At 53.5% G+C, this 878834-nt stretch carries 978 protein-coding genes, 14 tRNA genes, 3 pseudogenes, 1 CRISPR repeat array and 1 riboswitch (2 of these 997 cut by a window edge); of the genes and pseudogenes, 476 read left to right on the top strand and 519 right to left on the bottom strand.

All coding sequences use genetic code 11. The features are described from left to right. From NUS69_RS05360 to NUS69_RS05345, 4 genes are all read left to right on the top strand, one after another. Positions 1 to 771, top strand: partial view of a KamA family radical SAM protein gene (locus tag NUS69_RS05360; protein WP_258084745.1) — the final stretch only. 1143 nt of this gene lie to the left of the window's left edge; the window shows 771 of its 1914 coding nt (coding positions 1144-1914); its start codon lies beyond the left edge, outside the window; it ends in the stop codon at positions 769 to 771. Between the two features lie 160 nt (positions 772 to 931). Then, positions 932 to 1966, top strand: a complete 1035-nt coding sequence (locus tag NUS69_RS05355) for a TAXI family TRAP transporter solute-binding subunit (RefSeq protein ID WP_258084744.1) — start codon at positions 932 to 934, stop codon at positions 1964 to 1966. Between the two features lie 15 nt (positions 1967 to 1981). After that, on the top strand, positions 1982 to 2437 hold the full coding sequence (locus NUS69_RS05350) for a DUF1850 domain-containing protein (RefSeq protein WP_258084743.1): 456 nt from the start codon (positions 1982 to 1984) through the stop codon (positions 2435 to 2437). Between the two features lie 2 nt (positions 2438 to 2439). Then, positions 2440 to 4755: a TRAP transporter permease gene (locus NUS69_RS05345; protein WP_258084976.1), complete on the top strand. Its 2316-nt coding sequence runs from the start codon at positions 2440 to 2442 to the stop codon at positions 4753 to 4755. A 3-nt stretch (positions 4756 to 4758) separates the two neighbouring features. Here NUS69_RS05345 and NUS69_RS05340 read toward each other — a convergent pair whose 3' ends face one another. Both NUS69_RS05340 and NUS69_RS05335 read right to left on the bottom strand, forming a co-directional pair. Then, positions 4759 to 4929, bottom strand: coding sequence for a class III signal peptide-containing protein (locus NUS69_RS05340; protein WP_258084742.1), 171 nt, complete (start codon positions 4927 to 4929; stop codon positions 4759 to 4761). Positions 4930 to 5026: 97 nt separating this feature from the next. Beyond that, positions 5027 to 6235, bottom strand: coding sequence for a hypothetical protein (locus NUS69_RS05335; protein ID WP_258084741.1), 1209 nt, complete (start codon positions 6233 to 6235; stop codon positions 5027 to 5029). Positions 6236 to 6295: 60 nt separating this feature from the next. On the opposite strand from NUS69_RS05335, the gene NUS69_RS05330 reads away from it, so the two are divergent. Next, a complete protein-coding gene (locus NUS69_RS05330) occupies positions 6296 to 6892 on the top strand; it encodes an RNA ligase partner protein (protein WP_258084975.1) in 597 nt (198 codons plus the stop codon). Positions 6893 to 6918: 26 nt separating this feature from the next. Then, a tRNA-Thr gene (locus tag NUS69_RS05325) sits at positions 6919 to 6995 on the top strand. A 770-nt stretch (positions 6996 to 7765) separates the two neighbouring features. Here the strand turns inward: NUS69_RS05325 and NUS69_RS05320 are convergent. Together NUS69_RS05320 and NUS69_RS05315 are read right to left on the bottom strand one after the other, a co-directional pair. Beyond that, positions 7766 to 7843, bottom strand: a tRNA-Pro gene (locus NUS69_RS05320). Between the two features lie 101 nt (positions 7844 to 7944). After that, complete coding sequence (locus tag NUS69_RS05315; RefSeq protein ID WP_258084740.1) at positions 7945 to 8265, bottom strand: cupin domain-containing protein; 321 nt, start codon at positions 8263 to 8265, stop codon at positions 7945 to 7947. Positions 8266 to 8345: 80 nt separating this feature from the next. Between NUS69_RS05315 and topA the strand changes: the two genes are divergently transcribed. Next, on the top strand, positions 8346 to 10502 hold the full coding sequence (gene topA, locus NUS69_RS05310) for a DNA topoisomerase I (protein WP_258084739.1): 2157 nt from the start codon (positions 8346 to 8348) through the stop codon (positions 10500 to 10502). On the opposite strand, the gene NUS69_RS05305 is transcribed toward topA, so the two are convergent. From NUS69_RS05305 to surR, 3 genes are read right to left on the bottom strand one after another with little or no spacing between them, the layout of a single operon-like run. After that, entirely contained in the window at positions 10503 to 11684 is a 1182-nt protein-coding gene (locus NUS69_RS05305; protein WP_258084974.1) for a geranylgeranyl reductase family protein, read from the bottom strand. Between the two features lie 5 nt (positions 11685 to 11689). Continuing rightward, positions 11690 to 11893, bottom strand: coding sequence for a DUF362 domain-containing protein (locus tag NUS69_RS05300; RefSeq protein ID WP_258084738.1), 204 nt, complete (start codon positions 11891 to 11893; stop codon positions 11690 to 11692). Beyond that, on the bottom strand, positions 11865 to 12587 hold the full coding sequence (surR, locus tag NUS69_RS05295; RefSeq protein WP_258084737.1) for a sulfur metabolism transcriptional regulator SurR: 723 nt from the start codon (positions 12585 to 12587) through the stop codon (positions 11865 to 11867). The genes NUS69_RS05300 and surR overlap by 29 nt, the downstream gene beginning before the upstream one ends. Positions 12588 to 12719: 132 nt before the next feature. On the opposite strand from surR, the gene pdo reads away from it, so the two are divergent. From pdo to cas2, 4 genes are all read left to right on the top strand, one after another. Next, the gene (pdo, locus tag NUS69_RS05290; RefSeq protein ID WP_258084736.1) at positions 12720 to 13400 is read left to right on the top strand and encodes a protein disulfide oxidoreductase; all 681 of its coding nucleotides are present in this window, start codon (positions 12720 to 12722) and stop codon (positions 13398 to 13400) included. A gap of 31 nt (positions 13401 to 13431) precedes the next feature. Further along, entirely contained in the window at positions 13432 to 13632 is a 201-nt protein-coding gene (locus NUS69_RS05285; protein ID WP_258084735.1) for a hypothetical protein, read from the top strand. 91 nt (positions 13633 to 13723) lie between these two features. After that, entirely contained in the window at positions 13724 to 14647 is a 924-nt protein-coding gene (locus tag NUS69_RS05280; protein ID WP_258084973.1) for a hypothetical protein, read from the top strand. A 19-nt stretch (positions 14648 to 14666) separates the two neighbouring features. Beyond that, positions 14667 to 16632: a CRISPR direct-repeat array (repeat unit 30 nt; unit sequence CTTTCAATTCTCCTAGAGTCTTATTACAAC). Positions 16633 to 17154: 522 nt separating this feature from the next. Beyond that, positions 17155 to 17412, top strand: a complete 258-nt coding sequence (cas2, locus tag NUS69_RS05275) for a CRISPR-associated endonuclease Cas2 (protein WP_258084734.1) — start codon at positions 17155 to 17157, stop codon at positions 17410 to 17412. Here the strand turns inward: cas2 and NUS69_RS05270 are convergent. From NUS69_RS05270 to NUS69_RS05220, 11 genes are all read right to left on the bottom strand, one after another. Then, positions 17405 to 17599: a PD-(D/E)XK nuclease family protein gene (locus tag NUS69_RS05270; protein ID WP_258084733.1), complete on the bottom strand. Its 195-nt coding sequence runs from the start codon at positions 17597 to 17599 to the stop codon at positions 17405 to 17407. The two genes, cas2 and NUS69_RS05270, sit on opposite strands and share 8 nt — an antisense overlap. A 44-nt stretch (positions 17600 to 17643) precedes the next feature. Continuing rightward, on the bottom strand, positions 17644 to 18069 hold the full coding sequence (locus NUS69_RS05265) for a PD-(D/E)XK nuclease family protein (protein WP_258084732.1): 426 nt from the start codon (positions 18067 to 18069) through the stop codon (positions 17644 to 17646). A 10-nt stretch (positions 18070 to 18079) separates the two neighbouring features. After that, positions 18080 to 19066, bottom strand: a complete 987-nt coding sequence (gene cas1b / locus NUS69_RS05260) for a type I-B CRISPR-associated endonuclease Cas1b (RefSeq protein WP_258084731.1) — start codon at positions 19064 to 19066, stop codon at positions 18080 to 18082. Positions 19067 to 19075: 9 nt separating this feature from the next. Continuing rightward, positions 19076 to 19585, bottom strand: coding sequence for a CRISPR-associated protein Cas4 (gene cas4 / locus NUS69_RS05255; RefSeq protein ID WP_258084730.1), 510 nt, complete (start codon positions 19583 to 19585; stop codon positions 19076 to 19078). 3 nt (positions 19586 to 19588) lie between these two features. Further along, positions 19589 to 20695 (bottom strand): AAA family ATPase, encoded by a 1107-nt coding sequence (locus NUS69_RS05250; protein WP_258084729.1) that lies wholly within the window; start codon positions 20693 to 20695, stop codon positions 19589 to 19591. Positions 20696 to 20752: 57 nt separating this feature from the next. Next, on the bottom strand, positions 20753 to 22930 hold the full coding sequence (cas3, locus tag NUS69_RS05245) for a CRISPR-associated helicase Cas3' (protein ID WP_258084728.1): 2178 nt from the start codon (positions 22928 to 22930) through the stop codon (positions 20753 to 20755). Next, complete coding sequence (gene cas5b / locus NUS69_RS05240; protein WP_258084727.1) at positions 22927 to 23544, bottom strand: type I-B CRISPR-associated protein Cas5b; 618 nt, start codon at positions 23542 to 23544, stop codon at positions 22927 to 22929. Before cas5b ends, cas3 begins: the two co-directional genes overlap by 4 nt. 4 nt (positions 23545 to 23548) lie before the next feature. After that, a complete protein-coding gene (gene cas7i / locus NUS69_RS05235; RefSeq protein WP_258084726.1) occupies positions 23549 to 24637 on the bottom strand; it encodes a type I-B CRISPR-associated protein Cas7/Cst2/DevR in 1089 nt (362 codons plus the stop codon). Continuing rightward, positions 24634 to 26007: a type I-B CRISPR-associated protein Cas8b1/Cst1 gene (cas8a1, locus tag NUS69_RS05230; RefSeq protein ID WP_407704653.1), complete on the bottom strand. Its 1374-nt coding sequence runs from the start codon at positions 26005 to 26007 to the stop codon at positions 24634 to 24636. The genes cas7i and cas8a1 overlap by 4 nt, the downstream gene beginning before the upstream one ends. A gap of 79 nt (positions 26008 to 26086) precedes the next feature. Next, positions 26087 to 26878 carry a CRISPR-associated endoribonuclease Cas6 gene (gene cas6 / locus NUS69_RS05225; RefSeq protein WP_258084724.1) on the bottom strand — a complete coding sequence of 264 codons (792 nt, stop codon included), beginning with the start codon at positions 26876 to 26878 and terminating at the stop codon, positions 26087 to 26089. 273 nt (positions 26879 to 27151) lie between these two features. After that, the gene (locus tag NUS69_RS05220; RefSeq protein WP_258084723.1) at positions 27152 to 27850 is read right to left on the bottom strand and encodes an acetate--CoA ligase family protein; all 699 of its coding nucleotides are present in this window, start codon (positions 27848 to 27850) and stop codon (positions 27152 to 27154) included. A 154-nt stretch (positions 27851 to 28004) separates the two neighbouring features. Here NUS69_RS05220 and NUS69_RS05215 point away from each other — a divergent pair, with 154 nt between their 5' ends. Then, entirely contained in the window at positions 28005 to 29306 is a 1302-nt protein-coding gene (locus tag NUS69_RS05215) for a DUF4139 domain-containing protein (protein WP_258084972.1), read from the top strand. Here NUS69_RS05215 and NUS69_RS05210 read toward each other — a convergent pair. After that, complete coding sequence (locus NUS69_RS05210) at positions 29303 to 29536, bottom strand: hypothetical protein (protein WP_258084971.1); 234 nt, start codon at positions 29534 to 29536, stop codon at positions 29303 to 29305. The two genes, NUS69_RS05215 and NUS69_RS05210, sit on opposite strands and share 4 nt — an antisense overlap. 93 nt (positions 29537 to 29629) lie before the next feature. On the opposite strand from NUS69_RS05210, the gene NUS69_RS05205 reads away from it, so the two are divergent. From NUS69_RS05205 to trmBL2, 3 genes are all read left to right on the top strand, one after another. After that, the gene (locus tag NUS69_RS05205; protein WP_258084970.1) at positions 29630 to 30172 is read left to right on the top strand and encodes an SWIM zinc finger family protein; all 543 of its coding nucleotides are present in this window, start codon (positions 29630 to 29632) and stop codon (positions 30170 to 30172) included. A gap of 39 nt (positions 30173 to 30211) precedes the next feature. Then, on the top strand, positions 30212 to 33877 hold the full coding sequence (gene rgy, locus NUS69_RS05200) for a reverse gyrase (RefSeq protein WP_258084722.1): 3666 nt from the start codon (positions 30212 to 30214) through the stop codon (positions 33875 to 33877). Positions 33878 to 34242: 365 nt separating this feature from the next. Next, positions 34243 to 35037 (top strand): HTH-type transcriptional regulator TrmBL2, encoded by a 795-nt coding sequence (trmBL2, locus tag NUS69_RS05195; RefSeq protein ID WP_258084721.1) that lies wholly within the window; start codon positions 34243 to 34245, stop codon positions 35035 to 35037. Between the two features lie 65 nt (positions 35038 to 35102). Here the strand turns inward: trmBL2 and NUS69_RS05190 are convergent, their stop codons facing one another. The 3 genes from NUS69_RS05190 to NUS69_RS05180 are packed head-to-tail and all read right to left on the bottom strand — an operon-like array spanning position 35103 to position 36371. Further along, complete coding sequence (locus NUS69_RS05190) at positions 35103 to 35315, bottom strand: helix-turn-helix domain-containing protein (RefSeq protein ID WP_258084720.1); 213 nt, start codon at positions 35313 to 35315, stop codon at positions 35103 to 35105. Continuing rightward, entirely contained in the window at positions 35312 to 35641 is a 330-nt protein-coding gene (locus NUS69_RS05185; RefSeq protein WP_258084719.1) for an Sjogren's syndrome/scleroderma autoantigen 1 family protein, read from the bottom strand. Before NUS69_RS05185 ends, NUS69_RS05190 begins: the two co-directional genes overlap by 4 nt. 4 nt (positions 35642 to 35645) lie before the next feature. Beyond that, the gene (locus tag NUS69_RS05180; protein WP_258084969.1) at positions 35646 to 36371 is read right to left on the bottom strand and encodes an arginase family protein; all 726 of its coding nucleotides are present in this window, start codon (positions 36369 to 36371) and stop codon (positions 35646 to 35648) included. A gap of 139 nt (positions 36372 to 36510) precedes the next feature. On the opposite strand from NUS69_RS05180, the gene hxlAB reads away from it, so the two are divergent. The 13 genes from hxlAB to NUS69_RS05115 all read left to right on the top strand — a co-directional run bounded on the left by hxlAB (position 36511) and on the right by NUS69_RS05115 (position 48117). Beyond that, a complete protein-coding gene (gene hxlAB / locus NUS69_RS05175; protein WP_258084718.1) occupies positions 36511 to 37731 on the top strand; it encodes a bifunctional 3-hexulose-6-phosphate synthase/6-phospho-3-hexuloisomerase in 1221 nt (406 codons plus the stop codon). 9 nt (positions 37732 to 37740) lie between these two features. Then, positions 37741 to 38496, top strand: coding sequence for a hypothetical protein (locus tag NUS69_RS05170; RefSeq protein ID WP_258084717.1), 756 nt, complete (start codon positions 37741 to 37743; stop codon positions 38494 to 38496). 1 nt (position 38497) lies between these two features. After that, positions 38498 to 39142, top strand: a complete 645-nt coding sequence (locus NUS69_RS05165; RefSeq protein ID WP_258084716.1) for an HAD family hydrolase — start codon at positions 38498 to 38500, stop codon at positions 39140 to 39142. Continuing rightward, positions 39139 to 39315 (top strand): hypothetical protein, encoded by a 177-nt coding sequence (locus tag NUS69_RS05160; RefSeq protein WP_258084715.1) that lies wholly within the window; start codon positions 39139 to 39141, stop codon positions 39313 to 39315. Before NUS69_RS05165 ends, NUS69_RS05160 begins: the two co-directional genes overlap by 4 nt. A gap of 2 nt (positions 39316 to 39317) precedes the next feature. After that, positions 39318 to 40127 carry a DUF4392 domain-containing protein gene (locus tag NUS69_RS05155; RefSeq protein WP_258084968.1) on the top strand — a complete coding sequence of 270 codons (810 nt, stop codon included), beginning with the start codon at positions 39318 to 39320 and terminating at the stop codon, positions 40125 to 40127. A 4-nt stretch (positions 40128 to 40131) separates the two neighbouring features. After that, the gene (locus tag NUS69_RS05150; RefSeq protein ID WP_258084714.1) at positions 40132 to 40752 is read left to right on the top strand and encodes an HD domain-containing protein; all 621 of its coding nucleotides are present in this window, start codon (positions 40132 to 40134) and stop codon (positions 40750 to 40752) included. A 100-nt stretch (positions 40753 to 40852) separates the two neighbouring features. Continuing rightward, positions 40853 to 41365 carry a KH domain-containing protein gene (locus NUS69_RS05145; protein WP_258084713.1) on the top strand — a complete coding sequence of 171 codons (513 nt, stop codon included), beginning with the start codon at positions 40853 to 40855 and terminating at the stop codon, positions 41363 to 41365. Positions 41366 to 41408: 43 nt separating this feature from the next. Continuing rightward, positions 41409 to 42725 carry an aspartate--tRNA(Asn) ligase gene (aspS, locus tag NUS69_RS05140; protein WP_258084712.1) on the top strand — a complete coding sequence of 439 codons (1317 nt, stop codon included), beginning with the start codon at positions 41409 to 41411 and terminating at the stop codon, positions 42723 to 42725. A gap of 60 nt (positions 42726 to 42785) precedes the next feature. Beyond that, positions 42786 to 44828 (top strand): COG1361 family protein, encoded by a 2043-nt coding sequence (locus NUS69_RS05135; protein ID WP_258084711.1) that lies wholly within the window; start codon positions 42786 to 42788, stop codon positions 44826 to 44828. 55 nt (positions 44829 to 44883) lie between these two features. Beyond that, a complete protein-coding gene (gene pth2, locus NUS69_RS05130; RefSeq protein WP_258084710.1) occupies positions 44884 to 45240 on the top strand; it encodes a peptidyl-tRNA hydrolase Pth2 in 357 nt (118 codons plus the stop codon). A gap of 3 nt (positions 45241 to 45243) precedes the next feature. Then, entirely contained in the window at positions 45244 to 46494 is a 1251-nt protein-coding gene (gene truD / locus NUS69_RS05125; RefSeq protein WP_258084709.1) for a tRNA pseudouridine(13) synthase TruD, read from the top strand. Between the two features lie 77 nt (positions 46495 to 46571). Then, the gene (locus NUS69_RS05120; protein ID WP_258084708.1) at positions 46572 to 47309 is read left to right on the top strand and encodes a phosphoglycolate phosphatase; all 738 of its coding nucleotides are present in this window, start codon (positions 46572 to 46574) and stop codon (positions 47307 to 47309) included. After that, positions 47284 to 48117, top strand: a complete 834-nt coding sequence (locus tag NUS69_RS05115; protein ID WP_258084707.1) for a GNAT family N-acetyltransferase — start codon at positions 47284 to 47286, stop codon at positions 48115 to 48117. Before NUS69_RS05120 ends, NUS69_RS05115 begins: the two co-directional genes overlap by 26 nt. Here NUS69_RS05115 and NUS69_RS05110 read toward each other — a convergent pair. From NUS69_RS05110 to NUS69_RS05100, 3 genes are all read right to left on the bottom strand, one after another. Beyond that, positions 48110 to 49255 carry a M20 metallopeptidase family protein gene (locus tag NUS69_RS05110; RefSeq protein ID WP_258084706.1) on the bottom strand — a complete coding sequence of 382 codons (1146 nt, stop codon included), beginning with the start codon at positions 49253 to 49255 and terminating at the stop codon, positions 48110 to 48112. The genes NUS69_RS05115 and NUS69_RS05110 overlap by 8 nt on opposite strands. A 774-nt stretch (positions 49256 to 50029) precedes the next feature. Next, positions 50030 to 50107: transfer RNA gene (locus NUS69_RS05105), tRNA-Val, on the bottom strand. Positions 50108 to 50117: 10 nt separating this feature from the next. Then, positions 50118 to 50195, bottom strand: a tRNA-Ala gene (locus NUS69_RS05100). Between the two features lie 260 nt (positions 50196 to 50455). Here NUS69_RS05100 and NUS69_RS05095 point away from each other — a divergent pair. Together NUS69_RS05095 and NUS69_RS05090 are read left to right on the top strand one after the other, a co-directional pair. Then, complete coding sequence (locus NUS69_RS05095; RefSeq protein WP_258084705.1) at positions 50456 to 50743, top strand: DUF357 domain-containing protein; 288 nt, start codon at positions 50456 to 50458, stop codon at positions 50741 to 50743. Between the two features lie 10 nt (positions 50744 to 50753). Continuing rightward, a complete protein-coding gene (locus NUS69_RS05090; RefSeq protein WP_055428975.1) occupies positions 50754 to 51131 on the top strand; it encodes a DUF555 domain-containing protein in 378 nt (125 codons plus the stop codon). Here NUS69_RS05090 and NUS69_RS05085 read toward each other — a convergent pair. Continuing rightward, positions 51123 to 52013 (bottom strand): hypothetical protein, encoded by an 891-nt coding sequence (locus NUS69_RS05085; protein ID WP_258084704.1) that lies wholly within the window; start codon positions 52011 to 52013, stop codon positions 51123 to 51125. The genes NUS69_RS05090 and NUS69_RS05085 overlap by 9 nt on opposite strands. 137 nt (positions 52014 to 52150) lie before the next feature. On the opposite strand from NUS69_RS05085, the gene NUS69_RS05080 reads away from it, so the two are divergent. After that, positions 52151 to 53749 carry a CTP synthase gene (locus tag NUS69_RS05080; RefSeq protein ID WP_258084703.1) on the top strand — a complete coding sequence of 533 codons (1599 nt, stop codon included), beginning with the start codon at positions 52151 to 52153 and terminating at the stop codon, positions 53747 to 53749. Here NUS69_RS05080 and NUS69_RS05075 read toward each other — a convergent pair. Continuing rightward, positions 53746 to 54636 (bottom strand): hypothetical protein, encoded by an 891-nt coding sequence (locus NUS69_RS05075; protein ID WP_258084702.1) that lies wholly within the window; start codon positions 54634 to 54636, stop codon positions 53746 to 53748. The two genes, NUS69_RS05080 and NUS69_RS05075, sit on opposite strands and share 4 nt — an antisense overlap. Before the next feature lie 115 nt (positions 54637 to 54751). Here NUS69_RS05075 and NUS69_RS05070 point away from each other — a divergent pair, with 115 nt between their 5' ends. After that, the gene (locus NUS69_RS05070) at positions 54752 to 55144 is read left to right on the top strand and encodes a 30S ribosomal protein S8e (RefSeq protein ID WP_258084701.1); all 393 of its coding nucleotides are present in this window, start codon (positions 54752 to 54754) and stop codon (positions 55142 to 55144) included. Between the two features lie 101 nt (positions 55145 to 55245). On the opposite strand, the gene NUS69_RS05065 is transcribed toward NUS69_RS05070, so the two are convergent. Then, the gene (locus NUS69_RS05065) at positions 55246 to 56325 is read right to left on the bottom strand and encodes an NOG1 family protein (RefSeq protein WP_258084700.1); all 1080 of its coding nucleotides are present in this window, start codon (positions 56323 to 56325) and stop codon (positions 55246 to 55248) included. Positions 56326 to 56387: 62 nt separating this feature from the next. Beyond that, positions 56388 to 57194 carry an MBL fold metallo-hydrolase gene (locus NUS69_RS05060; protein ID WP_258084699.1) on the bottom strand — a complete coding sequence of 269 codons (807 nt, stop codon included), beginning with the start codon at positions 57192 to 57194 and terminating at the stop codon, positions 56388 to 56390. Positions 57195 to 57250: 56 nt separating this feature from the next. Here NUS69_RS05060 and NUS69_RS05055 point away from each other — a divergent pair, with 56 nt between their 5' ends. From NUS69_RS05055 to NUS69_RS05045, 3 genes are read left to right on the top strand one after another with little or no spacing between them, the layout of a single operon-like run. Continuing rightward, on the top strand, positions 57251 to 58063 hold the full coding sequence (locus tag NUS69_RS05055; protein WP_258084967.1) for an undecaprenyl-diphosphate phosphatase: 813 nt from the start codon (positions 57251 to 57253) through the stop codon (positions 58061 to 58063). Then, positions 58060 to 59319, top strand: coding sequence for a bifunctional sugar-1-phosphate nucleotidylyltransferase/acetyltransferase (gene glmU / locus NUS69_RS05050; RefSeq protein ID WP_258084698.1), 1260 nt, complete (start codon positions 58060 to 58062; stop codon positions 59317 to 59319). The genes NUS69_RS05055 and glmU overlap by 4 nt, the downstream gene beginning before the upstream one ends. After that, complete coding sequence (locus tag NUS69_RS05045) at positions 59316 to 60431, top strand: DUF835 domain-containing protein (RefSeq protein WP_258084697.1); 1116 nt, start codon at positions 59316 to 59318, stop codon at positions 60429 to 60431. Before glmU ends, NUS69_RS05045 begins: the two co-directional genes overlap by 4 nt. 5 nt (positions 60432 to 60436) lie before the next feature. On the opposite strand, the gene NUS69_RS05040 is transcribed toward NUS69_RS05045, so the two are convergent. Beyond that, positions 60437 to 61612 (bottom strand): CBS domain-containing protein, encoded by a 1176-nt coding sequence (locus NUS69_RS05040; protein ID WP_258084696.1) that lies wholly within the window; start codon positions 61610 to 61612, stop codon positions 60437 to 60439. Positions 61613 to 61748: 136 nt separating this feature from the next. Between NUS69_RS05040 and NUS69_RS05035 the strand changes: the two genes are divergently transcribed. Beyond that, positions 61749 to 61835: transfer RNA gene (locus NUS69_RS05035), tRNA-Ser, on the top strand. A 114-nt stretch (positions 61836 to 61949) separates the two neighbouring features. Here the strand turns inward: NUS69_RS05035 and map are convergent. Beyond that, positions 61950 to 62837, bottom strand: coding sequence for a type II methionyl aminopeptidase (gene map / locus NUS69_RS05030; RefSeq protein WP_258084695.1), 888 nt, complete (start codon positions 62835 to 62837; stop codon positions 61950 to 61952). A 99-nt stretch (positions 62838 to 62936) separates the two neighbouring features. Here map and NUS69_RS05025 point away from each other — a divergent pair, with 99 nt between their 5' ends. Beyond that, positions 62937 to 64418, top strand: coding sequence for a TrkH family potassium uptake protein (locus tag NUS69_RS05025; RefSeq protein WP_258084694.1), 1482 nt, complete (start codon positions 62937 to 62939; stop codon positions 64416 to 64418). After that, positions 64415 to 65269 (top strand): ATP-binding cassette domain-containing protein, encoded by an 855-nt coding sequence (locus NUS69_RS05020; RefSeq protein ID WP_258084693.1) that lies wholly within the window; start codon positions 64415 to 64417, stop codon positions 65267 to 65269. The genes NUS69_RS05025 and NUS69_RS05020 overlap by 4 nt, the downstream gene beginning before the upstream one ends. On the opposite strand, the gene NUS69_RS05015 is transcribed toward NUS69_RS05020, so the two are convergent. From NUS69_RS05015 to hjc, 6 genes are all read right to left on the bottom strand, one after another. After that, positions 65229 to 66050, bottom strand: coding sequence for a hypothetical protein (locus tag NUS69_RS05015; RefSeq protein ID WP_258084692.1), 822 nt, complete (start codon positions 66048 to 66050; stop codon positions 65229 to 65231). The two genes, NUS69_RS05020 and NUS69_RS05015, sit on opposite strands and share 41 nt — an antisense overlap. Continuing rightward, positions 66034 to 66588, bottom strand: a complete 555-nt coding sequence (gene cyaB / locus NUS69_RS05010) for a class IV adenylate cyclase (protein ID WP_258084691.1) — start codon at positions 66586 to 66588, stop codon at positions 66034 to 66036. Before cyaB (NUS69_RS05010) ends, NUS69_RS05015 begins: the two co-directional genes overlap by 17 nt. Then, complete coding sequence (locus NUS69_RS05005) at positions 66585 to 67190, bottom strand: archaemetzincin family Zn-dependent metalloprotease (protein ID WP_258084690.1); 606 nt, start codon at positions 67188 to 67190, stop codon at positions 66585 to 66587. Before NUS69_RS05005 ends, cyaB (NUS69_RS05010) begins: the two co-directional genes overlap by 4 nt. Positions 67191 to 67268: 78 nt before the next feature. Beyond that, on the bottom strand, positions 67269 to 68306 hold the full coding sequence (locus tag NUS69_RS05000) for a lysyl aminopeptidase (protein WP_258084689.1): 1038 nt from the start codon (positions 68304 to 68306) through the stop codon (positions 67269 to 67271). An 80-nt stretch (positions 68307 to 68386) separates the two neighbouring features. Beyond that, a complete protein-coding gene (locus NUS69_RS04995; RefSeq protein ID WP_258084688.1) occupies positions 68387 to 69913 on the bottom strand; it encodes a hypothetical protein in 1527 nt (508 codons plus the stop codon). Further along, a complete protein-coding gene (gene hjc, locus NUS69_RS04990; RefSeq protein ID WP_258084687.1) occupies positions 69903 to 70304 on the bottom strand; it encodes a Holliday junction resolvase Hjc in 402 nt (133 codons plus the stop codon). Before hjc ends, NUS69_RS04995 begins: the two co-directional genes overlap by 11 nt. A gap of 71 nt (positions 70305 to 70375) precedes the next feature. On the opposite strand from hjc, the gene NUS69_RS04985 reads away from it, so the two are divergent. The 4 genes from NUS69_RS04985 to NUS69_RS04970 all read left to right on the top strand — a co-directional run bounded on the left by NUS69_RS04985 (position 70376) and on the right by NUS69_RS04970 (position 73256). Further along, positions 70376 to 70900 (top strand): gamma carbonic anhydrase family protein, encoded by a 525-nt coding sequence (locus NUS69_RS04985; RefSeq protein WP_258084966.1) that lies wholly within the window; start codon positions 70376 to 70378, stop codon positions 70898 to 70900. A 5-nt stretch (positions 70901 to 70905) separates the two neighbouring features. Then, entirely contained in the window at positions 70906 to 71700 is a 795-nt protein-coding gene (uppS, locus tag NUS69_RS04980) for a polyprenyl diphosphate synthase (protein ID WP_258084965.1), read from the top strand. Between the two features lie 100 nt (positions 71701 to 71800). After that, positions 71801 to 72475: a TBP-interacting protein gene (locus NUS69_RS04975; RefSeq protein WP_258084686.1), complete on the top strand. Its 675-nt coding sequence runs from the start codon at positions 71801 to 71803 to the stop codon at positions 72473 to 72475. A gap of 46 nt (positions 72476 to 72521) precedes the next feature. Further along, positions 72522 to 73256 carry a hypothetical protein gene (locus tag NUS69_RS04970; protein ID WP_258084685.1) on the top strand — a complete coding sequence of 245 codons (735 nt, stop codon included), beginning with the start codon at positions 72522 to 72524 and terminating at the stop codon, positions 73254 to 73256. Here the strand turns inward: NUS69_RS04970 and NUS69_RS04965 are convergent. After that, positions 73246 to 75123 carry a threonine--tRNA ligase gene (locus NUS69_RS04965; RefSeq protein ID WP_258084684.1) on the bottom strand — a complete coding sequence of 626 codons (1878 nt, stop codon included), beginning with the start codon at positions 75121 to 75123 and terminating at the stop codon, positions 73246 to 73248. The genes NUS69_RS04970 and NUS69_RS04965 overlap by 11 nt on opposite strands. A gap of 121 nt (positions 75124 to 75244) precedes the next feature. Between NUS69_RS04965 and NUS69_RS04960 the strand changes: the two genes are divergently transcribed. The 5 genes from NUS69_RS04960 to NUS69_RS04940 all read left to right on the top strand — a co-directional run bounded on the left by NUS69_RS04960 (position 75245) and on the right by NUS69_RS04940 (position 78545). Next, the gene (locus NUS69_RS04960; protein WP_258084683.1) at positions 75245 to 75832 is read left to right on the top strand and encodes an exosome complex RNA-binding protein Csl4; all 588 of its coding nucleotides are present in this window, start codon (positions 75245 to 75247) and stop codon (positions 75830 to 75832) included. A 2-nt stretch (positions 75833 to 75834) separates the two neighbouring features. Continuing rightward, positions 75835 to 76467 carry a DUF2067 family protein gene (locus tag NUS69_RS04955; RefSeq protein WP_258084682.1) on the top strand — a complete coding sequence of 211 codons (633 nt, stop codon included), beginning with the start codon at positions 75835 to 75837 and terminating at the stop codon, positions 76465 to 76467. After that, positions 76457 to 76744 carry a DNA-directed RNA polymerase subunit L gene (locus NUS69_RS04950; RefSeq protein WP_258084681.1) on the top strand — a complete coding sequence of 96 codons (288 nt, stop codon included), beginning with the start codon at positions 76457 to 76459 and terminating at the stop codon, positions 76742 to 76744. The genes NUS69_RS04955 and NUS69_RS04950 overlap by 11 nt, the downstream gene beginning before the upstream one ends. Before the next feature lie 122 nt (positions 76745 to 76866). After that, positions 76867 to 78162, top strand: a complete 1296-nt coding sequence (locus NUS69_RS04945; protein WP_258084680.1) for a hypothetical protein — start codon at positions 76867 to 76869, stop codon at positions 78160 to 78162. Then, positions 78159 to 78545 carry a ribonuclease III family protein gene (locus NUS69_RS04940; RefSeq protein WP_258084679.1) on the top strand — a complete coding sequence of 129 codons (387 nt, stop codon included), beginning with the start codon at positions 78159 to 78161 and terminating at the stop codon, positions 78543 to 78545. Before NUS69_RS04945 ends, NUS69_RS04940 begins: the two co-directional genes overlap by 4 nt. Positions 78546 to 78595: 50 nt before the next feature. On the opposite strand, the gene NUS69_RS04935 is transcribed toward NUS69_RS04940, so the two are convergent. The 3 genes from NUS69_RS04935 to NUS69_RS04925 form a co-directional block, all read right to left on the bottom strand. Next, entirely contained in the window at positions 78596 to 78937 is a 342-nt protein-coding gene (locus NUS69_RS04935; RefSeq protein ID WP_258084678.1) for a hypothetical protein, read from the bottom strand. Positions 78938 to 79103: 166 nt separating this feature from the next. Then, complete coding sequence (locus NUS69_RS04930) at positions 79104 to 79394, bottom strand: hypothetical protein (protein WP_258084677.1); 291 nt, start codon at positions 79392 to 79394, stop codon at positions 79104 to 79106. A 164-nt stretch (positions 79395 to 79558) separates the two neighbouring features. Beyond that, positions 79559 to 80365, bottom strand: coding sequence for a sugar phosphate isomerase/epimerase family protein (locus tag NUS69_RS04925; RefSeq protein WP_258084676.1), 807 nt, complete (start codon positions 80363 to 80365; stop codon positions 79559 to 79561). A 94-nt stretch (positions 80366 to 80459) separates the two neighbouring features. On the opposite strand from NUS69_RS04925, the gene sppA reads away from it, so the two are divergent. From sppA to NUS69_RS04910, 3 genes are read left to right on the top strand one after another with little or no spacing between them, the layout of a single operon-like run. Further along, positions 80460 to 81467, top strand: coding sequence for a signal peptide peptidase SppA (sppA, locus tag NUS69_RS04920; protein WP_258084675.1), 1008 nt, complete (start codon positions 80460 to 80462; stop codon positions 81465 to 81467). A gap of 5 nt (positions 81468 to 81472) precedes the next feature. After that, positions 81473 to 81955, top strand: coding sequence for a PH1570 family protein (locus tag NUS69_RS04915; protein WP_258084964.1), 483 nt, complete (start codon positions 81473 to 81475; stop codon positions 81953 to 81955). Continuing rightward, positions 81945 to 82940, top strand: coding sequence for an AI-2E family transporter (locus tag NUS69_RS04910; protein ID WP_258084674.1), 996 nt, complete (start codon positions 81945 to 81947; stop codon positions 82938 to 82940). Before NUS69_RS04915 ends, NUS69_RS04910 begins: the two co-directional genes overlap by 11 nt. Here NUS69_RS04910 and folP read toward each other — a convergent pair. Further along, positions 82918 to 83736 carry a dihydropteroate synthase gene (folP, locus tag NUS69_RS04905; protein WP_258084963.1) on the bottom strand — a complete coding sequence of 273 codons (819 nt, stop codon included), beginning with the start codon at positions 83734 to 83736 and terminating at the stop codon, positions 82918 to 82920. The genes NUS69_RS04910 and folP overlap by 23 nt on opposite strands. A gap of 69 nt (positions 83737 to 83805) precedes the next feature. On the opposite strand from folP, the gene NUS69_RS04900 reads away from it, so the two are divergent. The 7 genes from NUS69_RS04900 (at position 83806) to NUS69_RS04870 (ending at position 89044) form a co-directional block, all read left to right on the top strand. After that, a complete protein-coding gene (locus NUS69_RS04900; RefSeq protein ID WP_258084962.1) occupies positions 83806 to 84777 on the top strand; it encodes a beta-ribofuranosylaminobenzene 5'-phosphate synthase family protein in 972 nt (323 codons plus the stop codon). 3 nt (positions 84778 to 84780) lie between these two features. Beyond that, positions 84781 to 85197 carry a nucleotidyltransferase domain-containing protein gene (locus tag NUS69_RS04895; RefSeq protein WP_258084673.1) on the top strand — a complete coding sequence of 139 codons (417 nt, stop codon included), beginning with the start codon at positions 84781 to 84783 and terminating at the stop codon, positions 85195 to 85197. Beyond that, the gene (locus NUS69_RS04890) at positions 85173 to 85550 is read left to right on the top strand and encodes a HEPN domain-containing protein (RefSeq protein WP_258084672.1); all 378 of its coding nucleotides are present in this window, start codon (positions 85173 to 85175) and stop codon (positions 85548 to 85550) included. Before NUS69_RS04895 ends, NUS69_RS04890 begins: the two co-directional genes overlap by 25 nt. Further along, positions 85547 to 86338 carry an N-glycosylase/DNA lyase gene (locus tag NUS69_RS04885; protein ID WP_258084671.1) on the top strand — a complete coding sequence of 264 codons (792 nt, stop codon included), beginning with the start codon at positions 85547 to 85549 and terminating at the stop codon, positions 86336 to 86338. The genes NUS69_RS04890 and NUS69_RS04885 overlap by 4 nt, the downstream gene beginning before the upstream one ends. A gap of 230 nt (positions 86339 to 86568) precedes the next feature. Beyond that, positions 86569 to 87438 (top strand): ABC transporter permease, encoded by an 870-nt coding sequence (locus NUS69_RS04880; RefSeq protein WP_258084670.1) that lies wholly within the window; start codon positions 86569 to 86571, stop codon positions 87436 to 87438. A 5-nt stretch (positions 87439 to 87443) separates the two neighbouring features. Further along, a complete protein-coding gene (locus tag NUS69_RS04875; protein ID WP_258084961.1) occupies positions 87444 to 88361 on the top strand; it encodes an ABC transporter ATP-binding protein in 918 nt (305 codons plus the stop codon). Between the two features lie 95 nt (positions 88362 to 88456). Then, positions 88457 to 89044 carry a hypothetical protein gene (locus NUS69_RS04870; protein WP_258084669.1) on the top strand — a complete coding sequence of 196 codons (588 nt, stop codon included), beginning with the start codon at positions 88457 to 88459 and terminating at the stop codon, positions 89042 to 89044. Between the two features lie 3 nt (positions 89045 to 89047). On the opposite strand, the gene NUS69_RS04865 is transcribed toward NUS69_RS04870, so the two are convergent. Beyond that, on the bottom strand, positions 89048 to 90313 hold the full coding sequence (locus NUS69_RS04865) for a UbiD family decarboxylase (protein WP_258084668.1): 1266 nt from the start codon (positions 90311 to 90313) through the stop codon (positions 89048 to 89050). A gap of 73 nt (positions 90314 to 90386) precedes the next feature. Here NUS69_RS04865 and NUS69_RS04860 point away from each other — a divergent pair, with 73 nt between their 5' ends. Beyond that, positions 90387 to 91781, top strand: a complete 1395-nt coding sequence (locus tag NUS69_RS04860; RefSeq protein ID WP_258084960.1) for a DEAD/DEAH box helicase — start codon at positions 90387 to 90389, stop codon at positions 91779 to 91781. On the opposite strand, the gene truA is transcribed toward NUS69_RS04860, so the two are convergent. The 4 genes from truA to tdh form a co-directional block, all read right to left on the bottom strand. Then, positions 91728 to 92531, bottom strand: a complete 804-nt coding sequence (gene truA, locus NUS69_RS04855; protein WP_258084667.1) for a tRNA pseudouridine(38-40) synthase TruA — start codon at positions 92529 to 92531, stop codon at positions 91728 to 91730. The two genes, NUS69_RS04860 and truA, sit on opposite strands and share 54 nt — an antisense overlap. A 256-nt stretch (positions 92532 to 92787) precedes the next feature. Continuing rightward, positions 92788 to 94494 (bottom strand): phenylalanine--tRNA ligase subunit beta, encoded by a 1707-nt coding sequence (gene pheT / locus NUS69_RS04850; RefSeq protein ID WP_258084666.1) that lies wholly within the window; start codon positions 94492 to 94494, stop codon positions 92788 to 92790. Positions 94495 to 94503: 9 nt separating this feature from the next. Then, positions 94504 to 96003: a phenylalanine--tRNA ligase subunit alpha gene (pheS, locus tag NUS69_RS04845; protein ID WP_258084665.1), complete on the bottom strand. Its 1500-nt coding sequence runs from the start codon at positions 96001 to 96003 to the stop codon at positions 94504 to 94506. 71 nt (positions 96004 to 96074) lie between these two features. Beyond that, positions 96075 to 97127, bottom strand: coding sequence for an L-threonine 3-dehydrogenase (gene tdh / locus NUS69_RS04840; protein ID WP_258084959.1), 1053 nt, complete (start codon positions 97125 to 97127; stop codon positions 96075 to 96077). 151 nt (positions 97128 to 97278) lie between these two features. On the opposite strand from tdh, the gene NUS69_RS04835 reads away from it, so the two are divergent. Beyond that, on the top strand, positions 97279 to 98022 hold the full coding sequence (locus NUS69_RS04835) for a MinD/ParA family ATP-binding protein (protein ID WP_258084664.1): 744 nt from the start codon (positions 97279 to 97281) through the stop codon (positions 98020 to 98022). 17 nt (positions 98023 to 98039) lie between these two features. Next, positions 98040 to 99266, top strand: a complete 1227-nt coding sequence (hmgA, locus tag NUS69_RS04830; protein WP_258084663.1) for a hydroxymethylglutaryl-CoA reductase (NADPH) — start codon at positions 98040 to 98042, stop codon at positions 99264 to 99266. On the opposite strand, the gene NUS69_RS04825 is transcribed toward hmgA, so the two are convergent. Next, positions 99263 to 99916 (bottom strand): hypothetical protein, encoded by a 654-nt coding sequence (locus NUS69_RS04825; RefSeq protein WP_258084662.1) that lies wholly within the window; start codon positions 99914 to 99916, stop codon positions 99263 to 99265. The two genes, hmgA and NUS69_RS04825, sit on opposite strands and share 4 nt — an antisense overlap. A 274-nt stretch (positions 99917 to 100190) precedes the next feature. On the opposite strand from NUS69_RS04825, the gene NUS69_RS04820 reads away from it, so the two are divergent. Further along, the gene (locus NUS69_RS04820; protein ID WP_258084661.1) at positions 100191 to 100874 is read left to right on the top strand and encodes a hypothetical protein; all 684 of its coding nucleotides are present in this window, start codon (positions 100191 to 100193) and stop codon (positions 100872 to 100874) included. 16 nt (positions 100875 to 100890) lie between these two features. On the opposite strand, the gene gatE is transcribed toward NUS69_RS04820, so the two are convergent. From gatE to NUS69_RS04805, 3 genes are all read right to left on the bottom strand, one after another. Continuing rightward, positions 100891 to 102780 carry a Glu-tRNA(Gln) amidotransferase subunit GatE gene (gatE, locus tag NUS69_RS04815; RefSeq protein WP_258084660.1) on the bottom strand — a complete coding sequence of 630 codons (1890 nt, stop codon included), beginning with the start codon at positions 102778 to 102780 and terminating at the stop codon, positions 100891 to 100893. Further along, positions 102780 to 104099: a Glu-tRNA(Gln) amidotransferase subunit GatD gene (gene gatD, locus NUS69_RS04810; protein ID WP_258084659.1), complete on the bottom strand. Its 1320-nt coding sequence runs from the start codon at positions 104097 to 104099 to the stop codon at positions 102780 to 102782. Before gatD ends, gatE begins: the two co-directional genes overlap by 1 nt. A gap of 105 nt (positions 104100 to 104204) precedes the next feature. Further along, a complete protein-coding gene (locus NUS69_RS04805) occupies positions 104205 to 104498 on the bottom strand; it encodes a transcriptional regulator (protein WP_258084658.1) in 294 nt (97 codons plus the stop codon). A gap of 45 nt (positions 104499 to 104543) precedes the next feature. On the opposite strand from NUS69_RS04805, the gene NUS69_RS04800 reads away from it, so the two are divergent. From NUS69_RS04800 to rsmA, 5 genes are all read left to right on the top strand, one after another. Then, the gene (locus tag NUS69_RS04800) at positions 104544 to 105704 is read left to right on the top strand and encodes a tRNA pseudouridine(54/55) synthase Pus10 (protein WP_258084657.1); all 1161 of its coding nucleotides are present in this window, start codon (positions 104544 to 104546) and stop codon (positions 105702 to 105704) included. Positions 105705 to 105839: 135 nt separating this feature from the next. Then, complete coding sequence (locus tag NUS69_RS04795; protein ID WP_258084656.1) at positions 105840 to 106136, top strand: 50S ribosomal protein L21e; 297 nt, start codon at positions 105840 to 105842, stop codon at positions 106134 to 106136. Between the two features lie 2 nt (positions 106137 to 106138). Next, entirely contained in the window at positions 106139 to 106501 is a 363-nt protein-coding gene (locus NUS69_RS04790) for an RNA polymerase Rpb4 family protein (protein WP_258084958.1), read from the top strand. Between the two features lie 69 nt (positions 106502 to 106570). Beyond that, positions 106571 to 107191, top strand: a complete 621-nt coding sequence (locus NUS69_RS04785) for a DUF655 domain-containing protein (protein WP_258084655.1) — start codon at positions 106571 to 106573, stop codon at positions 107189 to 107191. Next, positions 107188 to 108009 (top strand): 16S rRNA (adenine(1518)-N(6)/adenine(1519)-N(6))-dimethyltransferase RsmA, encoded by an 822-nt coding sequence (gene rsmA / locus NUS69_RS04780; protein WP_258084654.1) that lies wholly within the window; start codon positions 107188 to 107190, stop codon positions 108007 to 108009. The genes NUS69_RS04785 and rsmA overlap by 4 nt, the downstream gene beginning before the upstream one ends. On the opposite strand, the gene NUS69_RS04775 is transcribed toward rsmA, so the two are convergent. Beyond that, on the bottom strand, positions 108010 to 108564 hold the full coding sequence (locus NUS69_RS04775; protein WP_258084653.1) for a ferritin-like domain-containing protein: 555 nt from the start codon (positions 108562 to 108564) through the stop codon (positions 108010 to 108012). Positions 108565 to 108639: 75 nt separating this feature from the next. Here NUS69_RS04775 and NUS69_RS04770 point away from each other — a divergent pair, with 75 nt between their 5' ends. Continuing rightward, positions 108640 to 110385, top strand: a complete 1746-nt coding sequence (locus tag NUS69_RS04770; RefSeq protein WP_258084652.1) for a radical SAM protein — start codon at positions 108640 to 108642, stop codon at positions 110383 to 110385. On the opposite strand, the gene NUS69_RS04765 is transcribed toward NUS69_RS04770, so the two are convergent. The 8 genes from NUS69_RS04765 to NUS69_RS04730 form a co-directional block, all read right to left on the bottom strand. Next, positions 110375 to 111157, bottom strand: a complete 783-nt coding sequence (locus tag NUS69_RS04765) for a hypothetical protein (protein WP_258084651.1) — start codon at positions 111155 to 111157, stop codon at positions 110375 to 110377. The genes NUS69_RS04770 and NUS69_RS04765 overlap by 11 nt on opposite strands. Positions 111158 to 111202: 45 nt before the next feature. Next, positions 111203 to 113026, bottom strand: coding sequence for an S-layer protein (locus NUS69_RS04760; protein WP_258084650.1), 1824 nt, complete (start codon positions 113024 to 113026; stop codon positions 111203 to 111205). 199 nt (positions 113027 to 113225) lie between these two features. After that, the gene (locus tag NUS69_RS04755; RefSeq protein WP_258084649.1) at positions 113226 to 114050 is read right to left on the bottom strand and encodes a hypothetical protein; all 825 of its coding nucleotides are present in this window, start codon (positions 114048 to 114050) and stop codon (positions 113226 to 113228) included. Between the two features lie 2 nt (positions 114051 to 114052). Continuing rightward, entirely contained in the window at positions 114053 to 115099 is a 1047-nt protein-coding gene (amrS, locus tag NUS69_RS04750) for an AmmeMemoRadiSam system radical SAM enzyme (RefSeq protein WP_258084957.1), read from the bottom strand. Positions 115100 to 115123: 24 nt separating this feature from the next. Continuing rightward, positions 115124 to 115846 carry a polysaccharide deacetylase family protein gene (locus tag NUS69_RS04745; RefSeq protein WP_258084648.1) on the bottom strand — a complete coding sequence of 241 codons (723 nt, stop codon included), beginning with the start codon at positions 115844 to 115846 and terminating at the stop codon, positions 115124 to 115126. Beyond that, positions 115843 to 117069, bottom strand: a complete 1227-nt coding sequence (locus NUS69_RS04740) for a glycosyltransferase family 4 protein (protein WP_258084647.1) — start codon at positions 117067 to 117069, stop codon at positions 115843 to 115845. The genes NUS69_RS04745 and NUS69_RS04740 overlap by 4 nt, the downstream gene beginning before the upstream one ends. Continuing rightward, a complete protein-coding gene (locus tag NUS69_RS04735; protein ID WP_258084956.1) occupies positions 117045 to 117926 on the bottom strand; it encodes a lysylphosphatidylglycerol synthase transmembrane domain-containing protein in 882 nt (293 codons plus the stop codon). The genes NUS69_RS04740 and NUS69_RS04735 overlap by 25 nt, the downstream gene beginning before the upstream one ends. A gap of 41 nt (positions 117927 to 117967) precedes the next feature. Continuing rightward, positions 117968 to 118933, bottom strand: coding sequence for a thiamine-phosphate kinase (locus NUS69_RS04730; protein WP_258084955.1), 966 nt, complete (start codon positions 118931 to 118933; stop codon positions 117968 to 117970). 88 nt (positions 118934 to 119021) lie between these two features. Between NUS69_RS04730 and galT the strand changes: the two genes are divergently transcribed. Then, positions 119022 to 120005 carry a galactose-1-phosphate uridylyltransferase gene (galT, locus tag NUS69_RS04725; RefSeq protein WP_258084954.1) on the top strand — a complete coding sequence of 328 codons (984 nt, stop codon included), beginning with the start codon at positions 119022 to 119024 and terminating at the stop codon, positions 120003 to 120005. Here the strand turns inward: galT and NUS69_RS04720 are convergent. Both NUS69_RS04720 and NUS69_RS04715 read right to left on the bottom strand, forming a co-directional pair. After that, a complete protein-coding gene (locus tag NUS69_RS04720; RefSeq protein ID WP_258084646.1) occupies positions 119998 to 121272 on the bottom strand; it encodes a TIGR00375 family protein in 1275 nt (424 codons plus the stop codon). The two genes, galT and NUS69_RS04720, sit on opposite strands and share 8 nt — an antisense overlap. Before the next feature lie 9 nt (positions 121273 to 121281). Continuing rightward, positions 121282 to 123000: a chloride channel protein gene (locus tag NUS69_RS04715; RefSeq protein WP_258084645.1), complete on the bottom strand. Its 1719-nt coding sequence runs from the start codon at positions 122998 to 123000 to the stop codon at positions 121282 to 121284. A 75-nt stretch (positions 123001 to 123075) separates the two neighbouring features. Here NUS69_RS04715 and NUS69_RS04710 point away from each other — a divergent pair, with 75 nt between their 5' ends. Then, complete coding sequence (locus NUS69_RS04710) at positions 123076 to 123546, top strand: hypothetical protein (protein WP_258084644.1); 471 nt, start codon at positions 123076 to 123078, stop codon at positions 123544 to 123546. Positions 123547 to 123555: 9 nt separating this feature from the next. Here NUS69_RS04710 and NUS69_RS04705 read toward each other — a convergent pair whose 3' ends face one another. The 3 genes from NUS69_RS04705 to NUS69_RS04695 all read right to left on the bottom strand — a co-directional run bounded on the left by NUS69_RS04705 (position 123556) and on the right by NUS69_RS04695 (position 127067). Then, positions 123556 to 125163: a NosD domain-containing protein gene (locus NUS69_RS04705; protein WP_258084643.1), complete on the bottom strand. Its 1608-nt coding sequence runs from the start codon at positions 125161 to 125163 to the stop codon at positions 123556 to 123558. Positions 125164 to 125265: 102 nt separating this feature from the next. Next, on the bottom strand, positions 125266 to 126585 hold the full coding sequence (locus NUS69_RS04700; RefSeq protein WP_258084642.1) for a cation:proton antiporter: 1320 nt from the start codon (positions 126583 to 126585) through the stop codon (positions 125266 to 125268). Further along, a complete protein-coding gene (locus tag NUS69_RS04695; RefSeq protein ID WP_258084953.1) occupies positions 126573 to 127067 on the bottom strand; it encodes a CBS domain-containing protein in 495 nt (164 codons plus the stop codon). The genes NUS69_RS04700 and NUS69_RS04695 overlap by 13 nt, the downstream gene beginning before the upstream one ends. A 204-nt stretch (positions 127068 to 127271) precedes the next feature. Between NUS69_RS04695 and NUS69_RS04690 the strand changes: the two genes are divergently transcribed. After that, the gene (locus NUS69_RS04690) at positions 127272 to 128603 is read left to right on the top strand and encodes a cation:proton antiporter (protein WP_258084641.1); all 1332 of its coding nucleotides are present in this window, start codon (positions 127272 to 127274) and stop codon (positions 128601 to 128603) included. A gap of 50 nt (positions 128604 to 128653) precedes the next feature. On the opposite strand, the gene speB is transcribed toward NUS69_RS04690, so the two are convergent. From speB to NUS69_RS04670, 4 genes are read right to left on the bottom strand one after another with little or no spacing between them, the layout of a single operon-like run. Next, complete coding sequence (gene speB / locus NUS69_RS04685; RefSeq protein ID WP_258084952.1) at positions 128654 to 129514, bottom strand: agmatinase; 861 nt, start codon at positions 129512 to 129514, stop codon at positions 128654 to 128656. Between the two features lie 51 nt (positions 129515 to 129565). Beyond that, positions 129566 to 131809 (bottom strand): glycoside hydrolase family 65 protein, encoded by a 2244-nt coding sequence (locus NUS69_RS04680; RefSeq protein ID WP_258084640.1) that lies wholly within the window; start codon positions 131807 to 131809, stop codon positions 129566 to 129568. After that, the gene (locus NUS69_RS04675; RefSeq protein WP_258084639.1) at positions 131806 to 132510 is read right to left on the bottom strand and encodes an HAD family hydrolase; all 705 of its coding nucleotides are present in this window, start codon (positions 132508 to 132510) and stop codon (positions 131806 to 131808) included. The genes NUS69_RS04680 and NUS69_RS04675 overlap by 4 nt, the downstream gene beginning before the upstream one ends. Before the next feature lie 10 nt (positions 132511 to 132520). Continuing rightward, positions 132521 to 133579, bottom strand: coding sequence for a TrmB family transcriptional regulator (locus NUS69_RS04670; protein ID WP_258084638.1), 1059 nt, complete (start codon positions 133577 to 133579; stop codon positions 132521 to 132523). A 159-nt stretch (positions 133580 to 133738) separates the two neighbouring features. On the opposite strand from NUS69_RS04670, the gene NUS69_RS04665 reads away from it, so the two are divergent. The 4 genes from NUS69_RS04665 to NUS69_RS04650 are packed head-to-tail and all read left to right on the top strand — an operon-like array spanning position 133739 to position 137969. Next, the gene (locus tag NUS69_RS04665) at positions 133739 to 135100 is read left to right on the top strand and encodes an ABC transporter substrate-binding protein (protein WP_258084637.1); all 1362 of its coding nucleotides are present in this window, start codon (positions 133739 to 133741) and stop codon (positions 135098 to 135100) included. A gap of 9 nt (positions 135101 to 135109) precedes the next feature. Beyond that, on the top strand, positions 135110 to 136051 hold the full coding sequence (locus tag NUS69_RS04660; protein WP_258084636.1) for a carbohydrate ABC transporter permease: 942 nt from the start codon (positions 135110 to 135112) through the stop codon (positions 136049 to 136051). Further along, on the top strand, positions 136048 to 136896 hold the full coding sequence (locus NUS69_RS04655) for a carbohydrate ABC transporter permease (protein ID WP_258084635.1): 849 nt from the start codon (positions 136048 to 136050) through the stop codon (positions 136894 to 136896). Before NUS69_RS04660 ends, NUS69_RS04655 begins: the two co-directional genes overlap by 4 nt. After that, a complete protein-coding gene (locus NUS69_RS04650; RefSeq protein ID WP_258084634.1) occupies positions 136896 to 137969 on the top strand; it encodes an ABC transporter ATP-binding protein in 1074 nt (357 codons plus the stop codon). Before NUS69_RS04655 ends, NUS69_RS04650 begins: the two co-directional genes overlap by 1 nt. Positions 137970 to 138067: 98 nt before the next feature. Here the strand turns inward: NUS69_RS04650 and NUS69_RS04645 are convergent, their stop codons facing one another. The 4 genes from NUS69_RS04645 to NUS69_RS04630 form a co-directional block, all read right to left on the bottom strand. Then, positions 138068 to 138478 (bottom strand): translation initiation factor IF-5A, encoded by a 411-nt coding sequence (locus tag NUS69_RS04645; protein WP_258084633.1) that lies wholly within the window; start codon positions 138476 to 138478, stop codon positions 138068 to 138070. A gap of 74 nt (positions 138479 to 138552) precedes the next feature. Continuing rightward, positions 138553 to 139932, bottom strand: coding sequence for a sodium-dependent transporter (locus NUS69_RS04640; protein WP_258084632.1), 1380 nt, complete (start codon positions 139930 to 139932; stop codon positions 138553 to 138555). A gap of 104 nt (positions 139933 to 140036) precedes the next feature. Continuing rightward, positions 140037 to 140696, bottom strand: a complete 660-nt coding sequence (locus tag NUS69_RS04635) for a 16S rRNA methyltransferase (protein WP_258084631.1) — start codon at positions 140694 to 140696, stop codon at positions 140037 to 140039. Further along, positions 140662 to 141762: a saccharopine dehydrogenase family protein gene (locus NUS69_RS04630; protein WP_258084630.1), complete on the bottom strand. Its 1101-nt coding sequence runs from the start codon at positions 141760 to 141762 to the stop codon at positions 140662 to 140664. The genes NUS69_RS04635 and NUS69_RS04630 overlap by 35 nt, the downstream gene beginning before the upstream one ends. Before the next feature lie 59 nt (positions 141763 to 141821). Between NUS69_RS04630 and NUS69_RS04625 the strand changes: the two genes are divergently transcribed. Beyond that, on the top strand, positions 141822 to 142400 hold the full coding sequence (locus NUS69_RS04625) for a metallophosphoesterase family protein (protein ID WP_258084629.1): 579 nt from the start codon (positions 141822 to 141824) through the stop codon (positions 142398 to 142400). Beyond that, positions 142400 to 143374, top strand: coding sequence for a hypothetical protein (locus NUS69_RS04620; RefSeq protein WP_258084628.1), 975 nt, complete (start codon positions 142400 to 142402; stop codon positions 143372 to 143374). Before NUS69_RS04625 ends, NUS69_RS04620 begins: the two co-directional genes overlap by 1 nt. On the opposite strand, the gene NUS69_RS04615 is transcribed toward NUS69_RS04620, so the two are convergent. From NUS69_RS04615 to argF, 5 genes are all read right to left on the bottom strand, one after another. Beyond that, positions 143371 to 144300 (bottom strand): NOL1/NOP2/sun family putative RNA methylase, encoded by a 930-nt coding sequence (locus NUS69_RS04615; protein WP_258084627.1) that lies wholly within the window; start codon positions 144298 to 144300, stop codon positions 143371 to 143373. The two genes, NUS69_RS04620 and NUS69_RS04615, sit on opposite strands and share 4 nt — an antisense overlap. Before the next feature lie 28 nt (positions 144301 to 144328). Further along, entirely contained in the window at positions 144329 to 145648 is a 1320-nt protein-coding gene (locus NUS69_RS04610) for an ATP-binding protein (protein WP_258084626.1), read from the bottom strand. 140 nt (positions 145649 to 145788) lie between these two features. Further along, complete coding sequence (locus tag NUS69_RS04605; RefSeq protein ID WP_258084625.1) at positions 145789 to 146787, bottom strand: hypothetical protein; 999 nt, start codon at positions 146785 to 146787, stop codon at positions 145789 to 145791. 164 nt (positions 146788 to 146951) lie between these two features. Beyond that, entirely contained in the window at positions 146952 to 148322 is a 1371-nt protein-coding gene (locus NUS69_RS04600; protein ID WP_258084624.1) for an ATP-binding protein, read from the bottom strand. 71 nt (positions 148323 to 148393) lie between these two features. Then, positions 148394 to 149341: an ornithine carbamoyltransferase gene (argF, locus tag NUS69_RS04595; RefSeq protein WP_258084951.1), complete on the bottom strand. Its 948-nt coding sequence runs from the start codon at positions 149339 to 149341 to the stop codon at positions 148394 to 148396. A gap of 235 nt (positions 149342 to 149576) precedes the next feature. Between argF and NUS69_RS04590 the strand changes: the two genes are divergently transcribed. The 3 genes from NUS69_RS04590 (at position 149577) to NUS69_RS04580 (ending at position 151704) form a co-directional block, all read left to right on the top strand. Then, positions 149577 to 150101 (top strand): DUF996 domain-containing protein, encoded by a 525-nt coding sequence (locus NUS69_RS04590; protein WP_258084950.1) that lies wholly within the window; start codon positions 149577 to 149579, stop codon positions 150099 to 150101. 110 nt (positions 150102 to 150211) lie between these two features. Further along, positions 150212 to 150961 (top strand): FAD-dependent thymidylate synthase, encoded by a 750-nt coding sequence (gene thyX, locus NUS69_RS04585; RefSeq protein WP_258084949.1) that lies wholly within the window; start codon positions 150212 to 150214, stop codon positions 150959 to 150961. 47 nt (positions 150962 to 151008) lie between these two features. Beyond that, entirely contained in the window at positions 151009 to 151704 is a 696-nt protein-coding gene (locus tag NUS69_RS04580; protein ID WP_258084623.1) for a hypothetical protein, read from the top strand. Here the strand turns inward: NUS69_RS04580 and NUS69_RS04575 are convergent. Beyond that, the gene (locus tag NUS69_RS04575) at positions 151691 to 152197 is read right to left on the bottom strand and encodes an HIT family protein (RefSeq protein ID WP_258084622.1); all 507 of its coding nucleotides are present in this window, start codon (positions 152195 to 152197) and stop codon (positions 151691 to 151693) included. The two genes, NUS69_RS04580 and NUS69_RS04575, sit on opposite strands and share 14 nt — an antisense overlap. Before the next feature lie 128 nt (positions 152198 to 152325). On the opposite strand from NUS69_RS04575, the gene NUS69_RS04570 reads away from it, so the two are divergent. From NUS69_RS04570 to NUS69_RS04560, 3 genes are all read left to right on the top strand, one after another. Continuing rightward, complete coding sequence (locus NUS69_RS04570) at positions 152326 to 153561, top strand: 2,3-bisphosphoglycerate-independent phosphoglycerate mutase (RefSeq protein WP_258084948.1); 1236 nt, start codon at positions 152326 to 152328, stop codon at positions 153559 to 153561. 124 nt (positions 153562 to 153685) lie between these two features. Beyond that, positions 153686 to 154507: an aldo/keto reductase gene (locus NUS69_RS04565; protein WP_258084621.1), complete on the top strand. Its 822-nt coding sequence runs from the start codon at positions 153686 to 153688 to the stop codon at positions 154505 to 154507. Continuing rightward, positions 154507 to 156363, top strand: coding sequence for an aldehyde ferredoxin oxidoreductase family protein (locus NUS69_RS04560; protein WP_258084620.1), 1857 nt, complete (start codon positions 154507 to 154509; stop codon positions 156361 to 156363). Before NUS69_RS04565 ends, NUS69_RS04560 begins: the two co-directional genes overlap by 1 nt. A 130-nt stretch (positions 156364 to 156493) precedes the next feature. Here the strand turns inward: NUS69_RS04560 and NUS69_RS04555 are convergent, their stop codons facing one another. From NUS69_RS04555 to NUS69_RS04505, 11 genes are all read right to left on the bottom strand, one after another. Next, the gene (locus tag NUS69_RS04555; RefSeq protein ID WP_258084619.1) at positions 156494 to 156997 is read right to left on the bottom strand and encodes a hypothetical protein; all 504 of its coding nucleotides are present in this window, start codon (positions 156995 to 156997) and stop codon (positions 156494 to 156496) included. Between the two features lie 21 nt (positions 156998 to 157018). Continuing rightward, entirely contained in the window at positions 157019 to 158029 is a 1011-nt protein-coding gene (locus tag NUS69_RS04550) for a hypothetical protein (RefSeq protein ID WP_258084618.1), read from the bottom strand. A gap of 171 nt (positions 158030 to 158200) precedes the next feature. Next, entirely contained in the window at positions 158201 to 158926 is a 726-nt protein-coding gene (locus NUS69_RS04545; RefSeq protein ID WP_258084617.1) for a tRNA-binding protein, read from the bottom strand. 1092 nt (positions 158927 to 160018) lie between these two features. Beyond that, a complete protein-coding gene (locus NUS69_RS04540) occupies positions 160019 to 160345 on the bottom strand; it encodes a hypothetical protein (protein WP_258084616.1) in 327 nt (108 codons plus the stop codon). Between the two features lies 1 nt (position 160346). After that, positions 160347 to 161330, bottom strand: a complete 984-nt coding sequence (locus NUS69_RS04535) for a DHH family phosphoesterase (RefSeq protein WP_258084615.1) — start codon at positions 161328 to 161330, stop codon at positions 160347 to 160349. Next, on the bottom strand, positions 161308 to 161640 hold the full coding sequence (locus tag NUS69_RS04530) for a DUF3194 domain-containing protein (protein WP_258084614.1): 333 nt from the start codon (positions 161638 to 161640) through the stop codon (positions 161308 to 161310). Before NUS69_RS04530 ends, NUS69_RS04535 begins: the two co-directional genes overlap by 23 nt. 28 nt (positions 161641 to 161668) lie before the next feature. Continuing rightward, a complete protein-coding gene (locus NUS69_RS04525) occupies positions 161669 to 162019 on the bottom strand; it encodes a prefoldin subunit beta (RefSeq protein ID WP_258084613.1) in 351 nt (116 codons plus the stop codon). A 63-nt stretch (positions 162020 to 162082) separates the two neighbouring features. Further along, entirely contained in the window at positions 162083 to 162361 is a 279-nt protein-coding gene (gene pcc1 / locus NUS69_RS04520; RefSeq protein WP_258084612.1) for a KEOPS complex subunit Pcc1, read from the bottom strand. Beyond that, complete coding sequence (locus tag NUS69_RS04515) at positions 162304 to 162945, bottom strand: ribosomal biogenesis protein (RefSeq protein ID WP_258084947.1); 642 nt, start codon at positions 162943 to 162945, stop codon at positions 162304 to 162306. Before NUS69_RS04515 ends, pcc1 begins: the two co-directional genes overlap by 58 nt. A 52-nt stretch (positions 162946 to 162997) precedes the next feature. Beyond that, positions 162998 to 163147 carry a DNA-directed RNA polymerase subunit P gene (locus NUS69_RS04510; protein ID WP_012571411.1) on the bottom strand — a complete coding sequence of 50 codons (150 nt, stop codon included), beginning with the start codon at positions 163145 to 163147 and terminating at the stop codon, positions 162998 to 163000. A gap of 33 nt (positions 163148 to 163180) precedes the next feature. Further along, the gene (locus tag NUS69_RS04505) at positions 163181 to 163441 is read right to left on the bottom strand and encodes a 50S ribosomal protein L37ae (RefSeq protein ID WP_014012168.1); all 261 of its coding nucleotides are present in this window, start codon (positions 163439 to 163441) and stop codon (positions 163181 to 163183) included. Between the two features lie 747 nt (positions 163442 to 164188). Between NUS69_RS04505 and NUS69_RS04500 the strand changes: the two genes are divergently transcribed. From NUS69_RS04500 to NUS69_RS04445, 11 genes are all read left to right on the top strand, one after another. Beyond that, complete coding sequence (locus tag NUS69_RS04500) at positions 164189 to 165367, top strand: hypothetical protein (RefSeq protein ID WP_258084611.1); 1179 nt, start codon at positions 164189 to 164191, stop codon at positions 165365 to 165367. Between the two features lie 179 nt (positions 165368 to 165546). Continuing rightward, positions 165547 to 166047: a hypothetical protein gene (locus NUS69_RS04495; RefSeq protein WP_258084946.1), complete on the top strand. Its 501-nt coding sequence runs from the start codon at positions 165547 to 165549 to the stop codon at positions 166045 to 166047. A gap of 52 nt (positions 166048 to 166099) precedes the next feature. Next, positions 166100 to 166360 carry a hypothetical protein gene (locus NUS69_RS04490; protein WP_258084610.1) on the top strand — a complete coding sequence of 87 codons (261 nt, stop codon included), beginning with the start codon at positions 166100 to 166102 and terminating at the stop codon, positions 166358 to 166360. A 9-nt stretch (positions 166361 to 166369) separates the two neighbouring features. Further along, positions 166370 to 167131 (top strand): 7-carboxy-7-deazaguanine synthase QueE, encoded by a 762-nt coding sequence (locus tag NUS69_RS04485; RefSeq protein WP_258084609.1) that lies wholly within the window; start codon positions 166370 to 166372, stop codon positions 167129 to 167131. 9 nt (positions 167132 to 167140) lie between these two features. After that, the gene (locus tag NUS69_RS04480; RefSeq protein ID WP_258084608.1) at positions 167141 to 167581 is read left to right on the top strand and encodes a hypothetical protein; all 441 of its coding nucleotides are present in this window, start codon (positions 167141 to 167143) and stop codon (positions 167579 to 167581) included. Between the two features lie 122 nt (positions 167582 to 167703). Beyond that, positions 167704 to 168735 (top strand): zinc ribbon domain-containing protein, encoded by a 1032-nt coding sequence (locus NUS69_RS04475; RefSeq protein WP_258084607.1) that lies wholly within the window; start codon positions 167704 to 167706, stop codon positions 168733 to 168735. Further along, positions 168732 to 169679, top strand: coding sequence for a zinc-ribbon domain-containing protein (locus NUS69_RS04470; protein ID WP_258084606.1), 948 nt, complete (start codon positions 168732 to 168734; stop codon positions 169677 to 169679). Before NUS69_RS04475 ends, NUS69_RS04470 begins: the two co-directional genes overlap by 4 nt. 62 nt (positions 169680 to 169741) lie before the next feature. Beyond that, the gene (locus tag NUS69_RS04465) at positions 169742 to 171064 is read left to right on the top strand and encodes a RuvB-like helicase (protein WP_308686520.1); all 1323 of its coding nucleotides are present in this window, start codon (positions 169742 to 169744) and stop codon (positions 171062 to 171064) included. Positions 171065 to 171123: 59 nt separating this feature from the next. After that, complete coding sequence (locus NUS69_RS04455; protein WP_258084605.1) at positions 171124 to 171411, top strand: hypothetical protein; 288 nt, start codon at positions 171124 to 171126, stop codon at positions 171409 to 171411. A gap of 42 nt (positions 171412 to 171453) precedes the next feature. Next, the gene (locus NUS69_RS04450; RefSeq protein ID WP_258084944.1) at positions 171454 to 171732 is read left to right on the top strand and encodes a hypothetical protein; all 279 of its coding nucleotides are present in this window, start codon (positions 171454 to 171456) and stop codon (positions 171730 to 171732) included. Beyond that, positions 171707 to 172060 carry a toxin-antitoxin system TumE family protein gene (locus NUS69_RS04445; RefSeq protein WP_258084604.1) on the top strand — a complete coding sequence of 118 codons (354 nt, stop codon included), beginning with the start codon at positions 171707 to 171709 and terminating at the stop codon, positions 172058 to 172060. The genes NUS69_RS04450 and NUS69_RS04445 overlap by 26 nt, the downstream gene beginning before the upstream one ends. A 5-nt stretch (positions 172061 to 172065) precedes the next feature. On the opposite strand, the gene NUS69_RS04440 is transcribed toward NUS69_RS04445, so the two are convergent. The 5 genes from NUS69_RS04440 to NUS69_RS04420 form a co-directional block, all read right to left on the bottom strand. Further along, complete coding sequence (locus NUS69_RS04440; protein WP_258084943.1) at positions 172066 to 173076, bottom strand: PIN domain-containing protein; 1011 nt, start codon at positions 173074 to 173076, stop codon at positions 172066 to 172068. Next, positions 173060 to 173545, bottom strand: coding sequence for a hypothetical protein (locus tag NUS69_RS04435; RefSeq protein ID WP_258084603.1), 486 nt, complete (start codon positions 173543 to 173545; stop codon positions 173060 to 173062). Before NUS69_RS04435 ends, NUS69_RS04440 begins: the two co-directional genes overlap by 17 nt. A gap of 167 nt (positions 173546 to 173712) precedes the next feature. Further along, complete coding sequence (locus NUS69_RS04430) at positions 173713 to 174174, bottom strand: DUF2284 domain-containing protein (protein ID WP_258084602.1); 462 nt, start codon at positions 174172 to 174174, stop codon at positions 173713 to 173715. 28 nt (positions 174175 to 174202) lie between these two features. Beyond that, positions 174203 to 174877, bottom strand: a complete 675-nt coding sequence (locus tag NUS69_RS04425) for a DUF257 domain-containing protein (RefSeq protein ID WP_258084942.1) — start codon at positions 174875 to 174877, stop codon at positions 174203 to 174205. A gap of 80 nt (positions 174878 to 174957) precedes the next feature. Then, positions 174958 to 175686 carry an SDR family NAD(P)-dependent oxidoreductase gene (locus tag NUS69_RS04420; protein ID WP_258084941.1) on the bottom strand — a complete coding sequence of 243 codons (729 nt, stop codon included), beginning with the start codon at positions 175684 to 175686 and terminating at the stop codon, positions 174958 to 174960. Between the two features lie 168 nt (positions 175687 to 175854). Between NUS69_RS04420 and NUS69_RS04415 the strand changes: the two genes are divergently transcribed. Then, positions 175855 to 176322 (top strand): YbhB/YbcL family Raf kinase inhibitor-like protein, encoded by a 468-nt coding sequence (locus NUS69_RS04415; RefSeq protein ID WP_258084940.1) that lies wholly within the window; start codon positions 175855 to 175857, stop codon positions 176320 to 176322. A gap of 2 nt (positions 176323 to 176324) precedes the next feature. On the opposite strand, the gene NUS69_RS04410 is transcribed toward NUS69_RS04415, so the two are convergent. Together NUS69_RS04410 and NUS69_RS04405 are read right to left on the bottom strand one after the other, a co-directional pair. Beyond that, positions 176325 to 176582: a hypothetical protein gene (locus NUS69_RS04410; protein ID WP_258084601.1), complete on the bottom strand. Its 258-nt coding sequence runs from the start codon at positions 176580 to 176582 to the stop codon at positions 176325 to 176327. A gap of 102 nt (positions 176583 to 176684) precedes the next feature. Next, positions 176685 to 177149, bottom strand: a complete 465-nt coding sequence (locus tag NUS69_RS04405) for a hypothetical protein (RefSeq protein WP_258084600.1) — start codon at positions 177147 to 177149, stop codon at positions 176685 to 176687. A 92-nt stretch (positions 177150 to 177241) separates the two neighbouring features. Here NUS69_RS04405 and NUS69_RS04400 point away from each other — a divergent pair, with 92 nt between their 5' ends. Together NUS69_RS04400 and NUS69_RS04395 are read left to right on the top strand one after the other, a co-directional pair. After that, positions 177242 to 177880 (top strand): thioredoxin family protein, encoded by a 639-nt coding sequence (locus NUS69_RS04400; RefSeq protein ID WP_258084599.1) that lies wholly within the window; start codon positions 177242 to 177244, stop codon positions 177878 to 177880. Positions 177881 to 177941: 61 nt separating this feature from the next. After that, positions 177942 to 178670 (top strand): cytochrome c biogenesis protein CcdA, encoded by a 729-nt coding sequence (locus NUS69_RS04395; RefSeq protein WP_258084598.1) that lies wholly within the window; start codon positions 177942 to 177944, stop codon positions 178668 to 178670. Here NUS69_RS04395 and NUS69_RS04390 read toward each other — a convergent pair. From NUS69_RS04390 to NUS69_RS04375, 4 genes are all read right to left on the bottom strand, one after another. Beyond that, the gene (locus tag NUS69_RS04390; protein WP_258084597.1) at positions 178662 to 179009 is read right to left on the bottom strand and encodes a thioredoxin family protein; all 348 of its coding nucleotides are present in this window, start codon (positions 179007 to 179009) and stop codon (positions 178662 to 178664) included. The genes NUS69_RS04395 and NUS69_RS04390 overlap by 9 nt on opposite strands. Before the next feature lie 72 nt (positions 179010 to 179081). After that, positions 179082 to 179657 carry a hypothetical protein gene (locus NUS69_RS04385; protein ID WP_258084596.1) on the bottom strand — a complete coding sequence of 192 codons (576 nt, stop codon included), beginning with the start codon at positions 179655 to 179657 and terminating at the stop codon, positions 179082 to 179084. A 4-nt stretch (positions 179658 to 179661) separates the two neighbouring features. Next, positions 179662 to 180474 carry a hypothetical protein gene (locus tag NUS69_RS04380; RefSeq protein ID WP_258084595.1) on the bottom strand — a complete coding sequence of 271 codons (813 nt, stop codon included), beginning with the start codon at positions 180472 to 180474 and terminating at the stop codon, positions 179662 to 179664. 72 nt (positions 180475 to 180546) lie between these two features. After that, a complete protein-coding gene (locus tag NUS69_RS04375) occupies positions 180547 to 180933 on the bottom strand; it encodes a transcriptional regulator (RefSeq protein WP_258084594.1) in 387 nt (128 codons plus the stop codon). A gap of 175 nt (positions 180934 to 181108) precedes the next feature. On the opposite strand from NUS69_RS04375, the gene hcp reads away from it, so the two are divergent. Beyond that, positions 181109 to 182479 carry a hydroxylamine reductase gene (hcp, locus tag NUS69_RS04370; protein ID WP_258084593.1) on the top strand — a complete coding sequence of 457 codons (1371 nt, stop codon included), beginning with the start codon at positions 181109 to 181111 and terminating at the stop codon, positions 182477 to 182479. 90 nt (positions 182480 to 182569) lie between these two features. Here hcp and NUS69_RS04365 read toward each other — a convergent pair whose 3' ends face one another. After that, a complete protein-coding gene (locus tag NUS69_RS04365) occupies positions 182570 to 183046 on the bottom strand; it encodes a DUF1858 domain-containing protein (protein ID WP_258084592.1) in 477 nt (158 codons plus the stop codon). Between the two features lie 111 nt (positions 183047 to 183157). On the opposite strand from NUS69_RS04365, the gene NUS69_RS04360 reads away from it, so the two are divergent. Genes NUS69_RS04360 through NUS69_RS04350 form a run of 3 tightly spaced genes read left to right on the top strand, consistent with a single transcriptional unit; the run spans position 183158 to position 185891 of the window. Further along, a complete protein-coding gene (locus NUS69_RS04360; RefSeq protein ID WP_258084939.1) occupies positions 183158 to 184498 on the top strand; it encodes a DUF438 domain-containing protein in 1341 nt (446 codons plus the stop codon). Between the two features lies 1 nt (position 184499). Next, positions 184500 to 184811, top strand: coding sequence for a cupin domain-containing protein (locus NUS69_RS04355; RefSeq protein ID WP_258084591.1), 312 nt, complete (start codon positions 184500 to 184502; stop codon positions 184809 to 184811). 3 nt (positions 184812 to 184814) lie between these two features. Continuing rightward, positions 184815 to 185891 (top strand): M24 family metallopeptidase, encoded by a 1077-nt coding sequence (locus NUS69_RS04350; RefSeq protein ID WP_258084590.1) that lies wholly within the window; start codon positions 184815 to 184817, stop codon positions 185889 to 185891. Here the strand turns inward: NUS69_RS04350 and NUS69_RS04345 are convergent. Then, on the bottom strand, positions 185888 to 186349 hold the full coding sequence (locus NUS69_RS04345) for an Lrp/AsnC family transcriptional regulator (RefSeq protein ID WP_258084589.1): 462 nt from the start codon (positions 186347 to 186349) through the stop codon (positions 185888 to 185890). The two genes, NUS69_RS04350 and NUS69_RS04345, sit on opposite strands and share 4 nt — an antisense overlap. Positions 186350 to 186466: 117 nt before the next feature. On the opposite strand from NUS69_RS04345, the gene NUS69_RS04340 reads away from it, so the two are divergent. Then, complete coding sequence (locus tag NUS69_RS04340; RefSeq protein WP_258084588.1) at positions 186467 to 187810, top strand: leucine/methionine racemase; 1344 nt, start codon at positions 186467 to 186469, stop codon at positions 187808 to 187810. A 76-nt stretch (positions 187811 to 187886) separates the two neighbouring features. Next, a complete protein-coding gene (locus tag NUS69_RS04335; protein ID WP_258084587.1) occupies positions 187887 to 189188 on the top strand; it encodes a uracil-xanthine permease family protein in 1302 nt (433 codons plus the stop codon). Between the two features lie 32 nt (positions 189189 to 189220). Here the strand turns inward: NUS69_RS04335 and NUS69_RS04330 are convergent, their stop codons facing one another. The 16 genes from NUS69_RS04330 to NUS69_RS04255 form a co-directional block, all read right to left on the bottom strand. Next, positions 189221 to 189793, bottom strand: a complete 573-nt coding sequence (locus tag NUS69_RS04330; RefSeq protein ID WP_258084586.1) for a DUF996 domain-containing protein — start codon at positions 189791 to 189793, stop codon at positions 189221 to 189223. 67 nt (positions 189794 to 189860) lie between these two features. Further along, on the bottom strand, positions 189861 to 190469 hold the full coding sequence (locus NUS69_RS04325) for a DUF996 domain-containing protein (RefSeq protein ID WP_258084585.1): 609 nt from the start codon (positions 190467 to 190469) through the stop codon (positions 189861 to 189863). 60 nt (positions 190470 to 190529) lie between these two features. Beyond that, positions 190530 to 191246: an NADH-quinone oxidoreductase subunit NuoI gene (gene nuoI, locus NUS69_RS04320; RefSeq protein WP_258084938.1), complete on the bottom strand. Its 717-nt coding sequence runs from the start codon at positions 191244 to 191246 to the stop codon at positions 190530 to 190532. A gap of 5 nt (positions 191247 to 191251) precedes the next feature. Then, on the bottom strand, positions 191252 to 192427 hold the full coding sequence (locus tag NUS69_RS04315) for an NADH-quinone oxidoreductase subunit D (protein ID WP_258084584.1): 1176 nt from the start codon (positions 192425 to 192427) through the stop codon (positions 191252 to 191254). 10 nt (positions 192428 to 192437) lie between these two features. Beyond that, positions 192438 to 192953 carry an NADH-quinone oxidoreductase subunit C gene (locus NUS69_RS04310; RefSeq protein WP_258084583.1) on the bottom strand — a complete coding sequence of 172 codons (516 nt, stop codon included), beginning with the start codon at positions 192951 to 192953 and terminating at the stop codon, positions 192438 to 192440. Continuing rightward, entirely contained in the window at positions 192946 to 193539 is a 594-nt protein-coding gene (locus tag NUS69_RS04305; RefSeq protein WP_258084582.1) for a NuoB/complex I 20 kDa subunit family protein, read from the bottom strand. Before NUS69_RS04305 ends, NUS69_RS04310 begins: the two co-directional genes overlap by 8 nt. 11 nt (positions 193540 to 193550) lie before the next feature. Beyond that, positions 193551 to 194480: a respiratory chain complex I subunit 1 family protein gene (locus tag NUS69_RS04300; RefSeq protein WP_258084581.1), complete on the bottom strand. Its 930-nt coding sequence runs from the start codon at positions 194478 to 194480 to the stop codon at positions 193551 to 193553. Positions 194481 to 194483: 3 nt separating this feature from the next. After that, the gene (locus tag NUS69_RS04295) at positions 194484 to 196346 is read right to left on the bottom strand and encodes a proton-conducting transporter transmembrane domain-containing protein (RefSeq protein ID WP_258084580.1); all 1863 of its coding nucleotides are present in this window, start codon (positions 196344 to 196346) and stop codon (positions 194484 to 194486) included. Further along, a complete protein-coding gene (locus tag NUS69_RS04290) occupies positions 196343 to 197830 on the bottom strand; it encodes a proton-conducting transporter transmembrane domain-containing protein (RefSeq protein ID WP_258084579.1) in 1488 nt (495 codons plus the stop codon). Before NUS69_RS04290 ends, NUS69_RS04295 begins: the two co-directional genes overlap by 4 nt. Next, entirely contained in the window at positions 197827 to 198171 is a 345-nt protein-coding gene (locus NUS69_RS04285) for an NADH-quinone oxidoreductase subunit K (protein WP_258084578.1), read from the bottom strand. The genes NUS69_RS04290 and NUS69_RS04285 overlap by 4 nt, the downstream gene beginning before the upstream one ends. Then, positions 198168 to 198875 (bottom strand): Na(+)/H(+) antiporter subunit B, encoded by a 708-nt coding sequence (locus NUS69_RS04280; RefSeq protein WP_258084577.1) that lies wholly within the window; start codon positions 198873 to 198875, stop codon positions 198168 to 198170. Before NUS69_RS04280 ends, NUS69_RS04285 begins: the two co-directional genes overlap by 4 nt. 2 nt (positions 198876 to 198877) lie before the next feature. Continuing rightward, positions 198878 to 199162: a DUF4040 domain-containing protein gene (locus tag NUS69_RS04275; RefSeq protein ID WP_258084576.1), complete on the bottom strand. Its 285-nt coding sequence runs from the start codon at positions 199160 to 199162 to the stop codon at positions 198878 to 198880. Next, entirely contained in the window at positions 199159 to 199575 is a 417-nt protein-coding gene (gene mnhG / locus NUS69_RS04270) for a monovalent cation/H(+) antiporter subunit G (RefSeq protein WP_258084575.1), read from the bottom strand. The genes NUS69_RS04275 and mnhG overlap by 4 nt, the downstream gene beginning before the upstream one ends. Beyond that, positions 199572 to 199826: a monovalent cation/H+ antiporter complex subunit F gene (locus NUS69_RS04265; protein ID WP_055428655.1), complete on the bottom strand. Its 255-nt coding sequence runs from the start codon at positions 199824 to 199826 to the stop codon at positions 199572 to 199574. Before NUS69_RS04265 ends, mnhG begins: the two co-directional genes overlap by 4 nt. Continuing rightward, positions 199823 to 200329 (bottom strand): Na+/H+ antiporter subunit E, encoded by a 507-nt coding sequence (locus NUS69_RS04260; protein ID WP_258084574.1) that lies wholly within the window; start codon positions 200327 to 200329, stop codon positions 199823 to 199825. The genes NUS69_RS04265 and NUS69_RS04260 overlap by 4 nt, the downstream gene beginning before the upstream one ends. Before the next feature lie 264 nt (positions 200330 to 200593). Beyond that, positions 200594 to 201094, bottom strand: coding sequence for a regulator (locus NUS69_RS04255; RefSeq protein ID WP_258084573.1), 501 nt, complete (start codon positions 201092 to 201094; stop codon positions 200594 to 200596). Positions 201095 to 201283: 189 nt separating this feature from the next. Here NUS69_RS04255 and NUS69_RS04250 point away from each other — a divergent pair, with 189 nt between their 5' ends. Next, positions 201284 to 202543 carry a radical SAM protein gene (locus NUS69_RS04250; RefSeq protein WP_258084572.1) on the top strand — a complete coding sequence of 420 codons (1260 nt, stop codon included), beginning with the start codon at positions 201284 to 201286 and terminating at the stop codon, positions 202541 to 202543. Here the strand turns inward: NUS69_RS04250 and NUS69_RS04245 are convergent. After that, positions 202540 to 202716 carry a hypothetical protein gene (locus NUS69_RS04245; RefSeq protein WP_258084571.1) on the bottom strand — a complete coding sequence of 59 codons (177 nt, stop codon included), beginning with the start codon at positions 202714 to 202716 and terminating at the stop codon, positions 202540 to 202542. The two genes, NUS69_RS04250 and NUS69_RS04245, sit on opposite strands and share 4 nt — an antisense overlap. A 113-nt stretch (positions 202717 to 202829) precedes the next feature. Here NUS69_RS04245 and NUS69_RS04240 point away from each other — a divergent pair, with 113 nt between their 5' ends. Further along, entirely contained in the window at positions 202830 to 203408 is a 579-nt protein-coding gene (locus NUS69_RS04240; RefSeq protein WP_258084570.1) for a hypothetical protein, read from the top strand. Then, positions 203405 to 204118 (top strand): hypothetical protein, encoded by a 714-nt coding sequence (locus NUS69_RS04235; RefSeq protein WP_258084569.1) that lies wholly within the window; start codon positions 203405 to 203407, stop codon positions 204116 to 204118. Before NUS69_RS04240 ends, NUS69_RS04235 begins: the two co-directional genes overlap by 4 nt. On the opposite strand, the gene wecB is transcribed toward NUS69_RS04235, so the two are convergent. Both wecB and NUS69_RS04225 read right to left on the bottom strand, forming a co-directional pair. Continuing rightward, entirely contained in the window at positions 204104 to 205237 is a 1134-nt protein-coding gene (gene wecB / locus NUS69_RS04230) for a non-hydrolyzing UDP-N-acetylglucosamine 2-epimerase (RefSeq protein ID WP_258084568.1), read from the bottom strand. The genes NUS69_RS04235 and wecB overlap by 15 nt on opposite strands. After that, positions 205234 to 206520: a UDP-N-acetyl-D-mannosamine dehydrogenase gene (locus tag NUS69_RS04225; RefSeq protein ID WP_258084937.1), complete on the bottom strand. Its 1287-nt coding sequence runs from the start codon at positions 206518 to 206520 to the stop codon at positions 205234 to 205236. The genes wecB and NUS69_RS04225 overlap by 4 nt, the downstream gene beginning before the upstream one ends. A 285-nt stretch (positions 206521 to 206805) precedes the next feature. Between NUS69_RS04225 and NUS69_RS04220 the strand changes: the two genes are divergently transcribed. Further along, complete coding sequence (locus tag NUS69_RS04220; protein WP_258084936.1) at positions 206806 to 207939, top strand: DUF354 domain-containing protein; 1134 nt, start codon at positions 206806 to 206808, stop codon at positions 207937 to 207939. On the opposite strand, the gene NUS69_RS04215 is transcribed toward NUS69_RS04220, so the two are convergent. Both NUS69_RS04215 and NUS69_RS04210 read right to left on the bottom strand, forming a co-directional pair. Further along, positions 207871 to 208440, bottom strand: coding sequence for a stage II sporulation protein M (locus tag NUS69_RS04215; RefSeq protein ID WP_258084567.1), 570 nt, complete (start codon positions 208438 to 208440; stop codon positions 207871 to 207873). The genes NUS69_RS04220 and NUS69_RS04215 overlap by 69 nt on opposite strands. A gap of 9 nt (positions 208441 to 208449) precedes the next feature. Then, positions 208450 to 208728, bottom strand: a complete 279-nt coding sequence (locus NUS69_RS04210; protein ID WP_258084935.1) for a lipoate protein ligase C-terminal domain-containing protein — start codon at positions 208726 to 208728, stop codon at positions 208450 to 208452. Between the two features lie 69 nt (positions 208729 to 208797). Between NUS69_RS04210 and NUS69_RS04205 the strand changes: the two genes are divergently transcribed. Beyond that, positions 208798 to 210726, top strand: coding sequence for an arginine--tRNA ligase (locus tag NUS69_RS04205; protein WP_258084934.1), 1929 nt, complete (start codon positions 208798 to 208800; stop codon positions 210724 to 210726). Here the strand turns inward: NUS69_RS04205 and NUS69_RS04200 are convergent, their stop codons facing one another. Then, the gene (locus NUS69_RS04200) at positions 210727 to 211797 is read right to left on the bottom strand and encodes an AAA family ATPase (protein ID WP_258084566.1); all 1071 of its coding nucleotides are present in this window, start codon (positions 211795 to 211797) and stop codon (positions 210727 to 210729) included. It abuts the gene before it with no gap. Positions 211798 to 211892: 95 nt separating this feature from the next. On the opposite strand from NUS69_RS04200, the gene NUS69_RS04195 reads away from it, so the two are divergent. Continuing rightward, complete coding sequence (locus NUS69_RS04195; protein WP_258084565.1) at positions 211893 to 212774, top strand: dihydrodipicolinate synthase family protein; 882 nt, start codon at positions 211893 to 211895, stop codon at positions 212772 to 212774. A gap of 2 nt (positions 212775 to 212776) precedes the next feature. On the opposite strand, the gene prf1 is transcribed toward NUS69_RS04195, so the two are convergent. The 5 genes from prf1 to NUS69_RS04170 form a co-directional block, all read right to left on the bottom strand. After that, positions 212777 to 214024, bottom strand: coding sequence for a peptide chain release factor aRF-1 (gene prf1 / locus NUS69_RS04190; protein ID WP_258084933.1), 1248 nt, complete (start codon positions 214022 to 214024; stop codon positions 212777 to 212779). 66 nt (positions 214025 to 214090) lie between these two features. Then, positions 214091 to 214327 carry a pro-sigmaK processing inhibitor BofA family protein gene (locus tag NUS69_RS04185; RefSeq protein ID WP_258084564.1) on the bottom strand — a complete coding sequence of 79 codons (237 nt, stop codon included), beginning with the start codon at positions 214325 to 214327 and terminating at the stop codon, positions 214091 to 214093. Between the two features lie 10 nt (positions 214328 to 214337). Beyond that, positions 214338 to 214895: a HEAT repeat domain-containing protein gene (locus NUS69_RS04180; RefSeq protein ID WP_258084563.1), complete on the bottom strand. Its 558-nt coding sequence runs from the start codon at positions 214893 to 214895 to the stop codon at positions 214338 to 214340. Positions 214896 to 214950: 55 nt separating this feature from the next. Beyond that, complete coding sequence (locus tag NUS69_RS04175) at positions 214951 to 215142, bottom strand: hypothetical protein (protein WP_258084562.1); 192 nt, start codon at positions 215140 to 215142, stop codon at positions 214951 to 214953. Between the two features lie 77 nt (positions 215143 to 215219). After that, positions 215220 to 215396 carry a class III signal peptide-containing protein gene (locus NUS69_RS04170; RefSeq protein WP_258084561.1) on the bottom strand — a complete coding sequence of 59 codons (177 nt, stop codon included), beginning with the start codon at positions 215394 to 215396 and terminating at the stop codon, positions 215220 to 215222. Positions 215397 to 215513: 117 nt separating this feature from the next. Between NUS69_RS04170 and NUS69_RS04165 the strand changes: the two genes are divergently transcribed. Beyond that, positions 215514 to 216080, top strand: a complete 567-nt coding sequence (locus tag NUS69_RS04165; protein WP_258084560.1) for a hypothetical protein — start codon at positions 215514 to 215516, stop codon at positions 216078 to 216080. Here NUS69_RS04165 and NUS69_RS04160 read toward each other — a convergent pair. The 3 genes from NUS69_RS04160 to NUS69_RS04150 are packed head-to-tail and all read right to left on the bottom strand — an operon-like array spanning position 216070 to position 218931. Next, on the bottom strand, positions 216070 to 217326 hold the full coding sequence (locus NUS69_RS04160; protein WP_258084559.1) for a site-2 protease family protein: 1257 nt from the start codon (positions 217324 to 217326) through the stop codon (positions 216070 to 216072). The genes NUS69_RS04165 and NUS69_RS04160 overlap by 11 nt on opposite strands. Before the next feature lie 42 nt (positions 217327 to 217368). After that, positions 217369 to 217761 (bottom strand): DUF126 domain-containing protein, encoded by a 393-nt coding sequence (locus NUS69_RS04155; protein ID WP_258084932.1) that lies wholly within the window; start codon positions 217759 to 217761, stop codon positions 217369 to 217371. A gap of 9 nt (positions 217762 to 217770) precedes the next feature. Continuing rightward, the gene (locus NUS69_RS04150; RefSeq protein WP_258084558.1) at positions 217771 to 218931 is read right to left on the bottom strand and encodes an aconitase X catalytic domain-containing protein; all 1161 of its coding nucleotides are present in this window, start codon (positions 218929 to 218931) and stop codon (positions 217771 to 217773) included. Between the two features lie 138 nt (positions 218932 to 219069). Between NUS69_RS04150 and NUS69_RS04145 the strand changes: the two genes are divergently transcribed. The 9 genes from NUS69_RS04145 to NUS69_RS04105 all read left to right on the top strand — a co-directional run bounded on the left by NUS69_RS04145 (position 219070) and on the right by NUS69_RS04105 (position 224991). Further along, a complete protein-coding gene (locus NUS69_RS04145) occupies positions 219070 to 219519 on the top strand; it encodes a hypothetical protein (protein WP_258084557.1) in 450 nt (149 codons plus the stop codon). A gap of 13 nt (positions 219520 to 219532) precedes the next feature. Next, on the top strand, positions 219533 to 220243 hold the full coding sequence (locus NUS69_RS04140) for a hypothetical protein (protein WP_258084556.1): 711 nt from the start codon (positions 219533 to 219535) through the stop codon (positions 220241 to 220243). A 100-nt stretch (positions 220244 to 220343) separates the two neighbouring features. Beyond that, a tRNA-Met gene (locus NUS69_RS04135) sits at positions 220344 to 220421 on the top strand. 118 nt (positions 220422 to 220539) lie between these two features. Further along, on the top strand, positions 220540 to 220971 hold the full coding sequence (locus NUS69_RS04130) for a lamin tail domain-containing protein (protein WP_258084555.1): 432 nt from the start codon (positions 220540 to 220542) through the stop codon (positions 220969 to 220971). Positions 220972 to 221054: 83 nt separating this feature from the next. Continuing rightward, positions 221055 to 221510, top strand: a complete 456-nt coding sequence (locus NUS69_RS04125) for a 30S ribosomal protein S15 (protein ID WP_055428677.1) — start codon at positions 221055 to 221057, stop codon at positions 221508 to 221510. A 28-nt stretch (positions 221511 to 221538) separates the two neighbouring features. Then, positions 221539 to 222966, top strand: coding sequence for a DHH family phosphoesterase (locus tag NUS69_RS04120; RefSeq protein ID WP_258084554.1), 1428 nt, complete (start codon positions 221539 to 221541; stop codon positions 222964 to 222966). Beyond that, entirely contained in the window at positions 222956 to 223216 is a 261-nt protein-coding gene (locus tag NUS69_RS04115) for a KEOPS complex subunit Pcc1 (RefSeq protein ID WP_258084553.1), read from the top strand. The genes NUS69_RS04120 and NUS69_RS04115 overlap by 11 nt, the downstream gene beginning before the upstream one ends. A gap of 15 nt (positions 223217 to 223231) precedes the next feature. Then, positions 223232 to 223834, top strand: coding sequence for a 30S ribosomal protein S3ae (locus NUS69_RS04110; RefSeq protein ID WP_258084552.1), 603 nt, complete (start codon positions 223232 to 223234; stop codon positions 223832 to 223834). A 101-nt stretch (positions 223835 to 223935) separates the two neighbouring features. Beyond that, positions 223936 to 224991: an SPOUT family RNA methylase gene (locus NUS69_RS04105; RefSeq protein WP_258084551.1), complete on the top strand. Its 1056-nt coding sequence runs from the start codon at positions 223936 to 223938 to the stop codon at positions 224989 to 224991. A gap of 135 nt (positions 224992 to 225126) precedes the next feature. Here the strand turns inward: NUS69_RS04105 and NUS69_RS04100 are convergent, their stop codons facing one another. From NUS69_RS04100 to NUS69_RS04070, 7 genes are all read right to left on the bottom strand, one after another. Beyond that, positions 225127 to 225840 carry a DUF92 domain-containing protein gene (locus NUS69_RS04100; protein WP_258084931.1) on the bottom strand — a complete coding sequence of 238 codons (714 nt, stop codon included), beginning with the start codon at positions 225838 to 225840 and terminating at the stop codon, positions 225127 to 225129. Between the two features lie 76 nt (positions 225841 to 225916). Further along, positions 225917 to 226366 (bottom strand): Lrp/AsnC family transcriptional regulator, encoded by a 450-nt coding sequence (locus NUS69_RS04095; RefSeq protein WP_258084550.1) that lies wholly within the window; start codon positions 226364 to 226366, stop codon positions 225917 to 225919. A gap of 173 nt (positions 226367 to 226539) precedes the next feature. After that, the gene (locus NUS69_RS04090; RefSeq protein ID WP_258084549.1) at positions 226540 to 226839 is read right to left on the bottom strand and encodes a MazG nucleotide pyrophosphohydrolase domain-containing protein; all 300 of its coding nucleotides are present in this window, start codon (positions 226837 to 226839) and stop codon (positions 226540 to 226542) included. A gap of 4 nt (positions 226840 to 226843) precedes the next feature. Beyond that, positions 226844 to 227221, bottom strand: a complete 378-nt coding sequence (locus NUS69_RS04085; RefSeq protein ID WP_258084548.1) for an ArsR/SmtB family transcription factor — start codon at positions 227219 to 227221, stop codon at positions 226844 to 226846. A 57-nt stretch (positions 227222 to 227278) separates the two neighbouring features. Continuing rightward, positions 227279 to 227650, bottom strand: coding sequence for a Mov34/MPN/PAD-1 family protein (locus NUS69_RS04080; RefSeq protein WP_258084547.1), 372 nt, complete (start codon positions 227648 to 227650; stop codon positions 227279 to 227281). A gap of 25 nt (positions 227651 to 227675) precedes the next feature. After that, positions 227676 to 228059, bottom strand: a complete 384-nt coding sequence (locus tag NUS69_RS04075) for a RidA family protein (protein WP_258084546.1) — start codon at positions 228057 to 228059, stop codon at positions 227676 to 227678. A 102-nt stretch (positions 228060 to 228161) separates the two neighbouring features. Next, positions 228162 to 228962: a DUF2666 domain-containing protein gene (locus NUS69_RS04070; RefSeq protein WP_258084930.1), complete on the bottom strand. Its 801-nt coding sequence runs from the start codon at positions 228960 to 228962 to the stop codon at positions 228162 to 228164. A 117-nt stretch (positions 228963 to 229079) separates the two neighbouring features. Between NUS69_RS04070 and lonB the strand changes: the two genes are divergently transcribed. Next, on the top strand, positions 229080 to 230993 hold the full coding sequence (gene lonB, locus NUS69_RS04065) for an ATP-dependent protease LonB (RefSeq protein WP_258084929.1): 1914 nt from the start codon (positions 229080 to 229082) through the stop codon (positions 230991 to 230993). A gap of 150 nt (positions 230994 to 231143) precedes the next feature. Then, positions 231144 to 231440: a hypothetical protein gene (locus NUS69_RS04060; protein ID WP_258084928.1), complete on the top strand. Its 297-nt coding sequence runs from the start codon at positions 231144 to 231146 to the stop codon at positions 231438 to 231440. 14 nt (positions 231441 to 231454) lie between these two features. On the opposite strand, the gene NUS69_RS04055 is transcribed toward NUS69_RS04060, so the two are convergent. From NUS69_RS04055 to NUS69_RS03995, 13 genes are all read right to left on the bottom strand, one after another. After that, the gene (locus tag NUS69_RS04055; protein WP_258084545.1) at positions 231455 to 231904 is read right to left on the bottom strand and encodes a hydrogenase maturation protease; all 450 of its coding nucleotides are present in this window, start codon (positions 231902 to 231904) and stop codon (positions 231455 to 231457) included. Positions 231905 to 231908: 4 nt separating this feature from the next. Beyond that, the gene (locus tag NUS69_RS04050) at positions 231909 to 232340 is read right to left on the bottom strand and encodes a type II toxin-antitoxin system VapC family toxin (protein ID WP_258084544.1); all 432 of its coding nucleotides are present in this window, start codon (positions 232338 to 232340) and stop codon (positions 231909 to 231911) included. After that, positions 232321 to 232530: a hypothetical protein gene (locus tag NUS69_RS04045; protein WP_258084543.1), complete on the bottom strand. Its 210-nt coding sequence runs from the start codon at positions 232528 to 232530 to the stop codon at positions 232321 to 232323. Before NUS69_RS04045 ends, NUS69_RS04050 begins: the two co-directional genes overlap by 20 nt. Before the next feature lie 50 nt (positions 232531 to 232580). Then, the gene (gene hydA / locus NUS69_RS04040) at positions 232581 to 233870 is read right to left on the bottom strand and encodes an NADPH-dependent hydrogenase/sulfhydrogenase 1 subunit alpha (RefSeq protein WP_258084542.1); all 1290 of its coding nucleotides are present in this window, start codon (positions 233868 to 233870) and stop codon (positions 232581 to 232583) included. After that, a complete protein-coding gene (hydD, locus tag NUS69_RS04035; RefSeq protein WP_074631241.1) occupies positions 233867 to 234661 on the bottom strand; it encodes an NADPH-dependent hydrogenase/sulfhydrogenase 1 subunit delta in 795 nt (264 codons plus the stop codon). The genes hydA and hydD overlap by 4 nt, the downstream gene beginning before the upstream one ends. A gap of 10 nt (positions 234662 to 234671) precedes the next feature. After that, positions 234672 to 235556, bottom strand: coding sequence for an NADPH-dependent hydrogenase/sulfhydrogenase 1 subunit gamma (gene hydG / locus NUS69_RS04030; protein ID WP_258084541.1), 885 nt, complete (start codon positions 235554 to 235556; stop codon positions 234672 to 234674). Beyond that, positions 235553 to 236656: an NADPH-dependent hydrogenase/sulfhydrogenase 1 subunit beta gene (gene hydB / locus NUS69_RS04025; RefSeq protein WP_258084540.1), complete on the bottom strand. Its 1104-nt coding sequence runs from the start codon at positions 236654 to 236656 to the stop codon at positions 235553 to 235555. The genes hydG and hydB overlap by 4 nt, the downstream gene beginning before the upstream one ends. A 257-nt stretch (positions 236657 to 236913) precedes the next feature. After that, a complete protein-coding gene (locus tag NUS69_RS04020; RefSeq protein WP_258084539.1) occupies positions 236914 to 237090 on the bottom strand; it encodes a hypothetical protein in 177 nt (58 codons plus the stop codon). Positions 237091 to 237156: 66 nt separating this feature from the next. Next, a complete protein-coding gene (locus tag NUS69_RS04015; RefSeq protein ID WP_258084538.1) occupies positions 237157 to 239019 on the bottom strand; it encodes an ABC transporter substrate-binding protein in 1863 nt (620 codons plus the stop codon). 100 nt (positions 239020 to 239119) lie between these two features. Continuing rightward, complete coding sequence (locus NUS69_RS04010; RefSeq protein ID WP_258084537.1) at positions 239120 to 240337, bottom strand: hypothetical protein; 1218 nt, start codon at positions 240335 to 240337, stop codon at positions 239120 to 239122. A gap of 88 nt (positions 240338 to 240425) precedes the next feature. Further along, a complete protein-coding gene (locus NUS69_RS04005) occupies positions 240426 to 240998 on the bottom strand; it encodes a CBS domain-containing protein (RefSeq protein WP_055428699.1) in 573 nt (190 codons plus the stop codon). A gap of 259 nt (positions 240999 to 241257) precedes the next feature. Continuing rightward, on the bottom strand, positions 241258 to 242127 hold the full coding sequence (locus NUS69_RS04000) for a DMT family transporter (protein ID WP_258084536.1): 870 nt from the start codon (positions 242125 to 242127) through the stop codon (positions 241258 to 241260). A gap of 194 nt (positions 242128 to 242321) precedes the next feature. Beyond that, positions 242322 to 244061 carry a hypothetical protein gene (locus NUS69_RS03995; protein WP_258084927.1) on the bottom strand — a complete coding sequence of 580 codons (1740 nt, stop codon included), beginning with the start codon at positions 244059 to 244061 and terminating at the stop codon, positions 242322 to 242324. A 114-nt stretch (positions 244062 to 244175) separates the two neighbouring features. Here NUS69_RS03995 and NUS69_RS03990 point away from each other — a divergent pair, with 114 nt between their 5' ends. Next, the gene (locus tag NUS69_RS03990) at positions 244176 to 245639 is read left to right on the top strand and encodes a DHH family phosphoesterase (protein WP_258084535.1); all 1464 of its coding nucleotides are present in this window, start codon (positions 244176 to 244178) and stop codon (positions 245637 to 245639) included. Between the two features lies 1 nt (position 245640). Here NUS69_RS03990 and NUS69_RS03985 read toward each other — a convergent pair whose 3' ends face one another. The 5 genes from NUS69_RS03985 to NUS69_RS03965 are packed head-to-tail and all read right to left on the bottom strand — an operon-like array spanning position 245641 to position 248266. Next, positions 245641 to 245850: a PRC-barrel domain-containing protein gene (locus tag NUS69_RS03985; RefSeq protein ID WP_055428702.1), complete on the bottom strand. Its 210-nt coding sequence runs from the start codon at positions 245848 to 245850 to the stop codon at positions 245641 to 245643. A gap of 41 nt (positions 245851 to 245891) precedes the next feature. After that, entirely contained in the window at positions 245892 to 246410 is a 519-nt protein-coding gene (locus NUS69_RS03980; protein WP_258084534.1) for a hypothetical protein, read from the bottom strand. Further along, positions 246407 to 247045: a CTP-dependent riboflavin kinase gene (locus NUS69_RS03975; protein ID WP_258084533.1), complete on the bottom strand. Its 639-nt coding sequence runs from the start codon at positions 247043 to 247045 to the stop codon at positions 246407 to 246409. Before NUS69_RS03975 ends, NUS69_RS03980 begins: the two co-directional genes overlap by 4 nt. After that, complete coding sequence (locus NUS69_RS03970) at positions 247042 to 247602, bottom strand: endonuclease V (RefSeq protein WP_258084926.1); 561 nt, start codon at positions 247600 to 247602, stop codon at positions 247042 to 247044. Before NUS69_RS03970 ends, NUS69_RS03975 begins: the two co-directional genes overlap by 4 nt. 40 nt (positions 247603 to 247642) lie before the next feature. After that, on the bottom strand, positions 247643 to 248266 hold the full coding sequence (locus tag NUS69_RS03965) for a translin family protein (RefSeq protein ID WP_258084532.1): 624 nt from the start codon (positions 248264 to 248266) through the stop codon (positions 247643 to 247645). A 335-nt stretch (positions 248267 to 248601) separates the two neighbouring features. Between NUS69_RS03965 and NUS69_RS03960 the strand changes: the two genes are divergently transcribed. Further along, a complete protein-coding gene (locus tag NUS69_RS03960; RefSeq protein ID WP_258084531.1) occupies positions 248602 to 249819 on the top strand; it encodes a methionine adenosyltransferase in 1218 nt (405 codons plus the stop codon). Positions 249820 to 249864: 45 nt separating this feature from the next. Here NUS69_RS03960 and NUS69_RS03955 read toward each other — a convergent pair whose 3' ends face one another. Then, complete coding sequence (locus NUS69_RS03955) at positions 249865 to 250080, bottom strand: hypothetical protein (protein ID WP_055428707.1); 216 nt, start codon at positions 250078 to 250080, stop codon at positions 249865 to 249867. A gap of 139 nt (positions 250081 to 250219) precedes the next feature. Here NUS69_RS03955 and NUS69_RS03950 point away from each other — a divergent pair, with 139 nt between their 5' ends. From NUS69_RS03950 to NUS69_RS03940, 3 genes are read left to right on the top strand one after another with little or no spacing between them, the layout of a single operon-like run. Beyond that, positions 250220 to 250762, top strand: a complete 543-nt coding sequence (locus NUS69_RS03950) for an adenylate kinase family protein (RefSeq protein ID WP_258084530.1) — start codon at positions 250220 to 250222, stop codon at positions 250760 to 250762. A gap of 2 nt (positions 250763 to 250764) precedes the next feature. Then, positions 250765 to 251625 carry a M48 family metalloprotease gene (locus NUS69_RS03945; protein ID WP_258084529.1) on the top strand — a complete coding sequence of 287 codons (861 nt, stop codon included), beginning with the start codon at positions 250765 to 250767 and terminating at the stop codon, positions 251623 to 251625. A gap of 14 nt (positions 251626 to 251639) precedes the next feature. Next, positions 251640 to 252284 carry a metallophosphoesterase gene (locus NUS69_RS03940; RefSeq protein ID WP_258084528.1) on the top strand — a complete coding sequence of 215 codons (645 nt, stop codon included), beginning with the start codon at positions 251640 to 251642 and terminating at the stop codon, positions 252282 to 252284. On the opposite strand, the gene NUS69_RS03935 is transcribed toward NUS69_RS03940, so the two are convergent. The 4 genes from NUS69_RS03935 to NUS69_RS03920 form a co-directional block, all read right to left on the bottom strand. Then, positions 252281 to 253450, bottom strand: coding sequence for a pyridoxal phosphate-dependent aminotransferase (locus tag NUS69_RS03935; protein ID WP_258084925.1), 1170 nt, complete (start codon positions 253448 to 253450; stop codon positions 252281 to 252283). The two genes, NUS69_RS03940 and NUS69_RS03935, sit on opposite strands and share 4 nt — an antisense overlap. A 146-nt stretch (positions 253451 to 253596) precedes the next feature. After that, entirely contained in the window at positions 253597 to 253998 is a 402-nt protein-coding gene (locus NUS69_RS03930; RefSeq protein WP_258084527.1) for a PIN domain-containing protein, read from the bottom strand. Further along, positions 253986 to 254213 carry an AbrB/MazE/SpoVT family DNA-binding domain-containing protein gene (locus tag NUS69_RS03925; RefSeq protein ID WP_258084526.1) on the bottom strand — a complete coding sequence of 76 codons (228 nt, stop codon included), beginning with the start codon at positions 254211 to 254213 and terminating at the stop codon, positions 253986 to 253988. The genes NUS69_RS03930 and NUS69_RS03925 overlap by 13 nt, the downstream gene beginning before the upstream one ends. Positions 254214 to 254253: 40 nt before the next feature. Continuing rightward, positions 254254 to 255864, bottom strand: coding sequence for a carbamoyltransferase family protein (locus tag NUS69_RS03920; protein ID WP_258084525.1), 1611 nt, complete (start codon positions 255862 to 255864; stop codon positions 254254 to 254256). A gap of 89 nt (positions 255865 to 255953) precedes the next feature. Between NUS69_RS03920 and NUS69_RS03915 the strand changes: the two genes are divergently transcribed. Then, complete coding sequence (locus NUS69_RS03915; protein WP_258084524.1) at positions 255954 to 256340, top strand: pyrolysin; 387 nt, start codon at positions 255954 to 255956, stop codon at positions 256338 to 256340. Positions 256341 to 256386: 46 nt separating this feature from the next. Here NUS69_RS03915 and proS read toward each other — a convergent pair whose 3' ends face one another. Beyond that, positions 256387 to 257835: a proline--tRNA ligase gene (gene proS, locus NUS69_RS03910; protein WP_258084924.1), complete on the bottom strand. Its 1449-nt coding sequence runs from the start codon at positions 257833 to 257835 to the stop codon at positions 256387 to 256389. Positions 257836 to 257960: 125 nt separating this feature from the next. Between proS and NUS69_RS03905 the strand changes: the two genes are divergently transcribed. The 5 genes from NUS69_RS03905 to NUS69_RS03885 are packed head-to-tail and all read left to right on the top strand — an operon-like array spanning position 257961 to position 261437. Then, complete coding sequence (locus NUS69_RS03905) at positions 257961 to 258962, top strand: 2-hydroxyacid dehydrogenase (protein WP_258084523.1); 1002 nt, start codon at positions 257961 to 257963, stop codon at positions 258960 to 258962. 10 nt (positions 258963 to 258972) lie between these two features. Next, positions 258973 to 259968, top strand: coding sequence for a M42 family metallopeptidase (locus NUS69_RS03900; RefSeq protein WP_258084522.1), 996 nt, complete (start codon positions 258973 to 258975; stop codon positions 259966 to 259968). A 33-nt stretch (positions 259969 to 260001) separates the two neighbouring features. After that, complete coding sequence (locus NUS69_RS03895; protein ID WP_258084521.1) at positions 260002 to 260265, top strand: AbrB/MazE/SpoVT family DNA-binding domain-containing protein; 264 nt, start codon at positions 260002 to 260004, stop codon at positions 260263 to 260265. Next, positions 260255 to 260668 carry a type II toxin-antitoxin system VapC family toxin gene (locus tag NUS69_RS03890; RefSeq protein WP_258084520.1) on the top strand — a complete coding sequence of 138 codons (414 nt, stop codon included), beginning with the start codon at positions 260255 to 260257 and terminating at the stop codon, positions 260666 to 260668. The genes NUS69_RS03895 and NUS69_RS03890 overlap by 11 nt, the downstream gene beginning before the upstream one ends. Positions 260669 to 260672: 4 nt before the next feature. After that, positions 260673 to 261437 (top strand): sulfite exporter TauE/SafE family protein, encoded by a 765-nt coding sequence (locus tag NUS69_RS03885; protein ID WP_258084519.1) that lies wholly within the window; start codon positions 260673 to 260675, stop codon positions 261435 to 261437. Here NUS69_RS03885 and NUS69_RS03880 read toward each other — a convergent pair. Then, a complete protein-coding gene (locus NUS69_RS03880; RefSeq protein ID WP_258084518.1) occupies positions 261379 to 261939 on the bottom strand; it encodes a hypothetical protein in 561 nt (186 codons plus the stop codon). The two genes, NUS69_RS03885 and NUS69_RS03880, sit on opposite strands and share 59 nt — an antisense overlap. A 45-nt stretch (positions 261940 to 261984) precedes the next feature. On the opposite strand from NUS69_RS03880, the gene NUS69_RS03875 reads away from it, so the two are divergent. The 5 genes from NUS69_RS03875 (at position 261985) to NUS69_RS03855 (ending at position 267477) form a co-directional block, all read left to right on the top strand. After that, the gene (locus NUS69_RS03875; protein ID WP_258084517.1) at positions 261985 to 262716 is read left to right on the top strand and encodes a sulfite exporter TauE/SafE family protein; all 732 of its coding nucleotides are present in this window, start codon (positions 261985 to 261987) and stop codon (positions 262714 to 262716) included. Positions 262717 to 262977: 261 nt separating this feature from the next. Then, positions 262978 to 264183 (top strand): coiled-coil domain-containing protein, encoded by a 1206-nt coding sequence (locus NUS69_RS03870; protein ID WP_258084516.1) that lies wholly within the window; start codon positions 262978 to 262980, stop codon positions 264181 to 264183. Positions 264184 to 264216: 33 nt separating this feature from the next. Next, positions 264217 to 265056 carry a helix-turn-helix transcriptional regulator gene (locus NUS69_RS03865; RefSeq protein WP_258084515.1) on the top strand — a complete coding sequence of 280 codons (840 nt, stop codon included), beginning with the start codon at positions 264217 to 264219 and terminating at the stop codon, positions 265054 to 265056. A 154-nt stretch (positions 265057 to 265210) separates the two neighbouring features. After that, complete coding sequence (locus NUS69_RS03860) at positions 265211 to 266482, top strand: hypothetical protein (protein WP_258084514.1); 1272 nt, start codon at positions 265211 to 265213, stop codon at positions 266480 to 266482. 56 nt (positions 266483 to 266538) lie between these two features. After that, positions 266539 to 267477 (top strand): helix-turn-helix transcriptional regulator, encoded by a 939-nt coding sequence (locus tag NUS69_RS03855; RefSeq protein WP_258084513.1) that lies wholly within the window; start codon positions 266539 to 266541, stop codon positions 267475 to 267477. A 4-nt stretch (positions 267478 to 267481) separates the two neighbouring features. Here NUS69_RS03855 and metG read toward each other — a convergent pair whose 3' ends face one another. Then, on the bottom strand, positions 267482 to 269710 hold the full coding sequence (gene metG, locus NUS69_RS03850) for a methionine--tRNA ligase (RefSeq protein ID WP_258084923.1): 2229 nt from the start codon (positions 269708 to 269710) through the stop codon (positions 267482 to 267484). A gap of 177 nt (positions 269711 to 269887) precedes the next feature. On the opposite strand from metG, the gene NUS69_RS03845 reads away from it, so the two are divergent. The 3 genes from NUS69_RS03845 to NUS69_RS03835 are packed head-to-tail and all read left to right on the top strand — an operon-like array spanning position 269888 to position 270913. Then, positions 269888 to 270235, top strand: a complete 348-nt coding sequence (locus tag NUS69_RS03845) for a 6-pyruvoyl trahydropterin synthase family protein (RefSeq protein ID WP_258084512.1) — start codon at positions 269888 to 269890, stop codon at positions 270233 to 270235. Positions 270236 to 270272: 37 nt separating this feature from the next. Next, positions 270273 to 270464: a hypothetical protein gene (locus tag NUS69_RS03840; protein ID WP_258084511.1), complete on the top strand. Its 192-nt coding sequence runs from the start codon at positions 270273 to 270275 to the stop codon at positions 270462 to 270464. Further along, positions 270461 to 270913 (top strand): PIN domain-containing protein, encoded by a 453-nt coding sequence (locus NUS69_RS03835; protein ID WP_258084510.1) that lies wholly within the window; start codon positions 270461 to 270463, stop codon positions 270911 to 270913. The genes NUS69_RS03840 and NUS69_RS03835 overlap by 4 nt, the downstream gene beginning before the upstream one ends. A 132-nt stretch (positions 270914 to 271045) precedes the next feature. On the opposite strand, the gene NUS69_RS03830 is transcribed toward NUS69_RS03835, so the two are convergent. From NUS69_RS03830 to NUS69_RS03790, 9 genes are all read right to left on the bottom strand, one after another. After that, the gene (locus tag NUS69_RS03830; protein ID WP_258084509.1) at positions 271046 to 271516 is read right to left on the bottom strand and encodes a DUF192 domain-containing protein; all 471 of its coding nucleotides are present in this window, start codon (positions 271514 to 271516) and stop codon (positions 271046 to 271048) included. A gap of 52 nt (positions 271517 to 271568) precedes the next feature. Beyond that, complete coding sequence (locus NUS69_RS03825; RefSeq protein WP_258084508.1) at positions 271569 to 272129, bottom strand: 2-oxoacid:ferredoxin oxidoreductase subunit gamma; 561 nt, start codon at positions 272127 to 272129, stop codon at positions 271569 to 271571. After that, on the bottom strand, positions 272126 to 272971 hold the full coding sequence (locus tag NUS69_RS03820; RefSeq protein WP_258084507.1) for a 2-oxoacid:ferredoxin oxidoreductase subunit beta: 846 nt from the start codon (positions 272969 to 272971) through the stop codon (positions 272126 to 272128). The genes NUS69_RS03825 and NUS69_RS03820 overlap by 4 nt, the downstream gene beginning before the upstream one ends. Next, entirely contained in the window at positions 272972 to 274120 is a 1149-nt protein-coding gene (locus tag NUS69_RS03815; RefSeq protein ID WP_258084506.1) for a 2-oxoacid:acceptor oxidoreductase subunit alpha, read from the bottom strand. Next, positions 274117 to 274629, bottom strand: coding sequence for a 2-oxoacid:ferredoxin oxidoreductase subunit gamma (locus NUS69_RS03810; protein ID WP_258084922.1), 513 nt, complete (start codon positions 274627 to 274629; stop codon positions 274117 to 274119). The genes NUS69_RS03815 and NUS69_RS03810 overlap by 4 nt, the downstream gene beginning before the upstream one ends. A 5-nt stretch (positions 274630 to 274634) precedes the next feature. Further along, entirely contained in the window at positions 274635 to 275489 is an 855-nt protein-coding gene (locus NUS69_RS03805; RefSeq protein WP_258084505.1) for a 2-oxoacid:ferredoxin oxidoreductase subunit beta, read from the bottom strand. Next, entirely contained in the window at positions 275489 to 276679 is a 1191-nt protein-coding gene (locus NUS69_RS03800; RefSeq protein WP_258084504.1) for a 2-oxoacid:acceptor oxidoreductase subunit alpha, read from the bottom strand. The genes NUS69_RS03805 and NUS69_RS03800 overlap by 1 nt, the downstream gene beginning before the upstream one ends. Before the next feature lie 3 nt (positions 276680 to 276682). Continuing rightward, positions 276683 to 276952 (bottom strand): 2-oxoglutarate ferredoxin oxidoreductase subunit delta, encoded by a 270-nt coding sequence (locus NUS69_RS03795; RefSeq protein WP_258084921.1) that lies wholly within the window; start codon positions 276950 to 276952, stop codon positions 276683 to 276685. 150 nt (positions 276953 to 277102) lie between these two features. Next, complete coding sequence (locus tag NUS69_RS03790) at positions 277103 to 278077, bottom strand: archaeosine biosynthesis radical SAM protein RaSEA (RefSeq protein ID WP_258084503.1); 975 nt, start codon at positions 278075 to 278077, stop codon at positions 277103 to 277105. A 62-nt stretch (positions 278078 to 278139) separates the two neighbouring features. Here NUS69_RS03790 and NUS69_RS03785 point away from each other — a divergent pair, with 62 nt between their 5' ends. The 4 genes from NUS69_RS03785 to NUS69_RS03770 all read left to right on the top strand — a co-directional run bounded on the left by NUS69_RS03785 (position 278140) and on the right by NUS69_RS03770 (position 280118). Continuing rightward, the gene (locus NUS69_RS03785; RefSeq protein WP_258084502.1) at positions 278140 to 278361 is read left to right on the top strand and encodes a hypothetical protein; all 222 of its coding nucleotides are present in this window, start codon (positions 278140 to 278142) and stop codon (positions 278359 to 278361) included. After that, positions 278342 to 278812 carry a type II toxin-antitoxin system VapC family toxin gene (locus NUS69_RS03780; protein WP_258084501.1) on the top strand — a complete coding sequence of 157 codons (471 nt, stop codon included), beginning with the start codon at positions 278342 to 278344 and terminating at the stop codon, positions 278810 to 278812. Before NUS69_RS03785 ends, NUS69_RS03780 begins: the two co-directional genes overlap by 20 nt. Next, positions 278809 to 279582 (top strand): 5'/3'-nucleotidase SurE, encoded by a 774-nt coding sequence (gene surE, locus NUS69_RS03775; protein WP_258084500.1) that lies wholly within the window; start codon positions 278809 to 278811, stop codon positions 279580 to 279582. The genes NUS69_RS03780 and surE overlap by 4 nt, the downstream gene beginning before the upstream one ends. 68 nt (positions 279583 to 279650) lie before the next feature. Then, entirely contained in the window at positions 279651 to 280118 is a 468-nt protein-coding gene (locus NUS69_RS03770; RefSeq protein WP_258084499.1) for a hypothetical protein, read from the top strand. Positions 280119 to 280224: 106 nt separating this feature from the next. Here the strand turns inward: NUS69_RS03770 and ftsY are convergent, their stop codons facing one another. Then, positions 280225 to 281130, bottom strand: coding sequence for a signal recognition particle-docking protein FtsY (gene ftsY, locus NUS69_RS03765; RefSeq protein WP_258084498.1), 906 nt, complete (start codon positions 281128 to 281130; stop codon positions 280225 to 280227). Between the two features lie 138 nt (positions 281131 to 281268). Then, the gene (locus NUS69_RS03760) at positions 281269 to 281718 is read right to left on the bottom strand and encodes a hypothetical protein (protein ID WP_258084920.1); all 450 of its coding nucleotides are present in this window, start codon (positions 281716 to 281718) and stop codon (positions 281269 to 281271) included. A 124-nt stretch (positions 281719 to 281842) separates the two neighbouring features. On the opposite strand from NUS69_RS03760, the gene NUS69_RS03755 reads away from it, so the two are divergent. From NUS69_RS03755 to NUS69_RS03740, 4 genes are all read left to right on the top strand, one after another. Beyond that, complete coding sequence (locus NUS69_RS03755; RefSeq protein ID WP_258084497.1) at positions 281843 to 283081, top strand: BMP family lipoprotein; 1239 nt, start codon at positions 281843 to 281845, stop codon at positions 283079 to 283081. A gap of 69 nt (positions 283082 to 283150) precedes the next feature. Further along, complete coding sequence (locus NUS69_RS03750; RefSeq protein ID WP_258084496.1) at positions 283151 to 284689, top strand: ABC transporter ATP-binding protein; 1539 nt, start codon at positions 283151 to 283153, stop codon at positions 284687 to 284689. Further along, the gene (locus tag NUS69_RS03745) at positions 284670 to 285722 is read left to right on the top strand and encodes an ABC transporter permease (RefSeq protein ID WP_258084495.1); all 1053 of its coding nucleotides are present in this window, start codon (positions 284670 to 284672) and stop codon (positions 285720 to 285722) included. Before NUS69_RS03750 ends, NUS69_RS03745 begins: the two co-directional genes overlap by 20 nt. Continuing rightward, positions 285722 to 286609: an ABC transporter permease gene (locus tag NUS69_RS03740; RefSeq protein ID WP_258084494.1), complete on the top strand. Its 888-nt coding sequence runs from the start codon at positions 285722 to 285724 to the stop codon at positions 286607 to 286609. Before NUS69_RS03745 ends, NUS69_RS03740 begins: the two co-directional genes overlap by 1 nt. Positions 286610 to 286658: 49 nt before the next feature. Here the strand turns inward: NUS69_RS03740 and NUS69_RS03735 are convergent, their stop codons facing one another. Continuing rightward, positions 286659 to 287642, bottom strand: coding sequence for a metal ABC transporter solute-binding protein, Zn/Mn family (locus NUS69_RS03735; protein ID WP_258084493.1), 984 nt, complete (start codon positions 287640 to 287642; stop codon positions 286659 to 286661). Positions 287643 to 287740: 98 nt separating this feature from the next. Here NUS69_RS03735 and NUS69_RS03730 point away from each other — a divergent pair, with 98 nt between their 5' ends. Continuing rightward, positions 287741 to 289531, top strand: a complete 1791-nt coding sequence (locus NUS69_RS03730) for a hypothetical protein (protein ID WP_258084492.1) — start codon at positions 287741 to 287743, stop codon at positions 289529 to 289531. Here the strand turns inward: NUS69_RS03730 and NUS69_RS03725 are convergent. The 4 genes from NUS69_RS03725 to NUS69_RS03710 all read right to left on the bottom strand — a co-directional run bounded on the left by NUS69_RS03725 (position 289510) and on the right by NUS69_RS03710 (position 293274). Then, complete coding sequence (locus NUS69_RS03725) at positions 289510 to 289830, bottom strand: hypothetical protein (RefSeq protein ID WP_258084491.1); 321 nt, start codon at positions 289828 to 289830, stop codon at positions 289510 to 289512. The two genes, NUS69_RS03730 and NUS69_RS03725, sit on opposite strands and share 22 nt — an antisense overlap. Before the next feature lie 18 nt (positions 289831 to 289848). Continuing rightward, on the bottom strand, positions 289849 to 290499 hold the full coding sequence (locus NUS69_RS03720) for a phosphoribosyltransferase (RefSeq protein WP_258084490.1): 651 nt from the start codon (positions 290497 to 290499) through the stop codon (positions 289849 to 289851). 90 nt (positions 290500 to 290589) lie between these two features. Continuing rightward, positions 290590 to 292020 carry a cysteine--tRNA ligase gene (cysS, locus tag NUS69_RS03715; RefSeq protein ID WP_258084489.1) on the bottom strand — a complete coding sequence of 477 codons (1431 nt, stop codon included), beginning with the start codon at positions 292018 to 292020 and terminating at the stop codon, positions 290590 to 290592. Positions 292021 to 292062: 42 nt separating this feature from the next. Then, positions 292063 to 293274: an L-lactate MFS transporter gene (locus tag NUS69_RS03710; protein WP_258084919.1), complete on the bottom strand. Its 1212-nt coding sequence runs from the start codon at positions 293272 to 293274 to the stop codon at positions 292063 to 292065. 114 nt (positions 293275 to 293388) lie between these two features. On the opposite strand from NUS69_RS03710, the gene NUS69_RS03705 reads away from it, so the two are divergent. The 5 genes from NUS69_RS03705 to NUS69_RS03685 are packed head-to-tail and all read left to right on the top strand — an operon-like array spanning position 293389 to position 297633. Further along, positions 293389 to 294429 carry an FKBP-type peptidyl-prolyl cis-trans isomerase gene (locus NUS69_RS03705; RefSeq protein WP_258084488.1) on the top strand — a complete coding sequence of 347 codons (1041 nt, stop codon included), beginning with the start codon at positions 293389 to 293391 and terminating at the stop codon, positions 294427 to 294429. A 33-nt stretch (positions 294430 to 294462) separates the two neighbouring features. Beyond that, positions 294463 to 295065, top strand: coding sequence for a CPBP family archaeomyxosortase MrtA (gene mrtA, locus NUS69_RS03700; RefSeq protein WP_258084487.1), 603 nt, complete (start codon positions 294463 to 294465; stop codon positions 295063 to 295065). Positions 295066 to 295103: 38 nt separating this feature from the next. Then, entirely contained in the window at positions 295104 to 295850 is a 747-nt protein-coding gene (locus tag NUS69_RS03695; protein WP_258084486.1) for a heparan-alpha-glucosaminide N-acetyltransferase, read from the top strand. 39 nt (positions 295851 to 295889) lie between these two features. Further along, positions 295890 to 296516 carry a hypothetical protein gene (locus NUS69_RS03690; RefSeq protein ID WP_258084485.1) on the top strand — a complete coding sequence of 209 codons (627 nt, stop codon included), beginning with the start codon at positions 295890 to 295892 and terminating at the stop codon, positions 296514 to 296516. Next, the gene (locus NUS69_RS03685) at positions 296488 to 297633 is read left to right on the top strand and encodes a hypothetical protein (protein WP_258084484.1); all 1146 of its coding nucleotides are present in this window, start codon (positions 296488 to 296490) and stop codon (positions 297631 to 297633) included. Before NUS69_RS03690 ends, NUS69_RS03685 begins: the two co-directional genes overlap by 29 nt. Here NUS69_RS03685 and NUS69_RS03680 read toward each other — a convergent pair. The 5 genes from NUS69_RS03680 to NUS69_RS03660 all read right to left on the bottom strand — a co-directional run bounded on the left by NUS69_RS03680 (position 297623) and on the right by NUS69_RS03660 (position 303310). Continuing rightward, on the bottom strand, positions 297623 to 299518 hold the full coding sequence (locus NUS69_RS03680) for a GNAT family N-acetyltransferase (RefSeq protein ID WP_258084483.1): 1896 nt from the start codon (positions 299516 to 299518) through the stop codon (positions 297623 to 297625). The two genes, NUS69_RS03685 and NUS69_RS03680, sit on opposite strands and share 11 nt — an antisense overlap. Before the next feature lie 38 nt (positions 299519 to 299556). Next, positions 299557 to 300840, bottom strand: coding sequence for a bifunctional hydroxymethylpyrimidine kinase/phosphomethylpyrimidine kinase (gene thiD / locus NUS69_RS03675; RefSeq protein WP_258084482.1), 1284 nt, complete (start codon positions 300838 to 300840; stop codon positions 299557 to 299559). Between the two features lie 4 nt (positions 300841 to 300844). Further along, positions 300845 to 301597, bottom strand: a complete 753-nt coding sequence (locus NUS69_RS03670; RefSeq protein WP_258084481.1) for a sulfide-dependent adenosine diphosphate thiazole synthase — start codon at positions 301595 to 301597, stop codon at positions 300845 to 300847. Between the two features lie 129 nt (positions 301598 to 301726). Continuing rightward, positions 301727 to 302323, bottom strand: coding sequence for a hypothetical protein (locus tag NUS69_RS03665; RefSeq protein ID WP_258084480.1), 597 nt, complete (start codon positions 302321 to 302323; stop codon positions 301727 to 301729). A gap of 81 nt (positions 302324 to 302404) precedes the next feature. Continuing rightward, the gene (locus NUS69_RS03660; RefSeq protein WP_258084479.1) at positions 302405 to 303310 is read right to left on the bottom strand and encodes a hypothetical protein; all 906 of its coding nucleotides are present in this window, start codon (positions 303308 to 303310) and stop codon (positions 302405 to 302407) included. Between the two features lie 144 nt (positions 303311 to 303454). Here NUS69_RS03660 and thiC point away from each other — a divergent pair, with 144 nt between their 5' ends. From thiC to NUS69_RS03640, 4 genes are read left to right on the top strand one after another with little or no spacing between them, the layout of a single operon-like run. Next, a complete protein-coding gene (gene thiC / locus NUS69_RS03655) occupies positions 303455 to 304735 on the top strand; it encodes a phosphomethylpyrimidine synthase ThiC (RefSeq protein ID WP_258084918.1) in 1281 nt (426 codons plus the stop codon). Positions 304736 to 304739: 4 nt separating this feature from the next. Continuing rightward, entirely contained in the window at positions 304740 to 305399 is a 660-nt protein-coding gene (locus NUS69_RS03650) for a phosphoribosylaminoimidazolesuccinocarboxamide synthase (RefSeq protein ID WP_258084478.1), read from the top strand. Continuing rightward, the gene (locus NUS69_RS03645) at positions 305396 to 306328 is read left to right on the top strand and encodes a formate--phosphoribosylaminoimidazolecarboxamide ligase (protein WP_258084477.1); all 933 of its coding nucleotides are present in this window, start codon (positions 305396 to 305398) and stop codon (positions 306326 to 306328) included. The genes NUS69_RS03650 and NUS69_RS03645 overlap by 4 nt, the downstream gene beginning before the upstream one ends. After that, positions 306325 to 306918 carry an IMP cyclohydrolase gene (locus tag NUS69_RS03640; RefSeq protein ID WP_258084476.1) on the top strand — a complete coding sequence of 198 codons (594 nt, stop codon included), beginning with the start codon at positions 306325 to 306327 and terminating at the stop codon, positions 306916 to 306918. The genes NUS69_RS03645 and NUS69_RS03640 overlap by 4 nt, the downstream gene beginning before the upstream one ends. Here NUS69_RS03640 and ribH read toward each other — a convergent pair. The 4 genes from ribH to ribD are packed head-to-tail and all read right to left on the bottom strand — an operon-like array spanning position 306902 to position 310161. After that, positions 306902 to 307372 carry a 6,7-dimethyl-8-ribityllumazine synthase gene (ribH, locus tag NUS69_RS03635; protein WP_258084475.1) on the bottom strand — a complete coding sequence of 157 codons (471 nt, stop codon included), beginning with the start codon at positions 307370 to 307372 and terminating at the stop codon, positions 306902 to 306904. The genes NUS69_RS03640 and ribH overlap by 17 nt on opposite strands. Positions 307373 to 307383: 11 nt before the next feature. Further along, a complete protein-coding gene (locus tag NUS69_RS03630; protein ID WP_258084474.1) occupies positions 307384 to 308544 on the bottom strand; it encodes a bifunctional 3,4-dihydroxy-2-butanone-4-phosphate synthase/GTP cyclohydrolase II in 1161 nt (386 codons plus the stop codon). Then, positions 308541 to 309098: a riboflavin synthase gene (locus NUS69_RS03625; RefSeq protein ID WP_258084917.1), complete on the bottom strand. Its 558-nt coding sequence runs from the start codon at positions 309096 to 309098 to the stop codon at positions 308541 to 308543. The genes NUS69_RS03630 and NUS69_RS03625 overlap by 4 nt, the downstream gene beginning before the upstream one ends. Beyond that, the gene (gene ribD / locus NUS69_RS03620) at positions 309079 to 310161 is read right to left on the bottom strand and encodes a bifunctional diaminohydroxyphosphoribosylaminopyrimidine deaminase/5-amino-6-(5-phosphoribosylamino)uracil reductase RibD (protein WP_258084473.1); all 1083 of its coding nucleotides are present in this window, start codon (positions 310159 to 310161) and stop codon (positions 309079 to 309081) included. Before ribD ends, NUS69_RS03625 begins: the two co-directional genes overlap by 20 nt. Before the next feature lie 98 nt (positions 310162 to 310259). Here ribD and NUS69_RS03615 point away from each other — a divergent pair, with 98 nt between their 5' ends. Continuing rightward, positions 310260 to 312104 (top strand): prolyl oligopeptidase family serine peptidase, encoded by a 1845-nt coding sequence (locus tag NUS69_RS03615; RefSeq protein WP_258084916.1) that lies wholly within the window; start codon positions 310260 to 310262, stop codon positions 312102 to 312104. 85 nt (positions 312105 to 312189) lie between these two features. After that, entirely contained in the window at positions 312190 to 312894 is a 705-nt protein-coding gene (locus NUS69_RS03610; RefSeq protein ID WP_258084472.1) for an RAD55 family ATPase, read from the top strand. Here the strand turns inward: NUS69_RS03610 and NUS69_RS03605 are convergent. Next, positions 312883 to 315486 carry an ATP-dependent helicase gene (locus NUS69_RS03605; protein ID WP_258084471.1) on the bottom strand — a complete coding sequence of 868 codons (2604 nt, stop codon included), beginning with the start codon at positions 315484 to 315486 and terminating at the stop codon, positions 312883 to 312885. The two genes, NUS69_RS03610 and NUS69_RS03605, sit on opposite strands and share 12 nt — an antisense overlap. A 90-nt stretch (positions 315487 to 315576) precedes the next feature. Here NUS69_RS03605 and NUS69_RS03600 point away from each other — a divergent pair, with 90 nt between their 5' ends. Beyond that, positions 315577 to 315900 (top strand): hypothetical protein, encoded by a 324-nt coding sequence (locus tag NUS69_RS03600; protein ID WP_258084470.1) that lies wholly within the window; start codon positions 315577 to 315579, stop codon positions 315898 to 315900. A 26-nt stretch (positions 315901 to 315926) separates the two neighbouring features. Here NUS69_RS03600 and NUS69_RS03595 read toward each other — a convergent pair whose 3' ends face one another. Further along, positions 315927 to 316127: a hypothetical protein gene (locus NUS69_RS03595; RefSeq protein ID WP_258084469.1), complete on the bottom strand. Its 201-nt coding sequence runs from the start codon at positions 316125 to 316127 to the stop codon at positions 315927 to 315929. Further along, positions 316111 to 316692 (bottom strand): hypothetical protein, encoded by a 582-nt coding sequence (locus NUS69_RS03590; protein WP_258084468.1) that lies wholly within the window; start codon positions 316690 to 316692, stop codon positions 316111 to 316113. The genes NUS69_RS03595 and NUS69_RS03590 overlap by 17 nt, the downstream gene beginning before the upstream one ends. Positions 316693 to 316790: 98 nt before the next feature. Between NUS69_RS03590 and NUS69_RS03585 the strand changes: the two genes are divergently transcribed. The 4 genes from NUS69_RS03585 (at position 316791) to NUS69_RS03570 (ending at position 320739) form a co-directional block, all read left to right on the top strand. After that, positions 316791 to 317840: a glycosyltransferase gene (locus NUS69_RS03585; protein ID WP_258084467.1), complete on the top strand. Its 1050-nt coding sequence runs from the start codon at positions 316791 to 316793 to the stop codon at positions 317838 to 317840. A gap of 92 nt (positions 317841 to 317932) precedes the next feature. After that, positions 317933 to 318841 carry an inorganic phosphate transporter gene (locus NUS69_RS03580; RefSeq protein WP_258084915.1) on the top strand — a complete coding sequence of 303 codons (909 nt, stop codon included), beginning with the start codon at positions 317933 to 317935 and terminating at the stop codon, positions 318839 to 318841. Positions 318842 to 318881: 40 nt separating this feature from the next. Next, positions 318882 to 320624, top strand: coding sequence for a tRNA guanosine(15) transglycosylase TgtA (gene tgtA, locus NUS69_RS03575; RefSeq protein WP_258084466.1), 1743 nt, complete (start codon positions 318882 to 318884; stop codon positions 320622 to 320624). A 38-nt stretch (positions 320625 to 320662) separates the two neighbouring features. Next, positions 320663 to 320739 (top strand) — tRNA-Val (locus NUS69_RS03570). Between the two features lie 386 nt (positions 320740 to 321125). Here NUS69_RS03570 and NUS69_RS03565 read toward each other — a convergent pair. Then, positions 321126 to 322271, bottom strand: a complete 1146-nt coding sequence (locus NUS69_RS03565; RefSeq protein WP_258084465.1) for a DUF763 domain-containing protein — start codon at positions 322269 to 322271, stop codon at positions 321126 to 321128. Between the two features lie 95 nt (positions 322272 to 322366). On the opposite strand from NUS69_RS03565, the gene serK reads away from it, so the two are divergent. Beyond that, positions 322367 to 323095 (top strand): L-serine kinase SerK, encoded by a 729-nt coding sequence (serK, locus tag NUS69_RS03560; protein ID WP_258084464.1) that lies wholly within the window; start codon positions 322367 to 322369, stop codon positions 323093 to 323095. A gap of 88 nt (positions 323096 to 323183) precedes the next feature. Next, the gene (locus NUS69_RS03555) at positions 323184 to 323852 is read left to right on the top strand and encodes an HAD family hydrolase (protein WP_258084463.1); all 669 of its coding nucleotides are present in this window, start codon (positions 323184 to 323186) and stop codon (positions 323850 to 323852) included. Here the strand turns inward: NUS69_RS03555 and NUS69_RS03550 are convergent. Genes NUS69_RS03550 through NUS69_RS03540 form a run of 3 tightly spaced genes read right to left on the bottom strand, consistent with a single transcriptional unit; the run spans position 323840 to position 325717 of the window. Further along, positions 323840 to 324613, bottom strand: a complete 774-nt coding sequence (locus NUS69_RS03550; protein WP_258084462.1) for an FprA family A-type flavoprotein — start codon at positions 324611 to 324613, stop codon at positions 323840 to 323842. The two genes, NUS69_RS03555 and NUS69_RS03550, sit on opposite strands and share 13 nt — an antisense overlap. 1 nt (position 324614) lies before the next feature. Beyond that, positions 324615 to 325409 (bottom strand): hypothetical protein, encoded by a 795-nt coding sequence (locus tag NUS69_RS03545; protein ID WP_258084461.1) that lies wholly within the window; start codon positions 325407 to 325409, stop codon positions 324615 to 324617. Beyond that, positions 325406 to 325717 carry a hypothetical protein gene (locus NUS69_RS03540; RefSeq protein ID WP_258084460.1) on the bottom strand — a complete coding sequence of 104 codons (312 nt, stop codon included), beginning with the start codon at positions 325715 to 325717 and terminating at the stop codon, positions 325406 to 325408. The genes NUS69_RS03545 and NUS69_RS03540 overlap by 4 nt, the downstream gene beginning before the upstream one ends. Positions 325718 to 325932: 215 nt before the next feature. Between NUS69_RS03540 and NUS69_RS03535 the strand changes: the two genes are divergently transcribed. The 5 genes from NUS69_RS03535 to NUS69_RS03515 all read left to right on the top strand — a co-directional run bounded on the left by NUS69_RS03535 (position 325933) and on the right by NUS69_RS03515 (position 331858). After that, positions 325933 to 326949, top strand: a complete 1017-nt coding sequence (locus NUS69_RS03535) for a hypothetical protein (RefSeq protein ID WP_258084914.1) — start codon at positions 325933 to 325935, stop codon at positions 326947 to 326949. Between the two features lie 5 nt (positions 326950 to 326954). Then, positions 326955 to 327851: a zinc-ribbon domain-containing protein gene (locus NUS69_RS03530; protein WP_258084459.1), complete on the top strand. Its 897-nt coding sequence runs from the start codon at positions 326955 to 326957 to the stop codon at positions 327849 to 327851. 10 nt (positions 327852 to 327861) lie between these two features. Beyond that, positions 327862 to 328356, top strand: coding sequence for a hypothetical protein (locus NUS69_RS03525; RefSeq protein ID WP_258084458.1), 495 nt, complete (start codon positions 327862 to 327864; stop codon positions 328354 to 328356). A gap of 1 nt (position 328357) precedes the next feature. Next, the gene (locus NUS69_RS03520) at positions 328358 to 329365 is read left to right on the top strand and encodes an SPFH domain-containing protein (RefSeq protein ID WP_258084457.1); all 1008 of its coding nucleotides are present in this window, start codon (positions 328358 to 328360) and stop codon (positions 329363 to 329365) included. A 102-nt stretch (positions 329366 to 329467) separates the two neighbouring features. Next, positions 329468 to 331858: an ABC transporter substrate-binding protein gene (locus NUS69_RS03515; RefSeq protein WP_258084456.1), complete on the top strand. Its 2391-nt coding sequence runs from the start codon at positions 329468 to 329470 to the stop codon at positions 331856 to 331858. Positions 331859 to 331931: 73 nt separating this feature from the next. On the opposite strand, the gene NUS69_RS03510 is transcribed toward NUS69_RS03515, so the two are convergent. The 3 genes from NUS69_RS03510 to NUS69_RS03500 form a co-directional block, all read right to left on the bottom strand. Then, positions 331932 to 332951 (bottom strand): M42 family metallopeptidase, encoded by a 1020-nt coding sequence (locus NUS69_RS03510; RefSeq protein ID WP_258084455.1) that lies wholly within the window; start codon positions 332949 to 332951, stop codon positions 331932 to 331934. A gap of 49 nt (positions 332952 to 333000) precedes the next feature. Next, positions 333001 to 333879 carry an AEC family transporter gene (locus tag NUS69_RS03505; protein WP_258084454.1) on the bottom strand — a complete coding sequence of 293 codons (879 nt, stop codon included), beginning with the start codon at positions 333877 to 333879 and terminating at the stop codon, positions 333001 to 333003. A gap of 95 nt (positions 333880 to 333974) precedes the next feature. Next, positions 333975 to 338027 (bottom strand): MMPL family transporter, encoded by a 4053-nt coding sequence (locus NUS69_RS03500; RefSeq protein ID WP_258084913.1) that lies wholly within the window; start codon positions 338025 to 338027, stop codon positions 333975 to 333977. A 117-nt stretch (positions 338028 to 338144) separates the two neighbouring features. On the opposite strand from NUS69_RS03500, the gene NUS69_RS03495 reads away from it, so the two are divergent. Beyond that, positions 338145 to 338624 carry a PadR family transcriptional regulator gene (locus NUS69_RS03495; RefSeq protein ID WP_258084453.1) on the top strand — a complete coding sequence of 160 codons (480 nt, stop codon included), beginning with the start codon at positions 338145 to 338147 and terminating at the stop codon, positions 338622 to 338624. 1 nt (position 338625) lies between these two features. Here the strand turns inward: NUS69_RS03495 and NUS69_RS03490 are convergent, their stop codons facing one another. After that, entirely contained in the window at positions 338626 to 339537 is a 912-nt protein-coding gene (locus NUS69_RS03490) for a DNA-methyltransferase (protein ID WP_258084452.1), read from the bottom strand. Continuing rightward, a complete protein-coding gene (locus NUS69_RS03485) occupies positions 339524 to 339685 on the bottom strand; it encodes an AbrB/MazE/SpoVT family DNA-binding domain-containing protein (protein ID WP_258084451.1) in 162 nt (53 codons plus the stop codon). The genes NUS69_RS03490 and NUS69_RS03485 overlap by 14 nt, the downstream gene beginning before the upstream one ends. Before the next feature lie 792 nt (positions 339686 to 340477). Between NUS69_RS03485 and NUS69_RS03480 the strand changes: the two genes are divergently transcribed. From NUS69_RS03480 to NUS69_RS03450, 7 genes are all read left to right on the top strand, one after another. Beyond that, a complete protein-coding gene (locus NUS69_RS03480; protein ID WP_258084450.1) occupies positions 340478 to 340990 on the top strand; it encodes a hypothetical protein in 513 nt (170 codons plus the stop codon). A gap of 354 nt (positions 340991 to 341344) precedes the next feature. Beyond that, positions 341345 to 341755: an ArsR/SmtB family transcription factor gene (locus NUS69_RS03475; RefSeq protein WP_258084449.1), complete on the top strand. Its 411-nt coding sequence runs from the start codon at positions 341345 to 341347 to the stop codon at positions 341753 to 341755. After that, complete coding sequence (locus NUS69_RS03470; protein WP_258084448.1) at positions 341752 to 343050, top strand: hypothetical protein; 1299 nt, start codon at positions 341752 to 341754, stop codon at positions 343048 to 343050. The genes NUS69_RS03475 and NUS69_RS03470 overlap by 4 nt, the downstream gene beginning before the upstream one ends. A gap of 5 nt (positions 343051 to 343055) precedes the next feature. Then, complete coding sequence (locus NUS69_RS03465) at positions 343056 to 343184, top strand: hypothetical protein (protein ID WP_258084447.1); 129 nt, start codon at positions 343056 to 343058, stop codon at positions 343182 to 343184. Then, positions 343181 to 343786 (top strand): hypothetical protein, encoded by a 606-nt coding sequence (locus tag NUS69_RS03460; RefSeq protein WP_258084446.1) that lies wholly within the window; start codon positions 343181 to 343183, stop codon positions 343784 to 343786. Before NUS69_RS03465 ends, NUS69_RS03460 begins: the two co-directional genes overlap by 4 nt. Before the next feature lie 57 nt (positions 343787 to 343843). Continuing rightward, on the top strand, positions 343844 to 344497 hold the full coding sequence (locus NUS69_RS03455) for a DUF4097 domain-containing protein (protein ID WP_258084912.1): 654 nt from the start codon (positions 343844 to 343846) through the stop codon (positions 344495 to 344497). 78 nt (positions 344498 to 344575) lie between these two features. Further along, a complete protein-coding gene (locus NUS69_RS03450; RefSeq protein ID WP_258084445.1) occupies positions 344576 to 345814 on the top strand; it encodes an MFS transporter in 1239 nt (412 codons plus the stop codon). A 48-nt stretch (positions 345815 to 345862) separates the two neighbouring features. On the opposite strand, the gene NUS69_RS03445 is transcribed toward NUS69_RS03450, so the two are convergent. Beyond that, the gene (locus NUS69_RS03445; RefSeq protein WP_258084444.1) at positions 345863 to 346378 is read right to left on the bottom strand and encodes a cob(I)yrinic acid a,c-diamide adenosyltransferase; all 516 of its coding nucleotides are present in this window, start codon (positions 346376 to 346378) and stop codon (positions 345863 to 345865) included. A gap of 139 nt (positions 346379 to 346517) precedes the next feature. On the opposite strand from NUS69_RS03445, the gene NUS69_RS03440 reads away from it, so the two are divergent. Beyond that, positions 346518 to 347516 (top strand): CARDB domain-containing protein, encoded by a 999-nt coding sequence (locus NUS69_RS03440; protein WP_258084443.1) that lies wholly within the window; start codon positions 346518 to 346520, stop codon positions 347514 to 347516. Continuing rightward, complete coding sequence (locus tag NUS69_RS03435) at positions 347504 to 348622, top strand: GldG family protein (RefSeq protein ID WP_258084442.1); 1119 nt, start codon at positions 347504 to 347506, stop codon at positions 348620 to 348622. The genes NUS69_RS03440 and NUS69_RS03435 overlap by 13 nt, the downstream gene beginning before the upstream one ends. A 40-nt stretch (positions 348623 to 348662) precedes the next feature. Here the strand turns inward: NUS69_RS03435 and NUS69_RS03430 are convergent, their stop codons facing one another. Genes NUS69_RS03430 through NUS69_RS03415 form a run of 4 tightly spaced genes read right to left on the bottom strand, consistent with a single transcriptional unit; the run spans position 348663 to position 350923 of the window. Further along, entirely contained in the window at positions 348663 to 349490 is an 828-nt protein-coding gene (locus tag NUS69_RS03430) for a translation initiation factor eIF-2B alpha/beta/delta subunit family protein (RefSeq protein ID WP_258084441.1), read from the bottom strand. Between the two features lie 6 nt (positions 349491 to 349496). Next, positions 349497 to 349934, bottom strand: a complete 438-nt coding sequence (locus tag NUS69_RS03425; RefSeq protein WP_258084440.1) for a type II toxin-antitoxin system VapC family toxin — start codon at positions 349932 to 349934, stop codon at positions 349497 to 349499. After that, positions 349931 to 350119, bottom strand: coding sequence for a hypothetical protein (locus NUS69_RS03420; protein WP_258084439.1), 189 nt, complete (start codon positions 350117 to 350119; stop codon positions 349931 to 349933). The genes NUS69_RS03425 and NUS69_RS03420 overlap by 4 nt, the downstream gene beginning before the upstream one ends. Positions 350120 to 350164: 45 nt before the next feature. Beyond that, on the bottom strand, positions 350165 to 350923 hold the full coding sequence (locus NUS69_RS03415; RefSeq protein WP_258084438.1) for a molybdopterin-binding protein: 759 nt from the start codon (positions 350921 to 350923) through the stop codon (positions 350165 to 350167). 168 nt (positions 350924 to 351091) lie between these two features. Here NUS69_RS03415 and NUS69_RS03410 point away from each other — a divergent pair, with 168 nt between their 5' ends. Further along, the gene (locus tag NUS69_RS03410; protein ID WP_258084437.1) at positions 351092 to 352096 is read left to right on the top strand and encodes a phosphorylating glyceraldehyde-3-phosphate dehydrogenase; all 1005 of its coding nucleotides are present in this window, start codon (positions 351092 to 351094) and stop codon (positions 352094 to 352096) included. A gap of 59 nt (positions 352097 to 352155) precedes the next feature. Here the strand turns inward: NUS69_RS03410 and NUS69_RS03405 are convergent, their stop codons facing one another. Further along, a complete protein-coding gene (locus NUS69_RS03405) occupies positions 352156 to 353271 on the bottom strand; it encodes an aromatic amino acid transport family protein (protein ID WP_258084436.1) in 1116 nt (371 codons plus the stop codon). 94 nt (positions 353272 to 353365) lie between these two features. Further along, positions 353366 to 353650, bottom strand: coding sequence for a DUF167 domain-containing protein (locus NUS69_RS03400; RefSeq protein ID WP_258084435.1), 285 nt, complete (start codon positions 353648 to 353650; stop codon positions 353366 to 353368). 59 nt (positions 353651 to 353709) lie between these two features. On the opposite strand from NUS69_RS03400, the gene trmY reads away from it, so the two are divergent. Then, a complete protein-coding gene (gene trmY / locus NUS69_RS03395) occupies positions 353710 to 354315 on the top strand; it encodes a tRNA (pseudouridine(54)-N(1))-methyltransferase TrmY (RefSeq protein ID WP_258084434.1) in 606 nt (201 codons plus the stop codon). Here trmY and NUS69_RS03390 read toward each other — a convergent pair. Continuing rightward, positions 354252 to 354812, bottom strand: a complete 561-nt coding sequence (locus NUS69_RS03390) for a DUF402 domain-containing protein (RefSeq protein WP_258084433.1) — start codon at positions 354810 to 354812, stop codon at positions 354252 to 354254. The genes trmY and NUS69_RS03390 overlap by 64 nt on opposite strands. 60 nt (positions 354813 to 354872) lie before the next feature. Here NUS69_RS03390 and NUS69_RS03385 point away from each other — a divergent pair, with 60 nt between their 5' ends. Together NUS69_RS03385 and NUS69_RS03380 are read left to right on the top strand one after the other, a co-directional pair. Beyond that, positions 354873 to 355175, top strand: coding sequence for a nucleotidyltransferase family protein (locus tag NUS69_RS03385; protein WP_258084432.1), 303 nt, complete (start codon positions 354873 to 354875; stop codon positions 355173 to 355175). Then, positions 355168 to 355512, top strand: a complete 345-nt coding sequence (locus NUS69_RS03380; protein ID WP_258084431.1) for a HepT-like ribonuclease domain-containing protein — start codon at positions 355168 to 355170, stop codon at positions 355510 to 355512. The genes NUS69_RS03385 and NUS69_RS03380 overlap by 8 nt, the downstream gene beginning before the upstream one ends. A 2-nt stretch (positions 355513 to 355514) precedes the next feature. Here the strand turns inward: NUS69_RS03380 and glyS are convergent, their stop codons facing one another. Next, complete coding sequence (gene glyS, locus NUS69_RS03375) at positions 355515 to 357227, bottom strand: glycine--tRNA ligase (RefSeq protein ID WP_258084430.1); 1713 nt, start codon at positions 357225 to 357227, stop codon at positions 355515 to 355517. Positions 357228 to 357319: 92 nt separating this feature from the next. Next, positions 357320 to 359605: an alpha-amylase family glycosyl hydrolase gene (locus tag NUS69_RS03370; protein ID WP_258084429.1), complete on the bottom strand. Its 2286-nt coding sequence runs from the start codon at positions 359603 to 359605 to the stop codon at positions 357320 to 357322. 151 nt (positions 359606 to 359756) lie between these two features. Here NUS69_RS03370 and NUS69_RS03365 point away from each other — a divergent pair, with 151 nt between their 5' ends. The 5 genes from NUS69_RS03365 to NUS69_RS03345 all read left to right on the top strand — a co-directional run bounded on the left by NUS69_RS03365 (position 359757) and on the right by NUS69_RS03345 (position 362367). Continuing rightward, complete coding sequence (locus NUS69_RS03365) at positions 359757 to 359987, top strand: LSm family protein (RefSeq protein ID WP_055428824.1); 231 nt, start codon at positions 359757 to 359759, stop codon at positions 359985 to 359987. 25 nt (positions 359988 to 360012) lie between these two features. Then, positions 360013 to 360204 (top strand): 50S ribosomal protein L37e, encoded by a 192-nt coding sequence (locus NUS69_RS03360; protein ID WP_055428825.1) that lies wholly within the window; start codon positions 360013 to 360015, stop codon positions 360202 to 360204. 108 nt (positions 360205 to 360312) lie between these two features. Beyond that, a complete protein-coding gene (locus NUS69_RS03355) occupies positions 360313 to 361713 on the top strand; it encodes an MATE family efflux transporter (RefSeq protein ID WP_258084428.1) in 1401 nt (466 codons plus the stop codon). 47 nt (positions 361714 to 361760) lie between these two features. Then, positions 361761 to 361982 carry a type II toxin-antitoxin system VapB family antitoxin gene (gene vapB, locus NUS69_RS03350; protein ID WP_258084427.1) on the top strand — a complete coding sequence of 74 codons (222 nt, stop codon included), beginning with the start codon at positions 361761 to 361763 and terminating at the stop codon, positions 361980 to 361982. After that, a complete protein-coding gene (locus tag NUS69_RS03345) occupies positions 361969 to 362367 on the top strand; it encodes a type II toxin-antitoxin system VapC family toxin (protein WP_258084426.1) in 399 nt (132 codons plus the stop codon). The genes vapB and NUS69_RS03345 overlap by 14 nt, the downstream gene beginning before the upstream one ends. Here the strand turns inward: NUS69_RS03345 and NUS69_RS03340 are convergent. The 4 genes from NUS69_RS03340 to NUS69_RS03325 form a co-directional block, all read right to left on the bottom strand. Continuing rightward, positions 362364 to 363458 carry a VIT1/CCC1 transporter family protein gene (locus tag NUS69_RS03340; RefSeq protein ID WP_258084425.1) on the bottom strand — a complete coding sequence of 365 codons (1095 nt, stop codon included), beginning with the start codon at positions 363456 to 363458 and terminating at the stop codon, positions 362364 to 362366. The genes NUS69_RS03345 and NUS69_RS03340 overlap by 4 nt on opposite strands. A 66-nt stretch (positions 363459 to 363524) precedes the next feature. Continuing rightward, positions 363525 to 364661, bottom strand: coding sequence for a tRNA (guanine(10)-N(2))-dimethyltransferase (locus NUS69_RS03335; protein ID WP_258084424.1), 1137 nt, complete (start codon positions 364659 to 364661; stop codon positions 363525 to 363527). A gap of 45 nt (positions 364662 to 364706) precedes the next feature. Beyond that, positions 364707 to 364973 (bottom strand): 50S ribosomal protein L35ae, encoded by a 267-nt coding sequence (locus NUS69_RS03330; RefSeq protein ID WP_258084423.1) that lies wholly within the window; start codon positions 364971 to 364973, stop codon positions 364707 to 364709. Between the two features lie 50 nt (positions 364974 to 365023). Further along, on the bottom strand, positions 365024 to 365686 hold the full coding sequence (locus NUS69_RS03325; protein WP_258084422.1) for an HAD family hydrolase: 663 nt from the start codon (positions 365684 to 365686) through the stop codon (positions 365024 to 365026). 124 nt (positions 365687 to 365810) lie between these two features. Between NUS69_RS03325 and pepQ the strand changes: the two genes are divergently transcribed. Both pepQ and NUS69_RS03315 read left to right on the top strand, forming a co-directional pair. Then, a complete protein-coding gene (pepQ, locus tag NUS69_RS03320; protein WP_258084421.1) occupies positions 365811 to 366857 on the top strand; it encodes a Xaa-Pro dipeptidase PepQ in 1047 nt (348 codons plus the stop codon). 60 nt (positions 366858 to 366917) lie between these two features. Further along, on the top strand, positions 366918 to 367991 hold the full coding sequence (locus NUS69_RS03315; protein ID WP_258084420.1) for an mRNA surveillance protein pelota: 1074 nt from the start codon (positions 366918 to 366920) through the stop codon (positions 367989 to 367991). Here the strand turns inward: NUS69_RS03315 and NUS69_RS03310 are convergent. From NUS69_RS03310 to NUS69_RS03285, 6 genes are read right to left on the bottom strand one after another with little or no spacing between them, the layout of a single operon-like run. Continuing rightward, positions 367984 to 368220: a HEPN domain-containing protein gene (locus NUS69_RS03310; RefSeq protein ID WP_258084911.1), complete on the bottom strand. Its 237-nt coding sequence runs from the start codon at positions 368218 to 368220 to the stop codon at positions 367984 to 367986. The two genes, NUS69_RS03315 and NUS69_RS03310, sit on opposite strands and share 8 nt — an antisense overlap. Positions 368221 to 368228: 8 nt before the next feature. Beyond that, on the bottom strand, positions 368229 to 368351 hold the full coding sequence (locus NUS69_RS03305; protein WP_258084419.1) for a HEPN domain-containing protein: 123 nt from the start codon (positions 368349 to 368351) through the stop codon (positions 368229 to 368231). After that, entirely contained in the window at positions 368348 to 368665 is a 318-nt protein-coding gene (locus tag NUS69_RS03300) for a nucleotidyltransferase domain-containing protein (RefSeq protein WP_258084418.1), read from the bottom strand. The genes NUS69_RS03305 and NUS69_RS03300 overlap by 4 nt, the downstream gene beginning before the upstream one ends. Before the next feature lie 25 nt (positions 368666 to 368690). Then, complete coding sequence (locus tag NUS69_RS03295) at positions 368691 to 369689, bottom strand: AIR synthase family protein (RefSeq protein ID WP_258084417.1); 999 nt, start codon at positions 369687 to 369689, stop codon at positions 368691 to 368693. Beyond that, positions 369686 to 370480 carry a 7-cyano-7-deazaguanine synthase gene (locus NUS69_RS03290; RefSeq protein WP_258084416.1) on the bottom strand — a complete coding sequence of 265 codons (795 nt, stop codon included), beginning with the start codon at positions 370478 to 370480 and terminating at the stop codon, positions 369686 to 369688. The genes NUS69_RS03295 and NUS69_RS03290 overlap by 4 nt, the downstream gene beginning before the upstream one ends. A 37-nt stretch (positions 370481 to 370517) precedes the next feature. After that, a complete protein-coding gene (locus tag NUS69_RS03285) occupies positions 370518 to 370880 on the bottom strand; it encodes a DUF4870 domain-containing protein (protein ID WP_258084415.1) in 363 nt (120 codons plus the stop codon). 216 nt (positions 370881 to 371096) lie between these two features. On the opposite strand from NUS69_RS03285, the gene NUS69_RS03280 reads away from it, so the two are divergent. From NUS69_RS03280 to NUS69_RS03265, 4 genes are all read left to right on the top strand, one after another. Beyond that, positions 371097 to 371324: a FeoA family protein gene (locus tag NUS69_RS03280; RefSeq protein ID WP_258084910.1), complete on the top strand. Its 228-nt coding sequence runs from the start codon at positions 371097 to 371099 to the stop codon at positions 371322 to 371324. Between the two features lie 10 nt (positions 371325 to 371334). Next, positions 371335 to 373311, top strand: a complete 1977-nt coding sequence (gene feoB, locus NUS69_RS03275) for a ferrous iron transport protein B (protein ID WP_258084414.1) — start codon at positions 371335 to 371337, stop codon at positions 373309 to 373311. Positions 373312 to 373320: 9 nt separating this feature from the next. Further along, a complete protein-coding gene (locus NUS69_RS03270; RefSeq protein WP_258084413.1) occupies positions 373321 to 373575 on the top strand; it encodes a DUF2250 domain-containing protein in 255 nt (84 codons plus the stop codon). An 87-nt stretch (positions 373576 to 373662) separates the two neighbouring features. Beyond that, positions 373663 to 374904 (top strand): NDP-sugar synthase, encoded by a 1242-nt coding sequence (locus NUS69_RS03265; RefSeq protein ID WP_258084412.1) that lies wholly within the window; start codon positions 373663 to 373665, stop codon positions 374902 to 374904. 4 nt (positions 374905 to 374908) lie between these two features. Here the strand turns inward: NUS69_RS03265 and NUS69_RS03260 are convergent, their stop codons facing one another. Further along, complete coding sequence (locus NUS69_RS03260) at positions 374909 to 375712, bottom strand: DNA integrity scanning protein DisA nucleotide-binding domain protein (protein ID WP_258084909.1); 804 nt, start codon at positions 375710 to 375712, stop codon at positions 374909 to 374911. 100 nt (positions 375713 to 375812) lie between these two features. Between NUS69_RS03260 and NUS69_RS03255 the strand changes: the two genes are divergently transcribed. Genes NUS69_RS03255 through cyaB (NUS69_RS03245) form a run of 3 tightly spaced genes read left to right on the top strand, consistent with a single transcriptional unit; the run spans position 375813 to position 377346 of the window. Next, entirely contained in the window at positions 375813 to 376346 is a 534-nt protein-coding gene (locus NUS69_RS03255; RefSeq protein WP_258084411.1) for a UbiX family flavin prenyltransferase, read from the top strand. 1 nt (position 376347) lies between these two features. After that, complete coding sequence (locus NUS69_RS03250; RefSeq protein ID WP_258084410.1) at positions 376348 to 376830, top strand: Lrp/AsnC family transcriptional regulator; 483 nt, start codon at positions 376348 to 376350, stop codon at positions 376828 to 376830. Next, complete coding sequence (cyaB, locus tag NUS69_RS03245) at positions 376831 to 377346, top strand: class IV adenylate cyclase (protein ID WP_258084409.1); 516 nt, start codon at positions 376831 to 376833, stop codon at positions 377344 to 377346. A gap of 3 nt (positions 377347 to 377349) precedes the next feature. Here cyaB (NUS69_RS03245) and NUS69_RS03240 read toward each other — a convergent pair whose 3' ends face one another. Continuing rightward, the gene (locus tag NUS69_RS03240) at positions 377350 to 378543 is read right to left on the bottom strand and encodes a redox-regulated ATPase YchF (protein WP_258084908.1); all 1194 of its coding nucleotides are present in this window, start codon (positions 378541 to 378543) and stop codon (positions 377350 to 377352) included. A 152-nt stretch (positions 378544 to 378695) separates the two neighbouring features. On the opposite strand from NUS69_RS03240, the gene corA reads away from it, so the two are divergent. After that, positions 378696 to 379676, top strand: coding sequence for a magnesium/cobalt transporter CorA (corA, locus tag NUS69_RS03235; protein ID WP_258084408.1), 981 nt, complete (start codon positions 378696 to 378698; stop codon positions 379674 to 379676). Here the strand turns inward: corA and cuyB are convergent. Beyond that, entirely contained in the window at positions 379673 to 380371 is a 699-nt protein-coding gene (gene cuyB / locus NUS69_RS03230; protein ID WP_258084407.1) for a cysteate racemase, read from the bottom strand. The two genes, corA and cuyB, sit on opposite strands and share 4 nt — an antisense overlap. A gap of 87 nt (positions 380372 to 380458) precedes the next feature. On the opposite strand from cuyB, the gene NUS69_RS03225 reads away from it, so the two are divergent. Further along, a complete protein-coding gene (locus tag NUS69_RS03225) occupies positions 380459 to 380683 on the top strand; it encodes a hypothetical protein (protein WP_258084406.1) in 225 nt (74 codons plus the stop codon). Between the two features lie 4 nt (positions 380684 to 380687). Then, positions 380688 to 380978, top strand: coding sequence for a type II toxin-antitoxin system RelE family toxin (locus NUS69_RS03220; protein WP_258084405.1), 291 nt, complete (start codon positions 380688 to 380690; stop codon positions 380976 to 380978). Here NUS69_RS03220 and NUS69_RS03215 read toward each other — a convergent pair. The 3 genes from NUS69_RS03215 to NUS69_RS03205 are packed head-to-tail and all read right to left on the bottom strand — an operon-like array spanning position 380975 to position 381803. Continuing rightward, positions 380975 to 381316, bottom strand: coding sequence for a cupin domain-containing protein (locus NUS69_RS03215; protein ID WP_258084404.1), 342 nt, complete (start codon positions 381314 to 381316; stop codon positions 380975 to 380977). The two genes, NUS69_RS03220 and NUS69_RS03215, sit on opposite strands and share 4 nt — an antisense overlap. Before the next feature lie 34 nt (positions 381317 to 381350). Further along, positions 381351 to 381560, bottom strand: a complete 210-nt coding sequence (locus tag NUS69_RS03210) for a hypothetical protein (protein ID WP_258084403.1) — start codon at positions 381558 to 381560, stop codon at positions 381351 to 381353. A gap of 30 nt (positions 381561 to 381590) precedes the next feature. After that, positions 381591 to 381803, bottom strand: a complete 213-nt coding sequence (locus tag NUS69_RS03205; protein ID WP_258084402.1) for a hypothetical protein — start codon at positions 381801 to 381803, stop codon at positions 381591 to 381593. A gap of 214 nt (positions 381804 to 382017) precedes the next feature. On the opposite strand from NUS69_RS03205, the gene NUS69_RS03200 reads away from it, so the two are divergent. Next, a complete protein-coding gene (locus NUS69_RS03200) occupies positions 382018 to 383385 on the top strand; it encodes a TldD/PmbA family protein (protein WP_258084401.1) in 1368 nt (455 codons plus the stop codon). A gap of 10 nt (positions 383386 to 383395) precedes the next feature. Beyond that, positions 383396 to 384721: a TldD/PmbA family protein gene (locus NUS69_RS03195; protein WP_258084400.1), complete on the top strand. Its 1326-nt coding sequence runs from the start codon at positions 383396 to 383398 to the stop codon at positions 384719 to 384721. Positions 384722 to 384797: 76 nt separating this feature from the next. Here NUS69_RS03195 and trm5b read toward each other — a convergent pair whose 3' ends face one another. Then, positions 384798 to 385793, bottom strand: a complete 996-nt coding sequence (gene trm5b, locus NUS69_RS03190; protein WP_258084399.1) for a tRNA (guanine(37)-N1)-methyltransferase Trm5b — start codon at positions 385791 to 385793, stop codon at positions 384798 to 384800. A gap of 78 nt (positions 385794 to 385871) precedes the next feature. Between trm5b and NUS69_RS03185 the strand changes: the two genes are divergently transcribed. From NUS69_RS03185 to NUS69_RS03175, 3 genes are all read left to right on the top strand, one after another. Beyond that, positions 385872 to 385949, top strand: a tRNA-Glu gene (locus NUS69_RS03185). Between the two features lie 318 nt (positions 385950 to 386267). After that, positions 386268 to 387380 (top strand): tRNA (guanine(9)-/adenine(9)-N1)-methyltransferase, encoded by a 1113-nt coding sequence (gene trm10, locus NUS69_RS03180; RefSeq protein ID WP_258084907.1) that lies wholly within the window; start codon positions 386268 to 386270, stop codon positions 387378 to 387380. 57 nt (positions 387381 to 387437) lie between these two features. Continuing rightward, entirely contained in the window at positions 387438 to 387839 is a 402-nt protein-coding gene (locus NUS69_RS03175) for a hypothetical protein (RefSeq protein ID WP_258084398.1), read from the top strand. Positions 387840 to 387858: 19 nt separating this feature from the next. On the opposite strand, the gene NUS69_RS03170 is transcribed toward NUS69_RS03175, so the two are convergent. From NUS69_RS03170 to NUS69_RS03135, 8 genes are all read right to left on the bottom strand, one after another. Next, on the bottom strand, positions 387859 to 390531 hold the full coding sequence (locus NUS69_RS03170; RefSeq protein WP_258084906.1) for a valine--tRNA ligase: 2673 nt from the start codon (positions 390529 to 390531) through the stop codon (positions 387859 to 387861). A 341-nt stretch (positions 390532 to 390872) separates the two neighbouring features. Further along, on the bottom strand, positions 390873 to 391151 hold the full coding sequence (locus NUS69_RS03165; protein ID WP_258084397.1) for a hypothetical protein: 279 nt from the start codon (positions 391149 to 391151) through the stop codon (positions 390873 to 390875). Positions 391152 to 391232: 81 nt separating this feature from the next. Continuing rightward, on the bottom strand, positions 391233 to 391682 hold the full coding sequence (locus NUS69_RS03160) for a hypothetical protein (RefSeq protein ID WP_258084396.1): 450 nt from the start codon (positions 391680 to 391682) through the stop codon (positions 391233 to 391235). Then, complete coding sequence (locus NUS69_RS03155; RefSeq protein WP_258084395.1) at positions 391663 to 392217, bottom strand: hypothetical protein; 555 nt, start codon at positions 392215 to 392217, stop codon at positions 391663 to 391665. The genes NUS69_RS03160 and NUS69_RS03155 overlap by 20 nt, the downstream gene beginning before the upstream one ends. Before the next feature lie 5 nt (positions 392218 to 392222). Next, positions 392223 to 392960, bottom strand: a complete 738-nt coding sequence (locus NUS69_RS03150; protein WP_258084394.1) for a class I SAM-dependent methyltransferase — start codon at positions 392958 to 392960, stop codon at positions 392223 to 392225. A 31-nt stretch (positions 392961 to 392991) separates the two neighbouring features. Then, the gene (locus tag NUS69_RS03145; protein WP_258084393.1) at positions 392992 to 393960 is read right to left on the bottom strand and encodes an aminotransferase class I/II-fold pyridoxal phosphate-dependent enzyme; all 969 of its coding nucleotides are present in this window, start codon (positions 393958 to 393960) and stop codon (positions 392992 to 392994) included. Then, positions 393945 to 394829: an adenosylcobinamide-phosphate synthase CbiB gene (gene cbiB, locus NUS69_RS03140; protein ID WP_258084392.1), complete on the bottom strand. Its 885-nt coding sequence runs from the start codon at positions 394827 to 394829 to the stop codon at positions 393945 to 393947. Before cbiB ends, NUS69_RS03145 begins: the two co-directional genes overlap by 16 nt. Next, entirely contained in the window at positions 394817 to 395563 is a 747-nt protein-coding gene (locus NUS69_RS03135; protein ID WP_258084391.1) for a uracil-DNA glycosylase family protein, read from the bottom strand. The genes cbiB and NUS69_RS03135 overlap by 13 nt, the downstream gene beginning before the upstream one ends. Before the next feature lie 42 nt (positions 395564 to 395605). On the opposite strand from NUS69_RS03135, the gene NUS69_RS03130 reads away from it, so the two are divergent. From NUS69_RS03130 to cobS, 3 genes are read left to right on the top strand one after another with little or no spacing between them, the layout of a single operon-like run. Next, a complete protein-coding gene (locus NUS69_RS03130; protein ID WP_258084390.1) occupies positions 395606 to 396256 on the top strand; it encodes a PAB0415 family putative ATP pyrophosphatase in 651 nt (216 codons plus the stop codon). Further along, positions 396253 to 396675 (top strand): alpha-ribazole phosphatase CobZ, encoded by a 423-nt coding sequence (gene cobZ, locus NUS69_RS03125; protein WP_258084389.1) that lies wholly within the window; start codon positions 396253 to 396255, stop codon positions 396673 to 396675. Before NUS69_RS03130 ends, cobZ begins: the two co-directional genes overlap by 4 nt. Then, complete coding sequence (gene cobS / locus NUS69_RS03120; RefSeq protein ID WP_258084388.1) at positions 396672 to 397373, top strand: adenosylcobinamide-GDP ribazoletransferase; 702 nt, start codon at positions 396672 to 396674, stop codon at positions 397371 to 397373. Before cobZ ends, cobS begins: the two co-directional genes overlap by 4 nt. On the opposite strand, the gene NUS69_RS03115 is transcribed toward cobS, so the two are convergent. Next, entirely contained in the window at positions 397358 to 398476 is a 1119-nt protein-coding gene (locus NUS69_RS03115; protein WP_258084387.1) for an MJ1477/TM1410 family putative glycoside hydrolase, read from the bottom strand. The genes cobS and NUS69_RS03115 overlap by 16 nt on opposite strands. A gap of 50 nt (positions 398477 to 398526) precedes the next feature. Between NUS69_RS03115 and NUS69_RS03110 the strand changes: the two genes are divergently transcribed. Together NUS69_RS03110 and NUS69_RS03105 are read left to right on the top strand one after the other, a co-directional pair. Continuing rightward, positions 398527 to 399066, top strand: a complete 540-nt coding sequence (locus tag NUS69_RS03110; protein ID WP_258084386.1) for an NTP transferase domain-containing protein — start codon at positions 398527 to 398529, stop codon at positions 399064 to 399066. Then, entirely contained in the window at positions 399063 to 399275 is a 213-nt protein-coding gene (locus NUS69_RS03105; protein WP_258084385.1) for a hypothetical protein, read from the top strand. Before NUS69_RS03110 ends, NUS69_RS03105 begins: the two co-directional genes overlap by 4 nt. Here NUS69_RS03105 and NUS69_RS03100 read toward each other — a convergent pair. Beyond that, a complete protein-coding gene (locus NUS69_RS03100) occupies positions 399272 to 400723 on the bottom strand; it encodes a cobyric acid synthase (protein ID WP_258084384.1) in 1452 nt (483 codons plus the stop codon). The genes NUS69_RS03105 and NUS69_RS03100 overlap by 4 nt on opposite strands. 68 nt (positions 400724 to 400791) lie before the next feature. Here NUS69_RS03100 and cobT point away from each other — a divergent pair, with 68 nt between their 5' ends. After that, positions 400792 to 401802 carry a nicotinate mononucleotide-dependent phosphoribosyltransferase CobT gene (gene cobT / locus NUS69_RS03095; RefSeq protein ID WP_258084905.1) on the top strand — a complete coding sequence of 337 codons (1011 nt, stop codon included), beginning with the start codon at positions 400792 to 400794 and terminating at the stop codon, positions 401800 to 401802. On the opposite strand, the gene NUS69_RS03090 is transcribed toward cobT, so the two are convergent. Genes NUS69_RS03090 through NUS69_RS03080 form a run of 3 tightly spaced genes read right to left on the bottom strand, consistent with a single transcriptional unit; the run spans position 401777 to position 403060 of the window. Continuing rightward, a complete protein-coding gene (locus NUS69_RS03090; RefSeq protein ID WP_258084383.1) occupies positions 401777 to 402241 on the bottom strand; it encodes a type II toxin-antitoxin system VapC family toxin in 465 nt (154 codons plus the stop codon). The two genes, cobT and NUS69_RS03090, sit on opposite strands and share 26 nt — an antisense overlap. Then, entirely contained in the window at positions 402231 to 402437 is a 207-nt protein-coding gene (locus NUS69_RS03085) for a hypothetical protein (RefSeq protein ID WP_139680868.1), read from the bottom strand. Before NUS69_RS03085 ends, NUS69_RS03090 begins: the two co-directional genes overlap by 11 nt. A gap of 29 nt (positions 402438 to 402466) precedes the next feature. Next, positions 402467 to 403060, bottom strand: a complete 594-nt coding sequence (locus NUS69_RS03080) for an adenosylcobinamide amidohydrolase (protein ID WP_258084382.1) — start codon at positions 403058 to 403060, stop codon at positions 402467 to 402469. Between the two features lie 101 nt (positions 403061 to 403161). Here NUS69_RS03080 and NUS69_RS03075 point away from each other — a divergent pair, with 101 nt between their 5' ends. Together NUS69_RS03075 and NUS69_RS03070 are read left to right on the top strand one after the other, a co-directional pair. After that, positions 403162 to 403677 carry a MogA/MoaB family molybdenum cofactor biosynthesis protein gene (locus NUS69_RS03075; RefSeq protein WP_258084381.1) on the top strand — a complete coding sequence of 172 codons (516 nt, stop codon included), beginning with the start codon at positions 403162 to 403164 and terminating at the stop codon, positions 403675 to 403677. A gap of 1 nt (position 403678) precedes the next feature. Next, entirely contained in the window at positions 403679 to 404869 is a 1191-nt protein-coding gene (locus NUS69_RS03070) for a molybdopterin molybdotransferase MoeA (RefSeq protein WP_258084380.1), read from the top strand. Between the two features lie 39 nt (positions 404870 to 404908). Here NUS69_RS03070 and NUS69_RS03065 read toward each other — a convergent pair whose 3' ends face one another. From NUS69_RS03065 to NUS69_RS03055, 3 genes are all read right to left on the bottom strand, one after another. Further along, on the bottom strand, positions 404909 to 405112 hold the full coding sequence (locus tag NUS69_RS03065; protein WP_258084379.1) for a hypothetical protein: 204 nt from the start codon (positions 405110 to 405112) through the stop codon (positions 404909 to 404911). 314 nt (positions 405113 to 405426) lie between these two features. Next, positions 405427 to 406524, bottom strand: a complete 1098-nt coding sequence (locus tag NUS69_RS03060; RefSeq protein ID WP_258084378.1) for a DUF835 domain-containing protein — start codon at positions 406522 to 406524, stop codon at positions 405427 to 405429. Between the two features lie 3 nt (positions 406525 to 406527). Then, entirely contained in the window at positions 406528 to 407586 is a 1059-nt protein-coding gene (locus NUS69_RS03055; RefSeq protein ID WP_258084377.1) for a hypothetical protein, read from the bottom strand. A 119-nt stretch (positions 407587 to 407705) separates the two neighbouring features. On the opposite strand from NUS69_RS03055, the gene NUS69_RS03050 reads away from it, so the two are divergent. Both NUS69_RS03050 and NUS69_RS03045 read left to right on the top strand, forming a co-directional pair. Then, the gene (locus NUS69_RS03050) at positions 407706 to 408989 is read left to right on the top strand and encodes a phenylacetate--CoA ligase family protein (protein ID WP_258084376.1); all 1284 of its coding nucleotides are present in this window, start codon (positions 407706 to 407708) and stop codon (positions 408987 to 408989) included. 83 nt (positions 408990 to 409072) lie between these two features. Beyond that, complete coding sequence (locus NUS69_RS03045; protein WP_258084904.1) at positions 409073 to 410323, top strand: HD domain-containing protein; 1251 nt, start codon at positions 409073 to 409075, stop codon at positions 410321 to 410323. Here NUS69_RS03045 and NUS69_RS03040 read toward each other — a convergent pair. Next, positions 410316 to 411272 (bottom strand): transcriptional regulator, encoded by a 957-nt coding sequence (locus tag NUS69_RS03040; protein WP_258084903.1) that lies wholly within the window; start codon positions 411270 to 411272, stop codon positions 410316 to 410318. The genes NUS69_RS03045 and NUS69_RS03040 overlap by 8 nt on opposite strands. A gap of 44 nt (positions 411273 to 411316) precedes the next feature. Between NUS69_RS03040 and NUS69_RS03035 the strand changes: the two genes are divergently transcribed. From NUS69_RS03035 to NUS69_RS03025, 3 genes are read left to right on the top strand one after another with little or no spacing between them, the layout of a single operon-like run. Then, positions 411317 to 411847 carry a GNAT family N-acetyltransferase gene (locus tag NUS69_RS03035; RefSeq protein WP_258084375.1) on the top strand — a complete coding sequence of 177 codons (531 nt, stop codon included), beginning with the start codon at positions 411317 to 411319 and terminating at the stop codon, positions 411845 to 411847. A gap of 58 nt (positions 411848 to 411905) precedes the next feature. After that, the gene (gene tiaS / locus NUS69_RS03030; protein ID WP_258084374.1) at positions 411906 to 413192 is read left to right on the top strand and encodes a tRNA(Ile2) 2-agmatinylcytidine synthetase TiaS; all 1287 of its coding nucleotides are present in this window, start codon (positions 411906 to 411908) and stop codon (positions 413190 to 413192) included. A 37-nt stretch (positions 413193 to 413229) separates the two neighbouring features. After that, on the top strand, positions 413230 to 414582 hold the full coding sequence (locus tag NUS69_RS03025) for an ATP-binding protein (RefSeq protein ID WP_258084373.1): 1353 nt from the start codon (positions 413230 to 413232) through the stop codon (positions 414580 to 414582). Between the two features lie 55 nt (positions 414583 to 414637). On the opposite strand, the gene NUS69_RS03020 is transcribed toward NUS69_RS03025, so the two are convergent. Together NUS69_RS03020 and NUS69_RS03015 are read right to left on the bottom strand one after the other, a co-directional pair. Next, positions 414638 to 415648: a deoxyhypusine synthase gene (locus tag NUS69_RS03020; RefSeq protein WP_258084372.1), complete on the bottom strand. Its 1011-nt coding sequence runs from the start codon at positions 415646 to 415648 to the stop codon at positions 414638 to 414640. A gap of 35 nt (positions 415649 to 415683) precedes the next feature. Beyond that, positions 415684 to 416730, bottom strand: a complete 1047-nt coding sequence (locus tag NUS69_RS03015) for an FAD-dependent oxidoreductase (protein ID WP_258084371.1) — start codon at positions 416728 to 416730, stop codon at positions 415684 to 415686. Positions 416731 to 416900: 170 nt separating this feature from the next. On the opposite strand from NUS69_RS03015, the gene NUS69_RS03010 reads away from it, so the two are divergent. The 6 genes from NUS69_RS03010 to hepT are packed head-to-tail and all read left to right on the top strand — an operon-like array spanning position 416901 to position 420928. After that, complete coding sequence (locus NUS69_RS03010; RefSeq protein WP_258084370.1) at positions 416901 to 417707, top strand: SDR family oxidoreductase; 807 nt, start codon at positions 416901 to 416903, stop codon at positions 417705 to 417707. A gap of 23 nt (positions 417708 to 417730) precedes the next feature. Next, positions 417731 to 418363 (top strand): isochorismatase family protein, encoded by a 633-nt coding sequence (locus tag NUS69_RS03005; protein ID WP_258084369.1) that lies wholly within the window; start codon positions 417731 to 417733, stop codon positions 418361 to 418363. Next, on the top strand, positions 418345 to 419169 hold the full coding sequence (locus tag NUS69_RS03000) for an NAD(P)/FAD-dependent oxidoreductase (RefSeq protein WP_258084368.1): 825 nt from the start codon (positions 418345 to 418347) through the stop codon (positions 419167 to 419169). The genes NUS69_RS03005 and NUS69_RS03000 overlap by 19 nt, the downstream gene beginning before the upstream one ends. After that, positions 419153 to 420100 (top strand): radical SAM protein, encoded by a 948-nt coding sequence (locus NUS69_RS02995; protein WP_258084367.1) that lies wholly within the window; start codon positions 419153 to 419155, stop codon positions 420098 to 420100. The genes NUS69_RS03000 and NUS69_RS02995 overlap by 17 nt, the downstream gene beginning before the upstream one ends. Positions 420101 to 420144: 44 nt before the next feature. Continuing rightward, entirely contained in the window at positions 420145 to 420558 is a 414-nt protein-coding gene (locus tag NUS69_RS02990) for a nucleotidyltransferase domain-containing protein (protein WP_258084366.1), read from the top strand. Continuing rightward, positions 420527 to 420928, top strand: coding sequence for a type VII toxin-antitoxin system HepT family RNase toxin (hepT, locus tag NUS69_RS02985; protein ID WP_258084365.1), 402 nt, complete (start codon positions 420527 to 420529; stop codon positions 420926 to 420928). Before NUS69_RS02990 ends, hepT begins: the two co-directional genes overlap by 32 nt. Here hepT and NUS69_RS02980 read toward each other — a convergent pair. The 3 genes from NUS69_RS02980 to thsB form a co-directional block, all read right to left on the bottom strand. Continuing rightward, positions 420922 to 422064 (bottom strand): amidohydrolase, encoded by a 1143-nt coding sequence (locus NUS69_RS02980; protein ID WP_258084364.1) that lies wholly within the window; start codon positions 422062 to 422064, stop codon positions 420922 to 420924. The two genes, hepT and NUS69_RS02980, sit on opposite strands and share 7 nt — an antisense overlap. A gap of 141 nt (positions 422065 to 422205) precedes the next feature. After that, entirely contained in the window at positions 422206 to 423078 is an 873-nt protein-coding gene (locus tag NUS69_RS02975) for a zinc metalloprotease HtpX (RefSeq protein WP_258084363.1), read from the bottom strand. A gap of 80 nt (positions 423079 to 423158) precedes the next feature. Next, entirely contained in the window at positions 423159 to 424814 is a 1656-nt protein-coding gene (thsB, locus tag NUS69_RS02970) for a thermosome subunit beta (protein WP_258084362.1), read from the bottom strand. 167 nt (positions 424815 to 424981) lie between these two features. Between thsB and NUS69_RS02965 the strand changes: the two genes are divergently transcribed. Next, complete coding sequence (locus NUS69_RS02965; protein ID WP_407704649.1) at positions 424982 to 425302, top strand: hypothetical protein; 321 nt, start codon at positions 424982 to 424984, stop codon at positions 425300 to 425302. Positions 425303 to 425306: 4 nt separating this feature from the next. Continuing rightward, positions 425307 to 425975, top strand: coding sequence for a Kae1-associated kinase Bud32 (locus NUS69_RS02960; protein ID WP_258084361.1), 669 nt, complete (start codon positions 425307 to 425309; stop codon positions 425973 to 425975). A 76-nt stretch (positions 425976 to 426051) separates the two neighbouring features. Here the strand turns inward: NUS69_RS02960 and NUS69_RS02955 are convergent, their stop codons facing one another. After that, positions 426052 to 427782: a P-loop NTPase family protein gene (locus NUS69_RS02955; RefSeq protein WP_258084360.1), complete on the bottom strand. Its 1731-nt coding sequence runs from the start codon at positions 427780 to 427782 to the stop codon at positions 426052 to 426054. 106 nt (positions 427783 to 427888) lie between these two features. Between NUS69_RS02955 and NUS69_RS02950 the strand changes: the two genes are divergently transcribed. Beyond that, positions 427889 to 428398, top strand: coding sequence for a hypothetical protein (locus NUS69_RS02950; protein ID WP_258084359.1), 510 nt, complete (start codon positions 427889 to 427891; stop codon positions 428396 to 428398). On the opposite strand, the gene moaC is transcribed toward NUS69_RS02950, so the two are convergent. Beyond that, entirely contained in the window at positions 428383 to 428865 is a 483-nt protein-coding gene (gene moaC / locus NUS69_RS02945; protein ID WP_258084358.1) for a cyclic pyranopterin monophosphate synthase MoaC, read from the bottom strand. The genes NUS69_RS02950 and moaC overlap by 16 nt on opposite strands. Positions 428866 to 428961: 96 nt before the next feature. On the opposite strand from moaC, the gene NUS69_RS02940 reads away from it, so the two are divergent. Genes NUS69_RS02940 through NUS69_RS02930 form a run of 3 tightly spaced genes read left to right on the top strand, consistent with a single transcriptional unit; the run spans position 428962 to position 432937 of the window. Next, entirely contained in the window at positions 428962 to 429891 is a 930-nt protein-coding gene (locus NUS69_RS02940) for an ABC transporter ATP-binding protein (protein ID WP_258084357.1), read from the top strand. Next, positions 429888 to 432014: a COG1470 family protein gene (locus tag NUS69_RS02935; protein ID WP_258084356.1), complete on the top strand. Its 2127-nt coding sequence runs from the start codon at positions 429888 to 429890 to the stop codon at positions 432012 to 432014. Before NUS69_RS02940 ends, NUS69_RS02935 begins: the two co-directional genes overlap by 4 nt. Further along, on the top strand, positions 432011 to 432937 hold the full coding sequence (locus tag NUS69_RS02930; protein WP_258084355.1) for an ABC transporter permease: 927 nt from the start codon (positions 432011 to 432013) through the stop codon (positions 432935 to 432937). The genes NUS69_RS02935 and NUS69_RS02930 overlap by 4 nt, the downstream gene beginning before the upstream one ends. Before the next feature lie 42 nt (positions 432938 to 432979). On the opposite strand, the gene NUS69_RS02925 is transcribed toward NUS69_RS02930, so the two are convergent. Genes NUS69_RS02925 through NUS69_RS02900 form a run of 6 tightly spaced genes read right to left on the bottom strand, consistent with a single transcriptional unit; the run spans position 432980 to position 436983 of the window. Next, complete coding sequence (locus NUS69_RS02925; RefSeq protein WP_258084354.1) at positions 432980 to 434419, bottom strand: RtcB family protein; 1440 nt, start codon at positions 434417 to 434419, stop codon at positions 432980 to 432982. 36 nt (positions 434420 to 434455) lie between these two features. Next, a complete protein-coding gene (locus NUS69_RS02920) occupies positions 434456 to 434920 on the bottom strand; it encodes a methyltransferase RsmF C-terminal domain-like protein (protein WP_258084353.1) in 465 nt (154 codons plus the stop codon). Beyond that, positions 434917 to 435852 carry a tRNA (cytosine(49)-C(5))-methyltransferase gene (locus NUS69_RS02915; RefSeq protein ID WP_258084352.1) on the bottom strand — a complete coding sequence of 312 codons (936 nt, stop codon included), beginning with the start codon at positions 435850 to 435852 and terminating at the stop codon, positions 434917 to 434919. Before NUS69_RS02915 ends, NUS69_RS02920 begins: the two co-directional genes overlap by 4 nt. Positions 435853 to 435861: 9 nt before the next feature. Then, positions 435862 to 436290, bottom strand: a complete 429-nt coding sequence (locus tag NUS69_RS02910; RefSeq protein WP_258084351.1) for an archease — start codon at positions 436288 to 436290, stop codon at positions 435862 to 435864. After that, positions 436287 to 436754 carry a type II toxin-antitoxin system VapC family toxin gene (locus NUS69_RS02905; protein ID WP_258084350.1) on the bottom strand — a complete coding sequence of 156 codons (468 nt, stop codon included), beginning with the start codon at positions 436752 to 436754 and terminating at the stop codon, positions 436287 to 436289. The genes NUS69_RS02910 and NUS69_RS02905 overlap by 4 nt, the downstream gene beginning before the upstream one ends. After that, entirely contained in the window at positions 436723 to 436983 is a 261-nt protein-coding gene (locus tag NUS69_RS02900; RefSeq protein ID WP_258084349.1) for a ribbon-helix-helix protein, CopG family, read from the bottom strand. The genes NUS69_RS02905 and NUS69_RS02900 overlap by 32 nt, the downstream gene beginning before the upstream one ends. A gap of 92 nt (positions 436984 to 437075) precedes the next feature. On the opposite strand from NUS69_RS02900, the gene panB reads away from it, so the two are divergent. Beyond that, positions 437076 to 437933, top strand: coding sequence for a 3-methyl-2-oxobutanoate hydroxymethyltransferase (panB, locus tag NUS69_RS02895; protein WP_258084348.1), 858 nt, complete (start codon positions 437076 to 437078; stop codon positions 437931 to 437933). Beyond that, the gene (locus NUS69_RS02890) at positions 437934 to 438599 is read left to right on the top strand and encodes a glycosyltransferase family 2 protein (RefSeq protein WP_258084347.1); all 666 of its coding nucleotides are present in this window, start codon (positions 437934 to 437936) and stop codon (positions 438597 to 438599) included. On the opposite strand, the gene NUS69_RS02885 is transcribed toward NUS69_RS02890, so the two are convergent. Further along, positions 438574 to 439431, bottom strand: coding sequence for a DMT family transporter (locus NUS69_RS02885; protein ID WP_258084346.1), 858 nt, complete (start codon positions 439429 to 439431; stop codon positions 438574 to 438576). The two genes, NUS69_RS02890 and NUS69_RS02885, sit on opposite strands and share 26 nt — an antisense overlap. 222 nt (positions 439432 to 439653) lie before the next feature. Here NUS69_RS02885 and NUS69_RS02880 point away from each other — a divergent pair, with 222 nt between their 5' ends. Further along, the gene (locus tag NUS69_RS02880) at positions 439654 to 440091 is read left to right on the top strand and encodes a hypothetical protein (RefSeq protein WP_258084345.1); all 438 of its coding nucleotides are present in this window, start codon (positions 439654 to 439656) and stop codon (positions 440089 to 440091) included. Between the two features lie 94 nt (positions 440092 to 440185). Here NUS69_RS02880 and NUS69_RS02875 read toward each other — a convergent pair. Together NUS69_RS02875 and NUS69_RS02870 are read right to left on the bottom strand one after the other, a co-directional pair. Beyond that, a tRNA-Thr gene (locus tag NUS69_RS02875) sits at positions 440186 to 440262 on the bottom strand. Positions 440263 to 440301: 39 nt separating this feature from the next. Beyond that, on the bottom strand, positions 440302 to 441117 hold the full coding sequence (locus NUS69_RS02870; RefSeq protein ID WP_258084344.1) for a phosphatase PAP2 family protein: 816 nt from the start codon (positions 441115 to 441117) through the stop codon (positions 440302 to 440304). 108 nt (positions 441118 to 441225) lie between these two features. Here NUS69_RS02870 and NUS69_RS02865 point away from each other — a divergent pair, with 108 nt between their 5' ends. Together NUS69_RS02865 and NUS69_RS02860 are read left to right on the top strand one after the other, a co-directional pair. After that, on the top strand, positions 441226 to 441672 hold the full coding sequence (locus NUS69_RS02865; RefSeq protein ID WP_258084901.1) for an HAD family hydrolase: 447 nt from the start codon (positions 441226 to 441228) through the stop codon (positions 441670 to 441672). A 3-nt stretch (positions 441673 to 441675) separates the two neighbouring features. Beyond that, positions 441676 to 442305, top strand: a complete 630-nt coding sequence (locus NUS69_RS02860; RefSeq protein ID WP_258084343.1) for a YigZ family protein — start codon at positions 441676 to 441678, stop codon at positions 442303 to 442305. 44 nt (positions 442306 to 442349) lie between these two features. Here the strand turns inward: NUS69_RS02860 and NUS69_RS02855 are convergent, their stop codons facing one another. Beyond that, positions 442350 to 445049 (bottom strand): DEAD/DEAH box helicase, encoded by a 2700-nt coding sequence (locus tag NUS69_RS02855; protein WP_258084342.1) that lies wholly within the window; start codon positions 445047 to 445049, stop codon positions 442350 to 442352. 171 nt (positions 445050 to 445220) lie between these two features. Here NUS69_RS02855 and NUS69_RS02850 point away from each other — a divergent pair, with 171 nt between their 5' ends. The 10 genes from NUS69_RS02850 to NUS69_RS02805 all read left to right on the top strand — a co-directional run bounded on the left by NUS69_RS02850 (position 445221) and on the right by NUS69_RS02805 (position 452576). Further along, the gene (locus NUS69_RS02850; RefSeq protein ID WP_258084341.1) at positions 445221 to 446996 is read left to right on the top strand and encodes a ribosome biogenesis/translation initiation ATPase RLI; all 1776 of its coding nucleotides are present in this window, start codon (positions 445221 to 445223) and stop codon (positions 446994 to 446996) included. Between the two features lie 202 nt (positions 446997 to 447198). Beyond that, entirely contained in the window at positions 447199 to 447906 is a 708-nt protein-coding gene (locus tag NUS69_RS02845) for a DUF4405 domain-containing protein (protein WP_258084340.1), read from the top strand. Then, positions 447906 to 448130, top strand: a complete 225-nt coding sequence (locus tag NUS69_RS02840; protein ID WP_258084339.1) for a hypothetical protein — start codon at positions 447906 to 447908, stop codon at positions 448128 to 448130. Before NUS69_RS02845 ends, NUS69_RS02840 begins: the two co-directional genes overlap by 1 nt. 235 nt (positions 448131 to 448365) lie before the next feature. Then, complete coding sequence (locus NUS69_RS02835; protein WP_258084338.1) at positions 448366 to 449553, top strand: hypothetical protein; 1188 nt, start codon at positions 448366 to 448368, stop codon at positions 449551 to 449553. Between the two features lie 132 nt (positions 449554 to 449685). Further along, the gene (locus tag NUS69_RS02830; RefSeq protein WP_258084337.1) at positions 449686 to 450486 is read left to right on the top strand and encodes a DUF2202 domain-containing protein; all 801 of its coding nucleotides are present in this window, start codon (positions 449686 to 449688) and stop codon (positions 450484 to 450486) included. 41 nt (positions 450487 to 450527) lie between these two features. Continuing rightward, positions 450528 to 450830, top strand: a complete 303-nt coding sequence (locus NUS69_RS02825; RefSeq protein WP_258084900.1) for a hypothetical protein — start codon at positions 450528 to 450530, stop codon at positions 450828 to 450830. Then, complete coding sequence (locus NUS69_RS02820; RefSeq protein ID WP_258084336.1) at positions 450827 to 451009, top strand: hypothetical protein; 183 nt, start codon at positions 450827 to 450829, stop codon at positions 451007 to 451009. Before NUS69_RS02825 ends, NUS69_RS02820 begins: the two co-directional genes overlap by 4 nt. A 76-nt stretch (positions 451010 to 451085) precedes the next feature. Further along, positions 451086 to 451382, top strand: coding sequence for an ArsR/SmtB family transcription factor (locus tag NUS69_RS02815; protein WP_258084335.1), 297 nt, complete (start codon positions 451086 to 451088; stop codon positions 451380 to 451382). Between the two features lie 2 nt (positions 451383 to 451384). Continuing rightward, complete coding sequence (locus NUS69_RS02810; protein WP_258084334.1) at positions 451385 to 451582, top strand: hypothetical protein; 198 nt, start codon at positions 451385 to 451387, stop codon at positions 451580 to 451582. A gap of 1 nt (position 451583) precedes the next feature. After that, positions 451584 to 452576, top strand: coding sequence for an AIR synthase family protein (locus NUS69_RS02805; RefSeq protein WP_258084333.1), 993 nt, complete (start codon positions 451584 to 451586; stop codon positions 452574 to 452576). Here NUS69_RS02805 and NUS69_RS02800 read toward each other — a convergent pair. Continuing rightward, positions 452573 to 453445 carry a type I restriction endonuclease gene (locus tag NUS69_RS02800; RefSeq protein ID WP_258084332.1) on the bottom strand — a complete coding sequence of 291 codons (873 nt, stop codon included), beginning with the start codon at positions 453443 to 453445 and terminating at the stop codon, positions 452573 to 452575. The genes NUS69_RS02805 and NUS69_RS02800 overlap by 4 nt on opposite strands. 2 nt (positions 453446 to 453447) lie before the next feature. Next, positions 453448 to 454188, bottom strand: a complete 741-nt coding sequence (locus NUS69_RS02795) for a Rossmann-like domain-containing protein (protein ID WP_258084331.1) — start codon at positions 454186 to 454188, stop codon at positions 453448 to 453450. 68 nt (positions 454189 to 454256) lie between these two features. Between NUS69_RS02795 and NUS69_RS02790 the strand changes: the two genes are divergently transcribed. The 3 genes from NUS69_RS02790 to NUS69_RS02780 are packed head-to-tail and all read left to right on the top strand — an operon-like array spanning position 454257 to position 457041. Then, on the top strand, positions 454257 to 455048 hold the full coding sequence (locus NUS69_RS02790) for a class II glutamine amidotransferase (RefSeq protein WP_258084330.1): 792 nt from the start codon (positions 454257 to 454259) through the stop codon (positions 455046 to 455048). A gap of 44 nt (positions 455049 to 455092) precedes the next feature. Continuing rightward, positions 455093 to 455500 carry a CBS domain-containing protein gene (locus NUS69_RS02785; RefSeq protein ID WP_258084329.1) on the top strand — a complete coding sequence of 136 codons (408 nt, stop codon included), beginning with the start codon at positions 455093 to 455095 and terminating at the stop codon, positions 455498 to 455500. Positions 455501 to 455505: 5 nt separating this feature from the next. Continuing rightward, a complete protein-coding gene (locus tag NUS69_RS02780) occupies positions 455506 to 457041 on the top strand; it encodes a metallophosphoesterase family protein (protein WP_258084328.1) in 1536 nt (511 codons plus the stop codon). On the opposite strand, the gene NUS69_RS02775 is transcribed toward NUS69_RS02780, so the two are convergent. Together NUS69_RS02775 and NUS69_RS02770 are read right to left on the bottom strand one after the other, a co-directional pair. Beyond that, positions 457007 to 457897, bottom strand: a complete 891-nt coding sequence (locus NUS69_RS02775; RefSeq protein WP_258084327.1) for a 2-phosphoglycerate kinase — start codon at positions 457895 to 457897, stop codon at positions 457007 to 457009. The genes NUS69_RS02780 and NUS69_RS02775 overlap by 35 nt on opposite strands. Further along, complete coding sequence (locus NUS69_RS02770) at positions 457894 to 459201, bottom strand: 2,3-diphosphoglycerate synthetase (protein WP_258084326.1); 1308 nt, start codon at positions 459199 to 459201, stop codon at positions 457894 to 457896. The genes NUS69_RS02775 and NUS69_RS02770 overlap by 4 nt, the downstream gene beginning before the upstream one ends. A 187-nt stretch (positions 459202 to 459388) precedes the next feature. Here NUS69_RS02770 and NUS69_RS02765 point away from each other — a divergent pair, with 187 nt between their 5' ends. Next, positions 459389 to 459568 carry a hypothetical protein gene (locus NUS69_RS02765; protein WP_055429436.1) on the top strand — a complete coding sequence of 60 codons (180 nt, stop codon included), beginning with the start codon at positions 459389 to 459391 and terminating at the stop codon, positions 459566 to 459568. A gap of 74 nt (positions 459569 to 459642) precedes the next feature. Next, positions 459643 to 460521, top strand: coding sequence for an MBL fold metallo-hydrolase (locus tag NUS69_RS02760; protein WP_258084325.1), 879 nt, complete (start codon positions 459643 to 459645; stop codon positions 460519 to 460521). On the opposite strand, the gene NUS69_RS02755 is transcribed toward NUS69_RS02760, so the two are convergent. From NUS69_RS02755 to NUS69_RS02745, 3 genes are all read right to left on the bottom strand, one after another. Next, on the bottom strand, positions 460508 to 461785 hold the full coding sequence (locus NUS69_RS02755) for an ATP-binding protein (RefSeq protein WP_258084324.1): 1278 nt from the start codon (positions 461783 to 461785) through the stop codon (positions 460508 to 460510). The two genes, NUS69_RS02760 and NUS69_RS02755, sit on opposite strands and share 14 nt — an antisense overlap. 90 nt (positions 461786 to 461875) lie before the next feature. Further along, positions 461876 to 462517 (bottom strand): CRISPR-associated protein Cas4, encoded by a 642-nt coding sequence (gene cas4 / locus NUS69_RS02750; protein ID WP_258084323.1) that lies wholly within the window; start codon positions 462515 to 462517, stop codon positions 461876 to 461878. Between the two features lie 178 nt (positions 462518 to 462695). Continuing rightward, positions 462696 to 463031, bottom strand: a complete 336-nt coding sequence (locus NUS69_RS02745) for a PIN domain-containing protein (RefSeq protein WP_258084899.1) — start codon at positions 463029 to 463031, stop codon at positions 462696 to 462698. Between the two features lie 127 nt (positions 463032 to 463158). Here NUS69_RS02745 and taw2 point away from each other — a divergent pair, with 127 nt between their 5' ends. The 7 genes from taw2 (at position 463159) to NUS69_RS02710 (ending at position 475861) form a co-directional block, all read left to right on the top strand. Next, entirely contained in the window at positions 463159 to 463998 is an 840-nt protein-coding gene (gene taw2 / locus NUS69_RS02740; RefSeq protein ID WP_258084322.1) for a tRNA(Phe) (4-demethylwyosine(37)-C(7)) aminocarboxypropyltransferase Taw2, read from the top strand. 338 nt (positions 463999 to 464336) lie between these two features. Then, on the top strand, positions 464337 to 466196 hold the full coding sequence (gene for, locus NUS69_RS02735; RefSeq protein ID WP_258084898.1) for a tungsten-containing formaldehyde ferredoxin oxidoreductase: 1860 nt from the start codon (positions 464337 to 464339) through the stop codon (positions 466194 to 466196). Positions 466197 to 466268: 72 nt separating this feature from the next. Then, positions 466269 to 466499, top strand: coding sequence for a MoaD/ThiS family protein (locus tag NUS69_RS02730; protein ID WP_258084897.1), 231 nt, complete (start codon positions 466269 to 466271; stop codon positions 466497 to 466499). Between the two features lie 1188 nt (positions 466500 to 467687). Further along, on the top strand, positions 467688 to 473090 hold the full coding sequence (locus NUS69_RS02725) for a DEAD/DEAH box helicase (RefSeq protein ID WP_258084321.1): 5403 nt from the start codon (positions 467688 to 467690) through the stop codon (positions 473088 to 473090). Positions 473091 to 473100: 10 nt separating this feature from the next. After that, entirely contained in the window at positions 473101 to 474477 is a 1377-nt protein-coding gene (locus tag NUS69_RS02720; protein WP_258084320.1) for a hypothetical protein, read from the top strand. Beyond that, positions 474474 to 474902 (top strand): DUF6884 domain-containing protein, encoded by a 429-nt coding sequence (locus NUS69_RS02715; RefSeq protein ID WP_258084319.1) that lies wholly within the window; start codon positions 474474 to 474476, stop codon positions 474900 to 474902. Before NUS69_RS02720 ends, NUS69_RS02715 begins: the two co-directional genes overlap by 4 nt. Continuing rightward, positions 474899 to 475861 (top strand): hypothetical protein, encoded by a 963-nt coding sequence (locus tag NUS69_RS02710; protein ID WP_258084318.1) that lies wholly within the window; start codon positions 474899 to 474901, stop codon positions 475859 to 475861. The genes NUS69_RS02715 and NUS69_RS02710 overlap by 4 nt, the downstream gene beginning before the upstream one ends. A gap of 68 nt (positions 475862 to 475929) precedes the next feature. Here the strand turns inward: NUS69_RS02710 and NUS69_RS02705 are convergent. The 21 genes from NUS69_RS02705 to eif1A all read right to left on the bottom strand — a co-directional run bounded on the left by NUS69_RS02705 (position 475930) and on the right by eif1A (position 495415). Beyond that, positions 475930 to 476016 (bottom strand) — tRNA-Ser (locus NUS69_RS02705). 16 nt (positions 476017 to 476032) lie between these two features. Next, a complete protein-coding gene (gene rpsJ / locus NUS69_RS02700) occupies positions 476033 to 476341 on the bottom strand; it encodes a 30S ribosomal protein S10 (protein WP_055429342.1) in 309 nt (102 codons plus the stop codon). Positions 476342 to 476392: 51 nt separating this feature from the next. Beyond that, positions 476393 to 477679, bottom strand: coding sequence for a translation elongation factor EF-1 subunit alpha (gene tuf, locus NUS69_RS02695; RefSeq protein WP_055429434.1), 1287 nt, complete (start codon positions 477677 to 477679; stop codon positions 476393 to 476395). A gap of 341 nt (positions 477680 to 478020) precedes the next feature. After that, on the bottom strand, positions 478021 to 480219 hold the full coding sequence (locus tag NUS69_RS02690; RefSeq protein WP_258084317.1) for an elongation factor EF-2: 2199 nt from the start codon (positions 480217 to 480219) through the stop codon (positions 478021 to 478023). Positions 480220 to 480327: 108 nt separating this feature from the next. Beyond that, positions 480328 to 481437, bottom strand: coding sequence for an HD domain-containing protein (locus NUS69_RS02685; protein ID WP_258084896.1), 1110 nt, complete (start codon positions 481435 to 481437; stop codon positions 480328 to 480330). A 53-nt stretch (positions 481438 to 481490) separates the two neighbouring features. Then, the gene (locus tag NUS69_RS02680; RefSeq protein ID WP_258084316.1) at positions 481491 to 482246 is read right to left on the bottom strand and encodes an ABC transporter ATP-binding protein; all 756 of its coding nucleotides are present in this window, start codon (positions 482244 to 482246) and stop codon (positions 481491 to 481493) included. Then, positions 482243 to 482704 (bottom strand): hypothetical protein, encoded by a 462-nt coding sequence (locus NUS69_RS02675; RefSeq protein ID WP_258084315.1) that lies wholly within the window; start codon positions 482702 to 482704, stop codon positions 482243 to 482245. The genes NUS69_RS02680 and NUS69_RS02675 overlap by 4 nt, the downstream gene beginning before the upstream one ends. After that, the gene (locus NUS69_RS02670) at positions 482701 to 483468 is read right to left on the bottom strand and encodes a hypothetical protein (protein ID WP_258084314.1); all 768 of its coding nucleotides are present in this window, start codon (positions 483466 to 483468) and stop codon (positions 482701 to 482703) included. The genes NUS69_RS02675 and NUS69_RS02670 overlap by 4 nt, the downstream gene beginning before the upstream one ends. A 4-nt stretch (positions 483469 to 483472) precedes the next feature. Continuing rightward, positions 483473 to 484558 carry a hypothetical protein gene (locus NUS69_RS02665; RefSeq protein WP_258084313.1) on the bottom strand — a complete coding sequence of 362 codons (1086 nt, stop codon included), beginning with the start codon at positions 484556 to 484558 and terminating at the stop codon, positions 483473 to 483475. Next, complete coding sequence (locus NUS69_RS02660; RefSeq protein ID WP_258084312.1) at positions 484555 to 485628, bottom strand: hypothetical protein; 1074 nt, start codon at positions 485626 to 485628, stop codon at positions 484555 to 484557. The genes NUS69_RS02665 and NUS69_RS02660 overlap by 4 nt, the downstream gene beginning before the upstream one ends. After that, a complete protein-coding gene (locus tag NUS69_RS02655; RefSeq protein ID WP_258084311.1) occupies positions 485622 to 486719 on the bottom strand; it encodes a hypothetical protein in 1098 nt (365 codons plus the stop codon). Before NUS69_RS02655 ends, NUS69_RS02660 begins: the two co-directional genes overlap by 7 nt. A 55-nt stretch (positions 486720 to 486774) precedes the next feature. Next, the gene (locus tag NUS69_RS02650; RefSeq protein WP_258084310.1) at positions 486775 to 487134 is read right to left on the bottom strand and encodes a hypothetical protein; all 360 of its coding nucleotides are present in this window, start codon (positions 487132 to 487134) and stop codon (positions 486775 to 486777) included. Positions 487135 to 487418: 284 nt separating this feature from the next. Beyond that, entirely contained in the window at positions 487419 to 488222 is an 804-nt protein-coding gene (locus NUS69_RS02645) for a GTP cyclohydrolase IV (RefSeq protein WP_258084895.1), read from the bottom strand. Positions 488223 to 488271: 49 nt separating this feature from the next. Next, positions 488272 to 489045: a DUF4129 domain-containing protein gene (locus tag NUS69_RS02640; RefSeq protein WP_258084309.1), complete on the bottom strand. Its 774-nt coding sequence runs from the start codon at positions 489043 to 489045 to the stop codon at positions 488272 to 488274. Then, complete coding sequence (locus tag NUS69_RS02635) at positions 489033 to 489443, bottom strand: DUF1699 family protein (RefSeq protein ID WP_258084308.1); 411 nt, start codon at positions 489441 to 489443, stop codon at positions 489033 to 489035. The genes NUS69_RS02640 and NUS69_RS02635 overlap by 13 nt, the downstream gene beginning before the upstream one ends. Positions 489444 to 489447: 4 nt before the next feature. Then, the gene (locus tag NUS69_RS02630; RefSeq protein ID WP_258084307.1) at positions 489448 to 490695 is read right to left on the bottom strand and encodes a DUF530 family protein; all 1248 of its coding nucleotides are present in this window, start codon (positions 490693 to 490695) and stop codon (positions 489448 to 489450) included. Beyond that, positions 490692 to 491852, bottom strand: coding sequence for a DNA topoisomerase IV subunit A (locus NUS69_RS02625; protein ID WP_258084306.1), 1161 nt, complete (start codon positions 491850 to 491852; stop codon positions 490692 to 490694). The genes NUS69_RS02630 and NUS69_RS02625 overlap by 4 nt, the downstream gene beginning before the upstream one ends. Then, entirely contained in the window at positions 491845 to 493539 is a 1695-nt protein-coding gene (top6B, locus tag NUS69_RS02620; protein WP_258084894.1) for a DNA topoisomerase VI subunit B, read from the bottom strand. Before top6B ends, NUS69_RS02625 begins: the two co-directional genes overlap by 8 nt. A 2-nt stretch (positions 493540 to 493541) precedes the next feature. After that, the gene (locus NUS69_RS02615) at positions 493542 to 494240 is read right to left on the bottom strand and encodes a KH domain-containing protein (protein ID WP_258084305.1); all 699 of its coding nucleotides are present in this window, start codon (positions 494238 to 494240) and stop codon (positions 493542 to 493544) included. An 11-nt stretch (positions 494241 to 494251) separates the two neighbouring features. Continuing rightward, complete coding sequence (locus NUS69_RS02610) at positions 494252 to 495028, bottom strand: serine protein kinase RIO (protein ID WP_258084304.1); 777 nt, start codon at positions 495026 to 495028, stop codon at positions 494252 to 494254. A gap of 21 nt (positions 495029 to 495049) precedes the next feature. After that, complete coding sequence (gene eif1A / locus NUS69_RS02605) at positions 495050 to 495415, bottom strand: translation initiation factor eIF-1A (protein WP_258084893.1); 366 nt, start codon at positions 495413 to 495415, stop codon at positions 495050 to 495052. A 303-nt stretch (positions 495416 to 495718) separates the two neighbouring features. Between eif1A and NUS69_RS02600 the strand changes: the two genes are divergently transcribed. The 3 genes from NUS69_RS02600 (at position 495719) to rnhB (ending at position 498031) form a co-directional block, all read left to right on the top strand. Continuing rightward, complete coding sequence (locus NUS69_RS02600) at positions 495719 to 496513, top strand: metal ABC transporter ATP-binding protein (protein WP_258084892.1); 795 nt, start codon at positions 495719 to 495721, stop codon at positions 496511 to 496513. After that, complete coding sequence (locus tag NUS69_RS02595) at positions 496510 to 497331, top strand: metal ABC transporter permease (protein ID WP_258084303.1); 822 nt, start codon at positions 496510 to 496512, stop codon at positions 497329 to 497331. Before NUS69_RS02600 ends, NUS69_RS02595 begins: the two co-directional genes overlap by 4 nt. 61 nt (positions 497332 to 497392) lie before the next feature. Then, positions 497393 to 498031 (top strand): ribonuclease HII, encoded by a 639-nt coding sequence (rnhB, locus tag NUS69_RS02590; protein WP_407704652.1) that lies wholly within the window; start codon positions 497393 to 497395, stop codon positions 498029 to 498031. On the opposite strand, the gene NUS69_RS02585 is transcribed toward rnhB, so the two are convergent. Together NUS69_RS02585 and NUS69_RS02580 are read right to left on the bottom strand one after the other, a co-directional pair. Further along, positions 498006 to 499385 carry an ATP-binding protein gene (locus tag NUS69_RS02585; protein ID WP_258084301.1) on the bottom strand — a complete coding sequence of 460 codons (1380 nt, stop codon included), beginning with the start codon at positions 499383 to 499385 and terminating at the stop codon, positions 498006 to 498008. The genes rnhB and NUS69_RS02585 overlap by 26 nt on opposite strands. 139 nt (positions 499386 to 499524) lie before the next feature. Beyond that, positions 499525 to 500910, bottom strand: coding sequence for a dolichyl-phosphate-mannose--protein mannosyltransferase (locus NUS69_RS02580; RefSeq protein WP_258084300.1), 1386 nt, complete (start codon positions 500908 to 500910; stop codon positions 499525 to 499527). Positions 500911 to 500969: 59 nt separating this feature from the next. On the opposite strand from NUS69_RS02580, the gene NUS69_RS02575 reads away from it, so the two are divergent. Next, positions 500970 to 502121, top strand: coding sequence for a methyltransferase domain-containing protein (locus tag NUS69_RS02575; RefSeq protein WP_258084299.1), 1152 nt, complete (start codon positions 500970 to 500972; stop codon positions 502119 to 502121). Here the strand turns inward: NUS69_RS02575 and NUS69_RS02570 are convergent. After that, positions 502116 to 502319, bottom strand: a complete 204-nt coding sequence (locus NUS69_RS02570; RefSeq protein WP_258084298.1) for a PCNA-inhibitor — start codon at positions 502317 to 502319, stop codon at positions 502116 to 502118. The genes NUS69_RS02575 and NUS69_RS02570 overlap by 6 nt on opposite strands. A 163-nt stretch (positions 502320 to 502482) precedes the next feature. Here NUS69_RS02570 and glmS point away from each other — a divergent pair, with 163 nt between their 5' ends. Together glmS and NUS69_RS02560 are read left to right on the top strand one after the other, a co-directional pair. After that, positions 502483 to 504291, top strand: a complete 1809-nt coding sequence (gene glmS, locus NUS69_RS02565; protein WP_258084297.1) for a glutamine--fructose-6-phosphate transaminase (isomerizing) — start codon at positions 502483 to 502485, stop codon at positions 504289 to 504291. A gap of 10 nt (positions 504292 to 504301) precedes the next feature. Beyond that, positions 504302 to 507166 (top strand): peptide transporter, encoded by a 2865-nt coding sequence (locus NUS69_RS02560; RefSeq protein ID WP_258084296.1) that lies wholly within the window; start codon positions 504302 to 504304, stop codon positions 507164 to 507166. Here the strand turns inward: NUS69_RS02560 and NUS69_RS02555 are convergent. Genes NUS69_RS02555 through NUS69_RS02540 form a run of 4 tightly spaced genes read right to left on the bottom strand, consistent with a single transcriptional unit; the run spans position 507163 to position 508799 of the window. Continuing rightward, a complete protein-coding gene (locus tag NUS69_RS02555) occupies positions 507163 to 507567 on the bottom strand; it encodes a ParB/RepB/Spo0J family partition protein (protein ID WP_258084295.1) in 405 nt (134 codons plus the stop codon). The two genes, NUS69_RS02560 and NUS69_RS02555, sit on opposite strands and share 4 nt — an antisense overlap. After that, complete coding sequence (locus tag NUS69_RS02550) at positions 507564 to 508235, bottom strand: class I SAM-dependent methyltransferase (protein WP_258084294.1); 672 nt, start codon at positions 508233 to 508235, stop codon at positions 507564 to 507566. Before NUS69_RS02550 ends, NUS69_RS02555 begins: the two co-directional genes overlap by 4 nt. 1 nt (position 508236) lies before the next feature. Continuing rightward, complete coding sequence (locus NUS69_RS02545) at positions 508237 to 508518, bottom strand: MTH1187 family thiamine-binding protein (RefSeq protein ID WP_258084293.1); 282 nt, start codon at positions 508516 to 508518, stop codon at positions 508237 to 508239. Continuing rightward, positions 508518 to 508799 (bottom strand): ubiquitin-like small modifier protein 1, encoded by a 282-nt coding sequence (locus NUS69_RS02540; protein ID WP_258084292.1) that lies wholly within the window; start codon positions 508797 to 508799, stop codon positions 508518 to 508520. The genes NUS69_RS02545 and NUS69_RS02540 overlap by 1 nt, the downstream gene beginning before the upstream one ends. A gap of 65 nt (positions 508800 to 508864) precedes the next feature. Here NUS69_RS02540 and NUS69_RS02535 point away from each other — a divergent pair, with 65 nt between their 5' ends. Further along, positions 508865 to 509623, top strand: coding sequence for a hypothetical protein (locus NUS69_RS02535; protein ID WP_258084291.1), 759 nt, complete (start codon positions 508865 to 508867; stop codon positions 509621 to 509623). Here NUS69_RS02535 and NUS69_RS02530 read toward each other — a convergent pair. Continuing rightward, entirely contained in the window at positions 509586 to 510260 is a 675-nt protein-coding gene (locus NUS69_RS02530; protein ID WP_258084891.1) for an adenylate kinase, read from the bottom strand. The two genes, NUS69_RS02535 and NUS69_RS02530, sit on opposite strands and share 38 nt — an antisense overlap. Before the next feature lie 56 nt (positions 510261 to 510316). Between NUS69_RS02530 and NUS69_RS02525 the strand changes: the two genes are divergently transcribed. Then, positions 510317 to 510763, top strand: a complete 447-nt coding sequence (locus NUS69_RS02525) for a single- stranded DNA-binding family protein (protein ID WP_258084890.1) — start codon at positions 510317 to 510319, stop codon at positions 510761 to 510763. 142 nt (positions 510764 to 510905) lie between these two features. Here the strand turns inward: NUS69_RS02525 and pyk are convergent, their stop codons facing one another. Then, positions 510906 to 512339, bottom strand: coding sequence for a pyruvate kinase (gene pyk, locus NUS69_RS02520; protein WP_258084290.1), 1434 nt, complete (start codon positions 512337 to 512339; stop codon positions 510906 to 510908). Positions 512340 to 512431: 92 nt separating this feature from the next. Here pyk and NUS69_RS02515 point away from each other — a divergent pair, with 92 nt between their 5' ends. After that, entirely contained in the window at positions 512432 to 512893 is a 462-nt protein-coding gene (locus tag NUS69_RS02515; protein ID WP_258084289.1) for a peroxiredoxin, read from the top strand. Between the two features lie 39 nt (positions 512894 to 512932). Here NUS69_RS02515 and NUS69_RS02510 read toward each other — a convergent pair whose 3' ends face one another. Continuing rightward, entirely contained in the window at positions 512933 to 513394 is a 462-nt protein-coding gene (locus NUS69_RS02510; protein ID WP_258084288.1) for a hypothetical protein, read from the bottom strand. Positions 513395 to 513503: 109 nt separating this feature from the next. Here NUS69_RS02510 and NUS69_RS02505 point away from each other — a divergent pair, with 109 nt between their 5' ends. Further along, a complete protein-coding gene (locus tag NUS69_RS02505; protein WP_258084287.1) occupies positions 513504 to 513704 on the top strand; it encodes a TIGR04140 family protein in 201 nt (66 codons plus the stop codon). Between the two features lie 14 nt (positions 513705 to 513718). Here NUS69_RS02505 and NUS69_RS02500 read toward each other — a convergent pair whose 3' ends face one another. Genes NUS69_RS02500 through NUS69_RS02490 form a run of 3 tightly spaced genes read right to left on the bottom strand, consistent with a single transcriptional unit; the run spans position 513719 to position 517808 of the window. Then, on the bottom strand, positions 513719 to 515977 hold the full coding sequence (locus NUS69_RS02500) for a Piwi domain-containing protein (RefSeq protein ID WP_258084286.1): 2259 nt from the start codon (positions 515975 to 515977) through the stop codon (positions 513719 to 513721). Positions 515978 to 516018: 41 nt separating this feature from the next. After that, on the bottom strand, positions 516019 to 517065 hold the full coding sequence (locus tag NUS69_RS02495; RefSeq protein ID WP_407704651.1) for a radical SAM protein: 1047 nt from the start codon (positions 517063 to 517065) through the stop codon (positions 516019 to 516021). Between the two features lie 38 nt (positions 517066 to 517103). Next, positions 517104 to 517808 carry a zinc metalloprotease gene (locus NUS69_RS02490; protein WP_258084284.1) on the bottom strand — a complete coding sequence of 235 codons (705 nt, stop codon included), beginning with the start codon at positions 517806 to 517808 and terminating at the stop codon, positions 517104 to 517106. A 93-nt stretch (positions 517809 to 517901) separates the two neighbouring features. Then, positions 517902 to 517976, top strand: a riboswitch (Fluoride riboswitch). A gap of 24 nt (positions 517977 to 518000) precedes the next feature. Between NUS69_RS02490 and NUS69_RS02485 the strand changes: the two genes are divergently transcribed. The 10 genes from NUS69_RS02485 (at position 518001) to NUS69_RS02440 (ending at position 524138) form a co-directional block, all read left to right on the top strand. Beyond that, positions 518001 to 518867, top strand: coding sequence for a prenyltransferase/squalene oxidase repeat-containing protein (locus NUS69_RS02485; RefSeq protein ID WP_258084283.1), 867 nt, complete (start codon positions 518001 to 518003; stop codon positions 518865 to 518867). A gap of 9 nt (positions 518868 to 518876) precedes the next feature. Further along, positions 518877 to 519563, top strand: a complete 687-nt coding sequence (locus NUS69_RS02480; protein WP_258084889.1) for a DUF6062 family protein — start codon at positions 518877 to 518879, stop codon at positions 519561 to 519563. Continuing rightward, complete coding sequence (locus NUS69_RS02475; protein WP_258084282.1) at positions 519554 to 519853, top strand: hypothetical protein; 300 nt, start codon at positions 519554 to 519556, stop codon at positions 519851 to 519853. Before NUS69_RS02480 ends, NUS69_RS02475 begins: the two co-directional genes overlap by 10 nt. Then, complete coding sequence (locus NUS69_RS02470) at positions 519850 to 520275, top strand: hypothetical protein (protein WP_258084281.1); 426 nt, start codon at positions 519850 to 519852, stop codon at positions 520273 to 520275. Before NUS69_RS02475 ends, NUS69_RS02470 begins: the two co-directional genes overlap by 4 nt. A 124-nt stretch (positions 520276 to 520399) precedes the next feature. Continuing rightward, positions 520400 to 520771 carry a fluoride efflux transporter CrcB gene (gene crcB / locus NUS69_RS02465; RefSeq protein WP_258084280.1) on the top strand — a complete coding sequence of 124 codons (372 nt, stop codon included), beginning with the start codon at positions 520400 to 520402 and terminating at the stop codon, positions 520769 to 520771. A 4-nt stretch (positions 520772 to 520775) separates the two neighbouring features. Further along, complete coding sequence (locus NUS69_RS02460) at positions 520776 to 521156, top strand: DUF190 domain-containing protein (protein ID WP_258084279.1); 381 nt, start codon at positions 520776 to 520778, stop codon at positions 521154 to 521156. 52 nt (positions 521157 to 521208) lie between these two features. Further along, positions 521209 to 522423, top strand: a complete 1215-nt coding sequence (gene coaBC / locus NUS69_RS02455) for a bifunctional phosphopantothenoylcysteine decarboxylase/phosphopantothenate--cysteine ligase CoaBC (protein WP_258084278.1) — start codon at positions 521209 to 521211, stop codon at positions 522421 to 522423. Between the two features lie 85 nt (positions 522424 to 522508). Next, positions 522509 to 523192: an aspartate/glutamate racemase family protein gene (locus tag NUS69_RS02450; RefSeq protein WP_258084888.1), complete on the top strand. Its 684-nt coding sequence runs from the start codon at positions 522509 to 522511 to the stop codon at positions 523190 to 523192. Positions 523193 to 523225: 33 nt separating this feature from the next. After that, entirely contained in the window at positions 523226 to 523519 is a 294-nt protein-coding gene (locus NUS69_RS02445) for a MazG nucleotide pyrophosphohydrolase domain-containing protein (protein ID WP_258084277.1), read from the top strand. A gap of 22 nt (positions 523520 to 523541) precedes the next feature. Continuing rightward, positions 523542 to 524138: a hypothetical protein gene (locus NUS69_RS02440; RefSeq protein ID WP_258084276.1), complete on the top strand. Its 597-nt coding sequence runs from the start codon at positions 523542 to 523544 to the stop codon at positions 524136 to 524138. A 20-nt stretch (positions 524139 to 524158) separates the two neighbouring features. On the opposite strand, the gene NUS69_RS02435 is transcribed toward NUS69_RS02440, so the two are convergent. Together NUS69_RS02435 and NUS69_RS02430 are read right to left on the bottom strand one after the other, a co-directional pair. Further along, entirely contained in the window at positions 524159 to 524425 is a 267-nt protein-coding gene (locus NUS69_RS02435) for a type II toxin-antitoxin system RelE family toxin (protein WP_258084275.1), read from the bottom strand. A 10-nt stretch (positions 524426 to 524435) separates the two neighbouring features. Then, positions 524436 to 524654, bottom strand: coding sequence for a hypothetical protein (locus NUS69_RS02430; protein WP_258084274.1), 219 nt, complete (start codon positions 524652 to 524654; stop codon positions 524436 to 524438). A 128-nt stretch (positions 524655 to 524782) separates the two neighbouring features. Between NUS69_RS02430 and NUS69_RS02425 the strand changes: the two genes are divergently transcribed. The 4 genes from NUS69_RS02425 (at position 524783) to NUS69_RS02410 (ending at position 528713) form a co-directional block, all read left to right on the top strand. Continuing rightward, the gene (locus NUS69_RS02425) at positions 524783 to 526204 is read left to right on the top strand and encodes a TldD/PmbA family protein (RefSeq protein WP_258084273.1); all 1422 of its coding nucleotides are present in this window, start codon (positions 524783 to 524785) and stop codon (positions 526202 to 526204) included. Between the two features lie 10 nt (positions 526205 to 526214). Then, a complete protein-coding gene (locus NUS69_RS02420; protein ID WP_258084887.1) occupies positions 526215 to 527537 on the top strand; it encodes a TldD/PmbA family protein in 1323 nt (440 codons plus the stop codon). A 91-nt stretch (positions 527538 to 527628) separates the two neighbouring features. Next, positions 527629 to 528000, top strand: coding sequence for a hypothetical protein (locus NUS69_RS02415; protein WP_258084272.1), 372 nt, complete (start codon positions 527629 to 527631; stop codon positions 527998 to 528000). Beyond that, positions 527991 to 528713 carry a DUF835 domain-containing protein gene (locus NUS69_RS02410; RefSeq protein WP_258084271.1) on the top strand — a complete coding sequence of 241 codons (723 nt, stop codon included), beginning with the start codon at positions 527991 to 527993 and terminating at the stop codon, positions 528711 to 528713. Before NUS69_RS02415 ends, NUS69_RS02410 begins: the two co-directional genes overlap by 10 nt. Before the next feature lie 188 nt (positions 528714 to 528901). Here the strand turns inward: NUS69_RS02410 and NUS69_RS02405 are convergent, their stop codons facing one another. Then, positions 528902 to 530101 carry an MFS transporter gene (locus tag NUS69_RS02405; RefSeq protein ID WP_258084270.1) on the bottom strand — a complete coding sequence of 400 codons (1200 nt, stop codon included), beginning with the start codon at positions 530099 to 530101 and terminating at the stop codon, positions 528902 to 528904. 193 nt (positions 530102 to 530294) lie between these two features. On the opposite strand from NUS69_RS02405, the gene NUS69_RS02400 reads away from it, so the two are divergent. From NUS69_RS02400 to NUS69_RS02370, 7 genes are all read left to right on the top strand, one after another. Continuing rightward, a complete protein-coding gene (locus tag NUS69_RS02400; protein WP_258084269.1) occupies positions 530295 to 531587 on the top strand; it encodes an MFS transporter in 1293 nt (430 codons plus the stop codon). A gap of 71 nt (positions 531588 to 531658) precedes the next feature. After that, the gene (locus NUS69_RS02395) at positions 531659 to 532081 is read left to right on the top strand and encodes a hypothetical protein (protein ID WP_258084268.1); all 423 of its coding nucleotides are present in this window, start codon (positions 531659 to 531661) and stop codon (positions 532079 to 532081) included. A 149-nt stretch (positions 532082 to 532230) separates the two neighbouring features. Continuing rightward, positions 532231 to 533082, top strand: coding sequence for a hypothetical protein (locus NUS69_RS02390; protein WP_258084267.1), 852 nt, complete (start codon positions 532231 to 532233; stop codon positions 533080 to 533082). Further along, entirely contained in the window at positions 533069 to 533848 is a 780-nt protein-coding gene (locus tag NUS69_RS02385) for an ABC transporter permease (RefSeq protein ID WP_258084266.1), read from the top strand. Before NUS69_RS02390 ends, NUS69_RS02385 begins: the two co-directional genes overlap by 14 nt. After that, positions 533845 to 534294, top strand: a complete 450-nt coding sequence (locus NUS69_RS02380; protein WP_258084265.1) for a hypothetical protein — start codon at positions 533845 to 533847, stop codon at positions 534292 to 534294. The genes NUS69_RS02385 and NUS69_RS02380 overlap by 4 nt, the downstream gene beginning before the upstream one ends. Next, complete coding sequence (locus NUS69_RS02375; RefSeq protein WP_258084264.1) at positions 534291 to 534965, top strand: ABC transporter ATP-binding protein; 675 nt, start codon at positions 534291 to 534293, stop codon at positions 534963 to 534965. Before NUS69_RS02380 ends, NUS69_RS02375 begins: the two co-directional genes overlap by 4 nt. A 142-nt stretch (positions 534966 to 535107) precedes the next feature. After that, positions 535108 to 536607 (top strand): PEGA domain-containing protein, encoded by a 1500-nt coding sequence (locus NUS69_RS02370; protein ID WP_258084263.1) that lies wholly within the window; start codon positions 535108 to 535110, stop codon positions 536605 to 536607. Positions 536608 to 536620: 13 nt separating this feature from the next. Here the strand turns inward: NUS69_RS02370 and NUS69_RS02365 are convergent, their stop codons facing one another. The 6 genes from NUS69_RS02365 to cobB are packed head-to-tail and all read right to left on the bottom strand — an operon-like array spanning position 536621 to position 540150. Continuing rightward, positions 536621 to 537082 (bottom strand): COG2426 family protein, encoded by a 462-nt coding sequence (locus tag NUS69_RS02365; protein WP_258084262.1) that lies wholly within the window; start codon positions 537080 to 537082, stop codon positions 536621 to 536623. Further along, positions 537079 to 537645, bottom strand: a complete 567-nt coding sequence (locus NUS69_RS02360; RefSeq protein ID WP_258084261.1) for a phosphatase PAP2 family protein — start codon at positions 537643 to 537645, stop codon at positions 537079 to 537081. The genes NUS69_RS02365 and NUS69_RS02360 overlap by 4 nt, the downstream gene beginning before the upstream one ends. 40 nt (positions 537646 to 537685) lie before the next feature. Beyond that, positions 537686 to 538267, bottom strand: a complete 582-nt coding sequence (locus NUS69_RS02355) for an ASCH domain-containing protein (RefSeq protein WP_258084260.1) — start codon at positions 538265 to 538267, stop codon at positions 537686 to 537688. Continuing rightward, on the bottom strand, positions 538224 to 538952 hold the full coding sequence (locus NUS69_RS02350) for a TIGR02253 family HAD-type hydrolase (RefSeq protein ID WP_258084259.1): 729 nt from the start codon (positions 538950 to 538952) through the stop codon (positions 538224 to 538226). Before NUS69_RS02350 ends, NUS69_RS02355 begins: the two co-directional genes overlap by 44 nt. Before the next feature lie 35 nt (positions 538953 to 538987). Then, positions 538988 to 539398 (bottom strand): DUF3783 domain-containing protein, encoded by a 411-nt coding sequence (locus tag NUS69_RS02345; RefSeq protein WP_258084258.1) that lies wholly within the window; start codon positions 539396 to 539398, stop codon positions 538988 to 538990. Continuing rightward, on the bottom strand, positions 539395 to 540150 hold the full coding sequence (gene cobB, locus NUS69_RS02340; protein ID WP_258084257.1) for an NAD-dependent protein deacetylase: 756 nt from the start codon (positions 540148 to 540150) through the stop codon (positions 539395 to 539397). The genes NUS69_RS02345 and cobB overlap by 4 nt, the downstream gene beginning before the upstream one ends. 147 nt (positions 540151 to 540297) lie before the next feature. Here cobB and NUS69_RS02335 point away from each other — a divergent pair, with 147 nt between their 5' ends. The 11 genes from NUS69_RS02335 (at position 540298) to NUS69_RS02290 (ending at position 546448) form a co-directional block, all read left to right on the top strand. Beyond that, the gene (locus NUS69_RS02335; RefSeq protein ID WP_308686518.1) at positions 540298 to 541254 is read left to right on the top strand and encodes an aromatic amino acid transport family protein; all 957 of its coding nucleotides are present in this window, start codon (positions 540298 to 540300) and stop codon (positions 541252 to 541254) included. After that, positions 541224 to 541484, top strand: coding sequence for an aromatic amino acid transport family protein (locus NUS69_RS11700; RefSeq protein WP_308686517.1), 261 nt, complete (start codon positions 541224 to 541226; stop codon positions 541482 to 541484). The genes NUS69_RS02335 and NUS69_RS11700 overlap by 31 nt, the downstream gene beginning before the upstream one ends. Before the next feature lie 106 nt (positions 541485 to 541590). Beyond that, complete coding sequence (glyA, locus tag NUS69_RS02330; RefSeq protein WP_258084256.1) at positions 541591 to 542880, top strand: serine hydroxymethyltransferase; 1290 nt, start codon at positions 541591 to 541593, stop codon at positions 542878 to 542880. Positions 542881 to 543190: 310 nt separating this feature from the next. Continuing rightward, positions 543191 to 543622, top strand: coding sequence for an immunoglobulin-like domain-containing protein (locus tag NUS69_RS02325; RefSeq protein ID WP_258084255.1), 432 nt, complete (start codon positions 543191 to 543193; stop codon positions 543620 to 543622). Positions 543623 to 543647: 25 nt separating this feature from the next. Beyond that, entirely contained in the window at positions 543648 to 544112 is a 465-nt protein-coding gene (locus NUS69_RS02320; protein WP_258084254.1) for an immunoglobulin-like domain-containing protein, read from the top strand. Next, positions 544109 to 544273: a hypothetical protein gene (locus NUS69_RS02315; protein ID WP_258084253.1), complete on the top strand. Its 165-nt coding sequence runs from the start codon at positions 544109 to 544111 to the stop codon at positions 544271 to 544273. Before NUS69_RS02320 ends, NUS69_RS02315 begins: the two co-directional genes overlap by 4 nt. Positions 544274 to 544315: 42 nt before the next feature. Next, a complete protein-coding gene (locus NUS69_RS02310; RefSeq protein WP_258084252.1) occupies positions 544316 to 544537 on the top strand; it encodes a hypothetical protein in 222 nt (73 codons plus the stop codon). A gap of 62 nt (positions 544538 to 544599) precedes the next feature. Further along, positions 544600 to 544932 carry a transcription factor S gene (locus tag NUS69_RS02305; protein ID WP_258084251.1) on the top strand — a complete coding sequence of 111 codons (333 nt, stop codon included), beginning with the start codon at positions 544600 to 544602 and terminating at the stop codon, positions 544930 to 544932. Further along, complete coding sequence (locus tag NUS69_RS02300; protein WP_162840163.1) at positions 544929 to 545093, top strand: hypothetical protein; 165 nt, start codon at positions 544929 to 544931, stop codon at positions 545091 to 545093. Before NUS69_RS02305 ends, NUS69_RS02300 begins: the two co-directional genes overlap by 4 nt. A gap of 2 nt (positions 545094 to 545095) precedes the next feature. Continuing rightward, positions 545096 to 545845, top strand: coding sequence for a DNA polymerase sliding clamp (locus NUS69_RS02295; RefSeq protein ID WP_055429273.1), 750 nt, complete (start codon positions 545096 to 545098; stop codon positions 545843 to 545845). A 36-nt stretch (positions 545846 to 545881) separates the two neighbouring features. Then, a complete protein-coding gene (locus NUS69_RS02290; RefSeq protein WP_258084250.1) occupies positions 545882 to 546448 on the top strand; it encodes a DNA replication complex subunit Gins51 in 567 nt (188 codons plus the stop codon). Between the two features lie 342 nt (positions 546449 to 546790). Here the strand turns inward: NUS69_RS02290 and NUS69_RS02285 are convergent, their stop codons facing one another. Genes NUS69_RS02285 through NUS69_RS02275 form a run of 3 tightly spaced genes read right to left on the bottom strand, consistent with a single transcriptional unit; the run spans position 546791 to position 549447 of the window. Then, positions 546791 to 547420 (bottom strand): hypothetical protein, encoded by a 630-nt coding sequence (locus NUS69_RS02285; RefSeq protein ID WP_258084249.1) that lies wholly within the window; start codon positions 547418 to 547420, stop codon positions 546791 to 546793. Between the two features lie 4 nt (positions 547421 to 547424). Beyond that, positions 547425 to 548093: a hypothetical protein gene (locus tag NUS69_RS02280; protein ID WP_258084248.1), complete on the bottom strand. Its 669-nt coding sequence runs from the start codon at positions 548091 to 548093 to the stop codon at positions 547425 to 547427. A gap of 10 nt (positions 548094 to 548103) precedes the next feature. Continuing rightward, a complete protein-coding gene (locus tag NUS69_RS02275; RefSeq protein ID WP_258084247.1) occupies positions 548104 to 549447 on the bottom strand; it encodes a hypothetical protein in 1344 nt (447 codons plus the stop codon). Between the two features lie 172 nt (positions 549448 to 549619). On the opposite strand from NUS69_RS02275, the gene NUS69_RS02270 reads away from it, so the two are divergent. Both NUS69_RS02270 and NUS69_RS02265 read left to right on the top strand, forming a co-directional pair. Beyond that, entirely contained in the window at positions 549620 to 551530 is a 1911-nt protein-coding gene (locus NUS69_RS02270; protein WP_258084246.1) for a molybdopterin-dependent oxidoreductase, read from the top strand. Positions 551531 to 551753: 223 nt separating this feature from the next. Next, positions 551754 to 552404 (top strand): peroxiredoxin, encoded by a 651-nt coding sequence (locus NUS69_RS02265; RefSeq protein ID WP_258084245.1) that lies wholly within the window; start codon positions 551754 to 551756, stop codon positions 552402 to 552404. 53 nt (positions 552405 to 552457) lie between these two features. Here the strand turns inward: NUS69_RS02265 and NUS69_RS02260 are convergent, their stop codons facing one another. The 5 genes from NUS69_RS02260 to NUS69_RS02240 form a co-directional block, all read right to left on the bottom strand. Beyond that, a complete protein-coding gene (locus NUS69_RS02260) occupies positions 552458 to 553162 on the bottom strand; it encodes an ABC transporter permease (protein WP_258084244.1) in 705 nt (234 codons plus the stop codon). Further along, positions 553159 to 553857 carry an ABC transporter permease gene (locus NUS69_RS02255; RefSeq protein ID WP_258084243.1) on the bottom strand — a complete coding sequence of 233 codons (699 nt, stop codon included), beginning with the start codon at positions 553855 to 553857 and terminating at the stop codon, positions 553159 to 553161. The genes NUS69_RS02260 and NUS69_RS02255 overlap by 4 nt, the downstream gene beginning before the upstream one ends. Beyond that, positions 553854 to 554705 carry an ABC transporter ATP-binding protein gene (locus NUS69_RS02250; RefSeq protein ID WP_258084242.1) on the bottom strand — a complete coding sequence of 284 codons (852 nt, stop codon included), beginning with the start codon at positions 554703 to 554705 and terminating at the stop codon, positions 553854 to 553856. The genes NUS69_RS02255 and NUS69_RS02250 overlap by 4 nt, the downstream gene beginning before the upstream one ends. A 60-nt stretch (positions 554706 to 554765) precedes the next feature. Continuing rightward, positions 554766 to 554972, bottom strand: coding sequence for a helix-turn-helix domain-containing protein (locus NUS69_RS02245; protein ID WP_258084886.1), 207 nt, complete (start codon positions 554970 to 554972; stop codon positions 554766 to 554768). Between the two features lie 499 nt (positions 554973 to 555471). Next, complete coding sequence (locus NUS69_RS02240; RefSeq protein WP_258084241.1) at positions 555472 to 557916, bottom strand: NHL repeat-containing protein; 2445 nt, start codon at positions 557914 to 557916, stop codon at positions 555472 to 555474. A gap of 159 nt (positions 557917 to 558075) precedes the next feature. Between NUS69_RS02240 and NUS69_RS02235 the strand changes: the two genes are divergently transcribed. Then, entirely contained in the window at positions 558076 to 558666 is a 591-nt protein-coding gene (locus NUS69_RS02235) for a SagB/ThcOx family dehydrogenase (RefSeq protein ID WP_258084885.1), read from the top strand. Here NUS69_RS02235 and NUS69_RS02230 read toward each other — a convergent pair whose 3' ends face one another. After that, entirely contained in the window at positions 558667 to 558972 is a 306-nt protein-coding gene (locus NUS69_RS02230; protein ID WP_258084240.1) for a thioredoxin family protein, read from the bottom strand. It lies immediately after the preceding gene. A 34-nt stretch (positions 558973 to 559006) separates the two neighbouring features. Beyond that, positions 559007 to 561412 (bottom strand): heavy metal translocating P-type ATPase, encoded by a 2406-nt coding sequence (locus NUS69_RS02225; RefSeq protein WP_258084239.1) that lies wholly within the window; start codon positions 561410 to 561412, stop codon positions 559007 to 559009. A 121-nt stretch (positions 561413 to 561533) separates the two neighbouring features. Here NUS69_RS02225 and NUS69_RS02220 point away from each other — a divergent pair, with 121 nt between their 5' ends. Continuing rightward, positions 561534 to 562151 carry a TRASH domain-containing protein gene (locus NUS69_RS02220; RefSeq protein ID WP_258084238.1) on the top strand — a complete coding sequence of 206 codons (618 nt, stop codon included), beginning with the start codon at positions 561534 to 561536 and terminating at the stop codon, positions 562149 to 562151. Here the strand turns inward: NUS69_RS02220 and NUS69_RS02215 are convergent. The 3 genes from NUS69_RS02215 to NUS69_RS02205 are packed head-to-tail and all read right to left on the bottom strand — an operon-like array spanning position 562092 to position 563606. After that, positions 562092 to 562826: a cytochrome C biogenesis protein gene (locus NUS69_RS02215; protein ID WP_258084237.1), complete on the bottom strand. Its 735-nt coding sequence runs from the start codon at positions 562824 to 562826 to the stop codon at positions 562092 to 562094. The genes NUS69_RS02220 and NUS69_RS02215 overlap by 60 nt on opposite strands. A gap of 9 nt (positions 562827 to 562835) precedes the next feature. Then, positions 562836 to 563198: a hypothetical protein gene (locus tag NUS69_RS02210; RefSeq protein ID WP_258084236.1), complete on the bottom strand. Its 363-nt coding sequence runs from the start codon at positions 563196 to 563198 to the stop codon at positions 562836 to 562838. A 48-nt stretch (positions 563199 to 563246) separates the two neighbouring features. After that, positions 563247 to 563606 (bottom strand): hypothetical protein, encoded by a 360-nt coding sequence (locus NUS69_RS02205; protein ID WP_258084235.1) that lies wholly within the window; start codon positions 563604 to 563606, stop codon positions 563247 to 563249. 148 nt (positions 563607 to 563754) lie between these two features. On the opposite strand from NUS69_RS02205, the gene NUS69_RS02200 reads away from it, so the two are divergent. The 6 genes from NUS69_RS02200 (at position 563755) to NUS69_RS02175 (ending at position 569457) form a co-directional block, all read left to right on the top strand. Further along, positions 563755 to 564375 carry a class I SAM-dependent methyltransferase gene (locus tag NUS69_RS02200; protein ID WP_258084234.1) on the top strand — a complete coding sequence of 207 codons (621 nt, stop codon included), beginning with the start codon at positions 563755 to 563757 and terminating at the stop codon, positions 564373 to 564375. Between the two features lie 5 nt (positions 564376 to 564380). Then, positions 564381 to 565502, top strand: coding sequence for an ABC transporter permease (locus tag NUS69_RS02195; RefSeq protein WP_258084233.1), 1122 nt, complete (start codon positions 564381 to 564383; stop codon positions 565500 to 565502). Next, positions 565495 to 566235 carry an ABC transporter ATP-binding protein gene (locus tag NUS69_RS02190; RefSeq protein ID WP_258084232.1) on the top strand — a complete coding sequence of 247 codons (741 nt, stop codon included), beginning with the start codon at positions 565495 to 565497 and terminating at the stop codon, positions 566233 to 566235. The genes NUS69_RS02195 and NUS69_RS02190 overlap by 8 nt, the downstream gene beginning before the upstream one ends. A 167-nt stretch (positions 566236 to 566402) precedes the next feature. Beyond that, on the top strand, positions 566403 to 567575 hold the full coding sequence (locus NUS69_RS02185; protein WP_258084231.1) for a PLP-dependent cysteine synthase family protein: 1173 nt from the start codon (positions 566403 to 566405) through the stop codon (positions 567573 to 567575). Beyond that, entirely contained in the window at positions 567572 to 568729 is a 1158-nt protein-coding gene (locus NUS69_RS02180) for a cystathionine gamma-synthase (RefSeq protein WP_258084230.1), read from the top strand. The genes NUS69_RS02185 and NUS69_RS02180 overlap by 4 nt, the downstream gene beginning before the upstream one ends. Next, on the top strand, positions 568726 to 569457 hold the full coding sequence (locus NUS69_RS02175; RefSeq protein WP_258084229.1) for a class I SAM-dependent methyltransferase: 732 nt from the start codon (positions 568726 to 568728) through the stop codon (positions 569455 to 569457). The genes NUS69_RS02180 and NUS69_RS02175 overlap by 4 nt, the downstream gene beginning before the upstream one ends. 283 nt (positions 569458 to 569740) lie before the next feature. On the opposite strand, the gene NUS69_RS02170 is transcribed toward NUS69_RS02175, so the two are convergent. Next, entirely contained in the window at positions 569741 to 570034 is a 294-nt protein-coding gene (locus tag NUS69_RS02170; protein ID WP_258084228.1) for a hypothetical protein, read from the bottom strand. 297 nt (positions 570035 to 570331) lie between these two features. Between NUS69_RS02170 and NUS69_RS02165 the strand changes: the two genes are divergently transcribed. After that, positions 570332 to 570661 (top strand): ArsR/SmtB family transcription factor, encoded by a 330-nt coding sequence (locus NUS69_RS02165; protein WP_258084227.1) that lies wholly within the window; start codon positions 570332 to 570334, stop codon positions 570659 to 570661. 65 nt (positions 570662 to 570726) lie between these two features. Here the strand turns inward: NUS69_RS02165 and NUS69_RS02160 are convergent, their stop codons facing one another. After that, positions 570727 to 571017: an SHOCT domain-containing protein gene (locus tag NUS69_RS02160; RefSeq protein ID WP_258084226.1), complete on the bottom strand. Its 291-nt coding sequence runs from the start codon at positions 571015 to 571017 to the stop codon at positions 570727 to 570729. Positions 571018 to 571679: 662 nt separating this feature from the next. Between NUS69_RS02160 and NUS69_RS02155 the strand changes: the two genes are divergently transcribed. Genes NUS69_RS02155 through NUS69_RS02140 form a run of 4 tightly spaced genes read left to right on the top strand, consistent with a single transcriptional unit; the run spans position 571680 to position 575967 of the window. Beyond that, entirely contained in the window at positions 571680 to 573188 is a 1509-nt protein-coding gene (locus NUS69_RS02155; protein ID WP_258084225.1) for a radical SAM protein, read from the top strand. Further along, positions 573169 to 574398 (top strand): hypothetical protein, encoded by a 1230-nt coding sequence (locus NUS69_RS02150; RefSeq protein WP_258084224.1) that lies wholly within the window; start codon positions 573169 to 573171, stop codon positions 574396 to 574398. Before NUS69_RS02155 ends, NUS69_RS02150 begins: the two co-directional genes overlap by 20 nt. Beyond that, positions 574395 to 575063, top strand: coding sequence for a hypothetical protein (locus NUS69_RS02145; RefSeq protein ID WP_258084223.1), 669 nt, complete (start codon positions 574395 to 574397; stop codon positions 575061 to 575063). The genes NUS69_RS02150 and NUS69_RS02145 overlap by 4 nt, the downstream gene beginning before the upstream one ends. Before the next feature lie 10 nt (positions 575064 to 575073). Then, complete coding sequence (locus tag NUS69_RS02140; RefSeq protein ID WP_258084222.1) at positions 575074 to 575967, top strand: ABC transporter ATP-binding protein; 894 nt, start codon at positions 575074 to 575076, stop codon at positions 575965 to 575967. Between the two features lie 17 nt (positions 575968 to 575984). Here the strand turns inward: NUS69_RS02140 and NUS69_RS02135 are convergent, their stop codons facing one another. The 13 genes from NUS69_RS02135 to NUS69_RS02075 form a co-directional block, all read right to left on the bottom strand. Then, positions 575985 to 578126 carry a heavy metal translocating P-type ATPase gene (locus NUS69_RS02135; RefSeq protein WP_258084221.1) on the bottom strand — a complete coding sequence of 714 codons (2142 nt, stop codon included), beginning with the start codon at positions 578124 to 578126 and terminating at the stop codon, positions 575985 to 575987. Between the two features lie 95 nt (positions 578127 to 578221). Continuing rightward, positions 578222 to 578788 (bottom strand): hypothetical protein, encoded by a 567-nt coding sequence (locus NUS69_RS02130; protein ID WP_258084220.1) that lies wholly within the window; start codon positions 578786 to 578788, stop codon positions 578222 to 578224. A 5-nt stretch (positions 578789 to 578793) separates the two neighbouring features. Further along, on the bottom strand, positions 578794 to 579528 hold the full coding sequence (locus NUS69_RS02125; RefSeq protein WP_258084219.1) for a PP2C family protein-serine/threonine phosphatase: 735 nt from the start codon (positions 579526 to 579528) through the stop codon (positions 578794 to 578796). Next, positions 579525 to 580706, bottom strand: a complete 1182-nt coding sequence (locus NUS69_RS02120; RefSeq protein ID WP_258084218.1) for an ATP-binding protein — start codon at positions 580704 to 580706, stop codon at positions 579525 to 579527. Before NUS69_RS02120 ends, NUS69_RS02125 begins: the two co-directional genes overlap by 4 nt. A gap of 2 nt (positions 580707 to 580708) precedes the next feature. Beyond that, positions 580709 to 582424 (bottom strand): serine/threonine-protein kinase, encoded by a 1716-nt coding sequence (locus tag NUS69_RS02115; RefSeq protein WP_258084884.1) that lies wholly within the window; start codon positions 582422 to 582424, stop codon positions 580709 to 580711. Between the two features lie 143 nt (positions 582425 to 582567). Beyond that, positions 582568 to 583173, bottom strand: a complete 606-nt coding sequence (locus NUS69_RS02110; protein WP_258084217.1) for a hypothetical protein — start codon at positions 583171 to 583173, stop codon at positions 582568 to 582570. Further along, positions 583173 to 583769 (bottom strand): chromosome assembly protein, encoded by a 597-nt coding sequence (locus tag NUS69_RS02105; protein WP_308686522.1) that lies wholly within the window; start codon positions 583767 to 583769, stop codon positions 583173 to 583175. The genes NUS69_RS02110 and NUS69_RS02105 overlap by 1 nt, the downstream gene beginning before the upstream one ends. A 10-nt stretch (positions 583770 to 583779) precedes the next feature. Next, entirely contained in the window at positions 583780 to 585603 is a 1824-nt protein-coding gene (locus NUS69_RS02100) for a hypothetical protein (protein ID WP_258084215.1), read from the bottom strand. A 9-nt stretch (positions 585604 to 585612) separates the two neighbouring features. Then, positions 585613 to 586131 carry a hypothetical protein gene (locus NUS69_RS02095; protein ID WP_258084214.1) on the bottom strand — a complete coding sequence of 173 codons (519 nt, stop codon included), beginning with the start codon at positions 586129 to 586131 and terminating at the stop codon, positions 585613 to 585615. Between the two features lie 146 nt (positions 586132 to 586277). Continuing rightward, positions 586278 to 586838 (bottom strand): DUF302 domain-containing protein, encoded by a 561-nt coding sequence (locus NUS69_RS02090; protein ID WP_258084213.1) that lies wholly within the window; start codon positions 586836 to 586838, stop codon positions 586278 to 586280. Between the two features lie 245 nt (positions 586839 to 587083). Then, positions 587084 to 587470: a hypothetical protein gene (locus tag NUS69_RS02085; RefSeq protein WP_258084212.1), complete on the bottom strand. Its 387-nt coding sequence runs from the start codon at positions 587468 to 587470 to the stop codon at positions 587084 to 587086. Next, positions 587451 to 588335: a hypothetical protein gene (locus NUS69_RS02080; protein WP_258084211.1), complete on the bottom strand. Its 885-nt coding sequence runs from the start codon at positions 588333 to 588335 to the stop codon at positions 587451 to 587453. Before NUS69_RS02080 ends, NUS69_RS02085 begins: the two co-directional genes overlap by 20 nt. A 297-nt stretch (positions 588336 to 588632) precedes the next feature. Then, complete coding sequence (locus tag NUS69_RS02075; RefSeq protein ID WP_258084210.1) at positions 588633 to 588764, bottom strand: hypothetical protein; 132 nt, start codon at positions 588762 to 588764, stop codon at positions 588633 to 588635. A 98-nt stretch (positions 588765 to 588862) separates the two neighbouring features. Between NUS69_RS02075 and NUS69_RS02070 the strand changes: the two genes are divergently transcribed. Further along, positions 588863 to 589414, top strand: coding sequence for a GNAT family N-acetyltransferase (locus NUS69_RS02070; RefSeq protein WP_258084883.1), 552 nt, complete (start codon positions 588863 to 588865; stop codon positions 589412 to 589414). A gap of 138 nt (positions 589415 to 589552) precedes the next feature. Next, positions 589553 to 590941: a hypothetical protein gene (locus tag NUS69_RS02065; protein WP_258084209.1), complete on the top strand. Its 1389-nt coding sequence runs from the start codon at positions 589553 to 589555 to the stop codon at positions 590939 to 590941. A 5-nt stretch (positions 590942 to 590946) separates the two neighbouring features. On the opposite strand, the gene NUS69_RS02060 is transcribed toward NUS69_RS02065, so the two are convergent. From NUS69_RS02060 to NUS69_RS02050, 4 genes are all read right to left on the bottom strand, one after another. Next, positions 590947 to 591411 (bottom strand): hypothetical protein, encoded by a 465-nt coding sequence (locus NUS69_RS02060; protein WP_258084208.1) that lies wholly within the window; start codon positions 591409 to 591411, stop codon positions 590947 to 590949. 780 nt (positions 591412 to 592191) lie between these two features. After that, positions 592192 to 592572, bottom strand: coding sequence for a hypothetical protein (locus tag NUS69_RS11730; protein WP_308686516.1), 381 nt, complete (start codon positions 592570 to 592572; stop codon positions 592192 to 592194). A gap of 51 nt (positions 592573 to 592623) precedes the next feature. Next, positions 592624 to 593172, bottom strand: coding sequence for an arsenic resistance protein (locus tag NUS69_RS11725; RefSeq protein WP_308686515.1), 549 nt, complete (start codon positions 593170 to 593172; stop codon positions 592624 to 592626). Between the two features lie 138 nt (positions 593173 to 593310). After that, positions 593311 to 593649: a helix-turn-helix domain-containing protein gene (locus NUS69_RS02050; RefSeq protein ID WP_258084207.1), complete on the bottom strand. Its 339-nt coding sequence runs from the start codon at positions 593647 to 593649 to the stop codon at positions 593311 to 593313. A gap of 135 nt (positions 593650 to 593784) precedes the next feature. Here NUS69_RS02050 and NUS69_RS02045 point away from each other — a divergent pair, with 135 nt between their 5' ends. Continuing rightward, positions 593785 to 594093 carry a hypothetical protein gene (locus NUS69_RS02045; RefSeq protein WP_258084206.1) on the top strand — a complete coding sequence of 103 codons (309 nt, stop codon included), beginning with the start codon at positions 593785 to 593787 and terminating at the stop codon, positions 594091 to 594093. Between the two features lie 94 nt (positions 594094 to 594187). Here NUS69_RS02045 and NUS69_RS02040 read toward each other — a convergent pair whose 3' ends face one another. The 14 genes from NUS69_RS02040 to NUS69_RS01975 form a co-directional block, all read right to left on the bottom strand. Next, on the bottom strand, positions 594188 to 594379 hold the full coding sequence (locus NUS69_RS02040; protein ID WP_258084205.1) for a FeoA family protein: 192 nt from the start codon (positions 594377 to 594379) through the stop codon (positions 594188 to 594190). Between the two features lie 222 nt (positions 594380 to 594601). Further along, positions 594602 to 596602, bottom strand: a complete 2001-nt coding sequence (gene feoB, locus NUS69_RS02035; protein WP_258084204.1) for a ferrous iron transport protein B — start codon at positions 596600 to 596602, stop codon at positions 594602 to 594604. 91 nt (positions 596603 to 596693) lie between these two features. Continuing rightward, entirely contained in the window at positions 596694 to 598781 is a 2088-nt protein-coding gene (locus tag NUS69_RS02030) for a heavy metal translocating P-type ATPase (protein WP_258084203.1), read from the bottom strand. Then, positions 598781 to 599137, bottom strand: a complete 357-nt coding sequence (locus NUS69_RS02025; protein ID WP_258084202.1) for an ArsR/SmtB family transcription factor — start codon at positions 599135 to 599137, stop codon at positions 598781 to 598783. Before NUS69_RS02025 ends, NUS69_RS02030 begins: the two co-directional genes overlap by 1 nt. 74 nt (positions 599138 to 599211) lie before the next feature. Continuing rightward, the gene (locus NUS69_RS02020) at positions 599212 to 600348 is read right to left on the bottom strand and encodes an SLC13 family permease (RefSeq protein ID WP_258084201.1); all 1137 of its coding nucleotides are present in this window, start codon (positions 600346 to 600348) and stop codon (positions 599212 to 599214) included. Next, the gene (locus tag NUS69_RS02015) at positions 600287 to 600763 is read right to left on the bottom strand and encodes a hypothetical protein (RefSeq protein WP_258084200.1); all 477 of its coding nucleotides are present in this window, start codon (positions 600761 to 600763) and stop codon (positions 600287 to 600289) included. Before NUS69_RS02015 ends, NUS69_RS02020 begins: the two co-directional genes overlap by 62 nt. Positions 600764 to 600835: 72 nt before the next feature. Then, a complete protein-coding gene (locus NUS69_RS02010) occupies positions 600836 to 601813 on the bottom strand; it encodes an alpha/beta hydrolase family esterase (protein ID WP_258084199.1) in 978 nt (325 codons plus the stop codon). A gap of 24 nt (positions 601814 to 601837) precedes the next feature. Beyond that, complete coding sequence (locus NUS69_RS02005; RefSeq protein WP_258084198.1) at positions 601838 to 602767, bottom strand: DMT family transporter; 930 nt, start codon at positions 602765 to 602767, stop codon at positions 601838 to 601840. Between the two features lie 111 nt (positions 602768 to 602878). Continuing rightward, a complete protein-coding gene (locus NUS69_RS02000; protein WP_258084197.1) occupies positions 602879 to 603115 on the bottom strand; it encodes a YHS domain-containing protein in 237 nt (78 codons plus the stop codon). Next, a complete protein-coding gene (locus NUS69_RS01995) occupies positions 603116 to 603322 on the bottom strand; it encodes a heavy-metal-associated domain-containing protein (protein WP_258084196.1) in 207 nt (68 codons plus the stop codon). It abuts the gene before it with no gap. 94 nt (positions 603323 to 603416) lie between these two features. Then, a complete protein-coding gene (locus NUS69_RS01990) occupies positions 603417 to 603794 on the bottom strand; it encodes a DUF302 domain-containing protein (protein WP_188202183.1) in 378 nt (125 codons plus the stop codon). 15 nt (positions 603795 to 603809) lie between these two features. Then, a complete protein-coding gene (locus tag NUS69_RS01985) occupies positions 603810 to 604181 on the bottom strand; it encodes a CoA-binding protein (protein WP_258084195.1) in 372 nt (123 codons plus the stop codon). 63 nt (positions 604182 to 604244) lie between these two features. After that, the gene (locus NUS69_RS01980; protein WP_258084194.1) at positions 604245 to 605102 is read right to left on the bottom strand and encodes an FTR1 family iron permease; all 858 of its coding nucleotides are present in this window, start codon (positions 605100 to 605102) and stop codon (positions 604245 to 604247) included. 265 nt (positions 605103 to 605367) lie between these two features. Next, positions 605368 to 605937, bottom strand: a complete 570-nt coding sequence (locus tag NUS69_RS01975) for a peroxiredoxin (RefSeq protein ID WP_258084193.1) — start codon at positions 605935 to 605937, stop codon at positions 605368 to 605370. Between the two features lie 139 nt (positions 605938 to 606076). Between NUS69_RS01975 and NUS69_RS01970 the strand changes: the two genes are divergently transcribed. Continuing rightward, complete coding sequence (locus NUS69_RS01970) at positions 606077 to 606643, top strand: NADPH-dependent FMN reductase (protein ID WP_258084192.1); 567 nt, start codon at positions 606077 to 606079, stop codon at positions 606641 to 606643. Here NUS69_RS01970 and NUS69_RS01965 read toward each other — a convergent pair. Then, complete coding sequence (locus tag NUS69_RS01965) at positions 606640 to 607206, bottom strand: Lrp/AsnC family transcriptional regulator (protein WP_258084191.1); 567 nt, start codon at positions 607204 to 607206, stop codon at positions 606640 to 606642. The two genes, NUS69_RS01970 and NUS69_RS01965, sit on opposite strands and share 4 nt — an antisense overlap. A 92-nt stretch (positions 607207 to 607298) precedes the next feature. Here NUS69_RS01965 and NUS69_RS01960 point away from each other — a divergent pair, with 92 nt between their 5' ends. After that, positions 607299 to 607496: a YgaP family membrane protein gene (locus tag NUS69_RS01960; protein WP_258084190.1), complete on the top strand. Its 198-nt coding sequence runs from the start codon at positions 607299 to 607301 to the stop codon at positions 607494 to 607496. Positions 607497 to 607505: 9 nt separating this feature from the next. Beyond that, complete coding sequence (locus NUS69_RS01955; RefSeq protein WP_258084189.1) at positions 607506 to 608129, top strand: cytochrome b5 domain-containing protein; 624 nt, start codon at positions 607506 to 607508, stop codon at positions 608127 to 608129. Between the two features lie 33 nt (positions 608130 to 608162). Here NUS69_RS01955 and NUS69_RS01950 read toward each other — a convergent pair whose 3' ends face one another. The 10 genes from NUS69_RS01950 to NUS69_RS01905 all read right to left on the bottom strand — a co-directional run bounded on the left by NUS69_RS01950 (position 608163) and on the right by NUS69_RS01905 (position 619659). Beyond that, a complete protein-coding gene (locus tag NUS69_RS01950; RefSeq protein WP_258084188.1) occupies positions 608163 to 610175 on the bottom strand; it encodes a hypothetical protein in 2013 nt (670 codons plus the stop codon). Positions 610176 to 610293: 118 nt separating this feature from the next. Continuing rightward, positions 610294 to 610842 (bottom strand): DUF998 domain-containing protein, encoded by a 549-nt coding sequence (locus NUS69_RS01945; protein WP_258084187.1) that lies wholly within the window; start codon positions 610840 to 610842, stop codon positions 610294 to 610296. Between the two features lie 110 nt (positions 610843 to 610952). Next, positions 610953 to 611555 carry an indolepyruvate ferredoxin oxidoreductase subunit beta gene (gene iorB, locus NUS69_RS01940; protein ID WP_258084186.1) on the bottom strand — a complete coding sequence of 201 codons (603 nt, stop codon included), beginning with the start codon at positions 611553 to 611555 and terminating at the stop codon, positions 610953 to 610955. Further along, a complete protein-coding gene (locus NUS69_RS01935) occupies positions 611552 to 613552 on the bottom strand; it encodes an indolepyruvate ferredoxin oxidoreductase subunit alpha (protein ID WP_258084185.1) in 2001 nt (666 codons plus the stop codon). Before NUS69_RS01935 ends, iorB begins: the two co-directional genes overlap by 4 nt. A gap of 104 nt (positions 613553 to 613656) precedes the next feature. Further along, positions 613657 to 614757, bottom strand: a complete 1101-nt coding sequence (locus NUS69_RS01930; protein WP_258084184.1) for a SufD family Fe-S cluster assembly protein — start codon at positions 614755 to 614757, stop codon at positions 613657 to 613659. Continuing rightward, positions 614757 to 616184, bottom strand: a complete 1428-nt coding sequence (gene sufB / locus NUS69_RS01925; protein WP_258084183.1) for a Fe-S cluster assembly protein SufB — start codon at positions 616182 to 616184, stop codon at positions 614757 to 614759. Before sufB ends, NUS69_RS01930 begins: the two co-directional genes overlap by 1 nt. Continuing rightward, positions 616162 to 616905 (bottom strand): Fe-S cluster assembly ATPase SufC, encoded by a 744-nt coding sequence (gene sufC, locus NUS69_RS01920; protein WP_258084882.1) that lies wholly within the window; start codon positions 616903 to 616905, stop codon positions 616162 to 616164. Before sufC ends, sufB begins: the two co-directional genes overlap by 23 nt. A 115-nt stretch (positions 616906 to 617020) precedes the next feature. Next, positions 617021 to 617545: a ferritin gene (locus NUS69_RS01915; RefSeq protein WP_258084881.1), complete on the bottom strand. Its 525-nt coding sequence runs from the start codon at positions 617543 to 617545 to the stop codon at positions 617021 to 617023. Between the two features lie 49 nt (positions 617546 to 617594). Then, complete coding sequence (thiI, locus tag NUS69_RS01910) at positions 617595 to 618686, bottom strand: tRNA uracil 4-sulfurtransferase ThiI (protein ID WP_258084182.1); 1092 nt, start codon at positions 618684 to 618686, stop codon at positions 617595 to 617597. Between the two features lies 1 nt (position 618687). Then, complete coding sequence (locus tag NUS69_RS01905; RefSeq protein ID WP_258084181.1) at positions 618688 to 619659, bottom strand: ThiF family adenylyltransferase; 972 nt, start codon at positions 619657 to 619659, stop codon at positions 618688 to 618690. Positions 619660 to 619800: 141 nt separating this feature from the next. Between NUS69_RS01905 and NUS69_RS01900 the strand changes: the two genes are divergently transcribed. The 19 genes from NUS69_RS01900 (at position 619801) to NUS69_RS01810 (ending at position 632714) form a co-directional block, all read left to right on the top strand. Further along, entirely contained in the window at positions 619801 to 620340 is a 540-nt protein-coding gene (locus NUS69_RS01900; RefSeq protein WP_258084180.1) for a class I SAM-dependent methyltransferase, read from the top strand. 9 nt (positions 620341 to 620349) lie between these two features. Continuing rightward, complete coding sequence (locus tag NUS69_RS01895; protein ID WP_258084179.1) at positions 620350 to 620886, top strand: nitroreductase family protein; 537 nt, start codon at positions 620350 to 620352, stop codon at positions 620884 to 620886. Positions 620887 to 620979: 93 nt separating this feature from the next. Continuing rightward, positions 620980 to 621222, top strand: a complete 243-nt coding sequence (locus tag NUS69_RS01890) for a hypothetical protein (protein ID WP_258084178.1) — start codon at positions 620980 to 620982, stop codon at positions 621220 to 621222. Then, positions 621223 to 621552, top strand: a complete 330-nt coding sequence (locus NUS69_RS01885) for a hypothetical protein (RefSeq protein WP_258084177.1) — start codon at positions 621223 to 621225, stop codon at positions 621550 to 621552. Positions 621553 to 621614: 62 nt separating this feature from the next. Continuing rightward, positions 621615 to 622916 carry a cytochrome c biogenesis protein gene (locus tag NUS69_RS01880; protein WP_258084880.1) on the top strand — a complete coding sequence of 434 codons (1302 nt, stop codon included), beginning with the start codon at positions 621615 to 621617 and terminating at the stop codon, positions 622914 to 622916. A gap of 12 nt (positions 622917 to 622928) precedes the next feature. Beyond that, positions 622929 to 623282 (top strand): DUF302 domain-containing protein, encoded by a 354-nt coding sequence (locus NUS69_RS01875; protein WP_258084176.1) that lies wholly within the window; start codon positions 622929 to 622931, stop codon positions 623280 to 623282. A 124-nt stretch (positions 623283 to 623406) separates the two neighbouring features. Beyond that, positions 623407 to 625119 carry a 2-oxoacid:acceptor oxidoreductase subunit alpha gene (locus NUS69_RS01870; protein ID WP_258084175.1) on the top strand — a complete coding sequence of 571 codons (1713 nt, stop codon included), beginning with the start codon at positions 623407 to 623409 and terminating at the stop codon, positions 625117 to 625119. After that, positions 625116 to 625994, top strand: coding sequence for a thiamine pyrophosphate-dependent enzyme (locus tag NUS69_RS01865; protein ID WP_258084174.1), 879 nt, complete (start codon positions 625116 to 625118; stop codon positions 625992 to 625994). The genes NUS69_RS01870 and NUS69_RS01865 overlap by 4 nt, the downstream gene beginning before the upstream one ends. Positions 625995 to 626041: 47 nt before the next feature. Next, positions 626042 to 626494, top strand: coding sequence for a peroxiredoxin (locus tag NUS69_RS01860; protein ID WP_258084173.1), 453 nt, complete (start codon positions 626042 to 626044; stop codon positions 626492 to 626494). Positions 626495 to 626593: 99 nt separating this feature from the next. Then, positions 626594 to 627823, top strand: coding sequence for an FprA family A-type flavoprotein (locus NUS69_RS01855; protein WP_258084879.1), 1230 nt, complete (start codon positions 626594 to 626596; stop codon positions 627821 to 627823). A gap of 58 nt (positions 627824 to 627881) precedes the next feature. Further along, the gene (locus tag NUS69_RS01850; RefSeq protein ID WP_258084172.1) at positions 627882 to 628421 is read left to right on the top strand and encodes a ferritin-like domain-containing protein; all 540 of its coding nucleotides are present in this window, start codon (positions 627882 to 627884) and stop codon (positions 628419 to 628421) included. Between the two features lie 9 nt (positions 628422 to 628430). Continuing rightward, complete coding sequence (locus NUS69_RS01845; RefSeq protein WP_258084171.1) at positions 628431 to 629516, top strand: NAD(P)/FAD-dependent oxidoreductase; 1086 nt, start codon at positions 628431 to 628433, stop codon at positions 629514 to 629516. A 91-nt stretch (positions 629517 to 629607) separates the two neighbouring features. Continuing rightward, entirely contained in the window at positions 629608 to 630123 is a 516-nt protein-coding gene (locus NUS69_RS01840; protein WP_258084170.1) for a rubrerythrin family protein, read from the top strand. 80 nt (positions 630124 to 630203) lie between these two features. Continuing rightward, positions 630204 to 630365: a rubredoxin gene (gene rd, locus NUS69_RS01835; protein ID WP_055429769.1), complete on the top strand. Its 162-nt coding sequence runs from the start codon at positions 630204 to 630206 to the stop codon at positions 630363 to 630365. 10 nt (positions 630366 to 630375) lie between these two features. After that, positions 630376 to 630723, top strand: coding sequence for a class II SORL domain-containing protein (locus NUS69_RS01830; protein WP_258084878.1), 348 nt, complete (start codon positions 630376 to 630378; stop codon positions 630721 to 630723). Positions 630724 to 630837: 114 nt separating this feature from the next. Further along, positions 630838 to 631443 carry a hypothetical protein gene (locus NUS69_RS01825; RefSeq protein WP_258084169.1) on the top strand — a complete coding sequence of 202 codons (606 nt, stop codon included), beginning with the start codon at positions 630838 to 630840 and terminating at the stop codon, positions 631441 to 631443. A gap of 32 nt (positions 631444 to 631475) precedes the next feature. After that, positions 631476 to 631835 (top strand): iron-sulfur cluster assembly protein, encoded by a 360-nt coding sequence (locus NUS69_RS01820; protein WP_258084877.1) that lies wholly within the window; start codon positions 631476 to 631478, stop codon positions 631833 to 631835. A 3-nt stretch (positions 631836 to 631838) separates the two neighbouring features. Beyond that, the gene (locus NUS69_RS01815) at positions 631839 to 632189 is read left to right on the top strand and encodes an iron-sulfur cluster assembly protein (protein ID WP_258084168.1); all 351 of its coding nucleotides are present in this window, start codon (positions 631839 to 631841) and stop codon (positions 632187 to 632189) included. 3 nt (positions 632190 to 632192) lie between these two features. Then, entirely contained in the window at positions 632193 to 632714 is a 522-nt protein-coding gene (locus tag NUS69_RS01810; protein ID WP_258084167.1) for a ferritin family protein, read from the top strand. Positions 632715 to 632777: 63 nt separating this feature from the next. Here NUS69_RS01810 and NUS69_RS01805 read toward each other — a convergent pair whose 3' ends face one another. The 3 genes from NUS69_RS01805 to dps all read right to left on the bottom strand — a co-directional run bounded on the left by NUS69_RS01805 (position 632778) and on the right by dps (position 634244). Continuing rightward, positions 632778 to 633227 carry a ferritin family protein gene (locus tag NUS69_RS01805; protein WP_258084876.1) on the bottom strand — a complete coding sequence of 150 codons (450 nt, stop codon included), beginning with the start codon at positions 633225 to 633227 and terminating at the stop codon, positions 632778 to 632780. Positions 633228 to 633347: 120 nt separating this feature from the next. Continuing rightward, entirely contained in the window at positions 633348 to 633650 is a 303-nt protein-coding gene (locus tag NUS69_RS01800; RefSeq protein ID WP_013466634.1) for a ferritin family protein, read from the bottom strand. A 42-nt stretch (positions 633651 to 633692) separates the two neighbouring features. Further along, a complete protein-coding gene (dps, locus tag NUS69_RS01795; RefSeq protein WP_258084166.1) occupies positions 633693 to 634244 on the bottom strand; it encodes a DNA protection during starvation protein in 552 nt (183 codons plus the stop codon). 105 nt (positions 634245 to 634349) lie between these two features. Between dps and NUS69_RS01790 the strand changes: the two genes are divergently transcribed. Continuing rightward, positions 634350 to 634727 carry a Fur family transcriptional regulator gene (locus tag NUS69_RS01790; RefSeq protein WP_258084165.1) on the top strand — a complete coding sequence of 126 codons (378 nt, stop codon included), beginning with the start codon at positions 634350 to 634352 and terminating at the stop codon, positions 634725 to 634727. Here the strand turns inward: NUS69_RS01790 and NUS69_RS01785 are convergent. After that, positions 634724 to 635203: a ferritin family protein gene (locus NUS69_RS01785; protein WP_258084164.1), complete on the bottom strand. Its 480-nt coding sequence runs from the start codon at positions 635201 to 635203 to the stop codon at positions 634724 to 634726. The two genes, NUS69_RS01790 and NUS69_RS01785, sit on opposite strands and share 4 nt — an antisense overlap. Positions 635204 to 635258: 55 nt before the next feature. Between NUS69_RS01785 and NUS69_RS01780 the strand changes: the two genes are divergently transcribed. From NUS69_RS01780 to NUS69_RS01770, 3 genes are all read left to right on the top strand, one after another. Next, positions 635259 to 635786, top strand: coding sequence for a GNAT family N-acetyltransferase (locus tag NUS69_RS01780; RefSeq protein WP_258084163.1), 528 nt, complete (start codon positions 635259 to 635261; stop codon positions 635784 to 635786). Positions 635787 to 635877: 91 nt separating this feature from the next. Then, positions 635878 to 636456 (top strand): molybdopterin-dependent oxidoreductase, encoded by a 579-nt coding sequence (locus tag NUS69_RS01775; protein WP_258084162.1) that lies wholly within the window; start codon positions 635878 to 635880, stop codon positions 636454 to 636456. A gap of 4 nt (positions 636457 to 636460) precedes the next feature. Next, on the top strand, positions 636461 to 636808 hold the full coding sequence (locus NUS69_RS01770) for a hypothetical protein (RefSeq protein ID WP_258084161.1): 348 nt from the start codon (positions 636461 to 636463) through the stop codon (positions 636806 to 636808). Positions 636809 to 636823: 15 nt separating this feature from the next. Here NUS69_RS01770 and NUS69_RS01765 read toward each other — a convergent pair whose 3' ends face one another. From NUS69_RS01765 to NUS69_RS01745, 5 genes are all read right to left on the bottom strand, one after another. Further along, positions 636824 to 637522 (bottom strand): ABC transporter ATP-binding protein, encoded by a 699-nt coding sequence (locus NUS69_RS01765; protein ID WP_258084160.1) that lies wholly within the window; start codon positions 637520 to 637522, stop codon positions 636824 to 636826. Then, entirely contained in the window at positions 637519 to 637956 is a 438-nt protein-coding gene (locus NUS69_RS01760) for a hypothetical protein (RefSeq protein WP_258084159.1), read from the bottom strand. The genes NUS69_RS01765 and NUS69_RS01760 overlap by 4 nt, the downstream gene beginning before the upstream one ends. Beyond that, positions 637953 to 638696, bottom strand: a complete 744-nt coding sequence (locus NUS69_RS01755; RefSeq protein ID WP_258084158.1) for an ABC transporter permease — start codon at positions 638694 to 638696, stop codon at positions 637953 to 637955. Before NUS69_RS01755 ends, NUS69_RS01760 begins: the two co-directional genes overlap by 4 nt. After that, a complete protein-coding gene (locus NUS69_RS01750) occupies positions 638693 to 639745 on the bottom strand; it encodes a hypothetical protein (RefSeq protein WP_258084157.1) in 1053 nt (350 codons plus the stop codon). The genes NUS69_RS01755 and NUS69_RS01750 overlap by 4 nt, the downstream gene beginning before the upstream one ends. Positions 639746 to 639978: 233 nt before the next feature. Further along, entirely contained in the window at positions 639979 to 640503 is a 525-nt protein-coding gene (locus NUS69_RS01745; RefSeq protein WP_258084156.1) for a ferritin-like domain-containing protein, read from the bottom strand. Positions 640504 to 640884: 381 nt separating this feature from the next. Between NUS69_RS01745 and NUS69_RS01740 the strand changes: the two genes are divergently transcribed. The 13 genes from NUS69_RS01740 to NUS69_RS01680 all read left to right on the top strand — a co-directional run bounded on the left by NUS69_RS01740 (position 640885) and on the right by NUS69_RS01680 (position 651017). Further along, positions 640885 to 641775 (top strand): ATP phosphoribosyltransferase regulatory subunit, encoded by an 891-nt coding sequence (locus tag NUS69_RS01740; protein WP_258084155.1) that lies wholly within the window; start codon positions 640885 to 640887, stop codon positions 641773 to 641775. 24 nt (positions 641776 to 641799) lie between these two features. Then, the gene (gene hisG, locus NUS69_RS01735; protein WP_258084875.1) at positions 641800 to 642417 is read left to right on the top strand and encodes an ATP phosphoribosyltransferase; all 618 of its coding nucleotides are present in this window, start codon (positions 641800 to 641802) and stop codon (positions 642415 to 642417) included. Then, a complete protein-coding gene (gene hisD, locus NUS69_RS01730) occupies positions 642407 to 643540 on the top strand; it encodes a histidinol dehydrogenase (protein WP_258084154.1) in 1134 nt (377 codons plus the stop codon). The genes hisG and hisD overlap by 11 nt, the downstream gene beginning before the upstream one ends. Then, complete coding sequence (hisB, locus tag NUS69_RS01725; protein WP_258084153.1) at positions 643537 to 644073, top strand: imidazoleglycerol-phosphate dehydratase HisB; 537 nt, start codon at positions 643537 to 643539, stop codon at positions 644071 to 644073. The genes hisD and hisB overlap by 4 nt, the downstream gene beginning before the upstream one ends. Before the next feature lie 2 nt (positions 644074 to 644075). Then, a complete protein-coding gene (gene hisH / locus NUS69_RS01720) occupies positions 644076 to 644663 on the top strand; it encodes an imidazole glycerol phosphate synthase subunit HisH (RefSeq protein WP_258084152.1) in 588 nt (195 codons plus the stop codon). Between the two features lies 1 nt (position 644664). Continuing rightward, positions 644665 to 645363 (top strand): 1-(5-phosphoribosyl)-5-((5-phosphoribosylamino)methylideneamino)imidazole-4-carboxamide isomerase, encoded by a 699-nt coding sequence (hisA, locus tag NUS69_RS01715; protein ID WP_258084151.1) that lies wholly within the window; start codon positions 644665 to 644667, stop codon positions 645361 to 645363. Next, positions 645345 to 646103, top strand: a complete 759-nt coding sequence (hisF, locus tag NUS69_RS01710; protein WP_258084150.1) for an imidazole glycerol phosphate synthase subunit HisF — start codon at positions 645345 to 645347, stop codon at positions 646101 to 646103. The genes hisA and hisF overlap by 19 nt, the downstream gene beginning before the upstream one ends. A 9-nt stretch (positions 646104 to 646112) precedes the next feature. Beyond that, positions 646113 to 646742, top strand: a complete 630-nt coding sequence (hisIE, locus tag NUS69_RS01705) for a bifunctional phosphoribosyl-AMP cyclohydrolase/phosphoribosyl-ATP diphosphatase HisIE (RefSeq protein WP_258084149.1) — start codon at positions 646113 to 646115, stop codon at positions 646740 to 646742. Next, positions 646739 to 647758: a histidinol-phosphate transaminase gene (gene hisC, locus NUS69_RS01700; RefSeq protein WP_258084148.1), complete on the top strand. Its 1020-nt coding sequence runs from the start codon at positions 646739 to 646741 to the stop codon at positions 647756 to 647758. The genes hisIE and hisC overlap by 4 nt, the downstream gene beginning before the upstream one ends. Beyond that, complete coding sequence (locus tag NUS69_RS01695) at positions 647749 to 648477, top strand: HAD family hydrolase (RefSeq protein ID WP_258084147.1); 729 nt, start codon at positions 647749 to 647751, stop codon at positions 648475 to 648477. Before hisC ends, NUS69_RS01695 begins: the two co-directional genes overlap by 10 nt. Beyond that, entirely contained in the window at positions 648474 to 649253 is a 780-nt protein-coding gene (gene proC / locus NUS69_RS01690) for a pyrroline-5-carboxylate reductase (protein WP_258084146.1), read from the top strand. Before NUS69_RS01695 ends, proC begins: the two co-directional genes overlap by 4 nt. A 34-nt stretch (positions 649254 to 649287) precedes the next feature. Then, positions 649288 to 650280 (top strand): TIGR01177 family methyltransferase, encoded by a 993-nt coding sequence (locus NUS69_RS01685; RefSeq protein ID WP_258084145.1) that lies wholly within the window; start codon positions 649288 to 649290, stop codon positions 650278 to 650280. Positions 650281 to 650354: 74 nt separating this feature from the next. Continuing rightward, positions 650355 to 651017, top strand: coding sequence for a DUF257 domain-containing protein (locus NUS69_RS01680; protein WP_258084144.1), 663 nt, complete (start codon positions 650355 to 650357; stop codon positions 651015 to 651017). A 3-nt stretch (positions 651018 to 651020) separates the two neighbouring features. Here the strand turns inward: NUS69_RS01680 and NUS69_RS01675 are convergent, their stop codons facing one another. From NUS69_RS01675 to NUS69_RS01660, 4 genes are all read right to left on the bottom strand, one after another. Then, positions 651021 to 651662, bottom strand: coding sequence for an alanyl-tRNA editing protein (locus NUS69_RS01675; RefSeq protein ID WP_258084143.1), 642 nt, complete (start codon positions 651660 to 651662; stop codon positions 651021 to 651023). 60 nt (positions 651663 to 651722) lie between these two features. Continuing rightward, positions 651723 to 653189, bottom strand: a complete 1467-nt coding sequence (locus NUS69_RS01670; RefSeq protein WP_258084142.1) for an exodeoxyribonuclease VII small subunit — start codon at positions 653187 to 653189, stop codon at positions 651723 to 651725. Positions 653190 to 653313: 124 nt separating this feature from the next. Beyond that, positions 653314 to 654588: a dicarboxylate/amino acid:cation symporter gene (locus NUS69_RS01665; protein WP_258084141.1), complete on the bottom strand. Its 1275-nt coding sequence runs from the start codon at positions 654586 to 654588 to the stop codon at positions 653314 to 653316. 102 nt (positions 654589 to 654690) lie between these two features. Further along, entirely contained in the window at positions 654691 to 655410 is a 720-nt protein-coding gene (locus NUS69_RS01660) for a biotin--[acetyl-CoA-carboxylase] ligase (protein WP_258084140.1), read from the bottom strand. A gap of 90 nt (positions 655411 to 655500) precedes the next feature. On the opposite strand from NUS69_RS01660, the gene fba reads away from it, so the two are divergent. The 11 genes from fba (at position 655501) to NUS69_RS01605 (ending at position 664270) form a co-directional block, all read left to right on the top strand. After that, on the top strand, positions 655501 to 656346 hold the full coding sequence (gene fba / locus NUS69_RS01655; protein ID WP_258084874.1) for a class I fructose-bisphosphate aldolase: 846 nt from the start codon (positions 655501 to 655503) through the stop codon (positions 656344 to 656346). Positions 656347 to 656458: 112 nt separating this feature from the next. Then, a complete protein-coding gene (locus NUS69_RS01650) occupies positions 656459 to 658261 on the top strand; it encodes a pyruvate/oxaloacetate carboxyltransferase (protein ID WP_258084139.1) in 1803 nt (600 codons plus the stop codon). 176 nt (positions 658262 to 658437) lie between these two features. Then, positions 658438 to 660168, top strand: coding sequence for a carbon starvation CstA family protein (locus NUS69_RS01645; RefSeq protein ID WP_258084138.1), 1731 nt, complete (start codon positions 658438 to 658440; stop codon positions 660166 to 660168). A 35-nt stretch (positions 660169 to 660203) separates the two neighbouring features. After that, positions 660204 to 660491, top strand: a complete 288-nt coding sequence (locus NUS69_RS01640; protein ID WP_258084137.1) for a hypothetical protein — start codon at positions 660204 to 660206, stop codon at positions 660489 to 660491. Positions 660492 to 660503: 12 nt separating this feature from the next. Continuing rightward, a complete protein-coding gene (locus NUS69_RS01635; protein ID WP_258084136.1) occupies positions 660504 to 660785 on the top strand; it encodes a hypothetical protein in 282 nt (93 codons plus the stop codon). A gap of 9 nt (positions 660786 to 660794) precedes the next feature. Beyond that, the gene (locus NUS69_RS01630) at positions 660795 to 661787 is read left to right on the top strand and encodes an ArsA family ATPase (protein WP_258084135.1); all 993 of its coding nucleotides are present in this window, start codon (positions 660795 to 660797) and stop codon (positions 661785 to 661787) included. Beyond that, a complete protein-coding gene (locus NUS69_RS01625; protein ID WP_258084134.1) occupies positions 661777 to 662079 on the top strand; it encodes an iron-sulfur cluster assembly protein in 303 nt (100 codons plus the stop codon). Before NUS69_RS01630 ends, NUS69_RS01625 begins: the two co-directional genes overlap by 11 nt. A 4-nt stretch (positions 662080 to 662083) precedes the next feature. After that, a complete protein-coding gene (locus NUS69_RS01620; protein WP_258084133.1) occupies positions 662084 to 662740 on the top strand; it encodes a hypothetical protein in 657 nt (218 codons plus the stop codon). Between the two features lie 51 nt (positions 662741 to 662791). Then, positions 662792 to 663076: an AbrB/MazE/SpoVT family DNA-binding domain-containing protein gene (locus tag NUS69_RS01615; protein WP_258084132.1), complete on the top strand. Its 285-nt coding sequence runs from the start codon at positions 662792 to 662794 to the stop codon at positions 663074 to 663076. Further along, positions 663073 to 663477: a type II toxin-antitoxin system VapC family toxin gene (locus NUS69_RS01610; protein WP_258084131.1), complete on the top strand. Its 405-nt coding sequence runs from the start codon at positions 663073 to 663075 to the stop codon at positions 663475 to 663477. The genes NUS69_RS01615 and NUS69_RS01610 overlap by 4 nt, the downstream gene beginning before the upstream one ends. Before the next feature lies 1 nt (position 663478). Then, entirely contained in the window at positions 663479 to 664270 is a 792-nt protein-coding gene (locus NUS69_RS01605) for an alpha/beta hydrolase (RefSeq protein WP_258084130.1), read from the top strand. On the opposite strand, the gene NUS69_RS01600 is transcribed toward NUS69_RS01605, so the two are convergent. Next, entirely contained in the window at positions 664263 to 665282 is a 1020-nt protein-coding gene (locus NUS69_RS01600; RefSeq protein ID WP_258084129.1) for an adenylosuccinate synthetase, read from the bottom strand. The two genes, NUS69_RS01605 and NUS69_RS01600, sit on opposite strands and share 8 nt — an antisense overlap. Before the next feature lie 132 nt (positions 665283 to 665414). Between NUS69_RS01600 and NUS69_RS01595 the strand changes: the two genes are divergently transcribed. Beyond that, positions 665415 to 666347 (top strand): SDR family oxidoreductase, encoded by a 933-nt coding sequence (locus NUS69_RS01595; RefSeq protein WP_258084128.1) that lies wholly within the window; start codon positions 665415 to 665417, stop codon positions 666345 to 666347. On the opposite strand, the gene NUS69_RS01590 is transcribed toward NUS69_RS01595, so the two are convergent. After that, entirely contained in the window at positions 666322 to 668052 is a 1731-nt protein-coding gene (locus NUS69_RS01590) for a DUF2341 domain-containing protein (RefSeq protein WP_258084127.1), read from the bottom strand. The genes NUS69_RS01595 and NUS69_RS01590 overlap by 26 nt on opposite strands. Before the next feature lie 82 nt (positions 668053 to 668134). After that, a complete protein-coding gene (pfdA, locus tag NUS69_RS01585) occupies positions 668135 to 668575 on the bottom strand; it encodes a prefoldin subunit alpha (protein WP_258084126.1) in 441 nt (146 codons plus the stop codon). Positions 668576 to 668676: 101 nt separating this feature from the next. Here pfdA and NUS69_RS01580 point away from each other — a divergent pair, with 101 nt between their 5' ends. Next, positions 668677 to 669513, top strand: coding sequence for a hypothetical protein (locus tag NUS69_RS01580; protein WP_258084125.1), 837 nt, complete (start codon positions 668677 to 668679; stop codon positions 669511 to 669513). 3 nt (positions 669514 to 669516) lie between these two features. Here NUS69_RS01580 and NUS69_RS01575 read toward each other — a convergent pair whose 3' ends face one another. Further along, positions 669517 to 670404: an ATP-binding protein gene (locus tag NUS69_RS01575; RefSeq protein WP_258084124.1), complete on the bottom strand. Its 888-nt coding sequence runs from the start codon at positions 670402 to 670404 to the stop codon at positions 669517 to 669519. Continuing rightward, entirely contained in the window at positions 670404 to 671273 is an 870-nt protein-coding gene (locus NUS69_RS01570) for an ATP-binding protein (RefSeq protein ID WP_258084123.1), read from the bottom strand. The genes NUS69_RS01575 and NUS69_RS01570 overlap by 1 nt, the downstream gene beginning before the upstream one ends. A 72-nt stretch (positions 671274 to 671345) precedes the next feature. Between NUS69_RS01570 and NUS69_RS01565 the strand changes: the two genes are divergently transcribed. From NUS69_RS01565 to NUS69_RS01525, 9 genes are all read left to right on the top strand, one after another. Beyond that, positions 671346 to 671750, top strand: a complete 405-nt coding sequence (locus NUS69_RS01565) for a NifB/NifX family molybdenum-iron cluster-binding protein (RefSeq protein ID WP_258084873.1) — start codon at positions 671346 to 671348, stop codon at positions 671748 to 671750. A gap of 147 nt (positions 671751 to 671897) precedes the next feature. Then, positions 671898 to 672479: a NifB/NifX family molybdenum-iron cluster-binding protein gene (locus tag NUS69_RS01560; protein WP_258084122.1), complete on the top strand. Its 582-nt coding sequence runs from the start codon at positions 671898 to 671900 to the stop codon at positions 672477 to 672479. Between the two features lie 75 nt (positions 672480 to 672554). Beyond that, positions 672555 to 672941: a NifB/NifX family molybdenum-iron cluster-binding protein gene (locus NUS69_RS01555; RefSeq protein WP_258084121.1), complete on the top strand. Its 387-nt coding sequence runs from the start codon at positions 672555 to 672557 to the stop codon at positions 672939 to 672941. A 59-nt stretch (positions 672942 to 673000) separates the two neighbouring features. Beyond that, complete coding sequence (locus NUS69_RS01550; protein ID WP_258084120.1) at positions 673001 to 673978, top strand: hypothetical protein; 978 nt, start codon at positions 673001 to 673003, stop codon at positions 673976 to 673978. A gap of 56 nt (positions 673979 to 674034) precedes the next feature. After that, positions 674035 to 674343 carry an antibiotic biosynthesis monooxygenase gene (locus tag NUS69_RS01545; RefSeq protein ID WP_258084119.1) on the top strand — a complete coding sequence of 103 codons (309 nt, stop codon included), beginning with the start codon at positions 674035 to 674037 and terminating at the stop codon, positions 674341 to 674343. Between the two features lie 6 nt (positions 674344 to 674349). Then, on the top strand, positions 674350 to 674931 hold the full coding sequence (locus NUS69_RS01540) for a DUF998 domain-containing protein (RefSeq protein WP_258084118.1): 582 nt from the start codon (positions 674350 to 674352) through the stop codon (positions 674929 to 674931). An 18-nt stretch (positions 674932 to 674949) separates the two neighbouring features. Next, positions 674950 to 675741, top strand: a complete 792-nt coding sequence (locus NUS69_RS01535) for an SDR family oxidoreductase (RefSeq protein WP_258084117.1) — start codon at positions 674950 to 674952, stop codon at positions 675739 to 675741. Between the two features lie 61 nt (positions 675742 to 675802). Then, positions 675803 to 676816: a hypothetical protein gene (locus NUS69_RS01530; RefSeq protein ID WP_258084116.1), complete on the top strand. Its 1014-nt coding sequence runs from the start codon at positions 675803 to 675805 to the stop codon at positions 676814 to 676816. Positions 676817 to 676912: 96 nt separating this feature from the next. After that, positions 676913 to 678220: an RNA-guided endonuclease InsQ/TnpB family protein gene (locus NUS69_RS01525; RefSeq protein ID WP_258084115.1), complete on the top strand. Its 1308-nt coding sequence runs from the start codon at positions 676913 to 676915 to the stop codon at positions 678218 to 678220. A 34-nt stretch (positions 678221 to 678254) separates the two neighbouring features. On the opposite strand, the gene NUS69_RS01520 is transcribed toward NUS69_RS01525, so the two are convergent. Then, positions 678255 to 678674 (bottom strand): PPC domain-containing DNA-binding protein, encoded by a 420-nt coding sequence (locus NUS69_RS01520; protein WP_258084114.1) that lies wholly within the window; start codon positions 678672 to 678674, stop codon positions 678255 to 678257. A gap of 57 nt (positions 678675 to 678731) precedes the next feature. Here NUS69_RS01520 and NUS69_RS01515 point away from each other — a divergent pair, with 57 nt between their 5' ends. Further along, a complete protein-coding gene (locus NUS69_RS01515) occupies positions 678732 to 679295 on the top strand; it encodes a hypothetical protein (RefSeq protein WP_258084113.1) in 564 nt (187 codons plus the stop codon). Between the two features lie 15 nt (positions 679296 to 679310). Here the strand turns inward: NUS69_RS01515 and NUS69_RS01510 are convergent, their stop codons facing one another. After that, complete coding sequence (locus NUS69_RS01510) at positions 679311 to 679769, bottom strand: 6-pyruvoyl trahydropterin synthase family protein (protein WP_258084872.1); 459 nt, start codon at positions 679767 to 679769, stop codon at positions 679311 to 679313. 95 nt (positions 679770 to 679864) lie between these two features. On the opposite strand from NUS69_RS01510, the gene NUS69_RS01505 reads away from it, so the two are divergent. Continuing rightward, the gene (locus tag NUS69_RS01505) at positions 679865 to 680221 is read left to right on the top strand and encodes a DUF134 domain-containing protein (protein ID WP_258084112.1); all 357 of its coding nucleotides are present in this window, start codon (positions 679865 to 679867) and stop codon (positions 680219 to 680221) included. Positions 680222 to 681743: 1522 nt separating this feature from the next. Here NUS69_RS01505 and purB read toward each other — a convergent pair. Next, positions 681744 to 683099 carry an adenylosuccinate lyase gene (gene purB, locus NUS69_RS01500; protein ID WP_258084111.1) on the bottom strand — a complete coding sequence of 452 codons (1356 nt, stop codon included), beginning with the start codon at positions 683097 to 683099 and terminating at the stop codon, positions 681744 to 681746. Between the two features lie 192 nt (positions 683100 to 683291). On the opposite strand from purB, the gene albA reads away from it, so the two are divergent. The 3 genes from albA to NUS69_RS01485 all read left to right on the top strand — a co-directional run bounded on the left by albA (position 683292) and on the right by NUS69_RS01485 (position 684909). Next, a complete protein-coding gene (gene albA / locus NUS69_RS01495) occupies positions 683292 to 683567 on the top strand; it encodes a DNA-binding protein Alba (protein WP_012571890.1) in 276 nt (91 codons plus the stop codon). 111 nt (positions 683568 to 683678) lie between these two features. Further along, positions 683679 to 684329: an ArsR/SmtB family transcription factor gene (locus NUS69_RS01490; RefSeq protein WP_258084110.1), complete on the top strand. Its 651-nt coding sequence runs from the start codon at positions 683679 to 683681 to the stop codon at positions 684327 to 684329. A gap of 49 nt (positions 684330 to 684378) precedes the next feature. Beyond that, a complete protein-coding gene (locus NUS69_RS01485; RefSeq protein ID WP_258084109.1) occupies positions 684379 to 684909 on the top strand; it encodes a CBS domain-containing protein in 531 nt (176 codons plus the stop codon). Here NUS69_RS01485 and NUS69_RS01480 read toward each other — a convergent pair. Further along, positions 684899 to 685441: an NTPase gene (locus NUS69_RS01480; RefSeq protein WP_258084871.1), complete on the bottom strand. Its 543-nt coding sequence runs from the start codon at positions 685439 to 685441 to the stop codon at positions 684899 to 684901. The genes NUS69_RS01485 and NUS69_RS01480 overlap by 11 nt on opposite strands. A gap of 55 nt (positions 685442 to 685496) precedes the next feature. Here NUS69_RS01480 and mtnA point away from each other — a divergent pair, with 55 nt between their 5' ends. Then, on the top strand, positions 685497 to 686567 hold the full coding sequence (gene mtnA / locus NUS69_RS01475) for an S-methyl-5-thioribose-1-phosphate isomerase (protein ID WP_258084870.1): 1071 nt from the start codon (positions 685497 to 685499) through the stop codon (positions 686565 to 686567). Positions 686568 to 686745: 178 nt separating this feature from the next. Here the strand turns inward: mtnA and NUS69_RS01470 are convergent, their stop codons facing one another. The 3 genes from NUS69_RS01470 to NUS69_RS01460 all read right to left on the bottom strand — a co-directional run bounded on the left by NUS69_RS01470 (position 686746) and on the right by NUS69_RS01460 (position 689272). Continuing rightward, positions 686746 to 688023, bottom strand: coding sequence for a hypothetical protein (locus NUS69_RS01470; RefSeq protein ID WP_258084108.1), 1278 nt, complete (start codon positions 688021 to 688023; stop codon positions 686746 to 686748). A gap of 272 nt (positions 688024 to 688295) precedes the next feature. Continuing rightward, a complete protein-coding gene (locus tag NUS69_RS01465; protein ID WP_258084107.1) occupies positions 688296 to 688457 on the bottom strand; it encodes a hypothetical protein in 162 nt (53 codons plus the stop codon). A gap of 539 nt (positions 688458 to 688996) precedes the next feature. Then, positions 688997 to 689272, bottom strand: a complete 276-nt coding sequence (locus NUS69_RS01460; protein ID WP_258084106.1) for a hypothetical protein — start codon at positions 689270 to 689272, stop codon at positions 688997 to 688999. 118 nt (positions 689273 to 689390) lie between these two features. Here NUS69_RS01460 and NUS69_RS01455 point away from each other — a divergent pair, with 118 nt between their 5' ends. The 3 genes from NUS69_RS01455 to NUS69_RS01445 all read left to right on the top strand — a co-directional run bounded on the left by NUS69_RS01455 (position 689391) and on the right by NUS69_RS01445 (position 694458). Then, a complete protein-coding gene (locus NUS69_RS01455; protein ID WP_258084869.1) occupies positions 689391 to 690527 on the top strand; it encodes an iron-containing alcohol dehydrogenase in 1137 nt (378 codons plus the stop codon). A 29-nt stretch (positions 690528 to 690556) separates the two neighbouring features. Next, a complete protein-coding gene (locus NUS69_RS01450) occupies positions 690557 to 693322 on the top strand; it encodes a DEAD/DEAH box helicase (RefSeq protein WP_258084105.1) in 2766 nt (921 codons plus the stop codon). A 62-nt stretch (positions 693323 to 693384) separates the two neighbouring features. Further along, the gene (locus NUS69_RS01445; protein WP_258084104.1) at positions 693385 to 694458 is read left to right on the top strand and encodes an AAA family ATPase; all 1074 of its coding nucleotides are present in this window, start codon (positions 693385 to 693387) and stop codon (positions 694456 to 694458) included. On the opposite strand, the gene NUS69_RS01440 is transcribed toward NUS69_RS01445, so the two are convergent. Genes NUS69_RS01440 through NUS69_RS01430 form a run of 3 tightly spaced genes read right to left on the bottom strand, consistent with a single transcriptional unit; the run spans position 694439 to position 696640 of the window. After that, the gene (locus tag NUS69_RS01440) at positions 694439 to 695188 is read right to left on the bottom strand and encodes a hypothetical protein (protein ID WP_258084103.1); all 750 of its coding nucleotides are present in this window, start codon (positions 695186 to 695188) and stop codon (positions 694439 to 694441) included. The two genes, NUS69_RS01445 and NUS69_RS01440, sit on opposite strands and share 20 nt — an antisense overlap. Further along, a complete protein-coding gene (locus tag NUS69_RS01435) occupies positions 695151 to 695537 on the bottom strand; it encodes a hypothetical protein (protein ID WP_258084102.1) in 387 nt (128 codons plus the stop codon). Before NUS69_RS01435 ends, NUS69_RS01440 begins: the two co-directional genes overlap by 38 nt. A 50-nt stretch (positions 695538 to 695587) precedes the next feature. After that, a complete protein-coding gene (locus tag NUS69_RS01430) occupies positions 695588 to 696640 on the bottom strand; it encodes a M20/M25/M40 family metallo-hydrolase (RefSeq protein ID WP_258084101.1) in 1053 nt (350 codons plus the stop codon). A gap of 151 nt (positions 696641 to 696791) precedes the next feature. On the opposite strand from NUS69_RS01430, the gene NUS69_RS01425 reads away from it, so the two are divergent. Together NUS69_RS01425 and NUS69_RS01420 are read left to right on the top strand one after the other, a co-directional pair. Continuing rightward, positions 696792 to 697511, top strand: a complete 720-nt coding sequence (locus tag NUS69_RS01425; protein WP_258084100.1) for an MBL fold metallo-hydrolase — start codon at positions 696792 to 696794, stop codon at positions 697509 to 697511. Continuing rightward, positions 697511 to 697756, top strand: a complete 246-nt coding sequence (locus NUS69_RS01420; protein ID WP_258084099.1) for a DUF504 domain-containing protein — start codon at positions 697511 to 697513, stop codon at positions 697754 to 697756. Before NUS69_RS01425 ends, NUS69_RS01420 begins: the two co-directional genes overlap by 1 nt. On the opposite strand, the gene NUS69_RS01415 is transcribed toward NUS69_RS01420, so the two are convergent. Beyond that, on the bottom strand, positions 697757 to 698731 hold the full coding sequence (locus NUS69_RS01415) for a DUF835 domain-containing protein (protein WP_258084098.1): 975 nt from the start codon (positions 698729 to 698731) through the stop codon (positions 697757 to 697759). It lies immediately after the preceding gene. Positions 698732 to 698803: 72 nt separating this feature from the next. On the opposite strand from NUS69_RS01415, the gene NUS69_RS01410 reads away from it, so the two are divergent. Then, positions 698804 to 699562: a YchF/TatD family DNA exonuclease gene (locus tag NUS69_RS01410; protein WP_258084097.1), complete on the top strand. Its 759-nt coding sequence runs from the start codon at positions 698804 to 698806 to the stop codon at positions 699560 to 699562. A gap of 13 nt (positions 699563 to 699575) precedes the next feature. After that, positions 699576 to 699875 carry a DUF3216 domain-containing protein gene (locus NUS69_RS01405; protein ID WP_258084096.1) on the top strand — a complete coding sequence of 100 codons (300 nt, stop codon included), beginning with the start codon at positions 699576 to 699578 and terminating at the stop codon, positions 699873 to 699875. A 3-nt stretch (positions 699876 to 699878) separates the two neighbouring features. Here NUS69_RS01405 and dapA read toward each other — a convergent pair whose 3' ends face one another. Both dapA and NUS69_RS01395 read right to left on the bottom strand, forming a co-directional pair. Continuing rightward, positions 699879 to 700760, bottom strand: a complete 882-nt coding sequence (gene dapA, locus NUS69_RS01400; RefSeq protein WP_258084095.1) for a 4-hydroxy-tetrahydrodipicolinate synthase — start codon at positions 700758 to 700760, stop codon at positions 699879 to 699881. Between the two features lie 24 nt (positions 700761 to 700784). Further along, positions 700785 to 702332: a dihydropteroate synthase-like protein gene (locus NUS69_RS01395; protein WP_258084094.1), complete on the bottom strand. Its 1548-nt coding sequence runs from the start codon at positions 702330 to 702332 to the stop codon at positions 700785 to 700787. A gap of 60 nt (positions 702333 to 702392) precedes the next feature. Between NUS69_RS01395 and NUS69_RS01390 the strand changes: the two genes are divergently transcribed. Beyond that, positions 702393 to 703106: a DUF72 domain-containing protein gene (locus tag NUS69_RS01390; RefSeq protein ID WP_258084868.1), complete on the top strand. Its 714-nt coding sequence runs from the start codon at positions 702393 to 702395 to the stop codon at positions 703104 to 703106. 64 nt (positions 703107 to 703170) lie between these two features. On the opposite strand, the gene gyaR is transcribed toward NUS69_RS01390, so the two are convergent. After that, entirely contained in the window at positions 703171 to 704175 is a 1005-nt protein-coding gene (gyaR, locus tag NUS69_RS01385) for a glyoxylate reductase (RefSeq protein ID WP_258084093.1), read from the bottom strand. 69 nt (positions 704176 to 704244) lie between these two features. Between gyaR and NUS69_RS01380 the strand changes: the two genes are divergently transcribed. The 7 genes from NUS69_RS01380 to NUS69_RS01350 all read left to right on the top strand — a co-directional run bounded on the left by NUS69_RS01380 (position 704245) and on the right by NUS69_RS01350 (position 710062). Continuing rightward, positions 704245 to 705465, top strand: a complete 1221-nt coding sequence (locus tag NUS69_RS01380) for an aminotransferase-like domain-containing protein (protein WP_258084092.1) — start codon at positions 704245 to 704247, stop codon at positions 705463 to 705465. A 72-nt stretch (positions 705466 to 705537) separates the two neighbouring features. Then, positions 705538 to 706800 carry a 23S rRNA (uracil(1939)-C(5))-methyltransferase RlmD gene (rlmD, locus tag NUS69_RS01375; RefSeq protein ID WP_258084091.1) on the top strand — a complete coding sequence of 421 codons (1263 nt, stop codon included), beginning with the start codon at positions 705538 to 705540 and terminating at the stop codon, positions 706798 to 706800. Between the two features lie 59 nt (positions 706801 to 706859). Next, positions 706860 to 708272 (top strand): ATP-binding protein, encoded by a 1413-nt coding sequence (locus NUS69_RS01370; RefSeq protein ID WP_258084090.1) that lies wholly within the window; start codon positions 706860 to 706862, stop codon positions 708270 to 708272. 12 nt (positions 708273 to 708284) lie between these two features. Further along, positions 708285 to 708491 carry a hypothetical protein gene (locus NUS69_RS01365; RefSeq protein WP_258084089.1) on the top strand — a complete coding sequence of 69 codons (207 nt, stop codon included), beginning with the start codon at positions 708285 to 708287 and terminating at the stop codon, positions 708489 to 708491. After that, a complete protein-coding gene (locus NUS69_RS01360) occupies positions 708488 to 709396 on the top strand; it encodes a hypothetical protein (protein WP_258084088.1) in 909 nt (302 codons plus the stop codon). The genes NUS69_RS01365 and NUS69_RS01360 overlap by 4 nt, the downstream gene beginning before the upstream one ends. Positions 709397 to 709443: 47 nt before the next feature. Next, a complete protein-coding gene (locus NUS69_RS01355) occupies positions 709444 to 709614 on the top strand; it encodes a hypothetical protein (RefSeq protein WP_258084087.1) in 171 nt (56 codons plus the stop codon). Further along, complete coding sequence (locus tag NUS69_RS01350; RefSeq protein WP_258084086.1) at positions 709595 to 710062, top strand: type II toxin-antitoxin system VapC family toxin; 468 nt, start codon at positions 709595 to 709597, stop codon at positions 710060 to 710062. The genes NUS69_RS01355 and NUS69_RS01350 overlap by 20 nt, the downstream gene beginning before the upstream one ends. Here the strand turns inward: NUS69_RS01350 and infB are convergent. Continuing rightward, on the bottom strand, positions 710059 to 711864 hold the full coding sequence (infB, locus tag NUS69_RS01345) for a translation initiation factor IF-2 (protein ID WP_258084085.1): 1806 nt from the start codon (positions 711862 to 711864) through the stop codon (positions 710059 to 710061). The genes NUS69_RS01350 and infB overlap by 4 nt on opposite strands. Before the next feature lie 87 nt (positions 711865 to 711951). Here infB and NUS69_RS01340 point away from each other — a divergent pair, with 87 nt between their 5' ends. Next, positions 711952 to 712842, top strand: coding sequence for a hypothetical protein (locus NUS69_RS01340; RefSeq protein WP_258084084.1), 891 nt, complete (start codon positions 711952 to 711954; stop codon positions 712840 to 712842). On the opposite strand, the gene ndk is transcribed toward NUS69_RS01340, so the two are convergent. From ndk to NUS69_RS01295, 10 genes and pseudogenes are all read right to left on the bottom strand, one after another. After that, complete coding sequence (ndk, locus tag NUS69_RS01335; protein WP_258084867.1) at positions 712839 to 713363, bottom strand: nucleoside-diphosphate kinase; 525 nt, start codon at positions 713361 to 713363, stop codon at positions 712839 to 712841. The genes NUS69_RS01340 and ndk overlap by 4 nt on opposite strands. Positions 713364 to 713466: 103 nt before the next feature. Next, the gene (locus NUS69_RS01330) at positions 713467 to 713670 is read right to left on the bottom strand and encodes a 50S ribosomal protein L24e (RefSeq protein WP_258084083.1); all 204 of its coding nucleotides are present in this window, start codon (positions 713668 to 713670) and stop codon (positions 713467 to 713469) included. A gap of 5 nt (positions 713671 to 713675) precedes the next feature. Continuing rightward, positions 713676 to 713888 carry a 30S ribosomal protein S28e gene (locus tag NUS69_RS01325; protein ID WP_055429497.1) on the bottom strand — a complete coding sequence of 71 codons (213 nt, stop codon included), beginning with the start codon at positions 713886 to 713888 and terminating at the stop codon, positions 713676 to 713678. Positions 713889 to 713966: 78 nt separating this feature from the next. Beyond that, positions 713967 to 714338 carry a 50S ribosomal protein L7Ae gene (gene rpl7ae, locus NUS69_RS01320; protein WP_055429498.1) on the bottom strand — a complete coding sequence of 124 codons (372 nt, stop codon included), beginning with the start codon at positions 714336 to 714338 and terminating at the stop codon, positions 713967 to 713969. A 149-nt stretch (positions 714339 to 714487) separates the two neighbouring features. Continuing rightward, positions 714488 to 715102, bottom strand: coding sequence for an HVO_0476 family zinc finger protein (locus NUS69_RS01315; RefSeq protein WP_258084866.1), 615 nt, complete (start codon positions 715100 to 715102; stop codon positions 714488 to 714490). Positions 715103 to 715201: 99 nt separating this feature from the next. Continuing rightward, positions 715202 to 716404: a hypothetical protein gene (locus NUS69_RS01310; RefSeq protein ID WP_258084082.1), complete on the bottom strand. Its 1203-nt coding sequence runs from the start codon at positions 716402 to 716404 to the stop codon at positions 715202 to 715204. Positions 716405 to 716873: 469 nt separating this feature from the next. Continuing rightward, positions 716874 to 716978, bottom strand: a pseudogene (locus NUS69_RS11715) (hypothetical protein); the annotation flags it as partial. Between the two features lie 403 nt (positions 716979 to 717381). After that, positions 717382 to 717660, bottom strand: a pseudogene (locus NUS69_RS11710) (ATP-binding protein); the annotation flags it as partial. Positions 717661 to 717767: 107 nt separating this feature from the next. Continuing rightward, positions 717768 to 718718, bottom strand: coding sequence for a helix-turn-helix transcriptional regulator (locus tag NUS69_RS01300; RefSeq protein ID WP_258084080.1), 951 nt, complete (start codon positions 718716 to 718718; stop codon positions 717768 to 717770). Beyond that, positions 718670 to 720559, bottom strand: coding sequence for a phosphoadenosine phosphosulfate reductase domain-containing protein (locus tag NUS69_RS01295; RefSeq protein ID WP_258084079.1), 1890 nt, complete (start codon positions 720557 to 720559; stop codon positions 718670 to 718672). Before NUS69_RS01295 ends, NUS69_RS01300 begins: the two co-directional genes overlap by 49 nt. Positions 720560 to 720682: 123 nt before the next feature. Between NUS69_RS01295 and NUS69_RS01290 the strand changes: the two genes are divergently transcribed. Continuing rightward, a complete protein-coding gene (locus NUS69_RS01290; protein ID WP_258084865.1) occupies positions 720683 to 721642 on the top strand; it encodes an SPFH domain-containing protein in 960 nt (319 codons plus the stop codon). An 18-nt stretch (positions 721643 to 721660) separates the two neighbouring features. After that, on the top strand, positions 721661 to 722086 hold the full coding sequence (locus NUS69_RS01285; RefSeq protein WP_258084864.1) for an NfeD family protein: 426 nt from the start codon (positions 721661 to 721663) through the stop codon (positions 722084 to 722086). 9 nt (positions 722087 to 722095) lie between these two features. Here NUS69_RS01285 and NUS69_RS01280 read toward each other — a convergent pair whose 3' ends face one another. The 12 genes from NUS69_RS01280 to NUS69_RS01225 all read right to left on the bottom strand — a co-directional run bounded on the left by NUS69_RS01280 (position 722096) and on the right by NUS69_RS01225 (position 733948). Next, on the bottom strand, positions 722096 to 723361 hold the full coding sequence (locus tag NUS69_RS01280; RefSeq protein ID WP_258084078.1) for an amidohydrolase family protein: 1266 nt from the start codon (positions 723359 to 723361) through the stop codon (positions 722096 to 722098). A gap of 47 nt (positions 723362 to 723408) precedes the next feature. After that, a complete protein-coding gene (locus tag NUS69_RS01275; RefSeq protein WP_258084077.1) occupies positions 723409 to 725349 on the bottom strand; it encodes a COG1361 family protein in 1941 nt (646 codons plus the stop codon). After that, positions 725346 to 727064 carry an archaellar assembly protein FlaJ gene (flaJ, locus tag NUS69_RS01270; protein WP_258084076.1) on the bottom strand — a complete coding sequence of 573 codons (1719 nt, stop codon included), beginning with the start codon at positions 727062 to 727064 and terminating at the stop codon, positions 725346 to 725348. The genes NUS69_RS01275 and flaJ overlap by 4 nt, the downstream gene beginning before the upstream one ends. A gap of 9 nt (positions 727065 to 727073) precedes the next feature. Next, a complete protein-coding gene (locus tag NUS69_RS01265) occupies positions 727074 to 728702 on the bottom strand; it encodes a type II/IV secretion system ATPase subunit (protein WP_258084075.1) in 1629 nt (542 codons plus the stop codon). Position 728703: 1 nt separating this feature from the next. Continuing rightward, on the bottom strand, positions 728704 to 729399 hold the full coding sequence (locus NUS69_RS01260; RefSeq protein WP_258084074.1) for an ATPase domain-containing protein: 696 nt from the start codon (positions 729397 to 729399) through the stop codon (positions 728704 to 728706). A gap of 5 nt (positions 729400 to 729404) precedes the next feature. Continuing rightward, positions 729405 to 729854: a flagellar protein G gene (locus NUS69_RS01255; protein WP_258084073.1), complete on the bottom strand. Its 450-nt coding sequence runs from the start codon at positions 729852 to 729854 to the stop codon at positions 729405 to 729407. Between the two features lie 2 nt (positions 729855 to 729856). Further along, entirely contained in the window at positions 729857 to 730360 is a 504-nt protein-coding gene (locus NUS69_RS01250; protein WP_258084072.1) for a hypothetical protein, read from the bottom strand. Positions 730361 to 730369: 9 nt separating this feature from the next. Continuing rightward, positions 730370 to 731269 carry a FlaD/FlaE family flagellar protein gene (locus NUS69_RS01245; RefSeq protein ID WP_258084071.1) on the bottom strand — a complete coding sequence of 300 codons (900 nt, stop codon included), beginning with the start codon at positions 731267 to 731269 and terminating at the stop codon, positions 730370 to 730372. Continuing rightward, positions 731266 to 731766 (bottom strand): flagella accessory protein C, encoded by a 501-nt coding sequence (locus NUS69_RS01240; RefSeq protein ID WP_258084070.1) that lies wholly within the window; start codon positions 731764 to 731766, stop codon positions 731266 to 731268. The genes NUS69_RS01245 and NUS69_RS01240 overlap by 4 nt, the downstream gene beginning before the upstream one ends. A 50-nt stretch (positions 731767 to 731816) precedes the next feature. Continuing rightward, complete coding sequence (locus NUS69_RS01235) at positions 731817 to 732470, bottom strand: flagellin (protein WP_258084069.1); 654 nt, start codon at positions 732468 to 732470, stop codon at positions 731817 to 731819. Between the two features lie 184 nt (positions 732471 to 732654). Beyond that, positions 732655 to 733617 (bottom strand): class I SAM-dependent methyltransferase, encoded by a 963-nt coding sequence (locus NUS69_RS01230; RefSeq protein ID WP_258084068.1) that lies wholly within the window; start codon positions 733615 to 733617, stop codon positions 732655 to 732657. Between the two features lie 10 nt (positions 733618 to 733627). Then, positions 733628 to 733948, bottom strand: coding sequence for a helix-turn-helix domain-containing protein (locus NUS69_RS01225; RefSeq protein WP_088180656.1), 321 nt, complete (start codon positions 733946 to 733948; stop codon positions 733628 to 733630). A gap of 456 nt (positions 733949 to 734404) precedes the next feature. On the opposite strand from NUS69_RS01225, the gene asnS reads away from it, so the two are divergent. Both asnS and NUS69_RS01215 read left to right on the top strand, forming a co-directional pair. Further along, positions 734405 to 735697, top strand: a complete 1293-nt coding sequence (gene asnS, locus NUS69_RS01220) for an asparagine--tRNA ligase (RefSeq protein ID WP_258084863.1) — start codon at positions 734405 to 734407, stop codon at positions 735695 to 735697. A 51-nt stretch (positions 735698 to 735748) separates the two neighbouring features. Further along, positions 735749 to 735825: transfer RNA gene (locus NUS69_RS01215), tRNA-Arg, on the top strand. Between the two features lie 60 nt (positions 735826 to 735885). On the opposite strand, the gene NUS69_RS01210 is transcribed toward NUS69_RS01215, so the two are convergent. The 5 genes from NUS69_RS01210 to NUS69_RS01190 all read right to left on the bottom strand — a co-directional run bounded on the left by NUS69_RS01210 (position 735886) and on the right by NUS69_RS01190 (position 741655). Further along, positions 735886 to 737028, bottom strand: a complete 1143-nt coding sequence (locus NUS69_RS01210; protein WP_258084067.1) for a thiamine ABC transporter substrate-binding protein — start codon at positions 737026 to 737028, stop codon at positions 735886 to 735888. Positions 737029 to 737140: 112 nt separating this feature from the next. Then, positions 737141 to 738082 carry a calcium/sodium antiporter gene (locus NUS69_RS01205; protein ID WP_258084066.1) on the bottom strand — a complete coding sequence of 314 codons (942 nt, stop codon included), beginning with the start codon at positions 738080 to 738082 and terminating at the stop codon, positions 737141 to 737143. A gap of 41 nt (positions 738083 to 738123) precedes the next feature. Further along, entirely contained in the window at positions 738124 to 738639 is a 516-nt protein-coding gene (locus NUS69_RS01200; protein WP_055429518.1) for a TIGR00288 family NYN domain-containing protein, read from the bottom strand. Further along, on the bottom strand, positions 738636 to 739145 hold the full coding sequence (locus NUS69_RS01195; protein ID WP_055429519.1) for a TIGR00288 family NYN domain-containing protein: 510 nt from the start codon (positions 739143 to 739145) through the stop codon (positions 738636 to 738638). The genes NUS69_RS01200 and NUS69_RS01195 overlap by 4 nt, the downstream gene beginning before the upstream one ends. A gap of 77 nt (positions 739146 to 739222) precedes the next feature. After that, positions 739223 to 741655 (bottom strand): tRNA(Met) cytidine acetyltransferase TmcA, encoded by a 2433-nt coding sequence (locus tag NUS69_RS01190; RefSeq protein WP_258084065.1) that lies wholly within the window; start codon positions 741653 to 741655, stop codon positions 739223 to 739225. 184 nt (positions 741656 to 741839) lie between these two features. Here NUS69_RS01190 and NUS69_RS01185 point away from each other — a divergent pair, with 184 nt between their 5' ends. The 5 genes from NUS69_RS01185 to NUS69_RS01165 all read left to right on the top strand — a co-directional run bounded on the left by NUS69_RS01185 (position 741840) and on the right by NUS69_RS01165 (position 745522). Continuing rightward, a complete protein-coding gene (locus tag NUS69_RS01185) occupies positions 741840 to 742535 on the top strand; it encodes a hypothetical protein (RefSeq protein ID WP_258084064.1) in 696 nt (231 codons plus the stop codon). Between the two features lie 10 nt (positions 742536 to 742545). Continuing rightward, positions 742546 to 742914, top strand: coding sequence for a hypothetical protein (locus NUS69_RS01180; protein WP_258084063.1), 369 nt, complete (start codon positions 742546 to 742548; stop codon positions 742912 to 742914). 74 nt (positions 742915 to 742988) lie between these two features. After that, positions 742989 to 744887: a dipeptidyl-peptidase 5 gene (locus NUS69_RS01175; RefSeq protein WP_258084062.1), complete on the top strand. Its 1899-nt coding sequence runs from the start codon at positions 742989 to 742991 to the stop codon at positions 744885 to 744887. Between the two features lie 69 nt (positions 744888 to 744956). Continuing rightward, a complete protein-coding gene (locus tag NUS69_RS01170; protein ID WP_258084061.1) occupies positions 744957 to 745229 on the top strand; it encodes a hypothetical protein in 273 nt (90 codons plus the stop codon). Beyond that, positions 745196 to 745522 (top strand): PIN domain-containing protein, encoded by a 327-nt coding sequence (locus NUS69_RS01165; protein ID WP_258084060.1) that lies wholly within the window; start codon positions 745196 to 745198, stop codon positions 745520 to 745522. Before NUS69_RS01170 ends, NUS69_RS01165 begins: the two co-directional genes overlap by 34 nt. On the opposite strand, the pseudogene NUS69_RS11685 reads toward NUS69_RS01165, so the two are convergent. Beyond that, positions 745510 to 745618, bottom strand: a pseudogene (locus NUS69_RS11685) (DUF1931 family protein); the annotation flags it as partial. The gene NUS69_RS01165 and the pseudogene NUS69_RS11685 sit on opposite strands and share 13 nt — an antisense overlap. Before the next feature lie 107 nt (positions 745619 to 745725). Here NUS69_RS11685 and NUS69_RS01160 point away from each other — a divergent pair. Both NUS69_RS01160 and NUS69_RS01155 read left to right on the top strand, forming a co-directional pair. Beyond that, entirely contained in the window at positions 745726 to 746313 is a 588-nt protein-coding gene (locus NUS69_RS01160; protein WP_258084059.1) for a molybdenum cofactor guanylyltransferase, read from the top strand. Positions 746314 to 746492: 179 nt separating this feature from the next. Beyond that, complete coding sequence (locus tag NUS69_RS01155; RefSeq protein WP_258084058.1) at positions 746493 to 747473, top strand: pyrolysin; 981 nt, start codon at positions 746493 to 746495, stop codon at positions 747471 to 747473. A 5-nt stretch (positions 747474 to 747478) separates the two neighbouring features. Here the strand turns inward: NUS69_RS01155 and NUS69_RS01150 are convergent, their stop codons facing one another. Next, positions 747479 to 747997, bottom strand: a complete 519-nt coding sequence (locus NUS69_RS01150) for a biotin transporter BioY (protein WP_258084057.1) — start codon at positions 747995 to 747997, stop codon at positions 747479 to 747481. A gap of 66 nt (positions 747998 to 748063) precedes the next feature. Between NUS69_RS01150 and NUS69_RS01145 the strand changes: the two genes are divergently transcribed. Genes NUS69_RS01145 through NUS69_RS01135 form a run of 3 tightly spaced genes read left to right on the top strand, consistent with a single transcriptional unit; the run spans position 748064 to position 750373 of the window. Beyond that, on the top strand, positions 748064 to 748837 hold the full coding sequence (locus tag NUS69_RS01145) for a biotin--[acetyl-CoA-carboxylase] ligase (RefSeq protein WP_258084056.1): 774 nt from the start codon (positions 748064 to 748066) through the stop codon (positions 748835 to 748837). Continuing rightward, the gene (locus tag NUS69_RS01140; RefSeq protein ID WP_258084055.1) at positions 748824 to 749615 is read left to right on the top strand and encodes an energy-coupling factor ABC transporter ATP-binding protein; all 792 of its coding nucleotides are present in this window, start codon (positions 748824 to 748826) and stop codon (positions 749613 to 749615) included. Before NUS69_RS01145 ends, NUS69_RS01140 begins: the two co-directional genes overlap by 14 nt. After that, the gene (locus NUS69_RS01135; RefSeq protein WP_258084054.1) at positions 749612 to 750373 is read left to right on the top strand and encodes an energy-coupling factor transporter transmembrane component T family protein; all 762 of its coding nucleotides are present in this window, start codon (positions 749612 to 749614) and stop codon (positions 750371 to 750373) included. Before NUS69_RS01140 ends, NUS69_RS01135 begins: the two co-directional genes overlap by 4 nt. Here NUS69_RS01135 and NUS69_RS01130 read toward each other — a convergent pair. Together NUS69_RS01130 and NUS69_RS01125 are read right to left on the bottom strand one after the other, a co-directional pair. Then, a complete protein-coding gene (locus NUS69_RS01130; RefSeq protein WP_258084053.1) occupies positions 750370 to 751005 on the bottom strand; it encodes a hypothetical protein in 636 nt (211 codons plus the stop codon). The genes NUS69_RS01135 and NUS69_RS01130 overlap by 4 nt on opposite strands. Positions 751006 to 751057: 52 nt before the next feature. After that, a complete protein-coding gene (locus NUS69_RS01125) occupies positions 751058 to 751447 on the bottom strand; it encodes a hypothetical protein (RefSeq protein ID WP_308686513.1) in 390 nt (129 codons plus the stop codon). 97 nt (positions 751448 to 751544) lie between these two features. Here NUS69_RS01125 and NUS69_RS01120 point away from each other — a divergent pair, with 97 nt between their 5' ends. Further along, positions 751545 to 752336 carry a DUF63 family protein gene (locus tag NUS69_RS01120; RefSeq protein WP_258084052.1) on the top strand — a complete coding sequence of 264 codons (792 nt, stop codon included), beginning with the start codon at positions 751545 to 751547 and terminating at the stop codon, positions 752334 to 752336. Positions 752337 to 752345: 9 nt separating this feature from the next. On the opposite strand, the gene NUS69_RS01115 is transcribed toward NUS69_RS01120, so the two are convergent. From NUS69_RS01115 to NUS69_RS01100, 4 genes are all read right to left on the bottom strand, one after another. Further along, positions 752346 to 753692, bottom strand: coding sequence for a hypothetical protein (locus NUS69_RS01115; RefSeq protein WP_258084051.1), 1347 nt, complete (start codon positions 753690 to 753692; stop codon positions 752346 to 752348). Between the two features lie 65 nt (positions 753693 to 753757). Next, entirely contained in the window at positions 753758 to 756277 is a 2520-nt protein-coding gene (locus NUS69_RS01110) for a DEAD/DEAH box helicase (protein WP_258084050.1), read from the bottom strand. Positions 756278 to 756298: 21 nt separating this feature from the next. After that, positions 756299 to 756772 carry an Lrp/AsnC family transcriptional regulator gene (locus NUS69_RS01105; protein ID WP_258084049.1) on the bottom strand — a complete coding sequence of 158 codons (474 nt, stop codon included), beginning with the start codon at positions 756770 to 756772 and terminating at the stop codon, positions 756299 to 756301. A 32-nt stretch (positions 756773 to 756804) separates the two neighbouring features. After that, positions 756805 to 757932 carry a tyrosine--tRNA ligase gene (locus tag NUS69_RS01100; protein ID WP_258084861.1) on the bottom strand — a complete coding sequence of 376 codons (1128 nt, stop codon included), beginning with the start codon at positions 757930 to 757932 and terminating at the stop codon, positions 756805 to 756807. Positions 757933 to 758055: 123 nt separating this feature from the next. Here NUS69_RS01100 and NUS69_RS01095 point away from each other — a divergent pair, with 123 nt between their 5' ends. The 7 genes from NUS69_RS01095 (at position 758056) to NUS69_RS01065 (ending at position 767207) form a co-directional block, all read left to right on the top strand. Then, complete coding sequence (locus NUS69_RS01095; protein ID WP_258084048.1) at positions 758056 to 759159, top strand: CGP-CTERM sorting domain-containing protein; 1104 nt, start codon at positions 758056 to 758058, stop codon at positions 759157 to 759159. 87 nt (positions 759160 to 759246) lie between these two features. Then, a complete protein-coding gene (locus NUS69_RS01090) occupies positions 759247 to 760698 on the top strand; it encodes an ABC transporter substrate-binding protein (RefSeq protein WP_258084047.1) in 1452 nt (483 codons plus the stop codon). Between the two features lie 158 nt (positions 760699 to 760856). Further along, entirely contained in the window at positions 760857 to 762698 is a 1842-nt protein-coding gene (locus NUS69_RS01085) for an ABC transporter permease (RefSeq protein ID WP_258084046.1), read from the top strand. A 10-nt stretch (positions 762699 to 762708) separates the two neighbouring features. Then, positions 762709 to 763773 (top strand): ABC transporter ATP-binding protein, encoded by a 1065-nt coding sequence (locus NUS69_RS01080; protein WP_258084045.1) that lies wholly within the window; start codon positions 762709 to 762711, stop codon positions 763771 to 763773. 32 nt (positions 763774 to 763805) lie between these two features. Further along, positions 763806 to 764438 (top strand): DUF447 domain-containing protein, encoded by a 633-nt coding sequence (locus NUS69_RS01075; RefSeq protein WP_258084044.1) that lies wholly within the window; start codon positions 763806 to 763808, stop codon positions 764436 to 764438. A gap of 32 nt (positions 764439 to 764470) precedes the next feature. Then, positions 764471 to 766501 carry a metallophosphoesterase gene (locus NUS69_RS01070; RefSeq protein WP_258084043.1) on the top strand — a complete coding sequence of 677 codons (2031 nt, stop codon included), beginning with the start codon at positions 764471 to 764473 and terminating at the stop codon, positions 766499 to 766501. Between the two features lie 82 nt (positions 766502 to 766583). Further along, positions 766584 to 767207 (top strand): hypothetical protein, encoded by a 624-nt coding sequence (locus NUS69_RS01065; protein ID WP_258084042.1) that lies wholly within the window; start codon positions 766584 to 766586, stop codon positions 767205 to 767207. Here NUS69_RS01065 and NUS69_RS01060 read toward each other — a convergent pair whose 3' ends face one another. Next, a complete protein-coding gene (locus tag NUS69_RS01060; RefSeq protein WP_258084041.1) occupies positions 767208 to 769346 on the bottom strand; it encodes a restriction endonuclease in 2139 nt (712 codons plus the stop codon). 146 nt (positions 769347 to 769492) lie between these two features. On the opposite strand from NUS69_RS01060, the gene NUS69_RS01055 reads away from it, so the two are divergent. Next, positions 769493 to 770722, top strand: coding sequence for a phosphoglycerate kinase (locus NUS69_RS01055; protein ID WP_258084040.1), 1230 nt, complete (start codon positions 769493 to 769495; stop codon positions 770720 to 770722). A gap of 2 nt (positions 770723 to 770724) precedes the next feature. Here the strand turns inward: NUS69_RS01055 and NUS69_RS01050 are convergent, their stop codons facing one another. The 4 genes from NUS69_RS01050 to NUS69_RS01035 form a co-directional block, all read right to left on the bottom strand. After that, positions 770725 to 771267, bottom strand: a complete 543-nt coding sequence (locus NUS69_RS01050; RefSeq protein WP_258084039.1) for a hypothetical protein — start codon at positions 771265 to 771267, stop codon at positions 770725 to 770727. 70 nt (positions 771268 to 771337) lie between these two features. Further along, positions 771338 to 772102, bottom strand: a complete 765-nt coding sequence (locus NUS69_RS01045) for an ABC transporter permease (protein WP_258084038.1) — start codon at positions 772100 to 772102, stop codon at positions 771338 to 771340. A 5-nt stretch (positions 772103 to 772107) separates the two neighbouring features. Further along, on the bottom strand, positions 772108 to 773088 hold the full coding sequence (locus NUS69_RS01040) for an ATP-binding cassette domain-containing protein (protein WP_258084037.1): 981 nt from the start codon (positions 773086 to 773088) through the stop codon (positions 772108 to 772110). Between the two features lies 1 nt (position 773089). Continuing rightward, positions 773090 to 773539 (bottom strand): PadR family transcriptional regulator, encoded by a 450-nt coding sequence (locus NUS69_RS01035; RefSeq protein ID WP_258084036.1) that lies wholly within the window; start codon positions 773537 to 773539, stop codon positions 773090 to 773092. A 94-nt stretch (positions 773540 to 773633) separates the two neighbouring features. On the opposite strand from NUS69_RS01035, the gene NUS69_RS01030 reads away from it, so the two are divergent. Both NUS69_RS01030 and NUS69_RS01025 read left to right on the top strand, forming a co-directional pair. After that, the gene (locus NUS69_RS01030) at positions 773634 to 774065 is read left to right on the top strand and encodes a DUF6849 domain-containing protein (protein ID WP_258084035.1); all 432 of its coding nucleotides are present in this window, start codon (positions 773634 to 773636) and stop codon (positions 774063 to 774065) included. Beyond that, positions 774031 to 774762, top strand: coding sequence for an endonuclease III domain-containing protein (locus NUS69_RS01025; RefSeq protein WP_258084034.1), 732 nt, complete (start codon positions 774031 to 774033; stop codon positions 774760 to 774762). The genes NUS69_RS01030 and NUS69_RS01025 overlap by 35 nt, the downstream gene beginning before the upstream one ends. Here the strand turns inward: NUS69_RS01025 and NUS69_RS01020 are convergent. The 3 genes from NUS69_RS01020 to NUS69_RS01010 are packed head-to-tail and all read right to left on the bottom strand — an operon-like array spanning position 774759 to position 776712. Continuing rightward, positions 774759 to 775487, bottom strand: a complete 729-nt coding sequence (locus NUS69_RS01020) for a hypothetical protein (protein ID WP_258084033.1) — start codon at positions 775485 to 775487, stop codon at positions 774759 to 774761. The two genes, NUS69_RS01025 and NUS69_RS01020, sit on opposite strands and share 4 nt — an antisense overlap. Positions 775488 to 775535: 48 nt before the next feature. Further along, complete coding sequence (locus tag NUS69_RS01015; protein WP_258084032.1) at positions 775536 to 776111, bottom strand: potassium channel family protein; 576 nt, start codon at positions 776109 to 776111, stop codon at positions 775536 to 775538. Continuing rightward, positions 776104 to 776712, bottom strand: a complete 609-nt coding sequence (locus NUS69_RS01010) for a potassium channel family protein (protein ID WP_055429552.1) — start codon at positions 776710 to 776712, stop codon at positions 776104 to 776106. Before NUS69_RS01010 ends, NUS69_RS01015 begins: the two co-directional genes overlap by 8 nt. 108 nt (positions 776713 to 776820) lie before the next feature. On the opposite strand from NUS69_RS01010, the gene NUS69_RS01005 reads away from it, so the two are divergent. The 4 genes from NUS69_RS01005 (at position 776821) to NUS69_RS00990 (ending at position 781030) form a co-directional block, all read left to right on the top strand. Then, positions 776821 to 777996 (top strand): magnesium transporter, encoded by a 1176-nt coding sequence (locus NUS69_RS01005; protein WP_258084860.1) that lies wholly within the window; start codon positions 776821 to 776823, stop codon positions 777994 to 777996. 1 nt (position 777997) lies between these two features. Then, positions 777998 to 778768, top strand: coding sequence for a sugar phosphate isomerase/epimerase family protein (locus tag NUS69_RS01000; RefSeq protein WP_258084031.1), 771 nt, complete (start codon positions 777998 to 778000; stop codon positions 778766 to 778768). A gap of 100 nt (positions 778769 to 778868) precedes the next feature. Further along, on the top strand, positions 778869 to 780287 hold the full coding sequence (locus NUS69_RS00995) for an acetate--CoA ligase family protein (protein WP_258084030.1): 1419 nt from the start codon (positions 778869 to 778871) through the stop codon (positions 780285 to 780287). Positions 780288 to 780313: 26 nt separating this feature from the next. Further along, positions 780314 to 781030, top strand: a complete 717-nt coding sequence (locus NUS69_RS00990) for an acetate--CoA ligase family protein (protein WP_258084029.1) — start codon at positions 780314 to 780316, stop codon at positions 781028 to 781030. A gap of 56 nt (positions 781031 to 781086) precedes the next feature. On the opposite strand, the gene NUS69_RS00985 is transcribed toward NUS69_RS00990, so the two are convergent. The 4 genes from NUS69_RS00985 to NUS69_RS00970 all read right to left on the bottom strand — a co-directional run bounded on the left by NUS69_RS00985 (position 781087) and on the right by NUS69_RS00970 (position 783704). Beyond that, positions 781087 to 781770 carry a DUF257 domain-containing protein gene (locus tag NUS69_RS00985; RefSeq protein WP_258084028.1) on the bottom strand — a complete coding sequence of 228 codons (684 nt, stop codon included), beginning with the start codon at positions 781768 to 781770 and terminating at the stop codon, positions 781087 to 781089. A gap of 1 nt (position 781771) precedes the next feature. Further along, positions 781772 to 782488, bottom strand: a complete 717-nt coding sequence (locus NUS69_RS00980) for a DUF257 domain-containing protein (RefSeq protein ID WP_258084027.1) — start codon at positions 782486 to 782488, stop codon at positions 781772 to 781774. Between the two features lie 68 nt (positions 782489 to 782556). Continuing rightward, positions 782557 to 782886, bottom strand: coding sequence for a hypothetical protein (locus NUS69_RS00975; protein ID WP_258084026.1), 330 nt, complete (start codon positions 782884 to 782886; stop codon positions 782557 to 782559). Continuing rightward, positions 782883 to 783704 (bottom strand): cysteine synthase family protein, encoded by an 822-nt coding sequence (locus NUS69_RS00970; RefSeq protein ID WP_258084025.1) that lies wholly within the window; start codon positions 783702 to 783704, stop codon positions 782883 to 782885. The genes NUS69_RS00975 and NUS69_RS00970 overlap by 4 nt, the downstream gene beginning before the upstream one ends. Positions 783705 to 783957: 253 nt before the next feature. Between NUS69_RS00970 and NUS69_RS00965 the strand changes: the two genes are divergently transcribed. Next, positions 783958 to 784851, top strand: coding sequence for a hypothetical protein (locus NUS69_RS00965; RefSeq protein WP_258084024.1), 894 nt, complete (start codon positions 783958 to 783960; stop codon positions 784849 to 784851). 32 nt (positions 784852 to 784883) lie between these two features. Then, positions 784884 to 785798: a hypothetical protein gene (locus tag NUS69_RS00960; RefSeq protein WP_258084023.1), complete on the top strand. Its 915-nt coding sequence runs from the start codon at positions 784884 to 784886 to the stop codon at positions 785796 to 785798. Between the two features lie 90 nt (positions 785799 to 785888). Here NUS69_RS00960 and NUS69_RS00955 read toward each other — a convergent pair whose 3' ends face one another. From NUS69_RS00955 to NUS69_RS00925, 7 genes are read right to left on the bottom strand one after another with little or no spacing between them, the layout of a single operon-like run. Then, positions 785889 to 786479, bottom strand: a complete 591-nt coding sequence (locus tag NUS69_RS00955; protein WP_258084022.1) for an adenine nucleotide alpha hydrolase family protein — start codon at positions 786477 to 786479, stop codon at positions 785889 to 785891. 47 nt (positions 786480 to 786526) lie between these two features. Further along, on the bottom strand, positions 786527 to 787171 hold the full coding sequence (locus tag NUS69_RS00950) for a nucleotidyltransferase domain-containing protein (RefSeq protein WP_258084021.1): 645 nt from the start codon (positions 787169 to 787171) through the stop codon (positions 786527 to 786529). Further along, entirely contained in the window at positions 787137 to 787481 is a 345-nt protein-coding gene (locus NUS69_RS00945; RefSeq protein ID WP_258084020.1) for a hypothetical protein, read from the bottom strand. The genes NUS69_RS00950 and NUS69_RS00945 overlap by 35 nt, the downstream gene beginning before the upstream one ends. Before the next feature lie 52 nt (positions 787482 to 787533). Continuing rightward, positions 787534 to 788082: a DUF998 domain-containing protein gene (locus NUS69_RS00940; RefSeq protein ID WP_258084019.1), complete on the bottom strand. Its 549-nt coding sequence runs from the start codon at positions 788080 to 788082 to the stop codon at positions 787534 to 787536. 9 nt (positions 788083 to 788091) lie between these two features. Next, a complete protein-coding gene (gene thiI / locus NUS69_RS00935; protein ID WP_258084018.1) occupies positions 788092 to 789234 on the bottom strand; it encodes a tRNA uracil 4-sulfurtransferase ThiI in 1143 nt (380 codons plus the stop codon). A gap of 4 nt (positions 789235 to 789238) precedes the next feature. Next, positions 789239 to 789565, bottom strand: a complete 327-nt coding sequence (locus tag NUS69_RS00930; RefSeq protein WP_258084017.1) for a hypothetical protein — start codon at positions 789563 to 789565, stop codon at positions 789239 to 789241. Positions 789566 to 789606: 41 nt separating this feature from the next. Continuing rightward, positions 789607 to 790215 carry a nitroreductase family protein gene (locus NUS69_RS00925; RefSeq protein ID WP_258084016.1) on the bottom strand — a complete coding sequence of 203 codons (609 nt, stop codon included), beginning with the start codon at positions 790213 to 790215 and terminating at the stop codon, positions 789607 to 789609. A gap of 94 nt (positions 790216 to 790309) precedes the next feature. On the opposite strand from NUS69_RS00925, the gene NUS69_RS00920 reads away from it, so the two are divergent. From NUS69_RS00920 to NUS69_RS00910, 3 genes are all read left to right on the top strand, one after another. Next, the gene (locus NUS69_RS00920; RefSeq protein WP_258084015.1) at positions 790310 to 791023 is read left to right on the top strand and encodes a maleate cis-trans isomerase family protein; all 714 of its coding nucleotides are present in this window, start codon (positions 790310 to 790312) and stop codon (positions 791021 to 791023) included. Positions 791024 to 791113: 90 nt separating this feature from the next. Beyond that, the gene (gene pfkC, locus NUS69_RS00915; RefSeq protein ID WP_258084014.1) at positions 791114 to 792484 is read left to right on the top strand and encodes an ADP-specific phosphofructokinase; all 1371 of its coding nucleotides are present in this window, start codon (positions 791114 to 791116) and stop codon (positions 792482 to 792484) included. A gap of 175 nt (positions 792485 to 792659) precedes the next feature. After that, positions 792660 to 793757, top strand: coding sequence for a hypothetical protein (locus NUS69_RS00910; RefSeq protein ID WP_258084013.1), 1098 nt, complete (start codon positions 792660 to 792662; stop codon positions 793755 to 793757). Between the two features lie 154 nt (positions 793758 to 793911). Here NUS69_RS00910 and xerA read toward each other — a convergent pair whose 3' ends face one another. The 3 genes from xerA to sfsA are packed head-to-tail and all read right to left on the bottom strand — an operon-like array spanning position 793912 to position 796414. Continuing rightward, on the bottom strand, positions 793912 to 794754 hold the full coding sequence (gene xerA / locus NUS69_RS00905; RefSeq protein WP_258084012.1) for a site-specific tyrosine recombinase/integron integrase: 843 nt from the start codon (positions 794752 to 794754) through the stop codon (positions 793912 to 793914). Position 794755: 1 nt separating this feature from the next. Next, a complete protein-coding gene (locus NUS69_RS00900) occupies positions 794756 to 795655 on the bottom strand; it encodes a toprim domain-containing protein (protein WP_258084011.1) in 900 nt (299 codons plus the stop codon). Positions 795656 to 795697: 42 nt separating this feature from the next. Next, the gene (gene sfsA / locus NUS69_RS00895; protein ID WP_258084010.1) at positions 795698 to 796414 is read right to left on the bottom strand and encodes a DNA/RNA nuclease SfsA; all 717 of its coding nucleotides are present in this window, start codon (positions 796412 to 796414) and stop codon (positions 795698 to 795700) included. Between the two features lie 108 nt (positions 796415 to 796522). Here sfsA and NUS69_RS00890 point away from each other — a divergent pair, with 108 nt between their 5' ends. Then, positions 796523 to 797569: a M42 family metallopeptidase gene (locus NUS69_RS00890; RefSeq protein ID WP_258084009.1), complete on the top strand. Its 1047-nt coding sequence runs from the start codon at positions 796523 to 796525 to the stop codon at positions 797567 to 797569. 77 nt (positions 797570 to 797646) lie between these two features. After that, positions 797647 to 798348, top strand: coding sequence for a hypothetical protein (locus tag NUS69_RS00885; protein WP_258084008.1), 702 nt, complete (start codon positions 797647 to 797649; stop codon positions 798346 to 798348). On the opposite strand, the gene NUS69_RS00880 is transcribed toward NUS69_RS00885, so the two are convergent. After that, positions 798332 to 798682: a chloride channel protein gene (locus NUS69_RS00880; protein WP_258084007.1), complete on the bottom strand. Its 351-nt coding sequence runs from the start codon at positions 798680 to 798682 to the stop codon at positions 798332 to 798334. The two genes, NUS69_RS00885 and NUS69_RS00880, sit on opposite strands and share 17 nt — an antisense overlap. Positions 798683 to 798722: 40 nt before the next feature. Between NUS69_RS00880 and NUS69_RS00875 the strand changes: the two genes are divergently transcribed. Further along, a complete protein-coding gene (locus tag NUS69_RS00875; protein ID WP_258084006.1) occupies positions 798723 to 800642 on the top strand; it encodes a helicase C-terminal domain-containing protein in 1920 nt (639 codons plus the stop codon). A gap of 80 nt (positions 800643 to 800722) precedes the next feature. Here NUS69_RS00875 and NUS69_RS00870 read toward each other — a convergent pair whose 3' ends face one another. Continuing rightward, a complete protein-coding gene (locus tag NUS69_RS00870; RefSeq protein ID WP_258084859.1) occupies positions 800723 to 801826 on the bottom strand; it encodes an AAA family ATPase in 1104 nt (367 codons plus the stop codon). Between the two features lie 215 nt (positions 801827 to 802041). On the opposite strand from NUS69_RS00870, the gene NUS69_RS00865 reads away from it, so the two are divergent. Both NUS69_RS00865 and NUS69_RS00860 read left to right on the top strand, forming a co-directional pair. Then, positions 802042 to 802200, top strand: coding sequence for a hypothetical protein (locus tag NUS69_RS00865; protein ID WP_258084005.1), 159 nt, complete (start codon positions 802042 to 802044; stop codon positions 802198 to 802200). Between the two features lie 215 nt (positions 802201 to 802415). Further along, positions 802416 to 803441, top strand: coding sequence for a PH domain-containing protein (locus NUS69_RS00860; RefSeq protein ID WP_258084004.1), 1026 nt, complete (start codon positions 802416 to 802418; stop codon positions 803439 to 803441). A 564-nt stretch (positions 803442 to 804005) separates the two neighbouring features. Here NUS69_RS00860 and NUS69_RS00855 read toward each other — a convergent pair. Beyond that, positions 804006 to 804113, bottom strand: a tRNA-Met gene (locus NUS69_RS00855). A 118-nt stretch (positions 804114 to 804231) separates the two neighbouring features. Here NUS69_RS00855 and NUS69_RS00850 point away from each other — a divergent pair. Further along, a complete protein-coding gene (locus tag NUS69_RS00850; RefSeq protein WP_258084003.1) occupies positions 804232 to 805401 on the top strand; it encodes a transglutaminase-like domain-containing protein in 1170 nt (389 codons plus the stop codon). On the opposite strand, the gene NUS69_RS00845 is transcribed toward NUS69_RS00850, so the two are convergent. Both NUS69_RS00845 and NUS69_RS00840 read right to left on the bottom strand, forming a co-directional pair. Beyond that, positions 805376 to 806611, bottom strand: coding sequence for a DEAD/DEAH box helicase (locus NUS69_RS00845; RefSeq protein WP_258084002.1), 1236 nt, complete (start codon positions 806609 to 806611; stop codon positions 805376 to 805378). The two genes, NUS69_RS00850 and NUS69_RS00845, sit on opposite strands and share 26 nt — an antisense overlap. A gap of 69 nt (positions 806612 to 806680) precedes the next feature. Further along, positions 806681 to 806758, bottom strand: a tRNA-Lys gene (locus tag NUS69_RS00840). 110 nt (positions 806759 to 806868) lie between these two features. On the opposite strand from NUS69_RS00840, the gene NUS69_RS00835 reads away from it, so the two are divergent. After that, positions 806869 to 806956, top strand: a tRNA-Leu gene (locus tag NUS69_RS00835). A gap of 193 nt (positions 806957 to 807149) precedes the next feature. On the opposite strand, the gene NUS69_RS00830 is transcribed toward NUS69_RS00835, so the two are convergent. From NUS69_RS00830 to NUS69_RS00820, 3 genes are read right to left on the bottom strand one after another with little or no spacing between them, the layout of a single operon-like run. Beyond that, entirely contained in the window at positions 807150 to 807764 is a 615-nt protein-coding gene (locus tag NUS69_RS00830) for a rhomboid family intramembrane serine protease (protein WP_258084001.1), read from the bottom strand. Further along, on the bottom strand, positions 807754 to 808536 hold the full coding sequence (locus tag NUS69_RS00825; protein WP_258084000.1) for a bifunctional fructose-bisphosphatase/inositol-phosphate phosphatase: 783 nt from the start codon (positions 808534 to 808536) through the stop codon (positions 807754 to 807756). The genes NUS69_RS00830 and NUS69_RS00825 overlap by 11 nt, the downstream gene beginning before the upstream one ends. Position 808537: 1 nt before the next feature. Beyond that, complete coding sequence (locus NUS69_RS00820; RefSeq protein ID WP_258083999.1) at positions 808538 to 809347, bottom strand: DUF63 family protein; 810 nt, start codon at positions 809345 to 809347, stop codon at positions 808538 to 808540. A 74-nt stretch (positions 809348 to 809421) separates the two neighbouring features. Here NUS69_RS00820 and NUS69_RS00815 point away from each other — a divergent pair, with 74 nt between their 5' ends. Continuing rightward, a complete protein-coding gene (locus NUS69_RS00815; protein WP_258083998.1) occupies positions 809422 to 810462 on the top strand; it encodes an NAD(P)-dependent glycerol-1-phosphate dehydrogenase in 1041 nt (346 codons plus the stop codon). 30 nt (positions 810463 to 810492) lie between these two features. Further along, positions 810493 to 810927: a UPF0179 family protein gene (locus NUS69_RS00810; protein ID WP_258083997.1), complete on the top strand. Its 435-nt coding sequence runs from the start codon at positions 810493 to 810495 to the stop codon at positions 810925 to 810927. A 2-nt stretch (positions 810928 to 810929) separates the two neighbouring features. Here NUS69_RS00810 and NUS69_RS00805 read toward each other — a convergent pair whose 3' ends face one another. From NUS69_RS00805 to NUS69_RS00785, 5 genes are read right to left on the bottom strand one after another with little or no spacing between them, the layout of a single operon-like run. Then, positions 810930 to 811931, bottom strand: a complete 1002-nt coding sequence (locus NUS69_RS00805) for a 5-oxoprolinase subunit C family protein (protein WP_258083996.1) — start codon at positions 811929 to 811931, stop codon at positions 810930 to 810932. After that, on the bottom strand, positions 811924 to 812619 hold the full coding sequence (gene pxpB / locus NUS69_RS00800; protein WP_258083995.1) for a 5-oxoprolinase subunit PxpB: 696 nt from the start codon (positions 812617 to 812619) through the stop codon (positions 811924 to 811926). The genes NUS69_RS00805 and pxpB overlap by 8 nt, the downstream gene beginning before the upstream one ends. Before the next feature lie 4 nt (positions 812620 to 812623). After that, the gene (locus NUS69_RS00795) at positions 812624 to 813001 is read right to left on the bottom strand and encodes a type II toxin-antitoxin system VapC family toxin (RefSeq protein WP_258083994.1); all 378 of its coding nucleotides are present in this window, start codon (positions 812999 to 813001) and stop codon (positions 812624 to 812626) included. Further along, on the bottom strand, positions 812982 to 813185 hold the full coding sequence (locus tag NUS69_RS00790) for an antitoxin family protein (protein WP_258083993.1): 204 nt from the start codon (positions 813183 to 813185) through the stop codon (positions 812982 to 812984). The genes NUS69_RS00795 and NUS69_RS00790 overlap by 20 nt, the downstream gene beginning before the upstream one ends. Positions 813186 to 813226: 41 nt before the next feature. Continuing rightward, complete coding sequence (locus NUS69_RS00785) at positions 813227 to 813994, bottom strand: LamB/YcsF family protein (protein WP_258084858.1); 768 nt, start codon at positions 813992 to 813994, stop codon at positions 813227 to 813229. A 59-nt stretch (positions 813995 to 814053) separates the two neighbouring features. Between NUS69_RS00785 and NUS69_RS00780 the strand changes: the two genes are divergently transcribed. Continuing rightward, on the top strand, positions 814054 to 814554 hold the full coding sequence (locus tag NUS69_RS00780) for a type II toxin-antitoxin system VapC family toxin (protein WP_258083992.1): 501 nt from the start codon (positions 814054 to 814056) through the stop codon (positions 814552 to 814554). Here NUS69_RS00780 and NUS69_RS00775 read toward each other — a convergent pair. The 8 genes from NUS69_RS00775 to NUS69_RS00740 all read right to left on the bottom strand — a co-directional run bounded on the left by NUS69_RS00775 (position 814545) and on the right by NUS69_RS00740 (position 820277). Beyond that, positions 814545 to 815528, bottom strand: a complete 984-nt coding sequence (locus NUS69_RS00775) for an N-acetylmuramoyl-L-alanine amidase (RefSeq protein ID WP_258083991.1) — start codon at positions 815526 to 815528, stop codon at positions 814545 to 814547. The two genes, NUS69_RS00780 and NUS69_RS00775, sit on opposite strands and share 10 nt — an antisense overlap. 109 nt (positions 815529 to 815637) lie before the next feature. Further along, positions 815638 to 817176, bottom strand: a complete 1539-nt coding sequence (locus NUS69_RS00770; RefSeq protein WP_258083990.1) for a protein cytosolic protein — start codon at positions 817174 to 817176, stop codon at positions 815638 to 815640. A 242-nt stretch (positions 817177 to 817418) separates the two neighbouring features. Beyond that, entirely contained in the window at positions 817419 to 817817 is a 399-nt protein-coding gene (locus tag NUS69_RS00765) for a hypothetical protein (protein ID WP_258083989.1), read from the bottom strand. Then, on the bottom strand, positions 817814 to 818251 hold the full coding sequence (locus tag NUS69_RS00760; RefSeq protein ID WP_258083988.1) for a HEPN domain-containing protein: 438 nt from the start codon (positions 818249 to 818251) through the stop codon (positions 817814 to 817816). The genes NUS69_RS00765 and NUS69_RS00760 overlap by 4 nt, the downstream gene beginning before the upstream one ends. Next, positions 818169 to 818777 carry a nucleotidyltransferase domain-containing protein gene (locus NUS69_RS00755; protein WP_258083987.1) on the bottom strand — a complete coding sequence of 203 codons (609 nt, stop codon included), beginning with the start codon at positions 818775 to 818777 and terminating at the stop codon, positions 818169 to 818171. Before NUS69_RS00755 ends, NUS69_RS00760 begins: the two co-directional genes overlap by 83 nt. 59 nt (positions 818778 to 818836) lie before the next feature. Continuing rightward, positions 818837 to 819169: a hypothetical protein gene (locus NUS69_RS00750; RefSeq protein WP_258083986.1), complete on the bottom strand. Its 333-nt coding sequence runs from the start codon at positions 819167 to 819169 to the stop codon at positions 818837 to 818839. Continuing rightward, positions 819166 to 819996, bottom strand: coding sequence for a DNA-3-methyladenine glycosylase family protein (locus tag NUS69_RS00745; RefSeq protein WP_258083985.1), 831 nt, complete (start codon positions 819994 to 819996; stop codon positions 819166 to 819168). Before NUS69_RS00745 ends, NUS69_RS00750 begins: the two co-directional genes overlap by 4 nt. Beyond that, positions 819978 to 820277, bottom strand: a complete 300-nt coding sequence (locus NUS69_RS00740) for a hypothetical protein (RefSeq protein WP_258083984.1) — start codon at positions 820275 to 820277, stop codon at positions 819978 to 819980. The genes NUS69_RS00745 and NUS69_RS00740 overlap by 19 nt, the downstream gene beginning before the upstream one ends. 91 nt (positions 820278 to 820368) lie before the next feature. Here NUS69_RS00740 and NUS69_RS00735 point away from each other — a divergent pair, with 91 nt between their 5' ends. The 6 genes from NUS69_RS00735 (at position 820369) to NUS69_RS00710 (ending at position 825734) form a co-directional block, all read left to right on the top strand. After that, the gene (locus NUS69_RS00735) at positions 820369 to 821712 is read left to right on the top strand and encodes an NfeD family protein (RefSeq protein WP_258083983.1); all 1344 of its coding nucleotides are present in this window, start codon (positions 820369 to 820371) and stop codon (positions 821710 to 821712) included. Between the two features lie 2 nt (positions 821713 to 821714). Further along, on the top strand, positions 821715 to 822560 hold the full coding sequence (locus NUS69_RS00730; RefSeq protein WP_258083982.1) for a slipin family protein: 846 nt from the start codon (positions 821715 to 821717) through the stop codon (positions 822558 to 822560). Positions 822561 to 822731: 171 nt separating this feature from the next. After that, positions 822732 to 823511, top strand: coding sequence for a cell division ATPase MinD (gene minD, locus NUS69_RS00725; protein WP_055429703.1), 780 nt, complete (start codon positions 822732 to 822734; stop codon positions 823509 to 823511). Next, positions 823511 to 823759 (top strand): hypothetical protein, encoded by a 249-nt coding sequence (locus NUS69_RS00720; RefSeq protein WP_055429704.1) that lies wholly within the window; start codon positions 823511 to 823513, stop codon positions 823757 to 823759. Before minD (NUS69_RS00725) ends, NUS69_RS00720 begins: the two co-directional genes overlap by 1 nt. 88 nt (positions 823760 to 823847) lie before the next feature. Beyond that, complete coding sequence (locus tag NUS69_RS00715) at positions 823848 to 824096, top strand: hypothetical protein (RefSeq protein WP_258083981.1); 249 nt, start codon at positions 823848 to 823850, stop codon at positions 824094 to 824096. Positions 824097 to 824222: 126 nt separating this feature from the next. Beyond that, entirely contained in the window at positions 824223 to 825734 is a 1512-nt protein-coding gene (locus tag NUS69_RS00710) for an AMP phosphorylase (protein WP_258084857.1), read from the top strand. Position 825735: 1 nt separating this feature from the next. Here the strand turns inward: NUS69_RS00710 and NUS69_RS00705 are convergent, their stop codons facing one another. Beyond that, a complete protein-coding gene (locus NUS69_RS00705; RefSeq protein ID WP_258083980.1) occupies positions 825736 to 826128 on the bottom strand; it encodes a DUF2095 domain-containing protein in 393 nt (130 codons plus the stop codon). Between the two features lie 59 nt (positions 826129 to 826187). Between NUS69_RS00705 and NUS69_RS00700 the strand changes: the two genes are divergently transcribed. Both NUS69_RS00700 and NUS69_RS00695 read left to right on the top strand, forming a co-directional pair. Continuing rightward, on the top strand, positions 826188 to 826637 hold the full coding sequence (locus NUS69_RS00700; RefSeq protein WP_258083979.1) for a GIY-YIG nuclease family protein: 450 nt from the start codon (positions 826188 to 826190) through the stop codon (positions 826635 to 826637). Next, positions 826627 to 827388, top strand: coding sequence for a phosphoglycerol geranylgeranyltransferase (locus NUS69_RS00695; protein ID WP_258084856.1), 762 nt, complete (start codon positions 826627 to 826629; stop codon positions 827386 to 827388). The genes NUS69_RS00700 and NUS69_RS00695 overlap by 11 nt, the downstream gene beginning before the upstream one ends. Here the strand turns inward: NUS69_RS00695 and NUS69_RS00690 are convergent. Beyond that, positions 827385 to 827624 (bottom strand): hypothetical protein, encoded by a 240-nt coding sequence (locus NUS69_RS00690; RefSeq protein WP_258084855.1) that lies wholly within the window; start codon positions 827622 to 827624, stop codon positions 827385 to 827387. The two genes, NUS69_RS00695 and NUS69_RS00690, sit on opposite strands and share 4 nt — an antisense overlap. Positions 827625 to 827775: 151 nt before the next feature. Here NUS69_RS00690 and NUS69_RS00685 point away from each other — a divergent pair, with 151 nt between their 5' ends. Beyond that, positions 827776 to 828621, top strand: a complete 846-nt coding sequence (locus NUS69_RS00685) for a M55 family metallopeptidase (RefSeq protein ID WP_258084854.1) — start codon at positions 827776 to 827778, stop codon at positions 828619 to 828621. A 101-nt stretch (positions 828622 to 828722) separates the two neighbouring features. Here NUS69_RS00685 and NUS69_RS00680 read toward each other — a convergent pair whose 3' ends face one another. Continuing rightward, a complete protein-coding gene (locus NUS69_RS00680) occupies positions 828723 to 831095 on the bottom strand; it encodes a DEAD/DEAH box helicase (RefSeq protein WP_258083978.1) in 2373 nt (790 codons plus the stop codon). Positions 831096 to 831144: 49 nt separating this feature from the next. Between NUS69_RS00680 and NUS69_RS00675 the strand changes: the two genes are divergently transcribed. Then, positions 831145 to 831615 (top strand): hypothetical protein, encoded by a 471-nt coding sequence (locus NUS69_RS00675; RefSeq protein WP_258083977.1) that lies wholly within the window; start codon positions 831145 to 831147, stop codon positions 831613 to 831615. Here the strand turns inward: NUS69_RS00675 and NUS69_RS00670 are convergent. The 8 genes from NUS69_RS00670 to NUS69_RS00635 form a co-directional block, all read right to left on the bottom strand. Continuing rightward, positions 831564 to 832223 carry a segregation and condensation protein A gene (locus tag NUS69_RS00670; RefSeq protein WP_258083976.1) on the bottom strand — a complete coding sequence of 220 codons (660 nt, stop codon included), beginning with the start codon at positions 832221 to 832223 and terminating at the stop codon, positions 831564 to 831566. The genes NUS69_RS00675 and NUS69_RS00670 overlap by 52 nt on opposite strands. A 5-nt stretch (positions 832224 to 832228) precedes the next feature. Beyond that, positions 832229 to 832648, bottom strand: coding sequence for a nucleotidyltransferase domain-containing protein (locus NUS69_RS00665; protein WP_258083975.1), 420 nt, complete (start codon positions 832646 to 832648; stop codon positions 832229 to 832231). Further along, complete coding sequence (locus NUS69_RS00660) at positions 832635 to 833039, bottom strand: HEPN domain-containing protein (RefSeq protein WP_258083974.1); 405 nt, start codon at positions 833037 to 833039, stop codon at positions 832635 to 832637. The genes NUS69_RS00665 and NUS69_RS00660 overlap by 14 nt, the downstream gene beginning before the upstream one ends. A gap of 5 nt (positions 833040 to 833044) precedes the next feature. Next, the gene (gene smc, locus NUS69_RS00655; RefSeq protein WP_258083973.1) at positions 833045 to 836611 is read right to left on the bottom strand and encodes a chromosome segregation protein SMC; all 3567 of its coding nucleotides are present in this window, start codon (positions 836609 to 836611) and stop codon (positions 833045 to 833047) included. A gap of 58 nt (positions 836612 to 836669) precedes the next feature. Further along, positions 836670 to 837095: a DUF835 domain-containing protein gene (locus tag NUS69_RS00650; RefSeq protein WP_258083972.1), complete on the bottom strand. Its 426-nt coding sequence runs from the start codon at positions 837093 to 837095 to the stop codon at positions 836670 to 836672. A gap of 172 nt (positions 837096 to 837267) precedes the next feature. Beyond that, entirely contained in the window at positions 837268 to 837669 is a 402-nt protein-coding gene (gene mce / locus NUS69_RS00645) for a methylmalonyl-CoA epimerase (RefSeq protein WP_258083971.1), read from the bottom strand. Beyond that, positions 837666 to 838625: a methylmalonyl Co-A mutase-associated GTPase MeaB gene (gene meaB / locus NUS69_RS00640; RefSeq protein ID WP_258084853.1), complete on the bottom strand. Its 960-nt coding sequence runs from the start codon at positions 838623 to 838625 to the stop codon at positions 837666 to 837668. Before meaB ends, mce begins: the two co-directional genes overlap by 4 nt. A 47-nt stretch (positions 838626 to 838672) precedes the next feature. After that, a complete protein-coding gene (locus NUS69_RS00635; protein WP_258084852.1) occupies positions 838673 to 839104 on the bottom strand; it encodes a cobalamin B12-binding domain-containing protein in 432 nt (143 codons plus the stop codon). Between the two features lie 121 nt (positions 839105 to 839225). On the opposite strand from NUS69_RS00635, the gene NUS69_RS00630 reads away from it, so the two are divergent. After that, positions 839226 to 839882 carry a PHP domain-containing protein gene (locus NUS69_RS00630; protein ID WP_258083970.1) on the top strand — a complete coding sequence of 219 codons (657 nt, stop codon included), beginning with the start codon at positions 839226 to 839228 and terminating at the stop codon, positions 839880 to 839882. A 34-nt stretch (positions 839883 to 839916) separates the two neighbouring features. Here NUS69_RS00630 and NUS69_RS00625 read toward each other — a convergent pair whose 3' ends face one another. The 7 genes from NUS69_RS00625 to NUS69_RS00595 form a co-directional block, all read right to left on the bottom strand. Then, positions 839917 to 840471 (bottom strand): Maf-like protein, encoded by a 555-nt coding sequence (locus tag NUS69_RS00625; protein WP_258083969.1) that lies wholly within the window; start codon positions 840469 to 840471, stop codon positions 839917 to 839919. A gap of 104 nt (positions 840472 to 840575) precedes the next feature. Next, positions 840576 to 840782: a hypothetical protein gene (locus tag NUS69_RS00620; protein ID WP_258083968.1), complete on the bottom strand. Its 207-nt coding sequence runs from the start codon at positions 840780 to 840782 to the stop codon at positions 840576 to 840578. After that, complete coding sequence (locus NUS69_RS00615; protein WP_258083967.1) at positions 840751 to 840999, bottom strand: hypothetical protein; 249 nt, start codon at positions 840997 to 840999, stop codon at positions 840751 to 840753. Before NUS69_RS00615 ends, NUS69_RS00620 begins: the two co-directional genes overlap by 32 nt. A gap of 1 nt (position 841000) precedes the next feature. Next, positions 841001 to 841159, bottom strand: coding sequence for a hypothetical protein (locus NUS69_RS00610; RefSeq protein ID WP_258083966.1), 159 nt, complete (start codon positions 841157 to 841159; stop codon positions 841001 to 841003). Positions 841160 to 841216: 57 nt separating this feature from the next. Beyond that, positions 841217 to 841450, bottom strand: coding sequence for a hypothetical protein (locus NUS69_RS00605; RefSeq protein ID WP_258083965.1), 234 nt, complete (start codon positions 841448 to 841450; stop codon positions 841217 to 841219). After that, on the bottom strand, positions 841440 to 841676 hold the full coding sequence (locus tag NUS69_RS00600; RefSeq protein WP_258083964.1) for a hypothetical protein: 237 nt from the start codon (positions 841674 to 841676) through the stop codon (positions 841440 to 841442). The genes NUS69_RS00605 and NUS69_RS00600 overlap by 11 nt, the downstream gene beginning before the upstream one ends. Positions 841677 to 841722: 46 nt before the next feature. Further along, on the bottom strand, positions 841723 to 843531 hold the full coding sequence (locus NUS69_RS00595; protein ID WP_258083963.1) for a PINc/VapC family ATPase: 1809 nt from the start codon (positions 843529 to 843531) through the stop codon (positions 841723 to 841725). Between the two features lie 107 nt (positions 843532 to 843638). On the opposite strand from NUS69_RS00595, the gene minD (NUS69_RS00590) reads away from it, so the two are divergent. The 7 genes from minD (NUS69_RS00590) to NUS69_RS00560 all read left to right on the top strand — a co-directional run bounded on the left by minD (NUS69_RS00590) (position 843639) and on the right by NUS69_RS00560 (position 851415). After that, positions 843639 to 844376 carry a cell division ATPase MinD gene (gene minD, locus NUS69_RS00590; RefSeq protein ID WP_258084851.1) on the top strand — a complete coding sequence of 246 codons (738 nt, stop codon included), beginning with the start codon at positions 843639 to 843641 and terminating at the stop codon, positions 844374 to 844376. Next, positions 844373 to 845116: an ATP/GTP-binding protein gene (locus tag NUS69_RS00585; protein ID WP_258083962.1), complete on the top strand. Its 744-nt coding sequence runs from the start codon at positions 844373 to 844375 to the stop codon at positions 845114 to 845116. The genes minD (NUS69_RS00590) and NUS69_RS00585 overlap by 4 nt, the downstream gene beginning before the upstream one ends. 121 nt (positions 845117 to 845237) lie before the next feature. Continuing rightward, positions 845238 to 846677 (top strand): asparagine synthase (glutamine-hydrolyzing), encoded by a 1440-nt coding sequence (gene asnB, locus NUS69_RS00580; protein ID WP_258083961.1) that lies wholly within the window; start codon positions 845238 to 845240, stop codon positions 846675 to 846677. A gap of 143 nt (positions 846678 to 846820) precedes the next feature. Further along, positions 846821 to 848035: a cell wall-binding repeat-containing protein gene (locus NUS69_RS00575; RefSeq protein WP_258083960.1), complete on the top strand. Its 1215-nt coding sequence runs from the start codon at positions 846821 to 846823 to the stop codon at positions 848033 to 848035. Between the two features lie 38 nt (positions 848036 to 848073). Next, entirely contained in the window at positions 848074 to 849111 is a 1038-nt protein-coding gene (locus NUS69_RS00570) for a glycosyltransferase family 4 protein (protein WP_258083959.1), read from the top strand. 32 nt (positions 849112 to 849143) lie between these two features. Further along, entirely contained in the window at positions 849144 to 850163 is a 1020-nt protein-coding gene (locus tag NUS69_RS00565; RefSeq protein ID WP_258083958.1) for an L-threonylcarbamoyladenylate synthase, read from the top strand. 64 nt (positions 850164 to 850227) lie between these two features. Further along, positions 850228 to 851415: a hypothetical protein gene (locus NUS69_RS00560; RefSeq protein WP_407704645.1), complete on the top strand. Its 1188-nt coding sequence runs from the start codon at positions 850228 to 850230 to the stop codon at positions 851413 to 851415. A 30-nt stretch (positions 851416 to 851445) separates the two neighbouring features. Here NUS69_RS00560 and NUS69_RS00555 read toward each other — a convergent pair whose 3' ends face one another. Then, a complete protein-coding gene (locus NUS69_RS00555) occupies positions 851446 to 851874 on the bottom strand; it encodes a hypothetical protein (RefSeq protein ID WP_258084850.1) in 429 nt (142 codons plus the stop codon). Between the two features lie 81 nt (positions 851875 to 851955). On the opposite strand from NUS69_RS00555, the gene NUS69_RS00550 reads away from it, so the two are divergent. Next, positions 851956 to 852660 (top strand): nucleotidyltransferase domain-containing protein, encoded by a 705-nt coding sequence (locus tag NUS69_RS00550; RefSeq protein WP_258083956.1) that lies wholly within the window; start codon positions 851956 to 851958, stop codon positions 852658 to 852660. 21 nt (positions 852661 to 852681) lie between these two features. Here the strand turns inward: NUS69_RS00550 and serS are convergent, their stop codons facing one another. Both serS and NUS69_RS00540 read right to left on the bottom strand, forming a co-directional pair. Beyond that, positions 852682 to 854049 carry a serine--tRNA ligase gene (serS, locus tag NUS69_RS00545; RefSeq protein ID WP_258083955.1) on the bottom strand — a complete coding sequence of 456 codons (1368 nt, stop codon included), beginning with the start codon at positions 854047 to 854049 and terminating at the stop codon, positions 852682 to 852684. A gap of 74 nt (positions 854050 to 854123) precedes the next feature. Continuing rightward, a complete protein-coding gene (locus tag NUS69_RS00540; protein ID WP_258083954.1) occupies positions 854124 to 855326 on the bottom strand; it encodes a molybdenum cofactor synthesis domain-containing protein in 1203 nt (400 codons plus the stop codon). Positions 855327 to 855452: 126 nt separating this feature from the next. Here NUS69_RS00540 and NUS69_RS00535 point away from each other — a divergent pair, with 126 nt between their 5' ends. Further along, entirely contained in the window at positions 855453 to 856817 is a 1365-nt protein-coding gene (locus tag NUS69_RS00535; protein ID WP_258084849.1) for an ATP-binding protein, read from the top strand. A 132-nt stretch (positions 856818 to 856949) separates the two neighbouring features. On the opposite strand, the gene NUS69_RS00530 is transcribed toward NUS69_RS00535, so the two are convergent. Beyond that, on the bottom strand, positions 856950 to 857105 hold the full coding sequence (locus NUS69_RS00530) for a hypothetical protein (RefSeq protein ID WP_258083953.1): 156 nt from the start codon (positions 857103 to 857105) through the stop codon (positions 856950 to 856952). Positions 857106 to 857235: 130 nt separating this feature from the next. On the opposite strand from NUS69_RS00530, the gene NUS69_RS00525 reads away from it, so the two are divergent. The 3 genes from NUS69_RS00525 to NUS69_RS00515 all read left to right on the top strand — a co-directional run bounded on the left by NUS69_RS00525 (position 857236) and on the right by NUS69_RS00515 (position 860906). After that, positions 857236 to 857997, top strand: a complete 762-nt coding sequence (locus tag NUS69_RS00525) for a hypothetical protein (protein WP_258083952.1) — start codon at positions 857236 to 857238, stop codon at positions 857995 to 857997. Then, on the top strand, positions 857994 to 860504 hold the full coding sequence (locus NUS69_RS00520; protein WP_258083951.1) for a CDC48 family AAA ATPase: 2511 nt from the start codon (positions 857994 to 857996) through the stop codon (positions 860502 to 860504). Before NUS69_RS00525 ends, NUS69_RS00520 begins: the two co-directional genes overlap by 4 nt. A gap of 75 nt (positions 860505 to 860579) precedes the next feature. Beyond that, positions 860580 to 860906 (top strand): PRC-barrel domain-containing protein, encoded by a 327-nt coding sequence (locus tag NUS69_RS00515; protein WP_258083950.1) that lies wholly within the window; start codon positions 860580 to 860582, stop codon positions 860904 to 860906. Positions 860907 to 860913: 7 nt separating this feature from the next. On the opposite strand, the gene NUS69_RS00510 is transcribed toward NUS69_RS00515, so the two are convergent. Beyond that, positions 860914 to 861621, bottom strand: a complete 708-nt coding sequence (locus tag NUS69_RS00510; RefSeq protein WP_258084848.1) for a metallophosphoesterase family protein — start codon at positions 861619 to 861621, stop codon at positions 860914 to 860916. A gap of 93 nt (positions 861622 to 861714) precedes the next feature. Next, the gene (gene acs, locus NUS69_RS00505; RefSeq protein ID WP_258083949.1) at positions 861715 to 863109 is read right to left on the bottom strand and encodes an acetate--CoA ligase alpha subunit; all 1395 of its coding nucleotides are present in this window, start codon (positions 863107 to 863109) and stop codon (positions 861715 to 861717) included. A 241-nt stretch (positions 863110 to 863350) separates the two neighbouring features. Here acs and NUS69_RS00500 point away from each other — a divergent pair, with 241 nt between their 5' ends. Both NUS69_RS00500 and fen read left to right on the top strand, forming a co-directional pair. Next, positions 863351 to 863788, top strand: a complete 438-nt coding sequence (locus NUS69_RS00500) for a phosphate-starvation-inducible PsiE family protein (protein ID WP_258083948.1) — start codon at positions 863351 to 863353, stop codon at positions 863786 to 863788. A gap of 93 nt (positions 863789 to 863881) precedes the next feature. After that, positions 863882 to 864907: a flap endonuclease-1 gene (fen, locus tag NUS69_RS00495; RefSeq protein ID WP_258084847.1), complete on the top strand. Its 1026-nt coding sequence runs from the start codon at positions 863882 to 863884 to the stop codon at positions 864905 to 864907. Between the two features lie 22 nt (positions 864908 to 864929). On the opposite strand, the gene NUS69_RS00490 is transcribed toward fen, so the two are convergent. From NUS69_RS00490 to NUS69_RS00460, 7 genes are all read right to left on the bottom strand, one after another. Further along, on the bottom strand, positions 864930 to 865829 hold the full coding sequence (locus tag NUS69_RS00490; protein WP_055430060.1) for a transcription initiation factor IIB: 900 nt from the start codon (positions 865827 to 865829) through the stop codon (positions 864930 to 864932). A gap of 38 nt (positions 865830 to 865867) precedes the next feature. After that, the gene (locus NUS69_RS00485; protein WP_258083947.1) at positions 865868 to 866146 is read right to left on the bottom strand and encodes a hypothetical protein; all 279 of its coding nucleotides are present in this window, start codon (positions 866144 to 866146) and stop codon (positions 865868 to 865870) included. Positions 866147 to 866161: 15 nt separating this feature from the next. After that, a complete protein-coding gene (locus NUS69_RS00480) occupies positions 866162 to 866500 on the bottom strand; it encodes a DNA-binding protein (RefSeq protein ID WP_258083946.1) in 339 nt (112 codons plus the stop codon). Between the two features lie 100 nt (positions 866501 to 866600). After that, positions 866601 to 867053 carry a 30S ribosomal protein S19e gene (locus NUS69_RS00475; protein WP_012572063.1) on the bottom strand — a complete coding sequence of 151 codons (453 nt, stop codon included), beginning with the start codon at positions 867051 to 867053 and terminating at the stop codon, positions 866601 to 866603. Positions 867054 to 867055: 2 nt separating this feature from the next. Beyond that, positions 867056 to 867472, bottom strand: a complete 417-nt coding sequence (locus NUS69_RS00470; protein ID WP_258084846.1) for a YhbY family RNA-binding protein — start codon at positions 867470 to 867472, stop codon at positions 867056 to 867058. 57 nt (positions 867473 to 867529) lie between these two features. Then, a complete protein-coding gene (locus NUS69_RS00465) occupies positions 867530 to 867925 on the bottom strand; it encodes a type II toxin-antitoxin system VapC family toxin (protein ID WP_258083945.1) in 396 nt (131 codons plus the stop codon). Next, complete coding sequence (locus NUS69_RS00460) at positions 867922 to 868170, bottom strand: AbrB/MazE/SpoVT family DNA-binding domain-containing protein (RefSeq protein ID WP_258084845.1); 249 nt, start codon at positions 868168 to 868170, stop codon at positions 867922 to 867924. Before NUS69_RS00460 ends, NUS69_RS00465 begins: the two co-directional genes overlap by 4 nt. 95 nt (positions 868171 to 868265) lie before the next feature. On the opposite strand from NUS69_RS00460, the gene NUS69_RS00455 reads away from it, so the two are divergent. After that, positions 868266 to 868871, top strand: a complete 606-nt coding sequence (locus NUS69_RS00455) for a DUF7411 family protein (protein ID WP_258083944.1) — start codon at positions 868266 to 868268, stop codon at positions 868869 to 868871. Between the two features lie 78 nt (positions 868872 to 868949). Here the strand turns inward: NUS69_RS00455 and rpl18a are convergent, their stop codons facing one another. From rpl18a to NUS69_RS00425, 6 genes are all read right to left on the bottom strand, one after another. Then, positions 868950 to 869180: a 50S ribosomal protein L18Ae gene (gene rpl18a, locus NUS69_RS00450; RefSeq protein ID WP_258083943.1), complete on the bottom strand. Its 231-nt coding sequence runs from the start codon at positions 869178 to 869180 to the stop codon at positions 868950 to 868952. Positions 869181 to 869197: 17 nt separating this feature from the next. Next, positions 869198 to 869884 (bottom strand): translation initiation factor IF-6, encoded by a 687-nt coding sequence (locus tag NUS69_RS00445; protein ID WP_258083942.1) that lies wholly within the window; start codon positions 869882 to 869884, stop codon positions 869198 to 869200. A gap of 27 nt (positions 869885 to 869911) precedes the next feature. Then, positions 869912 to 870181: a 50S ribosomal protein L31e gene (locus NUS69_RS00440; RefSeq protein WP_055430052.1), complete on the bottom strand. Its 270-nt coding sequence runs from the start codon at positions 870179 to 870181 to the stop codon at positions 869912 to 869914. A 10-nt stretch (positions 870182 to 870191) separates the two neighbouring features. Next, a complete protein-coding gene (locus NUS69_RS00435; RefSeq protein WP_088180793.1) occupies positions 870192 to 870347 on the bottom strand; it encodes a 50S ribosomal protein L39e in 156 nt (51 codons plus the stop codon). Between the two features lie 94 nt (positions 870348 to 870441). Beyond that, on the bottom strand, positions 870442 to 872388 hold the full coding sequence (locus NUS69_RS00430) for a CGP-CTERM sorting domain-containing protein (protein ID WP_258084844.1): 1947 nt from the start codon (positions 872386 to 872388) through the stop codon (positions 870442 to 870444). Positions 872389 to 872449: 61 nt separating this feature from the next. Then, entirely contained in the window at positions 872450 to 874138 is a 1689-nt protein-coding gene (locus NUS69_RS00425) for an acyl-CoA mutase large subunit family protein (protein ID WP_258084843.1), read from the bottom strand. Positions 874139 to 874267: 129 nt separating this feature from the next. Between NUS69_RS00425 and NUS69_RS00420 the strand changes: the two genes are divergently transcribed. The 4 genes from NUS69_RS00420 to NUS69_RS00405 form a co-directional block, all read left to right on the top strand. After that, entirely contained in the window at positions 874268 to 875146 is an 879-nt protein-coding gene (locus tag NUS69_RS00420) for an MBL fold metallo-hydrolase (protein ID WP_258083941.1), read from the top strand. 256 nt (positions 875147 to 875402) lie between these two features. After that, positions 875403 to 875687: a hypothetical protein gene (locus NUS69_RS00415; protein WP_258083940.1), complete on the top strand. Its 285-nt coding sequence runs from the start codon at positions 875403 to 875405 to the stop codon at positions 875685 to 875687. 115 nt (positions 875688 to 875802) lie between these two features. Beyond that, positions 875803 to 876285, top strand: coding sequence for an Hsp20/alpha crystallin family protein (locus NUS69_RS00410; RefSeq protein WP_258083939.1), 483 nt, complete (start codon positions 875803 to 875805; stop codon positions 876283 to 876285). 196 nt (positions 876286 to 876481) lie between these two features. After that, positions 876482 to 878834: the 5' portion of a CDC48 family AAA ATPase gene (locus NUS69_RS00405; RefSeq protein WP_258083938.1), read on the top strand. 35 nt of this gene lie beyond the right edge of the window; only the first 2353 of its 2388 coding nucleotides appear in the window; it begins with the start codon at positions 876482 to 876484; the stop codon falls past the right edge of the window.

Here is an 878834-nt window from a genome sequence, read left to right as displayed (position 1 = left end):
CTTGAGTGGTTCGCCGAGCACGACTCCATGATGGATGTCCTCATAACCGGCGGAGACCCCATAGCCCTCAGCGACAAGATAATCGACAAGATAATGTCCCGCCTTGCGGAGATGGATCACGTCGTGAACATCCGCTGGGGAACCAGGATACTAGTCACGGTTCCAATGAGAATAACCGACAGCCTCGCCGAGATTCTCGGGTCATACATAGAGCCTGGGAAGAGGAACGTCGCCATCTCGACCCACTTCGAGACCGCCTATGAGGTAACCCCTGAGGTCGCCGAGGCCACGTACAAGCTGAGGAAGCAGGGGATATACATCTACAACCAGCTGGTATACCAAAGAAACGTCAGCAGGCGTTTTGAGAACGTGGCCCTCAGGATTGCCCTCAAGAAGGTGGGCATCGACCCGTACTACACCTTCTATCCAAAGGGCAAGATAGAGCAGAAGGACTACCTCGTGCCCATAGCCAGGGTCGTCCAGGAGAGGAAGGAGGAGGCAAGGCTTCTGCCGGGCCAGTTCAGGCCGGACGAGCCCGTCTTCAACGTCCCCAGGATGGGCAAGAACCACCTCCGTGCATGGCAGGACAGGGAGCTGGTCGGAATAAGACCCGACGGTAGCAGGATATACCTCATGCACCCGTGGGAGAAGGGCATCAGCGAGACCAAGCTCTACACCTACCCAGACGTTCCAATTAAGGAGTATCTCGACTACCTGGAGAGCATCGGTGAGGATCCGAAAGACTACTGGACCATCTGGTACTACTACTGAATATTTTTCATTGTTTCCCATTTGATTTTTGTTTAATAGCATGTAAAACTTTCAATCGGCCAAAAAATATATAACTATGTAGTGTGCATATACTGCGATACATGTACATCTTTAGACGCCTGCGCATATGTGGGCGTCAGCCGTTAAGGGGTGGTAAAGGATGAGGAAATGGACAGCAGTTGGTTTGACCTTTGTTTTGTTTTTGGCCGTGATAGCGGCCGGCTGTACTCAGACCGGCGGTGGAGAAACAACGACCCAGGGCCTGAACCTGGAGAAGACCGACGATGGAAAGTATATCATAACCATTTACACAGGTTCCGGACCGGGTAGCGTCTATTTCGCACTGGGTTCGATGTATGCAAAGGTAATAAACAAGAAGAGTGACATGATCTATGCCAAGGCAGTTACCAGCGGTGCCAGCGTTGCCAACTGTCTCGCCGTTGGCAAGGGTGAGGCCCAGGCGGCGATAGCCCAGAACGACGTTACCTATTATGCATGGAACGGACTTTATCAGTTCGAGAAGAGCGGACCCATCAAGGATCTCCGTGCAATAGGAACCCTCTACCCCGAGCCCGTCCAGATCGTTGTGAGGGCCGACAGTGATATTAAGACCATCTACGACCTCAAAGGTAAGAAGGTCGTCGTTGGTGCCGCTGGAAGCGGTGTTGCTGCCACCGCTGAGAGGGTTCTCAAGGCTGCTGGAATCTGGGATCAGATCGAGCCCGTTTATCAAACCTTTGAAGAAGCCGCCCAGAGCCTTGTTCTCGGCCAGGTTGATGCGGAGTTTACAGTTATAGCCTACCCAGCTCCTGCGATCAACCAGATAGCCGTCAAGGTTCCGGTCAGGATACTTTCAGTCCCCGATGAGGTCGTTCAAAAACTCCATGACCAGGGCTATCCGTTCTACGTCAAGGTGACCATACCTAAGGGAACCTACAACGGAATGGACGAGGACGCCCAGACAATAGCCGTTAAGGCCACCCTTATCGTCCACAAAGACCTGCCTGATGACTTGGTCTACGAAATGACCAAGATACTTTACACGAGCATCGATGACCTTGCCACTGCCCACACGGTAGCGAAGCAGATTGACATCAACAAGGCTTTTGAAGGCCTTATGGTCCCGCTCCACCCGGGAGCTATTAAGTACTACGAAGAGCAGGGAATAACAGTCCCTGAAAGCGTCAAACCCTGATGTAGGGGTGGGATATTGAGGAAATCTTTCATTTTTTTATTAATCGTTCTCCTGATAGTGCCGGCCCTTTACCCTTTCCCCGCGGTTGGGGTAGCTTTTAATGGGAACGAATGCTACAGGCCCATCTGGAATCAGGCCCTGCTGGAGATCCACTACACTCACAGTGTCTCCCTTACAAAGGTCGTGGACGTGTACAGAGTCTCAGGTGACGGAATATACTTTACGATGGAAATGTGGCAGGAGTTCCTGGCGGGACAGCCTATAGACTTCGACTATAGGGACGGGGACTTTTACGTTAAAAGGGAGAACAGGTTCCTGGGAAAACACTGGGAATACTGGTTTATACCCCTGAACAACGTCACCGTTGTGATGGATGGAATTCCCATGTTTGTACAGCCCCCGCAGGAGGGCGTTCTTAGAATAGAGGTCACTGCCATGCCGGGGATCATTTTAACCATTAGGAGGTGTTGAAGATGGGAGAGAACCTTGAGGCCATAGAGAAAAAGATAAAACTTGAGACGACTAGGACGCTCCCTAAAACCTTGGATAGGGTTCTCAACTCTGCCTCGATACTCATAGGGATTTTTGAGATACTGTTTATCTTCAATTTCATGTTCCTTCTGTACTCCATATTCAGCAAACTAGGAATTGAAGTGGAGTTCCTGAAGCTTGACTTCCAGGATCAGCAGGTAATGGCCTTCGTGCTGGGAATGATATTTGTCATAGCTTTCCTGAGGTACCCTATCCGGAAAAAGGAAAAGTACCTGTCCAAGGTTCAATGGTTTGACTATCTGATAATCCTGTTGGGTCTGGCAGCTGCGTTTTACAAGTTCTGGCGCTGGCCCACGTACATGGTGTACTACGATGTGAATCAGACGGACGTTATCTTTGGAATACTGGCAATAATACTCGTCCTTGAGGCCACAAGGAGGGCCATAGGCTGGATTCTTCCCACGATCGTGGTTATCTTCCTGCTCTATGGTATCAGAGACGCCGGCTACAACTGGACGAGGATAGTCCAGTACCTGTACCTGGACCAGGGAATTTTCGGGATTCCCTACTATGTCATGACGATATACGTATTCGCCTTCGTTTTCTTCGGGGCGTTCCTCCTGAAGATAGGAGTTAGTGATTACATAACGGAGTTCATGATAAGTCTCTTTGGGACTAGGCCGGGAGGGCCGGCCAAAGCCGCTGTGATTTCAAGCGGACTCATGGGTACCGTCAGCGGCTCCAGTGTCGCCAACGTCCTGACAACGGGCACTTTCACAATACCCCTGATGAAGAAGGCCGGCTACCCACCGGAGATAGCTGGTGCCGTTGAACCGGTCGCTTCAACCGGCGGCCAGCTGATGCCTCCCGTTATGGGTGCCGCCGCCTTTATCATGGCACAGTTCCTCGGTGTGCCCTACAACAAGCTCATCATAGCCGCAGTCCTGCCGGCTCTGATATACTACATAGGCGTCTACCTCTTCATAGACCTTGAGACCAAGAGGCTCGGCCTGAAGGGAATGCCCAGGGAGCACTTTAAACCCCTGAGTTACTTCCTGAAGAAAATTTACATCCTGCTCCCGATAGTTGTCATTACGGTGGCGCTTGTCTGGGGAATTGCACCGCACATAGCGGCTGTGTCTTCCCTTGGAATTGCCATCTGGGTTGCCTGGATATCAAAGGACGAGATACCGGGACACGAACACTTCTACGTGGCGATAGCGCTTATAACGACCATTCTTATGTTCACCAGCAGGCAGTATGCCACCCCTGTTGGGGCCGTGCTCCTGATACTCGCTGCTCTTCTGGTAGCGGCAGCGCTCTTCACTGATAAAGCCGAGTTCAATGAGAAGTTCTACATAAGCATCCTCTTCATACTGATGGCGGTTCTCGGAAAGCTGCTCTACATGAGGAAGGAAGAGATTCTCCTGATGAGTGGCACCTTTGGAATAATCTTCTCCCTACTGGTGGGATACAGATCGCGTACAGAGGGCGGCAGGAAGATGTACTCAGCCACGTATGAGTCCATGATAGACGCGGGCAAGACCAGCACTACCGTGATGCTCGCCGCCGCCAGTGCAGGCCTTATACAGGGAGTCCTCACCATGACAGGTTTGGTGACCTCACTCGGCTACAAACTCGTTGACCTCGCCGGCGGAAACCTGCTCCTGCTCCTGATAATGGCAATGATATTCAGCCTCATCCTGGGCATGGGCGTCCCAACGACGGCGAACTACGTTATAACCTCTCTCGTTGCCGCCCCAGCGGTTTACACTGCGGTCGCAGGCAACCCGATATACGATGCACCTGTCCCCGGTTACAGTACGGCGATAGCCCTCCTCGCGGCACACTTCTTCGTGTTCTACTTTGGAATACTGGCGGATTTGACACCACCGGTTGCACTGGCGGCCTATGCGGGTTCAGCGCTGGCGGGAGGAGACTTCTGGAAGACCGCCATAAACTCGGTCAAGTATGCGCTGGCAGGATACATAGGACCGTATATCTACTTCACCCATCCGGAGATGTTCCTCATAACCGTCTCAGAGTGGACCCCAGAGATGGCACTGAGGGTACTGTATTACTTTGCTGCAACGATCCTGATAATGTACATGCTGGCAATAGCTATAACGGGACACTTCAAGGACCTGCAGGTTCCAACGGTCGGGAGGGCAATTATAGTCGGCCTCAGCCTTGTGGCAGCTTCACTCCACATGATCCCAGTGGCACTGGAACTTGCACTCTTTATTGGTATGAGGATCTATGGTGCAAGGGTTTCAGCAAGAAAAGCGAGCGCCTAATTTTCAGCTTTTTATCATTTCATTCATTGTTTCTGCAATTTTTTGAGAGGTATCCCTTATCCGTGCTGAGGCGTAGTTTGCAGTCCTTAATACAGCTTTTATAGTAAGCAGTGCCACTATCAAGGCAACTGCGATCATCATCAGGTACTCGACGGCAGCTTGAGCCTTTTTCACACTATCACCTCCGACATATATTAATAACTAAAGGTTAATAAAATTTTCGCCGAGCAATATCGAATAGGCCGGTATATAGAACAAAGGTTGAAAGAGGTTAGTAAAGCATGACTTCAAAGCCCAGCTCGCTGAGCAGATCGGCAAGGACCTCACTGTCCACATAGACGAGGAGGTGATGGTTCCCGAGGGTTCCGTCTATGAAGTCCATCGCGTCCTCTATGCGGAGCTTCATCTGGGTTCTGCATCTGAATTCACTGTGTTCCTGGCCGATAACTTCAACGCCTGCGACGACCGCCTTCCTTCCTCGTATCTTCAGGAGGCTGGCCTTCCCCCTCGGCAGCTGGACGTCGACTCCAACCCCCGTGCCGCTCTCGAAGTGCGACCTGATGATGTATTTTCCGATGAGTGGTGCTGTGCAGTGGGCGAGGATTATGTGGCTTTCCCCGTAGTCGGCTATGTTGCCCATGAAAGCTGGCTTGTCGAAAAAGCGCCTCACTATCATCATTCCCAGCAGGGCATTCAGTTCCCCCTCGCAGGCGGCCGGAATTCCCTCCGCGTTGAACATGGCCAGCGCCAGGCAGGGTGTCATTTTGGACTTCATGACTATGTCAAAGCACCCAATTGTAAACCCATCCAGCCTGTAGTCCTCCAGTATCTTCTTTATCGCAAGGTATATCCTGCCTGCCCTCACGAGGTCTTCCCTGCCGGGCTCCTTTATCTCGACAGCCTTTCCGACTATTTCCTCCACAACCTTCCATCCTTCCGCCTCGGTGGTGGCCTCGTAGTACTCGTAGAACTTTTTGAGGCTTATCTTCGTGTAAGGAAGCTCAAACTTCTCATTGATAAGCCAGGGTGAGACCCTACCTATTATGCCGATTCTCATTTTTAAGAACTTATCGAGGGTCTCCTTCATGTCCTCGTAGCCCAAAAGAGCCGCCTTCAGCTCGTTGAAGTCTTTGACAAGGGTCGAAGGGACGAGCCTTTCCCTGAAGTACTCCCTCAACTCTATCCCAGCTGCGAGTGAATTGTTGAACGGGTCACCGTAGATCACCGTCGGGCGTCTGTAAACCGCAAACTCCTTCAGAGGGCCTTCGGTACCGCCGGTGAGCGGGTAAAGAACCACTGCATCAACCTCGTTGAAGTTGACCTCCTCCTTCGCCTCCTTGAAGTCCCTCTTTGTCGAGATGAAAAAGCCCCCAACGACCTCAAACTCCTTTGCAAGCGTCGTTATGAACTCCGAGGCCTTTTTCTCAAAGGCCTTCGGGTTTGCAAGTTCGCTGACTCCAAAAACAACTCCGACCTTCATGCTTTCACCTAACCGTTTTAAACTTCCGCACTTAAATAAGCTTGTGGTGGTAGCGTGGCAATGCGGTTCGTCCTTGACACGAGCATTTTCGTCAACCCGGAGATCCGGAACAGGTTCGGTGGCTCCCCAACCGAGGCTATGAGGACTTTTCTGGGCTATGCCGAGAGGCTCTTTGGAAAGGTCGAGTTCTACATGCCTCCGGGCATCTACCGCGAGGTTATGCATTTTGTTGACGAGGAGGAGCTTCTTCCCGATATAGAGCTGTACATAATCAAAAAGCCCCCAAACGTCCACGACATCAAGATTCCTGCCTTTGTGGTCTATGAGCTTATAGACGACATAAGGCGGCGCATCGACAAAGGTCTTCGTGTGGCCGAGAAGGCAGTTCGCGAGAGCGTCATCGAGACGGACAACGTGGACAGGATAATTCAGAAGTTGCGCAGGAACTACCGGAAGGCCCTGCGGGAGGGGATAGTTGACAGCAAGGAGGACTTTGAGCTCATTCTGCTTGCCAAAGAGCTCGATGCAACTATAGTTTCCGCCGACGTTGGGATACTCACCTGGGCGCAGAAGATGGGCATCAAGTGGATTGACGCGGCCAACTTCAGGGAAGTTTTAGAAGGACTCGTCGAGAAGATGGGAGGGAAAAATTTATAAACGCTGGTCTGCATGGTATCATCGACGCCCCGGTGGCTCAGCCTGGTGGAGCGGCCGCTTGGTAAGCGGCAGGTCGCGGGTTCAAACCCCGCCCGGGGCTCCACTCCAACAAACTTTTGCAGGGCAAAAGTTTGATCAAAAGATTGTGATTCTTCTTGAGTAAGCAGATTTTTGGTGGATTTTCTTGTTTTGGTGGTTGGATTGTACGTTGGATTCATCGCCAAAAAGGCTCTTTTTAACGGGTTCAACTTCAACCCGCGCTCCTTTGGAGCGCTAAAAACTTGAACCCTTCTCAAACGAACTATCGGAAACAGAATCCAACTGAGCAGTAAGGGCAATATCTGAAGAAATCCTCCAAACGAGCCATATAAAAGCAATCACGAACTTTGCCCAGCAACTTTGCGCAGGCAAAGTTCTGGGGGGTGTGGGGGCGTTAGCCCCCCTGAGGGTTAAGAGGTAAGGAAGGTGGGGAAACGTAGTTTCCCAGGTTTTTAGAGAAAAAGCGGGATTGTGGGGTGGAACCCCACTACGGGGGTTTGAGAGTACAGAGCAAGCTTTAGGAAAGCTTGACCAAAAGTTTGTAGCTCTCTGCATTGCCACGTTTGGAAAAATCTTGGTTTTCTTCCTCTTGGGGGCCTGTTTTTGTGGAGAACGATGGACAAAATCCCAGATTATCAAGGGTTTACTTTCCTCTGACGCCCTTTGGGCGTCTTTTGGAGTTAAACCCCTTTATGATGAGCCTCTAAAGGAGTCCCCACTCAAAATAATTGGATTGTTTTAATTAGAAAATTTTAATTAGAAAACTTCCTCAAACTCACATTCAAGAAAGAGCTACGGACTTTTGATGAAACTTTGCGAAGGCAAAGTTTCTTGTGGTGGGGCCGCCGGGATTCGAACCCGGGTCACGGGCTCCCAAAGCCCGCAGGATGGGCCAAGCTACCCTACGGCCCCATGCCCGCGGTAGTGCATTGAAGGGTTCCTTATTAAGCTTTTCGTTGTCGGGTGGCACCATCACGAAAAACGGCAGGGGTCGAGTATAAAAATGAAACTTATCACTCCGACTTTATCATTACAAGGAGCATCTTAAATTTCTCGGGAGCGTTGACGGCATGGGGTTCGTTGGCCGGCATGATTATCATTTCTCCCTCCTTTAGCCTGTAGTGCCTTCCGGATATCGTTATCTCCGCCTCTCCCTCAAGGACGTAGACCATGGCATCGAAGGGCGCCGTATGTTCGCTCAGTCTCTGCCCCTTGTCAAAAGCGAACAGGGTTACGCTCCCCGTCTTCTTGTCCAGCAGGGTTCTGCTCACTATGGAGCCTTCTTGGTAGTCAACCATGCCCTTCAGGTTTTCAACCTCGGACATTTTGGACATCTGAACTCACCTTCAGATGTTAGGTGGTGCATTATAAAAGGATTTTTATAGCGGGCTCCCCAACCATCTAGGGTGTCGTCATGGTCACACTCATCATAGCTGAGAAGCCCAACGTAGCCAGGAAGATAGCCTACGCCTTGGCAGAAGGCAGGCCGGTAAGAAAGACCATAGGCAAGGTTCCATACTATGAGTTCACCCGCGACGGGAAGAGGATAATAGTGGCTCCCGCCGTCGGCCACCTCTTCTCGCTCGCACCGAAGACCAGAACCTATGGTTATCCGGTCTTTGACATTGAATGGGTCCCCGTTTACGTCGCGGAGAAGGGCAAAAGCTACGCCAAGGACTACATCAAAGCTCTGGCCACGCTCGCCAAGAGGGCAGACGAGTTCGTCGTTGCCTGCGACTACGATACCGAAGGAGAGGTCATAGGCTACACCGCCCTAAAATACGCCTGCGGCGTTGACCCGTCAAAGGCAAAGCGCATGAAGTTCTCCGCACTCACCAAGAAAGACCTCCTCAGGGCCTGGTACAACCTCGAACCGACGATAAACTTCGGAATGGCCGATGCTGGAATAGCGCGCCACGTCCTCGACTGGTACTGGGGTGTGAACCTGTCAAGGGCGCTCACCTCGGCCATAAAGCGTGCCAGCGGCAAGTGGCAGGTTCTCTCCACCGGCCGAGTTCAGGGGCCAACGCTCAAGTTTCTGGTTGACCGGGAAAAGGAGATCCAGAACTTCAAGCCCACACCGTACTGGGTCATAAAGATGCTCCTTGAGAAAAATGGAGAGCAGTACACCGCCGTCTATGAGAAGGAGCGTATATTCGATGAAAACGAGGCGAAGCGCATCGTTGAGGAGGCAAAGAAGGGCCCTGCCTTCGTTGAGGAGGTTGAGGTTAAGCGGCAGAACAGGTATCCGCCGGTTCCCTTCGACCTCGGAACTCTTCAGAGGGAGGCATACTCCGCCTTTGGGTACTCGCCTAAGAAGACGCTGGAAATTGCGCAGAAGCTGTATGAGAAGGGGCACACCAGCTACCCAAGGACAAGCTCACAGAAGCTCCCGAAGAACCTCAACTTCCGCTCCATCCTCCAGAACCTTGCCAAGTTGCCTGAGTACAAGCCCTTCGCCCACGAGCTTCTCGGTAAGGAGCGGCTCAAGCCCGTCGAGGGCAAGAAGGATGACCCCGCTCACCCGGCAATCTACCCGACGGGTGAACTGCCGAAACCCGGAGAGCTTACCAAGGACGAGGCCAACCTCTACGACCTCATCGTCAGACGCTTTCTAGCGCTCTTCATGGAGCCTGCCGTCAGGGAGATAATGAAGGTTGTAATAAACTCCAACTCCCACCGCTTCATCCTGAGCGGGGCGAGAACCGTCAAAGAGGGCTGGCTGAAGGTCTACGGCAAGTACGTCAAGTTCGACGAGGTGATTCTTCCAGCCTTCAAGGAGGGCGAGCCGGTAAAGGTCATCCAGATAAAGCGCGAGAAGAAGAAGACGAAGCCCCCGGCTCGCTACTCCCCCGCGGCAGTCATCAAAAAGATGGAGGACCTTGGAATAGGCACCAAAGCCACGCGCGCCCAAATCCTTGAGACCCTCTACAGCAGGGGCTACATAGAGGGCAAGAGGAAGATAAAGGTCACCCCGCTCGGCATGCGCGTCGTTGAGGCTCTGGAAAAAAACGTGCCCGATATAGTGAGCGTGGAGCTTACAAGGACCTTTGAGGAGAAGATGGAGGACATCATGGCCGGAAAGGCCGACAGAGAAGGTGTAATCGAAGAGAGCAAGGATCAGCTCATCAAAATCCTGAAGGTCTTCAAGGAGAGGGAGCTCGACATCGGAAAGATGCTCATGGAGACCACTGGAACTGGAGTAACTACCTCAAAAACTGCCGCCAGAAAGGCCAGCGCGGTGAAGGAGCTCAGCGAGGAAGAGGAGAACGAGGTTAAAAAGTCGGTAGAGGGGGAGAGGAGAAAAAGCCCGCTCGTGGTAGGCAAGTGCCCCAGGTGCGGCGGTGACCTCGTGGTGAGATACAACAGGAAGACCGGCAAGCGCTTCGTCGGCTGTTCCAACTGGCCGAAGTGCAACGTCACCTACCCGCTCCTCCAGCGCGGCGAGATAATTCCCACGGACAAGACCTGCTGCGACGGTGCTCCGGTGGTCAAAATACGTGAAAAGGGCCGCGAGTACGAGATATGCGTTGACATGAACTGCAGGGATTGGAAGAAGAGTAAGAGATGATTATAGCAACTCCCTAAGAAGCTTTATCCTCCTGGGGCTCAGGATGACCTTTGGATGCTTCAGGAGGGCTTTTATGACCTCTCCGTAATTGCCGCTTGCTATCTTCTCCGCGTCAGTGCTACCAAGTACCTGGATGAAGAGGTCGAGGTCTTCATCGGTGAGCTTCTCCGTGACCTTCCTGACCTTGAGGACCTTCTCAAGCCTTTTTCCGTCGGTCTCCCACCACTCCTTCGTGTAGTTCTGGAGGAGCGAAATGTTCTCCTCTTCGAGAGCCTTCACTATCCATTTGCTCGCTATGGTTCCAGCCTCCATGGCCTCGGCCATTCCGCCACCGTGCATCGGGTTGACCTGTCTGGCAGCGTCACCGACTACAACCACGTTGTCCTTGGCGAGCTCCTTCACGAAGCCTCCAACCGGGACGACACCGACGTTTATCTCAAGGAGCTTCTTGGCAGGTATGTTGTTCTCCTTTAGCCACTTGTCAAGGTAGTACTTGGCGGTCTGCGGATTGTCGGAGTTTATTCCTATGCCGACGTTGGCCCTATCCTCGTCCTTCGGGAAGACCCAGACGTAGCCCCTCGGCGCTATCTCGTTGCCGAACCAGAGGTGAATCAAGTCCGGGTCAAAGCCCTCTATGAGCATCTCGTACTCGTATGAGGAGTCAAACTCGTGGGGAGGGGCGTAGGTGTTTATGCCGGCTTTTCTGGCTATCTTGCTCTCGACGCCGTCGGCGGCGACTATGACGTCCGCATAAATCTCGACCGGCTCGTCCTCGTGCTTGGCCTTTATTCCAGCCACTCTGCCGTCCTTCTTAATGACATCCACCGCCTCGGTTCTGGCGAGAACATCTGCCCCAGCCTTTGCCGCATAGTAGGCGAGCATCTTGTCGAAGACCTTCCTTTCGAGGATAACGCCGCTGGCTTCCTTGTAGCGGAGCTCAAGCTCGTATCCGCTGGGAGAGTAGAGCTTGGCACCGTAGATCTCGCGGTTGATGTAACGCCTGTCGTAGGGGATGTCGTACTTTTTGAACACGGTCATGCTTATTCCTTCGGCACACTGCTTGGGCGTGCCGATGGCGGGCTTCTTATCGATTAGCAGGACAGAGAACCCGGCTTTGGCAACGTTTCTGGCAACAATTGGTCCGGCTATCCCTGCTCCGACCACCACAACGTCGTATTTCATCTCGTTCACTCTCCCACCTCCAGGGGTTCACCGCTGAGAGCACCCACTGGACAGGCACTGATGCATATCCTGCAGGAGATGCACTTTTCCTGGAAGAACTCCCACCTTGAGGCGCTTACGTTTATTGCAAGGGTGGGGCAGACCCCAGCACAGCCGCCGCAGAGGTAGCACTTGTCCTCGTTAACCACGACCCTTATTTTCTCCGGCATATTCGACACCGCCGAGCTTTTGTTTCAGCTTTTTCTCGTCGATTTTGATCGTTCCGTCTTTTATTATTAACGGTATGAATCTGTCCAGTTCCTGGGCCTTCACAAGAACCTCCCGCTCCTTGAGGTTAAGCCTGTCGCTCAAGTCCTCGATAGTGGCTTCGCCGGCCAGCAGGAGGTAGTGGAGTATTGCGAGCTGGGTCATATCGCCTATCTCCTGGAGATAGCGCTCTTTGATCTCCTTCATAAGCCTGTCGCGCCTGCTTTCCACCGCCTGAAGCGCCTGGAGTATCTTTTCAAGTTCTTTCTGGAGATCAAGGAAGGAGTTTACCATCCCGAGAAGGCTCTCGTGCTCTATGGGTATGCGAGTCAGGTCAATCTCTGCCTTCTCGAAGGAGAAGTCCCCGAGGTCAAGCCCCCTGTACCAGAAGAGGTTCGGCGTCACCGTTGTGACGTAAGTCCTGGAGATCGCTATGTTGTAGTACTTCCTGGCCGGCCCTATGAACGGCCCTTCTCTCTCGTAGGATTTGAGTATTCCCTCGCGCTCCATGATTTTAAGGTGTTTTGCCACCGCCGTTGAGGACACGCTAACCTTGCTGCTGAGGAAGCTAAAGTAGCACTCGGTGCAGGTGAGGTGGCTGAGCAGGTCGCGCCTCACCTTGTTCCCCAGTATGTAAAAGATGTCGGGTTCACTCATGACCTACACCACCCAAATCTGTGACGCAAAGCTTATATAGTGAACATTCAACCTTAGGTTGCAAACCGGAGTTTGAATCCTACGGAGAGATTGTAATCCAATCGTTATAAACCTTATGTGGAGGTGTTTGGAATGGGATTGATTAGCGACGCGGACAAGAAGGTCATCAGGGAGGAGTTCTTCTCCAAGATGACGAACCCGGTCAAGATCATCGGATTTATAGGAAAAGAGCACTGCCAGTACTGCGACCAGCTCAAACAGCTTGTCCAGGAGCTCGCGGAGCTGAGCGACAAGCTCACCTACGAGTTCCACGACTTCGACAGTGAGGAAGGCAGGAAGCTCGCCGAGCAGTACAGGATCGACCGCGCTCCGGCCGTCACCATAACCCAGGACGGCAGGGACATGGGCGTCAGGTTCTTCGGCCTTCCGGCTGGCCACGAGTTCGGGGCGTTCCTGGAGGACATCGTTGACGTCAGCAACGCCACCACCGACCTCATGCCCGACAGCAAAGAGGAGCTTGCCAAGGTCGACAGGGACGTCAGGATACTCGTCTTCGTCACCCCAACCTGCCCGTACTGCCCGCTGGCAGTCAGGATGGCCCACAAGTTCGCCCTTGAGAACGCCAAGGCCGGCAAGGGCAGGATACTCGGTGACATGGTCGAGGCCATCGAGTACCCTGAGTGGGCCGACCAGTACAGCGTCATGGCCGTCCCGAAGATTGTTATACAGGTGGACGGGGAGGACAGGGTTCAGTTTGAGGGCGCCTATCCGGAGAAGATGTTCCTGGAGAAGCTCCTCGCGGCCCTCAGCTGAGGGCTCTTAATTCCTTTTCTCGGTGGGCATCGTGAGATTGAGGTTTTCGACATCTCTGCTCATAGCTTTTGGTTTCTATGCACTTGGCTATGTGATGCGCGGCGTTGTCAGGCTTTACAACCCCGGGACTTTTTGGGGCGATATGATAACAGATGCCGCGATGTTCCTCGGCGTCTTTTTCCTAGCATGGTGGGCCCATCTGGGACTCACGCGGAGGAAGGCAGAAAACTGATGGACATGTAAATGTCAAAACGGCCCCTTCCCCTCTCCTGTTTCACGGAAAAGTTATAAATCCCCCTGCCCAGCCTATGGTGGGTGAAGCGATGGCGCTCAGGATAGGCGGAGTTAACGTTCTTTTCACCGGAGAGCTTGATGATGGCTTTGAAGATGGCTTCAGGGGACTTTTTGCAAGGCGTTACCTGCCCGACGTGGATGAAAGCTCCGGCGACCCGGAGGTTGTAATCGAGCGCTTCAAGGGCGACAGATTCAGGGTCTTTGGGGCGATTTACGATGTCTCCGGCGTTGACAGGTACAAGCTTGAGGCGGGGGTGCCCTCCGCCTACGGCAACGAAGCGCCGATTTTCTTCCTGCTCCAGGCCGCGGCAAGGGCGGGTATGAAAAAGGGCAGGATATTCCTCACCGATTCTGTGTCCATTGTAAGGCCCGAGGGAGGAGCGGTTCTCTTCATCGGCTATCCCCACAGCGGAAAGAGCACCATGTCTGCCCTCGCACTCGCCAAGGGGCTCACGGTTCTCAGCACAGAGAACACCGTTATAGAGGTTCGGGATGGAAAGCTCTTTGTCGTTGGGGGGACCGATGTCCTTGTCTATGACCCAAAGGTTGAGGACGTCCACCACCTGCGGATTCCTCACGACACCCAGACAAGGAGCGGCTACAGGATAACGGACCTTTCGGGCGATTCGGAGCGGAAGAGGCTCCTCAGGAAGGGCGTTGAGATAGAAAAAATAATCGTGCTTCATGCGGCGTTCTACTGCTCCGGGGCAAGCTTTTCCGTTGTGAAGGGGAGAAAGGTCAGGAAGACGCTCTGGTACTTTTCAACTGGGCTCATGAAGGGCCTGGACTACTACGAGCCAATGCCCCTCCACGTCCCCATGACCGACGAGATACAGAGGAACCTGCGGGAGTTTCTCAGGGTCGCCTCATCCGCGTACTCGGAACGGATGTTCGAGGCCTTTGGCGGCCACGGCGAGATCTTCGAGCGCTCCTTTGGGATGCTGCTTAGATGACCCTTCCCGGGTTTTTCATCGTTTTGTTCTCCTAGAGTCTTATTGCAACATGTACTTGTTCTTGTAAATCTTGACGGCTTTAGTCACTTTCAATTCTCCTAGAGTCTTATTGCAACTTCCTTGATGCGCTGGTTCCTCTCTTCCAATGCCTTCCTTTCAATTCTCCTAGAGTCTTATTACAACCCAGTCCTTGAAGAGGGAAGAGGCTGACGACGTGATAGCTTTCAATTCTCCTAGAGTCTTATTACAACCCAGTCAAGGGTCGCCTCAAGGCGCTCTTTTATCTCCTTTCAATTCTCCTAGAGTCTTATTACAACGATATGCCTCGAAACGAATCGCAACCGATTCCTGCGTCTTTCAATTCTCCTAGAGTCTTATTACAACGAGGAACATCTTGCTCACTGAGAGGCAGAGGCTCTTGGCTTTCAATTCTCCTAGAGTCTTATTACAACGGGCTTAGGTTAGGAGAGGGAACCTTTGAAGTCTTCTTTCAATTCTCCTAGAGTCTTATTACAACGGTGCGATAGCTGACTACCTCTCGACCGAGATGGGCCTTTCAATTCTCCTAGAGTCTTATTACAACGGTTTGCAAGAGTCATGTGCTTCCTCATCTCAAGCTCTTTCAATTCTCCTAGAGTCTTATTACAACTACTCGGCGACATATGGTATTGACTTCAACTACACCTTTCAATTCTCCTAGAGTCTTATTACAACACCCACTTCCTCAAGCGCTACAAGGGCTTCTCACGGCTTTCAATTCTCCTAGAGTCTTATTACAACCGCTGGCGAGATTAGGGTGTATGTCAATACTGAATTTCTTTCAATTCTCCTAGAGTCTTATTACAACCTTTTGGAGCAACTACTCGCCACAATACACCGAGCTCTTTCAATTCTCCTAGAGTCTTATTACAACAAGGCATGCCCAAGTGGTGGGTTAAGGAGAGGCTTCGTCTTTCAATTCTCCTAGAGTCTTATTACAACTGCGTGAGTCGGACGCTGGCCTAAGAGGGGAGGTTCCTTTCAATTCTCCTAGAGTCTTATTACAACTCATATACCCTTCCCCGAGGGCATCATGACTCCGAACTTTCAATTCTCCTAGAGTCTTATTACAACGGGACGGGACGAAGAACATCATGCTGAGCGACAACATCTTTCAATTCTCCTAGAGTCTTATTACAACTCGAGGCGGGGGACTTTGTTGCCATCACCACGGAGGACTTTCAATTCTCCTAGAGTCTTATTACAACCTTGAGCGCTTCCACGAGCTCAACGATGTCTAGGCCTTTCAATTCTCCTAGAGTCTTATTACAACACAACCATTGCGGGGACGTTGGTGACGTCGATGCTCTTTCAATTCTCCTAGAGTCTTATTACAACTGAGCCAGACGAGGTCGTAGTCTTCGAGCTCAGTGAAGCTTTCAATTCTCCTAGAGTCTTATTACAACGTCTGTGGTGAGCCCATCTGGGTCATAGTAGTAGATCCTTTCAATTCTCCTAGAGTCTTATTACAACGACTTCTGGCGCAAGCGCGACCAGAGAGCTGTCAGCTATGTGACTTTCAATTCTCCTAGAGTCTTATTACAACGTAAAGTCCGGTTGAATCTTTACATTGATAAAGAGATTGCTTTCAATTCTCCTAGAGTCTTATTACAACATCCATGAGAGAGGAAAGCCCATAGCCACCTCTCCGTCTTTCAATTCTCCTAGAGTCTTATTACAACCATTCCTAACACCACAGCAATCACATAAACCTTTCCCTTTCAATTCTCCTAGAGTCTTATTACAACTTTATTTAGGCCGGCGAGTTCCGGATGTGGGAAAGCCCTTTCAATTCTCCTAGAGTCTTATTACAACTCCAGATTGAAATCTTTCGTCAACTCCCTAGTGAGCTTTCAATTCTCCTAGAGTCTTATTACAACATCCTTCTTGCAAGCTCTGCCGACAATCCTGCTCTCCTTTCAATTCTCCTAGAGTCTTATTACAACAGGGCGGCTTTTACCTTCTTTTGCCCTATAAAGGAATAAACACTCTTTGTTTTTATAAATCTTTCTTCGGAGGGGGTTTCGTGGAGCTTGCTGGGGGTTCCAATTTTGGCCCTCTCCTGGGTTTTATGGCTTTCTACTAACCGTGGGGCCTTCGTTTTAGTCACCTGCTTGTTGTTACTTTGTGGTCTCCAGAATCTTGTCGTGCTTTTATTTGAAAGAACAGAGCAGGAATTCGCACTAAATTCTGAAAGGTCTATTTCTATGGGGGTATAGGAAATTTTGAGGGTATTTCTGGCTTATCCATCTATTCTGAAAAAATTTAGTTACATTTATTGGACGAATAAATAACAATCTGGTATATTATAACTTCAGGTTATTTAAGACTTCCCAAACGCTGAGCGGGCGGTGTTTTTGAATATGCTCCTCAAACACCCATCTTAGGGATATTTTGGGTATTTAAACGTGATATGACACAATCGCAACCCCTAAAAGCCCTGCCTTGATACTCTCTATGGTGGTGGCATGTACGTCCTCATCGTCTATGACGTAAATGTGAAGCGGGTCAATAACGTCAAGAAGTTCCTGCGCCAGCATCTCCATTGGGTTCAGAACAGCGTCTTCGAGGGGGAAATCACAAAAGCGGAGTTCGAGAGGATAAAGGCCACCCTCAGGGAGCTGATTGACGAGGACGAGGATTCGGTGGTTATATACAGGTTCCGCTCCATGCCGGCCAGAGAAGTGATAGGGGTGGAAAAGAACCCGATGGGGGACGTTATTTAGCCTCCACCGCATCGCATATTGGCCTAAAGAGACACCCTTCACACTCGTCCTTCCAGCGCGGTTTTATCCAATTTGGAAAGTTGCCTGCTTCGAGTTGCTTTACACCGCTGATGACGATTCTGGCTCTCCCAAGTATCTTCTGGAACTGCTCCCTGTCTCTTCTGACCTCAAACGGCTTGAAGTTCATTCCGTTCTTGTCAAATACATAGATGTAACCTTTTTCCTTTTCCATTATGTTGAGGTACGTGTTGAGCTGCTCAACGGCGAGCCTGGGCGGTTCATCCAGCTCCTCCGGATCCTTTGGGCTCTCATCACCCCCGCAGTAAACCCCCGGAACTTGAACTCCAGGGGATAGTCTCCCTTAACTGCATCCACCCTCCCAACGAGCTTCCAGCCCTCGTCCAGTGTGTATTCAACCGGCACCTCGAACTCTATGTCGTCTCCACTCACGGCGTTCCCCAGCCATTCGTGCAGGATACTGCCGACGAGCATCTCCCCCGTCCTTTCGTACCTGAACGTTCCAAGATAAACAGAGAGCGCCGCCTTGCGAAGGCAGAAGCTCAGGGAAGTCACCCATATCTTCCGTTCCGGCGTCTTTCCGGCTATTGCGTTACGGATCCTCTCGTTGAACTCTTCAATCTCCTCAGGGTAGTCCATATTCCCCACCTCAGAACCACGCCACCAGCGGCTCATACCTGCCGCTACCAACGAAGTGGCGCATGAGCTTGTAGGCTTCGAGCCTTATCAACCTCTGCTTCGTCACGTTCTTTCTCAGGTTTGGGTGCCTCACGCTCTTCCGTAGCTCAGCGTTGTACGCCTCCGTCACTTTTCTCATGCCTTCTTTTGTGAGCAGAACTCCATTGAGTTCTTCCCTGAAGTGTTCTTTCCTGATAACCCCCTGCCTCACGAGCCTGTTGGCTACCCTGTCCGCTATGACCGGCTTGAAAATTTCGCTCAGGTCGAGCGCCAGGGAAAAGCGCCTCTCCCCTGGCTCGTGGAGATAGCTGACGGTCGGGACGAGCTGGGTGTTGTAGAGCTCGGAAACTATCGTCGCGTAGAGCCTTGAGTTGAGGAAGCTTATCAGGGCGTTCATCTCGTTCTCCGGTGGTCTGCGCGTGCGCTTGACTATCTTGAACCCCTCGGGCAGGTGCTCGTCCCATCTTGAATAGTACTCACTCCTTATACGGGCTTCAACGTTCATAATCTCGGTTATTTTTCTGGCATTTTCAAGCTCCTCAAACAGCTCCCTCACCAGGTCGGAGAAGCCATCGGCGACCTTCCAGCGCTTCAGGTTCTTCCCCATGTTCAGGGCTGAGCCTTTAACGAAGAGCCTCGCCAGTTCAAGGCGCTTCTCTCGGTCGAGGTAGTGCTCGGCCTGCCTTATGACCAGGTCTCCGGAGTGCAGCTTCTCCTTCGGGTAAAAGCTGCCGTCGTAGTAGCCGTAGTGGTTGAAGAAGTGAACCGCTATTCCCTTCTGGGCGAGGTAGTGAAGCGCTTGGGATGTTATGTTCACGTGGCCGTAGATGTAGATGTCGTAGATGCCCTCCACCACAAGGGGCTTTGGCTTTTCCATCTTGGCGTTCTGGAAGTAGAGGGTGTTCTCCCTCCGGAAGAGGGTTCCATCGGAGAGAATCGTTTTGGAGCGCTTTCGCATACCACCACCTCAGACCCAACAGAGCTCGTAGTAGGCGCATTTCCGGCATTTCTTCGATTTAACCGGCTTCGGAGGGGAGGGTAATGATTTAATCTGGGCTACCTCTTGGATAGCTTCTTCAACTTCCCGCTCCCTGCCGTCGAGGGTTATCTCCTTCGTCTCGTTGAGCTGGGGGTAGTGGAGAACAGCCACGGCCTTGACACCGAGCCGTTTGAGGTAGTAGAGATAGTAGAGCGCCTGCATCTCGTGGGCCTTTTCCATGGACTTGCCCTTTTTAACCTCGTGAACCTCTATGATTTCGCCCTTCCTGATGAAGTCTATCTTTACCCTCCCGATCTGAACCTCCTTCTCCTCGTTGCCGTAGCGCCGCTCGTGGAGGAATTTGCCGAGGTCGACCCACTCACTCTCCTGCTCCATCGTTATGCCCTTCGCGAAGTACCAGAGCTTTGTCGGACAGATGAAGAGGTAGTTGATTTCCGTGCCGGTGATGAGGAGGTCATCGAGGGGGTATTCCTCCACCCTTCAGCCCTCGCTTACCTTGAGTATCCAGAGCTCAAAGAGGGGATTTTCTATCAAGTATTTTCCATTTTCCCGCACTATCAGCTCCTTTTCTTTAAGGGCCCTCAACGCCGCCTGGACTGTTGAAGCCCTTTCAAAGCCGTATCGGTTAAGGAAGTCCCTTGAGTAAAGGTCGCTCTCGTTCCGCGCTATCGCAACGAGGAGCCTCCGCTGGTTTATCGTCAGGGAGTCCCACATTTCCTCAAAGAACTCCGCTGTTTCGTTGAGTATCTCTTCAAGGGCTTTCTCCAGGTCTTCCCCGGATATACCGCCCCTCTTCGAAAGGAGGGCGTTTAACCACAGTCGGTAGCACAGCATCTGCGTGTAGTGAGGATGTCCTTTAGTTATCCTCAGCACGGAGTCTATCAGCTCGTCGTCAATCTCAAACCCACTCTCCTTGAATTTGTTTTCAATGAAGGGCTTGAACTTCCCCTCTGGGATTCTCTTGAGAATCATGTGCATCCCGAAGTTGTAAAAGGGACTGCTGGGTGACTGGAATATCTCACGCATCATCCCCTGCTTGCTCCCCACGAAGACGTAGGTCACGCCCTTATGTTTCTGAAATTCGGCGCGCATTTTTGGGAGAACTTCCTTTCCAAGGTTGCTCACCTCTTGGAACTCATCAAAAACGACCACAACTCTCTTTCCTGTGATCTCCGCGAGACGCTTTGGCAACTTTAGAGCTTCTTCGAGGGCGGTGTTTTCCTCTCCCACAACAAACTCCACGCTGAGTCTTTTTCCTATGATGATTCTGGGCGTTGTTGTTTTAAACAGCTTCCTCAGGAACTCCTCTATCCGTCCTTTCCATGTTCTTATCGCTGCCGAGCTTATTCTCTCGGCAAGCTCTTTCTTGGTGAGGACCCCCGAGCAGTCGACTTCTATCGGATACACTTTTTTCCCAAGTTCCTCCAGGGCAATGCCCACGAGGGAACTCTTTCCATAGCGCCTTGGTGAGTATATGATAACGTTCTGACCGCTCATCATGGCTATTTTGAGCCTCTCAACCTCTTCCTCTCTGTCTGCAAAGTGTTCCCTGCCCACTTTTCTCCCATAGACGAAGGGTGCCTTCATTACACCTTCACCTGTAACAGTATTTTATGTAATAAATTTTATAGTTTTTGTTGTAGCTCACAGCGCCTCGCCCCCGCTTGACGGTTCTCTCAGAAGGCCAAGCTCGGGGCTGTACTCAAGCTCCGCAACGAGAACGTATTTACCAGGCCCCCTGTCGGAAAGACGATGGAAGGCGTAGCTTTCGCTCATAAAGAGCCACCATGGAACGGGAACGAGATATCGGTGGACCTCGATTGACCTCCCATGGATAATCAGTTCCAGGACCCTGTCCTGATAAACACTAGGAACCGCTTCGAGGCCGTGGAACATCTCGTAGAACCTCTGTTCGCTCTCCCTGCCCCTCAGTGGCTTCCGACTCCTAAACAGCTCAAGGGCCTGCTCGCGATAAGTCATGACGTCCGTCCTAAGCTTGTTTGCCAACGGCTCGTACGCACTGGTAACGAGTTCCGGAACCATCGATTCAAGAAGGGGCTTTCCGTTGAGTTCCGCAAGGAGTTTGAGGCTCTCCCTCACGACTTCCATCGGATACACCTTTTTGTCTCCATCGCCCCCCTTCGTCAGGATATAAACGTCCCTCGGTTCTCCAAATCCCCGCCTGTTCACTCTGCCGAAGCGCTGAATCAGGGCATCGAGGGGAGCAGGTTCTGTGATTATCGTCGAGAAGCTTATGTCGAGCGAAACTTCCACAACTTGGGTGGCAACGACGACGTCGTAGTCGTTTAGGTTCACAAGGAGCTTCCTCTCCTTCTCCTCCCTGTCTCCGTAGGTGAACCTGCTGTGAAGGAGCATGGTGTTATAATCATCGCGCAGGTGCGAGTAAACATCAATCGCCCTTGATACCGTATTGCAAGCTATGAGAACGGGGCCTTCCGCCCGGACTTCAGTGAGAAGCTCCCCAACCTCGTCCATCGAGCCGTCTATGACGTTCACGCGGTGCCTCGTAAACCTGTTGGCCTCCTCCGGCTCGACACTCAACAAACGGGGCTTAAGAATATCGCGCAAGAGTTCCTCAAGGAATTTTGGTAGTGTGGCCGTCATCACTAGGGTCTTGGTTTTTCTCTCCCTCAGCAGTTCGAGCATGGCGAGGATTATCCCAAGGACGTTTGGTTCGTAGGCGTGAATCTCGTCGAAGATGAGGAGCGAGCCAGTCAGCTCCGTCAGACCCATCTCAGGAAAGCCAACGCCGAAGAAAGGTTTCATGAGCTGAAACGGCGTCGTGACCTTGAGGGGCGTATAAATCTTCCTGTAGAGCGAGGAGAGGCGTTTGTATTCCAGCTTGGAGGAGTAAAGGTAAAAGGCTGCAGAGCTGTGAAGAACGCCCACGAGTTCTGGCTCGCGGAAGAGAGTCAAAAGGCGCGAGTGCATGGCGTTTATGCTGGCCTTGTATGGGAGGACGTAGAATATCCTGCTGGCTATTCCTTTCCTGGTTTGGAACGCATTCCGGTTGGCCCAGAGGAGAGAAGCCTCGGTCTTGCCGTAACCCGTCGGCGCGCGTAGGATTAAGTTGCCCTCCGTTTCACTCGCCTCTTTTTGGAGGGGCCTCCAGTGCTCCGGGGGAAGATGGGACTCAACGGCGGTTCTTATGTCGGACAGCAAGCGAACGGCAAGCTCACCGGCTGAAGCAAGGTGGTCTGAAGCGTTGAGAATTCCACGGAGGAAAAGGAGCTCGTTCCAGTACTTCCCAGCATTCCGCTCGTACCAGCCGAGCAGGGAGTCGAAGTCGTAGTCCCTAATCCCTTCGATCCAGTCCGCTGGAGGATTGAAAATTCCTTTTCTCCTTCCGAAGAAGTACAGCTCCCAGTAGGGAACCCGCTCGAAGAAAATTCCCTCAATGTAGTCCCTGTTCTGAAGGAGCTCCCCAACCTTCTCCTCAAACTCCCCCCGGTGTTCCCCACCTGGCAGTACCTCCTCAATCTCGTCGAGGGTTCGGTGATGAGTGAGGATTGCGAGAGCCACGAGGTTTCTCTCATCATCAGGAAGGCTAAGGAAGGAGGTAAACGGTGTCGAGAGTATCTCGTGGCGGTAGCCCCACTTTCTCGGGTCCCTCTGGAACCCGCTCGCACACTTACCGAGGTCGTGGAGAAGGACGGAATAAAAAGAAAGCTCCCAAATGCGTGGGAAGAACTCTTCAAGCCACTTAAAGGCTCTTCTCATGCTCTTCAGCACGTTTATAGCGTCGTTTGTGTGGCACTCAAGGAAATCGTGCGGGAGGAACTTGGCGTAGCAGACCCTCATTCGTGCCACCTGTGGAGGTAGACCCCGACACCGAGTTCTTTATCGTAGGGAAACTTCAGCCTCGGTGCCTTGCCCCTTGGGAACGGAAGGACGACGAAGGGCCTAACGAGCCTCGCCTTCCTCGGCGTTACCGAGTAGTCGTACTCGACAACGAGGGCGTGAACGACGCCGGGAACTCCAAGGTTCACAGGGAGGACCGTCCCACCGACGGGTGCTTCCTTCTCCTCAAGGCTAACCTCCTTTATCTCCTCGACCGTTGCCACGTCGCTCGAACGACCGAGGAGAAGCTGGTATCTCGGCCTTCTGAAGTGTTCCTTCCACTCATCGGGCAGGTAGAGGTATAGTTCAGCATTGTAGAGGAACTCGCGCCTCATTATGTCCGTCTCGACCTTTCCAAGGGCGTAGATTTTTTCGAGGTCAAGGCCCTTTCCCCCGCTCCTGAAGACGTAGCCAACGTAGGGGAGCTCGGTCAGGTAGACTGGCTCGCCTTTGGCAGCTGAAAGAATCCCCTGTATGGTTGAAGGCGGTGGGACCGGTAGGGTTGGCTGGTAGCCCGACTGAAAGGTGGGATAACGGAAAGAGGCAGTCCAGGCCCTCAGTTTAACCCGTATCATGGGCTCACCCGTAGTAGGCCTCGATTTCCTTTGTAAACTCCGCTATGGCCTCCCCCACGGTGCCTGTGAAGACCTCAATGCCAGATTCCTTCACAGCCTTGGCGATTTCATCGATGTCCCAGCCGAGGGCGCGAACGAATCCCTCGTCATAGCCGATGTAGAGCTTTGCACCGTCGGGGATAACGTCTTTGAGGTCGGCAAGTCTCTTGGCTAGGGCATTGGAATCGAACTTGATTTCTCCCTTCTCCTCGAAGACGATGTCGCTTATGAAGGGATTTATGCCCGCGTCAACGTTGAGGAGCAGGACGAACTTGGGAGTAATGTCTGTGTGGTAAGCTGTCTGCTTTGCCCCACCTGTGAGGAGACGGAGGGCCTTGATTGCATCGGTGGCGCGCTTCTTCCGGATTTCGGGTGGCATGAGCCACTCCTTGTCGCGCTTCTCGACGCCGAGTTCCTTCGCTATGTGCTCCATGTCCTCGATTTCCCTAACGACGTCCTCAGTGCCTTTCTTGGGGTTGCCCTTCTTGTCCCTTGGAACGTCGTCCCATGTCAGGAGGTTCTTGAAGCCCGCCTTGCTTATCAGGGTAAACCTCCCAATCGCCTCAAGGTCGAGGGAAAACGCCCCCTTAAAAACCGTCGAGTAAAACTCTTGGCTGTAGGGAACTGGGTCTCCCTCGTGCCTTGAGGCGTAGCCCTCATCAACTGTCAGAGAGCTTCTATCGGGGAGTATTGAAATCAAAGGCGTGTTCTTTAGCGGGGAAACCCTCGTGACTGTGACGTTCACACCACCTTTCTTGAAGGCCCTCATATAACCAAAGACGTCGTCGTCCGGATACTTGAGGGGGTTCGCCGCGGTGAAGACCTGCTTCTGCTCGCGGTAGAGGGGGGAGAGCTCCCAGTTAAAGTGCTCCTTGAGGGTAAAGCGCCACCAGTAGCGCCAAGCTTGGGGCGAAACGTAAGGATAGCGTTTTCCGCCCTTCCTAAAGGTCTTAACCCTCGTCACGTTTCTATCTGCCAGACTCTCGTCGATTCCGAGCATGTTTAAAGCGGAGTGCGGTGCGTCAATCAACACCATTCCAGTCGCGAATCTCATTCTTCCACCCCCATTCCAAAGATTTCAACTTCTTCGTCCTCCTCAACCTCCTCGGCCTCTTCAGAGGCCTTCATCAATCTGTCATGGAGCCTTTCATAGACCCTGAACAGCAGGAGGTTCTTCACTGTCCTCCACGAGACGTTCAAGTCCTCACCGTATGATGTTAGAACCATTGCAAACTCGTCGAAGGTCATGAGAGGCTTCTCTATTCCAAGCCTCTGGCGGAGCTTTTCGAGGTTTACGAAGAAAGCTTCGAACTGGTAGAGCTTTTCCGCCCTCTCAAGCTCCCTGACACGCCTTGAAAGCTGGTTGTCAGGGAGATTCTCCAGCGTTTGGACAATCCTATCTCCGACTTCTTTAATAAACTCCAAAGTCTTCTTATCCAAACCCAACACCTCCGAGCAGTAAAAAGACAAAAGTGACCATTTTGCGTTCGCACGGCGGTTTTTCATGTCGATGAAGTAGGGCAAGATGCTTTCCTCGGCCAAGAGCCTGGCGTAAACCTCGTTGGCGTAGCTCCTCTCGTACTTCTCGAACTCCTCCTCGCTCGGCTGTTTGCGCCAGCCCATCGCGACTATCCTCTTCCAACCATTCGGATCTTTGCTATTGGCACGGGCAATGAAGCGAAGGACGGGCGTTGGAACGTGGATTATCTGAAGATCCTGTCCCTGGTTGTTGTTCACGAAGTGGTAGAGCGTTATCGAAGCATTAGCCCAAAGGTCGTCACGCTTCGTCTTTCTCGTCAGCTCCCCCAGCAGACGAAAGAGGAAGTTCTCCGGTCTCTTAAAGTCCCTTGCGTTTGAGGCGAGGAAGTTCTTCCTGACGTCGTTTATGGCCTCGTGGTGGAGTTTGAGCATAAGCTCGTAGGGGTAGGTGTGGATCACGAGAACCCTTCCCCCGACTTTGTAAGCTACCAGAGGTAGGAATTGCACGAGGAAGAGGCAGTGGGAGCAGACGTTGAGGCCATCTTTCGCCGAGGGAAAGTAGTTGGGAACCCCTCCTGTGCCGACCAGCGGGAAGTCGGAGCGATAGACTGACTTTGAACGGGAGTGCCTCCTCCCACAGATTTCACAGATTGGCGCGTTTTTATCCCCGGGTTCGTTGAGGAGAGCCTTTAGGTTCTCAGCTATCGCTTTGGGTGTTCTTCTCTTTGTCATGCTGGGATTGGCCATGAGGATTCCGCTGTTCGGGAGCATCATCGCGTGAATGTAGCCCGAGCTCCACTCCTTCCGTGCGTAGAGCTTCGAGGAGAAGTCTATCACCTTCTCGATGTCCTTCTCGGTAAGCTCTTCGGGCGAGTTCTTCTTGCTAATGAGGAGCAGAGCTATGAGGCCAGCATCAACAAACGGATGACCCGTCCAATAGAACAGGGAGTCATTTCTTTTCTCTTCTGAAGTTTTCCTTGAACTATGAGATGGTTCATTTGTTGGTTGGCCTATCAAAAATTCATCAAGAGGTTTCTCCTTTCTGATGTCCCTCACCTCCCTTCCAGCACCTTTTTACCTTTTCCTTACTCCCATCAACCCTCACCATCCCGAAGCCGATCGAGTTCTTCTCCCCGAAGCCCGCTTGATAGCCTATGCGGAGGAGCTCCTCGCTCCCCTTGGCCCGGAAGACGAGGTGCCAGGCCCTCTGAAAGATTCCGGGCTTTACCTCGAACCGTTTTGGCTTGGCGAGCAGTACTTTCACATCAAGCTCACGGTTCTCGGGCACCTTTCCATGGAGTGCGGCGTATTTTTCGAGCAGATTGTCCCTGAGATGCTCGTAGAACTCAGGCTCTGCTGGGCTGAGGTCATAGCTCCTCGGCTTTCCGAACTGAATCCTCCTGGTAGTTACCGCTATCGGCGAGAGCGTCACGAACTTCCTTTCGTTCAGCCTTTCCGGCTCTGCTAAGGCCTTTACCTCTTCAACGGTGAACCGCTCGCCCCAGAGTTCGACCTCGGGCTTCTGTAGGAGTCCCCCTATGAAGGCCTCCGCTATCTCCGGAACCGCCGTTGAAAAGTAGAAGAAGCCCCTTCCACGCCCCAGGAAATACGGCCGTCCCTTTTCGAAGTCCCTCTTTTCAGCCATGAACAGCGAGAACGTGAAGAACTTCGGTATCTTGGGGGAATGGAGGCGAAGGCTGAGGTCCGGGTTGACTCGCTGAATCCTCCTGTAGATTAAGCCTTGAAGGTAGTGCTGATGGCTGAAGGGAACCTTGAATGTGTCATTCTCTGGGAGGAGTCTTATTGCAAACCTCATCTCATTGCCTCCCAATGGAGTGATGTGTAATGTAGCATGGCAAAAATTGTACGTTTTTGATCCTTATAAGGTTTTCTAAGCTCTGGAGTACAATGCATAATGGACATTATGTTCTACTTGATGGCGATGCAGTGGTAATTCGTTACTACAAAAAGCACATGACAGGCTCCCCATGCGTCCGTAGTGTGCCAAAATGTATAACCACCGTTATACTAACCGCGATTATACATAGAATTCGTTTGAAGGCAGAATAGAGAAAAGAGTCAAAAGCCCTCAGAGAAGCATCCTGGCGTCGACGGCAACCGCGCTGTCCTCGTAGGCGAAGATGGGGTTGATGTCGAGCTCCTTGATCTCCGGGAGCTCAAGGGCGAGCTGGCCGACCTTGGTGATTATCTCGGCGAGGGCCTCGATGTTCACCGGCTTCTCACCACGGGCTCCGGCGAGGATCGGGTAGGCCTTGATCTCCTTGATCATGTCGAGGGCTTCCTCCCTGGTTATCGGGGCGACGCGGAAGCTGACGTCCTTGAGGATCTCGACGAAGATTCCACCGAGACCGAACATTATCGCCGGGCCGAACTGTGGGTCGCGGATCATACCGACGATGACCTCTTTGCCGAGCGGGAGCATCTTGTAGACGATGACGCCCCAGAGGTCTGCATCGGGCTTGTAGTTCCTGGCGTTCTCCATGATGGTCTTGAAGGCCTCTCTAGCTTCTTCGTCGTTCTTGATGTTGACCTTGACACCGCCGGCGTCGCTCTTGTGGATGATCTGCGGAGAAACGATCTTCATGACGACCGGGTAGCCGATTTCACGGGCGAACTGAACAGCTTCGTCCTCGTTGGTTGCAACTTTGAAGTCCGGAACCGGGACGCCGTAGAGCTTGAGTATCTCCTTCGCCTCAGGCTCGACGAGCGGCCTGTTTTCGGCCTTGGCCTTCTCGATGATTGCCCTAGCCTTCTCAATCCTGTCCATACCAATCACCTCATAAGCCTGACAGTTCTCAATCCGGCCGGGGGGTTAAAAGGGTTTCCATTCGTCAACCTATCGTTTCTTTCGTTTCTAACGGCTTTGAAGCGATGTCTGGGGTATAAATACTCCAAAGTCCAAGGTGTTATTGGTGATAGGGATGAAGAGAAAAATTATCGCGGGGATTGGAGGAATTTTGGTGATAATTCTGGCGATTTTTTCCTTCCAGGGCGGCAAGGCATCTCAGGTAGATACGACCGTTGTGCTGTACAATTCGGCCAAGATAGGCGTCGTTGAGAAAACGCTTGAGATTGAGCTGAAGGAGGGCATGAACGATGTTCCCCTTGATGAGCTGGCGGGGCTGAACATAGCCGAGGTCACGATAAGGCCGCTCGACGAGGGCGTTCACGTCCTCGGGGTCTTCAGCAGAGGCTCTAAAGACGTTTACAGCGCCAACGTCGGAAGCGAGGTCGAGGTCAGGCTGAGGGGCGGAGAGACCATAGCCGGAAAGTTCCTCGGCTTCAGGAACGGGAAGATAGCCATCGAGGGGGACGGATACTACCTCATAAACCCGAACGAGGTGGCCTACTTTAAAGCTAAGAACCTTGAGGGGGAAGCGAGCGTTTATGCGGTCCTCCAGGCCGAAAAAGCCGGGAAGTACAACGTGAGCATCATCTACCGCGTCTCCAACATGAGCTGGGAGAGCAGGTACAAGCTCTACATCGGCGACAATGCGAGGCTCTACGGCTACATAGTCCTCAACAACCCGACGGCCCAGGAGTTCAGGGATGCAAAGGTTCTCCTGGTTGCCGGCGACGTCCAGCTGTATCAGGCTCTACCCCAACCGAGAGTTCTCTACACGATGGCAGAGAAGGGAACCGACCAGGTCAGCGTCGGCGAGCCGGAGAAGATAGAGGCGTTCTATCTCTACAAGCTCGGTGTGGCAGACATCAACCCGGCCAGCACGATGATGTATCCCTACATAAGCTTCGAGGTTCCCTTCGAGAGGGAGTACCTCTACGAGAGCTGGCCTTATTCCGGCGAGGGGCCTGTCTACGAGTCGATATCCTTCAAGACCGAGAAGGTTCTTCCGGCCGGGATAGTTGAGATATACAGGGAAACCGACGACGGGACACTGCTTATAGGTGAGAGGGCCATAGAACACACGCCCAAAGGAGATACCCTCAGAATAGGCGTCGGCAGGGACTATGACCTTAAGGGCACAACAACAGTGCTTGAGCAGAAGAACGGTGAGGGCTACGCCTACTACAGGATCAGGATAACCCTTGAGAACTTCGGAAAGGACTCCAAGACGGTGGTAGTCAGGCACTACAAGTGGGGCAGAATTATCAGTTCAAGCGTTGAGCCGATGGACGAAACCATGAACTACGTGGAGTTCAAGGTTACTGTTGACCCCGGAGAAAAGAAGGAGATAGTCTTTGACTACGAGAACCGCTATTAGCTCTTCCGGAGCGTTACCTCGAACCTCTTCTCTCCCTTTGTTACATCAAGCACGAGGCTCTTGTCGTAGTCTATGAACTTTGTATTCAGTATCGCGTAGCCCTCGCTTTGAAGGAATTCGGCCACTTTGAGGCCGAGGTCGTCGAAAAATTCGGCCGCCATGGTAGCCATGCTCGGCTCCTTTATGCCGAGCTCATCGTGATAGCGCCTGGCCAGCTCAAAAACATCCATGGTCACCACCGGATATAGTACTCACAGGGAGATAAAACGGTTGCGGTCGAAAGGCTTAAAGCAAACCTGGGCGAAGCCCCTAAAGTGAGTGCCATGGACGAAAAAACCCTCAGGAAGGGGGAGCGCTATTACAAGGCTGGAAAGGTCCTCTGGGTAGTCAAACATGGGGGCAAACTCTTCTCCAAGGTTCTGGGCACTTACCCCTACTACGTGGAGCTCGACCTCTCGACGGGCGAGAACCGCTGTACCTGCCCACTTGGAGGAGACTGCAAGCACGTGGCAGCGGTCATGAAGGCTCATGAGGCCGGCTTCTACTTCGAGAGCTTCGATAAACATGCAGGGCTCTTTCCTGAGGCAGTCGCCATGGAGTTCTTGGCCGAGGTTCCGGAGCTGGCGCTCGACGTTACCCTTAAGGAGCTTCGTTTTGCCCTCAGTACGGACGAGAGCGGGAGCGAGGTTGCCAGACTCTTCAGGCGAGCTTTGAAGCTCGTCAGGATGACCGGTAAAATAGAAGCCATTCACGTCCTCGAAGAAACCCTTGCGGAATACAGGCACGTCTTCAGCGACTACGAGCTTTCGGCGAAGCTTGAGGACGAGCTCAGGGAGCTTGAGGCGGCAATCCAAAAACCCTTATAAATCCCCCTAACACCAAATAGGAACTTAGAGGGTGAGAAAATGAAGGCGATATACCGCGAGATGTGCCCGAACTGCCTTGGTAAAATCTCCGATGAAAGGCTGTACGTCAAAAACCCGTGCAGTGAGTGCCTTGATGAAACCGCTCACGCTGACTCTTATTTTGACCTCGTCACAGCGGTTAGAAACGCCCTCCAGCTTAGGGGTACCCTCAAGGAGTGGGAGAGAATATACGGCCTCGAAAAGGGAGTTAGAGAAGTTGAAGCCTTCTTTGAGAGGGCCACCGGCTTCACCTTCTGGAGTGCCCAGAGAACGTGGGTCAAGAGACTCCTTAAGGGAAGGAGCTTCTCGATCATAGCTCCGACCGGAATGGGCAAGAGCACCTTCGGGGCCTTTATGGCCGTGTGGCACGCCACGAGGGAGAAGAAGAGTTACATAGTCGTGCCCACAACCCCGCTGGTGATTCAGACCGTCAGAAAGCTCCAGGCGATAGCCGAGAGGGCCGGCGTTGAGATAAACCTCGCCTACTACCACGGTAATCTCCGGAAGAAGGAAAGGGAGGAGATGCTGGCCAAGATTCAAAATGAGGACTACGATATCCTGGTTACCAGCGCCCAGTGGCTTGCCAGGAAGTTTGATGAGGTACTGAAGGGCAGGCGTTTTGACTTTATCTTCGTCGATGATGTTGATGCGTTCCTCAAGGCCAGCAAGAACATAGACCGCTCCCTTCTCCTCCTCGGATTTAACGAGGAGATAATGGAGAAGGCGTGGGAGATAATCCGTCTGAAAAAGCAGATGTCGAAGTACCTGAACGGCCGCGCCCAGGACAGGGAGGAGAGGCTTAAGGAGCTGAACGCTCAGATAGCGGAGCTCCAGCGCGAAATCGAGGAGTTCAAGGCCAAAAACAGCGTCGGGATAATGATAATCGCCTCAGCCACAGGTTCAGCCCGGGGCGACAGGATAAAGCTCTACCGCGAGCTGCTCGGCTTCGAGGTTGGGAGCGGAAGGAGCGCCCTCAGGAACGTCGTTGACAGCTATTTAAAGCCGAGCAAGGACATAAAGGAGCACGTCGAGGAGCTCCTTGGGAGGCTTGGAAAGGGCGGCATAATCTTCACGCCTATTGACCAGGGTTTGGGCTACGCCGAGGAGCTGGCCAATTACCTCCGTGAGAGGGGCTTCAAGATAGAGCTCGTCAGCTCGAAGAACAGGAAGTCCATCGAGAAGTTCGAAAACGGCGAGGCCGACTACCTCATAGGCTCGGCAACCTACTATGGCTCACTAGTCAGGGGGCTTGATCTACCGCACCTAATCCGCTACGCGGTCTTTACCGGCGTTCCCAAGTTCCGCTTTTCAATAGACCTTGAGAGGCCGACCATCTACCGTGCCCTCGGCCTGCTCAGTGAGATAATGGAGTTCCTGAGCGATGAGGACAGGAAGCAGGCTGAAAAGATGCACGCGAGGCTCAGGAGGCTTATACGAAATATACCGCAGTTTGAGCTCCTCAAGATTGAGGAGGCCCTGGCTGAGGGACTGCCAATAGAGAACGGCTTCCACAACCACGTCCTTGGTGTTTTCCGTGAGCTGGTTGAGTTCCTGAGGCGGGTTCTCCGGGACGAGGAGGTTCTCAGGAGACTCGCGGAGGATCCGTTCATCAGCCTGAAGGAAGAAGGAGGCAGGTGGTACATCGAGATCCCGGACGTCAGGACGTACATCCAGGCCACGGGGAGGACGAGCAGGCTGTTCGCCGGCGGAATCACCAAGGGACTGAGCGTGCTCATAGTTGACAACGAGAAGGTCTTCAACGGCTTGTTGAGGCAGATGCGCTGGCGCTTCACCGAGTTCAAGATGGTGCCCTTCGAGGAGCTCGACATCGACGAGGTTCTGAGGCAGATAGACGAGGACAGAGAGAAGGTTCGCCTCGTTATGGAGGGCAAGATAAGCGCCAAGGTCAAGGACCTCGTTAAATCCGCCCTCATGATAGTGGAGAGCCCTAACAAGGCGCGCACAATAGCCAGCTTCTTCGGCCAGCCGAGCAAGACCAGAATAGGTGACCTGGTCGCCTACGAGGTGAGCATAGGAAACATGATGCTGACCATTCTAGCGAGCGGCGGGCACATGTTCGACCTTGTTACCAACGAGGGCTACCACGGTGTTCTTGTTGATGAAAAAGACGGCATGCTGAGTTTCATCCCGGTGTACGACACCATAAAGCGCTGTCGCGACTGCGGTCATCAGTTCGTTGACTGGGAAGAGAAAGGCGTCTGCCCGCGCTGCGGCTCGACCAACGTCCGTGACGCACTCCAGAACGTCAAGGCGATGCGCGAGATAGCCCAAGAGGTTGACGAGATACTCATAGCGACCGATCCCGATACGGAGGGTGAGAAGATAGCCTGGGACATAAGGAACGTGCTCAGCCCGTACACGCCAAACATAAAACGCATAGAGTTCCACGAGGTGACGAGACCGGCCATAATGCGTGCCATTGAGGAAGCGAGGGACGTCAACGAGGGCCGCGTCAACGCTCAGCTCGTCAGGCGCATAGAGGACAGGTGGATAGGCTTTGAGCTGAGCCAGGAACTCCAGCGCGTCTTTGAGAACCGCAACCTCTCCGCCGGAAGGGTTCAGACGCCGGTTCTGGGCTGGGTGATTGAGCGTTACAAGGAGTTCACCGAGAGCGAGACCTACTTCATGGGTCTGAGGCTTGAGAACGACCTCCAGATCACGGTGGAACTCGGAAAGGACGGTAAAAACGTTGAACCTCCCGAATACGTCACCGTCGAGGACGTCCAGCTTGAAGAACGCGAGCTTAATCCGATGCCGCCTTACACGACCGACGCCATGCTGAAGGACGCTTCAACCTTCCTCAAGCTGTCAGCACCGGAAACGATGCGCATCGCCCAGGACCTGTTTGAAATGGGTCTAATCTCTTATCACCGCACTGACTCAACGCACGTCAGCAACACAGGAATAGAGATAGCTAAGGAATACATAACCCAGGAGGTCGGAGAGGAGTACTTCAAACCGCGCCCCTGGGGCGAGGAGGGAACGCATGAAGCCATAAGGCCGACCAGGCCGATAGACACAGGCAGGCTGATGCAGCTCGTCCGCGATGGCATAATTCAGCTCCCCAAAAACCTCACCCGGAACCACTACAGGCTCTACGACATGATATTCAGGCGCTTCATGACTAGCCAGATGAAGGCCGCCAAGATACTCCATGAGAAAGCAGTTATTAATGTGGGCGTTGGAAAGGCAGAGATAGAGGGCTACGTTGAAGTAATCGAGGACGGCTGGACAAGGCTTCGCTCTCCACCGTTCAGACAGCTCCCAAGGCTTGAGAAGGGGGCAAAGCTGAAGGTCGTGGAGGCCAAGAAGTGGAAGGCGCCGAAGGTTTCCCTCTACACCCAGGGAGACATAATCGCCCTGATGAAGGAGCGCAAGATAGGAAGGCCTTCAACATACGCAAAGATAGTTGAAACCCTGATAAGGCGCTACTACGTCATTGAGACCCGCGGAAGGAAGAAGCTCGTCCCGACGGAACAGGGCATCAAGGTCTACCACTATCTCATAAGTAAGTATAAAGAACTGGTCAGTGAAGAGAAGACAAGGGAGCTTGAGGAGATGATGGACAGGATTGAGGAGAACAAGATTGACTATCAGGATGTTCTCAGGAATCTCCACGAGGAGATACGGAAGTACCTTGCTTGAGGTTCACTTTTCATACCATTTTCCCCGGCTGGGTGCTGACTTTAAATTATGTCGATTTGTGAGACTGAGAAATACTTAAATTTGTGAAAATTTACCAGCAATATTACAATCAGTTCCATTTATCTATTATTTGCTTTCTGTGTGGGGCCTTAATGCGCCCTATAAATTTTGCTTCCCAGTAAAACCAAAAATTTTAAAATTTATTAAGTAGTAATGCCTTTGTATACCCATGCAACGGCAATAATATCCAGCAAAGTCATCTTTAAGTAATCTTTAGAACATAACCAGAGACACTAACAATCTGTGGAAAAAATTTATATGGGATAAACTCCAAACAAAAAATAGAAAATCTGGTGGTGGTAAGAATGGTTAAGGACAGAATGGTTGAGCTCCTTCAGGAGCACTTTGAGTTGAACCTCTACGAAGCAAGGGCGTACGTGGCACTGGTCGGGTTTGGTGTCCTCACCCCGGCAGAGCTGGCAAGCGTTTCCGAAGTTCCCGCGCCGAGAACCTACGACGTCCTCAGGAGCCTTGAGAAGAAAGGCTTCGCCATCAGCCAGCCGGGTAAGGTCAACAAGTACAGGCCGGTTCACCCGCAGAACATCCTTGAGAAGTTCATCGAAGAGTGGCAGGAGCGCGTCGCTGAGGAGCTTGAGGCCAAGAAGAAGGCCAAAGAGGAGCTCCTTGAGCTCATGAGCCCGCTAATAGAGACCGAGATTCCGAAGTACGGTGTCGAGAAGGTCTGGGTGGTCAGGGGAATCAGGAACGCCACCCTCAAGACCAAGGAGATGTTTGAGGAGGTCAAGGAGCAGATTCTCCTCGCCGACGACGGCTACATCGCCATAAACCTCGAAAGCGACATCATAAAGGCCATCGACAACGGCGCCAAGGCCAAGATAATAGTCACCGAGAACGTCTACCACAGGCTCAGTACTTCCAAGATACTTGACTACTACAAGGCCGGCAAGCTTGAGCTCAAGGTCATAGACAAGCTTGAGCTTCCGATGCTCATCTGCGACGATGAGGTCTTCTTCGCCCTTGAGGATATGGCGGCCCGCTACTTCAACTATGAGACCCAGATATGGATCAAGGACTTCCGCGTTAAGGCACTCTTCGAGGGCAAGTTCAACGAGTACTGGGAGGAGGCCAAGAAGGCCTGATGTCCTTTTCTTTCCTTTCGTTTAATAGTTCGGTGTTTCTTTGATGCGTGGAGAAAAGAAAGGATTCAGACGTACTTGAACTCTTCCTCGGCCTCGCTGACTTCTTTGATCTTCCAGAAAAGCTTCCCTTCCTTCTGGTAGCTCTCAACCTTGCCCTGCTCGACGAAACGGAGAAGGTAGCGCCGCACCTCCATCGCAGGAAGCCCAGTGATTTCAACTATCTCTTCGATGGTCTTGGGACCATCCTCCAGAGCCTTAAAAACTCTGACGTTCTTCATCCTCCTCCCTCCAGTTTCCGGTATCTTTCCAACAGTTCTATTATCTTCTCCATTGCCCTTAAGTGTTTCTCAAGCTCGTCTATCTCATCCGGAAGGGAGTTTGCCAGTTCGTTCAGCTTCTCCAGGAGTCGCTCCTCAACACCCTTCATCTCAGCCTGTCTCTGTTTCTTCCTGTGCTCGCATATCGGACAGAAAACCCTGCCGTCCTTCTCGAAGAGAGGTGAGCCACATTTGGGGCAGTGTTTGTCAAGCATCTTTGCCCCGGAGAGCATGAGTGGCATGAGGACGGTTCTCATCTCCTCCTCAGTTGGGCCCTTGAGCGCCATCGAATCACCCCGTCAGGAGCTGAAACACCTCGACAAAGGCCTTTTTGCCCAGCCGTGAGCGGCGGATCTTGTCTGAAACCTCGGCTATGTCAAAGGATATTATCCGGAAGTTCTTCTTTATAGCCTCAAGAATCTCAAGGAGCTCGTCTAGTGTAAGTTCACCGTGCTGGAAGCGGGCTATCCTGTACTCGGGGCGGAGAACGTCAAGGTCCACGGTCAGGTATATCTCCTCTCCCAGATACTTCTTCGCCTCCGCGATTACCTCATCGAGGGGGCTGGTCTGGAGGTTGGGGTAGGCCCTCCATTTTCCCCTGACTTTCCTGCTTCTCAGCAGGGCGGGGAATATCTTAACCCTCCTTGTCCAGAGCTGGGTTCTTTCGGTGGTCGGTATCATGAGAACTGGTGCGAGAACTGCGGCCCGATTTATCCTGCGCTCCTCCAGAGCGTAAGCCAGCCACGAGCCGTGGTCGAGGTAGTCGTGCATCAAATCTGTATGGGCATCGACGCTCAGCAGGGAGGCCGGCCGGAGCTTTTCGATTATCCCATAAGTCGCAAGGTGTTCCCCAACTATGTAGGCGCTGTCCAGGGGTATTCGCTCGGAGAGGAGCTCAACCCGACTGGACTCGACTATCATATAGTCTTCAAGAAGCTTGTTCCTCTTGAGAAGTTGCAGAACGTAGAGAACGCCGTCCCTGTTGGGTCTCTCGCCGAAGGGAATGAACGTTACCATTGATTCCACCCATCGGGAATTGCCCCTTCACTTTTTAAACCTTGGTGGAAATGCTTGACATGATTTTGTTAAATTTTGACGCCAAAGTTTAAAAAGTAGCCCCATAAGATTAAAACGAAAACTCCTTGGAGGCGAGGGGATGATACTTCAGGTCGCTCTTGACTTGACTGACATTGAAGGGGCCATTTCTATTGCTGAGAAGGCCGCCCGTGGCGGCGCTCACTGGCTGGAGGTTGGAACACCGCTCATCAAGAAGGAGGGCATGCGCGCGGTTGAACTTCTCAAAAGGCGCTTCCCGGACAGGAAGATCGTTGCCGACCTTAAAACCATGGACACCGGAGCTCTGGAGGTCGAAATGGCGGCAAGACACGGCGCCGATGTCGTTTCTATCCTCGGTGTTGCCGATGACAAGACGATAAAGGACGCCGTTGAGGTTGCACGGCGCTATGGAATCAGGGTCATGGTTGATCTAATCGGCGTTAAGGACAAGGTCAAAAGGGCCAAAGAGCTTGAAAAGATGGGCGTTCACTACATCCTCGTCCACACGGGCATAGACGAACAGGTTCAGGGTAAGAGTCCATTGGAAGATCTCGAAAAGGTCGTCAAAGCCGTCAGCGTTCCCGTTGCCGTCGCTGGCGGACTGAACCTTGAGACAATTCCGAAGGTCATCGAGCTGGGCGCCACAATTATCATAGTCGGCGGTGCCATAACCAAGGCTGATGACCCCGAAGAAGTCACCCGGAAGATAATAGACCTCTTCTGGGGAGAGTACATGATGACGATAAGGAAGGCCATGGTCGACATAGTCGACCACATAGGCAGTGTCGCGGAGAAGCTCAAGATAGAGCAGGTTCGCGGCTTCGTCGATGCCATGATCGGAGCGAACAAGATATTCATCTACGGTGCCGGAAGGAGCGGCCTCGTCGGCAAAGCGTTTGCGATGCGCCTCATGCACCTTGACTTTAACGTCTACGTCGTCGGCGAGACGATAACGCCGGCCTTTGAGCCTGGTGATTTACTCATAGCCATCAGCGGTTCCGGTGAGACCAACAGCATCGTTGATGCGGCGGAAATAGCCCGGAAACAGGGTGGCAAAGTCGTTGCGATAACCTCCTATGCCAGCTCAACCCTTGGAAAGCTCGCCGATGTCGTCGTTGAGATACCCGGGAGGGCCAAGACTGACATACCCACGGACTACATAGCCAGACAAATGCTAACCAAATACAAGTGGATAGCGCCGATGGGAACGCTCTTTGAGGACTCCACGATGATATTCCTGGACGGCATCATAGCACTCTTGATGGCCACCTTCCAGAAGACCGAAAAGGATATGAAGCGGAAGCACGCGACCCTAGAGTAAGGGGTCGCCATGGTGTCTTTTACCCACCTTTTTGTTGGAATAGGGAACACGGGGGCACGGATAGTTAACAGCATAACGGCCGACGGTGCGGTCAAGGTAACGGTAAACCCTGCCTATTATCTCCTCCCCCGTTCGAATGAGTATGAGGAGCGCCTTAGGAGCTTCTTTTCAAGGATACCGGAAAACACATTCCTCTGGCTGGTCTTCGATGATAAGGACATAAACCACGAGCTCAGGGAAATAATAATCGACAGCGTCCCCAAGGACACGATAAAGCTCGCATACGTTCTGACACCCCGGAAAGAACTCGTCGTCGGGAAGAGACCTCCTTGGGCCGACGACTTTGAGACTGTGTTCTATGATTCCCTCTGGGACTTTTTCGCGGACGAGAGCGTCTCCCTGTCAACGGCGTTTCAGGAGGCATCGAAAAACATCGCCGCCATGTTTTCCAGGCTCTACTACTACCTTGAGACCCAGATGCTCGTCAACATAGACTACGCCGACCTGTTCAACATAATCCGCGGCGGCAACGTCGGAATCCTCCGCCTCCTAAGGGAGGTTGACTTTGGATGGCACTGGGGCATCTGGGATAGGGGGCTTATAGGCATACTCGTCGGGAAGGAGTTCCCCCTCAGGGACGCCCACGGGATACTGGCCAACTTCCAGGAAATACTGGCGGAGAAGGACGTTATCTGGGGAGTCGTGATGGACGAGAACCTCACCAGGGAGGTCGAAATACTGGCGCTCCTGGTCAAGAGGTGGTAAAATGAAGGCGGTTCTCTTCGATATAGACGGGACGATACTAACGGAAATGCCGCTTATTCAACTCTTCCTTCCGCAGGTTTATGACAAACTTTCCAAAAAGTTTGGGATCAGCAGGGACGAGGCTAGGGCACAGTTTCTGAGCGAAATCTTTGGGAGGAAGGACACCTACGACTGGCACGACTGGAACTTTTTCTTTAAACTCTTTGACCTCGATCTAAGGTATGAGGAACTGTTGAGGGCATATCCCCACAGGCTCCATGTTTACCCCGACACCCTGCCGACCCTAAAATGGCTTAGGGAGGCCGGATACAAGCTAGGTATCGTAACGAGCGGCCCTGAATACCAGCGGCTGAAGCTCAGGCTGGTTGGACTGCTGGACTACTTTGACGTTGTCGTTACCAGGGACGACGTTAACGCCATAAAGCCCGAGCCCAGGATATTCCTCTACGCCGTTGAGAGCCTCGGCGTCGAGCCCTCCGAGGCAGTTATGGTGGGGGATTCCCTCAGCCAAGATGTTTACGGCGCCAAAAACGTCGGGATGACCGCCGTGTGGATAAACCGAGAGGGTGAAAAGGGATACAACATGGCAGATTACGAGATTAGAACCCTTCATGAGCTGAGAAAGATACTGGGGGGTTGGGAATGAGGGAAATATTCGACATGGAGGGCGTATTTGTTAGATATAGGGAGGAAAAGGTTGAGCTTGAAAACGGCCATGAGCTGACCCACAGGGGCGAAGAGCCAACGGAACTGTGGTGGAAGCTCAAGGAGGCAATAAAAGGCAAACGGGTTAGAATAGTTGTCTACGAGGTTGAATGAGCATGATAGCCCATGTGATTAACACCGACGTTGGCAACAGGGGAGTTCTCCGGATGTACCTCGACTACCGCAGGGAGAACCCCAATTTTTTACATAATTCTGCAAGAATGTTTTTGGACAATTATGAGCGCGTTCTTCTGATAACCGGCTTCCCTATACCCCCTATGATGAGGGCGGAAACCGACGGTCCGCCGGGGACGATTGCCATAGCGAAGGCTGTGGAAACCCTTGGGGGGCGGGCGGAAATACTCACGTATCCTGAGGTGAAAGAAGCTTTGGAACCGTTCCGCCTCAGCTTTACAGACGAGCCGGAGATAGGGAACTACTCCCTCATTATGGCGGTGGAGACTCCAGGGAGGGCCAGGGACGGAAAATACTACTCTATGAGCGGCCTTGAGATAACCAGGGAGACCTTTGACTGGGCAGTCCTGAAGGCGAAGGAGCTTGGAGTGCCCACGATAGGAATAGGCGACGGTGGAAACGAGGCAGGAATGGGAAAAATCATTGACATGGTCTCCAAACACGTTCCCCATGGAGAGAGGATAGCGAGCGTCGTTGAAACTGACGAGCTCATCCTATCAGCCGTCTCCAACTGGGGGGCCTATGGCCTCGTCGCCCAGGCGTCCATAGAACTCGGCCGGAAACTCCTTCCCGACTGGGACGAGAGGACGATAGTTCGGATTATCTCAAAGCTCGGGCTCATAGATGGCGTCTCAAAAGCCCAAACGCCAACGGTCGATGGAATAAGCCTCGACGTCCACGAGGGAATCGTTGAACTTTTAAACGCCCTGGTGTATGAAGCGCTAAGGTGATAGAATGAGGCCCGGTGAGTTCATAACCGATGGAAATAGTCTCAGGCTGATAGAGAGAACCCGTGAGTATGCCAAGCACTTCTTCGAGAGGGAAGGCACCCACGGCTTCAGCCACGTCGAGAGGGTGTTCAACCTCTGCATGCACATTGGGAAGGAGGAAGGTGCAGACCTTGAAGTCCTTGCCCTAGCGGCGCTCCTCCATGACGTTGCCAGACCCCTGGAGAGTGCCGGGAGGGTCAAAGACCATGCCATTGAGGGGGCGAGGATAGCGAGGCAGTACCTCAGGAGTCTCGGCTATAATAATGATAAAATCGAGGCAGTTGCTCATGCTATAGAGGCCCACCGCTTTTCCCGTGGTCCCGAGCCGAGAACCCTGGAGGCCAAGATCCTCAGCGACGCCGACAAGCTTGACGCCATAGGTGCGATAGGCGTTGCGAGGGTTTTCATGTATTCGGGCGAACACGGCAGGGACATTGAGGCTTCCCTGAGGCACTTCGAGGAAAAGATACTGAAGCTCAAAGACCTGATGTACACCGAAACCGCCAGAAGGATCGCCGAGGAAAGACACGCCTTTACCGTCCAATTCATCGAGCGCATAAGGCGTGAAATAGAGGGCGAAATCTGAACTTCCTCCCCGTCCTTTCCCTATAATAAGGTTTTTAAATGACTTTCAGAATTAAGGGTTAGCCCTTTAAGTTCATTCTTCAGGCAAGGGAGGTGAGGAGATGAAGGCGCCAATCTGTGAGGTGTGTTTGAAGACCGACGACATTCTGTGTCCGGCCGACGAGAAAAAACTCCAAGAGGGGATTATATCCGAGCTGGATGTTAAGGTCGCGAGACTTCTGTACCAGCTTATCGGTGACGCTGATGTGGAGTTTAAGAGGGCCGTCGAGGCCGGTGACCTGATAGTCATTATGGTCGGACAAGGCGACGTTCCGATAACAATCGGGAAGGGCGGTAAGAACATAAAGGCCCTCATGAGGGAGCTTGGAAAGAGGATACGTGTCATTGAGGCTGTTGAGGTCAAGGGGACCGACGATGTCAAGAAGCTCGCCACCGACCTCCTCTACCCTGCCGGAGTCTTTGGGGTCAACATCGTCTACAAGCCCGGCGGTGGGACTTACTACAAGGTTCTCGTGCTCAGCAGGGACAGAAGGAAGCTCCCGGAGAAGGGAGATGTGCTTGAGAGCATACTTTCCCAGATAGCAGGGGAAGAGGTCAGGATAAACTTTATTTAAACTTCCTTTTCTTTCTCACCGTTATTAACCGGAGGTAGATGGTATGTACCGGACACACTACTCAAGCCAGATTACTGAAGAGCTGAACGGCCAGAAGGTTAAGGTCGCCGGATGGGTCTGGGAGATCAAGGACCTGGGTGGGATAAAGTTCCTCTGGATACGGGACAGGGAGGGCATAGTTCAGGTCACCGCTCCCAAGAAGAAGGTCGATCCCGAGCTGTTCAAGCTAATACCCAAGCTGAACGCTGAGGACGTTATAGCCGTTGAAGGAATCGTGAACTTTACTCCGAAGGCGAAGCTGGGCTTCGAAATCCTTCCGGAGAGGCTTGAAGTGCTCAGTAGGGCAGAGAGCCCGCTCCCGCTCGACCCGACCGGAAAGGTCAAGGCGGAGCTCGACACGAGGCTCGACAACAGGTTCATAGACGTCAGAAGGCCTGAAGTAATGGCGATTTTCAAGATACGCTCCAGCGTCTTTAAGGCTGTCAGGGATTTCTTCCACAGCGAGGGCTTCGTTGAAGTTCACACCCCGAAGATAATCGCAACCGCCACCGAGGGTGGAACCGAACTCTTCCCGATGAAATACTTTGAGAAAGATGCTTTCCTCGCCCAGAGCCCGCAGCTCTACAAGCAGATAATGATGGCCACGGGCCTGGACAGGGTCTACGAGATAGCGCCGATATTCCGCGCCGAGGAGCACAACACCACCAGGCACCTCAACGAGGCATGGAGCATAGATGCGGAGATGGCGTTCATAGAAAACGAGGAGGAGGTAATGGGCCTCCTTGAAAGGCTCGTCGCCCATGCCATCGAATACGTCCGCGAGCACAACGCGAAGGAGCTTGAGGTCCTTGGATTTGAACTTGAGGAGCCGAGGCTACCCTTCCCGCGCGTTACCTATGACAGGGCCCTTGAGATACTCGCCGACCTCGGCAAAACTATAGAGTGGGGCGAGGACATAGACACCGAGGGGGAGAAGCTCCTCGGAAAGTACATGCTCGAAAACGAAAACGCGCCCCTCTATTTCATATACCAGTATCCCAGTGAGGCAAAGCCGTTCTATATAATGAAATATGATAACAAGCCGGAGATCAGCCGCTCCTTCGACCTTGAATACAGGGGAATAGAGATAACCTCCGGCGGCCAGAGGGAACACAGGGTTGACGTCCTCATCGAGCAGATCAGGGAGAAGGGACTCAATCCAGAGAGCTTTGAGTTCTACCTCAAGGCCTTCCGCTACGGAATGCCTCCGCACGGCGGCTTCGGTCTCGGTGCGGAGAGGCTGATAAAACAGATGCTCGACATCAACAACATCAGGGAAGTCATCCTGTTCCCAAGGGACAGGAGAAGACTAACACCGTAACATCTTTATATCACCTTTTCCTTTTGGTGATTAGTTAACTACTCTTTGGAGGCTGGAGATATGAAAAAGGTAGCCGCTTTAATCCTGCTGGGCCTGATGATTTTCTCCCTGACACCCATGGTGCACCTAGTAAAATCCGCAAGTGTGCCAGAATCCGCCAGCATATCCGGTGTTTCCCTCGGTCTTGGCGATAAGGCAGTTCTGGGCCCCTTCGAGGTTCAGTTTGCCGACGTTAACCCCAACTGGAGCAAGATTTATCTCCAGGTCGACGGTCCCCAGGGACCTCTGAGGTACGTCGTCAGTCAGGACGGATACCTCCTCTACCCGTCGAGCGCGAACGTTTACCTCAATGTGAGCCTGGTGTGGATTAGGTATGATACCAAGTCCATACTTCTGGAGCTTAAGTCTCCGCTCCAGAAAGTTCTTTCAGGCAAAAACCTGGTAGTCGGGGATGAAATCACTCTGCCCGAAGGATTCCCGCAGATAAAAATAAAGCTGACCGCGGTTTCCGGTGACACGGCATCCTTTAAGGTTACCATGCCTTACGGGGACGTGTACACGCTCACCATAGACAAGGGCTCGGCCGGGAGCGTGAGGTACAAGCTCGATTCAACGCATTCCTATGCAAACTACCTCTCCATAGAGGTCACGAACACCGTTAACAACGGGGCAACGATAAACGTCTACGTTCCAAAAATCGCGTCCACGAACTTCCAGATCGTCAAGAAGGGCGGTGAGGTCAACCCTCCGGAGCAGGTTGAGACGGTTCTCCTCTACAACGACCTCCTCTACGTTAACGAGAAGCTCCCCGTGACCGTTGATAACACCACCTACTACGTCAAGCTCGTTTCCACTATTCCCGACGTTGTTAAGGTTGAGGTTCTCAGGGGAAGCAACAGCCTCGGTACGATGCTCCTTGAAGTGGGTGACGAGCCGAAGAACGTTCCCAACGCGCCTCTCAAACTCTCGGTCCAGAACGTCGAGCCGGACTACAAGAGGGCCATCATCAGGGTTTACGGCCCTGCCGGTGCACAGGTGACCCCGATTCTCAGACAGGCCAACGTTATCGCCAAAATCGATGCCATTCCAAAGGCGATGCTCCTTGGAGACAACCTCGTGGTCACGATAAACGTCCAGAACCTCGGAAGGGGTGACGCCTACGACGTGAGCGTTGCCGCGCCGATACCCAACGACTTTGAGCTCGTGAGCATGACCAAGACCTGGACCCTCAAGACATTCCCGGCCTTCACCAGCATGCCAGCGCTCATCTACGTTCTCAAGCCAACCAAGGTCGGCGAGTTCGAGATTGGAAAGGCCATCGTTACCTTCTACGATGACAAGAGCCTTGAGACAGGGAAGAAGAGGACGATATACTCCCCGATTCTCGGCGGCATCAAGGTTTACAACATACCGGCCATAGACGTCACTGCCCAGGCTTACAACGGCACCTGGGGCAACTATGTGGGCGCAAAGGTCGGCGATACCGTCAAGGTCAAGTTCACTCTCTCCGCCGGCGATGGGAACCCCGACTACGAGTTTGTAACGAACGCCACGCTTCTCCTCGACCTCCCGGCCAGCCTCGATGGGCCCTCTTCGGTCAAGATAGGAACCATCAAGGCCGGGGAAACCAAGACGGTTCAGATAGACCTGACCGTGCTCAGGGAGAACCTAACCAACATAAGGGCGACGCTCGTCTACCTCGATCCGCTCGGAAACGAGCACAGGCTTGAGCTCGGCAACCTCGTCACGATCAACAGCATCCCGCCTAGGGTCGTCGTCGAGAAGGTCAAGGTCTGGCCGACCGCGGAGGAGCTTCCGGGCTACATCAACCAGACGCTCGCCAAGATGAGCGACCCCACTCCCCTTGCGGAGGAGCTCAAAGGTATAGCGGAGGCATACAGCCCAACCGGCAACCCGTGGAAGCCGCTTGCGATACTCTTCATCATAGTGGCCTTTGTGCTCGCTGGAGTCGCCTACAAGTACTGGGACGAGTCCGAGAAGCTCAGGGAGAAGCTGGAGAGGAAGAAGAGCAGGCGCCCAGGAGGACTTCCCAAAAAGGCCGAAGAAGAGGAAAAGGAAAGCACGGAGATAGTCGAACTCTGACCTTTCTTTTCCTTAAATTTATAAGCCCCTTTTCTCACTACCTTCGGGATGGGAGATGTTCAGGTACAAGCAGGTCATAGTCTCGCGGAAGGATCTCAAGCTCAGCAAGGGCAAGTTCGCTGTCCAGGTGGCCCACGGGGCCGTTACCGCCGCCCTCAAGGCCCAGAAGGAGAAGCCCGAGTGGTTCAAGGCCTGGTTCCATGAGGGACAGAAGAAGGTCGTTGTCAAGGCCGAAAACGAGAGAGAACTCTTCGAGCTGAAGGCTCAGGCAGAGAAGCTCGGCATCCCCACGGCGCTCATCAGGGACGCTGGCTTAACCGAGATTCCGCCGGGGACGATAACGGTTCTGGCGATCGGTCCGGCCCCGGAAGAGCTCGTTGACAAAGTTACCGGCCATCTGAAGCTGGTGTGAGCCATGGACTACCGCGAGTTCTTCTCCCAGTTCAGGTATCTGAGCGAGAGGCCCGGCATTGGCGGGAGGATCAAAGCTCAACCTGAGGACTTCGTCGTCATCGAAGACCCCTTGCTCCAGATATTCGAGGGCAGGAAGCATGCCATCTTTCTTCTCAAAAAGAGGAACTGGGACACGATGAGCGCGGTGAAGGAGATAGCAAAGCGTGCCGGGATTAACTACAGGGACATCGGCTTTGCCGGAACGAAGGACAGGCACGCAGTGACGTATCAATACATAAGCGTGCCGGCCGGAGCGAGGAACGCCGTTGAGAGCGTTCGGATCAGAGACATCGAGCTGAGGTTCGTTTCCTACGGCCGCTTTATCAAACTCGGCCACCTCCGTGGAAACAGATTCAGAATAATCGTCCGCGACGTTGATGAAAAAGCCTTTGAGAGGGCCAAAGAGATAGTGAGAGAACTGAAGAAAAAGGGCGGCTTTCCCAACTACTTTGGCTACCAGCGTTTCGGGGAAAGACGCGTCACTAACCACCTGATCGGAAAGCTCCTCCTCCAGGGAGACTTCGAGGGTGCCGCGAGGCTCTTCCTCGGAGCGCACGAAGGTGGTATGGAGGGCGACGAAGCCAGGAGGCACTTCTGGGAGACTGGCGACGTCGAGAAAGCTCTGGAGGAATTTCCAAACTTCCTGCGCTATGAGAGGGCCATGCTCCACCGCTACAAAGAGACCGGGAGCTGGAAGAGGGCTTTTCTAGGCCTCCCACTTCCCATAATGCGCATCTTCATCCACGCCTACCAGAGCTACCTCTTCAACCTATATCTCTCCCGGAGGATTGAGAGATGCATCCCCCTGAACGAGGCCCTCGTCGGCGATATCGTCGTCCAGGTGAAGGGAGGAATCCCCTACCGCGACAGAACGTACCGCGTCACCGGGACTAATATCGGCTTTGTAAACGAGAAGATACGGCGCGGCGAGGCCGCGGTCAGTGGGCCCCTCTTTGGCTTCGCAATGAGGAGGGCCAGTGGTGCTCCCGGAAGGCTGGAGGAGGAAATCCTTGAAGCTGAGGGGATATCCCTCGAAGTCTTCAGAAAGCTTCCGAAACCGATGGCTGAGCCCGGCGGAAGGAGAGAGCTTTTGATTAGGCCCCTCGGGATGACCTACGGCTACATCTCGGAAAGGGGCATGTGCTTTAGGTTCTTCCTTCCGAAAGGTGTTTATGCGACCAGCGTGCTCAGGGAGATAATGAAGGACCACTGATTGCCATGTATATGTTAAAAAAGCTTTTTATTCGCCTGTGCTCTACCTTTTTGCTGGCACTCCAGTGGTGAGGAATTATGAGGATAAAGGCGATTTCCCTTGACATAGATGGTACCATCACTTACCCGGACAGGCGACTCCATGAAGATGCCCTGAGGGCGATAAGGCTCGCCGAGAGCCTGGGCGTTCCCGTCATGCTTGTCACGGGCAACTCCGTTCCCTTTGCAGAGGCGATGGCGATAATGATAGGCACCAGCGGGCCGGTTGTAGCTGAGGACGGTGGGGCCCTGTCCATAAAGGACGGACGGCTGAGGAAGAGGGTTTACCTGACGAAGATGGACGAGGAGTGGATTCTCTGGAGCGAGGTGAAGAGACGCTATCCCGAGGCAGTCATGAGTTTTTCGATGCCGGAACGAAAGGCCGGCCTCGTAATTCTGCGAACCATCCCCGTCGAGGCAGTGAGGGACATAATAGAGGAGCTCGGTCTTAACCTCGTTGCCGTTGATTCCGGCTTCGCGATACACGTCAAGAAGCCCTGGATAAACAAGGGTACCGGGCTTGAAAAGGCCTGCGAGGTGCTCGGGATAGAGCCAGGGGAGGTTGCCCACATAGGTGACGGCGAGAACGACCTCGACGCGTTCCATGTAGTCGGCTACCGCGTCGCCGTTGGCCAGGCGCCGGAGAGCCTGAAAAAAGAAGCAGACTACGTGACGAAAAAGACCTACGGGGCCGGCGGAGCCGAGGGAATCCTTCACGTGCTGAGGAAGTCCGGTTACCTGGGTGAGAGTGATGCGGATCCGCTTGGCGACCCTTGATGACGTTGGGGGAATAGTTGCACTCCACACTGCCAACGAGAGGCCCAACGGCAGCCTCTACGAACGCTACACCAAGGGCGGCCCCTGGATGAGCGTTGAGACCTGCGCGATCCATCTGAACAACCTCCTCCTTGATAATCAACTCGTGGCCGTTGCCGAGCTTAGCGGAAAAATCGTTGGTGAAGTTGAGGTTCTGTTCTCTGAGGAGCCCGTTGGTGGGGGGCTCAGGGAGATAGGGCACGTGGACGTTATCGAGGTTCACCCGGACTACAGGGGCAGGGGGATTGGAAGGCTCCTGATGGAGTTCGTTGAGGAAGTTGCTAAGGAGCGGAAGGTAGAGATGCTGACGGTTCAGCCCGATGAGGATGCGGAGGGGTTCTACAGAAAGCTCGGCTTTGATGCTGAGCTTTTCACCGGAACGACCGTATGGGTTCCGGCGAGGGGCGGAGGAACCGTGGAGCCTTCGGCGTTCGACTGGGTGGACGTTAAAAACCTCGACCTGGTTGTCGGCCGATTCCAGAGCTCCTACAGCATGTTCTTCTCGGCCTTCAAGGACAACATCGCTGGAATCCACTACACCGTCGAATCCGGAAGGAGTGGCGGCTCGTACTATGTCCTAAAGAGTCTTCCCGGGAGGGAGGGCGTTGCACTCCTCCTCTGGGGCAGGGTTGAGGACTTGAAGGCTGTTCTCGGCAGGGCAAGGGTTCTCGGGTTTGAGAGGGTTCTGACACTCCTGCCGGGCGACGTTGAGAGTTTTGGCGCTGAAAGGGTGGGAAAAATTAAGATCCTCGCGAAGGAGCTCACCTGAGGAACTCCATGGCAAGGGCGACTTCCATCGCCGTGCCGAGGTGGAGAACCTCTTCATCAACGTCGAACCTGGGGTGGTGGTGCGGGTAGATTATCCCCTTTTCTTCGTTGTAGATTCCGAGAGTCAGGAACGCTCCGGGAACCTTCTGGAGATAGAAGGCGAAGTCTTCGGCGCCCATGGTCGGCTCGACATCGCCATGCCTCAGCCCGTACTTTTCGGCCACGTTTCTGGCAAAAGCCGCCATACCCTTATCGTTAACGGTCGGTGGGACGAGCTCCTCTATCGACAGTTCGTAGGAAGCCCCGTGTGCCCTGGTGACGCCTTCGAATATCTCCCTCATACGCCTCTGAATCAGCTCACCTATCTCGTGCTTGAAGAATCTTATCGTTCCCTTCATCTGGACTTTCTCGGGAATCACGTTGAAGGCCGTCCCCGCCTGTACAGCGGTGACGCTTACAACGCCAGTCTCAATCGGAGGGACGTTTCTGCTCGCTATGGTCTGGAGTGCTAGTATTGCTTCCGCCGCTATGGGAATTGGATCGACGGTCTGGTGTGGAGATGCCCCGTGACCGCCCTTACCGATTATCCGTGCCTTGAATATGCCCGCACCGGCCATGAACGGGCCTTCCCTTATCCCTATCACCCCGCTCGGCATGTCGATCCACACGTGGAGGCCGAACACCGCATCCACTCCTTCAAGTGCCCCATCCTCGATCATCTTCACCGCTCCGTTGCCACCCTCCTCGGCCGGCTGAAAGATGAGCCTCACCCTGCCGTTGAGCTCATCGACGTGCTCCGAGATTATCTTTGCAGCTCCGAGGAGCATGGCCGTGTGGGCATCGTGTCCGCAGGCGTGCATTTTTCCGGGAACGCGGGACTTGTATGGGACGTCGTTCTCCTCCTGGACGGGCAAGGCGTCCATGTCAGCTCTTAGGGCTATCGTCTTCTTACCCCCTCCGATGTCCGCTATTATCCCGGTTCCGACGCGCTTGATTCTGTATCCCCATTCGCGGAGGTGCTCCTCCACGATTCCCGAGGTTCTCTCCTCCTCGTACTTGAGCTCCGGGTGCATGTGGAAGTCCCTTCTCCAAGCTATTATCTCCTCCCTAATCTCCAGGGCTTCTTCGAGCGGGTTCATGGTCTCACCTGGACTGAAAATCGTAAAACCCCCATATTAACTTTTCGATGCTTATCTTAATGGACTTCACGACTTCTAAAAACGTTGCCTCTTTCGGCAGGTGCTGAAGCCTTCACTAAAAACCGTACACTCAAAAAGGTGAACTCTCTCAAAGAATCTCCTTAAGAGGAATCGCTAGCCTTTGATGAAACTTTCGCTCGGCAAACAAGCTTTTGGAAAAAGCTTGACCAAAAGAGCCCCCTTGTCGTTTAAAATGGATAAAATCAGACATGCACTCTTTAAAAATTACACTTAAAGTGTTGGTTTAACGCTAAAAACCAGTCCTTTAAAAGGTTTTACTTTTATTCTGGCGTTCTTCGAACGCCTTGTGGAAAGTGAAACCCTGTAAGCTTGCAGTTGAACGGCAAACCACCTGAAAAACAAGCATTTTCAAAATCGCATACAATCTTTCCGCCAGCGCTTGCGAAGGAAGCTTTTGGGAAAAGCTTCACCAAAAGTTCGTAGCTCTTCGTAGAATGCCCAGATGAAGGGATTTTTACCACCAAGTGTTCATTCTCCAGTGAGAACACGTTGAGAATAAACCCCAAAAAGGGGTTTTACTCTTCTCGTGATGTCCTTTGGGCGTCGATTTAAAGTTAAACCTCCACCAGAGGAGCAACTTGAAAAGTTCTCACACTTAAAATTGTCATTCTACCAGAAAATCCCCAGAATTTTTGACCATTGAAAAGGAGCTACAAACTTTGATGAAACTTTTCGCCAGAAAAGAGTTTCTTATGGTGGGCCCGCGGGGATTCGAACCCCGGACCTCCACCTTGTCAGGGTGGCGTCATAACCAGTCTAGACCACGGGCCCAACCCAGGGATGGTGGACCGGCCGGGATTTGAACCCGGGGCCTCCGCCTTGCCAAGGCGGCGCTCATACCAGGCTGAGCTACCGGCCCACACCCAACAGCTCCGCACGGCCCTAAAACCCGGCTCTCATCTCTCTCCGGGCCCTACCCGTGCGGGCATTTACCTATCATTGAGTGGGCTTTATAAACTTTACGCTTTGCTCCTTTGCCTTTATGTTCCCTTCTGAGCGTTTTGAAGGTAGGAGCGCCCAACTGACGGTGGATCTTGTGAACGTTGGTCAACTGGAGCTTATCGAATCATAGGATAAGGTTTATAAGACTCTCCCCTAACCAACCGTGAGGCGAGACCGGTGGAGCGGGAGATAACCGAGGAAAAGCTTCAGAAGTACTTTAAAATCACCGCTGAAGCGCTGGAGACCCTTGAAATAGCGGTTCATGAGAAGAGTCTTTTAAGAAGCGTTGCGGAGGACTTCCTCACCATGGCGAAGAGCTATTTTGAGGACGCCAGATACTACTACCAGAAAGGCGACTATGTGACGGCTTTTGCCGCGCTCAACTATGCCCACGGTTTTATAGATGCGGGTGTAAGGCTGGGAGTCTTTAAGGGAGAGGACGACAGGCTGTTTGCCTTTGGCTGAGGTGGGAGCTATGGGAGACTATGTTGTTGTTTTGGAGGCACCCATTATAGTGAGGGACGTCGAGACAAGCGAGGACGCAATAAACGTTGCCGTGAGCAAGGTCGCAAAGGCGCTCAATAAGGAGAAGCTCGACTTCGTGAGGGTTGAAATAGGTTACTCCCAGTGTCCGGTTTGCGGTGCCCACTTTGAGAGCGCCTTTGTGATAGGCTCGGTGGGCCTGGTTGGAATGTATCTCACGATCAAGGTTTACAACGCTCAAACCATCGAGCACGCTGAGAGAATAGCCAAGGCCGTCATTGGAAAGGCCCTCAAGAAGGTTCCGCTCAAGGTCTACGAGATAAGGGAGCTTACGGAGGAGGAAGAGGGCGACGGGGTCGAATTAGACTGACGGCCTTTTTTCTTGATTTTCCTTTAGTGGGGTGTCGAGATAGACCCAGAGTGCACCGAGACTACCGAGTAGGTATCTCAGTCCCCCCACCATAAGCATGAGGAGCAGTGTCCCAATGCCGAAATAGGTGCCGTATCCCAAGACAGTCAGGGTCTCAAGAACCGCGAGCCCGAGTCCCAGAGTGAAATATCCTCCCGGATTGCCCTTTACTACACCCCATATCTCCCCAACGGGGCCTATTTTCTTTGTGAAGTAATATGCCGGGACTACAAGTGCAAAGGCGGGGGAAGCAATAAGACCGGCTACGAAACCTCCAAAGGGCCCCAAAACTGCTATTGGTATGGCCAGAAGCATCAACACCAAAATCATTACAATAAAAACCAGTATCTCCGAAGCTACAAGCGCCGGAATTGAACGGAGCCCGGATAGTATCGATTCGAGGGGTCTCTTTTCGTTTCCTTCCGACAATCCAACGGCAAGATCCACCATTGCGTAACTGAACCCCAGGAGCGTAAGGAAGGCGAATATCACGAAGAGCACGAAAGCGCGCAGTTCCCGCTGGAGATTCCTCTTCGCCTTCAGATACTCGTAATAGGTGTCCTGATAAACGGTCAGCCCATCCACCGTTGCCGTTCGCTCATCGGGCCGGTAGTACTCGTCGTTGCATTCCATTCCATGGGAGCCAAAGAAGTCTGGGTTGACATCAAAGACGTTGTGGCAGACTATGGCTTCGTTTTCCCTGAGCATTCGCTCCCTGATCTGTTTGAGCCTCGAATAGTCCTGAAGGAATCCGTTTATGAGGGGGAATGGGAGAACGTAAGTAACTAGGAGCGCCGTGAGGAGCAGGGCCAGAAATTTCCTATTTTTAAGGGTGGTTGCCATATTCAATTTCACAGTTTTCATGGTTACATCGTTAAATAGTATAAATGCAGAGTCTTTTAAATTTTTCTCTCGGCATACCAACAAAGCTTTTAAGCACTCATCAATCAACCAACGACATAACCGGTGGAGGTTTTGCCATGACAAAGTTCATATTCGTCACGGGTGGTGTTGTCAGCGGTCTCGGGAAGGGTATAACCAGCGCATCCCTCGGAATGCTCATGAAGGCTCGCGGTTTCAGAACAACCAACATTAAGATAGACCCTTACCTCAACTACGACGCCGGAACCATGAACCCCTACCAGCACGGAGAGGTCTTCGTTCTCGACGACGGAGGCGAGGTTGACCTCGACCTCGGCAACTACGAGCGCTTTCTCGATACGAACCTCACCTTTGACCACAACATAACCACTGGGAAGGTCTATTCTGCGGTCATAGAGAAGGAGCGCAGGGGCGACTATCTCGGGGCAACCGTTCAGGTTATCCCCCACATCACCAACGAGATAAAGGAGCGCATAAGGGCCATAGCGAGGGAATACGACGTCGTTGTGGTGGAGATAGGCGGGACCGTTGGTGACATAGAGAGCATGCCATTCCTTGAGGCAGCCCGCCAGATGCAGCTTGAGGAGGGCAGAGATAACGTCGCCTTCGTCCACGTCACCTACGTGCCGAAACTTAAGGTCGTCGGCGAGCAGAAGACCAAACCTACCCAGCACAGCGTCAAGGAACTGAGAAGCCTTGGAATCCAGCCCGATGCCATAGTGGCCCGCTCGGAGGATCCGCTCGAGGAAGGCGCGAGAAGGAAGATAAGCCTCTTCACCAACGTCCCGCCGGAGGCCGTCATAAGCGCCTACGATGTTGAGGACACATACGAGGTTCCGCTTATGCTTGAGAAGGAAGGCCTGGCCAGGTACATCACCAAGAGGCTCGGCCTTCCCGAGAAGGAGCCTGAACTCGATGCATGGCGTGAGATGGTCGAGAGGTACAAGTCTCTGGAGGATACCGTTGAGATTGCTGTGGTCGGCAAGTACGTCAAGCTCGCCGATTCGTATCTCAGCATAAAGGAAGCGTTAAAGCATTCCAGCGTTGCCAACGGCGTGAAGGTCAAAATACGCTGGATCGAGGCGGAAGACCTTGAGAAGAATGGGACAAAGCTCCTTGAAGGTATTGACGGAATAATAGTCCCCGGCGGCTTCGGCGCGAGGGGAACAGAGGGCAAGATGATGGCCGCCCGCTACGCGAGGGAAAACGACATACCTTTCCTCGGGATATGCTTCGGCTTCCAGCTCACGGTTGTTGAGTTTGCCCGCAACGTTCTGGGACTGAAGGGTGCGCACTCCACCGAAATTGACCCCCAGGCGCCCCATCCCGTCGTTGATCTGATGCCGGAGCAGAGGGGCCTCGACAAGCTCGGCGGGACGATGAGGCTCGGTGCCTATCCGGTCAAGATAAAACCGGGAACCCTTGCGAGGGAGCTCTATGGGAAGGACCTTATCTACGAGCGCCACAGGCACCGCTGGGAGGTCAACCCGGAGTACATAGAGAAGTTTGAGGAGGCCGGGCTGGTATTCAGTGGCATAGCCGGTGACGACGAGCGGAGGATGGAGATACTTGAACTTCCGGAGAAGAGCTACTTCATCGCTACGCAGTTCCACCCGGAGTTCAAGTCAAGGCCTATGAACCCGGCACCGGTCTTCAGAGGGCTCGTAAAGGCAGCAAAAGAAAAGAAAGGCCTTTAAACCTCGATTCCAAGCTCAAGCAACTCCTTGTCAACTTTTTTCAGTTCTTCCATCTTCTGTATTTCCCTGTAAAACGCCACCCCGGCAGTCCATATGAAGAGGTACAGCAGGGCGTCGAAGGGTGCCTGAAGGAACGCCGAGACGTAGGGGGCCATGTTCTCCGGAAGCACCATCCGCGTTACGAAGGCTATTGGACTTGCCACCATCATTATGGCGATAACTCCAATCCCAAGGAGCACTCCGAAACCTATGGTTGAGAGGACGTTCCTGAAGGCCGCTCCAAAGGCCTCAAAGGCCGCCCCAATGCTTCTCCTGTCCACGTAGAACGGGACTGCAAGGGAGGACAGGCCGAGGGCGAAAGCTATGGTCGCAAACATCAAAATGATGCCCAGTAACACCAAGACCGCTCCAGCGGGAAGGAAAAGGGCCCCGAGTACTATTGGAACGGCGGCAACGCCTATGAAAACCATCATTATAAGGCCGTAGATGAAGTTTATCAAGATAACCCCGGGGAAGTGCTTCAGGCCCTCCATCATAAGACTGCCGAGGGAGTATTCCTCACCGTTCAGATGCATGAATACCCCCTTCGTGATTCCGTATTCAAAAATCGCCCCGACGATTAGGGCGATTACGGAATAGAGGATAAGCCCCCCGAGGAGATCTATTAGCATGTCCACTTCGTTTCCACCTATTGGTGTTCCGTATTCCTCAATTATGACGTTTCCTTTCTGCATACTCGTTTGATTATACTCGTAGCCGATGTCACCGGGAATTAGGTACGCCCCCAAGGGGGCCATCATGAGGCTCATGAGTAATACAAGCAGGTATAGCCTCTTGTTCCTGATGACGAGTGAGAACGCGTTCGTGAAGGCCTCGATCGCTCCCATACCACCACCTGATGAAGTAATGGGGACAAGGATTTAAAAATTCTTCCAGAAAAGCTTATAAACGAACCCCCCAAAGTGGCGATAGGTTGAGTATTAAGCTCATGAGGTGAGATAAATGGCTATCTGGCAGGGAAGGTCACTCAAGAAGCCTTCAGGCGGAAGGATTATCCTCGCTAGGAAGAAGAGGAAGAGGGAACTCGGAAGGGAGCCGGCTTTCACCAAGGTTGCTGAGGAGAGGGAGAAGAGGAAGATAATCAGAACCTACGGTGGAAACCGGAAGGTCAGGCTTATCGAGGCCCTTTACGCCAACGTTTTCGAGAACGGCAAGGGCAAGAAGGTCAAAATCATCAGGGTTATTGAGAACCCCGCCAACAGGCAGTACGTCAGGAGAAACATAATCACCAGGGGTGCCATCATAGAGACCGAGGCCGGAAAGGCCATTGTCACCAGCAGGCCCGGCCAGGACGGCGTTGTCAACGCGGTTCTCATCAAGGAAGAGAGCGCCTGAATTCTTTTTCTTCAATTTGAGCTTTTCTCTCGAATCTGTCAGTGGTGGGTATTTTAACGTCCGACTTCTGGGATATGGAGCCGACGATTGGAGAGAAAAGGTCAGAGCTCAAGCTCTTCCCGGTACTTTCTAAGTTCCTTTTCCATGATCCTCTTCGCCTGCTCCTCAACCATTGGTTTGACCAGCTCTATGACGCGTCCCTTCAGCTCATCCAGACCTTCACCGTTCAGGGCCGAGATTCTGAGCGGTTCAAGACCTTTGGCCCTGACGAACTCCTCCACCTTCCTTATCTTTTCCTCGTCCGCTATGTCCACCTTGTTGAGGACGACTATGAACGGAAACTCGCCGAACTCACTGTATATTTCCTCAAACAGATGCATCTGCTCCTCTATTGGGTATCCGCAGTACTCGCTCGGGTCGAAGATGTAGACGATGACCCTTCCGAGGTGCTTGAGCGCTAAGATAGCCTGCCTCTCGACCTCGTTCCTCTCGCTCAGCGGCCTGTCGAGAAGGCCGGGTGTGTCTATGACCTGGTATTTCAGGTAGTGCTCCTCGAACTGGCCGACGTTTATGCCCTTTGTGGTGAAGGGATAGCTCGCTACTTCAGGCTTTGCGTTGGTTAGGGCCCTTAGCAGGGTGCTCTTGCCCACGTTGGGGTGGCCGGCGATGACAACGGTGGGAAGCTCAAGGTCAACGACCGGAAGGTCTTTCAGCACGTTTCTTGCCCGGTTAAGGTACTCAAGGTCGTCCGCTATGTCCCTGAGAACGTCCGCAACACGACCGTAGAAGCTCCTCCTGAGCCTGGCCATCTCGTCAGGGTCTCTGGAGTAGCGTATCTTCTCCACGTGCCTCTGCTCCAGGTTCCTTATCGTCTTTATCGCCCAGTTGACGTGGGCCAGCGAGCGGTGGAACTGGTCCCTGTCAACGAGCGTGTCAACCAGCTCCCTGTAGAACGCTGGCAGCTCCGAAACGCCCGGCGTTCTGTCCAGGAGCTTTCTGAGGTTGTCCCTTATCACGTTTGAGACCGTCCTTACCCTCAGCTCCTCCCTCTGCCTCGCCTTTGCCCTCGGGCCGCCTTTCGGAGTGAAGGCTGAGGCGGCCTTTTCGGCCCTTCTGAACGCCTTATCGATGAGCTCGTCAGCGGTAAGCACGGTCGGCATTTTTTCGAACGGGTTCTTCATCTCTCCCACCTCTCCTTTTCTCTCGCGGTGCTTAGCTTTTCGGCTGGGTATTTAAAGGTTCGCTAAAGCTCGATGGTCTTGCCTACGTGCAGCGGCTCCATCCTATCACCGAGCCTGCTCTTCAGGTATGCGTATGAATCGATGCCCGTGCAGTGGCCGGCGTAGAGCTTTTCGGCATCTGTCCCCTCGGCGACTTCATCGAGGACCTCCTTTTTGGCCCCCTTAAGGTGAAACCCCCCGATGAGGGCTTTAACCGGTTTCCCGCTGATGTCTTCCGCATGCCACGCTATGTTAAGAACTCCGGAGTGGCCGCAGCCCGTTATCACAGCCACACTCTCACCCAGGTCCACTATAAGGGCGACGTCGTCCGGAATCGAGTCCTTTTGCGGCTTCCCTCTTTCCTCGATGTAGCCCACCGTCCTGTCCCACGTGCGTCTGGGTATTTCTCCAGAACTCCAGAATCCCGGTGCGAACTCGAAAGGCTTTTCCTTGAGAACGAACTCCGCCCCGAGTTCCTCCAGCTCGTCCCTGCTGAAAGGTATGCCTATCTCCCTCCGCCTTGGCTTCATGGAGACTCTTCTTGTGAACACCCCGGGATGGGCGATGACCTTTATCGGCCGTTCCCTTTCCACAAGGAAGGCCTTCAGCCCGCCAGTGTGGTCGTAGTGCCCGTGGGTTATGAAGAGATAGTCGATTTCATTGGGATGGACTCCGAGCCTCATCATGTTGTTTATTAGAACGCTCCCATCGGCGCCGGTATCGACGAGAACTTTGACCCCTTCATGTTCGACGAGGGCGGAAAAGCCATGCGCACCAAGGAGACCCTTTTTGAACCCCGAATGGTTTTCATATATTACCGTGAGTTTCATCACACCCCCTCGAAAAGTTTATGTTCTTGGGAGTTAAAACCCTTGGTGTGGTTGCCATGGTTAACATCGGTGAATACATAGCTCCCCTGGTTTCGGGCGTTGTCGTGGCGCTCTCATCCTGGCTTCCCACCAGTCCGGAGGGTTATTCAATCATGGGGTTTCTGGAAGGTGTAACGCCGGCCTATGTGGACTACCTTGTTCCCGCGTATCTCGGCGTGACGTTTGCCGTGCTATTTTACTTTAAGGAGAAAATTGCGCTTGGGTCTCAGAGGGCCCTGCGCAGGAGTCTTGACTCGGACGTGAAATACCTTCTCTACGCTACCCTCTTCACACTCCTGATCGGTTATCCCCTGCTGGTTGGCCTGCGGGTGGTTATCGATCCCAAGGTTTCCGACTTCATCAACGCCCTCCTTGGATTTGCGATCTTTCTGTTCGCTCTCTTCATGGGCCGCTTCCGCCCTCTCCTGGGTGGGACTAAGGAGAAAATCAGCGAGGAAAAGGACGGGGCGACCCTTTTGGACTCCATAGTCTCCGGCCTGCTGCAGGGAGGGACGCTGATGGGCGGCTTTTCAAGGAGCGGGTTCGTGTTCTTCGGCCTAGTCGTTACAGGGGTTACTGCCAAGAAGGCCCTTGAACTGAGCTTTCTTATAGCCCCGGTCTATTTCATACTGAAGCTCGCCTTCGTGGGTGGATGGGATCCGGAGCTTCCTGTTCCACTGCTCTTTGCGGCTTTCCTATCGGCATTCGTGACAAGCATAGTCACGATGAAAGGCCTCCTTAAGGCCGTTGAAGTTTTCGGAGAAAGAGGTTTCATCGCTGTCTTTGGTCTGATACCTGTGTTCGTCTATTTAGTGGGGGTGATTCTGTGAAGGGGGTTATCCTCGCCGCGGGAAAGGGTGAAAGGCTTCGTCCTCTGACGGATGATAGGCCAAAGGTTATGCTCAAAGTCGCAAACAGACCGATAATTGAGTACGTGCTTGAGAATCTGGATCCCTTTGTGGATGAGTTCATAATAATCGTTCGCTATGAAAAGGAAAAGCTGATCGATGGCCTCGGGGACGAGTTCAATGGGAAGCCTATAACATATGTTGACCAGCTCCCCGGCGAAGGCACCGCCAAGGCCATAGAATCCGCCCGGGAGCAGATTGGCGATGAGGAGTTTATAGTCGCCAACGGCGATATATACTTCGAGATAGAGGGAGTGAAGGAGCTCGTTGGGGCGTTCAAAAGGGAAAAGGCAGACGCCACGCTTCTGGTGAAGGAGTTCGACGATCTGAGTCATTTCGGTAAGGTTGAGGTCAGGGAAAACCTCGTCTCCAGGGTGAGGGAGAAGCCGGGCAGTGTTTCCGGCTATGCAAACCTCGGCGTCTATATCTTCAAACCCGTCGTCTTTGAGTTCCTTCAAAAGACCCCCCTCAGCAAACGCGGGGAGTATGAGATAACCGACACAATAAACCTCATGATAGGGGACGGAAAACGGGTTGCCTACGCGGTTTATTCCGGCTACTGGAACGACGTTGGCAGGCCGTGGAATCTTCTGGAGCTCAACGAATATCTCCTGAAGAACAAGCTGAAGCACAGCATCAGGGGTATAGTTGAGGAAGGCGCCACGGTAGTTCCTCCTGTGGAGATAGGGGAAGGGACGGTTGTAAGGAGCGGGGCATACATAGTCGGGCCGGTGAAAATAGGAAGAAACTCCCGCATCGGGCCGAACTGCTTCATAAGGCCATACACAAGCATCGGCGACAACTGCCATATAGGCAACGCTGTGGAGGTCAAGAACTCGATAATAATGGACAACAGCAACGCTCCCCACCTAAACTATGTTGGAGACTCAATAATCGGCGAGAACACAAACCTCGGTGCCGGCACCATCACGGCAAACCTGAGACACGACAAGGGCACCATAAAGGTCGAGGTTAAAGGGAAACTTGAGGACTCCGGGAGGAGAAAGCTCGGAGCCATAATCGGCCACAACGTCAAGGTAGGTATAAACGTGAGCATATATCCCGGAAGGAAGATAGGAAGCAACTCGTTTGTTGGGCCTGGGGTGATAGTCGATAGAAACGTTCCCAGCGGGAGTCTCGTGGTTGTGAAACAGGAGAAGGCGGTGATGAAGAGATGAATCTGGAAGCCGCTGTTCCCTACGTTAATTTTTTCTCCCGGTGGGTTCTGTTCATCGCCGTTGCGTACAAGGCTTACCAGACCCGCGACAAGGGCTGGGTTCTTCTGAGCACGGCGTTCTTCATAAACGCTCTGGACGTTGAGAGCTATATATTCAGGCCCCTTGGGATCCATATGGCTCATGAGGCGTACAGGGTTGCCTCGCAGATACCGAACTTCTTTATAGCGACCCTTCTCCTCTGGGGGGCCATCCACCTCAAATACGCTACGAGCAAGCTCAAGCATGTCGTCTTAATCTCGGTGTTTCTGGCCGCTTCGTACGTATGGCTGTTCCTGCTGGCGGCCAACGTTTTCAATGACAACTTTGTGGTGGAAACGGTATTTCCAGCTTTTGCCTATAGCTTTGCCCTCATATACTTCAGCAGGATTTTGATTGAGAAGGAGATATCAACCCGCAGTATAGATTCGCTTTTCCCGTGGGGACTGATACTTCTGGGTCTCCTCAACTTTACATATCCGGTAGTTAGGAACGTTGAGTGGCTGGCCCCGAGCGCCTTTTTCCTTGGTGCTGTTTTCAGACTGGTTGCCGCGGTTGGCGCGTTTAAGTTCGTCTTCATACCGTTTCCCCCAGCAGAAACCCAACCTCCATCTTCCAAGACAACTCATCCGGGGGCTTTTGTATACCCCTCCAAAGAGAAGGTCTCAGAGAAGTTTGGAAATATCAAAGAACTCTCAAACCTGATTGTGATAACCAGGGAGGAGCTTGACAGTATCAGGGGGAAACTTCATCCGAGCGCTTTGGTGTTCTGGGTTACGAGGGTGATTGAGGGGGAGATACATAAGTTCCCCGAAATATACGCGATAAGTCCAACCAAAATCGATATACTGACCGACCTGATAGCCAAAGCTGTGGAAAGCGGCTACCGCGTTCTGTACATAGACGCCGTGGAGTACCTGATAATAGAAAACGGCTTTGAAAACACTCTGAAGTTCCTTCTAAATGTAAAGGATCACCTGCTGGTGGCGAACGGTACTATAATACTGGTGGTGGATCCAGAGGCTCTGGATCCCCTGCAGAGAAGAATTTTAGAAAGAGAATTTCCGGGGAAGTAATCCCCTCACTCCAGTCCCATCTTTTCCAGGAAGCGCTTGTAGTAGTGGGTGTCCTTCTCAAGCTCGGCCTTCTGAAGGAGCTGTCTCTCGATCGCCCTGAGGGCGTCATGGACGGCCTGTATTGCACCCCAGGTTTCACCCGTCGCTATGAACACTCCCCTATCGGTGACAACGCGCATCCTGGCCTGGTAGAGGTGAACTCCCCTGAAGCGCTCGTTGAAGCGCCTGATGTAGAGGTAGATTATGCCCTCCTGTCCGAGGAGGTCTTCGTATCCGTCAACGAAGCGCCTTACGTCCTCTATTATTCTTTCCCTGGTAAAGTCGCTGAGTACTGAGGCATCACCGCCCAGCTGGAGGTAGAAGCGAACCTCCTTCTCGACCATTCTTGAGATGGGCAACAACATATCCTTGACCGTGAGAACACCCTTGACCCTGTTGTTCTCGTCGACGATTATCAGGCCGTCAATGTCGTTCTCTATCATCGTGGCGATGGCCTCTCTGAGCTTGGCGTCAGGGGATATTGTTATGACCCCCCTTATCATGACGTCGCGCAGCTGCATGCTGAACGGGGGTATCTTCTCGCCCGCAACCTCGCCGTACTGGGCCCTGAAGCGGGGTTTGATGAACCTTATGATGAGGTCGTGGAGCGTAACGAGACCTTCAAGTTTGCCCTCCTCGTTGACTATCGGTATCCTTGATATCGCGTGGTCGCGCATCGTTGCGAGTGCCTTTGCTACGGTATCGTCGGGCCTGAGGGTTATGACGTCCTTGGTCATGACCTCTTCGACCTTCCTCTTTCCGAACTCACCCTCTGCTACCCTCTTGAGCAGTTCTATATCGCTTATAACTCCGATGATTTCAGCCTTGCTTTCCCCAACCGGGAGGGAGCGCAGGTCAACCTCAATCATGAGCTTGGCGGCCTTGCTAAGGTCCTCATCCGGCTTGATCACCGGGGCGGTCTTGTAGACATCTTTAACTTTGGCCTTGGTTGGGTCCCACTTGAGGTGGGAGCGTACTATAAGGTCCTGGGTCAGGACTCCTTTGTACAGGTTTCCGTCGAAGACCAGAATAAGGTCGGGGTCTTCCTTCTCAAAGATTCCGATCGCCTCAGAAAGCGGGGCGTCGATGTCTATTTTCTGGAACCTGTCGGTCATAACCTCCTGCACAAGAATACCGACCATTTCTGCCACCTCCTTTCACTTATTATTAGGGCGGCCGAGAATTTAAACCTTTGCAACCGGGAGATTTTTAGTTAATTTGGGTTAATAAATTTTTCGCGGAAAGATTTATAAAATTCCCGTGAGAACTCACCATCGCGCCGGGGTAGCCTAGCCTGGGAAGGCGCGGGACTCGAGATCCCGTGGGCGTCCGCCCACCAGGGTTCAAATCCCTGCCCCGGCGCCAACTGCCGAGCCCGAGAGGGTTCTAACCTCCTTCATATTCTTGAACCTCACTCAAAAGCATGGACTTGAGATCCCGGAGCCTGTTTTCAGCAAATCTACAAAAGAAGAAAGGGGTTCAGGTCGTTATGTACGCCCCATCCTTTTCCACTATAACCGTGTGCTCGAACTGGCTCACCAGGCCGCCGCGGACTTCCCTGAGTATCTGATAGCTGTACACGGCACCAACCCTGTCCAGCTGGGCCAGAGCCAGTTTGAGCTGTCCCTCAGGCATGAACCCCTGCAGCCAGCGGTAGGCGAAGGGGAGTCCGTTGTACTCCTTCTTTATGTGCATGAGAAGCCTCCTGGCCTGTGCCATTCTTACCGGCCTGTCGCGGATGTGCATGAATATAAGCGCCGGGGGGATCTCGATAACCTGTCCGGCACCGGTGGTCGCGAAGGGCTCTATCGCTATGACGTCCCCCTCCTTGAGGACGTAGGTGTCTGCAGGGCGGTAGATGTTCGGTATGCTTATGCCGGAGTGAAGCTTGTAGCGCTCTATCTTGTGGCCGCTGAGGTTGACTATCGGGTTGAAGCCGTAGCCCCGTATTGTTTCCTCTATGGCCTTCCCAATCTCGCTGATTTTGACGCCCGCGCGTATCACGCTGATGGCGTTTTCGAGGGCTTCCTTTGATGCCGCCATTAAGTCGTCTTCCTCCATACCAACCCTGAAGGTTACTGCCGTGTCCGCTATGTACCCATCAACGTGGACACCTATGTCCACCTTTAGGTAATCCCCCTCCCTGAGTATGGTATCATCGCCTTTGTATGGGGTGTAGTGGGCCGCGATTTCGTTTATTGAGAGATTACAGGGGAAGGCAGGTTTTCCCCCAAGTTCCACTATGCGCCTTTCCACGAACTCAGCAATATCGTAGAGCTTTACCCCGGGTTTTATCATGTCTGAGACTTCTTTTTTCACCCGCCTTGCTATCTCTCCCGCCTTTATGAGAGCATCTCTCTCCTCCACTTTCTATCACCGGGATAAAAAGGCCACATATCCCCTTAAACCTTTCCACTCCGGGAAAAACCTTTTATTTAATGCAGACCCTACCTCTACGGTGGGCCCATGCTAGAGCTCAGGAAGTACATTAACATCTCGGATGACATCTTCGTGGTTAAAAATCTCATCGGGGCGATCCTTCAGGGTGTGGGGCTGGCATACCTCTTTCCGGTGTTGCTCGCATGGTTCTACCCCGATGAAATAAGGTACGTCGTTTACTTTGCCCTCCCCGGAGTCTTCTCGATACTCCTTGGGGCATGGCTGGCTAGGCATATGGGGAAGGTGGAGGATGTTAATCTGAGGCAGGCTATGGTTTCTGCGGCCTTTACGTGGCTCTTTGCCTCCTTCATAAGCGTTATACCCTTCATCTACATAGCCAATATGTCCTTTGTTGACTCGTACTTCGAGAGCATGAGCGCCTGGACAGGAACTGGCCTTACTATGATGAGCAACCTGGAGAGCTACCCCCATATAATCCTCTTCTGGCGTTCCTGGATGCAGTGGCTCGGTGGTATAGGCATTGTGCTCGTCGCGTTGACGGTTCTCATCCGCCCTGGTGTTGCCGCCGCAAGGCTCTACCGCGCCGAGGCACGGAGCGAGAGGATAGTTCCCAACCTGGTCAACACATCGAAGGTCATCTTCCAGATATACCTTGTCCTCACCCTTGTGGGTGTGTACCTCTACTACATAAATGGCATGCCCTTATTCGATGCTGTTATACACTCCATGACAGGTCTTGGCACTGGTGGTATGAGCAGTCACGACCTGAGCATTGGATTCTTCAACAGCACATCGATAGAGGCAGTTACGATATTCCTCATGATAATGGGTGCCGTAAACTTCACTGTTCACTACCGTCTCTTCAAGGACAGGCATCTCAAGCCCTTCTTCGAGGACGTCCAGGTTAAGTACATGTTCATCTTTCTGCTCCCGGCGATAGCGGTTATAGCCCTCAGTCTCACCCAGGTTGGAGATACCATAGGTGATGCCCTGAGACAGGCGGTTTTCCACTCGGTTTCGGCTATAACATGTACCGGATTTGGAATCGCAGACCTGAGCAAGTACCCGGAGCTGGGCAAGTTCATCCTAGGAATTCTCATGGTGATAGGCGGCGGTGCAGGAAGTACCGCGGGTGGTATAAAGCTCATACGTGTCATACTGATGTACGAGAGCTTGAAATGGACCCTCCAGAGCGCCATACTGCCAAAGGGTGCCGTTATCAAGAGGAAGGTGGGTAACTATATATTCAGCGAGGAGGACATCCAGGAGGTCATGAGCTTCACCATGACATACTTTGCGTTCCTGCTCATAGGAACCGTCTACACGATGCTCCGCATTGGGACAAGCCTCACGGATTCTTTCTTTGAGGTCGCATCTGCCCAGGGCAACGTTGGACTCAGCGTAGGCATAACCTCCCCGGCACTACCAGTTGACATGAAGATACTTCTGATACTCCACATGTGGATAGGGAGGCTGGAGATATTCTCGACCCTCGTCTTCATAATAAGCGTGTTCTTCCTGGCCCCGAGGATGGTGAGCAGGAGATGAACGTCATCACCGTGGAGAACCTCAGCTTCAGGTACAGAAGGGCCGCTGAATACTCACTGAAGGATGTCAGCTTTGAGGTCAGGAAAGGAGAGATGTTGGGGATAATCGGACCGAGCGGAAGTGGAAAATCGACCCTCTGTCTGACCCTCAACGGCATCATCCCCCAATCTATAAAGGGGGAGTTCTCGGGTGATGTGGTGATAAGGGATCCAAGGACGGGTGAGGAGTACAACACGAAGGAAACACCCGTCTCAAGACTCTCCACGGTGATTGGCCTTGTTCTTCAGAATCCAGAGAGCCAGCTCTTCAACATGACGGTCGAGGAGGAGATAGCCTTTGGGCTCGAAAACCTCGGGTTGGAAAGGAACGAGATACTGAGGCGTCTCCGCTGGGTGCTGGAGGTAACCGGACTGAGTGGTCTTGAGCGAGAATTTCCGCCCAACCTCAGCGGCGGCCAGCAGCAGAGGCTTGCCATAGCTTCCGTTCTGGCCATGGAGCCTGCGGTTCTGGTTCTTGATGAGCCGACGTCCCAGCTGGACCCCGTTGGGAGAAGAGAGGTTCTGGGATTGATATCCCTTCTCCGGAAAGAGCACGGCATGACAGTGATTCTGGTCGAGCATCACACGGACTACATACTCCGCTTTGCCGACAGGGTTCTCGTTATGGACGGTGGGCATGTGATAATGGAGGGCACCCCAAGGGAGCTTGCGGAGGAGGTCGAAACTCTGAAGAAACTCGGGATAAAACTGCCCCCAAGCCTTGAGATCTCCCACGAGCTTAGGAAGAGGGGAGTTATCAAAGCTCCTGCCCTTACTGAGGAGGAGCTTCTCTCTTGGACAGGACATCCTTGAGATTGAGCGACTGCCCGAGTAGGGAGTGTTTGAGGTCGTAGAGTTTAAGCATGACTTCAAACCTTGCCTCAGGATCCTCTATATCCTCCGCGATCTTGAATGCCGCCTCCAGTATTCTGAGGGCTTCCTCCCTGTTTCTATCTCCCTCAATCTCGGCCAGATAGTATAGAGCCATCGCCCTGTGGAACGCGCTTGAGATGTGTTCGATTATGAGCCTGGCCTTTTCAACGTCTCCCGCACGGTAGAACATCTCGGCCAGATGAACCAGCACAACGTCCAGCTTTTCAGGTTCGCGGACCATCTTCATGGCGTAGCCGGCTTTTCTGAGGAGACCGGAGTTTATGAGCCCCATCAGGATGTCCCTGACTATGTCGGCGCTGTCTCTGGCGAGGTTTATTGCGGTTCTCAGGGCGATATCCCCATTAAGCTCATCGTTGAGAAGATAGAACAGAACAGCCAGATCGCCCAGGAGTAGCGCCCTGTAACGTGGATTGAGGAGGGAGTTAACAGTTGGTATAAGTTCCTTTACCCTCTCAGTCATCCGCCCCATATCGTCCAGTTCTCCCTTTTCCCTGGCTTCCCTGAGTCTCTCAAGTATTGAGCGCAGGAGCATCCTCAGGGCGAGGAAGAGGTTGGATTCGCTCTCAAGTTCTCCTGTGAGTTCAATAGCCCTATCTATCTCACCCATTCTGAGGGCATCTTCAATCTCCTCAAGCACCTCAAGCTCCGATTTTTTCCTCCTTTCACTCAGGGACTTGAAGAACTCATCCAGCTTCCCCATGATCCACCTCCTTTTGGAGCATCAGCTCCAGATACGAGCGCCTCTCGAACTTTTTAACCCCCAGGGACTCCAAAATCTCCCTGAGTATCCTCACGGTCTCTTCCACTACCTCCTCTCCCTCGGCCAGTGCCTCGATTTCTATGAACTTGCCCAGGCCGTTGACTTCATCAAGGTCTATTATGATGCCCTTGTCCACGTAGTACTTTTCCCGGGTCTTCTCTATTGTGAGAACCTCCTCAAAGCCCAGGCTCTCCAGAATTTCAAGGTGCTTATCCGGGTCACTTATTTGAACCTCTATCTCCTTCCTAGTCTTTGAGTTCCTGTCTATTTTTGGCCCCTTGTACGTTAGAAAGGCCTCAAAATGTCCGTTGAAGCGCCTTATCCTTATCCTCAGCGCCTCGTCCGTTTCGGCGAAGTCCCGACAGGGGTGGCGGAAGTACGTGTCCTCATGGTACTCGGTTCTTATCAGCTTAAATCTTTCCCGAACCCTTTCAAAGACCCCGTCGTCTGCGTATCCCTTAACCTCGATCTCTATCATGGTTTCGCCCCCAGACTTTTTTCAATCCGTTTCAGACAGGTGGGGCAGTAAAGGGCGTCTTTAATGTCGGTGTCAATGATGGAGTTTGAGAAGTGCATTACGCACCTCTTGTTCGGGCAGTGGGGTAGGCCAAAGACGTGACCCAGCTCGTGCATCGATTCCTTGACAGCCCGCTCTATGTAGAGTTCCTCGTTGGGTTCCTCCCCATAGAACTCCGGCCTCAGTCTGAACGTCGAGACGATGGCAGTCCTGAGTCCTGTGTGGGCAAGGCCGAAGATGAAGTTCAGGCCCTCTTCATACAGGTCAAGCCGGGTTATCCCCAGCACGGCACGCGCCCCTTCCTTTTTACCGATATCATGGAGCACCGGAAGGAAAGCCCTTCCAATGTACTGGCGTCTCAGGGGGTTATACGCTCCCAGAAATTCTTCTTCAGGAAGGACGTCTGCCCTCTCGATGGAAAAACCGAACCTTGAGTAGTATGAATCAACAAACCTGGTGACTGCCCGCAGAATGTATTCCTCAACGGCCCCTACGGGCACCAGAAGTATCGTCCGAGTATGTGGTGGGAAGTCTCCTTTCAGTCCGGTGTTCACGCCCCACATCAGTATCTAATTCGTGGCAGAGGAGATAAACCTTTCCCGGGAAGAAAGAGAAGGAAAAATCTTACGGGGTGAGGTCGCTCACGGGGTGAGATCCATCTCCCGGAGCTCCTCAAGGAAGTGCTTGGCAAGCCTAATCGTCATGTCGATGTCCCTGAGGTCGGCCGTCTCGACCTGGCTGTGCATGTAGCGTATGGGAATGCTGAGAACTGCGGTGGCGACACCCTCGCGGTTGATCTGCATGATGTTGGCGTCGGTCCCCGTCGGCCTCGGGGAGGCCTCAACCTGGAGTGGAATCTCGTACTTCTTGGCGACCTCGTCGGCAAAGGCACGAACCTTCGGGTTTATGTTCGGGCCAACGTCCATCACCGGCCCGCCGCCAAGCTTCGGAACTATTTTGCCCTTGTCCCCAACCTGCTTGGCGAAGGTGACGTCCATTGCTATGCCTATTTCCGGGTTGATCGCATAGCTGGCAACGCGCGCCCCTCTCAGTCCAACTTCCTCCTGGACGGAAGCGACGAAGTATATGTCGGCCTCATGGTTCTCGACGGCCCTGGCCGTCTCTATCATAGCGTAAAGGCAGACACGGTCGTCGAGATACGGCGTAGCAATCCTGTTCTCATTGAGCCGAACGAATGCAGGCGCAAACTCGCCGATGGTTCCAACCCTGAATCCCATCTCCTCGGCTTCCTCTTTGCTGTCGGCTCCAACGTCCACAACGATGGTGTCCCAGTCAGCGGCCTTCTTCCTGTCCTCCGGCTTCTGGAGGTGCGGCGGTATGTGGCCTACCACCCCATAACGCTCGCCCTTCTCGGTGAAGAACCTTATCCTCTGGGCAACCAGGGTTCTCGGGTCAACACCGCCGACGCGGACAATGTGGAGGTAGCCCTCCTTATCGATGTGGTTCACCATAACGCCTATCTTGTCCATGTGCGCCGCTACCATAACTTTCGGACCGTTTCCCTTTTTGTGGGCGATGACGTTGCCGAGCCTGTCGACGTAAATCTCGTCGACGTAATCCTTCAGGGCCTCGATGACGACGTCCCTTATTCCAAGGAACTCATACCCAGAAACTCCGGGGGCTTCGACGACCTTCTTAAGCAGTTCCATGTCCACCATGGCTTTCGCCTCCTTTAGATTACCATCTGAATGTGTTTGCCCGTGTTAATAAGGTTTGCGAAAGAAAAAGATAGGGGGACTCAGCCCAGGATGACCTGCAGGTAGGCCTCCTCCTCGGGCTCAAGGTGCTCTATCTCCCACACAATGAGCCCGTCCTTGATCTCCGCCCTTCCCTTGGTGGCCTTGACCTCTATTGCGTTGACACCCTTCTCGAACCTGAATCCCTCCATGACCCTGAGCTTTGGCGCTCTAACCTTGACGAAGTAATACCTGTCCAGCATCTCCTCCTGGATTATCGGCCTGAAGAAGGCTAAGTAAGATGTTCCAGCCAGCAGAACACCCGCTATCAGCAGTATCGCCGCCAGCGGCCCGTAGTTCTTTGGGGGCTTCGCCGGAGTCGTCGTTGTGACGGCCGGTGGAGTGGTGGTAGTCGTTGGGGTCTGCGTTGGCTTAGCCGGCGGGGCAACTTTCACACTGGTTTCCCCTCCCATGTACCTGCTGCTCTCCGCGCGGAGCATTATAGTTCCGTAACCCGTTTTTTCCAGGTCTATCTCGGCGATACCGGATGAGTTCGTTGCCGAGTAGTCCTTTCCGAGGGGCCCTGAAGCGGTGACGGTTATGTTAGGAACCGGCTTTCCGGTCGAGTCCACCACCCTCACCAGGAGGGTCTCGTTTTCCTGGGTGGCGCTCAAAAAGAGCTTTCTGACCTCGACGAAGGTCGTCACTATCTTTCCATCGAGATTCAGAACGACTTCGTATGTTCCCGGCTTCTCCACAAGGTATGAGACCGTTCCACCGTCGTCTGTTTTGAAGGGGATTCCGTTTATCTTAACGGAGATGTCCGGCACTCCCTGCCTGTTTTCGTCGTAAACGTGGACGTATATTGCTCCGTCCTTGAAGTACGCATCGTACCTCAGATTTCTCTGATAAACGCGGAACGTTGCCCTCTTGCTCTTGAACCTTCCGCTGAAGTTGGCCCAGAAGTACACCGAGTAGTCCCCGACTCTGGGAGTCGTTAACTTCAGCTCCTTAACCCAGCTCTCTCCGGGTCTGAGGTATATGGTCGTGGTAAACGTCTCCAGAACGGTTCCATCGCGTGAGAGGGTGTACCCGAGTCTGCCTATGATGACCCCGTTTGCCTGGGACGTTATCTTAAGCAGTGCCGTAACGTTGCTGCCGTAGGTGTACTCATCGTTGACGTCTATCCTCAGGGCGTAGTCCACCAGAGTCTTCACGCTGATCGTTATCCTGGCCTCCGAGTAGCTTGAACCCGCTCTGGCCACGATGGTCAGGTTGTACCTTCCCGGGTCGAGGTTGAGGAGTTTGACGGATATTGTATCCTGAACTGTGCCATTCGGTTCAATGGGCTCCCTGATGACCTTGCTTCCGTATAGAAAACCCTCCGCGGGGCCGGTAACGTACACTGTAACGTTTGATACGGTCTGGTTTCCCAGATTCCTGAGCTGGAAGGGAATTATTATGGTATCTCCCGGGACACCGGTAAAGTTGTCGTTGAGCGGGACGATTACAAGAGGCGACTGGGCGCTCACCCTCGGGAGAAAAATCGGGATCAGCAGGATTATCAGCAGTATGGCCTTAGACTTCACCCCTTACCACCCCTTCGAGGGACCTCTGCCTTCCGATAACTTCGTCAAAGGTAAGATAGTTCTTTGTTTGCAGGCTGACCTTATAGTTTTTGCCGCTTTTTTCGAGGCTCTCCGGCAGGAAGAAACGCCAGCCGTTGTTTATGAACTTGACCGCTATAACCGGCTTTGCGCCGAACTTTCCTGCAAAGGAGACGAGCTTTTCATAATCCTCTCTGCTGAAGTAGAGCCTTTCCTCTCTGGTACTCTTCACCTCTATGCAGAGGTGAACCTTTCCGTTGCCGGCCACGATATCGACCTTCTTGCTCCCGGCGGAGCGCACCACCGCGAAACCGGCCTTTTCGAGCATCTTTATAAGCTCCCTTTCCGCGCCCGCACCCCTTCTGTACTTCATTGCACTCCCTCATCCTATATTGCCCGGTTAGGTTTATAAGCTATGTCGAGGAGTTAAGGCCGGTGATTGACATGGCGATTTATGAGTTGGCCGGAAAGAAGCCTAAAATTCACGAGACCGCTTTCATCGATGAGACCGCTTCGGTCATAGGCGATGTCGTTCTTGAGGCAAAGACAAGCGTCTGGCCGTCGGCTGTTCTGAGGGGTGACATAGAGAGAATCCATGTCGGCGAAGGCTCTAACATCCAGGACAACGTCAGCATACACACCTCCCATGGACAGCCCACCATAATAGGCAAGTACGTCACCATCGGTCACAATGCAGTGGTTCACGGCGCTGAAATAGGCGACTACACCATCATAGGTATGGGTGCCGTCATACTTGACGGAGCGAAGATAGGCAAGCACGTCGTCATCGGCGCCGGCGCTCTCGTGCCGCCCGGCAAGGAGATACCGGACTACAGCCTGGTCGTCGGCGTTCCCGGCAAAGTCGTCAGGCAGCTCAGCGAGGAGGAAATCGAGTGGACGAAGAAGAACGCCGAGATTTACATCGAGCTTGCCGAGATGCATCTCTCAGGCAGGAAAAAAATTGAGTGATGGTCATGATTTCCCGCCTCCTCTCCCACGTTCCCCACATTTTATTCAAGCCCGTCTATGACCTCTACGAAAGCTACCTTCTGGACAGGGTTAAGTCCGGGAGAATCCCGAAGCACGTGGCCATAATAATGGACGGAAACAGGAGATGGGCGCGGAAGCTGGAGAAGCCCCCGTGGTACGGCCACCTTTTCGGCTCCCGGAAGCTTGAGGAGATACTTGAGTGGTGCCGCGAGCTCGACATAAGGACGCTTACCGTTTACGCCTTCTCCACCGAGAACTTCAAGAGAACTCCCGAGGAGGTAAACGCCCTCATGAACCTCTTCGAGGAGAAGTTCAAGGAGCTCGTGGAGGATGAGAGGGTTCACAAGTACGGAATCCGGGTGAACGTCCTTGGGAGGAAGGAACTCTTGCCTGAGAACGTCAGGAGAGCCGCGGAGGAGGCGGAGAAGGCCACGCGGAAGTACGGCAACTATACCCTCAACATCGCCCTTGCCTACGGGGGAAGGAGCGAAATAGCCGATGCCGTGCGGGACATCGTAAGGGATGCTCTGGCCGGAAGGATAAAGCCGGAGGACGTTGATGAGGAGCTCATAAAGGAGTACCTGTACTATCCCAACATGCCCGACCCAGACATAGTCATAAGGACCGGCGGGGAGGAGAGGATAAGCAACTTCCTCCTGTATCAAATCGCCTACAGCGAGCTCTTCTTTGTTGACGTTTACTTCCCCGAGTTCAGGAAGATAGACTTCCTCAGAATCATCCGCGAGTACCAGAAGAGGCAGAGGCGCTTCGGAAGGTAGCGTTTCTCCATCGCTCGCTTCCCCACCCAGAACGACCCTTTTTAAAATTTTCCGCTAAAGCTTATTAACGTTGGGCACGATTTCCTCACGGTGGTGATTAATGGCCTACGGTGAGCTGAGTCCGAGGATCAAGAAGGTCTATGCCCAGGTGAGATACCTGGATGACTATCACTGGGAGATAAACGGTGAGAGCATCATCGGGGTCCACAAGAAGAGCAACGTCAGGGTCACAATAGAGGTCGCCGACAACAGGGAGCATGCTGAGAAGATGGCCGAAAACGGGGCCAAGGGGATAAGGATAATAGCCATACCAGACAAGAGCGTCTTTTTCGTCCACAACGGGGTCTTCATACTCACATACCGCTATCTTAAGGCAACCCTGGCGGATATAAACGACCACATAGTCTGGAGCGGGTTCAAGGTAGTCGAGAACGATGGGGGTTTAATCCAGGAGGACTTCTACGAGTACCTCGGCGGGGCTCTCATCAACCACATCAAGAACAACATGCTCGCCGGCCAGGACTACGTATTCTGGCAGTTCTACAAGTGCAGGGAATGCGGAAAGTACGTTGACGTCGAGAGCCTTGAGAGGCACCTCAAGGGGCACGGGATAAAACACCACGAGCAGAGTGAAGAGCGCTATGAGGTCTTTGAAATAAACTTCAGAGACGGCAAAATCTACGACAAGTACGGTAAGGAGGTTCCCCTCAAGGAGTTCAGCGAGGAGGCAAAGGACTTCCTCGACGAGATAATGGCGGGTATGACGGGGACATGATGTACTTTACAATGTTCTTCCCCTCAACTTTATGGGGGGAAGGCGAATGGAAATGAACGTCATCGACCTCTTTCGGGAGGAATACCTCCCGGGTTCCACCGTCAGCATTGTCTACGACGCCTATTCTTCCGCTTGGAGGATACCCCTCCTTCTCCTCAGGCACGCGGTTGAGAACGGCCGCGTCAGTATAATATCCAACTACTTGGGCCCCATCAGGTCGTTCATAAGGAAAGCGAGCACGGTTGGCTTTGATATGGAAAGGGCACTTCGAAATGGCGATGTGGCTGTTATAGATCTCTTTGGAACAAGATACGGCTCAAGGGAGTCCATTCCAAACGTTTTTTATCTGGACAAAGTCGAGCCGGAGACCCTCAATCCAAAGATAGACCGCATATACAACACCCACCTGAAGGACCTCATTCAAGACCGACCGGTTTTCCGTCTGGTTTACACCCTCGATGGAGTCTCTCTGCTCCTAGGGGAGGACAATACTCTGAAGCTTCTCAACCAGACCCTCGCATCCAGAACCCACCAGCTTCCAGACTCCATACTGGTGCTGGCCCTCAACAGAGACGTTGTCTCGACCAGGTTTGTGGCGTGGGTTTCGGGGATAAGCGATTATGTGATCCTTGCCAAGTCCTGGCTTGAAGAAACGGGGCTTAAAGAATCACTGTATCTGCTATCCGCACCTTACGAGGACTTTGAACCGGAGATGTACTCGTTCCGCGTTACAAAGAGAAAGGGGATGGAAAAGCTGAGGGTAAGAAAAATCAGCCCCTAAACTTGGGCCTCTTTGATAGGAGGAGCGGCAGGGGCCTCGGCTTATACGGAAAGCCCTCGGTCTGGCTCCTTATCTCCTTTATCAGGTCTTCGAGCTGCATTTCTACCTGCTTTCCGTCGCTCCTTCTCCTGACGGTTATCGTGTTCTGCTCCTTCTCGTTCCTGCCGACGACGATGACGTAGGGTATCCACTCCTTCTCGGCCTTCCTTATCTTCTTGTTGAGCCTGTCGCCGGTGTCGTCGACGTCAACCCTTATCTTCGCCCCTTCAAGCTTCCCCGCCACGTAGAGGGCATAGTCAAGAACCTCGTCGCTGACTGGGATTACGCGTACCTGTATCGGGCTGAGCCAGAGGGGAAGCATTGGCTTTACGCCCTTGGCCTGCAGTTTTGCCTGCTTCTCAAGGATTGCATACATGACCCTCTCGATTGCTCCGCTCGGGGAGCAGTGGAGTATGAGCGGGTGCTTCTCCTTGCCCTCCTCGTCGTAGTAGGTTATTCCAAAGCGCTGGGCGTTCTCGACGTCTATCTGGACTGTGCTTAAAGCCGCTGCCTTGTCGAGGTTGTCCACGAAGTTGAACTCAAACTTGAGGATAAAGTAGAAGAACCTCTGATCCCACATTTCTATGAGAACCGGTTTGCCGATTATTCTCGCCAGCTCAACGACGAAGTCCTTGTTGGCCTCCCAGAAGTCTCTGGTGAAGCGTATTGCCACTTCGTAATCTTCGGGCGTTAAACCAACACCCTTAAGAACCTCCATGCTGAGCTTGTACTGCTTCTTGAACTCGGCCATTGCCTGCTTGAGGTCTTTGGCGACAGTGTGCATATCGGGCATCGTGAATGCCCTAAGCCTTCTCAGACCTGAAAGCTCACCGCTCTTCTCGCGCCTGAAGGAGTATCTCGTAAGCTCGTACATCCTGAGCGGTAAGTGCCTGTAGCTTATCGTGGCATCCTTCTTGATGAGGAACTGGCCGAAGCATGCCGCGAAGCGGAGGAAGAACTTCTTGTCTCCGCTCTTGACGACGTACTGCCTTGCAGGGAAGCGGTTGAGGTATTTCTCAAGCGCCGGGTGTTCGAAGTCGTACATAATCGGCGTCTCGACCTCCATGGCTCCGTACTCAACGACCTTCTCGGTGACGTACTGCTCAAGCAATCCCTTGATGAGCCTGCCCTTTGGGTAATAGCGGAGGTTTCCGGGGTCGCTTCCGGGCTCGTAGTCAACCAGCTCGTGGTCGAGCATTATCCTGACGTGGGGCGGCTCCCTGTCGGCTATCCGGCTCTTGCTTATTTCGTAGTTGGCGAACTTCCTGAGGTTCTCGTGACCGGTGAAGTCGAACTTGTCAACCTCAATCAGCTCGCCCTCTGGGGTGAGTATGTACCAGTAGCTTACGAGCTCCTCCTCTTTCTTCAGGGCCTCAGGAACCTCTTCGGCTTTTACCTCTCCCGTTGGAACTATCGTCCTGCTGAGCTCCGCCAGCGGGTGTCCCTTGCAGCTCAGCTTGAATGCCTTGTAATACCCGAAGGGGGCGCGCTTGACCTCGAAGCCCTCCTCCCTGAGGCGCTCCTCAAGCTTTCTGAGGACGTCAAGGGCCACATCCGGCTTTGCAAGCTCGCTGCTGAGGTGCGCAAAGGGATACACAAAGACCCTGCTGGCCTTAACCTGGCCGGCAACGTCCTTAATCTCGGTGAGAGCCTTCTCAACGACTTCTTCCGGGTTGGTCTCATCGACCCTTTCAACGCTTATGAATACAGCCAGAACCTCGTCGAGTCTGCCCTTCCTCTGCTCCTCGCTTATCGGCTCGGGATTCTTAAGGGCCTTGTCTTTTACCTCGTATTCCAAATAGTCGCTGTGTATCAGAAGCATTCTCATCCTTAACCACCACCATAGGCTCAATTGGAATTACTAAAACTTTTCCCCCAGTCTTTATAAATTCTCCCCAGATGGCAAAGGCTTAAAAAATCCTGGCGGGAACTTCCATGGAGGTGGAAGAATGGATGAAAAGAAAGGCGTAAAAAACGGTGACCTGGTTCTCCCAGGAGACTATCTCGGTGTAATCGAGGAGTACTTTCCCGGCGAGGGCGTTAAGGAGGATAATGGAGAGCTTTACGCCATCAGAGCCGGTAGAGTAAGGATAGACCCGGACAGGATGGAAATCAGCGTTGAACCCGTAACCGATACGCCGCCCCTTCCGCAGATTGGCGACATAGTCATAGCCAAGGTTATAGAAGTCAAGCCCCAGGCGGCGATAGTCCAGCTCGTTAAAATAGAGGGAAGAAACGACAGGGAGATAGCCACATCGAAGCTCGCAGGAATCCACATCTCCCAGGTGAGGGAGGGCTACGTGGATGGCATGTCCAACGAATTCAAGATCGGTGATATCGTAAGGGCCAGGGTTATAGCGAACGAGAAGAGTCCAATACAGCTCTCCACGAGGGGGCATGACTTGGGTGTCATTTACGCCCTCTGTTCTCGGTGCAGGACACCCCTAGTCCGGCGCGGTGACAGGCTCATCTGTCCCCGTTGCGGTCACGTTGAGACCAGAAAGCTGTCCGCCTATTATAGAAAACTGAAGGTGTGAACATGGCGAGGGCAAAGAAGGTAATAACGATTCACGTCCGCGACGACAGGGAGAAGGAGGAGTTCCTGAAAGAGATTCAGAGGATCCGCCTCCCGGCGTTCATTTACGTCCACGCCAAGCTCAACGACCTCAAGATAAACGTCCAGGGAACGAAGGACGACATCAGGGAGGCCATCCGCAAGATACGGGAGATACACGGCCGCGTCAGGGCTAAGCTGTATCCCGACAGGCGCGGCCTCTACCGCTACACGATAGACGACATTCTCCGGGAAGCGGGGGCGAGCGTCTCGACCCCGATACTTGTGAAAACCTTAGAACTCCTAGGTGAAACCGTTGAACTGAGGGGGAGCGAGCTGATAACGTCCATGCCGTGGGAAGAGCTGGTCTCCCTGACGGGCACTCTCGGCGAGTACCTCTCGGACATCTCCCTTCAGACCACCAGGCAGATAAGGGAGGTCATCCTCCCCGTGGCGGTTCTCAAGGATCTCGACCCCATGGAGGTCATCGACCTGCTCGTTGAGCTCGGTCTGGCCGAGTGGAAGGAGGATAAGTTTAAATACGAACTGGTGAAGAACAAGGAGCAGGCGATGAAAGAGCTCCTTAAGCACTTAGAGGGTGAGGAAAATGAAGATTGAGGTCATCAAGCGTGAGGAAAACGTCCTTGAGTTCTACCTTGAGGGCGAAGACCACACCTTCGCCAACCTGCTCAACGAGGTGCTCCACGAGAACAAGCACGTGACCTTCGCGGGCTACACCATAGAGCACCCGGTCCTCATGGCCAGGAAGCCGAAGTTCAGGATCGTCACCGACGGCAAGGTAACGCCGGAGAAGGCCCTTGAGGAGGCCGCTCAAAAGATATTCGACAGGGCCAGGGCCGTTCTTGAGGCTTGGAAGGCCGCCATAAGCGAGTGAGCCTTTTCCATTTTCTGTTCCCCACCACCTACCTAAATCCTTAAATGTTGAACTCTTCTAACCTCAAGTTGAAATTAACGGCCCCCTTAGGGGTGGAATGGTTGGAACGTTCGGGTCATCTGATGATTGTCATCATCCTGCTGGGCCTGTCAATAAGGCTCGTCCTGGCCCCCTACTCGGCTGGCAGCGATCTGGCCCAGTTCTACGGCTTTGCCGGGACTATGCTGGAACACCGCGCGTGCTTCTACGCTTACGCTGACGCAGTCGACTTCTGGAATAAGGGCTGGCCCTACCCATGGCCCTACGTCTACGGTCCGGTCATGGCTTACCTGCTCGCCTTGGTCAGGTACCTTGTCGGCGGCTCAATCAACGCCTTCTGGCGCGACGGGAACTACTACGTTTACATCGACCCGGCGTGGGCCTTTTCTGTCAAGCTGGTTTTCATCCTCGCCGACACGGCCGTGGCCATTTTCCTGTATCTTCTAATCCGCGAGAAAAGCGAAAAGCTTGCCCTCCTTGGCGCTACCCTCTATTACCTCAATCCGATAACGATACACGTCTCGGCCGTTTACGGGATGTTCGATGAACTTGCGCTTGCCTTTTTCCTCCTTGGCCTTTACCTGACACGGAGGGAGCGCCTCTCCTATGCCCTCTACGGATTTTCTCTGGCGGTCAAGCACACGCTGGTATTCCCTGCGCTTCTCTCCATCTGGGACGCCTTTCTGAGGAGCAAGAGGGCCATTCCGCGCATTGTCTCTCTCCTGCTCGGCGGCCTTCTTCCGTTCCTTCCCATGATAATCCTATGTCCATCGAGCCTGAGGGAGTTGCCAGACTTGCTCAGAGGGATGGAAGTTTCCTACACCCTTCCGGTCTCATACAGCATGAACGGGATTTCGAGCCTCGCAACTTACCTCCACATGGCGGAGGGAAAGGACACCCTTTTTCTTCTCCAGTACTGGTACATCCCGGCTCTCGTTCTCCTCCCACTGGTGTTTATCAGGCACGTATTTAGCAGAAATCTGGCCGCCTCCACGGCCCTTGCGTACACCGTCTTCACCGCCACCTACTGGCGCGTCAATCCACAGTACCTCGTCCCCCTGGTGGCGTTCCTGATACTCCTTGCCGCTTTTGATGGGGGCATCGTGACGATTCTCTCACTGTTTACCGCTGTGTACGCCGGGGTCTGGCCGATAATGCAGCCCTCGGCTTTCTGGTTCCACGTGCACGTGGAGAACCCCAACTGGACGCTCGTCCACTTCGTTGACTCGCTTACGTTCAGGATATTCTCGGATGAACCTTACGTTGCCTACAGCGTTGGCCTGACGCTTCTCCTCTACGCGGTGATACTGTCAGCCACACTGCCCTACCTCAAAAACCTTAAAGCCTGGCTCTCGGAGAGGGAGTGGGTGAGAACTTGAGGTATGGGAGAGACTTCACCGACAAGGGGCTCGCAAAGTTTGGAGATTCGCTGGTCAACTTCGTCTTCTCTCTCGCATTAAGCGAGTATCTGGACAGGCCCACCGGTGAAAGGGTTCCGAACGCATCGCTGAGCATAGCCCTTGAGCTGGCCGGACTGAGGCACGTTATCCCGCGGAGAACCGACAAGCACGGAAAGGGCGACATAGCAGAGGCAATATTCGCCTACGCGTGGCTCGAAGGGAAGATAACGGTGGAAGAAGCTGCCGGAATTTTGAGGAAGAACTTCACCGAAGACGTTACGCACTTCTCAAGGAGAAAGGAGGCAATAGGGAAGGCCTTTGCCGAGGTTTTCAAAGTAATAGGGGAGAGGTTGGGGCTGTAGGAATGCTTCCCCAGAGAGTTCTCAATATGAATTGGGCTCGCCTCTCTTCATTACACGGTTTTTGGTTCTGTGTTCTTGCGTATCTCCCGGAGGAGGCTGAGAGAGTATCCAAAGTAGAGGATGGTTATTGTGAGGTAAATGACTGCACTAATGGAAAGTCCTGTCTCAGAGAGTATAATGTATGCTGGAAGAGGAATGTAGATTGTCGCGAGTATGCTCCACAGCACGTAGTCATGCTTGGAAATTCCCCTCACCTTGCATGGGTCACTTTTGAGGCTGCCGGTTAGGTACAGCACTCCTACGGTGATAATGACGAAGATAATCGCACCCACCAGGTAGTACCTGACCATCATGTGGAAGGCAAATATAAACGCCAGGTAGTACGCTGGCAATATAATCGCCCAAGTGTATATTTTTGAGGCTCCCTCCCGGAAATTGGTTCTGTGAATAACGTCCCTGTTGCCGACCAACACCGCCAGCGAAAGCAAGAGGACTGGGGAGACCACGATTAAAAGAAAGGAAGAGAAATCCTCAAGACTAACGGCCATCTAAACCACCTTAACGTCTAACTGCGTCTTGTTTGACTGTTTCCTGGCTCTTAGATCCATTAACCCGTTCTTTCTCAGGATTTCCCCGCTCTTTTCTGTACTTCAGTCTCTTCTCCAACTCTTCCGGAGTCAGGTATTCGATCTCGGTTGAGTCCCCGATGATATATGGTTCCCGTGGGAACTTTCTACATCTCTCGATCTTTTTTACATCGCAGAGAACCCAGAGCGTCAACAGGGGCCATGTCGGCACAAACGCTAAGAGAAAGCCCCAGAGAATGGACTCAGTAACGTAGTACAGCAAGAAGAAAAGCCAAACGAAGGAGATTATAAACGCGGTGGAATACCATTTCACTGGACATCCCCTACTTTTTAGTTTTCGTATGAGGACTGTTTTTCGGTGTTTCAACTTTTCATCCGGCTCTTTTGGAGTCAAATTTTATTAAAATTAAGCAAAAAAACGGAAAATCACAAACTCGTCAGCAGCTCTATTAACCCCTGCTTCGTTGGAACCTTCGCGAACTTCTCGGGGTCCTTGACCTTGAGGAGGAGAGGAACGTCTCCGAAGAGCTTGAGAACCTTTCCGAAAGGTATGCCTCCCTCTCCGGGCAGGAGGTGAAGGTCGCCGACACCGTAGGCGAGGGCATCTTCCGGCTCGACCTGCGGGAAGAGCTTCCCGAAGTTGTCGTGTATCATGAGTATTACCGTCTTGTCCGTTCCAAGCTTCACATCTTCGAGAAGCTTGTCCCCATCGCCCTGAGCGCTGAGGAACGCGTGAGCCACGTCGAGGGCGAAGCCGACGTTCTCCCTCTCGACGTTGTCAACCACGTAGAGCGTGTCCTTGACGCTGAAGGTGTTTTCGAGGGCTATCTTTATATTGAACGGCGCCACCATATCGGCGAGCTGCTGGATGGCCTCTATCTCAAGGTCGAGCCTCCCTGTCCTCCCGCTCTGCATTACAATGACCTTTGCACCGAGCTTTATGGCAACGTCCGCTATTGCCCTTGCAACGCGGAAGTGCCTGGTGTAATAGATGTGGTCGCGGAGGTTTACTGATGTTGGCATCCTGATGATGTAGTCAATGCCGACGCCACGGAGCGTCGTCTCGATGGTCTTAAGCTTCTTCTCCATAACAACGCCGTTCATAATAAGCCCGAGTGTGTGCGGGAATATTGAGACGAAATCATAGTTCTTTATTTTGACGTCTGCCAAGACCGATGCCAAGGTTTTGTCCTTGGTGACGAAGTGCGGATAAATCGTTACGCCTATCTCCATGCTACCACCTACAAAAGAGTTAAGCGCTGGATATAAAAGCTTACCGAGGGGCAGGGTTTAAAAGTTTCGGTGGGAGATATAGGTGGGTGAGTGAATGAGAGAAAACATCTGGAAGTACATTGCTGCCGTTCTCATACTCCTTCTCGCGGCGTCGAGCGTAGCGGTCGTCCTGCTCTACATGCAGAATTCCGAGCTGAGGAGTTATAAGCCCGAAAACGTGACGACCACGGTAATAGTCCAAGGATCCTCAAATGTGAGCTGTAATTCAACGGCTTACCAGCTCCAGATAGACGAGCTCCAGAGACAGATTGATTTTCTGAAGGCCCAGCTCAGACAGAAGAACATGCCCGAGGGTAACGCCACGATAGCCATAGTCCCCATCTTCGGCCTCATCGACGACTACACGGCCCTCAGCGTCATTCCCACTCTTAGGGAAATCGCCAAAAACGATTCCATCGCAGGCGTTGTTCTGTGGATAGAGAGCCCCGGCGGCTACGTTGGGCCCGTGAGAGAGATATATTCCACTGTCCGGAAGCTTAACCTCGTGAAGCCCGTTGTTGCATACACTGGGGGCATAGCCGCTTCCGGCGGTTACTACATAGCCGCGGGGGCGGAGAAGATAATAGCTGACCCCCTCGCTGAAGTCGGGAGCATAGGCGTCATCTACGTCCACTACAACCTCCAGCAGAACTACGAGTCAAACGGAATAAAGGTCGAGGTCTTCAAGACCGGCCCCTACAAGGACATGGGTGCGGAATGGCGCGGCCTCACCGACGAGGAGAGGGCCATGATAACCGAGATGGTTGATACCTACTTCCAGGGCTTTCTCCAGGCCGTCAGCAACGGCAGGGGCATGAGTATCAACGAGACGAAGAAATACGCAACCGGAAGAACTTGGTTCGCCATGAACGTTACCGGGAGTTTGGTTGACGAGACAGGCGACCTGGACTACGCGGTTAGTACTCTTGAGAAGATGCTCAACGTCACCAACCCGAGGATAGTCATCTACAAAGGTTCCACCCCCTCGGACTTCGGCATATTCGGGAGCACCGCCCTTCTCCTTGACCCGAGATACGTTAACGCCTACATAAAAACGGGGTGATGGCTATGCTCTGCGAGGAGAAGCTTGAGGTGTTTGAAAACGGTTTTGAGGATGGGAAGTTTAACCTCCGGATCGAGTTCTACGGAAACGACGCCAGGAGGCTTCTCCTTGCAGTGATCCGGGAGCTGTACCTCCCCGACTATGGGGAGGACTACGTCTACCCATTCGAGTGCGCCAAGGAGTTCTGGGGAATCTACATGGACGGGAGTGAGGCGGTTGCCGAGGAGTTCAGGCCGAACCCCATAAAGTTCCTCAACCAGAGCGTCCTCAACAGGCTTGAGAAGGCCCTAGAGGAGACTGATGCTCCTGAGGAAGTCAGGGAGGGTATAGACTTTAAGAAGGCGGAGATTCACAGGCTCAAGAAAGGTTTATTAGCGCTAGGAAAGAACTTCATCCTTGACGAGGGCACCAAGACCCTCATAGTCTTCAACAAGCCGAGCGCGCGGGATCTGATACTGAAGTATCTGGGGATGCTCGATGGAGCTTGAGGCGGGGATATGGATAGCGGTTTCGCTCATAGTTCTCTACCTCGTATGGGAGACGGTTAGTCCCATCCTTTCTCCCATCATCCTTGCGGTGACTCTCGCCTACATCCTTTATCCCCTCCACGAGAGGCTGGCGGAGAGGACGGGCAACAGGGTCTCAGCGTTTACCATTACTGCAATCCTTACCGTTATCACGTTTCTCTTCATAATCGGCTTTGCCCTGTGGATAAACGACGTTAAAAGCTCGCTCGCGTACTACATCAACGCTTTCTTTGAGTGGCTCCTCACATGGAACCTCCCCGATGCCGCCTATGAACTCCTTCAGAAACTCGCTGAAGACATTCCGAAGCGCTTTGAGGAATACGTTCTCGGCTACACATATTCCCTGCCCAAGCTCTCCCTTCAGGCGATAGTGATGGTCTTCGCCTTCTACGGCATGCTCATAAACGCCAGGGCCATCAGACGGGAAGTTTATTCGCTTCTCCCCCCGGAGAACAGAGAGCTGGCGATAAAACTCCTTGAAAAGGCTGGCGAGACACTTCACGGCCTTCTCCGCGGCTGGCTGGCTATCAGCATCCTCAAGGGTGTATTTACCGCCGGGGGTTTCGTACTCTTCGGGCTGGCCAAACCCGGCGGAGCTATAGCCGCCGGAATCTTCACCGTAATCTTTGAGCTCCTTCCCGTCTTCGGCGGCTGGGTTGTCTGGCTTGCCGGAGCGGTTTACATGCTCAACAGCGGCAACGTTGCCGGCGCCGTTGTCTTTGCCCTCTATGGAATCGTCTTCATTTCGCCCCTTCCGGATGTACTCCTGAGGCCCAGGCTGGGGACAAGGGAGAAGGGTGTCAACGCCCTCATATCACTCGTTGGAATCTTCGGCGGTTATCTTGCCTTTGGATTCGTGGGCATCATAATCGGCCCCGTGGCGCTTTCGCTACTGGCAACGCTGGTGGAAGAATGGAAGGAGGTCAAGGTGAAAAGCGCCGAATGAAGTGGGCAACCTTGACCGCGTCTAGGGTCTCCTTAACGTCGTGAGTCCTGATTATGTTCGCCCCGTTGAAGACCGCTATTGCTGTCGCCGCCAAGCTTCCAGGCAATCTCTCCGCCGGGTCTTTTCTTCCGGTTATTGCCCCGATGAACGATTTTCTAGATATCCCGACAAGGATCGGCCTTCCGAAGATTTTGAGAATATCGAGGTTGGCTATGACCTTTGAGTCCCACTCGTACCAGGGCGGCCACTCCGGGCGGAGGAAGCCTATCGCCGGGTCTATGGCTATCTCTTCAACCCCGTGCTTTTCGGCTATTACAAGGCTCTCCTGAAGGAAGTCGATGACGGTGTGAACAGGGTCGCTGAGGTTCCTAACCTCACCGTGGGCGCAGACTATCGTTGGAGCGCTGTACTCGCCGGCCACTTCGGCCATCCTCGGGTCTCCCTTCAGCCCGGTAACGTCGTTTATAATGTCCGCCCCCGCTTTGAGCGCCTCTTCGGCGACTTTTGCGCTGGTAGTGTCTATGCTTATCGGCACATCGACGTGGTCGCGGATGGTCTTAACCGCCCAGACCGCCCTCCTGATTTCCTCCTCCAGGGGAATCTGGGTCTCAAGATAAGGGGCCGTCGATTTGGCGCCGATGTCGATGAAGGACGCACCCTCCTCAACCATCTTTACTGCGGTCTCAATCAGCCTATCTTCATCGTCCCTGACGCTCCCCTTGTAGAAGCTCTCGGGGGAGACATTGATGACGCCCATTATCCTCGGCTCGCTCAGGTCAACTCCGGCGAACTTCATGGCCTTCACCGCCTAAAAATAGCCGCTGGGTATAAAAGGACTTTTGCCCTTCCAGTTCTGGTGGTGTTCATGATAATCCGCACTCCAAGGAGGCTTCACCTGGGTCTCATTGATCCATCTGCCACCTTTGGAAGGCGCTTTGGAAGCCTCGGTGTTGCCCTGAAAGGTGGCTATGAGGTCAAAATAGTTGAAGGCGAGACCATGGAGATAGTCGCCAAGGGTGAGGATAGAAAAACCATCGAGTTCACCATAAAGAGGATGAACTCCGCCTACGAAACCGGGGTCAACTACATCGTCGAGGTCAGGAGGGCCATCCCCCGGCACGTAGGTCTCGGCTCCACCACCCAGCTCAGCCTGGCGGTCGGTACTGCCATAGCGAGACTTAACAATTTAAGCGTCTCCACTGAGGAGCTGGCAAGGGTTCTCGGTAGGGGGAGGAACGGAGGCGCCGGGGTCTATTCTTTTGCCTACGGCGGGTTCGTCATAGACGGCGGCGTTAGGAACGGCATTCCGCCCCTGATATTCCGCGAGGAATTCCCGGAGGATTGGGCTTTTCTCCTGGTTATTCCTGAGCTCAAGCCCGGACTGGATGAAGAGGAGGAAAAGCCCGTGATGGCCAGGGTTGTGGGGAGAACCGACGTTGCCATGGAGATAAGCCACAGAATACTGCTCGGTCTCCTGCCGGCCCTCAGGGAGAAGGACGTGAGAACCTTCGGCAAACATCTCTCGGCGATACAGAGGCTCGTTGGAAAACACTTCGAGGCCTACCAGGGCGGGGAGTTCAGGGAGGACGTCAAGCTTATACTCGACTTTCTGACGGAGAAAACCTACGGCCACGGCCAGAGCTCCTGGGGGCCGACGGTTTACGGGTTGATACTCAGGAGTGAATTCCAGAGGCTCAGCGAGGAAGCTCACGACTACCTCAGGGAGCACGGGATAAAGGCGAAGGTCGAGCTCGGTCTTCCGAACAACACCGGGGTGGAGGTAATAGGAGAGAGCGCATTTCTCGAAAGGTTGATAAGGTCTGTTGGAGAAGGGTAAACGATGGTGGGTGTGATGGAGCCACTGGAGGAACTTTTAAAACTCTTAGACAGACACTTTGATGGGAGTGTAAAAGTTGTCCTCCTATTTGGCTCCAGGGCGAGGGGTCTGGCGGGCTTGGGCTCTGACTATGACATCCTTGTGATTGTGGGGGAGGATAAATCCGACAAGAGGGAATTCTGGAAGGAGTTGTTTAGACTGGAACTCAAGCTGGGCGTTTCTTTCGATGTGATAATTCTCCGTGAGGGGGAGCTTTCAGCTGATAACCCCCTGCTGTGGGGAATACTTACAGGATACAGGGTTCTGCATGGTGAAGAGCACTGGAAGGGTATGTTGGAGGCGCTTAAGAGGGACATTAGAAAGAGAAAACCCCGCCTCATTGAGGGGGACAAACAATGGCAGATAGCCCAGCTGGTCTAACCCTCCGCCTTGCAGAGGAGCACCTGAACGCTGCCCTCGACGAGATTAACTCGGGTAGATTGAACTTTGCCGTCTTCCACATCCAGCAGGCGATTGAAAAGAGTCTGAAAGCTCTTCTTCTCTCAAGAAACATGGACGTTCGCACCCATAAGCTGAGTGGCCTCATTTCCCTTGCGGGCATTGAGCTTGACGATGAGCTGTTGCTAAGTCTCGCCGAGATCGAAAGGGAGTACACGAGGAGCAGGTATTACACTCCTGGATTTAATCCGCTCACTGACTACCACATTGAGGACGTTTCCAGGTGGTACGAAGCCGCCAGAAGGATATACAACATGGTGGGGAGCAAGTTATGACCCTTGACCGCTTCATCAAGGTGAAGTACAAATCCGACGATGGGAAAACCCGGGAGCTTGTGGATATCCTCAGCGACCTTGGGCTCGACTGCGCAAAGACCATTGAGGAAAAGGTTGACCTCCAGTTCGACGCCCTCAGGAACCTCCACAACAGCCTCGAAGACGACGAGCTCTTCATCAAGCTCGTCATTGCGAACTCCATAGTGAGCTACCAGCTCTCAGCCAGGGGAGAGCAGTGGTGGTGGGAGTTCTCACGTTATTTCTCTGAGAATCCGCCGAAAGGGAGCATCGCCGATGCCTACGCCGAGTTCCTCCCCGGTTCAAGAACCAACAGGCGCCTCGTCGAAGGAAAGGTGAGGAGGCTGGAGAAGCTGGAGCCCTTCCTCGAATCCCTCGACCTCCCAGCCCTCAAAGAGTATTACTTCCGGAGAATGGCCGGGCTCAGGGACGACCTGGCCAGGGCTCTGAACTCAAAGAGAAGCGCCAAGACCATAGTCTTTGCCGTCAAGATGTTCGGCTACGCGGGGAGGATAGTCTTCGGTGAGTTTGTCCCATACCCGATGGCCATCGAGATACCCGACGACGTCAGGATAAACGCCTACACTAAACGCTTTACGAACGAGCCGCCGGTGAGCTTCTGGGGCAGAATTGCAGAGCAAACAGGAATCCCGCCGCTCCACATAGACTCAATACTCTGGCCGGTTCTGGGAGGGAGCGGGGAAGTTCTCAGGCGGTTAAAGAAGCACTGTCCGGAATGGGAGGATGTTTTGAAGCTGGCCTCGCTTTGAGCCTGTTCTGAACCCAAAGGCTTAAATATCCTGACGTCAACAATACCTCGAAGTTCGATGCATCGGGGTGAAAGGTATGGGGTTCATTATAACTGCCCATAGGGCTTTGCTTGGCAACGGAGTGGGGGCCTCATCGCTCCAACTCAATGGACAAAATTTTTATACTCCTTATGTTAGTTGTAGTTCGAGTGATGGTGTTCACTCCAATATCGCAATAAGGGGGTATGCCTATGCTTTGGGGATTTCAGCTTGAGTTTAAGCAGAGCCTTCGGACGAAAAAGCTCTGGCTGATACTGGGGATCATGATACTCCTCTACATTCCGGTCTTCTACATCATGAAGCGCTCTGGGATTGAGGATCTCACAGTTGAAGGGGCAATGACTTTCCTGATACAGTTCGTTACCGGAATGGCCGGCTTCTTCATAGGGATTCTTGCCCTTTTGATAGGTGCCACGGCAATAAACAGCGAGATAGAGAAGGGAACGCTGCGGGTTGCCATGAGCAAGCCGATAAAGCGCCTCGGTTATATCGGCGGCAAGTTCCTCGCACACTCGGCCGTTCTGCTCATGGCGCTCCTGATATCGACCCTCGTCGGCGTGCTCGGAGTGGTCTATCTCGGAGCACCCCTGAGCGGTCAGCTCGTCGTTGACGTTCTGCTGCTCAACATGTTGCTCCTTCTAGCGATGATTCAGCTCGTTGCTCTGGGCTACATCATTTCCACACTCATTAGGTCTTCCAGCTCCGCCCTTGGAGCAGCCCTGGTGCTCGCCTTCGTGATGTTCCTCATAATGCCCAACATCGTGGGTTATCTGGTCATCAGGGACACCATAAACAATCCCAACCAGGATATGATGCAGCTCCAGAAGGAGTACACCACAAAGTATCTGTTCTACGTTCCGACGTCCCAGGTGGGCATTATAACGAGGGATGTAGGGACACTGACGGGAACCCCCGGGGGCTTTTCCAACGTCACCGCTGAGTATCGCGGTATGGCGTATGCCATCAGAAACAACCTCACTAACTTCGGGATACTCGTTGGACTCACGCTTGTGTACCTTGGGATCGGCTTCTACCGCTTCCTCCGCATGGATCTGAGGTGATGACGATGATAAGGATTGAAAATCTCGTTAAAGTTTACAAGGACGTTCGTGCCCTCGATGGCCTGAACCTTGAGGTTAGACCCGGCCAGGTGTACGGCTTCCTCGGACCGAACGGTGCTGGCAAGAGCACAACTATACTCAGCACGCTGGGGCTTATATTCCCTCAGGAGGGGAGGATTCAGCTTTTTGACCTTGAGGTCTTCGCCAACGGCAAGTTCAATGAGGGAAACCTCGTTGAGGCCAAGAGGCGCATAGGCTACATGCCGGAGCACGCTACCCTCTGGGAGTTTCTTACACCCGTTCAGACCCTTGAGATAATCGCTGACTCCTTTGGGATTCCAAAGTCAGAGAGGGAAAAGCGCATCAGGGAGCTCCTTGAGCTGGTCAATCTGTGGGAGGACAGGGACAGGAAGGTCGGTAAGTTCTCAAAGGGGATGCGCCAGAGGCTCCTCCTTGCCCAGGCGCTCATCAACGACCCGGAGCTTCTAATTCTGGACGAGCCGATGACGGGCCTTGACCCAACGGGAATAGCCGAGTTCAAGGAGATTATTAGAGAGCAGAGGAAGGCTGGAAAGACAGTTTTCTTCTCAAGCCACATACTGGCCCACGTTGAGGAGATATGCGACACCGTCGGGGTCATAGTTAAGGGCAAGCTCCGTGTGGAGGATAACCTTGACAGCATCAAGAGGGAGTTCCTCAGGAAGGCTGGGTACACCATAGTTCTCGAAACCAACATCCCCATCAACTTCACCGGTGTCGAGTGGAAGGTCACACCCCTCGGTGAGAAGAAGTACCGCATAGTGGCGCCGGAGGACATCAGGGAACAGATTCATGACTTCGTCGCTGCTCAGGGGGCCAAGGTGCTCACAATGCAGATAAAGGCTCCGAGCCTTGAGGAAATCTTCCTCAAGATGGTGGAGTGACTTCCTTTCTTGTTTTTCCACGCATTATTCAGAATTCGAACCAAAATCTTTTTAGGGCGTTCGATTGAATTTCGGATTACCTAAAGGTGAGTCTCATGCTCCTTCCCATGCACATTTTCGTTGCTTACATGATAGGCGCTTGGAGGGGCTGGAACAAAAAGCTCCTCGCGGTATTTGTCGTGGCGAACTCAGCCCCCGACTACAGCTTCATCCAGATGCTGCTCGCCACGGGGGACTTCACAAGGACTTTCTTCAACCATGGGTGGGTTTCGTTCCTCTACGTCCTCCCGTTTGGTCCATTGGGTGTCATTGGAAACGGGCTTCATCTGCTGGCAGATACGTTTACTGGGGGTATCCCATTCTTTCCTGACGGTGTCTGGTACGGTTTTCCAAGGCTTGGCTGGCACCTCTGGGGAAAGTTCATCCTCGTCCCGTGGGAGATACCCATAGCCATTGCGGGCATCTATGCAGCGTACCGGCTGGGAACCGGGAAGGTCGCATACACACTCTCCGCGTTTTTCATGGGTTATATCGTCTTTGCCCTGCTAACGCCACTCTATCTCCTAAACCCCTTCCTCTCCACGGGGGTTGGCTTTCTGACCCTCTGGTATCTGATAGAGAAGGCCAGGCTCTTAGACAGGCTGGAAGTCAGGCTGGGAGAAGCTGTGGGAGCGAAGGGATAAAAATTAAACCTCCGCCCTGTCGAATTCTTCTTCCCTCCCCAGCGGCTTGGTTGCGTCAATCCCCCACTTGGCGGTTAGGCTCTTCTCCGCGGACGGATCCAGGGAGCTGCCCCTGGCGTTGGGAATAATCACAAGGTCCCGGTCCGCCTGGAAGCGCGTCGCTATCGCCCACTCCACTTCACGGTCGTCGTAAATGTTGATATCCTCATCAACGACAACGACGTGCTTCAGACTTGGATGGCCGGCGAAAGCAGCCAGTATTGCGTTCTTTCCGTCTCCATCGTGCTGTTTGGTTATGCTGACAACGGCATGGAGCCACATCGCACCGCCCTCGGTCAGCCTCACACCGTGAACTCTGGGCACGACCCTCTTAACGCTCGCGTAAATCTGCGGCTCCTTGGGGAGTCCCATCAGCATGTAGTGCTCGTAGCCCCCCGGAAGGAGAGCGTGAAAAACGGGCTCGTCCACATGGTACATCTTCTCGAAGACGACGAGCGGCTGCTTCCTCACGTGGTCGTAGGTTCCGGTTATGTCAACGAAAGGTCCCTCGTCGGTCAGCTCGGGGAGTATCTTCGCCTCGAAGACGAACTCCGTCTCGACTGGGACGGGGATTCCATCGAGGTCGAAAACATCGAGGGGCTTTCCAAAGGCCATCCTGCTCATCGCGGATGCGATTTCAAGCTCGCTCGTTCCGTAGGCGACGCTCGTCGCACCGGCGATTAGGATGTGTATCGGATTCCCCACAACTATCCTGACGTCCAGTTCCTCCCCGGCTTCGGCCTTTTCCTTCCATATAGCGTACAGGTGCCTCGGAACGAGCCTTATGGCGGCTCTTTTGTCGTCAATGACCATCATCCTGTGGAAAGACATGTTGACAAAGCCTTCCTCGTCCTTGGCTATGACCATGGCGGAGGTAAAGTATTGGCCCCCATCCCGGGGATAGTACTTTGGAACAGGGAGCTCACGGAGAGAAAAGTCCTCAGTAGAGTTTGCCATGAACGGTGCACTCTCAACCGTCCTGCAGGGTTCCGGATTTTCCATGGAACTAGCTATAAAGTGCAGAAGTTTCTCCTTTTCAGTTCCGAGGTAACCCGCTATCCTCTCTCTGGTGCTCCAGATGTTTCCTGCCAAACTCCAGCCGTCCACGTTTCTGAAGAGAACCGGCCTGTCGCGGTACTTTACGAGATACTTGGTTACCTCAAGCTCCTTGCTCACGGGCTCTTCCACGATGACGGTATCCTCAAAACGCTCGATGATTTCCCTCAGCATTTCACCACCTTAGATGGGTGTTCCAAAAGGTCTATAAAGCCTTTTTCCAAACTCCCGGTGATTGGCCATGCCTATGGTAGTCCTTCGAATTCCGGATGGTTCGGCACTGGTGAAAGTTGAGAAGGCTGATCCTCAGGTTTACTTCAAGATATACGAGCTGCTGAGCTACAAGAAGGACTTTGGGAAGTGGGAGAAGCCCGAAAGCCTCTACGATCCCTATGAGCGGACGTTTCCAGTGGGTGTCCTTCCAAGGGTTAAGAAGTTCCTCAATTCTAAGGGCTATCGGGTGAGGGTCAGGGACGAGCGACAGGTTCGGGGTGTAAAGCTCAACTCCACGTGGAACGAGAACTACCTCATGCGCAGATATCAGGAGAGGGCGATAAAAAAGGCTCTGAAAGAAAAGATGGGTGTTCTTTCCCTTCCGGTGGGAAGTGGAAAGACCGTGGTGGGTCTGCGCATAATTCACGAGCTTGACCTTTCCGCGCTGATAGTAGTTCACACCAAAGAGCTCCTCTACCAGTGGGCGGACAAGGTTACGGAAGTTCTGGGCATTGAGCCGGGAATAGTTGGGGACAACAGGTGGGAGGAGAGGGCCGTAACGGTTGCTATGATACAGACCCTTCTCTCCAGGGGAGCGGATAAGCTCCAGAACGAGTACGCGATAGTGATGTTCGACGAATGCCACAGGACTTCCGCCGCTGAGAAGTTCTACAGGCTGGGTCTCAGCCTCCCCCAGGTTTACCGCTTTGGACTATCGGCGACACCATGGCGGCGCGTTCGCGGTGAGGAGATAAAGATTGAAGCCGTCGTCGGTCCGACCATATTCGAGGTCAAAGCTGAAGACCTGATAAAGGAGAAGTTTCTCGCAAGGCCCCGTTTCGAGATAATAACCTACGAGTCAAAGATGCCCTCGTTCAGCGAGCGCTACAAGGAGCTTTACGAGGATATGATAATGAACAACGAGGAGAGGAACAGGGCAATAGTGCAAAAAGCCGCCGAACTGGCCAGAAAAGGCCACCGCGTTCTCATAGACGTCAAACGCATAGAGCACGGCAAAATCCTGAAGGAGATGCTCGAAAAAGAGGGGATAAAGGCCGAGTTCCTCAGCTCTCAGAGTCCCGACAGGTGGGGCATCCTTGAAGGCTTTAAGGAGGGTAGCATACCGGTGCTCGTCTCCACGCTCCTCAAAGAGGGCGTTGATATACCCGAGATATCCGCGATAATCCTCGCCGGGGGTGGAAAGAGCGACATAATGACAATCCAGACCATAGGTCGCGCCCTGAGGCCAAAGAGGGGAATGAAGGCCGTCATTGTTGACATCCAGGACGATGATCCCCTGCTCTTTACCCACTTCATCGAGAGGCAGAAGGCCCTCAAGCAGTATTATGGCAGGTACTACGACAGGGAAATGGCTTCAAAGCTTGAGGAGAACGTCCCCAAAAAGGGCCGCCCTCGTAAGCGCTCGTGAGTAGCGTTTAAAGATGTCACGTTTCGCTTTTTTAAGCCCCCTTTCGTCCATGCGGAAGTTTATCCCCTCATATTCTATGTGCCAGAGGATTAGGCCTTCTGGAGCCGCTGGGGGCACCTTTTTCTCATAGTTTCCGGAGAGCATCCCCTCAACCTCTTCCGGTTCCATGAGGCCGAGACCGCAGAATCTGATGGCGTTAACTACCCTTCTCGCCATCTCCCAGAGGAAGCTTTTGCCCTCAAGCTCTATGACGTAGTAACCATGCCTCTTTCTCACCTCGACCCTCGTTAGCTCCCTCACGGGGTCTTTTCCCGGTTCCAGCCTTGAAAAGGCCGAAAAGTCGTGCCTTCCCACGAAGATTGAGGCGCATTCCTTCATGGGGTTCTCCTCAAAGCCCTCATCAACGAGGTAGTACCTGTAGGTCTTTGACCTTGCCCAAAAGCGTGGGTGGAAATCCTCGGACACCTCAGCAACGCCAAGAACCCATGCGTCCTTTAGGTGGTGGTTGAGAACCTCACCCCGAACGAGGTCCGGTCTGCTATCAATGTCGAAGGCCACAACGTTAAAGAACGCGGAGACGCCCCTGTCCGTTCTGGATGCGCCCTTGAAGTTCGAGCTCTCGGCGTCCCGCATTATCCCGAGCTTTGAGAGGACTCTTATGAGCTCCCCTTCAACTGTCCTGAGGTTTGGCTGTCTCTGGAAGCCGTAAAATGCAGTACCGTCGTACGCTATCCTCAGGGCCATCCGCATGGTTGTTGAATCCGGGGGAGGGTATAAATGCCTTTCCCATTATCGGAATTGATACATCGACAAAATACTTTACAAACATAAATTATAATTTTGGAACCAGTCCAATCGTTGTGGGGAAAGATTGATAAATAGCGAGAATTAACTAAATCTGGGGGTGAAGAGGCATGGAAATGATCTGGGACGCGGAGATATTGACAAACCTAACGAACTTTGAAATAATGTGCATCCTGATTCAAAATAGTATGAAAAAGAGGGACTAGAGATAGGGCTCCCTGTAGAGCGGCCTCAAAAACAGTTCGAAGGCCGCCACGGGCATTTCTATTCCCCAGTTCTCTAGGACTGCCGGGTGGATTTCTCCGATTATCCCTATCACCTTTCCGTCCACCACTATTCTTCCAACCCTGCCCTCTATGAAGCTCGGGTGTTCAATTTCTTCCAGCGCGTATTCGAAGCCGAGGTGGCGCATAACGCTTTCGAGTATCTCCTTGGCCTCTGTAAATGTTACGCGCGGGTGAGCTAAGGCAACCGCCAGCTTGCTCTCGCTCACGGTCTTTGTTTCCCTGCTCTCGTCGATCAGGGTGACCTTTCCAACCTCAAAGATTCTCTGCGGGTACTCCTCGTGGGTGTTCTGGCTCAGGAAATCCAGCAGACTGGGGGTGAGCCACACCCTGAGGGCCGACCACTTGGGGCTTATCGGGTTCTCTATCTCAACGAGATCCGCCGGCGGGTGGGTGAAGTAGTCCCGGCCGGCCTCAGCAAGCATCTTCCCGTACTGAGCCTCCCTGTTGGTGAGATTGAAGGTCATGACCTCCTGAAGGCCAAAGCCGACCATCAGCTCCCTGACCGCGTCCTCGAATTCGACGAACTTGTCACCCCTGCCCTGCACTGCCAGCTCAGGCTCCTCCGGTTCTATCTCGTTGTAGCCGTAAGCAATTAGGACGTCCTCAAGGACATCCCTCGCATGCATTATGTCGTCGCGGAAGGCTGGATAGAGGAGCCTTGCTTTACCATCGGTCAGTTCGACCCGGTACATCATGCGCTCCAGGAGGTTCTTGATGTCCTCGTCACCCAGCTCCAGTCCGGTCAGCCTTTTGATGTAGTCCAGCTCGACCTCGAATTCCTTCGGGGTGAGGTCAGGGGTCTCGATCTCGAAGTCTGGATAGACGACCTTAACGCTCTTGATCTTTCCTCCGCGCTCCGCCAAGGCGGTAACCACCACGTTCAGGGCAAGGGTTATCTTCTTCAAATCCCATCCGGTGACGTCAACGAAGACGTTCTTAGTCTCGGTGGTTACCCTGCCGGTTATCTCGGAGTTTATAACAGGGGGCATTGAGAGGACTTTGCCCTCACTGTCAACGAGGAGCGGGTAGTGGGGCTTGTCCCTTATGAGGTGGCCGTACTCCCTGCCCTTCTCGTGCCTCTCAAGAATTTCTTCCAGCGTCAGCTCCTCATCGAAGCCCAGCGGGACGAACTTTTCAGTCTTCTCTGCGGCGCGATAGTATATCGGCGGCTTCACCCTGTCGAAGTCGAAGATGCCTATCGCTACCTCTCTTCTCCTCCTTCCAAAGGTCAGGGCGACCTTCTCCTGGAGGTTGATCATCTGCTTGAGTGCCTCTTCGTTGAGGCTCAGTCCTTCAACGATGGCGTATACACCGTAGGGGCGGATTTCCTTCAGCTTCTCGTCGACGTAAACCGTAACGTCGCTCTTTTCAACTTCATATTTCGGCAGGCCTTTCTCCAGGCCGAGGGCAAACCGGATCTGCCTCGCTATGCCCTCTGCGCTCCAAAGGTCGGGCCTGTTGGTGTCCTTTGAGTCGGCCTTGAAGTATATCTCACCGTTCTCCTCCCAGACGTCGTCCAGCTCGCATTTGGCGTAGAGGAAGAGGTCCTCCCACTCCTTAACGGTGAAGGTCTTTCCAACCAGCCTTTCAAGGTCAGCCTTGGAAACGTCGAACTTCGGCATATTATCACCTCACCAGACGAGCCTTGCCTCCCTCAGCCAGCGCAGGTCGTAGCTGAACAGGTAGCGGATGTCGTCTATCCCGAGCTTGAACATGGCAAGTCTGTCTATTCCTATCCCCCACGCTATCACCGGAACGTCAACTCCAAGGGCCTTTGTCATCTCCTCGCGGAAGATTCCGGCACCGCCGAACTCCACCCATCCAAGCTCCGGATGATAGGCGCTCATCTGGACACTGGGTTCAGTGAACGGGTAGTAGTCTGGCAGGAACTTCACATTCTTGGCTCCGGCTATCTCCACAGCGAAACGCTTTAGTATTCCGAGCAGGTGCCTGAAGGTCAGGTCTTCTCCGACGACAAAGCCGTCAATCTGGTTGAACTCGATGAGGTGCGTCCTGTCGAGGACATCTGGACGGAAAACGCGCTGTATCGTGAAGTATTTTCCGGGAATCTCCACTCCTTTGGCGAGCTGTCTTGCATCTAGTGCGGTTCCGTGCGCCCTGGGCATGAGGAGCATCGCCCTCTCAGGGGACCAGACATAGCCCCATCCCCGTGAACCCGCCAGACCGTGCTCGTGGGCGGCCTTAACCCTGGCGACGAGCTCCTCCGCCGGCAGGTGGCCGCTCTTTGGGTATTTGAGCTGATACGTGTCCGTCCAGTCCCTTGCCGGGTGGTTCTGGGGCTGGAAGAGTGCATCGAAGTTCCAGAACTGGGTCTCGATAAGGCTGTCAACGGTCATCTCTATGAAGCCCATCTCGATTAACCTTCTCCTCAGCTTATCGAGGAATGCCCTGTACGGTTGCTTCTTGCCGGGGTGCAGTTTCCTGACAGGGGCATGGATGTTGAAGCGCTTGAACTCGACTTCCCTCCACTTGCCGGACTTTATCAGCTCCGGGGTTAAGGTAGAGACCTCCTTCTTCAGCTCGATGTTTGGGGTTAGTTCCTCTCCCGCGGGCGTTATCTCAACGAACCTTTCTGTTACCGTGTCTTCCTCGGCTATCTTTCTTCTCTTGAGCTCCTTGACCGGGACAAGTTTTTCAATCTCGCCCAGAGGGACAACTTTCCTTTCGGCGAGGAGCTTGAGGGCCAGGTCAATCGGCCTTTCCTTCGCGTTCATTCCCTTTTCGGTGATTTCAAGAACGAGCTTTCCGTCCTCTTTCCTCACAGAGGCCCAGCCTTCCTTTCTTAGAATCCCGACTATGGGCTTCAGCTCGTCTTCACTGAGGACGCTCCTGAGGTCGTCCAGGGTTATCTTCCCCCTCTCTTTCAGAACCGCGAGTGCCCGCCACTCGGGAAGACCAATCCGGGCATACTTTCTCCCGGTTTCGGTCAGCTTTGCTATTCTCTCGCTCTTTTCCTGAAGCCTGGCCAGACCCCTGCTCTGAAGCCCAAGGAGGGAACGCATAACGGCTACCTGATCGAGGCCGGTTCTCTCGACGAGATCTTCAAATTTGACCTTTTTAACCTCGTTGAGCTTTATGAGAGTAAGTTTTTCCTGATAGCTTAGCTCCATAGGGCCACCTCCTTGGGTTGAGTTTGAGAAGAGTTACTTAAAAATTGCGGTGGAAGAGAAGAAGAAATCAATCAGCCCCTGTGGGGGAAGAAGACGACCTTTCCTGTCTTACCTGCCCTCATCAGCTCGAAGGCTTCCTCGAATTTGTCAAAGCCTCTGTACTTGTGGGTGATTATCGGGTCAAGGTTGAGCTTGCCGCTCTGGATTAGGCTTGAGACGGTGTACCAGGTCTCCCAGAGGTGCCTGCCTGTTATGCCGTGAACCTCAAGGGCCTTGAATATTACGAGGTTGTTCATGTCAAAGGTGACGTCACGCGGGAAGAGTCCAAGCAGAGAAACCCTTCCCCCGGGGGTTGTTGCGGCCAGACCCTGCTCAAGGGCCTTTGGCGCCCCGCTGAACTCAAGGAAAACCTCCACACCGGCCCCATCGGTCACGTCCATCACGAATTTAACTGGGTCTTCCTCGAAGGGGTTGACTATGTAGTCGGCTCCAACTTTCTTGGCCAGCTTCCTCCTGAACTCGCTCGGTTCGCTTACGATAACCGGGTAAGCACCCGCCGCTTTGGCAACCGCTATGCCGAGCAATCCAAGTGGCCCGGCACCGGTTATGAGGGTGCTCATTCCCGCTATCGGGCCTGCAAGAACAGTATCAACTGCGTTGCCAAGGGGCTCCTGAAGGGTGGCATACTCTGGCGGCATGCCCTTGGGGTTTTTCCAGGCGTTCTGGGCGGGAACTATCGCGTACTCGGCAAAAACACCGTCCATGTCGACGCCGAATATCTTGGTGTTCTGGCAGACGTGATAGCGGTTATGCCTGCAGGCGTAGCACTTACCGCAGACGATGTGGGTCTCAACGCTTATGTAATCTCCGACCTCAAGGGTGTCAACACCCGGGCCGACCTCAACTACCTCGCCGGCAACCTCGTGACCCATGATCTGGGGGGTCTTGATCCTGCTCTGGGCCCACTCGTTCCACTCGTAGATATGGAGGTCAGTCCCGCAGATGCTCGTCGCGAGAACCTTGATGAGAACCTCTCCCGGTCCGGGCTTTGGGACATCGACTTCAACGAGCTCAGCACCGTAAGCGGGCTTGGTTTTTACAATGGCAGGCATCTTCTCGGCCATGGCAATCATCTCCTTAACCTTACAATGAAAATCTGAATGGGGGACGATATAAACCTTTTGCGGCCATAGATACTGTAGGGGATGTTTCCAATGCCCATCGGAAACCTTATATCCTCTTTTGAGTATTTCCACGTGATAAGGGGGTTTAACGATGGCGCTGATAGTGGTGACGGGAAGGGGCGGTGCAGGAAAGACCACAATGACCGCAAACCTCAGTACGTATCTCGCGATGAGGGAGTACCGTGTTCTGGCGGTTGATGGTGACCTTTACCTCCCGAATCTTGGCTTTCACTTTGCTCTTGACACCGTAAAGTACACCCTCCACTCTCTCCTGAGAAACCCGGATATCGACCCGGAGTGGGCGATATACAAGCACCCCCAGACCGGAGTTCATGTCATGCCCGGAAGCACCCAGCTCCAGGATGTCCTCGGGATCTCGCCCAAGAGGCTCGTCGACATACTGGAGAGGGTCAAATACAAGTTTGGCGTCGTCTTTGTGGACTCCCCCACGGGTATACCATTTGACACCCTCCCGACGTTTGAGGTCGCTAACTACCAGCTGATTGTTGTTGAAATCGAGCGTTCGCCGATATATTCTTTCGAGACCATGGTGAAAAACGAGATTGAGAAGCTGAAAGTTCTGGGCGAGAGGTACAACCTAAATATTGGCGTTATACTGAACAAGGTGAGGGAATCTGCCGATGTCGTTGAGAAAATAGTGAACGCAGTGGAGAGCGACCTGGACGTTCCAGTCATTGGATGGGTTCCATTCGATTATAACGTTCCTGAGTCCATAAACAGGGGGGTTCCCATAGTCAGATACCTCCCTGAAAGCGATGCGGCGATAGCCCTTCGCGAAACGGGGGAGATACTTGAGGAATGGATATTCAGCTGATTTCTGGGGGTGTTGGTATGAACGTGGAAGAGCTTGTGGATAAGGTAGCCAGCGGAGAGATAAAGCTCCACCAGATCGAAAAATACACGGATGGCGATAAGAGACTCGCCACTGAAATAAGGAGAAAGGCACTTGAAAAGAAGCTTGGCGTCAGCCTTGAGAACATCGGCCACTACTCCATCGACCCCAACAGGTTGATAGGCAAGAACATCGAGAACATGATAGGCGTTGTCCAGATACCGATGGGCGTCGCTGGGCCGCTCAGGATTAACGGCGAGTACGCAAAGGGCGAGTTCTACATCCCGCTCGCGACCACCGAGGGCGCTCTCGTTGCTTCAGTAAACAGGGGCTGTTCAGCTTTAACTGCCGCAGGGGGTGTCAAGACGACCATAATTGACGACAAGATGACCCGCGCGCCCCTCCTCAAGTGTCCCGACGCGAGGAGGGCGAGGGAAGTTGCCGAGTGGGTCAAGGCCAACATCGACTACCTCCAGGAAACGGCTGTCAGCAAGGTCACCAGACACGGAAAGCTAAGGGACGTTAAGCCCTACATCGTCGGCAACAACCTCTACCTCCGCTTCGAGTTCGAGACCGGCGATGCCATGGGCATGAACATGGTGACGATATCGAGCGAGGAGATAATGAAGGTCATCGAGGAGCACTTCCCCGATGTGAGGTACCTCGCCCTCTCAGGCAACCTCTGCGTCGATAAGAAGCCCAACGCCATGAACTTCATCAACGGCCGCGGAAAGACCGTTATTGCCGAGGCCATAATTCCGCGCGAGATAGTCGAGAAGAAGCTTAAGACGACGCCGGAGCTCATAGCCGAGGTCAACTACAGGAAAAACCTCGTTGGTTCAGCCCAAGCTGGTTCCTACGGCTTCAACGCCCACTTTGCCAACATAGTCGGTGCTATTTTCCTTGCCACAGGTCAGGACGAGGCCCAGATCACCGAGGGCTCGCACGGCATAACCCTCGCCGAGGTCACCCCCGAGGGAGACCTCTACATTAGCGTCACCATGCCGAGCCTTGAGATAGGTACTGTAGGCGGCGGAACGAGGGTTCCCACGCAGAGGGAGGCTCTGAGTATAATGGGCGTTGCAGGCGGCGGCGACCCGCCGGGAACGAACGCCAGGAAGTTCGCGGAGATAATAGCCGGTGCCGTCCTCGCTGGGGAACTCTCCCTCCTGGCGGCAATAGCGGCGAAGCACCTGGCAAAGGCCCACGCCGAGCTGGGGCGTTAGCTCCTTTTCTCCTCTTCCATTCTAACCTTGATAACAAAGATCTTTGTTGGCTGTTCCGCGGTTGATACAACCTCCACCCCCTTAAAATAGAGCAACGAAAACGGATAATCGAGTATCATGAATAGGACGACCGTCAGAATGAGCATGATGATGAACTGAACCCAGTAGCTCTCAAAGTCCATTACTGAGGACAGGAAGAGGCTCCCGAAGAAGCTGGTGAGGAAGTTCAGCGTGGAGCGGTGTTTGTGCCTCGCTCCGCCGACCTTTCCCTCGTGTATAACCCGCAGAAGTGCGGCCAATCCCTCTTTTTTCCGAATCATGAAGGCTATGTCGAACTCAAGCCCTGGAACATCTTTGAGGTTTATCGGAACGTTCGACTCGAGCAGGTAGAACGCACGACTAAGCCCGTCTTTCAGCTCCAATACTCCTAAAAATTCGCCCTTTTCGTAAAAGGGCTCCGCCACTGCCGTCAGCAGGTATGGGTCAGGGTCGACAAGCCTGTTGTAGCGTATTCCCTTGGAGTTGAGAAGTCTCTCTGTCCTCTTTATGCATTCTGATAGGAGATCACATCTGACCCGTGCATACTTAACGGGTTTCTTTGAGCTTTTCCATATGTGAAGAACTCTCCTGAACCTCTCTACTATGTCCATCGTAATGAATACCATTTTTAGAGTTTAAAAATTTCATCCTGACTGATGATTTGGGGGTTATCATTGTATATTGCACATAATGGAAGATATTATCATCTTCCCAAACTAATTATGGCGTAGCAGTTGCAGATGATAACCCCTGTTGAAGTATTTTGAAATATTTTTATGGCATCGAGGCTATCTGAATCCATTCCCCGCTGTGCATTCGGCAATATAAGAGAATCAAAGAAAAGTTAATTTAGGAAGTTGCCGGATACGTATATGGTAGTTTCCAATGATCCAGGTTGAAATAGATGGGCACGCCTGCAAATCGATGTTCGTGACATCAACTTCCAAGCTGTTCGAGCTGCTGTTTGAGGACGTGGTTATTCAGTCCCCTGCGTACAAGAGCTTTCTCGTCGATAGTGGCCTTTATATCGTTGATTCCCATGGGACAAAGCTTCTGCGAATGGAGTGCCCGAAGGGAAAAGGGGCCCTCCTGGACGAGCTCTACTACATGGACATAACACCTGAAACCGTTATTGAGACGTATCTCACCGCCCTCTTCAACCTTCTTGATCTGATAAAAATTCGCGAAAAGCTGTTCCCGGAGTACTACGTGCTCGATAAGGTGGTGCAGCCCACAAAGATCGAGATCAAAGACCATCCCGCAGGCTTCAGAAAAGGCACCTTCACGCTCATCGATGAGATAATAGCCAGAAACTACCGGCGGATTAAAATAGGAACTCCCCGAAAGCTCGCCAGGGTACGTTATGACCCGCTGGACGCTTTTGGTGCCCGGGTGCTCGCCAACACGATCCTGCTGTTTGATAAGAAAGATTTCAGGGAGCTGGCCTTTCTCCACTTTAAAGACCACAGGATAGCAAGAACGCTCTACACCCATTCGACGGACTCATACCTCAACAGTGCGTTTTTTGGCTATCTGAAATTCAAAGTCCGCAAGTTCCTGGGGGTTTAATGAAAAAAGAGAGGCCTCAGGGAGCGGCCTCCTGAATCTTTTTCCTCACGAGCGAGCTGACGAGCTTTCCGTCCGCCCTTCCGCGGAGCTTCGCCATCGCCCTGCCCATGATCATGCCCATCGCACCCATCCCCTTGGCCTTGATGACCTCAATGTTCGCCTGAATGACCTCGTCGATTATCCTCTCGACCTCTTCTTCGCTGAGGAGCGTCAGGCTCTTCTCTTCAGCGACCTGCTTTGCGGTCTTCTCGGGGCTCTTCGCCAGCTCCTTGAATATGTCCTCGAAGGCCTCCTTGGCTATCTTTCCGCTCAGATAGAGGTCAAAGGCCTCCCTGATGTGCTCGTCCCTGATGTTCTCTATAGGTACCTCCTTCTTGAGCCCCTTGAGAACCACCACGAGTATTGAAGCGGCTAAAGACGGCTTGACGCCTTTCTGTATGAGCTCCTCAAAGAGCTCATCGCGCTCGTCGTTCACGAGGGTCTCAGCAAGGCTTTTGTCTATCCCGTACTCCCTCACGTAGCGTTCAACCCTCTCCTGCGGGAGCTCGGGCAGATTTGCAAGTATCTCACTTTTCATCTCGTCCGTTATCAGTATCGGGGGTATATCTGTTTCAGGATACATTCTGGCTTTCCCCGGCAGGGGGCGCATGTACTGGGTGTTTCCGTCCGGCAGAGCCCTTCTCGTCTCCTCTGGCACACCTTCTATGGCCTCTCTCGCGCGCTGGAGAACCTCGCGGAGGGCACTCTTTGCGGTTTCCTCCTCCGCGGCAACGAGAACGAAGGCGTCAAGCTCACCAAGGCCAAGCCTCTCAACGACAGCCTTGACCTCTTCTTCCCTAATTCCATAATTCGGTAATTCATCGATGTGGAATATGCCCTTCACGTACTTCTTGGCCCTGTCGGCCATCTCGGTGCCAAGTCTCCTTCCGGGCTGTATCTCCCTACCTATAAGCCCGCGGAACTTGGGGAGTTTTATTGCCAGAACCTTTCCGCCCCTCTTTATCGTCCTCGCTATTATCTTCGAGCCGGTGTTTTCAAATATATCAGTGACGTCGTGGAACTCCTCCCCTATGTCCTCGGGCTTGACCCCGCGCTTCTTCAGCTCGTCCCTTATCGCGAGCAGGTTGAGCTGCCTCTCAATCTCGCGCTCAATGATGACCGGTATCATGTCCAGCTCCTGCACACCTTTGATTTCGACCCTTGCGCCGCCCTTGATGGAGACGTTCAGATCCTGCCTGATGGTTCCGAGACCGCGCTTGACCTTTCTCGTTGCCCTCAGCGCGTCGCCTATGTACTTGGCCACCACCTTCGCCTGCTCGGGGTGGTGTATGTCCGGGGTTGTTGCTATCTCAACGAGAGGGATTCCGAGGCGGTCGAGGCGGTATATTACCTCCTTATCCCGTCTCTCGACGATTCTGCATGCGTCCTCCTCCAGGCAGATCGTCGGAATGCCGACGCTTCCCCATGGCGTATCAACCCTTCCGTTCATGGCTATTATCGCGGTTCTCTGGAAGCCGGAAACGTTTGAGCCGTCTATGACTATCTTGCGCATGAAGTGGACCTCGTCAACCGGGGTGGCGTTGAGGAGATAGCTTATCTGGAGGGAAACCTTAAGTGCCTCCTCGTCCGGCATGTGGGGAGGTTCTTCGTCCATGTAAACGAGGTCGGTAAGTCCGTAGTTTCCTTCATAAACATATGTCCTGCCCTTCTTGAATTCCTCAAGCGCGGCCGGGTCTACCTCCCCGAGTTCGCTTATAGTTGGTCTGAGCCTGCGCTGGAATGTGAAGTCAACCTCGTCGCTGAACTCACTTGGGACGGGTGAGAACAGCTTTTTGGTATCCAGTTGCCTGTGGATTTCAAGGCCAACCTTGAGACCGAGCTTTTCGTAATCGTACGCCATCATCATCACCTCAGGAAAGTGTCAAATCTGGTGTAGGGCGTTATCTCGCCGGCATAGTTGGTCAGCATCATTTCGCGGACTTCCTTCGGGTCGTCAGTGTGGCCGAGAACCCACATGAGTTTAACATAGGCAGTCTCAGGGAGCATGTCCTCGCATGGTATGACGCCCGCCTTGAGAAGCCTCCTGCCGGTGGAGTAAACGTTGAGGTTCACCCTGCCGTAGAGGCACTGGCTGGTCATGCAGACTGTGAGGCCTTCATCAGTGGCGCGTTTTATGGAGTCTATGAGATAGGTCGGAACGTGGCCCAGTCCTGTACCCTCGATGACGATTCCCCTGTATCCCTTATCAACAAAGAAGTCTATGACCTCCGGCTGGATTCCCGGGAACGCTTTAACGAGGGCTACGCGCTCCTCCATCTCGTCGTCCACCCAGACCTCGCTCTCGGTTCTCTTCCTGTAGTCGCTCCTGAGGAACTCGATTTTACCTTCAGGCCATATCCTCGCGAGAGGGATGTCGTTTATACTCCTGAATGCATCGCGCCTGCTAGTGTGCATCTTCCTTGCCTTGGTTCCGCGGTGGGCCAGGCAGTAGGTATCGCCGGTCTCGCCATGCATGACGATGGCAACCTCTCCGAAGTCGGCAGTCGCCATCCTGACGGAACAGATGAGGTTCATCGCCGCATCGCTGCTCGGCCTGTCTGAGCTCCTCTGGGAGCCGACGAGAATAACCGGCTTGCCCAGGTCGCGGAGCATGAAGCTGAGCGCCGAGGCGGTGTAGGCCATCGTGTCCGTTCCGTGGGCGATGACTACGCCGTCCTCACCGTTGTTCAGCATTTCCGCTACTTCGTGGGCTATTTTGATCCAGTATTCCGGGCGCATGTCCTCGCTCATTATGTTGAAGAGGAGCTTCGGCGTTATGTTGGCTATTTCAAATATCTCGGGAACGGCCTTGGCGAGCTCCTCAGCGGTGAAGGCCGCATGAACGGCACCCGTTTTGTAGTCAATCCTGCTCGCTATGGTTCCGCCGGTTCCTATTATCGCGACGCTTGGAAGTCCCGGTTTCTTGGGGAAGACCTCCTCGAACTTCAGCTCTTCCCGGGGAGCGGCCTTTTCTATGATTTCAACTGAAACTATCTGGTCAACCAGTATTCCGATGTTGTATCCGTTGTCGAGCTTTAGCGTGAGGGTCTCGCCGCTGGAGAGCTCGTAGGGGTTCATGACGATGCCCTCATAGACGCTCGTGTTTCCGTTCTCCTTTTCGATTATCCGGACGTAATCTCCGACCTCTAGATTCTTATCCTTCATAAACCTCTCAACTTTGCGCATAGCTCTCCCTCCGGGGAATAGTGCGTTCAATCCAATATAAACCTTCGGGCTGGACAAGTGACAAAACCCGGCAGGATTTTTCCGTGGATCTCGCCGGAATGACAACTATCTAGCCTCGATCTTAAACCTTGGCTCCTCTATCCACTCCGACTTGCACCTCGGACAGCGGGAGGGAACGTGGATTTCGGGCCTGAAAACGAAGCCGCACTTCCTGCACTCGGCGGGCTTTATGAGAAGCACCTTTCCCTCACGCTTTAGAGTTCTCTGAATGGCCTTCAAATCCTCGATGATGACCTTCTTTGCCCCCCTGCCTTTCAGTTCGAGGGCCAATGCAAGCTCCCCCGGCGAGTAGTCCCTCTCCTCCAAAAGCTTTATTATGCGCTGTCTACGAGTCATCATCGCGAGAAGCTTTGACTGGCGAGATATAAATCTTAGGGTGGGAGTATGATAATCGAGAACGCCGAAAGGGTGCTTGAGTCTCACAGGCTCTGTGACCACTGCCTGGGAAGGCTCTTCGCAAAGCTTGGCAGGGGGACGAACGAGGAGCGCGGAAGAGCGATAAGGTTTGTTCTCAACATGGAGCGCTCTGCCAAAGGGCTGCCACCGATTGAAGAGCCTGAAACGTGCGAGCTGTGCGGCAACGTTTTTGATAAAATCCCTGAGCTCGTTGGAGACATGAAAAAAGTAGCCGAAGATATCGAGTTTGAGACCTTCCTCGTCGGTTCCCGCTTTCCGGGGAAAGTACGCGAGAGGGAAGAGGCCATCTGGAAGGAGTTTGGGATAGGGACTTATGAGCCCATAAACCGCGAGTTCAACCGCGAGCTTGGGAAGGCCTTTGGTTTGGCCGCCGGGAGGGACACCGCCAAAAACCCGGACCTCGTTTTCATAGTTGAGCCTTACTCCGGAAAAATCGAACTCCAGATAAACCCTCTCCACATTTACGGCCGCTACCGGAAGCTCCTGCGCGGCATTCCGCAGACACCGTTGCCTGACTTCGAAGACAGCGTCGCATCAATAATCTGCCGTGCGTTTTCAAGGGCATCCGGCGGAAAGTGTGTCTTTAAAGGGGCGGGAAGGGAAGACGTTGACGTTCGGATGCTCGGAAACGGGAGGCCATTCATAGTTGAAATCAAGCGTCCCAAACGAAGGAGACTCGACCTCGACGCGATAGCGAGGGAAATAAACGCGAGCGGAAAGGTAGAGGTTCTGAACCTGCGCTTCGTTTCACCGAAAGATGCTGAGGAAGTTCTCACCCGGAATCACCGCAAGGAATACCTTGCCCTCGTCCGTGTTGACGAGGGGGTAACACCCGGGGAAGCTGAACGTATTGCCCGGGAGCTTGGAGGCCTTGAAATTCATCAGCGGACTCCCTGGCGCGTGAGAAAGGCTAGAGCGGACAGGGTCAGGGTCAAGAGGGTTCACGAGGCTGAGGCAAGGTGGCTGGATGAGAACCACTTTGAGCTCCGGCTCGTCACTGACGGGGGTCTCTACATCAAGGAGCTTATATCCGGAGACAAGGGCAGAACAAAGCCCTCTGTGAGTGACCTCCTCGGAAAGTCGGCGTGGTGTGAAAGACTGGACGTGCTGAACATTCTTGACGACTGAAAACTTTATAAACGGTTCTCTCCGATTGGATAGCGAAGCCATAACAGGCTTAGTTGATATGCTGAAAAGGTTCGAAAAGCTGGATACGTCTTTGCGTCCGTTGCGCGATGGATAAAAATCCGTGAGGTGGTAGGAATGGTCAAAAAGGCCCACAGCTTTAGGAGGAAGACCCGCGGGAAGCTCAGCAAGAGCCCCAGGAGAAGGGGGCTTCCGCCTCTCACCAGATTCCTTCAGGAGTTTGAGACCGGGCAGAAGGTTCACATAGTTATCGAGCCGAGCTACCACAGGGGAATGCCCGACCCGAGGTTCCACGGAAGAACCGGGACTGTAGTTGGTAAGCGCGGCGATGCCTACATCGTCCAGATTAAGGAGGGAGGAAAGGTTAAGACATTCTTCATTCACCCGGTCCACCTCAGGGCCCAGAAGGGATGAGCATGATTGGGAGGAAAAAACTGGAGGAGCGGTACCTTACGGTAGCCGAAACCAAGGAGCTCCTCGAAAGGCGCAAGGCCGAGGGTATGGAGGAGAACCCTGAGGAGCCGATGTTTTACGAGGCCAGGATCAGCCTTGAGCATGCCGAGCGCTTTGCCAAGCTTAAACCCGAGCAGGCGGTTGAGCTGAAGGAAAGGCTCATGGAGCTCTTCGAGTGGATGGACGAGAGGCTCGCCGCGAAGCTCGTTGACCTGATGCCCGAGGACTACTTTGACATACGGGTGATCTTCAGCAAGGAGGACTACATGCCCACCAAAGAGGAAGCCGGGGAGATAATAAGGCTCCTCGACGACTACAGGGAGTGACCTCTTCTTTTCCTTTTCCTAGACAAAGTATAAAAACTCCTTGGGGGTATAATTTCTGGGGGAGAGACTATGGATAGGTACCGGAGACATTCTTACAGGGAAAGCCTCGAAAAGAAGAGGCGGAATGTTGAGTATGAGGAGTATGCCTACGTGCTGGACTATCTGCCGGAGGGATACACTGATTTAAGCACCGGAAGGAGAAGCGGGAAGCCCGTGGCGCAGGTTATAGGTGAAAAGGCTTTCACACTCCTTGAGGTTGCTCCCAAGGAGGACCTCATGCTCTATGAAAGGGTTTTCATCGGTAAGGGGCAGAGGGATAAGATTCTCATGATAAACAGAAAGATCCACTACGATGACCTCACTGCCACCGCTAAAGCCGAACTGCCGTACGTTGTTGAGGAGATAGTCAAGAATAATGAGGAGCGCTTTATCCAGTTCTTCAACGTCGCTCCCCCCATAACCAACAGACTCCACAGTCTAGAACTGCTTCCGGGCATAGGGAAGAAGCACATGTGGGAAATACTCGACGAGCGCAAAAAGGAACCATTCAAAAGCTTCGAGGATCTCCGTCACCGTGTCAAGGGTCTCCCGGATCCGGCGAAAATGATAGCCAAGAGAGTCGTCGATGAACTCGAAGGTAAGGACAGATACAGACTCTTCGTCGGTTCAAGGAGGATATTCCGCGTATGAGAGAGCGCCTTTTTTCCCTTATTTCCAAGTACAATCTGAAGGCCAACTCCGACCTCGGTCAGAACTTTCTGGTAGTTCAGGATATAATCGAAAGGAACGTTGAAAGGGCGGAACTGGACGAAAAAGACCGCGTTCTCGAAATTGGCCCGGGTCTCGGAGTTCTCACCGATGCTCTGAGCAGACACGCCGGAAAAGTTTCCGCCATTGAAAAAGACCATCGCCTCGTTGAGATACTAAGGAAAGAGTATGACTGGCCGAACGTCGAGATAATAGAGGGCGATGCATTGAGGGTCGAGTTCCCCGAGTTTAACAAGATAGTTTCAAACCTCCCGTACCAGATTTCGTCCCCCATAACATTCCGCTTTTTGAGGTATGAATTTGAACGGGCGGTTCTCATATACCAGCTGGAGTTCGCCCAGAGAATGGTGGCAAAGCCAGGTGATAGAAATTACTCCCGCCTGTCTCTTATGATTCGGGCAAAGGCCCACGCTGAGCTTGTGGAGAAGATCGGTAGAGGGGCCTTCTGGCCCAGACCGAAGGTGGACTCTGCAGTTGTGATACTGGAACCCAAGCCTCCGGATGAGAGAATAGAACTCAACGAAAACCTGGTAAGGGCACTTTTCCAGCACCGTCGGAGTACAGTTCTGGCGGCTCTGAAGAAGTCCCATCACATGCTGGGTCTGAGCAGAGAGGAATTCAAAAAGGTTAAGGGTGCGTTTTCGGGGATGCCTCATGCTGAGAAGCGCGTCTTTCAGCTATCTCCCGAGGAAGTCAGGGACATTGAGGAGTTCTTGAGGGCAGAGGGGTTCCTTAAGTAGTCATCCCGACGGTTCCTCTCCGAACAGGGTGGCGTATAAACGGCGTAGTTTCTGATAGTGTCCGTTTTCTATATTGGCCAGCCATACGAGGGTTGCTTTAGAGTCTTCGTCCACGGCTTTATCCGAGAGGTATCTGTACACATCGTGGGCGAGACGTTCGGTTCCCATAAGGTATTCTAGGATGTCTTTTACGTCTCCTCGATATACCATGCCCCTCAGCTGTTCCTCAGAGAGCTCCACTTCCAAGGCAGGGAGGCTAATTTTCGGGGGCTTCTTGCCAGGGAACATCTCATGGAACATCCTGAGTAGCGTTTCTGCATGTCCAAGGCTTTCCTTGTAAAGCTGGTAAAAAAGTTTTGAAACACGTTCATCCCAGTTTACCTCTTTGCTTAGCTGGTATAATTTGTAATACATTTCAGCCTCTTTGACTTCCTGCTCCATCCAATATGAAAGAAGTTCCATGTGGTTGAGTTTGGAAATTGCTTCCAGTATTTTTTTAAACCTGGCCTTTTCCCCTTCAGTTCTATATCGAACTTTCCCCATACAGTTCCCCATAAATACTTGGGGCACTAGGACGTTTATACCTTTCGCCAGCGATTCTTTTTTAAGATAATCCGAGAAGTCCAGACCATGATAATAGCTATCATCGATGGCTACACCGACGAGCCCGCTGGGCTGGGTGTTCCCCCGTATCTGGGTATATATCCCCGCTATGCTTACGGCGCCATCAAGAAGGCCAGACATGACGCTCAAGTGTTTTATCTGACCATAGATGACCTCAGGGCAACGTTTGGGGGGGAGGAGGGAGTAGCCACCAAGAATAAAACTCCAAACTTCCCTGAGACGAGGAGAATACTAGAAAAGGCCGACGTTCTCGTTTACATAGGTGGGCTCCACACTCCGGGCAAATATCTCTCCGCGGTGCCGTCGCAGGTGGAGGAGGTTGCGAGGTTTCTTAAACCTTTCACAGGTATTAAGATACTCGGTGGGCCCGCTTTCATGGGCTCCGCGCACGGCGGCGGCACAAAGGTTGGTTCCCGTGAGCTGATGCTGGCCAGTGCGGTTTTTGACCATGTCGTCTACGGGGATTTGGAGGCGTTTCTCCACGACTTCATCAAGGATCCAAATGAGGCAGACCCCTTCCGTTTTAGGACTTATGATGAACTGCGGGACTACGCCCTCCTCGGTGCCGAAGTCGTTAGACAGTTTCCGGATTACCCCGATTTCGTTATAGTTGAGATTGAGACCCAGCGCGGGTGTCCAAAGGCGGCTGGAATTGGTGGATGCTCATTCTGCACCGAACCGGTGAGGTATAGCTCGATCGAGGACAGACCCATAGAAGATATAGTGGACGAGGTCGAAGTCCTTTACAGGCTGGGTGTTAAGCACTTCCGTGTTGGACGGCAGAGCTGTATATTCTCTTACATGGCGGAGCCGAACGGCCGCGTTCCGATTCCAAATCCCGAGGCGATTGAGAAACTCTTTGCTGGAATCCGTTCCGCCGCACCCGGCGTCAAAACCCTCCATGTAGACAACGCCAATCCAGCGGTTATAGCCAACTATCCGGAGGATGCCATCAGGATAGCAAAGGCCCTGATAAAATACGGGACTCCAGGTAACGTGGTTGCCTTCGGTCTCGAAAGTGCCGACCCGAAAGTGGCCAGGCTGAACAACCTAAACGCGACCGCTGAAGAAACCTATGAAGCCGTCAGGATACTCAACGAGGTCGGCGGAAGAAGAGGGCCAAACGGGATGCCGTGGCTTCTTCCCGGAATAAACATCCTCTTTGGTCTGCCGGGGGAGACCAAGAGGAGCTATGAGCTGACGTTCCAGTTCCTGAAGCGCATACTGGACGATGGCCTAATGGTTAGGCGCATAAACATCCGGCAGGTTGTCGTGTTCCCCGGCACGCCGCTGTGGCATCTAAAAGGTAAGCTCAAGACTGAGAAGCACAAAAAGCTCATCCAGCACTACAAGTATAAAATACGGCATGAGATAGACCTCCCAATGCTGAAGCGCGTCGTCCCCGTTGGTACGGTGCTTCGGGATGTCCGTGCCGAAGTGTTTGACAATGGGCTCACCTACGGGAGGCAGATAGGAAGCTATCCCCTGGTAGTTGGCATTCCCAAGAAGGTTGAACTGGACAGATTTTACGACGTTTTAATAGTCGACCATGGATTCAGGAGCATAACCGGAATCCCCGTGCCGGTGAATGTGAATACTGAATCCTCAAAGGTTCTCCAGTATCTCCCAGGTGTTGGGAAGAGAAACGTCGTGGGAATACTCTCCAGGAGGCCGTTTAGGAGCAAAGATGAGTTTTTTGATGTTGTGGGGAAGGAGAAAAGGGAGATGCTGGAGGATATAATCACCCTGTAGTGGTCGTGCCGTTCTGGGGCCATGAGAACCTGATGATGTTCTCGATAAGGATGACCTCTGCCCTCAGTGCCTCGTCTGTGGTTCCCTCTATCACGAGCACGCCCCTGCGAGGGGCAAATATCCTGTTTTCCTTGGCACCTTCTGCAGGGCCGATAAGGATAACGGCGAGGTGGTTCTCGTTCCCTATTTTACCGCGACCGATGTCCACCTTGGTCCAGAAGTTCAGGTAGACTTTTCTGTATCTGAGCCACGTCTGGTTAAAGGCATACTGTTTGGCAGTGGCGTTGTCGTATCCCAGCTGGAGTCCTTTGAGGTAGTAGTTCGTTGTAAATATGTTGGAGACCACTCCGGATATCTCCGAAACGGCGAGGGTTCTATACCTGCAGTCTCCCACGTACAGCTGGGGGGAGTCCTTGCAGTTGGTTACAGAGGGGTCTCCCATCACGATCGTGAAGTATTTGTAGAAGCTCCTGACTGTCAGGTTGAGGTCGACCTCGGGGCTACCCGTGATATAGCTGTCCACCGTGATGTTGAAAAGCTTTGAGCCTGCCGGGGGTTTTGTACCCTCCTCAATCAGCTTCTGGTACTGCTCCGCAGTCAGGGCATAGAACTGACCTGAGGGAGTGTATATCATTACGTAGTGGGTTGAGGCTTTCGGTACTCCTGGGTTAATCACTCCGCTGAAGCTGTGGTACGAGTAAAGCACGTAGCTGATTGGAGCCACGACCACTATAAGGACTATAAGAACCGCTATGAGTCTCTTTTGATCCAATGCTAAAACCCCCAGAAAAGGGAATTAAAATAGAAGGGAAGGGCCTCAGAGGCCAGCGAGGTACTCCATAAGGGCCTCAGCGGCCGCCTTGGTCTCGTCCCTGGTGGCACCAGCGACGATAACGACGTCGTAGCCGCCAAGGGCGCCCTGTATGTACTCGATGTCACCTGGGCTGTTGTACCAGTCGACCTGGCTTATGCCCTGGTCAACGAGGTACTTTGTAACGCTGTTGGCAACGGGACCGCCGATGAGGATGAGGTTGCTTCCCGGGTCGTCCATGTTGACCTCGTAGTCCATGATGGTTATCGGCTGGGCGACCGGCTTGATCATGGTGACGTCGCCGTAGATGCCCTCGACGTAGTAGTCGGTGTCGAGGACCTGGTCGCCAGCGGCGAGCTCCTTCTCGACGACGGTGCCCTGCTTCTCCTTGAGCCAGATGTGGGCATAGGCGACGACGCGGTCAACGTCGTCGATGGTGCCGTTGCCGTCGATGTCGTATCCAACGTCCTTCTCGTTGAGGGTCTTGAGCTGGAAGTGGTACCAGAGGTCGTAGGTGCCGAAGATGTCGACCGGGTTGCCCTCAAGGGTGTCCTTGTTGGTGAGGGTGATGTTGGTGATGTACCAGGTGCCGCTAACGTTGGCGGTGCTGATGGTCATCTCCCAGGTCTTGCCGTCGTAGGTTATGGTGTCGGCGCTCTGGTAGGTCTTGACGTCAACCTGGGCCTCGATGCTGGCGATGAGGTGGCCGTCGATACCGACGAAGGTGTCCCTGAGGGTGAGGATAACGCTTCCGTCGCCGAAGACGTCAACGGCCGAGTCCTTGGTGAGGATGAGCTGGTCGCTCTCCTGGCCGGTGACGGCGTTCTTGACGACGACGAGGGCCCTCTGGTCGATGATGCTTATGTCGAGGACGGTGACTATCCAGTCGGTGCCCTCGATGGCCTGCGGCTGGCCGACCTGGTACCAGGCGGTACCCTTGTCGAGACCAGCGGTGAACTGGCCGTTGTCGACGCTGAGGACGTAGTAGGTCTCGCCGAAGACAGTGAAGGTGTCACCGGCACCGACGCCCTCGCTGTAGGTGCTGACGATGGTTCCACCGTCGGCGGCAACGTTCTCGGCGTCGCCAATGTAGTAGTTGGTAACGTTCTGGTAGTCAGCCGGAACGCCCCACTCGGGGTACTCGTCCCTGACCTGCTCGGTGGTGGTCACACTGTAGTTGTAGAGCTTGTAGTCAACGAAGACGGTGACGTTGCCCGGAGTAACGACGAGGTCAGCGTCCTTGGGCGGCCTGGTCTCGTCCCAGGTGCTCGGGTCCTTGGACTTGAGGCCTATCTTGCTGAGGGTGATGTGCCAGTCGATGAGCTGCTCGTCGTTGATCTTGTCCCTGTCGGCAAGGGTGGTGGTGACGGTGAACCAGTCCTTCCACTGGGCGTAGGTGTCAACGTAGGCAGCGCCGTTCCACCAGTAGTCGCCCGGAAGCTCCTCGTACTTGGTGGCCCAGTTCTCGCTACCGTTGATGGTGAGGCCGTGGTCAACGGTCATGGTGTCGTAGTTGTAGGCGTAGATTGTCCACTCGGCAACGGTGGCCGGCGGGTACTCGGCCTTAACCTTGACGTAGCCGTTCTGAACCTCGGCCTGCTCGGTGGTGTAGAGCAGGCTGCCGAGGGCAACGGCAATGTCGGCGGCGCTGGCAACGTCCATAGCAGCAGCGGTACTTCCAACAACGATTTTAACGTTCGGGGTTCCATCGGCGTTAACGAAGAAGTCCTTCGGTATGTTCGGAACGGTCGGCTGAGCGCTGGCAAAGCCCATGGTGGCTCCAACCATTGCGGCACCAATTGCAAGGGCCGCGATCTTCTTCACTTTCATTTCCCAACACCTCCTTAACTTTGGGCTTACGCCCTAGGATGGTCTAATATGCATTGTCAATGACTTTCTACCCGGTTAGGGTATATATACTTTTCGCTTTCAGACCCTTTCTCTGCTTAAAAAAAGCTCGCTCATTGCCGTAAAAATGAAAGGGAGCTTAATTAAATGCCTATAGGCTTTTCGCCTTTTGCCGATAATATCATGGGTTCAATTTGAACTCCGTGTTCTTCTTCTCCATGAGCTGCCTCTTCACAGGCCTTGTAACTAGCTCGTTAACGAAGCCACCAAGGTCAGTTAATGTGTTTTGGAGCTCGTTGGCCGTGATGTCTATAATCTCCGGCTCCAGTATTGAGATGGCAACGGGGGCGTACTTTGCGGTCAGCTGAACAAGCGTTTCAAACGGTGAAAGAAGCTCGGCCGCGAGAAGACCTTTGAACTCCTCCCCCTCAATCTGCCCCTGGACGACAAGCTTGTTTATCCTGCACCCTTCTATCGACAGTGCCTTGGCCATTGTTGTCTTTATGCCCTCTTCGTTCTCCCCGAAGACCTCAACAACGAAGCGGTAGAGAATGTTCCTGTCTTCAACGATCAGCTCTTCAATCTCCTCCCTGGAGTAGCCTATCTTCGGCTCAGGAATGTCGTCGAGCTTGGGATAAACTGCCAGACCGCCGAACTGCTTCATGAGCTTCCCCATAAACAGCGAGATCTCCCCGAGGGTCTTCATGAGGTCTTTTGACTCGATCTCCAGCTTTCCGGGTCTCAGAACTTCCACAACGGCTGGAGAGTACCGTAGGGTTAAACGGACTATATCTCCGAGCGTTCCTTCCAATCGGGCCTCTATGACTCCAGAATACTTAAGAAGCTCTTCCTCTGAGCTCTCCATGACCTCTTCGAGATTTACGTACTTAATTCTGACATCCTTTTCATTCTGGAGGTTTTTGGCAGTCTCCTCCAGAGCCCTTTCTAAAACTTTCTTGTCGTTACCTATGCCTTCGATGTAAAAAATAACCTCAATCTCAGCCAATTTCACCACCACATCCAGTTATATCGCTTCTTTTGATACGTACCCACTATGGGGATGGGTTCACCGCAGTATTCGCACCTTCCCCCTTTCACATGGTACTCGGTGATTTTGAATCCCCAGCGGACTATTAAAGGTTTGCCACAGCCGGGACAGTAGGTGTTCTCGCCCTCATGGCCAGGGACGTTGCCGACGTAGACAAACTTGAGCCCCTCCTCTTTAGCGAGGCGATAAGCTCTTTCAACAGTCTCAACGGGAGTTGGGGGTAAATGACTCAGCCTGTAGTGGGGGAAGAACCTGGAGAAGTGAACGGGGGTATCGTCGCCGAGGTTTTCAATCACCCAGCGGACAAATGCCCTAATCTCATCTTCCCCATCGTTCAACGTCGGGATTATCAGGTACGTTAGCTCAACGTGGATTCCAAACTCCTTTTTGGCTATCTCTGCGGTTCTCCTGCTCGGTTCACCGCCCGGGACGCCTGCTATCTTCATGTAAAACCTATCGCTGAAGGCTTTGATATCGATGTTCATGGCGTCCACATATGGAGCGAGCTCCCTAAAGGGCTCCTCGTTTATGTAGCCGTTTGTTATCAGCAGGTTGTGTATCCCCTCCCTTTTGGCCAGCTTGGCCGCCTCAAGGACGAACTCGTACCAAATGACCGGTTCGTTGTATGTGTAGGCTATGCTCTCACACCCGTATTTTTTAGCAAGGGCAACTATTCCTTCTGGTGTAGCCTCGTGGAGGTACGGGAAGTCCTCATCCGCCTGGCTTATCTCCCAGTTCTGGCAGTGCCTGCAGTGCATGTTGCACCCTACGGAGCTTATGGAAAGGGCACAGGAACCCGGCCAGAAGTGGAAGAGGGGCTTCTTTTCGACGGGGTCTGTTCCTATGGCCGATACTTTGCCGTAGTTGAGCGTGTATAACTTACCGTTGATGTTTTTTCTCACCCTGCAGGAGCCGCGCTGACCTTCATCTATTATGCAGTTGAGGGGGCACAGTCTGCACCTTACCCTTCCTCCCTCAAGCGGCTCCCAGTACATGGCCTCCCGCATAGGTCTCACCAGAGGGTAGTAGGCTCACTTCCGTTTAAGTTTTTGGTACCTTTCGTAGTACTCCCCCATTGTCAGGAACTCTGCCCCCTCTCTCTTGTAGTAGTCTATCAGCCTCCCGAGGAGCCCAAGTGCCCTATCTCCCGTGTTGAACCTGCAGTCCCACCGTATCCTTTCCCTCTGCATGGGGACGAACTCCCACGGGTGGGCAAAGTAGACTCGGGGCTCTCTCAGGCGGGGGTGAATAATCCTTTGAATCCTCCAGGGGAGCCGTATGACGGAGGAAGTGGTTGAAGCGGGGACCTCAAGGATCTCCCCAAAGAACCGCACACCCTGGCGGTAGCCCTTGTAAGTTGCCTTTGACGAGTCCACCAGGATGCCGTTTTTTGCCAGTATATCATAATAGTAATTAGGAAACTGAAGGTTGGGGGCACGAAATGAGACCACGTCCCCGAACTTACGCAGTACCTTAAGGGACTTTTCAATGGCCTTTTCACCCTCGTCCCTTGTGAGCCTGTCCAGCCGCTCGTGGTTGTAGTTGTGACTCCCCAGCTCATGTCCCTCATCGATGACACGCCTGACCAGTCCGGGAAAGCGCCTTGCCATCTCCGCGGTGAAGAAGAACGTGGCTTTTACCCCTTTCTCCGCCATTAGGTCGAGGAGCTTTGGGAGTCCTTTCTCCATTCCTCTCGTGGTCGTGAGATACGGAGGGCAGTCATGCTCCACATCGAAGGTTATTGAGACTATCATGAATCGATCCCCCGGACCAGCTTGTAGAGGACGTACCTCCTGTCAACCTCGTCCCTCATATCGATTGTGCGTTTGTATATCCTGAGGAGCTTGCCCAAAACAACGTCCCATGAAAACTCCTTCTCTGCACGTTTGCGTGCTTCCCTGCCCATCGCTATAAGCCCCTCCCTGTCCAGAAACGCGGTGGCAAGGTTCTCCATCATACCCTCCTCGCTCTCTGCTAAAAGGCCGGTAACCCCGTTGACTATCATGTCCGAAAGACCGCTTTCGTTTCTCCCGATTACAGGCCTTCCGGTTGACATGGCCTCCAGCCCAACTACCGGAAAGGCTTCGAGTATTCCGGGCATCAGCACCATGTCCGCGGCCCAGTAAAGGGGCAGAAGCCGTCCTCTCTCGATAAAGCTGTAGAGTTCGGTTATTTCGCCGATGCCGGTCTCACGCAGATTTTTCTCAAGGAGAGGACGCATAGGCCCGTCACCTATCATGACGAGCCTTACACTTCTCTTGGGGAGACCGCTCTTCTTTAGGGCCCCCTTTATCATGAGCGGTATCCTGTGTGCCTGCTTTCTCTCGGTCATCCTGCCCAGATACAGAACTACGATTTCGTCTCTGACGCCGAGGCTCTTTCTGGCATTCTCCCTCTCCTCAGGTTCTGGAGGACGCCATTTTCTGGTGTCTATCCCGTTGGGCACCACAACTACTGGACGCCCTTGGAGTTTTTCTCCGAGCAGGTTCCGCGTGTCTTCGGCCACTGGAGTGCTGACGGCTATGAATGTGTCTATCCTTTTGAGGTGGTGCCTAACAAAGGCCCCAATGAGGAAGTCAAGGGGTGGGTTCCCATAGAACGAATGGTTTGTGGCCACAACGGGAACGTTCCGTATTCCCCGGGATATCTTGGACACGGCAATCGCAAAGGGAGAGTATATACTGTGGACGTGGGTTATATCAAAGCCTATTTCCTTGTAGAGTTCATTTACCCTCCAGAACTGTGTAAAGCCCACACTGGAGTGATAACTGCGGAAATACAGGGTTGCAGGAAACCTGAGTACTGGATAGGGAAAGCTGTCGATATATGGTTTCATGTATCTGTAATCGTGGGTCAGGACGTAGGGCTCATGCCCCATGCGGATGAGATTGCGGGCGAGTTCATCGATGTGAGACTCTATTCCTCCGATTTTAGGATAGAACCAGTCACTTGCTATTGCGATTTTAAGGCCTTCCATATTTCGACCCCTCCGGACGTCAGGAGCACCGCTAGTCCCACTAGACTGCTGGCAACGTACGATACAAAGCGCTCTAGGAGGGTTATTGAAACCGCGAGCGCCGTAGGAATTCCAAAGTAAGTGAGTGTTCCCACAAGACCCCCTTCTATTATTCCAACACCGCCGGGAGTAAAGGCTATCAGACCGAACAGGAGATTGGCTATTGAAACCACCGCTATGAGGGTCCAGGCCAAGTTCAGGCCAAAGGCGAGTGTTATGAGCTTTAGCCTGACTACATCAAGGAGCCAGACTGTAGAGCTGAGCAGAACCGCAATAATGTTGAGACTGTGCATGTTTTTAAGGGCTGTTATCTTTTTCATCTCCTCCGGGGTCACGGGGGTTCTGAACAGGCGGAGTGAGAGACTGACGAAGGAGTCCCATTTAATCCAGATCAAGGATATTCCCGCCATCCCAAGAATCACAAAGGTGACCGGCTCTTCCGATGAGAAGTATGCCATTCCAGTGAGGAAGAGTGCAAACACCGGGATCGTCTCAAGTATGCGCTCGTAGATTATGCTGACCGCCGAGATTCCAGCGGGGATGTTAGCTTTTTTAGACACCCACGCCATCCGGAGCAGTTCTCCGCCGCTCCTGCTCATTGGAGTAACGTTGTTCATGAAAATCGAGGCAAGGATTGCCTTGACAAGTTCGTGAAGAGGGGCGTCCCTACCGATACCCCTCAGAACGAGCTTCCAGCGGATGCCGTAGAGAACGACACTCACATAATATGTGAGGAACGCCAGAGTCAGATACTTAATGGAAGCGGTTCCTACGACTGAGAGATACTGCCGTGCCGATGTTGCGATACTCTCAAGCATAGTCACAACCTGCCTTAAGTCCGGTTTGACATTTTAAAACGTTATCGGAACAAAGTTCTATATGTCCCATACACCTTCCTGTTAAGATGCTCCCATCCAAGGAGGGGCATCTCCCTTCTTTTTCCACCGATGGTAATGTATACACCGTTTCCTTTTTCGATGCGTCCTATTACTGTGAACTCTACCCGAAGGCTCTCTGCCACCTCCTCGGGTATTGTGAAGACGAGTTCGAACTCCTCACCGCTGGCGAGAGCCATCTCAACGGCACTTATTCCGAGCGCCCGGGCGGCTTCGACAGCTTCCTTTCTCACGGGGAGCCTCTCGGCATCGACTTCTATCCTTACACCGCTCATCCTTGCCAGGAGGTGAAGTTCTTTGGAGAGTCCATCGCTGATGTCTATTGCGGCGTTTGCATAGCCGCTCAGTTCAGTACCCTCGGCAACCCGCGCCCTGGGTTCGAGGAGCTTCTCATAGAGGGACCTCCTTATTCTTCCGGGCACATCAACCCCATGCTTCCAGAGGAGGAGCCCCGCAAGAGCCCGTCCTATATCACCGGTTACACAGACGAGGTCTCCAGGCCTCGCTCCGCTCCTTCTGAGAAGTCTCCCCGTTCTCCCGAGGGCTATCCCGTCTATTATCAAATCGTCTGCCTCGTTGGTATCGGCGCTCAGGACGGGAAGGTTGTAGAATTCGAGGGCATCTCCAATTCCCCTTGCAACCCCATCCAGATAGTCCATATCGATGTCCCCGGGGACTCCAAGGGAAAAGAGGAACCCCACCGGTCTCGCACCCATGGCGGCGACATCGCTGACGTTCATGGTAACGGCCTTAAACCCGACCTGTTCTGGCGTCATTATATCCGGCACGTCCGTTTTTCTCACGAGCATATCGTTCGTCGCTACGAGCCACTCGTTTCCAAGCTTAATCGCCCCCGCGTCGTCACCCAGAGGTAAATCCCCCTGGATTTTGAGGTGCTTCATAAAGAGCTCGATTATCTCCCTCTCCACCGTTATCCCCACTCCCAGTTAGGTCCTGGGATTTAAAGCCTTCGCCAAGCTTTTATGCCATTGACCCCAATGTAGTCTTGTGGTGGATATGAAGGAGCTTAGGTACAATCCACTGACCGGTCAGTGGGTCATGGTCTCCGCTGTGAGGAAGAAACGCCCTTGGAGGCCGAGGGACTTCTGCCCTTTTTGTCCAGGGAGAGAGGAGACCGGCTACGGGTGGGAGGTTCTTCTGCTTCCAAACAGGTTCCCTATGCTGTCCTTTGATGCCCCTCGGCCAGAGCGCGATGGGTTCTACAGGAAAGCCCGGGCTCTCGGCCAGTGTAGCGTGATAGTCGAAACGCCCGAGCACGACGTTAGAGACTTAGACGGGCTTTCCCTGGATGCCATTACCAAGGTTGTTGAATTATGGAAAAACGTAACCGCAGAACTGAAGAGAAATCCCAGCGTTGCCTACCTCTCAATCTTCAGGAACAAGGGTGAGGAAATCGGTGTTAGCCTGACCCACCCCCACGGCCAGCTCTACGCGACACCGTTCATACCGCTCAAGGTTCGTCTCAAAATCAAGAACTCCAGGGAATACTTCAAACACACCGGTGAGTGTCTCTTCTGCAGGATTCTGAGAGAGGAGCTAAAAGGTGAGAGGGCGATATACGAGAACGGAAGCTTTGCAGTCTTCCTGCCCTTCTTCGCGAACTGGCCCTTTGAAGTCCACATCTACCCCAAAAGGCACCTTCAGTGGCTCACCCAGCTGACGGAGGAAGAGCTCACGGATTTGGCCGACGCGCTCAGGACTGCGACCGGAACCCTCAACACGGTCCTGGCGAGGGACATGCCTTATACGATGATGGTCTATCAGGCACCGTTCAAGGGAACCTACGACTTCTACCACCTCCACATCGAGTTCTACCCAATCCTGAGGGGAAACGGCAGAATCAAGTACGCCGCGGGAATAGAAATGGGAACCTGGGACTTCACCTACGACGGGATTCCTGAGGAGAATGCAGAAAAGCTAAAAGAGGCCTGTAAGAAGGCAGTGAAAAGAATCGGGGCAAAGGGAAGGTGCTTCACTTAACCTTCCGACTTCCTTCGAGGAACTTCATGAGGCTCGTCTGCTTCGGCCGGTATTCCTCCGTTGGAACTTCGACCTCAAGGGCTTCGAGGTCTTCTATTCTGGCATTTCTTATCTCTTCCGGCAGTCTTATCTCTCCGTATTTTCCTCCGCCTCCTGGAAGTACTATCAGTTTGCCCTCCCTGTAGGCCCAGATGGCCTTTGCGACCTCCTCGTGGACCTCCGCCAGACCCTCAAGCGGGACATCGACGAGAACCCTTATCTCGCTCCCGAACTCCCTCAAAAAGCGCTCCCAGATAACCCTTACAGCCTTTGTCTCGACTCCTTTTCCAATAACCATTGCGATTATCTCAGCGAGTGGCGCCAAGCGGAGGTATGGGGGCCTATCCCTTGGCCTCTCCTCAGTGTCGGCCAGCTCAATGATCCTGTCGTGAACGCCCTTCTTTATCCTGCCGCCGCACTTCGGGCACTTCCACCTGAACGCCCTTGCCTCCTCCGGCGAGTACTTTGCGTAACAGCGGGAGCAGGCGGTAAGGTGGTACTTGCCCAGTCTCGGGTCAAGGCCGGCGTTGAGGACGATTTTTCTACCTCCTCTCTTCAGGATCGCCTTCCGTATCTCCTCAAAGGTTGCATCTTTGACCTCAAAGCGGTTGAACTCCCTCCCGAGGCGGTGGGGCATCGGTGAGTGGGCGTCGCTGTTGCTGAGGTAAGTCAGCGGGTGGTGGGCCTTTATCCTGTCGGCCATCTCGCTGTCGGCTGAGAGGCCGAGCTCAAGAAAATGAACCTTTGCCCCCTGGTATGCCTCCTTGAGGCTGTTGTACTCTTTGTAAAGGGCCGTCCAGGGCGTGAATGCATGCGCCGGCCCTATCAGGACGCCGAGCTCGTTCGCTACCTCGGCTATCTCTGCCGCGGAAAGGTTAACCCTCGGCCTTCCTTCGGCCTCTATATCCCCTGAATACTCCCTCAGCTCCTCTCTCATCTCCCGGACGGTTGAGATGCTCGGAAAAATCAGGACGTGGTGCACCCTCCGCCTGTCCTCAACTTCAGCGGTTAGGAGAAAGCGGATTCCGTTCCTCTCGTAGGTTCCCTCATCAACCTTCTCGGTGTACCTTAACAGTTCCTCTTCCCACTTCGGATTAAGTATGTCTCCCGTTCCGACTATTCCAAGGCCCTTGAATCTGGCGTTCTCGGCGAGGTTTGGAACCGTCATGGATTTTGAGACTGCCTTAGAGTAGCGGGAATGTATGTGAAGATCGGCATCCACACGCATGGTATCACCTCATTCTATATACATGCCCTCCAGGCCACGGTAGTAGGCACGGTATATATCCCTCTTTGTGACGACACCAACGAGCTTTCTGCTCCTCGGGCTTTCCAGAACGGGCAGGAGGTTCTGGTCGTAGGCCATGAGCTTCTCGAAGGCATCCTCCGCAGTTTCAGTCGGGTACGTTACTCCGTAGGGGCGACGGAGGAAGCGCTTCACCTGCATCCTCTTAACGCTGGGGGACTTTTTCAGAATGTCCTTTATGCCGATTATGCCCACAACCTCCATGTTCGCGTTGACCACGGGGAAGCAGTCGTGTCCGGTTTCCCCTATCAGGTGCTCCACATCAAAGAGAGTCTGGTCTTCGGTGACGTAGACCGGCTCGCGGGTCATTATCTCTCCAACGGAGATGGTCTCAAGGATGACCGGTTTTCCCGTTGTTACGTGGTAGCCCTTTCTGATGAGCTTGAGGGTGTAGATGGACTCTCCCCTGAGGAAGAACCTCGCCGTAAGGAAGCCTATGGTTGCGGAAGTCATCACGGGCGGGAGAACCGCGTAGCTCCTCGTCAGCTCGGTGACCATGAGTATCTGGGTGAGGGGTGCCTGCGTCATGCCGCTGAAAAAGGCCGCCATTCCGGCTAAAGCGTAAACGGAGGGGTTAGATGCGTGGGCCGGCAGGAATGCCTTTACGACCTGGCCAAATGCCGCCCCAAACATCGTTCCTATGTAGAGGCTCGGGGCAAAGACGCCGCCGCTCTGTCCCGAGCCAAGGGTCAGGGCGGTGGCCAGCATTTTGACCAGCCCGAGAGTTATTAGAAGCCCTATCGCCAGCTCCCCGTAGAAGGCCATTCTCATGCCTTCGTAGCCTATTCCGAATATGCCGTAAACCGGAAACAGCATTCCGAGAACGCCAACACCAAAACCGCCTATTGCGGGCTTCATCATTTCTGGCACTTTGGCCTTTGAAAACCTGTCAACCATCCGGTAAAGGAACCGGGCATAGAACGCGGCGAGGATACCTAGGAACAGCCCAAGGAGGAAGAACAGTGGGAGCTCAAAGAGAGTGTGCCCTATCCCGCTTGGAACATCTATCTCCACAGCCCTATTGAGGACGGCGAGGGTAAGTGCGTTGCCGGTGACGGCGGCGATGAATATGGGCACGAGGTTGATCGAGAAAGCGCCCATGTAGACGACTTCGAGGGCGAACATCGCTCCTGCTAGGGGTGTGTTGAAGGTGCCCGCTATACCGGCGGCTAGACCACAGGTGACGAGGAGCTTTTTCATCTCCTTGGACAGGTTGAACCAGCGGGCGAGTATTGACGTTAAAGCCGCGCCGATGAAGCCTATTGGTCCCTCGCGCCCAACGCTTCCCCCAGAGCCTATGGTTATTGCCGTGGCTATCGTTTTTAGAACGGCAAACTTTCCGGGGATATTACCGCCTTTAAATATGACCGCCTCTACAACTTCCGGAATGCCGTTCCCCTTGATTTCAGGACATTTGATCACGAAGAACGTAACTATGAACGCACCGAGGGTTGGTAGGAGAACGTAGCCGATGTTAAAGCCCCCCACGTTGTAAGAAACGATCGGGAGAAGCCACTCGAAGAAAAACCTGTGAACCACCCCTATGAATACCCTAAAGACTATCGCACCTAAGCCGCCCACTAGGCCGGCCAGAATGGAAAAAGCGATGACAACACCCCACTTTTTGAGATAGTCGCGTTTCGATGTCATCAATGGGAAATGGGTGTCCAAAATAAAAAGCTTAAGCTTTTATACCCTTCAATCGGAAGGGTCTCTGGTGGGACTATGAAGGTTGAAGGATTTGTCGCTTCCCTAAGGAATGCCGAGACCATCGGCGAGCTGTTTAAGATACTTGCGGAGAAAGGTGCCCCCATCGCTGAGCTCGATGGTAAGAGGTTCCTTATCGTCGTTGAGGGCGATTTTGAGGGCAGAAAGTTCTGGACCGAGATAAACGGGGAGAAGGCCAACCAGGCCCTTGGAGATGCGATGCTCAACTCCTCAAGCTTCCCCTTCAAGTGCAAGCGCCCCTACACCGGTGGAAACGTTATCTTCGTGGACTTTGGCGACATCGAGGTTGAGAAATTCCTTGTTGCCTACCGCGACCAGGACTACGGGGTATTCTACCTCGTCGAGAATGGGCGGGCTGAGGAGATAACGAAGGAGGAGTACGAGGGGCTGGTTCCCGAGATGCCGGAGTTCAGGATAAAAAGCATGAGCGAGGAGGAAATGAGTGCTATGGGAGCTTTCTTCGGCTGAGGTTTGGCCCTATTCTCTATTTCTTCCTTTCAGCCTCTTAAGGATGAATGGTGTTGGCGCCAATCCCAACAGCAAAGCAGGACCGCATATGGTTGTTTTCTCCCCACCGGTGCCGGAGGGTGTGCTCTCACCTCCTTCTGAAGTCGTCGTTGGAGTAGTTATTGACGGGGTGGAGGTTGATGATGTTGTGCCTGATGAACTAACGGTGCTTGTGGGGGAGGTGGTGGATGAAGTAGTGATGGGTGAAGTTGTGGAGGGAGGAGAAACCGTTGATGTCGTTGATGTGGTCGTAGCGGGAGTGCAGGATGCGTTTTCAGAGACTGGAACGAGGGGCAGATAGTCCCCACCGTTCAGAATGCTTCCCCCGGAAGTATACGGCAACATGGTGTCCCCGAAGCCGTCTCCATCGGTATCCCTGCCGGAATAGTCGCTCCAGTAGTTGCCCCCGAGGCAGGGCCCCCCGATTATGTTCGTGCCCACAGTCTTCTCCATATTCCACCGGTTTTGCCTGTCCGCCTGTGCGTTCTTCGTGTTGTCGAAGTAGTTGTCGTAGATCAAGTTGTCTTCGGAGAGTATTATGATGATCCCGTATTCATGGGAGCTCACGTTGTTGTGAACAATGGTGTTTCCGCTGGATGAGTCAATTGATATCCCTACATCCCCGTTGCTCATTATCGTGTTGTTGGCCACCATGTTGTGCCCGCTGGATCCCCAGAGGGAGACTCCACGGAAACTGTTTTCGGCAACTCTGTTCTTCGAGATTAAATTGTGGGGGGAGGATTCGAGGTAAATTCCGTCCCTGCCGTTCAGTGTCACTTCGTTGCCAGTGATTAGGTTGTTCCTACTTGAAGTAAGCTGGATTCCATGATCACGGTTGGAGGTTATTTTGTTCTCGGCTATTTTATTTCCCCCTGCCCTCTGGAGGAACACGCCCACGTATCCATTCTTGTTAATATAGTTGCGTGTTAAGGTGTTGTTGCCTGAATCCTCTATGGAGATGCCTTTGTTGGTGTTGGAACTTGCGTTGTTTCCCGAAACGACGTTAAAGTCGCTCGTGTCGCTGAGGGCTACCCCCTTGTAATTGAAGCTGGCACTGTTGTTTGCCACGATGCAATGGCTGGAATTGTGGAGAAATACCCCCGGGCCGTAGTTTGAGTCCACGGTGTTGTCTCTCACCACCACTTCGGTGGAGTCCCACAGGAATACCCCACTGCCGTAGGTCGATGTTACGGTGTTGTTTCCGATTTCCCCCGTCCTGACGTTTTTGTAGTATATCCCGTAAAACCATTCAAAGACCACTAAGTTTCTGACGGTGACGTTGACCAAGGCTTCTGAACCTTGAGCATAGACTCCTATCGTGTGGTAGTTCCCCAACCCACCAACTCTGTGCCCCATGCCGTCAAAAACAACGTTGCTAGCGGTTATCAGAATGCATACCATACTCTCGCTCTCGGTTATGTCGTCGGTGAGGATGTAATATCCGGATTGGTTTATGATGGTGCATGAGTTCACGGGAATCCATGTAACAGTATCTGCGGAACCCTTTCCTAAAAAGTTTGGAGGAGATAGCAAAACCAGAACCACCATCATGATCGCAATCCCGAGCTTTGCTCCCATAAAGCTCCACCGCTGTGTTTAACTATATCCAGAAGAGCGTATAAATGTTTTCCAATAAACGCCAAAAATATTGCTAAAGTACAAGGAAAAGTGGGAGGTGAATTACTGAGCCCCCTTCAGTTCTTTTATCCTCTTCTTCGTGCTCTCTATCCTCTCGACTTTCCGGGCGGCCTTTGCGCTTCTGGCTGTTTCTATTTCGTGCCTGAACGCCCATTTGAGTAGCGGCGGTGTTATCAGCACCGAGACAGTTATGAATATCAGCGTTGCCGCTATGAACTCGGGGGCATGCTCTGGGCTTATCGCGCCGCCGTGGATTGCCACCATGAGGTCAACGAGGGCCACTTCAGTCCTCGGGACCGAGCCGATGCCCATCTGGAGGGACATCCAGAAGTTCTCCCTGGTGAACAGGAACTCCCTTCCCCTGCCCCATGCAGTTATCCATGCCCCGATTCCTCTTCCAAAGACCTTTCCAAAAACCGCTATGACCGTCAGGACTGCCGCCAGAACGAGTGCCTTCGCGTTCTCAAACACCGTGAGATTCAACATCGCCCCCGTGTGGACGAAGAAGAACGGTATGAGCAGACCGTAGCCTATTGCCTTTACGTCCTCCATAATGCGCTTCCCTTCTGGGAGCTTTGAGAGCACGAGACCCATCATGAACGCGCCCTCTATTGCTGCTGCAAACCAGCCCTCAGCCAGGGCCGCGAAGAGAAACATCATGCCGAGAACTGTCCCCAGTATGCCCTTTTCCACGTGAAGCCTCTCGGCGAATTTTATATAATACTCAACGAGGAACCACCAGATGACGCCGGTTATCACAAAGAAGGCGACTATTTTTGCACTCAGCTCGATAAGACTGCCGCTGCCGACGGCGAATATGACGAGCGCTATTCCGAGAAAATCGTCCATAACGCTTGCGCTGAGCGAAGCCGCCCCGACCTCGCTCTTGAGAACGCCCAAATCCATCATGACGCGGACTGTTATCCCTATGCTCGTTGCTGTGAGCAGAACACCTCCGGCAAAGGCCTCCCTGCTCGGGTATCCCATCTCCATGAGGGCAAACCAGCCTATGAGGAGCGGTACAAAGACCCCAAGGAGCGTGGAGACCGTTGCGGTAAGCCCGGTTTTCTTCAGCTGCTCTATGTCAGCGTCGAGGGCACCGAGGAACAGCAGGAAGATTATACCCAGCTTGGCCAGAAAGTTGGAAACAACGGTTAAATCCGTGGTAAAGCCCTCTCCGCTGACTATCGGAAGGTACTGGGGGGCGACTATCCCGAAATAGACGAGGTTTCCGAGGAGCATTCCCATGAGGAGTTCTCCAAGGACTCCCGGTAGCTCAAGTCTCTCTATTATGCTGTCCCCTATCTTCGCCAGGATCAGGGATATTCCTATGGCAAACAAAAGCCAGGTCACTGTTTCCATTGTGCCCCACCTACCCGGAGCAGCCTCAGCAGTTCATCTATCAGTATGCGAAGACTCACCTCACCCACCAGTTTTCCGTCCTCCACGACGGCCAGCACCTGTATCCTGTACTTGCGCATCTTCATCAGGGCATCGAGAACCGTGGCATCTTTGTCTATAGTGAGCACGTGTCGCTCGGCGACGTCTTCAGCCTTGGTGGCACCTCCGAGCATAGAGCGCATTATCTTGCTGGTCATACCCAGTTTGAACTTGTGCGCCTCGGGGGGAAGAAGGACGTCTATGACGTCGATGTACCTAATGACGCCCACGAGCTTCATGTTTTCCCTGCCCTCAACGACCCAGACATGGTGCCTGCTCCTCAGTATCTTGAGGACGCTGAGGAGGTCGGCATCCGCCGTGACCACGGGCATCGTCTCGAACCGGGGCATGATGTGGGTTAGTTTTAGTGAATGAAAGCTTTCAAGGGCGGACTCGACTTCCATGACAACCACCATTTCTGAAAAATGAAAAAAGTTCTATTTAAGACTTTGTGGGCTTAGCGGGACATCGGAGAAACGTTTAGAACATTGTACCAATTGAAGGATAGCGGAGAGGAATCCCGCCAAAACCTCTGCAGTCGGGTTTAAATAAACCAAACGTTTAAATATTTCCCATAGAACCCCGGCCAAAGGACGGAGGATGTTCCAATGGTGCCAACGGATGTTATAGCGAGGGTGCTCATAGCGGTACTCGGTGCGGGTATAATTTCAATGCTTCTTAGCAGACGGTTTAACATATCTTACGTTCCGCTCTTCATAGTATTCGGAATGGTTCTTGGCCCGATAACCGTGTGGATGCCGAGGGAGGTTGCTCATGAGCTCTTTGACTACGTCAGGGTATTTGGCCTGGTGATGATACTCTTTACGGAGGGACACAACCTAAGCTGGAGGATGCTAAAACGGAACATGAGCACGATAGTGACTCTCGACACGGCTGGACTTCTCATAACGGCTCTTCTCTCCGCATGGTTCTTCTCGTGGGTCTTTGATGCTCCTTTTCTGGTCGGCTTTCTTTTCGGCGCCATAATAAGCGCCACCGACCCGGCGACGCTGATACCCCTTTTCCGTCAGCACAGGGTAAAGCAGGATATCGAGACGACCATAGTAACCGAGTCCATATTCAACGACCCGCTCGGCATAGTCCTGACAACCGTTGCGATAGCGATGTTCGTTCCCCAGGCCAGCGGTGGCATCTTTGCCTCACTGAGCTCCGTTGCTGGCCTCTACGGTGGGGCAGTTCTGTACTTCCTTTACGAAGTTGTGGTGTCCATCGCGGTCGGCTTCGTTCTTGGAATGTTCGGCTACTGGTTCATCAAGAAGACGGCGATATTCGAGTTTCCGGAGATAGAGATATTCTCTCTTCTCCTAGCCTTCACCGGTTTCTTCCTTGGGGAGTCCCTTCAGGCTTCAGGATATCTCGTTGCAACGGTCACTGGAATAGTGCTCGGAAACTACAAGATAATCGGAAAAAGGGAGAACCCGGCAATCATGGACAGAGTTCTTAGGGCCGTGGAAAAGGAGGTCGAGTTCAACGAGAGCCTCGCAGCGATAGCCACAGTGTTTATCTTCGTGCTCCTCGGGGCCAGCCTGAACCTCGACCTCCTGACCGGAAACGTCCTGAAGGGTGTACTCGTGGCCTTCTTTATCATGGTGGTTGCAAGGCCCCTTGCATCGCTGCCCCTCCTTAAATGGTGGAACCCAAGGGAATACCTCTTCATAGCCCTCGAAGGGCCCAGGGGCATAGTTCCTTCCGCTCTGGCGGCGCTCCCCCTGTCTCTCGCAATGAAGTACCCGGGTGGAGAGCTCAGCGTTTACTGGGGCGATGTGATCCTGGCCACCACGGTCATAGTTGTCCTTGCCTCCGTTATAACTGAGACACTGTGGCTCCCCTTCCTCAGGGCAAAGTTGCTGAGAACCGAGACCGTGCAGGACAGGATGGAGAGCTACGAGAAGATGAAACACGAGCTGAAAGCTTCCTAATTTCTCTTTTTCAATTTCAATTCGTTGTAAGTCTCGAAATAAAATGATTGTCAGAGGCTGCCCTTCGCTCCCATGAAGTGGAAGAGAAGCTTTGCGGCGGTCAGGGCGGTGATGTCCCCGAGTTCGTTCCCCCCAACCTCCATTATGTCGAAGCCCGCTACATTCTTGTTTTCCACGAGCCACTCCATGGCTTCCACGACTTCCCAGAAGCCCAGGCCTCCTGCCTCAGGGGTTCCGGTTGAGGGGACGAGCGAAAGATCAAAGACGTCTATGTCAACCGAGAGGTACACCGGCTCCGGGAGGGGCTTCACAAGTTCAACAAAAGCATCAAAGTCGTAATCCCTAGCGTGCACCCACGGGATTCCGTTCTCTTCTGCGTAGACTACCTCCTCCCTTGTCCCGCTTCGTATTCCGAACATCGCTTCCCTTACCCCCAGCTCCCCTATCCTTCTCGCCACGCAGGCGTGGTTGTATGGGTTGTCCTCGTAGCTGTCCCTGAGGTCGAGGTGTGCATCAAAGACGACGTAGCTGGCCGGCCTAAGCGCTTCAACGGCCCCAAGGGTCTGTGAGTGTTCTCCACCGAGGAGTATCGGCAGGGCGTTGGGGTTTATGCGTTTAAGCTCCTCAAGGGTCTCTCTGACCCTGTCCGCGGTCTTTCGGGGGTCGCCGGCGACGACGGCAATGTCCCCTATGTCCGCTATGGGGAGTTCGGCTAGGTCAACGTCATAGTCGAGGATGTAGCTCTCAAGGTTGAGGGTGGCGTGCCTGATCAGGGTTGGCCCGAACCTCGCCCCGGGCTTAAAACTAGTCGTCCCGTCGAAGGGGACGCCGAGAATTACGAACTTTGCTTCTTCAGGCTCGGAAAGCGGAAATTCAAGCTTGAGCGTCTCGTATGTGTATAGGAACTCCATCTCTCCCACCGGGGAGATTTCCGAGGGCACGATTAAAAACCTTTGTGGGGGTTAAGGCCGGAGTACGACCTCTTCCCCCGGCTGAAGAACCGCCTCACTTCCGAAGGCTTCCACACCTATCGGTTTCGTGCCCTCCAGCATCTTTATGTGGACTTCGCCGTGCTTTACCCCCAGCTCAAGCCACGAGCCTCTGAAGAAGAACCTCAGCCTCACCGACTTCCATTTTTCCGGGAGGTTCGGGTTGACCTTCAGGGTGTCTCCCTTGAAATCAACACCGCAAAAGCCCCTGAAGAGTATCTGCCACAGGCCGCCGGCGGTTGCCAGATGGAATCCGTCCGCGGTGTTTCCGTAGATGTTCTTCAGGTCTATGTAGGCGCATTTCATGAAGTAGTCGTACGCGAGCTCCATGTTTCCGAGCCACGATGCGACTATGGCGTAGGTGGGCATTGAAAGTGAGGACGCGTGGGTGGTTCTGACGATGTAGTACTCGAAGTTCCTCCTGATGGTATCCATATCAAACCAGTCCTTCAGGAGGTACTGGGCGGCTATAACGTCCGCCTGCTTGATGAGCTTTGTTTTTCCGAGGTTTTCCCTTATCTCCTCCGGCAGTCTTCCCTCGCCCAGGCCGTAGGGGTCAACCGTGTAGTCCATCAGTGCAAAATACCCGTCGAACTCCTCGTAAACCCCGTCATCCCTCTGCGGTGGGAGGTAAAGCCCCTCGGCTATCTCAAGCCATCTCTGGACTTCCCTTTCGGTCACCCCGACTCTTTCGATGACCTCCTTCCACCCGCTCTTCCCGAGACCTTTTCTGAAATACGAGACCCCGAGGAGCAGGTTGTGCTTGGCCATCAGGTTGGTGAAGAAGCTGTTGTTAACGTGCTCGTGGTACTCGTCCGGTCCGATCACCTTCTCTATCACGTAGCCTTTCTTATCGTCGTACCTCACCCGGCTCGCCCAGAAGCGCGCCGTTTCCAGGATAATCTCAAGGCCGTGGCGGATTATGAACTCCTCATCCCCCGTAAGGCGGTAGTATAGGTCAACGGTGTAGGCTATGTCGGCCGTTATGTGATGCTCCTCCTCACCGGTGTATATCCTGACCGTCCTCTCCCCCCTCATGTCCAGCGGCACGAGGGGAGGCGTTGCTTCCCTGCCGTCGTCGGCCGATTCCCATGGGAACTGCGCGCCCTCGTAGCCGTTAAGCCTTGCATTTTCCCGGGCCGCGTTGAGGTTGTTGTACCTGTAAACGAGCATTCTGCGGGCTTCCTCCGGCATCGTTGCCATGAAGAAGGGGAGCGCGTAGATTTCAGTGTCCCAGAAGACGTGCCCGCGGTAGCCAAAGCCGTGTATCCCCCTTGCGGTTAGGGAGATGCGGCTATCGCGGGGAAGTGACTGCACCAGATGGAAAAGGCTGAATGCAACTCCCTTCTCGGCGTCTTCGTCGCCTTCTATTTCCACCCGGGCCCTATCCCAGATTTTCTTCCAGTACTCTACGTGTTCCTCGTACAGCCCCTCAAACCCCGTCCTTTTGCTCTCCCTGAGCTCCTCAAGGACGGCACTTTTCATGTCGCTTCCGCCGCTTGAGGACACTACAACGTATTTTACAAACTCGTACTCCTTTCCGCCCTCAACGTTCAGCGTCAGGACTTCCCCTATGAGCTTGGTGCTCTTTACGGTGCTTCTCTCGTGGTTCCAGGGGGTGAAAATTGAGCTCGCTATGCCCACGTGGTATCTACCGTCCAGCGTCCTGACGTGGGCGTACACCGCCTCCTCCTCGCAGTCCAGCTCCTTCACTGAATAGTGCCTGACGAGTATCTCCCCTCTGTAGGACGGATTGGCCGTGTCGAGTTCTATCGGGTTCAGTATCGTGAGGAGGCCGTCCTGACTGGCCCTGAACCTGAACCTCACAATAACGAGGTTTTTTCTTTTTCCATGCACTATCCGCGTGCTCTCGTAGTTAATTCTGGCTCCCTTTTTGGCTTCGAGCTCCACCCACGTTTTTAGGGTTCCTTTTTCTATGTCCAGCTCCCTCTCGTAGCGCAGAATTTTGTGGGTGCTCAGATTCAGGGGCTCACCGTTGAACATCAGCTGCAGACCCACGACCCTGGGGGCGTTGACGATTTCGCGGTAAAAGTAAGGGGCATCATCATAAACACCGGCTATGGTCGTGCCGTATATAGTTGGCTCAAGCTCAACCTCGCCCCGAACTCCGAGATGCCCGTTTCCCAGGGTCAGTATCGTCCCGTAGACTGCCTCCTCCTCGGGTGAATACCGGGAAAGCCTGAACCGGAATTTCATCGATCTCCCTCCTTGCCTTCGCTCAGCCTCACCAGCAGCTCGATGGAGACCTCCCCAAAGTCCCTGAACCTCAGATCTGCCCCCTCAAGCTCCGCCTCTCTTTCGTATCCCAAAACAAGCATTCCGAGCTCCTTGGCGGCTTTCACGCCTGCGGGGGCATCCTCAACGACGAAAAACGACTCCACCCCCGGGAACATCTCCATGAGCTTTTTCCTAGCCAGCTGGAATACCTCCTTCTTGCTGGGTGCCATGCCGCTGACGTTGACGTCAAAGAAGTCTATCAGCCTCTTCTCTCCCACCCTGACCTTGGCCGCTAGCTTCGGGGCGTTCTTTGAGGCAGAAGCCAGGGCGTTTGGTATTCCCCTTCCCCTTGCCCTCATCAGGAACTCTATTGCCCCCCGGTTAACCTCGTACTCTCCCCGGTCAAACATCTCGTTGACCATTCTGTTCTTGAACTCGGCGAACTCCGTGAGGAGTTTTTTCCTCTTTTCCTCGGTGTCCGCGCCGTGGCGCTCGTAGATACCCGTCAGCTCCAGTATGTTGTGCGCACCCTCGTAGCGCGGCTTTCCTGAGACGTACCTCACGTAGAACTCGTGATCGATTTCAGCCCCATATATCTCTGCGGCCTTTCGCCAGGCTTCCTCGTGGGGCGTGTAAACGAGGACTCCGTCGAAGTCCCATATCAGTGCTATCCTGACCATTGGTGCCACCTTATTTGGTTATTTCCCTGATAACAATCTTCTGTGCCTCTATGTCTTCAACCTCCGCATCAAAACCCCCGACGGTAAAGGTTCCGTTCTCGCCTTCGAGGACGAAGTTGCTGACTATTCCGAAGCGGTTTATCGAGCGAACCTTTCCGGTAATGCTCACTGGGTAGCCGCTCTTAACGTCCCTGCCCTCCACGGTCACCACCGGAGTGTAGCCGAGCTTCAGCAGGGTCTCAAGCTCGTTGAGCGCCATCGAGAACTCTATGAACACCTTGGGATACAGCTCGGGCCTGGGAATCCATCCCATGACCTCCTTTGACTTGAGCCAGAGGTTGTTGTGGATGTTGAGGAGTCTGAGGAGGAGGTCTTTTTCCTGTATCACGTATCCGTAGATTTCGTTGCTGGAAATCGGGAGCTTGTGAACGCTGAAGAAGCGCCGTTTTGAGTAGACAGCGCTTGAGAGGTCGGATATAACGAGGAGAAAGTTTCCAAGGTCAAAGGTGCGTATCTTGACCTGATCCCTGAACCTTTCGAACTCCTCTGGAGTGCCTATGCTGGGGTAGACCAGAAGGTACAGGTTCACTCCCCTCTGGAGGGCTCCCAGCAGGTAGGGTTTGAGCTCCTTGAAGACGGGATAGGGGAGTTCGGCCCTAATCTCGACCTCCGCGGAGTTTATTATCTCGATAATGCTCGCCAGGACACCTTCCAGGCTCCTCACAAGTGAGATATAGGGCCCCTCTTCTTCGGTTCTTCCCTTGATCTTCATAAGTTCCTCCTGAAGGACGCTCCGGAGGAGGTCGAACTTCATCTTCTGAATGTCGATGAGGGCCCCTATATCGCTCGCCGTGTAGACCCTCGGCCTTCCGGCGGAAGCCCTGATGAATCCCTTTCGTATCAGGCTCTGGATTATGTTGTAGAGCTGGGGCTGATGGATGTCAAGGGCCTCAAGGAGCTCCTTCACGGTGGCGCCGTCCTTTATGAGAATCGTCAGATAAACCTCAGCCTCCCTTTTGGTGAGCCCGAGTTCCTGCAATTTTTCAATCAAAAAAGCATAATTTTCCATCTGCACCCCTCCACAGGTCACTGCCACTACGTATTTTTGAGCTTCAATACTATTTAAATATATTGGATACTAATTCAGTAAGGTTTATATAATAGTATTGTAGTATAAACATTGAATGCCCATATTATTCCATGCACGTATGTCGAGGGGTGAGGAGGTATGAAAAAAGTCCTTGCTGGTGGTCTTTTGATTTTTGTTCTGCTTTTGGCAGTAGTGGCTGCCGGGTGCATCGGCGGTGGAGAACAGACCGGAACCCAAACACCGGCGACCGTCACGGAGACCAAAGTTAAAACTGAGACCAAGGTTGAGACCCAGGTGCAGGAGAAAGTTTTCGTGAGGTTCGCCGGCTGGAGTGCCGGAGAAACCGAGATGAAGAACTACGAGAAGATGATTAAAGCCTTCGAAGAGCAGAACCCCAACATCGGCATCAAGTACGAGGTCATCACCCAGATGTTCCACGAGAACATCCTGGCATCCTACGGTGCAGGAGTTGCCCCCGATGTCTTCTACGTTGACAGTGCATGGGCTCCAATCTTCATCGACAAGGGGGCCCTCTATCCGATATCTGACCTCGCTGACCAGAGCTTCATTGACCAGTTCTACCCGTTCCTTCTTGAGCCCTTCATGAAGGACGGAAAGCTCTACGGCCTGCCTAAGGACTGGAGCATGCTGGCCCTCTTCTACAACAAGAAGCTCTTCGAACAGGCTGGCCTCACCAGGCCGCCCGAAACCTGGGAGGAGCTTGAGGAGTACGCCAAGATAATAGCTGACAAGACCGGAAAGCCCGGACTGGCCATATACCTTGGAGGATTTAACAGGTACGTCCCAGTTGCCGTAAGCAACGGTGCCCCCAAGCCCTGGTTCGAGAAACCTGAAGACGCCTCCTGGTTCGACAACCCCGTGGTTAGGGAGACCCTCACGTGGTACATCGACCTCTACAGGAAGGGCAAGACTGAGAGGGAAAACCAGGGGCTTACCCCGTACGTCGTCCAGCCGAGTGACGTTGGAGCCGGCTGGCTCGGTGACGCCTTCGGCCAGCAGGAGGTTGGAATGGTCATCAGCGGAAACTGGATGATTCCATTCCTTGCAGACCAGTTCCCCGACTTCAAGTACGGTGAGGACTGGGACATAGCTCCTGTCCCGGCCGGAAAGGAAGGAAGGGTGACCATGGTCTACACAGTCATCCTGGGAATAAACGCCAAGACCGAACACCCGCAGGAGGCCTGGAAGTTCGTCGAGTTCCTCCTTGGGCCGGAGGGACAGAAGGAACTCGTCGTCAAGGGCGGTCAGACCCTACCCAGCATAAAGGGATTCGAGAACGACCCGGACATGTGGCCGCAGCACAAGAAGACCCTCTCGTTCAAGTACGACCAGATGATAGTCTTCCTCTGGGGTCCGAAGTCGGGACCACTTGAGGGCAAGTTCAGCGACGCCATGGCCGCAGCGATGAGGGGCGAGATGAGCGTGGACGAGGCCATTGAGGTTATGAAGCAGGTCGTTCAGGAAGAGCTGAGCAGCTGAGGTGAGAACATGTTTTCGTCTTTTTCTTCCTTTTACGAGAAGGCTAGAAATAAGGAGATCGTAGCCGGATTAACTCTCATCTCGATTGCCGTTATTCTGAACCTGGTTTTCGGTTACTTCGCGATGTTCTTTGCCTTCTACCTGAGCTTCTTCAAATGGGATTATATAGGCGAGATGCAGTTTGTAGGGCTTCAAAACTTTGAGATTGTGATAAGGGACCTTATCAGGGGGCTTCACGGAGCGCCCTACCTTCTCGTGCCCTTCTACACCGGCCTGAAGAACATCCTGCTCTACACACTCATCGTCGTGCCCATCCAGACCTTCCTGGCAATAGTGCTGGCCTCCTTTGCCAACCAGAAGATTCGCGGCCAGCAGTTCTTCAAGGTCTCCTATTTCCTGCCCGCGACGACTTCTTCGGTCATCGTGGCCCTGATATTCATATGGCTCTTCATGAAGAACGGCTACATAAACTACGTCCTGGCCCACGTGATCCCGGGCTTTGAGCCGGTGGACTGGATAAACAACAAAGACTACCTGCTCTTCGCCATAGCCACTGTCGCCATCTGGGGGACCAGCGGACACTTCATGGTGTCCTTCCTGGCGGCGATGCAGGCCATTCCCAGGGAGATATACGAGGCGGCAATGCTTGACGGTGCAGGGCCGATAAGGAGGTTCTTCTTCATAACGATCCCGATGCTCAGGCCGATGATAACCTACGTGGTGGTCATGGGACTCATAGGGGCCCTCCAGATGTTCGACCTCGCGTGGATAATGGCGGGGGCCAACGGCGGCCCGGGAGGGGCAGGCTATACCGTCGCGCTGGACATCTATAACGAGGCGTTCACCAGGATACGTCCCGGTGTTGCCGCGGCCAAAAGCTGGTTCCTGTTCGCGATAATATTCACGACCACCTACCTGTTCCAGAAGAAGTACGGGAGGGCTATGAGATGACCCCCAAAGAGAAGGAGAGGCTCATCCGCCGTATCTGGATTGTCATAACCTACGCCGTGCTGATAACCTTTGCACTGGTATATCTGATGCCCTTCATCAGGTCGCTGGTCGCTTCGTTCATGACGTGGGCGCAGGCTTCGGCATACCCCCCGGAGTGGGTTCCCAATCCATTCACGCTTGAAAACTATCAGAAACTCTTCAGGCTTGACCTGTTCCCGCGCTGGATTCGCAACACCGCGCTCTACGCTGGGTTAATCGTTGCCGGCAACGTGCTCTTCACCAGCATGGCCGGCTACGCATTCGCCAGACTCAAATTCCCGGGAAAAGACGTAATATTCTCCGCGCTGCTCTCGCTCCTTATGATTCCAATGTTCGTCACGCTGGTTCCAAACTACATCATAATGTACAAACTTGGCCTCATCGACAACATCTTCGGCCTTGCACTACTGGGGATAGTGAACGTGTCAAGTATCTTCCTCATGAGGCAGTACTTCACGTCCCTTTCCAACGAGATATTCGAAGCCGCCCGCCTGGATGGGTGCGGTCCGATAAAGGCGTTCTTCTACATAGCCATGCCGCTGGCCAAACCTGCCCTCGGTGCGGTTGCCGTTTACCAGTTCCTCGGCTCTTGGAACGCCTTCATCGGGCCGCTCATCTTCCTCCGCTCGCCGGAAAACTTCACCCTGCCGGTCGGTCTCAGCTTCGCCTTCCAGAGGAGCATGTGGACGGAGTACACCCCAATCATAGCAGGCTCGCTGGTGGCCTCGGCACCCACGATACTGCTCTTCCTCGTGCTAAACAGGTACCTCATTAGGGGTATAGTCATTACGGGAGGGAAAGGCTGATGGCGAGGGTTCTGCTTAAGGACGTTACCAAGAAGTTTGGAGAGGTAGTTGCTGTCAACAAACTGAACCTTGAGATTAAAGACGGGGAGTTCATGGTGCTCCTCGGACCAAGCGGGTGTGGGAAATCGACGACACTCAGAATGATAGCCGGCCTTGAAACGCCCACCGAAGGCGAAATATGGATAGGCGACCAGCTGGTCAACGAGATAGATCCCACAAAGAGAAACACCGCCATGGTATTCCAGAGCTACGCGCTCTATCCACACATGACGGTCTTCGGCAACATAGAATTTCCGCTGAGGATGTGGAAGGTTCCGAAGCAGGAGAGGATACGGCGCGTTAAGGAGGTGGCCGAGTTCCTTGGGATAGCCGACCTTCTCAACCGGAAGCCGAGCGAACTGAGCGGCGGCCAGCAGCAGCGTGTGGCCTTGGCCAGGGCGCTGGTGAGAGAACCCGAGGTTTTCCTCCTCGATGAGCCGCTGAGCAACCTCGACGCCAAGATAAGAACCCAGATGCGCTTTGAGCTCAAGAAGCTCCTCAGCTACGACCTCGGAATAACCACCATTTACGTCACCCACGACCAGGTCGAGGCCATGACGATGGCCGATAGGATAGCTGTCATGGACAGGGGCGTTCTCCAGCAGGTCGGCACGCCGGATGAGATCTTCTACAAACCCGCCAACACCTTCGTTGCGACGTTCGTGGGAAGCCCACCCATGAACCTCGTGAAAGGAGAGGTTGAGGAGAAGGACGGAAAAGTGCTCTTCGATGCAGGGGAATTCATGCTGGAACTGCCCACCATCATAGACGTCCGCGGCACTGCGGTTCTCGGCTTCCGGCCCCAGCACGTTCAAGTCAGCTCCGAACCGAAGGAGGGCTTTGTGAAGGGCAGGCTCCTAGGTGTTGAGAAGCTCGGTGTGGAGAGCTACGGCCACATCGCCTACGGCGGTGTGGAGCTGGTACTCAGGCTTCCGGAAGGAGTGGAGACGGGCAGGGAGGAGGTTTACTGGAGGCCGAGGATGGACAGGATTTACATCTTTGACCCTAAGAGTGGAAAGCTTCTGTACGGCTGATTGCCGGGCTGACGCCTCAAACAATCCCTTTCTCTTATTTGGATTCTTTGGCTATTAACTTTCCAAGAAAAGTTTGTTTAAAGAGGTGGAAGAAGGGCTCACTCGCCCTTGAGCTTCATTATCTTGATCCTGCCGAGGGTCTCCCAGTACTCGACGTTTATTCCTTCCCTGAGCTGATCCTTGATCTCGTCAGCGACACCGGTCTCAATAGGGACGTCGTAGAGCTCGTAGGTCTCCATGTCCATAATCTGGACGGTGTCCGGAGTCATGGCTATTATCTGGGCGGTTCTCTTGTCGATGATCGGAACGTCAACCTCTGCGCTGGTGGGCTTGACAATGCTCCTGACCTTGCCGTCGAAGATTCCAACGGCCTCAATCCTGGCCTTGGCTGAACCGTGCTTTCCGGGCGAGGAAACGGTTATGTTGCCGATCCTGCAGGGCTCTCCATCGATGAGGATGTACCTTCCCGGCTTGAGCTTGCTAACCTGAACCTTGGTCTTGTCTCCCATTTTTCAGACCTCCCATAAGCGTTCTAAAACCGATTGGGAAGGGTCTTTAAAAAATTTTTGAATAAAAGAAAGAATCAGCGACGGCCCTTCATCAGCATGCTGTTCATGAGAGCGGGCACTAGGAGGACGAGACCGAGCAGTGCACCTATCTTGACGGTGGTGCCTGGCGCTCTGAACGCGTAGTACAGCGTGAGCAGGCCCATGAGGAAGAGGACGATCATTATGCCCGCCACGGCGCCCTTGTTGTGCGCGAGTTCCTCTGAGAGGAGGGGATATGCTTCGATAGCGGCTATTATTGCACCCACGCTGAACGGCACCACAAGAAACATTGTCCTGATGTCCCCTATGACCATCACCGCTGAGAGCAGGAAGCCAAGGAGCGCCACCAGAGTCAGGCTTCTGTTCCTTCCAAGCTGCATGACCTCGGAGAGTATCTGACTGCCCATCTCTATGAGGACGATGATCGTGGTCAGCCCGGCAAAGTATAGCGAGAGCATGAGCAGAGATATCAACCTGCCGGCGTTGGCGATGTTGCCCTTGAGTACGTACGGGATTGAATAGAACACCTCAATCGAGTCCATCGGGCTCTTTTCACTGTTCGTAGCGTATTCTCTGAGATCCTGAAATCCAAGGTATAGCCTCATGGACTCCTCCGCTGGGATGTTGGGGCTGTGGAAGGCTTTTCCAAATCCCTGGTAGGCTGCACCGAGGGAGTAAGCGACGGTAAAAGCCGCGGCGAAGCTCAGTATTATCTGGAGGACAAAAACAGCGGCAAGAACCTTCCTGAGGTCAAGCTCCTCGGGGGTGAAGCTCCCAACCACATAATAAACGCCGGCACCAAGGCCGAAGGACATGAGCACCGAGATGAACATGTAGAGCACTCCCCTGAGGGAGAGCGGCTGTCCGAAGGAAGTTATTGCCGAGACCGCGTTTTTCATGTAGTGAACTGCCTGGGGATCGGTGACGGTGTTGAGGGCCTGGTTCCTGACGAGGACTGCGGAAACTATTGCAAAGAGCACGAAAAGCACCGAGAGCACTGAGATAACTTCCAGGGTTCTGCCCTTGGCGAGGATAAGTAGAACCACAGAGACAAGTATCGTTCCGAGGGCTATTACGGGGACATACCTGGGAGCGATGCCAAGGATGTATATGATGCTGTACGAGGAGTAGTAGGTTGTGATTCCGAGCATCACGAGCAGGAACATGATGAGAACGAATATCAGTGCTGGAGTGCGGGATATCTTGAAGAACAATTCATATATCAGGTATCTCGTGCGTTTAGTGCTCTCTGCCTCACTGTATATCAGAAACAGCGCCAGAAGCATCGGTATCAGCGATATCAGGAACCCCTTCAGTCCAAAGTTTATGTAGTACTTTGGTAGCACCAGAAAGTTCCAGATGCCGAGGATGTATCCCGTTATCAAAAACGCCATCAGGAAGCTTATTTTTCGCATAGATTCACACCCCCATGGAGGTTCAGCCCCATATTTTAGGCGAGATTTGCAGAAGAAATAAGAGAAAACTAATATAAAAACATTGTGTGCTTTTTCTACTCAATTTAGAGGCCCCACTGCTCAAAATTGACGATTGTTTCGGTCACAACTGTCCATGCCATCAACGGTTCTTTGTAAAGACTTATTTTTTTGCCCGGGATTTCACTTCTGAAGTCTCCATGAGGAAATGCTCCAACAACCACGAGTGGGTTTTTAAGTTCTGAAAGGGTTTTCCCAAACTCCATCGGCTTCGTGAGTTTCCCCTCCTCATGCATCACGAAGACCTCATCAGGGCCTATCTCCTCTATGAGCTCTCCAAGCGGCTTTTCCTCCATCCGGAGAAGTTCAAGGTTCTCGGGAACGGCTCTGTTCTTAAAGAGGCTTTCCATCAGCCCAATGAAGCGGTTGTAGTTTCTCGGAATCCTGGTTTCTGGCTTTATGTATATCACTTCGTCGTTCCGCGTGTGGACGTAGACCCTCAGCAGGCCCTCTTTGTTGGCTATGCTCTCCAGGGCGTTGAGCAGGCAGACGTGGACTATATCCGGCCTCCCGCGCCTCTCGCCGTTTTCGAGCTTTTTCAGGGCCGAATGGTGGTACGTGGCGTCCAGGATAATCTCATCCGGTCTCTTGCCCCTCCGCTTTGCGTAGTTGACTATTGCAGGGTGGTTCTGTATACTCTTGGGCGCCAGCTCAAGTTCGGCCTCGGCTATCACCAGGTGAAGCATTCTCCCACCTCTCGATCTTTATTCCCCTCTCCCCAAGCTCCTCAATTATGCGCGTGAAAGTGTCTATCCTCATCCCGAGTATCTCGGGAGGGATAACACCGTATATGCACCCGTGCTCCGCCACGAGCCTGGCCACCGCCGCCGCTGTGAACCCCGTAACCCGTGCCATGGACGTGAATCCTTCCCTCTCTTCGTCATATAGCAGGTAGCCAATCTCCTTCGGCTCTCCGTCCAGCGTTCCTCTCCCCAGGACCTGCATTATGGAGAAGTCCGGGCTCTCATAGGTCATGAGGGGCACTATAACGTCGAGCGTATTGTCAACGTGCTCGGGTTTAAAGAAGCCGAGCTCCCTCAAAACCTTCATTTTTTCCAGATGTCCCGGCCAGCGGAGCGTCCACTCCTCAAGCCTCTCCGCCCTTACGCTTTCCAGGAGGCTCCTCAGACCGTCGCTTATGAATGCCTCAAACTCAAAGTCCCCGATGGAGATCCGTTCAATCCTCTCAAACGGGTCGACTGTGGTGACTTCCCAGTTCCTTATCACGCGTGCCGGCCTCGTGTATTCCTCAATTAAGTCTTTAGGTGACCATGTAATTCTGTAATAAAGTGGCGGCTTCGGCTCCTTCGGAAGGCCGCCAACGTAGATGTAGCCCTCTCTCAGCTCGTCCATTTCCTGCCATATCCTGCCCATCAGGATGTGGCTCAGTCCGGGGGCGAAGCCGGCATCAACTATCACCGTCACCTGGGCCTTTTCAGCCTCATCCCGGAGTTCCAGCGGATTTTCGGGCATGAACGAAACGTCGACCATGTCAACGCCGGCCTTTATTGCCGCTCTAACAGAGTGGTAGCCGAACCTCCCTGGCAGAGCCCCGATGACCAGCTCGAAACCCCTCATGGCTTCAACCAGTTCACCAAAGTTCGCCGCGTCCACCTTCACGGGAGTTGCGAACTCAGAAACGGCCTTCAGTCTCTCCTCACTGACGTCTCCAACGTGGACGTCAAATTCGTCCCTCAAATCCCATGCTACTGCCCTCCCAACGTTTCCTGCACCGAGAACGAGGACTTTCATGGTAACACCCCCTGAAACTTGTGGGAAGGTATATATAAGCCCTGCTCCTACCCCCGTTAATGCCGTTCAAGCTACCGATCTTTCGGAAAAATGTACTGGAAGTGCTCTCTTCATCCGATGAGACCAAGGTCATGCACATAAGCGACACTCCCGAGAGCGTTTATCGCTTCATCAATAATCTCATAGAAAAGACCGAGCCTGACTACATAATCCACACCGGAGACTTGGCCGACAACGTGAAGCTTGAGAGGAGGCCGGAGCTGGTGCCCCGTTACAGAGGTGCTCTGAGAAAACTGGCACGTGTCCTTAAAGGCTCCGGCGCGGTTCTCTACATCGTTCCGGGCAATGAAGATGACCCCGAACTGCTCAGGGAGTTCTTCGGCGATTCCGTCGTTGAGCCGGGCACGGTCATTGAAATCGAGGGGAGCAGGTTCGCCCTCGGCCACACCTGGAGAGAGGTCGTGGATAGGGAAGCCGACTTCAGACTTTACGGCCACAATTTCAAGCTGATTGAGAGGGGCTTAAATGGGATTCTCGGCGTCAACTTTGTCCTCCTCCCGAGCGGGAGGACGTACAAGGTAAAGTATCCCGGGGGGACGGACTTCGATAGGGGTTATAAGATGTGGAGGGGTATGTGATGAGGGTTCTCCGCTTTGGGCCGTCGATAATCTTCCTTCGAACTCCCCACAGGGAGGCCGTGAAGGCGGCAATCTCCCAGGTCTTCGGTGTCGAGGAGATGCCGACCGATGCAGCTATAAGGAACAGCAGTGAGTTCGAGACAATAGTATTTGTTACTGACGAGTGGAAGAAGGAAACGATTCCCCCTGAGAGGGCATTCCTTCTGGGCTGTCACGCCCCTGTTGTTCTGAGCACCATCGTGAACCGGAAACTCCCGGTGGAGAAGGTTCACGTCGAGGGCACGCTGATCCTCATGAGGGTTCCTGACAAGGTTCAGGAGGGGCTTCAGCTTCTGGCCAAAAAGTACGGCGGAGAGATCATGGATATAAGAACGGCCTTCGATGAGGGTGAGGCAGGGGACACGATAATCGGGGTAACGAAGAAGAAGCTCAACTCCCCAATTGGCCCGGAAGATATTGAGGGGGCGGTTCTCATCAGAAGGGACTTCCTGGAGGTCTACCGTGAGCTGACCCTTGATGTCCCCGTCCTCCTGCTCAAGCTGATGCCCGAGTGGAAGGAGATCACCATCAAAATCTACGACACCGACAAGCGCTACGAGGAGAACATAGAGAGGCTGATGATGGTCATAGAGGACCTCGATCTCGGCTTCGTCGTCGGTGAGGGCTGGGACTGGGACTATCCAAGACCGTTTATGCGGGTTCCGGTCTACAAGCTCAGGCTCCTCACGTGGGAGGACCCCATGCGCGTCAAGTTTCTTCTCAAGGGCATTGAGTACGTCGGCTACAAGAGACTCTGCGACATAGACGTTTTCCTTGAGGGCAAGAAGATACACTGGACGTCCCTCGGGAAATATGACTCAAAGTTCGAGCTGGCCAAGGCCGCCCGCGAGGAGCTGGAAAAGAACCTGAGTGAAGACGTTCTTGAGAGGCTCCGCAGAATAGAGGAAGTTCTGGTCAGGGAGGTCGAGGATTAAAGCTTCCTGAGCTTTGCCACGAAGAATCCGCTCGTCCCGTGCCTGTCCGGATAGAACCGCCTTGCCTTTCTTATTTCTTCGCTTAGCTCCGTTCCAAAGGGATTCGTCAAGGCCGGCTCGCCGTAGCGGAGGGGCAGGAGCTCGACGTCAAAGCTGTCAATGACCCACTGGATTACGAGCTCGTTCTCCTCCGGCTCAAGGGAGCAGGTAGAGTAAACGAGGGTTCCACCTCTCTTGAGGACGCTTAGGCCCTTCTCAAGGAGCTTCATCTGGAGGTTCTGGCAGAACTTAACGTCCTCCATCGTTCTGTTGGCCTTTCGCTTGGGGTTCTTGTGTATCGTTCCGGAGCCGGTGCACGGGGCATCGAGAAGGATTTTATCGAACTCAATCTCCAGCTCGTCTATGTGGAGCGAAGACTTGTGGATGAGGACGGTGTTCGTAACCCCCAGCCTTGAGAGGTTCAACCTCGTCTCCTTCAAGCGCTCCTCGCCGACGTCGAAGGCGTAGATTATACCCCCGTTCTCCATGAGCTGGGCCATATAGCTCGTCTTCCCCCCTGGCGCGGCGGCCATGTCTGCGACAACTTCTCCCGGCTTCGGTTCGAGTGCAACTGGCGGATACATCGAACTGGCCTCCTGTATGTAGAGGAGACCGCTCAAATATTCCGGCGTTGAGGTTATCGAAAAGGGTTTCCGCGTCAGGCAGAAGCCTTCTCTCGCCCAGGGGACGCGCCTGAACTGGAAGCCCTTCTTATTGAGGAGCTTGGTGAGCTTTAGAACCTCTATTCTGAGCGTGTTTACGCGGAAGCACCTCGGAAGGGGCTTTTCCATGGCCTCGGCTATGGCCAGAGCCCTCTCTCCCCATAGCTCGTAATACCTCTCCGCGAAGGCCTTGGAGTAGCCGAGGCTGAAGAGCTTTTCCAGCATGGTGGGAAGTTGGGGGAAGGGTTTAAAATCATATTGACCTTGCACTTTTCTCAAGGCCGTAGAGGTAGAGCGAGACCGGAACGGTGTCTTCCCCAAGCTCGTCCTTCGATAGATAGAGCACAGGGAAGGAGTACCGCTTCTTCTTAACCTTTCCGTACTTAACCTCGATTCCGAAGAACTTTCCGCGCTCCTTTATCACGAGGTCACACTCCTTGTTCCTGTCGTAGTAGAACCCCGCGAGGGAGTGCTTTTCCCGGAGTATGGGCTCCTCAAGGTGCCATATGACGTGGGAAGCGACGGTGTTTTCGACGAGCCACTCCATGTTGGTCTCAACGAACTCAACAGGGTCATCTCCAAGGTAAACCGCCAGAGCCGTCGCTATGAGTGGACTCTGGAAGACTATCTTCTTCTCCTTTCTGTGGGCGTGCCTATTTCTGCTCACGTCCCAGGCCTCAAGGGTGTAAATCACTCTCGCGCTCTCAAGGGTCGCTAAGTACTCCCTGACAGTGGGGTGAGAAACTCCGATTTCCCCAGCCAGGGTTACGTAATCAACGCGGTTGCCTTTGAGCCTGAAAATCGTCTCTAAGAGCTCCCTCGCAATCTCTTCACTCTTTCCGGATTTGGCGATCTCGCCGAGGACCAGCCTTATTATCTCCTCGTAGCGCTCTTCTTTAATTTCTCCATGGTTTTTAAAGTCAGTCACTGCCTCCGGAAAGCCACCCGTCTGAAGATATGCATAGAAAAGTCCCTCAATTTCCTCGTACCAGGGTATAAGGTCATCAATTTCCGGTTCACGGTAGCTGAAAGATGCCCGAGGCAACTTGGGCTTCATAAAGCGTGCAAACTCCCTAAAGCTCAGCGGGTTGAAGTAATATTCGTTGCCTTCTATTCCTCTCCCTGGCAGGAGTTCACTTTCTCTCTTCAGCTCAACGGGATTCGAGCCTGTCGCCACCGTGGTTATCCCCTCTTCGCCGAGCTCCTTGAGGAGGAGTCTCCAGTCTCTAAGGTAGGTTATCTCGTCAAGGAAGACATAAAGACTGCCATGCCTAATCCTCAGCTCCTCTATGAAGGCCTTGACTTCGCCCTTCGTGAACCGGTCTGAGGGAATGTAAACTATTCTCCTCGACTCAACGCCGTTTTCTATTAGTCCACTGATGAGCATTTTGAGGTAGAAGCTCTTTCCTGCCCTCCTGATGCCCCTTATGAGTGTTACTGAGCCTCCCTTAACTTCAATCGTCTTTCGCGGGATGATCTCCTTGGCTCTGGATAGGTCGTAGTCTTCCTTTTCCCACTCTTCACCCTTCCACCAGGGGTTGTACCTGACGAGTTTGACTACCTTAACTGCCATGTGTGAAAGTGTGCTTTCATAACTTATAAGATTTATGAAACTCCACTTTCACAGACGTGCCGTTTTATGAAAGTGCACTTTCATAAATTGCACCATTTGTGAAAGCCAGCTTCCATAAAATTTGTTATGAAAGGGGCCTTTCACAAAGCCCCAGAAGGATAACGGCCAGAGAGATCCTTCAGCATTTCCTCGGCCCTTCCGAAATCGCCATTTTCCAGCGCTCGAATGACGAGGCAGTAAAGGCCTATCAGCTCAAGGTTCTCCATCGGGTTCTTCGAGAGCCTCTCGACCTCAAGCTCAAGGCTTCTGATGGCTTTCTGGATGGCATTTTCTGAGTAGTCCGCGAACTTCAATCCATTGAGAATGCCGAGGAGATTCTGTACCTTCGCCGGGACGTGTTCCCGGGTTTTCTGCTTCTCCGGTTTCTCCCTTCTCCCGGGATTGAGCCCCTCAGGGCCAATTCCCTTCTTTTTGAGGAATTCGTACCAGCGGTCGCCGTATGTTTTTTCCGGCTTTATAGTTTTGGGAAACATCTTTGCGAGCTCCATTATCTCTTCCTGGAAATGCTCAAGCGGATCGATGCCCAGGATTTCTGCCGCTTCTCTTGCAAGCAAGTGTGGCTGTTTATACAGTCGTGCCTGTGCATCTGCGAGAGCGTTGTAGTCCCATACTGGCCTATCTTCCATTAGTTTCTTCATTTTCTTTGCAGCACGTATTATTAGTTTTGCAGCTTTCTGTATTTTTTCCTTCTCATTTTTTGTCAGTACTCGCTCCTGAAACTCTATTTCGTCTATCATTTTTTGTGCAAGTTCCTTTTCAAGAGCGTCTGCTGCAGAGTCGAAAGGCTGCAATATTATGACTGGTTTTTTATCGTATTGCTCCAAGCGCTTGGGTTCGCTGTCTGACAGATATACGAATTCCTCGCCGTTTTTCTTGCCGAAAGTGTCTACAATGTACTCGAGTATTTTTTCTGTCTTATCACCTGGATCTGTTTTCTTTGAATGGGCTTCGAAGATCTGGTGCACCCCACCGATGAGCGTTTCGTATGCTGCACTGTCTGCATGGTGCTCTGATATAATGGCGAATTCTTTGTGGTTGAGTATGGGTGTGTGTGTTTGTTGGAGGGTATTCTCCGCCAAGTATTGAAGAGATCACAGTGTTTGTGTCACCGTATACGTGGTAGTAATCTACTGGCACCTCTTTCTCTCGCAGTAACCCCTTTTCTTTTATTTTTCCTTTCTTTTTGGGCAACGTTTTAGGGATGACCATCGCTACTCGCCTCCAACCAATTAAGCTTAAATCCTCAAATAAGCCTTTCGAAGTCCTCCAAATCCCACACAAGCCAGCCCTCAGCTCTTAGCTTTTCCTTCCCCTCAACGCTCTTTGCCACAAGACCGCAGCTTTTCTCCCAATCATCGAGACCGACGAGCTTACTCTTTCTCTTCAGGTCTTTGAGAATCCCCCTCGCCTCCCTCTCGCTCAGGTCTTTCCACTTAACCTCGACGAAGAGCACCTTTCTCTCCTTCTCGTTCAAAGCCACGAGGTCAATCTCTTCCCCTTTATGCCACCACCTTCCAACTTTTGTGAACCTGAACGGTAACCTTCCAGCCCTGTTAAGCTCAACCAAGAACTGCCTCACTATCTCCTCGAAAACGAAGCCAATGTATTCGTTAAACCTGAACTTGATGTCCTCCACAACATCGAATCCCATCTCGATCTCGCTTTTCCTCGGGTAGACAAAGCGGAACCAGAAGTTGAAGAGCCTGTCGGTTATTTTGTAGATGCTCCTTCCCCTTCCCACGATGGGCTTCTCCTCTCCGACGTATCCCATCTCCTCAAGAACGTTGAGGTACTTGCCGAGCGAGTTGACATCGACCTTGGCCTTGTCGGCTATCTGGCCGAAGCGGTTGTATCCAAGTGCTATCGCCCTCAGTATGGAGAAGTACCGCGAGACATCCCTTAGCTCCTGCTTAAGCAGATATTTGGGTTCGTCGTAGTATTTTGCGCCCTTAGACAGCAGGAGATTGCGAAGGTTGTCCCAGAAGTCAAGCTCTGGATTGTAATCCACCCAGTACTGTGGGACTCCCCCAAAGACGGAGTAAACGTGGAGTGCCTCCGCGGTGCTCAGCGGGTAGAATTTTCTTACATTGAAGAAATCCATTTCCTCAACTTTCCACGCCCCGGTTCTCCTTCCGTAGATGGGGGATTTAGCTGAAAGAATACCCTCCATGAATGAAACCAGCGAGCCGCAGAGGATCAGCATTATCTTTGTCTCTGAGAGATGAGTATCCCAGTACTTTTGAAGGACGCTGAGAAAGTCTCTTTGGGCTTTCGCTATATACTGGACTTCATCTATTACTACGACGAGCCTTTCAGAGCTTTTTCCCGCGAGATAAGTGAAGAACGCCCTCCAGTTCTGGAGCGGGTTCTCCCTCAGGAGAGGGTCGTTGAAGTATTCGGCGAGCCTTTCGGAGAAGTCCTCAAGAATTGTCTCGCTCTCCTCGGCGAGCAGATAGACCCCATCAACCTCGGAAAGGAACTTCTGAAGAAGATACGTCTTGCCTATCCTCCTCCGACCGTATAGGATTATCAGTTCGGGCCTTTCGGAACGGTATCTGCTCCTCAGGAACTCAAGCTCCCTTTCACGGTCAATAAACTTACTCACGAGTATCATACTTTAGAGTAAGTTTCTTTGTTTATAAGCATTTCTTTGCTGAACTTCAAAACCAGAAAAATAGAAGAGAATCAGACCTTAATCCCGCCCATGATGAGGGCCATCACCGCCTTCTGGGCGTGGAGCCTGTTCTCGGCCTCGTCGAAGACGACGCTGTTCGGGGAGTCAACGACATCGTCCGTAACTTCTTCTCCCCTGTGGGCCGGGAGGCAGTGCATGAAGATGTAGTCCGGCTTGGCGTGCTTGACGAGGTCCCTGTTGACCTGGAAGGGCTGGAATATCTTCCTCCTCTCCTCGGCTTCAGCTTCCTGCCCCATACTGGCCCAGACGTCGGTGTAAATAACATCTGCGTCCCTGACGGCCTTGACCGGGTCGTGGAGGAGCTCGAAGGAACCACCGCTCTCGGCCGCGTTCTGCTCCGCCCACTTGATGACCTTCTTGTCCGGCTCGTAGCCCTCCGGAGTTGCAACGACAACGTTCGCTCCAAGCTTGGTTCCGGCTATCATGAGCGAGTGGGCAACGTTATTTCCATCGCCGACGTAGACTATCTTGAGGCCAGCAATCCTGCCCTTCTTCTCAAGTATGGTCTGGTAGTCAGCTAAAGCCTGGCACGGGTGGGAGAAGTCGCTGAGACCGTTGATAACCGGAACGTCGGCGTACTTGGCGAGGTCCTCAACGTCCTTGTGGTCGAAGACGCGGGCCATTATTCCGTCAACATAGCGGCTGAGAACGCGGGCGGTGTCGGCTATGGTCTCTCCCCTCCTCAGCTGAAGGTCGTTCGCGTTGAGGTAGAGGCCGTAGCCGCCGAGCTGGTAGATGCCGACCTCAAAGCTTATCCTTGTTCTCGTTGAGGGCTTCTGGAATATCATGGCGAGCGTCTTTCCCTCAAGGACGCGGTGCGGCTTTCCTATCTTGTTCCATATCTTCATCATCTCGGCGGTTTTGAGAATAGTTTCAATCTCCTCCCTCGTGAAGTCCTGGAGGCAGAGAACATCCCTTCCTGCGAGGCTAACCACCATGTGCATCACCGTCTAAAGCTGGGGAGCGGATTTAATAATCCTTTCGTCGGAGAATGGGCGTCGCCACTGAAATCTTTTGAACATCGATACATGTGGACTTTCCAAACGTAATGGGCACGGGGGCATATATCCATCCATCAGTGCAGTTCGGATGGAAATGTGTCGGTGATTTTATTGGCATGAGTGTGAATGTTTTTATAGGATAAGTGCGTCTATTAAAAGTGAGGTGATGGCAATGGGGGACCTTAAGTCTGCAAAAACTATGGGCGGTATCGGCGCAATACTCACCCTGATACCGGGTGTTGCCATTGTGGGATTCGTCCTGAAAATCCTGGCAGTCAAAAACATTTCAGAGGTGACAAAACGGGAAGAGATTTTCACTAAATACCTGTGGGCGGCCATACTTGCCATACTGGCCAGTATTGTCGCGATGTGGAGCTTCTGGGGAAGCATGTTTAGGGGCGGAGCATACGGCTACTCGATGATGAGCTTTGGAATGGCCACCACCGGTGTCATCTTGGCGGCGGTTCTTATGATAGTCGGTGTCTGGTTCATGAAGCAGAGCTACGACATGATTTCCGAGGAGACAGGGGTCGGCCTGTTCCACACAACGGCACTGCTGTACCTCGTCGGAGCAATTCTCATGATTGTAATGATAGGGATGCTGCTGATACTCATTGCCGCAATACTTGAGATAGTGGCCTTCTTCTCCCTGCCTGACGAGCTTTCCAAGCCAGTCGAAGAGCCGGCACCTATTTAACCTCCTGCCCCCCTTTTTGATATTTTCTCTGGGCGAATCCTATTGTGGCAACACTGCCATCACGCGATAAACCTAATAAACTCAATCCTCTTCTATCCCTGGTGGCGCGCATGGGGGATGGAATCAAGGTTACCCTTGTCAATTATACAAAAAAGCCTCTGGAAACTGTCACATGGGCGGCTCTCATAAGCTATTGGGATGAATGGGAGACGGAAGCTTTCGAGCGGATCAGCGATAGGGACGTCGAGATGCACCTTCCCAAGGTTCTCGGCTACGGCCACGAATCAATACTGGAACATGCAGTTCTGACCTTTGCGGTTGAGGGATGTTCTCGTGTCTGTTCGCATCAACTCGTCCGCCACAGGATAGCCAGCTACACCCAGCAGAGCCAGAGATATATAAAACTGAACCCCGATGACGTTGAGGAGACCTTCGTGATTCCGGAGGATGTAAAGAACCGCCCGAAACTCTATGAGAAATGGAAGCGCCTCATGAAGGAGGCGATAGAACTCTATGAAGAAAGTCACAATGCAGGGGTTCATCAGGAGGATGCGCGCTTTATACTGCCCCAGGCGGTAAGGACAAAGCTTGTCGTCACGATGAACCTCCGTGAGCTCAAGCATTTCTTCGGCCTTCGCGCCTGCGAGAGGGCCCAGTGGGAGATCCGCGAGGTCGCCTGGAAGATGCTGGAGGAGATCGCAAAGAACGATGACCTCAGGCCCGTCATAAAGTGGGCCAAGCTCGGGCCCAGGTGCGTTCAGCTCGGCTACTGCCCCGAGGGCGAGCTCATGCCGCCGGGCTGCTGGAAGAGGACGAAGGAGAAATGGAAGGCCCTGGCAGGTTCCAAACCAACGGTTTAAGAAACTTTTTTACATAGCTTTTCTTCACAAATTCTCGGTGGGTAATCATGAAAATCAGGAGCTATGAGGTAGAACTGCCCCATTCATGGGAGAGCCTTCAGGTAATTCTCAGCGAACCGGAAAAGACCCTTCCGTTCTTCCCGTACTTCGAGAGCTTACACGACGATACGGTTAGATTCAAAGTCCCCCGGTTCATCTTTGACTTTGGTTATGAGTTTAAACTGGCCTTGGGCTTCAGAAAGAACGGTGCGGTCTACACCTTTACAGGGGAGAAGGGTGTGCTTACGGTAACCTTTGAGATGCAGGGGAACAGGCTTAAAGTGACAGCAAGCTGGTCTGGATTTGGCGAACTACTAATGGGCAAGCCTCTTCAAATCTTCGCCAGGGGGATAGCGGAAGCGATAAGGGACTTCTGCAGTGCTCAGGCGACCTGTCCGGTGCTGGAGCTGGAATCCGACGAGGGGGTGGTTCACCACATAACTCCCGAAAGCGCTCCTGCACTCATCAAGAGGATAGTCTGGGAGCTCAGAGGGGAGGACTTCGTCCTCGAAGGTGTGTCCGAGAAGGGCGTCAGGCTCTCCGCAACCGTCAGGGGAGGGAGGCTAGTTAGACTCACTGTGAGGGACCCGCTTAACAAAGAGACTGTGGTCGAGGCCGACCTCCCGGTGCTGGAGATAGGCCCGGACCTCTTTGAAGGCCTTCCCCTGGATGACACGTTTAGGATAAAGGTCAGGAGGATTTAGAAGTCTCCCCCACTATTTCATCTATCGCGGCCTTGAGTTCCTCGTAGGCCTCCTCAAGCGACTCCGGGATTACCTTGGTGTCCGCTATTACCGGCATGAAGTTGGTATCACCGTTCCACCTCGGCACTATGTGGAGGTGCACGTGGTCGTCTATCCCTGCCCCGGCGACCCTGCCGAGGTTCACACCCATGTTGAAGCCGTGGGGGTTCATGGTCTTCTTCAGGGCCTTTATCATGAGCTGGGAGAGCTTCATAATCTCAAGGAGTTCCTCGTCGGTGAGGTCTTCCCATTTCCCGACGTGCCGGTAGGGGGCTATCATGACGTGGCCCGGGTTGTAGGGGTAGTTGTTCATGATGACAAAAGCGTGCTTCCCGCGGTAGAGGATGAGCCTCTCCCTATCGCGGTTCTCCTTCGGGAAGTCGCAGAATATGCAGCCGTCGTGCTTTGGTGAGCGTATGTACTCGATGCGCCACGGTGCCCACATTATTTTCATTCCCTCACCTCCAGTGGGAGAAAGGGGGAGGGGTTAAAAGCTTTTTTGAAACTCCGGGTGATGAAGCGTTTCAAATCCGGCCAACAAAGCTTTTAACTCCAAGCCGCTACTCACTCCAGGTGATAGGCATGAAGCAGAGAAAGGGACTTCTCATAATCCTCGACGGCCTCGGTGACAGGCCCATAAAAGAACTCGGCGGAAAAACCCCGCTTGAGTACGCGGACACACCCAACATGGACGGTCTTGCAAAGTTCGGAATCCTCGGCCAGCAGGATCCGATAAAGCCCGGACAGCCGGCTGGCAGCGATACAGCCCACCTCAGCATCTTCGGCTACGACCCCTATAAGGTCTACCGCGGAAGGGGCTTCCTTGAGGCCCTCGGCGTTGGCCTAGACCTCAATGAGGACGACTTGGCCTTCCGCGTCAACTTCGCGACCATCGAAAACGGCATCATAACCGACAGGCGCGCCGGAAGGATAAGCACCGAAGAGGCCCACGAGCTGGCAAAGGCCATCCAGGAAAACGTCAAGCTGCCCGTTGACTTCATCTTCGTCGGTGCAACCGGCCACAGGGCCGTTCTCGTTCTCAGGGGCATGGCGACTGGCTATAAAGTCGGAGAGAACGACCCGCACGAGGCTGGAAAGCCGCCCCACGAGTTCACCTGGGAGGACGAGGAGAGCAGGCGCGTTGCAGAAATCCTTGAGGAGTTCGTGAAGCAGGCCCACGAGGTTCTTGAGAAGCACCCTGTTAACGAGAGGAGGAAGAGAGAGGGCAAGCCCGTAGCCAACTACCTCCTTGTGAGGGGCGCCGGCACCTACCCGGACATACCGATGAAGTTCACCGAGCAGTGGAAGGTGAAGGCGGCGGCCGTCGTTGCAGTTTCCCTTGTCAAGGGCGTCGCAAGGGCAATAGGCTTTGACATATACACCCCCGATGGAGCCACCGGCGAGTACAACACGGACGAGATGGCGAAGGCGAAGAAGGTCGTCGAACTCCTCAAGGACTATGACTTCGTGTTCCTTCACTTCAAGCCGACTGACGCTGCCGGCCATGACAACAATCCGAGGCTCAAGGCCGAGATGATAGAGAAGGCCGACAGGATGATAGGCTACATAGTCAATAACATCAACCTGGAGGACGTTGTTATAGCCATAACCGGCGACCACAGCACGCCCTGTGAGGTCATGAACCACAGCGGCGACCCCGTTCCGGTTCTTATCTCTGGAGGCGGTGTCAGGGCGGACTACACCGAGAGCTTCGGCGAGCGCGAGTGCATGCGCGGAGGCCTCGGCAGGATAAAGGGTCACGACATCGTTCACATAATGATGGATCTCATGAACAGGAGCGAGAAGTTCGGGGCCTAGCCCCCATAATCTTTTCTTGTATGGAATTAACCCGGCGCTAAATTCACCTCCGTTTGGCCTGCTATCTTAGCGTTCAGACGCAAACTTTAATTAGTTCGAAATCCAATTCCATCAGGTGTGCCCAATGAGACGGGACGTGAAGAAAATAGGCGGGGACAGAGTTACCGCCGTAGGGATGGGGACGTGGGGCATAGGTGGAAAAGAAGGCCCCGACTACTCGCGCGACAGGGAGAGCGTTGAGGCCCTAAAGTACGGCCTTGAGCTCGGGATAAACCTAATAGACACGGCCGAGTTCTACAGTGCCGGCCACAGTGAGGAGCTCGTGAGAGAGGCCATCAGAGGCTTCGAGCGCGAAGAACTCTTCATCGTCAGCAAGGTGTGGCCCACGCACTTCGGGTATGAGAGCGCAAAGAAGGCCGCACGGGCGAGTGCAAGGAGGCTCGGCACGTACATAGACCTGTACCTGCTCCACTGGCCGGTTGACGACTTTGGGAGAATAGAGGAGACGCTTCACGCACTTGAGGAACTGGTTGATGAGGGGTTAATCCGCTACATCGGTGTGAGCAACTTTGACCTTGAGCTCCTCAAACGCTCCCAAGAGGCAATGAGAAAGTACGAGATAGTGGCCAATCAGGTGAAGTACTCACTCAGAGACAGGTGGCCTGAAACGAGCGGCCTTCTCGACTACATGAAGCGCGAGGGAATAGCTCTTATGGCATACACCCCTCTCGAAAAGGGCTCCCTCGCGAGGAACCCCTGTCTGACCGAGATTGGAAAACCCTACGGCAAAACCGCAGCCCAGGTGGCTTTGAACTACCTCATCTGGGAGGAGAACGTCGTGACAATACCCAAGGCCGGGAAGAAGGAGCACATTGAGGAGAACGCCGGGGCCATGGGCTGGAGGCTTTCAATGGAGGATAGGGAAAGGGCAAGGGGGTGCGTCTGATGTTTGCCTACCACAACAAGCTCGCAAGGGTGAACCTGACAACGGGAAAGGTAACCTACGAGGAACTGCCGGATGAGATAATAAGAAAGTTCATCGGCGGGAAGGGCCTGGGCTACTACCTGATTTACAGGGAAGTGCCGCCCGGAACCGACCCGCTCAGCCCGGCCAACAAGTTCATCTTTGCTCCTGGTGGACTGACCGGCCTAGTGCCGGGCTCAAGCAAGGTCATAGCGGTGAGCAAGAGCCCGGAGACCGGGCTTATAAGCGATTCCAGCGGTGGAGACGCCTTCGGCCCGAAGCTGAAGGGGCACTTCGATGCACTGATAATCGAGGGAAAAGCAGAGGAGCCGGTTTACCTCCACGTCCACGATGGAAAAGTAGAGATTAGAGACGCGAGCCACCTCTGGGGGAAGGGCAACTATGAGGTTGCCAGAAGGCTCTGGAAGGAACACCCGAAGGCGAGCATGGCCCTGATAGGCCCCGCAGGCGAGAGACTCAGCAGGATCGCCAACGTCATTTACGACACCGAGAGGGCCAGCGGAAGGGGCGGTCTCGGGGCGGTTCTTGGCAGCAAGAGGGTGAAGGCGGTAGTCGTTGAGCCGGGCGAAAAGCCAAATGTGGCCAGCCCGGAGGAGTTCCAGAAACTCTGGATGGAGTTCTACAACGAGTTTGCAACAAACCCGAAATACGAGCACACGAGGAACTACGGAACGACCGATGCACTAAGGAGCGCCGCCTCGCTCGGCATGAGCCCTGCCTACAACTTCTCAAGGCCATACATCCCTGACGAGCTGGCGAGCAAATTAGCTGGAGACGAGGTCAAGAAGTATGAAGTCGAGCCGGAATGGTTCGTCCACGGCAAGAGCTGTCCGATTAAGTGCGCCCGCTACGTCGAGGTTGAATACAAAGGCAGGAAAATACGCGTCAAGCCGGAGTACGAGAGCATAGCGATGCTCGGAGCAGCTACCGGAGTCTTCAACTTCCCGGCGGTGGCTTACTTCAACTGGCTCGTGAACGACCTCGGACTGGACAGCATAGCGGCGGGGGCCACTATAGGCTGGCTTTTCGAGATGGTCGAGAATGGCCTAGTCACCGAGGAGGAGATAGGCTTCCCTGTGAAGGGCTTCGGAGATGAGGAGGCTGAAGAGAAGCTCCTAAAGCTCATGGCCGAGAGGAAGGGCTTTGGGGCAATCTTGGCGGACGGTGTGAAGCGGGCCTGTGAAAGGCTCGGTAGGGGTTGTGAGTCCGCGGTTCATGTAAAGGGCATGGAGAGTCCCGCCTGGGACCCGCGCGGAAGGAGAACCTACGCTTTGAGCTACGCCACTGCTGACGTCGGAGCGAGCCATCTGAGGGGCTGGCCGAGACCTCACCAGTTACCGAACCAGGGACCGGCAAAGGAGCTCGTGCCTTCGATGATAGAGGGCAGGGACGAGAGCTACATCACGGACATGCTCGGAACCTGCAAGTTCGTGCCCTACAAGATGGAGAACCTCGCGAGGTTCTACTCGCTCGCGACCGGCGAGGAGTGGACCGTTGAAAGGCTCAGGAAGGTCGCGCAGGCTGTGGAGAGCATAGCGCGCATACACGACGCTCTCGACTGGGTTACGCCTCCTCTCGACGATACAATTCCACCGCGCTGGTGGGAGCAGGAGCCAGAGGGACCAGCGGAAGGTAACGCGGCTTTCATAGACTACAACGACTTTCTCGAAGCTCGTAGGGAGTTCTACAGGCTGAGGGGCTGGCACGAGGAACTCGGCGTTCCGCTACCGGAGACGATGGAGGGGCTTGGCTATCCGGAGTTCAAGGACGATGCTGAGAGGGCATTGGAGATTGTGAGAAAGAGGATGGGGCTTTGACGCCCCTCACTTTTCCGTTGTGTTCCACACCCTCTCGCATTCTGATATTACCTCCTGGACGATGCTGTCCCCTACTGGCTCGAATATACTTATACAATATAGAGGCCTGCTAAGTAAACAGACGCATGCATTATTCTTTGGTGATGTAACTCAGCGCACATTTTGTTTCAGTACAGTTAAGTACTAAAACAGTGCTAGTACGATGTTGAATAATGATACCTATCCACCAGACATCGTATGTGTTAATCGTAATTTTGAGTGTCTCATTACCTATAAAATTTGGAGGTACCTTTACTATCAAGTCATCTCTTACAGCTTCGATTCGAAATGATTCTGATGAACTTGATGAGAACTTGACTATAATCCCCCTGCTTACAAAGCCCTTTTTCGAGATGGCGAAGTGGCATATGAGATACAGTCCGTTTACCGACTCTTTGGTTGAATTCCAACAATTTAGAGATCCTTCATAGGCCATCCCTTTTACGGGCAATTTGAGTGCCCCGTGCAATTCGGCATCCTTACCACCTGATATCAGGGACGACTGTGGAACAACCATATTAAAAAGAATAACATAAAGGAGATAAACTGCAAGGAGTTCTTTGAAATTAGTGCGTGCCCAATCTTTGATATTCATCACGTGTCACCCCATACCATGTCATGGCCTCTGGAGTGCTATCCATACTATTGGAACATTCGGATATCCCGAACCGAAATAACCCCCACAAAACTCAAATTTGGTGTACAATGAATGAAACTTTCCATATTTAGGAGCTACAGCATAGCCGACTGAGGTAAATCCTTCCATTCCGTCTTCAAGATATGCATAGTTGCTTCCTCGTTTTCTGCTCCCGTAGATTGCCACAACAGCCCTACCAACAACGTTACCATTGTGATCGTAGATGTCGAAATGCCTTTTTATTGGATATCTGGCGGGGGATGGTGTGTAATAGTAATATCTCACAGGAGTTATCTTGTTAACATGGGCTCTTTGAATGGATACTTCAAACTTACCAATATTGAGTGTCTCGTGTTGGGATATGTTGAATGGGCCGAATGTTAGAGAAATGCCCTGCCGGGTTATGGTCGAGGATCTAAATTTTGAGTATACTTCACCATATGACAGGGTAAATCTAATGTTATTGCTTTGGCCTATGATTGCTGGGGAAATTGTGCCGGCGAGATGAGCTTGATTAGCATTCATTGTGCCAAAATCTCTGAGGACTGGAGAATGAACATTCCACAATACCCTTAAACTAGTTGCTTCTTTGGAACTAACGACAAGAATAGTCTTTAGTTTATCTCTCTCCACAAATATTATTTCCGAAACGAGCATTTTTCCTAGATGATATTTCCTGATAATTTTTATGACTTCCCGATCTCTCTTGATATTAATGTTTGCAGATTCTCGAGTCAGCTTGAAAACTGTTCCATTCTCTAGTATCAATGTGAACTCTTGATTTAGTCTCGTATATTTAAAAAATGAAATTTTCGTTGAAGTGTTTAACATGGAATCATTATTTAGAGATACTGAGAACCCTTCATTATCTAGCATTGGAGGGGATATTGCGCTTGCGGCTTCTGCACTCACTCCAGCCATCAGCAGTCCCAAAAGGATTGCCAACATAGCCATCCATCTCAAGTCGTTCACCTCCTGAGAGTTTTTCATGATCTCATTACTGTTGGCACATATAAACTTTTCCTTTTACTATTAGTACAATGTCTTTCTTTTTTTCCAAGTATAAATTTATTCAGAGTTGGGTTTTACGGTTGATATGGGCCAAAAGAAAGAAGAGTAATCGAGTAGGCTAGTGAATACATCAGAACAAAAAGCGAAAAGTCACCCCTTCAAAAACGCCTCCACCAGGTTCCTCGTCTCGTTGAAGGCCTCAAGGGGGATTCCCTTAGGCAATCCACCTATTTCTCCATTCACATCCTTGAGGACTCCCTCTCCGGCACCGAGGAACATGCCCTCACTGACTATTCCCCTGAAGTTAGCCGGCGGGAGCAGGGCAACTGCCACGCGGTTTCCTTCCTTAACGCTTAAATCGTTAGTAACAACTGTTATCGCCCTGTCGCCGATGTTCACGTTGGTGACGAGAAGTCTGTCGGCGTTCGGGTGCTTGCCGACGCTCATGACCTCACCGACCTTGATGTCAACGGCTATGACCGGGTCGTTTATCTTGCCGAGGGCGAGGCGTTTGTCGAGGCCGAGTATCGTGTTCAGGAAGAAGCGGACTTTGGCTACCTGCTCCTCGACCTTCTCGCGCTCGCTCTTATCCGCCAGGCTGATGAACTTGTGGTGCCAGTCCTCTCCTCCAAGGGCCTCGATTATACTACTGGCCTTCTCCTTCAAAGCTTTCATCTGCGGTGTCTCAATCAGCTCCTTTGGTTCTACGTAGCTGTACCTCATCGCCTGAAGCTCCGGAATCATCTCCTTCGCCAGCTGAATCGCTCCCTTCTTGTTCCACTTCCCCTTGAACTTCGCGTGCTCCACCGTCTTCAGGAACAGCTCCACCGCCTTCTCCGCAACCAGTAAGCGGTAATCCTTGCTCGTGTCCCACATAACTCTCACCCTCCAGTGCCTCTAAAATGCGGTTCTTAACGCTTTCGTCCCTTATTCCCTCGGCTATCGAACGGGCTCTGGCTTTATCGCCCCAGCGGGCATACGCCAGAGCCACCTCCCCAAGGAGCTCCGACGCTATCTTATCGTCCCTGATAACGCCGGCAAGGATAAGCGGCTCCTCCAGGAAGCCTATGCGAAGGAAGCGCCTCGCTATTCCATCCAGCTCCCTGTCCGTCGGCTTGAACTTACCCACAAAGATGATCTCAAGGGCGTCATCGAAGACCCTCCTGCCGAGCCTCGGCTGCTCATGGAGGTAGAGCCAGTAGGCCAGCTCAAGCATGGTTATGGCCCTCCCCTCCAGCGGGAGGAAGCGCATCATTGAGATAGCGAGCTCTACCTCCCCCCTCTCAAGGAGCTCCTCTACTGCCATTTTACTCCTCTTGAGAACGTCTCTGATGAGCTCCACTTTATCTTCGATGTATTTTGCCTGGAGTTTGAAGAATATCGAGGCGTAAACATCCCGGGCCAGGCCGTAGAACTCAAGGGCTATCTCGTTGGGTATCTCGTCAGCGCTCTTCTCGATCAATCTGGCGACCTTTATCAGCGACGACGTTGCCGCCGATGACAGCCCTCGCGAGGCCTGAAGCAGCTCCACAGACTCCCTGAACAGCTCTAATCCATCCTTATAGCGGTCTGAGAGAACGAGGTTCCTTGCTATTCCCGCTAAAACTTCACCCCTTACCCTTGGAGAGTCTATATTACTCGCAATTTCCATGGCGTTTTCAAAGTACGCCTCCGCGTCCCTGTCCCTGTCGAGTACGTAGAGGGCCCTGCCGAGGATTGAATACGCCAGAGCCTTCTCCGGCGTTCCGCTTATGGATTCGAGCGTCTCCAGCATGTGACTTAAAACCTCGTCCCTCGGGAAGGCCGTCAGCACCTCTGTGAGGGCCACCATCCGTCGTATCCCGTCCCCTATTGCCAGCGCGTTCCTCAGAGCGTTCTTGTAATCCCCCTTTGAAAGGTAAAGCTCCACGGCCTCCACGAGAACCACCAACCGCTAGGAATAGGGGACGAAAGTAAAAAAGACTATCGCTAACCCTTGACCTTTTTGTCCCAGTTTTCGAGCATCGTGTCGAGCGCTAAAAGGCTGTTGAGCCTGAGGCGGACCTTCCGGCTCTCCCAGTCTATAGAGCCCTTGAACTCTCTGAGGAGCTCAAAGACCTTTTCGGCTTCTTTTCTCGGTAGATTCTTGCCGTAGAACTCCTCACCGCAGTGGGGACACTTGAAGACAAAGCCTTCAAAGGTTTCCATGAACCTTTCTCGCTCCCGGAAAATCTCCTCCGCGTTCTCAAGGACGAGCATCTGCCCGATTAACTCCGCCCAGTCGAGGGGCTTTCCGCAGAGCGGGCACTTTGCCATATCAATCAACCTCCCTCAAAAACCTCTCAATCTCCTTCAGGATGAGCTTTATAGCCTCGTCAAGGTTCCTCTTCCCGTTGGCCCCGGCCGCTCCAGCGTGGCCGCCGCCCGAGCCGTCTATAACCGGCCCGACCTTCTCCATGATTTTGCCGAGGTGCAGGCCCTTCTTCACGAGGTTCTCCTTTGCCCTCGCGGAAATTCTCACTCCCTTCTTCTCGCTTCCGACTATGGCTATGTCAGCCCCGAGGTTCAGGAACGTCTTGCAGGCGAGGGACTCGTAGGCTGAAACCCTTGAGACGGCTATTAGGTACTTCCTGAACTTCCTTATCTCCATTCTCTGGCAGGCCTTGAGGATGGCCATGCGCTTTGCCTGGTCTATGTTCTCGTCGCTGACAGGGGCCACGAGCTGGAATATCTCGCCCATCTGAACTGGAAAGCGCTCCAGCATCTCGCTCACTGCCTTGAAGGTCTTCGCGTTCGCAAAGCGGAAGTTTGCCGTGTCGGTGACTATTCCGGCCAGGAGTGCCTTAACGGCCTTCTTGTCATAGAAGTCTAGGTATTTAAACAGCTCCCAGACTATCTCGGCCGTGGAGGTTCGTGATGAATCGACGACGGCTATATGGGCCCGGATGGGCTTTTCCTTCTCGGCATGGTGGTCGATGACGATAACGGTCTTACCGCGCGGAATTTCGATGGGTTCGAGCTGTTCGAGGGATGAAGTGTCGAAGATTACAACGACCTCTTCCGCAACTACGGGGTCCTTTTCGAGCGGAACGGGTGAGAATGTGAGCAGTCTCTTCGCGTAGGAGGAGACGCTCTCGGCAACGCCTATTCTCACCTTCTCAACGCCGATTGATTTCAGGTAGAGGGCAAAGGCTATCGCCGAGCCGAGGGAATCGGGGTCTGCGTTGTGGTGGCAGAGGAGGATGAAAGACCTATCCCGTGAGCGTTCAAGAAAGCGCTTAAGCCTTATTTTGCCCCTCATCCGCGATCTCCCTCAGCTTCCTCTCGACGGCCGCGTAGGCCTTCTCAACGGCATCGTCAATAAGCCCTTCAACGTCAACCTTTACAAAAACCGGAACCTCAAGGTAAACCTCAACCTCAAGGTCGAGGGTCTCGTTCCGGTTTATCCTCATCGTCACTTCGATGTCCTTGACGTCGCTCCTGTTGAGGACATCGAAGACGTGCTTGATTATCGTCTCCTGAGCGACCTCTCCGACCTCTATGAGCTGCTCTTCGCTCAGCTCCGGCAGACCAATGTTGATAACCTTCCTCCCGCTGGCTTCCTCGCCCATCGCTACCACCCAAATGAAAGAGAAGAGGTCAGCCCGCTGTGGGCCTGAGCGCACTCTGTATCTTCGCGGTGAGCTCCTTAAGCTTCTCGTTGAGCTTCTTCTCTTGCCTCTCAAGGGCGTTCAGGCGGACCTCAAGGGTTTCGACCTTCTCCTTCAGCTCCTCGATGGCCTTGGCCTTGTCCGTCTTGACGATGAGCGTTCCGACGGTCTTGTATATGACCGTTCCATCATCGACCTTCTCAAGCTCCTCCAAGGCCTTCTTGGCCTCTGTGAGCTCAAGCTGAACCTTCTGCTTCTGCTGGATGACGAGCTGGAGCTGTCCCTGATAGTTCTCAAGCTGGCCGAGCATGGCCTGAACCTGAGGCGGAATGTTCTGCATAACCAACACCTCCGTAATCGTAATGCCGGGTTAGAATAAGGGATGGGCTTTAAATAGTTTAGGCTAAACCTCAAGCGAGTCCATAGCGACCTTGATCCAGCGGAGGTAGGAATTGAGCGTCCCCCTTAAAGCTGAGTTGTCCCGGGCAAGGAAGCGGATTATCACCCTGTTCCCCTCGCGGAGGAACTCTATCCTGCTCCTCCGATATGGTACGCTCTCGTGCTCGTACAGAACGCTCTCGTAAACTATTCTCGCGGTCTCCTCATCGGGAAAGGAGAGCTCGATCACCCCTTCGATTGGCCAGGTTTTTTCTTCAGCCACGCCGCCTCTTTGTAGTCCCATCTCCGCCCGTCCTCCATTATCCAGATCTTGACGCTTATGAGCGGGCCAACGGCCTTCTCCTTACTAACATCAAGGCGGTAGAAGTTCACCGCCATTCCGCGCGGGTGCCTCTCGATGACGCTCAGCACGTCGGTGTTGTACCTGTCTGCTATTCCGAGGAGCGAGCGCTCCCTTCTCGGAACGAACTTCCCGCCGGTCAGCTCGGCGAAAACCTGGGCGAACGCAACGTGGTCGAGGCCGACGCGCTTGGCGGTAGTTACCACGAGCGGCATCTCCTCGCGTATGGGCCTTATATCCCTGAAACCAATCTCGCGCTGGAGCTTTATGCCGTGGAGGTACAGATAGCCGAGGTAGCCCCAGTCGTTGGGGTCGACCTTGATGAAGGTCATCTTGAGTGGGTTCCCCTTCCAGACGTTGACTATCAAAAGTCGCTCGTAGTTCCTGTCGTAAGCCTCCATGAGTAAATCCTGTATCGTTTTCTTTCCCCGGGTCAGGTAGAGCGAGTTGGGGAACACCTTCTCCAGGTCGTGGCCGAAGCTCCTCGTCCTCCTCGTGGGTCTGTGGGAAGTCGTTATCAGCATCATAGCCCTCACTCAAAATTCGTTTAATCGATAAAAGGCTTTCGAAACGAAAGAATCAGATCGCCTTTACGCGCCTGGCCACCCTGGGCCTGGGCTTGTAGAGTATCTTGCTGCCGCAGTAGGGGCAGCGGACTTCCCTGGTGTTTTCGAGGTCGAGCTCGACCTCCTTTCCACACTTTGCGCAGCGGTAAACGGCCATCACCATGGTTATCACCCTAAACTAAGCAAAGGAAAGGGGTCAGGCCTTGGAGGCCGTGACACGCTTGGCGACCTTTCCGGCCGGAGTGGTCGGCAGGTAGGCACCGCCGGCGAAAGTTGCTCCGCACTTCTGGCACTGCCATATGCCGGTGCTTATCCTCCTGACAGCCTTCCTTCCGCAGACCGGGCAGACGTGCTTCTGCTTCATCTTGGCCTCAACAGCCGCGACCCTTCTCCTGATCTTGAGACCGTACCTGGGACCGTACCTTCCAGCTGAACCAACCTTAGTAGTCCTTCCCATGAGCATCACCCCTAATTATCAACGGTTTTCACGACTGGAGAGTGTTTCCGGAGACGTTTTATAAACCTTTGCCTGGAAACTTTGCGGAGCAAAGTCCCATCAAAGTTCGCGGTTCTTAAACCCGCCGGTTGATGGAGGATTCCCTTATAAAATTTATCTGAGCGTTGAAACTTTGCCGGGCAAAGTTTCATCAAAGTGTGTGATTGAAGCTTTTGGGAAAAGCTTCACCAAAATTTCTTTAAGTTTTTTCTGTTGAACTGGCAGAGGATAATGCGTGCGCTTTTACAAGGGTCCACTTCCATTCTGGCGTCCAACGGACGTCTTTCTTGAGAGTGGATCCCTGTTAACTCGTAATTGTAAAACAAACCAACAACAAAAATTACCTGCATTAAAGTGCACAGACTAATAAACCCGCCTCAGGAACAGTCAGAAGTATTTGATAAAACTTTTCACTAGAAAAGTTTGTAAGGGGGCCATTGGAGATGTCGGCCCCCTGGGGGTCCCGACATCATCGCAACCCGATACTCGTCGGGCAGGAGGAAATGCGATAATAGTGATAAAAAGGTTACTGAACAATAGAGCGCAGTCTTTTACTCTGCTTTCTTTTTGTTCATTCTAAAGAGTAAAACTTAATTATAAAAAATTTATACTTAAAAAAATAAAAAGAGCTTGCTTATACTAAAAGGAAAAATCTATAAAGACAAGTTGTTTAAGTGATAATGCGGAAACTTATAAGGGGTGAGCAACTTGCGATGGAAGCCGCTGCTAGCAGTCCTGATAGGGCTGCTTATGGTTGGAGTGACGGCTAGAATTGGAATTGCTGGGGATTCCTACCTCCAGCAGAGGGATACGCCAAAGGAAACCACCTCATCGGGTATTATACATGCTATTTCTCAGGAACAGGCTGAGAAGTTGCTCAAGGAAGGACAGCTTATTTTAGTGGACTCTTATGGTCTTGAAATACTTAAAGATGCGAAACTTCTTCCATATATCATTAGATTCGGCAATGACACGGTATATGCCGTCAAGATTCTCCCCAGAGGAAGGTTTTTTATATATGCTGCTCCGGAAGAATATGTCGCAAAGGACATAAAAAAGTTCAAAGAAGAGGCACTAGCGGAGTTCAGGAAGACGTATTTTGTTGAATATACGGTTCCGATAGAAATTCCCGTTGACTATTCTTGGAGGGCAATGGCAAATGGAAAGGTTATCTCAAATTTTTCAGCAGAATCCGTTTCCACTTCAACGGATGCATATCTTGAGAGCAAGATAACTTGGACATCGGGTGATGGGTGGTATCCACATGGTAGGTTACAGTTAGTCTACCTGGTTTACAAGTTGGCAGACATGAATCCTGACTACGACTGGCGTGTCGTTGACATGCAGACGTATGTTTATGCCGGCCGTTATCTTTGGGGTTCAAAGCGGAACTCAAACAAGGTTCAAAAAATACAGCCTAACTCAGCGGGCATACTACCCATACTCAATTGGGAATTTGAGAAGATTACAATCCAAGTCGACACAAGACCTGATGGGAATAGTGTCTTTTCGCTAGATTCATTTAAACCATCATACAATGTTGATTATTATAACGAAGAACATTCTCAGGCACTTCAGTATACCTTGGGTAATGGGGGAGCAAGTGTCACGATTACCAACATACTTAAAGCCGTCAAAATCACCGTTGATAATACCGGGGAGAATTGGGTTCGCTGGACTTACAAATTTAACAGAGATCTCGGAGTTGGGGATGAGTGGGTCAGTGTAGAGCCAGGATACATGTTTTCGCTGAGGATTCCAAACAAACACGTCGAGGCTAGTCAGAAATTTACAATAACCGTCAATTGGGTCAATAACATACCTTTGTCTCCAGACATCCATGCATCAAATACCTTAGTCTATTATTGGGACTGGAGCATAAATTAGCGTCTCTTGGATTCATATTTTTGTTATCATTTTTTCTTTTGAAAGCTTCGCCCTTCAAGGCGGGGAGGAGGTCAGAAGAGGATACTAGTGAATCGGTTGATTAGATGCATCCTAGTCTTTTTATCTTTGTGGTGCCAAATCCTTATAACTTCACCCCCAACTCCAATTAGGTGCAGAACATGGCTGGAACGATAAGCAAGATAATACACTTCCGCGACGAAGAGGAGTTTCTCGACGACATGACCGAAATAATGGAGCGCTTCTCATATCTGGCGAGCAAATACGGCCACAATCCCGTTGAAGGCGTTCTCCTGTGGGACTACATAGGCATCCAGGACGAGGAGGGTGTCAAAATTTTCCGCGTGGGCGAGTTTCCTTACTTTGAGGGGACGCTCAGGCTTGACCTTGAGACCCTCAGGATAATGGAGAGGTATTTTGACGAAATGGAGAGCAAATGGGACGAGCTCCGCGTGGAGGACATCGCCTACTTCGTGGAGATGCTGAACGAGGCCCTTGGAAGGGAAATCGTCTTCTACGAGGCCTATGACCTCGGCCTTGACAGGAACACCGCCTACATAATCCTCAACCTCGTGAGCCTTCACTACCTCGAAAGCGTCCTTGACGGAAGGGACAGGGAGATATTCGAGGAGGCCGTCGAACTGCTGATGAAATATATTTGATAATGTAATTGCTGAATTATGCAATTGTTTAATTAAAGCTGGAGGTGGTAGCTTGCTCTTCAAGAAGAGGGGAACCTTCACCGAGGATGACGCCCGGAAGGTCATCGAGATTGTGAGTGGAATGCCCAGCGAGCGGGAGATAATAATCATGGCGGAGAGGATTACGGACGAGGTAAAGAGGCGCCTCTGGGACTACGCCAGGGGAGTTCAGCTTATGGCCGACATGACCGGCGAGGAAAGAAAGGTACGGGTTGAGATTCTTGAAGGCTACGTGAGCGAGCACGTTAAGGGCGTTGATGTGGATGACCTGTGAGGTGTTGACATGAAGCTCATAATGGCCGAGGTCTTCAACAGCTGGCAGGGCGAAGGTGGAAGCGTCGAAGGTTCTGCCTTTGGAAGGAGGCAGATCTTCGTCCGCTTCGCAGGCTGCGACCTTAACTGTGCCTGGTGTGACTCCAGGAAATATATCAACGCCTCTCGCGTTTCCCGCTGGCGCTACGAGGTCGAGCCATTTACGGGGAAGTTCGAGTACAGACCGAATCCCGCTTCGTTTGATGAGGTGATCGAGGCCGTTCTACGCCTCGATACCGGTGACGTACACTCGATAAGCTACACCGGCGGCGAGCCGACGCTCCAGATAAGGGCGCTCAAGGCACTCATGGAGAGGATGAAGGAGCTCGGCTTTGATAACTTCCTTGAGACCCACGGAGGCCTTCCGGAGCTGATTAGAGAGGTTGCCCACCTTACCGACTACGCGAGCGTTGACATAAAGGACGAGACGGCAAAGGCCACAGGGGACTGGAGGGCTTTGGTTCTCCGTGAGGTCGAGAGCATAAGGATTCTGAAGGAAGCAGGGGCAAAAGTTTACGCCAAGCTCGTCGTTACATCCGAGACAAAAATCGAGAACATCAGCTGGTATGCGGAGCTGCTGAAGGGTCTGGCTCCCCTCGTGATCCAGCCGAGGGAACCGATTGAGGTAAGCCAGGAGAGACTCATGGAGCTGTACCGTGAAGCCTCGCTCGTTATGGGGCGGAAGAACGTCGGCCTGAGCTTCCAGGTTCACAAGTACCTCAACGTCCTCTGAGGTGGGAGCGTGAAGGGCGAGGCGCTTATTGCGCTCTCCCTCGTGTTCGCTGGCCTTTCCGCATATCTTCAGGGTTCCAGCGGGGAGCTTTCTCTCGCACTCCTTCTGGCGGCATTCGTGGCCCTCTTTTCCGGGGCTTCCATAATCAACCGCTCAAAGCCTTCGAAGCGTGCTGGTGAGGCCTATCTCGTTTTTGGCGTTCTCCTCCCTACGATGCTGTTTTTGAACTACGGGAACCCGCTTTACCTCGTCGCGGGCGGGCTTATGATGACGGCCTTCTTCTGGAATTCCGAGAAATCAGTTCTGCTTCTGGTCCCGGCTGGGCTGATAATGGGGTGGCTGGCCATTGGAGAGAGCTCGTACGTGGCGCGGTTCGTTGGCGCTTTCCTGCTCGCGGTTTCCATCGTCGTGGGGAGCGCGTCGCTGTACTTCTGGCTGAGATACAGGTGAGCTTTTAAGGAACTTCTCGAATTGAATTCGGCGATGATGACATTGGCCTTTGGGGTAAAAGATGCCCGGGATCGACGGCCTGAGCCAAAAACTTTTAACCTTTACCTTCCTCCCAATCAGTGGTGGTAATCATCGAGGTTCTCAGGTGCGAGCGGTGCGGTGCGCCCCTTGATGTCACTCCCGAGGATATAATAGTCGTCTGCCCGTACTGTGGTTACCCCAACTCCTACGACAAAATTTTCACCGAGAAGAACGTCTTCTTCGTTGAGAGCCTCCCAAAGAAGGAAATACTCCGCCTCTTCTGGGAGCGCGTGGGGCAGGACAGGGACTACATAGGCCTCCGCGGGAAGGTTGAAATAGCCAAGATTGAGGGTTTCTACGTTCCACTGTGGTTCGGGAAGGTCGAGGGCCATGGGTACGTCAGGTTCGTTGATTACGAAAAGGAGGGTAACAAGAAGAAGAGGGTCGTCAGGTACAGGGAATTTGAAGATAACCCCCTCGTTTGCGTTCCCGCAAGGAGAGGTGTCTACGACATAGCCGTTGAGACCCTCGCGAAAAAATTTGAAAGGGCGGGCTACATAACCTTCAAAGAGATAAAGAACACGCTTAAGTACATGATGGAGCCAAAGCCAATAGCTGAGCTGACACCCAGTAGGTGGGAAAGTCTTGAGCTGGAGTTCTTAAACACCGATTTTGGGAAGGAACAGGCCAAGCTTGCCCTCTTGGACAGGGCGTCGGACCTCGCAAAGGAGAAGCACGTTCCAAAGGACACTGAGATAAAATCATTTGGGTTTGGAGGAGAGGTCGAGGACTTTGCCCTCGTGTTTTACCCCCTCTGGAAGGTGTACTACGACATCGAGGGTGGAACGTATTTCGTTGCATACGACGGCCACAAGGGAAAGGAAGTGCTCGCTCTTGAGCCAGTGAGGGTCTGGCGCAAGGTGGCATACGCACTCGCGGCGCTGGTGGGAGTGACGGTGGCCGCGTTATTCATGACTCCGTACGGCAACTTAGAATACTGGGACTTCGTTGCCCACGCCAGACAGGGCGCGCTCCTGGCTCTGATAATCCCGGCTCTGCTCGCCTACTTTGGGTTTGGGCTCGCTAGGGGCTACGGGAGGAAAATGGCCAGAGATGTGAGGGTCGAAAGATGAGGATCAAATGCCCCAACTGCGGTGCGGAGTTCAAGGCTGAAGGAGGAATAGTAACGTGCCCCTACTGCGGGTTTCAGATTAGGCTTGGGGAGGCCAGGACATTCACCTATGACCTAAAAATAGAAGACCCCTGGAGACCCCTTACATCGTTTATCAGGCTTCAACGCCTCTCACCCAACGACATCGAGTGGAAGGCCCGGCTTATCGAGAGAAAACTGTTGTACGTCCCGTTCTACATCTTCTTTGTAAGGGCAGAGGGCGTTGCCCACACCGGCACGTTTTCCTCGGAGGGAGCCGGTCACGTCGAGTTCTTCAACTACATCACCGTCCCCGCGGTCGAGGGTTTCGACGAGCTGGTTAATTACCCTCTGCCCACGAAGGGGAGACGGTATTTTGATGGCAGGGTCAAGGGAGAGCTCATAGAGAAAACCCTGGATGAGGACGATGCTCAGAAAAAGCTCCGGGATGAAGTTAGAAACCTGCTGAAGAAGGAAGCAAGGCGCTACTTCCACTGGGGCAGTGTGGAGATGGGAATGCCAACCTTCGAGGTGCAGCTGGATGGTCTGGTTTACTACCCGATGTGGCGGGTCAAATACAAGTACGGCCTGCTGACTCACAGAGCCTACGTTGACGGAACGGACGGCAGAATCCCCTACGCCGAGTTTCCAATAGCCCTCCCAAAGAGGTTCGTCAACTTTACCTTGGGTTCGTTGCTTTTGGCTTCGGGCTTTTTCCTTGGGAAGCTGCTCCTGCCCTATGGATTTACCTCAGTTGTGGGCTCGATGGGTGCCGCCGCTGCCGCTTCATTCCCTTCGCTGAAGCGCGCGTTTACCCTTCGTGGCAGGGCCAGCGAGCACAGACTATTGGCTGAAATGGCGGCGGATTATGCTCCCGAGGAAGAGGCTTTTGGGGCGATAAGGCGCTTCTGGAAGGCCCACATGTGAGCCGTCAAATTTTTAAACCTCCCTCTTTTAGTAACCCCTGGAAAGATTAAGGGGGTGGTATCATGCCAGTGATAGAGGAAGTGGCGCCAAGGAGCTTCGAGAGGATTGGAAGCCACTCCCACATAAGGGGCCTTGGTCTCGATGAGAACGGAAAGGCCAGGTTTATGGCCGACGGAATGGTGGGCCAGGTCAAGGCGAGGGAAGCTGCCGGAATAGCCGTTGAGCTCATCAAGCGCGGCAAGCTCGCCGGTAAGGGAATCCTCCTCGTCGGCCCGACTGGGAGCGGCAAGACGGCGATAGCCATGGGTATAGCTAGGGAGCTCGGCGAAGATGTTCCCTTCGTCCAGATAGCTGGCAGTGAGATTTATTCCGCCGAGGTCAAGAAGACCGAGTTCCTGAAGGAGGCCCTCAGGAGGGCGATAGGGGTAAGGATAAGCGAGGAGAGGAAGGTTTACGAGGGTGAGGTCAGGTCGATAGAGGTTAGAAAGACCAGGCATCCCTTCAACCCCTACGTCGAGATTCCGGAGAGCGTCGTTATAACCCTCCGCACGAAGGACGACGAGAAGACGATTAGAGCCGGGAGGGAGATAGCCTACCAGCTCCTTGAGATGGGCGTTGAGGAGGGCGACGTCATACAGATTGACGCCGAGACCGGAAGGATTTCGAAGATAGGCACCACCAAGGAGGAAGAGGGGCTGTTCTTCAAGCGCAAGGTGAACCTGCCGAGCGGCCCGGTTCTCAAGATAAAGGAGTTCACCTACACCGTTACGCTCCACGACCTCGACGTTGCCAACGCCCGCGGAAACATCTTCGGCCTGCTCTTCAGCACAGGGGCGGAGATAAGCGACGAGATAAGGCAGCGCGTTGACGAGACGGTCAAGAAGTGGATCGAGGAAGGGAAGGCCAGCCTCGTTCCGGGGGTTCTTTTCATAGACGAGGTGCACATGCTCGACATCGAGGCGTTCTCTTTCCTCGCGAGGGCTATGGAGAGCGAGCTGGCGCCGATTCTTATCCTCGCGACGAACCGCGGAAGAACGAAGATAAGGGGCACCGACCTTGAAGCCCCGCACGGGATACCCATCGACATGCTCGACAGGCTGCTCATAATCAACACCGAGCCTTACAGGAAGGAGGAAATTCGCGAGATAGTCAAGATTCGCGCGAGGGAGGAGAAGATCGAGGTCAGCGAGGAGGCCATTGAGTACCTCGCGGAGCTCGGGGAGAAAACCAGCCTGCGCTACGCTGTTCAGCTCCTCGCCCCGGCCAGCGTCCTGGCAAAGGGCGGAAGGGTGGAGAGGGAGCACATCGAGAGGGCGAAGGAGTACTTTGCGGATCTCAGGAGGAGCATGAGCTTTGTCGAGAAGCTGGAGGGCATGCTTCAGTAAAACTTTTAAGCATTTTTTCTAACTTTTTATGGTAGTCTTTAACTTGCTTGGGTGGTACTATGAGGCGTCTCCTTTTTGCCCTTCCGTTTCTCCTGGCGGGGTTTCTATACCTCTTCATGGACTTCAGAGAAACGCCGATGATAATATTGACCCTCGGCTGGCTCACCTTTGCCTTGGAATACCGCTACGGTGGAGAGAGCAGGGAAAGCGACGAGCTGGTTGCACTCGGCATATCGATGTCCGTGGTACTTCTCCCCCTGCATGAGGGAGTCGCCGAGATACTGACCCTGTTCGTCTTCATCCTCGTGATGACGGCTCTCTTTATTAAGTTCAAAAGGGGGACTTAATGTGGAAAAGTATTTATCTCCCAATGCCGAGCTAACGGTGTGATGGGAATGAGCGAAGTCATAGTTTCGAAAAGGGACATCCTCCTTCATGAACGGCTGAGAATAATATCCGAACTTGCCCCGATACGTGAGAAAATCAGGCTGTTCGAGGAGAAGTATAGGATGACGTTTGAGGAGTTCGAGAGAAAGCTAAAAAGCTCAGAGGAGTCATTTGAGGCATGGGACGACTATATTGAGTGGAAGGCTTACGCGAGAAAACTAACGGAGCTTGAAAGCAAGCTCAGGGAGATTGAGCATGCTCAGAGAATTAGAATTGCTTGATAACAGCCCAGTTGTTAGGGACTATGAGGTTCTCGACTACAAGGAGGGGGAGGGATTCTATTTCCTGAAAATTAAGGCAGGGCTGAGGGACGGAAGCGTTCTTTACATTAGAGAGTTCGTCTCCGAGGATGAATATAACTACTCTTTCCAGTGGCAGAGGGGCGGGGAGCTTATAATTAGATGGGACAACGCGCCGCATCACAGGAGGCTGGAGACCTTTCCCCACCATAAACATGTCAGCTCCAAAGACAACATTCAACCTTCCAGAGAGGTCTCGCTGGAGGACATCTTAAAGATTATTGAGGATAAATTAGTCCCAAAATCTTGAAAAATCTAGACCCCCGTAGCAATGTTGTCCATTATCTCCCTCAGCTTTCTCGAAAGCTTGAGGTGGAATTCAAACTCGTGATATGCCCTGTTCTCCGCCGGGAAGACCAGCTTCAGCTCGTTCAGCCCACCCTTGCCTCCGAACTCGCCGAAAATTGTTATCCCGTTCACTTCTATGACGCCGAAGACCGCCGCGAGGTTGAAGAGGAGCGTCCTGAGCTGGTACGCCGTAACGTCGTGCCTTCCGAGCTCTTTGCGCGGATACTTAAAGAGGAAGTACTCAAGCCCCTCCATCTCGGCCACGTCGGTTATCGCTATGTCAGCCGTTAGGAAGACCAGAAGGGTCGGCGTCATGTTGTCGTAGTGCTTGAGGGACTTCACTATTATCTCGTCGTTGTTGTGGGCCGGCTCCTTGACGCTCTCCGCTATGATTATTCTATCCTTCAGCCTCTCGAACTCCTTGAGGGCTATGTAAGCGGCTTTTCTGCTCTTTTTTGTCCTCCTGTTGCTGAACTCCTTCAGGAGGCTTCCGTTCCTCACCTCACGTCTCATCTCCTCCAGCTCCCTGTGGTGGTACTTGTAGTTCATCGCGTTCTCTATCTCCTTCTTCACTCCCTCGGCCACGACTATCTGATACCTGTCGAGGGGCCTGAAGCCCGAGATGAAGCGGTGGTAGAAGAGGTTCGTGTCCGGGGCAAAGGCGACACCCTTTTTGAGCCTCTCGTAGAGCTCAAGGTTCTGGAGGAACTCGTCCACGTTGTCGTAGAGGATTATACCTGCCGATATGAACGTCTCGTAGAAGTCGGTGTATGTGGGCAGTTCGTGGGAGAGGTACTCAGGGACCCGGTCGTTGAATTCCCTCCTGCCAACGGTGACTTCAACGCGGTAGCCCGTCTCTATCGGCTTCGCCCTCAGCAGGTGGAGACCGTATAGTGGATAGCTCACGTCAACTTCCCCGAGAACGTTCAGAAGAACCTGAAGCTCCGGCTTTTCGATGAGTTCAGTAGGGCGGCGCATTTCCATCACCCAGGAAGTTCTTGAGGCGCTGCATGTGGAGGGGGATCATCATGTAGGGCCTGTCCGGGAAGTCCATGTCGAGGAGGGCCATGTAAATTATCCTGTCCACAGGAAACTCCCTGAGCTGAACCACCGCCGCTGTGGCAAGAGCCTTCCGCCCGGACGTTATATCCAGTCCGATGGTGTACCCTTCCTTTTCAAGCCTCTGGAAGAGTATTTTGAACTTCCTATCGGCCTCAAGAAAGCTGTTGTCAGGGATTACAATGGTCTCGATTTCAGGGGTGAAGTTGTACGCCCGAGATATTGCCTTTAGTGCCTCCACAACCTTGGGAAGCTTTTTGCGGTAGGCCTCTTCCGTGAATATGAAGACCCTGTCCGGCTTTCTCCCCCTTGAGACGACCGCGTAGTAGGTATTTACCAGTGCCCATTCCGAGCGACCGAGCAGGGTTATGTAGGCAATCTTCACCATAATTTATTCCCCCAGACGCGCGCTGAGGTACCGTCCCCACTGGAAGGGGCTGAAATGGTGGAGTGAGGCAGTTGTAGGGCCGCCCCGAATGCATAGGCGAGCGTCATAATGAGTGAGATTCCCCACTTCACCAGGGAAGAGTTGTCCCTTTTCATCCGTTTACACCTTCATTCAATTAGCACCATTCCGTACAAAACGCTTTCGGAGAAGTCGATTTTCACGAGCCTCCCAATCTCGATGCCGATGGCGTCTATGCTCGGTCTGACCCTGGTTGGCATCCTGCACGGCTCGCCCCTCTCGAAGGGACAGTCGTCGCAGAGGTTGCAGTTGCCAGGGAATAAGGCTGTCGCGTACATCTTTCCCTCCCGGAAAAATTCCTCCTCCCTTTTCAGCAGGTACAGGAGGGCTTCCCGCTTGTCCTGCTCGAAGCGGTCCATGTCTATCTCAAACTTTATTATCAGGGCCCTTTTGAAGTGCCGCACCCACTCCTTCGCTTCCCTCCAGTCCGGGACGTGTGGCGGACAGCTCGGTCTTCTGCCATACATCGGGCAGGAGCGACACTTCCAGACCGGTCTGGGCGAGACAACTATCTCATCCGCTGGAATTTCCCTCTCCCATAGCACCTTCATGGGGCATCATATAGAATTTAAAAGGGTGTTAAAAAGTCTTACCTATGCTTTCCTGGTTTAAGGGCACTCCTACCCCTTCTAACTTGCTGTTTATTGACTTTGCCACAGAAACTACGTACCTTTCATTTCTCTTGTCTATTCTGATTACTGTGGTTGCCAGCTCTTCGAGAAGCGGCAGGAGATAGGCACCACTGACTTCTAACAAATCTTTGTTAATGAAATAAAGTGTTATCTTTCTTTTATCGCCCATATAGCTTAGTATGAGGTTCAGTGTGTTAATGTTTTCCCTTACATTAGAAATGAGAAATAGCTTTTCGGCACCAACGACTAGGTTGACTATTTGTTTCTCTTCAGTCCGGGACATTATTAGTTTATATGCACGTTCATACTCAACCTTCCTTACACCGTACTGTTTTAATTCAAGATGGCTTGCGACCCTTCCAACGGGCAGGACACCACCCTCTTTTATAATCTCTATGCTGTCAAAGATGTCCGTGCTGAGCCCGGCCAGCTGTAAGTGGACTTTATACAGGTAAAGACTGTCGAGTACGTCATCGATTATGATTTTGTAATTTCTTTTGCTGGCCCACATGAGAGCTTGATAGAACACTACCGCGGGAAACAGAAGAGAGCTATACTCTATGATCACAGTCTCCCCGGGTCTTAACTCGTCCCAGATACTATCTAAACATGTCATTACCATCACCACTAAATATCCAAGATTTCCAAATAAATATAAGATGTTGAAAATTATAAAAATTTTGGACTGACGTGGGTAACATTTTAATCCATCAGCCTGCCGCCGTTGACGTCTATGACCTCGCCGGTTATGTGGTCGTTTTCGAGGAGGAAAATCACCGCGTGGGCTATCTCCTCCGGTTTGGCTATCTCCCCCGTCAGCGAGAGCGAGCGGAGCCTCTCCTTTATCTCTGGGCTTATCAGCTCGGTGTCAACCGGACCAGGTGCTATTGCATTGACGAGGATGTTGGGAGCCAGATGCCTCGCAAGGTTGAACGTGAGGGCTATCAGTCCGCCCTTTGAGGCCGCGTAGTGAGGACCAACCGTTCCCCCGTCCTTGCCGGCTATCGAGGCTATGTTGACTATCTTTCCTTTCTTCATGTACCTGAGAACCTCCTGGGTGACGATGAAGGCCCCCTTGAGGTTGATGCTAAGAACAGCATCCCAATCCTCGTCAGTTACTTCCATCGGCTTCAGGGCCTTTCCAAGAATTCCTGCGTTATTCACGAGGATGTCTATCCTTCCGAAGTGGTTGATAACTTTCTCGACCATCCTTCTGACCTCTTCCCGGATGCTCACGTCGGCCTTTACGGCGATCGCGTCGACCCCGTAGGAACGGCAGAGCTCGGCGGTCTCTTCGGCCTTTTCTCTGCTGTGGGCGTAGTTTACCGCAACGTTTGTCCCCTTCTCCGCGAGGACGAGTGATATCGCCCCCCCTATGCCCCTTCCGCCGCCGGTAACTAGGGCAACCTTTCCGCTCAGCTCCACACACATCACCGACTCTTCTTCGCCTTTGAACTTAATAAAGTCTAAGGCCGAAATATTTTTACGTTTGAAAACTGAATTATTCATATGAAGGAATTCGCGGTAGTGCTGGTTTTGATTTTTGGGACGTTGGCCGCTGGATGTACGTCTCAAGAAAAGCCCGAAGGAGGGGTTAGTATGGATTTGGAGATTGGTTCGATATTTCACAACGGGGAGTACATACCCGTTGAGTTCACGTGCGATGGTGAGAACGTCAATCCCCCCATCTTCATCGGCCACATAGACTCCAGGGCCAAAGGCCTGGTCATCATCATGGACGACCCCGACGCTCCCGGAGGAACATTCACCCACTGGATAGCCTGGAACATTCCCCCTCTAGGGGAGATTCCCAAAGGTGTGCCTCCCCAGCCGGAGGTTGATGCCCCGGTGCACGTTGTTCAGGGGCGCAATGACTTCGGAAGAATAGGCTACGGCGGACCGTGTCCGCCGCGTGGACACGGCGTGCACCATTACCACTTCAAGGTCTATGCGCTCGACACGACCCTCAGCATCAAACCGGGCTCAAGCAGGGAAGAACTGGAAAGGGCCATGGCAGGCCACGTTATCCAGTGGGGAGAGCTCATTGGCCTCTATGAGAGGAAGTGACCCTACCTTTTCTTTTCCATTAGTTTTACGGTGAGGTTTATAGCGCTCTGGAACGCCGCCAGGAAGTTCAGGGCGAAGAATATCCAGTCCCCTATCAGGTAGGAGTATATTGTGAGCAGCGTCGAAGCCGTCACGTAGATCAGTATGAACTGCATGTTGAGCGGGCACTTCCTCGTCTTTATGGTCTCCCACGTCTGAGGAACCCACGAGCTCACCAAGAGTAGCATTCCTATCAGTCCTATTATCGCTCCGCCATCCATTTTCTCTCACCCCCAACGGGGAGGAGAATAGCGTAAAAAAGCCTTGTGGATGGATTAGTGTCAAAATTTCCGGAAAATCTCGAAAAAATAGACAGAATTAAGCTAAAGCTGGCTCGCGAGCCTTGAGGTTGCCCACGTTTTAACGTCCTCATCCATGATTTCGTTGATGATCTCCATGGCCTCAGAAATCTTTCCGGCTTTTGCAAGGGTGAGCGCGACTTCAGCCTCAACCTTTGACCTGTTGGAAAGGTCGGTAATGTATCTGGATACCTGGAGGGCATCCTCCGGTTTGCCCAGATTCAGGAACTCGAAGGCCAGGCTCATCAGGGCTTTCGTGCTTTCTTCATGGTTCTCTATATCCAGCGCCGCTCTGATAGCCTGATCCAGGGCTTCTTTGTAGAGAGAACCTTTCCGTGCGACTTCAACTGCTATGTGGGAGAATGCCTTGGATCTGATCGCTTTGTCTGGTATGCCACCGGCCATCTCGATGGCCTCTTTCACCCTTCCCGAATTAACGAGCTTAAGAACAGCCTCATAGAGCGCCCGAGAGCGGTACCACTCCTGCATGATTATCCCCAAAACTTTTGCAACTCCCAGGATTTAAGCTTTCCGCGGCCAAAGTTTATAACTTCCCACGAGAATAAGACTCAGGTGAGAAAATGAAGAAGTTGGTGTTGTTTTTCATAGGCCTGCTGGTGTTCTCAACGGTCTCCTATGCCTTCGCCGAAACCCAGATAGACCAGGACAAGCTCCATTTTTACATGTACGGTCTGGAAACATGCCCCCACTGTCAGAAAATGAAGGAAGAGATTCCCAAGTTCTACGGTGAGAACAGCCTAACTTACTACGAGCTGATCAACAACGAGGAGAACAACAAGCTCTTTTCGGCCCAGTACAAGTACACCGGCATAGCTGGAGTGCCCGCCATAGGTATAGCGTACGATGGAAAGCTTGTGGCAATAGTTGAAGGAGAGTACAACGTCTCCGCCACCCCGAAGATTGTTCAGGCGGCCCTTGACAACGGAGGCTTGATACTCTTCACCGGCGGACAGGCGTACATAATCAAGAACGAAACAATAATCCAGGAGCTTCAGGCGATATACGTTGAGCACAGAATGCCCGGAGAGGGCCAGACCACCACTACCACTGAAACTCCAAGCGACACTGGAACTCCCCCAGACACGGAAGGCCCGGCTGAAACTTCGACCAACACCGGGAGTGGCGGGGGAATCTGCGGTCCCGGAATAGTGGTCGCTCTAGCCGTTGTTCCGCTGGCTCTGTGGAAGAAAAGGCGCTGACCTTTCGTTCTCAACTTTTTGTTTTCGAAACCCACAAAAAGAGCTATGATAACTTTCTACCATGAGGAGTGAGATAAAGGGGCTGGCAATAATTCTTCTGGCATCCTTCGGGGTGAGTTCCCTTGCGCTGTGGGCGCTGGGTATGGTGGACTTTATACCCAAGTTCTTCGCCCTGGCCATGAGCGACTCGATAAACCCGTGCACCTTCGTCATATACACCATGCTCCTCATAGCACTCTCCGTCAGGGAGGTATCAAAGAAGAGGCTGTATTTCATAGGGGCCACATTCATAGCCGCGGTTTACATATCATACTACCTCCTTGGCGTCGGACTACTGTACTTCGCCGGTTATCTGCCCCTCTGGGTCGCTGGAGTTGCGGCAATATTATTCGGTGCTTACACCCTAGCCACAGGTCTGATGGAAAAATCCCGCGTCGGAGACAAAAGCAAAATCAGGAGGAAAATATTCAGCAGCGACGCAACTGCAATTGGGGCTTTTACGCTCGGGGTTATAGTCTCAACAACCCTCCTCCCGTGCTCGGCTGGAAGCTACCTCGTGTACGCGATAATAATCTCCAAAGGCGGCCAGGCCCTCGCGTTCCTCCTCCTGGCACTCTACAACTTGGTGTTTGTGCTTCCCCTGGTCGTCATACTGCTCGCCATGGGGAGCGTCACTGAGAGCAAGCGCTTCTCCCAGGCGATGGTGCGGCACAGCAGGGAGCTCTCGGTCATAGCCGGGCTGCTGCTGATAGCTATAGGGGTCTGGGTTCTTACGGGTGCCTCACCCTAAACCGAGCTTTTCCCTCACCCTTCTCTCGAATTCGGCGAAGTTCGGAACCCCTATGAACTCCACCCTGTTGTCTATGATTATCGTGGGGGTTCCCATTATGTTGTGCTCCATGGCCTTCCTCTGGCCTTCGGGAGTGGCCACGCTCAGTTCCCTCGCTATGACGCCCTCGTATTTTCTCTCAAGCTCCTGAGCCATTGCCCAGGCTATCGGGCAGTACGGACAGCCGGGCGACGTTATGACCTCGATGACTACCTTTCTCTTTGGCTTGACCTCTATCATGCCGGCCCTCTTCATGAGTTCTAGCATCTTTTTTCTCCTTATCATCTCAAGCTCGTCCATTCTCTCACCCCCGTTAGAAAAGAGAAGGAAGGGGATTTAAAAAGAAATTTTTGAAAAAGAGTTCATGGGATACTAATCGCCAGTGGCGAGGTGAATGGCCAGCAGAATGACGAACAGGATGGCCAGGGCTATGTGGACTTTTTTCCAGTGGCCCAGTATGCCCACGAACTTCTTTGCCATTTTCCTGTCGTGCTTCTTCGCCGCGAGGAGAACCTTTCCATGTATGTACCTGCCGATGAACCCGTTCAGGTTCAGCAGAACCAGTACGATGCCCATCGCGAGCCCCGTGCCTCCCGTGAGCCCCGAGTAGTTGTCGCATGAGAAGAAGTGGACGAAAACGAGAGCCGTTCCCGTTATGGTGAGGACGTGGTGAATGGTGAGGGGATACACTGGGCCAAATATCGTCATGTACGGGTGCTCCGGCCTTATCTCAAAGCCCCACTCACTGGACTTCTTGTGCACTATGACGAGCTTTCTCTTTGTCAGGGAGTAGTAGACGACGCCGGCAGCAATAAGGCCCACTCCAAGAGCCGCGAGTCCGCCGTAGCCTGCTTCGTACTCGTTTTCCTCGCCGTTGTCATCCGCCATTACAAGGGGAGCCATCAGAATGATCAAAAGAAAGAAAACGAGAACCCGCTTCACCCGCACCACCTCAGAAAGCGCCACTCCCGAGGCCACATATCTTTGCGAACGGACACACAGAGCAGTCCTCGGTGTACGGCTTGAGGTAGGGCTCGCCTTTGACTGCTTTGGTTATCTCCTTCGCCCTCTCCATTGCCTCGTCGTCCCCCTCAAGGACGAGGGTGACGCTTCCTTCAGCTCCGCCCGCTCCGCCTGCCGCTATCGGAATCGCCTCCACGTCCGCCAGAATCCTGTAGGCTTCCACCTCGGTAACCGGGTGGGAGTGGGGTATCGGCACGAGTGCGGAGTAAAGGCCGGTTCCCCAGTCGAAGGAGTAGATGCCGGTGAGCTTGGCGCTCTCCTCGACCGGCGTCGGCACAAACTTCTCAAGGCTTACCGGTGTTATCGTGAAGACCCCCTTGGTTATAGTCCAGCCAAAGGTCTTCCCTATCGTCCCGCCGTCAGGGGCGGCGGCAAAAACTGCCACGTTCCAGTTTATGTCTATCGCGTTGGCGCCTTTTATGAAGACGTCTTTCGGCCCCATCCTCTTGAGGGCTTCAAGCGGATCGTCGAAGGGCTCGCCCTTGTAGAGGACTAGGTGCTTGGGCCACGTCTGTTTGGGTGTGACGCACGTTCGCCCCTTGCTTATAACGCCGACGGTCCATTTCTCCTTCTCAATCTTTTCCCCGAGTATTTCCTCGGCTACATAGGCCGCTGTTGTGCCGGTGGCTATATAGACGAAGCCATGTTTGAGGGCGTGCTGAACTTCGGGCATGGCAACGACGGCCTTTGCGATGAGTCTCTTGCTTTCGGGCGGGGTGAGGGTTACAAGCGCTCTTTTCATCCCAATCACCTCCATTAAAATCGGCGTCGAAAGGTATTAAACCTTGCTTTAGCCAAGCCGAGAAGACTTAGCTCATCCGAAAAGTTCTAGGCAGATATTGCACTCCCCCGGGTCGACCTCGGGGTCAACTTTGGAATGGATGGAGCAGACGTATCCTTTTCCGAGCATCTCCAGAGATATCTCCACTATTCTCCGGTGTATCTCGTATTCACCCGGCTTCTTCTCGACTATATTCCGGGCGAGGGACTGGAGTTCCTCCTCTATGTCGGGATAGCTGGAAACGTCCATCAACGCGCCCCTGTCCATCCGAAGATAGCGGGAAACAGCCGACTGGGTTATGTGGAGAAGCTCAGCTATCTCAGTCTGCTTCAGGCCGTTTTCGTAGAGTATCTCAACGAGCCTCCGCCTGAGTGAGGGATACACGTAGCGCGAGGCCACTTCAAAGGCGTTGGTCTTCATGATATCCTTTATGACGCGTGGAATATTTAAACCTTTCTGCCAAGCCCCTCGGGGTTTTGATATGACATAAGTCATGTGGCCGCTTTAGGTTAAGAAACCGCAAGACTTTTATGAAGGTCACTTCATCTATAATCGAAGGATATGACACGTGTCATAAAAATGGAGGTTGGTGGATATGGCGATACGCGTTCCGGAAGCGTTTGATATGCTCTGCAACCAGTGTTCGATGAGTTTGGCGGGAGGATGTACTATAAGGGGAGTCTGCGGCAAAGACCCGGACCTCAACTCGCTCCAGGAGGCCCTGCTCTACGGCATAAAGGGAACCTCGGCCTACTACTACCATGCCCTTGAGGTCGGCTATGACGACCCGAGGATAGGCCACTTCTTGGCGGAGGCCCTTTATTCGACGCTCACCAACGTCAACTTTGATAAAAACAGGTTTCTGGAGCTCATCCTTGAGAACGGAAGGGTTCACCTTGAGGCGATGAAGCTCCTCGACAGAGCTTACGTTGAGACCTTCGGCAGACCCGAGCCCGTTGAAGTCCCGACCGGAACTGCGGAAGGAAGGGGCATACTCGTTACCGGCCACAGCTACAAGGCTCTGTATGAACTCCTCAGGCAGATCGAGGAGATGGGCCTTGAGGAGGAGCTTAAAGTTTATACCCACGCGGAGATGTTTCCAGCACATGCATACCCCGAGCTGAGGAAGTTCAAAGCCCTCTACGGCAACTGGGGAGGCTCGTGGCTCTACCAGAAGAAGGAATTCGCGGAGTTCCCGGGCGTTATTCTTGGCACGAGCAACTGTGTCCAGCAGCCGGCGAAGGCTTACGCCGACAGAATCTTCACCGTTGGAATAGCGGGCCTTGAGGGGGTTCCCCACATAGAGGACTACAACTTCGAGCCGCTCATAAAGCGCGCACTTGAGACCCCCAGGATGAAGGCTTACGACGGCGGAAAGCTCCTCACCGGCTTCCACCACACCAACGTTTTGGCCATGAAGGATAAGCTCATTGAACTCATCCAGGAGGGCAAGATAAGGCACATCTTCGTCGTGGGTGGTTGTGACACCCCGCACAAGGGCATGGGCTACTACGAGAGGCTCACCGAGCTGATTCCAAAGGATGCGCTGATACTCTCAGCGGCATGCGGCAAGTTCCGCTACAACGCGAGGAACTACGGAACCATCGAAGGCATTCCAAGATTCCTCGACTTCGGCCAGTGCAACAACGTTTACTCAATAATCGAGATTGCAATAGCACTTGCGAACGAGCTCGGGACGGATGTGAACTCCCTGCCGGTGAGCATAGTCCTGAGCTGGATGGAGCAGAAGGCAATAGCGATACTCTACTCGCTCCTCTATCTGGGAATCAAGGGCATCTACATTGGTCCGAGGCCGCCGGAGTTCCTCACTCCGAACGTCTTTGACGTTCTCAGAAGGCAGTTTGACCTCAGGCTCACCGGCGACCCGGAGGCTGACCTCAGGGACATGCTCAGCAAGGGAATAAGCGTGGAGGAGAGTTCGTCCCTCGCGGAGGAGCTTGATTGATCTTCCGTCCTCATTTTTTCTTTTCTGAATTCCTAGATCGCAGAATTATTTAATTATTGGTTTCAAGAACTGAAGAATTAAAGAAAACACTCAGCCCTTTTCCAGGGCCTTAAGCTCCTGCATCATCTCTTTGAACTTCTCGTCGCTCATACCTATGAGCTCCTTCGCCTGCTTCAGAGTAATAGTCCTTGCGAGGGTCTTCCTCATCTCGGGGTTCTCAAGGGGCGAGAATCCGTACTTCACCAGGATTTTGAGGGATTCCGGATAGGCCTTTAGGAGCTTGCCAACATTGGTTTCCTCCGTTATCTCGTCCAGCTTATCGTCGCACTCCTTGACTTCCATCGTAAGCTCCCTGGAGTCCTCGGTTTTCATTATCCTGAGCACGAATGCCCCGCCAACTTCTTTCAGTTCAACCCGATAACCTGCCTCCTCAAGTCTCCCCAGCATGTCAACGAAGGGCTTGTCTCCTATAACTTCGAGAGTCTCTCCCACCTGAAGCTTTCCAAGGGCCTCTACGATCATAACCGCCGGCTGGGGTGGCTTCAAACCGCGAACATCGAGCATCATTTTTCATCACCGCTCCCTTCTATGACATGCGACATATAAAGATTGTTGGGCAAATCTGCCCAGAAACGCTTAAAAGTACCCAGTATGACACTCGTCATGAAGGTGATAAAGATGACTGAGTTGCTGAACAATCGCGAATACAAGAAGGAGCAGCTGAAGAAACTCCTCCTCAGGATTCACGAAGGTGAGGACGTGAATAAACTCAAAGAGGAATTCCGCCAGGTTTTGAGCGGTATTTCACCCCTTGAGATTCCCATCATAGAGCAGGAGCTCGTGAAGGAGGGGATCTCCGCCAAGGATATAGCCAAGATGTGCGACCTGCACGTCGAGCTGTTCAGGGAAGCGGTTGCCGGGGCGGAGGAGGTTGAGGAGAAAGACCTTCCGGACGGGCATCCTCTCAAGACGCTCTACCTCGAAAACAAGGAGATAATGAAGGACGCCGAGATGCTCAACCTCTACGCGAGGACTTTGGTAACCACCAAGGACGAACGCATGAGGGAGGAAATCCTCGGTGTCCTGGAGGAGATAGTGGGCAACCTCAGAAAGGTCGGCTTCACTCACTACAACCGGGAGGAGATGCTCACCTTCCCATACATCGAGCGCCGCGGTTTAACTGCCATAGCGACCGTCCTCTGGACGAAGCACGACGAAATCAGGTTCATGATAAAGAGGCTTGCCGAACTCCTGAGGAAAAGGAATGAGATGCCCTGGGAAGAGTTCGTTGAACGCTTTAAGGAGAAAGCCGGAGAGGCTTCATTCGCGCTGAGCGACATGGTCTTCAGGGAGAACAACATCTATTATCCAACGCTCAAAGCGTTGCTCGGTGAGGGCGAGTGGAAGGCAATAAGGATGCAGGAGGATGAGATTGGCTATTACAAGGTCAACCCACCCGCCTGGGATCCTGGCGAGGACGTTAAACCGCTCCACCCATGGGAAATCAACCCTGAACTGAGCGTTGAGGAACTTTTGAACCTTCCGAAGGAAGTTCAGCAGGCCCTGAAAGGCCGCCCTCTGGAGTTTGACAAAAGCCAGCTGAAGCGCGAGGGGGACATCGACCTTGGAACGGGCTTTGTTAGCCTGGAAGAGCTGAAAGCGATATTTGAGGCTTTGCCGGTTGATGTGACTTTCATCGACAAGGACGACCGCGTTCGCTTCTTCTCGCCGGGCGAGAGGATATTCACAAGAACTCCCTCCGTGCTCGGGAGGCCAGTTCAGCTCTGCCACCCGCCGAAGAGCGTTCACATCGTCAACAAGATACTCAAGGCCTTCAAGGAGGGCAGGAAGAAGGAGGCCACCTTCTGGCTCAGGCTCGGGCCGAAGTATGTTTACATAAAATACGTGCCCCTCTTTGACAACGAGGGCAACTATCTGGGAACCCTCGAAATGACCATGGACATCGAGCCCTACAGGAAGATTGAAGGCGAGAAGAGACTCCTTGACTGGAGGGACTGAGATGAAGGTCGTTGGGGTTGAAGAGGCCGAGAGGGTTGATAATCCTCACGGGGTGGACGTGAGAAAGCTGATGGACGAGGAAAGCGCCCAGATATTTTACATAACCCTGAAGCCCGGGGAGAGCCTGAAGAGACACACAACACCAGTTGATGCGTTCATCTATGTCCTCAAGGGCAGGGGCATCGTGGAGGTCGGCGACGAAAGGGCAGAGGTTAAGAAGGGAACCGCCGTATACCTACCGAAGGAAGTGCCACACGCGGTCTCCAACGGGGGGAGCCTCGACATGGCATTCCTCGTTATCAAGGTGGTGTGAAAGATGAGGGGTGACCCCAAGGTATTTCGAAAACGGGTGGAGCGCTTTCAGGAGCTCCTCAGGGAGAACGAGATAGACGGGGCCGTCGTAAGGACCCTCTCCAGCTTCATATACTTCACCGGAACCAAGTGGCTCAGGCCGAGCCTCCTAATTTCCGCCGAAGGTGAGCCAGTGGTTTACGTCGTCAAAGGTGAAGCGGAGCTTTTCCGGGAAAAGAGCTGGATCGAAAACGTCGTGGAGTTCCAGCGCGTTGAGGACCTCATGGCGGGCATAGTAACGTGGATACACGGGAACGGAATGACGAGAGTAGGCCTTGAGTTCGGCATAGAGCGCGACGCTTACCTGATATTCCTCAAAATATTCGAGCGCCTTAACCCCACCGTGGAGATAGTTGACATCCTTGATCTCACAATGGGCCTTAGAATGATAAAGGACGAGTGGGAGCTGGACAACATCAGAAAGGCGGGAGATATAGCCGTTAAGGGAATGAAGGTCGCCGAGGAGATTATAAAGCCCGGCCTCAGCGAGCTTGAGATAGCGGCGGAGGTGGTCAGGGAGCTCATGCTCAACGGAAGCGAGGATCCCAAGGTCTACGTTTCTGTGACGCCCAGAGCCCATGCCGAACCGTTCCGCGACCTGAAGGTTCCGGAGAACGGGGTCGTTACCGTCGTCATTGGAGCGGACTGGAATCACTATTATGCCAACATGGCGAGAACCTTCATCGTCGGAGAGCCGGGGCAAAGGGTCAGAAGGGCCATTGAGGTCAAGGAAGAGGCCTACAGGATTGCGCTTGAGGAAACCAGGGTTGGAGTCCCGCTGAGCGCCGTCGAGAAGAAGCTCGCGGAGTTCTTCAGGGAAAAGGGATTCGCCGACTCCTATCTAGCCGGCTACACCCACGGTGTCGGCCTTCTCATCGAGGAGCCGCCAATAACCACAATAGTCGTTCCCCAGAGGACCACGAAGGTTCAGGAGAACATGGTTCTGACGATAATACACCCGCCCCTCATGATTCCGGAGGGTGCGATAAAGCACGAAGACACCTACATCGTCAAAAAAGCGGGACTTGAGAAAGTCACTTAGAACACCCTCGCGTAGCCCCACTTCCGCACGCTCGTCAGGATAGACGTCTCCGTGCTCCTTATTCCCTCTATTCTTCCGAGCTTCTCAATGAGGAAGCTCTCCAGCTCCTGGAGGTCCTTAACTGTTACCTGCATGAGTATGTCGTGTGCCCCGGTTGCTATGCCTAGGACGTCCACCTCCGGCAGCTTGCTGAGCTCTTCGGCCGCTTTCTTCACCCTGCTTGGCTCGACATCAACGGCTATGAAAGCAACGATCGAGTAGCCTGCCTTGAAGGGGTTTATGAGGGCTGAAAACTTCCTGATGACGCCCCGCTCCATCAGCTTCTTCACACGGAGCCTGACCGTTGATTCCGGAACCTTTAGACGTCTGGCTATCTCCGAGTAGCTGGCCCTTCCGTCCTCCTGGAGGATGTGGAGTATCATCCTGTCCAGCTCGTCAAGATGTCCATTACTTCGCATTATTTCCCACCTATTTTTGCCAATCTTATGTTATCTTTTTAAATATTTCCACGGAATTCGCAAAATCTAGGCGAAATTGCTATTAATTTCAAATGCGTATAGCAGTACGGTGAGAGCATGGGGTATCCCAAAAACAAGGAGGAAGTCGTGGAGCGCTATTCACGGGTTTTCCCAAGGTCGGCACGCGTTACCTATGCCCCGATAGTGGGAGTGAAAGCCCGGAACGCCCTCGTCTGGGACATCGAGGGCAGGGAGTACATAGACTTCCTGAGCGATGCGGCGGTGCAGAACGTTGGCCACAACAACCCCCGTATTGTCCAAGCAATAAAAGACCAGGCGGAAAGGCTGATCCACTTCACGTTCATCTACGGCTTCCCTGTTGAGCCTCTCCTCCTGGCCGAGAAGCTCGCCGAGATAGCGCCGATTGAAAGTCCAAAGGTCAGCTTCGGAATGACGGGGAGCGATGCCAACGACGGTGCAATAAAGTTCGCGAGGGCTTACACAGGCAGGAGGACGATTTTGAGCTACCTCAGGAGCTACTACGGGGCAACCTACGGTGCCATGAGCATAACCGGACTCGACTTTGAGGTTCGCTCGGTAGTGGGGGAGCTGAGCGACGTTCACTACATTCCCTATCCCAACTGCTACCGCTGTCCCTTCGGGAAGGAGCCGAAGACCTGCAAAATGGAGTGCGTCTCCTACATCAAGGAAAAGTTCGAAGGGGAGGTTTACGCGGAGGGAACCGCCGCACTCTTTGCCGAGCCGATACAGGGCGATGCTGGAATGGTCGTCCCACCGGATGGATACTTCAAAAAGGTGAAGAAAATCCTCGATGAACACGGCATCCTCCTGGCTGTGGACGAGGTTCAGAGCGGAATGGGGAGAACCGGCAAATGGTTCGCAATAGAGCACTTCGGGGTCAAGCCAGACATAATAACCCTCGCAAAGCCCCTCGGAGGTGGACTGCCGATAAGCGCGATAATCGGCCGGGGAGAGATCCTCGATTCCCTGCCGTCCCTGGGCCATACATTTACACTGAGCGGCAATCCGTTGGCGAGCAGGGCGGCTTTGGCCGTCATCGAGGAGATAGAGGAGAAGGACCTCCTTAGGAGGGCGGAGAAGCTCGGAAAACACACTAAAAAGAGGCTGGAGAAGATGAAGGAGGAGCACGAGCTCATAGGCGACGTCCGCGGCCTCGGCCTGATGCTCGGCGTTGACCTCGTGAAGAACAGGGAGACAAAGGAGAGGGCCTACGAGGAGGCCAGAAAGGTCGTCTGGCGCGCCTACGAGCTCGGCCTTGTGCTTGCCTTCCTCCAGGGCAACGTGCTGAGGATTCAGCCGCCCCTCACGATAGAGGAGGAGCTCCTTGACGAGGGTCTCGACAGGCTGGAGAAGGCCATAGCAGACGTGGAGGAGGGCAGGGTCCCGGACGAGGTTCTGACGAAGGTTCAGGGCTGGTGATTGACATTTTTCTGTTTATTTTTTCAGCTCCCGAAATCTTTTTAAACAAACTTTTACACAGGTTGAGCGGGCTTCAATGGAAACCCTTGAAACCACGAAAGGACCGGTACTTAAGGTTGGAATCGAGGATAAAGTTGAACCTTCAAAGGCTTTGGTTTTTGGCCTTCAGCATGTTCTCGCGATGTTCGGTGCCACCGTCACCGTGCCCCTGGTCGTCGGCGGTGCCGTTGGTCTGAGCGGCTCCGAGGTTGCCCTCATGATACAGGCAGTTCTGCTGGCGATGGGCATCGCAACTCTGCTCCAGACGACGATAGGCTCCCGCTATCCGATAGTGCAGGGATCGAGCTTCGCCTTTATTCCCGGGCTGATAGCCATAGGCTCTTCCCTGGGAATGGCCGCGGTGCAAGGGGCATTGATAGTCGGCGGCCTAATCGAGGCCGCAATAGGCTGGCTTGGGATAATCGGGAAGGTCAGGAATCTCTTCACACCGCTGGTCACCGGTGTCACGATAACCCTCATCGGCTTCAGTCTAGCAGATGTTGCGGTAAAGAACTTCTTCAATTTCTACGCCGACCCCTCCGGCGGAACGGTTGTCAAGGCCACCCTGGTGGCGGCTGTAACTTTCCTCACGACCGTCATGGTCGCCCTTAAGGCCGGGGGGAGTCTGAGGGCCATGCCCGTTGTGGTCGGCGCGCTCGTGGGCTACCTCGTCAGCGTCCCTCTGGGACTGGTGGACTTCGGGCTGGTAAAAACCCTGCCCGCGGTAAGCCTTCCCACGCTCTTTCCGTGGGACGAGCCGATATTCAACACCACCGCGGTGGTTCTCCTCCTCTTTGCCTTCATGGTGAGCATAATAGAGAGCGTCGGCGACTACCACGCGATAGCGGCCGTAACCAACTCCGAGATAAACGAGAAGCGGATAGCGAGGGGCATCGGCAGTGAGGGTTTAGCCTGTTCAATAGCCGGTCTCCTCGGAGCGTGCGGGACGACGAGCTATTCCGAGAACATAGGCGTTGTTGCGCTGACCAAGGTCGGCAGCAGGTACGTGGTGCAGATAGGGGCGGTTATCCTCATACTGCTCTCGCTGATTCCCAAATTCGCCGGAATCCTTGCCTCGATGCCGGCGCCGGTTCTCGGGGGTCTGACATTGGCCCTGTACGGAATGATCAGCGTCACCGGCTTGAGGCTGATAAAGGAAAAGGTAGAGTTCAGCGACAGGAACACCCTGATACTAGCCACCTCTCTGATAGCAGGTCTCGGCGCGCCTCAACTTCCTGCGGAGTTCCTGGCAGTATTTCCGAAGGTTATCGCCAGCATCCTTGAGTCCGGCATGGCTGTTGGAGCGCTTACGGCCATAATCCTCGACAGGCTCCTCTGAACCCTCCTATTTTTGCATAAAAATAAAGGGGCTCACCAGATGACCTCTTCCACCGGCGCTGGTTCGGGTTCTTCTCCGAGTTCTTCGGGCATGTTGTTGAATGCTATTATGACGAAGATGCGCGCGATCAGGAGCAGAATGAATCCGACGAGGATTATGGCAGTCAGCGCACCCCACCACACCCACGTGGCTGCGTCTCTGAACTCCTTGGTGCCGGTTATCTCGTACATCGCGAGCCATGCCCTCTTCTGGAAGTAGGCGGCCCCGACTATCAGGGCCACGAACAGTATGAAGAAGGTGATTGCCAGACCTATCCCGGCCGATTCGCTGAGGCGCCATCCCGCTGGAACTATGGCGAAAGTTCCGAGCAGTAGAGCTATGAGGACTATCAGGCCACCGATGGCAAAGATTATGCCGTAGAGGTAGTTCTTGAAGGGCCTCTCGTCGTTCACGGCATCACCTATGCCCTTGAGTGCCAGCAGTATCAGGATGAAGCCGATCAGCGACACTACACCGCCGATATACGGTATAAAGCTGCCAACTAGGGTGAGGATAGCTCCCCACAGGCCCATGCTCTTTTCACTTCTAACATTGACAGCACCCATCGGATCACCATATAAAAATCAACATTGAGCTTAAAACCTTTACCCAGAAGAGTGAGAAAATGAAATATTACACGACCGGAGCGGTCGAGGGCCCGGCTTCGAGTTCCTCTGGGAGGTTTGCGAAGGCAATTATCTGATAGATAGCCGCCACGAGAAGCAGGATGAATCCGACGAGGATTATGGCGGTCAGCGCGCCCCACCAGAGCCACTTGGCGGTGCTTTCAAATGCATCGACTCCAGTTATCTCGTACATTGCCTGCCATGCCTGCTTTGCAAAGTATACCCCTATTAGCAACACCGCCACGAACGCCACGAAGCCGACGATGAGGACTCCTGCCCCGAAGAAGCTCAGCGGGTGTTCAAAGGGTCTCATTCCAATCATGGCTGCGTTGGATAGTGAGAATATGCCAATAACGATGAGTATGGCGGCTATTATTGAGCCCGCAAAGGCGACTATGATTGAGTAGAGATAGTATTTGAACGGTCTGTCGTCCCCCATCTTGTCGCCTATCCCCTTCAGGGCGACAAGGATAAGTATCGCACCCACGAGTGATATCGTCCCTGTGAATACTCCGACGTACGGGACGACTCCTGTAAACCCTCCGACGAGAACGAGTATCGACCCTATGAGGCCTAAGGTCCTCTCACTCCTTATGTCCACACCCACGGAGACCACCAATCATATAAAACCCGAATTCCTGAAAAAGTTTACGATTAAGAAGGAAAAAAGATGGAATCACTCCTTCTTCTCCTCGGTCTTTTCGGCGGGCTCGGCTTCCTTCTTCTCCGCAGGCTTTTCTGCGGTCTTGGCGGTCGCTTTTTCCTCGGGCTTCTTCTCGGCGGGCTTTGCCGCGGGCTTGGCCGGGGTTGGCTTCTTGGGCGGCCTTATGCCGTAGCCGAGTATCTTGAACTTGAACACGGTGCCGTCCCTGAGGTGGTAGGTAACTTCCTTGGTCTCCCTGTTGAACTCTATCTTCTCGACCGGGAAGCGGTAGTCGCCGTATTCATCCTGATACTTCCTGAACTCGTTCGGGTGTATGGGAACCCAGTCGAATATCTCAAGCTGCTCCTCCTGCCAGGTGGTGGTTATCATGAATGTCTCGATGAAGCCCAGGGCTCCGGTGGGACACACGTCAACACAGAACTGGCAGTAGGTGCACCTTCCGTAGTCTATCTTGGGATGGGGCCTCTTCTCCATCTGGCCGTCCTTTTCGAGCCAGGTCATCTCTATGGCTCTCGCCGGGCATATCTGGCCGCAGAAGTTACAGCCGACGCACTTCTTCCAGTCGAGGGTGTGAAGCCCACGGTACTCTTTCGCAATCTGGGTCTTCTCCTGGGGTATCTTTATCGTGACCGGCTTCTTGAAGAGGTACTTTAGACCCATCCAGGGCTTTATGTATGACGGCTTCTTCCTGATTTTGCTCTCCGGGGCGACCTTAAAATCTACCTCCATGGCCATCACCTGTCGATATCCGGTGGGCAGTTGTCAAGGCTCACGAGTATCACGGGCACGTCGGCTATTCTCGCTCCGACGAGGAGCTGCTCGATGACTCTGATTCCGTGGGATATGCTCGGCCCCCTGAGCTGTAGCCTGTACGGCTTGTTCTTTCCATCGCTGACGACGTAGGCGCCGAAGTCTCCCTTGGTGCTCTCGACGTGGGCAAAGGCATCTCCGGCCGGAACCTTGAACCTAGGCAGGTTCTTGAGCCTCGGGTCCTCGATCTTGTATGGCCCGCTGGGCGGCCCCATGTCGAGTAGCTGCTCTAAAATGTAGAGGTCCTGCTCTATCTCAAAGCGCCTCACCATGACCCTCGCGAGGGCATCCCCGTCCCTCAGAACGGGCACCTCGAAGTCAAGCTCCGGATAGAGGAGATACGGGTCAACGCGCCTCACATCGTAGGGAACTCCGGTGGCACGGAGGTTGGGCCCGGTAACGCCCTCGTCAAGGGCAAACTTCTTGTCCATAACGCCTATCCCTTCAAGCCTGCGGTGGGTTATGTAGTTCTCGAAGAGTATCTCGTCGAAGTCGGGGAGCTTGCTCTTTATGTACTCCACCGTGTCCCTGAGGCGCCTCAGCCAGGCGTCGCTGGGTATGTCCCTCCTCACACCTCCCGGGATTGTGTAAATGTGGTAGACCCTGGCCCCGGTGAGCTGTTCGAAGAGCGCCATGAACCTCTCACGGTATGCCGCAGCCCACTGGCCTGCAGTATAGACACCGAGCTTGAAGGCCATACCCATCGTCCAGAACAGGTACGCTGAGACCCTCGCCATCTCAAGGACGGTTGTCCTGATCCACTGCGCTCTGTCCGGGACTTCCCAGCCGAGTATTTCCTCGACGGCCATTGAGTATATGACCTCCGGGACATCGGGCTCGGGAACACAGACTCTAAGCAGTAAGGCTATGTTCGTGTACCACGGTCTGTACTCGGCCAGCTTCTCGAACCCCCTGTGGAGGAAGCCGGGGTTTGCTATAGCCTTAACGACCCTGTTGCCGTCCATCTTGAGGATTATGCTGTAGTTCTCGGTTGCCATGTGCTGCGGTCCGAAGAACAGCTCGTAAGTATCCTTGTCTATTGGAAGCAGCTCCATCCCGTTCTCTCTTGCCTCTTTAACAAGCTCGCTCTGTGAAACCATTATCCTCACCTCAGATCACATAGGTGTCCTTATCCTCATCGAACCTGTCCAGTATCTTATACTTCCTCTTCACGTAGCCGAGCATGTCAAAGTCCTTCCTGTATGAGAGGCCAGCCTCTTTGTCTTCCTCCTCCAGTATCCAGGGCATCTTAAGTTTTGGATTGCCCTCAAAGACGACCTGGAAGAACTCGTGGGCGTCCCTCTCGTAGGTCTCCGCAACAGGGTAGATGTCCATGACGGTGGGCACCACTGAGTTGTCCCTCGGTATGGCGGTTCTCACGAAGGTGTGTGTCCTGTGGGTTATGCTGAAGACCTGATAAATTAGCTCGATTTCTCCCCTGTCGGGCCAGTCAACGGCCGTGATCTGGAGCAGGAGCTCAAAGTCGTTGTCCTTGAGCAGCTTGAGGAAGTCCCTTATCCTGTCGGAGGGTATCCTGAACTCTATTCTCCTCTCGCGCCTGACCTTTCCCTCCGCGTACGGGGCCTTTTCGGTGATGGTTGAAACGAGAGCCTCGTAGTCAGTCATTCTTCTCACGCTCCTTTTCGACCCTCTTGAGGTCGTCCATTATCCAGGGAATCCATCTCTTGGCTTCTCTCTCGCGCCATCCCTCTCCGAACAGCTCGTCCTGGTTCTTCTTGTACCACTCGTAGTTCTCCTTGTAGCGCTTCCAGCTGTCGGCCGTGCCGTTCTCGATCATCTCCATCATCTTGTTGATACCCTCCATGACTGACTCGGGCCTCGGCATACAGCCGGCTATGTAGACATCGACCGGGATGTATGCGTCAAGCCTCTTGATGGCGTTGTAGGCGTCCCAGTAGATGCCCCCGTTGATGGTGCACGAACCGTGGGCTATGACGTATTTTGGATCCGGCTGCATCTCGTAGGTTATGATTATCCTCTTGAGGGTCTTTGGCGTGACGTAGCCGGTGATGAGGAACAAGTCGGCCATTCTCGGGGCCGGATTGGGCATCATTCCAAAGCGCTCTAGGTCGTATCTGGAGGTCATGAGCGGCGGCATCTCTATACCGCCGCATCCCGTACAGAAAGACACTATCCAAAGGCTCCTTTTCCTTGCGAATTCAATAAGCGGTTCCCAGAGCTTCCAATCCATTTCTCACCACCTCACAGACTCGCTAATACGGCACCAAGGGCCGCTATGATAGTCGGCCACTTCCAGTAGAACTTGGCCGCCTGGTCTATGGTGAACCTCGGGAAGATGTTGCCGATGAATATCGCCACCATGAGCACGGCTATCTGCTTGATGAGGAGGATTCCGAGGCTGGCTATAGTGTTGAGCACTGGGCTTGCAAAGATAGTAACCACCGCACCGCCGAGGAAGATGTTGCTGAAGAACAGTGTTTCGGCGAAGAGTGCTATGGCGTGCTGTATCTGGAGGATTCCCATGTGCTTGCCGCCGAACTCGACCATTGGACCGAGGGATATCTCACCCGGTGCGATCATGATGTCGAAAGGCTCCTTTCCGAACATCGCCTGGAGGACTATGTCGTAGGCTATCGCCGCGAGGAGGAGCGATACGTGGGTTATGCTCCACCCGCTGACCTGCTGGGCCATGACTATCTGGTATGTGCTGAACGTTCCGTAGAACTCCGCAAGGGCGACTATGGCGAAGCCGAGCGGAACCTGTATGGCGAGTAGTGTGAGCAGTGCACGCTGGGCACCGAGGCCTGCCCATGGGTTTCCTGAGCTCATTGCGGCGAACATTATTCCGAGCATCGGTATCTCAAGCAGGAACGTGATGAGGATGAGGTCACCGTAGGCCCTGAGTATGCTGACGCTGCCTATCGGAATGAAAAACAGCGCCAGTATCGTTGCTCCGAGGGCGTAGATTATTCCGAAGTCGTAGATGAGGCCGTGGGTTATGTTGCTCTTCTTTGAGAGGAGCTTTATGGTATCGAGTATCGGCTGATAGAGCGGCGGACCGACTCTCCTGTGTATTCTCGCTGAAACCTTCCTTATGATGCCCATGAAGATGAACCCTACAAAGGTCGCGTAAAGTAATAGGAAGAGGGCTTTCAGCGCAACTTCAAACATCCTTCACACCCCCCACATTGCCAGTATAAGGAGTATTATGGCCAGATACCAAGCATAGCTCTGAACGTTTCCATTGTAGACGTAGTTTTTCATGGTCTCGGCGAAGTCCTCAGCGGTCTTTCCAATATCCTTATAGAGCTTGTCGAAGCTTATCCTGAGCCAGAAGGACAGGGCCTCTTTGAGCGGCAGGAAGAAGTTCCTCCTTATGGTGAGGTTGTAGTCCATGGTGACCGGGTTTCCTGACTGGTAGGTGTCGGTGACCGGAACCCTCCTGACCCTCGCGCCGAGGAAGTATATTATTGCCGCCACCAGCAGGCCGATTACGAGCCAGATTGTGATGAGAAGTCCGTTGTACTTGCCGACGCCGATGTCAAGCTCCCAGATGGTTCCACCGATGACATCTTTGCCTATTATCTTGTTGAGCTCTCCCGCGACGAGACCCGGGGCGATGCCGAAGACCACGTTGAGTAAAGCCAGTATGCCCATGCCTATCGCCAGCGGTAGGGGAGCATCCTTAACGTCGTCGAGGTCAGTCGGCCTCTGTCCGAACCAGACGGCGTAGGTGAACCTGATGAGGTAGACGAAGCCTATCGCACTTCCGAAGAACACCATGCCACCCAGTATGGGCATGTTCTGGCTTATGACTGACTCGAATATCAGCCACTTGCTGGCGAAGCCGACGAGGGGCGGTATTCCTGCCAGGCTGAGGATTGCGACAAAGGCCATGGCGAATGTGAACGGCATCTTCTCAGCCAGACCGCCCATGTCCTTGAACTCGGTCTTGCCGGTGCGGTATATTATCGTCGCCACGATGAGGAAGAACAGTCCCTTGAAGAGGGCGTGGCTTATAGCGTGGTATATACCTGCCTCGATGCTGAGGGCACTGCCGACGCCGATGGCAACGAGGATGTAGCCTATCTGGCTTATACTGGAGTACGCGAAGAGCTTTCTGATGTCCTCTTGCAAAGCTGCAAGAAGACCGCCCACGATTATCGTCAGACCTCCGAGGAAGGCAATTATATAGCCGAATGAGGGAACGCTCCTGAATGTTCCGAACTCCGCCATGAGTCTGTAGCCCATCAGCATGTAGAGGAGTATAAAGCCGTAGACCCCGGTCTTGCTGAGGACACCGCTGAACATTGCGGTGTAGCTCTGGTTGGTCTCGCTGTAAGCGTCTGGCGCCCAGACGTGGAGCGGGAAGGTTCCCGCCTTGACGCCGAAGGCCACCAGGAAGAGGCCAAATATGGCCGCCATATCGCCCCTGCTGAACAGGGTTTCTCCACCGACCATGCCGAGGGCAGCGTCCTGGGCGAAGGCGTTGTAAACCTTGATGAAGCTGAAGGAGCCCACTCTGGCGTAGATGATGCCTATCGCTATCAGCATGGCGTAGGCGCCTATGACGCTCAGGATGAAGTACTTGAGCGAGGCGGATTTGTTGTACTTGAGCACCATCATGAAGCTTCCGAAGGTCATGACCTCCCAGAATATGAAGAACGCCAGCAGGTCGTAGGACAGGAATATCCCAAAGACACCGGTGAGGCTCATGAGGGCGAAGAGCCACTCGTAGCTGCTCCTTGCGGTTGAGGCCATGCCGAGCACCGCGGCCAGACCGACTACTCCTGCAATCATGGCGAATACCAGTCCCATTGGAGCGAGGACAAAATTGAAGGTAAAGCCGCCAAATGTGATGTCGTACTGGATGGTCTCGCCGCCCATAACGGTGGGATAGAGCTTAATGAGGTAGGCGAGTGGTATCGCTGCGCCTATTACACCCAATGCTTCCCTTACCCCTTTTATGTCGAGCGCCCACGCTATGACCCCCGCTATGAGGGGCGCGAAAATGATGATTAAGAGCTCGTTAATCATGCTCCCACCCCCATAAGTGGAACGTTCTTGATGTAGTCAGCCACGTTGAAGATGTCGCTTCCCGCCCTCTGGGCAAGGCTCCATACGTAGTCCGGGTAGATGCCTATGACGACAACCAGGGCCGCAAGGAAGAGCACCATGAGGCCCACTGCCAGGTTCTCGTTTATCTTCTCACCGTTCCCTTCGAACCACATGACGTGGAGCAGTCTGAAGTAATAAACCGCCTCCACGACGCTCGCCGCCAGTACAAGCACTGCCGCCCAGGTATAGCCAACCTGCAGTGTTGCGAGGATTATTCTGACCTTACTCCAGAATATGTTGAAGAGCGGTATTCCGACGGTGGCTATGGCGCCGACGGATATCGCGAAGGCCATGAGGGGCATTCTTCTGCCCAGTCCCTTGAAGTTTTCAATCTCCGCCCCTCCAAGGCTCATCGCAACGTAGCCCACAGCGAGGAAGAGCATGGCCTTCACAATGGCGTGGTTGACCATGTGGAAGACTCCGGCATCAACGCCGCTCTGGGTACCGAGGGCAAAGGCGAGTGCAATGAGACCGATCTGGGCGATACTGGAGTAGGCTATCATCCTCTTGACGTTCCTCTGCCTGAGCGCGGCAAGCTCGGCAACGATAACCGTGAGGGTTGCCAGCACAACGAGAAGTCTGAGGACAGAGTTCCAGCTTCCGACGTCCTGCATGAGGTACAGCAGCCTCGCCATCGCGTAGAGGCCAGCCTTGACGACGAAGGCGGAGAACATTGCGGTTATCGGGTGCGGTGCGGCTTGGTATGCATCGGGCGCCCATGCGTTGAGCGGGAATATCTCGGCCTCAACTGCCAGTCCAAAGATGATCAGCGCCAGCCCCACCTGTGCAACGGTCGGGTTCATTGTTGCAGCCAGCTGGGCTATCTGGGCCATGTTGAGGGTTCCAAGGGAGCCGTAGATAAGGGCCACGCCTATGAGGAAGAAGCTTGAGCCTATTCCACCGAGGACTATGTACTTCATTGAAGCCTCCGCGGCTTCGCCGGTCTTGTTGTAGGCTGTTAGTGCGTAGGCGCTGATTGCGGTTATTTCCATGAAGACGAAGAGGTTGAAGATGTCTCCAGTCGCTATCATGCCCGTTGCACCGAGCATGAGGAGCAGGAACAGCATGGCGTACTTGTCTATCGGTTCGACCTTGATTGACTCAAGGCTGAAAATGGCCATCAGGAAGCTGACGACCGCCACTATCAGCACGAAGAGCGCCGCGAAGTGGCCGAAGTACAGGTTGATTCCAACGGGCGGCTTCCAGCCTCCGGCCATGACGATTATCGGCTGGCCGGTGGTGTAGACCTGCTGGAAGACCAGCGCGGCTATTCCCGTCTGAAGTGCCGTGACTGCTATGAGGAAGTACTTGATGGCGTTCTTCCCAGCGCCCTTCAGCAGGGGCACGAAGAACGCGCTGATGAGGGGCACGGCTATGAGCAGAGCGGCATACTGCCCGTTCATCCTCTCAACCTCCTTATCTCCTCAATGTTGAGTGTTCCGTACTTCTCGTAGATCAGCATGGCAACGCTAAGGGCCATGGCCGTGGTTGCGACACCGATAACTATCGCCGTAAGAACCAGCGCCTGCGGAATCGGATCAACGGCCTGGTTTGGGCCTATCCCCTCGCTCAGTATAGGTGCGCTCCTTCCGGAGACGTAGCCGATGCTGATGAGGAGAAGGTTGACCCCGGTTTCCATTATGCTGAGTCCAATGAGTATCTTAAGCAGGTTCTTCTTGACGAGGATGGCGTAGAGACCTATCAGAACCAGGGCTATGGCCCCGAAGTAGTAGACGCTGATCATTCGCTCACCTCCTCCTTTATCATGCCGTCGATGATCCCGCTGAGCTCCGTGCCGACCTTGATTCCGATTATGGTGTAGATTATCGGTATGAAGCCGCCGCTAAGCAGCCGCCCGATGTTCCCGGTGCCGAAGTTCCAAGTCTGCCATATCCAGTCGAAGAGGAAGTAGCCGCCTATCGCGAGTCCAATGAGGCCGACGAGGACGTAGCCCATTCCTGCTAGTCCCTCGGTCTTCTCGAAGCCCCTGTGGGGTATCTCGTAGGTTATGAACGCCAGGTAGAGCAGCAGGAAGGCCGTGGCTATGGTGGCTCCGCCGGGGAATCCTCCACCCGGTGTGAGGTGTCCGTGGATAAAGATGTATGCGCCGAAGAGCATCACAAATGGCACCAGAAGCCTCGTTCCGGTTGTGAGGACTATCGAGCCCTCAGTTTTCGCGCTCCTCTTCTTCTTTCTCTTCCAGAGGAGTGCCCCGACACCGGTTGATGCGATGAACAGGACGGTGACCTCACCGAGTGTATCAAAACCACGGTAGTTGACAACAACGGCCGTTACCGCGTTAACTGCTCCGGTCTGCTGCTTTACATTGTCGAGGTAGTACTGTCCAACGAGCATCTTGTCCTGGCCGAAGGGGACACCGGCCAGACCCTGGGCGAGCCAGTAACCCACGATGAGAAGCAGGATTATTGCAAGGAGGCGCTTCATCATTTTCACCACCTCACCCACCAGCCGGGCTTTTCTTCCTCCTCTGTCTCGAAGCGCTGGGTTCTCTTGATGGCGAAGATGAACACCGCCGCACTGAGCGCCGCGCCTATGGCAGCCTCGGTCATTGCAACGTCCGGTGCCTGCAGCATGAAGAACAGCAGCGATGCGAACAGGCTTACTGCCGCCATCCCAACAGCGGCCGCTAGCAGGTCCCTCCATTCGACCGCAAGTATTGCGGAGATTACCATTATGCCAACTATGAGGTACTCGATGAATGTTATACCGTTCATTCCACACCACCCTCCTTTATGGGGGTCTCATCGGGGTTCTCGGGTGAGCCGGCCTCCTTTTCCTTTGCCTCCAGGTGCTCCCTGTATCTGTCAACAACACTGCCCTCCCAGAGAGGTATGCCGCTCTTGTAGGCCGCCCTTATGAGCGCGTGGGCGCTTATCGGGTTCGTGAGCAGGAGGAAGACGGCTATAACTATGGTCTTCGTGAGCCAAGGAATGCTTCCGAAGTCAGTTCCAAGGGCCCAGATGCCGACACCGATAATAACGCCGAGCGAACCCAAGGTGGCGCTCTTGGTGGCAGTCTGCATCCTGTTGTAGACGTCCGGCATTCTGATGAGGCCCAGTGATGAGAGTATGTAGAAGAACGTTCCAAGGAGGACCAGAATTTCTCCAATAGCGGTGAGCGCGTTCATAGGCCTCCCTCCATGTAGCGCGCGAAGGCTATGACCCCACCGAAGGCGAGTATCGCGTAAACGAGCGCAACGTCGAGGAATATCATTCTCCCGTAGTACAGCGCAAAGAGAACCATGAGGCCCGTGGTGATGGTCGTCATGATGTCGACCGCAACAAGCCTATCAACGGTGGTCGGTCCCCTGAAGACCCTGTACATGCTGAGAAGCGTCGCTATGGCTATAAGCGCGAGATAAACGTTTATCCCTATCATCCGAAGATCACCCTCAGGAACTTTTCAAAGGGCTCGGTTATGTTCTTAGATGCACCCTCAACGCTCGAATCCTTGACGTCTATCCAGTGTATGAAGTACCTGTCCCCGTCGACGTCGAGGGTTATGGTTCCCGGCGTCAGGGTGATTGAGTTGGCGAGGCTGAGCTTTCCGACGTCGCTCTTGAGAACGGTTCTGCACTCGACGATTCCCGGATTTATGGGCCTCTTGGGGTGCAGAACCCTGTATGCGACGTCGAGGTTTGCCATTATCATGGCCCACAGAAAGTACGGGATGTAAGCTATTGCGTAGGCGATCCTCTTGGGGTTGAGGTTTGCGAGGCCGTTGGTGGTGAATATCTCGTAGGTGAATGCACCGACGATGAGTGCTAGCAGCAGGCCAAATCCTAGCTCCTGTGGATCCAAACTGGCCGTTAGAAACAGCCATATCAGGAACAGTACGATAACCGTGTACAGGTAGCGGCTTATCTTGCTTGCTTCTCCCATTCAGCAACCCTCCACAGGTTGATGGAAGTGCTCCTTACAGAGTTAAGCGAAGCTAATTTTTGGTTTAAAACAATTGCTTATAAACGTTACCTACGAAGAACAAAGGTTTAAAACGTTTGGTTAAAATAGAGGCACCAGGTTTGTTCTCTAATGTTAAAAAGGGTTCCTCATGGCGCATAGCTTGAGAGGAGTCAGGGAGTTCCCAAATTTGGTTACAGTGAGTGTGAAAAATTGAGGGAAATTTCAATCAAAAGAAGAGGCGGGTCAGTAGATGGATATCCTCTTGACTCCCTCAAGCTTGGAGAGCTCGTTGATGAGGTCGCCCGGAATTGGTTTCTCCGTGATTATGGTGAGCGTTGCCTCCGGATAAAGCTCCGGATCCTCTGCGACCACCTGGATTATGTTGATGTCCCTCTCGGCTATCTTCTGGGCGATCTTTGCAAGTATGCCTATCGCCCTCGGCTCCGGCTCGATCTCTATGACGCCGTAGCCAACGTGCCTGCCGACATACTTCATGTGAACGGTCGGTTCAAGGTTTACGTAGATCTCCTTCAGCTCGGGTATCTTGAGTATCATTCCCACGGTTTCCTTAACAACCCTTCTGTCGACATCAAGGGCCTTCGCGATCTTCGTGTAGGGAACCTCTATATCCCCTGCCTTGATCTTCATATCATCGGAAACCCTGAGGCCGTACTTGAGGAGCGTCTTGGCGATCTGCTTCCTCACGGGATACTCGTCAAAGTAATGCTCGATCTTTCCCCACATTACCTATCACCCACACTAGTCCATCACTAGACTGTTTAATTCAATAATATTAAAATGTTTCCATGCCCGCATGACTCCAAAAGGTCTCTCCTTAAAAATCTTTGGGCGGGAGTGGGCATGGACGCCCCACTGATGGGCGGATTTTTTATCCATCGGCGGATTTTTAAAATCTCCGCTAAACCCGCAAATATGATCGAGGTCAGGTTACCCCACACACGTTTCGAGGATGCCGGTGAGAACATTAGACTTATATGGCGTGAGACCCTCTACGCGGACTTTAAAAAAGGAGAACTCTCCAGAGTTATTAAACGGAAGTACCGCGTATCACCTGAGATAACGGTTAGAGACGGGGCTATGGTAATTGATACCGACTATCCTGATGTGGAAAAGTACATCGCAATCTATATCCAGAACAACCTCGGCGCCCTTCTCAAAAACCGCTACACCGGCAGGAAGGTTCTCTACATCCATGAGGGTATGGACGTCCCCCTTCTCGGCTACAACGCTTTTGGACTGATCGATAGGGGCACGAATCTTATACAGGTTCGTGGTGTCAGCGGCTGCAACCTCAGTTGCGTCTTCTGCTCCGTTGACGAGGGGCCATATTCCAGGACAAGGAAGCTCGACTACGTTGTGGATATAGACTACCTGATGAAGTGGTTCGACGAGGTCGCGAGGATAAAGGGAAAAGGCCTGGAAGCCCACCTCGACGGCCAGGGGGAGCCGCTGATCTATCCCTTCCGCGTCGAACTGGTGCAGGCCCTCCACGAGCACCCGAACGTCTCTGTAATCTCCATGCAGAGCAACGGCACGTTGCTGAACGACAGACTCATTGAGGAGCTGGCTGAGGCCGGTCTGGATAGGGTGAACCTATCCCTCCACTCACTAGATCCAGACAAGGCTAGGATGCTCATGGGAATGAAAAACTACGACCTGGAGCATGTCCTCGACATGGCGGAGGCACTGGTAAACGCTGGAATCGACGTGCTCATCGCTCCGGTCATAATATTTGGAATCAACGACGATGAGGCCGAGGCCTTCATAGAGTTTGCAAGGAAGATAGGCGCGGGAAAGCGCTGGCCGGCCCTGGGTTTCCAGAACTACATCCCATACAAGTTCGGTAGGAATCCCACGATAGCTAAGCTCGTCCCGTTCAAGGAGTTCTACGCCTGGCTCAGAAAACTTGAGGAGAAGACTGGAATGAAGCCCCTCGTTCTGAAGCCAAAGCACTTTGGAATGGAAAAGCGCGAGTTCATTCCTTTAGCCTTCCGTCCGGGCGAAATCGTCAAGGCGGAGGTCGTTCTCCCGGGGAGAATAAGGGGTGAGATGCTGGCAAAGGCCAGAAACCGGCTCATAGAGGTCATAAACACCGATGCGGAAGTGGGGGACAGGATAAAAGTAAGAATAGTCCGCACTAGGCACGGTATCTACATCGGCACGCCGATCTAACCATTCACCTTTCTCTCGATGAAAGGCATCACCAGTGCGAGCACTATGAAGAATATTATCCCCCCGCCTCCCACGTTTGCTATGCTGCTCGTGTATCCCTTCCATGCAACCGCCAGCGTCACCACTGCCACAAGGGCCGTGTAGAGAATGAGCACCAGCTCGCTGTATTTCATGGCTCTCCACCATCACCACTTCGATGTCGAATTTATAAATTTTTTGGACATCGTCCAAATTTAACTCCATAAAGTTTAAATTGCATGACGGTGTTACCCCATTGGGGAAGAAAATGAAAAAGGCGTACCTGGTTGGCACAGTTGTGATAATCTTGACCTTGACATTCTACTTCGGGGACTTTGCTCTGGCCAGGTCCGAGACTCACGCGACTTCTCAAATCGGAAGCCTAAAAAACGTCAATGCTACCTTCAACGAGGGTTTCTGCGTTTACCCCGACTCCCCTTTTGGGAAAATGGTGGCCGCTGAGCTGGAAGAAAGGGGACATAAGGTTCTAACCCTTTCTGCCCCGGTAGAGTGTGACGGCCAGTTTCTGGCCGTCTGGATTGAGTGGTTCAACGTCAGCTATTCCCCGGTACTTGCGAGGGGGCAGGTAAGGATCGTTGCCATATATTCAAGCGCCGGCGATCCGGCCCACTATCTGAGTTACAGGAACGCCACCGATAAGGAAAGCGCCCTGATGACCTTTGACAGAACAGACAGGCCCCAGTTTCAGGCTTACATCCTCCTCGACATCTCTGATGACTCCAGGGGCATCATCGCTCTCAGGGGTTACCAAAATCATCTCTTGAGGGAGGCGGTGAAAGCTACCGTTGATCGCGTTGAGAGCATCTCACATGGTGAGGTCGAATGAACCGCTCGGGGATTAGCCTTGCACTCCTTATCGTTGTGGTCTATGCATTCGTCTTTTACTCCTCCTTCTCAACAGGAGTGTCCTGGGACTCAAAGGGTGAGTTTAATCACCTCGACAACGTCACCGTTCCGGGAAAGGTGGTTGTGGACATGCCCCTTGAACTTGAGCTCATCCCAGGTGTCTATCCCGAGCTTGACTACCACGGGCGGTTTGAGGACTCTCTAAAGGGTGCTATAACGAAAGTCCTGGAATCGAAGAACCTCTCCCCAGAGTTCGCTCACGTCAGGCCCGTCGTAGTCTTTCCGGGTGAAGGTCTCCCATCAAGGATAAACGACTCGGTTGTTATCATTTTCGCCCCGTTTTACGGACACGAAAACCGAGTCTATTACGAAAACTGCTACGCGAGCATACTCGTTTACATGAGCTCCAGCGGTGACGTTGGGAGCTATCCGTCGGTGGAGGAAAGATACTCCGGAGATTCAAGCAAAACCGATGACCTGCAGTATTTTGCCGCCGGCCTTTTCCGCACCGCCAAAGCAAGGGCCGACCTCGATGGAAGCCCCTATTCGCTGAAGGTGGTTTACTGGAACGTCCTTGAAGTAAGACGCGGTAAGCTGGCCGATAGGAGCTGCTGGGATATCTTGGCCGGGAAGGTAGGAAAGGAGATCCAAGAATGGGCCCAGACCCTCAAGCCCTCAAATAAACCTTGAACTCCTGACCTTCAGCTCTCCCTTTTCATGAAGCTCCAGCAGTATTTCCGCTATCCTCTCTCCGGCCTTTCCGTCGCCGAAGGGGTTCTGCGCCTCCGCCATTCTTCCGTAGAACTCCCCATCATCCAGGAGTTTCTTGAGATAGCGAATTGCTCTGTCCTTCTCCAGGCCAACGAGGACGTTGCCGCCGGCCTTTACAGTTTCAGGCCTCTCAGTGTTGTAGCGTAGCGTTAGGCAGGGTACGTTGAGGATTATGCTCTCCTCCTGTATTCCTCCGGAGTCGGTCATTATCGCAAAGGCGTTCTTCTCCAGCCTGAGGAAGTCAAGGTATCCGAGGGGCTTGGTGATTGCCAGGTTCTCAATCGAGTTTATCCTCTCCCACAGGCCGAACTCCCTAAGCCTGTTTCTCGTGCGCGGGTGCATCGGGTAGATTGCCCTCATGGGAAGGGCTTCGAGTATCTCGACGAGCTTTGTTAGGTTTTCCCTGCTGTCCGTGTTCTCGGCCCTGTGGGCGGTTATCAGTATGTATTTTTTCGACTTAAGGCCGAACCTCTCAAGGACGTCGCTCTTTCTCTCGGATACCTCGGCGTTCTGGAGGACGGCGTCAACTATCGTGTTGCCAACGACGTAGACCCCCCTGGTTATCCCTTCCCTCTCAAGGTTCTCCCTCGCCTCTTCCGTTGGGGCGAAGAGCACCTCGCTCGCATGGTCGGCCAGGATTCTGTTTATCTCCTCCGGCATGGTTCTGTCGAAGCTCCTCAGTCCAGCCTCAACGTGGGCAACCGGTATCTTCAGCTTAACGGCCGCCAGGGCACCGGCTAAAACAGTGTTGGTATCACCCTGGACGAGCACCACATCGGGTTTTTCGTCCATCAGAACCTTTTCAATCTTTATCATAGCGGTTCCGGTCTGTTCCGCCTGCGTCCCCGAGCCGACCTCAAGGTGGTAGTCTATGGGTGGAAGCTCAAGCTCCTCCAAAAAGACCCTGCTCATCTCGTAGTCGTAGTGCTGTCCCGTGTGGATGAGGAGGGGCTTAACGTCCCTCTCCTCAAACGCCCTTATGACCGGCGCCAGCTTTATTATCTCCGGCCTCGTTCCGAAGACGAAGGCTGGCTTCAATACTTCCCCCTCCCAACGCCCCGGAAGATAAAGCCGCGCGGCGGCTCATCGATGACGTGCCTGCCGTCTACCAGAATCCGTGTTCTCATAAGCATACCCAGTTTCTCCCAGTCGAGGGACTTGAAAGCGGTGTGGTCGGTTGCTATGACGACGGCATCCGCTCCCCTGAGGACATCCTCAAGGCTCCTGTGGGTCCCCCCAACAAAGGGGTCGTAGGTCCTTACCTCGGCGACATCGTCCCTTATGGCATCTATGAAGGCAAGTGCCGGTGAATTTCTCGTGTCGTCGCTGTTGCCCTTGTATGCTAAGCCAAGAACTGCAACAACAGCCCTATTCGGGGAGACGTTGGCCTCATGGAGGGCGTTGAACAGGAGTTCCCTCGTGAGCAGGGGCATCGAGTCGTTTATTTCCCTCGCCAACCGTATCAGCCCAAAGTCCCTCTCTGCAGGCCAGACGAGGAGATGCGGGTCCTTAGGAAGGCAGTGGCCGCCAACCCCTATGCCGGGGACATGTATTTTGACCCTTGGGTGGGTATTGGCCAGCTCGATGGCCTCGAAAACGTCTATCCCGTACTGGTGAGCCAGGAGGGCGAACTCGTTGGCGAGGGCTATATTGACGTCGCGGAAGGTGTTCTCCATGAGCTTGACAACCTCGCTGACGGTTGAGCTCGTTTTGAACGTCTGCCCCTTCACAAAGGAGCGGTATAGCCTTTCAGCAAGTTCGGCGCTTTCAGGGGTTATCCCTCCGAAAATGCGGGAGTTGTAGACCAGCTCCTTGAAAATCCTCCCCGGCATCACCCTCTCCGGCGCGTGAACCATGTAGAAGTGCTCGCCCGGTTTGAAACCGGTGATCTCCTCGATGAGCTTCGCCATTTTAACCGTGGTGAGGGGTGGAACCGTGCTTTCGATTATTACTAAGGAGCCCCTTTTCATAACCTTTGCAACGGTTTCAACGGCATTCTGTAGGTACTCCAGATTTGGAGTTTTGTCTTCCTTAAGGGGTGTCTGGACACAGATTATGTAGACGTCCTTGTTTTTGATGTCTTCCGGATCGGAAGTTGCACGGAGGGTTCCGTTCTCAATTGCCTTTTTGAGGAGGTCGTCTATCTCGGGCTCAACTATATGAGCCTTTCCGGAGTTTATTTTCTCCACCACATCTCTTCGTATTTCATAGCCCGTAACGTGAAAACCGGCGTTGGCGAACATTATGGCCGTCGGAAGACCGATGTATCCCAGGCCGATTACGGCTATCTCTGCTTTCCTGCCCTCTATTTTCTCCAGCATGCCCTTCACCCATTACCCTAGTGCCACCGCCTGAATAAAAGTCTTTTCCAGAAAACGATTTCTGGCCGGATTTCCTGGATGTGCACAATTTTGTGGTGCTTCCCGCGTAATTTCATTCCCTCAGCGAGATGCCCTCCAACAATGTCTTTAATTTCACCGAAAGAAAGCGTTCTAAACGTTCGTTCGCCTTGAAACGGCATGAAAAAACTTTGAAAAGAAGGCTTCACAATCGTTTTTGGGAAAGCCTTATATTGAACAGAGTTGTCCAGTAAATTGGTGGATGAGATGAAGGTATGGATTGACATCACGAACGCTCCTCACGTTCACTTTTTCAAGGGTATAATAAAGGAGCTCGAAAAGGCCGGCCACGAGATTCTCGTTACCACGCGGGAGTTTGACGGGTTAACCAGCATTCTGGACATGTTTGGAGTCGACTACTACGTGGTCGGGAAGCACGGCGGTGCAACTCTTGAGGGCAAGCTCCTGGCGAGCACCGAGAGAATGTACAAGCTGTCCAAGCTTATCATTGAAGAAAAGCCGGACCTGGCGATTTACAAGCACTCCGCCGAGGCACCAAGGGTCGCCTTCGGCCTCCAGATACCGGCAATAGGTTTCGTTGACAACGAAACGGCCGTTGCACAGAACAAGCTCATCCTACCGTACACCACGCTCCTTATCTATCCCACCGCAATAGACGCATACGAGCTCCTCAGATGCGGTGCGGATCCAAACGGCATGCGGCCGGTTAAGGGCTTCTCCGAGCTGGCGCACCTCTACGGCTTCCTTCCAAGCAGATCTGTCCTGAAAGAACTCGGAGTAAGGCCTGGAGAGTACATAGTCATGCGCACCGAGCCTATAAAGGCCAACTACTTTAACGGGCCGCCAAAGAGCGTGCTTGAGGATGTTATCCCGCTCCTTCCGGAGGTCCCCATAGTTCTCTTCCCCCGTACGGAGGAGCAGAGGAAACGCTTTGAACGCTTCGAGAACGTGATAATGCCTGAAAGGCCCGTTGACAGCCTCAGCCTCCTCTACTACGCCAGGCTCATGATAGGTGCAGGTGGGACGATGAACAGAGAAGCTATAGCCCTCGGAACCCCAACGATCTCAACATATCCCGGAAGGCCCTTGGCCGTTACAAGGTGGCTCGTGGAGAAGGGCCTGAAGTTCCACTCAACCGACCCAGTGAAGGTTGCCAGAATGGCGGAGCGCATGATGGAGATGAACGGGAGCTACCGGGCTTACATAAGGAGCGTCGTAAGCGGTTTCGAGAACCCCATGGACGTTATTCTCCGGGAGATAGAGACCTACGAGGAGTTTGGGACATTTGTAACAATAAAAGTGGAGGAACCGTCAGATACCGGCAACGCGCGGGGTTACGTAGGCCTCAATAACGGCCGCCACAAGGAGGAGCAACACTGAAAGCGCAAAGAGCTTTAGTGCCTTCACCGCTCCTCTTTTGAACCGCTCCCCCGTTTCTCCCTCGCCCTTTATTATCTCCCTATACCAGATGATACCTGAAACTCCCGCGAGCGCTATCGCGGGTATCTCAATAATCCCATGGGGTATCAGACCCAGGATTATCTGGGGGAATGAAAGCTCCCCGCTCTCCTGAACGGCCCTGACGACGAGGCCGACCATAAATCCGTTGAAGGCCATTATCAGCCACGGTCCCAGGCCGAAGAAGAGGCCCGATAGGAGCATGAAGAGTGCCACCATCGAGTTGTTGGTGAATATCTTAACGAAATTCTCAAAGCTGGACTCGGAGATGGGGCCTATCTGCTCGGCAAGCTTTTTGACGGCATCCATGGCTGCCCCGGGATTTCCAACGGCGAAGAGATATCCGGCGAATGAAGCTACGAGAAATACGATGAGGAGGTAGCCAAGGATCCTTCTGGGAACATCCACATTGAGCCCGAGCATACCCTCACCTCACTCTTTGAGGGCGTTCTTGAGGGCAATCTTGAAGTCCTCAACGTTAACGTAGGGCATCTCTATGTCCATCCTCACCGCGAAGAACTCGTCTATAATCTGCTCCAGTTCTTCGAGTTTGTGTCCTTCAAGTTTCCTTTCAAGCTCCTGGACTGCCTCTTCTGGATGCATGAAGAAGTCCCCGGTGATTTTTACGTGTTCTGCTTTTCCGTCTCTCTCGTCGAACTCTATCCTTATCAGGCCCTTTCTGGCCTTGTGCTCTCCAACGTGGTGCTTCATACCCATCCCCAAAGTAAATGGTTCGGAGAACTTTTTAAAGGTTGGGTATAAGTGGTTGCGGTGGTGGGAATGGGATACGCTCAGGTTAAGGAGAAAATCAGGCTCATCCTCCAAGAAACTCTGAAAGAAATGCTGGACGAGGCTGGAAAAGAGTGGGAAGGTGAGATAACCTTCGACGACACTCCAAGCATCGAGCTTGGCGACTTCGCAACTACGGTTTCCTTCCAGCTGGCGAGGGTTTTCAGGAAGGCACCGAAGCTCATCGCCGAGGAGCTCGTTGAAAGGCTCAAGGAGAAACTTCCGGAGAAGATTTCAGAGGTCAAGGCCGTGAACGGCTACATAAACTTCTATCTGAACTATGAAATATTTGCCAAAAACCTCGTCCGCGAGATACTCGATGGAGGGGACGCCTACGGAGAGAGTGAGGTTGGGGCCGGAAAGAAGGTCATCGTTGAACACACCTCAGTGAACCCGACAAAGCCCCTCCACATGGGGCACGCCAGGAACGCAGTTCTCGGCGACACGATGGCGAGGATAATGCGGAAGCTCGGCTACACCGTTGAAGTCCAGAACTACATAGACGACCTTGGGGTGCAGTTTGCCCAGGTTCTTTGGGGCTATCTCCATCTGAAGGACAAGTTTGAGAGGCTTGAGGCAGAGCTGAGGGAGAAGGGCCTGAAGGAAGAATTCATAGACCACGTCATGGGGCTGCTCTACGTCGAGGTAAACAAACGCATAGAAGAGAATCCAGAGGTTGATAAGGAAGTCCGCGAGCTGATGAAGAAGCTCGAAGAAGGAGACAATGAGATAGCCGAAATCGGCAGGAAGTTGGCAGAGCGCGTCGTCAAAGCCCAGATGCTGACAACCTACCGCATGGGCATAGCCTACGATCTGCTCAGCTGGGAGAGCGACATAATGCGGAGTGGAATCTTCGATGAGGCCTACGAACTCATCGAGGCCAACGAGAACTTCTTCTGGGCCACTGAGGGTAAGTACAGGGGCGCCTTCGTGATGGATCTGAGGAGGCTCTTTCCTGACATGAAGAACCCATTCCTCGTCCTCAAAAGGAGCGACGGAACGGCCACATACACTGGCAAGGACATAGCCTATCACCTCTGGAAGTTCGGGAAGGTAAGTGCCGACATGCTCTACAAGCCGTGGGACAAACGCGAAGAGCATGAGACCTGGACGACCGCTCCCGACGGGGATGAGATACCCTGCCGCTTCGGGGGGGCGGATATAGTTGTCAACGTCATCGGTGCCGAGCAGAAGCACCCGCAGATGGCTATAAAGTACGCCCTCCAGCTCCTCGGCTTCCAAGAAAGCGCCGAAAACTTCCACCACTTGGCTTACGAGCATGTTGTAAGGCCAGAAGGCAAGTTCTCGGGAAGGAAGGGAACCTGGGTCGGCTTCACCGTCGACGAGGTTCTCAACGAGGCCGTCCAGAGGGCCAGGGAGCTCGTCGAGCAGAAGAATCCTAGCCTTAGTGACGAGGAGAAGGATAACATCGCGGAGGCCGTTGGAGTTGGAGCGGTTCGCTTCAACCTGGTCAAGTACAGTCCGGACAAGATAATCACCTTCAGATGGGAGGACGTTCTCAATTTCGAGGGCGAGAGCGCCCCCTACGTCCAGTACGCCCACGCGCGCTGTGCCTCGATCCTCAGGAAGGCGGAGGAGAGCGGCGTTGACACCGAGTGGAGGGTGCTCCTTGAGAAGGCGGACTTCTCGAAGCTCACGAACCGCGAGAAAGAACTGATAAAGCTTCTCGCAAAGTTCCCGGAGATCGTGGAGCAGGCAGGAAAGGACGTTAAGCCCCACCTCATCCCGTGGTACGCCAACGAGCTCGCCTCGCTCTTCAACAAGTTCTACATGGACCACCCGGTGCTCAAGGCTGAGGAAGGCATAGTGGAGGAGAGACTGCTCTTAGTTTTGGCCGTAAAGCAGGTTCTCAGGAATGCCCTTGAACTGCTCGGCATAGAGGCGCCTGAGAAGATGTAGTTACCCTCTCAATATTCTTTCCACCACCGGGTCGATTATCCGGTACTCGCCGTTTTCCTTCCTTATCCAGCCCATCTTTTCCAGGTTTTTAAGGAGTGAGGCGAGTCTTGCGTTTGTTATAGGTCCACCCTTGGCTTCAACATAGTCCCGGATGACACCCCATCGTGAAAGACCCATAGCGACCGCCTTGAGTATTAGGGGATACCTGGGAGAGCGCTTTTCGAGTTCCAGTAATTCCTCTTTTATCATGGTTCTTGCCTTAGCCATGGTGGTCTCAAGGGCTTTTTGGAAGTTCCGCTTCTTCCAATAATTGAAACCGAACTCCACAAGCCAGCCAGGAATACCATCGAGCTCATCCACAGCCCTTTGGATGTCCCCCCTTGAAACGCTTAGGCCGACCTCTTTAAACCCCCTCCAAAGAAACTCCTCTGAAAGTTCCCTTGTAAATGGTTTGACTTCAACTTCATCGTATACCCTGCCGAACAGCGGACTTGAGTAGTCATCAATTCCCATAAAATCATGGAGCAGACCAACTTCTGAGCCGGTGAAAACGAAGCCCAGGTTCGGTAGGGAATCGTAAGCATATGCTATACCGGCCAGTAGGTCCTTTCCACCCCGCGAGCCATAAAAACGAAGATACTGGGCCTCATCGAATGCAAGAAGGACTTTTCCAGACCTTTCTCCAATGCCGTTGAGGAGCTCAAATACGTCTATAATGGTGGCCTCCCGGGGTTTGATGCTTATACCCCCAAGACTAATCCGTTCTAACTTTACTCCTGCCAGGAACCCCATTCTGCCCTTTCCTGCTAGAATCCTAGTGAGCTCTTCCACTAGGATGCTCTGGCTCATCGTTCCGCCTCCGGCGGCGTATAATCTCCTTGCATCGAGATAGACACCAATCCCATCGTACTCCCTTAGAGCAACCTTTAAAATGGAACTCTTGCCCACGCGACGGATTCCAATGAGAATGGTTATTGGGTACTCCTCCATTCCACGCAGGAGTTCCTCAAATTCCCTATCGCGGTCGAACATGTCTTCTCTCTTCTCTTTGGGTCTCGGGTCAAAGAGCATAGGTATCGCCCCCGATACCAGGTATCGGTACCGATACTTAAAACCTTTTCCGGAACCCTAAAATACCCCATCCCCCAAAACCCTCTGGTGGTTCCATGCGCGGTGTTATAGTGCCCCTTGTGACGCCCTTCAATGAGGACTACTCCGTTGACGTTCCGGCGCTTGAGGAGCACATCGAGTTTCTCCAGACGGTCGGCGTTCACGGAATATTCATAAACGCGACAACCGGGGAGTTCACGAGCCTCGGCATCGAGGAAAGGAAGTTTCTGGCCGAGAAGGGTAGGGAACTCGTTAACTCGACGTTCTACCTTGTCGGTACCGCATCCTCCAACACTTTCGAGGTGGTTGAGCTTACGAAGCATGCCCAGGATATCGGGGCAGATTACGTCGTCATAGCCCCACCATACTACTGCCCCCTCAATGACGACGCCCTCTTCAGGCACTACTCGATGGTTGCGGAGAAGACGGATATCCCAATCATACTCTACAACATCCCCTCCTGCGCCAATCCCCTCAGTATTTCCCTCATCAAGCGCCTTGCCCTGGAGTACTCAAACATCGCCGGTGTAAAAGAGACGATAGACAGCGTCAACCACGTCCGCGACGTGATTCTTGAGGTGAAGGGCGAGAGAAAGGACTTCAGGGTCTTCACGGGTCTCGACCAGCACTTCCTGAACACGTTAATCCTTGGAGGGGACGGGGGTATAATGGCCTGTGCCAACTTTGCCCCGGAGGTTCATCTTGCTCTCTACAGGGCCTTCCAGGAAAAGAGGTTCGAAGAAGCCTTTGAGCATGCGAGAAGACTGGCAAAGCTCTCCAAGGTCTATGACCTTGCCTCGTCCTTTGGCTCGGCAATAAAGCTTGCAATGTCGCTCAGGGGGTTTTCGATAAAACCTGTCCTGAGATCGCCCTATCAGATGGACGGGGAGGACGTAAAAGAGGGGATAAGAAAACTGCTCGCCGAGGTGCTGGACTGAGTTCACTGAATCTTGTACCTGAGGAAGGCCCCGAGGCCGCTGAAGGCCTTGTAGAACTGCTGGCCCTCGTCTGTGTCAAGGGAGATTATCTCCACCTCGGAGCCGCTCTCCTCCGCCATTTTTATAAGCTCCTCGGCAACGTCCCACTTCTCAAAGCTGATATTCTGACTTCCACATTTTGGACAGTGAGTGAGCTTCTTCCTGTATATGTGGAACTCCTGCTCGCTCATCGTTTTCTCCTCACTCCAGCCGCAGGCATTGCACTTCGCCCTAACCCTGACCTTGTCGTATCCCTCACTTATCAGGAGTGTGTCAACGGCACCTAGCTCAAGGGCGGTTCTGACTTCCTTCTCACCATAGGTTATCATCCCGGTGTCCTTGACGAGATGCCTGAAGAAATTCTGAATCAGATGGCGCTCCTTGACGGCCTCGTGGTCTTTGAGTATGTCACTGGCCTTCTCCACGAGCTCTCTCAGACCGTACTCCCCGTGGTAGCTTATGTCCACAACGCCAATTACTTTCTTCCTCAGCTCGTGGTGGAGGTAGTCACCTTCAACGAACTCCTCCTTGGTCGGTCCCGGGCCGCCTATGATTATACCCCTCAGCTCGCCCTTCTCAAGGAGCGGGAGAAAGGCCTTGTTGGCATGTTCGCCTATACGCTTCATGAACTCATGCGTTTCCTGCTCTCTAATTCGCTCGTAACGCCTGGCGGACTGACCTCCAGCTCTCGTCTTTCCCGGAACGTTTGATGTCAGCTCATCAATGACGTCTATCCTCTTCCCGCGCAGGAGACCTATGGTGGCCTCATTCTTCTCGACCGTTATCAGGCCGTAGGCGTCTTTAACGCGGAGCATCTCCTCAAGGGGCTCAGTAACGAAGGTCTGGTCGCAGCGGTAGAGCCTGACCTTGAGCGGTTCGGGGGGAATCACCGCCCAGAGCTTTATGTCGCTTACCCCTTCCTGCTCGCTGACGTTGCCGACGAAAAGGGCCAGGCCCGTTTCGGGTGTCTTCCTGTAGAGCTTGAGGTGTTGCATGGCTCTCTCCAGTGCACCCAAAACGTTCTTTCTGGTTGATTTGGATTTTATGTTCTGTGCCGTCCCGTACTCCTCTCTGAGCTGTTGCATAACCTTGTTTATGTCGTATCCTGCTGGAATATACAGGCTGACAAGCTCAGTCGCACGACCTCGATAGCTCTTCAGCTCCTCAACCTTTTTCTTGAGTTCATACATCTCTGCTGACTTGTGAGACATGAGCATCACCCCTGAAAACTTCTCGCCGTTAAGGGCACGAAAAGGGAATTTATAAAGGTTTGGAGACTATAAAAAGGATAACAGCACCAGGATAAAGACTCCCAAGATACCACCGACGGCAACTATCAGCAGGTTCAGTGGAGTTATTTCGATGTTTGTTACTCCCAGGAAGTTGAGGAGCCCTATAAGGACGAGCCCAACTATCGTGTTGACGGCCAGCCACTTCACTACCGCCAGCGTCAGCTTAAGGACTATATAACCGACGAGGGCCAGCAGGACAAGGAAAACCAGTGTCTCGATCATTTCCAACACCTCAGAGCTTTTCAAGGGTCTCTTTTGCTATCTCTCCGAGGGGTATCCATTTCTTGCCTTCAAACGGCAGTATGACCTTGTCCTCGACGCCGATTAGCTCCTCTACGTACTTTTTAGCCTCAACCGCTCCAATTTCTCCTACGAGTATTAACGCGAACCCCTTAGTGTTTTTGTCCCCCTCCCTCAGTTCACTTATAAGTTCTTCAACGATGGTGTTCTTAATGTTCATAACTTTGTTGGGGAATCTGCGTGCGATTTCATACGATAAGATCATTGCATTTTCCTTTACGTAGGGGTTTCTATTTTTGGTCAGCTCAACCGCCTTTGGAAATATTCGTCCTGCATATGGCTCGATAACGTCACTCCTCTGTTCGATCACCATTCCAAGAAGGAGCAATGCATCCCCTCGGATGCCTGGAGCAGGATCATCCAGAAGTTCTATGAGTGCATCTAAGGCCTTTTTATCCTTTACTGCCATTGACACAATCTCATCGAATCGCTCCCTTTCTATGAGTTTTTTTATTTTATCTTTTTTTGAGCCAAAAGATAGGAATCCCATATGGCACCACCTTGGAATAGAACTGAATACCTATTCACTAAAAAGGTTTGCTTCTTTATTGGTTTGATGTATTGCTTAAATTCTGAAAGCCTTCTGCAATCTCCTTGCCTGTACTATTCATTTGGCTCCCTGCCCATTTGGCAAGTCCTTTGATCCCTATCAGCCGGTATATTATTATGGCAGCAATTAGCATGCCAACAGCGAACATCATGATGTACTCCAAAGACGCTTGGGCGTTCCTACTCACCCCTGACCACCATGCAACTTAATCTATTCCTAACTTAAAGTGAAGGATTAAGATTAAAAAGAAAGGTACTTTTGGGATCAGCCGCTCTGGTTGAGGTTTTGGAGGCTCTGGTTAAGCTCATTGGCAGTGCTGTTTATGGTGTTGGTGGCACTGCTGGTTCTACCCTGGAGCTGCCTGACCACAATCAGGATTATTATCAAGGCAGCTGCAATCATAAACAGATACTCGATAGCACCCTGGGCCTTCCTCTTCATGATATTCACCCCCAAAGGATTACTTCATACATTAATGCACTGAAAAAGCTTATATAGCTTTCTCCTCAAATTTAAGTCAAATCTCCCCAATACTGTAGAAAGCACAGGGGTGGTTATGTGGAATTAATAGCTATTCAATCTGAATCTGTTAATATTGAAGATTGTGTAAGAGATATAGTTTCAAAGTCGCAGAACATTTTATCATCAAAGCATGGCATTATACATTCTTCAAAAATACGTCTGACATTTGGTGCTTTCATGAACCTTACAGTAACACTTCTACTTGACTCCAGTGGTAACAACCGAAAGGGAATCCTAGCTGATTACTCCCCCGGGAAACACAAGGAAGATGCAATACAAAAAACTCTGGAAAAACTTAACTCTGCGCTGCCTAGAGGCGCTCAAATTGTAGACTTTGAGATCAGAACATATACAACCCCTGTGACAAGACGAACGTATGCGGTGGGGGTTGTTGTCTACAACGCCCCTCTTGAGGTAAAATCGTTCACCGAATATACAATCAAAGAGCGCAGAGAGCTGCTATCCAAAGTTCTCGAGAACTTCAACTACAATCCGAGGGTCCTCAACATCTCAGAGATAGCCAGAATGTTTGGGGTGTCCAGGGACTCCATATACTACGATATCGAGCAGATTCTCAGGGACAGGAAAGGCACTAGCCGGTGACCCACAGGGGTCTCGGCGTTGCCGAGATTACGAAGATTATAAACGCCAGAATTGTAAGTGCGAGCCGCTTCTTTGAAATTGGGGAGACCTCATCAAGCGCACCAGGATTGCCGGCTGAACCCATCAGGAGAACCAGCATCCCCCATATAAGCCAGCCGACCCAGAGAAAGCTCATGCCAATAAGAACAAGCCCCACAACCATCGTAAGATATCGATGGGTCTTCTCACCGAGGAATGAGCGGGCGATGTGTCCTCCATCCAGCTGGGCCGCTGGAATGAGGTTCAAAAACGTCACCAAGATTCCAACCCACCCAGCGATGGCAACCGGATGAAGGAACACGACAGTGTTCTCAGGGAACGTAACGATGTACTTCTCAATGAGCAGGAACAGAAGGTTTTCACCGAAGGCTATTCCGCCCTGGGTTTGAGGAATTAAGTGTTGGGGCACTGGAACCGAGAGTCTGAGGCCGATTATACTAACTGGAATCGCAACTAAAAAACCCGCTATTGGACCGCTGACTCCCAAGTCTATGGCGGCGTTTCTTGTGGGCAGAGGGGACTTAACCCGTATCACCGCTCCGAGAGTTCCAAGCATGCTTGGGAAGGGTATGAAATACGGCATCGTCGCTCTAACGCCGTGATATGCAGCTGCTATCTTGTGTCCAAGCTCATGGGTGCCGAGTATTGCCATAACACTTATCGAAAACGCGATGGCATTGATGTATGGATTCCGTATTCCGGGAATACCGTAATAATCCAGAACCTGAATGTATGTTAATGAAAGGTAATAGCCCGCAAGTAGGGTGGTAAAGATTGTGGCTATCAGGAACACCCAGGGAAGCCACTTGTTGTCATCTTTCACTTCTCCCGCAGGAAATACGAAAAGCATGACACCGTCATCACGCTTTTTGAGGGTGGCCCAGTACCCCATTTCCTCCAGTTCCCGCAGGACCTTTTCAAAATCGCTCTCAAGGATCTCACGAACCTTAAAAACGAAAACATTGTCCTCCATTCTTTCCAGGTCAGCGAGGTAAAACTCTCTGAGCTTGTTCTCAAGGGTCTCTGGAAGTGTTGAGGGCTTTGGTTGAGGGGCTGTCTGGAGGGTAAGTTCATCGAAATCGGTTTGAAACTCAACAAGAACCATGTCTCCCCCGCAAACGGGACAGCTCTTTTCGAGAAGAGGTTCAGTGGAATCCAGCGTTTCCCTGTGCTTGCAGTTGATGCACTCGTAGATTCCCCTTGGCACTTGGCTCCCCTAAATCTGAATAGTCCGGATGGCTTAAAAAGTCTATTCCTCAATTTCGACCAGTCCGCTGTCGGCATCCACACGGGCACGTTTTCCGGTGGTGAGCTTTGAGACATCTATTCCATCCACCATGGGTATCCCAGCTATTATTGCACCCGTAGCAACTATTGTCTCGGCCTCGCCGACGATTATTGCTTTCGGAGCCTTTCCGTTCTTTTTTAAGGCATAGATGACATATGAACCTACAGTTGAGCCCTTACCGCGCGGAAAGGCGAGTATTTTCCCGGCTATGCTCTGTCCACGTATATCGCTTTCAGCGTCCGTCACAATCCCTGTTTCGGGATCAACTCCACCTAGAAATGATAGGGGTTTTTGGGAGACTACCAGTTCTCCCTCAGCCTTTCCGCCGACTATTTTTCTGCCTTTGAGCATCATCATCCCACCTCACGGAGCGTTATTAATAAGGTTCTCCACGTTATCCAGCCGTACGCTGAAGCCGAATGAACGGAAGTAGAACGCGCTCTTTCCGCTGTTGGTTGCTATCCCCCTGTACCAGTCTCTTATGGGAGAGACCACAAAGCACGCATCTGGGATAATCCTGCCGTTGTACCTTTCTATGATGTCCGTATAACCAAGCGAGTCCGCCAAAGCTTTAACAGCCCTGCTGGCTGTTACAAACAGGGGGATTCTAAGAGGCCTCCCCCGCATTTTGAGGAGTTCGGCGATTTCTTTAATCTCTGCCAGGGATGCGTGGGGACAACCTATGAGTATCATGTCAATTTCGCTCCATTCGTCTGAGAACTGCTCTTTGACGGCTTGGATGTCAGAGTCCTCAACCGTTATTGTCTCGATTTTGTCTACGATGGCATTGCGGTATTCGGGAGTTTCCCCCTCAACATGGTAGAGGGCTATGCTTCCGCTGGCGGCCATCGCAGCGCCGAGCTCTTTGAGAAAATCTGAGTTTTTCGGATTCAACCCAACAAAGTATGGGACATCGTTTCCCAGAACCTTTCCGAGATGATAGCCAAGGGCGGAGTAGTCAACGAATGTCTCTACTTTGGCCTCAACACTGATCCTGATTGTTGCCTTCCTATTTTCTTCCCGGTGGAGGCCGTAGTTGGGGGTCTTGCCAACTATTGCCGCGGCCAAGCTTGAGGGCCCCCCTTCTCTGTTTGTTCTTGCCCCCAGGATGGAGTTTGCAAAGCTGACGGCTGAGCTTTCACTCCATGCCAGATGATCTCCGAACTTTGGGAGATTCGCTCCGTAGTAAGGTGTGCATGTTGAGGTTATCTCAACTCCCATCCTGCGGTAAAGCTCAAGGATCTCAATCTGCTTCTCCATGAAATCCTCGTCACCTATCCCTGCTGGATTCAGAGTTGTATAGACGCTGACCTTTGCACCTGCATCCACAAAGTCCTGAAGGAATTCAACACCAGCTTCTCCGATGTTCTTGTACGAAACACCTGCTATCTGGGCACTTTTGATCGGAATGAGCCTGTCGGCACCGTATATCTCGCCGAGAGCAACAAGTATCTCCATCGCCTTTTGAAGCGCATACCCGTATTCCCCAGTGAGTATGAGCTCCTCTTCCTTTGTCAGATACATCTAACCACCACTATCTAGGAGACTTCTCTGCTTATAAGCTCTTGCTTCTATTGGCTAAAGTCAAGATTCATGGGGTTTTATAACGGAAATTTTATAACCTTTCATGATAATAATTAATGCCTATCGGGGGTGTTGCCTATGGGAAGCCGGAGTAAGAAGGCAGCCTTGCTACTGTTTTTGGTGTTTAGTAGCATAACTGCGGGGCAGGTGGCGGCAGATTTCTGGGGAGGCACATACGACGTGGTTCTGTCGGACACGGGAGCATCCTTCTACGACACCAAGACTGTTGGGCTGTGGCCCAACTACTATGCCTTTGTGATGAGGGGGGAAGTGGAGTCTTACTCTACGTCTTGGTATGAGGGTAAGGGACATTCCAGTATCGCGGTGATAGTGCTTGGAGTCTATTTCCTGGACTACTCATCAGTGAAACTCACAAATACCCAGGGCTTCTCTCTGTCGAGGACATATACTCAAGCGAGCTTCACGGGGAGCTTCTATTATCCATTCCTTGACGACTATGACGGCGGACCCCGCTCCACAATGACTATGCGGTGGCACTACAAACTCGTTGGTGCAGGAACGTTTTAAGGGGGTGATGTGAGTGAGGAGGTATCTCTTCCCGATTGTCGTAGTTCTCATCGTCCTTGGAGGTATTCTGAGCACTGCCTATGCCCTCTCTCAGCCACCCTCCCAGGAAACTTTGGCATTGGCCTTGGAAAACACGAAGAAGTATCAGTTTTCCCGTAGCGTTGAATTCAAGCAGTACCGGGTTTATGTAGTCCACAACGGGAACTCGAAGAGCATTCGGCGGGAGTTCTTATACACCGGCAAGACGGTGACGAAGGGCACTGTGGATCTCACCAAGGGAATCGTCACCGAATACGACGAGCTGTATATAAACGGTTCCCTTGTGATGAAAGGCGAGGCCGTTTTTGACCTCAATACAGGAAGGATTTCTGGAACCGTAACCCTCGCCAATGGAACTAAGATGGACATACTTCAGTTCTGGGAGAGGTACTACGGAATCAGCCAGGAGCAGGCTATGGGGATGCTGAAGGCGAATCTGCCCACGTTGATGCTACGCGATGTTGCCCTCAAGTCCAAGAACTTCCAGGCCCTCAAGGGCTCCTTCTCCCTGACGGACAGGATACTTATGGGGCTTGGACTCAAGGAAAAGCTCTTTGAATATCGCTTTACTGCCGGAAACGGGGCGGAATGGAAAGTGCTTGTAAACAGCAAGGGAATGCCAGTTAGATTCGAATACGGCAGCAAAGACGCCAAAGTCGTGGTGGACGTAACACCGCTCGACTGATACTCTCCCCGCTTTCTTCCTATTTTTGGCAGTTTGGTATAACTTCGTCCCGCCACAAAATTTATAAACCCTCCCCTGTTCACTAACTAACGGGTCGAGCAGCGGGGTGGGGCAGCTAGGAGTGCCCGCCGGGCTCATAACCCGGAGGTCGGAGGTTCAAATCCTCCCCCCGCTACCAGTTGTTTATTTGGAATAATATTTTTCTAGTGTCCTGTACTAATAGCTCTCAAGATTACAATTGTGGGGAACAGTGATGATCTATGCGGCGGGCCCAAGGTTTAATTGAGCACCTGTTTATGCTTGCCGTTGCAATTGGCGTAGTTGCCTTTACAATATACGTAGTGATGGGACTCTTGTCCACGAATTCCGAAAATCTCAAAGTCGTTATTTCCTACGTGGAATACAACCCTCCCGGTAGCGATGTGAGCGGGGAATACGTCCTTATAACGAACGAGGGATCCGCCGATGTTGACATGGGTGGATGGAAACTGATGGACGAAAGCAATCATGTTTATACTTTCCCTGCAGGCTTTGTTCTAAAGGCGGGGGCGAGTGTTAAGGTTCACACCGGCGAGGGTACGGACACTGAAACGGACCTCTACTGGGGCAGGAAGCAGGCAGTATGGAACAACGATGGAGACACTGCCTATCTATATGATTCTGAGGGAAACCTTGTGGACAGTTGCAGCTGGACTGGAAAAGAAGGCGGGGCCGTCAGCTGTCACTGACGGCAAACTTTTTAAACTCCTCCTTCTACGCCGATGCGGAGGGGCGGCTGGCGGGAGCTGGCCGTCACCGGGAGGTGTATGATATGGCAAGGATACACGCGAGAAAGAGGGGTAAGTCTGGTTCTAAGAGGCCACCGAGGACCGCTCCGCCGACCTGGGTCGAGTACACGGCGGAGGAGGTCGAGGGGCTCGTTATCAAGCTCAGGAAGGAAGGCTACAGCGCTGCCATGATAGGAACGATCCTCAGGGACCAGTACGGCATTCCGAGCGTCAAGCTCATCACCGGCAAGAAGATAACCAAGATCCTTGAGGAGAACGGTCTTGCCCCTGAGATCCCGGAGGACCTCATGGCCCTCATCAGGAAGGCCGTCAAGCTCAGGAAGCACCTTGAGATGCACCCGAAGGACAAGCACTCCAGGAGAGGCCTCCAGCTCACCGAGAGCAAGATCAGGAGGCTTGTCAAGTACTACAGGAGAACCGGCAAGCTGCCCGCCAAGTGGCGCTACGATCCGGAGCAGGCCAAGCTCCTGGTCCGCTGATTCCCTTTCCTTCTTATAAGGTGGTAAAATGGACAGGGGTGCTTTCTTGGAGAAGGCCCGAGAGGGAGCAGAGCTAATCAGGATGCACATCGAGCTAGGACACACTATCAGGATAGTCTCCCACCGCGATGCTGATGGGATCACCGCAGGGGCGGTTCTTGCCAAGGCCGTTGCCCGGGAAGGTGGAGGCTTCCAGCTCAGCATAGTCAAACAGCTCAGCGAGGAGCTCATAAAGGAGCTTGCTGCAGAGAAGCACAGAATATATGTCTTTACCGACCTCGGAAGCGGTTCCATGGAACTGGTAGAGCGGCATCTCGACTTCGCCACGGTTGTTGTTGCCGATCACCACCCCCCTGAGAAGAATGAGTTTTCCACGGACTCTCACGTGCTGGTAAACCCCGTTCCCTTTGGTGCCAACAGTGTTCGAGACCTCAGCGGTTCTGGCGTTTCCTACTTCGTTGCCAGGGAGATGAACGAGAGGAACATGGACATGGCCTATATCGCCCTCGTTGGTGCCGTCGGAGATATGCAGGAAATAGACGGAACCTTCCACGGTCTTAACCGCGATATCATTGAGGACGGCAGAGAGCTGGATATCCTGGAAATCAGAAAAGAGCTCCGCCTCTTTGGGAGGGAGAGCCGGCCGCTCTATCAGATGCTGGCTTACGCCACCCATCCTGAGATCCCCGAGATAACCGGAGATGAGAGGAAGGCCATAGAGTGGCTCCGCGCCAAGGGCTTCGACCCGGACATGAAGTACTGGCAGTTGAGGGAAGAGGAAAAGAGAAAGCTCCACGACGCGCTGGTGATACACCTCATCAAGCACGGTGCCCCCAAAGAGGCAATAGACAGGCTCATCGGGGATGTCGTTATAAGCCCCCTCTACCCCGAGGGCGATCCACGACACGAGGCCAGGGAGTTTGCGACGCTCCTCAACGCCACCGGTCGCTTAAACGCCGGAACCCTGGGCGTTGCCATATGCCTCGGCGACGAGGATGCTTACCGAAAGGCAAGAAAGATGCTGGAGGACTACAAGCGGGAGCAAATCGAGGCAAGAAAGTTCCTCATCCAGAACTGGAGCATGGCCGACGAGGGGGAGCATGCGTACGTCTTCTACGCTGGCAGAAACATCAGAGATACCCTCGTTGGAATCGCCGCAAACATAGCGATAAACGCCGGCCTCGTCGACCCGGAGAAGCCCGTCGTTGTGCTGGCCGATAGCGACGAGGATCCAGACCTCGTAAAGGGCTCCGCCAGAACTACAGAGAAGGCCTTGGCCAAGGGATACCACCTGGGAGAGGCGCTCAAAGAAGTTGCAGAGAAGCTCGGCGGTGAGGGTGGAGGGCACGCTATCGCAGCTGGAATCCGCTTTCCTAAGGACAGGATAGACGAGTTCATACGGCTGTTCAACGAGGCGCTTGAAAGGCAGGTGGGGGGAAAGAGCAGTGAAGATTGAGGCCAGGGCGGAGATAGTCTGGCACTACAGCGATGCTAAAAGGGCGGAGGCCATAGCCGAGGCACTGGAAGTGGACAACGTGGGCCTTCCTGAGAGCCTAAAGAAAAGTTTAAATGTGCTAACCCGATGGGAAAATGGGGACGTCATAACAAAGGTTAAATACTCGGGTGAGATTGAGACACTCATCAAAGCGCTGGACGATTTGGTGTTTTCAATCAAAATCGCCGAAGATGTTACCGAAAAGGTGTGAACTGGAGGTGTTGAGATGGCAAAGGGTAACCCAAGGAAGAGGGCTGCTGCTACCAAGGATAAGTGGAAGATGAAAGAGTGGTATATAGTTTACGCTCCGGACTTCTTCGGAAGCAAGGAGATAGGCCTTACTCCAGCTGATGACCCCGAGAAGGTCATCGGAAGGGTCATCGAGACCACCCTCAAGGACCTCACCGGCGACTTCACCAAGGGCCAGGTCAAGCTCTACTTCCAGATCTACGACGTCAAGGGCCAGAACGCCTACACCAAGTTCAAGGGCCACACCCTCGCTAGGAGCTACATAAGGAGCCTCGTCAGGAGGAGGACCACCCGCGTTGATGGCATATTCAACATCACCACCAAGGACGGCTACAAGCTCCGCGTCATGGGCATGGTCATCGCCTACCGCAGGATACAGACCAGCCAGGAGAGGGCCATCAGGGAGATAATCAGGGACATCATCTACAAGAAGGCCGGGGAGCTCAACTACAAGGACTTCATCCTTGAGGCCGTCAGCGGCAAGATGGCCGCGGAGATAGCCAAGGAAGCCAGAAAGATATACCCGATCAAGAGGGCCGAGATCAGGAAGATCAAGGTTCTCGCCGAGCCGGAGGCCTGAAGGCCTCTCAATTCTCTATTCTCTGCGTGGTCACTAATTTGAATTTGGCCTTCTCGGCAGGCTTTTAAACCTCCCGCCGATTCCTCACCGGAGGTGCGGTCATGAAGTTCATAGTCAAAACCCAGCGGGGAATGGAGAGTGTCGCCGCCAACTACATCAGGGAGGCCATACCCGATGCGAACGTCTGGGCATCGCCGATGGGCTACTCCGGGCTTGTGATAGTCGAAACCGGGGATGAAAACGTCGAGAAAAAGATACTTGAGATTCCCGAGGTCGAGCGCCTCATCCCTGTCATCGCTGAAGTTCCCGCCGAGCTTGAGGCGATCGTCGCTACTGCCGAAAAAATTGCACCCCTAATCAGCGAAAACGAGACCTTCGCCGTGAAGACGAAGAGGCGCGGAAAGCACGGGTTCACCAGTATGGACGTCAACCGTGAGCTCGGCGCAAAAATAAGGGAGCTCACGAATGCCGACGTAAACCTCAGCTGGCCGGACAGAGTCGTTCAGGTTGAGATAATAGGCGACAAAGCTTACATTTCCGTTGTTCCGGGGGAGGAGTTCAGAAAGTTCACACCCGAAAAGATAGACGCAAGAAAACTTTTCCGAAAGGTTACGCTCGTCCAGATGCCCTACTGGGGAGACTACAAGGCCTGTCGCTCCTTCGGTGAAAAGATAGGCCGGGCTGCCCAGGCTTTCGAGGTGAAAGAGCTCATAATAGCGCCCAAGGAGAAGATGGACGCCTTTGAGCTGGCCGAGTTCATAAAAGGCGTTAAAATCGGCCAGGAGAGCAGGCACCAGATACAGCGCGAGGCCTATCCCTGGAAGGTTGAGAAGGTCCCGGTGAGCGTCTGGGATCTCTATCAGGTCGTCCGTGATAAGAGGCGGGGCAAGAGACTGCTGATAATAACCGACCCCAAGGGGCCAACGCTCGCGGAGGTGAAGGACAGGCTCGCAAAGGATATGTTCTATGCGAAGGAGGTCATAATTTTTGTCGGCTCCCGTGAGGGTATCCCAAGGGGTCTCTTCCGCTTCGCAGACTATGTGGTTGACCTTGCACCGTACATGACGTTTGCCACAGAGCACGGCATTCCGGCCGCGCTCGTTTCACTCTGGGAGGTTTACGAGGAGTACGCCCGGAAGCGGGAGGAAAAAACCTGAGTTTTTCTTTAATTCTTCAATTCTGCACTTGTGTTTTTATACAAACGGCGTCAGACCCTAAGGTCTTCCTCACCGTTCAGGAATCCGCCGTAGTCATCATCCGCCGGAAAGAGTTCCTTCTAGGGTTTTAAAACTTCACGCAATGAGGTGGAAGAGGACGGCGCCGATAAAGCCGCCGAAGAGGCTCGCGAGGAAGTTAGTTGAGTTGTTGTTGGTTATCCCCTCGTTCTCAAGGGTTGCCCCTATAAGGCTGTCCAGGTTAACGCCGATGAAGCCACCTAGGGTAATGGCGAAGAGCATTGCTGCCTTTTCCGACGTTAGTGGGAGGGCAAAGGGGGCTATTACAAATGCACCCACAACGGCAAAGACTTCCCCCGCCAATGAAACCGCTCCGTTTACTCCCGGCTTGACGGGTTTAAGGGTTGTGATAAGCTTGGGACTTTTTCCAAAGATTTTGCCAAGCTCACTGGCAAGGGTATCCCCGTTGGCCGTTGCTATGGCCGCAAAACTGGCCGCCCAGAAGACGTCCATCTGGGAGAAATATTCGAATGCGAGGAAGATAAGGGCCGCCAGACCGTTGCCGAGAACGTTACCCCAGCTCCTTATTCCACCCCTGCTCTGAGCGGCACCCAGCTTGGCCTTCTCCCTGAACTTGTACTTGGTGGCCAAAACACCCAGAACCACAAAGGTCAGCAGTGCGGCAAAGGGGTACACTCCGCCCAGCTCTATGACTGACAGCCCCAGAAGTGCCGCAGTGATTGCGCCTTTAGCGTCGAGAGCCTTGAACCTGTACGAACCGATGCCGAGTCCTGCGACCACTGCAAGATCCACTGCCACCCTCTCAAGCATTCCTGCCACCGGAGGAGGATTTGAAAAAGCCTTTATTACTCTTTCTTTCGTCTATTAGCGAATGAAGTAAAAGAGATCAAAGAACCTCAAACTTAACAGTCTCCGTAACAAAGGTTATATCGAGCTTGTCTATGCCGGGTATCTTCCGGGAGACCTCGTTTATAATCTTCTCAAGCTCCTTCATGTCCTTGGGGCCAACGATGTGTATCACAAGGTTGTGTGAACCGAGGGCGCGCTCGACTATCTTGATGTTTTCGTCCTCAACGAGGGCAGGGATGATCTCGTCAATACTGACCGAAGGCTTGATAGTGATCCCAAGTATCACATGGACGTAGCCGAGGGCATCATAGTTGGGTATCACGGTGTACTTCTTTATGATGCCGTTCCTCTCCAGACGGTCCATCCTCCTGGATATCCTCTGCCTCGTAGTGCCGAGAATTTCAGCAAGCTCTTTGTAGGTAAGGCGGGCGTTCTTGGCGAGGAGCTTCAAAATCCTTATGTCAATCCCGTTTATTTTATCGGCCATGTCTCCACCTCCCCCGAATCATGGTGAAAGTTGAGCTCTCTGATTATAAAAATGTTTCGATAAGTTGGAGGATTTCTAATCAATTAGTCATTCGCTTTACCGGGCATTCCCGTTTAATCCAGCAGTATGGTAGTTCTTTGTGTTACAACTGGCATCATACTTGATCTGGATATTCATCTATTGCCGGGCCATCTCCTTCTGTCACGTTCACGGTATTTCTCAACGCTCTTTCCAAGCGCATCCAGGAGGTCTATTTTATAGTAGTTGGCTATGCAGGCAAGTGCGAACATAACGTCACCGAGCTCCTCCTCCAGTTTACCTAGATCTCCAGCCCCTTTGACTCCTTCCACCTTCAGGAGCTCGTCCGCAAGCTCCCCGACCTCCTCTACGAAGGCTGCGAGCATTTGAAAGGGTTCCCAGTAGCCGCCGAACTCGGTGACAAGCTCATCGACCCGTCTCTGCAGCTCGTTCATAACGTTACACCAGCTCGGTGTTTATCATGGAAAGGTACCTCTGGAGGACTTCGGTGTTGGTTCTGTAGAAGTGCATCTTGCCCTCCTTTCTTTCGATTATCAGTCCGAGTGACTTGAGGGTGCGCAGGTGGTGGCTTATCAGGGTCTGATCTTGGTCGAGTATCTTGGATATCAGGCACACGCAGAGCCAGTTGTCCCTGAGAAGCTTGAGTATCTTGAGTCTCAGCGGGTTCGAAAGGGCCTTCAGAAACTTTATCATGTCGCCCTCTATCTTGATTTCCACTTCCCTGTCGAGGTCAGGAATACCGCAGGTCTCTGCACAGTGGATAACCGTTTCTTTCTGCTTTGCGTTAAGCTCATCCAAGAGGTCTCTAATCTTCATGGCACAACACCTATAACGGGATTATAGGGGTTTCTTTTTAAGAATTTTCACATGATGTTACTCCACGACTTCTATCTGAAGCATGCTCCCATCGCTGCGGTACGCCCTCACACTGTCCTCCACGAAGGGATAGGCGATTATGATATGCACCCCGCCGAACTTTGAGAAGAAGTTCAAATCCGCCCGGGACGGCCGTGGATTCGGCCCCGGATGGGAGTGAACCGTCCCCTTGATGCTCTCATCGTAGGGGAGCATCCAGGTGTCAAAGAAGGCTGAACTCCTCCCGAAGTGTGGGTTTGGGGCTATGAGCACCTCCTCAAATACCCCTCCCTTCTCCCTCAAAAAACCCGCGAACTCATTGGGATAAAAATCGCGGGCGAGTTCCAAGAGATACTCCAACAGTTCGCGCCGGATTTTCACCTTTTCCATCTCGCTCACCAAAAATATTGAAAAACTAGAGAATCGCTATCGCCTCTATCTCGACAGCAACTCCCTTGGGCAGATTCGAGACCTCTACGACAGCTCTGGCGGGCTTTGAGGTTGAGAAATACCTCTCGTAGACCTCGTTGAACCTGGCGTACGCGCTCATATCCGTGATGTAGACGGTAACCTTCACGATGTTCTCGGCGCTTCCGCCTGCCGCTTTAACGACCTCTATGAGGTTTTTAATTGCCTGCTCGGCCTGTTCCTCAATCGAACCAGTCACCAGCTCTCCTGTCTCTGGGTTTATAGGTATCTGCCCTGAAACGAACAGGAACCTGCCCTCGGCGATTACTCCCTGACTGTAGGGGCCTATTGGCCTGGGGGCCTTTTCCGTGAAAACTATTTCCTTCTTCATTTACACCACCTCCAGTTTGTTCCGTTGATCAGCGAAGCGAAGATTCCTCATCGGCTCCCCTCGGGTGTCCTCGGCCTCATCATCTCCGTTCTGTTCCGGCTTTCACTTCTTCTCCAGGTACTTCTCAAGGCTCTTCGCAGGAACGTCAAGGGGCAGACCTATCTTTCCAAGGGCGGTTCTCAGGGCATAGACCCTTGCGTGCTCCTGGAAGCCGGTTGGAGCGTAATTCTCGGCCGGGAAATGCTTGTACTTCTCAACGACTGCAGGTATTTCGGCCTTTTTGACCTTCTTGAATTCACCAAACCATGCCTCTATTCCCTTGATGTCAATTCCAGCGTAGAAGGGCAGTTTGAGCGTGATGCTCTCGTTTATGCTGGCGAGGAGCCTTGCAACATCTGCCATGGGAGTCTTCTCATCAATAATAAGCCTTCTAACGGCTCTCCACTTCGTTTTTCCGCTCACGTGGAAGGCCACAAAGTTGATGTGGTCTTCGTTGTACGGGAATACTATTCTGACTTCGTTCAGGGGCTCCTCTGGATACTCGACCGGCACTTTTTTGGAGAGCACCTCCCTCACGAGCAGGGCCTTGGCAACCTCAACGAGATGCTTTTTGAGCTTCTTGTCCTCCTCGAAGACGAGCTGGCCAAGCTTCCTGGCAGTCCCGGGCGATTTGAGTGCGACAACCGCATCGCCCAGGTCTTTCTTGGCCAGCTCCCCCGCGAGGCTCATTATGCCCGCGACGTTCATTACCTCCGTGAGGTACTCGGGTATCTTGGCGTTGACAGTATTGGCTATGCTCGCTATGAAGTGAGCAACTTTCTCGTCATCCATATCCAGGAGCCTGTCAGCCACCTTCCAGTTCCCGTGATGTGCCGTAAACACTATCTGATCCTCAACCTTCATCGCTGTCACCAGTGGTTATGGATGGCAGGCCCTATTTTAGCTTTTTCTCGACCATCTCAAAAAAGTTATAAATCGACCCGAGCACTCCAGTTTGAGAGAGTGGAAGAGGGAAGAAAAATGGGGGAAGACACGAAGGTTGAGAGGGAAACCCTGGCCCCCAGGGAATACGGAGAGAGCCTTGATTTAGGGCTGGATTTCAACACGACCGAGGAGATAGAGGTTCCCGAAAAGCTCATCGATCAGGTCATCGGACAGGAGCACGCGGTGGAGGTCATAAGAACAGCCGCCACCCAGAAAAGGCACGTTCTCCTGATAGGTGAACCCGGAACGGGTAAGTCAATGCTCGGTCAGGCGATGGCTGAGCTCCTCCCAACGGAGAACCTTGAGGACATACTCGTCTTCCCTAACTCCGAAGACGAGAACATGCCCAGGATAAAAACCGTCCCGGCCTGTCAGGGTAGGAGGATAGTCGAAAAGTACCGCGAGAAGGCCAAGGGTCAGGAGAGCATAAAATCCTACATACTTCTCTTTGTCATGTTCACGGTGATGCTTGCGCTTTTTATAGAGTTCAGTGCCACAACGCTCCTGATGGGCCTGTTTGTTATTATACTCACCATAATGGCCCTGTCAAATATGCGTCTCCGCAATACAGTGCTCGTCCCCAAGCTTCTGGTGGATAACTGCGGCAGAACCAAGGCGCCGTTCATCGATGCAACTGGAGCCCACGCGGGTGCGCTCCTCGGCGACGTACGTCACGACCCGTTCCAGTCCGGCGGACTGGGAACGCCAGCCCACGAGAGGGTAGAGCCGGGTATGATACATCGCGCTCATAAAGGTGTGCTGTTCATAGACGAGATAGCAACTCTCAGCTTGAAGATGCAGCAGAGCCTGCTGACGGCTATGCAGGAGAAGAAGTTCCCGATAACCGGCCAGAGCGAGATGTCAAGCGGTGCAATGGTCCGGACCGAGCCCGTCCCGTGTGACTTCGTCCTCGTCGCGGCCGGAAACCTAGACACCGTTGACAAGATGCACCCTGCATTGCGCTCCCGTATCAGGGGCTACGGTTACGAGGTCTACATGCGCACCACCATGCCCGACACCATTGAGAACAGGCGCAAGCTCGTCCAGTTCGTCGCCCAGGAGGTAAAGCGCGACGGAAAGATTCCGCACTTCACGCGGGAGGCAGTTGAGGAGATCGTCAGGGAGGCCCAGAAAAGGGCGGGCAGAAAAGGCCATCTTACACTCCGCCTCCGTGACCTCGGCGGTATCGTTCGCGCCGCCGGGGACATCGCGGTCAAGAAGGGCAAGAAGTACGTGGAGCGCGAGGACGTCCTTGAAGCGATAAGGATGGCCAAGCCGCTCGAAAAGCAGCTGGCCGACTGGTACATAGAGCGCAAGAAGGAGTACCAGGTCATCAAGACCGAGGGAAGCGAGATAGGCCGTGTCAACGGATTGGCCGTAATCGGTGAGCAGAGCGGTATCGTTCTGCCCATAGAGGCTGTCGTTGCCCCTGCCGCGAGCAAGGAGGAGGGCAAGATAATAGTCACAGGAAAGCTCGGGGAGATAGCCAAGGAGGCCGTCCAGAATGTCTCGGCAATAATCAAGCGCTACAAGGGCGAGGACATAAGTCGCTATGATATTCACGTCCAGTTCCTCCAGACCTACGAAGGGGTAGAAGGTGACTCTGCCAGCATAAGCGTCGCGACAGCCGTCATCTCGGCCCTGGAGGAGATACCGATAAGGCAGGACGTGGCCATGACAGGTTCACTGAGCGTTCGCGGCGAGGTGCTCCCGATAGGTGGGGCGACCCCAAAGATAGAAGCCGCCATAGAGGCGGGCATAAAGACGGTCATAATCCCCAAGAGCAACGAGAAGGATGTCTTCCTCAGCAGGGACAAGGCGGAGAGGATTCAGATATTCCCTGTAGAGACCATAGACGAGGTGCTTGAGATAGCCCTCGAAGAAAGCGAGAAGAAGAGGGAGCTGCTCAGGCGCATACGGGAGGCCCTTCCTCTTTCTATTCAATCATGAGATGTTTGAACGGGTACACTGATTTCAGTGGCATCAAGTTGAAGATTTTTTCTTGCGTCTTTAATGTTTCCAGGGAACATTCGGTCTTTTGTTGAAAAATCCTGGCGAAACGTTTTAACTGTCTTTGAGCCCTCCTCTTTGGTGGTGTCGATGGATGTTATGGCAAAGGCTTTCGAAGAGGCTAGGAAAAATCCGAAACTAAGAAAGAGGCTCAGGATAAAAGCCGCATTCTCTCTGATACTACTCGTGGGGTTTTTGGGAGTGATATTCATAACGATTGGAACGGTAATCGCCAGCAAGAACGGTAGCTTCCTGGGAATGGCCCAGCTTGACTATCTCAAGCTCCGTGCCCGCTACGGCATCGTAATGATGCTTTTAATAATAATTCACCTGCTTCTGAACAGACAGGTGATGAAAAAGGAACTTGAGATACTTTTTGGGTCATGATTTAATTCTTCAATTCAGTTTTTGCACAGTTCTTCAACGAGCCTGACGACTTTGGACAGGGCCTTTTCAACTTCCTCGCTGAGCTCCATTCCAAGGTCTATCTCCTTGGCAACGACGCCGATGAAGTGTATCTCGGCTCTGGCAAGGCGTTCATCGAGCGACATCAGCAGTCTGAGCCCGTCTATCGTCCCCATGAAGTGGGCGCTCCTTATCTCGCCCTTGAGCTTCTCAAAGACCTCCGCTCCCTGCAGATGTACTATTTCCCCTGGGGGGAACTTTTCGCTCAAAATGGCGTCGATGATTATCAGCCTCTCCTCCCCGTCATAGTAGCTCGAAAGCCTGAAGATGTCAGTACCAACTTCGAGGACGTCGCATCCCCTCTCGATGAGCATTCTTCCAGCTTTGAGGCCCACTCCGTCATCTTTCATCAGCTCGTTGCCGAGGGCAAGGATAAGGGTTCTCAAGCTCTCACCCCGTTATAATTTCAACACCTTCCACCTTCGCGGGACCAAAAAAGTCGTCATCGAGGGTCGCCAGTGCAAGACCGTGCTCGATGCAGGTTGCAAGGATAAGGGCATCGTTTGGAAGCATGGCGTACTTTTGGATGAGTTCCATAGCCTTAAAGACCGTTCTTTGTGTGGACCCAATGAACCCAAAGCCTCTCAGAGCTTTAAAAACAACCTGAACCTCGAGCGGCAGTTTATCCTTCTTTCCTTTGAGGGTCCTGGGTGCGAGTTTTGAGAAATAGCCGAGGAGCAGATACGTAACCTCACTGAACACTGTTTCGGTGATGTAAAGGGCTACGTCTTCGTTCTCAAAGGACTCAAAAAGTTCAACCGCCCGTTCGCTACCCTTGAAGTACTTCACGATAAGGGAGCTGTCAATCAGCAATTCCTTCATAGATTTCCCTCTTGAGCTCCTTCCAGGATTTATTGGTCTTCATGACGCCCTTAAGCTTCTTCATGTTTTCGAAGAGCTCGTCCTTGTGAGAGAGATACCATGCCATAGCCTCAACGTCCTTTCTGAAGGTCTCGGCGTACTTCTTGGGTACCTTCACGTGTATAACAAGGTCAACGATTTCTTCGGCCATAATACTCCCCAGTATTTTTCTGTCACCCGCCCCTTAAAAAAGTTGAGAAATCAGAGCCTCGCCACGTGCACCGAACAGGAGATGCACGGGTCGTAGGCGCGAACGACCATCTCGGCAAGGAGCTTGAGCCTTTCGGGGTCGTCGTTGTAGTGCTTCTCCGCCATCATCCTCACGTGAACCTCCATCATGGCGAGGTTGAAGGCTGTGGGCGTTATGATGTCCGCGTAAGCTACTCTTCCGTCCTTGACTTCGAGGGCGTAGACGAGGATTCCGCGCGGGGCCTCGGTCGTGCTGACGCCGAAGCCGTCCCTTATCTCGACCTCGTCCCTCGGTCTTACCGGCCACTTCGCGAGGGCCTCGTCTATGAGGTCAATCGCCTTTTCGGTGAAGTAAACCAGCTCAAGGGCCTGAGCCAGGTTGTTGGCAAAGGGGTTGGTCGGCCTGAGCAGATCCCTGTGGCTCTCGTAGAGCTCTTTCGCCCTTCCATAGAGCTTGTCAGCGTGGTTGACGACGCGGGATATGGCTCCGGTCATGAAGGGCTTTTCGCCGTTGTAGAAGCTGTGCTTGGCGAAGCTGTGCTCCACAACGCGCTCGACCATATGCATCTTGTAGTCCTCGCTCGGGAACTCGAAGCCGTCGCTGACGCTTATGGCGTCGCCGTATATGCCGTAGACGTCCCCCCTCGGCTTCACGGCCATGTGGATTATCGGGCCCTCTACTTCCCTATACTGTTCAAGCCTTGCAAAGAGTTCAAAGGTATACTCGGCCTTTGGGAGTGCCTCGCTGAGGCGCTTCTTCATAAGCTCAAGGGTGGCCTTGCCCGGAAGTTTTCCGAAGCCTCCGAGTACCGCGTTCTCCTGGTGTATCGCCCTGCTTCCAAGCTCGTCCATCATCCAGCTTCCAAGGTTTTTGAGCTCCAGTGCGATGCCTATCTCCTTCTTGTACTCTTCCACCATCTTGAGCGGGTTTGAGTAGCCGAGGTAGTCTGGCAAAACCAAGAGGTAGAGGTGGAGCGCGTGGCTCTCTATCATGTCGCCTATGTAGAGCACCTCTCTCAGGGCCTGAATCTCTTCGCGGGGAGTGAAGTCGAGGGCCTTCTCCGCCGCTTCCAGCGCCGTGAGCTTGTGTGCCGCGGAACAGAATGAGCATATCCTCGGGTAAACCGCCAGAGCCTCGTCGAGCTTTTTACCAATGGTTATGGCCTCGAAGAACCTTGGCCCCTCTATGATGTTGATCCTGACTTCCTTTACTCCCTCGTCGCCCACTATGATTTCTACGCCTCCCTTTCCTTCAACCCTCGCTATGTGGTCAACCGTGATTGGAAGGTAAAGGTTCTTCATTCTTCCACCTCCCTGAAAGCGGCCTCCACCATTTCCTCAACCTTGGGATTGTGGCCGTTGAAGATCTTCATTCTTTCGATGATCTCCTCCTTGGTGTACCCTTTGTTCTTGAAGGTCTTTGCCAGTGAGTCAAACCAGGCAACATCGTAGCCTATCGCCCCTCTGCACCCGATGCATGCCACGTTGAAGCCTGGGCATCTTGCATCACAGCCGGCCCTCGTGAGCGGGCCGAGGCACGGCTCGCCCTTCTCGATGAGTATGCAGCTGTTGCCCTTCAGCCTGCACTCGACGCAGACGGGATAGTCTATGTCCTCCGGCCATGAGCCTACCAGGAAGGTGCCTATCGCGTAGAGGAAGTCGCGCTTTTCCGGCGGGCATCCGTAGAGGCGGTAATCAACCTTGATGTATTCCTCGACTGGCTTCGCAGGCTTGGGCTGGAACTTGACCTTTGCATCACCGTAGACAGCCTTCCACAGCTCCTCCAGGCTCTTGTTCTGATCCCAGCTCTGCACTCCTCCCTGGGTTGCACAGGCTCCAACTGCGACCACTATCTTCGCGTTCTCGCGTATCTTCTTTACGAGCTCGGCCTCCTCTTCCGTTGAAACGCTTCCCTCGATGAAGGCGATATCGACTGGCTCGTCCTCGTAGGAGTCCCTCTCTATCATGTACCAGCACACTATCTCAGCGTTCGGGATGAGCTGGAGTATCTCGTCCATCATGGCAAACTGGAGCTGACAGCCGTAGCATGAGGTGAGAGCGTAAAACCCGATGCGAACTTTTCCGTTCTCCATCTCCACCACCTCAGTCGAGCAGTCCCGGTGTTGATACTATGTCGAAGTACGTGAAGACTGGACCGTCTTTACAGATGTACTTCCAGCTGGTGCTCGTCCCAACGTTGCAGTGCCCGCACTTGCCTATCCCGCACTTCATCTTTCTCTCCAGCGTGACGAATATGTTCTCCGGTCTGTAACCGTAGTTGATGAGCGACTCAAAGACGGCTTTGTACATCCTCGGGGGGCCGCATATTGCCACCGCGGTCTTCTTCGGGTTGGTGTTCGCCTCAACGATGAAGTTCTGTGGCCTGCCGTGCCTCCCCGGCCAGTCCGGATCCCTCGTGACACTCTGGATTATCTTGACGTTCTCTGCCTCCGCCAAATCCTTCATCGCCTCCAGCTCCTTGTAGAACAGGAGATCCTTGCCGTAGCGGGCGGTGTTGATGAAGGTTATGTTGCCGTACTTCCAGCGGTTGTCCATGGCGTATAGAAATACGCTTCTGAGCGGTGCTGTCCCCAATCCGGCGGCTATGAGGAGTAGGTCCATGCCCTCCCAGTCATCAACCGGAAAACCGTTTCCATAGGGTCCCCTCACCAGGACGGTGTCCCCCGGCTTGAGCCTGTGGACGACGGTTGTTACCCTTCCAGCTTTCCTGATGCACAGCTCAAAGAAGCCCCGCCTCATGGCGGAGGAGCAGATACTTATCGGAACCTCGCCGACGCCGGGTATCGTAAGCTGGACGAACTGTCCTGGGCGGAAAGTCCACTTTTCTGCCAATACCGGATCCTCGAATCTGAAGAGGAATAGCTTCTCCTTCTCTGTGAGCTGATAAACCTTGAGAACCTTTGCCTTGTGAAGTGCATAGGGATTCTCATCGGGCATCATAATCTCCCTTGGAACTACCTCGCTCATATGTCCTCACCCCTTATCTCGGTGGCATAGGCGAAGCCCCTCTTTGGAATCTCCTCACTTATCTCCGAGGGACATGACTTCTCCTCAAGCCCCATGATCGTGCGCAGGTTCTTCACAAAGCTTATGCCAGCGGGGCAGAAGTAGGTGCACCTTCCGCAGCCGACGCAGTAGCTTATGCCGAGCTTCTCGTTGTAGGAGTTCTTGCAGAGGTAGCGGTTCATGAAGCGGCTCTTCTTGGTCGGCCTGAAGTTGTGGTTCCCTGCGACGAGTCCGTGGCTCCTGAGCTGGCAGGAGTCCCAGCGCCTCTCACGGTAGCCGGTGTTTCCGTCGAGGTTGACTATGTCCTGGACTTCGTAGCAGCGGCAGGTCGGGCAGGTGGTGTTGCAGTTGCCGCAGGCAAGACAGATGGCGGCCTGCTCTTCCCACATCGGGTGCTCCATCTCAAGCTCAAGAAGATACCTAAGGTTGCTCCAGTCCTCGTGATACTTGAATGCCTTTGAGCGCTTGTTCTCGAATTCACGGAAGTTGCAGATGTCCTCCGTGCTGACCTCCTCAAAGAGCTTGATGTTCTTGTCAACTATCCTGTGACCTGTTGGCGTGCCGACCCTTACGAGCCAGCCGTCCGGGAGCTCGTGAAGGAAGAGGTCGAAGCCGTCGTCGGCAAAATCCGTCTCGCGGAGGTTGCAGAAGCAGTACTCGTCGGGCATGCAGCTGATGCCTATGATGATGCCTTTCTCCCGGCGGACCTTGTAGTACTTGTCCGGAAGCTCGTCGAGGTAGATGGTGTCGAGTATCTTGAGGCCGAAGATGTCGCAGGCGTGAAGGCCAAAGAGCACAAACGGCTCCACATCTTCAATAACTTCCTTGTACTCCGCCTTTCTGATGTTGAACTCAAAGAGCTTCTCCCTCGGCAGGAAGAAGAACTTCTTCGGCGGCATTATTGTTCTGTTGTAGTGGAACTCAACCTTTTTGACGTCGTCTATTTCTCTGAAGTCGTAGAACTTTTCGGAGATTTTCACCGGGGCGTAGAGCTTGCCCCACTCCTTGAGCCTTTCAAGGAAGGCATAGGTGTTCTCCTTCGGGAGCTTAACATATCTCAACCCAACCACCTCCAATGAACATAACCATGCATGTGCTCATCTCTGTCCCCTCAATTGAGGCTTAGCTGGAGGTTAAAAAAGCGTTTTTAAACCCGAAAATTGTAAACCAAAAGTTAACAACGGACTTTTTTACGGGAGGACATGGGCCGACCAGCTATTTCGGGTATATGCCCACGTTTTCGATGTGGTTTATCCAGAGCCCGGGTGGTGCTGGAAAAGTTGGGGCTACTGGGTATTCCCTGAGAAAAAACTTCGGCTCACTGCCCGCCCTGAAGCCTCTTCTCAATCTTCAGGTAGATGAAAAGGACTATCATAAATATCGTGATGTAGTAGCTCCACTGGAAAGGCACGAGCCCCATAATGCCCATTGTATAAACGACCGCGAGGATAAGCACTATGGCCAGCAGGATTCTGTAAAAGGTCCTTTTCTCCATGCTCTCACCGGAAGAAATAGGAAGGGGCCTTTTTAACGGTTGCCCGAAAATAAAAGGTGGAAAGGTTCAGCCTCCAGCCGAGGCTGTCGCGTTGCATACCAGAGGTTGTGGCTGATAGTTGAAAGCATCGGGGTGCAGATACTCTGCAATCTCTTCCAGCCCGTGCACGATTCTCGGCCCGGGTCTTGAGACGAGGTTGTCGTCGCTGATGGTAAAGACCATGCCGTTCTTGAAGGCGTTCGTGTTCACGAGCTCCGTGTTGCAGAGCTCCTCTGCGGTAATGCCTGCGTGGGCGGACAGTATTATTACATCGGGATTCCTCTCAAGAACCTGTTCCATGCTTACCTGGGCCCAGCCGTTCATGTCGGAGAATATGTTCTCACCACCGGCAAGTCTGATCAGGTCGTCCTGGAAGGTGCCGCTACCGGGGACGTAAAGTGGATTCCACCAGGTTATGAAGAGCACCCTCGGCCTAGATGTTCCGGCAACCGTTGAGGTAATGTAGTTAACTTTTGCCTTCATCTCGGCTATCACTGCCCTGGCAGCTTCTTCGCGGTTGGTTATTTCTCCCAGGAGTTCTATCTTCCTGTAAATCCCGCTCATATTCTTGGGGTCTACTATGACTACCGGGGCTATTTTTTCAAGCTCGTTCAGTATGGACATCGAGAAGCCGTCCGCGATTATAAGATCGGGATTCAGGGACGCTATTATCTCAAGGTTCGCATACTGCCCGTAGCCGCCTACCCTTGTGATGTTCTCAACAGCCGGAGGAAAGTCGGCCCACTTTGTGACGCCAACTAGCTTGTCTCCTGCACCGATGTAGAACAGGGTCTCAGTTATGCTGGGTGCGAGGGAAACTATCCTTTCGGGTTCCTTCTCGATGGTAACCTGCCTCCCGGCGAAGTCGGTTATGGTGAGGGGATAGCTCACACGGAAGGCATCGGGGTGGAGCAACTTGGCGACTGTTTCCAGACCGTTTACAACGCGCGGACTCGGGTGTATGAGGTCGTTTTCGTTCTCGATAACGTACACCCTCCCCTCCCTAGCGGCTTTTGTATTTGCCAAAATGCTCTTGTAAACGTCCTGGACGGTCATTCCGCAGTGCGGGGTAAGGATTATGACGTCCGGGTCTCTCTCAAGAACCTGCTCCATGCTTACGGTCGGCCAGCCGCTTGTGTCTTTAAAGACGTTCTCTCCCCCCGCAAGGCTGATAACGTCGCTGATGAAGGTATCCCCTCCGGCGGTCATGAGGGGATTGCTCCAGACGACGTAGAACACCTTGAGTTTTGGTTTACCGGTAACGGCAGAGCTGGTGGCGTTTATCTTTGCCTGGAATTCTGCTACTGCCTTCTGAGCGTTTCCGGGAACGTTAAAGACTTCTCCGAGAAGTTCGAGTGCCTTCGGTATGTCTCTAAGGCTGTGCGGGTCAATGACAACCACGGGAGCTATCTTTTCAAGGTCGCTGAGAATTGGCGTTGAATAGCTGTCAACGAGTATAAGGTCCGGGTTGAGGGAAGCGATTACCTCCAGGTTCGCATACTTTCCGTAGCCACCCACCTTGGTGACGTTGGCAACCTCCGGCGGAAAATCGTCGTAATTGGTAACCCCGACGACCCTGTCGAAAAGGCCGAGGTAATAGAGGTCCTCTGTAATGCTTGGAGCTAGAGTTACAACCCGCTGCGGTTCGGAGTCTATCGTGACAGTTCTGTTTGCGAAATCGGTAATGGTTACTGGATAAAATGGCTTCTCAGCTTCCGTGGGCGTCTGAGTGGGGGAAGATGTCTGCGGGGTTGTCTGGGAGGTGGTGGCTGTCTCCGTGGGAGTTGATGGCTGGGATGTGCTTGAGGGGGTCTCGTTACCGCCTATGCATCCGGCTGCTATAACAGCGCCGAACAGCAGGAGCATCAGTAATAGGGCCGTCTTTTTCATTCACATCACCTGGATTATTTGTCCATCACTGATTTGGCAGGGGGTATATAAAGTTGTTGGATATTTTGGCCAGTAGGAATAAAGGAAGAAGAGCGACTGCTCACGGTTTTTTGAGTAGCAGGAACACCAGAACTGCAGCGCCGGTGAGCAGCACCACAGCTACCCCTACAATCCAGACTGGAGTCCCTGACGATGCGGCTGTTGTTACTGGTGTTTCGCTGGTGGCCGTGGTTGTCTCTACCACGGGGTTTGAGGTGGTCGTGGTGGAGACCGTGAGGTGAGTGGTCGTGGTTATCCCCTGTGTCGTGGTTGTCGTCGTTACGGTGGTGGTTGTGGTTTCCTCAGGCGGGGCCAGCTTCGATGCTTCAATAAGGGCCCAGCGGAGTAGGTTGGTGACGAACTGCTGGCCATCGAAGAGATAGCTACCGTAGCGGTTCACCCATATGGGCACGGGGCTTCCGTAGGGGCTCTCTGCACTGACTATCAGAATGCTCTCTGCCCCGTTGGGGAATTTGACGAACTCCACAGCCAGGAGAGTGAATACCCCCCTGTCCCAGGCTTTGTAAGCCCTTGCCTCCGGGGTGTAGTCATCCTCTATCATTCCGTTGCCGCTGGTCGTGACTATTCTGTAGACTCCCTCGGGAATCTCCCCCGCGATTAGGGGGTGCCATCTCCCGTTTTCGTCCACCCATGCCAGGACGCCCGGCTCATGGAAGAGGACCTTGCCGACCTCCCCCTGATAGCCCTTGTTGAGAATACCCGCGTCGGGAGTTTCCAAGTCCGCCCTGACGAAGCCCGCCACGTATGCGCTCTTCCCGGCGTTGCTGAAGGTATCGGTTGCGGTGGCGTAGTCTATCCTCAGTTTAGTGTTTGGTATCGCGGAGAGCAGTTCGTTGACGTTTCGCTGAACGTAGGCACTATCCTTCCTGTCGCAGTCTCCGGCAACCCACAGTACTTTCCCTCCCTCCGAGAACCATTTCACGATGGCCCCCATCTCCCCGGGGGAGAATCTCTTCCACGGCTGTCCTATTATAAGGACATCAACGCCCTCCAGCGCATCGTACGTTATGCCGTCACCGAGATGCTTAACACCTGCATTTTCGAGCTCAGAGCTGTAGCCGATGTAGCCCCAGTCGTACCAGGAGAGGGCTGGTATCATGCCTTCGGCTATGATCCTCCCCGTGACGGGATCAACTATGGACGAGACCAGTGCTATCGTCCCTTCATTGTGTGAAACATCGACCGCTATTGTTGCGGCACCCACGTACTGAGAGAAAAAGATGACGAAAATAATCAAGGTAATTGCCACTTTCCCCATTGCCCTTCCCCTCTCGTTATTTTCCTCGAAATAATCGGCTGTGGGTGATAAAAACATTTCCAAACGAAAGAAAATGGGGGTAATAATCTTACTCCTTAATTTTCCCAATCCTGAAGATATCTACGCGGGTTATGATTCCGGCCACCTTTCCTTCCCTGTCCTGAACCAGAACCGCCGGGTGCTCTTCAAGGAGGTACTTGACGACTTCAAGGTCTTCGTCCTCGTTGACTATCGGGAACGGCTCCTCCATGACCTCCATGACCTTTCTGTCGTAGATGTCCTCGTACTCAAGGCTCTGCCTGACCAGTGTCCGCTCCGTCACGGAACCGACGACTTTGTTTCCAGCTATGACTGGAATCTGGGAGATGTTGTGCTCGTTCATTATCTTAATGACGTTTTCAACTAGTTCGTAGGGCTTAACTGAGATAACGGGAGAGGACATGACATCCTTTGCTTTAAGCTGTGCCCTCTTGCATTCGAGCAGGGCCTGCAGGATACGGTTGAAGGTGGATAATCGCGGGTCGACCTTCCCCGCCTCTAGCTTGGCTATATACGCCTGAGTTACGCCCGCCTTCTCGGCGAGCTCTTCCTGCGTTATGCCGAGCTCCTTCCGAATTCGCCTTATCTCCCTGGGATCAATGGGGCGGGGGATTGTCACCATACATAACCACCGGTTATTTATTTCAGTCTTGGAGGTTATAAGCCTTCCTCAGAAAATGCTTGTGGGCCGGGCACAGAGGCCCGCGTTCATTCCCTCGCGCGGGTGGATGCTCCCGGCCCTGTGGGCTCGGCGTGAGCACTCTCCGCTCACGGAACCCGATACCTCGCGGAGGCGGGTAGACCGAGCCCGTGCGAGGAGACGTACTGTCCCCCCGCTGTCGGCAGTTAAAGATAGTGTAGAAAATTTAAAAACCTGCCCCTCATGCGGTCGAGATAAGTATAACTCCAAGAACGGCCAGAACGAGACCTTCTAGTATCTTCCTGTTCGGGGGCTCCTTCAGCAGGACTATTGCTAGGGCGGAGGAGATTATGGGGTTTATCGCCGAGACCGGGGCGGCTATCTGAGACCCCACAAGGTTAACCGAGTATACAAAGAGGTACTGGCCCACCATGAGTCCGGTGATGGCGGCCCCGGTCAGTATGAGCGCCTCTTTTGGAGTTACTTGCTTCAGCTCTGGGAGGTATCTTGGGAGGAGTACAGAAATTCCCAGTGCCGCCAGCATCATTCTCAGCCCTGCCAGGGTGAGCACATCCATATATCCTGTCAGCCAGTCCATCGTAAGTATGGCCAGACTCCATGAAACCGGAGCAAGCAGTGCGAAGATGAAGCCCCGCGGGTTGATATTTTCCCTTTCCTCAGCTCTGCGAACCACTATTATTGCCAGGACAACGAGGAGGGCTCCCAGGATTATCTGGATGCCTATCTCCCTCCCAAGGAACAGGGCCGCCCAGAGTATCGCCCAGAGGGGGTATGTCGAGGTTATCGGCACCGTCCTGGAAACGCCCATCATGTTAAGGGCGTTGAAGTAGAAGTAGTCTCCCACAACGAAGCCGAACATCGCTGATACAAACGCCACCACGAGCAACTTTGGGTGAAGGGAAAGCACTTCCTGGAAGGTGCCGTTGGTGAGGAATATGCCGGCAAATATGGCTGAAACTATGTAAAGACGAATGATATTAACTGCCACAGGGCTCTTGTCCCTCATTCCGACTTTTATGAGTATCGTGGAGGCCGCCCATGAAAACGCTGAGGTGAGTGCCCCCAGGACTCCCAGGAGTGTGCCGTCCATGTTGGAACCGGGGTACGTTCAGCTTAAAAACTTAGCGTTTCGATGGAAGACGAATAATTCATATAACCCTATATCCCCGAGCCACAACAGACAGAATTAAATACCAAGGCTTCAAAGCCCCAACGAATGATGACCTCGGCAGAACTGACGTTCAGGATGATGAAGATCTTGAGTGCTGAAATAATAAAAAGAAATCAGCGGAGGATTATGTTTAGCTTCCTCAGCCCTATCCGTACACCATACTCCTTTGAAACTTCGCGAATGACGCGCCTTATCGCGTCTTCGATGTCCTTCTTTATCTTGCTCTCCGAGACCCCTGAGAATGATCCGAAGAGTCCTCCGGTTTCCTCCCTCAGGAAGCTTGCCTCAATATCAACCATCACCGTGGAGTCCTTAATTTCGTGGTTCATTTTGAGCCATTTGAAGGTAACCCTGGGTATAAGCTTCATCTCCGCGTGAATCCTGGTCTTCAGGGTCTCTATTGCGGGTTCTATGCGGCCCTTGACCATGGCCTCCTCTGCCTCTTTCTTCTTTTCCTCCGTGAACGGGGCGAGGTCTTCTATCCCTGCCTGCTTGAGGAGCTGCTCAACCTCCTTCTCCAGGAGTTCTTTCTTTGCCAGAATCTCGGAAGCTTTGCTGGAGGTTACCTTGGGGGCCTCCTTGGCAGCCTTTACAACGGCGGGGGTCAGGACTTCAACGTCGATGTTGTGGACGGTTATGTAGCGCTTTATTGACCTCCCGAGCTCTCTGGCGTGCCTTGTGAGGATGTCCCTGGCGATCCTCTCAACGGTCTCTCTGGTCATCTCAGTCTCTCCGACCATGGACAGGTTAATCTCGAACTCTCTTCGTCCCCTGACATCAAAATACGCTTTCTTGACCCTTACTCCCGTTCCCTCCAGCTCGGTTATGACGGTTCTGGCGTAGGCGCTGAAATACGGCCAAACGTCCTCAAGAACGGAGAGGCTTATCTTTCCGTCCTTTGTCACGTTGCCCGTCTTCTTTTTGTCCTTGTCCACGATCTCCTGGGGCTTAACCTCCTGCCCGTCTATCACCACGCTGACGTCCCTGACTATGGGCTTGACTTCGGCTTCCCTGAGGAGAACAGGCGCGTATTTGCTGACTGCATGGAGCATCCTCTTCTCCGCGATTTCTATGTCCCTGGAACTGCCATCGGAGTTGCCGTATATGTGGACGTTTAGGTAAACCACACCCTCGCCAACGTTTGCGTCGAATTCAATCTTGTTGATTCTCAGACCTTTGATCCTCTTGGCTTCCTTGAGCAGATCCTCGGCGTAGACCTGAAACGCCCTCTCCGGGAGCTCTCCCCCGGTGAGATTGACGATAACTTCGGGCTTTTCCGGAGGAGCGGGTTTTTTCTTCTCTTCCTTCGGAAGGGCGGGGGCGGAGGGCTTTTCCTCAGCGGGGACTTCGGCCTTTTCCTCTGCCTTTGCTTCCGCCACTGCCGGAACTGCCTTGGGGACTTCCTGCGTAACGGTCACCGGGACTGCTGATTCTGTCCTTCTCTCTTCCCTTTTTGGCGGGCCTTCCTCTGCCTTTTTGAACAGCTCGTTTAGGGGTATTTTCGGTGTCTGAACGTACACATCAACGTTATCTGCTATTGAAAGCTTGATTTCCAGCTCATCGAGGGTATAAACGTCAACGACCATGGGTTTACCGATGAGTGACTTCAGCAGAGTGATTGCCTCTTCTCCAGTGAGGCCCTGCTTTTTGTCCACGAGAAGGCATTCGGCAGCGAGTACCTTGGAGCGGTCGAGGAGTATTGTCATGTAGTACTTCCCGGCGGAGTCCTTGGCGAATATCTTTAGAAACGCGCCGCTACCCTTTGAGAGACCGTTTTGGATGAGCTCCCCTAGCTCCCCCGCCGAAGTTACTACCATGTTTTCAATGAGTGGTTGCTTGTCCGGCAACTGCATGCTCATCACCATTAGCTATATATATCCTTCCGCCAAAGAAATCCCGAAAGGAATTCACCGTCTTAGTATATCGGCGCTTGTATTTAAACATTATTGTGCAAAAAGGTGAGAAACATGCGGGTGCTGATACTTGGAGGCGGGGCAATCGGCCGCTCAATAGCAGACTCCCTCAAAGGAGAGTTTGAGATTATAATCATTGAGAAGGATCAGCTTCGGGCAAAGGCTCTCGAAGAGAGTGGGTTCCAGGTCATTCAGGGGGACTTTTCATACACCGCAACGCTGCTGAAGGCGGGCATAGATAAGGCTGAGCTGGTTATAATCACTGTGATGGATGTGGATACGATAAAGAAGACTGTCTACGTGATAAGGACAAATAACAGAGACGTTCCGATTCTTACCGTCATTCCGGACGAGGTGAGTCTTGACGAACTTGTTTCGCAGATTAACGAGGAGTTTGAGGCAGATGTCAAGGTTGACTATGCAATCTCACCCCGGAGCGCCCTTAAGGATGCTGTGGTGAAGACGGTCGAAATGCTCGGCGAAAAGAAGAACGCCAACCTTCTCGTGAAGAAGCTCAAGGAGCTGAAGGCAAAGAGCGACTCCCTCCTCATAGTCATGCACGACAACCCGGATCCTGACTCAATAGCCAGTGCAACGGCCTTGAGCGTTATAGCCCAGACCCTTGGATTTAAGACCCATATAGTGTACGGAGGCGAAATAACCCACCACGAAAACAGAGCGTTTGTTAACCTGCTTGGGGTTGACATAAGAAAGATTTCCCGCGGCTCCTATGAGCTCAAGCGCTATCCATTCATAGCCCTCGTGGACTGTCAGCCCAACGGAAACCTGACGGTATTGGAGGCCAATGACTACGAAAAGATAAAGATATTGATCGACCATCACCAGATACTCCAGCATCTCCAGGATCTCCTTCCGGACGATGCTTTCCTTGACATAAGGCCGGAGGTAAACTCTTCATCAGCGATACTGGCGGAGTATCTCCGGACCCTTAACATTTCGATCACGCCCGTCCTTGGAACGGCGCTCTTCTACGGTATCTACATAGACACCAAGAAGTTCTCCAAGCTGGGCCACACAGACCTGAGGGCCATAGAGTTCCTTGCCGGAAAGGTCGACTACGAGCTCCTCGACAAGATAGAGCACCCTGACATAAGCACAGAAACCGCTGAGATTCTTGCCAAGGCCATAATGAACCGCCGCATCTACAAGAACGTTGTTGTCAGCAACGTTGGATTCATAACGAACCGCGACGCGATAGCAGAATCGGCTGACTTCCTTCTCCGCCTTGAGGGAATAACCACTGTCTTCGTCTTCGGCATCGTTGATGACAGGATAGAGATTTCCGCCAGAACCCGCGATGTCAGGGTCAATATTGGGAAGGTTCTGAAGGAGGCCTTTGGTGACATAGGTAGTGGCGGCGGTCACGCACAGTCTGGGGGTGCGAGGATCCCGCTGGGGATCTTCAAGCTCGCCAGAGACAAGAGCTCACTGCTGAGGCTGGCAGAAGAGGCGATAACGGAGAAGTTCCTGGAGGCATTAAAAGTTAAAGAAGGCTGACTCACTCCTCCTTTGCTTTCACCAGTATTATGTCTCCTATCGCGGTAACCCTGTCGTAGGGGACACCTACCTTCTCCCCGGGGAGGCCCAAAGCGAGTACCCTTGCCCGCCCTCTGTCTATTTCGATTAGAATCTCATCGACGTAGCCGATGTAATAACCCTTGGTGTTGTATATCTGCTTCCCATAGAGCCTTGAGAGACGCATCACCATTTTAATCACCGGACTAGGTTGTTGGTGGACATATTTAAACGTTACCTCCTCGGGATGTTTTTGGCCATGGTGAACGCCCATCTCCCAAAGACCCCGAAAAAGGCCAGTATTGCCCCCATGACACCCACAGTGAAGAGGCCGACGACTGCACCTTCCGAGCCCTGCAGGGGTTGGTAGCCCTTGAACGTCAGCATTGCGACCGTAAAGCCTCCAAAGTACGTTAGCGGCACCAGAAACATGTCGAGAAAGCCGTTGGCGCCAATGAGTATCATGACCGCCACGACAACGGCAAGGAACGCGTACACATCGCTGGAGCCAACCGCCTTGACCATCCAGAGGCCCGCGAGAAGGGTCGTTGCCGCAAATCCCAGGGGGAAGGCGTATGCAGATGCCCGTGTGTCCGTTGGATACCTCATCCCCAAAAGCGCTCCAGCCAGCATTCCTATGTATATTAAATACACAAAGTTCTCGTTCTTCATCGGAGAGTACATCCCGACGGCTATGGCGAATCCTATGAAGGCACCGATGCCGGCCCAGGTAAGTACCGAACGCCAGTTCATCCTCTCACAACCTTAACGGTTACTCTGCTCCCGTCCTTGAGCCCCAGCTTCTCCCTGAGGTACACAGGGGCAACTATCTCAGCTATTTTCGGTGGGTGAACTGTTCGGGAGGGTATGACTATTGCTCCCTCAACATCACCTATCTGGACGCGGTAGGCTTTAACATCGCCAAATGTCCGCCCCTCCTTTGAGAATCCGGGCAGAATTACAGGCCTAACGCCACAGAACGCATCAAAGACAGTCTTTGGAAACAGCACACGGATGTTTAATGTTCCAGGATACGGATCGAAGCCAAGATACTCCCTTATCAGGTGAGAATACTGTCTGACGTAGTATGCCCCCTCTCCGATTCCGGATATGACCTCACCGATTATTATGCCGTTGTAGAGGGCCTCGGAGATGGCATCGCAGAGGCTTTCTAGAAATGCCAGTCCTTCGGTACTTATTTCAACGTAGGTCTTTCTCCCGAGCACGTCCTTTTCTATTAGCCCCTCCTCTTCCATCTCTTCAAGGAGCCGGAGAACCGACTGTGGGGAGATTCCCAGCTCGTTGGCGAGCTCTCTCAGGGTTATCTTTATCTTCTTGCCAAGCGCGCCTTTCCGGGCGAGCAGTATAAGCATTTGAATTCTTTTCATAGCATTCCCCTCTTTGACAGCCTGTCAGCGAGCTTCAACGGCATGGGATAGCCGTCCTCAAGCAAAGACGCGACGATTCTCACCGCAGACTCTAAATCGATTAAATGCCCGACGCTTACATAAGCTTTTCCCACCTTTATGAATTGCCCCTCCGCGACTCCCTTCAGGGGCTTCTTGGCGACGCCAATCGTTGGTTTTCCGAGCAACAGGCCGATGTGGGAAGCGAGGCCGTAGCCCCGGGGATGCGCTCTCCCGTGCCCCTCCACAAGCAGTACATCGAACTTCTCTCCCCTCACCGCGAGGAGAACCGGCCGCGTCTCCCTGAGGAAAAAGAATGTTGAGATGTAGGGAAAGGCAACCTCCGTCTCGATTACCCTGGTTTTCAGGATTCTGCAGTCCGGAAAGGAGCAGAGGACAAAGGCCGCTCTGACAGTATTGCCGTAAGAAACATCGACTGCCCCGACGGTTCTTACGCTATCCACCTCAACCGGTCTCTCCACTATCCTCCGGGCAAGCTTCCGCTGGAGCTCTCCAATTTTCCCGAGCTTTTTATCCATTTCATTAATCACATAATCACCTAATTATGTAATTGGGTAATTATTTGCTATCATTTGCCACTGCCTCAAGCTTCTCCTCCAGCGTTCTGCTCAGCTTTGCCCTCGTCAGGTCTTCAAGGGTTCTCTCCAGTATGTGTCTTGCCTGATCCTGCTTCTGACGCACGTTGACAAGTCCCTTGGGATACTCAAGGGCCATGAGATCTTCATAGACCTCCTCCATGAAGCGGTAGGTCTTCTCAGCTTCCTCCAGGTTTCCGTCGAGCAGCAGGAGAAGAAAGTGCCTTCTCAGCTCACCTATAAAGTCCCCTATCCCGAGTGCATAATCGGCGTGGGGTACTCCGAGTTCCCGGGGCGATGGGAACTTTCTTCCCGTTCTATACGCAAGGAACAGGGTCGCCTCCACGAACTCCTGGTGGGCGTTCTGGACGTAACCGCTGTGGTATAGGTCAGGGTGCCCCCTGAGCTTTTCCCTGAGCTCCTCCACCTTTCCACGGGCCAGTTTCAGTCTTTCCTCCGCTTTCCCCATCTCGCCCCTGTGAAGGGCCTTTATGGCGTCCCCACTGAGTCTTACAATTTCGCGGGTGAGCCTCAGCGCCTCTTCCCTAAGCGCGTCCTTTTCGTCGAGAACCTCACGTATTTCACGTATAATTTCATTCAATCCCATGCTCCCACCGAGAAAAGTTGTGCTGAAAGCTTAAAAAGTGTGGGCCCGGCCGATCCCCCGCCATCATCGAAGGCACCGCCATCCTCAGGCAGTCCGGAGGGCGGGCCCTGTCCGCCCGGCATCGTCGCACCCGCTCACAGCTGGCCTTAAGCCGGCTCCCGGGCCCGGGCCACCGGGCGTCGTCGGATGCTTCCGTCATGGAAGATTTTCGGAGGAAATTTTAAGGATTTCGAATTTAATAACTACCAGGAATATTGACGTTTCAAATTCATGCCGAAAATTATATAAGTAGATGAACAGACCCGTCCATGCAAATCAGAAAAGGGGTGACGATCATGGCTGAGAAGGTTAGGAACATAGTGGTTGAGGAGCTCGTAAGGACTCCTGTCGAGATGCAGAAGGTTGAGCTCGTTGAGAGGAAAGGTATCGGGCACCCGGACAGCATTGCAGATGGTATAGCCGAGGCCGTCAGCAGGGCCCTGAGCAGGGAGTACATAAAGAGATACGGCATAATCCTGCACCACAACACCGACCAGGTCGAGGTCGTCGGCGGTAAGGCCTACCCGCGCTTCGGCGGCGGTGAGGTCATCAAGCCGATTTACATACTTCTCTCGGGTAGGGCGGTTGAGATAGTTGACCGCGAGCTCTTCCCAGTTCATGAGGTTGCAATCAAAGCAGCACGCGAGTACCTCAGGAAGGCCGTCAGGCACCTTGACCTTGAGAACCACGTCGTCATCGACTCCCGCATCGGCCAGGGAAGCGTTGACCTCGTTGGTGTCTTTAACAAGGCCAAGGAGAACCCGATTCCGCTCGCCAACGACACCTCCTTTGGAGTTGGCTACGCCCCCCTCAGCGAGACTGAGAGGATAGTCCTTGAGACCGAGAGACTGCTCAACAGCGACGAGTTCAAGAGGAAGCACCCCGCCGTCGGTGAGGACATCAAGGTCATGGGCCTCAGGAAGGGCGACGAGATAGAGGTTACCATCGCCGCCGCCATAGTTGACAGCGAGGTTCAGACCCCTGACGACTACATGGCCGTTAAGGAGGCTATCTACGAGGCGGCTAGGGGAGTTGCCGAGCAGCACACCGAGAGGAAGGTCAACATCTACGTCAACACCGCCGACGACCCGGAGAGGGGTATCTACTACATAACCGTCACCGGAACCAGCGCCGAGGCCGGCGATGACGGTTCCGTTGGAAGGGGCAACCGCGTCAACGGGCTCATCACCCCGAACAGGCACATGAGCATGGAGGCGGCCGCCGGTAAGAACCCTGTCAGCCACGTCGGAAAGATATACAACCTCCTCTCGATGCTCATCGCCAACGACATTGCAGAGCAGATTGAAGGAGTGGAAGAGGTCTACGTCAGGATACTCAGCCAGATAGGCAAGCCCATCGACGAGCCGCTTGTTGCCAGCGTCCAAGTCATTCCGAAGAAGGGCTACAGCATTGAGACCATACAGAAGCCGGCCTACGAGATAGCGGACGCATGGCTCGCCGACATAACCAAGATCCAGAAGATGATACTCGATGACAAGCTCAGCGTCTTCTGAGCTTGCTCCTTCTTTTATCCTATGTGGGCCAAAATTGTGGAAGGATCAAATGGCGGGGTAGCCGTTCTGTTTGAGAACCCTTACGAGCTTTGCTTCCTCTGCCATTAATGCAATCTTCTCCTTTTTCACCTTTGCAAGCTCCCTCATGGAGGCCTTTTTCTGGCGGGCGACCCTTATGAGCTTTGCCTCCTCAAGCATGAGGAGCTCCTTCTGCTTCTTAACAACATGCAGCCTCTTCTGGAGTAATTTGAGCCTCTCCATGACGAACCACCGGGTCTATATAGAAACTATAGTCCTTAAAAGGTTTTCGCCAAATGCTACATATGCATTCGACGATTAACGAGGAACAAGCATATAAACTCCAGGCAACAAAATAAGGTGAGTTCTCGGGGGTAAATCGATGATAATCGCCGTGAGTGGTACTCCCGGAGTCGGTAAAACCACCGTTTCAAAGCTCCTAAGTGAGAGGCTCGGTTACGAATACGTGAGTGTGAAGGATTTTGCCCTCATGAAGGGCATAGGCGAGCCTGTTGGGGAGGAGATTGAGATAGACGTAGATGCACTGGCCCGTGAAGTCAGGGCCGAGTTCTCCGGTAAGAACGTTGTCATTGATGGTCATCTCAGTCATCTCGTCCCGGCCGATGTTGTCGTGGTTCTCCGCCTCCATCCGAAAGTAGTGGCTGAAAGACTCAAATCCCGGAGGTACTCCCGTCAAAAGCTCGCTGAAAACGTTGAAGCTGAGCTCATAGATGTAATTCTCGTTGAGGCACTGGAGGAGAATGAGAATGTCTTGGAGGTTGACACCACCGGTAAAACTCCCGAGGAGATAGTTAACGAGATCCTGGGACTTCTTGAGAAGGGAATGAAAAAAAGAGTCGGGATTGTCGACTGGACCGGAGCATACGATGATGTCCTCCAGTACCTAATGCTCGGGGGTGATTAAATATGGGAGCCATTAAATGGCTCAGACTGGTGCTTGTGATACTTCTCGCAGCTCTTGTCCCCGCAATACTGGGGTACCTTCTCGGGGGTATCTCCGGTCTAATTGCTGTGCTTTTTCTCATTATAATCGCCGACTGGCTAATTTACTGGTATGGTGACAGATTTTTAATGAAATGGTATCGGGCTAGACCTGTTGCCGAGAGCGATTATCCATACCTCTACGCTGTCCTGAGAAAGCTTTCGTCCAGTGCGGGGGTTCCTGTTCCCAGACTGGCCCTAGCCCCAATTGGCACACCCAATCTGTTCTCAACGGGCAGAGGTTCCGGAAGCACGACCATAGTTCTCACATATGGACTGCTCAGGGCCCTTGATTCTGAGGAAATAGAGGGAGTTCTTGCCCATGAGATAGCCCATATAATGAACGGGGATATCGCAATTCAGACCGTTGTTTCCATGATATCAGGTTTCATACTCAGTGTTGCCTATGTCCTTGGCAGGCTGTTCAGCTTTGCGTTCCAGGGAGGAAAGGGAGAAGACCCGAACAACGGTTTTCTGATTGGGATACTTGCCCCTGTAGCTGGAGGCTTTCTGCACATAGGTCTGAGTCCCTCTAGGGAGTATCTGGCCGACGAGCACGGTGCCAGGATAAGCGGCAAACCCCTCGCTCTCGCCAGCGCCCTGCTGAAACTCGACAAGGCAATATCTTTCCGCCCGATGAAGGGAGGCAATCTGGCAACGTCCGGACTTTTCATCGTGAACCCGTTTAGGGGAAATCTGGCCCGCATGGTCTCTACACATCCCCCCACAGACGAGAGGGCTGAGAGGCTTTTGAAGATGGCCGAGGAAATGGGAGTCTTCACCTGAGGGGGTGTGGTTCCATGAGGTTCGTCGCGGTAACGGACATCCATGAAAACTCTAAGAGGTCCCAACAGCTTGCAGGGGTTCTAAGGGGTGAAGAATTTGATGCACTCCTTGTGGCGGGGGATTTAACCCATTTCAGCGGTGCAGACAAAGCTGTAGAGGTTCTCAAACCCCTTTTGGAGCTTGATATTCCGGTGTTTGCCGTTCACGGAAACTGCGATGGCAGGGACGTTCCGGAACTTTTGAGCGGACTCGGGATAAACGCCCACAACAGGCGGGTTGAGGTCGGTGGAGTTGGCATCGTTGGAATCGGCGGTTCAAACATCACGCCATTCCACACGATATGGGAGCTGACGGAGGACGAGATTCTGAGAATACTCGAGCGGAACTACCGTGAAGGGGACATAATCCTCTCCCACGTCCCGCCCCATGGGACGGTGGCTGACCGGGTTCACTTTGGTCATCACGTTGGCAGCAGGGCGTTGAGGGAGTTCATCGAGAGGGAAGCTCCCCCGGTCGTCGTCTGCGGCCACATACACGAGGGGAGGGGAATCGACCGGATCGGAGAAACCCTCGTGGTAAACCCCGGCCCGCTCTTCAGGAAGTATTACGCCGTGATAGAACTCGAAGAAGAGATAAAGGTGGAACTGAAGAAGCTTTAAACGAGCTTCTTCTCCCTCAGCACTTTCTCCATCCTGTCCATGGCCTCTTCGAGCTGTTCATACGCCGTTGCGTAGCTTATCCTGATGTAGCCCTCTCCGGCACTTCCGAACGCCGAGCCCGGAACGACTGCAACCTTGGCCTCCAGGAGCATCAGCTCGCTGAACTCCTTGCTGGTAAGACCAGTGTCCTTCACGCGCGGGAAGATGTAGAACGCTCCCCTGGGCTTGACCGTCGGAAGTCCCATCTCGTTGAGTCTCTTCCAAACGAGGTTCCTCCTGCGTTCGTACTCCCTCCTCATCTCCTCGACTGCCTTCCAGCTGCGCTCGTCCTTCAGAGCTTTTGCAGCTGCATACTGTGCGAAGGTAACCGGACAGGTCGAGTTGTACATCTGGAAGCGGGTCATTCTCTCGATTATCCATTCCGGAGCTACGACAAACCCGAGGCGCCAGCCGGTCATGGCGAAGGTCTTGGAAAAGCCGTTGATTGTGAGGGTGCGCTCGAACATTCCGTCGAGGGAGGCTATGCTGTAGTTTCTGGCACCATCATAAACGAAGTGCTCATAAACTTCATCGCTGAAGACTATGAGGTCGTGCTCCACAGCAAAGTCGGCTATCTCCTCGAGGTCCTTCCTGGTGAGAACCGCACCGGTCGGGTTGTTGGGGGAGTTTATGATGAGCGCCCTTGTCTTTTCGCTAACGTGCTTTTCGAGGTCGTCAACGCTCAGCCTGAATTCGTTCTCCTCGTAGGTCGGCACCTCAACGGGCTTTCCTCCGGCGAGAATAACCGCCGGGGCGTAGCTGACGAACATCGGGCTTGGAATCAGGACTTCCTCTCCCTCCCGGAGAAAGGCCGCGAACCCCATCAGAAACGCCTGGTTAGCGCCAACGGTTACCATGATTTGAGTCTTGGGGTCAGCATCGATGCCGTTCTGCTCCTTGAGCTTCCACGCCAAGGCTTCCCTGAGCATCATCAGTCCAGCATTCGGGCCATAATGCGTCATTCCCTTGTCGAGGGCCTCTTTTGCGTATTCCTTGATGTGCTCGGGAGTATCAAAGTCAGGCTCACCGATGCCCAGTGAGATTAACTCTTCAACACCCTGAGCGAGGTCAAAGAGCTTCCTAATTTCAGAAGGGTTAACGAGTTCCAGCCTGTCGCTCAGCGCCATGAGCATCACCGCTTTTCCTTCGGGACAATGTTTATAACTTTACCTCAACGAAAAGATGTTCATCGAAGTGCTTAAGAGGGCATGAAAGAACCTAATAGGTCATTGAAAGAGCAACTTTAACACAGACTCCATAAGCTTGTAAATTCCTACGGGAGGACTTTAACGCCCCTTCTCTCGGCTAATTTCCTGAACTTTGAATCGAACGTCACCAAAACACCCTTCTCAACGGCATGGACTAAAATCATCGCGTCGTTGAAGCGGGAGAGGGAAAGTTTCTCAACCTTTAGTATCTCAAAAGCCTTTTTCACGATTTGTGAATCATCGTTGAGCCCCCTGAACCTTGGGTCATCGAGGTATCCCCTCAGAACTTCCCACGTCTCATCGGCGGAAAACCCCTCATTCCTGAAGAACCAAGCAAACTCTTGGAGGACTATCGTCGGCACGTACCACGCGTCCAGCGATTCGAGAATCCTCTCAGCCTCGCCGTGAAACTCGGAGTCCTCGAAGGTGTCGTATATCAGAACGTTCGTGTCTATCACTCCGCGCATTCCTTCATGCCCTCCTCGATGGCCTTCTCGATGTCCTTGGGAGTGAGCTTCCTTCTTAGTCTGAGCCTTTTTCTCTTCCTCTCCAGCCTTTTCAGGACTATCCTGTCGCCTTCAAGGTGAACTTCGAGGAGCTCCCCCTCCTTTATGCCGAGCGCCTTCCTTATCTCTGCTGGAATTGTTATCTGGTAGTTTCGGGTTACTTTGGTAACGCCCATACTAAGCTCACCTTCATAGTAGGTACGCTGGCCTACTATATTAACCTTGTCTCCACACCGCGAGCCCTTCAACCACCAGCACGTCCAGTCCGGCTTTCCTGAACGTCCTCAGCGCATCCTCAGGCGAGCAGACTATCGGCTCGCCGTGCATGTTAAAGCTGGTATTTAGAACCGCACCCAGGCCGGTCTTCCGCTCGAAGGCTTTGATGATTTCGTAGTAAGCTGGGTTGATCTCCCTCCTCACCGCCTGCGGCCTCGTTGTGCCGTCCACGTGAATGACAGCGGGGGCAAGCTCCCTAAAACTTTCGCTCGCGGTGTAGCTCATCGTCATGAACTCGTTGGGCTTTCCTCCGAGGTCTTCAAGGTATTCCCCTGCTTTCTCCCATAGCAGGGAAGGCGCGAATGGCTGGAAGACGTCGCGCTTCAGGGCAACGTTGAGCCTCTCCTTGACCCTCTCGTTCCTCGGGTCTGCCAGAATTGAGCGGTTGCCCAGAGCCCTCGGCCCGAACTCCATCGCTCCCTGGAAAAAGCCAACGAGCTTCCCATCAACGAGGGCATCGGTGATGAAAGAAACATCGACCTCTTCGAACTCCATTCCCTCCTTCTTCAACAGCTCCTCGACTTCTTCAGGCCCGTATGCGGGGCCAAGATAAACATGCTCCAGCCTGGCGGGTTTCCACCTTCCGTCAAGCCTCTCGAACTGGGCATTCACAAAGACCGCCGCTCCAAAGGCCAGGCCCCCATCGTCCATCGCCGGGAAGACCCAGAGGTTATCGTCCCCAAGAATGTGCCTCAGCACGGCGTTGGCCTTTACGTTCTGGGCAACTCCACCGGCGTAGGCGAGGGGGAGGTTCCTCGACCTCAGCTCCAACCCGAGCTCCTCCATCAGCTTCTCCAGATGCGCCTGAGCGCTTGCCGCTATCTCTATGGCCTTTTTCTGGAACTTGCCCTCAAGCTTTCCGCGCTTCATCTGGAGGGCAATCTCCTTGGCGTGTCTGAGGGGATAATCAAAGAGCTCTGCGAGCTTCCTCGTCGCCTCAACCCCGATTACCCCGAGATGGTTGTCGAAGCTTAGCCCGTTGAGTTCTATTATTGAGCTCAGGTCGTAGGTTGGTTTCCCATATGCGGCGAGGCTCATGACTTTGCCCTCGTGGCGCATCGGTTTGAACCCTAAAAGCTCGGTAACGGAGGCGTAGAAGTCCCCGAGGGAGTCTAGGTAAGTGCTCTGAGCGATTCGTATCATCTCGCCGTCTCTCGCGATGTAAATTGAGGAGCTCAGCCCATCCCCAGCGGCATCAATGCTTACCGCGAGCGCATCTCTCCACCCAGAGGTATAGTAGGCCGAGGCCGAGTGAGCGAGATGGTGCTCAACGAAAATTACTTTCCTCTTGAACTCCCTCCCAAAAACAGTGCGGAGGTTCTCCTCAAGCTCAAGGAGGCGTTTCTGCTTCCGGAATATACCCGCAACGGCTATAATCTCAACGTCTTCCGGTTCTGCTCCGGCCATCTCCATGACCTTTTTCATGCTCAGGGCAGGAAAGCCCCGGTATTTCTTGGTTCTGTTGAGCCGTTCCTCATTGACGGCAAATAGCCTGCCCCTATCTATGAGCACCGCACCGGCGTCGTGACCGTCGTGGATTCCGAGAATCATGGTGGTGCATTCCACCTTCCTCTTTTAAAGGTTGGGGAGGGGAAGAATTTAAAAATCCCGCCAGATTAATACATGTTGGAGGTGAAACCATGAAAAAGGCTGCTGCAATCATTGCCCTGCTCTTCCTGGCGCTCGTTCCCGTTGCAGGAGCCACAACATGGAACTATGAAAACTTCATCAAACAGTCAATTGCCTGGTACTACCTGTACCAGAGCGATGAGCAGAAGTTCAATGAGCTCTACAACCTCAGCGTCCAGATGAACGTCAGCAACGAGACTCTCGCCCTTGCGATGGAGCTTTACAGCAACGCAAGCGCCGAGTACAGCCAGGCAATAACCTACGGAATCCCGCAGGAGACGCAGACGTTCCGCTGGGTCGTCTTCAGCGTCCACATAAGGAAGGCCTACCTCTACATAAGTCAGGCCGTTGAGCTTCTTGAAGAGGCGCTTGCTCCCCTTGAGACTGGAACTGCATGATTCCTCTTCCTTATTCTCTCAAAAATAAAGGCTGAAAGAAGGGGTATCAGTAGGTTCTGGCGAACCTCGCTATGAACTTCGCCTCCCTGCCGCAGACCGGGCACTTCTTTCCTTCTGGGGCCCTGGCCTCTTCGTCAGGATACGGGGTTCCGAGCATCTTGGCGTCCAGTATTTCCTCCATCTCAAGCCCGCAGCTCTCCTCGCCGCACCACGCGATTTCCACTATGCCACGCCTGTCCTCGAAAACTTCCTTCGCTTCCTCGATGGTGTCAACGCGCTTGATGTGGCTCTCAAGGAACTCCCTTGCACGGTTGTAAAGGTTCTCCATTATCTTGTCGAAAGTCTTCCTGACGGCATCGACGATCTCTGCCCTCTCAATGACCTCCTTGGTGAGTGTATCGCGCCTGGCCAGGACGGCCTTCTTTCCTTCAACGTCCCTCGGGCCGACCTCTATCCTGAGGGGAACCCCTTTCAGCTCCCAGTCGTAGTACTTCCTTCCGGGCCTTATGTCACGCTCGTCCACATGGACGCGTATCCCGGCGTTCCTGAGCTCTTCCGCTATCTCCCTCGCGTAGGCAAAGACGTCGGCCTCGGCGTCCTTCTTCGGTATCGGAACGATAACGACCTGTATTGGAGCTATCGTAGGCGGGAGGACGAGGCCGTTGTCGTCGCCGTGTATGGCCATGACCGCCGCCAAAAGCCTCTCGCTCATTCCGAAGGTGGTCTGGTGGACGTACTCGTGGTCGCCGCTCTCGGTCTCGTACTGGATGTTGTATGCCCTTGCGAAGTTCTGGCGGTAGTTGTGCATGGTGCCTATCTGAAGAGTCCTGCCGTCGGGCATCATGACCTCAGCGCCAAGGGAGTAGTAGGCACCGGGGAACTTGTCCCAGTCGGGGCGCTTGGAGACGATGTAGGGAATCGCGAGGAACCTCGCAAGGTTGTCAAATATCTCAAGGTCCTCCTGTATCTGCCTCTCAGCGTCCTCGTAGCTGTCATGGGCGGTGTGGGCCTCGAAGAACCTGCTGATTTCCCTGACCCTGATAAGGGGCCTCGTGTGCTTGGTCTCGTAGCGGTAAACGTTAACTATCTGGTAGACCTTGAAGGGCAGGTCGGCGTGTGACCTTATCCAGAGCGAGAACATTGAGTACATCGCCGTCTCGCTCGTCGGGCGGAGAATGAGCCTGACGTCGAGGGGGTCATGACCGGCGTGGGTGACCCAAAAAACTTCTCCCTCGAAACCGGCTATGTGTTCGGCCTCCTTCTGGAACTCGGTCTCGGGGATGAGCGCCGGGAAGAGAACCTCCTCGTGCCCGGTTCTCTCCATCTCGGAGTGGATGAACCTCTCAATGTTCCTCATGATTTTCAACCCGTACGGGAGCCAGATGTTCATTCCCTTGACCGGATAGCGCTTGTCCTGGATTCCGGCCGTTTCAATCAGCTCGTTGTACCACTCGCTGAAATTCTCGCTCCACTTCTTCCTCTCCACCTTACCCATCTGCACCACCTAGAGGGAGAAATCGAAAAAGTTTTTAAGTTTTCCCGGTGGCGTCTCGGCTTTTTGACGAATCCCATGCAAAAGCCTTATTAGGGTCGTTTCGATAAGCATCTTAAGGTGATACCATGAGGCCGAAGGTGGCCGTTCTCTTTAAGATGAAGAGCAAGCCCATTGAGGAGCTCAGGAAATACGCGGACGTTGAATTCATACTGTATCCAGGTGTCGATGAGCTCAAGGAAAGGATAGGAGAGTTTGACGGGGTCATAATATCCCCGCTGAACAGGTTTCCGCGCGAACTCATCGAGAGGGCTGAGAGGCTAAAGGTTATCAGCTGTCATTCCGCCGGCTACGACCACGTTGACGTTAAAGCTGCAACCGAGAGGGGAATATACGTCACCAAGGTTGCGGGCGTTCTCAGCGAGGCTGTCGCGGAGTTTGCCGTTGGCCTGACCATAGCACTCCTCAGGAAGATCGCCTACTCCGACAGGTTCATCCGTGCCGGGAAGTGGGACTCCCACAGAACCGTCTGGAGCGGGTTCAGGGACATAGAAACGGTCTACGGGAAGAAAGTTGGAATCCTCGGCATGGGCGCCATTGGAAAGGCCATAGCGAGAAGAATGAAGGCGATGGGCACGGAGATACTCTACTGGTCCCGCTCTCAGAAGCCCGATATTGAAAAGGAAGTCGGGGCCAGATATATGCCACTCGAAGACGTTCTGCGGGAAAGCGATATCGTGATTCTGGCCCTGCCGTCCACACCGGAGACGTACCACATCATAAACGCGGAGAGGCTGGAACTCCTTGAGGGCAAGTACCTCGTCAACATCGGCCGCGGGACGCTGGTGGACGAGAAGGCCCTCGTGAAGGCCATTGAGGAAGGAACGCTGAAGGGCTATGCAACGGACGTCTTTGAAAACGAGCCCGTTCAAGAGCACGAACTCTTTGAACATGGGTGGGAGACCGTTCTGACCCCCCACCACGCCGGCCTCTCAAAGGAAGCCATGGAAGACATGGGCTTCCAGGCGGTTAGGAATCTCCTCGCCGTTCTCCGCGGTGAAGTTCCAGACACTCTGGTGAATCATGAAGTGCTCGAAATCCGTCCGCCAGAGAAGGTAAAGATGCTCTGAGGTGGTTGTAATGCTTGTTGAGGAGCTGAGGGAAATAACCGGGATCCCCGGTATTTCGGGCTACGAGGAAAGGATCCGGGAGAAGATAGGTGAGTGGCTTGAGCCATACGCCGACTACGCGGTTGACACCATCGGAAACCTCACCGTCGAGCTCGGCGAGGGCGAACTCAAGGGCATCTTCATGGCCCACATGGACGAGATTGGGCTTCTCATAACAGGCGTAAGGCCGGACGGAAAGCTTACCTTCAGGAAAATCGGGGGCATTGATGACAGGCTCCTCTACGGAAGGCACCTTGACGTCATCACCGAGAACGGGAAGCTCGACGGCGTTATCGGAGCACTTCCGGTGCACTTAAACCTTGAAAGAAAGTTTGACACGGTTCCCTGGAGCAGGCTGGTCATAGACATCGGCGCCGAGAGCAGGGAGGAGGTAGAAGCCCTTGGCGTTAAGGTGTTGGATTACGCGGTCTTCAAGAAGCACTTCGCGGTTCTCAACAACCGTTACGTTTCAACCCGTTCTCTGGACGACCGCTTCGGTGTCGTTGCACTGGTTGAGGCAATAAAGGACCTCGTTGACCACGACCTCGATGGAAGGTGGATTTTCGCCTTCACGGTTCAGGAGGAGATAGGCCTCAAAGGGGCGAAGTTCTTGGCCGAGCATTACACTCCAAAGTACGCCTTTGCCGTAGACTCCTTCGCATGCTGCGGCGATATAACCGGAGACGTAAGGCTCGGAGGAGGTGCCGTGATAAGGGCAGTCGATAACTCCGCGATTTACACGAGGAAGCTCGCCAGAAGAGTGGCGGAAATCGCTTCAAGGAACGGCATCCCGCTCCAGATAGGTGTTACCGGTGGTGGAACAGACGCATCGGTCTTCCAGGGTAAGAGCGAGGTTTTAGCTTTGAGCGTTCCGATAAGGTACCTCCACAGCGAGGTCGAGATGCTCCATCTGGCCGACCTTGAGGCGCTGATAAAGCTTATAGAGGCGATAGCGTTTGAACTGTAAAGCTTAAATATTCCTGATGCATATGTGGGATTGGTGGGAAAAGTGGGACTGACTAAGGTCGACACCAAGGGCAGGGTGGTCATTCCGAAGGATATCAGAAAAAGGATGGGCATAAAGCCCGGAGAAGAGTTCCTGATAACCGAGATAGATGAGGATACGATAGTCATGAAACGCTTCGACGTCAGGAAGATGCTTGAAGAAATGATAAAGAACGCCAAAGGCATCAATCTCCACGAACTAAAGGAAGAAACCGAGAAAGAGGGGAATAGGGTTGCGAAAGAGCTCTATGGCCTCTAAATTTCTCCTGGACACAAACGTGTTCATAGCCGCGGTGAAAAAGGGCTGGACGGACACCACGGAGCTCCTGCTCCATATTTTATCCGATGATAAATACGGGGTTATTGGAAACGACGTCCTGCTGGCCGAGTATCGGAAATATGCGGAGAGGCTCAATGCCCGGGATTTCTACGAGTTCCTGAGGCTCAGAATGGAAATAGTTAATCCCAGCCGAGAAGAGGTGCTTCGTCTCCTTCCCTACTTTCCTCCCACTCAGATCGCTGATGCGGTGCACGCGGCCACCTGTATGAAAACGGGGGCAGTATTGATAACCAATGATAGGCATTTTGAGAAGGTGGCCGAAGAAGGTCTGATTGATATGTGGAGCATAAGCGAAGCAATACGAAGGATTCTAAGGAGGTGATTGAGTGCTGAAATACCTCGGCTACTTCGCGGTCGGAGTCTTCATAGGCATCCTCGCGGCCCTCTTTGGCCTTGGAGGAGGGTTCCTGATAGTCCCTACACTCAACTTCCTCGGCGTTGAGATACACCACGCCGTCGGAACTTCCAGTGCGGCCGTTGTCTTTACCTCCCTCAGCTCGGCGATAGCATACTCAAGGCAGAAGAGAATACACTATAAAGTCGGCCTCCTTTTGGCCTCAACGGCCGTAATAGGAGCATACATCGGTGCGTGGATGACCTCCTTTATAAGCGCCGGCCAGCTGAAGGTCATCTTCGGCGCGGCCCTCGTTGTAGTGGCCATCAGGATATACAGGAAGAAGACTGCCGAGCCGAGCGAAGTTAAGCTTGAGGAAGTTGAGGTCAACTACAAGCTCGTCCCCATAGGTGGGTTCTTTGCCGGAATTGCCAGCGGCCTCCTTGGCGTTGGCGGGGGAATAATCAACGTGCCGTTTTTAACGTACCTCGGCCTGCCGATACACTACGCGGTCGCTACCTCAAGCTTTGCGATAGTCTTCACCGCAACCGCTGGAGCGCTCAAACACTACGCCATGGGCAACGTTGAAACGCAGTGGCTGGTTCTCCTCGTTCCGGGCCTCATAATCGGTGCCCAACTCGGTGCGAGGATAGCGAAGCGGACGAGGGCATCTTCCCTAAAAAAGGCCTTCGCCGTTGTCATGGCCCTCCTTGCCCTGAGGATGATACTGAAGGGTCTCGGCCTTCCGGTTCCATGAGCTTCTCTTCTTTTCTTGCTTTTATGTATGCGGCCATCAGAGCTATGGCAATTATCACCATCGATACCCAAGCAATCGTTAGGGGACGGTCATGGGAGTAGTAGAGGTCGCCGGTGAGCGCGTAAAGGAGGGAAGCCGGCAGAAGCATGAGGCTGAGAACCAGTCCGATGAATCCTCCTATCAGGAACCCCAGGAAGTTCCCGCTTCCATAGCCCATTTCGCCCCCGAGGGCAAGCTCGGCACGGTAGCCGATTAAGGCTGTTAGGATGAGGACGCCTCCAGCCAGAATAGGGTCCAAAAGACTCAGCTCTCCATTTCTCCACCCATACAGGCCGTAAGCGAGCACCAGCACCAATCCTGCCGCCGCACAGCTCATCCACACCGAGAGGTCCTTGTAGAGGCCGTAGGGTGCGTCCCAGTTGGCGAAGGCTATCGCACCGGGCTGGGTCAGGACGAAGGCGAGCGTTACCATGAGCCAGAACCTGAGCTCTGCGGCCTTCACCCCATCACCGGAGAATTTTTAACGCCATCCCTAAAAAGAGTTCCCATGCTGGAATACTTCCTCGATTTCCTGCTCGGCATCGGCATAGGCCTAATAGCCGGTCTCTTCGGGGTCGGCGGGGGATTCCTCATAGTCCCCGCCCTGACGATACTGGGCCTGCCGATACACGTGGCCATCGGGACGAGTTTAGCCTGCATAGTCCTCAGCTCCCTCTCCGCGGCGGCCACCCATATAAGGCGGGGAACTGTTCTCTACCGTGTTGTGGCCATTAAAGAGGTATTTTCGGTGCCCGCTGCCTTAGTGGGTGCTTACGCCTCCTCACTGCTCCCCGAAGATATTCTCAAGTCCATGTTCATACTGCTCCTCCTCTACCTCTCGTTTAAGATGTGGCGGGACGAAACCACTACCGACCTTGAGGGGGGAGAACTCAAAACCCTCCGAATTTCAGCAGTGGGAATTCTCTCGGGCTTGATTTCTGGACTGCTGGGCATCAGTGGAGGCATTTTGAACGTCCCCCTTTTCCATGCCTATGTAAGGATACCCATGAAATATGCCGTTGGCACCTCCAGCCTGGCCCTTTTTTTCACCGCTCTTGCGGCCTCTTTCGGCCACTACCGCCTCGGGCAGGTTGACTTGCATACGGCTCTTCTTCTTGCACCTGGTCTTCTTGTGGGGGCCAGAATTGGGGCCCTTCTGGTTCACAGGGCTCACCCGCGGCACCTTCGAAAGGCATTTTCCGCTATTTTGGTGGTCGTAGCAATCAAAATGCTCCTTTAGGGCACATGTTTATTAACACCTCACCGAATACAGAACAGGGAAAACCGGAGGCGGGATTTCAAGGGATGCACGGGCACAACTATGTGGCCGGGTATGAAAAAGCAAACACGCAACTGAATATTGTATTTTAAGGCCACTGAAATTATGTATGCCCTGTAACTTATCTCTCAACACCGATTAAAGAGAATGGAACGCTCTGAAACGTTCGTTCCGTCGGAGTCCTCAAATAGGTTTGGGGCGTAGCGTTCATCGGTGATGCCCATGAAGGGGATGAAGGGCTTTGCACTGGCCCTGGCAATATTGCTGGTTGGAAGTGTGATACCCCTGGGACTGGCAGAGAGCAACAACACCACGGGGTCGTACACAGGAGTCCTCGACAACAGCACCAGGGAGATGGTGATAGCGGGTCAACTGATCGATCAGCTTCAGAGGCTGAGCAAGTTCGCCGAAGACAAGATAGAACCTATAAAGGACAAGCTGCCCGAGAACTCGACTATACTAACCCACTATGAGCTCGCTGAGGACTACAAGGAAAAGGCGGTGAGCGAATACGAGGCCGGCGACTACTACAGTTCGATACTCGACAGCCTCACTGCGATGCACCACTACAAGGTTGCCCTCTCTGCTCTCAAGGAGGGCAGAGAGAAGGTCCAGGATGTAAGGGAACGCATCAAAATGGAAATCGAGCGGCTCAGTGAGTACTTCAGGTTCGTTGAAAAGACCATAAGGCTGGCGGAGAACCAGGGGATAGACGTGAGCAACCTCACCGCACTTTACAACGAGACCAAGGATGCCTACAAAGTTGTGCTCGATGACCTTAAGGCCGGGGACTACGAAAAGGCGAAGGCAGACTATGAAGTCGCCAAGGAGAAGAAGGCCCTTCTTGACAGGGAGCTGAGAAAGGTCCGCGAGGAGCTCGCCTATGCCAACGCCGATAAGATCGTCAAGGACTTCCTGATCAAGGGTGAGAAGGGAATGGAGATAGCTCAGAAGGCAATCGAGGTCGGGGAGGGGAACGGCTACAACGTGACGGAGCTCCAAGAGAGGCTCGATGCCTTCTCGGAGGTTTACAGTCAGGTCAAGGCTCTTGCCGACGAGGGCAAGTGGGAGGACGCCCTCGCAGTCATGAAAGACAACAGGGAAACAATAATTGAGTTCCACAGGGCTGTTGAGTTCGTACTCAGGAAGGTTCGCGAGAGGGAGCTCGATGAAAAGCTGAAGGACATCCGCGCTTTCCTCAGGGAGATGAACGACAGGATTCAAAAGGACGAGAAAGCGCTCCGCGAGCTCAAGAGCAGGGGCGTCGACACCACCCGGGCAGAGGTTCAGCTGAAAGTGGCCTCCCAGGAGCTCAGGATAGGCGTCGAGCTTCTAAAAGCGAAGAAACCCCTCCAAGCCAAGGCCCACTTCGCAATAGCCCTGGACATGCTCCACAGGGTAGACGAGTTCATACTCGCCCACTCCTGACCTTTCCTTTTTAGTTTATGGAGGGATGCTTAAATGAGACTCAAATGGGTCCCAATCCTCATGATGATAACGCTCATCCTCCTTCCAGGGGTTAGTTCCTATACCGTCTCCTCCCTGGTTTTGACGGTTTACAATGACGGCTACGTCAAGGTTGAATACGAAATCCTGCCCGCGGAGTATTCATCCCAGATTGAACTCCCCCTCCTTGGCAACCATTACGAGAACGTCATCGTTGAGGACGGGAACGGAAATCCCCTCAACTTCAGGCTTGAGAACGGAAGCCTTCTCATATATTCCGGGGAGGCGGATCTGGTCAGAGTTTCGTACTATACTCCCGATCTGACCGTGAAGCAGGGCATGGTGTGGACGCTTAACATCGCGACCAACAATTCCTTTACAGTTGTGCTGCCCGAAAACGCCATAGTGGTTGACCTGAGCGACATACCGCTTGAGATAGCCGGGAACTCGATAACCATGCCCCCCGGAAACCAGAGCGTTTCTTACACGCTCAGCGGAAGAGGGACCGACAACGGGGGTGGAACGGGGAGTTCGGAGTATCTGCCAATCTTAGTGGGTCTCGGTGTGGTCGGGGGTTTAGCCTACGCCCTCTGGAGAATGAAAGGCGGAGGAAAATCAATGCCAAGCCGTGAGGAGTTCCAGGCCAGGCTTGAGAACCTCGACCTCAACGAGGAAGAGAAACGCGCGCTACTATACATCTTTGACAAGGGTGGAAAGGCCAGTCAGGCGGAGGTTCGTGAAGCGATAGGCCTGCCCAAAACCACCGCATGGAGGATGTTCAAGCGCCTTGAGCGGAAGGGGCTGGTGAAGGTTCTTAAGGGCAGGAAGGAAAACTGGGTGGAGCTTAGGTTTTAGGCTTTATAAGGGCAGATAAAACCTTCAACCCTCTTTTTCATCTTCTTAAATGCTTTTTTGTGAAAGAGAAACTCGGAGGAACGTTCTGAAACGAGCAAAGTCCGGCGGGTTCCTAATATACGTGTGGACACCTACATAACATCAGGTGAGAACCATGAAGATTGGTATGAAAACACTGCTGGTGCTCTTCATAGGGGCACTGATACCGCTCAGCACCGCTGCATGGGCGGCCAGCGTAAACGCCACGGCAACCAACACAACCGCAGTGAGCAACCAGACCCTGCCGGTTAACTCCACGAACGTGACCAACACCACCCCTGTTAACATGACCAACGTCACCAATACAACGAACACGAGCGCTATTCAGGCGTACAATCTGCTTGTAATACTGGATAAGGTCGCCAACTACACCGCCAGCCTGATGGCCGAGCTCAATGCGAGCAACGTCACGATCTCCAACTACACCCTCGACCTCTACTCTCAGGCTGAAGCAGCCCGTGCCCAGGCGTGGGAGCTTTACAACGCGGGCAACTACAGCGAGAGCATAAACGCCTCCATGAATGCCCTCTACCTCTACAAGGAGGTCATCGAGGAGCTCACCGACTACTACGAGGAGCACAAGGAGAAGAAAATGGAGGAAGAGCACGAGTACTATGAGACAATAATGGACGCCAAGGAGGAGCTCCAGAGAGCCAGTGAGTACTTCCCCTACGTGGAGAAAGTTATCGCGGAGGCCAAAGCAGAGGGCCTAAACGTCACCTATGTCATGGAGCTTTACAATGAGACTAAAGCGGCTTATATGGTCGTCGCCCAGGACCTTGCCAGCGGCAACGTCACAGCGCTCAAGGCAGACCTTGAGTATGCGGAAGAGCTCATGGACAAGCTTGAGGATGCCGTTGAGAAGCTCCAGGAGCAGATAGTCAGCGCAAAGGCCGATGAGATAAGCCAGGCCTTCATGGAGAAGCTCCAGGAGCAGATGAAGCTCATGCAGGAGCTAATGGCCATGATCCAGAACTCCACGATAAACGCCACCTACCTCCAGGAGAACCTCATGGAGCTCCAGACCATGTACGAGCAGTTTAACGCCCTTGTTGAGAGCGGCCAGTACGAGGAGGCACTTGACATGCTCCACGACATCAACGAGGAGCTGAAGGAGATAATCGAGGACACCAAAGAGATAGAAAAGGAGTACAAGGAAGAGAAAGAGCACAAGGAGAAGGAGCACGGGGATGAATACGAGGATGACCACAAGGAGAAGGACGAGCACAAGGACGAATACACCGGTGATGAGAGCGAAGATGACCAGAATGGGGACTATGAGGAGCAGGATTCCCCCGATGAGGACAACGGTCAGCATGAGGACTCTGAGGATGGCAACGGGGGCGAGGAACACAACGGTGAAGACGAGTCGGAGGATGGCGAGTGAACCTCCCCTTCTAATATCTTTTTAAGGAGGATTTCTTAACTTCTGGAGGTGCTGTGATGAGGAGCAAAGCAGTGATGGTGCTCGCAATTGCGCTCATGATCCTGCCCCTCGTAAGCGGGCAGTACTCCGTCGAATCCCTCAGCCTTACGGTCTACTCCGACGGGTACGTTAAGGTAGTTGAGGTCATCGTTCCCGAGAACTACACGGTCAGCTTTTCCGTCCCGCTCCTCGCTACCAACGTTGAGGGGCTGACCGTCATCGATGAAAACGGAAAACCCCTGCCGTATGAGATAAACGGCTCCACTCTTGTTGTGTATTTTGAAAACGCCACTGGGGTTAGGGTAACCTATTACACCCCAGACCTGACCGCAAAAAACGGTGCCATATGGACCCTTAGTTTCAGCTCAACCGTCCCAGTTAAAATCACGTTTCCGGATAACGCTGTCATAGTCGACCTCACGGACATACCACTTGAGATAAATGGGAACTCGATACTAATGCCAGCCGGCAATCAGAGCGTCTCCTACGTTATCCAGTACAGACCAGCGGGAACGGGGGCCCCAACGGCCCCAACCTCAGCCTCAGGAACGACTACCGAGCCCTCCAACTCAACGGTGCCATCCAATCCGGGCTCTTCATCTCCCTCTTCAGGTGAGGGTTCTACAAACTGGACGATGGTCGGTGTCCTGGCCCTTCTAGCACTCGCTGCCGGCGGGAGCTTCCTCTACATGAGGCGCGGGGGAGAAGAAAAAGCCATCGGCATCAGCAGGGAGGACTTCGAGAGACGCCTCAGGGAGTACGAACTGACGAAGGACGAGGAGAAAGCCCTGCTCTACCTGTTTGATCGGGGCGGGAAGGCCAAACAGGCTGAAGTTAGGGAGATGCTGGGGATTCCTAAGACGACCGCCTGGAGGATGTTCCAGCGCCTTGAAAAGCAGGGGCTGGTAAGGGTCTACAAGAAGAAGAGAGAGAACTGGGTGGAGCTCAAACTTTGAGCCCTCACCTTATTCTCGCACCCAGCTTTATTTCTTTATCTGGCATGAGCAAAGCCACGTTCTCGCCGTCGTCAGCAGCGAGAAGCATTCCCTGGCTCTCTACTCCCCTGAGCTTCTTGGGTTCAAGGTTCGCTATGATGACGACGTAGTGGTTGAGCAGCTCTTCCGGCTTGTAGTACTTCTTCAAACCAGCGACGAGCTGTCTGACCTCGTCGCCCAGATCAACCTTGACCACGTAGAGCCTGTCGGCGTTCGGGTGGTCTTTGACCTCGATTATCTTTCCAACCCTCAGGTCGAGCTTCATGAAGTCGTCAAAGCTTACGTATCCCACGCTCTCACCACCTTTCTCCTTTTTCTTCACCTTCTCCTTCTTCGAGGCCTTCCCGGGCTTTTCAGTTTTAACCCCCAGCTCATCCCCGTAGATGCTCTTGAGGATTGCCACCGCCTCATCCCTGTTATTGAAGCGTTCGAGTGCAACCTTCACAACGTCGTCCCGCTTGTAGTACTTGTCAAGGAGCAGTTTGGCGCTCTCGGGGTTGCCCTGTGCTATGTAGTTCACGATGAAGTAGATAATGTCCTCGTCGGTTACCTTCTTGAACATCGGGGTGGCCTTTCTAACCCTGTGTCCGGCCGGAATTTCGGTGAACTCCCAGCGCTTGAGCTCCTCAAGGTTGAGGAGGTGCCATATCTTCTCGCTGGCATCTGGAAGGAACGGCTCAAGCAGGATTCCGAGGGCCTTGACTATCTGGAGGGATATGTTCACGGTGGTTGCAGTCCTCACGGGGTCTGTTTTGGCTGTCTTCCACGGCTTCTGATAGTCGAAGTAGCGGTTGCCGAAGATTGCCAGCTCCATGACCCTCTTTAACGCGTCCTTGAACTTGTATTGAGCTATCAGCTTTCCGGTCTCCTCGAAGACCCTCTCAATCTCCTCAAAGGCCTGCCTATCGAGGTCGTCTAGCTCGCCTCTCTCGGGAACAGCCCCATCGAAGTAGCGGTTGGCGAAGGTCATCGCCCTGTGGACGAAGTTTCCGAGGTTGTTGACCAGCTCCTCGTTTATCTTGCTCTTGAAGTCGGCAAAGCTGAAGTCGCTGTCCCTCGTTTCGGGCATTATGGCGGTGAGATAGTAGCGGAGGTAGTCCGCTGGGAAAGCATCGAGGAACTCGTGAACCCATATCGCCCAGTTCCTGCTGGTGGAGAACTTCTTGCCCTCAAGGTTGAGGTACTCGTTGGCGGGAATGTCGTAGGGGAGAAGCCACTCGGCCTCGGTTTCTTCGTCTTTATACTTGCCGTAGGCCATCAGGAAGGCCGGCCAGAATATGGCGTGGAAGGGCACGTTGTCCTTGCCGATGAAGTGTATAACTTTCGTCTCACCGTCGAGGTTGAGCCAGAACTTCTTCCACTCGTTCTCTTGTCCCTCTCTCTTCAGGTGCTCGATGGTGATGCTGATGTAGCCTATGGGCGCCTCGAACCAGACGTAGAGCACCTTTCCTTTAACGTCCTCGTCGTCGAGCGGGACTGGGATTCCCCAGTCGAGATCGCGCGTTATAGCTCTCTCTTCGAGGCCCTCCCTTATCCAGCCGAGTACGGTGTTCCTGACGTTGGGCTTCCAGTGTTTTTGACCCTCGACCCACTCCCTCAGTCTTTCCTCGAAGTCCTGCATCCGGATGTAGTAGTGGGCCGAATCCTTGAATGTTATCGGGTTGCCGCAGATGTTGCAGCGCGGATTGATGAGCTTCTCCGGTGTCAGGGGGTGGCCGCAGACCTCACACTGGTCGCCGCGCTGGTTCTCGGCGCCGCAGTAGGGGCACGTGCCTATGACGTATCTGTCCGGCAGGAACATCTTGTCGTGCTCGCAGTAGGCCTGCTTGGTGACCTTCTTGACGAGATGTCCGTTCTCAAGTGCCCTTAGGAAGAACTCCTGGCTTACCCGGTAGTGAACCGGAAGCTCGGTTCTTCCAAAGTAGTCGAAGCTTATCTTGGCCCTCTCGAAGGTCGTCTTTATGTGCTCGTGGAACTCGTCGACGATTTCTCTCGCGCTCCTGTTCTCCTTGAGCGCGCGGAAGGTTATTGGTGTGCCGTGTTCATCGGTTCCACAGACGAAGAGCACTTCCTCTCCCTTGAGCCTCAGATAACGGACGAAGATGTCCGCTGGGAGGTACGCTCCTGCCAGGTGTCCCGCGTGAATCGGCCCGTTAGCGTAAGGGAGGGCAGAGGTTACCATGTACCTGACCATTTTAACCACCGTCCGGCAATGGGTTTAGCCCCTTATAAGGCCTGCGGGTTTTAAACATTACGGTGGGTTATTTTTAAATGACAAAAATATGTTGAGTTATACATAAACCGATCCCCAAAGGTTTTAGGCGTTGGCGCTAATTTGGGTTTGGATGGTAAGAAAGTCAAGGTGAGTAAAATGAAGTCCCGCATCGTCGAGCGCTTCAAGTTCGAGGCCGCCCATGCCGTCATCATAGATGGAAAGCCTGAGGAGACACACGGCCACACATTCAGGCTTGAGGTGACCGTCGAAGGGGAACTAAAGAGGGGCTACGTGATGGACTTCCTTGAGCTGAGGAGAATAGTGAATGAGATCATCGGAAAGCTCGACCACAGGAATCTAAACACGCTCTTTGAGAACCCCACGACTGAGAACGTTGCCCTCTGGATAGCGGGAGAACTCAAGAAGAGGCTCCCCGAAGGGGTCAGGCTCCAGCGCGTTGTGCTATGGGAAGGGGACGAGAACGGGGTTGAGTTTGAGTTTTGAGAAACGTTTTTATTCATGCATCCCAAAGAACCCCTTGGTGAGTGTAATGGAGAACGTTGCTGAGAACTCCCTTTCATCCCTCAAAGAAAGGCTCCTAAGGGAACTGCTGGCTGAAGAGGAGTTCTTGATGATGGTGGAGGAGGCCAAAAAAACCGCCCGTATTGGAATGTTTGGAAAGGGGAAAGCGGAGGATTTCTTTAAGGCAAAGCTTGAGGTGTACGAGCAGTGATTTTTATAGACTCAAGCGTTCTGTATAATGCGCTCGTAGTGACTGAACTCACGGAATATGCCGCCGAAATATTCAAAGCTGAAGAACCAAGGGTAACTTCGGAGCTCGTGGTGGATGAGGTTTGGTTTGCACTTCTCAAGAGAGACACAGGATCCCCGTGGAAAATAAAGAAAATGCTCAAAAACAGTTATGAGTCTAGAAAAATGGCAGTTAAATATTTGAGCGGAATACTGGGTTTTCTCAGCGCTCAAAACGTTGTAATCGTGCCAGATTCTTCAAACTGGACAAAAATCGCCTATCACGTTAGAGAATTTGGTCTGATGCCCCACGACGCCAGAATCCTCGCCACTGCCTTAGAATACAACTGTGACAGGCTCGCCACCCTCGACGAGGACTTTGACGCTGTGAAGGACATCATCAAACTCGCTCCGGAGGGGTTCTGGAGATAGAGTGGCTATATAACTCTAAAAAGAATTAAAAACTCGTTGGGAAATTAGTCGCCCTGATGAAGACCAGATGAACTGCAAGCCTTTTCTTGTTTTATGCTCAGTAGGTATGAAAAGAACCCCACGGCACCGGCCCTACCGTGACTCGGCCTTAACCTCCTTAACGCTCTCGGCCATTACGACACCGTTGGACGCCTCGAAGGAAATCTTCTCCGGCAGGGACACCTTCACCGGCACGGCCTTTTCATTCTCTTCGCTCGGTGTCCAGTTTATTATGTCTCCCTCTTCGACCTCAAGAACCCTCGTTATCCCAACCGGCCCCTCGATTATGTACTTCGCGGCTTTTTTGGGGGTGTAGAGCCGCCACTTCTTGGCAGTCTTGAAGTCGACGACTCTCCTCGATGAGTCAAGCCAGATGACGTCGATATCACCCAGCATGAAGAACATATGGATTGAGGCGTTGGCCTTTGTCTCGGCGGGAAGAACGAAGACCAGGGCATAGTTGATGTTCCTGATGAGCATTAACCCTCTAAACCGTTTGAAGAAGCTGTCGGCAAGTTTGACTCTCCCGTGCCATGTTCTGCCTTTGGTCTCGTTGATGAGCATGATAGAAGATGGGAATGCGGATTGATAAGTTTTTGGGAAAAGAAGCGGGGGATCAAAGTTCCCCGGCCTTGGCCTTCTGTCCGAGTTCAAAGCCCTTGTGTAGGGCCCTCAGGTTTATCTCCTCCGTCCCCTTCGGCACGGCGTCCAAAACGGCTTTTTCTATAGCCTCCCTGCTCACAACCTCCGTCCACGCGGTAAGGATTCCGAGTGAGAGGATGTTCATGGTGAGGCTCAGTCCGGTGGTTTCTTCGGCTATCTCCGTGAGGGGAAGCGAGAGCACCTCAAGCTTCTTCTCAAACTCGAAATCCCTGTGGGGAACGAGGTCCTCCTCGACTATTATCCTGGCGCCCTCCCTCACCGTGTGAAGGTACTTGTTGTAGGCCTCCTGGGAGAAAAACACCGCGCAGTCCGGCTTGAGGGTCTTGGGGTAGTCTATCGGCTCGTCGCTTATCACAACCTCCGCCTTGCTCGCTCCTCCCCTCGACTCCGGCCCGTAGGCCTGCGTCTGCACCGCGTAGAGGTTCTCGTAAACCGCCGCCGCCCTTCCGAGTATGACGCTTGCCAAGATAACTCCCTGGCCGCCGAAGCCGCTGAAGAGTATCTCCCTCCTCATTCTTCCCACCCCATCATCTTCTTGGCGCGCTTCTTGTAGGCCTCGTACTCCCTAACCAAACCGGGTCTGTCCCTGTCTACGAACTCGCCGATGACTATCTTGCCTTCCAGCTCCTCAGGGGGCATCTTTTTGGCTTTCGCCAGCGGGACGGTTATCTTCTGGTACCAGCGGAGAAGCTCTGGAGCCGTCTTCATCCTGTTCCTCCTTCCGAAGCTTATCGGACACGGCGAGAGGAACTCAACGAGCGTGAAGCCCTCCTTCTGCAGGGCCTTCTTGATGCTGTTGATTCCCTGGAGGTAGTTGAAGACGCTCCACCTGGCCACGTAGTTGGCCCCAGCTGAGACGGCCAAGTCAGCTATGTCAAAGGGGTTCTCAAACTGGCCGTACGGCGCCGTGGTTCCGCGCAGGCCCTTCAGAGCGGTAGGTGCGACCTGTCCACCGGTCATTCCGTAGGTGAAGTTGTTGATGAGGATTACCGTTACGTCGAGGTTTCTCCTGATGGCGTGGATGAAGTGGTTCCCGCCTATGGCGGCCGCGTCGCCGTCACCCATGAAGGCGATTATCTTGAGGTTTGGGTTTGCGAGCTTTATGCCGGTGGCAAAGGCAAGTGCCCTCCCGTGGGTCGTGTGGAGGCCGTCGAAGTTGACGAAGCCAGGAACACGGGAGGAACAGCCAATCCCGCTGACCCAGACTATCTCGTCAGGGTTTAGCTTTAAGTCGTCTATCGCGCGGAGCGTGTACTGTAAAGCTGAGCCTATTCCACAGCCCGGACAGAATATTGTAGGAAGCATGTCCTTTCTCAGGTACTTGTCGCGAATCTCGTAAGCGGATCTCAGGTACATTCAGCCCACCACCCTCTCGACTATCTCCATCGGAGTGTGAACCTCGCCGCCTATCTTCGCTATCAGCTCGACCTCAGCTTTCCCGTTCGCCCCTTCCTTGACGAGGTGGTAGAGCTGTCCGAGGTTCATCTCCGGGACGTATATCTTCTTCACGCGCTCGGCAAGCTCCTCAATCATGTCAAAGTCGAAGGGCCATATCGTGTTGAGCTTGAGGAGGCCTGCCTTAACACCCCTATCGCGGAGAATCTTGACGGCCCTGACGGCGGAGCGCGATACTATGCCCGTGCTTATTATCGCTATCTCCGCGTCGTCGAGCTCGTAGGTGTGGTAGGATATTATGTCTCTCCTGTTGTTCTCTATCTTCCCAATTATCCTCTTTATCAGCTTCTCGTGAACCTCCGCATCGACAGTTCTGGGCCTTCCGCGCTCGTCGTGCGTCAAACCCGTAACGTACGTGCGGTAGCCCTTTCCAAATATCGGCATGGGCGGAACACCGTCACCGTGTATGTCCCCGAAGGGATACTTGGCCTCCTCCTCGTTGGCAGGTAGCTTGCGGTCTATAATCTCTATCTCTCCGGGATTTGGAATGTAAACGCGCTCGCGCATGTGGGCTATTTCAGCGTCAGTAAGCAGAACCACTGGCGTCCTGTACTTCTCGGCCAGGTTGAAGGCCCTTATCGTGAAGTCAAAGGCCTCCTGGACGGTTGAAGGACTGAGGACTATGAGCGAGTGGTCGCCGTGAGTTCCCCAGATGGCCTGCATTATGTCGCCCTGGGCGGCAAGGGTTGGCTGTCCGGTCGACGGACCTCCGCGCTGAACATCAACAACAACGACCGGGGTTTCAGTCATTATCGCGTAGCCGAGGTTCTCCATCATGAGGCTGAATCCCGGCCCGCTCGTTGCGGTCATGGCCTTCGCACCGGCCCATGAGGCGCCTATTATGGCAGCCATGCTCGCCAGCTCGTCCTCCATCTGTATGCTTACCCCATCAACGAGGGGCATGTAGAGCGCCATCGCCTCGAAGATCTCACTCGCGGGAGTGATGGGATAGCCCGCATAGAACCTGCAGCCGGCCAGGATGGCCGCCCTCGCTATCGCCTCATCACCCTGAATGAAGTCTGACTTTCCAACAGGAAACGGGTATCTCATTTCAACCCCTCCTCATATCCCACGGTGAACGCCTTGATGTTTATCTCCTCCGTCCCCCTCGGAACGCGCCTCCGGATTGCCTCCTCGATGCTTTCCTTCTTCACAACTCCCGTCTTCGCCACGAGGTAGCCAAGCGCTACCATGTTGACGGTGAGTGCCAGGCCGGTGCTCTCCTCGGCGAGCCGGGTAAAGGGTGCACCGATGTAGTCCCCCTCAGGTTTGACCAGGTCGGTGTCTATAATCAGCAATCCGTCCTCTCTCAGCTCGTCTTTTACGGTGTCGTAGCCGAGCTGGGCGAGGGCAACCAGGACGTCCGCCTCAGTGACTATGACATCGTAAATCGGCTCCTTCGAGATGATGACGTCAGCTATCGAGTGGCCGCCCCTGCTGGCCGAGCTGTAGTCCTGAGTCTGGACGACGTTCAGGCCCTCTATGGCGGCGGCCTCGCCGAGTATTACCCCCGCGAGCACAACACCCTGACCACCTATGCCTGCGAACCTAATCTGCATAACCATCACTCCCCCTTAAGGCCGAAGTGCTCCTGGACTTCATCAATAAGCTTGTTCAGCTCTTCAGTGAACTCGGGCCTCTGTCTGTTGATTATCTCGCCGATGATGAACTTGCCTTCAAGCTCCTCAGGGGACATGTTCTTGGCTTTGCTCACGGGGACGCTGTTCTTGAGGAACCAGCGGAGCATCTCGGCCGGTTCCTTCATCCTGTTCCTCCTTCCGTACTGGACGGGACACTGGGAGATGACCTCAACGAGCGAGAAGCCCTTCACCTGAAGAGCCTTCTTGATGCTCTCAATGAGCTGGTAAACGTGGGCAGTCGTCCAGCGGGCAACGTAGCTCGCTCCGGCGGCAGCAACAGTCTCAGAGATCTGAAGCGGGTGCTCTATGTTTCTGTACGGGCTGGTGGTGGTTTTTGCGCCGAAAGGTGTCGTTGGAGCGACCTGTCCGCCCGTCATCCCGTAGATGAAGTTGTTGACGAGGATGACAGTCATGTCGATGTTTCTCCTTGCTGCATGGAGGAGGTGGTTTCCTCCTATGCTCGCCAAGTCGCCGTCGCCGCTTATGACAACGACCTTCTTGTCCGGCAGTCCGACCTTGACGCCGGTCGCGAAGGCTATCGCCCTTCCGTGGGTCGTGTGGAGCGTGTCCGCGAGGAAGTACGGCGAGGCTATCCACGCTGAACAGCCTATTCCGCTGACAACGACCAAATCCCTCGGGTCGAGCTTGAGCTGGTCAATCGCATTTGCAAATGCGTTGAGAACAGTTCCACCGCCACAGCCGGGGCAGAGGGCCGTTGGCAGGGCCTCCTTGCGGAGGTACTTAACCATTGGATACGTGGAGTATATCTTCTTCGCCATCAGGCAACACCCCTTATCTCGCGGAGAATTTCCTCAACGGTCAGAGGCACGCCGCCGATTTTGTTCACGCCCTTGAGGAGGACGTCGTCGTTAACGTAGCGCTCGACCTCTATTATCATCTGTCCGAGGTTCATCTCAGCGACGAGTATTGCCCTTGCTTTTTTTGCCAGCTCGCGCATCCTCTCCGCCGGGAACGGGTGGACGGTCTTGGGCACGAAGAGGCCGACGTTTATTCCCTCCTCCCTGGCCTTGAGAACCGCTCCGAGGGCAGGCCTGGCCGTTACCCCCCAGCTGACGATGAGGATTTCAGCATCTTCGGTGAAGTGCTCCTCGTACTTCTCGTAAACCTCGCGGTTCTTCTCAATCTTGCGGTGGATTCTCCTCACGAGCCTCTCATGAACATCCGGCGTGTAGACGTCCCTAAGTCCATTCTCCTTGTGTGTTGAACCGGTGACGTGGGTGAAGTAGCCGTGACCGAAGAGAGGCATCGGCGGGACGCCGTCCCCGTGGGGGTCGCCGAAGGGGAGCTTAGCCTCCTCCTCATTCCTGGGAAGCTTGCGGTAGGCTATCTCCACCTCCTCGATGTCTGGAATCTTTATCTGCTCCCTCGTGTGGGCGAGGACTCCATCGAAGAGCACCACCACCGGAGTTCTCAGCCTTTCGGAGATGTTAAAGGCCCTTATCGTCTCCCAGAATGCATCCTGCCCGCTCGTTGGAGAAACGGCAACGATTGGGTGGTCCCCGTGCGTTCCCCACCTCGCCTGGAAGAAGTCGCCCTGAGCACCCTTCGTGGCCTGGCCGGTTGACGGGCCACTCCTCTGAACGTCGACCAGAACGAGCGGTGTTTCGGTCATTACAGCGTAGCCGAGGTTTTCCTGCATGAGCGAAAAGCCCGGCCCAGCCGTTGCCGTCATCACCTTAAAACCCGTCCAGGAGGCGCCTATCATAGCCGCTATGCTTCCTATTTCGTCTTCCATCTGGAGGTAGTAGCCACCGAGCTTTGGAAGCTCCCTGGCCATCGTTTCGGCTATCTCGCTGGACGGGGTTATCGGATAGCCGGCGTAAAAGCGACAACCGGCAAATATTGCTCCGTAGGCAACCGCCTCGTTGCCCTGCATAAAGTAGTTGCCCGGCTTGTAGAGCTTTCTAATGAGCCTGACCTGGTCAGGCTCGTCACCACGAATGATCATGAGTCACCACCTTACCGCTATAGCAAAGTCAGGACAGAGCAACTCACAGAGCTTACACTTGACGCACTTCTCGGCGTTAACCGGAACCGGATAGTGGACACCCTTCTCGCTCAGCTCCTTGCTCCATTCGAAGACTTTCCTTGGGCACATTTCAAGACAGATGCCACAGCCCTTGCACAGAAAAGTGTCCACATCGATCTCAACAACGCCCTCGGCCTTGCCGGTGACCAGGTACTCCACCTTTTCGACCACGGTTTTTGAATCTTCGGCCATAAGCATCACCCGCGATTTGCTAACCCCGTTTACGTTTGTCAACATTTAAAGGTTTCGTGGAGGCCCATAAGTGAGCATCAAAGAATCACGAGAGGCGTTATAAGTCCCACGAAAAGAAAACATGAGAATTCCTTCAAAAACGAAATACCTTCACCACGTCACCAGCTGCCAGTCGAGAAGGCCGTTCTCAACTATGTACTCCCACCTCTCGCGGCACTCCGGCTTGAGCCTCTCGATGTGGCTGATGTCCTGCGTGGCCGAGAACTTCTTTATAGCCCTTCCGATAACCCTGTCATAGTCCGTGAGGCAGTTGTGAGGCCCACGCTTCGAGCCAGCCCCCACCGGGTCGCTCAGGATCCTCTTGTTCGGGAAGCGCTTCTTCGCCCAGATAATGACCTCAACGGCACTCCAGAGCCACGGAGGACGATACTCCTTTTTCTCCCAGAGCCTCTCGTAGAGCGTCCCCTTCTGGATGTCCGTGATGTTTATCGAGAAGGTGTCCGTGTAGGGTTCTGCCTTGATTATGCTCTCCTTAACGTCATTTATGCCGTCGCGCTCGCTCAGTAATATCGGCTTTAGAAGGAGGTACGCTTTGACCTTTGCTCCGGCTTCGTGGGTTATCTCCGCGGCCTTAACAAAATCCTCGAAGGTGTTGCCCTTGTTGATTGAAACATCAGCTATATCGTCGTTGGCGGTTTCAAGGCCTATGGCAACTTCGAAGTGCTTATCAGGAACTATCTCGGCCAGCTCCTTCACGGCATCGTAGCGAACCAGCTCGCTCCTGCTCTCGATGACGATTTCCTTAACGTTGTCCATCTCACGGAGGAGTTCAAAGATTTTTCTCCTCGTCTCCGGTTTGAGCTCTCCGTTGTCCAGGAACGAACCGGAGGTGAACATCCTGACTGCAAAGGGTTCTTCTTTACCCTCGATTTTCTTAAGGGCCTCTCTCACGTAGTCAACTATGGCCTCCTGGCTCCACCTGACCTTCGGCGCGGCGGTGGGATATGCGCACATGTAGCAGGCCTCGTTTATTCTAAAGCGGTAGCATCCAATAGTCGGGAGTATGATAAACAGCGCCGTTCCGGGCTTGCCGGCAACGTTGTCCTCGCTCGTCCAGTAGCTCATTATCTCACCTGAACCCGGCTGGGAGTTAGGGTTTTTAAAGGTGAGGGAAGGTTTAAATCTTCTTGGGCAGAGTACAGGTTGGTGGGATTATGGAAGATGTTACTGAAGTTCACATCGTGATTAGGACTTCTCAGAAAAATGCCGAAAGACTCAAGATTGAGCTGGCAATGCTTCAGGGCAGACTAAACGTTGAGGAGGCACTTAAACGCGCTAAGGGGGTCATGAAGGGAGCAAAGCCGTGGCAGGAGTTGGAGGCAGAGATGTATGATGAGCTTGTTCCTTGACAGCAACGTGTTTATTGAGCACTTCCGAGGAAATCCCCGGGCGAACCAACTGATCGAGACGCTGTTTCCAGGGAGTTATTCCCTGTTTATAAATGATGTCGTTTACAACGAGGTTCTTTTCATGTACCTTAAACACAGAACTGGCAAGGGATACTGGGGCTTGAAAAAGCATCCAGAACTCGTTAAAAGGGCAGGTAACGAGTTTGTGGATTCCATACTGCCCCTCCTTGCGTTTCCAAAGTTCCTGGACACTACGAATGAGATAATCGTGGAGGCACTCACGTTCGTGACCACTTACGGACTTCTCCCGAGCGACGCCCTAATCCTCGCAACCGCAAAGTACTACGGTCTTGATGGCATCGTCAGCCTTGACTCTGATCTCCTCCAAATTGCACCCAAGGAAGGACTGCTCGCGGTTTCAAAGGTTGAGGATTTGGAGGGGAAGGAATGAGGATTCTAATCACGAACGACGATGGAATTTATTCAAAGGGCATCCGTGCCGCCGTTGAGGCCGTGAAAGACCTCGGTGAGGTGTATGTGGTTGCCCCGCTCTTTCAGAGGAGTGCCAGCGGCAGAGCTATGACCCTTCACAGGCCCCTTAGGGCAAAGCTCGTTGACGTTCCCGGCGCAAAGGTTGCCTACGGTCTCGATGGAATGCCAGTGGACTGTGTAATCTTTGCCCTCGCGCGCTTCACCGACTTCGACCTCGCCATAAGCGGCATCAACCTCGGGGAAAACCTCAGCACCGAGATAACCGTCTCCGGAACCGCATCTGCTGCCATTGAGACCGCCACGCACGGTATTCCCAGCATAGCCGTGAGTCTCGAAGTCGACTGGAGAAAGACCCTCAGTGAGGGGGAGGGGATAGACTTCTCCGTTGCGTCGCATTTCCTGAGGAGGATAGCCAAGGCGGTTCTTGAAAGGGGCTTTCCCAGAGGCGTTGACATGCTCAACGTGAACGTGCCCAGGGACGCCACGCCGGAGACGGAGATAGTGATAACGAGACTCGCCAGAAGGAGGTACCGCCCGACCATAGAGGAGCGCATCGACCCGAGGGGGCATCCGTACTACTGGATAGTGGGAAGGAAGTGTGAGAAGTTCGAGCCCGGGACGGACGCCTACGCCCTGAAAGTGGAGAGGAAGGTCAGTGTCACGCCGATAAACATAGACATGACCGCGGGAGTGGATTTTGGGTACCTCGCAGAGATTTTGGACGTTTAACACACCCTCTGACGGGGCCATATTGGATAACTATGTAGCGAATTTGGTATGGTGGGTGAGGTGAATCGGTGAGAATTCCGAAAAACCTCCGATACTTTCTTATTATCGCATCATCAACGGCATGGGAGCTCCTTCTCCTCTACAACATGACTTGGCTGAGGAGCTACTACATCGAAGGCAGGAGCACCTACATCAGGGATGGAATCCCCGCATGCTGGTTCAGGTATTCTCCCTCGCCCCCCTTCGTCATCCTTGTTCTCCTTCCGGCGATTATTCTCTTCGTTCTTTACGTTCGTTTCAAAGAACCCCTCCTGGAGAAGTCAGGTTTCGACATTGGATTATCCATCCTGTCAGTGGTTCTCGTTTCCCTCTTAACTCTCAAGGGTTCCTTCTTTGTCCTGCTTGCAATTTCGACCGGTGTTGGCCTCATGCTGGGAGAGGACAAAGGAGAGAAAGCGTTACTTGCCATCGAGGGCTTTTTGCCGGGTTTTATTGTGTTTATGATGATACTCGGCGGACTCGCTGTCAGTTGCTGATTGGAAGAGGAGAGATTTGAAAAAATACTGAAATGAGGAAGGGTAAATTTCTATTGGTAGTGGCTCTTATGGGACTCGCGGTTAGTGTACAGGAAAAAGAAAAAGCTCATCCCTCTCCAAAAATCCTCTCGACGAACCACTTCTCGTCGAATGGCCTTAGGTCGTCGTAGCCCTGTCCGACGCCGACGAAGAGTATGGGAGCGCCGATTGCATGGCTTATGCTTAAAGCGGCACCGCCTCTCGCATCCGCGTCCAGCTTCGTGAGGATTACCCCGTCGATCTTTACCGCCTCGTTGAACTGCTTCGCCTGCTCTACCACTGAGTTGCCGGCCAAACTGTCGCCGACGAATATCACCAGGTCGGGCTTGGTTACGCGCGCTATCTTTTTCATCTCATCCATGAGGTTCCTGTTCAGCTCGTTCCTTCCGGCGGTGTCTATGAGGACCACATCAAGGCCCCTCGCCTTGGCGTGCTGGATCGCGTCGTAGGCAACTGCAGCCGGATCCGCACCGTAGGAGTGCTTGATGACCTTAACACCGACGCGCCTTGCGTGCTCCTCAACCTGCTCAATCGCTCCAGCCCTGAAGGTGTCGCTCGCGGCTATGACAACGCTTAGACCGTTCTTCTTGAGCCAGTGAGCGAGCTTGGCTATGGTGGTCGTCTTTCCGGAGCCGTTGAAGCCCACGAAGGCGATGACAAAGGGCTTCTCTTCCTTTGACCTGATCAGCTCAAGGAGGTCTATTCTCTTCTCAGGTGCCAGAACCTCAAGGACGGCCTCACGGACGGCCTTTTCAACCAGTGCCTTTTTGTTGGTGCCTATCTTTACCTTCTGGCCAACAAGTTTCTCCTTTATCCTTTCCTTCAGCTCCTCAACGGTTTCGAGGGCGACATCCGCCTCAAGGAGTTCTATTTCCAGATCCCAGAGCGCGTTTTCCACGTCCTTTTCGCTTATTTCAGTCTGCGAAACCTTGTCCACGAATGAGCCTAACTTCTCCCTGAGTTTTCCCAGCATCTTCCATCACCCTATGAGCGAGGGACTTATGCATATATAATTATTATGAACGCCCTCAGCGATAGCTGGTGTCATCACACCTCAGACCCGAAACCGCTCGTCATCGGGCGGAGTTGTTTGGAGGCATTGTTTATAAACTCAGTACCTCCTGACGTAGGTCTTGCTTTCGGCGACCTTTCCATCTTCCAGCCTCATGACGTCCAGCCTTTCGAAGCCAACGGTTTCCCTCTTGTAGGCTATTAAATAGTCGATGAACTCCCCTATCCCATACCGGGCTATCGAGTCCTTCACGTACTTGCGCTCGTAGAGCAAGACGAGCCTGTCCGTATGGGAGGCGAGCCACTCTTTTAGCTTCTCCCTTTCGGCCTTTGATCGCGAGAGTGGATTGACTATCAGGTAGACATCGAAGTCATCGCTCTCAAACGGCGAGCCGATGTAGACGTCACCATCGACCTGAAACGGCAGGTATTCAGCAAGTATGCGCTTTCCCCGCTTTGCCCATGCATTCAGGTATATCCTGGCAATCTTCTTCCCGTCTCCGGTGATTAAAACGGTTCCCGAGTCCAATTTGGCTATTTTCTTCAGCATGGTCATCACAAAAAACTTTTACTCCAAGGTTAAAATTCTTTCTTGTGTTTTCGGTTTTATAAGCACCGCAAAGTATATATTTTCGCCGCCTATATACATCTGCAAAACTCGCGGAGGGTTTCATATGAGGAAGTGGTTGAGCCTGTTTTTAATCGGCCTCCTGGCCATAAGCGTCGTGGCCAGCGGTTGCATAAGTGGCGGTGGGGAGACCACCACCCAGACCAAGGGCAAGATTGCCATCGTCTATGACGTCGGTGGAAGGGGTGACCTGAGCTTTAACGACATGGCGTATATAGGTGCCAAGAAGGCTTCAGAGGACTTCAACCTTGAGCTCGTTGAGCTCCAGAGCAACACGGAGGACGACTACGTCAAGAACCTTGAAACCCTCGCCCAGCAGGGCGACTACCTCGTTATAATCGCGGTCGGTTTCATGATGACCGACGCCGTCAAGAAGGTCGCTTCAGAGTATCCGAACCAGCACTTTGCAATCATCGATGGTTACGACCCGGAGATGCCGGACAACGTCATGATGATACTCTTCAAGGAGAACGAGGGTTCTGCGCTCATAGGTGCTCTCTCTGCCCTCATCGCCGCCGACAGCGGTAAGGACAAGGTCGGAATCGTCCTTGGAATGGAGATACCTGTTCTCTACAAGTTTGAGGGTGGCTACCGCTTCGGTGTCGCCTGGGCCGAGGACTATTACAAGCAGAAGACCGGAAAGGACGTTAAGATAGACGTCCTCTATCAGTACACCGGAACCTTCACCGACCCCGCCAAGGGCTACCAGGCCGCGAAGGCCCAGCTTGACCAGGGCGCCTGGGTCATCTACCAGGTCGCCGGCGGAACTGGTGTCGGTGTCTTCAACGCCATCAGCGAGTACCTCCAGGCCCACAACCAGAAGATGGGCCCGCCGTTCGCCGTCGGTGTTGACTCCGCCCAGGACTGGATTAAGCCGGGAGCCATCATTGCCAGCATGATGAAGCGCGTTGATGTCGGTGTCTACACCGCCGTCAAGGACGCCGTCGAGGGTAACTTCAAGGGCGGTGTGGTAGAGCTCGGCCTCAAGGAAGGCGGTGTCGGCGTCAGCACCGTTGACGACGTTATGGCCATGTTTGACTCACTTCCTGCGGACACACAGCAGCAGAAGCTCAAGGAGCTTGGATTCAACAGCAAGGACGAGCTCAGGAAGTACCTTGAGGACACCAGGAAGCAGGTTCCGGACTGGATCTGGCAGGCAGTTGACGAGCTCAAGCAGAAGATAGTCAGCGGTGAGATCAAGGTTCCGAAGGCCTTCAACAAGGACGAGATCGAGGCCATCAGGAACGCTAAGACCTGGCAGGAAATGATGCAGCTTGCCAAGTGATTTTTTCCAGCCTTATTTTTTTATCCGCCAATTTTGTCTGTGAATTCTTAAATTTCAGGGGGTGCTTGCATGGGAGAGACTCCAATACTGGAGATGAAGGGCATAGTGAAGGTGTATCCCGACGGTACCAGAGCGCTCAAGGGTGTTGATTTGACCGTGTATCAGGGCGAGATACTTGGCCTCCTTGGTGAGAACGGCGCTGGAAAGACGACCCTTATGAAAATCCTCTTTGGAATGCTCCATCCCACCGCGGGTAAAATCTACGTCCGCGGTAAGGAGACCCGCTTTAAGAGTCCGGCTGATGCACTCGCAAACGGTATTGGTATGGTTCACCAGCACTTTACCCTCGTTGAGGTTTTTGATGCCCTTCACAACATAATCCTGGGAATGGAAGGGCACGGGATGTTCTCGAAGATAGATGTTGACAAGGCGAGAGAGAAACTCCAGAGGCTTATGGAGGATCTCAACTTTAAAGTACCCCTGGATGTCCCGGTGGAGGAGCTCCCCGTTGGAGTTCAGCAGAGGATTGAAATCCTCAAGATGCTTTTCAGGGACGTTGATGTTCTCATACTCGACGAGCCAACGGCAGTGCTGACGCCTATTGAAGTCGAGGAGCTCTTTGCAGTCCTCAAGAAGCTGAAGGCGGAGGGCAAGACGATAATTTTCATCAGCCACAAGCTCAACGAGGTCATGGAACTCACCGACCGCGTTACCGTCATCAGAAAGGGTGAGGTCATAGGAACCGTCAACACGAGCGAGGCAACGCCCCAGCTCCTTGCGAGGATGATGGTCGGCAGGGATGTCGTTCTCAGGATCCAGAAGCCACCCAAGAAGCCGGGAGAGCCCATACTTGAGGTTAAGGATCTCTGGGTCAAGGGTGACCGTGGTGAGGACGCCGTTAGGGGGCTCACCTTCCAGGTGAGGGCCGGGGAGATATTCGGTATAGCCGGCGTCGAGGGCAACGGCCAGACGGAGCTTATTGAGGCCATAACCGGACTTAGGAAACCTGAAAAGGGAAGTGTTCTCCTCAACGGCCAGGATATTACCGGTAAGCCTCCAAAGGAGCTCTACGATGCTGGAATGGCCCACATCCCGGAGGACAGAACTCACATGGGCCTGATTCTTGACATGACCGTTACTGAAAATGCCATACTCGGACTGCAGTGGAGGAAGGAGTTCCAGCGCTGGAAGGGTGCAATAGACTGGGGCAAGGCGAAAAAGCATACGGTAAAGCTCATCGAACAGTTCGAGATATCCGCTCCCGGAGTGGACGCCCCCGTCAAAAGCCTCAGCGGTGGAAACCAGCAGAAGCTCATCGTTGCCAGAGAGGTCAGCAAGGAGCCCGTCCTTGTGATAGCCTCCCAGCCTACGAGGGGTGTTGACGTTGCCTCAACGGAGTACATCAGAAACTATCTGATCAAGCTGAGAAACGAGGGCAAGGCAGTCCTTCTTGTTTCGGCTGACCTCGATGAGGTCATCCAGCTCAGCGACAGGATGGGAATAATCTACGAAGGCGAGTTCATGGGAGTTGTCAAGCCTGAGGATGTCACCACAGAGGAAATAGGAATGATGATGGGGGGAATACGCTATGAAGAGCTCAAAAAGTGATGCCCTTAAGTTCTTCAACTTCAAAGCTCTCATCGAGAGCCTCATAGCAATATTCGTCGGCTTCCTCCTGGGGGCCATAGTGCTCCTTGTTTTCGGATACAGCCCAGCTGAAACCTACTACTGGCTCTTTAAAGGTGCCCTCGGCTCAACCAATGGTATAGCCAGCACCCTTGCGTACTCCACTCCGATAATGCTGACTGCACTCACCTTTGCCATAAGCGCCAGGACTGGAATATTCAACATAGGTGCAGAGGGTTCCTTCTACTTCGGTGCGATAGCGGCCGTCATCTTCACCAACATATGGGGCAACATGTGGTTCGGTCTCGCTATGGGCATGCTCCTCGGCGCGCTCTGGAGCCTTCCGGCGGCCTTCCTGAAGGTCTACCGCGGTGTCCACGAGGTTATATCCACCATCATGCTCAACTGGATTGCGTGGTTCTTTGTCCTCTGGCTCGTCGTTGGTCCTTACGCCAATCCAAACGACCCCAACAAGACAATAAGGATACCTGAAAGCGCGAGGCTTCCCCTGATAGGCAACACCGACCTCTCAATAGCGTTCATAATTGCCGTCATTGCCTCAGTCCTCACGTACTACCTCCTCTGGCATACCGTGTTCGGATTTGGCATGAGGGCAAGCGGGATTAACCCAAAGGCGGCAAGATACGGCGGAGTTAACCCGAACAAGGCAATAATATGGTCCTTCGTCATAGGAGGAATCATGAGCGGCCTCGGTGGTGCAATGAAGATCATGGGCGAGCCGCCAACATACGCCATAAGCCAGGGAATGGCCAACGTGTATGGACTTGGTTTCGATGGAATAGGCGTCGCCCTCGTTGGCAGGAACCATCCGCTGGGCATAATATTTGCGGCTATATTCTTTGGAATGCTCCGCGCCGGAACACCGCTGATGCAGATTGGAGCACAGGTGCCTCTGGAGATCATCAAGGTCATACAGGGCATCATAGTCATAACCGTAGCCATACCCGGGCTTTATGACCTCATCAAGAAGGCTTTCAAGAGGGGGGAGGCCTGATGGACCTCGGGTCAATAATCTCAATCCTGATTACTTCCCTCATGGCAATGGTGCCGATAGTGCTGACGAGCGTCGGTGCCGTCTGGAGCGAGAGGGCCGGTGTTGTCAGCATCGGCTACGAGGGAGTCCTTCTCATGAGCGCTTTCTTCGGAGCAATAGCGGCTGAAGTGACCGGCAGTGGCATCATGGGGCTTGTTGGCGGCATAGCCACGGGCATCATCTTCGGAATCCTCCATGGGGTACTCACGGTGTATCTCAAGGGCGACCACATCATACCGGGCATAGGCATCAACCTGCTGGCTATGGGTGTCGTCCCCTTCGGTATCCTTGCCTACTGGGGAACTGCCGGTCAGCACCAGGTTGCGGTTACTCTCTGGAGCTGGAACACCAAGTACGGAAAGATAAGCCCCATGGTGTTCGTGACCATAGCAATAGCTGTAATAACCTGGTGGGTGCTATTCAAGACTCCCCTTGGACTGCGCGTTAGGTCTGTCGGTGAGAACCCCGAGGCGGCGGACGCACTCGGTATCAACGTCGAGAAGTACAGGTTCTGGTCAACGGTCTACGGACACGCTCTGGCCGGTCTCGGAGGAGCGTACATGAGCGTCGCCTGGCTCGGTGTTGTCCAGAAGACCATGTCCGCCGGCAGGGGATTCATAGCACTTGCCAACATGGTCTTCAGCGGCTGGAACCCCCTCGTTGCCCTCCTCGGCGGCTGGCTCTTCGGGTTCTTCGACGCACTGGCGGCGTGGCTCGCACCGCTCCACATAATACCGGGGCAGTTCATCCTGATGCTGCCCTACATAATGACCCTCATCATAGTTGCAGGAATCATCGGAAAGGCTAGGCCGCCGAAGTGGGACGGAAGGCCCTACAAGAGGGAGTGACTTCCCCTTTCCATTTTTGTTTTAAAGAAAGAAAAGAAACACGAAGGAGTCACTTTTTGATGAGGACACCTATGGCAGTCCCCAGAACGATTCCGGCCACCAGAGAAAGGGCAACGTATCTCGTCACGTCCGTCTCGGCCACAGGTTTGTTTTCAGGTGCTTTTTCACCGAGGGCTCTAATAATGGCGGCGCTGTTTTCGATGAGTATTTCCGTATAGGGCCTACCGCTCCAGAAGACTCTTATCTCCACCAGCGGTTTTCCGCTTTTGGCTGAGAGCTCCCTTACGGCATCCTTCAGCTGATCGGGGCTGTCCACGGCATAGACTATAACGTCCGACTTGAGCGCCGTTGAAACGAGTTCATCTACCCCCATCGCGGGGATCTCCTCTTCGGGTTTTACAGACGCTATCGCTTTGATTCCAAGCCACTCTATTGCATACTGATCCGCGGGCATCTGGATTACTGCACTTTTTTCGCCCTCGACGATGGCCCTATAGGAGCGCATCACAGTCATTACGCGGTTCTCGAAACGCTCATACTCCACCCGGTAAACGTTGGCGTTGGCCCCGTCGACCCTTTCAAGGGCCCTTTCGGTGGCCTTTGCTATTGCCAGAGCGTTGGTTGGGTCCAGCCAGATGCCGTGGGGGTTGTCCTTATCGTTGTACCAGTATTCGGGCAGATAACGAAAGCCCCCCCTCCTGTAGTCGTCAATGAACAGAACCTCAGCTCTTATTGTGCCCTCTTTCTTCAGCTCATCTATCCTTTTCTCAACCGGTAGGTGGCCGCCGGTTGTTACTATCACGTCCGCCCTCCGGAGGAGCTCTATCTGGCTCGCTGTGAGCTGGTACTCGTGGGGGTCTGCACCCGGGGGTATCAGATAGACCACCTCAACCGAATCCCCGAAGGCGTCGCTCACTATTCCCTCCAGCGGTGCTATCGTTGTCACCACCAGGGGCTTTTCCCCCGAGGCCCCCATCAGAGGCACAAGCGCTCCAAGGAACAGCATGAGGGGGACAAATACCCTCGCCTTCATTTTCGGTCACCCGAATTCTGTTCCCCTCACGGGTTTTAAACCTGCTGGTACCAAAACACTTAAAATGACGTGTTCATTAAATACCACGGTGGGTTGTTATGAAGAGACTGGTCGCGTTAATAATTGCTCTTGCCGTGACAGCGTCGGCAGTACCTTCCGCAGCATATGAAATAACACCGGGCGTGTCTGTGGGAATCAGCCCGAACTCAGAACTACTGAGCGTTGTATATTACCTGGCCTTCGGCAGGGATGACCCCTTCGTCATCCATCGGGGAGGTTATCTGGACGAAGTCGATGCATGGTTCGGACCCTACCGAAACCATCCGGCCGTTACAATGCTGAGGGAGCATCTTCAGAACGCTACCAGCATCTCCGACAGGGATCGTATGCTTTACTATCTTGAGGCGGATCTGCTCCAGTGTACTGAGCCTCCAGAGCTTCGGCAGTGGGCAGGATTCTACGACCCCTGGACTTCGGAGTACCTTGGGGTTCTCAGGGATTTCGCAAAGAAAAGCAACTTTATGGAGTTCTACAGGCAGCATGAGGACTACTATGCGGAAGATATAAACGTCTACAAAGGTGCCCTTGAGCAACTTCCTCCCGACGACTTTATGGGTGACTATATTGATGTTTCCAACGTACGCTTCGAGTTCCAGCACCCATTTCTTGTAGCGATACACGGACACAGCTTTAGCCCTGTGAGGGATGGAACCCAGATATACGGTGCCGGCGGGATGGTCCCGCTGGTAAGGAGGGATCCACAAAGAACCCTCTGGAGTCACAAGACCGCGAGGGATACCGTGTTTGGTCTGCCGCTCAACAGAGACTACATAAACAACACCGGATTGGATCGGCTCATCTATCTCAGTTTTGTTTACCATGAACTCGGCCACGATACAACGGTTCCGGGACTGAACAGGTACTACGAGGACACCTACAGCCTGCACTACCTGGAGGACACGATAGAAGGTGACATGCCCTACCTCGCCACCTACGACATACATTTCTGGTGGGATACTATGATGATATACGAGGGCTTCGCGGACGGCTGGGCGGACTTTGCTCTTCTCCACGTTGACCCCGACTACTCTGCCCTGGCTATGTGGATGCAGAGGGGCTGGGGGGAGTTCTGGATCGACGACGTGCTCAGGATATACGAGAAGTATGCGACTCTGAGCCAGAAGAACGGTGTCTCAATCGAGGAATACGTGGATGATATGCTGGCCGAGCTCAGGAAGAGCGTTCCTCCTGAAGTGGCGGAGGACATGTATCAGCAACGCGTTCCCGTAACTCCTCTGAGGGCCTTTGACAGGGGTGCGGTCACTGGGAAAGTCGTGGTGGTTTACGGAACGCAAAACCCCGACCCCAGAGGGACGGAATACGATAGGGAAACCGCCGAACTTATAGCGGACAACCTCAGAACCTTCTACTCCCAGTGGAACGGAAGCGTGGAGATAGTCGTTAAAGCCGATGTGAACGTGACGGAGGATGAGCTTGGAGAAAACCTTGTTCTCGTCGGAGGCCCCGCGGCGAATTCGGTGGTCGCTGAGATGCAGGAACACTTCCCGCTGCGCTTTGTGAAGGAAGGGGGCCACTGGGTGGTCGAGCATGGCACCAACTGGAGTGTCGAGTCGTTCATAATAACCGAGAACGAGAGTGATCCGGTGATGAAAGGGCGGCTCGATCTATCGGATGACCACAATGCATCGCTCCTGGTCGCGGTGAGGAACCCCAGCAATCCAGCGAATTACATCGTCTGGATAGCAGGAGCAGACCGCTACGGCACCAGGCTCTTCAGAAACCCGACGTACTACCTGAGCAGCTACGAGATATTTACGGGAAAAGAGATAGAGATGGGCTTCTACGTTCAGCCGCTTTCCCCGTCCTGAGGGGATTTCTCCCCCTCCTTTCCATTTCCGTTGCTCTTGATGTGGGGCTTACCGATGGCTATTGTGAACCCCTTGAAGCTGTCGTCCTTTCTGTTGAACTCTATCGCCAGGGGGAGGCCGTTGTCTTCATTAAAGACTATGCGTACTATCCTCGCCCGCGAGTGGTCGTTCAGGTAGTCCTCTTTGAGGCCATCGTAGTCTTCGAGAACCCTGTCTATGCTTTCGCTGTGCATGTCGTAGATTTCCCGGGCGTAAACGCTGTGGCTCCGGATTTCTTCGACCTTCTTATCTTTATTCAAGCTACCACTTCCCGGGCTTCATGGGGCTTTGCGCCATGCTCCCTCCCGGAACTTAAAAACTTTCCTGCGCTCGGCCATGCGGAGGGCTTCCTCAAGCTTGCCCTTCGGAACCTCAAGGTTGTGGAGCTCCTTGAACAGCTCAATGATTTCATCGGTGGTTAAAGCCTCCCTCTCCTCGAAGAGGTTGCCGACAAGGTTTATCATGTCCTCGACGAAGTTCCATGGGAAGACTATCCAAGCCCAGTCGATTTCCTCGCCGTAGTAGTCCGGCTTAAAGCGTGAGCCCTTTATGGTGAGGAGCGTTGCGACCCTTATCTCTGCCGGCTTCTGTCCCTCGACGTAGTTCTTAGCAAGCGTTAGGCTCTCACCGGTGTCGCTGATGTCGTCCACTATGAGGACTTTCTTCCCACCCAGGTCATAGTTGCTCCCGTACTTGAGCCTGGCCTTTCCGTCCGGGGTGGCGGTAACGCCCCAGTGCTCGACCTTGAGGCTGACGAGGTCCTTGACGCCGAGGTAGTCGCAGTAGAGCCTTGCCGCGATCCAGCCGCCCCTTGCGAGGCCGACTATGACGTCCGGCCTCCAGCCGTCCTCCAGAACCTTCCAGGCACCTTCCTTTGCCCACCTTTCTATGTCGTCCCAAGAAGCGAGATAAGCCGGAAACTTCTTCATTGTATTTCCCTTAACGGAGCAAGGGGAAGGTTATATTTAAGCGTTACGCTCGGAGCTTTGACGTAAATATGGCAAAAGAGGGTGGGGAAATCAGACCTTAACCCTCTTCCATATCGTCCCCTGCGGTGTGTCTTCGAGCTGGATGCCCATCTCCCTGAGCTGGGCCCTTATCTTGTCCGCCAGGGCGAAGTTCTTCTCCTTTCTGAGCTGGGCGCGGACCTCTATGAGGAGCTCGATGAGCGCCTCCTCCTCACCGGCCCTCTGCTCCCTGAAGTAGTCCTCGAAGATTCCAAAGACCTCGCTAACTATTCTGAAGAACTCCCACGCCTTCCTGAGGATGCTCTCCTTTGGCCTTTCGACCCTGCTGAGGTACCTGTTTACGGCGCCGCTTACCTCGAAGACGGCCTTGAGCGCCTCTGCCGTGTTGAAGTCGTCGTCCATAGCCTCGTAGAACTTCTTCCTCGCGTTCCGTATAGCCTCATAGGCCTCGAACTCCTCGCTTTCCCACTTAAATGAGATCTCCGCCTTCTCCATTGCCACGCGGATGTTCTCAAGGGTGTTGTAGAGCCTCTCCAGGTTGTTCCTGGCGTGCTCCATGCCCTCCTCAGTGTAGTCTAGTGGCGAGCGGTAGTGCCTCTGGAGGACAAAGAGCCTTATGACCTCTGGGTCGTAGCGCTGGAGCATCTCCCTTATGGTCACGAAGTTGCCGAGGCTCTTGCTCATCTTCTCCCCGTTCACCATCAGGAACCCGGTGTGGAGCCAGTATTTGACCCACTGCTGGCCGGTGCACGCTTCCGTCTGGGCTATCTCGTTCTCGTGGTGCGGGAAGATGAGGTCGTTGCCGCCGCCGTGGATGTCGAAGCTCTCCCCGAGGTACTTGGTGCTCATCGTGGAGCACTCTATGTGCCAGCCGGGCCTTCCCTCGCCCCAGGGGCTTTCCCACTTGGGCTCCCCGGGCTTGGCTTTCTTCCAGAGGGCAAAGTCTTCGGGGTTCTTCTTGCCCTCACCGGGTTCAACTCTTGCGCCCTTCCTGAGCTCTTCAAGCTTTATCCCGCTGAGCTTTCCGTAGTCCCTGAACCTCTGAACCTCGAAGTAAACGCCGTCAGAGCCTTCGTAGGCGTAGCCCTTCTCCTCCAGCTTCTTCACGAAGTCTATGATGTCCTCGATGTGCTCGGTAACGCGCGGATAGATGTCCGCCGGCTTGACCTTGAGAGCTTTCATGTCCTCAAGGAAGTACTTCAGGAACTTTTCAGCCAGCTCCTTCGGATCCTCGCCGGTCTCGTTGGCTCTCCGGATTATCTTGTCGTCTATGTCCGTGAAGTTCATCACCATGAGGACGGTATAACCGCGGTGCTCCAGGTACCTCCGGATGACGTCGAAGGCTATGTATGTCCTGGCATGCCCGAGGTGAGTGTAATCGTAGACCGTCGGCCCACAGACGTACATCCTGACCTCGCCTTCCCGTAAGGGCCTGAACTCCTCCTTCTGTTTCGTCAGGGTGTTGTACACTCTTATGGCCATCTTCTCACCACCGGGGGAACTTTGGAAGGTTCTTTTATTAGGTTATCGTTTGTGAAGGATACCCGCCCTTTTCATAGCCATCACGACGAGTGCTCCCGCCCCGGAGAGGATTCCCGCTCCGATGAACGCGGGGGAATAGTCAAGCGAGCCGCCCATGATCCATGATGCGAGGGTTGGTGACAGGGAAGCCAGGCCGAAGGCGGTAAACACGAGCCCGTAGTTGGCCCCCATGTTTTTGACGCCGAAAGCCAGAGCCGTCAGGGTGGGGAATGACGCGAGCGTTACCGCAAAACTCCAGCCTATGATAGCGCTGGCGAGGTACAGGGAGATGTCGCTGGTGACCAGGAACGGAAAGGCCAGAAGTGTAGCCGCCTGAAGGAGGTACGTAACGTCCATGACCATCAGGGGACCGTACCTGTCGTTGAGCATTCCTGAGAGCGGCCTTCCGAAGCCGTTGAAGAAGGAGAATATCGAGATGGCCAGGGCGGCACGCGAGGGGCTCAGGTTCAGCACCTGCTCCCCGTAAACCGGGACAAGGCCTATCACGATGAACCCTCCCGCGGCGACCAGAGCGAAGGTCAGCCACGTCATCCAGAAAGTGGCAGTTCGGACGGCTTTCCTTGGCCCGATGTCGTCCCCCGTGTTTGAGCTCCCTTTCCTGGCCGACACGTGGAAGCTCTCCGGTGGATTCTTGACCAGTAAGGACGCTAGGAGGCCAAGTCCTCCGGTTATAAAGCCGAGGGCAAGGAACGTAGTGGGTATCCCGAGGCTCGGTATCAGGTGCCTGGCCTTCAGGGGCGCAAAGAGCATTGCGGCTATTCCAAACCCCATCACGGCTATCGATATCGCCAGGGCCGGCCTGTCCGGGAACCACTTCCTGGCGGGAGGTGTTGTCGATGCATAAACCAGACCGCAGCCAACACCGCCTATAAGGCCGTATGTGAGCGCGAGCCATACCGGTGTCTGGAACCTCCCGACGAGTGAAGCGAGAGAATACGCCACCACGAAGAGCAGGGAACCAAGCATGGCGGTCTTTCTGGGCCCCCTAACGTCCTGCATCCTGCCGGCAGGGAACATCGTCAGTGTAAAGACTATCATGAACACGGTATATGGCAGAACTGCCTCCGCCCTGCTCCAGCCAAAGGCCTTCATCATGGGATAGACGAAGACGCCCCACGCGTAGGAGATTCCTCCAACGAGGCCCATCAGAAAGGTTCCCACAAGAACTACCCATCTCTGTGTACTCGTCACCACTTTTCCCAATATGTCCTGAAATGAACGTCTTAAAACCCTTTCGGATTTAACCCCCGGCAAAAGCTTAAAAACCGACTCCTTCAATCGGGGTTAGAGCAGTGAAAGGAGGTTACGGTGATGAAGGTTCAGAAGGGAGACGTTATAAGGCTCCACTACACCGGAAAGGTCAAGGAGATCGGTGAGATATTTGACACGACCTTTGAGGATGTCGCCAAGGAAGCCGGGATATACTCTGAGAAGGGAATCTACGGCCCGGTTCCGATAGCCGTTGGCGCTGGCCACGTTCTCAAGGGCCTCGACGAGCAGCTTGAGGGGCTTGAAGTTGGGGAGAGGTACGAGATAATAATCCCGCCCGAGAAGGGCTTCGGAAAGCGCGACCCCAAGCTCATAAAGACCTTCACCCTCGGCCAGTTCAGGAGGCAGGGCATCTACCCCTTCCCGGGCATGCCCGTCGAGATAGAGACCGAAAGCGGAAGGAAGCTTAAGGGCAAGGTTCTCACGGTCAGCGGCGGTCGCGTTAGGGTCGACTTCAACCACCCCTACGCCGGCAAGCACCTCGTATATGAGGTTGAGATCGTCGAGAAGATTGAAGACCCCATCGAGAAGGTCAAGGCCCTCATAGAGCTCCGCATGCCGATGGTTGACACCGAGAAGGTCATCATTGAGGTCGGTGAGAAGGACGTTACCGTTGATTTCGGCCAGCTTCTCAATGAAATCGACAAGAACACCCTCGTCCTCGGTGAGATACTCCTTGAGAGCGACCTCAAGTTCATAGGCTACGAGGAGGTCACCTTCAAACCAAGCGTTGAGGAGCTCCTCAAGCCTCCTGAGGAGGAGAAAGAGGCCGTCGAGCTTGAAGAAGAGACCAGCGAGCCCCTCGTTGAGAAGGGTGAAGAAAAGGAAGGGGCAGAGGAGAAGGCGGAGGAGACCAAGGAGGAGCCCGAGGCCGAGAAGGCCGAGGAGAAACCGGAAGAAGCCCCCGAGGAAAATGCCGAAGAGCCGAAGGAGGCAAAGAAGGAGAAGAAGCCCAAGAGAAAGACCACGAGGAAGAGCACCAAGGGCAGGAAGACACGCAGGACGACCACCAAGAAGACCACCAGCAAGAAGAAGGTCAAGGCCGCCGAGGAGAAGAGTGAGGAATCCAAGGAGGAGTGAAAAGCTTTTATCCTTCTCCCTAAACTTTTTCTCATGAGGATCCGGAGAAATCCTTGGGTTCTCTACACTGCACTGTTGCCGTTCATCCTCCTCGTCCGCTACAGCGACGGCGGGATTTTCCGATGGGCAGGCTATAACATCCTCTTCTACTTCGCCTCGCCCCTGCTCCTCGTGAGACTCCTTGGATTTAAGCCCGCTGAACTGGGGGTGAAGGTTGGAAAGGAAGAAGGGTATAAATGGGCGCTGGTACTGTTTCTGCTGACGATCCCCCTGAGCCTCTACGGCACGACCGTGCCCTCTATGAGGAACTACTATCCGATATTTGAGTACTCCGGTTGGGGCGACTTCTTCTTCAAGGAGCTGGCGGTGGGAGTGATAATGTTCTCCCACGAGGCGTTCTACCGGGGGATTATCCTCTTTCCGCTCGCCAGGAAGAAGGAGTGGCTCGGCATACTCGCACAGGACATCCCCTACGCGCTCGTGCACATCGGCAAGCCGGGAATAGAGGTTCCATACTCCTTCGTGGCAGGGATAGTCTTCGCCAAGATCGACCTCAAGAGCGGGAGCTTTCTTCCAAGCTTCCTGCTCCACTGGTTCGGGTCGGTTCTCTTTGATATCCTCTGCGTCCTCCTCTGAGCGAAAGGCCTATTTAGGGGAAGGCATAAACTCCTTCTATGTTCGGTTCCGAGATATACACCAACCGCCGCTACTGGGAAATCGACCTTCTCCGAGGCATCGGAATAACTATGATGGTGGTCTCAAACTTCGTAACGGACTTACAGCTGTTCCTTAACTACTCCTCCCACAGGACTTTCTCGTTCGCCTTTGCCCTCACCACGGCCACTATATTCGTCTTCGCCTCGGGCCTCTCAATGTGGATAAGCTACTCCAGAACGCTGGGAAAAAGTGCCAGCCCCTATAGGAAGTACATCATGCGCTTTTTCAAGCTCTTCGGCCTTGGACTGCTGATTACAGCTGTAACGTATTTCCTTGGCATGACGATCCATTTTGGAATCCTCCACTTCCTCGGCCTTGCAACGCTCCTCGGAATGCTTTTTTACAGGTTTGGGCGCCTTAACGTGCTCTGGGCGGCCTTCTTTATCCTCGGACATCTGGTTCTCAGGAACTTCCACGATGGACTCTGGCTTCTGCCCATTGGAATCATGCCGGAGAACTACTTTACCCCCGATTACTTCCCGATATTCCCGTGGTTCGGGGTCTTCTTACTCGGAATGACTGCAGGGAGCGTTTTCTATCCTGATGGGAGGAGAAAAAGGGAGATAGACCTTCCATCGAGTCCGCTAATTCACTTCGTTGCCTTTGCCGGAAGGCACACCCTCCTGATCTACATGATCCACCAGCCGATCCTCGTGGGCCTGCTGAGGCTCATTTACGGTCCTCTTCCCGGTCTTCCAATCTAAACCGGAAAATTTAAAAGGGTTGTTCCAACTTCAAATCGTATGAACGTGGAAATTAGAGCCATGCCGGATAATGACGACCTACGGGAGTGCATAAAGAAGGCCGCACTTGAGGCCCTCGTGGACGAGGCGTCGAGGGACGAGAGCGATTTCGTGGGAAAACTATTCTCACCGGGTTTGGGATACAGGCTCAGGGAATGCGCCAGGCCTAAAGCAGAGGTCGAGTTCTCTCTCGGAAGATGGGTGGTCGCGAAGGGAAGGGGCGACTACCTCAACTTCGTCGAGGGTCTACTCTGCCTCCTCGCGTGGATTGACGGAAGTTTCAGGAACGCAAGGGAGATTGCCAGAATAACCGGCGTAAAGCTCTCCGGTAGGGTCAGGGGAGGCAAGCTCGTTCACGAGTTCGGCACTAAAGATGGGGCGGCCTTTGAGATAAGGAACAGCTCGCTGGTTGCCTTTGGGGACGACGACAGGAGAGAAGTTCCAGCGAGCGCGGTGCGAGAGGAGATATGGGACTTTCTCCTCGGGCCGTTTCCTTGGCAGATGAGGGAGCTCTGGGAGAGGTACTCCTCCGCCGGGCTGGGGAGGGAGTTCCTCCGCAACACTGCCCCGGTCAGGCTTCTCCTCAAGGTGGTCGGCTATGAAAGTGAACTGGAAGTTCGGGACTGAGTGGGGGACACTACTTCAAAATCTTAAGGAACTCATGGAGAGTGGAGACGTTAAATACTACCGCTCATCGGTTCTTGAGGACGACTACCTCGTCATCTCCAGAGATAATTCAATCTTCTCCGCGGACTGTTCCATTCTGAGGGCCATCGAAGAGCTCGCGGCCTTCAATTTCTCCCTCCTCGAAATCAATGGCCCAGTGGAGCAAACGGAACTCAGAAATGGGCGGGTTGATGACTCTCCATACCTCCGCTCCCTCGTCGGGGGAAACATCGAGCCGTTCCTTGACGAGCATCCCGTGCTCGGCCTCGGCTCCTACGACCCCTTCATAGACCTCCATCTCGTTCCGGACGGTGAGAGAATCCGCGTCCTCTCTCTGAGATGGTACGGCCCGCATCAATGGATTTATGACGAGATTCCGGTCAGGGAGTGGCTCGACGGCACTGTTGGGTTTATCGCGATGGCAATTAGAGACATGGAGGCCATGAGGGAAACCCTCCTCCGCTTCGGCTACTCGAACTATCCGGAAATCCTCAGCCGGGCCAAGGCTTTACTGCGCCTCCTCCTTGACGCCCACCCAGTTGATATCGACGCATTACCACCAGCTTACGCCCCGTGGGAAGTGGAGAAACTCTCCCGGTTCACCTCCATGCTTTTGCTCAGGGACAACGTTGAGGGCGCGCTGACGGTAATCTCGACCCTCAGGAATCCAAACCACTTCCTCACGGCAGTCTTTGAGATAGGCTCTGAAGTTTCTTTCAAAGTGGTAGAGGAGTTTTACCGAAGTTTGCCCACGGAATACAGGGAGAAGGCTCTGGCACATCTGGTTTACAGGGTCACTTGGGGAGGGCTCTACAACGAGGGGCTGGAACTGGCTGAGGAAGTCGGAAGCGATGAAGCGTACCACTCCGCCGCCATAGCACTCATCAACTCGGGACTGCACGAGATGGCCCTGAAGATTTCCGAAAAAATCGAAAACCGGTGGCGCAGGGGAGAGGTTCTTCTTAAAATTTACTTCGAGCGGCCAGAGCTGGTCGAGGAAATAAAGGAGAAAGCCCCTGAGCACGTGAGGGTCTTCATTGATGAAAATGGAGAAAGTTATGATTTCTTTACAGTTTAGATACTCTGGCCGTCCCGTAGCCAACGAAGAGCACCCTGTCGGGATCTAAAGCCTTCAGAACCTCCGGCCTGTGGGTGATTATCAAAGCAGTTATGCCCGCTTCCCTTACTATCTCCGCAACTTTCTTTGCAACGCGCATGGCCGTTAGCGTATCGAGATGGGCCGCGAACTCGTCCATCAGGAGGAGGTTCGGCTTTTCGGCCAGAAGCGAGGCTATCTTCGCCCTCTCCTTCTGTCCGGTGCTCAGCTCAGAGAACTTGGCCCTATACAGCACCGCATCGCTCAGGCCGGCCCTGTTGAGTATCTCCACGGCGGCGTTTATGTCCCTGATCTTCCTGTAAACGTGCTCCAGTATGCTCTCGGAGCCGAAGTTCGGCTCGAACTCACCTGGTATCAGGACTGAGGCCTTCACGTTCCCGGGCACTTCTATCCGGCCGGTGGTTGGCCTGTACCTCTCCTCCCACCAGCCGTTTGCAGAGCCGAGAACGAGCCTCAGCAGGGTGGTCTTTCCTGCCCCGCTCGCACCCACTATAGCAACCAGTTCGCCGGGCTTTATCTCGAAGTTGAGGTTCCTCAGGACGGGCCTCTGGATGACGCGGTGTCTCACACCAAAGGCCTTCAGCAGTTCCTGAATCTCCTCCGGCAATCCTTTAATGTCGAGCTCGCTCTCGAAGACCTTGCTCACGTTGATGAACCTTATCGGCCCGCTCAGAGGCTCAACCTTTCCGTAGCTCGGTTTCCACAGCTTTCCATCCTCCGGCGCGTACGGGTCTTCCTTCAAAAAGCGCTCGATGTATTCCTTAGCCTCTTCGCTCAGCGGGTAGAAGAGGACGGGCCTTCCACTGGCGGTCTCCCAGAGGAACTTGAAGCCGACCTTCTCGAAGAAGGGGTTGTAGCGGGCCATCTGGGCTATGGTCTCGACGAGGTGCTTCCTCTTCCTCATCTCGGGAATCCTGCGCTTGGCTACCCATTCGAGGGCGGATTTGACGCTCAGCTGTCCCAGCCCGTCGGAGCGGTAGTCTGGGTGAACCACAACGCGGGCAATCCTCGCTCCGGCGGTGTTGGTCTCCGCCAGGGCCTTCCACTTGGCCTCCTCCCAGAGGTAGGAGCGCGCTATTCTTTTCTTGTACCTCCTCCTCAGCTCCTCGTAAAGCTCTCTCATTATCCTCTCAGGCCAGAAGGCCGGATGAAACCACTCCTTAGGAAAGACTTTTTCCCGGATGTTTTTCTCAACTTCGCCGTTCGGCAGGCTGCGGTGCATGAGGGGTATGGGCGGGTCAATCCGGACGTAGCTCAGGATTTTTGGCTCGTACTCCTCCCTCTCGACGAGCTCAAGGATCAGGAAACGCGATGCTGGCGTGGAACCCTTTATCTCAAGGATGTGCACATCCTCGCTCCCGCAGACGGGGCAGGCTTCCCTCGTGTTCGCCTCGAAGATGTGTCCGTTCTCACAGCGCCACAGGGCGACCTTCTCCTTTTGGCTCGCGTAGTGGTACTGCTCAAGCTCCGCTATGGCCTCAAAATCGCTCTCGTATTTGGCTTCTCTCGCGCGGAGTCTGTAGGTGTAGAGCAGCTCACCTGTTAAAGGCGAGTAGCGCTTCGCCTCAACGGTTTTCTCGAAGAGGGGCCAGACCGGAATTTTATCTCCATCGTAGAACTTCCAGAGACGGTAGTCGTCGAAGTCAAGGACCTTAGCCCCGTTTCTCTCCCTCGGCTCGTTGAGAACCTCTATCTCCACCTCGTCGCCCGTCAGGAACCACTGGGCTACGGTGCCGGTCATGTAGAGGCGGTATTTTCCCTCCTCCGCCTCAACTTCAAGGATTCCAAACCAGCGGTGTTTGAAGCGCGGGATTTCGCTCCCGACGACCTTTCCCCGTATGAGCATGGAACCACCGAGTAAAATAGGGCAAAGGGGTTAAAACGTTAGTCCAAAAGTCCCCTAACTCTCTCCACAACCTCCCGAGCGTCCCTTCCAAAGATGAGAACCATCGGCTCCTTGCCCCAGTCACCGAGGTGGTAGATTAAATCCGGCCTCTTTTCCGCCCTTTTCACGGCAGTTTCTATGCCCCACTCCATCGTCCCCCTCTCGGCCCTCTTTACTTCCTCCGGCTCCTCCCTCCTGTCGTAGAAGGAAACGACGAGGCCGAGCTTTTTAGCCCGCTCTATCAGCCCTTCCGAATAGCGGAGGTTGAGCACGGCCCTAACCTCAGGATAAAACTCGCGCATCTTGAGCAATGCCCTTCTCAGGTGGTCGCTCGCTCCAAGCTCAACCGGTCCTACTGGCTTAACCGTTTTTCCGTAGCGGACGATTCTGCCCTTCACCGCGAAGACCTCTCCAAGGGCAGTCGCCAGCGCGAAGTTCGTCCCCACCTCGGGAACGTGAGGGTTGAGTTTTTCGCCGAGCTTCACGAGTTCTTGAACGGCCCTTTCAAGCTCTTCCCTGGCCCTCCAGCGGTAGGCATCTCTCTGGAGCTTCCAGAGGGGATTGACGGCCTTTGCTTCGGCCTTTGAGAACCTTATGGCGCCTTCGACGAAGCTCTTAGCATTTCCAACTGCCTCGGGAAGCTCAAACTCCTTCGCCAGAAAAGCGGCCAAGGCTGACGAGAAGGCACAGCCCGTCCCGTGGGTGAAGCCATCGACCCTTTCCCCAGGAAACTCGAAAAACTCCCCGTTCCAGTAGAGGAGATCGGTTAGGTTCAGGTGCCCGCCTTTGACTATTACCGCCTCCGCTTTCAGAGTTTGGGCGATGAACTTGGCGGATTCCTTCATGTCCTCGAGGGAGTGGATTTTAAGACCGCTTAGAGCTTCGGCCTCCGGGACATTTGGGGTAACTATTGAGCCCTTCACGAGGACCTTGAGCGACTCGATGTCGTCAATGAGCCTCTCACCGGTGCTCGAAGCCATCACCGGGTCGAAGACCCTCGTTAAGTCCTCCGTCTCCTTGGCAACGACCTTGGCTATCTCCCCGCTCCCAAGCATGCCCACTTTGACTGCCTTAATATCGAAGTGCCCATTAACGGCCTGTATCTGGTCCCTCACGACCTCCACTGGAAGAGAGAAATAGCCAGAAACCTTCTCGGGGTTCTGGTAGGTGACCGCTGTAAGAATTGGGAGCGGGTGCTCCCCTAAAGCCGAGACCGTCTCGATGTCAGCCTTCAGTCCAGCTCCCCCGCCGGTGTCGAGGCCGGCTATAATCAAAACGGCCATTCCATCACCTCAGCTTTTCGAGAATTTCGAAGGCCGCTTTCCTCCCGCTCAGGAACATTCCGCCGAATATCGGTCCCATCCTCGGTGCTCCGGCTATTGCATTGGCGGCCATCCCTGTGACGTAGAGGCCGGGGAAGATTTCCCTCGTGTGCTTTACCGTCAGCTCCTCGCCCCTCTCGGCCCACATCGGGCCCTCCCCGGGAACCTCAAGCAGGCCCCTCTTGACGAGGTGCCGGCTTATCTGCGCCCCGTGGCCAGTCGAATCGATTACAAACTTCGCCTCCACCGTGAGCGGGTCTACGTGGAGGCCCGTCATGAGAACCGGCGTCCAGTTGATCACTATCCCGGCCACGCGGTCGTCCTTGAGAACCAAGTCCTCGACCTCAACCATATTGAAGAACCTCACGCCGGCCTTAACGGCCTGGCTCGCGATTGTGGTTGCTGTCTCGATGGCATCGGCAACGTAGAGGCCGTTTTTGAAGGACTTGTACGTTATGCCGAACTCATCGAGGATTTCTCTGGCCTCTTCCTGCACGACTATCCTGTTGAAGCCCATCGCGCCGCCCCAGATTCCGCCGCCGATGGAGAGCTTCTTCTCGAAGACCGCAACCTTGACCCCGTTCTTGGCAAGGTAGTAGCCGGCAACCATTCCCGAGGGGCCCGCGCCCACAATAGCGACGTCGAGGCTCAGGCCCTCAAGAAGCTCGGCCGTGTAGGCCTCGATTATCGCCCTGCTTATCTCCATCTCCCTCAGCATCGCGACCACCCAAAACCTTTTAAGCCGCGGTAAAAACTGAGTTTTGAAATTTAAAAACTTTGTTATAAACGGGTTTTAAAAATCAGCTTTAGACCATAAATCTACAGATAAAATCAAAAAGGGTGGAAATCAATGATCTGTTGGGTTTTCAGGATTCTCCGTGGGACAGTACCTCTTGTGTGGATCACAGGGAGGATTGTACCCTGAACTCCCAGGTATGAAGATATCTCCGAACATTCCCGTGAGGGGATATTTCCTGCCCTTGTACTCAAGCCTAACCTTACTGGAGTATATCGTGAGACGAACGTTGGTGTTTTTGTACGTTTCTTTTAGTGCCAATGAGACGCTGACCAGTGAGGACGTTCTTGTTTCTTTGGTTAACCCCACACCAATCGCCAAGGTAAAAGGTGCAACTTTTGTGTTTCCGCTTCCGATGATACCCAGTACCGGCGCTGAAGCCGAAAACAGTGGAAGGGTGTCCACCCTGTGACCAAAGTAGTAAGTATTGGTGAGGATTCCTCCCTTGCCCTCGATATTACCTTTAGTATCCCAATACCAATGCACGAACCACATAGTTCTACTCATTGGCCCACCACTATTTCTTGGCCATCCGGGTTCAACGAATTTCCTTAGACTCATGTCCTTTTCATCAGGCTTTCCAAGAATCACATAGGCATAAGTGTCCAGGGGCTTCTTGTTCCAGACTCTCCCGTTGACATAGTCCACTCTATAGAGCCTGTACTTAGAAAATACAGCACTTCCCCCAATCCCTGCCCCGACAACAGATGGTGATGTTAATTCTGAGCCCTATATCTTAACTGTCGATTCCGGGATCCTTAGTGATCTACTGTCTATTGTGTAGGAATAACCCAGTATTTTTCCCTCCACTGAACCGCCGACACTGCCTTTCTCAATAGCTCCCACTGCAGAAAAAGCCAGCTCCGCACTGTTGTCAGATATTGCATCATAATTCAAAGAAATGAAAATGCTGTTCACCTTATCAGTATCGCCAGCCACTTGGAAAGCGGCCACTGGAATGATGCTGGCCCTCCCCAATGTCTTCTCGTGGAACCACTCAAAGCAGTACCATGTCCAATCACCGCCCTCATAGAACGGAGGTGAACATGAAGATCCTAATAGTGATGATCCATCGGAAGACGCGCCTACAATTTCCCTTGGGATTACTCTTTTGGAATCATGGAGGATCTTCTCAACTTCGCTTTTGCTATAAAGCCTGCCCGATGCTGAATTATCGAGTTGGACTTTAACTCTCATTCCAGACACGATTCTGCCAATGTTGAGGGGAACCGTTTTCATGAAGTAGTTTAGATTGCCGTCTCTGTCAACCGTAGTCCCCAGCAGAAGCAGTGAAGGTTTAACACTCTCGGGGTTTATGCCTTCTGCCCTCAGGTATCTATTCCATTCACGCATGGCGTAAAGTACCCGGCGGAAGTCTATTGAGATTTTGCCTTTGCCGGAATACACTCCAAGATCCACCATAGAGCCGTTGGGCATGAGCATTGAGACCGTGACCGTTGCTGGGTCGCTGGTTGGTAGCTCGACCTCAAAGGAGGGGCCAAGAAACGTGCCCCTGTAATACTCAACCTTCGTTCCGGCGTACTCCATTGAGGTTATGGGAATCTGCAACGCGGCTGAAAGTGCCGTTAATACTAAGCCTAAACCTACCAAAATTGCTATTATTAGTTTTTTCATAAGGTCACCTCAACAGCTAATAATACTTACGACTTCAAAAAGTTTTCGATTGAGCGCTCCAAAAACCTTTTAAGTCCCGTTCAAAACTGAGTTTTGAAATTTAAAAACTTTGTTATAAACGGGTTTTAAAACCGGGTGATGGGAATGACCCAGCTTGAGGAGGCCAAACGCGGGGTAATCACGGAGGAGATGAAGTTCATCGCCGAGAGGGAGGGGATAAGCCCCGAAAAGCTCAGGAGGAGCGTGGCTAAAGGACACACCGTCATCTTCCGCAACGTCCGCCACGACTGGGTTAAGCCCGTCGCGGTCGGCGACGTCGTTCGCGTCAAGGTGAACGCAAACATAGGCACCTCCCGCGACATCGTCGATGTCAAGGCCGAAATAGAGAAGGCTAAGGTCGCTGTCAAGTACGGCGCCGACACGATAATGGACCTCTCCACCGGCGGTGACCTCGACTCCATAAGGAAGGCCATAATGCACGCCGTTGATGTGCCAATCGGGACGGTTCCAATCTACCAGGCCGCCGAGGAGATGCTGGCCAAGGGGAAGGCAATCATCGAGATGACCGAAGACGACATGTGGAAGGCCGTTGAGAAGCACTTCCAGGACGGCGTTGATTACACGACGATTCACGTTGGAGTAACCAGGGAAGTCGTCGAGAAGATGAAGAGGGTAAAGAGAGTCGTCGGCATGGTCTCGCGCGGTGGCACTTTTCTGGCGGCATGGATACTCCACTGGGGCGAGGAGAACCCCTTCTACAGGGACTACGACTACCTCCTTGAGCTGGCCAAGGAATACGACGTCGTTCTGAGCCTCGGCGACGGGCTGAGGCCCGGTGGACTTCCAGATGCCGGCGATGAACTGCAGATATCCGAGCTCTACACCCTCGGGAGGCTCGTTAGAAAAGCCAGGGAATTCGGCGTCCAGACGATGGTCGAGGGGCCCGGGCATGTACCTATAGACCAGATACCGGCCCAGATAAAGCTCGCCAAGGTTGCAACGGACAACGCGCCCTTCTACGTGCTGGGGCCCATCGTTACGGACATCTTTCCGGGCTACGATCACATCACAGCTGCCATAGGCGGGGCGATAGCTGCTCTAAACGGCGCAGACTTCCTCTGCTACGTCACCCCGGCGGAGCACCTCGGACTGCCAACGGTGGAGCACGTAAAGGAAGGAGTGATAGCTTCAAAAATAGCCGCCCATGCAGTCAATTTGACGCGCTTCGAGGCGGATTTTAGAAAGGACTACCTCATGAGCCTCGCTCGTGGCAGGCTCGACTGGGCGAAGCAGTTTGAGCTGAGCCAGGACAGGGATAAGTTCATCGAGATAAGGAAGGAGAGGCCGACTAAAACGGAGGCATGCTCGATGTGTGGCGATTTGTGCGCGATAAAGCTCATCAACGACATGCTCAGAAAGGGGTGAGATATTGAGGCTGGTCTACCGGGGAAAGACGAAGGACGTTTACGAGGAGGGCCCCTACCTAATCTTCCACTTCAAGGATACAGTTCTCGGCAGAGAAGGGAAGGAAGACAGCGGAGGCAACGAGGTAATCGGTGAGAGGGAGGGAAAAGGAAGCATTGTCCTGGAGCAGACGGAGTTCTTCTTCAAACTTCTTGAGAGAAACGGCGTAAAAACGCACTTCATCGAGCGCATTGATGAAAGAAAAGCACGCTTCCTGAAGGCAGAGAGGATTCCGCTGGAAGTTATCTATCGTTTCAAGGCCTACGGGAGCTTTCTCAGGCGCTACAGGGGTTGGGTCAATCAATTGCAGGAGCTCAACATCGTGGAGTTCACGCTAAAAGATGATTCCCTCGACGACCCGCTCATAGCTGAGGAGGCAGTAGTTGCCCTCGGAATCGCGAGTCGGAGAGAGGTCGAGGAGATGAAGGAAACGACGAGGAAGGTGGCAAGAATATTAGGGAAGTTCTTCTCATCAAGGGGCCTCCAGCTCGTTGATTTCAAGCTTGAGTTCGGAAGGCTCGATGGTGGGCTGATAGTTATAGACGAACTTAGCGGGGACACGATGCGCGTCGCGAAAAAGGAGATGGTTCTGACTCGGGAGGAGCTCTCGGAGGTGATTGAATGATTATCTCGACGATAGCCTCTCATTCCTCCCTCCAGATTCTCCTTGGAGCTAAAGACGAGGGATTCAAGGCGAGGCTCTACGTGAAGCCCGAAAGGAGGGCCTTCTACGCCTCCACGAGGCTCGCGGACGAGCTTGTCGTCACGGAAGACATGGGCGTGATTCTTGGGGACGATGGAATCGTAATCCCTCACGGCTCCTTCGTCGCTTACCTCGGGCTTGAGGCAATAGAGAAGGCTAAAGCCAGGTTCTTCGGCAACAAACGCTTCCTGAAGTGGGAGACGACCTTTGAACTGCAGGATAAAGCGCTGGATGAGGCGGGGATTCCAAGGGTTCAGGTAGTTGAGCCGGGGGAGATTGAGCCTGATGAGCTTTACTTCGTTCGCCTTGAGGGGCCGAGGGGCGGGAGAGGGCACTTCATAGACAGGGGAGAGGAGTTGGAGGGGAGACTGGGGAACATCAAGGCCAACTTCAGAATCGAGGAGTTTGTTCCCGGTGTTTACCTCTACGTCCACTTCTTCTATTCGCCGATTTTGAAAAGGCTTGAGCTCCTCGGCGTCGATGAGCGGGTAGTTATAGCCGATGGAAACGCCCGCTGGCCTGTGAAACAGCTCCCCTACACCATAGCGGGGAACGTGGGAGTAGCTTTAAGGGAGTCCCTCCTGCCGAGGCTCTACGACTACGGTTTGGCCTTCGTTGAGGCGATGAAAAGGCTCGAACCGCCGGGAATAATTGGTCCATTTGCGCTCCACTTCGCCTACGACGGGAGTTTTAGGGCGATAGGCTTCGCCTCGCGGATAGACGGTGGCTCGAACGCACTCCACTGGTACGGAAGACTCTACTGGCGGGAAGAGATGGCCGTTGGGAGGAGGATAGCGCGGGAGATAAGGCTCGCTCTCGGGGAGGAGAGGCTTGGGGAGGTGGTAACTTGACCTACACGGGAAGGACCCTTGGGATCGGTCTGATGGACGGCAAACCCTTCGCCTTCTACCTCCTCTGCTCCCGCTCCTTCCCTAGGAGGAAGGCAATCGTGAGAGAAAACGCGGTCTACATCGAGAACCTAACAGAGACGGACAACCCCTACGTCAGCTACCCCGTCGTGAGGCTCCTCGATGAGTACGCCGTCGTCACCAACGGTCTCCAGACGGACTTCATTGCCCAGGCCCTCGAGTGGGAGAGTCCAAAGAAGGCCCTGGTTCACGTTTTGGACGCCCTTGACTACGAGAGGGACGACTACGACACGCCTAGGATAGCCGGAATAATCGGAACCAGCGGGAAGGGCTGGCTCGGCTTCGCCGGGAGGGACGAGTTCTGGGTGAAGACGTTGGAGCTTAAAGATGGAAAAGCCTTCGTGACGGCAACATACAACCTCGGCTTTGCGAAGCTCGATTTCCCGGGCTTTGATGGCGCCGAGGAGCTTGCCGAGAGGGCTATGTGGCTGTCCTTCGAGAAGAAGGTGCTCGCAGTTGGAATAGTGAAAGAAAGGAAGGGGTGGGGGCTGGCCTTTAGTCCCCGCCGCTGAGTTCTTTCATGAGGTTCGCCATCTCGAGCGTTGCCATCGCGTACTCGAAGCCCTTGTTGCTCTTCACACCCGCCCTGTTGAAGCCCTGGAGCTCGTCCTCGACCGTTATCACACCGAAGATTACGGGAACGCCGCTGTTGAGGGAGACCTTGGCAACGCCTTTGGCAACCTCGTTCGCGACGAGGTCGAAGTGTTTGGTTTCCCCCCTCACGACGGCGCCGAGGGCAAGGACCGCATCGTACCTCCCACTCTCAATGAGCTTTTTGGCGGCGAGCGGTATCTCAAAGGAACCCGGGACCTTCACGACGTCTACCCTCTCCACGCCGTGCCTCTCGAAGCAGTCGAGTGCTCCCTTAAGGAGCTCTTCGGTGAGGAGGTCGTTGAAGCGGGCAACGACGATGCCAATCCTCAGGCCCTTTCCTATAAAGGCCCCTTCGATTGTTTTTACCTCCATCAAACCACCTCCTAAACCTCGAAGGGCAGCCTGTGGCCGAGCTTCTCAGCCTTCACCCTGAGGTAAGGTCTGTTGTGCTCCGTAACCTCGCCCGGAGCTGGAATGATCTCGACGACCTCGATTCCGAACTCCTCGAGGGCTTTGGCTTTTGCCGGGTTGTTGGTGATTAGCTTGACCTTGGAGACTCCTAAAGCACGGAGCATCTGGAACGCAGCTTCGTAGGTTCTCTCGTCGGCATTATGGCCGAGCGCCTCGTTTGCCTCAACCGTGTCGAGGCCCTTATCCTGGAGCTCGTAGGCCTTTATCTTCTCCTTCAGCCCTATTGCCCTGCCCTCCTGGTCCATGTAGAGGAATATGCCTCCCTCCTGGGCTATCATCATTAGGGCATGGGCCAGCTGACTGCCGCAGTCGCACTTGAGAGAGGTCAAGGTGTCCCCGGTCAGGCATTTCGAGTGGATCCTTACCAGCGGAACCTCGCCGTAGGGCTCCTTCACTATCGCTACGTGCTCCCTGAAGTCCAGCTCGTTGTCGAAGGCTATGATTCTGAACTCGCCGTAGCGCGTCGGCAGTCTCGCGTTGGCGTAAACTTTAATCAGCCCCTTCCTCCTCACGAACTCCTTCCAGACGTCGTCGGTTGTAAGGACAGGCAAACCGTGCTCCCTCGCGAAGTTGAGCGCGTAGTCCCTGTTGTGGGAATTACCCTTCTCGTCGAGAATCTCCACGATCAGGGCGTAGCGCTTGAAGCCGAGGAACCCCATCAGCTCCAGCGAGCTCTCGGTGTGTCCCTTCCGCCTGTTGAGGCCCACTCCGCCGAGAAGCGGAAGATGACCGGGGTAGCGGAAGGCCTCGATGTCCAGCCCCTCGGCGATTTTTCGAGCGGTTAAAGCCCTCTCCTCCGCGGTTATTCCCGTGAACGTCTCCCTGTAATCAACCGGAATCAGGAAGTTCGTCTCGCCCTCCTTGGTCGGGAGGGAGAAGAAGCCCCGCTTTAGAGCCTCGTCCATGTCCATCGTGAGGCAGAGAAGCCCCTTGGCCGAGAGCATGAAGCTGACGACCTCGGACGAAGCTATCTCCGCGGGATAAATCAAATCCGCTTCGAACTCCCTCCTGTCGTCTATCAAAACGACCGGCTTCCCATCGAGCACGGCTTTCCTGATCTCCTCCCAGTTCATACCCCTGCCTCCATGATGCGCTTTACGTATCTGGCCAGGACGTCAATCTCGTAGTTCACCCTCTCACCAGGCCTCAGGAGACCGAGGTTGGTGTTTTTGAGGGTGTACGGAATTACCTGGACCCAAAAGCGGTTGGCTTCTACCCTCGCAACGGTGAGGGAAACTCCGTTTAGGGCTATGGAGCCCTTCTCGGCAACGCCCCACCTCTCGGCCGGCATCTCGAAGGCCATCAAGGTAGTGTTCCTTGAGCTCCTTGCCGTCAGAAAGCGCACCGTCCCGTCCACGTGGCCGGTAACGATGTGTCCGTTGAGCCTTTCGCCGAGCTTCAAAGCCCTCTCGAGATTCACCACCTTGGCTTCCCTCAGGTTCGTCCTCCTCAGGGTCTCCTCACCGACGTCGAAGAGAGCCTTTCTCCCGTCGAACTCGACCACCGTTAGGCAGGCCCCGTTAACGGCGACGCTATCCCCGGGTTTGACCTCGAAGGGTAACTCGACGTAGAGCCTTCCAGCGGAGTAGCGGGCCCTTCCCGTTCCCTCAACGATTCCGCTGAACATCTCCATCACCGGGGTAAGCCGTCACGAGGAAGCTCTCGCCGAGCCTCTCCAGCGATTCTATCTCGAGCATGGGAGCGTCGTTGGCGTTCTCGACCTTCAGGCACTCGAAGGGCTTGATTCCGTTGCCGAAGAGCTTCGACCCGTAGAAGAGGTAGAACTTATCCGCAAAAGCTAAGAACTCGCACGCTATCCTTCCACCCTCGATTAGAACGCTGTCTATCCCCAGCTCGCCGAGTTTCCTCAGGATTTCTGCAGGTTCCGTTATTGGGTAGGCCTCCGCTATGCCTTCGAAGAGTTCCGGCCTCTCGGTGAAGAATATCGCCCTCCCGTCCTCGAAGAGTTTGAACCTCCTTCCCGCCTTAATTGCTTCCGCAACCCTTCCGGAGCGGTCGGGGATTACCTTCACCTTCTCCGGGCAGTTTTCAAGCCGGCAGTTGAGCCTTGGGTCGTCTGCTAGAACCGTTCCGGAGCCGACCATTATAGCCATGTGCCTCCTCCTGAGCTCCTGGACCTTCAGCCTCGCCTTTTCTCCGGTAATCCACTGTGAAGAGCCGTTTTCGGTCGCGATGAAGCCGTCTAAGGTCAGGGCGAGCTTTATCGAGACGAAGGGGGTTCCGGTGGTTATGTACTTGATGAAAATCTCGTTGAGCTTCCTCGCCTCCTCCTCCAGAACGCCTACCTCGACCTCTATGCCCGCTTTCCTCATCTTCTCGATTCCCCTGCCGGTCACGATGGGGTTAGGGTCTTCCATCGCCACTACAACGCGCTTGAACCCCTCCTCTATTATCCTGTCGGCGCAGGGTGGCTGCTTCCCCCAGTGGGAGCAGGGTTCGAGCGTTACGTACATCGTAGCGCCCCTAACGTCGTGGCCTTTCTGCTTAGCGTCCTCTATAGCCACAACCTCTGCGTGCTTCTCGCCGAAGCGCTGATGCCAGCCAACGCCGATTATATCCCCGTTCTTTACTATGACAGCCCCGACCATCGGGTTAGGATTGACCCAGCCCTCGCCTTTCCTCGCGAGCTCGAGCGCGAGCCACATGAACCCCTCGTCTTCCATGCTCATGGTCGGGACTTTGTTCCAAAATTTTAAATTTTTTGTTCCTTGTTTGGAACAACAAAACTTTTTTATGCCCTTCGTCGAACGTTAAGATGGTGATTTTCATGAAAGACCCCTACGCATGGATGGAAAACCTCAAAGATGAGCGGGTTCTCAGGCTCGTTGAGGAAGAGAACAAGCGCTTTAGGGAGTTCATTGGAGAACTGAGCGACGAACTGTTTCCGGAGGTCTGGGAGTACTACTCGATGCCGACGCTCTACGGTGCGAAGCTCACCGAGAAGGGCATCATAGCGATGTACAAGGAGAGGGAGAGACAGCTTATCAGATGGCTCGGTGGCGATGTCATAGTTGACTCCAAGGCCCTTGAGGAGGAGCTTAACGACGAGGTTCTGCTACAGGGCTTCACCGCCGACGGGAAGGGAAGGTTCCTCGCCTACAGCTTCTCGATAGGCGGCGCCGACGAGGGGATAACCCGAATCATAGACCTCAAAACAGGAAAGCTCATCGATGAGATGAAGCCCTCGGTCTGGAATGTGACATTCCTTGAGAATGGCTACTACTTCTCGCGCTTCTACCGGCACGGTGAGACGCCCGACGGGGTTAAGGCTCCAGCGGTGAGGCTCTTTTGGAAGGACGAGAGCGGTGAAAGGATGGTCTTCGGTGAGGGCCTCGGCTCCGGCTACTTCATCTCGCTGAGGAAGAGCACCGATGGAAAGACTGCGATGGTAACGGTGACCTTCGGCTGGAACAGGGCGGAGATATACGTCGGGCCGATTGAGGAGCCGGAGAGGTGGGAGAAGGCCTACTCTGCAGAGGTTCCGGCGGAGCCGATTGACGTGATCGACGGAAAGCTCTACGTCCTCACGAGGGAGGGGAGGGGCCTCGGAAAGGTAATAACGGTGGAAGACGGCGAAGTTGCGGAGATTATACCTGAGAGCGAATTCCCGCTGGAGTGGGCGGTTATCGTGGACGGTAAAATACTCGCTGGCAGGCTCGTCCACGCGAGCTACCGCCTTGAGGTCTACTCCCTGGACGGTGAAAAGCTTGAGGAGGCGGCCTTCGACCTTCCGGGAAGCGCCCATCCCCTCGACACCGATGGAAAGAAAGCCCTCATAAGGTACGAGAGCTTCACAGTTCCGTACAGGCTCTACGAGTTCGAGGGGAAGCTTAATCTCATAGAGGAGCAAGAAGTTGAAGGGAACTTCAGGGTCGAGGAGGACTTTGCCGTCTCCAAAGACGGAACGAGGGTTCACTACTTCCTCGTTAGGGGTGAGAAGGACGAGAAGAAGGCGTGGGTCTTCGGCTACGGCGGCTTCAACATCTCGCTGACGCCAAGGTTCTTTCCACAGGTGATACCCTTCATAAAGCGGGGCGGAACCTTCGCCATGGCCAACCTCCGCGGCGGTTCCGAGTACGGTGAGGAGTGGCACCGGGCTGGAATGAGGGAGAACAAACAGAATGTCTTCGATGACTTCATAGCGGTTCTGGAGAAGCTCAAAGGCGAGGGTTACAGGATAGCGGCCTGGGGCAGGAGCAATGGCGGACTTCTCGTCTCAGCAACGCTCACCCAGAGGCCGGACATCATGGATGCGGCGCTGATAGGGTATCCCGTCATAGACATGCTCCGGTTCCATAAGCTATACATCGGGAGCGTCTGGATTCCCGAATACGGCAACCCCGACGACCCGAAGGACAGGGAGTTTCTCCTAAGATACAGCCCGTACCACAACGTGAAGCCGGCAAAATATCCGCCGACACTCCTCTACACCGGCCTCCACGACGACCGTGTGCATCCGGCACATGCACTCAAGTTCTTCAAACTACTGAAGGAAGTCGGTGCCCCCGTCTATCTCCGCGTGGAGACGAAGAGCGGTCACATGGGCGCTTCACCGGAAACGAGAGCGAGGGAACTGACCGACCTTCTGGCCTTTGTCATCAAGAACCTCTGACCAACCATACCTTTTCAATTTTGCCCCGGGAAGCTCGAAAAGTTCTTATATCCGGGCATAGGAGTAATAGACTAGGGGCGGAATCATGTACAGCAAGAGGATATCAACGGGCATCCCGGGGCTCGATGTCATGCTCAGGGGCGGATTGATACCCGGAAGGACGTACTTGGTAAAAGGTGCTCCAGGTACTGGCAAAACTACCCTCGCCATGCACTTTGCTATGGCTGGAATCGCAAACGGTGAAAACGTCCTCTACGTAACCCTCGAAGAGCCCGCCGAGAACCTGAGGGCTGATATGGCGAAGATGGGCTTTAGAATCAACGACAGCAGGTTTACCCTGATAGACGCCACCCCCACATCGGAGAGATACGTTCTTGTCGAGGACTTCTTTGAGTCCTTTGCTGGAAGCATGGAGAAAATGACCGCCGCAATAAAGGAGCAGCTGAGGGAAAGACATTACACCAGGATCATACTTGACCCAATAACAATGCTTAAGCTGACCTCCTCAAAGGAGATGGAATACCGAAAAGCCTTTCTGAGCTTTGTGAAGAGCATGGCCCGGATGGGTGCAACGGTTCTCATGACGTCCGAACTGCAGAAGACCGACATCGAGGAGTACCTTGTGAGCGGGGTCATAGAATTGAGGATGTTTGACATCCAGGGGACGCTATACCGCGGGCTGAAGATACTGAAGTTCAGGGGAAGTGGCTTCGACCACAGTATGCGCCCGTACGAGATAACCAGCAGGGGGATAGTCGTCCACCACGACCGCGTCATTTCACTGCCCTGACGCTTCTATCATCGCCATTATCTTTCTGTGGAGCTGTTTTATCATCTCCCTTCTGTCCTCCATGAGGACCACGTCGCTTGAGCCTATCACTTCAAGGTTGAATGCGAATGGACTTGGGAGTTCGTTGTGCTCGACCACCACCTTTATCCTTCCCTCCCTGACCCAGCGGAGGAAGAGTTCGGCAGCCTCAACGTCCATCTTGTCCTCCATTATCTCACGGTAGACCTCCTTGAGAAGCGGAAAGTCAGGGTGGTTCTCCTTGAGCACTTTGAGGAGCGCAACGGCCATGACCTGTTGCCTTCCGAGGCGCTTGCTCCTTCCAATGTATCTCCTGAGGATCAGCAGCCCGCGGTTGGCGACGTGCCTGAAGCGCCTCTTGAGGAGCTCCGTGTTGTCAAGGGCCCTCCTAAGAACCTCGCGGAGGTCTTCGATTTCAAACAGGGCCATTATCTCCTCTTCGCTCAACCTCTTATCAGGGGGAAGGAGCAGGGCGAAGCCGTTGTCGTTTATGGCGACACCGACATTGGTCCTCTTTTTCTTGCTCACGAGATATGCAAAAGCCCTGCTCAGGGCGTCGTTTGCGCGCCTTCCGATGAGGGTGTGGAAAAAGTAGCGGTTCCTCTTATCCCCGAGGACTTCCTCGACGAGAACAGTCTCGTCGTCCGGAACCGTTGAATACCTCGCCTGCTCGCGGAAATAAGTCAAAATCGCCTTGGCGGCCCTCTCATCTATGCCGTACTTCCTCATGAGCAGGCTCTTGGCTCGCTTGTTGTCCACGAGGCCGGCGACCTCCTTTCTAAAGCGCTGGACATCCATAGCAAGGTCGAAGCTGAGCGGAAGCATCTCCGAGAACCATGCTGGAATGGTCGGCTTCGCCCCCTCGCGGGGAATCACGTAAATCTTGTTGCCCCTGCTCTTGACGAACTCGTAGGTTCTCCCCGCCAAGACGAAGATGTCGCCGGGCATCAGCCTTTCGGCAAACTCTTCCTCAACCGTTCCGATCATCTGCTTGTCCATGGTGTAGACCCGTATCTTTGCTTCGTCAGGTATCGTGCCGACGTTCATATAGTAGATCGCCCTCGTCATCTTGCCGCGCCTTCCGAAGCGGCCGTCCTCAAGCCATATCTTCGCGTAGACCTTCCTCTCCTCCAGACCAGCGTACTCCCCGGCGAGATACCTCAGCACGCTCATGAAGTCTTCAAAGGGCAGGTCCCTGTACGGATAGGCGCGCCTCACAAGTTTGTACGCCTCCTCCACATCCCACACCTGGTTGAGCGCCATCCCGAGGAGGTGCTGGACGAGGACATCGAGGGGGTTCTTCGGTATCCTTATCCGGTCGAGCCTTCTGTTCCTCGCGTTGTGCGCTAAGACCGTAACCTCCACGAGGTCGTCGCGGTCGAGGGCGAGGATTACTCCTTTGCTGACGTCGTGGAGCCTGTGGCCGGCCCTTCCAATGCGCTGCAGGGCCCTGTTAACGCTCTTCGGCGAACCGATAAGAATGACCAAATCAATTGTCCCAATGTCAATCCCAAGCTCAAGGCTCGTCGAGGTGACAACCGCTTTAAGCTCGCCCTTCTTGAGCTTCTCCTCAACGTCTAACCGAACTTCCCGCGAGAGGCTTGAATGGTGCGCCTCTATAAGACCCTCGAACTCCGGATAGCGCTTTTTCAGGTTGTATGCGACCCTCTCGGCACCGCTCCTCGTGTTGGTGAAGATCAGCGTTGTCATGTGCTCCCTGATGAGCTCCGCCAGACGGCGGTACAGGGCGTTGCTAAGCGTTCCAGCATCGGTATAAACAAGGTCGTCAACCACGCTCTCGACCCATATCTTAGTCTCCTTGGCGAAGCTAACGTCAACTATCAGGCCCGGTCTCGGCTTCCCATCGTCATCGAAGCCGAAGACGAATTTGGCGACCTCCTCAAGCGGATGAATTGTCGCGCTCAGGCCTATCCTCACGAATTCGTTCTCGGACCAATGGGCGAGCCTCTCGACGCTGAGCGCGAGGTGAGTGCCGCGCTTGTTTTCAGCTAAAGCGTGAACCTCGTCTATGATGAGGTATTTGACCGTCTTAAGCCTCTCGCGGAACTTGGGGGCATTCAGGGCTATGGCAAGACTTTCGGGTGTGGTTATAAGTATGTGCGGCGGCCTCTTCACCATCTTGCTCTTCTCGTAGCTTGAGGTATCGCTCGTTCTTATGCCAACCCTTATGTCCGGAATCTCGTAGCCGAGCTCCTTTGCCACCTCCTTTATCTCGGCCAAGGGCCCCTCCAAGTTGCGCTTAATGTCGTTGTTCAAAGCCCTCAGCGGGGAGACATAGAGCACGTAGATTTTATCCTCAAGCTTCCCGGCCTTGCCGAGGAGGATAAGCTCGTTTATGGCCGCGAGAAAAGCCGAAAGGGTCTTCCCGGAACCGGTTGGAGATGAGATGAGCACGTTCTCTCCCTTGTGGATTTCGATGACCGCGTAGCGCTGTGGCGGTGTGAATGTTCCAAACTTCCGCCTAAACCACTCCCTAACCGGCTCGCTGAGTATCCCAAATATTTCCTCATCAGTGTATTCCCTCTCGGCGTAGCGTATCCTTTCCCCGCGCATCGAGGTTCGGTTGGGTTTTCGATTTTTAAGCTATTCGGTTATCTTAACAAACTTTTTAAGTGCTGAATAGGAACTCAAAACGGTGAGAGGATGGAAGGGAAGATTGGGAAACTGGAGAGAGTCCTGGAGGAGTTCAACAGGCTTCACGGGAGTGAGGCTCAAGCGAAGATACTGCGAGTTGAGGGAGATGAGGCTATCATTGAGTTCTCCGGCTCATTCTGTGCCACGTGCGGGCTCTACGACTACTTCGATGATATCAAGTGGGAGGCGATGGACTTCGGCCTGGAAATCGAGCCGGTGGAGGTTTTGGAGGCCGAGGAAGATGAGTTCGAGCACGGCAGGTACGTGGTGAGGTACAGGGTTGGAGACTTCAAGCCGCGTGGAATAAAACTCTCCAATAAGGGAAATGGGTAGAGTGATAAAATAGTGAAGGATTCTGTTTAATTCCTTTCCCTTAGTTCTCCTTTCATTCTCAGGTACTCCTCCCTGCTCAGCGGAAAGTCTTTTGCCGAGGCGAGAAACGAGTTCACGAGTTTCACCTGTTGCCTGAAGACCTCATCCGGGTTCTCCTTTAGCCTTTTGACGTAGAGCTGGATGAATGCAAGTCTCTCCTCCATGTCACGCTTAGAAGGGAACCTCAACGCCGAGCCTTTTCGCATAGTCATTTAGTGTCCTCCTGTCTATCCTTTTCTTGAAAAGCTCATAGAGGAAAAACGCGTCTTCTACATCCTTGTCCGTGCCAAGATAGAGCTTGTAGGCTATCTGGAGTTCTATCGGCGATATGTAAATCCAATGACCGTTAAGTCGGACGGGGATCCTGTTTTTAAGTGCTTCCCTGTGAAAATAATCCTTGGGGAACTTTATCTCAGCGTTCGGGATTATCTCGCCTCTTCTGGCCATCCTTATTCCGAGCCTTTCAGTCAGCATTTCGTAGAGTCCCTCACAGTCCTCTGGATTCAAAAATTCAAAGCCTGCTTTCTGAGCTTCTTCACACATACGTAGGAATCTCCCCTTGGTGATATGCTCAATAATAAAGTCCACGTCTTCGGTACCTCTGGAACGGCCGAAAAGGATGGTAACATATCCACTGACTATGACGTAACGGATATGCCTCTCAACTATACCTATAACGTCGAGTACGAACCTGTCCAGCTCACTAAGCTCGCGGTTGATTATTATCTCGTCATCGTTAATCTCTATCCCCATGGCTCTCCCATTGGACTTTGGGAGGCATCATATTTAGTCCTTTTGGCAGATGGATGGAAGCCGACATTATTAAAAAGTTCCATCTCAGATTTACTCCCATGGATCCTCTTTCCCTTGGCCTCTTCCTCATCCTGCTTTGGGACGGCTACTTTTTCTTCAATTACATAATTAGCCTTTTCCGTAATTACAGAATTCGGGAGTGGGAGCCGAAGGTCTCCATTATAATCCCTGCCTACAACGAGGGTGAGAAGGTTCTCAAGGCGATCAACTCAGCCCTTTCACAGGATTATCCGGACTTTGAGGTCATAGTGGTAGATGATGGGAGTGAAGACAACACCTTTAAGGTTGCCAATTCCGTCAACGATCCGAGGCTCAGGGTTTACAGGGTGGCGCACGGTGGAAAGGCCAAAGCTTTGAACTTCGGCCTCTCGAAGGCTAGTGGGGAGATTGTAGTCACAACCGACGCCGACAGTTATCTCGAACGAGATGCCGTTAAGGAGCTGGTGAGACGCTTTTACTCCAACGAAATTTTCGGTGTCGGCGGACAGGTTCGCGTCTCTGGAGGCTCTTTCCTTGAGATGGCACAGGACGCGGAGCACCTCAGAATAGCCATGTTCCGCCGGGCAAAGGAGTTCGATGACCTGAGCGTCGCACCCGGGCCGGTTTCTGCCTTCAGAAGGGAAGCCCTTGAGAGGATCGGCGGCTTTGTTGAGGACATCGTCGAGGACTATGCCACTACAAAGGCGCTAAAAGCGTTTGGAAAAGTCGTCTATGCCCCAGGGGCAAGGGTCTGGACAGAGATGCCGAAGAGCATTGGTGTGCTCTGGCGCCAGAGGAAGCGCTGGTTCCTCGGCGACCTGATGAACCTCGGCGGTGGTTTCACCAAGGACTGGGCCTTTTTGATTCTCGGGGATGTTGTGGCGTTCCTTGACGTGATCGTTCCACCCCTCCTTCTTGTCACCGGGAACTTTACCCTCTTCGCCCTCTGGTGGTTCTTCGAGACCCTCACTATGCTTTTACCGACTCTCTTCGAGGGGGGAAGGCTGATAAACGCTCTCCTGTTCCCGATAATCGTCTGGTTCTGGGCGGCCTTTTACCTTACCCTCCACATCTACGGCTACCTCTCGGTGCTCCTTGAGAGGGTATAAAGCAATACTGAGCGAAAACCTTTTAAGTGCTCAACCATGTGCTACATAGACTATATAGATTATGTGTCAACAAATAGACTATAGTGATGACGATGATAACGGCGCTCTTCATGGCGTGGGCGATAGGCGCGAACGACAGTGCAAAGGCGGTTGGCACAGCCGTTGGGTCGGGAGTCATAGGCTTCAAGAGGGCAGTGCTCCTAATATGTGTATTCACCACCTTAGGCGTTTTTCTCGGCGGCTCCGGCGTTTCCGGAACGGTCTCCGGGCTGGCCGAGGGTATGTCTGCTGGCGAGGTCGGTCTCGTTCTCTTCAGCGCGGCCTCGGCCGTGACCATCGCGAGCCTGTGGGGAAGGCCAATCTCAACGACCCAGTCCATAATAGGCGGCCTCGTCGGGGCTTCCCTCGCCCTCGGACTGCCGGTTGACTGGTGGACTGTCGGCAGAATAGCATCGGCGTGGGTTCTCTCACCGATCGTCGCCGCTCTCTTCGCGTTGGCCGTCTACAGGCTCTACAAGCCCCTGCTAGGGAAGATAAAGTGCCTGCGAAACCTTGAACTGACCCAGAAGTGGCTCGTCTTCACGGCGGCAGCCTTCTCGGCCTTCAACCTCGGCGCCAACGAGCTCTCCAACGTCGCCGGGCTGATGGAAGGGCTTGGAATAAACGGTCCGTTTAAGCTCCTCCTGGCGCTCACCCTTACACTGGGGGCGCTGACCTTCAGCTACGACGTTATGATGACGGTCGGAAGGGATATCTCCCCCCTCGGGCCGACCTCGGCCTTTTCGAGCCAGTTCGGAGCATCTCTGGCCGTCAGCGCGGCCAACCTGATAGGCCTGCCAGTCAGCTCTGGTCAGGCCATAGTCGGCGCCATAAGCGGCCTTGGAGTATACAAGGGTGAGCATGTAAACGTCAAACTCCTCGTGGGAATCGTGAAGGGGTGGATAATAGCCCCGGTTTTCGCGGGTGCGATATCCTACCTCCTCATCACGGTTTTAGCTTAGGCTTTTAAACCCCCCACCGAAGGGCTTAGAGGTGTTGGAGATGGTCGAGTTCAAGTTTGAGGTAAAGGCGAGAGACGCCGCTGGGAGAATAGGGAAGCTGACCGTTAACGGAAAAACGATAGAGACTCCTGCTATAATGCCGGTCATCAACCCGAAGCAGCTGATAGTGACACCCAAAGAGCTGAGGGAGATGGGCTTCGGGATGGTGATCACCAACTCGTACATCATCTACAAGACGCCCGAACTCAGGGAGAAGGCCCTTGAGCTTGGAATCCACAGGCTCCTCGACTACGACGGCATAATAGAAGTCGATTCAGGCTCCTTCCAGCTCATGCGGTACGGCGGTGTGGACGTCACGAACAGGGAGATTATCGAGTTCCAGGAGAGGATAGGGGTCGATATAGGCACCTTCCTCGACATTCCAACTCCACCGGATGCACCGAGGGAGAAGGCCAAGGAAGACCTCAGAATAACCCTCGAAAGGGCAAAGGAAGCCGAGGAAGTCAAGAACATCGCGATGAACGCGGCAGTCCAGGGCTCCACCTATCCAGACCTGAGAACCTACGCGGCCAGAAAGCTCAGCGAGATGAACTTCGAGATTCACCCGGTTGGAGCAGTCGTCCCACTCATGGAGAGCTACAGATATAAAGACCTTGTTGATGTAGTTATCGCTTCAAAGCTCGGTTTGAGACCCGACAGGCCCGTCCACCTCTTCGGTGCAGGACATCCGATGATTTTTGCTTTAGCGGTCGCGATGGGGATAGACCTCTTCGATTCCGCGAGCTATGCCCTCTACGCAAAGGACGACCGCTATTTAACGCCCGAAGGTACCAAGAGGCTCGACGAGCTTGAGTACTTCCCCTGCTCCTGCCCGGTCTGCTCCCGCTACACTCCGCAGGAGCTCCGCGAGATGCCGAAGGAAGAGAGGACGAGGCTTCTGGCTCTCCACAACCTCTGGGTAATCCGCGAGGAGCTCAACCGGGTCAGGCAGGCGATAAAGGAGGGAACCCTCTGGGAGCTCGTCGATGAGAGGGCCAGGAGTCACCCCAAGATGTTCGCCGCCTACAAGAGGCTGCTGGAGTACAGGGAGTACCTTGAGAAGAACGAGCCGGTGACCAAGGCGAGTGCCTTCTTCAAGGTGAGCGAGGAAGCGATGGGCTGGCCCATCGTCCAGCGCGCTAAGGAGAGGGCCGAGCATGTTGCCAAGAAGTTCCCGGAGAGGGTAAGCCACCCAATCTTCGGTGAGATTCCGAAGTACCTCAGCCTGAGCTATCCATTTGCCCAGAGCGAGGGCGAGGAAGACTTCACCATAACCAAGCCCGCCAAGGGAGAAGCGAGGAGCTACATCATGGCCATAGCGGAGTACCAGTTCGGCGAAGGTGCAGGAGAAGCATTCAAGGATGCCTTCGTCGAGCTTTCCCGGAAGACAGGAATGCCAAGGCAGATTAAGGCCAAGGGCAAGCATCTCGCTACCTTCAGGGCTGAGGACGGCCTTCTGACCCTCGGCATTGAAGGTGCCAGAAGGCTGCATGAGATACTATCATTCCCGAGGATGCGCGTTGTGGTTAACGAAGATGCAGAGCCGTTCGCGAGGAGGGGGAAGAACGTCTTCGCCAAGTTCGTGGTCGATGCAGACCCGGAGATAAGGCCCTACGACGAGGTTCTGGTGGTGAACGAGAGGGACGAGCTTTTGGCCACCGGACAGACCCTCCTCAACGGCGAGGAGCTGAAGGTCTTCCAGAGCGGACTGGCTGTGAAGGTTCGCAGGGGCGTTGGGAAGTAGAAAATTTTATAACGTCCCTCCCTTCTCCTATTTCGGGCGGGCCCGTGGTCTAGATGGTTATGACGCCACCCTTACAAGGTGGAGGTCCGGGGTTCGAATCCCCGCGGGCCCACCATAAGAAACTTTTCTGGCGAAAAGTTTCATCAAAGTTCGTAGCTCCTTCTTGAACTGCTGGTTTTCAGGGGGTTTCTTATTATCGGGGCGGTTTGGCGTAGAGAATTGCTTTAAAAGCCTCTTTGTGCAGGGTTTGCTTTCTTTTGATGTCCTTCAGGTACCTTTTTGAAGTCAAACCCTCTGTAAGGAATCTTTGGAGATTCTCATGAGAAAGCTGGCCTTGAGTTTAGAAACCCATCCTCAGAGTGCAACACTATAAAGAGCTACCAACTTTTGGTCAAGCTTTCTTAAAGCTTGTGTGCAATATTGTGAGCTATCACCGTGAGGTCAAACTACCGGGGTGATAGTATGCTACCAGGGCGATAGTTATGCATTAGGGCCATACATTCAAGTCGCCCTCTTCTCCCCCTCTGGGAACTTCCAGTTTCTGGTTATCTTCGTCACATTCCGGACGAGAGCCTTCTCCTCCGGGTGTCTTGAGACGAGCTCCTCCAGGAAGGAAATAAGCTCATCGTAGGCGGGCTTGTCTATCGGGAAAGGCACTCTATCCTTGCCCCCAACGGCGTAGGTGAACTTGAAGGGGTCGGGCGGATGCGTTACCGGGTCCTTCCAGCTCGGGTGGACGTCATAGACCAGCTCAAGGACGAGCGAAAGAGCGCGTAAAGTGCTCGGGCCTAGGCCCTTCAGCAGGAGGAACTCCTCGTAGTTGCTCACACTAAGCTCACGGGCAAACTCTAATGCCCTCTTGTTCAGCTCAAACCTTCCCAGACTTTCGTAGCGCCTCAGGATGGAAACCTCATCGACGTCGCGAGGCTTGTAATAAACGAGCGGACGGTAGCCTTTTACGAGCGCTTTCAGGCTCTCCAGCTCACGCTCTATTTTAACCGGGTTTTCCTGAACCACGTCGAGGAGCGTCTTCTGGTATTCTTTGGCTTCCTTTGAGACGGTGTTGAGGGCGAACTCCCTCTGCAGGCCCGCTATTGCCTTATGTGGGTCGAGCGTAAAGGTATCGGCATCGAACCAGTGGAAGCGCCTCGCGAGCTTGGCTTTCTCGTTCATGCCCTGCTGTACCACCGCCCAGTTGCCCTCTTCATCGAGGAAGAAAACGTGGTGGTAGAGCTGGTAGCCGGTCTGTAGGGCGACGGTGTCCACCTTCGCGACCAGCCGTGATGTTCTAATGTATAGTTCCGGATCAAGCCCGTAGAGCTCCGCTATCCTTTTCAGCTCATCTAGCGTGGCGCGGCTCTTCTTCCCCTTGCCCCCGGCGGCTTTAACTCCTAACTCCTCCCTCCAGAGGGCGTCCTTTATCATGCCGGCAGTAACGGTTGTCGAGCCGGAGGAGTCCCAGTCCATCCCGATGACGTTGTTGAAGGCCTGGAACCAGACCGGGTCGGAGAGCCTCTCTAAGAGTCCCTTGGTGCCGTACTCCTCGACAGCGAGAACCAGCACTAACCTCGTGAGCTTCCTCATCCTCTGCGCCAGCCACGCCGGAACATGGCCCCCGTGAAGGGGTAAATCGGCGATGTTCCTCATCACAACCCCCTCGTATCAAAACGATTTAACCTTTGCCACAACCTTTTTATCCCCCGGCACGTTTACTCCATCGTAAATCCACGGGAGGTATGCTCATGGGAGTTGAAAAGGTTCCGAAGTACGACATTCCGACCAAGAAGGTTGACTACGTTTTTATCGAGCTCGACAAGATGAAGCCCCACGAGCAGCTCGTTCAGAAGGAGCTTGAGGCCTTCATCGAGAGCGTTACCGGTAGTGGAATCTTCTGGAAGCCCATGCTCCTCGCCAAGGTTCCCGGTGAGGACACCTACCTCATCGTCGACGGTCACCACCGCTGGGCCGGCCTCCAGAAGCTCGGTGCCAAGAGGGCTCCATCGGTTATACTCGACTACTTCAGCGATGATGTCAAGGTCTACACCTGGTATCCGGCCTTCAAGGGAAGCCTTGAGGAAGTCCTTGAGAGACTCAAGGAGGAAGGCCTCGAAGTCATCGAGGACCCCAATGCCGAGGAGAAGGCCGAGCGCGGTGAGATAGCCTTTGCCCTCGTCGGCGAGAAGAGCTTCTCCATCCCCGGCGGCCTTGAGGAGCAGAAGAAGGTCAGCAAGGTCCTCGACGAGATGAGCGTTGAGGGTAAAATCGAGCTCATCTACTACGGCCTCAAGGAGGACGCCAGGGAAGACATGGGCAGGGGTGAGATCGACTACGTCTTCATCAGGAAGGCCCCGAGCAAGGAGGAGGTTATGGAGCTCGTCAAGCGCGGCGAGGTCTATTCCCCGAAGACCACCAGGCACGTCCTGCCCTTCAACCCGGACAAGATTGACGTCAAGCTTGAGGAGCTGTTCTGAAGGTTTTTAACTCCCTTTTCCTACTTTCTACGCCGATGACGAAGGATCAACCGGCTGAAGGATGATGACCAGTCCAGGAGGCCGAGGCATGCTCAAAGGATTGATATTCGACGTTGATGAAACCCTGGTTTACTATGAGGGTTACAATCACAGGGAATGGTATGAGAGGTGGGTTATGCCGGCCCTCCGGGAGCGCGGCATCGAGCTGGACTACGAGACCTACAGAAAGACGGTGACCGGCGAACTTCCGAGGAGCTACGTCGAGCGCTTTGGCATAGACCACGTGGAGTTCTGGAAAATCGTTGACGGTGTGAACCTCCAGTACCGCCGGTGGATGGCCGAACGGGGAAAGATACGGGCATTTCCAGACGTTGATGCCCTTAGAGAGCTGAAAGCTATGGGCCTGAGGCTCGCCGCGGTGAGCAACGCCTCCCAGGAGTGCACGGAGTTCGTTCTGAACCTCTTCGGTCTGAGGAAGCACTTCAAGGTTGTTTACGGGAAGGACTACTCCAACCTCGACGGCGTCAAGCCAAACCCCTACCTCGTTGAAAAAGCCTTGAGGGCACTCGGGCTTAGGCCGAAGGAAGCACTGATGGTTGGCGACAGCCGCCACGATGTGCTCGCCGGAAAGCGCGCTGGAATGAAAGTGGTCAACGTTACGCGCTTTGGTGAAATCGAGGGTGCTGACTACTACGTGAAGGATCTCTGGGAGCTTGTGGAACTGGTAAGAAAAAGTCTAGGGACTCAGTCCCCGTAGAATTCCTTTTCAAAGACGTCTATTCCAACTTCTAGGCTTTCGAGCCAGTCAAGGAATTTGCCAACGTTCTCGTCCCTGAATATCGCACCGTGCTGGGGAGCTATGGTCTTTGGGTTCAGCCTTCTAACTGAGCGAACCCACGCCTTCAGGCCCTTCGTCGAGCTCATATATCTCCTGTGAAAGCCTTCCATGAGTTTGACGTGTTTTTCGAAGTCTTCAACGAAGAGGTACCACTCGCCCTTGGGGAAGGCGGCCGCCCCTATGTCTGTACTGAAGAGTATCCCGCTCTTCTCATCGTAGAACGAGAAGTTGCCAGGACTGTGCAGGTAATGGGAGGGGATTGCCCTTATCACCGAGTTTCCAAGTTTAAGCTCGGCCCCCTTATCGGGAATTCCAATGGTTCTCCCTGCGCTCAGCACCGCCATGTGGGGAATGAAGCGAACCCAGAGCTCTGAAATGGCGACCTTTGCAAGCGGAGCGTACTCAAACCAGAGGTTCAGGCCCGCAACAACATCTGGGTCCTGATGGGAGTACATAAGGTACTTTATCTGCGTCGGTGGAATCAGTGCCGAGACGTTCTTGAGCACTCGCGAGAAGACAAAGAAACCACCTGGCTCTATCAAAGCTCCCTCGTTCCCGTCTATAACAAGATATTGATTCGTGAGGATGCCCTTTTCGTCTTCGGCCTCCTCAATACCGAGCCAGTAAACCCTATGTTCTCCGTCATCGTAGAGGGGATAGCTGTTCATATTCCTTATCATTTCAAACACCTCCCACGGGAACCCAGACATTGACCATATAAGCGCCCTCGATCCCGGAGACTATTTCAAGGGCTTTTCTGGCTGTTTCATCGTCCTCAACCTTCACCACCTGAGTGCCGTTCTGGTTCCTGTACTCGACCGCGAGTACCTGACTTCCCTTGATAAGAAGTTTAAATGCCTTCATTCCGTCTTGGGTTATCCCCGACACGTAGAGGGTACTATAGCTCAGCTTTCCACGCATCTCCATAATGACGTCGAAGAGACCGCCCTTTTGGATTATGTGGAGTCCGCTGTGGACCATCTTTGATTTGGAAAGGAAAGACACCACACTCATAGGGTCTGAAAAGTCCACATTATCAACGATACCTGCCGAGGCCGATAGCGGTGGAACCGTATCAAGGTTCTCAGCCAGCTCTTTCAGGCTCCTGGCGATTCCACTTACGAGTACCTCAAGGGTTTTTCCGAGCAGAAATTCACCGCGCCCCTGGTAGGAGAGCTCGATGTCCGCAGTAACGCTCTTCTGCCACTCTTTCATCCCAATTGTAACTGTGAGATGGCTCTTCTCCCCAATCCCGTCGTAGATGTAGCTGCTACTGTCGTTCATCACGGTAAATGTGTATGTGTCCCCGAACTTGAAGACGAACCTCGGAAGTAGTATCTCTGCCTGAACGCCGTTTCGGGTGTTTACCCTGACAACATACGGCCAGTTGGTGATGAACTGCGGGGCATCTTCCAGTATCTTTTCAACGTTCTCCCGAGGGGCGTTTATCTCCACAGATGTGTTCCTGCGCTTCATAGGGCCTCACCCAAGATTTCCTGGAGGCGAAGGTAGGCACCTTCCACACCCTCCAAAGGATTCACAGGCACAAGAAAGTATACCCTGTAGCCATCCTTGAGGACCAACTGTCTTTCCCTGTCGTGGAACACTGCTTCGATCTCCATTTCAGTTATCCTGTCCCCGATGACTTCGAGCGTCCCAACGATATGGGGAATCGCGTTCTCAGGAGGTTTGCTCAGGTATCCCCACAGCATGTAGAGATACTCAAAGGGATTAACGGTCCAGATAAGAGTTGGTCTAACTAGATTCTTTGTCTCTGATATCATTTTACCCACCTTTGCATGATCTCCAGCCTCTTGTGTTTTAGATCAAATCAGCTGGTTTGTATTTTAAACCTTTGGTTTCAATTTCATAACAGACAGATTTCAAATTTCGAAATCTCTACTTTTAATTTTTCCCTCATTTGGAATTCAAACCTGGCCTGGAGGAATGCACTACCCTTAAATACAGGGAGTCCTGAAATAACCAGGACGTGATGGCTATGGAGGCCGTTGGATTCAAATGTGAGAGGTGCGGTGCGCCTCTGGATGTATCCCCCGAAACTATAGTCTCCATCTGCCCGTACTGCGGTTTTCCGAACCATATAAGCGGAAACCTGAAGACGGAAAACATCTACATCGTCCCGACAATCGACAAAAACGCCATAGCCAAAGCCTTCTGGGACCGTGTCAACAGGGATTTTGACCTGAAGAGGATGAAGGACCAAATAGAGGTAGTCGACATAGAAGGCCACTACGCACCTTACTGGGTGGGCAACGTTCACGTCGAGGGCGACGTCGAATACATGGTGCGTGAGGAGGAGTGTCACACCGACTCGGAGGGCGAAACCCACTGCCACACCGTCGAGAGGCACTACCACGACTACGTTGACGAGGTTTTGAGCCTTATTGGCTCCGCGAGGAGGCAGGTAAAGAGCTTCGGCGTTGATGACATCATCGTCCACTACTCGAGGGCAAGACCCAAAGGAAAAAAGCTCCTTGAGCTGGACGAGGAGCAGTGGGGAAAGATAAAGCTGGAGATACTCAACACTGAAATAGACGAGACCCAGGCGAAGATGATAATGCGCGAGGACGCGATAGACGTTATAAGGAGCCGCTATTCAGCCAAGGCAGACAGGATAGAGCGCTTTGATATAACTGCCGATGAACCCCAGAACGTTTCCCTGGTTCTCCTGCCCATGTGGACTGTCTACTACAAGCACGAGAACTCGATATACCACGCCGTCTTCGCCGGCTGGGACGGAAGGGACGTTGCAGCCACCGAGCCTATGCTCCTCTGGAGACGCGCCCAGTACATGGCCGGCGTCGTTTTGGGAATAGTCATAGGTGCCGCCGGAGCGGCCTACGGCAGTGCAAACGGTTCGGCTCTGGTTTCGGTGCTCTCGCTGATACTCGGGGCCGGCGCCAGCGGTTACTTTGGCTCGCTGGTTCTTGAGGGGCAGAGGACGGAGAGGAGCACCGGTATCATGGGGAGCTTTAGGGGAGGTCTCAGGAGGTGATCGCCATGGAAGTCCAGTGCCCAACCTGCTCGGCCAAGTTTAAGGTTCCCGACACGGTAAGTATAGCCACCTGCCCATACTGCGGAACGACCTTCCACGTTCACACCGGCGAAGAGAGCCCGGAGGAGCACTTCTTCTTCCCGCCGATGAGAAAGGACGCCGGAGGAGTTCTGCTCAAGTTCCTCTCCAGGCAGTACGGTGCCCCGGCCGACATAACGGGGGCAAAGGTAACGAAAAAAGAGCTCCATTGGGTGCCGGTTTACTTCTTCTACCTCCACGGGAGGAGCAAGAGATGGTCGACGATAGAGGAGGTTCGCTTCGTTGGAATCCCCGCAGGCTCACCCTTCCAGGGTTTGCTGAAGGATTACCCCTTCCCGATAAGGGGCAAGCGCTTCTTCGACGAATCCGTGGTCAAGAAGGGCAGGTACTATGAGCCGAAGATGTCAAAGGAAGAGGCTGAGGCCATAGCGAGGAAGCTCATGGAGGGCGCCCTGAGGAGCGAAGCCAGCCAGGAGGACAAGTCCCTGGGAGATTTTGAGGTGGAGGTGAATTACCTGGGACTGGTGCACTATCCCCTCTGGGAGGTTCACTACGAATACGGAGGTCAAAACTTCGTGGGATACATCGATGGAACAGACGGGAGGGTTGTTCAGGCGGAGTACCCGCTCATGAGCGGTGCCAGGAAGAAGGCCAGCCTCCTGGGAACAGGTGTTCTGGCAGCCGGGCTGATAATCGGTATAATCACGGCCGGCGCATACGGAAGCGCCTGGGGGCTCATAGGCGGGCTCATCCCCGGAGGCGCCGGGGCCTTTGGCATATTCCGGAAAGGCGCCGTGAAGAAAAGGAAGGTGAGTGAGGTCACTAGAGTCAACAGGGGTAACCTGTATTTCAAGCCTATGTGAGGTGTTGCTTATGGGAAAGGAAACTTCGATAGTTGAGAAGCTTGAGCTCGTAATTCCAGGCTTCCACGGCTATAAGAAGAAGGAGCTCATAAGAGAGGACGATAGGCTCGTCCGGGGCAAAGTGGCCGATATCCTTGCCCAGGCTCGGAGGGAAATGGAGCGCGCCCTTCAGAGGTGCGCCATGGTGAGCTGTGCCCAGATGGTTGCCATAGACAACCTGAGGAAGAAGCTCATGGCCCTTGAGAGCAGGGTGAGGCACGCGGAGGCCGGCTACCGCGGCTACTTCGACAGGGTGAAGTTCAAGGAGAAGGAGCTCAACAGGCTACTGGAATACGACGCCAAGATGGTAGAGCTTGCGGAGGAGATACTGAACGAGGTTAAAGCCCTGAACGGGCAGATAGCGAACCCTCAAGCTTTGGGCATGGCAGTTCTGAACCTAGATGACAAGCTGATAAACTTCGAGGAAGTCCTCAACGGAAGGATGAGCTTCGCGGCGGGTGAGTGAGATGGTGCAAGTAATAGAATGGGTGAACCCCGGAGAGGACGAGATAATCTGGAGGTATCCAAACGAGGTCATTAAGTGGGGTGCTCAGTTAATAGTCCACGAGTACGAAGTGGCCGTCTTCATGCGCGACGGCAAGATCTACGACGTTCTCGGCCCCGGAAGGCACACGCTGACGACGCAGAACTTACCGCTCCTCTACAAGCTCGTCGGCGGTTCAAACAGCCCCTTCAAGGCGACGGTGATATTCGTCAGCATGAAGCAGTTCCAGGGACGCTACGGCGGAGAAACGCAAACGAGAGAACTTGCCCCAGTAAAGTACTACGGCGTCTACTGGTTCAAAGTTGCTGACCCGGTTCTCTTCATCACCGAGGTCGTCGGCGGCCAGAGTTTGTATGATACCAGCGACGTCACCAAGTTCATCCGCGCCTACTTCAACGAGGGCATGATGAAGCATCTCAGTACTTACTCCATCGTTGACCTCTTCCAGAACCTCGACATGGTCAGCACGCAGGTCAAGGTCAAGCTCATCGAGGACTTCCGCAGGCTCGGCCTTGAGCTGGTCGACGTCAAGATTGAGGGCGTGAACACCACCGACGAGTGGCGCCAGAGGCTCTTCTGGATAATGCAGACCGGCAACGCTCAAGCCGTTATGCAGATGGACACGGCCAAGCAGGTGGCAGCGGAACTTGGAAAGAGCGAGGGTGCCGCGATAGGAACGGGTATGGTCATAATGCCTCAGCTCCTTCAGCAGCCGGCTCAGCCAGCCCAGCCGGCACAACCCTACGCCGGTGGAGGCGTTCCTCCCGCTGGCTATCAGGGGGCGGCCCAGCCTGGGGCACCGGCTCAACCGACACAACAACAGGAGATATGCCCCTACTGCGGCAAGCCGATACCGCCGGGAGCGCGCTTCTGTCCATACTGCGGACATCAGATACACCGCTGTCCCAACGGCCACATAGTTCCGGAGGGAGCAAAGTTCTGTCCCGTCTGTGGGGCCAAGATTGAGTGAGTTCCTTTTCTTTTTCCTTTGCAGTGGTAAGGTTTATATAGTTACAAAGGGTATATTGTTCTGTCGGCTTTACCTCACATGGTAACGTCGCGGTGATGGTTTATGAGGTCGGCAATGGCCCTTTCTCTGCTCCTGCTCGTTCTCCTGGCACCATTAGCGGGAGCCGGTGAGTGGTCTCCCGTTGAGGTGATCAAGTTCCAGGGAGTCCAGAATCCCGAGGGGGTTCTCCGCCAGATAGCTAAGGGCGAATACGACGTCGGGCTCTTCTCCCTTCCGGCCGATGAATACCGCCGTCTTGATGAAGACCTTCTCAAAAACCTCGAACTCTACAAGACCGTCGTCTCCTACAATGAGCTGACCTTCAACACTTACCATGATCAGGACAAGGATGCTCCACTGGTTACCGTTGGTGACCAGGTCTACTTCAACCCGTTCGCCATCAGGGAAGTCAGGTTTGCAATGAACTTCCTCGTCAGCAGGGACTACATCGTCCAGAACATCTACCAGGGTAGTGGCGCCCCAATGCTCGGCTGTATAAGGCCCAGCCACCCGGCCAACAAGTACTTCGAGCCAGTCTATAGCGCCCTTAACCTCTCCGCCTCCCAGAACGTTGAGTACGCCATGGAGCTCTTCAACGAGGGCATGGAGATGGCCGTTAGGCAGGTCGCTGTTTACAACCACACCCTCGAGGAGGTCAACGGCACGTGGTACTTCGACGGGAAGCCCGTGACCATCAAGTTCGTTATCCGCATCGAGGACGAGAGGCAGAAAATCGGCCGCTACGTTGCGGATCTGATTGAAGAGTACTTTGGGTTTAAGGTTGAGCGCCTTGAGTGGGACAGGCAGAAAGCCGGACAGGTGGTCTTCGCAACCCCTCCGAGCGAATACGAGTGGAACGTCTACACCGGAGGCTGGAAGGTCGAGAGTGGGGTTCCGAGCGTCTGGATTGATGACTACACTGCCTGGTTCTATTCAGCTTGGTACGGTTACCTGCCCAGCAAGGTTGAACCCAAACACCGGAACATCGTTACCGTGGGCCAGTTCCTCAGGTACGTGGGAAACGGCGATGCAGACGAGGGACTCAGGGTTATTCGGGCAGAGTACTACAAAAGCGCCTCCGAGCTTGGGGAGATTCTCAACTGGACGGAAGAAGAGCTGACGAGACTGCTCGTCCACTTCAGCCTTCAAGTAAATGGCGAGAACTACACCATCCAAAGCGCCGACCAGTACTGGGACCTGCAGAAGATATCTATGGGACTGGGCATAATGGAGGGTGTTAGGATATTCCTCACCGAGGTCTGGGAGCTTTCCCCCGTCAACGGGGTGAGGGTTTCGGAGATAAAGGCGGATCCGAACGTGGGTCTTTTCAACAGGTGGAGCCTCCTGAGCGCGGAAACGCCCGATGGAGTTCTGAGGGTTGCTCACTTCGTTCTCACATGCTGCTGTTTCTGCCTCCCCTTCAACCCCGCGGTTGAGTCCGAATACCATGTCTTTCCAATAGACATCTGGGATCTCCTCCACGATCCTGCGGGGTATACTGATCAGAACGGCCTCTACACACCTTATAGGTGCAGGTGGAACGTTGAGAGGGGAAACTTCACGGTTCCAAACGATGCCGTCATCTACAACCAGACCTCTGGCTGGATAACCCCCCACGCGGGTGAGAGGGCCAAGGTTAGGGTAAGCGTCTCCTGCGACCTCGACGAGTGGCAGAATGGCGTTAGGATGGGAGAAACTGACATCAAGTACTACATAGCCTTCCTCTACATCTGGGCCTATAAGGATATCCCCAATGACCCTTACTACGAGGACGACCTCTCCGAGACTGCCACTTTGCTGGGGAACGTTCTCGGTTTTGAGTTCACGGAGAACGGTTACGTTGTCTACGGCAACTATGCCCATCCAATCGCCGACGATCTCACGGCAAAGGACTACGTCTTCTACCCAAAGTCCCCCTGGGAGCTCTACTACGCGATGGGCGAGCTCGTGGCTAACGGAGATTCCTACGGCGTTTACGAGAGGTACTCCCTTGGCAACGCCGAGGGAAAGATAGAGTGCCTCAACCTCTTGACCAGGGAACACGTTGCTGACCTGAGGAAGGTACTGGTACATCTGATGGAGAAAAGAGCGATCCCACCTGCGATAGCAGACGACGTGAGCGATCCTGAGGAGGGCTACGCGAGGCTCATTGGATGGATAGACACCTTTCACCACGCGGTCGTAAGCGACGGCTCCTTCTACATCGAGAAGAACGTCCCGGAGAACCTGTTCATGGAGCTGAGGGCGTTTAGAGGAGTATCTCCGATTCCCTCCCCAGCAACGACCCCCACGATGTCCCAGGTCTCGACTTCATCCTCTCAAAGCGAGTCCCCAACACCAACTAACGGGTCAGATGACCACCAAACAGCCACCAACACCTCGCTCATATATGCAATTGGCCTGGCGGGCCTTTTGACACTGGTGCTGGTGCTCCTCATGGGCTGGAAAAGATGAAGCCTGAGGGGCAACATAGCTAGTTGACTTTCCTATCTTTTTCAGGTTCAAAACCAAGAGAAAAAGAGAGAGCTTAAACTCCAAACCCCTCCTCAATGTAGGCCCTTATCAGCTCCTTCGTCGCGAGCAGCCCCTTGACGTGCGTCCTCTCCATGCCGTGGCTCGCGTGAACGCCAGGGCCGATGAGGGCTACCCTGACGTCCCAGCCAGCCCTGACAGCTGCACTCCCGTCGGAGCCGTAATAAGGGAAGACATCGACCATGTGCGGGATATCCCTCTTTTCGGCAAGCTCAATGAGCTTCGTCGTCATCTCGTAGTCGTAAGGGCCGCTCGAGTCTTTGGCCGCTATCGATACAGCTGTCTCCTTGCCGGCGACACCATCGCCAACGACGCCCATGTCAACGACGAGGAGCTCCCTCATGCTCGGTGGATAGCCGCTCGAACCTCCATGTCCGACCTCCTCGTAGGGCGAGAAGAAGAAAGCCACCGGGAGCTTTTCCAGAGTTTCAGCACCGAGGTCGAGCATCAGGTCAATGAGGACTGCAACGCTCGCCTTGTCGTCGAGGAAGTGGGCCTTGACAAAGCCGTTAACGTACTCAAACTTCGGGTCGAAGGCTATGAAGTCCCCGGGCCTTATGCCGAGCTTCTCCGTGTCCTCTTTCTTCTCAACGAGCTCGTCCAGGCGGATGTACATATTCTCCTCTTTCCTCTCCTTCTTACCGGCCTCTTTGTTCACGTGGACGCTCGGGTTCTTGAGGAGGAGCGTCCCGCGGTAGCGCTTGCCCGAGCGGGTGATTATCGTGCAGTACTCGCCCTCGAAGGCAGGCAGGTGGAGGCCGCCAATCCTCGTGAAGGTAAGGTGCCCGTCGGGCCGGATTCCCCTTACCATTGCACCGAGGGTGTCAACGTGAGCCGCTATTACCAGCTCTGGCTTGGGGTGGTTGCCCGCCACAAGCGCCCCTTTGTTCGTGTAGTACGTTTTAATTCCGTTCTCGTTTAGGAGTTGGGCGATGTAGGCTGTAACCTCCTTCGTGTATCCTGTCGGGGAAGGAATCTCAAGGATTTTCCTCAGAATTTCAACGATGCGTTCCATGTGGATCACCGTTAAGAAATCGCTCGAAGGTTTGAAAAGGGCATCGGTTTCATGCCCCTAAGGCTTTGATGGCCATGAAGAAAAGAAGGGTTATGAGCGTCAGCACCACCGTGACGCCTATTCCCTCCTCGGCCTTCAGCTTGTAGTGGGCCAAGACTACGTTGGCCATTATGGCCGGGGGCATCGAGGCCTCGACGAGGACGGCGTAGTATATGTCCCCGGCCCCCCTCAGCGTCAGGAGGACGAAGAGGAAGGGAATCACGCTCCTGAAGAGACCGACTTCAGCCAGGTGCCTCAGTCTGAACTCGCGGAGGTTTATTATCGAGCCGAAGTAGACCAGCAGGAGAGGTATACTCCACCAGCCTATTGATCTCGCCGGTTCGAGGAGCCAGGAGGGCAGTTTGACCCTCGTCAGGACTATGAAGAGGGCCAGAAGGTTTGCCGCCGTCGGAGGAAACTTGAGGGCTTTGACGAGGCTGTCCTTGATTGACGCCTTTCCGCTCGAGTAGTGGGCCGCTATAAAAGTCACCAGCGGGAGAACGATGAGGCTGTTGGTGGTCGAGTAGAGTATCGCAGGGGTTATGTCGTCGAGAAAAAGGCTCGCTATGGGAAAGCCCATCGCCGCGGTGTTTGGGTAGGTCGAGAGTATCATGAGCGCCCCGCGCCAGTCCTCGTCTTTAACGAAATACCGCGTGTAGAGGTACGAGAGGCCCAGACTGAGGGCAATGATGAGGAGGACATAGATGAAAACCAGCTTTATGCTCAGGAGGTAGCCCAGGTCCTTGCTCGCGACGTTGCCGAAGACGAAGAGCGTCAGGAGAATGCGGGTGGAGAAGAGGTTGAGCCAATAGAATGGCCTCTCGTCCTTAATTAAGCGCTTCAGGACGTATCCGAGGGCTATGAGGGCGAGCATCTGATAGACATCCATGCTAAAAGCTCGGACTTAGCGTTTAAAAGTATGTCGAACATAAAAATGGAAGGGGTTGGGGCGAAGGAACGAACAAAAATAAAAACAGAGCGGGACTACTCTTTCCTTCCTTTGTGCAGTGGCCACCAGGCCTTTTCTCCGAAGAGCGCCATCGTGGCCGGGCCGATGAGGTAAACTGCCGCTGTGGCAGTTAGCAGGACTCCAACGGCCAGGGCGAAGCCTATCTCCCTGATGCCCCAGGTCGCCCCAGTCATCAGCGAGCCGTAGGTCACCGCCAGCACCGCCGCGAGGCCGACGACGAGGGTGTCCATCGTTCCGGCAGCGACCACCAGCGCGTCCCTCGCGCTCCTGCGCTCGAACTCGTCCCTTGCTTTGACGAGATAGAAGCTATTGTAGTCTATGCCAACGCCCATGAGCACCACGAAGACCATCATGGGCAGGAACCACATGACCTGCTGGCCAAAGACCCTCTCGAAGAGCCAGCTGGAGACCGTTATGCTGAGGAGCACGCCGACTGCTATGGTGCCTATGGTGGTTATAACCGCTGGCAGTCCCTTGAGGGTCGGTATCAACGAGAGGAACATCAGCAGCAGTGCCACCGGGAAGATCCTGTGCCAGAAGACGTCGTTGATAAGGTCACTGAGGTCGAGGGCTAAAGCGGTATTGCCCCCGACCATCCCGGACTTTATTACCCCCGACTCTTCCTCGCCCTTCACTATCCCCCTTATCTCCCTCACCATGTCCTTAGAGCGGTCATCGGTGGCCTCGTACTTCCCGGTTACCTGAATCAGCACTTTGGTGCCGTCCCTGGACAGATAGCGGTCGCCGCCAATGGACTTCAGCTCCTTCACACTGACGTTCACGGGCCTCCCGTAGGGCTGGGTCACGGTGTAGACGTACTCGACGCCCTCCACCTTTGAAATCCTTCCCGCGAGCGCCTCGATGGTCTTGAGGTCGCCATCGCTCAGCGGGTGGCCCAGGTCTATGACGACGTAAGTCGGTGAAGTAACGCCCGCACCAACCGTGCTCTCGCTGAGCTGGAGGAAGTTGTATGTCTCGCTGTCCTTGGGAATGAAGAGCTTTATGTCGTGGGTTCCGTTGAAGTTGGCGAAGTTGTAGGCCGCGGGAACGGCCAGGAGCAAAGCAATGACCACCACTATCTTGGCGTGCTTAACGGCCCACTCCGCGATCCTGCTCCTCTCGTGGAGGTTTACGTTGCTGAGGTGGTGCTCGATGTGCCTCGGCCACCAGAAGGCCGGCTTGTCGCCTATGAGGACCGTTATCGCTGGAATAAAGGTCAGGCTGGCGAGGAGGACTATAACGACGGCGAGGGGCGCTATGATGCCCATGGTCTTGAATATCGGGAACTCCCAGGCCAGGATAAAGCTCGCGAAGGCTATGATGTCCGTTGAGGCGCTCGCGAGGACGGCATCTTTCGCCCTCTTTAACGCCTCGCTCGCGGCCTTGCTGTGGTCGTAGCCTTCAGCGAGGTACTCTCTAAACCTGTGCAGGTAGTAGGTGGAGTAGTCTATCCCCAGTCCGAGCGCCGTCGTGACGGTCAGCATCTGGGCCCAGCTCCCGACGTCGAGGTAGTCTCCCTTCGCGAGCAGGTACAGGATTCCCAGAGCGGTGAGCGTTGCCGTTGCCACGCCGGTGAAGGGGAGGAGCGTCGCCAGCAGAGCCGCACCCATGAGTACCAGGAGCACGAGCAGTGCCCCCGCTATGCTGAACTTGGTGGTCTTGTCGTTGTCCTCCTTGCCGTACTTGATGGCCTCGTAGGTCTGGATGGGGGTTCCGGTGACGTAGGCCTTAACCTCCGGTGAGACCTTCCCAAACTCCCTCAGCGCAATCCCCTTTGCCTCCAGAGAGCTCTCGTACTGCGCTTTGCTCTGCTTCTCCAGGTCGCTGACTCCCTCGAGACCCTTGGGGACGAAGAGTATCAGCATCGTCCTGTTGTCCGGACTCTTGAGCATGCCGATGTAACTCTCTGCGAGGCTGTAAATGGACGGGTAGACCTGCTCTTCAATGGGCTTGACGTCCTCCCTGGTAATTGCTCCTGGATCGTCCCTGAATTTGAAAGCGATCTCCACAAGCCTGGTCGCGTTGATGTGGAGCGGAACTCCGAGGTCAATCTCCCTGATGAGTTTCTCGACGAGCTTAACGGCCTCCTCCCTGACCAGGGCCTCAATCCGGGAGTCGCTCATCGGGTAGTCCCTGGCAACGGTCAGCATTATCTCCCTCAGCGTCTCCTTCACTTCCTCGGGTGCGCTGACGCTGGCGAGCTTCTCATCAACGCCCTGTTCGAACAGGGTGTAGGCTATCTCCTCCGGACTCTTGCCGGCGTAAACCCCGTCCACGGCCTTTCCTATGTCCACCGGGACATCTCCTGCCAGCGCCGTAATTATCTCCCTGACCGTCTCCTTAACGCCAACACCCCCCGCCAGCTCCCTCGGGTTCTTGAGAACGGCGTCGACGATAACTCTGGCGGTTTCCTCGTCTCCGACTCTTTCCGCTGTCTCCGGGATTAAAAGCTCCCTCGCTACTGGCCTGACGTTCCCGCTGGAGTCGTAGACCTTGCCAATAACGCTCTCCGGGAGCCCAACGCCACTCTCCTTCAGTACCTCCGCGAGCAGGGAGACTGTGCCCTTCTTCAGCAGGGCAGGGTTCTCGGCCAGAACGCCGGTGGCGTTGGCGTCGAAGCTCACAACGATCCTGGCCATTGGTTCTGCTAAAGCTCTCTGCTCCACAGGAAGCTTGTCCTTCAGGGCACCAACGAGCAGGCTCTCTTCAAGCTCCATGGTCGGTCCGTAGACGAGGAGCGTCCTGAGTACCTCGTCTGGGTTTGGCATCTCCAGAAGAGGGCTTCCGGCCATAATGGCCTTGGCAACCTCGATAGTCGCGTTCTCAATGGCTGGCGGTGCTGGGTTTCTTCCAAGACTTATCGAGACGTTCACGATGTAGGCCAAAGTCTCCGCCGGAACCTCTCCGAAGCCTGGAACTTCGTAGCTTCCGCCGGCCTTTCCGATGATACCGGGGAGATTATTGAGGGCCTCACCCGCTATTTCTTCGACGGGCTTGGCCGCGTTCTTGCCAAGGTTGATTAGAGCATAGTCGCTTCCAGCTTTGCCGTCGAATGCCACGACGCCCTGATAAAAGGCAATGGAGTAAGCCTCTGCGAGCTGCTTATCCATCGGGTCGCCAACATGGCCAAGAACCATCGCCTTGGTAACGTTGGCCAGGAAACCGTCGGTTATCGCGCCGGCCCCGTAGGTGGAGTAGGCCGGGTAGGTGGAGTTGTAAACCGCGTAAACGAACTCAACTGGAACGCCGAGCTTTTCAGCTATGGCCTGCGCCGTTGCCTGATCAAGGCCCCTCCCGTAGGCCCCCGCCTGGACGAGGGCGTCGTAGGCTCCTATCGTTCCGAGGTAAGTTCCCGCGTAGTTATCGCTCAGGTTGTAGAGGCCGACGTTTAGCCCGGCTATCGTGGAGTTCAGCGCTTTCAGCTGTTCGCTGGCCCCGGTGAGGTTCTCGTGGAGAGCCACGTAGGCCTTATCGGTCTCGTTGATGGCACTCCTGAGGGCGAGACTCTGGTTGTAGAGAACCGTCAGGTTGGCCTCAAGCGCCAGGTAGGCTCTGGCCAGCTGGGGGACGGTTCCATTGAGGGTCTTGACCTGCTCGCTGAGGTTCTCAACCTGGGAGAGAAGGGCCCCGTAGGCGTTGCTGGCGTTTATGGCGGATATATACAAGAGCCCGGTCAAGTTGGCAGCCGTTTTGGTGAGGTTGAGCGCTATCTCATAGGATCTGTTGTGAAGCATATCAACGGCATCGTAGTAGGAAGTGAAATCCGAGCCGTAGGAATTTGCTTCGGCCTTGAAGCGCTCGTAGGCTTCTCTCGTCGCGGGGTCGTTCACGTCCACTCCACTCACTATCATGTAGGTCTGGTTGTCGCTGGTCGAGAACTCGGGGAACTCCTTTGCCAGGGTGTCCTGAACCTTGACGGACTCCACGTCCTTCGGGAGGAACTGATCCATGCTGTAGTTGGTCACGTCGGCTAGCTTTGCAGCCAGGGGCATCGCGGCTATAACTGCTATTATCCAGAGGGCCACAATGGCCTTTGCATGCTTAACGATCCAGTCGTTCCACGCCATCCCCACCACCATTGTCGCTTATCAACATGATGAATTCAAACATGTCGAAATTCGACATGTCGTTGAGAGAAGCGTTTATAAGGGTTGTGGTTCAACCTTCGACCATGGGTGGTCGAGATGGGGGAAGACGTGGAGCGGAGGATAATCAAGGGGCTCTTCACGGTTCCGCTGAAGAACATCATACTTGTCATCGTCGGCCTGAAGGGAGAAGCTCATGGCTATGAGATTCTCAAGGAGCTTGAGAAGTTCGCCATCGGGCTCTGGAAGCCCAGTCACAGCAATCTGTACACTCTCCTCAACAAGATGGTCGAAGACGGGCTTTTGGAGCCGAGGGAGGAGTATCGCGGGAGGGTCAGGCGGGTAAAGTACAGCCTCACCGAGAAGGGCTGGGACTACCTGAAAACCTCCAACGACCTCGCCTTGAGGGTTCTGTACACCTCCGTGAACTACCATGAGGCTCTGAAGAAGAAGCTCGAGGAGATGGAGCTTAAGATGCCGATGGACAGGGAGACCGTCAAGACCTACCTGGAGCTTCTCAAGAGGATACGCGACATACTGGATGAGGAGATAAGGACGATAGAGTCAAAGCTTGGTTGAGTTATATGAACTCCGTAATTGTTTTTGTTTTTGAAGATTTTTCCGTTTTTTGATATTTAACTTGGGATTTATTTTGAAGCAGTTGCTTCTCTTTTGCTACTCTCTCTTCAGCAACTTTGATATAATAGTCATCGATTTCAAAGCCAATATAGTTCACTCCCAGCCTTACTGCCGCAACAGCAGTACTACCTAACCCCATAAAGGGATCAAGGACTAACTTTGTTCGACTAAGCCCATGAAGTTTTATACACATTTCGGGAAGTTTTGTGGGAAATGTAGCAGGGTGAGGTCTTTGTTTTTCTCGGGATTTAATTGTTTCATACGGAATAAACCAGACATTTCCTCGGTCTCTTAAATCGGCTTTAGCACTCTTCCATCTTTTAATGTTGCTTTTATCTTGATATGGAACACCAATCGCAAGTTTATCTAATTCAACATTACCTTTCTTTGTAAAATGGAATATATATTCGTGCATAATACTCAAGTATCTCTTGCTGTTGACCGGTTTGTAATGACCAACTGCAATATCGCCAAGAATATTAGGATAGTTTCCAACATCTTCTTTTTGGATGGCAATAGACTTTACCCAATGAATAACATTTTGTAAGACAAAATGCTTTTTTAGTCTAAATGCCACTTCCCACGCAATCCACGGATCCTTGTTTGTATATCCTATGTTCAAAAAGAATGAGCCCTCATCCTTTAGGACCCTTTTTATCTCCTTTCCAACATCTTCCATCCATTTTAAGTATTTCTCTCGTGGGAGATTGTCTTCATATTTGTTGTACTTAATCCCTAGGTTATACGGAGGTGATGTCACGACAACATCGACTTCTCCGTCATCCAGCAATTCGCGCATTCCTTTAAGACAGTCCATGTGATATATTTTGTTGTATTTTTTACTCAATCTCATCACCCCTTTTTATTACAATATCACCATTATCTGTTAACTTGAAGATAATTAAATCTCCCCTGGATAATCTTAGAAGGTCTCTAACTTTTTTAGGAATCGTTACAGTCCCCTTACTTGAGAGAACTGAAACTCCCAAAATCTCTCCCATGCTATCACCCGAATATCCAGGATTTTCAAGATATTTAAATTTTTCTAAAAATCTTCAGAATATCTTAAAAGTCAGTGGTAGTCATCATTACAACGGGTGATATCCATATGTATCTACGGGATGTAATCTATAGTATAACAGGCCATAAAATTATTCCGATAGATACTCAGAACAACCCTGTTCATCGTAATATGGTACGGTATCTCAAGCAAAGCTTGAACAACCTCCAAAACATGATATTCTATGCTAAACGTCCTAATGATGTCAGTAATAATACTTGCTCGAATACCCCCTGTCTGGAGGAAACGATTGTTAATGAGTTCAATGTACTCTCCGAGGGATTGCGTGCTAACTGGTTGTCGGGGTCAGGATACCCAGATATTGAAATTGTGGATGTTTCCACCGATACTCCGGTGGGTTACGTTGAAGTAAAGGCTACTGCTAGAAGAAATATGCATTCTCCCAGAGATTTTTATGTTAGTCCTGGCAAGGTTATTTCCGTTAACTCGAACAGAGACTCTGGCGAGGGGATTCACTTTCACATCCAGGTTTTACCCAGATTAACTAGCTACAAAATACATGGAGATGCCCCACATATAATGGTTCTAGTTAAGATTTACCAACTTCGAGATTGTGATTTGCCGAAAAGTATGCCGTACGAGTGCAAATGCTGGAAAATAAAAGAATTTGGTATCCATGACCTGTATTCACTAAAATTGAAAACAAAAGTAGAATTTAACACCGACTATCATGGTATAATAACAAATTGCCCCAGATTGTGAGGGGATCTCCATGAAGAGAGGAGATCTTAAAGTCAAATTTCTCGACATTCTAATATTTGATACCAAAAAGCTCAAAGATTGCCTTGAATTTAGAAGTGAAAACGATGTTTATGGATATTTCTCTGACGGAAGGAGATTATCTTTCTTGTTGGAGATACGTCTAGCTAGGATATTAAACGCTAAGTTAGCGCATCCAAATAAAGGTTATGACCTCATTGTAGAATCGGGAGAATTACAGGGAAAATGGGAAGTCCGGACACTAACTGAACGAGTGTATTTCTCTCCAAGCAAGGATGTCGGATATGGGAGAACAACTAATAAAGATAGCATAGACAAGAAACTCTCTGAAATTAATGGCTATATGATAGGGGACGCTTATTTATTTCCAAGTGTGCCTGTTTTTATAATTTATTCCTCGGATTTAAAAGACTACATGGAAAAAATATTACTTCAAAAGGTGAACTCAAAAGTAACATACTCACAAAAAACTATACAATCGTACGTTCAAAATTCTGGAAATTAGTTTATCACAGTTTATCTGAAAAAGAGATTGCTAAAGTAATTTACATATTGCAAAAATATGATCAGGGGTATAATAAGGTCAAAACTATCTTAAATTATTTCACTAAGGATGATCTCCTGAAAGTAGCTAAAAAATTGGATATTGGTATAAAAAGCAACATGGAAAAGGATAAATTAATCAAGGCTCTCTTATACGAGATCAAAACCCAAGACATAATCTAATATGGATTTCATCATTGATACTTAAACAGAGAATACACGATTTTGAAAGTGTGTTTTAGGTAAACTTTTATATACCTAGTGCACTAGTTAAGTACAGAAAATTGTACTACAAAAATATGTACCTGGTGGTAGCATGGAGGATCTCAGAGTTCAGCTCGAAGAGCTGAAGAAAAGGCTGGAGGTGCTGGAGGAGAGCATTGACCCGGTGGATGAGGTCATGCTCTCCATAAAGATGCGCCTCCGGCGAAAACTTGAGGGGGGAGCCCTGCCGGAGATTGATGAAGAGAAGGCCGCGAAGACCCTCAAGGCCCTCGCCAATCCCGACAGGATAAGGATACTCAAGATGCTCTCCGAGAGGCCCATGGGCTTCAAGGAGATAAAGGAAGCGCTCGGGGTGGAAAGCCCCACCGTTTCCCACCACCTGAAACTCCTCGTGAGAACCCGGATGGTGAGGCGGGCGGACAAGTACGAGATATCGCCTGACGGACGTTTGTTTTTGCGCTTGCTTGAGATAATAACCGCCCTTGAGGAGGTGGAAGAATGAGTTTTGGATGGAAGTACCAAGCTACTCACGAAGGCCCGAGGTTTAAGCTGGCGGAGTACCTCAAAGCCCTCACGGCAATACTGCTCATTGCATGGCTGTTCAAGGGACCACTGAGGCTTGATGCATACAACGACCAGCTGGTGTACGCCATAGTGGCGCTCCTGTTTGCCTTTGAGGTGCTCTCGGTCGGCAAGTGGTTCGGAGTGACGGTAAGCGGGGTAGTCTTTGCCCTGGCCAAGGGCTTCTTCTGGACGAGCATTTTCCTGTTCTTCGGCCAGTGGCTGGGAATGAGCAAAAACCTCCACGACTACGCGGGAACGGCCTTCGCATACGCGGTGGTCCTGGTTATAGCGGGGCTTCTGCTGGCGAAGTTTGACGAGAGGAGACTCGACGTCAAAGTGGAGGGCAAGGCCTACGAGTTCAACGGAGCGGATTTCGATGGGGTGAAGCTGGAGGGGAATGGCAAGGCCTATCCCGTGAAGTTTGGACGAAGAAAAGTCGGCTGGGTCATAGACGGCGAGGTCACGGTGAGGGCAGGCACGCCCCTTGGAAAGATAACAAAGAAACTTCTGAGCCCTGTGATTGTATGGACCGAGGAGGACATAGCCGGAAGGAAAGTTCCCGCCGATCCTGATTTCGTCAGGAGGGTCAGTGGACTCGTAAACCCAGACCGGCTGTACAGGGATAAAAAGAGGGCCAGTGTTGTCGACCTCGGCTTCCTCAAAGTCTACGAGGGTGAGGGCTTTGAGTACGTCAAGCTGCCCTTCATCGAGGTCATAGAGACGCCGGGCGGTGAGGAGGTCAGGATAGGGCCCATGCGCTTCAGGGAGGGCAACCCGGAGATGCCTCCCGGGGACATGCTCACCATCAGAGAGCTCCGCAACGGCTTCCAGCTGACCAGGGTTGGGGACAGGCTGAGGATCCAGACGGACGAGTATTCCATCGAAGTTGACGGTGAGAGGGTGACATACAGGAGCGGAAACGAAGTGCTGAGCCTTGGTGAGACCGTCTCGCTCCGCTCGGGCGACGTCTCGGTCAGCGTTGGCAGGGGAAGGGCCAAGATACGCATCGAGGACGTCATCATTTCCGCCAGAGAGGGCAGGGTCAGGATAAGGGCCGGCGGAAGGACTTACACTGTGGAAGACCCCGATGCGTACAGGCTCGTCAGGAAGAAAGCGAAGGAGATAGTCGAGGAGCAGAGCGCCGAGCTGATAGAGGGGCTCGGGATAGACAGGGCGCTCCTCAATAAGAGGGTGAAGGAGCTTCTTGACGAGCTAATGGGCTATATTGGGTGAGCTAAATGGGATCCACCACCTTCCAGAGGCTCCCGCAGAAGGATTCCGCTGGTAAAAACGGAGATGAAGGGCTCAAAAAAGCATCGGGGCACGAGAGGCCCCTTTTTGATTCCCTCCCAGAGGGATGGCTGTGAGGTTTGAAGGCATCGAGGAGATCTGGATGAAGCTCGTCGACGTTGACCTCAAAATATCCGCCTGGAACAGGGACTGCGTGGAGCTTAACCCCCGCTCGGAGAAGGGCATCAAAGTCCGGGTCAAAGACGGCAGGCTTTCGGTGGACTATAAGGCCCTATGGAAACTTGAAAAGACCATAAAGCGGGACAGGAGCCTGGAACCCCTTGAACTCCGCGTCCCTTTCGGGGTTCCGGTTTCTGTGGGAATCAAGAGGGGGCAGGTTACGGCAGAGGGCGTGCACTTTGAGAGCCTTTCGGTCGGCGAGTGCAAAACCTCGCTAAAAGGATGCATCATTGGAGACCTAATCTCTGCCGTCTCCACACTCAGCGGATCAGTTGTGGTGAAGGAAAAGGCGTCCGTAATGGCCATAGCCGGGAGGGTCACCCTGAAGGTTAAGGAACTCGATGGAGACATCGAGGCGGTCAGCAACATGGGGATACTAAAGCTGACTATCCCGATTGACTCCGACGCCTCGATAAAAATTGAGGACAACGGGGGGTCGTTAAGCTGGAGGGTATCGACCCGAAAGACCCCGTCCTCGGCGATGGGAGGAACACGGTAACGCTCAGGGCGGAGATTGGGGGAATACTGGAGTTGTCCATCTGGGAAGGTGGTGAAGATGATATTTGAAAACGTCCGGGAAGTTGAACTGAACACCGTTGGTGCCCAGGTGAAGATTGAAGGGTGGGAAAACAATTACGTGGAAGTGAACTACGTCCTCCACGGGGAAGTTAACGTGAGCGTTGAGCAGAGGGGGAGCAGGCTCATCATAAGGGAAGAACAGAAAAAGAAGTTCTTCAACCTAGTTAGGAATTCTGGATGGGCCGAGATAGGGGTCAGGGTTCCCAAGGGCGTGGTTGTGAAGGCCAGGAACGTGAACGGAGAGATAACCGCCCGCGGTGTTCGGCTGACCGAAGCCACAACGGTCAACGGAACGGTTGAGCTTGAAGAATGCGAGGCGGAGTTTCTGAAGTCCGTAAACGGTGGAATAAATGCCCACCTGGTAACAGCTGGCCCTCTCAGGGCCTCAACGGTGAACGGAAAAATATCCCTGACCATCGAGGAGCTTGAGGACGACATCGAGGTCAGTGCCGTCAACGGGGACGTGATGATTCGGCTCTCCGACTTCTGTGATGCGAGGATAGTCGCCAGCAGGGTCAACGGGGAAGTGAGGCTCGTTGGTATTGACCCCGATGACCCTGTAGTCGGTGCCGGAACGTACAGGGTAAAGGCGAGCACCGTGAACGGCGGGGTAAGGGTTGAGCTCATTTGATGTTTTGTTTAATTCTTTGATTCTTTAATTCTGCAACCAAATAACAGATCCGGATGTGGAAGTTGGGGGTTAGGGGTAATGCTCGACACAGGACTGGGCCGGAACTTCTGGCTCTATACCGTGGGTCGGTGGATATCTCAGGCCGGCTGGGTTATCCAGGATGTCGCCGTTCCGCTGTACGTGCTCGATCAGACCGGCAGCGGAGCGATGATGAGCGTCTTCATAATGGCCGAGCTGATACCGAGGCTCCTGCTGAATCCAATAGCCGGGGTTATAGGGGACCGCTACAACAGAAAACACCTGATGGTGGGGTTTGACCTCGCGAGGGGAATCCTCCTCTTTGGGGTTATAGCCCTCGGTATGCTTGACTTGGGGAGCCTGCTCATAGTCCAGGTGCTGATGAGCGTGATGGGGACGTTCTTTTCTGCAGGCATAACCGGGATGTTCCCGGACTTGGTCGAAAAGGAGAGGCTGGCCCAGGCGAACTCAGTACTCCAGATGGGCGGACAGGTTCTGAGGATAGTCGGCCCAATAGTGGGAGGAGTAATCTACGCGTTTGGTGGGATTAAACTTGCCCTCCTCATAAACGCGGCCAGCTTCTTTGGTTCGGGACTGTTTGATGTCCTGATTGAATATCCCTGGGAAACGCGGAGCATCTCAAGCATCCGTGAGGTCTGGGAGGACATGGCCGAGGGGTTCCGGTTTATAAAGGCCTCCAGGCCGGTTGTTCTCCTGATGGTCTACGCCATAATACTCAACACCCTACTGAATCCCGTTTTCACTTTGCTCATCCCGTACATGACCAGGGTCGTCCTCGGGCTTTCGGCCGTTCAGTTCGGGAGCGTTGGAACCGCAGCGACGGTAGGGGCTCTGGCAGGGAACCTCCTCATAGCCGGGAAGCTCAAGGAGCGCTCCGAGAACCTTCTCTTCAAGGCGATGTTCGGACAGCTCACACTCATGCTCCTCTTAGCCGTCCTCCCGTCCCTGGGAGATGCCGCTTATCCACTCCTCCTCGTCCTGCTGTCCATGGCCGGCCTGTGCAATGTCCTCGTCAATGTTCCCCTGTTCACGAAGCTCCAGAAGGCCGTCCCGGGGGAGCTGCGCTCAAGGGTGTTTTCGGCCTTTGAGACCGCGGTAATGGCAACGACGCCCCTGGGGATGGCCATAGCCGGCCCCCTCCTGGATAGGATTGGGCCCGTCCCGCTGATAGTCGCCACGGTGGTGCCGAGCATGCTGGTTTCCCTGTACTACCTTCGCTTTAAGGAACTCCTGCTGGGCATTGGCTTTGAAAAAGGCCCCGATGAGGTGGTGGGATGAGCCCCGACAGGACTTGCCAGGCGATGAACGGGAGAAAATAGGGGAAGGTTACCTGACCTCCTTCAGCTTGCCTTCCCTCTTCTCTATCGTTCTGGCCATTATGAAGAGAAGGTCGCTGAGCCTGTTGAGGTAGACGAGGGCGTTATTCCCAAAGCCGTAGTCAAGGACAAGCTTTGCGACCTTTCTCTCGGCCCTTCTTGCTATTGTTCTGCAGATGTCCAGCTTGGCACTGGCGACGGTAGAGCCCGGAAGGACGAAGACCTTAAGCTGAACTTCCTTTTCGTATCTATGGATAAGCCCTTCGAGCCACCTAACGTCCTCTTCATTGACTTTTGCGTGTTTTCCCTTGCTCGCCAGCTCCGCCATAAGGTCGTAGAGCTGAACCTGGATTTTTTCGAGGATCTCTGCCATCTCTTCGGGGACGTAGTGCTTGGCCTCACCGAGAAAGCTGTCCAGCTCGTCTATTGTGCCGTTGGCGTCCATGATGGGAGAGAACTTCGCAACGCGGTCGCCGGTGAAGAGGCCGGTCAAACCCCTATCACCCGTTTTGGTCGTTATCGGCATACCATCACCGGAAACGTTTCGAAGCCCGAGGTTTTATTCTTTTTGGACAAGATGATACACTACCAGTGATAAATGGCTGAAATAAAACATTGGGGAAACTTATTTATACATTGGCGGCCTTCTTTTTTGGGTGGTGCCTATGAGGAAATCAGCGCTGATAATGGCCCTGATTTTGGTTTTGAGTTTGATGCCTGTGTGGAGTCTAAAGCCAGTAGCGGCAGCAACTTATATTCCGTTGGTAGAGCTCAACCAGAACTTCGACAGTTATGCATACGGAGGCGACGTTCTCACGAGAGGAATCGTAACATATGTGGACAGCAACGGCTTTATGATCCAGAACGGCACTGGGGCGTATACGGGCATATACGTTTACACGGGTTACAAGTCGTACCCGTCGGTTCAGCCGGGGGATGTCGTTGAGGTCTACGGGTATCCCAAGTACTACAACGGTCTCAGGGAACTCTCGGTCAGCCCCAGCTACGGGGAATACTATTCCGTCGTCGGGACTGCGGAAGTGCCCCAGCCCGCGGTGATACCAACCGCGGACTACGACAGGCCCGAATACCAGAGCGTTCTCGTCAAGTTCGTTGATGCGAAGATAACCGGGAGGTATGACAGCTGGTACACCAAGCTGTGGATAGACGACGGAAGCGGTGAAGCGTATATATTCTCCAGTTCAAGCCTTCCCAGCACACTGGAGCCTGGGGCAAAGTTCAAATACTTCGTTGGCGTTGTCTATATTTACAGAAACTCTTATGAAGTTCTTCCAGTTGAGTATCAGCTATACAACCCTGCAGTCAAGGTAACGGACGTCGAGTACTATGCGTTCATGGAGGAAGTCCCCACAAGGGTTCGTGCGACTGTGTTCAACAGTGGTAGTACCGCAAGTAACGTAAGCTTTTCAGCCACATTCGATGGAGTTCAGGTGTACTCTACAGAGTTCACCCTGCTACCCGGTGAGAGCAAAGTTGTCGAGTTCTATGTGGTTCCCCAATCCACGGGAAGCTATACATTAACAATAATCGCCGAGGAGAGTGAAAAGATAGTTCCGGTCAACGTCATTCCAACCCGTATCAGCTCTCCTACGGCCTCACACCCTACTACGAGAGACTTTACAACAAGGAAATGGTCAACGTGACTCCGCTCTACGAAAACCTCACCTGGGTGGTCGGTGAGCTCACATCCTGCGGCGTCAGCCTCGGAGACCTCGAATCCAGAATCCAGTGGATCAACGGCACCATGGAAGAGATACAGAAGGAGTACTCCCTGTACAACACACTCAAGGGACTCCTCATCCAGCAGAACCCCTACAGGAACGCCTACTATTACCCCGTTATGGTCCACATAAGAAAGGCCGCAATGATGAGCAGGGACGTGATGAAAGAGCTTGAGTTCGTGCTTCCGATACTTCACAGCACGTATGAACAGGTAAAACCCATCTGTCACGCGCCCGCACCTGCACCGGGTAATGAGACCCCCGCGAACCAGACCAACGTTACTCCATCGACCAACGTGACTATCAAGATAACCAAGGTTCTTATCGATGCGTCCCACGGTCAGTACTACAACCCGACCAAGACCGACCAGAACGGCATGGCAACGCTCATAGAGAACATAAAGAACGAGCTGGGCTGGATAGTTGATATAAACACGGAACCGATAACCTACGAGAAGCTCAAGGATTACGACGTGCTCATAATCACCAATCCGAGTCAGGATATAACCGATGAGGAAGCGCAGGCGATACAGGAGTTCGTGGAGAATGGAGGCGGTCTGTTCATACTCGGCGAGAGCTACTACGGCCACGTCTACTACAAGAGCCTCAACAAGGTCGTCGGCAAGTACGGAATTCAGTTCAACAACGACGAACTCATGGACGATGACATGAACACCGGCAGAAAGTGGTTCCCGCTCGTTGGAATCTACAACCTCGACCATCCGGCCATGAGGTTCCTCTCCGCCGACCACCAGATGTACTATAACGGTGACACCCTCACTGTGAGTGGAAGCGTGGCCTGGCTCGTTAAGGGCTATGAGACTGCATATTCCGAAGACAGGGACGGCAATATAATCTATGAGAAGGGCTCCAAGCCCGTTATAGCCGCCGCAGTGGAGGCAGGGCAGGGCAGGATAGTCGCCTATGGTTCAAGCAGGGCCATAAGCGATGCCTATTATGGCCACTACATCAACACCAACTGGCCCTTCGTCAAGGGGGTCCTCCTCTGGCTTGCCCACCAGGAGTGAGGCCTTTCTTTTCTCCTCTTTCTCAGTTTTGTGTCGGGGGTCAGATTTCCTTAGGGGGCACAAGAATCCCGAACTCGGTTATAATCCCCCTGATGTACCGCCAAGGGGTAACGTCGAAGAGGAGGTTTCTCACCCGGTAACCCTGTCTTGCATAGGGCCTCTCCACAATCTCGACATCCTCGGAGCTCAGTTCGGGGTGGAGCTTGAAGCTCTCCGCGGCAACGTAGAAGGGCACGCCATTGTCGTGGCACGCTAAAGCGAGGAGGTAAGTACCTGCCTTGTTAACAACGGCCCCGTCGCGCGTAACGTTGTCCGCCCCGACCAGCGCGAGAGTGGCCTTCCTAGCGAAAAGACCCAGCTGTGCGTCGGTTATAACTTCAAACGGGACCCCGAGGGAATCGAGCTCCCTCGCAAGGGCTACTCCCTCATAGTCAGGCGCGCTCTCCGTGAGGACGACCCTGAAGCGCTTGCCCTTTCTTACCGCCGCCTTGAATATCTCCAGAACTGCCGAGGAAAACGAGTGGGTGATTATTACCTCGTTCTCGTCTATCAGCTCACTGCCGATGTTGCCTATCTCGCGCTTAGCCTCCCCTGCGAGGCGGACGAACTCCTCGGCCTTTGTCCGCACCACTTCAGGGTTGCCAGTTATGGGTATGAAGCGTGAGAGGTTGTAGAGCGACGCCATTGTCCTGTTGATGGCTGGAATTTCCTGCCTCATGTCCTCAAGCGCCCTCTTGAGCTCATCTCCCTCAAGCAGGCCCGCGAGTGTCATGTATGCCTCCGCACCCCTCATTGCGAGCCAGCTGGCACCCCTTATGCGCTCGGCGCGCATCTCCTCAAGTATCGAGCGAACTTCCTGCGGGAGCATTCGTCATCACTCCAGTAAAACCACTTTAACTCCAAGTTCTTTTGAGACATCTGCCATTTTCCTGTCGGCGGTAACCAGAACCGCGCCCTTTGATTTTGCAACCGAGATATAATAAATATCCGCGGCTCTGGAACCCGTTTCTTTCGCCAATGTCAGAAGGGTTCTCTTCAGTTCCTCTTCAGAAACAATAAGGATGTATTTCTCCAGAAAACTCAAAACAGTATCAGCATTGGCGTCCTTTCCGAGTTTTCTTGTGAGTAGGGAAGAAACCTCCACGAGACCCAAAAAAGGCATGTAAATCTGAAATCCTTCCTCTAAGAAGATGGAGAGCAACTCTTTAGCCCTCTGGTGTCGTTTCAATTGCTTAAAATACAGCTCGTCTTTTTTTCTTCTCCTTGGAACGATGAGGGCATCTACTATAAAAGAGGCATCCGCCACTATCATCTCTCCCTCAGCTCCTCTAACAGCTCAATGGTATCGGGAATTTCATCGGGAACTTCTTTATTTATTGTCCTGATAACATCTTCTAACTCCTTTAGGACGCCCTTCCTTCGCTCCTCTCGCACTGCCTTGAGTATCTCCCTCACAATGGGTTCTATCTCTCTGGGAACGTCTATTTTCACGGGCATGTTTCCACCATTTCTGGTTATGTATTGGTCTTTATCACCCTTTCGTTACCAGCCTTCCTCAAACCTAACCCCCTTCTCTTCAAGGAAGGCCTTCGCGCGCTCTATCTCCCCCTCACTCTCTCCAAATATGATTATGCCAATGTACTTCCCGAAGCCCTTTGGAGAGGAGTGTATCCTGACGTCGAACCTTTCCAGAGCCTCAATCAGAAGGGGTGCGAGCTTGCTCTCATCGGTTATCTCGGCCAGCAGCTTTCTCTGGATGAACTTCCTCTCCCCAAGCCTCGGCAGGACTTCCTTCTCAAGCATGGCCTTCATCTCGCGAGGCATTCCTGGGAGGATGAATATCCTGACCCCTTCGTGTTCGATGTAGGCACCCGGGGCGGCCCCCTCGGTGTTCTTAAGGGGCTCTGCACCCTCCGGAAGATAAGCCATCTTTTTCCTCCCCTCGTTGAGCTCGGGGTCGTCTATCAGGCCTTTCTCGTAGAGCTCGCGGTAGAACTCCCTGATTCGTTCGAGACACTCTTCGCAGAGAACGAGTTCTCTGTTAAGTGCCTCGGCAACGGCCAGCATCGTAACGTCGTCGTGGGTCGGCCCCAGACCGCCGCTGATGATGAGGACTTCGGGCTTCCTATTTAGAATCTCACGGATAACTTTCTTTATCTCCCCAACATCATCTCCGACAGTTGTCTTCCGCCTCACCCAGTAGCCCTTCTCGGTGAGCTTCTGAGCAATAAAGGCGGAGTTGCTGTCAACGGTATTTCCGGTGAGCAGTTCATCGCCAATAGTCAGCATCTCGGCAAACATTCCAACCACCGAAGGTTTTTTGGGTGGGGAAATTTATAACTCCCCCGGTCAAAAAGCGGAGCGGTTTTGCAGACAAATGTAAAAACAGGACCCAGTCGAGTGCACTTTTCACCACGAGTGAAAACAAGACTTAAGTATTTTATCGCTATAAAATTCTCTGGTGGTAGCATGAAAGTGAAGGTCGGCATTAACGGTTATGGGACGATAGGCAAGCGCGTCGCCTACGCGGTCACGAAGCAGGATGATATGGAGCTCATCGGCGTCACCAAGACGAAGCCGGATTTCGAGGCCTACCGCGCCAGGGAGCTGGGGATTCCGGTCTATGCCGCGAGCGAGGAGTTTCTCTCCAGGTTCGAGAAAGCTAACTTCGAGGTTGCCGGGACGCTCGGAGATCTGCTCGAAAAGGTTGATGTCATAGTCGACGCCACCCCTGGAGGGATGGGGGCAAAGAACAGGGCCCTCTACGAGAAGGCTGGTGTAAAAGCAATCTTCCAAGGCGGTGAGAAAGCTGGCACCGCTGAGGTCTCCTTCGTGGCCCAGGCCAACTACGAGAAGGCTCTCGGAAAAGACTACGTCCGCGTCGTCTCCTGCAACACGACCGGATTAACGAGAACGCTCTCAGCCATTCAGGAGTACATCGACTACGTTTACGCAGTCATGATTCGCCGCGCTACCGACCCGAACGACGCCAGACGCGGTCCGGTCAACGCGATAAAGCCGAGCGTGACGGTCCCTTCACACCACGGGCCGGATGTTCAAACGGTCATCCCGATAAACATTGAGACTTCAGCCTTCGTCGTGCCGACGACGCTCATGCACGTCCACAGCATAATGGTCGAGCTGAAGAAGCCGCTCGAAGCCAAGGACGTCGTTGACATCTTTGAGAACACAACCCGCGTCCTCCTCTTCGAGAAGGAGAAGGGCTTCGAGAGCACCGCGCAGCTCATAGAGTTCGCCCGCGACCTGCACCGCGAGTGGAACAACCTCTACGAGATAGCCGTCTGGAAGGAGAGCATCAGCGTGAGGGGGAACAGGCTGTTCTACATTCAGGCCGTCCACCAGGAGAGTGACGTGGTTCCTGAGAACATCGACGCGATAAGGGCGATGTTCGAGCTCGCCGACAAGTGGGAGAGCATAAAGAAGACGAACGAGAGTCTGGGGATTCTGAAATAGTCTTCCTGTTATCCCCCAATTTCTTGCCAACGTTTTATGCTTCTCCGCAAAAAAGGAAATCAGACCAAAGAGGCCACTGAATAGACGAACACGAGGAAAAACACCGCCCCGACTAGGTAGGCAACGCCGTGCGGAACCTTCACACACTTCGGGGAGTGGACGTCCCTCGTCCTGAGGTACATCGCCACCGGCAGGATTCCGGCGTAGAGCAGTCCTCCAAAGGTTCCGGCGAGCCATAGGGCGCTGATGAAGCTCTTGAGCCCGGCGAAGTATATCATCAGGGGCGGGATAACCGTAAGCAGCCATGCAGTTCTCTTGTCGAGATTAAACGCCTCGCGGAGGTTGTCCATCTGGGCAAAGCCGATCCCTATGTAGCTCGTGCTTATCGCCGCCAGCGGAAGGAGGAGCCCGAGAATCTTCCCAAGGGAACCGTAGTAGCTTTCCAGGGCCGAAGTTGCCAGTTGCGGTGTGTCCACTCCAAGGGCACCGACGAAGGCAAGTACAAAGAGGGCGTAGAAGCCCATCGGCACAAGGTAGCCTATCAGGACGGCTTTTTTCGTCTTCTCCGCGCTTCCAAGCCCCTTGTACATTTCGGGGACGACCATGTGGCTGACGTAGGCGAATATCGCCACACCTATCCCTGAAACCACCGCGCCGGTGTTTGTTGGGGACATGTTTGCCGGCTCGACCTTTGGGAGCATCAGGGCAACCGCAATCGTCAGCGCACCCAGCAGGAGGAAGTTGAGCACCAGTTCCGCCTTGCCCGAGGCCTTGAGCCCCATGAGAACTATCCCGCTCATCACGAGCCAGAAGATTATTGATGATGCTGTCCCTCTGATGCCTGTGAGAGACGAGATTATGTCCCCGCTCCCGGCTATATAGGCTATGAGCGCACCGTAGCTGAGGACGGAGATGCTCGCCAGCATGAGCCAGCCGCCGGCGTTTCCAAGGGTCTCCCTCGCCAGAGAGGTCATCGTACCGCCCCTGTGGGCGGCCAGTTCGAGGACGAAGAGAGCAGTTAACAGAGTGAGGAACCCGACAGCCATTATGACAGCGATCCCTGCAAAGCCCGCCTCCCTGAACGCATAGGGCAGACCCAGAACGCCCGCGCCGATTTGAGTCCCAATAAGAATCGCACTTGCCTCAGCCAGAGTGAGCCTCTTCACGACCACCACCGATGGTTGAAGAAAGGTTCATAGATTTAAGCTTTGCCTGAAAAAGGATGTTCCTCTGTGAAACAAAGGAAAGAGCCCAGGACAACCGTGAACATCAGAGCTCAAGTTTTTTCAGAACCTCTTCCGCGCTGAGCCCCTTCACGAGCAGGTCCTTCTCCCTGCTGGTGTCCCCCCTGACTATCGCGACCTCGGCCCCGAAGAGCTTCGAGAAAAACCTGACGACCTCCTTGTTCGCCTTCCCCTCCACTGGTGGCGCCGCTATCCTAACCTTCAGTCGTCCGCGCCACTCATCGACACCCTCGATGGAACTCTTCTTTGCCTTCGGCTGCACATGGATGAGGATGATAGTTCCGTCCCTCGTCTCCTTCAGGAACTTCATATCACTACCGGGGGGATTAGGGGTGCAGACTTTTAAACTCTAACCCCCTACCAGGGCACATGAGAATCTTCATAGTCAAGGCAAACGAGGCCCACACTGCCTACGATTTCAGTCTGAAGGACTTACCCGGCACAAGCGGGAGGATAAATCTGCTCTGCCGGTTTCTCAACAGCGCTTTCCTGCTCTCACACGGCATAAGGAAGAACGTGAGGGTCTGGCTCCTCCTTTACGGCCCGCCTAAACCGTCGAAGTCGATACGCTTCGAAGGGCCAGGGCTGAGGGTCAGGCTCAACCCCGACGAGCTGAGCACAGCGAAGCTCATAGTGAAGGCCTTAAAGGCAGGTGAAAGGCTTAGAGAACCCTCGAAGGAGCTTGAGGTTCTGCCGGGAATCTACGTTAGCAATCTGACTTTTGAGGACGTTATAAGAAGAACACTGAAGGGCTCTGAGCTCTACTACCTCCACGAGGAGGGCGGACCCATTGGAAAGGTGGACTTCGGAAAAAATGTCGCTTTCGTCCTCGGCGACCACAAAGGGCTGAGCAGGGAAGACGAGGCCTTCCTCGACGGAATAGCGGAGAGGGTGAGTGTCGGGCCGAAGAGCTACCTGGCTTCCCACGTCGTTTCCTTCATGAACATAACCCTCGACTCGCTCGGCGTCCCCTGAAGGCTGTACTTCCACACGATATCGGGCGGGAACTCCTTCCGTTTAATCTTTCCGAGGATTTCCCTCGCAACGCGGTAGGCGAAGTCGAAGGTTTCCCTGTCAATCACGCCGTAGTTGAGTGCCATCTCAAGCTCCTCCTCGTCGAGGAGGAATGCCTGCCCGCTAGGAGAGAGGAAGATGTCGAGGAAGAGGTCGAGCATCTCAAGGGTGTTTCCTTCCCTCTTCGTGTAAGCCAAGACGTCGATGTAGAGGCCTTTGAAGTTTCCCTTCTCGTCGTAGACCTTCAGGATGTCGTAGTTTTCCCCGACAAAGGCAAAGTAGATCATGGTGTAGCCGTTTTTTATGACCTCGACGCCGTTCACTCTCAGGGGAGCGAGCATACCTTCGAAGCGGGATTTGGCGACTATGACATCGCCTAAATCAGCGACTACCTCATCATCACGCTCAAGAAGCCTGTTCGGAAGGCGGCGGTAGAGGAGGTGGATTTTCCCGGACATGATGCCTCAGGGAGGGTAGGACTGAACCTTTTTATATTTTCACAACTTCAGTGTTTATTGATGACAGGAATTACCCTTTCCGAAGTTGAGAATGTCCTCAGGGCACACAAAGAGGAGCTCCGCAAGAAGTTCGGGGTTAGCTCGATTGCTATATTCGGCTCCTATGCGAGGGGCGAGGAGACCGAGCTTAGCGACGTGGATATACTCGTCGAGTTCGAACGGCCCATCGGATGGGAGATAGTCGACCTCAAGGACTACCTCGAATCCCTGCTTGGAATCAAGGTGGATTTGGTCACGAAAAACGCCGCCATGAGCAGGAGAAACTTCTGGGAGCATATAAGGAGGGATCTCGTCTATGTCTAAGCGAGACCCCTGTCTGTTTTTGGGCGACATGCTTGAGGCAATCAACAGAATCGAAGAGTACACGGAGGTTTATGAGTTCGAGGACTTCATAAGGGATAGGAAAACCGTTGATGCAGTCCTCAGGAACCTTGAAATAATAGGGGAAGCCGCCAGATACGTGCCAGAGGAAATTAAGGAGGAATATAGCGACATTCCGTGGAGGCGCATTATAGGACTTAGAAACGTCGTGATTCACCACTATTTCGGCGTTGACCTAAATATTGTCTGGAGGATAATCCGCTTTCAGTTACCTGAACTGAAAGAAAGCGTGGAGAAAATGGTAGAAGAATTCTGCTAAACTCACTCCCCGAAAATCAGATCCTTCAGCTTCTCGGGTAGCTCCTCGATCTTCACCCTCACCTGCTCCCTCGTGTCGCGGTCACGTATCGTCACAGTGCTGTCTTCCGGTGTCTGGTTGTCGATGGTAACGCAGTAGGGCGTTCCAATCTCGTCGTAGCGGAGATATCTCCTCCCGATGGTGTCCTTCTCGTCGTAGACTGCTATGAAGCCCGCCTTCTGGAGCTTTCTGAAGACATCGTAGGCGATGCTCTTGAGAGGTTCCTTCGCAACGAGCGGGAGAACGGCAACCTCAATCGGCGCCATGTCCTTCTTGAGCCTGAGGTAAGTCCTGTCCTCCTCGATGACGAGGCTGTTCTCAAGGAGCAGGTAGAAGGGTCTGTCTATTCCGAAACTCGGCTCTAAAACATGGGGCACTATCTTTTCTCCGGTGATCTTCTCCTCAACCTCTTTGATTATGAAGTCGTCCTTCTCCAGCTCGTAGCCCTCGATGGTTATCCTGCCGTCCTTCTCAAGAACTTCAACCAGGTTCCTCAGCTTCTCCTCGTCCCAGCTCTGGATGAGCTCGTTTATCCTCTTGGCGTCCTTCTTCAGCTTAGGTCCAACGCGCTTCATGTTGAGGCTCACTTTGAGGCGCTTCACAACCTTCGGCTCGTCGTAGTGTATGAGGACGGTTAAATCCGCCCCGCTCATCTTCATGTGCTTGCTGAGGTCGTAGTCGCCGCGGTAGGCCATGCCGACGCACTCCACCCATCCGAAGCGCTCGCTGTGTATCTCAACGTCCCAGGTGTCGCTTGAGTAGTGTGCCCTTTCCTCGGGCAACTGCTGGCGGAAGCGTATAGCCTTCTCGGGGATGCCGATGTCGAGGAGCGTCCTCTTGACCATGACCATGTAGTAGGCAAAGAAGGTGTTCATGATGTAGCCCTTCTTGACGGCATCCTCGGCGGTTATTTCAATCATTCCGAGGTTCTTGAGCTGGTTCTCTATCGGATAGAGCCGGAGAACCTCGTCCTTAACCTCATCGAAGTGCGGATGCTCGGTTTCCTTGGGGTTGAAGAATATCTCGGCCTCAGCCTGCGTGAACTCCCTCAGGCGGAGCATTCCCTGTCTCGGTGAAATCTCGTTTCTGTAGGCCTTGCCGATCTGGAAAACGCCGAAGGGAAGCTTGTTTCTCGCGAAAGCGTTGAGGCGCCTGAAGTTTACGAAGATGCCCTGGGCCGTTTCGGGCCTCAGGTAGCCCTTCTGGTCGCCGTAGGGGCCGATTTTGGTCTCGAACATGAGGTTGAAGTACCAGACATCGGAAAGCTCGCCGCCGCACTCCGGACAGCGGATGTCGTGCTCGCGGATGAGCTGGGTGAGGTGCTCGGCGCTCATGCCCTCAGTGTCGATGTCGAGAACCTCTTCCACTATGTGGTCGGCCCTAAACCTTGCCCCGCACTTCTTACACTCGACCAGCGGGTCAACGAACTTATCAACGTGACCGCTCGCTATGAAGACCTTCTCCGGCGTGATGTCCGGCGTTTCAAGCTCGAAGAAGCCCTCCCTTTGAAAGGCCTCGCGTATCTTCTGCTCGATTTTCCTTTTTATCGTCGCCCCAAGAGGACCGTAATCGTAAAAACCCCTCGCGCCGCCGTAGATTTCAAAACTGCCCCAGGCAAAGCCTCTCCTCCTCATCAAATCCTGAAGAACCTCGTACTTGTCGGGCTTCTCTCCCATCACTCACCACCTGAAACTGGAGTAAGGACATTTCATAAAAAGCTTTTGGGGCGGGAATCGTCAGAGTGGCAATGAAAAAAGACTGCCAGGGGTCAACCCCTCTCCAGTATGAGGACACTGACTCCGGGCACCTCGATGCTTCCCGACACGGTAACCCCCATGTGGTCCTCGGGCCAGAGGATCCTCCACTCCCCGGACGGAAGCTGGAGCTCGGCAGGCTTCTTCCAGCTGTTTGCCACAACGAGAACTTCATCGTTGTGCCCCCTGAAGAAGGCCATCATGCCGTTCTTCGCGGTGTAGAACCTTATGGCGCTGCTCCTCAGCGCGGGAACGCTCTTCCTGAGCTTTGCCAGCGCCCTGTAGTGGTTCAGCACGTCCTCGTTTACCTGATCCCACTGTATCGGGTAGCGCTGCTCGTCGTAGTGGTTCTTGTCGCCCAGCAGACCCCACTCGTCACCCTGGAAGGTTACTGGAGTCCCGGGAAGCGAGTAGAGGATGGCTGAAAGCAGTTTGAGCCGCTGGATAGATTCGTTGGTAGGTTCATCTCCAAGGCTCCCGCCGCCGAGGTCGGTGAGAACCCTCGATGTGTCGTGGGAGTCAACGAGATTGAAGCCCATTGCAACAACGTTCTCACCGTAGGAGGCGTAGTACCTGCCCATCATCTTCATTGCGGCTTCGCCGCTTAGGTAGCCCCTTGCGTAGTTCAGGAGTATATCCCTTCCGAGGGCGTAGTTCATGAGCGAGTCAAAGCGGTCGCCCTTAACCCACTCCGGCGAGAGCGTCCATATCTCGCCGATGAGGTAGGCGTCGGGATGTTTCTCTTTTACCCTCTCTCTCAGCTCGGAGAAGAACGTCGCCGGGTCGAGAACCTCGTTCGGCACGTCCACCCTCAGCCCATCAAAGCCGAAGTCGAGCCAGTAGAGGGCGGCACCAATGAGATACTCCCTGACCTCCGGATTCCCTGTGTTGAGCTTTGGCAAACTGCCAATTCCCCACCAGCCGACGTATGCTCCTCCATCGCCCAGCTTGAATGGCCATTTCTCGATGAAGAACCAGTCCCAGTAGGGACTTTGCTTTCCGTTCTTCCAGGCATCGAGGAATGCAGGGTTGCCAATCCCGCAGTGGTTGGGCACGAAGTCGAAGATGACCCTTATGCCGCGCTTGTGGGCCTCATCAAGGAACTCCCTGAGGTCTTTCTCCGTCCCGAACTTCGGATCCAGTCTGTAGTAGTCGTAGGTGTCATAGCCGTGGGCGCTCCCTGAGAGAAAGATGGGATTGAGGTAGATTATCGTGACGCCCAAGCTCCGGAGGTAGTCGAGCTTCTCGGTTATTCCCCTTATGTCCCCGCCGAAGTACTGGTGGCAGCAGTGGAGGGGAGTTATCGGGTCGCCCCAGTTGGAGAGTAGGGGCCTTCCCGGGTTGACCTGGTTGAGGAGAAGCTCGTCGTGGTCCAACGCCAGGGCGTCGTTGCTTTCGTTCCCGTTGTTGAACCTGTCAGGGAATATCTGGTAGGCTATCCCGTTGCTCACCCATTCCAGCTGGGGGAACTTATCAACGCCGTCGAAGCTGAAGAACGGGCTCTCGCTTGTGTTAAGGACGAGAAACCTTCCCCCGTCGGCAGAGTTTATAACGATGTAGTAGCTCATAGGTCCAACGAATGGCACCTCGGCGCGCCACACCTCCCCCGAGTCCCACCATACCTGGAGCTTCATGGTGTAGTTTCCTCCCTCGGTTACAAGGACGGCCGAGCTTACGGCCTTCCTCTTTGCCTCGAACCTCACAACCGTCCGGTTGTCGGCAACGCTCAGATAGGCCGGGTCCCCAGGGTCGAACTCCACGTAAAAGCCCGCCTTTCCTTCAACAAGCCTGACCGCGTTCTTCCCACCGTAGCCGTCATCGGCATATCCATCGGCGTCGGGGTCGTAGGGTTTTCCGGTGCCGTCATTCGACATGTCCTTGACCCACTGGCCGTTGATGAAGTACTTGTACTCGTACCTCCCGGGCCTGAGGCAGACCGTTGTGCTCCAGGTCCCGTTCTCCTCTTTCATTGGCCACTCGGCCCAGTTGTTGAAACTCCCGCGCAGACTTACCGACTTTACCGTCTCGTTTCCCGGGTAGTAGGCAAACCTGACGGGAACCCTCCCGGTTGGACACGTCCTGCCAAAGCCGGTGTAGATCGCTGTGTAGTTGCCCTCCGGCAGTCCGAACTCCTCCTGGGGAGGGGTATAGGTTGATGTCGATGTAGGCACAGGGGAAGTGGCTGTCGTGGGAACCACGCTTGAAGTCGTGCCCGTTTGGTTCTGGGTTCCACCCGAGATGCACCCGCTCACTATGGCGGTTAGGAGTATGAGAATCAGAGGCAGACCACCTTTTTTCATGGAACCACCATAGTCACCCTTGGTGATACATAGTTATATGGTTTTCCCAGGAGGTGTGTTCCTGGAACCCCGGCAAAAAGCACGGGGAAAGAGTTATAAACCGTTTCCCTCGTTATCGTTACGAGCTTTGATTATTTGGAGGTGCGTGAAAATGGCGGAAAGACCACTCGATGTTATCCACAGGTCGCTCGATAAGGACGTGCTCGTGCTCCTGAAGAGGGGTTCCGAGTTCAGGGGCAGGCTCATCGGTTACGACATCCACCTGAACGTTGTCCTCGCCGATGCTGCCCTCATTCAGGACGGCGAGGTCGTGAAGAAGTACGGTAAAATCGTCATCAGGGGAGACAACGTTCTGGCCATTTCCCCTGTCGAGATTGAGTGAAGTGAGACCTTAGTGGGGTGATAGCATGGGAAGCGGGACTGCACCGAAGGGCAGGAGGAACCACACTCCAACTCACATTAAGTGCAGGCGCTGTGGAAAGCGCGCCTACAACATCAAGAAGGGCTACTGCGCCTCGTGCGGCTTCGGCAGGAGTAGGCGCATGAGGAAGTACAGCTGGTCCCACAAGTGGAGGAAGAAGAGGAACCTCCCCTACTGAGCCCTTTTATTTTCTCTTTTGGACGTTCCTTCCGAGTTGTAATATCCCACTATCACCACAACCCTTATTAACTTCTATATCTGCTTTATCGTTTAGAGGGACGTCTTAATGATCCGCCTCAACGAAGACCAGCGCCGTCTCTGGAACCTCGCCTGGCCCGCGATAATGGGCAACATATCCCAGACGCTTCTCAACCTAGTGGATATGATGATGGTCGGCCAGCTGGGTGCTTTAGCTCTGGCCGCCGTTGGCCTCGGTGGACAGGTCAGCTGGTTCATGATGCCGATAATGGCGGCCATTGCTACGGGAACACTCGCCCTCGTTGCGAGGTTCGCTGGAGCAAAGGACGATGTTAACGCGACCCTCGCTCTGGAGCAGAGCCTTTACCTTGCTTTCCTTCTCGGGATTCCGGTCATGCTCTTCGGCTGGTTTCTGGGGGATGATATACTCAGGGTGATGGGCGCCAGGCCGGATGTCATCCAACTCGGATATGAGTACATCAAAGTCCTTTTTGCGTTCTACCCAATACGATTCGCAGGATTTACCGCCTTTGCTGCCCTCAGGGGTGCGGGAGACACCAAAACACCTATGAAGCTCGGTATTTTGATGAACATAATCAACGCAGTCTTTGATTATCTCCTCATCTTCGGAAAGTTTGGCTTTCCGCGGCTCGGTCCTGTCGGTGCCGCCTGGGCATCGGGAATAGGGATAACGACCTCGTTCCTAATCGGCCTCTACCTCCTCTGGAGCGGGAAGCTTATACTCCACTTTAAACCGAGCTGGAGCTTCCATCCCGACATGGCCGGGAGGATCCTCCGCATAGGCATCCCCACGATGATCGAACGCGGAATATTCAGCTTCTACAACTTCCTCTACATGAGCATAGTCACTCGCTTCGGAACCGTTGCGTTAGCCGCCCATCAGGTGGGCCTGCGCGTTGAGAGCATCGCATACATGCCGGCGTTTGGCTTCAACGTGGCCACCTCGGCCCTAGTCGGTCAGAGCCTCGGCGAGGAAAACCCAGAGAAGGCAGAGAAGACTGTCTACGAGGCACTGAAAATGGTTGGCATCTTCATGAGCGTCATGGCGGCTATCCTGATAATATTCCCGCGCTACCTAGTTATGCCCTTCATAAATCCGAGCGACCCCAACTACGGCGAAGTACTTCACCTAGCCAGCATATACCTGATAATCGTCGGTATAAGCGAGATTCCCCTCGGCTGGCTCTTCGTCCTCGGCGGTGCACTGAGAGGAGCGGGAGACACCAAGACTCCGATGTACATAACCGCCACCAGCAAGCTTCTCTTCCGGATAATTCCGGCATATTTACTCGGCTTTGGCTTCTCTATTCCGTCGTTTGATGTGCTCGGTATAACCTTCCCGGGGTTTACTTTCGAGGGACTCGGTGTCATAGCGGCATGGATAGCCATGAGCTTGGAGACCTTCACGACGGCGGCCCTCTTCTGGTGGGCGTTCAAGAGAGGAAAATGGAAATATGTGAGGGTATGACAGCAACGTTTATATCTTTGTAATGCGTTTTTGTAAACGGTGATTATATGGCCGTCATAAGCGTCCGCGTTCCGGACGAGCTAAAGGAGAAGATGAAGAAGTACGACATTAACTGGAGCGAGGAGATAAGGAGGTTCATAGCTTTGAGGATAAGCAAAGAGGAAAAGAAAAGAACCCTTGAGAGGATGCACGAATTGCTTGCCGGAGGAACCCCCACCAGGGAAGGGACCGCAAAAAGATATGTGAGGGAGGATCGTGATAGCAATTGACGCCTCCGTCCTTGCGAAGTACATCCTCCTCGAACCCGGCTGGGAACAGGTGGAGGAACTGCTCCTAAAAGACGTTATCTCGCTTGACTACGCCTTGGTAGAGGTCTCAAACGCCCTCTGGAAGCATCACGTCCTCTACGGAAGAATCTCACGGGAGGAGTTTGAGAGAAGGTCCCGCGTGATTGACGCGATCCCCAATGTGGTTGTTCTGGAAAACGGAGTTGAGTATCTTCCACCTGCGAGGGGTATAGCTCTGGAGCACAAAATCACGGTTTATGACGCCCTCTACATCGCCCAGGCACTCAAATACGGAAAGCTCGCCACGAGCGATGAAAAGCAGGGAGAAATAGCAAAAAAACTCGGCATCGAGGTGTTCTACCTCTAAAGCGCCGAGACGTTGAAGAGGGCCTCCATCAGCCGGCCGAAGAGATAGCTCAGGAACGCCGCGCCCAGTCCCGTCGCCACCATCTCCGCAACCTTCTTCCTGATGGATATTCCCGAGAGCAGGGAGATCAGCGTGGCCACTATCGCCAGGGCGGATCCCGCTAAGAGTATTGAGAACGGGAGTGCGGTTAATGAGCTGGAGGCGAGGAAGTAGGGTGTAACCGGAAAGGCAACACCGACCAGATAAGAAAGACCGGTGTAGAGCGCCGCCCTTATCTCGTTTTCCTCAGCCTCAGGAAGGAGGAGCTGCATAATCGCCTCGCTGTTGTCGGCGAGCTCTCTCGCAACTTCCTTCGCGACCTCTTCGGGCATTCCTCCCTCGACGAGCTTCTCCACCAACTCCTCAGCGGCTCTTTCGGGCGAGACTCTGAAGAGGACCTCCATTCTGTCGCGGATGGATTCCTTCACCTGTCTTTGAGAGCGGACGGAGACGAAGGTGCCTATCGCCATGGAGAGGGCCCCGGCGACGCCGACTATCAGACCGCTTATTCCAACGAGCTGTGGGTTGTTTGGATAAACTGCAGACAGACCCGTAACGGCACCGAGGATTTCAACCAGCCCGTCGTTCATGCCAAGAACGAGGTCTCGTGTGTTCTCGACGTGGAAGCGCTTCTTGCTCTCGTAAAAGAACTTCTCGTGCTCAAGCTCGTCGAGTATGACCTCCTTTATCTCCCTCATCTCCTCCTCGCTGAACCCCTCGGCGTAGGTGGTCAGGTATTTGAAGTACTTTCCTATCGCACTGTTCTCGCCCATTTCGAGAAGGGAAGCTACCGAGCCCGGCCCGAGAATCCTCCGAAGGAGTTTGACGCTGAAGATTGTGAGCCTCTTCACGGAAGGCTTTGGAACTTCCCCACCGTGCCGCTTTATGAAGTCGTGCCAGAACTTGGCGTGCTTTGATTCGATGTTTGAGAGCCTCAGAAATTCCTTCTTTATCTCCTCATCTTTTTCGATCCTCGCAAGCTGAGCGTATAGAACCGAGTCGGCGTACTCATCTGTATAAAACTCCCTGGCAAGCTCGATCATCTCGTCCATTGGCTCACCCCCTAAAAATCATACCGGGACAGGTTAAATACATATCGAAAAGTTCAGAACCTGAACTCATTGAATGGATTTCAGAACCTCCAGGACTTCCTCAAAGGGTGCGTCGGTTTTCAGCGCCACCGGCGAGAAGTGCGTTCTCGTGGCGCGATAACCTTTCTCGCGGAGGGCCCCGATTATATCCACGAGCTTTCCGACCTGAATGTTGTTCCTCCTAGCCAGAGCGTGGGTGTCGTAGTGGAACGGAACGTCCAGTTCCCCTGCGAGTGTTTTGATGAATTGGAGCGTCTTTTTGTGGGCGAGGGAATGAGTACCTGCCAGGCTCAGCATTTCATCGACGAATTCCTGGGTCTTGAGGGGGCCGAGCCACAGCGGGCCGTGGGCCGGAAGCCCCTCCGGGATGAACGCCTTCTCATACTCGAAGCGGCCGTTGGGTTCTTGCCGGAGGTAGCCAAGGTTTGAAAGGCTCCCGTCGGCCTTCCTCGCGCCACTCTTCAGCCTCAGGAATGCACGGAAGTAGTGGTCGCGGTAGTATGCCAACAGGACATCCACACCGAGGTCGTACTTGGCGGCGTATCTAACAACCGTTCCGATGAGGATTCTCAGTCCGGCCTCGTGGCAGAGCTCGCCCCGTATGGGCTCGGCGAGGTATTTCCTGCGGCAGGCATGTCGGTAGGCCCCGCAGAGGACGCCGGTGTCGGTGGCGGTAATGGCAAGAACACCCCTTCTCCTGACGCTCCTCAGGGCCGTGTCCAGGAACTCAACCGGTGAGCCGAAGGGATCCAAGTCCAAGAAATCAAAGTACCGGAACTTTTCAGCCATAAGCCTGTTGGCGTCGTCGAGGTTGGCCACCATCTCCTTCTTTCCCTGAAAAGCGATACTTTTCTCACTTATCCACTCCCCCTCAACGCCGAGGTTCAGCCGGACGTTTTTCAGGATCAGGTTGAAGGCATCGGGATTTATGTCGTTGAGCCAGACTTCTTCGGCCGGAGTTTCGAGGGCGTAGCGGATGCCCCTTATTCCGGTCGCGGAGAGGGCATCGAGAACCCTCTTTGGTTTGAATATCCCCACGGCCAGGACGCTTATATCGCGGTTTAATGCCATGACAGGGTTGTAGAAGACGGGGGCGTCGTATATCCTCTCCGCCTTTGGGACAAGGATTTTTGCAAGGCCCTCACGCACCTCAATGAACCCCATTCTCCCACCGGAGAAAGAAAAGGTTGGGAGGTTTAAAGGGTTTCTCTAAAGGATTTCGACGTAGTCGCCGAGGGCCTGACCTGGTAGGCCCGGCTTGAAGTATGCCTTTACTTCGCCCCTGTTGCCGTGGGTCTTGAGGATTTTACCGTACATCTTCCTGCCGGTTGGAGTCGTCCAGACGACCTTCCTGCCTATGAGCCTTGAAGCCGCGTTCCTGTCGTCGATGCCGAGAGGTTTCAGAATCATGTGGTGGTTGTCCTGATGTTCGTGGGTCCCGGCGTAGGCAAGGACGAGAGCCTTCCCCCTGGCCATCGCCCTCACCCCCACCGACTCCTACCGATTCGGGGTTGCGTGGGAGACTTTTAAGGTTTATCCTCAAAACCTGCCAGTCCGTCGTCTATGTTGAGGACTTCCCGTATGCTCTTGATCTTGATGAAGTTTTCCCTGTCAAACAGCAGTGCCACATCGCTCTTGTAGGGGGAGAACTTCTGGACAAAGAGAGTGTTATCGTCCAGAACGTACGTGAACCTGCTGGGACTGTCGTCAACCCAGACAAACGGCTCCTCTGGGTAGAGCTCCCGCAGTGTCTCAAACTTCTTGAGCATGTCCCTAGTCCCTTTAAACGTTATGACCTCGTCGAACTCGTCGTACCATCCCGTCTTTTTCATGAAAATGACCTTCCCTCCGGGGTACGTATGCTCCCCAGAAAAGCTTATTACCTTCCTTCCCCGCATCCTGAGCTCCCTGACGACCTCCCTGGCGAACGGAAAGTCTTTGATGTACCGGGGCATGAGCTTGTAGTACTCGTGTATCGTGCCCTGGGCAACGAGCTCGTGGATGACTCCAAGGTACTGGTAGGTGAGCTTGCCCTTGATGAAGAGGAAAAGCGCCTTGTAGTAGTCCTCGTAGAGGTCGCTCTCTATTACCGCTGGAATTGTCTTCTCGATAGCGATTCTGAGGGCCTTTTCGACCGCCCCGGTGCTGTCCACAAGGGTGCCGTCGAAGTCAAACAGGTACACCGTCACTTTGATCCCCTGGATAGTTTCCTCTCAGGGTTTATAACTCCTTTCGGTTTCTCCGCGGGCATGCAGGATGCTCTCCGAAAGGGTTTTATTGGTGGTACAGTTAAAGAGACCCGGTGGTTGCCAGATGAGGATTAAAAGGCTCCAGGAATTCATTGTGGAGAAGGAACTTGATGCCGCTTTGATAACAGCAAAAGAAAACCTCTTCTACTTCACAGGAAGTTCCCCTGTTTTAGGTGGTTACCTCGTTGTTACTCCTGACGATGTCCTTTTCATAGTCCCCGAGCTTGAATATGAGGAGGCAAGGGAGACCTCGAAGGTACCCGTGGATAAATTCAAGACAGGTAAAGAACTTTACGAGAAACTTAAAGGATTTAAACCCACAAAGCTTGGCATCGAGGGGAAGACCAGCTTCTCAACGGTTCAGTCCCTCAAAGAAAAGGCCGGGGTGGAGGACTTCGTTGTGGTTGATGACGTCATCAAAGAGCTAAGGATTATCAAGACGCCCGAAGAGATTGAGGCCATAAAGGCCGCCTGCGAAATAGCGGACATGGCCATGATGGCTGCCCTTGAGGAAATAAGCGAGGGCAAGCGCGAGAGGGAGATAGCGGCGAAGATGGAGTACGTCATGAAGATGAATGGGGCAGAGAAGCCGGCCTTCGACACGATAATAGCCAGCGGATGGCGTTCTGCCCTGCCCCACGGGGTCGCCAGCGACAAGAGGATAGAGAAGAGTGATCTGGTCGTCATCGACGAGGGGGCTTTATACCAGCACTACCACTCGGACACGACCCGGACCATAGTCGTGGGAAGCCCCAACGAGAAGCAGAAGGACATCTACTACGCCGTCCTTGAGGCCCAGAGAAAGGGCGTTGAAGCGGCCAGGCCTGGCATAACGGCCAAAGAGCTCGATACAATCGTCAGGGACGTCATCAAGGAGTACGGCTACGGAGACAACTTCATACACTCCACAGGACACGGCGTAGGACTTCAGATACACGAGTGGCCGCGCGTGAGCCAGCAGGACGAGACCGTTCTCAAGCCGGGGATGGTCATAACAATCGAGCCAGGCATTTACATTCCCAAGTTCGGCGGAGTTAGGATAGAGGACACCGTCGTCATAACCGAGAACGGAGCGAGGAGGCTTACAAAGACCGAGAGGGAGCTTATCTGATTTCTCCCCCTTTGGCAACTTTTTAAACCTAAACGCCAACTCTTTTTGGGAGGTGAGAGGGTGCAGATAATCCACCAGGACGTCAAGGAGGGCAAGATAAAGGTCAAGGCCGAGACGCTCGACGACCTCTGGCACCTCTATCACATCATAGACCCGGGCGACGTTGTTTATGCCAAAACGCTCAGGAAGCAGAGTCAGAGGAGCGATTCGCTCAGAGCCGAGAAGGTCGAGGTCATTCCAGTCTTCCTCGGAGTTAGGGCTGAAAAGATAAACTTTCACAAGTTCGCCAACCAGGTCCGCGTCACCGGGCCGATAGTCTACGCCAGCAGGGACGACGTCCCCCTCGGCAAGTACCACACGATAGCCATAGAGGAAGGCACGGTCGTTACCCTACAGAAGCCCCGCTGGAAGGAGCACCACATCGAGCGCCTTAAGGAGGCCGTGGAAGCTTCAAAGCGCGCCCGTGTCATGATAGTCGTCATAGACGACGGGGAAGCCGATATGGCGATAATCAGGGAGTACGGCGTCGAGATACTCAAGGGGATACGCTACAACCTCGGCGGAAAGAGGTACAACACAAACCGCGAGAGCGAGGAGAAGAAGTTCTTCCACGATGTCGCTAAGAGCATGGAGGAGATAATAAGCAGGGAGGGCATAGAGAGGGCCATAGTAGCCGGTCCCGGCTTCGTCAAGGAGGATTTCTACAAGTTCCTGCGCGAGAATTATCCCGAGCTGGCGAAGAAGGTGGTCATCGAAGATACGAGCGTGACCGGAAGGACCGGCATCTACGAGGTCATAAGGCGCGGAACGGTCGATAAGGTCTACCACGAGAACCGCGTCGCCAAGGAGGTCCAGCTCGTCGAGAAGGTGCTCGAAAATATAGCTAAGAACAATGGTCTGGCAGCTTACGGTTTCAGAGAGGTAGAGGAGGCCGTCAATTACGGCGCGGTTGAGACGCTCTTGGTTCTCGACGAGCTCCTCAAGGGAGAGCACAGGGAGAAGATCGAGGAGCTAATGGACGCGGTGAGGTATTCGAGGGGTGAGGTCGTGGTCGTCAGCTCGGAGCACGAGGGCGGCGACAAGCTGAAGGCCCTTGGCGGCCTGGCGGCACTGCTGAGGTTCAGGATTAGGTGAGTCTGGAACCCACAAATTCAAGGACGAGCTCGGCCAGCTTTATCGCATTTTCTGCCTCTTCTTTGTCCGGTTCGTGAATGGTAGGGTATCTCGCCTCGACGGCATAGGCGGTTAGAAGATCCACATCATTATCGAAGAGTTTCAAGAATTCAGAATCCACCTCCGCGCACAGGAGTATGAGCTCCCCGATGTCGTGGGTCCGTTTGATGGGTTTTCCCTTTGATATCAAAAACGCCTTCAAAGCCTTTTCAGCGCACTGCTGAGCGTGGAAGTTGCATAGTCGTAGAAGTCAAGGGAGAGACTGTTTTTGGCAAGCACAAGGTCTTTTTCAGCCTTTTTGAGCCATTCTCTAAAGCTCAAATTTTCACACCCTCCCGAAGGGCGTAGTAATAAACAAAACCTGTATCATCCTTGACCTTTTCAAGCTCATCACTTGATATAAAGAGGACGTCTACTTTGATTCCTTTTAACAGAAGTTCCCTGTGTACCCTTTTGTACGCTTCCAGCTCTATCTTTCTCTCGATTGGTTCTGATAGCACAACCAGAACATCCCAATCACTATCGTTCCTAAAATCGCCCCTAAGCCGGGAACCGAAGAGGATTATATCATCGACATCAAGACCAAGCTCTCGCGATACCCTAAGAATCACATCCCGGATAATCTCCCGACTCATGGTCTGTAATACCCCCTCTTGGTATTTATCTTTTGCTGTACAGCGCCACGTAGGGGTCGCTCTTAAACGTCGGAAACGCCTTCTCTTCCCCGTTTTCGATTAAAACCCGCTTTTTATCCGCGGTGAACTCCCCGAGCTCAAATGCAATAATCCCATTTTTCTGTAATTCTGTAATTAAGGAATCGGATTTTTCTGGTGGGGTTATCGCTATCAGCGTACCGGTGGAGGAGACGCTCCATGGGTCAACGCCGTAAAAGTCGAGGACTTTTTGCACCATCGGGTCGAGCCTGAGTTTTTCAGCATGGACTACAAAACCCGTCCCGGAGTTGTCGGCTATCTCGTGGAGGGCAGTTAAACCCCCTTCTGTGGCATCGTGCATGCCGCGGACAAAAGGTTTGGCTGTTAAAGCGTCAGGAACGGTGGTTTCAAATCTGAAAGACGTCTTAAGCCTGGATATTTCCCTGAAGGACAGGAGCTTTCTAAGCTCCCTCTCGCGGAAATATGCCGCCGAGACCGCGAACTCCAGGCCGACTTTGCCGGTCACGACTATTTTATCGCCGGGCTTTGCAAGTGGGAGCTTCAGTTCGTCCTTCCTAACGAGCCCCATCGCGGTGGTGGTAGCGATTGGCTCGGCCACACCTGGATAAGCGCCCGTATGGCCGCCGATTACCGAACTCCCGTACTTCCTGCATTCGGCGTTCAGGTCACGCATCGCCTTTTCGAGAAATTCCTTTTCGCTTCCGGGCGGAAGGAGGATATCAACAACGAGCCACCTCGGTCTTGCCCCGAAAACTGCAACATCGCTCCCGGCGAAGTGGTACGCAAAGAACCCGAAGGTCTCCTCCGGGACGCCCAGAACAGGATCCGTGGCGACGATCAGGTAGTGGTCGCGGCCGTATTCAAGGACTGCCGCATCAAAGCCCTCCCTTGGGCCGTAGACAACCCTCATGTCATCTATTCCGAGGTTGGGAAACACGACGTCCCTCAGGACGTCATTCCTCAGCTTTCCGGGCGGGAGCCTCATTCTTTGCCCTCCATGAACCTTGAAATAACTTCCCTCGCCTCGCTCAGCGTCTTCTCATCGCAGTCCCAGCACATTATCTCAAAGCTTGGCACTCGGACGCTCATGCGGACTTTCCTCCGCCGGGCGACTTTGCTTATCTCGTAGTTGGTCCTGTAAGCCAAGTCCATCAGCTCTGGGGTTACCCTCTCCTCCCGATCTATATACTGGAGCGGGCAGCCCTCGCGCCACTGCCTCCTCCGGGCGTGCTCGTACATGCGGTAGGGCTTTATTCCGGCCTCGTCCGCGAGTGCCTCAACTTCCTCGGCGGTGTACTTTATGAGGGGCCTGAAGAAAGGAACCCCTATCCTCGGAATTCCACACAGCCTTATATCACCCTCACACTGGTCCAGCAAGGCCCCGATGATTTTGTCGTTGGCGTTGTCGCCTTTAGCTAGGACGTCAAAGCCGTTGTTGAGGGCGAACCACTTGGCGTTCCAGAGCATGACCTTCTTGCAGTTGATGCATATCGGCCCCTTTCTCCCCACCGCTTCGCGCAGAAGGCCGTCGGTTACGTCCACCAGGAAGTGCTCGACGCCGAGCCTCTTGGTGAAGCCCATAGTCCAGTTCAGCGTCTCCCTCCAACTCCAGCGGTGGAAGAATGTGAGGGCTGAAACGTCCAGACCGGCTTCCTTCAGCAGGTATAAGGCGAGCGAACTGTCCTTTCCGCCGGAAAAGAGAACGAGGATTCGTCTTCCATAGAGAGCATTCTCCTCTGAGAATTCTCTGATGTCCTCGACGGCTCTCTCAATCATGGGAAAAAGTAGCCGGGGAGGCTTAAAAATCTAAGCCTCATACGTTGACCTTACCGACCCACTGCTCCGCCAGGTCACCGAATATCGGGAACTTGTAACGCTCGCCTTGGTAGGCCTTGAGCATTCCGAGTATCCAGAACACCAGCGCAAGGAGGGACAGCAACATGCCGAGCAACATTCCCAGCAGGGGGATGAACCTGAAGATTATCTGCAGAACCCATATGCTGATGAAGGTTATCGTTGACTGCATCGCGTGGAAACGGACGAAGTCGCTCTCCTTCTCAAGCAGCAGAAGGATAATCCCCGTTATGGGGCCGAGCAGATATGCTATGAGCCCTTCAATGTTCTCCTCCATCCCGAGGGAGGTCTTTTTGGGCTCTTCCGGTGGAATCTCCTCCATTGCAAACACACCTCCGAAACTCAATTAATTGTATTTTACCCAACTCCTTAAATACCTTTCCAAAGTTTTAAGGCGTCCCTTTGGGAGCAGAACGGAAATTCTCTGAACCGGAAACTTTCTGATTTCGAACCCCTGAGTTTTGTTAGGCTCACCAAAGCTTTTTAAGGTTGTCGAGGGATTGGAATATCGAATTAGGAGAGCCTAACGGTGATGCTCATGGTTGTACCTTTAAGTGAGATGGGCCCCGGTGAGAGGGGAATCGTTGTCAATATCCTCGGAGGGCACAACGCCCGGCAGAAGCTTGTCTCCATGGGCTTAACCCCAGGGGCAACGATTCAGGTGCTCGAATCTCACCCCATGGGGCCAATAATAATCTCCGTCGGTGGAGTGAGGTTCGCCATAGGTAAGGGTCTTGCGGGCAAGGTCATGGTGAGGAAGCTCTGAGGTGTTCTTCATGATGAAGGTCGTGGCTCTTGCTGGAAACCCTAACGTCGGAAAGACGACAATCTTCAACTCTCTGACGGGAATGAGGCAGCACGTGGGCAACTGGCCCGGAGTGACTGTGGAGAAGAAGGAGGGAATACTTGAGTATGGGGGAGAGAAGTTCCTGGTGATCGACCTGCCGGGGATATACTCGCTCACCGCGCACTCCGTTGACGAGCTTGTCGCAAGGGATTTCCTCCTCAAGGGAAGCGCCGACGTGGTTGTTAACGTCGTCGATGCCACTGCCTTAATGAGGAACCTCTTTCTGACGATGGAGATTCTTGAGATGGGGCTGAAGAACGTCATCATTGCCCTGAACAAGATTGACCTGGCTGAGAAGAGGGGCATTGAGATAAACGTAAGGAGGATGGAAGAGCTCCTTGGGGTTCCGGTTGTCCCACTGAACGCAAAGGGAGGAGTCGGCCTGGATCAGCTTAAAGAGGCTGTTTCTAAAATGGCCGCCGGGGAGCTTCGGACAAATCCAGTCGTGCCGAAATACGACGGAGATGTCGAGAGGGAAATCGAGCACATAACCACCGTTCTCAGGGACACAAAACTGGCCGACCATTACAATCTCCGCTGGCTGGCGGTGAAGCTCCTCCAGAGGGACGACGGCGTCATAAAGCTCGTCCTCCGCCATCTTGGAAAGGAGAAGCTCGACGAGATCATGGGACATATATCTGAGGTCGAGGAGAGATACAAGAGGGCAATGGACCTCATAATAGCCAGCCAGAAGTACGAGTTCATAGACAGGCTCATGCACAGATTCGTCAGGTACTCCCACGAAGGGGGCGAGACCTTCAGTGATCAGCTCGACAGGTTTCTGACCCACCCGGTCTACGGTCTCTTCGCACTGTTCGGGGTGTTCTACGTTATTTTCAAGTTCGTCTTTGCGATCGGACTGCCCCTCCAGGGCATGCTGGATGACGGTTTCGTGGCTTTTGGCCAATGGCTGGCGCCCCATATCACCAACGAAGCACTGCGCGGTCTGATAGTCGACGGGATAATAGCCGGCGTTGGCTCCGTTCTCAGCTTTTTCCCGCTCGTCTTCCTGCTGTTCCTCTCCATGTCCATCCTGGAAGACGTTGGATACATGGCTAGAGCGGCTGTGGTCATGGAGCGCATCATGAGGAAGTTCGGCCTTCCCGGAAAGAGCTTTATACCGTTAGTGCTCGCCTTCGGCTGCAACGTCCCCGCTGTTATGTCAACGAGAACCCTCGACGATGAGAGGGACAGGATAGTGACCATGCTGGTAAATCCCCTAGTTCCATGTAGCGCCAGGCTGAGCGTCATAAGCTTCCTTGCCGGGGCGTTCTTTGCCAGCAACCAGGCGCTCGTTGCGGTGAGCATATATGCCACTGCAATCCTCCTTGCGCTGGTCGTGGCATGGATACTCAGCAGGTTCGTTGTGAAAGGTGAAGAGAGTCCGTTCATAATCGAACTGCCGGAGTACCTGATACCCTCGTGGAGGACTGTGACGCTTCACTCCTGGGAGAGGAGCAAGGAGTTCATCAAGAAAGCCGGGACGATTATCCTGCTCGGATCGATTGCCATCTGGTACCTTAGTGCTTACCCCGTTGAGATAGGAACCGGGGGAAGCTACGCCGAGAGGCTGGGAACCCTCTTTGAACCGTACATGGGGCTCATGGGGCTGGACTGGAAGGCGGCTGTTAGCCTGCTCTTTGGAATCATCGCCAAGGAGAACGTCATCTCGACCTACGGCATAATCTACGGCAGCGTTGACGAGATAGTAAATGCCATGACGCCCCTCCAGGCGTTTGTGCTGGCGCTCGTCACGACCCTTTACATACCTTGCATAGCAACAATAGGGGCCATAAGGGCCGAGAGCAACTGGAAGTGGGCGGCGTTTACCGTGATTTATATGATAGCCCTGGCAAGCATCGTGGGAATCCTGGTCTGGAACGTTGGCACGGCACTGGGGTACTGAGGTGGAGATATGCTTGAGAAGATACTGGAACTCATAAAGGCCGGAAAGAGCATCGACGAGATATCCGATGAACTCTCAATGCCTCTGGAGGAGGTGGAGGGTGCCCTGAAGATCCTGGAGAGCCTTGGCTATATCGAGAGGGTTGAATCCGGAAGCTCGGCCTGCGAGAGCTGTCCCCTCAGCAGTGTCTGTCCGGGTTCGTGTTTCAGGTTCAAGGGGAAGGTATACACCGTGACTGACTTTCGGATTAGTGGACAGAGATGAACCTCCAGCCCTTCCAGTTCATTACTGGGCATATTTAATGGCCGTAAAATATATAAGTTTCCCCCCGGAATGTTAAATGGTGATACCATGAAAGCTGTTATTCTTGCTGGCGGTTTTGGGACCCGGTTAAGGCCGCTCTCATCGACCAGACCAAAGCCCATGATCCCAGTTCTTGGAAAACCCAACCTCCAGTACCTCCTTGAGAGCCTGGAGAAGATACCGGAAATCGATGAGGTAATCCTCTCGGTTCACTACATGCGCGGTGAGATAAGGGAGTTCATAGACGAGAGGATGGCCGACTATCCCAAGGGCATCAAGTTCGTCAACGATCCCATGCCCCTTGAGACTGGCGGTGCCCTCAAAAACGTCGAGGAGTATGTGAGCGATGACTTTCTGGTTATCTACGGAGACGTATTCACGAACTTCAACTTCGAGGAACTGATAGAGGCCCACAAAGAGAACGACGGCATGATAACTGTTGCCGTGACCAAGGTATATGACCCCGAAAAGTATGGAGTCGTCGAAGTGGACGAGGAGAACAAGGTAACCCACTTCGAAGAAAAGCCCAAGAGGCCCAAGACGAACCTCGTTGATGCGGGAATATACGTTGTCAACAGGAAAGTGCTGGAGGCCATACCCCGCGGGAAGGAGGTCTATTTCGAGAGGGAAGTGCTTCCCAAGTTCGTGAGCCAGGGTGCCGTTTATGCCCACAAGATACCCCGGGAGTCCTACTGGATTGACCTCGGAACGCCCGACGACCTGTTCTACGCCCACCAGCTTGCCATGGATGAGATAACCAAACAGAACGGCTACTACACAATCAAGGAGGGAGCCGAAGTTCCAGAGGATGTCGAGATTCAGGGACCGGCATACATAGACGAGGGGGCAAAGATCGGGCACGGCGTTAAGATAAAGGCCTACACCTACATCGGCCCGAACACGGTTGTCGAGGAGAAGGCATACCTCAAGCGCGCCATACTCATTGGCAGCGACATCGTCAAGGAGCGCGCCGAGATAAAGGACAGCATCCTCGGAGAGGGCGTCGTCGTTGGAAAGAACGTTATCCTCAAGGAGAACGCCGTCGTCGGCGACTACGCAAGGATATACGACAACCTGGTCATCTACGGGGCAAAGGTACTACCGTGGAAGAAGGTCGAGGAGTACGAGGCGTACCTCAAGATAAAGCTCGACCCGACGAAGGTCAGGCCAGGTATCACGCCAGAGCGCTGTCCACTCGGCCTGCCGGAGTGCATCTACACCAAGTTCAAGGCGATAGCCGGCGAAAAGCCGCCATGTGACGAGTGCATAGAGAATCAGTGGCTCTTCTGAGCCCTCAGTATTTTATTCTTGGGTTGTACTCCAGGAGCATGAGCCCGTTTTTGAATATCCTTATAGTGCCGCTCTCCGAGAGGGTTATAGCTATCGCTTTGGTGAGCCGTGTTATTCCTGCCGCGGCTATGTGCCTGCTCCCAAGGCCAGGGGGAAGCATGAGGTCTATTACCTTCGGCTCGACCTCAAGGTACCGGCCCGCCACCGCTATTCTACCGTCGTCCCGGACAATGAACGCCCCATCCAGCTGGGCGAACTCCTTTATTATCTCCTTGCTGTTCCTGTCGAGAACGTTTACCTTGTGGCCCTTGAAGGGGTTGGGTATGAGCTGATGGGAGTGCCTGAGAACCCGCCTTGTGTCGCCTATGACGAAGATAGTTCCAACCGGAACACCCTCCCTGCCCTCGATGCTCAGTTCTATCGTTATCTCAAGAAGCCTCTGGAGGACGTTCTGGTTCTGGGCGAAGAATCCTCTCATGGCCGATATGCTCTTTTTAACGGTCTTAATCCCGATCAGCTCAGGGGTAACGTAAACGAAGGAGTCACCCTCCCTGAGTATATCGTGCTCAAGGAGAAAAGCGGAGATTAGGTTGAGAACGTTGTTTATGTCGAGGTTCTGTGGAATCGAGACCCTCTTTACCCTCTCACTCTCCACATCAAAAGAAGAACTGACGATTACAACGGTGACGTCCACATCGGGGACGCTCTCAGGTTCAATATCCTCCAGAATAACGAGGGCCTTGCCATCGAGTGCCCTCACGACATCCACGGCGCTCTTTATCAGAACATCGGGAACCTCCTTGCCCATATCCACCAACCATTAACAAAATAACTCCAGCGGGTATAAAAACCTACCGTCCTTAGAAAATGTTAAAACATAACCCGCCGTAGGCTTTTTGGTGTGAGGGATGAGGATAGTCGTCGCAATCACCGGTGCGAGCGGTTCCATCTACGGTCTTCGGCTGGTGCAGGTTCTCAGGGAGCTTGGTCATGAGGTCATCACGATAGCCTCCAGGACGGGCCTCGCCGTCATGAGGCATGAGACAGGGGTAGATTTTCGGCCGGACTACATGGAGGAAGACCTCTTTGCCCCCATTGCTTCAGGCTCGAATCCCTTCGATGCCATGATCGTAGCCCCTTGCTCAATGAAGACGCTCTCCGCGATAGCCAACGGATACGCCGACAACCTGATAGCGAGAACGGCCGACGTGGCACTGAAAGAGCGCAGGAAGCTAATTTTGCTCGTCAGAGAGACGCCGTTGAACTTGATACATCTTCAAAACATGGTAAGGGTTACACAAGCTGGGGGAATAATTATGCCAGCTTCCCCAGGATTTTACACAAAGCCCAAAACTTTGGACGATATGGTAAACTTTATAATTGGAAAAATCTTAGACCTTCTTGGTATTGAGAACGAGATATACCCCCGATGGAGGAGTTAACATGGTTCAGCTCGATGACCTTGATAGGGCTATCCTCCGCATCCTGAAGGAGGACGCTAGATTAACCATCTCAGAAATCGCCGATAGGCTAAACCGGCCTGAATCTACAATCCACTTCAGGATTAAAAAGCTCCAGGAGCGAAACATAATCGATAAATACACCATCGTTCTGGGCGAGAGCCTTCAGCCAAAGAGCCTCGCCATAGTTTACATCCAGGCTGAGACCCCGATAATCGAGGACTTCCTTGAGAGGTACATCCGCCACATAATGAAGACACTCTCACTGCTCCCCAACGTCTTGGCCGTTGCCAGGAGCGGAAAGGACGGGGTAGTGGCTCTCATCGGTGAAGATACTCCCGAAAAGCTCAACCGCTTCGTTGACGAGACGATCAGGGTTCTTCCAACTCTCAAACGGGTCGATGTTTTCATACTGGATGAGTTCAGCAAGGGCGACGGTCTCGTGGGCTTCCTCGTGGGTGTTTAAATGGAGATAGAGGTCAAGTTCCGCGTTGACTTTGAAAGGGTCAAAAGGGCTATAGAATCCATCGGAGCTAGGTTTGTGAGGGAAGAGATACAGGAGGATGTTTACCTCTCCGTTCCCCTCCCCGAACTCCTCAGGGTAAGACGGATAAGCAACCTCAACCGCTCTTTTCTGACGTATAAACGCATAGCAGATCCCGGCAGGAACGAGGAGTTTGACGAGATAGAGGTGGAGGTTTCCGATTTTGAGAAAACCCTTCAGATTCTGAAGCGTCTCGGCTTTAAGGAGGACGTGTGGGTCAGGAAGAGACGCCTGGTGTACCGCCTGGACGGGGTTACCTTTGAACTTAGCGAGGTCGAAGGCCTTGGAGCGTTTCTTGACATTGAGGTCATTTCCGACGACGTGGATGAAGCGAAGCGGAAAATCTGGGAGATGGCGGGGAGAATGGGACTGAGTGAGGACGACGTTGAGCCCAGGCTCTATCAGGAGCTCCTTAAAGAACTTGAGAAAAGGAAATGACGCTCAGCGAGCCGTCGCGACTATCTTGATTATGTCGTTGAACTCCAGCTCGTAGTCGTCCCCGACGCGCCTGTGGGTTCTCGCGTTGACTGCGTAGAGGAAGGTTTTCCCCAGGTCGGTGTGCACCTTGTAGGCCAGATCGCGGGGCGTTGACCCCCTTGGGAGCAGGTGGACGTGGGGCAGAACGTTGCCAAACCCGTCAGTTAGCTTGTGCTCGTCCTCGACCGGGTAAACAGGGACTAGGTTGAGCAGCTCAAATGTTGCCCTGTTTATGACCTCCTGAACACCCGTGGAGCCAAAGCGGTCGAGAACCTTCTCCTTTATCAGCTGAAGGGCCTTCTCCTGCTTGGGGCTCATCGGCTTGAGGATTTTGAAGTCGCTCGAACCGGGGACGTAGTCTATGAAGCCCGCCTTGGCAGCCTTTCTCAGGGTAAGCTCCGCCGCTGCGCTCGTGGGGATGACTATATATCCCCTGCTCCTGCCCTTCCTTATCAGACGCTCTATCTGGGCGTCAGCAGCAGAGTCGGCCTTGTTGGCCGCTATGATAATCGGCTTGTTTATCTTTCTCAGCTCGCGGACGAAGGCGAAGAGGTCCTCATCACTCCACTTTGTCGGGTCGTTGTCTAGGCCGAGCTTGTGGATGGCCTCGAAGGCGTCCTCCTCAGTAACTCCTATTCCAGTCAGCTGGTCGGCTATCGCCTGGGCGAGCTTGAGGTGCTGGAGCTTTATCCTCTTCGCGAACTTCTCCCAGTTCTTCCTGAGAATGCCGTAAATCCAGTAGTCTATCTCCCTCTCAAGGAACTCGATGTCCTCAACGGGGTCGTGGTGGTCGGTGGGCTGTCCTTCGGCGTCGGTCTTTCCGGTGGCGTCAACCACGTGTATCAGAGCGGAGGCCATCCTCAGGTCGTCGAGGAACTTGTTGCCCAGCCCACGTCCCTCATGCGCTCCCGGAACGAGACCGGCAACGTCTATCATCTTTATCGGTATCAGTGCCTTTCCGTCCCTGTATTCGTAGTTCCGAGGGTTCGGCGTGCAGCCAAGTTCCCTGCAGGGATGCTCCGCTATGGCGTAGGTAACACCGACGTTAGCGTTTATCGTTGTGAAGGGATAATTGGCAATCTGGACATCGACAAGGGTTGCCGCCGAGAAGAAAGTTGACTTTCCGACGTTTGGCTTTCCAACGAGGCCTATCTCCATGCTCACCACCGGATTAAATTCGCGGGAGGGTTTTAAGGGGTTGCGGTTTCCGAAAACTATAACTCACCAACCGCCCTATCTCTTTTGGGTGAAGCCCATGGGAATCCCTTCCAACATCGACGGCCCTTCTCGCTGGAGGGTGAGGTGGTAGAATGACCGATGACTCCGATGCCCCCAGAATAACCGTCATCGCCTATTCAAAGGACAGATTCGTCAGCATGAAGGTCTCCAGCGTAGAGGAAGCTCTGAGCGTTGAAGGATACAACGTCATCTGGGTGAACGTTGACACGCCGTCGCTTGTTCCCGAGGTGATGGATGCCCTGGGAATTCACGAGCGCCCGATGAAGAGCCTCAGGCGGGCAAGCTCCCGTGCCAGGGTCTTCGTGTTTCCGGACTACCTCTTCCTTCTTCTCCATCAGGTGTACGAGATAGGGGGTGGGCTGAAGAGGGAGCGGATAGGCCTTCTGCTGAAGGACAACCTGGTGGTGACCGTTCAGGAGAGGCGGGGCGATGTTTTCGACCCGGTCAGGGAAAGCATAAGGGAAGGTGAAGGCCTCCTGCGGGATCGGGGAGCAGATTACCTGCTGTTCGCTCTCCTTGAGGCAATAGTGGAAAACTATGTGCCGATAATCGAGCGCATAAGCTCCAGAATGGAAGAGCTTGAGGCACAGATACTCTCTAGGGGGGACGAAAGCGTTCTCCGAGAGATACACGGCCTCAGAAGGGAAATCCTCTTCATGCGCCGCACGATCTTTCCCCTGCTTGAGGCCTTCAGGAGGCTCCAGCTGGAGGCAAAGGAGTTCTTTGAGCGGGAAACCCGGAGCTGCATCGAAGAGCTCCACGACCACGTCCTTGAGGTTCTGGAGATACTCGAAGGCCAGCGCGAGCTCGCCAACAGCCTCGTCGAGCTTTACTACTCGACCATCCCGATGAAGACCAACGACATAATCAGAATCCTCACCGTGGTCTCAACGATATTCATCCCGCTGACCTTCATAACAGGCCTCTACGGAATGAACTTCCGATACATGCCCGAGCTTTACTGGAGATACGGCTATCCCTTCGTGCTCCTGCTGATGCTCACCATAGCCGTGGGAATGCTCGCCTACTTCAGGAGGAAAGGGTGGATTTAAAGGTCCTCAAGGCCGAGGGCGAGCTTCACCGCCTTCTCGGCTATCACGTCGAGCGGGTCGATCAGGGGCACCTTTAAGTCTCCAGGTCTCAGGGCAACGCTGACCTCGGTGCAGCCGGCTATTATCCCATCAACCCGGGGCTGGAGCCTCTCCGCCACCTCAAGAAGGAGCCCCCTTCCAAGCTCCAGTTTTCCGGCTTTCACGCCATCGTATATCGCCTTCATGACGAGTTCCTGGTCCTTCCCATCGGGGACCGCGATCCCTATTCCCCTCCTGAGAAGGGGACGGTGGTACACTAAGCCCTTTACCGTACCGTCCGTCGCGAGAAGCCCGACCTTCCTGAGACCCATCTCCGCTATCCTCTCGGCGGTCGCTTCCACCATGCTGACGAGGGGAATTCCTATCGCCCTCTGGATGTCGTCGGCGAAGAAATGGGCGGTGTTGCAGGGCATTATTATGAAGTCCGCTCCCCAGCTTTCGAGCTTTTTGGCGCCCTTGATCAGGGCCGGCCTCGGATCCTCCCCGTTCCCCAGAATGAAGGCCGTTCTGTCCGGGATTTTAGGATCGTTGTAGATGATTATCCTTGGATGATCCTGGTCCCTCTTTGCAGGAGTCTTCTCGACTATCCGCCTGAAGAGCTCGGCCGTTGCCAGGGGCCCCATGCCGCCGAGGATGCCGATGGTCCTCTCGGTCATTCGTTTCACCCAATACACCCGATGTTATACAACAGCAGTTCCCAAAGTACTTTTTAAGTTCTCGCATTAATGTCAAACGGTGAGAGGATGGAAACAGATACCGTTAGGGTCCTTCTGCACGACATAAGGGAAATGAGAAAAAAGCTTGATGAAATGGAGAGAGAACTTTTGAGGCTTATAATCGAAAGCGAAGAGCCAGAGATTATAGATGATGAGCTGTATGCGGAGCTCCTCAGGAAGGCCAAAGAACCGAAGAAAAAACCCGAGAAGGGACTAACCTTAGAGGAGGCTCTCCAACAACTGACCGAATGAAGCGGTGGTAGCATGGGGCTATCAGGTCATAATCAGCAAAGATGTAGTTAAAAACGCAAAGAAGTACCTTAAATCTGGACAAAGAAGGAAACCGGCCGAGTTTCTTAAAAGTCTGGAAGAAAATCCATTTCCAAAGCCACCCTTCGATGTGAAGCCAGTTAAAGGAGCTAAGAGGGGAGTGACAAGTACCTATCGCTTCCGGATTGGTGACTACCGTCTTTTCTACACCGTCTTTTGGGACGAGAAAATAATAATAGTGACTGACCTAAGACCGAGGGAGAGGGCTTACCACTAATCAAGCCAAACGGAGTCATCCCCGCGGTAGTTCAGCTTCACCACGAAGAGCCTGAAGGGTTCGTCACGCTCGTTGACCACCCAGTGAACGGTCCTCGGCTTGACGAGGAAGATGTCCCCGGGTTTTGCGAGGTACTCGGTCTCGCCGATGCCGAGCCTTGCCTGGCCGTCAATTATGTAGAACAGCTCGTACTGGTGGAGGTGGTAGTGCTTCTTAACAGTCTGCCCCGGCTTGACCTCGACTATCTGGGCGTAGCTTCCCTCTGGAAGCTCACCCTCGAAGAGCGGGAGCTTTCTATAGGTGCCCCTGTCTATGAGGTTTTTGATTTCGGCCTTCATGAACGTGGATTCGAGCTGGAAGATAAAAAGGTTGCTAGCCTCTTCGGGAAAAACTGAAGGTCAGAAGCCCATCCACCACAATAAGGATCAGGAGAACCAGCAGTGCTGTTTCCCTCTGGCCGTAGAGACAGATGACTGCCGCCGCTGCAAGGTAGCCTGTGAGCCGTTTAAGGAAAGACATAACGGAGGGCGAGTAATTCCTGCGATATGCTTTAATTACGGCCCGGGCGTTATCGGTTCGCATTTGTGGCCCTCCTCACCACAGCATACATAGTTACAGCAGAATCCTGCACATGCCAGCCAGCATGGGACAGACCATGGCCAGGGTATCCAAGTTCTCCTGAACCCTGCCTACCGGCTTTGTAACTGCGAAGGGGTTCACGCAACCTTTTACTTCCGGGTACTTGGGGTAGCTGACCACGTAGGCACCGTAGGCTCCAATCAACAGTAAGACTACAAACATGGCCAGCAGTGCACGCCTCCTCATTGACCCCCCCAACGGGTTTTTGCATTAGAAGATTTTCACCCATCCTATATAACATTTTCGCTCGAAAGAAACTCGAAAAGATATGGTTGTGTTTAATTTACTATATGATAAAGTTATCTTGGCAAAATTTCCTTTCGACCCTCATCGAAAGGCTCAAAAGACTTTTATACCAGACCGGCGATTCATCAATGAACAGATAGAAACGGTGGTGACCATGGAAGCGCTGGAGAAAGCCCTCCGCTGGGGGGAGGAAAACCTGAAAGCGGACTACATAGAGCTCCGCTACGAGAACCTGAGAAAGACGACCCTAGCCCTCAAAGACGGCGTTTTTACCAGTTTTACTGGAAAGCTGAACCGGGGCGTTGCGATAAGGGTCTTGGCCGATGGAGCATGGGGCTTCGCCTCGACAAGTGATTTAAGCAACCTTGAGAGGAAAATTGAGGAGGCCTACAAGCTGGCCAAAGCGGCAGCGGAGACCAAGACGGAAAAGATAGAGCTGGCCGAGATAAAGCCAGTGGAGGACTTCGTGAAGAGCAGGATGAAGGTCAAGCCGGCGGAAGTTGACATAGAGGAGAAGGTCACGCACCTCAGGGAGCTGGAGAGGCTCCTCAAGGAGGACGAGGCCGTCAAGAGCGTCAATGTCCGCTACGAGGACGGCGGTGGACAAAAAATCCTCCTCACCAGTGAGGGAACACGCATAGAGTGGGACTACAACTACCTCTACCAGGGAACCTACGTCACCGGAAAGGCGGACGGAAAGCTGGCCATGGCCAGGGACAGCATAGGTGCGGTGGACTACGGCTGGGAACTCATGACCGAGCACGAGCCCAATGAAAAGGTCACCGAGAGACTCCTCAGAAAGATGCACAGCCAGCTCAAGGGCGTTGCCCCGAAGCGCGGCGAGTTCCCGATTGTGGCCGGCCCGATAGTGGTTGGCATAATAGCGCACGAGGCTTTGGGCCACCTCGCCGAGGCCGACCTGACCATAAACTCGCCCTTCAAGGACCTCATCGGCAAGCAGATTGCTCCCGAATACGTCACGATGAGCGAGCGCTACGTTGAGGGCGGCTTTGGGAACGACCGCTATGATGACGAGGGCGTTCCTGTAAGGGACATCCGCATCATCGAGAACGGAATCCTCAAGCAGATAATGCTCAACCGCGAATACGCCCACAAGTGGAACATGGAGCCGAACGGCCATGCCAGAGCCGAGAGCTACCGCTACCCGCCGATAATCAGGATGAGGAACACGATTTTTGAACCCGGCGACCACTCCTTCGAGGAGCTCATCGAGGACATCAAGTTCGGCTACTACGTCGTTGACTTCCGCGGAGGCCAAGCTCAGCTCAACTCGGCATTCCAGGTTGGCGTGCAGGAGGGCTACGTCATCAGGAACGGCGAAATAGCGGAGCCGATAAGGGACACCTCAATTACCGGTGTTGCCATAGAGGCGCTGAAGAAGATAAGCGCTGTAGGAAAGGACTTCGGCCTTGAGGTCGGATTCTGCGGAAAGGGACAGACGGCCTTCGTCAGCTCAGGAGGCCCGCACATGCGCTTCGACGGAGGAATCCTCATCGGGTGAGGTGGTGAAGATGGAGGAACTAATAAGGTACGGTGAGAAGTTTTTCGACGAGCTGGAGATCGCCGTTTACCGCTCCAAGGACGTCAGCGCAAGCGTCGAGCTGAACGAGATTTCAATGGCCTCCACGAGGAGTGGGGCCGTGACGATAATCCGCGGAATCAAGGACAAGCGCCTCGGTCTGGCGATAGTCGACAGCGACGAGCCGGCCAAGATAAGGGAAGCGATAGAGCAGGCGGCAAAGATGGCAAGGCTCAACAGCCCCGACGAGAAGTGGGTCTCCCTGCCTGAGCCAGGGAAGTACCGTGAGAAACCAAAGCCCAACTACGAGCTGAAGGACGCTTCGCCAGATGAACTCGTTGAAATGCTCGTCCGCGGCATAAAGCTCGCCCGCGAGAAGGACGAGCACGTTGTGGTTGCAGGCGGAGAGGGCGGCGTTTCGTGGGAGGAAAGGCAGGTTGTCAACTCCCACGGGGTAGATGTTTCCCAGGAGGGCGGTGCGGCGTTCCTGTTCCTGGAGCTGGTGGGCAGGAAGGGAGACGTTGTAACGCCCGGCATTTTTGACTTCGACGCGAAGCGCGACTTAAACCTCGACGTTGACGGGGTCGTTGAAAGGGCCGTCCAGAAGGTCAAGTGGGCCTACAACGTCAAGGCCAGCAGGAACGAGGAGGTTCCAATAATCCTCGGCCCGTGGGCGATAGCGGGTCTCTTCAGCTACGCCTTATTCCCTGCCTTCAGCGGTGAGCGTCTGGTTAAGGAAACGACACCGCTGGCAGGAAAGGTAGGGGAGAATATAGCCAGCGACGTGCTCACGATATACGACGACCCGTTCCACGAGCTCTCCATACAGCCCGTTATAGCCGACGGCGAGGGAGTGCCGACGAGGAAGAACGTCCTCATCGAGAACGGAACCTTCAAGGGCTTCGTCTGGGACAACTACTGGGCCAGGATTCACGGCACCGAGAGCACCGGAAACGGAAAGAGGGACCTGAGAACCGGCGGCATAAACATAGGCTTCCACAGCATGGTCATCGAGAACGGGAAGCGCTCGCTGGAGGAGGTCATAGCGGAAATCGAGCACGGCTACTTCGTGGACGGCTTCCAGGGTGCCCACTCAAGCAACCCCGACAACGGGAACTTCGCGGTAACGGCAAACCCTGCCTTCCTCATCGAGGACGGGGAGGTCAAAGGTGCCAGCGTTTTCCTCATAGCGGGCAACGTCTACGAACTGCTGAAGAGCGCCACCGAGGTAACGAAGGAGCAGACCGTAATGCCCTTCATGACCACCATCATAACGCCCTTCATCAAGTTCGAGAACGTGAAGATAGCGGGGAAGTGACTTTCCCTTTTCTAACCTTTTTGGTGTTTTATCGGGAAAACGACTTCTTTTTAAAGCCTGTTCTCTCCGCAAAACGCTACTTCATGACTCTGAAGTCGATCGCTATGTTGAACTGCCTCGGGGCGTAGGGGCGGACTTTCCTCTCCTCCAGGAACTCGACGGTGAAGCCGAGCTCTCTCGCGGTGGATTTAATCTTCGCCTCGTGCTCTGAGAACAGGTCCTCCTCCGGGCCGAAGCCGTAGTAGTGGACAACCCCCCCGTCCCTAACGCTCAGCATGGCCTCCCTCAAAAAGCGGTCGGCAAACTTGGGAAGGTTCATTATCACGCGGTCGGCCTTGAGCCGTCCGGCAACCTTCCGCACGTCCCCGAGGACAGGCACGACGTTGTTAACTTTGTTCAGCCTGATGTTTTCCTCAAGGTAGCGAATTGCCCATGGGTTGATGTCGCAGGCGAAGACGAGCTTTGCTTTCTTAGCTAGAAGCATCGCGTAAGGCCCGACGCCGGCGAACATATCAAATATAACCTCCCCCGGCCGGGTCTTCTCGAAAATCCTCATCCTCTCGGTTGCAAGGCGGGGGGAGAAGTAGACTTTGGCAACGTCGAGCTTCAGCCTTATCCCGTTCTCTCGGTGGAGCGTTTCAGTTCTCCTCTCGCCGGCGAGGTGAACGAGCTCCCTTACACGGTATTCCCCGGAAACCTTGCTCCCCTTGGCGAAGACGGACTTTATGTGCCTGTGAGCCTTCAGGATGGCCTCTCCGATAGCTTTTCCATAGGACATCAGCTCTTCCGGTAGCTCGATTATCGCTATGTCACCGATTACGTCGAAGGAGCTCGGGAGGAGCGGTCTAACCTCGTCCGGAACCTCAACGACCTCGCGGTAGCTGTGAGGCCTTCTCTCAACCCTCTCAAAGTCGGCCTCAACGAGCTCAAAGCCCTCAACTGGCTCTGTGACGGGGAAGAGCACAGACTCACCCTCTCTTCTGACGGCGTATCCTTTCGCCAGGACGCCGAGTTCGATAAGCTTTCTTCTGGCCTTCTCTGCCTCTCGTTTGGGAACTTTGACCGCGAGCATCGGAAGAAAATTGGACGCGGACTTAAAAAGAATTCCCCAACGAAAGATTTTTAAACGCTCGCCCTTCCCTAATATCGAGCCCCGGTGGTGTAGCCCGGTCAAACATGCGGGCCTTTCGAGCCCGCGCCCCGGGTTCAAATCCCGGCCGGGGCACCATAAGAAACTTTGCCTGCACAAAGTTTCATCAAAGTTTGCATGTCACTTCTAAAACCCCTGAGATTTAGGAGGGTTCATCCCTTGAAGAGTTTTGTTGATGGTTTCACTGCAAGAATGACGCCCAAAGAGCGTTAAGAAAAGTTGAAACCCTTTTAGCCAGCCTCGTGGACATGAACCCCTTTGGAACCTTGGAATATTGAAAAGACATGCAAACTGGCTTTGTTCATTTTAACAAAGATTAACTTTTTGATCAAACTTTGCTACGCAAAGTTTGGTGGCAAACTTTTTAAACCTCCGCCCGACCCTCAACCGATGGCCATGAAGACGCTCGCCGACCTTTTCAGGGAAGCGCTGAGGGAGAAGGGGATCGAGAGCTTCGGGGTGCTCTCAAAGCGCTTCAGAAAGTCAAAGAACAAGCTTCAGGACGTGGCAGTGGGGATAATCAACGGAAAGGGGGCAATATTCCGCGTCCCGGAGAAGACGGCCGTTGCGTGGGACCTGAACGGCAACCGCGTCGAGGGCTCCTACTACGCCTATGCCCCCCTGTGCATGAAGGAGAAGTTCGAGCCTGTTCTGACACCCGAAGAGCTCCGTTCAAAGCTCCCTGAGTGGCCCTACTTCATAATCGACCTATACCACTGGGACAAGCACACCCAGAAAGAGAAGGGCAAGGTCTGCCTGCAGGTGAGCCAGAGCTACGGCCTGCTGAGGGACTACTTTACGGGAAAGGAGCTGGCCGTAACGTGGGCGAACGATGAGTTTAAATCCATGTTCCACGGCCCGATTGATAGGATAACCGCCTACGAAGGCCCAACGGCGGAGTTTTTGAGGGAGAGGGGCATTGATGAAGTCGTTCTCCTCGATCCCTGGGCGGAGGAAACCCTGAGCGAGAAAGACTTTAGCGTTAAGGCATTCATAATCGGCGGCATCGTTGACACCGGCGGGAACAAGAAGAAAACCACGCCCCAAATAGGCGAGGAGCTTGAGAACGCCGGAATAAAGGTCCGCAGGAGGAAGATAGTTCTTCGCGGCGACATTGTCGGCGTCCCCGACAGGATAAACCGCATCCTCGGCATAATTCTCAAGATGATGGTGGAAGGGAAGTCCATGGATGAAGCGGTTTACGAGTTCCAGGAGCCACTCCACGCGCGCTGGAGATTGAGAAAGGAACTCCCCAAGCGCGCGATCAGATACAAAGTGAACGGCAAGACCTACAGGGTGGTCGAGAAGGAGCTGTTCCATGAGTACTCCAAGTGGCTCAAAATCCGCTGGGAGGACTTCGTGAAGGTGCTGAGGGAACTCGACCTGATAGCGCTTGAGAGGAAGAGGATACACCACCTCAACAAAATCTCCAACGCGAGGATAATAAACGGGAAAGCCTATCGGGTGATACTCCTGAAGAAGGCCGCGATGCTGTGCTACAACTGTTAGACGGATGAACCAGATGACATTTAAACTTCTTCCGTAATCCAAGCACTGGGGGTTATCATGGGTGTCAGTACCCTTATCCTCTTCAGAAATTACAAGATTGGAACGCGGCAGATCATGGGTGGTTCACCCTGCGATGTGATCCCAAGGGTGTATTCAAGATTCAGAAGGGCCCACTGCCCGGAACAGGCTATTCTCGACATTATAAAGGAAAACGGAAACGCCGTGTTTGGTGAAGGCAAAAACAAGATGTTCACGGGATACGACTTTGTGTATAACGTCTGGTACACCGGGAAAACCCTTTTCATCGAGAACGAGGACCTTCTTGAGGATGACATGATTCAGGGGGTCGTCGATGAGCTGGAAAGGGAATTCGGAGAGGTTCGGGTCGAAGTCGTAAAAGAACGAGATGCCACCCTTTTTGAAATCCACTTGGAGTCCAGAAAACAGAAAGGAAGATGAGCAAAAAGAAAACTTGGAATCAGAAGAACACCACAACGGCGTCTCCCACTACGGCCGTTTCAACCTCTTCGCCCTCGCTGAACACCGCCTTCCTGAGCACAATGTCCTCTTTGCCCAGCTCGACCCTCTGGCCTTCGACCTCAAACTCAACCTTTCCGGTCTCCTTGAGGGCCCTTGCAACTTCTTCCGCGTTCTCCTTGAGGTAGGTGGTGATCTTCGGCACGAGCTTGCCGTAGCGCGGGCCAACCGTCCTAAAGTTGGGCTTTATCTCGGTGATGCGTTCCTCAAGTTCCGGCTCGCCCTGGATTATCTCCAGCCTCTCGATGTTCATGGTTCCGGCGATGTCCTTCTCTATGGCCTTCAGGGCTTCGTAGGAATCGGTGGCGTAGATGGCCACGTGTTTGAGCTTGGCGTTCAGTGCCAGGCCGTGGCTGTTCTTGTAGCGCCTCATGGCGCCGACTATCTCGCGGGCGAGCTCTCCGAGCTTCTCAGCCTCCTCGCTTATCCTGCCCTCGTCGTACTTCGGCCACTCAAGGAGGTGCACACTCTTAGCACCGACGTGGCCCTTGAACATCTCCTGGTAGAGCTCCTCGGTTATGTGCGGGGCCAGCGGGGCGAGGAGGAGCATGACGTTGTAGAGCAGCTCGTAGAGTGCCGCTTTCGCCTTCAGCTTGCTCTCCTCGTCGTCGCCGTAGAGGCGGTACTTGATCATCTCGATATAGTCGTCGGCCACCTCGTGCCAGACGAAGGTCATCAGCTCCCTCGTGAGCAGGTTGAAGCGGTAGCGCTCCATCTCCTCGGTGGCGAACTTGATAACGCGATGCAGCCTTGAGAGTATCCAGCGATCGAGTGGCTCAAGCTCCTCTGGAGCTTCCTTCGGGTCGAAATCGCTCAGGTGTCTCTCGGCAAAGCGGTAGATGTTCCAGACCTTCTGGAGGAAGCGGTAGTTGTAATCAACGGTCTCCCACTTGAAGGGGTGATCCTCTCCGGGCGGTGCTAAGGCAGTCCAGAGGCGGAGCGCATCGGCGCCGTACTTCGGTATGACCTCGTCAGGTGCTACGACGTTGCCGTAGCTCTTGCTCATCTTCCTGCCGTCCGGGCCGGCCACCATTCCGTTAATGAGAACGTCCTTCCAGGGCTTCTGGCCGGTGAGGACGTGGGTTCTGAATATCGTGTAGAATGCCCACGTTCTGATGATGTCCGTTCCCTGCGGCCTGAGAGCGGTCGGGAAGTTGTGCTCGAACCAGCGCTTGGCCTCCTCGTCGCCCTTGATGGCCTCGTGCCACCGGGTTATGATGAGCGGGGTTATGCTGGAGTCTATCCAGCAGTCGAGGACATCAGTAACGGGCTCAAGCTCGGCACCGCAGACCGGGCACTTCTCCACGGGCGGCTTGTCGAAGCGCGGGTCAACCGGAAGGTCTTCTTCCCTAGCCGGAACAACGTGGCCGTTCTTGCAGACCCAGAACGGGAGCGTCGTTCCAAAGACCCTCTGCCTGCTTATGACCCAGTCCCAGTCCATGCTCTCGGCCCAGTCCTTCAGGCGGAGGAACATATCCTCTGGGTACCAGTTTATCTCCTTAGCCACCTTCACTATCTCGTCCGTGAAGTCCTTCACCTTGATGAACCACTGGGTCTTGGGGAGCAGCTCGATGGGTGCCATACAGGAGCTCCTCTCGGTGTGCCTCAGCACGCGGTGGTGGACCTTCTGCTTCTTATAGAGCAGGCCCATCTTTTCGAGGTCCTCAGCTATTCTCTCGCGCACCTCCTCCGTCTTAAGCCCGGCGTAGGGGCCGGCGTTCTCGTTCATCGTGCCGTCTTCGTTGATCGCTATGATAACCGGCAGGTTGTAGCGCTTCTGCCAGACGACGTCCTGCTCGTCGCCGTAGGTACAGTTGTAGACCGCACCGGTTCCGAACTCGGGGTCAACGTCCTCATCGGCTATGACCGGCACCTCACGCTCGAATATCGGGAGCTTCACCTTCTTGCCCACGACGTCCTTATACCTCTCATCGTCCGGGTGGACAAAGACAGCAACACAGGCCGGCATCAGCTCGGGCCTCGTGGTGGCTATGGGCACGTAGCCGGAACCGTCAGCGAGCGGGAGCTTGATGTAGTAGAGATAGCCGTCCTCCTCGACGTAGCCGACTTCAGCCTTAGCCAGACTCGTCCTGCATCTTGGACACCAGTAGACCGGGTGCTTGTCGCGGTAGAGCATGCCCTTCTCGTAGAACTCAAGGAGGGACTTCTGCACGGCAGCCTTGTACCAGTCGTCCATCGTGTGGTACTCCAGGTCCCAGTCGGCCGAGTAGCCTATCCTTATGAACTGGTTTCTCATCGCCTCGATGGCCTGCCAGGTCCACTCAACGCACTTCTGGAGGAACTTCTCCGGCTGATCCTTGCTTATTCCGAACTCCTTCTCGACCTTCAGCTCGGTCGGGAGACCGTGGTTGTCAAAGCCCTGGGGAAAGAGCACGTTGTAGCCGGTCATCCTCTTGTAGCGCGCGATTATGTCGATCCAGGTGTGGCTGAGCACGTGACCAAGGTGGAGCGTTCCGCTCGTGAACGGGGGCGGAGTGTCTATCGCGTAGCTCGGCCTCTTCTCGTCGAGCTCGTACTTGTAGATTTTCTCATCCAGCCAGAACTTCTGCCACTTCGGCTCAATCTCGTTCGGGTCGTAGGTCTTAGGGAGCATGGACATCACCCTTTCGGTTTTTTGAAGATGGGTTACCCTCAGAACAGGCTTTTAAAAATCTTAGCAACGCCGGTGGTGCCGGAGTAAAGGCTAACCGAGAAGCGCGGAACGCGTGAAATTCATGGGTCGAAATCGGCGTTACGGTGGACGATAGGCACCACCAGGGTATAGAAATGAGCCCGAGGTTTAAAAAGTTTGGGGTCAAGAGCGAAAGGACTTCTCAATCGCGTTCGGGGAGGTAGGCATAGAACCATGCTCCAATCTCTTCAATCCACTCACTCTCTCCGCTAAAGCACTCTTCAAACCTCAGGTTTCCACACTCAAAGATGCCCCACTCCGGCTCAAAGATTTTGAAGAGTGATAATTGGTCTTTCAGCGTTTTTCACGTTAAACACTTCAAAGTACGGTGGGTCGATTTCCACATCAATGTACTGGCCTTCGAGTTTTGAGAACTTCTCAGCCTGCTCCCCAACGGGAATGAAGACGCTTATTTTAACACCCGGAGGTTCCAAGAGGAACTCAGCTTCCCCTGAGTGAACCACTCCGTCGTAGTCCCTAAATGGGGTAAAAGAAAGGAGCAAAAGCCTGCTGAGCAGGATATAAGTTGTGCCGTCCGGCAACAGTAGACACCTCCACGTTAGAGTTTTCCCTGAACTTTAGGCAGTTTTCTGCAAAATGCGAAACAGCCCTCGTGGTTGCCTCTATTTTCCCTGGGGAGTTACATCCACCTGTGCAAGTAGGAGTCTTTTCCCCCTCGCAGAAATCCATCCCTTCCAGGATAGCCCTTCAATCCTGAAAGGTATTCCGAGAACATCCACAAGTGATTCTCCCGCGTGATAGCCCTTCACCGAATAGACAACGTCTTCACTGGAGAGAGAGACCCTGAATTCGTACCATTCATCATCAGAGGCCTCGATTTCGCTGGCGTCGAGGGCAAAAACCGGGAAAAGTTCTTTTTTGTTTTGATATGCTGAATCAACCAGCTTCTTAAACTCCTCTGGGATAAGAACATGAGGAACTGGAATCCACGGGTTCCAGCCTCTAATGGCATCCCGTTTGGTTCTTCCGTGATTCCTCTTGACGAGGAAAACCGCCCTTTTGCCATCAAAATAAGCGACTTTAGCAATGGCCTTAAAGGTCTGGCCCATCAATGTCCCCTCCTTTAACGGCCCTCGCATAAAACCACGGAAAGGAGGCCGTAATGAAGTCGCCAGTCCGAATTTCCAGTCTGCTGAACTTCTCATAAGGAAGGTCTAGATACATTGGAATTCCTGAGGGACGGATTTCGATGAGTACTCTTTCCCCCGATTGGTTGATTTGAGTAACCCTTCCTTCGACGGTGATTCCCTGCCTCACAAAACCTCTCATTTCCTTCCACTTAACTTTTCTTTTCCATCTGCTGTTTTTTGGAGGGTAATAATATCGGTATTCGATTCTCTCCATTCCTATTTCATTTCTCATTATACTCTCCGGAACGGCCATTAAAGCCAGCTCCAAGGGTTCTTTAGTCTTGAATGAGCGGACGACTTCCGAGTGGAGCAACTCCTCATGGTTTCTGATGTCCGAGAGGATTATTCCTGAGGGGATTGTTAGTAGCACAAAGTGTTCGTCCAGCACTCCATGAAATTCTGGCAGATCCAGAACGTCAAGGTTCAAGACGATACCTTTCACAGGGACCAACTTCATTAGATTCACCTACCGCATTGTTTAAATGAAAATAAAATAAAAAAATCATCTTCTCCACCCGTACACGAGCTTTCCGAAGTTCCAAGCCTTCTCGTATTCATCTCCCTCGGGGTGTAGATGTTGAGCTCGTCATCCACCATGAAGGCCCTAACGCTCCCGTTGGGCTTGAGGATTTGAACCAGCCGCTTGAAGTGGAGTTTTTGTGTCGCCGGCTTGACCTCGCGCCAGTCTGTTATGATTAACCGCTCATCGCCCTTCCGCTCGTCCCATACTATCGGGCCGTTCCTCCCGCCGTAGAACCAGCATGGGAAGTCGGCGATGAAAACCCCTCCTGGCTTTAAGACCCGTTTTACCGAATTAAATAATTGTTGAATTGCAGAATCATCGAAATACATAATTGAGGAGAAGAACATGGTAACCGCATCAAACTCCTCCTCAAAATCAATCTCAAGCGCGTTTCCCTGGATGAACTCAATGTTAAACCCTTCCCTTTCGGCTTTTCTTCTCGCAACGGCCAGCATCTCATCATGGAGGTCTAGGCCTGTAACCTGATATCCGCACCTCGCGAGTTCGAGCGTTGGAATCCCGGTTCCGCAGGCGAGGTCGAGAACCCGCGTTACTTCCCTCTCTGCCTCGTTCCGGAAGAGCTCCTCCACGAAGTCTATCTCTTTCCCAATTCGTTCGGCCCTTCTCCTATAAATCGCGTCGTAGTACTCGGCAAGGGCCGTGTAGAGCTCATGCATGGTACCACCAAAAATGAAGTGGGCTTCAGATTTAAAACCCTTCTCCCAGCTCTCGGAAGGCCTCAATCAGCCTCTCGTTCTCCTCGGGCTTTCTAACTGAAAAGCGGACGTATTCCGGCAGGCCGAAGCTCTCACAGTCCCTCACGAGGATTCCACGCCTCTTGAGGGCCTCAACGAATTCCTTTGCATTGCCAATGCGCTTGATGAAGAAGTTGGCGTCGCTTTTAACCTTTAGCGCCTTTTCCAGCCTCTTCTTTTCCCGCCAGATTAGGGGCATCGTCTTCCTCAGGTGCTCGAAGCCGTCTTCAATCACGAATTCGAGGAAGGCAACGCCTGTTGAGCCTATGCTCCAGGGCATTCTGACGCTTCTGAAGGCCTCCTTAAAGCCGATGACGTAGCCGACCCTTATTCCAGGCAGGCCGTAGCTCTTGGTGAAGGTTCTGAGCTTCACTATGCTTTCCCCTTCCGGACTTTCCGGCTTTTCAACAAAGTCTATGAAGGCCTCGTCGAGAACGAGGAGGGCTTTTTTATCCTCCACAGCATCGAGAAGGGGTCTAAGCTCTCTGACGCGGTGGAAACTGCCGTCGGGGTTGTTGGGGTTGCAGAAAAATACAACGGAGTTTCCCTCGACGAGTTCCGCCAGCCTTTCTGGATCGTTGGAGCCTTTGATGACCTTCGCTCCAAAAATCCGCGCAACCCTCTCGTACTCGCCGTAGGTGTGGCGGGGGATTACCACCTTCCTCCCGCGGAGCGCGAGGATTCCTAGGAGGTAGAGTGCCTCAGTGATTCCAGCGGTCACCGTTACAGGTTGGTCGATGAGCTCTCTCAATTCCTCCTCAAGCCTCTCGTAGTATGGATAGCGATCGCTTATCTCTTTGGAGCGCTCAAACATTTCGTCAAGCCATTCCGGGGGATACGGGTTTAGGGATGCCGAGAAGTCGAGCAAACCTTCTTCCCTCGCACCGCCGTGGTAGGTTGAGAACTTCACGGGCTCAAGCATGGGAACACCTCCGTTGCAAGGAGTAGGGAGACGATAACAAGCCACTCCGCAACAACCACCCGGTAAATCTTCAAAGCCCTCCCTATGTCTTCGTTCCCCGGTTCCCTCCCTGGAAATCTATAAAGGCCGGGCTTCTCAAGCCAGACGCCGAGGACGGCTGACATCGCCGAGATGGGTTTGTCGGAGTTGAGCTTGAACCTAGCGAGACGGTAATGACTGAGAACATTCCTCCCACCGAAAGGAAGGTAGAGAAGAACTGTCAATCGGGCAGGAATGAAGTTGAGAACGTCATCCAACCTGGCGGAAAACTTGCCGAAATACTCGTAGCGCTCGTTCCTGTAGCCGAGCATGGCATCCAAGGTGTTCACGGCGCGGTAGATTAAAGCCCCGGAAAGGCCGAAGAGGAGGAAGTAGAAGAGCGGAGCTATCACCGAGTCGTTGAGGTTCTCGGCAAGGCTCTCTATAGCTGCCGAGTTGAGGTGCGCCTCGTCGAGGGCTTTAACATCTCTGCTGACTATCATCGAAACGGCCTTCCTCTTTTCCTCGATGTTCCCAGTTATCGTCCTCGCGACGTGCTCGTATAAACTCCTAATCGCGAAGGAGCTCTTGAGGATGTAAACCCCGAGGGCGTAGTCCAGCGGGAAGGGGAGGTAGGAAGGGAGAAGTGAGAGCAGAAGGGCGGTGATTATGACGAGCACGGCCGTGGAGGTTCCGGCCAGAAAATCGAGGGAGGGGTCTCTTCTCCTCCAGCGTCCCTCAAAAAGGTCAGCTAACCTACCGAACCACACGACGGGGTGAACTTTAGCCGGAGGTTCCCCTAAGAGCAGGTCCCAGAGCAGTGCAAGGAAGAAAACCGTCAGAACCTCCATTCTCCGAAGGCCTCCCTTATCGCCGAGTATTCTTCCAGCATCTCCTCATTTGGCTCCCTCAGCCCCCTCCTCACGTACCAGGCGGGGTGTCTGAGGTAGGTGAACTCAAAGCCGAGCCGTTTCAGAGCCTTTTCGGCGGTTCTGCCGACCGCGAAGATGGCCCCCGGCTTCACAGCTTCAAGCTCTCTCCCGAGGAGCTCAAGCTCGCCCTCACCGAAGCCTCTCAGCCTGTTGTCGGGAGGATTGCACTTGACGACGTTGGTTATGTATACGAAGTCCGGGTTGATGCCGAGGCTGAAGAGCGTCTTCCTCAGCAGCATTCCCGAGGCGTCGCGGTAGAAACAGATTCCAGTCTTTCCGCAGCCCTTTCTCCCCGGTGCCTCCCCGACGAGAACAACGCCGGAGCCGGGCCAGCCGTTGGAGAAGGGTAGACCCCCAAACTCGCCCACCCGGAGCTGATAGCGGTAGTATTCCTCGCGACAGAACCTCAGGGGGTCTTTGAGGAGCTCACGGTAGAGGGCTTCCAGCTCCCTGGCTTTTCTCCCGTCTTCCCCGTTCACGACGAGGAAGCGCTCATCAGGGTTGTATATCGTCCTCGCGTAGACCCCGTAGGTTTTCTCGTCTAAGCTCAGGAAATCCCTCCAGTCGCGGAGGACTAACGGGACTACCTTAAGATTGACCGGGTTTACGTAGATCCCGCCGGCCTTTTTGAGGTTCTCAAACGGCAAGAGCATAATGGATAAAAAGTCCATACCCTTTATAGGTTTGGTGGTTAGATGCCTCACGAAAAGGGGGTTGCATTCTTTTCCGGTGGAAAGGATGGGCTTTACGCAGTCCATTTAGCGGAGAGAAAGGGGATTAAAGTCCCCTATCTGCTCACGCTGAAAACCACGATAGGCCTCTCACCCCACTGGGAAAATCTCGGAGCCTTAGAAACACTCGCCGAAGCAATGGGGAAGGAACTGCTCACCTTCGACATGGGGAAAGGAGGAGAAGCTTTGGCGGAGTTCATAGGCTCTCTGGGCACGGATTACCTCATAGCGGGGGACGTTCTGCTTGAGGATCACCTGAGGTGGGTTGAGCGTCTCGCCCGTGAGGCCGGTGTGACTCCATTTGAACCCCTCTGGGGACGGGACACGGGGGAACTCGCCGTTGAAATGCTTGAGGCGGGCTTTGAGTACGCGATAATAGCGGTGAAGGGGGAGAAGCTCTCCAATGAGTGGCTCGGCTACACCTTCCGCTCGGTTGAGGATTTGGAGCGCTTCCTTGATTCAAACCCTGACGTTGACCCGATCGGGGAGATGGGGGAGTTCCACACGGTGGTTCTAAAGTGCCCGCTGTTTGAGGGGAGTTTCAAGATGGAACCGCAGGGTGTTGGAGAGAGCGAGACCTACTGGTGGTTGAAGTTCAGGCTGGTGAGAGAATGAGGGCGGGAGAAATCCTCAAAAAACTCGAATCAAAGGGAATAACCCTTGACTCCATGCTCGACACGGCTCTGGAGCTTTACGTGGGGGATGGAAGGGAAAAAGTCCGCGAGAGGCTCGAAAAGCTGATGCTAAGGTATCTCGACGACATCAACATCCAAGCGCTTCTCATGGCGGCGCTCCTGCTTGAGGAGAACTTCGAGGTCGAAGGCGACCCAGTCAATTTAGTGGCGGACGAGCTGATTGGAATAGACATCGCCGAATACATAGGCGGGAAGATGGCGCTCTTCAACTTCTTCTACTACGACACAAGGAAGCCTGGGATTCTGGCCGAGCTTCCGCCGTTTCTTGACGATGCGATAGGCGGCTTCATAGCCGGCTGCATGACGAGGCTCTTCGAATCGGAGGCGGACTGGCCATGAGGGACCTCCTGCCGTTCTTGACAAGGATTCCAGTGGAAGGAGACTTCGAGAAAGCCCGCGAGGAGCTCTGGGCCTTTCCACTCGTTGCTTTGGTGAGTTCAGCGCTTCCAACGCTCGTCCTCTACTTAAGGCTTCCCCTCTCGAACGTCCTTGCCCTTCTCGCGCTCTACTTCACCATTGGCCTCCTCCACCTCGACGGTTTAGCGGACTGGGCCGACGGGATAATGGTCACAGGAGACAGGGAGAGGAAGATAAAGGCGATGAAAGATTTAAACACCGGTATAGCCGGCCTCTTCGCCGTCGTGATGGTTCTCCTCCTTCAGGTTTACTCCCTTCGGCTCGTTCCCTTCTACGCGCTCTTTTTAGCCGAGCTGAACTCAAAGCTCGCCATGCTCCTCGCGCTGGCAACAAAGAAGCCCCTCGGTCGGGGCCTTGGGGCGTACTTCATGGAGGGGATGACTGGGAAAGGGCTCCTCGGCGGGCTCATTTTCTACGCCATCCTCCTCGTCCCCCTAATCGTCTATGATCCTAATGTCCTGGTCTCGCTCCTCGGTCTGACCTTCGGGGGCTACGCCATCAAAGTTGCCCTCGACAACTTCGGCGGGATAAACGGCGATTGCCTTGGTGCGATAGCGGAGATAACGAGGGCCGGGACGTTGGCAGTTATGGCGTTTGCTTGGGCTTACTTCGGAGGCTGAACCCCAGGAATCACATCGAGTCTATCCAGCTCCCTGTCCTCCAAGGCCGCGTAGGGTACGTATCCCCTCTTCCGGGCCTGTTCTATAAAGTTGAGGATTCTTGCGAGGTCTTCATCGCTCCTCGTCCCGTCGTCAACGTAATCAACAACTAGAACGGTTTTTCCAGCCTCAACGACTCTATCGAGGAGCGGAACCTTTTCGCCCGTCCAGGGACTTGGCTCAAGGCCGTCGTAGAAGACGTCTTCACTCGCCCAGCCGGAGACTGTTCTCAAAAGGCTCCCGTTATCGTAGTCAAGGAGCCACTCCCCGTTCTGGGGGATTATTATGAAGTCCTTGCCGGCTTTAGAGCGGGTGTAGTTGGCTATCTGGATTATGAATTCGATCATCTGCTTTGCCGTCCAGCTCTCGTCGTAGCCGTTCTCGGCCCAGAACCAGTATTCATCAACCTTGTCAAGGTAAACGCCCGAAAAACCCTGTGCAATGATTCTGTCGAGGTACTCAAAGACTATTTTCTTCCAACCCTCCTCCCAGTACTTGACGGCGTAATCCCCGGGCCAGTCGGGGTTCCCCGGCCCGAGCCACTCGGGAGGGTTCTTTTTCCACCCATCTCTCCAGTAGAAGCGATAATCTTCAGCCTCGCCGATGCTGAGGTAGGCTATGGGGATTACCCCGGCCCTTTTAATCATCTCGATTTCCTCCCGCGTGTAGGCCCTCTCGTCGCTCCCGTTCCTTGAGTAGTCCATGACAACCAGCTCAAAGCCGCTTTTCGCTATAGCTTCTGGACTCGCGTTCTGGAGCCAGTAGACCCAGCTCCTAACCGAGGAGAGGTTTAGCCCCTGGATTTGGTTCGAGTCTTCACCTTTTGGAGTGGTCTGAGTCGTTGATGTTACGTTTTGCTGAGCTATTTTGGGAGAGGTTGCGTTCGATGGGACCGGAAAGGAGGTGTGCGATACAGGGGGAGCGGGAGAAGATGTCGTCTCAGGTATGGGTTGAGAAGGAGGCGAGACCGAAGTCGTGCTGGTTTTCTCCCTCGCTGGAGCGTTTGAAAGACAGGCAGAGGCCAAAACTATGAGGAGCGAGAGGAGTATGCCGAGGAGTTTCATGGAGGCCGTTGAGCGGAAGGCCTTTTAACCGTTGCCGGCTATCAACTCCCATGATACTCATCATGTCCGGCGGAAGGTCGAGCAGGATGGGCCAGGAGAAGCCCGTCCTGAAGGTTGGCAAAAAGCCGATGCTCCTGCGCGTTTACGGGGAGGCAGAAAAAGCCGGGGAAGCCCTCGTTGCCCTCTCCAAAAATACCCCAAGAACGAAGGAGCTCTGCCTCCGCGAGGGGATTCCCTTCGTTGAAACGCCTGGAAAGGGCTACGTTGAGGATTTGATTTACCTTCTCAGGGAATTCGGGCCGTTCATCAGCGTTTCTGCAGATTTACCCTTCGTGAGGGCGGGTGATGTGATGGCCGTAAAGAAGGCCTTTGACGGAAAGGTTAGCTTAACGGGCGTTCTTCCTTTGAGACTCGTTCCGAAGGGCTTAAAGCCAGTCGTTTACAGGGGCTACGCAATAGTTGGCCTCAACGCCGTTGGAACCGAAGGCGAGGAATTCTTGGAGCTGAGAAACCCGCTCTTAGCTTTGAACGTGAACACACCGGAAGAGTTAAAGCTGGCGAATAGAATAGCCCGTCTGGTGGGAAGATGAGGGGTAGGGAGATTAGAGGTGCACTGTTGCTCACAGGGATGCTGATCTTCGCATTTCTGTTCATCTTCGGGTTCCTCATTGTGGCGGCAGTTTTGATTATAATAGGTCTGCTCGCTTTCCTCGGCTTCTACCTCTACGTCCGCTTGAAGCTCTGGTGGGCGAAGAGACACCCGCCGAAGGTGCTTGAGGGGCCGGAGGACTACTTTTAGAGCCCCAGCTCCCCTAAAATCCTTTCCACGTCGAGGTTCCTCTCAACGACCTTTGCGAACCTCTCAATTTCCTCCTCTATGTTCCACTCCTCAATTGAAACCGGCTCAAGGCCCTTCTCTGCCCTCAGAAAGTTTAGAAACGCCTCCGTGAAGGCGAAGTTGTGGAAGATGCCGTGGAGGTAGGTGCCGAAGGCCCTCTCTCCAATCGCCCCCTCAGGCTCAAAGGTTTTCGCCCCGTTTATTGCTTTTATCACCGAGAAGGGCCTCTCCGAGGTGCTCCTGCCGAAGCGTATCTCGTAGCCCTCGACCTGCATTCCTCTCGCCTGCTCCCAGAGAACCTCAGCCCTCAGGTGGTTCGTCCTCTTGCTTCTCTCGAAGACGGTTTTGGCCGGCAGTAGGCCGATGCCCCTGACCTCACCGCGCTTCGACTCAACTCTGTCTATTATCTTCTCGCCGAGCATCTGGAAGCCGCCGCAGATTCCGACGACGAAAGAGCCTTCACGGTGGGCCTCTAAGATAGCCTCCTCAATTCCGTTCTCCCTCAGCCAGAGCAAATCCTTGACCGTGTTCTTGCTCCCTGGAATTATCACCACGTCACCTTTGATTTCCTCCGGCCTTGTCACGTAGTCAACACCGTTCGCCCAGTGGAGGGGCTCAAAGTCTGTGAAGTTGCTGATGTGGGGGAGCCTGATTATCTGAATGTGAAGCTTTCCTATAACCCTCGGAAATTCCGTGAGTGAATCCTCCTCAGGTAAACGGTGTTCGATGTGAGGGATAACACCGAGGGTCGGCTTACCGTAGCGTTTTTCTAAGTATTCAAAGCCCGGCTGAAGTAGGGAAGCGTCCCCGCGGAACTTGTTGAAGACGAAGCCGATTATCGCTTCCCTCTCCTCTGGCTTCAAAAGCTCCATCGTGCCGACTATGCTTGCGAAGCTTCCACCACGGTCTATGTCGGTAACTAGGATTCCCTTTGCCTTTGCGTGGAGCATCACCCTTGTGTTCGCTATGTCGTAGTCCTTCAGGTTAATTTCAACCGGACTGCCGGCGCCTTCGATTATAACGAGGTCGTGCTTCTCCTTCAACTCATCCAAAACTTTCATCGCCTTCCTGAAGAGCTCCTCCTTGCGCGAGAGCATGTAGTCCTTGGCGGAGACGCTGCCAATCGGCTCCCCCATGAAGACGACCTGGCTTCTCATGTTGCCTTCTGGCTTGAGCAGAATCGGGTTGAACTTTACGCTTGGCCTCTTTCGGCAGGCTATCGCCTGCAAATACTGCGCCCTGCTTATCTCGCCCCCTTCGATGCTCGGCGCGGAGTTCAGGCTCATGTTCTGGCTTTTGAAGGGCACTACATCGTAGCCGAGGTTTGAGAAAATCCTGCACAGGGCCGTAACGAGGAGCGACTTTCCAGCTCCTGACGAGGTCCCGAGTACCATCAGTGCCCTTCCCATTCTCCCACCGTTCGAAGTTGGCCGAAGGGCATATAAACCCTTGGATAAAAAGTCCAGCGGTGGTTGAAATGGAGAGCCTCTTCCTGCTGGTTCTGGGGAACACAGAGATAAGTACAGTCCCGGGAATAAGCGTTGCAGGGGCAACGCCTGAACTTACCAGACTCACCCCGGTGGCCGATGCTGAGTACCTCTTCCACGAGAAGCCCCTAACCATTGACGTCATTCCGGTGACGCCCGAGGGTCACCCGACGCCGGCTATAATCACCAAAGCGGCGAAGGAGCTTGCGAACTTCCCGGTTCTAGTCGTTCGTGGGGGAACTTATCTCGCCCCCCTTGTCCCTCACGTCCACATCAGCGACGCGGTTGGTAGGGATTTCCGGAAAGAACCTGCCCTTCCTGAGTTCGGGGAGATAATAAAGCGCGCCAAGCTTCTCGGCGAGGAGCTGAACAAAACTCCGATAAAGGAGCTCGTCATCGGCGAGTCAACACCGGGTGGAACGACCACTGCCCAGGCCGTCCTCTGGGCTTTGGGTTATGATGCCAAGACGAGCTCGACCTCGCCGGAGAACCCTCAAAGCCTGAAGGAGAAGGTAATCAGCGAGGCCTTCAAGAGGGCCGGAATCGAGAAGGGTCAGCTGAAGGACAACCCTTTTGAGGCCCTCAGACAGTTCGGCGACCCGATGCTGGCGACGGTGATAGGCATCTCCCTCGGCTTCAGGAAGAACGTCGCCCTGGCTGGAGGAACGCAGATGTTAGCCCTTTCAGCCCTCCTAAAGGCCCTTGGCGAGAGCCTTGATAGGTTCATGATCGCCACAACAAAGTGGGTCGTAAACGACAGGAGCGCGACCTTCCTCGAAACGGCGAGGGAAATCGGGGTAGTGACGTACGCAGCGGATCTGGACTTCTCGGAGAGCGAGTTCAAGGGCCTTAAAGACTATGAGAGGGGCTACGTCAAGGAGGGCGTTGGAGCTGGGGGCGCAACGTGGCTTGCCGTTAAGGCCGGCTTCTCGCCGGAGGAAGTGAGCAAAAAGGTCGAGGAGCTTTACGGAAGGCTTATGGAGATGAAGTCGTCTCCCTGAGCAGTTCAGCTTTTATCCCGGCTTTTACCGCCTTTTCGTACATCTTTCTGTCGTCGGTTATCAGTTTGGCGTCTGCTCTTTTTGCACATGCCAGGAAGAGAACATCAAAGCCACTCGCTTTTGTGATGATTCCAAGGTCAATGGCGGTTTCAAGGAGATAAACGTCCGAGTACAGCAGGGAATGTTCGGTAATAAAACTAACTGCAAGCCTGGAAAGGGCAGGATTGCTGGAGAGGCGTGAGACAACAGAAGCTGTTTCCACAAGCATAACAACTGGTTCGTGCAACAGTATTCTACCCATGGCTACTTCATCGAGAATGGACTTTGCTTTTCTGTGAAGTGCAAGCCGGGAGTAGTAAACTTCGTCTCTTTTCTTGCGCTTTGGTGGGACAAAGCCCTTCACGAAGACACTCGTGTCGAGGACGAGGTCAGTAGTCATAGTCCCTCTCCCTCATCTCCCGTATCATCTCGGTTATGTCCTCCACTTCTTCCGTGTACTCCGTCTCCTCTTCCGCAAGTCGAATTAGTTCCTCAAGGGTAACCTTGCCCTTCCGAAGTTCCCTCAGCCGGAGCTTCAACAGGAGATTCTGTGCATCAAGGAAGAGCCTTTCAACCTGAGCCTCCACGTCTTCCATTCTCTCACCGGCTTTAATAAGGGTTGAAACTATTTAACACTTCTCGTCCTCTCCCACTTCCTCAGGCTTTCTGAGAGGGCTTCCCTTACCGCTTTCCCGATGTTTATTCCCAGCTCCGTCGCCGTTCCCGCCCACTCCGTTTCTCCATCAAAGGCGAAAACTCCAATGCCGTCGCTCGTCGTTCCCGTCGCGTTGTAACCGAGGCTGAGGAGAGTGTATGCCTTTGCCTCCGTTGCCGTCATTATCGCGTTGGCCATCGCACCGACGGTGAGGCCCTCCTCGATTACAAGGGCGATGTTTATGGTTCCGGGTTTCCACGGTGGTGGCTCTTCACCGGCTATTGCCGGATTCGTGATTCCAGCGGTGACGTAGGCAGTAACGCTTCCGCGCCTTGAAACCGCGAGCACCTTTTTGATGTCAGCGGCGGTCATGAAGCCGACAAAGTTTTTGATTCCATGCTCCTCCTCAAATCTCGCACAGTCCCGCCTGTAGTTTCCAGAGTAGTCCTTGGGGACCATCATGAAGAAGAAGCCGTTCGCCTTTGCCAGGCCCCCACGGTGGGGCGCGTTGCTGAGGGCCAGCATCGGCTCGTTGAAGTGTCGTATAAAGTGCTCAAACTTCATGTATGCACATCCGCGGGTGGGGATATAACGCTTGCGCCGTTAAACGCTTCCGTTTGCTGAAAGGTTATTAAGTTCGGGGACGAGCTTAATCGGGTGATGGTATGGGAGCGGAAGAACACAAGAAGAAGGCCCCAAGGAAGTTCAAGTTCGCGGTCATAACGGTGAGTGACACGGCCAGCAGGGGGGAGAAGGAGGATAAGAGCGGAAAGTTTCTCATCGAGGAGCTAAAGAATGCCGGACATGAGAAGGTTTACTATGCCGTTGTCCCCGACGAGAAGATGGCGATAGTTGGCGCCGTTGTCGAGGCCTTTGAAAGGGGAGCTGAAGTTGTCGTTACCTCGGGTGGAACGGGAATAGCGAGCAGGGACGTTACGATAGAAAGCATCAGGCCGTTGCTCGATAAGGAGCTGACGGGCTTCGGAGAAATCTTCAGGCTTCTGAGCTACGAGGAGATAGGCACAGCCGCGGTCATGACGAGGGCAACCGCGGGAATAATCAGGAGCTCCGGAAGGGCGATGGCAATCTTTTGCCTGCCTGGAAGTTTGGGCGCGGCGAAAACTGGGGTCAGGATAATTCTGAACGAGGCTGGCCACGTCCTCAAGCACGGGAGGGAGTGACGTGAGGGAGTTCAAGAGGCTGACACCGTACAGGGACGCCTTTCGCATGATGCTGGACGACCTCGGGGAGATCCTCGACGTGGAGGAGGTTCCCCTCTCCGAGGCCCTCGGCAGGGTTCTGGCCGAGGACATCGTTTCTCCCATAGACAGCCCTCCCTTCGACCGTTCCGCTGTGGACGGCTATGCCCTCCGCGCCGAGGACACATTCCCTGCGAGGGAATACAGTCCGGTCGAGCTTAGGGTTATAGACGAGATAGTAGCCGGCGAGGAGAGTAAAGCCAAGGTGGAACCCGGAACGGCGGTAAAGCTCATGACCGGCTCAAAGATGCCTGAGGGGGCAAACGCCGTCCTCATGCAGGAGATGGCGGAGCGAGATGGGGACGTCCTAAGGGTCCTTCGACCTGTTGCTCCCGGACAAAACGTGGCCTTCGCCGGTGAGGACGTAAGGAAGGGGGAGATAATCCTGCGGAAGGGACAGGTTCTAAGGCCGCAGGATCTGGCCCTACTGAAGAGCGTGGGCTTCAAAACCGTTAAGGTCAAGAGGAAACCCCGCGTCGGAATAATCGTCACGGGCGACGAGTTAATCGAGGAGTTCGATGAGGAGGCGCTGAAGGCAGGAAAGATTATGGAGAGCAACTCGATTATGCTCATGGGGCTGGGGCGGCAGTACTTTGGGCAACCGGTTTTTTACGGGGTCGTCCCCGATAAGGAAGAGGCTATCAAATCGGTGATAGGGAAGGCAAAGGAAGAATGCGACCTCGTTCTCGTCACCGGCGGTTCGGCCTTCGGCGACCGGGATTTTGCCCACCGCTTTGTCAAGCTCCTCTTCCACGGAACGACGATAAAGCCCGGAAGGCCAGTTGGTTACGGCGAAAGGGTCTTCATAATGAGCGGCTACCCTGCGGCTGTCTTCGCCCAGTTCCACCTTTACGTCAAACACGCCCTGGCGAAGCTGGTGGGGGCTAGAAACTACGAGGTGAAGGTTTTGGCAAGGCTCACCGAGCGCGTTCCAAGCCAGCTCGGGAGACACGAGTTCGTGAAGGTCTGGTACGAGAGCGGTAAGGCGAGACCGATCAGAAAGAAGGGGAGCGGTATAATAAGCGCCCTCGTGGAGAGCAACGGCTATATAGTCATTCCGGAGGATAGTGAAGGACATCTGGAAGGAGAAACAGTGGAAGTCGTGCTCTACTGAGCTATGCCTCCTGGAGAAAAGACTCAAGATGGACGAACTTCAGAATGGCGCGGACGTCTTCAGGAATATCCTCAAGTCTGCGGGGTCTGCGAGCATCTCAAGTACCTCAATGACTTCCGTGGTCTTCCTTTTCTTTCTTTTCCTCGGGGGATAGCCCTGCCATGGGGGATAATACTTGAGGAGTATCACCCACTTGTTTCTTCCTGCGATTATCATGGTACCACTCGTGTGAATCTTGTCCATGTTCTTAATAAATCTTTTCGGCATATTGACTGCACGGCTGTCGAAGTTTTGACAAAATCTGGCTATGGCCCGCCCGTAACCCCCGCCCCCATCGGTGCCTCACGGCGATCTCGGGCGGGTTAACCCAGGCGGGCCTCAGCTGTGCTCGGCCTGGGTTTCCCACGGTCATCGTGCTCCGTAACGCGGAAGGTCCTCCCGTGGGGACCTCGCTGAGGCCGAGCTGTAGCCCCCGCATCGCCCCCCGGTTCATTCTCCCCGGGGTCCTCGCGCAGGGGCAGTATATGGTAGAAAAGAGGAGGTATATAAAGCTGTCCTCACTCCATGAGCTTCCTGAGCTGGGCATACAGCCTGTTTTCAAGGCTTTCCTTCTCAATAACGAGTATCAGGGTGCCCTTGTTGACTATAACAAAGTCCCTGAGCTTTGAAAGGAACTTCATGAGGCTCTCCCAGGAGTTGTAGACTGTCAAGTACTCGAGGCAGTCGATTATAATGACCCCCTGCTCCCCCATCCGGGCGGACTCTTCCAGATACTTGTACGAGAGTTCGGTCATCCTTGCAAGGTTTGTCGGATTTATGGTGTTCTTGAACCTTCCCTGGAACGGTATGGTTGTTACGAAGTAGTACTGCCACCCCTCAGGAACCTGTGTGACGTCCCTGACGAAGGCCAGAACTGGCCTGTCTTTAAGTTTCTCCTTGAGTTTCAGGTACTCCCTCCCGTTAACTACCATGACGCCCGGCTTGAGGTCAATAGGCTGTGCGGCCCTGCTCTCTTTTGGCATAAAGAACTCCGAGGAGGTTAGTTTCACCATCGCCACTACCATGAATATTATGAGGGCCGTGGACAGCGTGAATCCTATAGCTTTGTACCAATCGGTGTTGCCGAAAAGTGCCGCCGGGATTAGGTGAACTCCAAACAGTATGATGCTGATATAGAGGTATCTGATGGCACTTTTGTAAATTTCCACGGTTTCCCTGAGTAAAAGCCCCCCGGCGATTACGAATACCCCTGTTATGCCAAGGGTAGCGGCGCTGGTTACTGACCAGACTGCATCCCCGGTGTAAATGTATACTCCAATCATATATATCATAAAGGCAACCGGCATCACCGCAAGCATTGAGAGAGTTCTGTACCTGACGGTTATCGACTCTTCTTCAAGGAACTTCACCGCTCCATAAAAGATGAGAGCAGAGAACGTCGGAAGAAGGAGCATGCCCACCATCTGAAACGTCGGGTTCGTGAGAACCGTCGAGAGGATCGCTAGAAAGTCAAACACCCATGCAAGAGAAAAGGCCAGGGCAGATCTCCGTCTGTTATGGAGATATATACGGAATATCCAGCCTGCCGCCACCAAGTCAGCTATCAGAACCATCAACGCCTCAGCAAACACGATTGCCTGAATACCGTCCAACACAGTTCACCCCACTTTCCTTTCGGGGTCTCCGAACCCATCCCATTTAAATGGTCCGTGGGGGGGTGTTCTAAATGCCGTTTCATCCTCGAACTTAACGACTAAAACTTCGGGTCTGGCTATTATTATTGCAACCCGTCCGCGTTCGTGACGCCTGACTATCCGGTATCCCCCGTCCCCGTGCTTCATGGGGAATATAATTGTGAACGGGTAGTTGGGATAGTACCAGAACTCCCCCTCCATGTGCATACCCACCAGATCCCCAAATAGATAATACCCATAAAGAGGTATAAGCTTTGTGCCTTCAAACTTTTCACGGAGCATCTCAAAGAAGGACTGATTTATACCAACACCACTTATTATTGCCGTCTCAATGTTCTCGCTGTAGGGTTCGAAAAGCGCCATGAGCGGGGGTGCAGAGCGTACCGTGTTTATCCTGTCCTTCTCCATGATGCGGGTGGTATATCTCACGAGTGGATTCAGTATCTTCAAAACCGCTTCCAGTCCCTGATTTTCATAAACTTTTTTCAGACCGTCCGTTTCCATACCTATAAAGTACAGAACACCTCCGTAGCTCCATACGAGCTCGCTTATTTCCTCCTGGAACCATCCGTACGGGCCGTGGGCTATTGCCCTCATCTGGTGGGCATCGTTGTAAAGCTCGTCCAGACCGTAGATCTCGTCGAGGGCTTTCCTCAGATACCGGTGGCTTGCTAGGAGATACTCCCGATCCCAGTGCCCGATGGCCCGCTCCCGGGTCGTTCCGGAGGACTGGTAAAACCTTATCCTGCCAGGATACCCCTCAGGTACGAATTCCAGCCAGTTGTGCCTGAGGTAGTCCTCGTCCACGATCAATCCAGAATTGAAAATCTTCTCGAAAACCTCCTCAAGTCCGCCTTGAAAGATTTCATCGAGGTCAGGCCTCAGTTTCTCAGAAATCCTCCTCCAGTAAGGGGTCGTCCGCAGGTGAAATTCGAAGACCTCCCTGAGGTACTCCACTAAATCAGCGCGGTCAACGCTCAGAGGGTCATCATAGAGTTTATCCAACACTTCCCCATAGTTCATGGGGTTAATTTAACTGGGACGGTATAAAAACCTTTCCTATTGAAATCCATCCAAGGATGGTTGGACAAACCCCAACAATTATATATTATTAGCTCGATTTACTAGTTCGGTGAGCATCCGTGACCTTGATTGTTGGAAGAACTGACAAAAAGGGGGTCGAGGATTTCAGGTACACCCTCAGCAAGAGCTTGGAAACGACCGAATTCTGGCAGGAGAAGTTCTCCGGAATCGATCCCGATGGGATAACCCTCGATGACCTTGCTGCCCTTACTGATAAGGTGACGATAACGCCCCATGATCTCTACGATATTGGCAGGGTGTGGCCCGATTACATCCAGAGGGCTCAGGTATTCTATACCGTGATGCGGACAAGCGGAACAACCGGGAAACCCAAGAGAATAGCCTACACCCGGGACGACCGCTTCCGAACAGCCCGGCAGGTAGAACCATGGATCAGGGAGTACATGGATAAAGGAGATAGAATCGCCTCGTTTTTCCCACCGCTACCATCTTCATCCGGAATGTTTGCATTCGGGAGCTTTGAAGCGCTCAACGCAAAGTCCGCATACTATCAGGTCCCCATCCAGTACCTGCTCGACAGGGAAATGCTCCTCAAAGAGCTCAACTACATCAAGCCCACAGCACTCTTCTGCCTGACGGCGACTGCCTACAACCTCGGTCTCGTTCTCCCGGAGTCCATAAAGAAGGACATCCAGACGATAGTGGTAGGCGGCGAGACGCTTACCCCCGAGCTCGCGAGGGCGACCCTTGAGCTGTTTGAGAACGCCGTGATAATAGACAACTTCGGCTCGACTGAGGACGCTATAACCGGCTACCGCGTTATCACGAGGAAGAAAGCTACAAGGTTCAACTTCGAGGAGTCTATAGTCGTCCTCAAGGACAACGGCGACGGCTACGACGACTACAAGCGCATCTACATAACCAAGGTCATGAGGGAAGGGGAGCTTACCGGTCTGCCCCTCTTCAACTACGACATAGGCGACCTCGCGAGGATCGAGAACGGCGAGGTCAGGAACATAATCCGCATCAAGGACGTTGTAACACTCGCGGGGGCCAAGCTCCACATCGACCAGGTGATGGAGATAGTCTACGACCATCCAGCCCTCCTCGACTTTGTGATAATCTACCACCCGCTCTCACCTGAGAACCCCAGGCCGAAGGCCATACTCCGCGTCGCCTACAGCGGTGAAAAGCCGGCCGGAATAGAGGACGAGGTCAGGGAGCTCATCTACGAGGCCAACAATCCGGTTCGCTACGAGGTGGAGGAGTCCAAGCAGGCCGAGCTGATTATCGAAGCGGTTCCCCTTGAGAAGCTCAGGGCAGACCTCCCGAAGAGGCTCGGAAAGACCAAGAGGATATACATCGTCGGCAAGGATCTCTGATTCTGCCGTTCTTTTCCTTCCAATTTTGTCACAATGCCGAAAATTTATATAAGGCTCTTCTCAAACTTCCAGCGGTGGTGTCAATGGATGGAAAGATCATTCACGACGGCGTTCATGGCAGCATGAAGCTCACCGGTATCATCCTCGACCTCGTCAAGACCCCCGAGTTTCAGAGGCTCAGGAACATAAGACAGCTCGGTTTGGCGTACCTCGTCTATCCCGGTGCTAACCACTCTCGCTTTGAGCACTCCCTCGGAGCGTGGCATCTCGCCAGGAGGCTCTCGCAGGAGGTTGGCCTGGAGGAGAGCGAAAGCATGCTCCTTCAGGTGGGGGCTTTACTCCACGACATTGGCCACGGGCCCTTCAGTCATACCTTCGAGAGCATCTACAAGCACTACGTGAAGGAGCGCGACCACATGCGCCTCGGCCAGGATATAATCCTCGGGCGGATAAACATAACCGAGAGCGAGAACGGGGGAATGATCCCGGAGATAATAGAGAGCTACGAGTACGACTTCACCCCCAGAGACGTCGCAGACCTGATCCTCGGAAAGCACGAGAAGCGCTACCTCGGCCAGATGCTCCACGGCGACGTCGACGTCGACCAGCTCGACTACCTCGTGAGGGACGCCCACTACACGGGGGTCGCCCACGGGATAATAGATCTCGAAAGGCTCATGAAGGTTCTGAGGATCCACGACGGTGAGCTCGTGGTCGATGAGAAAGGTGTTGAGGCGGTCGAGGGCATGATGGTGGCGAGGTCGCTCATGTACTCCCGCGTCTACTTCCACCATACGGTCAAGATAGCCGAGGGGATGCTGACCAGAGCCCTGGAGTTCGCCCTGGAGGAGGGCCACCTCTGGGACTTCTGGAGGATGATAGACTGCCGTGTCCTTGTCGAGCTTGAAGACCTGGAGGGCCTTCCCGCGGAGATGGTGAGGAGGGTAAAGTACCGGGAGCTTTACAAGGCCGCCGTTCTGGCGGGTGCCGACGAACTAAGCGCCGAGGAGAAGAGGGAGCTCCTGACGGCCTACAGAAACGTTAAGCGCAGACAGGAGATAGAGAGAACCCTCGCGGAGATGGTCGGTGCGAGGGAGGGAGAGGTCATCCTTGAGTTCAGTATAGCCGACCTCATGCTCAGCGAGCCGAGGCTCAAGGCGACTGAAATAAACGTCCTTCTGGGCAACGGGGAGCTTCAGCCGCTTACCAAGGTCACCCCACTTGCCAACGCCCTCAAAAGGAGACAGACGCCACGCTGGGCAGTCCTTATAGCCGCGCCGAAGGAATACGTTCCAAAGGTAAGGGAAGTCTGGAGAAGAGTCATCTTTAGCTGAAGAGCTGCTTCTTTATTTCCTTCTTGAGCTCCTCTATCATCTCTATGAGTTCATCAGCGTCCCTGACCTCTTCAAGTCGCTCCTTGGGGATTAGGGGGACGTCGCCAATAATCTCGGTTCTCGCTTTCTCCAGTATGAAAACCCCGTCGCTGTTGATTATCTTGCTCACCTCGGTGACCATCTCGGCCCTCTTCACAGTCGAGCGGGTCTTTCTCTCGTCTATGCCAGTGAGGATGTTAAACTCATCCTCCTTTGACACTGCATTGAACGGTGCCTTCTTGACCTTGACAACACCGAGGCCGAGGCCCTTTAGGCGCTCAAATATCTCCCTCTCAAGCGGACTTTCGGGGGTAACGTTGAGGTCCGCCTCCACAGTGGAGTGGAGAATGTCGATCGGCTCCGCAAGCGGCTCGTCAAACAGTTCCTCAAGCCGTATAGCGACCTCAAGGGAGACCGCCTGCTCGCCGCGCTCGTAGTTTATCAGGCTCTTGCGAGAAACTCCCAGGAGTTGGGCCAGCTCGTTCACGGAGTAGCCGTACTTCTCCCTCAGCTTCCGCAGTAGGGCACCGTTTATCCTTACGTAGAAGCCGCCGCGCTCGGCAAATATCGCCGGCAGTTCGTTCTCGACGAGGACATCGTAGAGGGTCTCGGGTCTGAGCGCGTATACCCCGAACCTCTCGTAAACGACACCCTCTTCCAGCTCGGCGTTCTTCGTCTTCAGCCCCACTATCAGGGGCGAGGCCTTGAAGAACTTGGAGAGGCGCTTCAGGTCTTCAGCCTGCTCCTCTGTAACCGTGTCTATGTTGGTGGCCACCTTGACGAAGAGCAGTAGAAGTAACCTGCTCGCAACTATGTCGAAGCACGAGCCCTTGAAGTCCATCCGTGCCGTTTTGTATCCCGTGCCCCTGAGTATCGCCTCAACCGTTCTGATGAGCCTTTCCCTGTCCATCATTTTTAAATACGCAAAGGGCTTAATAAAGTTAAGGTGTTTACATGAGGCCGATAATCCTCAAGGGCAACCTCGTTTCCCTCGGCGTGCTTCTCAGGGAGGATTTGAAGCACGTCTGGGTCTGGTACAACGACAGGGAAGTTAGAAGGTATCTGTCGTATCCAGAGGAAGTGTTCTTCTACGAGGACGAGCTTGAATGGTACGAGGCTCTGAGACGGGAGAAGAAGCACGAAAAGGTCTTTGCAATTATAGAAAACTCCTCGCGTTCCCCCGTTGGACTTATCGGGCTTCACAAGATAGACCACCACAACGGCAGGGCAGAGCTCGGCTACTTCTTAGCCCGGGAGTACTGGGGCCACGGCTACGCCAGCGAGGCGGTAAAGCTCGCCCTTGAATACGCCTTCGAATGGCTAAACCTCCGGAAGGTTTACGCACACGTCTTCGAAACCAACGTGCCCTCCATACGGGTCCTGGAGAAGAACGGTTTCAGATTGGCAGGCCGCTGGAGGAAGCACCAGTACGTCCCGGGGGAGGGCTTCGTTGACGTGCTCTGCTATGAGAGGTTCAGGGAATAGCGGGCCACCTTGACAGGTCTCCGGTTGATTTTTAAACCCCCCTCCTTTTCTCTCAACGATGAGGCTTCACATCGGAATCGACGACACTGACTCACCCAACGGTATGTGCACGACCTACCTCGGCGCGCTCCTCTACCGCGAGCTGTCACGGATAGCGGAGCCCATCGACCTCCCCCGCTTGATTAGGCTCAACCCAAACATTCCCTACAAAACCCGCGGCAACGGAGCGGTCGCGATGATCTTCAAGGTCGAGGAGGAGTTTATTCTGGAAATCAAAAACACGGTTCTCTTTTACGTGAACCAGCTGGCAGATTTCACCCACGAAAATACTAATCCCGGCGTTGTCTTCCTCGAAGGTGATATTCCAGAAGAACTCCGTGAGTTCTCGTTGAGGGCTTTGAGGGAGCACGTTACGATCGAGGAGGCAGAAAGGGTCGCGAGGGAAGTTGGGGCAGAGGTCTTCAAGTTCAAGCTCGGCAGGGGAATAATCGGCGCGCTCGCTTCAATTGGCTACCCGCTCGAAAGCTTCACCTACGAGCTGTTGGCCTACCGGGAGCCCAAAAACTGGGGGACGCTGAGGAGGGTAAACTCCGAGAGCGTCTTTCTGGCCGATCGCTGGAGCTATCCCTTCACCTACGACAACGTTGACCCCTACAAGAGGAGTGTCCTCATAACACCCCACGGCAAGGACCCCGTTCTGGTTGGCATCAGGGGAATTGACAGGGGAAGGGTCATCCAGACCTTCGAGAGGGTCGAGTTCGGAGAGCCGGTGGCGTTTTACCAGCTCTACAAGACGAACCAGAACACGGACGACCACCTTACATACAAAAAAATCGGCGAGCTGAGGCTCTACGACAGCGCCGTTGTTAGGGGCAGAGTGGCTGGGCCTTACTGGGAGCGCGGAAGGCACGTCTTCTTCGAGCTGGAGGATGAGACCGGGAAAATTAGGGTGGCAGCCTTCGAGCCGACGAAGAAGTTCCGGAACTGGGTCAGGAAGCTCCTGCCAGGGGACGAGATTATCGCCGCTGGAGGCGTTAAGGAGCACGACGGCGTTCTGACGCTCAACCTTGAGAAGTTCTACCCGGTAAAGCTCGTCCCGAAAATCGAATACCAGAAGCCAAAGTGTCCCCGCTGTGGAGGGACGATGAAGAGCAAGGGGGATTATTTGAAGTGCAAGCGCTGTGGCCATAAGATGCCGAAGAAGCTCATTCCGGTTGAAGTCCCGCGCGAGCTGGAGAGGAAAATCTACGAGGTTCCGCCCGATGCGAGGAAGCACCTGTCGAGGCCCCTCGTCCTGCCGGGCGGGGAGGAAAAGATTCTTGAACCCACCAATCAAAAGGTTTAATAATGATAATCGCAATTATCATAATGGTGATTATCATATGGATCATTTTGTGGACAGGAGAGAAGAGCTTAAAGCATTGAGGGAAAGGCTCTCAAGCGATAATTTTGAGTTAATCGTCATCTACGGAAGGAGACGTGTTGGAAAGACTCGTCTTGTCATCGAAGCCGTGAAAGATGTTCCTCACGTCTACTATCTGGCCGTCGAAGGGGATAACCTTAGGCACTTCCAAGAAGTTGCTAAAAGAGTTTTTCCAGAGGTTAGATACGCCCGGAGAGACTGGGAGGCACTTCTACACGCTCTCAGGGGAAAGATCATCGTCATTGACGAATTTCCCAACCTCATAAAGGAGAAGCCGGGTGTTCTGAGCATCTTCCAGAGGGCGATTGACACAGACCTTTCGGATTCAAACACGAAGCTAATTCTCCTTGGCTCTTCAGTGAGCATAATGACCGAGAAGGTTCTCAGCTACAAGAGTCCTCTCTATGGCAGGAGAACAGGCTCATTGAAGCTCAAGCCCTTGAAATTTCTCCATCTAAGGGAGTTCTTCCCCGGTATCCCCTGGGATGAACTCGTAGAGATCTACGGCATGACCGATGGAATTCCGTTCTACATAACGCAGGTGAAGTTGCCCTTCTGGGAGTGGCTTGATAGAGAGCTGAAAAACCCTGTAAGCTTTTTCCGCGATGAGGTTGATTTTCTGCTGAGGTATGAGTTTACGGAGACAAGAACATACCGGAGAATCCTTGAGGCGATATCCCTTAGCAAAACGACGCCAAAGGAGATAAGGGACTTCATCGGCATGAGACACTCGGACGTAACACCCTACCTCAGAAACTTAATCGAGACTGGGCTTGTTATGAAGGAAGTCCCAATAACTGAAAAGCCGAACTCAAAGAGGGGCCGCTACTACGTGGCCGACAACTTCCTCGCTTTCTGGTTCCGTTTCATCTACCCCAACCTCTCAGCCATTGAGGAGGGTCTCTTTGACGTTGAGGAGATTAAGAGGGATTACAGCCGCTACCTTGGCCCAGTGTTTGAAAAAGTCGCCAAACAGTTTCTAATCGAGTTGAACAGAGCTGAAAAGCTCCCCTTCCGCTTAGCAAAGGTTGGAAGATGGTGGCGTAAGGGCGAGAAGATTGACTTAGTGGCGCTGAATGAAAGGGAGAGAAAAGCTTTGTTCGTCGAGGTGAAGTGGAAGGAGCTGAGCGAGAGGGAGGCGAGGAGAATTTTGAAGGATTTGGAGAGAAAGGCGGAGCTTGTGGGTTTGGAAAAATGGGAGTACTACTATGGAATCGTGGCGAAGAGCGTGGAAGGAAAAGAAGAGTTGAAAGCTGAAGGTTGGCTAGTGTGGGATTTGAGGGACTTCGAAAGATTAGTAATTGAAGAGTGAGGCTTTTGCAATACAACTGCAAAGAGATTAAAAAGTTCGCATTGAGGGTGCAAACCTACCCCTTCATCACCTTCCACACCAGCAGAGGGAAGACGAGCGTCGCATCGGCCCATATCTCTACGTAGTCGGCCTTGGCCCTTATCTTGCCCCAGCTGACACCTTCACTCGGCGGCGCGCCGCTCAGTGAGCCGTCCCAGGGGATGGCAGTGGTGATGTATATCGCGTAGTCCGTTCCTCCTCTGAAGAGGTTGGCGTTTATTATCGCGTGCTTGGGTAGAGAGCCTCCGAGAATTATCGAGGCGGTTTCCTTGGCGGTAACAGCTAGATTGTTGAGCCTCACAATGTCGTTGGCGATGTCTATGATAAGCTCCCTGTCCCCACGCTCTTCCTTGAAGAAGTAGAGCATGTCGCCTATCGAGCCGTCGGTAATGGCCGGACAGAATATCGGGACGTTCCTCTTGTAGGCCCAGTAAATCACGCTCTTCTCCTTCTCCTTTCCGAGCTTTTCGTCCATGTAGCGGCCCATCTCGTAGATAAATTCGCTCGCCGTCAGTGGCTTCCCGCGCTCCTTTTCCACCTCAAGGACCCGCTCGAAGAAGGGAATCATGTACTTCTCGAACTCGATGTAGCGGTCATTGGGCACGAAGATGTTGCCTATTCTGTTTATGCCCTTCTCTCTCATCTCCGCGTCGTTGACGTGCCAGTCGCCGAGGATGAAAGGTTTCAAAGCCTTTATGAAGTCCTCTTCGATTCCGCCGGCGGTGGTCACTATGACGTCAACCTTTCCCTCCTTCACGAGCCACGCGATTATCTCGCGCAGGCCGGAGGAGATTATGTTGGAGGTGTAGCCGAGGAAGACCCTGACCTCTTCGCCGCTGGCGCGCTTTTCCTCCACCCTTCTCCAGATCTCGATGGCCCTTCCGAGGTGCGTTGCCTGAAAGCCTATGCGCTCGTAATAATCCAAAACCTCCTCAAGACTCGGAACATCATCCAGCCAGGGCCCCTCTACAGGGAGCCCCTCAACCTCTTCGCTCTCCTTTAAGACTATTTCCTTCGGCTCGGTCATGATAGTGGGTTCAGGGGAGGGCGTATAAACTTTGCTCAACACTTACCGCTGAGGACCTCCGCTATGAGCCTGCCGGTCATGGCAACGGGAAAGACCCTGCGCGGTGCCTTCCTCAAGAGCCACTCCTCTATCCTCTCAGCCGCGGCCCTTCCCTCCCTTATGGCGGTGCCTATGTTCCTTGGGGTTATGACGTCACCGGCGAAGAATATCCCCGCCTCCTCCAGCACCCTTTCGCTGGCGCAGACGATCTCCTTTATTGGGCTCGTGGGCAGCTGGCCGATGGCATAGACAACGGCGTCCGCGTCAAGGACAAAGCGCTCGTCCGTCGTCACGACGTTTCCCCCGATTATCTTTGTTTTAGCGAACTCAACACCTTCCACTTTCCCCTTTCCAAGTATCCTGACGGGGGTTGCGTACTCTACGAACCCAACGCCCTCCGCTATGAGCTTCCTTATCTCGGCTCTGGCATAGCTCTGCTCAAGGGAGCGACGGTAGACCATGGTTATTTTTTCCGCACCCAGAAGACGGCCCTCGATAGCAACGTCAACTGCCGTGTAGCCCGCCCCGACAATCACAACTCTCCTTCCTTCAAGGTCAGGGACGTGCTCCCAGGAGTGGTAACCTATCCTCGCCATTTTTACCGTGTGGAGCAGGCTGAGAGCATCATAAACTCCGGGGAGCTCAACACCAGGAACCTTCAGTTTCCTCGGACGCCAGGCGCCGGTGGCTATCAGAAGGGCATCGAACTCGCTTAGAAGCTTTTCAAGAGAAACGAAATGTTCGGCCCATTCGTCACCAAACTCTCTTGGGGAATCATAAACCACCTTAGTCCTGAAGTGGAAGCGGACGCTAAGCCGCTCAAGGGCCCTAACGCCCTCTCTGACGGCCCTTATTGGGATCCTGGACTCGGGAATTGCAAAGGCCACCATCCCACCTCCTTCTGGCATTTTGTCGTAGACATGGGCGTCGTAACCCCTGCATGCAAGGTATCCTGCGGCGCTGAGTCCGGCGGGCCCCGCTCCTATGACGGCCACTCTAAACGGCTTCGGTTCGTGCGCCTCCCTGCATGTGTAGAACCTCACGCCATCACCCCCAAAATTTTTCAAGAAATCTGTTTAAAACCGAAGGTTTTGCACTTTAATTTGTTTTCTCCGGAAGTGCTGACGGCGAGACAAATTAGGTTATCCTAATTCGGGTAATCTTCGTCAGAATGACAGCCAACGTTTATTAATCCCCGGACAAAGAAACGATCATGAGTGTTGAGATAGACCTCAAGGGCTTGGGTGTGATAATCACGGCTTCATCACGTGGAATAGGGTTCAACGTGGCGCGGGAACTGTTGAAGAGGAACGCGAGAGTCGTTATAAGCTCGCGGAGCGAAGAGAACCTGAAGAAGGCGCTGGATGAGCTTTCGAGCTACGGCGAAGTTTATTCCATTAGGGCCAACCTTTTTGACCAGCACGAACTGGAGAACCTAGTTAAAGAGAGCTGGGAGCTTTTGAACGGGGTTAACGCCCTCGTCTGGAACGCCCCCAACGTATCCTGCGAGCCGTGTCTGCTCCACGAGGCAGATTACATCGACTGGATTGAGGCTTCGGCCCTGCATACAGTCGCCCCAGGCTACCTGACGACCCTCCTCGTTCAGACGTGGCTTGAAAAGAAACATCGGGGTGTTCTCGTTTACCTCAACTCGGTCTCGATAAAGGAGCCAATGCCGCCGCTGGTTCTGGCGGATGTTACGAGGGCCGGCCTCGTTCAGCTTGCCAAAAGCGTTTCGAGAACCTACGGGAAGAGGGGAATAAGGGCATACTCCGTCCTTCTCGGCAGCTTTGATACGCCAGGCGCGAGGGAGAACCTTAGGGCAGTCGCCGAGTCGAGGGGAGAACCCTTTGAGGAGACCTGGGAGCGGGAAGTGCTGGGCAGAACGCCCCTCCACAGGACTGGCAGATGGGACGAGCTCGGATCCCTCGTAGCTTTTCTCCTGAGCGATGAGGCAGAGTACATGCTCGGCTCGACGGTGGTCATAGACGGCGCAATGACGAGGGGGATAAGCCTTTAAACGGATTTTTCCTTCTTCTCCCCATGAAGGAAGACTACTTCACCGAGGACTTTATCTTGGAGATGAAGGAGCGGTACTTCAGGGGGAGAAAGTGGGAGAAGATACGGCCCTTCAAGAGGGTCGCCGTTCTCGCGATAGACCTTCAGGCATATTTCCTCACACCCGAGAGCAGGGCGTTCCTGCCCTCCGCGCCGCGCTTCGTTCCGAGGCTGGTAGAGTTTTACAGAGCGGTGGAGAAGCTTGGCGTTCCGATAATTTTCATCCGCCATTTCCATCGGGGCGACATAATGACCCGCTGGTGGGATGGCAATATGCCAAGAGACGACCCACTGAACGAACTTCTTGAAGAGTTCAAGCCCTTTGCCAGAACCGTCATTGAGAAGAGAACCTACGACGCCTTTCATGGCACTGACCTCGAGGAGAGACTCAGAAAGCTCGGCGTTGAGACGGTAGTCATCACCGGCGTCATGACCCACCTCTGCTGTGAGACGACCGCCCGGGAGGCCTTCGTGAGGGGCTTCAACGTCGTCTTCCCCGTCGATGGGACGCTGACACAAAACAGGCTCTTCCACGAGGCTACGCTCAGAAACCTCTCCCACGGCTTCGCGGTCACGCCGCTCCTCTTGGAGGTGTTGGAATGGCTCTCGTCGGAATAATCGGGGCTGGAATCGGCGGCATAGCGACGGCTGTCCAGCTGGCACGCTACGGCATTGAAAGCGTAATCTTCGAGCGCGACCGAATAGGTGGGCTGATAAGGAACGCCTACTCCGTCGAGAACACGATGTTCTTCCCGGACGGAATAAAGGGCGAGAAAGTCGTCGAAATCCTTGAGGAGTACGTGAGGAGGTATGACCTGAAAATCATTTATGAAGAAGTTAAGGCCGTGAAAAAGGCCGGTGGGTCCTTTGAAGTCGAAACCGCGAGCGGGGTTCACCGCTTCAAGTACCTCGTGGTTGCGACGGGGACGAGGCCGAAGAAGCTTCCATTCAAGGGGATAATCTACCACGTCGCTGAAGTCCCGAGGCGGCACTACGGAAGGGTTCTCATAATTGGTGGCGGCGATGTGGCCTTTGACTACGCTTTAACGATGAGTGAGACCAGCGACGATGTGATAATCCTTATGAGGAGCGAGCCAAAGGCTCTGCCGTACCTTCAGGAACTGGTGAAGAGCCGGCCAAACATCAAGACGCTGATGGGGCAGGTGTGGGGAATAAAGTCCATAAACGGGAAGGGAAAGCTTTTAGCCAAGACCAGCGCTGGCGATTTTGAGGTTGACCTGATCCTTGGGGCCATCGGCAGGGTGCCGAACATCGAACTTGTGGAGGGCATTAAGGACGATAACCTCTTCCTAGTCGGGGACGTTAAGAACGGAATTTACAGACAAACAGCTCTGGCCATAGCCGATGGAATCAAAACCGCCATGGTGATATGGAGGAGGGAGAGATATGGAGATACTGAGTGAGGTTGGCGACCCCAACGTTGCGGTCGTTTACATCGGGAAAACTTCCAGGGGCAACATCGTCGAGTTCGTCGAATCGATCCCGACCTACAACCCGGCCGAGAAATGGGTGCTCATCGTCTCATCACTCAACGGCTGTCCCATCGGCTGTAAGATGTGCGACGCGGGCTTCTTCTACAAGGGAAGGCTGAGCCTTGATGAACTGATGGAGCAGATAGAGTATCCGGTTCAGAAGCGCTGGAACGGGAAGCCGAAAACCCGAAAGTTCAAGGTGCAGTTCGCGCGCATGGGCGAGCCGAGCTTCAACATGGCCGTTATAGAGGTGATGCGGCTTTTGGGCGAGCGCTACGAGAACTTCCATCCCTCGCTCTCAACGATAGCTCCGATAGGAACCGATAAGTTCTTTGAAAAGCTCCTCGAACTCAAGAAGGAGACCTTCCCGACCAACTTCCAGCTCCAGTTCTCAATACACTCGACCAGCCCGGAGCAGAGGGACGAGATAATCCCGGTCAGGAAGTGGGACTTCGAGAGGATAGCCGAGTACGGAAAGGCCTTCTACGACGAGGGCGGCAAGAAGATTACGCTCAACTTCGCCTTGGCGAGGGAAAACGAGGCCGATGCAAGTGTTATAGCCGAGTATTTCCCGAAGGAGTACTTCCTCATCAAGATAACGCCGCTCAACCCGACGGTGAGCGTGCTAAAGAATAAGCTCACCAACGACGTGGACCTTGAGACTGGCCTTCCGATGAAGCACAGGAAGTTCGTCGATGACCTCAGAAGGCTCGGCTACGATGTCATCATATCCGTCGGCGACACGAGAGAGAATCTCATCGGCTCGAACTGTGGCCAGTACATCCTCCGCTTCCTCAAGGAGAGGCCGGAGCTTAGAGAAGCTTACACCTTCGCGAGGGGGTTTGAGTTTAGGGTGAGCTGACGAAAGGCTTATCTTTTCCTCATCCCAACCTCTCTGGTGGTTCAATGAAACTCATGGCACAGCTCCGCAGGGACTTCCAAGAGTTCAAAGACTCGTGCATGGGGATTCTCCTCTACGGGTCCCACGCTAAGGGAGAGGCCACAAACAGAAGCGACGTTGACGTCTGCCTCGTTAAGCCAAAGCCCGGCGTATGCCGTGAAGTCCTCAAAAAGCTCGGTGGAAAATACGATGTTAAGGTCTTTGAGGAGCTCCCACTTTACGTTCAGATTGAGGTAATCAAAAATCACAAGGTTATATACGGCGACGAGCTTGAGCTCTCCGAGTACTTCTACCGCTTCCGGAAGCTGTGGAGGGACATGGAGCACAGGATAAGGGAGAACCAGTTTGAGAGCGTGAGGGAAAAGATAAGACTCAGGAGGCGTGCCCGTGAGAAGGCAGAGGTACTTAGAGAAGCTTGAGCGGTTTGAGGAGGAGTATGAGTTTATAACGAGCCATGAGATGAAGGACGATGTTACTCAGAGGGCCCTCTTCTACTCCCTCCAGCTCTGCGTGGATATCGCAATGGACATTACTGCAATGCTCGTTAAGGACTTGGGCATGACCGTTGAAGACGATTATACAAACATCGAGCGGCTTAGAAAAGCAAAAGTTATCTCCGAAAATGAAGCCGGACTTTTGAGGGCGTACAACGGACTTAGAAATGCCATTGTTCATAAGTATGACAGACTTAACCTCGATGCTGTGAGGGAGGGTCTTGGTAGAATTGATGAGCTATACGAGATTGTTATAAAGCTCGTGGAAAAGTATGAAAAGCTGGAAGGTCAGTGATCTGCCTCATGAATAAGCTCTCCCTCCGCGAAGACGTGCGTCGGGTAGTTCTCCATGTGGAATGGATCTCCGTTCCAGACAACCAGCGAGGCCCACTTGCCCTTCTCTATGCTCCCGAGCCTGTCGTCAACGCCTAAAATTTTCGCGTTGTTGTAAGTGATGACCTTTATCGCCTCTTCCTTGCTCATGCCGAGCCTTATGAAGTGCCTGAGCTGGAGGTAGAGGTTCGCCTGGAGCGTGACCGGATGGTCGCTCATGAGGCCGAAGAGCGGTTTGACCTCGAGTAAATACCTCGCGTTCTTCCAGTCCTCGTGCTTGAGTTCGACCTTGTAAGGCAGGCTGTCGAAGGGACCGTAGATTACCGGAACGCCTTCAGCCTTAATCTTCTCGAAGGTCTCCCTGCTGTGGACGTCGCCGGCGTGCTCGATGGTTATCTTGAGCCCGAACTTCCGCTTTATCATGAGCAGGGCCGCTATGTCGTCTTCCTTGTGGACGTGGACGCGGAGCGGGACCTCGCCCTTGAGGACTGGTATGAGTGCCTCAACGGTAGGTTCGACCTCCTCCGGATCCTTCTTGCCCTTCTCAAGGAGCGCTATGGTGTTCCTGGTCTTTATGAGCCAGCTGAGGAGTATCCCTATTGCACCCATCCTCGTGCTCGGCCTCGTCCCCTTCCACTCTTTGGTGGAACGCGGGTTGTAGCCGAAGGCCGCTTTAACTCCCGCATACTGGATGAAGGCATCTTCTATGTCCCTGCCGTAGTTCCTTATGAAGACCGCCTTTCCTCCTATGATGTTTCCGCTTCCCGGGAGGACGGACGAGTACAGGACGCCGAACTCTATCGAGTGCTTGAAGGCCTTGTCGTCCATGTAGATTGAATAGAGAGCATCCACGAGCGGTAGAACTGCGTCCATCTGTTCGTTTGCTTCGCCCTCCTGATAAGGCTCTCCGTAGCGCTCCATTCCTATGTGGCTGTGGCCGTCTATGAAGGCGGGTGTAACAACGCCCTCGGCTATAACTTCGGCTTCCTTCGGCTTTTCCTTCGTTACATCAACTATGTTCCTATCAAAAACGACGTACACATCCCTGAGAACGTTCCCCAGACCGTCGTAGAGAATGGTGGCTTTAACAGCCTTCATGGTTGTCACCACTTAAGAGTCCGCCCGAACGCTTAAATGCCTGTCGATGAGGTAATTGCAGAATTGAATAATCATATAATCCCATAACTCTGCAATGTCCCCCCATCGGCAAAGGCAAGATAAAACCAGAAGGAAAGGGCCTCAGAAGTAGATGCCCATCTCCTCGGCGATCTTCCTGAGCCTCTCTATCCTTGTCTCCGTCGGTGGGTGGGTGGAGAACAGGTTCGCTATGCTGGCGCCCCTGAACGGGTTGACGATGAACATGTGGGCCGTTGCAGGATTGCCGTTGCGCATTGGCCTGTACCTGACGGCTCCCTCTATCTTCATCAGCGCGCTCGCCAGGGCATGGGGCTTGCCGCTTATCTTTGCTCCACCCTCGTCGGCGAGGAACTCCCTAGAGCGGCTCACCGCGGCCTGTATCAGCATCGCCGCTATTGGAGCCAGAACCGCTATGAGGATCGCGGCGAGGATGTTGCCGGCGTCGTCCTCGTCTCTGCCGAAGCCACCGAAGATGGCTATCCACCTTGCCCAGTAGGCGAGCTGGATTATGGCCCCGGCCATGGCTGCCGCGAACGTTCCGATGAGCATGTCGCGGTTCTTTATGTGAGTCAGCTCGTGGCCTATGACGCCCTCAAGCTCATCCCTGTCAAGAAGCTTGAGAAGCCCGGTCGTGACTGCAACAACGGCATGCTCCGGGTCTCTTCCCGTGGCGAAGGCGTTTGGCGTCTCGCTCGGGATTATTGCAACCCTCGGCATCGGCAGTCCGGCGTTTTCGGCGAGCTTTCTGACTATGGCATAGAGCTCCGGTGCCTCGAACTCGTCAACTATCCTCGCGCGGTACCATCCCAGCACGATTTTATCGCTGTACCAGTAGGTTATGAAGTTGAATACCATGGAGAACAGGAACATTATGAAGGCTATCCTGGGTCCGCCAAAGACGTAGCCGATAGCCATTAGCAGACCCGTCAGCATGGCCATCAGCAGGCCTGTTCTCAGCCACATTAGCAGTCCCATTTTTCCACCCCCTAGGGGTTAAAATAACGATTTGGTATTAAAATATTTTGGTATCCAAATGAAAGGGTAGAAAAGGGGCATCACATGCCCATGTCCATGCCGCCCATCCCACCCATGCCGCCGGGCATGCCGCCGCCCTGGCTGCCCTCGGGCTTGCTTATCTTGGCGGCGATGACGTCGTCGATCCTGAGGATCATTATCGCAGCCTCGCTGGCGCTCTTGATGGCCTGCTTCTTGACGCGGAGAGGCTCGATGATGCCCTTGGCGAGCATGTCGGCCGGTTCGCCGGCAAAGACGTCGATGCCTATGGCCCTGCCCCTGTTCTTGTGCTCGCTGATAACCTTGACGAGCATCTCTACGGTGTCGAGACCGGCGTTCTCCGCGAGGGTCTTCGGGATTATCTTGAGGGCCTCGGCGAAGTTCTCTATAGCGAGGGCCTCCTTGCCGCCGACCTGCTTGGCGTACTCGTCGAGCTTGATGCTGAGCTCTATCTCGCCGGCACCACCGGCCGGGAGAACGTAGCCGTCCTCCATGACGTCCTTGACGACCTTGATGGCGTCTTCCAGAGCGCGCTCAACCTCGTCGATGACGTGCTCGGTACCACCCCTGATGAGTATGGTGACGGCCTTCGGGTTCTTGCAGCCCTCAACGAAGATCATGCTCTCGCCAGCGATCTTGCGCTCCTCGACGATGTCGGCGTGACCGAGGTCTTCGCTGGTGAGGTCCTTGACGTTGGTAACGACCTTTGCGCCGGTGGCCTTGGCGAGCTTCTCCATGTCGCTCTTCTTGACGCGCCTGACTGCGAGGATGCCGTACTTGGCCAGGTAGTGCTGGGCGAGGTCGTCAATGCCCTTCTGGACAAAGAGGACGTTCGCACCGGTGGCGGCGATCTTGTCCACCATGTCCCTTATCATCTGCTCCTCCTGCTCGAGGAAGCTCATGAGCTGGTCGGGACTGGTGATGTTTATCTTGGCGTCGGTCTCGGTCTTTTTGACCTCCAATGCCTCGTTTATGAGCGCTATCTTAGCACCCTCGATCCTGGGGGGCATCCTCGGGTGGACGCGCTCCTTATCGATGACGACACCCTTTATCAGCTCGCTCTCCTCGACGCTCTCACCGGCCTTCTTCTCGATCTTGATGTTGTCGATGTCGACGGTGTATCTGCCGTCCTTCTTCTCGGCGACCTGCTTGACGGCCTCAACGGCAAGCCTTGCGAAGAGCTCCTTGTGGCTCTCGGCGTTCTTGCCGGTGATTGAGGTCATAGCTATCTTCATGAGGGTCTCCTCGTCGTCAGGGGTGACCTCTATGGCGATCTCCTGAAGTATTTCCTGAGCTTTCTCGGCTGCCATCGTGTAACCCTTAACGATGATGCTCGGGTGGATGTTCTGGTCGAGGAGCTCTTCAGCCTTCCTGAGAAGCTCGCCAGCAATAACAACCGCCGTAGTGGTTCCATCACCGGCCTCCTTGTCCTGGGTCTTGGCAACCTCAACCATCATCTTGGCAGCAGGGTGCTGAAGGTCTATCCTGTCGAGAATGGTGGCTCCATCGTTGGTGACAACGACGTCGCCAAGGCTGTCGACGAGCATTTTATCCATACCCTTCGGGCCGAGGGTGGTCCTGACGGTCTCGGCTATGATCCTCGCGGCGAGAATGTTAAGCCTCTGCGCGTCCCTACCAACGTACCTCTGGGTTCCCTCAGGCAGAATAACAACCGGCTGTCCGCTAAGCTGTGCCATTTGACATTCCTCCTATCAGATTCCTTTTTGCAGAAACGCTTCGTCAGCGTTCTATAAAAAGTTTTGGGTCAAAAATTTCAAGAAATATGGAGATCTTTGAACAAATGACAGAAACCAAGGTTGCAACTGGGGGAAAGGGCTAAAACCTTCAGCGGCGATAGGTCAGTGTGGGAGCAATGAAGGCGGGGATATATTCCATAGACCCGGAAAAAGCTTTGGATATTTTTGATACCATAGCGCGCTATGGCATCGTGGGGGTAGACGTTGAGAACGCGGCCTCTATATTTGACAACATGCTTGATTCCAACGCGGAGAAACTCCACTATGCCCGAAGGATCCTTGACAGCGGAAAGATTGATAGGGCCGTTTTAGTCCTCCGAGAAGACGGAGGCGTGTTCATTATCAAGGTGGAAAATGTCGTGGATATACGGATCACCATCCGAGATGCTCTAAGGCTGATTAAGGACTTTTCACTTAACCAGGGGTGATTCCATGGAGCTGATAAAACAGGGAGCCGAGGCGAAGATCTACCTGGCGGACTTTGAGGAGTTCTTCGGCGTTGACCTCCTGCCCGGGGAGAAAGTTGTGATAAAGCACCGGATTCCGAAACGCTACCGCATAAAGGAGATAGACACAAAGCTGAGAAAAGAAAGAACCGTCAGGGAGGCCAGGGTTCTTCATCGGGCGAAGAAGTTCGGTGTGAACTGCCCCTACGTCTACGAGGTCGATATGAGGGAGATGAAGATAGCCATGGAGTTTATAGACGGCGAACGCCTGAAGGAGCTTTTGGAGAGACTGCCGATGGAGGAAAGGCTTAGGCTGTGCAGGGAGATTGGGAGACAGATTGGAAGGCTCCATGAGGCAGGCATAGTACACGGCGATCTAACGACTTCCAACATGATACTCAGAGACGGGAAGGTTTACCTGATAGACTTTGGCTTGGCGGACTTCGACTCAACGCTCGAAGCGAGGGGCGTTGACCTGCACCTCCTTAAAAGAGCAATGGAGAGCACCCACTACACCTGGTTCGAAAGGGGCTTTGAGGCTGTTCTGGGGGGCTATGCCGAGATTCGCGGTGAAGGGGCTAGGGAAGAAATCGAGGTAAAAATCGAGGAGATAGAAAGCCGCGGTAGGTACAGGGAGCGGAGCTGGGTGGGGTAGTCCATTTATAAACCCCGTTCTCACACGAGGACGATATGCATGCATTCCGTCACCGTGCAAGGACAAAAATGCAGGACTACTCCTGCCTGAATGCCAGGAGAACCCTCTTGAATATCTCCCTCTCCTTCCCGCGCTTCTTTCGCGCGAGTCTTTCAACGATGAGCTCAGGCGTGCTCCTGCCGAGCTTTCCAAAGACCGGTTGCCTGTCCACTACGAGGTTGAGCTTCTCGTCCAGACCTTTCGCCTCTATCCCGTCCACCCTCGCAAAGGGGAGCTCCTTCATAAGGTCCTCTCCTAAGTGTGACACTATGACAACGTAGAAGCCCTTTTCATGGGCTATCTTCAAAAGTTCGCCGATTATCTTGACGGCTGCGCCGGGCTCGGTTATGGCCTCGAACTCGTCTATGAGGATGAGCTTTCTGCCCTCCCCGCGAAGGGCCCTGACAAAGGAGCGCAGGGCCGTCTCAAAGGCACCAGCACCGTAGGTGCTCCTCTTCCTCCTGAAGAAGAAGAGCTCATCGAGGGGCTCGACCCAGGCCTTCTCGGCCGGAACAGGGAACCCCATATGAGCGAGAATTGTTATCTGCGTCATCAGTTCCAAGAGGCTGGTCTTCCCACCGCTGTTGGCCCCGGTGAGGATGACCACGCTCTCGCCGCGAACGTTCTCAGAGCCTTGGGCTACGAAGTCCTCTGGTCTCTTTCCAACAACGTAGCTGACCGGCTGGGGATTTTCTATGAAGAGATGCCTCCCGCTGACGAACGCTATTCCGCCCTCCCAGAGCTCCGGGAAGGAAAACCCCTCAGTGAAGTCTTTTACCGCCAGCAGGAAGTCAAGCTCATGGACACGGCCGAGTTCTTCCTTGAGCCTGGGGAGAAGGGGCATTATCCCCTCAAGCACCTCCCTACTCCTGAGGTACAGCTCGACCTTAAGTTCTCTTTCGAGTTCCTCACGGAGCATCTCCACCCTTTCGGGAGGAACGGTGACCGGGTACAGCTCTTCCCGGGAGAAGAGCTCAACGGTGATGCCAAGTTTTTCGCTCAGCTCGTTCTCGGCCTCGTTTATTAGGTTCAGGATCTCCCCTTCAATCTCGCCGAAGTGCCTGAATATAGCCTCGTAGTTGCCGGCCCTGAGCTCTCCGAGGAAGTCCAGCAGCTCCTTCCCGCTCAGGGTGAGACTGAACTTCTCAAGTTTCTCGGCTATTTCCTCGTTGAGCTCACGTTCTTTCTCCGCGACCAGCTCCTCAAGGCCGTCGAGGAGCTTCCGCTTTTCCATGACCTCCCCAAGTCTGCCCAGCCCGCTGAGTATATCCGGGGCAACGCTTCCTTCCCCTGTTAGCTCGCCAATTTTGGCCAGGGCCTCAAGCGTTTCTCTGTTCTCCCACAGGGGCATTATGTAGAGCTCCGGGGCTATCTGGGGTGGGGTAAGTTCAACATCTATGCCGTAGCCGAGCGTGCTCAGGACAATTGGATACCCCTCCGCATCTTCGAGGGCTGTGGAAACCTCGCAGAGGCCGAGGTTTTGGGCCCTTTCGAGCTCACTTTCGTCAACTATGAGGATCCTGTCGTGGAGGTAATCGCGCCGGAACTTTATCGGCTTGACTTTGGCCACCTGCTCCCTCAGCTCGGGTCGGGTTTTTGGGAGGTTTTCACGGAAGTAATCCTGTCTGCGGAGGATTTCCTCGCGGTCTGGGGTGGGTTCAAATCCCTCAAGAAATGTCGAACTTCCAGGGAGAACTAACCGCTTCTTTATTTCCTCCCGGATTGAGCGGTATATCGCTTTAGCCTCGGGGTTCAGCTTGAGCGCCATCGCTAAGGGAATGTCCAAAGGGCTAAAAAAGTTACCTGAAGCCCAGAAACGGCAAATTTTATAAACTCGTGAAGTAACATCTAAACAATGCCTTCGGGTGAGGTAGATGATAGTTGAGAGGCTCCTGAAGCCCAGCTACCGCATCAGAATCCTCAACATGAACAAATTTAAGCCCGAGGACGTAGTCGAGGCGCTCCGGAGGAAAGGTGCCCACGTCTCGGAATTTCAGAGGGACATCGATATTGAACTCGCCATAGAGTCGTTCATAGCCTCAAGCTACGGCCCATACGTTTATGTCCTGAAGTTCCCAAAGGGTAAACTGTTTCTCGCGAGGCATACTAACCGGATATCAGAGGATAACTGGCCAAACGCTACGAAGTACATGGCCCGCGATGAGAACGGACTCAAGCGTTTTCTCCTAAGGGAGGTTTCAAGAAAGTCAATGATCATAATAGAGGCACCTCCAGTAATCATCTGGGCAGCCGTGTGGTGGCTCGTCTGGAGCTACTTCGAGGAATACCCTCTCGGAACATTCCTGCTGTTCTTCCTTGGGTTTCTCCTGAACGACCTTGCCAAGGCCTTCGAGTACTTTGTCCTCGGCTACTGCAGGGAGTGATCTTTCCCCTTTACCTTCTCGACCACGTGAATGCCCTCGATCCTCGTGAACGGGTACTGGCCGTTCTCGTCCTTCTCAACGGCCTTGACCATGTCCCATATCGTCAGCAGGGCGACGCTCACGCCTGTTAGGGCCTCCATCTCGACGCCGGTCTTGTAGTACGCGCGAACCTCACATGTCGCCTCTATGTAGTCCTCTCCAAACTCGAAGGTGATGTCAACGCCCGTGAGGGGTATCGGATGGCAGAGCGGAATTAGCTCTGGCGTTCTCTTGACGGCCAGGATACCCGCTATCTGGGCGGTGGCTATTACGTTGCCCTTCTTTGTCTTTCCGGACTTTATCAGCTCTATAGTTTCCGGCCTGAGCCTTATCCTGCCCTTTGCCACGGCCTTTCTGAAGACTTCCCCTTTGTGACCAACTTCGACCATTTTAACGCCCCTTTCATCAACGTGCGTGAGTTCTTTCATGCGTCTCCCCCAGCGTTTATTGACCTCCGCCTTTAAAACTCTGTCCGTAATCCTTTTAAGTTACGGTTTCCTTACCATCGGCAGGGGTGGTAACTCATGCCATCGCCGGCCATACTCATAGAAAATCTCACCAAGTCGTATGGAACTCTGAAGGCCGTTAACTCCCTGAATCTGGAGGTAAAAGAAGGGGAGGTCTTCGGATTCCTCGGACCGAACGGTGCCGGGAAAACAACGACTATTCTGAGCATGCTGAACCTCGTCATACCAGATAGTGGAAGGGTCGAGATACTCGGTATGGATATATCCAAGGAACCCGTGAAGATAAAGGAGCGAATCGGCTACCTTCCAGAAAACGCCACGGTGTACGGTGAGCTGACGGCCTGGAAGAACCTTGAGTTCTTCGCCAACTTTTACAGGATGTCAAACGCTGAAAAGGAAAAGCGGATAACCAAGCTCCTGAAGATGGTCGGCCTCTGGGAAGTCCGCTACAGAAAGGCCAAAACCTTCTCCAAGGGCATGAAGCAGAGACTCCTCATAGCCCAGACCTTCATAAACGACCCCGAACTGCTCATCCTTGATGAGCCTACGAGCAGCCTCGATCCCGAGGGTGCCCACCTCGTTAAGAGGCTGATAAGGGAAGCCCGCTCAGAGGGAAGGACCGTCTTTTTCTCTTCCCACGTGCTCAGCGAGGTTGAAGAACTCAGCGACAGGGTTGGAATCATCGTGAGGGGAAACCTCAAGGCAGTGGGGACCGTAGGCGAGATAAAGAGACAGTTCATGGAGCTTGAGGGCTACGAGATAAAGGTGGAGACCAAGGAGCCCCTGCCGGCTATCGAGCACCCAGAGATAACGAGGATCGAGCTGGTCGAACCAAACCGGGCCATAATATTTGCCCGCACCGACATCAGGGAAGAGCTGTCAAAATACCTCTCTGAAAAGGGACTCACAATTCTGGGCCTTGATATCGAGGAGCCCAGCCTCGAAGACGTTTTCCTCAAAACCGTTTACGGGAGGGATGGGAAATGAGGAAGCTTTTAGGAATTCTCCTTTCTTTGGTTCTTCTTTCGTCTCTCGTCGTTGCCCAGCCGTATGTGACGGTGTTTGAGGGCAGAATCACCGCAGGGCAGAGCCTTGTGGTAGGCAACTACACGGTAACCGTTGTCCAAGCGGCCGATGGAAGCTACTATCTAATGCTGAAGAACGGGAGCAGAATCCTGGAGCTGAAGCCATTCGCCTTTGGAACGGAGATAGAGAGGGACGGCCTCAAAATTCTCCTCGGGAGCTACACTTCACAGGGCAGTTTTGTGGTCGTGTCCGTAAAGCCGGATTTCATCACCTCTATCAAGCCAGAAGTTGGTGCGAAGGCCATCTTTAACGGCAACGTCGTCGAGGTAACGGCCGTTGGTAATAAGACTGTCGATGTTTCGATTAACGGCGTTGCAAGAACGCTTGAGACAAACGGAAGCGCTGTGGTTGACCTGATAGCCCTTGAGTACGACGGAAAGGAGATAAAGGTATACGCCGCGAAACCCGCCTCGGAAACGGTCAGCATGGAATACTCGGTGTTCTACCCCTATGGGAAGATAAGGGTCTCCGGGCCGGTTGATATTCCGATAACGATAACGAGCTCCTCCAACGAAGAGATGGGCCTCAACCTTACGGTCACCTCAATTCCCGAGGGCTGGAAGGCGAGCTTCCTGTACAACGGAATTGAGGTAGAGGAGGTAACGCTCCCACCGATGGGCTCGGTCACGGTTACCCTCCACGTCGAGGCAACGGGGAGCGGAACGGTCAAGTTCTTGGTTGGGAACTTTCCCGGAAGTGTTGAGATAGAGGCTACGGGAGTCGAGGTCTCCATCCCATACCTTGCACTCGATGTTGAGGCCGGCCAGGTTCTCACGATCCCCATAACGTTCAGTGGGAGCGGAAAGGTCGAGTTTAGGCCGGTTAACCTCCCTACGGGCTGGAAGATGTACCTGACCGACGGCCAGTACAGGCTGAGGGGCTTTACCGTTTCCGGAAGACTCGACGCAGACCTCATCATCGAAGTGCCCAGAAATGCCACCCTCGGGGACCACAGGTTGAGCTTTGAAGTAAACGGAAAGAAATACGGTTTGACGCTCCACATATACAAGACTTACCTCGGACAGCCGGCAAAGCTGACCGTGGTTCTGAGCGATGAGAGCGGAAATCCCCTGAAGGGATGGGTGAGCATAGGGGGGAAGAATGTTACGACCTCTTCGACCGGTGCTGCAACATTGGAACTTCCTGCGGGCAAGTACAAACTTGCCGCCGGCGCTCCCGGGGCGATTCCCAAGGAAGAGACCATCGAGCTTGGAGATGGGGAGGAGAAGCGCCTCCAGGTGGCCTTAACCAGGGCTCCGTATTACTTTGAGGTGGAGCTTCAAAATGATGTCCTGACCGTCCAGCCAGGGCAGAGCACCAGCACGGAGGTAAAGGTGACAAATCTGGGCTCAAACGAGGATGAGTACAGGGTGACCCTGGAGGGACTTGAGCCCGGATGGAGCTACGTGGTCAGCAGTGACCCAAAGGGCTTAACTCCGGTTGGAACCCTCACGGCTGGCCCCGGTGGGAGCACCGGGGTTTACCTAGTCGTGATTCCTCCCTTCAACGCCCCCGCAGGGAAGGTCAATGCCAGACTTATAATCAGGGGTAGCGGGATGGAGGTAGAAAAGTCGCTGACGTTTATTGTGGAGAACCCAGCGTTCCTCAATCTCAACCCGGACAGCCCAAGTCTTGCGGTAAAAGCAGGAGGCTCAACGGCCACCAGTATATGGGTTGACGCCTCGGGAACAGTTACCAATATCAAGTTCTCGGTTCAAGCTCCAGAAGGCTGGGACGTCAAAGTTGTCCCGGATACGATCCCAAGAATTGGTGTGATGGAGCAGGGAAACGTCCAGGTGTATCCCGGCCCCACCACCGTTGAGCTGAGGATCAGGGTTCCTAAATCAGCCCCTGCCGGAACATACACCATAACCGTAACCGCTACGGGCGACCAGGGCAAGGCTGAGACTGTAATAACCGTTAGGGTGACCCAGAGCTCGGGCAGCGCCTATCTCGGAATTCTGCTCCTCGTGATAGCCTTCGGCATCGTGATATGGCTGATGAGGAGGGTCGGGAGGAGATGAACCCGGCATGGAATATAGCACTCAAAGAGCTTTACACGGCAGTGAAGAGCAGGAGGTTCGTGGTTATCATGGTGTTCTACCTTCTCATTTTTGGCCTTGCGGTTTACGGCATCAAGGACTATTTGATCCGCATGGGGACGCCTAGGGTGGAAAGCAACGAGCTTTTCCTGTGGGGATCGGTCAGCGAGGTCTACATGACGCCACTTGCCGCACTCTTCATGATAAACATGATGATAATCACTATCATAGGCGCTGTTCTGGGGGCCGCCCTTGGCGCAGATGCGATAAACAGGGAGGTGGAAACGGGGACAGCCAAGGTTCTCCTGGGGCATCCTGTTTACCGGGACGAGGTTATCAACGGCAAGTTCCTCGGCATGGGACTGCTGATAGTCCTCACGAACCTCGTTGTTTACGTCGCCATAGTGGCGGTGATGCTGATACTGGGAATTCCACTGGACGGAGATTCACTTTCCAGGGGTTTTCTGGCGATAGTCGCCACGATACTCTACACCCTGACGTTCCTCTCAATTGGTGTGCTCTTCTCAACCCTCTTCAAAAAGCCCGAGACATCGATGCTTGCCGCCGTCGGTCTGGCCATATTTCTTACCGTCTTCTACGGCATAGTGGTTGGCATAGCCGCCCCAAGGCTTGCCGGCCCAGAGCCGCCGTGGGGGACAAGTGCCCATGAGGTCTGGCAGGAAACGGTAAATACATGGATGGCAAGGCTGCACTTCCTCAACCCGGCACACCACTACGTCCAACTCGTCCAGTACATCTTCAGTGGGGACAGATTCCTCAACTACTACATCCCGGTGAGCGACTCATTCACCTACGGCTTTAACAACCTGGCCATGCTTCTCGTGATGCTGTTCCTCCCCTTCGCGATAGCCTACGTTAGGTTCATGACCAGCGACATCAGCTGACGACTCTTTTTCTTTTTATGGAAAAGATAGAAGAGAGCAAAATCATCCCTTGGCAACGCCCATCGGGCGCATCCTCGCCACAAGGTTCGCTATTCCTGCCTGGTGGACGACGTTGACGACGTTGTCAACGCTCTTGTAGGCACCGGGTGCCTCTTCAGCGACGACCCTGAGCGATGCCGCGCGGATGTAGATTCCCTGCCTTGCCAGCTCGTTCTTAAGCCTGTCTCCGCGGTACTGCCTGGTGGCGGCCTTCCTGCTGAGCAGTCTTCCGGCACCGTGGCAGGTCGAACCAAACGTTTCTCTCATCGAGCCCTCAGCACCAGCAAGAACGTAGCTCGCGGTTCCCATCGAACCTGGAATCAGAACCGGCTGTCCGACATCGCGATAAGCTTTTGGAACGTCCGGGTGGCCAGCTGGAAACGCCCTCGTGGCTCCCTTCCTGTGGACGACGACCTTGACCTTTCTGCCGTCAACGACGTGCTCCTCGACCTTCGCTATGTTGTGAGCGACGTCGTAAACGATGTGCATCTCCATGTCCTCGGCCTTCCTATTGAAGACTTCCTCAAAGCTCTCCCTGACCCAGTGGGTTATCATCTGTCTGTTGGCCCAAGCGAAGTTGGCAGCGGCCTTCATCGCGCTAAAATACCTCTGTCCCTCCTCCGTCTGGAACGGGACGCTGACCAGCTCGCGGTCGGGCCAGGGCACACCGTACTTCCTGTTGGCCTTCTCCATTATCCTGAGGTAGTCGCTCGCCACCTGATGGCCCAAACCGCGCGAACCTGTGTGAACCATCACAACGACCTGTCCCTCGAAGAGGCCATACGCTTTAGCTATCTTCTCGTCGAAGACCTTGTCGACGACCTGAACCTCAAGGAAGTGGTTTCCGGAGCCGAGGGAACCGAGCTGTGGCGCTCCCCTCTGCTTCGCCTTCTGGCTGACGGCGTTGGGATTGGCGCCTTCCATCCTTCCGCCTTCCTCAAGGTGCTCAAGGTCTTCCTTCCAGCCGTAGCCGTTGTCGACGGCCCACTTGGCGCCATCAGCTAATACATCGTCGAGCTGGGTCCAGTGGAGCCTAACGCGTCCCTTGCTTCCAAGACCGCTCGGAACGTTCCTGAAGAGGGTGTCAACAAGCTCCTTTATCTTCGGTCTCACTTCCTTCTCGGTGAGGTTCGTACGGATAAGGCGGACGCCGCAGTTGATGTCGTAGCCGACTCCTCCGGGACTTATGACACCCTCCTTCACGTCAAAGGCCGCAACCCCACCGATCGGAAAGCCGTAACCCTGGTGGCCGTCGGGCATGACGATGGAGTACTTGTAGATGCCCGGAAGCATCGCAACGTTCGCCGCCTGCTCAAGGGTTCTGTCTCCCCTCATCTTCTCTATCAGCTGGTCGTCAGCGTAAACCCTGCCTGGAACGCGCATTCTCCTGTCGTACTTCGGTATCTCCCAGCGTATTTTATCTATCCTCTTCAGCGGCACCATCCTCCCACCTCCGTTTTAGATTACCCTAACGTTATTTTAAGCTTTCGCGGGGTCTTCAAGCTTAAGCCTTTTCTCCTTCGGCACGTAGTTTATGAGCCTTCCATCTTTAGCCTTGGCCGAGCCGATGTAGTATGAGCGCCACTTAACTATCACCCACCCATGGAGGTCCTTATCTTCAATCTCGACGCTCTCACCCGCCAGGTACAGCCTCGCCCTCTCGTCGTCCAGCTCGACGAGGTTTTTGGTCGCCTTTGGCCCAACGAGGAAGGAACCTTCGATGCTCAGCCTTATTCCATCGCTCTCCACCCTGCCGAAGTACACCCCGTTTCTGTCGGGCCCTCTGATTTCGAAGGAGCAGGGCTTCCATGCGTAGACCTTGTGGTACCTCCCTCGTATCTCATAGTGGAGATCCGGTGCATATCCGTAGTTCTCCAGGAGAAGCCTTTTGACGAGCTCGGTGTCGCTCGTCTTTCCTATCTCATCCCTCGGGTTTTCGCTCATGCCCCTCCCTCCGGCTTGACTATCTTCGCTATGAAAAAGGCCTCGGTGTCGTTGTCGTTGGGGTGTATGCGGAGAGCTTTCTTCAGTTCCTCAGAGTACTCCCTCCCCTCCCACTCAAGAACCGGCTCGCTGGTCTTCACCGGCAGATCTATCTGCTCAAGCCTCGCATCGGTCTTCCTCAGGAGGTAATCAACGACCTCCTCGTTCTCCAGGGGGTCTATCGTGCATGTTGAGTAAACCAGAGTCCCACCCGGCTTGAGCGCCCGGTAGGCGGCCAGGATGAGCCTCTTCTGGATGTTCATGTACTTGATGACGCCCCTCAGGCGCCAGCTCTCCAGGAACTTCCACTTCTTCCGTATCATCCCCACCGAGGAGCACGGCGCGTCGAGGAGAATTCTGTCAAAGGTATTTTCAAAACGGCCGAAGTAAGCCCCGTCCTTCGTAGTTACGCGGGTGTTTAAGACACCCATCCTGTTGAGGTTCGCTATGAGGACGTTGGCCCTGCTGAGTTTCGGGTCGTTGGCTATTATACAGCCCTCGTTCTCCATGTACTGAGCTATCTGGCCGGTCTTTGAACCCGGTGCGGCAGCCATGTCGAGGACCAGCTCACCCGGCTTTGGGTCGAGGACGACCGGGGGTATCATGGAGCTCGCTTCCTGGCCGAAGATGAGGCCGAGGCTGTGCTCCGGAACCTTCGCGAGGTTGTCAACGTTGATGAAAAAGCCCTCGCGGATCCAGGGAATTTGCTGGAGTTCAAACTCCTCTCTAAGTCTCTCAACCACCACTTCAAGCGGTGCCTTGAGGGTGTTGACCCTTATGCTCTGCCGCAGAGGCCTAACTATGAACTCCCAGAACTCGTCGGTGTCTTCGAGCATCGAATAGCGCTCGTAGAAGGCCGGGTTGGTCTCCCTAATCCTGTCCCTCGCGCTCATGGAACCACCTCACAGGTCTGGCACCAGCTGGGCCATCCACCTGCCATCCGGCAGCATTTCGATTTTCATGTCATGGTAGGTTATCGCCTTCACCTCTTCCTTCGGCTCGTGCTTCTCGTAATCCAAGGGCTCGCCGCAGGCCTTCGCCCTGAGCAGGTAGCCCTCCCCGGTCTTCTCTATCTCAACGTCAACGTCCCCGAAGACAAGTCCCTCCATGTCGTGTAGCACGAGAAGCTCCTCAAGGAAGTTGTAGAGGAGCGCCATCAAGTCTTCGCCCTCAACTTCTACCTCACGACATTCTCTGCTCTCGACCTTTCTCACATCAACCATCACGTCAAAGAGCGCCAGCGCAACGGCCTCGAAGGCCTCCTCAAGGCTCTCACCGTACCCCCTGATTCCAACATCAGCCGTGTGCTCGTAGTGTTCCCACTTCCTCATGCCCTCACCCCCACGAGAAGTATTGAGTTCAAACCCTCTTTAACCGCCGCTTCATGAAGCCTCTTATCTGCGGTATAGAAGCTCTCGGCTCCCACGTACTTTGCGGACACTATCTGCAGGGCGTCGGCTTGGTACAGGTGGTGCCTTTCAATCAACTCCCACGCATCGGCCAAGAGCAGGGAATGAACGGGGACGACCTCCAGGACACCTAACCTCGTGAACCTCTTTACCTCAGCCAGAAAACCCTTCTTCAGAAAGTCAAAGTCCTCCCAGCTGAGATGACCCCTCCTCATCTTCTTGTCGAGTATCCCGATTACCTCCCCAATGTTCCAGAAGCTGAATGCCAGCTTCACCTCACCCCTGTAGGCGTCCCTGAAGGCTTTCCTCACGACGTCGCTTCCCTCTTCATTCAGGTACCTCTTCAGGATTGCGCTACTGTCCAAGTAAACGCTTTTCCCTGCCATCTCTCATCTCCCTCAGGAGCTTTTCACTGCTCTCTCCTCCCACGTTGAGGGGCTCGAACCACAGTGGGATTTCGGAGTCGTCAATGTCCCTCAGAACCTCGTTTATGAGGTAGTTCATCAGCGCCTCCTCCAGCAACTTGCTGACCTCGCTCCCCTCCCTAAGGGCCAGCTCCTTAAACTCCCTCCATAGTTCCTCATCAATATAGACGCTCGTTTTGACCTTGCCCATGTCACCACCTGTAGGTAATTACCGACGTTGGTATATAACCCTATCGAAACCGTTAATTAGGCGGGAACCTTTAATCTTCCAGGGGTGAGAGAATGAGGGAGATAACGCCTCGGAAAATAATCGAGATGAAGGGGAAGGAAAGGATAGCAATGATAACCGCTTACGATTATCCCTCAGCGCTCATAGCTGACAAAGCAGGCATGGACATAATCTTCATCGGCGATTCACTGGGAATGGTCGTCTACGGCGAGGAAAACACGCTGAACGTTACGATGGATCAGATGGTATTCCACACCAAGGCTGTGGCGAAAGCTGTAAAGAGGGCGCTCGTTCTCGCTGATATGCCCTTCGGCAGCTACGAGATCGATACCGACGAGGGCGTTAGAAACGCCGTAAGGCTCATTCAGGCCGGGGCGGATGCGGTGAAGATAGAAGGCGGTTACGACCACAGGAAGCTCGTGAGGAAGCTGGTCCGCATGGGCATCCCGGTAATGGGGCACACGGGGCTTACGCCGCAGCGCTACCTCCGCCTCGGCGGCTACCGGCTGATGGGAGAGACCGAAGAGGAGATTGAGGAGATCCTCCGCGATGCCCGGGCACTTGAGAAGGCCGGCGCTTTTGCCGTCGTCCTTGAGTTTACCCTCGCAGATGTGGCCAAGCTCGTCACAGAGGAGGTCTCGATTCCTACCATTGGAATCGGTGCCGGGCCCTACGTTGATGGACAGGTTCTCGTCTGGCACGACCTCCTGGGAATCTATGAAAACACGCCCCCATTCGTGAAGAAATACGCCGACATCGGTGGGATGATAAGACTTGCCCTTGAGAATTACCGCGAGGAAGTAAAAGAGGGCAGGTTCCCGGCGAGGGAGCACTACTGGGAGTTCCTCGATAAGGACGACTTCCGGAGAAAAGCCCAGAGGGCCCTCGAAAGGCTCGGAGAGGATGAGTAGATGCTGAAGGGCAGAAGGGTCACCGTCATAATACCAGCCTACAACGAGGAGACAAGGCTCCCGAAGGTCCTTGAGAGGATCCCCGACTTCGTTGACGAGGTCATAGTCGTTGACGACGGCTCAAGCGATGGAACGTATAAGGTGGCCAAAGCATTTTCCGAGAAGGACTCCAGGATAAAGGCCATCAGGCTGAAGAAAAACTGCGGCAAAGGCTGTGCAATGCGTGAGGGGATCAACCACTCCAGCGGCGACGTTGTGGTCTTCATGGACGCCGACGGCCAGCACAAGCCGGAGGAGATAATAAGCCTCGTGGAGCCTATAGTCTCGGGCAACGCGGATATGGTAATCGGCGCTAGGAGAGGAGATGTGAGCCAGCGTCCACTCCACAGGAGGCTCAGCAACATAATAACGACGAAACTCATAAGGCTCAAGCTGCGCCAGTACGTCTACGACACTCAGAGCGGCTTCAGGGCATTCAGCAGGCAATTTCTTCCGGAGATAGAGAGCGACCGCTATGAGGTCGAAACCGAGATGCTGATAAAGGCTGCCAAGATGGGGGCCCGAATAAAAGAAGTGCCGGTGAGCATGATATACGACCCCAGTAGGGAGGGACGTTTTGGGGTAAGGGATGTCTTTCGCTTCATTGGTGCCTTGCTCCGGTTCTGAGTTCGCTCTCCACCTTTACCGCACCCAGTGTTCCCAGGGTAATGAGGAGGAAACCGAGGAAATGGTAGACTGTAAAGCTCTCGCCGAGCAGGACACCCAGCCCTATCGCAACCGCAGGGGCAGGCGTTATTATTGCGGTCGCCTTGGAGAGGTTGATGAGCTTTATCGACCTGTACCAGACCAGCTGGCCGAGGGCTATGACGAGGCCCTCTGCAATCACGAATGCTGAAACCTCCAGCCCCGTGGCAACCGCCAGCGGGAATAGCAGGAGGAAGCCGAAGGTATTCCTAAGGGCCGCTATCGTTGGCGGGCTGTAAGGCAGCCTTTTGGCTATAACGTGGCCGAGCTGCCAGAACAGCGGGACGAGGAGAAGAAGGATATCTCCAAGATGGAGTTCGAGAGAGCGTCCCTGGAGTATTACGATGGCCAGCCCTACGATGATTGCGAGGGAGTAGGCGATAAGCCTTCGGGTTATCTTCTCCCCCAGGAACAGCCAGGAGAGAATGAAAGAGAACAGAACTTCGCTCCGGGTTATCAGGGCGGCGTTTATGGCCGTGCTCATCCGCGCTCCAAAGGAATACGCCAGATAGGCGAGCGCCGTGCCGAAGAACCCCATTAAAAATGCCCATCTCAGATCACCCCTATTGTTACTTACCTCCCTCCATGCCCCCCTCCAGAAAAGACCACCCCAGAGGATAAGCGATGCAACGAGGGCAGAGAACGCTGCGAAGCTTATTGGATTTGAAGGATTGGACTTTATTACCACGGGCTCAAGGCCGTAGATGAACATCCCGGTTATCGCAAAGAGTACTCCCGTGGATTCCCTTTTCATATGCTCACCTTCGCCCTCCATCTTAAAAAATCCACGGAAAAATTTTTCAGAGCTGACGGCCTTCCTGTCAACCGGAAGCAAAAGTAAGCCTCTCATATCTTGGATTTTGTCCAAGACTGTGGGTATGTTCCAGATTGTGGAAACAGTGGTAACAAAAAAGAATAAAACTAACACTTAAAGTCACAACGTTTAAATACATCAGTAACGAGATTAAAACTGGGGATGGGGGTGGCGGCGATAACAATGGGCCCACTCACGATGAAGCGTATTGAAGCCCTGGGGTTCACGATTCTTGTTATAGGGCTCATCTTGGTAGCCGCCACCCTATGGGGGGCCTCATACAGGTTTCAGGAAAACGTCGTCATATCCCCTGGAGGTTACTACGTTTACAAACTTGAGGGCTACGAGTGGAGCGTGATTCAATTCTCGATAAAGTCAACCGAACCCATAACGGTATGCATCACTGATGAAGTTGGGCTTAGAATACTGAAATCCGGGGATGGTGCTCTATGCCTCTTCAAAGTGGACGACACGACCAGCGTTGAGAAGATCTGGCGGTTCCCCAAGGAGGGACCCATGTACATGATAATCATTCCCGAGTCAAACGGGGGGCCAGTTTCCGTCTCCGTCCATGTGAAGGGTGGACTGGTTCTCTGGTGATTCCCCTAATTGTGATGACCTAAAAAACACTCACAAAGATGCTGTTCTGGTGGGGCTTTCACTCAAGAACTAGCCAGAAAAACAGGGACAATTATGGAGCCGGGAGCGGGATTTGAACCCGCGACCTGCGGATTACGAGTCCGCCGCCCTGCCGAGCTAGGCTACCCCGGCACCCGATGTTAAGGTTCACGGGAAGTTTATAAGTTTTTCTCAGGGGCCGGGGAGGAGCCCGTTTATAATCCCCAGCCACCTGTCCGGACTGGCGGCAACTATGAGAACCAACACCGCGAGGAGGAAGTTTACCACAGTTACCTTCCTCAGGGAGGCAATTTCCAGGTTATAGAGTGTCTCTGGAATCCTGGTGCCTTTGCCCTCAGTAACTCTGGACATGAGAACGCCGAGAGCTATACCTGCCAGAACATCATAGATCCAGTGGTGGCCGAGAAAGAGTGTGGCAAAGGGTATCAAGGTGTTCACGAGTATAATCGCTTTTCCTCCGAGATTCTTCCTGTACTTCCAGACGGTAATTATGTTTATCGTAACGATGGTGTTGTGGAGAGATGGCAAGACAAACTCCTGCCGGGTCAGGAGGGTGTTCGAGGAGTTGTAACCTGGAAGGTTATAGACAATGTGAGGGGCGTATACGTGGACAACGAGATATACGGCACCGGCTGTGATATAGGCCGCCAGATATCGGATGAACAGTTCATCAGATGCCGCCAAGTCTCCCTTATAAAGAAGCAGGTACGCAACGGCCAGTGCTATGGATCCAGTAAAGCCGAGGTAATAAACAGTCGTGAAGAAGGAGTACATGAGGGGAATGCTCTTTGTAAATTCCACCAGTCCAACCACGAATTCCATTGAGGTTAGGGGAAGTCTCAGAAACTCGTTCGTGACGTCAACGCTCCAGCGACCAATGATTCCGTACAGAACTCCGAAGGCTATCCACCCAAAGTAGCTCAGGAAAAAGGCGTTGAGCCTGATAAGCACTTCCGGATCGTGGAGACGGCGCTGAAGCAGGTTCATGCCTTTTACCCCCGAGTAGTTAAACCTTTAATTACTCGCTCTTGGATACACTACCGCCTTGGACTCCAACCCTTAAAAACCTTGCACCCAATTATCACCGGTGAGAGCATGGAGATACCAAACTACGGCAGGGTCGAATTCCAGGCTGTTCTCTTTGACCTCAACGGAACCCTAGGGGAGAGCGGAAGAGTAGAGGAGGAAGTTAAACATCTCCTTGAAAGGCTTGCAGACAGATACACGGTCGTCGTTCTGAGCGCAGATACCTTTGGAACCCTGGAGGAAGAGCTGAGGGGCCTTCCAGTGAGGATCGAGAGAGTTTCCAGCGGCACTGAGAAGGCCAGGATAGCCGAGGGCTACAAACCCTATGCCGCGGTCGGCAACGGCAACAACGACGTGGCAATGCTTGAGGGGGCAGAGCTGGCTTTCTGCGTGATAGGGCCGGAGGGAGCGAGCATAGATGCCCTTTTGGCGAGCGACGTGGTGGTGAGGGACGTTAAGGATGTTATGGCGATGCTCCTCGATGAGAAGAAACTCATAGCGACGCTCAGAGGGTGAGCTATGGACTACAAAACGCTGAAGAAAATCGGAACGGCGGAGCTGGTGATCAAGAAGTCCGTCTTCATAGGCTACGCCTCGCCGGCAAAGACTGAGGACGAAGCCAAGGAGTTCATAGGGAAAATCAAGGCCCATCACAGCGACGCGACCCACAACGTTTCAGCCTACCTCATCAACGACGGAAAGAACTTCGCGATTCGCTATGATGACGACGGGGAGCCAAAAGGCTCTGCTGGAAAACCTGTGCTCAAGGTTATCCAGAACAAAGGTTTGAGCAACGTTGTAGTCGTTGTTACCCGCTACTTTGGCGGCATAAAGCTGGGCTACGGCGGTCTGGTTAAGGCTTACAGCGATGCGGCAAGTTTAGCCATCGAAAACGCGGGTATAGTCGAGGTTTGCGAGACGGAGCGCTTCCAGGTTACATTCCCCTACAGCCTCTTTCACCTCGTCAGAGATACCGTTAAGAATTCCGGAGGGAGGATCGTTGGGGAGGAGTACGGCGAGCTGGTAACCTTCACAGTTGAGACGAGAAAGGGCGAGGCGGAAAATCTGATGGAGCTTTTGAGGGAGAGGACGAGGGGGAGGATAAGGCTGAGGAGGCTCTTCATGAGTTCGTTTGAGGGGAGCCTCTGAGTTTTTACATACCATGTAAATTACATCCCATGTAAAAATCCAAGTCAGTCATCCCTGCTCCCAGAGGGAGACCCTTCCAAAATCCTCTCCCAGACCCTTATCGCGGCCCACTTGTCTAAAAACTCGTTGAAGGTGCCGCACTTCGGGGAGAGCGTGCACACAGGACAGCCGTCCTTACAGGAGCATGAACGGAGATACTCAAGGCTCTTCTTCATCAGCCTTTCGGCGTTCTCGTAGAGTATGGGAGCCAGGCCACTCCCCCCTTCGTTGCCGTCGTAGATGAACACGACCGGCCTTCCGACGTGGGGTAAGCCCGGGAAGCTCGCGTAGCTGTAGCCGCCTAGCTCCCTTGAATCCACGTAGGTGAAGATGGGGGCGATCTTTATCATGTTGTGCTCTATCGCATGCAAAGCGGAGCCGATTCCGTCCTTGCTGTCAACCATCTTCTTTATCGCAAAGGCCAGCTCCCCGTCGCTGATTCCGAGCCTCTGGAGGGCATCACCTATGGTTTTCCTTATAATGTGGGTCGTCGTCCCTAGGTAGAGGGGGAAGAGCTTCCTCCTGTCAAGGTTGCTGTAGAGGGTGAAAGCGATGTCTTCAAAGCCTTTCTCCCTCGCGACCTCGAAGAACTCCCTGAATTCCTCGCTCGTAACTTCCCTTATCGAGTCCGGAAAGACGAGCCATATTCCCTCCGTCTCGAACTCCCGGACGTAGGGCTCCTCGAACTTCACCTTCGCGAACTTCTCCCAGTTGAGGATCGAGAAGTCCTCCTCCACATCCACACTCTCGCCGGTCATCGGGGAGTATATCTCGGCCCTGAGGATTTCACTCTCCCTCAACTTCAGAAGCTCCTTGACGTAGTTCCCGGTGTCTGCCCCTTTGACGGCGAAACCTGTATAGACATGCCTGACCCTCAGCCTGCCGAGGTGTATCTCCACTCCCCGGTGGGTTTTCTCCTCCCTGCTCTCCAGTATCTCGACTTCCTCCCTCTTGGCCACGAAGGTCTCCACGTCCCAGAAGCGGTTAAGTCCCCTTGCGAAGACGAAGTGGAACTTTCCGAGGGAGAGCCTGTCCCCGGCCATGTAAAGCTCTCCCCGTGAGAAGTAGGCCATTCCCGGGAGGAGCGAGCGGTGGTACTCGTCGGAATCTACCTCCTCGATTATGTATCCCTTGAGCTTGAGCCAGTTGATGAAGTTGAGCAACTCCCTGAGTGAAGACTTCTCCATCAGCCTGCCCCGCATCCACGGCTCGTCCCTAACGAGGAAAAAGGTCTCGTCGCTCGCCGTTCTCAGGGAAGAGTAGCTGAAGGCCGGCTTCCTGAGGCGGAGCTCCAGCTTCCCTGTGATGGGGTTCTTCCGGAGGTCGGCCTTCCGCTCGATGACGAGCCTCTCTGCAATCTTCCTCTCGAACTCGTCAAGCTCGTCCCAGTCGATTATTCCCAGCTCGGTGAGAAGGTAGTGGATGTGCTTCTCGGCTATGCGCTCGTTCTCCAGGTTAACCGGCATGTACTCGATTATTCCACGCTCAAGCCTCCCGATGAGCTCCTCAAAGTGCTCCCGGTAGTAGTAGTCGAGCCCGTTCTTCCTGAGGACTACGGCGTTCAAGGCTTCCCTTTCCGTTTTTCTCCCGGCCCGGCCAAAGCGCTGAATCAGCGAGAAGAGCCCGTCCGGGGGAATTCCGTAGTTGATGACGGCATCGAGGTCACCGATGTCTATGCCGAGCTCAAGGGCGTTGGTCGTTAGGAGAACGAGCAGCTTGCCCTCCTTGAAGTCCCGCTCTATCTCCCAGCGGACGTTCTTGGGCAGGGTTCCCTTATAGGTAGTCACCTTCGAGAAAACCTTTGAACCGAGGAGGAAGCGAAGGAGCTTTTCGGCCCCCCTACGGCTGTCGAAGAAGACCAGCGTCTTAACCTTCTCCCCGGCGAGCCTCTCAACGGCCGCCCGAAGGAGCTGCCTCTCGTCCAGATTCCTCGGCTCGAAGAGGACGAGGTATCTCCTCGGAAAGGGGTTGGTAGCGTGGCTTATTGCACTGAACCTCCTCCTGAAGAGATTCTCGGCAAACTCCCGGGGGTTCCTCAGGGTTGCCGAGAGCGCTATGATCCGGGGCTTTGCTCCAAGCCTCTTCAGCCTGAAGTCAAGGCGGCGGAAGAGGTACGCGAAGTTGCTCCCGAAGACGCCCCTGTAAACGTGGAGCTCATCAACGACCAGGTAGCGGAGGTTTCTGAGGAGCCACTCGTAGTCCCTCCAGCGACGCAGAATGTTGTAGTGGAGCATGTCCGGCGTTGTAAAGATAACCCTCGGCTTCTCGCGGATTAAAGTTCTCCTCTCCTCCCACGGGACATCGCCTGTCAGGATTCTCGCGCTCACGAGCTTTCCGGTGAGGCGGTAGAAGACGAGGTTCTGGATGGAGAACTTTTCAAGCTGGTTGTTTATGAGGGCCCTCGTGGGGTATATGAGCAGGTAAGTCGCGCGGGGGTCGGAGAGGTAGGAATCGAAAATGGCCAGCCGGAATATCTCGCTCTTGCCGCTGGCGGTCGGGGTTGTTACAACGATGTTCTTCCCGGAGTAGAGCTTCTCCAGCGCCTCAACCTGATGGTGGTAGAGGGTGAAGCCCAGCTCGTTGAGGAGCTCGTTTATCTCGGGGTTGTTGAACCGAAAATCGGAGAACTCGCCTTCCTTGGGCGGAAAAACGTGAACCCTCGCTATCTCCGACTTGAGGGGTTTGAGCGTCTCGAAGAGCGACATGGAGATAAGTTCGGTTGGATGGCTAAAAAAAGTAGCGGGCACCTGCCGTCGAAACATGACGTTTTGAAGAGCTGTGAGATGGCGAGGGGAACGACTTGGACTGCCGGATAAGAAGGAACCAACCCGCAACCCTTTAAAAGGGCTTTCGGTAGGCTAAGTCGGTGGTGAGTGATGAGGATAGCGGTCATCGATTACGACAGGTGCAACCCCGATAAGTGCGGGCACTTCCTGTGTGAGCGCGTTTGTCCCGTCAATCGAATGGGGGGAGAGGCGATAATCATAGACGAGGAGAACTACCGCCCCGTAATTCAGGAAGCGAGCTGTACCGGCTGTGGAATCTGCGTCCACAAGTGCCCATTCAACGCAATAACGATTGTGAACCTTCCGGAGGAGCTCGAAGAGGGCTGCGTCCACCGCTACGGCGTCAACGCCTTTGTACTGTACCGCCTGCCGGTCGTCAAGGACGGTATGGTCGTCGGAATCCTTGGGCCGAACGGAACGGGTAAGACTACCGCCGTTAAGGTTCTTTCGGGTCAGATAGTCCCGAATCTCTGCGGCGACAACGAGGATTGGGACGCTGTCATAAGGACATTCCGCGGCAACGAGCTTCAAAACTACTTCGAGAGACTGAAGAAAGGCGAGATAAGGCCCGTCGTCAAGCCCCAGTACGTGGACTTAATCCCCAAGGCGGTCAAGGGTAGAGTTAGGGACCTGCTGAAGAAGGCTGACGAGGCGGGCAGGTTTGAGGAAGTTGTGAAGGAGCTTGAGCTTGAGAACGTCCTTGACAGGGATATAAGGCACCTCTCCGGTGGTGAGCTTCAGAGGGTTGCCATTGCGGCCGCGATGCTCAGGGATGCACATTTCTACTTCTTCGACGAGCCCTCAAGCTACCTCGACATAAGGCAGCGCCTCAGGGTGGCAAGGATAATCCGCAAACTTGCCGACTCCGGAAAGGCCGTCCTGACCGTTGAGCACGACCTAGCGATCCTCGACTACATGAGCGACATAATTCACGTGGTCTACGGCAAGCCCGGAGCGTACGGTATATTCTCCCAGCCCAAGAGCACGCGCAACGGCATAAACGAATTCCTGCGCGGCTATCTCCGCGACGAGAACGTTCGCTTCAGGCCGTATGAAGTCAGCTTCACCAAGAAGAGCGAGAGGAAGAGCCAGGATGGCGAGATACTGGTCGAGTATCCGAGGCTGGTAAAGGACTACGGGGGCTTCAGACTTGAGGCCGAGGGCGGAACCCTCTACGTCGGTGAGGTGATTGGCATAGTGGGCCCCAACGGGATAGGTAAGACCACCTTCGTCAAGATGCTCGCCGGGGTGGAGAAGCCAACGGAGGGCGAGGTGGACTGGACGCTCACAGTAAGCTACAAGCCCCAGTACATCAAGGTGGACTACGAGGGAACGGTCTTCGAACTGTTGAGCAAAATAGACGCGGGGAAGCTGATGAACAGCTTCTACAAGACCGAACTCCTGAACCCCCTCGGCATTCCCGACCTCTACGACAAAAAACTGGACGAGCTGAGCGGTGGAGAGCTCCAGCGCATTGCCATAACGGCCTGCCTGATTCGCGACGCTGATCTGTACCTCCTCGACGAGCCATCAGCACACCTCGACGTCGAGCAGAGGCTGGCCGTCTCAAAGGCAATACGCTCACTCATGGCAAAGAACGAAAAGACCGCCCTCATAGTCGAGCACGATGTCATGATGGTGGACTACCTCAGCGACAGGCTCATAGTCTTCGAGGGTGAACCCGGAAGGAGCGGAAAAGCTCTGCCCCCGATGGGGATGAGGGAAGGCATGAACCGCTTCCTTGCCTCCGTTGGAATAACCTTCAGAAGGGACCCGGAGACGGGAAGACCGAGGGCAAACAAGGAAGGCTCCGTGAAGGACAGGGAGCAGAAGGAGAGGGGCGAGTACTACTACGTCTCGGCATGAGGCATCCCGTGGTATTTTTCATATTTTTCGCTTTTCTGATGGTCTTTTCCTAGTTTCATGTAAGCGCCGGTGCATCCGAAATCTTTTTAAGCTAAGCTAGCATATGTAAGATAAAACATACATATGTTGGTGATAGTGTGATTAGGTTCGACGCAATCGCCGGAAAGCTCTACAGGATAAAATGCCGCGGGAGGTGCCGGTGATGGGAAGGTGGACGGCTCCAGCATGGCTGAGGGGCACAATAGACCTCGTCCTCACCATAGTGTTTGTAATACTCGCCGTGTCCGGGATAGCCCTCTACCTGGCACCATCGGGGAGGATAGCGGACACGATAGGATGGACGTTTCTGGGGCTGGACAAAGATACATGGACAAACGTGCACACGTACATGGGCTTTGCCATGATAGGACTTATAGCGGCGCACCTGATAATAGGCTTCAGAAGCATGCTCACCATGCTCAGGATGGGCTTCAGGCAGAGCAGGTGGAAGCCAGCGGTGGCTTTTCTGCTCACCATGGGGCTCGTCCTCGGCGGATTCCAGGCGTACAAGGCGTACTTCACGGAGGAAGACTCAACGGAGAGCACCGATTATGTCGCCTATCTCCCGAGCGAGACCAACGACACAACATACACATACGTGGAGATAACCGGCTCAATGCTGAAGACGTACACCCTCCGGCAGCTGGCGGACATCTACGGCGTCTCGGCCGATGAGCTGGCAGGGGTGCTGAAGAAGGACTACGGCATTGAGGCCAAGACCGACGAGCTGCTTGAGGTCATAGAGGCCAACAACGGACTGGATCGCGAGGTTTTCAAGGAAGAGCTGGCTTCGGCCATTGAAAAGCTCCTTGGAATAAGCAATGCTGAAGCCAACAGCACGTCGGAAACAGCGGAAGGGGGTGAAAGCTGATGGGGCCGTATTTCTCTCAGTACATCTACGCCGAGACACCGGGATATGTGGCATATCTGAGCATAGCCCTCTGGCTCGTCCTCCTCGCAGTGGTGGCCACCTCGATGTACAGCCTCACCAAGAGCCTCAACTCCCTGCTCTGGGAGATGAGGGAGATAAACGCCACCGCCCTTGAGCTGATGAACGAGACCAGCGATGTGGAGAAGATACTGGAGCAGGTGTAAAGGGAGTATCTCCCTTTATTCAATCACAATTCTTTTCTGGAAATTCGATTTTTTATATTCTCTCCTCAAACTCTCCCTTAAACGCAAATAAACGGTGAATAACGTTGTTTAACGGTAAAAATCGAAAAAAGGTAGGAAAAGCCGCTTCAGTAAACAAGAATGAATTTAAGCACACGATTTCGTGAAAAAAGCTTAAATATTGCTTTTCTCATAGAGAACATTGAGGTGAAGGGCCATGATGTGGAAAAAAGGTGTTGCATTGCTCTTTGGTTTGATGCTCGTGGCAACCACACTGTCCTTCGGGAAGGTAGCGGCCGAGGGCACTTCAGTGACTGTGATTCTGGTGAGCGACAACGAGGCTGACTGCGCCATTGCTGAGTATTTGGCTAACGTAACTGGGGCCGTGATAGTCACGACTACATGGGGCGTCTATGACCCGAACGTCACTGCCGAGATCATGAGTTACGCTCCGGATGAGGTGATAATAATCGGAGGACCCGATGCCGTGGTTGAGCAGTACGTGACTGACCTTCAAGAGCTTGGGATTACAGTCGAACGCTGGGGAGGCCAGAACAGATACGAAACCAACATCATGGTAATGGAACAGGCAAAACTCAAATTCAAACTCATGTTCAACAACAGCGTGATAATAGCCCCCGGAAACGACAGCGCAGCCATCAGGGCCGCTCTCAGGATGGCAGTTCGCAGAAAGGCCATGATAGCCTTCGTCAACGACACCTCAAACATAACCAAGCTCATGCTGAAGCTTCAGGTAAGGAACGCCAACGTAACCATCGTGCAGACCCCGGTTATGAGCAAAGTGATGCTCCACATAAGGGAACAGCTGAGGGAAAAGATGAACTGCAACTGCACCGAGATGGAGGTCAACATAACTGCCGAGACAGCACTTGAGGCCATCAACGCGAGTGAGGAGAGAATAGCGACAGCCAAGGAGATGCTGGAGAATGTGACTCTAAGCCCACCCGAGGAGCGGCTCGCCACAAGGATGCTGAACCTCGCTGAAAAAGAACTGGAGAACGCCAAGGATGCCTACGAGATGGGCAGGTATGGTAAGGCGTACGGACAGGCCATAGCGGCGAAGGCCCATGCCGAGTTCGTCATCAGGATGGCCTCTGACAGATGGAGCGTAGAAATACAGACCAACATGACTATGAGGGCAGAGATGTACGTCTGGAGGCTTGAGAGGCAGATCATGATAATGGAAAAGACTGGGCTTAACACCACCGAGCTCCAGGCGTTGGTAGACCAGCTCAAGGAGGCCATAAAGAACCGCGACTACGATGCCATAGATTCAATAATGCAACAGATAAGGGAAAAGCTCCTTGAGCTCTATGCCAACGGCAGGGGCAAGTTTAGAGAGCGCATGGTGTTCCCCGCCCATGGCAGACACGGAAGGCCGTAAAATCCCTCCTCATTTCTTTTTATAGTTTGGATCGGGCAATTCCTTCTGGCTCTTCTAACCGAAAACTTTATAAGACCTCGCACATATGTAATATTGAGCTTACACATGTAGGAGGTTGAGACCAGGAGAAAGATGTGGTTTGGAATTGGGCTGATAGCCCTGCTGGTGGGAATGTCCATTGGGGCGGTTTCAGCGTACATGGGAACTCCAGGGCCGAACCCGTACGCATCCCAAACAACCGCTCCAGCGACGAACAGTGTCCTTGACACTTACTACTCAGACCTGAGTCAGGAGGAGATTGATGGACTGCTTTACATGCGCGAGGAGGAAAAGCTCGCAAGGGACGTCTACCTAACGATATACGAAACCTACGGCCTTCAGGTGTTTTACAACATCGCCCAGAGCGAGCAGAAGCACATGGACGCCGTGCTGAGTCTGCTGGAGAAGTACAACCTCACCGATCCGGCCAGCGATGAGATAGGGGTCTTTACTAACCCCGACCTGCAGGCCCTCTACGACCGGCTCATCGAGATGGGGGGCGGGAGCGTTGTCGATGCCCTCAAGGTTGGGGCACTGATAGAGGAGACCGACATAGTGGATCTCCAGGAGAGGATAGCCCAGACCGACAACGAGGACATAAAACTCGTCTATGAGAACCTCATGGCTGGCAGTGAGAACCACCTCAGGGCCTTCACGGGCCAGCTTGAGGCCTACGGGGTGACCTACGAGCCGCAGGTTGTGAGTGAGGACTACTACCAGAGCGTTATCGGCACGACACCCAGTCACGGATACGGAGGTCACGGCATGATGGCCGCCCACGGACAGGCGGGAGGAATGCAGGAAGGGGGCATTGTGGCGGGTATAACCAGCGCCTTCAGGCACGCCTGGGCGTGGATGAACGGGCTCGCCCAGAGGATTGGAATGCCTATCTGAAGCTTTCTTTTTATTCCTATTTACAAAGAGGAGGGTTGGTGATGGAAGCTAAAGCCTGGCACTTCGTTGAGTTTGGTGAGTTTCCCGTTGAAGAGATCGATGTTGACGAGGTGAGGGACGACGCGCTGGAACTTCTCGGGCGCGTGATCGTTGAGAGGTACGAGACATCACGCGGAACTGTCCTCAAGCTCGTTGATGAGCACGGAAACTACATCGGAAAAGTTGTTGGAGGTTGCTCCTTGGAGAAGCTCTCCATTGGGAGTGCCTACCAGACCCCGTTTGGGATAAAGGTGACGCTGGACTGCGGCGAGAGCGTTGTTGGCTGGCTCTACCTGGAGGGATGACTATGCCAAGAGGGTTTGGAGGCCCAATAACGCGCCCCGGCTTTGGAAGAAGAGGACTCTGGTGGATGTGGTGGGGCTTTGGAATATTTGCCATATTCATTCTCTTCGCCCGCATTGCTCTACTGCTGCTCCCCCTCGTGCTCCTTGGTGCCCTGCTTTACGCCCTCCTGAAGCGCTGATTCGAAAGCTTTTTATTTTCTCCATCCAACCTATGTAAGAGTCCGCTGTCCTATGGAAGGCCAAGAGTGATGCGAGATGGTCGAGAGCATACAGGAAATAACAGTGATTGCAGAGGCCCTGAGTTCCCCTGTTAGGGTAAAGATACTCAAAATGCTCTGCGAAAAGGAGTGGTACGTTTATGAACTGGCCAAGACACTCGGCATTTCCCGCCAGTTGCTCTACCTCCATCTCAAAAAGCTTGAAAAGGCCAACCTAGTCGAGAGCGAGCTCCGTCTGGAGCCCAACGACCCCAGGGCAAAGAAGTACTACCGGGCAAAGCCGTTTAAGTTCGTCGTTGATAATGAGACTATAAAGAACCTTAAGGAGGTGTGATAATGCCATACGCATCGACCCCGAGCGGGTGGATAAGCATAACCCTCGGGCTCATTCTGATCGCAATAATGGTCTTCGCCTTCTATCAGATGAACAAGACACTCGGGGAGCTCAAACTTGAGCTCGCCCAGCTGAGGAACACACTGGAGGAGACCAAGAGACACACCGAGGAAGTCAAGAAGAAGCTTGAGGAAGTCTGAAATGCTGCCTCCAGGTAAAATCCCTCCGGAGAAGCTCAGGGAGCTGGTTTTTAACCATCTCGGGGCTAGAGGGGAGAGGGTTATAATCGGCGCCGACCTGGGCATAGATGCCGCCGCCATTGATTTCGGTTCTTCCATTCTCGTGGCATCGACAGACCCGATAACGGGGGCTGAAAAGGGGATAGGCTTCTACGCAGTCCATATTAACGCCAACGACGTAGCTACGTTTGGAGCGAAACCAAAGTGGTTTCTGGTGAGCATACTCCTCCCAGAGGGCGCCGATGAGAGTCTCCTCACAGAGATAATGCGCGAGCTCCACGAGAGTGCATCGAAGCTCGGGGTTGCCATAGTCGGCGGTCACACCGAGGTAACTCCCGGCCTGGAGAGGCCGATAGTGGTAGGAACGATGCTCGGGGAGGTTGAGAGGGAGAAGCTCGTAACCTCCAATGGAGCCAAGCCGGGGGATGCCATTATCGTCACCAAATGGGCCGGCCTTGAGGGGACGTCGATAATAGCCAGCGAGAGAAGCGGAGAGCTGGAGAGGGCCTTCGGTAGGGAGTTCGTGGAAAAAGCCAGGTCTTTCATCGAGATGATAAGCGTTGTGGAAGATGCACTCACGGCCAACGAGGTCGGCGTCCATGCCATGCACGACCCGACGGAAGGAGGCATAGCCAACGGGCTCCACGAGATGGCGGATGCCGCAGGGATAGGCTTCCGCGTTTACCGGGAGAGGATTCCCATCAGGGAAGAGACTCTGAAGATATGCGGGTTCTACAACCTGGACCCGCTGGCACTGATAAGCTCCGGAACCCTGATGATAGCCGCACCCAAAGAAAGGGTCGATGCAGTCGTCAATGCCCTGAGGAGGAAGGGCATAAACGCCGCAGTCATAGGTGAGTTCGTGGAAGACCCGGGTGTAAAGGTAATCGTCGAGAATGGAAGGGAGAGGCCTCTTGAGAGGCCCGAAAGCGACGAGCTCTGGAAGGTCGTCTAAAGCTCCACGGCTATTCTCAGCCTTTCCTCTTCCTCAAGCTTCCGGAGTATCTCCAGGGCCGTTTTTGGGTCTAGCCTAAGCGTTCTGAGGTGCTCGTAGGCCTTTCTTATCTCCTCCCGCTGGTAACCCGACGATTTCTTCTCCATGTACAGCAGAACCGCAAGGAGAACGCCTTTGATGCTATTCTCTGGTAGGGGCAGGAGCTTCCAGCCGTTATCATATACGTAAGCCGCCTTGGGCTCTTCGTCCCCCCGGAGTCCCCCCACAGGGATCGTCGTGGAGCCCTCGCGGGAGGTCAGATACTCAACGAGGGTCTTTTCCGAATAACCCTCCCTCCTCAGCCCCTCAAAGCTCAGCTCCAGCGCCTTGAACAGGGAAGAAAGCCTCTCAATGTTCCTTATCTTTGATTTGGAGAGCAGGGAGAGCTTGAGAACAGCCCTCTCGGGGGGCTCCTCCTCAATGTTTACAGCAACCAGAACCCTGTCCCAGAGGCGGGACCCCTGCTCAAATGCCTTGACCACTATCCAGACCGTGCCATTCGTGAGAATCCCGTACCCAACACCGGAGTTGAAGCAGTACCTAGCCAGCTGGCGGAGCGGCTCGTCCCTTTTCAAGATGTTCACACCCATGTTCTTTGCCTCGACGTAGGCAAAGACCTCTCCGTCCAGGATAAGGGCGTAGTCGGCCCTTCCATCCTCGGTTCTCTCCTCCGGCCGAACCTCCTCCGGGTTGTTCCAGTCCCAGCCGAGCGCCTGAAAAATCTCACCGATGAGGTGCTGTTTTACTGCCTCTTCGTTCCTGACGTAGAGGCTCCTGTGAGCGCGCACCTTCCTGAGAACGTTGAGCACGGCTTCCCTGAGCTCCTCCATGCTCATACCTCCAGAACGTACTTTCTGCTCCCCGCCTCAAAACCCCTGAAGGAGCCGAGTTTGAGCCTCACGAGGGCAGACTTGACGTCCACAACGTTCATCGATGCAAGGTGTGTTACTCCTGTGCCCCTCAGGAAATCCGGGAGGAGCTGGGCACTTGGGCCGGTAAGGACAAATAGCTTGGCCCTCTTCGCCCTGTCCAGCATCATGTCGAGGGTTCCGTTGACTACTGCCGAGCCGCTGACTATGAGGGCATCCACCTCCGGAAGGAGCCAGTACTCAAGGGCATCGCTTAATGTTTCTCTGTCCCAGAGCTTGGGATTCCGCTCAAAAACCAGAACCTCGAATCCCCTCTCACGAAGGCTCGAAACAACCGGGGGCATGTTTCCAATGACCGCGACCTTTTCAACATCATCCTCCAGAAGTTCAACAACATCTCCCTTCGGGGCGTTTGATACATTCAGGAGGTACTGGGAAAGGGCGTTTATGGCGGCAACCCCAAGGGTCCTTTCGATCACGTTGAGGCTGTCTGCCTTGTGGATAAATCCCTCCAGTGAGGGTTCTTTGATTGAGTTTTGATACCTGCCAACCTCTTCGGGCAGTGTCATGGCCACGCCCAGCGCTAAACCGCGCTTCCCTTCGATGAGAACGTAGCTGTACGGAAGTGCAAAGGAGAAGTCGATTAACCGGAAGTCCTCGTCTATTATATCCAGTGCCCTTCGTTTAATCTCCCTCAGCAGCATGGGGTTTCTTACTCTCCGAGACCTAAAAGCTTTTGGGGACACCCGAGAATTAACCCTCGGTGAAAAACATGTGTCGAATACTCTTCGCCACCGGGGAGGGTAGAGAAATCGTCCCTCTCCTTGACGCGATAGTCAAAGCATCTGAAAATGACCCGTACAAGGAAAAACGCGGGAGGGGAAAGCAACACCGCGACGGCTGGGGCTACGTGCTCCTGAAAGATGGAACCGTGAGGCACTACCGGTCGATGAGGCCCATATTCGAGGACGCCGAAGCTGTGAAGGCCCTGCGGGATGAGCTCACAGGTTTTGTGACGCTTATGGTGCACTCCCGGGCGGCGTCTCAGGGCGTTAAGAGCCTCTTCAACGTCCAGCCCTTTGCATTCTCCTCAAGGCACGGCTTTACATTCTGGCTCCTCCACAACGGCGACCTTGACAAGTCCCGCATCATAGAGCTGGCCGACCTCGATGAGAAGGAGCTTGAAAACGTCTCGGACACCTACGTCTTTGGAGCATACCTCTGCAGAAGGCTCCAGAGCCCGACCCTGAGCAACCTGCTGGTCCACTACAGGACAATCGAGGAGACCACAAAGTCCCTCTTCAACACCGTGACCCTCTTCCACCGCTCGGGGGGAGACTTCATCGCGTTTATTACGGCAAGGATGAGTGAGAGCTACATGGAGAACTCCCTGAACTACGACTACGGCAAGCTTCTGCTCCTGAGAAGGGAGAACCTCTTCGCGGTGGTCTCATCAACCCTGGAGCTCTACTATCCGGCGGAATACGAGGTGGTTCCAAACGAAACGGCATTCTGCGTGCGCATCCGCGAGGATACATTTGAGGTTGAGACCGTCCACCTGTGAAACGTTATATACGATGTTCCCCCATTTTTATTTTGGGTGGTGGGATGGACACAAACGCCCCTATTAAAGTCTACATGACGAGAAAGCTCATCGGCGTTGAGCCAAACGATAGCATACGGCGGGCCTGTGAGGTCATGGTGGAGTTCGACATAGGTTCCCTTGTCGTCGTGGAGAATGGCAAGGTCATAGGCTTCTTCACGAAGAGCGACGTTATACGGAGGGTCGTGATCCCCGGGCTCCCCAACACAACCCCCGTGAGGGAAATAATGAGCGGGGAGCTGATAAGCGTCGACTCCAACACTCCACTCAGGGAAGTCCTGGATTTGATGGCAAAGAAGGGCATCAAGCACATGCTCATCGAGGAGGATGGGGAGATAGTCGGAATATTCAGCCTGAGCGACCTCCTCACCGCCAGCAGGAGAAGGCTTGAGACAGCCATAGCGGCTGAGTGATAGCCATGATAAGAATAGCCCACATAAGCGACACCCACATAACGGGCGAGAGTGCCTACAAGGGGTACGCCTACGACCTCATAGTCAACGAAATAAACAGGGCCGACTTCGACTTCGTCATCCACACCGGAGATGTCACCAACCAGGGACTGAGGGAGGAGTACGAGAGGGCGGCCTATGAACTCAGAAAAATCCAGAAGCCGCTGGTTGTCATTCCTGGCAACCACGATGTCAGGAACGTCGGCTATACGCTATTTGAAAGGTTCATCGGACCGCTGAACGGAGTCTTTGAGTTCAAAGACGGCGTCGTGATATGGGTCGACTCCACGATTCCGGACTTAAGCGACGGCCGCGTTGGCGGCCACAAGTTCAGATGGCTGAAGAAAAAGCTGGAGGAGTACTCGGACAGGAAGTTTAAGATAGTGGCCTCACACCATCACCTCGTGCCCCTTCCGGACACGGGAAGGGAAAGGAACGTGCTCTTCAATGCAGGTGACGTTCTTGACCTCCTCCTCAGGCACGAGGTTAACCTCTACACCTGCGGACATAAACACGTCCCCAACGTCTACCGCATCGAGGACATGGTGGTGGACAACGCGGGCTGTACCTCCTGCAGGAAAACCCGCAAGGGCGACGTCAACAGCTACAACGTCATAACACTTTACGATGACGGAAGGATAGAGGTGAGGATAAAGCGCGTCACAGGCGAGCAGGTGGTAAAAGAGCACAGGCCCGTGAAGCCAAAGCTCTTCGTCCCAAAGGGTAAAAGGCTCATCAGGATAATCCAGATGAGCGAGAGCAACGTCTCGGACAGGATATACTTCAGGAGAAAGGTTCTGGAGAACGCTATCAGGACGATAAATGAAAAGCTGAAGCCGGACATTGTGATCCACTGTGGCGACGTCGTGGATATGGGAATAGAGCGCTACTACGAGAAGGCCTACGAGTTCTATGAGAGGGTAAAAGCGGAAAAGCTGATCGTCCCGGGCCACAACGACATAACCTATCTGGGCTACGACCTCTTCCTTGAGTACTTCGGTGAGCCGGAGATAAAGGAGCTGGGCGGCTTCACGTTCATCCCGGTCATAAGTGCTCAGTACGAGACGCCCATAGGCGTCGTGGGAAGGATAGGCCAGAGAAAGCTCGCAGTGCGCCTCGAAGAGTACAGGGAGAGCTTTACCGTCGTAGTCATGCACCACAACATAGTCCCCATACCCAAAAGCAGAGAGGTCGGATTCCTGGAGGATGCTGGTGATGTCCTTCGCGTTATTACAAAGAGGGAAGCGAACCTCGTGCTGACCGGCCACGGAGGCAACTCTTTCGGGCTCAAAGTCGAGAAAACGCCCATCGTCAATTCAGGTTCCATAAGCTGGGAGCTCCATAGAAATCCGTACGGGAACACGTTCAACGTGATAGACGTCTACCGGGACATGGTTGTTGTCTTCGAGATTCAGGCAACGTGGGGCTCCGGAAGGCTGGTGGGGATATGGAAGATAAAGGCACCCTTTAGATTTTCATCTTCGCCTCCATCCTCTCCATGAGCCGTCCCATTATATCCTCCATTATTTCATTGACAGTTTTTTCAAGTTCGACGTTGTTTATAATGGGGATTCCGTGCTCCTTCGCCCTGTCCACGATAAATCCCTGTATCTCGATTATCGCGTCCAGGTGTTTCAAGTAGTAATCAGCCGGACGCTTGCTATAGCGCGCTCTCTCGTAGAACCTGGCCTCCAAGTCCTTTCTCCCGCTGACCGTTATCACGTACATAAAGCTGTTCTCCCTGAGCTCCACGTAGCCCGGGACAAGGTGAATGCCCTCGATTATTGCGTTGAAGCCCTCTTTATATGCCCGTTCTAGGACAGCCGCTATGCCGACCGAAACGTGCCGAACCTGATTCTCAAAACCGTCTATTAGGGGAGACCGTCCGGTCCGGGGGCTGTGAAACGTCCTCCATGCAAGGAACGATGATGTATGTAAATCGGGCAGCAGTTCCGGGGCGATTATCTTCCTCATGACCTCTCTTATCGTATCCGTGCCTATAACGCTCCTTATACCGAGGCGGAAGGCCAGCTCGGTCGCTATCGTCGATTTGCCGACGCCCGTTGCGCCTCCGAGGAGTATGGTTATGGGTATCTTAAGCCTCCTGAGCTGGCGCCAGAAGAGGTAGCGCTTCGCCGCTTCGCTGAGGCCGTGCTCAAGGAGCTTCCTGTACGTCAGTTCTCTTATTTCCTCGGTCGTCACAAGCTTGCGCCTCTCTTCGTTGAGCTCCTTCTGAACCTCCGTCGCGATGATGTAGGCTATACCCACCTCAACGCCGGCGAGGGTTATTGAGCGCGTCAGAATGCCCCTCGAAAAGGGCAGACGTATCTTTCTCTCCGGGTCGGTGACGATTATCATCTCCCTCCCTCCAGAATCGAACGTCCCAGTTTAAGAATGGCCTCCCTCAGGTCTTTCCCGTCCACGTTAGCGGGCTCGTTGTCCAGATAGATTACCTCTATTCCGTTCTCCAAGGCCCATTTTGTGACAACATCAACGGCTGCAGCTTTGAGTTCAACCGCAACCGCATCTATCCCTCTGAAGGCCTGCAGATCCTTCAGGAGTAATTGTCTTCTGGATAGGTTGGCCGAGGCACACACTATCTCCGCCCCCAGCTTCTCAAGCCATTCTCCAGCCCGCGGGAGGGCATCGCCGGAGGTCATGACGAGACCGAGCCTTTTTCCCGAGACGTCTCCCAGGGGCCTCGAACGCAGGGTCGTCAGGTGAACGTCTGCGTCAGGATTTATCGACCTCACAGCCTCCTTCAGTGCCCTGAGGCGTCCCTCGCTCACCGAATCGGCCATGGTGACAACCACTATGTCCGCGAGGCTCACCCTGAAGGGGCCGAAGTAGCCCCTGATGAAGTCCAGCTTTCCCTTTGCGCTGGTTATCAGGATGTAGCCATCGGCGCGATAGGCGGGAAAAGTTGCCCCGCTGCCCTCAAGGATTATGAGGTCGTTGGGGAGACTCTCGGCCAGCCGTATTCCCTCATCTATCACGTCAAAGAAGGAAAATCCAGCCATACCTCCTCCACAGCGACGGCAACCTATGGTTGTCACCCTCGCAGTTAGTGCGTCCTCAAAGTGATCCGAGGCAGCATGCTTTCCGCTTTCGGCGAGCCTGAGGAGAAACTCTGGGGTTATCTCGAACTTGTCTCCCTCTATCAGCTCCGGTTCAGCCGGGCCCCCACGTCCCATGGTTACTATCACGGGTCTGGCTATCTCCTTAAGTGTCCTCGCTATGAATCCGCTCACTGCAGTTTTTCCAACTCTCTTTCCCGTGCCGATAACGGCCAGGCTGGGCTTTCGAGTCCTTTTGAGCCTGCGGGGAGTAAAGTAGAAATCTGCCCCCCTGTAAGGGACGCCGTAAAGCATGCAGAGAGACGCTATCCTAAAGCGGTCTTCATAGTCAAGCACGGGCTCATCGCTTAAATCCACCACCTCTGTTATCCCGTTCTCCTCCAGGGCCCTTCTCAGGGCCGTAATGTAATCGTGACCGTAGTACACCCTAACACCGAGCTTCCTCTCTATCTCATCAATGCTACCAATCTTCTCGCTCCCGCCGAGAAAAACGGCACAGCAGACATCACCCAGCTTTTCCACCGCCCAAGCGGTGACATCGGGGTAATGCTCGCCGTCGATCAGGACGAGCCTTCCCTTTCCCATAACACCACCGTTAACTTCTATTCCCTAAGGGAATTTAACCTTTTGCAGATATCGTCGAATGGGCACCACTGAATTAGGGGTTGGGACGGACATCGCCCAAGCAACCGTAGGAAGGGTTATAAACCCCGGAGGGGTAAAATAATTGGCAACCGCCCGAGGGCGGTGCCTGAGATGGAGGTGTGTGGAAATGGCTGAGCTGATAGTTAAGTCCAAGGTTAAGGAGGCCGTTAAGGCTATAGAGCCCGAGATGAGGGTTAACCCAGAGTTCTACGAGGCCCTTGAGGCCGAGATCAAGGCTCTCATCGAGAAGGCCGTCAAGAGGGCCAAGGACGAGGGCAAGAAGACCCTCTACCCGAGGCACGTCTGATTTCTCCCCTTCTTTTTCAGTCTTTGGTTCCGATGCTCTTTTATCCTCCTCCCCCTAATCACTCCGGTGGTATCATGGGGCTAAGGAAACTGGGTGATTCGGCGTATCTTTATCCCGGAAGCCCCTCGACCCTCGTGAGGGTGGTCGAAGGGGGAGCGGTCATCGTTGACCCCGGTCACGGAAGCGGGAGGCACAAGGACCTCAAGAGGGAGGTCAGAAAGCTCGGGCTTGAGATAAAGGCCCAGCTCGCAACCCACGGACATGCCGACCATGTGGCAGTGGCGCCCCGGATAGATGCCCCGCTTTTCATCCACCGCTTCGAGTTCTCCATCGCCGAGAGCCCTCTCAACAGGGAGCTTCTCACCTTCGGCTCGAAGGCACCGGAGGGATTCCTCGTCTTCCAGTTTTCGGAAGAGGTTAAGGTTCACGCAGTCTTCGAGTGGGGAGACGTGCTCTTTGGTTTAAAGGCCATCAAGTTAAACGGCCACTCCCCGGGAATGACGGGCTTTCTGGACGAGGAGAACGGCATCATCTACGCGGGAGATTCTTTCTTCGGTGAGAGGGTGATAGAGGCCGTCGGCCTTCCGTACCTCGTCGATCCAGAACTATTTAAAGCTTCAATTAAAGAATTACAGAATTATGCAGAGAAAGGCTTCCTGCTCATACCCTCCCATGGAAAGGCCGTGAAGGGTGAGGAGGCGATTGAACTGCTCGACTTCAACCGTGAGCGCGTCGAAGAGGTGGAGAGCCTCATACCCGAACTCCTCAGAACACCGATGAGCATCGACGAGCTGGCCCTCCGGATTATGGAGCACTACGGGGTGAAACCCACCCCCCAGAAGCTTGCACTGAACCTCGTCCCGCTGAGGGCCTTTATAGCCCAGCTCTACAACGAGGAAGGAATAGAAGCGGTAATAGATATGGGGCTGAAGTGGAGGATTAGAGGGGATTGAAAACTGTGAGGAACTTCCAGAGGGGGACCACGTCTATTTTAACCCCCTCCCAGGTTATCTCTTCCTCATCTTCCCACGTGACCACCAAACCTCTCTGGATCCTGAGCAATTTTGCCACACGAATTATGTTCCCAATCTCCCTATCGGTGTTTCCATCCAGTTGATACGTCACTTGAATTGGGAGAAGCTCACCGTTGAGTTTGAGTATAAAGTCAACTTCACCCTTCTCATCCCTCCAGTAGAAAATCTCGCCGGGAGTAAAGGAATAACTCATTCTCCTCATCAGCTCAAGGTATACCGCAAGCTCAATTATCCTGCCCTTTTCCGGATGAGCTTTCATAGATAGAGTTCTGGCGAGCCCCACATCAACGGGATAGACTTTACGGGGGGAATTGAGCTGAGCCTTTGGCTTGAAGGAGAACCTCCTGACCTGAAAGAGCAGATAGGCTTCTTCGAGGTATGATACGTAATCTCTGACGGTGTGGACATCCCTGATGCCGACCAATGATCCGAGTCTGGAATACGTGAACTCGCTGGAGTAATTTGACATAAGGTATCTGGCCAGCTCCCTAAGGGCACTTCTGTGCCTCACCGAATGCCTGAGCATCACATCCCTTTCGACTATGTCCCTGTATATAAGTGACAGATAAACCTTTCCAAATCTGACAGACTCAGGGAATCCACCAGTCTCAAGGTACTCCTCGAGCATGGAAATTACCCTGGATACAGTTCTGTCGGAATAGACCCATTCAGGTTCCAGATCAAGGCCTCTGAAGCGCAGGAACTCCCTGAAGGAGAAAGGAAAGAGTGTTAAGTCAATATGTCTCCCAGTTAAATACGTTCCCAGCTCTCCCGAGAGGAGCCTCGATGAGGAACCGGTCACTATGACTTTATAATTCAGCCCCAACCTCGAAACGAACCGTTCCCATCCAGTTATCTCCTGCACCTCGTCGAGGACTATGAACTCCGGCTCTCCCCAGAGCTGCCTCGCCGCGTTCAAGAGCCTTTCAAAATCATTTGCCTTAAAATTGGATAACCTCTCATCAAAGAAGTTCACGTAGAGCTTTTTCTCCCCGCTTGCCCGCCAAGAGAGAACAGATTTCCCGGAGCGTCTGACGCCCAGGATAGCAAGTATTCCACCTGAGGATATTAGGTTTATAACTCTATTTTCAGGCTCCCTTGGGACTATCCGTTCCCTTCTCATGAACTCTTCCATCTCCTCCCTCTGAGAAACCAGCACTCTCTTAATCTCTTCAACCCGCATGATTTGAACTTGGCTTTGAACTTCTTAAAGTTTGTGATTAGCAACCACAGACTTTCCCCGAAAGTTTGTGATTAACAACACCAGGCACTTTCACTCTCCATCCGGATAGCACAGATACCTGTACGGACAGAACCTGCAGGTATAGTTGTTCCATCCCTCAGGGGGCTTTCCTTTCTCGTACGCACGCTTGACGGAGTAGAAGTGCTTCAGCGTCTCCCTGAAGAGCTTGCCGTCGTAGGGAACCTCAAACGCCTTGAAGTTCGGCCCCTTGACGATGGGGAAACGGGAGAAGTCTATCCTGCTGATGACCTTCATGGGCTCCTCGTGGAGCTTGATGTAGTAGAGATAGCCGTACTCCGCCTCGGCCCAGCGGAGGTATATGTTGAGCTGGGCCAGGTGGTAGTCGTAGGGGTTCTTCGGGAGGCTTGTTTTTCCTTTTATCTCGATGGGGAAGTCCCGTATGGCATCGACCCTTCCGTGTATCTCAAAACCAAGCCGGTTGGAGCGGAGTATCATGTGCTTCTCAAGCTCAAAACCGAACCGTCTCTCCAGAATCTCCCCGAGAACGTTGTGGGTGTTTATCCCCTGATTCAGCCTTACTCTAACGAACTCCGGCCATCTCTCGGGATAGCCCTTCAGCCTGAAGTATATCCTCCTCTGGCAGGTTAAGGCCTCGCTGGCATAAAACTCGATGAACCCGTCGTTTTCGTTGTGATTCTCATTAGCCGCCATTCCATTCCCTCCAGAGACGGGGCGGGTCATCGGCCCGCGAACCTCGCCGCCCCTGCGTCAGCTAATACCGACGTCATCACCCATCAGACTGGGCAAGGGTCGTCATCCGCTTGGAGAGTTAAGACTAACCCACCATTTAAATCTTTGGGGAAAGAAGGCCGGAATAGAGAGAGCGAAATCAGAGTATGGTGCCCTTCTTCCTCTTGAGCGAGTAGCTCAGACCGTAAGCAGGCCAGAGGCTCGGCGGCTGCTCGTAGTGGTGCAGGTTGCGGAGTATTTTTTCCGCGGTCTTCCTGTTCCGGGCTTTAACGCGCAGGACACCATGCTCAAGCTCAACGGTTCCGTTTGAGAGCCTGATGGTGAGCTTCGAGCCGTTCACCTCTGGGCGGGCTTTCATTAGAAGCTGCCGGTAGTCCTCGTATGCCTCACGGCTCAGCTTCTGCTCAAGAAGGGCGGGTTTTTCACGTGACTTAAACAGGCGGGAAAACCAACTACTTGAAGGCTCCTCATCCATACTCCTCATCGACCTCCGGAGGATTTCTCGGTTTAAATTCGTCCTTTGGGTTTTTAAGGATTTCTCATCGCTTTTTGCCGAAATGACCGGAGAAGGTTTTTTAAAGTTTCCGGCCTGAGTAAGCCCGATGACGAAGACGCAACTGATAAAGCCCCGCATCAGGGAGATACTCTCAAGGGAACTCCCGGAGGAGCTTGTGAAGATACTCCCAAAGCACTGGGTCCGGATAGGGGACGTGCTGATTCTTCCCATCCGCCCCGAGCTCGAACCCTACAAGCACCGCATAGCGGAGGTCTACGCGGAAGTTCTCGGCGTCAAGACCGTCCTCAGGAAGGGGCGCATAGGTGGCGAGTTCCGCGAGACGAACTACGAGGTTCTCTACGGCAAAGACACGATAACAGTGCACATCGAGAACGGGATCAGATACAAGCTCGACGTGGCAAGGATAATGTTCTCCCCGGCCAACGTCAAGGAGCGCGTTAGAATGGCAAAGGTCGCGAAGCCAGGGGAACTTGTGGTGGACATGTTCGCGGGAATAGGGCACCTGAGCCTGCCGATAGCCGTCCATGGAAAGGCCCGGGTGATAGCAATAGAAAAGAGCCCGTATACCTTCCGCTTTCTCGTTGAGAACATTGAGCTGAACCGGGTTCAGGACAGGATGACGGCCTACAACATTGACAACCGTGACTTCCCCGGAGAGAACATAGCCGACAGGATTCTGATGGGCTACGTTGTTACAACCCACGAGTTCATACCTAAAGCCCTCAGCATAGCGAAGGATGAAGCCGTAATCCACTACCACAACACCGTGCCCGAGAGGCTGATGCCGGATGAGCCTTTCAGGACGTTCCTGGATATAGCCAGAGAGCACGGCTATGAGGCCGAGAAGCTCAACGAGCTGGTCATCAAGCGCTACGCTCCCGGTGTCTGGCACGTCGTCGTTGACGTGAGGGTTTTTAAAAAATAAGTTCCTACCCTCTCCAGCCCCACAGGGGTTCCCAGTCGTCGCATATAAAGTTCATATGGACAGTTTTCATGTGCCTTCTGCATACCCCCTGCGTTGGGAAGTACGAATCTATCGCACCAAACCAGCGACAGTTTTTGCAGGCCTTCAGCTCCTCTTTCATTCCGTCCACCGGTGCATCTTTGAGGGCAGGGCACATAAATCTTTGGACATATCTGCACCGCCGCGAGCAGTGCAGTTAACAAATGAACTTAACTCCATGTCGAGTATGAAACGCTTCCTTTTGCGAAGACCTTATATCCTTCAAGCCGAAAATCTTTCGAGGTGATTCTGACATGGCAATGAAAGGATGGTGGGGACGGATTCTCAGGATTGACCTGACCAACAATAAGGTCCGGGTGCAGGAGTATTCTCCCGAGATAGCAAAGAAGTTCATAGGCGGAAGGGGCTTAGCTGCCTGGATTCTCTGGAACGAGGCCAAGGGTGTTGATCCTCTCGGCCCTGACAACAAGCTCGTCTTTGCTGCCGGGCCTTTCAACGGCCTCCCGACCCCTAGCGGAGGCAAGCTCGTAGTTGCGGCCAAGAGTCCACTCACCGGCGGCTACGGTGACGGCAACCTCGGCACCATGGCAACCGTCCACCTGAGGAAGGCCGGATACGATGCGATAGTTGTCGAGGGCAGGGCCAAAAAGCCGGTCTACATCTACATTGAGGACGACAACGTCAGTATACTGAGCGCCGAGGGCCTCTGGGGCCTCGACACATTCAAGACCGAGGAGGAGCTCAAGAAGATACACGGCAAAAACGTCGGAATCCTCAGCATTGGCCCCGGTGGAGAGAACCTCGTTCGCTATGCCGTCGTTATGTCCCAGGAGGGAAGGGCAGCAGGAAGGCCCGGTATGGGTGCAGTCATGGGCAGCAAGAAGCTCAAGGCCGTCGTCATAAGGGGCACCAAGGAGATTCCGGTCGCGGACAAGAAGAAGCTGAGCGAGCTCTCAAGGGAAGCCTACCAGGCAATACTCAACTCCCCAGCGTATCCGTTCTGGCACAGGCAGGGGACGATGGCGGCCATTGAGTGGACGAACGAGAACTCTGCACTGCCGACCAGGAACTTCCAGGACGGTTCGTTTGAGTTCGCCCGCTCGATAGACGGCTACACCCTGGAGGGAATGAAGGTCAAGCAGAGGGGATGTCCCTACTGTAACATGCCGTGTGGAAACGTAGTCCTCGACGCTGAAGGAAAGGAGAGCGAGCTTGACTATGAGAACGTGGCCCTCCTTGGCTCCAACCTGGGCATTGGAAAGCTCAACGAGGTCTCGGTTCTCAACAGGCTCGCCGACATGTATGGAATTGACACAATATCCCTCGGTGTTTCAATAAGCTTTGTGATGGAGGCCGTTGAGAGGGGACTCCTCAAGGAGGGCCCGACCTTCGGAGACTTCAAGGGTGCGAAGCAGCTCGTTGAGGACATCGCCTTCAGGCGCGGCGAGCTTGGCAACTTCGCCGCCGAAGGCGTCATGAGGATGGCCGAAAAGCTCGGCGACGACAGCTTCGCCATGCACTCCAAGGGACTTGAGGTCAGCGGTTACAACAGCTACATATACCCGGCCATGGCCTTGGCATTCGCCACCAGCTCCATCGGCGCCCACCACAAGGAGGCCTGGGTCATCGCCTGGGAGATCGGTACCGCACCGATCGAGGGAGAGCAGGCCAAGAAGGTCGAGTACAAGATCACCTACGACCCGGAGAAGGCCGCCAAGGTCATCGAGCTCCAGCGCCTCAGGGGCGGTCTCTTCGAGATGCTCACCGCGTGCAGGCTCCCATGGGTTGAGGTCGGCCTCAGCCTCGACTACTATCCGAAGCTTCTCGAAGCCATCACCGGCGTTAAGTACACCTGGGACGACCTGTACAAAGCGGCGGACAGGGTCTACGCCCTCATCAGGGCCTACTGGGTCAGAGAGCTCGGCGAGAAGTGGGGCAGGCACATGGACTACCCGCCGAAGAGGTGGTTCATCGAGGGCCTCAAGAGCGGGCCGTACAAGGGACAGCACCTTGACAGGGAGAAATACGACGCCCTGCTCAGCGAGTACTACAGGCTTCGTGGCTGGGACGAACGCGGAGTTCCGAAGAAGGAGACCCTCAAGGAGCTCGGCCTTGAGGAGGTCATTCCGGAGCTTGAGCAGGTCACCAGGCTGGAGTGATTCAGTCCCCTTTTATTATTCTCTTCGACAGATTTTTAGCGTGGAGCCCCCAATTTTCAGGTGGTGGTAGCAGTGGTCAGGATAAGGCTGATGGGTGCGTTCGCTCATCTCGCAAAGGCAAGGGAGCTCCAGGTCAGGATTGAAGGGAAAAAAACTGTTGATGAGATCCTCCGCGAGGTCATTCCGCGCTACGACGAGTTCCACGACAAGATAATCATGGTAAACGGCCACCCCGCGAGGGGCGACGCCGAGGTTACAGACGGCGATGAGATCAAGGTGATGCCGGTTTTGAGCGGGGGCTGAAGGAGCGGAGCACTATGGAGTCTAATCTTGTTTTTTAATCTCCTTGGAGCTATTGGGAGCATTGGAGGCATCACAACAACTTGGTATTACTAGAAGAGATTCAAAAAACGATTTGTGGACATAGGCTCTTAGTATGAGATTACAAATCAAGGCCTGATAATTAACGCACAACTTCTTCCTATGAGTGATAGTGAAATCAACGTTTCGATTACTGGAGCCAAAGCTCTAATTAAGATTTCCAAAGAAAAAACTTGGCAGAGACATTGGATATCCCCAAGGAGTTTTTGAGAGCCCATGAAAGCATTGTAGTTTGATAACTCTGAATTACTCGAAATTGAGCACCGCAACTTTCTAGAAGTCACGCCAGAAAAGGCCGAAGTTAGTGAGGTAATTGGATGTAAAAACAGTCCCTCAAAAAGCAGCGCCTTATCAATTTCCAGAGAAACTTTAATTTGACCATAAGCCTAGTTCTCTCCACCATCATATCTGATAACTTTACGTTCACTGACTCCTTCCTTCAAACCACGCCTGCAAAAATTATCGCCTTACTTGGGTGATCCTCCAACTCTCAACTTCCCTTCTGCTCTTTCAATCACTACTTAGTAGTCGTTTCTTTGTAACCTCTTTTACCCTTTACCTTTTCTAGGGTCACAATATCATGGTGACGTGTTTCCTTCCTTTTTCTTCTCCTTAAGAAACTCTTTCCGAGTAGTCGCTTGATGCTGTCTGACACTCTCAAAAAATGGGAAAATTTGATAGAGGCTGCTGACACTTTAAACCTCCATTGACTAACAAGGAAATAAAACAAGAAAGATAAACCGGCCAAATTGGGAGTTATTAGATTATCTAAGCTTTGTTAATTTTTAAGGCCAGTACAAGTTTTTAATTTTATATAGGGATTGATAGATGACTAAGTTTAAAGTTATTTTTACGGCAATTACATGCGCTAAAAAATAGATTTCAAAGATCTCCAGTCTCAAAAATCGACTAACTAAATACAATCCTTTGAGTAAATAGGCAGTCATACATAGTTACTCAGGGATGGCACTTCAACAAATATAACAAGAGCGTAATTAGTTACCACAGTTATTATCCAGTTACATTATGAACTTCATGTAAAATCAGATCATCCAAAAGATTAAAATATCCAAACTCCATATTACAATTTAACCTGTGGGGGGGAAGCATATGGTGAAATTCAACCCGATTGAAACTACTGAGGAGATACAGGAGGACTATATGAATTTCTTTTTAACATCGTTTTCGCCAAATAATCCCCAGTTTATGGAAAGATTAAAAGAGATACCAAAGAGAACTGACTACCTCTGGAAGGGTCCATACATAGCAATTCCCCCAAAACCTAAACTAGGTGGAGAGTTTAAAGAATTCGAGAAGAATCGGATTGATGACAACGTAAGAGATGCATTCTCTTATATCACACGATTATATAAGCACCAGGAAGAAGCTATTCGTAATATCCTCAATGGGCGTAATACAATAGTGGCAGTACCTACGGGTAGCGGAAAGACTGAAGTCTTTCTCATCCCGATTATTCAATATTGTTACACTCATAGAACTGAGAAGGGCACAAAAGCTATCCTAGTTTACCCCATGAATGCTCTGGCAAAAGATCAGGTGGAACGCCTAAGAAAAATATTGTGGAGAATCAACAGGAAACTACCTCCAGAAGAGAGAATAACTTTTGCAATATACACTGGAGACACCCCCAAGGATAAAACAAAACTCAAAGAAGAGTTCCAGGATCAGGATATATCCGAAACATGCCCCCTTTCGGAGGAAGACATGAATAGACTTAGATGTCCGAAAAACTGTGAGAAAAATCGATTAAAATATGACGCAGATAACGAGGTTCTTTATTGTCCCCTCAATAAGGATGTAGTTATTGATTATCAAACCTTGACTCGAAAATCTATTCAGGATCGGGCTCCTGACATCATAATAACAAACTATGTTCAACTAGAACACATACTGTCCAGAAAGGAAGATCTTAAATGGTTGGCTACAGGTTCTTTGAGGTTTATAGTGCTTGATGAAATTCATTCCTATGCTGGATCCAAGGGAGTTGATGTGGCCCTTCTTATGAGACGTCTCCGTAGGGAAGCTTCGAGTAACCCAATATGTATCGGAACCAGTGCAACAATTTCTAAGAAGAAAGATGACATCGAACGTAAGAACTCCATTGCAGAATTCGCTTCCAGGATTTTCGGAGATATATTTACAATAACAGATGTGATTGAGGCCGAGTATGAAGAATACCAATTTCCTGAGTATTCATTCATGCCTCCGTATCTTGATGATTTCGAAGAATTGTTAGACTCAATTCACGATTTAGATGCAACCGATGAAAAAATTCTTGATGAACTCCTCATGAAAATTAATCCAACATTCAAACGATCCCATAGTTTTCCTGCTTCCATAGAGATCGGAAGAGCACTTTTAGGAAATGCATTTTTCCAAGAGTTAATAACTAGGCTCGAAACTCCAAAAAGTTTAGATGAAATCATTCAAGAACTAAGAAAAAGCCCCAACTTTGGAAATCTAGTTAGCTCACTCAAGAATGAAGAGTTGAAAAAAATTGTGTGGTCCTATTTAAAGCTAGGTAGCAAGTGTAAAGATCCTTATAACCCATCAAGACCCCTGATAAATGTTAATCTTCACATTTTTGTGAAGACCGTGGAGAGATTATATCAATGTAACGAATGCGGGAGAATATACACTTCCCCTAGAGACACATGCGACGAAGATGGAAGTGCAGTTGATGAAATCGGGGTTTGTAGATTCTGTGGTCACATATTTAATATCGTCTATGTAAGTAAGAACGAATTTATGGAATGGTACGGAACTGCAAAGAAAACACAAAAACTCAAAAAGAACAATTCTCCGATTCTGGAGATACTTCCAAAAAGGCAGAAAAGAAACTATCTCAAAAAACTTGATTATAGAAGTGAGTTTTCTGAGGAAGCAGTTCCAATTTGGATTTCAGACAAACCTCCAGTAGAAACCGACGAATACATAGAGATAAAACGGTGTCGTAAATGCGGCTCAATTATAGATCCCACAGAAGACACATGCCCGGTATGTGGATCTAAAGAGTTGTACTCTGCATATGCATTTGTAAGAGATCCCAAAGAAGGCACGGATACACGGCCCATTTCATGTCCGTACTGTGGTAATAGATACGGTAGATACTCCGCCCTAAGTCCTGTAGCTATGAGCTCGGATACTGCAAGTGTGGTTGTATTTGATAGAGTTTATACAAAATTACCTGAAGAATATAAAAAACTCCTAATATTCACCGACAACAGGCAAATCGCTTCGTATTTAGCCAAACATTTGGAAGATACTCACTTTGATCATACTGTTAGAGTTCTTGTGCACTACCTTGTGAAACAAGAGAACAAAGTGTATCTTTCAAAGTTATTTGACATGGCTTATGATACTGTCATATCTTGGCCATATGAGAAACTTAGAAGACGCAAAATGTTAGAAACTGCAATTTTAGAAGAAGTATGCTCTCTAAGGGGACGTCAAAGATCTCTAGAAAATCTAGGACTAATAAAAGTTACATACTATGGACTAGAAGATGAAGAAAAATTTAAACAAGAATGGTTGAAGTTTATATCAGAGTTGGAGGAGTCATTAATCTCAGATCTCCGTTTGCATGATACAAATCTTTGGAAGGAAATATTGATAGCTATTGCAGACATTATTAGACAAAAAGGAGCCATTAAGGGGCTTCACAATAATCCTCCGGGGAGAACTGAAGTTATAGGATTCTCATTAGCACAAAAAATTGAAAAGCGCCATGTGAAGGTTATAGGATTTTTAAGCAAGGGACGAACAAAACAGAGATTATTACTTCAGAAGATATTTGGCAAAACTAAGACTATCGATGACGCTTTAGAATTAGCATTTAACTTTTTAATCAAGGCTAAGATATTAGAGGAAGTAGAGCTAAGATGCTGTGGCAGTAAAAAACTCGAAAAGGCTACTGGATACGTAATAAACGATAAGAGAATTATCATCAAAAAACCAGAAGTCGTATTTAAGTGTAATACTTGCCAGAGAGTGCATTTAACGTCCCCTTCTAGTGCTTGTATGACATACAACTGCAACGGAACCACCGAACCTATTCCTTATAGAGAGTTCGAGAAATATATGACAACTCACAATTATTATTTCCGCCTCTATCAAAATGAGAAGCCAGTAAAAATGATAACTGCTGAAGACACTGGGGCAATTCCATCTAAAGAAAGACACAGTCTCGAAATGGAATTCAAGAAGAAAGATGTTGAAGAAAGAAAAGTTGATGTTATTGTTGCTACTCCCACCCTAGAACTTGGAGTTGATATTGGTGACCTAATCTCTGTTGGGATATACAAAGCTCCACCCTCTCCCGCCAATTATGTACAGAGAGTAGGAAGAGCCGGAAGAAAAGAAAAATTGTCATTGAATGTTACATTCTTGTATCTATCCCCTCTAGACAGGTATTACTATGAAAAACCAGAGGAGCTGATTAGAGGAATATTCGAAGCACCAAAAATCAACATAGAAAACAGATATCTTATACAAAAACATGTGAATGCTATAATTTTGTACGAGCTAATGAAAAGCTTTGCTATCTCAGTTCCCATGGTGTTCAAAGAGTTCTCAGAAGCTGGGACCCTAAACAATATACAGGAAAAAGTTCGCAGAAAAAGAAAGTACTTTATAGATATCATATCGAGAACGTTAGGCATTGAGTCATTGTCTACCGCAGAGATAGATCGTATGATAGATGTATTTCTTTGGGATCTCAATAACGCTGTTAAAAGCTTCGAACGCGAACTTAAGTGGTATCAAGCTTACGAAGAAAAACTCGCCCAGAAAAAGGATTATGAGAAAGCAAAGAAAATTAGAGAGATTGTGGAAAAACTAGAAAGATCCCATACCATCTCCTATCTAATGGATGTCAATGTTTTGCCTAGATATGCATTCCCCGGCACATACGTTGAAATTAGAGATGTATATGGAATGGAAGATTTTGAAGGAAGATCAAGAAATATTGCCATAACAGAATTAGCCCCATTAATGAGGGTTTTCATGAAGAAGAAAATCTACAAGAGTATTGGTATTGATATGGAGATCTTAAAACCAAAAGAAAAAGTATTCCACATTTGCCCTAGATGTGGCAGATATGTAACTGAAAACAAAGAGGAGCTAATCACCTATGGATGTCCGGTATGTAGATATAAACCTTCAGAACACGAACTGGAAATGTCAACAATTGAACCTGCAATTGAGCCCAATATAATCTATATCAAGCAAGAAAGAGAGTCTTCATTCCAGCTAAGAGAGTACCAAGAAGCGGCCAGCAGAATATACCTAGCCAAAGTTTCCAATACTACAACCAGGCTGTCAAAAGTTGATTCTTCTCTTAGATTGACCAGATATATCAACAGTGAAATCGTGAAAGTTGTGGATAGAGTTATAATAAACAAAGAAGAACGGGAGATAAAGATATGTGAAAAATGCGGCAAAGTCCTAGAACGGTTAGAAGAAGAACGGAGCCACTATAAGTTGGGCACAAATGAAAAATGCAATGGACACTTTAGGAAATTTGTATTGTACCACAGAATGCCGACAAATGTCATTTCAATACAATTCACTTCAGACACCTTCATGGGTCAAAAAATCGATAACATTGAAGAGTTCCTAGTGACCTTTAAGAATGCTCTTTTAAATGCCGCTCAGCGTATATTGTATGCCCAGGATGGGGAAATTGACGGAGATATTGATTTAAATAAAAGAGAAATCCTAATTTATGATAATGTTGAAGGGGGTGCAGGATATTCTGACCAAATCTACGAAAGATTCGAAGAGATACTACAAGAAGCCTATCGGATAGCCTCCACCTGTGATTGTGAAAAAGGATGTCCTAACTGCCTATGGTCCTATTGGAGAAAGAGGGATATCCCTAAGATTGACAAGACTCTGATTTTAGATCCCCTCTCAAGAATAACAACGTTTCCTATAGAGGACATTTTCAATGATGAACAATTGGCTAGACTGAAACAGGAATTCCAATGTGAAAATGCTAGAACGACAATTACAGATAGAATAGACGGCCCAATGAGCCTCAAAAAGATCCTATTATCGGCAACAGAAGAAGTTTATCTAACCTCTCTGTATGTAACTGATGACAAAATAGTCTGGCCAGACGGAACACGTCAAAGTTGGGTGGATATCCTCTCACTATTAGCCCTGAAGGGAGTAAATGTCAATTTAATCGTGAGGCCCCCCAAAGGAGAAAAACATGAAAACGCTATAAAACGGCTAAGGGATAACGGAGTAAACGTATACATTTACGAAAAAGAAACAAAAAATGCTCTCTTTAAGGGCATCATACACGCCAAAATCGCAGTAATAGACCCGCTTAAGGGTACTAGACATGTCGTGTTTACTTCAGCAAATCTCTCTCCGGAAGTAACGAAGAATGTTGACTTCTATATCATTTCAGAAGATGAGGAATGTACCAAACGAACATTACAACGAATAAGGGAGCTTATATCAAAATCCAAAAGACTATGAGGGGAATGCCATGACACTAATCAAAATAATGGATGAGATATGGGACACTTCACTTATCCCATCGCAATCACTCCAAAAAATCCAGAGGGGCAGGTATTTCTTTCTAAGCCTCCAGAAAGATTTAAAGAAAATTAATGACCTCAGAAAAGGATCGGGAATTCCTACAGACAAAAATGGCATGCTCTCGGGCGAGAACTTATTTCCCTTAACACTAAGATTGTGGAACTGGAATGAGGAGCTTCCAGGAACTACGGTTATCCCACAAACTTCTAGAAGTTTGGAGCTATATAGACTGCATTATTTTGGAGTCGCTCTCGAATTAGAAAATTTTGCAACACTCATCTTATGGCCAGAAAACTCTCGCCATTCATTTGAAACTCTAGAAAAAATATACAGGGCAATCGAAGCTCAGAAACAACCTTTAATTCATTTTGAAGGAGATTATAGGATTAGGCTTCCAAATGAGATTCATCCGTATAGATTTTCAAATATCAAACTTAATTTGGAGGATAAAATATTCGAGTGGAAATACATTCCATGGCTAAAAGAGACTGGGGATACTCTGTTTAGCCATAGAAGTCCCGCAAATTATAGAAAGGTTTATCTCAACTTAAAGAGGATTGAATACGCATATATAAACCCTCGTGTTAGCATCGGGATAGTAAAGGATCTCCTAAGGTCAACTGGTGAAGTCAAATTAAAATTGCCATATCTCGACAAGACTTCTCAGTGGCATTATCTCACAGTTACGGTATTACATGACGAGGAATTAATAGACATTAACAAGGGAGATATTGTGTTTTTCATTCTTTTGGAAACAATACATAATGATGGAAAGTTTGTACCTGAGAGATACATATACCATATTGAAAAAGCAGATTTTATAGATATTATTGGGCACTTAACGTCGTTTGTATTATACAACGTCTATTTAGATAAATACGGACTATATATAATGAGTGTTCCTGAATTTCAGAGGATATATTCAAAGGTACTGTTTATTGCATCGAAATACTGCAAGGATTGTAATAAAACAGGACTAATCGAATGGGATCTACTTTTTAAATCTTACCTAGAGCCATTTTTCACAATATTTGGGCAGAGAATATACTATGTTCCAACACTTTTGTATCAGGGCCAGTATCTAAGTGCTTTAGGGATTAAATTTGATACTCGCCTCCTTCTTGACAAGATAGATACATTGCTATTAGAGACAAGAGAGCCTAAATTAAATCCCCGTGAGCTTAATGCCGTTAGAATAATGGAAGATGTAGAGGTAGACAGTATTTCTCAATTGAGGAGCCTTCTTGATGTTAGTAGTAAGATAGCATTTATAAAACGCTTAAACAAGCTTCTAAAGACATCTATATGGAGGGTGAAATCATGAGAAAGAGCGTCGTACTAGTAACCGCTTGTGGAAATAAAAAAGAAGAGGAGCCCTTGCCAGCAGGTAGATTGTATAAATCATCTCGAATTAGACACCTCTATAGAAAGTCTAAAGAGCTTGGAGTGCCATTGTATATACTAAGTGCTAAATATGGATTGGTGAACTCCGATACTATTATCGAACCTTACGACCAAATAATGACAATGGATAGAGTGCACGAACTTCTTCCCCAGGTCAAAAGAGTTCTAAAGGAGTTTGATATTGTAGTTTTTTATCAGGGAGGGGCTAGGAAAGAATATCGAATTCTTATAGAAATGGCATGTAAGGATTTAGGAATTCCATTAGTGAAATATGGCTATAAAAATATGGGGGACATAAAGGAGACAGAAAAAATCCTTAGAAATATCTTGGAGGGTTCTAGATGATACCGTTTTTTGTGGTAGATAGGCCTGTCAGTCTTGAAATACTGAAAGGGATCTTTTTTAAGTTCCCTCAGCTGAGATTTGGTTTAATGACACATGCTAATGTATCACCAAATTTTGTCCAAGTTTTCCAAGACTTTCCATACTCAACTAAACTCAAGTACTCTGAGAGTATTGTTGATGAGAAAAGATTAAATGAGATTATTCATGCTCAAATAATAAAAATTTCAGACAGTGGTGTATTCCAGAAAAACGGGAGTAATAGAAGCTATCCGGATCTTTTTAACAGATACATCGATTTAGGTGTTCAATTCGGGATAATCAAAGATGTCCTCCATAATATGAAATCGACGCTTAAAAGTGCTAAAGAGGGAATCGAAATATATCAAGAACTCGGTTTTTACGAGAAATTCAATTTAATTGGAGTTGCACAGGGAAAAACAGTAGAAGAATACATCAGATGTTATGAAAAGCTACTCGATATGGGGTATGAGTATATAGCAATCGGAGGGTTGTTACGTAGAAACGGGAACAGTAACTATGTACAAGTTAGAAGTGAGGAGTTCTTGAAAGATGTTGTGGGCACTATTCAGAAGGAGTTTTCGCCTAAATGGCTTTTTGTATTGGGGGTATACAGTCCCAAAAGACACCAACTACTAGAAAATCTAGGAGTTTGGGGCGCAGATTACAAAGGATGGCTATTTCATTATGATGAATACTACTCCAAGTCAATACAGGAATTTCTAGAATATCCCGACGTAAAAAATGCATATAAGCAGTTTATTCGCTACAAGAATAATTTCCGAGAATCTAGAACCCCAGAAAACAGAAAAAAATTCTGGGAGGCCCGAAAAAAATTGGATGAGGTACTTAAGTCCCATGGAACCTCTCTTCAGGAACTTAGATTTAGGGAAGTAAGAGCGACTATTAGAACATCCATTATTTCCCAAATGAAACTATAAATATACTTTTCTCTTATCTAGGAGTCTATTAAACTATTGGCGCCATTCAAGTTTCTTTAGAAGGATTTTGGCGCCGGGGCAGGGATTTGAACCCTGGCGGGCAAACGCCCACGGACTCTCCAGGCCCGCGCCTTCCCAGGCTAGGCTACCCCGGCGCAAAAAGGAGGAGAATCATGAGATGAGCTCGATCTCGATGGTGACGTCCTCGGGGACGCGAATGCGCATGATCTGGCGCATGGCCCTTTCGTCGGCCTCAATGTCAACGAGCCTCTTGTGAACGCGGAGCTCAAACTTGTCGAAGGTTGCGGTGCCCTCGCCGTCCGGGCTCTTCCTGGTGGTGATCCTTATCCTCTTGGTCGGGAGCGGTATGGGTCCGCTCATCCTGACGCCGGTCCTCTCGGCTATCTGCTTGATCTGGTCGGTGACCTCGTTGAGGGCCTTAATGTTGGTGCTCGCGAGCTTAATCCTTGCCTTCTGCATTTCCGTCCCTCCTAAGGCTTAAGGAAGTAAAGGAAAGGTCAGAGAAGGCCTTCACTCGGCCTTCTGGATGGAGATAACCATACCGGCGGCGACGGTCTGGCCCATGTCACGGATGGCGAACCTGCCCATCTGCGGGATCTCCTTGACCGGCTCGATGACCATCGGCTTGGTCGGCCTGAGGACGACGATGGCGGAGTCACCGGTCTTGATGAACTGCGGGTTCTCCTCGACGATGTTGCCGGTCCTCGGGTCGAGCTTGGCGAGGAGCTGCTCGAACCTGACGGCGACCTGGAGGGTGTGCGCGTGGAGGACCGGGGTGTAGCCGACGGTGATGGCGGTCGGGTGGTTGAGGACGATGATCTGGGCCTTGAAGGTGTCCTTCGGCCTGACGACGGTCGGCGGGTTGGTGGTGTGTCCGGCAACGTCACCGCGCTTTATGTCGTTCTTACCAACGCCACGGACGTTGAATCCGATGTTGTCACCCGGAAGGGCTTCCTGCATGGCCTCGTGGTGCATCTCGATGCTCTTGACCTCACCCTGGATCGGCTTGTGGAAGATGGTGCTGGCCGGCTCGAAGATAACGACGTCACCGACCTTGAGGACACCGGTCTCGACACGGCCGACCGGGACGGTACCAACACCCTTAATGGAGTAGACGTCCTGGATCGGGATGCGGAGCGGCTTGTCGGTCGGCTTCGGCGGCTCGGGGATCTGGTCGAGAGCGTCGATGAGGGTCGGGCCGTTGTACCAGGGCATCTTGTCGCTCTTCTTGACGACGTTGTCGCCCTCCCAAGCGCTGATCGGGATGATCGGGAAGTCCTTGTAGCCGAGCATCATGAGGAGCTTCTTGACCTGCTCAGCGACCTGCTTGAACTTCTTCTCGTCGTAGTTGACCATGTCCATCTTGTTGATGGCGACGATGATGTGGCCGATACCGAGGGTCCTGGCAAGGAAGGCGTGCTCCTTGGTCTGCGGCATGACACCGTCAGTGGCGGCAACGACGAGAACTGCCGCGTCGGCCTGGCTGGCACCGGTGATCATGTTCTTAACGAAGTCCCTGTGGCCCGGAGCGTCGATGATGGTGATGTACCTGTGCGGGGTCTCGAACTTAGTGTGGGCGACGTCGATGGTGATACCCCTCTCGCGCTCCTCCTTGAGCCTGTCCATGACCCAAGCGAACTTGAAGGACTTGCCCTTCTCACCCATCTCCTCGAACTTCTTGATGATGTTCTCCGGGATGTTGGCGGTGTCGAAGAGCAGCCTTCCGATGGTGGTGCTCTTTCCGTGGTCGACGTGGCCTATAAAGACGATGTTAACGTGCGGCTTCTCCTTAGCCATTTTCATACACCTCCATATTTTGGTCTAGTCTCGTTGACTAGGATGGCTTTTTAAATCTTTCGAACCTCGGCCCCCTCGGGCGGGAAACCCGCCTTTTTTCGGGGAGGCCTCATGAGTTCCGTCCCTAAGTTACGAAGCGGGTTTAAAAAGTTAACTAATGGGCGTTGGCAGGAACCTGTCAATTTTCAGGGCGAACTCGCAAGTTCGGCCTTCACGGCCAATATCCGCCCTCAGAGACCATAACACAAGTATCTCAGGGGCAAGTTACAAATCATTCTCCAGCGAGAATGGGTGAATGAAAGGATAAAGCTAGAATAGAAAAGCTCGGAGGGCAAAAACCCTCACTGCTGCGGGCAGACGTCCTGCTCCTTCGGCGGGTTCGGGTCGAGGCCCTTCCTCTGCCTGATCTGCCTGATGATGTTCACGGCGAGCTCTCCCGGAACGCGCTTGAAGCCCGCGTGCTCGGTGCTCCAGAGGGCCCTTCCGCTGGTGGCGCCACGGATGGCTCCGGCGAATCCGAACATCTCCGCAACCGGGGCCTCGGCGATGATGATCATGACCTCGCCTTCCTGCCTCATGTCGATGAGCTGGCCGCGCCTCTGGTTGATCTCCCTGCTGACGGCACCCATGTACTCGTAGGGCACGTTGATGATGACCTTCTGGTACGGCTCGTAGAGGATCGGCTGGGCCTTCATCATGGCACACTGGATGGCACCCCTGATGGCCGGGTAGATCTGGGCCGGACCGCGGTGGACGTTGTCCTCGTGAATCTTGGCGTCGTGCAGGCGGACCATGACCTTCATGACGGGCTCCCTGGCGAGCGGGCCCTCGTCCATGGCCTGGTGGAATCCATCAACGAGCAGGTCCATAACCTCATTGAGGTACTGGATACCCTTGGTGTTGTCGAGGAACAGGTTGCCGTTGTAGATGTCCACGATACCCTTGGCGACCTCGTAGTCCATGCCGAGCTCGGCGAGCTTCTTGGCGACCTCCTTCGGGTTCTTGGGCCTGCCCTCTGGGATGAGGCCCTCGCGGATGGCCTGGTAGATCTCGTCCGGAAGCGGCTCGACGGTGATGTAGAACCTGTTGTGCTTGTTCGGGCTCTTTCCTTCAACTATCGGGCTCATCTTGCTGACGCTCTCGCGGTAGACGACGATCGGCGGGCTGACCTCAACGTCGAGCTTCCAGTCCTCCTTGAGCTTGACGAGCTTGACCTCAAGGTGGAGTTCACCCATACCGCTGAGGAGGTGCTGGCCGGTCTCCTCGTCAATCTTGACGTGGAGCGTCGGGTCCTCCTTGGCGAGCTGGCGAAGGGCTTCGATGAGCTTCGGAAGGTCTTTAACGTTCTTGGCCTCGATGGCGACGGTAACGACCGGCTCGCTGGTGTAGTGCAGGGCCTCGAACGGCTCAATCTGCTCCTGGGCGACGGTCTCACCGGCCATGGCGTCGCGGAGACCCGTTACGGCGACGATGTTTCCTGCAGGAACGGCCTCCATGTTGACCCTCTCGGGGCCCATGTAGATACCAACCTGCTGGATTCTGGCCTTCCTCTTGGCGTTGATGAGGTAGACCTCCTGGCCGGTCTTCACGGTACCGCTCCATACACGGCCGGTTGAAACCTCACCGGCGTGCTTGTCGAGGATGATCTTGGTAACGACCATGATCATCTTGCCCTTCGGGTCACACTTGAGCATGGCCTGACCGATCTCGCTCTCGACTTCTCCCCTCCAGAGGTGTGGAATCCTGTACTTCTGGGCCTCCAGCGGGTTCGGGAGGTGCTTGACGACCATATCGAGGACAACGACGTGGAGCGGGGCTTTCTGCCTGAGGGTCTTGAGGTCGCCAGCGTTGGTGAGCTCGACGATGTCCTTGAAGGAAACGCCGGTCTTCTTCATGAACGGAACGCTGAGGGCCCAGTTGTAGTAAGCGCTACCGAAGGCAACGCTGCCGTCCTCGACCCTGACCATCCACTGGCTCTTGAACTCGTCCGGGGCGTACTTCTTGATGAGCCTGTTGACGTCGGTGATTATCTTGGCGAACCTCTGGAGTATCTCGTTCGGGCCGAGCTTGAGCTCCTTGATGAGGCGGTCAACCTTGTTGATGAAGAGAACCGGCTTGACGTACTCCCTCAGGGCCTGCCTGAGAACGGTCTCGGTCTGCGGCATGACTCCCTCGACGGCGTCAACGACGATGATGGCACCGTCGATGGCACGCATGGCCCTGGTAACGTCACCACCGAAGTCAACGTGACCCGGGGTGTCGATGAGGTTGATGAGGTAATCCTGCCCCTCGTAGTTGTGAACCATCGAGACGTTTGCCGCGTTGATGGTGATTCCTCTCGCCTGCTCCTGCTCGTCGAAGTCAAGGACGAGCTGCTTTCCGGCGAGCTCCTCGCTTATCATTCCGGCACCGGCGAGCAGGTTGTCGCTCAGCGTCGTCTTACCGTGGTCAATGTGAGCGGCGATACCCATGTTCCTGATCCTCTCGGGCTGGGTCATGAGCTCCTTGATCTTCGCAATCATCTCTTCCCTTCTTCCCATTTACACCACCTTCTAACCTGATGAGCTTGTTCACCACTCACTTAAGAAGCCCAGTTATAAATCTTTCCCAGCGGAAAAATCGAGAGTCGGCCGAAGCGCTTAAACTACTTAAGGTTTTTGGATGGCAAAATCAACCCCGCGGCGGCCGAAGAAATCCTCCATAAATTCCACAGCCCGTCCCCTCACGTCGGCCCTCGCGTAAACCCCCCAGCGCCAGTGGGTGTCCTTCAGTTCAACCAGCGAGCGGACGAGAGGTGAGACCTCGCTCAATCTTTTAAGCCTGCCGTCCGCAACCACAAAGGCGTTTTTCTCCTCGAACTTGGGTTTCGGAGGATAATCTACGAGAACCAGATGGCCGAACTCGGCTTCGAGTTCCCTCATAAGATCCCCAACGAACTCCCTGCCCGGATCATGGCCGCTGTAAAGAACGCGCTTGTAGAGCCTCCTGTCATCTATGGCCTTGACGAGCTCGCGAACTTCGTCCTTCTCGCTCCTCCTGAGCCGGGCAACCAGATCGACCTCATCCATGACGCGGATTTCATCGAGAGACAGACCCTCCAGTTCGACCGCCTTGACGAGCATTGCGCTAGCGATCCTCGAAACGTGGTGTCCGTAAACGGTGGGATACATCATGCTCCTCGCAAGGAGGAGGCTCTGTGCGGCCATGATGCCCTTCTCACCGATTATCAGCCTCTCACCATCGTAGTGCAGGTTCCTCACGAGCCTGTCCAGGTCGACCAGCCCATAAGCGACGCCGGTGTAGTACGCATCGCGCACCAGGTAGTCCATTCTGTCGGCATCGATGTCTCCGCTCACGAGGGGATGTTTGAGGAACCTCAGGAACTCCTTGAGTGAGTAGCGCTCCCTTATAACATCGCTGATTTCGCCGTGCCTTATGAACCACTTCGTGTTCTCCTCGTGTCTGGGATAGAGGGTTTCGAGGGTATGGCTGAAGGGATAGTGGCCGAGGTCGTGGAGCAGAGCCGCGTAGACTGCGCCTTCCTCGATTTCGGGGTTGTGTTCAGCGATTCGCTTTGCCAGATAGAAGGTTCCGAGCGAGTGCTCGAAGCGGGTGTGCCTGGCGGAGGGGTATGCGAGAAAAGCCAAGCCAAGCTGGGTTATCCTCCTGAGCCTCTGAAACTCAGGTGTATCAACGAGCCTAACCGCGAACTCGTCGAGCTCGATGTGTCCGTATATGGGGTCGTGGATGAGTTTCATTTCCATCACTCCAAGGTGGAAGAAAAAATTAATAAACATAATCCCCGGAGAACTCAATCGTTGGCAGGGGTTTGCCGACCCTCCTGCCCAAGGGAAGAGGGGCCCTCCTGGGCCCCCTTCCTACTTGAACGTCCTATGCGGGGTTTGAACAGCTTCTCGACCTCATCCCGCACATCACTGGCTTTTCCGCTTAGAACGAGCTTCCCGTTGCCTATAACAACAACCCAGTCCACAATGGGTATTATAGGCTCCCAGATGTGGCTTATTACCACAAAGTTTGTTTTTTCTCTCATTTCCTCAATTATCTCAATTACCCTCTCCATGCTGTCGAAGTCTATGTTGGCCAGAGGCTCGTCGAGAAATATTAGCTCCGGCTTTCCTATGAACGCCTGGGCTAGGGAAAGCCTCTTGAGCATCCCCGATGAGTAGCCGTTTATCCTCTTGTCAAGGAAGCTTTTGACCTCGAACATCTCCGCCACGCGCTCTATCTCCTCCTCGCCGGCGCCCTTGCTCCGGGCGAACAGGGTGAGCCACTCCCTACCCGTGGTGAACTGGGGAAAGGCCGGCGGGTCGTATGCAGCGCCGAAGCGGGCCTTAACTTTCCAGTTGTTCCATGGGGTTTCGCCAAATACCTTTATCTCACCTGCTGTCGGCCTGTAAACTCCCGTTGCGAGCTTAAGAAAGGTGCTCTTTCCGCCACCGTTGGGGCCGAGGATCAGCGTGACTCCTTTAGGAATGTCCACAGTGATTCCGTCGAGTGCCCTTATGCTTCCAAAAATCTTTCTGAGGTCTCTGGCCTCGATTATCATCTCCCCCACCTCCACACAACGAGTGCCAGGAGAAGTGCAAAGGCAGAACCACTTATGTAAAGGGCGTTTTGAACCTCCTTTGTCGGGTAGTTTTTGATGAAGCGGAAGGAGCAGGTTAGTTTGTCCGTGCCGTTGTTGATTATCAGGTAGTCCCCCTCGCGCGGAAGAATAAACTGATACCTGGCGTGGCCGTAAACGGCGTGCCTGTCAATCCGTTCCCCGGTTATGATGTCGTAGACCTCAACGACCCCGTTACCGTTGCAGGAAGCCTCGACGAGGGAGCTGGTTGGAGTGTGCGCCGTCACGGTGCCGAGGCTGGTGACGTTTCCCTGGTGTTCAACGGGCTGGAGGAACACCGGGCCTATCGAGCCGACCTCGTTCTCATAGGAATCGTAGACCCACAGGGAGCCAATGGTAAGCAGGAGCATCGCGGAGAGCAGGGCGCCCCAGAACCTCACACCACATCCCTCCTTCTGATGAGAACCCACGAGAGGGCAAAGAGCACCAGCGGAACCAGCAGGCCCCAGCCGATGTACTGTGCTGTGAACGGTGTAAAGTCGGTGCTACCGCTCCGAGATATGGCGTTGATGAAGAGTTGCGGAGGTAGGTTAGAGACCCCGGTCACGCGGGGCGCGTATATCGCCGCGAAGCCGACCATGAAGGCCAGGAACGCATTTGGAGATGCCAGTGAAGTCAGTGTGGCAACCGCTATCAGGTAGAGCACCAGGAAGACCACCAGCACCAACGCGTCGCCGATGAAACCTGACGTTATCTTTGGAAGGTGGCCGGCTATGCTTGCATAGGTGGTCACGCTGATGTAAGTGAAGGGCAACAGTATCATGGCGAACCCGTAGATGAGGAGGGAGAGCAACTTGACCCCAAAGATTTCCGTGTTTGAGTATGGAAGGGAGTAAACCGAGCGGGCAACACCGCTGTCCCTGTCGTAGCGGAAGGTCAAAGCTCCAAGGAGGAGTATCAGGAAGCTCAGCAGGGTCCAGACGTCGTCGAGGGAAAGGAGAGTTTGAACGCTCAGCGCGACACCTGTGGCCTTGGAAGGCCCAAAGAGTTCAATTTCGGTTCCAGAGACAAACCCCATGCTTGAATTAACACTCATAATAGACTGCTTCATTGCCATTCCTGCCAGGAGTATTCCAAACAGCAGGAGAACGTTCTTCACAACGTCGTTCATTTCCCAGCGGAAGAGTGTATAGCGACGTCCCATGAGGTCACCTCCGTTTTTTTAGTGAAGCCCACACCATGGCAATCCCCAGGAAGGCCAGTGTAAGATAGAAAAGATAGCTCGTCACGGTCCAGGGTCTTGTGTATTTTACCCCCTCAACGGCCTCAAACTCTGCGTTCGTGCCGTATAGCACGAGGCCAAACTTCCATGGGCTGTCTTTATTTGACATCATCCGATATCCCGATAATTGGTCCTCAAACACTGCCCATTTCACGCCTATTGCATAAAAATCGGCGTAAGGAGCAGTTCCCATAGCTGTTGGGTATAGGGCAATACCTGTGGACGGATCGTAAATACCCCCAGCACTTGGCCCGCCGAAGGATACTTCAAGTAGAGGATATTTTCTTTCATCATCGACCCTCTGGGACAGCTTGAAGTCCCCCATTGACAGTGCAATGGAGATGAGGGGCGGGCCGAATTTTCCATAGTATGTCATTACCGACTCGTTGAGTGTGCCTACTCTCCAGACCGTCACGTTAAGATTCCCCGAGGTGGAGAACGTCTCGTTGGCCCTTGGCAGGTCGTTGGGATCCACCCAGAGAAACGTGTGCCCATAATAGTTGCCATCTGCATCGAAAACCGCCCCATCGCTGAGCCTTATCAGGTAAGTCCCCGAGATGCTGAGGTTCCTCAGCTTGACCCTAAGCCAGACACAGTCGAGGAATCCAACGTCGTGACTTGGGATGAGCTCTTCGGATATGACGTTTCTGTGATCCCAGAAGACGGGGTATTTAGTGCCGTTCAGAAATGTCGAAAAAATTGTCACGTTCTCCATCGTAATCGTTGCCCTTACTCGTAAATATCCGTCGCTTTCACCCAGAATATCGAACCGGACGGTGGTGTTGTTGTTTGAAAATATCCTGAATAAAGTGCCATTGACCTCAATGAAGATTTCGGCGGTACGTACCTGGCTTGGAGTTGCTCCTTTGACAAAATCAAAGTACGGGTCATACCTCTGGGCCACGTATTCGATGTAAACGCCTGGCTTGGCCCAGTATGGTACACCTGCAATCATTGGAACCTCCAAAAGTGCCAGCATGACAAGAGCAATGACCTTTAGCATCCGTTTCATCGCCTGCCCACCCCCACTAGCTTCAGGTTCCACACTAAGACCCCTGCCAGTATTGCAATGCTTGCATAGAACATCCACTTAAGCCCCGTTTTAGGGCGGGGATAGCGGACATCTCTCCCTGTACTCTCAACTTTTGTTGTGAAGTTCTCCAATACGAGTCCCGTGAGGTAGAATTTATCACCTTTAACTTCAACCTGGTAAAGAGAGTACTCATCGACGAAACTTGCGCTTAGAACGCCTAGTGCCCAGAAATCGGGAGCCTCCTGAAACGTTGAAAGGAGGATCCCTCCGGAGGCATCGAACCTGAAAATCATCGCTGAGTATGGGTTATTCTCAATCAGAAAGTCCTTCCTCAGGTGTTGGGTTAGGTTATAGGAGTAGGGTGTTGTGACCACGAGCTTGGTGGGAGGTTCGATTGTTATGTTCCGGATCCTGAAAACATTATCATTGTCAATTTGAACGCTCTTTATTCTTGTGCTGAGGGGGTGAATTGAAAAAGGGGAGTCATTGGTAAGAGGATTCATGGGGTCGTCCCAGAGCATCGTATGGCCGTAAACGGTGCCGTCTTTTATCACCATGCTGTCATTGACCCGTATCCTGTACTTCCCTACTATTGTGAGCTCCCTGAGATGGAAAATATACCACTTCCAGTCTTCAAATCCGGGGTAATGGCTCTTCATGACCTTCGTGGATATGACCTTTGATTCGTTCCAGAATGAGGGAGGAGAAATGCCCGGGGGTAGAAAGGCGCTCACGTTAACATTTTTGAGGATTATCTCCGCCGTAACGTCCACAAACCGGCCATCTCTTTTCAGATGGAACTCCAGTGTTGTTGATCCATAGGTTTTAATTATGTAAAGCACACCCGAGTAGTTGTAGATCAGAATGGATGTTGTTATCCACTCCGGCTTGTCCCCCTGTGAAAGTCGATAATCAACATACGGGGCATAGTAGTTTGCTTCGTAGGTGAGGGAAGCGTTGCCCGCCCAGTAGGGGATTGCCATTGCTAGAGGAAGGATCCCAATGAGGATGACTCCAGCCACCGATATTGAAAGTGCAAGGTTCACCATTTTGGAAGCCCCCCGCTTCTTGTTCCAGCCATTATACCAAGAACGGTTAGTGCTATGTAGAAGACGTACTTCCACGGAGTTTTAGCCTTTGAGAACGGAACCTCTTGGGCCTTCTGGAACTCAGCGTTGGTATCGTAAATCTGGAGAACTGGATACATCGAGTAGTCTGCCTTCACCTCGTTAAAGTAGGCCCCCTTAAGATCGCTGAAGAGTGCGTAAACGATGCCTATGGCCCTGACATCAGCGGGGGGTATCAGCAGGTCACCAGCAATAGTTATCCCACTAGCGGGGTCATACGTAATCCCCCCAATAATCTCATTGTCCCCTGTTCCGAAGGGACACTCTTTGTGGGTTCCCACGGAAAAGCACACTTTTATCGGACTGGGGTTCTTCTGAACCAGCACGACCCTGCCGATTGGTGGGCCAAACGTGCCGTAGTGCGTTACGAGCTTTTTGTCTAGCCCAATGGTCCCGTTGAGGTAGAGAGGTGATGCAACTGGGGTGAGATTAACGTAAGGAGTGTTTGAACCAAAGTTCTCATTAGGATCGTACCACAGAAATGTGTGGCCATAGTGCTTTCCGTTGGGCCCGATGACCATTCCATCGTTTTTCCTTATTGAGTAACTTCCGGCAATTTTCAGCGATTTCATGTGGATTTTATATTCCACAAGACCTGGCCATTTTGTTTTGCTTATGTTGGATGAGACTATCTGTGACTCATTCCAGAAAACTGGCAATTTAGTACTGTTTTTCTGTACAACATCAACGGTGACGTTATAGGCAGTTAGCCGGAAGGCCACTTCCAAATGGGTTCCGTTGTCGCGCTCTATCCCAAAGGTTAGAAAAACGTCCCCCGTCGCGTGAATGTTGAACAGAACCCCACTGCGGTTATAAAACAGTATCATTGTCATCGGGGGTTTCTTAACTCCAAGGGATTCTTTGTACTGGACGTATGGCTCGTATCTTAAAGCAGCATATTTGACGTACACACCAGGCTTAACCCAGTATGGAATGGATAAAACGTGAGGAACAGTCATTAAAAAAAGCATCGAAGCTAATAACACTCCAAACCACTGTATTCCTCTCCCCATACACTTCCCCCCGCATACGAAAAGATAAAAATTTGAAAAGAAATAGGTGTTTTCTTCATATGTATGGCCATCCAGAAGTCGCCGTGACAATTTCTATGGCTATCGGACTGGAACTACTTTCCCTGACTGTCGTGACAGTTGTTACCGAATTGCTGTCTGGGTAGTAGTAATAGTACGAGGCATAATATTCAAGGCTCTGTCCCTTGGTAGTAAGTCCTCCCCGGCCGTACCTGTAAAGGATATCGTAGTTAGTATACGGGTTCTGTTGGTCATACTTGACTCCGACTACTGCAAGTGCCCAGCCATAGTTCCCTTCTCTCCATCCATGTACCTCAGTGGTGACCCAAGTCGTCGCTGCCGCGAACCCTGCCGCCACTACCAGCAGGCCGAACAGTACGGCAACCAACTTTTTCATCTTGCCGACCCTCCTGCCCGAGGGGCGATTAATACGCCCGACCGGGCGATTGGTAGTACCTTAAACCTATATTTAACTTTTACTTCGAAGTTGAAGTACAAATTCCAAAAAAAAATCGGCCATACTGGGGCATAAGCATGACATAGTGCAAATAACGGAGCGGATTACTTCACGTTAATAACCAAGTTATGCCAAGATTGGCGAAGTTGTTTAACAAAATGTTTTATTCCAGCGGAAAAATTTCGGTTGCCAAAAATGGCGGACATGCATCGAATTTCGAACCATCAGCTCCACGTCTCCGCTATCACATCGTGCTTGTGGATGCTCTCGTTGCTGATGACCTTCACGTGGACCTTGCCCCTGAACCGCTCCTTGGCCTTGGCGAATATCTCCCTCGCGACGTCTTCCACGAACTTGGGGTTTCTGTACATGCCTTGGACCACGGCGTTCTCATCTATCGTCTTCAGCAGGGTGTAGGTTGGATGACTGAAGGAACTCTCCACAACGTCTATCATGTCCTCGAGGGCTATCTCCTCGTCAAAGGCCGTTCTCACCTCAAGCTCTCCAATGGCTCTCTGTATGTGGGTCTTTCCGTTGTTGTTGGCCATGGCGTGGGGACAGGCTGTGTTGCCGATGACCTTGACCCTAAGAACTTTCTCAAACGAACCGTTCTCATTTTTGATGACGCCGACCTCGACGTCGTAGGGCTCGTAGGTCGTCCTTTTACTCGCCGGAGTCTCGCGCGGGATTATTAGATGGGTCCTTATCCAGACCTCGGCGCGCCTGTGCGGGTGCTTTCCTTCCAGTCTACGGATTATACACCTTCCAAGCTCCTCGAGCGACCTGTGGGCCTGCATGACCTCTTCCTCAACCGCCTCACTCATGGCCTCGGTTATGCTCTCCACGAGCCGGCTCATGTGTATTCCCTTCTTCTCTCCCGGAACGTCTATGGTTATCTCAAACACTGGAAGGAAGGTGTACACCCGACCCTTCCAGTTTATCCTCGCCACGGTGCGAAGGTTTGTGATTCCGACGCGGTGAAGGCGCTCCCTTATCTCTGGGGTCTCCTCCTGGGTCTCGACGAGCATGAGCATCACCCTCTTTTTTAGGGGCTTCTAATTCGACCGCTTTTTAAACCTACCTAAGCAGCTCCATGAGTCGGTCATAGCTCCTCCTGGCGGCGGCGACATCGGCCTCGTCCAGCCTGCCGGCATATTTGGCCTTCTCGAATATCCTCGTGAGGACGTCGATGTCTTCGAGGTCAGGGAAGATTTCCCTCAGCTTTTCTTTGTGCTCCCAGTGTGTCCAGCTCTCCTGATAGGGGTAGCCCCTCATGACGAGGCCGGCCACGACGTTTTTGTACATCTTTATGACCCTCTCCGCGGGGGTGCCCTCTATGGAGTCGTAGGTCATCTGGGGCTCGAACCTGACCTCAAAGGGAACCCTCTTCGGTTTCTTACGCCTCCTCACCGTGAGGAGGAACAGGATGAAGACTATGAAGGGAATGAGATAGAATATCTCGGGGAGCTCCCTTAGAGTAACGACGAAGTCGCCGGAGGTGACGTTGTACCAGACCCCTGAGAGGGTTTCCCCCACTTTGCCCCCGTTCACGAGGTCTTCCGGTTTCTTTTCGAAAAGCAGTTTGATGGCAACGAACATCGCCAGAAGCGTTATGGCGCCCGCAAGGATGTTGCCCCTCTTGGTTCTCTTCATCCCCCTCTCAAAGTTCCCCTCAAGGAGCATCTTCAGCACGTAGCCTGCAGCCGCAAACAGGAAGAGGTTGGCGAAGAAAAAGACCCACTCGAAATTGAAGACCGTAGTCCCCCCGTGAACTGCCGTCCTGCCTAGGAGCGTGGAGAAGAGGATAAAAGACACGAAAAGAACCAGATACAGGGTCTTCAGCCTTTCCATCGCCGGACACCCAGCTGCTCGATCATGTAGTAAACCGTCCGGAGCGGGATGCCCATCCTGGCGCTTATCTCCTTGGGGGGAACGCCGTTCATTATGAGGTTCTGAACCTCCTTAATGGTTCCCTCGTCGTATTTCCTGGGCCTTCCCCGGGGGTAGCCCTCGGGGACGAGCTCTATACCCATCTGGGCGAGGGCTTTGACGGCCTTTTTCGAGACCTTGGGATAGAGGCTCGGGGGGCAGGAAATTTTTCTCACGTTGGGGGCGCGCTCAAGAATCCTCACGAGTATCTCCTTCGTCGGGCGGAGGTTTACGTAGACCTCCGTAACCTCATCGCTCAGCACCTCGTTGAGCTTCCTTATGAGTTCAGAATTGTTTCGCGCCTTAACCTCCACCCTCATAGGCTCACCCCTGGAGGAGGGCCAAAAACTGCTTGGCCTTATCACTCTTCGGCAGGAACTTCTCAAACTTCTTCGTGTCGGCGAAAAGAGTCCTGTGCAGGCCGGAAATCACGAACTTCCTGATGGCCTCCTCAAGTTCATCCTTCGGCACGCCGAGAAGCTCGGCAACCCTCTCTTCACTGTATTCGCTCATCCCGTAGAGGAGAACCGCGCCGAGGAGGTAGTTGGGAACGCTGGTCAGATCCTTCCTCTTTCCAACGAGGGCATTCTCCATCTCGCACTTCCTTATTATGAGCATACTGCCGTGACCCGTCCTAAAGTTAGGCTCGTTCCGGAAGGGAAGGTCAAATATCGAGTAGTGGCAGTCTATGCAGAGCTTTATGTTGGGGTAGAGGCCGAGAGTTTCCCTCTCGTTCTCGGAGGTGAGGAAATAGTAGCGGAAGAGGTCGAGGCCAAGTTTTTCGGCGCCCTTCTCCGGATCAAGGACAGAATAGGCCAGGGAGAGGTTGTCAACTGTATAGTGGTTGTTTATCAAAACCCCCTTGGTCTTGACGAAGCTCAGCACGCGCCAGCGGAAGCGCCTTCCGTAGCGCTTTCTCAGCTCCCCCTCTATGTCGGCGTCCGCCGGCAGGTCAATCCGGGCCTTTTTGAGCCTGTTGTTCTCCCAGTACTCGACTTCTATCCTAAGCCCGCGCGTCCTAACGGTTCCCTTCTCGCGGAGCTTGCCCTTTATGAACTTGAAAGACTCCCTGACCGCTATGCTCTCCCGGGCGAGGAGCCTCAGGACATCGCCGGAATAGGCCAGGTGGGGCAACACTTCTATCCTGCCTACCTGAACATTCCTCGGGACGGCCTCAACATTCTCAACGTTTTCCCTCGTGAGCTCCTTGAGGGTTACAGGTTTCTTCCCGAGGAAGAAGGTGTAGTTGGCGGAGATGAGGGCAAGGGCCATCTTGTGGGCGGTTATCGCCGCACGGAGCCTTTCAAGGGCGAGAATCCTGTTGCGCTTCTTCTTGTAAATCCACTGGATGTGAGGATCGCGGTCACGCTTGCCCATGCCCCTGACTGATGGGGTGGTCTCACCAACTCTCCTTGAGAGGTCTTCCTCAAGCTCCTGAAGGAGGGAGAGGTTCTCCCTAAGGTGATAAGAAATGGACGGGATGTCGAAAGTCTCAAATAACCCGTCCATGTCTATCCCGATGTCGTCCAGTATCTTGTTCACCTGCGCGACGAGTTCCTCCGTCGTCGTCATGGCAGGAGCTCACCGTTGTTTATCTTTTCAGGTAGGTACTTCTTCGCCACGAATTCAAGGCTCTTGTTGGCCAGGGCCTGCTGCTCTATCCTGACCCCCATCTTAACGGCCATCTTGAGCTGCCTCTGCCACTCCTTGTTCTGGAACCACGGGTATTCCATCTCCTCCAGAATGCGCTTGTAGTCACCGGTTGGACCGCCCTTCTTGTTTGGCGGGATGCCCTTGAGCTTTTCAGTGACGTTCTCAAGGCCGTAGCGCTTTATGTCGTCCATGGTCATTCCCACGAACTTCGCCTCCGGAGTTGCGAGCTTGTCGCTCAGGTAGGCGAGGTTGATGGAGCCCTGCTTTATGGTGGAGTAGATGTACCAACCGTAGGGGTCTCCATCGGTGAAGACTATAATGGGCAGCCCTTCCTCGTAGTGGAGCCTGTGAATGAGCCTCCTGACTCCACGGGAGGCCTGGCCCTGGGTGGCTATGATGAGAGCGTTCTCCTTCTTCGGGAACTTTTCCTCGATGAGACGGTCGGCCATTGCTGCCGTCTCGACGACTAGGGCGTAGTCCACGTTAACCTCAACGAACTGGAGGTGCTCGACCGTTCCTGGAACCGCCCAGCCGCCCATACCGAGCTTTGACGTGTTGAACTCGTCCTCGCCGTCGCGTATAACTATGTCACCGTAGATGTAGCCGCGCCTGTCGGCCGTGAGGTGCATCTCCTCACGCAGGACGCCGAGCATCCTTTCGAGGTCTTCGATGATGGGATCGCTTTCGCGCTGGTCTTCGAAGGTGTTCTCCTTCGTTCCCGGGATGGTGTGCTTGTTGGCGTAGTAGGCTTCACGAAGGCTCGCGTGCTTGCCCTCGCTTACCAGCCTTTTAACGTAGGCCATTATGAGTAAGGTCTGCATGAACTTTCTTGCATGGGCTACGTTGAGGAAGTACCTCCTGGAGAGTTTGTCCCCCATCCTGATGACGCGCCTCTTCTCGTCGAAGTAGACGTTGTTCAGTCCACGCATCGGGATGTCGAAGTAGGGGTTCTTTCCGGCCTTTATGTCTTCAAGAACCCTCCTTCCATACTCCTCCAGCTTGGTGAGCACCCTGGTCGGGTCGTAGGAAAAGCGCTCCCTGGGCTTCTCACGTTTGACGACCTTGGATTTAGGCATTCTCGCTCACCTCGTTAAGCTCACCCTCTTTGGCTGCAAAGCGGCTCTCTATGAAGGCCAGGAAGTAGCTCTTAACGGCGTCCTCCTCCTCTCCCGTCAGGACGCTTAGAGCCCTCGCTATCTCGGGCACATACTTCTCGAAGGTCTTCTTCCTCTTGACCTGGTAGAGCTTCCTGTGCTTGCCGCTCAGATATGTCTGAAGCCTCCTGGCGGCGTCCATTATGGCCAGCCTTATCTCGTTCTGGATTTCCTCGACGTTGGCTATGCTCTGCTTTCCTGTGCCGGTGTATGGGACGTGGACGCTGATGACGTTTATCATGAGCACCACCGGCGCGCGGTCGAGGTCGTCAACCTTATAGCGCTTCCAGTCTATCGAGCGTGCCGCGAGCGTCGTTACACACGAGCCTGCGTCAAAGAGCAGCGGAACCCTGTTTGCATAGCGGAGGAGCTCAAAGCCACCCGGGATTTCACCGCCATAGGCAAGGCCAACCTCCACCTGGAAAGGAATACCACCTGAGTAGACCTTCGGCGATCTCGTTACAGCGGTAACGAACTCCGGCTTGAGGATTCCCTTAAGGCCCTTCTCAATGTTCTCCTCGCCTATCGGCCTGAGGCCATGAGTCGGGGGAGCCAGGAACTTCATGTACTTGAAGGCCTCGACTATCTCCTCAGCCTCGTGCCAGGTGAGCTTCTCGGGCGGCTTCTCCATAATCTTGGCGACCTGCTTGACGACCTTCGTGTATCCCCTGAAGGAGCGGAGGACGGCCTTAACCTCGCCCTTCATGAGCCTCTCGTAGAGCTGCTCCTGGACGTTCTTGTCCTCCTCCGTCTTTATGAGCCTCAGCGCGGCGATGTACTCTATCAGCTCGTCTATCTTCTTGTCGCTTATCCTTGAGAACTCGCCGACGAGGAAGCGCTTCACGGTGTTCCTCCTAGTTTTTTTGGCCATCCTGTAAACGTCGTCGGTAAGGACACCGCGCGGGTGGGGCTTCATCTCAACCGGCGGTTCCGGAATGTAGTCGCTCGACCTCGGGAAGACTATGAGCTTCCCATCAGGCTCTATGAGCTCGATGTGGGCGTGTGGGTTCGCTATGGCGGTGAGCTTGAGGTACCAGTAAACGCCCTGCTTGGAGCGTATGTAGCGGACGTTCTTCACCTCAAGCTCTATCCTCGTCCCGCGCCAGCCCTTCGGGTTGGGGTGCTTCTCCTTTTTGACTATTTTACCCTCGTTCTTGTCAACGTCAATCTTAACCCAGGCCTCGATGGTTTTATCGCCGCCGGTGGAGGTGATGACGCGCGTTGCCTTTCCGCTCGTTATCTGGGCAAACATGACTGCACCGCTTATACCTATACCCTGCTGGCCCCTGCTTTGTATGTTCCTGTGGGCCTTGGTTCCGGCGAGCATCTTACCGAAAACGTGGGTTATGTACTTCTCGGGGATTCCCGGTCCGTTGTCCTCCACTATGACCTTGTAGTGCTCCCTTCCAAGCTCCTCTATCTCAACGCGGATGTAGGGGGGAATTCCTGCCTCCTCACAGGCATCGAGGGAGTTTGTAACTGCCTCATGGACGACCGTGGTAAGGGAGCGTATCTTGCCTGTGTAGCCAAGCATGGCCGCGTTTCGTCTGAAGAACTCACTGACGCTCTGAATCTTGAACTCCTTAAACAGCTGACTTGCTTCGGCCATTTTCATTCCTCCTCGTTCTTCTCCAGTTCGCCGCCAAGGGCCTCGTAATAGCTCATGCTCTCCAGTTCAAGGTCCTTCTTTCTCCTTTCGAGGTATTTGTAAACGACACCGTGCGGGGAGCCCTTGGCGAGCTTCTCTATTGCAGTTTTGGCAACCTCAACCTGAATCGGGTTGCCGATTATCGCGACGGTCTTGCCGTAGACGCTCACATCAGCACCGCTCATCTCCTCGATTATCTCGCGTGTTCTCCCTTTCCTGCCGATTATCCTTCCCCTAACGCGCGGAAGGGCGTTCTTGTCGTTGCCGATGACTATGTCGGTAAGGTTGACCACCTCAAGGACTTCGCCCTCGTTGAAGAGCCTGAAGGCCCTCTCCGGCGAGAAGCCCCTCCCAATGGCCATGACAACATCGCGCGCCTTCCAGACGGCGAGCGGGTCGTCAGTCTCCTTTGTGGCGGTTATGAACACCTCACCCGTCTCGCTGTCTATCTCTATCTTGGTCTTCGTTCTCCTCTCTATCTCCCTCTTGGTCTGTCCCTTCTTTCCTATGACGACCGCCACCCTGTCTTTGGGTATCCTCAGGAACTCCTCCTGCTCTCCCAGGGCGGCGTAGCTTATCTCCTCCTCGGGGGCTTCCCGAATGGGCTTGCCGTCTTTGTCAAGGCGTTCGTACTTCTTAAGGAGTCTCTCAAACTCGTCCATACTCTCACCCTCTAAAGGCCAACCAGCTCGCGGAACTTATCGTCAAAATTATCAACATCCACACCTTTTCTACTGAAGTAATTAATGACGTTCCTCAGATCACGTTTAAGCAGCTCCAGGCTCATGCGGTTCCTCTTCACGGTCGCCTGGGACCAGTCTATGACCACCGGGCCGTCGTGGAGCAGTATGTTGTACTCGCTCAGGTCGCCATGGACCATATCGCCCCTCTTCCAGAGCCTCTCGATAACCCGCATCGTGAAGTCGTAGAGCTCCTCGAAGTCGCTGAGCTCAAGCTCGCGCTCCATATCCTTGAGCCTTGGAGCGGGTAAATCATCGCCTATAAACTCCATCACCAGGATGTTGTTGCGGAAGATTACGGGCTCGGGGACGCGAACCGCGTATTTTATCGCCCGCTGGAGGTTCTTAAACTCCCGCCGCGTCCAGACAAAGACGAGCTTCCTCAGGTCCTTTGGCAGGTAGCCGACTCGCGGGTCTGCAGCCAAATACTCCCATATGCGTCTGAACTCGGTGGTGTAGGTCCGGTATATCTTCACCGCCACCCTGTTGCCCTCGCTGTCAATCCCGGCGAAGACGTTGGCCTCTTTCCCCGTGCTGATTACACCGTAAAGTGCCTCGACCTTTCCCCTCCTGTGCAGATAGGCGAGGGTCTCCTTGGTGGTTCTGTCAAAGACCTCGTTGGCTATCTTATAGAGTTCACTGTCCTTTTCGCGCCTCTCCCTGAGGCCGAGCATGTCCTCGATCTCCCGCTCGATGACCTCTTCGCGCATCGCTATCACTCAGTGCCATGCTCAGAAGAGCATCTCGCCGCCGGTGAGGAAGTCCTGGCTTATCTTGCCCTTCCTTAGGAGCCAGTCAACCTGGGTTCTGGTGTAGCGGTACACTATGTCGCCCCTCTCATCGGTCTGAACCGGCCAGGGCTGGACTATGACGACGTCTCCAACGCGCATCCACATGCGCCTCTTCAGTTTGCCCGGAATCCTGCATCTTCTGATTTTTCCGTCCTCGCAGCGGACGTCCATCCACCCTGAACCCAGGGCCTGTTCTATTACTCCAAAGAGCTGTCCTTCCTTTGGCAGGGGGACACGAATAACCTCGTCACCCTGAACCTGCCTGTTCTTTTTCTTTCCTCCTCTTCCACCCTTGTGGTACGCCATGAGCATCACCTCCAGCGAGTATGTTCGAGCCCTTATAAACTTGAGCCTTGCAAAAATTTTCTAATGGGAGTACAGGCCTGTGCTTTTAAAATTTTTGCACAAAGCCCCTGAGAGAATAACCGGCAGCACAGTCGCCCTGGAACTGCCGCCGAGAACGCCAGCCACTATCCACACAAGTCCATCGAGGAATGCAAAACCTTGAAAACCGGGGTCACTCCAATATTGACCCCATCTGGTATCCCCCCACGAACAGCACATGAAGGTTTAAAAGCGCGCCGTTCAATCTGGAGTCCGGAGATGTTTATGGCAGCGGTAATCGCTAAGAACCTCACAATAACCTACGAGGGGAAGCCGGCAGTTGAGGGGGTTGACTTCCTCCTCGAAGAGGGCGAAACGCTCCTCCTCCTCGGGCCGAACGGTGCCGGCAAGACCACTCTCCTCAAAACGATAGCCTGCTTTCACAGGGAGTACTCCGGGGAACTCAGGGTCTTTGACAGACTCCCGTGCGATGCGAGGGAGCTGATTGGCTACGTCCCCCAGAGCCACACCCTCAACGAGAAGGTTCCGCTAACGGCTTTAGAGGTAGTTGCGATGGGGGGCATCTACCGGAAGGGCTTCGCGCACTTCAAAATGCCCCGAGATGTGGTGGAGAAAGCGGCAGAAGTTCTCAGCTTCGTTGGACTGTCCGGCTTCGAGAGCAGGCTCTTCCGCGAGCTGAGTGGCGGTCAGAAGCAGAGGGTTCTTCTCGCAAGGGCGCTCATAAGCGACCCCAAGTTGCTCCTACTTGATGAACCCCTCTCGGCCCTTGACCCCAGCGCGAGGGTGGAGGTTGCAAACGTCCTTGAGAGGATAAAGGGTGAGAGGAACATAACGATGATAATCACAACCCACGATATAAACCCCTTAATAGAGCTGGGGGACAGGGTCATGCTGCTCAACAGGCGCCTTGTGGCCTTCGGCAGGCCGGAGGAAGTCCTCAGAGACAGCATTATCAAATCCGTCTACGGCCCGCTGGCCAGGGTGGTGCCCGTTGAGGGCAGGCTCTTCTGCATAACCGGGGACGCTCACCTCCACGAGCACGGGGGTGGGGGACTGTGATTCCGGAGTACCTCCTGCGCGCCATACTGGCGAGCATTATGGTCAGCGTTCTCCTTGGGATGCTCAGTCCGCTAATCAACACGAAGGGGCTGGCCTTTCTAACCCATGCGCTCTTCCACTCCCTTCTCTTCGGGGCTGTCCTGGGGATGATACTCGGACTGCTCTTCGAGAACCTCTCACTGGTCATGCTCACGGCGCTGGTCGTGACGGTCGCAGTGGTTCTCATTATAGCCCAGCTTGAAAGGGCAGGGTTTTCCCCGGACTCGGCGGTAGGAATCGTTGCGAGCTTTGTGGCGGGGCTGACAGTTTTGGGTTTCGGCGTCCTGTACAAAGTCATGGCGGGCAGGCCGTACTTCCCCCTCAGCCAGAGCATAGTCTCGTACCTCACGGGCGAAATATTCCTGATAACCCTCAACGACCTCACGGTGCTCGTCCTAGGCGGAGCGGTTCTGTTCTTCCTGATGATTTTCCTCTACCGCGACTTTCTCTACCTCAGCTTTGACCCGGAGGGAGTGGAAAGCTACGGAGGCAACGTGAGGGCCTATCTGACGGTTCTCTACGTCCTCGTCGGTGCCATCGGAGCGCTTATAGTGCAGACCGTAGGGCTGATTACCCTGCAGGTTGTGGCCGTACTTCCTGGTGCAATAGCGTTAATGGTGAGTAGCGACATAAGAAAGGTTCTCGCCGTTAGCCTCGTGCTGACCCTCGCGATACAGCTCTCCTCGGTAATCCTTGCGTATTTCACGGACATACCCCCGAGCGGTCTGGCAACGATAATGCTGGGCATCATCTACGGTGCCCTGCTCTTCAGGAGGTGAGACCTTGGGCAGAAAACTCGCCGGGATTGATGAAGCCGGAAGGGGGCCGGTCATAGGTCCAATGGTAATAGCGGCAGCGGTTGTTGACGAGAAAAACGTTCCGAAGCTCGAAGAGCTCGGAGTCAAGGACTCCAAAAAGCTGACACCCAGGAGGAGGGAGAGGCTGTTCGGTGAAATAATCCCACTTTTAGATGATTATGTAATTCTGGAATTATGGCCAGAGGAGATTGACTCCCGCGCTGGAACGCTCAACGAGTTCGAGGTGGAGAACTTTGTCAGGGCCCTCAACTCCCTCAGGGTTAAGCCCGACGTGATATACGTTGATGCAGCAGACGTGAAGGAGGCCCGCTTTGGCGAGGAGATAGGGGCAAAGCTGAACTTCGAGGCGGAAATTATCGCCGAACACAGAGCCGACGACAAGTTCGTGCCGGTTTCTGCCGCTTCAATCCTGGCGAAGGTGACCCGCGACAGGGCGATAGAAAAGCTGAAGGAGGAGTACGGGGAGATTGGAAGCGGCTATCCGAGCGACCCGAGGACAAGGAAGTTCCTTGAGGAGTACTACAAAGAGCATGGCGATTTTCCGCCGATAGTCCGGCGGAGCTGGAAGACGCTGAGGAAGATAGAGGAAAAGCTGAAGGCAGAGATGGAGGTCAGAAAATCAAAGAAAGGACAGGTCAGTCTGGATGAGTTTTTGAAATGAATTCAAAGTCCCCCAAGTCCCAGATTAAAACGCTCTCTTCCCTCAGCTCCTCCTTTCCTTCCACGCTCTTCGCCACGAGGCCATAGTGGTGTTCCCATTCATCCAGCCCAACAAGCTCAGCCTTCCTCTCCAAATCCTTCAAAATCCCCCTCGCCTCCCTCTCGCTCAACTCCCTCCACTTGACCTCAACGAGCAGGGCTTTCTTTTCACGCTCGTTCAGCGCGAGAATATCAATCTCCTCGCCCTTACGCCACCAGCGGCCGATTTTCGTGAATCTGAAGGGAAGCCTTCCGGCCTTGTTGAGCTGGATGAGGAACTGATTTGCAACGTCCTCAAAAACCCCTCCGAGATAGTGGTTGTACTCCTCCATGAACTCCCCCCAGAATTCAAGGCTTTCAAGCTCTATCCAATCCTTATAGCGCTCAACGAAGCGGAAGTAAAATGCCAAGTAGTTGTCCGCTATACTGTACAGCGTGTTCTTCGTCTTTGGACTGGCCGTAACTGGTATCCCCCTCCTGAGAAAACCGAGACGCTCAAGAACCTCGACGTACTTGAAGAGGTTCGAGCGCGGTATTCCGGTGAAGGCGCTTATCTCGTTGAACCTCCTCTTTCCCTCGGCTATCGCCTTGAGAATCAGCTTGTAAACCCTAGGCTCCCTCAGCTCGCTTGAAAGGAGGAAATCACCTTCAGCATAGAGAAAGCCCCTCTTGTCGAAGGCTAGCCTTTTCACGTCATCGAACTTCTTGAAAAGCTCAAGATAGGCTGGAATCCCGCCGGTTATCCCGTATATCCTGACCGCCTCCTCAACACCTACACCTAAGAGCCTCCAGGAATCGAAGAAACCCAGCGGGGAGAGCTTAATCTGGCCGTCCCGCCTGCCGTAGAGCGGGCTCTTCTGGCTCAAAACGTGCTCCTCCATCATTCCCACGGAAGAGCCGACGAGGAGCAGGTGAAGGCTTGACGCCCTCACTATCTCGTCCACTATGTACTGGAACTCGCTGAGAACCCTTTTGTCGGACTGGATCAGGTAGGGGAACTCATCTATGACCACGACAAGCTTTCCCCTCTCGGCCAGATACCTGAAAACGTCTCCAAAGCTCGAAAACGACTCCTCGCTCAGATAAGGGATAGAGAACCGCTCAAGAACTAGCCTTGAAAAACCCCGGAGGTTGTCGAGGTACGTACTGTTGCGGGCAAGGTAGTAAATTGCCGGTTTGTCTGCTATGAACTCCTTGATTAACCTCGTCTTGCCGACCCTCCTCCTGCCGTAAACGGGGAGGAATGAATTGTCCATCCCCCACAGCCTTTCGAGGAACCCAAGCTCCTTCTTCCTGTCAACGAAAGTTATTGGCATAGTATAATACTCAGCTTATAACTTTTTAAGGATTTCGTTTGCGGAGTGGAATGCGAAGCCCACTTGAGAAGCCAACATCTTCTCGAAAATTCAAAAATAAGGAAGGAAGAGAAAAGCCTAACGGCATCTTAACGGTTTTTCACCTCCACAGCCTCAGCCTTATTCTGTCCTTTATCTCGAACAGCCATTCGAGGTACAGCCACAGGGAGTCCGTGAATGCCTCCCAGCGCAGGAGCTCCTTCAGCGCAACGCCCATGACCATTGCCGCCGGAGGTACGAGGACGGTAGCGTAGAAGCTGAACTGGGTCGTCCCCCCGAGGAGATACTGAAGGATGAAGAAGCCAACCGTGCTCCAGAACACGCCGTAGGGAATCAGCAGCTTCCCCCTCCTCCGGTACAGCCAGGGGAGGGCGAGTATGAACAGAACCATGCTGAGGAGCAGGAACGGGTCCGTCTGGGCGAATATGTTGGGGTTGTAGTGGAAGGGGAAGGCCTTCTTGTTTATGAACCACTCCCAGACTGGCGAAGCCGCGGGATGGCCGCCCTTGTTCGAGAGGTGCCAGCGGAAGCTACCCAGTATATCCTCAACCCATTGTTCGAAGCCCACCGCCCTTATAGCCACAAAGTTGGGGATGAGAAATCCCAAGGCTGGGAGAACCGCTATGGTGAGCAGAAAACCCGTCAGCTTCCGTTCGCCCTTGAAAGCCTTTACCAGGAGCACGGGGTAACCGAACGCCCCGCTGAGCTTGGCGGCAGCGGCAAGGCCGACAGCAAAGGCTGAAGCTTTTTTCCGCTCATAGACCAGCAACGTCGTGAAAAGGGCCACGAAGAGGGCCACGTGGATGTCCAGCATGGCCGTTACAGCGGTGGCTTCGAGGGTCGGGTCCGCGACGGTAAAGATGAGGGCTATGAGCGCCGCGAGGTAGCTGCCGCTTATCCTGTACGTTGCCAGAACGACCAGGACGCCTATCAGGACGAAGGCGATTATTCCCGGCAGGCGCCAGTTTATGGGCTTGTCCTCGACGAGCATGCCGAGCATTATGATGTCCTTCCCCAGGAAGGGGTGCTCGGTGTTTAGGTAGTTCTGGATGTTGTCCTTGTCGGGATACCTGTAGCCGGGGACTACGTAGTATGCATCCACCGGTATCTCCGCGGACAGGGCGTTGAGGAAGCCCTCCACGTTGTCCGAGGGTATCTCGAAGTAAACGCCCGGAAACTTGAGGTACTCCATCTCGTAGGTTGCGTTGTACCGGAGGGCTATCTTCTCAACGTCGTACTGGTATTTTATCCGAACGCTCGTGTTTGAGAAGATCACGTTTATCCCCGCTGAGTTCGTTGTTTCGTTCACGTAGTGAAGATCAACCCCAAGCCTGTGGAGAACGTTCCTGCTGGCAGGGACGTACCAGACCTCATCTCCGATGTAGTCCCTTAGGTCAGAACGGGAGGCGAAATCGTAGAGATACCAGAATGAACCGAGCAGTATGACGGCCGAAATCGCGATGAAGAGGGCCCTTTTCCAGTCCATTTTACCACCGGATAGATTAGCGCGGCAACGTTTTTAAGCCTCTCCCCCTAGGCGGAAACATGCTCAGCGGGATCACTGAGGAAAAAATCAGAGAAGCCGTGGACATGATAAGACGCGGTTTAGACGAGAGGAAGCTTCGCGCCAAGCTCGGTGAGAACTGGGAGCTCATAGCCGAGATAGCGAGGGCCAGAATAAGGGCAAGGGACAAGTTCTCCCGGGACGATCTCTGGATGGACCTGGAAGGCCTGCGTTACGCCACCCATGAAGCGGTGGCAAAATACCGTGCCGAACGTCTGAGGGAGTTTGGTGTCAAAAGCATAGCCGACGTCTCCTGCGGGATCGGAATTCAGCTGATCTTCTACGCGATGAAGGTTGAGAAGGCCTATGGAATCGATATCGACCCCCTAAAGGTGGAGTTCGCTCGGAGGAACGCCGAGCGCTATGGGGTTCACAACATCGAGTTCATAAACGCCGATTCGCTCAGCAAAGATACTGTTGAGAAGGTTAATGCCGAGGTAATATTCTCGGACCCGGCGAGACCACCTGAGATGCCCGAGAGAAGACTGGAAGACCTCCTGCCGAGCCCTCTTGAGGTGTACAGGACTTACAAATCCAAAACGGACGCCTTCATCTTTGACCTGCCTCCCCAGATGAGGCGGGAGAGGGTTCCCTGGAGGGGGGAGTTCGAGTATATAGACCTCTTTGGGGCACTCAACAGACTGACATTCTACACAGAACCCCTGGCAAAAGCCGAGAGGAGCGCCGTCATCCTGCCCGCTGGAGCGAGGCTTGAGAGCGATCCTGATCTGGAGAACATAGTCGAATGGACTGAAAAGCCGGGCGAGTATCTCTATGAGATCCCCCAGAGCGTTGATTATGCCGGTTTGATAAACGAGCTGTTCCATGTATTGGATGCGGACGCAAGGATGCTCCTCCGCGAGAAGAGGCGCGTTCTGGCGACGGGCAACGAGGAAGTCAGAAGCCCCTACCTCAAGAGAACCTACGCCGTTGTGGGCATCGTGCCCTTCCATCCGGTCAGGATAAACGACTTTCTCAGGAAGGAGGGCTTCGGCAGGGCAACCCTCAGGATAAGCGTGCCCGAAGGAGAGTACTGGAAGGTCAGGAAAAGGATAGAGGCGAACTTGAAGGGCGATAGAAGGGCCTTCGTTTTCCAGTTCGGGAAGCTGGCGATAATAGCGGAGGGGCTATAGTTCCTCGATTCTAGCGTTCCGTATCTTTTTTGAACCGATACGGAGCCTTTTGAAATAGTCCAGGTGTTCGTCGGGCAGAAAAGAGTCAAGACTGGTTGATTTTAGCCGTTTCTTCTTTTTACGCGCCCCTGCCTGCTCATCCCTCGCAGCAGCCCGCTGGGACGCGGGTCTCAGGAACTCGTCGAGCTTCCTGTCCATTACCCCACCCACATTCCGTATACCCTTAGGTATAAAGGTTTTTCCACCAATCGAAGGCTGAACCAAATGGTATATCAATGGGCACCGAGAGAGCGCAGTTGAGAAACGCTTTTAACTTCCGGCATTTATTTAGGGAAAGAGTAAGAGAGGCGGGTGGAAGGTAATGTGCGGTATAATCGGCTATATCGGAGACGGCAGAGCCTCCCGGATTATTGTCAAGGGCCTAAAAAGGCTCGAATACAGGGGATACGACTCTGCCGGAATAGTTACGGAAGAGGATGGGAGGCTTTACATAAAGAAGGGAGCCGGGAGGATAGACGAACTCTCTAAAGAACTCGGCTTTCTAGAAATGCCCGGCAAAAGGGGAATTGGACATACCCGTTGGGCCACACACGGGATTCCAAATGACATTAACGCCCATCCCCAGACTGACTGCACCGGCAAGATCGCCCTCGTCCACAACGGCATAATCGAGAACTACCGCGAGCTCCGTGAGGAGCTTCTTAAACGTGGCCACCGTTTTGACAGCGACACAGATACTGAGGTCATAGCCCATCTCATAGAGGAGGAGCTCAAATCTGGAGGGAGCTTTGAGGAGGCCATGAGACGGGCCCTTCTCAGGCTCAGGGGTTCCTTCGCGCTCGGCATAATATACACCGAAGAGCCAGACAGGCTGTACTTCGTGAGGAACGAGAGTCCCTTAGTCCTTGGAATAGGTGAGGGAGAAAACTTCGCCGCGAGCGACGTTCCGGCCTTCCTTGAGTACACGAACAGGGTTGTTTTTCTGGACGACAGGGAGTACGCTATCATCGGAAAAGACTTCTGGGTGGTTAAGAACCTCGATAGCGGGAAAATCGTTGAAAAATCGATCCAGGAGATAGGGTGGAGCCTTGAAATGGCAGAAAAAGCGGGCTATCCTCACTTCATGCTCAAGGAGATATACGAGCAGCCAATGGCCATAAAGGACGCCATCCACGGAAACGCCGGGATAATCCGCTCGGTGGCGGAGGAGGTGGCCAGATACGAGAAAATATTCATAGTGGCCATGGGCACTTCGTATCATGCTGGCTTAGTTGCCAAGTACCTCTTCCAGAGGCTAGCAAGGAAGGTTCCAATCGTTGAGGATGCCAGCGAGTTCCGCTACGAGCTTGACGGCATTATAGACGAGAACACCCTTGTCATAGCCATAACCCAGAGCGGGGAAACGGCGGATACCCTCGCGGCCATGAAGCTGGCCAAAAGGAAGTGCGCAAAGGTTCTCGCGATAGTCAACGTTGTCGGGAGCATGGCTACCAGAATAGCGGATTTGACGCTCTACACCCACGCCGGGCCCGAGATAGGCGTCGCTGCCACCAAAACCTACACTACCCAGCTGACGGTTCTTACGATGCTCGCCATCGAACTGGCGAGAGTCCTTGGAACCGCTGAGGATGAGTACCTCGAAAGGCTGGGGAGGGAACTCAACACCGTCCCGGAACTTGTTGAGAGGGTTCTCAAACACGATGGATCGCTGAGAGAGCTGGCCGAGGGGCTCAAAGAAAAGAGGGACTTCTTCTACATCGGCAGGGGCATAAGCGTTCCAACGGCCCTTGAGGGCGCGCTCAAGCTCAAGGAGATAAGCTACATCCACGCGGAGGGTCTGAGCGCCGGCGAGCTGAAGCACGGTCCCCTGGCACTCCTTGAGGACGGCGTTCCGGTTGTGGCGATAGCGCCCGGCGGAAAGACCTTTGACAAAGTGGTCTCGAACATCGAGGAATCCAAGGCGAGGGGGGCGTATATAATAAGCATCGGAAACAGGGACGACCTGAGAAAGGTCTCTGACGTTTTTGTCAAGATGCCTGAAATGGACGAGCTCCTTACGCCGATAGTCTACGCTGTTCCACTCCAGCTCCTGGCCTATCATCTGGCCGTCCTGAGGGGCAACGACCCCGACAAGCCGAGAAACCTGGCCAAGTCTGTCACCGTTGAATGAGGTGGTTTGGATGGTGAAAACGAAAGTTAAGGAGAAACGAAAGAAGAAGGGGGAGAAAACTTCCCTTCCCGAGTACTATCGGAAGTTCAAGGCCTATGGCCTCCCCCTGATAGTCCTCATACTGGCCTACGCCGGCTTCAGGATAAGGAACGTCACCTCAAACTACAAGACCTTCCTCGACCCGGATACCTTCTTCCACTACGAGATGTACAGGATAGCCATCAGCGAGTGGATTCCTAAGTACTTTGCCTACGCTGACCCCCCCACGGGGATAAAAGCAAGTGGCTACCTCGGCCTTTACACCATTCAGGCTGTATTCTACAAAATTGTCTCGGTATTCGGCTACGACCAGCTGGGGGCGTTCAAACTCTGGCCGCCGTTCGTGGGGGCAATGACGATCATAGGAGTCTATCTCCTCGGAAAGAAGCTCCATTCCAACTGGGCCGGCCTCTGGGCGGCAGCGTTCATGATGTTTTCCTACGCCAACTTCAGCAAGACATACTCCGGCAACAACCGTGGTGAAGGACCATTCATGATGTTCTTCATCTACGCCGTGTTCCTCCTCATGGTGTATCTTGATGAGAGGGAATGGAACCTGAAGAAGATTCTCTCCGGGGCAACGTTTCTGCTTACCAGTGTCCTCTACATGGCAGCATGGACCGGAAGCACGTTCGGTGTCAGCATACTGCTCCTCTTCGCGGGCATCACTGTAGTGGTATTGTTCATATTTGGAATGGTGGATGCCCTAAGGCTTTTTGTCAGAGACTTCTTCCCGCTTTATGGTCTTTCACTACTCACCGGTATGGCACTATCCTACACAGGCTTCGTGGGAATAAGATGGTTTCTGATATTTGCCCTAGAGGGGTTCATTGCACTCAGTGCTCTCACTGCGATAATGCTCTACGGAGAAAGAGCTGGCTTAAAGTACTCGGACAAGAAGCACAGATTTGGAGTTGTAGCAGGTATAGCCATCTTTGCCGCCCTAGCATTTTACGGATATTTTGGAAAAGACCTGTTCAAGTTCCTGGGGGCAGCCACACAGTCAAATCCCCTCTACCAGACGGTGGCAGAGCTTGCGAAGACAGACTGGAACACAATAACTACATACTACAGCGTCAAAACGAAGGACGCCATAATCTTCATCCTCTCCGCTGTTGGGTTCCTTATAGTCGCCGCAAGGTTCGTTAGGAAGCTTGTTAAAAACGACCTCACCGGTCACAAGGAGGTATTCCTAGTTACGTACTACATCGGCTCACTCTATCTGCTCCTTCTGGCGGTTCGTTTCGTGTTCCAAGCCTCTGGAGCGATACTCCTGCTGGCGGGTGTTGCGGTTGGTGAGGCCTTCCTTTTTGTGGAGAACATGAAGGAGAGTGTAACAACGAAGGCACTCTACGCTGTCCTTCTGATACTCCTCTTCCTGCCTCTGCCTATTATAGGTGCCCAGTACATGGAAAGCGTTGCCACCAATTATGCTAAATCCCAGGGCTCCGTTCCGGCGGAGTGGGTCAACTCCCTCAACTGGCTCAAGGAGAACAGCAACCCGCTCGACAGCGCGACCAGCTGGTGGGACTACGGCTACTGGATTGAGTCCAGCCTGCTCAGCCACAGACGCTCGGCAACGGATGGAGGTCACGCCTACGACAGGCGTTACATTGTGGCGGACTTCTTCTCCCACTACGGAAACGAGAGCGAGCAGGACTTTGAGGCCTGGGAGCTGAATTACATGATAGTCTGGCAGCAGGACATCTACAAGTTCAACGCCATAAGCTACCTCGGTGGTGCGATAACATACGGCGAGTACAAGAGCAATCCGATGTTCCAGGTCATACCTGCCCAGTACATCCAGTACGCCAACGAGAGCGGAAAGACCGTTGTATACATAAACACAGGGAAGTACGCCTACCAGCCGGTGCTGACGATAGACCTCACCAAGGGACAGGTCATACAGGGCAGGGGCGATATACCCTACGTCCTCTATGTTTTCCAGGGCTACGGGCTTCTGGCGTACCGGAAGATAGCCTTCAGCAACTTCGTGAGGCTGGCGTTCCAGATACCGTTCTCCTTCGAACCGTGGGACGCCCAGATGCTCTTTGCCAACTTCAAACCGGTTCACAGGGACGGCGGAGTTTCGACCTACGAGTTCAGACCCTTCGCAGTTTACAGGATCGACAAGTTCGAGAACGGAACGTGGAAAGCCTTCTACAGCACACTCGGCGGTGGAAAACTCCCGCTGGGAGAACAGAAGTTGAGACTCTGGATATCGGCCTTTGGAAGGGACGTCAAGGATGCAACCCTCATCTTCGAGGCCTACAACGGTAGCGTGCTGGTGAAGAGGGAAATCCTGGCTGAGGGCATCAACATGAACCACCTCAACGAGACTCCCATCGAGGTCAGCCTGACCATACCCAACGCCACCAAGTACCGCTTCATCCTCGTTCAGGACGGCCCGGTTGGGGTTCTCGATGGGCCCGTCTATGTAAACGGCAAGAACGTCGACCCCAGCTACGTCCTCAAGGAGGGAGAAAGCGGGAAACTTAAGCTCACCGCCGCCTTCAGGGAGGAGCGCACGGTTGACCTCTACCTCAGGGCAAGCGTCGTCTACTACATCGCGCCCAACGGAAAGGACATCTATCAGGATAAGTTCTACCTCGAACCCCACCAGGACATTATAACCTACGTACTTGTCAAGAGCGGCATAAGCGTCGTCCCGGGAGACAATGAGATAACCGTTCAGGCTTCGATGCCCGACGGAGTCTTCGATGCATACATCCAGAAGCTCTACCAGAAGTACGGTGAGGACAAGGTCGTCATCGTCAGAAAGAGGGTAGAACCCGTCTTCATAACAAAGAAGGAGTACGTGGTCTGGGAGGGTTAATCCCTCACTATTTTCACGTCTTCGAGCCTTTTTAACCTCTCCTTTTCTGCCGTCTTGGCAACGCCGGGCACGAATTCCCCCTTTGGCTTGATTATGATTGCCTCAACCTCGCCAAAGCCCAGCTTCTTCAGGGCAAAAGCCCTGTGGTGGCCGTCTATGAGGTAGTATCTGCTCCCGTGTGGTATGACTATAACTGGGGCGTTGTAGCCGTGCTTTATCTCCTGAAGAACGACCAGAAGTTTGACCTCGCTCAGCGCCGCCTGGGTGGGCACGACGCTGGCGAGGGGTATAAATGCAGCCTCAAGTTCAAATTCGATGCCGTAAATCGCCTCGTATTCCCGTTTTATCCGCTCGGCTCGCTTCCAAGCCTCCTCACGTGTTATCAGCCTTATCCATCTCAAGGCTTCACGCCCCTGACCGCTATAAAAGCCGCAATGTCCTTGCAACGGCGGTGGAGCTTTCTGTCGAGGCTCTCGGCAAGGCCGTGGAACGGCCAGAAAGATGGGAAGAATATCACCCCGCCGCTCCGGACGTCGGCAAAGCCAGCATCTCTGAGCAGGTCTTCAAGCTCCCCCGGAGTATAGAAGCGAGCGTATCTGTAAGCGGTCTCCACGAACACGCTCTTAAGTCTCTTGAAGACGAACCAGGCGCTCCGTCCGTTCATAGTCGCTATAAGAACTTCGCCCCCCGGTTTCAGGACGCGGCTTATCTCAGCAACAACCCTCTCGGGCTCGTAAATGAACTCGAACATCGTAACGCTGAGAACAAGGTCAAAGCTCTCATCTGGAAAGGGGAGACTGTAGGCGTCGCCTTTTATGCAGTTCAGTCCCTTGGAGCGGGCCACCTCAAGCATACCCTCACTGGCATCCAGGCCGATCACGTCGAAGCCCCTCTTCTTCAGTTCGAGTGTGTAGTTGCCCGTCCCGCAGCCGAGATCGAGGGCCTTTCCTGATTTCGACTGCAGCATGGAAAAGACGAGCCACTTCTCAATCCTGTCAACGTACGTCCCGGTTTTTGTTCTGTACCAGTCATCGTATCTGCCAGCTATTCTGTCGAAGTACTCCGCCATATCACACCCTCATCTTGCCCTCAATAGTCAGGGGCTTATCGGTTCTATCGTCTATTCTAAGGCTTATGACGACCCTCTCTGCCCCGGCTTTGAGGATAGCCTCGTGACAGGCTTTCACCAGCTCAAGAATTTCCTCTACCGAACCCTCAACGACCGTGCCCATCGGACAGGTCCGGTACTTCAGCCCGCTCTTCCTGATAACTTCAATAACCGGCTCAATGTATCCCCCGACGCTTGGGCTCCCCGTCCCGAGCGGAAAGAGGCATATCTCAGCGACCGCCATCAACCACCACCGGCCGGGGGGAATATATGAACCTCATCGTCCTCTTTGAGTTCGGTATCAAGCCCTTTCAGGTGGAGCACGTTGTGTCCGTTAACCAGTATCATGCCGTCAACGGGCTTCCCTTCTGCAACACGCTCAGTTTCTAGGAGCTGTTTTCTGATCTCCGGACTGTAGCGTTCGGCCAGGTATTCTATGAGCTCACGAACCGTTTTTACACCGTGAACCTCAACTTCCTTAGTGCCCATGAGCTCCCTAAACGTCGCGTAAAATTTGACCCTCATAAAGAACCACCGGTATTAATTGATGGGAAACCCTTAAAGTGATTTCGCCATAATCCTATCATGGAGTGTTGAAATTGCTGAACGTCAATCCACCGGAATACTATCCGATTATCGATAAGCTCTTTGCAGGGAGGATTAAAGAGGCTGTGGAGGCCTTTGGAGCATCGTTGGAGGAGCTCACAGTTCTTGTCCAGCCCGAAGAGAGGGTGCTGAACCTGATCTTCCTTTTGAAGGTTAGGGGGCTCCGGAGGTTTCTCTCCATGGACATCGATCCTTTTGTCTACGGTCTTCTGGAAAAGCTGGCATCGGACGCTACGGAGACCCTCGGTAAGGTTTACGGAGTAAGGTTTTCAATCTCTGGCTTCAAGGTGGTCGACGAAGGGCCGGAGGAGACTCACTCAGGGAAAGTTCCCAAGCTAATCGTCAATGGGCCCGAGGAAATAAAGGGAACCCTTGAACGCCTTGGAAAAGGGCTTATAATAACCCTGAGGGAGTGGAACGTGGAGTTTTCAGCCCTCGCGGTAACTGTGCCATTCGAAGAGCCCCACGTACTAACGATAGTCCTGAAGATGGATCGCCTTCTCCCCCCGGAGGAAAAGGGCAATCTTGAGAAGAAGGTCAGACACAAAGCGAGAACGTATCTCAAAACACTGACCCGGAGGGTCTTTCCGCTTGAGGTTAAAATTATAGACCCCGAAGACAGAACCCTGGCCTCGATTCTCAAAAGAAAGGTTGAAATAGAGAAAGCAGCCGAGGAACTCGCCCAGAGTGAGGAAGTTCGGGAGCTCATGAGCCTCCTCGGGAAAGGGACTCTCGATTCCTGATGTAGTCCAGGAGGGGCCTTATCCTCTCCCAGACCTCATTTATACTGCCGTGCCCGTCTATTCTTACATACACGCCCTGTTTCTTATAGAACTTGATTATCGGCTCCATGTTCCTTACGTAAAGGTCGTAGCGCCTTCCAACTATCTCTGGCCTGTCATCTTTTCTCCGTACGATCTTCCCACCACATACATCACATTTTCCCGGAACTTTTGGGAGATGGTATCTGAGGTGATAGACCGCCCCGCACCTGGAGCAGATTCTCCTCCCCGAGATTCTCTCAACGCTCTCCTCCTTGGAGATGGATATCTCCATGGCGACGTCTATGCTCATACCGTGGTCGTAGAGGTAGTTCTCAAGGGCCAGAACCTGTTCCGCGGTTCTCGGATAGCCGTCTATGATGAAGTTTTTCCGGTCACGTCTCAGCCGTGAGATTATCAGCGTGTTGACAACAGTGTCCGGTATCAGGTCCCCCCGCGCAAGGTACCTCTCCAGTTCCCTGCCGAGAGAGCTTCCACGTTCGATTTCAGCGCGTATCATGTCTCCGGAGGAGACGTACGTCAGGCCATAGCGCTCGGTTATTGTCCTGGAGTGGGTGGACTTGCCGCTTCCGGGAGGGCCAAATATCAGGATGTTCATTTTTCTCACCGTTAGTTATTTATTTCCCAAAGGATAAAACACTTATGGTGGTGGCCATGAGGCTGAGCACCGGCTTTGTCCGTGCATCCGGATACGCCCACAAGGTGAGACGCGTTCTCTTCGCACTGACGCGGAAGAAAGTTGATCCGAGAGAGGTTATCAGAGCGGCGGGAGAGCTGAACCAGAAAATCTTCGAGAAGCTCCAAGAGCTCGGCGTTGAGAAGAGCGACGTCATCAGGATAACCGTGCCATTCAGGATCGAGGAGGGGACTATCAAATGGGACTACGAGGGACTGAGCATCGAAGTCTACAGAAAGAGCGAGGAGGAGAAGCTCGCAATGGCAATGGAAGAAATCGAGGAGCGCGAGAGGGCGCTGGAAGAGCAGATAAAGGAGCTCGAAGAGCTGGCACTTCAGCTCAGAGAGACCAGTGAAAAGATTCTGGAAAAGCTGGAGGAGCTCAAGCAGGAGCACACATCGCTGAAGCTCAGGGCAGAGGAGTGAGGAAATCAAGGGAAATACTGAGTCGGATAGCACACGTATTTTTATCTTTATCTTGTTTATCTCCGCTATTAATGCCCCGTCTTTCCCGTTACACCTTGATTTCCCTTTGTTGATACCAACGCCCATAAATTGGATAAAAATCTCAAACCGAAAAGATCCTAATCGTGTTCGTTCCTACAGTTTTGCCTATGGGCGTCCCCTTCGTCAGCAGTACGGTGTCGTTCTCCCTTACAAGCCCGAGACCTTTTATGACCCTCAGTATCTCATCCTCGCTGGTTTCGCTCACGACGAATGGATAGACTCCATAGGAAAACATTAGATTGTTTGCCACCTTCTCGTCAGTTACAAACGCCAGAATCCACTGCCGGGGTTTAAACCTCGATATCAGTCTTGCCGTCTGGCCGGTCCTCGTTGGGGTGAGTATGTATTTGACGTCTATTGAATTCAGGGCTTCCATTATGCTCCTTGCAATAGCATCCTTTATCGTCCTTCTCCGGGCACGGCCAGACCTCTCCCCCGGCTTCATCTCGGCCATCATCGACGTCCACTGGGACTCCCTGTAAGCCTCCGTTGTCTTGGCTATCTTTGCCATCATCTTCACGGTATCCACGGGGTACTTGCCAACGGCGGTCTCCTCTGAGAGCATGACCGCATCGGTTCCGTCCAGTATGGCGTTGGCAACGTCTGTGACCTCTGCCCTCGTCGGCAGTTTCTCCTCGGTCATGCTCTCAAGCATCTGGGTTGCAGTTATCACGGGTTTGCCGGCACAGTTAGCTTTGTGAATGAGCCTCTTCTGGAGTATCGGGAGTTTTTCTATCGGCATCTCAACGCCGAGGTCACCCCTGGCAATCATGATGCCGTCGGAGGCGTTCAGGATTTCATCGAAGTTCCTGACAGCGTCAGGTCTCTCAATTTTGGATATAATGAACATGCTGGCGTTCCTTTCCTCTATAAAACGCCTGACCTTTAACACATCGTAGGCCGAGCCGACGAAGCTTATCCCAACTGCATCGACACCGTGCTCTATGGCGAACTCTATCAGCCTCAGGTCTCTTTCTGTGATTGCGTCTATTGCCATCCGGGCCTTCGGTATGTTGATGCCCTTGTGGGAGAAGAGGGTTCCACCAACGAGAACTTTGCACGTGACGTCCTGCGCTTCAACTTTCTCAACGCGGAGTGCTATAAACCCGTCGCTCAGGTAGATAACGTCCCCCTTCGATACCAGCTTTGGGAAGTCTTTGAACTGTATTGGGATCACCGCCTCATTTCCAATGACGTCCCTCGTGGTCAGCGTTATGGTCTGCCATCTTCTCAGAACAACTGAACCACCCGCTATCTCCCCTACCCTGATTTTGACGCCCGGCAGGTCGCCCAGGATTGCAACCGGCCTGTTCAGCCTGCTGGATGCTCTTCTTATTATCTCTATGGTCTTTGCATGTTGTTCTTCATCGCCATGGGCGAAGTTTATCCTCGCCACGCTCATTCCCGCCTTTATCATGGCCTCAATCGTCCTCTCCTTAAGTGAAGCTGGCCCTATGGTGGCTATAATCTTGGTCTTGTGGGAAGGCAGCCTCATGGTCTCACCTGAGACTCCATTTTATCGCACCACCTAAATAACGTTACCGGAACTTTTATGAATTAGGTTGTCCTAATTACTTTGGTGGTCATATGAACCCGCTTGAGGTCAGGGTGGTTGATGAGAACGGGGAAGAGATAAGCCTCAGGGATGCAGTCCTCGGAAAGTGGACCGTGCTCTACGTTTATCCCAAGGACAACACGCCAGGATGCACAACAGAAGCGAAAGAGTTTACGGAGCTCCTCCCAGAGTTCGAAGAGCTGGGCTTCCAGGTTATCGGCGTTTCAAGGGACTCCGTAAAGAGCCACATAAAATTCAAAGAGAAGCACGGGCTCAGGATAAAGCTCCTCAGCGACCCGGGGGCAGAACTCATAAAAGCCCTCGGCGCCTGGGGCAAGAAAAAGCGCTACGGAAAAGAGTACGAGGGAGTGGTAAGGAGCACGTTCATATTTAACCCAAACGGTGAGATTGTGTGGCAAAAGACCAACGTCCGGGCAAAGGGACACGCGGCAAAGGTCCTAGAGGAAGCGAAAAAGCTGGTCAGCGGTTCATAGAATGAACATCTCAAAACAAAAAAGTGAAGAGCTTGGGGCTCACTTCATAAGAACGAAGCCCACTATGTCGCCATCGTAGGCCAGGAAGACCTTAACCCCGTGGAGGGTCTCGTAGGCGGCATAGACGTCCAGCTCGCTGAGGTCGTAGTTACCCACGACCTTCCCGACGTAGTCGCCGTCGTAGACGAGCTTCTGGACGGTTATGCCGCGGGGGTTGGTGAACTCTTCAACGGTAATCTGGGCAAGATAGTCGCTTACTTCCGCGGGGTCGACGCTGACCTCGGTTAGGTTTGCGGACTTAACTCCAAGCCCCATGTATGGTGTACCTTCTCCAGCCATCATGCCGCCGTTTCCATGCCCCATGCCCCTGGCGTAGGCCATTGGCGTGGTGCCCCTCTCAACTTCCGGGTTAGGCCCCGGAGTGCCCTGGTATGCCGCAACGGCTCCAAATACAAGGCCGAACACGGCCAGTGCCATAAATCCAGCCAGCAACTTCTTCATGTCATATCACCCCTCCATGTGTAATTGCAATATTACATATGACATCTTCCTTTATAAAGGTTTCGGTGGGCGGAAGCTATAAATCCTGAAACTGCGATGGGTTGGTGCCATGAAAAGGGAACTCATAACCGCCATCCCACCGAGAGAGCTGAGAGAGATACTTAGAAAGTCCGGGGCAGGGGTTTCTATCAGCGTGGAGGAGACGGAGCCGTTTCACGGCATGCCCCGGTACAGGCTTACCATCGAGGGGGCCAGAGAGGAAATCGAGAGGTTTATGGAAACGCTCAGACTCGCTAGGGCAGGGGGTTAAATTAAAATCAAGAATTACACGAAATATAGAAATCCCTCTGCCAAAAGGTCTTCCTTTATCCTCCATCCTTTACGAAGCGCCCTAACAAACTTATGTGCGTAATGTACCGGAGCAGGTAATTTCATATCCGCAGAGATGCTCCCATAGTTCAATTCAGTCAATAAAAATATTTCAAAGATATCCTCATTTGTTATCTCCTGGAATTCTACATTTCCCTTAGAGATAACTCTTTTTTTGCTGAGTTTTAATGGGACAGGAGTCCCTGTGGATTGCTTAACCCGGTGGGGCAATAGGTAGATAGAGTCCCCTATTTCCAGATATAGTTTACTATTAGTGAAAATTCTTAGCAATGGGCGTTTGATTATGTTAAATGTTGTTATATTAATGTTAAATAATTTGGAGATGTATGCTAATCCTTCTTCTTCGTCATTTGTGATTCTTCCATCACGCATTATAAGAATCCTCCTACCTTCTAACTCAATCCCAAATTTTCCAAATTGAACAACCATGTCCTTAAAAAATTCTTTCATATCGATGGATTCACCACTCTGCTCGCCAATTTCCACAGGAATTATTTTTCTAATGTATCCTTGGGAATCGAACATTACAGCACTACCTCCGATATATCCATGAGAAAGCTTCATTGGAGTGACGTCAATCCCAATAATGTAGTCATAACTAAATCTATGCTTGAGGACATAATATTTAACGCCCAATTTTGATAGCACCTGGAACAGTATATTATGTCGAACATACAAGTTAAGTCTTGACTCATTGTACCTATCCCTTTTGTATAGTGTCTCCTCATTAACTACTTGAGAAATTACATTGATCGAAAATAGCCTTTTCTTAATTTCATCAAATGTCTCGTTTGGAAGCTTTGTTCGGGTCGCTATAAATGCTAAGCCCAGTTCTGCATTTTTCATTAGGTATGACAGTTTGATACTTAGATTTACGATATCTCTGTCTGAAGTCAAATCTATTGTAAAAATATACTTCTCCCGGATATTTAAAACTGGAAAGTCTACCCAGCTTGAAAGACTTTTCTGGAGACTATTTATTAAGTATGTAAACTCTTTTTTAGCAAAGGTCTGGATATCCTCTGGAAGGGCAGAATCAAGAACTATAAATACGGGTATTTTCTGGAACTCTTTAAGCCTTTTTGGAACTTCGTAAGGCAGTATGATTGGATACTTTCTACTGTTCATCCAAGTGAATAGTTTTGTTTTTGACGTCTTTAACTCGGCTAGCGTAACAGTAACATTACTAGTATTTCTGACCTGCAAAACGTTATTTAAATCAATATCAAATACATTGGCTCTGAATTTAACTAAGGATGGCACTATGACATTTGTGTTAGCTTTGATGTTGTTGAGTAGTCTTGAAAGAAGCAATATCCTCTGATCGGGAGCGAGTTTTAAATAGTCCAAAATCTCCGACGCGAGATTAGCATCCAGTTGTTCCGCATTATATACCGGAACAACGAATTGGGGCAAAAGATGAACTAAGTCTCTCTTATCATGTCGCTTTATAGGTCTAGCGAGGATTATTGGTTGATCTAACTCAACGGGCCCGAATTTCTTGTAAAATTCTTTTTTCAACTCTGGGGTATTCCAGTATCGTTCAAGATGATAGTCATACCAATGTTGGACATCATCAGGATGGCTCTCGATTATGTTGGGGTCACCACTATATCTTTCAAAGCTAGGTTTGTAGACAGTTTTATACTCTGATGCAATATCTCTCAAGAGTATAGTTTCCCGGTGTTCTTTCAAGAAATCTCTCAACATTTCTTTGTTTTTTCCCACGAGTTCCCACAATGTCTTTTTGCTACGAATTTGATGTGATAGATGAAGTAATAAATAAAAATTATTATCATGTTTAATTACCGAGGATTTCACCTCAGGCATAATCTCAAAATCCCCAAAAATTTTTGGCCGCCTATATTTTTGTAGGATTTTAGATAGGGTATAATCTGAAATTCCCTTGTCTCGCAGAATTCTGAGGATAAGTTTACACTGATGGTTCTCAGGGAGTTCACTAAATGATATCTCATCTTCTATAGCAAATTTTCCTTGGTATTCCAGCTCAAGTGGAGTTGCAATAATTCTGTTTTGAGAGTCTATAACTACTCCCATGTTGTTGTATGCGATTCTATAAATATTGGTTCCATCTTCAGGCCTATTGAAAATTTTGTAAAGGTAAATTTCATCTGGAATTATATTAGGGTTTACTTTCACCATATTTGTCAGTACTTCCATAAGCCCCACCACAGATTAGCATTACTTAAATACGTTAAAAAGATTATTCTTGTCTATTCAACCAGAGCGTTTCTAAAACCGAGTTCTCCAACGATTTGAACCGCTTTTTGTCTCTCCTCTATACTCAACCCCCTGCTGATTTCAGGATATTCATCCGCCCGATACTCCGGCCTGTACTGGAACATAACGTTCACCCGGACATCCTTTCCGAGATTTGCAGCTATCCACTCCAGCACCGGCCGCGTGCAGCAGTCGATGTGATCGGGCATCACCAAGTGCCTTATGAGAAACTCCGCTCCGAAGTGCTCTCTGGCGAGGAGGAAGTTCCTCGTCACGACCTCCCAGTAGCGGGGAACCTTAGAATACCTCAAGGCACACCCATCGTTTCCCCACTTAAAGTCGGCAAGATATACGTCAACGATGCCGTCGAGGAGCCTCATGGCTTCTTCGCTCATGTACATATTGGAGTTCCAGATAACCGGAATCGGGACGCTGACGTGCCTCAGGGTCTCAATGATGAAGGGCAGGTTCGGCGTTGGTTCGCCACCGACGAAGTTAACGTTCCTGGCTCCCCTCCTGAAGGCCTCCTCGATTTTCAGCGCCATGAACTCTGGAGCGTGCTCAATCCCAACGCGGTACTGACTTATGTCCCAGTTCTGGCAGAAGACGCAGCGGAAGTTGCAGCCGGAGAAGAAGACTGTGTATGACGGCACGAGCTCCGGCTCCTCACCGTAGTGGAGGAAGTCGCTCGCAACGAGGCTCTCCCTCACGCGACAGTATCCGATGCCCTCCCTCCTGTTCACGCGGCATTTTATCTCGCACAGGGTGCAGGATTCCAGAATCCTACCGGCAATCAGTGCCTTGAGCTCCAGAAGATTTTTCTCCGGTTTCTCACTCAGGTCATTTTCCCTTAACCTATCCATCCCCTCGGTATGGAGATTCCAAAGTTCATCAAGGGAGAGACCGTCTTTGAATCTAACTTCTACCCGCTTTGTGATGGAAGAGGCCGGCTCCTCTGTCCCCTCAAGAATCGAGAAGTAGCGCGGCAGCGCCCTTCTTGCTCCCTCACTTCCCCATCTGGAAATCCGGCCGAGCCACATCATTAAGAAATAACGTCCAAAACCTAAAACTTTTTACCTTACTCCTCCCGGGGATTGCGCTCGGACCACTCGACCGCCCTTTTGAGGCTGATAAAGCAGGAATCGCAGTAGCCGAGCATCCGGGAATCCCATTCTTCCATCGTGGATGGGGAGTTCATGACGCACTCGTTTGAACAGTGGCCGAGGTCGAAGCTGTGGCCAACCTCGTGGAGGATCCCTTTGAGGAGACGGTTTTTGAATAGTTCGAGCTCTCCCTTTATACGGGCCCTTTCTTCTTCGGATACATCTTCCTCATCGGGCCTTTTCAGAAGTTCAGAGAGTCCCGGCGGTTCGAAGGGCTTCATCGACAGAACCATTATTCTCAACCCAATCAGGGTCTCGTGTATCCCCAAAAACTTCTCATAGAAGTCAAAATACGGGTTGCGGGAGACGAGGGGGAACGTGGTGAGTGCGAATATTTTGTTCATCTTTATCCCGGGCCTCTCCTCTATCTCGTTGAGGAGCTTGGCGTGGAGAAACTCCACAAGGACTTCGATCGGGTACGCCCGTATCTTTCCCTCCGAGGTGTATATGTTTATCAGGTAGCCGGGCTCCAGTTTCAGTTTTCCTATGTAGAGAAACCTGAGCGGAAGGCCGTTCTCCTCAAAGAAACGATTTGCCTCATCGAATACATCGAACACGACCTCTTTTATTACCTCCTCCTTCACGAAGTTTCCAGCATAGGTGAAGGCTATGAACTCCATGATTTCATCACAGATGAAAGGCCGTTTTATTCCTATTAAATCTTTAGGTTATTAGGCAGTTGCACCACAAACGTTTTTAAACGCCTTTCAGATGGTCTTCCGGGCGATGGCGTCCGCCCGGGCTTCGAGCCGAACCGCCCGTTGAGGGCTGATGACGCCTGTTCTCCGTCAAAAGCTTGGGGAGGCGGTGGAATGGGCTCGAAGCTATATGAAATTGGACGGTTCGTTAACGCTGATTCGCTCATCAGGTATATAGAGGAGAGACGCCACGAGGACGGCGGTTACTGCTTCGTCAGCGTTCTCGACGACACCAACGTCAACGACACGTACTACGCCGTCAAGACCTACAATCTCCTTGGCATGGAGGTTCCTGAGCCAGAGAAGACGGTGGAGTTCCTTGAAAGGGCAATACAGCCCCAGACGGCGGTCGTTGCGATAGCGATGGCGATGGAGGGTCTGGCAGTCCTAGGTGCAAAGGACGTGGCGATGAACCACGTGGACATCATTTTCACCAAGTACAACCCCCTTGAGGGCAGGTTCGCCGTCGGTCTCGGTGGAAGCGAGGAGTTCGGAACGGCGACGCCGCTGGAGGCAACTTACTGGGTCGTCAAGGCGTTCAAGGCTATAGGCTATGATTTCAGCCCCGATGAGAAGGAAGCCATAAGGGCCTTCGTTATGAAGTTCAGAAACGGAAACGGTTACGGGGTCAAGGGGCCAACCACGACGATGACGTATCAGGCATTATACACTCTCCACGCCCTTGGATACAGGCCACCTAAAAGCCCCCACTTCCGTAACTGCGAAGTCTGTGGCGACTGGGGCGGCTTTACGGAGGTTCCCTACAGCCTTCCCCCCTACCTTGAGCCTACGTTCTACGCTTCCAGGGGGCTTGAACTGCAGGGTGAGAGGCCAGACTGCCCAAGACGGCACATTTGGTTCATCCGTCAGCTTCAGAACTCCAACGGCGGCTTCAGACGTTCGCTGGAACTGGGCATCTCGAACTTCCAGAACACATACCGGGCACTGGCGGTGCTGGACTTCATGGAGAGGTTCATCTGAGTGGTGGGCATGGACCTAATCGGCATGTATCTGAGGGACGCCCTCGGGGAGGGCTGTCCCGTCTGCAGAATACTCCGCAAATACGAGGAGTCGGAAATAGACACTATCCTGTATGAGCACGTGAACAATCCGGGTGTGAGGGAGAAGTTCAAAGAAAGCCTGGGCCTCTGCACCTACCACGCATGGAAAACCCTTGGAAAAGCGTATTCAGAACCCCTGCTGGGCCCCTTAGGCGTGGCCATAATCTACGAACACATGCTGAGGACGTACATAGCCTACCTTGAGAGGGGCACTGTCCCCGAGGAGGGGGAATGCTTCCTCTGCAGGCTGATGGAGGAGAAGGAGAAAAGCACTATAGACGCGTTCGCGGGAAGGATTGAAGAGCTCCTGCCCGAATATGAGCGCTCCGAATCGGTGCTGTGCAGGAATCACTACGTAATGCTCCTCCAAATCCTCCGACGGGAGAACTCCACCGCGGCGGAAAGGCTGGAAAGGGTTCAGATAAAAAAGCTGAGGGTTCTCAGGGAAAGGCTCGACTCGTTCATCGACAAGTTTGACTACAGGGCCAGGGAGCGGCCAACGAAGGATGAGATATCGGCGCTCCCCCTGACGATAGAAGCATTGAAGGGAATCGAAACGGGAATCGCCATAAAACACCGCGAGAAGCAAAAGAGGAGGAGGTTCCCGTGGAGATAGAGGTCACAAACGACGAGCTGAAGATCATAAGGAAAAACAAGCGCGAGATAGAGAAGAGGTTCCGTGACCTGGAGGGGCTTGAGAGGACACTCAGGGTTCTAAAGCTTCGCCTCCTTCTCGAAGGTAAGGACAGGCTGGAGAAAAAGCTGGCTGAGATAAGGGCCAGCTACACCGAGCTCGTCGAGTTTGAGGAAACCGCAAAGCGGGACAAGGAGTTCCTGATGGTGTTCCGGAAAGAGCTCAGCGAGGAAAACAAGAGGCTTAGAGCGAAGCTTGGGTGTAGAAAATGAGGATTACAGTGAGACCAAAGCGGGGCTGGCGAAGGGTGACGTTCAGAATTCCGGACGAGACCTTCGAGAAGATTGGGAAGCTCTGCGAACGCTACGATTTCCGGGTGGAGGAGGCGGTCAGGATAATCCTCCTTCACGGCTACCTCGATGACGATCCAGAAGCCAACGAAACGACGTTCAAAAGGCTCCAAGAAGAGATAGCCCGGCTTGATGGGGAACTCTACGAGCTGGAGGGCAAATGGTCTCCCCTAAAGTTCCGCTCGTACTACATCGCCATGGACAACCAGAACCTCGCCATACAGCTCTCCGCCATGATTGCCGAGAACAAACGGCTCCGGGAGCAACTGGGACTTCCAAAGCGGGACTACAGTGAGGCCGAGGAGAAGATACACTACTACCTCAACTTCGAGGGTAGGGAATGAACACATCCATTGACTCCGCCGGACTGAACGTGCTCTCCCTGGATACATCCAGGTACCAAAATTTTAAGTATGCACTGCCAGACGCACCCAGAGAAACAGGAAGAACAAAAACAAGGTGAGGAAAATGAACCCCAGGATAGTACTGGCAATCGCACTCGGCGGGGCCCTAGGCGCGCTGGCGAGGTTCTACATCTCGGGCATACTCCCGGTTTACAGGGACTTCCCGGTTGGGACGCTCCTCGTGAACAGCATAGCCAGCCTGATCCTGGGCTACCTGTACGGCCTGCTCTTCTGGGGCATAGGAATTTCAAGCGAGTGGAGGCTCTTCTTTGGAATGGGCTTCTGCGGGGCACTGAGCACGTTCTCAACCTTCTCCTACGAGACCTTCTCGCTCCTGCGCGAGAGAGAGTATTCCTTAGCCCTTTTGAACATCTCGGCAAACGTTATAATCACAATAGGCCTAATATTCCTCGGGTTCGTCCTTGCAAGGAGGTGATTTTGTGGTCGAGGTCGAGCACTGGAACACGCTCCGCCTTCGCATTTACATAGGCGAAAACGACCGCTTTGAGGGAAAGCCTCTTTACAAGGCCATCGTTGAAAAGCTCCGGGAGATGGGAATCGCCGGTGCAACCGTTTACCGGGGCATCTACGGGTTCGGCAAGAAGAGCAAGGTTCACTCGGCGGACGTTATGAGGCTTTCAACGGACCTGCCCATAGTGGTGGAGGTGGTTGACAGGGGATACAAAATTGAGAGGGCCATAAACGAGATAAAGCCCATGATAAGGGACGGCATGATAACAGTCGAGCCCACGATAGTCGTGTGGGTGGGCACGAAAGAAGAGGTGAGCAAGTTCGAGGAGGACGCTGTGAGGGAGCTTTGAGCCTCCCAAGTATTATATATGAGTTGGTGCAACTCTTTCTGGAGGTGTCATCATGCTTCACCACGTTAAGCTTATTCACGCCACGAAGAGCCGGAAACTCGTTGGAAAGAAGATTGTCCTGGCAATTCCAGGCAGTATAGCCGCCGTCGAGTGCGTCAAACTCGCAAGGGAGCTTATCCGCCATGGGGCGGAGGTCCACGCAGTGATGAGCGAGAGCGCGACCAAGATAATCCACCCCTACGCGATGGAGTTCGCCACAGGAAACCCCGTCGTGACGGAAATTACCGGCTTCATAGAGCACGTCGAGCTCGCCGGAGACCACGAAAATAAAGCCGACCTGATCCTCGTCTGCCCGGCAACGGCAAATACGATTGGGAAGATAGCCTGCGGCATAGACGATACCCCCGTTACAACCGTTGTAACGACGGCCTTCGCACACACGCCCATAATGATCGCCCCTGCGATGCACTCCAGCATGTATGAGCATCCGATTGTCGTCCAGAACATCGAGAAGCTCAAGGAGCTCGGCGTCGAGTTCATAGGGCCCCGCTTTGAGGAGGGCAAGGCAAAGGTTGCTTCGATTGACGAGATCGTCTACCGCGTAATAAAGAAGCTTCATCCAAAGACCCTCAAAGGAAAGCGCGTTCTCGTCACCGCTGGAGCAACGAGGGAGTACATAGACCCGATACGGTACATCACCAATGCGAGCTCCGGTAGGATGGGGGTCGCGATCGCGGAAGAGGCCGACTTCAGGGGGGCGGAGGTAACTCTGATTAGAACCAAAGGGAGCGTTCCGAGCTTCGTCGAGAACCAGATTGAAGTCGAGACCGTCGAGGAGATGCTCGGGGCGGTAGAAAGGGAGCTGAGGGCTAAAAAGTACGACATCGTTGTTTTAGCCGCCGCCGTAAGCGACTTCCGCGTTAAGGAGAAGGCCAGCGTGAAGATAAAGAGCGGAAAAACTCTAACCCTTGAGCTTGGGCCAACGCCGAAGATAATAGACAGGGTGAAGGAGCTCCAGCCGGACGTTTTTCTCGTAGGGTTTAAGGCCGAGACAGGGCTGAGCGAGGAGGAACTTATCGAGGCCGCCAGAAAGCAGATAGAACGGGCAGGGAGCGACCTCGTTGTGGCCAACACGCTTAAGGCCTTTGGCAGCGAGGAAAACGAAGTCATTCTCGTGGGCAGGGACTTCGTCAAAAAACTTCCCAGAATGGGCAAGCGGGAGCTGGCCGGGAGGCTTCTCGATGAGGTAGTTTCGGTGATCGGGTGAGGGGTTCCCATTACTTTTCTTTTAACATTCGGTTTTAAACCAAAAGGTTCATATCCCTCGGAGAAGACTTTATACGGTGACGCACATGAAGAGGATAGGCATAATCGGCGGAACGACCCCGGAATCAACCTGTTATTACTACAGGAAATACATAGAGATAAGCAGGGAGAAGTTTGGCCCCTTCACCTTCCCGGAGCTCATAATCTACTCGATAAACTTCGAAGAGTTCAGGAACAATCCCCGCGGCTGGGAGGGGAGGAAGGAGATACTCATAAAGGCCGCAAAGGCCCTTGAGCGGGCAGGAGCGGAAATCATCTCCCTCTCCGCAAACACTCCCCACATAGTGTTCCCCGAGGTCCAGAGGGCCGTCAGCGTGCCTATGGTCAGCATAATAGACGCGCTCATCGAGGAGATGAAGAGAAGAGGGGTCAAAAAGGTTCTCCTCCTTGGCACCAAGACCACAATGACGGCAGACTTCTACAAAGATGCCCTCACGGGGGCGGGTTTTGACATCATAGTGCCTTCCGGGGAGGAGATTGACGAAATCAACAGGATAATCTTCGAGGAGCTGGCCTTTGAGAACCTTAAGAGCAAATCGTACCTGGTCGATCTTATCGAAAGGTACGAGAAGAAATACGGCATCGAGGGGGTAATCCTCGGCTGTACCGAGCTGCCGCTGGCGATAAAGCAGGGCGACGTCTCTGTCGAGGTCTTCGACACGGCGGCAATCCACATGAGGAAGCTGATAGAAATAGCGAGTGATTTTTAAGCCCTTTTCTTCCCCTTTCCCCAGGTGGGGAAGATGGAAATCCGTGAGTTTCAGGGGATGATCAGGGACATCTACTTCCACAAGGACTCGAAGCGCGGGGTTGATAAGACCTTCCTCTGGTTCGTCGAAGAAGTTGGAGAGCTGAGCGAGGCGATAAGGAAAAACGACAGGAAAACGATGCAGGAGGAGTTTGCAGATGTTCTGGCGTGGCTCGCGAGCCTAGCCAATCTGCTCGACATCGATATCGAGGAAGCGGCGAAGAAGAAGTACCCCGGCGTCTGTCCCTACTGCGGAAAAAAGCCGTGTGAATGTGAGGAGAAGTTTTAATTTTCTAACTCAAGAGCTTTCTTTGGGGGTAGTCATGAAGCCAGAAGATGGGCCAATCACGCTTGGCGATGTAAAGCTCCTGGTGAGGGAACTGTTAGGATACACCATAACAGACCATCAACTCAAAAAGGACTTGATGGAGTGGCTTCAGTCAAAGGGGCTAACCGTGGACTACGTTAGGATTCGAAGAGGAAAGAGCTTCAGGTACAATCTACCCGTGGAATTCGTAGAGTATGAGCTGAAATTATGCAAGAAAAGACTAGAAAGGGAAACACTCTCCCGTGAACTGTATGGGGAGTTCCCCTTTGTGAAGATTCATCATGGAACGCTTGAGGAACTTTCGAAGAAATTTGAGAGACTACCCTCTCACGAGCTGTACCCTGTGGTCAAAGCCGCAATTAGAACCGCCATTGAAAGACGAAGTGCTTCTGCTCAAGCACAACTCGTCATTGAGTACACATGCTGGGGACTCTGTCACTCGCATCATAATCGGGCCACTTTCAAACCCATTGTCATACTCAACGTAAAATCTGGCCTTTTTATCATGGCAAGATACACCAAAGATGGTCTCGAGACTAAGCTTATAGAGGATCCATTTGTGCGACCACAAATAAAATAGCAGTATGTAGTATATCCCAGTCACTCATACACGTTTTCCCTTTTTCCAAATTTAATGACAAGAATAAGCAGTTTCTTCCGTTGGAGTTCGTAAATTACCCGGTACTCACCCAAACGAACTCTAAACGTGTTATCTCTCCCTTTGAGCTTTTTAACGTCAAACTTTTCAGAAGGGACCGGGTTGAATTTAAGCTCTTCAATTAGCTCCCCAAACTTTTTCCTCACGTTTTCTGGAGCATCCTTCAGTTTTTTCAGAACATTCCTGTGAAGGAGAACTTCGTAAACCATTCAAAGCACCTCAAAGGCCAAGCTCCTTCTTAGCCTCCTCCCAGGGCACTCCGTTTTCCAGCGTTTCTTTGGAAAGTTTTTCGAGTTCCTTAAGCTCCTCTTCGCTAACTTCCTCTTCCTCAAGCTCCTGAATCTTTAGCTTAAGAAGCTCTTCTTCTATCTCGTCCAGTTTTTTCCTCATAAGCTGGATATCCCGAAGTATGAGGGCAATGTTTATGCTCTCGCTCATCACACCACCTAATCTGAACTGAACTCCAAACAACTTAAACCTTGCGCGTCTTTTCGACCGCCATCTTAACGGAAAGACTTTTATACTTCCGGACGCACTATTCTATGCAGTAAACCGAGGTGATGTGCATGCATGAACTCGTAGAGTTCGCCGTTGAGAAGGCCCTCGAACTGGGGGCGGGCTACGCGGAGGCGCGCTTCGAGGAGAAGAACGGCACTTCTCTAGCGATGAAGAACGGCAACCCTGAGGGGCTGAGCATAATATCTGAGAAGGGAATCGGTGTAAGGGTTCTGGTCGATGGGGGCATGGGCTTCGCTTCAACCAACGTTCTCACTAAAGAGAGCGTCGCCGAGGCGGTCAAAAAGGCAGTTAAGCTCGCAAAGGCGGCCTCCAGGGTGAGGAACGAGTCGATAAGGTTCAGCGATGAGGACTTCCACCGCGTTTCCTACAAGGTTAAGATGAAGAAGGACTTCCGCGATGTTTCTCCGGAGGAGAAGATGGAGCTCCTCAGGAAAATCGAGGAGGAGGTAAAGGGGACCGGGGTAAACGTGCCGATGAGATACCTCGGCTACTCTGACCAGCTCTGGAAGAAGATCTTCGTCAACAGCGAAGGAGCATACGTAAAGAGCAAGATCCCGCGCGTCTCCGTTATGTACAACCTCGTCGTTTTCGAGAACGGTCAGATGGAGCAGGCACCCTTCGTCCAGAGGGCTTTCTCCGGTGGCTTGGAGCTCATCGAGAAGGACGAGCCGTGGAGCTGGGCCGTCAAGGACGTTCAGGCCCTAAAGAAGCTCATCTATGAGGGACAAAAGCCGCCCGAGGGCAAGGTTGACCTCGTCATAAGCCCGGAGGTCGCTGGCATAGCTGTCCACGAGAGCGTTGGACATCCATACGAGGCAGACAGGATATTCGGAAGGGAGGCAGCCCAGGCCGGGGAGAGCTTTGTTAAGCCCGATATGCTTGGCGAAAGGATTGGAAGCGACGCCGTTACCGTCATCGAAGACCCGACTATACCAAACAGCTGGGGCTTCTACCTCTACGACGATGAGGGCGTCAAGGCGAGGCCGCGCTACCTCATCAAGGACGGAATAATCACCGAGTTCCTAACGAACAGAGAATACGCCGCAAAGCTGGGCCAGCGGTCAAACGCAGCCGCGAGAGCGATAAACTACAACCGCGAGCCCATAGTGAGGATGGCCAACACCTACCTCGCCCCCGGTGACTACTCCTTCGAGGAGCTCATCGAGGACATCAAGCTCGGCGTCTACATGGTGAGCTTCAACGAATGGAACATCGACGACAGGCGCTATCAGCAGAGGTACATCGGCAGGGAGGCCTACCTCATCGAGAACGGCGAGATAAAGCACCCGGTCAGGAGGCCTATCCTTGAGATAACCACCAGGGCCCTGTGGAGCAGCGTCGATGCCGTTGGCAAAGAGGTCGAGATGTTCCCGGGAACCTGCGGTAAAGGCGAGCCCGGGCAGGGCGTGCCGGTCTGGATGGGCGGAGCACACGCGAGGCTTAGGGATATCCCCCTAAGGAGGCCGTGAGGTGGTGGAGATGTTCGACGTTAACGAGTTCATCCTTAAAAAAGCCAGGGAGCTTGGATTTGGCGACGTCGTCGTTCTGGGCTATGAGACCAACCGCAGACAGGTCCGCTTCGCCAACAATGAGATAACGGTAGCAAAAAACTGGCACGAGCGGAAGGTGGAGCTGTTCGTCGAGCTTGAGAAGCGCGTTGCCGGAACGAGCATCACCGAGCTGAGCGAGGAGAACATCGAGCGGACTCTGAAGACCCTCCTGAGCAACATGAAGGGAATGGCGCCGAAGGAGGACTACTACGGCATCGCTGAAGGACCATTCGAGTACAGAGATATTCCGGAGACCTTCGATAAGTCCATAGTCGAACTCGACGAACCAAACGAGTACGTTGAGAGGGCAATCAATGCGGCACTTGAGGAGGGGGCGAAGCGCGTCGCCGGTGTCCTCTACACCGACCACAACAGGCTTTATCTGACCACGAGCAACGGCGTCGAGGCCTTTGAAGAGGGAACGGGGATAGAGATAAGCGTTAGGGCATTCATCGGCGACCTAGAGAGCGGACACGGAACGAACTCGGTGAGAATTCTCAAGAAGTTCGACCCGGAGTCAGCCGGCAGGAAGGCCGGCGAGATTGCAAAGCTCGCCCAGAATCCGGAGCAGGGGCCGGAAGGAAAATTCGACGTCATCTTTGACCCCTTAGCCTTCGCCAACCTGCTGAGCTACATGAGCTTCATGACATCGGCTTACGCGGCAGAGGCCGGTTTTAGCTTCCTGGTGAACAAGCTGGGTCAGAAAGTAGCCAATGAAATCGTCACGATAAAGGACGTCGGCAACATGCCCAACGGCTATGGCAGCAGAAAGTTCGACGACGAGGGAGTGCCCACGAGGGAGACCACGATAATCGAGAACGGAACCTTCAAGACCTTCCTGCTCAACACCAGCATGGCGAAGAAGTACGGGACGGAGACGACGGCCAACGCCGGCTTAATGATGCCCCATGCCTGGAACATCGTCCTTGAGCCGGGCGATTACACCAAGGAGGAGCTCTTCAGCGAGGTGAAGAAAGGCATTTACATCACTAACGTCTGGTACACCCGCTTCCAGAACTACGTCGCCGGCGACTTCTCGACCATCCCGAGGGATGGGATATTCCTCGTGGAAAACGGAGAGCTAAGGCCGATAAGGAACATCCGCGTGAGTGACAACTTCCAGAGGATCCTTGAGGGGATCAAGGCGCTCGGGAAGGAGAGCTACCACATCCACTGGTGGGAGGTCAGGACGCCGGTTTCAACGCCGTACGTTCTCGTGGAGGACGTTGGCATAACCAGGGCGACGAAGTGAACCATGCTTTAACTTTTTAACACTATTTTGTGAAACGACTTTAAACAGACTAAAAGTTTTAAATATTCATTACACAAACCGCCAACGGCAGGTGAGATGTGTGCTGGAAGTCCTGAATGTTGTGATGAGGTTCTCAACGTGGGGGTTTACCACCTACAGGTGGATAAGAAAACGTGAGGAATTCCTGCTCTTTCTGAGCCTGGCGCTGTGGATAGACTCCCTCGCGGCCCTTGCTCAAAAGCCGATCCTTGAAAATCTGGGACTCAATCCCGAGGCCAAAGTCCTGGTTCCCCTCCTTTCCCTGCTGGCGGTGGTCGAGGGAATACTCCTTCTCGCGACTTCCCTCTGCCTCCATGAACGACTCAGGAGCACGAGCGGTCAGATCCTGATAATTTTAACCGCGGTGAGTGGGTCTGCGTACGTTCTGCTCGCGACGCTCTTTGGTACACCCCCATGCTCATGATGGCGTTTCCTCTGCCCTTTTTGGGACTGTCTCTCATGGCCACGGGATACACCCTCATGAGAAAGGAGATAGGAATAAAGAGCACCGCCACGCTGTTCCCCGTGGGTGCATTTCTCCTCGGTGCCATCAACCTCACGTATCCCGCAACAATAACAACTGCACTTGCTCCATATCTTTACGGCGCTGGAGCACTGTTCAGGGCGATGATGTTTATTGGGATGGCAAAGTATGCACTTTTTCAGATCGTACCTCCCAAGGCCCCAGTGGGTAATATACCCCATGGCGCATTCTACGTGGACAATAAGCGATATATCTCATTAATCCTCCAGAGGATGAAGTACACAGGAAACGGGGTTCTTATCACCAGAACACCTCCTGAGGATGAGACTCCCACGTTCCCCGTCTTTTGGGTTACTCGGGTTGCTTCGACTGCCCCATGGAAAAACATTGTGACTGTACGGCCCACCGATATAGGGATACTGATAGACCTTGTCAAAAAACATCTCGAAAAGGGACACTCAATTGTTGTCCTCGACTGCTTCGAATATTTAGTACTGGAAAACGGCTTCGAAAATGCGTTCAAGTTCCTGCTCTCATTGAAAGACCACGTTGTCAAATTTGGAGGTACTCTTATAGTAGTCACTGATCCGTCTATGTACTCCGAAAAACAATGGACGGTTATGTTGAGGGAGCTTGACAGGCTGGAGTTTTGACGCTCTCCTGTGGCACTCAACTCAAAAAGCATCGTGTACCTCTATCAAAGTCAGCATGAATAAGTTCCACTACACGCCTTCCATTTCTTTTTGTTGGTTGAGTGTATTATACACATTATTAGTTCGTACCGCGTTTTAGGGTACCTCTCCCAAATTCGTTTTTCAGCGGTAGCAATAGGCCGGAAAGACTACTCCGCCAGATGCCTCAGCTCTAGTGGCTCCCTCAGCGGGCCGAGGCTGGCCAGCTTGAAAGCCAGGCCGATGCCGAAAAGAACCACCGCGAACAGCAGTCTGGCTTCACTCAACCCGAACCTGTCAACGGCGAACCCGTAGAGGGTGTAGAAGAGGGCCATCACCACTGCAGAGAACATCATGTTAAGGGAGAGAACGGTTGCCCTCTTTTCGCTCGGTATCCTGTGCTGGAACTCTATGGAGACGTTGAAGCCGAAGGCCGTGTTCACGACCGTCGCAAGGACTCCAAGCAGGACGATGAAGAGCGGGTTCTGGAAGAGCACCGAGAGGGCTGTAAAAACCGGAATCGCAAGGGGTGCCATTTCATAGGCCCTCACGCTCCACTTCTTCCCCAGTCTAATCCCGAGGAGCCGGGGGAGGGTTTTGATAACAACCTCGACGATGCCGAGAAGCCCGAGGGTGCCCATTAGAGTCGTCCCAAGCTCTCCCGCGAGAATCTCGCCGAGATATGGCTCGAAGAACTTTCTGAACTGGTTGATGGACATCGTCACGGCGATTGAGATGAGAATCAACGGGAGGAGGTCATTTTTGAAGAGCTCTCTGGCGGAATGGAGAACGTGAATGTGGTAAGAAACCTCAGGCCTCCTGAACTCATACTCGGGTATGGATAGCGCCGTCACGAGGGCTCCGAGCTCCATCATGAGCGTCATGACGAGGGGTAGGGTGAATCCATAGAGCTGTGCCAGAAATGCGCCGATTGAAATCGAGAACGCGGAGGAAATAAGCGTCAGGGTCTTGATGTCCTTCATCACCTCGCGGTAGCGCTTTTCCATCCCTAGGTACCTCAGATTGTCGAAGAGCCACGCCTGAAGACTGCCGCTCACAAAGGTCGCCCCGAGGGAAGAGATGACGGCGTAAGCTATCAGCATAGGGAAGTTCCGGAGAAGGATCAGGATGACCGTCCCGAAGGAGAAGAGCGCCATTCCGATAAGAACGCTGGTCTTTCTGCTCACCTTGTCGGCCACGACACCGGTCGGAACCTCAAAGAGGAAGAAGCCGAGGGCGGAGATTGCACTCACAAGGCCGATCTGACCGTAGGTGATGCCCTTCGAAAGATAATAGATGACCGTGAGGTTACCGATGAAGGCCGTGTTCATGAGGACGAAGAGGAGCCTGTACCTGCCCAGCAGGTTCATTCCACCACCCGGGATGGGAAGTTGAATCCCCGAAGGATTTAAGTTTTTTGAATGATGTGGGAAAGAATTCCGGGGATTAAAGAACTGTGAGTCACATTATTCTCCAAAGCTCCCGGGAAATTCCCCAGACCTGTGTAACAGGACGGAACGACCGAGAAAACGCTTAAAAACTTCTTCATGCAAATGAAACTGGGTGGTTGGGAAAATGGAGGCCATCGAAAACTCCCGGTTGAATAAGTTCCACTACACGCTTTTGGCCATCCTCGGAACCGTATGGGCGTTCATAGCCGTGAACACGATTTCAGCGGGCTTCGTGATAGCGCTCCTCAAGAACGACCCGGCCTTCCAGGGAAGCCTCACAAAGCTCGGCTCCCTCGGCTCAGCGGCGCTCTTCGGCATGCTCTTCGGCGCGTGGCTCTTCGGCTACCTTGCCGACAGGATTGGGCGGAAGAAGACGCTCATCTTAGCAGTCTCAACCTTCTCCCTCGGCTCGATAGTCAGCTCGTTCGCAGGGAATCTGGACGCCCTCATAGTCCTCCGCTTCATCGTCGGCCTCGGCCTCGGCGGTTCTCTGCCGGTTGCGAGCTCCTACTTCGCCGAGTTCATGCCCCGCTCGATAAGGGGTGCGATGATTTCTATCCTTGAGAGCTTCTGGGCGGTGGGGACGATAATCATAGGAGTGGTCGCTATCCTAGTCAAAGCCGACTGGAGGAGCATACTGCTCTTCGGCGGCGCGATAATACTCATCCTTCCGCTTCTTCTAACCCTGCCTGAATCGCCGCGCTTCCTTCTCGTCAAGGGGCGCGTTAAGGAGGCAGAGGAGACCATAAGAAAAATCTTCGGCGTGGAGGTAAAGCTTGAAAAGCCGGAGATGGGCAAGAAGACCTCGATCGGCGACCTCTGGAGGCGCCATGGTAAAACGACCCTCATGCTCACGATAGCCTGGTTCAGCATAGCCTTCGCCTACTACGGCTTCTTCATCTGGCTTCCGAGGTTTCTCTCGACAACGCTGGGAATCACCGTCTTCAGGAGCTTCCAGTACTTCATAATCACCGCCATAGCCCAGCTGCCCGGCTACTGGAGCGCCGCCTACCTGCTTGAAAGAATCGGCCGGAAGAAGACCCTCTCCTACTACCTCCTGCTCTCGGGAATAGCTGGAGTCGGCTTCTACTTCGCGGCCAACTCAGGCAACGAGGCGGCGATAATAGCGAGTGCCATAGCCTTCAGCTTCTTCAACCTCGGTGCCTGGGGGGCCATCTATGCCTACACGCCGGAGCTCTATCCCACTGCAGTCAGGGGCACCGGAACAGGCTGGGCGGGAGCTATGGCGAGGATAGGCGGAGGAATCGCGCCCATCCTTGCCGGCAGGATAATGGAGCTGAGCGGGAGCGCCTTGGCGGTACTTGTGATTGCCGTGGTGGCGATAATAGGTGCGCTGGATGTCTTAGCGCTGGGAGAAGAGACGATGGGAAGGGAGCTCGCCTGATAACTACCAGGTAGAAAAATTCATAAAGTATACCTCAAAGGATTTTTGAATAACCTCAAGGAGGTGATTAATTGAAGAGAGCCATTAGTGTTTTACTAATGGTGAGTCTTCTTGGATATTTTATCGGAAACTTCGTGGTAGCAACCTCCCAAAGCAATGCCCCTATGGGATGCTGGGAGATTTATAAACACGACGTGGATGACTATGTATGGAACAACGGAGAGTGGTACTGGGCGGGAGTCAGAGGCTACGTCAAGGTATGTGATGGAAGCGCATCTATCGAGACCAATACCGTGGAGCACATATATGCAGTCTCCTGGAGCAAAGGTACAAAAATTATCGAGGGTCCATACAAGGTCCACACATCAAAAATTGCATACACCAAATTTGAATATCAAAGGATCACAGGAGAGACTGGATGGGCATATGCAGTTATCTACGCAAATCCAGTACCGACCCCAACAGTGACCATGAACAGCGGTGATGATTCGTGAAACATAAACATCTGCCAATACTCTTCATTTTCTTCTTATTAACTATGATAGTGCCTAAAACAAACGCTACTCAAAATTGGCTCAAAACTGGTGTATATGCTACTTATATCCTTCCTGAACCCGAAGGCGGCCCAAGGGATGTCAAGGACTTGTACATGTTCCAGCTCTATCCAGAAATGCTTCCTTCCAGTGTTAAAATCGACATCATAAGCCGCTTGAGCGACGATTCTCCCTGGAAAAAAGACGGCTTTCCCTTTGTAATCGGAGACTGTACGAGGATATTCCTTCGTTTTGAAATCATCGATATTCAAAAAGAATTTGTCCGTGTTAACATCAGTGTGACGTTTGTGAATGCCACCCTCGAGGGCAACTATCTCGAAATAATTCCCAATCTGACGATATGGAAGGTGCTGAACCTTAACCTGACGACCATGACGTACTTTGATAACGGAACCCCAATCGGAAAGGCCACCCTCTTCATTGACCCCTCGAATCCACCGAGACCCGGGGAGGTGCTCTTCAGTCTCGAGGGGCTTTCAAGGGAGACCAACGTTTCGGTGGGAAACGTCACCTACAGTGCCTATGGCAACAGCACGGTTCTGACGTACTACAGACCCTTCAGGCCGCCCCATATCGGAATAACAACCAGGAGTTTCTACTTCAGCGATGCCGGGAGGAACTGGTCAATCTCTGGAGGCGGAAGAGAGGAGTACACCTACGACTTCCTAACCGGCGTCATGATAGCGGGGACTTTCAGCCACTCCGCCGAGCTGATGGCACTTGGAGTTTTCGGCATCGACAGTATGGACCGAAGGATCCGCGGAAAATCCGAAGATGGTGTGTGGCCGGACGGCATTAAACTTTACGACACGAACATCGCTTTTCCCGACGAAGGAAACTCTTCCCCTCCCGATAGCCCCGGGAGGTACTACCTGTACTCCGGAATTCTGGCACTGATGGCTTCACTTCTGATGAGGTGGTGGAATAATGGGCACCGTTAGAACCCAGCTGGAATGGGAGCTGAACGACCCGCTGAAGCTCGCCGTTTTCCTCTTCGGGTTCCTGCTGACGGGGCTGGCGTTCTTGAAGGACGCCCTCAGTATGGGAGCAACCGGCATGTTGAGCCCCTTCAGCCAGGAATCCGCCGTTCACTACGCCAGGACCATTCCAAGGCTCGCCCTGCCTGTTTTGTCCCAGGAAGCGTACAGCGTTCTTGTCTTCGTTGCAGTTATGCTCTCCAGCCTTTCAATAAGGGGCGAGATGGACTCGCTGGCAGCTCTAACCGTTTACTCACTCCCGATCAGGAAGTGGAAGTTGTTCCTGATCAAGTTTTCCTCAATCCTCCTTCTAACGACCCTATCGTTCGTGGTCCCCTATTTCCTGGCCGTGGGGTACGTCCTCTCTGGCTCTCCTTCTCTCCTCGCCGGGATACTCGGAGACGGGGTTTGGAGTAACGTTCTGGCGTTTTTCCTGATTGCGGTCTTCTACACGGTCTCGGTCTCCCTTTTCATAGCCCTGCTGTCACCGAATTCGTTCGCCTCGATTCTGGGGGGACTCTCAGTACTGTACGTTCCGGTTATTCTCGGGATATCTAGCCTGCCCCCGTTCAGCATCTCCGCCGCCATGTCATCCTATCTGAGTTCGGTGGCCTACGGAATGGGGCACACAGTTGCCGCCTACGGGAATGTGGTCAGAGTCGGGTTTTTCCTCCCTTCCATGTTGTTGGCGGCATCGATACTCCTCAGCGAAAGGAGGGATGCCCGGTGAGAAGGTTTGCGGTGTTCCTTCTGCTCGCACTTCTCCTCTTCACCATAGAATCGCTATTTCTCCCCAGATACTACCAGGAGACCCCAACAGCCTACGGGTTCTTCAGCGATGATGGTTCCTCCGTTTCGGTGTTTGTCCCGACCGCGAGGAGGGTTACCATCAGCGTCGTAACTGAGAATCAGGATAGGTATGAAATCGAGGTCTTCGATGGCGTCCGGAACAGGTTCATCACGAACCTGACCGCAATGGGGAACATGTACCGGGAGCTGGAACTTCCCGATTCCGGCACGTACTATTTCGTGTACCGTGGAAACGGCACTGCGAGGATAGCCGTTGGAACCCTCGCGATGTATCAATCTAGAGAAGTGCTGAAAATTGAGTACCTGGTCGGCGGAACGGTGGCGTTTGTTCTCGCCGCGCTAGTCTGGGTGGGGGTGAGGCAATGATAGTGAGGGCAGAGAAACTTACAAAGCGCTTCGGGAGTGTCCTCGCCCTGAACTCCATTGACGTTGAGATTCCGGAGGGATTGACGGTCATAGTCGGCCCCAACGGGGGCGGCAAGTCCACTTTCCTGAAAATCGCCGCCGGAGCGTACAGGCCGACTGCGGGAAGGGTTGAGGTTCTCGGAGAAGACCCTTGGAAGAGCGAGCAAATAAAGAGGAGAATCGGCGTCTCCTTCGACCCGCCGGCCCTCCCGCCGCTGAGGACAGGGCTGGAGTGGTTGGAATACATCTCAGAGGCCAGAGGGGGCGATGGAGAGAGCGTCCTAAAGGCCGCGGAGATGTTCGGGGCCCGGAGATTCATCGGAAAAAAGATTCGAGACTACTCCGCGGGAATGAGGAAGAGGGTAAGCCTCGCCCAGGCGTTCGTGGGAGACCCGGAAGTGGTGTTCCTCGACGAGCCGCTGGCCAATCTCGACCTAAAAGGCATGAGGGATGTAATGGAGGTTATAAGGGAAGAACACAAGAACGGCCTGAATCTTGTGATAATCTCCCACATCTGGCGCCCCTTCATGGAAATAGCAGATTACGCTGTTTTAATAGCAGCTGGGAAGGTACAGGCCGCTGGTTCCCCTCAGGATATTCTGCCGTTGCTGGAAAAAGCGTTTCCCCTGTGAGGTGAGGATAATGAAAAAGATCGCAATCCTGATCAGCATGATGTTTCTGCTCTCCATCGCGACTGGGAGTGTTAGTGCGCTTCCGAAAAGCGGTTACGGCGTATTGGTCGTGGACTCGGATTCTGGCGCAAGTGTTTTCATCGTGGAAGAACGGATAAACTTCACAGCACCGGCGTGGGTGGAACTCCCTGCATCGAAAGAGGGTGAGAACTACACCCTGATTATAAAGATAAATGGGCTGGACGTGAAAATCCCGGTTCTAATCAAAGAGGGGCTGACAACCATAGTGAAGGTGAAGGGTGACCAAGTAGAAAAATCAATACTGGCCGAAGGAGCCACTCCTGTTGAAGTGCAGTTCGGCCCGCCGATCAATCTTCCTCCACAACTCAAAGGCCCTGAACCTGCCCTTGAATGCATGGTGGCAACCTACGGCCCGATAAACGGACGCGGGCTGGTGTTTGAACTCATGAAGAACCCCAATGGGGATGGCTACTTCCTCCTGCCCAACGGAACCCCTGTTGAAATCTGTGGAGAGTACTATCTCGTGGAGATGTACGGGATAGAGGACGGATGGGCATCGGTCGGTCATTTTCTCAACTGGACAAGCTATGTCCCGGAGTACAGGGAGATTGAAATGGACTCCCACCCCAAGGACTCGGCCGTTCTCGTCTTCGGCGCCAGCTACAACGTACTAAGGACACCCATAAAGCTGTTCGTGCCGATAATAACCAACGCTACCCCGGGATACGGCTTTGATATGAACAGCAGGCGCGTGGACTTCAGGCTCAACCCTATCCAGAGGTACAACATAACACTCGCCTCCAACGTTACCACCACTGCGGGACTCACTCCCCGTATCAGCTTTATTGTGAATCCACCTGTGAATGGAGCCGAGATTGGCGTTAACTTCACCGCGCTAACTCAGGCAATATCGCTGAAGATTGTCTACGGTCTGCCTCCGGAGTACCGGAACCTTCCCAACGGGCTGGAAAGCACATCTGAGGGTGGTCACTGGACAGAGGAAAATCAAAGGGATGCAGAAAACGGCACCCTCCTGAATTCAACACTCGTTATAACGACGTACCCCGAAAACGCGAAGGTGGCTATAGACGGTAAAGCCGTGTGTGCAGGAAGATGCGTTCTAAACGTAACTCCCGGTGAACACGAGGTTACAGGAACTGCGGAAGGCTTTGTGTCCAAGAGCAGAAAAGTGGTCCTGTCGCCTGGAGAGCGCTTAATCCTGAATCTCACGCTCTCACCGTACCCGAAGTTTGAGGTAGTGTCCGTTCCAGAGGGAGCCAACCTCTACATCGATGGGAATTCCACCGCCTGCATAACGCCCTGCAACATCACACTAACCCCCGGAACTCATACGTTGGTGTTCAGGAAGGAGGGGTTCAGGGACTATGAAACCGTGATCAGGGCCAGTGCGGGAGACAGCGGCGTCATCTCGGCATCGCTCACAGACCTTAGCGGCAGGAAGTACTCGCTTGACCCCAGGATAAAGAACCATGAGGATATCCCCAAGGGAAATTCCACCAACGGGAATTCCAGGGGATTCCCCATCTCGGGCACAGTGGCATACGTACTCGGCGGCATCGTGCTCGTGACTGTTGCGGTGGTTATTGCCCGGAAACTCTAAAGCATTTCCTTATTTACCCGAACAAGCCCAGGGCAGGCAACAGTGTTATCGCCATGCTCAAAAGCCCACCGAGGATTAAAGCCGGAACCGTCTGCCTCTTCTCTATGGCGAGGAGATAGGCCGCTAAAGCTCCGGTCCAGACGCCCGTCCCGGGGAGCGGTATCGCCACGAATATCGTCAGTCCGATGAAGCCCCACCTCTCAACGTAGGGGTGGGCTTTTCTCCGAACGCGCTCGACGTAGTAGAGGTAGAGGCGGGCCACCTTTCTGAGGAAGGTTCCCTCAAGCCAGAGCATCAGCCTGTCTATGTAGGGGAGCAGGGCGGGAAGGGCCAGCGAAAGGAGCAGGACGCCGAGGGAAGCGGCAAGGAGCGTCTCCCATAGGGGATAGCCCATACCGATGCCGTAGACTATGGCATAGCGCCCCTCGAAGGTCGGGACGAGGGAGAGCAGAAAGACTTCAAGGAAGCCGTTCATTCAAACTTCCCTCCGAGGAGTGATTTGAGCATGAGGTAGAGCCAGGGGGCAAAGAGCAGGCTGAAGAGGACGTCGCTGAACCAGTGAACGTGGAGGAGGAGCCTCGTGAGGGCTATTCCAACGGCGTAGGCCCAGAAGATAGGAGCGTACCTCCCCCACCTGTCAGAACCGTAGGCCGCTATTATCGCAGCACGGAAGGCGTGGCCCGAGGGGAAGGCGTAGCCCCCGATTCCTGAACCGTAAGACCTGGGTCTCGGTTCGGCAAAGATGAGTTTGAGTGCACCGACGGCGGCAAGGCCGACGGCAACGGCGAGGATGAAAAGGAGAGTGCTCCGAGAGACCCTGCCGTTCTTCCTCCATTCGGTCAACACTGCAAAAGCGACAAAGAGTGCCAGAAATACGTCGCCGCCAAACCTCGTGAGAAAGTTCATCAGGGGAGTATCTATCAGGGGGAGCTTCGAATTAACCCATCCGTTTATTCCAATGAACGCACCGCTGGCCTCAAGAGCCAGCACCGCGATAACCGCAACGGTCAGAGCGAGGAAGTTTTTCTCCAGCTTCATAGCACTTTAAGAAGGTGAAACCGGTAAAAAAGCTTTTCTGCTAGATTATTCCAGCCCCATAGAGTGCGTGGTATGCCTTGAGAAGAGCTCCTTGAACCCTCTTTGGCCCGAAGGTTCTAACGGCCCTTCCGAGTCCCTCGTTGTATATCCTGCGCAGTATGAAGTCCGTCTCACGGTTGAGGTTCAGCTTCTCCCAGTTCTCAAGGTAGAGCCTCGCTATCTCCACCGGCTCGCGGTAGTTCAGGCCCTTGAGCCACTTAAGCGGAATCCCGTCCTCGAAGCGCTTGATGACTTCGAAGCCTATTATCGTAACCTCGTCGTCGCCGTAGAGCTCACCGTATATCTTGCTCAGCTCACGAAGGAGCTCTTTAACATCGGAGAAGCCGTCGAGCCTGGCATCCTCGTTGGTGAGCTCCCTAACTTTCTTTTTCTCGACGCGGGTTATCCTGACCTTGGCTATAGCCGTATCGCTCGGCGTGATGACCAGGTAAATCTCGCTTCCCGGCCTGGCCTCGTAGTCGCCGTAGCGTATCGTTGTGACCTTGTCTCCCCGGAGGATTCTTGATTTGTAGGCGCTGTCAATCAGCATGAACTTCCTTATCTGCACGCTCTTCCTCTTCAAGGTTCAGCCCCCTGACTATATCCAGGACGTCCTCAAGTCTCTCCACTGTAAAGTCGGCGTACTCAAGGTACTCCAGCTCCCTGTCAGCATATTTGCCGTATTTAAACCATGCGGTCTTCATGCCCACCTGCTTGGCACCGTAGATGTCTGAATAGAGCCTGTCGCCCACCATCATGGCTTCTCCGGGTTCGACGCCCATCTTCCTCAGGGCTTTCTGGAATATCTTGGGGTGCGGCTTCTTGACGCCGAGGTAGTCCGAGATGAAGACGCCGTCGAAGTAGTCGTCCAGTTCGAGGCGGATTATCTTCTCCCACTGCTTTATCGGGTCGCCATCGGTTATTATGCCAAGCTTATAGCCGGTCTTCTTCAGCTCAAGGAGAAGCCGTCTGGCACCGCGAACGCTCTTCAGGTAGGCGAACTTCGTGTTGTGGTACGCTATGACGCCAGCGGCTATCCATTTGGGGTTGTTTGGAAGGTCAAGACGCCTGAGCAGGTAGTCAAAATGCCTCGAAAAGTTGCTCCCGTACTCGCTTATCAGCTCCAGCAGTTCCTGGTAAGCAGTATCAAAATCAACCGGCAGGCCATGGCGTATCATGTTCTCTATGGCGTTCCGTCTGGCCATCTCCGCCAGCCTGCTCGTGTCAACAAGTGTATCATCCAGGTCGAAGAACACGACCTTTATCATCCCTTCACCCACCGCACTCTACTCGCTCAAGATATTTAACCCTTCCCAATGTCGAGGAAGGGGCCCCTTCTCTTCTCGGCCTCCTCCCGTGCCCAGCGCATGGCCTTGAAGTATTCGTCTTCACGGATAAGCTCGTTTAGAAGGTCTTCCAGCTTCCAGGTTAGGGAAGTCTCGGTCGTCGTGGCAAAGATTATCCTGCCGAGGTTTAGTCCCTTGACGGTTCTTATGACGCCCTTAATTGCCTCGTTGTCCAGGCCGTGCATTATGACGAACTTCCTGAGGTGCCAATCGCTTGAGCCGCTCAGCTTCTCCGCCTTCTCAACGATTTCACTGACCACCCAGTCCCGGCAGTACTCCGGAACCTCAAAGGTGGGAACTGGGAGCGATTCCCGGAGCGCTTTGACCTCCTCCTTGGAGAACCCTATCAGAAGAATCCTTCCGCTCATCCCACCAACACCTCAACCCTGCTCATCAGCTTTTCCATCGCCTCCACGGCTGAACAGCGCAGAAAAACATCCGCTATGGGCGTTATCCCGCTCTCATCGGGATTTATTTCGATGACCTTTCCGCCCGTTTCCTTGACTATCTGGGGAATGTAGGCAGCCGGATAAACGATGCCACTGGTTCCTATGACCAGAACGAGGTCGGCCCTCTCTGCGAGTTTGAAAGCCTCGTCAAGGGCCTTTCTCGGGAGCGGCTCCCCAAACCACACGACGTCCGGCCGCAGGAGGGAGCCGCAGTTCGGGCATCTTGGGAGGCTTTTCTCCGCCAAGAACTCATCCAAGCGTCCGCTTTCTTTCAGGTCCTCCCTGTAGTCGCAGGAAGTGCACTTCATCCTGAATATGTTGCCGTGGAGCTCGATGAGGTTTTTCGTTCCCGCTTCGCGGTGGAGGTCGTCCACGTTCTGGGTTATAACGGCCTTTAAGATGCCCATACGCTCAAGCTCCGCCAGAGCGTGGTGCGCCCTGTTTGGCCTGGCCTTCCTTATCAGGTCCATGCGCCACTTGTAGAACTCCCAGACGAGGTAGGGATCCTTTCGAAAGGCCTCGGGCGTTGCGAGCTCTTCTGGCCTGTACTTCTTCCACAGCCCGTTGAATCCCCTAAAGGTCGGAACGCCGCTCTCGGCACTGATTCCGGCGCCGGTAAAAGCAATCGCGAACCTTGAGCGGGCCAGGAGTTTGGCGGCTTCCTCTATCATGGTTCCAACTACTCGGCATTCCTTAAAAATCCTGCCCGGTCTTGAGCCCTTCCCCTTCCCAAACCGAAGAATCTTTGAGACTCAATTCAAGTTTCCGTGCGAGGGTTTAAATTGTATTCATGTGCACATTTAATCGGGGTGAGAAAAATGCCCGTGTCGGAGGGAGTTAGGAGAGAGAAGGTTGCAACCTCACATGGGAGGTATTATCAGGCAAGGCTGGCCTCCCAGCGCCGCAAGAAGCTCACTGTCATCCAGAATATCCGCAAGAGGAAAGGCGTAAGGGGAATACGCACGACTACCATAGGAGTGGACAAGGCACGCATAACAAAGAATGAGGCGCTCGCGATACTCGTCGGCACCCAGATAGGCGCCGGAGTTCTGGGACTCCCCTACGCGGCCAGCAAGGTCGGTCTGATACCTGCACTGGGGGTTCTCACGGGCGTCATGCTCCTGATGCTCGCGACGGCGTTCATAGTGCTCAAGTTCAGCGCTGAAATAGGTGGGGCCCAGATGAGCACCATCGCCCAGAGGACCCTCGGAAAGGCCGGCGGCTGGCTGATGTACCTGAGCGTGAGCCTGATGAGCTTTGGCGCCATCCTCGCCTATATAGCCGGAATGGGTCACGTATTTGCGAGCCTCTTCGGGGTCAGCGACACGGTCGGGGCGGCGATATTCTGGGTGCTTGCCTCCTTTGTCGTCTACCGTGGACTTGAAGCCAGCGGGAAGACCGAGCTGATAATGAGCTACTTCATGCTGGCCCTCTTCGTAGCGGTTACCGCGATGCTCTTCCCGCACGCGGAACCGGAAAAAGCGCTCTACGTCGAGTGGGGTGGCCTGCTGAGCATAACCGGTGTGGCAATCTTTGCCCTCGGGTGCCACACGATCATTCCGGACGTCTACAAGGGGCTGGGGAGCTACGAGGAGACCAAGAAGGTGCTCGTGCTGGCGTTCCTCATACCCACTGCAATCTACGCGATATTCATGGCCTCGTTCCTGCTCGTCTTTGGAAGAACCACCCCCCCCAGGTTGCCACTCAGGCGCTTGAGCAGATATACGGACGCCTTGGCTGGCTCGTGGGCAACTTCATACCCCTGCTCGCCATAACGACGAGCTTCATAGGCATTGCATTGGCACAGCAGAGCAACAACGAGGAGTTCGTGAGGCTGGGCAGGAAGGCTGCATGGGGCCTAACGGTCATCCCGCCGGCGGCCCTCTACTTCGCCGGTGTCAGGAACTTCGCCGATGTCTTGGCCTTCGCAGGCGACACCGGCGACCTGATGGCATTCATAGTGCTGCCGATACTCATGTGGCTGGCTGCGAGGCTCCGGAAGTGAGCCTTTCTGCCCTTTTTTCTGTATTGTGATGCACATTTCTGAACACGTGCACACATGAGGTAAGATTTATATTCCCCCCGTTCAAATCCCCATCGAGGTGTTTCCCATGGCTGAAGGATACAAGGCTTACCGCGATAGGGTTCTGAACTTTCTGGAGGAGCACGAGAAGTGGAGGAGCCACACGATAAACCTCATCGCAAGTGAAAACGTGACCTCCCCCAGCGTCACCCGCGCCGTTAAGAGCGGGTTCATGCACAAATATGCGGAAGGTTGGCCGAGGCAGAGGTACTATCAGGGCTGTAAGTACGTTGACGAGGTCGAGCTGATTGGAGTAGAACTCTTCACCAAGCTCTTCGGGAGTGACTTCGCCGACCTAAGACCGATTTCCGGAACCAACGCCAACCAGGCAGCCTTCTTCGGACTCACCCAGCCGGGTGACAAGGCTATAGTCCTTCACACCAGCCACGGCGGGCACATAAGCCACATGCCCTTCGGTGCCGCCGGAATGCGCGGGCTTGAGGTTCACACCTGGCCATTCGACAACGATGAGTTCAACATTGACGTTGATAAAGCTGAAAAGCTCATCCGCGAGCTTGAGCCCAAGATAGTCGTATTCGGTGGCTCACTCTTCCCGTTCCCGCACCCTGTCAAGGAGCTTGCTCCGGTGGCCAAGGAGGTCGGCGCCTACGTTATGTACGATGCAGCGCACGTTCTCGGCCTCATCGCCGGAAAGCAGTTCCAGGATCCGCTCCGCGAAGGAGTTGACATAATCACCGCCTCAACCCACAAGACCTTCCCGGGACCGCAGGGCGGTGTCATAATCTACAAGAGGTTTGGAGAAACCGAGGAGATAGCCAAGCTCCAGTGGGCCATCTTCCCGGGAGTTCTCAGCAACCACCACCTGCACCACATGGCCGGAAAGGTGGTCACCGCCGCCGAGATGCTTGAGTACGGTGAGCGCTATGCTGCCCAGATAGTCAAGAACGCGAAGGCCCTGGCCGAGGCTATGGCGGAGGAGGGCTTCAAGGTCATCGGCGAGGACAAGGGCTACACCGAGAGCCACCAGGTTATAGTTGACGTTTCAGACCTCCACCCGGCGGCCGGTGGCTGGGCAGCACCGCTCCTTGAGGAGGCCGGCATAATCCTCAACAAGAACCTCCTGCCCTGGGACCCGCTTGAGAAGGTCAACGAGCCGAGCGGTCTCAGGATAGGCGTCCAGGAGATGACGAGGGTTGGAATGATGGAGGACGACATGAAGGAGATAGCCAGGTTCATCCGCCGCGTCCTCATCGACAAGGAGGATCCGAAGAAGGTCGAGCGCGACGTCTTCTACTTCAGGCAGAACTTCCAGAGGGTCTACTACTCCTTCGACTATGGCCTGCCGCTCAGGGAGTGAATCTCCAACTATCCTCTTTTTTATCGGTTACTTTTCAAGCTGAAACTTGATATCTCGGGACTGGAACAACACGCTCCGCTTTCTCACCAAAATTGAAAAAATACTGCTGGAGCATGTTTTAGAAAAGGTTATAAGCAGCCCTTTCCAGCCAATTAAGGCGGTGTTGGTCTTCCAATGATGGGTGTGTTGTGTATGACGCCGCCCGTTCAAATAAGAAGCTAAAATAAGCTGGATACAATCACTTCCACTCATTTTGAAGCGTTAGCAACCGTTAAGAAGGTCGGAGTCAACTTTTCTATGGGGAATGGCCATGAGGAAGATAGTTCCCGTCCTGCTTATACTCCTGCTGGTTCCGGCTGGATACTACATGACATTGAGCGACGAAGAGAGCACCGGAAAGCAGAACCTCCAAAACGACAACGGGGTTTCCTTGGAGCTCGACAAAGTCACTTACTCTCCCGGTGACACCATGGTCATCACGCTCATCAACAACGCCAGTACTAACGCCACCGCCAGCTACCACTTCAAGCTCTACAAGCTGGAGGGGAAGGCGTGGAAGGAAGTCCCTGTGAACCTCATGTTCATAGAGATCGCCGTCGTAATAGAGCCCGGGAAGAGCTGGGAGCAGAAGGTGGACCTCTCACGGCTCAACCTCGAACCGGGGCACTACAAGATAGTCAAGGAGGTCTACCTTGAGGGCACGACGGTTAAGGCAGAGGCTGAGTTCGATATCAGGGAATAGTGAAAAGCACTTCAGGGGACTAGTGATGAGGATCAAAGTTTTCCTGGGCCTTTTTATATTCTTCATTGGTATCACGGTCGCCCTCTACGCCGGACTTGGTGCCAACATGGAAAGTTCCCCCGGAGAGGCGAGGGCCATTCTTGAACTTGATAAAACCGTTTACAAACCCGGTGAGGACCTCATCCTGACTATAAGGAACACGGGGAGCGAGACGCTCCTCGTGGGTGCTTCTTACAGACTCTACCATCTGGAGGAGGGCAAATGGAAGGAGATTGAACTCGGATTCACATTTACGGGAATCGGATACTCCATAGAGCCCAGAAAGAACTGGAGTCAGGCTGTTCAGCTTGCGGTTCTGAGGAGCGGGGAGCTCGAACCACTGCCACCGGGAAGATACCGCATAGAGAAGACCGTCATCATAGACAGGGGGCGCTGCGGGAGCAGAAGCGACGAGATAAGGCTCTCTTCCGGGTTTGAGGTGGTCGGATGAAGTGGAAGAGGAGCGCCGGAATTGTCGTCCTGGTGATCCTCATCTGGGGCTTGACCGGGCCACACTTCATGATAAGCCTCGATAAGCGCACGTATTCAGTCGGAGAAGAGGCGGAGCTGACGATAAGGAACGTCGGCCTAACGCCCATCTACTTCGGCTAGGGCTACCTCATCTACCGGTGGGAGAACGGGAGCTGGGTTGAAATGAAAACTCCATTTTTCTTTATAGCGAGGCTCTACGACCTCCCGCCGTTCCACTCCTGGAAGGAGAATGTTACCCTGAAATATCTGTCGGAAAACGAATCCCCCGGAGAACCCCGTCCCTACCCTGACCTTCCTCCCGGCAGGTACAGGCTCGTTAAGGAAATCTGCGGTCTGCCTCTCGGCTGCACGAACGCGAGTGTGGAGTTTGAAATTCTTGGCTAACTTTGGCAAAACTTTTTATTCTCCTGCCACATACCGAACCCTCGGCTAAAGGGGTGAGAAAGATGAAGTTCTGTCCAAAGTGCGGTAACCTGATGCTCCCGGATCGGAAAAGGAAGGTCTGGGTTTGTCGCTCATGTGGCCACGAAGAGCCGTTTGATGAACAGAGGGACCGGGAGAAGACCGTTATAAAACAGAAGGTCGAACACAAGCCCGACGAGGGCATCATTGTCGTCGAGCAGGACGTCAAGACGCTCCCAACGACGAAAGTTACCTGCCCCAAGTGCGGCAACGATACAGCTTACTGGTGGGAGATGCAGACAAGGGCCGGCGACGAGCCGAGCACGATATTCTACAGGTGCACCAAGTGCGGCCAAGTCTGGAGGTCCTACGAGTGAACGAACTGGAACGTGAAACCCTCAGAAAGCTCGCGGAGAAGGCCCTGAAGGAGCTTGAGGAAGCTTATAAAAGGATACCCGACACCGACAACGGAAAAGCTTATTTATTCCGCGGCAAAGAAAGGGTTAGGCTGATGCTCGATATATTAAAGGAGGGATAAAGATGCCGTTCGAGATAGTTTTTGATGGCGCCAAGGATTTCGCCGATCTTATTGCAACTGCAAGCAACCTCATTGACGAAGCCGCCTTCAAGATAACAGAGGAAGGAATCTCGATGAGGGCCATGGACCCGAGCAGGGTCGTTCTCATTGACCTCAACCTGCCCGAGAGCATCTTCTCCAAGTACGAGGTCGAGGAAGAGGAAACCATAGGAATCAACATGGATCACTTCAAGAAGATACTCAAGCGCGGCAAGAACAAGGACACTCTCATCCTCAGGAAGGGTGACGAGAACTTCCTTGAGGTTACCTTTGAGGGAACCGCCAAGAGAACCTTCAAGCTCCCGCTTATCGAGGTTGAAGAGCTTGAGCTTGACCTTCCTGAGCTTCCGTTCACAGCCAAGGTTGTCGTCCTCGGCGAGGTTCTCAAGGAGGCCGTTAAGGATGCCTCCCTCGTCAGCGACGCCCTTAAGTTCATCGCCACCGAGAACGAGTTCACCATGAAGGCCGAGGGAGAAACGAATGAGGTCGAAATAAAGCTTACCCTTGAGGATGAAGGCCTGCTCGACCTTGAGGTCGAGGAAGAAACGAAGAGTGCCTATGGAATAAGTTATTTGGCCGACATGATAAAGGGCATCGGCAAGGCCGATGAGGTTATAATACGCTTCGGAAACGAGATGCCCCTCCAGATGGAGTACCCGATAAGGGACGAGGGCAAGCTGATATTCCTCCTCGCTCCTCGCGTTGAGGACTGATTTCTTTTTCTCTCAATTTCCTAGGCTGGTGGGAGCGTGGACATCGTCAAGCTCAGGGAACTGCTTGAGGCGGAGCTTTCCTCCCAGGAACTGACCGAACTAGACGGGGAGTTCTACCGCGAGTTCGACAGTCTTATCAAGGCCCTCAAGCTCAGCGCCGAGAGCTCCCGTGAGAGGGGCGAGGATGTCGAGGAGAGGCTTTATCTCGCCCAGCTGAGCATAGCAGAAAAGCTCATGCGCGAGATAATCAAAATCAGGCTCCATAAAATCGTTGACCTCGCCGTCGAGGGAGTTCCCTACGGAATGACCGAGGAGGAGAGACGGATTTTCACCGTATTGAGGGCCTTCATAGAGCGTGAAGAGCTGCCGGAAGTTCCGGAAGAGGTCGCTGAAGTTCAGGAAGAGGTCCAAGAGGTAGACTCCTTCAGGAAGAAGGCTCCCAAGGAAGCGTACATAATCAAAGTGGACCTGCCCAGGATACTCGACCCGGAGCTTAAGGAGTACGGCCCCTTCCGGGCCGGAGACCTCGTTATTATTCCGAGAAGCATTGGAAAGGTTCTTGTGGAGAGGGAAGCCGCAGAAAGGATAAGGATTGCCCCATAAGAGTTTTTAAAAGACCTTTATTGAGAAGTCCTATACAATATGCATGCCTTCCAGTTGTGAAAAGACAATTGCTATTGAATTCTGAATATCACTATGAGTAGCTTTTTCGGATTTGTCTCATTCTACACTCTGTTAGAGAATTTCCTCAGCTCTCTTGTCCTCAAAGAGTCCTGGCAGCTGCTTCGCCTTATCATTTACAATGATTTTCTGACCCAAAGGCCAGAAAGTAGTAACGGGCTTTCTTGGACTTGTCATTTCATACCCCCACACGTGCCTCAGGAAGGCGTGAAGCAGTCCGCTTTTCTCGGTTCCCTTTTGTTATTTCTTTTTAGTTTAACCGGTTCAATGTTTTCTGCTTAAGATTTTTTTGAGATACTGCACGTCCTCCTCCAATCCAAGCAATTCCCCTTTGGTTATGATAAAAGGCCATTCGCATCCGTTCTTTTCCAACTGCTTATTTATGCGCTCCAAACTTTCCATTAGGAACTTTAGAAACCCTTCGGACAAGTTAAGAACATCAAGAACAAAATCTTTAGTTAGTATCTCCAGTTGGCCATGGACAAGGCTGCCACATTTGAAGTGAATCCTTAAATGATTTTCCACTGGCCTGAAGGAAAAGACGCAGTCCCGGAGCATTAAGTTGGCCGAGTGTATCTTTATCTTTCCCGCAACGACGTCTTCTATGGGAATTTCATCCGCTTTATAAAAGCCCGCCTCAACAGCCATGTCCCTCCAGAAGAGGAAAGAATCTCTTTCAACCTCCTCACATTTCCCTTCCCCAAGGAGGCAGATGCTCAGCCTGACAAGATCTCTAACCAGCCCAAACAAATCCCCGAAAACTCCTCCCTGTTGAGGGGTAACCAAGACATCTCCGATTTTTAGTGAAACCTTAAATGGGTACCTGCAATTTACTCCGGTTTCAGGCAGATGTGCAACAATTTCAAAGAACCTGCCCCTTAGTTGCAGCTCCATAATCTCACCCCAAATTTGTCTTTTCCGAGTAGATAGATTTTAGAGTCGTGAGGAGACTTTTGTATCTGACGAGGTCTTTTTCTGTGATAATCCACTCCTCGCATCCAGACGATATCAGGAACTTGTCAATGTCCTCCACGTTTGAAAGTAAGTAGTTCCAGAAGCTTTCTGCCATATCTATTATGTCCTCAGCAAATTCCCTAAATGGAAGTCGGAGAACTTTCTCAACTGGAACAACGACTTCAATGTCTCCAACTGTCTGGTGTTCATTTATCTCATAATACACAGCGAGGATTCTGTTTTCAAGGGTGAATAAATAATAATTGCGACCGATTCTTACACAGTAAGCAGTACAAAGGATTTCTTTACGTCCAGAGAGGAAGTGTTCACATTCCATCTCTGCAGGAGGGTTGAAACATTTTGCACAGTACGGATTAAGGGACATCCTTGGGCTGAACAGACAGAGAGTAGCCTGCATAAGCTCAGTAACTATTTCGAGGCCGCATTCATCAGATTCTATGTGGTTCCCAATAACCTCCCCAAACAATGGCTCACCATCAACCGTAATAACTGAAAAAAAGCCAAAAAAGCACTCGGGCAAGAGCCCGAGGGGAGGTGGTCCAACTTCCACCTTCAGGTGCTTTCCAGAAAATCTGAACTTCGGGAAGGACATTGAGATCACCTCATGGACGACGTATCCACTTACCATTCTTGTATATCCATACTGCACTTCCACTCTCTGGCCAGAATGTAATAAGTTTATATGTGCTTCCACTTCTCTTAAAGACTAAGGTTATTTCAGTTATTCCTGGGAGGTTAGACGGCTTGGTTAAAATAATTGTACCTGGGCGAGATTCCATGCTGGGCCTCAGCAGGTCCTTATATTGCCTTGTTAGTCGTACAATCTCGTTGTGCAGTTCCTCCGGAGACTGTATTGTCTTAGGGAGTTTCATGATTTTCTTCTGACCGTTAACATAGTACACTATCTCTTGTCCCATTGGGAAGAACGATGTCTCTCTTTTATAGTCCATCCCATAGCCATGTACATGCCTTAGCCAGCCGTGAATCAGGCCATATCTCTCATTGCCCCTCTCTATGATGATAGTGTACCCGTAAGAGTTCTTTATGGGGGATGTTGATTTTGCAAACCTCTCAACCCCTTCCTTGACTCCTTTTATTGTCGCCCCGCGCTTAACGGCCTCTTCAACTGCCTCCGTTGAAACTCCAGTCCTGACGAGGTCGTCGAGGGCCTTCGCGGCATCATCACCGTGCTTGACGATGTCATCGAAGATGTGGGTGAACCTTTCAACGACTTCGTCGGCATGGTTTATTATTTTGGCCTTCCTGAGAATCCTGTAAATATCATCCGTCACTCCGAATTTCTTGCCGAGTTTTGAGACGAGTTTTAATTCCTCGTCACCTGGAACTGCAACGCCAACGATGAAAAGTGTCCCCTGAACCTTACATTCCATTGAATCCGTGCCGTAATCTCTGCACGTCTTGTAAGTATCATAAGCATCCCATATCGTTAGCCCGATAACTATTAACGCACCTATAGCCTGAAAGAATTGAGGCCTTATCTCTCCCTTCTGTGCTGGATAGGTTACCGTGTAGCCGGTTGGGAAGAATCTCGGCGTGGATTCCGGTGTTAGCCTTACCCATGAACTCATGAAGATGCCGTTTCCGGAGGTGATGCGCAGTTTAACGTAAATCGGTTCTCTGACGTTGAGGAAGACCGCCACCTTCTTGCCCCAGGGCTTCAGCCGGCCAAGGCTGACGCGCTCGGTGATTCTCTCCCCATCCTTGCTGATGAGGACCGTTCCGTAGCCAGTCAAACAGTTCGGTGGAACATTCCAGGTAACGATCGCAATGTTGCCGCTTTGCTCAACGCCGTCGAGGCGGATTGGATACGCTCCCGAACTCGTCCCCAGGACGGGAAGCCCGGACCACGGCAGGGAGAGAGCCGCGGCTTCGGGCAGCGTCAACACGAGCAGGAGAATTAAAGCTCCAACCATCCGGCGGTTCAACCTTACCACCCCAGAAAGTTTTCAATCATGGACAAATAATCCAGACTTAAAAGAATTTCGTAAATCCAAAGTTGAAAACAAAAGTAAAAATATACACTGACTCAACGTTTCGCATTAGGGGACGAGAGCAAAGGTTTTTATATCTCACACAGTCCATCTTTAGGGGAGCATAATGCCCTTCTCCGTCTGTATGAGGGACTGCTACGACACCTGCTCGATGGTGGCCGAAGTCAAAAACGGAAGACTCACGGTTAGAGGGAACCCCAAACACCCGATAACTGCCGGTTTCCTCTGCCCAAAGGGGGCGCTTCTGCCGAGGTGGTTTCACGCAAAAGACCGCATTAAAAATCCGCTCATAAGAACCGGCGAACGCGGGAGCGGTGAGTTTCGGGAAACTGACTGGGATGAGGCAATCGGCCTTGTTGCCAGAAAGCTGAGGGAAGCCATCGAGGAGTACGGGAGCGAGAGCGTCCTGGTTTATCAGTACGCCGGGGACAGAGGTGTGGTCAACTACGCCTTCCCGCTGAGACTCTTCCACTACCTTAACACGGCTATGCTCGACTACGGCATATGCGACAGAGCAGGGCAAGAAGCGTTAAGGGACATTTACGGAACTGCAATCGGCATGGACCCCGAGGAGCTCAAAAACCAGAGGCTAATCGTTTACTGGGGGATAAACGCCTTCTGGACGAACCTTCACGGCTTTGCCCTGGCGAAGAGGCACAACCTCGAAATATGGACGGTTGACGTCGTCAGAACGGAAACGGCCAAACGTTCCGACAGGTTCTTCCAGATAAAGCCAGACACCGACGTACTCTTTGCCCTGGGAGTCGCGAAGGTCATAATCGAGGAAGGGCTCCATGATGAGGCCTTCGTCCGCGAGAATGTTTATGGTTTTAAAGAATTCAAGAATTATGTAAAAACATTATCGCTTGATTATGTAAGCAGAGAGACAGGGATAAGCATTGAAGAGATAGAGGACTTCGCGAGGGAATTCACGGACAAGAAGGGGGTAATTCACATAGGCTACGGCTTTCAAAGGTCGTTGGCCGGTGGGGAAGCGGTCAGGGCGATAGCAATCCTCCCGGCATTGGTGGGCCATCGCTTCGGCTTCATCTACGATATGAAGACGATAGATAAGAGCTACGCCGAGGGAGCCTTTTTGCGAACCAAACCCGCCAAGAGAATCCCTCAGATGAAGCTGGCCGAGTATATCGAAAGGGGAGAGATAAAGTTCCTCTACCTCTACAACTCCAACCCCCTCGCGAGCCTGCCGAACCAGAACCGGCTGAGGAAGGCTTTGAGAGAAAGCGACGTATTCGTGGTTACACATGACATCTTTCTGACTGATACAGCCCTTTATTCCGATGTGGTTCTGCCCGCAAACACATTCTTTGAGCGCCTTGACATAGCGGACAGCTACTACCACCGCTACGTTGCACTTAACGAGCCCGTTGCGAGGCTTTACGGCAAGAGTAACAGCGAGGTAACGAGGCTTTTGGCAGAGGCCCTCGGGATAAAGGAGCCCCACCTTTACGAGAGCGACGAGGAGGTTATCAGAAAAGTCCTCGAAATCAACGGTCTGAACTGGGAGGAGTTGAAAAGGAATGGCTTCGTCAAAGTCCCGGAAAAGCCGAGAAAATGGGAGACACCGAGCGGGAAGATCGAGTTCCTCTCCCAGCGCGCCGTTGAGCGCGGTCTGGATCCGTTCCCCAAGTACCGGAAGCTGAGAGGGAAGTACCCGCTGAGACTTTTAACACCAACCCATAGGATGATGATAACGAGCCAGTACCATAACACCTACGGCATGGTTGACCCAAGTCTCTACATCAACCCTTCCGACGCTACCGAGAGAGGAATCAAGGACGACGACGCCGTTGAGGTCTTCAACGGAAACGGCAGAATACGGACGAGGGCAAGGCTCAGCGATGACGTTCCACCCGGAGTCGTTCTGCTCTACAAGGCGTTCTGGGTTAAAATTCTCGGATGGAACGCCAACTTTCTGACGGCCGATAAAACCGTCGAAAAATACGGAAACGCTTCGGCATATCATTCAACGTGGGTGGATGTGAGGAGAATCTGAACAATAACTCCCCCACACGGTTGATTTTTGACAAACTCTTTTTGAATTTTAGTTACAAAATAACAATAAATTGATGAAACCCCTCGATACTCGTTCGGGACACCTATTATAGTCTTCGAATATCTGCCAATATTTTCATGTTAAACAAACCAAAAAATTTATATATTCGAACCCGATTGGTTTATACTGAAGACGATACAGAAAAAGGAAGAGGTGATGGGAGATGGTCGTCATAGGAGAAAAGTTCCCGGAGGTTGAGGTCAAGACCACCCACGGAGTGATAAAGCTGCCGGAGTACTTCACCGAGAAGGGCAAGTGGTTCATGCTGTTCAGCCACCCGGCCGACTTCACCCCGGTCTGTACCACCGAGTTCTACGCCCTCCAGAAGAGGGTCGACCAGTTCAGGGAGCTCGGCGTCGAGCCGATAGGGCTCAGCGTTGACCAGGTCTTCAGCCACCTGAAGTGGATGGAGTGGATAAAGGAGAACCTCGGCGAGGAAATAACCTTCCCGGTCATAGCGGACGACCGCGGCGACCTCGCCGAGAAGCTCGGCATGATCCCGAGCGGTGCAACGATAACCGCGAGGGCCGTCTTCATAGTCGACGACAAGGGGATAATAAGGGCCATAGTCTACTACCCGGCCGAGGTCGGCAGGGACTGGGACGAGATACTCAGGCTCGTCAAGGCCCTCAAGACCAGCACTGAGAAGGGCGTTGCCCTGCCGCACAAGTGGCCCAACAACGAGCTCATCGGCGACCGCGCCATCGTCCCGCCCGCGGCCAGTGTTGAGGACATCAAGGCCAGGGAAGAGGCCAAGGCCAAGGGCGAGATCGAGTGCTACGACTGGTGGTTCTGCCACAAGAAGCTTGAGTGAGCTTCTTCTCTTTTCCTAGCTACCCTTTTCATCTTCTCACAAAGTAAAAAGGGCTAAAGCACCCTTCTCCTGAAGAGCACCACCAACGGAACGAGCCAGACCAGGTGAACGGCCACCGCCACCGGAAAGTCGCCGTAGTCGCTTCTCAGGACGCCCTCAAAGACCCTGTACGTCCAGTACGTTGGCAGGAAGGCCGTGAGCACGCTCCAGTCCGTTGAGAGATCCCTCCAGAGGACAACGAGCTTTACCGCCACCGGCAGGATCAGGAGCCAGCCGATGACCTTGGACACCGTGAGTGCCTGCATCCGTGAGTCGGCGAAGACGGTGATGATTAATCCGTAAATCCAGACCTCCAGCAGGAAGAGAACCACCAGAGCTAAAACTCCCTTCCAGGGAATTTCCAGGCCCAGGATGCCCGGTGCTATTACCGAAAAGACCGCGGTCACCAGCGAAACCCATGTAAGACGGTAAACCAGAAACGCCTCGCTGGAAATCGGTATGACTTGTAAAGCCTGAACCGTCTTCTCCTCCTTCTCGTCGGCCATCATGAAGCCCGGGATCATACCGAATATCATGGGAATGAATATCAGGACGAAGAGGGCTATACCGTAGTAGAATCCACCCATGCGGTCTTTGAAGTAGCGGACGACGAGGAGGAGAATCAGCGTCATGGCAACGCTGTAGAGGAGCATCGGGTCCCTGCGGAGCAGTTTGAGGTCAGTCTTGTAAATGGCGGCAAATTTTCGCACAAAGCTCATCTCAACCCCTCCACCGCATACCTGTAAAAGCGGATTCTAGCGAGGTTGTATGCCACGCCACTCCAGATTATCAGGGTCAACGCTGACCACAGCAGGGTATTCGTTGAGATTTCTTCGAAGGGCGCCTTGAAGAAGTAGAGCGCCGGATAGCTCGGGATAAGGTAGAGAACCCTCCACACTCCACCGGTTAAGTAGCCGTAGTGGTGGAGGAACGGCAGGAGTGAGACCACCATGACCCCAAGGACGGGGACGAAGTAGTCATCTAAATCGCGATATTTGGCGGAGACCGCTATTCCAAGGAGGGTGTAAACGGCCGAGAGCAGGAGCGTGCCGGCTAAGACATAGGGAAGACCGCTGAGGGAGCGGGTGCCAAGGCCGAATATTATCGCGCCGGCAACGAGTGAAAGGGCCATCATAGAGAGCGTCTTGGCGATGATGTAATCCCTCCAGTCGATGGGGGTAACGGCCAACGCCCCTATCACTCCGTCCTTCTTCTCCGCGAATATCTCCGTTCCGACAAAGGCAAACCCCACCATGCCCGGCTCAAGGATCAGGAAGAGCGGAACTGCCTTGGATAGGTATTCCTCCGGAAGAACCGCGAGCATGATGCCATAAGCCAGGGCCACGAGCAGGTAAACCGGGTGAACGTAGCTCCTCATGCCCAGCTTGACGTCCAGGGTCAGGAGTCCCTTCATACGAGCCTCCTCCCTGTCACCTTGAGGAATATCTCCTCCAGCGTTGGTTCCTCGGTGTTTATTCTCACGACCTCGTAGTTTCTTAGGATGTCAAGGAACTCCTCGTTCTGACTTATTCCTTCGAGCGGGAACTCAGCGGTCCTCACGTCGCCGCTGGCCACGTACTCGACTTTTATGACCCGCTTGCCCATCCTCACCTTCAGCTCGCCCGGATTTCCAACGAGGGCTATCTTTCCGTCCACAATGAAGGCAACCCGGTCGCAGAGTTCATCAGCGACGTACATGTTGTGAGTGGTCAGGAAGACGGTCTTCCCGCTTTCACGCATCTCAAGGAGCAGATCCTTTATCCTCCTCGCGCTCGCCGGGTCGAGGCCTTCGAGGGGCTCGTCAAGGAAGAGGATTTCCGGATCCGGGAGCAGAGCCCTCGCCAGATCGAGCTTCTTCTTCATTCCCTTGGAGAAGCCGGAGACGAGCTTATCCGCCTCGCTTTCAAGCCCGACAACCTTGAGGACTTCTAGAGGATCGAGGTGCTTTCTGTAAAAGCTCGCAAAGAACTCAAGGTTTTCCAGGGCGGTGAGCTTTGAATAGACTGCCGGAAACTCGAAGGAGACGCCGATTCTGTTGTAATAATCCTTCCCCCATTCCCTGAGGTCCTTTCCGAAGACCCTCACGGTGCCCCTGTAGTCCTTGATAATCTTCACCAGAATTTTTACCGTCGTGGTCTTTCCCGCCCCGTTCGGCCCGAGAAAGCCGTAGATTTCGCCCCCCTCAACGGAGAAGCTCAGTCCATCAACGCCCCTGACTTCGCCGTAGTACTTCCTAACGTTCTCAACCTCAATGACGGGCATGGTTTCACCAGCTAAAGATATGTGTTTGGGATAGTTATAGGTAACCCCGCACATGTGCGGTTATTTGAGAGACTCATCGAGGAGCCTCTTCAGCCCCTTTCTCAGGTGCTCCTTCACCGTTGAGGGGCTGAGGTTCAGCATCTCCGCCAGCTCCCGCAAAGTGACCTTCCGGGGCTCGTCGAAGTAGCCGCTCTTGTAGGCGAGAAGAAGAACCTCTGCCTGTCTCTTGATCAGCTTTGCAATGGGGGCTTTTCTCCGGTTCGGCATCCTCAACGCTGATCACCCTCGCACCGTAGGTTTCCCGGAAGGTTCTCACGACCTCCCCCACGAGTTCCTCCTCGCAGAGGACCGAGAGAACACTCTCACCCCCGACAAAGGTTCCACTCTCAAAAACGACCAGTCCTTTCTTCTGGAGTTCAAAAAGCCTTTCCGCCTGCTCCCTCCGGGGGCCAAGAGAGACTCGCAGGTATATGAGGTAGTGCTCGTTGCGAGGGAAGGCCTTGACGTCCTTCGTTTGCGGAAGCGATTTCAGCCGCTCAAGTATCTCCCAGGGGTTTACGCCATCTTTGAACTTGACCTCCACCAGCTTAACGACGTCGGTGTCTATGGTAAAGTAAGTGTCTCCGTAGGCCCAGTCTATCGCCTCAGGAAGCCACTCAAGACCTCCAAAGAGCTCCTCTCTGTAGGGTATTGCAATCTTCAGGCGCTTCATGTTCGAATATCGTCCCCGTGAATTATTAGCCTTCCGGCTAAAAAGGAAAAACCTTCAGCCTCCAACGCACTTTATAAAGGCGTCCCACATCTTGAACGGCCCGAGGAAGCAGGTAACGTAGCAGTTGCAGTCGAACTTAATGTCGGCGCATTCGAGGGCGCTGCAGATTGTACTTGGGTCGGCGGGATCAAGGCCATCCAAAGGCGACAGACAGGGATGTATGCTTCCCCAGCCAGGCTTTGGAAGGCTGTTTTCCAGGTCATCGGCATAGCTGTTTATCGCCGCCCCTCCAACGACGGAATTCGTTTCGGGCATTGGCGGCCAGGGAATTATACAGTCAAAGCGCTCTATCGCCGCCCATACGAGGTGGAAGTAGTAGTTGAAAACAACCGCAGGCCCAAAGTTCTTGCTCTGGAGACAGCAGAGCTTGCACGCCTCACCTTCGACGGCACCGACCATCGCCGCCTTAAGCTTGCAGACGTCGCACCGGCCGGAATCGAGCTCTTCCGTAGCCCCGCTCCCCATCGGTCCAGTCGGGTACGTCCCTGAGTGCATCGAACTGAGCGTGACGCTTCCAATCGAAGCCGAGAAACCAGCGTAGCCGGGGCCGTTGGTCAGCGTCGCGTTTACTCCCGGGAAGAAGGGAACTACCAAGGTCCTGTTTTCGGCCATAGCCACCTCAAACCTCGTCTCCGCACCTCCAGACAGAAGTCTAATCTCGTGAAGCCCGTAATCGATGGGAACCTCAAGCATGCCCGTCGAGTTCGTCCTTCCGGCGCTCTCGCCATCAACTATTACCGTGACGTTTGAGGCGTAGAAGCCGGGGGGCATGACCACGACGAGGGAGAGCGTTAGGGGCTTTTCTTCTCCAGCCTCTCCCGGAGCCTTTGAGACGGTGAAGTACAGCGCGGCAAGGATCAGCGCGGTTATCAGGAGTGCATAGCCCTTCCGCTCCTTTCTTCCAATCAGCACCGCGCCGGCAACTCCGATTGGAACGGCGAATATGAGAAGGGCGATACTCCAGTGGTTGGGCTCCCCTTCCTTCTCCACTGGGGTTGTCTCGGTCTCCGTGGCGTTCGCAACGAAGAACGAGAAGTACCCCTTCCCGTCCGTCCATACTGTTCTACCGGACACGTTTACGGACACTCCCGGATGACTGGCCATCCCGTAGATTACCGTCCCGCCCTCAACTTTCAGAGACCGGCTCCAGACGAGCCCCGGTCTCAGGTCGCTCACCACGGTGGTCGTGTTCATGTAAACGTCTTCGCCGTCGAAGTAAACGGCCGTAAGGTTGTACCGTCCCGCGAGGAACGTTGCGTTCCAGACTATTTCCTCGCCCCACCTCACGAGCTTTTCGTTGACGTAGAGAAAAACGGGGGCTGTGAATATCTCTTCGGGGGTTACCCACGCCCTGACGGTTCCGTTCTCGTAGAGGAGATGAACCTTCGGGCGGAGTTCATCTATGAGAACCAGGGTCCCGGGCTGCCCGACGTAACCGCCGCCGAAATCGTGGGTCTCATCGACGTCGTAGAGTACGATGCCGTCAAGGTGTTCCTTGTTTACGTCAACGTATTCGGGCCTTATCTCCCTCTCCTCCCTGGTGGCGTTCTTCACCCCCGTTGGCGACCCCAGAGAGACCGTGTTAAAGGAATGTACTTCAGACTTTAGCGTGGCGTTGAGCGTCCAGAGAACGCCTGAAGGGTCTGTCAAAGCCAAAAATCCCCTTGAATCCATCAGGAGGATCCTGTTTCCAAAGGCCTTCACGTGCAGGGGCCTCTCACCCAGCTCCTTGAAGAAGAAGCTACCGTTCTCGGGGGAGAACCTCACCAGTCCAACCGCGTCACCCTCCATTATGGCCGCATACAGAAGACCGTCGTGGCCAAGGACGATGCCGTCCGGTATGAGAGAGGAATAGTCAGACGGAAACCGCCAGAGGTGGAAGGTTCCGTTCTCCGGCTGGAGAATGCCTATGCCGCCGCGGGGGCTCTCTTTCAGCTCGGCGGTGAAGTATATCCCCTCTGGAGTGGCGTAGGTGTCGTAAACCTTCACAATTCCGGCGGATGAGAGGTCGTAGAAGACGAGGTCGTTTCCAGTTAGAACTCCTATCCCACCGCTCTCGTTGATTTTTCCGGCGTAGTACGCCCTCCCGGGAACGGCAAAGACGTGGACGAACGATACCCCCGGATAGTCCCAGATGTAAACGACGTCTCCCTGAGGATCTAGAACAGCCGGCGGGCCGAGGTTCGCGGAAACGTACACTCTGTCGCTCACTGACATACCGTTTACCATGAACGGCAGGCGCCAGAAGATGAAGTGCGTCTCGTTGGTCTTCAGGCCGACCCTTCCGTCAAAATCAGTGAAATAAAGCCCGTCCGGGGAGAGCCTCGGATGGAGTACCGCACCTCCGATCCACCAAACGGCAACCTTTGAGGAAGATACTGCTGGGAGCGAAAGGAGTATGATGAAGAGCAACCCAAGGATGGGCTTGCCAGCGGACATGTTCCCACCGTCCCGTATTTAAGACACTTCTACTTTGAAATTTATATGGATTTTTGTTTGAACTTTGTCAATTTCATCAGGCCAGGAGGTTTCTTCGAGTTCATAAGGTCACCAAAAGCCTAATGTATGAAAAAGACATCATAGATTGCGGTGATGAGCATGAGGATCGAGTTACCTGCTCCCAAGCGCGAGGGGAGGATGAGCCTGGAAGAGGCAATAGACAGGAGAAAGAGCATAAGGAGGTACAAGGACGAGCCCCTGAACATTGAAGAGGTCTCTCAGGTGCTCTGGGCGGCTTACGGAATCAACAGATGGGGGAAAAGAACATCGCCGAGCGCCGGGGCGTGCTATCCCTTTGAAGTTTACGTCGTTGTTGAAAACGTTGAGGGCCTCTCCCCGGGAATCTACCGGTACGACGGAAAGGCCCACGCGCTGGAAAAGGTAATGGAAGGACACTTCAGAAAGGTCCTTGCAGAGACATGCTTTGGTCAAAGGTGCGTTGCCACGGCTCCCCTAAACATCGTCATCGTGGCACACTACGAGAGGACCACGAGGCGGTACGGCGAGCGCGGAGTGAGATACGTCCACATTGATGCCGGCCACGTGGGGCAGAACATCTACCTCCAGGCCACTGCCCTGAACCTGGGCACCGTTGCGGTCGGAGCCTTCAGGGACGATGAGGTAAAAAAGGTGCTGGATGTTCCGGGCGAACCACTCTACATCTTCCCGCTCGGGATTCCGGGGGAGTAGTCAGAGTCTTTTAAGTTCTTCAAACCTTATGAGAACCTCCTCCTTCCTCCGTATGAGGTTCTGCCTGGCTACCTCTTCCCCATCCTTAAGGTAGACCAGTGTCGGGACGTTGAGGACGTCAAAGCGGTTCACGAGGTCGTTCCATTCCTCGGCGTTGATGTGGACGACCGTTATCTCCGGGAACTCCGCACTGAGCTCTTCCATGAAGCTCTCAACTATCCTGCACGGGGGACAGCCCGGGATGGAGAACCACAGCATGACTTTTCCGTCCTTGAAGTTAAACTTTCCGTCATACTCAACTATCAATCTCCTCACCTCCGGGAAATAAAAATGAAAGGGCTCAGATTCTGGCCCTCTTCAGGAGGAGTGAGTTGCTCACGACGCTGACACTGCTTATCGCCATCGCTCCGGCCGCCCACTCCGGCCTGAAGATTATGCCGAACAGCGGGTAGAGGGCTCCAGCGGCTATTGGGATGAGGATTATGTTGTATATCATCGCCCAGAAGAAGTTCTGCTTTATCTTAGATAGGGTTTTCTGGCTGAGCTTTATTGCCTTGACAACGTCCCTTATGTCGTTCCTCATGAGCACTATCTCACCGCTCTCCATGGCTATGTCCGTTCCAGAGCTTACGGCTATTCCAATATCTGCCTGCGCCAGTGCCGGAGCGTCGTTTATGCCGTCACCCACGAAGATGACGACCTCGCCCTTCTCTTGGAGCTTCTTCACCTCGTTGGCCTTGTCCCCCGGGAGCACCTCAGCAAGGACGTAGTCTATGTTGAGTTGCCGCGCTATCGCGTTTGCAGTTCTCCTGTTGTCGCCCGTTATCATGCCGACCTTCTTGCCCATCCTGTGGAGCTCCTCGATGGCCTCCTTCGCGTTCTCCTTTATCGTATCGGCTATGCCGATTACCCCCACTATTTTGCCGTCTACGGCGACGGTTATGGCGGTCTTTGCCTCGTCTTCAAGTTTGTGGAGCGCATCCTCCACACCCTTTACCGAGTAGCCGTTTTCAGTCATGAGCTTCCTGTTGCCGGCCAGGATTTCCTTTCCTCCAACGACTGCCCTGACACCCTTGCCCGTTATGGCCTCGAACTCCTCCGGTTCTTCAAGCTCAAGGCCGAGCTCCTGGGCCTTCTTCACGATGGCCTCTCCAAGCGGGTGCTCGGAGCGCTTCTCAGCGGAGGCAACGAGCCTTATAAGCTCCTTTTCGTCCATTCCAAAGGTTATTACATCGGTCACTTCAGGCTTGCCCTTTGTGAGCGTTCCAGTCTTGTCAAAGAGCACAACCGTTGCCTTCCTCGCTATCTCAAGCACCTCACCGTTTTTGATGAGTATGCCCATCTCAGCCCCCTTGCCCATTCCGACGGTTAGAGCCGTTGGAGTTGCTAAGCCGAAGGCACACGGGCAGGCTATGACGAGGACGCTGATCAGTGTCGTGAAGGCGAAGATGAGCGGCTCCTTGGCTATAAAGGCCCAGTAGACAAAAGATGCCAGTGCAACCGTCAGCACTACCGGGATGAAGTAGGTCACTATTTTGTCCGCTATCCTCTGGATTGGAGGCCTTGTGTTCTGAGCCTCCTCAACGAGCTTGATGATCTGCGCCAGAACGGTGTCGCCACCGACCCTCTTTGCCTCGATCTTGAGCACGGAGTTCCTGTTTATGGTTCCGCCTATGACCTCGTCCCCCTCCTTTTTGAGGTTGGGTATGGGCTCACCGGTTATCATGGACTCGTCGACGTAGCTCTCCCCTTCGATTACCACACCGTCAACCGGTATCTTTTCACCGGGCTTCACTATCACGATGTCGCCGACCTTGACCTGGCTGACCGGAACCTCTATCTCCTTCCCGTCCCTTATGACCGTCGCCTTCTTCGCCTGCAGACCCATGAGCTTCTTGATGGCCTCACTTGTTCTTCCCTTCGCCATGTGCTCAAGGTACCTGCCCAGCAGCAGGAACGCCAGCAGGAGCACGCTTGCCTCGTAGAAGTTGTATTCCGCCGGGAGAACGCCGATGGTTGCCAGCACGCTGGCTATGTATGCTGAACCGACGCCCATAGAGTACATGACGTCCATGTTGAGCGTTTTGTGCCTCACCGAGCGGATAGCTTTGAGGAAGATGTCCTTCCCGGAGTAGACTATGACCGGGGTCGCCAGCAGGAACTGTATCCAGAGCATGTAAGGTATCTCGAAGTCCAGTCCAAGGAGCCAGCGGTATGTCATGAACGTTATGATGCCGCCAAAGAACCACGCCACCACGAGCTTCTTTTTCATTTCCCTGAGGTGCCTTTCCCTCGCTTCCCTCTCTATGTCAATGCTCTCCTCGCCCTCAACGCCGAGGAACTGGTAGCCGAACTCCTCGATGGTCTTCTTTATGTCGTCCATATCAACCATGGTCGGGTCGTAGGTAACGTTTGCCGTCTCAGTCGCCAGGTTAACCCTGACGTCCAGAACGCCGGGGAGCTCCTTGAGGGCCATCTCTATCGTCCTGACGCACGAGGCGCAGGTCATACCGCCGATTTTAATGACCGCGTTCCTCTTCTCCCTGACAACGCCGTAGCCAACGCTTTCGATGGCTCTGATTATGCTGGATATACTCACCCTCGATTCGTCGAATTTTACGTAGGCGCTTTCGGTCGCCAGATTTACTCTGGCGTCCTTTACGCCGTCGAGCTCTTTAAGTGCCAGTTCTATCGTTTTGGCACATGATGCACAGCTCATTCCGGTAATCTTAATATTCACTTCCACCGGAGTTCACCTCCAATAAATGCTTCATTAGTGAATTCATGAAGTTATTTTTTGCCAAAGTGGAAAGAGCAATAGGAGGATTTTTATAGTTTGGAAGAGATAAAACGTACCGGTGAGGGGAATGAGGATAGATGACCTTGATCTGAAGCTCATTTACCTGCTGATGGACAATTCGCGCCTGAGCATATCGGAGCTTGCCGAAAGACTCGGTGTCAGCAGGCCGACGGTGAAATCCCGCCTTGAAAAGCTTGAGAAGGAAGGGGTAATCCTTGGATATACCGTAAAGCTGAACCCGGAGCTGCTCAGGGCTCACAACGTCGTTGCACTCATAGTCAAGACGGACAGTCCGGAAAAGATGAGCGAGTTTGAGGAGATAATAGAGATAAACCGCTTCACCAGCAGGAAGTACCTCATAAAGATCGCCGTTGAGGACATGGAGGAGCTGAGGAAGGTCATAGAGGGTGCCGGATTCGAGGTCATCGAGATAATGCCCGTCCTTGAGAGCATTGAGAGAACCACTCCCCCGAAGGTCAAGATACCCTTCAAGTGCGACTACTGCGGTAAGGAGATAGTGGGAGAGCCGATAGTCTACAAGTACCACAACAGGGTTTACTTCCTCTGCTGTCCAACGTGCCTGAGGGAGTTCAAAAAGACCCGGGAGAACATAGAAAAGCTCAAGCTAAAGGAAGAGGACAAAATAGAGCACGCTCACGAGCACGAGCACCACGCCCATAACTAGGTCTCCCCTCCCGCTTACCGAGGAGAGCCTGTCCACGGCCCTTCCAAGTCTCGCGTACCTGTTCCCATAGTGGAAGCCCAGGGTAACGAGGGCAAAGGGGAGCACGGATATTCCAATGAACACCACGAGCAGCGCCGCCGTGATTCCCGGGGGATACTGGCCGGAAAGCAGGGAGCTCACCAGTAGGTAAGAGGGGAGCACGCAGGACAGAGAGAGAAACGCCATCACACCCCCAACAACAAAGGCTGCCGGCGGGGAGGTGGCCTTTTCAAGAACCTGGTTGCTCTTTTCCCTAAGAGGGCTGGAGAGGGGTATCCTCACGTAGCCAAGGGATGAGGCTATCTTGTAAACCCCCACGGTTATTCCAAAGGCGACCACAAAGTATCTAAGCAGGGGTATCTTGGTGTGAAGGTTCATGAGGGCAACGGCTATTATCGAGTACCCAAGAAACGCGCCGACGGTGAACGCTAGGCCGACCCTCAAAACCCTCTTCTCGTCCGTCAGCGCTATCATCGACAGGAGAAACACTATCATCAGGAATATTGACGGCCGGAGGGCGTTGAGGATTCCGAGGGCGATTATTGAGAATGTAACTCCGGTGAACTCCGTCACCTGGCTCAGGGAGTCCAGCGGTATATCCGCGGCGGTCATCAGGATTGCGTCCGAAACCGGCATATGCTTCACCTAGTGTTCCATGGATGGTGCCCCAAGGCGCACGATCTCCACGGATGAAGTTGAATTCATTGATATATTAACCTTATCCCCCCTCGCGAGGCACGGGACTTCTATGGGGTGGGTGTATCTGACCTTGAGAACCTCACCGTGTGCGTCTATTATCGCAGTGCAGGTGAGCCTTGTGCCGGTTTGATCCGGAGTGCAGTTGGTATCCGCCAGAACCACGGCGTTTGTGGAATTCAGGGGCCGTCCTTCAACAAGGACGCCGTGAAAAACGTCCTGTCTTTTTTCATGGCCGACCGTGGAATAGTATGCCGCGGCCAGGAGAACGGACAGCAGAACCACGAGAAGACCCATCGCGTACTGCTTCATCTTTCTCCCCTACCAAAAACGGGTAAAGGTGAAAGAATGGGAGAGGACTCACTCATTGTCCTCATCTATGCCCATGTACTTCTCGCAGGTCTCGTGCATCTCCTGCCAGTTCCCGCCCATGTACTGGGTCATGTACTCCTCCATGAGGGGCTCCATCTCATCGTGCATCTCGGTGAAGTTGCCGCTGGCCATGTACTCCTCCATCTGCGCGTACATCTCGTCGTCCATCATGCCGTGCATGCCGTAGCCCATCATGCCGCCATGCATACCATAGCCACCCATGGGTCCGAAGCCCCAGCGGCTTCCGGTTCTCTCCGCTATATCGAATCCTCCAGTGTGAGCCATCCCGAGGGGAACGGCTATGAGCGCTCCGATGAGGAGCCCGATAAACAGGGACTTCCACTCCATTTCGCATCACCTCTTCATTTTGCTTCCATCTGTACATTGAGGCCGAAGGAATAATAGGCTTACCATTGACATAATGTGAAAGGACATCCCCAAATCTTTCAGGGATGAAAGGATAAGGCCAATCAAATGTTTTCATGAGGGTAACTTGATGAATACCTCAAAAATAGCCAGCAGGTATGATAGGTTTTCAAAGGTCTACGACCTCTTTGAAAGTCCAATGGAAAGGAGGACGTTTTCAAAGTACCGCGCCAGGGCCCTTTCTCTGGCAGAAGGGAAAGTGCTTGAGATAGGCGTCGGAACCGGAAAGAACCTCCCCTATTATCCCCAAAACGTCGAGGTCACTGCCATAGACTTCAGCAGGGGCATGCTTGAAAAGGCGGAGAAAAGGAGAAGAGAACTCGGCCTGAAAAACGTCAGGCTCCTGCATATGGACGTCCAGAACCTTGAATTTGAAGAGGACACATTTGACACTGTCGTTAGCACCTTCGTCTTCTGCACAGTGCCTGACCCGATAAAGGGGCTGAAAGAGGCGTATCGGGTGCTGAAACCCGGAGGGAAAGCCATATTCCTTGAGCACATGAAGAGCAGGTCAAAGCTTCTCAACCTCCCCCTCTACATGATGGAGCCGTTTATGAAGACCATGCTGGGCACATCCATGATCAGGGAGACCCAGGACAACATCAAAAAAGCGGGTTTTAAAGTGGAAAGGGTGGAAAATCTCTTCTTTGATATTGTAAAGCTTATAATTGCAACAAAGCCCCCCGGGTGATCAAGATGATAGCGAGGAAAAACCTGTTCCACGATAGGGGCAGACTGGTGATAAGCGTGGGCGGGGTAGCCCTTTCGGTGACCCTTGTCATAATACTCCTCGGAGTGTACTACGGCATGACGACCCTCGGCACGAACTACATCGTGCATACCGACGCCGACCTCTGGGTGGGGCAGGAGGGCATCCACGACCTGTGGCACACATATTCCCTCCTGCCCAGGGGGCTCGCAGGAGACATAGAGAGCGTGGAGGGTGTTAAGAGCGTCCACGAGCTCATAGGAAGGGCGGTCCAAATAGAGGTCCCAACGAGCGGGGCGAAAAAGACGGTCTACATAGCCGGCTTTGACCCCACCAGCGGGGTCGGCGGCCCATGGGACATAGTCAGGGGCACGGGTGAGATAAAGAGGGGTGAAGCCGTGGTGGACCAGGTGTTTTTCACAAGGAACAGGCTGAAGCTCGGCCAGACACTTAAGATTGGAGACAAGGAGCTGAGGATAGTCGGGGTCTCAAAGGGGACTTTCGCGGTTGTTTACCCGTATATTTTCGTTACCACCGAGGATGCCGCCGAGATTTTTGGGACGACTCAGTACGTGAACTACTACCTCGTCCAGCTTTCCGGCGACAGACCCGCCGCCGATGTGGCGAAGGAAATCACGGACAGGCTGAAGGAGAAGAGGGTATCCGTGGAGATACTGACGAAGGAGAGGTTCATACAGAACCACAAGGATGTCATAAACGAGAGCTTCAACTCCATACTCTTCCCGCTGGTGTTCATAGGATTTATAATCGGAGCGGCGGTCATAGGGCTCACACTCTACACAATGACGGTTGAGAAGATGAGGGAGTACGCGATACTGAAGGCAATTGGGGCGCAGAACAGCTTCTTGAGGAGGATAGTCTTTGAGCAGGCGGCCATAATAACCCTGCTCGGTTTTGTCGCAGGCATCGGCCTCTCCCTGCTCGCCACCCTCTTTGTACCCAGGTTCGCCCCGGAGTTCTTCGTGGAGATGAACCCCACAACAGTGGGCATAACCTTCGCAGCGGTTCTGCTCATGGGGCTGACCGCGCCGCTGATCCCGATAAGGAGGCTCAACAAAGTTGACCCGGTGGTGGTCTTCAATGCCTGAGGCCATTTTACGGGCAACCAACCTGACCAAGGTCTACGGTTCGGGCAGAACCGCGGTGAGGGCCGTCGATAACGTGTCCATTATCCTCAGGAGGGGAGAGGTGGTTCTCCTTATGGGGCCATCCGGTTCGGGGAAGACGACGCTCCTCACCATGCTCAGCGGACTTCTGAGGCCGAGCTCCGGGAGCATAAAACTGTACCCCCCTGAAAACCCCCGGAGGCCAATAGAGCTGAGGGGGCTCACCCAGGACGAGCTGGCGAGGCTCAGGCTTGAGAGGATGGGCTTCATATTCCAGCACTCCAACCTGCTGGAGGCGCTGACGGCGGTGGAGAACGTCATGGTGCCCCTGCTGATTAAGGGCGTAAAGAAGGAGGAGGCCATGAGGCGGGCAGAAGGTCTCCTGGAAGAGCTGGATATGGGGGACAGGCTCAACAGCAGGCCCTCAGAGCTTTCAGGGGGTGAACAGCAGAGGGTGGCCGTGGCGAGGGCCCTGATAACCGACCCGGACATCATAATAGCCGACGAGCCCACAGCAAACCTCGACTCAAAGAACGGAAAGGAGGTTATAAAGCTCATCCACGAAAGGGCTAAGAAAGACGGCAAGTGTGTGATTATAGCCACCCACGACCCGAGGATACTCGGCTTCGCGGACAGGATACTCTACATGGAGGACGGCAGGATATACCGGAAGGCCAGCCAGCAGGCCAAAAGGCTGTTGCTTTTTGAGGAGTAGCACCCAATGAGCTGTAAATTTCATTTCCCATTTCTGTCCAAAACTGTTTATTTCAAACTTCCAGTTAAATAGGGCTGAATCATCTTTTCTTTCGTCAAAAGGACAGCTCTCATGCCGAAAAGTATATATATGCAGTTCTATTCATAAATGAGCAGGTGGTGGGCAATATGATGGAAAATTACACAAAATTGGGTATTTATAACGACATCGTCCAGACGATAGGCAACACACCCCTCGTGAGGCTGAGGAAGATAGAGAGATACTTCAACCTCAAAAACGAGCTCTATGCCAAGGTGGAATTCTTCAACCCCGGAGGGAGCATAAAGGACAGGATAGGCAAGTACATGATAGAAGGGGCAAAGAGAGAGGGCAAAATCGTCGAGGGCGGCGTGATAGTCGAGCCCACATCGGGCAACACTGGGGTTGGCCTTGCCCTCGTTGCGGCGGACGAGGGGTACATGACGGTCTTCACGATGCCGGACAAGATGAGCACCGAGAAGGAGCTCCTCCTAAAGGCCATGGGCGCCTTCGTCATCAGGACTCCCACCGCTGTGGCTCCAGGCGACCCGAACTCCTACTACAAGGTGGCCGAGGCGGTGAGGAACCTCATCTGGAAGAAAGGAAGGGCAGTAACTCGGGAGGAGCTTAAGGAGATAGTTGAGCACGTTCAGAAGCTTGTTGATGAGGAGAGGCTCGACGAGCTCAGGGCGATCCTTGAGGAGGAAGTGGAAGAAACGCCCTACGCCTACATCCCCAACCAGTACTTCAACAGGTACAACCCCCTGGCACACTATGAGACCACCGCGAGGGAGATATGGGAGCAGACCGGAGGGGAGATAGACTACCTCTTCGCGGGGATAGGCACCGGCGGGACGATAACCGGAATCGGGCGCTACCTCAAGGAGAGGAAAAAAGACGTAAAGATAATAGGCGTTGACCCGGTCGGTTCGATATACAGCCTCGTCAAGAAGGGAATGAGCCTTGAGGAGGCCCTCAAGAAGGCCCACCCCTACCTCGTTGAGGGCATAGGTGAAGATCTGCTCCCTGAAACCGTCGATTTAAGCCTCGTTGACGATATGGTTGTCGTCAACGACCAGGAAGCCTTCGCAATGACCCGCTTCCTCGCGAGGAAGGAGGGGATTCTGGCGGGCGGCTCATCGGGCGCGGCACTCTACGGGACGGTAAAGTACCTCAAGGAGAAAGGAGTGGAGGGCAAGAAGGTCGTCGTGATATTCCCTGACACCGGAAGGAACTACCTCACGAAGGTCTTCAACGACGAGTGGCTCATCGCGAACGGCTTCGAGGTTGACGATGAAAAGGTTCTGGAGGTGCTGAGATGAGGTTCTCAACTAAAGCTATCCACGTCGGTGAAGAGCCCGAGAGCATGCAGCACGGCGACGTTGTATCCCCAATCCACCTCTCAACCACCTTCGCAAAGAGGAGCATAAGGGAGGTCGAGGAGGGCTACGTCTACTCAAGGAGCGGCAACCCCACGAGGGACGCACTTGAGAGAAAGCTGGCGGCGCTTGAGAACGCAAAGTACGGGCTGGCGTTCTCCTCAGGCCTCGCCGCTGAGTCCACGATACTCCTGGCGTTGCTGAAGAAGGGCGACCATGTGGTTGCTTTTGACGACCTCTACGGCGGGACGAAGAGGCTCTTCAACCAGGTGATGGAGCGCTTCGGCATCGAGTTCACCTACGTTGATGCGAGGGAGCCCGAGAACGTGAGGAGGGCGATAAGGGAGAACACAAGGATGGTCTGGCTCGAAACGCCCACGAACCCCCTCCTCAAGCTCGCGGACATAAGGGCAATCTCCGAGATTGCCCACGAGAGAGGCCTAATCGTGGTCGTGGATAACACCTTCGCGAGCCCCTACTTCCAGAACCCCCTTGACTTAGGTGCAGATATAGTCCTCCACAGCGTCACCAAGTACCTCGGCGGCCACTCCGACGTTGTCGGCGGGGCTGTGATGGTGAACGACGACGAGATTTATGAGAGGCTCAAGTTCCACCAGAACGCGGTTGGAGCAATTCTGTCACCTTTTGACTCCTGGCTGGTAATGCGGGGCATCAAAACCCTCGCCGTCAGGATGGAGAGGCACGAGAGGAACGCCATGACGATAGCAAGGTATCTTGAGGAGCACCCGCTGGTTGAGAGGGTCTACTACCCCGGCCTGCCTTCCCACCCGCAGCACGAACTCGCAAGGAGGCAGATGAGGGGCTTCGGAGGAATGCTCTCATTCGAACTCAAGGGTGGGCTTGAGGAGGCGGTAAGGTTCGTGGAGAGCCTTGAGATATTCGCCTTGGCTGAAAGCCTCGGCGGTGTCGAGTCGCTCATAGAGCTCCCAGCCATAATGACCCACGCATCGGTTCCAAGGGAGGAGAGGGAGAAGGTCGGCATAAAGGACTCCCTTATCAGGGTCTCGGTGGGAATAGAGGACGTTGATGACCTAATCGAGGATCTTGAGAGGGGCTTTGAGGCGGTGAGAAAATGATACCTGGCATCGAAGAGATTAGGACGTTCCTGGAGAAGCTTGGATTTGGCGAGGAGGACATAAACGAGCTTGTGGAGCAGATAGAGTACTTTGAGACGGAAGCGCCTGAGAGGGACGACATCGTGAGGGACTACCTCAGGGACGAGTGCATAGACCGGCTCGTGGAAGAGATAGTGCGGGAGGTCCTAAAGCTTGGGAGAAAAGGGGTGCGCATACTCGACGTCGCGGCCGGCTCGGGCTTTTTCACGGAGCGCGTAAAGGAAAAGCTTGAGGAGAAGGGCATAAAAGTCGAGGTCTACGGCTTCGACATAACGCCCAGCATGCTGAAGAGGCTCAATGAAAAGGGAATAACACCCATCTGGGGCGTTGCCGAGAAGATTGGGGAGTCAATAAGGATAGCCAACGAGCACTACGGCCTCAACGTGCCGGAGGAGTTTGACGTGGTTGTCTCCACCCTCGCATTCCACCACTTCCTAAACCCGGAGGCCGTCCTGGAGAGCATGAGAGACGTGCTGGCCGAGGGTGGAAAGGTCGTCATAATCGACGTCCTCAAGCACAGGCACGATGAGTTCAGGGAGACGCTGAAGGACACACACCTCGGGTTTTCAACAGAAGAGATACGGGAGATGGGCCTGCGGGTCTTTAAAAACGCGGAAGTCCGGCCCCTCGGACTGCACTGTGAGGTTGACGGTGTCCTCATCGGACTCTACAAGGCGGTGTTTGCCTGAGAGCCACCATACTTTTGAAATCATGTGTTCTTTTTCTTATTGAACAACGAAGGTCAGGGTTATCTTTTCTCTCTCGGTTCAGCGTTCATTGTGAAGAGCCGAGAACGAAGAAGATAGCGTTATCCCCAGGATGCAGGCCAAAAAAGGATTTTTCTTACTGTATCAAGATAGCCGCACCAACAGACGTAGATGTTGGGCTATTAAGACTGAGAGAAGCAGCAGAAAAAGCAAAAGTCTGACATCCTCTAGTCATAAGGGAGGGGCCCCAGAGGAAAAACAAAAATCAGGCAAGTCTGAGGAAACCAACCACACGGCCATCCTTGAGGAGCTGCACTCTAGTCCCCCACATTCCAGACATGTAAGGCCCTATCTCAAGCTCATCGGGGCTGACGTCCTCCCAGAGCTGTCCTATGATCCGTCCGTTTATGACGAGGGGTATCCTGGTATCTCCCCATGGATTCTGCCATGAAACCCCCTTGGAGGCGTTCTGGAGGAGCTCTGCGGCTCGCGATTTTATTTCCTCGTAGTCAATTGCAGTATCAGCCGATTCTGGAACACCTGGGGCCCATGAAAACATTCCCCCTCCGCAGCCCCATCTAGATCCTTGGTACCTCCACATCGTGCCTCTCCATCCTGCAGGCTGCGTTTCTGCGACCTCTTCGGATACTACTCTTTCCATCATGCCACATCCCATGAGGGATCCAAAGCGCCTCATCTTGCACATCCACTTTGGCATTCCAAACCTCATTCTAATCACCCCTTCGATTTAGAATATTACAAAATTATTTATAAAGTTTTCTGTTATATTCCTGGCTAATATCTCAAAAACCGGCAGAATTATAAGGGTCGAAGGCCAAACAGGGACGGTGATAGGATGCCAAGATGGATGATGTGCAATCCGCGAAACATAAGAACACTCACAGCAACGCTGAAGTCATTAATGGCCGAGCCAAAAAGGACAATCATAAGGGCCTTAGCGGACGGCGTAAAGGGCACCAACGACATTTATATGGAACTTCAGAAGAGCGGCTTTCATATGCCACGATCGACGCTTTATTATCACCTCTCCACCCTCCAGAAATCAGGAATAATTGAGATGGTGGGTTACAGGGAACAGGGGGGCGGTGCACCCGAGAAGCTCTGGAAACTCAAGGTAAGAAGAATCGGCGTGGATCTGGTCACGGGAGAAATATTTAGAGAATAACCACTGATCAACAGCAGTTCACTTCAGAACGGACTTACCTAAAATTAGATTAAAGACAGGAGGAATCAGCCCTCTAGGAGCTTTCTCCTTCTCCTCTCGTACTCTTCGTCGTCTATCTCGCCGCGTGCATACTTCTCATCGAGTATCTCCAGGGCGCTCTTCTTGCTCCCGCTTGAGCTCTGCTCAACGAGCCATTTAATGAACCAGACTATTCCAACGATTATCAGAATCCAGAACAGGAGCATGAATACTGCCCCGAACCAGCCAAAGTAACCAAATCCCATCATGTCGTGCCACCCCCATTCTCCCTCTCCGGCGTGAGCCAGGAATTCGTTTCCAACGCTTTCGAACATCATTTTGATCTCCTCGAATACTACTATGTGGTAAAGGCTATAGGGCTTATTGTTGGCAAAAGGGAAAAGAATAAAAGAAAATTTTCGCAGAATGGTATTGTGAGAATGTAATCTACAGTACAATTACCAAACCTGAAATCCTCCCTCAAGTCTAAATTTTGAGAGGTTCTTGAGGAAATTTAAGAACCTTAGAAGGCCAGTTTTTGTTGTTGATGGCAAGATCGCCAACATCAGGCAGAGAAATGCATCATAGGATTGTTGTAACGTATTTTGAAGACAGACGAGTTGACAGGTTTGATATCTAAACTTTCGATACTGATCACTGAAAATATGTGTAGTCAGGGAATGTGTTATGATTTTAAGTTGTAAATCTTTTATACTATCAATATCCCCAAAATGGAGTTTTTAATAGATTACGTTTTTTAAAAAAAATTAATAACTCTATATTATGAACTTTTAGTTTAAGAAAAAACTAAATATTGAAAATGACACTTAACAATGGTGATTCCAATGGGATGGCTATGTTATGCAGCCTGTGCAGCGGGGTGTGTCGGCGGATGTGGAGCAGTATGTTATATAACTGGAGCTACCGCAACATTTGTAAGTTCTCAAGCAGCAATTGCTGGTGCCACCGCCTACGCATATGAACATTGAGGTGATTTTATATGCCCCATTTTGTTCGTTCTTTTACTTTTTTCAGAACAGATTCTGGCAATGAGTACCTATTTGACGATATAACTGGAGTAGTACTTCAAATCCCCTCGGAGATTAGCTCACGAATTAAGCACATACTCTTTGATAGCACAACACCAACCGAGGCTTTAGTAGGAATTCATAAAGAAGTAACCAAAGAAAATAGCTATGCTGGAATTTATAAAATTTTAGAAACTTTAATCTCTAATTTCAGAGCGTTTTATAGGTTTCCTCTTGAGATTAGTATTTCTGAAATAGAAGAGGATACTTTGCGATATGGTATATTGAGGGATGGACTTTATGAGTTGCTTCTAGAAGTAACTAATAACTGCAATTTCAGATGTCGGTATTGCGTATTCGGGGGCAATTATGAAGATTTCAGGACCCATGGATATTCTTTCATGACACTTGAAATAGCCACGAAAGCAATTGATTTATATTTTCATTATTTGAAAGAGGGAGCATTCCTAAACCCTAAAAGAGAGCCAACAATAGCATTTTATGGAGGTGAGCCACTACTTAACTTTAAAATAATTGAGAAGTGTGTTAACTATACAAATCATAAATATTCAGACGAATTTACTCCCCAATACACAATTACAACTAATGCTGCTCTGATAAATAAGAGGATAGCGGAATTCCTCGTTAAAAATGATTTTGATGTGTCTATAAGCCTAGATGGCCCCAAGAAAGAACATGATAGAAATAGGATATTACCCAACGGTAGGGGCACCTTTGACTTGGTCATGAGGGGCATATCAAATCTTAAGGAGGCCCAGAAAAAGTATGGCTCCAAAAAGGAGTACTTTGCTCTAGTTACTTATGATCTCAAGTCTAATTTATACAATATTGCAAAGTTTTTTGATAAGGAATCACCAATACGCCCAATATTTGTAAATCCCGTGCGTTCTATGGGTACTACATATTATTTGCTATTTACTGAAGAAGATTATATAAACCATGAAAGAATGTTAAGGGAACTTTTTAAGAAATTCCTCAACGAGTCTACGAGCATTCACAAATCAGTATTTCTTGAAATCCTATTTGGAGGACCTGGAACTTTGATGTTCTACCGAAATGCTCTAAGCCGTAAAAATCCAACGGCAATATTCACATCAACATGTATTCCAGGGTTTAAATGGTATGTAAACACAAATGGAAAAATCCAAGTATGCGAACGGGCACCCTCTAGCACAATAATCGGAGACGTCAACAAAGGTTTGGATTTCTCTGCAATAAAAACACTAATCCAGAGGTACTCCAAGTTGATAACAGATAAATGCAATTACTGCAGCTTGGCTCACAGCTGTGCAAGATGCTTTGCGTATTTGGGCTCAGAAGACTGTAGTCTTTTTAAGCGCTGGGTAATTGACGGATTAAAAACCGCATTCACAATATACGAGAAGAATCCAGAATATTTCGAAAGAAGATTATCAATACTGAAAGAAAAAGGTGGGGTTTATGAATTGGAAAACCTTTAAGTTATATCCTTGGGTATATTATTATAGAGGCACGAATGGAGCAACACTCTACGACTGGCTAAATGGGAAAATATTAAGTCTGAACAATGAGCAGGCAAAAGTGCTGGAAGAATTAATAAAAGGAACGTCTGAAGATTTTATCACCGAGCACGAGAAATTCATAGACAGATTAAAGAGCTTTGGGTTCATTTCTCCCAAGAATATTTACATTGACAATATCACAGTAGGTTCAAAGCTTCAAAAAGCGATGCAATTTATAAATACTTTCCAAGTACAACGACTTGATTTAGTACTTAGCACGCCCTGTGATAGATATGACTCATGCCCAGTAAGAACTCCTAAGATTGCATCTCATGCATGTGAATCCTGTTTAGGATGTGCAAGAGAGGAAAAATCAAACAAGAATATTAGCCACGAAAAAATAATGAAGCTCTTAAAAGTGTTTAGACCTCCAGTAGTGACTTTGAGCGGGGGAGAATTGTTTACTGATGCCCAACTGGTTGAGAGTGTATTATCACTCCTTTTAACATCTGAGTATCCTCAAATAACGGTCTTAATAATGCCATTACATGCTATAATGAAATTCAAAAATGAAATTGCGAAACACGTAAGTATGTTTGCGCAGAAAGGCAGGAATCTTGTACTAACTACCGTACTCACTAAACATGGCTTTAAGGATATTCCAAAAATCTTAGAAATAGGAGAGGAGTTTAATATTCCACTTACTTTTGTGGTATATATAAATCTTGATGAACCTCCTGTAGAGATATCAAGATTAAACAACTTACAAAAAACAGCCACAATAGTACCTGCGTTTTATTCTCTTAGTGGAAGGAACATCCTTGAAAATCTTGAGGAATTTTTAAATGTACATGTACATCCTATAAACTCATATATAGCTAAATCGATATCAATCGAAAGTTTAACGAGGGCAGTTGAATACAACTATGCTCAGTGTTTGTATGGGAACCTGCTGATAAAATTTCCCGAAGAAGAGATATCCACCTGCAAGGGATACTACCTTTTGAACTACAAACTAAGGAAACTGAGTAGAAAAGCACTTCAAGAGGTCATGTCATTGTGGGATGACCCATGTGAAGATTGCTCCCTAAAAGGAGCATGCACCATGTGTCGTACCACAGTTAGATCTCTTCATATCACTCCAAATTCTTGCCCAATATGGAAGAAAGCCCTGGAGGTTGAAAAATGAAACCAACAAGGACTCAAATCCTCGAAGAGCTCACATATACTGCAAAGCATATTGGGATAAACCTTCTTTTAATACCCTTTATGACGGCTGTTCTCTACTGGATGGCGAGCTTGAATCCCATACCAAGTGATAAAGTCATTGGAAGCCTGAGCATCTCCCTCTCCATAATAGTTTCCCTCTTCTTCAGCGGCACGGTTTCCAGAGAAAAGCTTTTGGGCATCCACGAGATTCTTCTCAGTCTCCCGCTTGACCCGGTTCAGCTCGTGTTCATCAGGGCTCTCGGAGGCTTTATCATAGGAATCACGGGGATAGCTTTGGGTAGTATCGTCGGATGGGTGCTTACTGAATACCTAGGCAATCCCCTCTCCCTGACAAAAATATTCAGTGGAGTCCTAATATCGGCTCCTCCCCTCTTCAGCTTCATTTTTCTGGTAATCCTGATAACGTTCCTATTCCACTCGACACGCCTCGACGTTGCAAAGGGAATCATCGCCTTTGTGGCATTCTTTGCACCCCTCTACATCTCCAAGTATCTGGGGACGGGACTCTCAATACCAATGGCATTCGGTATTTCCCTGCTCCTCTCCACAGGAGCCATCGCCCTCTCTTTTTCAATGATAAAATCTCTCGGCACGAGGCTTGGGGAGAAAATGGTACTCATCTGAGGTGGCCATCATGATAGGGCTTGAAAACGTGAAAAAGAGCATAAATGGAAAAGAAGTTCTTCGAGAGATAACCATCACCGTAAGGCCCGGTGAAATCCACGCATATCTCGGCCACAATGGAGCGGGTAAAACCACCACTTTCCGCATCCTCCTCGGCCTTCTCGTCCCGGACTCCGGTAGGGTGGAAGTCCTTGGAGCTGACCCGCTCAAAAACCCGGGGGTGAGGGCAAGGATTGGTTACCTTCCTGAGTACGACCTTCTGTATCCGAACCTATCGGTGTGGGACAACCTCAAGCGCTATGCCTCCCTCAAGGGGGTTTACGATGAAAAGGAACTGCAGGAACTGCTGGAGTTTTTCGAGATTAAAGAATACGCCAAGAAGAAGATATTGGCCCTCTCAAGCGGAACTCAGCGGAGGGTCGCGATGGCAAGAGCCTTTATTGGAAGCCCTGAGGTTTTCATTCTCGACGAGCCCACCAGAGGTCTCGACCCGGAATGGCGTCTGAAATTCAAGCGATTTTTGGGAAGATACGTGAAAAAGAGGAATGCCACGGTACTATTCTCCACCCACATACTGAGCGACGTTGATGAGCTATGTGAGAAGATTACGGTTATCAAAGAGGGCAGAATACTATTCTCCGGAAGTCTGGAGGAGTTCAAGCGCAGTTTACCCACTGGAACTTCAATTTCCCTAAAGGTGGGGAACATCAAGATGGCCGCTAAAGTGCTTAAGGAAAAGGGATACTCTCCAAAAATCATGAAAGAGTACATCCTGCTGGAAAATGCCGAGCCGTCGGAAATCAACACGCTCCTCGTGAGCAGAGGCATAACCGTTGAGGAGATAAAACGAAACGAGCCCACATTGGAGGAGCTCTATTCGATACTCCACAGAAAAAACAGATAAAAGGAAAGAGCGGGGGCTCAAACCTTCAAAAACTTCGCGTTTATGGCCACTATAACCGTGCTCAAACTCATGAGCAGTGCACCTGCGGCCGGGCTGAGAAGGATTCCGTAGTTGTAGAGAACCCCTGCCGCTAAGGGAATTGCAAAGGTGTTGTAACCAGTTGCCCACGCCAGGTTCTCAATCATCTTCTTGTAGGTCGCCTTTGCCAGGATTATCCCGGTTATGACGTCCCTCGGGTCGTTCTTGACGAGGATTATGTCGGCGCTCTCTATTGCCACGTCGGTTCCTGCCCCGATGGCTATGCCTACATCGGCCTGGATCAGAGCCGGGGCGTCGTTTATACCGTCACCCACCATCGCCACTGTGTAGCCCTGCTCCTGGAGCTCCTTGACCTTCTCCGACTTCTGGTGAGGTAAAACTTCAGCGAAGAAGCCGTCGAGGCCGAGCTCCTCAGCCACCCACTTTGCAACCTTGGCGTTGTCGCCGGTGAGCATGTAGGCCTTTATACCCATCTCGTGGAGCTTTTCAATGGCCTCCCTTGACTCGGGCCTTATCCTATCCGCCAGGGCCAAAGCACCCACGAGCTTTCCATCAAGAACCAGGAAGACAACGGTCTTACCCTGCTCCAGAACCCTGTTGACGCGCTCGTCCTCCCTCCACAGGCCGTTCTCCTTCAGGAAGCCGGGGCTTACGACGAGGACTTCTTTTCCGTTGATGACGCCCTGGACACCTTTGCCCGGAAGAACCTTCGATTCGCTGACCTCATAGGGCTCAAGGCCGAGCTCCTTGGCTTTCTCAACTATCCCCTGGGCTATCGGGTGGTTTGAGTGGGACTCAAGTGCCGCCGCATACTTCAGGATCTCCTCCTCTCCGAGCTGGTCCAGCGCTATTACCTCAGTTACTTCGAACTTGCCTTCGGTCAGCGTTCCGGTCTTGTCGAAGACAACGACCTGCACGTCCTTGGCCCTCTCAAATGCCTCCCTGTTCCTGATGAGGATTCCCTTCTTGGCCGAGATCGACGTCGAGACCGAGACGACCAGAGGAACCGCCAAGCCTAAAGCGTGAGGGCACGTTATGACCATGACGGTCACCATTCTCTCAAGGGCGAAGACGAAGGGCTTGCCGAGGTAGAGCCATGTGCCGAGAGTTATCGTTCCGGCGGTTATGGCTATGAGCGTGAGGTAGAATGCCGCCCTGTTGGCCAGATCCTGCGTCCTTGACCTTGTCTCCTGTGCCTGCCTGACGAGCTCGACGACCTGCATCAGGTAGGTGTCCTTTCCAGTCTTCTCTATCCTGACCTTTATCGCTCCCTCAAGATTTATGGAGCCTCCGATGACTTCATCGCCTGGTTTCTTATAGACTGGCTTCGATTCACCTGTGAGCATTGACTCGTTTATGCTGGTCTCCCCCTCCACTATGATGCCGTCGGAGGGTATCTTTTCACCCGGTTTGACAAGGACTATATCGCCCTTCTTCAGCTCGCTGACCGGAACGTCCCTAATCCCATCGGGCGTCACGAGGTGGGCCTCCGTCGGCATGAGCTTTATGAGCTCTTCCAGGGCCCTTGAAGCGCCGAGAACGGAGCGCATCTCGATGTAGTGGCCGAGAAGCATGATGTCGATAAGCGTAGCCAGCTCCCAGTAGAAGGTCTTACCCGGCAGGCCAAAGGTCACCGCAACGCTGTAGAAGAATGCAACCGTGATTGCCAGCGCTATCAGCGTCATCATGCCGGGCAGTTTTTTCTTCAGCTCGTCCCTCATGCCCGTGAGGAACGGCCAGCCGCCGTAGAAGTACACCACCGACGAGAGTGCGAACAGGACGTACTGGTCTCCCCTGAACGTAAACGTGAAGCCCAAGAAGTTCTGGATTAGAGGGGACAGAATCAAAATCGGAACCGTCAGTATCGCGGAGACGATGAACCTCTTCTTGAAGTCCTCCATCATCATCCTGTGGTGCTCCGCATGGGAGTGCTTGTGTCCTTCGTGCCCCTCATGTTCGCCGTGGGTGGCCATTTCGTGCCCTTCGTGTATCTCATGTTCCATCCCGTGCTCCTCATGCCCGGCATGTTCCTTGTGCGTGTGCTTCTCGGGGGCTTTTTCAGCCCCATCGTGCACGTGCTCGCCGTGCACCATATTTTTCTCCTCCATGTTGGACACCATGTCTAAAATCTCTTAGAGGGTTTATTTAACCGTTTCCTATTCAAAATTGAAAGGTTACGGAGATCGAACCATAACCAAAAGAAAAGGGATATGGCTCATTCCTTCATCATGTCCTCGATTTCGCGGAGCCTCTTTCCAGGTTCAAGCTCCTTCTCGGCCGATGAAACCATCAGCCCCTCGGCCATCTCAACGGTTTCGAGGTCGAACTCACCGGTCAGGATGCTCTCGCTGGTGAGGTCTATCATCGTGTTCAGTGCCTCCTCAAGGTTCTCGACCTTGCCCATGGCCTTTTCGAACTCGACCTGCATCTTTGCCACGTCCTCCGCCCCCGGCCCTTCGGCTATGCTCTTAACAACGTCTTTGCTGAACTGAATGAAGTCAGCGGAAACCTTCACAAGCTCCCTCTGTATTTCTGCCTCCTCCATGAGGAGAAGAAGTCTCTTTGCCTGCTTTATCCGCTCCTCAAGGGCGAGGTACTTCATTGCACTCCTCTTTAAGAGGGCCTCGTCGCCAAGCTTCGCCGCCTCCTTCCCCTGGAGGAAAATCTTACGCTTCAGGTTTTCGAGGTTGTTGATGTACTGCTTCAACGCCATCTTGGCCTTCCTCATGCGTATCTTCCTCTCTATCTCCTTCTCTTCCTTCGACTTCCAGAGCTTGACCATAACCCTCACACCTCCCTAAACACGACGACAGTCACGTTGTCTTTGGTAACCTTCAGGGCTTCCCAGATCAGCGCCTCCGCTGCCGTCCTGGGGTCTGATTCAAAGACGAGCTTTCCTATAATCCCCTCATCGATGTAGTCGTGGAGGCCGTCCGTGCTGAGAAGCAGGACATCCCCGGCTTTCAGCTCCCACACGTAGGTGTCAACCCCGAGGTCAACGCCGAGGGCCTTTGTAACGACGTGCCTCATGGGATGTTCTCTGGCTTCCTCCTCCCTAATGACCCCGCGCTCAATGAGCTCCTGAACCACCGAGTGATCCCTTGTCCTCCCAGCTATCTCTCCACCCCTCACAAGATAGGCCCTGCTGTCGCCGGTGTTCGCTATTATTCCCTTTCCTTTTCTTATGAAGGCGGCGATAAGCGTCGTGCCCATCTTCCCCGGCCCGGGCGACATCTCCACCATCCTGCGGTGGGCATCCTCGTAGGCCCTTAGAAGGAGGTCCTTTACTCCCTCCACTCCCATACCGCGTGTATAGCCCTCCTCAAAGGTCTCACGGAGCAATTCAACGGCCACCTTCGAGGCCAGCTCTCCCCCCTCGTGTCCCCCAAGGCCGTCGGCAACGGCCAGGAGGTAGGCGTCGCCGAGGGGCAGGATGAGGAACGCGTCCTCGTTCTCCTCCCTGCCTCCGGGATGGGAAATCCCCCAGACTATCCCATCAACACCGCCGGCTTGCTCGCTCATCCCCCGAACTCCTCCGCCCACTTTTCATAGCGCTCGATGTCCCTCTTTGTCAGGGGGCTCTTTATCTTCCTGAACGCCTCCTCAAAGTCCCTCATCTCAAGCGGGCGAGTTCTCAATGAGCGCTTCCTCAGCTCCTCGAACGGAAGCCCGGCAAGCCTGTGGAGGCCCCTGTTCTCCTCGCGTATCATGTTCCATATAGCCTCCTGACACAGGTTCCTGATGTCCCTGCCGGAATACAGACGCCTCACACTCTCCTCCGCTATCGCGTCGAGGTCGAGCCTCGAAATGTCAAGCCCCTCAGTGTGTATTCTCACTATCGCCTTGGTTGCCTCTTTGTCCGGCAGGGGCACGTAAATCCTCTTGGGGAAGCGCGAGAGCACCGCCTCATCTAAATCCCAGGGGGTGTTTGTGGCCGCAAGCGTGAGGACGAGCTTCTCATTCCCCTCCCCGTGAAAGCCCTCAAGCTCCGTGAGGAGCGTCGAGAGCATCCTCCGGGTGGCTTCGCTGGTGTCGTTTGAACGCCTCGTGGTCAGGGCGTCTATCTCGTCGAGGAACACTATGCTCGGTGCCTTTTCCCTCGCAACCTCGTAGAGGGCACTTATTATCTTGCTCGACTCGCCGAAGTACTTGCTCAGGACGCTTGACGCTTTGACGTTGAAGAAGGTGGCGTTTAAGCTCCCGGCAGCGGCCGAGGCGAGGAGCGTCTTACCTGTTCCGGGTGGCCCAAAGAGGAGTATGCCCCTCCATGGCTGAACCGCAGCCGGCTTTTTGAGGGCCGCTATCACGACCGTCTCCATCATGAGGAGCTTGACGTCCTCAAGGCCACCTATGTCGTCCCACGTCGTCCGGGACTTGGATATAAGCCCCAGCACGTACTCCCTGAACTGATCTTCCTCATCTTTCTCCTGGGTCGTGCTCTTTCCTTCGGCGCCGACGACGGCCTTTCGGCCGTATTCGCCCCTCTCTATCTGCTCAGCCACATCTTCCCACTTCTTCGCCTTCCTAAGGTAAAGCTCCCCGTTGTAGGGGACGTGCCTGGCCAGCTGTCTGAGTATGGAGGCGCACCGGAGGGCGCTCCTCCGAGCGGTCTCCATGTCTCCCGCGGCGACAGCCTTTTCAAACTCCTTCTTGGCCCTCTCAAACTCGCTCAGCAGGGGCCCTGAAAGGTCAACAGGCATCCTCACACCCCCTCGAATCCAAGCTTTATCTTGTGGACGATTATCTCGGCCTTCTCGACCAGCTCCTCGGGAACATCGAGGCCGTTCTCAAGGCGGAGCCTGAGCTGCTCCCTCAGGGAGAGCAGTTCGTCCCTCACCTCTCCTCTCGCGTAGTGCGCCAGGTCGTCGGCGTACTTGAGCGCGCTGACAAGGTCGTTGAGCTTCAGGTACAGGAGAAATAGTTCGCCCGCGTAGTAGGCGCTCCTCGACAGGTCGTTGATTGAGACACTTTTGCTGAGGTTCTCGCGGTAGTTCTTCCCGAGGAACTCGGCCAGATCTCTCTGGAGCTCCTCCACCGACTGGTAGCGCTCCTCCTTCCTCTTCGCGAGGCACTTCATCACGACCGGCTCAAGGGGCTTCGCGTCTGGGTTCAGCTGACCCGGAGGCACCGGCTCCTCAAGGGTTATCTTCGATGCCACCTCGACGAAGTCCTCCCCCTCGAAGGGAGGCCTCCCGGTAAGCAGCTCGTAGAGAACCGCCCCTATCTGCCACACATCGGTTCTCTCATCGGTTCCTCCAAAGCGGGAGCTTATCTGCTCCGGGGCGGCGTAGAGTGGTGTGAAGCTGACCGTGTGGGTTGTCCTGCTCTCCTTGAGTAGCTTGCTCAGCCCCCAGTCGCTCACCTTGGCCCTTCCGTTCCTGAGCAGGATGTTGCTCGGCTTGAGGTCGCGGTGGATCACGCCTTTGGAATGGGCGTACTTCAGCCCCTCCGCAACGTCGAAGATTATCCTCGCCGCCTTTTCGGGGTTGAGGGGCTTTTCAAGCCTTGCAAGGCTCGTCTCGCAGTACTCCATCTCCAGGTAGGGGAGGGGGAATATGTTGTAGTCGTAGAGCTCGACTATGTTGGGATGACTGAGGAGAGACCAGTTCCTTACCTCCCTGAGGAAGGCCTTTCCTCCCTCTTCGGTCAGACTGAGCGGGACTTTTAGGGCGACAACGCTCCCATCGTGCTTCTCCGCCCGGTAGACCCTCGCAAAGCCGCCCTCGCCGATGGGCTCCACCTTCCTGTACCTCGCGAAGAGCTCATCCAACGGTGTACGGGGGGTGCCGCCGGTAGAGTCCTGCCTATTCCCTGCAGGAACTGGAACTGGGGCCGGAACTGGGGTTTTGGGCTCTATCCTCGGTCTCTCGATTATTTCGGTGCTCACTTTCACCTTGGCGCTGACCATGCCGGAGCGAACCACAACCTTGGCACTGACCCGACCACCCCTCCTCGGAACGGCCGTGACGGTCTGGGAGACGTACTCCCCGGGTCTGACGGCCCTGAAGTACACCCTCGTGGAGCTGAGGTCGAGATATCTGGAGAGGTCGCCGAGGTCTATCTCGGCGTTTATGGTGCCCCTGAGCAGGTTCTTGAAGCCGATCCTGAGGGGAATCTCCTCACCAGCGTGAACCTTGGGGGGAAGCTCGATTATCACCGACTTACGGAGGAGCTCCTTCATGTCCTCCTTCGGTACAGGGGGAACTGGCGGAACCGTTTTGGGATACCGCCTCTTGTACCTTCTGGATTTCGAAACGTCCTTTAGCAGGTGTTTTATCAGGTGTCCAAACCACATGACCATCACGATGAATATTATGAAGCTCGCCGCCCTCCCGAAGATGGCGGATACTATGACTATAACCACGAAGAGCTTGACGAGGCCCTCCAGGATGTCGTCGTCCATGAACCCGTGCCCCATGTGCACGCGTATCCCTCCACTCCCTGGTGAAACAGCCGGATCAGGCCATCATTTAACCCTTTTTGGTGCCGTTTTGAAAGTCCGCGGGGGACTGTTTTTCACTTAGGGCAAGTTCATGGGGGAGGTTCATACCAGAGTGGAGGTCACTCAGTGACTACCTCCTCCCCCTTATCCTTCTCCCCCGTGACCTTCTCGGCCGCGCTTTCGGGCTCAAGCTCGCCCTCTTTCACAGCCTGTATCGTCCTCATTATCTCCGCCAGCTCCTCGTCCTCCTCGAACTCGACGCCGGCACCAATGGCCTGGTCTGTGTAGCCGAGCATGGTGCTGAGGTTTTCGTTGAGGTTCTGAGCGTCGAGCTGCATGCTGACGAGGTTCTTTTCGAGCTCCTCAGGGGACATCTTCCTCAGGAGCTCCCAGGTCGGTGTGCCCTTCAGTATAGCCTCGTTCTCCTTGATTATCAGCAGGTTCGCCACGAGCATGAGCTGTTTGTTGAGCTGGGCGTGGGTGTTCTGGAGGCTCTGCTTTTTCCGGTTCAGTGTCTTAATCTTGGTCGCTATGGTGAGCTCCTCGCTTTTGCTCCTCGCTTCCTTTGCCCTCTGGAACAGCGCCGCTATCTGGGCGTCTATCTCGGCTATCTCGTCCTCTATCTTCCTTATCTGCATGTCGAGCTTGATCTGGTTTTCCCTGAGCTGCTCAATCGGTATGTCTAGGGGGTTCTTCCTCCCGAAAAACCTTGAAAGGAGCCCCATCACAGCTCCTCCTCCGTCTCCCTCTCAAGCTTGGGCGACGCTATCTTCTCCGTCACTTCCTCAACGTCAGCCTCTCCCGTCTCAACCTTGGCCCACGCCTCCATGAGCTCCCTCTCGGTCTGGTCCTCCGTTCCCTCAAACTCGGCTATGTCCATCTCGAAGACCCTGTTCAGGTTCTCGACCATCTCGTCGAACTCCCTGCCGTCGAGGCTCACCTTGACGAGCACGCTTTCCAGCTGCTCGGGCTCGACTTTGGAGAGCTTGTCCCAGAGGCCTATCTTCCTAAGCTCCTTCTCGTACTTCTTGACGACTATCAGGTTCTTGACGAAAGTGTACTGCTTCTGTGCCGTCGTGAAGTCCCTCAGCTTGAGCTTCTGCTCCATGTCGAGGCTTTTGATTTCCTGCGCGAGCATCTTCTTCTTGAGCACGTCCGCCCCGATGCCCTCCTGGAAGAGCTGCTTCTTTTTCTTCTCTATGCGCTCGATTTCCTTCTTCGTCCTCTCAAGCCTGTTCCTGAGGCGTATCTCTTCCTCCTGAAGCTCCCTCAAGGAGAGCTTTTCAATCGGGTTTTTCCTAAACCTGTCGAATATTCCCATCACCATCACCTCACTTCCGTATCAGCACGAGTCCGAACCCGTCTATGTATTTCACCACGTGGCCATCGCGGCCGATTTCATAGAACGCCCGCCTCACGTACTCCTCCTCCCCGCATTCGAGGCACTCACTGAGCGGCAGGTAGTCCCTGCCCTCAAGCTTTTTCCTCACGCACTCCCTGACCTTTGCGTACATCTCCTCATCGAGCTCAAGGCGCACCAGGGGGACGAGTGCCTTGGCGTAGCGGTCGTTGGGGTTGTGAATTATCTCGCCGCTCTCCGTATCAAGGAGTATCAGCGAGACGTTCTCCGAGTAGAAGTTCCTATGGAAATCCTCCGATGAGACGTATTTTCTCACCCTCTCCTCGAAGCCGAGGGGTGAGGCTATAACGAGGACCGTTCTAGTGCCCCCTTTCGAGTCCCTCGCATCGATGAGGTGCACGTTGATCTCCGCCAGGGTAAGAGGATCCGTGTCGAGGCCGAGCTCCGCCAGCCTTTCAACCCTCGTCAGGTAAATTCCCCTAACGAGTATCCGCTCCTTCCTTCCGAGGAGCTTCTTCTCCTTCAGGGTTACCTCAACGTACCTGTTCTCCGGCAGGTTCTTGAGGGACTTCTCGTCAAGCTTCCCGGCGAATCTCGACGTGTCCTCACCCTTCTTCTCCTCAATCCTTTCAACGGAGTACGTTTTGCCGAGGAGCCGCATTTCTCCCGCGAATTTGCTCTTCATCCTGCCCACGAAGTTCAGCTCCCCTATCCTCGCCTCGTCCCTGAGCACCAGGCGGGAGCCCTTCTCAACCTTCCCCGACATCGCGAGGATTTCCTCTATCTTACTCCTCAGCAGGTTCTCCTTTTCCGACAGCTCAAGCTCCCTCTTCCTCAGCTCCATCTCCTTCTCCCTAAGCTCAAGCTCTCTCCTCCTGAGCCTCTCCTCAAGGAGCCTTGCCTCGCGCAGGGCCTCCTCCCTCGCCCTCGCAAGCTCCTCCTCAAGTTTTTTCCTCAGCTCTTCATCCTTAAGCTCCATGAGCCTCCTGGCGAGCTCCTCCTTCTCGCGCTCAAGCCTTTCCATGAGCTCCTCCTTCTCCCTGCGGAGCCTCTCTATCTCCTCAATGCTCGATGCCGACAGCTCCTCCTCAAGCTTTCTGCGCTCCTCCTCGAAGAACTCCACCATCTCGGCTATCCTCTTCTTCAGCTCCCCAACTTTGGCTTCGTAGCTCTCCCTAACTGCCTCAACTTCCTCCGTCTTTTCGCGCTCCCACTCCTCCATGAGAGTCCTGAACCAGCCGTATTTGCTTGCCTCGTTTATGGCGGCATCGATTTTCTCGCGGTAACTCTTCCACGTCCTCTTGAGGTAGTAGCGGAGGGGAAGCTTTATCTCGGGGTCTTCGAGCTGCTCCTCTATCCACCTGTCCATGCCGAGGTAGTAGGTCCTGAGGAGCTGGAGGGTCTCCTCGTCCCTGCGGTAGAGCTTTCCAAGTATGTCCTCCATCGTTGTTATCTCAAAGACGTTGTACTTCAGTATCTCGTCTATCAGGCCTATCTCGCGTTCCGAGAAGCGCTTTTCTGCGGGCGGAAACCCTTCCCCCTTCTTCCAGAAGCTCCAGGCCAGCACCGCCAGTGCCGCCTCGAACTTCGCCCTGAACGTGCTGTCAAGATCCCTCAGGAAGTCCCCGCACTCGCCTTCGAGATAGCGCGAGTACGAGTCCTGGATCCTCTCCCACAGGCTCTTCCGGGTCTCGAAATCCTCCACGGTAACGTCCCTACCCTGCCGCAGAACCCTCTCGGCCGGCCTGAGGAGCTTCCTCACGCAGTCGGGGTTCCCCTCGTTGAAGATCACCATGGTACCACCTCACAGAAGCAGTGAGAGCTCCCTCTCGATTTTCTTCGCCATGTCTTCAACCGCACTGCCGTAACCCTCTACGAGCACCCTGACGGCCGTTTCTCCGCCTTCCTCTTCAACTGACACCGTTATCTCCAGCCTGCCCTTCTTCGTGTAGGCCATGTACTTCGAAACGCTCCCCTCGCTGGAGACGTAGTAGGCGCCGAACTTCGAGAGGATGTACCTGAGGAGCTTGGCCACGACCGCGGGTTCCTCTTTAGTTAGCCGCTCTATCTCAACCCTCCTAGGGGTTACCTTCGACCCTATGTCCTCGGGCTTTATGCTGTACACCCTCACCTTGCCTTCGGTCGGCGGGTCGAGTTTCGACAGCAACTCTTCAGCGAACTCAGACACGTCGGGTGAGTCAACTATGAAAGAAATTCCCTTAACCTTTGATACCCTGACCCGATTTGACCACTTGTCAATTAGGTACTCAACGCGCTTCCTCTCGGCATCGTTCTCATACATGACCACGAACAGGTGTGCCACAGCACTCACCTCTCATCTTTTCCTCTAATGTGTGCTGGGCTCTGGGAGTATATAATGTTTTCGGCGTTTTGGAGAAAAGTTTGATGTCGTGAAATTTTCCACTTTGTCAAATACTGGAAAACAGGAGGAGAAATACATAAGGAAAATCAAACCCTGTCAACGACGCCCTTCAGTATATCCTCGACCTTCGCCGCGACCTCAAGCAGCTCGTCGTTCCCGGTTACGCTCATTGCGACCGTCGGGAGCAGCAGGCTCACGTAGGTCTTCCCTTCCTTCACGTACACCACGATATTGCAGGGCAGGAAGGTACCGCTGTTGATGTCTATTCCGATGAGCCGACTCGAGTAGTTCGGGTTGCAGGCACCGAGTATGACATAGGGCTCCATGTCAAGGTTGAGCTTCTCCTTGAAGAGGCTGTCAACCCTTATCTCGCTGAGAACCCCGAAGCCCTCCTTCTTCAGCTCCTCCTTGACCTTCGCCACAGTCTCATCGAAACCGGTTTCAACCTCTCTGACATAGGCGTACTCCTTCTTGGGTTCCTCCATTCCGTGCATTCCGTGGTGGCCCTTTCCCATGCCCTTCATTCCCTTGCCGTGGCCTTTACAGCCTCCTTTCATTTTCCCTTTGCCATTCATTCCCTTCATGCCTTCCATCTTTTCGTGGCTCTTCATTCCGCCTTTCTCCATTTCATTCATTTCACCTTTCATCTTGAATCACCTTTTCTTTTGTCAGTGCTTACTCTACTGGAGGAGATAAGAGGCTTGTCCTTCACAAGATGGAAATGTAGGAGGACAAAAATTAACAAAATTAAGGTGATCCTTTAAGTCCCTTATAAACCGCTTTCAGAAACAGACCGAGGCCGATGGTTGAGATGCTGACGTTATGTGATTTTGTTGTTTTACATGTTCTCTTGAAAGCCCGGTCCTAAAGATCCTGAGGAGGTCGGCAATTTTTATTCACCCCGATTCAGTCCGAGCGTTTCTTTAGCCCCCAATGCCAGCCCAACCTTGAACAGCAGGAGCGTCCAGAGGAGCGAGATTACAGCGGTGGAGTACGGATAAAACCCGAAAACCCACACGAAGATGTTGGAGGCAGGAACAACGGCGGAGAACACGAACCACAGCCTGTCTTCCAGCGAGCAGTACTCCGAATCCCTGTAGGCGGAGCACATGAGCCACATCAGGGCCGGGAAGCCCAGCCAGTAAAAACCCGTGACAAGAAGGGCCTCAGGATAAAACCCATCACTTCCAAAGTACCCACCAAGTAGTGCCAGGGCCAGCTCGGCAATCCACCAGCGTAAAAATAAAATAGTGGGGATTTCAGTTCCGTAAAGCCTCATTATTACCACCCCATGAGGTCGGACAGACTCCGTTCTTACACGGTGGAAACGGTGGATAGTAGTGTTTATAAGGATATGCACTGTAAGAGAGCTTTACTACGGGATTGGCGGTTTTAGGTTCTCTCCACGAGCCGATACCCCATCCACGACTTTCAAGGAAGTCCTTGAAAAGTTCACTAGCTGCCAAGCTTAACAATCCCACAGCAACTGCCCCAGCTCTTCCACTGGGCTGTGGGAAGATTATATTGAAAGTTATTGTTAATCCCGCGGATATTAACCCCCATTGGTTCCAAGTGTGGAGATAGATTATTGGCATATTAAAACTCTGATCAAGCCACTTGCCATTGGGCTGTACTCCCACGTAGACTATTCCGTATCCAATGTCGTCATCTACATCAACCCTAATGACTTTGTAGTGAATCTTAACTTTTTCTACGTGACCGTCAGGGAATCTAAAGTCTACCCACTTCTCCAGCCATTCTGCGCGTTTTATTCCAACGTCTGTCTTTGGGTTGTAGTAAAACTCGTTGACTTTCACGTAAACCCAAGGATCACTTTTAAATATGCGCTCAGTTGTACCATCCTTATACTCAATTATCCAAGGTATCAAGATCCTTATTGGATCTTTGGTACCATCACCCGCTTCTGTATATCCCCTCCAGCTCCAGACGAATGCCAACCAGATTCTGCCACCGTAGACGTACGAATCGTATTTTGAGAAGTATATGCTCAGCTGATCTTTATCCCCGAAGTTCTGGGGAGTTATTGGGACCGAGTTGTCATTTGAAATTGCATTGCCATCGCACTTCCAGTCGTCACTCCAAGCAGGAGCAGTCCAATAAGGACTGCCATCAACGGACGCCACTTCAAGAGGTTCACCTCCAGGAGTTTTCAATGGACATAAAATCCAAGTCCTCAAAAGTTTTTCTCCTTAATAGTAATTTACAACAAAGAAATGAAAAAAGACTTCAACCACCTCAAAGCGATTCCACTTGACGAAAACAAGTTGAGTAAAAGAGAACCCAAAACTCGCTAACCTGATGGGGTTATCAACGACCAGCCGAAGACCGCCCCAACGAGGAAAACCGAGTAAACGCCTCCCACCCTGAATCAGTTCCCATGAGGAGCACGAAGAAGGCCAGAGCCGAATAGACAAGCCACGTCATGACGAGTCCCGAGAAGGTACTCCCGGCCTCCACCTCGCCCAGAACATCGTCTCCGAGTAGAAGAAGAGGATGTAGCCCAGGGATAGCGTTGAAATGAGCCTTTTAAGCACCTTCATTTCGGTCGCCATAGGTGCACCGCTCCCAAAACGATTATATGAAAATCACTCATAAAAATTATCTATGACTAGAAGGGAAGAAAACCGAGGCCGAGCACTTCGTGAGGCTCATGAAGATATCCGCGCCGGAGTACTTTCCGGCACTCCTCGGGCCGAAATTCCGGAAGGTCTTCGAGAGGCTCTTCATTGAAAAAGCCAACCTCTTCAGCCACGAGCACGTCATTTTTGCGGTTTACGGCGATCAGGTAGCCGGAATGCTGTTGAGCTATGACTGGAAGGCTAAAGAGAGGGAGGAGAAAAGAACGGGCTGGCTGATGCTAAAAGTCCTCGGCCATGACTTCCTAAAGCGCCTCCCCGCGTTCATAAGGGCAACTCGTGGCTCAGGGAGACTGGAAAATGGAGACTACTACGTCAGCAATATAGCCGTTTATCCAGACTTCAGGGGAAAGGGAATTGGGAAGGCATTGATGTTGGAGGCAGAGAGACTGGCTTTGAAATGCGGCGCGGAGAGGATAGTCCTCGATGTCGAGCAGGGAAACGAAGAGGCAATTGCTTTTTACAGAAGGCTCGGCTACTCCGTTGAGAGGAAACATTCCATCGAGCTTGAGGGGAAGACTTACGAGTTCTACAGGATGGCAAAGGCACCCACCGACAGCGAATAGTCAATGAACACAATAGTCTAGAGCATTACAACAAGGCATTTTGGACTAAATGTGGCAGCATATTAACTTTCTAAGACAGTAATTTTTATATATAATAAAAGGTTCATCTAAAATGACGAATTTCCAGGGGGTGACGGTGTGAAGGCAAAAGTTGTAGCAATATTGTTATTGACAATTATAGCAACCGCAACCCTTGGAACCGCCGCTTCTGAGTTTCTGAGTGTTGAGAGAGTATACATTCAAGGGAGCGCCAAAGCGTTTATATTCCAGCCCTCCACGGACGGTGATGTTAAGCTTTTGAAACAGGGACACGTTGGGGGAGTTCTCACATTTAGGAGTGAGAGCAGGAGATGGGAGAATTCGAAAATCCAGAACTTACACTCCACTCCAACTCCAATAATCGTGTACTTCACAAAGGATGGTAAAATTGGCATCAAGAGCATCGTCCCGGGCAGGAAACTTGTTCTCGATGGGATGTTTCCAATTGAAGACGTTGCCCAACCCTCAAAGCAACCTGTTCTCAATCTTCCTCTAACTTCGAGGATAAAGTACAGGATCCGCTCGTTGCTGGGAACATCTTCCTGTCCGTGGGGATACGAAGAACTGAACGCCAGATATTGCATCATTGAAAACTGGGAATATCTGAAGGATTCATACTATTCAGAGTCTCGAACCTTCGTTGAGTGGGTCCCGTTTATGGGACTTAAAGTTCGAACGGAGGGCAGCAAGGAGATCGGCAGGATTGGAGCATCGTGGGGAATACAACTGACCACTTCAACACGGGCTATGTGGAGCTTCAGCGTTGATGGGATTCCCGTTATTGATTTTGGTTCCTCGTACTCCGGTTCAACTCTAAAGGTCAGCTACGCACCCGAACCCGATGTACGAACAGAAAACGGTTATCTTGATAGGTACCTCAACCTTCCGCTGAAGTACGTGGTTGTAATATACAATATTCCTGTATACGACAAATGGAAAAAGCAGTATGTTAGTATTCCAATATCGGGAGTATATCCAGTTGAAGTCATGATGAGTGGCTTCCATGAAGCAAAAGAGCAGAATTTAAACAGGGATAAACTCCTCACGGACTACCTCATAAGCACACACTTCCCCACCTCCAGCACAGGGTCAAAGGTAAAAGTTTTCAAAACTACCAGTTACGGGACATACGATAACATAGTTTTCGAGTTCCAGAGTAGTTCTAACTACAAATTTTATTCCGTTCCCTTAGGCGGTTCTGCCGCCAGCTGGCTGTGGAGTAAGCTACCCGGTGTCGGTGCACTTTCTATATCCTTCAGCTATTCAAAAACGTCTCAATCCGTAGTAACCTATGGGGTCAGGGTTATGAACGCCCCTCCAAACCAGCTGTACTATGCAACCATACTAAAAAGGGACATTGAACTCGCAAATAACAACGTTGAGCTAGCCATGTATTTCACAACCATAGACGATGGAAGTGATCCTACACCCCCATGTTTTGGGAACGTGTGTCCAACATCTATAAATGGAGGAACTGCTGATAAGTAAATGAGTTATCTCCTTCCACTCCTTTTTGTTTTCCAGTACACCATCACGAGCACCAAAACTATCCCCACAAGGGGCACCCCGTAGAACTCCAAAGACTTCCTCTGTATCCGCCCGATGGGGGGACAGGCCGGCAGTTCTCTCCTCAGGGCCTCCGTGAAATTTAGCCTCCGGAGGGAGCCCCCGTCGTAGTAGAGCACCGTGAGGTTCCCCCACTCAAAGGGGACGAAGGGATTCTTGGGTTTGGTGTATATCAGAACGCCTTTCCTTAAAAAGACCGCCCGCAGGGTCACATTGCTGGAGGCAGTGACTACCACATCGTCGGGAACCTCAATCGTGTATGACACTGCCCCATTCGAGATGTAGAGGCTTGAACCGTTTATATTAACCGGGTACGAGGGGGACTCTATCGAGACGTTGCCGCAGGGGCACAGCTTTTTTCTAATTTCCTCGGGAGGGGTGGTGTTCTTCAATATGCACGGCCCTTCTGGGTCTACGGCCCTCCCGTCGCTCAGATACCAGAGGCCTTCGTGGAACGTATAAAAAAGCTCCTCTGCCCAGTGGTGTTTCCGAGGTAGTAGAGCTTCCCGTCCTTGAAGTTAGAAGTAGTACTCCCCGACCATGCTTGGGGTGGGCACCCCCTGCATTCCCGGGCCAAGTGCATCCCAGGAGAGCATTATTATTGCATCGTCTTTCCCGGCTTTGATGAACGGGTGGAATGTGCAGTATTCGGTGGGGGCAAGAACCGGGTTGGGACCACAGAGGGCTTCGGTGGCATAAGTTTGTGGTATAACAAGGGGCAATAAAAAAGAAAAATCGCAACTCCCAAAGTTGCTTTTTTATACATACAGAACCCCCAAATTTCTTTTACAGTAGAAATCAACATGCTCAACAACGTCAAAGGCCACTTCAGAGTAGCTCACTGTAAACATTACAAAATTTAATATGCACATAATAGTATAAAAACATTTTGCACAAAAACATGATAAAAACTTGACAAGATAAATAGATAATAATGGGGTAAAAACAGCTCACTCTGGCTTAATAAGATATCATGTGTCAGCCCCCATACATCGGGCGAATATGAGCCTTTACATACAATATCGCTTTCATGGGGGAGACATTTATAAATTCTTGGAGTACATCTCCTCAGGTGGCTGGAAGTGGATAGAAAGTTTATCCTTTTCGTCTGCGTGAAGAACTCAGCAAGAAGCCATTCCACTATTTTCAAATTAAAAATTGTAGGGGAAGACTCATTCCCCTGCGGGGGTTATTCCTTCGGCTTCAAATTTGGCGGTAAAGAGGTGCCTTGTCCTGTTGGCAATCCATACGAGGCTGAGCATTATGGGCACCTCTTCGAGAACCCTCACGACCGTGGCGAGTGCGGCACCGCTTTCGAGACCGAAGAGGGCAATGGCGAAAGCCACCGCCAGCTCAAAGAAGTTGCTCGCACCGATGAACGAAGCAGGAGCCACTACCTTGTGGGGAAGCTTCCAGAGCCACGACCAGCCGTAGGCTATTGCAAATATCAGGTAGGTCTGTATCGTCAGCGGTATTGCTATGAGGGCTATGTGGAGGGGATTCTCAAGGATTATGCTGCCCTGGAAGGAGAAGAGGAGCGCCAGCGTCAGCAAAAGTCCCGTTATAGAGACCGTGCTGAGTTTTGGAAGGAAATTTCGCTCAAACTACTCAGAGCCTTTTGTTCTAAGAATATGCCTCCTTGAGATGTAACCCGCTGTCAAAGGTATCACGACGAAGAGCACCACTGATAGGAGGAGAGTATCATAGGGAACCGGCACACGATTCAGTCCCATGAGAAAGCCCACTATCTGGGCGAAGGCGAAGAGGATTATCATATCGTTCGTGGCTACCTGCACGAGTGTGTAGAGCGAATCCCCGTCGGCGAGGTAGCTCCATACAAACACCATTGCCGTACATGGTGCCGCTCCGAGGAGAATTGCTCCTGCCACGTACTCCTTGGCAAGGGAGGGCTCTATCAACCCGAGCTTCGCTGAAAACAGCGACACGAGAAAGAAGGAACTTATCAGGAACATCGTGAAGGACTTTATCAACCAGTTGGTCGTCCAGGTAACAATGAGACCCTTGAGCATCTGCCCCCGGTGAACCCTTTTTATTGCTGAGAAATCAACCTTGACCATCATGGGACATATCATTGCCCGGATGAGGATGGCTATTGGAATGTTGACGTTAGCAACCGTGAACTTTGAGAGCATCTGAGGGATTCCTAAAGACCACCTCCAAGCAGCCAAGGAGCCTAGAGGGTAGAATGACCAATGCTCCGATCCACTCCCTGACAGGAGTTAAATGGCCGAGATTCCAATAAGTGAGAAGAGACAAGACCTGGCCGAAGGTTACTCCCTGGAAACCTCTCCCGTGACGATGTCTATACATATCTTCCTCACTTTAAGCCTCCACACCTTTTCGGGTGCCCCCCCACCTTTCTCCCTATATCCTGCCATCTCAATTATCCCAGCATCCTGAAGGGAGGACAGATGGTAGTATAGAGTCGAGCGGGGCATGTTAAGCCCCCTGGCTCGGAGTTCTGAATGTATCTCGTTCGTTCCCTTCTCTCCCTCTGCGAGGCTTCTTATTATGCTCTTTTTCGGCTCAGTTAACAGTGGCCTTAATGACATTACAAACGTCATCAGGTTCTCAGGGTCTCTCCCCATGCACCGCATCCATCGTCCCATCCTGTTCACCCAAATATGCTACACCTATACCTTTATAATTTTACCGGATACTGGGACGTTCAATGCCAATATTACCAAAAAATTTATAAATAAAACTATAATATTATGGTTTGAAGACAATTGGAGGTGGTGTAAATGATGGGGTGCAGATGGAGGATAAGGAGATTTTGGCACACCAAGATGGAGGCACAGAACTACCGCGGTATGGAAGATGTTCCAATGCCCTGGATGGCCGGATGCATGGGCCCTGAATACTATCCAGCGGAGCAGGAATACGAGGGAATGATGGAGAAGATGAGGGAAATGATGGAGATGGCTTGGAGGAGGACATTTTGGAGATGGTACCACGGATGCGGCCCGATGTTCCCCTTTATGGGGGGAGAATCCGGCGGAAAAGATAACCCCAAGGGACAACCTCTGGAAGACCGTCAGAAAGAAGCCTGACCACCGGCGTCTTTTAATTTTTAACCCTCTTATTGCAATTTTTATTTATGGGATATCCTTATACCATTGAGATTTAAAAATTTAAAGAGTTTGGCTAAAACTGCTCGTTCACATATATCTTTTCGGCTATTTCCTCTCCGAGGGCAACGGTTGTATTGCCGACCCTCACTACATAGGAGGGATACCTGTGGACAACCTCAACTTTTCTTCCGGGGAGAATTCCCACTGCCATCAGCTTTTGCAGTGTTCTTATGTCCTCCTGGGCAACGTGTACTATTTCCAGCATCTTTGCTCTTGCCCGCGTTAATGGGATGCTATTCTTTAACCCTGATCCTCTCATAAATCCACCCCCACATATTTTTCATGGCATTGAGGGTTCTCGGTTCGGAAGGAAACTCATACCCACAGTTCGGACACTTAACCAGACTACATGCCTTGGCAAGGGGGCATCCCCTACAGGCCTTGGATGCGTCGTTCTCGTTAAATTCAAAACCGCAGAGGGGGCACTTCACAGGATCACCCCCAGTGCGTTCAATATTGCCGCCAGCACTGCCCCGACGGTGAAGGCAAATGTTACGTTGAAGACCAGTACAGACAGCGCCATCTTCGGCCCCCTCTCCTTCCACATGACGGAAAACTGTGCAATGCACGGGACAAAGAGCGTCAGAACCACTGCAGAGACAAGTAAGGGTACCCCCGAGAGCACACCGGCATCAGCCAGGTCGTAGAGTCCGGCCGCACCGTAGTCCCTCCTGAAGAATCCAAAGAGGAACGCGACAGAGGTCTCCTTTGGCAGACCTATCCACGTCACCGGATAACTTATCAGGTTTACCACGGCGTCGAACAGTCCAGTGATCCTCCCGAGCCATATCATCACGCTGGCCAGTACAAATATGGGCAGAACTTCTTTGAAATACCATTCCATGCGCGCCCATGTCTTTACGAGTACGTTTGATAGCTTGGGAACCCTCAGAGGAGGAATTTCTATGAAGAACTGCGGCTTTTCCCCAGGCATTATTTTTGCCGCCAGCCAGCCGATCAGTAGCAGGATCATTGCGTCAACAAGTATCCAGAGTGCAAGCGCCCTTGGATTGCCAGACAGCAGGGCCAAGATAACCCCGAGCTGGGCGGAGCACGGGATGGCCAGGGCCAGAAGGAACGTTGCTATTGTCCTCTCTCTGCGTGTTTCGAGGGTTCTCGTTACAATTGTCGCCATTGTATCACAGCCAAATCCAAGTACTATCGGGATCACTGCCCTTCCATTTAGACCTATCTTCTTGAATACCCTGTCCACGAGCATTGCCAGTCTGGGAAGGTAGCCGCTGTCTTCGAGTATCGAAAAGGCCAGGAAGAACGTTCCAACTATTGGGAGGATGATCGCAACTGCATACCTTATTCCAAGGGTGATTATCCCGTATTCGTGAACGAAGAGGTCCTGGATAACCAGCCAGGGTATCAGTGCCTCAAAGAGGCTATTCACATATGGATTTATATGCTGCTCAAAGATCGTTCCTTCGATAAAGTCCACCAGCATCTGGGCACCAAAGACCCCAACGAAGAGATAAAACCCATAAAGCACTACCAAGAATACTGGGAGGCCAGTTATGGGATTCATTGTAAGGGCGCTGAGCTTCTCACCAAAAGTAGCTCCTTTGACTTCCTCTTTTTTGATAACACCCCTCGCTATTTCCTCCGCCGTTTTGTAGTACCTTGAGACTATCCTGTACTCGATGGGGGTTTTATATTTTGACGACAGCCTTCCGGCAACATCCATGGCCACTGGCATTTTTGCAAACTTGTTGGGAGATATTAGTGCGAGTATAGCCTCCGCCCTGCTGCACCCATAGATTGCCATAATCTCCGATATTCCAGCTTCAATGTCATCATCCTGAAGAATGGTGATCCTCGGCCCAGCTTTCTGGTAATTAACTATCGCTTTTTTGAGTTTGTCAATGTTTTTCCCCTCCACTGCCACCGTGCCTATTACCGGTATTCCAAGTATCCTTGAGAGTTTCTCGATATCTATTGAGACCCCGTACCTCTTTGCCTCGTCCATCAGGTTGAGCACCAGGATAACGTTCAGCTCGGCCTCCATCAGCTGGAGTGTAAGCGGAAGCATCCTCTCAAGGTTCTTGGCATCAACAACGTGAACCACTATGTCTGGCCGCGCCTCCAGCAGTATTTTTCTTGAAATCTCTTCCTCTTCAGTTATTGGCAGCAGAAGGGAATACATCCCAGGAGTGTCTATCACACCGAACTCCTTTCCCTCTATGGTCGTCCGCCCAGTGGATATATCGACGGTAGTTCCAGGGTAATTTGAGACCGTTACGTACTTGCCCGTCAGTGCATTGAATAAGACGCTCTTTCCCACGTTAGGGTTGCCAACCAAGGCAATAGTCGGAAGCCGGCTGATGTCCTCCCTAACGTCCCCGTGACATGAGCACGACGATCCAGAGGTTTCTTTTTGGCCCTTCTTACCACCCTTCCCAATTAATAAGTGGAACCTCAACTCATTCACCCTCCCGTTATTTTTTAGACGAGCCTAATTCATGGCCAGTGGGGTACTCTACCAGGATATGCTAAATAAAAATAATGTAAGATCACCTCAGAATCCTCATCGCGTTGAAGACCGCTATGAGGGCGACGCCGACGTCCGCGAAGACCGCCTCCCACATCGTCGCCTCTCCGAGGATTCCGAGGCCTATGAAGGACAGTTTAACCGCTAGGGCAAAGATTATGTTCTGCCACACTATCCTCTGCGTCTTCCTGGCTATCCTGATGCCCCTCGGCAGCTTGGACGGCTTGTCGTCCATTATAACGACATCTGCAGTCTCTATTGCCGCATCGCTGCCCAAAGCACCCATCGCAACGCCAACGTCCGCCCTGGCCAAGACTGGGGCGTCATTTATGCCGTCGCCGACGAAGACGACCTTCCCCCTCGCTTCTTTCTCAAGCTCCTCTATTACCTTTACCTTGTCCTCCGGCAACAGTTCAGCATAGAAGCCGTCGAGACCTATCTGCCTCGCTATCTCCTCGGCAACCTCTCTGTTGTCCCCAGTGACCATGACGACCTTCTTGATCCCGAGGCGCTTCAGCTCCTTCACAGCGAGCGGGGCGTCATCCTTTATCTCGTCCGAGATTATTATGTAGCCGGCGTACTTCCCGTTGATGACGACGTGGGCAACCGTCCCCTTAACCCTGCACGTGTCGTGCTCGACATTGAACCTGTGGAGGAGCCTGTCGTTTCCTACCATGACCTCGACACCGTCTATCTTCGCCCTGACACCGTGGCCGGCTATTTCCTCGTACTCGACTATCTCCGCCTCGTTGATTTCCTCACCGTAAGCTTCACGTATCGCCTTGGCAATCGGGTGGTTCGAGTGGGCCTCTGCTAAGGCCGCGAACCTGATGATTTCTTCCTCGCTGAAGCCGTTCCTCGTTTCCACTTTGGTGACCTTGAAGACCCCCTTGGTCAGCGTTCCGGTCTTGTCAAAGGCCACCACCGTTGCCTCCTTAAGGGCATCGAGGTAGTTGGAGCCCTTGACGAGTATGCCCTCTCTGGCGGATCTACCTATCCCTCCAAAGTAGCCGAGCGGGATGGACAGGACAAGCGCACACGGGCACGAGATGACAAGCACCACCAGCGCCCTGTAGATCCACGGGGTGAATGGGTCTCCGGTGATAAGCGGCGGAACTATGGCTATGAGCCCCGCTATGCCGACGACGGCTGGCGTATAGTAGTGGGCAAAGCGCGTTATGAACTTCTCGGTCTTGGCTTTTCTCGCACTTGCGTTCTCGACGAGCTCCAGAATCCTTGATATCGTGGACTCACTGAGCTCCTTGGTCACCTGAACTTTGAGGACGCCCGATAGGTTGACCATACCCGATAGGATTTCCTCACCTTCCTTCACTGTCCTGGGAACGCTCTCCCCCGTTAAAGCGGAGGTGTCGACGGTTGATTCACCCTCGATCACGACTCCGTCGACGGGGACCCTCTCACCGGGCTTGATGATGATAACGTCCCCGACCTTCAGCTCCTCTGGCTTTACTTTGATGATTTCCCCGCCTCTAAGCAGGTTCGCATACTCTGCCTTGAGAGCAAGCAGTGCCCTTATGGAGCGCCTTGACCTGTCCACGGCCAGGTCCTGGAAGAACTCTCCCACGACGTAGAAGAGCATTACAGCCACTCCTTCCGGGTACTCCCTGATTAGGAAGGCGCCTATGGTGGCTATCGCGATGAGGAAGTTCTCGTCAAAGACGTTGCCGTGGATGGAGTTGACGACGGCGCTCCTTAAAACCCTCCAGCCGGATATGAGGTAGCTGGCAAGGAAGATGCCGAAGACAAAAGCGTCGTCTATGCCATAGTAGTAGCGCATTACTATTCCTATTGCAAACAGGGCCAGGGAACCCCCGATCTGGTACACTGTTTTTCTGAAGTTCCCCCCTCCGTGGTCATGGCCGTGTCTGTGGTCGTGCTCATGACCGTGCTCGTCAGCCTCTATGACCTCAACGTCCGGCTCGACCTTCTTGATGATCTCCTTGGCCTTCTCAACGTCACCCTCTACGATGGCCTCCTTGGTGGCAAAGTTGACCAGCGCAAACTCAAAGCCCTCTTTCTTCAGGGCCTCCTCTATCTCGTATGCACAGCTTGCGCAGTCGAGTCCTTCAAGCTTGAGTTTGGTCGGCATTACTTCACCTCCGAAAGGTGATCAAGCGCTATCCTCAGAATCTCCCTGATGTGCTCGTCGTCGAGACGGTAGAACACGTTCTTGCCGTCCTTGCGGTAAGTTACGATCTTCCTGTCCTTGAGAATCCTGAGCTGGTGCGATATTGCCGAGACGGAGAGCTTGGTTATCGCCGAAAGGTCGCAGGTGCAGAGCTCTCCGGCTTCCATTAGCGCGAGCAGGATCTTAAGTCTCGTGGGATTCCCGAGGGCATCGAAAAAGTCCGCTACTTCCAACACGGCCTCATCCTCCGGTAGCTTTGCCTGGGCCTCCAGGATTTTATCCAGGTGTTCCTCGTACACCTTACACACTTCAGTCATTTTTCCACACCTCTACATTTGAGCAGTTGTGCAAATGTTTTATAAACTTTGCCATTTCGAAACCGGCCGAAAAATCAGAGCAGGAGTACCAAAACCGAAATCCCCAATGCGGCCAGAAAATACGGAATCGAATACCTGTGAAAGTCCCTTATACCAATCCCCGAGATGCGGAGGGCTATGAGGTTCGCGAGGGAGCCGGTTATTATCCCGGTGCCCCCGAGGTTCACACCGAGTGCAAGGGGAAGCCACTCCGGTTTTGAGCCGAGGAAAACCACAGTCGCTGGAACATTGCTGATGAGCTGGCTCAAGCCGGCAGAGGCGAGGAACAGCGCCAATCCCTCCGAGGGGACTGAGTACCCAGAGATCAAACGTGCGACCTCTCCGAAGTCAGCAAAAATGAAGGCGAAGGTCAGAATCAGCGCCCAGTCAAAGCCGAGCAGAGCCTCCCTCCCGAGGGCGAGAAGAACGGCCAGCGTCAGGGGGAGCGTCCAGAGCGAATTCCCGGTTTCCGCCAATGCGACGTCAACCACCAGCAGAAAGGCCGAGGAAATGAGGAGTCTCTTTCTGATGGCCAGAGGAGGCAGTCCCCCCGCGGAAAGCCGTTTTCTCTGTATGGTTCGGGTAAAGAGCAGGAGGATAACGAGCCAGAGGAGGACGAAGGGGAGCATTGAGGTCACGAACCCCACGAAGGAAAGTCCGTAGGCATTCCAGATTATGATGTTCTGAGGGTTGCCGATCGGCGTCAGTGCGGAACCGATGTTGGCCGCTATGGCCGATAGCGTAACTGCACGGGCGGTGTTTATCCCGGAGAGCCGGGCGGTAATGACGACCAATGGAATGAAGACCAGCATTGCAGTGTCATTCATTATCACTGCGGAGGAGAGGGCTATGGTGAGGACAAGGAGAAGCATCAGTTTCCGCTCGGAGCCTTCGGAGAGTGATATCAGTCTAATGGACAGTCGGGTGAAGGCTCCGGACAGCTCAAGACCCTTTGAGACCAGTACGAGGGACGTTATCAAGGCCAGGCTTTCCCAGTCGACAAGGGAGGAAGTTCTAATGAGCAGGGTGCGGTCGTTGATAAGCAGGACTAAGTAAAGGACTATTAGGGCCGTAAGGAACCACTCACGCCTTGCGAAGCTTTTCAGCCTCTCAGATGCCGTGTCTCCTAACCTCCTCTGTAAGGGCGTAATCTGGAACGAGCTCCTTTCCATCCGCAGAGACGCGGACGTGGAGGACTATGAAACTTCTCCACGCCACCGGAACGACCCAGCAGTTCTCCGGCTCGCGAAACTCTGCAGCTCCAAGAACGCGGAGCTCTCCGAGGATTTCCCCAGCTTTATCCTTTACTTCAGCCGGATCGATTTCACCAGAGTACGCTCCGGGCAGTCCCTTGGGCAGGGGATTTCCAGTTTCGGGGTTGTAGTGAAACCTGTCTATTGCGAAGCCCAGATACATCACGGGCACATCAACGTGGGCTCCATGGGGTGCGCGGTGGACTATTGGCGTTCCCGCGGTAAGGAAAGGCAGGGTGTTTTTTACGGTCTCTATGGCCTTTTCAGCCGTTTCCGGGGCGAGTTCCTTCCAGGCGTCGGATTTCCCCCTTATCGGCGGTGGAAGGGGTGGCATGGCAAGACCTCCTCGGCGAAGCACGCCTGTACACTAAGAATGTAGAACAAGGCCGTATAACCTTTTGGGAACTCAACCGCTTCTCGAATGGGAACTGAGGAACTCCCAGATGACCTCGTTGGCGTCTATGTCCCTGCTCGTCTTTCCAATAATACCCTGAGGGAGGTACTGATAGCCGCCCGGCCACGTATGGCCACCGCCTTCGATGCCATATAGGACGACCTCAGCCCCATCGCTGCAGTTCGAGTACCTTTCAATCCAAACCCGTGTTCCGTCCTCAGGATCGGCGTCCGGAAGGTATTCTCTCCCCCGCCTTACGGTGCAGTCGTTCCTGGCCGCCCAGTACTCAACGGTATTCTCGATGGAAACTACCCGCCCAAACTTAATCGGCCCGAAGTGGAGCTCGCCGCCGTTCCACGGAACCAACGGGTCGTCCGTTCCAAGGATTATCAGGATGAGAAGGGGAAACTTGGAGGAATAGTTGCCGTACAGGTTCTCCGACATGGAAACACCGACGACCGCCACCGCCGCCAGCCTCTCGGGAATCTCGCAGGCCAGCCTGTAGGCCATCAGCCCGCCGTTCGACATTCCGGTGACGTAAACCCGGCTCCCGTTCACGCCGTATTCCCTCACAAACAGGTCGATGAGCGCCGATATGAACGCAACGTCGTCTATGTTCTCCCTTTGAGCCCGGTAGCGCGATAGGTTGCGGCCGTCGTTCCAGTGCCTCTCTACGCCGTCAGGATAGACCACGATGAAGCGTTCCCTCTCGGCCAGGGTGTTGAGGCCGCCCCCTGTAAGGCGCTCCATGTCAAACCCCGTCTCACCGCCGCCGTGGAGGGCTATCAGAAGGGGCAGGTGCTCGTCCTTCGAAAAGTTCGGAGGAAAATGGACTATGTAGGTCCTCTCCAGTCCTCCAACGACTATCTCCCCCCTGAGATCACCGGGATACATGCGCTCCGTTTTCCGGATTCGCAGATACGCAAGGGAGCCGGCAAGAAGGGCCGCCAGCACTATGAGGGCGAGAATCCTTCCCTTCGTTCCTATCATTGATATTCCTCAACATGTCTAATATCAGCGGGTATAAGAGCCTTCTGTGGGAGATTCAGCGGAGAGCAGGTAGACGCCGAAGAGCATGAGAACTCCGAAGAATGCCTTCGTTGGGGTGAAGCTCTCACCCAGAACCAAAAACGCGACGAACGCCCCTATCAAAGTCGATGTGGAGAAAATCGCCCCGGTTCTCATGGCGCCAATTTCCCTGAGCGCGAAGAGGTAGAGGACGAGGGAAAATCCGATGCTGAGCGAGCCGACCGTTAGGATGTAGGGCAGGCTTTTGGCTGGAATATTGAGGGAAACTCCAAGGAGCGCGGAAAGCGAGAGGAGGGCACTCCCACCGATCAGGGCTTTAAGAGACGTCACGAGAAGCAGGTCACGCTTTAGACTCAAAAACCTGCTCAGGTTGTTGTCGAGAGCCCAGCAGAGGCCGGCAAGGATTATCATGATGTTTCCCACAATTCCTCTGCTCAGCTCGATACTTCCTAGGTTCTCAGTCGATACCACCACAGCTCCAAGGAGTATCAGCAAAATGCCCGCCATGCTCATTTTTGATGCCCGTTCCTTAAAGACAATAAGGGCTATCAACACAGTAAACAGGGTCTCCGTGTTGAGCAGGAGAGAGGCATTTACCGCGGTGGTTAGGTCGAGGCCAGACATGAACAAAAGAGGCGCCAAGAATGAACCGAACAGTATAACTAAAACCAAAACGACTACATCACGCATCGAGAAAGAATCCTGGGGTTTAACTTTGAATTCAAGCCTGCTGAGGAGTTTCCTTCCAAAGCGGGTGTAGCGGATAAACATCAGCACCACTCCGGCGGTGAGGTATATACTTCCGGCAACAACCAGTGGGGCAACGTCTCTGAGGGCAAGTTTGTTTAAAGTGGAGCTTATTCCAAAGAGGAGCGCCGCTGTTATGGCCGCAACATAGCCGTAGTGGTGTGTCATGTCGGATACTCCAAAAGTATGCCTTATAAAGGTTGTTCGCACGAAAAGAAAGGGGGTAACACCGAATCACACAAAAAGCCAGTCATTCACACGGAGTCAAAATGAAAGACGTCAGTGGTGGCAGCCGCCTCTACGGTGCCCCATGTGGTGCCCGTGATGTGAGTGGCCGTGGCCCCCGTGGGAGTGGTGATGGTCTTTCATACCCCCCATTCCGATGTATTTCTCCGGGTTTGCCTCGAACTCCGCCTTGCATCCAGGGGAGCAGAAGTAGTAGACCTTCCCGCCGTACTCGACTTTAAGTCCGGTGTCCTCACTTACCTCCATTCCGCAGACCGGGTCAATCGGCATTCAGGCCACCTCCACTTCGTAGCCGTACCTTTCTATGGCCTTGATTATCTCCTCCAGGCGGACCTTTCCGGGGTCGAACTGGACAACGGCCTTCTTTTCCTCAAGGCTGACTTCGCCCTTTGCTCCAACGCTCTCTATCGCCTTGGTTATTCTCATAACACAGTGCTTGCAGCTCATGTTCGGTATCTTTAACACGACTTCGGTCATTTGCATCACCGATAGAAGCTAAGGGGGAAAGCTTATGGGGCTTATCGTTGCCAGAATGGAAACCGGAAACCGAACGTATAAACAAAAGTGAAAATTAAAGGGAGTCTATGATGGCCTTCACCTGCTCCTCCATGGGCCTCATCAGCTCGACAACCTTCTCTCCTGCGATCTTCCAGGCGACGCTCGGCAGGGTAACGCCGAGGTAATTGCCCTCCTCAGTCCTGTAGCCGAAGCCGGTGCACGGGAGCAGGGCACCTATGTTGGGGTCTATCTTTACCAGCTCCTCAACGAGCTCGCTGTGGCAGATGAAGAGAAGGTGGTAGTCGGCTATTATTCCGTTTTCCGTCTCGGTTATAGCCACCGGAATACGCTCACCGATGAGCAGAAAGCCCGCTTCCTCCAGCTTTTTCTTGAAGCGCTCCCAGAGGAAGTCGAGATCCTCGTCAAAACGCCTGACGTAGTAGAACTCCATGTCAGCCACCTCCTTTCAGCCCGAAGTCTCTACCATTATGCACTTCCCAAAGCTGTACTCCACGCCTTCCTCATCGAGAAACCTGGCTATCTCATCGCTCTCCGCCCCTGGCTGGAACCAGAGCCTTTTGAAACCCGCTTCAACGGCTTCCTTTGCGACCTGAAGTCCAACGTGAGGCGGAACCACAAAAACTATCACGTCAACGTCTCCGGGAAGCTCTCGAACGCTCCGGTAGCACCTGAGGCCCTCAATCTCGTCATACTTGGGGTTAACTGGAAGAACTTCAAAGCCCTTTCCAAGCAGATCCCTGAGTATCACGTTGCCGTATTTGTCTGGGTTAGGGCTTGCTCCAACGAGAGCTATCCTCCTGAATTCGTTCGCGTTCATTTTCTCCACCACTAGTGAACTAGGCTTCATGCTTTTTATGCGTTGCTGGACGAAATAGTTAAATCAGGCCGCGCTCTCCGCGGCCTTTTTCTCCCTGCCCAGCGTGGGTTCCCTGCCGTAGGCCCTGAGCACGAGGTAGAGGGCCGTTATGAGGTATCCAAACTGTACTATCACCCTGCCCCATTCCATGCTCACGGAGTAGCCGAAGAGCACCGCAAAGACCGAGCCTGCGGTCCCGTTGTGGTGCCAGATGCTCCCGCTCGGAATCCCGAGGTCGTAGGCGGTGCTCGCAAAGACGCCCAGGGAATAGCCCTCCTCTCCGGCCCACTCGATAAGCTCGTGCGTGCCGTAGCCCGCAAGGCCGGCCGCCACAAACACCAGCAGGATTGAGCTGTAGTAAAAGAACCTCCTCAGGTCTATGCGCATTCCCACACCGTATATCAGGTACGCCAGCACGAGCGCCCCGGCCAGCCCGGCCACGAGACCGAGGAGCGTCCCGGTTAGGTTCTGGGTCATGAAGGGCGTGAGGAAGAGAACCGTCTCAAGCCCCTCCCTGAACACCACGATGAACGTGAACCCTATTAGAGCCAGGGGGGCTATTGATTTGCTCACCTTGCTCTCTATCTCCGCCCTGATGTTCCTTCCCTTGGTGGCCATCCAGTATATCATGCTGGTGAGGACTATCACCGCCAGATAGGATGCTATTCCCTCGAAGAGCTCCTTCTCAGCCAGGCCCCCGTAGAACTTCAGTATGCCGATTCCAAGGAGGACGCTGACGCCAACTGAAAGGGCAGTTCCTATCCACACGTCCTTTATCTGGTTCGCCCGGTTGGTTCTTCTCAGGTAGGCGATTATTATCGCAACTATTATGGCTGCCTCAAGGGCCTCCCTGAATGTTATTAGGAAAGCGCCAACGCTCATGGGTTCACCTCCAATTTTTTAGGCCAATCTAAAATTCCTAGGACAGCTTATGAGTTTTATTTTTTCCAAATCGAAATTTCGTAAAATGGATGGGAGACATGCCATATCCTCAACGAAATATGCCACGTGTCAAACCAAAAGGGTTCGAAGAAAGCATCCCGGGATATGAAAACCTGCCGAACTTCTCAAATCTGTGAAAAGGAAGGAAAACCTGACTCCATCTTGATAAAAATAGGGTGAAAAATTTACAGAATGGAAAGACCCATCATATCTTTCCTACCAGGTCGAGGCTGACCTCAAGGGCCTCCTTGCCGGGCTCCCAGCTGGCCGGGCAAACCTGACCGGGGTGTTCTCTTACATACTTGGAAGCCCTGAGCCTTCTGAGAATCTCCTTCGCGCTCCTTCCTATGCTGAGGTCGTGCATCTCCATGTGGACGACCTTTCCGTCGGGGTCTATTATGAAGGTGGCCCTCCATGAAACGCCCTCGTCCTCGATGTAGGTTCCGAAGAGCCGGCTTATTTTCCCCGCCGGATCGGCGAGCATGGGGTATCTTATCTTCTTTATCGCGGGGGAGGTGTCGTGCCAGGCCTTGTGGACGTAGGCGGTATCGGTCGAAACGCTGAGGATTTCAGCCCCTTCCTTCTTGAACTCCTCGTAATAGTCGGCCAGCTCCTCAAGCTCCGTCGGGCAGACGAAGGTGAAGTCAGCCGGGTAAAAGGCAATAACAACCCACTTGCCCCTGTAGTCCGAAAGCTTGACCTTTCCGATGTCGTCCTTCTCGGGGAGGTACGCATCGGCCTCGAAGTCCGGAACGATTTCTCCAACCTTCACCATGGGATTCACCTCGGCATTATGTTGGCGAGCCTAACTTATATAGGTTTGCCTAACAAAGTGAAAAGTTTCAGAATCGGAAGCATCTCATTTTGAAGGACAAATTTAAATATCTTAAAAGCGAACCAATTCAGGTGATAGGATGAAGGTCAAGATAATTCTCGGAACGGCAAGGGAAGGTAGAAGGAGCGAGAGAGCTGCGAGATACCTCGTGAAGAAGGCCGGGGAACTCGGCTGGCAGGCAGAGCTTATAGACGTGAGGGACTACCTCTTAGCCTACACCCACCGCTGGAAGGTGACGCCTGAGATAGATGCATACAGGAACAAAATCCTTGAGGCCGATGCCCTCGTCATAGTGGCCCCCGAGTACAACGGGAGCTATCCGGGGGAGCTGAAGATCCTCCTCGATACCATCTACGACGAGTACGAGGGACTGCCCCTCGGCATCGCCACAGTCTCCAGCGTTACCGGGGGAGTAAGGCTCCTTATGGAGCTCAGAACGGCCGCGGTGAACTACCGCATGCTACCGGTCGGGCAGGTTCTCTTCTACAACGTCGACGACCTGTTCAAGGGTGAGGAACTGAAGGACGAGAAGTATGAAGAGCGGGTTGAACGGCTTTTCAGAACCCTTGAGAAGTACGCTAAAGCTCTTAGGCCAATAAGGGAGGAGGTAAGGGAGAAGCTGAGGGAGAAGACGGAGGGAGTCTAATCCCTATCCCCTCCCCCCAGCCCCATGAAGTAAACCGTCGCGGGACAGCCCGAGCACTTCTTGCCGTAGATGTAGCACTCCGTGCAGACCTTCCCGCAGGGGGCAACTTTCCTCGTCGGCTCCAGCTTGAAGTCAACGAACTCTGGATAGGCTGGAGACGAACCGAGAGAAACGTCCATTTCCTTGACGGACTCCATAGGCCGTATAGTGTTCTCTATGGTAGCCTCAAGGGCGGAGTAGCTCTCCGCTATGAGCGCCAGGTTTAGGTTGTACTTGCCGGTTGTCGTGGCGACGAAGATCGTCCTCGGGCACTTTGCAAAAACGTCCGCCAGCTTCTCAGCCTCGTCCATGCTCCGAACCTTGAGGTTCACCACCGCGGAGACAAAGGCCCTCTTCCTGATGTTCAGCAGTGCCTGAACCCTTAAGTCCCCCCGCCTCTCCAGCTTTTCAAGCCTCTCCCTGGCGGAGGGGTGGCTTATCCCAAGTTCCCTCGCTATTTCGGACACCTTCATCCTGCCGTTCTTCCTCAGCAAGCGGTATATCAGCAGGTCGCGTTCGTCCATAAAACCACCTTCATTTTGAAGGTTTTTGCCTTCAATTTCCTGGGAAATAAATATAACCATTTCGAAATTTTCTAAAAATTGAGGTGATTTCGATGGAGAGAAACGAGGGAACCCTCGACAGGCTTTTGAGAATAGTTATAGGAATAGTACTGCTCAGCATATGGGCGGGCATGAACGTGCCCTACGAGACCGTGCTTTTGATAGTCGGACTGATTGCACTGGTGACCGGACTTACCGGCTTCTGTGCAATTTATAAACTCCTAGGCATAAGCACATGCAAAGAATGCTGAGGTGAAAGGGTGAAGCGCGTAACCAAGGTGCTCATAGCATCAGGTGAGCTGCTCATAGCGGCCAGTCTGGCACTGATGGTAACCGGCCTGGCAATGAACGACCCGACATCAACCCTTGGGTCGCTGATGAGCTATGAAACGGCCAGGAGAGTCCACACCATCGCGTCGTACCTCTTCATCCCCCTCTTTTACGTCCACACGGCGGCGGGCCTTCTCGCTATTGCGAACAGAACAGAGAGGCTGAAAACAGAAAAGGCCAGGAGGACACTTGTCGGGGCCTGGACAGTCCTCACGGTGCTCCTCGTGATGGCAGGATTTACCGCCTTCGGCACGGGGCGGTTGGCGTTAGGAAGCGTCCAGGCCACAACGGTGCTGACCCTCGAAGAGGTCGCAAAGCACAACACCGAAAACGACTGCTGGGTCATCGTCGAGGAGGGGGTCTACAACGTCACCTCCCTGATAGACACCCACCCCAGCGGTAGGGACGCAATACTGAAATACTGCGGCACGAATGCGACCGAGGTATTTTTCCTCGAACACAATCAGAACGACTACGAAGCACTCCAGGCGTACTACATCGGCACAATCAACGGGCCGATTGTTAATCAAGGAAACAGCACAGAAAAAAGCTGATGGGGACGGCTGACGTCCCCTTTTAAGGTTTTATCAGCTGCTCCCCCCGTTACCCGGGGCGAAGACGCCGATTCTGACTGGTTTGTCCCTGACTACCGTCATTGCCCTAATTGAGACCTTTCCCTCCTCATCAAGAACCTTGAGGGCTATTATGGATATTTCTTTGCCGCTTTGGGGATTCCTGCCCGTCCACACTTCAATAAGTGCCCTGCCAATGTAATCTCGGGTTATTTTTGAAGCCACTCCATAGTGGGGTATTGATCCTCCTACCGCCCTGTAACCACTCACAGCCACGAGTATTTCCTCCCCAAAATCCATCGCCCTAATTTCCACTGGGGGGATGAAAGGTCCAGTTCCGAAATCTGTGATGTTGATGTACCTAAACTCGGGGAGCGGTGAGGGATCAAAGGGGCCAGGACCAAAGTCGTCGAGAATACCTTGGAGGAATGGACTGATGTTTTGCCCTTCCATGTGAAAGGCGGTGTATCCTCTGGCTTCCATCGGCGCAATTCCTCTGACTTCGCTAATTTTCACATCTTCCATTGTTCCATCCGCGGCGTTCCCGCCAGAGATCTTGGCAGTTACAATATTGAAGTTCACGAGCTGCTCCGCGAGCTGCTTGAGGTCTGCCCTCGCAACCTGCTCGAATGTGTTCTCGGTTGAGGGTTCAAAGATTATGGTCATCATCGTGAACTCCTGCTCACAGACTTCCATGGGCTCCAGCGTTGTGTTGATGTTGAGTTCAAGCGGTCTGTAGCAGAAGCCTCCGTTCGGAGGGTCTGCCTTCGCCACAAAGCCTATGACCTCCCCATCTATTCCCGGTATCCTGTAGACTCCCCTCTTGTCAGGGGTTATTCTGTCTATCTCTTTTCCAGTCTCGGGATCAATGAGCACCATAACCCCGGGCTTTGATGAGTTGCTGAGGACCCTTATCCCGGTTCCGTTCTCAGGAACGCCAACCTTAATCGCGGCGGCTTCCTTTCCGGACATCCCGACTGGGCTCACCATGAGAGTAAGGCTCATTCCGCCATAGCTCTCCGGACGGTCGGTGAGGTAAGCGTCCCCGAATGAGATTGGCTCATAGGTGCCGTTCCCTGAGGGCTCGAAGATGAAGGGCGCTATCCCCTGCGAGGGGCATATCAGGGGGTCTTCTGGCTCCTCGGGAATCGTGTTCATGGTGTTGGTGTCGAGGGGGAGGGGCCTGTAGCAGAAGCCCTCATCGTCGGCCTTTCCTATGAGGGTTGTGTTAACGGGTGGAATGTAGTAGACTCCGTTCCCGTCGGGTTTTACCCGCAGGACGGTCTCTCCGGTGTTGGGGTCAATTAGGCGCATAACACTGGGGGAGTCTCCCATTGCCTGGATCATGAAGCCATTCTTTGGAACACCTATCCTGACGGCCGTCAGCTGGCCTGCTCCAACTGTTCTTCCGCCCTCGCGGATTCTGATGAGCGAACCACTGCCAAAGTGGTATATCTCAATGCTCTCCGTCTCGTAGCCCTTCGTGAGCTCCATCATCCTGGCCACCATTTCGTCCCTGCTCAGGGGAGACAGTTTCCCGTTCTCCACCATGAACAGCTTTCCATCCGCACGGTAGAAGGACTCTATCGGTTCGCCCGTCGTGGCGTTTTCCCAGTACGCCGTCTCGACGGCCTTTATGACCACCAGGTTCCTGAGCTCGCTCAGCTGGAGGTACTTTGAATATGCCAGCCTTTCGAGGAGAAGGGTCTTTTCCCTTCCGGTCGAGTGCGTCGCGTCGCGCTCAAGGGCCTTGGTCTCGTCAACCAGACCGCTCAGCGTAGAAGGCTTAAGTCTGCTTTCAATATCCACAATCTCCGCATCGTATGCGGCGATCGCTTTCAAAAGGTTATCCTGGTATTTCTCTTCCTCCGAGATGCCCGGTGAAGTTGTGGTGGGCTGGGACGTAGTCCCTCCGGTTTTGGTTCCGGTCTCGGTGGCGTTTCCCTGGCCGATACAGCCTGAAATAAAGGCCCCGACCATTACAATTCCCAAAAGCAGGGCAAGGCCCGCTATCGTTTTTCCTTTCATGTTAAACACGCCTTTTAGCCACGCGGCGGTAAAAAATCAAGAAGAATCTACCTTGTGACTTATACGCATAGTTAGTCGTTCGAGGTTATAACATTTGTGCTTACAAAACAGAACCCGGTTAAGTGGATTCATTACCATTTTTCAAAGCCACCACCAGCGTGAACACCGCTATCAGTGCTATTTCATAGGTCTCTATCAGCGCCACCGACGACCAGCTTATGAGGGTCCCCGGCACCGCCAGCGCAAAGAGAAGCCCGGAACCGTAGCGGATAACTCTGTCCTTTGAACCCGTCCCGTAGATGAGCATCCCGAGGAAGAACTGCACGAAGAAGTATGTCGAGACGAAGCCATGCGGCCGCGTCCCGGCATGAAAAACACCGATGAGAGCGAGGAAGATGGCGGAGATGCTTACGTAGGCCCCTCCAACTGTCTGGGGCTTGTTTTCCGCGGAGAGCATCAAGTACACCGAAAAGGCAAGCATGAACACTGCGGTTATCACGAGCCCGTAGTTGTATATGCCCGGAGCCCGCGCCATCTCTGGCGAGCCGAGGTCGCTCAGGGCGTTGCTCCAGAAGGAAAACCAGGGGTTTTTGCCCATGCTCCATGCGACAAAGAGCCAATAGACTACAACACCGCCTATTCCGGAGTACTTGAGGCGCCTCATCATGGTGCCAATTTGATCTAGGAGGAAATAAAGGTTCCGCTCTGGATCTGGCCTCCTTCCAGCTAAGGGCCGGGCTTGGAAAAGAGAAAACGTCAATCAAAGGAAAAAGAAAGTCAGAGAAGCGCCTTCATTGCCTTGTAGCCCAGCTCAAAGGCCCTGATGTTCGCCTCGACGGCCCTCTCCGGCACGCTGGCCTTAACAGCTTCGAGCATGGTCTCTTTGTCTATCGGGAACCCGGGAAGGGCGCTGAGGGCCCCGACGAGGACAACGTTCTGGGCTAAGGCGGTGCCGGCCTCTTCGGCAAGCCTGAGGGCGTCTATCTCGTAGAGCTTTGCTCCGGATTCCCTTATTTTGTCGATTATCTCGTCGTAGGTGACGTACTTGTCAATCCTGCCCTTCACAAAGCCCTCCGTCTCGTAGGGGTGGTGGATGAGGCGCGTGTTCGTTATGACTGTCCCCCCGGGTTTGAGGAAGTAGACGTACCTAAGCGCCTCCATGGGCTCAAGGGCCAGAATCACATCCGCCTCGCCGTAGGGTATGAGGGGTGAGATTCCCCCACCTATGCGCTGGTGGACTATCACCGAACCGCTCCTCTGGGAGAGCCCGTGGAGCTCGCCGCTGACGACGTGGATTCCCTTCCGTGCGCAGGCCTCCCCCACTATGTTGGACATCAGCACTATGCCCTGTCCGCCGACGCCGCAGTAGATGACGTTCATTCCCCTCCCCTCCCGATGAGCTTTTCCAGCTCGCGGTAGTCCTCAACCGTCACGTACGGCTTATCCTCGCCACCGTAGAGGATTGCCGTCGAGTGAATTGCGCTGTGCGGACACAGCTGGGCGCAGACGCCGCAGCCGACGCAGACCTCCGGGAGTATCTTGGCCTTCTTATCATTCTCGTCTATGACTATCGCCGGGCAGCCAAAGTCGCGGATGCAGTTGTATGCTCTCTCACAGGCGTCTTTGTCCACGAAGTAGGGGACTATCTTCCCCCCGGCACGGCGGTATTCGCGGAAGTGGTAGAGCGCACACTCCCCGCGGGATATTATCACGGAAAGGCCGTCGTACTTCAAAGCTTCCCTGAACTTGCCTATGTTCTTCCTCGCCTGGAACGAATCAACGACGACTATCTTCTCTATGCCCAGGCCCCTCAGAACGGCCTCTATGTCGAGCCTTTTCTCGTACGGGTTCACCTTTTTAGGACTGCCGGGATGCGCCTGCTGACCGGTCATGGCCGTTACCGCGTTGTCGAGGATTATCAGCGTCATCCTGGAGTTGTTTCTGATCGCGTTGACTATGCCCGGAAGCGCCGCGTGGAAGAAGGTTGAATCGCCGACAACGGCGACGACCCTCTCCTCGGCCGAATGCTGGACGCCGTGGGCTATGCCGAGGGAAGCGCCCATGGCCAGGAGGGAGTCCGTCCAGCCGATGTGCTCTAAAGCCAGCATGGAGTAGCAGCCGATGTCGTTCGCTAAATAGTAGTTCTCTATCCTGCCCATAGCCCTTCTCAGCGTCCAGAAGGTGGCCCTGTGGGGACAGCCGGCGCAGAAAGTTGGCATCCTCGGCGGGGCGAACTTGGCGAGTTCCCACATCTTCCTGAAGTGTCCCTCGTAGTCGAACGGGAGTTCCTTCCCAAGAATCTCCGCGAGAACCTTTACCACTATCGGCACGTTGTACTCCAGCATCTCAAGGAAGTGGCCGCTCTTCTTGCCGATGATCTCAAGCTCCGGGTTCCGATCCTTGGCGATTTCCCTCACGAAGCCCTCGATGTACGGCGAAAGCTCCTCGACGACGATGACCTTATCGAGGCCCTCTATGAAGTCGCCGATGAGCTTCTCCGGTATGGGGTTCAGTACGGAGAGCTTGAGGATGTAGGCTTTTCCTTTGAGCTTCCCAAGGCTCTCAAGGACGTAGGAGTACGGAACGCCGGAGGTTATGATGCCCACTCCCCCCGCTTCTTTAACCTCCGCTTTCCTGGGCCCCTTTCCATCGAAGAACTCGACGCGGTTTAAGGCCAGTAACTCGGGGTCGTCCTTCATTTTTTCAATCTTCTCCAAAAGCCCGGCCTTGAACTTTCTGGCGAGGGAACCCACGGTCGCGTAGCCCCTCCGGTTCTCCTTCCAGGAAAGTTTTTCAAAGGGCTTCCTCTCAAGCTTCCCGACCTCCACCAGGCCGCTCTGGTGGTTCACCCTCGTCGTGGTTCGGACGAGTACAATGCTTCCGTACCTCTCGCTTATCTCGAAGGCCTTCCTGACGAGATCGTAGGCCTCCTGCGGATTTGCCGGCTCAAGCATGGGCAGGTAGGCGGTGTAGCCGAACCACCTGCCGTCCTGCTCCGACTGGGAGGAGTGCGCGTAGGGGTCGTCCGCTATGACCACCACCAGGCCGGCTTTCACGCCGGTGTACGCGAGCGAGTAGAGCGTGTCGGAGGCAACGTTTCCGCCGACGCTCTTCATGGATGTGAAGCCTCTCAGACCGACGAAGGCGGCACCCGCAACGGTCTCCAGGGCGACCTTTTCGTTCGCGGCTATCTCCACCACGATATCGTCGCGGTAGCGGGACACCCCCTCAAACGTGTCCAGAATCTCCGTCTGGGGGGAGCCGGGGTAAAATGCTGTTACCTTCACGTCGGCCTCCAGCGCGGCCCTGACGATCGCCTCATTCGTCAGCATGTACCCCGTGTGGGGTTCCTCTTTCAGAACTTCCTTCAGGGACATAACAACACCATAGGGTTTTGGAAGCGAACCTATATAGCATTTTTCTGGACAAAGAACGGCAGTGTTAAACAATCCTGGGGTGAAAAAACGAAAGCATTAAAAGTTCAGAGAAGCCCCTCTATGAGCTCCCCGACGTTCCCCCTGGCCTTACCGCGGAGCCTTTCGAGGTGACTGCTGAGAGCTTCCCCAATGCCGTGGACGAAGAGGCTCATCGCCTCGTCGCTGTCGAGTCCCCTCGACCTCAGGTAGAAGAGGGCATCCTCGTCGAACTGCCTCACCGCCGAGGAGTGGAATGCTGACTCGATTTCGCCTGTGTCGACCTCAAGCATCGGCACGCTGACGCCGAGTGAGCCCTCGTCCATTATGGTTATCTGAGAGACCACACCGCTCGACGAGTTCCTGGCGCTCTCGAAGACCTTCGCAACTCCCCTGTGAACCGTCCAGCCGTTCTCATAGGAGAACCCGTGAACCCTCGTCTCGCTCACCGTTTTCTCGCCGTACTGGAGGACGTTGGTGAGGTAGTCCACCGAGGAACCAATGGCTATGGGCATGCCCCTGAGGATAAGCTCGCTTTCTGCCCCCTCAAGGGAGTAGTCCTCGCGGTGGTGGCTCATCTCCCCGGCGCTTATGACCGTGAAGGCCTTAACTCTGGTTCCTCCCCCGAGGCTCGCCCTGAGGAGGTAGTGGGAAAGGCTTCTGTGCCTTCCAACGGTCAGAACCTCAAGCTCGGCGTTCCGGGCCTTAAGCTCGACCACGAGGGACTTCGTCCCTTCCTCGGCCATGTCGTAGATTATTATTGGAGCTTTAACGTTCTCGGCCTCGATGCTGATGTGGTGGCTGATGAAGGCTTTGCTTGAGAGGTGGGAGACTATGACGAGGGGCTCCACAAGGTCTCCCGTAATCCTCAGCCTGTAAGCTTTCCTGAGGGCGTAAAAGTGGAAGCCAAGGATTCTCGACTCCTCAGGCTGTGAGAGGCCAAGCGTCCCTTCGCTCAGCTCAACCCCCGCCGGAAGGCTGAACCAGGCCTCGCTTCCCGATAAAACGACGTGCCCCCTTATCGGAACATCCCCCACTTTAGCTTCTGTCGGCAGTCTGAGCGGCGAGTTCTCCTCGAAGAGCTTCCACTTGGTGTAGCTCTTTATGGTTGGGCTGTCGCCGTACTTCTGGTAGGTTAGCCTTTCGAGTGCTTCCCTCTCAATGAACATCAGCCAACACCCCCGACCTCGCTGAACTCAAGCTCTATGACCTTCTTGAGCACCTCCACGTACTCGAAGGGCAGACCCTCCAGTATCTCGCTGATGAAGCCGAGGACTATGAGGCTCTTGGCCTCCTCCTCACTTATGCCGCGCGAGTTCATGTAGAAGAGCTTGTCCTCGCCGAGCTTTCCGGTCGTCGCCTCGTGTATTATGCTCGCCGTAGGTTCGTCGCTCTGGTTGTGCGGGTAGGTGTAGGCCCTGCTCTCCTCGTCGAGGATTAGCGAGTCACACGAGACCGTGGCTGTAGAGTTCCTGGCACCTTTAAGGATCCTCACCAGCCCGCGGTAGATGTTTATCCCACCGTTGGCGCTTATGCTCTTGGAGACTATCTTTGAGCTCGTGTTTGGAGCCAGGTGCCAGGTTTTTGCCCCGGTGTCCTTCATGAACGGCCCATTGCTCAGCGAGACGACGTACTGGGCTGTCCTCGCTCCCTCGCCCTTCAGGACGCTCGACGGGTAGGTGTAGGTTATTTTGCTCCCAATGCTACCCTCAATCCACTCGACGTAGGCGTTTTCCTCTATGATGGCGCGCTTGTTGTTGAAGTTGATGACGTTCCTGCTCCAGTTCTGTATCGTGGTGAACTTGACGGTCGCCCCCTTGTGGGCATATATCTCGACCATGCCGTCGTGGAAGGAGAATCCCTTGTACATCGGCGCCGAACAGCCTTCAATGAAGTGGATGTAACTCCCTTCGTCCGCAACCAAAAGCGTGTGCTCGAACTGTCCCTCCAATGCAGAACCTATGACGAAGAAAGCCTCGACCGGGAAGGGGATTCTGACACCCTTCGGCACGTAAACGAAGACCCCACCGCTCCAGAGGGCGTGGTGTAAGGCTGAAAACTTGTGCTCCCCTGCCGGGAATACCCTGCCGAAGTACTTCTTCACAAGGTCGGGGTACTTCTGGACGGCCTCCTCCATGGGGAGCATTATTATGCCCATCTTCTCGAACTCGGCCTTTAAGTTGGAGTAAACGCTCTCGCTGTCGAAGACCGCCGTCAAGCCGGAGAGAAACTTTTTCTCTATCTCGGGTATATTTAAGCGCTCGAAGGTTCTCCTGATGTTCTCAGGCAAATCGTCCCAGTCCTTGACTTCATTGCCTATTTCCGGCTTGGAGTAAAGGGTGAGGCTCTCAAGGTCGAGCTCCTCAACACCGACAACCCACTTGGGCATCGGCAGTTTCTGGAACAGCTCAAGGGCCTTGAGGCGGTGCCTGAGCATCCAGTCCGGCTCGTTCTTTATCCGCGAGAGCTCCTCGACCATGTCCCTTGTCAGTTCTCCCTTCAGCTCTATCTCCTTGGGGTATGGTACCGCCGTCCCGAGTATCTCCTCAAGCGAGCCGGCCTTGAGTATCTCCTCAAGCCTTGACTGCTGTCCCATTTTCCTCCACCGCCGCGAAGCCCTTCTCCTCTATGAGCTTTACAAGCTCCATCCCACCGGAGACGACGAGCCTGCCCTCCTTCAGCACGTGCACCCTCTGGGGGTTCAGGTACTCCAGAATCCTTCCGTAGTGGGTGATGAGGAGTATCGCCGTCCCCTCGCTGTGCAGCTTGGCTATGACCCCCGCGATGACCTTGAGGGAATCCACATCAACTCCGCTGTCCGGCTCGTCGAGGATGAGAAGCTTGGGCCTCACGAGATATGCTTGGAGCATCTCAAGCTTCTTCCTCTCACCGCCTGAAAAGCCTACGTTGAGCTCCCTGGAGAGGATTGAACTGTCAAAGCCAAGCTCCTCGATCGCCTGGAAAATCCTGTCGTAGGCCTCGACCTCGTCTATCCCCTTCAGGTTCTTCAGCGTCCTCTGGAGGAAGTTGATGACCTTTACCCCTTCCACCTCAACAGGGTGCTGGAAGCTGAGGAAGATGCCCTTTCTGGCCCTCTCCTCGGGCTTTGCATTGGTTATGTCCTCCCCCCCAAACAGTATCCTCCCGTCCGTAACGCTGTACCTCGGGTGTCCCGCTATCGTTAAGGCCAGCGTGGACTTCCCGCTCCCGTTGGGCCCCATGACGACGTGGAGCTCGCCCGATGCGAGTTCAAAGTCCACTCCCTTCAGGATTTCCTTATCGGCAACCTTAACATGGAGATTTTCCACTTTCAGCATGAGCATCACCGTTTTTTCTTTACCCGCGTTTGGGTAGAAAAGTACACTTTTAAAACCTTTCTTCGCAGAACTGTGTATTACCCTTTCAAGAAAGTAAGGGGCAGAAAAGAGGAGCTCAGTCCCCAGCCTGGGGGAGAAGTCCAGGAAGCTGGGGCTGCCTCTGGCCGAGCTCCTGATCGAGCATGAATATGACCTGCGGGCTGTCCTTTGCGAACCTGAGCTTATCCACTATCTTCTTGACGTTTGCCTCCTCCTCGACCTGCTCGTTGATGAACCACTCAAGGAAGGCCCTCGTTGAGTAGTCCTTTTCCTCTTCAGCAAGGGCGGCGAGCTCGTGTATGTGTCTGGTTATGAACTGCTCGTGCTCGTATGCTGCTTCAAAGGCTGCAAGCGGTGACCCCCACTCCTTGGGCGGCTCCTGGACGGCCTTGAGCTCGACCCTGCCGTTCCTGTCGTAGATGTAGTTGTAGAACCTGAGCGCATGCCCGAGCTCCTCCTCGGCTTGGGCCTTCATCCAGTTGGCGAAGCCCTCAAGGTTCATGTCCTCGAAGTAGGCCGCCATCGAGAAGTACAGGTAGGCCGAATAAAGCTCCCTGTTCAGCTGCTCGTTGAGGGCTTCGAGCATCTTTTCGCTCAGCATCTCCACCACCTCCAGGTATAGTTACACCCGGTTACTTTAAAAGCTTTCCTCATACCAGCCCCTCCCGCTCCAGCACCTCAAGCACGCGCTGAAACTCCTCAAGCTTCCCGCCCGTGACGACCCTCTCCGGCCGGAACGGGCAGTCGCAGTAGGGGTACTCAAGGAAAGCCTGGTATGTCCCTATCCTCCTGGCTATCGCCACTATCTCCTCCTTGTCCATGCCGAGGAGGGGCCTGTGAACCGGGAAGCGGACGCTCATCGTCTCAAAATACAGGTTCGAGAGGGTTTGCGAGGCTACCTGTCCGAGGCTGTCGCCGGTCACTATGCCGAGTGCGCCCTTTTCCCTCGCTATCTCGGCGGCGCGCCTCAGCATTGCCACCTTGCAGACGACGCACGTCCACTCCTGTTTTTTCGCCCTGATGAGGGCCCTGACGTAGGGCTTCAGTATCTCGAAGTGGTTCTCGACTATCAGCTCTATCGGCTCGGGGGAGTAGTCCTCAAGTATATCGACGACCTTCTCGACGACGTTCCTTGCGTTCAGCCCCTGGTCAAAGTGCACCGCGATGACCTCTGCGCCCCTCTTGAGCATCAGGAAAGCAGCAACGGGAGAATCTATGCCCCCGCTCAGCAGGACGACGACCTTTCCCTGGGTGCCAACGGGCAGGCCGCCAACGCCCCGGAGCTTTTCGAGGAATACGTAGGCCTTCCCGGCTATTATCTCTATCCCAACGACCAGCTCAGGGTTCCTGAGGTCGACCTTCCAGCCGAAGTTCTCGACGATAAAGGCTCCAATCTCGCGGTTTATCTCCATGGAGGTCTTGAGAAAGGTTTTATCGAGTCTCTGGGTCTCGACCTTGAAGCTTTTTGGACTCAGTCCCTTCAGGGCTTCCTTCAGGTAGGCGGGAACCTCTTCGTACTCCATCTCCTTCGCCGGGGACACAGAGACGACGCCGGGGACTTTGGCGATTATTTTAGCTGTTTCGTCGGGGGCATCGACCAGTATCCGCCCCCTGATTATCCTCGCCCTCCCGTCTATCCCCCTCCTCCTCAGAGCGGCGAGTATGTTGTCCCTCAGCTTCCTCTCGAACTCCCTCCTCTTGCCGCCCTTGATGCCGACCTCGCCGTAGCGCACGATTATCACTTCAACCACCCAGGTAGCGGGCGAAGAAGTTCTTAGCTTCTTTCTCGTCTTCGGCACCGCGGATTACCATCCTGCCCGTCTTGAACACCAGTATCTCGGCGTAGTCGTCCTCGAACTGGATGAACTGGCTCGTCTTCAGGTACTCGATGCCGAGCTTCTCAAGCCTCTCCGCGAACTCGTCGAGGTTTATGCTCATGGGCATGGGCGGCGTCACCTGTATCGAGCCGTCGCACATGCGCTCTATCTTTATCCTCTTCTCAAGGAATGTGAACTCTTTCCTCACACATGCGGGGCAGTCCTCCCTCCTCGGTATCCTGACCTTCTCGAAGTCCATGCTCTTGAGGTCGAAGAAGAACAGCTCGCTTTCAACTTCCTCGCCGAGCAGAATCTTTGCCGCCAGGGCGACGGCCAGTGATGCCGCGAAGCTCGGGACATAGCTCATTATTCCGGCTATCGCGCAGGTCGGCAGGGGTCTTTCGGGGAGCTTGGGCATCAGGCACCGGAAGCAGGCGGTCTTTCCGGGGATTACCGGCATTATGTTGCCGTAGGTGGAGAGAACGCCCACGTAAATCCACGGCTTTCCGGTCTTTATTGCATAGTCGTTTATCACCTGCCTCGTGTAGATGTTGTCCGTCCCGTCGATTATCAGGTCGGCCTCGTCAAGGAGACCCACCGTCCCAGGGTTCAGGTCCTCGAAGTGCCCGATTACTCCAAACTTCTCCTTCAGAACCTCGACCTTCGGCTTTCCAACGTCCTCCTTGGTGTACATCGTCCTGGGAAGGTCGCTCTCCTCCACGAAGTCCCTGTCTATGACGATTATCTTCCCCACACCGAGCTTGTGGAGGAAGTAAACCTCCCAGCTCCCCAGTGCGCCTGCTCCAACCACTGCTACAGTGCTCTCGCTCAGCTTCCTCTGCCCCTCGATTCCTATGATCGGGAAGTGCCTCGAAAAGTCCATCGTTACCCCTACCATACTCCCACCACATCCGGCTTGGACGAGGGGATAAAAAGGGTTTTGGAAACCAAAGGTTTATCTTGTAGGAGCTCACGGGAAATTCTGACCCACCAAAAGGGATTTCTATCCCAACGGCCAACGATGCAGTGGGGGGTTAAAATGCACCGCTTCAGTCCAGAGCATGCACACGTACTGGACTCCGAATGGAGGCGGAAGGTCTTCCCGGCGGAGAAGGTAATAGAGTTCGCCGTCAGCGAGGTCCCGGGGAAGGAAGTTGCGGTGGACGTCGGCGCGGGTACTGGATACCTGACCGTTCCCCTGGCGAGGGCCTTCAAAAAGGTCTACGCCATCGAAGCAAGTCCAAAAATGGCGGAGATTCTGAAGAGGAGAATCGAAGACGAAAAGCTGGATAACGTCGAGGTGGTGGTCACCGAGAGGCCGCCGGATATAGGCGACTTTGACCTGGCAGTTTTCTCCAGCGTTCTCCACGAGATGGAGAGACCCGGGGAATACCTCCGCTGGGCTGGAAGGGCGTTTATCCTCGTGGCTGAGTGGAAAAAGGAGCCGATGCCATTTGGCCCCCCGGTGGAGGAAAGGCTCTCCCCGGAGGACATCCTCAGACTTGCCGAAAACTTAGAGGCGGTGAAATACAGGGAGCTTGAGTACCACTATCTGATGCTTCTGAAACCAAAAACGTGAGGTGGTAGCATGGAGTTTTTTGAGGTTCTACGGAAAAGACGGAGCGTTAGGAGGTTCCAGAACAAACCCGTTCCAAAAAAGCTCGTTGAAAAGCTCATTGAGGCAGCTTTCCTCTCGCCCAGTTCCTTCAACAAGAGGCCCTGGCACTTCATCGTGGTTGACGATAGGGAAAAGCTCCTGGCACTCTCAAAGGCCAAGCTCGGCGCCTCCGGTCTGGCAACGGCCCCCCTGGCGATAGTCGTCACCGCAGACGAAAGCCGGAGCGACGTATGGGTAGAGGATTCCAGCATAGCGGCGGAACACATACAGCTGGCAGCTTTTGACCTCGGGCTGAGCTCCTTCTGGGTGCAGATAAGGAACAGGATGCACGATGATAAAAAGACCGCAGAGCAATACGTGAGGGAGCTCCTTGGAATCCCAGAGAACTACCGCGTCCTCTGCATCATAGGGGTTGGCTATCCCGCGGAGAAAAAGCCTCCCCACGGGGATGAGGTCTTTGAGTGGGAGAAGGTGAGCCTCAACCGCTTTGGTGAACCCTGGAAGTGACTTCATATTGTCAACTGCTTTTCTGTTTAATTTTCCAAGGCGCAAAAAATAAACGCCATAAAGCGGCCAGAGTACAAAACATCGGTGGTTCTCATGGGTGAAAATGGATGCAACGTATTTCCAACCGCGAGGGTGTGCAGGTTCTGCGCAGGGGAGCGTCTCGACGAGGTGGTAGCGCTGCTGAAGAGAAAGGGCTATGACGTGAGCGTTGAAGGCTGCCTCGGCCTGTGCGCCAAGTACGACTGCGGCAACATAAACGTCATAGCGGGGGAGGTCGAGATCTCCGTGAGGAACATGGAGGAGCTGGAAACTGCAGTAAGAGGGGGTGTGGTGTAGATGGTGAAGGTTCTCGTGATAATCACCAGCCCCGACGAAAGGGCCCTTCCCGGGTTCATGTGGGCGGTCAACGCGATAAAGAACGGCTGGGCTGAAGATGTTGAAGTCATACTCTTCGGGCCGGCGGAGAGGGCGGTGGCAGAGGGTGACGAGCTCTTCATACAATGGATAAAGAAGCTGACGGAGATTGGCAGAACCCCAACAGCGTGCAGGAGAATAGCCGAGGTCGAGGGCTTTGTGGAACCTCTGGAGAAGTATACGAAAGTTGAGTACGTCGGGAGGATAATAGCGGAAAGGCTTGAGGAAGGCTACGTTCCGATGACGTTTTGATGAAAAAAGCTTCAAAAAAAGACTTTTTAACCACCCTATTAATCTTTTTTCAGGTGAAAGGAGTGCGCAGGGCGCTTTTAATGCTGGTGGTTCTATCGCTGCTTATACCCTTGGTCAGCGCGGGAACCGTCAAATACGGGAACCTGTCTTTTCATGACATCACGACCGAAAAGGAACTCCGTGAGCTTGTCTCCTCAAACGAGGGGAGGTATTTCTTCATCTTCTACCACTCCGAGAGCTGTCCGGCATGTAACTACATGAAAACGAGCGTCTTCCCAACGGCCACCGCCGAAAAGGCACTCAACGGGTTCGTGCTCGTTTCGGTGGATGTCTACAAAGGCCGCCCGATAACGACGCTCCGGTATAAAGTTTACAGCCCGGTGATAGTCATCCAGCCGGACAACGCCGGCTACTACAGGCCCAAAACGCCCGGGGAGGAGATAAGCGTCGGCGTCCCTGGAACGCCAACCATGGTCATTTTCAAGGCCGTTAACGGGACTATGGTTCTGAAGGGGGTGGCGGTAGGCGCTCTGAACCCCGACGGATTAGCATACTTCCTGGAAAAGGCCACGGAGGGAGAGGAACCCCAAACCGCCGCCCAGCCCAATGGCCAAAAGTCCTCTACTCAGGACGTTTCAGAGTCCCCCAGCGGGAGGAGCAACCTCGGCCTGGCCGTGCTCCTGCCGATATTCTCGGCCGGGATCGTCAGCGTCTTCTCACCCTGTGTTTTACCGGTCATAGTCGGAACCCTCTCCCTGACCTTCGCCAGGAGGAAGGTTGAGGCGATAATAGCGGGAATGGTGGCTTCCTTCGCCCTGCTCGGTGCCCTCGTAGGCAGCCTCGGCGGCTACGCCTCCCAGATACAGGGGGCGCTCTACCTCATCGGCGGGGTCGGCTTCGTTGTCATAGGTGCAAGCTTCGTGAGCGAGAGAGTAAGCACTAGGATGGAAAGGCTGCTGAGCTTCTCGGCCACGGACAGGGTGGCCTCAAAGAGGGGCCTGGCGTATGACTTCGCCCTCGGCTCGGCGTTGGGAGCGACATGGCTCGGGTGCATTGCTCCCTACGTCGGCTTCGCGGTGATAACGGCGGCACTGAGCGGGGACACGCTGAGCGGGGTCATCGTCATGGGCACCTACGGTCTGGGAATGGGCCTCACCGTTTACCTGCTGACGGCATCGAAGGACCTCGGCGAGTGGGTTAACAGGAAGTTCCTGTCCGGAAGGCTCTCTCTCAGTGGAGAGGGCAAGGCCAGATGGGAGCAGGCTCTCGGAGTGATTCTAATCCTGCTCGGCCTGTTGATGCTGACCGAGCTCACACCGCTCAAACTCTGGAGTTCCCTCTTTGAATCGCTATCAACAATTTGAGGAGGTGGTTTGATGTACAGGTACAGGAGGAAACTCAGCCTGGGCCTCAAAGAGGCGGAGGAGAAGTTTAAGGCGAAGCTGGAGGAGAAGGGCTACAAGGTTGTCCTTGAGTTTACCCCCAGTGACGTCGTTAAGTCCAAGGTCGGCGCCGATATGGAGCCCTACAGGATTCTCTGGGTCTGCAACCCCAAGATATTCTACGAGATGACCAAGAAGGACTACGAGATAGGCTCCTTTGCACCGTGCCCGGTGCTCTTCTACCGGAAGGACGGCGAGACCTACGTGGCCATAAACACCGCAGACGACGTGCTGGAGATCATCAAGGAGCCCCTTGAGGTCGTCAAGGGGGTCATAGAGGAGCTCTGACTCTTTTTATTTCCTTCCCTTCTTTGCTGATCCGCTGGATTTAGGATTCCAGAAGAAAGTTATATAAACCTAATTCACAAACCTTATGATGTCGAAAGTCGAACTTATGTGGAAGTGATGTGATATGACCGAGTTTAAAGAGGACGTTTCTATAGTTCTCGGCGGAGCGGCCGGGCAGGGAATTCAGACCGTTGAAGGAATTCTGACCTACGCGCTCAAGAGCTCCGGCTACCACGTCTATGCAAACAAGGAGTACATGTCCCGGGTGAGGGGCGGAATAAACACCACCGAGATACGCGTTTCTTCAAGGCGCGTCAGGGCTTTTGTAAAGAGAATAGACATCCTCGTTCCATTCAAGCAGGGCGTCCTGAGCTGGGTCTCCGACAGGCTCTCGGAGACCACCGTCGTCCTCGGCGAGAGGGGGAACGTCGAGGAGAGCTTTCTTGAGGGGGCGAACCTCGTCGAGGTGCCCCTCACGAAGCTCGCCCTCGAAACGGGGAGCCAGCTCTACATCAACACGACCGCGGCAGGCCTGATAGTCGGCCTCTTCCACGGCGACTTCGGGGCTGTCGAGGAGTACATAAGGAAGCGCTTCGGGAGCAAGGGCGAGAACGTTGTCGGAAAGAACATCGAAGCAGCTAAGAAGGGCTACGAGCTGGGCGTTAAGCTCTGCGAGGAAGGGACGATAAGGGTGGATGTCGAGAGGGACGAGAAGGTCAGGGAAGAAATCCTTCTCAGCGGGACGGAGGCCGTTGGCATAGGTGCCCTCGCCGGAGGCATGAACTTCCTCAGCTTCTACCCGATGAGCCCCTCAACTGGAGTCTCGACCTTCGCGGCACAGCACGCAGAGGAGTTCGGGATAATCGTCGAGCAGGTCGAGGACGAGATTTCGGCGATAAACATGGCTCTCGGAGCGTGGTTCGCGGGAGCCAGGGCCATGGTGAGCACTTCAGGAGGGGGCTTCGCCCTGATGAGCGAGGCTTTAAGCCTTGCCGGAATGGCGGAGAACCCGATCGTGATACACCTCGCCCAGAGGCCCGGCCCTGCAACGGGCCTGCCGACGAGGACGATGCAGGGTGACCTAAACCTCGTCCTTTACGCTGGCCACGGTGACTTTCCGAGGATAATCCTCGCGCCGGGGAGCATGGAGGAGGCGTTCTACCTCAGCGCCGAGGCCTTCAACCTGGCTGACAAATACCAGGTTCCGGTCATAATCCTCACCGACCAGTACTTCGTCGACACCTACTACAATCTGCCGAAGCCCGAGCTGGGAAGGATAAAGTTTGAGCGCCACATCGTGGAGGCAAAGCCCGGCTACAGGAGATACGAGCTTACGGAAGACGGAATCTCTCCCAGAGCGGTTCCCGGTTACGGCGAGGAAGTAGTCATAGCCAACGGCAACGAGCACGACGAGTGGGGAGACATAACGGAGGAGGCGGAGCTTACGAGAAAGATGCAGGAGAAGAGGGCAGTTAAAAAGCTCGAAACGATAAGGAAGAACGCACCCCTGCCAAGGCTCGTCGGGAATGAGGGCGCAAAATACCTCGTTGTCAGCTGGGGTTCAACGCTCCATGTCGTTGAGGAGGCCCTTGAGAAGCTCGGGAGGGACGAGGCTGCTTTGCTCCACTTCAGCTGGGTTTATCCGCTCAATCCAGAAGCTAGGAAGTTCTTCGAGGACAAGACGGTGATCGTAGTCGAGAACAACATCACCGGCCAGTTCGCAGACCTCCTCAGGAAGGAGCTGGGCGTTGAGGTTCACCACAGGGTTCTGAAGTACGACGGGAGGCCTTTTTCGGTGGAAGAAGTTTTTGATGCCCTTAAGGGGGTGGTAGAATGAACCTCCCAACCGGCAGGGAGGCCTTTGAGCCCAAGAGGCCGACCAGCAAAGACGTCGCCTGGTGCCCCGGCTGTGGAAACTTCGGTATAAGGAACATACTCATCTCAGCTCTGGCCGAACTCGGACTGAAGCCGAGCGAAGTGGCGATAATCAGCGGCATTGGCCAGGCCGCGAAGATGCCCCACTACATCAATGCCAACGGCTACCACACGCTTCACGGCAGGGCGATACCGATAGCGACCGGCGTGAAGGCGGCAAATCCGGAACTGACCGTCATAGCTGAAGGCGGGGACGGCGACATGTACGCTGAAGGTGGCAACCACCTGCTGCACGCGATAAGGCGCAACCCCGACATAACCGTCCTCATCCACGACAACCAGATATACGGCCTCACGAAGGGTCAGGCGTCACCGACGACGATGATTGGAATGAAAACTCCGACCCAGCCGTGGGGAGTCTTTGAAGAGCCCTTCAATCCGGTCGCTCTGGCCATATCCATGAACGCCTCCTTTGTCGCCAGAACCTTCATGGGCTACTTCAGGGAGAGCGTCGAGATAATCAAGAAGGCAATCCGGCACAGGGGCCTGGCAATAGTCGACATCCTCCACCCGTGCGTCAGCTTCAACAAGGTGAACACCTACGCCTGGTACAGGGAGCATACCTACTGGATGGACGATCACGACCCGCACGATAGGGAGGCGGCATTCAAGCGGGCGATAGAGACGGACCCGCTACCGCTGGGAATCTTCTACATCAACGAGAAGCCGACCTTTGAGGAAAGCGTCCCGGCTTACCGGGTGGATAAACGACCCCTGTGGAAGCGCGAGCCGAAGCTCGACCTCGTTGAGAAGTTCTTCGAGGGCAAGAAGCAATGAGGAGACCTTTCATTTTTCCTGTTTGAGAGCACTGGAGGTGCATCATCATGAAGATTGGAGAAAGGGCCCCTGATTTCGTTCTGAAAGACCAGAATGGAGAGGACTTCAGACTGAGCGATTTCAGAGGGAAGAAGGTTTTGCTGTCCTTCCACCCGTTAGCGTGGACTGGGATATGCGAGAAGCAGATGAAGGCCCTGGAGGAGAGCCACGAACGCTTTGAGGGCCTGAACGTCGTCCCCGCCGGGATAAGCGTTGATCCAGTGCCGAGCAAGAAGGCCTGGGCCGAACACATCGGCCTTAAAAAGCTCAGGATTCTGAGCGATTTCTGGCCACACGGAGGGGTTGCGAAGCTCTACGGCCTGTTCCGCGAAAAGGAGGGCTTTTCAGAGAGGGCAAACGTCCTCATAGACGAAGAAGGAAAGGTTGCGTTCTTCAAGGTCTATCCGATAAGGGAAGTGCCCGACCTGGAGGAGATATTCAAGCTTTTGGAGGGAGGGTGAGTTCCCTTTCAAAATTTTAACCCTACCCAATTTCGTCCTTAACTTTTTGGTTAAGAAAGGCTTTTTATGCTCCCGCACCAAATAGGTTCGGTGGTGAAAATGCCCAAGATATGGGTCGAAAAGATACTTGACGAACCCGAACTCTACATTCTGAGGATTGACGATGAAAGGATAAAGTACTTTGAAGCAACGTGGGACATCCCCGAGGGGATAACCTACAACGCTTACCTCATGAAGACCGGCGATGCGGTTGTTCTCTTCGACGCCTGGAAGAAGGACTACACAGAGGAGTTCCTTGAGACCCTGAGGAAGCTCGTTGATCCGAAGGAGATAACTCACATTATAATCCACCACACGGAGCCCGACCACAGCGGGGCAATTCCAGCGGTCCTTGAGGCCAACGGCTATAAAGCGAAGCTCATAGGAACCACCTTTGCCAAGCGCTTCATGGAAGGCTTCTTTGGAGAAAACGTGGTCGAGAACTTCCACACGATAGCGGACGGCGAGGAGATTCAAATCGGCGGAAGGACTTTCCGTTTCATAACCGTCCCCTGGCTTCACTGGCCGGACACGATGATAACCTATGTGGTCGAGGATAAGCTCATATTCAGCTGCGACGCCGGGGGCGGCTACGGAATCCCGGAAGCGGTAGACGACAGCGACGAGGAGGTCGTTAAAAAATACCTTCCCCACGTGACCAAGTACATAGTCACGGTCATAGGTCACTACCACAAGTACATCGTCCAGAACATCAAGAAGCTCAAAAGCCTTGGAATAGTTGAAGAGGCCAGGATGATACTCCCCGGGCACGGCTTAATCTGGCGTAAGAATCCGATGAGGATATTCGAGCACTATGAGCGCGTTGGAGCAGGAATTCCTGAGAAAGACAAGATTCTGGTAATCTACGACTCCATGTACGGATTCGTTGAGAGGAGAATGGAGGTCGTCATAGACGAACTTAAGAAGCACGGAAAGAAGCCCGTCGTCTACAGGTTCACCGACAAGGAAGCCCCCGCGGTAAGCGACATTCTCGGCGAAGTCCCTGACAGCGAGGCAATAATCATCGGAGCCTCCACCTATGAGGCCGAGATACACCCGAGGATACGCTACACCCTCTACGAGATACTGGACAAGGCCAACTACGAGAAGCCCGTGCTTATCGTTGGGGCCTTTGGATGGGCCGGCGTCGCTGGCAAGAAGATAGAGACCCTCATAACGCGCAGCAAGTTTGACCTCGTGGATGTAGTTGAGAGCCGCGGCATGCCGAGGCCGGAGGACGAGGAAAAACTCAGAGAGGGTATCAGGAAGCTCGTTGCATGGACAGGTTGACCCTTACCTTCCCTCATATTTAAATACTGAACCGACATAACTGACAGTGGTGGTATATATGGAGGACATTTTTGAAAAACTTGCCGGGCTGTCGCCCAGAGAAATACTGGGCTACGCCCTGGCCTCTGAACAGGAGGCAAAGGAGTTCTACGAGCACCTCGCGTCAAAGAGCGGGGCGCTCCTTGGGGAGTTTTTTAAGGACCTTGCCAAGGCAGAGGAGAACCACAAGAGAATACTCCTCAAGCTGTACGAGGAACTCTTTGGGGACACAGAATACCCCATCCCCGAAGGCATACCCCTTGCTGAGACGTCTGTGAAGGTAGATACCGTCGCGAACCTTATAGAGGCCATGAGGGTTGCTCTGGAGAACGAGAAGAACGCGGAGAGGATATACTCGCACCTCGCCGAAACTCTCCCCGAACACGGGGGCATATTCAAATTCCTGGCGGCTCAGGAAAGGGCGCACTATGCGGCGATACGGAGCCATACAGAGTATCTTGATGACGTGACGCAGGGGCAGCAGGAGTACGTGAACGCACCGATAGAATTCTTCGGTGCCCAGCTGGAGCTCTACCTGGGACCGCACACCAGGCGGTGAGGTGACAGCGTGAGGGTCGTTATAGTCGGCAACGGGCCGGGAGGCGTTGAGCTTGCCAAGGACCTGAGCAAAGAATTCGACGTGACCATAGTCGAGAAGGAAAACCTGCCCCACTACTCCAGGCCCATGCTGAGCCACTACATAGCGGGCTTTCTGCCGGAGAAAAAGCTCTTTCCATATTCCCTGGAGTGGTACGAGAAGAATGGGATAAACCTGCTCCTTGGAGCCAAGGCAAAGCTGATCGACAGGCTCAGAAAGGTTCTCGTGACGGAAAGGGGTGAGATACCCTACGACGCCCTCGTCATAGCGACCGGAGCGAGGGCCAGAGAACCCTCTATTAGGGGGAAGGAGCACATCCTAACGCTTAGGACCCTCGAAGATGCAAAGCTGATAAAAGAGCGTCTTGAGGACGAGGGCGAGGTGACGATACTCGGTGGGGGCTTCATAGCACTTGAACTGGCGGGAAACCTCGCCAAAGCCGGATACACCGTGAGGGTAGTCCACCGGAGGGAGACCCTTCTCGGCCTGGACCGCGAGCTGAGCGAACGCATCAAAGAGGAGCTTGAAGGGACTGGGGTCGAGTTCCATCTGAAGTCGCAGGCCATAAGCGCCGACGAAGACGGCCTGAACACCGAAACGGGGTACATTCCGGGGAAGCTGAAGGTCTGCGCCTTTGGAATAGTGCCGAACAGGGAGCTGGCAGTTAAGAGCGGCATCCACGCCGGCAGGGGAATACTGGTCGATGACCACCTCAGAACATCGGCCAGGGACGTCTACGCCATAGGGGACTGCGCGGAACTGGGGGGCGTCATCGGAGGAACCGCCAAGGCTGCCATCGAGCAGGCGAAGGTTCTTGCCAGAGTGTTGAGAGGCGCCGACGAGCGCTATGACCTATCGTTCAGATCCGCGTTCTTCAAGTTCGCCGACTTCAGCGTGGCCATCATCGGACGGACAAAAGGGCGGAGTGAATGGCTCGATGGAAACACCAAGGTCTTTTACGAGGGTGAGAAAGCCATCGGTGCCGTCGTCCTCGGTGACCTCAGGAAAGCCTTAAGGCTCGAAAAAATTATCAGAGAAGGACTACCCCCTGACTGAAGTGCACATCTCATCAAACTTTTGGTTTGGAAAATCGTTATATACCCCTGGCGCGGAAATATTAATGCAACAACGTTTGTAGGTGGTAGGCATGGCAGTGAAAAGGAAAATGACCCGAAAGTTTCTGGAGGATGCCTTTGCCGGCGAAAGTATGGCACACATGAGGTACCTGATTTTTGCCGAGCAGGCCGAGAAGGAAGGATTCCCCAACATAGCCAAGCTCTTCAGAGCTATCGCCCACGCTGAGTTTGTCCACGCTAAAAACCATTTCATAGCCCTTGAACACCTGGGCAAGACCCCGGAGAACCTGCAGGCAGGTATAGACGGCGAAACCTATGAGGTCGAGGAGATGTACCCGGTCTTTAAGAACGCCGCCGAGTTCCAGGGTGAGAAGGACGCGGTGAGGACGACCCACTACGCCCTTGAGGCCGAGAAGATACACGCCGAGCTTTACGCCAAGGCCAAGGAGCTCGCAGAGAGCGGAAAGGACATTGAGATAAAAAAGGTCTACATCTGCCCGGTGTGTGGATACACCGCCGTCGATGAGGCCCCAGAGTACTGCCCGATCTGCGGGGCCCCGAGAGACAAGTTCGTGGTCTTTGAGTGAACTTTTCGCTTTTTCCATTTCTCGGGTTTGAGGCGCAAACCTTATAAGGTCGAACTAATAACATTTGGGCGGTGAAAGAAATGGCCAAATGGAAATGTATAGTATGCGGATACATCTACGATGAGGACGAGGGCGATCCCGACACGGGAATCGAGCCCGGAACCAAGTTTGAGGACCTCCCCGAAGACTGGGTCTGCCCGCTCTGCGGTGCACCAAAGGAAATGTTTGAAAAGATAGAGTGAGGTGATGAAGATGATAAGCGGAACCATAAGGAGTGGAGACTGGAAGGGGGAGAAGCACGTCCCCGTTATAGAATATACCAAAGAAGGCGGCCTCGTTAAGGTGGAGGTCCAAGTCGGCAAGGAGATACCTCACCCCAACACGCCAGAGCACCACATCGCCTGGATCGAGCTCTACTTCCACCCTGAGGGCGAGAACTTCCCGATACTCGTCGGAAGGGTCGCCTTCACCAACCACAGCGACCCACTCACCGAGCCGAGGGCGGTCTTCTTCTTCAGGACTGCCAAGAAGGGCAAGCTCTACGCCCTCAGCTACTGCAACATCCACGGCCTCTGGGAGAACGAGATTACGCTTGAGTGAACCCTTTCATTTTCTGCCCCAACCCCCTCTTTTTAATGTTTCCCCTGAAGCCCGGAAGGTTTATTTATACTGCCGATAACGGTATTTCATAATGGATGACTGAGATGATAGAAGATGTACCAGTACCACGTTATCATGAGCGTTGGTGGAATCCTGGTTCTTCTCGGGATTTTTCTGACGTGGAACCTTTCAAGGAATATAGAGAAGTTCCGGCTCGGGACAAAGAGCATCTCGCGGTTCATGTTCCTCGGCGGGCTCCTGACGGCACTCGGATTTGTCGAGCTGATGCTGAGTATGGGGACCGAGGTCATGGCGCTCCCTGCCATTCTCGGGCCGGCCCTGATAGTCTACGCCCTATCTGAAAGCGGCCTCGTGAGGGCGAAGCCGGAGATGCTCATCCAAGTGGCGGTAATAGTGGGCTCGCTCGTGCTGAGTGGAAACAGAACCCTGTATGTTATCGAATCGTTTTCTGCCATAGCCGTCGTGATCCTCATGGACGCCGCGGCGTTCTACGTCCACACCCCCAAATCCCACAGCAGGGGGGCGAGGCTTTCAGCGTGGCTGTTCACCCTCTTCGTGCCCCTGAACGCATCCGAACCCGGAAATCCGGTCGCCATGACTCTGTACATCATTTCGACCGCCCTCTGGGTCACAATACTCGTCGCGCTCCACGGCGTCCTTAGAGAACGCTTCCCCAGAACTGCCCAGGAAAGCTTATAACTGGACACTCTAACTCCCCTCAGGTGAGAAAAATGAAGGTTTACATGCCCGGCAGGGAGTGGCCCCAGCACTACAGGGCTGTCCTCGATGAGCTCGCAAAGATAACCGACCCCGTTACGGGGGGAGACATACTCGACTCGGGAGTGGTTGCAGGACTTGAGGTTTCCGAAGATACCCTCAGGGTCTGGCTCAACTTCGAGAGCCACGCCGAGTACAACATAACCGGGGCGAGTGCGATAGCATACTCCAAGATAATAGGCGACATAATAGAGCGCTTTGCCCTGGTGAAGTTCCAGAACGTCTACGTCTACGACCTCAAGAACAACCCCGTCGGAGTTTTTGAGAACAAGAAGGGGTATACAATTGAGGATATAAGCACGGAGAAGGTCTGAGCCTTGGGACTCTTTGAACTTTTCAAAGCAAAGAAGAAGCCCAAAAGGGGCCCCAGGGAGGACCTGCCCCCCGAAGTTTCCAGGGTAGTCAGGATTCTGGAAAAAGTCCACGACCCTGAAACCGGACTCAATATCGTCGAAGAGGGGCTCCTCTATGGGCTGACCGTAAAAGGGGACGAGGTCGAGGTTTTTCTCCTGATGGCCAGGTCAACGCCGGAGTGTCACTTCTGCCAGGTGCTGGCCATAAACGTCCAGAACAGAATACTGAGGGAGATAATGGACGCCCTGAAGGCGGAAGGGTTTAATAGAATAAGAATCTACAACGAAATTGGACTGTTGCTTGCGGAGGGGTGATTTATGGTTCATGAACTTGACGAGGGGCTTCCCCTCGAAAAGGTTAAGGATTTCTCCCTTGAGGAGCTCCTCGGGATGGCCATAAAGGCTGAGATGGGAGCAAGGAGGTTCTATGAGAGCCTGGCCGAGAGGATAGAGATAGGATCACTGAAGGAAAAGATTGAGTGGCTCGCCAGTGAGGAAGGCAAACACGAGGCGCTCCTGAGAAAGATGTACGAGAGCATGTTCCCCGGAAAGGAGATACTCTTCCCGAAGGAGCACATAGGGCCCGAACTGAAGCCTGTGGCAAGGGAGCTCAATAGTGCTCAAGACATCATAGAACTCATCCGCTGGGCTATGCGTGCCGAGGAGATAGCGGCACACTTCTATGAGGAAATCGAAAAAATCGTGGAGACCGACGACAGGAAAAGGCTCATGCGCTACCTCAGCGACATGGAGAAGGGTCACTACTACACCCTACGCGCCGAATACGAGCTCCTCCTCGACTGGGAGATGTACAGCCAGATGATGCACGTTGGGCCGTAGTCCAGTTTTTCTTTTTCAACCCACAAATTAAAAAGATGCCAGAAAAGGGTACGTCTCCGTTATTCACTCCCTGTACTTTGCTATTAGCTCCGCCAGAATTCTGTGGTGTTCCTTCTCATTCTCGACAAGGGCCTCGGCGAGGCCTTTAAACAGCGGGTGTGTCATCTTCTCGGCCATCTTCTGGTAGGTCTCTATCATGTCCTTTTCAATCTCCAGATGCATCTCGGCAAAGCGCTTGACCAGGGCCTTCTGCTCCGGTACAAGTTCGACCTCCTTGACCTCCTCTATGGGGCCTTCTCCCGCGAGCTTCTCCAGCTCCTTCTGGGCCTCCAGGATGGCCTTCATCAGATGCTTGTGTATTATCGTGTCCACGGCTATCCTGCCGACGACTTCCTCAACCTTGGTGTACTTCAGACCCTGTCCCCTTATGAGGCCAAGACCATCGGTGTAGCTCGCGGCGGCCTTCTTTTCGGTCTCGTAGGCCCTCTTAACGAGTGGTTCAACCATGCACATCACCAGAACTATATGAACGTCGAACCTTAATAACGTTTTTCATTGAGCAAAAGGGTGCATCAACCTACTGCTTAGTGCACGAGAATCGAAAGGAAGCGAGGGAAAAGAGGAATGAAAGGGTCACAGTTCGACCTTTATGCCGGTCTCTTCCTCAACCTCCTCGAAGCCTTCCTTCATGTACTTCACGAGCTCCTCATCGACCTCAAGGAGCGCCGCCAGGAACTCCCCAACGTGCTCCTTCTCCTCGTTGGCGACGTCGTAGAAGATGTGCTTTATCCTCTCGTCCTCTATGAGCTCCGCCAGCTGTTCGTAGAAGCTTATGGCGTCGAGCTCGGCCTCTATGGCCCAGCGGAGGGCCTGGGCTATTTCCCTCTTTGAGAGGGGCTTCTCCCTCCCGAGGAGGTAGGGCTTTTCAGCGAGCATGGTATCACCACAAGATAATACGTCCGGAGGTTAATAACCCTTTCACCTCAGGAACTTCGAGACGAACGGGCTCTCCCCGGGCTTGGTTCTCCTGAAGTGGCCGCTTGGCTTGCCGGTAAGGAGCTCTTCAAACCAGGCCTCGTGCTCGATCTCCTCATGGAGTATTGCTAAAGCCAGGTCGTACGTCCTCGGGTCTTTTCCAAAGGTGTACTTGCATATCTCGGTGTAAACGCCGACCGCACAGCGCTCCGCCTCAAGGAGAACCTTGAGGATGTTCTCAACGGTCGGCTCCTCGGGAAGGTAAGCGTCGCGGCACCAGGCCATCTTGGAGAAGTCAACGATGTCCCTCGGGAGCTCACCGCCAAGCTCGTAAATCCTCGGAACGAGGGCCTCAAAGTGGTTCCTATCCTCAAGGCGGGCGTCTTCGATTATCTCCTTTATCGTCTCGCCCTCCATACCTGCCGCATGGTTTCTCAGAACCGTGTAGTAGTAATAGGTCGTAAACTCAGCCGCTGCAGCCCTTATCAGCATATCCAGAAGTTTTTCCACGTCTATTCCGGCCTTCTCAACAAGTCTTCGGTTGTGTTCAGACATAGGTTTTCACCGAAAACTGTTGGCATTTTTATTTAATAAACTTTTCTATCTAGAAATCAGTTCTAATTAGAAAGACTTATAAACTCATCACCATAGCCATGAATCATGTGGAAAGAAAAGGCCCTCAAACGGCTCAAAGAGCGCAACTACAAGCTCACGCCCCAGAGGCTCAAACTGGTGGAGATACTCGACAGAATCGGGAGCAAGCATCCATCCCTCAAAGAGGTTCTCGATGAAATCAGGGAGGAATTTCCGACCGTGAGCTTCTCCACCCTGTATTCCAACGTCCTGACTTTGAAAGAGCTCGGCCTGCTCGAACTCTTCTCCCTGGACGGGGAAACGAGGGTTGAGCTCAACACGGAACCTCACATCAACCTGATAAGCGGGGGAGAGGTCATAGACTTCAACGACCCCGCGATAATCGAAAGGATAAAGGAGAAAACGGGTAGAAGGGTCAAGCTCGTCAACGTTATCATCGATTAATCCACCTCAAGGCTGAAGTCCTGGTAGTCCATCCAGATGCCGGTCTTCATCACCGAGTCGTACTGGGCCTTGAGCAGCTCGTAGTGGCTCTTCTCTACCTTTGCCAGCTCTTCAAAGACCCTCCTCACCGAGCCGCTTTCCGCTTCCCTCGCGGCCTTCTCGTAGAACTCCCAGGTCAGCTTTTCCTGCTCCATGCCTATCCTCACCGCATCGACCTCGCTGAGATCTTTCTCATCCACGCTGACGAGGAGCTTCTCCAGCATGGTTCTGTCAACTGGGGGTAGTTCGCATTCCTCTATGAGCTTCTCGACGAACTTCTCCTCGAATATGCCCCAGTGCTCCGCCTCTTCTCTTGCCAGAAAGAGGAACATCCTCTTGGCCCTCTCATCGCTGGCCTTTCTTGCCAGGCGTATGTAGAAGTTGAGCTCCGCCTTTTCAACCTCAAGGGCTAGAGCTAAGGCCTCAAGCTCGTTCATAATACCACCAAAAAACTTTAGGAACCCCATACATAATAACCTTTGGTGGACAGTTATGCGGATTGAGAGGGTGGATGAGCCGCTGGGGCTTAAGGATGAACTGGTTCACTTCGTCTTCAGGGTCTACCAGGGAACCGGAGGGGCGTATCCCGCGCTGGAGTGGGTGGAAGACAAGCCATCAACGGACGACTTTGAGGGCTTCAGAAAGGTTTACGAGCCTTTCCTTGAGTTCCGCCTTGGGAAGGAGTTCGACGAACTCTACGTCCTGAGGGACGATGGAGGGAGGATAGCCGGAACGGTGGCCCTCGTCTACAACCTCGAAGGCAAGGACGTCTGGTGGGTGCCGGACGAAATCAGGGACGAGAGGACGGGACTCATAGAGTTCTTCATGGTTGATCCGGTGTATAAGGGCAGGGGCTATGGCTTCCGGCTGCTGGAATTTGCCATCCGGCGCCTCAAGGAGCTCGGAAAAGTTCCCTACGTGATAACCTTCCCGGAGCTGGAGGCTTATTCATATTATATAAGAAAGGGCTTCACCAAGGTGATGGACTATAAGGAGTTCGTGGTGCTCAAGAAGGCATAAGCCAGCCAGTACCCAGAACTGCCCAAGAATCCTTTTATACGCCGATGAGTAGAGTAACCAAAGCCCTATTTTGGGCCAAGGTCGTGATGTTATGGGAAAGAGCATTTTCGCATTTTTTGTAATCATGCTCCTCGTCGGCGGGACGTACCTTCTGGCCGGAAACGGGAGAAAGGAATCGAAAACCGGGGATTATGACTCTCCCATTGAAGGAGTCATCCAGGTCACGGGGCTCGTTGAAAGGCCCTACAACCTCACCTACGACGAGCTCTCGAAGCTCCCTTCCAAGGAGGTGGAGTCACCGCTCTACTGCGTTGGTGAGCCGGGAAAGGTCAGGAAGAACGGGACGTGGAAGGGTGTTCCGCTAAAGACCGTCCTTGAACTGGCAAAGCCCGCAGGTGGGGCATACAAGGTGGCCCTCTACGCCAGCGACGGTTTTACGACGGACTTCTACCTCGATACCGTGATGAGGGACGAGGACATCATCATAGCCTACGAGTTCAACGGCGAGCCGATAACCCCCAGGATAGTCGCTCCTGGCAGGTGGGGATATAAGTGGATAAAGTATCTGACGAAAATCGAGCTCGTGAGCTACGACTTCAAAGGCACGTGGGAGAGCGCCGGCTACCCTGACGATGCCTACATCACATCCGACTCATCCCCGGGCAGGTGAGGAGATGAAGGCAAAAACCGCCATGGCGATTGTCGAGTGGACATCACTGCCCCTGCTCCTCTTAGCGGGGCTTCTCGTCATCAGCGGCTACGGGCTGACGAGCGAGTCAGCCAGAAACGCTTCGCTGGGGCTTTTGACCTTTTCACGCTCTCAATCTATTCACCTCAGTCGGCTGGTTAAGCTGGGCTTCGTCTCGCTCCTGCTCGTCCACACCTACGCGGGAACAGAGGTTCTGGCAAAGAAGGTGGAAAAGACCGGCCATCAAAGGCTTGCGGCGCTTATGGAGTACTCCGTGCTGGCGTTTCTGATCTACGTGGGCTGGATAGCAGTGAACGGAGAGTTCGGGGGATAAAGAGAATAGAGGAATTTACTTGGCGGCAACCGACGGAGGCCGGAACATGGCCTCCACATCGTCCCTGATATCTGCAAACGGGCCCGCCAGATAAACCTTCCCGCCGCTGATAACCACTCCGTAGTCGGCCAGCCGCTCAAAGGGCTCCCAGATGTGGCTTATTATGACGAAGCTCCTACCCTTGCCTTTCCACTTTCCGATGATGGCCACGATTTCGGAGACGCTCTCGAAGTCCACGTTGGCGAGGGGCTCGTCGAGGAAGACCACCTCCGGCTCTCCCACGAAGGCCTGGGCGAGGCTCAGCCTCTTCAGCATTCCCGAGGAGTAGCCGTCTATCCGCCTGTCGAGGGCGTCCTCGATGCCGAAGAGCCTTGCAGCCTTCTCAACATCGTCCGGATCCGCTCCCCGCGTCCGTGCAATGAACTCCAGCCACTCCCTCCCGGTCGTCAGCTTCGGGAACCTTCCGGGGTCGAAGGCCACGCCGATGCCCTTCCTCACCTCCGGGTGCCTCCAGGGATCCTTCCCGAGGAGCTTCACGATCCCTTTCGTTGGTTTGTAGAGGCCCAGCGCGACCTTCATGAAGGTGCTCTTTCCACCCCCGTTGGGCCCGAGGATAAGCGTCAGACCTTCGGGTATCTCCACCGTGACCCCCTGGAGGGCCTTTATCGGGCCGAAGTACTTGTGCAGGTCCCTCGCCTCGATTATCGCGCTCATTTCCTGCCACCCCCGATTAGGCTCAGCGCTAAAAGCGCGCCGAATACTGCTGAAGCCCAGAGGTGCGCCGACTTCTGCTTTCCGGGGAAGCCAACATCAACGGGCGTTATCGTTATCGTGATGCCCTGAGTGGAGTTCCCGCTGAACTCGTAGAAGCCAGGATGAGGAAACACCAGAGCGAAGGCCCCGTTTCCCCTAACCGCCCCGGTGAATATCGTCTTCCCCGTCTGAAGGTTCCTCACCTTAAACTCCCCGGTTCCAACGGCGTGGAGCTTCACCGACGCCATTGAGGATATGTAAATGGCAGTCGCTTCCCTCTCAGAGACGAAGGCCGTTTTGTAGTGAACCTCGCTCGGCTTGAGGTTCGACTGAAGGGCAAGGCCCACCAGCGAGACGAGCATGAGGGTGAGGAGGAGCGCCCGGAAGAGCCTCATCTCACGTCCCTCCAGTTGCCGATGAACAGATAAAGAGCCACAAGCACCAGCGCTGGAAGAAGGGTCATCTTCACGAAAGCCCACGAGAACACCGGGTCCGACCACACCGAAATCGTCGCGGATTTGTAGTCTATCAGGGCATTCCGCCAGGGCACCGGCCCGTACCATGTCGTCCCCAGAAACACCGGGAGGTAGAGAGCTATGAATCCTCCAAAGATGGAGACGTAGGTGTTGGGCGAGGCTATCGCTATCAGGGCCGCGACCGAGGTCATGAAAAGCAGGGCCGAGAGGTAGAAGAACGCCATTGGGATGATGTGGGTTTTCAGAGCGCTGAGTACCGCATCGGGGGTTGTCGAGAAGTGCATGCCAAAGACGAGGAGATACACTGAAAAGACGAAGAGGAAGAGCGCGAGGAAAGCCGCTAAGAACTTGGCGAGGAGGATTTTAACCCTCGAAACCGGGAGGGAGTACACCGAGAGGGCAACGCCCTCGTCCCTTTCGAGCCTCACCGCCAGCGTGACGAGGAAGGGCACGAGGAGGGCCAGGAGGAGGTAGACGTTGCCGGTGAACGCGTCCCTAAAAACGGAACCCAGCATCTCAACCCCGTACGGTCCCCCGTGGGAACCAGCGCTCCAGGTTAGGTAGTACCTCTTCATCACGATTCCAACGAGAACCGCCCCGGCCGAAGCCAAGGCCAAATTTAAGGGGGAGCGGAGCTCCCAGCGGAGGACTTCCTTCACCTCCTCCACCTCCAGAGGACGAGAGCGCCTAAGACTGCAACGATTCCAACGACAGCAACGATGGCCGTTTTTGAGGGTCCCTCGTCGGGAAGCTCTGCTGGCTTAGTGAAGTCTATGTTGGTCTCGGCCAAGATGAGGCCAATCGCAGGTATTTTTTCGCCTTCCTTGATTTCATCTTCGTATTCACGCTGGAGGTGTGTGTCCAGTATAGACGTCTCAGTTATCCCCACAGCACGCCATAGGGGGCTGTAAGGTATGAACAGACTTATGGTCAGCCCGCTTGAGCCATCATAGAGCAGAACGTCCATTCCTTGACCGGCGAGACCTGCGACCATGTTGGTCTGAGCCATGTACACGGGAGCGTTGAATTCGCCGTAGTATGTGATTGCCGTGGCGTTCATCATCTTCACTTTCTCAACTTTCAGCCCGGGCAGTATCTCAAGCCCCGTGATGTTGGCGGGGTTTTCAGCCCAGAGGAAGTTCTTTCCCACGGGAGTCCCATTGACGTAGATATCGCCCGTCTTCAGGTCGAGCTCAAAGGTTCCTTCCAGGGTAAAGTTCTGGGGTATGTATGACTCGTTGTATAGGTCGCCCCGCCCTTCCGCTATACCCAAGATTATTCTGTGGTGTTCAGTCTGCTCCCTGTAGCTGTCTTCACAAACCGTAACGTTTCTTGTTTCGGACTCGACCGTCAGGCAGTCTCCACTGGTGAAGTTGTATCTCTCTTGGTACTGTCGAAGCAGTTCTCTGGCGGTTTCTTCATCCAGTGGCTTCCAGGCTTTGACCGTGCAGTTAATTCCCCGAAGCAGAGCCATCATTTGAGCCTTATCGTCAGCGACCTTGAGGACGCGCCACGTGAGCTCGACGTAGGGACAGTAATAGGTGATAGAGCCGTTCTGTCCCCAAGGAACCAGTATACTGTTCATTCCCCCACGGTTTTTTACGTTCTCACCGTCCAGCGGAGAGTACGAAACGTACTTCGCATAAATCCCTTCCTTGAACCAGTAGGGGGTTGCAGATGCCAGCGGTGCCATCAAGAAGAGTACCATCACCACCAATGCCAGACGCCTCATGGAATCGCCCCCTCGGACGCGAGAAGGGTTTAACCGGATTCTATTCCCCATCGCCCCCCCCCAAACGGGGTTTTGCACTCAATGTTACATCTCAATCGTTTATTAGCCTTTCGGTGTTAGGGAGTTTTAACAAGACAACTCAAACAATTACAAAGACAAAACTCGTCATGCAAATTGAGCAGAACACAAGATAAAGTAAAAAGGAGCCATCAGAAGTTGAAGTTTATGTCTTTCATCAGCTGGTCGTAGAACTCCTCCTTGTATATCTCCGGGTAGCGCGTTATGTAGTCGTACTGCTTCCTTAAGATGTTGTAGTGGTTCCTCTCCATGTCTGCGAGCATCTCAAGCACCAGCTTCGTCTTCTCGGTGGCGGCGTAGCCGGCGAGCTCTTTATAAAGGCGCTCGCTGACGAGCTCGGCCTTCATGGCTATTTCGTAGACCTCGTCGACGTTAACGTCGGGCTTCTTGATCGCCTCGGCCATCTTCTCGGCGACAACCTTGAACTCTCCCATCACGTCAATCTCGATTTTCTTGGCCTCAGTTCTCTCGCCCTCAAACTTCTCGGCCATCTTCTCGATTATCTCGCGGTGCTTGTCCTCTTCCTTAGCGAGAAACAGAAGTTCATCCTTTATGATGTCGCTCTTGGTCAGTGAGGCGAGTTTTTCATAGGCTTCTTTTGCCCTTATCTCAGCGTTTATGGCAATCTCAAAAACTTCCTTGTCCGTTATCTCCATCAAAAATCACCACTACATTATAAGCGCCGGAGGATATTAACCTTTTGGATAATATCAAGCTAAGTCCTCCGGGTAGAAACTCCGGCCATCCTCAATCCCTGTCATAATGACAGCTATACTTTGAGAGATTGATTAAACGACAATAAATCGAGGGATAATATTTTAAACCCCTTCAACCTATGGGGGGCACCAATGGAGGGAAAGGAGATGTTCCGGAAAGAGGCGACGGTTGGGAGATATTTCAGGTATTCAGACGCGAGGTGCCTTAGCGTACCGGCCCTTCTGGTGAGCTACCGCCATCATTGACTCTTCTGGAACTTCGTTAGACCTGGATAGTTCTGGCATCCTCTGTCTTGTGAATAAAACTCAGGAGGGGTTAGTGTGAGGAAGGGTTTGCTGGCCGAGTCGGAGAAGTTATCCGAGATTGGGAAGTACCTGAGGAGAACCTTCGAGCTGTGGGGCTACCGCGAGATTTTCCTCCCCGCCATCGAGGAGTACAGCGGGAACCTTAGGAAGGGAACCAAGTTCGCCTACAACAACGAGTTCTACGTCATAAAACCGGACATAACGTCGCAGATACTGGAAAACATCAAAGAGCCACCCGAGAAGCTCAAGCTCTACTACATCAGCGAGGTTCTTGACGGGGGAGTTAGAGGACAGTGGCAGGCCGGAGTGGAGTACATCGGTGGTGACGTTACGAAAATGGCCGCGGAAGTGCTCCTCACGGCCATAACCGCCCTCGAAGCGGTGGGGATAGAGGAGTTCTACGTAGACATCGGGAGCCTGAAGGTCTGGGAAAAGGCGACCGAAGACGTGGGGGAGTTCAGGGGAGAGATCTACAGGGCACTCGTGAGGAGGAATTTCGAGATAATAGAGCGCCTCCCGATAGGCAAGGAGAAAAAAGAGGAGCTGTGGAGGCTTTTCAACTTCTGGGGGAAGGAGAGCGGCTACAGGAAGCTTGACAGAATAGTCGAGGCGGTTAACGACGAGCGGTTGTTCATAGACTTTGGCACCGTCAGGCCGCTGCCCTACTACCGTGACATACTCTTCGAGGTCTATTCACCCGAACTGGGGAAGCCGCTCGGCGGAGGTGGGGAGTACACCTTCAAGGGAAGGCCCGCCTTCGGCTTTGCCTTTGACATGGGGGCGCTCTCGAAGCTCTTCAAAAGGAAGGGAGACAGGAACCGGAAGAGGCTGAGCGGAGAGCCCAGGGAAGTCTTTGCCGAGGCCAAGAGGCTCGTGAGGATGGGTATTCCGGTGGAGGTGGAGTGAATGAAGCGCTCCAACGGCGCTCCAATAAGGTTCGTCCTCCCCAAGGGGAGGCTCCTCCAGGGCTCACTGGAAGTCCTAAGGAGGGCAGGAATCGAGCTGAGAGTCCCGGCCGAGCGGAGGCTCATCGAGAGGGTGGGCAGCTACGAGGTTCTCCTTGCGAGGGCCTTTGACGTTCCTGTTTACGTCGAGTACGGGATAGACGTTGGAATCTCAGGGAGCGATGTCGTGGAGGAGCGCGGGAGCGACGTCCTCATACCCCTCGAACTGCCCTTCGGGAAGTGCAGGCTCAGCATAGCCATGCCGGCCGATAAGGCCGTGGAGCCCGAGGAGATGGATGGTTACAGGATAGCCACCAAGTACCCCAGGATAACGAGGCGCTTCTTCGAGGGGCTCGACGTAGAGGTGGAAATCCTGAAGCTCCACGGGAGCATCGAGCTGGCGCCAAAGATAGGGATAGCCGACGCGATAGTGGACATCGTCGAGACCGGAAACACGCTCCGCGCCAACGGCCTCGTCGAGGTCAGGAAGATAATGGACGTCTCCGCCCTGCTCCTCGTCAACAGGATAGCCCAGAAGACGAAGTTTGAGGAGATAAACGAGCTTGTTTTTGCCATAAAGGAGGTGATCAGGGATGGATTTTGACCTTGAGAGCTACGTCGCCGGAATACTGAGGGACATCCGCGAGAGGGGTATCGAAGCCGTCAGGGAGTACTCTAAGAAGTTCGACGGCTATGAAGGGCCCTTCCGCGTAACCGAAGAAGAGTTTAGAGAAGCTGTGGAGAGGATACCGGAAAAAGACCGGGAGATAATCGTCCGCACCGTTGAGCGTCTCTGGGAGTACCACGAGAGACAGATGGAAAGGGAGAGGCTGTTCCTCAAGAACGGCTCCCTCTACGGCCTGATATACCGCCCCATAAGGAGGATAGGGATCTACGTGCCCGGAGGGAAGCCCCTCCCGTCAACGCTGATGATGGTTGCAGTACCGGCGAAGATAGCGGGCGTCAAGGAGATAGCCGTAACCATCCCGCCGAAAGACGGCAAAGTGAACCCCTATGTGCTCTACGTGGCGGAACTGCTCGGCATCGATGAGGTCTACAAGCTAGGCGGCGTTCAGGCGATAGGGGCCATGGCCTACGGGATCGGCATGAAGAGGGTGGATAAGATATTCGGTCCTGGAAACAGGTTCGTCAACGAGGCCAAGAGGCAGGTCTTTGGTGTCGTCGGAATAGACAGCCTGGCCGGGCCGTCGGAGATAGCGGTGATAGCAGACGAAACCGCTGAGAGGGAGTACGTCTTAGCAGACCTTCTCAGCCAGCTTGAGCACGGGAAGGACAGCAGGGCCTGGCTTCTCACCACTTCAAGGGAGCTGGCCGAATACTGCTCGCGCGAGGGGATAGAGGTTATACTCTGCGAGAGCCTTGGGGAGTGCGCCGAGAAGGCCAACGAGATAGCGCCGGAGCACCTTGAGATAATCACCGCTCGACCTATGGAGCTCGTTGACCTCATTGAGAACGCTGGAGCAATTTACCTTGGCCCCTACACACCGGTTCCAGCTGCCGACTACTTCCTCGGTGTCAACCACGTCCTGCCAACTGGAGGGGCGGCGAAGTTCAGCGGTGTGCTGACGGTTAGGGACTTCCTCAAGCCGATAAGCCTGGCCCAGGTGAGCAGGGAAGAGTTCCTCGCCGAGAGGGAGCTCGGACTGAGGCTGGCCGAGATAGAGGGGATGGCCTTCCACAGGAGGAGCATGGAGGTGAGGAAATGAACAGGAATACGAGGGAGACCGATGTGACGGTGGAGCTCGATGTGGCTGGGGAGGTAAGGACGGGCGATAGAGTCCTCGACCACCTCCTTACAGCCCTATTTTTTTACATGGGGCGGGAGGCGAAGGTCACCGCGAGCTACGACCTCAGGCACCACCTGTGGGAGGACGTCGGGATAACCCTCGGCGAGGAGCTCCGCTCCAAGCTCCCGGAGAGATTCGCCCGCTTCGGGAACGCGGTGATGCCTATGGACGACGCCTTAGTCCTCGTCGCGGTGGACGTATCGGGAAGGCCCTACGTGAGCGTCGAGCTCTCCTTTGGGGAGAACGAGGAGGGCTTCGAGAAGGCCCTGGTCAGGGAGTTCCTCTGGGGGCTGGCTCGCTCGCTGAGGGCAACGATCCACGTGAAAACGCTGAGCGGGACCAACGCGCACCACGTCGTCGAGGCGGTCTTTAAGGGGCTCGGCATGGCCCTCGGGAAGGCAATTCAGGAGAGTGGAAAGCTGGAGAGCACGAAGGGCCTGCTGGAGGTGTAAGCTTGATAGCGATAGTTGACTTGGGGATAGGCAACCTCGCCAACGTGAGAAAAGCCCTCGGGGGAGTCATCACGAGCGACCCCTACGAGATTGAAAAAGCAGAGAAGCTCGTCCTCCCCGGCGTCGGCAACTTCGGGGCGGTGGTGGACAGGCTCGAACCCTTGAGAGGGGTCATACTCGACGCAATAAACGATGGAAAGCCCTTCCTCGGGATATGCCTCGGCCTCCAGCTCCTCTTCGAGGGGAGCGATGAGAGCCCCGGAAAGCCCGGTCTCGGAGTTTTCAGGGGAGATGTGGTCAGGTTCCGGGGAGTTAGGACCCCGCACATCGGCTGGAACCAGCTGTGGAAGAAGAAGGACTGCCCGCTCTTCGAGGGAATCAGGGATGGAGCGTACTTCTACTTCGTCCACTCCTACTACGCGGTTCCGGAAGAGGATATCGTTGCAGGCGTCACCGACTATGAGTCGAAGGGAAAAGAGGTGGTCTTCACCTCCGCCGTCTGCAGGGAGAACGTCTACGCCGTCCAGTTCCACCCGGAGAAGAGCGGAAGGAACGGTTTGAGGGTCATGAGAAACTTCAGGAGGCTTTAAGATGGAGGTTTATCCGGCAATAGACCTCATGAGCGGAAAGGCCGTGAGACTCTACAAGGGGAGGAGAGGGGACGTTAAGGTCTACGGCGATCCAGTAAAGATAGCGGAGCGCTTCGCCGAGCTGGTGGACAAAATCCACATCGTTGACCTTGATGGTGCCTTCGAGGGCTTTCCGAGGAACCTCGACGTCGTCGAGGGAATAATTGAGGAGACGGGCCTCAGGGTCCAGCTCGGCGGCGGTTTAAGGAGCTACGAGGCCATTGAGAGGGCCTACGAAATCGGCGTGGAGAATGTAATAATAGGCACGAAGGCCTTCGACCTTGAGTTCCTCAGGAGGATAACCGACGACTTCGATGGGATAACCGTCAGCCTGGACTCAAGGGGCGGGAGGATAGCAATAAAGGGATGGCTTGAGGAGGGAATGCCGGTTAGAGAGGCCTACGAAACGCTCAGGGCTTACGTTGACCGATTCATCTATACGGCCGTTGAGAGAGACGGGACGCTGACCGGGATAGAGAAAATCGAGAGGTTCTGGGAGAGCGAGGAGTTCATCTACGCCGGAGGAGTTTCAAGCGCTGAAGACCTGAGATGGCTCGCCGAAATAGGATTTTCAGGGACCATAGTTGGAAAGGCGCTGTATGAAGGGCTTGTCTCACTTGAGGAGCTTCTGGAGGTGGCAGAATGCTCGCCAAAAGGGTAATCGCGGCGCTGGACATAAAGGCCGGCCGGGTCGTCAAGGGGATAAAGTTTCAGAACATACGCGACGCCGGCGACCCGGTCGAGCTGGCGAAGCGCTACGAGAGCGAGGGGGTAGACGAGATAGTCTTCCTCGACATAACTGCATCCTATGAGAAGAGGGGGATCCTGCTGGAACTCGTCGAGAGAATAGCCGGGGAGATATACGTCCCCTTCACGGTGGGAGGGGGCATAAGGACCGTTGAAGAGGCGAGGGAGATAATCAAACGCGGCGCCGACAAGGTCTTCATCAATACGGCCGCAGTTGAAAGGCCCGGGCTCGTGAGGGAGATAGCTGAGCTCGTAGGCAGTGCAAACCTCGTGGTGGCGATAGACGCCAAGTGGAACGGCTCCTTCTGGGAGGTCTACACCCACGGCGGGAGGAAGGCGAGGGGACTTGATGCGGTCAAGTGGGCCAAGCGTGTTGAGGAGCTCGGCGCCGGCGAGATACTGCTCACGAGTATGGACACCGACGGGACGAAGGAAGGCTTCGACGTACCGCTGACGAAGGCCGTTGCAGAGGCGGTGGACATTCCCGTCATAGCCTCCGGAGGGGCGGGAAAGCCCGAGCACTTCTACGAGGCCTTCAAAGCCGGGGCGGAGGCAGCATTGGCCGCATCAATCTTCCACTACGGAGAATACACTGTCGGCGAGCTGAAGGAGTATTTGGCCGAGAGGGGGATTCCGGTCAGACTCGACTACTGAGGTGGTAGAATGAGCGTGGAGGAACTCATCGAGAAGGTCAACTGGGACAAGAACGGCGGAATCGTCCCGGTTGTAGTCCAGGACACCGAGGGGGAGGTTCTCACCTTAGCGTACATGGACAGGGAAGCGTTAAAGAGAACCCTCCAGACCGGCTACGCCCACTACTACTCCCGCTCGCAGGGGAGGGTCAGGATGAAGGGCGAGGTCAGCGGGAACGTTCAGCGCGTTAGGGAGATAAAGGTGGACTGCGACGACGATGCGCTCCTCCTAATCGTGGAGCAGAAGGGCGCAGCATGCCACACGGGGAACTACTCCTGCTTTTACCGGAAGCTCGGCGAGCCGGAAAGGGTTCTGCCGATGGACTACTCGCTGACCATCCTGCGGGAGCTTGAGGAGCTGATAAGGAAGCGGAAGGAGAAGCCCGTTGAGGGCTCCTACACCTCAAGGCTGTTCCGGGAGGGCAGGGAGAGGATTTACAAGAAGTTCGGCGAGGAAGCCGTCGAGGTTCTCGTCGCTGAAAACAGGGAGCGCCTGATATACGAAACCGCAGACATGCTCTACCACCTGCTCGTCCTTCTCGCCTACAACGACGTTTCCCTCGGCGAGGTGATGGCCGAGCTGAGGAGGCGGAGGGGATGAGGATCCGGGAATTTGTCAAGTCGTTCGAACCGTACCGCGTCGTGGAGGAGAACTACCCCATAAGGCTCGATAAGAACGAGAGCCCCTACGACCTGCCCGGCTGGATAAAGGAGGAGATATTCGAGGAGCTGAGGGAGCTGAGCTTCAACCGCTATCCCCAAGTAACCTCGATGCCGGCCAGGGAGGCCATAGCCAGCTTCTACGGCCTGTCTCCGGAGAACGTCGCCGTCGGGAACGGCGGGGACGAGCTCATAAGCTACCTTGTCCGGCTCTTCGAGGGGGACTACATAGTCACGACGCCGCCGACCTTCGGGATGTATTCATTCTACGCGAAGCTGGAAAAAGTTCCGGTTGTTGAAGTGCCCCTGAAGGAGGACTTCACGATAGACGGTGGAGCAATAGCGGAGAAGGCTGGAAACGCGAGCGTTATCTTCATAGCCTCTCCCAACAACCCAACCGGAAACCTCCAGCCAGAGGAGGAAATAATCAAGGTTCTCGATACGGGAACGGCCGTGGTTCTCGACGAGGCCTACGCTGAATTCGCAGGAAAGAGCCTCTGGAGGCTGATCGAAGAGTACCCGAACCTCATCGTCCTCAGGACTTTCTCCAAGGCATTCAGCCTGGCGGGAGTAAGGGCGGGCTACCTCCTGGCGAACGAGGAGGTTGTCGATGCCCTGTATCGGGTAAAGTCTCCGTTCAGCGTCGGGATAATGACGATGGCGGCTGTAAAGGTCGTTCTCAGGCACTACGACCTTGTGGAGAGGCGCGTGACGAAGATAGTCGAGGAGCGGGAGAGGATAAGAAAGGCCTTCCGGGAGTTCACCTACCCCAGCGACGCGAACTTCCTCCTGATGAGGCTGAACGCGTACAAGTTCCTCCTGAGGAAGGGCATAGCCGTCAGAAAGCTCTCGGGAAGGCTCGACGGCCACATACGAGTCACCGTTGGAAGGAAGTGGGAAAACCGGAAGCTGATAGAGGCCCTCGGGGAATACCTGGAGGTGGAAGGATGTGGATAGTATTCGACGTTGACGGTGTGCTCATAGACGTGAGGGAGAGCTACGACACTGCCACGAAGCTTACCGCAGAGTATTTCCTCAGGCTGTTTGGAATCGAAAGGAAGGTAAAGCCCGAATGGGTCAGGGAGCTCAGGAGGAAGGGCTCCTTCGGCGACGATTTCAAGGTCAGCGAGGCGCTGATACTCTTCGCTCTCTCTGGAAGGGCTGAGGAGCTCATCGAAGAGTTTCCAGAAGGGGGAACCATAGAGTGGGTTCGCGAGAAATTCGGCTTCCAGGTCTTCGGCGGGAGCATCGAGAGGGTCTTCAACACGTTCTACCTTGGGAGGGAGTACCCGAAGAGGCTCTTCGACTTCCCGGGGCTGTGGAGGAAGGAGCATCCCATCGTCAGGAGGGAACTCCTGGAGAGGGCCTCTGAGCGCTTCAAGCTGGGGATCGTCACCGGTCGGAGCGCCCTGGAAATGGAGCTGGCGGAGAAGATAATCGGGTTCAAATTCGAACACGTCGTTACTAGGGAGATATATCTCAAACCAGACCCCAGGGCACTGTGGGAGCTCGCGAGGGGCGAGCCCGGGGTCTACATAGGCGATACGATAAACGACGGCCTCCTCGTGGAGAACTACCGGAAGAGGTACGGGAGGAAGTTCGACTTCGTCATGGTGGGGCGGGACGTGGAGGACGTTAACGAGTTCCTGGTGGAACTGCTGGAGGGTGGCGTATGAGGGTGGCGGTTATAGGCGCCGGAACCATAGGCGGTGCAATAGCCAGGGCACTGAGGGAGTCGGGACATGAGGTAGTGGCCACCAGGAGGGACGTGGAAAGGGCCTCATGGCTGAGGGATCACGGGGTTGCGGTGATCTCCGACAACAGGGAAGCGGCCCGGCGGGCAGAGGTGGTTTTTATCGCAGTCAAACCGGGTAAAGTGGGGAGGGTTCTTGACGAGATATCTGACGTTATCGAGGGAAAAATCGCGATATCGGTAGCGGCGGGCGTATCCCTGAAGGAACTGAAAAGAACCGCCGATGCAAAGTTCGTGAGGGCAATGCCCAACATAGCTGTCCTTGTGGGGGAGTCGTTCACCGCATATTCAACCGAAGACCTCAGCGAAGAGGAAACGAAAATCGTGGAGGATCTCCTCGGAGCCTTCGGCGTGTGTGCAAGGGTGGAGGAGGAACACATGGACGCAATAACAGGGCTCAGCGGCTCCGGGCCGGCATACGTCACGGTCTTCCTTGAGGCCATGGTGTACGGAGGACTGAGGACGGGGCTTCCGAGGGAAACGGCAAGGGCCGCCGCGCTCCAGACCCTGCTCGGTACCGCGAGGCTCCTGATGGAGACAGAAGCACACCCGGCGGAGGTGAGGGAGTGGGTGATCACCCCCGGAGGAACCACCATAGACGGTGTATTCGAGCTGGAGGAGGGGAAGATAAGGACGGCGGTCATGAAGGCCGTGGACGCGGCGACCAAAAAGTCGAGGATACTCTCAAGGAGGATATGAGAACCCTTAAAAACCCCCGCGGAAAGCTCCAACCATGCTCTACGTTGAGATACTCGGAAACCTGCCGGAGATGGCGAGGGACGAGGTAAAGGCGATGCTGGAACTGGCCGGCGGAAGGACAGCCGGCCAGGATTATCTCTTCCTCAAGATTGAGGCGGGCGGGGAGGCGTTCCCATACCTAAACCGCCTTGGCCTGGCCCACGAGTACGGGGAGCTCATCGTGGAGGCGGACTCAGTTGATGAGCTGCTGGAGAAAGCCAGGGGAGTCGAGTGGCCGATTAAGGGGACCTTTAAGGTCGACACAGAGACGATGGCCAACTGCAGGCACAACGTCCTCGACCTGCCGAGGAAGCTCGGGGCGGTCATACACGCCCAGGGTTTTCGCGTGAACCTCTCAAGGCCGGACACACTCGTCCGGGTTTACTGCGGCGAGAAGGTCTACGCCGGGATAAGGCTCCGCTATTTTGACCCCAAGGACTTCGAGGGCAGAAAAGCCCACCACAGGCCGTTTTTCAGGCCGATTTCCCTCCACCCGAGGGTCTCCCGCGCGCTGGTGAACCTCACGAAGGCCAAGAGAGAGCTCCTCGACCCCATGATGGGCGCCGGCGGGATCCTCATGGAGGCAGGCTTTCTCGGCCTGAAGGTCTACGGGGTGGACATAAGGCCGGAGATGGTTGAAGGCGCGGAGATGAACCTCAGGCACTACGGGGTAAGGGACTACGAGCTGAAGCTCGGCGACGCGACGAGGCTGGAGGAGCTGTTTGACAAAAAGTTCGAAGCCGTTGCTACCGACCCGCCCTACGGGACCTCGGCGACGCTCGCCGGGAGAAGGAGGGACGAGCTCTACAGGAAGGTATTGGAGAGCATCTACGGGGTTCTTGAACCCGGCGGGAGGCTGGCGATAGCCTTTCCGGCGGACTTCGACGGGAAGGCGGAGGCCGAAAGGGCCGGCTTTGAGCTGGTGGGCAGGTACTACCAGCGCGTGCACAAAAGCCTGGAGAGGTACTTCTACGTTTTTGAGAAGTGACGTTACAATGGCATGCTTGGTTAACAAAATCTTTTTTACGGTTAACATCGACCTAAAAAGACGGGGGATGATTTATGGAGACCACAGGAGAAGACGTGCTGTTAGAGTACCTCAAAAATCTCAGTCCAGGAGAGGACGTTATAATCGAATACACCTCCAGGGAGCCGGTTCATATACTCCTGCACCTCATTCTGAGGTGCCTGCGAAGGAACGGGCTTCCCGTCATTATAGTGGACGAGCTTGACCAGCTCCATGTGTTTAGAACCCACATGAAACTGGCGGGGATCGACACAGGGCTTATTGACGGTGCCAACGTCATAAAAATCGGCGGTTTGATTAAGACCGGGAACGTCCTCGGCAAAGTTGACCTCAGCAAGGAGTTTCCAATCAGGAAAAAGTACTACGAGGAGGCCCTGCGGAAGGCAGATGCAGACCATACCGTCAGGATCGTGCCCGGCTTTGACAAGGTTCTGGCGATGCATGAGGAGGATAGGCGTGAACTGGAGGCACTGTTTGGATATATGGTTCGGCCCCACCTCGGCGACGAGAGGAGAACAACGTTCTACTTCATGAACACAGAACTTTTCAGCGAGAGAACCCGCAAGGAGTTCAGGGAGCACGCCAGCAGGGTTCTAAAGGTGAGGTTCGAGGAAGACGTGCTCAGACTTAAAATCATAAAGTCCCCCTACCTCTCGGAATACGGGAAAAGGATAGAGATAAGGGTCAAAAACAGCTAGCCCTCAGTCCTCAAGCCAAATCTCCAGCCTCTGCTTTCCTTTTCCGAGGCTGGAGCGCTTGAACTTCTTCAGGTGGCCTATCTCCTTTATGTCCCTCACGTGCGTCCCGCCGCAGGGTATGACCTCAAAGTCCCTTATCTGCGTGTATCTGGTTTCCCCTTCCCACCATGTCTTCATCTCGCCGCCCTCGTCAACGAGCCGGTTGAATGTCTCGATTATCTCAGCCCTCCACTGGTTCACGTTCTCCGGGTAGAGTATGTCGTAGCGGCCCTTCTCGACGCTCATACCGCTGCCGTAGAGCTGCCACTCGCCGGGCAGGACGACGTTGAGGACGTGCTCCATGAGGTGCATTGCCGTGTGTATCCTCATGAGCTTGTACCTGTAGTCCCAGTCGAGCCTGAGCTCGACCTCATCGCCGGGCTTGAACTTCTCGGGCTCGGCAACTGCATGCCAGACGTTTCCTTCCTCGTCCTTGTAGACGTCGAGGACTTCAACACCGTTTATCGTCCCCCTGTCGTGGGGCTGGCCGCCGCCGGTCGGGTAGAAAATTGTCTGGTCGAGAAGAAGGGCACCCTCCTTCACCTCAAGAACCCTCGCCTTCGCTTCCCTCATGTAGGCATCCTCGTAGTAGAGCTTGCGGGTCACCTTTATCACCCCAGAAGAGTTTGGCTTCAGCATTTAAATGAATATCGAAAAGGAAAAGGCTCAGCGCCTCTTCCAGAAGACTATGGCACCGACCACCAGCAGGAGTGCCACCGCTATTGCTATTACCTGCTGGGTCTCGCTCAGACTGCTCTTCTCCTCCGGAACGGTGTACCTTATCTTTGCCGTGGTGTGGTTGGAGAGCATCTTGGTTATGTCCTCCGCTGTTGCGCCGTAGCGTATAAAGACGTTTGAGACTATCTTGAGGCTGGTTCCATCCCTCACAACGGTCATGGTGAACCTGTTGCCGTTGAGGCTCTCGCTTATGTTGTCCGGCACCTCAAGGAACTTTCCGCCGTCGGGGAGGTTTATGGTGAGGTAGAGGGTGTGGTTGACCTCGTACTCCATCCTGTCCGTGAGGCCACTCGTGAGGCCAAGGGTCGGGTCGAACTGGTAAACGTAGGAGCCGTTCTCAAAGGTCGTGAAGTTCCGCAACATGTACTCGGCGTCTATCACCAGCGGGGCATCGGTCTCGTTGAGGCCGAGTATCTTAACCTTGCCGTTGTCAACAAGAGCTCCCCGGTAGCCGAGGGCTATCGAGTACGTCCTCAGAATGTACTCCGTAGCGTTCTCAACGCCGTAGGAGATTATCTCCTTCTTCCTGGCCTCGACCTCGGACTTGGGTTCGATGTACTCGTCCCTCATGTGGAGCCTGACGTTGCCGTTGGCGTAGATGTCCAGTGTGACATACTCGTTCATTACACTGCTCTGGTAGTGCTCCTTCCCTTTGTACGGGGCCCTATAGCGGATGTAGTAGTCCTTGTAGTCACCGAAGAGGGCCTTGTATCCGTCGGGCGGAAGGAACGGCTCAATATAGATATACGAGTTCACGATGACGGTGTCCCCTTTAGCCTCCGAAGTCACAAAGAACTTGCTCGTGTTGTATTGCTTTGCAAAGGCCTTCGGATAGCTGATCAAGGTAGCGTTCTCTGGGAGCTTTATGATGAAGGTGCTGTTGATGTCTATGGCAAAGGGAAGACCCGTGTCCGGAATGTTTATCGTCGCGTAGCCCCTGGTGGGGTCTATGCGGACCTCCCAGTAGTCGCCGTAGGAGTAATACCTCGAAAAGTTGAGGGCTATGGCGTTGAAAACGATTGTCACGTTGTTGCCCTCGGCGATGCCGTAGGACTTTATGCTCTCGTTGGTGAGGTTCATCCCCGACTGTGTAAGGCTCTCAACGTACCTTCTGAGCTGTTCCTGCTCGAACTTTGCTATGGCCTCCTCCACAGTCATACTGCCGTTCTGGGTCTCGTTGAGGATCATGTCTATCTGCTTCTGAATCTCGTCCTTGGGTTCGAGCCAGACGGTTTTCATTGTAATGTTGGCGTTTCCGTTGGGCATAACCACTATGGTAAAAACGAAGTCCTGCTTGTACGTTTTCGGCTGAAAATCCTCCGCAAGCCCGATATTCGGGCCAATGAGAGGCGTCAGCAGAATCGCGGCGAAAAGCACCGCAAGCACTCTCTTCATTACACACTACCTCCATTCCATCTGTACTGGTAACTAGCGCCACGTTGGAGTATTTAACTTTATCTCAGAAGTAGGGAAAGAAAAACCTGACAAAAGGCAAGAAAAAGGCAGAAAGAACCAGAAATCACTTCTCCCACTTGGAGAGGTCCACCTCACCCTCCGTTTTGGCCACGATGGTCGTTCCCGCAAGGTCGCCTGTGACGTTGACCATCGTCCTGCCCATGTCCAGGATGGCATCAATGCCGAGTATCATGGCGTAGGCAAGCGCTACCGGACTTCCCTCGGTCAGGTCGAGGCCGACGCTCTGGAGCACCATGGCGAGCATTATAGCCCCTGCACCGGGAACGCCGGCCGTTCCTATGGATGCCAGCACGGCGGTGAGTATAACAATCAGCTGCTGTCCAAGGGTCAGTGGCTGGCCGATGGCGTAGGCCACGAAGAGAACCGTGACACCCTGGTAGAGCGCCGTGCCGTCCATGTTTATCGTCGCACCGAGGGGCAGTGTGAAGGAGAATATTCCCCTGTCAACGCCCATCTCCTCCTCAGCGACGCGCATGGTAACCGGCAGTGTTCCGCTGGAGCTCCTCGTGACGAAGGCCGTTATCATGGCGTCCTTGGCTTTCTTGAGGAACTTGATGAGGTCGATGCCGAAGACCCTCAGGAGGAGGCCGTAGACCAGGACTATCTGGAGTATGAGGCCGAGGTAAACTGCAACCACGACCTTGACCAGGGGTCCGGCCACGTTGGGCCCGAAAGTGCCGACAACGTAGTAGATGAGGGCAAAGACACCTATGGGCGCGTACTGCATGACGCCTGCTACTATCTTATACATCGCCTCGGCAGCGGCGTCGACTGCCTTGTAAAGGGTTTCAGCGGAGGTCTTGAGCCTCTCGTCCTCGCTGTTCATGAGGTAGCTGATGGCTATTCCAAAGACTATGGCGAAGAATATTGTGGGCAGCACCTGGCCGTTTGAAAAAGCGGCAAAGGGGTTGGTCGGAACTATGTTGAGGAGCGTTTGGACGAGCGAAGGCGCCTCCGCCTGTATTGCCTTCCCTGCACCGGTACCCAGCTCTATTCCGCTTCCCGGCTTGAAGATGTTGCCCATCAGCAGGCCGAAGAACACTGCAAAGGCCGAAGTGGCCAGATAGTAGAGGATTATCTTGACCCCGACCCTTCCAAGTCTCGCTGGGTTGATGCTGGCTGCACCGACTATCAGGGAGAACAGTATGATGGGCATCACTAGCATCTTCAGCAGGCGGATGAACAGGTCGCCAAGGGGCTTGAGAGTGCCCGCATAGCCCGGCAGCAGTATTCCGGCAATAATACCAAGAATCAAGCCGGCAAGAATCTTTTGAAGCACGGGTATGTCCAGATACGTCTTAAGCAGACCCTTTCCCATCGGATACCCCCCATTTAATCGGATATGGATATCAGCAGAGGGGGTAAGCATCCGATGATATATTAATCTTCTGGGCAAAATGATGGCAAAATGACAAATAAATCAGAGAAACCTTAACGAAACATCGCCGTACAAGACCCTCCTTAACTGTCCGTCAATGTCAAGCAGCAGTGATCCGTCATCTAAAACGTCTACCGCACGTCCTATAAGGACATCATTGTCCTCAACGACCCTGACGACTCTTCCGAGGATAAACGTTCTCTCGCGAACTTTGGCCATCATTATCTCCGGCCTCTCCTTAAAGACGCGGTACCAGCCGTCCAGATGGAAGAGGAGCCTCTCAAGAACCCGTTCCAGAGGCATCCTTACGCCTGTGAAGTTCACCATGGCCGTTGCGGTTTCCCTCAGCTCTTCAGGGATGGGATTGTTGACGTTTAGACCAACGCCCAGGATGGTGTACTCGCCAACCTTCCCCTCGGTCAGCGCGCCGGCGATCTTTTTGCCCCCCGCCCACACGTCGTTCGGCCACTTTATCCCACAGGGGATTCCAAAGTCCGCAAGGGTATCGGTGACTGCCAGAGCACCGACGAAGACCAGCCTTGGGTCAACCTTCGGAGGTTTGAGGATGACGCTCACCCACAGACCTCCCTCGGGAGAGGCCCACCGCCGGCCCTTCCTGCCCCTCCCAGCAGTCTGGCGCCTCGCAACCACCACCGTACCCTCGGGAACCTCACGGGCGATGGATTTGGCGTATTCGTTCGTGGAATCCACTTCGTCGAGGGTGATGACCCTGATACCTACAACCTGATCTACTTTTACCATCCGATCACCATCCGAAACTCAATCCCGGCCTTAAACAACTTTGCCAAAAACCTTAAATCCTTAAAGGATATATCACCCCCGGTGATTAGTATGGATGCGTACCAGAACGTTGGCATTAGGCGTAGGATGGCCAGGTTCTTCCGCAGGGACGGGAGGGGGCTTATCTTCGCGATGGATCACGGATTTGAGCACGGCCCGACCGACTTCGAGGAGCACTGGGAGCACGTTAACCCGAGGATAATCCTCAGGAAGGTCATCAGGGCCGGTGTGGATGGCGTTATGATGCTCCCCGGCCTGGCCAGAATCGCCGGTGACGAGCTCAGGCCCAACGTGGGGCTCATGATAAAGCTCACCAGCAAGACTGAACTCAGGCCGAAAGACGACCAGCTCCTCCAGAGCCAGCTGGGCTTTGTTGAGGACGCGGTGAAGCTCGGTGCAGACGCTATAGCCGCAACGGTTTACTGGGGCAGTCCAGCCGAAGACGCAATGATGCGTCAGTTCGCGGAGATAGCGAGCTACGCCCACGACCTCGGCTTCCCGGTTGTGCAGTTCGCCTACCCGAGGGGCCCGTACATCAACGAGCGCTACGGCAAAAAGGAGGACTACCGCGTGGTCATGTACGGTGCCAGGGCAGCAGTCGAGAGCGGCGCTGACATGATAAAGACCTATTGGACCGGCTCACGGGAGACCTTTGCGAAGGTGGTTGAAGCCGCAGCTGGAGTCCCTGTTCTCCTGAGCGGCGGTGCCAAGACCGAGAACCCAGTTGATTTCCTGAAACTCGTTTGGGAGGTCATCGAGGCAGGCGGCGCTGGAGCCGTTGTCGGCAGGAACATCTTCCAGCGCGAGAACCCGGAGCCGTTCATAAAGGCCCTCATAAAGGTCGTGCACAGGAACGAAGACCCCGAAGAGGCTGCGAAGGCGGAGGGCCTCCTCTGAAGTTTATCTTTTTCGTCTATTGACGAACTATTCTTCTTCTCGCGTCGGAACTTTTTTAAGGTTTGACGGCCTTTAGTGGGCATAAACGTAGTGACACACAGGGAACCGGGTGATGGCCATGGTGGAAATAATAGACACAACCTTTAGGGACGCCCACCAGTCTCTCATAGCGACCCGGCTGACGACAGAGGACATGCTGGCGATAGCGGAGAAGATGGACAGGATAGGTTTCTACTCGATGGAGGTGTGGGGAGGGGCAACCTTCGACGTCTGCATCCGCTACCTCAGGGAAGACCCCTGGGAAAGGCTGAGGCTCCTGAGAGAGCACATTAAAAAGACGAAGCTTCAGATGTTGCTCAGGGGCCAGAACGTCGTCGGCTACAGACACTACCCCGACGACGTGGTTGAAAAGTTCGTCGAGCTCGCCCACAGGAACGGGATAGACATCTTCCGCGTCTTCGACGCTTTGAACGACGTCAGGAACATGGAGGTGGCCATAAGGAAGGCCAAGGAAGTCGGCGCCGAGGTTCAGGGCTCGATAGTCTACACCACCGGCAGGATCTTCACCAGGGAGTACTACATGGGGAAGGTCGAGGAGCTTCTCGCGCTGGACGTTGACGTGATAACCATCAAGGACATGGCGGCGCTCCTGACCCCGGAGGAGGCGTACAGCCTCGTGAGGGATATAAAGGAGACCTACGGCGTGCCCGTAAACGTCCACACCCATTCGGCAACGGGCATGGCTGTTGCGACGTACCTCAAGGCCGTTGAAGCCGGGACCGACTACATAGATACCGCGATAAGCCCTCTCGCCTTCGGGACGGCACAGCCGGGGATACAGACGGTGTGGCACGCGCTTCCAGGGGACAAAAGCCCCCGCCTGGACAGGGAGCTCGTCCACGAGGTATCGCGCTACCTGAAGAGGCTCCTGGACGAGAAGTACTCGGGCATGCTCCACAAAGAGGCCCTGATGGTGAACCCGTACATCCTCAAATACCAGGTTCCGGGGGGAATGTTCTCGAACATGATCAGCCAGCTCAAGGAGATGCGGGCCCTGGACAAGCTCGACGAGATACTTGAGGAGATACCGCGCGTCAGGGAAGACCTCGGCTGGCCGCCGCTCGTCACCCCAACGAGCCAGATCGTCGGCACACAGGCGGTGCTCAACGTCCTCTTTGGGAGGTACGAGAGGATAACCGAAGAGGTCAAGAACTACATCAGGGGGCTCTACGGAAGGCCGCCTGGAGAGATAAATCCCGAGCTGAAGGCGAAGGTTCTCGGGGACGAGGAGCCGATAAGGGAAAGGCCAGGGGAACTCCTTGAACCGGCGCTTGAGCGGTGCAGGCGGGAGCTTGAGGGGCTCGGCTACCTTGGGAAGGAAGAGGACGTCCTCACCTACTGCCTCTTCCCGCAGATCGCAAAGGAGTTCTTTGAGGCCAGAAAGGCCGGAAGGAAGGCCCCGAAGATGCCACCTTCAGTTCAGAGGTTCAAGCTTTACGTCAACGGCGTCGAGTTCGAGGTCGGCGTTGAGGGCGTTGACCTGAGTGCGCTGAAGTACCTGCCCCAGATAGCTAACGCAAGCCAGGTTCACGTTTCTGTCCCAAGTGCTCCTGCGGCTCCAGCTGCCACCGCCGCCCAGGTTCCTGTGGCTCCTGCTCCAGCTCCGGCCGCTCCCGCCGCGCCAACTCCAGCTCCAGCCGGAGAGGGTGCCGTTACAGCCCCAATGCCCGGCAAAATCCTCAAGATCCTCGTCAAAGAAGGCGAGAGCGTCAAAACCGGCCAAGGACTACTCATCCTCGAAGCAATGAAAATGGAGAACGAAATCCCAGCACCAAAAGACGGAGTCGTAAAGAAAATCCTAATCAAAGAAGGCGACACAGTCGACACAGGACAAGCACTCCTGGAGCTGGAGTAAAAAAGCATTCCCCTTCCTTATTTATTATAACTCTCCATCTAACAGGTTTTTTCCGCCCGTATAGGAGAAGTTTGAAACTCTTAGTTTAAAAACGAAAAAGTTTCAGCTTTTTGCCGAAAGACATTTAAATCGACACAATCATACATTATCCCGAAAATCTACATGGAGGTGCAACCATGAACTCAGCTGTGATTATTTTAATAGCGGCCGCAATATATCTTGGGATGTATTTTACCTACGGCAAGAGCCTTCAGAACAAGGTCGTCAGGGCCGACTCGGGAAGGCCCACACCCGCCCACAAGCTCTACGACGGTGTTGACTACGTTCCGGCACACCCGCTGGTTCTCTACGGACACCACTTCGCGTCAATAGCGGGAGCAGGTCCAATCGTCGGTCCGGCGCTAGCAATGGCCTGGGGCTGGCTTCCGGGACTCATCTGGGTCTGGTTCGGAAACGTCTTCATTGGTGCCGTCCACGACTACCTGGCGCTTATGTCATCGGTTCGCTACGATGGCAAGTCGGTCCAGTGGATAGCAGGAAAGCTAATGACAAGGAGAACTGGAATAGCCTTTGAGTTCTACATACTGTTCGCTCTGCTCCTTGTTATAGCGGCATTCATGTCGGTTATTGCTGGAATCTTTACCAAGACTCCAGAGGCGGCGACAGCTTCAATACTGTTCCTCATCTCGGCCGTTATAGTGGGCTATCTGATGTACAAGACGAGCCTCCACTTCGCAGGTGCCACCATCGTCGGCCTTATACTCCTTGTGGTCTCCGTCTGGCTCGGCTTTAAGTATCCAATACAGGCCTCATACCACCAGTGGAACATATTCCTCTTTGTCTACATCATAATCGCGGCATCACTGCCCGTGTGGGTGCTACTGCAGCCGAGGGACTACCTGAACGCATACATACTATGGTTCGGCCTGATCCTCGGAGGCGTTGCCTTTGCGATCCTGGGCTCCAAGGGCACCTTCACGGCCCCTGCCTACACCAGCTGGTCGGCAAGCGTCGTCGGCGGCAAACCATCGCCGTTCTGGCCTACGATACCGCTCGTCATCGCGTGCGGTTCACTCAGCGGATTCCACTCAATCGTCGGTTCGGGAACCACCTCCAAGCAGCTTGACAACGAGCTTCACGGCCTCATGGTCGGCTACGGTGGAATGTTCACCGAGGGCTTCCTGTCGACCATAGTCATAGCATCGATAGCCGTCTATGGAATCAAGGTCTTCGCCGATGCCGGAATCGACATAAACGCCGCCAACTGGGCTTCAATCTACGCCCCCAAGGTCGCGGGAGAGATTGGAAAGGTCGGCATATTCGCCAAGAGCTACGCCTACGGCCTCCAGGACGCCTTCGGAATACCGTTCAAGACCGGCGCTGTCTTTGCGAGCCTCTGGGTCTCGGCATTCGCTCTGACCACCCTTGACACGGCGACCAGGCTCGGCCGCTTTGCCTGGCAGGAAGTTGTTGGGATGCTCATGGACACCAGCGAGGGAATAGGGAAGACGATTTCCAACAAGTGGCTTGCATCCTTCGTTCTCGCTCTCGTTGGAATGTGGCTCGCGTGGGGCAACCAGTGGCTCATCCTCTGGCCGGCCTTCAGCGGCATGAACCAGATGCTGGCCAGCATAGCAATGATGACCGGCGCACTGTGGGTAACCAAGGTACAGCAGGCCGGCAAGTGGAGCTACGCCGTCCTGATACCCGCAGTGTTCCTGTGGATAACTGTAAGCGCCGCACTGGTATGGTTCCTCGCCGTCGTCGTCCCGGGAATCGGCGATGTCGGAACAAGGTACGCGGTTGGCTTCATAACCCTGGTCGGCATACTGCTGAACCTCATGCTGGTCTTTGACTTCTACGCGGCCTGGAAGAAACCAGCGGAGGAGTATGCCGCCGCCTCGTGATGTTTTTCTTTTTTACCACATTTTGAGGGATGAAGATGAAAAAGATGCTCCGGAAGGTATTCTCGGTGATTTCACTGCCCCTGAGGGTGCTGTGGGAGTTCCACAAGGGGTTTGAGCTGTATTACATCCAGGGAATTAAATGGGAGGAGGAAGAGCTTGAGAACATATTTGCGCTCATCCTGTTCGGGGACTACATAGGGCTACCCCATCTCCCGACGGAGCTGAGTTTCAGACTGCTTCCCTACGTAATAAGAGAGCTGTATGTTATGGAGGAGAAGAGCACCAAGGAGGTCTCCATGAAGACCGGCTGGATAGGTGTGTAAGGAGGAATCAACATGGTCAGGAAAATACTTGAGGACATAAGGGCCTTCCTGAAGGGATTCGGGGGGTCGTTCAAGGAGCAGTCGACTGAATACATCGAATTCGAGGAGAGGGAGCTTGAGAACGTGTTCGCACTCATACTCATGGGCTCTTTCGTCGGAATACCCTCACCTCCCACCACCCTGGTGGTCAGGCTGATGCCACACATGGTAAAGGAGATGCACGTAATGCAACAGAGGGCTATCAATCTGGACGACATCTTCGGTGAGATAGCGGGAATGTTCGACATAGACTGAGGTGGTAGCATGAGGGAGTTCCTGCTTCCAACGGAAGGCTTTCGGGCGGTTTTTGTGATAGGAAAAGGCGGTGTCGGTAAGACCACAACCAGCGCCGCTCTGGCAACGGCCATCGCGAGGAAAGGGTACAGGACGCTTATTGTATCTCTAGACCCGGCACACAACCTCGGCGACGTTTTCATGGTAAAGCTCTCGGACAAGCCGAAGGAACTGAGAGAAAATCTCTACGCGAGCGAACTCGACATGGAGAAGCTCATAAAGGGCTACCTTAAGCATCTGGAGGACAACCTCAAGCACATGTACCGCTATCTGACCGTGATAAACCTGGAGAAGTACTTTGAGGTTCTCAGCTTTTCCCCGGGAATAGAGGAGTACGCCACCCTCGAAGCCATCAGGAACATACTACTTGAGGGGGAGAAATGGGACGTGATAGTCTTTGACACGCCCCCGACGGGCCTAACACTCCGTGTTCTGGCCCTGCCCCGGATATCACTGATCTGGGCCGACAAGCTCATAGAGATAAGGAAGAAGATACTGGAACGGAGGAGGATGATAGCCAAGGTTCACGGTGATCGTAAGTTCCAGCTGGAGGGGAAGGAGTTCACTCTTCCAAAGGAGGAGGAAGAGGACCCCGTGATGAAGGAGCTTCTGGAATACAGAAAGGAGGTGGAGTTCGTCGAGAAGGTAATAACAGACCCCAATAAGACCTCCGTAGTGGCCGTTATGAACCCCGAGATGCTGCCGCTGTACGAGACCGAAAGGGCCTACGAGAGCCTCAAGAAGTTCCGGATTCCCCTCAACATGATAGTGATAAACAAAGTGATAACCGTCGAGAGGGAAATACCGGAAATAAAGGTCAAGCTGGACGCCCAGAAGAAGGTTCTCGAAGAGATCGAAAGGAAGTTCAAGAAGGTTGAGATAATCAAAGTGCCCATGTTCGCCGAGGAACCCCGCGGACTGGAATGGCTCGAAAGGCTCGGAGGCATGGTTCTTGAGGGCTGAGGAAGTACTGGAGCTCCTAAGGGGCGTTGAAAACCCCTTTACAGGCATGGACATAGTCAGCGAGGGCCTCGTCACAAAGGTGGTCGTGGAAGAGGACAAGACCACGATATACGTCGCATTTGCCCGGAACACTCCGGTACATCCCTTTGCCATGGCCGTCAACTGGCCGATTCAGGCCAGAATCGTGAGGGACATGGTAAAGGTTTTAGGTGGAAAGCTGGGATACTTTGAGATAGTTGACGACACCACCCTGCAGAGGTACTACCCTCTTGAAGATGAAATGGAGGTATAGGCCAATGGAGTTCTCGTCCACGTGGATACTGGTCATAATGGTGCTGGCGGCACTGACGACGATACAGTTCTATAAGGGCAGGAAGCTCAACCTTCAGCTGATGTACCACTACCTCAAATCCATCGAGGAAGTTGTAAAACCGGAAGACAAGGAATACGTATGGCTCGGAGGTTACATAGGGTTCAGGGCAACATACAAGGTCAACCGCGAAAACATCAGAAAATTTGAATACACACTGACCCTCCTCCCGCGACACAGCCTCCTATACTTCCCGATCGCCCTCATAACCAGCAGACACGACAAGCTATACGTGGTCGTCAAACCCTTCGCCCAGATAAAGCGCGAGGCCCACCTCATCCAGAAGGGCTACTACCGCATGAGGCCCGACATAGAGAACGAGCCCCTCCTGCAGAAGGAGGTAGTCGAAATCGCCGGGAAGAAATACGAAGCACTCTACGAGAAGAGACGGGACATCGAGGGTCTCAGGGCCCTCCTTGAGGGCATGTCGAAGCCACACAACGTGAAGCACATATCCCTGACACCCAAGACGAACGTCTTCTACCTCCTCATGAAGCCCGAGCCGGACACGATCGGCGAAGACGTCGAAAAGATACTCCGCTTCGCCAACGAGAAGATAAAGGAGAGTCCGTTCTCCTCCTGAGCTTTTTTGGTCTCGCAACCTTTTTATCGGTTGAACTCATAGTTATACTCGGTGATACCCTTGGTTAGTATCCGTCTCAAGGTCGGCCCGAAGGGACAGATAGTCATTCCAAAGGTTTTCAGGGAAGCTTACGGCATAAAAGAGGGTGGAGAGGTCGTAGTTGAGCCCACTAACAAGGGATTGATAATTATGCCCAAGAAGGGCAAAGAAGAGCTGATTGAAGAGCTCCTCGAGTGGAAACACAAAAGAGCCAGAGGTAAGCCCGCCAAACTCGGTGAGCTGAAAGGGATAAGCCTTGAAGACGAGTTCGACGAAATTTGGGGGATTGAAGAATGAAGCTCTTCATTGATACAAACCTCTTCGTTTACCTCCTAACTAAGACCCCCGAGGATGAGAGAAGAATAGTCGAGTTCTACGTCGAACTGATTGAAAACCATAGCCTTTACACAAGTCCGCTGGTTCTTGACGAGACCATTCACGTTGCAAAGAAGAAATATGGTGTCCCGTACAATCTTTCGATTGAATTCATAGATGAAAAGGTTCTCCCCTACGTTGAAGTTCTTCCCCTCGCAGTCTTTGATTACCTAACTGCTCGGGAAATTATCGTCAAATACAACCTCCGTCCCTCCGATGCCCTTCACGTTGCAGTCATAGAGAACAATGGCCTTCAGGCCATGGTCAGCGAGGATGAAGACTTCGACGTTCTTCCGCTGAAAAGGCTCTGGCTCGGTGATTGAGATGAATGTGTATAAAGCCAAATTTGGCGAACCCAAGCTCGGCTGGGTCGTTCTTGTCCACGGCCTCGGAGAACACAGCGGAAGGTATGAAAGGCTAATTTCGATGCTCACCGATGCCGGCTTCGCCGTCTATGCCTTTGACTGGCCCGGCCACGGGAGGAGTCCCGGCAAGAGGGGACACACGAGCATAGAGGAGGCAATGAACATCGTCGACGGTATCATCGAGGAAATTGGGGAGAGGCCGTTCCTATTCGGCCACAGCCTTGGAGGGCTGGCGGTAATAAGGTACGCGGAAACCAGGCCCGACAAAATAAGGGGTGTGATAGCTTCCTCTCCTGCACTAGCGAAAAGTCCAAAGACGCCCTCATTCATGGTGGCCCTGGCAAAGTTCCTCGGAAAAATCGCGCCGGGAGTAACGCTCTCCAACGGTCTCGATCCAAAGCTTCTCTCCCGGAATCCTGAGGCAGTGAAGCGCTACGTGGAAGACCCACTCGTTCACGACAGGATTTCGGCGAGACTTGGCAGGAGCACCTTCGAAAACATGGAGCTGGCACACAGAGAGGCTGAAAAGATAAGGGTCCCCGTACTCATCCTCGTCGGCACGGGAGACATCATAACACCCCCCGAGGGCTCCAGAAGACTTCTCAGTGAACTCACCGTTGAGGACAAGGAGATAAGGGAATTTGAAGGGACCTACCACGAGATATTCGAGGACCCGGAATGGGCGGACGAGTTCCACAAAGCTATAGTGGGATGGCTGGTTGAAATGGCAAAAAGGGAAAGCATCAGATGACTTCCCTTCTATCTATTATGTGCTCCAGCTCCGGCCCTGTCTTGATGAGCCCAACGGGAACACCGACGCGCTCCTCGATTTCTTCAACGAACTCTTTCGCCCTCTTCGGCAGTTTGTCGTAGTCAGTAACGCCGAAGGCATCCCTGTCGTACTTGTCGAGCATCGTCAGTGCGAGCATCGTTGCACCGTTTATCCTCGCCGAATAGCGGGCGAAGTCGAAGTCAAACCAGCCCACGCGGCGCCTCCTACCGGTGACGGTTCCGTATTCGATGAGCCCCAGCTTTTCTGCTTCCTCTTGGCTCATCTCGGTTGGAAACGGTCCCGCCCCTACCCTCGTCGGGAAGCTCTTGAAGACGACTATGACGTCATCAACCCTCGTCGGACCTATTCCAACGTCGCTCGCTATGGCGGAGGCGGTCGTGTCCTTCGAGGTCACGTAGGGGTAGGTTCCGTAGTAGAGGCTCAGCCCGAAGCCCTGCGTTCCTTCAATGAGCACGAGCTTTCCGTCATCAAGGGCGTCGTTGACCTCTTGGGCGACATCCGTCAGGTAGGGTTCAAGCTCGGGGACGTCCCTTGCAAGCCTTGCTCGTCTCATGACCCTGTCGGCGTTTGCCGGCCCGCAGCCGCTCCCGGTTGTGCCTATCTCCTCGTGAAGGTGGGAATTCGAACGGTCGAGCCTCTTGTGTTCATCCTCGATTATGGAACAGCGGTAGTCTATTCCAACCCTTTCGGCTACGTTGAAGTCCCTGAGGTGCTCAAGTTCGCGGAAGAAAACTCCAGGATCAACGAGAACGCCGGCGCCGACGAGAAGTCTTGCTTTTCTCTGGATAAAGGCCGTCGGCAGCTGTCTCACCGCGTACTTTTTACCGCTGATAAAAACGCTGTGTCCTGCGTTCGTCCCCACTCCACCGCGCGCTATGATTTCGGGTTCGTCCTTCAGGGCAAGGTAAGCTATAACGGAACCCTTGCCCTCGTCTCCCCACTGGCCTCCAACAACGATGTAGCTCGGCATGGCTCCTTACCCAGGTTTAAGTCAATAGGGGGCTTATAACGGTTTCGAATTTAACAAGAACAAGTCAAAATACTGGGCGCTGACCCGGCAAAAGGTTAAAACCTGTGGCAAACACTACCAACGGGGGTAGCAATGAGGAACAAGCTCGTGGTCGTCACCGGAGGGGCGGGATTCATAGGCTCCCACATCGCCTGGGAGCTGGTCAAGGACAACGAGGTAGTCATAATCGACAACCTCTACACGGGAAAGGAGGAGAACGTTCCGCCGGGAGCGAAGCTCGTTAAAGCCGACATCAGGGACTACTCCACCATAGCCGAGCTGATAAGCCACGCGGATTACGTATTCCACGAGGCGGCACAGGTCAGCGTCGTGGAGAGCATAAGGGATCCGGTTTTTACGGAGGAAGTGAACGTCATCGGTACGATCAACATCCTGAGGGCACTGCTCGATGGGCACGGAAAGCTAATTTTTGCATCTTCGGCGGCGGTCTACGGGGACAACCCGAACCTCCCGTTAAAAGAAACAGAGAGGCCAAGACCGCTCTCGCCCTACGGCCTGACCAAGGCAACAGCTGAAGAGTATCTCCGCGTCTTTCACGAACTGTACGGCCTGCCCGTCGTCTCGCTGAGGTACTTCAACGTCTTCGGCCCCAGACAGGGCTTTAATCAGTACGCCGGCGTCATCAGCATCTTCATCAACCGCGCGCTGAAGAACGAACCGCTGGTCATTTTTGGGGACGGAAAGCAGACAAGGGACTTCATCTACGTGAAAGACGTTGTGAGAGCCAACCTGCTGGTGGCTGAGAGCAGGCGCGCCAACGGGAGGGTCTTCAACGTTGCCACCGGAAGAGGAACAAGCATACTGGAGCTCGCCACCAAGATAATCGAGATAACCGGAGCAAATACGTCAATCCTCTTCGATAAGCCGAGACCCGGCGACATAAGGCACAGTCTCGCCGACATAGGAGAGATAAGAAAGCTCGGCTTCGAGCCGGAGTTCTCGCTGGAGGAAGGACTAAAGAAAACGGTGGAGTGGTACGCTACGGACCATTGGAGGGGAGGGTAAGGTTCGCGTCCCTTGCCAGCTCTTTAATTCTCTCTGTGGTGTTACTCTGACCCCTGACCTCATCGGTCTCGTTCTGAAGCTGTGGGATGGTCTTTCCGCCGGAGGTCTGACCCCCGATCGGGAGTGCCACCGGGGCAGACTTTCCGATAACTGCTATTGTGGGAATACCCGTTGAGGCAACCGAGGCTCCGGTTATTGACGTCGCAGGCGGCTCCGGAACGAAGGTGAGGTGGTAATACACGTTCCCGAGGGTGTACGTGGGTTCGGGGGAAACGTACTTCCTCACAAAGACAAAGTCCACGCGGGTGGGCCCGCCGCTCCACTGGCCGAGCAGTATCCTGCCGTCGGACGTCACCGTTATGGTGTATGAACTCGTGCTCTGGGTGTACGCAGGTATACCCGTGGAAGGCGTTGTGGACAGGGCCCATCTGGCACCATTCCATGTCAGAAACAGTACCTGCGAGAAATCAACGGATGTGGAGGTTACCGTCGCATTGAGGATCTCCCACTGCCCCATGATGTACGGAGGATTGCTGTCTCCGTAGTTCCAGTTCAGCGTTGTGATCGGGGAACTAGCGTCTGCCTGAACCAGCCCGTCCTGCTGACCCCAGGGAATCAGCGTGCCCGCCCAGTTCAGGTATTCCGTCCCTATTCCCTCTCCCACTCCAGAACCCGCGGAATCCACGTAGGGAAGGATAAACGGCCCGAGTGAATAGACCCAGGAGAAAAACCCCCCTCCCCTTGTGTCGTAGGGGGTTCCGTCGTCATAGGCAAGGTTCGTAAAGACCTCGACAGAATAGGGCACCGGAAAGCTCCTCGTGCTCAGTATCCAGTCGCCCCTATCCAGCTGGAGCTCCCCTCCGGAGATGGTTGGGGTACCTCCCGTCTGCCAGTTGGCGAGACTGCTGAAATTATCATAGAATAAAAACACCTTGTTGGGATTCACATAAGCAGAACACGGATTTCCGGTTCCCAGGTAGTTCACAAAAATTGTCTCATTGGAATTGGCGGGGATGTTCGTGACGTTTACCCAAAATACCGCCCAGGAGTAGGTTCTCCCATCGGAATTGACAAACGTCCCATTGAACTCCTTCCAATAATACAGGCAGCTCCCCGTTGTATTCGTGAAATACAGCGAGTCCCACGGGAACGATGGATTGGACGATATGAACAGCATCCGTATCGGATAGTAATCAAGAAAAACAGAAGTCCCATAGACGGTTATGGGACGGGAATAACTGCCATCATAAGTACCCAGGCCGAGCTTTTGAGTATTCACGAATATCGGGCCCGACAAATCGGTATTGTAGTCAGAGGACAGAATGATAACTTCCGTCTGTGTCGGATCCACCCATGCGGAATTAACGGGAGTAACCGTAACATTGAAGGGTGTCCCCGCAGGGATGCCCCCGGACCCTACAACAAGGGTGCCGTTCGAGACAACAACACCCGAAGAGTTTTTCAGCATGACGTATACAACCGTGCCCGCCGGCATATCAGCGGTCAATATCAGCTCCACGGCAACGACATCGGTACCCGACTGCCACAGTGTGTATCTCCCCTCCCAAACCGGGCTCACAAGCCTGTTGGCACCGGTTCCAATCTCCTGAACGTTAACAGTAATCGTGGGCACAGCTAGCCCAAAGGTTCCAAGAAGCAGGGTTAAAACCAGCATGATTGAAGTTATCCTGAGTTTCCTCCGCATACTAAAACGTACTCTGGGATAAAAAGTTTAAAATATTATCCCAAGATTTTGATGTTCGGAGCCGAAAAATTTTGGATAAACGTCATCTCTTAACACTAAAGCCCATAGCCTGCCTCTGCTGTATCTCCTGGGCCCTCTTGGCCAGGTCTCCAAGCTGGGCTTCGAGCTTCCTCAGGGCCTCCTGAGTCTTGGCTATTGCCTCCTCGTATTCTTTTATACGAGCGTCGAGGTACGCTACGGCATCGTCGAGGTTTTTCTCTATGGCGTAGCCGGCGCCAACGCTGACTATCGCGTTTTCCTTGTCCTCTATCCTCGCCTTCAGGAATGAGCCTGCCCCAATGGGCACCAGAATCTCCGGTTTCTCCTCCTCGACCTTCCTGAGCTCCTCCAGCGTTTCTTTTACCGCCTGAAACTCGTTCCTTCCAAGGGTGAGCAGTTCGAGGTTCTGGGCCAGAAGCTGGGCCTGGGCCTGGAGGAGCTGATACTCGTAAGCGAGTTTCTCCATCTCGTTGGTCTCGGCCATTTTACACCACCGGTGGGACTAGGCGGCTGGGCTTTTAAGGTTTGGGTCGGAGATTACCATGAAAACGAAAGCCTTATTTACTTTATGCAAAATGAAATTATGTGGTGGACATGAGTTTCGGGAAGCTACTTACTGCGGGAATGCTCCTCGTTATCGCAGCAGGGCTCATCGTATCCTTCTCAGACTTCAGGAATCCCAGTGAAAACGTCCAACGACCCAATCCCATCCCGTACACGATATGCCCCTATGTCAACCAGATAAACGTTGAGAAGTGGACGGAAAGAGTTAACGGGGCTGAGAACCTCGTAAGTGTTCTTAGAGACTCTTTTAACTCCTCACTCGACCCCAACTACCCGCTCGCAGTTCTGGGGGAACTGGCAGAGGATGGAAAGGTAGGGAGGGTCTATCAGAGGTACGCCTATTCCTTTGCCAACGGCTCCAAGACGGTCAGCGGTTCTTCGGGATGGCATGTGGAAAAACCCTACCTCTCCGTCCCCCCGATCAGAGAAATCACTCCAGACTCCAAGGACTTCGACCTTCTTTATGGAATGATTTACACGGAGATAGACGGAAAGGCCGTAGTATTCCTTTATTACCTCTCAAACCCTGCAACGGTGGAGTGGGTTGAAGGGATCTCACTCTTCTATCCCAAGAACCTCAGCATAGTCGAGATTACCAGGGAAGTAGCCTGGAGGTGCTGGCACCACACCGAAAACGGGGAGGAGGTAAGCTCCTGTGAAGGAGATGGAACGGAGACGTTCATACCAATGGGAATCGACGACAAAAACTCCGTTGGAATCTGGGCAAAAGGGCCGTACGGTTCCTTCGTGATTGTTTTCAACGGAACTGTGAAAAACCGCGAAAGCCTCCCCATCTCCATGAGGGTTGCAGTAGTGGTAAACGGGAGAGGGGTGAACCTTCCCCTTGGAAATCCGTAGCGGTTATTTCAGGATTTCGTCTTTTACCCGCCCCACTACCTCCCTCATGGCATCAGCCGCCTTCGAGTGGGGGAACGCCTCGACGAAGGGTCTCAGCATGCTCATGCTCCTCGGAATTGCTCTGTCGTAGGGTATCTCCCCGAGTATCGGGATTCCCTCGGCCTCGGCCCACTCCTTGAGGGCAGTAAAGCCAGGATTGAAGTCGGCCTTGTTGATGATGAGGTAAGCCGGCTGTCTGAAGTGCTGGACGACCCTGTAAACCCTCTGAACGTCGCTGAGGGAAGCGGGGGTAGGCTCCGCCACGAGTATTGCCAGATCCGCTCCGCCAATGCTCGCTATGACCTGACAGCCTATGCCCGCGGCACTGTCCACTATCATGTGGTCAATGCCGAGCTCCCCCATGAGCCTCTTCGCCCACTCCTTCTCCTCGGTGACCAGCTTTCCGCTGTTGGGTCTTCCGACGTCGAGCTGGGCGGAAATCAGCGGGAAACCGTAGCGGGTGGTCGCTTTCCTAACCACGCCGGAGCGGACTTCTTCCAGCGTTATCGTCCCCGGAACCGGACAGACGAGGCCGCAGACGTTGCAACCCTCACAGGTCAGCTCGCTGACAACGTAGTCGCCGTCTACCACTTTGATGCAGTCGTATGGACAGCGCTCCTGGCAGATGCCGCACCTTATGCAGCTCCCGGTGTTTATGCGGGCCACCTTCGCCCCTACAAGTTCCATCTCCTCCTCCCAGCTCTCAACCCCAAGGAGCAGGTCGAGGTTAGGCGCGTCTGCATCGGCATCGACGGCAACGAACCTGTACTCGTCCTTCAGCAGGTAGAGGAGAGATGCCGTGACGGTGCTTTTTCCGACTCCCCCCTTACCGCTCGCTATGACAAGCTGCATCACTCACCACCCCCAAGAAGCTCAACTACCCTCTCTGCCATCTCCCGGAAGATTTCCGCCTCTGGATAGTCCGTCAGGACTACAGGCCTCCCCGCGACGTAGCTCCTTATGACGTTCTCGCTGTAGGGAATCTCCGCTATTACCTCCGCACCGTACTTCCCGGCAATCTCGCACACCTTGGCCACGTCGCCGATGTCCGAGCGGTTCACGACGACAGCCGCAGGGATGCCCATCATCTTTGCCAGTCTGAGTATCAGCTCACCGTCGTGAACCCCCAGGGGCGTCGGCTCGGTGACGGCTATGATGAGCCTTGAGTCCTCAAGTGCTTTTGAAACGGTGTTGCTTGTCCCCGCGGCGGTGTCAACCATCAAAAGCTCCTTCCCAAGCCCTTTGGCGCGCTTCTTGGCTCTCGAAACTATCGGCATTGCCCTCTCCTCGCCCTCAAGGAGCCTCCCTGTAACGAGCGGGAAGCCGTAGGGCGTCTCGGTAAGGTAGGTGTGCCCCATCAGCTTCTTGCCCGGCAGAATGGCCCCCGAAACCGGACAAACTATATCACACGCCCCACAGCCGGAGCAGAGGTTCGGCATCAGAAAGGGTGTCCCGTCGCGCATGGTTATTATCGCGTGCTCCTCGCAGACTTCCGCGCACTTCCTGCAACGGATGCACTTTCCATAGTCGAACTGCGGCATGAACATCTCAACAGGCTCCTCGTTGGCCAGTCTAATCCCCAGCAAGAGGTGATCGTTGGGCCCCTCAACATCGAGATCAGCCAAGACAAGGTCGTAGTGATCGCGCAGGGCTATCGCAAGGTTAACGGCGACGGTTGACTTTCCGGTTCCGCCCTTCCCGCCACTCACCGCTATCTGCAAGTTCTCACCTCCAGGATTAGGGCAACCTAAAGACTTTTAAAGTTTGTGCATATGCTCAAAACGGTGGTGCCCGTGAGGTGTCTGAGAGTCGCGTTCGGAATGGAAAACGACGAAACCCTCACAGATTCCCACTACGGCGACTCGAAGTTCTTTGCGATTTACAGGGTCTGCGAAGATGGAAGCGTTAAGTTCCTCGAAAAGAGGCACAACAAAGCGAGGGACTTCAAGGAACACGACGGTGGGCACGGGAACCCAAAGAAGTTCAAGGCCGTGATCAACCAGCTTTCAGACGTTGATGTTCTGGCCGCTTTCAGGATGGGGCCCAATTTCATCCGGATTCGAGAGGGTACGGACAAGGTGGTTGTCTTCACCAGGACAAGGGAGCTGAGCACCGCCCTTCGGAGGATTGTAAAAAACTTCAATGAACTCTGGGAGCAAGCTCAAGCAAAGAAGGCCCGGAACCATCCGCTTTTCTAGAGCTCGGAAGAAGGAAAGAAAAACGTGCCTCTTGATCTGACACAGCAACCCTCAGCTACCACAATAAGAACAACTTCATTAGGGTGGCCGAAAGATTTAAATACTGTGCATATGCACAAAATATCAAAGGAACGAGAGGTTGTGAAGATGAAGATCGCAATACCCACGAACGATGGAGGAATCGATGACGTCGTTGCCCCCGTTTTCGGGAGGGCTCCGGCGTTCCTTATAGCGGAAGTGGATGAAAACGGCACCATAGTTAGCAGCAAGGTCCTCAAGAACCCCGCCGCGAGCTCTGTCGGTGGGATTGGCCCGCTGGCGGTTCAGACCCTGATCAACGAGGGCGTCGATGCCGTGGTAGTTCCACAGGTGGGCCCCAATGCCCTTGGTGCCCTCCAGGCCGCGGGCATAAGGGTCTACCAAGTCGCACCGGGAACCCCCGTAAGGGAGGCGATAACTAGCACCATTGGAAGCGGCCCTGGACGAATAGGAACCGCTCCAGGCTCCCCACGAGAGGCAGGCTTAGGTGGAGCAGGAGCAGCCGCAGCACCCGTCCATGGCCCCTACCCAATCTATCCGGCATACGCCTACGGTTCCGGCTGGGGAAGAGGTCGCGGCAGAGGTTTTGGACGTGGACGGGGCAACGGCAGGGGATGGGGCGCCAGGCTTGGATACTGCCCCCGAACCGGCCAGCCGAGAGGAAGGGCACGCTGGCGCGACCGGTGGTGATGCCTTTTCTTTAATTTTTGAGCGTATGCAAACTTTTTTTAAATTCGGCAGTCCTGAGCCAAAGGAGGTGAACCCATGAGGATAATCGTCTCAACCGAAAGGGGAGGTCTAGACGATAGGGTCAACCCGGCCTTCGGGAGAGCCCCCACGTTTACCCTGGTGGGAGTTGATGACGGCCACATAACCAAAGTTCAGGTGGTCGAAAACCCGGGCTATAACCAGTCAAGGGGAGCCGGGGTCACGGCGGCACAGTTCTGCATCGACAGGGGAGTAGACGTCGTTATATCCGGCCATTTTGGGCCAAATTCGGCGGCAGTACTTCAGGCTGCAGGGATAAAGGTCACTTCCGCATCCCCGACGATGACCGTCGAAGAGGCCGTCAAGGCCTTCCTCCGGGGAGAGCTCACAACTGCAGTCTTCAGATCTGGCGGTGGCCACGGTAGAAGCGGAGGCAGAGGGTAGGCTTTCTTTTCTTCGCAACCCTTAAATTCACCCACAACGTACCCCTCTAGGGGCAAACAATGCGGCTGGATTACAGATACTTTTTCTGGTTCCTGCTGGCTTCGCTCTCCGTCTTCTTCGCGGAGGTAACCGTGGCATCGTACCTTTACCCGTATTTCACACCTTGGGGGATAATCTCCCTCCTCCCCCTGTACGGCCTTCACACGCTGGTTCTCGCCGGAATCGTTTATCGCTTCGGGAAGCCTCGGTTTGAGACCCTTTATCTAGCCGGCATTCTCTTCGGCCTCTACGAGGCATACATAACTAAGGTCATATGGAATCCAGAATGGGGTTCAATATTCAAAGTAGGGGGGATCGGTGTCCTCGAAGTCCTCGTCATAGTGCTCTTCTGGCATCCCTTCATGTCCTTCATGGTTCCCCTCGGCATCGCGGAGCTCCTGACCTCCAGGAGAAGGGTGCTCCCGGGTTTCGTTCTCAAACACCCATATCTCACCGCCATGTTTCTGGGCATAGTCGAGTCCTCGAACGCTCCGTCTCCCCTCCACTCATTTCTATCGACGTTCTCCTCCTCGGCGTTTCTAATTCTCATGATATATCTCTGGCTGAAGCGTTTTAACGGCAGAAACCATGACATGCTGGAGCTCCTGCCCAACAGGAGGGAGCTCAAGCCCCTGATCCTGGCGCTCGTTGCGTACTACATAATCTTCGGCTCCATGCTCAGGAGAGAAGCACTCCCCGGTTTCTCTGCCCAGGTTCCAATATGGGCACTCTACGCCCTCACTCTTTTCCTTCTGTACCGTGCCCTGAAGAAGTCCCAAGAGCATGAAGATGTCGAAATCACAGAATGCAGGCCCGAGCTTAGAAAGCTCACTAAACTTGCGGGAGTCTTCGTAATCTCCGCAACTGCATCCACATCAATAAAAACGTTCGTACTGCCCGCACTTGGGGTCTCAATTGTCATGGTTCTCTGGGCTTTTGCAAGCATTGTTGCGATCTTAAGCCTCGTGAAGAGCGCTAGATGGGCATTAACGCCGTGAAACCCCTCGGGCAGTTTTTTATATGATGCAGATAAAAGTACCGTCGGGGTGAGTCCATGGCCGTCATGAGGCTCTGGCATGGGAGAGTACCAACCGAAAAGGCGGACGAATACGAAAAGTCCCTCATCGAGCGAGCGGTTCTGAACCACGGCTCCGTTAAAGGCCGTTTGAAAACCTACTTCACGCGGAAAGATGAGGGAGACGCTGCTTACTTCCTCCCCGTCACGATATGGGACTCAATGGAGTCCATCAAAAAGTTCGCCGGGGAAAACCTTGGGCTGACGAAGTACTATCCCGAGGACGACGACTTCCTGCTGGAAAAGGAGAAGTACATGCAGCACTACATGATTTCCTACAAAGGGTGATGAGGGATGAAGAGGAGCCAGCTCTGGGCCGGTATTCTCTCACCCCTGATTAGCCTAGGTGGGATAGGTGCTGCAATCATGATAAACCGCCCCTGGTGGAGGCTCACAGACAACGCGATAAGCGACCTGGGGAAGGTTGGCCTCCCTTACAACTGGGTGATGAACGTTCCGCTATTCATTTCCGCAATTCTCGCCATTTATTATGCGGTAGGCCTGTTTGGTGAAGTTAAAAACACAGTTTTCAGGCTTGGAATTGCTGTTTTCATAATTGGGCTGGCCTTCTTAGCAGGGGTGGCGATTTTTCCAGAGGGGACTGGGCCCCACTACCACGTCAGCTGGGGGTTCTTCCTGGCGGGAAGCCTAGGATTCCTGATAGCCGGGGCCGGCCTATGGCTCGAAGGCATGCGGAAGTTTGGAGCCTTCACGGCCCTGCTCTTCACCGCTGAGGTTCTCCTTGCGAGATGGGCTTTCGAGACCTTCACGGGCGTTGCCATCGCCGAGTTCATTGGAATTTTTGCTATGATAATTTGGCACTATTCCTTAATGGGAACACTTCTGAGGGCAGAGTTTTTAGGGATTACAGATTAACCCATAGTGGTGGTCGGTATGCTCGGAATAGAGCTCTCCGGAAGACTCGCCTTTACAACAGCCTCCAGCAAGGGCATCGGCTTCGGCGTCGCGAGGGTTCTGGCAAAGGCCGGCGCGGACGTGATACTACTATCAAGAAGCGAGGAAAACCTGAAAAAGGCCATGAAAAAGATCAGAACCGAAAGCGACGTTGAAGTTCACTACATCGCCGCGGACTTGACCAAGAGGGAGGACCTTGAGAGAACCGTTAAAGAACTCAGAGACATCGGGGAGCCTGATATATTCTTCTTCTCCACGGGCGGGCCGAAGCCGGGCTACTTCATGGAGATGACCATGGAGGACTGGGAGAAGGCCGTTGAGCTGCTCCTTTATCCTGCGGTTTATCTCACCAGAGCCCTCGTCCCCGCGATGGAGAGAAAGGGCTTTGGAAGAATAATCTACTCGACCAGTGTCGCCATAAGGGAGCCGATACCGAACATAGCCCTCAGCAACGTTGTGAGGATCTCAATGGCAGGCCTCGTGAGAACGCTCGCCAAGGAACTCGGACCGAAGGGCATAACCGTCAACGGCATAATGCCCGGAATAATAAGAACCGACAGGATGATACAGCTTGCAAAGGACAGGGCGGAAAGGGAAGGAAAAAGCGTCGAAGAGGCCCTTCAAGACTACGCGAAGCCGATACCCCTCGGCAGGCTCGGCGAGCCGGAAGAGATAGGCTACCTCGTCGCCTTCCTTGCAAGCGAGCTTGGAAACTACATCAACGGAGCGATGATTCCCATAGACGGTGGAAGGCTTAATTCCGTTTTCTGAGATGGTGTCTCTTTTTATACTACCCACTGAATTGGTTCAAAGTGCAGGTGGCGGGAACAGCATGGGGAAAGAACCCACATCAAAATCGCCGGAGTGGTACCATAAATACGCTTTCTGGCTGATCCTCGGCGGATTATCCACGTATTTCGCAGAGGTTGTTACATCATCCACGCCGTTTCCATTCTTCACGCCCTCGGGGCTTATTGTGACGTACCCGTTCTACACCCTGAATATCCTGGTCTTTTCCTATGTGGCGTTTCAAAAAAAGAGAGTGGATCTGTACACACTGTTTCTTGCGGGACAAGTTTTTGGACTCTTTGAGGCGTATGGGACAAAAATGCTCTGGAATCCCGGGTGGGGTGCCGAACCCAGGTTCCTCGGCATATCGGTTGTACCGTTCCTCCTCCTAATCTTCCTATGGCATCCCATTATGTCTTTCGCCCTCCCGATAATGATCTCCGAAACGTACCTGACGACATCGCGGGAAACCATATCGGGTCTGCCCGAATGGCTTTCAAACCGTCTCAGAGATAAAACAGCCACCACCCTTCTTTTGATCCTCTTTATCCTCTTCTGCGGAATAAACCAAGCAGTCAACTCCCCGTCAAAACTCGTATCACTCCTTTCCCCGTCCCTTTCGTGGGTGGTGGTCGTTTCTGGCATGTGGCTCTGGAGAAGGAAGGGGCCCCAAACCGGCTTCAGAGCCCTCCTGCCAACCAAGAGAGAACTGCTTTTCCTTCTTCCCCTGTGGGGCCTCATGTACATCCTCATAGCCCTAAAACTTTTCCCCGAAGGGATACCCCCAATAAGAGACCAGTTTGGAGTATGGATAGCATACGTCCTTTTGGGAACACTCCTGTACCTCGACGTGAGCTCCGACGTTGCCGAAGTCTCCCCTTTGCCGGCCAAGGTTCCATGGAAAATTTTCGCCCCCCTGGGAATCTTTGTAGCATTCATTGCATATCTGTTGCCCAAATCGGTGCCTCTAGTGGTAATGGCCTGGGTACCCGGAGTTGGATTTGGGATCGTGGTTTTCTATTCCGAGGTGCTCAGGATAATCAAAAAGAAACGTTAGGGGCATGCCGTCTTCTCCATGAAGTTACCACCCAGCTGGCCTTTAAGCGGGAAAGCGACACTCTTTTAAAGCCTAAAATCCATACAATACTTCGAAATGAAGCGAACAGTAAGGGTAAAACTCCAGCCCTCGAAAGAGCAAGAAAAAACACTCTTCCAGTTAGCCGACATTGGAGCAAAAGTCTGGAACAGAGCAAACTATCTCAGACGACAGCAATACTTCCAAGGGCAAATCGTGGACTTCAATTTAACTGAAAAAACCGTTTATGAAGAGTTTAAAAAAGAAATCGGTTCAGCAACAGTTCAGCAAATATGTCGCAAAAACGCGGAAGCTTGGCGTTCATTCTTCTCACTCCTTCGAAAGAAGAGGAATGGTGAACTTCCCTCTTGGCTCAAACCAAAACCACCAAACTACCTCAAAGAAGACGGGAAGAGAAAACCCTTAATCGTTCTCATAAACGACCAGTACAAGATTGAAGGAAACAAACTAATCCTTAAAGGTCTCGGCAAGTTCAGACGCTTTGAAATCCAATTTAAAGGCAGAATACAATTGAAAGGCAAGCAAGGGCGCTTAGAAATCACTTACGACTCCGTAAGGCAGAAATGGTACGCTCACATGAGCCTTACAGTCAGTGAGAAACTCGAAAAAGACGAGTGGGTTAAACTCTCAAGAACTCCAAAGGGGAGCCTTTCCGCGGGAATTGACTTGGGTGTAAACAACTTGATGGCCGTTTATGTTGAGAATGGCGAAAGCTTCCTCGTGAATGGGAGACCGTTAAAGAGTATTGACTTTTACTGGAGGAGGAAGATTGCTGATTACCAGTCAAAACTCAACAAGAGTGGGGCTAAAACAAGTAGGAAACTCAGGAGAATGCATGAGAAAGCGAAACTCCAAGCCAAACATTACATCAACACCGCCGTTAGACAAACGGTTAGGAAACTCTACGAGTTTGGAGTTTCTGAGATTATTGTCGGTTATCCCAAATGCATAGCGAGGAATTCTGAGAAGGGTAAAAAGCAGAATTTCCTCCTCTCTCACGTGTGGCGGTTCAATACAGTTATTAAGCGTCTTAAAGAAGTTGCGGAGGAGTATGGTATTCAGGTTTTGGTTGTTGGTGAGGCTTTCACTTCTAAGACTTGCCCTGTTTGCGGGAAGTCCCATGAAGGGGCTCGTTTTGTTCGCGGGTTATTTAAGTGTCCCGCAACGGGGCTTATCTTTAACGCCGACCTTGTTGGTGCTTTCAACATTTTGAAGAAGGTGGTAAAAACCATAACCTCGAGCCTGTCGGGTTTAACGGCAGGTAGGGGTAATTGGCCGGAGGTCCGGCCAGAGGGGTTCAGGGAACCCTTGAAAGGGTTCCTAATGGAGACCCTTCAAACCTCCCTGCCAATGGCGAGAGGTTAACTCGTTGGAACCCTCAACCAAGGCGGGGAGGAGGTCAGACTTCCACGTCCCACAGTGCCAGCCCGTTCTCCTGCGGTTTTCTCTCAAGGAGTTCCCCGAGGAGCTCCTGTATAAAGACCTCAGCAACAAAGACCTCCCCTTCAATGAGGTGGCCTCCGTAAAGCATGCCGTCGGAGTCCCCAAGGGCAACATGGATATGTGCGAACGGCTCACCGTCCTTTACGCTTATGTTGCCCAAAAGGGAGACCAGCTCATAGGTTCCCCTGAGCGCAATGACCTTGTACTCCCCGGCTTCTTCATCAAAGTAACCTATCTTTGGATTCCTCAGGGTACCGATGGCACTAACCGTCCCGATGAGGATGTTGTTTTTCTTTGCAAACCTGTTGATAAATTCAAGGAACTCTTCCCCCTCTGGAATCCGGAAGAGGAAATTCCGTCCCCTTGAAAACCTCACGGCACTCACCTCAAAGCTAATAAGCGCACCTCGATTTAACCGTTTGGGTGGAAGGCGATGGATATTAAGAAAGCCGTAATGGCAGTACTCCCGGAAATCCCCGAGCTTGAGGAAGTTGACTTCTCAAAGTACTCTACTCCCTACTGGAGTGTTCTTGCGGAGTTTGAGAGGAGCGGCAGGAGGGGGCTCGTTGAGTTCCAGAGATTCGTTGAGGAGAACGGCGAGGGAGCGCTCGTCGGCAGGCTTTTAATCTCGATCCTCCAGTACCTGCTCATCAGATACCGCCGCTATGGCGAGTACTCCACAGTGAAGCCTGCCGTCAAGATATTCATTACACTCAAGGGCTGGCTAAACGAAAACGGCTATGAGGGAGACTGGCTCAAAATACTCCACAGCTTCATAGGATACCTGGTGGATATGATGCCCGTCATAGCGGAGCATGAAGAATGTGATGTTGCCAACGCGTACCTGACCCTGATCCACAGCATGACCATTGAAGCGAAGGATACGTTCACGGAGGAATACTACACGGAGCTCGAAGAAAAAGCCTCCTCAAATCTCAGAAACCTGCGGGAAGAGTGCGGTATTAAAGGGGAAACAGCAAACTGGAAGGGCTGTTAGATAAGCCAACAAAACTTATCTCTCAAGGATTACCTCCGCGTAGCTCCTCGGATCCTCCCATATCCTGACCAGGATTTTTCTCACGTTTTCTCCGGCTTTTTCGGCTATTCTCTCCGCGAACCACTCCGCTATGTACTCCGCCGTAACGTTGGGCTTGTCCAAGATTACCGCCTCGTCCTCGGGAAGTTCGAGCCTCTTTCCGTTCTTTTCAATGATGAGCTTGCCGTCCCCCCTCTCAACGACCCAGTTCCCGCTCACCAGAATCCTATGGTCGAGGAGCTTTATGAGCCTGCTGAGGTGGTTGAAGTCAAATATCATGCCGTTCTCATTAACGTCGCCCCATATCTCGACGTCAACGTTGTACGTGTGGCCGTGAATTCTGAGGCACTTGCTCTCGTAGGGGAGTGCAAGGAAGTGTGAGCTGTCAAAGTCCTTGTGCCAGCCTATCTTTCTCTCGGAAAGTCTAAACGCCATGTCTCCCACCAGGTTAACTTGGGATTGAGGGATTATAACAGTTACTGGAGGCGGAAAGCCTATAAAGTGAACCGTCGTTAGGATATCCGATAACTATGCCGATGGGAATGGGGCCGGGCAGGGGCCGCGGAAGGGGAAGGAGAAGGAAAATGAGGATGATCGGGTTCGTGCCAGAGGTTAGATATTTCTATCCCGCGTTGCCGCCTGTTGGACAGCCCAAACCACCGATTTTCATGACTTACGAGGAGTTCGAAGCGCTCAGACTGGTCGACCATGAAGGCTTAACGCAGGAAGAGGCCGGAAAGAGGATGGGCGTCTCCAGAGGTACGGTGTGGAGGGCACTGAGCTCGGCCAGAAAAAAGGTTGCTCAGATGCTGGTTGAGGGAAGGGAGCTTATCATCCTGCCACAGGGCAACGAGATTCCTAAAGGAATGACCGAAGAAAAGCCGTGAGAAGACCTACTGGTCCGATTAAACTCTTTTATTGGATTTCTTGGCGATTAGAGTCCTACTCAATGCTCTATTGTTTTTAGGCTTTCCTAATTTCTGTGTCAGATTTTATCTCTCAAATTTTCGAGTGAATTGTAACTACTTAAAAAAGTTATTTACATGAAATATATAAAAATAAGAAAAATAATATTAGCAAGAGGTTTAGATAAACGGAGTTAAATAGATTAAATTTTATTAAAAAATAATAAGTAATTTTAACACTGCTTAATATACTAAAAAATTCCGAAAATCTACCACTCAATATAATAAACCCTGCGAAAGAAGTATACATCCAGACACCAAGCCAAGCGGTTAGATCCCTATTAAGGGACACCACTAAAATCTAAGATAATCACCATGAGTCCCACAGACAACACAAAAACAAAATTTGGTTACGAATAAAGGTAGTCACCTCGGATAGGCGTGAGAGCGCTACAGGCACTATGAATAGTGCCAGGAAGCCAGGAAATAAAGGGGCACATGGCAGACACCAACTGGGGACATTTACATTTTTCTTTTGAAAGTCTCGCCCTCACGGCAGGGAGGAGGCCAGATTGGCACCACTTAAATGAGAGGTATGACGGATATGAGTCTGCCACGCTACCTGTCCCGAATTGCATATAACGGAGCCGATCCGCGGGAGTTTATGCCCCCTATACAAAAAGGCCCTAACAACCGCAGGGGGTCTTTTACCCACTTAAATGTCTGTTGCCTTACTTTTGGGAGTCATAGTCCTGTGGAATGCCCCTTAAAATGACCAACCCTGTACTTCAAAATTGGATATAATGTACCTTATATCCAAAACAAAAGTACAACCATGTTCATAGAAAGGACAACGGATGCAGACATTCTGCCAGTTCCAGGGGCTTGGATTCTATCCCCCAGCACATTCCTAAATCCGCACTAACAGCGGATAAACATAACCATCGTAGTGAGGGTAACCTAAGACATAACTATAAGATTCTGCCTTATTGGACCCACTACTGCTTTATGGGTGCCCCTTGATGAAACAAGTGGGCCTATGCCAGGGTTTCGGCACCCCATATATACCACCTTTAATTGTAACCAAATTTTGTTCCATGGAAGCCCGATCTCAGAATAAACTTTTGGCACTCTGGGAAGCTTAATTAACAATGCCCCTTAAGGGTTCATGGGAGAGAATGTACTGCCTGATAGTAGGGTGGCGTCTTTCATCGAGAAGTGCCATCCCATTAGCATGATCATTTATGTACATCCATTCCCATTTATACTACATAAAGTGGTCAAAAATCATCAAAATTTAATTTTTTGAATTGTAAGTTATAGACAATTATAATAAGAATAAAGGACAAATATTTAAGATATTAAAAATAAACCTATAAAAATGAGACATAAATATAATTGAATTAAAAAGTAAAAATTTAGCAAAAAATTTGAGAGTCATTTGGCATCATTAGGCCAAAAATCCAAAAAAGGATGTTGTGGCGTTAAATCAAAGAAAAAGGGATTAAAGTCCTTCTTTTCGTTCTTTCTCCGTTATATAGGCAATTACGTTATCGACTATCAGCGGTGCCATGCCTATGTAGTTCTCCGGCTTCAGGCTCTCGAAGTCGTCCTCAGTTAAAAACTTTCTCACATCTTCGTTTTCTCTGGCAACGGCTATCAGGTCTCTGTTCTCTCTGAACGCCCTCATTGCCAGTCTTCGCACCAATTCATGCGCCTCCTGCCTTCCCATTCCTTTCTCTGTTAGCTTCAGCATCAGCGGTTCGGCCATGATCAAGTTGTTAGTCATGTAGAGGTTCCTCTTAATGTTCTCCGGGAAGAACTCTAGCCCTGAGAGAACCTTCTTCATGCTCTTGAGCATCTCGTCAAGTAGAACAAAGCTCTCAGGGAGGATAACGCGCTCGACAGAGGAGTTCGTCAGATCCCTCTCGTGCCATAGGGGGTTGTTAAGCAGTGCAGGAATGACGTTGGAGTAGAGAACCCTCGCCAGCCCGCTCACCTTCTCGCTCCGTATGGGGTTCCTCTTGTGAGGCATTGTTGAAGAGCCCACCTGCCTCTTCCCAAAGGGTTCGCTGATCTCTAGTATCTCCGTCCTCTGAAGGTTCCTTACCTCCAGGGCAATCTTATCAAGGGTCGAGGCAATGAGGGCCAAAACCATCATAAGCTCCGCATAGACGTCGCGCTGGATTATCTGGTTACTTATCCTGGCAGGTTTTAGCCCGAGATCCTCCATGACGAGGCGCTGTATCTCGGGTCCCTTATCCCCAAAGCTCGCCATCGTCCCGACGGCGCCGCTCATCTGGCCGACCAAAATTCTTTCCTCCAGCTCATCTATTCTGTCCAGGTGCCTTTGTATCTCGTCAAGCCATATCGCAAACTTCATGCCGTAGGTCGTTGGAACCGCGTGCTGACCGTGGGTCCTTCCTATGCAGACGGTGTACTTGTGTTCCATAGCGAGGTTCTTGAGGATTGAGCGTATCTCCCTGAGGTCGCTCTTCACAATCTCCAGGCTCTCCTTTATTAGGAGGGCATTGGCAGTGTCTATTATATCATTGGAGGTAGCGCCGAGGTGAACGTATTTTCCATGCTCGCCGCAGACCTCGCTAAGGGCCTTAACGACGGCCATGATGTCGTGGTGTATCTCGGCCTCAATCTCTTTAACTCTCTCAAGCCTTACCCACTTCGTGTTTGCCCTCTCGGAGATTACCCTTGCACTCTCTTCGGGGATGTTGCCAAGCTTTGCATGGGCCCTAGCCAGAGCGGCCTCAACATCGAGAAGCTTTTGGAGTTTATTCTCCTCATCCCAGATGCGCCTCATATCCTCGCTCCCGTAGCGGTAGTCTATGGGATGAACTGTCATATTATCACCACTCCTATGGCAATTTTTGGGCCTTAAAACCTTTCGCTTAACATGAATTTGCAGGAGCATGGATGAACATTCGATTAATCCATTAAAGCCACAGGATTGTCCAATAAAGCAGGGAAAATACCGAAAAGTATTTAACCAAAATCCCACGACAGGTTAACGACAAAATTCCCGGAGGTGCCAAAGATGGCAGAGGAGCATGTCGTCTACATCGGAAAGAAGCCGGTTATGAACTACGTCCTCGCCGTGATAACCCAGTTCAACGAGGGCGCTAAGGAGGTCAGCGTCAAGGCTCGCGGTAGGGCCATCAGCAGGGCCGTTGACGTCGCTGAGATCGTCAGGAACAGGTTCCTCCCAGAGGTCAGGGTCAAGGAGATCAAGATCGGCACCGAGGAGCTCCCGACTGCCGACGGCAGGACCGCCAACACCTCGACCATCGAGATCATCCTTGAGAAGCCGTGAATTTAAGCTTCCTTTCCTTTTACTCTCACGCCATTCTGTTGACTTCAAGTGAACTTGAAGCTGTGAAAACCTTTAATACATTCCCGCCGTATTCTTCCCGGGTGGCGCCGCTTGGACTATGAGACCATAGATATCCACGACGAAAGGGCGAAAGAACTCGCACAGATACTGATAAACGAAAAAGCGATAGCCATCCTCCATATTCTAGAGGATCGGGTCCTTTCGATGAGTGAGATATCTCGCGAACTGGAACTTCCAATTTCCACCGTCTCGTACCACATAGACAAGATGCTCAAGGTCGGCCTCATCGAGGTCGCGGGAAAGAAGTATGGGAAGAGGCTCCAGGAGGTCAAGCTCTACAGGGCCTCCAACAGGCCGATTCTTCTCGTCCCGAGAAAAAGCGTCGCCAAGGTAAAGAAGAAGACAGTTCTCGGTTTTGAGAGGCTCCATGTCATCAGCCTTTCGATAGCCGGCCTCATTTCCGCTGGAGTGTACGCTGCTTCAAAGGAACTGCTGGCTCCAATGACAACATTGGGAGCTAACGCCACGTACGAGGCAGGCAATATGACCGTAATGTCGACGCCCGAGAAGTCGATAGTTCCGATGGCAGTTAACACGAGCACGTCTGCAATCCCCCAGGCAACGACGTCACCAATCCATGCAGTGGAAAGTGCAGGCTCAAACGTCCCAATAATTCTCGCCGTTGCGGCGTTCGTCTTAACGTTTCTCCTGGCCTCACACTTCCTGAGGCGCCGTCTTTGAAGAAAGCTTTTTAAGTTTCTCTCCTAACCCCCGTTGGCGAGGTGATAAAATGGCACCTAGGATAGCCGTGGGGCAAGTGGTTAAGAGGAAGGCAGTCATCGTCAAGCCGGACGACACCGTCCACAGAGTCGCCAGAATCCTCTCAAAGAACAAAGTAGGAAGTGCCGTTGTGGTTAAGGGCGACGAGATCGTTGGGATAATAACCGACCGCGACATACTCGACAAGGTCGTGGCAAGGGGACGTGACCCCAAGGAAGTGAAAGTCGAAGAAGTCATGACCAAGAAGCCAATAACAATCGAGGACGACTACGATATAAGCGATGCCATTGACAGGATGATGGAGAAGGGCATCAGGAGGCTCCTCGTTACGAGGCTCGGAAAGCCGATAGGCTTTGTTACCGCCGCTGATCTTCTCGCTGCACTCAACACCTACAGCAGTGAAGAGGAAGAGGTAAGTGAGGAGACCGAGGTCTACGGAATCTGCGAGCTCTGCGGTCAGTACGGGCCGCTCTACAAGGTCTACATCGAGGGCGGCGAGAAGTGGATATGCGAGAGCTGCAAGGACAGCCTCAACCTCTGACTCCCTTCAGTTCTTTCATAACTTCATCGAGCACCTCAGCGAAGGCCCTGTTTCTGTTCCCGACGCTCAGTGTATGAAGTTTTCCAAGGGGGCGGAACTTATCGGCCATTTTTCTGTGCACAACAGCTAGAAGGGGCTTTTCGGATTTCAGGACTTCCCCCATAACCTTTACGAACTCATCGCTCTTGTACTCCATCGGGCCGATTTCGTCTATAACTATTAAATCAGCTTCAACCAGGGCGCGTTTTATCGCTGAAACGCCGACGCGGTTTATCTCATCGACGTGGACAACGTACTTCCCGAAGGGGACCCCTGGCAAATGGGAAGTCCCCCTGATGCTGGCGAGGGTTCCCTCTTCCCCCGTGTCGAGTGCGGTGATCTTGAATCCAATCCTCCTGCCGTTTCTGCGCACCTCTCTGGTTATCATTCCGCCGACAAGATAGCCCCAGCGGTCGGCTTCTTTGGCAACCCTCTCTACGAGTGTTGTCTTTCCAACACCGGCAGGACCGGTCACGAATATTCTCAGCGTCATTTCAACCACCGAAGGAGATTTAAGCTCCTCCCTTAAACCCTTTGGGGTGGTGTCTGTGGAGGTAAGATACAGGCCAGAGGAGCTAACGAGGCTTCCGAGAAGCGTGAGTTATGAGGGTGGAAAGGTCATCATGATAGACCAGACCCTTTTGCCGGGGGAGTTCAAGACGATAGAGCTGACGACCGTTGACCAAGTCGCGGAAGCGATAGTCACGATGAAAGTCCGCGGTGCACCGGCGATAGGAGCGGCTGCTGCCTTCGGTTTAGCCCTCTACGCGGACACAACGAAGGCCAAAACCAAAGACGAGTTTATGGACGGCTTTTATCGTGCCTATGACAGGCTGAAGAACACGAGGCCGACGGCTGTAAACCTCTTCTGGGCTCTTAACAGGATTAAGAGGCTCGTTGAGGAGAACCTTGAAAGCCCGCTCGGCGAGATAAAGAAGCTCATAGTTGATGAAGCCCAAAGGATAGCGGACGAGGACGTTGAGGCCAACCTCAGGATGGGACACTACGGAGCAGAGGCTTTGCCTGAGGGCAACGTTCTAACGCACTGCAACGCCGGAAGCTTGGCAACCGTCCAGCTCGGAACGGTCGGGGCAGTTCTGAGGGTGATGCACCGCGATGGGAACCTCAAACTCCTTTGGGTGGACGAGACGAGGCCGGTCCTTCAGGGTGCCCGCCTCAGCGCCTGGGAGTATCACTACGACGGCATTCCGCTCAAGCTTATATCCGACAACATGGCCGGCTTTGTGATGCAACAGGGGAAAGTTGACGCTATAATTGTAGGTGCCGACAGGATAGTGGCCAACGGCGACTTTGCCAACAAGATTGGTACATATACCCTGGCTATCCTCGCCAAGGAGCACGGGATTCCATTCTTCACCGTCGCGCCGCTGTCAACGATTGACATGAGCCTCAAGAGCGGAAAGGAGATACCCATAGAGGAGAGAAAGCCGGAGGAAGTCCTCACCTGCGGCGGCTGTAGGATTGCTCCCGATGTGGACGTCTACAATCCAGCGTTCGACGTCACGCCCCACAAGTACTTAACGGGCATAATAACCGACATGGGCGTTATTTACCCGCCCTTCGAGAGGAATTTGAAGAGGTTGTTTAGGAAAGAGTGAGTCCTTTTCCAACAACTTCTCCTTATGAAACACTCTAATTTCCCGAGTCTGCTCTTCAGTACTCAATATAATGTCAGTCAGCTTTAGAGTTGAGACATAATTAACCAAGCGAGCACTCAGGTGAAGTCCTGCCAAAGGCTTCTTGCAGGGCTTAGATTCCAAGATGAGAGTTGCTTGCTCAAACTAAGTGCATACTAATACGTCTTAGAACTTCAAATACTTCTTCATCGGCAACTCTCTTGAACTTTAACGCTGCAAGGCCTTTAGCCAACTGATACAGTCCATTCATCAATCTAAAACCACCCCATTGAGTAGCACTCTCACGATTATCCACAAACCAACTCATGAACTCTCTGAAACGCTCTCTATCCACATCTACCTCCAACGAATGTAAAGCGGCAAAGTACATAATCTCATATTGATCTGGAAGGATTGGGAGATGAATATTATATTCTTCTCTTAGAGGATCATTATTCTCGAAATAAACAAACCAGAACTTCGCGTGATCAGGATAACCAAAGACCCGGTTCAAAGCTTTTCTTGGATCTTTAACACTATTCTTCAACTTAATACTCATCGCAACCCTTGTCCCACCTGAAATCCGATATCTTACCCATCTCCCAAGTTCTTCATAAATCTCTCCCTCACTAATCCAATGTGCAATTCTGCTTAATTCCCTCTTGGAAAGGGTCTCCCCATGGTCAATCAACAAAGTTCCCCACTTGTAAAGAAGCATCTCCTCAGCTCTTAAAGTGGGCTTGTTGTCCCCGAAAATTGGGGAGAATTCTTTACCCTTGGTTAATAACAATGGCCCATCTCTAACGAGTGCATTGTAGTATCCCACAAGCCAAGGGGCCAGCTTTTCGTAGTTCCATGCAGACTGGAACAAGCGAGATGCATGGGGGACTTCTCCACATCTTACGAACAATGCACTTGGGGACTCACTCAGTCCATATTCCTCTTTAAAAGGTGCTAGCATCAATCCAAGAAGGAGTAATTTCTCCTCAGTTGGGATCTTACCAGGAAGCAGGTAATTAGCGAGCACATCATAGGAGACATCTTGTAGAGATTTTCTGAGGGTATTCCATTCTCCTTCACTTTTTTTAACTTCATCTTGAAGGCGAATGGGTTTAGGAGATAATTTCTCCACATTAAATGCTTCAATTAGTGGTACTGCCTTCTCTTTGGTGTAATGACTGTACCGCAGGATCCCAATAATCTGGACATCCTCCCCAAGATGAGGCAAATTTTTGCTTGGAGTCTCGTCGTCAAATATGAATATCACGGGGAGTTGAACCTGTTCACCTGTTATTGGATCTTTTATGGTAACTTCAAACTCGTGGAAATCAAATATTTGGGATATGGATGGTTCTAACTTAATATTATGCCTGCCTCCACAAGCATCGCATTGTTTCGGTTCCGGCAATGGACTTCCGGGAGTGTAGTACCTGAACATTACGTTTCCACAGTCATAGCATTTAAATCCGGCGACGTAGATTAAAGCGTCTCCTGAGTATCTTACGGCTGAGATTCTAGCGAATAATCTCACCACATTTGGTGTTTTTAGCTTGCGCAGGTCTGAAGGGTGGAGTATATCTTCAGGGCCAATGTAAGTGGGGCCGTTATATAGGTAAAACTCGAATGGAATGTCGGTTCGATAATCATTAGATGATAGTGCTGAGAAGACTGCTTCTTCAAAGCGGACTGGATCAGTGAATAAAGCCTTTACTAGTGAGGGGATTGATGGGCAAGCCAGTCTATTTCAATCCGGTACTTTAGGCATTTTTCATTTGGAAAACAGGGGTTCTGAACTATCTTATCAACCGTATCTTCGCTAGAGAACAGGACTCGTAACTTCTCTTGAATCTTGACCCAATCCATTCCACCCACCTGTTTACGTTTCTAACAATGATCTTATTAAAAAAGTTTTTTTGAAAGTTTGATAAGTTCCGCTTGAGTTTGGCATAGTTTTGCTACCCATCATCCATTTTAGATAAAAACCCTTTGAGTACTCTAAGCTTGTGATTTTAAAAGGAATGCCGAATAATAATCCCACGAGCGCGTTTCCATTTAGCTAGCAACTCGATTTCAGCGCTGATGTCATCTCAAGTATGGCCAGCTCAGAGATTGCAACGACGTAATTTTCCATGGCTCATTGACAGTGGAGCTACTCATTTCAATGTGGTAATGTTTCACAAGTGCACTGGTGTCAAAAAATGCTACCTCCACTTCTCCTCCCTCTCCCTTATGACTTCCTCGCTCAGCTCACCCTTAACGTGCTTTAGGAGTTCCTAACCTCTTCAATAGAGGGAGCTTTTTTGAGGAATCTTTTGAGATGGGGATAGGTTATCATGAGCTGAACGCGTCTCGCTGAGAGGGACATAGCATCACCGTTTAATGTTGGATCATCATCCAATAAAACGTTTTCCTCATTTTCCTCGGAGTATTCTCTTGAGCCGTTCCAAAGGAGAACTCTTCTCCTCAACAACCTCTTCCACGAAGACTCCCTTTATCTCTCCGATTTCCTCCTCTATGGCCGGCAGCAGGAGGCCGAGAAGCTCAAGGGGCTCAAGGCAGCTGCAGTCAGTGGAATACTCAAAAGGTTCTTCGGAAAGCTCAACCCGGAGCGATATCCCCCTGCCAGTTTTCAGCACTTCAAAGGGGAACGTGCCGTTTTCTGCAATTATCTTACCTTTAACAAGCATCGTCTGCTAAATTGAGCCCCCGGATTAAAGGGTTTCTTAATCGGAAGGTTTTAAACCGGTGGTTAAATCCCCCGAGAACGTTAAAAGCTCAGCCACCCAACATTTACCGGTGGTGGATATGTTCTGGCTGAAGACGAGACTCATCGAGGGAGAGGGCTCCCTTAGAAGGCTCTCTAAGGAGGTAAGGGGGCACGAACGCGTTCTTATCTTGGCTTCCCGTTCAATGAAGAGGCACGGCTTCCTGAGCGAGGCCGAGGACTACGTGAAGGAGGCCGGTGCAGAGGTCTTCTCGATAGCCGGCCTCCCGGCGGAGCCGAGCGTTGAGGTCATAGAGGAGTTCCTGCCGAAGGTGAGGGAGTTTGAGCCCGACCTTCTAGTGGCCATGGGGGGAGGCAGTGTCATCGACACGACAAAAGCCCTTAAGGTCTTCTACGATGCCCCCGGGCTGAACTTCGAGGAGATTGCCTTCATAGACAGGTTTTCGAAGCCAAAGCCGGTTCCCAAGCTGAGGACGAGGTTAATAGCGATACCCTCGACGAGCGGAGCCGGTAGTGAGGTTTCGGGGGCGAGCGTGCTGAAAAAGGGCGGCGTCAAATACAACATAGTCACTCCCGAGATAGCGCCCGACGTTGCCATACTCGATCCCAGGTTGCCGAGGACGATGCCCCCTGAAGTCGCAAGGAATTCCGGCCTTGACGTCCTCGTCCACGGGATAGAGGCCTACACGACGAAGGTTGCCAATCCCTTCAGCGACGCCATGGCAATTAAGGCGATAAAGACCGTTTACAGGTGGCTTCCGCTGTCGGTTAGGGGCGACGAGGAGGCGAGGGCAAGGGTACACTACGCGGCAACAATGGCTGGAATAGCTTTCCTTAACGCACGCCTTGGCCTCTGCCACGCGATGAGCCACAAAGCGGCATGGATTGGCCCTCACGGCCTACTCAACGCGATATTCCTCCCCTATGTGATGGAGTTCAACGCGAGCAAAAGCGACTATGCGAGGAGGCGCTACGCTGAGATAGCGAGGGAGCTTGGCTTCCAGACCGCGAAGGACCTGGTCGAGGTAGTGAGGGAGCTCAACGAGATGCTCGGCGTTCCAAAACTGGGCGAGCTGGTCGATGAGGAGACTTTCACCGAGAGGGTCGAGGAGATGGCCAAGAAGGCCTACCGCGACGGGCTTGTGGCATTCAACCCCGTCGAGCCAAAACCCGAGGAGATAAGAGAGCTCTATTTGAAGGCCCTCTACGGGGAGTGATTTATAAACTTCCCATACCTTTTTCCACCATGCACCTCCTCCTTAAGAAGGCCATCAGGGAGCGCTTCGGGAGGCTCAATAGACTCCAGCAGGACGCGTTTAAGGAGGTTAGCTCGGGAAAGAGCGTTCTAATCATCGCCCCCACCGGTTCCGGCAAAACCGGGGCAGCTGTTCTACCCGTCTTCAACGAAATCCTTGAGGAGGGACTCAAACCAATCTCTGCACTCTACATCGCGCCGCTCAAGGCACTCAACAGGGACTTGCTTGAGAGACTTGAATGGTGGGGGAGAAAGCTCGGAATAACGGTTGAGGTCAGGCACGGCGACACTTCAGCTTACAGAAAGGCGAAGCAGACGAAAAATCCGCCTCAGATGCTCATCATAACCCCCGAAACCCTCGGCGTGATTCTGACCGTCAAGTCCCTCAGGAAGCACCTCGAGAACGTTAAGTTCGTGATAGTGGACGAGATAGCTGAGCTGGTGGATAACAAACGAGGCGCCCAACTCCTTCTTGGGCTGGAAAGGCTGGAGGAGATAGCCGATTTCAGGAGAATCGGAATGACGGCAACGGTGGGCAACGAGGACGAGGTGAGGGAGTGGCTGAAAGCTGATACTATAGTGAAGCCGAGCTGGAAAAAGCGATATCGCTTCCACGTGCTGTATCCATCCCCTACGGAAGAGGACGAGAAGCTCGGCCGGGAGCTGAGCCTTTCCCCTGAGATAGCGGCGAGGCTGAGGCTCCTCTGGAGTATAGTCGAGAGGCATGGAAAGGCGCTGATATTCACCAACACAAGGCAGTTCGCCGAAATCCTTGCCCACCGGCTGAAAGCATGGGGGAAGTCGGTCGAGGTCCACCACGGCTCACTTTCCAAAGAGGCCCGAATAGCGGCAGAGAAGGCCCTCAAGGAAGGGAAAATCAGGGCCCTGATATGCACCTCCTCGATGGAGCTGGGTATAGACATAGGCGACGTTGACGTTGTGATCCAGTACATGAGTCCAAGGCAGGTGAACCGCTTGGTTCAGCGCGTCGGCAGGGCAAAGCACCGCATCGGTGAAACCAGCGAGGCCTACGTGATCACCTCCAACGTTGAGGACTACCTCCAGAGTTTGATCATAGCGAAGCACGCCCTTGAAGGGCGCTTTGAGGCCGTCGAGCCGATTGGAGGTCTGGACGTTTTGGGGCACTTCGTCGTCGGCCTGCTCATCGAGTACAAGAAACTCCCGCGCGAGAGGCCCTACGAGATAGCGAGGCGGGCCTACGTTTACAGGGATTTGAGCTGGGGAGACTATCTCGACGTTCTCCGTGTTTTGGAGGATGCCCGGCTGGCAGGCTATGACGAGGAGAGCGGCCTGCTCTACCTGAGGAGAGGGGCCTTCCAGTACTACTACGAGAACCTCTCGACGATACCGGACGAGGTCTCGTGGAGGGTCTTCGATGCTGGAAGCGGGCACATCATCGGCCGCCTCGATGAGAGGTTCGTCATGGACCTGGAGGAGGGCATGGACTTCGTGATGAACGGGCGGAGCTGGATAGTGCTTAAAATCGATGACGAGGCAAGGCTTTTGAAGGTCCGCGAGAGCAAGAGCCTGGAGAGTGCGATACCGAGCTGGGAGGGCGAGATGATTCCCGTTCCCTTCAGCGTTGCCCTCGACGTCGGTAGGCTGAAGAGAGAGTTGGCTTTCAACTTCAAGAAGGCGCTCGAGCTTCTGGAGGGGGTCGAGTTCAGCGAGGAAGAGCTGAGGAGGGCCTTCGAAGAAATAAAGGGAGAGATTTTCTCAACCGACCGCGACATCGTTGTCGAGAGCACGCCCAAGGCGCTCGTCATCCACGCCGACTTTGGAAACCGAGCTAACGAAGCCCTCGGAAGGCTGGTCCACTCATTTCTGATTCTGCGCTACGGCAGGGTCTTCTCGGTTAGAGCACAGGCCCACGCAGTCGTCTTCAAGACTCCCTTCCAGCTGAACCCGGAGGAGGTTAAGGGCTACCTCTATCATGAGCCCGAAACTCTGGAGTTCATAGTGGCGAGAGCCCTCAGGGACTCCCACGCCTACCGCTGGAGGATGCTGAACGTGGCGAAGCGGTTCGGGGCTTTGAGGAGGGACGCGAAGATAAGGCGCGTGGAGAGGCTCTTCGAGGGGACGGTTATTGAGCGGGAGACCCTCAACGAGCTGTACCACGATAAGGTCGATGTGAAGAGGGGCGAGCTGATCCTTGAGATGCTCAAAAGGGGCACGATGAGGGTGAAGACATCCTTAAGGAAAGAGCCTTCAACGCTCGCAAGGCTGAACATGACCGTTGGCGGTGAGTTCCTGCTCTCTGGCGTCCTGGAAAGGGACGAGGTACTGGAGCTGTTCAGGAAGAGACTGCTCGACCACGAGGTCGTTCTGGTGTGTACAAACTGCGGATGGCACTCGAAGACAAAAGTGACGAGGCTTCAGAACATAGGGCTGAGGCAGTGTCCGCGCTGCGGCTCGAAGATGCTCGCCGTTGCCCACCCAATAGATGCCGAGGAGTTCCTCCCGGTGCTTGAGAAGGTCCGGCACGGAAAGCCGCTGGAGAGGAAGGAGGAGAGGGTTTATAGGAAGCTGTTGAAAGCTGCCGATTTAGTTGACAGCTACGGCTTTGAGGCCGTCTTAGCACTGGCCAGCTACGGGACCGGTCCGGATACAGCCGCTCGGATTCTGGCGCAGTACAAGGGAGATGCCCTCCTCGTCGCCCTCATGGAGCGGGAGAGACAGTTCATAAGGACGAGGCGCTTCTGGGTGGATAAGAAGAAGGAAGACGGAGACGACTAACGGGTTACCAATACCAAAAGTTATTTAAGTATCGCCCCAATACTTGTATATGGGTGTTTACGTTGTTCAGCACACGGCCCGTGAGAAAAGAGGAGGAACTGTTTGGTGAGGCACATAAGAGAGCCATTGAGATGCTTTGGGGAGCTACCCAGAACGGGGAGTTTGTGGCGGTTCTCGGGCCCAGACGGGTGGGAAAGACCAGCGTCATAAACGTTTTCCTGAACAAGTACGGTTCGAGATTTTACTATCTGTACTACGACCTTGCTTTTGGGATGGGGCGGGAAGCAATAAGCTATACAGAGCTGACACCAGTCAAACTCAGGATTCCCCAGAGAAAACTTGAGTATTCGGCTTTATTGAACTTGGGTATCGTCAAAATGGACGTCCGCCCGGGGAGCATCGTGGAGTTCCAGAACGCGTTTTTGGGCCTCTTAAGGTTTCTAAACAAAAAGGGAACAAAAACCATAATCGTTTTTGATGAAGCCCAGGTTCTTCCACGATTCACACCCCTAAACATGCTCGGATTGCTCCAGACGATCTCAGACTCATTCGAAAACATTTCCGTTGTTCTCACTGGTTCAATGCCAGGCCTCCTTGAAAGGGTGATAAACCCAAGCGGGGAGAAGCCTTTCTTTGCCAGGTATGTGGAGAGAATCAACATAGAACGCTGGAACGCCGAGGAAGGTTTTGAGTACCTAAGACGGGGCCTGCCCAGCGCTGAACCAGAGGAGCTGAGAGAAGCCGCCACCGAACTCTCGGGGGTTCCTGGATTTCTCGCGTACTACGGGAAACTGAGGACAAAGGGCCTGCCCCATTCCCGGGCCCTTGAGGAGACCATGAACTACGCGGTCAGGCTTTGGAGTGAGGACCTGAGAAACTTTATCCGGATATACCATTCCCCGGGCTACATCGTCGCGCTCAAGAGGGTTGCCAAGGGACCTTCCTCTGGAACGAGCACGGAGGAGATAATAACCGAGGTAAAGGCAGTTCTCGGGCTCTCGGAGGTGAGAATAAAGAACATACTAAGAAACCTCGTGGATGCGGGTTTGCTTCTCCGCCCAAGAAGGGGCCGTTATGTAATTCCCGAAAGGCCGCTCAGGAAGGCCGTTCTCAGGTTCAGCCTCCGAACCTTTTAATCCCCTCCACGTTCCCCTTCTGGACAAGCCTGAGGAGCTTGACCGCGTGGAACAGAGCCTGAGCGTTGTTCTCTTCGATGAAAAGGTCGATGAGCTTCAGGAGCTCTTCTTCAGCCTTTTTCATCGCGCCCTTTGAGAAGTCCGAGAATTCGAGGGCCTTTGCCACGGCGAGGACCTCGGGCGGGAATTCGGAGTCCCCCAAGGAAGGATGGACCGATTTTGCCGGTTCTATCTTCTTCCCGCTGATCTCCGCCAGGAACTGCCTGAACTCCTCCAGTTCTGGCTCTATGTCGATGCCTGCGTTCCGGAGAACGACGAAGGGGTCGTCGGTGTGTTTATGTATTGTCCTCCCAAGTATCTCGAGGTTCTTTTCATTTACTTCTGGGAGTAACTTATCTATGATTTTGAACGTCTTCTCGAACGCATTTTCCATTACTTTCGCAGTTTTTTCAGGATCAGCGGTGATTTTTCTCTTTGCAGCCTGATATGCAAGTGCTTCCGCGAGCTGCTTGTAGTTCTGTTTGATATAAGCATAATCTCTCCTGTTTGTGTATAGTGCATTCAGTAGGCCTTCCACGGCGTCAGCAGATCGTTTGCTGTGAACACCCGTATGGTACGCCATTGCCACCGCAAGGAACGCGTGGAGCAAAGGATAGTGAACAGCTATTATTTTTTCCTCCGGCGTTGCCTCGTCAACGTATTTTTTTGTATTCGGACCATTGTGTTGCATTCGGTTGACCTATCTGCGGGTTGTGATCCAGAATCTTCGCAATCTTGGCAACGTCCTGTTCCGGCGTTGCGCGGCTGAGCAGGTAATACAACCCCTTTCCGTGGTGCATTACTACTATTCTTACCTTATCTCTCAAGCTCTTCGGGACCGCAGTTTCCTTTTCTTTGCTTGATTTCTCCTTTTTCCCTCCGAAGATGAACATTCCCCTCAATGCCAGAAGCGACAAGCCCACCACCCATTCAACTACGGCGCTGGAAAAGATAAACGTTTCCAACATCAAAAGAGCAGTCATGGAAGGGCTCAGGTGATATGCACCTGATAACGCTTCGACGAAAATTTGGCCCCCCACCAGTTACCGGTGGGGGGTCCTGCTTAAAAAGGTTGAGTATGTACGGGGGTTCAGCCCTTCCCGTAAATCTCGTTCAGGGCCTTCAAAAACTCGCTGGCAGTGACAACATCCCTCACGTCGATGTGCTCGTTCTTGGTGTGCGATATGTCGAGGTTGCCCGGCCCGAAGACTATCGTCCTCGTCCCGTTGTACATGAAGTTTATGGCGTCCGTCCAGCTCCGCATTCCGCCGAACTCGTCTATGTCGGTAACCTCCATCGCCTTCTTCGCCAGCTGGACTATTTCCTCGTCCGGCTCAAGCTCGTAGCCGTCCCATATCTCCGTGTACTCGTACTTCAGCGTGTACTCGTCGAATATTGGGTCGAGCAGGTCGAGTATGTCCTCAACTTCCTGGTCGGGCAAAAGCCTCGCCTCAAGCCTCCCCTTGCAGAGCGCGGGGATTAGATAGACCGGGTTCTCGCAGACCAGCTCCTGGATGCCGATGTGGGGGTCGAAGTACTTGCCCTTTCTCTTGAATGGTTCGAGGTTCTTCATCTCCTCCAGCATCTTGTAGGCCTCCTCGATGGCGTTGACACCGCTCTCCGGACAGGCACCGTGGGCTTCTTTGCCGTCCACCTCAAAGTAGGCCTCGATGTTGCCGGCGTGGGCGATGTGAACCTCCAAGTCGGTCGGCTCAAGGACAACGGCCATCTTTGGTTTATACCTCTCCATGAAGAGGGCGCTTCCTCTTCCACCGTGTTCCTCGTCGCTGACGAAGACGATGCCGACGTTGAGTTCCTTCCCTTCCTTGCGCAGGTTCTCAAGCATTAGGAGTATGGCGGCAGCCCCTCCCTTGATATCGCTCGCACCCGTTCCATAGACGATGTTGCCCCTCAAGAAGGGCTTGGCCCTCATAGGAATCGTGTCCACGTGAACCTCGTAGAAGAGGTCTGCCTCAGGGTTTACGACCAGATCTATTATCTCACCGTCGCTCTCGATGTGGACATCGTAGTTCAACCTGTGGAGAAACTCCATGATGTGGAGCATTATCCTGTCTTCTCCTCCAGAGGGGGAGGGTATCTTCAAGAGCTGAAGGAGTATCTCCTTCGCGCGTTCGGTCTTCATTTGGGTCACCTAATGAGCTTTTGCGATTGAGTTTATAAACCTCCCCGCTTAATTCAATGGGGCGATGAAGAGATTCATCCCTCCTGACGGGGACTCGCTCCCCCCGAGATGAAGAAGCGGTCCCCCCTCGAGCCCCCTTGGAGGTGAGATCATGAAGATAAGCTCCATCGAGGAGTTCCCGCGGGAACTGGTGCCGGTTGAGGTTCCCCCTCATACCGTGATGCTCCGAGGCATCGGGTGGGATTCCAACGTATACCTGGTGAGAAGTGGAGAGGATGCCCTAATAATAGACACCGGCACAGGCGTCAACTGGCACGCCTACGCCCAGATCTGGGAAAGGGAGGGCCACCTCACAGGAATAAGAAGGGCGGTAATCTTCAACACCCACGAGCACTTCGACCATGTTGGGGGAAACTACGTCCTGAAGAACTGGCTGGAGGAGAAAGGGATAGAGGTGTTCTTCGCAGCCCACGAGACTACCGCAGAGGTTCTTGAAAGGGGAGACGACTACGTCATCCTCGCATACGCCTACGGGAGGAAGTCCAAGCCGCAGAAGGTCGACATTCATATGAAGGAAGGAGACAGGCTCAGAATAGGCTCGTTGGAGCTGGAGCTGATTCACACGCCCGGCCACACCGCGGGAAGCTCTTGTCTCTACCTTGATGACGGCGAAACCAGGATTATGTTCACGGGGGACACCCTTTTCAACGGTACTGTCGGGAGGACTGATCTGCCAACTGGAAACGGCTGGAAGCTCCAGAAGAGCCTCGAAAGACTCCTCAAATACGACGTTGACTTCGGTCTCCCCGGACACGGCTGGGTCATCAAGGAGTGGGAGGAGAACATCAACGGCCTTCTGGGGTGGCTCTGATGCGGAAGGGCTCGGTGAAGGAAGTTCTGGCGAAGATAAAGTATGACCCGCGGGAGAATGAGAGCGACTACTACATAGTCATCGAGCACCGCGGGGCCTACGGCGATGTCAAGAAGATTCCCGTTGAGATGATCGAGCTCGGGCACGGATACTTCTTCGTCGGAGAGGCCCAGATACCCTACCACCGCATCCTCAGGGTTGTCAAAAAGAATGGAACCGTGGTGTGGGAAACGCGGAAGCTCTGATCAGGATATCTTTCTAAGTTCGGACGTCAGAAGTGCCCACTCGCGCGGACTGAACGCATCTTCAACCGCTGTTGCCAGTATGTATCCATCGTGAAGGAGAGCACAGTCTTTCAGGTAGAGGACAACGTCCATCATGTTCCGGAAGCCGAGTTCAAGCGCTAAGTAGCCAAGGTTCTGAAGGAACACGGCACCCGTTTCGCCCTTTTCGGAGGTCTCTTTCAGGAACCTGCAGAACCTCTTTTTAAGGATGGGTATCTCATCCGGCCGGATGGAGTCCTCCACTTCCGTCTTGGTTATCCAGACCACTCGGATACTCGCTCCATCGAACATCTCAAGGAATTTTTCGGGCTTTTCCCTGACGGCCGCAGAGAGTAAAACCCCGCTTTTCATAAGGTCAATGATGAAGTACTTTGCCTTGAGCTCGTCCGTGAAAAGGTATCCCCCGGGTCCGAGCTTTTCCGGAAGTATCTCTTGCTCCTCCAGAGAGAGTATGAGCTCGTACATCTTGCGGAGCGACTGGTAATGGTCCTCCTCCATCGCGGCCAGGTTGAGGGCAAAAGCCCGGCTTTCCTCATCAGTGGCAACCTTCGCCAGGAGTTCGTAGGTCTTCTTCGCAAACAGCTCGCTCTCCATGCAGTACTTCAGTGCCGAAATGTAATCTTCAACGCTTTCAAATTCGGGGTAAAAGGGGGCGACCTCAACGGGCGGAGCATCGACCTTAACCGGCTCCTCGTCGGGATACATCTTCTTAAAGAGCCTGTACAGCCAGTCGTGGTGGCCCTTACTGTCCTCGCTCATCTTCAGAAACAGGGCCTTAACGCTCGCCCTGTCAACTTTAGCCGCGAGGTTTGAGTAGTACTTTGCCTCCTCCCTCTCGTTGAATATCGCGTAGCTCAGAAGCTCTTTGGGGGACTTGTTTTTCAGGGCTTCCACAATATCACGCATGCTGCCTGTGACGCTCTCTTTATTTTCCATCTATGGTGACCTCCAGTGATTATTCCAACGAACAACGGAAAAGCTTTTCTATACGTTTGTGAAGGGCCGACCATGATAGACGCACACGCTCACTTCGAGTTCTACAAGAGGGACGCACCGCGCATGATAGAGGAATGCAGAGAGGAGCTGAAGGCAGTAATTGACTCGATAACCGAGTACCGTAAAGCCCACGTCTGGAAGAGCTGGGAACTTCTGAAACCGTATTTCGGATTCGTAATCCCAACGCTTGGCTACCATCCCAACGAAGCGAGAAGGGGCAACTGGGAGAAGGTGGAGAAGGTCGAGAACTTCATCCGCGAGCACTCGGAGGAGATAGTCGCCGTCGGGGAGATAGGCCTCGACTATCACTACGCCGAGAACGAGAGGCAGAGGGAGAACCAGAGGGCAATATTCAGGCACTTCTTAGAGCTTGCCCTCGAACTCGACCTGCCCGTCGTGATACACGCGAGGGAGGCCGAGCGGGAGGCCTTTGAGCTCGTCCAGAGGATAGGTGCTAGGGCGTACTTCCACTCGTTCTCCGGAAGCGTTGAGCTGGCGAAGGAGATAGCCGAGAACGGGCATCTCATCGGGATAAACACCGGAATAGTCTTCATCCCCGAGGTGAAGACCGCCGCTGAGGCACTTGAAATTGAAAACGTACTGGCAGAGACGGACGCGCCGTACATGAGCCCGGTGAAGGGGCAGAGGAACACCCCGTGCAACGTCAGGGTGGTCATCGAGGAGGTGGCAAAGCTTAAAGGGGTTGACTTTGAGGAAGTTGAGGGGATAACCGAGGGAAACGCCCTTGAATTCTTCGGCCTAAGGATCTGAAGGGGGTGCCGGTGTGAAGGTCCAAGAGATTGAAGAGCTCAGAGCCCTCTGCGAGGAGCTGAATGAGACCACACTTGTCGAGAGGATAGACTCGTTCGTGAGGCTGAACGAAGGACTTGAGAGCAAGAAGGGGAGCGAGTTCATAGAGGTATCCCTCCTCGGCTTCGCGGAGGGCATTCTCGTGAGCCTGAGGAGGAAGCATCCGGAGAACAAAAAGGTGAGCGAGCTCTTGGAAAGGGTCAGCGAAAGGAGGGCCGAGCTCGACGCCAGATTCAGGAAGCCAAAGCCACCTATCTTTGAAAACTTGGAGTAAAAATCAGAGCGCCCCCACTTCCGTGAGGGTCTTTCTTATATCCTCGACGGCATCTTTTTGCAGGGGCATGGAGGGAAGCCTCGGCCTTCCGACCTTCCAGCCCCTAAGCTTCATGGCCGCTTTTATGGCACTTATCTGGCTGTATCTCTTCACGATGACCTCGTTGACGAGGTTTATCTTGAGCTGGAGCTCCCCTGCTCTCTCCTGATCTCCCCCGAGAAATGCCCGGTAGAGTTCGGCGCAGAGCTCCGGAACGACGTTGGCAACGGCCACTACTGCGCCGTGGGCTCCCAATAGCCACGAAGGATACATGACGTCAGCCGTTCCAGCAAGGACGGTGAACTTATCCTCCATGCGCCTCAGGAGCTCGGTTATCCTCCCCATGTTCGCGCTTGAGTCCTTAATGCCGATTACGTTCGAGTGCTCCCCGACAAGCCTCTCGATAACGTCCAGCGGAACGTTAATTCCGGTGAACTTGGGGACGTTGTAGAGGATTATGCGGCCATCCAGAGAATCCGCTATCCGGGAGTAGTGTTCGTAAAGCTCCACCGGAGACGGTTTGAAGTAGTACGGCGGGCCGACGAGAAGGGCATCAACGCCGAGGTCAAGGAGGGCCTTTCCGAGGCGTATGGTTTCTCTCGTCGAGTTCTCGGTGGCGCCGGCTATCACCGGGAGAGAACTTTCCTCGCGGACTATTCCGACGACCTCAAGCTTCTCCTCGAAGCTCAGGTACGGAAACTCGCCGTTGCTGCCAAGAGTCACGAGGCCGTTGAGGCCGGCATCCTCGAAGCGGTGAACCAGCTCCCTCAGGAGCTCCCAGTTTACATCCTCTCTTTCGTCGAAGGGCGTAACGTGCGGAACAAAGACTCCCCTCAGCATAGGCATCATTGGGAGTTGTGCGTTCAGGAGTTAAAGGTTACCCCAGAGGTAGAAATCCTTGAAAAGCTCGACCTCCTGGACGTAGCTCCTCCTGAGCTTCAGCGCCGTTTTAGCCCTCTCCAGCTCCCGTCCGAGATAGAAGGCGTGCCTCGGGCTTATCTCAAAGCGCTCAAGGAGGGTATCGATTATTGCATTCGGCTCCTCACCGACTACCGTGAGAACTGCCTCCGTCCCGCGGTGGGCATTGACCCAGATCTTCCCGTGCTCGACCCAAATCCGGAAATAGAGGGGCTCAAGCTCCACAGGTTTTTCCTCGGCCGCAACTATCGCCTTGGCGGGTTCAAACCGCCAGTCCGCGGTTCTTTTTTCCTTCAGAAGGAGCAGGTCGAAGCCCAAATCCTTTGGCATCTCGAAGAGGTTCATGTCAACAGCCCGTTTCAGCTCCCTCACGGAGCCCTTGGCTTTAGCGCTCGTCTCGGTCGTAAGGAGGAGGTTTATCGAGAGCTCCTTCGCTATTCCTGCTAGTAAAGCGTTCATCCCAACGCTGTCCGCGTCGTAGAGCTCGACTACGTTGCCGACTCCAGCTAGAAGAACGTCGTCCGGATTCCTCTCGCGGTAGAGCTGGAAGGCGGTGATGGAGCGCGCCAGATGGGGAACGTGCTCCAAAATCAGGTCGGGGATTACCGTTCTGTATCCGAGGTCGATGGCTCTCTCCTTCAGTCTCTCAAGAAATTCCACACGCTCAGCAGGTCTGGTGGGAAAGAAGCCCTCCCGCTGGTTCGTGGGGATTAAAACGACGGGCTTCTCCGTTACGAGCTCCTCAAGGTTCCCCTCGTCAACGCTCAGGAAGAGGTCAGCGTAGTCGAGCGCCTTCTCGATTTCAGCAGTGTTGAGCGAGTCGAAGCTTATCGGGACGTCAAAGCCGTTCTCCTCAAGCCTCTCACGGATTTCAGGAAGCAATTCGATGAAGTCGGGGTTGGTCTCCCCGGCGGTCATGCCGATGTCGATTATATCGGCACCCTCGCGGAGGTAGTAGAGGGCCTTCTCAACGCTCTTTTCAACCCCAAGCCGTGGGGCATCCACCACCTCTCCCAGAATCCTCGCCGGGAAGTCCCTTCCCGCGGGAAGGTTTCCGATGAGGACGTTCCACGGCTTCTTGAGGGCCTTCTCGATGTAGCGCCGGTTTCTGGTCTTATTCCTGATATCCTCGACGCGCTTTAGGGCATCAACGGAGAAGAGCTCGTCAGCCGGGAGTTCTTTGCTGAGCTTGAAGCCCTCGCCCAGGGCTTTAAGCGTCTGGGGGATGTCCATCGCGTTCCTCGGCCCCTTGAACGTTGGAATCCCTATCTCATCCTCGATGAGCCCGGCAGAACCGCGGACGAGGCCCGGGATTAGAATCAGGTCATAGTCACCACTTCTGACTTTAGCCTTTTTCAGGTAGCGGACTATCATCTCTGGAGTAAGGAATGCCGCGACGCTCACCGGCGTGACGAAGACGTTGCAGCCTTTCCCGTACTTCCTCACGAGTGGCTCAGCGAGCCTGCCGGTGACAAGGAGGATCCGCTCGGGTGACTTCATGGGTTGGAATTGGCCCCGAAAGTATTTAGGCTTTTGGAGGAAATTAGTTCGGTGGTGAGGATGATCCACGTCGGGACCTGCGGCTTCTGCGAGAGCCACGCAAAGTACTACCGCGACTTCGATGCCATAGAGGTGCAGCAGACCTTCTACCGGGTACTTCAGGAGAAGACGCTCGGACGCTGGCGGAAGGAGGCTCCCAAGAGATTCACCTTTGCCATCAAGGCCTTTCAGGGTGTGACGCACCCACCGAACAGCCCGACGTGGCGCAGGAGCAACGTGAAACCGGGGAAGGATGTAGGCCTGTTAAGACCCAACAGCGAGGTGCTCCACTTCTGGCGTTTGACGCTGAGGGAGGCTGAAATTTTAGGGGCGCGCTTTATTCTGATCCAGCTGCCGAAGAGCTTCAGGGAGAGCGAGGAGAGTTTCGCCAACGCGGAGCGCTTCTTTGAGATGGCAGAGAGGGGAGACTTTGAGATAGCGGTTGAGCTTCGAGGCTGGAGCGAGGAGGGGGTTAAGCGCTTCGTGAGGGAGTTTGGAGTCATAGACGTTACAGACCCCCTCGTGAGGATTCCGCTCCACAGCGTGGAGACGAACTATTACAGGCTTCACGGCCGCTACGAGAACGGGCGGATAATATACAGGCACTCCTACAGCGACGAGGAGCTCGAAAAGGTGAAGGAGAGGGTTCTCGGCTGGAACCGCTCGGAGAGCTTCGTCTTCTTTAACAACTCGAACATGTGCAGGGACGCGAAGAGGTTCAAGGATCTCCTTTAGGCTCAGTCACGGGTCCAGTTCATCACGGGTCAGACGAGGGTGTCGTCATCATCGCCGGCGGATTTCACTCAAACCCCGGCTCCCTAACTTTCACTACCTCCCGATTTACAAGTGTCGGCGGAACCTCGCCGTTCTTGAAGGCTATGAGGTTTTTAGCCACAAGCTCCGCCATTCCCTCCCTCGCGCCGTGGGTGGCACTGCCGAGGTGGGGGGCCAAAACAACGTTGTCCAGACTGAAGAGCTCCTCGTTGTAGTATGGCTCCTCCTCGTAGACATCCAGACCTGCGCCAGCGATCCAGCCCTCCTTGAGTGCCCTGACGAGCGCCTCCGTATCGACGACCTTTCCGCGCGCGATGTTCACGAGTACCGCGGTGGGCTTCATGAGTTTAAGCCTCTCCTCGTTTATCATGTGGTATGTCTCCTTCGTCAGTGGAACGGCCAGAACCACGAAGTCGCTCTCCCTAAGGAGCTCGTCGAGAGGCTTGAATTCAGCGCCGAGTTCTTTCTCGGCCTCGGGCTTCCTCGTGCGCGAGTTGTAGAGAATCCTCATCCCAAAGCCCTTGGCGCGCCTCGCCACAGCCTGGCCGATTCTCCCGAAGCCGATGACCCCAATCGTCTTGCCATAAACATCGTAACCGAGGAACATGAGCGGGTGCCAGGCAACACCGCGCCTCTTCCACTCGCCGGAGCGGGTAAATCTGTCCGCCTCAACTAGGCGCCTCGCAGTCGCCAATAGGAGGGTCCACGCGAAGTCCGCCGTGGCGTTGGTAAGAACGTCCGGGGTGTTGGTGACGTAGATCCCGCGCTTGGTTGCCTCCTCAACGTCTATGTTGTCGTAGCCGACGGCGTAGTTGGCGACTATTTTCAACCTCGGTGCTGCATCGAACAGCTCACCATCAACCCTCTCACTGAGCATAGAAACCAGAGCGTCCACGTCTCGAACCTTCTTAAGCAGAACCTCCCTCGGAATCTCGTGTTCCTCCTCCCAGACCTCGACCTCAAAGTGCTCCTCCAGCATCTCGATGCCGCTCTCGGGAATGGCGCGCGTGATTAAGACCTTCGGCTTCATTTCCCATCACCCGAATACCCTTATATATCATTTCGACGTAAATCTAAATGCTACTGTCCGTGTTGGGTGATGGATATGGAGCAGATAAAGTTTCTGGCCGGAAGGGCCAACTGGATTAGGGGTTCCGCACTGGCAGAGGTCATGAAAAAGGCCGCGGAGCTCAGGGCCAAGGGGAGAAAGCTCATAAGCCTCTCGGCGGGCGACCCGGACCCCAGTCTCATACCCCGAAAAGTCCTCGGCGAGCTCGCCAGGGAAGTCCTTGAGGAAGTTCCCCAGTCTGTCATGTACACCCCCGCAAACGGCATCCCTGAGCTGAGGGAAGAGCTCTCAGGGTTCCTCAAAAAATACGAGGGCTACACGGTGGATCCGTCAGAGATAATCATTACTGTGGGTGGAACCGGGGCGATAGACCTCCTGGGAAGGGTTCTCATAGACCCCGGCGACATAGTCATAACCGAGAACCCGAGCTACATCAACAGCCTACTGGCCTTCGAGCAACTCGGAGCGAGGATAGTGGGAATCCCAATGGACGGAGAGGGCATGAGGATAGACCTCCTCGAAGAGAAACTTAGGGAGCTTGAAAGCAGGGGGGAGAAGGTTAAGTTCATCTACACCATTCCAACAGGGCAGAACCCCATGGGGATAACCATGAGCATGGAGCGGAGAAAGGCCCTGCTGGATGTGGCGGAGGAGCACGACCTCCTCATAGTGGAGGACTCGGCATACAACTTCATGCGCTATGAGGGAAAAACTAGGCCTCTGAAGGCCATGGACGGCGCCGGAAGGGTCATCGTGGTCGGGACGTTGAGCAAGGTCATGGGAACGGGCTTCAGGATCGGCTGGCTCATAGCTGGGGGTGCCATAGGAAAGAAGGTTCTCATGGAGAAGTCCCCTATAGACTTCTGTGCCCCCACCATTTCTCAGTACATAGCCCTGGAGTACATCAGGCGCGGCTACTTCGAGGAATACCACCTCAAAAGGGCACTGCCCGGATACAAGAGAAAAAGGGACTCAATGCTTAAAGCCCTCGAAGAGGGCCTCCCGGAGGCAGAATTCACACGGCCGATAGCGGGAATGTTCGTGATGCTCTTCCTGCCTGAGGGGGCCGATGGAATGGCCTTTGCCTCGGAGCTCATGGAGGAAACCGGAGTTGTTACGGTTCCGGGAAAACCTTTCTACACCGACGAGAGCGGAGGAAACGCACTCCGCCTCAACTTCTCACGGCCGAGCGAGGAAGAGATACTGGAGGGTGTCAAAAGGCTAGCGGAGTTCTATCACAGGAAATTCTGACGCTCCATTCTTTTTCCTTTCCGATGCCATCTGGGAAGAACGTTCTTAAGCCATAAAATCCAAGTGGGCTCCATGATACAAGGGAGGATAACCAGCCTGAGCGACGACGGTCTGGGAATACTGGAAACGGGTGGCAAGCTGATCTACGTGCCGTTCTCATATCCCGGCGACGAGGTAAAAGCTGGAAAAACCAAAAGGCGCTTCGGCAGACTTCTTGCAAAGGATCTTGAGCTCATCGAACCCTCACCACTCAGGGAGAGGGCGAGATGTTCCCACTTTGGGAGATGCGGCGGTTGCCTCTGGCAGGGGTTGAAGTACAGGGAGCAACTGAGGCTTAAGGGGGAGCTCTTCGAGCGGATAACGGGGGTAAGCGCTCCGATTAAGGGCTCACTCAAAATCTGGGACTTTCGGAACGTGAGCAACTTCATCGTTACAACCGATGGAATTGGCCTCAAGGAGTACGGGAACCCGCTCAGCGTCGTTGATCTTTACGAGTGCCCGGTTTTCTCGAAGAAGACACGCGAGTATCTGAATGCCCTCAGAAGTTTCCTCAGGGAGAGCGGCCTAAGGCCCTGGGACCTGAAAAAGAAAGCCGGGGACATTCACTACCTCCAAGTCAGAGAGGGCAAGTTCACAGGTGATGTGATGGTGAACCTCATAGCTCATAAGAAACCCTCGAAAGAGGCTGCCGAGGCCTTCAGGGACTACTTCTCCTTCACGGATTCCCTCTACTGGAGCCTCAAGGCCAATGAGAGGGACGACCCGAGGGGAGAGCCCGAGCTTCTCGATGGGGGACCATTCATACGAGAGAGGATTGGAGATGTAACTTACCTCATCCATCCGAATTCATTCTTCCAGACGAACAGCTACGCCCTGGAGCTTCTTCTGAGGGCCGTTGAGGGCTTCACCGATGGCGAAAAGGTCCTTGACCTCTACTCCGGCGTCGGAACCTTCGGCGTCTGGCTGGCGAGAAAGGGCTTTGCCGTTGAGGGAGTCGAGCTCAACCCCTTCGCGGTGAAGATGGCCAACAGAAACGCCGAGCTTAACGGTGTTGATGCCGTCTTTAAAGTTGGTCGGGCCGAGGAAACGTCGATCGGCGATTACGACACGGTGGTAGTTGATCCGCCGAGGAAGGGGTTAAGGGAAGCTGGGGAGTTGCTGGTGAGGAGCGGCGTTGAGAGGGTCGTTTACGTCTCCTGCAATCCCAGGGCGTTCAAGCTCGACTACGAGAACCACTTAAAGAAGGCCTACCAAGTCGAGGGGACGGTTCTGGTCGATATGTTCCCGCATACGCCGCACGTTGAGGCGGTGGTTGAGCTCGTGAGGAAAGGTTAACTATCAAGTGGATATCACTCCCACAACTTTTAAATAGTTGAACCGCAAGTATTATACTCATGAGTAGACAAAAGTTCGTGAACAGAAAACGCGAGCTGGAGTTCCTTGAGAGGGCATACTCCAGTGATAGGGCTGAGTTCCTCGTGATCTATGGGAGGAGGAGAATCGGCAAGACCGAACTGCTCCTCCACTTTGCGAGGGACAAGCCCCACGTCTACTTTCTGGCAACGGAGAAACCATACAAGAACAACCTGAAAGAACTCCAGAGTCTTTTGGCGGAGTTCCTTGGAGACAAACTCTTTGGAAAAGTGGTCTTTAGGGACATCGACGAGCTCCTCACGGCTTTTGCTGAAAGGATCGGCGATGAGAGGGTGATTCTGATAATCGACGAGTTCCCCCTGTTAGTTGAGCACTACCGTCCGGTCCTCTCGCTTCTCCAGAGGGCCTGGGACTTGAAACTGTCCGAAACAAAGATAATGCTCATCCTCTGCGGTTCAAGCGTCTCGGCTATGGAAAACGAGGTTTTGGCCTATAAAAGCCCGCTCTACGGGAGGAGAACCGGCCAGTGGCGCTTAACCGAGATTCCCTTCTTCCACATCGGGGAGTTCCTGCCCGGCTACACCGTTGAAGAGCTCGCCAAGGTCTGGAGCATAACAGGAGGGATTCCGGCTTATCTTCTCCAGTTCAGCCCGGAGAAAAGCTTCGACGAGAACGTGGTCGAGAGGGTGCTCTCCAAGGGTGCCTTCCTCTACGAGGAGGCGGAGTTCTTGCTTAGGGAGGAGCTCAGAGAACCGGCAAACTACTTCGCCATACTGCAGGCGATAGCGGCCGGGAGGAGCAGGTTTGGAGGGATTGTGAACTCAACGGGCCTCGACAAGAGCCTCGTGTCGAAGTACTTAGCAGTTCTCCAGAGGCTTGAAATAGTTGAGCGCGAAGTCCCGGTGACCGCAACGCTTAAAGAAGCAAGCAAGAGAGGGCTGTACTCGATAGCCGACAACTACTTTGCCTTCTGGTTCCGCTACGTGCTGCCGAACAAGGGCTATCTTGAGGCAGGACTGGCAGAGGAAGTATGGGAGCGCTCAAAGAGCGACTTTAACGCCTACATGGGTTCCGTCTTCGAGAAACTCATCAGGAATCCGGAAGTTTTCTTAAGGCTCACGGGCTTCCGCTTCATGAAACTTGGCAGATGGTGGCGTAGGGGCGAGGAGATTGATCTGGTGGCTTTGAACGAGCGCGAGAGAAAGGCGCTCTTCATCGAAGTGAAGTGGAAAGGCCTTAGCGAGCGGGAGGCGAGGAGAATTTTAAAGGACTTGGAGAGGAAGGCGGAGTTAGTTGACCTTGAGGGATGGGAAAAGAGCTACGGGCTCGTGGCAAAGAGTTTGAAAGGAAAGGAAGAGTTAAGAGCTGAAGGATGGCTTGTGTGGGACTTGGAGGATTTCGAAAGGCTTATCTCTTTTGAGGACAAAAGTTGAGGGGTGTGCCGGATGGTGATGATGCATAAGATCAAGGCAAAGAAGATCGTCCCTGGAAGGTTCGGCAGGAAGAAAACAGTAGAAGTCGACGTATATGCACCGTCAACAGATACGCACATATCGAAGATGGCCGGGCATGCAGCAGGCGTGTCGGATGGCGAAGTGGCCTATGCCACACACACCTCCACTATGGAGACAATAACGGAAGATATATATTGATAGGTAAAAAGAAAGGGTATGACGAGTTTGCATACGATGCCATAATAGGAATACTCGCGGGGATCGCAAGTTGGAAATACGGAGCGGAAAGATTAGAGAAAAAATACCGAGAAATACTGATAGGAAAGGGGCAAAAAACTGGCGATACATATTATGCAATAAAACCCGTAAAAAAAATCCGTAGTGACTTTGAACCGAACGCTAAAGGTACTGTTGTTCAGCTACCAAGCTTCGACGAATTCATAGAGAAGCATGGGGATTACCTCAAACTCATGCTGCTAGAAGAAATTCTCTCCAAGTCACCGAAGATAATACCAAAGGATGAGGAAAAGAAAATAGAGAAAACGATAGATATTGCAATAGATGCCGCGAAGAAGTTGGCAGAAACGTATGGAGATCCTGAAAATCTCGTCCACGTTGGCCTGATGAAAATAAAGCACGCGAAGGATGCACTCAGCGTTCTCGAATTCCTCAATCCCGAAAAGCACCCCTTGGACGTAATTGGCGATCACATAATCGAACTCAAAAAGATGCACCCAGAGGTAGTAAAACCGGAAAAGGTATACGGGAAAGAATGGTACGAATTCCTCAAGAAGAAAGGGATTGACCCCGACGAGCTTAACCCTGAGAAAAAGAAAAAGAAAAATGCAGGGGTGCAGAAAACCCGGGAGTCCATCTCGGCCGAAGCCCGCGAGCTCCTCGGCCTGCTGAAGGGCCTGAAATACGCCCGCTATTCGGATGACGCCGTGAGTGAAGCCAAAAGGGAACTCAAAGCCAAGCTGAACGAACTACTTCAGAGGCCCGAGGAGAACCTCGAACTCATAGGCCTTTACTTCACGGTGGGCGAGCTCATTGAGCAGGGGGACTTCGAGAGGGCCGAGGAGCTTTTGAGAATGCTTGGATGAACGCAAGGGTTATATTTCAAAGGGCCAAATATTAAACGGGTGTGGCGATGGAGACCGTAAAAATTGAGGTTCCCCGCGAACTGGAAAAGGAGGTTAAGAGGTACATAACCTCCCTGAGAAGGAAGAAAAAAATCATCAACGAGACTTTTGGGATCCTTAAGACTGAGAAGTCCGCCGTCGAGCTCAAGGTGGAGATTTATGAGGAGCTTTATGGTTGATTCCACCATCATAGTCGAACATTTAAAGGGCAACGAGGCCGCCAAGAGGATCATAGAGACCCTTGTGGAGTCAGAGGTGGATGCATACATCAACGGAACCGTGGCCTCGGAGGTCATTTTCATTTACCTGAAAATGAAAACGGGACGAAGCTATATCACTCTGAAGAGAAAACCGGATCTTGTGAAATCGCTCAACAAACAGCCAATCTACGATCTCCTTAGAATGTTCAAATTTGCCGAGACCAACGAGTTCATATTCTCCACGGCCGAGAGGCTGATAGACACTTATGGCCTACTTCCCAATGACTCAATAATTCTCGCCACTGCAATCTTTTACGGCTTTGACTACTTAATAACCTTCGATTCGGATTTCTTGAAAGCGGCCAGCCATGAAGGAATAAAAATCATTAGCTCAGAAAAAGAACTTGAACGTGCTCTGGAAGGCTAAACCGCCTTCCAGAACGGGTCCTTCTGGGCCTTCACCTTCGCCGTCATCTTGAGGGCCTTTATGTCGGTCTCGTCCAGCTCGTTCTTGAGCTGCTTGGCGAGGATTATGACATCGTTCTTGCTCAGGTCAACGTAGAGCGTCTCGCCGGGGTGTATGTGTCTGCCGACTATCGCGCCCTCGATGGCTATTGCCACTGCCTCGCCCTTCTTCGCCTCCTGGACGAAGTCGTTCTTGTTCTTGATAGACTTGATGACACCGACCTTCTCGCCGTTCTGCTTTATCAGTGTCACGCCGGGCCTTATCCTCCCCTCAATGACCTCAACGCCAACTATGGCCGGCTTGCTCCTCCTGAAGACGTAACGCTCGTCCGGATAAAGCCTGATGACCCCCGGGAAGGTGACGTTCTTGAGGAGCTCGCGCTTCCTCTTCTCCTCCTCCGCCTTGACCCACGCCTCGTAGTCTTCGATGAGCTTGTAGATGATGTTGCCCGTGAAGATGGGCACCCCCTTGGCCTTCGCAACTTCCTCGGCGTCTTCGTTGACTTTCACGTTGAAGCCGAGGACAACGCCGTACTTCTCTTCCTCCTCGCGAACGCTCAAAGCCTCCATGATGTCCGTCTTGCTGATGTTCCCGACGTCGGCCTTCCTTATTGGAATGTTCTTTTCTCCCAGCTCCTTGCTGAGTGCCTCAAGGCTTCCGAGGGTGTCTGCCTTGACTATCACACCGACCTTGCCGGTGCTTATGACAACGCTCTGTATCTGGTTCAGGATTTCCTGCTTGGCCTTCTCGACCTCCTCGTCGGAGCGGGCTGCTATGACCGGCGAGCCTGCGAGGGCCTCCTCAAGTCCCGGTGCGGCTATCTTTATACCTGCAGCGGCAACGACCTCATCAACCTGGTCGAAGCGGAACCTCGGGTCGCGTATCTCGTCGAGGGGCTTTGGCTTGAGAAGGGCGCGGATTTTGGTGACTATCGCCTTGTCCTTGCCGCCGACCACTATCGTGTCGTCCTTGTGGAGCGTTCCGTCGTAGATTATAACGTCTATCGTTGTCCCGAGGCCAAGTTCCTCCCTAACCTCAAGGATTGTGCCGCGCGCCGGGCCCTCGACCTCAATCTTGAGCTTCTCCTCCAGGTACTTCTGGCTGAGACCCGCGATAAGGACGAGCAGCTCGGGGACGCCTATGCCGTACTTGGCCGAAATCGGAACTATCGCCAGCTCGCGAGTGAAGTTCTGGACACGGTCAAAGCGGTTCGCCTGGAAGCCCATCTCGTAAAACTTGCCTATCAGCTCCCAGAGCTTGGTCTCAAGCTCCCCCTGGGCCCTCTGATCCTGCTTCTTGATGTTGACTAAGAACGGCTCGTCCTCCTCGACCTTCCAGCCCTTTATCCTGTCTATCTTGTTGGCGGCAACTATGAACGGCGTCCTGTTCCTCCTCAGTATCTCGATGCTCTCTATCGTCTGGGGCTGGAAGCCCTCGTTGATGTCCACAATGAGAACAGCCAAATCGGCCAGGCTTCCTCCCCTCGCGCGCAGGCTCGTGAATGCCTCATGGCCGGGGGTGTCTATGAAGAGCAGGCCGGGGAGCTTTATCTCGCCCTTCCAGAGCTTCATCAGAGGGCCGGCAAGCTGCTTTATGGTATCGATGGGAACCTCAGTCGCGCCTATGTGCTGGGTTATTCCGCCGGCTTCTTTGCCGGCAACATTTGTGCGCCTGATCCTATCAAGCAGGGTCGTCTTGCCGTGATCAACATGACCAAGAACCGCTATAATCGGTTGCCTAATCCTCTTCGTCATTGTCCTCACCTCTGAGCTTAACTCCGGCGGGGGCTTTTAAAGGGTTCGGCGGCGCAAAAATTAAAAACAGCCGTGGTAATTCTGTGCGGTGGTGCGATGATAGGGTTTGCGATCGGGACAGGGGTTGGGATGCTCCTCGCGTTCGTCTACGGCAGATTCAAGGGACGGGCGGGCGAGCTGGTGATGGCGGCGATGGCAATTCCGCTGTTCACCTACCTGACGGACTGGGTACTCTATGGGGGTTGGGAGATCCCCAATGGAGCCATCTTAGTTGTTTCAACACCCTTTGGTGAGTTTACCCCAAACGGACTTATGGGCCTCGAAACTTTCATGGCGACGCTCGTGGCGGTTCTTTACCTCTGGTTCCGCTCGAAGGAAAGCCTGGCAATAGACGAGATGACGGGGGCTTCACTTCTTATTTGGTATCTTTTAAGTATGGATATTGGATTATCCGCGAGCGTGAACTTTATGTTCTTTGTCCTCGGCTCGGCCCTGCTCGCGGTTCTCCTAGTGCTCTCAGACAGAAATCCTCTGCGCGCCCTTAAGGCGATTCCCTGCAGAGGAGAGCTCAAAGAATTGGTAAGTAAGAACGGTCTGGACTGCCTCACCGACGGGGAGAGCTACGCGATATACAAACTCGGGAAGGCCCTCGTGGTGGGCGGAAAGGTCATCGAGGAGTTCCCTCGCTGGAGGGAGCTGGTGGAATGTGTGCTGAGGGCCCCATCCGCAGGCACGAAGGATAAAGTTCTAGGCTACGGATTCATTTTCCTGCCTGCCATCGTGGGCGCCTCCCTAGGCCCCGGCGCGCTGACAGCGGCGGCGCTTTTCTCCCTGGCCTTCGTCTCAATGGTCATCTGGGGAAGCTACACCGTCAGAAGATCAAAGCAGAACACAGGTGAAGAGTGCAGGGAGGTCATGGAAGAATACGCGAAACTTTTCAAAAGGAAGGCTAAAGAAAAAGACAAGCGGGCTCTCGTGATCGACTAGCGCTCAAGGCAGTTCATGCTGTCAAGGTACTCCTTCTTTCCCTTTGCGTGGGTGTGGTAGAACCAGTCAGCAGCCTTGCAGTACTCAAATATCTCCTCGGGCTTGAAGTAGAGGTTTATCTCCCTCTCGGCACTCTCGGGGCTGTCGCTAGCGTGGACAACGTTGTAGATGGCATCGCCGACGTCGAGGCCGTAGTCACCGCGTATGCTCCCCGGTTCGGCGTCCTTAGGGTCGGTGGCACCGGCCATCTTCCTGACGACGCTTATGGCGTATCTGCCCTCAACCACCATTACAACGCTCGGTGCCTTGGTGATGTAGTCTATGAGCGGCTCGAAGAAGGGCTTACCCCTGTGCTCCTCGTAGTGCTTCTCGGCAAGCTCTCGGTCGATCCATATCATCTTCATACCGACGATTTTAAGCCCGCGCTTCTCAAAACGGCTTATTATTTCTCCCATTAATCCCCTGACAACTGCGTCGGGCTTGAGTATGACGAGTGTTCTTTCTATTTTCCTCTCGGCCATTGGCAACACCGAAGTTAGTTGACCGAGTAGTTAATAGGTTTTTTGGAAAGGCATCAACATACAAGAAACGCCGAAGTTAGAAACGGGAAGGAAAAGAAAGAAATCACTTTCTCTTAGCCCTCTGGAGCCTGGCCTCCTGGAAGGCCTTGGTCCACTTGAGCTTTCTGGGATTGCGTCCCATGAAGTAGTACTTCTCGCACTTGCCCGAGCAGAAGAACAGAACCCTGCCGTCGTTCCTGACGTACATCTTGCCCGTTCCCGGCTCGAACTCCTTTCCGCAGTAGGAGCAGACGTTCCACCTGGCCATCGCGATTACCTCCTAGCCCTGATCTCCCTGGCCTCACGCTCGGTCTCCCTGAGGATGACTATATCCCCGACGCGGACCGGGCCCTTGATGTTCCTCCTGATGACCCTGCCCTTGTCGCGGCCCTCAAGGACACGAACCTTGACCTGAGTAACGCCACCGGTGACGCCGGTTCTGGCAACGATCTCAATAACCTCAGCCGGGTATCCTTCGTCGCTCATTTCTCACACCCCTTAACCTAAAAATCCCTCGCACGGATGAACTTAAACCTTTCCGTGAGTGAAGGAAGGAAAAGGAGCTCACTTCATGAGCTCCCTAACCTTCATGGCAATGTCCTCAACGAGCTCGCGGCCCTTGCCGGGCTCAATTATGGCGACGCTCGCGGCCGGAACCTCGATTCCAGCGGCGGCGCCGAGCTCCTTCTTGCTCGGAACGTAAATGTACGGAATCTCCTTCTCCTCGCACAGCGGCGGGAGGTGGGCAACGATCTCTTCAGGGTCAACATCCTCAGCGATGACAACGAGCTTGGCCTGGCCCCTCTCAACGGCCTTGGTCGTCTCGTTGGTGCCCTTCCTTATCCTTCCGGTGTCGCGAGCGAGCTCAACAGCCTCAAGGGCCTTCTCGGCAAGCTCGGCCGGAACCTCAAACTTGACGTAGCTTGGCTTCGCCATCTTTCATCCCTCCGAAACCTCATCGTTCATCGAGTTTTGCGTGCTCAATTCCGGAGGAGGCTTTAAAAGGATTTCGATATCAGCAGCGGCCAAGCTCTTCATCCCCAAGAGGGTCAGAAAGAAAAGGAAACTCATCACCACAGGTTCTTTCACGCGGATTCCTTGCCGTAGCCCCGATATATCTCCAGGCTCCTCCTGGCTCTCGCGCGCGGTATCTGGTGCCCCATCAGAGCGACTATTCTATCGGCCTTCGCCTTTCCGTGGTGGAGCATCTTGGTTTCCGTCTTAATCTTCTCAACCCGGAATGTGTAGCCACCGACCTCAAGAACCTCGCCGACGACGAACTCTTCGTTCCTCGGCACCTTCACTTTGAATGCCTGGGTTACTCCCTTTGGCAGGTATATGGAGACCTTGATGACCTTCGGATAGGTCAGACTCTCGCCCCAGAGGGTTCTGACCTCACCTATTTCAGCCTTCTCCACACGTCTGTTCTCATCGAGCTCTATCCCAGTTATCCTGACCTCATCGTCTTCGGTTTCGACTATATCGCCAACCTTTATCTCCTCCCCCTCCGGCAGCTCGACGAAGGTTCTGAAACTCCTCTCGTGTTTGCTGACGATTAGGGGCACCCTGATGAGCTTTGGAAGGGTTACGTGCCAGACGTTGCCGCACTCATTGCAGCGGAGCGTCAGCTCCCTTCCCCTCTCCTTGATGACTTCAACGTCATCGCCACCGCACTCCGGACAGATAAAATACTCCTCCATGTCTCTCACCAGATGGAAGAAGAGGGGAGGCGTTTATAAAAGTATTCAAAAAGACAAATAGACTCGTCTTGTCTAAAACAAGTGAAAACAAAGAAAGACTCACCCAACTTTTATCATCCAAATCCAGCCAACACTGACCGTTTTTGAATCAAAGTACCAGTAATCTGGTATCGATGCCTCAAAGGTCACGTCGTACTGAACTTGAACTATTTTGTGCCAGTTTCCATCGTGCAATGCCACTTCATCAAAGCTGGCAACAGAACCAGCCATTGTTGAAAACGTATATTTGGCATTATCGGAATTCGGATCAAAGTAGAGATACCACTTAACAAGTTCTTGACTGGAATCTGATACAGGAACCATCTTGTATTTTGGTATTTCAACATTAAACGATACCCCAACTCCATATGCACCTAATTGTACCTGAATGCTCTTGTAGCCGTATTGTGTACTGCCAGGGGCTATCTCGCCAAGCTGTGGGTTCAATGATGGTTCCAAGTTCCAATACTGGGTTATAACCCCTTTCTTGGTTCTGTAACAGCAGTAATCAGGGTTCAGAGGATACAAAGAGTATCCCGGTTCACTTTTAAAGTAGGCACCATCACTAGATATTGCCCCGGATACCATGAAATACTCTCTAGATGGGTCAGGATCATTTTTAAGTGCTCGGTAGTGGACTTTTACGTAAACGTTTCCTGCCGGGGGGCTCAAAGTCTCGTCTTCTATTGGCCCAAAGTCATACCAATAAGGCTCAGAAGTTCCGGTAGGCATTATTATGTCCTTCTCTGTAATTGTTGTAGCTTTTGCTTCCATATTCTCAGGGATACCCACTTCTTTGAAGGTTCTGATATCATTTCCAAATTTCATGGGAGACTTGGCCCACATCTCAAGCTCTCGGTGAAGCTTGGCAATACCTCCAGAATAGTCCTTTGTAATCCTCTGGATTTTTATATTGACCCTTCCCTCGGGGGATACCTTTATGCTGTACCCTACAATTTTTGTCCCGGGCACATCTAGAGGAAGTGCATATACCTTATATCGTCCTGAGGTTGGCAGAGACTCAAGAGCTTTCTGTATTCTATTCTCAATATCCCTGGGAGTCAAAGGCCGTTCAGGACTTCCAAAGATAATGAATGCAGTATGGTTAGGAAGGACAACCTTTCTAAATTGTATCTCTTTGATTGTCGGAATATTATTGCCTTCCGGAATTCCGGAACGAGTACCCAGTGTTGGTGTACCGGAAACTAAAAAGAGACTACCGACCAAGACTCCAATCACGAACCAAACCATCCTCTGCCGCATTCGCCGCCCCCCAAAGGGTGATCAAACCTACCTAGTAACCGAAATATTTAAATTTTTCGCTTTGTAGTTACTAAGTACAAATTTTGGATATTGTCACATATATACGAGATTTAATAGTAAAATGATTTCCCAAGAAGCCACTGCCAGAGGGGGACGAATCTGATGGTTTTTCCCCAACCTGGTGAACGTCCTCGTAGTCCCAGGTTACAACGGTCAGTTTTTTACATCTCAATGACTCTGAGGCTCTTATGAGGGCTTTGAGTTCACGGCCCATCGTCGCGGAGTCATCAACATCGTAACTGACCTGTATAAGCTCAACAACATTAAACCCCTTCGAAACCACGAAATCAACCTCTACCCCCCATCGTCCCAGTAATGAACTTCAAGCCTTGGCTCAAAGTAGTGCTTCCTCCTCAGAAGCTCCACCGCAACTATGTTCTCTACTCTGTACCTCCTTGTCCTCAACACCAAAGGCACTCGCAAAGCCAGTATCTGCGAGGTATATCTTCGGAGTGCTCCTCAGCGACTCTACCTCGCTTGGGTAATACTTTCTTATCGGGATTACAAAACCCACATCCTCTAGGTAGGAGAAGTACTCCGAGGTCGTTGGTCGGCTCAGCTTTATGCCGGTAGAAGCAATAAGTGAGCTTTCTTATGGAGATTTTTCTGGCAAAGTTCCTCACAACAACCCTCATCAACCTCTTCATGGCCATCGTTTTCTCAACTCCGTACCTTTCAACTAGGTCGCGGTAAACTATGAGATCGAGGTATTCCTGAAGGGTTCTAATCTTTATCAGCTCAGAGGAATCCACTATCCCGGGAAAGCCTCCGTACCGAACGTACTCTTCCAAAAAACCTCTAAGCCTGCCCCTGCGTGCTTCTGTTAGTGGTTCGGAGTAATCAAAACCTTTGAAGAACAGGAACTCCCTGAACGATAGCGGAAACAGTCGAAAACTCAAACTTCTGCCTCTAAGAGATGTGGCTATTTCCTTGGAAAGAAGCTTCGACGAGGAGCCCGTTACAAATACCCTGGCCCGTTTTCTCTCAAGGAGCCTTCTGACGAACTTTTCCCATCCTTCAACTTCCTGAACCTCATCGAGGAACAGGTACATAACATCAGCGTCGAGATTCAGCTTGTAGTACAGCTCCACTATTTTGGAGAGGTCTCCCGCCTTCAATCCTTCCAGCCTCTCATCTTCGAAGTTGATGTAGAAAAGCCTTCTCATCGGCAGTCCCGACCGGAGGAGCTTCTGCATTGCATTGTACAGGAGGTGGGTTTTTCCTACCCGCCTACCTCCTCCAAGAGCATTTTAACCACATGGTAAACTTAACTTTTGATAACATAGACTTGGCCAGTTCTGCCTCACTCCCTCAGGAAAACCCTGTATGTCCTCCCTTCCTTCACGCGGGTTATCAGTCCTTTTTCCTCCATCTCGCGGAGGATTATACTGACTTTCGCCTTTGAAACGCCCAGCTTTTCGGCAAGCTCACTCTGAAGAACCGACCCTTCTCTCAGCATGGCGAGTATCTTCTCCTCGTCGCTCCTTAAATGGGTGAACTCCTCCTCGCGCTTCCGTTCGCGGTAAAGGATGTAGCCGTAAACGCTCCCGCCTCCAATGAGGAGACCGATAATGAAAACACCGACGTAGAGCCACGGTGAGGGTGGCTTTGGAACCGCTATCTCTCCGGAAAAGCCGACTATGAAGTAGAACTCGTCCCCCGGACGGATGTTGCTGCGCTTCCATTCGAGGAGAAGCCTGTCGGTTGAGCTCTCAACCCTGTCGGGCGAGGGGATTATCGGTGAGAGTATGGCGTAGCCCTTCGGGACGAGCAACTGCATGTGAAAGACCCCGACCGGCTGGCTGAACTTAACGTAGTACGTGAACTGCTGCTTCTCACCGTTCTCACTTATCATGCCGCGGGTTGTAAAGGCCAGATTTATCCGGGCGCTCTGGCCAGGCTTGATTGTGGGAAACGTCATATATACTGCATTGGTTCCCCCAAGGACTTGCCTGACGGTGACGTTAATTCTCTCCACAGTATTTCCCAGGTCCAGCACGGCGCTGGCATTCTCCACAGGGTAGTCTGTGTAGATAACGTACTGGGTAAGGTTGGTGTAGGATGTCACGTCTATCTCAATGGTTTCCTTGATGTTATCCGGGCTAACCACCTCAAAATACACCGCGTAGGCGTTTATCTCGTAGTCATATTCCTGGGCACCGACAAGCGGGAGGAAAAGGAGAGTCAGAATCAGGAATAACCCGATTACAGCTGACTTCCTTCCGAGGGATTTTTGATTTTTAGGAGCGGGCATACGTCCATACACTCCCTGCAGTGGGTGCACAGGTCGTAATCGACCACGATTTTCCTGCTCCTTGGGTCGATGCTGAGTGCGCCCTCCGGACACTTGCCGACGCAGACGCCACAGCCAACGCACTCATAGGCCCTCTTGACGAGGTAGTAAGCCTGCAGGGCCTCCCGAGAGTCGCTCGTATAGGCACCGTCTGGTTTAAATGTAACATCGCCCGCCCTTATGTAGTTTTCGCCTTCCTCGACCTCCCCCAGGATTGGAGCAACTTCCTTAATCCTTCTCAGGTTCACAACGGTGTTGAAGCGGGTCACGAAGCCGTCATCGGTCTCTTCGATGGAGTACCTCACCGGCTCCCAGGAACGGTCATCCCTAACCTCTATTCCCAGCTCCCTTGCTATGGCTTTCTCTCCCTTACTCAGCTTCTTCCACCGCCAGAAGCCGTAGGTTATCCACTCGTCGGGCATTCCAAAGCGCTTCTGCCAGACCTTAAGCTCCCCCTCCCACCTGGCCCACAGTTCGGGCTTCTCTTCCTTCAGTGTGTAAATTTCCGCCAGGGAGGAGCTCGGGCACAGGAAGCAGCCTATCCTGTCGAGCCTCTCTTCGTAGAGCGGGTTGTACTTGAGGTTCCTGCTGAAGATGTAGAGCCACACCTCAAGCGCGCGCCAGTGGAATATGGGCGATGCCCCGGTCTCGTTCGGCACCCAGGGGTTCTTCCATACCCTCGGCTGCTTGAAGCGTTTTATGCTCTCGTACTTCCTCTGGCCGACGAACATGAGCACTCCTTTGGGATAGTTCTCCTTTATCGCCATCGTTATGGGGCCGAGCTTCGTCACCTTACAGCACCAGCGATAATCGCGACCGGGCGGCGAGAAGACGTGGAGGGCGCGCCAGAAGGCATCCCCGGCATCGGCAACGATGAACTTAATACCCTTTGGCTCAAGCTCCTTCCTAAGCTCCTCGACGTATTCGAGAGTTTCCGGGAACTCTATGCCCGTGTTGTTGAAGAAGACGGTAAAATCCTCACCGAACTCCTCCAAAGCCAAGCCAAGAACGGCCAAGCTGTCCTTTCCTCCGGAGAATGCCACCGCAACCGGAAGGTCAGAGTAGCGGGTGGCGACCTTCCTCATGAAGCGCCTCGCTTCCTCTACTTTTTTCTCCAGCTCGATGGAGTTGGCCCTCAACACATCTTCCATCGTGGCCTTTCTGCCCTCGCGGTAGTTTACGCTCTTCTGCCGTCTGACCTTGACGCCGGTTCCGCGCTCCTTGTTGGTGAGCCCGGAATAGTCCTTCTTCGCTATGCCGGTCGCTACGACCTCACCGCTCTCGGAGACGAGGATTACGTCGTCGTTTCTCCTTATGCTCCCCTCAGCCTCGATTATGCCGACCGGCAGGAGGTTGGAGCCGTTGAGAATGGGCTCTATGGCGCCCTCATCGACGATTATCCACTTCATCATGGACCTCCCGAAGCGCTTCCAGAGGGCAATGGCACCCTCGACCTTTAAGCCCGGCTTCCACTTCAGCTCCAGCGGGTCGAAGCGTATCCAGCCGAAGACGTAGCCGTCGAGGATTATCTCGTAGGAGTCGTCCTCTCCAGGCGTTTTGTTGAGGAGGACGATTTTTCCCTCAAAGAGTTCACTCACGTCGACGCCGTAGTGCTCCCTGAAGACCGAGCGTATGAACTCGATGTCCTTCTCAAAGGCGAACCTTAAGTCGCCTGGAGGAGTGATGTTGAGGCGGAATACGCTCTCCTTTCCGTGAACGGCACAGCTATCTCCGATGAGCGGGACGTTGCACTTCTCACACCAGTAAACATGTGCTTTACCCAGGAAGACCGGCCTTCCCATTTTCTCTCACCGCGCTTAGAATGGAGCGGGGGTTTATAAATGCGATTGCTCGTGTAGTATCTCCCCAAAGTTTTTAAGCAGTTTAACTTCATGTCCCATGAGGACTCACTGGAGGCGATGGTAATGGCAGTATTCGCTGGTGCTGCGCTGGTGATACTGGGTGTTTTTCTTTTGATAATGCTCTTGCTGAGCGTAAAGGTTATCCGCCCGTACCAGAAGGGCCTCGTTGAGAGGCTCGGAAAGTTCAACAGGATTTTGGAGCCAGGGATACACTTCATAATCCCCTTCATGGAGCGCGTCAAGGTCGTGGACATGCGCGAGCACGTCGTCGATGTGCCGCCCCAAGAGGTCATCTGTAAGGACAACGTGGTCGTCACCGTCGATGCCGTCGTTTACTACCAGATACTCGACCCGGTGAAGGTCATCTACAACGTCAGCAACTTCCTCATGGCGATAATCAAGCTCGCGCAAACTAATTTGCGTGCCATAATAGGTGAGATGGAGCTCGACGAGACACTGAGCGGAAGGGACATAATCAACGCCAAGCTGAGAGAGGAGCTCGACAAGATAACCGACCGCTGGGGCGTCAAGATTACGCGCGTCGAGATACAGCGCATAGACCCGCCCAAGGACATTCAGGACGCGATGGCCAAGCAGATGACGGCCGAGCGTGAAAAGAGGGCAATGATACTCATCGCAGAAGGTAAGAAGGAGGCCGCCATTAAGGAAGCCGAAGGCCAGAAGCAAGCTGCCATACTCAAGGCAGAGGGCGAGAAGCAGAGGCAGATACTCGTTGCGGAGGGCCAGGCCGAGGCAATAAGGAAAGTCCTTGAGGCCCTTAAGCTGGCCGACGAGAAGTACCTGACCCTCCAGTACATCGAGAAGATGCCGGAGCTTGCAAAGTATGGCAACCTCATCGTGCCCTACGATACGGAGGCGTTAATCGGCCTGCTGAGGATACTCCAGAAGGTCAAGGAGACGCCACTACCGAGCCCTCCCAAGGGAGACAATCCAGGAAATAAGAGCGCATCGGCCAACCTCTCAGAAGACGAACTGAAAAAGCTTAAGAACCTGATGGAGTGAATTACTCCGGTGGTGGAGATGGATCCACTCCCCATTTCCCTTTTGATTCTCGGACTGCTCGTAATAGTCCTTGACATGATGGTGGCGGCATTTATAACCCCAATCGGGGTGGCAATGGTAGTCCTCGGCCTCCTGATGGGCTTTGGCGTGAACTTCACCGAGAGCTTTGTCCTGGCCCTCGTAGCTGCAGTTGTGGCTTACATCCTCGTCGGCAGGTACATAAAGAGGGACGTCCGGGATGCCGGAAAGGGCAAGTACACCTTCGAGCTTAAGGGCAAGCGTGGAAAGGTCGTCGAGATAGGCAGGGAGCACTACATAGTCGAGCTTGAGGGGGACAGGTGGATAGCCCTCAGCGAAAACGACGAAAAACTGAATATAGGGGAGACCGTCGAAGTCGTTGACGTTGACGGAGTTAAACTCATAGTGAAAAGGGTTCCGGAATAAAAACCGGAGTCAGCCGGGCAGGTATTCCCTGACCTCCTCCCACAGCTCCCCCAGCGTTTTCCCTATCCTTGTGAACAGGCCGTTTCTGTAAACCACTTCCCCGTTCACCATCACCAGCTCGACGTCACTGCCCCTCGTTGAGTAGACGATGTGGGAATACAGGTTCTCCCCCGGAAGGAACTGGGGCTTTCTTGCGTTTATCAGCACAAGGTCCGCGAGATAGCCAGGTTTTATCAGGCCCGCCTTCAGCTTCAAAGCCTTAGCCCCGCCGACTGTTGCCCAGCGGAAGACCTCTCTGGCACTGGCAACGTCAGTCCTTCTCCGCCAGACCTTGTTGAGAACCGCGGCAAAGCGCATCTCCTCAAAGGGATCCATCATTCCGACGGGGTTCGGGGAGTCGTTGCCGAGAGCTATGTTCGTGCCATTCTGGGCCAGCTCGATTATAGGGGCCATCCTGCCTTCGAGCTTCGCCATGCTCAGGGAGCAGTGGACGAGCGTGGCGCCACTTTTCGCGTAGAGGGGAACCTCTTTTTCACTCAGGTAGATGCCGTGAACACCGATCAGGTGATCGTCCAGGACACCGGCCCTTTCAAGGTACTCCACGGGCATTAGGCCATAGCGCCGCTTTACCGTCTCAACCTCCCCCATACTCTGGGATAGATGGACGTGAACTAGTGCGTTTCTCTCGCGGGCGAACTCCCCGATTTCACGCATCAGCTCAAGGGAAACCGTATTTGTGGCGTGGGGCGCCAGAGTCGGCTGGACAAGCTCATCCTTTCCGTCCCAGCGCCTGAAGAAGCGGAACCCTTCCTCGGGTTTGGCCAGTGGGAAGTCCACCGCGTCCATGACGGTCTGACCCACAAACGCCCTGATTCCAAGATCCCTTGCCGCCTCCGCTATCTCGTCCGCAAAGAAGTAGTGGTCGTTTATCGTCGTCGAGCCGTTTGCCAGGGCCTCCGCCATTCCGAGAAGGGCCCAGCGACGTATCTCCTCAGGAGTCCATTCAAGCTCCGCTGGCCAGATAACATCGTTCAGCCACTGCTCGATGGGAATGTCCTCGCCGAGTCCCCTGAACTTCGCCATCGCGACGTGGGTATGGGCGTTGACGAATCCCGGCAGAATCAGGTATCCCTTTCCCCCGTAGACCTCATCGATACCGTACTCACCGAGCCTGTCGACCGGAACGACGTCTCTGATTGCAGGCCCATCTATTACAACCGCAGAGTTCTCCCTAACGCCCTCCCAGTCCACGATGGTTCCGACAAGTGCCTTCATGTTCTCACCGCGAAAAATTGGTCGAGAAGTAAGTTAAAGCTTTGGGTTTACCTTTCCTCCATCCTGGCGGCTATCCACGCGAGGAGCAGGATAAACACGATCCCGCCCACAAAGGAGCCTCCGATGTAGATGAGCTTTTCTTTCAGAGAAATCCCTTTCTCGGAGGGCGTGACGGTTGTGTTGCTCTCGTTGCTGGGCACGGGCACTTTTATTATCTTCGTGACCACTTTCGGCTCACAGGTTGAGTTGGTGTTTTTCAATACTGAGGCGTTTCCGGGAGCCGGCGCTGGAGAGTTCTCCTCCACCGTTATGGTGGTGGAGTTGTAGAACACCCTCCCGTGGCTCTCAACCCCGGCTCTGATTTCATATTGACCGGGAACCAGCGGGATTGCGGTGATAGAGTACACACGGCTTTCGTTCGGGGCCAGTGTGTCCGTTTTCGTCAGCCACTTTCCATAGGCAGTGAAGTTCTCAGCTATTGAACCAAAACCGCTGGGAAGGGCAAGGGTGATAGTGAAAGAAAGCTCGGTGTTTCCGGTGTTTACCACGGTCACGTTTACGGGAATCCTTGAGCCAACGGTACCGTTCGGTGCCGACACCACGATGCGGTAGTTAATCTCGGCGGGGGCTACCTCTATCTCCCGTCTCTCGGAGCTGAAGCTTACCTGTTCTGCGCCGTAGCAGGAAAGGGCGTAAGGAGCGTGGCCGACAACCACCACACTGCCGAGGGCCAGGTTCCCCGCTTTCTCAGGAAGTATCCTGAGGGGAACTTCAACCGTCTTGCCCCTCGGAAGCTCCTCCAGATATCTCGGGTAATCGTTTAAGATGCGGAACCCGTTCGAGAGGTCGATGTTCAGCTCGACGTACCTTAGATCGCTCGGTCCCTCGTTCTTTATTATGACCTCCGCGTCGAATGGGGTAAACTGCGTGGCGTTGTTCGGAGCAATGAATGAAACGTTGAGGAGTGCCACATCGGTTACCTTTGGCAGTCTGGCCTCGTCTATGAACGCAACCACGTGGAGTTCTATAGCCCCGTCACGCTTTCTGAAGGCCGTCGCTCCCAGGAGAAGGCCGCCGTAGTAGAGTCCCGATGAGAAATTGCCCACGGATATAAAGCCCGACTTGATGACCCTGCCACAGGGATTCATTATCGAGATGTAGGCACCGTCGTTGAACACCTTGTCTATCCTGAGAATGTAGGGACCTAGCTTTTCCGTTTTCCCCTCTCTAAACCATCCATCAAAGGAAGGCAGGACCCTAACACGGATGTAGGCGCCCTTCAACCTTATGGGGGCTTTGAGGTACTCCGAGCCTACCAGTTCACCGACGTTTATAACCAGACTCCCCGTGTCTATCGTATCTCCAGGTTCGGCTAGATACTGCCTGCCGTTGACACGGAGGTCAATTATCTCCGTCAGCTGGCCGTTCTGAGAGGAGACCGTGTAGTTGTAGAACACAACGTTCCACTCACCGACCGATACGTTCTGACCCCTTCTCAGATATCCGTCGAAGAGAATCGGCATCGGCGTCAGCGATATCCTTAGGTTGTCAAAGGAGACCTCCTTCCCGGAGGGACAGTTAATCTCCTTCGAGGTGTTCCCGCGGGTTATCTGCAAAATCCCCCCATTCTCGCTCACGGACTTTAGGAGCAGTTCGTATTCACCCGCGATGAGCCTCTTGCCCTCCAGGAGGTATGGAAACTCGTAGGTTGTGTTCAGGTACGTGGCCTCGGGCGTGTATATGACGTCGTAAAGGGCGAACGAATAGTCATCCCACATGATACGGTCGCCGATGGGAACAACACGCATGCCCACGCCGCTAGGATACGCCAGCACCGAGCCATCCTTGAGTGATATGTCCTTGACTAAAACCTCGCCGCTCTCCGGCCCCATTTTGAGCGGAAAAGCCAGCCACCCACTTATTGATGAACTGGCCGCGGCCCCGGGTAGCAGAATGAGGGTCAGGACAAGAACAAGCAGTTTCCTCATGGCATCACCCCCAGGGTGCCTATCAAAACCGCCGAGAGGGAGGAAAAGGTCATCATCTTCCCCATTACAGCGGTTCCTATGTACTGGCCAAGCGCTGCCAGCCACACGAGGACAACAAAGTAGTAGACAGTAATCCCGATATGGCCCCCGTCCGCAAACTTTATAGAGAGCGCGGAGAGGAGGCAGTGGGTTATCAGTATCACAATCAGGATGTAGTTCGTTATCTCAAGACCGCTCTTGGAGGGAACGAATATTATGTTCTGGAGGAAGTCCCCCTGAATGGTCAAGTTCGAAAAGAGCTGGTTCATGTAAACCGCAACCTGAAAGGCCGCCGCGACGGAGAATGCAAAGGCACCAGTTATTCCATAAATAACCCCCCTGAAGCTGGCAACTGTCTGTGCACGCTTTCTCCTGAGCCTTATCAGACGCTCAAAGTTCCTTGAGATGACCATTCCAACGTAGTCCGGCTCGGCACCGAGTTTTATGCTCTTGTTGAATATCTCCGAAAAGATACCTATCAGCCAGCTTCCGGTGTCTATCGTAAAGTAGCGCCAGGACTTGCTGTTGTCTATCCTCATGGACACCCTGCGGTAGAGGTTCCGTATATCCCTTGTGAGGACTCCGAAGTCGTGGGAGCTGAGATACTTGAGCACGAGAGGGAGCGCAGCGCCGCTCGCGGCCAGAGACGAGCTGAGGCTCCTCATGAATGCCGGAAAGTTCTCGTCCTTTACCAGAATGGCCTTTTCCTCCTTCTCCAGAACCTTGCCAAGGTACATGAATGGAGAGAGTATTATGGCCACCTGGATGAGGGGAGGAATGTTGAATCTCGGCCGTATAACGAGAACAACAACGATAGCCGCGACGGCACTTCCTGCGAAGGATATCAAGGCAGCTTTAATGAACCGGGCCTTCCTCTCGGAGGTCATGGCGTAGTCGGCCCATATCTTGTCCTCAGGCATCCTGTACTTTATGACGAGCATTATTCCAATCTCAGTGGCAAGAACGAGCACGAACATGAAGGCGCTCAGGCTGACGATGTCCTGGCCGGTCAGTATCGGGCCGATGATTATGAAAGTCACCATAAAGACAACAGAGATTATCAGGGAGGAGTACACCTCCTTAAAGACGTCCAGGTCGTAGAGGGTTCCCTCGTAGAAGGTCTCGTAGTCGTCCATAACTGTTTTCTGCTCCTGAAGGAGATAGTCCCTGAGCTCAACACCGCTGTCGAGGGAATATGCAAGCCTGTCCAGAAAGTCCGCGAAGACCTTGCTGGGTGTCCTCCTGGCCAGAAACCTCAGGGCCTCAGGCATCCCCCTGTGGAGCTTTGCGATGAGGTAGTACACCTTCTTCATGTCGCTGGCTATAGGTTCGAGTATCTTTTCCGTGGCGAGGTTCCAGACCAGCTCGCTCCTGCTGACGTCGCTCGTAGAGAGAACCGCGAAGTACGTGGCAAAGTACGGGATCTTCGAGTTTATCTGCACCCTCTTGTTGCTTATCTTGGCATACGGATATCCCACAGCGTATATCAGGGGCAGGAGTGGAATCGCGTACAGAGCAAAGGTTATCACGTTTGAGAGGGTAACAAAACTCTTGAGCACTAAGACCGCGGCGAAGAGTGCCATGGCACCAACCAGGCTGGGCAGGAGCACTTTCCTGAAGTACTCATGCATCGTGATGCCGGACTGCGCCAGCACTCCAGCCTTCTCTCCCGGCATTCCACCACCTCACAGCCTGAAGCTCAGTCCCTCGATTCCCTTCTCGTAGAACGCCTTGATTTCGCGGTGCACGGCGTGGTAGTCCGTTATCCCTAGCTCCGCCATCCTCTTGATTATCCGCGCCCTCAGGAAGAGCTCGTTGTATATCTCCTTGGGATCCTCATAGCCTGCAACTTCGGCTATCTTCCTCTCCAGGATGTACGAGTTGTTCATCCCACGGAAGATGTGCCTGTCCGTTACTGAATCCCACTCGAAGACGTTCCTCGTTGCAACGCCACCGAGCTCCTCATAGTAGCCCTCAATCTCAACAACGCTCAGAACCCTCCTCAGGAACCTGCCGCGGACGTAAACGGCCTGCTGGAAGAGGGCTATATTGAGGTTGTCGATAAAAGTGACGGGGATGTTTATGGGGGCACCCGTGAATCGCTGTATCATCTTTCTTATATCGCCGGCGTGAAACGTTGCCATAACAGGATGTCCCGTCTGCATGGCCTGGAAGGCTATGGCACCCTCTGCTCCACGGATCTCACCGACGACGATGTAGTTTGGTCTTGAACGCAGGGCCGCTTTGAGTAGGTCGAAGAGCGTAACCCTGCTCTCTTCCGGGCCGCGCTCCCTTGTGGTGAGCCTCTGCCAGTTCTTGTGGGGCACTACAACCTCCGGCGTGTCCTCCGCGGTGTATATCTTGGCGTCAGGTTTGATGAAAGGGATTATCGAGTTGAGCGTTGTGGTCTTTCCGCTCGCCGTCTCACCGCAGACGAATATACTCATGCCGTATTCAAGGGCCAGCCAGAGGTAGGCAGCCACCTCCGCGGAGAAGGTGTTCCACTTGACGAGCTGAACGACGCTGAGAGGTGTCGCCGAGAACTTACGGATGGTTGCGCTCGGACCCTGGATGCTAACGTCGGGCGAATAGATGATGTTGATACGCGAGCCGTCCGGCAGGGTTCCGTCAACGATGGGGTTTTTGTCGCTGACCGGCCTTCCCATCCTCTCACTGAGGTTTTTGAAGTAGTCGGCCAATCGGAGGTTGTCGCCAAAGGTTATGTTGGTCTCCATCGCATCGAAGATCTTGTGGATGAGCGAGACGTAGTTAGCGCCTATTATGTGGATGTCCTCTATGTAGGGGTCGCGCATGAGAGGTTCGAGGGGCCCAATGCCAACGATATCCCTCTTCAGGAGATAGCGGAACTTTGCAACCTCTTCCGCGGTGAACGAGACCCTCTTGCGGCTGAACAGTCCTCTGCCAATCTTCCCAAGCGCCTCGTCCATGAGGTCATCCAGAAAGCGCTCGAACTCTTCACTGTCCTCTGGGATTCTCTTCTCCGGTGCGAGCTCCAGTATCTTGTCCTTAAGGATGTCGTACTTCTTCTCTTCCTCCGGACCGGTTATCCTCGGCTCTACAACTATGTACCTCCTCTCGGTGTTTATATCGCCGTAGATGTGGATAAATATAGGATCCCCTACCGGATAGATTATGTTTGGATACTTTATGTCCTTCATCTCCCTGCTGAGCTGGGGATAGAATTCTGGAAACTTGCCCGTCTTTTTGACGAACCGGTCTATGTACGTTCTCAAATGAGGATTCCGGGCCATTGCAGCTTCGATGCTGTCGCTGACGTTCTTCCCAACGGGCATGTCACACCACCGCGGCGATCTCGACTATGAATCCAACCCTCGGCTCAACCCTGAAGGGTATTATCTTCTGGAAGATCCCCATCGCGTTGTTGTACTTCACTATGGTGGCCGAGTTCTTCAGGTCTCCCCCAAAGACCTTCACACTGAGCCTGATGAGAAGGCTCGACGCCTCCTCCAGGATTTTCAGGAACTCCGGGTCTATGTCGGAGGGGTTTACGGTCATTATAGTGACCTTCCCGAGGGAGCTCAGCCTCTTAAGGTGCAGTGAGAACGCCCGTATCTCCTCCATGTCCAGCTCCGGGGGAAGAAGCGCCGAGAGGGAATCGATAATCATGACATCGCTCTTCCACAGTCTGGGCTCGCCGACAAACCTTGAGAGGAACTTTCTCCTGTCGGAGACCCCGACAAGCAGGGGGTAGAGGGAGACGAACATTAGTCGTCTTTTTATCAGCTCCTGAATTATGCTGTAACCGAGGGACTCCATCTGGTTTATGAATTCGGGGGTGGTGTACTGACTGGAAACGTAGGTCGCCGTGTGGTCGTTCTTCAAAAGGCCGTAGAGAAGCCTCTGGGAGAATATAGACTTACCCGTCCCCCTGTCCCCCTCTATCAGGACTATGCTCCCCGCCGGGATTCCCCCGCCAAGGCGCCTGTGAAGCTCATCGTGGGGTATCTGGATCTTAAGGAGGCTCCCCATGGTCATCACCCCACTTCAAACACGAGGGATTTTCTCTTTCCTGTCTCTATGACAACGGTGATCTTATGATAGCCGGGCGATGATATGAACGCGGTAGGGACGTAGATTTTACCGATATCGTAGGGTGCGAGCACCCCGGTTGGGTCGAAAGTCAGGTTGGCAGGGGGGATTATCGCACCGTCTATCATTACAATAACGGAGTTGGGGTCAAAGGAGAAGGAGTCCTTACCGACGTTGCGGACGTAGAAGATGTACGAGGAACCAGAAACGGGTATGTTCTCGGGATCGTTAATTATCTCAAAATTAGTTCGCAGACTGGTCGCCACGTCCTGGCCCTTCACAAGAATTCCGCTCGAGATATCCTGAGTGACCACGTACAGACCCCCGGCTACCATGCCCGCTACCAGTAGTGACACGATGAACAGCACAAGCTCCGAGACCACTGAACTCGCCATCGTTACCCCTCCACAGGGCAGTACCAGGCACTGCTAACCACCTGCGGGGATCCGTTGGTCGTGTTTCCGACCCACTTCCATTTTATCTTCAGCCCACAGCCAACTTCAGTGCTCACCACGAGGGAATACGTTATCGTGGGGTCCGTCTGGAGGTTCTGAACCGTTACGGCCGTCCACTCCCCCGGAAGGAGGTATTCCCTGCCGGGGGCCACGACCGAGGTGGTGGTCACAATACCATCGAAGATGTACGTCCACCTCACCGGCGAGAGGGTGCTCCCCCGGTTCGTGATGTTGAACGTGATGTCATAGAACCCGGTTCCAACCGTGTAGTTGTAGCCTGTGAGTTCGAGCTCGGATGTCTTTGTCCTGAGCACCATCCGGTTGTAGTCATCGGTCGCTTCATGAACCATCGAGTACGCGTTCTCGCTGGATACGTAGAGCATTCCGAAGGAAACCAGCATCGCTATGAGCAGCACTGCAAAGGCCGCCGGTACACTGACCCCCATGGGAATCCCCTAAACGCCGTACACGTCTTCCAGCACCCTTCCGATTACCCTCATTTCCCTCTCTATCGCGTCCAGCACTTCCCGGGTTATCCTGACACCCCTGAGCCTCTCGATGAAGAGCAGCGAAACCAGGTGATCCTGTATCGTGAGCTTCTCGTCCGGCCTCCAGTCCGGCTCTCTGTGGTGGGGTCTTATGCCCTCCGCGTATCTGAGCAGAGTGTTCAGCACATCCTCTGATATCCAACCGATCTGGTAGTAGAACTCAAGCACCTCTTCGAGGTTCTGCATCCCCACCCTGTCTATGAGGAAGCCCAGCCACTTCAGTGCCATCATTGTTGAGACCATGTCGTTGGGAATGTGTTCGAGCCTTGCCTTGGTGCGCGGTGGACTTACAAGGACATCCTTAAGCTCGGGAGGTATTTCAAATCCTCTGGTAAGCTCAAACTCCTTCTCCATGGGCTCTACCTCCGCTGGGTTTTGGGAAGGAGGCTCGGGGGATTGCGTCTCTTCAGCCACAGGGTTTTCACTGGCGAGGGACCCCTCACTGAAACCGCCGGCACTCCCGGCCCCCATGATTTCACCGAACTCCACAGCCTGGGCCCCTCCAGCTGGCTGGCTCTGTGCCTCACCCCACATGGGCTGATTAGCCTGCCGGGAAAGGTTCATCAGGTGATTGCGTATCTCCTCCAGATACCTGCCTATCTCATCTACACGGCTATCGAGTCTGGAGAGCTTCTCAATCTGGCCAGCATATGTACGGAGTACCCTGTCAACTATCCTGTCTACCTGCTCGGGGGTCAGGATGTCCCTCTTCTTCATGAGACGGTCTTTGAGGTCGTCAATCAGGAAGTTCGGAACCTTTCCCCTAAGGCGCCTAAGCCTTTCATCAATCTCAGTTTCGGTAATCATGCCCCTCCCTCCGACATGGCTTCGTATATCAGGTCATCGAGATCCATACCATCGATCACAAGGAGCCTCAGATCGGACTTTATTTGAGCAATTTCGGCCTTCAACCTCTCAATCTCCTCACTCAACTCCTGAATCTCGCCAAGGAGAGGATTAGCAGAATCAACATCCTTAAACGGGTTGATCTGCTGCGAAACTATCTCGTAGAGGACCATAACGTCCTTAATCACCTTATCCAGACGGTCTATCTCCTCGCGGAGCTCGTTAATCTGGGCTTTGAGGGTGTCAATACTAACCTTTATCCTGGGGATGTCGTTCTCGATCTCGTTTACCCTGGTCATCACCTGGGTCAGAAGCTCCTCTTCCTCCTTAGTCCTCTGGGGAGTTTCCTCCACAGCTTCCTCCAGCTCATCAAGCTTAATTATCTCCCTGTTGTCCTCGGACTTGTCCTCCCCCTCCTTTTTCTTCTTGAACTTGTTTTTCAGGTACGAAAACGACATTCCAACCACCCGCGAGGAGAGTTATGGAAAAAGGAAAGATGGTAGAGGCTTCACTTGAGGTCGACGATCTTGTCGGTGGTGCTGAGACCGTAGGCAGTCGGGGTGATGACCTTGGTGAAGCCCGGAGCGCCGAATTCCGGAACGACCCTGATGGTTATCGGGGTCCTCGGCTCAACACCGCCGAAGACAGCGGTGAGGTTGATGGTGAGCAGGGCTATGTCGCCGGTGGTGAGGGTCGGAATGTTCCCGTTGAGGGAGTTGTCGGCATCCTGGACAATGAGGATTCCAAAGTGGGTCCCATCAACCTTGGTGCTGTTCCAGGCGGCAGAGGTTGTGTCAAACATATCGCCACTTATAGGGGCCTTGGCGTTTCCATAGGAGAGAACGACCTGCTTCTGGCCGTTGTCAAGATAGATCTTAGTCTGGTTGAGGTCAATCGGAGTGCTTCCCGCGTTAAGGGAAACCTGGATCGTCATCAGGGTCATGTTGTTCGCGCTCGGAGCGTAGCCGGTCACCGCATCGATCTTTATGCCCGTTGAAACCTCCTGGGTGGTCTGCCTGCCCGTGGCTTCAGCCCTCTGCTGGAGGTAGCCGCTGGTGTTGATGAGAACTGCAGCAGCCACTGCAGCCACTAGAACCATGGCTATGAACACTATCAGGGTACCGATACCGACGGCACCCCTCTTTTTCCTCAGCAACTTCATATCCTGGCACCTCCATTAGGGATTCTGCAATATATCTTAGTGATCTTTGAATATAAATCGATTTTTTGTTGGTAATTATGTAGAAACTGGTGTACCTACATATGTAGGTTGATACTACTGCGAATAATTAAAGATATGTTGGGAAAATATCCAGCATGCTCTTGAAGGGTGTGAAGACAGGATGTCACACCAGACGCGTGACCAACAGAACAGACTTTCCGAGGGTGTCGACCTTTACATCGTAGGGGCTCTCCTCCACCGCGTGGATAACCTCTGCAGAGCTCGGGAAGCGAACGAATTCCCTCGTGAGGCTCTCAAAAAACTCCATGGCCGCTATCAACGGGTAATTGTCCCTGAACGGCTCTACTATGGCGAGCCTCCCTCCCGGGTTCAGGGTGCCAATGGCCCTTTTAACCGCTGCACCCGGATTCTCCAGGTACTCAAGGACGAAGCTCATCACAACGGCGTCGTAAGTATTCTTGACCACGAGCTTTCTTATGTCCATCTCCCTCAGGAGCACCCAGTCCATCCGGGCGTTTCTGACGCGGGCCTGTGCGATGCTCAGGAGCCCCGGCGAGAAATCGACTCCAACGTACTTCCCGTTGGGCCCCACAGCCTCCCCAAGCTCCACGGGGGAAACAGAGCCGCAGCCGAGGTCAAGGACCCTCACCCCATCTTCAAGGCCGAGCAGGTCTACGAGAAGCTGTCGGTATGTCCTGTTGAGCTCCATCAGCAGACGCATGTCCCAGAAGTCGGCCCCCTTGTCGAAGTCCATGAGTATCTTCGGGTGCTCAGCCGAGATAAATGCATAATCCGCCATTTTGTAAAGCTCCTCGACTATTTGAACCCAGTCCGAGAGGAGTTTTCCAGCGTCTTCCGCGCTTAGGTTGAACTCGTAAGAGAAGCCAGGCGTCCTAAGGAGGCCATCGGACTCCTCCACAAAGCCAAGGGAGACGTAGGTATCTATAAGCCTTCCAAGATACGTCTTGTTGGAGACCGGGATCACAGACAGCAATTCTTCACGGGGCACTCCCCCAGCGAGCCTGCGGAATATGCCGTACTTCAACCCGAGCCTGAGGAGATGTCCAAGGGATAAGTCGACAATAGCCTCAAGGTTCCTGTCGAGTATCTCCGCCAGTGGGTTCATTGCCGTCACCTCATGTGTACCTCGAATAGTATGAGTGATAGGACTTCAGGAGCTTAACGACCTGCTTTCCGTACTCGGTGAGCCGGTAGTACTTGAAGCCCTTCTCGGTAACAACCTCCACTAGGCCAAGGCTCACGAGGGAGCTGTGGCCGTTGTACCTGTTTCCAAGACCGATAAGAGCACCCTTCACATTTGAGGGGTCTGATTTGACCACCCGCGCGATTTCAGAGAGGTAGGTGGGGGTGGGATATATCTCGTCAAGATAGAAAAGTATCCGCTTCCTCAGTTCGCTGCGGTTGATAGAGCGGATTACAAAGGGATCAATGAACATTTGAACATCCCCCCACCACTACCCCGCAATAATTGGAGACTCTCCAATTCTCACCAAGAATATGTTGAGCACAATACTATATAAGTGTTACTCTTTGTGAACTAATATGCCCTTTCAACTTATCAAAATGTAATTATTATCCCAGTAAATATTCCATTGTTGAAGGTTTATCCAGTTTGGATAAAAATTATCCAAGGATTGGATTACCCCCAACTCCTTCGAGGGTGCCCAACACTGGGTATTGTCATATTTTGGTGAGGTTCCCGCACTCCATGATAAAATGACAATCAAGGAGACAAAGGATTTAAATTAGGATTTTCAAACCTACACCCATGCCGTTGATGATAGTGGTCAAACACAGAATTGGGGCATTTCCGCTCTGGATAAATTGACGCTTTTCTTAGCCCAATCGCTACCGTTATAAAGCCCCCTTCAAAGCCTCTGGAGGTGGTAATGATGATTGATAAGGTTTACTGCGCCGACGTTCGGCCCGATATGGAAGGTAAGCGTATTAAACTCGCAGGATGGGTTTACAGGAAGAGAGAAGTTGGAAAGAAGGTGTTCATAGTCCTCCGTGACTCAAGCGGAATCGTTCAGACGATATTCAAGAAGGAGCTGAGCGAAGAAGCCTACGCCGAAGCAAAGAAGGTCGGGATAGAGTCCAGCATCATCGTGGAGGGCACCGTTAAGGCCGACCCTCGCGCCCCCACCGGGGTTGAGATTCAGGCGGATAAGATAGAGGTCATCCAGAACGTTGACTTCTTCCCGATAACGAAGGACGCGAGCGACGAGTTCCTGCTGGATGTCAGGCATCTCCACCTGCACTCCCCGAAGGTCGCCAGCATAATGAAGGTCAAGGCGACGATGATGCAGGCCGCTCGCGAGTGGCTCCTCCAGGACGGCTGGTGCGAGGTCTTCCCGCCGATACTCGTCACCGGAGCGGTTGAGGGCGGAGCAACCCTTTTTAAGCTCAAATACTTCGACAGGACGGCCTACCTGAGCCAGTCGGCACAGCTCTACCTTGAGGCGGCAATCTTCGGCCTTGAGAAGGTCTGGTCGCTCACGCCGAGCTTTAGAGCTGAAAAGAGCAGGACGAGGAGACACCTCACCGAGTTCTGGCACCTTGAGCTTGAAGCTGCCTGGATGGACCTATGGGACATTATGAAGGTCGAGGAGGAGCTGGTAAGCTACATGGTGCAGAGAACGCTGGAGCTCAGGAAGGGCGACATTGAGACCTTCAGGAAGGACTTAACGACGCTCAAGAACGCGGTTCCGCCCTTCCCGAGGATAAGCTACGACGAGGCGATAGACATCCTCCAGAGCAAGGGCGTCGAGATAGAGTGGGGAGAGGACATGGGAGCCGACGAGGAGAGGATTTTAACCCAGGAGTTCGAGGCCCCGTTCTTCGTCTACGGCTATCCGAAGCACATCAAGGCCTTCTACATGAAGGAGGATCCAAAGGATCCGAGGAAAGTCTTAGCGGCCGACATGCTCGCGCCGGAAGGATACGGTGAGGTCATCGGTGGTTCGCAGCGTGAGGACGACTACGATAAGCTCGTGCAGAGAATTCTCGATGAGGGCATGGACCCCAAGGACTACGAGTGGTACCTTGACCTCAGAAAGTACGGCAGCGTTCCGCACAGCGGCTTCGGCCTCGGTTTAGAAAGGCTCGTCGCATGGGTGCTGAAGCTCGACCACGTGAGATGGGCAACGCTCTTCCCAAGGACGCCGAGCAGGCTGTATCCGTGAGCCTGCTCCCACCACAACTTTTATAAAACTCCCCCAAGACCATTAGCCCGAGGGCCCGTAGCCTAGCAGGATAGGGCGCCGGCCTTCTAAGCCGGAGGTCGCGGGTTCGAATCCCGCCGGGCCCGCCATTTCCCAAAAAGCTATTCTAACGCCCTAAATGGAAAAGAAATAAAAGAAGGATAGAAACCTCACCGCCTCCTCCTGAGGAGGAGCGGAAGGACGGCAAGGCCTACGAGCAGGGCCGGCCCACAGATGCCGGAGTTGCTGGACTCTCCGCCGGTTTCGGTGGTCGTCTTCCCGAGTATCTCGTCCGGGCTCTTGCCCTCCACCATGAGCTGGGTCCACTGCTTGAGCCAGAGGTCGTAGTTCTTCTCGATCTCCTTGGGGTCAACGGTAACGGGCTCCTCCACCTTGACGGCATAGCTAAAGACCTCCGGGAGCTTGACGTTCCTGTTCACCGGGTACATCCACTGGTTGAGGGGAAGCTTCTCCTGGGCCTCCTCGCTGATGAGGAACTCGATGAACTTCTTCGCCAGCTCCTTGTTCTTGGCGCCCTTGACTATTCCGGCACCCTCTATCTGGAGGTAGTTGCCCTCGCTGAAGGCAACGGCTCCAACGTTGGTGTTGTTCTCGTAGTAAACCGTTGCCGCCGGTGAGGTGGCGTAGCTGAGAACGAGGGGATACTCACCCTCGCTGAAGGCTCCCCATGCCTCGCTCCAGCCCTTGACTATCTGGACGTCGTTCTCCTTGAGCCTTTCCCAGTAGTTCAGCCAGTCGTCGCCGTAGACGGCTATCGTCCAGAGGAGGAAGGCCATTCCCGGTGAGCTGGTGCGCGGGTCTTCGATTATCAGCTTGCCCTTCCACTCGGGCTTGGTGAGGTCTTCGAGGCTCTTCGGCGGGTTCTGGACCATGTCCTTGCGGTAGTTGATGGCTATGTAGCCGTAGTCGTAGGGCGTGAGGTGGAACGTCGGGTCAAAGCTGTCTATTATCCACTGGGGAATGACGTCGGCGTTGGCCGGCTTGTAGGGCTCCAGTATTCCGGCATCGATGGCCTTGGCCAGGTAGCTGTTGTCTATGCCCACCACGACGTCCGCCTGCGGGTTGTCCTTCTCAAGGACGAGCCTGTTGAGAACTTCTCCTGCATCTCCGATGAGGACGAGGTTCACCTTAATGCCATACTTCTCCTCGAAAATCGGGATGATCTCCTTCATCCACCACTCAATGCTGTCGTATGAGTAAACCGTCAGCTGCTCCTGGGCTTTAACGGGCTTTGCCGCCCCGAGGGCGCCGAGGAGCAGGAAGGTGAGCAACAGGGTGGCGAGCTTTCTCATTTTTCCACCTCCATGAACCGGTTTTGGGTTTTCATAAGGGGGTAATAGACGGGATTAAAAAGCTTTGTGCCCCAGAACTGTGTCCTAAAAAGTAAGGGGGAATGGAGAATGGTCATCCCTGCGGCAGGTGGACGCCCCCGGTGAGGTATACGTAGAGGAAGTAGGAATAAATCGCCAGCAGTATTCCACCGGTGAGCCTGTCTATCCTGCCCGTGAAGCGAAGGACAGCCGTCAGTATGGCCATAACCAGAAGGGTCAGGGGCAGCGTGAATGTGTAGATGGTGGAGTCGACGTATATCGGGTTTATGAGGGCCGCTATTCCTATGACCATGAGGATGTCCAGGATGTTAGCACCTATTATGTTGCCAACGCTTATGTTCGGAAGCCGTTTGAGGGTCGCCATGAGGGAGTTTGTGAACTCCGGCAGGGACGTGCCGATTGAGACCATCGTGAGGCCTATGACGACCTCGGGGACTCCAAAGGCCCTGGCCATCGTGACAGCGCTGTCCACCACGAGCTTCGCCCCGGTCACGACGAGAATGCCGCTCCCGAACATTATGAGGGCATCCCTCTTCGGGTTTCCGCGCCCGCCCTCGGGGAGCTCCTCAAGCGTCATGTGCTTCCGGTAGAGGTAGTAGAGGAAGCCGAAGTATATCAGTATCAGGCTCGCCCCGTCGAGGCGGCTTATCTTGCCGTCGTACATGAGCAGACCCGCATATGCTGTGACGGCTATCATGAAGAGGGAGTTCTTCCAGGCTGTCTTCTCCACATTCAGGGGGCGGAGCAGGGAAGACACACCAAGGATCAGGGCTATGTTCGCGAGTGCGCTTCCAATCGCGTTTCCCAGCGCTATGTCGGGCTTTCCCTGGTAGGACGAGATCGCCGAGACCGTAACTTCCGGCAGGGTGGTGGCTATACTGGCCAGAACGAGCGCTATGATGAACTCGCTCACCCCGAAGCCCTTCGCAACGCGCGAGGCGGCTTCAACAAAATAGTCGCTCCCTTTGATGAGCAGGACGAGGCCTAGAGCGAAGAGTATGATTTCAACTATCACTTTCTCCCACCAGAATAGGGCTGGAAAGAAAGCTTAAAAGTTTATTTGAACTCATGGGTTTCGCCTTTGCCCTCCATCTTGATGACGTAGTCCGCCGCGTTCTGGAGTGCGACCGAGAAGCCGGGCTCCACGCCGATGACTATGGTCTCCTTTCCCCTGCGCTTGGCCTCGTTGACTATCGGAAGGAAGTCGGCATCGCGGGTGGCAAGGGCTATTACCTCCACGTCGGAGTTGTAGATGAGCTCCATGGCCTCTATGGCTATCCTGACGTCGGTGTCGCCGGCGACTATGATGGGCTCAAGCCCCTGGTTGACGACGGCCTCTATGAGCCCCTGGGGAGCGTACTGGTTGAGGACTACCTTGGCGACGCGGAGCTTTCCAATCCTCTCAAGGGCGTCTATTATGTCCTCCAGCTTTATCCCGAACTCCTTCCTGAGGATGTTCGGGCCGTCGATGATGAGGCCTATGCTCCTCTTCTTCTTCGGCTTTTCCGGGGTGCTGACCTCCCTGACCTCCTTCTCCCCGCGCCTGAGAACCCTAAAGAAGCGCTCCTTCATCTCCCCTCACCGCCCTCAAGGATTATGGTGTAGTCCGCCGCGTGCTTCAGAGCCGCTGAAAAGCCCGGTTCGATGCCGATGACTATAGTCTCCTTGCCCTTTTCCTTGGCCTTGAGGATGACCGGCAGGAACTCGGCGTTTCTCGTTGCGAGGGCAATCACGTCGATGTTGGGGTTGTATATCTCCCTCATCGCCTCGACGGCGAGCTTGACACCGGTCTCACCCGAGACAACGATGGCCTCGAACCCCTGGTTGGACACCGCCTCTATGAGCCCCTGGGGAGCGTACTGGTTCAGTATCACCTTGGAGACCCTGAGGTCGCCCAGTCCCTCCAGGGCCTCAACTATGTCCTCCAGCTTGACACCGAACTCCTTTCTGAGGATGTTCGGACCGTCGATGAGCAGTGCTATCCTTTTACCGCGGCCTATCTTTCGTCTCATGGTTCCTATGCTCCTCATGCCATCCTTCGTTATCGAGATTATCTTCTCCCAGTTGCCGCCCGGCATAGGAGTCACCGTTGGAATGGATACACCAGAGTTACCGGGGAAACTACGCACCAATCCTATAAAAAGTTAGTTTAGGGTCACGAGATGACCCTCTTGTAGTAGTACCAGAGGCCCCTGATGATGTCGCGCACCTCTATCATGGTGAAGGTCTCGGTTCTGTCTATCAGCTTTGCCGCCTCCTCCCAGCTGTGCCCCTGGAGAACGCGGTAGATGAGGAGCCTTATCTGCCTCTCGTCGAGGTATGGCTTCATCCAGCCGTCGAGGAAGTAGAGCTTGACTATCGGCTTCACCGCGTCAACCACGGTGTCGTAGGTGAGAACCTTGCCCGTGAATGCATCGAGGCGCTTTCTCTGGACCTCCGTGAGGTGAATCGGATAATCCACAGCTTCGCCGAAGGGCGTCTCGAAGAGCCAGCGCGCTATCTCGGGCTCAATTTCGCGGTGGGTATCGCTCAGCCACTCCGTCAGCCTTATGCGGAACTCGTCGTTGGCCTTCTTGATGATCTTCTTCGCCCTCTCGCTTATCGGCTTGAGGACTATGGCGGTAAACTCACCGCTCACAGGGTTTCTCGCGGGGCTGAGATGAACTACCGCAAAGCCGTTCCGAACCCAGAAGCGGACGAGCTCTTCGCTCGCCCCAAAGCCCGAGCCGATCCAGTCAAGGCCTTTCTCCCTCGCCTCCTTCTCAAGGAGCTCAAGGGCTTTGCTTCCAAGCCCCATGTCCATTGCGTCCGGGTGGGTGGCGATGCGGACTATCCTGTACCCCCTCAGCTTGGCGAACTCCTTCGCCATGTGGTGCTTGACCATCATGTCCGGGATAATGTTGCCGCGCGGCTTGTAGCCCTTCGCCATCTTCTCGATGACCTTCTTCGGAATGTTGCCCTCCTCCGCTATCTGAATCGCCGTAACTATCTTGCCGTTCTTGAGGCGGAGAACCCTCGCCCTGTGGTGCGGCGCGTCCGCGAGCAGAGCAACGTCGCTCGGCCTGTTGCGGTAGTGGGCGAGGATGTAGATGCCGACGAAGTTTCTGAGGTCTTCCCTGTCGTTCTCGAACCAGTCGTCGAGGTCGGGCTCCTCGAAGTAGACCTCTTTGTTCTCTATCAGCCTGTAATCTTCCTGGGTGAGCTCAACGGGCTCTGCATCGAGGAGCAGAACATCGAAGAGCCACTTCTCTATCGGGTCGTTTTCCGCGTAGCGTATCGGCTCCTCCATGTGGAGCTCCCTGAACTGCCTCCGTTCCCTGGCCCTCTTCAGGAACTTAACGGAGAAGCCCCTTCCGGCCCCCTCGTAGCCGTGTATGGTGGAGGAATACACCACGCGCGGCTTGTTGAGGTACCTGTGGAGTATGGGAACGTGGATTCCAGCGGCCTCGTCGAGGATGTACAGGTCGGCGGTCTTTTTGTAGCCCTCAGCGGGGGGATAATACCTCAGGCCGATCTTCCTCGCGTAGAGCTCCTTGATTAGGCCCTTCTCCTCGACGACGTGCGGCTTGAAGCCGAGCCTCTGAAGGGCACGCTTGGCGAAGCGGAACAGGGCCTGGACGTTCTCCGGCTCGGGGGCTGTCACAACTATTCTGGTTCTCTTCTTGAGCGCCAGTGCGAGGCCTATCGCGGCTATTCCAACGGAGACGCTCTTTCCACGGCCCCTGTCGGCGGTGAGGACTAGCATGCCCTCCTCCTCAACCAGCCCTTCAAAGGCCTTAAGGACTTCAACCTGTCCCTCCGTGAGTGCCATCTCGTAGAGCTCACGCGGGAAAAGGGTATTCTCAGGAATCGGTACGCCCTTTCTGGCCCTGATCTTTGCCTGGGTTTTGTTCCTCTTCGGCTTCTTTTTGGCCTTTCCGTTCTCGGTGATGATGTAGATGCCCTCGTGCTCCGTGAACTTCCTGATGAGGCGCCTGTTGAAGCGCTTTTTGACGTCGTCTATCGTGTATGGCGGCGTGACGAGGCTCTTGTGGAAGCCCGTCCACATGTTCTTCCACTTCTCGAAGGGGTGGGCGAGTATGAAGATGAGCCCGCCGCCGCGGACGGTCTCGATAATCCTACCGAGGTCGTTGGGGGAGTAATCGTAGCTCATGTCCAGAATTAGCAGGTCGTACGTCCTTCCGAGGATGTCCCTGGTGTGTTTGAAGGTAACCGCTTTAACCTCGGCCCCCCCAGCCAAAAGGTCGAAGTGCTTTCTGAAGGCCTCGTAGCGCTTCCTTCCAAAGGTATCCTCTCCGAGTGCATCGGTTGCGTAGAGGACCTCGATTTTATCCTCGCTCTCATCGCGGAGGCGCTTTTCCTTGAGCTCATCGAGGATATCTCCGAGAACCCGCGCCGAAGCCCCCGCGAGAATTCCGGCCAGCTCGGCCTTCCTCAGCGTGTCCCCCTCTATGATTATCATTCTCCTGTGGAACTTCTCAAGCGCCTGAGCTAAAGCCGTCTCGGTGAGCCTGAGAACCGAGTCCTTAACCTTCTCGCCTTTGGCGTAGTCTCTCACTTCCTTGTCAAAGCGGACCTTGACGGTCACGGCCGCCACCTCCCGGATAAAAGGGAGAAGGGGGATTTAAAAAGGTAGCTCATAGTCTTTAAATTAAGTACTACAAATCAAATTAAATCATAGACAATCCCCATATAACCATCTTCTTTTAAGCGAAAGTGTTATATACGATGAGTGTAAAAAAGTTAATGCAAGAACCCGTTGGGGAGGGTCGATGCGGAAGCGTGCACTGCTGGCCATGTTTGTGGTTTTGCTGTTGATTGGGGCATACGGCGCCTACGTGGTCAGCTACCCCAAGTATCAAAAAGTGGATGGTTGTGTTAACCCGTTTGCCGTTGTGAAACCTGTAAGCAGGGCCCAAGAGAATTGGTCAGAGGCCCATGTGTTCTTCAAGCTCTCAACCACTAGAGACTTCTGGAAGCTGGCAAAGCCTTGGAACGTTGATTACTCTCACGTGAAGATTGTAAAGCACACAATTGAGTACAACGGGGAAGAGATAACAATGCTCGCCATGGGAATTCCATTGAAGGACAAGAAGCACGTGATAGCACTGTACGAGTTCTCAAAGCCAGTACAGGGAGTGAAAGTAAAGTCATATCTGTTTGAGATAAGAGACAACAATGTGACAATAAGAAAAACAACCACCAACGGGTATGCTATCCAAGTAAGCTCCTGTACACACGAATGTTCTAGCAACTCTGATTGTGGGTATATGGAGCAATGTGACCCCTATATTTGCAGTACGGATTGGGTAGGAGTTTACAAGTGCTGTGGCGAGTCATGCTGGATTTTCTGCCTTGGAGGGATAGAGAATCCATTATGTATCACATGCTTAACAACAGTATGTCCAATTTGGTGCATTAATCAAAACTCTGAGTTTGGAAGTAGATGCGTTCCTTTCCATAGGTGAGGTGATTGGAATGACCAAAAAGAGAAAATTCTTGTATTCAATGTTTTTCTCGTTTTTCTTTTTAAGTGGGGCAATATTAGATATCCGAGAAACAAATCCTCAAAACTGGGTGGTAGATAGTCTGATTCTCGTGATGATCACAACGGCAGTTACAATTGAATACTGGTATTTAAGTGGACTTCTTTTTTCAAAAAACAAAAGTAGGAGCTACGGAGTCACCATTATAATAACAGCAACTACAGCCGTACTATTGATCAAAATATTCCTTGGAGGGTATTCCCAACTAGTCCGTTATATAACCTTTGGGGCCATTATTAGTATTTTCTATGGGGTTTCTACACTAGTTATATCTAAATATGGAAATGCCTCAAAACACTGAGCCCCTTTTATTTAAATTTCAATCGAAACGCTAAGCTTTTATACGAAAAGGCAGAGATTAACCCGGTGGTTTCTATGACTGAGGGATTGGATATTAAAGACCTCGGAAAGTTCAAGCTCGTTGGGAACATTGATGCCTTCAGGAAAAGGCTCGTCTTTCAGGTGACGGAGATAAGCGTTGAGAAGGACGACTACTTCTCGAGGCTCTACCTCTACGACGGCAGAAAGGTTAGGCCCTTCACCTCCGGAAAGAAGGACTCAAATCCGCGCTTCTCCCCTGACGGGAAGCTGATAGCCTTCACCTCGAAGCGAGACAGGGAAAGCAAGGAAGCCGAGCTCTACGTCATTCCAACGGACGGCGGCGAGGCAAGGCTTTTAGCGAAGTTCAAGTATGGCATCAAAAACCTTCGCTTCACAGAGGATGGTAAAAGCATAGCGGTCGTTACTCCAATAGACGTCGAGAAGAAGCCGAAGGACGACGTCCACCTCATCAGGGAGATACCGTTCTGGTTCAACGGCGTCGGCTGGGTCTACGGGAAGAGAAGCGTTGTTTACCTCGTTGACCTTGAGACAGGCAGAAAGAGGCGCGTAACGCCGAAGAACCTCGACGTCTCGCAGGTTCGCTTCCACGATGGGAAGCTCCACTTCATCGCCCAGGAGGACCGTGAGAGAAAGCCCATGGTGAGCGATCTCTACGTCCTTGAGGGCAGGAGGGCGAAAAGGCTCACCCCCGGAGAGTGGAGCGTTCAGGACTTCATTCCTCTCGACGACGGTACGTTCATCCTCAAGGCAAACACGCGCCAGAGGGGCATTCCGACGAACACGCACATATACCATTACAACCCTGAGACGGGAGAGCTAAGGAAGCTCACAGCTAAACTCGACCGCTCGGCATACAACTCCCTCAACTGCGACGTCCGGGGAAGCCAGAGAGCAGAGCTGGTTTTTAGGGACGGCTGGGTTTATTACGTGGCAACGGATGGCCCGAGGGCGAACCTCTTCAGGGTAAACCTTGAGGGGAAAATCGAGCGTGTCATCGGCGGCGATAGAAGCGTCGAGAGCTTTGCCATTGGGGACTACATAGCCTTCACCGCCCAGGACGCGGTCACTCCGACGGAGCTCTACGTTCTCAAGGATGGAAAAGAAAAGAAGGTTACGGACTTCAACGGCTGGATTAAGGACTACAAACTCTCGAAGCCGGAACACTTCACCGTCAGGGCCAGCGACGGCGTTGAGATTGACGCTTGGATTATGAAGCCCGTTGACTTTGAGCCGGGCAAAAAGTATCCGGCCGTTCTTGAGATTCACGGCGGGCCGAAGACGGCTTACGGCTACTCCTTCATGCACGAGTTCCATGTTCTGACCGCCAAGGGTTTCGTGGTAATCTTCTCCAATCCAAGAGGAAGCGACGGCTACGGCGAGGACTTCGCCGACATAAGGGAGCACTACGGTGAGAGGGATTACCTTGACCTCATGGAGGTCGTTGATGAGGCCCTGAAGAGATTCGACTTCATCGACGGGGAAAGGCTCGGCGTCACCGGCGGCTCCTACGGCGGCTTCATGACCAACTGGATAGTCGGACACACGAAGCGGTTTAAGGCGGCCGTTACGCAACGCTCAATCTCCAACTGGGTGAGCTTCTTCGGGACGACAGACATCGGCTACTTCTTCGCGCCCGACCAGATAGGCGGCGACCCCTGGGGCAACACCGACGGCTACTGGGAGAAGAGCCCGCTGAAGTACGCGCCGAACGTGGAAACACCACTCCTCATAATCCACTCGATGGAGGACTACCGCTGCTGGCTTCCCGAGGCTCTCCAGTTCTACACGGCGCTCAAATACCTGGGCAAGACCGTTGAGCTGGCCATCTTCCCCGGCGAGAACCACGACTTAAGCAGAAGTGGCAAGCCGAAGCACAGGGTCAAGCGCTTGGAGCTGATAGCGGGGTGGATGGAGAGGTGGTTGAAGGATTGACTTTCTTTACTTTTCCTTGAGGAACAACACTTAAATATATGAATTCACATAATTCTGTGTGGTGATAGCATGCCCAACATAACCCTGTCAGTTCCCCCCGATCTTTACAGGCGTATGAAAAAGCACCCGGAGATAAAGTGGAGCGAGGTTGCGAGGAGAGCAATAGCGGAATATTTAGCGAAAATCGAGGCTGAGGAGCTTAGTTCGGACGAAGTGCTCTCCCTCCTTGGGGACGAGTTTAGAAAGGAGCTTAAGGAAACCCCAGTCGAGAAGTACGAGGAAGCACTCAAAGAAACGAGGGATGCGGAATGGAAAAGGCTCTCTACGACACGAACTTCCTAATCGATGCCCTCAAATCCGGTGAGAAACTCGATGGATACACAACGGTTCTCAACATCGTCGAGTTTCCGAGGGCGCTTGAGCTTGGCCTTAGGGTCATAACACCGGGCCTTGAGGACTATTTGCTCGCGATCAAGATATCGCAGGCGATGGTGAAGAGGGGAACGCCAGTCCCGGCGGTTGATGCCATCGTTGCGGCTGTTGCAATAAACCGGGAGCTGACGCTCGTCACGAAGGACAGGCACTTCGAGTGGATAAAAGAGGAGTTTGAAGGACTGGACCTTCAGAGCGTGTAATCAAGCACCCCTTTGCTTCCTCAATGTGCTCCGGATAGACGTTCTTAATCTCCGGGTGGAGGGCTTGATGACCCTTCCGACGAGCACAAAGAGCGTTCGGCTGTGGTTGGAAGCATCGCCCAGATTTGCCAAGGCTTCAGTAACAGAACTCCTTCAAAATTTCAAAACGCTGGATTTTTAAAGGGCGAGTTGAGATGGTAACCATGCTCGGGGTAATCCTGGCCTTCCCAGAAAAACGGTGGGAGAACTACACCCTTCCCGTTGCGGATGAGCCCGTTGTTAAGCTCACCGAGCAGAGGCTCCTCATGAGCAAGAGGATAGAGGATGCCATAACGGTGGTCAGAAAGGACAAGCTCAGGACTTATTCCCTTCACGTCTCGAATCCCCTTCCCGTTTCCGCGAGGAGCAGGATGGAAGCCCTCCTGAAGGCCCTCCATAGGGAGCCGTTCTTTCTGGCCGAGGGAAACATGCCCCTGATAATGCCCTTTCTCGTAAACTACATGATCGGACTCTTCTACGAGAACGAGCCGGAGGCGCTGATACCTGTCTGGAAGGACGGGACGGCGGAGGTTACGCACGCGGTTTACGATCCTGACGCCCTTGCCGATGCCATTAATGCGGCCCTGGCTGAGGGCTACCGGAATCTGGGCCGGGTAACGGAGTTCCTGGATTATGAACCGCTGTCCATTGAGGAGCTGGCGAAGAGGAACCCGAAGGTGACGCTGAGCTTTTTCAGGGTGAGGAACTCCTTTGACGTTAGATTCGCGGCCGAGACCCTCCGGAAGCTGTGAGGTAAATTCACTTTGGGGATTTCCCAAATTAATGCAGGAATACTTAAATAGTGTGAGACCTACAATGTATTAAGGGTAGGGCTCCACAGGTTCTTCTGCCCGGTTCGGACCAAAAGGAGAGATTTATTATGAAAAAAATTTTGAGCGCAGCGTTATCGCTGCTCGTACTGTTTAGTCTGATGGCGGTGTTAGGACCCACTACCGTTTCTGCAAAACCGCTGAGCGAATACAACGTGTTGATCCTTAAGAACGTGAACGCATGGAACTCGCCGGCGGTCGAGGACACCCTCACTGACATGGGGGTTCCGTACGATGTTATGACTGGCATTGAGCTTCAGAACAAGACAACTCAGGATCTCATAGACACATATGACATGATCATCATTGTAAGCGACCAGCCCCAGAGCTTTTACGACCAGATAGGACCCCAGATGGGAAAACTGGAAGACTATGTGAAAGCAGGAAAGGTTCTTGAGATTCATGCCGCCAACTGGGGATGGAACGGCGGGCTTTGGACGACGCCCCTTCCAAGAAACGTAACTATAATACGGAGCTATTCGAACTACGATTACGTGATAGCCAACAACACGACGCTCTACAGCAGCTACGCCAGTCACGGCTACTTCGTTGGCCTACCTGCCGATGCGGAGATAATAACCGTCCAGGCACCCACAGGAAGCCCAGACTACGGCAAGCCAAGTACCGCAATATACACCCTAGGAAACGGCAAGGTCTTCGTTACCGGCCTGACCATTGAGTACAGCGTTGCCAGAAGAGGCCCCGAATGGAAAGCGTTCTACACCGAGATGGTCATGAATAACCTCGGATATTCCCAGATGGCACCGGCTCCGGAGACACCGGTTCAGAGGGGAATAAACGTGATGCTCTTCAACTTCTACTACTACATCCAGTACCACAGGAACCTTGAGAGATACAACGCCCTGTACGAAGAGGCCGTTGCGGGAGGCATGGACAACGAGACCCTGGGACTGGCGACCGTCCAGAACGACACGGCTGCAGAATACTACGCCAACGCAAGCCAGTACGGCCCGGTTGTGGCGAACTTCCCGAGAATCTACATCTTCATAGATTTGAGAAAGGCAGCGCTTCATCAGAAGCAGGCGGTAGGAATACTTGAAGAGGCGATGGCGGACTGGTGACGCCATCACCCCAGATCTATTGCTTTTCTCACCCTGTCGGCTATCAAAACCGCCAGGGCGGCTTTTATAACATCCACGGGAATGAAGGGTAGCACCCCAAGGAGAAACGCTTTGTGAAAGTCTCCCGCGAGGAACAGGCCGAGTCTCAGCCAGCCGAGGAGGTATATGACCCCAACCCCGGCAAGAGAGCCGACAATCATTCCGGTTTTTCCCCCGGATTTTTCGGTTATATAACCCGCAAGAAATGCCGCTATGGGGAAGGCCACTATGTATCCGCCGGTTGGCCCGTAGAGGACTGCAAACCCTCCATGAAAGTTGGCAAATACCGGGATGCCCACGGCACCCATAAGAACGTAAACCAGCTGGCTCAAAAAGCCGAGTCTCGCCCCGAGAACGAGTCCGCTAAGGAGAACGAGGAACACCTGAAGTGTTACGGGAACTGGCCCCACTGGAATGCTGATCTGAGCCCCCACTGCTGTCAGGGCCGCGAAGAGACCTGCAAAGGCTACATCGCGTGCTCTCATTTGACCACCATTCGGGAGCACTTCCGTTAATCTTTAAAACGTTTTAGTTAACGAAAATTGGTCGCTATGAGGGGGATGATAAAGGACAGTCCGGTGAAGAGGGGAATACTGTCCATGATGAAGAGCAGGAGGATGGTATCAGGGGAGGAGATAGCCAGGGAGCTGGGTGTTTCAAGGGTCTCCATATGGAAGCACATTAAAGAGCTCCAGGCCCTCGGGTACGAGATAGAGACCACAGGAAAAGGTTACCGGCTCATTTCCACCCCCGAAAAGCCATATCCCTGGGAGCTTGACGTCAGGAGCTACTACCTTTTGAAGACGCCGTCAACCATGGAGGTCGCTGGGAGGCTCGCTGAGAGGGGAGAACCGGAGTGGACGTTTGTCATAGCGGAGGAGCAGACCGCAGGAAGGGCCCGTCGGGGAGGGCGGTGGCTTTCGAGGAGGGGAGGCCTGTACTTCTCGGTGATTCTGAGGCCAAGGATTAGGCTTACAGACGTTGGAAACCTCATGGAGCCCTCCCTCAAAGCGGTTGCGAGAACCCTCAGAGATTACGGGATCCCTGCGGAGGTTCTTGAGGAGGGGGTCTATACAGGAGGAAAAAAGATAGCGGGCGTCCTTCTGGAGGCGGCAGGGGAGCTGGATATGGTCCGATACGCCATCATTGGGGTTGGGCTGAACGTTTCCAATCCTGTGCCGGATGATGCGACGTCCATGGTACGTGTGCTCGGAAGGGCACCCACACTCATAGAGGTCTCCAGGAAGCTGTTCCGGGAACTCAAACTCTCACTGGGAACTTTTTTAAATCAGCAGTCGGAAGTTGAAAGCGATGCTGAGGGCTGAGAACGTCTGGCATATCTACGAGAACGGGAGAGAGGCGCTGAGAGGCATAGACTTCGAGATGGGCGAGGAGATAGTGGCTCTGGTGGGCCAGAACGGAAGTGGAAAGACGACGCTGGCTAAGCACTTCAACGGCCTCCTGAAGCCCACGAAGGGAAAGGTAATCGTCGATGGAATGGACACCAGGGAACATACCGTCGCCGAACTAAGCAGAATAGTCGGCTATGTCTTTCAGAACCCGGAGCACATGTTCTTTGAGGAGAGTGTCTTCAGGGAGGTTGCATTCGGGCCAAAGAATCTCGGTTTGAGTGAGGAAGAGGTCGAGAGCAGGGTAAGATGGGCACTGAAAACCGTCAACCTTGAGGGTTACGAAGAGAGGGCACCCTACTCCCTCAGCGGCGGTGAAAAGCAGAGACTGGCGATAGCCTGCGTCCTGGCCATGAAGCCGAAGTACCTCATTCTGGATGAACCAACGACCGGCCTGGACGCCAGAAACGCCGCAGGAGTCGTCAAGACCATACGCGAACTGAGAAAAGGCGGTCATGGAATACTCCTCATCACCCACGATATGGATCTGGTTCTGGAGCTGGCCGAGAGGGTAGTTCTGCTCCACAGGGGCAGGAAGGTCTTCGACGGTCCAGTGGAGGAGTTCTTCTCCCTCGAACTGCACGACTACGGGCTTGAAAAACCGGAGCTCCTCAGAATAAGCGAAAAACTCGGAATAGGGTTTGTTAGGAGCACCTCGGAGGTCATAAACGCCCTGGCGGGTGGTTCACGATGATATATCCCTTCTACTTCGAGAGGGACTCCCTGCTTCACAGCCTCGATCCGAGGGTCAAGATAATCGGGACCCTCGCCGGAATCGCCGCAATAATGCTCTACAATGACCCCCTTTTCCTGATCCCGCTGTTCTTTCTCACTCTCATATCAGCCAAAGCTCTCGGGAAAATTGAAATTAGGGAAGTGCTCCACCTTCTGAAGCCCCTCATTCCGATAGTCATTATAACCATTGTGATATGGCCCCTGATATACAAGCCGAGGCTTGAGGGGCTTCTCTTCGGCATCTCCTTCTCGATGCGCCTGCTGACCTTCGCCCTGCTGACGTTCATGCTTCTGATGACGACGAGCCAGCGCGACCTGATCCTCGGCTTTGTGAAGCTGGGTATGCCCTACGAGTTCGGTCTGACGATTTCAATAGCACTCCGCTACATTCCCACCCTCTACATCCTGACTGGCAACATTATGGACGCCCAGAAAAGCCGGGGATGGGAGGTGGAGAAGGGCAACTTCTTGGTCAGGATGAAGAGAATGAGCGCAGTCCTTATACCCCTTCTTGTAGCGTCCCTCAAGACTGCCCACGAGCTGAGCATAGCCCTAGAGAGCCGCGCCCTCGGTGCCACCAAGAAAAGGACGTTTCTCTATGACATCGAGATGACCTGTAGGGACTATCTTGCCATGACCGCCCTCCTGCTCCTCTTTGCGCTGGCGCTCTACGTCCGATACGGCCTTGGGCTGGGACATATAAGTATATATGACTAGAGCAGGGGCTTTATTAAGGAGTCAATCGGTATCGAGTGGTCACCCACTGCAGAGACGTAGTCGGGAGGTGCCTTAAGGACGGTCATGTTGAGCCTGTAGTGACCGCGGTAGGAGCTGGTTCTAAGAACTACCAAAGCTTCGAATATCTCGGGGAGGTCATAGAGGCGCCTGAATTCCGCGGGGAGGTCGAGTTCGTTGAGTTCTATAGTGGTGTGTCCAAGAACCAAGATAAGCCCCTTTCTGTCAACCAGTTTTCTAATCTCCACAATTCCCTCGGCGGAGCGGTTGAGAAGTGCCGGAAAGAGCGAGACCACCACAAGGGAGCCATCCTCAACGACGTTGAGCGCTTGGAGGAGTTCCTCAACGGAGTAGACGTTGCCTGCGTAGAGGTTCGAGGCGTCCTCAGCGATGCGCTTCAGAACCTTAACGGAAAACGACGCTCCAGGACCGATATGATAGACGAGGCCGTTCTCAAGGGCGTTTGCGACGAGGTGGTACAGAAAGACGGTCTCTGCGAGCTCATCGGCCGCTATCATGGCCGACATGCTCCCCTCGGCAAACGCGAGGGGAAACGCATCGAAGGGCTTCACATCCCTGGATTGGAGCTCGGCCGGTTTGAAAAACATAGGCATCACATAGCTTAGCGCGCTGGGGATATTTATACCTTACCCAAAAAAGAGAAACTCAGAGCGCCGCGAGTGCGCCGATTGTGAACATTCCCAGGAGCGCAAGGATTCCCATCACAAGGATGGCTATAATCCCCGAGAGTAGCCATGCCAAGAAGGCTCTGAGCCAGTCAGTATCGAACACCGCCTTGATGACCCATATGCTGGTTATGAAGGCCGCTATCGAGCCAAGGGGCCCAAGAACCGCCCCCACTATTGCACCGACTATCATGCCCAGTATTCCCCCTCCGACTATGGCAATCACAGCCCTTCCCACGGAGGCGTTTTCAATCCCCAGGAGTTTTGCCGCCATCCAGAGAAATATCGCCGCCACAAACAACGCCAGCAGAAAGGCGAATATCACGGTGGCTCCCATAGCCACCACAATTCCCGGCCCAAACATCGACATCCCCCTACATTTTTGAAACCTTCAAGTTTATCAGCTTTTCCTTTTTGCTCCCAAAAGACCTTTAAACAGGTATGGGGACTCATCTGGGGGTGAAAAAATGCTGGAATCCCTGATGGACTTTCTCTACCGCTACTTCTGGGAACCGATGTTCACGAGGAGCGGCTACAACCCGGTCAACACGTTCGTCTACGCCTTCCTGCTGGGGCTTGGAGTGATATACTCATATAAATATATAATCAAGCCCCTCCGAATAAAGGTCGACGAGAGGCTCTTTCTGGCGGTTACACCCATGGTAATCTTTGGCTCGACGGTGAGGGCGCTCGTTGATGGGGGAGTTCTCCCAAAGAATCCCCTCATACTGACCCCTGGAATATTCTTTACAGCCTTCATCCTGATACTTCCCGCCCTGGCTCTGGATTCAAAAATGGGTACGTATCCTAAGATAACCGTTGCATGGGGGGCGCTTCTGGCGCTCTGGGCCAACTACCTCCTTGTGACCAACGCCAAGAGCTGGGAGCCCTACGGACTGACCCTCATCCACACCGCAGTCAGCTTTGCCGCAGTCTTCGCGTTCTACCGGTGGAGGCCCTTTGAGAGGCTCTACCTCTACCCGGTTCTCGCCCACTACTTCGATATAGCATCGACCGTCGTGGCCATCCACTTCTACGGCTACCGCGAGGTGCACTGGCTGGAGAACATCCTGGTGAACTACCTGGGGGCGTACTCATACTACCCGTGGATAACACTGATACTCCTGGTGGTCTACTACGGGCTCAGGTACCTCGTGCCCGACGAAGAGGAGCGCTATTTCTGGTACCTCGCAATATACATCCTCGGATTGGGCCCGGCCATAAGGGATCCGGCCCAGCTGGTACTCCAGATAGGGTGATTCCCCATTTTACCCTTGCCGGAGTTTTTTGTTCCATATGGATTTTAACAATTCAAATTCATCGAGCTGAAGGTTAGTGACTACCCTTCTATTCACCCACGGAAGTATAAACTCAAGCTGAACTCTCTGAATTGGTTTTCCAGTTCCAGAAAGTACCGACGTGGATGTGGCTCTTGCCAACATAGCATCCGCGAGCACTATTGGAACTATCTGCTTGCTGAAAACTGGTTTCATAACGAGAACTATTTTGTCGGGAGATATGGGAAGAACGCTTTCAGAGAATACCAGTTCTTCTCTGCTTGTAAAGAACTCCTGCAACTGGGAATATACCTTTAAGAGTTCCTTTGCACTTTTATCTCTGAAAATCTTATGAGGAACTCTCTCAATCAGCGAAAAGACAAATCGTTCTCTCGTCCGAACCTTCGCATCAGCTATATGCATCAGTTCAGCAACTATGAGAGATACTGCACCGGCACCTTTTGGCCACACATGGATTTTTCTGGTATGCAGGCAAAGTTTACCAGTATTGGGCCAAACAAGGCAGGAATTAAACAACTTCACAATATTAAGGCCACGCTTCACCACATCACGGGAGAGTTCTGCTCTCAAGACTTTGAATGCATCCTCGGGAGGGGTTTTCAAATCAATCAGAACTTTTTCGTTCTTACCAAATCTTAACTTGTGAGTGCTCATATCTACATGCCTAGTACCCTCTACAATCAAATCCCTGAAACGCCCCATATAATTTTCTCCCTCGGACACTTCTACCTCTACAAGTTTCATATTATCCCCAAGCTCCCTTACCCGCTTTTCTATCAGAACGTTCCCTTTCTGAATAATTGCAGGGCTATGAGGACAACGATACAAGACAAACCAGACAACTTTGTCCCCCGTATTTCCTTTAACTATATTCCCGCAGTGTTTGAGGTACTCTTTTTCTCTGCTTACAACTAATACGCCCTCGTTTTCTCTCACTGACAGTACTGGAGGCATAATAATATAGCTCCCACTCATGGAATCAAACATGCACAATGGTTCGAACAGTAAGGCTATTTTCTCAATTAACAGGGGTGGATACTTACTTCCCACGGCATTTTTTACACTTTCAACGAAATCAAAGGGATTTATCAGATAATGTGTGATTGGGAGAAGCTTCAGAAGTAGCTTAAACTTATTGGGGTGCGGACGTGTAGGACGGAGTTCTACAAATCTCCAACTGGGTAGCTGATTACGGCATTTCCCTGAAGATACTCTGAAAAAATATGGTAACTCTTCAACATTCTTTGAATCAATTTTAAATTCTTGACGTACTCCGCTTTCAGGATGCTCCAAGACAATGACCATTTCCTGCCTCATTATACCCACCCGGAATACCTTGGTAGGAAGTACTAAAATCGTTTCTGCCCTCGTTAAGAGGAATGTTACTTCAGCTTACCCGCTTTACTGCGGATGGTTCTTCCCTCTTCAATCTCCCGCCTCAGAACCTTTGCCTCCTCTTCGGCACTCCTTACGCGGAAGACCCTCGCGATTCTCTCTATCGCTTCAAGCTTCCTCACAATGCCATCGAGCCAAGTAAAGACATCGCCCGGATAGACTATCAGCCCGTAGACCTTCCTGAAGTGCTCCGCTATTTGGGTTGGATGCCTCCCGTTCCTCCTCAGCTCGATTATCATGTTGCTGACCCGCTCCATCGCGTGCTCGGTGCAGTCTTCCTCGGGACACATGAAGAACTCCTGGTAGAGCATAAAGAGCCTCTCTGCGGCGTTGGGACTGAGCTCCGGAATGACCCTGTCGAGCTCCTCAAGGATGGAAGCGAAGCTGGGCGAGAAGACGTTGGCGCTCAACCTCCCCCTCACTGCGCCCTCAAGCTCCCTTTGGAGCGTCCCGCTTAGGTAAAGGTTCTCGAAGGGGAGGAGTTTGACGGCTATCCACCCGGCCGGCTTCTTTCCGAGGTTATCCCTTATGAACGCGGCCTCCTTTGGGAGGAGGAAGCTCATGCTCACGGCCCTCCCATAGGGCGTGACCTCGACTAAGGAGCCCTTAAGCCGGACGAAGCCGAATTCTTCAAGCTTTTCAAGGACTTTCTCGGCGTTCTGATTGGCACCGAGGCATTTGCTCTGAACCTCCTCGATGACGTCGAGGCGGTTGAAGACGCAGGAGTGGGCCAGAACGTTGTCCCCCTCAAGCTCGTCGCTCCACTCGACGATGACGGGTTCAATCGGTGCGGTGAGGAGCTTGAATGCAACTTCGTCCTCCGAGCTTTCCATCCCGGCAGAATACTTCCTCCCGGGCTCAACTATGAGGTAGACCTTCCCCTTCTCGTGGTAGAGGGGCCTTCCGGCCCTCCCGAGCATCTGATGGAACTCCCTGACGGTGAGCCACTTGTTGCCCATTGCGAGGCTCTCGAAGATGACCTGGGAAGCGGGAAAGTCAACGCCGGCTCCAAGGGCGGCTGTGGTGACCACAACGTCGAGCCTCTGAGCCAGGAACTCCATCTCGGTGAGCTTCCTCTGTCTGTAAGGTAAGCCAGAGTGGTAGGGCTTCGCTTTGACCCCCTTGCTCGTGAGGTAAGCGGCCAGCTCGTGCGTCCTCTTGCGCGAGAATGTGAAGACTATCGTCTGCCCCTTGTAGCCCCGCCGGGATTTTCTCATTGCCTCCGCACGGCAGAGAACCGCTATGTGACGCCACTTCTCGCTCTCGTTCCTCGCTATGATTATGTGCCTCTCCAGATCGACTGGCCTTTCGTCGTAGAGCACCAGCTTCAGCCCGAGTTCCCTGGCCAGCTCGTCAGGGTTCCCGACGGTGGCGCTCAGGCCTATGAACTGGGCATTTGGGTAGAGCCTCCTCAATCTCGCAATTAAACCGTCCAGCCTCGGCCCGCGCTCCTCGTCGTCTAGCATGTGGATTTCGTCTATCACGATGGTTCCGACGTTGCCGATTTTCCTGCCGGCGCGGAGGAGGTAGTCTATCCCCTCGTAGGTTCCAACGATTATGTCAGCATCTATGCCAGTATCGACCACAACCAGCTCGTCCCTCGTCTTAATCCTGCTCATCCCAACTCTTATCGCCACGCGGAGGCCGAGTTTGGAATAGCGCCGTTTGAAGTCATCGTACTTCTGGTTTGCCAGAGCAACGAGGGGGACGAGGAAGAGCATCTTCTGGCCCTTCATGGCCTTGGGAACTCCCGCCAGCTCGCCGATGAGGGTCTTACCGCTGGCGGTTGCAGATACAACGAGGAGGCTCTCGCCCTCAAGGAGGCCGTTCTTTACCGCCAGGCTCTGGACGGGGAGGAGCTCGTTAACGCCTTCAGCTTTGAGAACGGACTTAAACTTCTCCGGGAGGTCGAGCTCGTCAACCTTTACTTTTTCCACCCTGGCGTGCTTCGCCTTCAGCTCGTCCCACTTGGTTATCTCCGGGTGCCTGGTGGGGTCAAAGCGCGGGTCGAAGGCGTAGAGAACTTTATCGAGGTCTCTAAACCTGTCAAGGAGCTTCTTGGCTTGGTCGAACATGGCAACGCTCCTGAACCTGAAGCGGAGTTCCCTCTTCAGCTCGTCCTCTGCACAGCGCTCGCAGATGTACTCGCCGTGATATTTAATGCGGTTGCCCTCGGTAAGGACGGTCACCCTGCCGTCGAGGAGACAGAGGCGGCAGAGCTCGGCTTTCTCAACGCGCTTGTTCTGGAGCCTCCTCTTAAAGTAGTCCTCCCACTCGTCAGCGTTCACAAGGACGATTATTGCCTGACGGAGGAGCTTCTCGATCTCCTTGGGGTTGCGGTACTGACTCCCCTCAAGAACCTTGAAGAGCCTTCCCTCTCGCATTATGAAGCGGTATATAGCATCGGCCTTGAGGTTTCTCATCTGTGAGAGCTTTTCGGGCTCGTTCTCGATGAAGAATGCCTCAAGCTCGTTCTTCTTTCTCCCAGGTCTCACGACGAAGAGCATCCCCACTCCCTCGCCAAGCGATCAGTGCCTCTTGCTCTCACCGGGCACCCAGTTCTCCTTGAAGATATCTATTATAAGGGTGACTTCAACCCGCTCCAGGTTTTTGCCGAATAACCGTTTGAGCCTTCCGGCGAAGGCCTTGACCTCATCCGTGTCGTGGAAGCTCGCCCTCACGAGTATCTGTCTCTCACCGCTACGACGGTAGAGGCCCTGAACCTCATCCAGCTTGGCAACCCGTCTCAGAATCGGGTCGATGGTGTGGTCGTCTATGGCAAGTTTTAGCTCAAAGAACGCCTGAACGTATTCGTCGAGGAAAGCCGGGTCAACGATGGCGGAGTAACCCTTAATTGCCCCGAGCTTCTCCAGCTTTTCTACCCTGTTCTTAACGCTCGCAGGGGACAGGCCAACCCTCTTCCCGAGCTCGGTTAGGGTTATCCTGCCCTCCTTCCGAAGGATTCTGAGTATCTCCCTATCCTTCTCGTCTATCCCCGGCATCGGTTCCACCAGCTAAAAGGGAAGGAAAAAAATCAGCGGGTGATTTTTATCTCCCGCATCAGCTCAAGCGGCTCTGGATTCCTCTCGAAGTAGTCCCTGACCGGCTTGAGGAGTTCGATGAGGTACTCGGCGACGGCGTTCTTGAGGTCGAGCGGGTGAAGCTTACCCTCGGCGAAGTCCTTCTTGAGCTCCTCAATGGTCGTGTAGGTAACGTCGCCGCCGAACTTGGCCGGGCGGTGGATAGTGAACTCGGTCGGCTCCTCGCGGAAGATTATGTACTCGGCCCAGTCGAGGACGGGGCTGTATTTGACCTCCCTGGCAGGGCAGAATGCCTTCCTGAGTTTTTGCTTTATCTCCTCCGGCGTATCGTGGATGAAAACGGCCGAGTAAGGCTTGCTCTTGCTCATCTTCATCTGGGTCTTCAGCTCCTTGAACTTCTCCTCGTCCTCTATCGGCCAGACCGGCGGCTCCTGAAGGCCCAGGAGAAGGTGGTGGTGCAGAGCGACCGGCTTGAGCTTCTCGCCGTTCCATTCGAGGGCGTGGTACTTGAGCTTCTGGGCAACTTCGATGGCTATGACGTGCGCCTTCCTCTGGTCCATTCCAGCGTGGGCTATCGTGACCCCCTGGTAGAAGATGTCCGCCACCTGCATCGCCGGGTAGATGAGCTTGGCAAAGTCTATGGCCTCACCCATCTGACGCCCCATTATCGTTATCGAGCGCATCATTCTCGCGAGGGTGACGTTCTTGGAGATGTCTATGACGGTCTGCCAGTAGTCGCCCTTCTCCAGTATCTCGCTGGCCAGAACGAACTCGACCTTCTCCGGGTCGCCGCCCATGACCTTTATGCTCTGCTTCATTCCCTCCTTGAAGTAGCTCAGCGCGACCTTCTGGATGACCTCAAGGTCTCCACCGAGCTTGTCGTTTATCCAGCTGTGCCAGTCGGCGAGGAAAATTCTCGTCTTGATTCCAGCCTTCTGGAGGTCGGCTATCTTTGCTCCGGCCATAAGTCCGGTTCCGAGGTGAATGTAACCGCTTATCTCGAATCCGATGTAGTGCTGCATGGGGACACCGACTTCAAGCAGGTGCCTGAGGTTCTCCTCCGTCAGGAGTTCTTCCGTGGGCTTCCTCTTGATAAGTTCTATTTTCTTCTCAATATCCATACTCACCACCTGAAGCGAAAACGATGCAAGCCTTTAAGGACTTTACGGAAGTTTTTCCAGGCTGTTAAAGTTCGGATTCATAAGATTTATAACTTCATGGAGCGTAAATAACCCGGTGATACCATGAGGAAGGCTGCAATAATAATGGCAGTGTTTGTGTTCTTTGGTGTTTTTGGTTTTGCCATGGCAAGTGCAACGACAATCGGCGTTGACCTCGCCCACGGCGAGAGCGACAAGGGACTGGCAGTTCTGACCGACAGGGACGGCAACGTCCTCGCGGAGGGAATGATAAAGACCCTCAGCGACTTCAACTGGGTCTACATCGGCGACCCTGCCGTTGCCGACACGCTTGGAATCCAGAACGTTGGGGACAAGATAACCTACGACGCTATTAAGGACGTTGACTTCCTTATCCTCGGACAGCCGAGCCAGGCCTTCAGCCCGGATGAAATACAGGCCATCGTCCAGTGGTGGAACGATGGCAACAGGATTCTCTGGGTCGCCGCTGATTCCGACTATGGAGACGGCCCGAACAGGATTGACTTTGCTGACACCATTCTTGACGCCATCGGCGCCAACCTGCGCGTTGACCAGGCTTCAGTTGAGGACGCAACCAGCAACGCCGGTGCCGGATACCGTGTCATCGGCCTCGTTAACCCCGACCCGGACACTCCCGAGAAGGACATGATAACCAAGGACCTCGCCAACGGCGGAAAGGTCCTCTTCCACGGTCCGGGTGTTGTCGCTTACTACGACGAGAACGGCGACTGGAAGCCCCTCCCTGTCGGAGGCGGCATTGAGAACATCTATGTGATCGTCACCAGCAGTAAGGACGGCCAGATCGTTGAGAACACCGACCCGGCTGCTAACGCTTACACTGCCGGCGACACCGGCCAGTTCCCGCTCATGGCAGTCCAGCTCTTCCCCGACATGAAGAACGTCCTCATAGTCAGCGGTGAGACTCCCTACGGTGGCTACGAGCCAATGTGGGCACCCGAGTACCACGGGGTCAAGCTCGACGGCCCGCAGTTCGTCTCCAACTTCATCAAGTGGGCAGTCTACGTCCAGGGCGAGCTCGGCAAGGAGACCGCAAGCGAAACGACCAGCGAGACCTCCGAAACTGGCAGCGAAACCACTGAAGGCGGTGAAACCGGAGGCAGCACCTGCGGTCCGGCTGCCCTTGTTGGCCTGGCACTCGTCCCACTCCTCCTCAGGAGGAGGAAGTGATTCCCTTCCTTTCTTTTGTCATTTGAACCATTAATTTTTTATTGTGTTTTGCCAACTTCAGCTGATTGACATAGCAGGGTGGTAAAAATGAAAAAGATCGTGTCGGTGGGTATAATCTTTCTTCTTGCACTCAGCATAGTGGCCAGTGGATGTATAGGCGGAGGGGAGACCTCCACAGGGACTTCTGGCGAGGGCATAACCCTCGTCGTCGTCACAAGGCACGATGCGACCATCCAGTACATGGTAAAGCAGGCCTTCCTTCAGAGCGACATAGCCAAGCAGTACAACATAAAGGATCTCAAGTTCATCAAGGTTCCGGAGAGCCTCTGGCCCAGCTACATCCAGAAGGGCGCCGATGTCGGCTGGGGAGGAGGACCGACTCTCTTCGATGACCTGTATAAAGCAGGCTATCTCGCTCCGATAACTGATAAGAAAGTACTCGACCTCCTTGGCAATCCGATACCGACCGAGCTCGCCGGAATGCCCATGGTTAGAAAGGACGGGGACAAGGTTTACTGGATTGCCGCGGCACTTTCATCCTTCGGTTTCACAGTCAATAAGAAGCAGCTCGCCAAGTGGAACCTCAAGATGCCCGAGAAGTGGGAGGACGTTGCCAGTGAGGACTGGGCTCTTGACCCACCGCAGTACGGCATAGCCGACCCGACGAGGAGCACCTCTAACACCAGGATATACCAGATCATCCTCCAGGCCTTTGGATGGGACCAGGGATGGCGCATCATGACACTCATAGCGGCCAACTCCAAGGTGTATATGGCAAGCGATGCCGTTAGGGACGCCGTCATCAACGGCGAGATTGCCGCCGGAAACACAATAGACTTCTACGGGTACACTGCCATGCAGCAGAACCCTGACTGTCTCTATGTCGTTCCAAAGGGAGAGAGCATCATCAACGGCGACCCGATAGCACTCCTCGCCAAGGCACAGCACCCCGAGGCGGCCCAGGCCTTCATCTACTGGGTTCTCACCGAGGGCCAGGCCGTCTGGATGAGCCCTGACGTCAACAGGCTGCCCATCAACCCGCAGATATTTGACATGAAGATAACCAAGATCTACGCGGACGTTATATTCAAGGGCCAGCACGAGGGTCAGACCTACGGCGAGGCCAGGCCAGCCCTCAAGAAAGCATACCAGGACGCCACCAGCGCCCAGGGAATCCCGTTCGATGACAAGAGGGCCCTCGAAACTGTGAGTGCCCTTCAGTACTACTTCAAGGCAACCCTCGTTGATCCGAACCAGCAGCTCCACAACGCATGGGTTGCCATAGTCCAGGCCTACAGGGACGGAAAGATAACCAAGGAGCAGTTCGAGCAGCTTAAGGACGAACTTACCGCGCCGATACAGTTCAAGGATCCGGAGACCGGCAAGACCGTCACCTTCACCGAGGAGTACGCCAAGAGCATCAACGACAGGATTGTGAAGGACAGGAACTTCCAGGACCAGCTCGTCCAGGCATGGCGCCAGGCGGCGATGGACAAGTACAACAAGGTGCTCCAGGATCTCAAGCAGATCACCGGGTGAGTTTGACATTTTTCTGGAAATTCTCCCTTTTTGCCTTTCCTAATTTCTATGTGTCCAGCGCAAGAATGCTTTGGAAACGTTTAAATATGGCCCTTGAGACCATGCGAGAAGCAAAGGAGTGTTGCACATACACAAAGAGAACGGGAGGTCGATAACCCATGAGAGTTAGCAAGTGGAGCGAGAGGCTCTTTGGAACGCCTATTTTCGACCCTGTTGTGACTGCGTCGTTCATGATACCCCTTCTGTACCTCGTGGCGTTCCTGATAATCCCCGTGCTGGCAATGCTGGCGGTGGCCTTTGAGTACAACGGCAGCTTTTCCCTCCACTGGTTCACGAGCATACTGACCTCGGATTACTACATCAGCTTCCGCCCCGAAGGGACGTTCTCGCAACTGATAACGATGCCCAACGGTGAGCAGATATACTACGTCCAGGGCGTGGACTTCGGCGTCATCCTGAACTCAATAATAGTGTCCGTCAGCGTCATGATACTGACGACGATTCTGGGGACGATCTTCGCCTTCGTCATGGCCCGCTACGACTTTCCGGGTAAAAACATCGTCAGAATCCTGCTCTTCGTACCGCTTCTCGTCACTCCGTTCGTGAACGTCTTCATCGTTAAGAAGATGTTCCTCCCGGACGGGCTCATCAACTGGATCTTCTATGACATCCTCCATGTGTTCCCGCACAGAATCGTTATCGACGGCCTCATCGGTGTAATCGTCGCCCAGACCATGACGTACTACCCGATAGTCTACCTCAACGCCTATGCCAGCTTCATCAACATTGACCCGACCCTTGAGGAGCAGGCGGAGAACCTCGGAAGCAGGGGGTTCCATCTCTTCAGGACGGTGACGTTCCCCCTTGCGTTGCCGGGAATCGCGGCCGGAGCGACCCTCGTCGGCATATTCAGCCTTGAGGACCTTGCTGCGCCGATAGTCTTCCAGGGCAACCCGCTCGCGAGGAAGCTCATGTCATTCCAAATCTACAGCGCGTTCACCAGCGGCTTCAACGTCGGCAGCCCACAGCTCGCGGCACTCGCTTTGATAATGCTCACGATAGCGATACTCATGTTCCTCGGTATCAGGAAGTACGTCAGCATGCGGCAGTACGCGATGCTCAGCAAGGGCGGAAGGTGGAAGCCCCGTGTGGCTAAGCCCAAGGGCTGGCAGGCCGTCCTCATATACTTTGTAGTCCTGCCGATGCTCCTCATCTCCATATTCCCCCAGGTGGGCGTCGTCCTTCTGGCCTTCAGCAAAAGCTGGGCCGGCACGTGGCCCGACGGCTTTACCACGGCACACATAAAGAGCATCATAACCCAGCCCGACATCGAGAGGGTGATCCTTAACAGTGTCATGTACTCAACCGTGGCCATAGTGGTCATAATCCTTCTATCCCTCACTGCCTCATACGCCTCCAGCAGGTTCAAGAAGAGCAAACTCGGCCCTGTGCTCGACAGCCTCGCGACCATCCCGATAGCGGTTCCGGGAATAGTCATTGCCATGAGCTACTTCTTCTTCTTCGCCAAGGTGTTCCCCGACACGCCCCTCGACCCGACCAACCTGCTCGGCTTCAACCCGGCCATGGTGCTGGTGCTGGCGTACTCAATCAGACGTCTGCCCTTCGCGGCGCGCTCCATCTCCGCAGGAATCCAGCAGGTTCACGTCTCGCTTGAGGAAGTTGCCCTCAACCTCGGTGCCAGCAGGTGGAAGGCCCTAACCGGAATCCTCATACCCCTGATACTCCTCAACCTCCTCGGAGGGGCAATGCTGAGCTTCGTCTACTGTATGAGCGAGACCAGCGTCGGCATCACCCTGGGTTCCATCAACCCTGACTACTATCCGATAACGGCAAGAATGGTCGAGCTCATGACCAGCGCCGTCGGAAGCGCCAACCTGGCAGCGGCACTCGGTGTGTTCCTCATGACGGTGCAGATCATAGCCATAGTCCTTGCCAACGTGATAACCAAGCAGAGGTACTCCTTCATAGGTCTCACATGAGGTGGTTGAAATGGTTGACGTCAAGCTTGAGAACATCGTTAAAACTTTCGGAGAAACGGTCGCCCTTAAAGGGATAAACCTCCACATAAAAGCGGGAGAGCTCTTTACCCTGCTCGGACCGAGCGGGTGTGGGAAGTCAACGACACTGAGAATCATAGCAGGCTTGGACTTCCCGGACAGCGGGACAATATACTTCGGCGACGATGAGGTCACATACCTACCATCCAGCAAGCGTGGAGCGGTGCTCGTCTTCCAGAACTACGCCCTCTGGCCGCACATGACGGTCTTTGACAACGTCGCCTACGGCCTCAAGCTCAAGAAGCTCCCCAAGGAAGAGATACGGAAGAAAGTCGAGTGGGCCCTTGACCTCGTCAAGCTCCGCGGTTTCGAGGACAGATATCCAACCCAGCTTTCCGGTGGTCAGCAGCAGCGTGTTGCAATAGCCAGAGCATTGGTTGTCGAGCCGAAGGTTCTCCTCCTCGACGAGCCGCTGAGCAACCTCGATGCCAAACTCAGACTTGAGATGCGTTCCGAGATCAGGAGGATTCAGCGCGAGCTGGGCATCACCGTCATCTACGTCACCCACGACCAGGAGGAGGCCATGGCGATAAGCGACAGAATAGCGGTCATGAACGTCGGCACCGTCGAGCAGGTCGGAACTCCAAGGGAGATATACGAGAGCCCGAGGACGGAATTCGTCGCTTCATTCATGGGCAAGACCAACGTCATCCCCGCCAAGGTCGTGGAGAGGGACGGCGACAAGGTCACTGTTGAATTCGAAGGAATAAGGCTGGACGGCCTCTATTACACTGAAAAGAGCGACGACGTCGTCATAGTCATCAGGCCAGAGAGGATAAAGCTCAAACCGGTCGAGAACGCGGTTTCATTCACCGGAACCGTTGACCTCGTCGAGTACTACGGCTTCTTCATTGAGGTCGTCGGCCTCTTCGGCGAGACGAGGATCATAGCCAGAACCATCAGCGACAGGGACGTCGGAGGGCTCAGGCCCACGCAACCGGTAACGTTCTATGTGAACAGGGACGACATCATCGTCCTGCCGAAGCAGCAGCTTTAAATTCCCCTTTTCTACTTTCCTTTGGTGGTTCCATGGGGCTCATTGACTTCTTCAACGAGGGTCAGATTTACGAGGTTCTGCTCGTCACGATGTCGAACGTAACCCCAGTAGGTGTCATCAGGAGGGGGAATAGACTGTTTTTCAAGCTCTTCGGGGGGAAGAGCGCAGGGGAGATAAAAGACCACCCCAGGGCCTCGATACAGGTAACCAACGACGTGGAACTCATTGTTAAACTCGCCCTCAACTTTCCGGCGGAGATTGAGTTCAAAGATAGGCATGGTTACCGCTGGATAGCGGGCCTTCCGGGTGTTTACGGGCGGGTTGAGTTTCTGGAGGAGCCTCATTATGACGAACTGGGGTCGACCACCGTTCTGAAGTGTAGCCTTATCCCAGTGGGTGAGATTGATGGTACCCTGCCGCCGAGGCCGATAAGCAGGGCAGACTTTCACCTCATTGAGATGGCGGTTCACCTCACAAGACTCCTTGTGGCAGTCAGGAAGGGAAAACTCGACGTTGCAAAGAGGCTCTACGATGATGTGATGTTGAACTACCTTATGTATAAACGCTTTGGTGGACGTTCCGAGGTTGCCAGAAGGATGATTGAAACCGCGAAGGCCAGTTTTGGCCAGAATTCCACAGAGACTCCTGCAAAGGAAAGCTTATAACCTATTTTTACAACGATGTTTTTGGTGATGCTATGCTGGGCAGGAAAATAATCCCCCTGTTGATAGCCCTTTTTACCCTGGCAGCGGTTCCAGCGAGCACGGTGTGGGCAGCAACTCCAGCCACCCCTGGAGACATCCTGATTCAGCCCCTGCCGGGAACGCCTGTGATAGGCATGCCGGGTGACATCGTGGAGATATATCCCGCGGAGGGCGTTACAATCCAGGAACTGCAGATAGTTTCAATACTGCACGGTCCGTATAATCTGGAGATCGTCGGAACGGAGAACGGGGTTGTCAAGGCTAAAATACCCGAAAACGTTGAGCCGGACGTCTACTTCCTCACGGTCAAGAGCGACAAGGGCGAGATCACGATCCCCAACGGCGTATGGGTCATGAAAAAGGCCCCGACGGTTCTCAGGATAGCCCAGGGCAGTGACCTCCACGTGACGAGCGGGTCGAAGATGGGATTCGTCTGCGGCGACTACTTCCAGAAGAGCCTCACTGGCATTCTTGAGTACTGCAAGAGCCCGATAGCACTCCACAGCTACACCGCAACCGACAGCTTCATGACCTACTACGGTATGGTTGGCCAGGATGGGACAAACGTCATAAACATCATCCTCGCCACTGGTGATGACGTCGACACCAACGGCGACAGGGCTGGTTATGAGCTTCTTGACAATACAATCCTCCACGCAACGGCCGCTGGAACTCCCTTCATAGCCGTCAAGGGCAACCACGACCACCCGCCGAAGTACTACAACAAGTACGTCGGCCCGAGCTACTTCTACAGGGTCATCGGGAACTTCCTCATCATAGGCCTCGACAGCCGCGGTGAGGAGAGGCACCCGGACATGGAGCAGCTCAAGTGGATGGAGGAAGTCCTTAAGAGCCACCCCGGCAAGATACCCATAATCCTCGTCCACCACCCCTTCTGGTACATAAGCAGGCTCAACGGTGGAGTGGTTGAGAACCTCACTGCCTTTGACGACAACGACTGGCAGCAGATAAAGAAGCTCGCCAGCTGGGACTGGGTTGGCAGGAACGGCGAGTACGAGGACATAGCCAGGTACTTCCTCCAGATGGTCGAGAATTACAACGTCAGGCTCATCCTCAGCGGCCACATCCACAAGGACAAGCCCGTCCTCTACATTGACAAAAACGGTGAGAAGCACTGGTTCTATGCACTCACCACCACCGGCGCCCCCGACAAGACCAGCAACCCGCCGAGCGAGACCGACAAGAAGCTCGGCTACACCAAGCCCAGCTGGTACGGCTCCCAGATAATATACGTCTACGACAACGGCACCGTTGAGTTCCCGTTTGTCAGCAACCTCTTCGAAAAGGACAAGCCAGTTTCGCTTCCGGTTCCGCAGAAGTTCATCGTCTTCCGCCAGGACGGAGAGGACGGGACGGCGGTTAAGTTCGTCAACGAGCTCGGCAAGAGCATAAGCGGCCCGATAGTCCTCCAGATACCTGCCGGAGCCAAAGTCGACCCCCAGGCGACCAACATAACCTACACCGTTCTCGGTGAGAAGGAGATAGGTGGAACATACTACATGCTCCTCAACGTCACCGTCCCGGAGGGAATCAGCCAGATAACCGTTGTCAAGTCCGCCGACACCAAGGCGCCTGAAGTCAAGGTCGGCTACCTCTCGCCCAGCAAGCCCAAGCCGGGGAAGGCCTTCAAGGTCTACATCAGCGCCAGCGACAACGTTGGAATCAGAGACATGAAGGTGCAGATAATAAGCGACGGCAAGGTTATAGCGGAATACCCGGCGTTCTCAATGAAGCCAGCGGAGGTCTCGGCCACCTACTTCACCGAGGTTCCAGGTGTTGACGCCAGCGAGTTCACCATCAAGGTCATCGCCACTGATTTCTACGGCAACACCGCCGAGACCACCTACACCGTCGGGGGAACGGCCAAGACGACCACCCCAACAACGAGCGCCACCGAGAGTACCACCGAAAGCGCCACCCAGGGCACTACCGGAAGCACCTGCGGTCCGGCTGCCCTCGTTGGCCTGGCACTCGTCCCACTCCTCCTCAGGAGGAGGAAGTGACCCTCCCCTCTTTTTTCCTGTATTTACAGTTCTCCCGGCACCTCCCATGGAAGAGTTTTTAAACCATCTCCATAAGCCCTCCATGGTGATGAAGGTGAAGTTCAAGGGCAAAGCCTTCGGTAACATCGTGAGGATGGAGTTTGATATCCTCACCCTCAGCGAGCTTAAAATAGATGATCTGCGAGACTTCGACGTTGATTCCATCAAGATAGAACTCAAACCAACCTCCTCGGGAATAAAGGTCATCGGCATATGGGAGGGTACGGTTGAAGAGGCAGGGGAGGGGATAAAGAAGGCCCTCTTGGAGAGCTACAAGCTCCGCGAGAGGATTCTTAACAGGATAAAAAGCAAGACCGAAGCTATAAGGAGTACCATGCACCAGCTCGGCTTCAAGGAGGATGTGGAGGGCTACGGAAGCGTGCTCAGGTTCACCAAAAAGGTCGGTGCGTATGAGATAGTGGTGGTGGCCTCCACCACCGAGGACGTGGTGCGCGTTGAGGTCTACGGCAACGACAAGAAGATTATCAGCCCCGAGATAGAGAGCATCTTTGAGGACGTTGAGGTCGAGGAGCTTGAGGTCTACGACTTCGAGGACAGCAAGGAAGAGAGGCTCGTTATAAACCTGGAGATCCCTAAGAACGAGGAGAAGCCGGAGAGGAAGATAGTGGAAGCAATAAAAATGATAGAGAACATGCTGATGACGTGATCATTTGTATTTGCTCTCAAGCTGGAGCCGCTTTAGCTTTGCCGCTATTCCTTTTATCGGTGAGGTGTCTTCGCTCAGTATTTTGCCTGTCTTTGTGTCTATCCTCGCATAGTAGAACTTCTCCCTGCCAGAAACCTTGATGTTTATGTATCCCCTGTCCTTGTAGTGTGTGAGCCTCTCCGTTGTTAGGGCTTCCTCGCCGAAGGTCTTCCTCAGGTGTTCGTGATACATAGCCTCAATGGCCATCTCCGTGAAGCGCACGTTTTCTTTGAGAACTTCCCCTGTGGTTCTGTGGAGAATCAGGGTCCCTATTTTGGTCTTTCCGGCAAACTCCACATTCCAGTTTTCATCCAGGGAAATCGAGTTTATTCCGGCCTCCTCATCAATCTCTCTGGCGCGTTCCAGGGCTATCTTTTCCGCCAGCTCCCGTTTAAGAACGCGGTCTACCTCCTCGACAAGCTTCCCGTCCCTGCTCAGCCTTATGGTTACCACGTGCCTGTCGTTCTCAGCCTTCAGTGTGTACTCCGCCTCGTTTCCCCCCACCGAGACTATCTCAAAATCTGGATACCTCTCGGCGACAAGTTCCTTCGCTCTTTCGGGAGTTATCTCCACGAGATAATCGAGGACGTCCCCCGTGGCACCGTCCACCTTCACGGTTGCCTTTCCGTCGGGGCTCTCAAGGGCCAGCTCAAGGTATTTGTGTTCAAGCACCCTGTGGGACTTCATCTCAAGATTCCTGAGCGGGAAGTTTGCCTCTATAACCTCCCGGGCGTTTTTGAAGGCCTCATCAGGAGAAGGAAGCTTTCTAATCTCTCTGTGCTGGCCGTTCGTCAAATCTACCTCAAGAATCGCTATGCCGTCAGCGAGGAGGACGTCTGCAACGGCCACCTTCCTACCCTTCTCAAGGTTCATGACCTTCCCATCTGGGTACACCTTCCTCAACAGCTCGTCCAGAGCCTCGTCACTCAGAAGGGCTTCGAGGCTGAGGGACTTTCCTGTGTATGCGTTGAAAGAGATCTCAAAATAGAAGCTCCTGGTTCTGCCGGAAATTTTAACCCTGTCCCCCTCCCGTTTGAGCCCCCTCTCAAGGACTTCCTCACCGGTCTGCTTGAGGATCACCTCCTTGGTTCTCTCCACGAAGTATTCATTAGGTAATGGTTCTATCTCGAACTGCACCTCACCGGTCTCCAGATTAACGGTCGCTTTTGCAGTGTTCTCTCCCACTTTTAGGTCGAGCCTTGCAAGCTTCGGAACGTAGACCTTTTTGCGCTCATGGATTGCTATTTTCCCCTCCACGACCCCCAGTTCTTTGGCGGCCCTTTCCTTCAGTATGAGAACAGCCTCGCTCGGGCTTATCGGGACCTCTATGAACCTCTCGGTGGCATGGATTGTTGAGCCGTCGTTGAGAAGCGCCTTGGTCACGGAGACGCTGAGCTTTTTATCCCCCGTTGCACGAAGGACAATCTTATCGCCCGAGAACACGACCGCCTTATCCTTCTGGTTGCCCCCCTCAAGGGACCAGGAGAATATGTACGCACTGGACAGGGTTACGGAAAGGGAGAGGAGGCCCATCTCGGAGGGCTTGACCGGATACTTGGAAGAAGCAAAGGACGCCACCTTTTTAAACACGTTCTCGGCAGAGAAGTCGTGGAGAAGGGGAGCATCGAGCTCAAACTCGTTGAGAGCACTCTTTTTTTCGGGCTTTTTTCTGGCGTTCTCAGCCATTCTCACAAGTTCCTCGGGAGGCTCAACGGAGTAGTTATGGAACAGCGAGGCCAGCTTCTCCCCGTCCCACGGAATTACCCTGCCCCGGTACTCGCGGGATATGAGAACCCTGGCATCTTTGGTGAACCCTGTGGTTGAGATCAGTATACCCTTGTCGGCCCTGTACTTGTCCACAAGCCCGGCAAAAACGTTGACATCCCGTGAAGATGCCAGCCCCTTCCTGTGAACTGCTATCACCAGCTTCTCCATTCCTGCTATGGGGTCGTCCCTTATGGCCACGATGTCTATTCCCCACTCCTTCTTGCTGGAAACCCTTTCATAGTCCCTGAACCCCATCCTCTTCAGCAGTTCGATTACGTTTTCGATGAGAACATCCTCTGGCGCGAGCATTATTATATCCTGAGTCCACGGCATCACTCTCACCCATGAAAGCGAAATCCTGCACCGGAGTATCCTTTGAATCTCATTTTATAAATCTCTTTCCCCGAAAATTCATTATCACTAGAAGTGTTCAAAATAAGTTTTTAACGGGTGAAATTTAACACCGCGATGGTGATGGAATGTTCAGGCTCACGGACTTCAGCTATCACGGCAGGACTGTGTTTCTGAGGGCCGACTTAAACTCTCCCGTTAAGGATGGGAGGATAATAAGCGACGCCAGATTCAGGGCGGTTCTCCCGACGATAATATACCTCCTTGAACACGGGGCCAAACTCGTCATAGGAACCCACCAGAGCAAGCCCTACAAGGGCGACTACATCACCACCGAGGAACACGCTAGGATCCTGAGCCGTCTCCTTGGTCAGGAAGTTGAATACGTCGAGGACATCTTTGGTAAGTACGCCCGCGAGAGAATCAGGGCTTTAAAACCCGGCGAGGCACTCATGTTGGAAAACCTCCGTTTTTCGGCAGAGGAGGTCAAATACAAGCCCATTGAGGACTGTGAGAGGACTTTTTTCGTGAGAAAGCTCGCACCGCTCATAGACTACGTCGTGAACGATGCCTTTGCAGCCGCCCATCGAAGCCAGCCGTCCCTGGTGGGCTTTGCAAGGCTGAAGCCTATGATAATGGGCTTTCTAATGGAGCGGGAGGTCGAGGCGCTCACAAGGGCGTACGGGACCGGGGAGAAGCCTAGGGTCTACGTCCTCGGTGGGGCAAAGGTGGATGATTCACTCCGCGTTGCTGAGAACGTTCTGAGAAACCGCCGCGCCGACCTGATCCTCACCGGGGGGCTTGTTGCCCACGTCTTCACCCTCGCCAAGGGCTTCCATCTTGGCGATGCCAACCTGGAGTTCATGGCAAAGCGGGGCCTCCTTGAGCTCGTCGAGAGGGCGGAGGGGATACTGGACGAGTTCTATCCGTACATCAGGACGCCAGTGGATTTTGCCATAGATTACAAGGGCGAGCGCGTTGAGATTGACCTGCTGAGCGGTGAGAAGAGTCTCTTCGACGAGCACCCGATACTCGATATAGGGTCAAGAACGGTTGAAAAGTACCGCGAGGTGCTCATGAGGGCGAAGATAATAGTCGCCAACGGGCCGATGGGCGTCTTTGAGAGGGAGGAGTTTGCGGTAGGCACGGTCGGAGTATTCAGTGCGATAGGTGAAAGCCCTGCCTTCAGTATAGTCGGGGGTGGTCACTCGATAGCCAGCATCTACCGGCACAACATAACGGGCATAAGCCACGTCTCCACCGGCGGGGGCGCGATGCTGAGCTTCTTTGCGGGGGAAAAGCTCCCTGTCCTGGAGGCGTTCAGAATAAGTTACGAGAAGTTCAGAAGAGGGGCATAGGTTCAATCTTTTTTCGTTTTCTCGTAGAGCCTCCTGTATGACCCTCTGAACTGGAAAACCATTATGACCGCATAGACGACTGCGAAGGACTTTAGGGGGAAGTGGCCGCCGAGATAATAATTCAACAGAGCTATAGTCCCGAGAACGGCAAGATATGTGGTGAGGACGTTCAGAAAAGCGGCCCTCGTTGAACCTACCCTGTAGGCGAGCCACACCCAGAGGGAAGCGTCGAGCCGGAAGAACCACCCGAGCTTCAACGGTTCCCGGGGATTAACTTCAACCGAGTAGATGTCTTCATCAAGGCTTTTTCTGAAGAAACGGGACAGAACCCCCGTTAGCACCAGGGCCAGTAGAGACAGAAGGACGAGGGTTAGGGAGTTAAGCACGGCTCCCGCTGCCATAAGAATCATGGATGAGGTGAAGGTCAGGTAAACGATAAGCGAGTTCCCCGAAAGCCTGCCCCGTCTGAACAGGTAGGCAGGATAGATGCCGAAGTACGGAACTGCCACGAGGAGCAGAATTGTTGAGAGAGCTACAACACCCATTCCGCATCGAGGTTTTTAGAACTTGAAAGATTAAAAAGGTTTCGATTGAAAAGAGAAATAAGTACATCCCTCAGTCCATCGTTGCCTTTCTGAAGCCGAGGGCAGCAACTCCGGCGAACAGCGCCGCCAGGCCGATGAGAACCAGCCAATCTGTGACGATTCCAAAGGTAGGCTCAATCCCGGCCAGGTAGTAGCGCGAGCCGTCGACGGCATAGGTCAGCGGGTTTATCTTGGCCAGCCACTGCATCCATTCCGGCATAGTGCTTATCGGGTAGAACGCCCCGCTGAGGAAGGTCATCGGGAGCATTATCATGGTCACGATCATCTGGAAGCCCTCCATGCTCGTCATCTTGAGGGCTATGGCAACACCCATGCCGGCTATCGCTATCCCGACGAGGAAGCTCATTCCAAGCGCTGGAAGGATTCCGCTCACGTTTAGGTCTGCCAGGAAAAAGCTGAGCGCGAGGATTATGACCCCCTGTATCATGGCCATGAGCGCTCCTCCCGTGATTCTCCCGAGTATCGCCTCAGTTCTGCTCGCTGGAGCCACTAAAATCTCCTTAAGGAAGCCGAACTGCTTGTCCCAGATGAGCGTTATGCCCTGCATGAAGCTCATGTTAAAGACGGTCATGGCTATTATTCCCGGAACGAGGTAGGTCATGTAGTCAACGCCGCCAAATATCTGGGAAGCAAAGGGGTTGTCGAAGACGCCGGCCCATCCCTTTCCGAAGAAGATGAGCCAGATGAGCGGGTTAATGAGGCTCCCTATAACCCTTGCGCGGGAGCGGGAAAAGCGCTTGAGTTCGCGGTATATCATCGTGAAGAAGACCTGCATGCCACTCACCTCCTCCTGGCCCTCATAATCATCTTTGCCACGTTTTGCTCGCCGCCCTCGTCCCTTATCTCTCTCCCCGTCAGGTGGAGGAAGACGTCGTTGAGGGTCGGCCGGTGGTAGGTTACCTCAAGTATTTTGACCCCGTTTCTCTCCGCAAGCTCAAAGAGCCTCGGCAGGGACTCCGCGGCGTTCTCAACGTCGAGCCTGACCCGCCCGTCCGGCAGGAGCCTGCATCCCCTGATAAAGTCCGCCTTGAGGCACTTCAGTTCCTCCCTTGCTTGGAGCTTCAGGTAGATAATGTCGCTCCCCACGAGCTTTTTCAGCTCTTCAGCCGTTCCTTCCGCTATTATCTTCCCGTGATCCATTATCGCTATCCTGTCGGCCAACTGCTCGGCCTCGTCCATGTAGTGTGTGGTGAGGAATATCGTCATGTTGTGCTCCTCCTTCATGGCCCTGATGTAGTCCCAGATATGGGCCCTCGTCTGGGGGTCCAGGCCTATCGTGGGCTCGTCGAGGAACAGTATTTCAGGCTCGTGGAGGAGCGAGCGCGCTATCTCAAGCCTCCTCTGCATTCCGCCGGAGAAGAACTTGACGGGCCTGTCCCTGAACTCCCACAGCTCAACGAACTTTAGGAGGCGTTCTATCTTCTCCTTCAGCTCATTTCCACTCAGACCGTATATCCTGCCGTGGATGAGCATGTTCTCGTAAGCGGTAAGTTCCCTATCAACGCTGGGATCCTGAAAGACTATCCCTATCTTCCTCCTCACGGATATTGGCTCTTTAACAACGTCGTGGCCGGCTACGATGGCCCTTCCAGCGGTCGGCCGGAGTAGGGTCGTCAGGACGTGGACGGTGGTGGTCTTTCCCGCTCCGTTCGGCCCCAAGAAGGCGAATATTTCGCCTTTTCTGACCCTGAAGGAAATCCCTTTGACGGCTTCGAAGTCGCCGTACTTTTTCACGAGGTCCTCAACTTCAATCGCACTCATGTCACTCACCTCCAAGAAGGATCAGGCGCAACTCTCTGGCGCATCCGGTGAGGAGCTCCCTGATCTTCGTCTTCTGCTCCTCGGTCAGCTCGTCAACGGACTCAAACAGCTCCCTAAAGGCGGCCTTCAGCTCGTCTCCTCCCAGTTCGAGGAAGACCCTGTAGGCGCGCATCCTACGCTTTGCCTCCTCAAGCTCCTCCCCGTGTTTCCCCAGGTACTTTCGGCCCTTCTCCGTTATGACGTAGGCCTTCCTGTCCCTCGCTCCCGTTCCGGCGACTTCGATGAGGCCGCTTCTCCTCAGGGAGGATAGTATCGGATACACGGTTCCGGCGCTCAGCCTTATTCCGTAGAGCCTCTCCAGCTCGGACATTATCCCGTATCCGTGCTTCGGCTCGTGAAGGAGGTCCAGCACGAGTATCTTCATGTAACCGCGAAAGTTCGGTCGCTCCATTTATCTCACCAAATATATCGAACGATATATTGCTTAAAAAGGTTGCGGTGGGAACGCTTATTACCTTCCCATACAATGATTCAGTGGTGGTGGCATGAGGGTCGTTCTGAGGCCCCTCTTCGAGGCCGAACTTCCGGCGGACTTCGAGGAAGTCATACGGAGCAAGCTCATGGGAATAGAGGTCAGGACCGGCGAGGACATTGAAGTGAACCTCCTCGGAAAGCCGCTGCGCTTCAAGGTTCTTCTGGCCGAGCCCTCGCCCCTGAAAGTCAAGGGAAACACGAGGATAGAGTTTTCGAGGGGAGGCATCGAGGTCGTTGATTTTGAGTTCGATGAACCCGTTAGGGAGGTAATACCCTTTGAGGGTGGCTTCGTCGTTGTGCTCGAAAGGAAGGTTCTGATTCTGAACCACAATGGGCAAAAGATTTATAGCGATGAGTTCGATGACCTGAAAGGAGTTAGGGCCTCCAAAGGAACAGTGGTGATAATCCATGGCGGAAGCAAAATCAGGCTCGTTAAGCCTTGAAAAGTTCACCTTTGATGAAAGCTGGGCGGAAAAGAAAAAACGCGCGGAAAAAATCGTCGAGATTCTGATGGAAACTTATCCGAGGGAGAAGCTCCTCATCGGCGATCCGTACAGAACGCTGGTACACTGCATAATCTCCCAGCGCATGAGGGACGAGGTGACCTACAAGGTGTGGAGGGAGCTTTTCAGGAAATACGGGAGTATTGAAAGGATAGCAAGAACGCCCGTCGATGAGATGCAGGAGTTTTTGAGAAAGAACGGCGTCGGCCTCTGGAAGACCAAGGGCGAGTGGATAGTGAAGGCTTCTCAGATAATACTCGAAAAGTACGGAGGAAAGGTTCCGGACGACATTAAAGAACTTATGAAGCTCCCGGGAATCGGGAGGAAGTGCGCCAATATAGTTCTCGCTTATGGCTTTGGGAGGCAGGCCATACCCGTTGACACCCACGTGAACAGGATAAGCAAGCGCCTCGGCCTGGCCCCACCAAGGGTTCCGCCCGAGAAGGTCGAGGAGTACCTCGCGGAGCTGATCCCCTACGAGAAGTGGATCTACGTCAACCACGCAATGGTCGACCACGGGAAGAGGATATGCAACCCGATAAGGCCAAAGTGCAGTTCCTGCCCGCTGAGGGAGCTGTGCCCCTACGCGAAGGGTCTGGTAACTGATGCGGATATAAAGGGTAAGGCCCGGGGTTAGCATCCGTAGGTGCAGTCCTCAAACCCATACAGACGGTAAACCGCCGGAATTTCTATTTTAATCTTCCTCTTCTCGGATTTAAAAAACCCGGTTCTTACGAGGTATTCGATTTCCAGCCTGAACCTCACCCTGGCCTCGATGGTATCCTCTCTATCGTTCCTCCGAACATCGAGAGGAATCTGAGGGGTGATGTCAAGGGGCTCGCCCCAGGTTGGCCTCAGCGCCTCCGCTTTGATAGCCTGCCAGATTTCGAGACCAGGAACGGGAGTCTCGGTCACCTCAAAACTGCCGTCCGGAGTTTTGAAGTACATAAACCCCACCTGTTTGGGGAATATCGGATCCACCGAGACGTTGCTCACGTTCTCCACCACGAAGAGAACCCGCCTTATAGCAACAGACTCATCCCTTGGCCTGAGCTGGATGATAAACTCACCCGACATCGGAAAATCGTCACAGCCAACGTTCCTCATGGCGGCCGGAGAATAGGAGAACACTATGAAGAGGTCACCCCTGTTTCTGAAGGAGTAGAAGCCCACCAACTTCTCCCCGCCCAGGATGCACGAGAGGTCGCTCACGTTGATGTTAAAGGTCCAAGTGTCCAGTGTGACATCACTTATCTGGCCAGAGAAGGAGACCGTCCTCTCATGAAGCCAGAACATAGAATACGTCAAAAGTACCGTCACCAGCAGTCCAAGCAGGAACGCCTTGTCCCTCTGCGTCGGCATATGAATGGAAACTACAGAAAATAATAAAAAGTTCTCGAATCTGAAGGGTTATTCCTCCTCCACTTCTTCTCCGGCCAGCTTCCTCAGCCTGTCGAGGTCGGAGCCAACCGCTATGAGGACATCGCCCTCCTTTATGACGTCGCTTCTTCCCGGGTTGTAGATGTACCTGCTCCCGCGCTTTATGGCGAGAATCCTCGTCCCAATCTTGCTCGGGAGCTTGAGCTGTTCGAGTGTCCTGCCGTGGAGGATGGAACCCTTCCTGACGGTTACCCTGCCGAGCTCCTCCTCAGTGTCCTCCATTATCTTCCTGATTATCGGGTGAGGCTCGACGTCGCGGAGGACGAGGTCGGATATCTTGTATGCCGCGTCGCTTATCTGCTCGTTTATCTCGGCCATGTCTATAACGCTGAGGAGCTTTTCGGGATCATCCTCCTTTTTGGCGAGCCTCAGGGCGAGCCTTTTGACCTTGAGCGTCAGCTCGTCCATGCGCTCTTCAAGGAGGTAGACCTCCTCGGCTATGTCCTCGCTGTTGTACATGACGGACGAGAAGGCGAGGTCGACCATGAGCGATGACAGGTCCTTCATCTCTATGAGGCAGTTCCTAATCTCCTCAAGCTCACTCATTGCCCATCACCTTGATGTTACCCCTGGCTATCTCCTTGAGGTAGTCTATGGACGTGTTAGTGCCCCTGCCTATGAGTATGTCACCGGGGAATATCTTGAAGTCCCCGTCGGGGTCGAAAATCCAGCGTTTGCCCCTCCTCACAGCGACAATCCATACGCCGGTATTGGTCGCGAGGTCGAGCTCCTCAAGCGTCCTGCCGACAAGCAGTGAGTCCGCAGAGACGTAGATTTTACCTATTATCTCCTCGCTTCCCAGTATCGCCTCGGTTATGACAGGGTGAAGCTCCACCCCCTCCAGAACCATCTTCGCCAGGTCGGCGGCCGCGTTGGACATGTCGTCTATGGCGTGCGCCATGTGGAGTATAGACGTTATCTGCTCCGCCTCCCTGGGTTTCCTCGCGGCCAGAACCGCGTGGACCATGAGGTGATAGTTGAGCAGGTCGAGGTACTCCTCAAGCTCAAGCACCTCCTCAGCCATCTCCTCCTCGTTGAAGAGTACCGAGGAGTACGCGAGGTCAACCATCAGCTCTGCAGTGTTCTTCATCTCAACAAAAATGTCCTTGACGTTTTTTGGAACCTCGATTTCGTCCCACTCTTCCACCCGGCTCTCACCGATGGGGAAAAGATGGGAAATCTTATTTAGTTTTCGCCTTCGAAAAGTTTAATACCACCGGAACGAACGTTTGTGGGGTGAAGGGCATGGAGAGTGATGGCAGTGACGGTTCAGGAATTCATGGGGCGGGTAAAGCACGCCTACAGGGTTTCGCTGCCGTCGCTGGTCATTTCACTGGTCATAGGGTTCTTCGGCGGCACGTTTCTGGGTAAGTACCTGGACAAGATTAGCCGGGAGTATCCAGGGCTCCTGATAATCCTCCCGGGCATGATGGGCCTGCGCGGAAACGTCTTCGGCTCGATGGCGTCCCGCTTCTCCACGATGCTGTACCTCGGTGACCTTGAACCGTCCTTGAGGGAGAAAAAGGTTCTGAAGAACATAGTCATCGCGATGATGCTCTCTCTGATTCCCGTGACCGTCCTGTGGGCCGTTGGCGTGATACAGGGGATAAGGTACCACGCCCTCGATATCCTCCTCATAGTCGTCAGTTCGACCATTCTGGTGTCCATCATTCTCGGTTACTTCACGGGCTTCGTGACGATATTCGCGTTCAGGAGGGACGTTGACCCGGACAGCATGGCCGCACCCCTCGTGGCCTCTGTTGGAGACCTGCTGACTATACCTTCCCTCATATCCTTCATCCTCCTGATAGAGGCATCGAGGAGGGTGTTCTGGCTCGGAAATGCGGCCCTGATTGCGATGTTTCTCCTTCTGATCATGGTCTCTAGGGTGAGAAAGGCGGAGGTTCTGGAGTTCCGGGAGCTCTTCACGACCGTGACTGCCCTGGCCCTCCTTTCCCTGGTCTCCGGCTTCACCCTACAGCGCTTCAGCGGACTGATAAGCGCCTCTGTGCTGCTCGGGTTTGCGTACCCCTCTATCCTGAGCTCCTTCGGGAACTACGGCTCAATAATAGCGGCGAAGACCTCAACAGTGCTCCACCTCGGTGAGATTGAGGGATACATCTCGAAGGAGCCGTTCATGGAGATGGCATCTCTCCTCCTGACTGCGCCCATCGTGGGCGTCCTGATAAACGTTTTCGGCGCTGTCATAGTGTATCTAGTAACGGGCGTCCGAATCGGCCCCGCTTATCAGTTCGTTATTAGTTACCCCATTATGGTGCTCTTTATAATGCTGTACTCCTACACGATCTCCTACTTCCTCTTCCAGAGGGACATAGACCCCGACAGCGTGGCCATCCCGCTTATCTCGAACAACAGCGATATATTCGGGACGATTTACGTCGTCATAATAGCGAAGATGATGGTGGGTTGATATGCTCGGCCTATCCATGACGGCATACGGCGAGGGGAGCCTCAAGGGCTTTGAGCGGTGGGTGGAGCGGGCCAAGAGTCTCGGGTTTGGTTTCATAGAGGTGGTGAGCGAGTGGCCCCACTACCTGACGGAGGAGACCGTGAACTCGTTCAGGGAGGTTGCGGACTCGTACGGGATGAGGGTCACCGTTCATGCGCCCTTCAGCGACATCAACATCGCGTCCTTCAATGATAGGATAAGAGATGCCTCCCTGGAAATAATACGTGAGACCGTCCGGCTAGCTGCGGAGCTCGATGCGGTGTCTGTTACAGTCCATCCTGGCCACTGTTCACCCGTGAGCATGAAAAACAGGCGGAAATACCTCGAAATGCACAGGGAGTCCCTCAGGACAATCGCCAAATGGAGCGCTGAGTACGGCATCAAAGTTGGGGTCGAGAACATGCCGTACTTTCCCATCCTGGACGCCCAGACGTGTGAAAGGCTCTGGGAGCTGGTGGAGGGTATTGAGATAGGGGTGACTTTCGACGTCGGGCACCTGAACACGACCACGGGGAAATTCAAGCGTTTCCTCAATGTCCTTGGGGAAAGGATGATCCACGTCCACCTCCACGACAACTCTGGAGGAAAAGACGAGCACCTCGCCCTGGGAGACGGAACTGTCCCTTGGGCCAGGGTGCTCCCGAGGCTTCCGAAGACGACCTGGGCGCTTGAAGTCAGCGATATCGAATCTGCCCGGAGAAGCCTCGAATTTTTGAAAAAATTACACTGGTGAACTTTTCAGTCCATCGGCGTCCAGTTTTTACAAAACGCAACTCTTTTATACATTTAAACTGAAGTTCTTGCGAGAAGCAGTTTCTGGCGGAGGGATACCCATGGTGGAAAAGATAGTTGAGGACATGAGGCCCTTCTTCGACCCGAAGGCGGTCGCTATCATCGGTGCAACCAACAAGAAGGGTAAGGTTGGAAACGTCATCTTTGAGAACTTCAAGATGAACAAGGAGAGGGGCATCTTCAAGGGCAACATCTATCCCGTGAACCCCAAGCTCGACGAGATTGACGGCTACAAGGTCTACAAGAGCGTTGAGGAGCTTCCGGAAGATACTGATCTGGCAGTCATCTCGATTCCGGCTCCGTTCGTTCCAGATACGATGAGGCAGATAGCGAAGAAGGGAATAAAGTCCGTCATAATCATCACCGGTGGCTTCGGTGAGCTCGGAGAAGAGGGCAAGAAGCTGGAGCGCGAGATACTTGAGATAGCCCGCGAGAACGGGATAAGGGTCATCGGCCCCAACTGTGTCGGTGTCTACGTTCCAGACACCGGCGTTGACACGGTATTCCTGCCCGAAAGCAAAATGGACAGGCCGAAGAGCGGGCCCATCGCTTTCGTCAGCCAGAGTGGAGCCTTTGCTGCCGCGATGCTCGACTGGGCAGCAATGGCCGGCATAGGCATAGGAAAGATGGTCAGCTACGGCAACAAGCTCGACGTTGACGATGCAGACCTGATGGACTACTTCATCCACGACGAGGGCATAAACGTTGTCACCTTCTACATCGAGGGCGTTAAGGACGGTAGGAAGTTTATCGAGAGCGCCAAGAGGATAACCAAGGTCAAGCCGGTTATAGCCCTCAAGAGCGGAAGGACCGAGTACGGGGCAAAAGCAGCTTCTTCCCACACCGGTTCCCTTGCTGGAGCCGACACGATTTACGATGCCGTCTTCAAGCAGACCGGCGTCATCCGCGCCGAGGACTTCGAGCACATGTTCGACCTGGCTAAGGCCTTTGCGGCACTTAAAGACAAGCTCCCGAAGGGCGACAGGATAGGCATCATCACCGACGGCGGTGGAGCGGGCGTTATGGCCAGCGATGCCGTCGCCAAGTTCGGTCTCAAGATGGCCGACCTCAGCGAGGAGACGCTCAAGTTCCTCAAGGAGAACTTCCCGCCGCATGCAGTGGCAGGAAACCCGACCGATGTTGTCGGCGACACCGACGCCGAGAGGTATAGAATCGCCATCGAGGGCTTTGTGAATGACCCGAACGTCGATGCGATAGTTGTCATAGTCCTCTTCCAGGTCCCGCTCCTTGAGGAGGAGAAGATAATCGACATTCTCGCGGAGTACCAGAAGAAGAGCAGCAAGCCGATAGTTGCAGTAGCAATGGGTGGCAAGAAAACCGACTATTACGCAAAGATGCTTGAGGACAGGGGAGTTCCGGTTTATCCGACCCCCGAGAGGGGTGTTCGCGCCCTGGCCGGTCTTGTCAAATATGCTGAATACCTCAGGAGGGGCGCTTAGCCCCTTAATCTTTCGGTGGTGGTACCATGAAGGAGGAAGCCCTTAAAGTTATCAAAGAAGTTTTGGCCTCCGGCAGGACTTCGCTCGTTGAGTACGAGGCAAAGCAGGTGCTCAAGGCCTACGGCCTTCCCGTTCCGGAGGAGAAGCTCGCAAAGACGCTTGATGAGGCACTCCGCTATGCGGAAGAAATCGGCTATCCCGTCGCCATGAAACTCATGTCCCCGCAGATTCTCCACAAGAGCGACGCCAAGGTCGTTCTTCTCAACATAAAGACCCCCGAGGAGCTGAAGGAGAAGTGGGAGATTATCCATGAGAACGCCAGGAAGTACCGCCCGGACGCCGAAATCCTTGGTGTTCTCATCGCACCGATGCTCAAGGTCGGAAGGGAGATAATCATAGGCGTCACCGAGGACCCGCAGTTCGGGCATGCAATAATGTTCGGCCTCGGTGGAATCTTCGTGGAGGTTCTCAAGGACGTCACCTTCCGCATAGTGCCAATAACCGAGCGCGATGCCAGGAAGATGATCCAGGAGATAAAGAGCTATCCGATTCTCGCCGGAGCCCGCGGCGAGGAGCCTGCAGATATAGACGCCATAGTCAACCTCCTCCTCAAGGTCAGCGAGCTCGTCGACGACCTAAGAGACTACATCAAGGAGATGGACCTCAACCCGGTCTTCGTCTACGAGAAAGGCAAGGGCGCTGTGGTGGTCGATGCGAGGATAATTGTAAAGGAATCTCAGTGAGCCCTTTTCTTTTTAAATTGTATCTAAAAAGGCGCCGGCAGGGCCGGCTACCTTTGTCAGTCGCCTGAAACGGACTGCAGGTATCTAACAAGCTCATCGGCGTCTATCGAGAACCTCTTCCCGCACTTTTTAACGTGGGGAGACTTTGTGACCTCCATAATCAGTCTTGAGTCCTTGAACTCCAGCCGGAAAACTCTCGTAGCCAGTTCCCTTATGTCCTCCAGGGTGCTCTCCTCCAGGAGGTCTCTGTTGACAAAGGTGATCTTTATCCTGTCCTCCGCCCCGAGGGAGGGGGCACCCGTCGTACGCCATACAGTCGACGCAGGGAGGTCTGACCTGACGTTTATCATCTTTTCAATCCCCATCATAACTATCATCTTCAGTCCGGGAATGCTGGCCAGCGCGTCCTCGTATTCCCTGCTCCAGACTGGGGCCGGTTTGAGTATGCTTATCCTCTTGATGACGTTTCCAACGGGGATGGTTCCACCAAACTTAATGACTGGCAGATCCTCAATCCACCCTGCAGGGATTCCCATTATCTCAAGGTGGGCCCGGATCACGTGGAGCTGGTCAAGGACATCGCTGACGACGACCTTCACGCCCTCTCTGACCATCAGGAGGGGCAGAGAAACAGCCAGGTGTATCGGGTCGCGGGAGGTGTACTCCACGACGACCGCTTCGCCGGGTCTGATGTCCCGGATGCTCTCCACGGCCTCGGGCACGCTTCTCTTTGTGACCACTTCACTCACCCCCCAATGTCAGGCGCTTCCGGAGCGCGCATGGGTCGAGCTGAATCTCGGCCCCGTACTCCCCGAAGTATATTGACTTGACGACCCTTATTGTGAGCTTGCCACACTCCACCCTTGTCTCAAGTACGCGGGTTGATATCTCCTCGACTTCCTTTAACCCCCTGCGGGAGACACGCTTCCGGTTTATGAAGACCACGCCCCTGCTGTATGGGTTCCCGACCAGGGGCCTGATGATGCCGGCGAAGAACTCTTCCATTTTGGCTGGATCTCTCTCAAGCATCTGGAGCAGTTCGGATGTTCCAACGACGATCCTAATGAAAGGTGCCTCACCGAACTCCTCATGTATCCTCTTGAGACCCTTCATGAGCTGTCTCTTAAAGACGGCAATCTCAGCCGTCTCCTTCACCCTTGAAAGAACCTTGCCTGTGTCTATCTTTCCCCCCACTTTGAGGACTGGGATCTCATTTAGGGAAGATGTATCGATGCCAGTGAACGTCAGCTGGCTCTTCATGACGTGGAACCCGTCGAGGATATCAACAACAATCACGGGCACGCCCCTGCTCCTCGCATACTCAGTGATTACCTGAAAAAGCAGGTACACAGGCTCTCTGGACGTATATTCCACAAGAACCAGCTCTCCCGGCCGTATCATGTCAGCGTAATCGAACACCAGATCCTCAAGGAATTCTCCCATCTGCAATCCCCCCATAAGAATTTTTTGATATCCGCCCTTAAAACCGTTCCGTTGGCCAAAATAACCGTGAACGTATACCGGGACTAACCTCCCTCTATTTCTGTCTCTTCCTCCTCCACAACGGCCTTGATGTAGCCCAGGATATCATGGATTATGAAGAAGCTTATGGCCACCTCAACGAAGGCCATCAGGTTGCCGGCTATGAGGAAGAGCAGGGAGAAGAAGAACATGACACCCGCGTACACGAGGGCGACCTTAATGGCGGTCTTGTTTTCAATCCCAACGCCGTAGGCAAGACCCATGTTGAATATCGCGAAGGTCAGGTAAACGGGGGAGCTCAGAAAGTAAGCGTAGTAGAGGAGCAGAAAGCCGCTGAGAAAAAGGAGAGAGGAAGCAACCCTAAGCCGTCTCATACCATCCCCAGGTAGCTTTCAAAGACCTCCACGTATTTAAACCCATCGTCCGGGAAGATGAGGACGTAAGTCTTCTCGCCGAGTTCTTCAGCAACCTTCTCATAGCCCTTAACAACGGCACCGGAGCTTAGGCCTATGAGGAGGCCGTCTCTCCTTGCAACGCGGATTGCCCCTTCGATGGCCTCTTTCCTCGTTATCTCCAAGACCCTGTCTATCTCGACCTGGAAGTACCACTTGGGCCTCGTCTCAAGCCTCTTGATGCCGGGTATCTTCTCGCCCTTCGCCGGAACCACACCGATAACCTGCGTCTCATAGCGCTCCTTGAAGTAGCTCGCTATGCCTGCTATGTGTCCGGAAGTTCCGATACCTGCTATGATGACGTCCGGTTTTCTGTCTATGCTCCTCAGCTGTTCCTTTATCTCCCTGGCCGTAAAGCGGTAGTGGGCGTCGAAGTTGTCGTCGTTCTCGAACTGGTTGAGGTTCACGGCTCCTGCCTTCCTGGCCTCCTCCTGGACGTAGCGAACCATGGAGGGGTCTATCGTCTCAAAGTCCGTCATAACTACCTCGGCACCAAGAACCTTGAGGAGAACCTGTGTGGCCTTGGGCGTTGGCTTCGGCAGATAGGCCCTGAACTCAATGCCAAAAACGTTGCTCAAAGCCGCCAGAGAAATCCCGACGTTGCCGGAGGTGGCCTCAAAAAGCTTTTTCGTGCCGTTGATATCCCCGCGCTCCAGGGCCTTCATAAGCATGTTAAAAACGGCCCTGTCCTTTATGCTCCTGCTGAAGGGGTTAAAGAACTCCAGCTTGGCAAAATACATCCCCCCTCTCGGCTGAGAGTCTGACCAGGGGGGTCGGCTTGTACTTCTCGAATAGTTCTAAGGTGTTGTTAAACACGTTCATTTGCCATCACCGAAAACGGGTGAGAAGAGGGCCTTAAAAACTTTCCTAAAACGAACAGTTATGGACAGAATTGGGTAATTAACGGACGTCGACCTTTAATAACTCGAGAACGAAATTTTCATATACAATTTTGAAATAAACATCGTGAGGGGCTAAGGGAGGACACGTACCATGAGATTCAAAAAGATGCTCATTGTGACCTTAATCGTGCTGGTGTTCGCCTTTATTTTTCCAAGAGGACTGATCGTTTCAACGGACGCTCGGGAGATACCCTCCGAGAGCAACCCGCCGAAAGAGGCCTGTCCATTCACAATCCGCACCAGTTACATATTCGAGAACTTTACCTACTTTTTCGAAGTCATCACGAACAACACGACGCTCTTTAATATCTCGCTTAAAGGGATTGGTAAAGGACAAATCTGTACTCCTGAAGGGATACTCCTGTATGCATACTTTACCGAGGATAGTCGATCTTCGTTGGTCTTCCTCGACTATAACCTCAGCGAAAGGTGGAGACGGGAATTTCCAGCGTATCCGCTCAAATACACAAAGGATGGGCTAATTCTCGTGAGCAACCCAACCTTTGGCTCCTCCGGGAGCTCATGCGTTTACGTCATGAACATCACCACCGGGCGGCTCCTAAACTGGCTCTGCCCGGATGTGCTCGGCGGCCATGTCTCGGACGTTAGAATCACCGGTGAGAGAATGTACGTCACCATTGGAGAGCCGAGGAGGCCCCCGCTGGAGACCTATGCATTGATTTACATGAAGGCAGGCGAAAAGGTCCAGAAAGCGGAGATCACCAGCATTCCCGGAGAGGGGGTTGGCATCAGACTCTTAATAGACGCCAACGAGAAGTATGCCGCTGTTGCTTACTTTCTGGCAAACGAGAGGGGAGAGGAGAAGAACGGAATTTGCGTGTTTAGAGTGGAAAACCTGAAGAAAATTGCGTGTAAAGAATTTGATGAGGGTGAGAACCCCGAGAAGGTTAAACTCGAAGGGAACATCGTTTACGTCCAGACCCCATGGGAGGTAAAGGCCTACAGGATATTCAGCCTGTGGTAGTTTAACATGGGGACAGCTACGGGTGACATAACATGATCAAAAAGAAAATGACGGTAACCTTGGTGGCTATCTTCCTGATATTGTTTTATCTTTCTCCCAAAGGAGTACTGCTTCCGACGGATGCGAAGGCAGTAACCTTTGAGAACAGAACCTTAGGAGAAGTGCCCTGTCCATCGGAACTTCAGGTAAAAATGGGACACTACCAACGTGAGCAGGAACACTTTGTAAACTTCACCCTCTATCTAAGCGGCATCCCTAAAGCCAATACAAGCTTGAGAGGGCTCGCCGGGGAATATTTCTGTACAAGGGAGGGAATTCTCATTTATGCGTACAACCCTAAGGATGAGGGAAAGGGTTCGAGGCTGGCTCTCTTTGACTACGGACTAAATCTGAAGTGGCAAAGAGGTACCCCAGGAATTCCTTACGCGATGACGGAGAGGGGACTGATCCTGAAAGCTTCGGCCAATCCATGGAAACTTGGATTCACCGGGGTTCAGCTTTTGGATCTCTCCACCGGAAGACTCCTCCAATGGTTATACCCCTGTTCAGAATCCAACATATCGGACGTTAAAGTAGTGGGAACCAGAATGTACGTCACCGTGAAAGCAACGAGGGGGCCTCCATTGGAAACGTACATTCTAATTTACGTTAACGAGAATGGAAAATACAAAAAGGAAGAAATCACGAGCGTTCTTGGAGAGAGCATTGAATTCAGGCTTCCTTTGGATGCCAATGAGAAGTACGCAGTCGTTGCCTATTTCTTGGCTAACGAGCATGGAGAAGAGAAGAACGGCCTTTGCGTCTTCACAGCGGGGAGCTTAAGAAAACTCGCCTGCAAGGAATTCGGCGACGGGGAGAGACCACTGAAAGTCAAACTCGAAGGAAACATCGTTTACGTTCAGACAACCAAAGGAGTGAAGGCATACAAAATACTCAGCCTGTGGTGACCAGTGGTGTGCCAAGGATGCCTGTATAAGGAACTGCACCTGCATCCTCGATGTAGATCTGAGGGAATCTCATGCGAGGAATGAGATGCTTTAAAGCACACCTTCCCTCACGAGTTTCTCCCTTATCTTCTCGAACTCTCCAAGGGAGCCGCGCACCACCGGATACTTCGGCACGAACGGACAGGGCTCTTCAGGTTTGATGCTTATCTCAAACGTTCCTATCTCCCTGGCTATTCTAACTATCTCCTCCTTGTCAAGGCCTATGAGCGGCCGCAGAATAGGCAGGTCGCTCGCGGTGCTTATGATGAGCAGGTTGTCGAGGGTCTGCGAGGCGACCTGGCCGAGGCTGTCTCCGGTGATTATCGCTTTAGCCCCTATTCGGTGCCCTATCCTACAGGCCTTTCTCAGCATCGTCCACTTGCAGAAGAGGCACGTCCACTTAACCTTTCCAATCTCTGCCAGCTTCGAGAAAACCGGCGCCTGCTCCCCGTAGGCATCTACTATAACCGGCTCGTTCAGCCTTCCGTATCTCTTCAGAACCTCGCAGAGCTCAAAAACCTTGGACTCCTTTTTAGAACTCTGCCTAAAGTGAATCGGAGTCACTTCAAAGCCCTTCCTGAGCATGAGGTAGATGGCCACCGGCGAGTCGATGCCCGAGCTTAGGAGCGCCACTACCTTCATGGTTGGGGAAACGGGGGAGAATATATGAAGCTTTCCTCAACTTAAGGTTAAGGCTTCACGATGCCTTCCTCAATCCTCCAGTCCTTGGATTCATGGAGAGTTCCGAACATCAGGTAGAGTTCATACGGCACCTTCCACATTTTCAGGAATTCTTTGAACATATAAGTAACTTCCACAGGGAGGAGAACAATCCATGGGGCGAGATAGCGTCCCCCTAAGTCCCTCAGCACCCCTGTTTTTCCGTCTCTGCCCCGGAGTGCAAAACTGAACTTGTTCTTCTCGTTTTTTGTCATCCCGCGGACATCGAGGATAAACAACGCATATCCTTCCCCGTTCATCAGCTCATGGAGGGGGCGCCTCCTGATCAGTGAATAACCGGTGATAACTAGACCTGGAACGGCAAGGTAGTTTGGGTCCCATATCTGTTCTAGGTTTATGGCCTTAACGTCTAGTCGCTCATGAGGAAACCCTATGTCAATCAGAATCTCCTTGAACTCAAAGGCGAGTTCAAACCTCTCTGACTCATCTGCTCCTGTGAGAAGTACCATGAAGTCGAAATCGTTTGGGACTTCTTTTCCCTGTGTCACTGAACCATAAAGAACCACGTCAAAGACGTTCCTGTGCCCCTTCCGGAATTCATCAGCAACCCTCTCCAGGTCACTTAACTCTATCGGTAAGCCTGAGAACCTCATTCCTCAGCGCCCCCACCTCGTCCTTCGTCAGCCTCTTCTCATATGCATCCCTGTAGAAATCAAAGAACTTGCTGACGATGCGGTATAAATCCCTGTAGTGGAGTCTCAAAATCGCAAATCGTTCACTGTGATTCTTGGGTTCCAGGTTCAGATCCCTCTTGATGACGTAGTCACATATCCCAACGAGAGCCTTAAAATACAGGATGGACGCGGAGTTATATCTCCCCTTCTTGAAAGCGTCCTCCCCAGTTTCTATATACTCCCATATGTTCTCCTTAAGGTCATCCAGGTTTACCGGCAAGTGTTCCACCTTGTAGCTATTCCTACAGTATAATGATATTTAAACGTTTTCGTAGGAATCCCTACAAATTCCTGAGCTGGAGCATCCCCACGTAGACGAACCATGCTAATATCGTGGCGGCGCCGATAAGCTCGGGAATAGCGAGCCCCTTGAAGACCCTCGCCTTAACGAGATAAAGCATCATGGCGAAGGTAATGACTGCCAGAACGCTCCAGGCATAGCCGGCAGATGTCCCGGAACGACCGAGTTTTATTCCAACGATGGCTATGTCAGCCAGTGCGAGGACGTAGAAGAAGACCGCCGCCGGGGCGTGGGGCGCGTACTCCTCCGGGAAAACCCCCACGAGGAACAGGAGAACCATTGCAAGGGGCATCAGGTAGGACAGACCGTTTCTCAGAGCGCCGATGGCGGCTATGAAACCGAGAACCGCAAAGACCATCAGAAAACCGTTGAAGTAGTAGTTCACCGGGTTCCTTATTGAGCCCATGTCGCTCAGAGCGTTTCCAGTGAAGGAGAACCACGGGTTCCGGCTCACTACCAGCAACAGACCCATCACGAATATCAGAGGCAGTGCGAGAGAGAGGCGCGCGGGAAGCTTAGTGAGATCCATTTTATCACCTCAGCACTCTTTTTTTCTTGGATCCTCTCCAAAAATAGCCCGGTAGAGCTTCCTGAACTCCTCCCAGGAACCTCTTATGACGGGATGCTTGGGAATGAAGGATATTTCGTCCTCCGGAAGGATTGACAGCTCAAACGTGCCTATCTCCTTTGCGATTCTGACTATCTCCTCCTTGTCAAGCCCCACGAGCGGACGGTATATCGGTAAATCGGTCGCCTGGCTGACTATGTACATGTTCTCAAGGGTCTGGCTTGCCACCTGTCCCAGGGAGTCACCCATGACTATTCCCTTCGCCCCAAACTCCCTCGCAATCCTGTCGGCGTTCCTCACCATCATGTACTTGCAGAAGACGCAGGTGTATTTGTCTTTCTTCATCTCGCGCAACTTCTCAATTATTTTCTCGCGGTTCTCGGGTTTAACCACTATCAGCTCGCCCTTTCCGCCGTAGTGATACTTCTTGAGCTGGTTCCATATCCTCCTGACCTTTTCGAGGGTCTTCTCGCCCATGTAGATGTGGACTGGGATGACCTCAACGCCGCGCTTCATCATGAGGAAAGCTGCCACCGGCGAGTCTATGCCTCCGCTGAGGAGCGCCACCACCTTTCCCTGCGTCCCTATCGGCAGGCCTCCCCAGGCACGGATTTTATCAACAAAGACGTAAGCTTTGCCCTCCATCAGCTCGACGCCGACCTCGATGTCGTAGCTGTGTAGATCAACCTCGCTCTCCTCGTTCTCAAGGATGTACTCGCCGACCTTCGCCTGAACCTCGGGGCTCTTAAGGGGGAACTCCTTGGTTATCCTTCTCGCGGTGACCCTGAAGTGTGGCCTCTCAAGGCCCAGCTCTCGCTTCTTCCTTCTGAAGAGCTTCAGTGCAGTCCTGTTGATCTTGTCCAGCTCGGCGTCGATTTCCATCGCAGGGGAAAGCGACACTATGCCGAAGACCCTCCTGAGAACGTCAACGGCCTCTCTCGCTTTATTCGTCTTCACGAGGACTCTTCCATGCTTCGCCTCGACCTTCTTGAAATCGATCCCCTCACTCAACAGGGCCTCGCGGATGTTGTTCATCAGGATGTTCTCGAACCATCTGCGGGTTTGCCTCGACTTCGTTCCTATCTCGCCGTATCTGACTATCACGACGTTCATGCTCTCACCCCAGCGCATGCGGGAACTTGATGACTATCTCCACGTACTTCTGTATGACAACGTAGAGAACCACGGATATCAGGTAGGACGAGAGAAGTATGAGCTCGTTCATCTCAAATATGTGGGCCGCTATGGCCTTGGCCCTCGGCGTAGCGTCCACTATGGCGTGCATGTACTTTCCCTTGAGCCAGTGGTTTGTCTGAATAGCCGCGACCAGAAGGAGAACCCCGACCAGGCCCCACATCTTACCGAGGGCCAGCATCAGGAACAGCGTTGAGGCAACGATTATCCAGCCGCCGATGACGCCCAGCAGTATCACGAACTCTATCATCCTCCCACCGGTTGAAGTTGAGGGGGAGGGAATAAAAACGTTTAGATGAAACGGGTGACTTCTTCGAAGGCCTTTTTCCTTTTCCGGGGCTTGGGCTCAGTACGTGGATATCCCACAGGAATAACCCCAACCAAGTAGTAGTTCTCATCGAGTCCAGCCAGCACTCTAACTTCCTCCTCTATCCCCGGAAAATTAGTAACGCCGATGTAAACCGTCCCGAGGCCGAGCTCCACTGCCTTCAGCATGAGGTTCTGGATCGCCATGGCAGCGCTCTCGACGCTCCATATGAACTCCAAATCGTCGAACTCCTTCCCCCGGAGGAACCTAACGCGCCGGTCAATGAAGACAGCTATATACACGGGGGCCCTGAACATTCCCTCCCTGTATATTCTCTCCCTGAGCTTCTCTATCTTCTCCTCGGGCAGATTCACGGCGCGGTAGTAGGCCTCCATGCCCTTCGCTATAAGGGCGTAAATCTCCTCCCTGGCTTCTTCACTCTTAAAAACGACAAAGAGCCAGTTCTCCAGTCCGCTCGCGGTGGGCGCCCTCACCGCCGCTTCGATGAGCGCCCTGACCTGCTCCTCCGAGACTTCCTTCTCCGAGAAGTATCTTACCGAGGTTCTCTCAAATATCGCATCCCCGAGCTCCACGTTATCACCCCCGAATCTTTCTCACGGTCATTAATCAGCCTTTCCGAAACCAAAGGTTTAAGAGAATTCCGGAGTAGTCCCAAGAGGTGAAAGCATGTACGGATGGAGAGGCAGACTTGGACTTATAGTTCCCTCATCCAACACTACGATGGAGATGGAGCTTCATTCTGCGATTCCCGAGGGAGTCTCACTCCACACCGCGAGGGTTCCGCTTAGGAACGTCACCGAGGAGGAGCTCGTAAAGATGAATACCCTCGCCGTCGAAGCGGCAAGGCTTCTGCGCGATGCTGGCGTTGAGATGATACTCTACGGCTGCACCAGCGGGTCGTTCATCGGGGGAAAGGATTACGAGAAGGAGCTCGAATCCCGGATCGAGGAAGAGGTAAACGTCCCCGTTGTCAGCACCAGCACGGCCGTTGTCGAGGCGCTCAAGATGCTGGACGCCAGGGACATCCTTGTGATCACCCCCTACACGGACGAGATAAATGAACGTGAAAAGGAGTTCCTGGAGGCGAACGAGTTCAACGTGCTCGACACAAGGGGGCTGGGAATAGAGGACAACACTCAGATTGGAAAGCTCGAACCCTACGAGGCCTACCGCCTTGCCAAGGCGAGCTTCATGGACGAGGCCGACGCTGTGTTCATCAGCTGTACCAACCTGAGGACATTCGAGATAATCGAGCCACTCGAAGAAGACCTCGGCATCCCCGTTGTTACGAGCAATCAAGCATCGCTGTGGCTCGCCTTAAGGGAGATGGACGTCATGGAGCGAATTCCCTGGCTTGGAAGGCTTTTCACCGAGTTCTGAGTTCTTAACATTTTTCTGTCTACCCGCTTCCGAAATCCTTTTAAGAATTCATCCGCATTTTCTACAAGTTAGTCACTGAGGGTGATACAAATGAGGCTCCTCGATGAGGCTAGGGGGATTTCAGTATACACGGCCTACAACACGAACGTAGACGCGATAACCTTTCTGAACGGTGAGGTGGTGCAGAGGCTCATAGAGGAGTTCGGGGCCGAAGCTGTCAGAAAACGGATGGACGACTATCCGAGGGAGATAAACGAGCCCCTGGACTTTGTCGCGAGGCTGGTTCATGCCCTCAAGACTGGCAAGCCCATGGCGGTGCCCCTCGTCAACGAGGAGCTTCATGAATGGTTCGATTCCCACTTCAAATACGACGTTGAGAGGATGGGCGGCCAGGCAGGAATCATAGCCAACTTACTCGCGAACCTCGATTTCAGGCGGGTGATAGTCTACACCCCCCACCTCGCGAGGAAACAGGCCGAGATGTTCGTGGACAGGCCTAACCTCCTCTACCCCCGCATCGAGGACGGCAGGTTAACCTTCAAACATCCCCGCGAGGCTTACCGTGAGAACGACCCGATAAAGGTGAACCGCATTTTTGAGTTCCGCGCCGGGACGACGTTCAAGCTCGGGGACGAGACGATAAAGGTTCCCTTCTCGGGCAGGTTCATCGTCTCGGCCCGCTTTGAGAGTATAAGGATTTACACCGAACCCGAGCTGAAGCGGTTCTTACCCGAGATCGGCCTCCAGGTTGATGGGGCAATTCTCTCAGGCTACCAGGGGATAAAGCTCCGCTACTCCGATGGGAAAGATGCCAACCACTACCTCAGGGAGGCCAAAAAGGACATTCTCCTCCTCAAGCGCGAGAAGGACGTTAAGGTTCATCTGGAGTTCGCCTCGATACAGAACCGTGAGCTGAGAAAGAAGGTAATCTATAACCTCTTTCCGCTCGTTGACAGCGTGGGAATGGACGAGGCGGAGATAGCCCACGTCCTCAACGCCCTCGGCTACTCCAAGCTCGCGGAGAGGATATTCACATACAACCGCATAGAGGACACCGTCCTGGGCGGCAAAATCCTCGTTGACGAGATGAACCTGGAGGTGCTCCAGATACACACGATTTACTACATCATGTACATCACCCACTCGGACAACCCGCTGAGCGAGGACGAGCTGAGGAGTAGTCTTGAGCTCGCAACGACCTTAGCCGCGGCGAGGGCTTCCCTCGGGGACATAAAGAGCCCTGAGGACGTAAAAGTCGGCATGAAGGTCCCGTACAACGAGTACGGCGAGTTCGTGAAGCTCCGCTTTGAAGAGGCCAAGAGACGCTTGAGGACGAGGGAGTACAAGGTCGTCATAATCCCGACGAGGCTCGTCAAAAACCCCGTCTCGACGGTTGGCTTGGGCGATACCATTTCGGCCGGAGCCTTCACGAGCTATTTGGCGATGCTGAAGAAAAAATAGCATTTTAGCATTTATCTAATAATGCTATACTATGAACAGTAACCCTTAAATAATATAACGAAGTATAACATTAATGGTGGTATCATGAGAAAGAAGGTGCTTACTATTTTGATAGTGGGTTTAGTTTTTTTTTGGATTTTTCGTAAGAGCCAGCATCCAGGAACCACCAGCAATAGTGGCTATTGAGGTTCAAAACTCTACAGGAGCGAAGATTTTTGTAAAGGCGCTGTATCCAGAAGGATTCAGAGAGATCAAGCCTACGGCAATAAAGGGGGAGACACTGTATCTCGATTTATCAGAGCTAAAGCGGGCATGGAAGGATAACGCGAAAAAACATGGCTATGGGGTTGAACCGTTTATTGTAATTACAATTGTGAAAGATGGCAAAGTTGCCGTTCAGGGAATTTCACTGAAGGGAGACAGCCGCTACCAAAAAATAACAATCCTTCCAAACTATAAACCCCTTAAGACTACTAAAGAAGTTTCTTCAGAGAGCGCTTCCAGTGGGAATATTCAACCAATGGACAGCTATTGGGAGGTCTTGGAAGAATACAGGGAAGAAACTATACCTGCCGTTGTTGCAGAAGTTCTAAACGCAGACTACAGCTGGGGCCAGATGACGTATAGTTACATGGCTAATGCGCACGTTGGATTTGGGGTTTATATATTCGTCAACAGTGAATGGTCCCGAACTGGAACTCACTACACCTACAATGTAAACGGGGGAAGCATATCTCATGCTGCGTTTGACCGTGGTGAGGATGTGTATATTTGGATGGACTTCACATACAGGTACGAAAGATGGAAAATACACATAGACGGCCAGAATTTTTACGAGGAATATGTTTTCGTGAAAAGTTTTGATCCGACTTCGCTCTCTTGGGCCAACTATAAACCATCCAACGTAAAGCCGGCACCCATAAACTCGTGGGATTTTGAAGGCAGATATTACTCAAGCACTTACACATATCCATACTACAGATTTTCATTAGGAGACCTCACTACAGATGCATTCTCAATTGATGTTTTAGGTTTTATTTCAATACTGTCTTCGGCTGGAGTAATCTCACCATCAGCAGCCGCAGCAGCAAGTGCTTCAGACATGTTCATTGATGTGAACTATGAATACAGCAATACTCAGGCATTCACTTGCACTTTAGATGTATATGGCGATACTGGGAGATATCACAGAATTTGGAAAGGGCAATCCGAAACAACTGTGAACAACATAAATACAGTGCCCGTTGTTGGGTTTTACATTTCCCAGGGATGATTTCTACATTTCAGTCTTTCTTTTGACATTTTTACGTCAATTACAAACCTCTGGTCTTGATACGTGTGATATAGCAAAACTGCATACTTGCCTTTTGGTACGGTATGACGTACCAAATCTTTATAAACTTCGGTACAGCACAGCGTACCACCTTCTACTCCACCAGCCCCTCTATGAGCCTCGCCTTCTCCTGGGCCTTTCTTAGGTGCTCGACGGTGACTTTGGTGTATATCTGCGTTGTTGAGAGGTTGGAATGGCCGAGCAGTTCCTGAATGGCCCTTATGTCGACACCGTTTTCGAGCATGTGAGTCGCGAAGCTGTGGCGGAGCATGTGTGGCGTGACCCTGATGCCGGCCTTCTGCCCGTATTTCCTGAGGAGATACCAGACGGTCTTGGGCGATATCCTGTCCTTTTCTCTGCGCCCTTCCTCAACTATGAGGTACTCGCTGGAGTCCGTTCTCGTCTCAAGGTAGGAATTTATAGCCTCCATTAGAAAGCTCGGAACCGGAACGACCCTGTCCTTTGCACCCTTGCCCCCGCGGACGATTATGAGTGAGCGCTCGAAGTCCACGTCACTTTTTTTCAGGTTGCACAGCTCGCTTACCCTAAGGCCCGCTCCGTAGAGCAGGAGAAATATCAGCCTGTCGCGCTGTCTCGTTGGAGGTATCACGGAGAGCAACTTCCTGACCTCCTCGCGGGTTAGAGCCTTCGGCAGACTCCTGGGAACCTTCGGAGGCTTGAGCTTCTCGGCCTCCTCCTCAGCACCCTCAAAACGAAAGTAGGAGCGAAGTGCCTGAACGACCAGATTCAGGCTCCTGTTGGAGTAGCCCTCCTTTCTAAGCCTCGCGAGAAAACGGAGGGCGGAGCGGGAGTTGAGCTTTCCGCCCCACTCAAGGTATCTGCGCACATAGTAGGAGTACATCCTAATCGTGTTCGGGCTCTTTCCTTCAAGGTCAAGGTACGTCTCGTACTCTTCCAGGGTCTCGTTGAAGTCCATATCACAGCCCCTTCAGGAGTCCCTCGATGTCGTCGGGCTTTACCTCGGCGTTCTCAACGACCTCCGGCCCGCTCCGGGGTTCGGGCTCCAGGGGCTTCGGCGGTTCTTCGGCCGGAGGCTTGGGCGGCTTGGGAGGCTCCTCTTTTATTGTCATGCTGAGGTAAACCGTCCTGAGGAGTTCGTCCACGAGACCCTTGTCCTCGGCAAAGATGTAGCCCTGTCCCACTATCACCCTGCCCGCCAGGCCGAGCTTCTCGACGGCCTTTCCGATGTACGCCTCATCGGGAACCGGCTCCGCCGGGAAGAGCGACTTCCAGGCCTCGTCAATGCGGTATATGTTCTTGGAGCTCTCCAGGAGTGCCTTAAGGCCTTCGTTCTCCTCCCTGAGCTTTTCGTTTTCTTCTTTCAGCTCCTCATAGGCCTTTGCTACCGCCTCGTACTCCTCCTTGAGCTTTCTGTACTCCTCACTAAGGCTGTCATAGCGGCCCTTGAGGTCGAGTAGCTGGTTCCTGAGCGCCATGTATTCCGGAAGTATCTGGAGGCTCTTGAGGCCTGCCCTTACGAGAGTGTTCTTGAGCTCCTTTCTGACGAGCTCAACGTCAACGTGCTCCAGATCGTGGCCGAGGGGGAGCTTCATCCTTTCAACGTGGCCGACCATTTCACCGAGCTCGCTGAAGAGCCTCTCCGCCAGGTCTCTGCCAACCCTGTCGGCATCGGTAGCTATGATGAGGAGGTCTGCACCGGCCGCGGCGCTCTTCGCTATCTCAACGTTCGTTGTCGGGATTATGGAGGAGATCGTTATGTTGTATTCGCTCCCCAAAGCGAGACCCTGAAGGGCTTTGCTTACGACCTCCACGTCGCTCGCACCTTCAACCAGGATTCTAACATCGACAATGGCCATTTTTATCACCTCAACCTCCCTGTAGTTTTTGTAATCATGTGCTTAAAAATCCTCCCCAAGTTCGATTTCAAGGCTCGGCCTATCGAGGACGACCCTTCCATCAGGCAGGAGGGATAGACTGAGCGCGTGGATTTTAACGCCCGCCTTTTTGGCCTCTCTAAGGAGCCTCGCTATCTCGGGGTCGCCCCTCTCGTAGGGCATGAACTTTTCAACGCCCGGCATCGCGCCGATGAAGAAGATCATGGCCCTCTTTCCGGCTTTCGAGAGCTCTATCAGCTCCATGATGTGCCTCCGCCCCCTTACACTGGGGCAGTCAGGATACATGGCGTACTCACCCTTATTCCCCCCGCGCAGGACGGCGCTCTTCATCTCGGCGTAGATTTCTCCACCTGGGCACTCGAAGAGGTAATCCAAGCGGGACTTCCCAACGGTTACTTCCCTCCTCTTTATCCTGCAGTCCCTGAGCCAGGGAACCAGACCGAGCTCGACTGCCCTCTCGAAGGCTTTAGCCTGGGTTCTCGTGTCTATCACCGCCCCTCTCTTGTTCAAATCCTCGAAGGCAACGAGAACGAAGTCAGTCTTCCCGCCGCTCTTGGGCGTACAGAATGCCTTCCTTCCCGGGACCATAAACTCCTCCAAGCGGCCGGTGTTGGTCACCAAGGCTTTCCTCTCCTCACCTTCAACCTCAACCAGCGCCACGAAGCGGTTGAGCCTTTTGAGGAATGTGCAGGGCACGGTCTCAAGTCTGAGCAACTCCATGTGGGGGAATTCGTCCGAGGGCTAAAAAGCCTTTGGGCAACACCTAAAACCTTAAATATCCCAGCCATGACCATTTAGATGGAAATCTAAACGAAAGGGGTGATATGTATGGTGGACTACGAGCTTCTCAAGAAGATAGTTGAAGCGCCCGGTGTTTCCGGGTACGAGTTCCTTGGCGTTAGAGACGTTGTTGTGGAGGCTTTCAAGCCCTACGTTGACGAGATTAAGGTTGACAAGCTCGGCAACGTCATAGCCCACAAGAAGGGCAAGGGCCCGAAGGTCATGCTGGCCGCACATATGGATCAGATAGGCCTCATGGTGACCCACATCGAGAAGAACGGGTTCCTCCGCGTTGCACCCGTTGGAGGCGTTGATCCGAGGACACTTATAGCCCAGCGCTTCAAGGTCTGGATAGGCCCGAACGAGTTTATCTACGGTGTCGGTGGCTCCGTTCCGCCCCACATCCAAAAGCCGGAGCAGAGAAACAAGGCGCCAACGTGGGAGCAGGTCTTCATAGACATAGGCGCGGAGAGCAAGGAAGAGGCCGAGGAGATGGGCGTCAAGGTCGGCACGATAATAACATGGGACGGAAGGCTTGAGCGCCTTGGAAAGCACAGGCTCGTCAGCATAGCCTTCGACGACAGGATAGCCGTTTATACCCTTGTTAAAGCCGCCCAGGAGCTTGGAGAGACCGACGCGGACATATACTTCGTTGCCACCGTGCAGGAAGAGGTTGGCCTTCGCGGAGCCAGGGTTTCCGCCTTCGGCATAGACCCAGACTACGGCTTTGCCATCGACGTTACCATAGCGGCTGACGTTCCTGGGACTCCAGAGCACAAGCAGGTCACCCAGCTCGGCAAGGGAACCGCGATAAAGATAATGGACCGCTCCGTCATCTGCCACCCCACCATCGTCCGCTGGATGGAAGAACTGGCAAAGAAGCACGAGATTCCGTACCAGTGGGACATCCTCCTCGGTGGAGGAACCGATGCCGGAGCCATACACCTGAACAAGGCAGGAGTTCCGACGGGAGCCATAAGCGTCCCGGCGCGCTACATCCACTCCAACGCCGAGGTGGTCGACGAACGCGATGTCGACGCCGGCGTCAAACTGATGGTCAAGGTTCTTGAGGAGATACCGGAGTTCAAGCTCTGATTCCCCTCTTTTCTTCCGCCAAATTTAAAAACCAGTTTGAGTACTCCAGGAGGGACGAGTGCACAAGGGTGCCCCTCATGGAATCAGAAGTGACAGAAGTGCCTTTCTCCGCCCAATGGGAGTCAGTGGTAGCGATTGCCGGAAATCCAGGGGAGCTGTTTCCATCGTTTCCGTACCGCGTCAGACTGCTGTCAAGCGGTGAGAGAATTATCGTCAGCCTGTCGGTCAGGAGATTCCTCATGAAGTTCGATTTTGAGGGAGTCCTTGAGTTCACCTTCGGCGAGCCCTTCGTGACCTACGTCATGAAGGGAAGAAAGGGCCTCCTCATACTGTCATTCGCAGCTGAGGAGGGTGCTCTTCTGGCCAGGGCGTCAGCGGATATAGCCGGTGAGCGGCGGTTGAGGAGGAAGCTACACTTTCTCGCCGCGGAATCGGGCAAAACTCTGGCCAGGATGGCCGAGAGCTATGAACTCGTGGCCCCCAAAATCATAGGTTCTCCCGCGGATTTCGTTGTTCAGAACTTTAACCCGTCCCTTCTGCCCCACATAATCAGGTATGTGAGATTGAAACTTGGGAAGCCATCATTCGCACTTGTGGGGAGCAACGGGGGAGAAAGGTTTTCGGTAACGATAAGAGACAACGTCGTTGAGAGGGTCGAGCACGAGGGGCCCACGGGAAGCGCCATAATAGAGGTGGGAAAGGGAGTTCTGGACGTTACGGAGGATGACTTTCCTGGCATTGACGCCACGGGGAGGTATGAAATCAGGATTCCTCGGTAACGGGCTCGGCCCTTTCGCCCTCCTGCTTTTCCTCAGAAGGTTCTCCGGGGTTCGTGTTCTCACCCTTCAAAGCAACAGGTAGAAGGGACTTGAGGGGAGCTTCTGCCTTCCGTTCAAGCTCCTTCTCGAATCGCCTCCACTCGTACCAAAAGAACAGTGCTCCTGCAATAATCCCAAATATTGCAAACGGCCATTTTGGTGGCAATGGCAGCCCGCGGTGCCATGTGTGAAGCAGGAAGTTCTGATAAAGGAACAGGTACGCAAGCCAGGCTATTATAATCGCCTCCACGGAGTACTCAATGAGTCTCTGATCCTTCTCGTCCACACTGCTCACCTGGGGAAAAGTTAAAAGCGAGCCGTTAAAACTCTTTCCCATGAGTGAGACCAGAACTCCAGAATACTTTCCCTACGAAGGCCTCAGGCCCCATCAGCGGGAGTTCATAGAGCTCGTCTCAGAGGCCGTTAAAAACGGAGAAAACGCTATAATCGAAGCCCCTACGGGGTTTGGAAAGACCGTGAGCGTTTTAGCCGGAATCCTGCCCCACGCCAAGGAGATGGGCTACAAGGTTCTCTACCTAGCCAGAACCCACAGACAGATGGACAGAGTTATTGAGGAACTGAAGGCTATAAACAAGAAGAACCCCGTTTCTGGCATCGAGCTGAGGAGCAGGAAGGACCTCTGCCTTCACACCTACCTCACCCAGTTCACGAGCGACGCCTATACGGCCATGGTAGTCTGCAAGAACCTCAAGAAGCTCGGCAAATGTGAGTTCTATGAGAACGAGAAGAAGAAAAAGACGGAGTTTGACGAGCTGGTGAAGTTCTTCCTGAGTGAGCCGAGCCATCCGGCCGAGATTCTGAGCTACGCAGAAACCCTGGAGCTGTGCCCCTACGATTTAACCAAGAGGATAGCGGAGAAGGCTGACGTCATAGTGGCCAGCTACCTCTACCTCCTCAGCCCAACGATTCGGGAGAACTTCATAAGCTCCCTTGACGTTGACTACTCAGACCTGATAGTGGTTTTTGACGAAGCCCACAACCTGCCTGACCAAGCCATCTCGGCCTTGAGCGACCGGATAAGCATACACACGGTAAACAGGGCGATAAAAGAAGCTGATGAGTACAACGAGCACGAGATAGCCAACTTCCTCAGCATTTTCGGCCGCGGATTGGAGATGCTCTACGACGAAAAGCTCAAGGACAGGGACGTGCACGAAACCCCCATTCTGCCGGAGCTGATTTTTTCACACGTCGTTGACATCCTGAGCCTCGACACCCGTGGCCTCGTCAGGATACTCAACGACATGGTCGCCGTTGGCGACGCCATAAGGGAGGACAGGATAGAGAAGGGCAAGCCGCCCCGCTCTTACATAGGCAGAATAGGCGAGTTCCTCCTATTCTGGCTCTCACTCATTGGACGGGAGGACTACCTCTTCCTCATGAGCAGGGACAAAGGGCTGAGCCTTGAGCTTGTGGCACTGGATCCCTCGAAAGCCCTGAGCTTCATCAGAAACGTCCAGAGTGCGGTTTTCATGTCCGGAACCCTCACCCCGATGGAGGCATTCCGCGACGTCATGGGCATCGAGAACGCCCGGATGAAGAAGTTCCCGAGGATGGTCAAACGGGAGAACGCACAGGTTCTGGTCGCCAAAGACGTCTCGACGAGAGGCGATGAGCGTTCGCTCCAGGTTTACAGGCGCATGGTGGACTACATCGTGGAGGCGGTCAAGGTTATACCGAAGAACGTCGGAGTCTTTACGGCTTCCTACGAGGTTCTCCAGGGCCTTCTCTCGGCTAACCTTCAAGTCAGGCTTGAGGAAACGGGAAAGGCGATATTCATTGAGAAGCAGGGCGTCAGCTCAGCGGAGAACGATGCGATGATAGCGAGCTTCAAGGCCCACGCCAGGGGGAGGGGAGCGGTGCTCCTCGGCGTCATGGGTGGAAGAAACAGCGAGGGGCAGGACTACAGTGGCGACGAGATGAACGGGGTTATTTTGGTTGGCATACCCTACGCGAGGCCGACGCCGAGGGTTCAGGCCCAGATAAGATACTTTGAAAGGAAGTTCCCCGGAAAGGGCCGATACTACGGCTATTACCTGCCGGCCCACAGGAAGCTTGTTCAAGCCGCCGGAAGGGTTCACCGCTCAGCCGAGGAGAAGGGCTCAATCATAGTCCTCGACTACCGCCTCCTCTGGAGCTCAATAAAGAAGGACCTGCCGGACTGGATGCGCGAGACCATGAGGCCGGTTGATTTACCGAGGATGAGGCTCTACCTGCGGAGGTTCTGGGGTTAGACGTGCCGATAAACTACACGCTGGAAGAGGCGGAGGAAGACATCAAGGCATTGTAATATAGCTCTAAACCTCTATATTGACTACATCTTAATTCCCAGCGCCGCTTCCTGATAAAAGCCGTATTTGAACCGGTAGATGCTCACTACCTTACTCTTGGATTCTTTTTCAACTATCCCCATCTCCAGAAGGGTTTCAAGCGTGTTGACGACGCTGACTTCCGTCAATCCAGATAGCCTTGCAAGTGATGATGGCCTGGAAACACCCTCACCCATGGCGTTTAAGAGCGCTATCACTTTTCTCTGATACTCCCTTTGTGGGCGCAACCTGACAAAACTCTTGAGTTCGCTCATGGCCCTCTTAACGGCTTCTTCATGGGCGTTTTTAAGGGCCCTCCTGTGGGTCAGCCCATCAATCCTCCCCCTACCATAAGAGGCCAGGTAACCCGGAAAACCACCCAGTTTAATAGACGCCTCCCGAAGCTCGTCAAGGGAAAAATCTACGTTTCCCGCCGTGAGGAGGCCTCTTTTTAAAAACTTAACTCCAGTTTGAACGTCCCAGGGCTCAACATCCACCCTGACTGGAGCACGTCCATAGAGGTAATCATCGTATTCGGGATTCAGGAGCTTCTTGAAGAGTCCCATAGCGGAGCCTGTGAAGATTATTGTGGGCCTTTTCTCCGCGAGAGCGTTATGAAGCCTCCACAGTGCGGCGAGGAGCTTGTTTCTTTCCGTCCGCATGTCCTGAACCTCATCCCATACGAGCAGGCTTCCCTCAGGAAGAGCCCTCATGATTTCATCAAAGAGGGCCGCGGGATTCTTAGGGACGATGGAAATCCCCTCCTCTCTTTCGAGAACCGCTTCTAAGAACTTAATACCCAAAGAGACCCTCCTGAGCTTGAGTTTGTCCTCATGCACTAGATTCATGACGTCTAGTCCGAACCTCTCCACGAATTCGGTAAAGTTGTGAATGCCAGCAAAGTTTGAATAAACTGCAGGCCTACCTGTTGTGGAAGAATAGTAGGTAGCGAACGCCCTCGCGAGACTGGTCTTCCCAACGGCTCTCGGCCCTATGAGCGCAACCCATCGTCTCTTTTCGATGACAAGCTGACGCAACCGGGAAACTTCCTTTTCTCTACCGTACAGTTCATCAACATTGGTTATCGGGGTCTCCGGAAAGGGCTCCATGCCATCCACCACATTTTTTAAGATTAAAAAATCTCGTATTTAAGTGTTTTGGAAGCTTTAAGAGTGGGATGAAGGCAACAGAAAAGCTGGGTATAGCGGGCTTTTTCAGATTCTAAAAATCTGGGTAATAATAGACATAAAACAACATGCAACTCACAAGTAACAAGCCGAAACCCCTAAATACTCCCACGCCGTACTAAGCCGGGTGGTGTCCGTTGCAGAGCAACGTAAACCTCGACGCTCTTCTGGAGAGGATGCGGGCGGAGCTGGAGCGGGCGAAGAGATTCGAGCCACTTAAATTCGATGAAACCGTGGAAGAGTGCATTGACAAGGCGCGAGCACTTGTCGAGGAGAGAGAATTAAAGAAAAGCTGAGGCCCTTAGAGAGCAGATATTCCAAAGAGAAGGACGACATGAAATGGGCCAAGGGAAATTTAACCTGGATGATCCCATTGTTCACTGTTCTAGGGATTATCGCTTCAGGTACTGACCTCGGATCATGGGCACTTTTGTTGCCATTGTTCCCAATAGTGCTGCTTGGAAGTGCCTACTTATATTCAGCGAACAAAGTTGCAAATCTAGAACAGGTGATGAAACCACTCGAAGAAGAACTCAAGAAAGTTGAAAGTAACATCGAAGAGCTCGAAAAACGATGTAGCAAAAAGCTGAAGAAGTACTCTAAACAGAACAAAGCGGACTGGAGAATACTCTCGTTTTTAGCTCCGGAGCTTGAGGAGACTTTAGCGGCTCTCGCACAGGGCGATTTCATGACTGCCAAAGATAAACTGGAAGAAGCGGAGAGCAAGCTTGAAAATATCCAAGAAAAATACGGCTTCCTAGCAAGTTATGACTTCGAGGATATTTTCCAATTCGATTCGTGGGAGAATGAACCCTGCATAGTTGAATGGAACCTCGAGGTAGATGACGACTATTCGAGGGGCCTCTCCGCCCTGAAGTTCGCCTCGAACGTGTGCCACGTCCTGCACTACGGAGACATGGAAGAGGCGAGGGAACTGCTGGAAGATGCCCAGGAAAAATTAAGGCGCATGAGGGAAGAGAAATGGGACTACTCCTGCGGTAACCTCAAATTTTTCCAGTACCTATTCGAGTTCCACTACTTCCTGTTAAAGACGGTGGTTGAAGCCTACGAAGCTGAGGTTGGAGCGGCCTCAAGACTAGCGGAAAAACAGGCGAAGCGCTTCGCCGAGGCGAAACCAGTGGAGGTTCCGGCTCACGTTGAAAAAGTCACCGTTTCGGCAGAGGAACCCGAGAAAGAGCTTTACAGGGGTGAGGTAAGGTTCAAGATGGGCGCGATGAGTCAGGAGCGCGTTGGGAACCTCGTGATAACGAACAAGCGCTTGAAACTCACCGGCAAGTACAGGCTGCGGGGCATGGTGGCAACCGTAGCGGTTAAAGCCGCTTTAAGAGCGGCCGGAGTTGGCGAGGTCCACGAGGAGTTCCCGCTGGGTGAGATAAAATTCCTAGAGTTGAAGAAGGCCATACTCGGCGGTTATTACCTTGAGTTCAAAGCCCGGGGCAAGAAGTTCACCATCTATACTGATGCCGCCCAGCACATCTACAACCTCCTGAGACAGTACGGGGCAGAAGCGCTCTGAGCCCCTTATTTTTCCAGACAAGGCCTTAACCAAAGTTTTTTCTTTCAAACTGTCAGGAGCCAGAGCGTGCAATCTAAAATTTGCCCGTGAAGAGGGTCTGGCTTTAAACAGGCCATTAATCAGTTTTATTTTTATTCTGGCGTCTGAAGGAGGCCTTTTCAGGGGGTGAAACCTTCCAATGTTGCAATTGCAAAATAAACCCGCAGTTGCGGTTGCGGTTAAAAGTCCCCGAAACATAAAACCATCCTCGTAAACAGTCGAAACTATTTGATCAAACTTTTCCCCAGCAAGCTTTTTCCAAAAGCTTGACCAAAAGAGCCCCCTTGTCGTTTAAAAATGGATGAAAGCGGGCATGCACTCTTTAAAAATTACACTTAAAGCGCTGGTTTAACGCTAAAAACCAGTCCTTTAAAAGGTTTTACTTTTATTCTGGCGTTCTTCGAACGCCTTGTGGAAAGTGAAACCCTGTAAGCTTGCAGTTGAACGGCAAACCACCTGAAAAACAAGCATTTTCAAAATCGCATACAATCTTTCCGCCAGCGCTTGCGCAAGCAAGGGCTGTTGTGGTGCCGGGGCGGGGCTTTGAACCCCGGACCTCTCGGTTTCTCAGGCTCCCCCGAAGGGGAGCGGCCCTATGAGCCGAGCGCTCTGACCAGGCTAAGCTACCCCGGCACTGCCCGAGCGCCCGGGTTATACCTTCAGGAGGGCATTTTTAAATCTTTCGATGGACACTATCCCAATGCTCTCTCGCCGGGGAACTGTTTTATAATCCCTCACTCCAAGTTGGTTCATGATGAGAAGGTTCCTCGCGGCATTTACCATCGCGTTCATCGTCATCATCGCGGGCTGCCTCTCGGTCACTCCGGAGACCGGAACGCCTAGAAGCACTGCATACCAATCTACGACTTCAACCACCCCTTCCTCGACCCCAACACCTAGTTCATCCCCAGCAACCTGGACGAATCCCCTCGTGAACTGGGAGAACGCAACGGTGTCCCTGCCGAGCCAGGACGCCGAGCTCAGCTGTCAGGGAATTCTCTGGCGCTACATCCTTAAGGATGCATTGGAGTGCATGCTGAGCAGGGAAGAGCTTGGGGTCATATCGCCCCTTGCAGAGAACCTCAAGGGTGAAGAACTCGCCCAAAGCGCCTGGAACGTACTCGCCTGGGAGGGGGAGTGGCTGAGCTACGACTGGGAGAAGGCCAAGCAGCCCTTCGCCAAGGTCATAATATACCCCGACGGAAGAGAGGAAGTCGTTGAGGGGCAGAACAACACCATTCAGACCCCCTACGAGACGATAATGCGGAGAACCGGTATATGCACCGACTACACCGTTCTCACGGATGCCCTGCTCCTGGCCCTGAACTACTCACCTGTCTACGCGATGGCAATAAACCTCACCGATTTGGGGCACGCGACGGCACTGGTAAAGATAAACGGATGGTACTTCGCCCTCGACCAGCACCTTCCGCCCATGGATTTGGGAGCTTACTACCGCTACTGGGAGCGGCAGGGGAGCAAAATAATCAACGCCACCCTCTACGAGATAACACCTGGAGAAGAAAAGGCCACCGTCAAGGTTCTCGGCCTCGTTACCGGCGAGGAGTTCCTCAACCAGGACTACACCATGGGCGATGCCGACGCGAGGAATTTGGCTATCTCGATGATGAACATTCTGTATGGCCAGTTTGGCCTGAAGGCCGACGAATCCCTGAAAAGCCTCTCCGACGGAAAGCTTCCGGAGGGCTACAAAGCGGGCTGGACGTGGGGGGTTACCTACTACAACCTGGCCGACTACTACCACCCGTTCTTTCATGAAGAGTACGCCGAGTGGCTGGTCTCCCAGATGCTTTCTAACAGAGAATTCCTCGGCTACGTTCAGAAGAGCGACTCGGTCTGGATAGAGGTTAGAATAGAGGGCGAGGACTTGATCCTCACCATCTACCTCGGGAGTTCCTAGAATAGCCCCGGGAGTTCCTGGGATAGCGGGAGTTTCTTCTTCCGCTTCTCCCGTAGTAACCGGAGCGATCACTTTCGTACCTCTCGCGGTACTCCTTCGGGATTTCCTCACTAAGCTCGGACTTCCCTATCTCCACCCCCGCAACCTGGGCAATGTAGCGGAGCCTCTTGAACTCGCCGGGCATTATGAAGGTTATCGCCCTTCCGCGCTTGCCCATCCTGCCCGTTCTCCCTATCCGGTGGACGTAGTCTTCGGCCGTCATGGGCAGGGAGTAGTTGACGATGTGGCTTATGTCCTGGACATCCAGGCCGCGGGCTGCAACGTCAGTTGCCACGAGAATTCTCGTTCTCTTCGTTTTAAAGCGCCAGAAGGTCCTCTCCCTCGCGTTTTGGCTCATGTCGCCATTTAGAGCCTCGGCGCTGTAGCCGGCTCTCCTGAGCCTCTCACTCAGCTCTCTAGTTTCCCTCTTGGTGGCGCAGAAGACTATCCCGTAGAAGTCGTCGCTGAGAATCTTCTTCAGCACCGTGAACTTCCGCGCGGGGACGACCTCCACGTACTCCTGATCCACCATCTCCGGAACCAACTCATCGCTGCTGACGCTTATAACCTCGTAGTCTCCCATGTAGCGCCTCGCTAGCCTTCTGATCTCGGGAGGCATCGTGGCGGAGAACATTAATACTCTCTTCCTCCTCGGCGTCTCCCTGAAAATCGCCTCTATGTCGTCTATGAAGCCCATATCGAGCATCCTGTCGGCCTCGTCGAGGATGAAGAACTTCACCGAGCTTAAATCAAGGGTTCCGCGCCTTATGTGGTCGAGAACTCTGCCGGGGGTTCCGACTACAACGTGAGTGCCTCTCTCAAGGGCCCTTATCTGAGGCCCTATCGGCTGGCCGCCGTAGACGGCATATACGTAAACCCTCTTCCTCCCGCGGAGGCTCTTGATTTCATCAGCCACCTGGAGGGCGAGCTCCCTCGTGGGGGTCAATATTATCGCCTGAACGGCCTTTATCTTCGGATCAATCGCCTCGATTATGGGGAGCGCAAAGGCGGCAGTCTTTCCCGTCCCGGTCTGGGACTGGCCGATTATATCGACGTCGCCCGATAGAAGGAGGGGAATGACTTCCCTCTGAATGTCCGTCGGGGTTTCAAAACCCTTTTCTCTAACCGCCACTAACGTGGCCTCCGATAAGCCCAATCTTTCAAAACTCATTTTTCTAACTCCTTACGTTACTCAAACGCATCCCTTCTCAAGCGGAACGCGTCGAGAAGAAACGCGGTCTGGCGGGCCGGGGGGGATTCGAACCCCCGACCACGGGATTAAGAGTCCCGCGCTCTAACCATGCTGAGCTACCGGCCCTCAACCCGAAGTCATAGACGGGAGGTTGCTTTATAAATTTTTTGGTCAGAGGCCGGAAATGGAACAGGGAAAACTTTATAAAGCCTCTCCGAGCGTTATACTTTGGCAACGCGGGGGTTGCCGAGCCTGGTCAAAGGCGCGGGATTGAGGGTCCCGTCCCGTAGGGGTTCCGGGGTTCAAATCCCCGCCCCCGCACCAGAAACGTTTCTGGTCTCAAATTATCCCAGAACCACAAAATTTTCACAACCTTTCTCACTCGACAACTGAACATAGCCGGGCCCTCAAAATGCCCGCCCTGGGCAATCTGTTATCCAGTTGGAGGCAGTACCCCCTTCCTTCAAGACATCGTTTCGGGGGATAGAAATATAAAAACGGCTGCCCAGGAGGGATGCTACCACCCATAGCCGTACATCCTCGCCATCAGGTGCCTTCTGATTCTGTTCCCGTAGTAATAGCCGATTGCCATTCCTGTCACGAGGCCCCCGAGGTGAGCGTAGACGTTGACGCTCGGCAGGATGCTGTTTATCAGGAAGAGCACGAAGGCATTTATCAGCGCGGCCTGCATGTTGCCGCCGACGACGCCTGTTATGAGTATCAGAGCCCCGACTATGCCGAAGAGCGCCCCGCTCGCGCCGGCGCTGACCGAGTTGGCGGGCAGGAGGAGGAGTGTCAGCAGGTTTCCAGTCAGGCCCGAGACGAGGTAGACCATGACGAGCCGTTTCGGCCCGAGGATTCCCTCAAGCTGCCTCCCCATCATCAGGAGGAAGTACATGTTGAAACCTATGTGGAGTATGCCCACGTGCACGAACATCGCGGTGATGAGCTGCCACCACCAGCCGTAGTTGAGCACCGCGTAGTTCCACTGGCCGAGCCTCGCCAAGACTTCGATGCTTATGCTGAGAGGGTTCCCGCTGAGTATTGACTCCAAGACGTAGACCGAGACGTTTATCAGGAAGAGGGTGAAGGTCGCCTTCCCGTAGCGATAAAAATAGCGCTCAAGGCCCATTTTTCAGCTCCTCCAGGATTAGCTTTAGGAGGTACTCATCGTTGACCGCGATTATGTTCGTCTGCTCCGTGGCGCTCAGACTGAGCTCCAGCTCTTTTCCATTCTCGTCAGTAACTATGGCCCCCGCTTCCCTTGCTATGAGCACACCGGCGGCTATGTCCGTTGGCCTCACATAGTTCCTTATGTCCAGAACCCCGTCCAGGGCCCCTTTGGCGAGGTATACCAGCTCGACAGCTATAGCACCGAGAACCCTGACGCGCTTGACCCTGCTTATTAATCCCACACACCGTCCACGCGTGTAGAAGCTGAGTGCCTCCTTCCCGCGCTCCGGCTTCCTCACTTGAATTCTCTTTCCGTTCATGAACGCCCCTTCACCGGGGATTGCCTCGTAGAGGTTTTTTGAAATGAACTCGTAGATAGCCCCGTACACGGGTTCTTCGCCCTTAAACACGGCGAAGCTGAAGGCGAATATTGGTATGCCTGCGGCGAAGTTGTACGAGCCGTCTATGGGGTCAACGATGACCGTGTAGTCGCTCCCGTTGTCTATGAACCCTATCTCCTCGCTGACGACGTTAACGCCCAGGGGCTGAAGTCTGCTAAGAACAACGTCTTCAGCCACCTTGTCAACGTACTTGGTAACGTCTCCGCTGACGTTCTCTCCTATCGCCTCTCCAGCCTTGGAAGTGCCGAAGAGGGGCATTACTTCCTTTTCAACCTCCCTCGCGGTTTCGAGGGCGACCTCGTTCCACGGGATTTCCATATTAATTTCCATATTAACCACCCATCAGCATTATCAGCAGGTTCCTCGTTCCCGGCCCGAAGCCGAGGATGAACATCGTGAGCTTCACGAAGTTTATCAGGTCCGGATCCTCGTCCTTCATCCACCTGTCCAGTATCCACACGATAGGCAGCAGTATCAGAAACTTCTCGGGGTATATAACCGCCGGCGTTCCGAACGTGTCCATCAGCCACCTCGCCAGAACGTGCTGTTCCCAGTAACCCAGGAACTGGATTCCTACAAAGGTGGTTGTGGCGTCGTAGAAGTGGGTGTAAAAGAGGAGCGAGTTGTCCCTCACGAGAAAGAGCTTCTTCGAAACGAGCCATATAAATGCCTCGGCTATTATCAGTGCAGGGATAAAGTACCTGAAGACCCCAGGGTTGAAGCTAACCTTATCAAGGTTTATTACCAGGACGAAAATCAGTCCACCGAGCAGAACCCAGCCGAAGTCCCGGTAGAGGGGATAGAACTTCTCACCTGAGCAATGCCTCCAGACGACGTAGAGAGAGGCTATCGCAAAGGCCGCTATGACGAAGTAGCCGCCGGGGCTGACGGTCAGGTAGGTCCTCGGCAGAATACCGACGTCCGTCATGCTCCTCATCAGCGGGCCAAGGATTATGTACGGAATGAGCGCGCTGAATAACCTCTCGTCAACCTTTATCCCCATCCGCTTGAGCATCTTGTAGAGGAGTATCACGGCCACTCCCAAGATTATAGCGTAGACAACCGTGTTCACGGGGTTGTAACCCTGGTTTTCCTGTATCGGTTTTATGAAGTACTCGTAAAAGAACTCGTAGAGCCCCATTTGACCACCATAGACCGTTGTTCCGATAGCCTTAAAGCTTTTCCCCACCCATATTTATCAGGACGGTGGTTGAGATGCATCTGATGCAACTGCCCAGAGAGGTGCTGCTGGGCGAAAATCTGAAGGGAGAGGCCGTCAACGTCGCGAAGAGGCTTGGCCTGGGTGAGAGAGCTTTAGTGCTCTACGGACCGAAGACGAAAGAGATAGCCGGAAAGGACATCGAGAAGAGCCTCAGAGAGTCGTTTGATGTGAGCGCGCTGGTAATCAAGGAGGCCAGCATGGAGGAGGTTGAGAGGACTCTCGCTAAAATTAAGGACGATAACGCTGACTGGCTCATAGCCGTTGGCGGCGGGAGCATCATAGACGTCGCCAAGCTCTCCTCGTTTAAAGCCGGAGTTCCTTTCATCAGCTTCCCGACAACCGCCTCCCACGACGGCATAGCGAGCGCAAACGCATCCATCAAAGACCTTGGAACCAAGACCTCTGTCAAGGCCGTGCCGCCGGTGGGGGTCATAGCCGACGTCGGGGTTATCAAAACCGCCCCCTACCGCTACCTAGCCGCTGGTGTTGGCGACATGATAAGTAACCTGACCGCGGTTAAAGACTGGCAGCTGGCCCACAGGATAAAGGGAGAGTACTACAGCGAGTACGCGGCATCGCTGAGCCTGATGAGCGCCAAGATGGTGATAAAGAACGCGGACATAATACGCCTCGGCAATGAGGAAAGCGTGAGGAAGGTTGTTAAGGGCCTCATCTCCTGCGGCGTGGCCATGAGCATAGCTGGCTCTTCGAGGCCAGCCAGCGGTGCGGAGCACCTCTTCAGCCACGCGCTCGATGCCATAGCGCCGAAACCGGCCCTGCACGGCGAGCAGGTCGGCGTTGGGACGATAATAATGGCCTACCTCCACGGCCTCAGGTGGGAAAAAATTAGGGAAACCTTAAAGAAGGTCGGAGCGCCAACTAACGCATACGAGCTTGGGATCGACCCGGAGTATATAATCGAGGCGTTAACGATTGCCCACACGATACGGCCCGAGAGGTACACGATCCTCGGAAAGGACGGCCTCACGCGAGAAGCCGCCGAAAAGGCCGCTAAAATCACAGGGGTCATCTGAAGATCATCACTCACTACGGAGGTGTTTGGAATGGCAATAATCACGTTAGTTGGGGAAAAACTGGCAAGACCCGGGGTTGAATTCATATATTACGGCCCGGCAGAACCGTGCAAGACGTGCAAGCTCGCAGGAGTCTGCGTCGGAAACCTCGAACCCGGTAGGAGGTATAAAATCCTCCGGGTAAGGAGCATGCCCTCACACTCCTGCCCGCTCCACGAGGGAAAGGTGAGGGTTGTCGAGGTCGTCGAGCCGAGCATCGAGGTTGCCATAGAGCCGAGACTGGCCATAGCAGGATCGGTGATAAAGCTCCACCTCGCGGACTGCAGCGACAGGGAAAAGGCGGATTTGTTCAGGCCTGAGGGCCTCTTCGACGGCGACAGCGTCAAAATAATAGAGATACTAGACGACGTTGAGTGCAACGGCAAGACCTACAAGGTCGTCAAGGTCATGCGCAAGAAGGACTGACCTCATTCTTTTTCCACTTTTGTGAAGGCAATTAACTCTTCTCCTCCCGCCTTGATCCTATAGGCGTGCATTTTTCCGTCAAGAAAATCCTTGATTGCCATCAGGGTTTTCTCGCGCCTTATCAGAAGCTCCCGAGCTTCATCGACGCTCACAGCCCTAAATCCTAACCTCTCCCCCGGCCGGCTCTGTGCAACGATGGAAAGGTCTGCCGTTGCAACGACGGCTATCTTGGCGTAGCCGCCGGTCGTCTGAGCGTCACGCATCATGACTATCGGCTTTCCGCTGGCCGGCACCTGAACCGTTCCCGGCAGTAAAGGCTCCGTAACGATGTCCGCGCCCCTCTCTGAGTGCTCTATGGCCTTTCCATCGAGGCGGTAGCCCATCCTGTCGGACTCAGGAGTTACGGTATAGGACTCGCTCAGGAAGGTCTCTATTCCCTCCTCGGTGAAGTGGTCTAAATTTGGCCCGAGAACGACGCGGACAGTCTTTTCCTTGGAAGAATAGTCCGGTCTCAGTTCCGGGGGAAGGTATCTCCCATCCTTCCCGGTTAGCACTGCATAACCGAGATTCAGCTTATCGCCAGCCTTCAGTGGCCTGCCGAGGCCGGCCTTTGGATAGGTGGAGCAGCTGCTGAGGAGTGACTCACACTTTATCCCTCCGGCGAAGGCAATGTATCCGTAGAGTCTGCCCCTCAGCGTCTCCACCTCAAGTATATCCCCCCTCTTTGCCCAGTGACTCGTCCACGGCTCAACAGGCACGCCGTTGAGCTTCACCTCAACGTCCCCCGCAACCGCAAAGACGCAGGAAGCGTTGAACCGAATGGTTGGGCCGGCCAGAAGGAACTCAAGGAGGGGTGCATCGCCGGGGTTTCCGACGAGGTGGTTCGCTATTCTCGCGGAGTAATCGTCCATGAAGCCGGAAACGGGGACACCGAGCTTTCGGTAACCTCTCCTGCCGGAGTCCTGGACGGTTAGGAGCGAGGGCACTTTTAGGAGCTCAATCATTCTTTTCACCCCATTCACGCTCGTAGAACTCCCGGAACTCCGACTCGTCGATTGGGACGAACCTCACCATGTCACCGGGCCTTAGAAGGGTCGGGGGTTCCCTCTCAGGGTCGAACAGTCTGAGCGGAGTCCTCCCAATGAGCCTCCAGCCGCCGGGGCTTTCGAGGGGGTAGATGCCGGTCTGCTTTCCCGCTATCCCGACTGAGCCGGCAGGAACCTTCAGGCGGGGTTTTTCGAGCCTTGGAGCCGATATCCTCTCGTCCATACCGCCGAGGTAGGCGAAGCCGGGAAGGAAACCGAGGAAGAAGACGCGATAGGTCGGCTTGGAATGTATTTCAATCACATCATCGACGGTCAGGCCGTTGTGTTCCGCCACAAAGCCGATATCCGGGCCGTATTCGCCGCCGTAAACTACCGGAACCTCGACGAGTCTGCCCTTGAAGGATTCCGGTGAAACCTGGAGGCGGGACTCAATGGCCGCTTTCACCTCGCTGAAGCTCGCCTTGAGGGGGTCGTAGAAGATGTAAACAGTCGAGTACGCCGGCACGACCTCAACGAGCCATTCAAACTTGGCCTTCTCCACCGCGTCGGCAATGGCGTGGATTTTTGTGGTTACCTCTTCGTCAATGAATTCCCCGAAGGAAATAACCAGCGCCGAATCGCCGGCGGGTTTTATCGTCGGTTGCATGGTCTCACCGATAGGGAGGCTTCAGAAGGGGAAGTCCTTCAACCTGTGAGAAGTGCTTGAGGTTACCGGTAACTATAGTTAGGCCGTGAATTATTGCAGTTGCAGATATTACAGCATCGCCAAGGTGGAGTCCATAATCTCTCCGGATTTCCCCGGCAAGGATGGCTATATCCCTATCAACAGGTATCATCTCAAAATGCCTTAGAAGTCTGAGTATCCTTTCACGCTTCACTGGATCCCGCGTTTCTTTTCCCGAAAACAGCTCCGCTACGGTTACTGTTGAAACTGCAAGGCCCTCTTCAGCCAATTTTAGCAGGTAACGTTTTGCCTCCTCAACCCCCCTCAGTACATCTATTATGACGTCAGTATCCACCAGATACATTCCTGTCCCACTCCTCACGCAGTTTTCTGACGTCAATGCCCTCCTCAAAGATTCCGAAGGCATTTTCAAGGTCCCTTATGAATTCATCAATCACAATGAGCTTCACGCGTCTTTTTTCGGGAATGTTGGGTTTTTCAGCTGGCTTGAATACGCCGTTCTCATAAATTGCTTCAATAATCTCCATCACCCCCACCAAGCATCCTTTCAATTTTCATGTGTATAAACCTAACGCACCACCTCTCTCATAGGAGCCACCTTAACGCCCTCTTCCTCAAGGACTTTCCTTATGTGAGCCGCAATTTCGACCGCTTTAGGATTGTCGCCGTGGACGCAGATGGTATCAACCCTAAGCTCGATCCACTCGCCGTTTATCGCCCTGACTCCACCATCCTTGACCATCGAGACCACACGCTCGGCTATCTCCTCTTTGTCGTGGATTACCGCCCCGGGTTTCGAGCGCGGGACGAGTGTTCCGTCCGGGTTGTAGGCCCTATCAGCAAAGACCTCGTGGGCAACTTTAATCCCCATCTCCTCCGCCATCTCTGCAGGTCTTGAGCCGGAGAGAGTAACGAAGATCAGCTTCTTGTCGAAATCCGCTATTCCCTCTATCACAGCTCTCGCGAGTTCTTCCTCATTCACGAGGGCGTTGTAGAGCGCCCCGTGGGGCTTGACGTGCTGGAGCTCGATTCCTTCCGCGCTTGTGAAGGCATAGAGGGCGCCAATCTGGTAGAGAATGTAGTTCCTCGCCTCCTCAGGCGAGAGCTTCATGTACCTCCTGCCGAAGCTGAGGAGGTCTGGGTAGCCGGGATGGGCACCAACGGCAACACCTTTCTCCCTCGCGAGCCTGACCGTTTTCCTCATGACCAGGGGGTCGCCGGCGTGCCAGCCGGTAGCTACGTTGACGCTCGTGATGTAGTTCATGACCTCCTCGTCGAGGCCGAGTTTGTAGCGGCCGAAGCTCTCGCCGAGGTCCGAGTTCAGGTCGACCTTCATCCGCACCACCGGCTTCATTTCGACGGAAATCTAAAAAAGGGTTTCTCCGAGTTTAGACCATGAAGGTTCAGGTCATCGATGCGGCGGTCTTCATTCAGGGGTTCGATGTCGAGGGTGTTACGACGCCGAAGGTCGTCGATGAGGTGAAAGACCCTGAGTCGAGGCTTTTTCTGGAGGGATTGATAAGCGCGGGAAAGGTTAGGGTTCTCCAGCCATCGAGGGAGAGTATTAAAGCCGTGATGGAAGCGGCAAGAAAGACAGGCGAGTTAAACGAACTCAGCGGGGCAGACCTTGAGGTTCTTGCTTTGGCCTACGAGCTGAAGGGGGTTTTATTCACCGACGACTACAATCTGCAGAACATAGCGAAGACCTTAGGAATCGAGTTCAAAACCCTCAAGCGCGGGATAAAGCGAGTCATCCGCTGGAACTACGTCTGCATAGGCTGCGGGAAGCGCTTTAGCGAGATGCCTCCGGAGGGTATCTGCCCGGACTGCGGAAGCCCGGTGAGACTGATACCGAGGAAGAAAAGGCGGAAAGGGCGGAGAAAACGTCAGCCGTAGACGTCCACCACTATTCTGTCGGGGTTGCTGAGGGTGAAGGAGTTGTACGGTAGGTACGGCGTGTTGAGCACAAGAACTACAAAGACGCTGCCGTTGCTCTCGGTGGCGTAGATGTAGGGGACGCTCGATGAGCCCGTATAGATGTACTGCCAGCTGTTGTAGGTGCTCCAGCCGAGGTCTGAGAGTCTCGCCCCGTCGAGCTGAATTATGAAGTAGTAACCGTTCGAGTAGGAGGTGTAGTAGGTGTGGTAGGTAACTGCCTTGCTCACGTCAAGGACGATGCGGAAGTAACCACTATGCTGGGCAAACCTTATTCCCGTAACCGTCGGAACCGGGTCGTGGACGGGAACTCCAAAATACCTCTGGACGCCGTGAAGGATGGCGTAGGCATAGCGCCACTGGTAGTTCTCGTTGGTTATTATGCTAACGTCGTAGGTGTTGGTAACAAAGCCGGTCTCGATAAGTATGGCCGGCATTCTCGTGTATTTGATTACGTAAAAGCCCGCCTCCTTAACGCCCCTGTTGTTGAGCGGGATTACCTTGGCTATCTCCTGGTCAACGTAGGTCGCGAGCAGGTTGCCGTAGGTTGAGCCGTAGTAGTGGTAGACCTCAAAGCCGCTCGCTGAGGTGGGCCCGGAGTTGGCGTGTATGCTTATGAAGATATCACAGCCGGCAGAGTTGGCTATGCTTACCCTGCTGGAGAGGGAAACGTAGTAGTCACCGTCCCTGGTGAGGACAACCCGCGCGCCATCCTCTCCAAGGAGTTTTGCCACTTTAAGGGCTATCGCCAGGTTGATGTCCTTCTCCTGAACGCCGTTGGCGACCGCTCCGGGGTCCGTTCCACCATGGCCTGCGTCAACGCAGATTGTATAACCGCTCAGGTCGGTCTGGGCTCCACTAACCTCCCCCACACCAACGATAGGAAAAATTGCAAGAAGAACAAACAGTATCACTATTGCACCCATCTTTCTCATTGAGTACACCTCCATACATCAGAGCAAGAAAACGTCCATTGGCTTTATAAATTTTTACCAGAAGTTGCGGTTTGTCCAGCCTCTGAAATTTAAAGGAAACAAGTGAAAGTCAGCTTTCTGGAGTTTCTTCATCTTTCGGACAAACCCTCCTTCGAGGGTCGCACCCTGGGTTAGACAAAGGAAGCACTGTAACGTCCGCATACATCGAGCTGAGCCAGTACTCGTTTCCGCTGTACTCAAAGCGGACAGGACTCTTGTAGAAAGTACCAGAGACTTCTCTGTATCTATGTTCGAGCCCCACTGTAATCCCTACGAGGGCATACTCTGAGCGGTATTTGGTCACCCCAACACCAGCTGACAGCAGTATAGGATAAACATCGGCCCCCAGAGGACCGTCCAGCTTTGGAAGCACAGGCGCGGCAACGCTGAAGAGCGGTAGTGTGGAGACGCTCTGTGAAACGTCAAAGTTGTTAACGTCAATGAAGTCCTTTGATTTCACAGTAAAGCTCGGCTTCCAGTAGCGTTCTATGTAGTACATGGCTCTTCTAAAGGTCCCGCCGTAGCGGGAAGGTGCTCCTCCCTCCTTACTCCACGCGGGAATTAGCTTTCCGTTCCTTATCTCCGGTTGAGCCATTACGACATACATAGTGACCTTTAACGGCCCATAAGGCCCATACAAGCGATATTTGGCAAGGGCTATGTCTCCCTTTATTCCGATTCCGACTACAGTCGGCCTTCTTATGTCCTCTCCCCTAATTCTCACCACTTTATTAAGCCACAGGCGTGTTCCTTTGAGGGTGTACACCATCCCAGCTATCTGGGCCTCGTAGTTTGCCCCCGTACCGCTCCGGTCAACCGCCGCAACTGCCGAGAAACCTATCTCCACGCCTAAAACCCTGGACGACTGGAACTGCTCCCTTAGATATACATCATCAATCTCGCCCACGTCGCCGTTTAAGAAGGCAGCGGCGAGGGGTATTGCCGTGTTGTCCTCCGTGTCATAAACCTTCTCAAGCACCCAGTCAAAGCACACCGAAGTCCCGTAGGGCCCGGAATAGCACTCCTCCGGGAAAGAACCCGGCGGGAAAGAATCAATTCCAGCCCCTTTTTCCGCCATTGTACTCGCTTCAAGAGGTTTTAGCCGCTCAAGTTCCGTGGAAGATAACAGAGGGCGGAAGTCATTGGCAATCGAAACCCTGAAGCTTCTCCGCTTTAGAACTTCCTTAAGATTTAGAGGTACACCTTTTACAAAATATCCAAGCTTACCCTTCCCATGGTTCGTGCCGAGGAGAACCACTCCAGGATTCACAAGGGACGGGTCTGTTCCGGTTTTTTTGAGGTGTTCCTCCCAGGTTTGAAGGTATCTCTCAATCCGCTTGTAGTCCAGCGTAATCGAACCCCTGCCTGCGTAGGTGCCGAGGTCAACCGGCGTGCCGTTTGGGAGCATGCCCAGGACGGTAACCGTGTTCACGCCTTTGCTCGAAATGAGGACCTTAGCTTCAGGCTCCTTGAACGGCAGGGTTCGGTAGTATGCAACCTTGACCTCCTCATAGTCGCTCGCCTCAACCGGCGTGCTGAAAACGGCCCAAAAGACCGGCAATATTACCAGCAAACTGAGGCCCAATACAACAATTTTCTTACGTCTCATTCACACCACCAACATACGTAAACAACTTGCAGTATAAAAAACTTTTGGCTGGTTAGCCGTAGAAAAGAAGCCACAAAATGCCCGAGTATTCACGCCCCGGACGGGCTCGGCGCTCATAGGGTACGTCACAACCGCAGAGCGGTTCAGCCCGTCTTGGAATCGTCACGGCCCGTCCGGGACGGCGTCAGGGCCAGTCCTCGTCATCACGAAGTTCGGTGCAATTCGCTGTCATCATCCGCGGTTCAACCTTGAAGGTAGTAGGATATAAGCTTTCTCAGCTCGACGTTGCGCTCGGGCTTCATGCGGAGAAACCTCTTAAGCTGGTTATTTTCTGCTATTAAACCTGACAGCTCTATCGCCAGGATTTTGTTGTCCTCGCTAAGGCCATAGGCCTTGAAGCGGAGCGGGGCATACTCCTTCTCAAGCTCCCACGTCCTTTCCTCAAGCTCCCTTGCCTTCTTCTCAAGCTCCTCAAGGTTTCCCTTCAGCTCACGGAACTCGCCGGTCAGGGCAATCTCGATTACCTTCTCAACGGGAACTCCGTACCTCTCGCTGAGGCGCTCTATCTCCTCCCACAGCTCTTCGCTTATCTCCACCTCAATTTTTCCGAAGCCCTTATTCGGTTTGATGATGAGTTTCATGCCTCTTCCTCCAAGAGTTTTTTCATGAGCGACAGAAAGTCTTTCGCGATGTTGATTGCCTCTTCAACCTCTTCTGCATCAGGCTCATAGACTATGTCATACTGGTCCTCGTGCCCCAACTCTCTCATCCTGTCCAAGAGTTCAACCCAACGTTCTTCCAGCTTTCCGCTTTTAACGTAGAATTCCTCTAAGTAGCGGGCTATGCAGTAGTGGCTCTTCTCACGCCAGCCGTCGCGAAAGAGAACCGCCCTAGCGGCGTGGAACATGGCCATGTATGACGCCATAAGGGACGTCCGGTATGAACCATAGGCGAGGTTCCTCCTCGCCTCTTCAAGCCACTCTTCAGCGCGTTTAATGCTCAGCCATCCTTTTTCCTCGGATGGGGGAACCCTTCTTAGCAGGTTTCGGTCGATACATCCCTCGAATCCGTTCAAGTCCCTCCCCCCATATCACCATCGAGCCGTATGCGAGCGAGTAATAGAAGACCGGATCGCTGGCTCTAAGTTTTTTGACTCTCTCCGGTGTGAGGACAAGGAGGTTGACCTCCCTGCCGGTTGCTTTTTCTATCCCCCTCTTTAGGGAAGCCGATCTGGCTATGCTCGGCCTTTCAACGAAGACCCAGACATCAAGGTCACTTTCGGGAGTGTTTTCTCCGGTCGCAAAGCTCCCGTATATCCCAAGGGCCATAACCCACCCATCTTTCAGGGGTTCCAGCTTTTTGGATAGGGTTATGAAGTTGATGAACCTTTTAAGCTCGCGGGTTCTGGGAACGTTTAGTATCCTGAAACCTCTGCCGGACTTCTCGGCTATGCCGTAATTCACGAGGAGACGGAGAGTTTTGGAAACGAGTCCTTTGCTCAGACCCGTTGCCCTAGCGGTTTCTTCAACACCCACCCTATGGCGCTCAAGTGCGTACCTGAGAATCCTGATTCTCTCGGGAGTTGATATCAGCTCATGCATGTTACCAGCTCTCGTTCATGATTTATGAACTTTTCGTTCACACTTCATGAACGATTTGTTCACGATCCGTGAACTTTCTCAAGCTCTCTCCTTTTCTCCTCGACCTTCTTCCTCAGTTCAGCGTTTTCCACCCTGAGCCTGTCGCGCTCGGCCATCATGAACCCCTTATCCCTCAAAGCCTTCTCGTAGAACTCTTTAAGCTCTTCAATCTCACCCTCCATCTCGCGGAGCTTCTCCTCCAGCTTGGAGACCTTCTCCCTCAGGAGATCCTCACGCTCTGCCTGGAGGGTCTCTTCAACTCTGGGGAGGCTCTCGCGGAGGAAGGAGGTGATATCTTTGCCCCGAAGGGCTTTGAACCTTTCCTTGGGCAGGATAATCCTGATTTCGCTCATTTCTTCTTCCTCTCCATCTCGGTCTTTCTGTCGTAGCAGAGGATATAGAACGCCAGAAGCCCCTTCCATCTACCGTAGGGTTCGATTATCCCGCGAACGTCCTTTTCTTTTACTTCCTTAACGCGCTTCCCAAAAATCTTCGCTATCCCTCGCCTCAGCCCGAGGTCTCCGGCCGGATAGACGTTCTTTCTGAGGCCATACGCAAGGAAGAGCTCGGCGCTCCACTTTCCTATTCCCCTGAACTTTGTGAGATACTTAACGGCCTCATCAATGCTCCACTCCCAGAGTTCAAGGTCGAGCTTTCCGGCAAGGTAAAGCTCCGTCAGTGACTTTATGTAAGCGGCGCGATAGCCGAGCTTGGTCCTTTTCAGCTCCTCCTCGCTCAGGGACGCTATCCTCTCGGGAGATGGGAATGCGTGTAAATCCCCCACCTGCCTGCCCGCGAGCTCCACGAGGTTCGCGATGGTCCTCTGAGCGAACTCAAAGCTTACCTGCTGCTGCGCTATCGTCTCAACCAACGCCTGGTACGGGCTCGGAGCGGCAGGGACTGTTAAGCCGTAGAACTCGTCTATCAGGAAAGCGAAGGGCGAATCTCTTATCTCGGCGTAGAAGGAATCCAAGTCCGTATCGAGGCCGAGGACAAAGGACAGCTTTTCCTTCGCGGACTTTCTTTCCCGCCTGCTCCACGAATCGGGAAGAATGAAGTCCTCTCCATCGTAGCCGGCTATGCCGTCTCGGAACGCCTGATAGAAGATGCCGTTCTCGAACTTCCACGTTCCGTTGCGTACCATCTCGTTCGTGGTCTTCCTCAGGTCAATCCCAGCCATCGGTCGAGCCTAACGGGGTTCTCCCTTATATCCTTTAGGGTCGAAACGTAGAGCCTCTTACCGTCAATGGAGCGTTTGATTTGAACCTCTCCATGTTCTTCGAGGTAGCGGAGGGCGTCCTTTATATCCTCAGGGCGGACGTCAAAGTTCTTTTTGAGGAACTCCCAGTAGGGCTCACGGTTGGAATATTTGGCCGCCTCCCTCACGAGCTCCCATGCCCGCTCGACCTTATCCCTTCCCTTTGAAACGCGGTAGAGCTTTACCCGGGCCTTCAGGCTCATGTTAGAAAATTGGCTCCAGATGTATAAATCACTTTTGGAGGACAGGCAAAAGATTTAAACCCCTTGGTGGTATTTAGTATAGGCGGTAGTCATGAAGTCCAGGGTTGCGCTGGTTGCAGTTGTTCTTCTTTTCGTCCTGCTTTTCCAGCCGGAAGTCCACGGCCAGGAAAAGGTGGTCTACGTCGCAAAGGTAGACGGCATGATAACCGGATACACCGTTGACCAGTTCGACAGATACATCAGCGAAGCGGAGAGGAAGGACGCGGAGGCGATAATAATCGAGCTCAACACCCCCGGCGGCAGGGGCGACGCAATGCAGGCCATCGTTACGAGGATCCAGAACGCAAGGGTTCCGGTTATAATCTACGTTTACCCATCCGGGGGAATGGCCGCATCAGCAGGCACTTACATAGCACTGAGCTCCCATCTGATAGCGATGAGTCCCGGCACGGTGATCGGTGCCTGCAGGCCGATACTCGGCTACGGCCAGAACGGGAGCATCGTCGAGGCACCGCCAAAGATCACGAACTTCTACATAGCGTATCTTCGCGAGCTGGCCAGGATGAGCGGCAGAAACGAGACGCTGGCGGAGGAGTTCATAACACAGGACAGAAGCGTGACCCCTGAGGAAGCCCTGAAATACGGCGTTATCGAGGTCATCGCAACCAACGTTGACGAACTCATCCAGAAGGCCGATGGAATGGAAACTAAAATTCCAGTTGGGGGGAAAGGGAAAGTAACCCTGCACCTGAAGGACGCAAAGGTCGTGTACATTGAGCCATCCTTCAAGGACACGGTCGTTAAGTACATAACAGACCCGACGATAGCGTATCTCCTCCTGAACCTTGGATTCATTGGCCTGATATTTGGCTTCCTCACGCCCGGCTGGCATGTCCCTGAGACAGTAGGCGCCATAATGCTAGTCCTTGGCCTCATCGGGCTGGGATACTTTGGATACAAGAGTGCAGGACTCGTTCTTATAGTCCTTGCAATGATATTCTTCATAGCCGAGGCGCTGACGCCGACCTTCGGCCTGTTCACCGTGGCAGGAGTGACGACCTTCATCATCGGAGGCATAATGCTCTTCAGCGGAGCGGGAGGTGAATACCTGGTGACTGGGGAGACCTACACCCTCCTGAGGATCGCAATAATCGCCACGGCGGTTCTCCTCGGCCTGTTCTTCCTGTTTGGAATGGCCGCCGTGGTCAGGGCCCAGAAGAAAAAGCCCAAATCCGGAAGGGAAGAGCTCGTTGGCACGGTCGGCAAAGTCGTCGAGGAGCTTGATCCGGAGGGCGTCATAAAGGTGCGCGGGGAGCTGTGGAAGGCTGTGAGCAGAAACGGGAGCCGGGTACCCGTCGGGGAGGAGGTCCGGGTTGTTGAGGTGAGGGGGCTCACCCTCATAGTCGAACCCTCTGGAAAACGTAAGGAGGTATGAAGATGGTTGTGACGACAGGTACAGTGGTTTTGGGAATCGTTTTGTTGTTTGTTTTGATTATACTGGCGACGGCCATAAAGATAGTCAAGGAGTACGAGAGGGCGGTGATATTCCGCCTAGGAAGGATAGTCGGGGCAAGGGGTCCCGGTCTGTTCTTCATAATCCCGATATTCGAAAAGGCCGTGATAGTTGACCTCCGTACCAGGGTTCTGGACGTTCCCGTCCAGGAGACCATAACCAAAGACAACGTTCCGGTAAGGGTCAACGCGGTTGTTTATTTCAGGGTGATAGACCCAATAAAGGCGGTGACCCAGGTGGCCAACTACATTATGGCCACGAGCCAAATAGCACAGACCACCCTCAGGAGCGTCATCGGTCAGGCACACCTCGATGAGTTGCTCAGCGAGCGCGAAAAGCTCAACCTACAGCTCCAGAAGATTATAGATGAAGCAACCGATCCGTGGGGAATAAAGGTCAGCACGGTCGAGATCAAGGACGTTGAGCTGCCGAGCGGAATGCAGAGGGCGATGGCAAGGCAGGCGGAGGCCGAGCGTGAGAGGCGTGCAAGGATAACCCTGGCTGAGGCAGAGAGACAGGCCGCCGAGAAGCTCCGCGACGCCGCCGAGATAGTGTCCCAGCACCCGATGGCCCTCCAGCTCAGGACGCTCCAGACGATAAGCGATGTCGCCGGAGACCGGAGCAACGTTATAATCCTCCCGCTACCGATGGAGATGCTGAAGCTCTTCCGGAGTCTTGCAGATACAGCTGAGATGGCTAGGATAAAGCTTGAGCAGGAAGTCCAAGAGAAACTGGAAGCTGAAGCACGAGAAAAGGCGAAAAAAGAATGAACTACGTATAAGTTTCTTCCATCTTTTCTTTCTATCCCTGGATGAACCGCAAAAAATAAAAGCATTGCCTGCATACTTCATACACACAAAGACTGCACTCCGTATAAAATCGGAAAGTTTGAAACGCTTTATAGAGAAGGGCGGTCACCGCTCATATCGGGGGTGTTAACTTTGGAAGGTCGCTCAATTGTTTTTGCATCGGGAAAAGGAGGAACTGGTAAAACAACGACTGTTGCCAATCTGGGTGTCGCCCTGGCCCAGTTCGGAAAGGAGGTCATCCTGCTGGATGCCGATATAACCATGGCAAATCTCAGCCTTGTTCTCGGTATGGAGGATATCCCAATAACACTCCATGATGTCCTCGCAGGGGAGGCTGATCTTAAGGATGCAATCTATGAAGGCCCCGCGGGGGTCAAAGTAATACCCGGTGGATTAAGCCTTGAAAAGATTAAAAAGGCCAAGCCGGAGAAGCTCAGACAGCTGATCAGGGAAATCGGACAGATGGCAGACTTTGTCCTTATCGATGCCCCAGCCGGTCTTGAGATGACATCGGTTACGGCGCTTCTTATAGGCAAGGAGTTGATAATAGTTACTAACCCGGAGATTTCGGCCATAACTGACAGTCTCAAGACCAAGCTCATCGCAGAGAAGCTTGGAACCCTCCCGCTTGGAGCCATACTCAACAGGGTCACCAACGAGAAGACCGAACTGACTCAGGAGGAGATAGAGGCAATACTTGAGGTCCCCGTCCTCGCGATGATACCCGAGGATCCCGAGGTCAAGCGCGCAAGTGCCTACGGTGTACCGCTCGTCATAAAGAACCCGACGAGTCCGGCGGCCATAGCTATCAAGCAGCTCGCGGCCAAGCTCGCAGGAATTAAGTGGCAGGCGCCCGAACCAGAGAGCCCGATTAAGAGGGTCTTCAAAGCGCTGTTTGGAGGGAAGAGGTAATGGCCGAGGCACTGCTTTACGGAATAGTGGTCATTCTCATAGTGCTCAACATCGTCCTCCTTATGCTCTACTATTCAGCCAAGAGCAACCCCTACTACGTCGTTTACGACGAAGAGACCAAGAGTGCCCTCAAGAGGCGTGTCACCAGCCTCAAGGAGGACCTTGAGAGCGAGCTAGTTGACTTTGATGTCGAGGAGTGGGAGAAGACCCTTGAGGAGTCAATAGAAGAGGAAGTAATGAACCTTTAGTTTTCTAGTCCTTTTGTTATTAAACATTTCTGGGGCGTTAAATTTTAAAAGGTCTCTTTATTTAATCTTAACTTGGAGGTGGGGCGCTATGAAGGTCAGGCTCGGCTATCCAGACAGGATAGTCGAGGTGGACGACAAAGTTGTCCGGGTTTTTAAAGGCAGGCTCGTAAGCGCCCCCCTCAGTGAGGTGGTTGGATATTATCTTAAGGGAGAAGGCCTCCTCCCCCCGGCAGTGAGGGAAGTGGTCCCCGATATTGTGAGAGCCCTTCTGAGCACCGGGGAACTCCACTCAGGCGTGCTGACCATCACGGAGTATGGACACGGCATCAGTAGCTGATTCTTTTTACATTTCTCTGCCAAGCGATACGAACAGCTGGGCCTGCTTTAACAGCCAACCAGTCGAAAACATTTAAGTACTCTTCTGTCCAATAGGGTGAACTCGTGTGTAAAAGGAGGGATGGAAATGAAGGCCAAGGTCAGGATACTTGACATGTACAGCGGGAGGTATTCCGTTTTCATCAACGAGAAGGAAGCCAAAAAGGCCAAGTTGCACCCGGACGACCTAGTGAAGATTGAAGCAGGCAAAAAGACAGTTTATGGCAGTGTCGTTGTGAGCAATCTCGTAAAGGAGGGCGAAATCGGAATCAGCAGGGACATTCTCCAGCTCCACAGTTTCTCTGAAGGAGAAGTTGTCCTGGTAACGCCCAGCGGTACCCCAGAAAGCGTCCGCTATATCAAAAAGAAGATGCACGGAGAGAAACTCAGGAAGGTGGAGATAGAGGCTATAATCAAGGACATTGTGGACAGAAAGCTCCGCGATATCGAGATAAGCTCCTTTGTAACGTCGCTGGAAATCAACGGTCTGGACATGGACGAGATAGCCGCCTTGACGATAGCGATGGCCGAAACCGGTGACATGCTGGACATAGACAGGAAGCCGATAATGGATGTCCACAGCATCGGCGGCGTTCCCGGAAATAAGACCAACATACTCGTCGTGCCCATAGTTGCAGCTGCAGGATTGACGATACCAAAGACCAGCTCAAGGGCGATAACCAGCGCCGCCGGAACGGCGGATGTTGTCGAGGTTTTTGCAGAGGTCAGCTTCTCCCTCGACGAGATAAAACGTATAGTGGAAAAGATAGGCGCCTGTATGGTCTGGGGCGGAGCTCTGAACCTCGCTCCAGCTGACGACATAACAATCAAGGCCGAACGTGCACTGAGCATCGACCCGACCGGCCTCATGCTTGCCAGCATAATGTCCAAGAAATACGCAATGGGAAGCCAGTACGTGCTCATCGATATCCCGACGGGCAAAGGCGTCAAAGTCGAGACCGTCGACCAGGCCAGGGCACTCTCCAGGGACTTTATAGAGCTCGGCAGAAGACTCGGCCAGTACGTGGAAGTAGCCATAACCTACGGCGGCCAGCCTATAGGCCACACCGTTGGCCCGGCACTAGAAGCCAGAGAGGCTCTCTCAGCACTTATGACTGGCAAAGGGCCCGGAAGCCTGATAGAGAAGGCTACTGGTCTTGCAGGCATTCTCCTTGAGATGGGAGGAGTCGCTCCCGCAGGGATGGGTAAGAAAATGGCGAGAGAGATACTTGAGAGCGGAAAAGCCTGGGATAAGATGAAAGAAATCATAGAGGAACAGGGAGGAAACCCAGATATTAAGCCGGAAGAGATACCCGTTGGAGATAAGACATACACATTCACTGCACCAACCAGCGGTTATATAACAGGGATAGACAACAGGGCAATCACAGGAATAGCCAGAGCCGCCGGTGCCCCCGAAGACAAGGGAGCCGGGATAGAGCTCTACGTCAAGGTTGGAGAAAAGGTCAAAGAGGGCGATCCCCTATTCACGATACGCGCCGAGAGTGAAGCGAGGCTCGACCAAGCAATAGTCTTCGCAAGGAGAACTGAGCCGATAAGGATAGAGGGAATGGTTCTTCAGAGGATAGGGAACATCTGACTCATTCCCTTTTTCTGTGCTTCTCGTACCATCCCCACTCTTTTTTAGAACCGAAAGCCCTTACACCCTTCTGGACGAGGGTTATACGGAGCTCTTTGGCCATCTCGTGGGTTATCTCACCATGCTCCTCCATCCAGTTGATTATCTCAAGAGCCTCGTCGTCCGTTTCGCATCTCCGGAGGAAGTCTATGACCGTTGGATTGTAACCTGAGAAGTCCTGCATCTCATCCTCTTCCGCGATTGCCTTTTTCTCACTCGTTCTGTATCCTGCTATCGGAACACCCTCTTCCTCAAGCTCCCTTGCCAGAGCCGGAAACTTCTCCTCAAACTCGTCCCTGTCGTACTCCTGCCAGGCAAACTCGTCGATGGGGCGCCTCTTTTTCTTTTCGTCCATACATCACACCGATAAGAGTTGGGTCAGGAGTTTATAAACCCTGGGTGAGAGTCGTTTCCATGAAGGGTGCGTACTTCCTCGTTATCCACCTGCCAGAGGAGAGGGAGATAACCACAAAGGGCAGGAGATTCGTTTTAAGGAAAGGGTACTACGTTTATGTCGGATCCGCCATGAACTCCCTTGAGAAGAGGGTCGCCAGGCACTTCAGGAAGGACAAAAAGCTCCACTGGCACATAGACTTCCTCCTGAGAGATGCAGAACTCCTGAGGGCGTACATGATTCCCAGCGGGAAGAGACTGGAGGAGAAGCTCTCTGTTGAGGTCTCCAGGCACGGAGAGGCCGTGAAAGGCTTCGGTGCGAGCGACGTTAGAGTAGAGACGAACCTCTACAGATTCGAGGAAGAGCCGGACGCGATTCTGGTTGGGATACTCGAAAATCTCCGTCTGAAATGGAAAAGGATTAAAAGCGAGAGGGAAGCTATAGAATTCGGTGGAAAAAATGAAGCTTGAACTGGGGAGAGTAGAGTCGTACATCCATGAAAAGCTCAAAAGGGAAAAGCTCCACTTTGTTCTCATTGACCCAGACGACGTTACCCCCGAAGTGGCCGGAGAGATAGCAAGGATGAGCGAGGAAGTCGGCGTTGACGCCATAATGGTAGGCGGCTCCACAGGAGCCGAAGGAGACGTTCTGGATGGCGTTGTAAAGGCCATAAAAGAGAGCTCAAGTCTTCCAACGATACTCTTTCCCGGTTCCCACGGCGGGATAAGTAAACACGCCGATGCCATATTCTTCATGAGCCTGCTGAACTCAACCAACCCCTTCTTCATAACCGGATCCCAGGCCCTGGGGGCGTTCACGGTCAAGCGCTACGGCATAGAGCCCATACCAATGGCGTATCTGATTGTTGAACCCGGAGAAACGGTAGGCTGGATCGGTGACGCCAAACCAATCCCGAGGCACAAGCCGAAGATTGCGGCGGCCTACGCCCTAGCCGGCCAGTATCTCGGAATGCGCCTCGTTTATCTTGAGGCCGGAAGCGGGGCGAGGGAGCCCGTTCCGCCCGAGATGATATCCCTCGTTAAGCGCGTCATAGACGTTCCCCTCATAGTCGGGGGTGGCATAAGAACCGGGGAGCAGGCAGGAAAAGCGGTCGAAGCCGGGGCGGATATAATCGTCACCGGAACTGCTATAGAAAAGGCCGGCTCGCTTGAGAAGGCCAGAGAAAAGCTAGAGGAGCTCAATAAGGGTATAAAGGGCTAAGCCTCGGAGAGAACCCTGAAGGTTATCTTTCCGTTCTTGATTATTCTCTTGAGTTCGGAGAGGAGCTTCGGAGCGTCATCTTCGACTATCTCCATCCTGATTTCGCTAATACCCTCCAGTGTCGGCGGGAAGAAGTGTATGTCCCGAATCTTGCCCCTAACCTTTTCATAAAGACGGTTCAGAATCTTTCCCCTTCCTTCGTAGGGCAATTTAATGTCGAGTTCAACGATTTGCATACCAATCACCACTCTATTTTATGAAAGAAAGCCTATATAACCCTTTTCATAAGTGGGAATTATCGAATTTCGTGCCATATATTCCCACCAGTTATGTCATCCACCACAAGACTTATCTTTTACCGCTTCGATTTTTATCGTGGTGATGCCGATGCGTGCATTCATATCCCTCGACCTTGAGGGCCTGCCATACATAGTCAGCAGGCAGCACCTGTTCGTGAAGGGAGCGCTTTACTCGGAGGCCAGGAAGATAGCGACCGAGATAGTAAAGGTCACCGCGGAAACACTGCACCACGAGCTGGGCTTTGAGGAGATCATCATAGCGGACAGCCACGGGCCGATGGTAAATATACTGCCAGAGGACACGCCGGACTACATCGAGCTGGTGAGGGGCTTCCCAAGGCCGCTCAGCATGGTGGCCTTTGCAAGGGGGAGTGACGCAGCTCTCTTCCTTGGCTACCACGCCAAGGCGGGTACCGATAGAGCGACCTTTGACCACACCTACAGTGGAGCGTCAATAGACAGTCTGGAAATTAACGGCGTTGAAGTGAGCGAGTTCCTGCTGAATTCTTATCTCCTTGGTAGCTGGGGGATTCCTGTAATCTTGGTGGGCGGAGACAGGAGGCTCATAGAGACCGACGTTAAAACATTCACCCCCTGGGCAGTTGGCGTCCCCTTCAAGGAGTCCCCCTCGCGTTACGCCGCCAAGAGCCCCGGAATGCGCAGGATAAAGGCCATGCTGAGGGAGGGAGTTATAGAAGCCGTTGAGAGGCTGAAGATGGGAGAGGCAAAGCCGCTCGTGACTAAAGAGCCGGTCCACGTTAAGGTTCGCTTCCTTAGAAGCGACATGGCTGACACGGCCGAACTGCTGCCCTTCGTGAAGCGCCTTGACGGAAAGACGGTCGAGTTCGAGGCCAGAACCCTTGAGGAAGCCTACAAAATCTTTGAGCTACTAACCCTGGCCGCGGCTGGGGTGAACGCCATCGTCACGAGGTAACCGGGAAGTGTGCCCCCGGGGAGCGAAGGGGAATCACAGCTCGCCGAGGCGCTCATCCCCCGCGGTTTCCCGGGGGCAGTGTAATTTCCCCAAATCCAGACTTAAGCTTTGTCCTCGTCCTCGACGTAGGGTGCGGTGATCACCTTTCTTATCTCCCTCGCCTTCTTTTTGCCTATTCCCTCGACTTCCTGGAGCTCCTCCTCCGTGGCAGTGAAAACCCGTTCAACGTTTCCGAAGTGCCGGAGGAGCCTCTTCGCGAGTGTGGACGAGACGTAGGGGAGGCCCTCAACTATCAAACGCTGCCTCTCGGCGAGGGTTAGCGCCTTCTTCTCGCTCCTCAGGCGAACCTCCTTCTTTCTCTCCTCCTGCTCGCGCTTGGCCATGAGGTAAATGAACTGGGCAGTCTCTTCAGTTCCGGAGGAGAACAGTATCGGCACACCCCAGTCGAGGGTTACCGCCGCTATGGCACCCCTAATGGCGTTGGGGTGAACGTTCCTTATACCGTAAAGCTCGCCCTCTATGATTATCACAGGCTTCTCGTAGGCTCTCTTTAAGCGCTCCACCTGGTCGAAGAGCCTGCCGTCTATGATGGACTGTATGAAGTCGTTGGCGCTCTTCCTCTCTATCCCGACCTCCTCGCTCACAACGTAGTCGGCCACATCGAGAGTCCTGACCTCTATCTCGGCCCCGAGCTCCTTCAGGTGCTTTGGAACGCCGCTTCTAAGCTCGCGGTTGTCAACGTAAACGACTATCCCCTTCGGTTTTTTCACAAAAACCGGCTTTATCGGGAGCTTCTCGTAGACTTCCTTAGAAGGCGTGGGTTTCTCGGCTTTTTTCTCTTTTTCCGTGGCCTTTTCTGACTTTTCCTTCGGCTTCAGGAACTCATCGAGCGGGGTTATCTTCCCCTTCGAAGGCATCTCAACACGCTCCGGAACCTTTCCCCTTATTTCAGCCCGGTGTGGATGAGCTTTTTCAAGTTCACGGGCTATCTTTTTTATAGCCTCGAACATGCCCTTCTCCTTTCGCCTTGAGCTCCAGTAGTAGGCCTCGTCGCGGGTCCCTTTGGCCATCAGTATAACGACCCTTCCCGGCCTGTGCCTCCCGGTTCTTCCGCGCCTCTGGATGCTCCTTATGGCCGAGGGCACAGGCTCGTAGAAGACGACGAGATCGACCTCCGGAACATCAAGGCCCTCCTCGCCAACGCTCGTGGCCACCAAAACGTTGAACTCACCGCGCGAGAACCTGTCGAGGACTTCTTTCTGCTCCCTCTGGCTCATCCCCCGGTCGTTGCTCCTGCTCGCCTGGCCGATGAAGCGCTCGGCTGTTACTCCCTCACCGCGGAGAACCTCGACGATCTTCCTCCCGGTGTCGCGGTAGTTCGTGAAGACTATGATTTTTGAGTTCGGCTTTTTCTTCAGCTGTTCCTTAATCAGACTCAACATGCTCTCCATCTTCGGGTGGTCGAGGCCGAGCTCCTTCGCCTGGACGAGGAGGTATATCACCTTCCTCATGCGCGGATCTTCCATGAGCTGCCTGCTGGATTTCGTCCTCCTGTCCTCCCTGAGCTTCTTGAGGTAGGCACGGAGAGCCGTCAGCCCCTGAGTCTCAAGCAGTTCTATCGCGTGCTGCAGCTTCACCGCCTTGGCCTGGTACATTCTAAGCCGGCCGAGCTCGTAGTTGCCCCGCGCGACCTCCTGGTTTATCTTCGAGCCCGCCTGTAGGACTTCCCTCTTTGAGATGTCCGGCGAGTAGGTCGAGACGAGCCTGAACTGGGCAAGGGGCTTGAGGCTCTCCTTGAGCATCTCCCGGAGGAGCTTCCGCACCTCCTTGTAGATGCCGGGGAGCTCGACCTTCACCCACTCGAAGCTCATTCTTTGCACGTAGGGTTTGACGTCGGGCGAGCTCTCCGTCCTAATCTCGATGCGCTCTATCCCGAGGTTCTTCACAATCTCACGTATCCTCTCCTCGTCGCTCCCAGGGGAGGCCGTGAGGCCGAGCACGAGCGGGTGTTTAGCGGTTTTAAGGTACTCCCCGGCTATGAAGACGTAGGAGTAGTTCCCCACCGCCCTGTGGGTCTCGTCAAAAACGAGCAGAACAACGTCCTCTAAGGAGATTTTTCCGGTGAGGATGTCGTTTTCAACGGTCTGGGGCGTGGCAGTAACGATAACACTCCTCTCCCACAGCTCTGCCCTCTGCTTGGGCGAGAGCTCGCCTGTAAGGACGTTTATCTTCTCCGGAGAGAGGTCAAAGAGCCGCCTGAAGCTCTCGGCGTGCTGGAGCGCTAAGGGCTTCGTCGGGGTGAGCATGAGGACTCTACCACCGTACTTCGAGAGCCTGTAATCGGCTATGAGCATCGCTATCAACGTCTTTCCCAGCCCCGTTGGGAGAACCACGAGGCAGCTGGTCTCCTTACAGCGGGCGTAGATTACCTCCTGATAAACGCGGGGCTCGATTATATCGCGGCGGAGATACATGTGCCTATATCCTCGGCGAAGTTTATAAATTCTCGGACGAAGTTAGGGTATGCTCCTCACGAGGCACGCCCGGGAGAGGCTCGTCAAAAGGCTGGCGAAAAAGAAAAGACTTGAGCGGGTGTATTCTGCACTGTGGGGCTTCCTCGATCGCTCGCAGAGAATTGACGTGAACGAGAGGGTGGTAATCTTCACGGACGGGAGGAGGAGCCTAATCTGTGCCAAGCTCGAATGCGAGATGCTGTCCATTGAGGAAATCAGAGAGAGGGTCTCCGGGATTTCGCAGGCCTACGACTGCGTCTTCTTCGATGGGAGAATGGTCAGGCATACAGTCCCCCGGAAATTCGTTGAAGGCCTTCCGAACGGAAGGTACTGCTTCTACATGAACCGGGAAAAGAAGAGCCTCTACATAGGGAGCGAAGAACCCCTGCTGGTCATAACGATAAGACCGGCAAAGAGGGAGGAAAGAAATCAAGCCTCCTCAACCGGAACTACAAATATCTCACCAAACGGCTCCTCCTGAATGAGGTCAACCTTGCCCATGTTGGAGAGGAACAGCAGGTAGAGAAAGGTTCTGGCCACTATCTTCGGCGTTGGGTCGAAGACTAGGTCCCAGAAGTTTATCGGCTCCCTAGTTTCCCGGTACATGTTCACGACTATCTCGTGGAGCCTGTAGACGTGCTTCTCGATGTCAACGCGGAAGTCGTCGACGACGAAGACCTCCTCCTCTATCTCGACCTTCTTCCTCTTCCGCGGCTTCCTCTTCTCGGCCTCCTCAAGGGCGTCCATGAGGGCATCCAGGAGGTCGTCGAAGGTGTAGTAGCGCTCGACCCTCCTGAGCGGAGGGGCCAAGGGTTCAACTTCCACCCGTATGCGCTCTTCGTGGTGCTCCTCCTCTTCCTCCTCGTCGGCGTGGAGCAGGGCCTCGCTCTTCATCCTGACGAGGATTGACGCCGCTAGGATGGCCCTCGCCGAGACGCGGAGGTCGAGCTCCTTCATCTCCCTCAGCCGTTCGATGTACTTCTCGGTCAGGTCAACGATGTCTATGTTCCACGGATCGACCTTGCCCATGGTGACGAGCTGGAGGAGAATGTCAACGGGCGTTATCTCCTCCTCACGGCGCGATTCCATCGGTTTCACCTCTCAATTCTAATCCAGCCCCTCTCAAAACGGCGGAATTTCTTCTTGGCCATCTTGAACATCGCCATAATCTCTCTTAGATAATCTTCATCGGCGTAGAGAACCTTCCCATCCGCCAGAGCGTCCATTATGAGTGGGTGTCCCTTGAGGAGCATCCTCTTAACTTCTTCTGGAGTGTATGCTTTGGCATCTATAGGCGCGTGGGTTCTGTCGAGCTCGTAGAGAAGCTTTAAGCGTTCGTTTGGGTTTTTGGGGAGGTTTTCTGATATCACGAGTATATCCACGTCACTGCCAAGCCCGAAGGTTCCCCTTGCCAGTGAACCGTAAAGCAATACTAATTTAGGCCGGAGTGCACCTTTGAGGGCTTCCACGTACTTCTTAACGTCTCCCTCGTAGGGCAGTTCACTTGACCTCATCGGCCACCCTCCTGACGAAGGCGATGACCTCGCGTGCAGAATTGATGGCCTCAAGGGCATCCTTTTCCCCGTAGTACTCGTAGGGAGCACCTTCTATGTATGCGTCCGGGTATCGTGGGGGGATATAATGCCTGTCCAGCATCCTGGCATTGTCAAAAAGCTCCTCTGGAACCTCGATCTCTTTGGATAGTATGTCGAGCAGTCTCTTTATTGAATGGCCGTAAGCCATGACCCCAAGCCCAAAGAGCAAAGCTTTGACGGCGTACTCCGCAGCCTGCTGGGCCTTAAAGCATGCCCATGAATAAAATTTGGAATTCATGTCATTCTCAGCACTTCTGAGGGTATATTCAGCCTGAGACAACCACCGCTCGAACTCTTCCCTATCAAACATTAGGTTCACCCGCTCAGATGTCCGAACATCTCCGCGTGCTCGGCCTCGCTTCTCTTCCTTGCCTCTTCAAGTATCTTCATTGCCTTCTCAAGGCTGAGCGCAACGACGCGCGAGACGCCGTTCCTCATGCTGACGCCGATTATCTTGTCCGCGTTGGCCATCATGACGTCCCTCAGGGTTATCACGATGAACTGGCTGTTCTGGGAGGCCTCCTTGATGAGGTCAGCAACGCGCTTGACGTTGGCATCGTCGAGGTGGGCATCTATCTCGTCGAAGAGGTAGAACGGCGCCGGCTTGTAGCGCTGTATCGCGAAGACAAAGGCGAGGGCAGTTAAAGCCTTCTCACCGCCGCTCATGGCCTCGATGCGCTTAACGTCCTTTCCGGCAGGCTTGGCCTCTATCTCAAGACCGCCCGCGAAGGGGTCGTCCGGGTTCTCAAGGATGAGCCTGGCACTCCCTCCGGGTGAGAGCTTCGCGAAGAGCTCCGAGAAGTTCCTGGCTATCTCGCTGAGGGTCTGCATGAAGACGTTCCTCTTCTGGCCTTCTATCTCCTCGATGAATTCCTCTATGCTCTCCTTCTCGGCGACGACCTGCTCGCGCTTGCTCTTCAGCTCAAGGTATCTCCTCTCAACGACCTCGAAGTCCTCTATGGCCTTCATGTTGACGGGCTCAAGGGAGCGTATCTCCTCCTCCATCTTCTCTATCTGCTCCCGCAAAGCTTCAAGCTCCAGCGGGACTTCCTTGATGCTCCTTATGAGCTTGGTATCGTGGTGCTTCAGCTCGCCCTGCTTCTCCTTCAGCGTCGCCTCGTACTGGGCGAGCTTTATCTTGAGGGTGTTGGCCTCAATGCGCAGCTCCTGAAGCTTGGAGTTGAGCTCGTCCTTCTCCGAGCGGAGGCTTATTATCTCGTTCTTGACCTTCTCGCGCCTCTCGCGGAGCTCCTTGAGCTCGTCCTTGACGCTTTCCTCGGCTTTCCTGAGCTCCTCAAGTTCCTTCTCGAACTCCTTTATCGCGTTCTCGTTCTCGGCGATGTTGGCCTTGAGGGCGTTTATCCTGTTCACGAGCCCCTCTATCTCCTCCTCAAGGTCGGCCTTCCTCGGGAGGAGCTCCTCGTTTATCCTTATCTCAAGGTTCTCAAGCTTGCTCTCGACCTTGCTCAGCTCCTCCCTGAGCTTGCTTATCTCGTGCTCCACTTCCCTGATCTTCTGGTTCAGCTCCCTAGCCTCGGGGTTCTCAAGGGCCCTCTTGAGCCTCTCCTTCTTCTTTTCAAGCCGCTCTATCCTTCCGCGGAGCTTTGCCATATCGCCCTTAGTTCCGTGAATCCTCTTCTCAAGAACCTCGATGAGCCTCTCGCTCTCCTCTATGCCCTCCTTAAGGGCCCTGTCCTCGGCGAGGAGGCGCTCCATCTCCCTCTGGACGACCTGCAGATCCTTGCTCAGGTCGCTCTTCCTCATGCGGAGCTCAAAGAGCTCGTTCTGGAGACTCTTAACCTCGATCTTGAGCGCGTTAATTGAGGATTCCAAGGCCTCTTTCTCGCGTTCGAGCCTCTCGACCCTCTTCCGTACCTCGTCGACGTTCACCCCGAGTTTGCCCCTGGGCCTGTAGTGACCGCCGGTTATCGCCCCGCTCCTCTCAAGGAGCTCACCGCCCAGGGTCACCATGCGAACCTTTCCGATTCCTACCGCTCTTGCCTCATCCAGGTCGCTCACGATGAGCGTATCTCCCAAGGCATACGCCACCGCATTTTTGAAGCGCGGGTCGTACTGGACAACGTCCATCGCGGGGATTCCGAGCGAAGGCTTCTCGCGCATAGAACGGGGCTTTATCTTGTTGAGCGGGAGGAAGGTCAGCCTTCCGAGCTTTTTCTCCTTGAGGAGCCTGATTGCCTTCTCGGCGACCTTATCGTCTTCCACCACAACGTTGTCGTAGTTCCCGCCGAGGGCGACCTCTATCGCAAGGGCATAGTCCTTGTCCGCAACGCTTATCAGCTCTCCAAGCGAGCCGTAGAGGCCGGGAATGTTCTGGTTCTTGAGGAACTCTATGGCCCTGTTGCCCCTCACCTCACGCTGGGCCTCGGCCTTGATGAGCTCTTCCCTGGCCTTGGAAAGCTCTCCTTCGACCTTCCTGAGAGCCTTGGTCTTTTCTTCAAGCTCCTTTTCTGCCTTCCTAAGCCTCGCCTCGGCCTTAGCCATCTTCCCCTCTATCTCTCCGAGCTCGGAGCGCTTGGTCTCAAGGGATTTCTTTGCCTCCTCGATTTTGGACTTGAGTGCCGTTCTCCTGGCGCTGTCCTGTGCAATCCTGGCCTTAAGGCGCTCTATCTCCTCCTCGAACTTTCTGATATCGCTCTCCTTCATGTAGAGCTCCTTCTTGGCCTCCTCAAGTTCGTCAACGACCTTGTCGAAGTCCTGCTTGGCTATCGCAAAGTCCCTGTCTATCTCTCCGAGCTTGATGACCAGCTCGTTTTTGACAACCTCTTTCTCCTTTATCTCCGCCTTGAGCTTCTCGCGCCTCTTAGTCCAGCGCTGAATGGCGTTCCTGCTCTTCTCTATCTCCTCGGATACCTTCTTCAGCTCCTCCTTGGTCTTGGCGAGCCTGTGCTGGCTGTCCTCTATCTCCTTCTGGGCCAGTTCGATGTTCTTCCTCGCCATCTCGATCTTCGACTGAACCTCGCTGATCTTCCTGGTAACCTCAAGAATGCCATCCTCGCTCTTCTCCTCAAGCTCCTTCTCAATTGCGTTCAGCTCCTTCTCCTTGGCGACTATCTCCTTGGCTATGTCCTTGAGGCGCTCCTCTATGGCGGCTATCTCCGCCTCTATCTCCTTGTCACGGAGATTGTTCTCCTCAATCAGGGACTTCAGCTTCCTTATCTCACCAAGGAGGAGCGTAACCTTCGCCTTCTCGACACGGTCTTTGAGGTCGAGGTAGCGAAGGGCGTCGTTGCGCTCCTTTTCGAGCTTGTCGAGCTGGGATTTGACTTCCCTGATGAGCAGGTCAACGCGGGCGAGGTTTTCCTCGGCCTGCTTCAGCTCCTTCAGGGCCTTCTCCTTCTTTGCGTCGTACTCCGCTATTCCGGAGATTTCGTCTATGAGCATCCTCCTCTCGGTGGGGCTCATCTTGATGAACTTGGTGATGTCACCCTGGAGAACGAGGTTGTATCCTTCAGGCGAAATCATGGCCGCACTGAGGACATCGAGTATGTCGCTCCTGCTGGTTCTCTTGCCGTTGAGCCAGTACGTGCTCCTCCCGTCGGGATAAACGCGGCGCTTTATCACGACCTCGTCCTCATCGATTGGAAAGCCCCGATCCTCATTGTTGAAGTACATCGCCACCTCGGCGTACTTTGCCGGTGCCTCTGTTTTTGTGCCCGCGAAGATCAAATCGCTTATCCTGGTCGCACGCATGGCTTTGGCAGACAGTCCACCGAGAACGAAGAGAACGGCGTCACCAATGTTGCTCTTTCCAGAACCGTTGGCACCCACGATCGCTGTAAACCCCTTAGAAAGCGGGACGACTACCTTCCGGTTACCGTAGGATTTGAAGCCTTTCATTTCAATCTTCTCGATGTACGGCATGCCCTACACCTAAATTGGAGAATGATGGGATAGGTTATATAACTTTACCTGAGGTGGCTTACTCGACTATTCTCCGCAGGATGTTGAGCACCTTGGTGTCTATGCCATCACTCACGGTAACGTAGAAGTCAGAGTTCCTCATGACGGCCATGTCCCGTATCTTGCTAACGAAGCGGAGCGTGGGTTCAACGCCGTTCTCTATCATCAGGTATTCAACCGCATCCAGAACAACGTCAGATTTTTTGTTCCCCAAGCGATCCCAAACAATCTGCTCAATCACGTGAAGCCTGGACGGATGGACTGCCTTTGGATGGGAGACTTTAGTAATCCACACCTGGTAAACGTTGGGCGCTTTGACCTCAAAGGGCGGTCTTCTGGTTATTAAAATCTTCCCCCGCTGGGGATTTTTGGCGAGGACATCGTCGAGACGGCGATAATCAATAACCCGTGAGCCTCTCCTCCGGGGCCGCCCCCTAAACATCATACGTCATCACTTCGCACACATTACTTGATCAACAGGGTCATGACATTACAGCCGCAGTAAGTTTGTTAATGTTCTTATAAACGTTACTGTGTGCGACCAAATGCACTGATACCCGGACCATTGAGTTAAAGAGAAAATGGGACTATGCACCCAAAATAGAGATTTTCAGACATTATCCTTCCCTTTCGCAGAGTTCGAGAAGCACACCCGTTACCGCCTTCGGGTGGACGAAGGCTATCCTCGCACCCCCGGCACCGGTGCGGGGCTTCTCATCGATGAGTCTGTACCCCTCAGCCTTGAGCTTCTCAAGGTGCTCCTCAATGTTATCGACGCCGAGGGCTATGTGGTGTATGCCCTCGCCGCGCTTGGCTATGAACTTGGCTATCGGCGAATCCTCGGAGGTTCCTTCAAGGAGCTCTATCCTGCTCTCGCCGACGTGGATTATCGCGGTTCTAACCTTCTGGTCGGGCACCTCTTCAATCTCCTCGACCTTTAGGCCGAGGCCCTCCCAGACCTTGATGGCCTCGTCGAGGTTCTTAACGGCTATACCAACGTGGTCTATCTTCTTTATCATACCTTCACCCCCAGGGCTTTTTCAAGTACAAGATCCGCGGCAGAGTAAGGGTCGACCTCCCTCCTCACGACCTTTTCTATTAGAGCCGCCACCTCCTTATCATCAAGCCTCTCGCTTATGGCCTTGGCTATTCTGCCCGAAACTATCGTTTTGACCTCTTCCTCAGCACGGAACTTTCTCTTCCGCTCTATCTCGCCGCTACGCTCAAGGAACTCGTGGTGTTCCTTTATGGCCGCCCAGAGCTCCCGGATTCCCTTCATCGTTGTCGCCACGGTCTCGACTATAGGCGGCCTCCAGCCGCGCTTCTCCCAGCGCTCCTTCTCAAGGTCGAGCATAAGGTTGAGCTCGAAGTAGGTCGCATCCGCTCCTTCCTTGTCGGCCTTGTTGATGACAAACACGTCCGCTATCTCCATAAGGCCGGCCTTTATCGCCTGCACATCATCTCCCAAACCGGGCACGGTTACGAGAACCACGGTATCGGCCGTCTTGACGATGTCAATCTCAATCTGGCCGACGCCGACGGTCTCAACGAAGATGACGTCACAGCCGTAGGCATCGAGAACCTTTATGGCATCGTTGGTGGCCTTGGCGAGTCCACCGAGGGAACCCCTGGTTGCCATGCTCCTGATGAAAACTCCCGGGTCCGTCGAGTGCCTCTGCATCCTTATTCTGTCGCCGAGAAGGGCACCGCCGGTGAAGGGCGAGGTGGGGTCTATGGCTATGACGCCTACGACTTTCCCCTCCTCCCTGGCAACCCTGATGAGCTTGTCGAGAAGGGTCGATTTTCCGGCCCCTGGCGGGCCGGTTATGCCGACGATGTATGCGTTCCCCGTATGGGGATGTATTTTCCGTATTATCTCCCTCGCCTTCTCCTCATCGTTCTCGACGAGGGTTATGAGCCTCGCCGTCGCGCGCCTGTCCCCCTGGAGCATGCGTTCTATAAGGTCGTCTATCATCGTCACCACTCGGACAAATTATCCAGGAAGAAATTATAAAGGTTGGGCTACCCCGACCTGAACTTCTTTAGCCTCGGGACGTTCTCATCGATGAAGCTTATTATGTCGCCAATCGGACTTCCCGGGCCGAAGACCTTGGCAACACCGGTCTTCTCAAGCTGCTCGGCGTCGTCGGGGGGTATTATTCCACCGGCAATAACGAGAACGTCCTCGTTGGGCTTTATACCCCTTTCCTCAAGGAGCCTCAGAATCTTGGGAATCAGAACCATGTGCGCGCCGGAGAGGATGCTTATTCCAAGGACATCAACGTCCTCTTGGATGACGCTCTCCACTATCTGCTCCGGAGTCTGCCTTATGCCCGTGTATATGACCTCAAAACCAGCGTCACGCAAAGCCCTCGCAACGACCTTGGCTCCCCTGTCGTGACCGTCAAGTCCCGGCTTTGCAACGAGAACCCTAACCTTGGAGCGCTCGACCATTTTCACCACCGGGTGGGTTTTGTTTCAGCGACTATTTAAAGGTTGTCAAAACTCAAGGTTGGGCTTTACTTTGGATATTTTGTCCAGAAGGCTTTTTAATGCCCCTTCCCGAATTCACAGCATGCTCGAATTCCCACATGACGCACACACCCACACCGTCTACTCGGACGGCATCGGGGGGATAACCGAGAACATAGCGGCCGCCGAAGAGAAGGGACTTAGACTGCTCGGCATAACTGACCACAGCCACTACCTCTCGGAGAGAACCCTTGGCAGGTACGTTAGGGAGATAAAGCGATGGGGAGGGGAGGCAGATATCACGGTGCTGGCAGGGATTGAGGGCAACATAACATCCGGAGGCGTCGATCTCCCGGACGTCATGGCGAAAAAGCTCGACTACGTGATAGCCAGCGTCCACGAGTGGCTGGAGAGCCCGAGCCAGTACATCGAGCTTGTGAAGCTGGCCCTTCTCGATGAGAACGTGACGGTCATAGGGCACTTTGGTGCAAACTTTCCCCACATAGGATATCCGGCACTGGAGGAGCTGGAGGAGATTCTCGATCTGGCAGAGGCCAACGGAAAGGCCTTTGAGATAAGCTCCCGCTACCGTGTTCCCGACATTGACTTCATAAGGGAGTGCATAAAGCGCGGCGTAAAGCTGGTCTTCGCGAGCGATGCCCATTACCCTCCCGCCGTCGGGCGCGTCTCCTGGAGCGAGAAGGTTTTCAAGAAGGCGGGAGGCACGAAGGAAGACCTGCTGTTCGGGGAGTTTTTGTAAGTTTGCCTTAAATCCGCTGGAGTCCCGTTGAAACTCATAAAACCTCAAATCCAAGTTGCCTCAGCTTCCAGACTATCTCCAGAGGGAAGCCGACGACGTTGTAGTAGTCACCCCTGATCCACTCGACGAAGAGACCGGCCTTTCCCTGTATGCCATAAGCTCCTGCCTTGTCCATCGGCTCGCCGGTTCTGACGTATGCCCAGATCATCTCATCGTCCAGCTCCCGGAACTTAACCTCCGTGATGACGACTCCCGCGATTTCCGTGCCTTTATGGATTATACAGTAGCCAGTCGTGACCCTGTGAACCCTCCCGCTTAGGAGCCTGAGCATTCTGAAGGCGTCTTCCTCATCTTTGGGCTTTCCAAGGATTTTCCCATCTACGCTGACCACGGTATCGGCGCCGATGACGGTTCCGCCCACTCGGTTGTAAACCTCCCACGCTTTCCGTCTGGCCAGCTCCAGGGCGTACTCGGTCGGGTCTCTCAGGTCGCACTCCTCGCTGGCCCTGCTTGGAATAACCTCGAACTTATCCAGGAAGCGGGCGAGTATCTCCCGTCTCCTCGGTGAGGCAGAGGCCAGAACCAGCATGGTCTCTCCTCCTGAAAAGGGTTAAAAAATCTTGCGAGAACCTAACCCGGCGATGAAGACAATTTCGCTAGCTGACGTGTGATGAGTACCCTCGCAGCTGAGCCTTACCCTGCACTCCCAAGAATCTTCCGAACCTTCTTCCTGAAACTCGCCCACAGGAGATACAGGAACGCCACAGCCCAGAAAACGCTCCCAATGACCAGTGCCAGAGGGCTGGGTTCCAAGAATATGCCGTAGGCGTAGAGGAGGAGGGCAACTCCAGCAGTGCCCCAGAAAATCTTATCCTTCCACATCCCTCTCATCTTTCTCATCTCCCCCTGACTCACCTAGGATGAATTCCAGTTCGAGGATTCTGTCCTCCAGGCGCTCCAGCTCCACCCAGATGGCGAGGAGCAGGAAGGCCAGAACAATGAAGGCAATGCCGAGATAAAAGCCCACCGAGCCCCTGCTCTCGGGCTGAGCCCACAGGAGCATGGAGATGGACACGAGCAGTGCAAAGAGCACGACGAGGTCCCTCACGAGCTTCATCTTACTCCACCGTCCTGAGTTCTTTCCTGAGGGCCTTTACCTCATGGCGGAGCATCCATATCTCCGATCTCAGACCATCGATTTCATTCGCTATTCCAATAACCGTCCAGCCGACCAGGGCAAAGAGCAGGGCCGTTACAAGGGCAGACAGCCACCCCACTGGATGCACTAAAGTGATATTGAGAGGACGATTATCGCGAATCCTTTGGTGGAGACGTCAGCCATCCGCGGTGCCCCCGGGGGTTTTGAGGGACTCTATCTCCTCTCTGAGGGATTCGAGCTTCTCGTTGAACTCCCTCCTCATCTCGCCCATCTTCCAGACGACGAGACCCATCACAAGGAGTACCGGCCCAAGGATCAATCCGGCTTCCCCTGCTGTGAGCAGTATTACTAGGCCCACGCCCGTCAGTATCGCACCAACGGCCTCAAGGATGTCATACTCACTCCCCATCTTTCGCGTTCCCCCCTTCGTCCCGGAGTGCCTTTAGCTCCTCTTTAATGCTTCTGACCTCACTGCTGAGCTCCCACATCTTTACTATGAGAACGACGAGCAGAGCCAGGGGCAGGAGACCAAGGAAGAGCACCATCAGGCTTGGACCCCTTGGGATAAAGGGCATGAATATCAGGAGTATGAAAAATATCGCCCCGAGGATTGCCAGTACGTCGGCGGCTCCCACTTCTTACCACCATAAAAAAGAAGAAAGCAAACTATAAAAAGTTTTCTCAGGCGGTCGCCCAGATGGGTATCCCCGCCTCGATGAGCCTCTTGAGCTCCTTGCCTATGGGTGTGCTCTTGCTCACCTTGACGAGACCCTTCTTGCTGGGCGTTGCGGTGAAGACGTACTGCTCGCCGCCGTAGAACTTGAGGGGCCTCTTTGCGTAGTCCGGGGAAACGCGGAGGACAATCGTTTTCTTCTTCTCCTCGACCTCAACGGATATCCTCTCCTTCGGCTTTGCCGCCTCTCTTTCGGTGAAGCTCTTGACGTCGATGCTTATGCCTATCCTCTTCTCCAGCTCGGTGATGCGCTTGCCCTTCTTGCCGATTATCGCCGGGATGTCGAACTCGTCAGCGTAGATTATCGCCTTGTGCGGGCTGACTATCTCCACCTCAGTGTAGACATCGGGCAGGAACTTCTTTATCTCCTGCTTGAGCCTCTTCTCCGCGAGTTTAAGGGCTGGAGCTTTCTCCTCCCTCTTGACGGGCACGACGCTTATCTCCTCGCCGTAGGTGTATATCTCGTACTCAAGCTCACCGGTCTCAAAGTCCCTGACCTCTATCACCGGCCTCGCTAAATCCTCCTCCCTCATGCCGCTCGGCACCTTAACGAGGTACTCCAGCGTCAGGACCTTGGCGACCCTTCCGGCCTTGATGAAGATGACGGTATCGACTATCTGCGGTATCATTCCGAGCTCCACCCTTCCGATGAAGCGCTGAACTGCATCTATCGGCTTCGTTGCGTGCACAACTCCTACCATACCCACTCCCGCCAGGCGAAGGTCAGCGTATATCTTGAAGTCGCTCGTCTTCCTCATCTCGTCGAATATCGTGTAGTCCGGCCTCACCAAGAGGAGTATGTCGCCGGTCTTCTCCATCCTGCCGCTCAGAGCTGTGTACTGGGTTATCTCTTCACCGACCTGAAGGTCGCGGGGCTTCTCCATTGTCTTAACTATCCTGCCCATGCCGGCGTACCACTCGGCAAGGGCCTGGGCGAAGGTCGTCTTTCCTTCACCCGGCGCTCCAGCGATGAGTATCCCCTCCGCCTTCTCCCTGAGGCGCTCCATGAGCTTCTCGCTCAGCTCATAGTCCTCGATGCTGAGCTTCTTGACCGGCCTGACTGCGGTTATCTCTATCCTGTCAGCGAAGGGCGGTTTGGCTATAACTATACGGTAGTTCCTGAGCTGAACGACAGTCGCTCCTGGCTCGTCGAGCTCTATGAAGCTCTCTGGATCGCGCTTTGCCCTCTCAACTATGTCGTCCGCTATCTCCTCCAGCTCCTCGTCCGTGAGGATTTCGTCCCTGACCGGGACGAGCCTCCACTCTCCAGGTCTTCCCTTCTTTGCGAGGGGCCTCAGCCCGGCCTTCAGGTGGACGCTCATCGTAGTCTCGTCGAAGAAGTCCTCCAGGCGGTGCCTGACCTCCTTTCTGGCGGTTAAATATATCACGTCTATCCCCTTTGCTATCGCGATGTCCCTCTGCACCTGGTCGCCGGTTATCAGGGTGGCGCCCAGCTCTCTGGCTATCTCCCTAACCATGTTGTCTATCTCCCCGGACTTGGCCCTCTTTATCTGCCAGAGTTCGGGCCTTTCTCCGTGGAACTCCAGTATAATCCTGCCCTCGTTGGCCATCTCTCTAAGCTTCTTGAGCTCCTCAAGTCCGACATGGCCTATCGCCTTTCCCTCGTTGGCCTGGTGCTCTATCTCGGCTATGACCGCCTCAGGTATGATGACCTTAACGTCACCATCGATACCCGCGAGGAACTGTGTAAGCCTACCGTCAACGATTACGCTCGTATCGGCAACAAACGTCCTCATTTCTCTCACCTCAGAAGATTCAAACTCTCCGTTCTTCACAATACTTCAAAGGGGTGCTATAACTAAAGGTTCATAAAGGTTTAGCCGAAAAGTAGATGGGTGGGACAATGGGCAGGCTGATCTCCATTGCAAGCGGCAAGGGGGGCACGGGAAAGACCACAACGACTGCCAACCTCTCGATCGCCCTCGGAAAGATGGGTTATCACGTCTGTGCCGTTGACGCTGACCTTACAATGGCTAACTTGAGCCTCGTCATGGGAATCGATGACGCATACACAACCCTCCACGATGTTCTCGCCGGGAGGGCTACAATAAGTGATGCGATATACGCCACGGCCTATGAGAACGTTCACCTCGTTCCAGCATCGATAGACTGGGAGCACGTGATAAGGGCCGACCCCCGAAAGCTTCCCGAGACGATAAAGAAGCTGAAGGATAAGTTCGATTTTGTCGTGATAGACTCCCCCGCGGGGCTTCAGATGGACGCAATGAACGCGATGCTGAGCGGAGAGGAAGTTCTTCTAGTTACAAACCCCGAAATCTCGTGCGTCACCGACACTATGAAGGTAGGGATGGTTTTAAAGAAGGCAGGCCTGGCTATTCTGGGGTTTGTTCTCAACCGTTCGGGAAGGAGCGAGACGGAAATCCCGCCCGAGGTGGCCGAAGAGGTCATGGAAATACCCCTCCTCGCCGTTATCCCTGAAGACCCTGCCGTCAGGGAGGCCACCCTCGAAGGTGTCCCTGTGGTGGAGTATAAACCTGAATCGGAAGGTGCGAAGGCATTCATGGAGCTGGCGGAGAGGATCTCCAGAATATCCGGCCTCAAGGCCAGGGTGATGAGATGATAGTAACTTTCGTGGGAACTGCCGGGAGCGGAAAGACCACCCTAACAGCCTCGTTCGGGAGATACCTTGAGGAAAACGGCTACTCAGTTTCGTATGTCAACCTCGATACGGGAGTGAAGAGACTTCCCTACGAGCCCGATGTCGACGTCAGGCGGGACGTAACCGCCTGGGACATAATGGAGGAAGGCTACGGCCCCAACGGGGCAATAGTGGAAAGCTACGACCGACTTCTCCCAAGGGTCTCCAACTATGTCTCCACGATTCTGGAGGTGGAGAAGGGAAGCGATTACGTTCTCCTCGATACCCCCGGCCAGATGGAGACTTTTCTCTTCCACGAGTTCGGTGTCAGGCTGATGGAAAATCTTCCGGAACCGTTAACGGTCTATCTCTTCAGCCCGGACATACTGAGGAAACCCGCTGATTTCTGCTTCGTTCGCTTCTTTGGCATGATGATAGAACTGCGCCTTGGAACGACAACCGTTCCGGCCATGAGCAAGGTCGACACCGTGGAGAGACTTGAGGACTATAGGAGATACCTCGACGACGTGGAGTATCTGAACGCCAGGCTCAAGCTGGAGCCCTCGATGCAGGGACTCCTGGCGTACAGGATGTGCTCGGCCCTTCCGGAGCTGGCACCCCCCACGAGGGTTCTCTACATCTCCGCCAAGACCGGGGAGGGCTTTGACGACCTTGAGACCCTTGCCTACGAGCACCGCTGCACCTGCGGCGACCTGACATAGTTCAATCTTCCCCGCAGTTTCTGGGCAGGCTTTCAGTTTCGGGGAAACGTTATGAAAACGCTTTCAAGGAATAATGAAGAAGCCTTTTGGTGTCGTACCCCCAAGTCCCCACGGTGGGAGCATGTGTCTGATAGCTGGAGGAATCGGTGAGAGTTTGAAGGACAGGTTCATGAGGATGATAATATCCGGAAAGCACCGGGGAGAGGACTCCTTCGGCGTCTGGACAGATGGAGGTGTCTTCAAGTCCGATGACTTTTCACGCCTTTCCGAGATTCCCGAGGGAAAAATAGGTCTTCTCCAGTGCAGGCTGGCGATGACGGGCTCTTCCAGCTACACCCAGCCGTTCTACAACGACTTAGCCCTCGTCCACAACGGGGAGATATACAACCATGGGCACCTGAGGGCCTACCTCGAAGGAAAGGGTGTCTCCTTTGAGACCGACGTTGACAGCGAGGTAATCCTAAGGCTCATCGAACACCTCCTTGAGGGCGGGATGGACGTATGGGGGGCCGTCCGGAAAGCTATGATGATGCTTGAGGGAGACTACGCTGTGGCCTTCAGCGATGGGGAGAGGATATATCTCTTCAGAGATCCAATCGGTGTTAGGCCTCTCTACTACTCGCCGAGCGGCTTCTTTGCCTCGGAAAAGAAAGTCCTGTGGGCAATAGGCGAAGAGGCAATACCAGTGATGCCAGGCGAACTCGTGGTGATCTCAAATAGAGGTGCTGAGAGAAGGAAGCTCTTCATGATCACAGAACTCAGGAGAAACATGACACCGGAGAGGGCAAAGCGCGCGCTTATGAACGTTCTGGATCACGCGGTCAGGGTCAGGACAGGGAAAAGAACAGGTATTCTGTTCTCGGGAGGTCTGGATAGCTCGCTCATAGCCCTGCTGGCGTCCCACCATTCCGATGTTATTCTGTATACCTCAGGCGCAGAGGGCAGTCCCGACCTAGAATGGGCGCGAAAGGCCAGCGAACTCCTGGGGCTTCCGCTTAAGGAGTATGTCTTTGACATAGCCGACGTCCGCGATGCCGTTCCAAGGGTTATCTTTGCCATAGAGGAACCGAACCCAATGAACCTCGCGATAGGGGTTCCCCTTTATTTCTCAACGAGGCTGGCGAGCAAAGACGGATGCAGGCTTCTCCTAAGCGGACAGGGGGCCGATGAGCTCTTCGGAGGATATGCCAAGTACCTCAAGAACCCCGCGCTGATGGAGAAAGACCTCCTTGAGCTGGGGGAGAAAAACCTCGCAAGGGACGACAAAATAGCCATGCTCAACTCAGTTGAGGGGCGCGTGCCCTTCCTTGACCTGGCGGTGGTATCAGTTGCCCTGGGAACGCCAGTGGGATTAAAGATCAGGGACGGCACCAGAAAGGCCATTCTGCGGAAGATGGCGATCGAACTCGGCCTGCCAAAGGAGATAGCGGAACGTGAAAAGAAAGCCGCCCAGTATGGGAGCCACTCCCAGAAGCTCCTCGAAAAGCTGGCGAAAGGTGAAGGGCTCACCCTGAGCGAGTACGCCCGAAGAGCCTTTAACGAGGCCTTTAAACGTGGGTAAACGATTTTGAACGTCCGTTAATCCTCCCGGCATGAGGGGAGTCTTTCCGCCTTTCCCTTTCCCTCCAAGCCAAACGGGGACAAACGATTGCGTGAAAAATGCTTAAATAAGGCTTTTCCCAAGGTAGAAGCAGGTGAAAAGGCGTGATATGGAAAAGAGGGCTTGTAATCCTCATCGGTTTCATGTTCATGCTCGGCGGGGTTCCCCTCGGACACGCGGGTGCAGGGGATTTGAGGCTGGTCATCCTCGTGAGCGACAATGAAGCCGATGCCGCCATAGCCCAGAACGTGGCCGACCTCCTTGGTGCCCAGCTGATAGTAAGCCCGTGGGGAACGTACGATCCCGCGGCGAGCGCCGAAATACTCAGCATTGACCCGGACAGGGTCATAATAATCGGCGGCCCGGTTGCCGTTCCCGAGGAGTACACCGGAGACCTGGAGGAATTTGGAATCCCCTACGAGCGCTGGTACGGTGAGACCAGATACGAGACGAACCTCGTGGTGATACAGGCGCTCAAGGACGAGTTCCCGGACGTTTTTGATGGAATAAAAACCGTGGTCATAGCCAACGGTCGCGATGCCCTGGCGATAGAGGCCTATCTTGAGGCCATGAAGCTGAGGCCTTACGAGTTCAAGGGGAAGCCAATACTGATCCTCACGGATGAGGGGAGGGAGAACATAACGATAGCGGCACTGGGACGGTTCAGCGGTATAACCGAGGTCAAGTATGCCATTACATATTCCGGCAGGGAGAAGCCGATGTTTCCCCTGAACAGGGAAAAACTTGATGAATGGATGAAATCCCACTTCACAGGCTACGAGGAGGGAAACCTTGCCCAGTCCCCCACGAGGGATGAGGTTTATTCACTTCTCATCAACGTCCAGAACAAAACCGGCCGCGCTGAAGGGCTCCTTGATGGGCTCCAGATACCGGCCGCAAGGAAAAAGCTCGAAGGGGCGAAGAGTGCCCTGAACGCTGCATGGGATGCCTACAACTCGGGTGAATACTCCAGAGCGTACCAGCTCGCCATGATAGCCAGCTTCAATGCGGACTTTGTCATATCCCGCGCATACAGCGAGATGAGAACCGTATACCAGGGATCTGTGAGGATGCAGTTAGAGCTTGAGATACACCAGCTTGAGGTCATGGTTAGAGTACTCAAACGGAAGGGCTATGATGTGGGCGAGCTGGAGTCCCTCCTGGCTCAGGCCAAAGAGGCGCTCAGCAGGGGGGACTACTCCCTCCTCCTCAATGACCTGATACCTCAGATCAGAAACGAAATGGCGATGCTGACGACCAAAAGGAGCATGCCGGGCTCCCCCGGGATTCCTGGAGGACGGGACAGGGGAAGACCATAAGCCTTTTTAACGCCTCCTCTCCACTTTCTCCGGTCAAAATGAGGATTCTGATGGTAGGACACTATCCACCACACGGCGGAGGCGTTGCCAACCACCTGGACAGCCTCGTAAGGGAGCTGAGAAAGAGGCACGAGGTTCACGTCCTTACCTACGGGCCCATCGAGCCGAGGGAATTTGAATCAGAATTTGTCCACTACGTCACGGTTCCACCGGTTTATGGAATCAGGGGGACGAGCTTCGCCCTGCTTGGGGCAAGGGAGATATCCAGACTCCACAGAAAGTTTGGCTTTGACCTGATCCACGCTCACTTCATTGGAACGACGAGTTTTGCAGGGGTTCTCGCAAAGGAAAAAACCGGACTCCCTCTCATTGTGACGGCCCACGGAAGCGATCTAGAGCACACGGCAACGTTAGCCCTCGGGAGATTCTATGTGAAGAGAACACTGAACAGCGCTGACGCGATTATAGCCGTCAGCCACTGGCTCGCCAAGAAGGCGGCATCCCTCGGAGCGAGTAGGGTGAGGGTCATACCCAACGGTGTCAAACCGCTAAGAGAAACCAGCAGAAGGAGGGATTACATCACGTACATCGGAGCTCTCAGGGATTACAAGAGCCCAGAAACGTTCATAGAGCTGGCCCGCCGTCTGCCGGAGGAGAGGTTCCTTATGGTCGGTGACGGCCCTCTTAGAAAACAGCTCCAGGCAGTAGCTCCCCGAAATGTCGAGTTCACAGGCTACCGACACGATGTGGATACCATACTGTCCCGGAGCAAGCTGCTGGTTCTTCCTTCCAAGCGGGAAGGCTTTGGACTCGTCGTGCTTGAGGCTAACAGCCTCGGTGTCCCGGCGGTGGGAAGGCGTGTCAGCGCCGTCCCTGAGCTTATACGAGAGGGCAAAAACGGCCTAACGTTTGAGAGCCTCGATGAGCTGGTCAATGCTGTGAAACTGCTCCTAGAACCAAAGTTCAATGCTAAAGCGGGCCACAGGGGGAGGAGAATCGCCGGGACGTACTCATGGAGCAGAATAGCCCGTGAGGTTGAGGAAGTCTACGCTGATGTTCTTGGGCAACGTTTTTAACGGCCTCCTCCAGGTGAACCCTTGGTGGGAGAATGACGGTAGTAATCAACATGCGGGACGGAGTGGATGAGAGGAAAATAAGAATAGCCGCGAGATTCATACTGATGGGAAAGCTCGTAGCTTTTCCAACGGAGACAGTCTACGGTCTCGGTGCCGATGCGCTCAACGAAGAGGCCGTTAAGAGGATATTCGAGGCCAAAGGCAGGCCCCCGGACAACCCGCTCATAGTCCACATCTCCGATTTCGACGACCTGAGGAAGCTTGCGAGAGACATCCCAAGGGAGGCGAAGCTTCTCGCCGAGAGGTTCTGGCCCGGTCCGCTGACGATGGTTCTGCCCAAGAGGGAGGAGGTTCCCTACGCCACCACCGGAGGCCTCGACACCGTCGCGGTAAGGATGCCTGCCCATCCGATAGCGCTCGCCCTTATAAAGGCCAGCACCCCGATAGCGGCACCTTCCGCAAACATAAGCGGAAAGCCCAGCCCAACACTGGCGGAACACGTGATAGACGACTTTTATGGAAGGATAGACTGCATAATCGACGGGGGCGAAACGAAGATCGGTGTCGAGTCAACGGTCATAGACATGAGCTCCGAAAGGCCGACCCTGCTGAGGCCCGGCGGTCTGCCCCTTGAGGAGATAGAGCAGGTCATAGGCGAGGTCGAGATACACCCCGCCGTTAGGGGCAAGCTGGTCGATGTGGCCCGTTCACCGGGTATGAAGTACAAGCACTACTCCCCCAACGCCCAGGTTATAGTCGTCGAAGGAAAGCGGGAGAACGTGCGGGCGAAAATAGCGGAACTGGTCGAGGAGTACCGCGCAAAGGGTCTCCGCGTGGGAGTCATGGCAACCGAGGAGTATGGGGCCGATGAATTCTTCTATCTCGGAAAGACCGAGGAGGAAGTTGCAAAGAACCTGTTCAGGGCCCTCCGAGAGCTGGATAAGCGCGGGGTAGATGTGATAATCGCCGAAGGCGTCGAAGAGAAGGGCCTCGGATTTGCGGTCATGAACAGACTTAGGAAGGCAGCGGGGTACAGAATAGTCTGGGCATAGACAACGCTTAAATATCCCGAGTCATTAACTTTAGCCAACAAGCCCTGGACTTGAATCATGTGGGGTGAGAAATTTGCCAGCGAACATCGGACTAGAAGGGCCAGAAGAGCTCGAACAGCTCGCCTTCAAGAGGCTCAATGAAGGGAGAATCAAAGATGGCCTAAAATTGGTTCTCCGCGCCGCGAAGGGTTATGAGGGGGAAGGCAAAACCGAAGACGCCGCGAGGCTGTATAAGTACCTCGGATACGTCCTTCTCAAAAAGACAAACGCCATCGATAAGGCCAGGCCCTCCCTTCTCAAGAGTGCCTACCTGTATATCGACCTCATAGAGGCGGAGGTCTCCCGCGCGGAGGTTGATCTCGACATTCTCGATGAGTACTGCTCAAACGTTCTTGAGATTTTCATGACGCTTAACGATGAGAAGAACCTGATGAAGTATGCCGAAGAGTTCGCGGCCATTTATGAGGACCTCGGCAATTCCTATCAGGACAATGATGACATTCCCATGGCAATAAGGGCTTATGAGTCAGCCTACCGATACTACAGGATGATAGACAATATTGAATCGTACAAGAGGCTCGCCGAGACCCTGATAACCCTTTACGGCCAGGTCGCGGAGGGCAGACTGGAGAAAGGAGATGCCCTCGGCGCCGCGGAAGCTTTTTACCGGCTTGCGGGCTTTATCCGTGCAATATTTGGCTACGACATACACTTCATAGAGATGATGGACACAGCGGCCAAAAACTTTGAGAAGGCCAGCAAGATAGCCTACTCCCACGGAGACCTGGACGGAACTACCAGCTGTCTTGTAAAGGCCCAGTATGCATACCTACTTGCGAAGAACTTCAGCAGAGCGAAGCTCATCGGCCTCAACACAGCAAGGATGCTCTACCAAGTAATCAGCTCGTACCGCGCTCAGAGGGATTATGAGATGGCCGCAGAGAAACTTACGGAGCTCACTGAGGCCCTCATAGGGATGGGGAAGCTAAACGAGGCCATGGAAGCGTACAAAAACGTGTTGGAAACCAAGAGCGATCTGAAGTTCCGCGCCAGGGTACGCATAGCAGTTCTCAAACACTACGCCGCCACCACAGGCTCGGAGGATGTCCTCGTCGATATAGATAATATCGAGTACTACTTCAACAAGAGGGCATATATAAGGGCACTTGAGCTGGCAGAAAACGCGATGCTCCGCGAGGGACTTCAGGAGGCTGCCTCCAAGATACACGAAGCTGAGGGAATATATCATTAATGACACTAAAATTTAATGGAATAGAAAGGGTCACTGGGGCTGGGGCCTAACCTCAACCCTTGGAAGAGGCACATGGTACGGCAGGCGCATCTCCTTGGCCATAAGCATGAGTATCGGCGATACTTCCTTGGTTATGAAGTTAACGACTTCGGCAAAGGTCAGTGAGTCTATCTTTTTCTCCTCCTCCCAGAGGTTGAGTATTTCGTCTATTTTGTCCTTTTGGAGGGGAACGTAGAGTATCACGCCCTCAATTGCGCCCTGGGCGATCTTGGGGTTGTAATCAATCTCGTACCTGAAAAGTATCTCTATCCCATTCATCTTTCCGGTGGGGGTGCGTATCTCCCCGAGGCGCATCTCTTTAACCTTGGGAGAGAGCCTGACTTCTATCTGGCCCTGGGGCACCGAGAGTGTGACCCTCTCAAGCTCTATCTTGGTTACGTTGAATCCCAGCACTGGCATTTCTTTCACCACCCAAAACTGGTTCCCGCTATATAAAACGCTATCGGTAGGGCTTTAAACGTTCCGGTCGAGCTTAGCTCGATGCCGAGGGAAAAGGTAGTTCGCGTTTGGGATGAGAGGGAGGTCGTCTACTCCCCAAAGCGCTGGCGCTACCTGTGGGAAAAGCGAGAAAAGGCGCTTGAGATCATGGAGAGACTGGAGCAGTTCGACCCCCAGCTCTACGGGAGCGTCGCAAGGGGAGACGTCAGACGGGACAGCGACATAGATGTGTTCATCCCCTACCGGGTGCCGAGCTACCTCATCGAGCTGGCCCTTGAGGGGCTTGTGAGCAGGAGAAAGATAGTCATGGCCACCCCCTGGCACCTCATCAAGGGCGTCATCGAGATAGACGAGGAAACGACGGTCACCTTCCCGCTGATCGACCCCACCGACAGGGAGCTTGAGTTCTACAGGTGGGGAGGGATGATAGACATATGGGGCGTGAAGACCAGGCAGCGCGTTCCAGGGGTGAATAAGAAGCTGATACTTATAGTCCCCACGGAGAGGGGTCACATAGAAAGGGAAGTCGTGGGGCGGGAGAGCGAAGTGGCGAAGACTCTCGGCGTGAGCATCGAGGTCGTTACCGAGCGCGTCCACGTTCTCACGAGGAGGGACGCCATCGGAAGGACCGGCATCTACATCAACGAGGAAGTTCCTGACTGGATGAGCTTCGAGGAGGCGCTGAAGCTGATAGCCGACCGCGACCCAAACGTGAGGAGAAAGGTGAGGGAGCGCGGCGGAATATGAGAGAACAGGGGGAGGGGGTGCTCAATCCTGACAGCACCTCTCCTTCATGTGGGCCGGCAGTATCTCCTTGAAGCCCGTGTACTTCCAGAGGGCCTTCGGGAGCTTTACGACGCCTTCTTCCGTCTGGAAGTTCTCAAGTATCGCCACTATCGCCCTTGAGGTTGCTATAGCCGTCGAGTTGAGCGTGTGGACGAACTTGGGCTTTTCGTGGGTCTTGTCGCGGTAGCGGATGTTCAAGCGTCTCGCCTGCCACTCGGTACAGTTGCTCGCGCTGACAACTTCCCTGAACTTGCCCTGGCCCGCCATCCAGGCCTCTATGTCGTACTTCTTGGCAGCCACGTATCCCAGATCGCCGGTGCAGATGTTTACAACGCGGTAGGGAATCTCAAGCTCCTGGAATATCTCTTCCGCGTTCTGGATGAGCTTCTCGTGCCACTCCCAGCTTTCCTCTGGCTTCGCATAGACGAACTGCTCGACCTTGTGGAACTGGTGAACGCGGAAGATTCCCTTAGTATCCTTGCCGGCGGTTCCGGCCTCCTTTCTGAAGCATGGGCTTATTCCGACGTAGAGCAGCGGTAAGTCCTTCCCTTCGATTATCTCGTTGGCGTGCATTCCAGCGAGCGGGTGCTCGGCGGTCGGGATTAGATAGAGATCCTCGCCCTCGACCTTGTATATAACGTCCTCGAAGTCGCCGAAGCTCGTGACGCCCTCCTCCACAAAGCGCCTGACCATGTACGGCGGTATGACCGGGACGAAGCCCTTCTCGATGAGCTTGTCGAGGGCAAAGCGGAGCAAAGCCAGGTCGAGGATGACGAGCTCGTTCATGAGGTAGTAGAACCTCGAACCGCTGACCTTCGCGGCCCTTTCAAGGTCCGCACCACGGAGGATTTCGAGCATATCAACGTGAAGCCTCGGCCTCCAGTCGAGAACCTCATACTCCATCTTCCCGAGGCTCTGCTCCTTAAAGCTCTCAAGGAAGCCCTCCCAGACGCGGGCCTTGCCCCAGAACCTTATTGGGACGTTCTCGCTGTCGTCCTTGCCAATAGGAACGGTTTCATGGGTGATGTTCGGGAGACGCCAGAGGTAGTAGTCAATTCTCTTCCTCAGCTCTTCAACCTCTTTCTCAAGCTCCTCGATCTGCCTCACTATCTCGTTGCTTTTAGCCAGCAGATCGTCTATCGGCTCTCCGGCCTTCTTGCGCTTGCCTATCTGGACGGCAAGCTGGTTGCGCTCCTTCCTGAGTGTGTTTATCCTCTTCAGGTTCTCGCGCCACTTCCTGTCAAGCTCCAGAATCTCGTCTATCCACTTGAGCTTCTCAAGCTCGCCGCGCTTTATGAGGTCGCCCTTAACGAGGTCGGGATTTTCACGGATGAGCTTTATGTCCAGCATAGTCTTCCACCTGGGAGAAGAAGGTGAAGGAGTTTAAAAAAGGTTTTGATGGGGGATTTGGAGGGACGACAAAGTCAGCCGAAGAAAGTAACCTCGACTTCCTCCCCTGCTTCCAGTATCTCCACGTTCTCCGGCACCTCGATGAAGCCGTCGGCCTCTATGAAGCTCGTAACGGCCCCGCTTCCCCTGAGTATGGGTATAGCTTTTTCGCCCTCTATCCTGACCGGCAGGAACTGGCGCCTGCCCTTTACCGAGAAGACCTTGTGGGCGAGCCTCTTCCTGACCTTCCGAACTTCGCTCTCCCTTCCGAGGAGCTTTCTTAGGAGGGGGGCGACGAGCAGGGTGAAGTTGGTCAGGCAGCTGGTCGGGTAGCCCGGAAGGCCGAAGACGGGCTTTCCGTTGATCAGGCCGATTATCGTTGGCTTTCCTGGCTGGATCGCTATGCCGTGGATTTTGACCTCACCGAGCTCCTCGATTATCGAACTGGTCAGGTCCCTTATTCCACCGCTCGCACCGCCGCTGAGAAGCACTATGTCGCAGCACTCAATACCTTTCTCGATGAGCGCCTTGAGACTCCCGCGGTCATCCCTTGCAATGCCGAGGAAGATGGCATCCCCACCGAGCTCCCTGACCGCGTCCGCTATTGCGCGGCCGTTTATGTCGTATATCTGCCCGTATCTCAGCTCCGTCCCGGGGAGGACTACTTCGTTTCCGGTGCTTATAACTGCCACCCGGGGCTTCCTGAAGACAGGAACCTCGGCGATTCCCACAGCGGACAGGAGGGCGGTGTCCTTGAAGGTCAGCCTCGTTCCACGTTTGAGAAGAGCCTTCCCCTTCGGGATGTCGGTTCCGACCTTCATGACACCGAGACCTGGGTTGGCCGGCTTGTAGATGATGACCTCCTGGCCTTCCCTGTCCACGTCCTCGAACTGTATCACCGCATCGGCATTCTTAGGCAGGGGAGCGCCCGTGGAGATGTAAACGCTCTCACCGGGCTTGAGCTCCACTGCCGGCGTATCTCCTGCGTTTATCTCCCCGATAACCTTCAACCTCACCGGCTCGCTCTCGCTCGCCATGAAGGTGTCCTCAGCCCTTACGGCGTAACCGTCGACGGTGGCCCTGTCAAAGGGGGGAACGTCCACTGGGGAGGTTATATCCTCTGCCAGGACTCTGCCGAGGGCCTCGCTTAAGGGAACGCTTTCGACTTGGGGCTGCAGTGGGAATGAGTCTATGACCTCAAGGGCCCTTTCCAGAGGGACGACCTTCAGGAACGCCATTCTATCACCGGGAGAAAAGATAACGCCCTTCTATAAATGGGTTTGCGTAAGTGAAAGTGTTTACTTCCCCGAGTACCTGCGAAACCCTTAAATTTTATCCTGTCAAAGATTATCTTGGTGAAGATAATGTTTGTGAACCGAAAAAATGAGCTGGCACTACTCGACAAGCTATACCACTCTGGAAAGAAGGAGGTCTTAATCCTCTACGGGCGCAGGAGGGTAGGAAAGACGGAGCTTGTGAAGATATTCATCAAGGACAAACCGGCCATCTACTTCCTCGCCGACAGGAACGGCCTGGAGACCAACGCGAGGAGGTTCTACCTTGAGACCGCGGAAAAACTCGGCCTGCCTGCGGTCGAGGTGGACGATTTCAGGAAAGCCTTTGAGCTAATAAAACTCAGGGCTTCGGGAAGGCTCGTCGTAGTGATAGACGAGTTTTCCTATCTACTGCTCACGGACAAAAACACGCCGGCGGTTTTCCAGCATGTGATCGATGAAATCCTGGACGACCGCTTTTTCCTCATACTCAGCGGTTCCCTGGTTGGTCTGATGGAGGGACTAATGGGCTATAACAACCCCCTCTACGGAAGGAGAACCGCACAGCTCAGGCTGAAGCCCCTGAACTTTTTCCACGTGGCGGAATACTTCAGGAACAGACCGCTGGAGACTGTAGTCAGGATCTACTCGGTAACCGGTGGGGTCCCTATGTACTTCCGCCTCTTCAGAGGGGAGGACTTCGAAAGGGAGCTTATGGAAACAGCGTTTTCGCCCACTTCAATCCTCTACGAGGAGCCCGAGTTTATACTGAGGGAGGAATTAGGGGATGTGCACCGCTATTACCTAATCCTGGAGGCCCTCGCTAACGGGAGACACAGGGTCAGTGAGATTGCCCAGTACGCTAGCATAGAGACGAAGGACATGCCCAAATACTTGAGAACGCTGATTTCTCTTGACTTGGTGAGAAGGGAGGTGCCCATAACGGAGAGCGAGAGGAGCAGAAAAGCCCGCTACTACCTGAACGACAACTTCTTCACCTTCTGGTTCCGCTTTGTCAAGCCCAACCGCGGGAAGATAGAGATTGGAACGTTCGAGATGGATTGGGGCGCCTTTAATACCTACGTTGGGAGGATCTTCGAAGAGGTGGCGAGGCAGTTCCTGATCGAGCTGAACAAAGCAGGAAGGCTTCCCTTCACGTTCACGAAGATTGGAAGGTGGTGGCACAGGAGTGAGGAGATTGATCTGGTCGCTTTGAACGATAGGACAAAGAAAGCCCTCTTCGTCGAAGTCAAGTGGAAAGGTCTGAGCGAGAGGGAAGCGCGGGGAGTTTTGAAGAATTTGGAGAAAAAGACAGTCCCTATGGGACTTGAGGACTGGGAGGAGTGGTATGGGCTGATTGCAAAGGAGATAGAGCGAAAAGAGGCCTTGAGGGCTGAAGGCTACCTCCTCTGGGACTTGGAGGACTTCAAAAACCTTATTTCTCCTAAGTCTTAGCCACCAAGGATATTATCATTTCAGTGCAGTCTTAGGCAGAGGAGCAACCAAAATCGGCCTCTACATCAATCCGGGAGAGCCGATAAAAGCCAGCCACGAAAAGTCGATGGAGAAACTCAAAGAGCTATAAAATCACCACTCTTCCTCTTCTTCCCAGTCTTCTTCCTCCCACTCCTCTTCCCAATCTTCATCTTCCCAATCCTCTTCGAGTTCCCACTCCTCCTCTTCCTCGAAGAGTTCTTCCTCCTCAAACTCCTCGACCTTCTTCTTTTTCTTAGGAGGCTGCATCCCAATCCCCCTTTTTACTTGCCAATAATGGCTTATAAACTTTTTTCCACAGAATCAAAGCCTTTCTTGGCCAAAATTTTTGATTAGAACGGTTAGAAAGGTTTTTAATTGTGGAGACGTATCAGAAACCATGAGAGTAGCGATAGTGACAAGCGACGCCAGGGTTTACTATATGGCGACGAAGGTGCTGAAGGAGTACGGCATACCCTTCCACAGCCTTCGTGTCGGAGACAGGATACCCCTCGATGTTGAGGTCGTCCTGACTGGCGAGGCTGACTACGCCAGGGTTGCATTTCCCGTTAAGATCATCGTGAGGAACGAGAACTTTATAGACGAACTCCTTGCCAAGCTTGAGGGAAGGGAGAGGTTTAAAAGGGTGTACATAGCCATCGACCCCGGGGAGAGGCCCGGCCTGAGCGTCGTCGCCGATAACCGCGTAATAGAGGTTCACCACCTTAAGAATCCGAGGGACGTTGAAATAATCCTGGACCTGCTGGAGAAGTATCCCGGCGCTAAAATCAAGATAGGACACGGGGCCAAACGGCAGAGGATTCTTATGCTCAAAGCCCTCGCCGACCTGCTGGGATACGATTACCCCATAACCGTCGTTAACGAGTCGAGAACGACCCCAAAGGTAGGGGGGATAGAGGTTTCACAGGTTCAGGACATCGTGGCGGCGATAAACATTGGCCTGCGAGAGGGAAGGGAGGTTCCCATTGGAGAGCTCATAGAGGCGAAGGAACCCACTAAGCGTGAGATTGAGGACATAAAGAGACGCAGTCGCGAGCTGAGCGGCAACATCACGATATCCTCAAAGCTCGCCCGTGAGGTGGCCCTGGGCAATCTGACGCTTGAAGAGGCCATAGAAAAGCAGAGGAGGCGGTCAAGATGATTTTTGGTAAAGACGAGGAAAAGTATGAGAAGATAAAGCTCCGCGTTGCCGAGGCCCTCAAGAGGGACGTAGGCAGGGGGATAGTCCGCTTTGATAGAAAGTACCAGCGCCAGCTCGGCGTTGAGCCCGGAGACATAGTCGAGCTGATTGGGGAGAGAACCACCGCCGCGATAGTGGCCAACCCCCACCCAGACGACCGCGGGCTGGACATCATCAGGATGGACGGATACATCAGGAGGAACGCAGGGGTGAGCATAGGGGACTACATCACCGTCTCCAAGGCGGAGGTGCAGGAGGCGAAGAAGGTTGTTCTGGCGCCGGCCCAGAAGGGTGTCTTCATTCAGATACCTGGAGAGATGGTCAAGCAGAACCTCCTGGGCAGGCCCGTTCTGAAGGGAGACCTCATCGTCGCAAGCAGCAGGAGCGAAACCTACTACGGCGGCTCACCCTTTGATGAACTTCTTAGGGGCCTCTTTGAGACCATGCCCATCGGCTTTGGAGAGCTCAAATTCGTCGTCGTGAACACCGTTCCCAGGGGCATCGTCCAGATAACCTACAACACCGAAGTCGAGGTTCTCCCCCAGGCGGTTGAGATACGTGAGGAGGCCATCCCAGAGGTCACCTACGAGGACATCGGCGGTCTGAGCGATGCGATTCAGAAGATACGCGAGATGGTTGAGCTCCCGCTCAAGCACCCGGAGCTCTTCGAGCGCCTTGGAATTGAACCGCCGAAGGGTGTGCTCCTCTACGGCCCGCCTGGAACTGGTAAGACTCTCCTGGCAAAGGCCGTAGCCAACGAGGCCAACGCGCACTTCATAGCCATCAACGGCCCGGAGATAATGAGCAAATTCTACGGCGAGAGTGAAGAGCGTTTAAGGGAGATATTCAAGGACGCCGAGGAGAACGCACCGAGCATAATCTTCATCGATGAAATTGACGCAATAGCCCCGAAGAGGGAGGAAGTCGTCGGAGAAGTCGAGAAGAGGGTCGTAAGCCAGCTGCTCACACTGATGGACGGCCTGAAGGGGAGGGGCAAAGTCATAGTCATCGCCGCAACCAACAGGCCCGATGCCCTTGACCCTGCCCTGAGAAGACCGGGCAGGTTCGATAGAGAAATAGAAGTCGGAGTTCCCGACAAAAAGGGCAGGAAGGAGATACTCCAGATACACACCAGGGGAATGCCCCTTGAACCGGACTACGACAAAGCAACGGTTCTCAGGGTTCTCAAAGAACTTATGAAGAGGGAGACCTTTGAGAGAGCAAAACTGGAGAGGCTCATCGAGAGGGTCGAGGCAGCGAAGAGTGACGAGGAAGTTAAAGAGGCCCTCAAGAGCGAGAGCGAAGTCTATCCGGAGGTCAGGAGCAGGCTGGTAGACAGGATGCTTGAGGAGATAGCCGAGAAGACGCACGGCTTCGTCGGTGCGGACTTAGCCGCTCTCGCGAGAGAGGCAGCCATGGTCGTCCTGAGGAGACTCATCAACGAGGGCAAGATAAGCCCCGAGCAGGAGCGCATTCCTCCGGAGGTTCTCCAGGAGCTTCGCGTTAGGAAGGCCGACTTCTACGAGGCGCTGAAGATGGTCGAGCCTTCCGCTTTGAGGGAAGTCCTCATTGAGATGCCAAACGTTCACTGGGAGGACATCGGTGGTCTCGACGAGGTAAAGCAGGAGCTCAGGGAGGCCGTAGAATGGCCCCTCAAGTACCCGAAGGCCTTCCAGAGGCTCGGAATAGAGCCCCCAAGGGGAGTTCTCCTCTACGGTCCGCCAGGAACCGGTAAGACCCTCCTCGCCAAAGCCGTCGCAACGGAGAGCGAGGCAAACTTCATCGGCATTCGCGGGCCGGAGGTGCTGAGCAAGTGGGTAGGCGAGAGTGAGAAGCGCGTGAGAGAGATATTCAGGAAGGCCAGACAGGCGGCTCCGACGGTGATATTCATCGACGAGATCGACGCGATAGCTCCCGCTAGAGGAAGCGACATGAGCCGCGTTACTGACAGGCTCATCAACCAGCTACTCACCGAGATGGACGGCATAGAGCGCAACAGCGGTGTGGTCGTCATTGCCGCAACCAACAGGCCGGATATCCTCGATCCAGCCCTGCTCAGACCGGGTAGATTCGACAGGCTCATACTCGTCCCAGCCCCGGACGAAAAGGCCAGGCTGGAGATACTGAAGGTACACACGAGGCGTGTCCCCCTCGCAAATGATGTTAACCTCCGTGAGCTGGCGAGGAAGACGGAGGGCTACTCCGGAGCCGACATCGAGGCCCTCGTGAGGGAGGCGGCACTACTGGCGATGCGCAGGATAATGACCGAACTCCCCGCAGAGCTGGTCGAGGAGGAGAGTGAGGAGTTCCTTGAGAAGCTCAGGGTTTCAAAGAGAGACTTTGAGGAGGCCCTCAAGAAGGTCAGGCCGAGCATAACCCCGTACATGCTCGACTACTACAGGAACTTCGAGGAGAGCAGGAAGTCACGCGTCGAGAAGAGGGGCGGGCCAGACTACTACACCTTCTGATTTCCTTTCCTTTTGGAAAAAGTTTTATACGTTGGTGCCCAAGAACTTACACGATTAAACCGAGGGGTGGCGAAAATGGTCAAGATAATAGCTTCCAAGCTTAGGGACGTGGAGCTGATAACCGATACCGGCATAAGGCTCGGCTGGGTCTATGACCTCAGCTTCGATGAGGAAACCGGCGATATCCTTGTGATAGTTGCCGAGCCCGATGAGGATCTCGATACGAGCGAGTTTGTCACCGATCACGAGGGTCTTCTCCTCATACCTGTGAGTGCGGTTAAGAGCATCGGCGAGGTAATCATAATAGACTCAGGCAAGCTCGCTGTCAAGTCCAAGCTCAGAAGAGTCGGCACGATAAAGAGAAGGCTCTCTGAGGAGGAATCCCAGACTCCGGGGGAGTGACCCCCTCTCAATATCCCTCGTAGAGCCTCATTGCCAGGAACCTTGGAAGTCCCGCTTCTATTATCTTCTCCGCAGCAGAATCAACATCGTATTCCACCCGGTGGAACTCAACGTTGTCAGGCAGCTCTTTTTCGGTGTCAATTAATGCATAGGCCGCCCTCCAGTCGCCGTCGCGGGGCTGACCGACGCCGCCGGGGTTGATTATCCTCCTGCCGTCTATCACCCTCAGCATTGGGACATGGGTATGGCCGACGAGCAGGTCGTCCTGCCTGACGTAGCTGAGAACGGAGCGCAACTCCAAATCCGAGAACCAAGGAAACAGATACTCATCCAGGGGGGCACGCGGCGAGCCGTGGATGAGGAGGTAGCTCCGTCCGGTATTGTCCGTGAATAACTGCCTTACCGGAAGCCTCCGGAGGAACTCAAGATTCTCCGTTGTCATCACCCGCTGGTGCCACCGCACAGCCTGCCTCGCGTAGGGGTTGAACCCCCACTCGGCGCCGAACGCTATGGCATTGTCGTGGTTGCCGCGGACGCAGATGAAGGTTCTCTTCTCCATTTGCTTTCGGACGAAGTCAACGACCTCGTTGGGAGAAGCACCGTAACCGACCAGGTCGCCCATGCACAGAACGGCATCGGCCTTCCTTACCTCCCGCCACACGGCCCTCAGCGCCTCCAGATTGGAGTGGATGTCCGAGATCAGGGCGACGAGCATAGGGCTCCCCATAGTTATCTGGGAAGTGCACGTTAAAAACACTTGCCGGGGGAACTGGATGACAACCTAAGAATCAGAAGAGAGAAAAGGGAATCACTCCCTTCTCTGCCTGGCCTTCCACCTGCTCCAGCGGTAGAGCGCGGCTAAGGCCTTTATGGCCCTCTCCGGCTCTGGATATGCAGGGATTCCTTCCTCGTTGAGCATGTCGATGGCTTCCTTGGCCTCTATGCCGCCAACGATTGCAACGACGAGGGGCTTCTTCCTGCCGCTCTCGTTGTACTCGCGGATAACTATCTTGGCCAGGTCGCGCGGGTCGAGCACGGCCGTCTGGCAGTAAAGGACGGCTATGCTGTGCATGTTCGGGTTGGCGAGTGCGTCGCGAACCGCTCCCTCGTAGCTCTCGGCACCGGCCATACCGGTCAGGTCGACCGGGTTCTTGTAGGAACCGAAGGGCGGCATGTGGTTGGCGAAGACCTTCAGCTCATCGAGGTCGTCGTAGAGGTGCAGTCCCTCCTCCTCGGCGGCGTCGGTGGCCATAACTCCGATTCCGCCGCCGTTGGTGAGTATGACGAGGTTCTCCCCCTCCGGCTCCGGAAGGTTGCTGAGCGTTCTCGCCCAGTCGAAGGCCTCGCCGATGGTTAAGGCCCTGAGAACACCGCTCTGCTTGAATGCGGCCTCGTATATCTTGTCAGCTCCGGCCAAGGAACCGGTGTGGCTTGCCGCAGCTTTGGCTCCGCGCTCGCTCCTTCCGGCCTTGATGATGATTATCGGCTTCTCCTTGCTGACCTCTTTGGCGACCTCCATGAAGCGCCTTCCGTCTTTGACGCCCTCCATGTATATGAGAATCGCCTTGGTGTTGTCGTCGGTCTTGAAGAACTCAAGCAGATCGGCATCGTCGATGTCGCTCTTGTTTCCGACGCTGACGACCGCTGAAAGGCCGACCTTCTCAAGGATCGTCCAGCCCATGAGGGCTATTCCAAGCGCTCCGCTCTGGCTGATGAGGGCAAGGCTACCCGGCATGACGTCGGTCGGGCCGAAGGTAGCGTTCATCTTGACGGGTGTGTAGACGACACCGAAGATGTTCGGGCCGAGTATTCTCATGCCGTACTTGTGCGCTATCTCAACTATCTGCCTCTCGACCTTCTTACCCTCTTCGCCGAGCTCACCGAAGCCGGAGCTTATTATCGGGAGAACCTTGACGCCCTTCTTTCCGGCCTCCTCGACGACCTGCGGAACGAACTTGGCCGGAACGACGATGACCGCCATATCAATCTCGTCCGGGACGTCGAGGATGCTCCTGTAGGACTTGAACTTTCTCCCGTTTATCTCGATCTCAACACCCTTGATGTTGATCGGGTATATCTTCCCATCGTAGCCGTACTCAACGAGGTTTTTCATAACAGCGTATCCTATCTTGCCCGGTTTTTCAGAAGCGCCGATGACGGCGATGCTCTTGGGTCTGAAGAGAGCTTCCAAGTTCCCATCCATCTCAACCACCTCACCTGAATGAAAGTCACAGTTTCACGTCCGTAAAACGAGTTATAACTTTTCCCTTCTCTTTTTGACGATAAAAAGCTCGACGGACGTTAAAAGAACCGAAGGTTGGGCACCTAATATTCAGAACACCGGGATGACATTGGAACCCTGAACGTTGAATGTCTCGACTCAGGCGCCCGATATCCCGAAAACCTTTTCTTTTTTCGGGATGTGCTATCACAGGGTGACCGCGATGAGAGAACCGACAGAAATCGGGAGGTCGGTAATGACGTGGCTAAACGTTCTCTTTGATGTAGTGGTTATCGCACTCGCAACGCTCACGATGGCGTATATAGTCTACATAATGTGGAGACTGGTCATAAACTCCTTTAATAACTTTGACGTCGAGACCGTTCTCCACCAGATAGTCCTCGTGATAATATTCCTTGAGATATTCGAGCTATTGGCGATGTACATTAAAGATCACCACGTTAGCATGCGCAACGTTGTCGAGCTGGGTGTTCTTGCAATAGTGAGAAAAATAGTGGTGACTCTCGATTACAGCAGGATTGAGTGGACAACCCTCGTGGGAATGTCCCTCCTGATGTTTGTAATGGGCTGGATATACGTCCAAGAGAGGAAGCGCATCACTCAGCACGAGGAATTCCTTATGGAGCACAGGGGCCGATGAGGAGCCTTCCCCTCTCTGATGGGTGATGATCAATCCGGTAGGCCGAGGCAAAGGCTAAATATCTCCTTTCCAACTCTTTTTTAGGTGGTGGTTATGGGTGTACAGATCGGTGAGCTCGTTCCGAAGAAGGAGATAGAGCTGGAGAACCTCTACGGCAGAAGGGTTGCCGTTGATGCCTTCAACGCGATATACCAGTTCCTCTCAACCATAAGACAGAGGGACGGGACACCGCTCATGGACTCCCGCGGAAGGATAACCTCCCACCTGAGCGGCCTCTTCTACAGGAACATCAACCTTATGGAGGCAGGGATAAAGCCGGCGTACGTTTTCGACGGGAAGCCCCCGGAGTTCAAAAAGAAGGAGATAGAGAAGCGCCGTGAGGCCAGGAAAGAGGCCGAGGAGAAGTGGTACGAGGCTTTGGAGCGCGGAGACCTTGAGGAGGCCAAGAAGTACGCGATGCGCGCAACCAAGGTCAACGAGCAACTGATAAACGACGCCGAGAGGCTCCTTGAGCTGATGGGAATTCCCGTAATTCAGGCACCGAGCGAGGGTGAGGCCCAGGCCGCATACATGGCCGCTAAAAAGAAGGTCTACGCTTCAGCCAGCCAGGACTACGACTCGCTCCTCTTCGGTGCGCCCCGGCTCGTTAGGAACGTGACAATAACCGGCAGGAGAAAGCTCCCCGGAAAGAACGTCTACGTTGAGGTCCGGCCCGAGCTTATAGTTCTGGAGGAGGTTCTCAAGGAGCTCGGCGTGGACAGGGAGAAGCTCATCGAGATGGCCATACTTGTCGGCACGGACTACAACCCGGGTGGAATAAAGGGTATCGGGCCCAAGAAGGCCCTCACCATAGTCAAGCGCAGCAAAGACCCGCTGAAAAAGTACAACAAGGACAGCGAAGTCGACCTCTACGCGATAAAGGAGTTCTTCCTCAACCCACCGGTCACCGACGAATACGAGCTCAAGTGGCGTGAACCCGACGAGGAGGGGATTCTAAAGTTCCTCTGTGATGAGCACGACTTCAGTGAGGAGAGGGTAAGAAACGGCCTTGAGAGGCTGAAAAAGGCTGTAAAGGCAGGAAAGCAGTCAACCCTTGAGAGCTGGTTCGGGAAGCGCTAAACTTCGCCTTTTTATTTCAAACTCAAACCGGAATCTTAAGGTTGAGCTTGTCCACAAGCTCCTTGTAGCGGTTTCTGACGGTGACCTCGGTGACGCGCGCGACTTCCGCAACTTCCCTCTGGGTTCTCTTCTCGTCCTCAAGCAAACCGGCAATGTATAGCGCCGCCGCAACAAGACCCGCGGGACTCTTTCCACTCGTCAGTCCTTTATCGTAGGCCTCATCGAGTATGGCTATGGCCCTCCTCCTCACCCTCTCGCTGAGCCCCAGCTCATCGGCGAATTTGTTGACGTAGTCGGTCGGCTTAACGAAGAGCTTCTTTGGCGTAAGGTTGAGGTTTCTCGCTATGAAGCGGAAGCTCCTGCCTATCTCCTTCTTGTCAACACGGGATATGTCGGCTATCTCGTCGAGGGTTCTCGGAACCTTGAGGAGTCTGCAGGCGGCATAGACACACGCCGCTATGACGCTCTCTATGGAGCGTCCCCTTATGAGGCCCTTTCTCACGGCCTCACGGTAGAGCCTCGCGGCTTCTTCCTCGACGTGTCTGGGAAGCTTGAGCTGGCTGGCTATTCTGTCGAGCTCGCTGAGGGCAAAGGCAAGGTTACGCTCGGCCGCATCACTGACCCTTAGGCGGCTCTGCCACTTCCTCAGGCGGTACATCTTCTCACGCATCAAACCAGAGAGGTTTCTGTCAATTCCAATATCCGTTGAAAGACCCTTATCGTGAAGGAGAATGCTCTCAGGGGCACCAACTCTCGCCCTCTTCTCCCTCTGGCTCGCATCAAAGGCGCGCCATTCGGGCCCCATATCTATGACGTTCTCCTCAATAACGTAACCGCAAACCTTACAGACGACCTCTCCCCTACCCGGGTCGTAGATGAACTCCGTCGAGCCGCAGACCGGGCAGACCCTACGCTTGCTCACTCAAACACCCCCAACCGGCCGCCTATTTTATAAAGCCCTTATAAACCTTCTCCTTTTTTCACAACGTAGCGGAGTAACCAGACAAGATCCTCGCGCTTGAAGGTTATCCGCTCCAGAACGCGGACATCCCAGTCGTCCTCAACTATGTTGGCGTAAATCCAGAGGAAGACAGGATCCTCGTCCGTCCCAACGTGCAGGTTCCTGTAGAGAACGTCAACGGTTCCGTCCTTGTTCTTCTTAACTGAGACGGCTTTCCAGGTTTCGAGACTGACCTCTCCCTTTTCGTCGAGTATCTTGACTATCTCCCTGGCGTCCATGGGAGCACCTTCTGGCTACCACTTAATCTTGAAGTCCCGTCTCGTCCTTGCATCAATCTGGGCGAGTATTTTCTTTAGCTTGGCGTCGTCTATGGGTTCCCTTATCTGTCCGGCCTGGTAGAGCTGAACGAGAACCAGCTCGACCTGCCTCGCCAGTTCGGGACGAACCAGCTTTACCCTTCCGAGCCTTTCCCTGGCGTCCTGGGTAAGAATCCTCCTCATTATCGCGTTGAGCTGGGCTTCAAGCTCCATCTCCTGCCTTATGGCCTCTTCCTGCGCCTTCTGCTGCTCAAGGTACTTTTTCTGGAGTTCCATGAGCTTGCGCTTCCTGATCTCCTCTATGTCCTCGGCCATCCTCTCACCCCCACCATAGGGTTAGGCCTCCGGTTAAAAAGGTATTGGGTTGAAACGCGAGAAGATCCAAGAGAAGTCAACAAGGGAAAATGGCTGGAGCTCAGTACTTCTTGAGCTCCGGAATCTGCTCCTCAAGCTCCTTCTTGAGCTCGGTGGCGATCTTGTCGAGGAAGCTCTGTCCCTGCGGGGTGACGATCCTGCCCTCGCCCGGAACCTTCTGGACGAAGCCGGCAGCCTCAAGCTGCTGGAGGGCCTTCCTTATGATGCTCCCTCCTGCCTTGTAGAAGTGCTCCGGAGCGTGTCCGCGGTTCTTCCTGCCGCCGTACCAGGTGCGGAGCCTCTCGATTCCGACCGGGCCGTCGATGTAGATCTTCCTGAAGATGCTTGCAACCCTGTAGTACCACCAGTCCTCCTGCTCGGGAAGGCGCTCCTTGTGTCTTCCGGTCTTGACGAAGGGCGCCCACTCGGGCGGCTTTATGGCCTCGATCTCCTTGAGCTTCTGCGCAACCCTCTCAACGAGCAAATCACCGGGAACGTCGTAAACAGTCGCCACTTTCAATCCCTCCCCTTCTTGAATTTCCTCCTGAATTGAGCGATATCGAGCCTGACTTTCTTAACGGGCTTCTCCTCCCGCTTTTCCTTCGAAAGCTCCTTTCTCTGGAGCTTCCTTAAATACTTTTCCCAACCTTCCCTCGGTTTGAACAATATAAACCTTTTGCCGCGAACCTCGATGAGTTCGCTGTCCGTCATCTCCGCTACCTTCTCGGCAAGCTGACGCCGGTCCATCTCGGTGCTTATGAGAGCCCCTTTCCTTATCTCCACCTTCAGGATTCCGTCCTTCTCAAGCTGGGTGTTTATCTCCTCGATAACGCCCTCATCCAACCCTCTCTTACCTATCCACGCCCTCGGGGGGATGTCGTAGTATCTCGCCCTTATGGCGCGTCTCACCTTTCCGGGTAAGCGTTTCTCCATCTCTCTCACCTCTTAGCTCTCGCGGTCAAGCACTTTAAAAAGGTTGGCCTTTTAAAGCTATTTGCCGAAGCGCTCCATAGCTTCTTCCGGTGTGAAGACCTCAGAAAGCCATTCGAAGTGCTTCTTGTTGTAAGTAATTAGCGGGGCGTTGAGTTTCAGCGCCAGGGCACCTATCATATAGTCCCTAGCGTTTTTGGAGAAGTCCCAGCGGCCGATAGCTGAATTCACAGCGAGTTCAGCGCATGTTTCATCAAAACCCATAACCTCGATTGCCAAAGAGCCAAAAATCGCCATCAACTTGCTCCTTGCTTCGGGCAAGCCTCTGCGTCGGGCGTACCTGTAGAGCAGTTCCATGTAGACAACGGAGCTCGTAACAGGTTCAAGGCTCGATTCCATCAACCATTCCAAAAAAGTACTGTTGTTGAAGGCGTTTGTGTCTAGAACCACCTTCATTTCCCTCCCTCCAGCTCGCGGAGAGAGCGCTCTATGCCCCTCGCAAGCCCCTGCCGGACCTCTTCAACGGTCTCGTCTATGTCCTCTGTTATTTCGCTCAGCTCTTTGAGGAGGTCCGTCAGTTTCATCAGAACATACCTGTTTCCTTCACGAACGAAAACCACCTCATCCCCGGCCCTTATTCCCAGCGCCTCCCGCACCTCTTTGGGGATTGTCACCTGGTATTTCTTCGTCACAACTGGCATTACTCTCACCAGCAGAGTATTGCCCTTCCAGTCTAATAACCCTTTTGGAGGGTGAGGTTAATAAGGCGCCCATTGCACCCAAAGTGGTGGTTACCATGAAAGTACATCATCTCTACTCCGGCGGCAAGGACTCAAGTTTGAGTGCGTGGATTCTCACCAGGCTCGGCTACGATGTGAGATTGATAACGGTCAGCTTTGGCCTCCTCGACAACTGGAGCTTCGCAAGAGAGACTGCAGAAAGACTCGGCTTCGAGCATCAGGTCGTCTACCTCCCGCGGGAGATTCTGGAGAGAGCGGCAGATATGGCAATCAAAGACGGCCACCCCAACAACGCCATTCAGTTCATCCACGAGAGGGCTCTTGAGGCGATAGCGGCGATGCCTGAAGTCGAGAGGGTCAGCGATGGGACAAGGAGGGACGACAGGGTTCCTTTCCTCGACCTTCCGAAGGCCCGCTCGCTGGAGGACAGATTCAACGTCGCCTACATAAGGCCCCTCCTCGGCCTCGGTTACAAGACGATACGCGAGCTGACGGAGAGGCTCTTCGTCGTTGAAATCCGGGAGAGCGAAGAACTGGAGAAGGCAGACTACGAGGTCGAGCTCAGGCATATCCTCCGCGAGAGGGGAATGGATCCGCTGGAGATATTCCCGAAGAGACACTACCAGTCGAGGGTTCTTGGCTGGAGGGGGAAGGGGACCTGATTCTATAAATTTCTTCCAAACTTCCCCGCGAAGAATCGCTTAGAGTGAGTTTGAGTTGCTGGGGAAGAGAAAAGGGAATCAGAGGCCGCTCAGCTTTCTGACTATCGGGTTCTCGGCCTCTTCGGGGGCTATTTCTTCCACGCTCTCGATCCATATCTTGTTCCTAGGAACACGGTGCTTGCTGCCAACTTCGGAGTAGAGTATCTCGATGACGTCCTCGGCCTTGAGGCCGCGGTACTCCCTGGTGAACCTCTCCCTCTTTCCGTTCCTCTCGAAAACGCCCCTAACGCGGAAGACCTTAACCTCCATAGCTCACACCTCCATCATCAGTCAAGGAAGCCCAAGGCTTCTTCAATCTTCACAATCTCGGGTCCAGTTGTTAGGTGTCCAACGACGACACCGTGGGAGTTGGCAAGCATGCAGGAGCCAACGAAGGGAACGCCCATATTGGCAGTTCCGACGTAAATATCGACCTTGAAGAGATCGCGGAGCCACTCAAGCTCCTCATCGGTTGCCTCGGGGTGGACCAAACCGCCCCTGTTGGTTACCACTCCAACGCTTCCAACGGCGTGGAAGTCACCGATCATGCCCCTCTCGACCTCGACGCCGAGTATGTCCTCAAGCTTCTTGGCCTCCTCGCGGGTGAACTTGGCACTCACCAGCGCCGCCCTGTCGTTCGCTAAAATCAGGTTGCCGAAGGCCGTGAGGGTGCTCTGGAAGGGGACTACCTCCGTATCTATCCCGTGCTCCCTAAGCTGGCCGTTTATCTTCTCCAGCTCTGCGTCCCAGACGTACCACGGGACGACTATCGCGCTGGAGTTTCCGGCCGCAAATATGCCGACTATGCGTGACTTCATAATGCTCGTTTCGATGAGCGGAACCTTGAGAACCTCCCTGAGAACCTCAAGCTTCTTCTCGCCGAGGCCCTCCCTGATAAGGACTACCCTGTCTGTGGCAGTTCCGTAAACGCCCAGGTATGGAGAGTTCTCAAAATCGAGCCTTTCTATGTGCATCTCGTCACCTCTTTAAATTAAAAGGAATCAGGCGAGGGAGACCTTGGCAATCCTCTTGCCCTCTTCCTCCTCAACAACAACCTTAACGCGGAGCTTGCTGGGTGGCTTCTCGGCGCCGCGCTCCCAGAGCTTTTCGTTGACGTCGGTGCCTATGATGACCTCATCAGCCTTGGCGTGCCTGGCTATCCACTCGCGGACAAAGCGAGCCGCTCTGGGGGCCCTCTTCCAGCGCGGAACGCGCTTCTTTATCTTCTTGATGGGAACGACGAATATGACTTCCTCTCCGGGCTTGATCATCTAAATCACCTCACTCCTTAAGCTTGGTCCTTCTCCACATTCTCCTCTTGGGGTGGGTCATGACCTCCCTGTTGGTCTTGACGATGACCCAGACCGGAATGCGCCTGTTCTGCTTGGCGGCCTTGGCAAGTCTGAGCTTCTTCGCAAGCGGCTTGTTTCTCGCCATAACTACACCTCCCGGGATTATCATGATGCCTGTTGATGCTTTGGCTATCCTTTTTTAAGCTTTTTCGTGGGGTTTTAAGCCTTTCCACCCGGGGCTATCCCTGGCGTTTTCTCCTCAGGAAGAGGGGCAGGGGTGAGAGGCCCACCATCACGGCAGGGCCACATATTCCACCGCTACCACCGGACGTTGACGTGGGCGGACTTTCGTGATTGGTTCCCACGGAGACGTCGGTACTGTTTTTCAAATCAAGGTAGGGGATGCTCATTTCAATCTTCCAGTCCCCGACGGAAACATCAACGGGGGCGGTTTCGGGTCTCAGGGCGAACTTTATGCTGCCGTTCGAATAGTAGAAGAGGATGCAGGTCTTATTGAGCGGAGCCTCAGTGCTGGAATCGTAGGAACCCCACAGCACTGCGGTTTCTTTTTCCTTAAGGGAAACTTCAGCGGCATACATGGGGTAGTAGAAGAGAATACCGTCCCCAAAATCGATCCCTCTGAGCATCTTCGCTGCTTCCGGAGTCTGGGCGCATTCCAAAAGGTTCTTCAGAGGGATATCATGGAGATTGTAATCGGAGTCCAGCAATCTGAGGGAGGTCTCGTTTGCTTTATAGACACGGTACCAGCCCGGTTCTCCCCAGGAACCGGAGAAGTTCTCCTGACTCAGCAACGACAGTGTCCTTTTTACAGGGTCGTACCTGAAGGTGCCGTTGTAGTGGGGAGCTCGCCAGTACGCGCAGAAGTCCCTACACTCCTCGTGCGTCATGGAGCGGTAGAGCCAGGAGTCGCGGGAGTAAACGAAAAGGCCTGGAAACGGGATTTTAAGGTAGGTAAGCGACCTCCCATCGAACTCGGCATGGGTGCAGTTCCCAAGGTTCACGCAAAAATCAATGATTGTCGTGTTCCCGGGAGAGTAGTGAGGGAACGGTCGGATCACGGAGAGGTAAATCCTGTTTTTCTCTGAAGGAAGCCCCAAGTCGGGAACGAAAGATTCTCCCCCAACTTTTGCTCTGGTCTCGTTGGGTGTTTCCAGAATGGGGCGGGTGCAGGTGAATCCCTCCCCCGAACCCTCTAGAGTCCAGTTGAGGGCCTCAAGGGAGAAGTTCAGGAGGGGTCTAAGCTTTCCATTACGGTAGTAGAAGACCGGAGGAAAAATTTCCCTGGTTAGAGATATCCCGCTCGAGTTGCCGGGGAAACACACGAGCCCGGAATGAGCCACCCAGGCGTAAGGGATGTATGGGTTCGATTCGTTCTCGACGAGAATATATTCCCTGCTCATGTAGGGCGCACTCGTATAGGATTCCAGGCCGTAGCTTGGGAGGTAGAGTATGAGCCCATCCCTGAAGGGTACCGCCTGGAAGAATCCCAAAAATCTCTCCGCGTCCAGACCGCTGGAGTCGCTGAAGTCCAGCAGTTTGAGGTATTCCCCAAAGGCATCCAGGGGGACGGCGTAAGTCTCGTTAATGTAGGGGAATGAAAAGAGGAGGCTCTCGCCGGAAACAACACCTTTGGACGAGATGATCTTTGGAAAGTCCAGGAGAACCTTTGCGGTTAGGGTGGAGACATTGGCAGGCTGCCTGACGGTTTTCCCCTCGGACCAGTATTCCACTACAGTGTAGTTGGAGTCAACGCAGGCCCCAAATGAACAAGGAAAATGATGCGAGCGTTTTCCCGTGAGAAACCATTTATCGTTTAAGGAGGCCGGCGAGAAGATCGTGAAGTTGAAGGGGGACAAAGCGGGGGTGACGTTGACGTACCTTAGCCCATCACCGACCTCAAAAAGCAAGTAGTCTCTGAAGGACAACTCCCTGCAACCGATGTAGGTGTCGGGCGAATCTATGGGGCACATGTGGTTCGGGGGATTCCCGTAGGCTGAGAGGGTGACTGCAATCAGGGCAAAACTCCCGTTGCTGGCTACATTTATCCTCATCATGACGGGGTAATCCGGAATCGAATACCCTGCGGACACAGGCCCCACAGGAAAAACTGGAGTGAGAAGTGTACTCAGAACTGTCAGCAGCAGGATGGCACGCAGGCTTTTCATACCCTCCACCAGTTTTAACAACGCAGAAAAGTTAAAAAAGTTTTGGAGAAGAGTTGGGATCTCAGAATATCAGCGGAGCGCGATACTCGCCCCAGACCTCGCGGAGAACGTCGGTGACCTCTCCGAGGGTCGCGAGGTGTCTGTGGGCCTCGATGATGTAGGGCATGAGGTTCTCGTCCTCGGTTTCTGCCGCCCTCCTGAGCTTATCGAGGGCCTCTTCAACCTTCTTGCTGTCCCTCTCGGAGCGGAGCTTCTTAAGGCGCTCAATCTGCTTCTCCCTGATGCTCGGGTCCACCTTGAGTATCTCGACGTCGAGCGGCTCATCAACGATGAACTCGTTCACGCCGACGATGATGCGCTTCTTCTCCTCGACTTCCTTCTGATACTTGTAGGCGCTCTCAGCGATCTCCTTCTGGATGTAGCCCCTCTCAATGGCCCTCATCATGCCGCCCATCTTTTGAATCTTCTCGATGTACTTCAAAGCTTCTTCGTAGATGTGGTCGGTGAGCCACTCGATGTAGTACGAACCTCCGAGCGGGTCTATCGTGTCAACGACGCCGCTCTCGTAGGCGATAATCTGCTGCGTCCTGAGGGCTATCCTGACGCTCTTCTCTGTCGGGAGACTAAGAGCCTCGTCGTAGGAGTTGGTGTGCAGGGACTGAGTTCCGCCGAGCACAGCGGCTAAAGCCTGAATGGCAACCCTGACTATGTTGTTCTCCGGCTGCTGGGCCGTCAAAGTAGAACCGGCCGTCTGAGTGTGGAAGCGCAGGAGCATGCTCCTCGGGTTCTTGGCGTTGAACCACTCCTTCATTATGTAAGCCCAGAGCCTCCTCGCGGCTCTAAACTTGGCTATCTCCTCAAGGAAGTTGTTGTGGGCGTTGAAGAAGAAGCTCAGCCTTCCGGCGAACTTGTCAACGTCCATGCCCCTGTCTATGACGGCCTTGACGTACTCGATACCGTCCGCCAAAGTGAACGCGACCTCCTGAACCGCGTTTGCTCCAGCCTCGCGGATGTGATAGCCGCTTATCGAAATCGGGTTCCACTTCGGCACGTGCTCGGCGCAGTACATGATGATGTCGGTCGTGAGGCGCATACTCGGCTGCGGCGGGAAGATGTAAGTACCGCGCGCGATGTACTCCTTCAAGATGTCGTTCTGGACCGTCCCGCGGAGCTGGTGGGGCTGGACGCCCTGCTCTTCAGCCACGAGGATGTACATCGCGAGAAGGTTTGCCGCGGTCGAGTTTATGGTCATCGAAGTGGAAACCCTGTCGAGCGGGATTCCGTCGAAGAGGACGCGCATGTCCCAGAGAGAGTCGATGGCAACGCCGACCTTTCCTACTTCACCCTCGCTCATCGGGTGGTCGGAGTCGTAGCCTATCTGGGTCGGCAGGTCGAAGGCGACACTCAGACCGGTCTGTCCCTGCTCTAAGAGGTACTTGTAGCGCCTGTTAGACTCCTCAGCAGTTCCAAAACCGGCATACTGCCTCATCGTCCAGAACCTTCCGCGGTACATGGTCGCATAGACGCCACGGGTGAACGGGTACTCGCCAGGGAAGCCGAGCTTTTCCAGATAGTCCCAGTCTTCCCCAAGGTCAGCGGGGGTGTAAATCCTCTTTATCTCAAAACCGTCATCGGTCATGAACCTCTCCTTCCTCTCGGGCCTCTTCTCGATGAACTTTTTAACCGTCGTTTCGTCCCAGCGCTTTTCCTCCTCCCTAATCTTCGCGAGCTTCTCCTTATCGAAAGTCATGCCTACCACCTGCCCCTATTTGGGCGCCGGCATATAAAAAGCTTTTACATAACTAAAGGTTGGGCTTGACTTTGGATAAATTATCCATCTTCCGGAAGCCCTAAAAGGATTCTAGCCTATCTTGAGAGGATGATAATAGGTAACGTCGGCCTCGACAGCTCGGCTCGCTTCGCCTTCCAGAGCCACGCCCACACCGACCACTTCGTCAGCGGGGAGATTATATTCGCCACCAGGGCGACCAAGTTCCTCAGCCACCTCAGGAAGGGCGGCTTTTACAGGGAAATCGAGTTCGGAAAGAGATTCTACCTCGGCGATTTCAAGGCGAAGCTCTATCCAGCGGGCCATATGCTTGGCTCGGCCGGGATAAAGCTGTGGCTCGAAAACGGAACGCTGTTCTACACCGGCGACACCAAGTGGTTCAAGCTCAGAACGGCTGAAAAGAGCCGCTTTCCGAGGGCAGATTTCCTGATAATCGAGGCCACCTTCGGCGTTCCGTACTTTACGTTTCCAACACCGAGGGAGGCCGAGAAGAAGCTGATAGCCTTCGTCGAGGAGGCCCTTGAGAGGGGTAAAAGGCCGGTTCTCTACGTCAACCAGACCGGAAAAGCCCAGGAGGTCATGAAGATACTCGACCTTCACGGCTACACCGTCAAAGCATCGAGAGAGATGGTCAAGGTGGCGCGCGTTTATTCGAAGTTCGGCCTCTCCTTCGGCAACGTCTCGGCCGACGGCGAGGTCGTCCTGCGCTCCTACCGCTCGCCCCGGGTTGAGAACTCCCTATCCCCCTGGGAGCTTACGGTTTCCGGTTTTGGAGAGCTTAAACTCAGCAACCATGCCGATTTCTGGGAGCTGATGAGGATCGTGGAGAGGGTAAAGCCGGAGAGGGTTTTCACAGTTTACGGCTTCGCCGAGGAGTTCGCCAGGATTCTCAGGGGACTCGGCTACGATGCCCGGCCCGTGTCCCAGAATTCTGTCCTGGAGCCGATGGGCATGATGACAAAAACCTAATTCTAGCGGGAACAAAAACTCAAACTTTTCCATTTGGATGCACATAAACACACAAATCTTCCAAAAAATTGGCCGAAAAGCTAATATTTTTCAAAGTCGTAGAGGTCCAGTGAAGTCCCCGGTTGGTGGGGATAGCAGCACGCGGCAGTGCCTCGAATCCGCCCTGAAAAATAGGCCGATCGTGCCAATAAGCCAAAAGGGGGTGGTAGCCAAGCGCCCCGTCCCTTCTTCCCTCATTACCTCTGGGGGTGGATCCATGGAGGCTGTAACCAGACGAAGATTTCGCCCAAAGTGGGTTACCGGGTTAAGGCCCAGGCTTGAGGATATATTGAATAAAGGCATCATCAGGGGTTCTCTTCTCGGGAGGGGTCGGATAGTCAGTGATATGCTCGAAGTTACGGAGCTCACCTTGGTAAATGAGCCCAGAGAGATGGAAGTCAGGGTGGACGGAAAGGAGGTCAGGTTCGTTTATCCCCTCAGAGGAAACGAGAGTTTTGATGACGTCTACTACCCGCTCGTCCGCATGCTGAGCAACCTTTGATCTTTTCCCGTTCTTTTCAGATTTTAGTCACCGATGCACATTAAAAGACGAAAAACTTTATAAACCTTGAGCTTTTAGTTACTACTGGTAACCAAAAGGTTGAGGGGGTGAGAGCGTGGTCTGGAGGAGGGACCGCTACTGGGACCCCTTCGACCTGATGAGGGAGATTCAGGAGGAGATCGACGCCATCTTCAGGGACATCATGCGCGGCCCGAGGCTCTGGAAGGCCGAGCCAGAGCGCTACGAGTTCGTCAGCGAGACCTGGCGCGAGCCCTTCGTGGACATATTCGACCGCGGTGACAGGTTCGTCATAACCGTCGAGCTCCCCGGCGTCAGAAAGGAGGACATCAAGCTCCGCGTTACCGAAGACACCGTCTACCTCGAAGCCCAGGTGAGGCGCGAGAAGGAGCTTGAGACTGAGGGAGCAATAAGGATTGAGCGCTACTACAGCGGCTACAGAAGGGTCATCAGACTGCCAGAAGAGGTCATTCCAGAGAAGACCAAGGCACGCTACAACAACGGTGTCCTTGAGATAGAGATACCCAAGAAGAAGCCGAGCAAGGGCGAGGGTGAGGGCTTCGAGGTTAAGATCGAGTGACCCTTTCGTTGTAAGGGAAGACAAGGGGGACACCCCCTTATCTTCCTCTACCATCAAACCCCCGATGTGGGGCTTCGCCCCACGACCCCGCTTTAATTTAATACCTGAGGGGGCTCTGCCCCCTACAACCCCCAAGTAAAATAAAAACATTAAATCTCACGATCATCGGTCATGAAAAGTGTGGAGGTGGTGAAAAATGGCCGAAAAGAGGGAGGTCAAGCTCAAGGTTGCCTCTGCCTATCAGCGTGACGTTGGCAGGGGAATAGTTAGGATAGACCGCAAAGCCATGCGCGAGATCGGTGTCCAGAGCGGTGACATCATCGAGATAATCGGAACCAAGAACACCGCCGCCGTCGTCTGGCCGGCCTATCCGGAGGACGAGGGACTGAGCATCATCAGAATGGACGGAACCATAAGGAAGAACGCCGGCGTCGGCCTCGGCGACGAGGTTACCGTGAGGAAGGCCGAGGTCAAGGAGGCAAAAAAGGTCATCGTTGCACCAACCGAGCCCATACGCTTCGGCCACGACTTCGTTGAGTGGTTCCACAGCAGGCTCGTCGGCAGGCCAGTCGTCAGGGGCGACTACATCAAGGTCGGCATACTCGGCCAGGAGCTGACCTTCGTGGTCACCGCGACGACTCCAGCGGGGATAGTCCAGATAACCGAGTTCACCGAGTTCCAGGTCAGCGAGAAACCCGTTAAGGAGGTATCCAAGACGGCGGCACTCGGCGTAACCTACGAGGACATCGGCGGCCTCAAGGACGTCATCCAGAAGGTCAGGGAGATGATAGAGCTCCCGCTCAAGCACCCGGAGATATTCGAGAAGCTCGGCATCGAGCCTCCAAAGGGCGTGCTCCTCTACGGTCCGCCGGGAACCGGTAAGACCCTCCTTGCAAAGGCGGTAGCGAACGAGGCCAACGCGCACTTCATAGCCATCAACGGGCCGGAGATAATGAGCAAGTACTACGGCGAGAGCGAGGAGCGCCTTAGGGAGGTCTTCAAGGAGGCCGAAGAGAACGCGCCTGCGATAATCTTCATAGACGAGATCGACGCGATAGCGCCCAAGAGGGAAGAGACCCACGGCGAGGTCGAAAAACGTGTCGTCAGCCAGCTGCTCACGCTCATGGACGGTCTCAAGAGCCGCGGAAAGGTCATAGTTATCGCCGCCACCAACAGGCCGGACGCCATAGACCCGGCACTGAGGAGGCCCGGAAGGTTCGACCGCGAGCTTGAGGTTGGGGTTCCCGACAAGACCGGCAGGAAGGAGATACTCCAGATACACACCAGGGGAATGCCCATCGAGCCCGAGTTCAGAAAGGGCAGGGTCATCGAGATACTGGAGGAGCTGGAGAGAAACGACGCCTACCGCGAGAGCGCCGAGAGGGCCCTGATGAAGGTCAAAAACGCGAGGGACGAAGAGATTCCGGAGATACTCAAGGAGGTAGACGAGAAGCTCTACGACGAGGTCAAGGCCAGGCTTATCGATGCCCTGCTGGAAGAGCTGGCTGAGGTCACCCACGGCTTCGTCGGTGCGGACTTAGCCGCTCTCGCGAGAGAGGCAGCAATGGCCGCTCTGAGGAGGCTCATTAAGGAGGGCAAGATAGACTTTGAGGCTGAGCACATACCCAAGGAGGTCCTTGAGGAGCTCAGGGTCACCAGGAAGGACTTCTACGAGGCCCTCAAGATGGTCGAGCCGTCGGCTCTGAGAGAGGTGCTCCTTGAGGTTCCGAACATCCGCTGGGACGACATAGGCGGACTGGAGGAGGTCAAGGAGGAGCTCAAAGAGGCCGTCGAGTGGCCGCTCAAGTACCCCGAGGCATTCATGGGACTCGGAATCACCCCGCCAAAGGGGATACTCCTCTATGGTCCGCCTGGAACGGGCAAGACGCTATTGGCGAAGGCCGTTGCCAACGAGAGCGAGGCGAACTTCATTGCCATCAAAGGCCCGGAGGTGCTCAGCAAGTGGGTTGGAGAAAGCGAGAAGAACATCAGGGAGATATTCAGAAAGGCGAGGCAGGCGGCTCCGACGGTGATATTCATAGATGAGATTGATGCCATCGCTCCGCGCAGGGGAACCGATGTCAACCGCGTCACCGACAGGCTCATCAACCAGCTACTCACCGAGATGGACGGAATCCAGGAGAACAGCGGCGTTGTGGTTATAGGAGCGACCAACAGGCCTGACATAATAGACCCGGCGCTCCTCAGGCCAGGAAGGTTTGACAGGCTCATACTTGTCCCAGCGCCGGACGAGAAGGCCAGACTGGAGATATTCAAGGTCCACACCAGGAAGGTTCCGCTGGCAGAGGATGTCAGCCTCGAAGAGCTTGCCAAGAGAACCGAAGGCTACACCGGTGCGGACATCGAGGCGGTAGTGAGAGAGGCCGCTATGCTGGCCATGAGGAGAGCGCTCCAGGAGGGTATCATAAGGCCCGGCATGAAGGCCGACGAGATAAGACAGAGGGTCAAGGTGACGATGAAGGACTTCGAGGAGGCCATGAAGAAGATAGGCCCCAGCGTTAGCGAGGAGACCATGGAGTACTACAGGA

This window comes from Thermococcus thermotolerans, from assembly GCF_024707485.1.
In the GTDB taxonomy this organism is placed as follows: Archaea; Methanobacteriota_B; Thermococci; order Thermococcales; family Thermococcaceae; genus Thermococcus; species Thermococcus thermotolerans.
This window is presented reverse-complemented; position numbering and strand designations above follow the sequence as displayed.

Bases quoted from the DNA above. Each gene is read 5' to 3' on its own strand.
- NUS69_RS04960 (WP_258084683.1), top strand. From the start codon at position 75,245: ATGGATGAAAAGAAAGGCGTAAAAAACGGTGACCTGGTTCTCCCAGGA.
- NUS69_RS04440 (WP_258084943.1), bottom strand. From the start codon at position 173,076: ATGCGCCGCCCTACTGAACTCATCGAAAAGCCGGAGCTTCAGGTTCTT.
- NUS69_RS00745 (WP_258083985.1), bottom strand. From the start codon at position 819,996: ATGGCTGGGATTGACCTGAGGAAGACCACGAACGAGATGGTACGCAAC.
- NUS69_RS02070 (WP_258084883.1), top strand. From the start codon at position 588,863: ATGAAGATATCCGCGCCGGAGTACTTTCCGGCACTCCTCGGGCCGAAA.
- NUS69_RS02795 (WP_258084331.1), bottom strand. From the start codon at position 454,188: ATGCTGCTGAGGGAGATTAAACGAAGGGCACTGGATATAATAGACGAG.
- NUS69_RS00565 (WP_258083958.1), top strand. From the start codon at position 849,144: ATGACGGTAGTAATCAACATGCGGGACGGAGTGGATGAGAGGAAAATA.
- NUS69_RS04305 (WP_258084582.1), bottom strand. From the start codon at position 193,539: ATGGATTGGAAGCTCTGGGAACCGCTTATTGAATTCGCAAGGAAAAGG.
- NUS69_RS02995 (WP_258084367.1), top strand. From the start codon at position 419,153: ATGGAGATACTGAGTGAGGTTGGCGACCCCAACGTTGCGGTCGTTTAC.
- NUS69_RS03755 (WP_258084497.1), top strand. From the start codon at position 281,843: ATGAGGAAGTGGTTGAGCCTGTTTTTAATCGGCCTCCTGGCCATAAGC.
- NUS69_RS04645 (WP_258084633.1), bottom strand. From the start codon at position 138,478: ATGGGAGACAAGACCAAGGTTCAGGTTAGCAAGCTCAAGCCGGGAAGG.
- NUS69_RS03075 (WP_258084381.1), top strand. From the start codon at position 403,162: ATGGGAGCGGAAGAACACAAGAAGAAGGCCCCAAGGAAGTTCAAGTTC.
- NUS69_RS02345 (WP_258084258.1), bottom strand. From the start codon at position 539,398: ATGAGCGGAAGGATTCTTCTGATAGGGTTCTCCAAGGAGGAGGTCAAA.
- NUS69_RS05265 (WP_258084732.1), bottom strand. From the start codon at position 18,069: ATGGACTACCCTGAGGAGATTGAAGAGTTCAACGAGAGGATCCGTAAC.
- NUS69_RS02140 (WP_258084222.1), top strand. From the start codon at position 575,074: ATGATAGGGCTTGAAAACGTGAAAAAGAGCATAAATGGAAAAGAAGTT.
- NUS69_RS04510 (WP_012571411.1), bottom strand. From the start codon at position 163,147: ATGGTGATGGCCGTTTACCGCTGCGCAAAGTGTGGAAAGGAGGTCGAG.
- NUS69_RS00955 (WP_258084022.1), bottom strand. From the start codon at position 786,479: ATGAAGGTAGTGGCGCTCCTAAGCTCGGGCATCGACTCGCCGGTGGCC.
- cas2 (WP_258084734.1), top strand. From the start codon at position 17,155: ATGTACGTCCTCATCGTCTATGACGTAAATGTGAAGCGGGTCAATAAC.
- rpl7ae (WP_055429498.1), bottom strand. From the start codon at position 714,338: ATGGCGAAGCCAAGCTACGTCAAGTTTGAGGTTCCGGCCGAGCTTGCC.
- NUS69_RS03610 (WP_258084472.1), top strand. From the start codon at position 312,190: ATGTACAGCAAGAGGATATCAACGGGCATCCCGGGGCTCGATGTCATG.
- ribD (WP_258084473.1), bottom strand. From the start codon at position 310,161: ATGAGCATGGAAGACGAGGGGTTCATGTGGCTCGCGCTCGAGCTCGCG.
- NUS69_RS02570 (WP_258084298.1), bottom strand. From the start codon at position 502,319: ATGGACAGGAAGCTCGACGAGTTCCTGAGACCCGCGTCCCAGCGGGCT.
- mrtA (WP_258084487.1), top strand. From the start codon at position 294,463: ATGAGGATCCGGAGAAATCCTTGGGTTCTCTACACTGCACTGTTGCCG.
- NUS69_RS02430 (WP_258084274.1), bottom strand. From the start codon at position 524,654: ATGAGCGAGAGCATAAACATTGCCCTCATACTTCGGGATATCCAGCTT.
- NUS69_RS05250 (WP_258084729.1), bottom strand. From the start codon at position 20,695: ATGAAGGCACCCTTCGTCTATGGGAGAAAAGTGGGCAGGGAACACTTT.
- NUS69_RS00685 (WP_258084854.1), top strand. From the start codon at position 827,776: ATGCGTGCATTCATATCCCTCGACCTTGAGGGCCTGCCATACATAGTC.
- NUS69_RS04540 (WP_258084616.1), bottom strand. From the start codon at position 160,345: ATGGCAAAGTGCCCGCTCTGCGGAAAGCCCCTCGACTGGGCGGAGTTA.
- NUS69_RS02255 (WP_258084243.1), bottom strand. From the start codon at position 553,857: ATGAAGGGACTCCTGACCCTGGACGTCAAGCTGGGCATGAGGAGCTAC.
- NUS69_RS01550 (WP_258084120.1), top strand. From the start codon at position 673,001: ATGCGGCTGGATTACAGATACTTTTTCTGGTTCCTGCTGGCTTCGCTC.
- NUS69_RS01370 (WP_258084090.1), top strand. From the start codon at position 706,860: ATGAGTAGACAAAAGTTCGTGAACAGAAAACGCGAGCTGGAGTTCCTT.
- NUS69_RS04900 (WP_258084962.1), top strand. From the start codon at position 83,806: ATGATAATCCGCACTCCAAGGAGGCTTCACCTGGGTCTCATTGATCCA.
- NUS69_RS02485 (WP_258084283.1), top strand. From the start codon at position 518,001: ATGGGCTCGAAGCTATATGAAATTGGACGGTTCGTTAACGCTGATTCG.
- NUS69_RS02715 (WP_258084319.1), top strand. From the start codon at position 474,474: ATGAGAAAGAGCGTCGTACTAGTAACCGCTTGTGGAAATAAAAAAGAA.
- NUS69_RS02720 (WP_258084320.1), top strand. From the start codon at position 473,101: ATGACACTAATCAAAATAATGGATGAGATATGGGACACTTCACTTATC.
- NUS69_RS01265 (WP_258084075.1), bottom strand. From the start codon at position 728,702: ATGCCCGTTGGGAAGAACGTCAGCGACAGCATCGAAGCTGCAATGGCC.
- NUS69_RS03240 (WP_258084908.1), bottom strand. From the start codon at position 378,543: ATGGAGATAGGCCTCGTTGGAAAGCCAAACGTCGGAAAGTCAACTTTC.
- NUS69_RS04710 (WP_258084644.1), top strand. From the start codon at position 123,076: ATGAAGGTTGAAGGATTTGTCGCTTCCCTAAGGAATGCCGAGACCATC.
- NUS69_RS02840 (WP_258084339.1), top strand. From the start codon at position 447,906: ATGGGGCCGTATTTCTCTCAGTACATCTACGCCGAGACACCGGGATAT.
- NUS69_RS04455 (WP_258084605.1), top strand. From the start codon at position 171,124: ATGAGGCGTCTCCTTTTTGCCCTTCCGTTTCTCCTGGCGGGGTTTCTA.
- NUS69_RS02540 (WP_258084292.1), bottom strand. From the start codon at position 508,799: ATGAGGGTCAAATTTTACGCGACGTTTAGGGAGCTCATGGGCACTAAG.
- NUS69_RS03860 (WP_258084514.1), top strand. From the start codon at position 265,211: ATGAAGATTGGTATGAAAACACTGCTGGTGCTCTTCATAGGGGCACTG.
- NUS69_RS01645 (WP_258084138.1), top strand. From the start codon at position 658,438: ATGAACTCAGCTGTGATTATTTTAATAGCGGCCGCAATATATCTTGGG.
- NUS69_RS03695 (WP_258084486.1), top strand. From the start codon at position 295,104: ATGTTCGGTTCCGAGATATACACCAACCGCCGCTACTGGGAAATCGAC.
- NUS69_RS03145 (WP_258084393.1), bottom strand. From the start codon at position 393,960: ATGCTTGAGCCCGTGAAGTTCTCAACCTACCACGGCGGTGCGAGGGAA.
- NUS69_RS03875 (WP_258084517.1), top strand. From the start codon at position 261,985: ATGCTGGAATACTTCCTCGATTTCCTGCTCGGCATCGGCATAGGCCTA.
- folP (WP_258084963.1), bottom strand. From the start codon at position 83,736: ATGAAGTTCGCCGGAGTTGACCTGAGCGAGCCGAGGATAATGGGCGTC.
- NUS69_RS00690 (WP_258084855.1), bottom strand. From the start codon at position 827,624: ATGCAAATCGTTGAACTCGACATTAAATTGCCCTACGAAGGAAGGGGA.
- NUS69_RS04390 (WP_258084597.1), bottom strand. From the start codon at position 179,009: ATGGACGAGCTTGAGATGATAAGGAGAAAAAAGATGCTAGAACTCATG.
- cbiB (WP_258084392.1), bottom strand. From the start codon at position 394,829: ATGGAGGTTCTGACGGTTTTCTTCCTTGCACTGCTCTGGGACCTGCTC.
- NUS69_RS04775 (WP_258084653.1), bottom strand. From the start codon at position 108,564: ATGGGGAACTGTATGGGGAAAGTTCGATATAGAACTGAAGGGGAAAAG.
- xerA (WP_258084012.1), bottom strand. From the start codon at position 794,754: ATGGACTTCAACGAGACCCTGGAAGAGTACGAGACGTACCTTGACCTT.
- NUS69_RS00615 (WP_258083967.1), bottom strand. From the start codon at position 840,999: ATGAAGCTCGTGAGGGACCTCGTCGTGCTCTTTGCACTGCTCGTGTCC.
- NUS69_RS00965 (WP_258084024.1), top strand. From the start codon at position 783,958: ATGAGATTCAAAAAGATGCTCATTGTGACCTTAATCGTGCTGGTGTTC.
- NUS69_RS03745 (WP_258084495.1), top strand. From the start codon at position 284,670: ATGAAGAGCTCAAAAAGTGATGCCCTTAAGTTCTTCAACTTCAAAGCT.
- NUS69_RS02495 (WP_407704651.1), bottom strand. From the start codon at position 517,065: ATGTGGCTCGGCCGGATTTCCAGATGGGGAAGTGAGGGAGCAAGAAGG.
- NUS69_RS04005 (WP_055428699.1), bottom strand. From the start codon at position 240,998: ATGGTGACAATCCCCCGCCCCATTGATCCCAGGGAGATAAGGCGAATT.
- smc (WP_258083973.1), bottom strand. From the start codon at position 836,611: ATGCCGTACATCGAGAAGATTGAAATGAAAGGCTTCAAATCCTACGGT.
- NUS69_RS04265 (WP_055428655.1), bottom strand. From the start codon at position 199,826: ATGATAGGGATAAACGTTTATCTCGCGCTTATAGCCATAGCGACGCTT.
- NUS69_RS01745 (WP_258084156.1), bottom strand. From the start codon at position 640,503: ATGGAGATAACGGACAAGGAAGTTTTTGAGATTGCCATAAACGCTGAG.
- NUS69_RS03150 (WP_258084394.1), bottom strand. From the start codon at position 392,960: ATGCATGAGCTCTACACGGCCCTTGCCGAGTACTACGACGCGATTTAT.
- hisF (WP_258084150.1), top strand. From the start codon at position 645,345: ATGCTCGCCAAAAGGGTAATCGCGGCGCTGGACATAAAGGCCGGCCGG.
- dapA (WP_258084095.1), bottom strand. From the start codon at position 700,760: ATGCCTATGCTGAGGGGAGTCTTTGTTCCGCACGTTACGCCCTTCGAC.
- NUS69_RS04580 (WP_258084623.1), top strand. From the start codon at position 151,009: ATGAAAATCAGGAGCTATGAGGTAGAACTGCCCCATTCATGGGAGAGC.
- NUS69_RS02325 (WP_258084255.1), top strand. From the start codon at position 543,191: ATGAGGAAGATAGTTCCCGTCCTGCTTATACTCCTGCTGGTTCCGGCT.
- NUS69_RS00705 (WP_258083980.1), bottom strand. From the start codon at position 826,128: ATGGACGAAAAGAAAAAGAGGCGCCCCATCGACGAGTTTGCCTGGCAG.
- NUS69_RS02165 (WP_258084227.1), top strand. From the start codon at position 570,332: ATGCCAAGATGGATGATGTGCAATCCGCGAAACATAAGAACACTCACA.
- NUS69_RS01415 (WP_258084098.1), bottom strand. From the start codon at position 698,731: ATGGAAAATAAAGAGAGCGTCACAGGCAGCATGCGTGATATTGTGGAA.
- NUS69_RS00875 (WP_258084006.1), top strand. From the start codon at position 798,723: ATGAGTGAGACCAGAACTCCAGAATACTTTCCCTACGAAGGCCTCAGG.
- NUS69_RS03845 (WP_258084512.1), top strand. From the start codon at position 269,888: ATGAAGTCCCGCATCGTCGAGCGCTTCAAGTTCGAGGCCGCCCATGCC.
- NUS69_RS04015 (WP_258084538.1), bottom strand. From the start codon at position 239,019: ATGAAAAAGACGGCCCTATTACTGATGCTCCTGCTGTTCGGCGCTGTT.
- NUS69_RS02745 (WP_258084899.1), bottom strand. From the start codon at position 463,031: ATGGATGAGGAGCCTTCAAGTAGTTGGTTTTCCCGCCTGTTTAAGTCA.
- gatE (WP_258084660.1), bottom strand. From the start codon at position 102,780: ATGATGATGGCGTACGATTACGAAAAGCTCGGTCTCAAGGTTGGCCTT.
- NUS69_RS03170 (WP_258084906.1), bottom strand. From the start codon at position 390,531: ATGCTCCCTAAGACCTACGACCCGAACGAGATTGAGCCGAAGTGGCAG.
- sufB (WP_258084183.1), bottom strand. From the start codon at position 616,184: ATGGGACAGCAGTCAAGGCTTGAGGAGATACTCAAGGCCGGCTCGCTT.
- NUS69_RS02805 (WP_258084333.1), top strand. From the start codon at position 451,584: ATGCTGCCTCCAGGTAAAATCCCTCCGGAGAAGCTCAGGGAGCTGGTT.
- NUS69_RS01800 (WP_013466634.1), bottom strand. From the start codon at position 633,650: ATGCTCGCTGAAAAGCCCTACCTCCTCGGGAGGGAGAAGCCCCTCTCA.
- uppS (WP_258084965.1), top strand. From the start codon at position 70,906: ATGATTTCCCGCCTCCTCTCCCACGTTCCCCACATTTTATTCAAGCCC.
- NUS69_RS02010 (WP_258084199.1), bottom strand. From the start codon at position 601,813: ATGATAGGAACGAAGGGAAGGATTCTCGCCCTCATAGTGCTGGCGGCC.
- NUS69_RS04000 (WP_258084536.1), bottom strand. From the start codon at position 242,127: ATGGACGGCACACTCCTGGGAGTCCTGGGGGCACTCACCTCAGCGTTT.
- NUS69_RS05335 (WP_258084741.1), bottom strand. From the start codon at position 6,235: ATGAAGGTCGGAGTTGTTTTTGGAGTCAGCGAACTTGCAAACCCGAAG.
- NUS69_RS00720 (WP_055429704.1), top strand. From the start codon at position 823,511: ATGGCCGAGGCACTGCTTTACGGAATAGTGGTCATTCTCATAGTGCTC.
- NUS69_RS00970 (WP_258084025.1), bottom strand. From the start codon at position 783,704: ATGTATTTTGCCAAGCTGGAGTTCTTTAACCCCTTCAGCAGGAGCATA.
- NUS69_RS04045 (WP_258084543.1), bottom strand. From the start codon at position 232,530: ATGGCCGAAGAAATCGTTGACCTTGTTATACACGTGAAGGTACCCAAG.
- NUS69_RS04130 (WP_258084555.1), top strand. From the start codon at position 220,540: ATGCTTGCCGTTGCAATTGGCGTAGTTGCCTTTACAATATACGTAGTG.
- NUS69_RS04205 (WP_258084934.1), top strand. From the start codon at position 208,798: ATGGGATACGCTCAGGTTAAGGAGAAAATCAGGCTCATCCTCCAAGAA.
- NUS69_RS02855 (WP_258084342.1), bottom strand. From the start codon at position 445,049: ATGTCGCTCTTCGAGACGCTCAAACCCCTCAAGTCGGAGATAGCGAGG.
- NUS69_RS03285 (WP_258084415.1), bottom strand. From the start codon at position 370,880: ATGGAGGAGATTCCACCGGAAGAGCCCAAAAAGACCTCCCTCGGGATG.
- NUS69_RS03340 (WP_258084425.1), bottom strand. From the start codon at position 363,458: ATGGACGAGATGATCGAGCTTGCCAGGGAGTTTTATACAGATGAGTAC.
- NUS69_RS04890 (WP_258084672.1), top strand. From the start codon at position 85,173: ATGGCAGATAGCCCAGCTGGTCTAACCCTCCGCCTTGCAGAGGAGCAC.
- NUS69_RS00950 (WP_258084021.1), bottom strand. From the start codon at position 787,171: ATGAGGTTCTCAGGCTTACCGATAGAGTTAAGTGACCTGGAGAGGGTT.
- NUS69_RS02470 (WP_258084281.1), top strand. From the start codon at position 519,850: ATGAGGATTACAGTGAGACCAAAGCGGGGCTGGCGAAGGGTGACGTTC.
- tdh (WP_258084959.1), bottom strand. From the start codon at position 97,127: ATGGCCGAGAAGATGCCTGCCATTGTAAAAACCAAGCCCGCTTACGGT.
- NUS69_RS02910 (WP_258084351.1), bottom strand. From the start codon at position 436,290: ATGAGGAAGTGGGAACACTACGAGCACACGGCTGATGTTGGAATCAGG.
- NUS69_RS01125 (WP_308686513.1), bottom strand. From the start codon at position 751,447: ATGTCGATGTTTGGGCCGGGAATTGTGGTGGCTATGGGAGCCACCGTG.
- NUS69_RS04665 (WP_258084637.1), top strand. From the start codon at position 133,739: ATGAAAAAAGTCCTTGCTGGTGGTCTTTTGATTTTTGTTCTGCTTTTG.
- glmS (WP_258084297.1), top strand. From the start codon at position 502,483: ATGTGCGGTATAATCGGCTATATCGGAGACGGCAGAGCCTCCCGGATT.
- NUS69_RS04470 (WP_258084606.1), top strand. From the start codon at position 168,732: ATGAGGATCAAATGCCCCAACTGCGGTGCGGAGTTCAAGGCTGAAGGA.
- NUS69_RS00740 (WP_258083984.1), bottom strand. From the start codon at position 820,277: ATGAGCCTGAAGGCCCGGGTAAAGCTCTACCGCGTTTCAAAGGGAAGG.
- NUS69_RS01610 (WP_258084131.1), top strand. From the start codon at position 663,073: ATGAAGCTCTTCATTGATACAAACCTCTTCGTTTACCTCCTAACTAAG.
- NUS69_RS03525 (WP_258084458.1), top strand. From the start codon at position 327,862: ATGGGAAAGGAAACTTCGATAGTTGAGAAGCTTGAGCTCGTAATTCCA.
- cas4 (WP_258084323.1), bottom strand. From the start codon at position 462,517: ATGGCGGCTAATGAGAATCACAACGAAAACGACGGGTTCATCGAGTTT.
- NUS69_RS00485 (WP_258083947.1), bottom strand. From the start codon at position 866,146: ATGGACGCCAGGGAGATAGTCAAGATACTCGACGAAAAGGGAGAGGTC.
- NUS69_RS01410 (WP_258084097.1), top strand. From the start codon at position 698,804: ATGATAGACGCACACGCTCACTTCGAGTTCTACAAGAGGGACGCACCG.
- NUS69_RS01825 (WP_258084169.1), top strand. From the start codon at position 630,838: ATGTACCAGTACCACGTTATCATGAGCGTTGGTGGAATCCTGGTTCTT.
- NUS69_RS03355 (WP_258084428.1), top strand. From the start codon at position 360,313: ATGATCCGCCTCAACGAAGACCAGCGCCGTCTCTGGAACCTCGCCTGG.
- NUS69_RS03535 (WP_258084914.1), top strand. From the start codon at position 325,933: ATGGAGGCCGTTGGATTCAAATGTGAGAGGTGCGGTGCGCCTCTGGAT.
- NUS69_RS04615 (WP_258084627.1), bottom strand. From the start codon at position 144,300: ATGCTGGAAAAGCTCTTCAGCCTCGGCTACTCCAAGGCCTTCGCGGAG.
- hxlAB (WP_258084718.1), top strand. From the start codon at position 36,511: ATGATACTTCAGGTCGCTCTTGACTTGACTGACATTGAAGGGGCCATT.
- NUS69_RS03385 (WP_258084432.1), top strand. From the start codon at position 354,873: ATGACAGGAATTACCCTTTCCGAAGTTGAGAATGTCCTCAGGGCACAC.
- hydG (WP_258084541.1), bottom strand. From the start codon at position 235,556: ATGAGCGAGGTAGTTCCAAGGGAGATTATGATGCCCGATGAGAATCCC.
- NUS69_RS02710 (WP_258084318.1), top strand. From the start codon at position 474,899: ATGATACCGTTTTTTGTGGTAGATAGGCCTGTCAGTCTTGAAATACTG.
- NUS69_RS02155 (WP_258084225.1), top strand. From the start codon at position 571,680: ATGCCCCATTTTGTTCGTTCTTTTACTTTTTTCAGAACAGATTCTGGC.
- albA (WP_012571890.1), top strand. From the start codon at position 683,292: ATGGCAGAGGAGCATGTCGTCTACATCGGAAAGAAGCCGGTTATGAAC.
- NUS69_RS01365 (WP_258084089.1), top strand. From the start codon at position 708,285: ATGGTGATGATGCATAAGATCAAGGCAAAGAAGATCGTCCCTGGAAGG.
- panB (WP_258084348.1), top strand. From the start codon at position 437,076: ATGAGGGAGATAACGCCTCGGAAAATAATCGAGATGAAGGGGAAGGAA.
- NUS69_RS05160 (WP_258084715.1), top strand. From the start codon at position 39,139: ATGAGGGAAATATTCGACATGGAGGGCGTATTTGTTAGATATAGGGAG.
- NUS69_RS04170 (WP_258084561.1), bottom strand. From the start codon at position 215,396: ATGAAGAGGAAGGCCCAGGGTGCTATCGAGTATCTGTTTATGATTGCA.
- hisB (WP_258084153.1), top strand. From the start codon at position 643,537: ATGAACAGGAATACGAGGGAGACCGATGTGACGGTGGAGCTCGATGTG.
- cas3 (WP_258084728.1), bottom strand. From the start codon at position 22,930: ATGAGGGTCTGCTACGCCAAGTTCCTCCCGCACGATTTCCTTGAGTGC.
- NUS69_RS00885 (WP_258084008.1), top strand. From the start codon at position 797,647: ATGGAATCAGAAGTGACAGAAGTGCCTTTCTCCGCCCAATGGGAGTCA.
- NUS69_RS01455 (WP_258084869.1), top strand. From the start codon at position 689,391: ATGTTCTGGCTGAAGACGAGACTCATCGAGGGAGAGGGCTCCCTTAGA.
- NUS69_RS04965 (WP_258084684.1), bottom strand. From the start codon at position 75,123: ATGAGAATGCTTCTGATACACAGCGACTATTTGGAATACGAGGTAAAA.
- minD (WP_258084851.1), top strand. From the start codon at position 843,639: ATGGGCAGGCTGATCTCCATTGCAAGCGGCAAGGGGGGCACGGGAAAG.
- NUS69_RS01530 (WP_258084116.1), top strand. From the start codon at position 675,803: ATGGGGAAAGAACCCACATCAAAATCGCCGGAGTGGTACCATAAATAC.
- NUS69_RS05015 (WP_258084692.1), bottom strand. From the start codon at position 66,050: ATGGGGAAGCTGGATGAGTTCTTCAAGTCCCTGAGTGAAAGGAGGAAA.
- NUS69_RS00635 (WP_258084852.1), bottom strand. From the start codon at position 839,104: ATGGTCGAGCGCTCCAAGGTTAGGGTTCTCGTTGCAAAGCCGGGACTT.
- NUS69_RS03720 (WP_258084490.1), bottom strand. From the start codon at position 290,499: ATGAAGAAGTTTCCGGCTTATCTCGCTTCTTGGGACGACATAGAAAGG.
- NUS69_RS02625 (WP_258084306.1), bottom strand. From the start codon at position 491,852: ATGCCTAAATCCAAGGTCGTCAAACGTGAGAAGCCCAGGGAGCGCTTT.
- NUS69_RS00785 (WP_258084858.1), bottom strand. From the start codon at position 813,994: ATGAAGGTCGACCTGAACTCGGACCTCGGCGAGAGCTTCGGCCGCTAC.
- flaJ (WP_258084076.1), bottom strand. From the start codon at position 727,064: ATGCCGGGAGAGAAGGCTGGAGTGCTGGCGCAGTCCGGCATCACGATG.
- NUS69_RS01760 (WP_258084159.1), bottom strand. From the start codon at position 637,956: ATGAGGCTCTTCCGGGCGCTCCTCCTCACCCTCATGCTCGTCTCGCTG.
- NUS69_RS04675 (WP_258084639.1), bottom strand. From the start codon at position 132,510: ATGGTCAGGATAGCACTGATATGGGACTTCGACGGAGTCCTCGTTTAC.
- NUS69_RS00930 (WP_258084017.1), bottom strand. From the start codon at position 789,565: ATGATAGAGTTCGTGATACTGCTGGGCGTCATCGGCGGCTGGATAATC.
- NUS69_RS03520 (WP_258084457.1), top strand. From the start codon at position 328,358: ATGGTGCAAGTAATAGAATGGGTGAACCCCGGAGAGGACGAGATAATC.
- NUS69_RS04010 (WP_258084537.1), bottom strand. From the start codon at position 240,337: ATGGGGAAAGTGGCAATTACCTTGATTATTTTCGTCATCTTTTTCTCT.
- NUS69_RS01900 (WP_258084180.1), top strand. From the start codon at position 619,801: ATGCACCGCTTCAGTCCAGAGCATGCACACGTACTGGACTCCGAATGG.
- NUS69_RS01020 (WP_258084033.1), bottom strand. From the start codon at position 775,487: ATGCCGACGCAGAGGGACAAGGCGTTCCTGCTTGGACTGCTGGTGACG.
- NUS69_RS01770 (WP_258084161.1), top strand. From the start codon at position 636,461: ATGAAGGCAAAAACCGCCATGGCGATTGTCGAGTGGACATCACTGCCC.
- NUS69_RS04210 (WP_258084935.1), bottom strand. From the start codon at position 208,728: ATGAAGCACCACGTTGGAGAGCACAAGGCCAGAAAGGGCCTGATAAGG.
- NUS69_RS02560 (WP_258084296.1), top strand. From the start codon at position 504,302: ATGGTGAAAACGAAAGTTAAGGAGAAACGAAAGAAGAAGGGGGAGAAA.
- NUS69_RS04485 (WP_258084609.1), top strand. From the start codon at position 166,370: ATGAAGCTCATAATGGCCGAGGTCTTCAACAGCTGGCAGGGCGAAGGT.
- NUS69_RS01975 (WP_258084193.1), bottom strand. From the start codon at position 605,937: ATGGTGAAGGTTGGAGAAATCGTTCCGGACTTCGAGGCCGATGCGTAC.
- NUS69_RS03470 (WP_258084448.1), top strand. From the start codon at position 341,752: ATGAGTTTTGGATGGAAGTACCAAGCTACTCACGAAGGCCCGAGGTTT.
- pfkC (WP_258084014.1), top strand. From the start codon at position 791,114: ATGAGGCTCCTCGATGAGGCTAGGGGGATTTCAGTATACACGGCCTAC.
- NUS69_RS02830 (WP_258084337.1), top strand. From the start codon at position 449,686: ATGTGGTTTGGAATTGGGCTGATAGCCCTGCTGGTGGGAATGTCCATT.
- NUS69_RS00730 (WP_258083982.1), top strand. From the start codon at position 821,715: ATGGTTGTGACGACAGGTACAGTGGTTTTGGGAATCGTTTTGTTGTTT.
- NUS69_RS02335 (WP_308686518.1), top strand. From the start codon at position 540,298: ATGCCCGTGTCGGAGGGAGTTAGGAGAGAGAAGGTTGCAACCTCACAT.
- NUS69_RS03080 (WP_258084382.1), bottom strand. From the start codon at position 403,060: ATGAAGTTTGAGCACTTTATACGACACTTCAACGAGCCGATGCTGGCC.
- NUS69_RS04835 (WP_258084664.1), top strand. From the start codon at position 97,279: ATGGCGCTGATAGTGGTGACGGGAAGGGGCGGTGCAGGAAAGACCACA.
- NUS69_RS05110 (WP_258084706.1), bottom strand. From the start codon at position 49,255: ATGAACCCGCTCGAAGAAGCCCTGGAGATTAGGGAGGAGATAATAGCT.
- NUS69_RS01605 (WP_258084130.1), top strand. From the start codon at position 663,479: ATGAATGTGTATAAAGCCAAATTTGGCGAACCCAAGCTCGGCTGGGTC.
- NUS69_RS02815 (WP_258084335.1), top strand. From the start codon at position 451,086: ATGGTCGAGAGCATACAGGAAATAACAGTGATTGCAGAGGCCCTGAGT.
- NUS69_RS03915 (WP_258084524.1), top strand. From the start codon at position 255,954: ATGAAAAAGGCTGCTGCAATCATTGCCCTGCTCTTCCTGGCGCTCGTT.
- pcc1 (WP_258084612.1), bottom strand. From the start codon at position 162,361: ATGGGACTACAAAGAGGCGGCGTGGCTGAAGAAAAAACCTGGCCAATC.
- rnhB (WP_407704652.1), top strand. From the start codon at position 497,393: ATGGTAATAGCGGCAGCGGTTGTTGACGAGAAAAACGTTCCGAAGCTC.
- NUS69_RS01310 (WP_258084082.1), bottom strand. From the start codon at position 716,404: ATGCGGCAGAGGATGGTTTGGTTCGTGATTGGAGTCTTGGTCGGTAGT.
- NUS69_RS00665 (WP_258083975.1), bottom strand. From the start codon at position 832,648: ATGAGGTCAAGTGAACTGCCCTACGAGGGAGACGTTAAGAAGTACGTG.
- NUS69_RS03280 (WP_258084910.1), top strand. From the start codon at position 371,097: ATGGTTGTACCTTTAAGTGAGATGGGCCCCGGTGAGAGGGGAATCGTT.
- NUS69_RS00585 (WP_258083962.1), top strand. From the start codon at position 844,373: ATGATAGTAACTTTCGTGGGAACTGCCGGGAGCGGAAAGACCACCCTA.
- NUS69_RS02150 (WP_258084224.1), top strand. From the start codon at position 573,169: ATGAATTGGAAAACCTTTAAGTTATATCCTTGGGTATATTATTATAGA.
- NUS69_RS02690 (WP_258084317.1), bottom strand. From the start codon at position 480,219: ATGGGAAGAAGGGAAGAGATGATTGCGAAGATCAAGGAGCTCATGACC.
- NUS69_RS03905 (WP_258084523.1), top strand. From the start codon at position 257,961: ATGAGGCCGAAGGTGGCCGTTCTCTTTAAGATGAAGAGCAAGCCCATT.
- NUS69_RS04355 (WP_258084591.1), top strand. From the start codon at position 184,500: ATGAAGGTCGTTGGGGTTGAAGAGGCCGAGAGGGTTGATAATCCTCAC.
- sppA (WP_258084675.1), top strand. From the start codon at position 80,460: ATGAGAGAAAACATCTGGAAGTACATTGCTGCCGTTCTCATACTCCTT.
- NUS69_RS04805 (WP_258084658.1), bottom strand. From the start codon at position 104,498: ATGATGACTCGTAGACAGCGCATAATAAAGCTTTTGGAGGAGAGGGAC.
- NUS69_RS03430 (WP_258084441.1), bottom strand. From the start codon at position 349,490: ATGCTCCCGCAGGAAGTTCGCTCGATACTTGAGGAGATGCGCGCCGAG.
- NUS69_RS05270 (WP_258084733.1), bottom strand. From the start codon at position 17,599: ATGAACTTCAAGCCGTTTGAGGTCAGAAGAGACAGGGAGCAGTTCCAG.
- NUS69_RS04760 (WP_258084650.1), bottom strand. From the start codon at position 113,026: ATGAAAGTGAAGAAGATCGCGGCCCTTGCAATTGGTGCCGCAATGGTT.
- thyX (WP_258084949.1), top strand. From the start codon at position 150,212: ATGGGGGATGGAATCAAGGTTACCCTTGTCAATTATACAAAAAAGCCT.
- NUS69_RS04945 (WP_258084680.1), top strand. From the start codon at position 76,867: ATGATTGTCATCATCCTGCTGGGCCTGTCAATAAGGCTCGTCCTGGCC.
- NUS69_RS01255 (WP_258084073.1), bottom strand. From the start codon at position 729,854: ATGGCGAGTTCAGTGGTCTCGGAGCTTGTGCTGTTCATCGTGTCACTA.
- NUS69_RS03485 (WP_258084451.1), bottom strand. From the start codon at position 339,685: ATGGGAGAGATTTTGGGAGTTTCAGTTCTCTCAAGTAAGGGGACTGTA.
- NUS69_RS02920 (WP_258084353.1), bottom strand. From the start codon at position 434,920: ATGAGCGAAAACCCGAGGGATGAGATAGGAAAGACGAGCGACACCGAG.
- NUS69_RS01620 (WP_258084133.1), top strand. From the start codon at position 662,084: ATGGAGTTCTCGTCCACGTGGATACTGGTCATAATGGTGCTGGCGGCA.
- NUS69_RS05315 (WP_258084740.1), bottom strand. From the start codon at position 8,265: ATGTCCAAAATGTCCGAGGTTGAAAACCTGAAGGGCATGGTTGACTAC.
- NUS69_RS01390 (WP_258084868.1), top strand. From the start codon at position 702,393: ATGATCCACGTCGGGACCTGCGGCTTCTGCGAGAGCCACGCAAAGTAC.
- NUS69_RS02845 (WP_258084340.1), top strand. From the start codon at position 447,199: ATGGGAAGGTGGACGGCTCCAGCATGGCTGAGGGGCACAATAGACCTC.
- NUS69_RS04635 (WP_258084631.1), bottom strand. From the start codon at position 140,696: ATGCTTCACCTGGTGATAGCCGAGGCCGAACTTGAGCTGGCGCCCAAG.
- NUS69_RS04295 (WP_258084580.1), bottom strand. From the start codon at position 196,346: ATGATTAACGAGCTCTTAATCATCATTTTCGCGCCCCTCATAGCGGGG.
- NUS69_RS05070 (WP_258084701.1), top strand. From the start codon at position 54,752: ATGGCTATCTGGCAGGGAAGGTCACTCAAGAAGCCTTCAGGCGGAAGG.
- NUS69_RS04185 (WP_258084564.1), bottom strand. From the start codon at position 214,327: ATGATCGAGACACTGGTTTTCCTTGTCCTGCTGGCCCTCGTCGGTTAT.
- NUS69_RS01030 (WP_258084035.1), top strand. From the start codon at position 773,634: ATGAGGGTCGTTCTGAGGCCCCTCTTCGAGGCCGAACTTCCGGCGGAC.
- NUS69_RS01510 (WP_258084872.1), bottom strand. From the start codon at position 679,769: ATGGCGTTTAGACTTTCCGAGAGAAAGATAGGCTGGCACAAGGACTTT.
- NUS69_RS05155 (WP_258084968.1), top strand. From the start codon at position 39,318: ATGATAGCCCATGTGATTAACACCGACGTTGGCAACAGGGGAGTTCTC.
- NUS69_RS02780 (WP_258084328.1), top strand. From the start codon at position 455,506: ATGATAAGAATAGCCCACATAAGCGACACCCACATAACGGGCGAGAGT.
- NUS69_RS04100 (WP_258084931.1), bottom strand. From the start codon at position 225,840: ATGCTTGAGAGGGTGGCAGTGGATCTTGCAGTGGTCGCAGGACTCGGC.
- NUS69_RS00820 (WP_258083999.1), bottom strand. From the start codon at position 809,347: ATGGGGCTCTACGAGTTCTTTTACGAGTACTTCATAAAACCGATACAG.
- NUS69_RS05300 (WP_258084738.1), bottom strand. From the start codon at position 11,893: ATGCCGGAGAAAATAAGGGTCGTGGTTAACGAGGACAAGTGCTACCTC.
- NUS69_RS01325 (WP_055429497.1), bottom strand. From the start codon at position 713,888: ATGAGCGACGAAGGATACCCGGCTGAGGTTATTGAGATCGTTGCCAGA.
- NUS69_RS03590 (WP_258084468.1), bottom strand. From the start codon at position 316,692: ATGGGGATAGAGATTAACGATGACGAGATAATAATCAACCGCGAGCTT.
- NUS69_RS01340 (WP_258084084.1), top strand. From the start codon at position 711,952: ATGATAGGGTTTGCGATCGGGACAGGGGTTGGGATGCTCCTCGCGTTC.
- NUS69_RS02935 (WP_258084356.1), top strand. From the start codon at position 429,888: ATGAGGAAGCTTTTAGGAATTCTCCTTTCTTTGGTTCTTCTTTCGTCT.
- NUS69_RS01555 (WP_258084121.1), top strand. From the start codon at position 672,555: ATGAGGATAATCGTCTCAACCGAAAGGGGAGGTCTAGACGATAGGGTC.
- NUS69_RS01560 (WP_258084122.1), top strand. From the start codon at position 671,898: ATGAAGATCGCAATACCCACGAACGATGGAGGAATCGATGACGTCGTT.
- NUS69_RS02885 (WP_258084346.1), bottom strand. From the start codon at position 439,431: ATGAAAAGGGAATCCACGGGAGTACTCTTTGCGATAACCGGGATGTTC.
- NUS69_RS01985 (WP_258084195.1), bottom strand. From the start codon at position 604,181: ATGAACGCGAACGAATTCAGGAGGATAGCTCTCGTTGGAGCAAGCCCT.
- NUS69_RS03545 (WP_258084461.1), bottom strand. From the start codon at position 325,409: ATGAAGCGCAGGAACACATCTGTGGAGATAAACGCCCCTCGGGAGAAC.
- NUS69_RS02860 (WP_258084343.1), top strand. From the start codon at position 441,676: ATGGACTACAAAACGCTGAAGAAAATCGGAACGGCGGAGCTGGTGATC.
- NUS69_RS02850 (WP_258084341.1), top strand. From the start codon at position 445,221: ATGAGGATAGCGGTCATCGATTACGACAGGTGCAACCCCGATAAGTGC.
- NUS69_RS03045 (WP_258084904.1), top strand. From the start codon at position 409,073: ATGGATGGAAAGATCATTCACGACGGCGTTCATGGCAGCATGAAGCTC.
- NUS69_RS00445 (WP_258083942.1), bottom strand. From the start codon at position 869,884: ATGCACATAGAAAGGCTCGATTTTGAGAACTCTCCATACCTGGGCGTT.
- NUS69_RS04360 (WP_258084939.1), top strand. From the start codon at position 183,158: ATGACTGAGTTGCTGAACAATCGCGAATACAAGAAGGAGCAGCTGAAG.
- NUS69_RS05060 (WP_258084699.1), bottom strand. From the start codon at position 57,194: ATGAAACTCACGGTAATATATGAAAACCATTCGGGGTTCAAAAAGGGT.
- NUS69_RS00670 (WP_258083976.1), bottom strand. From the start codon at position 832,223: ATGGAATCGCGCCGTGAGGAGGAGATAACGCCCGTTGACATTCTCCTC.
- NUS69_RS04240 (WP_258084570.1), top strand. From the start codon at position 202,830: ATGAAAAAGGCGTACCTGGTTGGCACAGTTGTGATAATCTTGACCTTG.
- NUS69_RS01480 (WP_258084871.1), bottom strand. From the start codon at position 685,441: ATGACGCTGAGAATATTCGTGACCGGTCCTGCCGGTGTTGGAAAGACA.
- NUS69_RS00605 (WP_258083965.1), bottom strand. From the start codon at position 841,450: ATGGGGAGTGAGTATGACATCCTTGAGGCCGTTGGTGCGATACTGACG.
- NUS69_RS02445 (WP_258084277.1), top strand. From the start codon at position 523,226: ATGGAAATCCGTGAGTTTCAGGGGATGATCAGGGACATCTACTTCCAC.
- cyaB (WP_258084691.1), bottom strand. From the start codon at position 66,588: ATGATAGAGATCGAGGTTAAGGGATACGCAGACGACGGGGTCTTTGAA.
- NUS69_RS04260 (WP_258084574.1), bottom strand. From the start codon at position 200,329: ATGGGAGAAGCAAGCAAGATAAGCCGCTACCTGTACACGGTTATCGTA.
- NUS69_RS04255 (WP_258084573.1), bottom strand. From the start codon at position 201,094: ATGTGGGGAAAGATCGAGCATTACTTTGACGAGTATCCCGTGAGGAAG.
- hjc (WP_258084687.1), bottom strand. From the start codon at position 70,304: ATGAAGTACAGAAGGGGTGCGGGCGCGGAAAGGGAGCTTATAAAGATG.
- pepQ (WP_258084421.1), top strand. From the start codon at position 365,811: ATGAGGATTAAAAGGCTCCAGGAATTCATTGTGGAGAAGGAACTTGAT.
- NUS69_RS00555 (WP_258084850.1), bottom strand. From the start codon at position 851,874: ATGCCAGTGCTGGGATTCAACGTAACCAAGATAGAGCTTGAGAGGGTC.
- NUS69_RS05150 (WP_258084714.1), top strand. From the start codon at position 40,132: ATGAGGCCCGGTGAGTTCATAACCGATGGAAATAGTCTCAGGCTGATA.
- glyA (WP_258084256.1), top strand. From the start codon at position 541,591: ATGGCTGAAGGATACAAGGCTTACCGCGATAGGGTTCTGAACTTTCTG.
- NUS69_RS01060 (WP_258084041.1), bottom strand. From the start codon at position 769,346: ATGCCGTGGACTCAGGATATAATAATGCTCGCGCCAGAGGATGTTCTC.
- NUS69_RS03730 (WP_258084492.1), top strand. From the start codon at position 287,741: ATGAAGAGACTGGTCGCGTTAATAATTGCTCTTGCCGTGACAGCGTCG.
- NUS69_RS03295 (WP_258084417.1), bottom strand. From the start codon at position 369,689: ATGAGGCTCCCGCCCGGAAAGCTGAGGAATGACGTCCTGAGGGACGTC.
- NUS69_RS01945 (WP_258084187.1), bottom strand. From the start codon at position 610,842: ATGATGAGGCGCCTCAAGTACTCCGGAATAGGCGGTGTTGTAGTCTAT.
- NUS69_RS00420 (WP_258083941.1), top strand. From the start codon at position 874,268: ATGATAATAGGTAACGTCGGCCTCGACAGCTCGGCTCGCTTCGCCTTC.
- NUS69_RS01575 (WP_258084124.1), bottom strand. From the start codon at position 670,404: ATGCAGCTTGTCATAGCGAGCGGTAAGGGGGGAGTCGGAAAAAGCACC.
- NUS69_RS03005 (WP_258084369.1), top strand. From the start codon at position 417,731: ATGAAGGAAGACTACTTCACCGAGGACTTTATCTTGGAGATGAAGGAG.
- NUS69_RS04575 (WP_258084622.1), bottom strand. From the start codon at position 152,197: ATGAAAATAATGTGGGCACCGTGGCGCATCGAGTACATACGCTCACCA.
- NUS69_RS03980 (WP_258084534.1), bottom strand. From the start codon at position 246,410: ATGAACTGGCGTTCGGTACTTACCTGGGCCGGCATCGGTGCCTTCATA.
- NUS69_RS02950 (WP_258084359.1), top strand. From the start codon at position 427,889: ATGATAGTTGAGAGGCTCCTGAAGCCCAGCTACCGCATCAGAATCCTC.
- NUS69_RS03250 (WP_258084410.1), top strand. From the start codon at position 376,348: ATGGTTCAGCTCGATGACCTTGATAGGGCTATCCTCCGCATCCTGAAG.
- NUS69_RS04465 (WP_308686520.1), top strand. From the start codon at position 169,742: ATGCCAGTGATAGAGGAAGTGGCGCCAAGGAGCTTCGAGAGGATTGGA.
- NUS69_RS03215 (WP_258084404.1), bottom strand. From the start codon at position 381,316: ATGAAGGCCGAAATCAAAAACCTCATAGACAGGGGCACCTATAGAAAG.
- NUS69_RS01650 (WP_258084139.1), top strand. From the start codon at position 656,459: ATGGCCATGGTGGAAATAATAGACACAACCTTTAGGGACGCCCACCAG.
- NUS69_RS01805 (WP_258084876.1), bottom strand. From the start codon at position 633,227: ATGTGCATGGTTGAACCACTCGTTAAGAGGGCCTACGAGACCGAAAAG.
- NUS69_RS00815 (WP_258083998.1), top strand. From the start codon at position 809,422: ATGCATCTGATGCAACTGCCCAGAGAGGTGCTGCTGGGCGAAAATCTG.
- NUS69_RS01850 (WP_258084172.1), top strand. From the start codon at position 627,882: ATGGAGGACATTTTTGAAAAACTTGCCGGGCTGTCGCCCAGAGAAATA.
- NUS69_RS01035 (WP_258084036.1), bottom strand. From the start codon at position 773,539: ATGGAGCGACCGAACTTTCGCGGTTACATGAAGATACTCGTGCTGGAC.
- NUS69_RS05180 (WP_258084969.1), bottom strand. From the start codon at position 36,371: ATGGTAACGTTCATTCCCTTCGGCGAGAGACCCAACAGGGACGGCGTT.
- NUS69_RS01595 (WP_258084128.1), top strand. From the start codon at position 665,415: ATGAGGAACAAGCTCGTGGTCGTCACCGGAGGGGCGGGATTCATAGGC.
- NUS69_RS03580 (WP_258084915.1), top strand. From the start codon at position 317,933: ATGATAACGGCGCTCTTCATGGCGTGGGCGATAGGCGCGAACGACAGT.
- NUS69_RS01275 (WP_258084077.1), bottom strand. From the start codon at position 725,349: ATGAGGAAACTGCTTGTTCTTGTCCTGACCCTCATTCTGCTACCCGGG.
- NUS69_RS04695 (WP_258084953.1), bottom strand. From the start codon at position 127,067: ATGGAAGTCGAGTCCGCCCTTGAAAGCTTTCATTCACTAAAACTAACC.
- NUS69_RS03020 (WP_258084372.1), bottom strand. From the start codon at position 415,648: ATGACCGAGCCGAAGGAAATAGTCTTAAAGGAGAGCGAAGAGGTTGAG.
- NUS69_RS04285 (WP_258084578.1), bottom strand. From the start codon at position 198,171: ATGATCAGCGTCTACTACTTCGGGGCCATAGCCCTGGTTCTGATAGGT.
- NUS69_RS04425 (WP_258084942.1), bottom strand. From the start codon at position 174,877: ATGGTAATGACATGTTTAGATAGTATCTGGGACGAGTTAAGACCCGGG.
- NUS69_RS02135 (WP_258084221.1), bottom strand. From the start codon at position 578,126: ATGGTGTCCAACATGGAGGAGAAAAATATGGTGCACGGCGAGCACGTG.
- NUS69_RS04825 (WP_258084662.1), bottom strand. From the start codon at position 99,916: ATGGACATAGTAGAGAGGTTCAGGAGAGTTCTTCACATATGGAAAAGC.
- NUS69_RS03085 (WP_139680868.1), bottom strand. From the start codon at position 402,437: ATGGAAGACGTGGAGGCTCAGGTTGAAAGGCTCTTCCTTGATGCACAG.
- NUS69_RS00830 (WP_258084001.1), bottom strand. From the start codon at position 807,764: ATGGGCCTTGAGCGCTATTTTTATCGCTACGGGAAGGCGACCTTCACC.
- NUS69_RS02405 (WP_258084270.1), bottom strand. From the start codon at position 530,101: ATGAACCTGCTGGGCAGGTACAGGCTCCTCTTCGTCCTCATGAACACG.
- NUS69_RS02350 (WP_258084259.1), bottom strand. From the start codon at position 538,952: ATGATAAAGGTCGTGTTCTTCGACCTGGATGATACACTTGTTGACACG.
- cobZ (WP_258084389.1), top strand. From the start codon at position 396,253: ATGAGGGCGGGAGAAATCCTCAAAAAACTCGAATCAAAGGGAATAACC.
- NUS69_RS00990 (WP_258084029.1), top strand. From the start codon at position 780,314: ATGAAGGAGGAAGCCCTTAAAGTTATCAAAGAAGTTTTGGCCTCCGGC.
- thiI (WP_258084018.1), bottom strand. From the start codon at position 789,234: ATGAACGTCGTGATAGTCAGATACGGCGAGATAGGAACGAAGTCGAGG.
- NUS69_RS00710 (WP_258084857.1), top strand. From the start codon at position 824,223: ATGAAGGCCAAGGTCAGGATACTTGACATGTACAGCGGGAGGTATTCC.
- NUS69_RS00765 (WP_258083989.1), bottom strand. From the start codon at position 817,817: ATGAAACTCATCATCAAACCGAATAAGGGCTTCGGAAAAATTGAGGTG.
- cysS (WP_258084489.1), bottom strand. From the start codon at position 292,020: ATGGCCATAAGAGTGTACAACACCCTGACGAAACAGAAGGAGGAGTTC.
- dps (WP_258084166.1), bottom strand. From the start codon at position 634,244: ATGTCTGAACACAACCGAAGACTTGTTGAGAAGGCCGGAATAGACGTG.
- NUS69_RS02020 (WP_258084201.1), bottom strand. From the start codon at position 600,348: ATGGAAAGGAGCTCGTTCCAGATTACGCCCTTACAGAGGAGGTTAGGA.
- NUS69_RS01460 (WP_258084106.1), bottom strand. From the start codon at position 689,272: ATGCTTGTTAAAGGTAAGATAATTGCAGAAAACGGCACGTTCCCCTTT.
- NUS69_RS01840 (WP_258084170.1), top strand. From the start codon at position 629,608: ATGGCAGTGAAAAGGAAAATGACCCGAAAGTTTCTGGAGGATGCCTTT.
- NUS69_RS04395 (WP_258084598.1), top strand. From the start codon at position 177,942: ATGAGGAGTGAGATAAAGGGGCTGGCAATAATTCTTCTGGCATCCTTC.
- NUS69_RS03975 (WP_258084533.1), bottom strand. From the start codon at position 247,045: ATGAAAAGAATTCAAATGCTTATACTGCTCGCCCGGAAAGGCGCGCTT.
- truD (WP_258084709.1), top strand. From the start codon at position 45,244: ATGGACTACCGCGAGTTCTTCTCCCAGTTCAGGTATCTGAGCGAGAGG.
- NUS69_RS01790 (WP_258084165.1), top strand. From the start codon at position 634,350: ATGTGGAAAGAAAAGGCCCTCAAACGGCTCAAAGAGCGCAACTACAAG.
- NUS69_RS02235 (WP_258084885.1), top strand. From the start codon at position 558,076: ATGAGGATCGAGTTACCTGCTCCCAAGCGCGAGGGGAGGATGAGCCTG.
- NUS69_RS01950 (WP_258084188.1), bottom strand. From the start codon at position 610,175: ATGAAAGGAAAAACGATAGCGGGCCTTGCCCTGCTTTTGGGAATTGTA.
- NUS69_RS02665 (WP_258084313.1), bottom strand. From the start codon at position 484,558: ATGAAACGGATGCTAAAGGTCATTGCTCTTGTCATGCTGGCACTTTTG.
- NUS69_RS01110 (WP_258084050.1), bottom strand. From the start codon at position 756,277: ATGCTCTTCGTCGTGAGACCTGGGAGAAAGAAGAACGAGCTTGAGGCA.
- NUS69_RS01040 (WP_258084037.1), bottom strand. From the start codon at position 773,088: ATGAGTGCGATTGAAGTTGAGGACCTCGTGAAAAAGTACGGCGACTTC.
- NUS69_RS01995 (WP_258084196.1), bottom strand. From the start codon at position 603,322: ATGACCGAAGTCGTGTTAAAGATACCGAACATGAGCTGCAAGCACTGT.
- NUS69_RS02810 (WP_258084334.1), top strand. From the start codon at position 451,385: ATGCCATACGCATCGACCCCGAGCGGGTGGATAAGCATAACCCTCGGG.
- acs (WP_258083949.1), bottom strand. From the start codon at position 863,109: ATGGATGGGAACTTGGAAGCTCTCTTCAGACCCAAGAGCATCGCCGTC.
- NUS69_RS04565 (WP_258084621.1), top strand. From the start codon at position 153,686: ATGAGACGGGACGTGAAGAAAATAGGCGGGGACAGAGTTACCGCCGTA.
- rpl18a (WP_258083943.1), bottom strand. From the start codon at position 869,180: ATGGAGGTTAAGGTCTTCCGCGTTAGGGGCGTTTTCGAGAGGAACGGA.
- NUS69_RS00515 (WP_258083950.1), top strand. From the start codon at position 860,580: ATGGTCAAGATAATAGCTTCCAAGCTTAGGGACGTGGAGCTGATAACC.
- rgy (WP_258084722.1), top strand. From the start codon at position 30,212: ATGAAGGCGATATACCGCGAGATGTGCCCGAACTGCCTTGGTAAAATC.
- NUS69_RS02195 (WP_258084233.1), top strand. From the start codon at position 564,381: ATGATAGCGAGGAAAAACCTGTTCCACGATAGGGGCAGACTGGTGATA.
- NUS69_RS00860 (WP_258084004.1), top strand. From the start codon at position 802,416: ATGAAACCACTCGAAGAAGAACTCAAGAAAGTTGAAAGTAACATCGAA.
- NUS69_RS02220 (WP_258084238.1), top strand. From the start codon at position 561,534: ATGAGGATAGATGACCTTGATCTGAAGCTCATTTACCTGCTGATGGAC.
- NUS69_RS01160 (WP_258084059.1), top strand. From the start codon at position 745,726: ATGCTCGGGGTAATCCTGGCCTTCCCAGAAAAACGGTGGGAGAACTAC.
- NUS69_RS01425 (WP_258084100.1), top strand. From the start codon at position 696,792: ATGAAGATAAGCTCCATCGAGGAGTTCCCGCGGGAACTGGTGCCGGTT.
- vapB (WP_258084427.1), top strand. From the start codon at position 361,761: ATGGCCGTCATAAGCGTCCGCGTTCCGGACGAGCTAAAGGAGAAGATG.
- NUS69_RS00695 (WP_258084856.1), top strand. From the start codon at position 826,627: ATGAAGCTTGAACTGGGGAGAGTAGAGTCGTACATCCATGAAAAGCTC.
- NUS69_RS03585 (WP_258084467.1), top strand. From the start codon at position 316,791: ATGGATCCTCTTTCCCTTGGCCTCTTCCTCATCCTGCTTTGGGACGGC.
- NUS69_RS01300 (WP_258084080.1), bottom strand. From the start codon at position 718,718: ATGCCCGCTCCTAAAAATCAAAAATCCCTCGGAAGGAAGTCAGCTGTA.
- NUS69_RS01395 (WP_258084094.1), bottom strand. From the start codon at position 702,332: ATGAAGTCACCCGAGCGGATCCTCCTTGTCACCGGCAGGCTCGCTGAG.
- NUS69_RS04420 (WP_258084941.1), bottom strand. From the start codon at position 175,686: ATGTGTGTGGAGCTGAGCGGAAAGGTTGCCCTAGTTACCGGCGGCGGA.
- NUS69_RS01090 (WP_258084047.1), top strand. From the start codon at position 759,247: ATGAAAAAGATCGTGTCGGTGGGTATAATCTTTCTTCTTGCACTCAGC.
- NUS69_RS01015 (WP_258084032.1), bottom strand. From the start codon at position 776,111: ATGAGTGAGCTTGAGGAGATTAGGAACTGCCTCATAGAGATGAAGGAC.
- NUS69_RS02835 (WP_258084338.1), top strand. From the start codon at position 448,366: ATGATGTGGAAAAAAGGTGTTGCATTGCTCTTTGGTTTGATGCTCGTG.
- NUS69_RS03135 (WP_258084391.1), bottom strand. From the start codon at position 395,563: ATGCTCTTGCCGTTTGAGAACCTCAAAAAGGCCGGCGGGATCTACGTA.
- NUS69_RS01960 (WP_258084190.1), top strand. From the start codon at position 607,299: ATGGAGAGAAACGAGGGAACCCTCGACAGGCTTTTGAGAATAGTTATA.
- NUS69_RS01355 (WP_258084087.1), top strand. From the start codon at position 709,444: ATGGAGACCGTAAAAATTGAGGTTCCCCGCGAACTGGAAAAGGAGGTT.
- coaBC (WP_258084278.1), top strand. From the start codon at position 521,209: ATGCTTCACCACGTTAAGCTTATTCACGCCACGAAGAGCCGGAAACTC.
- NUS69_RS04095 (WP_258084550.1), bottom strand. From the start codon at position 226,366: ATGGCCGATAAAATAAACGGGATTGACATAAGGATTTTGAAGCTCCTC.
- NUS69_RS02250 (WP_258084242.1), bottom strand. From the start codon at position 554,705: ATGCCCGTCATTGAGGTTGAGAACGTTAGGAAGTACTACGGCGAAGTC.
- NUS69_RS03550 (WP_258084462.1), bottom strand. From the start codon at position 324,613: ATGATAAGGAATATGAACAGCTATCCCCTCTACGATGACGGAGAACAT.
- NUS69_RS05145 (WP_258084713.1), top strand. From the start codon at position 40,853: ATGAAGGCGCCAATCTGTGAGGTGTGTTTGAAGACCGACGACATTCTG.
- NUS69_RS04105 (WP_258084551.1), top strand. From the start codon at position 223,936: ATGAAGTTCATAGTCAAAACCCAGCGGGGAATGGAGAGTGTCGCCGCC.
- NUS69_RS02320 (WP_258084254.1), top strand. From the start codon at position 543,648: ATGAGGATCAAAGTTTTCCTGGGCCTTTTTATATTCTTCATTGGTATC.
- NUS69_RS00980 (WP_258084027.1), bottom strand. From the start codon at position 782,488: ATGGGGGGATTGCAGATGGGAGAATTCCTTGAGGATCTGGTGTTCGAT.
- NUS69_RS01470 (WP_258084108.1), bottom strand. From the start codon at position 688,023: ATGTTCAGGTACTACACTCCCGGAAGTCCATTGCCGGAACCGAAACAA.
- NUS69_RS02650 (WP_258084310.1), bottom strand. From the start codon at position 487,134: ATGAAAAAGTTGGTTGCCGTACTGTTCGGCCTGCTGGTAGTGGCGGCA.
- NUS69_RS01350 (WP_258084086.1), top strand. From the start codon at position 709,595: ATGAGGAGCTTTATGGTTGATTCCACCATCATAGTCGAACATTTAAAG.
- NUS69_RS02375 (WP_258084264.1), top strand. From the start codon at position 534,291: ATGATAGTGAGGGCAGAGAAACTTACAAAGCGCTTCGGGAGTGTCCTC.
- NUS69_RS01280 (WP_258084078.1), bottom strand. From the start codon at position 723,361: ATGAAGGCACTTGTCGGAACCATCGTGGACTGGGAGGGCGTTAGGGAG.
- NUS69_RS02125 (WP_258084219.1), bottom strand. From the start codon at position 579,528: ATGAGCGAGCAAGCCGGCGGTGTTGATGGGATAGTCTGGGGGATTTCC.
- NUS69_RS00675 (WP_258083977.1), top strand. From the start codon at position 831,145: ATGCTCCTCACGAGGCACGCCCGGGAGAGGCTCGTCAAAAGGCTGGCG.
- NUS69_RS04225 (WP_258084937.1), bottom strand. From the start codon at position 206,520: ATGCTGGAGAAAATAGAGGGCAGGAAAGCAGAGATAGCCGTAATCGGC.
- NUS69_RS03830 (WP_258084509.1), bottom strand. From the start codon at position 271,516: ATGCTCATCAACGAGACCAAAGGCAGAACATGGCACGGGAGAGTCAAA.
- NUS69_RS04800 (WP_258084657.1), top strand. From the start codon at position 104,544: ATGATAATCGAGAACGCCGAAAGGGTGCTTGAGTCTCACAGGCTCTGT.
- NUS69_RS01810 (WP_258084167.1), top strand. From the start codon at position 632,193: ATGGTTCATGAACTTGACGAGGGGCTTCCCCTCGAAAAGGTTAAGGAT.
- rpsJ (WP_055429342.1), bottom strand. From the start codon at position 476,341: ATGCAGAAGGCAAGGATTAAGCTCGCGAGCACCAACATTAAGGCCCTC.
- NUS69_RS04405 (WP_258084600.1), bottom strand. From the start codon at position 177,149: ATGCAGGAGTGGTACCGCTCTCGGGCGCTCTATGAGGCTGTTCTTAAG.
- NUS69_RS04375 (WP_258084594.1), bottom strand. From the start codon at position 180,933: ATGAAGACCAACGCCTTTGAAGTGGCCTCGCGCTACGTGTATCCCTCA.
- pfdA (WP_258084126.1), bottom strand. From the start codon at position 668,575: ATGGCCGAGACCAACGAGATGGAGAAACTCGCTTACGAGTATCAGCTC.
- NUS69_RS01120 (WP_258084052.1), top strand. From the start codon at position 751,545: ATGCTGGAATCCCTGATGGACTTTCTCTACCGCTACTTCTGGGAACCG.
- NUS69_RS03780 (WP_258084501.1), top strand. From the start codon at position 278,342: ATGATGAGCTTGTTCCTTGACAGCAACGTGTTTATTGAGCACTTCCGA.
- NUS69_RS01315 (WP_258084866.1), bottom strand. From the start codon at position 715,102: ATGGAGGAGTATTTTATCTGTCCGGAGTGCGGTGGCGATGACGTTGAA.
- NUS69_RS03435 (WP_258084442.1), top strand. From the start codon at position 347,504: ATGGTCAACGTGACTCCGCTCTACGAAAACCTCACCTGGGTGGTCGGT.
- NUS69_RS02585 (WP_258084301.1), bottom strand. From the start codon at position 499,385: ATGCCAATAACTTTCGTTGACAGGAAGAAGGAGCTTGGGTTCCTCGAA.
- NUS69_RS01130 (WP_258084053.1), bottom strand. From the start codon at position 751,005: ATGCCTATGTTTTTCAAACCGGCCGAGCTCCAATCCAGGGATGTGAAG.
- galT (WP_258084954.1), top strand. From the start codon at position 119,022: ATGAAGGAGCTTAGGTACAATCCACTGACCGGTCAGTGGGTCATGGTC.
- NUS69_RS03855 (WP_258084513.1), top strand. From the start codon at position 266,539: ATGAGGAGCAAAGCAGTGATGGTGCTCGCAATTGCGCTCATGATCCTG.
- hisD (WP_258084154.1), top strand. From the start codon at position 642,407: ATGGATTTTGACCTTGAGAGCTACGTCGCCGGAATACTGAGGGACATC.
- NUS69_RS04735 (WP_258084956.1), bottom strand. From the start codon at position 117,926: ATGCTTGAGAGTATCGCAACATCGGCACGGCAGTATCTCTCAGTCGTA.
- NUS69_RS03645 (WP_258084477.1), top strand. From the start codon at position 305,396: ATGATTATCTCGACGATAGCCTCTCATTCCTCCCTCCAGATTCTCCTT.
- NUS69_RS03945 (WP_258084529.1), top strand. From the start codon at position 250,765: ATGGGAGCCATTAAATGGCTCAGACTGGTGCTTGTGATACTTCTCGCA.
- NUS69_RS04275 (WP_258084576.1), bottom strand. From the start codon at position 199,162: ATGAACGGTATAACATTCATCGAGTACCTCATAGTTGGCATAATGGTA.
- NUS69_RS03065 (WP_258084379.1), bottom strand. From the start codon at position 405,112: ATGGACAAGATTCACACGAGTGGTACCATGATAATCGCAGGAAGAAAC.
- NUS69_RS04545 (WP_258084617.1), bottom strand. From the start codon at position 158,926: ATGTGGGACACGAGCAAGGATTACCGCTTACTGGTTGCGGAGAAGGCG.
- NUS69_RS04640 (WP_258084632.1), bottom strand. From the start codon at position 139,932: ATGCGAAAAATAAGCTTCCTGATGGCGTTTTTGATAACGGGATACATC.
- NUS69_RS03270 (WP_258084413.1), top strand. From the start codon at position 373,321: ATGCTTGAGAAGATACTGGAACTCATAAAGGCCGGAAAGAGCATCGAC.
- fen (WP_258084847.1), top strand. From the start codon at position 863,882: ATGGGTGTACAGATCGGTGAGCTCGTTCCGAAGAAGGAGATAGAGCTG.
- NUS69_RS05305 (WP_258084974.1), bottom strand. From the start codon at position 11,684: ATGAAATACGACGTTGTGGTGGTCGGAGCAGGGATAGCCGGACCAATT.
- NUS69_RS03680 (WP_258084483.1), bottom strand. From the start codon at position 299,518: ATGCTCATACGGGGAAAGGTCGTCGGGAGCGAAATCCCGCGCTTCAAA.
- NUS69_RS03465 (WP_258084447.1), top strand. From the start codon at position 343,056: ATGGGATCCACCACCTTCCAGAGGCTCCCGCAGAAGGATTCCGCTGGT.
- NUS69_RS04495 (WP_258084946.1), top strand. From the start codon at position 165,547: ATGGCTGGAACGATAAGCAAGATAATACACTTCCGCGACGAAGAGGAG.
- NUS69_RS01775 (WP_258084162.1), top strand. From the start codon at position 635,878: ATGGGAAAGAGCATTTTCGCATTTTTTGTAATCATGCTCCTCGTCGGC.
- NUS69_RS04785 (WP_258084655.1), top strand. From the start codon at position 106,571: ATGGATAGGTACCGGAGACATTCTTACAGGGAAAGCCTCGAAAAGAAG.
- NUS69_RS00415 (WP_258083940.1), top strand. From the start codon at position 875,403: ATGGAGGCTGTAACCAGACGAAGATTTCGCCCAAAGTGGGTTACCGGG.
- NUS69_RS04300 (WP_258084581.1), bottom strand. From the start codon at position 194,480: ATGTTTGAAGTTGCGCTGAAAGCCCTCTTCCTATTACTTTACGCGACC.
- asnB (WP_258083961.1), top strand. From the start codon at position 845,238: ATGTGTCTGATAGCTGGAGGAATCGGTGAGAGTTTGAAGGACAGGTTC.
- NUS69_RS02645 (WP_258084895.1), bottom strand. From the start codon at position 488,222: ATGCTCGTCGAGACCCAGGAGGAGACCCCAGAGATAAGGGAGCGCCTT.
- NUS69_RS00620 (WP_258083968.1), bottom strand. From the start codon at position 840,782: ATGAGAAAGATGAGAGGGATGTGGAAGGATAAGATTTTCTGGGGCACT.
- NUS69_RS02090 (WP_258084213.1), bottom strand. From the start codon at position 586,838: ATGAAAGGTGAAATGAATGAAATGGAGAAAGGCGGAATGAAGAGCCAC.
- NUS69_RS03115 (WP_258084387.1), bottom strand. From the start codon at position 398,476: ATGAAACTCCTCGGCATACTCCTCTCGCTCCTCATAGTTTTGGCCTCT.
- hisC (WP_258084148.1), top strand. From the start codon at position 646,739: ATGAGGATCCGGGAATTTGTCAAGTCGTTCGAACCGTACCGCGTCGTG.
- NUS69_RS00525 (WP_258083952.1), top strand. From the start codon at position 857,236: ATGAGAGTAGCGATAGTGACAAGCGACGCCAGGGTTTACTATATGGCG.
- NUS69_RS01230 (WP_258084068.1), bottom strand. From the start codon at position 733,617: ATGAACCCACTGGCGGAGATACTCGACAGGAACCTTGAGGCTATTGTC.
- NUS69_RS04345 (WP_258084589.1), bottom strand. From the start codon at position 186,349: ATGCGAAGTAATGGACATCTTGACGAGCTGGACAGGATGATACTCCAC.
- NUS69_RS05080 (WP_258084703.1), top strand. From the start codon at position 52,151: ATGACAAAGTTCATATTCGTCACGGGTGGTGTTGTCAGCGGTCTCGGG.
- NUS69_RS03795 (WP_258084921.1), bottom strand. From the start codon at position 276,952: ATGGCCGAAGATTCAAAAACCGTGGTCGAAAAGGTGGAGTACCTGGTC.
- NUS69_RS05355 (WP_258084744.1), top strand. From the start codon at position 932: ATGAGGAAATGGACAGCAGTTGGTTTGACCTTTGTTTTGTTTTTGGCC.
- NUS69_RS04975 (WP_258084686.1), top strand. From the start codon at position 71,801: ATGGCCTACGGTGAGCTGAGTCCGAGGATCAAGAAGGTCTATGCCCAG.
- NUS69_RS01785 (WP_258084164.1), bottom strand. From the start codon at position 635,203: ATGAACGAGCTTGAGGCCTTAGCTCTAGCCCTTGAGGTTGAAAAGGCG.
- surR (WP_258084737.1), bottom strand. From the start codon at position 12,587: ATGAGTGAACCCGACATCTTTTACATACTGGGGAACAAGGTGAGGCGC.
- NUS69_RS04985 (WP_258084966.1), top strand. From the start codon at position 70,376: ATGGCGATTTATGAGTTGGCCGGAAAGAAGCCTAAAATTCACGAGACC.
- NUS69_RS04690 (WP_258084641.1), top strand. From the start codon at position 127,272: ATGGTGCCAACGGATGTTATAGCGAGGGTGCTCATAGCGGTACTCGGT.
- NUS69_RS05210 (WP_258084971.1), bottom strand. From the start codon at position 29,536: ATGGATGTTTTTGAGCTGGCCAGGCGCTATCACGATGAGCTCGGCATA.
- NUS69_RS01140 (WP_258084055.1), top strand. From the start codon at position 748,824: ATGCTGAGGGCTGAGAACGTCTGGCATATCTACGAGAACGGGAGAGAG.
- NUS69_RS03390 (WP_258084433.1), bottom strand. From the start codon at position 354,812: ATGTCCGGGAAAATCCACCTCCTCTACCGCCGCCTTCCGAACAGGCTT.
- NUS69_RS02000 (WP_258084197.1), bottom strand. From the start codon at position 603,115: ATGCCGATTGACCCGGTCTGCGGAATGGAGGTAAGTGAGGACACCGGA.
- NUS69_RS00500 (WP_258083948.1), top strand. From the start codon at position 863,351: ATGAGAGAACCGACAGAAATCGGGAGGTCGGTAATGACGTGGCTAAAC.
- NUS69_RS00890 (WP_258084009.1), top strand. From the start codon at position 796,523: ATGGTGGACTACGAGCTTCTCAAGAAGATAGTTGAAGCGCCCGGTGTT.
- cobB (WP_258084257.1), bottom strand. From the start codon at position 540,150: ATGATAGAGGAAGCCGCCAAACTCCTGGCCCGCTCAAGGTTCGCGATT.
- glyS (WP_258084430.1), bottom strand. From the start codon at position 357,227: ATGGGAGAGAAGCCCGACAAGTACGAGGTTCTTCAGGATTTGATGAGG.
- NUS69_RS01175 (WP_258084062.1), top strand. From the start codon at position 742,989: ATGACTGAGGGATTGGATATTAAAGACCTCGGAAAGTTCAAGCTCGTT.
- NUS69_RS01895 (WP_258084179.1), top strand. From the start codon at position 620,350: ATGGAGTTTTTTGAGGTTCTACGGAAAAGACGGAGCGTTAGGAGGTTC.
- NUS69_RS03475 (WP_258084449.1), top strand. From the start codon at position 341,345: ATGGAGGATCTCAGAGTTCAGCTCGAAGAGCTGAAGAAAAGGCTGGAG.
- NUS69_RS03510 (WP_258084455.1), bottom strand. From the start codon at position 332,951: ATGGAACGCATCGTTGAAATTCTGAGGAAAATCCTTGAGATTCCTTCC.
- NUS69_RS04925 (WP_258084676.1), bottom strand. From the start codon at position 80,365: ATGGAGATAGGCGTAACGATTTATCCGCACTTCGTCACCAAGGACAAA.
- NUS69_RS03740 (WP_258084494.1), top strand. From the start codon at position 285,722: ATGGACCTCGGGTCAATAATCTCAATCCTGATTACTTCCCTCATGGCA.
- NUS69_RS02800 (WP_258084332.1), bottom strand. From the start codon at position 453,445: ATGGAGGAGCTCAGGGAAGCCGTGCTCAACGTTCTCAGGAAGGTGCGC.
- tiaS (WP_258084374.1), top strand. From the start codon at position 411,906: ATGAGGCTTCACATCGGAATCGACGACACTGACTCACCCAACGGTATG.
- NUS69_RS03205 (WP_258084402.1), bottom strand. From the start codon at position 381,803: ATGAGGAGGCGTGCACTGCTGGCCATGTTTGTAGTCTTACTGTTGATT.
- NUS69_RS00975 (WP_258084026.1), bottom strand. From the start codon at position 782,886: ATGAGACGGCTTAGGGTTGCTTCCTCTCTCCTTTTTCTCAGCGGCTTT.
- NUS69_RS01240 (WP_258084070.1), bottom strand. From the start codon at position 731,766: ATGTCGTTTTCGTACCTGAAAAACAAGTTCAAGAAGAAAAAGGAGGGG.
- NUS69_RS02655 (WP_258084311.1), bottom strand. From the start codon at position 486,719: ATGGGGAGAGGAATACAGTGGTTTGGAGTGTTATTAGCTTCGATGCTT.
- NUS69_RS00480 (WP_258083946.1), bottom strand. From the start codon at position 866,500: ATGGCCGAGGACATAGAGGAGATCAGGAAGCGCAAGCTCATGGAACTC.
- NUS69_RS01870 (WP_258084175.1), top strand. From the start codon at position 623,407: ATGACCGAGTTTAAAGAGGACGTTTCTATAGTTCTCGGCGGAGCGGCC.
- NUS69_RS04525 (WP_258084613.1), bottom strand. From the start codon at position 162,019: ATGCAGAACATTCCGCCTCAGGTTCAGGCCATGCTCGGCCAGCTTGAG.
- NUS69_RS03990 (WP_258084535.1), top strand. From the start codon at position 244,176: ATGCGGGTGCTGATACTTGGAGGCGGGGCAATCGGCCGCTCAATAGCA.
- sufC (WP_258084882.1), bottom strand. From the start codon at position 616,905: ATGCTGAAAGTGGAAAATCTCCATGTTAAGGTTGCCGATAAGGAAATC.
- NUS69_RS03195 (WP_258084400.1), top strand. From the start codon at position 383,396: ATGGAGGAACTAATAAGGTACGGTGAGAAGTTTTTCGACGAGCTGGAG.
- NUS69_RS05205 (WP_258084970.1), top strand. From the start codon at position 29,630: ATGGACGAAAAAACCCTCAGGAAGGGGGAGCGCTATTACAAGGCTGGA.
- NUS69_RS03625 (WP_258084917.1), bottom strand. From the start codon at position 309,098: ATGTTCAGCGGAATCGTTGAGGGAACGGGAAGGGCCCGCTACTCCGCT.
- NUS69_RS04895 (WP_258084673.1), top strand. From the start codon at position 84,781: ATGGTGGGTGTGATGGAGCCACTGGAGGAACTTTTAAAACTCTTAGAC.
- NUS69_RS02130 (WP_258084220.1), bottom strand. From the start codon at position 578,788: ATGGTCAAGCTCTGGAAGTCGAAGGAAGAGAAGGAGATAGAGAGGAAG.
- NUS69_RS01065 (WP_258084042.1), top strand. From the start codon at position 766,584: ATGGTGATGAAGGTGAAGTTCAAGGGCAAAGCCTTCGGTAACATCGTG.
- NUS69_RS02955 (WP_258084360.1), bottom strand. From the start codon at position 427,782: ATGGCGCTCAAGCTGAACCCCGAGGCTAAAGCGATATACCGCTCAATC.
- NUS69_RS02280 (WP_258084248.1), bottom strand. From the start codon at position 548,093: ATGTCCTTCCCGAAGTTCAGATTTTCTGGAAAGCACCTGAAGGTGGAA.
- NUS69_RS01245 (WP_258084071.1), bottom strand. From the start codon at position 731,269: ATGATTACCGAAACTGAGATTGATGAAAGGCTTAGGCGCCTTAGGGGA.
- NUS69_RS01635 (WP_258084136.1), top strand. From the start codon at position 660,504: ATGGTCAGGAAAATACTTGAGGACATAAGGGCCTTCCTGAAGGGATTC.
- feoB (WP_258084414.1), top strand. From the start codon at position 371,335: ATGATGAAGGTCGTGGCTCTTGCTGGAAACCCTAACGTCGGAAAGACG.
- trm5b (WP_258084399.1), bottom strand. From the start codon at position 385,793: ATGCTCGCGGTCAAAGTTCCCAAACGAGAGGCAGAGAAGGCCAGAAGA.
- NUS69_RS03040 (WP_258084903.1), bottom strand. From the start codon at position 411,272: ATGGACAGGGAAAGGCTCATCAGAACGGTTGAGGCGATACTCAGGGGC.
- cas5b (WP_258084727.1), bottom strand. From the start codon at position 23,544: ATGATACGGGTTAAACTGAGGGCCTGGACTGCCTCTTTCCGTTATCCC.
- NUS69_RS03335 (WP_258084424.1), bottom strand. From the start codon at position 364,661: ATGGGGTTCATTGAGGTGCGTGAGGGCCTTGCAAAAATCCTTGTCCCA.
- NUS69_RS01260 (WP_258084074.1), bottom strand. From the start codon at position 729,399: ATGGGGAGCCTCCTTAAGATCCAGATACCCCACGATGAGCTTCACAGG.
- NUS69_RS01440 (WP_258084103.1), bottom strand. From the start codon at position 695,188: ATGCAACACAATGGTCCGAATACAAAAAAATACGTTGACGAGGCAACG.
- NUS69_RS05090 (WP_055428975.1), top strand. From the start codon at position 50,754: ATGGGAGACTATGTTGTTGTTTTGGAGGCACCCATTATAGTGAGGGAC.
- pth2 (WP_258084710.1), top strand. From the start codon at position 44,884: ATGTTCAGGTACAAGCAGGTCATAGTCTCGCGGAAGGATCTCAAGCTC.
- NUS69_RS02285 (WP_258084249.1), bottom strand. From the start codon at position 547,420: ATGGAGCTGCAACTAAGGGGCAGGTTCTTTGAAATTGTTGCACATCTG.
- NUS69_RS01180 (WP_258084063.1), top strand. From the start codon at position 742,546: ATGACCAAAAAGAGAAAATTCTTGTATTCAATGTTTTTCTCGTTTTTC.
- speB (WP_258084952.1), bottom strand. From the start codon at position 129,514: ATGGAGTTCCTATACACATACGAGACGCTCAAGCTTGAATTTCCGCTT.
- NUS69_RS03670 (WP_258084481.1), bottom strand. From the start codon at position 301,597: ATGCTGAGGGAGATGGAGATAAGCAGGGCGATAATCGAGGCCTACACG.
- NUS69_RS02870 (WP_258084344.1), bottom strand. From the start codon at position 441,117: ATGAACCTGCTTCAGCGCCGTCTCCACGATCCGGAAGTGCTTATCAGG.
- NUS69_RS04215 (WP_258084567.1), bottom strand. From the start codon at position 208,440: ATGCTCGGGCTCAATGTGGATGTTCCCAGAAGGATCCTTGGCTACCTC.
- NUS69_RS03480 (WP_258084450.1), top strand. From the start codon at position 340,478: ATGAAGAGAGGAGATCTTAAAGTCAAATTTCTCGACATTCTAATATTT.
- NUS69_RS04720 (WP_258084646.1), bottom strand. From the start codon at position 121,272: ATGCGTGTGGATGCCGATCTTCACATACATTCCCGCTACTCTAAGGCA.
- NUS69_RS02050 (WP_258084207.1), bottom strand. From the start codon at position 593,649: ATGGGACGATGGATGCGGTGCATGGGGAGAGACCCTGAGAACCTGATG.
- NUS69_RS05020 (WP_258084693.1), top strand. From the start codon at position 64,415: ATGAACGTCATCACCGTGGAGAACCTCAGCTTCAGGTACAGAAGGGCC.
- NUS69_RS04445 (WP_258084604.1), top strand. From the start codon at position 171,707: ATGCTCAGAGAATTAGAATTGCTTGATAACAGCCCAGTTGTTAGGGAC.
- NUS69_RS04590 (WP_258084950.1), top strand. From the start codon at position 149,577: ATGGGGGACCTTAAGTCTGCAAAAACTATGGGCGGTATCGGCGCAATA.
- NUS69_RS01380 (WP_258084092.1), top strand. From the start codon at position 704,245: ATGGATATGGAGCAGATAAAGTTTCTGGCCGGAAGGGCCAACTGGATT.
- NUS69_RS04570 (WP_258084948.1), top strand. From the start codon at position 152,326: ATGAAGCAGAGAAAGGGACTTCTCATAATCCTCGACGGCCTCGGTGAC.
- NUS69_RS02890 (WP_258084347.1), top strand. From the start codon at position 437,934: ATGCTGAAGGGCAGAAGGGTCACCGTCATAATACCAGCCTACAACGAG.
- NUS69_RS02145 (WP_258084223.1), top strand. From the start codon at position 574,395: ATGAAACCAACAAGGACTCAAATCCTCGAAGAGCTCACATATACTGCA.
- cas6 (WP_258084724.1), bottom strand. From the start codon at position 26,878: ATGAGGTTTGCAATAAGACTCCTCCCAGAGAATGACACATTCAAGGTT.
- purB (WP_258084111.1), bottom strand. From the start codon at position 683,099: ATGACAGTTCATCCCATAGACTACCGCTACGGGAGCGAGGATATGAGG.
- NUS69_RS02190 (WP_258084232.1), top strand. From the start codon at position 565,495: ATGCCTGAGGCCATTTTACGGGCAACCAACCTGACCAAGGTCTACGGT.
- NUS69_RS02545 (WP_258084293.1), bottom strand. From the start codon at position 508,518: ATGGCGGTCGCTGAGATATGCCTCTTTCCGCTCGGGACGGGGAGCCCA.
- cas1b (WP_258084731.1), bottom strand. From the start codon at position 19,066: ATGCGAAAGCGCTCCAAAACGATTCTCTCCGATGGAACCCTCTTCCGG.
- NUS69_RS03790 (WP_258084503.1), bottom strand. From the start codon at position 278,077: ATGAGCTACTGGACGAGCGAGGACAACGTTGCCGGCAAGCCCGGAACG.
- NUS69_RS00625 (WP_258083969.1), bottom strand. From the start codon at position 840,471: ATGCTGGTTCTGGCCTCTGCCTCACCGAGGAGACGGGAGATACTCGCC.
- NUS69_RS01515 (WP_258084113.1), top strand. From the start codon at position 678,732: ATGGATATTAAGAAAGCCGTAATGGCAGTACTCCCGGAAATCCCCGAG.
- NUS69_RS04280 (WP_258084577.1), bottom strand. From the start codon at position 198,875: ATGATGAAGCGCCTCCTTGCAATAATCCTGCTTCTCATCGTGGGTTAC.
- NUS69_RS03155 (WP_258084395.1), bottom strand. From the start codon at position 392,217: ATGAAGTTGGTCCCTGTGAAAGGTATCGTCTTGAACCTTGACGTTCTG.
- NUS69_RS05040 (WP_258084696.1), bottom strand. From the start codon at position 61,612: ATGGTCGGTATTCTTGTGCAGGAGGTTATGACCGACAGGTTCCAGAAA.
- NUS69_RS02960 (WP_258084361.1), top strand. From the start codon at position 425,307: ATGGAGCTGATAAAACAGGGAGCCGAGGCGAAGATCTACCTGGCGGAC.
- NUS69_RS02725 (WP_258084321.1), top strand. From the start codon at position 467,688: ATGGTGAAATTCAACCCGATTGAAACTACTGAGGAGATACAGGAGGAC.
- NUS69_RS01045 (WP_258084038.1), bottom strand. From the start codon at position 772,102: ATGCAGGTCTTCTTCACGATGATATACCGCGAACTCAAGCGCTTTTCC.
- NUS69_RS03600 (WP_258084470.1), top strand. From the start codon at position 315,577: ATGGAAGGGAAGATTGGGAAACTGGAGAGAGTCCTGGAGGAGTTCAAC.
- NUS69_RS02925 (WP_258084354.1), bottom strand. From the start codon at position 434,419: ATGGTGCCGCTGAAGAGGATAGATAAAATACGCTGGGAGATACCGAAG.
- NUS69_RS02755 (WP_258084324.1), bottom strand. From the start codon at position 461,785: ATGCGGGTTGAAGAGATTAAGAGAGTGCTGGTTTCTCAGAGGGAGGAG.
- NUS69_RS01930 (WP_258084184.1), bottom strand. From the start codon at position 614,757: ATGTTCATTGAGAGGGAAGCACTCGAAAGGCTAACCTACCAGAAGTAC.
- NUS69_RS04155 (WP_258084932.1), bottom strand. From the start codon at position 217,761: ATGATGCTCAAAGGCAGAAAAATAGTCGGCGGAAAGGCTGAGGGAGAA.
- NUS69_RS02785 (WP_258084329.1), top strand. From the start codon at position 455,093: ATGGACACAAACGCCCCTATTAAAGTCTACATGACGAGAAAGCTCATC.
- NUS69_RS01780 (WP_258084163.1), top strand. From the start codon at position 635,259: ATGCGGATTGAGAGGGTGGATGAGCCGCTGGGGCTTAAGGATGAACTG.
- NUS69_RS04290 (WP_258084579.1), bottom strand. From the start codon at position 197,830: ATGAACGGGCAGTATGCCGCTCTGCTCATAGCCGTGCCCCTCATCAGC.
- NUS69_RS01695 (WP_258084147.1), top strand. From the start codon at position 647,749: ATGTGGATAGTATTCGACGTTGACGGTGTGCTCATAGACGTGAGGGAG.
- NUS69_RS01005 (WP_258084860.1), top strand. From the start codon at position 776,821: ATGGCAGTGACGGTTCAGGAATTCATGGGGCGGGTAAAGCACGCCTAC.
- NUS69_RS03920 (WP_258084525.1), bottom strand. From the start codon at position 255,864: ATGATTCTCGGAATCCACGACGGTCACGACGCCGGTGCGGTGCTCATA.
- NUS69_RS04340 (WP_258084588.1), top strand. From the start codon at position 186,467: ATGGGGTATCCCAAAAACAAGGAGGAAGTCGTGGAGCGCTATTCACGG.
- NUS69_RS01640 (WP_258084137.1), top strand. From the start codon at position 660,204: ATGAAAAAGATGCTCCGGAAGGTATTCTCGGTGATTTCACTGCCCCTG.
- pyk (WP_258084290.1), bottom strand. From the start codon at position 512,339: ATGAGGCTGCCTTCCCACAAGACCAAGATTATAGCCACCATAGGGCCA.
- NUS69_RS03735 (WP_258084493.1), bottom strand. From the start codon at position 287,642: ATGAAGGCGAGGGTATTTGTCCCCCTCATGCTGTTCCTTGGAGCGCTT.
- NUS69_RS02600 (WP_258084892.1), top strand. From the start codon at position 495,719: ATGGCAGCGGTAATCGCTAAGAACCTCACAATAACCTACGAGGGGAAG.
- NUS69_RS00660 (WP_258083974.1), bottom strand. From the start codon at position 833,039: ATGTTTGATAGGGAAGAGTTCGAGCGGTGGTTGTCTCAGGCTGAATAT.
- NUS69_RS02425 (WP_258084273.1), top strand. From the start codon at position 524,783: ATGCATGAACTCGTAGAGTTCGCCGTTGAGAAGGCCCTCGAACTGGGG.
- NUS69_RS01990 (WP_188202183.1), bottom strand. From the start codon at position 603,794: ATGGAGTTCTACTACGTCAGGCGTTTTGACGAGGATCTCGACTTCCTC.
- NUS69_RS04380 (WP_258084595.1), bottom strand. From the start codon at position 180,474: ATGAAAAGAGCGCTTGTAACCCTCACCCCGCCCGAAAGCAAGAGACTC.
- gatD (WP_258084659.1), bottom strand. From the start codon at position 104,099: ATGCGCAAAGTTGAGAGGTTTATGAAGGATAAGAATCTAGAGGTCGGA.
- NUS69_RS02575 (WP_258084299.1), top strand. From the start codon at position 500,970: ATGCTCAGCGGGATCACTGAGGAAAAAATCAGAGAAGCCGTGGACATG.
- NUS69_RS01505 (WP_258084112.1), top strand. From the start codon at position 679,865: ATGCCGATGGGAATGGGGCCGGGCAGGGGCCGCGGAAGGGGAAGGAGA.
- cas7i (WP_258084726.1), bottom strand. From the start codon at position 24,637: ATGAGATTCGCGACTGGAATGGTGTTGATTGACGCACCGCACTCCGCT.
- NUS69_RS01290 (WP_258084865.1), top strand. From the start codon at position 720,683: ATGGCAGTATTCGCTGGTGCTGCGCTGGTGATACTGGGTGTTTTTCTT.
- NUS69_RS03630 (WP_258084474.1), bottom strand. From the start codon at position 308,544: ATGAACTGGGAGGAGATCAGGAAAGCCGTGCTCGATGGGAAGCCGGTC.
- NUS69_RS01685 (WP_258084145.1), top strand. From the start codon at position 649,288: ATGCTCTACGTTGAGATACTCGGAAACCTGCCGGAGATGGCGAGGGAC.
- NUS69_RS01750 (WP_258084157.1), bottom strand. From the start codon at position 639,745: ATGGTACTCTTCTTGATGGCACCGCTGGCATCTGCAACCCCCTACTGG.
- NUS69_RS01075 (WP_258084044.1), top strand. From the start codon at position 763,806: ATGGGGCTCATTGACTTCTTCAACGAGGGTCAGATTTACGAGGTTCTG.
- NUS69_RS04315 (WP_258084584.1), bottom strand. From the start codon at position 192,427: ATGGTTTCACAGAGCGAGCTTGTTAAAGAGGCAAGAGAGAACGGGATG.
- NUS69_RS03420 (WP_258084439.1), bottom strand. From the start codon at position 350,119: ATGCCCGTGAAAATAGACGTTCCCAGAGAGATAGAACCCATTGTGAGG.
- thsB (WP_258084362.1), bottom strand. From the start codon at position 424,814: ATGGCACAGCTTAGCGGACAGCCGGTTGTTATTCTGCCTGAGGGAACC.
- NUS69_RS04515 (WP_258084947.1), bottom strand. From the start codon at position 162,945: ATGATGCTGATAACGACTTCCCACAGACCCACGAGGAGGACGAGGAGC.
- sfsA (WP_258084010.1), bottom strand. From the start codon at position 796,414: ATGGAGTTGCTCAGACTTGAGACCGTGCCCTGCACATTCCTCAAAAGG.
- NUS69_RS02905 (WP_258084350.1), bottom strand. From the start codon at position 436,754: ATGGCAGGGAAAAGCGTTTACTTGGACAGTAGCGCAATCCTGAAGAGG.
- NUS69_RS02365 (WP_258084262.1), bottom strand. From the start codon at position 537,082: ATGAACGGCTTCCTTGAAGTCTTTCTGCTCTCCCTCGTCCCGACCTTC.
- NUS69_RS03505 (WP_258084454.1), bottom strand. From the start codon at position 333,879: ATGGATGTCTATCAGATGCTCGCCCTCATAGCCCTCGGATACGTCCTG.
- NUS69_RS05115 (WP_258084707.1), top strand. From the start codon at position 47,284: ATGCGGATCCGCTTGGCGACCCTTGATGACGTTGGGGGAATAGTTGCA.
- NUS69_RS04530 (WP_258084614.1), bottom strand. From the start codon at position 161,640: ATGGGCGAGGAAGCCAGCGGGAGGAAGGTTATCAACATTGGTCTGCCG.
- NUS69_RS02270 (WP_258084246.1), top strand. From the start codon at position 549,620: ATGCCCTTCTCCGTCTGTATGAGGGACTGCTACGACACCTGCTCGATG.
- taw2 (WP_258084322.1), top strand. From the start codon at position 463,159: ATGACGAAGACGCAACTGATAAAGCCCCGCATCAGGGAGATACTCTCA.
- tuf (WP_055429434.1), bottom strand. From the start codon at position 477,679: ATGGCTAAGGAGAAGCCGCACGTTAACATCGTCTTTATAGGCCACGTC.
- NUS69_RS03810 (WP_258084922.1), bottom strand. From the start codon at position 274,629: ATGCAGATTAGGTTCGCAGGCATAGGTGGTCAGGGTGTTGTGCTCGCG.
- NUS69_RS02045 (WP_258084206.1), top strand. From the start codon at position 593,785: ATGATGGGGTGCAGATGGAGGATAAGGAGATTTTGGCACACCAAGATG.
- cuyB (WP_258084407.1), bottom strand. From the start codon at position 380,371: ATGACCGAGAGGACCATCGGCATCCTCGGCGGCATGGGGCCCCTGGCA.
- NUS69_RS04885 (WP_258084671.1), top strand. From the start codon at position 85,547: ATGACCCTTGACCGCTTCATCAAGGTGAAGTACAAATCCGACGATGGG.
- NUS69_RS02315 (WP_258084253.1), top strand. From the start codon at position 544,109: ATGAAGTGGAAGAGGAGCGCCGGAATTGTCGTCCTGGTGATCCTCATC.
- NUS69_RS04630 (WP_258084630.1), bottom strand. From the start codon at position 141,762: ATGAAAGTCCTCGTTCTCGGTGCAGGAAACGTTGGGAGGGCAGTAGCA.
- NUS69_RS02025 (WP_258084202.1), bottom strand. From the start codon at position 599,137: ATGACTGAAGTGTGTAAGGTGTACGAGGAACACCTGGATAAAATCCTG.
- NUS69_RS04330 (WP_258084586.1), bottom strand. From the start codon at position 189,793: ATGGGTGCTGTCAATGTTAGAAGTGAAAAGAGCATGGGCCTGTGGGGA.
- NUS69_RS03815 (WP_258084506.1), bottom strand. From the start codon at position 274,120: ATGAGATACCCGTTTCCTGTTGGAAAGTCAGACTTCATTCAGGGTGAT.
- NUS69_RS04180 (WP_258084563.1), bottom strand. From the start codon at position 214,895: ATGGGATTCCTATCTTTTGGCTCAAAAAAAGATAAAATAAAAAAACTC.
- NUS69_RS01100 (WP_258084861.1), bottom strand. From the start codon at position 757,932: ATGGATATTGAGAAGAAAATAGAACTTATCAAGAGGAAGCCCACGGAA.
- NUS69_RS01000 (WP_258084031.1), top strand. From the start codon at position 777,998: ATGCTCGGCCTATCCATGACGGCATACGGCGAGGGGAGCCTCAAGGGC.
- NUS69_RS01545 (WP_258084119.1), top strand. From the start codon at position 674,035: ATGGCCGTCATGAGGCTCTGGCATGGGAGAGTACCAACCGAAAAGGCG.
- NUS69_RS00735 (WP_258083983.1), top strand. From the start codon at position 820,369: ATGAAGTCCAGGGTTGCGCTGGTTGCAGTTGTTCTTCTTTTCGTCCTG.
- NUS69_RS04070 (WP_258084930.1), bottom strand. From the start codon at position 228,962: ATGAAGGTTGAGGATCAGATAGTGTTTACGGCACATCACGGGAACTGG.
- NUS69_RS04610 (WP_258084626.1), bottom strand. From the start codon at position 145,648: ATGGCAGTTAAGGTAGTCAAACTCGTCAGGTACAACCCCTGGTGGAAG.
- NUS69_RS03970 (WP_258084926.1), bottom strand. From the start codon at position 247,602: ATGGATAAAAAGCTCGGGAAAATTGGAGAGCTCCAGCGGAAGCTTGCC.
- NUS69_RS00995 (WP_258084030.1), top strand. From the start codon at position 778,869: ATGGTGGAAAAGATAGTTGAGGACATGAGGCCCTTCTTCGACCCGAAG.
- NUS69_RS01680 (WP_258084144.1), top strand. From the start codon at position 650,355: ATGGAGACCACAGGAGAAGACGTGCTGTTAGAGTACCTCAAAAATCTC.
- NUS69_RS04790 (WP_258084958.1), top strand. From the start codon at position 106,139: ATGATTGGGAGGAAAAAACTGGAGGAGCGGTACCTTACGGTAGCCGAA.
- NUS69_RS02450 (WP_258084888.1), top strand. From the start codon at position 522,509: ATGAAGAGGATAGGCATAATCGGCGGAACGACCCCGGAATCAACCTGT.
- NUS69_RS03960 (WP_258084531.1), top strand. From the start codon at position 248,602: ATGGCTGAGAAGGTTAGGAACATAGTGGTTGAGGAGCTCGTAAGGACT.
- NUS69_RS01935 (WP_258084185.1), bottom strand. From the start codon at position 613,552: ATGTCCCTGAAGGAAGTTCTGAAAGAGGAACCCCACACGGGGTACATG.
- ftsY (WP_258084498.1), bottom strand. From the start codon at position 281,130: ATGCTGGGAAAACTCAGGGAGAAGTTAGGCTCATTCGTGGACAAGGTT.
- NUS69_RS03035 (WP_258084375.1), top strand. From the start codon at position 411,317: ATGAGGCCGATAATCCTCAAGGGCAACCTCGTTTCCCTCGGCGTGCTT.
- NUS69_RS01485 (WP_258084109.1), top strand. From the start codon at position 684,379: ATGGCACCTAGGATAGCCGTGGGGCAAGTGGTTAAGAGGAAGGCAGTC.
- NUS69_RS05120 (WP_258084708.1), top strand. From the start codon at position 46,572: ATGAGGATAAAGGCGATTTCCCTTGACATAGATGGTACCATCACTTAC.
- for (WP_258084898.1), top strand. From the start codon at position 464,337: ATGAAAGGATGGTGGGGACGGATTCTCAGGATTGACCTGACCAACAAT.
- NUS69_RS02175 (WP_258084229.1), top strand. From the start codon at position 568,726: ATGATACCTGGCATCGAAGAGATTAGGACGTTCCTGGAGAAGCTTGGA.
- NUS69_RS02820 (WP_258084336.1), top strand. From the start codon at position 450,827: ATGACTATGCCAAGAGGGTTTGGAGGCCCAATAACGCGCCCCGGCTTT.
- NUS69_RS02120 (WP_258084218.1), bottom strand. From the start codon at position 580,706: ATGCCTGTTGACCTTTCAGGGCCCCTGCTGAGCGAGTTTGAGAGGGCC.
- crcB (WP_258084280.1), top strand. From the start codon at position 520,400: ATGAACCCCAGGATAGTACTGGCAATCGCACTCGGCGGGGCCCTAGGC.
- NUS69_RS01590 (WP_258084127.1), bottom strand. From the start codon at position 668,052: ATGCGGAGGAAACTCAGGATAACTTCAATCATGCTGGTTTTAACCCTG.
- NUS69_RS01150 (WP_258084057.1), bottom strand. From the start codon at position 747,997: ATGAGAGCACGCGATGTAGCCTTTGCAGGTCTCTTCGCGGCCCTGACA.
- NUS69_RS04125 (WP_055428677.1), top strand. From the start codon at position 221,055: ATGGCAAGGATACACGCGAGAAAGAGGGGTAAGTCTGGTTCTAAGAGG.
- NUS69_RS00425 (WP_258084843.1), bottom strand. From the start codon at position 874,138: ATGACTTTCGATAAGGAGAAGCTCGCGAAGATTAGGGAGGAGGAAAAG.
- fba (WP_258084874.1), top strand. From the start codon at position 655,501: ATGGATGCGTACCAGAACGTTGGCATTAGGCGTAGGATGGCCAGGTTC.
- NUS69_RS00540 (WP_258083954.1), bottom strand. From the start codon at position 855,326: ATGGCGTTCCTGAAGGTCGTCCCTCTGGAAAGGGCCCTTGAGGTCATA.
- NUS69_RS01330 (WP_258084083.1), bottom strand. From the start codon at position 713,670: ATGGCCAGGTGGAACGTCTGCTCCTACTGCGGAAAGGAGTTCGAGCCG.
- NUS69_RS03565 (WP_258084465.1), bottom strand. From the start codon at position 322,271: ATGAGGAACATCGCCGATTTACCCCTTCACGGGGGCCATGTTCCGGCG.
- NUS69_RS04745 (WP_258084648.1), bottom strand. From the start codon at position 115,846: ATGATAGTCTCAATAACCTTCGATGTGGAGCATGACTGCCCTCCGTAT.
- NUS69_RS05280 (WP_258084973.1), top strand. From the start codon at position 13,724: ATGGCGCTCAGGATAGGCGGAGTTAACGTTCTTTTCACCGGAGAGCTT.
- NUS69_RS00805 (WP_258083996.1), bottom strand. From the start codon at position 811,931: ATGATTGAGCTCCTAAAAGTGCCCTCGCTCCTAACCGTCCAGGACTCC.
- NUS69_RS03100 (WP_258084384.1), bottom strand. From the start codon at position 400,723: ATGGGAAGGGCACTGATGGTACTCGGGACCTCGTCAGGAGCTGGAAAG.
- NUS69_RS05220 (WP_258084723.1), bottom strand. From the start codon at position 27,850: ATGGACAGGATTGAGAAGGCTAGGGCAATCATCGAGAAGGCCAAGGCC.
- NUS69_RS03660 (WP_258084479.1), bottom strand. From the start codon at position 303,310: ATGAAAAAACTAATAATAGCAATTTTGGTAGGTTTAGGCTTAGTATTA.
- NUS69_RS04505 (WP_014012168.1), bottom strand. From the start codon at position 163,441: ATGGGAAGGACTACTAAGGTTGGTTCAGCTGGAAGGTACGGTCCCAGG.
- NUS69_RS01860 (WP_258084173.1), top strand. From the start codon at position 626,042: ATGAAGATTGGAGAAAGGGCCCCTGATTTCGTTCTGAAAGACCAGAAT.
- NUS69_RS11725 (WP_308686515.1), bottom strand. From the start codon at position 593,172: ATGCTCTCAAAGTTCACGGTTGCTAACGTCAACATTCCAATAGCCATC.
- iorB (WP_258084186.1), bottom strand. From the start codon at position 611,555: ATGAACGTCATCTACTGCGGCGTCGGCGGACAGGGCATAGTGCTGATG.
- NUS69_RS04950 (WP_258084681.1), top strand. From the start codon at position 76,457: ATGAAGATTGAGGTCATCAAGCGTGAGGAAAACGTCCTTGAGTTCTAC.
- NUS69_RS00920 (WP_258084015.1), top strand. From the start codon at position 790,310: ATGTACGGATGGAGAGGCAGACTTGGACTTATAGTTCCCTCATCCAAC.
- NUS69_RS02510 (WP_258084288.1), bottom strand. From the start codon at position 513,394: ATGAAGAAGTTGCTGGCTGGATTTATGGCACTGGCCGTGTTCGGCCTT.
- NUS69_RS02305 (WP_258084251.1), top strand. From the start codon at position 544,600: ATGAAGTTCTGTCCAAAGTGCGGTAACCTGATGCTCCCGGATCGGAAA.
- hcp (WP_258084593.1), top strand. From the start codon at position 181,109: ATGGCGATACGCGTTCCGGAAGCGTTTGATATGCTCTGCAACCAGTGT.
- NUS69_RS02105 (WP_308686522.1), bottom strand. From the start codon at position 583,769: ATGGGAATATTCGACAGGTTTAGGAAAAACCCGATTGAAAAGCTCTCC.
- NUS69_RS00790 (WP_258083993.1), bottom strand. From the start codon at position 813,185: ATGGAGATTATTGAAGCAATTTATGAGAACGGCGTATTCAAGCCAGCT.
- NUS69_RS04670 (WP_258084638.1), bottom strand. From the start codon at position 133,579: ATGGAAAATTATGCTTTTTTGATTGAAAAATTGCAGGAACTCGGGCTC.
- NUS69_RS03130 (WP_258084390.1), top strand. From the start codon at position 395,606: ATGCCTCACGAAAAGGGGGTTGCATTCTTTTCCGGTGGAAAGGATGGG.
- cobS (WP_258084388.1), top strand. From the start codon at position 396,672: ATGAGGGACCTCCTGCCGTTCTTGACAAGGATTCCAGTGGAAGGAGAC.
- NUS69_RS04860 (WP_258084960.1), top strand. From the start codon at position 90,387: ATGGTAGTCCTTCGAATTCCGGATGGTTCGGCACTGGTGAAAGTTGAG.
- NUS69_RS01085 (WP_258084046.1), top strand. From the start codon at position 760,857: ATGAGAGTTAGCAAGTGGAGCGAGAGGCTCTTTGGAACGCCTATTTTC.
- NUS69_RS00940 (WP_258084019.1), bottom strand. From the start codon at position 788,082: ATGGATCTCACTAAGCTTCCCGCGCGCCTCTCTCTCGCACTGCCTCTG.
- corA (WP_258084408.1), top strand. From the start codon at position 378,696: ATGACCGATGACTCCGATGCCCCCAGAATAACCGTCATCGCCTATTCA.
- NUS69_RS02530 (WP_258084891.1), bottom strand. From the start codon at position 510,260: ATGAACATCCTGATATTTGGCCCTCCCGGAAGCGGCAAGTCCACCCAC.
- NUS69_RS05170 (WP_258084717.1), top strand. From the start codon at position 37,741: ATGGTGTCTTTTACCCACCTTTTTGTTGGAATAGGGAACACGGGGGCA.
- NUS69_RS02635 (WP_258084308.1), bottom strand. From the start codon at position 489,443: ATGAGGGTGGAGGTTAAGGCGCGAAACAATTCTGAACTCATAAGGAAG.
- NUS69_RS04450 (WP_258084944.1), top strand. From the start codon at position 171,454: ATGGGAATGAGCGAAGTCATAGTTTCGAAAAGGGACATCCTCCTTCAT.
- NUS69_RS03400 (WP_258084435.1), bottom strand. From the start codon at position 353,650: ATGAAGTTCCTGAAGGAGACGAGGGACGGAACTATCATCCTCATCCAT.
- NUS69_RS03105 (WP_258084385.1), top strand. From the start codon at position 399,063: ATGAGGGGTAGGGAGATTAGAGGTGCACTGTTGCTCACAGGGATGCTG.
- NUS69_RS02640 (WP_258084309.1), bottom strand. From the start codon at position 489,045: ATGGAAAGGCTGAAGACCCTGTATCTGGTTCTTTTCGTGTCTTTTATC.
- NUS69_RS01055 (WP_258084040.1), top strand. From the start codon at position 769,493: ATGTTCAGGCTCACGGACTTCAGCTATCACGGCAGGACTGTGTTTCTG.
- NUS69_RS01535 (WP_258084117.1), top strand. From the start codon at position 674,950: ATGCTCGGAATAGAGCTCTCCGGAAGACTCGCCTTTACAACAGCCTCC.
- NUS69_RS05190 (WP_258084720.1), bottom strand. From the start codon at position 35,315: ATGAAGAACGTCAGAGTTTTTAAGGCTCTGGAGGATGGTCCCAAGACC.
- NUS69_RS00680 (WP_258083978.1), bottom strand. From the start codon at position 831,095: ATGTATCTCCGCCGCGATATAATCGAGCCCCGCGTTTATCAGGAGGTA.
- asnS (WP_258084863.1), top strand. From the start codon at position 734,405: ATGATTGATAAGGTTTACTGCGCCGACGTTCGGCCCGATATGGAAGGT.
- NUS69_RS04415 (WP_258084940.1), top strand. From the start codon at position 175,855: ATGGATTTGGAGATTGGTTCGATATTTCACAACGGGGAGTACATACCC.
- NUS69_RS01540 (WP_258084118.1), top strand. From the start codon at position 674,350: ATGAAGAGGAGCCAGCTCTGGGCCGGTATTCTCTCACCCCTGATTAGC.
- NUS69_RS01210 (WP_258084067.1), bottom strand. From the start codon at position 737,028: ATGAGAAAGCTCGCCACCCTGTTGCTCACCTTCCTGCTCCTCGGCGCC.
- NUS69_RS03865 (WP_258084515.1), top strand. From the start codon at position 264,217: ATGAGACTCAAATGGGTCCCAATCCTCATGATGATAACGCTCATCCTC.
- NUS69_RS03685 (WP_258084484.1), top strand. From the start codon at position 296,488: ATGAAAGTGAACTGGAAGTTCGGGACTGAGTGGGGGACACTACTTCAA.
- NUS69_RS02580 (WP_258084300.1), bottom strand. From the start codon at position 500,910: ATGGACTGGAAAAGGGCCCTCTTCATCGCGATTTCGGCCGTCATACTG.
- NUS69_RS02420 (WP_258084887.1), top strand. From the start codon at position 526,215: ATGTTCGACGTTAACGAGTTCATCCTTAAAAAAGCCAGGGAGCTTGGA.
- NUS69_RS03090 (WP_258084383.1), bottom strand. From the start codon at position 402,241: ATGACTACTGACCTCGTCCTCGACACGAGTGTCTTCGTGAAGGGCTTT.
- NUS69_RS02980 (WP_258084364.1), bottom strand. From the start codon at position 422,064: ATGAAGGCTGTTAAAGCCACCATTCTCTACGACGGTCTGGGGAACGTT.
- NUS69_RS00470 (WP_258084846.1), bottom strand. From the start codon at position 867,472: ATGGAGAAACGCTTACCCGGAAAGGTGAGACGCGCCATAAGGGCGAGA.
- NUS69_RS02790 (WP_258084330.1), top strand. From the start codon at position 454,257: ATGTGTCGAATACTCTTCGCCACCGGGGAGGGTAGAGAAATCGTCCCT.
- prf1 (WP_258084933.1), bottom strand. From the start codon at position 214,024: ATGTCTCACAAGTCAGCAGAGATGTATGAACTCAAGAAAAAGGTTGAG.
- NUS69_RS05075 (WP_258084702.1), bottom strand. From the start codon at position 54,636: ATGGGAGCGATCGAGGCCTTCACGAACGCGTTCTCACTCGTCATCAGG.
- NUS69_RS03425 (WP_258084440.1), bottom strand. From the start codon at position 349,934: ATGATAGTGGCGGATGCCTCTTTTATAGTAGATGCCCTCATCGTTCCA.
- NUS69_RS01820 (WP_258084877.1), top strand. From the start codon at position 631,476: ATGAAGGTTTACATGCCCGGCAGGGAGTGGCCCCAGCACTACAGGGCT.
- proS (WP_258084924.1), bottom strand. From the start codon at position 257,835: ATGGGTAAGGTGGAGAGGAAGAAGTGGAGCGAGAATTTCAGCGAGTGG.
- NUS69_RS00630 (WP_258083970.1), top strand. From the start codon at position 839,226: ATGCTCGAATTCCCACATGACGCACACACCCACACCGTCTACTCGGAC.
- NUS69_RS03380 (WP_258084431.1), top strand. From the start codon at position 355,168: ATGTCTAAGCGAGACCCCTGTCTGTTTTTGGGCGACATGCTTGAGGCA.
- NUS69_RS04865 (WP_258084668.1), bottom strand. From the start codon at position 90,313: ATGCTGAGGGAAATCATCGAGCGTTTTGAGGATACCGTCATCGTGGAA.
- NUS69_RS01885 (WP_258084177.1), top strand. From the start codon at position 621,223: ATGGTGAAGGTTCTCGTGATAATCACCAGCCCCGACGAAAGGGCCCTT.
- NUS69_RS01865 (WP_258084174.1), top strand. From the start codon at position 625,116: ATGAACCTCCCAACCGGCAGGGAGGCCTTTGAGCCCAAGAGGCCGACC.
- NUS69_RS05330 (WP_258084975.1), top strand. From the start codon at position 6,296: ATGCGGTTCGTCCTTGACACGAGCATTTTCGTCAACCCGGAGATCCGG.
- NUS69_RS02915 (WP_258084352.1), bottom strand. From the start codon at position 435,852: ATGAGCGCGAGGGACAGGATTAGGGAGACCAACCCGGCCTTCTACGAG.
- NUS69_RS04410 (WP_258084601.1), bottom strand. From the start codon at position 176,582: ATGGATGGCGGAGCGATAATAGGACTGATAGGAATGCTACTCTTGGTG.
- NUS69_RS01050 (WP_258084039.1), bottom strand. From the start codon at position 771,267: ATGGGTGTTGTAGCTCTCTCAACAATTCTGCTCCTCGTGGCAGTTCCG.
- NUS69_RS01905 (WP_258084181.1), bottom strand. From the start codon at position 619,659: ATGGTAGGGGTAACGATGGACTTTTCGAGGCACTTCCCGATCATAGGA.
- NUS69_RS01095 (WP_258084048.1), top strand. From the start codon at position 758,056: ATGAGGAAGGCTGCAATAATAATGGCAGTGTTTGTGTTCTTTGGTGTT.
- NUS69_RS03940 (WP_258084528.1), top strand. From the start codon at position 251,640: ATGAGGTTCGTCGCGGTAACGGACATCCATGAAAACTCTAAGAGGTCC.
- NUS69_RS03455 (WP_258084912.1), top strand. From the start codon at position 343,844: ATGATATTTGAAAACGTCCGGGAAGTTGAACTGAACACCGTTGGTGCC.
- NUS69_RS01170 (WP_258084061.1), top strand. From the start codon at position 744,957: ATGCCCAACATAACCCTGTCAGTTCCCCCCGATCTTTACAGGCGTATG.
- NUS69_RS01890 (WP_258084178.1), top strand. From the start codon at position 620,980: ATGGGTGAAAATGGATGCAACGTATTTCCAACCGCGAGGGTGTGCAGG.
- NUS69_RS01235 (WP_258084069.1), bottom strand. From the start codon at position 732,470: ATGAAGTTGCTGAGGAAAAAGAGGGGTGCCGTCGGTATCGGTACCCTG.
- NUS69_RS00570 (WP_258083959.1), top strand. From the start codon at position 848,074: ATGAGGATTCTGATGGTAGGACACTATCCACCACACGGCGGAGGCGTT.
- NUS69_RS03930 (WP_258084527.1), bottom strand. From the start codon at position 253,998: ATGCGCGGAGTGATAGACACGAACGTTCTGATATACGACACCTTCGAG.
- NUS69_RS03750 (WP_258084496.1), top strand. From the start codon at position 283,151: ATGGGAGAGACTCCAATACTGGAGATGAAGGGCATAGTGAAGGTGTAT.
- NUS69_RS01155 (WP_258084058.1), top strand. From the start codon at position 746,493: ATGGCGGTGTTAGGACCCACTACCGTTTCTGCAAAACCGCTGAGCGAA.
- NUS69_RS00455 (WP_258083944.1), top strand. From the start codon at position 868,266: ATGAAAGTACATCATCTCTACTCCGGCGGCAAGGACTCAAGTTTGAGT.
- NUS69_RS03290 (WP_258084416.1), bottom strand. From the start codon at position 370,480: ATGATTGAGAGAGCCGTCGAGGACATCAGAGAATTCTCAGAGGAGAAT.
- NUS69_RS00465 (WP_258083945.1), bottom strand. From the start codon at position 867,925: ATGAAGGTGGTTCTAGACACAAACGCCTTCAACAACAGTACTTTTTTG.
- NUS69_RS02680 (WP_258084316.1), bottom strand. From the start codon at position 482,246: ATGATAATCGAGGCCAGAGACCTCAGAAAGATTTTTGGAAGCATAAGG.
- NUS69_RS04660 (WP_258084636.1), top strand. From the start codon at position 135,110: ATGTTTTCGTCTTTTTCTTCCTTTTACGAGAAGGCTAGAAATAAGGAG.
- NUS69_RS00535 (WP_258084849.1), top strand. From the start codon at position 855,453: ATGTTTGTGAACCGAAAAAATGAGCTGGCACTACTCGACAAGCTATAC.
- surE (WP_258084500.1), top strand. From the start codon at position 278,809: ATGAGGATTCTAATCACGAACGACGATGGAATTTATTCAAAGGGCATC.
- NUS69_RS03450 (WP_258084445.1), top strand. From the start codon at position 344,576: ATGCTCGACACAGGACTGGGCCGGAACTTCTGGCTCTATACCGTGGGT.
- NUS69_RS03820 (WP_258084507.1), bottom strand. From the start codon at position 272,971: ATGTACCTGAGATCCGCTTACGAGATTCGCGACAAGTACCTGAGAAAG.
- NUS69_RS03995 (WP_258084927.1), bottom strand. From the start codon at position 244,061: ATGCAGTTGCCGGACAAGCAACCACTCATTGAAAACATGGTAGTAACT.
- NUS69_RS04770 (WP_258084652.1), top strand. From the start codon at position 108,640: ATGATAATAGCTATCATCGATGGCTACACCGACGAGCCCGCTGGGCTG.
- NUS69_RS05135 (WP_258084711.1), top strand. From the start codon at position 42,786: ATGAAAAAGGTAGCCGCTTTAATCCTGCTGGGCCTGATGATTTTCTCC.
- NUS69_RS01225 (WP_088180656.1), bottom strand. From the start codon at position 733,948: ATGTTCATTGATCCCTTTGTAATCCGCTCTATCAACCGCAGCGAACTG.
- NUS69_RS02480 (WP_258084889.1), top strand. From the start codon at position 518,877: ATGGACCTAATCGGCATGTATCTGAGGGACGCCCTCGGGGAGGGCTGT.
- NUS69_RS04335 (WP_258084587.1), top strand. From the start codon at position 187,887: ATGGAAACCCTTGAAACCACGAAAGGACCGGTACTTAAGGTTGGAATC.
- NUS69_RS03605 (WP_258084471.1), bottom strand. From the start codon at position 315,486: ATGCGCGGGGAAAGGATACGCTACGCCGAGAGGGAATACACTGATGAG.
- NUS69_RS02630 (WP_258084307.1), bottom strand. From the start codon at position 490,695: ATGACGACGACGGAGGAACTCGTCGCGCAGGTGAACAAGATACTGGAC.
- NUS69_RS03300 (WP_258084418.1), bottom strand. From the start codon at position 368,665: ATGAGTCGGGAGATTATCCGGGATGTGATTCTTAGGGTATCGCGAGAG.
- NUS69_RS01285 (WP_258084864.1), top strand. From the start codon at position 721,661: ATGGATCCACTCCCCATTTCCCTTTTGATTCTCGGACTGCTCGTAATA.
- NUS69_RS00435 (WP_088180793.1), bottom strand. From the start codon at position 870,347: ATGGCGAGAAACAAGCCGCTTGCGAAGAAGCTCAGACTTGCCAAGGCC.
- NUS69_RS01450 (WP_258084105.1), top strand. From the start codon at position 690,557: ATGCACCTCCTCCTTAAGAAGGCCATCAGGGAGCGCTTCGGGAGGCTC.
- NUS69_RS04795 (WP_258084656.1), top strand. From the start codon at position 105,840: ATGGTCAAAAAGGCCCACAGCTTTAGGAGGAAGACCCGCGGGAAGCTC.
- NUS69_RS05025 (WP_258084694.1), top strand. From the start codon at position 62,937: ATGCTAGAGCTCAGGAAGTACATTAACATCTCGGATGACATCTTCGTG.
- rsmA (WP_258084654.1), top strand. From the start codon at position 107,188: ATGAGAGAGCGCCTTTTTTCCCTTATTTCCAAGTACAATCTGAAGGCC.
- NUS69_RS02940 (WP_258084357.1), top strand. From the start codon at position 428,962: ATGCCATCGCCGGCCATACTCATAGAAAATCTCACCAAGTCGTATGGA.
- NUS69_RS04970 (WP_258084685.1), top strand. From the start codon at position 72,522: ATGGAAATGAACGTCATCGACCTCTTTCGGGAGGAATACCTCCCGGGT.
- NUS69_RS01070 (WP_258084043.1), top strand. From the start codon at position 764,471: ATGCTGGGCAGGAAAATAATCCCCCTGTTGATAGCCCTTTTTACCCTG.
- NUS69_RS05165 (WP_258084716.1), top strand. From the start codon at position 38,498: ATGAAGGCGGTTCTCTTCGATATAGACGGGACGATACTAACGGAAATG.
- pheS (WP_258084665.1), bottom strand. From the start codon at position 96,003: ATGGAGCTAAGCTATCAGGAAAAACTTACTCTCATAAAGCTCAACGAG.
- NUS69_RS03445 (WP_258084444.1), bottom strand. From the start codon at position 346,378: ATGCCGATAACGACCAAAACGGGTGATAGGGGTTTGACCGGCCTCTTC.
- NUS69_RS01105 (WP_258084049.1), bottom strand. From the start codon at position 756,772: ATGCCGGGGATAGACGAGAAGGATAGGGAGATACTCAGAATCCTTCGG.
- NUS69_RS02245 (WP_258084886.1), bottom strand. From the start codon at position 554,972: ATGCCGAACCGGAGAAAAGCCCCCATTGCAAAGCTGATCAAGAGACAG.
- NUS69_RS01525 (WP_258084115.1), top strand. From the start codon at position 676,913: ATGAAGCGAACAGTAAGGGTAAAACTCCAGCCCTCGAAAGAGCAAGAA.
- NUS69_RS01080 (WP_258084045.1), top strand. From the start codon at position 762,709: ATGGTTGACGTCAAGCTTGAGAACATCGTTAAAACTTTCGGAGAAACG.
- NUS69_RS04020 (WP_258084539.1), bottom strand. From the start codon at position 237,090: ATGGAGAAAAGGACCTTTTACAGAATCCTGCTGGCCATAGTGCTTATC.
- NUS69_RS02200 (WP_258084234.1), top strand. From the start codon at position 563,755: ATGAATACCTCAAAAATAGCCAGCAGGTATGATAGGTTTTCAAAGGTC.
- NUS69_RS01965 (WP_258084191.1), bottom strand. From the start codon at position 607,206: ATGGACGAACGCGACCTGCTGATATACCGCTTGCTGAGGAAGAACGGC.
- NUS69_RS01185 (WP_258084064.1), top strand. From the start codon at position 741,840: ATGCGGAAGCGTGCACTGCTGGCCATGTTTGTGGTTTTGCTGTTGATT.
- proC (WP_258084146.1), top strand. From the start codon at position 648,474: ATGAGGGTGGCGGTTATAGGCGCCGGAACCATAGGCGGTGCAATAGCC.
- lonB (WP_258084929.1), top strand. From the start codon at position 229,080: ATGGGGGAAGACACGAAGGTTGAGAGGGAAACCCTGGCCCCCAGGGAA.
- NUS69_RS03495 (WP_258084453.1), top strand. From the start codon at position 338,145: ATGGGGGAAGACGTGGAGCGGAGGATAATCAAGGGGCTCTTCACGGTT.
- rd (WP_055429769.1), top strand. From the start codon at position 630,204: ATGGCCAAATGGAAATGTATAGTATGCGGATACATCTACGATGAGGAC.
- NUS69_RS02110 (WP_258084217.1), bottom strand. From the start codon at position 583,173: ATGGGGCTCCTTTCAAGGTTTTTCGGGAGGAAGAACCCCCTAGACATA.
- NUS69_RS03260 (WP_258084909.1), bottom strand. From the start codon at position 375,712: ATGGGCAAGGAGGTTCCCGATGTTCTGATAAAGAGCGCCGTGGATGTC.
- NUS69_RS03490 (WP_258084452.1), bottom strand. From the start codon at position 339,537: ATGAGATTGAGTAAAAAATACAACAAAATATATCACATGGACTGTCTT.
- NUS69_RS02115 (WP_258084884.1), bottom strand. From the start codon at position 582,424: ATGGGGCACGGGTTCATGGACGACGACATCCTGGAGGGCCTCGTCAAG.
- NUS69_RS00520 (WP_258083951.1), top strand. From the start codon at position 857,994: ATGATTTTTGGTAAAGACGAGGAAAAGTATGAGAAGATAAAGCTCCGC.
- NUS69_RS03415 (WP_258084438.1), bottom strand. From the start codon at position 350,923: ATGTTTGCCGAGATGCTGACTATTGGCGATGAACTGCTCACCGGAAAT.
- NUS69_RS02770 (WP_258084326.1), bottom strand. From the start codon at position 459,201: ATGGGAAAGGGAAGGCTCGTCCTGATCGACGGCGAGCATTACCCCGAT.
- NUS69_RS02670 (WP_258084314.1), bottom strand. From the start codon at position 483,468: ATGGGACGTCGCTATACACTCTTCCGCTGGGAAATGAACGACGTTGTG.
- NUS69_RS04435 (WP_258084603.1), bottom strand. From the start codon at position 173,545: ATGGTGAAGATTGCCTACATAACCCTGCTCGGTCGCTCGGAATGGGCA.
- NUS69_RS00530 (WP_258083953.1), bottom strand. From the start codon at position 857,105: ATGCAGCCTCCTAAGAAAAAGAAGAAGGTCGAGGAGTTTGAGGAGGAA.
- NUS69_RS00595 (WP_258083963.1), bottom strand. From the start codon at position 843,531: ATGAGGACGTTTGTTGCCGATACGAGCGTAATCGTTGACGGTAGGCTT.
- NUS69_RS03025 (WP_258084373.1), top strand. From the start codon at position 413,230: ATGGATCATTTTGTGGACAGGAGAGAAGAGCTTAAAGCATTGAGGGAA.
- NUS69_RS03360 (WP_055428825.1), top strand. From the start codon at position 360,013: ATGGGAAGCGGGACTGCACCGAAGGGCAGGAGGAACCACACTCCAACT.
- NUS69_RS03555 (WP_258084463.1), top strand. From the start codon at position 323,184: ATGCTCAAAGGATTGATATTCGACGTTGATGAAACCCTGGTTTACTAT.
- NUS69_RS04705 (WP_258084643.1), bottom strand. From the start codon at position 125,163: ATGGGAGCAAAGCTCGGGATTGCGATCATGATGGTGGTTCTGGTTTTG.
- NUS69_RS02765 (WP_055429436.1), top strand. From the start codon at position 459,389: ATGGCTGAGCTGATAGTTAAGTCCAAGGTTAAGGAGGCCGTTAAGGCT.
- NUS69_RS01830 (WP_258084878.1), top strand. From the start codon at position 630,376: ATGATAAGCGGAACCATAAGGAGTGGAGACTGGAAGGGGGAGAAGCAC.
- NUS69_RS03615 (WP_258084916.1), top strand. From the start codon at position 310,260: ATGAAAGACCCCTACGCATGGATGGAAAACCTCAAAGATGAGCGGGTT.
- pheT (WP_258084666.1), bottom strand. From the start codon at position 94,494: ATGCCGAAGTTCGACGTTTCCAAGGCTGACCTTGAAAGGCTGGTTGGA.
- NUS69_RS04715 (WP_258084645.1), bottom strand. From the start codon at position 123,000: ATGACATCGAAACGCGACTATCTCAAAAAGTGGGGTGTTGTCATCGCT.
- NUS69_RS02180 (WP_258084230.1), top strand. From the start codon at position 567,572: ATGAGGTTCTCAACTAAAGCTATCCACGTCGGTGAAGAGCCCGAGAGC.
- NUS69_RS04075 (WP_258084546.1), bottom strand. From the start codon at position 228,059: ATGAAGAAGGAAATAGTTTTCACGGAAAAGGCCCCCAGGCCAATAGGC.
- NUS69_RS03760 (WP_258084920.1), bottom strand. From the start codon at position 281,718: ATGCTGAAGAAAATAGCCAAATTGGACTCGGGAACCGTTTTAATCACC.
- trmY (WP_258084434.1), top strand. From the start codon at position 353,710: ATGAGAATCTTCATAGTCAAGGCAAACGAGGCCCACACTGCCTACGAT.
- serK (WP_258084464.1), top strand. From the start codon at position 322,367: ATGGGAGTTGAAAAGGTTCCGAAGTACGACATTCCGACCAAGAAGGTT.
- NUS69_RS00460 (WP_258084845.1), bottom strand. From the start codon at position 868,170: ATGCCAGTTGTGACGAAGAAATACCAGGTGACAATCCCCAAAGAGGTG.
- NUS69_RS00900 (WP_258084011.1), bottom strand. From the start codon at position 795,655: ATGGCCATTGTCGATGTTAGAATCCTGGTTGAAGGTGCGAGCGACGTG.
- NUS69_RS03805 (WP_258084505.1), bottom strand. From the start codon at position 275,489: ATGGCGAAGAAGATATACTCCACGTATCCAATGGTTAAGTACCTCCGC.
- mce (WP_258083971.1), bottom strand. From the start codon at position 837,669: ATGATAAAGAAGATAGACCACGTTGGTATAGCCGTTAAGAACCTCGAC.
- NUS69_RS03890 (WP_258084520.1), top strand. From the start codon at position 260,255: ATGGCCTCTAAATTTCTCCTGGACACAAACGTGTTCATAGCCGCGGTG.
- NUS69_RS01670 (WP_258084142.1), bottom strand. From the start codon at position 653,189: ATGAAGAGAGTGCTTGCGGTGCTTTTCGCCGCGATTCTGCTGACGCCT.
- NUS69_RS04110 (WP_258084552.1), top strand. From the start codon at position 223,232: ATGGCAAAGGGTAACCCAAGGAAGAGGGCTGCTGCTACCAAGGATAAG.
- NUS69_RS04250 (WP_258084572.1), top strand. From the start codon at position 201,284: ATGATCGAGGTCAGGTTACCCCACACACGTTTCGAGGATGCCGGTGAG.
- NUS69_RS04625 (WP_258084629.1), top strand. From the start codon at position 141,822: ATGCCGTTCAAGCTACCGATCTTTCGGAAAAATGTACTGGAAGTGCTC.
- NUS69_RS05085 (WP_258084704.1), bottom strand. From the start codon at position 52,013: ATGGCAACCACCCTTAAAAATAGGAAATTTCTGGCCCTGCTCCTCACG.
- NUS69_RS03200 (WP_258084401.1), top strand. From the start codon at position 382,018: ATGGAAGCGCTGGAGAAAGCCCTCCGCTGGGGGGAGGAAAACCTGAAA.
- NUS69_RS01195 (WP_055429519.1), bottom strand. From the start codon at position 739,145: ATGCCGGGCGGCAACTGGGAGAAGATAATCTCGATAACGAAGGATGGC.
- NUS69_RS05000 (WP_258084689.1), bottom strand. From the start codon at position 68,306: ATGGTGGACATGGAACTGCTTAAGAAGGTCGTCGAAGCCCCCGGAGTT.
- NUS69_RS03055 (WP_258084377.1), bottom strand. From the start codon at position 407,586: ATGAACTATGGGGAAGTGTTGGATAAACTCTATGATGACCCTCTGAGC.
- NUS69_RS03440 (WP_258084443.1), top strand. From the start codon at position 346,518: ATGAGGAAATCAGCGCTGATAATGGCCCTGATTTTGGTTTTGAGTTTG.
- NUS69_RS04600 (WP_258084624.1), bottom strand. From the start codon at position 148,322: ATGATACTCGTGAGTAAGTTTATTGACCGTGAAAGGGAGCTTGAGTTC.
- NUS69_RS03210 (WP_258084403.1), bottom strand. From the start codon at position 381,560: ATGCGAACCGATAACGCCCGGGCCGTAATTAAAGCATATCGCAGGAAT.
- NUS69_RS02505 (WP_258084287.1), top strand. From the start codon at position 513,504: ATGAAAAGGGAACTCATAACCGCCATCCCACCGAGAGAGCTGAGAGAG.
- NUS69_RS02160 (WP_258084226.1), bottom strand. From the start codon at position 571,017: ATGATGTTCGAAAGCGTTGGAAACGAATTCCTGGCTCACGCCGGAGAG.
- NUS69_RS01295 (WP_258084079.1), bottom strand. From the start codon at position 720,559: ATGGGAAGGCCGGTCTTCCTGGGTAAAGCACATGTTTACTGGTGTGAG.
- NUS69_RS04090 (WP_258084549.1), bottom strand. From the start codon at position 226,839: ATGAACGAGCTGCAGAGACGGGTCGATGAGCTTGTCACCGAGTTCGGC.
- thiC (WP_258084918.1), top strand. From the start codon at position 303,455: ATGACCCAGCTTGAGGAGGCCAAACGCGGGGTAATCACGGAGGAGATG.
- NUS69_RS04915 (WP_258084964.1), top strand. From the start codon at position 81,473: ATGCTCTGCGAGGAGAAGCTTGAGGTGTTTGAAAACGGTTTTGAGGAT.
- NUS69_RS05055 (WP_258084967.1), top strand. From the start codon at position 57,251: ATGGTTAACATCGGTGAATACATAGCTCCCCTGGTTTCGGGCGTTGTC.
- NUS69_RS04820 (WP_258084661.1), top strand. From the start codon at position 100,191: ATGATCCAGGTTGAAATAGATGGGCACGCCTGCAAATCGATGTTCGTG.
- NUS69_RS02615 (WP_258084305.1), bottom strand. From the start codon at position 494,240: ATGGACGAGTTTGAGAGACTCCTTAAGAAGTACGAACGCCTTGACAAA.
- NUS69_RS04365 (WP_258084592.1), bottom strand. From the start codon at position 183,046: ATGATGCTCGATGTTCGCGGTTTGAAGCCACCCCAGCCGGCGGTTATG.
- NUS69_RS00510 (WP_258084848.1), bottom strand. From the start codon at position 861,621: ATGCTCGTCGCCCTGATCTCGGACATCCACTCCAATCTGGAGGCGCTG.
- NUS69_RS02410 (WP_258084271.1), top strand. From the start codon at position 527,991: ATGCTCATGATGGCGTTTCCTCTGCCCTTTTTGGGACTGTCTCTCATG.
- NUS69_RS01430 (WP_258084101.1), bottom strand. From the start codon at position 696,640: ATGAAGACCGAACGCGCGAAGGAGATACTCCTTCAGCTCTTGAAGATA.
- NUS69_RS01875 (WP_258084176.1), top strand. From the start codon at position 622,929: ATGTACAGGTACAGGAGGAAACTCAGCCTGGGCCTCAAAGAGGCGGAG.
- NUS69_RS00810 (WP_258083997.1), top strand. From the start codon at position 810,493: ATGGCAATAATCACGTTAGTTGGGGAAAAACTGGCAAGACCCGGGGTT.
- NUS69_RS00755 (WP_258083987.1), bottom strand. From the start codon at position 818,777: ATGCATGAGCTGATATCAACTCCCGAGAGAATCAGGATTCTCAGGTAC.
- NUS69_RS02295 (WP_055429273.1), top strand. From the start codon at position 545,096: ATGCCGTTCGAGATAGTTTTTGATGGCGCCAAGGATTTCGCCGATCTT.
- NUS69_RS00825 (WP_258084000.1), bottom strand. From the start codon at position 808,536: ATGGAAATTAATATGGAAATCCCGTGGAACGAGGTCGCCCTCGAAACC.
- NUS69_RS02210 (WP_258084236.1), bottom strand. From the start codon at position 563,198: ATGAAGCAGTACGCGATGGGTCTTCTCGTGGTTCTGCTGTCCGTTCTC.
- top6B (WP_258084894.1), bottom strand. From the start codon at position 493,539: ATGGCCGAAGCAAGTCAGCTGTTTAAGGAGTTCAAGATTCAGAGCGTC.
- NUS69_RS04145 (WP_258084557.1), top strand. From the start codon at position 219,070: ATGGGAAGCCGGAGTAAGAAGGCAGCCTTGCTACTGTTTTTGGTGTTT.
- NUS69_RS01915 (WP_258084881.1), bottom strand. From the start codon at position 617,545: ATGCTGAGCGAAAAGATGCTCGAAGCCCTCAACGAGCAGCTGAACAGG.
- NUS69_RS00430 (WP_258084844.1), bottom strand. From the start codon at position 872,388: ATGAAAAGCCTGCGTGCCATCCTGCTGCTGACAGTTCTGAGTACACTT.
- NUS69_RS00700 (WP_258083979.1), top strand. From the start codon at position 826,188: ATGAAGGGTGCGTACTTCCTCGTTATCCACCTGCCAGAGGAGAGGGAG.
- thiD (WP_258084482.1), bottom strand. From the start codon at position 300,840: ATGGCCGTTTTGATTATAGCCGGCCTCGACACCGGCGGGGGAGCTGGA.
- NUS69_RS01660 (WP_258084140.1), bottom strand. From the start codon at position 655,410: ATGGTAAAAGTAGATCAGGTTGTAGGTATCAGGGTCATCACCCTCGAC.
- NUS69_RS04050 (WP_258084544.1), bottom strand. From the start codon at position 232,340: ATGAAGGAATTGCTGATTGACAGCTCCCTTATCGTGAAGTACTTCAAG.
- NUS69_RS02015 (WP_258084200.1), bottom strand. From the start codon at position 600,763: ATGCCACCCCTTCCACCGCCGATAAGGGGGAAATCCGACGCCTGGAAG.
- NUS69_RS02185 (WP_258084231.1), top strand. From the start codon at position 566,403: ATGATGGAAAATTACACAAAATTGGGTATTTATAACGACATCGTCCAG.
- NUS69_RS04200 (WP_258084566.1), bottom strand. From the start codon at position 211,797: ATGCTCTTTGACCCGAGACCCAAAGAGAAGAGAGAAGACATGTTCGAC.
- NUS69_RS02930 (WP_258084355.1), top strand. From the start codon at position 432,011: ATGAACCCGGCATGGAATATAGCACTCAAAGAGCTTTACACGGCAGTG.
- NUS69_RS03330 (WP_258084423.1), bottom strand. From the start codon at position 364,973: ATGGCCAGGGGGAAGGCTCTCGTCCTTGCCTACGCCGGGACCCACGAA.
- NUS69_RS00960 (WP_258084023.1), top strand. From the start codon at position 784,884: ATGATCAAAAAGAAAATGACGGTAACCTTGGTGGCTATCTTCCTGATA.
- NUS69_RS05045 (WP_258084697.1), top strand. From the start codon at position 59,316: ATGAATCTGGAAGCCGCTGTTCCCTACGTTAATTTTTTCTCCCGGTGG.
- NUS69_RS04085 (WP_258084548.1), bottom strand. From the start codon at position 227,221: ATGAAGATTAGAGACCTCTTGGATGAGCTTAACGCAAAGCAGAAAGAA.
- NUS69_RS02775 (WP_258084327.1), bottom strand. From the start codon at position 457,897: ATGATAATCGTCACCGACCCGGAGAGAAAGATACGTCTGCCCTTTTCG.
- eif1A (WP_258084893.1), bottom strand. From the start codon at position 495,415: ATGGCGTACCACAAGGGTGGAAGAGGAGGAAAGAAAAAGAACAGGCAG.
- NUS69_RS03530 (WP_258084459.1), top strand. From the start codon at position 326,955: ATGGAAGTCCAGTGCCCAACCTGCTCGGCCAAGTTTAAGGTTCCCGAC.
- NUS69_RS03935 (WP_258084925.1), bottom strand. From the start codon at position 253,450: ATGGCGCTGAGCGACAGGCTGGAACTCGTTAACCCTTCTGAAATTAGG.
- ndk (WP_258084867.1), bottom strand. From the start codon at position 713,363: ATGGCCGAGAGGAAAATAGAAAGAACACTCGTCATACTCAAGCCCGAC.
- NUS69_RS03000 (WP_258084368.1), top strand. From the start codon at position 418,345: ATGGCTCTCGTCGGAATAATCGGGGCTGGAATCGGCGGCATAGCGACG.
- NUS69_RS03955 (WP_055428707.1), bottom strand. From the start codon at position 250,080: ATGGAGAGGCTCAAATTACTCCAGAAGAGGCTGCATGTTGTTAAGAAG.
- NUS69_RS04910 (WP_258084674.1), top strand. From the start codon at position 81,945: ATGGAGCTTGAGGCGGGGATATGGATAGCGGTTTCGCTCATAGTTCTC.
- NUS69_RS04740 (WP_258084647.1), bottom strand. From the start codon at position 117,069: ATGGAAGGCCTTAAAATCGCAATAGCAAGTGACTGGTTCTATCCTAAA.
- NUS69_RS02760 (WP_258084325.1), top strand. From the start codon at position 459,643: ATGGGGCTAAGGAAACTGGGTGATTCGGCGTATCTTTATCCCGGAAGC.
- NUS69_RS01200 (WP_055429518.1), bottom strand. From the start codon at position 738,639: ATGAAGGAGCGCTTCTTTAGGGTTCTCAGGCGCGGGGAGAAGGAGGTC.
- nuoI (WP_258084938.1), bottom strand. From the start codon at position 191,246: ATGGAGGTAGATTTTAAGGTCGCCCCGGAGAGCAAAATCAGGAAGAAG.
- NUS69_RS04195 (WP_258084565.1), top strand. From the start codon at position 211,893: ATGCGCGGTGTTATAGTGCCCCTTGTGACGCCCTTCAATGAGGACTAC.
- NUS69_RS03175 (WP_258084398.1), top strand. From the start codon at position 387,438: ATGGGTGTCAGTACCCTTATCCTCTTCAGAAATTACAAGATTGGAACG.
- tgtA (WP_258084466.1), top strand. From the start codon at position 318,882: ATGGTCGAGTTCAAGTTTGAGGTAAAGGCGAGAGACGCCGCTGGGAGA.
- NUS69_RS02100 (WP_258084215.1), bottom strand. From the start codon at position 585,603: ATGGTGATCTTCAACGAGGGGAACCCCGACTGCGTGAGGAAGCTCCTC.
- trmBL2 (WP_258084721.1), top strand. From the start codon at position 34,243: ATGGTTAAGGACAGAATGGTTGAGCTCCTTCAGGAGCACTTTGAGTTG.
- NUS69_RS00770 (WP_258083990.1), bottom strand. From the start codon at position 817,176: ATGAGACGTAAGAAAATTGTTGTATTGGGCCTCAGTTTGCTGGTAATA.
- NUS69_RS04310 (WP_258084583.1), bottom strand. From the start codon at position 192,953: ATGACTGACTACGAGGCTCTCGTTTCAACCATCACCGAAAAGGCCCCG.
- NUS69_RS02610 (WP_258084304.1), bottom strand. From the start codon at position 495,028: ATGCGCGAAGAGGTCATCGAGCGGGAGATCGAGGACATGCTCGGCCTC.
- trm10 (WP_258084907.1), top strand. From the start codon at position 386,268: ATGAAGACGCTCGCCGACCTTTTCAGGGAAGCGCTGAGGGAGAAGGGG.
- NUS69_RS04680 (WP_258084640.1), bottom strand. From the start codon at position 131,809: ATGAAATTCCGGTTCAGGCTTTCCCGGTATTCACCCGAGGAGGAGGCA.
- hmgA (WP_258084663.1), top strand. From the start codon at position 98,040: ATGAACGTGGAAGAGCTTGTGGATAAGGTAGCCAGCGGAGAGATAAAG.
- NUS69_RS01115 (WP_258084051.1), bottom strand. From the start codon at position 753,692: ATGAGGCAGGAAATGGTCATTGTCTTGGAGCATCCTGAAAGCGGAGTA.
- NUS69_RS00715 (WP_258083981.1), top strand. From the start codon at position 823,848: ATGAAGGTCAGGCTCGGCTATCCAGACAGGATAGTCGAGGTGGACGAC.
- NUS69_RS03110 (WP_258084386.1), top strand. From the start codon at position 398,527: ATGATACTCATCATGTCCGGCGGAAGGTCGAGCAGGATGGGCCAGGAG.
- NUS69_RS04955 (WP_258084682.1), top strand. From the start codon at position 75,835: ATGGCGAGGGCAAAGAAGGTAATAACGATTCACGTCCGCGACGACAGG.
- NUS69_RS05185 (WP_258084719.1), bottom strand. From the start codon at position 35,641: ATGGCGCTCAAGGGCCCAACTGAGGAGGAGATGAGAACCGTCCTCATG.
- NUS69_RS04235 (WP_258084569.1), top strand. From the start codon at position 203,405: ATGAACCGCTCGGGGATTAGCCTTGCACTCCTTATCGTTGTGGTCTAT.
- NUS69_RS03985 (WP_055428702.1), bottom strand. From the start codon at position 245,850: ATGGTGATGCGTCTCTCAAGGCTCTATGGGAAGCAGATATACAACACC.
- NUS69_RS04080 (WP_258084547.1), bottom strand. From the start codon at position 227,650: ATGGAAAAGGTGAAAATCCGGCGCGAACTGTTGGAGTATCTCTTGGAA.
- NUS69_RS00795 (WP_258083994.1), bottom strand. From the start codon at position 813,001: ATGTATCTGGTGGATACTGACGTCATAATAGATGTACTGAGGGGGGTT.
- NUS69_RS02310 (WP_258084252.1), top strand. From the start codon at position 544,316: ATGAAAACTCCATTTTTCTTTATAGCGAGGCTCTACGACCTCCCGCCG.
- NUS69_RS03265 (WP_258084412.1), top strand. From the start codon at position 373,663: ATGAAAGCTGTTATTCTTGCTGGCGGTTTTGGGACCCGGTTAAGGCCG.
- NUS69_RS03950 (WP_258084530.1), top strand. From the start codon at position 250,220: ATGATAATCGCCGTGAGTGGTACTCCCGGAGTCGGTAAAACCACCGTT.
- NUS69_RS04555 (WP_258084619.1), bottom strand. From the start codon at position 156,997: ATGAATATCAAAGATTGGGCACGCACTAATTTCAAAGAACTCCTTGCA.
- gyaR (WP_258084093.1), bottom strand. From the start codon at position 704,175: ATGAAGCCGAAGGTCTTAATCACGCGCGCCATTCCCGAGAGCGGCATC.
- NUS69_RS00440 (WP_055430052.1), bottom strand. From the start codon at position 870,181: ATGATCAAGCCCGGAGAGGAAGTCATATTCGTCGTTCCCATCAAGAAG.
- NUS69_RS03225 (WP_258084406.1), top strand. From the start codon at position 380,459: ATGGAAACAGATACCGTTAGGGTCCTTCTGCACGACATAAGGGAAATG.
- NUS69_RS01970 (WP_258084192.1), top strand. From the start codon at position 606,077: ATGAAGGTCAAGATAATTCTCGGAACGGCAAGGGAAGGTAGAAGGAGC.
- NUS69_RS02880 (WP_258084345.1), top strand. From the start codon at position 439,654: ATGGGGGTGGCGGCGATAACAATGGGCCCACTCACGATGAAGCGTATT.
- NUS69_RS02215 (WP_258084237.1), bottom strand. From the start codon at position 562,826: ATGCCGGTTTCGGACGCAATCCTGATGACCGCCGCGGATATACCGCTG.
- NUS69_RS03365 (WP_055428824.1), top strand. From the start codon at position 359,757: ATGGCGGAAAGACCACTCGATGTTATCCACAGGTCGCTCGATAAGGAC.
- NUS69_RS02240 (WP_258084241.1), bottom strand. From the start codon at position 557,916: ATGTCCGCTGGCAAGCCCATCCTTGGGTTGCTCTTCATCATACTCCTT.
- NUS69_RS04245 (WP_258084571.1), bottom strand. From the start codon at position 202,716: ATGAAATACAGCGAGCTGGTGCTCATTCTCTACACGGCCCTTGTGGCA.
- NUS69_RS04430 (WP_258084602.1), bottom strand. From the start codon at position 174,174: ATGAAGGTGCTATGGGAGAGGGAAATTCCAGCGGATGAGATAGTTGTC.
- argF (WP_258084951.1), bottom strand. From the start codon at position 149,341: ATGGTGGTTAGCCTCGCAGGAAGGGATGTTCTCTGCCTCCAGGACTTC.
- pxpB (WP_258083995.1), bottom strand. From the start codon at position 812,619: ATGCAACCGACGATAAAACCCGCCGGCGATTCGGCGCTGGTTATTTCC.
- NUS69_RS02030 (WP_258084203.1), bottom strand. From the start codon at position 598,781: ATGCCGACCAAACTCAAGCTTGAAGGACTCGACTGCGCAAGCTGTGCA.
- hydA (WP_258084542.1), bottom strand. From the start codon at position 233,870: ATGAAGAACCTTTACCTTCCAATCACGGTTGACCACATAGCGAGGGTT.
- amrS (WP_258084957.1), bottom strand. From the start codon at position 115,099: ATGCGGGAGGCCATGTACTGGGAGCCGCTTGAGGGAGGAAGGGTAAGG.
- NUS69_RS04620 (WP_258084628.1), top strand. From the start codon at position 142,400: ATGAGGGTTCTCCGCTTTGGGCCGTCGATAATCTTCCTTCGAACTCCC.
- NUS69_RS00650 (WP_258083972.1), bottom strand. From the start codon at position 837,095: ATGATGTTTAGGGGGCGGCCCCGGAGGAGAGGCTCACGGGTTATTGAT.
- NUS69_RS04650 (WP_258084634.1), top strand. From the start codon at position 136,896: ATGGCGAGGGTTCTGCTTAAGGACGTTACCAAGAAGTTTGGAGAGGTA.
- NUS69_RS04400 (WP_258084599.1), top strand. From the start codon at position 177,242: ATGAAGAAGTTGGTGTTGTTTTTCATAGGCCTGCTGGTGTTCTCAACG.
- NUS69_RS03965 (WP_258084532.1), bottom strand. From the start codon at position 248,266: ATGGGATTGAATGAAATTATACGTGAAATACGTGAGGTTCTCGACGAA.
- NUS69_RS05065 (WP_258084700.1), bottom strand. From the start codon at position 56,325: ATGAAGAACCCGTTCGAAAAAATGCCGACCGTGCTTACCGCTGACGAG.
- NUS69_RS04655 (WP_258084635.1), top strand. From the start codon at position 136,048: ATGACCCCCAAAGAGAAGGAGAGGCTCATCCGCCGTATCTGGATTGTC.
- NUS69_RS01630 (WP_258084135.1), top strand. From the start codon at position 660,795: ATGAGGGAGTTCCTGCTTCCAACGGAAGGCTTTCGGGCGGTTTTTGTG.
- NUS69_RS04560 (WP_258084620.1), top strand. From the start codon at position 154,507: ATGTTTGCCTACCACAACAAGCTCGCAAGGGTGAACCTGACAACGGGA.
- NUS69_RS03870 (WP_258084516.1), top strand. From the start codon at position 262,978: ATGAAGGGGATGAAGGGCTTTGCACTGGCCCTGGCAATATTGCTGGTT.
- NUS69_RS02975 (WP_258084363.1), bottom strand. From the start codon at position 423,078: ATGGGACTGCTAATGTGGCTGAGAACAGGCCTGCTGATGGCCATGCTG.
- NUS69_RS04350 (WP_258084590.1), top strand. From the start codon at position 184,815: ATGAGGGGTGACCCCAAGGTATTTCGAAAACGGGTGGAGCGCTTTCAG.
- mnhG (WP_258084575.1), bottom strand. From the start codon at position 199,575: ATGAACGCGCTCACCGCTATTGGAGAAATTCTGGTCCTCCTTGGAACG.
- NUS69_RS02385 (WP_258084266.1), top strand. From the start codon at position 533,069: ATGGGCACCGTTAGAACCCAGCTGGAATGGGAGCTGAACGACCCGCTG.
- NUS69_RS01135 (WP_258084054.1), top strand. From the start codon at position 749,612: ATGATATATCCCTTCTACTTCGAGAGGGACTCCCTGCTTCACAGCCTC.
- NUS69_RS02660 (WP_258084312.1), bottom strand. From the start codon at position 485,628: ATGGTGAACCTTGCACTTTCAATATCGGTGGCTGGAGTCATCCTCATT.
- pdo (WP_258084736.1), top strand. From the start codon at position 12,720: ATGGGATTGATTAGCGACGCGGACAAGAAGGTCATCAGGGAGGAGTTC.
- NUS69_RS01765 (WP_258084160.1), bottom strand. From the start codon at position 637,522: ATGAGCGCGATAATCGAGGCGAGGGACCTGCACAAGTACTTCGGCCCG.
- NUS69_RS03825 (WP_258084508.1), bottom strand. From the start codon at position 272,129: ATGAGGAGGGAGATACTCTTCAGCGGCTTCGGCGGCCAGGGAGTTATC.
- NUS69_RS05345 (WP_258084976.1), top strand. From the start codon at position 2,440: ATGGGAGAGAACCTTGAGGCCATAGAGAAAAAGATAAAACTTGAGACG.
- NUS69_RS03255 (WP_258084411.1), top strand. From the start codon at position 375,813: ATGAGGATAGTCGTCGCAATCACCGGTGCGAGCGGTTCCATCTACGGT.
- NUS69_RS04875 (WP_258084961.1), top strand. From the start codon at position 87,444: ATGATAAGGATTGAAAATCTCGTTAAAGTTTACAAGGACGTTCGTGCC.
- NUS69_RS03515 (WP_258084456.1), top strand. From the start codon at position 329,468: ATGAGGTCGGCAATGGCCCTTTCTCTGCTCCTGCTCGTTCTCCTGGCA.
- NUS69_RS00750 (WP_258083986.1), bottom strand. From the start codon at position 819,169: ATGAGCGAAATCAGGATTATCCTGCCCAAGGAAAGGTTCAAAGCCCTT.
- NUS69_RS04220 (WP_258084936.1), top strand. From the start codon at position 206,806: ATGAAGGTATGGATTGACATCACGAACGCTCCTCACGTTCACTTTTTC.
- hisIE (WP_258084149.1), top strand. From the start codon at position 646,113: ATGAGCGTGGAGGAACTCATCGAGAAGGTCAACTGGGACAAGAACGGC.
- NUS69_RS00870 (WP_258084859.1), bottom strand. From the start codon at position 801,826: ATGGAGCCCTTTCCGGAGACCCCGATAACCAATGTTGATGAACTGTAC.
- meaB (WP_258084853.1), bottom strand. From the start codon at position 838,625: ATGATAGACGACCTTATAGAACGCATGCTCCAGGGGGACAGGCGCGCG.
- NUS69_RS04150 (WP_258084558.1), bottom strand. From the start codon at position 218,931: ATGTATCTGACAAAGGAAGAGGAGCTCATACTCACTGGGGAATACGGG.
- NUS69_RS02005 (WP_258084198.1), bottom strand. From the start codon at position 602,767: ATGACACACCACTACGGCTATGTTGCGGCCATAACAGCGGCGCTCCTC.
- NUS69_RS04060 (WP_258084928.1), top strand. From the start codon at position 231,144: ATGGATGTTATGGCAAAGGCTTTCGAAGAGGCTAGGAAAAATCCGAAA.
- NUS69_RS01165 (WP_258084060.1), top strand. From the start codon at position 745,196: ATGGAAAAGGCTCTCTACGACACGAACTTCCTAATCGATGCCCTCAAA.
- rlmD (WP_258084091.1), top strand. From the start codon at position 705,538: ATGATACAAGGGAGGATAACCAGCCTGAGCGACGACGGTCTGGGAATA.
- NUS69_RS02360 (WP_258084261.1), bottom strand. From the start codon at position 537,645: ATGAAGCTGGAGAAAAACTTCCTCGCTCTGACCGTTGCGGTTATCGCG.
- NUS69_RS02170 (WP_258084228.1), bottom strand. From the start codon at position 570,034: ATGTTTTCATGGGCCCCAGGTGTTCCAGAATCGGCTGATACTGCAATT.
- cyaB (WP_258084409.1), top strand. From the start codon at position 376,831: ATGGAGATAGAGGTCAAGTTCCGCGTTGACTTTGAAAGGGTCAAAAGG.
- NUS69_RS02085 (WP_258084212.1), bottom strand. From the start codon at position 587,470: ATGAGGCTTTACGGAACTGAAATCCCCACTATTTTATTTTTACGCTGG.
- NUS69_RS05005 (WP_258084690.1), bottom strand. From the start codon at position 67,190: ATGTGGGGCGTGAACACCGGACTGAAAGGAGACTTCCCACCACATACT.
- metG (WP_258084923.1), bottom strand. From the start codon at position 269,710: ATGGTCAGGTACATGGTAACCTCTGCCCTCCCTTACGCTAACGGGCCG.
- NUS69_RS02490 (WP_258084284.1), bottom strand. From the start codon at position 517,808: ATGGAGTTCATAGCCTTCACCTATGCTGGAAACTTCGTGAAGGAGGAG.
- NUS69_RS01600 (WP_258084129.1), bottom strand. From the start codon at position 665,282: ATGCCGAGCTACATCGTTGTTGGAGGCCAGTGGGGAGACGAGGGCAAG.
- NUS69_RS01980 (WP_258084194.1), bottom strand. From the start codon at position 605,102: ATGAGCGTTGGCGCTTTCCTAATAACATTCAGGGAGGCCCTTGAGGCA.
- NUS69_RS05215 (WP_258084972.1), top strand. From the start codon at position 28,005: ATGAAGAGAAAAATTATCGCGGGGATTGGAGGAATTTTGGTGATAATT.
- NUS69_RS04880 (WP_258084670.1), top strand. From the start codon at position 86,569: ATGCTTTGGGGATTTCAGCTTGAGTTTAAGCAGAGCCTTCGGACGAAA.
- NUS69_RS02550 (WP_258084294.1), bottom strand. From the start codon at position 508,235: ATGGCGGAGTACTTCGACAGAATAGCTGGCAGATACGATGACTGGTAC.
- NUS69_RS00550 (WP_258083956.1), top strand. From the start codon at position 851,956: ATGCCGAGGGAAAAGGTAGTTCGCGTTTGGGATGAGAGGGAGGTCGTC.
- NUS69_RS01420 (WP_258084099.1), top strand. From the start codon at position 697,511: ATGCGGAAGGGCTCGGTGAAGGAAGTTCTGGCGAAGATAAAGTATGAC.
- NUS69_RS04535 (WP_258084615.1), bottom strand. From the start codon at position 161,330: ATGAGGGGCAAAATAAGGCTTAAGCGCTTTCTTGAACGCTCACGGGAT.
- NUS69_RS02865 (WP_258084901.1), top strand. From the start codon at position 441,226: ATGGAGATACCAAACTACGGCAGGGTCGAATTCCAGGCTGTTCTCTTT.
- NUS69_RS02825 (WP_258084900.1), top strand. From the start codon at position 450,528: ATGGAAGCTAAAGCCTGGCACTTCGTTGAGTTTGGTGAGTTTCCCGTT.
- NUS69_RS02040 (WP_258084205.1), bottom strand. From the start codon at position 594,379: ATGCTGGAAATAGTACACGTTGCCCAGGAGGACATAAGAACACTGCAA.
- NUS69_RS02075 (WP_258084210.1), bottom strand. From the start codon at position 588,764: ATGGCGACCGAAATGAAGGTGCTTAAAAGGCTCATTTCAACGCTATCC.
- NUS69_RS01665 (WP_258084141.1), bottom strand. From the start codon at position 654,588: ATGGGAAAGGGTCTGCTTAAGACGTATCTGGACATACCCGTGCTTCAA.
- aspS (WP_258084712.1), top strand. From the start codon at position 41,409: ATGTACCGGACACACTACTCAAGCCAGATTACTGAAGAGCTGAACGGC.
- NUS69_RS00845 (WP_258084002.1), bottom strand. From the start codon at position 806,611: ATGAGTTTTGAAAGATTGGGCTTATCGGAGGCCACGTTAGTGGCGGTT.
- NUS69_RS01145 (WP_258084056.1), top strand. From the start codon at position 748,064: ATGAGGGGGATGATAAAGGACAGTCCGGTGAAGAGGGGAATACTGTCC.
- NUS69_RS03370 (WP_258084429.1), bottom strand. From the start codon at position 359,605: ATGAAAAAAGGTGGTCTGCCTCTGATTCTCATACTCCTAACCGCCATA.
- topA (WP_258084739.1), top strand. From the start codon at position 8,346: ATGGTCACACTCATCATAGCTGAGAAGCCCAACGTAGCCAGGAAGATA.
- NUS69_RS03010 (WP_258084370.1), top strand. From the start codon at position 416,901: ATGAGTGTTGAGATAGACCTCAAGGGCTTGGGTGTGATAATCACGGCT.
- NUS69_RS00850 (WP_258084003.1), top strand. From the start codon at position 804,232: ATGATGAGAAGGTTCCTCGCGGCATTTACCATCGCGTTCATCGTCATC.
- NUS69_RS00775 (WP_258083991.1), bottom strand. From the start codon at position 815,528: ATGAGAAAGATGGGTGCAATAGTGATACTGTTTGTTCTTCTTGCAATT.
- NUS69_RS04700 (WP_258084642.1), bottom strand. From the start codon at position 126,585: ATGGAAACAGTGACCTGGCTTTTGTTTGCCATAGGAATATCCCTGATC.
- hisA (WP_258084151.1), top strand. From the start codon at position 644,665: ATGGAGGTTTATCCGGCAATAGACCTCATGAGCGGAAAGGCCGTGAGA.
- NUS69_RS02205 (WP_258084235.1), bottom strand. From the start codon at position 563,606: ATGGAGTGGAAGTCCCTGTTTATCGGGCTCCTCATCGGAGCGCTCATA.
- NUS69_RS04870 (WP_258084669.1), top strand. From the start codon at position 88,457: ATGCTCCTTCCCATGCACATTTTCGTTGCTTACATGATAGGCGCTTGG.
- NUS69_RS01250 (WP_258084072.1), bottom strand. From the start codon at position 730,360: ATGGGGGTCAGTGTACCGGCGGCCTTTGCAGTGCTGCTCATAGCGATG.
- moaC (WP_258084358.1), bottom strand. From the start codon at position 428,865: ATGAAAGAACTCACGCACGTTGATGAAAGGGGCGTTAAAATGGTCGAA.
- NUS69_RS03540 (WP_258084460.1), bottom strand. From the start codon at position 325,717: ATGATATCAGAGACAAAGAATCTAGTTAGACCAACTCTTATCTGGACC.
- NUS69_RS02685 (WP_258084896.1), bottom strand. From the start codon at position 481,437: ATGAAACTCATCCACGACCCCATATACGGACACATCGAGCTCGACGAG.
- ribH (WP_258084475.1), bottom strand. From the start codon at position 307,372: ATGGAGGTAAAAACAATCGAAGGGGCCTTTATAGGAAAGGGCCTGAGG.
- NUS69_RS02515 (WP_258084289.1), top strand. From the start codon at position 512,432: ATGAACCCGCTTGAGGTCAGGGTGGTTGATGAGAACGGGGAAGAGATA.
- NUS69_RS02265 (WP_258084245.1), top strand. From the start codon at position 551,754: ATGGTCGTCATAGGAGAAAAGTTCCCGGAGGTTGAGGTCAAGACCACC.
- NUS69_RS02525 (WP_258084890.1), top strand. From the start codon at position 510,317: ATGAGGCTGAGCACCGGCTTTGTCCGTGCATCCGGATACGCCCACAAG.
- NUS69_RS02900 (WP_258084349.1), bottom strand. From the start codon at position 436,983: ATGGGCAAGGTCAAAACGAGCGTCTATATTGATGAGGAACTATGGAGG.
- NUS69_RS01025 (WP_258084034.1), top strand. From the start codon at position 774,031: ATGGCGGAAGCAAAATCAGGCTCGTTAAGCCTTGAAAAGTTCACCTTT.
- NUS69_RS03925 (WP_258084526.1), bottom strand. From the start codon at position 254,213: ATGGGCGTTACCAAAGTAACCCGAAACTACCAGATAACAATTCCAGCA.
- NUS69_RS02260 (WP_258084244.1), bottom strand. From the start codon at position 553,162: ATGAGCTTTGTGCGAAAATTTGCCGCCATTTACAAGACTGACCTCAAA.
- NUS69_RS03500 (WP_258084913.1), bottom strand. From the start codon at position 338,027: ATGGCGTGGAACGACTGGATCGTTAAGCATGCAAAGGCCATTGTGGCC.
- NUS69_RS01855 (WP_258084879.1), top strand. From the start codon at position 626,594: ATGCCCAAGATATGGGTCGAAAAGATACTTGACGAACCCGAACTCTAC.
- NUS69_RS00780 (WP_258083992.1), top strand. From the start codon at position 814,054: ATGAAGGTTCAGGTCATCGATGCGGCGGTCTTCATTCAGGGGTTCGAT.
- NUS69_RS03900 (WP_258084522.1), top strand. From the start codon at position 258,973: ATGCTTGTTGAGGAGCTGAGGGAAATAACCGGGATCCCCGGTATTTCG.
- NUS69_RS03410 (WP_258084437.1), top strand. From the start codon at position 351,092: ATGAAAGTGAAGGTCGGCATTAACGGTTATGGGACGATAGGCAAGCGC.
- NUS69_RS02990 (WP_258084366.1), top strand. From the start codon at position 420,145: ATGAAACTCATGGCACAGCTCCGCAGGGACTTCCAAGAGTTCAAAGAC.
- NUS69_RS03690 (WP_258084485.1), top strand. From the start codon at position 295,890: ATGAACGTGGAAATTAGAGCCATGCCGGATAATGACGACCTACGGGAG.
- cobT (WP_258084905.1), top strand. From the start codon at position 400,792: ATGGAGAGCCTCTTCCTGCTGGTTCTGGGGAACACAGAGATAAGTACA.
- serS (WP_258083955.1), bottom strand. From the start codon at position 854,049: ATGCTGGACATAAAGCTCATCCGTGAAAATCCCGACCTCGTTAAGGGC.
- NUS69_RS04120 (WP_258084554.1), top strand. From the start codon at position 221,539: ATGGACAGGGGTGCTTTCTTGGAGAAGGCCCGAGAGGGAGCAGAGCTA.
- NUS69_RS02435 (WP_258084275.1), bottom strand. From the start codon at position 524,425: ATGGTTTACGAAGTTCTCCTTCACAGGAATGTTCTGAAAAAACTGAAG.
- truA (WP_258084667.1), bottom strand. From the start codon at position 92,531: ATGCGGATGGCCCTGAGGATAGCGTACGACGGTACTGCATTTTACGGC.
- NUS69_RS04550 (WP_258084618.1), bottom strand. From the start codon at position 158,029: ATGAAAAACTCTCAGGAGGTGAACGACTTGAGATGGATGGCTATGTTG.
- hydD (WP_074631241.1), bottom strand. From the start codon at position 234,661: ATGGAGAACGGAAAAGTTCGCATCGGGTTTTACGCTCTCACCTCATGC.
- NUS69_RS03800 (WP_258084504.1), bottom strand. From the start codon at position 276,679: ATGATCATTCGTGGTGACGAGCCTGACCAGGTCAGGCTCATTAGAAAG.